This is a genomic window from Streptomyces kronopolitis (genome assembly GCF_050953795.1).
In the GTDB taxonomy this organism is placed as follows: domain Bacteria; phylum Actinomycetota; class Actinomycetes; order Streptomycetales; family Streptomycetaceae; genus Streptomyces; species Streptomyces kronopolitis_A.
Genome location: NZ_CP191850.1, coordinates 2,741,126 through 3,663,871 on the forward strand (window position 1 = coordinate 2,741,126; position 922,746 = coordinate 3,663,871).

Annotated in this window: 781 protein-coding genes, 15 tRNA genes, 3 rRNA genes, 1 other RNA gene, 6 pseudogenes and 2 riboswitches (1 of these 808 running past the window's edge); of the genes and pseudogenes, 309 read left to right on the top strand and 497 right to left on the bottom strand. The window is 72.6% G+C overall.

Annotated features, from left to right (window positions below; all coding sequences use genetic code 11):
• Positions 1-102: 102 nt before the first annotated feature.
• The gene (locus ACQP17_RS11985; RefSeq protein ID WP_433856261.1) at positions 103-531 is read left to right on the top strand and encodes an OsmC family protein; all 429 of its coding nucleotides are present in this window, start codon (positions 103-105) and stop codon (positions 529-531) included.
• 113 nt (positions 532-644) lie between these two features.
• Here ACQP17_RS11985 and ACQP17_RS11990 read toward each other — a convergent pair whose 3' ends face one another.
• From ACQP17_RS11990 to hrcA, 5 genes are all read right to left on the bottom strand, one after another.
• A complete protein-coding gene (locus ACQP17_RS11990; protein ID WP_433856262.1) occupies positions 645-956 on the bottom strand; it encodes a hypothetical protein in 312 nt (103 codons plus the stop codon).
• Between the two features lie 188 nt (positions 957-1,144).
• Complete coding sequence (locus ACQP17_RS11995) at positions 1,145-1,888, bottom strand: 16S rRNA (uracil(1498)-N(3))-methyltransferase (protein WP_433856263.1); 744 nt, start codon at positions 1,886-1,888, stop codon at positions 1,145-1,147.
• The gene (locus ACQP17_RS12000; RefSeq protein ID WP_433856264.1) at positions 1,885-2,967 is read right to left on the bottom strand and encodes a nitronate monooxygenase; all 1,083 of its coding nucleotides are present in this window, start codon (positions 2,965-2,967) and stop codon (positions 1,885-1,887) included. The genes ACQP17_RS11995 and ACQP17_RS12000 overlap by 4 nt, the downstream gene beginning before the upstream one ends.
• 94 nt (positions 2,968-3,061) lie before the next feature.
• On the bottom strand, positions 3,062-4,198 hold the full coding sequence (gene dnaJ / locus ACQP17_RS12005) for a molecular chaperone DnaJ (RefSeq protein WP_433856265.1): 1,137 nt from the start codon (positions 4,196-4,198) through the stop codon (positions 3,062-3,064).
• The gene (gene hrcA / locus ACQP17_RS12010) at positions 4,199-5,215 is read right to left on the bottom strand and encodes a heat-inducible transcriptional repressor HrcA (RefSeq protein ID WP_364879956.1); all 1,017 of its coding nucleotides are present in this window, start codon (positions 5,213-5,215) and stop codon (positions 4,199-4,201) included.
• A 195-nt stretch (positions 5,216-5,410) separates the two neighbouring features.
• Between hrcA and ACQP17_RS12015 the strand changes: the two genes are divergently transcribed.
• Complete coding sequence (locus ACQP17_RS12015) at positions 5,411-6,148, top strand: MBL fold metallo-hydrolase (RefSeq protein WP_433856266.1); 738 nt, start codon at positions 5,411-5,413, stop codon at positions 6,146-6,148.
• A 57-nt stretch (positions 6,149-6,205) separates the two neighbouring features.
• Positions 6,206-7,039, top strand: coding sequence for a DUF3097 domain-containing protein (locus ACQP17_RS12020; RefSeq protein ID WP_433856267.1), 834 nt, complete (start codon positions 6,206-6,208; stop codon positions 7,037-7,039).
• On the opposite strand, the gene ACQP17_RS12025 is transcribed toward ACQP17_RS12020, so the two are convergent.
• The 5 genes from ACQP17_RS12025 to lepA form a co-directional block, all read right to left on the bottom strand.
• Entirely contained in the window at positions 7,017-7,634 is a 618-nt protein-coding gene (locus tag ACQP17_RS12025; RefSeq protein ID WP_433856268.1) for a Uma2 family endonuclease, read from the bottom strand. The two genes, ACQP17_RS12020 and ACQP17_RS12025, sit on opposite strands and share 23 nt — an antisense overlap.
• 100 nt (positions 7,635-7,734) lie before the next feature.
• Entirely contained in the window at positions 7,735-8,967 is a 1,233-nt protein-coding gene (gene hemW, locus ACQP17_RS12030; RefSeq protein WP_433856269.1) for a radical SAM family heme chaperone HemW, read from the bottom strand.
• Between the two features lie 44 nt (positions 8,968-9,011).
• Positions 9,012-11,120 carry a SpoIIE family protein phosphatase gene (locus ACQP17_RS12035; protein ID WP_433856270.1) on the bottom strand — a complete coding sequence of 703 codons (2,109 nt, stop codon included), beginning with the start codon at positions 11,118-11,120 and terminating at the stop codon, positions 9,012-9,014.
• Between the two features lie 274 nt (positions 11,121-11,394).
• Positions 11,395-13,284: an AMP-dependent synthetase/ligase gene (locus ACQP17_RS12040; protein ID WP_433856271.1), complete on the bottom strand. Its 1,890-nt coding sequence runs from the start codon at positions 13,282-13,284 to the stop codon at positions 11,395-11,397.
• A gap of 371 nt (positions 13,285-13,655) precedes the next feature.
• Complete coding sequence (gene lepA / locus ACQP17_RS12045; RefSeq protein ID WP_433856272.1) at positions 13,656-15,530, bottom strand: translation elongation factor 4; 1,875 nt, start codon at positions 15,528-15,530, stop codon at positions 13,656-13,658.
• A gap of 384 nt (positions 15,531-15,914) precedes the next feature.
• Here lepA and rpsT point away from each other — a divergent pair, with 384 nt between their 5' ends.
• Positions 15,915-16,181 carry a 30S ribosomal protein S20 gene (gene rpsT, locus ACQP17_RS12050; RefSeq protein WP_433856273.1) on the top strand — a complete coding sequence of 89 codons (267 nt, stop codon included), beginning with the start codon at positions 15,915-15,917 and terminating at the stop codon, positions 16,179-16,181.
• A gap of 760 nt (positions 16,182-16,941) precedes the next feature.
• Positions 16,942-17,643, top strand: coding sequence for a hypothetical protein (locus tag ACQP17_RS12055; protein ID WP_433856274.1), 702 nt, complete (start codon positions 16,942-16,944; stop codon positions 17,641-17,643).
• A 114-nt stretch (positions 17,644-17,757) separates the two neighbouring features.
• On the opposite strand, the gene holA is transcribed toward ACQP17_RS12055, so the two are convergent.
• Positions 17,758-18,741 carry a DNA polymerase III subunit delta gene (gene holA / locus ACQP17_RS12060; protein WP_433856275.1) on the bottom strand — a complete coding sequence of 328 codons (984 nt, stop codon included), beginning with the start codon at positions 18,739-18,741 and terminating at the stop codon, positions 17,758-17,760.
• Between the two features lie 193 nt (positions 18,742-18,934).
• Between holA and ACQP17_RS12065 the strand changes: the two genes are divergently transcribed.
• Positions 18,935-19,162, top strand: coding sequence for a hypothetical protein (locus ACQP17_RS12065; RefSeq protein WP_433859891.1), 228 nt, complete (start codon positions 18,935-18,937; stop codon positions 19,160-19,162).
• A gap of 102 nt (positions 19,163-19,264) precedes the next feature.
• Here ACQP17_RS12065 and ACQP17_RS12070 read toward each other — a convergent pair whose 3' ends face one another.
• The 8 genes from ACQP17_RS12070 to ACQP17_RS12105 all read right to left on the bottom strand — a co-directional run bounded on the left by ACQP17_RS12070 (position 19,265) and on the right by ACQP17_RS12105 (position 31,973).
• Entirely contained in the window at positions 19,265-20,047 is a 783-nt protein-coding gene (locus tag ACQP17_RS12070) for an arylamine N-acetyltransferase family protein (RefSeq protein WP_433856276.1), read from the bottom strand.
• 109 nt (positions 20,048-20,156) lie between these two features.
• Positions 20,157-22,793, bottom strand: a complete 2,637-nt coding sequence (locus ACQP17_RS12075; RefSeq protein ID WP_433859892.1) for a ComEC/Rec2 family competence protein — start codon at positions 22,791-22,793, stop codon at positions 20,157-20,159.
• 524 nt (positions 22,794-23,317) lie between these two features.
• Entirely contained in the window at positions 23,318-24,184 is an 867-nt protein-coding gene (locus ACQP17_RS12080; RefSeq protein WP_433856277.1) for a helix-hairpin-helix domain-containing protein, read from the bottom strand.
• Positions 24,185-24,401: 217 nt separating this feature from the next.
• The gene (locus ACQP17_RS12085) at positions 24,402-25,247 is read right to left on the bottom strand and encodes a DegV family protein (protein ID WP_433856278.1); all 846 of its coding nucleotides are present in this window, start codon (positions 25,245-25,247) and stop codon (positions 24,402-24,404) included.
• A gap of 129 nt (positions 25,248-25,376) precedes the next feature.
• Entirely contained in the window at positions 25,377-26,165 is a 789-nt protein-coding gene (locus ACQP17_RS12090; protein WP_433856279.1) for a hypothetical protein, read from the bottom strand.
• 172 nt (positions 26,166-26,337) lie between these two features.
• A complete protein-coding gene (locus ACQP17_RS12095) occupies positions 26,338-29,235 on the bottom strand; it encodes a leucine--tRNA ligase (RefSeq protein ID WP_433856280.1) in 2,898 nt (965 codons plus the stop codon).
• Between the two features lie 313 nt (positions 29,236-29,548).
• Positions 29,549-31,507: a S53 family peptidase gene (locus ACQP17_RS12100; RefSeq protein ID WP_433856281.1), complete on the bottom strand. Its 1,959-nt coding sequence runs from the start codon at positions 31,505-31,507 to the stop codon at positions 29,549-29,551.
• A 393-nt stretch (positions 31,508-31,900) separates the two neighbouring features.
• Positions 31,901-31,973 (bottom strand) — tRNA-Ala (locus ACQP17_RS12105).
• 152 nt (positions 31,974-32,125) lie between these two features.
• Here ACQP17_RS12105 and ACQP17_RS12110 point away from each other — a divergent pair.
• Entirely contained in the window at positions 32,126-33,496 is a 1,371-nt protein-coding gene (locus ACQP17_RS12110; RefSeq protein WP_433856282.1) for a glycosyltransferase 87 family protein, read from the top strand.
• A 43-nt stretch (positions 33,497-33,539) separates the two neighbouring features.
• Here ACQP17_RS12110 and ACQP17_RS12115 read toward each other — a convergent pair whose 3' ends face one another.
• From ACQP17_RS12115 to ACQP17_RS12155, 9 genes are all read right to left on the bottom strand, one after another.
• Positions 33,540-33,773: a hypothetical protein gene (locus ACQP17_RS12115; RefSeq protein WP_004571982.1), complete on the bottom strand. Its 234-nt coding sequence runs from the start codon at positions 33,771-33,773 to the stop codon at positions 33,540-33,542.
• Positions 33,774-33,776: 3 nt separating this feature from the next.
• Positions 33,777-34,025 (bottom strand): hypothetical protein, encoded by a 249-nt coding sequence (locus ACQP17_RS12120; protein ID WP_364879920.1) that lies wholly within the window; start codon positions 34,023-34,025, stop codon positions 33,777-33,779.
• 183 nt (positions 34,026-34,208) lie between these two features.
• Positions 34,209-34,281: transfer RNA gene (locus tag ACQP17_RS12125), tRNA-Ala, on the bottom strand.
• Between the two features lie 113 nt (positions 34,282-34,394).
• Positions 34,395-35,048, bottom strand: coding sequence for a histidine phosphatase family protein (locus ACQP17_RS12130; RefSeq protein ID WP_433859893.1), 654 nt, complete (start codon positions 35,046-35,048; stop codon positions 34,395-34,397).
• Complete coding sequence (gene rsfS / locus ACQP17_RS12135) at positions 35,045-35,479, bottom strand: ribosome silencing factor (RefSeq protein WP_433856283.1); 435 nt, start codon at positions 35,477-35,479, stop codon at positions 35,045-35,047. Before rsfS ends, ACQP17_RS12130 begins: the two co-directional genes overlap by 4 nt.
• A 259-nt stretch (positions 35,480-35,738) precedes the next feature.
• Positions 35,739-37,538: a LytR C-terminal domain-containing protein gene (locus ACQP17_RS12140; protein ID WP_433856284.1), complete on the bottom strand. Its 1,800-nt coding sequence runs from the start codon at positions 37,536-37,538 to the stop codon at positions 35,739-35,741.
• A gap of 25 nt (positions 37,539-37,563) precedes the next feature.
• Positions 37,564-38,175: a nicotinate-nucleotide adenylyltransferase gene (gene nadD / locus ACQP17_RS12145; RefSeq protein ID WP_364879914.1), complete on the bottom strand. Its 612-nt coding sequence runs from the start codon at positions 38,173-38,175 to the stop codon at positions 37,564-37,566.
• A gap of 52 nt (positions 38,176-38,227) precedes the next feature.
• The gene (locus ACQP17_RS12150) at positions 38,228-38,389 is read right to left on the bottom strand and encodes a hypothetical protein (protein WP_189104205.1); all 162 of its coding nucleotides are present in this window, start codon (positions 38,387-38,389) and stop codon (positions 38,228-38,230) included.
• A gap of 120 nt (positions 38,390-38,509) precedes the next feature.
• On the bottom strand, positions 38,510-38,659 hold the full coding sequence (locus ACQP17_RS12155; protein ID WP_433856285.1) for a hypothetical protein: 150 nt from the start codon (positions 38,657-38,659) through the stop codon (positions 38,510-38,512).
• Between the two features lie 156 nt (positions 38,660-38,815).
• On the opposite strand from ACQP17_RS12155, the gene ACQP17_RS12160 reads away from it, so the two are divergent.
• Positions 38,816-39,910: a M48 family metallopeptidase gene (locus ACQP17_RS12160; RefSeq protein WP_433856286.1), complete on the top strand. Its 1,095-nt coding sequence runs from the start codon at positions 38,816-38,818 to the stop codon at positions 39,908-39,910.
• Positions 39,911-39,933: 23 nt separating this feature from the next.
• Here the strand turns inward: ACQP17_RS12160 and ACQP17_RS12165 are convergent, their stop codons facing one another.
• From ACQP17_RS12165 to proB, 5 genes are all read right to left on the bottom strand, one after another.
• Positions 39,934-41,058 (bottom strand): hypothetical protein, encoded by a 1,125-nt coding sequence (locus tag ACQP17_RS12165; RefSeq protein WP_433856287.1) that lies wholly within the window; start codon positions 41,056-41,058, stop codon positions 39,934-39,936.
• A gap of 109 nt (positions 41,059-41,167) precedes the next feature.
• On the bottom strand, positions 41,168-41,824 hold the full coding sequence (locus ACQP17_RS12170) for a hypothetical protein (RefSeq protein ID WP_433856288.1): 657 nt from the start codon (positions 41,822-41,824) through the stop codon (positions 41,168-41,170).
• A 62-nt stretch (positions 41,825-41,886) separates the two neighbouring features.
• A complete protein-coding gene (locus tag ACQP17_RS12175; RefSeq protein ID WP_433856289.1) occupies positions 41,887-43,155 on the bottom strand; it encodes a glutamate-5-semialdehyde dehydrogenase in 1,269 nt (422 codons plus the stop codon).
• 73 nt (positions 43,156-43,228) lie between these two features.
• Positions 43,229-43,723 carry a hypothetical protein gene (locus ACQP17_RS12180; protein ID WP_433856290.1) on the bottom strand — a complete coding sequence of 165 codons (495 nt, stop codon included), beginning with the start codon at positions 43,721-43,723 and terminating at the stop codon, positions 43,229-43,231.
• A 236-nt stretch (positions 43,724-43,959) separates the two neighbouring features.
• Positions 43,960-45,078 carry a glutamate 5-kinase gene (gene proB, locus ACQP17_RS12185; RefSeq protein WP_433856291.1) on the bottom strand — a complete coding sequence of 373 codons (1,119 nt, stop codon included), beginning with the start codon at positions 45,076-45,078 and terminating at the stop codon, positions 43,960-43,962.
• Between the two features lie 475 nt (positions 45,079-45,553).
• On the opposite strand from proB, the gene ACQP17_RS12190 reads away from it, so the two are divergent.
• Positions 45,554-47,650 carry a hypothetical protein gene (locus tag ACQP17_RS12190; RefSeq protein ID WP_433856292.1) on the top strand — a complete coding sequence of 699 codons (2,097 nt, stop codon included), beginning with the start codon at positions 45,554-45,556 and terminating at the stop codon, positions 47,648-47,650.
• Positions 47,651-47,748: 98 nt separating this feature from the next.
• On the opposite strand, the gene obgE is transcribed toward ACQP17_RS12190, so the two are convergent.
• The 9 genes from obgE to ACQP17_RS12235 form a co-directional block, all read right to left on the bottom strand.
• Complete coding sequence (gene obgE / locus ACQP17_RS12195; RefSeq protein ID WP_433856293.1) at positions 47,749-49,185, bottom strand: GTPase ObgE; 1,437 nt, start codon at positions 49,183-49,185, stop codon at positions 47,749-47,751.
• Between the two features lie 186 nt (positions 49,186-49,371).
• A complete protein-coding gene (gene rpmA / locus ACQP17_RS12200) occupies positions 49,372-49,629 on the bottom strand; it encodes a 50S ribosomal protein L27 (protein WP_006605649.1) in 258 nt (85 codons plus the stop codon).
• Positions 49,630-49,643: 14 nt separating this feature from the next.
• A complete protein-coding gene (gene rplU / locus ACQP17_RS12205; protein WP_189104185.1) occupies positions 49,644-49,964 on the bottom strand; it encodes a 50S ribosomal protein L21 in 321 nt (106 codons plus the stop codon).
• A 223-nt stretch (positions 49,965-50,187) separates the two neighbouring features.
• Positions 50,188-53,952 (bottom strand): Rne/Rng family ribonuclease, encoded by a 3,765-nt coding sequence (locus ACQP17_RS12210; RefSeq protein WP_433856294.1) that lies wholly within the window; start codon positions 53,950-53,952, stop codon positions 50,188-50,190.
• Between the two features lie 220 nt (positions 53,953-54,172).
• The gene (locus ACQP17_RS12215) at positions 54,173-54,973 is read right to left on the bottom strand and encodes a TIGR03936 family radical SAM-associated protein (protein ID WP_433856295.1); all 801 of its coding nucleotides are present in this window, start codon (positions 54,971-54,973) and stop codon (positions 54,173-54,175) included.
• Positions 54,974-55,151: 178 nt separating this feature from the next.
• On the bottom strand, positions 55,152-56,132 hold the full coding sequence (locus ACQP17_RS12220; RefSeq protein WP_433856296.1) for a hypothetical protein: 981 nt from the start codon (positions 56,130-56,132) through the stop codon (positions 55,152-55,154).
• Positions 56,133-56,258: 126 nt separating this feature from the next.
• Positions 56,259-56,834 (bottom strand): GNAT family N-acetyltransferase, encoded by a 576-nt coding sequence (locus ACQP17_RS12225; protein WP_433856297.1) that lies wholly within the window; start codon positions 56,832-56,834, stop codon positions 56,259-56,261.
• Positions 56,835-56,913: 79 nt separating this feature from the next.
• Entirely contained in the window at positions 56,914-58,839 is a 1,926-nt protein-coding gene (locus ACQP17_RS12230; protein ID WP_433856298.1) for a TIGR03960 family B12-binding radical SAM protein, read from the bottom strand.
• Positions 58,840-58,925: 86 nt separating this feature from the next.
• Entirely contained in the window at positions 58,926-60,476 is a 1,551-nt protein-coding gene (locus ACQP17_RS12235) for a CHAD domain-containing protein (RefSeq protein ID WP_433856299.1), read from the bottom strand.
• 181 nt (positions 60,477-60,657) lie between these two features.
• On the opposite strand from ACQP17_RS12235, the gene ACQP17_RS12240 reads away from it, so the two are divergent.
• Complete coding sequence (locus ACQP17_RS12240) at positions 60,658-61,101, top strand: ATP-binding protein (protein ID WP_189099124.1); 444 nt, start codon at positions 60,658-60,660, stop codon at positions 61,099-61,101.
• A gap of 6 nt (positions 61,102-61,107) precedes the next feature.
• On the opposite strand, the gene rodA is transcribed toward ACQP17_RS12240, so the two are convergent.
• The 9 genes from rodA to ACQP17_RS12285 form a co-directional block, all read right to left on the bottom strand.
• Positions 61,108-62,322: a rod shape-determining protein RodA gene (gene rodA / locus ACQP17_RS12245; protein ID WP_364879888.1), complete on the bottom strand. Its 1,215-nt coding sequence runs from the start codon at positions 62,320-62,322 to the stop codon at positions 61,108-61,110.
• Positions 62,319-64,469 (bottom strand): penicillin-binding protein 2, encoded by a 2,151-nt coding sequence (gene mrdA / locus ACQP17_RS12250; RefSeq protein WP_433856300.1) that lies wholly within the window; start codon positions 64,467-64,469, stop codon positions 62,319-62,321. Before mrdA ends, rodA begins: the two co-directional genes overlap by 4 nt.
• A 51-nt stretch (positions 64,470-64,520) precedes the next feature.
• Positions 64,521-65,234: a rod shape-determining protein MreD gene (gene mreD, locus ACQP17_RS12255; protein WP_433856301.1), complete on the bottom strand. Its 714-nt coding sequence runs from the start codon at positions 65,232-65,234 to the stop codon at positions 64,521-64,523.
• 3 nt (positions 65,235-65,237) lie between these two features.
• On the bottom strand, positions 65,238-66,170 hold the full coding sequence (gene mreC, locus ACQP17_RS12260) for a rod shape-determining protein MreC (protein ID WP_433856302.1): 933 nt from the start codon (positions 66,168-66,170) through the stop codon (positions 65,238-65,240).
• Positions 66,171-66,411: 241 nt separating this feature from the next.
• On the bottom strand, positions 66,412-67,431 hold the full coding sequence (locus ACQP17_RS12265; RefSeq protein ID WP_003985182.1) for a rod shape-determining protein: 1,020 nt from the start codon (positions 67,429-67,431) through the stop codon (positions 66,412-66,414).
• 294 nt (positions 67,432-67,725) lie between these two features.
• On the bottom strand, positions 67,726-68,139 hold the full coding sequence (gene ndk, locus ACQP17_RS12270) for a nucleoside-diphosphate kinase (RefSeq protein WP_433856303.1): 414 nt from the start codon (positions 68,137-68,139) through the stop codon (positions 67,726-67,728).
• Between the two features lie 143 nt (positions 68,140-68,282).
• Positions 68,283-68,627: a DUF4233 domain-containing protein gene (locus tag ACQP17_RS12275; protein WP_364879883.1), complete on the bottom strand. Its 345-nt coding sequence runs from the start codon at positions 68,625-68,627 to the stop codon at positions 68,283-68,285.
• Positions 68,628-68,629: 2 nt separating this feature from the next.
• Positions 68,630-70,144 carry a bifunctional tetrahydrofolate synthase/dihydrofolate synthase gene (gene folC, locus ACQP17_RS12280; RefSeq protein ID WP_433856304.1) on the bottom strand — a complete coding sequence of 505 codons (1,515 nt, stop codon included), beginning with the start codon at positions 70,142-70,144 and terminating at the stop codon, positions 68,630-68,632.
• A gap of 133 nt (positions 70,145-70,277) precedes the next feature.
• Positions 70,278-71,726, bottom strand: coding sequence for a peptidoglycan D,D-transpeptidase FtsI family protein (locus ACQP17_RS12285; RefSeq protein ID WP_433856305.1), 1,449 nt, complete (start codon positions 71,724-71,726; stop codon positions 70,278-70,280).
• Between the two features lie 244 nt (positions 71,727-71,970).
• Between ACQP17_RS12285 and ACQP17_RS12290 the strand changes: the two genes are divergently transcribed.
• Positions 71,971-73,206, top strand: coding sequence for a hypothetical protein (locus tag ACQP17_RS12290; RefSeq protein WP_433859894.1), 1,236 nt, complete (start codon positions 71,971-71,973; stop codon positions 73,204-73,206).
• Here the strand turns inward: ACQP17_RS12290 and ACQP17_RS12295 are convergent.
• Positions 73,172-75,820: a valine--tRNA ligase gene (locus ACQP17_RS12295; protein ID WP_433856306.1), complete on the bottom strand. Its 2,649-nt coding sequence runs from the start codon at positions 75,818-75,820 to the stop codon at positions 73,172-73,174. The two genes, ACQP17_RS12290 and ACQP17_RS12295, sit on opposite strands and share 35 nt — an antisense overlap.
• Positions 75,821-75,996: 176 nt before the next feature.
• Here ACQP17_RS12295 and ACQP17_RS12300 point away from each other — a divergent pair, with 176 nt between their 5' ends.
• Positions 75,997-76,968, top strand: a complete 972-nt coding sequence (locus tag ACQP17_RS12300) for a hypothetical protein (protein WP_364879879.1) — start codon at positions 75,997-75,999, stop codon at positions 76,966-76,968.
• A gap of 73 nt (positions 76,969-77,041) precedes the next feature.
• Here ACQP17_RS12300 and clpX read toward each other — a convergent pair whose 3' ends face one another.
• The 5 genes from clpX to ACQP17_RS12325 form a co-directional block, all read right to left on the bottom strand.
• Positions 77,042-78,325, bottom strand: a complete 1,284-nt coding sequence (gene clpX / locus ACQP17_RS12305; RefSeq protein ID WP_329151337.1) for an ATP-dependent Clp protease ATP-binding subunit ClpX — start codon at positions 78,323-78,325, stop codon at positions 77,042-77,044.
• 170 nt (positions 78,326-78,495) lie between these two features.
• On the bottom strand, positions 78,496-79,173 hold the full coding sequence (locus tag ACQP17_RS12310) for an ATP-dependent Clp protease proteolytic subunit (RefSeq protein ID WP_364879966.1): 678 nt from the start codon (positions 79,171-79,173) through the stop codon (positions 78,496-78,498).
• A gap of 65 nt (positions 79,174-79,238) precedes the next feature.
• Entirely contained in the window at positions 79,239-79,841 is a 603-nt protein-coding gene (locus ACQP17_RS12315; RefSeq protein WP_030283915.1) for an ATP-dependent Clp protease proteolytic subunit, read from the bottom strand.
• 287 nt (positions 79,842-80,128) lie between these two features.
• On the bottom strand, positions 80,129-81,511 hold the full coding sequence (gene tig / locus ACQP17_RS12320) for a trigger factor (protein ID WP_433856307.1): 1,383 nt from the start codon (positions 81,509-81,511) through the stop codon (positions 80,129-80,131).
• Between the two features lie 233 nt (positions 81,512-81,744).
• Positions 81,745-81,821, bottom strand: a tRNA-Pro gene (locus ACQP17_RS12325).
• Positions 81,822-82,004: 183 nt separating this feature from the next.
• Here ACQP17_RS12325 and ACQP17_RS12330 point away from each other — a divergent pair.
• Positions 82,005-82,075 (top strand) — tRNA-Gly (locus ACQP17_RS12330).
• 111 nt (positions 82,076-82,186) lie between these two features.
• Complete coding sequence (locus tag ACQP17_RS12335; RefSeq protein WP_433856308.1) at positions 82,187-82,573, top strand: arsenate reductase family protein; 387 nt, start codon at positions 82,187-82,189, stop codon at positions 82,571-82,573.
• Between the two features lie 37 nt (positions 82,574-82,610).
• Here the strand turns inward: ACQP17_RS12335 and ACQP17_RS12340 are convergent, their stop codons facing one another.
• A complete protein-coding gene (locus ACQP17_RS12340; protein WP_030415520.1) occupies positions 82,611-82,805 on the bottom strand; it encodes a hypothetical protein in 195 nt (64 codons plus the stop codon).
• Positions 82,806-83,409: 604 nt separating this feature from the next.
• Here ACQP17_RS12340 and ACQP17_RS12345 point away from each other — a divergent pair.
• The gene (locus ACQP17_RS12345) at positions 83,410-84,573 is read left to right on the top strand and encodes an acyltransferase family protein (RefSeq protein ID WP_433856309.1); all 1,164 of its coding nucleotides are present in this window, start codon (positions 83,410-83,412) and stop codon (positions 84,571-84,573) included.
• Positions 84,574-84,637: 64 nt separating this feature from the next.
• Here ACQP17_RS12345 and ACQP17_RS12350 read toward each other — a convergent pair whose 3' ends face one another.
• A complete protein-coding gene (locus tag ACQP17_RS12350; protein ID WP_364879875.1) occupies positions 84,638-85,783 on the bottom strand; it encodes a PP2C family protein-serine/threonine phosphatase in 1,146 nt (381 codons plus the stop codon).
• A 127-nt stretch (positions 85,784-85,910) separates the two neighbouring features.
• On the opposite strand from ACQP17_RS12350, the gene ACQP17_RS12355 reads away from it, so the two are divergent.
• Positions 85,911-87,140: a GNAT family N-acetyltransferase gene (locus ACQP17_RS12355; protein WP_433856310.1), complete on the top strand. Its 1,230-nt coding sequence runs from the start codon at positions 85,911-85,913 to the stop codon at positions 87,138-87,140.
• A gap of 24 nt (positions 87,141-87,164) precedes the next feature.
• On the opposite strand, the gene ACQP17_RS12360 is transcribed toward ACQP17_RS12355, so the two are convergent.
• Both ACQP17_RS12360 and ACQP17_RS12365 read right to left on the bottom strand, forming a co-directional pair.
• The gene (locus tag ACQP17_RS12360; RefSeq protein ID WP_433856311.1) at positions 87,165-87,986 is read right to left on the bottom strand and encodes an Fpg/Nei family DNA glycosylase; all 822 of its coding nucleotides are present in this window, start codon (positions 87,984-87,986) and stop codon (positions 87,165-87,167) included.
• 71 nt (positions 87,987-88,057) lie between these two features.
• Positions 88,058-88,543 carry a ribose-5-phosphate isomerase gene (locus ACQP17_RS12365; RefSeq protein WP_433856312.1) on the bottom strand — a complete coding sequence of 162 codons (486 nt, stop codon included), beginning with the start codon at positions 88,541-88,543 and terminating at the stop codon, positions 88,058-88,060.
• A 211-nt stretch (positions 88,544-88,754) separates the two neighbouring features.
• On the opposite strand from ACQP17_RS12365, the gene ACQP17_RS12370 reads away from it, so the two are divergent.
• Positions 88,755-90,245 carry an amino acid permease gene (locus ACQP17_RS12370; RefSeq protein WP_433856313.1) on the top strand — a complete coding sequence of 497 codons (1,491 nt, stop codon included), beginning with the start codon at positions 88,755-88,757 and terminating at the stop codon, positions 90,243-90,245.
• An 87-nt stretch (positions 90,246-90,332) separates the two neighbouring features.
• Here the strand turns inward: ACQP17_RS12370 and ACQP17_RS12375 are convergent, their stop codons facing one another.
• The gene (locus ACQP17_RS12375; RefSeq protein ID WP_433856314.1) at positions 90,333-90,929 is read right to left on the bottom strand and encodes a biotin transporter BioY; all 597 of its coding nucleotides are present in this window, start codon (positions 90,927-90,929) and stop codon (positions 90,333-90,335) included.
• Positions 90,930-91,250: 321 nt separating this feature from the next.
• Between ACQP17_RS12375 and ACQP17_RS12380 the strand changes: the two genes are divergently transcribed.
• The 3 genes from ACQP17_RS12380 to ACQP17_RS12390 all read left to right on the top strand — a co-directional run bounded on the left by ACQP17_RS12380 (position 91,251) and on the right by ACQP17_RS12390 (position 95,229).
• A complete protein-coding gene (locus tag ACQP17_RS12380) occupies positions 91,251-92,687 on the top strand; it encodes an amino acid permease (RefSeq protein WP_433856315.1) in 1,437 nt (478 codons plus the stop codon).
• Positions 92,688-92,977: 290 nt separating this feature from the next.
• A complete protein-coding gene (locus ACQP17_RS12385) occupies positions 92,978-94,414 on the top strand; it encodes an amino acid permease (RefSeq protein ID WP_433856316.1) in 1,437 nt (478 codons plus the stop codon).
• A 173-nt stretch (positions 94,415-94,587) separates the two neighbouring features.
• Positions 94,588-95,229, top strand: coding sequence for a superoxide dismutase (locus ACQP17_RS12390; RefSeq protein ID WP_433856317.1), 642 nt, complete (start codon positions 94,588-94,590; stop codon positions 95,227-95,229).
• Positions 95,230-95,363: 134 nt separating this feature from the next.
• Here the strand turns inward: ACQP17_RS12390 and ACQP17_RS12395 are convergent, their stop codons facing one another.
• A complete protein-coding gene (locus ACQP17_RS12395; RefSeq protein ID WP_433856318.1) occupies positions 95,364-95,999 on the bottom strand; it encodes a mycothiol-dependent nitroreductase Rv2466c family protein in 636 nt (211 codons plus the stop codon).
• Between the two features lie 116 nt (positions 96,000-96,115).
• Between ACQP17_RS12395 and pepN (ACQP17_RS12400) the strand changes: the two genes are divergently transcribed.
• Both pepN (ACQP17_RS12400) and ACQP17_RS12405 read left to right on the top strand, forming a co-directional pair.
• Positions 96,116-98,704, top strand: coding sequence for an aminopeptidase N (gene pepN, locus ACQP17_RS12400; RefSeq protein WP_433856319.1), 2,589 nt, complete (start codon positions 96,116-96,118; stop codon positions 98,702-98,704).
• 124 nt (positions 98,705-98,828) lie between these two features.
• Entirely contained in the window at positions 98,829-99,851 is a 1,023-nt protein-coding gene (locus ACQP17_RS12405; RefSeq protein WP_433856320.1) for a hypothetical protein, read from the top strand.
• 7 nt (positions 99,852-99,858) lie between these two features.
• Here ACQP17_RS12405 and ACQP17_RS12410 read toward each other — a convergent pair whose 3' ends face one another.
• A complete protein-coding gene (locus ACQP17_RS12410; RefSeq protein WP_433856321.1) occupies positions 99,859-101,598 on the bottom strand; it encodes a TIGR03767 family metallophosphoesterase in 1,740 nt (579 codons plus the stop codon).
• Positions 101,599-102,002: 404 nt separating this feature from the next.
• Here ACQP17_RS12410 and ACQP17_RS12415 point away from each other — a divergent pair, with 404 nt between their 5' ends.
• On the top strand, positions 102,003-103,034 hold the full coding sequence (locus ACQP17_RS12415) for an aspartate-semialdehyde dehydrogenase (RefSeq protein WP_364879863.1): 1,032 nt from the start codon (positions 102,003-102,005) through the stop codon (positions 103,032-103,034).
• A 96-nt stretch (positions 103,035-103,130) separates the two neighbouring features.
• On the opposite strand, the gene ACQP17_RS12420 is transcribed toward ACQP17_RS12415, so the two are convergent.
• Positions 103,131-103,457, bottom strand: a complete 327-nt coding sequence (locus ACQP17_RS12420) for a type II toxin-antitoxin system PemK/MazF family toxin (RefSeq protein WP_433856322.1) — start codon at positions 103,455-103,457, stop codon at positions 103,131-103,133.
• A 7-nt stretch (positions 103,458-103,464) separates the two neighbouring features.
• A complete protein-coding gene (locus ACQP17_RS12425) occupies positions 103,465-103,695 on the bottom strand; it encodes a ribbon-helix-helix domain-containing protein (RefSeq protein ID WP_433856323.1) in 231 nt (76 codons plus the stop codon).
• A 124-nt stretch (positions 103,696-103,819) separates the two neighbouring features.
• Here ACQP17_RS12425 and pepN (ACQP17_RS12430) point away from each other — a divergent pair, with 124 nt between their 5' ends.
• Positions 103,820-106,408, top strand: a complete 2,589-nt coding sequence (pepN, locus tag ACQP17_RS12430; RefSeq protein WP_433856324.1) for an aminopeptidase N — start codon at positions 103,820-103,822, stop codon at positions 106,406-106,408.
• A 72-nt stretch (positions 106,409-106,480) separates the two neighbouring features.
• Here the strand turns inward: pepN (ACQP17_RS12430) and alc are convergent, their stop codons facing one another.
• The 6 genes from alc to ACQP17_RS12460 all read right to left on the bottom strand — a co-directional run bounded on the left by alc (position 106,481) and on the right by ACQP17_RS12460 (position 112,809).
• Entirely contained in the window at positions 106,481-107,632 is a 1,152-nt protein-coding gene (gene alc, locus ACQP17_RS12435; protein ID WP_433856325.1) for an allantoicase, read from the bottom strand.
• Positions 107,633-107,723: 91 nt separating this feature from the next.
• Positions 107,724-108,698, bottom strand: a complete 975-nt coding sequence (locus ACQP17_RS12440) for a LysR family transcriptional regulator (RefSeq protein ID WP_433856326.1) — start codon at positions 108,696-108,698, stop codon at positions 107,724-107,726.
• Positions 108,699-108,783: 85 nt separating this feature from the next.
• Complete coding sequence (locus tag ACQP17_RS12445) at positions 108,784-109,761, bottom strand: acyl-ACP desaturase (protein WP_433856327.1); 978 nt, start codon at positions 109,759-109,761, stop codon at positions 108,784-108,786.
• 242 nt (positions 109,762-110,003) lie between these two features.
• On the bottom strand, positions 110,004-110,252 hold the full coding sequence (locus ACQP17_RS12450; RefSeq protein WP_364879856.1) for a hypothetical protein: 249 nt from the start codon (positions 110,250-110,252) through the stop codon (positions 110,004-110,006).
• Positions 110,253-110,256: 4 nt separating this feature from the next.
• Positions 110,257-112,533 carry a 4-alpha-glucanotransferase gene (gene malQ, locus ACQP17_RS12455; protein WP_433856328.1) on the bottom strand — a complete coding sequence of 759 codons (2,277 nt, stop codon included), beginning with the start codon at positions 112,531-112,533 and terminating at the stop codon, positions 110,257-110,259.
• A gap of 6 nt (positions 112,534-112,539) precedes the next feature.
• On the bottom strand, positions 112,540-112,809 hold the full coding sequence (locus tag ACQP17_RS12460) for a hypothetical protein (RefSeq protein WP_381471456.1): 270 nt from the start codon (positions 112,807-112,809) through the stop codon (positions 112,540-112,542).
• Positions 112,810-113,274: 465 nt separating this feature from the next.
• On the opposite strand from ACQP17_RS12460, the gene ACQP17_RS12465 reads away from it, so the two are divergent.
• Positions 113,275-116,259, top strand: coding sequence for a beta-N-acetylglucosaminidase domain-containing protein (locus ACQP17_RS12465; protein ID WP_433856329.1), 2,985 nt, complete (start codon positions 113,275-113,277; stop codon positions 116,257-116,259).
• Between the two features lie 145 nt (positions 116,260-116,404).
• On the opposite strand, the gene ACQP17_RS12470 is transcribed toward ACQP17_RS12465, so the two are convergent.
• Positions 116,405-116,941 carry an HNH endonuclease gene (locus ACQP17_RS12470; RefSeq protein WP_006605595.1) on the bottom strand — a complete coding sequence of 179 codons (537 nt, stop codon included), beginning with the start codon at positions 116,939-116,941 and terminating at the stop codon, positions 116,405-116,407.
• A gap of 287 nt (positions 116,942-117,228) precedes the next feature.
• Here ACQP17_RS12470 and ACQP17_RS12475 point away from each other — a divergent pair, with 287 nt between their 5' ends.
• The 4 genes from ACQP17_RS12475 to ACQP17_RS12490 all read left to right on the top strand — a co-directional run bounded on the left by ACQP17_RS12475 (position 117,229) and on the right by ACQP17_RS12490 (position 122,392).
• Positions 117,229-118,317: a mechanosensitive ion channel family protein gene (locus ACQP17_RS12475; RefSeq protein WP_433856330.1), complete on the top strand. Its 1,089-nt coding sequence runs from the start codon at positions 117,229-117,231 to the stop codon at positions 118,315-118,317.
• Positions 118,318-118,691: 374 nt separating this feature from the next.
• Positions 118,692-119,885, top strand: a complete 1,194-nt coding sequence (locus tag ACQP17_RS12480; protein ID WP_433856331.1) for an ROK family protein — start codon at positions 118,692-118,694, stop codon at positions 119,883-119,885.
• A 162-nt stretch (positions 119,886-120,047) separates the two neighbouring features.
• Positions 120,048-121,367, top strand: coding sequence for a 6-phospho-beta-glucosidase (locus ACQP17_RS12485; protein WP_433856332.1), 1,320 nt, complete (start codon positions 120,048-120,050; stop codon positions 121,365-121,367).
• Positions 121,358-122,392 carry an N-acetylglucosamine kinase gene (locus ACQP17_RS12490; RefSeq protein ID WP_433856333.1) on the top strand — a complete coding sequence of 345 codons (1,035 nt, stop codon included), beginning with the start codon at positions 121,358-121,360 and terminating at the stop codon, positions 122,390-122,392. Before ACQP17_RS12485 ends, ACQP17_RS12490 begins: the two co-directional genes overlap by 10 nt.
• A 28-nt stretch (positions 122,393-122,420) precedes the next feature.
• Here ACQP17_RS12490 and ACQP17_RS12495 read toward each other — a convergent pair whose 3' ends face one another.
• Positions 122,421-122,774, bottom strand: a complete 354-nt coding sequence (locus ACQP17_RS12495; protein WP_433856334.1) for a hypothetical protein — start codon at positions 122,772-122,774, stop codon at positions 122,421-122,423.
• Positions 122,775-123,185: 411 nt separating this feature from the next.
• Here ACQP17_RS12495 and ACQP17_RS12500 point away from each other — a divergent pair, with 411 nt between their 5' ends.
• The 9 genes and pseudogenes from ACQP17_RS12500 to ACQP17_RS12540 all read left to right on the top strand — a co-directional run.
• Entirely contained in the window at positions 123,186-124,559 is a 1,374-nt protein-coding gene (locus ACQP17_RS12500; protein ID WP_433856335.1) for a hypothetical protein, read from the top strand.
• Positions 124,560-124,585: 26 nt separating this feature from the next.
• On the top strand, positions 124,586-125,599 hold the full coding sequence (locus ACQP17_RS12505) for a glutamate ABC transporter substrate-binding protein (protein ID WP_433856336.1): 1,014 nt from the start codon (positions 124,586-124,588) through the stop codon (positions 125,597-125,599).
• A 147-nt stretch (positions 125,600-125,746) separates the two neighbouring features.
• Entirely contained in the window at positions 125,747-127,072 is a 1,326-nt protein-coding gene (locus ACQP17_RS12510) for a hypothetical protein (RefSeq protein ID WP_433856337.1), read from the top strand.
• Positions 127,069-129,651 (top strand): tetratricopeptide repeat protein, encoded by a 2,583-nt coding sequence (locus tag ACQP17_RS12515; RefSeq protein WP_433856338.1) that lies wholly within the window; start codon positions 127,069-127,071, stop codon positions 129,649-129,651. The genes ACQP17_RS12510 and ACQP17_RS12515 overlap by 4 nt, the downstream gene beginning before the upstream one ends.
• 175 nt (positions 129,652-129,826) lie before the next feature.
• Positions 129,827-131,101, top strand: a complete 1,275-nt coding sequence (locus ACQP17_RS12520) for a PP2C family protein-serine/threonine phosphatase (protein WP_433859895.1) — start codon at positions 129,827-129,829, stop codon at positions 131,099-131,101.
• 138 nt (positions 131,102-131,239) lie between these two features.
• Positions 131,240-132,586, top strand: coding sequence for a vWA domain-containing protein (locus tag ACQP17_RS12525; protein ID WP_433856339.1), 1,347 nt, complete (start codon positions 131,240-131,242; stop codon positions 132,584-132,586).
• 60 nt (positions 132,587-132,646) lie between these two features.
• Complete coding sequence (locus ACQP17_RS12530) at positions 132,647-134,173, top strand: FHA domain-containing protein (RefSeq protein ID WP_433856340.1); 1,527 nt, start codon at positions 132,647-132,649, stop codon at positions 134,171-134,173.
• A 128-nt stretch (positions 134,174-134,301) separates the two neighbouring features.
• On the top strand, positions 134,302-134,706 hold the full coding sequence (locus tag ACQP17_RS12535) for a globin (RefSeq protein ID WP_433856341.1): 405 nt from the start codon (positions 134,302-134,304) through the stop codon (positions 134,704-134,706).
• 415 nt (positions 134,707-135,121) lie between these two features.
• A pseudogene (locus ACQP17_RS12540) lies at positions 135,122-135,277 on the top strand (ABC transporter ATP-binding protein); the annotation flags it as partial.
• 131 nt (positions 135,278-135,408) lie between these two features.
• Here ACQP17_RS12540 and ACQP17_RS12545 read toward each other — a convergent pair.
• The 7 genes from ACQP17_RS12545 to ACQP17_RS12575 all read right to left on the bottom strand — a co-directional run bounded on the left by ACQP17_RS12545 (position 135,409) and on the right by ACQP17_RS12575 (position 145,600).
• A complete protein-coding gene (locus tag ACQP17_RS12545; RefSeq protein WP_433856342.1) occupies positions 135,409-136,131 on the bottom strand; it encodes a hypothetical protein in 723 nt (240 codons plus the stop codon).
• Positions 136,128-136,562: an acyl-CoA thioesterase gene (locus ACQP17_RS12550; RefSeq protein WP_433856343.1), complete on the bottom strand. Its 435-nt coding sequence runs from the start codon at positions 136,560-136,562 to the stop codon at positions 136,128-136,130. The genes ACQP17_RS12545 and ACQP17_RS12550 overlap by 4 nt, the downstream gene beginning before the upstream one ends.
• 5 nt (positions 136,563-136,567) lie before the next feature.
• Positions 136,568-138,232: an energy-dependent translational throttle protein EttA gene (ettA, locus tag ACQP17_RS12555; RefSeq protein WP_433856344.1), complete on the bottom strand. Its 1,665-nt coding sequence runs from the start codon at positions 138,230-138,232 to the stop codon at positions 136,568-136,570.
• A 508-nt stretch (positions 138,233-138,740) separates the two neighbouring features.
• Entirely contained in the window at positions 138,741-140,138 is a 1,398-nt protein-coding gene (locus tag ACQP17_RS12560; RefSeq protein WP_433856345.1) for an LAETG motif-containing sortase-dependent surface protein, read from the bottom strand.
• A 225-nt stretch (positions 140,139-140,363) separates the two neighbouring features.
• Entirely contained in the window at positions 140,364-141,083 is a 720-nt protein-coding gene (locus ACQP17_RS12565; RefSeq protein ID WP_433856346.1) for a single-stranded DNA-binding protein, read from the bottom strand.
• Between the two features lie 177 nt (positions 141,084-141,260).
• The gene (locus ACQP17_RS12570) at positions 141,261-143,405 is read right to left on the bottom strand and encodes a YfjP family GTPase (RefSeq protein WP_433859896.1); all 2,145 of its coding nucleotides are present in this window, start codon (positions 143,403-143,405) and stop codon (positions 141,261-141,263) included.
• A 179-nt stretch (positions 143,406-143,584) separates the two neighbouring features.
• Positions 143,585-145,600, bottom strand: coding sequence for an ATP-binding protein (locus ACQP17_RS12575; RefSeq protein ID WP_433856347.1), 2,016 nt, complete (start codon positions 145,598-145,600; stop codon positions 143,585-143,587).
• Positions 145,601-145,902: 302 nt separating this feature from the next.
• Here ACQP17_RS12575 and ACQP17_RS12580 point away from each other — a divergent pair.
• A tRNA-Arg gene (locus ACQP17_RS12580) sits at positions 145,903-145,975 on the top strand.
• A gap of 210 nt (positions 145,976-146,185) precedes the next feature.
• Entirely contained in the window at positions 146,186-146,614 is a 429-nt protein-coding gene (locus ACQP17_RS12585; protein ID WP_433856348.1) for a hypothetical protein, read from the top strand.
• Between the two features lie 314 nt (positions 146,615-146,928).
• Here ACQP17_RS12585 and ACQP17_RS12590 read toward each other — a convergent pair whose 3' ends face one another.
• Entirely contained in the window at positions 146,929-147,489 is a 561-nt protein-coding gene (locus tag ACQP17_RS12590; protein WP_433856349.1) for a MarR family winged helix-turn-helix transcriptional regulator, read from the bottom strand.
• A 251-nt stretch (positions 147,490-147,740) separates the two neighbouring features.
• Here ACQP17_RS12590 and ACQP17_RS12595 point away from each other — a divergent pair, with 251 nt between their 5' ends.
• The 5 genes from ACQP17_RS12595 (at position 147,741) to ACQP17_RS12615 (ending at position 154,752) form a co-directional block, all read left to right on the top strand.
• Positions 147,741-148,811, top strand: coding sequence for an alkene reductase (locus ACQP17_RS12595; RefSeq protein WP_433856350.1), 1,071 nt, complete (start codon positions 147,741-147,743; stop codon positions 148,809-148,811).
• Between the two features lie 82 nt (positions 148,812-148,893).
• Positions 148,894-149,799, top strand: coding sequence for an NADP-dependent oxidoreductase (locus ACQP17_RS12600; protein WP_433856351.1), 906 nt, complete (start codon positions 148,894-148,896; stop codon positions 149,797-149,799).
• A gap of 94 nt (positions 149,800-149,893) precedes the next feature.
• Positions 149,894-151,042, top strand: coding sequence for an alpha/beta fold hydrolase (locus tag ACQP17_RS12605; protein ID WP_433856352.1), 1,149 nt, complete (start codon positions 149,894-149,896; stop codon positions 151,040-151,042).
• 112 nt (positions 151,043-151,154) lie between these two features.
• Positions 151,155-152,996, top strand: a complete 1,842-nt coding sequence (locus ACQP17_RS12610; RefSeq protein WP_433856353.1) for a TerD family protein — start codon at positions 151,155-151,157, stop codon at positions 152,994-152,996.
• Between the two features lie 361 nt (positions 152,997-153,357).
• Positions 153,358-154,752: a transcriptional regulator gene (locus ACQP17_RS12615; protein ID WP_433856354.1), complete on the top strand. Its 1,395-nt coding sequence runs from the start codon at positions 153,358-153,360 to the stop codon at positions 154,750-154,752.
• A 203-nt stretch (positions 154,753-154,955) separates the two neighbouring features.
• Here the strand turns inward: ACQP17_RS12615 and ACQP17_RS12620 are convergent, their stop codons facing one another.
• The 6 genes from ACQP17_RS12620 to ACQP17_RS12645 form a co-directional block, all read right to left on the bottom strand.
• Entirely contained in the window at positions 154,956-155,396 is a 441-nt protein-coding gene (locus tag ACQP17_RS12620) for an ATP-binding protein (RefSeq protein WP_433856355.1), read from the bottom strand.
• A gap of 600 nt (positions 155,397-155,996) precedes the next feature.
• A complete protein-coding gene (locus ACQP17_RS12625) occupies positions 155,997-162,344 on the bottom strand; it encodes an SDR family NAD(P)-dependent oxidoreductase (protein ID WP_433856356.1) in 6,348 nt (2,115 codons plus the stop codon).
• Positions 162,345-162,380: 36 nt separating this feature from the next.
• The gene (locus tag ACQP17_RS12630; protein WP_433856357.1) at positions 162,381-163,715 is read right to left on the bottom strand and encodes a beta-ketoacyl synthase N-terminal-like domain-containing protein; all 1,335 of its coding nucleotides are present in this window, start codon (positions 163,713-163,715) and stop codon (positions 162,381-162,383) included.
• Positions 163,716-163,794: 79 nt separating this feature from the next.
• Positions 163,795-164,001, bottom strand: a complete 207-nt coding sequence (locus tag ACQP17_RS12635; protein WP_364879021.1) for a DUF5988 family protein — start codon at positions 163,999-164,001, stop codon at positions 163,795-163,797.
• A gap of 393 nt (positions 164,002-164,394) precedes the next feature.
• Entirely contained in the window at positions 164,395-164,619 is a 225-nt protein-coding gene (locus tag ACQP17_RS12640) for a hypothetical protein (protein ID WP_433856358.1), read from the bottom strand.
• Positions 164,620-164,934: 315 nt separating this feature from the next.
• Positions 164,935-165,243 (bottom strand): hypothetical protein, encoded by a 309-nt coding sequence (locus ACQP17_RS12645; RefSeq protein ID WP_433856359.1) that lies wholly within the window; start codon positions 165,241-165,243, stop codon positions 164,935-164,937.
• Between the two features lie 843 nt (positions 165,244-166,086).
• On the opposite strand from ACQP17_RS12645, the gene ACQP17_RS12650 reads away from it, so the two are divergent.
• Positions 166,087-167,136, top strand: coding sequence for a site-specific integrase (locus ACQP17_RS12650; protein ID WP_433856360.1), 1,050 nt, complete (start codon positions 166,087-166,089; stop codon positions 167,134-167,136).
• Positions 167,137-167,225: 89 nt separating this feature from the next.
• Here ACQP17_RS12650 and ACQP17_RS12655 read toward each other — a convergent pair whose 3' ends face one another.
• Complete coding sequence (locus ACQP17_RS12655; RefSeq protein WP_433856361.1) at positions 167,226-168,296, bottom strand: alpha/beta fold hydrolase; 1,071 nt, start codon at positions 168,294-168,296, stop codon at positions 167,226-167,228.
• A 331-nt stretch (positions 168,297-168,627) separates the two neighbouring features.
• On the opposite strand from ACQP17_RS12655, the gene ACQP17_RS12660 reads away from it, so the two are divergent.
• The 3 genes from ACQP17_RS12660 (at position 168,628) to ACQP17_RS12670 (ending at position 170,426) form a co-directional block, all read left to right on the top strand.
• A complete protein-coding gene (locus ACQP17_RS12660; RefSeq protein ID WP_433859897.1) occupies positions 168,628-169,005 on the top strand; it encodes a PadR family transcriptional regulator in 378 nt (125 codons plus the stop codon).
• Entirely contained in the window at positions 169,002-170,018 is a 1,017-nt protein-coding gene (locus ACQP17_RS12665; RefSeq protein ID WP_433856362.1) for a hypothetical protein, read from the top strand. Before ACQP17_RS12660 ends, ACQP17_RS12665 begins: the two co-directional genes overlap by 4 nt.
• A 114-nt stretch (positions 170,019-170,132) precedes the next feature.
• Positions 170,133-170,426: a hypothetical protein gene (locus ACQP17_RS12670; RefSeq protein ID WP_433856363.1), complete on the top strand. Its 294-nt coding sequence runs from the start codon at positions 170,133-170,135 to the stop codon at positions 170,424-170,426.
• Between the two features lie 100 nt (positions 170,427-170,526).
• Here ACQP17_RS12670 and ACQP17_RS12675 read toward each other — a convergent pair whose 3' ends face one another.
• The gene (locus ACQP17_RS12675; protein ID WP_433856364.1) at positions 170,527-171,606 is read right to left on the bottom strand and encodes a rod shape-determining protein; all 1,080 of its coding nucleotides are present in this window, start codon (positions 171,604-171,606) and stop codon (positions 170,527-170,529) included.
• Between the two features lie 169 nt (positions 171,607-171,775).
• Positions 171,776-173,914 carry an FUSC family protein gene (locus ACQP17_RS12680; protein WP_433856365.1) on the bottom strand — a complete coding sequence of 713 codons (2,139 nt, stop codon included), beginning with the start codon at positions 173,912-173,914 and terminating at the stop codon, positions 171,776-171,778.
• Between the two features lie 270 nt (positions 173,915-174,184).
• Here ACQP17_RS12680 and ACQP17_RS12685 point away from each other — a divergent pair, with 270 nt between their 5' ends.
• Positions 174,185-175,204 (top strand): alpha/beta hydrolase, encoded by a 1,020-nt coding sequence (locus tag ACQP17_RS12685; protein WP_433856366.1) that lies wholly within the window; start codon positions 174,185-174,187, stop codon positions 175,202-175,204.
• A 67-nt stretch (positions 175,205-175,271) separates the two neighbouring features.
• On the opposite strand, the gene ACQP17_RS12690 is transcribed toward ACQP17_RS12685, so the two are convergent.
• The 8 genes from ACQP17_RS12690 to iolC all read right to left on the bottom strand — a co-directional run bounded on the left by ACQP17_RS12690 (position 175,272) and on the right by iolC (position 186,018).
• Positions 175,272-176,135, bottom strand: coding sequence for an ABC transporter permease (locus ACQP17_RS12690; protein ID WP_433856367.1), 864 nt, complete (start codon positions 176,133-176,135; stop codon positions 175,272-175,274).
• Positions 176,132-178,837: an alpha/beta fold hydrolase gene (locus ACQP17_RS12695; protein ID WP_433856368.1), complete on the bottom strand. Its 2,706-nt coding sequence runs from the start codon at positions 178,835-178,837 to the stop codon at positions 176,132-176,134. The genes ACQP17_RS12690 and ACQP17_RS12695 overlap by 4 nt, the downstream gene beginning before the upstream one ends.
• Positions 178,838-178,973: 136 nt before the next feature.
• Entirely contained in the window at positions 178,974-179,519 is a 546-nt protein-coding gene (locus ACQP17_RS12700; protein ID WP_433856369.1) for a GNAT family N-acetyltransferase, read from the bottom strand.
• A gap of 206 nt (positions 179,520-179,725) precedes the next feature.
• The gene (locus ACQP17_RS12705; RefSeq protein WP_433856370.1) at positions 179,726-181,219 is read right to left on the bottom strand and encodes a CoA-acylating methylmalonate-semialdehyde dehydrogenase; all 1,494 of its coding nucleotides are present in this window, start codon (positions 181,217-181,219) and stop codon (positions 179,726-179,728) included.
• Between the two features lie 37 nt (positions 181,220-181,256).
• Positions 181,257-183,140, bottom strand: a complete 1,884-nt coding sequence (gene iolD, locus ACQP17_RS12710) for a 3D-(3,5/4)-trihydroxycyclohexane-1,2-dione acylhydrolase (decyclizing) (protein ID WP_433856371.1) — start codon at positions 183,138-183,140, stop codon at positions 181,257-181,259.
• The gene (iolB, locus tag ACQP17_RS12715) at positions 183,137-184,030 is read right to left on the bottom strand and encodes a 5-deoxy-glucuronate isomerase (RefSeq protein WP_433856372.1); all 894 of its coding nucleotides are present in this window, start codon (positions 184,028-184,030) and stop codon (positions 183,137-183,139) included. The genes iolD and iolB overlap by 4 nt, the downstream gene beginning before the upstream one ends.
• A 30-nt stretch (positions 184,031-184,060) precedes the next feature.
• Positions 184,061-184,948, bottom strand: a complete 888-nt coding sequence (locus ACQP17_RS12720; RefSeq protein ID WP_364879047.1) for a Cgl0159 family (beta/alpha)8-fold protein — start codon at positions 184,946-184,948, stop codon at positions 184,061-184,063.
• Between the two features lie 68 nt (positions 184,949-185,016).
• Positions 185,017-186,018 (bottom strand): 5-dehydro-2-deoxygluconokinase, encoded by a 1,002-nt coding sequence (gene iolC / locus ACQP17_RS12725; protein ID WP_433856373.1) that lies wholly within the window; start codon positions 186,016-186,018, stop codon positions 185,017-185,019.
• A gap of 375 nt (positions 186,019-186,393) precedes the next feature.
• Between iolC and ACQP17_RS12730 the strand changes: the two genes are divergently transcribed.
• The 5 genes from ACQP17_RS12730 to ACQP17_RS12750 all read left to right on the top strand — a co-directional run bounded on the left by ACQP17_RS12730 (position 186,394) and on the right by ACQP17_RS12750 (position 191,421).
• Entirely contained in the window at positions 186,394-187,314 is a 921-nt protein-coding gene (locus ACQP17_RS12730) for a sugar phosphate isomerase/epimerase family protein (RefSeq protein ID WP_433856374.1), read from the top strand.
• Positions 187,315-187,724: 410 nt separating this feature from the next.
• Positions 187,725-188,744, top strand: a complete 1,020-nt coding sequence (locus ACQP17_RS12735; RefSeq protein ID WP_433856375.1) for a Gfo/Idh/MocA family protein — start codon at positions 187,725-187,727, stop codon at positions 188,742-188,744.
• A 219-nt stretch (positions 188,745-188,963) separates the two neighbouring features.
• Positions 188,964-190,397, top strand: a complete 1,434-nt coding sequence (locus ACQP17_RS12740; protein WP_433856376.1) for a sugar porter family MFS transporter — start codon at positions 188,964-188,966, stop codon at positions 190,395-190,397.
• Between the two features lie 82 nt (positions 190,398-190,479).
• Entirely contained in the window at positions 190,480-190,848 is a 369-nt protein-coding gene (locus ACQP17_RS12745; protein ID WP_433856377.1) for a peptidoglycan-binding domain-containing protein, read from the top strand.
• 378 nt (positions 190,849-191,226) lie between these two features.
• Positions 191,227-191,421, top strand: a complete 195-nt coding sequence (locus tag ACQP17_RS12750; RefSeq protein ID WP_189099287.1) for a helix-turn-helix transcriptional regulator — start codon at positions 191,227-191,229, stop codon at positions 191,419-191,421.
• A gap of 73 nt (positions 191,422-191,494) precedes the next feature.
• Here the strand turns inward: ACQP17_RS12750 and ACQP17_RS12755 are convergent, their stop codons facing one another.
• A complete protein-coding gene (locus tag ACQP17_RS12755; protein ID WP_433856378.1) occupies positions 191,495-192,589 on the bottom strand; it encodes a LacI family DNA-binding transcriptional regulator in 1,095 nt (364 codons plus the stop codon).
• A 218-nt stretch (positions 192,590-192,807) separates the two neighbouring features.
• On the opposite strand from ACQP17_RS12755, the gene ACQP17_RS12760 reads away from it, so the two are divergent.
• The gene (locus tag ACQP17_RS12760; protein WP_433856379.1) at positions 192,808-193,839 is read left to right on the top strand and encodes a Gfo/Idh/MocA family protein; all 1,032 of its coding nucleotides are present in this window, start codon (positions 192,808-192,810) and stop codon (positions 193,837-193,839) included.
• Between the two features lie 10 nt (positions 193,840-193,849).
• On the opposite strand, the gene ACQP17_RS12765 is transcribed toward ACQP17_RS12760, so the two are convergent.
• Positions 193,850-194,503, bottom strand: coding sequence for a DedA family protein (locus tag ACQP17_RS12765; RefSeq protein WP_433856380.1), 654 nt, complete (start codon positions 194,501-194,503; stop codon positions 193,850-193,852).
• A 250-nt stretch (positions 194,504-194,753) separates the two neighbouring features.
• Here ACQP17_RS12765 and ACQP17_RS12770 point away from each other — a divergent pair, with 250 nt between their 5' ends.
• Positions 194,754-195,041 carry a heavy-metal-associated domain-containing protein gene (locus ACQP17_RS12770; protein ID WP_433856381.1) on the top strand — a complete coding sequence of 96 codons (288 nt, stop codon included), beginning with the start codon at positions 194,754-194,756 and terminating at the stop codon, positions 195,039-195,041.
• A 664-nt stretch (positions 195,042-195,705) separates the two neighbouring features.
• Here ACQP17_RS12770 and ACQP17_RS12775 read toward each other — a convergent pair.
• From ACQP17_RS12775 to ACQP17_RS12795, 5 genes are all read right to left on the bottom strand, one after another.
• Positions 195,706-196,995: a citrate synthase gene (locus tag ACQP17_RS12775; protein ID WP_229700012.1), complete on the bottom strand. Its 1,290-nt coding sequence runs from the start codon at positions 196,993-196,995 to the stop codon at positions 195,706-195,708.
• A 178-nt stretch (positions 196,996-197,173) separates the two neighbouring features.
• A complete protein-coding gene (gene recD2 / locus ACQP17_RS12780) occupies positions 197,174-199,459 on the bottom strand; it encodes an SF1B family DNA helicase RecD2 (protein ID WP_433856382.1) in 2,286 nt (761 codons plus the stop codon).
• Between the two features lie 247 nt (positions 199,460-199,706).
• A complete protein-coding gene (locus ACQP17_RS12785; RefSeq protein ID WP_433856383.1) occupies positions 199,707-200,564 on the bottom strand; it encodes a sugar phosphate isomerase/epimerase family protein in 858 nt (285 codons plus the stop codon).
• Entirely contained in the window at positions 200,561-201,706 is a 1,146-nt protein-coding gene (locus ACQP17_RS12790) for a dihydrodipicolinate synthase family protein (RefSeq protein ID WP_433856384.1), read from the bottom strand. Before ACQP17_RS12790 ends, ACQP17_RS12785 begins: the two co-directional genes overlap by 4 nt.
• Positions 201,703-202,869, bottom strand: a complete 1,167-nt coding sequence (locus ACQP17_RS12795) for a Gfo/Idh/MocA family protein (RefSeq protein ID WP_433856385.1) — start codon at positions 202,867-202,869, stop codon at positions 201,703-201,705. The genes ACQP17_RS12790 and ACQP17_RS12795 overlap by 4 nt, the downstream gene beginning before the upstream one ends.
• 185 nt (positions 202,870-203,054) lie before the next feature.
• Here ACQP17_RS12795 and ACQP17_RS12800 point away from each other — a divergent pair, with 185 nt between their 5' ends.
• From ACQP17_RS12800 to ACQP17_RS12810, 3 genes are all read left to right on the top strand, one after another.
• On the top strand, positions 203,055-204,041 hold the full coding sequence (locus ACQP17_RS12800; RefSeq protein ID WP_433856386.1) for a bifunctional helix-turn-helix transcriptional regulator/GNAT family N-acetyltransferase: 987 nt from the start codon (positions 203,055-203,057) through the stop codon (positions 204,039-204,041).
• 259 nt (positions 204,042-204,300) lie between these two features.
• Complete coding sequence (locus ACQP17_RS12805; RefSeq protein WP_433859898.1) at positions 204,301-205,167, top strand: sugar phosphate isomerase/epimerase family protein; 867 nt, start codon at positions 204,301-204,303, stop codon at positions 205,165-205,167.
• 199 nt (positions 205,168-205,366) lie between these two features.
• A complete protein-coding gene (locus tag ACQP17_RS12810) occupies positions 205,367-207,199 on the top strand; it encodes a glycoside hydrolase family 3 protein (protein ID WP_433856387.1) in 1,833 nt (610 codons plus the stop codon).
• A gap of 105 nt (positions 207,200-207,304) precedes the next feature.
• Here the strand turns inward: ACQP17_RS12810 and ACQP17_RS12815 are convergent, their stop codons facing one another.
• The 3 genes from ACQP17_RS12815 to ACQP17_RS12825 form a co-directional block, all read right to left on the bottom strand.
• The gene (locus ACQP17_RS12815) at positions 207,305-208,726 is read right to left on the bottom strand and encodes a S28 family serine protease (RefSeq protein WP_433856388.1); all 1,422 of its coding nucleotides are present in this window, start codon (positions 208,724-208,726) and stop codon (positions 207,305-207,307) included.
• Between the two features lie 218 nt (positions 208,727-208,944).
• Positions 208,945-212,880, bottom strand: coding sequence for an ABC transporter ATP-binding protein (locus ACQP17_RS12820; protein ID WP_433856389.1), 3,936 nt, complete (start codon positions 212,878-212,880; stop codon positions 208,945-208,947).
• A gap of 203 nt (positions 212,881-213,083) precedes the next feature.
• Positions 213,084-215,897 carry a discoidin domain-containing protein gene (locus tag ACQP17_RS12825; protein ID WP_433856390.1) on the bottom strand — a complete coding sequence of 938 codons (2,814 nt, stop codon included), beginning with the start codon at positions 215,895-215,897 and terminating at the stop codon, positions 213,084-213,086.
• Positions 215,898-216,142: 245 nt separating this feature from the next.
• On the opposite strand from ACQP17_RS12825, the gene ACQP17_RS12830 reads away from it, so the two are divergent.
• The 3 genes from ACQP17_RS12830 to ACQP17_RS12840 are packed head-to-tail and all read left to right on the top strand — an operon-like array spanning position 216,143 to position 219,781.
• Complete coding sequence (locus ACQP17_RS12830; protein ID WP_433856391.1) at positions 216,143-217,027, top strand: ATP-binding cassette domain-containing protein; 885 nt, start codon at positions 216,143-216,145, stop codon at positions 217,025-217,027.
• A complete protein-coding gene (locus ACQP17_RS12835; RefSeq protein WP_433856392.1) occupies positions 216,999-219,119 on the top strand; it encodes a YhgE/Pip family protein in 2,121 nt (706 codons plus the stop codon). The genes ACQP17_RS12830 and ACQP17_RS12835 overlap by 29 nt, the downstream gene beginning before the upstream one ends.
• The gene (locus ACQP17_RS12840; RefSeq protein WP_433856393.1) at positions 219,116-219,781 is read left to right on the top strand and encodes a TetR/AcrR family transcriptional regulator; all 666 of its coding nucleotides are present in this window, start codon (positions 219,116-219,118) and stop codon (positions 219,779-219,781) included. The genes ACQP17_RS12835 and ACQP17_RS12840 overlap by 4 nt, the downstream gene beginning before the upstream one ends.
• A gap of 104 nt (positions 219,782-219,885) precedes the next feature.
• On the opposite strand, the gene ACQP17_RS12845 is transcribed toward ACQP17_RS12840, so the two are convergent.
• The 3 genes from ACQP17_RS12845 to ACQP17_RS12855 form a co-directional block, all read right to left on the bottom strand.
• Positions 219,886-221,421 (bottom strand): IPT/TIG domain-containing protein, encoded by a 1,536-nt coding sequence (locus ACQP17_RS12845; protein ID WP_433856394.1) that lies wholly within the window; start codon positions 221,419-221,421, stop codon positions 219,886-219,888.
• Positions 221,422-221,719: 298 nt separating this feature from the next.
• A complete protein-coding gene (locus ACQP17_RS12850; RefSeq protein ID WP_433856395.1) occupies positions 221,720-223,387 on the bottom strand; it encodes a thiamine pyrophosphate-binding protein in 1,668 nt (555 codons plus the stop codon).
• 70 nt (positions 223,388-223,457) lie between these two features.
• Positions 223,458-224,969 carry a sodium:solute symporter gene (locus ACQP17_RS12855; RefSeq protein WP_433856396.1) on the bottom strand — a complete coding sequence of 504 codons (1,512 nt, stop codon included), beginning with the start codon at positions 224,967-224,969 and terminating at the stop codon, positions 223,458-223,460.
• A gap of 200 nt (positions 224,970-225,169) precedes the next feature.
• Here ACQP17_RS12855 and ACQP17_RS12860 point away from each other — a divergent pair, with 200 nt between their 5' ends.
• A complete protein-coding gene (locus ACQP17_RS12860; RefSeq protein WP_433856397.1) occupies positions 225,170-226,756 on the top strand; it encodes a helix-turn-helix domain-containing protein in 1,587 nt (528 codons plus the stop codon).
• 146 nt (positions 226,757-226,902) lie between these two features.
• Positions 226,903-227,292: a WXG100 family type VII secretion target gene (locus ACQP17_RS12865; RefSeq protein WP_433856398.1), complete on the top strand. Its 390-nt coding sequence runs from the start codon at positions 226,903-226,905 to the stop codon at positions 227,290-227,292.
• Positions 227,293-227,396: 104 nt separating this feature from the next.
• Here ACQP17_RS12865 and speB read toward each other — a convergent pair whose 3' ends face one another.
• Positions 227,397-228,371 (bottom strand): agmatinase, encoded by a 975-nt coding sequence (speB, locus tag ACQP17_RS12870; protein ID WP_433856399.1) that lies wholly within the window; start codon positions 228,369-228,371, stop codon positions 227,397-227,399.
• 236 nt (positions 228,372-228,607) lie between these two features.
• On the opposite strand from speB, the gene ACQP17_RS12875 reads away from it, so the two are divergent.
• Positions 228,608-229,408, top strand: coding sequence for a phosphatase (locus ACQP17_RS12875; protein WP_433856400.1), 801 nt, complete (start codon positions 228,608-228,610; stop codon positions 229,406-229,408).
• 236 nt (positions 229,409-229,644) lie between these two features.
• Here ACQP17_RS12875 and ACQP17_RS12880 read toward each other — a convergent pair whose 3' ends face one another.
• A complete protein-coding gene (locus tag ACQP17_RS12880) occupies positions 229,645-230,178 on the bottom strand; it encodes a GNAT family N-acetyltransferase (RefSeq protein WP_433856401.1) in 534 nt (177 codons plus the stop codon).
• Complete coding sequence (locus ACQP17_RS12885) at positions 230,175-231,464, bottom strand: XRE family transcriptional regulator (RefSeq protein WP_433856402.1); 1,290 nt, start codon at positions 231,462-231,464, stop codon at positions 230,175-230,177. Before ACQP17_RS12885 ends, ACQP17_RS12880 begins: the two co-directional genes overlap by 4 nt.
• Before the next feature lie 459 nt (positions 231,465-231,923).
• On the opposite strand from ACQP17_RS12885, the gene ACQP17_RS12890 reads away from it, so the two are divergent.
• The 6 genes from ACQP17_RS12890 to ACQP17_RS12915 all read left to right on the top strand — a co-directional run bounded on the left by ACQP17_RS12890 (position 231,924) and on the right by ACQP17_RS12915 (position 234,732).
• Positions 231,924-232,118 carry a hypothetical protein gene (locus ACQP17_RS12890; RefSeq protein ID WP_433856403.1) on the top strand — a complete coding sequence of 65 codons (195 nt, stop codon included), beginning with the start codon at positions 231,924-231,926 and terminating at the stop codon, positions 232,116-232,118.
• Positions 232,115-232,312 (top strand): hypothetical protein, encoded by a 198-nt coding sequence (locus ACQP17_RS12895; RefSeq protein ID WP_433856404.1) that lies wholly within the window; start codon positions 232,115-232,117, stop codon positions 232,310-232,312. The genes ACQP17_RS12890 and ACQP17_RS12895 overlap by 4 nt, the downstream gene beginning before the upstream one ends.
• Positions 232,313-232,377: 65 nt before the next feature.
• Positions 232,378-232,791 carry a hypothetical protein gene (locus ACQP17_RS12900; protein WP_433856405.1) on the top strand — a complete coding sequence of 138 codons (414 nt, stop codon included), beginning with the start codon at positions 232,378-232,380 and terminating at the stop codon, positions 232,789-232,791.
• Positions 232,792-232,874: 83 nt separating this feature from the next.
• Positions 232,875-233,480 (top strand): hypothetical protein, encoded by a 606-nt coding sequence (locus ACQP17_RS12905; RefSeq protein ID WP_433856406.1) that lies wholly within the window; start codon positions 232,875-232,877, stop codon positions 233,478-233,480.
• Positions 233,405-234,259 carry a hypothetical protein gene (locus ACQP17_RS12910; RefSeq protein ID WP_433856407.1) on the top strand — a complete coding sequence of 285 codons (855 nt, stop codon included), beginning with the start codon at positions 233,405-233,407 and terminating at the stop codon, positions 234,257-234,259. The genes ACQP17_RS12905 and ACQP17_RS12910 overlap by 76 nt, the downstream gene beginning before the upstream one ends.
• Positions 234,256-234,732, top strand: a complete 477-nt coding sequence (locus tag ACQP17_RS12915) for a GNAT family N-acetyltransferase (protein ID WP_433856408.1) — start codon at positions 234,256-234,258, stop codon at positions 234,730-234,732. Before ACQP17_RS12910 ends, ACQP17_RS12915 begins: the two co-directional genes overlap by 4 nt.
• Before the next feature lie 49 nt (positions 234,733-234,781).
• Here ACQP17_RS12915 and ACQP17_RS12920 read toward each other — a convergent pair whose 3' ends face one another.
• Positions 234,782-235,696, bottom strand: a complete 915-nt coding sequence (locus ACQP17_RS12920) for an acyl-CoA thioesterase (RefSeq protein ID WP_433856409.1) — start codon at positions 235,694-235,696, stop codon at positions 234,782-234,784.
• A 20-nt stretch (positions 235,697-235,716) separates the two neighbouring features.
• Positions 235,717-236,874, bottom strand: a complete 1,158-nt coding sequence (locus ACQP17_RS12925) for an acyl-CoA dehydrogenase family protein (protein WP_433856410.1) — start codon at positions 236,872-236,874, stop codon at positions 235,717-235,719.
• Positions 236,875-237,250: 376 nt separating this feature from the next.
• Here ACQP17_RS12925 and ACQP17_RS12930 point away from each other — a divergent pair, with 376 nt between their 5' ends.
• Positions 237,251-237,439 (top strand): hypothetical protein, encoded by a 189-nt coding sequence (locus tag ACQP17_RS12930; protein ID WP_433856411.1) that lies wholly within the window; start codon positions 237,251-237,253, stop codon positions 237,437-237,439.
• A 127-nt stretch (positions 237,440-237,566) separates the two neighbouring features.
• Here ACQP17_RS12930 and ACQP17_RS12935 read toward each other — a convergent pair whose 3' ends face one another.
• Positions 237,567-238,208, bottom strand: coding sequence for an SACE_7040 family transcriptional regulator (locus ACQP17_RS12935; protein ID WP_433856412.1), 642 nt, complete (start codon positions 238,206-238,208; stop codon positions 237,567-237,569).
• A gap of 140 nt (positions 238,209-238,348) precedes the next feature.
• Between ACQP17_RS12935 and ACQP17_RS12940 the strand changes: the two genes are divergently transcribed.
• The 4 genes from ACQP17_RS12940 to ACQP17_RS12955 are packed head-to-tail and all read left to right on the top strand — an operon-like array spanning position 238,349 to position 244,093.
• Entirely contained in the window at positions 238,349-239,980 is a 1,632-nt protein-coding gene (locus ACQP17_RS12940; protein ID WP_433856413.1) for a carboxyl transferase domain-containing protein, read from the top strand.
• Positions 239,981-239,997: 17 nt separating this feature from the next.
• Positions 239,998-241,995 carry a biotin carboxylase N-terminal domain-containing protein gene (locus tag ACQP17_RS12945; protein WP_433856414.1) on the top strand — a complete coding sequence of 666 codons (1,998 nt, stop codon included), beginning with the start codon at positions 239,998-240,000 and terminating at the stop codon, positions 241,993-241,995.
• Positions 241,992-242,933 carry a hydroxymethylglutaryl-CoA lyase gene (locus ACQP17_RS12950; protein ID WP_433856415.1) on the top strand — a complete coding sequence of 314 codons (942 nt, stop codon included), beginning with the start codon at positions 241,992-241,994 and terminating at the stop codon, positions 242,931-242,933. The genes ACQP17_RS12945 and ACQP17_RS12950 overlap by 4 nt, the downstream gene beginning before the upstream one ends.
• Before the next feature lie 5 nt (positions 242,934-242,938).
• Complete coding sequence (locus ACQP17_RS12955; RefSeq protein WP_433856416.1) at positions 242,939-244,093, top strand: acyl-CoA dehydrogenase family protein; 1,155 nt, start codon at positions 242,939-242,941, stop codon at positions 244,091-244,093.
• 42 nt (positions 244,094-244,135) lie between these two features.
• Here ACQP17_RS12955 and ACQP17_RS12960 read toward each other — a convergent pair whose 3' ends face one another.
• Entirely contained in the window at positions 244,136-245,737 is a 1,602-nt protein-coding gene (locus tag ACQP17_RS12960) for a beta-N-acetylhexosaminidase (protein ID WP_433856417.1), read from the bottom strand.
• A gap of 190 nt (positions 245,738-245,927) precedes the next feature.
• Here ACQP17_RS12960 and ACQP17_RS12965 point away from each other — a divergent pair, with 190 nt between their 5' ends.
• Together ACQP17_RS12965 and glmS are read left to right on the top strand one after the other, a co-directional pair.
• On the top strand, positions 245,928-246,218 hold the full coding sequence (locus ACQP17_RS12965) for a hypothetical protein (protein WP_364879138.1): 291 nt from the start codon (positions 245,928-245,930) through the stop codon (positions 246,216-246,218).
• A 61-nt stretch (positions 246,219-246,279) separates the two neighbouring features.
• Positions 246,280-248,109 (top strand): glutamine--fructose-6-phosphate transaminase (isomerizing), encoded by a 1,830-nt coding sequence (gene glmS, locus ACQP17_RS12970; RefSeq protein ID WP_433856418.1) that lies wholly within the window; start codon positions 246,280-246,282, stop codon positions 248,107-248,109.
• Between the two features lie 425 nt (positions 248,110-248,534).
• Here glmS and ACQP17_RS12975 read toward each other — a convergent pair whose 3' ends face one another.
• Entirely contained in the window at positions 248,535-249,056 is a 522-nt protein-coding gene (locus tag ACQP17_RS12975) for a universal stress protein (RefSeq protein WP_364879142.1), read from the bottom strand.
• A 1,021-nt stretch (positions 249,057-250,077) separates the two neighbouring features.
• On the opposite strand from ACQP17_RS12975, the gene ACQP17_RS12980 reads away from it, so the two are divergent.
• The 3 genes from ACQP17_RS12980 (at position 250,078) to ACQP17_RS12990 (ending at position 252,225) form a co-directional block, all read left to right on the top strand.
• Positions 250,078-251,364: a helix-turn-helix domain-containing protein gene (locus tag ACQP17_RS12980; protein WP_433856419.1), complete on the top strand. Its 1,287-nt coding sequence runs from the start codon at positions 250,078-250,080 to the stop codon at positions 251,362-251,364.
• Positions 251,365-251,369: 5 nt separating this feature from the next.
• The gene (gene orn, locus ACQP17_RS12985; RefSeq protein ID WP_249635392.1) at positions 251,370-251,990 is read left to right on the top strand and encodes an oligoribonuclease; all 621 of its coding nucleotides are present in this window, start codon (positions 251,370-251,372) and stop codon (positions 251,988-251,990) included.
• A gap of 159 nt (positions 251,991-252,149) precedes the next feature.
• A tRNA-His gene (locus tag ACQP17_RS12990) sits at positions 252,150-252,225 on the top strand.
• A 372-nt stretch (positions 252,226-252,597) separates the two neighbouring features.
• On the opposite strand, the pseudogene ACQP17_RS12995 reads toward ACQP17_RS12990, so the two are convergent.
• The 3 genes and pseudogenes from ACQP17_RS12995 to ACQP17_RS13005 all read right to left on the bottom strand — a co-directional run.
• Positions 252,598-253,494 (bottom strand): annotated as a pseudogene (locus ACQP17_RS12995) (chitinase); the annotation flags it as partial.
• A gap of 334 nt (positions 253,495-253,828) precedes the next feature.
• Positions 253,829-255,229 carry a sensor histidine kinase gene (locus ACQP17_RS13000; protein WP_433856420.1) on the bottom strand — a complete coding sequence of 467 codons (1,401 nt, stop codon included), beginning with the start codon at positions 255,227-255,229 and terminating at the stop codon, positions 253,829-253,831.
• Complete coding sequence (locus tag ACQP17_RS13005) at positions 255,226-255,918, bottom strand: response regulator transcription factor (RefSeq protein WP_364879150.1); 693 nt, start codon at positions 255,916-255,918, stop codon at positions 255,226-255,228. Before ACQP17_RS13005 ends, ACQP17_RS13000 begins: the two co-directional genes overlap by 4 nt.
• 120 nt (positions 255,919-256,038) lie before the next feature.
• Between ACQP17_RS13005 and ACQP17_RS13010 the strand changes: the two genes are divergently transcribed.
• The gene (locus ACQP17_RS13010) at positions 256,039-256,587 is read left to right on the top strand and encodes a hypothetical protein (protein WP_433856421.1); all 549 of its coding nucleotides are present in this window, start codon (positions 256,039-256,041) and stop codon (positions 256,585-256,587) included.
• A 91-nt stretch (positions 256,588-256,678) separates the two neighbouring features.
• Here the strand turns inward: ACQP17_RS13010 and ACQP17_RS13015 are convergent, their stop codons facing one another.
• Together ACQP17_RS13015 and ACQP17_RS13020 are read right to left on the bottom strand one after the other, a co-directional pair.
• Entirely contained in the window at positions 256,679-257,539 is an 861-nt protein-coding gene (locus ACQP17_RS13015) for a spermidine synthase (RefSeq protein ID WP_433856422.1), read from the bottom strand.
• A gap of 193 nt (positions 257,540-257,732) precedes the next feature.
• On the bottom strand, positions 257,733-258,083 hold the full coding sequence (locus ACQP17_RS13020; protein WP_364988517.1) for a chaplin: 351 nt from the start codon (positions 258,081-258,083) through the stop codon (positions 257,733-257,735).
• A 243-nt stretch (positions 258,084-258,326) separates the two neighbouring features.
• Between ACQP17_RS13020 and ACQP17_RS13025 the strand changes: the two genes are divergently transcribed.
• From ACQP17_RS13025 to ACQP17_RS13045, 5 genes are all read left to right on the top strand, one after another.
• Complete coding sequence (locus ACQP17_RS13025) at positions 258,327-259,235, top strand: hypothetical protein (RefSeq protein WP_433856423.1); 909 nt, start codon at positions 258,327-258,329, stop codon at positions 259,233-259,235.
• A 174-nt stretch (positions 259,236-259,409) separates the two neighbouring features.
• Positions 259,410-260,921, top strand: a complete 1,512-nt coding sequence (locus ACQP17_RS13030) for a sugar transferase (protein ID WP_433856424.1) — start codon at positions 259,410-259,412, stop codon at positions 260,919-260,921.
• 148 nt (positions 260,922-261,069) lie between these two features.
• Positions 261,070-262,344 carry a glycosyltransferase gene (locus ACQP17_RS13035; RefSeq protein ID WP_433856425.1) on the top strand — a complete coding sequence of 425 codons (1,275 nt, stop codon included), beginning with the start codon at positions 261,070-261,072 and terminating at the stop codon, positions 262,342-262,344.
• A 96-nt stretch (positions 262,345-262,440) separates the two neighbouring features.
• Positions 262,441-263,610, top strand: coding sequence for an ATP-grasp domain-containing protein (locus tag ACQP17_RS13040; protein WP_433856426.1), 1,170 nt, complete (start codon positions 262,441-262,443; stop codon positions 263,608-263,610).
• 84 nt (positions 263,611-263,694) lie between these two features.
• Positions 263,695-264,948, top strand: coding sequence for an NAD(P)-binding domain-containing protein (locus tag ACQP17_RS13045; RefSeq protein ID WP_433856427.1), 1,254 nt, complete (start codon positions 263,695-263,697; stop codon positions 264,946-264,948).
• 142 nt (positions 264,949-265,090) lie between these two features.
• Here ACQP17_RS13045 and ACQP17_RS13050 read toward each other — a convergent pair whose 3' ends face one another.
• Positions 265,091-265,579, bottom strand: a complete 489-nt coding sequence (locus ACQP17_RS13050) for a hypothetical protein (protein ID WP_433856428.1) — start codon at positions 265,577-265,579, stop codon at positions 265,091-265,093.
• A 224-nt stretch (positions 265,580-265,803) separates the two neighbouring features.
• Here ACQP17_RS13050 and ACQP17_RS13055 point away from each other — a divergent pair, with 224 nt between their 5' ends.
• Positions 265,804-267,264 (top strand): tetratricopeptide repeat protein, encoded by a 1,461-nt coding sequence (locus ACQP17_RS13055; RefSeq protein WP_433856429.1) that lies wholly within the window; start codon positions 265,804-265,806, stop codon positions 267,262-267,264.
• 75 nt (positions 267,265-267,339) lie between these two features.
• Here ACQP17_RS13055 and ACQP17_RS13060 read toward each other — a convergent pair whose 3' ends face one another.
• Positions 267,340-267,933 carry a histidine phosphatase family protein gene (locus tag ACQP17_RS13060; protein WP_433856430.1) on the bottom strand — a complete coding sequence of 198 codons (594 nt, stop codon included), beginning with the start codon at positions 267,931-267,933 and terminating at the stop codon, positions 267,340-267,342.
• A 206-nt stretch (positions 267,934-268,139) separates the two neighbouring features.
• Between ACQP17_RS13060 and ACQP17_RS13065 the strand changes: the two genes are divergently transcribed.
• The 6 genes from ACQP17_RS13065 to ACQP17_RS13090 all read left to right on the top strand — a co-directional run bounded on the left by ACQP17_RS13065 (position 268,140) and on the right by ACQP17_RS13090 (position 273,847).
• Positions 268,140-269,429 (top strand): hypothetical protein, encoded by a 1,290-nt coding sequence (locus ACQP17_RS13065; RefSeq protein WP_433856431.1) that lies wholly within the window; start codon positions 268,140-268,142, stop codon positions 269,427-269,429.
• Positions 269,420-270,967: a hypothetical protein gene (locus ACQP17_RS13070; protein WP_433856432.1), complete on the top strand. Its 1,548-nt coding sequence runs from the start codon at positions 269,420-269,422 to the stop codon at positions 270,965-270,967. The genes ACQP17_RS13065 and ACQP17_RS13070 overlap by 10 nt, the downstream gene beginning before the upstream one ends.
• Before the next feature lie 55 nt (positions 270,968-271,022).
• Positions 271,023-272,405 carry an AAA family ATPase gene (locus ACQP17_RS13075; RefSeq protein ID WP_433856433.1) on the top strand — a complete coding sequence of 461 codons (1,383 nt, stop codon included), beginning with the start codon at positions 271,023-271,025 and terminating at the stop codon, positions 272,403-272,405.
• Between the two features lie 123 nt (positions 272,406-272,528).
• The gene (locus tag ACQP17_RS13080; protein ID WP_433856434.1) at positions 272,529-272,912 is read left to right on the top strand and encodes a hypothetical protein; all 384 of its coding nucleotides are present in this window, start codon (positions 272,529-272,531) and stop codon (positions 272,910-272,912) included.
• Between the two features lie 194 nt (positions 272,913-273,106).
• A complete protein-coding gene (locus tag ACQP17_RS13085) occupies positions 273,107-273,718 on the top strand; it encodes a bifunctional DNA primase/polymerase (RefSeq protein WP_433856435.1) in 612 nt (203 codons plus the stop codon).
• Between the two features lie 55 nt (positions 273,719-273,773).
• Positions 273,774-273,847, top strand: a tRNA-Lys gene (locus ACQP17_RS13090).
• A 61-nt stretch (positions 273,848-273,908) separates the two neighbouring features.
• Here ACQP17_RS13090 and ACQP17_RS13095 read toward each other — a convergent pair.
• Positions 273,909-275,150 carry a M6 family metalloprotease domain-containing protein gene (locus tag ACQP17_RS13095; protein ID WP_433856436.1) on the bottom strand — a complete coding sequence of 414 codons (1,242 nt, stop codon included), beginning with the start codon at positions 275,148-275,150 and terminating at the stop codon, positions 273,909-273,911.
• Positions 275,151-275,511: 361 nt separating this feature from the next.
• Here ACQP17_RS13095 and ACQP17_RS13100 point away from each other — a divergent pair, with 361 nt between their 5' ends.
• Positions 275,512-277,326, top strand: a complete 1,815-nt coding sequence (locus ACQP17_RS13100; RefSeq protein WP_433856437.1) for a putative bifunctional diguanylate cyclase/phosphodiesterase — start codon at positions 275,512-275,514, stop codon at positions 277,324-277,326.
• 56 nt (positions 277,327-277,382) lie between these two features.
• Here the strand turns inward: ACQP17_RS13100 and ACQP17_RS13105 are convergent, their stop codons facing one another.
• From ACQP17_RS13105 to ACQP17_RS13115, 3 genes are all read right to left on the bottom strand, one after another.
• Positions 277,383-278,504: an LLM class flavin-dependent oxidoreductase gene (locus tag ACQP17_RS13105; protein WP_433859899.1), complete on the bottom strand. Its 1,122-nt coding sequence runs from the start codon at positions 278,502-278,504 to the stop codon at positions 277,383-277,385.
• A 141-nt stretch (positions 278,505-278,645) separates the two neighbouring features.
• Positions 278,646-279,371, bottom strand: coding sequence for a maleate cis-trans isomerase family protein (locus tag ACQP17_RS13110; RefSeq protein ID WP_433856438.1), 726 nt, complete (start codon positions 279,369-279,371; stop codon positions 278,646-278,648).
• A gap of 153 nt (positions 279,372-279,524) precedes the next feature.
• Positions 279,525-280,430: a maleate cis-trans isomerase family protein gene (locus tag ACQP17_RS13115; protein WP_433856439.1), complete on the bottom strand. Its 906-nt coding sequence runs from the start codon at positions 280,428-280,430 to the stop codon at positions 279,525-279,527.
• 208 nt (positions 280,431-280,638) lie between these two features.
• Between ACQP17_RS13115 and ACQP17_RS13120 the strand changes: the two genes are divergently transcribed.
• Entirely contained in the window at positions 280,639-281,604 is a 966-nt protein-coding gene (locus ACQP17_RS13120; protein ID WP_433856440.1) for a D-2-hydroxyacid dehydrogenase, read from the top strand.
• A gap of 84 nt (positions 281,605-281,688) precedes the next feature.
• Entirely contained in the window at positions 281,689-283,113 is a 1,425-nt protein-coding gene (locus tag ACQP17_RS13125) for an amidase (protein ID WP_433856441.1), read from the top strand.
• On the opposite strand, the gene ACQP17_RS13130 is transcribed toward ACQP17_RS13125, so the two are convergent.
• A complete protein-coding gene (locus ACQP17_RS13130) occupies positions 283,094-283,594 on the bottom strand; it encodes a DUF3830 family protein (RefSeq protein WP_433856442.1) in 501 nt (166 codons plus the stop codon). The genes ACQP17_RS13125 and ACQP17_RS13130 overlap by 20 nt on opposite strands.
• Positions 283,595-283,704: 110 nt before the next feature.
• Here ACQP17_RS13130 and ehuB point away from each other — a divergent pair, with 110 nt between their 5' ends.
• The 6 genes from ehuB (at position 283,705) to ACQP17_RS13160 (ending at position 288,256) form a co-directional block, all read left to right on the top strand.
• Complete coding sequence (gene ehuB, locus ACQP17_RS13135) at positions 283,705-284,640, top strand: ectoine/hydroxyectoine ABC transporter substrate-binding protein EhuB (RefSeq protein ID WP_433856443.1); 936 nt, start codon at positions 283,705-283,707, stop codon at positions 284,638-284,640.
• Positions 284,637-285,368 carry an ectoine/hydroxyectoine ABC transporter permease subunit EhuC gene (gene ehuC, locus ACQP17_RS13140; protein ID WP_433856444.1) on the top strand — a complete coding sequence of 244 codons (732 nt, stop codon included), beginning with the start codon at positions 284,637-284,639 and terminating at the stop codon, positions 285,366-285,368. The genes ehuB and ehuC overlap by 4 nt, the downstream gene beginning before the upstream one ends.
• Positions 285,369-285,400: 32 nt before the next feature.
• Entirely contained in the window at positions 285,401-286,018 is a 618-nt protein-coding gene (gene ehuD, locus ACQP17_RS13145) for an ectoine/hydroxyectoine ABC transporter permease subunit EhuD (RefSeq protein ID WP_433859900.1), read from the top strand.
• On the top strand, positions 286,008-286,862 hold the full coding sequence (ehuA, locus tag ACQP17_RS13150; RefSeq protein WP_433856445.1) for an ectoine/hydroxyectoine ABC transporter ATP-binding protein EhuA: 855 nt from the start codon (positions 286,008-286,010) through the stop codon (positions 286,860-286,862). Before ehuD ends, ehuA begins: the two co-directional genes overlap by 11 nt.
• Positions 286,863-287,315: 453 nt before the next feature.
• Positions 287,316-288,074 (top strand): IclR family transcriptional regulator, encoded by a 759-nt coding sequence (locus ACQP17_RS13155; RefSeq protein WP_364879200.1) that lies wholly within the window; start codon positions 287,316-287,318, stop codon positions 288,072-288,074.
• Positions 288,075-288,182: 108 nt separating this feature from the next.
• A tRNA-Lys gene (locus ACQP17_RS13160) sits at positions 288,183-288,256 on the top strand.
• Positions 288,257-288,403: 147 nt separating this feature from the next.
• On the opposite strand, the gene ACQP17_RS13165 is transcribed toward ACQP17_RS13160, so the two are convergent.
• Both ACQP17_RS13165 and ACQP17_RS13170 read right to left on the bottom strand, forming a co-directional pair.
• Positions 288,404-289,606 carry a hypothetical protein gene (locus ACQP17_RS13165; RefSeq protein ID WP_433856446.1) on the bottom strand — a complete coding sequence of 401 codons (1,203 nt, stop codon included), beginning with the start codon at positions 289,604-289,606 and terminating at the stop codon, positions 288,404-288,406.
• 59 nt (positions 289,607-289,665) lie between these two features.
• Positions 289,666-290,085: an SsgA family sporulation/cell division regulator gene (locus tag ACQP17_RS13170; RefSeq protein ID WP_364879204.1), complete on the bottom strand. Its 420-nt coding sequence runs from the start codon at positions 290,083-290,085 to the stop codon at positions 289,666-289,668.
• Positions 290,086-290,637: 552 nt separating this feature from the next.
• On the opposite strand from ACQP17_RS13170, the gene ACQP17_RS13175 reads away from it, so the two are divergent.
• The 3 genes from ACQP17_RS13175 to ACQP17_RS13185 all read left to right on the top strand — a co-directional run bounded on the left by ACQP17_RS13175 (position 290,638) and on the right by ACQP17_RS13185 (position 296,146).
• Positions 290,638-290,711, top strand: a tRNA-Lys gene (locus ACQP17_RS13175).
• A gap of 1,260 nt (positions 290,712-291,971) precedes the next feature.
• Positions 291,972-294,197, top strand: coding sequence for a glycosyltransferase family 2 protein (locus tag ACQP17_RS13180; RefSeq protein WP_433856447.1), 2,226 nt, complete (start codon positions 291,972-291,974; stop codon positions 294,195-294,197).
• A complete protein-coding gene (locus ACQP17_RS13185) occupies positions 294,194-296,146 on the top strand; it encodes a galactose oxidase-like domain-containing protein (RefSeq protein ID WP_433856448.1) in 1,953 nt (650 codons plus the stop codon). Before ACQP17_RS13180 ends, ACQP17_RS13185 begins: the two co-directional genes overlap by 4 nt.
• Before the next feature lie 114 nt (positions 296,147-296,260).
• Here ACQP17_RS13185 and ACQP17_RS13190 read toward each other — a convergent pair whose 3' ends face one another.
• From ACQP17_RS13190 to ACQP17_RS13245, 12 genes are all read right to left on the bottom strand, one after another.
• Complete coding sequence (locus ACQP17_RS13190; RefSeq protein WP_433856449.1) at positions 296,261-297,331, bottom strand: glycoside hydrolase family 6 protein; 1,071 nt, start codon at positions 297,329-297,331, stop codon at positions 296,261-296,263.
• Positions 297,332-297,469: 138 nt separating this feature from the next.
• Positions 297,470-298,201, bottom strand: a complete 732-nt coding sequence (locus ACQP17_RS13195) for a sortase domain-bontaining protein (RefSeq protein ID WP_433856450.1) — start codon at positions 298,199-298,201, stop codon at positions 297,470-297,472.
• Positions 298,202-298,559: 358 nt separating this feature from the next.
• Complete coding sequence (locus ACQP17_RS13200; protein WP_433856451.1) at positions 298,560-299,042, bottom strand: hypothetical protein; 483 nt, start codon at positions 299,040-299,042, stop codon at positions 298,560-298,562.
• A gap of 141 nt (positions 299,043-299,183) precedes the next feature.
• Positions 299,184-299,963: an HAD-IIA family hydrolase gene (locus tag ACQP17_RS13205; protein WP_189103709.1), complete on the bottom strand. Its 780-nt coding sequence runs from the start codon at positions 299,961-299,963 to the stop codon at positions 299,184-299,186.
• Between the two features lie 180 nt (positions 299,964-300,143).
• Entirely contained in the window at positions 300,144-301,223 is a 1,080-nt protein-coding gene (locus ACQP17_RS13210; RefSeq protein ID WP_433856452.1) for a 2-aminoethylphosphonate ABC transporter substrate-binding protein, read from the bottom strand.
• A 42-nt stretch (positions 301,224-301,265) separates the two neighbouring features.
• Positions 301,266-302,063 (bottom strand): ABC transporter permease, encoded by a 798-nt coding sequence (locus ACQP17_RS13215; protein WP_433856453.1) that lies wholly within the window; start codon positions 302,061-302,063, stop codon positions 301,266-301,268.
• A complete protein-coding gene (locus ACQP17_RS13220) occupies positions 302,050-303,027 on the bottom strand; it encodes a 2-aminoethylphosphonate ABC transporter permease subunit (RefSeq protein ID WP_433856454.1) in 978 nt (325 codons plus the stop codon). The genes ACQP17_RS13215 and ACQP17_RS13220 overlap by 14 nt, the downstream gene beginning before the upstream one ends.
• The gene (locus ACQP17_RS13225; protein ID WP_433856455.1) at positions 303,020-304,192 is read right to left on the bottom strand and encodes an ABC transporter ATP-binding protein; all 1,173 of its coding nucleotides are present in this window, start codon (positions 304,190-304,192) and stop codon (positions 303,020-303,022) included. The genes ACQP17_RS13220 and ACQP17_RS13225 overlap by 8 nt, the downstream gene beginning before the upstream one ends.
• Before the next feature lies 1 nt (position 304,193).
• The gene (locus tag ACQP17_RS13230; RefSeq protein WP_433856456.1) at positions 304,194-304,916 is read right to left on the bottom strand and encodes a phosphonatase-like hydrolase; all 723 of its coding nucleotides are present in this window, start codon (positions 304,914-304,916) and stop codon (positions 304,194-304,196) included.
• Complete coding sequence (locus tag ACQP17_RS13235) at positions 304,910-306,031, bottom strand: TIGR03364 family FAD-dependent oxidoreductase (protein ID WP_433856457.1); 1,122 nt, start codon at positions 306,029-306,031, stop codon at positions 304,910-304,912. The genes ACQP17_RS13230 and ACQP17_RS13235 overlap by 7 nt, the downstream gene beginning before the upstream one ends.
• Before the next feature lie 149 nt (positions 306,032-306,180).
• Positions 306,181-306,951: a GntR family transcriptional regulator gene (locus ACQP17_RS13240; protein WP_433856458.1), complete on the bottom strand. Its 771-nt coding sequence runs from the start codon at positions 306,949-306,951 to the stop codon at positions 306,181-306,183.
• Positions 306,952-307,052: 101 nt separating this feature from the next.
• Positions 307,053-308,204: an ROK family transcriptional regulator gene (locus ACQP17_RS13245; RefSeq protein ID WP_433856459.1), complete on the bottom strand. Its 1,152-nt coding sequence runs from the start codon at positions 308,202-308,204 to the stop codon at positions 307,053-307,055.
• Between the two features lie 56 nt (positions 308,205-308,260).
• On the opposite strand from ACQP17_RS13245, the gene ACQP17_RS13250 reads away from it, so the two are divergent.
• On the top strand, positions 308,261-309,391 hold the full coding sequence (locus tag ACQP17_RS13250) for a Gfo/Idh/MocA family oxidoreductase (RefSeq protein WP_433856460.1): 1,131 nt from the start codon (positions 308,261-308,263) through the stop codon (positions 309,389-309,391).
• On the top strand, positions 309,388-309,909 hold the full coding sequence (locus ACQP17_RS13255) for a heme-degrading domain-containing protein (protein WP_433856461.1): 522 nt from the start codon (positions 309,388-309,390) through the stop codon (positions 309,907-309,909). Before ACQP17_RS13250 ends, ACQP17_RS13255 begins: the two co-directional genes overlap by 4 nt.
• A gap of 39 nt (positions 309,910-309,948) precedes the next feature.
• Here ACQP17_RS13255 and ACQP17_RS13260 read toward each other — a convergent pair whose 3' ends face one another.
• Positions 309,949-310,695 (bottom strand): AraC family transcriptional regulator, encoded by a 747-nt coding sequence (locus ACQP17_RS13260; RefSeq protein ID WP_433856462.1) that lies wholly within the window; start codon positions 310,693-310,695, stop codon positions 309,949-309,951.
• Between the two features lie 54 nt (positions 310,696-310,749).
• Here ACQP17_RS13260 and ACQP17_RS13265 point away from each other — a divergent pair, with 54 nt between their 5' ends.
• A complete protein-coding gene (locus ACQP17_RS13265) occupies positions 310,750-312,015 on the top strand; it encodes an MFS transporter (RefSeq protein ID WP_433856463.1) in 1,266 nt (421 codons plus the stop codon).
• 449 nt (positions 312,016-312,464) lie between these two features.
• On the opposite strand, the gene ACQP17_RS13270 is transcribed toward ACQP17_RS13265, so the two are convergent.
• The 3 genes from ACQP17_RS13270 to ACQP17_RS13280 all read right to left on the bottom strand — a co-directional run bounded on the left by ACQP17_RS13270 (position 312,465) and on the right by ACQP17_RS13280 (position 314,829).
• The gene (locus tag ACQP17_RS13270; RefSeq protein WP_433856464.1) at positions 312,465-313,322 is read right to left on the bottom strand and encodes a fumarylacetoacetate hydrolase family protein; all 858 of its coding nucleotides are present in this window, start codon (positions 313,320-313,322) and stop codon (positions 312,465-312,467) included.
• Between the two features lie 173 nt (positions 313,323-313,495).
• Entirely contained in the window at positions 313,496-314,425 is a 930-nt protein-coding gene (locus tag ACQP17_RS13275) for a YidC/Oxa1 family membrane protein insertase (RefSeq protein WP_433856465.1), read from the bottom strand.
• A 98-nt stretch (positions 314,426-314,523) separates the two neighbouring features.
• On the bottom strand, positions 314,524-314,829 hold the full coding sequence (locus tag ACQP17_RS13280; RefSeq protein ID WP_433856466.1) for a DUF6412 domain-containing protein: 306 nt from the start codon (positions 314,827-314,829) through the stop codon (positions 314,524-314,526).
• A gap of 162 nt (positions 314,830-314,991) precedes the next feature.
• On the opposite strand from ACQP17_RS13280, the gene ACQP17_RS13285 reads away from it, so the two are divergent.
• The 3 genes from ACQP17_RS13285 (at position 314,992) to ACQP17_RS13295 (ending at position 319,352) form a co-directional block, all read left to right on the top strand.
• The gene (locus ACQP17_RS13285; protein WP_433856467.1) at positions 314,992-316,887 is read left to right on the top strand and encodes an AMP-dependent synthetase/ligase; all 1,896 of its coding nucleotides are present in this window, start codon (positions 314,992-314,994) and stop codon (positions 316,885-316,887) included.
• A 212-nt stretch (positions 316,888-317,099) separates the two neighbouring features.
• Complete coding sequence (locus ACQP17_RS13290; protein WP_433856468.1) at positions 317,100-317,747, top strand: DUF4142 domain-containing protein; 648 nt, start codon at positions 317,100-317,102, stop codon at positions 317,745-317,747.
• Positions 317,748-317,891: 144 nt separating this feature from the next.
• Positions 317,892-319,352 (top strand): DUF1996 domain-containing protein, encoded by a 1,461-nt coding sequence (locus tag ACQP17_RS13295; protein ID WP_433859901.1) that lies wholly within the window; start codon positions 317,892-317,894, stop codon positions 319,350-319,352.
• 510 nt (positions 319,353-319,862) lie between these two features.
• On the opposite strand, the gene ACQP17_RS13300 is transcribed toward ACQP17_RS13295, so the two are convergent.
• Positions 319,863-320,663 carry a PucR family transcriptional regulator gene (locus ACQP17_RS13300; protein ID WP_433856469.1) on the bottom strand — a complete coding sequence of 267 codons (801 nt, stop codon included), beginning with the start codon at positions 320,661-320,663 and terminating at the stop codon, positions 319,863-319,865.
• A 771-nt stretch (positions 320,664-321,434) separates the two neighbouring features.
• Between ACQP17_RS13300 and ACQP17_RS13305 the strand changes: the two genes are divergently transcribed.
• From ACQP17_RS13305 to ACQP17_RS13315, 3 genes are all read left to right on the top strand, one after another.
• Entirely contained in the window at positions 321,435-321,995 is a 561-nt protein-coding gene (locus tag ACQP17_RS13305; protein ID WP_433859902.1) for a hypothetical protein, read from the top strand.
• Positions 321,992-323,539 carry an NADH-ubiquinone oxidoreductase-F iron-sulfur binding region domain-containing protein gene (locus ACQP17_RS13310; RefSeq protein ID WP_433856470.1) on the top strand — a complete coding sequence of 516 codons (1,548 nt, stop codon included), beginning with the start codon at positions 321,992-321,994 and terminating at the stop codon, positions 323,537-323,539. The genes ACQP17_RS13305 and ACQP17_RS13310 overlap by 4 nt, the downstream gene beginning before the upstream one ends.
• Before the next feature lie 189 nt (positions 323,540-323,728).
• Positions 323,729-324,697: an SCO0930 family lipoprotein gene (locus ACQP17_RS13315; RefSeq protein WP_433856471.1), complete on the top strand. Its 969-nt coding sequence runs from the start codon at positions 323,729-323,731 to the stop codon at positions 324,695-324,697.
• Here the strand turns inward: ACQP17_RS13315 and ACQP17_RS13320 are convergent.
• The 4 genes from ACQP17_RS13320 to ACQP17_RS13335 all read right to left on the bottom strand — a co-directional run bounded on the left by ACQP17_RS13320 (position 324,675) and on the right by ACQP17_RS13335 (position 328,716).
• Positions 324,675-326,258 carry a sodium:solute symporter family protein gene (locus tag ACQP17_RS13320; protein WP_433856472.1) on the bottom strand — a complete coding sequence of 528 codons (1,584 nt, stop codon included), beginning with the start codon at positions 326,256-326,258 and terminating at the stop codon, positions 324,675-324,677. The genes ACQP17_RS13315 and ACQP17_RS13320 overlap by 23 nt on opposite strands.
• Positions 326,255-326,488 carry a DUF3311 domain-containing protein gene (locus ACQP17_RS13325; protein WP_364880712.1) on the bottom strand — a complete coding sequence of 78 codons (234 nt, stop codon included), beginning with the start codon at positions 326,486-326,488 and terminating at the stop codon, positions 326,255-326,257. The genes ACQP17_RS13320 and ACQP17_RS13325 overlap by 4 nt, the downstream gene beginning before the upstream one ends.
• 32 nt (positions 326,489-326,520) lie before the next feature.
• Positions 326,521-327,312, bottom strand: a complete 792-nt coding sequence (locus ACQP17_RS13330; RefSeq protein WP_433856473.1) for a class E sortase — start codon at positions 327,310-327,312, stop codon at positions 326,521-326,523.
• Between the two features lie 69 nt (positions 327,313-327,381).
• Complete coding sequence (locus tag ACQP17_RS13335; RefSeq protein ID WP_433856474.1) at positions 327,382-328,716, bottom strand: DUF445 domain-containing protein; 1,335 nt, start codon at positions 328,714-328,716, stop codon at positions 327,382-327,384.
• A 283-nt stretch (positions 328,717-328,999) separates the two neighbouring features.
• On the opposite strand from ACQP17_RS13335, the gene ACQP17_RS13340 reads away from it, so the two are divergent.
• The gene (locus ACQP17_RS13340; RefSeq protein WP_433856475.1) at positions 329,000-330,310 is read left to right on the top strand and encodes an SGNH/GDSL hydrolase family protein; all 1,311 of its coding nucleotides are present in this window, start codon (positions 329,000-329,002) and stop codon (positions 330,308-330,310) included.
• A gap of 24 nt (positions 330,311-330,334) precedes the next feature.
• Here ACQP17_RS13340 and ACQP17_RS13345 read toward each other — a convergent pair whose 3' ends face one another.
• Both ACQP17_RS13345 and ACQP17_RS13350 read right to left on the bottom strand, forming a co-directional pair.
• Complete coding sequence (locus ACQP17_RS13345) at positions 330,335-331,015, bottom strand: DUF1707 SHOCT-like domain-containing protein (RefSeq protein ID WP_433856476.1); 681 nt, start codon at positions 331,013-331,015, stop codon at positions 330,335-330,337.
• A 252-nt stretch (positions 331,016-331,267) separates the two neighbouring features.
• Positions 331,268-331,442: pseudogene (locus tag ACQP17_RS13350) on the bottom strand (ABC transporter permease); the annotation flags it as partial.
• 349 nt (positions 331,443-331,791) lie between these two features.
• On the opposite strand from ACQP17_RS13350, the gene ACQP17_RS13355 reads away from it, so the two are divergent.
• Positions 331,792-333,987, top strand: coding sequence for a transglycosylase domain-containing protein (locus ACQP17_RS13355; protein ID WP_433856477.1), 2,196 nt, complete (start codon positions 331,792-331,794; stop codon positions 333,985-333,987).
• A 46-nt stretch (positions 333,988-334,033) separates the two neighbouring features.
• Here ACQP17_RS13355 and ACQP17_RS13360 read toward each other — a convergent pair whose 3' ends face one another.
• The 3 genes from ACQP17_RS13360 to ACQP17_RS13370 form a co-directional block, all read right to left on the bottom strand.
• Positions 334,034-334,354 (bottom strand): DMT family transporter, encoded by a 321-nt coding sequence (locus tag ACQP17_RS13360; RefSeq protein ID WP_433856478.1) that lies wholly within the window; start codon positions 334,352-334,354, stop codon positions 334,034-334,036.
• A gap of 32 nt (positions 334,355-334,386) precedes the next feature.
• Positions 334,387-334,456, bottom strand: a riboswitch (guanidine-III (ykkC-III) riboswitch).
• Between the two features lie 57 nt (positions 334,457-334,513).
• Entirely contained in the window at positions 334,514-334,816 is a 303-nt protein-coding gene (locus ACQP17_RS13365; RefSeq protein WP_048828920.1) for a GroES family chaperonin, read from the bottom strand.
• A gap of 145 nt (positions 334,817-334,961) precedes the next feature.
• Positions 334,962-335,279, bottom strand: a complete 318-nt coding sequence (locus tag ACQP17_RS13370; protein WP_329150836.1) for a DUF3618 domain-containing protein — start codon at positions 335,277-335,279, stop codon at positions 334,962-334,964.
• Between the two features lie 228 nt (positions 335,280-335,507).
• Between ACQP17_RS13370 and bcp the strand changes: the two genes are divergently transcribed.
• Positions 335,508-335,975 carry a thioredoxin-dependent thiol peroxidase gene (bcp, locus tag ACQP17_RS13375; protein WP_433856479.1) on the top strand — a complete coding sequence of 156 codons (468 nt, stop codon included), beginning with the start codon at positions 335,508-335,510 and terminating at the stop codon, positions 335,973-335,975.
• A gap of 29 nt (positions 335,976-336,004) precedes the next feature.
• Here the strand turns inward: bcp and ACQP17_RS13380 are convergent, their stop codons facing one another.
• Both ACQP17_RS13380 and ACQP17_RS13385 read right to left on the bottom strand, forming a co-directional pair.
• Positions 336,005-337,279, bottom strand: coding sequence for a sensor histidine kinase (locus ACQP17_RS13380; protein WP_433856480.1), 1,275 nt, complete (start codon positions 337,277-337,279; stop codon positions 336,005-336,007).
• The gene (locus tag ACQP17_RS13385; protein ID WP_433856481.1) at positions 337,279-337,785 is read right to left on the bottom strand and encodes a hypothetical protein; all 507 of its coding nucleotides are present in this window, start codon (positions 337,783-337,785) and stop codon (positions 337,279-337,281) included. Before ACQP17_RS13385 ends, ACQP17_RS13380 begins: the two co-directional genes overlap by 1 nt.
• A gap of 338 nt (positions 337,786-338,123) precedes the next feature.
• Between ACQP17_RS13385 and ACQP17_RS13390 the strand changes: the two genes are divergently transcribed.
• From ACQP17_RS13390 to ACQP17_RS13400, 3 genes are all read left to right on the top strand, one after another.
• On the top strand, positions 338,124-339,662 hold the full coding sequence (locus ACQP17_RS13390) for an MFS transporter (RefSeq protein ID WP_433856482.1): 1,539 nt from the start codon (positions 338,124-338,126) through the stop codon (positions 339,660-339,662).
• 271 nt (positions 339,663-339,933) lie between these two features.
• Entirely contained in the window at positions 339,934-340,986 is a 1,053-nt protein-coding gene (locus ACQP17_RS13395) for an HNH endonuclease (RefSeq protein WP_433856483.1), read from the top strand.
• Positions 340,977-341,060: transfer RNA gene (locus tag ACQP17_RS13400), tRNA-Leu, on the top strand. Before ACQP17_RS13395 ends, ACQP17_RS13400 begins: the two co-directional genes overlap by 10 nt.
• Before the next feature lie 72 nt (positions 341,061-341,132).
• Here the strand turns inward: ACQP17_RS13400 and rdgB are convergent.
• The 4 genes from rdgB to ACQP17_RS13420 all read right to left on the bottom strand — a co-directional run bounded on the left by rdgB (position 341,133) and on the right by ACQP17_RS13420 (position 343,302).
• Positions 341,133-341,765 carry an RdgB/HAM1 family non-canonical purine NTP pyrophosphatase gene (gene rdgB, locus ACQP17_RS13405; protein ID WP_433856484.1) on the bottom strand — a complete coding sequence of 211 codons (633 nt, stop codon included), beginning with the start codon at positions 341,763-341,765 and terminating at the stop codon, positions 341,133-341,135.
• Between the two features lie 204 nt (positions 341,766-341,969).
• Positions 341,970-342,107: an SCO1431 family membrane protein gene (locus ACQP17_RS13410; RefSeq protein ID WP_189102171.1), complete on the bottom strand. Its 138-nt coding sequence runs from the start codon at positions 342,105-342,107 to the stop codon at positions 341,970-341,972.
• A gap of 131 nt (positions 342,108-342,238) precedes the next feature.
• Positions 342,239-342,970, bottom strand: a complete 732-nt coding sequence (gene rph, locus ACQP17_RS13415; RefSeq protein WP_433856485.1) for a ribonuclease PH — start codon at positions 342,968-342,970, stop codon at positions 342,239-342,241.
• A gap of 98 nt (positions 342,971-343,068) precedes the next feature.
• Positions 343,069-343,302, bottom strand: a complete 234-nt coding sequence (locus ACQP17_RS13420) for a glucose PTS transporter subunit EIIB (protein WP_018091307.1) — start codon at positions 343,300-343,302, stop codon at positions 343,069-343,071.
• 236 nt (positions 343,303-343,538) lie between these two features.
• Here ACQP17_RS13420 and ACQP17_RS13425 point away from each other — a divergent pair, with 236 nt between their 5' ends.
• Both ACQP17_RS13425 and ACQP17_RS13430 read left to right on the top strand, forming a co-directional pair.
• A complete protein-coding gene (locus ACQP17_RS13425; protein WP_433856486.1) occupies positions 343,539-344,849 on the top strand; it encodes a PTS transporter subunit EIIC in 1,311 nt (436 codons plus the stop codon).
• 262 nt (positions 344,850-345,111) lie between these two features.
• Complete coding sequence (locus ACQP17_RS13430) at positions 345,112-346,383, top strand: PTS transporter subunit EIIC (RefSeq protein ID WP_433856487.1); 1,272 nt, start codon at positions 345,112-345,114, stop codon at positions 346,381-346,383.
• Between the two features lie 97 nt (positions 346,384-346,480).
• Here ACQP17_RS13430 and ACQP17_RS13435 read toward each other — a convergent pair whose 3' ends face one another.
• The 8 genes from ACQP17_RS13435 to clpS form a co-directional block, all read right to left on the bottom strand.
• Entirely contained in the window at positions 346,481-347,233 is a 753-nt protein-coding gene (locus tag ACQP17_RS13435) for an MBL fold metallo-hydrolase (protein ID WP_433856488.1), read from the bottom strand.
• Positions 347,234-347,699: 466 nt separating this feature from the next.
• On the bottom strand, positions 347,700-348,650 hold the full coding sequence (locus ACQP17_RS13440; RefSeq protein WP_433856489.1) for a PLP-dependent cysteine synthase family protein: 951 nt from the start codon (positions 348,648-348,650) through the stop codon (positions 347,700-347,702).
• Complete coding sequence (locus ACQP17_RS13445; protein WP_433856490.1) at positions 348,650-348,982, bottom strand: MoaD/ThiS family protein; 333 nt, start codon at positions 348,980-348,982, stop codon at positions 348,650-348,652. Before ACQP17_RS13445 ends, ACQP17_RS13440 begins: the two co-directional genes overlap by 1 nt.
• A 138-nt stretch (positions 348,983-349,120) precedes the next feature.
• Positions 349,121-349,294, bottom strand: a complete 174-nt coding sequence (locus ACQP17_RS13450) for a putative leader peptide (protein WP_433856491.1) — start codon at positions 349,292-349,294, stop codon at positions 349,121-349,123.
• A gap of 84 nt (positions 349,295-349,378) precedes the next feature.
• The gene (locus ACQP17_RS13455; RefSeq protein ID WP_364880748.1) at positions 349,379-349,804 is read right to left on the bottom strand and encodes a M67 family metallopeptidase; all 426 of its coding nucleotides are present in this window, start codon (positions 349,802-349,804) and stop codon (positions 349,379-349,381) included.
• A 154-nt stretch (positions 349,805-349,958) separates the two neighbouring features.
• Positions 349,959-351,428 carry an amino acid permease gene (locus ACQP17_RS13460; RefSeq protein ID WP_433856492.1) on the bottom strand — a complete coding sequence of 490 codons (1,470 nt, stop codon included), beginning with the start codon at positions 351,426-351,428 and terminating at the stop codon, positions 349,959-349,961.
• A 319-nt stretch (positions 351,429-351,747) separates the two neighbouring features.
• Positions 351,748-352,344 carry a DUF2017 domain-containing protein gene (locus tag ACQP17_RS13465; protein ID WP_433856493.1) on the bottom strand — a complete coding sequence of 199 codons (597 nt, stop codon included), beginning with the start codon at positions 352,342-352,344 and terminating at the stop codon, positions 351,748-351,750.
• The gene (gene clpS / locus ACQP17_RS13470) at positions 352,341-352,694 is read right to left on the bottom strand and encodes an ATP-dependent Clp protease adapter ClpS (protein ID WP_433856494.1); all 354 of its coding nucleotides are present in this window, start codon (positions 352,692-352,694) and stop codon (positions 352,341-352,343) included. Before clpS ends, ACQP17_RS13465 begins: the two co-directional genes overlap by 4 nt.
• Before the next feature lie 151 nt (positions 352,695-352,845).
• Between clpS and ACQP17_RS13475 the strand changes: the two genes are divergently transcribed.
• Both ACQP17_RS13475 and ACQP17_RS13480 read left to right on the top strand, forming a co-directional pair.
• Positions 352,846-354,174, top strand: coding sequence for a nicotinate phosphoribosyltransferase (locus ACQP17_RS13475; protein ID WP_433856495.1), 1,329 nt, complete (start codon positions 352,846-352,848; stop codon positions 354,172-354,174).
• 160 nt (positions 354,175-354,334) lie between these two features.
• The gene (locus ACQP17_RS13480) at positions 354,335-354,931 is read left to right on the top strand and encodes an isochorismatase family protein (RefSeq protein ID WP_433856496.1); all 597 of its coding nucleotides are present in this window, start codon (positions 354,335-354,337) and stop codon (positions 354,929-354,931) included.
• 60 nt (positions 354,932-354,991) lie between these two features.
• Here the strand turns inward: ACQP17_RS13480 and ACQP17_RS13485 are convergent, their stop codons facing one another.
• Positions 354,992-355,366, bottom strand: coding sequence for a hypothetical protein (locus tag ACQP17_RS13485; RefSeq protein ID WP_433856497.1), 375 nt, complete (start codon positions 355,364-355,366; stop codon positions 354,992-354,994).
• 116 nt (positions 355,367-355,482) lie between these two features.
• Positions 355,483-357,873 carry an immune inhibitor A domain-containing protein gene (locus tag ACQP17_RS13490; protein WP_433856498.1) on the bottom strand — a complete coding sequence of 797 codons (2,391 nt, stop codon included), beginning with the start codon at positions 357,871-357,873 and terminating at the stop codon, positions 355,483-355,485.
• Positions 357,874-358,272: 399 nt separating this feature from the next.
• Between ACQP17_RS13490 and ACQP17_RS13495 the strand changes: the two genes are divergently transcribed.
• Positions 358,273-358,629: a hypothetical protein gene (locus ACQP17_RS13495; RefSeq protein ID WP_433856499.1), complete on the top strand. Its 357-nt coding sequence runs from the start codon at positions 358,273-358,275 to the stop codon at positions 358,627-358,629.
• Here ACQP17_RS13495 and ACQP17_RS13500 read toward each other — a convergent pair.
• Positions 358,621-359,454, bottom strand: coding sequence for an RDD family protein (locus tag ACQP17_RS13500; protein ID WP_433856500.1), 834 nt, complete (start codon positions 359,452-359,454; stop codon positions 358,621-358,623). The two genes, ACQP17_RS13495 and ACQP17_RS13500, sit on opposite strands and share 9 nt — an antisense overlap.
• Positions 359,455-359,558: 104 nt before the next feature.
• Positions 359,559-361,103, bottom strand: coding sequence for an RDD family protein (locus ACQP17_RS13505; protein ID WP_433856501.1), 1,545 nt, complete (start codon positions 361,101-361,103; stop codon positions 359,559-359,561).
• A gap of 237 nt (positions 361,104-361,340) precedes the next feature.
• On the opposite strand from ACQP17_RS13505, the gene ACQP17_RS13510 reads away from it, so the two are divergent.
• Positions 361,341-361,814: an SsgA family sporulation/cell division regulator gene (locus tag ACQP17_RS13510; RefSeq protein WP_364880766.1), complete on the top strand. Its 474-nt coding sequence runs from the start codon at positions 361,341-361,343 to the stop codon at positions 361,812-361,814.
• 56 nt (positions 361,815-361,870) lie between these two features.
• Here the strand turns inward: ACQP17_RS13510 and ACQP17_RS13515 are convergent, their stop codons facing one another.
• The 5 genes from ACQP17_RS13515 to hppD all read right to left on the bottom strand — a co-directional run bounded on the left by ACQP17_RS13515 (position 361,871) and on the right by hppD (position 366,728).
• Positions 361,871-363,349 carry a dihydrolipoyl dehydrogenase family protein gene (locus ACQP17_RS13515; RefSeq protein ID WP_433856502.1) on the bottom strand — a complete coding sequence of 493 codons (1,479 nt, stop codon included), beginning with the start codon at positions 363,347-363,349 and terminating at the stop codon, positions 361,871-361,873.
• Between the two features lie 81 nt (positions 363,350-363,430).
• The gene (locus ACQP17_RS13520) at positions 363,431-363,724 is read right to left on the bottom strand and encodes a hypothetical protein (RefSeq protein WP_433856503.1); all 294 of its coding nucleotides are present in this window, start codon (positions 363,722-363,724) and stop codon (positions 363,431-363,433) included.
• Positions 363,725-363,733: 9 nt separating this feature from the next.
• Positions 363,734-364,057: a hypothetical protein gene (locus ACQP17_RS13525; protein WP_433856504.1), complete on the bottom strand. Its 324-nt coding sequence runs from the start codon at positions 364,055-364,057 to the stop codon at positions 363,734-363,736.
• Between the two features lie 74 nt (positions 364,058-364,131).
• Complete coding sequence (locus ACQP17_RS13530) at positions 364,132-365,496, bottom strand: FAD-binding oxidoreductase (protein WP_433856505.1); 1,365 nt, start codon at positions 365,494-365,496, stop codon at positions 364,132-364,134.
• A gap of 65 nt (positions 365,497-365,561) precedes the next feature.
• Positions 365,562-366,728 carry a 4-hydroxyphenylpyruvate dioxygenase gene (gene hppD, locus ACQP17_RS13535; protein ID WP_433856506.1) on the bottom strand — a complete coding sequence of 389 codons (1,167 nt, stop codon included), beginning with the start codon at positions 366,726-366,728 and terminating at the stop codon, positions 365,562-365,564.
• Positions 366,729-366,857: 129 nt separating this feature from the next.
• On the opposite strand from hppD, the gene ACQP17_RS13540 reads away from it, so the two are divergent.
• From ACQP17_RS13540 to ACQP17_RS13560, 5 genes are read left to right on the top strand one after another with little or no spacing between them, the layout of a single operon-like run.
• Positions 366,858-367,325: an Lrp/AsnC family transcriptional regulator gene (locus ACQP17_RS13540; protein WP_364880775.1), complete on the top strand. Its 468-nt coding sequence runs from the start codon at positions 366,858-366,860 to the stop codon at positions 367,323-367,325.
• A 14-nt stretch (positions 367,326-367,339) separates the two neighbouring features.
• Positions 367,340-367,987 carry an ABC transporter permease gene (locus ACQP17_RS13545; protein WP_364880776.1) on the top strand — a complete coding sequence of 216 codons (648 nt, stop codon included), beginning with the start codon at positions 367,340-367,342 and terminating at the stop codon, positions 367,985-367,987.
• Complete coding sequence (locus ACQP17_RS13550; RefSeq protein WP_433856507.1) at positions 367,980-369,254, top strand: betaine/proline/choline family ABC transporter ATP-binding protein; 1,275 nt, start codon at positions 367,980-367,982, stop codon at positions 369,252-369,254. The genes ACQP17_RS13545 and ACQP17_RS13550 overlap by 8 nt, the downstream gene beginning before the upstream one ends.
• Positions 369,251-370,138 (top strand): ABC transporter permease, encoded by an 888-nt coding sequence (locus ACQP17_RS13555; protein ID WP_433856508.1) that lies wholly within the window; start codon positions 369,251-369,253, stop codon positions 370,136-370,138. Before ACQP17_RS13550 ends, ACQP17_RS13555 begins: the two co-directional genes overlap by 4 nt.
• Positions 370,135-371,181: a glycine betaine ABC transporter substrate-binding protein gene (locus ACQP17_RS13560; RefSeq protein ID WP_433856509.1), complete on the top strand. Its 1,047-nt coding sequence runs from the start codon at positions 370,135-370,137 to the stop codon at positions 371,179-371,181. The genes ACQP17_RS13555 and ACQP17_RS13560 overlap by 4 nt, the downstream gene beginning before the upstream one ends.
• Before the next feature lie 68 nt (positions 371,182-371,249).
• On the opposite strand, the gene ACQP17_RS13565 is transcribed toward ACQP17_RS13560, so the two are convergent.
• From ACQP17_RS13565 to ACQP17_RS13580, 4 genes are all read right to left on the bottom strand, one after another.
• Positions 371,250-372,035 carry a S16 family serine protease gene (locus ACQP17_RS13565; protein WP_433856510.1) on the bottom strand — a complete coding sequence of 262 codons (786 nt, stop codon included), beginning with the start codon at positions 372,033-372,035 and terminating at the stop codon, positions 371,250-371,252.
• 143 nt (positions 372,036-372,178) lie between these two features.
• Positions 372,179-372,820, bottom strand: coding sequence for an IclR family transcriptional regulator (locus ACQP17_RS13570; RefSeq protein WP_364880783.1), 642 nt, complete (start codon positions 372,818-372,820; stop codon positions 372,179-372,181).
• Positions 372,821-373,155: 335 nt separating this feature from the next.
• Positions 373,156-374,952 (bottom strand): DEAD/DEAH box helicase, encoded by a 1,797-nt coding sequence (locus ACQP17_RS13575; RefSeq protein WP_433856511.1) that lies wholly within the window; start codon positions 374,950-374,952, stop codon positions 373,156-373,158.
• Positions 374,953-375,138: 186 nt separating this feature from the next.
• Positions 375,139-376,653: an MFS transporter gene (locus ACQP17_RS13580; RefSeq protein WP_433856512.1), complete on the bottom strand. Its 1,515-nt coding sequence runs from the start codon at positions 376,651-376,653 to the stop codon at positions 375,139-375,141.
• Positions 376,654-376,792: 139 nt separating this feature from the next.
• On the opposite strand from ACQP17_RS13580, the gene ACQP17_RS13585 reads away from it, so the two are divergent.
• Together ACQP17_RS13585 and ACQP17_RS13590 are read left to right on the top strand one after the other, a co-directional pair.
• Positions 376,793-377,656, top strand: a complete 864-nt coding sequence (locus tag ACQP17_RS13585; RefSeq protein ID WP_433856513.1) for an alpha/beta fold hydrolase — start codon at positions 376,793-376,795, stop codon at positions 377,654-377,656.
• A 145-nt stretch (positions 377,657-377,801) separates the two neighbouring features.
• Positions 377,802-377,876 (top strand) — tRNA-Cys (locus tag ACQP17_RS13590).
• Between the two features lie 99 nt (positions 377,877-377,975).
• Here ACQP17_RS13590 and ACQP17_RS13595 read toward each other — a convergent pair.
• The 6 genes from ACQP17_RS13595 to ACQP17_RS13620 form a co-directional block, all read right to left on the bottom strand.
• Positions 377,976-380,303 carry a xanthine dehydrogenase family protein molybdopterin-binding subunit gene (locus ACQP17_RS13595; RefSeq protein WP_433856514.1) on the bottom strand — a complete coding sequence of 776 codons (2,328 nt, stop codon included), beginning with the start codon at positions 380,301-380,303 and terminating at the stop codon, positions 377,976-377,978.
• On the bottom strand, positions 380,300-382,384 hold the full coding sequence (locus ACQP17_RS13600) for a 2Fe-2S iron-sulfur cluster-binding protein (RefSeq protein ID WP_433856515.1): 2,085 nt from the start codon (positions 382,382-382,384) through the stop codon (positions 380,300-380,302). Before ACQP17_RS13600 ends, ACQP17_RS13595 begins: the two co-directional genes overlap by 4 nt.
• A gap of 100 nt (positions 382,385-382,484) precedes the next feature.
• Positions 382,485-383,381 carry an FAD binding domain-containing protein gene (locus ACQP17_RS13605; protein WP_433856516.1) on the bottom strand — a complete coding sequence of 299 codons (897 nt, stop codon included), beginning with the start codon at positions 383,379-383,381 and terminating at the stop codon, positions 382,485-382,487.
• Between the two features lie 976 nt (positions 383,382-384,357).
• Positions 384,358-384,651, bottom strand: coding sequence for a DUF3039 domain-containing protein (locus ACQP17_RS13610; protein ID WP_078568732.1), 294 nt, complete (start codon positions 384,649-384,651; stop codon positions 384,358-384,360).
• Between the two features lie 92 nt (positions 384,652-384,743).
• A complete protein-coding gene (locus ACQP17_RS13615) occupies positions 384,744-385,424 on the bottom strand; it encodes a hypothetical protein (protein WP_433856517.1) in 681 nt (226 codons plus the stop codon).
• 186 nt (positions 385,425-385,610) lie between these two features.
• Positions 385,611-386,291, bottom strand: a complete 681-nt coding sequence (locus tag ACQP17_RS13620) for a YqgE/AlgH family protein (protein ID WP_433856518.1) — start codon at positions 386,289-386,291, stop codon at positions 385,611-385,613.
• A gap of 298 nt (positions 386,292-386,589) precedes the next feature.
• Here ACQP17_RS13620 and murA point away from each other — a divergent pair, with 298 nt between their 5' ends.
• Positions 386,590-387,936, top strand: coding sequence for a UDP-N-acetylglucosamine 1-carboxyvinyltransferase (gene murA, locus ACQP17_RS13625; RefSeq protein WP_249638028.1), 1,347 nt, complete (start codon positions 386,590-386,592; stop codon positions 387,934-387,936).
• A 535-nt stretch (positions 387,937-388,471) separates the two neighbouring features.
• Here murA and ACQP17_RS13630 read toward each other — a convergent pair.
• The 10 genes from ACQP17_RS13630 to ACQP17_RS13675 all read right to left on the bottom strand — a co-directional run bounded on the left by ACQP17_RS13630 (position 388,472) and on the right by ACQP17_RS13675 (position 400,456).
• The gene (locus ACQP17_RS13630) at positions 388,472-388,753 is read right to left on the bottom strand and encodes an HU family DNA-binding protein (RefSeq protein ID WP_006605312.1); all 282 of its coding nucleotides are present in this window, start codon (positions 388,751-388,753) and stop codon (positions 388,472-388,474) included.
• A 306-nt stretch (positions 388,754-389,059) separates the two neighbouring features.
• Positions 389,060-390,493: an NAD-dependent malic enzyme gene (locus ACQP17_RS13635; RefSeq protein ID WP_433856519.1), complete on the bottom strand. Its 1,434-nt coding sequence runs from the start codon at positions 390,491-390,493 to the stop codon at positions 389,060-389,062.
• 510 nt (positions 390,494-391,003) lie between these two features.
• Positions 391,004-393,505, bottom strand: a complete 2,502-nt coding sequence (locus ACQP17_RS13640) for a HelD family protein (protein ID WP_433856520.1) — start codon at positions 393,503-393,505, stop codon at positions 391,004-391,006.
• A gap of 204 nt (positions 393,506-393,709) precedes the next feature.
• A complete protein-coding gene (locus tag ACQP17_RS13645) occupies positions 393,710-394,456 on the bottom strand; it encodes an anti-sigma factor family protein (protein WP_433856521.1) in 747 nt (248 codons plus the stop codon).
• Positions 394,453-394,992 (bottom strand): sigma-70 family RNA polymerase sigma factor, encoded by a 540-nt coding sequence (locus ACQP17_RS13650; RefSeq protein WP_129278968.1) that lies wholly within the window; start codon positions 394,990-394,992, stop codon positions 394,453-394,455. The genes ACQP17_RS13645 and ACQP17_RS13650 overlap by 4 nt, the downstream gene beginning before the upstream one ends.
• A gap of 100 nt (positions 394,993-395,092) precedes the next feature.
• Positions 395,093-395,734 carry an ABATE domain-containing protein gene (locus ACQP17_RS13655; protein ID WP_433856522.1) on the bottom strand — a complete coding sequence of 214 codons (642 nt, stop codon included), beginning with the start codon at positions 395,732-395,734 and terminating at the stop codon, positions 395,093-395,095.
• A 113-nt stretch (positions 395,735-395,847) separates the two neighbouring features.
• On the bottom strand, positions 395,848-397,038 hold the full coding sequence (locus tag ACQP17_RS13660) for a uroporphyrinogen-III synthase (protein WP_433856523.1): 1,191 nt from the start codon (positions 397,036-397,038) through the stop codon (positions 395,848-395,850).
• A 196-nt stretch (positions 397,039-397,234) separates the two neighbouring features.
• On the bottom strand, positions 397,235-398,656 hold the full coding sequence (locus ACQP17_RS13665; RefSeq protein WP_433856524.1) for a nitrate/nitrite transporter: 1,422 nt from the start codon (positions 398,654-398,656) through the stop codon (positions 397,235-397,237).
• Between the two features lie 166 nt (positions 398,657-398,822).
• A complete protein-coding gene (locus ACQP17_RS13670; RefSeq protein ID WP_433856525.1) occupies positions 398,823-399,326 on the bottom strand; it encodes a DUF4232 domain-containing protein in 504 nt (167 codons plus the stop codon).
• A gap of 155 nt (positions 399,327-399,481) precedes the next feature.
• Positions 399,482-400,456: a LysR family transcriptional regulator gene (locus ACQP17_RS13675; RefSeq protein ID WP_433856526.1), complete on the bottom strand. Its 975-nt coding sequence runs from the start codon at positions 400,454-400,456 to the stop codon at positions 399,482-399,484.
• A 121-nt stretch (positions 400,457-400,577) separates the two neighbouring features.
• Between ACQP17_RS13675 and ACQP17_RS13680 the strand changes: the two genes are divergently transcribed.
• Positions 400,578-401,876, top strand: coding sequence for an MFS transporter (locus tag ACQP17_RS13680; protein ID WP_433856527.1), 1,299 nt, complete (start codon positions 400,578-400,580; stop codon positions 401,874-401,876).
• 61 nt (positions 401,877-401,937) lie between these two features.
• On the opposite strand, the gene ssrA is transcribed toward ACQP17_RS13680, so the two are convergent.
• From ssrA to ftsE, 5 genes are all read right to left on the bottom strand, one after another.
• Positions 401,938-402,307, bottom strand: a transfer-messenger RNA (tmRNA) gene (gene ssrA, locus ACQP17_RS13685).
• A 138-nt stretch (positions 402,308-402,445) separates the two neighbouring features.
• Positions 402,446-402,943, bottom strand: coding sequence for an SsrA-binding protein SmpB (smpB, locus tag ACQP17_RS13690; protein WP_189102250.1), 498 nt, complete (start codon positions 402,941-402,943; stop codon positions 402,446-402,448).
• An 18-nt stretch (positions 402,944-402,961) separates the two neighbouring features.
• Positions 402,962-404,182, bottom strand: a complete 1,221-nt coding sequence (locus ACQP17_RS13695) for a S41 family peptidase (RefSeq protein WP_433856528.1) — start codon at positions 404,180-404,182, stop codon at positions 402,962-402,964.
• A gap of 68 nt (positions 404,183-404,250) precedes the next feature.
• Positions 404,251-405,162 carry a permease-like cell division protein FtsX gene (gene ftsX, locus ACQP17_RS13700; RefSeq protein WP_364880813.1) on the bottom strand — a complete coding sequence of 304 codons (912 nt, stop codon included), beginning with the start codon at positions 405,160-405,162 and terminating at the stop codon, positions 404,251-404,253.
• 9 nt (positions 405,163-405,171) lie between these two features.
• Positions 405,172-405,861: a cell division ATP-binding protein FtsE gene (ftsE, locus tag ACQP17_RS13705; protein WP_168479372.1), complete on the bottom strand. Its 690-nt coding sequence runs from the start codon at positions 405,859-405,861 to the stop codon at positions 405,172-405,174.
• A 251-nt stretch (positions 405,862-406,112) separates the two neighbouring features.
• On the opposite strand from ftsE, the gene ACQP17_RS13710 reads away from it, so the two are divergent.
• On the top strand, positions 406,113-406,304 hold the full coding sequence (locus ACQP17_RS13710; RefSeq protein WP_433856529.1) for a hypothetical protein: 192 nt from the start codon (positions 406,113-406,115) through the stop codon (positions 406,302-406,304).
• 126 nt (positions 406,305-406,430) lie between these two features.
• Here the strand turns inward: ACQP17_RS13710 and ACQP17_RS13715 are convergent, their stop codons facing one another.
• The 4 genes from ACQP17_RS13715 to ACQP17_RS13730 form a co-directional block, all read right to left on the bottom strand.
• A complete protein-coding gene (locus ACQP17_RS13715) occupies positions 406,431-407,267 on the bottom strand; it encodes a hypothetical protein (protein ID WP_433856530.1) in 837 nt (278 codons plus the stop codon).
• A 320-nt stretch (positions 407,268-407,587) separates the two neighbouring features.
• Positions 407,588-408,694: a peptide chain release factor 2 gene (gene prfB, locus ACQP17_RS13720; protein WP_433856531.1), complete on the bottom strand. Its 1,107-nt coding sequence runs from the start codon at positions 408,692-408,694 to the stop codon at positions 407,588-407,590.
• A 121-nt stretch (positions 408,695-408,815) separates the two neighbouring features.
• Complete coding sequence (locus ACQP17_RS13725; RefSeq protein ID WP_433856532.1) at positions 408,816-410,150, bottom strand: protein kinase domain-containing protein; 1,335 nt, start codon at positions 410,148-410,150, stop codon at positions 408,816-408,818.
• 194 nt (positions 410,151-410,344) lie between these two features.
• Positions 410,345-412,000 carry a serine/threonine-protein kinase gene (locus ACQP17_RS13730; RefSeq protein ID WP_433856533.1) on the bottom strand — a complete coding sequence of 552 codons (1,656 nt, stop codon included), beginning with the start codon at positions 411,998-412,000 and terminating at the stop codon, positions 410,345-410,347.
• Between the two features lie 489 nt (positions 412,001-412,489).
• Here ACQP17_RS13730 and ACQP17_RS13735 point away from each other — a divergent pair, with 489 nt between their 5' ends.
• The 5 genes from ACQP17_RS13735 to ACQP17_RS13755 all read left to right on the top strand — a co-directional run bounded on the left by ACQP17_RS13735 (position 412,490) and on the right by ACQP17_RS13755 (position 421,039).
• A complete protein-coding gene (locus ACQP17_RS13735; RefSeq protein ID WP_433859903.1) occupies positions 412,490-415,801 on the top strand; it encodes an FHA domain-containing protein in 3,312 nt (1,103 codons plus the stop codon).
• 236 nt (positions 415,802-416,037) lie between these two features.
• A complete protein-coding gene (locus tag ACQP17_RS13740; RefSeq protein WP_433856534.1) occupies positions 416,038-417,408 on the top strand; it encodes an ABC transporter substrate-binding protein in 1,371 nt (456 codons plus the stop codon).
• Between the two features lie 45 nt (positions 417,409-417,453).
• Entirely contained in the window at positions 417,454-418,812 is a 1,359-nt protein-coding gene (locus ACQP17_RS13745) for a carbohydrate ABC transporter permease (RefSeq protein ID WP_433856535.1), read from the top strand.
• Complete coding sequence (locus tag ACQP17_RS13750) at positions 418,809-419,723, top strand: carbohydrate ABC transporter permease (protein WP_433856536.1); 915 nt, start codon at positions 418,809-418,811, stop codon at positions 419,721-419,723. Before ACQP17_RS13745 ends, ACQP17_RS13750 begins: the two co-directional genes overlap by 4 nt.
• A gap of 365 nt (positions 419,724-420,088) precedes the next feature.
• The gene (locus ACQP17_RS13755; RefSeq protein WP_433856537.1) at positions 420,089-421,039 is read left to right on the top strand and encodes a class I SAM-dependent methyltransferase; all 951 of its coding nucleotides are present in this window, start codon (positions 420,089-420,091) and stop codon (positions 421,037-421,039) included.
• A gap of 46 nt (positions 421,040-421,085) precedes the next feature.
• Here ACQP17_RS13755 and ACQP17_RS13760 read toward each other — a convergent pair whose 3' ends face one another.
• Positions 421,086-421,772 carry a class I SAM-dependent methyltransferase gene (locus ACQP17_RS13760; RefSeq protein ID WP_433856538.1) on the bottom strand — a complete coding sequence of 229 codons (687 nt, stop codon included), beginning with the start codon at positions 421,770-421,772 and terminating at the stop codon, positions 421,086-421,088.
• Between the two features lie 253 nt (positions 421,773-422,025).
• On the opposite strand from ACQP17_RS13760, the gene ACQP17_RS13765 reads away from it, so the two are divergent.
• The 3 genes from ACQP17_RS13765 to galE (ACQP17_RS13775) all read left to right on the top strand — a co-directional run bounded on the left by ACQP17_RS13765 (position 422,026) and on the right by galE (ACQP17_RS13775) (position 428,576).
• Positions 422,026-425,634, top strand: a complete 3,609-nt coding sequence (locus ACQP17_RS13765; RefSeq protein WP_433856539.1) for a bifunctional glycosyltransferase/CDP-glycerol:glycerophosphate glycerophosphotransferase — start codon at positions 422,026-422,028, stop codon at positions 425,632-425,634.
• 264 nt (positions 425,635-425,898) lie between these two features.
• Positions 425,899-427,545, top strand: coding sequence for a glycosyltransferase family 2 protein (locus ACQP17_RS13770; protein WP_433859904.1), 1,647 nt, complete (start codon positions 425,899-425,901; stop codon positions 427,543-427,545).
• 53 nt (positions 427,546-427,598) lie between these two features.
• On the top strand, positions 427,599-428,576 hold the full coding sequence (galE, locus tag ACQP17_RS13775) for a UDP-glucose 4-epimerase GalE (RefSeq protein WP_433856540.1): 978 nt from the start codon (positions 427,599-427,601) through the stop codon (positions 428,574-428,576).
• A gap of 61 nt (positions 428,577-428,637) precedes the next feature.
• On the opposite strand, the gene ACQP17_RS13780 is transcribed toward galE (ACQP17_RS13775), so the two are convergent.
• Both ACQP17_RS13780 and ACQP17_RS13785 read right to left on the bottom strand, forming a co-directional pair.
• On the bottom strand, positions 428,638-428,910 hold the full coding sequence (locus tag ACQP17_RS13780) for a DUF1876 domain-containing protein (protein WP_364880837.1): 273 nt from the start codon (positions 428,908-428,910) through the stop codon (positions 428,638-428,640).
• A gap of 101 nt (positions 428,911-429,011) precedes the next feature.
• Positions 429,012-430,979 carry a glycosyltransferase family 2 protein gene (locus ACQP17_RS13785; protein WP_433856541.1) on the bottom strand — a complete coding sequence of 656 codons (1,968 nt, stop codon included), beginning with the start codon at positions 430,977-430,979 and terminating at the stop codon, positions 429,012-429,014.
• Positions 430,980-431,095: 116 nt separating this feature from the next.
• Between ACQP17_RS13785 and ACQP17_RS13790 the strand changes: the two genes are divergently transcribed.
• Genes ACQP17_RS13790 through ACQP17_RS13800 form a run of 3 tightly spaced genes read left to right on the top strand, consistent with a single transcriptional unit; the run spans position 431,096 to position 435,210 of the window.
• Positions 431,096-433,741, top strand: coding sequence for a YfhO family protein (locus tag ACQP17_RS13790; RefSeq protein ID WP_433856542.1), 2,646 nt, complete (start codon positions 431,096-431,098; stop codon positions 433,739-433,741).
• Positions 433,742-433,801: 60 nt separating this feature from the next.
• Entirely contained in the window at positions 433,802-434,782 is a 981-nt protein-coding gene (locus ACQP17_RS13795; RefSeq protein ID WP_433856543.1) for a glycosyltransferase family 2 protein, read from the top strand.
• A complete protein-coding gene (locus tag ACQP17_RS13800) occupies positions 434,782-435,210 on the top strand; it encodes a GtrA family protein (protein WP_433856544.1) in 429 nt (142 codons plus the stop codon). Before ACQP17_RS13795 ends, ACQP17_RS13800 begins: the two co-directional genes overlap by 1 nt.
• Here ACQP17_RS13800 and ACQP17_RS13805 read toward each other — a convergent pair.
• The gene (locus ACQP17_RS13805) at positions 435,177-437,372 is read right to left on the bottom strand and encodes a PIG-L family deacetylase (protein WP_433856545.1); all 2,196 of its coding nucleotides are present in this window, start codon (positions 437,370-437,372) and stop codon (positions 435,177-435,179) included. The genes ACQP17_RS13800 and ACQP17_RS13805 overlap by 34 nt on opposite strands.
• Before the next feature lie 204 nt (positions 437,373-437,576).
• Between ACQP17_RS13805 and ACQP17_RS13810 the strand changes: the two genes are divergently transcribed.
• Positions 437,577-439,937, top strand: coding sequence for a bifunctional glycosyltransferase/CDP-glycerol:glycerophosphate glycerophosphotransferase (locus ACQP17_RS13810; RefSeq protein WP_433856546.1), 2,361 nt, complete (start codon positions 437,577-437,579; stop codon positions 439,935-439,937).
• Positions 439,938-440,009: 72 nt separating this feature from the next.
• Here the strand turns inward: ACQP17_RS13810 and ACQP17_RS13815 are convergent, their stop codons facing one another.
• Positions 440,010-440,633, bottom strand: coding sequence for a TetR/AcrR family transcriptional regulator (locus ACQP17_RS13815; RefSeq protein WP_433856547.1), 624 nt, complete (start codon positions 440,631-440,633; stop codon positions 440,010-440,012).
• A 147-nt stretch (positions 440,634-440,780) separates the two neighbouring features.
• On the opposite strand from ACQP17_RS13815, the gene ACQP17_RS13820 reads away from it, so the two are divergent.
• The gene (locus ACQP17_RS13820; RefSeq protein WP_433856548.1) at positions 440,781-441,716 is read left to right on the top strand and encodes an ABC transporter permease; all 936 of its coding nucleotides are present in this window, start codon (positions 440,781-440,783) and stop codon (positions 441,714-441,716) included.
• On the top strand, positions 441,709-442,512 hold the full coding sequence (locus tag ACQP17_RS13825) for an ABC transporter ATP-binding protein (RefSeq protein WP_433856549.1): 804 nt from the start codon (positions 441,709-441,711) through the stop codon (positions 442,510-442,512). Before ACQP17_RS13820 ends, ACQP17_RS13825 begins: the two co-directional genes overlap by 8 nt.
• Before the next feature lie 102 nt (positions 442,513-442,614).
• On the opposite strand, the gene ACQP17_RS13830 is transcribed toward ACQP17_RS13825, so the two are convergent.
• From ACQP17_RS13830 to ACQP17_RS13840, 3 genes are all read right to left on the bottom strand, one after another.
• Positions 442,615-447,576, bottom strand: coding sequence for an NAD-glutamate dehydrogenase (locus ACQP17_RS13830; protein ID WP_433856550.1), 4,962 nt, complete (start codon positions 447,574-447,576; stop codon positions 442,615-442,617).
• Between the two features lie 510 nt (positions 447,577-448,086).
• Positions 448,087-448,749, bottom strand: a complete 663-nt coding sequence (locus ACQP17_RS13835) for an HAD family hydrolase (RefSeq protein ID WP_433859905.1) — start codon at positions 448,747-448,749, stop codon at positions 448,087-448,089.
• A 93-nt stretch (positions 448,750-448,842) separates the two neighbouring features.
• Positions 448,843-449,349, bottom strand: a complete 507-nt coding sequence (locus ACQP17_RS13840; RefSeq protein WP_433856551.1) for a DUF6912 family protein — start codon at positions 449,347-449,349, stop codon at positions 448,843-448,845.
• 296 nt (positions 449,350-449,645) lie between these two features.
• Between ACQP17_RS13840 and ACQP17_RS13845 the strand changes: the two genes are divergently transcribed.
• Positions 449,646-450,467, top strand: a complete 822-nt coding sequence (locus tag ACQP17_RS13845; protein WP_433856552.1) for an Rv3235 family protein — start codon at positions 449,646-449,648, stop codon at positions 450,465-450,467.
• Between the two features lie 110 nt (positions 450,468-450,577).
• Here the strand turns inward: ACQP17_RS13845 and secA are convergent, their stop codons facing one another.
• Entirely contained in the window at positions 450,578-453,403 is a 2,826-nt protein-coding gene (gene secA, locus ACQP17_RS13850; protein WP_433856553.1) for a preprotein translocase subunit SecA, read from the bottom strand.
• 252 nt (positions 453,404-453,655) lie between these two features.
• On the opposite strand from secA, the gene ACQP17_RS13855 reads away from it, so the two are divergent.
• The gene (locus ACQP17_RS13855; protein ID WP_433856554.1) at positions 453,656-454,288 is read left to right on the top strand and encodes a GNAT family N-acetyltransferase; all 633 of its coding nucleotides are present in this window, start codon (positions 453,656-453,658) and stop codon (positions 454,286-454,288) included.
• 229 nt (positions 454,289-454,517) lie between these two features.
• The gene (locus ACQP17_RS13860; RefSeq protein ID WP_433856555.1) at positions 454,518-455,723 is read left to right on the top strand and encodes a winged helix-turn-helix domain-containing protein; all 1,206 of its coding nucleotides are present in this window, start codon (positions 454,518-454,520) and stop codon (positions 455,721-455,723) included.
• A 121-nt stretch (positions 455,724-455,844) separates the two neighbouring features.
• Here the strand turns inward: ACQP17_RS13860 and ACQP17_RS13865 are convergent, their stop codons facing one another.
• The 7 genes from ACQP17_RS13865 to mtnA all read right to left on the bottom strand — a co-directional run bounded on the left by ACQP17_RS13865 (position 455,845) and on the right by mtnA (position 464,603).
• Positions 455,845-456,603, bottom strand: a complete 759-nt coding sequence (locus ACQP17_RS13865; protein WP_364885077.1) for a response regulator transcription factor — start codon at positions 456,601-456,603, stop codon at positions 455,845-455,847.
• 232 nt (positions 456,604-456,835) lie between these two features.
• On the bottom strand, positions 456,836-457,522 hold the full coding sequence (hpf, locus tag ACQP17_RS13870) for a ribosome hibernation-promoting factor, HPF/YfiA family (RefSeq protein ID WP_364885080.1): 687 nt from the start codon (positions 457,520-457,522) through the stop codon (positions 456,836-456,838).
• A 293-nt stretch (positions 457,523-457,815) separates the two neighbouring features.
• Positions 457,816-458,544, bottom strand: a complete 729-nt coding sequence (locus ACQP17_RS13875) for a ComF family protein (protein WP_433856556.1) — start codon at positions 458,542-458,544, stop codon at positions 457,816-457,818.
• Positions 458,545-458,776: 232 nt separating this feature from the next.
• On the bottom strand, positions 458,777-460,612 hold the full coding sequence (locus ACQP17_RS13880; protein ID WP_433856557.1) for an LpqB family beta-propeller domain-containing protein: 1,836 nt from the start codon (positions 460,610-460,612) through the stop codon (positions 458,777-458,779).
• 28 nt (positions 460,613-460,640) lie between these two features.
• Positions 460,641-462,758 (bottom strand): MtrAB system histidine kinase MtrB, encoded by a 2,118-nt coding sequence (gene mtrB, locus ACQP17_RS13885; protein WP_433856558.1) that lies wholly within the window; start codon positions 462,756-462,758, stop codon positions 460,641-460,643.
• A gap of 1 nt (position 462,759) precedes the next feature.
• Complete coding sequence (gene mtrA, locus ACQP17_RS13890; RefSeq protein WP_030069674.1) at positions 462,760-463,437, bottom strand: two-component system response regulator MtrA; 678 nt, start codon at positions 463,435-463,437, stop codon at positions 462,760-462,762.
• A complete protein-coding gene (gene mtnA, locus ACQP17_RS13895; RefSeq protein WP_433856559.1) occupies positions 463,434-464,603 on the bottom strand; it encodes an S-methyl-5-thioribose-1-phosphate isomerase in 1,170 nt (389 codons plus the stop codon). The genes mtrA and mtnA overlap by 4 nt, the downstream gene beginning before the upstream one ends.
• A gap of 152 nt (positions 464,604-464,755) precedes the next feature.
• Between mtnA and ACQP17_RS13900 the strand changes: the two genes are divergently transcribed.
• From ACQP17_RS13900 to ACQP17_RS13920, 5 genes are read left to right on the top strand one after another with little or no spacing between them, the layout of a single operon-like run.
• Positions 464,756-466,276, top strand: coding sequence for a DUF7544 domain-containing protein (locus tag ACQP17_RS13900; RefSeq protein WP_433856560.1), 1,521 nt, complete (start codon positions 464,756-464,758; stop codon positions 466,274-466,276).
• 4 nt (positions 466,277-466,280) lie between these two features.
• Entirely contained in the window at positions 466,281-466,982 is a 702-nt protein-coding gene (locus ACQP17_RS13905; protein ID WP_433856561.1) for a DUF4129 domain-containing protein, read from the top strand.
• Complete coding sequence (locus tag ACQP17_RS13910) at positions 466,979-468,205, top strand: DUF4350 domain-containing protein (protein WP_433856562.1); 1,227 nt, start codon at positions 466,979-466,981, stop codon at positions 468,203-468,205. The genes ACQP17_RS13905 and ACQP17_RS13910 overlap by 4 nt, the downstream gene beginning before the upstream one ends.
• Positions 468,186-469,151: an AAA family ATPase gene (locus ACQP17_RS13915; protein WP_249638831.1), complete on the top strand. Its 966-nt coding sequence runs from the start codon at positions 468,186-468,188 to the stop codon at positions 469,149-469,151. The genes ACQP17_RS13910 and ACQP17_RS13915 overlap by 20 nt, the downstream gene beginning before the upstream one ends.
• Positions 469,152-469,161: 10 nt before the next feature.
• Entirely contained in the window at positions 469,162-470,472 is a 1,311-nt protein-coding gene (locus ACQP17_RS13920; RefSeq protein WP_433856563.1) for a DUF58 domain-containing protein, read from the top strand.
• A 406-nt stretch (positions 470,473-470,878) separates the two neighbouring features.
• Here ACQP17_RS13920 and rrf read toward each other — a convergent pair.
• The 4 genes from rrf to ACQP17_RS13940 form a co-directional block, all read right to left on the bottom strand.
• A 5S ribosomal RNA gene (gene rrf, locus ACQP17_RS13925) occupies positions 470,879-470,995 on the bottom strand.
• Between the two features lie 74 nt (positions 470,996-471,069).
• Positions 471,070-474,192: ribosomal RNA gene (locus tag ACQP17_RS13930) — 23S ribosomal RNA — on the bottom strand.
• Positions 474,193-474,501: 309 nt separating this feature from the next.
• A 16S ribosomal RNA gene (locus tag ACQP17_RS13935) occupies positions 474,502-476,030 on the bottom strand.
• Together the 16S, 23S and 5S rRNA genes form the textbook arrangement of a ribosomal RNA operon.
• A gap of 768 nt (positions 476,031-476,798) precedes the next feature.
• Positions 476,799-477,806, bottom strand: a complete 1,008-nt coding sequence (locus ACQP17_RS13940; RefSeq protein WP_433856564.1) for a stage II sporulation protein M — start codon at positions 477,804-477,806, stop codon at positions 476,799-476,801.
• Positions 477,807-477,918: 112 nt separating this feature from the next.
• Here ACQP17_RS13940 and ACQP17_RS13945 point away from each other — a divergent pair, with 112 nt between their 5' ends.
• Positions 477,919-478,995: an RDD family protein gene (locus tag ACQP17_RS13945; protein ID WP_433856565.1), complete on the top strand. Its 1,077-nt coding sequence runs from the start codon at positions 477,919-477,921 to the stop codon at positions 478,993-478,995.
• 84 nt (positions 478,996-479,079) lie between these two features.
• On the opposite strand, the gene ACQP17_RS13950 is transcribed toward ACQP17_RS13945, so the two are convergent.
• On the bottom strand, positions 479,080-479,694 hold the full coding sequence (locus tag ACQP17_RS13950; RefSeq protein WP_364878100.1) for a hypothetical protein: 615 nt from the start codon (positions 479,692-479,694) through the stop codon (positions 479,080-479,082).
• 169 nt (positions 479,695-479,863) lie between these two features.
• On the bottom strand, positions 479,864-481,321 hold the full coding sequence (ahcY, locus tag ACQP17_RS13955) for an adenosylhomocysteinase (RefSeq protein ID WP_433856566.1): 1,458 nt from the start codon (positions 481,319-481,321) through the stop codon (positions 479,864-479,866).
• A 497-nt stretch (positions 481,322-481,818) separates the two neighbouring features.
• Between ahcY and ACQP17_RS13960 the strand changes: the two genes are divergently transcribed.
• Positions 481,819-484,029: a fructose-specific PTS transporter subunit EIIC gene (locus tag ACQP17_RS13960; protein WP_433859906.1), complete on the top strand. Its 2,211-nt coding sequence runs from the start codon at positions 481,819-481,821 to the stop codon at positions 484,027-484,029.
• A 310-nt stretch (positions 484,030-484,339) separates the two neighbouring features.
• Here ACQP17_RS13960 and ACQP17_RS13965 read toward each other — a convergent pair whose 3' ends face one another.
• The 6 genes from ACQP17_RS13965 to ACQP17_RS13990 form a co-directional block, all read right to left on the bottom strand.
• Positions 484,340-485,299 (bottom strand): cation diffusion facilitator family transporter, encoded by a 960-nt coding sequence (locus ACQP17_RS13965; protein WP_433856567.1) that lies wholly within the window; start codon positions 485,297-485,299, stop codon positions 484,340-484,342.
• Positions 485,300-485,453: 154 nt separating this feature from the next.
• Positions 485,454-486,659 carry a mannose-6-phosphate isomerase, class I gene (manA, locus tag ACQP17_RS13970; RefSeq protein WP_433856568.1) on the bottom strand — a complete coding sequence of 402 codons (1,206 nt, stop codon included), beginning with the start codon at positions 486,657-486,659 and terminating at the stop codon, positions 485,454-485,456.
• A 79-nt stretch (positions 486,660-486,738) separates the two neighbouring features.
• On the bottom strand, positions 486,739-487,875 hold the full coding sequence (locus ACQP17_RS13975; RefSeq protein ID WP_433856569.1) for an SIS domain-containing protein: 1,137 nt from the start codon (positions 487,873-487,875) through the stop codon (positions 486,739-486,741).
• 72 nt (positions 487,876-487,947) lie between these two features.
• Entirely contained in the window at positions 487,948-488,178 is a 231-nt protein-coding gene (locus tag ACQP17_RS13980) for a Trm112 family protein (RefSeq protein ID WP_433856570.1), read from the bottom strand.
• Between the two features lie 219 nt (positions 488,179-488,397).
• Complete coding sequence (locus tag ACQP17_RS13985) at positions 488,398-489,756, bottom strand: phosphomannomutase/phosphoglucomutase (RefSeq protein ID WP_433856571.1); 1,359 nt, start codon at positions 489,754-489,756, stop codon at positions 488,398-488,400.
• Between the two features lie 82 nt (positions 489,757-489,838).
• Entirely contained in the window at positions 489,839-490,288 is a 450-nt protein-coding gene (locus ACQP17_RS13990; RefSeq protein WP_189104001.1) for a DUF3499 domain-containing protein, read from the bottom strand.
• Between the two features lie 259 nt (positions 490,289-490,547).
• On the opposite strand from ACQP17_RS13990, the gene ACQP17_RS13995 reads away from it, so the two are divergent.
• Positions 490,548-491,006, top strand: coding sequence for a metallopeptidase family protein (locus tag ACQP17_RS13995; RefSeq protein ID WP_433856572.1), 459 nt, complete (start codon positions 490,548-490,550; stop codon positions 491,004-491,006).
• Positions 491,007-491,039: 33 nt separating this feature from the next.
• Here the strand turns inward: ACQP17_RS13995 and ACQP17_RS14000 are convergent, their stop codons facing one another.
• The 3 genes from ACQP17_RS14000 to ACQP17_RS14010 form a co-directional block, all read right to left on the bottom strand.
• Positions 491,040-492,635 (bottom strand): DUF5719 family protein, encoded by a 1,596-nt coding sequence (locus tag ACQP17_RS14000; RefSeq protein ID WP_433856573.1) that lies wholly within the window; start codon positions 492,633-492,635, stop codon positions 491,040-491,042.
• On the bottom strand, positions 492,632-496,393 hold the full coding sequence (locus ACQP17_RS14005) for a glycosyltransferase (protein ID WP_433856574.1): 3,762 nt from the start codon (positions 496,391-496,393) through the stop codon (positions 492,632-492,634). Before ACQP17_RS14005 ends, ACQP17_RS14000 begins: the two co-directional genes overlap by 4 nt.
• A gap of 313 nt (positions 496,394-496,706) precedes the next feature.
• Positions 496,707-496,970 carry a WhiB family transcriptional regulator gene (locus ACQP17_RS14010; protein WP_003983763.1) on the bottom strand — a complete coding sequence of 88 codons (264 nt, stop codon included), beginning with the start codon at positions 496,968-496,970 and terminating at the stop codon, positions 496,707-496,709.
• A 715-nt stretch (positions 496,971-497,685) separates the two neighbouring features.
• Here ACQP17_RS14010 and ACQP17_RS14015 point away from each other — a divergent pair.
• From ACQP17_RS14015 to ACQP17_RS14025, 3 genes are all read left to right on the top strand, one after another.
• The gene (locus ACQP17_RS14015; protein ID WP_433856575.1) at positions 497,686-498,207 is read left to right on the top strand and encodes a cysteine dioxygenase; all 522 of its coding nucleotides are present in this window, start codon (positions 497,686-497,688) and stop codon (positions 498,205-498,207) included.
• A gap of 81 nt (positions 498,208-498,288) precedes the next feature.
• Positions 498,289-499,263, top strand: coding sequence for a 2-phospho-L-lactate transferase (cofD, locus tag ACQP17_RS14020; RefSeq protein WP_364878123.1), 975 nt, complete (start codon positions 498,289-498,291; stop codon positions 499,261-499,263).
• The gene (locus ACQP17_RS14025; protein WP_433856576.1) at positions 499,260-500,588 is read left to right on the top strand and encodes a coenzyme F420-0:L-glutamate ligase; all 1,329 of its coding nucleotides are present in this window, start codon (positions 499,260-499,262) and stop codon (positions 500,586-500,588) included. Before cofD ends, ACQP17_RS14025 begins: the two co-directional genes overlap by 4 nt.
• Positions 500,589-500,599: 11 nt before the next feature.
• Here ACQP17_RS14025 and ACQP17_RS14030 read toward each other — a convergent pair whose 3' ends face one another.
• The 3 genes from ACQP17_RS14030 to ACQP17_RS14040 all read right to left on the bottom strand — a co-directional run bounded on the left by ACQP17_RS14030 (position 500,600) and on the right by ACQP17_RS14040 (position 504,375).
• On the bottom strand, positions 500,600-501,505 hold the full coding sequence (locus ACQP17_RS14030; protein WP_433856577.1) for a DNA-3-methyladenine glycosylase family protein: 906 nt from the start codon (positions 501,503-501,505) through the stop codon (positions 500,600-500,602).
• 74 nt (positions 501,506-501,579) lie between these two features.
• A complete protein-coding gene (locus ACQP17_RS14035) occupies positions 501,580-502,662 on the bottom strand; it encodes a sugar phosphate nucleotidyltransferase (protein WP_433856578.1) in 1,083 nt (360 codons plus the stop codon).
• 369 nt (positions 502,663-503,031) lie between these two features.
• Entirely contained in the window at positions 503,032-504,375 is a 1,344-nt protein-coding gene (locus ACQP17_RS14040; protein ID WP_433856579.1) for a peptidoglycan recognition protein family protein, read from the bottom strand.
• Between the two features lie 128 nt (positions 504,376-504,503).
• Here ACQP17_RS14040 and ACQP17_RS14045 point away from each other — a divergent pair, with 128 nt between their 5' ends.
• The 4 genes from ACQP17_RS14045 to ACQP17_RS14060 all read left to right on the top strand — a co-directional run bounded on the left by ACQP17_RS14045 (position 504,504) and on the right by ACQP17_RS14060 (position 510,441).
• A complete protein-coding gene (locus ACQP17_RS14045) occupies positions 504,504-505,265 on the top strand; it encodes a TIGR03089 family protein (protein WP_433856580.1) in 762 nt (253 codons plus the stop codon).
• 203 nt (positions 505,266-505,468) lie between these two features.
• Complete coding sequence (locus ACQP17_RS14050) at positions 505,469-506,695, top strand: LCP family protein (RefSeq protein ID WP_433856581.1); 1,227 nt, start codon at positions 505,469-505,471, stop codon at positions 506,693-506,695.
• Between the two features lie 222 nt (positions 506,696-506,917).
• Complete coding sequence (locus ACQP17_RS14055) at positions 506,918-508,684, top strand: LCP family protein (RefSeq protein WP_433856582.1); 1,767 nt, start codon at positions 506,918-506,920, stop codon at positions 508,682-508,684.
• Between the two features lie 71 nt (positions 508,685-508,755).
• The gene (locus ACQP17_RS14060) at positions 508,756-510,441 is read left to right on the top strand and encodes an LCP family protein (RefSeq protein WP_433856583.1); all 1,686 of its coding nucleotides are present in this window, start codon (positions 508,756-508,758) and stop codon (positions 510,439-510,441) included.
• Between the two features lie 87 nt (positions 510,442-510,528).
• Here the strand turns inward: ACQP17_RS14060 and ACQP17_RS14065 are convergent, their stop codons facing one another.
• Positions 510,529-511,560 (bottom strand): glycosyltransferase family 2 protein, encoded by a 1,032-nt coding sequence (locus ACQP17_RS14065; RefSeq protein ID WP_433856584.1) that lies wholly within the window; start codon positions 511,558-511,560, stop codon positions 510,529-510,531.
• A 255-nt stretch (positions 511,561-511,815) separates the two neighbouring features.
• On the opposite strand from ACQP17_RS14065, the gene ACQP17_RS14070 reads away from it, so the two are divergent.
• Genes ACQP17_RS14070 through ACQP17_RS14080 form a run of 3 tightly spaced genes read left to right on the top strand, consistent with a single transcriptional unit; the run spans position 511,816 to position 514,410 of the window.
• Positions 511,816-513,279 carry an LCP family protein gene (locus tag ACQP17_RS14070; RefSeq protein WP_433856585.1) on the top strand — a complete coding sequence of 488 codons (1,464 nt, stop codon included), beginning with the start codon at positions 511,816-511,818 and terminating at the stop codon, positions 513,277-513,279.
• Positions 513,280-513,334: 55 nt separating this feature from the next.
• On the top strand, positions 513,335-513,790 hold the full coding sequence (locus ACQP17_RS14075) for a hypothetical protein (RefSeq protein ID WP_433856586.1): 456 nt from the start codon (positions 513,335-513,337) through the stop codon (positions 513,788-513,790).
• Positions 513,791-513,828: 38 nt separating this feature from the next.
• Positions 513,829-514,410: a VanZ family protein gene (locus ACQP17_RS14080; RefSeq protein ID WP_433856587.1), complete on the top strand. Its 582-nt coding sequence runs from the start codon at positions 513,829-513,831 to the stop codon at positions 514,408-514,410.
• Here ACQP17_RS14080 and ACQP17_RS14085 read toward each other — a convergent pair.
• Positions 514,361-514,915 carry an acyl-CoA thioesterase gene (locus tag ACQP17_RS14085; protein WP_433856588.1) on the bottom strand — a complete coding sequence of 185 codons (555 nt, stop codon included), beginning with the start codon at positions 514,913-514,915 and terminating at the stop codon, positions 514,361-514,363. The genes ACQP17_RS14080 and ACQP17_RS14085 overlap by 50 nt on opposite strands.
• A 272-nt stretch (positions 514,916-515,187) precedes the next feature.
• Here ACQP17_RS14085 and ACQP17_RS14090 point away from each other — a divergent pair, with 272 nt between their 5' ends.
• Entirely contained in the window at positions 515,188-516,486 is a 1,299-nt protein-coding gene (locus ACQP17_RS14090) for an LCP family protein (protein WP_433856589.1), read from the top strand.
• A gap of 68 nt (positions 516,487-516,554) precedes the next feature.
• Here ACQP17_RS14090 and ACQP17_RS14095 read toward each other — a convergent pair whose 3' ends face one another.
• Positions 516,555-517,730 (bottom strand): acyl-CoA dehydrogenase family protein, encoded by a 1,176-nt coding sequence (locus tag ACQP17_RS14095; RefSeq protein WP_433856590.1) that lies wholly within the window; start codon positions 517,728-517,730, stop codon positions 516,555-516,557.
• 258 nt (positions 517,731-517,988) lie between these two features.
• Between ACQP17_RS14095 and ACQP17_RS14100 the strand changes: the two genes are divergently transcribed.
• Positions 517,989-519,329: a UDP-glucose dehydrogenase family protein gene (locus ACQP17_RS14100; RefSeq protein WP_433856591.1), complete on the top strand. Its 1,341-nt coding sequence runs from the start codon at positions 517,989-517,991 to the stop codon at positions 519,327-519,329.
• Positions 519,330-519,791: 462 nt separating this feature from the next.
• Here ACQP17_RS14100 and ACQP17_RS14105 read toward each other — a convergent pair whose 3' ends face one another.
• The 3 genes from ACQP17_RS14105 to ACQP17_RS14115 are packed head-to-tail and all read right to left on the bottom strand — an operon-like array spanning position 519,792 to position 522,690.
• Complete coding sequence (locus tag ACQP17_RS14105; protein WP_433856592.1) at positions 519,792-520,964, bottom strand: dipeptidase; 1,173 nt, start codon at positions 520,962-520,964, stop codon at positions 519,792-519,794.
• A complete protein-coding gene (purE, locus tag ACQP17_RS14110; protein ID WP_433856593.1) occupies positions 520,961-521,557 on the bottom strand; it encodes a 5-(carboxyamino)imidazole ribonucleotide mutase in 597 nt (198 codons plus the stop codon). Before purE ends, ACQP17_RS14105 begins: the two co-directional genes overlap by 4 nt.
• Positions 521,554-522,690 carry a 5-(carboxyamino)imidazole ribonucleotide synthase gene (locus tag ACQP17_RS14115; RefSeq protein ID WP_364878456.1) on the bottom strand — a complete coding sequence of 379 codons (1,137 nt, stop codon included), beginning with the start codon at positions 522,688-522,690 and terminating at the stop codon, positions 521,554-521,556. The genes purE and ACQP17_RS14115 overlap by 4 nt, the downstream gene beginning before the upstream one ends.
• A gap of 184 nt (positions 522,691-522,874) precedes the next feature.
• Here ACQP17_RS14115 and ACQP17_RS14120 point away from each other — a divergent pair, with 184 nt between their 5' ends.
• Positions 522,875-523,312 carry a protease inhibitor I42 family protein gene (locus ACQP17_RS14120; protein ID WP_433856594.1) on the top strand — a complete coding sequence of 146 codons (438 nt, stop codon included), beginning with the start codon at positions 522,875-522,877 and terminating at the stop codon, positions 523,310-523,312.
• Positions 523,313-523,445: 133 nt separating this feature from the next.
• Positions 523,446-523,955, top strand: a complete 510-nt coding sequence (locus ACQP17_RS14125; RefSeq protein WP_433856595.1) for a GtrA family protein — start codon at positions 523,446-523,448, stop codon at positions 523,953-523,955.
• Positions 523,956-523,975: 20 nt separating this feature from the next.
• Here ACQP17_RS14125 and ACQP17_RS14130 read toward each other — a convergent pair whose 3' ends face one another.
• Positions 523,976-525,226 (bottom strand): ATP-binding protein, encoded by a 1,251-nt coding sequence (locus tag ACQP17_RS14130; RefSeq protein WP_433856596.1) that lies wholly within the window; start codon positions 525,224-525,226, stop codon positions 523,976-523,978.
• Between the two features lie 6 nt (positions 525,227-525,232).
• Entirely contained in the window at positions 525,233-525,913 is a 681-nt protein-coding gene (locus ACQP17_RS14135; protein WP_006605209.1) for a response regulator transcription factor, read from the bottom strand.
• A gap of 511 nt (positions 525,914-526,424) precedes the next feature.
• On the opposite strand from ACQP17_RS14135, the gene ACQP17_RS14140 reads away from it, so the two are divergent.
• On the top strand, positions 526,425-527,930 hold the full coding sequence (locus ACQP17_RS14140; protein ID WP_433856597.1) for a peptide MFS transporter: 1,506 nt from the start codon (positions 526,425-526,427) through the stop codon (positions 527,928-527,930).
• Between the two features lie 82 nt (positions 527,931-528,012).
• Here the strand turns inward: ACQP17_RS14140 and ACQP17_RS14145 are convergent, their stop codons facing one another.
• The 6 genes from ACQP17_RS14145 to ACQP17_RS14170 all read right to left on the bottom strand — a co-directional run bounded on the left by ACQP17_RS14145 (position 528,013) and on the right by ACQP17_RS14170 (position 533,754).
• Positions 528,013-529,479, bottom strand: a complete 1,467-nt coding sequence (locus ACQP17_RS14145) for a hypothetical protein (protein WP_433856598.1) — start codon at positions 529,477-529,479, stop codon at positions 528,013-528,015.
• Positions 529,479-530,612, bottom strand: coding sequence for a hypothetical protein (locus ACQP17_RS14150; RefSeq protein ID WP_433856599.1), 1,134 nt, complete (start codon positions 530,610-530,612; stop codon positions 529,479-529,481). Before ACQP17_RS14150 ends, ACQP17_RS14145 begins: the two co-directional genes overlap by 1 nt.
• The gene (locus ACQP17_RS14155) at positions 530,609-531,607 is read right to left on the bottom strand and encodes a COG1470 family protein (RefSeq protein WP_433856600.1); all 999 of its coding nucleotides are present in this window, start codon (positions 531,605-531,607) and stop codon (positions 530,609-530,611) included. Before ACQP17_RS14155 ends, ACQP17_RS14150 begins: the two co-directional genes overlap by 4 nt.
• A gap of 104 nt (positions 531,608-531,711) precedes the next feature.
• On the bottom strand, positions 531,712-532,452 hold the full coding sequence (locus ACQP17_RS14160) for an LPXTG cell wall anchor domain-containing protein (RefSeq protein WP_433859907.1): 741 nt from the start codon (positions 532,450-532,452) through the stop codon (positions 531,712-531,714).
• A 262-nt stretch (positions 532,453-532,714) separates the two neighbouring features.
• Positions 532,715-533,215, bottom strand: a complete 501-nt coding sequence (locus ACQP17_RS14165) for an ATP-binding protein (RefSeq protein WP_189102558.1) — start codon at positions 533,213-533,215, stop codon at positions 532,715-532,717.
• Between the two features lie 170 nt (positions 533,216-533,385).
• Positions 533,386-533,754: an STAS domain-containing protein gene (locus ACQP17_RS14170; protein WP_006605202.1), complete on the bottom strand. Its 369-nt coding sequence runs from the start codon at positions 533,752-533,754 to the stop codon at positions 533,386-533,388.
• Between the two features lie 261 nt (positions 533,755-534,015).
• On the opposite strand from ACQP17_RS14170, the gene ACQP17_RS14175 reads away from it, so the two are divergent.
• Positions 534,016-534,954: an RNA polymerase sigma factor SigF gene (locus tag ACQP17_RS14175; protein WP_433856601.1), complete on the top strand. Its 939-nt coding sequence runs from the start codon at positions 534,016-534,018 to the stop codon at positions 534,952-534,954.
• 137 nt (positions 534,955-535,091) lie between these two features.
• Here ACQP17_RS14175 and hutI read toward each other — a convergent pair whose 3' ends face one another.
• The 4 genes from hutI to hutU are packed head-to-tail and all read right to left on the bottom strand — an operon-like array spanning position 535,092 to position 540,545.
• Positions 535,092-536,273 carry an imidazolonepropionase gene (hutI, locus tag ACQP17_RS14180; RefSeq protein ID WP_433856602.1) on the bottom strand — a complete coding sequence of 394 codons (1,182 nt, stop codon included), beginning with the start codon at positions 536,271-536,273 and terminating at the stop codon, positions 535,092-535,094.
• Between the two features lie 17 nt (positions 536,274-536,290).
• Positions 536,291-537,649: a formimidoylglutamate deiminase gene (locus ACQP17_RS14185; protein WP_433856603.1), complete on the bottom strand. Its 1,359-nt coding sequence runs from the start codon at positions 537,647-537,649 to the stop codon at positions 536,291-536,293.
• The gene (locus ACQP17_RS14190) at positions 537,640-538,878 is read right to left on the bottom strand and encodes an allantoate amidohydrolase (protein ID WP_433856604.1); all 1,239 of its coding nucleotides are present in this window, start codon (positions 538,876-538,878) and stop codon (positions 537,640-537,642) included. The genes ACQP17_RS14185 and ACQP17_RS14190 overlap by 10 nt, the downstream gene beginning before the upstream one ends.
• Positions 538,875-540,545, bottom strand: a complete 1,671-nt coding sequence (hutU, locus tag ACQP17_RS14195) for a urocanate hydratase (RefSeq protein WP_285506257.1) — start codon at positions 540,543-540,545, stop codon at positions 538,875-538,877. The genes ACQP17_RS14190 and hutU overlap by 4 nt, the downstream gene beginning before the upstream one ends.
• Positions 540,546-540,765: 220 nt before the next feature.
• Here hutU and ACQP17_RS14200 point away from each other — a divergent pair, with 220 nt between their 5' ends.
• The 5 genes from ACQP17_RS14200 (at position 540,766) to ACQP17_RS14220 (ending at position 545,699) form a co-directional block, all read left to right on the top strand.
• Positions 540,766-541,272, top strand: a complete 507-nt coding sequence (locus tag ACQP17_RS14200; RefSeq protein WP_433856605.1) for a hypothetical protein — start codon at positions 540,766-540,768, stop codon at positions 541,270-541,272.
• Positions 541,269-541,655, top strand: coding sequence for a transcriptional regulator (locus ACQP17_RS14205; protein ID WP_433856606.1), 387 nt, complete (start codon positions 541,269-541,271; stop codon positions 541,653-541,655). The genes ACQP17_RS14200 and ACQP17_RS14205 overlap by 4 nt, the downstream gene beginning before the upstream one ends.
• Positions 541,652-542,626: an ABC transporter ATP-binding protein gene (locus tag ACQP17_RS14210; RefSeq protein WP_433856607.1), complete on the top strand. Its 975-nt coding sequence runs from the start codon at positions 541,652-541,654 to the stop codon at positions 542,624-542,626. The genes ACQP17_RS14205 and ACQP17_RS14210 overlap by 4 nt, the downstream gene beginning before the upstream one ends.
• On the top strand, positions 542,623-543,612 hold the full coding sequence (locus ACQP17_RS14215; RefSeq protein WP_433856608.1) for an ABC transporter permease: 990 nt from the start codon (positions 542,623-542,625) through the stop codon (positions 543,610-543,612). Before ACQP17_RS14210 ends, ACQP17_RS14215 begins: the two co-directional genes overlap by 4 nt.
• Before the next feature lie 755 nt (positions 543,613-544,367).
• The gene (locus tag ACQP17_RS14220; protein ID WP_433856609.1) at positions 544,368-545,699 is read left to right on the top strand and encodes a diaminopimelate decarboxylase; all 1,332 of its coding nucleotides are present in this window, start codon (positions 544,368-544,370) and stop codon (positions 545,697-545,699) included.
• A gap of 91 nt (positions 545,700-545,790) precedes the next feature.
• On the opposite strand, the gene ACQP17_RS14225 is transcribed toward ACQP17_RS14220, so the two are convergent.
• From ACQP17_RS14225 to ACQP17_RS14235, 3 genes are all read right to left on the bottom strand, one after another.
• Positions 545,791-546,423, bottom strand: coding sequence for a hypothetical protein (locus tag ACQP17_RS14225; protein WP_433856610.1), 633 nt, complete (start codon positions 546,421-546,423; stop codon positions 545,791-545,793).
• Positions 546,424-546,553: 130 nt separating this feature from the next.
• Positions 546,554-547,519: a MurR/RpiR family transcriptional regulator gene (locus ACQP17_RS14230; protein WP_433856611.1), complete on the bottom strand. Its 966-nt coding sequence runs from the start codon at positions 547,517-547,519 to the stop codon at positions 546,554-546,556.
• Between the two features lie 166 nt (positions 547,520-547,685).
• Entirely contained in the window at positions 547,686-549,179 is a 1,494-nt protein-coding gene (locus tag ACQP17_RS14235) for an aromatic amino acid ammonia-lyase (protein WP_433856612.1), read from the bottom strand.
• Between the two features lie 185 nt (positions 549,180-549,364).
• Between ACQP17_RS14235 and ACQP17_RS14240 the strand changes: the two genes are divergently transcribed.
• Genes ACQP17_RS14240 through ACQP17_RS14255 form a run of 4 tightly spaced genes read left to right on the top strand, consistent with a single transcriptional unit; the run spans position 549,365 to position 552,860 of the window.
• The gene (locus ACQP17_RS14240; RefSeq protein ID WP_433856613.1) at positions 549,365-550,540 is read left to right on the top strand and encodes an ABC transporter ATP-binding protein; all 1,176 of its coding nucleotides are present in this window, start codon (positions 549,365-549,367) and stop codon (positions 550,538-550,540) included.
• On the top strand, positions 550,537-551,211 hold the full coding sequence (locus tag ACQP17_RS14245; protein ID WP_433856614.1) for an ABC transporter permease: 675 nt from the start codon (positions 550,537-550,539) through the stop codon (positions 551,209-551,211). The genes ACQP17_RS14240 and ACQP17_RS14245 overlap by 4 nt, the downstream gene beginning before the upstream one ends.
• Positions 551,212-551,218: 7 nt before the next feature.
• Positions 551,219-551,890, top strand: a complete 672-nt coding sequence (locus tag ACQP17_RS14250) for an ABC transporter permease (protein ID WP_433856615.1) — start codon at positions 551,219-551,221, stop codon at positions 551,888-551,890.
• A gap of 43 nt (positions 551,891-551,933) precedes the next feature.
• A complete protein-coding gene (locus ACQP17_RS14255) occupies positions 551,934-552,860 on the top strand; it encodes an ABC transporter substrate-binding protein (protein WP_433856616.1) in 927 nt (308 codons plus the stop codon).
• Positions 552,861-552,899: 39 nt separating this feature from the next.
• Here the strand turns inward: ACQP17_RS14255 and ACQP17_RS14260 are convergent, their stop codons facing one another.
• Entirely contained in the window at positions 552,900-553,922 is a 1,023-nt protein-coding gene (locus tag ACQP17_RS14260; RefSeq protein WP_433856617.1) for a sigma-70 family RNA polymerase sigma factor, read from the bottom strand.
• A 142-nt stretch (positions 553,923-554,064) separates the two neighbouring features.
• Positions 554,065-555,108 carry a LacI family DNA-binding transcriptional regulator gene (locus ACQP17_RS14265; protein ID WP_364878202.1) on the bottom strand — a complete coding sequence of 348 codons (1,044 nt, stop codon included), beginning with the start codon at positions 555,106-555,108 and terminating at the stop codon, positions 554,065-554,067.
• A gap of 216 nt (positions 555,109-555,324) precedes the next feature.
• On the opposite strand from ACQP17_RS14265, the gene ACQP17_RS14270 reads away from it, so the two are divergent.
• From ACQP17_RS14270 to ACQP17_RS14285, 4 genes are all read left to right on the top strand, one after another.
• Positions 555,325-556,239 (top strand): amidohydrolase, encoded by a 915-nt coding sequence (locus ACQP17_RS14270; RefSeq protein ID WP_433856618.1) that lies wholly within the window; start codon positions 555,325-555,327, stop codon positions 556,237-556,239.
• Positions 556,236-556,793 (top strand): cysteine dioxygenase, encoded by a 558-nt coding sequence (locus ACQP17_RS14275; RefSeq protein WP_433856619.1) that lies wholly within the window; start codon positions 556,236-556,238, stop codon positions 556,791-556,793. The genes ACQP17_RS14270 and ACQP17_RS14275 overlap by 4 nt, the downstream gene beginning before the upstream one ends.
• 146 nt (positions 556,794-556,939) lie before the next feature.
• Complete coding sequence (locus tag ACQP17_RS14280; protein ID WP_433856620.1) at positions 556,940-558,355, top strand: purine-cytosine permease family protein; 1,416 nt, start codon at positions 556,940-556,942, stop codon at positions 558,353-558,355.
• A 40-nt stretch (positions 558,356-558,395) separates the two neighbouring features.
• A complete protein-coding gene (locus tag ACQP17_RS14285; protein WP_433856621.1) occupies positions 558,396-558,806 on the top strand; it encodes a hypothetical protein in 411 nt (136 codons plus the stop codon).
• Positions 558,807-559,145: 339 nt separating this feature from the next.
• Here ACQP17_RS14285 and ACQP17_RS14290 read toward each other — a convergent pair whose 3' ends face one another.
• Positions 559,146-560,534, bottom strand: a complete 1,389-nt coding sequence (locus tag ACQP17_RS14290) for a cystathionine beta-synthase (protein WP_433856622.1) — start codon at positions 560,532-560,534, stop codon at positions 559,146-559,148.
• A 196-nt stretch (positions 560,535-560,730) separates the two neighbouring features.
• Here ACQP17_RS14290 and ACQP17_RS14295 point away from each other — a divergent pair, with 196 nt between their 5' ends.
• The 3 genes from ACQP17_RS14295 to ACQP17_RS14305 all read left to right on the top strand — a co-directional run bounded on the left by ACQP17_RS14295 (position 560,731) and on the right by ACQP17_RS14305 (position 565,083).
• Positions 560,731-561,744 carry an SGNH/GDSL hydrolase family protein gene (locus ACQP17_RS14295; protein WP_433856623.1) on the top strand — a complete coding sequence of 338 codons (1,014 nt, stop codon included), beginning with the start codon at positions 560,731-560,733 and terminating at the stop codon, positions 561,742-561,744.
• Positions 561,745-561,981: 237 nt separating this feature from the next.
• Positions 561,982-563,202 (top strand): acetyl-CoA C-acetyltransferase, encoded by a 1,221-nt coding sequence (locus ACQP17_RS14300; RefSeq protein WP_433856624.1) that lies wholly within the window; start codon positions 561,982-561,984, stop codon positions 563,200-563,202.
• Positions 563,203-564,135: 933 nt separating this feature from the next.
• Complete coding sequence (locus tag ACQP17_RS14305; RefSeq protein ID WP_433856625.1) at positions 564,136-565,083, top strand: hypothetical protein; 948 nt, start codon at positions 564,136-564,138, stop codon at positions 565,081-565,083.
• Between the two features lie 19 nt (positions 565,084-565,102).
• On the opposite strand, the gene ACQP17_RS14310 is transcribed toward ACQP17_RS14305, so the two are convergent.
• Positions 565,103-565,462: a hypothetical protein gene (locus tag ACQP17_RS14310; RefSeq protein ID WP_433856626.1), complete on the bottom strand. Its 360-nt coding sequence runs from the start codon at positions 565,460-565,462 to the stop codon at positions 565,103-565,105.
• A gap of 98 nt (positions 565,463-565,560) precedes the next feature.
• On the opposite strand from ACQP17_RS14310, the gene ACQP17_RS14315 reads away from it, so the two are divergent.
• Complete coding sequence (locus ACQP17_RS14315) at positions 565,561-565,788, top strand: DUF4287 domain-containing protein (RefSeq protein ID WP_006605171.1); 228 nt, start codon at positions 565,561-565,563, stop codon at positions 565,786-565,788.
• Positions 565,789-565,895: 107 nt separating this feature from the next.
• Here ACQP17_RS14315 and ACQP17_RS14320 read toward each other — a convergent pair whose 3' ends face one another.
• Positions 565,896-566,726, bottom strand: coding sequence for a Bax inhibitor-1/YccA family protein (locus ACQP17_RS14320; RefSeq protein WP_433856627.1), 831 nt, complete (start codon positions 566,724-566,726; stop codon positions 565,896-565,898).
• Between the two features lie 606 nt (positions 566,727-567,332).
• On the opposite strand from ACQP17_RS14320, the gene ACQP17_RS14325 reads away from it, so the two are divergent.
• The 3 genes from ACQP17_RS14325 to ACQP17_RS14335 all read left to right on the top strand — a co-directional run bounded on the left by ACQP17_RS14325 (position 567,333) and on the right by ACQP17_RS14335 (position 572,275).
• A complete protein-coding gene (locus ACQP17_RS14325) occupies positions 567,333-570,179 on the top strand; it encodes a bifunctional glycosyltransferase/CDP-glycerol:glycerophosphate glycerophosphotransferase (RefSeq protein WP_433859908.1) in 2,847 nt (948 codons plus the stop codon).
• Positions 570,179-571,348, top strand: a complete 1,170-nt coding sequence (locus tag ACQP17_RS14330; RefSeq protein WP_433856628.1) for a glycosyltransferase — start codon at positions 570,179-570,181, stop codon at positions 571,346-571,348. Before ACQP17_RS14325 ends, ACQP17_RS14330 begins: the two co-directional genes overlap by 1 nt.
• Positions 571,349-571,555: 207 nt before the next feature.
• Complete coding sequence (locus ACQP17_RS14335; RefSeq protein WP_433856629.1) at positions 571,556-572,275, top strand: class I SAM-dependent methyltransferase; 720 nt, start codon at positions 571,556-571,558, stop codon at positions 572,273-572,275.
• A 1,206-nt stretch (positions 572,276-573,481) separates the two neighbouring features.
• Here ACQP17_RS14335 and ACQP17_RS14340 read toward each other — a convergent pair.
• The 8 genes from ACQP17_RS14340 to ACQP17_RS14375 form a co-directional block, all read right to left on the bottom strand.
• The gene (locus tag ACQP17_RS14340) at positions 573,482-573,793 is read right to left on the bottom strand and encodes a MazG-like family protein (protein ID WP_433856630.1); all 312 of its coding nucleotides are present in this window, start codon (positions 573,791-573,793) and stop codon (positions 573,482-573,484) included.
• Positions 573,794-573,810: 17 nt separating this feature from the next.
• Entirely contained in the window at positions 573,811-574,632 is an 822-nt protein-coding gene (locus ACQP17_RS14345) for an endonuclease/exonuclease/phosphatase (protein WP_433856631.1), read from the bottom strand.
• A gap of 10 nt (positions 574,633-574,642) precedes the next feature.
• The gene (tmk, locus tag ACQP17_RS14350; protein WP_433856632.1) at positions 574,643-575,242 is read right to left on the bottom strand and encodes a dTMP kinase; all 600 of its coding nucleotides are present in this window, start codon (positions 575,240-575,242) and stop codon (positions 574,643-574,645) included.
• Positions 575,239-576,348, bottom strand: coding sequence for a radical SAM protein (locus tag ACQP17_RS14355; RefSeq protein ID WP_433856633.1), 1,110 nt, complete (start codon positions 576,346-576,348; stop codon positions 575,239-575,241). Before ACQP17_RS14355 ends, tmk begins: the two co-directional genes overlap by 4 nt.
• A gap of 76 nt (positions 576,349-576,424) precedes the next feature.
• Positions 576,425-576,619, bottom strand: coding sequence for a hypothetical protein (locus tag ACQP17_RS14360; RefSeq protein ID WP_433856634.1), 195 nt, complete (start codon positions 576,617-576,619; stop codon positions 576,425-576,427).
• 200 nt (positions 576,620-576,819) lie between these two features.
• Positions 576,820-577,224, bottom strand: a complete 405-nt coding sequence (locus ACQP17_RS14365) for an ATP-binding protein (RefSeq protein ID WP_433859909.1) — start codon at positions 577,222-577,224, stop codon at positions 576,820-576,822.
• A gap of 159 nt (positions 577,225-577,383) precedes the next feature.
• On the bottom strand, positions 577,384-578,100 hold the full coding sequence (locus ACQP17_RS14370) for a hypothetical protein (RefSeq protein WP_433856635.1): 717 nt from the start codon (positions 578,098-578,100) through the stop codon (positions 577,384-577,386).
• 125 nt (positions 578,101-578,225) lie between these two features.
• Positions 578,226-579,485 carry a helix-turn-helix domain-containing protein gene (locus tag ACQP17_RS14375; RefSeq protein ID WP_433856636.1) on the bottom strand — a complete coding sequence of 420 codons (1,260 nt, stop codon included), beginning with the start codon at positions 579,483-579,485 and terminating at the stop codon, positions 578,226-578,228.
• A gap of 222 nt (positions 579,486-579,707) precedes the next feature.
• Here ACQP17_RS14375 and ACQP17_RS14380 point away from each other — a divergent pair, with 222 nt between their 5' ends.
• On the top strand, positions 579,708-579,974 hold the full coding sequence (locus ACQP17_RS14380) for a hypothetical protein (protein ID WP_433856637.1): 267 nt from the start codon (positions 579,708-579,710) through the stop codon (positions 579,972-579,974).
• A gap of 245 nt (positions 579,975-580,219) precedes the next feature.
• Here ACQP17_RS14380 and ACQP17_RS14385 read toward each other — a convergent pair whose 3' ends face one another.
• From ACQP17_RS14385 to ACQP17_RS14530, 30 genes are all read right to left on the bottom strand, one after another.
• Positions 580,220-580,483, bottom strand: coding sequence for a hypothetical protein (locus ACQP17_RS14385; protein WP_433856638.1), 264 nt, complete (start codon positions 580,481-580,483; stop codon positions 580,220-580,222).
• Positions 580,474-580,878: a hypothetical protein gene (locus ACQP17_RS14390; protein ID WP_433856639.1), complete on the bottom strand. Its 405-nt coding sequence runs from the start codon at positions 580,876-580,878 to the stop codon at positions 580,474-580,476. Before ACQP17_RS14390 ends, ACQP17_RS14385 begins: the two co-directional genes overlap by 10 nt.
• A complete protein-coding gene (locus tag ACQP17_RS14395; protein WP_433856640.1) occupies positions 580,878-581,129 on the bottom strand; it encodes a holin in 252 nt (83 codons plus the stop codon). The genes ACQP17_RS14390 and ACQP17_RS14395 overlap by 1 nt, the downstream gene beginning before the upstream one ends.
• A gap of 41 nt (positions 581,130-581,170) precedes the next feature.
• Entirely contained in the window at positions 581,171-582,115 is a 945-nt protein-coding gene (locus ACQP17_RS14400) for a peptidoglycan-binding protein (protein ID WP_433856641.1), read from the bottom strand.
• Positions 582,112-582,405, bottom strand: a complete 294-nt coding sequence (locus tag ACQP17_RS14405; protein ID WP_433856642.1) for a hypothetical protein — start codon at positions 582,403-582,405, stop codon at positions 582,112-582,114. The genes ACQP17_RS14400 and ACQP17_RS14405 overlap by 4 nt, the downstream gene beginning before the upstream one ends.
• A gap of 10 nt (positions 582,406-582,415) precedes the next feature.
• Positions 582,416-582,916 (bottom strand): hypothetical protein, encoded by a 501-nt coding sequence (locus ACQP17_RS14410; RefSeq protein WP_433856643.1) that lies wholly within the window; start codon positions 582,914-582,916, stop codon positions 582,416-582,418.
• Positions 582,917-582,944: 28 nt separating this feature from the next.
• Positions 582,945-585,059, bottom strand: coding sequence for a right-handed parallel beta-helix repeat-containing protein (locus tag ACQP17_RS14415; RefSeq protein ID WP_433856644.1), 2,115 nt, complete (start codon positions 585,057-585,059; stop codon positions 582,945-582,947).
• A 199-nt stretch (positions 585,060-585,258) separates the two neighbouring features.
• Positions 585,259-585,978 carry a hypothetical protein gene (locus ACQP17_RS14420; RefSeq protein WP_433856645.1) on the bottom strand — a complete coding sequence of 240 codons (720 nt, stop codon included), beginning with the start codon at positions 585,976-585,978 and terminating at the stop codon, positions 585,259-585,261.
• Positions 585,979-586,048: 70 nt separating this feature from the next.
• Positions 586,049-586,456: a hypothetical protein gene (locus ACQP17_RS14425; RefSeq protein WP_433856646.1), complete on the bottom strand. Its 408-nt coding sequence runs from the start codon at positions 586,454-586,456 to the stop codon at positions 586,049-586,051.
• Positions 586,457-586,502: 46 nt separating this feature from the next.
• Positions 586,503-587,576 carry a hypothetical protein gene (locus ACQP17_RS14430; RefSeq protein ID WP_433856647.1) on the bottom strand — a complete coding sequence of 358 codons (1,074 nt, stop codon included), beginning with the start codon at positions 587,574-587,576 and terminating at the stop codon, positions 586,503-586,505.
• A gap of 70 nt (positions 587,577-587,646) precedes the next feature.
• The gene (locus ACQP17_RS14435) at positions 587,647-589,077 is read right to left on the bottom strand and encodes a hypothetical protein (protein WP_433856648.1); all 1,431 of its coding nucleotides are present in this window, start codon (positions 589,075-589,077) and stop codon (positions 587,647-587,649) included.
• Between the two features lie 2 nt (positions 589,078-589,079).
• Positions 589,080-592,331: a hypothetical protein gene (locus ACQP17_RS14440; RefSeq protein ID WP_433856649.1), complete on the bottom strand. Its 3,252-nt coding sequence runs from the start codon at positions 592,329-592,331 to the stop codon at positions 589,080-589,082.
• 103 nt (positions 592,332-592,434) lie between these two features.
• Positions 592,435-592,647, bottom strand: coding sequence for a hypothetical protein (locus ACQP17_RS14445; protein ID WP_433856650.1), 213 nt, complete (start codon positions 592,645-592,647; stop codon positions 592,435-592,437).
• A gap of 5 nt (positions 592,648-592,652) precedes the next feature.
• Positions 592,653-593,201, bottom strand: coding sequence for a hypothetical protein (locus ACQP17_RS14450; RefSeq protein WP_433856651.1), 549 nt, complete (start codon positions 593,199-593,201; stop codon positions 592,653-592,655).
• Between the two features lie 82 nt (positions 593,202-593,283).
• A complete protein-coding gene (locus tag ACQP17_RS14455) occupies positions 593,284-593,661 on the bottom strand; it encodes a hypothetical protein (RefSeq protein WP_433856652.1) in 378 nt (125 codons plus the stop codon).
• Positions 593,658-594,248, bottom strand: coding sequence for a hypothetical protein (locus ACQP17_RS14460; RefSeq protein ID WP_433856653.1), 591 nt, complete (start codon positions 594,246-594,248; stop codon positions 593,658-593,660). The genes ACQP17_RS14455 and ACQP17_RS14460 overlap by 4 nt, the downstream gene beginning before the upstream one ends.
• A 12-nt stretch (positions 594,249-594,260) precedes the next feature.
• Entirely contained in the window at positions 594,261-595,088 is an 828-nt protein-coding gene (locus tag ACQP17_RS14465) for a hypothetical protein (RefSeq protein WP_433856654.1), read from the bottom strand.
• Positions 595,085-595,795 carry a hypothetical protein gene (locus tag ACQP17_RS14470; protein WP_433856655.1) on the bottom strand — a complete coding sequence of 237 codons (711 nt, stop codon included), beginning with the start codon at positions 595,793-595,795 and terminating at the stop codon, positions 595,085-595,087. The genes ACQP17_RS14465 and ACQP17_RS14470 overlap by 4 nt, the downstream gene beginning before the upstream one ends.
• Positions 595,796-595,807: 12 nt before the next feature.
• On the bottom strand, positions 595,808-596,500 hold the full coding sequence (locus tag ACQP17_RS14475) for a hypothetical protein (protein WP_433856656.1): 693 nt from the start codon (positions 596,498-596,500) through the stop codon (positions 595,808-595,810).
• Positions 596,501-596,607: 107 nt separating this feature from the next.
• The gene (locus ACQP17_RS14480) at positions 596,608-598,575 is read right to left on the bottom strand and encodes a glycosyltransferase family 4 protein (RefSeq protein WP_433856657.1); all 1,968 of its coding nucleotides are present in this window, start codon (positions 598,573-598,575) and stop codon (positions 596,608-596,610) included.
• 30 nt (positions 598,576-598,605) lie between these two features.
• Entirely contained in the window at positions 598,606-599,109 is a 504-nt protein-coding gene (locus ACQP17_RS14485) for a C2H2-type zinc finger protein (RefSeq protein WP_433856658.1), read from the bottom strand.
• Positions 599,110-599,122: 13 nt separating this feature from the next.
• Positions 599,123-599,962, bottom strand: coding sequence for a cupin (locus tag ACQP17_RS14490; RefSeq protein ID WP_433856659.1), 840 nt, complete (start codon positions 599,960-599,962; stop codon positions 599,123-599,125).
• Between the two features lie 80 nt (positions 599,963-600,042).
• Positions 600,043-601,689 carry a major capsid protein gene (locus ACQP17_RS14495; protein WP_433856660.1) on the bottom strand — a complete coding sequence of 549 codons (1,647 nt, stop codon included), beginning with the start codon at positions 601,687-601,689 and terminating at the stop codon, positions 600,043-600,045.
• Between the two features lie 146 nt (positions 601,690-601,835).
• Complete coding sequence (locus tag ACQP17_RS14500; RefSeq protein ID WP_433856661.1) at positions 601,836-602,009, bottom strand: hypothetical protein; 174 nt, start codon at positions 602,007-602,009, stop codon at positions 601,836-601,838.
• On the bottom strand, positions 602,009-605,794 hold the full coding sequence (locus ACQP17_RS14505; RefSeq protein WP_433856662.1) for a phage minor head protein: 3,786 nt from the start codon (positions 605,792-605,794) through the stop codon (positions 602,009-602,011). The genes ACQP17_RS14500 and ACQP17_RS14505 overlap by 1 nt, the downstream gene beginning before the upstream one ends.
• Entirely contained in the window at positions 605,781-606,026 is a 246-nt protein-coding gene (locus ACQP17_RS14510) for a hypothetical protein (RefSeq protein ID WP_433856663.1), read from the bottom strand. Before ACQP17_RS14510 ends, ACQP17_RS14505 begins: the two co-directional genes overlap by 14 nt.
• Positions 606,023-607,771: a hypothetical protein gene (locus ACQP17_RS14515; RefSeq protein WP_433856664.1), complete on the bottom strand. Its 1,749-nt coding sequence runs from the start codon at positions 607,769-607,771 to the stop codon at positions 606,023-606,025. The genes ACQP17_RS14510 and ACQP17_RS14515 overlap by 4 nt, the downstream gene beginning before the upstream one ends.
• Positions 607,771-608,109, bottom strand: coding sequence for a DUF1360 domain-containing protein (locus ACQP17_RS14520; protein ID WP_433856665.1), 339 nt, complete (start codon positions 608,107-608,109; stop codon positions 607,771-607,773). Before ACQP17_RS14520 ends, ACQP17_RS14515 begins: the two co-directional genes overlap by 1 nt.
• Positions 608,110-608,240: 131 nt before the next feature.
• The gene (locus tag ACQP17_RS14525; RefSeq protein ID WP_433856666.1) at positions 608,241-608,507 is read right to left on the bottom strand and encodes a hypothetical protein; all 267 of its coding nucleotides are present in this window, start codon (positions 608,505-608,507) and stop codon (positions 608,241-608,243) included.
• A 75-nt stretch (positions 608,508-608,582) separates the two neighbouring features.
• Positions 608,583-609,959, bottom strand: a complete 1,377-nt coding sequence (locus ACQP17_RS14530) for a transcriptional regulator (RefSeq protein WP_433856667.1) — start codon at positions 609,957-609,959, stop codon at positions 608,583-608,585.
• Between the two features lie 207 nt (positions 609,960-610,166).
• Between ACQP17_RS14530 and ACQP17_RS14535 the strand changes: the two genes are divergently transcribed.
• From ACQP17_RS14535 to ACQP17_RS14550, 4 genes are read left to right on the top strand one after another with little or no spacing between them, the layout of a single operon-like run.
• On the top strand, positions 610,167-610,325 hold the full coding sequence (locus tag ACQP17_RS14535; RefSeq protein WP_433856668.1) for a hypothetical protein: 159 nt from the start codon (positions 610,167-610,169) through the stop codon (positions 610,323-610,325).
• Between the two features lie 23 nt (positions 610,326-610,348).
• Positions 610,349-611,893: an MBL fold metallo-hydrolase gene (locus tag ACQP17_RS14540; RefSeq protein WP_433856669.1), complete on the top strand. Its 1,545-nt coding sequence runs from the start codon at positions 610,349-610,351 to the stop codon at positions 611,891-611,893.
• A 4-nt stretch (positions 611,894-611,897) separates the two neighbouring features.
• Positions 611,898-612,779, top strand: coding sequence for a hypothetical protein (locus ACQP17_RS14545; RefSeq protein WP_433856670.1), 882 nt, complete (start codon positions 611,898-611,900; stop codon positions 612,777-612,779).
• 44 nt (positions 612,780-612,823) lie between these two features.
• Positions 612,824-613,651: a protein kinase domain-containing protein gene (locus ACQP17_RS14550; protein ID WP_433856671.1), complete on the top strand. Its 828-nt coding sequence runs from the start codon at positions 612,824-612,826 to the stop codon at positions 613,649-613,651.
• Between the two features lie 13 nt (positions 613,652-613,664).
• Here the strand turns inward: ACQP17_RS14550 and ACQP17_RS14555 are convergent, their stop codons facing one another.
• The 22 genes from ACQP17_RS14555 to ACQP17_RS14660 all read right to left on the bottom strand — a co-directional run bounded on the left by ACQP17_RS14555 (position 613,665) and on the right by ACQP17_RS14660 (position 633,111).
• Positions 613,665-615,242, bottom strand: a complete 1,578-nt coding sequence (locus tag ACQP17_RS14555) for a terminase large subunit domain-containing protein (RefSeq protein ID WP_433856672.1) — start codon at positions 615,240-615,242, stop codon at positions 613,665-613,667.
• Positions 615,239-615,865, bottom strand: a complete 627-nt coding sequence (locus ACQP17_RS14560; RefSeq protein WP_433856673.1) for a hypothetical protein — start codon at positions 615,863-615,865, stop codon at positions 615,239-615,241. The genes ACQP17_RS14555 and ACQP17_RS14560 overlap by 4 nt, the downstream gene beginning before the upstream one ends.
• Positions 615,862-616,815 carry a ParB N-terminal domain-containing protein gene (locus ACQP17_RS14565; RefSeq protein WP_433856674.1) on the bottom strand — a complete coding sequence of 318 codons (954 nt, stop codon included), beginning with the start codon at positions 616,813-616,815 and terminating at the stop codon, positions 615,862-615,864. The genes ACQP17_RS14560 and ACQP17_RS14565 overlap by 4 nt, the downstream gene beginning before the upstream one ends.
• Positions 616,812-618,176, bottom strand: coding sequence for a hypothetical protein (locus tag ACQP17_RS14570; RefSeq protein WP_433856675.1), 1,365 nt, complete (start codon positions 618,174-618,176; stop codon positions 616,812-616,814). The genes ACQP17_RS14565 and ACQP17_RS14570 overlap by 4 nt, the downstream gene beginning before the upstream one ends.
• Positions 618,177-618,391: 215 nt before the next feature.
• The gene (locus ACQP17_RS14575; RefSeq protein WP_433856676.1) at positions 618,392-618,985 is read right to left on the bottom strand and encodes a hypothetical protein; all 594 of its coding nucleotides are present in this window, start codon (positions 618,983-618,985) and stop codon (positions 618,392-618,394) included.
• Positions 618,986-619,023: 38 nt separating this feature from the next.
• A complete protein-coding gene (locus tag ACQP17_RS14580) occupies positions 619,024-619,968 on the bottom strand; it encodes a phosphoadenosine phosphosulfate reductase family protein (protein ID WP_433856677.1) in 945 nt (314 codons plus the stop codon).
• A gap of 169 nt (positions 619,969-620,137) precedes the next feature.
• The gene (locus ACQP17_RS14585; protein ID WP_433856678.1) at positions 620,138-620,812 is read right to left on the bottom strand and encodes a hypothetical protein; all 675 of its coding nucleotides are present in this window, start codon (positions 620,810-620,812) and stop codon (positions 620,138-620,140) included.
• Positions 620,813-620,909: 97 nt separating this feature from the next.
• The gene (locus tag ACQP17_RS14590; protein ID WP_433856679.1) at positions 620,910-621,842 is read right to left on the bottom strand and encodes a magnesium chelatase domain-containing protein; all 933 of its coding nucleotides are present in this window, start codon (positions 621,840-621,842) and stop codon (positions 620,910-620,912) included.
• Between the two features lie 20 nt (positions 621,843-621,862).
• Positions 621,863-622,369, bottom strand: a complete 507-nt coding sequence (locus tag ACQP17_RS14595; protein ID WP_433856680.1) for a hypothetical protein — start codon at positions 622,367-622,369, stop codon at positions 621,863-621,865.
• Between the two features lie 137 nt (positions 622,370-622,506).
• On the bottom strand, positions 622,507-622,821 hold the full coding sequence (locus tag ACQP17_RS14600; protein ID WP_433856681.1) for a hypothetical protein: 315 nt from the start codon (positions 622,819-622,821) through the stop codon (positions 622,507-622,509).
• A 103-nt stretch (positions 622,822-622,924) separates the two neighbouring features.
• Positions 622,925-624,763 carry a DNA cytosine methyltransferase gene (locus ACQP17_RS14605; RefSeq protein ID WP_433856682.1) on the bottom strand — a complete coding sequence of 613 codons (1,839 nt, stop codon included), beginning with the start codon at positions 624,761-624,763 and terminating at the stop codon, positions 622,925-622,927.
• 188 nt (positions 624,764-624,951) lie between these two features.
• Positions 624,952-625,413 carry a hypothetical protein gene (locus tag ACQP17_RS14610; protein ID WP_433856683.1) on the bottom strand — a complete coding sequence of 154 codons (462 nt, stop codon included), beginning with the start codon at positions 625,411-625,413 and terminating at the stop codon, positions 624,952-624,954.
• Positions 625,414-625,498: 85 nt separating this feature from the next.
• Positions 625,499-626,575 (bottom strand): hypothetical protein, encoded by a 1,077-nt coding sequence (locus ACQP17_RS14615; RefSeq protein ID WP_433856684.1) that lies wholly within the window; start codon positions 626,573-626,575, stop codon positions 625,499-625,501.
• A gap of 90 nt (positions 626,576-626,665) precedes the next feature.
• The gene (locus tag ACQP17_RS14620) at positions 626,666-627,106 is read right to left on the bottom strand and encodes a hypothetical protein (protein ID WP_433856685.1); all 441 of its coding nucleotides are present in this window, start codon (positions 627,104-627,106) and stop codon (positions 626,666-626,668) included.
• Between the two features lie 72 nt (positions 627,107-627,178).
• Positions 627,179-627,616 (bottom strand): hypothetical protein, encoded by a 438-nt coding sequence (locus ACQP17_RS14625; protein WP_433856686.1) that lies wholly within the window; start codon positions 627,614-627,616, stop codon positions 627,179-627,181.
• Positions 627,617-627,674: 58 nt separating this feature from the next.
• Positions 627,675-627,899: a hypothetical protein gene (locus ACQP17_RS14630; RefSeq protein ID WP_433856687.1), complete on the bottom strand. Its 225-nt coding sequence runs from the start codon at positions 627,897-627,899 to the stop codon at positions 627,675-627,677.
• Between the two features lie 94 nt (positions 627,900-627,993).
• Complete coding sequence (locus ACQP17_RS14635) at positions 627,994-628,821, bottom strand: rRNA adenine N-6-methyltransferase family protein (RefSeq protein WP_433856688.1); 828 nt, start codon at positions 628,819-628,821, stop codon at positions 627,994-627,996.
• A gap of 70 nt (positions 628,822-628,891) precedes the next feature.
• On the bottom strand, positions 628,892-630,094 hold the full coding sequence (locus tag ACQP17_RS14640; protein ID WP_433856689.1) for a ParB/RepB/Spo0J family partition protein: 1,203 nt from the start codon (positions 630,092-630,094) through the stop codon (positions 628,892-628,894).
• Between the two features lie 113 nt (positions 630,095-630,207).
• Entirely contained in the window at positions 630,208-630,513 is a 306-nt protein-coding gene (locus ACQP17_RS14645; RefSeq protein ID WP_433856690.1) for a hypothetical protein, read from the bottom strand.
• Positions 630,510-631,883 (bottom strand): DUF3560 domain-containing protein, encoded by a 1,374-nt coding sequence (locus ACQP17_RS14650; RefSeq protein ID WP_433856691.1) that lies wholly within the window; start codon positions 631,881-631,883, stop codon positions 630,510-630,512. Before ACQP17_RS14650 ends, ACQP17_RS14645 begins: the two co-directional genes overlap by 4 nt.
• Before the next feature lie 62 nt (positions 631,884-631,945).
• Positions 631,946-632,407 carry a hypothetical protein gene (locus ACQP17_RS14655; RefSeq protein ID WP_433856692.1) on the bottom strand — a complete coding sequence of 154 codons (462 nt, stop codon included), beginning with the start codon at positions 632,405-632,407 and terminating at the stop codon, positions 631,946-631,948.
• Between the two features lie 65 nt (positions 632,408-632,472).
• The gene (locus ACQP17_RS14660; RefSeq protein WP_433856693.1) at positions 632,473-633,111 is read right to left on the bottom strand and encodes a hypothetical protein; all 639 of its coding nucleotides are present in this window, start codon (positions 633,109-633,111) and stop codon (positions 632,473-632,475) included.
• Between the two features lie 173 nt (positions 633,112-633,284).
• Between ACQP17_RS14660 and ACQP17_RS14665 the strand changes: the two genes are divergently transcribed.
• Positions 633,285-633,572 carry a sigma-70 family RNA polymerase sigma factor gene (locus ACQP17_RS14665; RefSeq protein WP_433856694.1) on the top strand — a complete coding sequence of 96 codons (288 nt, stop codon included), beginning with the start codon at positions 633,285-633,287 and terminating at the stop codon, positions 633,570-633,572.
• Between the two features lie 73 nt (positions 633,573-633,645).
• Here ACQP17_RS14665 and ACQP17_RS14670 read toward each other — a convergent pair whose 3' ends face one another.
• From ACQP17_RS14670 to ACQP17_RS14700, 7 genes are all read right to left on the bottom strand, one after another.
• Positions 633,646-634,095, bottom strand: a complete 450-nt coding sequence (locus tag ACQP17_RS14670; protein WP_433856695.1) for a hypothetical protein — start codon at positions 634,093-634,095, stop codon at positions 633,646-633,648.
• Between the two features lie 58 nt (positions 634,096-634,153).
• Positions 634,154-635,152, bottom strand: a complete 999-nt coding sequence (locus ACQP17_RS14675; protein WP_433856696.1) for a DUF6884 domain-containing protein — start codon at positions 635,150-635,152, stop codon at positions 634,154-634,156.
• Between the two features lie 129 nt (positions 635,153-635,281).
• Positions 635,282-635,932, bottom strand: a complete 651-nt coding sequence (locus tag ACQP17_RS14680; RefSeq protein ID WP_433856697.1) for a hypothetical protein — start codon at positions 635,930-635,932, stop codon at positions 635,282-635,284.
• A gap of 28 nt (positions 635,933-635,960) precedes the next feature.
• Positions 635,961-636,434, bottom strand: a complete 474-nt coding sequence (locus ACQP17_RS14685) for a hypothetical protein (RefSeq protein ID WP_433856698.1) — start codon at positions 636,432-636,434, stop codon at positions 635,961-635,963.
• 25 nt (positions 636,435-636,459) lie between these two features.
• Positions 636,460-636,804, bottom strand: a complete 345-nt coding sequence (locus ACQP17_RS14690; RefSeq protein WP_433856699.1) for a hypothetical protein — start codon at positions 636,802-636,804, stop codon at positions 636,460-636,462.
• A gap of 207 nt (positions 636,805-637,011) precedes the next feature.
• Complete coding sequence (locus ACQP17_RS14695) at positions 637,012-637,515, bottom strand: hypothetical protein (protein ID WP_433856700.1); 504 nt, start codon at positions 637,513-637,515, stop codon at positions 637,012-637,014.
• A 32-nt stretch (positions 637,516-637,547) separates the two neighbouring features.
• Positions 637,548-638,792 (bottom strand): hypothetical protein, encoded by a 1,245-nt coding sequence (locus tag ACQP17_RS14700; protein ID WP_433856701.1) that lies wholly within the window; start codon positions 638,790-638,792, stop codon positions 637,548-637,550.
• Positions 638,793-638,940: 148 nt separating this feature from the next.
• On the opposite strand from ACQP17_RS14700, the gene ACQP17_RS14705 reads away from it, so the two are divergent.
• Entirely contained in the window at positions 638,941-639,213 is a 273-nt protein-coding gene (locus ACQP17_RS14705) for a hypothetical protein (RefSeq protein ID WP_433856702.1), read from the top strand.
• 73 nt (positions 639,214-639,286) lie between these two features.
• Here ACQP17_RS14705 and ACQP17_RS14710 read toward each other — a convergent pair whose 3' ends face one another.
• The 10 genes from ACQP17_RS14710 to ACQP17_RS14755 all read right to left on the bottom strand — a co-directional run bounded on the left by ACQP17_RS14710 (position 639,287) and on the right by ACQP17_RS14755 (position 645,131).
• Positions 639,287-639,541, bottom strand: a complete 255-nt coding sequence (locus ACQP17_RS14710; RefSeq protein ID WP_433856703.1) for a hypothetical protein — start codon at positions 639,539-639,541, stop codon at positions 639,287-639,289.
• 177 nt (positions 639,542-639,718) lie between these two features.
• A complete protein-coding gene (locus ACQP17_RS14715) occupies positions 639,719-639,958 on the bottom strand; it encodes a hypothetical protein (RefSeq protein WP_433856704.1) in 240 nt (79 codons plus the stop codon).
• A gap of 20 nt (positions 639,959-639,978) precedes the next feature.
• A complete protein-coding gene (locus ACQP17_RS14720) occupies positions 639,979-641,292 on the bottom strand; it encodes a hypothetical protein (RefSeq protein ID WP_433856705.1) in 1,314 nt (437 codons plus the stop codon).
• A complete protein-coding gene (locus ACQP17_RS14725; protein WP_433856706.1) occupies positions 641,292-641,699 on the bottom strand; it encodes a hypothetical protein in 408 nt (135 codons plus the stop codon). The genes ACQP17_RS14720 and ACQP17_RS14725 overlap by 1 nt, the downstream gene beginning before the upstream one ends.
• A gap of 32 nt (positions 641,700-641,731) precedes the next feature.
• Complete coding sequence (locus ACQP17_RS14730) at positions 641,732-642,538, bottom strand: hypothetical protein (RefSeq protein ID WP_433856707.1); 807 nt, start codon at positions 642,536-642,538, stop codon at positions 641,732-641,734.
• A gap of 3 nt (positions 642,539-642,541) precedes the next feature.
• Positions 642,542-643,201, bottom strand: coding sequence for a nuclease-related domain-containing protein (locus tag ACQP17_RS14735; RefSeq protein WP_433856708.1), 660 nt, complete (start codon positions 643,199-643,201; stop codon positions 642,542-642,544).
• A complete protein-coding gene (locus ACQP17_RS14740; RefSeq protein WP_433856709.1) occupies positions 643,198-644,361 on the bottom strand; it encodes a hypothetical protein in 1,164 nt (387 codons plus the stop codon). Before ACQP17_RS14740 ends, ACQP17_RS14735 begins: the two co-directional genes overlap by 4 nt.
• A gap of 124 nt (positions 644,362-644,485) precedes the next feature.
• On the bottom strand, positions 644,486-644,626 hold the full coding sequence (locus ACQP17_RS14745) for a hypothetical protein (protein WP_433856710.1): 141 nt from the start codon (positions 644,624-644,626) through the stop codon (positions 644,486-644,488).
• Entirely contained in the window at positions 644,623-644,787 is a 165-nt protein-coding gene (locus ACQP17_RS14750; RefSeq protein WP_433856711.1) for a hypothetical protein, read from the bottom strand. The genes ACQP17_RS14745 and ACQP17_RS14750 overlap by 4 nt, the downstream gene beginning before the upstream one ends.
• Positions 644,787-645,131 (bottom strand): hypothetical protein, encoded by a 345-nt coding sequence (locus ACQP17_RS14755; RefSeq protein ID WP_433856712.1) that lies wholly within the window; start codon positions 645,129-645,131, stop codon positions 644,787-644,789. Before ACQP17_RS14755 ends, ACQP17_RS14750 begins: the two co-directional genes overlap by 1 nt.
• A gap of 218 nt (positions 645,132-645,349) precedes the next feature.
• Here ACQP17_RS14755 and ACQP17_RS14760 point away from each other — a divergent pair, with 218 nt between their 5' ends.
• Complete coding sequence (locus tag ACQP17_RS14760) at positions 645,350-645,628, top strand: hypothetical protein (protein WP_433856713.1); 279 nt, start codon at positions 645,350-645,352, stop codon at positions 645,626-645,628.
• Positions 645,629-645,784: 156 nt separating this feature from the next.
• Here ACQP17_RS14760 and ACQP17_RS14765 read toward each other — a convergent pair whose 3' ends face one another.
• Entirely contained in the window at positions 645,785-645,919 is a 135-nt protein-coding gene (locus tag ACQP17_RS14765; RefSeq protein WP_433856714.1) for a hypothetical protein, read from the bottom strand.
• Between the two features lie 250 nt (positions 645,920-646,169).
• Here ACQP17_RS14765 and ACQP17_RS14770 point away from each other — a divergent pair, with 250 nt between their 5' ends.
• Positions 646,170-646,904, top strand: coding sequence for a GntR family transcriptional regulator (locus tag ACQP17_RS14770; RefSeq protein WP_433856715.1), 735 nt, complete (start codon positions 646,170-646,172; stop codon positions 646,902-646,904).
• A 138-nt stretch (positions 646,905-647,042) separates the two neighbouring features.
• Here ACQP17_RS14770 and ACQP17_RS14775 read toward each other — a convergent pair whose 3' ends face one another.
• From ACQP17_RS14775 to ACQP17_RS14835, 13 genes are all read right to left on the bottom strand, one after another.
• The gene (locus tag ACQP17_RS14775; RefSeq protein WP_433856716.1) at positions 647,043-647,531 is read right to left on the bottom strand and encodes a hypothetical protein; all 489 of its coding nucleotides are present in this window, start codon (positions 647,529-647,531) and stop codon (positions 647,043-647,045) included.
• 88 nt (positions 647,532-647,619) lie between these two features.
• Positions 647,620-647,973 carry a hypothetical protein gene (locus ACQP17_RS14780; protein WP_433856717.1) on the bottom strand — a complete coding sequence of 118 codons (354 nt, stop codon included), beginning with the start codon at positions 647,971-647,973 and terminating at the stop codon, positions 647,620-647,622.
• Positions 647,970-648,500 (bottom strand): hypothetical protein, encoded by a 531-nt coding sequence (locus ACQP17_RS14785; RefSeq protein WP_433856718.1) that lies wholly within the window; start codon positions 648,498-648,500, stop codon positions 647,970-647,972. Before ACQP17_RS14785 ends, ACQP17_RS14780 begins: the two co-directional genes overlap by 4 nt.
• Complete coding sequence (locus ACQP17_RS14790) at positions 648,497-649,081, bottom strand: hypothetical protein (protein ID WP_433856719.1); 585 nt, start codon at positions 649,079-649,081, stop codon at positions 648,497-648,499. Before ACQP17_RS14790 ends, ACQP17_RS14785 begins: the two co-directional genes overlap by 4 nt.
• An 83-nt stretch (positions 649,082-649,164) precedes the next feature.
• Positions 649,165-649,368: a hypothetical protein gene (locus ACQP17_RS14795; protein ID WP_433856720.1), complete on the bottom strand. Its 204-nt coding sequence runs from the start codon at positions 649,366-649,368 to the stop codon at positions 649,165-649,167.
• Positions 649,365-650,042, bottom strand: coding sequence for a hypothetical protein (locus tag ACQP17_RS14800; protein WP_433856721.1), 678 nt, complete (start codon positions 650,040-650,042; stop codon positions 649,365-649,367). Before ACQP17_RS14800 ends, ACQP17_RS14795 begins: the two co-directional genes overlap by 4 nt.
• Positions 650,039-650,503: a hypothetical protein gene (locus ACQP17_RS14805; protein ID WP_433856722.1), complete on the bottom strand. Its 465-nt coding sequence runs from the start codon at positions 650,501-650,503 to the stop codon at positions 650,039-650,041. The genes ACQP17_RS14800 and ACQP17_RS14805 overlap by 4 nt, the downstream gene beginning before the upstream one ends.
• 106 nt (positions 650,504-650,609) lie before the next feature.
• Positions 650,610-650,819, bottom strand: coding sequence for a hypothetical protein (locus tag ACQP17_RS14810; RefSeq protein ID WP_433856723.1), 210 nt, complete (start codon positions 650,817-650,819; stop codon positions 650,610-650,612).
• Positions 650,816-651,049, bottom strand: coding sequence for a hypothetical protein (locus ACQP17_RS14815; RefSeq protein WP_433856724.1), 234 nt, complete (start codon positions 651,047-651,049; stop codon positions 650,816-650,818). The genes ACQP17_RS14810 and ACQP17_RS14815 overlap by 4 nt, the downstream gene beginning before the upstream one ends.
• Positions 651,049-651,234, bottom strand: coding sequence for a hypothetical protein (locus tag ACQP17_RS14820; protein WP_433856725.1), 186 nt, complete (start codon positions 651,232-651,234; stop codon positions 651,049-651,051). The genes ACQP17_RS14815 and ACQP17_RS14820 overlap by 1 nt, the downstream gene beginning before the upstream one ends.
• Positions 651,231-651,662, bottom strand: a complete 432-nt coding sequence (locus tag ACQP17_RS14825; protein ID WP_433856726.1) for a hypothetical protein — start codon at positions 651,660-651,662, stop codon at positions 651,231-651,233. Before ACQP17_RS14825 ends, ACQP17_RS14820 begins: the two co-directional genes overlap by 4 nt.
• On the bottom strand, positions 651,662-652,108 hold the full coding sequence (locus ACQP17_RS14830; protein ID WP_433856727.1) for a hypothetical protein: 447 nt from the start codon (positions 652,106-652,108) through the stop codon (positions 651,662-651,664). Before ACQP17_RS14830 ends, ACQP17_RS14825 begins: the two co-directional genes overlap by 1 nt.
• Positions 652,105-653,160, bottom strand: coding sequence for a hypothetical protein (locus tag ACQP17_RS14835; protein ID WP_433856728.1), 1,056 nt, complete (start codon positions 653,158-653,160; stop codon positions 652,105-652,107). Before ACQP17_RS14835 ends, ACQP17_RS14830 begins: the two co-directional genes overlap by 4 nt.
• A 150-nt stretch (positions 653,161-653,310) precedes the next feature.
• On the opposite strand from ACQP17_RS14835, the gene ACQP17_RS14840 reads away from it, so the two are divergent.
• Entirely contained in the window at positions 653,311-653,538 is a 228-nt protein-coding gene (locus tag ACQP17_RS14840; RefSeq protein WP_433856729.1) for a type II toxin-antitoxin system prevent-host-death family antitoxin, read from the top strand.
• Between the two features lie 8 nt (positions 653,539-653,546).
• Here ACQP17_RS14840 and ACQP17_RS14845 read toward each other — a convergent pair whose 3' ends face one another.
• The 19 genes from ACQP17_RS14845 to ACQP17_RS14935 all read right to left on the bottom strand — a co-directional run bounded on the left by ACQP17_RS14845 (position 653,547) and on the right by ACQP17_RS14935 (position 662,503).
• Complete coding sequence (locus ACQP17_RS14845) at positions 653,547-653,852, bottom strand: hypothetical protein (RefSeq protein WP_433856730.1); 306 nt, start codon at positions 653,850-653,852, stop codon at positions 653,547-653,549.
• An 82-nt stretch (positions 653,853-653,934) separates the two neighbouring features.
• Positions 653,935-654,285, bottom strand: coding sequence for a hypothetical protein (locus ACQP17_RS14850; protein WP_433856731.1), 351 nt, complete (start codon positions 654,283-654,285; stop codon positions 653,935-653,937).
• Positions 654,282-654,521: a helix-turn-helix domain-containing protein gene (locus ACQP17_RS14855; RefSeq protein ID WP_433856732.1), complete on the bottom strand. Its 240-nt coding sequence runs from the start codon at positions 654,519-654,521 to the stop codon at positions 654,282-654,284. Before ACQP17_RS14855 ends, ACQP17_RS14850 begins: the two co-directional genes overlap by 4 nt.
• Positions 654,518-654,964: a hypothetical protein gene (locus tag ACQP17_RS14860; protein WP_433856733.1), complete on the bottom strand. Its 447-nt coding sequence runs from the start codon at positions 654,962-654,964 to the stop codon at positions 654,518-654,520. The genes ACQP17_RS14855 and ACQP17_RS14860 overlap by 4 nt, the downstream gene beginning before the upstream one ends.
• A gap of 2 nt (positions 654,965-654,966) precedes the next feature.
• Entirely contained in the window at positions 654,967-655,206 is a 240-nt protein-coding gene (locus ACQP17_RS14865; protein ID WP_433856734.1) for a hypothetical protein, read from the bottom strand.
• Positions 655,187-655,528 (bottom strand): WhiB family transcriptional regulator, encoded by a 342-nt coding sequence (locus tag ACQP17_RS14870; RefSeq protein WP_433856735.1) that lies wholly within the window; start codon positions 655,526-655,528, stop codon positions 655,187-655,189. Before ACQP17_RS14870 ends, ACQP17_RS14865 begins: the two co-directional genes overlap by 20 nt.
• A 269-nt stretch (positions 655,529-655,797) precedes the next feature.
• Positions 655,798-656,019, bottom strand: a complete 222-nt coding sequence (locus ACQP17_RS14875; protein WP_433859910.1) for a helix-turn-helix domain-containing protein — start codon at positions 656,017-656,019, stop codon at positions 655,798-655,800.
• Positions 656,019-656,378: a hypothetical protein gene (locus ACQP17_RS14880; protein ID WP_433856736.1), complete on the bottom strand. Its 360-nt coding sequence runs from the start codon at positions 656,376-656,378 to the stop codon at positions 656,019-656,021. Before ACQP17_RS14880 ends, ACQP17_RS14875 begins: the two co-directional genes overlap by 1 nt.
• Positions 656,375-656,914: a RusA family crossover junction endodeoxyribonuclease gene (locus tag ACQP17_RS14885; protein WP_433856737.1), complete on the bottom strand. Its 540-nt coding sequence runs from the start codon at positions 656,912-656,914 to the stop codon at positions 656,375-656,377. Before ACQP17_RS14885 ends, ACQP17_RS14880 begins: the two co-directional genes overlap by 4 nt.
• Positions 656,911-657,591, bottom strand: coding sequence for a hypothetical protein (locus ACQP17_RS14890; RefSeq protein ID WP_433856738.1), 681 nt, complete (start codon positions 657,589-657,591; stop codon positions 656,911-656,913). Before ACQP17_RS14890 ends, ACQP17_RS14885 begins: the two co-directional genes overlap by 4 nt.
• Complete coding sequence (locus tag ACQP17_RS14895; RefSeq protein WP_433856739.1) at positions 657,584-657,838, bottom strand: hypothetical protein; 255 nt, start codon at positions 657,836-657,838, stop codon at positions 657,584-657,586. Before ACQP17_RS14895 ends, ACQP17_RS14890 begins: the two co-directional genes overlap by 8 nt.
• A complete protein-coding gene (locus tag ACQP17_RS14900; RefSeq protein ID WP_433856740.1) occupies positions 657,831-658,562 on the bottom strand; it encodes an exonuclease domain-containing protein in 732 nt (243 codons plus the stop codon). Before ACQP17_RS14900 ends, ACQP17_RS14895 begins: the two co-directional genes overlap by 8 nt.
• Positions 658,559-659,566 (bottom strand): recombinase RecT, encoded by a 1,008-nt coding sequence (locus ACQP17_RS14905; RefSeq protein ID WP_433856741.1) that lies wholly within the window; start codon positions 659,564-659,566, stop codon positions 658,559-658,561. Before ACQP17_RS14905 ends, ACQP17_RS14900 begins: the two co-directional genes overlap by 4 nt.
• A gap of 2 nt (positions 659,567-659,568) precedes the next feature.
• Positions 659,569-660,618 carry a YqaJ viral recombinase family protein gene (locus ACQP17_RS14910; RefSeq protein WP_433856742.1) on the bottom strand — a complete coding sequence of 350 codons (1,050 nt, stop codon included), beginning with the start codon at positions 660,616-660,618 and terminating at the stop codon, positions 659,569-659,571.
• Positions 660,615-660,854, bottom strand: a complete 240-nt coding sequence (locus ACQP17_RS14915; protein ID WP_433856743.1) for a hypothetical protein — start codon at positions 660,852-660,854, stop codon at positions 660,615-660,617. The genes ACQP17_RS14910 and ACQP17_RS14915 overlap by 4 nt, the downstream gene beginning before the upstream one ends.
• Complete coding sequence (locus ACQP17_RS14920; RefSeq protein WP_433856744.1) at positions 660,847-661,710, bottom strand: hypothetical protein; 864 nt, start codon at positions 661,708-661,710, stop codon at positions 660,847-660,849. Before ACQP17_RS14920 ends, ACQP17_RS14915 begins: the two co-directional genes overlap by 8 nt.
• Positions 661,710-661,853, bottom strand: a complete 144-nt coding sequence (locus tag ACQP17_RS14925) for a hypothetical protein (RefSeq protein ID WP_433856745.1) — start codon at positions 661,851-661,853, stop codon at positions 661,710-661,712. Before ACQP17_RS14925 ends, ACQP17_RS14920 begins: the two co-directional genes overlap by 1 nt.
• Positions 661,854-661,940: 87 nt before the next feature.
• Positions 661,941-662,231 (bottom strand): hypothetical protein, encoded by a 291-nt coding sequence (locus ACQP17_RS14930; RefSeq protein WP_433856746.1) that lies wholly within the window; start codon positions 662,229-662,231, stop codon positions 661,941-661,943.
• Entirely contained in the window at positions 662,228-662,503 is a 276-nt protein-coding gene (locus tag ACQP17_RS14935) for a helix-turn-helix domain-containing protein (RefSeq protein ID WP_433856747.1), read from the bottom strand. Before ACQP17_RS14935 ends, ACQP17_RS14930 begins: the two co-directional genes overlap by 4 nt.
• A gap of 306 nt (positions 662,504-662,809) precedes the next feature.
• Between ACQP17_RS14935 and ACQP17_RS14940 the strand changes: the two genes are divergently transcribed.
• Positions 662,810-663,232: a helix-turn-helix domain-containing protein gene (locus ACQP17_RS14940; protein ID WP_433856748.1), complete on the top strand. Its 423-nt coding sequence runs from the start codon at positions 662,810-662,812 to the stop codon at positions 663,230-663,232.
• A 217-nt stretch (positions 663,233-663,449) separates the two neighbouring features.
• Positions 663,450-663,812, top strand: a complete 363-nt coding sequence (locus ACQP17_RS14945; protein ID WP_433856749.1) for a hypothetical protein — start codon at positions 663,450-663,452, stop codon at positions 663,810-663,812.
• Positions 663,813-663,816: 4 nt separating this feature from the next.
• On the opposite strand, the gene ACQP17_RS14950 is transcribed toward ACQP17_RS14945, so the two are convergent.
• Positions 663,817-665,622: a tyrosine-type recombinase/integrase gene (locus ACQP17_RS14950; RefSeq protein ID WP_433856750.1), complete on the bottom strand. Its 1,806-nt coding sequence runs from the start codon at positions 665,620-665,622 to the stop codon at positions 663,817-663,819.
• 99 nt (positions 665,623-665,721) lie between these two features.
• Positions 665,722-665,806: transfer RNA gene (locus ACQP17_RS14955), tRNA-Leu, on the bottom strand.
• Between the two features lie 470 nt (positions 665,807-666,276).
• Between ACQP17_RS14955 and ACQP17_RS14960 the strand changes: the two genes are divergently transcribed.
• Together ACQP17_RS14960 and ACQP17_RS14965 are read left to right on the top strand one after the other, a co-directional pair.
• Positions 666,277-667,059, top strand: a complete 783-nt coding sequence (locus ACQP17_RS14960) for an ABC transporter ATP-binding protein (protein WP_433856751.1) — start codon at positions 666,277-666,279, stop codon at positions 667,057-667,059.
• Positions 667,060-667,108: 49 nt separating this feature from the next.
• The gene (locus ACQP17_RS14965) at positions 667,109-669,673 is read left to right on the top strand and encodes an ABC transporter permease (RefSeq protein ID WP_433856752.1); all 2,565 of its coding nucleotides are present in this window, start codon (positions 667,109-667,111) and stop codon (positions 669,671-669,673) included.
• A 63-nt stretch (positions 669,674-669,736) separates the two neighbouring features.
• Here the strand turns inward: ACQP17_RS14965 and ACQP17_RS14970 are convergent, their stop codons facing one another.
• The 10 genes from ACQP17_RS14970 to ACQP17_RS15015 all read right to left on the bottom strand — a co-directional run bounded on the left by ACQP17_RS14970 (position 669,737) and on the right by ACQP17_RS15015 (position 681,730).
• On the bottom strand, positions 669,737-671,071 hold the full coding sequence (locus tag ACQP17_RS14970) for a class I SAM-dependent methyltransferase (RefSeq protein WP_433856753.1): 1,335 nt from the start codon (positions 671,069-671,071) through the stop codon (positions 669,737-669,739).
• Between the two features lie 199 nt (positions 671,072-671,270).
• A complete protein-coding gene (locus ACQP17_RS14975) occupies positions 671,271-672,659 on the bottom strand; it encodes an NAD(P)/FAD-dependent oxidoreductase (RefSeq protein ID WP_249634100.1) in 1,389 nt (462 codons plus the stop codon).
• Between the two features lie 452 nt (positions 672,660-673,111).
• Positions 673,112-674,137, bottom strand: coding sequence for an exopolyphosphatase (locus ACQP17_RS14980; protein ID WP_433856754.1), 1,026 nt, complete (start codon positions 674,135-674,137; stop codon positions 673,112-673,114).
• Positions 674,134-674,691, bottom strand: a complete 558-nt coding sequence (locus tag ACQP17_RS14985; protein ID WP_433856755.1) for a DUF501 domain-containing protein — start codon at positions 674,689-674,691, stop codon at positions 674,134-674,136. Before ACQP17_RS14985 ends, ACQP17_RS14980 begins: the two co-directional genes overlap by 4 nt.
• A 98-nt stretch (positions 674,692-674,789) precedes the next feature.
• Positions 674,790-675,242, bottom strand: a complete 453-nt coding sequence (locus ACQP17_RS14990; protein ID WP_433856756.1) for an FtsB family cell division protein — start codon at positions 675,240-675,242, stop codon at positions 674,790-674,792.
• A gap of 158 nt (positions 675,243-675,400) precedes the next feature.
• Positions 675,401-676,687 (bottom strand): phosphopyruvate hydratase, encoded by a 1,287-nt coding sequence (gene eno / locus ACQP17_RS14995; RefSeq protein WP_433856757.1) that lies wholly within the window; start codon positions 676,685-676,687, stop codon positions 675,401-675,403.
• A gap of 336 nt (positions 676,688-677,023) precedes the next feature.
• Positions 677,024-677,698, bottom strand: coding sequence for a transglycosylase family protein (locus tag ACQP17_RS15000; RefSeq protein ID WP_433856758.1), 675 nt, complete (start codon positions 677,696-677,698; stop codon positions 677,024-677,026).
• Positions 677,699-677,705: 7 nt separating this feature from the next.
• Positions 677,706-677,872, bottom strand: a riboswitch (cyclic di-AMP (ydaO/yuaA leader).
• A 251-nt stretch (positions 677,873-678,123) separates the two neighbouring features.
• A complete protein-coding gene (locus tag ACQP17_RS15005) occupies positions 678,124-679,107 on the bottom strand; it encodes a transglycosylase family protein (RefSeq protein ID WP_433856759.1) in 984 nt (327 codons plus the stop codon).
• 301 nt (positions 679,108-679,408) lie between these two features.
• Positions 679,409-680,767: a cytochrome P450 family protein gene (locus tag ACQP17_RS15010; RefSeq protein WP_433856760.1), complete on the bottom strand. Its 1,359-nt coding sequence runs from the start codon at positions 680,765-680,767 to the stop codon at positions 679,409-679,411.
• A gap of 87 nt (positions 680,768-680,854) precedes the next feature.
• Complete coding sequence (locus ACQP17_RS15015; RefSeq protein WP_433856761.1) at positions 680,855-681,730, bottom strand: LysR family transcriptional regulator; 876 nt, start codon at positions 681,728-681,730, stop codon at positions 680,855-680,857.
• A 235-nt stretch (positions 681,731-681,965) separates the two neighbouring features.
• Between ACQP17_RS15015 and ACQP17_RS15020 the strand changes: the two genes are divergently transcribed.
• A complete protein-coding gene (locus tag ACQP17_RS15020) occupies positions 681,966-683,129 on the top strand; it encodes an MFS transporter (protein WP_433859911.1) in 1,164 nt (387 codons plus the stop codon).
• Positions 683,130-683,135: 6 nt separating this feature from the next.
• Here the strand turns inward: ACQP17_RS15020 and ACQP17_RS15025 are convergent, their stop codons facing one another.
• Positions 683,136-684,161 (bottom strand): nucleoside triphosphate pyrophosphohydrolase, encoded by a 1,026-nt coding sequence (locus ACQP17_RS15025; RefSeq protein WP_433856762.1) that lies wholly within the window; start codon positions 684,159-684,161, stop codon positions 683,136-683,138.
• 92 nt (positions 684,162-684,253) lie between these two features.
• Entirely contained in the window at positions 684,254-684,892 is a 639-nt protein-coding gene (locus tag ACQP17_RS15030) for a SurA N-terminal domain-containing protein (protein ID WP_364878452.1), read from the bottom strand.
• Between the two features lie 288 nt (positions 684,893-685,180).
• Between ACQP17_RS15030 and ACQP17_RS15035 the strand changes: the two genes are divergently transcribed.
• Together ACQP17_RS15035 and ACQP17_RS15040 are read left to right on the top strand one after the other, a co-directional pair.
• Positions 685,181-686,734 (top strand): DUF2079 domain-containing protein, encoded by a 1,554-nt coding sequence (locus ACQP17_RS15035; RefSeq protein WP_433856763.1) that lies wholly within the window; start codon positions 685,181-685,183, stop codon positions 686,732-686,734.
• 17 nt (positions 686,735-686,751) lie between these two features.
• Positions 686,752-687,288: a chloramphenicol phosphotransferase CPT family protein gene (locus ACQP17_RS15040; RefSeq protein WP_433856764.1), complete on the top strand. Its 537-nt coding sequence runs from the start codon at positions 686,752-686,754 to the stop codon at positions 687,286-687,288.
• A 500-nt stretch (positions 687,289-687,788) separates the two neighbouring features.
• Here the strand turns inward: ACQP17_RS15040 and mfd are convergent, their stop codons facing one another.
• Positions 687,789-691,340 carry a transcription-repair coupling factor gene (gene mfd, locus ACQP17_RS15045; RefSeq protein WP_433856765.1) on the bottom strand — a complete coding sequence of 1,184 codons (3,552 nt, stop codon included), beginning with the start codon at positions 691,338-691,340 and terminating at the stop codon, positions 687,789-687,791.
• Between the two features lie 193 nt (positions 691,341-691,533).
• Between mfd and ACQP17_RS15050 the strand changes: the two genes are divergently transcribed.
• Positions 691,534-693,141: an MFS transporter gene (locus tag ACQP17_RS15050; RefSeq protein WP_433856766.1), complete on the top strand. Its 1,608-nt coding sequence runs from the start codon at positions 691,534-691,536 to the stop codon at positions 693,139-693,141.
• Between the two features lie 16 nt (positions 693,142-693,157).
• Here the strand turns inward: ACQP17_RS15050 and ACQP17_RS15055 are convergent, their stop codons facing one another.
• The 4 genes from ACQP17_RS15055 to ACQP17_RS15070 form a co-directional block, all read right to left on the bottom strand.
• The gene (locus ACQP17_RS15055) at positions 693,158-694,099 is read right to left on the bottom strand and encodes a cellulose-binding protein (protein ID WP_433856767.1); all 942 of its coding nucleotides are present in this window, start codon (positions 694,097-694,099) and stop codon (positions 693,158-693,160) included.
• A gap of 171 nt (positions 694,100-694,270) precedes the next feature.
• On the bottom strand, positions 694,271-695,206 hold the full coding sequence (locus ACQP17_RS15060) for an LCP family protein (RefSeq protein ID WP_364884184.1): 936 nt from the start codon (positions 695,204-695,206) through the stop codon (positions 694,271-694,273).
• A gap of 299 nt (positions 695,207-695,505) precedes the next feature.
• Positions 695,506-698,337: an SUKH-4 family immunity protein gene (locus ACQP17_RS15065; RefSeq protein ID WP_433856768.1), complete on the bottom strand. Its 2,832-nt coding sequence runs from the start codon at positions 698,335-698,337 to the stop codon at positions 695,506-695,508.
• Between the two features lie 5 nt (positions 698,338-698,342).
• Positions 698,343-699,350, bottom strand: coding sequence for an SMI1/KNR4 family protein (locus tag ACQP17_RS15070; RefSeq protein ID WP_433856769.1), 1,008 nt, complete (start codon positions 699,348-699,350; stop codon positions 698,343-698,345).
• A 320-nt stretch (positions 699,351-699,670) separates the two neighbouring features.
• Between ACQP17_RS15070 and ACQP17_RS15075 the strand changes: the two genes are divergently transcribed.
• Complete coding sequence (locus ACQP17_RS15075; protein WP_433856770.1) at positions 699,671-700,183, top strand: YwqJ-related putative deaminase; 513 nt, start codon at positions 699,671-699,673, stop codon at positions 700,181-700,183.
• An 8-nt stretch (positions 700,184-700,191) separates the two neighbouring features.
• The gene (locus ACQP17_RS15080) at positions 700,192-700,746 is read left to right on the top strand and encodes an SUKH-3 domain-containing protein (RefSeq protein ID WP_433856771.1); all 555 of its coding nucleotides are present in this window, start codon (positions 700,192-700,194) and stop codon (positions 700,744-700,746) included.
• 10 nt (positions 700,747-700,756) lie between these two features.
• Here the strand turns inward: ACQP17_RS15080 and ACQP17_RS15085 are convergent, their stop codons facing one another.
• Entirely contained in the window at positions 700,757-702,247 is a 1,491-nt protein-coding gene (locus ACQP17_RS15085; RefSeq protein ID WP_433856772.1) for a sensor histidine kinase, read from the bottom strand.
• Between the two features lie 366 nt (positions 702,248-702,613).
• On the opposite strand from ACQP17_RS15085, the gene ACQP17_RS15090 reads away from it, so the two are divergent.
• The 6 genes from ACQP17_RS15090 to ACQP17_RS15115 all read left to right on the top strand — a co-directional run bounded on the left by ACQP17_RS15090 (position 702,614) and on the right by ACQP17_RS15115 (position 707,437).
• Positions 702,614-702,685 (top strand) — tRNA-Gln (locus ACQP17_RS15090).
• A 132-nt stretch (positions 702,686-702,817) separates the two neighbouring features.
• Entirely contained in the window at positions 702,818-704,272 is a 1,455-nt protein-coding gene (glmU, locus tag ACQP17_RS15095; protein WP_433856773.1) for a bifunctional UDP-N-acetylglucosamine diphosphorylase/glucosamine-1-phosphate N-acetyltransferase GlmU, read from the top strand.
• Positions 704,273-704,345: 73 nt separating this feature from the next.
• Positions 704,346-705,320: a ribose-phosphate diphosphokinase gene (locus tag ACQP17_RS15100; protein ID WP_364884088.1), complete on the top strand. Its 975-nt coding sequence runs from the start codon at positions 704,346-704,348 to the stop codon at positions 705,318-705,320.
• A 191-nt stretch (positions 705,321-705,511) separates the two neighbouring features.
• A complete protein-coding gene (locus ACQP17_RS15105; RefSeq protein WP_433856774.1) occupies positions 705,512-706,105 on the top strand; it encodes a 50S ribosomal protein L25/general stress protein Ctc in 594 nt (197 codons plus the stop codon).
• Positions 706,106-706,245: 140 nt separating this feature from the next.
• Positions 706,246-706,833 carry an aminoacyl-tRNA hydrolase gene (pth, locus tag ACQP17_RS15110; protein ID WP_433856775.1) on the top strand — a complete coding sequence of 196 codons (588 nt, stop codon included), beginning with the start codon at positions 706,246-706,248 and terminating at the stop codon, positions 706,831-706,833.
• Between the two features lie 79 nt (positions 706,834-706,912).
• The gene (locus ACQP17_RS15115) at positions 706,913-707,437 is read left to right on the top strand and encodes a hypothetical protein (protein ID WP_433856776.1); all 525 of its coding nucleotides are present in this window, start codon (positions 706,913-706,915) and stop codon (positions 707,435-707,437) included.
• Between the two features lie 69 nt (positions 707,438-707,506).
• On the opposite strand, the gene ppc is transcribed toward ACQP17_RS15115, so the two are convergent.
• Entirely contained in the window at positions 707,507-710,269 is a 2,763-nt protein-coding gene (gene ppc / locus ACQP17_RS15120; RefSeq protein WP_433856777.1) for a phosphoenolpyruvate carboxylase, read from the bottom strand.
• A gap of 299 nt (positions 710,270-710,568) precedes the next feature.
• Here ppc and ACQP17_RS15125 point away from each other — a divergent pair, with 299 nt between their 5' ends.
• Complete coding sequence (locus ACQP17_RS15125; RefSeq protein ID WP_433856778.1) at positions 710,569-711,573, top strand: acyl-CoA desaturase; 1,005 nt, start codon at positions 710,569-710,571, stop codon at positions 711,571-711,573.
• 22 nt (positions 711,574-711,595) lie between these two features.
• On the top strand, positions 711,596-712,282 hold the full coding sequence (locus ACQP17_RS15130; RefSeq protein WP_433856779.1) for a TetR family transcriptional regulator: 687 nt from the start codon (positions 711,596-711,598) through the stop codon (positions 712,280-712,282).
• 3 nt (positions 712,283-712,285) lie between these two features.
• On the opposite strand, the pseudogene ACQP17_RS15135 reads toward ACQP17_RS15130, so the two are convergent.
• Both ACQP17_RS15135 and ACQP17_RS15140 read right to left on the bottom strand, forming a co-directional pair.
• A pseudogene (locus tag ACQP17_RS15135) lies at positions 712,286-712,686 on the bottom strand (VOC family protein).
• A gap of 36 nt (positions 712,687-712,722) precedes the next feature.
• Positions 712,723-713,547 (bottom strand): trans-aconitate 2-methyltransferase, encoded by an 825-nt coding sequence (locus ACQP17_RS15140; RefSeq protein ID WP_433856780.1) that lies wholly within the window; start codon positions 713,545-713,547, stop codon positions 712,723-712,725.
• A 164-nt stretch (positions 713,548-713,711) separates the two neighbouring features.
• On the opposite strand from ACQP17_RS15140, the gene ACQP17_RS15145 reads away from it, so the two are divergent.
• The 3 genes from ACQP17_RS15145 (at position 713,712) to ACQP17_RS15155 (ending at position 717,400) form a co-directional block, all read left to right on the top strand.
• On the top strand, positions 713,712-714,209 hold the full coding sequence (locus ACQP17_RS15145) for a MarR family winged helix-turn-helix transcriptional regulator (RefSeq protein ID WP_329150420.1): 498 nt from the start codon (positions 713,712-713,714) through the stop codon (positions 714,207-714,209).
• A 338-nt stretch (positions 714,210-714,547) separates the two neighbouring features.
• Positions 714,548-715,342 carry an SDR family NAD(P)-dependent oxidoreductase gene (locus ACQP17_RS15150; protein ID WP_433856781.1) on the top strand — a complete coding sequence of 265 codons (795 nt, stop codon included), beginning with the start codon at positions 714,548-714,550 and terminating at the stop codon, positions 715,340-715,342.
• Between the two features lie 51 nt (positions 715,343-715,393).
• Entirely contained in the window at positions 715,394-717,400 is a 2,007-nt protein-coding gene (locus ACQP17_RS15155) for a beta-galactosidase (RefSeq protein WP_433856782.1), read from the top strand.
• A 64-nt stretch (positions 717,401-717,464) separates the two neighbouring features.
• Here the strand turns inward: ACQP17_RS15155 and ACQP17_RS15160 are convergent, their stop codons facing one another.
• From ACQP17_RS15160 to galT, 4 genes are all read right to left on the bottom strand, one after another.
• Complete coding sequence (locus ACQP17_RS15160) at positions 717,465-718,232, bottom strand: response regulator transcription factor (protein WP_249634079.1); 768 nt, start codon at positions 718,230-718,232, stop codon at positions 717,465-717,467.
• A 269-nt stretch (positions 718,233-718,501) separates the two neighbouring features.
• Complete coding sequence (gene galK, locus ACQP17_RS15165) at positions 718,502-719,746, bottom strand: galactokinase (protein WP_433856783.1); 1,245 nt, start codon at positions 719,744-719,746, stop codon at positions 718,502-718,504.
• Positions 719,746-720,720 (bottom strand): UDP-glucose 4-epimerase GalE, encoded by a 975-nt coding sequence (gene galE, locus ACQP17_RS15170; protein ID WP_433856784.1) that lies wholly within the window; start codon positions 720,718-720,720, stop codon positions 719,746-719,748. Before galE (ACQP17_RS15170) ends, galK begins: the two co-directional genes overlap by 1 nt.
• Complete coding sequence (gene galT, locus ACQP17_RS15175) at positions 720,717-721,781, bottom strand: galactose-1-phosphate uridylyltransferase (protein ID WP_433856785.1); 1,065 nt, start codon at positions 721,779-721,781, stop codon at positions 720,717-720,719. The genes galE (ACQP17_RS15170) and galT overlap by 4 nt, the downstream gene beginning before the upstream one ends.
• Positions 721,782-722,030: 249 nt before the next feature.
• On the opposite strand from galT, the gene ACQP17_RS15180 reads away from it, so the two are divergent.
• Both ACQP17_RS15180 and ACQP17_RS15185 read left to right on the top strand, forming a co-directional pair.
• Positions 722,031-723,701 carry a sodium:solute symporter family protein gene (locus tag ACQP17_RS15180; protein ID WP_433856786.1) on the top strand — a complete coding sequence of 557 codons (1,671 nt, stop codon included), beginning with the start codon at positions 722,031-722,033 and terminating at the stop codon, positions 723,699-723,701.
• A gap of 30 nt (positions 723,702-723,731) precedes the next feature.
• Entirely contained in the window at positions 723,732-724,040 is a 309-nt protein-coding gene (locus ACQP17_RS15185; RefSeq protein WP_433856787.1) for a hypothetical protein, read from the top strand.
• 70 nt (positions 724,041-724,110) lie between these two features.
• On the opposite strand, the gene ACQP17_RS15190 is transcribed toward ACQP17_RS15185, so the two are convergent.
• Positions 724,111-724,839, bottom strand: coding sequence for a response regulator transcription factor (locus tag ACQP17_RS15190; RefSeq protein ID WP_433856788.1), 729 nt, complete (start codon positions 724,837-724,839; stop codon positions 724,111-724,113).
• 469 nt (positions 724,840-725,308) lie between these two features.
• Here ACQP17_RS15190 and ACQP17_RS15195 point away from each other — a divergent pair, with 469 nt between their 5' ends.
• The 4 genes from ACQP17_RS15195 (at position 725,309) to ACQP17_RS15210 (ending at position 732,626) form a co-directional block, all read left to right on the top strand.
• Complete coding sequence (locus ACQP17_RS15195; protein ID WP_433856789.1) at positions 725,309-725,740, top strand: SseB family protein; 432 nt, start codon at positions 725,309-725,311, stop codon at positions 725,738-725,740.
• Positions 725,737-726,342 carry a hypothetical protein gene (locus ACQP17_RS15200; protein ID WP_433856790.1) on the top strand — a complete coding sequence of 202 codons (606 nt, stop codon included), beginning with the start codon at positions 725,737-725,739 and terminating at the stop codon, positions 726,340-726,342. The genes ACQP17_RS15195 and ACQP17_RS15200 overlap by 4 nt, the downstream gene beginning before the upstream one ends.
• A 61-nt stretch (positions 726,343-726,403) precedes the next feature.
• Positions 726,404-731,170 carry a putative T7SS-secreted protein gene (locus ACQP17_RS15205; RefSeq protein WP_433856791.1) on the top strand — a complete coding sequence of 1,589 codons (4,767 nt, stop codon included), beginning with the start codon at positions 726,404-726,406 and terminating at the stop codon, positions 731,168-731,170.
• Between the two features lie 964 nt (positions 731,171-732,134).
• Complete coding sequence (locus ACQP17_RS15210; RefSeq protein WP_433856792.1) at positions 732,135-732,626, top strand: hypothetical protein; 492 nt, start codon at positions 732,135-732,137, stop codon at positions 732,624-732,626.
• A gap of 31 nt (positions 732,627-732,657) precedes the next feature.
• On the opposite strand, the gene ACQP17_RS15215 is transcribed toward ACQP17_RS15210, so the two are convergent.
• Complete coding sequence (locus tag ACQP17_RS15215) at positions 732,658-734,460, bottom strand: ABC-F family ATP-binding cassette domain-containing protein (RefSeq protein WP_433859912.1); 1,803 nt, start codon at positions 734,458-734,460, stop codon at positions 732,658-732,660.
• A gap of 169 nt (positions 734,461-734,629) precedes the next feature.
• Between ACQP17_RS15215 and ACQP17_RS15220 the strand changes: the two genes are divergently transcribed.
• Positions 734,630-735,379, top strand: coding sequence for an alpha/beta hydrolase (locus ACQP17_RS15220; protein ID WP_433856793.1), 750 nt, complete (start codon positions 734,630-734,632; stop codon positions 735,377-735,379).
• 112 nt (positions 735,380-735,491) lie between these two features.
• Here ACQP17_RS15220 and ACQP17_RS15225 read toward each other — a convergent pair whose 3' ends face one another.
• Positions 735,492-735,857, bottom strand: a complete 366-nt coding sequence (locus ACQP17_RS15225) for a hypothetical protein (protein ID WP_433856794.1) — start codon at positions 735,855-735,857, stop codon at positions 735,492-735,494.
• Positions 735,858-735,871: 14 nt separating this feature from the next.
• Positions 735,872-737,125: a helix-turn-helix transcriptional regulator gene (locus ACQP17_RS15230; protein WP_433856795.1), complete on the bottom strand. Its 1,254-nt coding sequence runs from the start codon at positions 737,123-737,125 to the stop codon at positions 735,872-735,874.
• 407 nt (positions 737,126-737,532) lie between these two features.
• Between ACQP17_RS15230 and ACQP17_RS15235 the strand changes: the two genes are divergently transcribed.
• The 4 genes from ACQP17_RS15235 to ACQP17_RS15250 all read left to right on the top strand — a co-directional run bounded on the left by ACQP17_RS15235 (position 737,533) and on the right by ACQP17_RS15250 (position 740,014).
• Positions 737,533-737,865 carry a hypothetical protein gene (locus ACQP17_RS15235; protein WP_433856796.1) on the top strand — a complete coding sequence of 111 codons (333 nt, stop codon included), beginning with the start codon at positions 737,533-737,535 and terminating at the stop codon, positions 737,863-737,865.
• On the top strand, positions 737,853-738,971 hold the full coding sequence (locus ACQP17_RS15240; protein ID WP_433856797.1) for a radical SAM protein: 1,119 nt from the start codon (positions 737,853-737,855) through the stop codon (positions 738,969-738,971). Before ACQP17_RS15235 ends, ACQP17_RS15240 begins: the two co-directional genes overlap by 13 nt.
• Positions 738,968-739,105 (top strand): hypothetical protein, encoded by a 138-nt coding sequence (locus ACQP17_RS15245; protein WP_433856798.1) that lies wholly within the window; start codon positions 738,968-738,970, stop codon positions 739,103-739,105. Before ACQP17_RS15240 ends, ACQP17_RS15245 begins: the two co-directional genes overlap by 4 nt.
• Before the next feature lie 87 nt (positions 739,106-739,192).
• Positions 739,193-740,014, top strand: coding sequence for an aminoglycoside phosphotransferase (locus ACQP17_RS15250; RefSeq protein ID WP_433856799.1), 822 nt, complete (start codon positions 739,193-739,195; stop codon positions 740,012-740,014).
• A gap of 95 nt (positions 740,015-740,109) precedes the next feature.
• Here ACQP17_RS15250 and ACQP17_RS15255 read toward each other — a convergent pair whose 3' ends face one another.
• The 6 genes from ACQP17_RS15255 to rsmI all read right to left on the bottom strand — a co-directional run bounded on the left by ACQP17_RS15255 (position 740,110) and on the right by rsmI (position 745,815).
• Positions 740,110-741,015: a 4-(cytidine 5'-diphospho)-2-C-methyl-D-erythritol kinase gene (locus ACQP17_RS15255; RefSeq protein WP_433856800.1), complete on the bottom strand. Its 906-nt coding sequence runs from the start codon at positions 741,013-741,015 to the stop codon at positions 740,110-740,112.
• A complete protein-coding gene (rsmA, locus tag ACQP17_RS15260) occupies positions 741,012-741,962 on the bottom strand; it encodes a 16S rRNA (adenine(1518)-N(6)/adenine(1519)-N(6))-dimethyltransferase RsmA (RefSeq protein WP_433856801.1) in 951 nt (316 codons plus the stop codon). The genes ACQP17_RS15255 and rsmA overlap by 4 nt, the downstream gene beginning before the upstream one ends.
• 22 nt (positions 741,963-741,984) lie before the next feature.
• Positions 741,985-743,139, bottom strand: a complete 1,155-nt coding sequence (locus ACQP17_RS15265; protein WP_433856802.1) for a ubiquitin-like domain-containing protein — start codon at positions 743,137-743,139, stop codon at positions 741,985-741,987.
• 154 nt (positions 743,140-743,293) lie between these two features.
• Entirely contained in the window at positions 743,294-744,169 is an 876-nt protein-coding gene (locus ACQP17_RS15270) for a TatD family hydrolase (protein ID WP_433856803.1), read from the bottom strand.
• A 33-nt stretch (positions 744,170-744,202) separates the two neighbouring features.
• Positions 744,203-744,676, bottom strand: coding sequence for a hypothetical protein (locus ACQP17_RS15275; RefSeq protein WP_433856804.1), 474 nt, complete (start codon positions 744,674-744,676; stop codon positions 744,203-744,205).
• Positions 744,677-744,921: 245 nt separating this feature from the next.
• On the bottom strand, positions 744,922-745,815 hold the full coding sequence (gene rsmI, locus ACQP17_RS15280) for a 16S rRNA (cytidine(1402)-2'-O)-methyltransferase (protein ID WP_433856805.1): 894 nt from the start codon (positions 745,813-745,815) through the stop codon (positions 744,922-744,924).
• Positions 745,816-745,933: 118 nt separating this feature from the next.
• On the opposite strand from rsmI, the gene ACQP17_RS15285 reads away from it, so the two are divergent.
• From ACQP17_RS15285 to ACQP17_RS15300, 4 genes are all read left to right on the top strand, one after another.
• Complete coding sequence (locus tag ACQP17_RS15285) at positions 745,934-747,679, top strand: dolichyl-phosphate-mannose--protein mannosyltransferase (protein ID WP_433856806.1); 1,746 nt, start codon at positions 745,934-745,936, stop codon at positions 747,677-747,679.
• 155 nt (positions 747,680-747,834) lie between these two features.
• Positions 747,835-749,490, top strand: coding sequence for a penicillin-binding transpeptidase domain-containing protein (locus tag ACQP17_RS15290; protein WP_433856807.1), 1,656 nt, complete (start codon positions 747,835-747,837; stop codon positions 749,488-749,490).
• 88 nt (positions 749,491-749,578) lie between these two features.
• The gene (locus ACQP17_RS15295; RefSeq protein WP_433856808.1) at positions 749,579-750,133 is read left to right on the top strand and encodes a YbaK/EbsC family protein; all 555 of its coding nucleotides are present in this window, start codon (positions 749,579-749,581) and stop codon (positions 750,131-750,133) included.
• Complete coding sequence (locus ACQP17_RS15300; RefSeq protein ID WP_364884179.1) at positions 750,130-750,975, top strand: EamA family transporter; 846 nt, start codon at positions 750,130-750,132, stop codon at positions 750,973-750,975. The genes ACQP17_RS15295 and ACQP17_RS15300 overlap by 4 nt, the downstream gene beginning before the upstream one ends.
• A 489-nt stretch (positions 750,976-751,464) precedes the next feature.
• On the opposite strand, the gene ACQP17_RS15305 is transcribed toward ACQP17_RS15300, so the two are convergent.
• The 6 genes from ACQP17_RS15305 to ACQP17_RS15330 all read right to left on the bottom strand — a co-directional run bounded on the left by ACQP17_RS15305 (position 751,465) and on the right by ACQP17_RS15330 (position 758,731).
• A complete protein-coding gene (locus tag ACQP17_RS15305; protein ID WP_433856809.1) occupies positions 751,465-752,688 on the bottom strand; it encodes a serine hydrolase domain-containing protein in 1,224 nt (407 codons plus the stop codon).
• Between the two features lie 79 nt (positions 752,689-752,767).
• Positions 752,768-753,547, bottom strand: coding sequence for an energy-coupling factor ABC transporter ATP-binding protein (locus ACQP17_RS15310; RefSeq protein ID WP_433856810.1), 780 nt, complete (start codon positions 753,545-753,547; stop codon positions 752,768-752,770).
• Positions 753,535-754,296 carry a cobalt ECF transporter T component CbiQ gene (gene cbiQ / locus ACQP17_RS15315; RefSeq protein ID WP_433856811.1) on the bottom strand — a complete coding sequence of 254 codons (762 nt, stop codon included), beginning with the start codon at positions 754,294-754,296 and terminating at the stop codon, positions 753,535-753,537. The genes ACQP17_RS15310 and cbiQ overlap by 13 nt, the downstream gene beginning before the upstream one ends.
• A gap of 1 nt (position 754,297) precedes the next feature.
• Positions 754,298-755,431, bottom strand: coding sequence for an energy-coupling factor ABC transporter permease (locus ACQP17_RS15320; protein WP_433856812.1), 1,134 nt, complete (start codon positions 755,429-755,431; stop codon positions 754,298-754,300).
• 383 nt (positions 755,432-755,814) lie between these two features.
• Positions 755,815-758,046: an MMPL family transporter gene (locus tag ACQP17_RS15325; protein WP_433856813.1), complete on the bottom strand. Its 2,232-nt coding sequence runs from the start codon at positions 758,044-758,046 to the stop codon at positions 755,815-755,817.
• A gap of 109 nt (positions 758,047-758,155) precedes the next feature.
• Positions 758,156-758,731 carry a TetR/AcrR family transcriptional regulator gene (locus ACQP17_RS15330; RefSeq protein ID WP_364882886.1) on the bottom strand — a complete coding sequence of 192 codons (576 nt, stop codon included), beginning with the start codon at positions 758,729-758,731 and terminating at the stop codon, positions 758,156-758,158.
• A gap of 247 nt (positions 758,732-758,978) precedes the next feature.
• Between ACQP17_RS15330 and ACQP17_RS15335 the strand changes: the two genes are divergently transcribed.
• Positions 758,979-762,338, top strand: a complete 3,360-nt coding sequence (locus tag ACQP17_RS15335; protein WP_433856814.1) for a S41 family peptidase — start codon at positions 758,979-758,981, stop codon at positions 762,336-762,338.
• Between the two features lie 140 nt (positions 762,339-762,478).
• Here the strand turns inward: ACQP17_RS15335 and ACQP17_RS15340 are convergent, their stop codons facing one another.
• The 4 genes from ACQP17_RS15340 to ACQP17_RS15355 all read right to left on the bottom strand — a co-directional run bounded on the left by ACQP17_RS15340 (position 762,479) and on the right by ACQP17_RS15355 (position 766,289).
• Positions 762,479-762,718 (bottom strand): hypothetical protein, encoded by a 240-nt coding sequence (locus ACQP17_RS15340; RefSeq protein WP_433856815.1) that lies wholly within the window; start codon positions 762,716-762,718, stop codon positions 762,479-762,481.
• A gap of 135 nt (positions 762,719-762,853) precedes the next feature.
• Complete coding sequence (locus tag ACQP17_RS15345) at positions 762,854-763,735, bottom strand: SDR family oxidoreductase (protein ID WP_433856816.1); 882 nt, start codon at positions 763,733-763,735, stop codon at positions 762,854-762,856.
• A complete protein-coding gene (locus tag ACQP17_RS15350) occupies positions 763,732-764,766 on the bottom strand; it encodes an alpha/beta fold hydrolase (protein WP_433856817.1) in 1,035 nt (344 codons plus the stop codon). Before ACQP17_RS15350 ends, ACQP17_RS15345 begins: the two co-directional genes overlap by 4 nt.
• Positions 764,763-766,289: a flavin-containing monooxygenase gene (locus ACQP17_RS15355; RefSeq protein ID WP_433856818.1), complete on the bottom strand. Its 1,527-nt coding sequence runs from the start codon at positions 766,287-766,289 to the stop codon at positions 764,763-764,765. Before ACQP17_RS15355 ends, ACQP17_RS15350 begins: the two co-directional genes overlap by 4 nt.
• Before the next feature lie 221 nt (positions 766,290-766,510).
• Here ACQP17_RS15355 and ACQP17_RS15360 point away from each other — a divergent pair, with 221 nt between their 5' ends.
• Entirely contained in the window at positions 766,511-767,311 is an 801-nt protein-coding gene (locus ACQP17_RS15360; protein WP_433856819.1) for a MerR family transcriptional regulator, read from the top strand.
• A 46-nt stretch (positions 767,312-767,357) separates the two neighbouring features.
• Here the strand turns inward: ACQP17_RS15360 and ACQP17_RS15365 are convergent, their stop codons facing one another.
• A complete protein-coding gene (locus tag ACQP17_RS15365) occupies positions 767,358-768,161 on the bottom strand; it encodes an exodeoxyribonuclease III (RefSeq protein WP_433856820.1) in 804 nt (267 codons plus the stop codon).
• Positions 768,162-768,228: 67 nt separating this feature from the next.
• Here ACQP17_RS15365 and ACQP17_RS15370 point away from each other — a divergent pair, with 67 nt between their 5' ends.
• The 8 genes from ACQP17_RS15370 to ACQP17_RS15405 all read left to right on the top strand — a co-directional run bounded on the left by ACQP17_RS15370 (position 768,229) and on the right by ACQP17_RS15405 (position 775,580).
• Positions 768,229-768,717, top strand: coding sequence for a GNAT family N-acetyltransferase (locus tag ACQP17_RS15370; protein ID WP_433856821.1), 489 nt, complete (start codon positions 768,229-768,231; stop codon positions 768,715-768,717).
• Between the two features lie 134 nt (positions 768,718-768,851).
• Positions 768,852-769,781 carry an ABC transporter ATP-binding protein gene (locus tag ACQP17_RS15375; RefSeq protein WP_433856822.1) on the top strand — a complete coding sequence of 310 codons (930 nt, stop codon included), beginning with the start codon at positions 768,852-768,854 and terminating at the stop codon, positions 769,779-769,781.
• Positions 769,778-770,785 carry an ABC transporter permease subunit gene (locus tag ACQP17_RS15380; RefSeq protein ID WP_433856823.1) on the top strand — a complete coding sequence of 336 codons (1,008 nt, stop codon included), beginning with the start codon at positions 769,778-769,780 and terminating at the stop codon, positions 770,783-770,785. Before ACQP17_RS15375 ends, ACQP17_RS15380 begins: the two co-directional genes overlap by 4 nt.
• A 148-nt stretch (positions 770,786-770,933) precedes the next feature.
• Positions 770,934-771,329 carry a GntR family transcriptional regulator gene (locus ACQP17_RS15385; RefSeq protein WP_381478482.1) on the top strand — a complete coding sequence of 132 codons (396 nt, stop codon included), beginning with the start codon at positions 770,934-770,936 and terminating at the stop codon, positions 771,327-771,329.
• Between the two features lie 151 nt (positions 771,330-771,480).
• A complete protein-coding gene (locus ACQP17_RS15390) occupies positions 771,481-772,260 on the top strand; it encodes a MerR family transcriptional regulator (protein ID WP_433856824.1) in 780 nt (259 codons plus the stop codon).
• 91 nt (positions 772,261-772,351) lie between these two features.
• Complete coding sequence (locus ACQP17_RS15395; RefSeq protein WP_433856825.1) at positions 772,352-773,596, top strand: glycosyltransferase; 1,245 nt, start codon at positions 772,352-772,354, stop codon at positions 773,594-773,596.
• 138 nt (positions 773,597-773,734) lie between these two features.
• Positions 773,735-774,322, top strand: coding sequence for a M23 family metallopeptidase (locus tag ACQP17_RS15400; RefSeq protein WP_433856826.1), 588 nt, complete (start codon positions 773,735-773,737; stop codon positions 774,320-774,322).
• A gap of 511 nt (positions 774,323-774,833) precedes the next feature.
• Positions 774,834-775,580 carry an AfsR/SARP family transcriptional regulator gene (locus ACQP17_RS15405; protein WP_433856827.1) on the top strand — a complete coding sequence of 249 codons (747 nt, stop codon included), beginning with the start codon at positions 774,834-774,836 and terminating at the stop codon, positions 775,578-775,580.
• Positions 775,581-775,664: 84 nt separating this feature from the next.
• On the opposite strand, the gene ACQP17_RS15410 is transcribed toward ACQP17_RS15405, so the two are convergent.
• The 7 genes from ACQP17_RS15410 to sbnB all read right to left on the bottom strand — a co-directional run bounded on the left by ACQP17_RS15410 (position 775,665) and on the right by sbnB (position 795,012).
• Positions 775,665-776,483, bottom strand: coding sequence for an ABC transporter permease (locus ACQP17_RS15410; protein ID WP_433856828.1), 819 nt, complete (start codon positions 776,481-776,483; stop codon positions 775,665-775,667).
• Positions 776,476-777,441: an ATP-binding cassette domain-containing protein gene (locus ACQP17_RS15415; RefSeq protein ID WP_433856829.1), complete on the bottom strand. Its 966-nt coding sequence runs from the start codon at positions 777,439-777,441 to the stop codon at positions 776,476-776,478. The genes ACQP17_RS15410 and ACQP17_RS15415 overlap by 8 nt, the downstream gene beginning before the upstream one ends.
• A gap of 5 nt (positions 777,442-777,446) precedes the next feature.
• Positions 777,447-777,656 (bottom strand): MbtH family protein, encoded by a 210-nt coding sequence (locus ACQP17_RS15420; RefSeq protein ID WP_433856830.1) that lies wholly within the window; start codon positions 777,654-777,656, stop codon positions 777,447-777,449.
• 52 nt (positions 777,657-777,708) lie between these two features.
• Positions 777,709-784,866: an amino acid adenylation domain-containing protein gene (locus ACQP17_RS15425; protein WP_433856831.1), complete on the bottom strand. Its 7,158-nt coding sequence runs from the start codon at positions 784,864-784,866 to the stop codon at positions 777,709-777,711.
• 56 nt (positions 784,867-784,922) lie between these two features.
• Positions 784,923-792,833 (bottom strand): amino acid adenylation domain-containing protein, encoded by a 7,911-nt coding sequence (locus ACQP17_RS15430; RefSeq protein WP_433856832.1) that lies wholly within the window; start codon positions 792,831-792,833, stop codon positions 784,923-784,925.
• An 87-nt stretch (positions 792,834-792,920) separates the two neighbouring features.
• Positions 792,921-793,922: a 2,3-diaminopropionate biosynthesis protein SbnA gene (sbnA, locus tag ACQP17_RS15435; protein WP_433856833.1), complete on the bottom strand. Its 1,002-nt coding sequence runs from the start codon at positions 793,920-793,922 to the stop codon at positions 792,921-792,923.
• Between the two features lie 46 nt (positions 793,923-793,968).
• Positions 793,969-795,012 (bottom strand): 2,3-diaminopropionate biosynthesis protein SbnB, encoded by a 1,044-nt coding sequence (sbnB, locus tag ACQP17_RS15440; RefSeq protein WP_433856834.1) that lies wholly within the window; start codon positions 795,010-795,012, stop codon positions 793,969-793,971.
• 256 nt (positions 795,013-795,268) lie between these two features.
• On the opposite strand from sbnB, the gene ACQP17_RS15445 reads away from it, so the two are divergent.
• The gene (locus tag ACQP17_RS15445) at positions 795,269-796,021 is read left to right on the top strand and encodes a response regulator transcription factor (protein ID WP_433856835.1); all 753 of its coding nucleotides are present in this window, start codon (positions 795,269-795,271) and stop codon (positions 796,019-796,021) included.
• Here ACQP17_RS15445 and ACQP17_RS15450 read toward each other — a convergent pair.
• The 6 genes from ACQP17_RS15450 to ACQP17_RS15475 are packed head-to-tail and all read right to left on the bottom strand — an operon-like array spanning position 795,975 to position 801,506.
• Positions 795,975-796,718 (bottom strand): 4'-phosphopantetheinyl transferase family protein, encoded by a 744-nt coding sequence (locus ACQP17_RS15450; protein WP_433856836.1) that lies wholly within the window; start codon positions 796,716-796,718, stop codon positions 795,975-795,977. The genes ACQP17_RS15445 and ACQP17_RS15450 overlap by 47 nt on opposite strands.
• The gene (locus ACQP17_RS15455) at positions 796,715-797,569 is read right to left on the bottom strand and encodes a hypothetical protein (RefSeq protein WP_433856837.1); all 855 of its coding nucleotides are present in this window, start codon (positions 797,567-797,569) and stop codon (positions 796,715-796,717) included. The genes ACQP17_RS15450 and ACQP17_RS15455 overlap by 4 nt, the downstream gene beginning before the upstream one ends.
• Complete coding sequence (locus ACQP17_RS15460; protein ID WP_433856838.1) at positions 797,566-797,832, bottom strand: acyl carrier protein; 267 nt, start codon at positions 797,830-797,832, stop codon at positions 797,566-797,568. The genes ACQP17_RS15455 and ACQP17_RS15460 overlap by 4 nt, the downstream gene beginning before the upstream one ends.
• Before the next feature lie 29 nt (positions 797,833-797,861).
• Positions 797,862-799,154: a type III PLP-dependent enzyme gene (locus ACQP17_RS15465; protein WP_433856839.1), complete on the bottom strand. Its 1,293-nt coding sequence runs from the start codon at positions 799,152-799,154 to the stop codon at positions 797,862-797,864.
• Positions 799,144-800,544, bottom strand: a complete 1,401-nt coding sequence (locus tag ACQP17_RS15470; protein WP_433856840.1) for an ATP-grasp domain-containing protein — start codon at positions 800,542-800,544, stop codon at positions 799,144-799,146. Before ACQP17_RS15470 ends, ACQP17_RS15465 begins: the two co-directional genes overlap by 11 nt.
• Before the next feature lie 26 nt (positions 800,545-800,570).
• Positions 800,571-801,506 (bottom strand): 3-oxoacyl-[acyl-carrier-protein] synthase III C-terminal domain-containing protein, encoded by a 936-nt coding sequence (locus ACQP17_RS15475; protein WP_433856841.1) that lies wholly within the window; start codon positions 801,504-801,506, stop codon positions 800,571-800,573.
• A 321-nt stretch (positions 801,507-801,827) separates the two neighbouring features.
• On the opposite strand from ACQP17_RS15475, the gene ACQP17_RS15480 reads away from it, so the two are divergent.
• Positions 801,828-803,261 carry an MMPL family transporter gene (locus ACQP17_RS15480; protein ID WP_433856842.1) on the top strand — a complete coding sequence of 478 codons (1,434 nt, stop codon included), beginning with the start codon at positions 801,828-801,830 and terminating at the stop codon, positions 803,259-803,261.
• Between the two features lie 130 nt (positions 803,262-803,391).
• Positions 803,392-804,696, top strand: coding sequence for a sensor histidine kinase (locus tag ACQP17_RS15485; protein WP_364882922.1), 1,305 nt, complete (start codon positions 803,392-803,394; stop codon positions 804,694-804,696).
• 299 nt (positions 804,697-804,995) lie between these two features.
• On the opposite strand, the gene ACQP17_RS15490 is transcribed toward ACQP17_RS15485, so the two are convergent.
• From ACQP17_RS15490 to galU, 8 genes are all read right to left on the bottom strand, one after another.
• Positions 804,996-805,205 carry a hypothetical protein gene (locus ACQP17_RS15490; protein ID WP_433856843.1) on the bottom strand — a complete coding sequence of 70 codons (210 nt, stop codon included), beginning with the start codon at positions 805,203-805,205 and terminating at the stop codon, positions 804,996-804,998.
• Positions 805,206-805,870: 665 nt separating this feature from the next.
• Positions 805,871-805,943 (bottom strand) — tRNA-Ala (locus ACQP17_RS15495).
• Between the two features lie 75 nt (positions 805,944-806,018).
• Entirely contained in the window at positions 806,019-807,059 is a 1,041-nt protein-coding gene (gene sepX, locus ACQP17_RS15500) for a divisome protein SepX/GlpR (RefSeq protein WP_433856844.1), read from the bottom strand.
• Positions 807,060-807,210: 151 nt separating this feature from the next.
• Positions 807,211-807,825 carry a GNAT family N-acetyltransferase gene (locus ACQP17_RS15505; protein WP_433856845.1) on the bottom strand — a complete coding sequence of 205 codons (615 nt, stop codon included), beginning with the start codon at positions 807,823-807,825 and terminating at the stop codon, positions 807,211-807,213.
• Positions 807,826-807,839: 14 nt separating this feature from the next.
• Complete coding sequence (locus tag ACQP17_RS15510; protein ID WP_433856846.1) at positions 807,840-808,343, bottom strand: MogA/MoaB family molybdenum cofactor biosynthesis protein; 504 nt, start codon at positions 808,341-808,343, stop codon at positions 807,840-807,842.
• Positions 808,340-808,822, bottom strand: a complete 483-nt coding sequence (gene moaC, locus ACQP17_RS15515; RefSeq protein ID WP_433856847.1) for a cyclic pyranopterin monophosphate synthase MoaC — start codon at positions 808,820-808,822, stop codon at positions 808,340-808,342. The genes ACQP17_RS15510 and moaC overlap by 4 nt, the downstream gene beginning before the upstream one ends.
• Before the next feature lie 59 nt (positions 808,823-808,881).
• Positions 808,882-810,222, bottom strand: coding sequence for a molybdotransferase-like divisome protein Glp (glp, locus tag ACQP17_RS15520; RefSeq protein WP_433856848.1), 1,341 nt, complete (start codon positions 810,220-810,222; stop codon positions 808,882-808,884).
• A gap of 4 nt (positions 810,223-810,226) precedes the next feature.
• Complete coding sequence (gene galU, locus ACQP17_RS15525; protein ID WP_189101747.1) at positions 810,227-811,129, bottom strand: UTP--glucose-1-phosphate uridylyltransferase GalU; 903 nt, start codon at positions 811,127-811,129, stop codon at positions 810,227-810,229.
• A 110-nt stretch (positions 811,130-811,239) separates the two neighbouring features.
• Between galU and ACQP17_RS15530 the strand changes: the two genes are divergently transcribed.
• Positions 811,240-811,842, top strand: a complete 603-nt coding sequence (locus tag ACQP17_RS15530) for a 5-formyltetrahydrofolate cyclo-ligase (RefSeq protein WP_433856849.1) — start codon at positions 811,240-811,242, stop codon at positions 811,840-811,842.
• Positions 811,843-811,934: 92 nt separating this feature from the next.
• Here the strand turns inward: ACQP17_RS15530 and ACQP17_RS15535 are convergent, their stop codons facing one another.
• Positions 811,935-814,658, bottom strand: a complete 2,724-nt coding sequence (locus tag ACQP17_RS15535) for a penicillin acylase family protein (RefSeq protein WP_433856850.1) — start codon at positions 814,656-814,658, stop codon at positions 811,935-811,937.
• 183 nt (positions 814,659-814,841) lie between these two features.
• On the opposite strand from ACQP17_RS15535, the gene ACQP17_RS15540 reads away from it, so the two are divergent.
• The 5 genes from ACQP17_RS15540 (at position 814,842) to mscL (ending at position 820,726) form a co-directional block, all read left to right on the top strand.
• The gene (locus tag ACQP17_RS15540) at positions 814,842-816,359 is read left to right on the top strand and encodes a potassium/proton antiporter (protein ID WP_433859913.1); all 1,518 of its coding nucleotides are present in this window, start codon (positions 814,842-814,844) and stop codon (positions 816,357-816,359) included.
• A gap of 308 nt (positions 816,360-816,667) precedes the next feature.
• Positions 816,668-817,969 (top strand): MFS transporter, encoded by a 1,302-nt coding sequence (locus tag ACQP17_RS15545; protein ID WP_433856851.1) that lies wholly within the window; start codon positions 816,668-816,670, stop codon positions 817,967-817,969.
• Positions 817,970-818,083: 114 nt separating this feature from the next.
• On the top strand, positions 818,084-818,434 hold the full coding sequence (locus ACQP17_RS15550) for an FmdB family zinc ribbon protein (RefSeq protein WP_433856852.1): 351 nt from the start codon (positions 818,084-818,086) through the stop codon (positions 818,432-818,434).
• Positions 818,435-818,592: 158 nt separating this feature from the next.
• The gene (locus ACQP17_RS15555; RefSeq protein WP_433856853.1) at positions 818,593-819,426 is read left to right on the top strand and encodes an S-methyl-5'-thioadenosine phosphorylase; all 834 of its coding nucleotides are present in this window, start codon (positions 818,593-818,595) and stop codon (positions 819,424-819,426) included.
• Positions 819,427-820,228: 802 nt separating this feature from the next.
• Positions 820,229-820,726, top strand: a complete 498-nt coding sequence (gene mscL, locus ACQP17_RS15560; protein WP_433856854.1) for a large conductance mechanosensitive channel protein MscL — start codon at positions 820,229-820,231, stop codon at positions 820,724-820,726.
• A gap of 41 nt (positions 820,727-820,767) precedes the next feature.
• Here mscL and ACQP17_RS15565 read toward each other — a convergent pair whose 3' ends face one another.
• From ACQP17_RS15565 to ACQP17_RS15580, 4 genes are all read right to left on the bottom strand, one after another.
• Complete coding sequence (locus ACQP17_RS15565; RefSeq protein ID WP_433856855.1) at positions 820,768-821,016, bottom strand: hypothetical protein; 249 nt, start codon at positions 821,014-821,016, stop codon at positions 820,768-820,770.
• A gap of 72 nt (positions 821,017-821,088) precedes the next feature.
• Positions 821,089-821,658 (bottom strand): MepB family protein, encoded by a 570-nt coding sequence (locus ACQP17_RS15570; protein WP_433856856.1) that lies wholly within the window; start codon positions 821,656-821,658, stop codon positions 821,089-821,091.
• 427 nt (positions 821,659-822,085) lie between these two features.
• Positions 822,086-822,811 (bottom strand): MFS transporter, encoded by a 726-nt coding sequence (locus ACQP17_RS15575; RefSeq protein ID WP_433856857.1) that lies wholly within the window; start codon positions 822,809-822,811, stop codon positions 822,086-822,088.
• Positions 822,812-823,459: 648 nt separating this feature from the next.
• The gene (locus ACQP17_RS15580; protein ID WP_433856858.1) at positions 823,460-823,993 is read right to left on the bottom strand and encodes an AMP-binding protein; all 534 of its coding nucleotides are present in this window, start codon (positions 823,991-823,993) and stop codon (positions 823,460-823,462) included.
• A gap of 369 nt (positions 823,994-824,362) precedes the next feature.
• On the opposite strand from ACQP17_RS15580, the gene ACQP17_RS15585 reads away from it, so the two are divergent.
• The gene (locus ACQP17_RS15585) at positions 824,363-825,913 is read left to right on the top strand and encodes an MFS transporter (protein ID WP_433856859.1); all 1,551 of its coding nucleotides are present in this window, start codon (positions 824,363-824,365) and stop codon (positions 825,911-825,913) included.
• Between the two features lie 41 nt (positions 825,914-825,954).
• Here the strand turns inward: ACQP17_RS15585 and ACQP17_RS15590 are convergent, their stop codons facing one another.
• Positions 825,955-827,496 (bottom strand): MBL fold metallo-hydrolase, encoded by a 1,542-nt coding sequence (locus tag ACQP17_RS15590; RefSeq protein WP_433856860.1) that lies wholly within the window; start codon positions 827,494-827,496, stop codon positions 825,955-825,957.
• A gap of 221 nt (positions 827,497-827,717) precedes the next feature.
• On the opposite strand from ACQP17_RS15590, the gene ACQP17_RS15595 reads away from it, so the two are divergent.
• Genes ACQP17_RS15595 through ACQP17_RS15605 form a run of 3 tightly spaced genes read left to right on the top strand, consistent with a single transcriptional unit; the run spans position 827,718 to position 830,631 of the window.
• Entirely contained in the window at positions 827,718-828,518 is an 801-nt protein-coding gene (locus ACQP17_RS15595) for a GntR family transcriptional regulator (RefSeq protein ID WP_433856861.1), read from the top strand.
• A complete protein-coding gene (locus tag ACQP17_RS15600; protein WP_433856862.1) occupies positions 828,503-829,360 on the top strand; it encodes a sulfite exporter TauE/SafE family protein in 858 nt (285 codons plus the stop codon). The genes ACQP17_RS15595 and ACQP17_RS15600 overlap by 16 nt, the downstream gene beginning before the upstream one ends.
• A 56-nt stretch (positions 829,361-829,416) precedes the next feature.
• A complete protein-coding gene (locus tag ACQP17_RS15605; protein ID WP_433856863.1) occupies positions 829,417-830,631 on the top strand; it encodes an FAD-dependent oxidoreductase in 1,215 nt (404 codons plus the stop codon).
• A 132-nt stretch (positions 830,632-830,763) separates the two neighbouring features.
• Here the strand turns inward: ACQP17_RS15605 and ACQP17_RS15610 are convergent, their stop codons facing one another.
• Together ACQP17_RS15610 and ACQP17_RS15615 are read right to left on the bottom strand one after the other, a co-directional pair.
• The gene (locus tag ACQP17_RS15610; RefSeq protein ID WP_433856864.1) at positions 830,764-831,837 is read right to left on the bottom strand and encodes a MerR family transcriptional regulator; all 1,074 of its coding nucleotides are present in this window, start codon (positions 831,835-831,837) and stop codon (positions 830,764-830,766) included.
• Positions 831,838-831,921: 84 nt separating this feature from the next.
• Positions 831,922-833,283 (bottom strand): amidohydrolase, encoded by a 1,362-nt coding sequence (locus tag ACQP17_RS15615; RefSeq protein WP_433856865.1) that lies wholly within the window; start codon positions 833,281-833,283, stop codon positions 831,922-831,924.
• 243 nt (positions 833,284-833,526) lie between these two features.
• Between ACQP17_RS15615 and ACQP17_RS15620 the strand changes: the two genes are divergently transcribed.
• The 4 genes from ACQP17_RS15620 to ACQP17_RS15635 all read left to right on the top strand — a co-directional run bounded on the left by ACQP17_RS15620 (position 833,527) and on the right by ACQP17_RS15635 (position 838,224).
• Positions 833,527-834,561, top strand: a complete 1,035-nt coding sequence (locus ACQP17_RS15620) for a methyltransferase (RefSeq protein ID WP_433856866.1) — start codon at positions 833,527-833,529, stop codon at positions 834,559-834,561.
• A gap of 117 nt (positions 834,562-834,678) precedes the next feature.
• Positions 834,679-835,824, top strand: a complete 1,146-nt coding sequence (locus tag ACQP17_RS15625) for a low temperature requirement protein A (protein WP_433856867.1) — start codon at positions 834,679-834,681, stop codon at positions 835,822-835,824.
• 452 nt (positions 835,825-836,276) lie between these two features.
• The gene (locus ACQP17_RS15630) at positions 836,277-837,110 is read left to right on the top strand and encodes a L,D-transpeptidase family protein (RefSeq protein WP_433856868.1); all 834 of its coding nucleotides are present in this window, start codon (positions 836,277-836,279) and stop codon (positions 837,108-837,110) included.
• A complete protein-coding gene (locus ACQP17_RS15635; RefSeq protein WP_433859914.1) occupies positions 837,103-838,224 on the top strand; it encodes a P1 family peptidase in 1,122 nt (373 codons plus the stop codon). The genes ACQP17_RS15630 and ACQP17_RS15635 overlap by 8 nt, the downstream gene beginning before the upstream one ends.
• 88 nt (positions 838,225-838,312) lie before the next feature.
• On the opposite strand, the gene ACQP17_RS15640 is transcribed toward ACQP17_RS15635, so the two are convergent.
• Positions 838,313-839,029, bottom strand: a complete 717-nt coding sequence (locus tag ACQP17_RS15640; protein WP_433856869.1) for a VIT1/CCC1 transporter family protein — start codon at positions 839,027-839,029, stop codon at positions 838,313-838,315.
• Positions 839,030-839,114: 85 nt separating this feature from the next.
• Here ACQP17_RS15640 and ACQP17_RS15645 point away from each other — a divergent pair, with 85 nt between their 5' ends.
• Complete coding sequence (locus tag ACQP17_RS15645) at positions 839,115-839,732, top strand: YIP1 family protein (protein ID WP_433856870.1); 618 nt, start codon at positions 839,115-839,117, stop codon at positions 839,730-839,732.
• A gap of 22 nt (positions 839,733-839,754) precedes the next feature.
• On the opposite strand, the gene ACQP17_RS15650 is transcribed toward ACQP17_RS15645, so the two are convergent.
• Positions 839,755-840,084, bottom strand: a complete 330-nt coding sequence (locus ACQP17_RS15650; RefSeq protein WP_364883036.1) for a hypothetical protein — start codon at positions 840,082-840,084, stop codon at positions 839,755-839,757.
• Positions 840,085-840,354: 270 nt separating this feature from the next.
• Here ACQP17_RS15650 and ACQP17_RS15655 point away from each other — a divergent pair, with 270 nt between their 5' ends.
• Positions 840,355-841,632 (top strand): CaiB/BaiF CoA transferase family protein, encoded by a 1,278-nt coding sequence (locus ACQP17_RS15655; RefSeq protein WP_433856871.1) that lies wholly within the window; start codon positions 840,355-840,357, stop codon positions 841,630-841,632.
• An 81-nt stretch (positions 841,633-841,713) separates the two neighbouring features.
• On the top strand, positions 841,714-843,057 hold the full coding sequence (locus ACQP17_RS15660) for a L,D-transpeptidase (RefSeq protein WP_433856872.1): 1,344 nt from the start codon (positions 841,714-841,716) through the stop codon (positions 843,055-843,057).
• A 189-nt stretch (positions 843,058-843,246) separates the two neighbouring features.
• Here the strand turns inward: ACQP17_RS15660 and ACQP17_RS15665 are convergent, their stop codons facing one another.
• Entirely contained in the window at positions 843,247-844,248 is a 1,002-nt protein-coding gene (locus tag ACQP17_RS15665) for a sigma-70 family RNA polymerase sigma factor (protein ID WP_433856873.1), read from the bottom strand.
• 187 nt (positions 844,249-844,435) lie between these two features.
• On the opposite strand from ACQP17_RS15665, the pseudogene ACQP17_RS15670 reads away from it, so the two are divergent.
• Together ACQP17_RS15670 and ACQP17_RS15675 are read left to right on the top strand one after the other, a co-directional pair.
• Positions 844,436-845,029 (top strand): annotated as a pseudogene (locus ACQP17_RS15670) (N-acetyltransferase family protein); the annotation flags it as partial.
• A 1,328-nt stretch (positions 845,030-846,357) separates the two neighbouring features.
• Positions 846,358-846,855 (top strand): MarR family winged helix-turn-helix transcriptional regulator, encoded by a 498-nt coding sequence (locus ACQP17_RS15675; protein WP_364882699.1) that lies wholly within the window; start codon positions 846,358-846,360, stop codon positions 846,853-846,855.
• A 226-nt stretch (positions 846,856-847,081) separates the two neighbouring features.
• Here the strand turns inward: ACQP17_RS15675 and ACQP17_RS15680 are convergent, their stop codons facing one another.
• Positions 847,082-848,608, bottom strand: a complete 1,527-nt coding sequence (locus ACQP17_RS15680) for an MFS transporter (RefSeq protein WP_433856874.1) — start codon at positions 848,606-848,608, stop codon at positions 847,082-847,084.
• 182 nt (positions 848,609-848,790) lie between these two features.
• On the bottom strand, positions 848,791-849,453 hold the full coding sequence (locus ACQP17_RS15685) for a TetR/AcrR family transcriptional regulator (protein ID WP_433856875.1): 663 nt from the start codon (positions 849,451-849,453) through the stop codon (positions 848,791-848,793).
• Positions 849,454-849,830: 377 nt separating this feature from the next.
• On the opposite strand from ACQP17_RS15685, the gene ACQP17_RS15690 reads away from it, so the two are divergent.
• On the top strand, positions 849,831-851,078 hold the full coding sequence (locus ACQP17_RS15690; RefSeq protein ID WP_433856876.1) for a M6 family metalloprotease domain-containing protein: 1,248 nt from the start codon (positions 849,831-849,833) through the stop codon (positions 851,076-851,078).
• A gap of 49 nt (positions 851,079-851,127) precedes the next feature.
• Here ACQP17_RS15690 and ACQP17_RS15695 read toward each other — a convergent pair whose 3' ends face one another.
• Positions 851,128-851,775 (bottom strand): TetR family transcriptional regulator, encoded by a 648-nt coding sequence (locus ACQP17_RS15695; RefSeq protein WP_433856877.1) that lies wholly within the window; start codon positions 851,773-851,775, stop codon positions 851,128-851,130.
• Between the two features lie 103 nt (positions 851,776-851,878).
• Here ACQP17_RS15695 and ACQP17_RS15700 point away from each other — a divergent pair, with 103 nt between their 5' ends.
• The 4 genes from ACQP17_RS15700 (at position 851,879) to recQ (ending at position 855,210) form a co-directional block, all read left to right on the top strand.
• Positions 851,879-852,043: a hypothetical protein gene (locus ACQP17_RS15700; RefSeq protein ID WP_189101665.1), complete on the top strand. Its 165-nt coding sequence runs from the start codon at positions 851,879-851,881 to the stop codon at positions 852,041-852,043.
• Positions 852,040-852,363 (top strand): hypothetical protein, encoded by a 324-nt coding sequence (locus tag ACQP17_RS15705; protein WP_433856878.1) that lies wholly within the window; start codon positions 852,040-852,042, stop codon positions 852,361-852,363. Before ACQP17_RS15700 ends, ACQP17_RS15705 begins: the two co-directional genes overlap by 4 nt.
• Before the next feature lie 265 nt (positions 852,364-852,628).
• Positions 852,629-852,701, top strand: a tRNA-Arg gene (locus ACQP17_RS15710).
• 457 nt (positions 852,702-853,158) lie between these two features.
• On the top strand, positions 853,159-855,210 hold the full coding sequence (gene recQ / locus ACQP17_RS15715; RefSeq protein WP_433856879.1) for a DNA helicase RecQ: 2,052 nt from the start codon (positions 853,159-853,161) through the stop codon (positions 855,208-855,210).
• A 41-nt stretch (positions 855,211-855,251) separates the two neighbouring features.
• Here the strand turns inward: recQ and ACQP17_RS15720 are convergent, their stop codons facing one another.
• Together ACQP17_RS15720 and ACQP17_RS15725 are read right to left on the bottom strand one after the other, a co-directional pair.
• Entirely contained in the window at positions 855,252-856,520 is a 1,269-nt protein-coding gene (locus tag ACQP17_RS15720) for a sensor histidine kinase (RefSeq protein WP_433856880.1), read from the bottom strand.
• Positions 856,517-857,185: a hypothetical protein gene (locus ACQP17_RS15725; protein WP_433856881.1), complete on the bottom strand. Its 669-nt coding sequence runs from the start codon at positions 857,183-857,185 to the stop codon at positions 856,517-856,519. Before ACQP17_RS15725 ends, ACQP17_RS15720 begins: the two co-directional genes overlap by 4 nt.
• A gap of 352 nt (positions 857,186-857,537) precedes the next feature.
• Between ACQP17_RS15725 and ACQP17_RS15730 the strand changes: the two genes are divergently transcribed.
• The gene (locus ACQP17_RS15730) at positions 857,538-857,822 is read left to right on the top strand and encodes a hypothetical protein (protein ID WP_433856882.1); all 285 of its coding nucleotides are present in this window, start codon (positions 857,538-857,540) and stop codon (positions 857,820-857,822) included.
• 42 nt (positions 857,823-857,864) lie between these two features.
• Here ACQP17_RS15730 and ACQP17_RS15735 read toward each other — a convergent pair whose 3' ends face one another.
• The 3 genes from ACQP17_RS15735 to ACQP17_RS15745 all read right to left on the bottom strand — a co-directional run bounded on the left by ACQP17_RS15735 (position 857,865) and on the right by ACQP17_RS15745 (position 863,455).
• On the bottom strand, positions 857,865-858,689 hold the full coding sequence (locus ACQP17_RS15735) for an isocitrate lyase/PEP mutase family protein (protein WP_433856883.1): 825 nt from the start codon (positions 858,687-858,689) through the stop codon (positions 857,865-857,867).
• Positions 858,690-858,890: 201 nt separating this feature from the next.
• Positions 858,891-860,309 (bottom strand): glycosyltransferase family 39 protein, encoded by a 1,419-nt coding sequence (locus ACQP17_RS15740; protein WP_433859915.1) that lies wholly within the window; start codon positions 860,307-860,309, stop codon positions 858,891-858,893.
• 275 nt (positions 860,310-860,584) lie between these two features.
• Complete coding sequence (locus ACQP17_RS15745; protein WP_433856884.1) at positions 860,585-863,455, bottom strand: D-alanyl-D-alanine carboxypeptidase; 2,871 nt, start codon at positions 863,453-863,455, stop codon at positions 860,585-860,587.
• Between the two features lie 241 nt (positions 863,456-863,696).
• Here ACQP17_RS15745 and ACQP17_RS15750 point away from each other — a divergent pair, with 241 nt between their 5' ends.
• The 3 genes from ACQP17_RS15750 to ACQP17_RS15760 all read left to right on the top strand — a co-directional run bounded on the left by ACQP17_RS15750 (position 863,697) and on the right by ACQP17_RS15760 (position 866,015).
• Positions 863,697-864,458: a GOLPH3/VPS74 family protein gene (locus ACQP17_RS15750; RefSeq protein WP_433856885.1), complete on the top strand. Its 762-nt coding sequence runs from the start codon at positions 863,697-863,699 to the stop codon at positions 864,456-864,458.
• A gap of 315 nt (positions 864,459-864,773) precedes the next feature.
• Positions 864,774-865,637: a helix-turn-helix domain-containing protein gene (locus tag ACQP17_RS15755; protein WP_364882659.1), complete on the top strand. Its 864-nt coding sequence runs from the start codon at positions 864,774-864,776 to the stop codon at positions 865,635-865,637.
• 168 nt (positions 865,638-865,805) lie between these two features.
• A complete protein-coding gene (locus ACQP17_RS15760) occupies positions 865,806-866,015 on the top strand; it encodes a DUF397 domain-containing protein (protein WP_364882656.1) in 210 nt (69 codons plus the stop codon).
• 125 nt (positions 866,016-866,140) lie between these two features.
• Here the strand turns inward: ACQP17_RS15760 and ACQP17_RS15765 are convergent, their stop codons facing one another.
• Positions 866,141-866,980, bottom strand: coding sequence for a hypothetical protein (locus ACQP17_RS15765; protein WP_433856886.1), 840 nt, complete (start codon positions 866,978-866,980; stop codon positions 866,141-866,143).
• Between the two features lie 244 nt (positions 866,981-867,224).
• Here ACQP17_RS15765 and ACQP17_RS15770 point away from each other — a divergent pair, with 244 nt between their 5' ends.
• Together ACQP17_RS15770 and ACQP17_RS15775 are read left to right on the top strand one after the other, a co-directional pair.
• Positions 867,225-868,448, top strand: a complete 1,224-nt coding sequence (locus ACQP17_RS15770; protein ID WP_433856887.1) for a PLP-dependent aminotransferase family protein — start codon at positions 867,225-867,227, stop codon at positions 868,446-868,448.
• 168 nt (positions 868,449-868,616) lie between these two features.
• Positions 868,617-869,402 carry an SDR family oxidoreductase gene (locus tag ACQP17_RS15775; RefSeq protein ID WP_433856888.1) on the top strand — a complete coding sequence of 262 codons (786 nt, stop codon included), beginning with the start codon at positions 868,617-868,619 and terminating at the stop codon, positions 869,400-869,402.
• 21 nt (positions 869,403-869,423) lie between these two features.
• Here ACQP17_RS15775 and ACQP17_RS15780 read toward each other — a convergent pair whose 3' ends face one another.
• Positions 869,424-870,542: an ADP-ribosylglycohydrolase family protein gene (locus tag ACQP17_RS15780; protein WP_433856889.1), complete on the bottom strand. Its 1,119-nt coding sequence runs from the start codon at positions 870,540-870,542 to the stop codon at positions 869,424-869,426.
• 194 nt (positions 870,543-870,736) lie between these two features.
• On the opposite strand from ACQP17_RS15780, the gene ACQP17_RS15785 reads away from it, so the two are divergent.
• The gene (locus ACQP17_RS15785) at positions 870,737-871,696 is read left to right on the top strand and encodes a D-2-hydroxyacid dehydrogenase family protein (protein WP_433856890.1); all 960 of its coding nucleotides are present in this window, start codon (positions 870,737-870,739) and stop codon (positions 871,694-871,696) included.
• Between the two features lie 106 nt (positions 871,697-871,802).
• Entirely contained in the window at positions 871,803-872,060 is a 258-nt protein-coding gene (locus ACQP17_RS15790; RefSeq protein ID WP_040900550.1) for a hypothetical protein, read from the top strand.
• Between the two features lie 37 nt (positions 872,061-872,097).
• Here the strand turns inward: ACQP17_RS15790 and ACQP17_RS15795 are convergent, their stop codons facing one another.
• The 3 genes from ACQP17_RS15795 to ACQP17_RS15805 form a co-directional block, all read right to left on the bottom strand.
• Complete coding sequence (locus tag ACQP17_RS15795; protein WP_433856891.1) at positions 872,098-874,746, bottom strand: bifunctional FO biosynthesis protein CofGH; 2,649 nt, start codon at positions 874,744-874,746, stop codon at positions 872,098-872,100.
• A gap of 133 nt (positions 874,747-874,879) precedes the next feature.
• Entirely contained in the window at positions 874,880-875,281 is a 402-nt protein-coding gene (locus tag ACQP17_RS15800) for a VOC family protein (RefSeq protein WP_433856892.1), read from the bottom strand.
• Positions 875,282-875,620: 339 nt separating this feature from the next.
• Positions 875,621-876,445, bottom strand: a complete 825-nt coding sequence (locus tag ACQP17_RS15805) for a TIGR03619 family F420-dependent LLM class oxidoreductase (protein WP_364882635.1) — start codon at positions 876,443-876,445, stop codon at positions 875,621-875,623.
• A 167-nt stretch (positions 876,446-876,612) separates the two neighbouring features.
• Between ACQP17_RS15805 and ACQP17_RS15810 the strand changes: the two genes are divergently transcribed.
• Positions 876,613-878,133, top strand: a complete 1,521-nt coding sequence (locus ACQP17_RS15810) for a CehA/McbA family metallohydrolase (RefSeq protein WP_433856893.1) — start codon at positions 876,613-876,615, stop codon at positions 878,131-878,133.
• 308 nt (positions 878,134-878,441) lie between these two features.
• Here the strand turns inward: ACQP17_RS15810 and ACQP17_RS15815 are convergent, their stop codons facing one another.
• The 8 genes from ACQP17_RS15815 to ACQP17_RS15850 form a co-directional block, all read right to left on the bottom strand.
• Positions 878,442-879,902, bottom strand: a complete 1,461-nt coding sequence (locus ACQP17_RS15815) for an aldehyde dehydrogenase family protein (RefSeq protein WP_433856894.1) — start codon at positions 879,900-879,902, stop codon at positions 878,442-878,444.
• On the bottom strand, positions 879,899-881,638 hold the full coding sequence (locus ACQP17_RS15820) for an N-acyl-D-amino-acid deacylase family protein (RefSeq protein WP_433856895.1): 1,740 nt from the start codon (positions 881,636-881,638) through the stop codon (positions 879,899-879,901). Before ACQP17_RS15820 ends, ACQP17_RS15815 begins: the two co-directional genes overlap by 4 nt.
• A 104-nt stretch (positions 881,639-881,742) precedes the next feature.
• Complete coding sequence (locus ACQP17_RS15825) at positions 881,743-882,867, bottom strand: LLM class flavin-dependent oxidoreductase (protein ID WP_285505968.1); 1,125 nt, start codon at positions 882,865-882,867, stop codon at positions 881,743-881,745.
• Positions 882,868-882,979: 112 nt separating this feature from the next.
• Positions 882,980-883,765 (bottom strand): SDR family NAD(P)-dependent oxidoreductase, encoded by a 786-nt coding sequence (locus ACQP17_RS15830; protein ID WP_433856896.1) that lies wholly within the window; start codon positions 883,763-883,765, stop codon positions 882,980-882,982.
• A gap of 116 nt (positions 883,766-883,881) precedes the next feature.
• Positions 883,882-884,850 (bottom strand): LLM class F420-dependent oxidoreductase, encoded by a 969-nt coding sequence (locus ACQP17_RS15835; RefSeq protein ID WP_433856897.1) that lies wholly within the window; start codon positions 884,848-884,850, stop codon positions 883,882-883,884.
• A 135-nt stretch (positions 884,851-884,985) separates the two neighbouring features.
• Entirely contained in the window at positions 884,986-885,267 is a 282-nt protein-coding gene (locus tag ACQP17_RS15840; RefSeq protein ID WP_433856898.1) for a hypothetical protein, read from the bottom strand.
• A gap of 227 nt (positions 885,268-885,494) precedes the next feature.
• Positions 885,495-886,751 (bottom strand): helix-turn-helix domain-containing protein, encoded by a 1,257-nt coding sequence (locus tag ACQP17_RS15845; protein WP_433856899.1) that lies wholly within the window; start codon positions 886,749-886,751, stop codon positions 885,495-885,497.
• Positions 886,752-886,925: 174 nt separating this feature from the next.
• Positions 886,926-888,152, bottom strand: coding sequence for an amidohydrolase family protein (locus ACQP17_RS15850; protein ID WP_433856900.1), 1,227 nt, complete (start codon positions 888,150-888,152; stop codon positions 886,926-886,928).
• A 256-nt stretch (positions 888,153-888,408) separates the two neighbouring features.
• Here ACQP17_RS15850 and ACQP17_RS15855 point away from each other — a divergent pair, with 256 nt between their 5' ends.
• The 5 genes from ACQP17_RS15855 to ACQP17_RS15875 all read left to right on the top strand — a co-directional run bounded on the left by ACQP17_RS15855 (position 888,409) and on the right by ACQP17_RS15875 (position 894,438).
• Positions 888,409-891,345, top strand: a complete 2,937-nt coding sequence (locus ACQP17_RS15855; protein ID WP_433856901.1) for a BTAD domain-containing putative transcriptional regulator — start codon at positions 888,409-888,411, stop codon at positions 891,343-891,345.
• Positions 891,346-891,557: 212 nt separating this feature from the next.
• Entirely contained in the window at positions 891,558-891,728 is a 171-nt protein-coding gene (locus ACQP17_RS15860; protein WP_433856902.1) for a hypothetical protein, read from the top strand.
• A gap of 136 nt (positions 891,729-891,864) precedes the next feature.
• Positions 891,865-892,017: a hypothetical protein gene (locus tag ACQP17_RS15865; RefSeq protein ID WP_433856903.1), complete on the top strand. Its 153-nt coding sequence runs from the start codon at positions 891,865-891,867 to the stop codon at positions 892,015-892,017.
• 138 nt (positions 892,018-892,155) lie between these two features.
• Complete coding sequence (locus ACQP17_RS15870; protein ID WP_433856904.1) at positions 892,156-893,730, top strand: class I adenylate-forming enzyme family protein; 1,575 nt, start codon at positions 892,156-892,158, stop codon at positions 893,728-893,730.
• 114 nt (positions 893,731-893,844) lie between these two features.
• Entirely contained in the window at positions 893,845-894,438 is a 594-nt protein-coding gene (locus tag ACQP17_RS15875) for a TIGR03086 family metal-binding protein (RefSeq protein WP_433856905.1), read from the top strand.
• A 45-nt stretch (positions 894,439-894,483) separates the two neighbouring features.
• Here the strand turns inward: ACQP17_RS15875 and ACQP17_RS15880 are convergent, their stop codons facing one another.
• Positions 894,484-896,121 (bottom strand): FadD3 family acyl-CoA ligase, encoded by a 1,638-nt coding sequence (locus ACQP17_RS15880; RefSeq protein ID WP_433856906.1) that lies wholly within the window; start codon positions 896,119-896,121, stop codon positions 894,484-894,486.
• Between the two features lie 113 nt (positions 896,122-896,234).
• On the opposite strand from ACQP17_RS15880, the gene ACQP17_RS15885 reads away from it, so the two are divergent.
• Genes ACQP17_RS15885 through ACQP17_RS15895 form a run of 3 tightly spaced genes read left to right on the top strand, consistent with a single transcriptional unit; the run spans position 896,235 to position 898,726 of the window.
• The gene (locus tag ACQP17_RS15885) at positions 896,235-897,383 is read left to right on the top strand and encodes a lipid-transfer protein (RefSeq protein WP_364882594.1); all 1,149 of its coding nucleotides are present in this window, start codon (positions 896,235-896,237) and stop codon (positions 897,381-897,383) included.
• A 6-nt stretch (positions 897,384-897,389) separates the two neighbouring features.
• Positions 897,390-897,935, top strand: a complete 546-nt coding sequence (locus tag ACQP17_RS15890) for a Zn-ribbon domain-containing OB-fold protein (RefSeq protein WP_433856907.1) — start codon at positions 897,390-897,392, stop codon at positions 897,933-897,935.
• Complete coding sequence (locus tag ACQP17_RS15895; protein ID WP_433856908.1) at positions 897,932-898,726, top strand: enoyl-CoA hydratase/isomerase family protein; 795 nt, start codon at positions 897,932-897,934, stop codon at positions 898,724-898,726. Before ACQP17_RS15890 ends, ACQP17_RS15895 begins: the two co-directional genes overlap by 4 nt.
• A 39-nt stretch (positions 898,727-898,765) precedes the next feature.
• Here the strand turns inward: ACQP17_RS15895 and ACQP17_RS15900 are convergent, their stop codons facing one another.
• Positions 898,766-899,314 carry a hypothetical protein gene (locus ACQP17_RS15900; protein ID WP_433856909.1) on the bottom strand — a complete coding sequence of 183 codons (549 nt, stop codon included), beginning with the start codon at positions 899,312-899,314 and terminating at the stop codon, positions 898,766-898,768.
• A 204-nt stretch (positions 899,315-899,518) separates the two neighbouring features.
• Between ACQP17_RS15900 and ACQP17_RS15905 the strand changes: the two genes are divergently transcribed.
• Positions 899,519-900,511, top strand: a complete 993-nt coding sequence (locus tag ACQP17_RS15905) for a hypothetical protein (protein WP_433856910.1) — start codon at positions 899,519-899,521, stop codon at positions 900,509-900,511.
• An 82-nt stretch (positions 900,512-900,593) separates the two neighbouring features.
• Here the strand turns inward: ACQP17_RS15905 and ACQP17_RS15910 are convergent, their stop codons facing one another.
• Positions 900,594-903,218 carry a PQQ-binding-like beta-propeller repeat protein gene (locus ACQP17_RS15910; protein WP_433856911.1) on the bottom strand — a complete coding sequence of 875 codons (2,625 nt, stop codon included), beginning with the start codon at positions 903,216-903,218 and terminating at the stop codon, positions 900,594-900,596.
• A 943-nt stretch (positions 903,219-904,161) separates the two neighbouring features.
• Here ACQP17_RS15910 and ACQP17_RS15915 point away from each other — a divergent pair.
• Complete coding sequence (locus ACQP17_RS15915) at positions 904,162-904,809, top strand: TetR family transcriptional regulator (protein WP_006604963.1); 648 nt, start codon at positions 904,162-904,164, stop codon at positions 904,807-904,809.
• A gap of 253 nt (positions 904,810-905,062) precedes the next feature.
• Here ACQP17_RS15915 and ACQP17_RS15920 read toward each other — a convergent pair whose 3' ends face one another.
• From ACQP17_RS15920 to ACQP17_RS15930, 3 genes are all read right to left on the bottom strand, one after another.
• Entirely contained in the window at positions 905,063-905,533 is a 471-nt protein-coding gene (locus ACQP17_RS15920; RefSeq protein ID WP_433856912.1) for a nitroreductase/quinone reductase family protein, read from the bottom strand.
• Positions 905,533-906,816, bottom strand: coding sequence for an acyl-CoA dehydrogenase family protein (locus tag ACQP17_RS15925; RefSeq protein WP_433856913.1), 1,284 nt, complete (start codon positions 906,814-906,816; stop codon positions 905,533-905,535). The genes ACQP17_RS15920 and ACQP17_RS15925 overlap by 1 nt, the downstream gene beginning before the upstream one ends.
• Positions 906,817-907,058: 242 nt before the next feature.
• The gene (locus tag ACQP17_RS15930; protein ID WP_433856914.1) at positions 907,059-907,568 is read right to left on the bottom strand and encodes an allene oxide cyclase barrel-like domain-containing protein; all 510 of its coding nucleotides are present in this window, start codon (positions 907,566-907,568) and stop codon (positions 907,059-907,061) included.
• A gap of 615 nt (positions 907,569-908,183) precedes the next feature.
• Between ACQP17_RS15930 and ACQP17_RS15935 the strand changes: the two genes are divergently transcribed.
• Complete coding sequence (locus ACQP17_RS15935; protein ID WP_433856915.1) at positions 908,184-909,368, top strand: thiolase C-terminal domain-containing protein; 1,185 nt, start codon at positions 908,184-908,186, stop codon at positions 909,366-909,368.
• 28 nt (positions 909,369-909,396) lie between these two features.
• On the opposite strand, the gene ACQP17_RS15940 is transcribed toward ACQP17_RS15935, so the two are convergent.
• Entirely contained in the window at positions 909,397-910,170 is a 774-nt protein-coding gene (locus ACQP17_RS15940; protein ID WP_433856916.1) for a VOC family protein, read from the bottom strand.
• A 189-nt stretch (positions 910,171-910,359) separates the two neighbouring features.
• On the opposite strand from ACQP17_RS15940, the gene ACQP17_RS15945 reads away from it, so the two are divergent.
• The 3 genes from ACQP17_RS15945 (at position 910,360) to ACQP17_RS15955 (ending at position 912,568) form a co-directional block, all read left to right on the top strand.
• Complete coding sequence (locus tag ACQP17_RS15945; RefSeq protein WP_433856917.1) at positions 910,360-910,977, top strand: LysE family translocator; 618 nt, start codon at positions 910,360-910,362, stop codon at positions 910,975-910,977.
• A gap of 44 nt (positions 910,978-911,021) precedes the next feature.
• Complete coding sequence (locus ACQP17_RS15950) at positions 911,022-911,750, top strand: MOSC domain-containing protein (protein ID WP_433856918.1); 729 nt, start codon at positions 911,022-911,024, stop codon at positions 911,748-911,750.
• An 80-nt stretch (positions 911,751-911,830) separates the two neighbouring features.
• Positions 911,831-912,568: a pyridoxine/pyridoxamine 5'-phosphate oxidase gene (locus ACQP17_RS15955; RefSeq protein WP_433856919.1), complete on the top strand. Its 738-nt coding sequence runs from the start codon at positions 911,831-911,833 to the stop codon at positions 912,566-912,568.
• Between the two features lie 18 nt (positions 912,569-912,586).
• Here the strand turns inward: ACQP17_RS15955 and ACQP17_RS15960 are convergent.
• Together ACQP17_RS15960 and ACQP17_RS15965 are read right to left on the bottom strand one after the other, a co-directional pair.
• Positions 912,587-913,044 (bottom strand): annotated as a pseudogene (locus ACQP17_RS15960) (N-acetyltransferase family protein).
• 103 nt (positions 913,045-913,147) lie between these two features.
• Positions 913,148-913,621 carry a Zn-ribbon domain-containing OB-fold protein gene (locus tag ACQP17_RS15965; RefSeq protein WP_433856920.1) on the bottom strand — a complete coding sequence of 158 codons (474 nt, stop codon included), beginning with the start codon at positions 913,619-913,621 and terminating at the stop codon, positions 913,148-913,150.
• Positions 913,622-913,981: 360 nt separating this feature from the next.
• Between ACQP17_RS15965 and ACQP17_RS15970 the strand changes: the two genes are divergently transcribed.
• Entirely contained in the window at positions 913,982-916,237 is a 2,256-nt protein-coding gene (locus ACQP17_RS15970) for an acetate--CoA ligase family protein (protein ID WP_433856921.1), read from the top strand.
• A 49-nt stretch (positions 916,238-916,286) separates the two neighbouring features.
• On the top strand, positions 916,287-917,168 hold the full coding sequence (locus ACQP17_RS15975) for an enoyl-CoA hydratase/isomerase family protein (protein ID WP_433856922.1): 882 nt from the start codon (positions 916,287-916,289) through the stop codon (positions 917,166-917,168).
• 48 nt (positions 917,169-917,216) lie between these two features.
• Here the strand turns inward: ACQP17_RS15975 and ACQP17_RS15980 are convergent, their stop codons facing one another.
• On the bottom strand, positions 917,217-917,861 hold the full coding sequence (locus ACQP17_RS15980; protein ID WP_433856923.1) for a hypothetical protein: 645 nt from the start codon (positions 917,859-917,861) through the stop codon (positions 917,217-917,219).
• Between the two features lie 8 nt (positions 917,862-917,869).
• Positions 917,870-918,445 carry an RNA polymerase sigma factor gene (locus tag ACQP17_RS15985; protein ID WP_433856924.1) on the bottom strand — a complete coding sequence of 192 codons (576 nt, stop codon included), beginning with the start codon at positions 918,443-918,445 and terminating at the stop codon, positions 917,870-917,872.
• Positions 918,446-918,640: 195 nt separating this feature from the next.
• Here ACQP17_RS15985 and ACQP17_RS15990 point away from each other — a divergent pair, with 195 nt between their 5' ends.
• The gene (locus tag ACQP17_RS15990) at positions 918,641-919,270 is read left to right on the top strand and encodes a flavin reductase family protein (RefSeq protein WP_433856925.1); all 630 of its coding nucleotides are present in this window, start codon (positions 918,641-918,643) and stop codon (positions 919,268-919,270) included.
• A 121-nt stretch (positions 919,271-919,391) separates the two neighbouring features.
• Here the strand turns inward: ACQP17_RS15990 and ACQP17_RS15995 are convergent, their stop codons facing one another.
• The 3 genes from ACQP17_RS15995 to ACQP17_RS16005 all read right to left on the bottom strand — a co-directional run bounded on the left by ACQP17_RS15995 (position 919,392) and on the right by ACQP17_RS16005 (position 922,630).
• Positions 919,392-920,462, bottom strand: a complete 1,071-nt coding sequence (locus tag ACQP17_RS15995) for a Zn-dependent alcohol dehydrogenase (protein ID WP_433856926.1) — start codon at positions 920,460-920,462, stop codon at positions 919,392-919,394.
• On the bottom strand, positions 920,462-921,652 hold the full coding sequence (locus tag ACQP17_RS16000; protein ID WP_433856927.1) for an acyl-CoA dehydrogenase family protein: 1,191 nt from the start codon (positions 921,650-921,652) through the stop codon (positions 920,462-920,464). The genes ACQP17_RS15995 and ACQP17_RS16000 overlap by 1 nt, the downstream gene beginning before the upstream one ends.
• 69 nt (positions 921,653-921,721) lie before the next feature.
• Positions 921,722-922,630, bottom strand: coding sequence for an SDR family oxidoreductase (locus tag ACQP17_RS16005; protein WP_433856928.1), 909 nt, complete (start codon positions 922,628-922,630; stop codon positions 921,722-921,724).
• Between the two features lie 107 nt (positions 922,631-922,737).
• Between ACQP17_RS16005 and ACQP17_RS16010 the strand changes: the two genes are divergently transcribed.
• Positions 922,738-922,746 carry the 5' portion of a cyclase family protein gene (locus ACQP17_RS16010; RefSeq protein WP_433856929.1) on the top strand. It continues 918 nt past the right edge of the window, so 9 of the gene's 927 nt are visible here — the first part of the coding sequence; its start codon is at positions 922,738-922,740; its stop codon lies beyond the right edge, outside the window.

Sequence of the window (922,746 nt, forward strand, 5' to 3'; positions counted from 1 at the left end):
CCCATCGGAGGGCGGTATTCCGGGCCCTCCGCGGCGTCCGGCCCGCGGCTCACTAAGCTGGGCCGGGACATCGCTTTCGCCCACAACCGGGAGTTTTGCACCATGGCAACCACGCGCACCGCCAAGACCCACTGGGAAGGCAACCTCCTGGAGGGCAAGGGCACCGTCGCCCTGGAGTCCTCCAAGGTCGGTACGTACGACGTGAACTGGCCCGCCCGCGCGGAGCAGCCGGGCGGCGTCACCAGCCCCGAGGAGCTGATCGCGGCGGCCCACTCCTCCTGCTACTCCATGGCCTTCTCGCACGGCCTGGCGGGCAAGGGTTACACCGTCGCGGCCCTCGACACCCAGGCCGACGTCACCTTCCAGCCCGGTGAGGGCATCACCGCCATCGCCCTGACCGTCAGGGCCAGCGTCCCCGGCCTCTCGGAGGAGGAGTTCCAGGCGGCGGCGCAGGACGCCAAGGCCAACTGCCCGGTGAGCCAGGCACTGGCGGGCGTCAAGAACATCACGCTCTCGGCCGAGCTGGTCTGACCGGGCGCCGGCCGGTCCGGCGCCCTTCGGGTGAACGGCGGTGCGCCGGCGGACTCGTGAGGTCCGCGGCGCACCGCTGTGCGTTCACGCTTGCCGGCCCGCGAGGGGCGGGGTCACTCGCCGTCCGGTGCCCGCCCGGCGGCGAGACTGCGGGCCTCCCGCCGGGCCGCATGGCGCTCCCTGCGGTTGCCGATCCGGGCCCACTGCTGCCGCTCCCTGACGTGCGAGCGCTTCTTGCCGCCCGCGCAGCAGCCGCGGCCGATGAGCATCAGGATCGTTTCCTGCCAGCGGCAGCGGGTGTCCGTGTCCTCCCGCGTCGGGTGCGGCGGCAGGTCGCAGGGGCCGTAACGGTGATCATGGATCGGCCGGGGGCGGTGCTCCGCGTAGCGCACCCACGGCGGCTTCGTCCTGTCCGTACGGGACATCTCGTTCCTTCCGGAACCGCCGCCCGGACTCCCGGACTTTCCGGGCGGACGGCCAGGTTCGGAATCGCATCGCGAGACGCTCCTTCCTTCGGCCGGGGCACCGCGTCGGACCGACGGCGAGCCACCCGGCCAGCATTCACCGTGCGCCCGAACACCGCAACGGGCGCGGCTGATCCAAACGACAGACCCTAGCTCCAGCGCCCCGTGCGCCCCAGCAGCAGCGCCGTGGCCGCCGTGCCCGCCGTGGACGTCCGCAGCACGGTCGTGCCCAGGCGGTAGGGCCGGGCGCCGGCCTCGGCGAAGGTAGCCAGCTCCTCCGGGGAGACCCCGCCCTCCGGCCCGACGACGAGCACGATCGAGCCCCGGGCGGGGAGTTCGGCGGTGGCCAGCGGGGTGCTGCCCTCCTCGTGGAGCACGGCCGCGAAGTCCGCGTCGGCGAGCAGCGCGGCCACCTGCTTGGTGGGCAGCGGGTCGGCGACCCGGGGGAAGGTCAGCCGGCGGGACTGCTTGCCCGCCTCGCGGGCCGTGGCGCGCCACTTGCCCAGCGCCTTGGCGGCCCGCTCGCCCTTCCACTGGGTGACACAACGCGCCGCCGGCCAGGGCACGATGGCGTCCACGCCGGTCTCGGTCATCGTCTCGACGGCCAGCTCGCCGCGGTCGCCCTTCGGGAGCGCCTGGACGACGGTGATCGTGGGCTGCGGCGGCTCCTCGGCGCGCAGCGCGGTGACCGCGACGGTGAGCCGGTCCTTGCCCTCGACGGCGGCGACCGTGCCGTGCGCGCCGGCGCCCTGACCATCCGTCAGGACGACCTCCTCGCCGGTCCGCAGCCGGCGCACCGACACCGCGTGCCGGCCCTCGGGGCCGTCCAGGAGCAGGGTGCCGCCGGCCCGGACGTCCGCGAGCGAATCGACAAGGAAGACGGGCGCGGTCACGCGGCACCGCCGCGCAGGCTCAACGCGGCGCGTGCCGCGTCCAGTTCGGCGACCAGGACCTCCACGAGTCGCCCGGCGGGCAGCTCCCGGGCCAGCCGGTGGCCCTGCCCCGCCCACAGGTTCATCCCCTGGGCGTCGCCCGCCTTGGCGGCGGCCTTGCGGACGGTGGAGGTCAGGTAGTGGACCGCCGGATAGGCGGCCGGTGCGTACGGGCCGTGCTCGCGCATGAAGCGGTTCAGCAGCCCGCGGGCCGGGCGCCCGGAAAACGCCCGGGTCAACTCGGTATGGGTGAACAGGGGGTTGGTCAGCGCCTGCTTGTGCAGCGGGTTGGCGCCCGACTCGGGGGTGGCGAGGAAGGCGGTGCCCAGCTGCGCCATGCTCGCCCCGGCGGCCAGCACCGCGGCGAGCTGGGCGCCGCGCATCAGCCCGCCCGCGGCGATCACCGGGATCTGTACGGCCTCACGGACCTGGCCGAGCAGCGCCAGCAGGCCCAGCCCCGCGCCGGTCCCGTCCGCGTGCGGGTCGTCCCGGTGCGTGCCCTGGTGCCCGCCGGCCTCCACGCCCTGCACACACACCGCGTCGGCGCCGGACCACTGGGCGGCCTGCGCCTCGGCGGCGGTGGTGACCGTGACGACGGTGTACGTGCCGACCTGCGCGAAGGAGTCGAGGACGGTGCGCGAGGGACAGCCGAAGGTGAAGGACACCACCGGCACCGGGTCCTCCCGCAGGATCGCCAGCTTGGCCTCGTAGCCGTCGTCGCTGGGGCCCTCGGTGTCGCCGAGTTCGGTCTCGTACCAGGCGGCCTCGCCCGCGAGTTGCTCGCGGTAGACCTCGACGACGGAGCCGTCGGCCAGGGACGGCTGCGGCATGAAGAGGTTGACGCCGAAGGGCCGGTCGGTCAGCGACCGCAGCTGTTTGATCTCCTGGTACATCCCGTCGGCGGTCTTGTAACCGGCGGCGAGGAAGCCGAGACCGCCGGCGCCGCAGACCGCGGCGGCCAGTTCGGGCCCGGATCCGCCGCCCGCCATGGGGGCCTGCACGATCGGGTGGCGGCAGAGATCGGTGAGCGCGGTGGGCATGACCTCATCGTGTCACGCCCACCGCCTCACCCCGCATCGGGGCCACGCTGTGCGGCTGCCGGTCAACGGCCCGTCGGACCCCGGCTCACCTGGGCTATCGCCCGTTGAAGGCGTCCTTCAGACGCGAGAACAGCCCCTGCTGCCCGGGCTGAAACTGCCCCGTGGGGCGCTCCTCACCGCGCAGCTCGGCGAGCCGCCGCAGCAGCTCCTCCTGCTCGGGATCCAGCTTGGACGGCGTCTGCACCTCGACGTGGACGATCAGGTCGCCCCGGCCGCCTCCGCGCAGGTGGGTCACGCCGCGCTGGTGCAGCGGGATGGACTGGCCGGACTGGGTGCCGGGCCGGACGTCGATCTCCTCGACCCCGTCCAGCGTCTCCAGCGGGCATTTGGTGCCCAGCGACGCCGCCGTCATCGGGATGGTGACCGTGCAGTGGAGATCGTCGCCGCGCCGCTGGAAGACCGCGTGCGGCAGCTCGTGGATCTCCACGTAGAGGTCGCCGGCGGGGCCGCCGCCGGGGCCGACCTCGCCCTCCCCCGCGAGCTGGATGCGGGTGCCGTTGTCGACACCGGCGGGGATCTTGACGGTCAGGGTGCGGCGGGAGCGGATCCGTCCGTCGCCCGCGCACTCGGGGCACGGCGTCGGCACGACGGTCCCGAAGCCCTGGCACTGCGGGCACGGCCGGGAGGTCATGACCTGGCCCAGGAAGGACCGGGTGACCTGCGAGACCTCACCGCGGCCGCGGCACATGTCACAGGTCTGCGCCGAGGTGCCCGGCGCCGCGCCCTCGCCGGTGCACGTCGTGCAGACGATGGCGGTGTCGACCTGGATGTCCTTGGTCGTGCCGAAGGCCGCTTCGTTCAGCTCGACATCGAGGCGGATCATGGCGTCCTGGCCCCGGCGGGTGCGCGAGCGCGGGCCGCGCTGCGACGCGGTGCCGAAGAACGCGTCCATGATGTCGGAGAAGTTGCCGAAGCCCGCGCCGAAGCCGCCCGCGCCCTGGCCGCCGCCGGCCTGCGAGAGGGGGTCGCCTCCGAGGTCGTAGACCTGCTTCTTCTGCGGATCCGACAGGACCTCGTAAGCGGCGTTGATCTCCTTGAACCGCTCCTGGGTCTTCGGGTCCGGGTTCACATCCGGGTGCAGCTCGCGCGCCAGCCGACGGAAGGCCTTCTTGATCTGGTCCTGCGAGGCGTCGCGGCCGACGCCGAGGACCGAGTAGTAATCCGTGGCCACTTACGACTCCGCGAGGATTTGTCCGACGTAACGTGCCACTGCGCGTACCGCTCCCATCGTTCCGGGGTAGTCCATGCGGGTCGGTCCGACCACGCCGAGTTTGGCGACTGCCTCGTCGCCCGAACCGTAGCCGACCGCGACGACCGATGTGGACGTCAGGCCTTCGTGGGCATTCTCATGCCCGATACGTACGGTCATGCCCGAGTCCTTGGCCTCCCCGAGCAGCTTGAGCAGCACCACGTGCTCCTCAAGGGCCTCCAGCACCGGCCGGATCGTCAGTGGAAAATCATGCCCGAAGCGCGTGAGATTGGCGGTGCCGCCGATCACCAGTCGCTCCTCGGTCTCCTCCACCAAAGTCTCCAGCAACACCGACAGCACTGTCGAGACCGTGCCGCGGTCGTCCTGCTCGAAGGACTCCGGGAGATCCTGCACCAACTGCGGCACATCCGCGAACCTGCGGCCCACGACCCGGCTGTTGAGCCGGGCCCGCAGGTCCGCCAGGGACGTCTCACCGAACGGCGCCTGGCAGTCGATGAGCCGCTGCTCGACCCGCCCGGTGTCCGTGATCAGTACGAGCATCAGGCGGGCCGGGGCCAGCGCCAGCAGCTCGACGTGCCGGACCGTGGAGCGGGTCAGGGAGGGGTACTGCACGACGGCGACCTGCCGGGTCAGCTGCGCCAGCAGCCGGACCGTGCGGCCGACGACGTCGTCGAGGTCGACGGCACCGTCCAGGAAATTCTGGATCGCCCGCCGCTCCGGGCTGGACAGCGGCTTGACGCCGGCCAGCCTGTCGACGAACAGGCGATACCCCTTGTCGGTCGGGATCCGCCCGGCACTCGTGTGCGGCTGGGCGATGAACCCCTCGTCCTCCAGGGCTGCCATGTCGTTGCGGATCGTCGCCGGGGAGACCCCGAGCTGATGGCGCTCCGTGAGTGCCTTGGAGCCGACCGGCTCCTCCGTCCCGACATAGTCCTGGACGATGGCGCGCAGCACTTCGAGCCTGCGTTCACTGAGCATTCCGCGCACCTCCAGTCCGGTCGTCCCGGCGTCTCGATCCTCCTGGCACTCACACGGGCAGAGTGCCAGGCCCGGAGCCAGTGTACGGCCGGGTAGCACGGCCACGGCAAGGGCGGCCGCGCGGAGCATCCGCCCGATGACCGTGTTCGGCCGATCTGCCGGGCAACGCTATCGCGGGGGCGCTAGCGTCTCGGTATGCACACTGCGTGGGAAGAGGCGGGCTGGGAACAACTCGGTGACGGCGTCGCCAGGCGCCGGATGCCGGGGTGGGACGAGACGATCGGGGTGATCACGGGGACCACCGGCGTCATGATCGTCGACACCGGCGCGACCCTGCGCGACGGCGCCCAGCTGCGCCGGACGATCCGCGGGGTGCTGGGCCGGGACGTGACGCATGTCGCGCTGACCCACCCGCATTTCGATCATGTGCTGGGCACCGCCGCCTTCGCGGGCGTCGAGGTGTTCGGCGCGGCCGGCCTCGGTGATCTGCTGCGCCGCGGCAAGGACGAGCTGCGGCGCGACGCGGTACGGCAGGGCGTCGACCCGGACGCCGCCGCGGAGGCAGCCGATCTGCTGGTCGCCCCGCACCACCACGTCCACGGCCAGCTGACCGTCGAGCTCGGCGACCGCCAGGTGCTGCTCGCCAACGTCGGCCCCGGGCACAGCGCCCACGATCTCGCGGTACTGGTCCCCGGCCGGCAGGGCTCCCCCGAGATCGTCTTCTGCGGCGACCTGGTCGAGGAGTCCGGCGAGCCGCAGGCGGGCCCGGACGCGCTGCCGCAGCAGTGGCCCGGCGCGCTGGACCGGCTGCTGGCCCTGGGCGGCGAGGAGGCGGTCTACGTCCCCGGCCACGGCGCCGTGGTGGACGCCGCCTTCGTCCGCGCCCAGCGGGACGCCCTGGCGGCCCGCTTCGGCGTCGCCCCCGCCTCCTGACCCCCGCCCCGACCACCCGTCCCCCTTCGCGTCCCTCTCCCCGAACAGAACAGGCCCATGCAGAGCAAGCGCTACAGCCCCGATCTGACCCCGTCCTGGAAGAAGCAGCGCCCCGCCCCCGAGGTACCGGCCGACCCCGACCTGGTCGTCGAGGAGGTCACCACGGGCTTCTGCGGCGCGGTGATCCGCTGTGAGAAGACGGCCGAGGGCCCGACGGTCACCCTGGAGGACCGCTTCGGCAAGCACCGTGTCTTTCCGATGACCCCGCGCGGCTTCCTCCTGGAGGGCAAGGTCGTCACCCTCGTGCGCCCCCAGGGCCGCCCGGCGCAGGGCGCTCCGGCCCGTACGGCCTCCGGCTCACTCGCCGTCCCCGGCGCCCGCGCCCGGGTCGCCCGCGCCGGGCGCATCTATGTGGAGGGCCGGCACGACGCCGAGCTCGTCGAGCGGGTCTGGGGCGACGACCTGCGCATCGAGGGCGTCGTCGTGGAGTACCTGGAGGGCATCGACGACCTGCCGGCGATCGTCCGGGCGTTCTCCCCCGGGCCGGACGCCCGCCTCGGCGTCCTCGTGGACCACCTCGTGCCCGGCTCGAAGGAGTCCCGGATCGCGGCCGGGGTGACGGGCGCGGACGCCCTGGTCGTGGGCCATCCGTACATCGACGTGTGGGAGGCGGTGAAGCCGTCGTCCGTCGGGATCGGGGCCTGGCCTACCGTGCCGCGGGGGCAGGACTGGAAGACGGGCGTGTGCCGCGCACTGGGCTGGCCGGAGAACACCGGCGCCGCCTGGCAGCGCATCCTGTCGTGCGTGCGCTCCTACAAGGACCTGGAGCCGGCACTGCTGGGCAGGGTCGAGGAACTGATCGACTTCGTCACGGGTGGCGGTGGGGCCTGACGTTCGGGAGGATGCCGAACTCGGTGGTGTCCAGGTCGACATCGAGCAGCGCCAGGGGCACGGATTCGCCGAATTTACCGATCCGCTGAGTCCGGTAGTCGGCTTCCTCACCACTGCCGACGGGCTCGGTGAGCAGGACGCATTGCGCCATGACGGGGTCGACGATGAGGTAGGCGGGAATCCCTCCCGCCGCGTAGACGGAGCGCTTCACGCCGTAGTCACGGTCGACGCTGTTCTTGGAGACGACCTCGACCACCATCGTGATCAACTGAGCCGGCAGCAGCCGACCCGATTCCGGCCCCGCATCGCGCTCCAGCACGACGAGGTCAGGCTGGGGCTCACTGGTTTCGCTCAGCAGATCGATGTCCTGGGTCTGGAGACAGTCCCACTTCTGATCCGGGATCTGCCGCAGCATCCTCAGCACGATCCTGTTGTGGACCAGGTCCGGCCCCGCCATCATCACGATTTCCCCCCGCAGGAGCTCCACCTTGACGTCCTCGGGAACCTCCAGGTTCTCGAAGAACTTCACGATGTTGCTCGTGGTCGTCTCGATATCCACGTTGCCCGTGGTCGATCGGTCATCCACAGCGGTCATCTCCGTGGCCCTCCACATCACGCCGCGTGCATTTGGCAGCAGCCTGGGGAAAGCGTAGGCAGGTAGGCAGCGCGCCCACATCGGTTCACTCGTCCGGGGATCAGTCCACCAGATCCCGCACCACCGCGTCAGCCAGCAGCCGACCCCGGAGTGTCAGGACGGCCCGTCCGCGGCCGTACGGACCCGCCTCCAGCAGGCCGTCCTCCAGGGCGCGGGCCGCCGCCCGCGCCCCCGCCGGGGCGAGCAGGTCCAGCGGGCAGCCGTCCGCGAGCCGCAGCTCCAGGAGGATCCGCTCCACCCGGCGGTCCTCGGCGGCCAGCACCTCGCGGCCGGCGCCCGGGGAGCGGCCTTCGGTCAGGGCCTGGGCGTAGCCGCCCGGGTGCTTGACGTTCCACCAGCGGACGCCGCCGACGTGGCTGTGGGCGCCGGGGCCCGCGCCCCACCAGTCGGCGCCGGTCCAGTACAGCTCGTTGTGGCGGCAGCGGGCGGCGTCGGTGGTGGCCCAGTTGGAGACCTCGTACCAGTGGAACCCGGCGGCGGTCAGGGCCTCCTCCGCGAGGAGATAGCGGTCGGCGTGGACATCGTCGTCGGTCATCGGGACCTCGCCGCGGCGGATCCGGCGGGCCAGCTGGGTGCCCTCCTCGACGATCAGGGCGTAGGCGGAGACGTGGTCGGGGCCGGCGCCGAGCGCGGCGTCGAGGGAGGCGCGCCAGTCGTCGTCGGTCTCACCCGGGGTGCCGTAGATCAGGTCGAGGTTGACGTGGTCGAAGCCGGCGGCGCGGGCCTCGGCGACGCAGGCCTCCGGGCGCCCGGGGGTGTGCGTACGGTCGAGGACCTTGAGGACGTGCTGCCGGGCGCTCTGCATGCCGAAGGAGACGCGGTTGAAGCCGCCCGCGCGCAGCTCGGAGAGGTAGCGGGGGTCGACGGACTCCGGGTTGGCCTCGGTGGTGATCTCGGCGCCGGGCGCCAGGCCGAACTCCTCGCGGATCGCCGCCAGCATCCGGGAGAGATCGGCGGCGGGCAGCAGGGTCGGGGTGCCGCCGCCGACGAAGACCGTCTCGACCGGGCGGGGGTCGTCGCCGAGCACCTTGCGGGCCAGCCGGATCTCCGCCACGACGGTGTCGGCGTAGTTGTCGCGGGAGGCCAGGGCGCCGCCGGAGCCCCGCAGCTCGCTCGCGGTGTAGGTGTTGAAGTCGCAGTAGCCGCAGCGGGTGGCGCAGTACGGCACGTGCAGGTAGAAGCCGAGGGGCCGGCCGGCCGCCCCCGCCAGCGCATGACCGGGCAGCGCCCCGTCCTCGGGCATGGGCTCACCATCAGGCAGTGCGGAAGGCATGGCATCCATTGTCCGTCATGCCGCGGGCGGTCCCGTTCCCCCCGTTACGACGGCGCCCCGCTCCCCGCCGCCTGGAGGACCAGCAGGGCCAGGTCGTCGTCCGGCGGGGTGGGACCGAAGGCGTGGACGGTGGTGCGGATGTGCTCCGCGAGGGCGGTGGCGTCCAGGCCGGCGCCGGCCTGGAGGGTGGTGGCCAGGCCGTCCTCGTCGTCGAACAGCCGGCGGCCCGAGCGCCGCTCGGTCACCCCGTCGGTGACGCACAGCAGGGTCTCCCCGGGGCGCAGGTCGAAGGATTCGCTGACGTAGGAGGCGTCCTCGACCACCCCCAGCAGCATCTGCGGCGCCGCGACGCAGCGGACCGCGCCGTCGGTGCCCAGCACCAGCGGCAGCGGATGGCCGGCGCTGGCGAGGGTGCAGCGGGCGCCCCGGGAGCCGCGGGAGTCGCCGGGGTAGGGGACGATCTCCCCGTAGAGCAGGGACAGGAAGCGGGCCTGTTCGCCCTCCTCGCGGATCTCGACGGGGGCCTCGGCCCCGGCGCCGGCCGCCGCCACCGCGGCCGCGACCGCCGCGACCGAGTCCGCGGCCTCGCGCGCCATGGTCTTGTTGAGCCGGTCGAGCACCGCCGCGACCCCGAACCCGTCGCGGGCCAGCAGCCGCAGCACCGGCCGGGCCAGCCCGGTCACCGCGGCCGCCTCGGGGCCGCTGCCGCAGACGTCGCCGAGGGCGAAGCACCAGCGGCCGTCCCCGGCGTCGAAGAGGTCCCAGAAGTCGCCGCCCGCCCAGGCGCCCTCCCGCGGCTCGTAGACCACGGCCGACTCCACACCGGGCACCTGGGCCCGGCCGCGGGGCAGCAGCCGGCGCTGCAGGACCTGGCTGATGCGCTCCTGGCGGCTGTAGGCGCGGGCGGTGGCGACGGCGCGGGCGACCCGGCGGGCGAGGTCCTCGATCAGGGCGACCACGGCACCGGGGAAGCCCAGCAGACCGCCGCGGCCGAGCAGCAGGGTGCCCAGCCGGCGGCCGCCGGCGACCAGCGGGCAGGCCAGCGCGGCGCCACCGGGCCCGTCGGGCCCGTCCGGCTCGCCGGTGCCGCCCGGTCCCGGCGGCCAGGGCCAGGCGGCCGGGACGGGTGCGCTGTCGGACGGGCCGCTGCCCGGGAGGTCCGGCGGCTGCTTCTCCAGCGCGGTGCGCAGCGGGTCGATACGGCTCTCGCAGGTGTGCCAGACACCGGCGAGGCGCTGCTCCTCGCCGGCCGCCGCGAGGCCCCGGCCGGGCGCCCCGCCGTCGCCGTCGTAGAGCCACACGGCACACCACTCGGCGAGCCGCGGCACGATCAACTGGGCGGCGAGGGCGGCGACCTGGTCCGCATCGAGCTGGCCGGAGAGCAGGTCGGAGGCCTCGGCGAGGAAGGACAGGGCGCCGTTGTCGGCCCCGCCCGCCTCGCGATCCGGCCGGACGGCCCGGCGCGGCGCCGGGGCCAGGAGCTCGGCGGCCCGCAGCTCGTGCTGGAGCAGCCGGTCGTCGAAGGTGCCCTCGGGCTCCAGCCGCCCGGCGTCGTCCGGGGCGCCCATGCGCAGCCGGAACCAGACGGTCTTCATGGCCCGGCGGTAGGTGACGCCCCAGGATTCGGCGACGGCGCTGATCAACTGCAGGCCGTGGCCGCTGGTTTCCGAGGCGTTGGTGTCGTCGCGGGCGCGGATCGGCTGCGTGGGGTGGTGATCGGAGACCTCGATGAGGACGCCGGGCCCCCAGGCACCGTCGGGGCCGGCGCCCGGGGCGCCCTCCGCGTAGGGCGCCGCGTACGGGTCGCCGTGGCGGCCCCCGTACGGCTCCGTGCCCGGTCGCGGCATGCCCTGCGGCTCCAGCCGGCAGCGCAGCTCGACGGCGGTGCCGGCATGCACCACCGCGTTGGTCACCAGCTCGCTGACCAGCAGCTCCGCCTCGTCCGCGAGCCGGCCGGTCAGCCGGTGGGCGCCGGGGACCTCCTGGCCCGCCCATTCGGCGAACGCGGAGCGCACCAGCCGCCGGGCGGCGCCGGCGGCCCGCGGATCACCGGGCAGGCTGGCCCGCAGGGAACGGGCCGCGGGGCCGCCGGACATCATCGTGCGCGCCGCCGTGACGTCGTCGTCCCGTGGAGACGAAGTGGTCGTCCTCATTGAGCAACTCCCGAGCAGCTCCGCTACAGCGCCGGATGCGCTAACAACAGAGTGACAGAACGAGCGCAGTCATAAGCACTGAGTCACACAACTGGGTGGTCCGAGAGGTCAATTCGGCTGACGCGCCGAGGGAGTTGGCCGACGCGCGGAGCGGGGCCCGAAAGGGCCGTGCGGAGGGGCCGCCGCACCCTGCGGTTCCGGCCCCGTACCCGTCTCCGCCCGGGGTGCGGGCGGAGACGTCCGGATCGGCCTCCGGGGGCGCCGCGCCGTGCGGCTACGCCTCGCGCGAGCCGGCGTACATCTCGTCGAGCAGGTCCTTGAACGCCCGCTCCACCACCGGCCGCTTGATCTTGAGGCTGGGGGTCACCTCGCCGTGCTCGATGTCCAGGTCGCGGGGCAGCAGGCGGAACTTGCGGATCTGCTGCCAGCGCTGGAGCCCCTCGTTGACCCGCTCGACATAGCCGTCGACCAGCTCGCGGACCTGGTCGGTGGCGACGACCTCGGCGTAGCTCTTGCCGGCCAGACCGTGCTCGGCGGCCCAGGTCATGATCGTCGGCTCGTCGAGGGCGATCAGCGCCGTGCAGAAGTTCCGGTTGGCGCCGTGCACCAGCACATTGGAGACGAACGGGCAGACCGCCTTGAACTGGCCCTCCACCTCGGCCGGCGCGATGTACTTGCCGCCCGAGGTCTTGATCAGGTCCTTCTTGCGGTCGGTGATCCGCAGATAGCCGTCCGGGGAGAGCTCGCCGATGTCGCCGGTGTGGAACCAGCCGTCCTCCTCCAGGACCTCGGCGGTCTTGTCCGGCAGGCCGTGGTAGCCCTGCATGATGCCGGGGCCGCGCAGCAGGATCTCGCCGTCCTCGGCGATCCGCACCTCGGTGCCGGGCAACGGCTTGCCGACCGTGCCGGTGCGGTAGGCCTCGCCGGGGTTGATGAAGCTGGCGGCGCTGGACTCCGTCAGGCCGTAGCCCTCCAGGATGTGGACGCCGGCGCCGGCGAAGAAGTAGCCGATCTCCGGGGAGAGCGCGGCCGAGCCGGAGACCGCGGCGCGCAGCCGGCCGCCGAAGGCCTCGCGCAGCTTGGCGTAGACGAGCGCGTCGGCGACCTTGTGCTTGGCGCCGAGGGCGAAGGGCACCGAGGCGCTGCCGGTGCGGCGGAAGTTGTCCTGGGAGACCTTGGCGTACTCGCGGGCCACCTCGGCCGCCCACTGGAAGATCTTGTACTTGGCGCCGCCGCCCTGCCGGGCCTTGGCCGCGACTCCGTTGTAGACCTTCTCGAAGATCCGCGGGACGGCCGCCATGTACGTCGGCCGGACCACCGGAAGGTTGTCGATGATCTTGTCGACCCGGCCGTCGACGGCGATCACCTGGCCGGTCGCGATCTGCCCGGCGGTGAGCACCTTGCCGAAGACGTGCGCCAGCGGCAGCCAGAGGTACTGGACGTCGTCCTCGGCGACCAACCCCGTGGACTGGATCGCGCGGGCCATGTACGACCAGCAGTCGTGCGGCAGTCGCACACCCTTCGGACGGCCGGTGGTACCGGAGGTGTAGATGAGCGTGGCCAGCTGGTCGGCGCGCAGGGCGGCGATCCGCTCCTTGACGCACTCCGGGTGGCTCTCCAGCTGGGCGGTGCCGCGCTTCTCCAGCTCGGCGAGGGTGAGCACCCAGCCCTCGGGGTCCTCCGCCGCGGGCTGGACGCCCGTGTCGTCGATGACGACCACATGCGCCAGCTCGGGCAGCTCCGCGCGCCGCTCACGGGCCTTGGCGAGCTGTCCGGCGTCCTCCGCGATCAGCACCCGGCTGCCGGAGTCGGCCAGGATGTAGGCGGTCTCCTCGGCGTTGGTGCTGGGGTAGACCGTGGTGGTGGCGGCGCCGGAGCACAGCACACCGAGGTCGGCCAGGATCCATTCGACGCGGGTGTTGGCGGCCAGCGCCACCCGCTCCTCGGGACGCACGCCCAGGGCGATGAGCCCGGCGGCGACGGCGAAGACGCGGTCGGCGGCCTGGGCCCAGCTGAGCGCCTTCCAGTCGTCCGGCCCCTGGCCCGAGGCGGACGGGACCGGATAGCGATAGGCCTCGATGTCGGGCGTGGCCGCGACCCGCTCCAGGAAGAGCTGCGCCACTGAGGGCGGCCGGTTTTCGATCAGCGTGTGGGTGTCCGTCACGGCGTCCTCCGGGGCCCGCTTCGTTGCTGGTGACTCGCGAGTAACCTTGAGCAGTGATCAGAGTAGAGCGCGCGGCGCCGACGCGTAAGGGGCTGTGGACGACGGGTTCACGATGTGACCGGCGCAATAGGTGTACGTAGCACCCGCAATGCCCGATAGTGCGGCGCGACGGCCCCGCACCGCGCCCACCTGGCAGAACGGATCACTCCGCCCCCGCGGCGACGCTCCACAACCCTTCCACATTCCCTCCGGAATTCCTCCCGGGTTTCCCTCCGCCGTGCAGCCGTACAAGCGGCGGGGCGCCGGCCCCCGAGGAGACCGGCGCCCTCTCGCACCACCGCGCCCGGCCGCTGTCGACCGGGCGCCGGGCGTTACTTCTTCGACTTCGCGTCGCCGTCGGAGTCCGAGGACAGCACCGCGATGAAGGCCTCCTGCGGGACCTCCACGCTGCCGACCATCTTCATCCGCTTCTTGCCTTCCTTCTGCTTCTCCAGCAGCTTCCGCTTACGGGAGATGTCACCGCCGTAGCACTTGGCGAGGACGTCCTTGCGGATGGCGCGGACCGTCTCACGGGCGATGACCCTGCTGCCGATGGCGGCCTGGATCGGCACCTCGAAGCTCTGTCGCGGAATCAGCTCCCGCAGCTTGGCGACCAGCCGCACCCCGTAGGCGTAGGCCTTGTCCTTGTGGCAGATCGCGGAGAACGCGTCGACCTTGTCGCCGTGCAGCAGGATGTCGACCTTGACCAGGTCGGCGGACTGCTCGCCGGTGGGCTCGTAGTCCAGCGAGGCGTAGCCGCGCGTCTTGGACTTGAGCTGGTCGAAGAAGTCGAAGACGACCTCGGCGAGCGGGAGGGTGTAGCGGATCTCGACCCGGTCCTCGGAGAGGTAGTCCATGCCGAGGAGGTTGCCGCGGCGGGTCTGGCACAGCTCCATGATCGCGCCGATGAACTCGCTCGGCGCCAGGATCGTGGCCCGGACGACCGGCTCGTGCACCTTGTCGATCTTGCCCGTCGGGAACTCGCTCGGGTTGGTGACCTCGTGCTCGACCCCGTCCTCCATGTCCACGCGGTAGACCACGTTGGGGGCGGTGGCGATCAGTTCGAGGCCGAACTCACGCTCCAGGCGCTCGCGGATGACCTCCAGGTGCAGCAGGCCCAGGAAGCCGACGCGGAAGCCGAAGCCGAGGGCCGCGGAGGTCTCCGGTTCGTAGACCAGCGCGGCATCGTTGAGCTGGAGCTTGTCCAGCGCGTCGCGCAGCTCGGGGTAGTCCGAGCCGTCCAGCGGATACAGGCCCGAGAACACCATCGGCTTGGGGTCCTTGTAGCCGCCCAGCGGCTCGGTGGCCCCCTTGGTGAGCTGGGTGATCGTGTCACCCACCTTGGACTGCCGGACGTCCTTCACCCCGGTGATCAGATAGCCCACCTCACCGACGGACAGGCCGTCGGCGGGCTTCATCTCCGGGGAGTTGGTGCCGATCTCCAGCAGCTCGTGCGCGGCGCCGGTGGACATCATCCGGATGCGCTCGCGCTTGCCGAGCGTGCCGTCGACGACCTTCACGTACGTCACGACGCCGCGGTAGGCGTCGTAGACCGAGTCGAAGATCATCGCGCGGGCGGGGGCGTCCTTGACGCCGACCGGGGCCGGCACCTCACGGACGACCTTGTTCAGCAGCTCGGGCACGCCGACACCGGTCTTCGCGGAGACCTTCAGCACGTCCTCGGGGTCGCAGCCGACCAGGTTGGCCAGCTCGGCGGCGAACTTCTCGGGCTGCGCTGCCGGCAGGTCGATCTTGTTGAGGACGGGGATGATCGTGAGGTCGTGCTCCATCGCCAGGTAGAGATTGGCGAGCGTCTGGGCCTCGATGCCCTGAGCGGCGTCGACCAGGAGGATGCAGCCCTCACACGCGGCGAGCGAGCGGGACACCTCGTAGGTGAAGTCGACGTGGCCCGGGGTGTCGATCATGTTGAGGATGTGGGTGGTGCCACTGCCCTCTTCCCCCTCGGAGGGGTCCCAGGGCAGCCGGACCGCTTGGGACTTGATCGTGATGCCGCGCTCGCGCTCGATGTCCATGCGGTCGAGGTACTGCGCGCGCATCTGCCGCTGGTCGACGACACCGGTGAGCTGGAGCATCCGGTCGGCGAGCGTCGACTTGCCGTGGTCGATGTGCGCGATGATGCAGAAGTTACGGAGGAGGGCCGGATCGGTACGGCTCGGCTCCGGCACGTTCGTAGGGGTCGCGGGCACGCAGGGTCCATTCAGTGAACGCGGGTAGGCGGGACTCGGGTGTGTGACGTCTCCCCCATGGTCCCATGCGCGACGGCCTCGGTCCGGTTTGGGCGGGCCGGGGGGTGATCCGGCGGTTCCGGGAGGGGCGGCGGAGCCTCTCCGGCGGGCGGGCCGGGGCGCTTGAGCGGGACGGGTCGGGCGGGGCGGGCCGCGAGGGCCGGGCCGGACTCCGATCGGCTCGGGGACGGGGCCGGGCGAGGCGGGACGGGGCGGCCGGAACGGCGGGGTCCGGTCCGGTTTGGGAGGCCGTAGACCCTGCTGGTAGCCTGGTCCACTGCGCTTCGTGCCCTCTCTCGTACGAGGCGCCACTCGAAACTCCAACGAACCTGAAAAGGCTCTTTCGTGGCGAACATCAAGTCCCAGATGAAGCGGATCAAGACCAACGAGAAGGCTCGTCAGCGCAACAAGGCTGTCAAGTCCACTCTGAAGACCGCGATCCGTCGCACCCGCGAGGCCGTGGAGGCCGGCGACCTGCAGAAGGCCGCCACCGCCCAGGCCGAGGCTGCCAAGAAGCTCGACAAGGCAGTCAGCAAGGGTGTCATCCACAAGAACGCCGCCGCCAACAAGAAGTCGGCGCTGGCCAAGAAGGTCTCGACCCTCAAGGGCTGACCTTCCCCTCCGGACGAAGGGCTCCGGGCCGACCAGGCCTGATCTTCGTCCACCGGCAACATCTGCAACACCTGCCGCCAGGGACCCAGCGGCCCCTCTCTCCGCTCCCTGACCGGTGCACCACCGTGCCGCACACGGCCTGCGTTCGCCACGCGGGTGCGGCACACCCGGCTCACCCGGCGTTCAACGCCGACGAAGCCGATACAGCTTGATACGAAAGCCCCGCCTTTCCCTTCCCCAGGGATGAGGCGGGGCTTTTGTCATGGGCGAGGGATACGGGTGGGGCAGGGTGGAGTGGGGTTGCGGGGGATTCGTGGTGGGGGATTTCCGTGAGGGCATGCGTGTGCGTGGGGGGATTCCACGTGCGGCCTGCGGGGGAATCGCATGCGGGGTTTGGTGAATGACGCTTGGCGTGGGCTTCCTGATATTGCGGCGCCCCCAGACTCCGCTGTTGTTCCTGGTGCGCCCTTTTGCCTTTGGTGCGCCTGATCCATCCCTTGCCTGCGGATATCCAGATCGGACCTGCCGGGCCGGGTTCGTTGTCAGCGGTGTCGGCTAATCTTCGGCCATGTCCATATCGGGGGAACAAAACAATCCATACGCCCGGCCGCAGGCCAACCCCTACGGTCAGGTGCCCGCGCCGCAGAATGCGGCAGCACCGCAGCAGAATCCCTACGCATCACAGCAGCCACCGCAGGTGCCCCACGTACCGGGCGGCGGATACGGATATCCGGCGGGTGGCATGCCGTCTCCTCCGCCGGTGCCGCCCGGCGCTCGTGACGGGGCGGGCCGTGGCAAGGCCGGCTGGCTCTGGGCGATCGGCGGTGCCGTCGCCGCCTCCGCGATCTGGGCATCCGTACTGTTCGCCACCGGCAGCTTCTCCGACGAGGCCGATCCCGACCTCGCGGGCTACGGCTACACCGGCGATCTGTGCGCGAAAACCTCGCTGACCCCGTTCCAGAACGCCCACTTCAAGCTCAAGGCGAGCACCTCCGCCAAGGACGCCAATCCGCAGCACACCGGTGCCCAGCAGAACACCATGGAGACCATGTCGTGCAACGTGTCACTGCAGCCGGAGAACGCCGGCAGCTCCGACTACTCCTCGACCTGGATGTACAACACCGTCACGCTGCACAAGAAGACCGACCCGGCACCGGAGTTCGCCGACAGCTACCGCTCGTACGAGAAACAGGAGGCGTCGACCCGCTATACGGTCGAGGCCGTGCCGGGCATCGCCGACGAGGCCTATCTCGTGACGCGGCAGGACGAGGGCGGCACCAACGACAGCTCGTATGTGATCCTCGCCGTCCGGGACGGCTGGATGACATTTCAGTCGACGTGGTCGAGCTATGCGTCGAGCAGCAGCACGGCCAAGCGCCCGACCTCCGCCGAGGTGGCGACGATGCTGAAGACCAGCGCGACGGAGACGCTGAAGCGGCTGCAAAGCACGCGGTCGCGATAGGGGCCCCTGTGGGAGCCGGGCCCTGCGACGGCGGCACGGCGATTCCTCGGGTGCCGCCCGCGGGGCCCGTGCCGTGCCGCCCACCGGCCGGAGCGGCATGGCGCCCCGGCTGCCTCAGCGTGAGCGGGCCGCCCGGGCGATCACCACGACCGCCTTCTCCAGGGCGTACCCCGGATCGTCTCCGCCGCCCTTGACCCCCGCGTCGGCGTCCGCCACCGCGCGCAGGGCGGTGGCCACGCCGTCCGCCGACCAGCCGCGCATCTGCTGACGCACCCGGTCGATCTTCCAGGGCGGCATGCCCAGTTCGCGGGCGAGGTCGCCGGGGCGCGCACCGCGCGGGGCGGAAGCCAGCTTGCCGATGGCCCGGACACCCTGGGCGAGCGCGCTGGTGATCAGGACGGGGGCGACGCCGGTGGAGATCGCCCAGCGCAACGCCTCCAGCGCCTCGGCGGCCCGGCCCTCGACGGCACGGTCCGCGACGGTGAAGCTCGACGCCTCGGCCCGGCCCGTGTAGTAGCGCGCGACGACGGCCTCGTCGATCGTGCCCTCGATGTCCGCGGCCAGCTGCGAACAGGCCGAGGCCAGCTCCCGCAGATCGCTGCCGATCGCATCGACCAGGGACTGGCAGGCCTCGGGCGTCGCCGAGCGGCCGACGGCGCGGAACTCGCCCCGGACGAAGGCCAGCCGGTCGGCGGGCTTGGTCATCTTGGGGCAGGCGACCTCCCGGGCACCGACCTTGCGCGCGGCGTCCAGCAGACCCTTGCCCTTGGCGCCGCCGGCATGCAGCAGCACCAGGGTGATCTCCTCGGCGGGCGAGCCGAGATACGCCTTGACGTCCTTGATGGTGTCGGCGGACAGGTCCTGGGCGGCACGCACCACCACGACCTTGCGCTCGGCGAACAGGGACGGGCTGGTCAGCTCGGCAAGGGTGCCGGGCTGAAGCTGATCGGGGGTGAGGTCGCGCACATCGGTGTCCGCGTCGGCCGTCCGGGCGGCCGCCACCACCTGCTGCACGGCGCGGTCGAGCAGCAGGTCTTCCTGGCCCACCGCGATCGTGACGGGGGCGAGCGGGTCGTCGTGAGCTGTCTTCCTGGCCATCGCGGTCCAGCATCCCACGCCCCACTGACAACCGGCCCCGGACCGCCCGCCGCCCCTGCCGGAGAGCCCCCGCCCTCCCCCTGACGGTTCACCCCCACACCTGTCGGACAATGGCCAGGTGAACGACGCAGCCCCACACCCACCACCCGAACGGCACGACCAGCATGATCAGCACGTACGCCACGAACGGCACGTGCTGGTACTGCCCGACCGCGACGCCGCGGAGGAAGTGGCCGAAGCCCTGACGGAGCGCTTCGGCCTCGCCGAGGAACCTCAGCTCGTACGGGACGCCCTGGCCGGTGAGGACGATGCCGAGGACGCCCAGTGGCTGGTCGTGGTCGAAGACCCGGACGCCGCCCACGATCCGGAGCAGCTGCACGAACTCGCGGCCGAACACGAGGGCTGGCGCGAGGCGGAGTGACGTCCAGGGGCGAGTGACGTCCAAGGGCGAGTGAGTCTCCCGGGGGCGGTGAGGCGTCCGGGAACACCACTCGGGGCGCCCGCAGCCTCATCCGCCCGTACCTCACCCGTCCACGGACTCGCCGACCACGGGCTCCCGCTCCAGCACGATCCCGAAGTGCTCCCGGTACGCGGCGAGGACCTCGCCGTCGCCCACCTGACGCTCCTCGCGCTCGCCGTCCGCACCGGTGCGCACGAGCGACCGGCCGGAGAGCGTGATCCGCCCGGTCCCGGTCAGCCGGGAGCACACCAGGGACTGTGTGAAGTGCGAGCGGGGCGAGGTGCGGTGCCACCAGCAGCCCACCTCGAAGTCCTTGAGCACGCGGGGGCGTTGCTCGACGCGGTACTGCGGGGAGCCGTCCCGCAGGACATCGAGATCTCCCTCGGCCGTCTCCTCGATCCGGAACACCCCGCCCGGTTCCGGCTGCTCGGCGCGGCTGTCCCAGCGGAGCGGGAAGTGACAGTGCCGGCCGAAGCCGACATCGGCGAGCCACGGGCCGTCCGGTGTCACCACCCGCAGCACGAGGTGGTCGTACGGGATTCCCAGTCCGTCGGGGCCGAAGACGCGGGCGGACAACAGCTCGACCTCGTAGCCGAGTGCGCCCAGCAGCATGGCGAAGGCGCCGTTGAGCTCGTAACAGAAGCCGCCGCGCCGGGTTCCGACGATCTTGTCCAGCAGTGGCCGTTCCGCGAGCACGCTCTCCTCGCCGAGGTGGAGGGAGAGGTTCTCGAAGGGGACGGTGCGCAGATGCCGCAGGTGCTGCGCCCGCAGCGCCTCGGCATCCGGGGATGCCGGACGGGCGGCGCCTATCCGGTCGAGGTAGGCATCGACTGCAGCGGTGTCCATCAGGCGTCCTCTCCAGGGCGAACCGGCGGCTGCCCCGGCACCGTCACACCGCCGGGACAGGTCTGGCGGCCATCAAGGTCGGCGCTCATCCGCGCAGGCCGGGAGGCCCTCACGACTCGAACGAAGCACCAGCGGCTGGGGGTGAGCGCGAGCCTGTCCCCCATGCTCCAGAGTCTATAGATCCCCTTTCGGCGGGCCTGCTTGATCGTCCGGGCCTGCGTGCTCCGGCCGGCTGTCCGCCGGTGGGCCCGGCACGGGACCTCCTACAGCCGGGACCCGCACGGGACCCACTGGTACGGCGGCCGGGCCCCGCACCCGCCCCACGGGCACCCACCGGTCCCGCACGCCTCTCCCACTCCGCCGCGGCCGGCACCGCGGCTTCCAGGCGGGCGGCTGCCGGCCCCGCACGGCTTCTCGGGCCGCCGGCCCGCGGGGTCAGGATGTGGTGGCCGCTCACCGTCGCGGACAGTTCGGCGGTGGTGCCCAGGACCGCGATCGCTCCGTCGGTGTCCGTACGCAGGACCCGGACGCCCTGGGCCCGCAGGGCCGTGAGGGTGCCGGGGGCCGGATGGCCGTACGGGTTGCCGGTGCCACAGGAGATCAGCGCCAGGCGGGGCGCCAACCGGTGTATCAGTGGCGGGTCCTGATAGGCCGAGCCGTGGTGCGCCACCTTCAGGACATCGACCGCGCCCAGCTCCGGATGCGCCTCCCACAGCGCTCGCTGTGCGGGTGGTTCGAGGTCGCCGAGCAGCAGGATGGTCAGCCCATGGGTATGGACGAGCAGGGTGACGCTGGCGTCGTTCGGGCCGTCGAGGGCTCCGGAATCGTCGCGGCCAGTGGGGCCGGGCGCCTGCCCCGGAGGAGCGTCGGGGCTGCCGGGGACACCTGGGCCGCGGGGGCCGGGGAGGTCAGGAGGGGCCGGTGGCCACAGGACTTCCCAGGTGAGTGGACCCAGGCGGCGTCGCTCACCCGTTGCGGCGCGCACGAGCGGGACCCCGGCCGCGGCAGCCGTACGGCGTACGAACTGCGACTGGCCGGGCGGGTCGTCCAGGGTCGTGGTCTCGATCGCGCCGACCGAGCGGCCGCGGAGCGCGCCGGGAAGGCCGTCCACATGGTCGGCGTGAAAGTGGGTCAGGACGAGCAGCGGGATGCGGCGGACGCCCAGGTCGGTGAGGCAGCGGTCGATGGCGCGGGGCTCCGGGCCGGTGTCCACCACCAGCGCCGTACCGTCCCCCGCCGCCAACACCAGGCCGTCGCCCTGCCCCACGTCGCAGACCACCGCCCGCCACCCGGGCGGCGGCCAGCCGGTGATGACGCGGGTGAACGGGGCGGGGCGGCAGACCACCAGGAGCAGCGCCAGCGCGCAGAGCGCACACAGCCAGGGCCGACGCAGCAAGCGGCGCCCCACCGCCACCAGGATCACCAGCACGACCGCCAGCATCAGCCCGCCGGTCCAGCCCCCCGGCCACGCGAACTCGGCCCCCGGTAACCCTGCCCCCGTACGGGCCACTCCGGCGATCCACTCGACGGGCCAGCCCGCGCACCACGCCAGCGCCCGGGCGACCGGCAGCGCGACCGGGGCGGCGGCGAGCGCGGCGAACCCCAGCACCGTCGCGGGGCCCACGGCGAGTTCGGCCAGCAGATTGCAGGGCACGGCCACCAGGCCCACCCGGGCCGCCAGCACGGCGACGACGGGTGCGCAGACCGCCTGGGCGGCGGCCGCGGCGGCGATCACCTCGGCGAAACGGGGCGGGACCCGGCGCCTTTGCAGGGCGGCACTCCAGCGCGGTGCGAGCAGCAGCAGCGCGCCGGTCGCCAGAACGGACAGCAGAAAGCCGTAGCTGCGGGCGAGCCAGGGGTCGTAGAGGACCAGCAGCAGCACCGCGGCGGCGAGCGCGGGCAGGAGAGAGCGTCGGCGGCCGGTGCCGATCGCCAGCAGTGTGATCAGTCCGCAGACGGCGGCCCGCAGCACGCTCGGGTCCGGGCGGCACACCACGACGAAGGCCAGGGCGATCGCGCCTCCCAGCACCGCCGTGCCGCGCAACGACAGCCCCAGGCGTGGCGCCAGCCCGCGGCGCTCGGCTCGCGTCGCGAGGTGCGGCGGTCCGATCAGCAGGGCGAGCACGATCGTCAGATTGCTGCCCGATACGGCGAGCAGATGCGTCAGATCGGTGGCGCGGAAGGCATCGTCGAGATCCGGTGGCACGCGCGAGGTGTCCCCCACGACGAGCCCGGGCAGCAGCGCCCGGGCGTCGGGGCTCAACGTGTCGGTGGCCTCGCGCAGTCCCGCCCGCAGGCTTCCCGCCAACCGCTCCAGGGCGGTGGGCGCACCGACCTCGGCCGGAGGTGCGTCGGCGGTGACCCGCAGCACGGCCCCGACCTGATCGCCCGGGGACAACGGCGGCGCGGCACCCGCCCTCACCCGGATACGGGTCGAGGGCAGCAGCCCGCGCCAGGCCGACCGGAGACTGTCGCGCGCTGTGTCACGGTGCGCCGGGTCGGACTCGTTCGAGGCGCCCCCTCCTCCCTTGCCGCCCCCTCCGCGCTGCTGCACGACGACCAGGACCGGCGTGCGGACCGCGGTGACCGCTCCGTCGGTTGCCGTGACGCGCACGGCCTCGGCCGTGAACACCAGCACCGGGGGTGTCCGTTGTGAGCCCCGCACCTTGGGCCGGGTCAGCCGGGGGTCTCCGGTCACCTCCAGCTCGGCGGTGACCTGCCCGAACTGCTCCGCCACGGCCGGCAGCGGCCCCCGCCGCACATCCGCCGCGTGCAACGCCGCTGACGCGGCCCCCGCCCCGGCGCACAACAACACCGCCGCCAGAGCCATCGACGTCCCCGCGGACCGCACACGGAGGGAACGGAGAGGAGCCGTCCGGGTTCCCCGCCCGTGGGCGTCGCCCGTGCCCCGGCCGCGGGCATCGGCCATACCTCGCCCACCGGCACCAGCCGCGCCCCGCCCACCGGCATCGGCCCCCTCCGGCCCCTCGGGGTCGGCCCACGGCGGGGCACCGTCCTCCGCACCCTCCTCTGGGCCCCGCCCGGCCCCGAACCGCGCCACGGCCACCCACCACACGCCCACCGCGAGCAGCGCGCCCACAGCCACCGCAGCCGCCACTCCTCCGCCAGGCACGCCCAGGCCGATCGCCGCAGCCGCCCAGGCCGCCAGGGCGGGCGCGACAAGCCGCAGATCGACCGGGCCCTCCTGGTGCGGGTCCGAGGAGCCGTGCCGCGAGGCCGCCCGGGCGTGCACGGTGGCGCGGGTACCGGTCACGGCTCCACCAAGGGGCGCAGATCGGCGAACCGACGGTCTCCGATGCCGGTCACCTGCCGGAGCTGTTCCACCGAGGTGAATCCGCCGTGCTGGGTGCGGAATTCGATGATGTGGCGGGCCAGGACGGGCCCCACTCCGGGCAGGGAGTCGAGCTGCTGCTCGGTCGCCGCACTCAGACTGACCGGCCCCCCGGGGCCGCCTCCGGCACCGGGTCCTCCGGCACCAGATCCCCCGCTGCCACTTCCCGCACCCCCGGCCCCGGCGTCAGCGGGACCCGGCCCGCCGCCGGCGCCGGCGCCGCCGTTGGGCGCACCGACCACGATCTGCTCGCCGTCGGTCAGTCGGCGGGCCCGGTTGAGCCCACGGAGGTTCGCTCCCCGCAGCACTCCGCCGGCGGCCTGCAGCGCGTCGATCACCCGCGATCCCGGCGGCATCCGGTGAATTCCGGGGTGCCGGACCTTGCCCGTCACATCGACGACCAGTTGCCGCCCCGCCGCGCCCGGCGAGCCGTTCGCCACCGCAGAGGCGGACGAGGACGAGGCCGGCTGCGACGAGGAGCGCGGGGCGGGGCCGGAGGCGCCCACGGACCGTTCGGCCGCCGGGGCCCGTACCGGCTCGGGGCGTCCGGTCCAGAAGTGCTGCACGGCGAATCCCACGGCCACCACCAGCACCAACACCAATGCGGCCAGCGCCTTCGGGTCCGTGCCGCACCGTAACTGCACCCAGAGCGGAAGCCGTTCGCGGACGGCGAGCCACACCCGCTCACGACGGCGCGCGTCCGGCGGACCGTGCTGCGGGGGCGGCGGCCCGGCCCCGGAGCCAACCCCCGTATCGCCGAAGATCGCCGCGGTCCGGTCCCGCATCCGCTCCCGTTCAGAGACAGACGCAGAGGCAGAGGCAGTCGCAGAAACCGAATGCCGAGCAGACGCAGGAGAAGGAGAGCTGGAAAAGGGAGGAGAAGCGTTCATACCGACCGACGCTAAGCAGCTCGCGCGGATCTCGCCGGGCGGCCTCAGATCCGGTGGACGGCGCACCAGTTGTGGATAACTTCGTCACCCACGTGACGCTCCGCCGCCTCGCTCAGCGCGGTGACACCACGGCTCCCAGCAGGCCCGGCCCCGTGTGCGCACCGATCACCGCGCCGACCTCGCTCACGTGCAGTTCATGGAGCCCGGGCACCCGCTCCCGCAGCCGCTGGGCCAGCGCGTCCGCGCGCTCCGCCGCGGCGAGATGGTGGACCGCGATGTCGACCTGGCCCTCGCCCGCCCGCTCCGCGGCGATCTCCTCCAGCCGTGCGATGGCCTTGGACGCCGTGCGGACCTTCTCCAACAGTTCGATCCGGCCGTCGGCCAGTTGCAGGAGCGGCTTGACGGCGAGCGCGGAGCCGAGCAGCGCCTGCGCGGCGCCGATGCGTCCGCCGCGGCGCAGGTAGTCGAGGGTGTCGACGTAGAAGTAGGCGGAGGTGCCCGCGGCGCGCTTCTGCGCGGCGGCGACCGCGTCGTCCGCGTCCCCGCCGGCCTCCGCCGTCTCCGCGGCGGCGAGGGCGCAGAAGCCCAGGGCCATCGCGACCATCCCGGTGTCCACGACGTGCACCGGTACCGGGGCCTCCTTGGCCGCGAGGACCGCCGCGTCATACGTGCCGGAGAACTCGGACGAGAGGTGGAGCGAGACGATGGCGTCGGCGCCGGCGGCCGCGACCGTGCGGTAGGTCTCCCCGAACACCGTGGGGCTGGGCCGGGAGGTCGTCACGGGCCGGCGCTTCTGGAGCGCCTCCGCGACGGATCTCGCGGAGATCTCGGTGCCCTCTTCCAGGGCCTGGTCCCCCAGGACGACGGTCAGCGGAACGGCCGTGATGCGGTGGCGTTCGAGAGCCGTCCGCGGCAAGTAGGCCGTGGAATCGGTGACGATCGCGACATGGCGGGACATGAATGCGAGGTTATCCGGGGATCCCGACGGCGCACAGTGCGGGCCCCTCCCCAAGATCTTCCAGGCTTCCCCAAGACTCTGCCAAGAGGCCGGCCGCCGCCGTCCCCGCTCGTCAGCGCCCCGCGGTCCTCATGGCGCCGTGCCCTCGGTCCGCGGCGCCTTCTGCCACGGGTAGGACGGCTGGGTGCGCGGGTCGCGGGTGGTGAGCGCCGGTGGCTCCTCGGATGCCGGGCCCCGGTCGCCGCTGCCGGCCGCGCCCGTCCGTGCGGGCCCGTTCGCCGCCGGTCCGCCCCCGGCCCCCTGCGGCTGCCCCGCCGTCGCCCCGCGTCCCCGTACGGGCTCGCGCAGCGGGTCCGTGGTGGCGGTGTCCTCGGCCCGGGTCCAGTGCCGCAGCGCCCCGGATTCGACATCGATCTGGTCGCTGAGCGAGGCCAGGTCGTCCTCGGCGAATTTGCGGGCGCGGTCCCGGGCGGCCCAGCGCAGCGATTCGGCGGAGTGCGTGATCCGCTCCGTGCGCGCGCGGAGATCGGGGAGGCGGACGGTGATGGTGGCCCGGTCGGGCTCCCGTTCGAGCCGCTTGAGGTCGGCGTCCAGCTCATGGCCATGGGCGCTCAGCCGCTCGAAGAGGCCGGCGGCCTCGCCGAGGGAGGCGTCGTCCGGCGAGCCGGAGCGGAGCACGTCCTGGGTGGCGCGCATGGAGGTGCGCAGCGAGAGCCGCAGCTGGGCGAGTTCCCCGACGACGCCGGGCTGGGCGAGCTGCCGGGCGCGCAGGCCGGTGTCCTCGACGCTTCTGCGGGCCTGGGCGACGGTGCGGTCCACGCCGCGCTTGGCCGCCTGCACGGCCTTGACCGCGGCGAACACCCCGGCCACGACGAACAGCACGAAGAGCAGCCCGAGGATGGCGACGACGGCTTCCATGGGCTCTCCCCAGACGTATCGGCGGCGCCGGCGGTACCCGCGCCCTTGTCCCTCCACGGTAAACGGCTCGGGCAGGTCACGGGTTCCGGAAGAACCCCCAACCTGCCCGTAGGGGAATCCCCCCATACCGCTGCTTCGGGTGCCCGGGGCGGCCCCGGGCACCCGCCGGCGACTACGCCGGGACGATGTTCACCAGCTTCGGCGCCCGGACGATGACCTTCCGGATGCCCGCTCCGTTCAGCGCCGCGACGACGGCCGGCTCCGCCAGGGCCGTGGCCTCCAGGTCCGCGTCGGAGATCGACGGGGCGACCTCCAGGCGGGCCTTGACCTTGCCCTTGATCTGGACGACGCAGGTCACGGTCTCGTCCACGACGTACGCCGGGTCGGCCACCGGGAAGTCCGCGTGCACCACGGTGTCGCCGTGGCCCAGCTTGCGCCACAGCTCCTCGGCGATGTGCGGCGCCAGCGGGGCGACCAGCAGCACCAGCTGCTCGGCGACCGTGCGCGGAACGGCGCCGCCCGTCTTGGTCAGGTGGTTGTTCAGCTCGGTCACCTTGGCGATGGCGGTGTTGAAGCGCAGGTTCGCCATGTCCTGGGCGACGCCGTCGATGGCCTTGTGCAGGGCGCGCAGCGTGGCCTCGTCCGGCTCGGCGTCGGCGACGGTGACCTCGCCGGTCGCCTCGTCGACGACATTGCGCCACAGGCGCTGCAGCAGGCGGTACTGGCCCACGACGGCCCGGGTGTCCCACGGCCGCGACACGTCCAGCGGGCCCATCGCCATCTCGTACAGGCGCAGGGTGTCCGCGCCGTACTCGGCGCAGATCTCGTCCGGAGTGACGGCGTTCTTCAGGGACTTGCCCATCTTGCCCAGGACGCGGCTGACCTTTTCGCCCTGGTAGTAGTAGCCGCCGTCGCGCTCCTCGACCTCGGCGGCCGGGACGGCGATGCCGCGGCTGTCCCGGTAGACGAAGGCCTGGATCATGCCCTGGTTGTACAGCTTGTGGAAGGGCTCGGACGACGAGACATGGCCCAGGTCGTGCAGCACCTTCGACCAGAAGCGGGCGTACAGCAGGTGCAGCACGGCGTGCTCCGCACCGCCCACGTACAGGTCCACGCCGCCGGCCGGCTGACCGTCGCGCGGGCCCATCCAGTACTGCTCGATGTCCGGGGCGACCAGCGCGTCGGCGTTGCGCGGGTCCAGGTAGCGCATCTCGTACCAGCACGAACCCGCCCAGTTCGGCATGGTGTTGGTCTCGCGGCGGTAGCGCTTGATGCCGTTGCCGTCGCCCAGGTCCAGGTCGACGTGGACCCAGTCCTCGTTGCGGGACAGCGGGGTCTCCGGCTGGGTGTCGGCGTCGTCCGGGTCGAAGGTGCGCGGGGAGTAGTCCTCGACCTCGGGCAGCTCCAGCGGCAGCATCGACTCGGGCAGCGCGTGCGCCACGCCGTCCTCGTCGTAGACGATCGGGAAGGGCTCGCCCCAGTAGCGCTGGCGGCTGAACAGCCAGTCGCGCAGCCGGAAGTTGACGGTGCCCTCGCCGATGCCCTCGGCGGCCAGCCAGTCGGTGATCTTCGCCTTGCCCTCGGTCACCCCCAGGCCGTCCAGCGAGATCCTGGCGCTGGACGAGTTGACGATCTTCGCGTCGTACGAGGCGAAGGCGTCGTCCCAGGTCGCGGGGTCGGTGCCGCGGTCGTCCGACGGCTCGACGACACAGCGCATCGGCAGCTCGAAGGCGCGGGCGAAGGCGAAGTCACGGCTGTCGTGCGCGGGCACGGCCATGATCGCGCCGGTGCCGTAGCCCATCAGGACGTAGTCGGCGATGAAGACCGGGACCTGCTCGCCGCTGACCGGGTTGGTCGCGAAGACGCCGGTGAAGACGCCGGTCTTGTCCTTGGCCTCGGCCTGCCGCTCGACGTCCGACTTGGCGGCGGCCTGCTTGCGGTACGCCGCGACCGCGTCGGCCGGGGTGGCGTGGCCGCCGGTCCACACGTCGTGGGTGCCCTCGGGCCAGGCGTCGGGGACGAGCGCGCCGGTACCGGTGCCGTTCTCGGCGCCGGCGATCAGCGGGTGCTCGGGCGCCAGCACCATGTACGTCGCGCCGAACAGGGTGTCCTGGCGGGTGGTGAAGACGGTGATCTTCTCGTCGCCCGCCGGGAAGTCGACCCGGGCGCCCTCGGAACGGCCGATCCAGTTGCGCTGCTGCAGCTTGATGGCCTCCGGCCAGTCCAGCGCGTCCAGGTCGTTCAGCAGCCGGTCCGCGTAGGCGGTGATGCGCATGTTCCACTGGCGCAGCTTGGCCTTGAAGACCGGGTAGTTGCCGCGCTCGGAGCGGCCGTCGGCGGTGACCTCCTCGTTGGCCAGCACCGTGCCCAGTCCGGGGCACCAGTTGACCGGCGCGTCCGAGGCGTACGCCAGGCGGTACTCACCCAGGACGTTGGCGCGCTCGATCGGGCTCAGCTCGGCCCAGGGCCGGCCGTCGGGGGTCTGCCGGGTGCCGGCCTCGAACTGGGCGACCAGGGTGTCGACCGGACGGGCGGCGTCCGCCTCCGGGTCGTACCAGGAGTGGAAGATCTGCAGGAAGATCCACTGGGTCCACTTGTAGTACGCCGGGTCGATCGTCTCGACCGAACGGCGCGGGTCGTGGCCCAGGCCCAGGCGGCGCAGCTGGCGCCGCATGTTGACGATGTTGGCCTCGGTGGAGACCCGCGGGTGGGTACCGGTCTGCACCGCGTACTGCTCGGCGGGCAGGCCGAAGGCGTCGAAGCCCAGGGTGTGCAGGACGTTGTGGCCCGTCATCCGCTGGTGGCGGGCGTAGACGTCGGTGGCGATGAACCCCAGGGGGTGGCCGACGTGCAGGCCCGCGCCCGAGGGGTAGGGGAACATGTCCATGATGAACTTCTTGGGGCGTGCCGCCACCTCGGCGTCGCCGGCCAGCTCGCCGCCGGGGTTCGGGGCCTCGTAGGTCCCGTTCTCCTCCCAGTGGGCCTGCCAGCGTGCCTCGATGTCGGCGGCCAGCGCGGCCGTATAGCGGTGCGGCGCTGCCACCTCGGCAGCGGTGGTCGTCTCGCTCATCGTCCTCAAAGCTCCATCGATCGTCTCTGCCTGCGCAAACGCGCCAGATCCCGGGCGCGCCGGAAACAAAAAGACCCCTCGCACAGGAGGGGACGCCGCGCCGATGCCGACAGGATCTGTGATCCTTCGGTACTGATCAGCGCGGCCCGCTAAGCAGAAGGCGTACGGCACGCATGGCGTCAGGGTACCGCAGGGCGTACGGGGCCCGCGCTGAGGATGATCCCAGCGCGGGCCCCGCCCCCGATACCCCGTACTCCTACCGCCGCGTCATGGGCGAACCGGCGGTGCGGGGAGGCGGCGCCGCGTCCCTGCGTCAGGGGCGGTAGGAGCTCACGTAGCCGGTGCCCGGCGAGCCCACGCCGGTGACGTCGTCATAGCCGACGCCCGCGTGCAGGGAGCTGTCCTTGCCCAGGCTGCGCAGCGAGGTCGTGGTGCCCTTGCCGTCGTCCACGCCGTTGACGTAGTCGACGCGGACGACGGCCAGGTCACGGCCGGCGCCCAGCGGGTGGTCGGTGACGTCGTGGTACGCGGCGGTGCCGTAGCGCTGGTAGATGCCGGGGTTGGCGAAGCCGATGGCGACGCCGTGCCGGGCCTGCTGGGCCAGCGCCTGGACTCCGGCGATCACCGGGGCGGCCAGCGAGGTGCCGCCGATGCGGTACTCGTCGTAGCCGAGCTTTCCGCTCGGCAGCGTCTGGGTCTGGCCGACCAGGAAGCCGGTGTTGGGGTCGGCGACCGCGGCGATGTCCGGGACGGTGCGCATCGCGCCGCCGCCGTTCACCTTCGAGAGCCCGTCCGGGACGACTCCGCGCTGGTAGAAGGGCTGCGCCACGCTCGTGCTGGTGCCACCGCCGGCGCCGCCGGTGAAGGCGCCCGGGAACCCGGTCCAGTCGTTGCCGTCCTTGGACAGCAGCGCCTTCTGGGTGCCCCAGCCGGTCTCCCACTGGTAGGCGTCGTGCTTGCCGACGGCCAGGGAGGTGCCGCCGACCGCGGTCACCCAGGGGGAGTTCGCCGGGCTGTCGACCTGCTTGGTGCCCGTCTTGGCGACCTCGTCACCGTCGTCACCGGAGGAGAAGTAGAAGCCGATGCCCTGCACCGCGCCCTGCTGGAAGAGCTGGTCGTAGGCGGCCGCCGAATCCGGGGTCTCGTTCGCCTCCAGGTCGCCCCAGGAGTTGGAGACCATGTCGGCGAGGTGCCCGTCGACGACCTTGCCGAGCGAGTCGATCAGGTCGTCGTCCATGCAGGAGGCGCCGCCGACGTAGACGATGTCGGCGTCGGGGGCGACCGCGTGGACGGCCTCGACGTCGAGGGTCTCCTCGCCGTACCAGCCGGCCGCGCCGCACTCGTCGATGTGCGTGTAGTCGGCGGGCAGCACCTGGGACAGCTGGCCGTGGCGGTAGCGGGGGTCCCCGTTACGGCCGGCGTAGGTGTCCGCGTCCTTGGCGATGCTCGGCGAGGCGTAGGCGTCGGTGATCGCGACGGTGACGCCCTTGCCGGTCCACTTCTTCGCGCCGTAGGCGGCACGCAGCTGCTTGCCGGTGTAGCCCTTGATCGCGTACGGCGCCTTGTTCCCGTAGGCGGACGGCAGCTTCTTGTCCGTCTTGGAGCCGTAGTACGAGGAGAACGGGCCCGCGTTGCGGAACACGCCCTCCGGCGGCGGCAGTTCGCTGGAGTGGTGCTTGGCCAGGCGCGGGGCGTTGTCCAGACCCGTGACCGTCAGCACCGCGTCGGACAGCCCGGCGGGCGCGGAGGCCGTGGTCGACGGCGCGTGGTACGTGTGCCCGCTCTTGCGGTAGTTGTGCAGGTCGGTGGCGAAGGCGCGCTCGGCGGCGGCGGCCTCACCCTTGACCGTCAGATAGCGCCGGGTGCTGCCGGTGACCGTCAGGCCGGACTTCTTCAGCCAGTCGGTCACCTTGGCTATCTGGTCGTGCGTGGCACCGAAGCGGGCGCGCACCTGGGCGGGGCTCAGGTACTTCCCGTACGCGGCGGAGTGCGGGTCGGACACGGCCTTCGCGTAGTCGGCGAGGCCCTTGGCGTCGCGGCCGGCCAGGTAGACGCGGGCGGTGACGCCCGTGGACGCGGACGTGGCGCCCTGGTCGGCCCGCGAGGTGGCCCACAGCGGCTTGGTGCCCTGCAGTGCGTGCCGGCCCCCGTCGTGGCCCGCGGCGTCGGCGGCCGGCGCCCCCAGCGCGAGCGCGCCGGCGACCAGCGGCAGCGTCGCTGCCCAGGCCAGTCCGGCACGAGCGCGCAGCGATCTGGTGCGGCTTGATCTCATGTAACCCCCTGCTGTGGCAATGCGGTGCGCTGCGGGGTGCCGCGCTGCGCCGGGGCGCCAGGTGCGCGGCACCGCACGAGCGATGAATGCGTCGGATGTGACGCTCACGCGATTCGCCACTCTTTCGGTGAACCGTTCATGTCAGGGGCATGCGATCACCAAGAAGAGACCAAGGAACGGCAAGGGCTGGTCAGGAATGAGCACAGAGCGGACGATCAACTCGTCATAACGGGCGTTAGGTTGACCGGATGTGCACGCAACCCCGGGAGCACGGCGGCCGGATGCGACCCCGGGGCCACCCGGGACCGACCCGCACGACGGACCGGATCCACGACGGCGCGGCTCACACGACGAAGCAGGCCATCCGCATCGGATGACCTGCTTCGCTCTCTGTGGAGCTAAGGAGAATTGAACTCCTGACCTCCTGCATGCCATGCAGGCGCTCTACCAACTGAGCTATAGCCCCGTATTCTGTTCCCGCCCGGTTCCCCGCTGCGGCATCGCCTACATTACACGGACCTCCCCGCCTTCTGCCAAATCGTTCCGGCCGGGGCCCCGGGGACGGCACGCGGTACTCTCGGCAGCCAGTGTCCGATTCGTCCTGGGGGGCCGTACGCCGTGACCGCGCTGGAGCTGCACCGGCCCACCGACCCCGGCGGCGCGTCCCGGGGCACGGGACTCCTGCGCCGGCGCCCGACCCTCCTGGCGGCCCTCGCCTGCCTGGCCTCCTTCACCGCCTTCTGGACCGCGCAGCGCCTGGCGCACGTGACGATGATCGACCTCATGGTCTACCGCGCCGAGGGCCTCACCGTCCGTGGCGGCGGGTCCCTGTACGACATGGTGGCGACCTCGGCGCAGCTGCCCAACACCTACCCGCCCTTCGCGGCGCTGCTGTTCACCCCGCTCACGCTCCTGGACGTCCCGGCGATGCGGACCCTGGCCACCGCCGGCAACCTCCTGCTGCTCGTCGCCGTCGTCCACCTCTCGCTGCGGCTCGCCGGCCGCCCGCGGCAGCTGCCCCGGCCCGCCGCCGCGCTCGCGCTCTCCGCCGTGCTGGTGTGGTGCGAGCCGGTGTGGACGACGCTGCGCTACGGCCAGATCAACCTCCTGCTCACCGCGCTGGTGCTGTGGGACCTGACCCGCAGGGAGAGCCACCGGCTCGCGGGCGTCGGCATCGGCCTCGCGGCCGGGCTCAAGCTCACCCCGGCACTGTTCGCCGTGTTCCTCGCGCTGGCCGGCGCCGTCCGGGCCGGGCGGCTGCTCCGCTCCGGTGCGGGGGTACGCGCCGCTTGGAACCCCTGGCTGCGGCAGGCCGCCGTCGCCACCGCGACGTTCCTGGCCACGGTGCTGCTCTCCGCGCTCGTGCTGCCGCGCGACGCGCACCGCTTCTGGACCGGGATCGTCTTCGCCGCCGACCGGGTCGGCGAGGTGGAGATCACCGCCAACCAGTCGCTGCGCGGCACCCTCGCCCGGCTGCTGCACACCCACGATCCGGGCGGCGCCTGGGCCGTGGCCGCCGGTCTGACCGCGGTGGCGGGCCTGGCGCTGGCGGTCGCGGCGCTGCTGCGCGGGGAGCGCGCCTGGGCGACCGTGGCCTGCGCCGCGACCGCCCTCCTGATCAGCCCGATCTCCTGGTCGCATCACTGGGTCTGGTGCGTGCCGATGCTGGTGCTGCTCGGCTCCGAGGCGCTGGGACGGACCGGCACCGCGGCCCGCCGCCGGTGGGCGGTGACGGCCGTACTGGGCCTGATGTTCTGCTCGTTCGCCCTGTGGTGGGTGCCGCACCACTGGCACCACCACCAGGAACTGCACCAGAACGGCGGGCAGATGCTGCTCTCCGCCGTCTATCCGCTCGCCGGGCTTGCCGTGCTGGCGCTGACCGCGCTCCGGCTGCGGCGGACCGCGGGGCACGGGCCCGCACCGCGCGCGGCGGCAGAGGCGGGGCCGGCCGTCCCGACCGCCAAGGGCGGGCGACCGCCGGCTCCCTGATGTGACGTCAACAGGGCCGCGGGCCGGGCCCGGCCGGCTTCACTCAGGCGGTGGCGAAGGAGTAGAAACGCTTCAGCGTGCAGTGCTCGTCGAGCAGCCGCCCGTAGATCGGCTCCCCGTCGAGCTCCCGGTAGGTCTCGATCGGGTCGCCTTTTATGACCAGCGCGCGGGCGCATTCCTCGCACCAGTACTGGTAGTCGGCGTTGACGGGTTCCATGTCACGGACGATCGGCGTACCGCTGCCGCACCAGTCACATTTCCTGCTGTGGGCGCCCATCCATCAGCTCCAACTGTGGCCGCAGGCCGTACAAACGAAGGAAACGCCGCCGTTGTCGCCCAGCACCTGCGCGACATGGGAGGAACCGCACGAGGGGCACTGCAGAGCGGTACCGTCGCGGTCCCGGCAGGGGGAGACGGGCCCGTCAACGGGGCAGGTGAAGCGGAGTGCGTATTCCGGCAGCCAGTCGTACCCCTGCGCCTCGGCGACTTCGAGCAGGTCGTTGACCTCCTCGAGGATGCTCGTGGGCATCGCGATCTCTCCTCCCCTGCCGGCGCCGTCCGATTCTGCCACGGACCGCCGACCGGGTCAGGCCCATCTTTTGCGCCACGACGCCCCTTCGCCGGCCGCGCCGTGAGGGAGCGCGGGTCCACCGGTCGGGCCGGATAACGCAGAGATCCCGCCTCCGGTTCGGAGGCGGGATCATCCGGGCTGTGGAGCTAAGGAGAATTGAACTCCTGACCTCCTGCATGCCATGCAGGCGCTCTACCAACTGAGCTATAGCCCCGGGTCTTGTTCCGCTCCCCCGGGTTTCCCCCGGCGGCGCCGCGAACAAGAAGAACTTTAGCCTGCGACCTGCCCGGATGTGAAATCCGGGTCGGCCGGGGCCGCTCGGCGGGCTCAGTCGTCGTCGCCGAGCACCGGCTCCGGCAGGGTGCCGGCGTTGTGCTCCAGCAGACGCCAGCCGCGCGCGCCCTCGCCCAGCACGGACCAGCAGCAGTTCGACAGTCCGCCCAGGCCCTCCCAGTGGTGGGCGTCCAGGCCGAGCAGGCGCCCGATGGTGGTGCGGATGGTGCCGCCGTGGCTGACGACGACCAGGGTGCCGTTGTCGGGCAGCTTGTCGGCGTGGTTGAGCACGACGGGCGCGGCCCGGTCGGCGACCTCGGTCTCCAGTTCGCCGCCGCCCCGCCGCACCGGCTCACCGCGCTTCCAGGCGGTGTACTGCTCGCCGTGGCGCGCGAGGATCTCCTCGTGCGTCAGACCCTGCCAGGAACCCGCGTAGGTCTCGCGCAGGGCCGCGTCATGGGTCACCTCCAGCCGGGTCAGCGCGGACAGCTCACCGGCCGTCGCGGAGGCCCGCCGGAGGTCGGAGGCGACGATGGTGTCCGGCTTCAGGGCGGCGAGCAGCCGGGCGGCGCGGCGCGCCTGGGCCAGGCCCTCGTCCGTCAGCGCGATGTCCGTCGAACCCTGGAAGCGGCGCTCCAGATTCCAGGCCGTCTGGCCGTGGCGCCACAGGACGATGCGGCGGCCCCGGCCGCCCTTCGTGCCGTTCAGAGCAGCTCTCCGTCCTGGTCACCCGCCGTGGCATCGGCGTGCGCCGCGGCCTTGCCCCGGGTGGCCGTGGCCTCCTCGGGGAGGTCGATCTCGGGGCAGTCCTTCCACAGGCGCTCGAGAGCGTAGAACACGCGCTCCTCGCTGTGCTGGACGTGCACCACGATGTCGACGTAGTCGAGCAGGACCCAGCGGGCCTCGCGGTCGCCCTCGCGGCGGACCGGCTTGGCGCCGAGGTCCTTGTTGAGCCGCTCCTCGATCTCGTCGACGATCGACTTGACCTGGCGGTCGCTGGGCGCCGAGGCCAGCAGGAAGGCATCGGTGATCGAGAGGACGTCGCTGACGTCGTACGCGATGATGTCGTGCGCAAGCTTGTCGGCCGCGGCCTGGGCTGCGGCGTTGATGAGCTCGATGGAGCGGTCCGTGGCGGTCACAAGCGGCTTTCGGTTTGAGGGCGGCCTTCTCCGGCCGGGCCGGGCGGCGGAGCCGCTGCGGAGCGCGGCACGCGCCCGGGCCGATGGGCGGCCGGGTCTGCGGTCAGGTACCCCACAAGGGTCTCACGGACCACCGACACTCCCGGCCGGGATTCCGGGCCCCCACCCACACACGGCGTCCGTGCTGGTCAGCGCGGGGACGGGGCGGCCCGGGGCCGCTGCCTGGCCGACAGCGGCGGGTCCGGGCGCGCTCCGTCGCTCAGCCCTTGTAGTCGCGCCCCAGGACCACGGTGAGGTCGGCGTTCGAGGCGGCCTTGCCCTGCCGGACCGCGCCCGCCGGCAGGCCCAGCGTCTTGGCGACCTCCGCGGCCCTCGCCTTCTGGGCGGCGTCCGCGTAGGTGACCTGGGAGGTGGCCACGGCCGTGCGGGAGGTACCGCCGTCGACGAAGCTGTAGCCGCCGTTGACCAGCGCGACCTGGGCCTTGCCGGTGGCGGCCCGGGTGCCGGTGGCGTTGCGGACCGCGACCCGGGCGGTGGTGTCCGGCGCGGTCTTCTTGACCGTGCCGCCGAGCACGTCCTTGACCACGGTCGACGCCGTGGTCCGGCTGAGCGTGCCGTCGGCGGCCACGGGCAGCAGGGTCGTGCGGTAGGCGCCGGTCTTCGCCAGCTCCGCCCGCTGCGCCAGCGAGCTGCCCAGCTGGCCCTCGGTGAGCGGCGGGTCGAGCACCTGGAGCAGCGACTTCACCGTGGCGGTGGCCCCGTCGGCGTCGCTGGAGACCTTCTTCAGGGTCGCCTGCATGACCTGGCCGAACCGCTGGAGCTGCCGGGTCTGGGGCTCGCCCGGCGCCTGGTAGGTGGCGTAGGCGACCGCCGCCTGGCCGTTGAGGTCCTGGGCGCTGCCCTGTTTGACGACCGGTGAGGCGCCCTTCTTGGCGCCGGGCACGGTGGCGTCGGTGTCGAGCGTGATCCCGCCGACCGTCTCGACGAGGTTCTCCAGATACGGGGTGTCCAGCCGCCAGCTGGCCTTGAGGTCGGCGCCCAGCAGGCTGTTGAGGGAGTCCCGGGTCGGGTCGGTGCCCTCGTCCTTGACGGACTTGCCGAGCGTGGTGGTGGTGCCGTCGTCCTTGGAGACGACGAGGCTGTTGGGCAGGAGGACGGTGGTGCCCTTGTGGGTGGTCTCGTTGTCCACCAGCAGCGCCGTCGAGCTGTTCCCGCTCTTGGTGTCCCGCAGATGCACGACGAGGACGTCACGCTTCTGGCCGGCGGCCGCGGCCGCCGTACCGGCGCCCGGACCGGCCAGTCCCGGCAGCTTGCCCGCCCACCACAGATAGCCGACGCCGCCGGCCACCAGCAGGGCCAGCACCACGGACAGCGCGACGATCCGGCTGCGGCCGCGCCGCTTGGCCTCCTCGCGCCGCTCGGTGCGGCTCTCGGTGAACTTCAGCCAGTCGATGACGTCTTCGGATTCCTCGTCCGGCTCCTCGATGAAGGCGAACTGCTCGTCCTGGTACTCCGGCCCGTCCCCCGAGCCCGGCGCGGCGGCCGGCTCCAGGCTCTCGTCCGACGGGGCACGGCGCTGCGCAGGCGGCCGGTGCGGCCCGTCCTGGCGCGGTGCGGCGGGTTGGCCCTGCGGGGGCTGCTCCGCGTACGACGCCTGCTCGTAGGGGGACTGCCGGTCCTGCTGGGGGGCCCACTCCTGCGGGTGCGGGGGCTGCTGGGGCGCGGCGTAGGGGTCGTAGTGCTGCGGAGCGCCGGGCTGGGCCTGCACCTGACCGTAGGCGTCGTAGCCGTACGCGGTCTGCCCCTGGTAGGCCTGCGCGCCCTGGTGGCCGGATTGCGCCTGTGGGGTGCCGTAGGGGTCGTAGCCCTCATAGGCGGACGGGGCGGCCGGCTGTCCGTACGCGTCGTAGTGCTGGGTGTACGGTGCCGCCGCGGAATCGGGGTACACCGGCTGCCCGTAGGCGTCGTAGGTGTAGCCCTGCTGCCCTTGCTGCCCTTGGGCATACGGGTCGTGGGCGTACGGGTCCTGCGGGCCGTAAGGATCCTGTCGGTCGCTCACCGGTGCCCCTTTCCGTCAAGCCCCGTCAGCGGTCGTTGCGGTACAGCTGTTTTTTGTCGATGTAGCGCACCACACCGTCCGGCACCAGGTACCAGACCGGATCCCCCTGGGCCACGCGCGCCCGGCAGTCGGTCGAGGAGATGGCCAGTGCCGGCACCTCGACCAGGGACACCGCCCCCTCGGGCAGCCCGGGGTCCGCGAGGACATGGCCGGGCCTGGTCACCCCGATGAAGTGGGCAAGTGACACCAGCTCCGCCGCATCGTGCCAGGTCAGAATCTGGCTGAGGGCGTCGGCGCCGGTGATGAAGAACAGATCCGCGTCGCGGTGCCGCTCCCGCAGGTCACGCAGCGTGTCTATCGTGTACGTCTTGCCGCCGCGGTCGATGTCGATGCGGCTGACGGAGAACTGCGGATTCGACGCGGTCGCGATGACCGTCATCAAATACCGGTCCTCGGCCGGGGACACCAGCTTGTGGCTCTTCTGCCACGGCTGTCCCGTCGGTACGAAGATGACCTCGTCGAGGTGGAACTGACTGGCCACCTCGCTGGCGGCGACCAGGTGTCCGTGATGGATCGGGTCGAACGTGCCGCCCATCACTCCGAGTCGCCGCTTCACGGGCCCTGTGTGCTCTCCCATGCGTGCAGACCCTACTGGGCGGCGCGCGATGCCGGGGGCCGGGTGCCGCGGCTCAGCGGTCGCGGTTGAAGCGGGTGGTGATCCAGAGCAGGAGGAGCAGGACAAACAGGGCGCCGCCGCCGGTCACGAAGGGGCTGAGGCTGGCGTGACCGCCCTCGTGTCCGGGGTCGGCGGCCAGGGAGACCAGGGACTGTGCGGTGGAGTGCAGGCTCATCGTCGGCAGGACCAATCCGGGCTGGGGTCGGGCAGAGACTTCCACCACATCGTATGCGGCGTCTCACCGCGGGCACACGGCGACTCCACCCGGACCGCGTCCCGGGAGGCCGGCCGGGCGTCAGTCCCGGCCGTAGCCGCGCAGCAGGAACCAGGCGAGCAGCGCCGCACCCACGACGCCGACGATGATCACGGTGCGCAGGATCCATCCGGGTCCGCCGTCCCTGGCGGTCTCCTGGGCTGCGGCGAGCAGCACGCTCGGGTACGGCATGACGGTGCGCTCCCTCGGAATACCGGCCCCTGCGCTCTTCCGGCCGGGCCTGTGCGGCGAACTGGTGCGATCGCCAGCGTACGCCCGAGCATCCAATCCGCTGTCGGCGGCGTCCTCTAGGCTGAACCACACGCAGTCGAACAGGGGGAGGCCCCAATGACGGAGAGCCCAGACGGCAGCGCCACCGTACCGAGCCGGGACCGGCGGCGATTCCCCGGCATCTCGTCGCGGTCGTACGAACACCCGGCGGACCGCTCGGCGCTGGTGGCGCTGCGCAAGCTCAGCGGGTTCGACACCGTCTTCAAGACGCTCAGCGGCCTGCTCCCGGAGCGCAGCCTGCGACTGCTGTTCCTCTCGGACTCGGTCCGCGTCAGCGACCGGCAGTTCACCCACCTCAACGACATGCTGCGGGACGCCTGCTACATCCTGGACCTGGAGAAGGTCCCGCCGATGTACGTCAACCAGGACCCGCAGCCCAACGCCATGTGCATCGGCCTGGACGAGCCGATCATCGTGGTGACCACGGGCCTGGTCGAGCTGCTCGACGAGGAGGAGATGCGGGCGGTCGTCGGCCACGAGGTCGGACACGCGCTGTCCGGGCACGCCGTCTACCGCACGATCCTGCTCTTCCTGACCAACCTCGCCACGAAGGTCGCCTGGATCCCGCTGGGCAACGTCGCGATCATGGCGATCGTGACCGCGCTGCGCGAGTGGTTCCGCAAGTCGGAGCTGTCGGCGGACCGCGCCGGGCTGCTCGTCGGACAGGACCTGCAGGCCTCGATGCGCGGGCTGATGAAGCTGGCCGGCGGCAACCACCTGCACGAGATGAACGTCGACGCCTTCCTCGAGCAGGCGGACGAGTACGAGTCCGGCGGCGATCTGCGCGACTCCGTGCTGAAGATCCTCAACCTGCTGCCGCGCAGCCACCCGTTCACCACCGTGCGGGCGGCCGAGCTGAAGAAGTGGGCGGCCAGCCGCGACCACCAGCGGATCATGGACGGCCACTACCCGCGCCGGGACGAGGACGGGGACACCTCCGTCTCCGACTCCTTCCGGGACTCCGCGGCCCACTACGCCGATTCGGTGCGCAACAGCAAGGACCCGCTGATGGGCCTGGTGCGCGACATCGCGGGCGGCGCGGGCGACTTGGGCGGCAAGCTGCGCGACACGGTCTTCCGGGGCGGCCCGCGTCCCGGCGGCACCAACGGCAACAGCGGCACCGGCGGCACGGAGAGCCGCGACGACGCCTAGGGCGCGTCCGGTGACTCACCCGCTCAACGGATCGGATGGCTCGGCTTCGGCTGAGCGGCGGGCGCCAGCTCACCGCAGAGCGAGGGGTTGACCCGGTTCCTGGCGAAGGGGTCGGTGCCCGTGGGCCGGTCGTTGCCGGCGTGCTGGCCCGCGAACAGCGGGTGCAGCGCGTCGGCCGGCTGCGAGGAGCAGGCCAGCGGCCCGGCCTGCAGACTGCTCTGCAGCACCTCCAGGCGGTGGTCGTTGAGGTTCTCGCGGCTCAGCCGGAAATGCACCTCGCGCCGCACGGTCACCAGCGAGGCCGCGCCCGCGGTGGCCTTGCCCACGCCCTGGCCCGGGGCTGAGTGCTGCACGCCGGGGGCGGGCCGGACGGCGTAGACGAAGGTGTAGTCGGCGGTGACGTCGAGGGCGTCCGGGCTGAGTTCGGAGGCGCTCAGGGTGCCGTCGACCCGGACGTCCGGGTCGGCGAGCCGGGTCTGCTTCGGGTCGAAGCGGACCAGCCAACCGGTCGCCGCGTTGCGGCCGTTGTCGTCGGGGTGCGCCAGGCTGCGGTCGAACTGGTCGAGTTGGCCGGTGTCGAGCAGCAGCCGCACGGGCCGCACGGAGCCGCCGGTGAGGGTGGCCGGGTCCAGCGAGGAGCGGACGAGGTAGTCCTTGGCGACGGTCAGGGCGGAGACGACCTGGCCGCCGGAGAAGTGCTCGGTGCGGGTGACCGGGGGCAGATTCACCCCGGCCGCGCCGATCCGGTAATTCGCCGCGGGGCTGTGCGCGAAGAGATCCTGCGGCTTCGCGCCCGGCACGGTCCCCCGGGGCACCAGCGGCACGACCGTGGAGCGCAGCGGCTGCGCCCGGAGTGTCTCGGGATTCTTGTAAGGGTGCCGGATGCCCATGTAAACGGCGGTGCCGAAGGCCAGCACGATCAGCATGACCAGCAGGACCGCCTGTCGGGAGCCGCCGAGCCGCCGCCAGACGTGCCGGGTTTTGACGGCCGGCGAATGGTGTTCACCGAGCCGCTCGTCCGCGGAGAATTCCTGCAGTCGCGCAGCACGAACGAACGATTCGTCGAAGACGACGGATCGGTATTCGTCCTCACCACCACCCGGGGCGCCGTTGGGCGTCCCTTCGGGAGGGTCACCAGGCCCGGTCATACAACAAGGGTAGGTCTGACGGGGCGAACGTAAACGCGGGGGCGCCGCGCAACTTCACCGGAGGATTCCCGTTTCAGGTGTCCGTTTTGCGGGCAGCGCGCACGGCGTTTCAGTGCGTCCCGGGCGTCGCCGGGAACGAGGGGCGCAGGGAGTCGGCCGAGGGCAGCGACGGCAGGCCCGGACGGGCCGAGGGGACGCTGTCCCGGCCCGCCGTGGGGGCGTCCGTGCCGCTGCTGGAGGCCGGCGCCGGTGCGGGGCTCTGGGTCCGCCCGGAGGAGCCCCGGTAGACGGCGCTGAAGGCCAGCGCGACCAGCCCGATGCCCATGACCACGGCCAGCACCCAGGCCACCGGGCGGTGCCAGCGGGTGCTGCGGTAGGGGCGCAGCGCGCCGCCGTAGGGGCCGTACGGGCCGTAGGGCGGGTAGTCGCCGTAGTCCCCGTCGTCCTCGTACTCTCCGTAGTCGACGAATCCCTCGTGGTCGCCGGCGCCGCGGGCCCGGCGGCCGCGGAAGGCCGGCTCGTCCCCGTCGTCGCCCTCGGGGCCGTAGCCGGGTCCGGAGCGGGCCGCCTCGGCCTCGGCGCGGGCCTCGGCGGCGGCCAGCATCCGCTCGACCGCCGAGGGCTCATGAATCCGTGCGGACCGGACGAATTCCTCGTCGAAGACCACGGAGGCGAATTCTTCGTCCGCATTTCCGTGGCTCCCGTGGTGGTGCTCGTCGGGCTCTTCACCGTCCGGGAACGGCTTGCCCCCCACGTCGTCCGGCACCCGTCCAGGTTAGCCCCGGCGGCCCATTTTGGGCAGGGAGAACGGGGAATCCGGGGGACCCGTCAGCGGGTGTGGCCGTCGCCCGTGACGATGTACTTCGTCGAGGTCAGTTCCGGCAGCCCCATGGGGCCGCGGGCGTGCAGCTTCTGGGTGGAAATGCCGATCTCCGCACCGAAGCCGAATTGACCGCCGTCGGTGAAACGGGTCGAGGCATTCACCGCGACGGTGGTGGAATCGACCAACTGGGTGAACCTGCGGGCCGCGGCCTGCGAGGTGGTGACGATGGCCTCGGTGTGGCCGGAGGTCCAGCGCCGGATGTGCGCCACCGCCGCCTCCAGGTCGGGCACCACGGCGGCCGCGATGTCGTACGAGAGGTACTCCGTCGCCCAGTCCTCGTCGGTGGCGGGGGCGACCAGCCCGGGGCCCGCCTGCTGCCAGGCGGTGTCGCCGTGCACGATCACGCCGGCCTGGGTCAGCGCCTCCAGGGCGCGCGGCAGGAACTTCTCGGCGATCCCGGCGTGCACCAGCACCGTCTCGGCGGCGTTGCAGACGCTGGGGCGCTGAGCCTTGGAATTGACCAGGATGTCGACGGCCATGTCGAGGTCGGCGGCCTCGTCGACGTAGACGTGGCAGTTGCCGGTGCCGGTCTCGATCACCGGGACCGTGGACTCCTCGACGACCGTCCGGATCAGCGAGGCGCCGCCGCGCGGGATCAGCACGTCCACCAGACCGCGGGCCCGCATCAGCTCGTGCACCGACTCACGGCTCCGGCCGGGCACCAGCTGCACCGCGTCGGCGGGCAGCCCGGCGCTCTGCACGGCGTCGCGCAGCACGTCCACCAGGGCGCTGTTGGAGGCGTACGCCGAGGCCGAGCCGCGCAGCAGCACGGCGTTGCCGGACTTCAGGCACAGCGCCGCGGCGTCCACCGTCACATTGGGCCGGGCCTCGTAGATGATCCCGATCACACCGAGCGGGACCCGCACCTGCCGCAGGTCGAGCCCGTTGGGCAGGGTCGAGCCGCGCACCACCTCGCCGACCGGGTCGGGCAGCGCCACGACCTGGCGGACGTCCGCGGCCATGGCGGCGATCCGCTCGGGGGTGAGGGTGAGGCGGTCGACGACGGACTCGGCGGTGCCGGCCTCCCGTGCCGCGGCGACGTCCTCGGCGTTGGCGGCGACGATCGTGGCGGTCCGCTCCACCAGGGCGTCGGCGAGGGCGAGCAGCGCGGCGTCGCGGGCCGTCCGTGGCAGCGGCGCCAGGACGGCGGCCGCCTCCCGCGCCCGGCGGGCGGTGTCGAGCACGGGTGTGGACTGCGATGCGCTGCTGGTCATGGGCGCAGCCTAGCCGGGCGGCGGGCCGGGGTTCACGCCGCATCTCACAGCGCGGGACGGGGCCGCCCACCGGTCAGAACGGATGGACACCGACCGGGGAGGCCGGCGGCGGTCCGTAGCCCTCGGCGATGCGCTGGTGGTAGGTCTCGCGGTCGATGACCTCCAGCCCGACGATCTCCCACGGCGGCAGCTTGGCCGTGGCGCGGTGCTCGCCCCACAGCCGCAGCGCGACCGCCGCGGCGTCGTGCAGGTCGCGCGCCTCCTCCCAGTAGCGGATCTCGGCGTGGTCGTGGGCGTAGCGGCTGGTCAGCAGGAAGGGATGGTCGTGGGCGAGCTGTTCCAGCGCCCGGCGGACCTCCTTCAGCGGGGACTCGGCGCCCGAGACGCTGAGGGTGATGTGCCACAGCCGGGACGCCTCGCGGCGCTCGCCCCCGGCCGGGTACGGGGCCGTCCCGCCATGTCCGGCGTACCGCTCGTCCGGCCGGCCGGCGTCCTCGCCGGTGCCGACGCTGGTCAGTGTCCGCTCCGCCGTTCCTCGGGGCAGCGCCCCTGGGCGCCCTCGTCTCACCGGCGGCCTCCTGTGATGCGAATCGCTCCGCCCCTGGGGTGCGGATCCGTCGTACGTCGGTGTGTGCGTGTGTGCGCTGCGGACGCCGCTCCCCCGGGCGCCCGCGCAACAAAGTTGACCAGCCCGTGGCCCGTCGCGGGGGCGTTTTTGCGAAGGTCTCCGTGGAAAGGCTGGTCTGCGCACCGCGCCGGTGACGGTGTTCGAGGGCCGCGGCGGCCGTCGGCCGGGGCGCCGTCTCAGGGGCGCAGCAGCACCAGATCGTCGCGGTGGACGACCTCCCGCTCGTAGGCCGGGCCCAGCTCGCGGGCCAGATCGCGGGTCGAACGCCCCATCAATCGGGGGATTTCCCGGGCATCGAAATTGACGAGGCCGCGGGCGACCGCGTGTCCCTCGCCGTCCCGCAGCTCGACCGGGTCGCCGGCGGTGAACTCCCCCTCGACGGAGGCGATTCCGGCCGGGAGGAGCGAGGAGCCCCGTTCGACGACGGCCCGCACGGCCCCGTCGTCGAGCACCAGGGCGCCGCGCGGCGTGGAGGCGTGCGCCAGCCACAGCAGCCGGTCGGCGGAGCGGCGGCCGGTGCGCAGGAAGTGGGTGCCGGTCAGCCCGCCGGCCAGGGCGTCCGCGGCGTGCACGGCGGAGGTCAGGACCACCGGGATGCCGGCCGCGGCCGCGATCCGGGCCGCCTCGACCTTGGTGACCATGCCGCCGGTGCCGACGCCGGCCCGGCCCGCGCTGCCGATGGAGACGCCCTCCAGATCCCCGGGGCCGCGTACCTCGGCTATCCGGGAGGTGCCGGGGGTGGCCGGATCGCCGTCGTAGAGGCCGTCGACGTCGGAGAGCAGGATCAGCAGGTCGGCGCGGACGAGATGGGCGACCAGGGCCGCCAGCCGGTCGTTGTCGCCGAAGCGGATCTCGTCGGTGGCGACGGTGTCGTTCTCGTTCACGATCGGGACGACGCCCATGGCCAGCAGCTGGTCGAGGGTCCGGTAGGCGTTGCGGTAGTGCGCCCGGCGGCTGGTGTCGTCGGACGTCAGCAGGACCTGGCCGACCCGGCGGCCGTAGCGGGCGAAGGAAGCGGTGTAGCGGGCGACCAGCAGGCCCTGGCCGACGCTGGCGGCGGCCTGCTGCCGGGCCAGGTCACGGGGCCGTCTGTCGAGCCCCAGCGGCGCCAGACCGGCCGCGATGGCACCGGAGGAGACCAGCACGATCTCCTTGTCCTGGTGCTTGGCGAGCACATCGACCAGCGCGTCCACGCGGTCGGCGTCCAGCCCCCCGGTTGCCGTGGTCAGCGAGGAGGAGCCGACCTTCACCACGATCCGGCGGGCGTCCTTCACGTCCTGCCTTGCGCCTGCCACCTGCGTACCCCTGTGCTCGCCGATCCCACCGCCGTACGGAGAGGAATGCTGCCCGCTCCGTGCCACGGCCCTACCCGCGCAATCTACGGCAGGGCGGGCGGGCGGCGCTTGGCGATACCGGCCCGCGGACACCGTGCGGGGGCGGCGGCGCCGGGTCGGTGGGCGGCGCGGCGGGGCCGGGCGGGCACAATGGAGGCCGGAGTTCCGGTCCTCGTCCCGGGCCGGATGCCTTGTGTTCGGCGTCCTTCTTCCTCACGCGGTTCTCCTTTAGACGGAAGCCGCATCCGAGGGGTTGCGTTCGATTGGTCCGCTTTCGCGGTGATGAGAGCCACAGCAGATTGTCACCAGGGCCAACGAGGTCATACGGTCGGGTGTCCATCGGTCCCGTTTCGCCGCTCCGGCGGCGTCGCAGCGCGGGACCCGGCCGCCCCGCTCGGCCTCCCCCTGACCTTCGTGCTGCCAGGAGCCCTCCCCCGTGCCTTCCGCCGGAATCGTCCCCCGCCGAGCCGTACAGCTCGCGGCACTCTTCGCGATGATGGTCGCGTTCACCGCACAGCTCGTCGGTGCGCTGTTGCCCGTCATCCCGCTGTTCATCGCCGCATCCGTGGTCAACCTGGTACTCGACCTGGTCCTCCAGCACAAGCAGCCCGGCCTGCTCGCGGTGCTCGGCCGGATCAGGTTCGACGTCACGGTGCGCCAGCTGCTGCGCGACATGCTGATACTGGTCGGCCTGCTGCACATCGACGGCATCAACCCGCTGGAGGAGCAGGCGCCGCTGACCATCACCCTGCTCCTCTTCTACGGCACCCACTTCGTGTGCCAGGCGGTGGCGGTGCTGGTCCGCCGGACCCGCAGCATGCCGTTCGTGACCCGCAACATCGACGCGAGCGCGCTGCGGCTCAGCGACGCCCCGCCGCGCATCCTCTCCCGCCAGACGGGCCGGCGCCTGCTGCGCTTCTCGGTGCCCACCACGGCGGGCATGATGCTCACCTCGATCACCACGGACGCGTACTGGGGCGGCGTCGGCCTCGCCGTCTCCCTGGCGCTGTCCGCCGGCGGCACGCTCTACCTGGGCACCTGGCTGCTGCCCAAGAAGCGGGTGGCCACCGAGAAGCAGGCGCTGGAGTGGCTGGACACGTGGCTGGCGGACTACCGGCCGACGGTCGGCATGTACTTCTCCGGCGGTGCCTCCTCGGCCTACCAGGCCAACATGTGGCTGAGCACCCTGGCCGCCCTGGACGGCAACCCGATCATCGTGCTCCGCGAGCGCTTCATGGTGCAGAAGATCGAGGCCACGGACGTGCCGATCGTCTGCATCCCCAAGGTCGCCAACCTGATGCGGCTGGAGCACTCCACGCTCAAGATGCTGCTGCACCCGGCGAACTCCGGCAAGACCTCGCAGATCCTGCGCATCCCGTCCATCAAGCACGCCTTCACCAACCACGGCGAGAGCGACAAGCTGTCCTCCTGCAACCCCTACGCGAAGGCGTACGACGAGGTGTGGGTCGCGGGCCCGGCGGCGCGTGACCGCTACCAGCTCGCCGACATCGGCGTCGAGGACAAGGACGTCATCGAGGTCGGCCGCCCCCAACTGGCCCCGATCCAGCCGTACACGGGCGCCCCGGCCGGCCGGATGACCACCGTGCTGTACGCCCCGACCTGGGAGGGCTGGGACGGCAACCCGGGCAACACCTCGGTGATCCTGGCGGGCGAGAACATCGTCCGCGAGCTGCTCGCCGACGAGAAGGTGCGGCTGCTGTACAAGCCGCACCCGATGACCGGTTCGGTGGACCCGCGCGCGGGCGCCGCCAACACCCGCATCCAGGCGATGATCACCGAGGCGAACGCCGGCCGCGGCGGGGCCCGGCCCGGCACCGAGGCCGCCGCCGAACTCGCCCGCCGCACCGAGGAGCTGGACGCGCTGACCACCTCCGCGTTCCGCAAGAGCGCGGACGAGCTGGAGCGGATGCGGCTGCAGGGCACCCCGGACGAGGGCCGCGCGGCCGCCGTGGACGCGGCCGTCACCGCCTGGGAGGCGGCGTACTGGAGCTCCTTCCCCGAGTGGGAGCACCGCATCATCACCACCGCCCGCCCCGGCATCTTCAGCTGCTTCAACGAGGCGGACGTGCTGATCAGCGATGTCTCCAGCGTGGTGTCCGACTACCTGACGAGCGAGAAGCCGTACGCGGTCGCCAACACCTCGGGGATGAGCGAGGACGACTTCCGGGCGAACTTCCCGACCGTGCGGGCCGCGACCATCCTCACGCCCGAGGCGAGCGGCGTGGGCGGTCTCCTCGACGCGGTGCGCCACCCGGAGAAGGACACCCTGGCCGCCGAGCGCGCCGAGCTCAAGGAACACCTGCTGGGCCCGTCGGACCCGCCGTCCTCGGTCCGCTTCAACCAGGCCGCGCTGGACCTGTGCACCAAGGCCGACGAGCGGCGCGTCCGGATGGAGAGCCGGCTGTCCGGCATCCCCGGCCAGCGCTCCCAGGAGGGCGCGAAGGACGCCGGGACGGCCGGGCACGAGACCAGCGGCGCCCCGGACACCACGGACACCACGGCAGCCGTCTGAGCCCACCGCGGGCCGCCGCGGCGGCACCGGGCACGGGGAAGGCCCCCGGGAGGATTCCTCCCGGGGGCCTTCCCCGTTGCTGTCCGCTCGTGCGCCCGTCAGAAGGGACGGAAGCGCTCGTACTCCTCGGAGGCCTCGTCCCGCTCCGCGTCGCGGTCGCGGCGGCGCTGCGCGGCCGGCCGGGGCGCCTCCAGGCGGTGGTCCTCGCCACGCCGGCCCAGCATCTCCGCACCGGCCGCCATGGTCGGCTCCCAGTCGAAGACGACGGCGTTGTCCTCGGGGCCGATCGCGACCCCGTCCATGGCACGCGCGCCCGCCTTGAGCAGGGCGTCCTCGACGCCGAGGCGGCTGAGCCGGTCGGCGAGGTAGCCGACGGCCTCGTCGTTGTTGAAGTCGGTCTGGTGCACCCAGCGTTCGGGCTTCTCGCCGCGGACGCGGTAGAAGTGCTCGCCCTCCTCCGTGACCGTGAAGCCCGCGTCGTCGACGGCCTGGGGCCGGATGACGATCCGGGTGGCCTCCTGGACGGGCTTGGCGGCACGCGCCGTCGCGACGATCTCGGCGAGGGCGAAGGACAGCTCCTTCAGCCCCAGGTGGGCGACGGCCGAGACCTCGAAGACGCGGTAGCCGCGCTCCTCCAGGTCGGGGCGGATCATGTCGGCGAGGTCCTTGCCGTCGGGGATGTCGACCTTGTTCAGGACGACCACCCGGGGCCGGTTCTCCAGACCGCCGTACTGGGCCAGCTCCTCCTCGATGATGTCGAGGTCGGAGACCGGGTCACGGTCCGACTCCAGGGTCGCGGTGTCCAGGACGTGCACCAGCACCTCGCAGCGCTCCACATGGCGCAGGAACTCCAGGCCCAGGCCCCTTCCCTGGCTGGCGCCGGGGATCAGGCCGGGGACGTCCGCGACGGTGTAGACCGTCGAACCGGCCGTCACCACGCCGAGGTTGGGCACCAGGGTGGTGAACGGGTAGTCCGCGATCTTCGGCTTGGCCGCCGAGAGCACCGAGATCAGCGAGGACTTGCCGGCGCTGGGGTAGCCGACCAGCGCCACATCGGCGACGGTCTTCAGCTCCAGCACGATGTCGCGGCCCTCGCCGGGCTCGCCGAGCAGCGCGAAGCCGGGGGCCTTGCGGCGGGCGGAGGCGAGCGCGGCGTTGCCGAGGCCGCCGCGGCCGCCCTGGCCGGCGACGAAGGTGGTGCCCTGGCCGACCATGTCGGCCAGCACCTCGCCGTTGCCGTCGAGCACGACCGTGCCGTCCGGCACCGGCAGGACCAGGTCCTGGCCGTTCTTGCCCTCGCGGTTGTCGCCGGCGCCGGGCTGGCCGTTGGTGGCCTTGCGGTGGGGGTGGTGGTGGTAGTCGAGGAGGGTGGTGACGTCCTGGTCGACGACCAGGATCACATCGCCGCCACGGCCGCCGTTGCCGCCGTCCGGCCCGCCGAGCGGCTTGAACTTCTCACGGTGAACGGAGGCACAGCCGTGGCCTCCGCTACCCGCGGCGACGTGCAGCTCGACGCGGTCCACGAAGGTGGTCATGGTGGGGGTGCCTCCAGAAAACGACGGGTGCGCGGGGACCGCGCCAAGAACTCTGTACTGCGGGGTGCAGCGGTACTGCGGGGTGTATCCGTATCAACGCGCCAAGGGCGGACCGGCCTTCCCGCTCTCGCGGGAAAAGGCGGTCCGCCCTCGGAATGCTGTGCGTGGAACGTGTCCGGGCCGGAATTACTCGGCGACCGGGACGATGTTCACGACCTTGCGGCCACGGTGGGTGCCGAACTGCACCGCGCCGTCCGCAAGGGCGAACAGGGTGTCGTCGCCGCCGCGGCCGACGCCCGTGCCCGGGTGGAAGTGGGTGCCACGCTGGCGGACCAGGATCTCACCGGCGAGGACGGCCTGACCGCCGAAGCGCTTCACGCCGAGCCGCTGAGCATTGGAATCGCGACCGTTCCGAGTGGACGATGCGCCCTTCTTGTGTGCCATGTCTCCTCAGTCCCTTACTTCGCCGGAGCGTCGATGCCGGTGATCTTCAGCGCCGTGTGGAGCTGGCGGTGGCCGATCCGCTTCTTGTAACCGGTCTTGTTCTTGTACTTCTGGATCCGGATCTTGTCGCCCTTGTGGTGGTCGACGACCTCGCCCTGGACCTTCACGCCGGCCAGGACCCACGGGTCACTGGTGACCGAGTCGCCGTCGACAACCAGCAGCGTCGAGAGCTCGACGGTGTCGCCGACCTTGCTGGTGGAAATGCGGTCAACCTCGATGACGTCGCCGACAGAAACCTTCTGCTGGCGTCCGCCGGTGCGCACGATCGCGTACACGCGGAACTCTCTCTCGCTAGGAATCGGATCCTCTGATGCCAGCCGCTCACACGGGCTCGGGATGGGGCCCGTGAAATCCGAGTGGACGAGCGGCCTCCCTCGGCGGACCGAGAGGTGTGTGCTCAGGGGTTTGGTGTCACAGACACCGACGGTCAAGGTTACGGGGCCTTGACCTGGGGGTCAAACCGGCCCCGGACCGCGGACGGTCCGGGGCACGGATCGCTCAGTCCTCCGTGGAAGCGGACACCACTGCAGCCGGGGCCTGCTCGGCGGCCGCGGTCTTCTTGGCCGCCGCCTTCTTGGTGGTCGCCTTCTTGGTGGTGGTCTTCTTCGCCGTGGCCTTCTTGGCGGTGGTGGTGGTCTTCTTCGCCGCCGCCTTCTTGGCCGTGGTCTTCTTCGCCGCGGTCTTCTTGGCGGTGGTGGTCTTCTTCGCCGCCGCCTTCTTCACGGTCTTCTTGGCGGCGGGCGCCGCCTCCGCCTCGTCCGCGGCAGCCGCCTCGGCCGGGGCCGGCTCCGCCGCGGGGGCGGTGATGACCACGGTCGCCGCGGAGTCGTCGGTGACCTCCGGCGAGCCCGCCGGAGCGGTCGCCTTACGGGTCGCCCGGCGGCGCGGACGGGCCGGTGCGGGCTCGGGAGCCGGCGCCTCGGCGACCGGCTCCGGGGCCTTCTCCGGCTCGGGTGCGGCCACCGGCTCGGCCGGCAGCACGATCGCGGCGGTCTCGTCGGCGGCGGCCTTGGGGGCACCCGCCGGAGCGGACGCCTTCCGGCTCGCCCGGCGGCGGCCACGGCGACCGGCGGCCGCCTCGGCCTCGGCCGGGCTGCCGAACCACTCGTCGGTCCCGTCCACCGCGGGCTGCAGCTCGGCCTCCGTCACGGCGACCGGCTCCAGCTCCGGCTCGCTCTCCTCCGGGGTCGGCTCGGCCGCCTCGTGGACGTGCGGCTCGGGCTGGGCGCCCTTGCCCTTCTTCTTGCGCTTGCCACCGCCGCCGGCCACCGTCGGCTGGTCCATGTGGACGATGACGCCGCGGCCGTTGCAGTGCACACACGACTCGGAGAAGGACTCCAGCAGGCCCTGGCCGACCCGCTTGCGGGTCATCTGGACCAGCCCGAGCGAGGTCACCTCGGCGACCTGGTGCTTGGTGCGGTCCCGGCCCAGGCACTCCAGCAGGCGCCGCAGTACCAGGTCCCGGTTGGACTCCAGCACCATGTCGATGAAGTCGATCACGATGATGCCGCCGAGGTCGCGCAGCCGCAGCTGACGCACGATCTCCTCGGCCGCCTCCAGGTTGTTCCTGGTGACCGTCTCCTCGAGATTGCCGCCCTGCCCGGTGAACTTCCCGGTGTTGACGTCGACCACGATCATGGCCTCGGTCCGGTCGATCACCAGCGAACCGCCGCTGGGCAGCCAGACCTTGCGGTCCAGCGCCTTCATCAGCTGCTCGTCGATGCGGTACGTCGCGAAGACGTCCACGTCCGACGTCCACTTCTGCAGCCGGTCGGTGAGGTCCGGGGCGACGTGCGCGACATAGCCGTGGATCGTCTGCCAGGCCTCGTCGCCGCTGACGATGACCTTGGAGAAGTCCTCGTTGAAGATGTCGCGGACGACCCGGACGGTCATGTCCGGCTCGCCGTAGAGCAGCGTCGGCGCGCTGGCGCTGTTGCTCTTGGCCTTCTTCTGGATCTCTTCCCACTGCGCCTGCAGCCGCTGGACGTCGCGCGCCAGCTCGTCCTCGCTCGCGCCCTCAGCGGCGGTGCGCACGATGACGCCCGCGTCCTCGGGGACGATCTTCTTGAGGATCTGCTTGAGCCGCGAGCGCTCGGTGTCCGGGAGCTTGCGGCTGATACCGGTCATCGAGCCCTCGGGCACGTAGACCAGGTAGCGGCCGGGCAGCGAGACCTGGCTGGTGAGCCGGGCGCCCTTGTGTCCGATCGGGTCCTTGGTGACCTGCACCAGCACCGACTGACCGGACTTCAGCGCGGACTCGATGCGGCGCGGGCCGTTGGCCATGCCCAGCGCCTCGAAGTTGACCTCACCGGCGTAGAGCACCGCGTTGCGGCCCTTGCCGATGTCGACGAAGGCGGCCTCCATCGACGGGAGCACGTTCTGCACCTTGCCGAGGTAGACGTTGCCGACGTACGAGGTCGCCTGCTCCTTGTTGACGAAGTGCTCCACGAGCACGTTGTCCTCGAGGACGCCGATCTGGGTGCGCTCGCCGCTCTGGCGGACGACCATCACCCGCTCGACGGCCTCGCGGCGGGCGAGGAACTCCGCCTCGGTGATGATCGGCACCCGGCGCCGGCCCTGCTCGCGCCCCTCACGGCGGCGCTGCTTCTTGGCCTCCAGACGCGTCGACCCCTTGATCGACTGCACCTCGTCGGCGCTGGTGCTCTCGTCCTTCTTGCGGGGCTCGCGGACCTTGACGACCGTGCGCTCCGGGTCGTCGGCGCCGGTGGCCTCGGCCTCGGCGACGTCACCGGTGCGACGGCGCCGGCGGCGGCGACGGCGGCTGCTGCTGGAGCCGCCGCCCTGCTCCTCGGCCTCGTACTGCTCCTCGGACTGCTCGGCGGCCTGGTCCTCGTCCTCCTCGGACTCCGACTCCGCGCCCTCCCGCTCGTCGGCGGACTGCTCCTCGCCGCCCTCGGCGCTCTCCCCGCGACGGCGACGGCGGCCACCACGGCGGCGACGGCGCGAGGGACGGTCCGCGGACTCGTCCTCGCCGTGACCACCGTCGGCCTGCTCGTCCTCCGGCTCGGCGGCTGCGGCTTCCTCGGGCTGCTGCCGGGCCCGGTCCTGCGGCTCCTCGGCCGGGGCGGCGGTCACCTGCTCGGGCTGCTCGGCCTCGGCCGGGGCACCCCGGCGGCGACGGCGGCGCGGCGCGGCGGGCTGCTCCTCGGCGGCCGGGGCCACGGCGGCCTCTTCCTGACGGGCCGCGGCGTGGGCGGCGGCCGCGCTCTCCGGCGTCTGGAACATCGGCTCGGTGAAGACCGGCGCCTGGAAGACGGCGGTCGGCGGGCGCTGGGCCCGGCGGCGGCCGCGCTGCGGGGCCTCCGCCGCGGGCTCCGCGGCCTCCTCGGCGGCCTGCGGGGCGGCGGCCGGCTCCGCGGCGCGCTCGCCACGGCGGCGGGCCCGGCCCCGGCGGGGGGCCTCGGGGGTCTCGGCCGCGGCGGCCGGTGCCTGCGCGGTCTGCGGCGCCTCGGCCTCCTGGGCCTGCTCCGGGGCGCCGGCGGGGGCGGTGGCCTTGCGGGTCGCCCGGCGGCGGGTACGGGCCGGTGCGGCGTCCTCGGCGGGCGCGGGGGCCTCCTCCGCGGCGGCCGGGGCGGCGCTCTCGGCGGGGGCGGCGGCGGTGTCGGCGGTGTCCTGCTGGGGGGCGCCGGCCGGTGCGGTCGCCTTACGGGTGGCGCGGCGGCGGGCGCGGCGCGGAGCCTCCTCCTCGGCGGTGGGGGCCTCTGCGACGGCCGGGGCGGCGCTCTCGGCGGGCTCAGGCTCGGCGGCGGGCGCGGGCTCGGTCTCCGCCGCGGCCTCGCTCTGCGGGGTGCCGGCGGGGGCGGTCACCTTGCGGGTGGCCCGGCGGCGGCCGCGGCGCGGCGCGGCGTCATCGGTCTGCGGCGCCTCGGCGGGGGTCTGTGCGGCGGGCTCTTCGGCGGCGGCCGGTTCGGCCGGGGCCGGGGCCGCGTCGCCGGAGGCCTGCTTCGGGGCGCCGGACGGGGCGGTGGCCTTGCGGGTCGCCCGTCGTCGGGTGCGGGCGGGCTTGGCCTCGTCGCCGGTGGTGACCGCGGAGGCGGTGTGCTCCTCGGCGAGGGCCGCACCGGGCCCGTCGGAGGTGGTGCTCACCACCGCTGCCTCGGCGGCGCCGGCGCCCTTGGGCGGGCCGGCCGGCCGGGAGGCGGCACGGCGCCGGGGCGGCAGGGTGTCGCTGGGTGAATGGTTGTCGTCGGCGCCACCGTTGCGCGAACGCGTGGAATCGGTGGGCTCAATGGGCTCGAGCATGCGGGCGGTTCTCCCGTCACGCTCCCGGGCGCCGCGCCTGATTCCGGTCGCGGTCCGCGTGATGAGCGCGGTCCCGCTGTCCGGGGCGTGGGCGCCGCACGGGAGCTGTCGTCTCGCTCGCCGGCTCCCTTTGGGCGGGGACCGGCGAAAGTCTCCTGGTCAGTGCGTCTGCCGGACCGGGGTGGCTCCCTGGCTGATCGGCGACGCGACGACGGCGGTCCTACGCAGTACCTTCCCCGGCTGCCGGGGAGACCCCGCTCGTGGCCTTCGCGGCACTCAGCCCGGCGGCCGTGGGTGGGGCGGCCGTGGCAGCGTCGCGGTCGGGCGTGAGCGGGTCGGTCACCGCGCCGGTCTCCTCATCGAGCAGCCCCTGCGCCAGCCTGGTCACCGCAGCGGGGACCGGCGGCGCCAGGTCGGCCGCAGCTCGGAGGCCGGACAGGACGTCGTCGGGTCGAACGGCAGGTGTCAGATGCCGAACAACCAGCCGCAGTATCGCACAGGCTTTGCCGTCGGGCCTATCGCCCGGGCAATCGGCGGCCTCCAGACGCGTCACCGCGCCGCGTGCGTCAAAGGTCCGGATGCCGTTCTTCGTACGGCGCTCGACCTGCACCTCTTCGGCGGCGAGGAACGCCTCGACGGCGCGCCCGGCCTCCTCGGCCCCGACCCCGTCGAGCCGCATCTCCCATACGGAGGCCTGCAGCCGGTCGGCCAGGCCGGAGGTGTGCGCCTCGACGGCGTCGATCACATCGAGGCCGTCCGGCAGCGAGGTGTCGAGCAGCGCGCGGAGCGTGTCCGGATCGCGGCGCTCGGCGAGCTGGATTTCCAGATACTCGGCCTCGCTGCCCGTGCCGGTGGGGGCGGCGTTGGCGTACGACACCTTGGGGTGCGGGGTGAAGCCCGCCGAATAGGCCATGGGGACCTCGGCGCGGCGCAGCGCCCGCTCGAAAGCGCGCTGGAAGTCGCGGTGACTGGTGAACCGGAGGCGGCCGCGCTTGGTGTAGCGCAGTCGGATGCGCTGCACCGCCGGTGCGGGCGGCGGGCCTTCGGGCTGTCGCTTGCCCAGTGTTACTTCTCCTTGTGAGAGGGCGCTGCCGGATGCCACCCCCGTGGGGCACGGGGACGGGCCCGGAGGACGCCGTCCGGCGTCGCCCGGTCCGGATCAGCCCCGCGCGGGCGGGGACACGTCGCGCCCGGACTTCTTACCTAGAGTACGTGTCCCGGAACCCGCCGGTTCCCGCCGGGGCACCACGGCCCTCGCCGGCCGCGGCGCGCGGGGTGCCCCGAACAGGGCCCGCCGGACCTCCCGCCGGGTCCGCCGCACCGTCGCGCGCGCCGTGCGCAGCGCCTGCCGGACCGGGCGCCACAGGCCGTCCCGGATCGCGTGGCCCACCGGCGTGAGCCCCCCGGTAGACGCGGCGCAGCGGTGCGGCGAGGGTCCACCGCAGCGCCGCGCCCAAGAGGCGGCCGAGGGCCCGGGAGAGGATCCCGGCGGCCCGCCGGCAGTGCCCCAGCGCCGCCCCGGTCTCCCGGACGAGCACCGTCAGCACGGCGGTCGGCAGCCGCGCGGCCGGAGCGGGCACGTACCGCCACAGGGCGCCCGCCGGCACGAGCACGGTCCACCGGACGAGCGTGCCGAGCACCGCCCCGAGCCCCCGCGCCAGCCGGGTCGCCCCGCGCCCGAGTGGACCCCGCACATACCTGTGCAGCCACCGGGCGGGCACCACGACCGGATACCGCACCAGCCACGCCACAGCGGCGCCGATCCCCCGGCCCACCGGCGTCAGCGCATGCCGCCACAACGCCACCCAGGGCCACACGCACAGCGCCTTGCCCAGCCACACCAGCGCCACACCCAGCCCACGCAGCAGCCGGGCGGTCCCCCGCCCCAGCGGGACCAGCACATACGTCCACAGCCACCGGGCGGGCACCACGAGCAGACATCGCAGCAGCCACACCACGGCGGCGCCGATCCCCCGGCCGGCCGGCGCCGGCACCTGCCGCCACAGCCAGGTGAGCGGGGTGACGACGAGGGTGCGCCAGGTCCACGCCGGCGGGCGCACGATCAGGGCGCGCCAGAGCCGGGCCAGGCCGCGGCCGAGGGCGCGCAGGGCGGTGCGGTGGACGGCCCGGCCCGCGGCGGTCAGGACGTCCCGGACCAGCCGCACGGGCACCACGAGCACCAGCACCACGATCCGTACCGGTACCCCCGGACCAGCACGGTCACACGGCCTTCGCCCGGTGCGTACCGGGCCGGCCGCCGGTCGCGGCCGTCGGACGCCATCCGTCCCCCCTCGTGCTCCGGTACGTCAGCCGCGCCGTGGCGGCGGCGGCCCGGTGGCGGGGCGGGGCGCGTGGATCCAGTAGCGGAGCTTCTCGTCGCGCCGGTCCTCGAAGACCCCGCCGCAGGCCTCGATGACCTTGCGCGACCCGGCGTTGGTGTCGTCGCAGGTGACCAGCACCGGGTCGATGCCCAGCTCGTGATGGGCGACCGGCAGCGCGGCCCGCAGCATCGCGGTGGCGTGGCCGCGGCGACGGGCACCGGGGCGGACGGCGTAGCCGATGTGGCCGCCGTGGTCGAGGAGCGAGGGGGTCAGGCCGTGCCGGAAGGTGACCCGGCCCAGGTACCTGCCGTCCGCCACCCACCACCGGGTGGTCATGGCGACGACGCCGTCCGGGCGCTCGTCCCGCGCGACACCCCCGGTCATCTCGACATACGCCGCGAACCCCTCGGCGGTGCGCCAGCGGTCGGCCCACGTGCGCAGTTCGGCGGCCAGCCGGGAGTGCGGCACGGCCTCCGTGCCGTCGGCACGGAACTCCGCCATCGCGGCGAGGAAGGAGGCGTGGACCTCCACGGTGGGGGCGATGAGCTGCGGCGTCGGCATCGGCCCATTGTGCGCGAGCGCACCGCGGCCCGGCCGCGCGGGGTACGCGGGGCCGGGCCGAAGAGCCGTGGGGCGGGCGCTACTTGACGACGCTCAGCGGCAGCAGCTTCTTGCCCGTGGGGCCGATCTGGATCTCGGTGTCCATCTGCGGGCAGACGCCGCAGTCGAAGCACGGGGTCCAGCGGCAGTCCTCGACCTCGGTCTCGTCGAGGGCGTCCTGCCAGTCCTCCCAGAGCCAGTCCTTGTCGAGACCGGAGTCCAGGTGGTCCCAGGGCAGGACCTCCTCGTACTCCCGCTCACGGGTGGTGTACCAGGCGACGTCCACGCCGAACTCGGGCAGTGTCTCCTCCGCGGCCTTCATCCAGCGGTCGTAGGAGAAGTGCTCGCGCCAGCCGTCGAAGCGGCCGCCGCCCTCGTAGACGGCGCGGATGACCGAGCCCACGCGGCGGTCGCCGCGCGAGAGCAGGCCCTCGACGATGCCGGGCTTGCCGTCGTGGTAGCGGAAGCCGATGGAGCGGCCGTACTTCTTGTCACCGCGGATCTTGTCGCGGAGCTTTTCGAGACGGGCGTCCGTCTCCTCCGCCGACAGCTGCGGCGCCCACTGGAACGGCGTGTGCGGCTTGGGGACGAAGCCGCCGATGGAGACCGTGCAGCGGATGTCGTTCTGCCCGGAGGCCTTGCGGCCCTCGGCGATGACCTTGACGGCCATGTCGCCGATCTGGAGCACGTCCTCGTCGGTCTCGGTCGGCAGACCGCACATGAAGTACAGCTTCACCTGCCGCCAGCCGTTGCCGTAGGCCGTGGAGACGGTGCGGATGAGGTCCTCTTCGGAGACCATCTTGTTGATGACCTTGCGGATCCGCTCGCTGCCGCCCTCCGGCGCGAAGGTCAGACCCGAGCGACGGCCGTTGCGCGTCAGCTCGTTGGCAAGATCGATGTTGAAGGCGTCGACCCGGGTCGACGGCAGCGACAGACCGATCTTGTCTTCCTCGTACCGGTCGGCGAGGCCCTTCGCGAGGTCACCGATCTCGGTGTGGTCCGCGGAGGACAGCGACAACAGGCCGACCTCCTCGAATCCCGTGGCCTTCAGGCCCTTGTCCACCATGTCGCCGATGCCGGTGATGCTTCGCTCCCGTACGGGGCGCGTGATCATGCCGGCCTGGCAGAAACGGCAGCCGCGGGTGCAGCCACGGAAGATCTCGACCGACATCCGCTCATGGACGGTCTCGGCCAGGGGGACGAGCGGCTGCTTGGGGTAGGGCCACTCGTCCAGGTCCATGACGGTGTGCTTGGACACCCGCCACGGGACGCCGGAGCGGTTCGGCACGACGCGGGAGATCCGCCCGTCGGCCAGGTACTCGACGTCGTAGAACTTGGGGACGTAGACGCTGCCGGTCTTCGCCAGACGCAGCAGCAGCTCGTCGCGCCCGCCGGGGCGGTCCTCCTGCTTCCAGGCGCGGATGATCTCGGTGATCTCCAGCACCGCCTGCTCGCCGTCGCCCACCACCGCGCAGTCCAGGAAGTCCGCGATCGGCTCCGGGTTGAAGGCCGCGTGGCCGCCGGCGAGGACGATCGGGTGGTCCTCGGTGCGGTCCTTGGCCTCCATCGGGATACCGGCCAGATCCAGCGCCGTGAGGAGGTTGGTGTAGCCCAGCTCGGTCGAGAAGGAGACGCCGAGGACGTCGAAGGCGCCGACGGGGCGGTGTCCGTCGACCGTGAACTGCGGGACGTCGTGCTCACGCATCAGGGCTTCGAGGTCCGGCCAGACGCTGTACGTCCGCTCGGCCAGCACGCCCTCACGCTCGTTGAGGACCTCGTAGAGGATCATGACCCCCTGGTTGGGCAGACCGACCTCGTAGGCGTCCGGATACATGAGCGACCAGCGGACGTCGCACTCGTCCCACGGCTTGACTGTGGAGTTGAGCTCGCCACCGACGTACTGAATGGGCTTCTGCACGTGAGGGAGGAGGGCCTCCAGGCGCGGGAAGACCGACTCGACAGGCATCGTGGTGATCTTTCATCAGCGGGCAGGGGGACCCTCAAGCCTAACGTGCTCGGCGGCGAGGGCCGGACCAGCGGCTGCGGACCAGGTCACGGCCGCAGCGCGGCACGGTACCTGCGGCGCGACGCCTTCTTCCACACGCGCGGCAGCCGGCGCTCCCGGTCGGCGGCCAGCGCCTCCTCGCGCCCGTGGAGCAGACCGAAGGTGAAGCCGGCCTCGCCGACCCGCTGGGCCGAGGCCGCCAGCTCGCGCAGCGTGCCACGGGCCACGACGCTGTCCTGGTGGTCGCCGAGCAGCTGCTGCACCCGCTTGATGCGGCGGGCGAACTTCTTCGCCGGGCGGCCGAGCGCCGGGCGGGCCGCCTCCGCGGCGTACCGGGTCCGCTTGGCCGCCTTGCGGGCGCCGTGCAGCGCCTCGTCCCGCGCCCGTCCGGCCGGGGCCGCGAGGGCGGTCTCCATCCGGCCGGCCAGCCGCCGGTAGTCCTTCAGCACGGCCCGGGCGGCCACGTCGGGCGCCGGGCGTGCGGCCGCGGGGCGCAGCGGCGGCGCCTCCAGGAGCGCGTGCAGCCGCTTCAGCAGGGCGAGGTAGCGGGGCCCGTCCAGGACGGCGAGCAGTTGCCCGCGCGCGCCGGCCCGGCGCCGCTCGGAGAAGATCCGCAGCCGGGCGTCCACGGGGCCGAGCCGCAGCTCCCGGGGCACCCCGTCGAGCGCGGCCCGCAGCCGCGCGGTGAGCACCTCGCGGTCGCGCTCCACCCCCAACTCCGCGGCCAGCCACTTGAGTTCGACGCCGATGGGGCGGGTGTCCGCGCGGTCGAGCACCTTGGCGTACGAGCGGAAGGCGCTGCGCAGCCGGCGGGTGGCGACCCGCATCCGGTGCACCGCGTCGGGCAGGTCGCGCCGCACCGCCGGATCCAGCTCGACGATCGTGCGCACCTGCTCGCGGACATAGCGCAGGACGACCTCGCCGGCGGTGCCGCCACCCCTCGACGCGCCGGGCCCCGCCGCGCCCTCGTACCGCTGGCCCGTCTCGGCCAGCGCCCGCGCCAGTTTCGAGGCGGAGCCGGCGGGGCGCACCCCCGCCGCGGCCAGCTCCCGGCCGACCGCGTCCAGCAGCCCGGGCCCGCCGCCGGCGAGTTCGACCTCGATCTCGTGCCACCGGGCCTTGTCCGGCGCCGCCTCGGCCTTCTTGCTTCCGGCGGGCGGGCCGATCCGCCGCGCGCGCACCGCGTCCACCGCGACCTCCGCCAACGGCGCACCCCCGGCGTCCCGCAGCACCCGCACCGTGCGGTGGGTGCGCAGCCGTACGACGGGGACCAGCGCGCGGTCCAGCAGCCGGGACCGCAGGAGGGTGGTGAGCGCGGCGGGCGGGGTGTCGGACAGCGGGGCCCGTACTTCGTCGCGGACGCCCGGCGCGACCGGGAGCTTCAGATGCCAGCCCGCGTCCTTGCCGCCGGTGCGGCGGCGCAGGGTGACGCCCTCGGCGGCCAGGCACAGGCCGGCGGTGTCGTAGTAGACGGCGTCCAGATCCTCGGTACCCGCCTCCACCACGGTGGCGACCCCGCCGACGCCGGTCAGGTCGGGCAGCTGCGTGGTCCGGTCGGCCTCGTACTTCCGCTCGATCTCGCGCACGGTGTCCGCCATGCCTCGAATGTAGTCACGCCGCGCCACCCGGGGCCACCCATCGGACCGGCCGGACGCCGACTGTCCGGGATCCGCCGGGTGGGTGGCACGCACCGCATGCGGTGACTTACGGTGTGTGACGAGTCGGCCACGCAGAGTGGTACCGGCCGCGCACTCGACCCCTTCGGGGAGGGAGACACCCGTGCACCCCCAAGCCGTACCCGCCACCCGGGCGCCCATCCACGTCTCGACCGGCGCCCGCCCGTCCCTCCTGACCGCGGCGAGCGAGCCCACCGCCCCGAAGGCCGCCCGCGACTTCGTCCGGGCGGTGCTGCGCCGCACCGGCCTCGACCCGCTGCGCGACACCGCGGTCCTGCTCGCCTCGGAGGCGGTCACCCGCTGCCATCTGCACACCCCGCGCTCCGCGGACATCCTGCTGCGGATGCTGACCGCCCGGCACGGCCTGCGGATCAGCGTTCACGACACCGCGCCGGTGCGGATCCCGCGCCCGGCCCCGCCGGACGGCGAGCAGGGAGCCGACCACGGGCTGCTGCTGACCGGCCACCTCGCCGACGCCTGGGGAACGACGCCGTGCGAGGGGCCGCGCGCCACCTCACTGTGGTTCGAGCTGTACCTCGGGCGGTGAGGGAGGTCAGCGGGAGGCCGACAGCGGCCGCTGGACGCGGATCGACTGCAGCAGCCCTATCGCGATCCAGACCGCGAACATGGAGGTACCGCCGTAGGAGACGAACGGCAGCGGGAGGCCGGTGACCGGCATGATGCCGAGCGTCATGCCGATGTTCTCGAAGGACTGGAAGGCGAACCAGGCGATGATGCCGGCGGCGACGATCGTGCCGTAGAGCTCGGTGGACTCGCGGGCGATCCGGCAGGCGCGCCACAGCACGATGCCGAGCAGCACGATGATCAGGCCCGCGCCCAGGAAGCCGAGTTCCTCGCCGGCGACGGTGAAGATGAAGTCCGTCTGCTGCTCGGGGACGAACTGGCCGGTGGTCTGGCTGCCGTGGAACAGGCCGGATCCGGTCAGTCCGCCGCCGCCGATCGCGATCCGGGCCTGGTTGGTGTTGTAGCCGACACCGGCCGGGTCGAGGCTGGGGTTGGCGAACGCGGCGAAGCGGGCGATCTGGTACTCGTCGAGCAGACCGAGCTGCCAGATGGCCACACAGCCGACGACGCCCGTGCCGCCCAGCCCCAGGATCCAGCGGTTGGAGGCACCGGAGGCCAGCAGCACACCGAGGATGACGGCGCCGAGCACCATGACCGAACCGAGGTCGGGCATCAGCAGGATGACCGCGACCGGGACGGCGGCGAGCCCCAGGGCCTGGACGACGGTGCGGTGATCGGGGTGCGGACGGTCGCCCGCGTCGACCCGCGAGGCCAGGATCATCGCCATGCCGAGGGTGATCGTGATCTTCGCGAACTCGGCGGGCTGGAGCGAGAATCCGCCGGGGATCGCCAGCCAGGAGCGCGAGCCGTTGATGGTGGCGCCCAGCGGGGTCAGCACCAGCAGCGCGAGCACCACCGACAGCGCGTAGAGGATCGGGACCGCGCCGCGCAGGGTGCGGTGCCCGAGCCAGATCGTGCCGGCGGCCAGCGCCAGGCCGATGCCGGTGTTGAGGAGATGGTGCAGGAAGAAGAAGTACTCGTCGTCGTGGTTGAGCGCGGTGCGGTTGCGGGTGGCGGAGAACACCAGCACCGAGCCCATGAGCGACAGCGCCAGACAGGACAGCAGCAGTATCCAGTCCAGCTTGCGCACCACCGAGTCACGCGCCGTCAGCTTTCCCCAGGTGCCGAGTTCGGGGGTGTAGCGCCGGATCGAGAACGCCCGGGAGGTGTGGCTGGTCGTCATCGTGGGCTCTCCGATGCGGACGGCGAGGGCGACGGCGGGGCGTAGGGCTTGATGGGCTGGGCCTCGATGGAGCCATCGGTGTCGATCTTGGGCAGCCTGGCCTCCGGCTTCGGCAGCAGGGCCGCCTTCGGGTCGATGCCGCCCTTCTCGTCGATCCCGTAGAGCGCGTTGTAGATGTTGCGCACCGCGGGACCGGAGGCGCCGGAGCCCGTACCACCCTGGGCGATGGTCATCACGATCGTGTAGTCCTTGGTGTACGTCGCGAACCACGAGGTGGTCTGCTTGCCGTAGACCTCGGCGGTACCGGTCTTGGCGTGCATCGGGATCTTGTCCTGGGGCCAGCCGCCGAACCGCCAGGCCGCGGTACCCCGGGTGGCGACGCCGGCGAGGGCGCCGTCCATCTGCGCCAGGGTCTTTTGGGTGACCGGCAGCTTGCCGTGCGGGTGCGGCGCGATCCGCTGGATGTGCTTGCCGTCGGGGCTGACGATCGCCTTGCCGACGGTCGGGTTGTAGAGCGTGCCGCCGTTGCTGATCGCGCCGTAGATGGTGGCCATCTGGATCGGCGTGACGAGGGTGTCGCCCTGGCCGATGGCGTAGTTGATCGAGTCGTAGGCGTGCAGCTTCATGCCCTCCAGGCAGCCCTCACGGGCGAGCTTGGTGCCGAAGTCCTTCTTCTTCGGCCAGGCCTTGGCCTGCTGGCACCAGCCGGCCTTGTTGGCCTTCCAGAACGCGTTCTTCCACCTGCGGTCGGGGACCCGGCCGGTGACCTCGTTGGGGAGGTCGATGCCGGTCTCCTTGCCGAGGCCGAACTGGTGGGCGGTCTTGTAGAACCAGTCGTTGGGGTCCTTCTTCGGCTTGTCCCCGCCGTCCTTCTTCCACTCCTCGTGCGAGAGCCGGTAGAAGACGGTGTCGCAGGAGACCTCCAGCGCCCGGCCCAGGCTGATGTCGCCGTGGCCCTCGCCCTCGAAGTTCTTGAAGGTCTGGCCGCCGATGCTGTACGAGCTGGTGCAGGGGTAGTGGCCGTTGAAGTCGTAGCCGGCGTTGACCGCGGCCGAGGTCGAGATGACCTTGAAGATCGAGCCCGGGGCGGCCTGCCCCTGGATGGCGCGGTTCAGCAGCGGGTAGTCGGAGTCCTTGCCCGTGAGGTGGGCGTAGTCCTTGCCGGAGATCCCGCCGACCCAGGCGTTGGGGTCGTAGCTGGGGTTGGAGGCCATCGCCACCACCCGGCCGGTCTTGGCCTCCATGACGACCACGGCGCCCGAGTCGGCCTTGTAGTTGGTGCCGGTGTTCTTGTCGAACTCCTTGCGGGCGTCCTTCATGGCCTGGTCCAGCTGCTTTTCCGCTATGGCCTGCACACGGGCGTCGATGCTGGTCACGACGCTCGCTCCGGCCCGGCCCTTCTCGCTCTTGGCCTGGCCGATGACCCGGCCGAGGTTGTCGACCTCGTAGCGGGTGACGGCGGCCTTGCCGCGCAGCGCCCCGTCGTACGTCCGCTCCAGCCCGGACCGGCCGATCTGGTCGGAACGCAGCAGCGGCGAGCGGGTGTCCTTGGCCTTGGTGATCTCGGCGTCGGTGACCGGCGAGAGGTAGCCCAGCACCTGGGCGGTGTTGGCGGTGCCGGGGGCCGCGTAGCGGCGGACGGCGGTCGGCTCGGCGCTGATGCCGGGGAAGTCCTCGGAGCGCTCACGGATCTGGAGCGCCTGCTGGGTGGTGGCCGCGTCGGTGATCGGGATCGGCTGGTAGGGCGAGCCGTTCCAGCAGGGCTGCGGCGTCTTGGAGTCGCACAGCCGGACCTTGTCGCGGATCTCCTTCGCCGACATGCCGAGCACCCTGGCGAGCCGCCCGAGCACCGCCTTGCCGTCGTCCTTCATCTTCAGCAGGTCGGTACGGCTCGCGGAGACGACCAGCCGGGTCTGGTTGTCGGCCAGCGGCACGCCGCGGGCGTCGAGGATGGAGCCGCGGGTGGCGGGCTCGACGACCTGCTGGACGTGGTTGCTCTTGGCCTCGTTGGCGTACTCCTGGCCATTGCGGATCTGCAGATACCAGAGCCGGCCGCCGAGGGTGACCAGCAGGGAGAAGACCAGGATCTGGATCGCGATGAGCCGGACGGTGACCCGGGAGGTCCGGGTTTCCGGGAGATTACTCATGGCGCGCAGCGCCTCCATGAGGGGTGGTGGTCGGATGGAGACGGGAGGGCGTCACAGTCGCTTGACCCCCTTGATGCGGCCCACCTTGTCGCGGGCGGACTTGCCGAGCAGACCGCCGCGCTGGCTGCCGATGCCGGCGCCGGGGCGCAGGGACTTCATGGCGCCGCGGCTGGCCTTGAGGCCGGTGCCGGTGGTCAGCCAGCCGTACCCGGCGTCGCCGGCGGAGCCGCTCGTACTGCCGGAGCCGTCGCCGGCCAGCAGATCGCTGTCCGTTTTCCGCGCCAGCGCCATCACCAGCGGGACGGTGAAGGGGGCCAGCAGCAGGTCGTAGAGGGTGGCGCTGAGCAGCAGGCCGACGATGCCGACGTGCCGGGCGGCGGTGTCGCCGACCAGCGCGCCGACACCGGCGTACATCAGCGTCGAGCCGATGGCGGCGCCGATGACGACGAGCAACGGCAGCGTCGCCGAGCGGTGCCGGCCGGAGTCCGGGCGGGTCAGGCCCGCGGCGTAGCCGATGACGCAGAGCACCAGCGCGTAGCGGCCGATGGCGTGGTCGGACGGCGGGGCGAGGTCGGCCAGCAGACCGGCGAAGAAGCCGATGAGCGCGCCGCCGACGTGGCCGTAGACCAGCGCCAGGGCGACCACGACGAGCAGCAGCAGGTCCGGTACCGCGCCGGGCAGTTGCAGCCGCGCCAGGATCGTGACCTGGATGACGAGGGCGACGACCACCAGCGGGGCCGAGAGCAGGATCCGGTTGATGCGCATCGGTCAGCTCCTGGGAGAGGCGCTCGCGGAGGGGGAGGCCGTGACGGTGACCGTCGGTGTCGGCTTGGGCTTGGCGGGCCGCGGCGGCAGCACGGTGTCACGCGGGTCCTCGCGGGGCGGCTGGACCACGACGCCGACGATGTCGAGCTGGGAGAAGGCGACGTAGGGCCGGATCTGGAGGGTGCGGGTCAGATCGCCGTTGAACGGCTCGACCCGCACGACCCTGCCGACCGGCACCCCCGGCACGAACGGCTTGTCCTTGCTGGAGCCGAAGGTGACCAGGCGGTCGCCCTTCTTGATGTTGGCCCGGCCGTTGAGCAGCTGCACGCGCAGCGAGCGCACGCCCTGCCCGTTGGCGAAGCCGATCTCGTTGGTCTTCTCCATGCGGGTGCCGACGGTGAAGTCGGGGTCGGCGGCCAGCAGGACCGTGGAGGTGCTGGGGCCGACGGTGGTGACCCGGCCGACCAGGCCGTCGCCGTTGAGTACGGTCATGTCGCGGGCGATGCCGTCGCGGCTGCCGGCGTCGATGGTGATCGTCCAGGAGAAGCCCTGGGCCGAGCCGATGGCGATGACCTGGGCACCCTTGATGGCGTACTGGCCGGTGCCGGCGGTCTTGAGGATCTTGTCGAGCTCGGCGGCGCGGGCGCGGTTGCGGTCGGAGGAGCCGAGCTTGGCCTTCAGCGCCTCGTTCTGGTGCTCCAGCGTGCTGATCCGGTCGTGCCGCCGGCCGGAGTCGCGCACGGCTCCCACGGCGTTGCCGACCGGGTCGACGACGCGGGCGACTCCGCTTTCGACCGGCCCGAAGGCGGAGGCGGCGGCGTGCCGGGCACCATCGAGCGGGGACTGTTCGCCGCCGCGGATATCGACCGTGATCAGCGCGAACGCGATCGCGACCAGCAGCACCAGCAGCAGCCGGCTCTCTCGTGTGTCCCTCACGTGCGGCGGCCGTGTCCTTCCTCGTAGGACCGGCCGGCTGCGGGCCCCGCCGGTCTCGTTCGGGAGTTGAGCGTTGTGCCTGATGTGACGGTGCCGGATGGTGAAGCGTCAGGCGCCGTGTCTGTTGGGATGTGTGCCTGTATATCAGCGATCCGGCGGACGGATCGGCCGCTGCCGCCGTGGCGTCCGGCCGCCGTGGCCGCCGGGTGACGGCCGCGGCGCCGGACGGGCCCGGCGGGTGTTACCTGCGCGGCTGGGAATCGAGGACCTGCTGGAGCGCCTCGAACTCCTCCACGCACTTGCCGGAGCCCAGCGCGACGGAGTCGAGCGGGTCCTCGGCGATGTGGATGGGCATGCCGGTCTCGCGGCGCAGGCGCTCGTCGAGGCCGCGGAGCAGGGCGCCGCCTCCGGTGAGCACGATGCCGCGGTCCATGACGTCACCGGACAGCTCCGGCGGGCACTTGTCGAGGGTCGTCTTGACCGCGTCGACGATGGAGTTGACCGGCTCCTCGATGGCCTTGCGGACCTCGGCCGCCGAGATCACGACGGTCTTCGGCAGGCCGGAGACCAGGTCACGGCCGCGGATCTCGGTGTGCTCGTCCTGTTCGAGGTCGTACGCCGAGCCGATGGTGATCTTGATGCTCTCGGCGGTGCGCTCGCCCAGCAGAAGGCTGTACTCCTTCTTGATGTGCTGGATGATCGCGTTGTCCAGCTCGTCGCCGGCCACCCTGATGGACTGGGCGGTGACGATGCCGCCGAGCGAGATCACCGCGACCTCGGTGGTGCCGCCGCCGATGTCCACGACCATGTTGCCGGTGGCCTCGTGGACCGGCAGACCGGACCCGATCGCGGCGGCCATCGGCTCCTCGATGATGTGCACCTGGCGCGCGCCGGCCTGCGTCGAGGCCTCGATGACGGCACGGCGCTCGACTCCGGTGATGCCGGAGGGCACACACACCACGACCCGCGGGCGGGCGAGGTAGCGCCGCTTGTGGATCTTGAGGATGAAGTAGCGGAGCATCCGCTCGGTGATCTCGAAATCGGCGATCACGCCGTCTTTCAGGGGCCGCACGGCGACGATGTTGCCGGGCGTGCGCCCGATCATCTTCTTCGCCTCAGCACCTACCGCGAGGATGCCGCCGGTGTTGGTGTTGATGGCCACGACCGACGGTTCGTTGAGAACGATTCCGCGGCCCCTGACGTACACCAGCGTGTTGGCGGTCCCGAGGTCGACAGCCATGTCACGGCCGATGAACGACATGTTGTTCCCCATGAGGATACGTCTGGCCTTCCCAACTGGAGCGAATGCTTACTGGAGGTCGGCAGGAGGTGATGCGCTGCGAGGCGCGGAAGCCTCCATGGTAGTTCGTGGTGGGCCCACTCGAACACGTCGGGAGGCTGTTCCGCCATTGTCAGCCGTACACGTTCCCGGCCCCTTCAATGGTGACGTCGTGTCGCGGTGATGCGTTCCCCCGATCGTGTCGTATACACCAAAGGGCGACCGATGTTTTTCTCGGTCGCCCCTGGTCACGAGGGGTGTACAGCTGATGATGCGTCAGGAAACTCCGGGGAAGAAAATCTTGATCTCGCGCTCGGCGGACTCTTCGGAATCCGAGGCATGGATCAGATTCTCCCGGGTGATCGTTCCGAAGTCCCCACGAATGGACCCACTCGGTGCGGCAATCGGGTCAGTCGGACCGGCCAGCGCCCGCACGCCTTCGATCACCCGCTCGCCCTCGACGATCATCGAGACCACCGGACCGGCCGACATGAACGCGACCAGCGGCTCGTAGAACGGCCGGCCGACGTGCTCGGCGTAGTGCTGCTCCAGGAGGGACCGGTCCAGGGTCCGCATCTCCAGCGCGCTGATCGTCCAGCCTGCCTTCCGCTCGATACGGCCGAGGATCTCGCCGATCAGACCCCGCTGGACGGCGTCGGGCTTGAGGAGGACGAGGGTGCGCTGGCTCACGGAGGGACTCCCTGGATATGAACAATGGTCAGCGGGTGCACTGAGGCTACAGGGGCGCCCCCACCAGCCGTCACCCGCCCACCCGGCGGGCCCGCGCCGCGGAGTGCGCCCCCGTGGGGGGCTCCGCGGCCGGGCGTCGCAGGTCAGCCCGCGGTCGGCGCCTCGGCCGCCCAACGGGCCTTCGCCGCATCGATCTTGCGGCCGTAGTGGACCGACGCCCACCACAGGGCCGCGAAGACCACGCCGAGGAAGAACATCGTCGGGACCACCAGGCCGGCGGCGATCAGGGCGAGCTGCAGCAGCCAGCCGAGCTGGACACCACCCGGACGGGTCAGCATCCCGCACAGCAGCAGGCTCAGCAGCATCCCGATCCCGCTGACCGTCCAGATCGTGGCCGTCGGGAGGTCGGACATCTGCATCGCCACCAGGCCGGCGAAGCCGATGACGAAGAATTCACCTATCAGGGTGCTCGCACACAGCGTGCGCACGATCAGCCCCTTCCCATCAGCAGCCGGGCCTCGCCGACCGTGATCACCGAACCGGTCACCAGCACGCCCGCGCCGGAGAACTCGCCCTCCTCCTCGGCGAGGGTGATCGCCACCTCCAGGGCGTCGTCGAGCCGCGGCTCGACCTGCACCCGCTCGGCGCCGAAGACCTCGACCGCCACCGCGGCCAGCTCGTCGGGGTCCATCGCACGATGGCTGGAATTACGCGTCACCACGACCTCGGCGAAGATCGGCTCGAAGGCCTCCAGGAAGCCCCGGACGTCCTTGTCCGCGCTGGCGCCGACGACGCCGACCAGCCGGCTGAACCCGAAGGCCTCGGTGACCGCCTCGGCGGCCGCCCCGGCGCCGGCCGGGTTGTGCGCCGCGTCCAGCACGACCGTGGGGCTGCGCCGCACGACCTCCATCCGGCCGGGCGAGGTGACGGCGGCGAAGGCGGAGCGGATGGTGTCGATGTCGAGGGTGCGCGCGTGCTCCGAGCCGACGCCGAAGAAGGCCTCCACCGCGGCGAGCGCCACCGCGGCGTTGTGCGCCTGGTGGGCGCCGTACAGCGGGAGGAAGATCTCCGGGTACTCGCCGCCCAGTCCGCGCAGGGTCAGCATCTGGCCGCCGACGGCGACCTCACGGGAGATGACCCCGAACTCCATGCCCTCGCGGGCGACCGTGGCGTCCACCTCGACCGCGCGCTTGAGCATCACCGATGCCGCGTCCACCGGCTGCTGGGCCAGGACGACCGTGGCGTCCTTCTTGATGATCCCGGACTTCTCACCGGCGATCTGCTCGGGCGTCTCCCCCAGCCGGTCGGTGTGGTCCAGCGAGATGGGGGTGACGACGGCGACATCGCCGTCGATGACGTTGGTCGCGTCCCAGGTGCCGCCCATGCCGACCTCGACGACCGCGACGTCCACGGGGGTGTCCGCGAAGGCGGCGTACGCCATCGCCGTCAGCACCTCGAAGAACGACAGGCGGTACTCCTGCTGGGTGTCGACCATCTCCACGTACGGGGCGATGTCGCGGTAGGTCTCGATGAACCGCTCGGCGGACATCGGCGCGGCGTCCAGGCTGATCCGCTCGGTGATCGACTGGACGTGCGGGCTGGTGTAGCGGCCGGTGCGCAGCTCGAAGGCGGACAGCAGGGCCTCGATCATCCGGGCCGTGCTGGTCTTGCCGTTGGTGCCGGTGATGTGGATGGACGGATACGCCCGTTGGGGCGAGCCGAGGATGTCCAGCAGCGCCGCGATGCGCTGCACCGAGGGGTCGAGCTTGGTCTCGCCCCAGCGGCCGGCCAGCTCCTCCTCGACCTCGCGCAGCGCACGGTCGACCTCGGGGTCGGCCGGCCGGGCCGGGATCCCGTCCCCCTGCGGCGGCCCGGCCTGGGCACGCAAGGTCCGGCTGCCGGCCTCGATCACCGCGAGATCGGGGTCTCTGTCGGTCTCCGCCTCGACCATGTCGTCGAAGGCGTCGTTCGGGTCGGGGTCGTCGTTTTCGGGGCGCTCGCTCACGCCGACCAGTCTACGAGGCCCCTCCGACAGCGGTGCGCTGAGCCGCCCGCGCCGAGACCGCGCCGTCACCCGGCGGCCGGCCGGCCCGGCAGCGGCCCGGATCCCGGGCGCCCCCGCCGGCGCCGCCGCGCTCCTACTGCAGCGCCGCCTTCATCATGGCCCGCGCGATCGGGCCCGCCAGACCGTTGCCGGAGACCTCGTTGCGGGCGGCGTGCCCGTCCTCGACCATCACGGCCACCGCCACCTGGTGCCCCTTGCCGTCCTCGGCGTACGAGACGAACCAGGCGTAGGGCGTACCGCTGTTGTCGACGCCGTGCTGGGCGGTGCCGGTCTTGCCGCCGACGGTCAGTCCGTCGATCTTCGCGCCGGACCCGGTGCCCTTGTCCACCACCGTCTGCATGGCCGACCGCAGCTGCTCCGCCGTGCGCCCCGACATCGCCTTGCGGTACGTCTTCGGGCCGTTCTCCTGGACGGTGTTGCCGCCGCCGTCGGTCAGCTTGTCGACCAGCTGCGGGGTCTTCAGCTCGCCGCCGTTCTGGATGGCCGCCGTGACCATCGCCATCTGGAGCGGGGTCGCCTGGTCGTTGAACTGGCCGATGCCGGACAGGGCGGTCTGCGCCTCGTCCATGTCACCGGGGTAGACGCTCTTGGCGGCCCGCACCGGGGTGTCGATCTTGCCGTCGTTGAAGCCGAGCTTCTCGGCCTGCGCCTTCACCTTGTCCTTGCCCAGGTCCACGGCCATCTTCCCGAAGACGGTGTTGCAGGAGTACTGGAGCGCGGTGCGGATGTTCGCGTTCTTGCAGGGCGCGGAAGCGTTCTCATTGGTGAGCGGTTTACGGGTGTGCGGGAGGGTGTACGGGTCGGGGCTGTCGGTGGGCTCGTCCACCGAGGAGTACAGGCCGTTCTCCAGCGCGGCCGCGGCGACCACCAGCTTGAAGGTGGAGCCGGGCGGCAGCGGCTGCCGCAGCGCCCGGTTGACCTCGGGGCTGTCCGGATCGTCGGACAGCTTCTTCCACGCCTTCTGGTCGGCGCCCGAGGACCCGGCGAACTTCCCGGGGTCGTACGAGGGCGCGCTGACCATGCCCAGGATCCGCCCGGTGGCCGGGTCCATGGCGACGGCTGCGCCCTTCTTGCCGCCCAGCGCCCGGTAGCCGGCCTCCTGCACCTTCGGGTCGATGGTGGTGGCCACGTCGCCGCCCTTGGCGCGCTCGCGGGTCAGCGCGTCGGCCGGGCTCTGCAGCCTGCTGTCGGAGCCGTCGAGCAGGTCGCCGTAGAGGCTCTCCAGCTGGTTGCTCCCGTAGATCTGCGAGGTGAAGCCGGTCACCGGCGCGTACATCGGGCCGTCCTTGTACGTCCGCTTGTACTTGAGCGTCGAGTCGGTCGCGGCGGAGCCGGTGACCGGCTCGCCGCCGACGAGGATGTTGCCCAGGGGCGCGGAGTACTTGCCGATCGCGACCCGCGGGTTGTGCGGGTCCTCCTTGTAGTCACTGGCCTTGGCCCCCTGGATCCAGGTGGCCCAGCCCATGAGTGCGAGGATCAGTGCGAGACAGAAGATCGCGGCCCGTCGCAGGGGTTTGTTCACGGTGCGCGGCTCCTCCGTACGGGACGTGCGGTACGGCCGGAACGTCGGTATTCCGGCATTTCCGGTCCACCGTGCCTCGCCTTCATGAGAGGGCCATGAGAACGGCCGCCGTGCCGCCCCGGGACAACTTTTCGCCGCGTTCGCCCCTCTTCCACGGCGGGCTGCGGGCCGCCCCGGATGATCACCGCGGGTGCGCGGACGGAGAGGCAGGAGCTGAGGACGGGTGCCGGCAATCAGTCAGCGGATGCATCTGGTCCTGCTCAGCGCCTGGACCGTGCTGTGGTTCGTCCTCGTGGAGCCGCACGGCGGGTTCTCCTGGCACTACCTGCACACCGGCGGACAGCTGATCTACCAGGGCACCTCGGACCACGGCACCGGCGGGCTCAATCTCTACGCGCACCACCCCGAGCTGCAGATGGGCCCGCTCAGCTTTCTGACCGCCGGGCTGTTCAACCCGTTCCCCGAGGTCACCGGCCAGTTTCTGGCCGCCGCACTGATGTCGCTGCTCGGCCTGGTCATCGTGGTGCTGGCGGGCCGCAGCGCCGCCCACCACTTCCTGGGCACCGGCACCAACCACCAGCGGCTGCGGCAGCGCGTGCTGATCGCCGGGCTGGCCTTCATCCCCATGTGGATCGAGGTCGCGGTCCGCTTCGGGCATCTCGACGACGTCCTCGCACTGTTCTTCACCACCCTCGCGGTGCGCGCCGTCACCCGCGGCGACGCCGCCCGCACCGGCCTCTTCCTGGCCCTCGCGATGGATTCCAAGCCCACCGCCCTCGCCTTCCTCCCGCTGCTGCTCGCGCTGCCGCGGGAGAAGTGGCTGCGGGCCGGGCTGTGGTGCGCGGGCCTGGTCGCCGTCGCCTGGCTGCCCTTCTTCCTGGGCGATGCGCACTCCTTCGCCGCGGCGAAGTTCGCCATCCCGAACCAGCCGGCGTCCGCCCTGCGCTGGCTGGGCGTCGGCGACCCGAAGACGCCCGGCTGGGACCGGCCCGCGCAGGCCGCGCTGGGGCTCGCGCTGGGCACCCTCGCCGTCCGGCGCGGGCGCTGGGCGGCGGTGGTGCTGCTGGGCGCCAACGCCCGGATCGTGCTCGACCCGAGCGTCTACACCTACTACACGGCGTCCGTGCTGCTGGGCACCCTGCTCTGGGACGTCATCGGCCAGCGCCGGCTGGTGCCCTGGTGGAGTTGGCTGGGCCTGCTCGTCCTCTACGGCAGCGTCTTCGCCGTCCCCGACGACGCCGCCCGGGGCCTGATCCGGCTGGCCTTCGTGGGCGTCTCGACGGCGTATGTGCTGCTCTGGCCGGTACGCGAACGCGGAAGCCGGGGACAAGGACGGGGCCGGGGCCGGGGACGGCGCAGGCCCCCCGCCCGTACGGACGAGGGGCCTGCGTACGGCGCTCCCGGGGAGGGCCGGCCGGATCCCGGACCGTGGCCGGGCCCGGCGGCTACGCCTGGGGCAGGGCCGCCAGCTGCGCGGTGATCCGGACGATGTCCGCCTCCGCGGCCGCCAGCCGGACCCGGATCTTGTCCACGACCTGCTCCGGCGCCTTGGCGAGGAACGCCTCGTTGCCGAGCTTGCCGGTGGCCTGCGCCTTCTCCTTCTCCGCCGCGGCCAGGTCCTTCGCCAGCCGCTTGCGCTCCGCCTCGACGTCGATCGCGCCGGAGAGGTCCAGGGCCACCGTCGCGCCCGCGACCGGCAGCGAGGCGGTCGCGCTGAAGCCCTCGCCCGCCGGCTGCAGGCGCAGCAGCGAGCGCATCGCGGCCTCGTGCGCGGCCAGCGCCGTACCGGACAGCTCCAGCTGCGCCGGGACCTTCTGGCCGGGCTGCAGCCCCTGGTCGGAGCGGAAGCGCCGGACCTCGGTGACGACCTGCTGGACGGTCTCGATCTCCCGCTCGGCCGCCGCGTCCCGGAACCCGCCCGGGGCATCGGCCCCGGCGACCAGCACGGCCTTCGGCCACTCGGCGATCACGACCGACTCACCGCCGGTCAGCGTCGTCCACAGGGTCTCGGTGACGAACGGCACGACCGGGTGCAGCAGCCGCAGCGTGACGTCCAGCACCTCGCCCAGCACCCGGCGCGAGGCCTCCGCGGCCGGGCCGCCCGCCATGAACGTCGTCTTGGACAGCTCGACGTACCAGTCGAAGACCTCGTCCCAGGCGAAGTGGAAGAGGGTGTCCGACAGCTTCGCGAACTGGTAGTCGTCGTAGTACGCGTCGACCTCGGCGACGACCGAGTTCAGCCGGGAGAGGATCCACCGGTCGGTCGCCGACAGCTGCTCGGCGGGCGGGAGTTCGCCCTCCACCGTCGCGCCGTTCATCAGCGCGAAGCGGGTGGCGTTCCAGATCTTGTTGGCGAAGTTGCGCGAGCCCTGGACCCAGTCCTCGCCGATCGGGACGTCGACGCCCGGGTTCGCCCCGCGCGCCAGCGTGAACCGGACGGCGTCCGAGCCGTAGGCGTCCATCCAGTCCAGCGGATTGACCGCGTTCCCGAAGGACTTGGACATCTTCTTGCCGAACTGGTCACGGACCATGCCGTGCAGCGCGATGGTGTGGAACGGCGGGGTGCCGTCCATCGCGTACAGCCCGAACATCATCATCCGGGCGACCCAGAAGAAGAGGATGTCGTAGCCGGTGACCAGGACGGAGTTCGGGTAGAACTTCTCGACGCCCGGGGTCTGCTCGGGCCAGCCGAGCGTGGAGAACGGCCACAGCCCGGAGGAGAACCAGGTGTCCAGGACGTCGGTGTCCTGCGTCCAGCCCTCGCCGGTGGGCGCCTCGTCGTCCGGTCCGACGCAGACGACCTCGCCGTTCGGGCCGTACCAGACGGGGATGCGGTGGCCCCACCACAGCTGCCGCGAGATGCACCAGTCGTGGAGGTTGTCGACCCAGCCGAAGTAGCGGGACTCCATCTCCTTGGGGTGGATCGCGACCTTGCCGTCACGGACCGCGTCCCCCGCGGCCTGTGCCAGCGGGCCGACCTTGACCCACCACTGCATCGACAGCCGCGGCTCGATGGTGGTCTTGCAGCGCGAGCAGTGCCCGACGGAGTGCGTGTACGGGCGCTTCTCGGCGACGATCCGACCCTCGGCGCGCAGCGCGCCGACGATCGCGGAACGGGCCTCGAAGCGGTCCAGGCCCTGGAAGGGGCCGTGAGCCGTGATGACGCCGCGCTCGTCGAGGACGGCGAGGTTGGGCAGGTCGTGCCGGCGGCCGATCTCGAAGTCGTTGGGGTCGTGGGCCGGGGTGACCTTGACCGCGCCGGTGCCGAACTCCGGGTCGACGTGCTCGTCGGCGACGACCGGGATGCGGCGGCCGGTCAGCGGCAACTCGATCTCGGTGCCGACGAGATGGGCGTAGCGCCCGTCCTCCGGGTGGACCGCGACGGCGGTGTCGCCGAGCATGGTCTCGGCGCGGGTGGTCGCCACGACGATGGAGTTCTCGCCCTCGCCGTAGCGGATGGAGACCAGCTCGCCGTCGTCGTCCTGGTACTCGACCTCGATGTCCGAGATCGCGGTCAGACAGCGCGGGCACCAGTTGATGATGCGCTCGGCGCGATAGATCAGCTCGTCGTCGTAGAGCCGCTTGAAGATCGTCTGGACCGCCTTGGACAGGCCCTCGTCCATGGTGAAGCGCTCGCGCGACCAGGCGACGCCGTCGCCGAGCCGGCGCATCTGGCCGGAGATCTGGCCGCCGGACTCGCTCTTCCACTGCCAGACGCGCTCGACGAACTCCTCACGGCCCAGGTCGTGCCGGGAGACGCCCTCCTTGGCGAGCTCGCGCTCGACGACGTTCTGGGTGGCGATGCCGGCGTGGTCCATGCCCGGCTGCCAGAGCGTCTCGTAGCCCTGCATGCGCTTGCGACGGGTGAGGGCGTCGATCAGCGTGTGCTCGAAGGCGTGCCCCAGGTGCAGGGAGCCGGTGACGTTCGGCGGCGGAATGACGATCGTGTACGGCGGCTTGTCGCTCTTCTCGTCCGCCTCGAAGTAGCCCCGCTCTACCCAGCGCTCGTACAGCGGCCCCTCTACCTCGGCCGGCGTGTACTGAGTCGGCAGTTCGGGGGCGCTGTGGTTGCTCTGCTGAGTGTTCTCGGTCACGACGCACAGTGTACGGGCGCGGATGTCGCGGCTTCGAATCGGTTTCGCCCCCGGGGCCACGGCTGTCGGCGGCGTCGTACAGGATGTCCCGAGCGCGCGAACATCACCGCACGTCACACCCAGAACTTCACACGCAGAACTCAACTGTCTTCAGTTGTCACGAGGGGAACCGCTCCATGAGCAACCACCAGCCGCCTCCCGGCCCGTACGGCCAGCAGCCCCCGCAGCCGGGTCCGTACGGCCAGCCGCAGCAGCCGCCGGCCCCGCAGCCGGGCTACGGCTACCCGCAGCAGGGCGGCCCGGTCCCGGGGCAGCAGGGTTACGGCTACCCGCAGCAGGTTCCCCAGCAGGCCCCGCAGCAGGGCTACGGCTACCCCCAGCAGCCCGCCCAGCCCGGATACGGCCAGCCCGGATACGGCCAGCAGGCACCGTACGGCGGCCAGCAGACCCCCTACGGCATGATCCCCCAGGGCGCCCCGGAGTCCGGCGGCAACGGCAAGAAGATCGGCCTGATCGCCGGCGCGGTCGTGGTGGTGGCGGCCATCGGCATCGGCGCCTACTTCGTCTTCGGCTCGGGCGGCGACGTGGCCCCCTACACGATCTCCCTCCCGGACAAGCTGCTGAGCGGGGAGTACAGCAAGGCCCTCGGCTCCCCCGCCGGCGCCGTCAAGGACGTCTCGAACGACAAGGACGCCAAGGCGATGGGGATCACGGACAGCAAGGCGGTCTCCGGCAAGTACGCCAACGTCGCCAAGCTCCAGCTGAACGTGGGCGGTGTCTACGGCAAGGTCGCCGACCCCGAGTCGGCCGTGAACCAGGCGTTCGCCCGGCTGGAGGAGGACCAGAACAAGAACTCGGCCGGCCAGGGCTTCAAGATCGAGACGGTCTCCGGTCCCACCGCGTACTCGCCGAGCGGCTTCGACGGCGCGATCATGAAGTGCAAGGAGCAGAAGCTCTCCGCCGCCCAGGGGGGCGTGAACGTGGCGGTGAACTTCTCGATGTGCATCTGGGGCGACAGCAGCGCCATCGGCACGGTCTCGGTGGTCCCGACCCCCTCTCCCGGCGGGGAGAGCGGGAAGGCGCCCAGCGCCGAGCAGCTGTCGGAGATGACCGCGAAGGTGCGCACCGAGGTCCGCAAGGAGAAGTGACCGCGGCCGGCACGACGGGAGCCGCCCGGCAGCAGCTGCTGCCGGGCGGCTCCCGTGCGGTGGGGCGGACCCCCTAGGCGCTCTTCTCCTGCGGCTCCCCGGACTCGCCGCGGTTGCGCGGGACCAGGGTGGGGTTCACGTTCGAGTGGACGACGTCCTCGGTGATGACGACGCGGGCCACGTCCTTGCGGGACGGGATCTCGTACATCACCGCCTGGAGGACCTCCTCCATGATGGCGCGCAGACCACGGGCGCCGGTGCCGCGCAGGATGGCCTGGTCGGCGATGGCCTCCAGGGCCGGGCGGTCGAAGTCCAGCTCGACACCGTCGAGTTCGAAGAGGCGCTTGTACTGCTTGACGAGTGCGTTGCGCGGCTCGACCAGGATCTGCAGCAGGGCCTCGCGGTCGAGGTTGTGGACCGAGGTGAGGACGGGCAGACGGCCGATGAACTCCGGGATCATCCCGAACTTCACCAGGTCCTCCGGCATGACGTCCTGGAGCTGGTCCTTGGACTCGATCTCGCGCTTGGAGCGGATCGTGGCGCCGAAGCCGATGCCCTTGGCACCGGACCGGGACTCGATGATCTTCTCCAGGCCGGCGAAGGCACCGCCCACGATGAACAGCACGTTGGTGGTGTCGATCTGGATGAATTCCTGGTGGGGATGCTTGCGGCCGCCCTGCGGCGGGACCGAGGCGGTGGTGCCCTCCAGGATCTTCAGCAGGGCCTGCTGGACGCCCTCACCGGAGACATCGCGGGTGATCGACGGGTTCTCGCTCTTCCGGGCGACCTTGTCGATCTCGTCGATGTAGATGATGCCGGTCTCGGCCTTCTTGATGTCGAAGTCCGCGGCCTGGATCAGCTTGAGCAGGATGTTCTCGACGTCCTCACCGACATAGCCGGCCTCGGTGAGCGCCGTGGCGTCGGCGAACGCGAAGGGGACGTTGAGCATCCGGGCGAGGGTCTGGGCGAGCAGCGTCTTGCCGGAGCCGGTGGGGCCCAGCAGCAGGATGTTGGACTTGGCGAGCTCGATGCCCTCCTCGCCGCGCCCGGGGCCGTTCTCGCCCGCCTGCACCCGCTTGTAGTGGTTGTAGACGGCGACCGACAGCGCCTTCTTGGCGGGGTCCTGGCCGACGACATAGCCGTTCAGGAACTCGTAGATCTCCCGCGGCTTGGGGAGTTCCTCCCACCGCACCTCGGAGGTCTCGGCGAGCTCCTCCTCGATGATTTCGTTGCAGAGGTCGATGCACTCGTCGCAGATGTACACACCAGGTCCCGCGATGAGCTTCTTCACCTGCTTCTGACTCTTTCCGCAGAATGAGCACTTGAGCAGGTCGCCGCCGTCACCGATGCGTGCCACGAGGTGCTTCCCCTTCGCCTGGGATCCGCATTGCTTCCACGGACCCGGGTGCTTGCCTATCGACGGTACCTTGCCGGGCCCCCCGTACGGGCCCCCCTTGGACCGACTCGGTTCACTCGATCCCGACCCGGTCCAAGGGGGCAACGCTCCGGCTCACATTGCGAAGATCGTCAGCCGATCGACACGGAGGACTTCCGGGTCGAGACGATCTGGTCGACCAGACCGTACGCCAGGGACTCCTCCGCCGTCAGAATCTTGTCACGCTCGATATCGTCACGGATCTTCTCGACCGGCGTGGAGGAGTGCTTGGCCAGCAGGTCCTCCAGCTGCGAGCGCATCCGCAGGATCTCGTTGGCGGCGATCTCCAGGTCGGAGACCTGGCCGCGGCCGGTCTCGCTGTAGGGCTGGTGGATCAGCACCCGGGCGTTCGGCAGCGCCATCCGCTTGCCGGGCGTGCCGGCGGCGAGCAGCACGGCCGCGGCGGAGGCCGCCTGGCCCATGCAGACCGTCTGGATGTCCGGCTTCACGAACTGCATCGTGTCGTAGATGGCCGTGAGGGCCGTGAACGAACCGCCGGGGCTGTTGATGTAGATGGAGATGTCCCGGTCGGGGTCCATCGACTCCAGGCACAGCAGCTGGGCCATGACGTCGTTGGCCGAGGCGTCGTCGATCTGCACGCCGAGGAAGATCACACGCTCCTCGAACAGCTTCGCGTACGGGTCGTACTCGCGCACGCCCTGCGAGGTGCGCTCGACGAAGCGCGGGACGATGTAGCGGGACTCGGCACGCGGGCCGGAAAACTCGGACTCCGCGCCCTGGTACAGGCCGCTGCCGGGGAAGTTGTTCATCGTGGTGTTCACCGTCCTGGTGGCGATCAAGTGGGCTGGGGGCTGTGGGGCGAGTGGTACGGGGCTCAGGCCCCGGTGCCGCCCCCGCCCGGAACGCCGGCGGCGGAGGTCATCACATCGTCGATCAGGCCGTATTCCTTGGCCTCGTCGGCGGAGAACCAGCGGTCGCGGTCCGAGTCCTGCGTGATCCGCTCGACGGTCTGACCGGTGTGGAAGGCCGTGAGCTCCGCCATCCGCTTCTTGGTGTGCAGCAGCCGCTCGGCGTGGATCTTGATGTCCGACGCGGAACCCGCCAGGCCCGCGGAGGGCTGGTGGATGAGGATCTCGGCGTTCGGCAGCGCGAAGCGCTTGCCCGGGGTGCCGGCGCTCAGCAGGAACTGGCCCATGGAGGCGGCGAGGCCCATCGCGATGGTCACCACGTCGTTCTTGATGTACTGCATGGTGTCGTAGATCGCCAAGCCGGCCGAGATCGAGCCGCCCGGGGAGTTGATGTAGAGGAAGATGTCCTTGTCCGGGTCCGCGGCCAGGAGAAGCAGCTGCGCGGTGATCTTGTTGGCGATGTCGTCGTCGACCGGCTGGCCGAGGAAGATGATCCGCTCGCCGAGCAGCCGGTTGTAGACCTGGTCGCCGAGGCCACCGAAGGTCGGCTCAGCGGCGGCGGAAGGCATCGGGATCGTCACGTGTCCACCTGCTCGTTGTCGGACGGCTCAGGCCGTCTCAGCGTCGTCTTCTGGGGCGTGGGGAGTGGCGCCGCGTAGGGGTCCGGCGCGGATTCAGCAACTCCCCTGCCCTCGTATCTACGGACCCTAACGCGCAGGTCGGACAACGCCATCCCGCATCGATAACTGTTCGCTGTGAGCGCAGGCTCACCGGCCGCTCACGACGTACGGGCCCGAACACGCGGGCGTGCGTGTTCGGGCCCGTCACAGCCGGTCGGCGCCGCGGCGCCGGAGGCTCAGGCCTCGGGCTTCTCGTCGGCCTCGGTCTCGCCGGCGTCGGCGGCCTCGACCGTCTCGGCGGTCTCGTCCTCGTCGTCGAGGTCGATGACCTCGCCGTTGCTGTCCTTGACCGTGGCGGCCTCGACGACGACCGCGAGGGCCTTGCCGCGGGCGACCTCACCGACGAGCATCGGCACCTGGCCGCCCTCGACGACGGCCTGGGCGAACTGGTCGGGGGACATGCCGGAGGACTGCGCGCGGCGCATGAGGTGCTCGGTGAGCTCCTCCTGGCTGACGTTCAGCTTCTCCTTGTTGACCAGCTCGTCGAGCAGGAACTGGGTCTTGATGCCCTTCTCGGCCTGCTCCTTGGTCTCGGCGTCGAACTCCTCCTCGCTCTTGCCCTGGATCTCCAGGTACTTGGCGAGGTCGAGGCCCATCTGGCCGAGCTGGTGGTTGACCAGGTTGTGCTTGCGGGTCTGGATCTCGTCCTCGAGCAGCTTCTCGGGCATCGGCACCTCGACGAGCTTGAGCAGCTCGTCCAGGACCTTCTCCTGAGCCTGGGTGGCCTGGTCGTACTTCTTCATCTGCTCGAGGCGCTTGCGGCTGTCCGCGCGCAGCTCCTCGAGGGTGTCGAACTCACTGGCCAGCTGCGCGAAGTCGTCGTCCAGCGCGGGCAGTTCACGGGACTTGATCTCGGTGATCTCGACCGTGACCTCGGCCTCCTTGCCCTCGGCGGAGCCGCCCTTGAGCTCGGAGGTGAAGGTGGCGCTGGCGCCGGCCTCGACGCCGGTGACGGCCTCGTCGATGCCGTCGAGCAGCTCGCCGGAGCCGACGGTGTAGCTGACGCCCTGGGCGACGCCGTCCTCCAGGACCTCGCCGTCCACCTTGGCCTCGAGGTTCAGCGTCAGGACGTCGCCGTCCTGGGCCGCGCGCTCGACCGGGCTGGTCGTCGCGAAGCGCTCACGCAGCTGCTCGACGGACTTGTCGATGTCCTCTTCCGACACCTCGACGGCGTCGACCTCGACCTCGATGCCGGAGTAGTCCGGGATCTCGACGGCGGGACGGATGTCGACCTCGGCGGTGAAGGCCAGCAGCTCGCCGTCCTTCAGCTCGGTGATGTCGACCTCGGGCTGACCGAGGACGTTGAGCTCACCCTCGTTGACCGCTTCGGTGTAGAACTTCGGGAGCGCGTCGTTGACGGCCTCTTCGAGCACGGCGCCGCGACCGAACCGCTGGTCGATGACGCGGGCCGGGATCTTGCCCTGGCGGAAGCCCTTCACCGTGACCTGCTGGTTGATCTTCTTGTACGCCGCGTCGAGGCTGGGCTTGAGCTCCTCGAAGGGCACCTCGACAGTGAGCCGAACCCGAGTCGGGTTCAGGGTCTCCACGGCGCTCTTCACGGTTCGGTCTCCTTGGGGCTGACTTCTGGGGTTCTGCGTGAGATCTGCCTGTGCCCGGCTTATCCGGGTCCGGCCGACCGCGCCCGGTACACAGACACACGGACACGCAGTTTGCATAGTAACCGCAAGGAGGATGACGCCCACAATGTGATCTTGAACGGCCGCCGATCCCGCGGCTTCTCCAAGGTGGGTGGCAGCTGTGCCCGACGCGAACCGTCGGGCCGACCTGCTGCTGGTCGGGGTGGCCGGATTCGAACCGACGACCTTCCGCTCCCAAAGCGGACGCGCTACCAAGCTGCGCCACACCCCGTCGGTGCGACACGTAGGGTACATGGCCGCAGGCCGTGCGGCCGCACGTTATCGGGGCGTGCGGAGGGTGGCGTGCGGGTACCGGCGGCGCCGGGCGCACCGTCCGCGGGAAGGGATGTGCGGCGCACCCCCGCGACCCGCTAGGATGCACTGCGTGCCGCGGTCCTGCGACCGGTCGGCGCTCGCGGGCGTAGCTCAATGGTAGAGCCCTAGTCTTCCAAACTAGCTACGCGGGTTCGATTCCCGTCGCCCGCTCCGATGAGAAACCCCAGGCCTTCCGGCCTGGGGTTTTCTGCTGTCCGGGGCGGTGCCGCGAGCGCCGGACGCCCTCTTCGCACCGGGGGCGGGGGTCCTTAAGCTGGCGCCATGGAGATCTGGCTCAATCCCGCGTGCTCCAAGTGCCGTTCCGCCGTGGAGATCCTCGACGAGGAGGGCGCCCGGTACACCGTGCGCACGTACCTGGAGGACCCGCCGGCCGCCGAGGAACTGCGCGCCGTGCTGCGGAGGCTGGACCTGGAGCCCTGGGACATCACCCGCACCCAGGAGGCCGAGGCCGCGGAGCTGGGGCTCGCGGAGTGGGAGCGCACCGACGCGGCGCGGGAGCGCTGGATCGCGGCACTGGCGGCGCACCCCCGGCTGATCCAGCGCCCGATCATCACGGCGGACGACGGTACGGCGCTGGTGGGTCGCAGTGCGGAAGCCGTACGCGATGCTGCGGCGCGGACCGGTGGCGAGGAGCTCTCGCACGGCTGATCCCGCATGCGGGGCCCGGCAGGGGCCGGCGGTTCACCTAGAAGGTGATGTGGTTGATGGTGTCCGCCAGGGAGTTGAGGAACCGGTTGATGGACGGCGCCATGCCCGTGGAGGCGAGGAAGAAGCCGAACAGTATGGCGACGAGCGCCGGCCCCGCCTTGATGGATTTCCCTCTGATCAGCACGATCAGGATGATCCCCAACAGCAGCACCACAGACAGCGAAAGAGCCACAACTGATCACACCCTCGGTCGGAACGCCTCACCGGCCCGGGAGCATGCCGCGCACACCCCCCTGCACCCATCGTGCCACCAACTCCATGCCCACCGCAGACCGGTGACGAATCATCGGCCAACGCTTTGCCCGATTCCCGACGCCGGTGGCTCTGCCGGACGCGGCGGGAGGTACGGCCGGGCGGCGCGCGGGTGGCGACGAGCCGGTGGCGGGCCCGCGAGAGGCCGGCCGGGCCGGGAATTCTTCCGCGCCTGACGCCCCCTCGGCAAATCGCCGTGATCTTTCCCCGGCGCCCCTGATCCCCTTCCCGGCAGATGCGCGGAAATATGAATTCGTGGCGTCCGTCACTGCTTTACCCGACGCCGTAAGGGCCTATTAGCATTCGGACATAAGAGTAAGGAGTGGGACATTACCGTGGAGTCGTTTGCGGGGGATACGTGGTGATTTGAGGGGATGATAGGGGACGAGTCGGGCAGGCGCTGACAGGCGTCTACCCGGCGCTCGCGGGTTTATCCGTGCCTCATCGGCGGCCGTACCAGGGGAAATAAAAAATGCGTCGGCCGCGGTTTTACGCATTCACCGGCCACCGCTATCGTGCCTCCAATGTTTTCCGCTGCCCCGACACCCCGACGCGTACTCCCCCCTGCCCGGGTAGCGGCGGACTCCGACCGGACGGAGGCGACGGCGGGGCCGTCCGACGGGCCGGAGGGGGCCGAGCCGCCCGCCCCGAAGACCGGTGGCCGCAATCCGTTCTTCGACAACGCGAAGTACCTGGCCATCGTGCTGGTGGCGATGGGCCACTCCTGGGAACCACTGACCGACGGCAGCCGCGCCGCCGAGGCGCTCTACATGACCGTCTACACGTTCCACATGCCGGCCTTCATCATCATTTCGGGTTACTTCTCCCGCAGCTTCGACATGCGCAAGGACCGGTTGCAGCGGCTGGTGACCGGCGTCGCCGTCCCGTATGTCCTCTTCGAGACCGCCTACGCCCTCTTCAAGCGCTGGGCGGACAACGACCCGGGGCAGCCCATCAGCCTGCTCGACCCGTGGTTCCTGACGTGGTTCCTGGTGGCCCTGTTCATCTGGCGGCTGACCACCCCGCTGTGGCAGATCGTGCGCTGGCCGATCCCGCTCGCGGTGGCCGTCGCCGTGCTCGCGTCCGTCTCCCCCGACATCGGTGACGACCTGGACCTCCAGCGGGTGCTGCAGTTCCTGCCGTTCTTCGTCCTGGGGCTGTCGCTGCGGGCGGAGCACTTCCGGTGGGTGCAGCGGCGGGCGGTGCGGATCGCCTCGGTGCCGATCTTCGCGTGTGCGCTGGTGATGGCCTACTGGGCGGCGCCCCGGATGACGTCGGCGTGGTTCTACCACCGCGACAGCGCCCAGGAGTTGGGCACCACCTGGTGGATCGGTGCCGTGATGACGCTGGCGCTCTTCGGCTGCTCGGTCGTGCTGGTCGCCTGCTTCTTCTCCTGGGTGCCGACGCGGCACACCTGGTTCACGGTGCTGGGCGCGGGGACGCTGTACGGCTATCTGCTGCACGGCTTCCTGGCCAAGGGCTCGCGGTTCTGGGGCTGGTTCGACGACTACGCCTGGCTGCACACCCCGCTCGGCGAGATCGCGGTCACGCTGATCGCGGCGGGCATCGTGACGGCCCTGTGCACCCCGCCGGTCCGCAAGCTGTTCCGCTTCGCGATGGAGCCGACGATGGCCTGGGCGTTCCGCAAGGACCCGGCGGATTCGGCGCGGGCCCGCGTCAGCGCCTGAGTGTGCGTCCCGGCCCGGCGAAGCCCTGGGCACGGGCCGGGATGCCGGAGGGGTGCCGTCCGGGTCAGGCGTCCCGGCAGATCAGCAGCAGCGCCCGGTCGTCGTTGACGTCCTTGGCGACGGCCTCGATCAGATGCCAGGCCGCGCCGGCGAAGCCGCCGGCGACATAGCGGTCGGCCTCGCCGGTCAGCCGGTCGATGCCCTCGGCGATATCGCGGTCGGCGGCCTCGACCAGGCCGTCGGTGAACAGCATCAGCACATCGCCCGTCCGCAGCGTCCCCTTGACCGGGTCGAACTGGGCGCCGTCGTAGACACCGAGCAGCGGGCCCTCCCCCGACTTCTCCTCCCAGCGGCCGCTGCCGGCACTGAGCTGGAGCGCGGGCAGATGTCCGGCGGAGAACAGCTCGTAGTCGCCGGACTCCAGGTCGAGGACGAGATGGATGGAGGTCGCGAACCCCTCGTCCCAGTCCTGGCGCAGGAGGTAGCCGTTGGCGGCGGGCAGGAAGCCGTGCGGCGGCAGGGAGCCCAGCAGGCCGCCGAAGGCGCCGGAGAGCAGCAGTGCGCGGGAGGCCGCGTCCATGCCCTTGCCGGAGACGTCGGTCAGCACCACTTCGAGGATGGTGCCGCCGTGGGTGCGCGAGGCCACCACGAAGTCGCCGGAGAAGGACTGCCCGCCGGCCGGGCGCAGCGCCATCTCGTGGTGCCAGCCCTGTGGCAGCGTGGGCAGCTGGCTCTGCACGCGGATCCGCTCGCGCAGGTCGAAGAGCATGGTGCCGCCGCGCCGCCAGGGCACCCCGACCCGGCTGCGGAACTGGGCGATCAGCAGCCCGAAGAACCCGACCGCGGCGACCACCAGCACGGTGCCCGGAGTGATCCGGTCCGGTCCTTCGTCGTACGGGCCGAACAGCGCGGACTCCACGACCAGCGCGGTCGCCGAGGCGCCGTACAGCACGAGGAGGTTGGCCGGGCGCAGCAGCAGTCCGCCGGCGATGACCGGCAGGACCAGGGCCGTCGGGGCGAGCCACTCGGGGAAGTGGAGCGTGCCCGCGGCGATGGCGGGTATGGCCAGGAGCAGGACGGCCAGTGCGAACCGGTCGGAGCCCTCACCACGGAAGTAGTCGACCCCGGCCTTGCGCACGCCGATGCGGGCCCGGTGCAGACCTTTGTGCATCCGGGCCGTCAGGGTGTCCGTGCCCTGGCCATGTGTCATTGCTCTCGGACCCTATCCACCCGTTCGGCGGCGCGTCGATTCGCCGCACGACGGCACGGCCAATTGCCGGGAAACGCCGTTCGAAATCCGGTCGCGCGGCCGTCGGCCGGGCTGCTAGAGAGGGGCCATGGCGACGGAATTGCGGGTGCTGAAGGACGTCGAGTGGGACGACTGGTCCGACAAGCTCGATCGGGCGTTCGGCGGACCGCCGACGACCGGCGAGACGCGGGCGATCCGGCGGGAGTGCACCGAGATCGAACGGTCCCTCGGCGTCTGGGACGGCGGTGAGTGCGTCGCCACGGCGGGGGCGCTGTCGTTCCGGCTCACCGTGCCCGGCGGGTCCGGGGTGCCGGCGGCCGGGGTCACGATGGTCAGCGTGCAGCCCACGCACCGCCGGCGCGGGCTGCTGCGGTCGATGATGCGCCACCAGCTCGCGGACGTCCGCGAGCGCGGGGAGGCGCTGGCGGTGCTGGTCGCCTCGGAGCCGGCGATCTACGGCCGGTTCGGCTACGGGGCGGCGGCCCTGGACATGCGGCTGACCGTGGACACCGCGCGGCTGGCCGCCCCCGAACTTCCCGGCATGGACGAGGTACGGCTGCGGCTGGTGGACCCGGTGGCCGCGCTCGCCAACTGCGAGCGGGTCTACGCCCGGCTGGTGCCGACCCGCCCCGGGATGCTCGCCCGGCTGCCCGGCTGGGAGCGGATGGCCGTGCTGGACGCGCCCGACCGCCGGGAAGGCGCCGGGGCCTTGCAGTGCGTGGTGGCCGAGGTGGACGGCGAGGTGCGGGGCTATGCGCGCTACGCGGTCGAGCCGGACTGGGACCGGGGCGGGCCGTCGGGGGTGGTGCAGGTGCGGCATCTCGACGCGCCGGACCCGGTGGTGTACGCGGCGCTGTGGCGCTTTCTGTTCGGGATCGACCTGACGACGTCGGTCTCGGTGCGCAGCCGCCCGGTGGACGACGCGCTGCCGCTGCTCGTCGCGGACATGCGGCGGTGCGCGATGGAGCTGCGGGAGTCGCTGTTCGTCCGCCCGGTGGAGGTGGGCGCGGCGCTGGCGGCGCGGACGTACCGCACGCCGGTGGACGTGGTGTTGCAGGTCGCCGACCCGTTCTGCCCCTGGAACGAGGGGCGCTGGCGGCTGACCGGCGACGCGACCGGCGCGACCTGCGCACGGACCCGGGACCCGGCCGAACTCGCGCTGTCCGTACGGGAGCTGGGCTCGGCGTATCTGGGCGGGTTCACGCCCGCGGCGCTGGCGGCGGCGGGCCGGGTGCGGGAGCTGCGGCCCGGAGCGCTGGCGGCGGCGTCGACGGCGTTCGGCTCCGACCTGGCGCCCTGGCTGCCGCACTCGTTCTGAGCGGGAGCCGGTCCCCGGGAGGCGTCAGCCGCCGGTGGACGGCTGGCAGCCCGGGCACCAGAAGAGGTTGCGGGCGGCGAGGCCGGCGGTACGGATCTCGCTGCCGCAGACGTGGCAGCCCTGCCGGGCGCGGCGGTAGACGTAGACCTCGCCGCCGTGGTCGTCGACCCGCGGTGGGCGGCCCATGGCCTCCGGCAGGTGCTCCGGGCGGACGGTGTCGATCCGGTTGTGCCGGACGCCCTCGGCCATCAGGAACACCAAGTCGTCCCAGAGGGCGTCCCATTCGCCGCGGGTGAGGTCACGGCCGGGGCGGTAGGGGTCGATGCCGTGGCGGAAGAGGACCTCGGCACGGTAGACGTTGCCGACGCCAGCGACGATCTTCTGGTCGAGCAGCAGCGCCGCGATGGTCGTACGGCTGCGGGAGATCCGTCGCCAGGCACGGGAGCCGTCGTCGCCGGGGCGCAGCGGGTCGGGGCCCAGCCGGTCGTGTATCGCCTGCTTCTCGTCCTCGGTGATCAGTGCGCAGGTGGTGGGTCCGCGCAGGTCCGCGTGGTGCCGGGCGGTGGCCAGGCGCAGCCGGACGGTGTCCGTGGGCGGCGGGGCGGGCGCGGTGCCGAAGCCGAGCTTGCCGAAGAGGCCGAGGTGGATGTGGATCCAGTGGGCGGACGGGCCGAAGCCGAGGAAGAGGTGCTTGCCGTGCGCCTCGGCGCAGGTCATGACCCGGCCGTCGACGAGGGCGGCACCGGCGGCGAACTTCCCCTGCGGGCTGCTCGCCCGGACGGCTTCGCCCTCGAAGCGGGAGCGGTGGTCCAGGGCGAGGCGGTGGATCGTATGCCCCTCGGGCACGGGCGTTCCTCCAGTGGGCGCGCCCGCCCGCCCCGGCGGCCGGGGCGGACGGGCGGCGGGACGAGCGGGGGTCAGCCCTGCGGGTGGTGGGCGGGGATCGCGGGCAGTTCGCCGGTGGTCTCGTAGGCGGAGAGCATCTCGATGCGGCGGGTGTGCCGTTCCTCACCCGAGTAGGGCGTGGCCAGGAAGACCTCGATGAACCGGGTCGCCTCCTCCTCGGAGTGCATCCGGCCGCCGACGGAGATCACGTTGGCGTTGTTGTGCTCGCGGCCGAGCTTGGCGGTCTCCTCGCTCCAGGCCAGCGCGGCCCGTACGCCCTTGACCTTGTTGGCGGCGATCTGCTCGCCGTTGCCGGAGCCGCCGATCACGATGCCGAGGGCGTCCGGGTCGGCGGCGGTCCGCTCCGCGGCACGCAGGCAGAACGGCGGGTAGTCGTCCTGGGCGTCGTAGACGTGGGGGCCGCAGTCGACGGGCTCGTGGCCCTGGGCCTTGAGCCACTCGACGAGGTGGTTCTTGAGGTCGAAACCTGCATGGTCGGAGCCGAGGTACACGCGCATGCGATGAGTGTGACACGAGAGGCGCCGGGTAGGCGCCGCCGGGTCTTCCCGGGTCCGGGCGTACGAAGTACCTCCCCCGCCTTCCGTACGCAAGCGCATCGCGCAGGGGCCCAGGGTTTCACACAACAATCAGACTTCAGGCCTTCCAATCCACGGTGAACGAAGATCTAATGCGGGGGTTCCATTCCGCGAACCACGAAGGACGGTGCTCATGGGCGCGCACCCTCCCCCACGCTCCGCAGGAGCAGGGGGCACTCCCACCACCACAGCGGTCCCCCCGGCCGGCGATCCCGGCAGCGGAACCGGTGGGCAGTCGCCGGACGGGCTGCAGGCAGGACTCAAGAACCGCCATCTGTCGATGATCGCCATCGGCGGGGTGATCGGCGCCGGGCTGTTCGTCGGTTCGGGTGCCGGTATCGCGGCCGCCGGCCCGGGCATCCTCCTCTCCTACGCGCTGACCGGCCTGCTGGTCGTGCTGGTGATGCGGATGCTGGGCGAGATGGCCGCCGCCTCCCCCACGTCCGGCTCCTTCTCCTCCTACGCCGACCGGGCGCTGGGGCGCTGGGCCGGCTTCACCATCGGCTGGCTTTACTGGTTCTTCTGGTCGGTCGTGCTGGCCGTCGAGGCGACCGCGGCCGCCTCGATCCTCACCGGCTGGGTGCCCGCCGTCCCGCAGTGGGCCTGGGCGCTGCTGGTGATGATCGTGCTGACCGGTACGAACCTCGTTTCGGTGGGTTCGTTCGGTGAGTTCGAGTTCTGGTTCGCCGGCATCAAGGTCGTCGCGATCGTGGTCTTCATCGTGGTCGGCGCGCTGGCGATATTCGGGCTGCCGCCGGGCGGCGACCCGGTCGGCCTGGCGAACCTGACCGGACACGGCGGCTTCCTGCCGCACGGTCCCGGGGCGATCCTCTCCGGCATGCTGCTGGTGGTCTTCTCCTTCATGGGCAGCGAGATCGTCACGCTGGCGGCGAGCGAGGCGCCGAACCCGGTGCAGGCCGTCCGCAAGGCCGTCAACAGCGTCATCTGGCGGATCGGGCTGTTCTACCTCGGCTCGATCGGCGTGATCGTGACCCTGCTGCCGTGGGACTCCAAGGCCGTGGCGCACAGCCCGTACGTGGCCGTGCTGACGTCGCTGGACATTCCCTACGCGGGCACCGTGATGGACGTCGTGGTGCTGACCGCGGTGCTGTCCTGTCTGAACTCCGGGCTCTACACCGCCTCCCGGATGGCGTTCTCGCTCGGCGAGCGCGGTGACGCGCCGAAGTCCTTCGCCACCGTCAACAAGGGCGGGGTGCCGGCGGTCGCCATCTACGCGTCGGTCGCCTTCGGCTTCATCGCGACGATCTTCAGCTACACCGCGAAGGACACCGTCTTCCAGTTCCTGCTGAACTCGTCCGGCGCGGTGGCGCTGTTCGTGTGGCTGGTCATCTGCTTCTCGCAGCTGCGGATGCGCCGGATCATCGAGCGCGAGAGCCCGGAGCGGCTGACGGTGCGGATGTGGCTGTACCCGTGGCTGACCTACGCGACGATCGGGATGATCGTGTTCGTCGTGGGCTACATGTTCTACGACCCGGACGGGCGGGTGCAGATGGTGCTGTCGGTGGCCGCCGCCGTGGTCGTGCTGACGGTCGGGCTGCTGCTGCACCGGCGGCGGGCGCGGCAGGCCACGCAGGTCACCGGCGCCGCCGGACCCCAGGGGTAACGGGAACGGCGCGCGAACGGGCCGGGCCCCGCAGTCACCGGGTGGTGAGTGCGGGGCCCGGCCCGTTCGCGCTTGCCGTCGGCGGACTCAGCCGCGGCGGCCGGCCAGCTTCCAGGCCGCGGGCAGCGCGCCCATCGCCAGCGCGGCCTTGAGCGCGTCACCGATCAGGAACGGGACCAGCCCCACCGCGACGGCCTGTCCGAACGGCATACCGGTGCTCAGCGCGAGGAAGGGCACGCCGACGGCGTAGATCACGGCCGTGCCGGCGGCCATGGTGGCGGCGGTGCGCAGCACCCCGCGGTCGCCGCCGCGGCGGGCCAGCGCGCCCACCAGACCGGCCGCGAGCAGCATGCCCAGGACGTAGCCGAAGGTGGCCCCGCCGGCGCCCGAGGCACCCCCGGCGAACCACGGCACGCCCGCCATCCCCGCCAGGGCGTACAGCGCCAGCGACAGCAGCCCGCGCCGGGTGCCGAGCGAGGCGCCGACCAGGAGGGCGGCGAAGGTCTGGCCGGTGACCGGCACCGGGGAGCCCGGGACGGGGACCGCGATCTGGGCCGCGATGCCGGTGAGCGCGGCGCCGCCGAGCACCAGCGCCGCGTCCCGGACGCGGGCACGGGAGGCGGAGGCGGCCGGCAGCAGGTCGGCGAGGACTGCTCCGGGAGAGGTGAGGGCGGCTGTGCTCATCGGGACCTCGCGGGGTGAGAAGGAAGGGACGGACGCGATGACGTTAATCCAGCGGACCCCCGCCGATCATCGTGTGGCGACGACAAAGCCCTACCGGCCGACTTGGAGAGTTCCGATCAACCGCCGCCCTGCCCGGCCCTGTTGAGTCGTATGGCGTCTTCGCAGGTCACGTGATGCTCATCACGGCCGCCGTCGCGCTACGGGGCCGGTTTTGTGGTAGCGCGCGACCTGCGGCGACACTGGGGCCGCTCCACGGCGAGCTGTGGAGATCCCCCAAACCCGCCGGCGGCCCCGCCGCCGGCCCTTGCGAGAGCGCGAGCCATGCACGACGTACCGACCCGCACCGGCGGGACCTCCCCCGGTGTCGCCTCTTCCGGCTCTTCCGGTGCCGTCGCCGGCGCGCAGGAGCCGCTGTCCGCGGGCCTCAAACAGCGCCATCTGACGATGCTGGGCCTGGGCGGCGTGATCGGCGCCGGTCTGTTCGTGGGCTCCGGCGCCGGGATCGCGGTGGCCGGGCCGGGGATCGTGCTGTCGTATCTGATCGCCGGTGCGCTGGCGATGCTGGTCATGCGGATGCTCGGCGAGATGTCGGCGGCGATGCCGGCCTCCGGCGCGTTCTCCGTGCACGCGGAGCGGGCGCTGGGGCGCTGGGCCGGCTTCAGCGTCGGCTGGCTGTACTGGTTCCTGCTGGTGGTGGTGCTCGCGGTGGAGGCCACCGGTGCGGCGCAGATCGCCCACGGCTGGGTGCCGGCGGTGCCGCAGTGGGGCTGGGTGCTGCTCTTCATGGTCGTCTTCACCGTCGCCAATCTGTCCGCGGTGAAGAACTTCGGGGAGTTCGAGTTCTGGTTCGCCACCCTGAAGGTCACCGCGATCGTGCTGTTCCTCGGGCTGAGCGTGCTGGCGGTCTTCGGGGTGCTGCCGGACACCGAACCGACCGGGCTGAGCAACCTCACCGGGCACGGCGGTCTGCTGCCGCACGGCTGGGGCGGGGTGGTCTCCGGGGTCCTGGCGGTGGTGTTCGCCTTCGGCGGCCTGGAGGTCGTCACCATCGCCGCGGCCGAGTCGGACGACCCGGCACGGGCGGTGGGCCGGGCGGTGCGCAGCGCGGTGTGGCGCATCCTCTTCTTCTACGTCGGCTCGATGGTGGTCATCGTGACCCTGCTGCCGTGGTCGTCGATGCAGCCGGGCAAGAGCCCGTACGTGGCGGTGCTGGACAGCATCGGGGTGCCGGGGGCCGGCCAGATCATGAACATCGTGGTGTTCGTGGCGCTGCTCTCCGCGCTGAACGCCAACCTCTACGGCTCCTCGCGGATGGTGTTCTCGCTGGCCGAACGGGGCGAGGCGCCGCGCGCGCTGCTGAAGGTGTCGCAAGGAGGGGTGCCGCGCCGGGCGGTGCTCGCCTCGGTGGCCTTCGGCTTCGTCTCGGTGCTGCTGAATCTGGAATGGCCGGATTCGGTCTTCCTCTACATGCTCAACGCGGTCGGCGCGGTGCTGCTGTTCGTCTGGGGCCTGATCGCGGTCTCCCAGCTGCGGCTGCGTCCGCGCCTCGCACGCGAGGCGCCCGGGAAGCTTGTCCTGCGGATGTGGGCCTTCCCCTATCTGACCTGGGCGGCGCTGGCGGCCATGGGCGCCGTGCTGGTCCTGATGCTGACCGATGACACGGCCAGGCCGCAGTTGCTGTGGTCGGCCGGGGCGACCGGCGCGGTGCTGCTCGTCGCGGGCCTGCGGGAGCTGCGGGAGCGCCGCGCGCGTCGCTGACCGTCTGCGACGGGGGTCACACCGTGTGGCAATGGATACCTATTCGGGCACACAAGGTCACGATCACGTCTGAATAGCGAACATTCGCTGCACAACTGTTGCCCTCAGCGGACACCGGCACCGAAACTGAGCCCGCTTTCGCCGAGGATCCCGGAGTCGTGCCGTCGGCAGGCCCATGCGACCTGCCGCCCACCGGGGTCCAGGGGGCCCGGCAGCACCGTCGCACCACTCGCGGCCCCGGGAGAACGCACATCACCGTGCTCCGCTCTCACTACTGGGACAGGTACCACATGAATCGGACACCCTCGTCCGCCGCGCGCGAGCAGGCCGACGCGGTTCAGGGCGCCGGGCCCGACAGCGGTTCCACGCTGTCCAACGGCCTCAAGCAGCGCCACCTCTCGATGATCGCCCTGGGCGGGGTGATCGGCGCGGGCCTGTTCGTCGGCTCGCGGGAGGGCATCGCGGCGGCCGGCCCCTCGATCGTGCTGGCCTATGCCGTCTCCGGCGCCCTGGTCATGCTGATCATGCGGATGCTCGGGGAGATGTCGGCGGCCAATCCGGCCTCCGGCTCCTTCTCCGTGCACGCCGAGCGCTCCATAGGCTCCTGGGCCGGCTTCACGGTGGGCTGGATGTTCACCGCGCTGCTGTGCGTGGCGGTGGCCGCCGAGGCGCTGGGCGCCGCGGACGTCATGATCCAGTGGTTCCCCGGCACCGAGCCGTGGATGTGGGTCCTGCTGTTCATGGTGATCTTCACCGGTACGAATCTGGCCGCGGTCAGCAACTTCGGTGAGTTCGAGTTCTGGTTCGCCGCCCTGAAGGTCGCGGCGATCGGCATCTTCCTGGTGCTGGGCCTGCTGGCCATCTTCGGCGTGCTGCCCGGCACCCAGGCGCCGGGCACCGCGCATCTCACCGGCGACGGCGGCTTCCTGCCCAAGGGCGTGGACGGCCTGATGGTCGGCCTGCTGGCCTCGGTGTTCGCCTACGGCGGCCTGGAGACGGTGACCATCGCGGCCGCCGAGTCCAAGGACCCGGTGCGCGGGGTGGCCAGTGCGGTGCGCACCGCGATGTGGCGGATCGCCCTGTTCTACGTGGGCTCGATGGCCGTCATCGTCACCGTCATCCCCTGGAACGACTCCTCGATCGCCAAGGCCGGCCCCTACGTCGCGGTGCTGGACTACCTGAAGATCCCGGCGGCCGGCCAGATCATGAACGTGGTCATCCTGGTGGCCCTGCTGTCCGCGATGAACGCCAACCTCTACGGCTCGTCGCGGATGGCGTTCTCGCTGACCGCCCGCGGCCAGGGCCCGGCGTTCCTGGCGAAGGTCAGCGGCGGGGTACCGCGCCGGGCGGTGCTGATGTGCTCCGCGTTCGGCTTCGTCGCGGTGCTGCTGAGCATCCTGTGGCCCGACACGGTCTTCCAGTGGCTGCTGAACATGGTCGGCGCGGCCGTCCTGGTGGTGTGGGGCTTCATCGCCGCCGCCCAGCTGCGGATGCGGCGGCTGCTGGAGCGTGAGGCGCCGGAGAAGCTCGTGGTGAAGATGTGGGCCTTCCCGGTGCTGACCTGGGTGGCGCTGGCGGGTATCGCGGCGGTGCTGCTGCTGATGCTGCGCGACGAGAGCCAGCGGATCCAGCTGCTGTTCACCGGTGGCTTCGGGCTCGTGCTGACGATCGTGGGCCTGGCCCGGCAGCGGGCGCTGGGCCGGGGCACGGACCTGACGAAGCCGTAGCGCTTCGCGTGTTCCCCGAGGCGGGGCGGGACCTCCTTCCGAGGTCCCGCCCCGCCTCCGTCTTTGGGACCAGGGACGGTCCCGTCACCGGCCGGTGATCACTCCTGCTGATAGCGTGCTGTTGCACATTGTTTGCAACTACTGCATGTACGCAGCTTGGAGGCGGGACCGGAATGGCCACCTACACACTTCCTGAACTTCCGTACGACTACGCGGCGCTGGCGCCGGTCATCAGCCCCGAGATCATCGAGCTGCACCACGACAAGCACCACGCGGCCTACGTGAAGGGCGCCAACGACACCCTGGAGCAGCTCGCCGAGGCCCGTGACAAGGAAGCGTGGGGCGGCATCAACGGTCTGGAGAAGAACCTCGCGTTCCACCTCTCCGGCCACATCCTCCACAGCATCTACTGGCACAACATGTCCGGTGACGGCGGCGGCGAGCCGCACGAGAAGGACGGCGTGGGCGAGCTGGCCGACGCGATCGCCGAGAGCTTCGGCTCGTACGCCGGCTTCAAGGCCCAGCTGACCAAGGCCGCGGCCACCACCCAGGGCTCCGGCTGGGGCGTCCTGGCCTACGAGCCGGTCTCCGGCCGCCTGGTCGTCGAGCAGATCTACGACCACCAGGGCAACGTCGGGCAGGGCTCCGTCCCGATCCTGGTCTTCGACGCCTGGGAGCACGCCTTCTACCTCCAGTACAAGAACCAGAAGGTCGACTTCATCGAGGCCATGTGGCAGGTCGTGAACTGGCAGGACGTCGCCAAGCGGTACGCGTCCGCCAAGCAGCGCGCGCACAGCCTGCTGCTCGCCCCGTGACGCCGTGACACCCGGCACCGGTCGTCCTGCCTCGTGATCGTCTTCTCACCCTTCACCTGGCAGGCGGAATGACGGAGCGCCCCCGTACGTCCGATACGTACGGGGGCGCTCCCATGGGTGCCGCGGCGCGGGCGTCAGTCGAAAATCGGCCCCTGGGTCCGCGTCCGCTTGATCTCGTAGAAGCCGGGGATCGAGGCGACCATCAGCGTGCCGTCCCACAGCCGGGCGGCCTCCTCGCCCTTGGGGGCGGGGGTGACGACCGGGCCGAAGAAGGCGATCCGCTCCCCGTCGTGGCCCGGCACGGCGATGACCGGGGTGCCGACCTCCTGGCCGACCAGGTCGATGCCCTCCTTGTGGGAGACGCGCAGCTGTGCGTCGTAGGCGTCGGAGTCCGCGGCGTCGGCGAGTTCGGCGGGCAGGCCGGCCTCCCGCAGGGCCTCGACGAGCGTCTCGCGGGTGCGCTCCTGGCCCCGGTTGTGGAAGCGGGTGCCGAGGGCGGTGTAGAGCGGGCCGAGCACCTCGCTGCCGTGCTGCTGCTCGGCGGCGATGCACACCCGCACCGGGCCCCAGGCGGTCGCCAACAGCTCGCGGTAGTTCTCCGGGAGCTCGTCCAGCTTGTCCTCGTTGAGCACCGCCAGGCTCATCACGTGCCACCGCACCTCGACCGGGCGGACCTTCTCCACCTCCAGCATCCACCGGGAGGTCATCCACGCCCACGGGCACAGCGGATCGAACCAGAAGTCTGCGGGTGTCTTCGCGGTCTCGGACACGGGGGTCTCCTCCAAAGGGCGGTGCCGGTCAGCGGCGCTGTTCCGTGGAAGGTTCAACCGACAGCGGGCGTGCCATGATTCCCCGTGTTCGATATTCGAGACGAAGGAGTCACGGCGTGCCAGGTGAGAATCTGTCCCGGGACGAGGCGGGCGCGCGCGGCCGGCTGCTGAGCGTCGAGGCCTACGACGTGGCACTGGACCTCCGCTCGGCGGTCGCGCAGGGTGCGGAGGCGGACACCTTCCGCTCCCGCACGACCATCCGCTTCCGCTGCGCCGAGCCCGGCGCCGCCACCTTCGCGGACCTGCTGGCACCGTCGGTCACCACCGTGACCCTCAACGGCCGGGACCTGGACCCCGCGGTGGTCTTCGACGGCACCCGGATCGCGCTGGACGATCTGGCCGCCGAGAACACCCTCGTCGTGGACGCGCGGTGCGCCTACAGCCGCACCGGTGAGGGGCTGCACCGCTTCGTGGACCCCGAGGACGGCGAGGTCTACCTCTACACGCAGTACGAACCCGCCGATTCCCGCCGGGTCTTCGCCAACTTCGAACAGCCCGATCTGAAGGCCCCGTTCACCTTCGAGGTGACCGCCCCCGAGGGCTGGGTGGTGCTCAGCAACGGCGCGCGGGAGGGCGCGGCCGAGGGCGGCCGGCACCGCTTCGCGACCACCCGGCCGATCTCCACGTACATCACGGCCGTGGTCGCCGGCCCGTACCACTACGTCTCCGACAGCCACCGCCGCACCTTCGAGGACGGCAGCACGCTGGAGATCCCGCTGGGCGCTCTGTGCCGCAAGGGGCTGGCGAAGCACTTCGACGCGGACGACGTCTTCGCCGTCACCAAGCAGGGCCTGGACTTCTTCCACGACCACTTCGACTTCCCCTACCCCTTCGGGAAGTACGACCAGGCGTTCGTCCCGGAGTACAACCTCGGCGCGATGGAGAACCCGGGCTGTGTCACCTTCCGCGAGGAGTTCATTTTCCGCGGGAAGGTGACCGAGGCGGCCTACGAGCGGCGGGCCAACGTCATCCTGCACGAGATGGCGCACATGTGGTTCGGCGACCTGGTCACCATGCAGTGGTGGGACGACCTGTGGCTGAAGGAGTCCTACGCGGACTTCATGGGCTCCTTCGCTCTGGTGGAGGCCACCCGCTTCACCGACGGCTGGATCACCTTCGCCAACCGGCGCAAGTCCTGGGCCTACCGCGCCGACCAGCTGCCCTCCACCCACCCGGTCACCGCCGACATCCGTGACCTGGAGGACGCCAAGCTCAACTTCGACGGCATCACCTACGCCAAGGGCGCCGCCGTGCTCAAGCAACTGGTGGCGTACGTGGGGCAGGAGGCGTTCCTGGAGGGTGCCCGGCGCTACTTCAAGCGGCACGCCTACGGCAACACCCGGCTCGCGGACCTGCTGGCGGTGCTGGAGGAGACCTCCGGGCGGGACCTGGCGCAGTGGTCGCGGTCCTGGCTGGAGACCGCGGGCGTCAACTCCCTGACCCCGCAGGCCGTGTACGACGCCCAGGACCGGATCACCGAGCTGAGCGTCCTGCAGGAGGCCGCCGACTCGCACCCCGAACTGCGGCCGCACCGGGTCGCGGTGGGCCTCTACCGGCGTCAGGGCGCGGGCTCGGCGCTGGTGCGCTACGCCCGCGCGGAGGTCGACGTCTCCGGGCCGCGCACGGCGGTGCCGGAGCTGGCGGGCCTGGAGCGGCCGGAGCTGATCCTGGTCAACGACGAGGACCTGACGTACTGCAAGGTCCGTTTCGACGAGGGATCGCTGGCCACCCTGCGGGCCCGGCTCGGCGAGCTGGTTGACCCGATGGCGCGGGCGCTGTGCTGGGCGGCGCTGTGGGGGCTGACCCGCGACGGGCTGATGCCGGCCCGCGACTACCTCGATCTGGTGCGGCGGTTCGCCGGCCGGGAGACCGACATCGGGGTGCTGCAGTCGCTGCACGACCAGGCGCAGGCGGCGCTGGAGCACTACACCGCGCCCGAGCACCGCGAGCGCGCCGCCCGGGAGCTGGCCGAGGGCGCGCTGCACGAGCTGCGGCTGGCCGAGCCCGGCAGCGGCCACCAGCTCACCTGGGCCCGGCACTTCGCCGCCGTCGCCGGCACCCCGGCCGACCTCCAGCTGCTCCGGGGCCTGCTGGACGGCACCGCGAAGATCGACGGCCTGGACGTGGACCAGGAGCTGCGCTGGACGCTGCTGGGCCCGCTGGCCGCGCACGGCCTGGCGGACGAGGCCGCGATCGACGCGGAGCTGGCCCGCGACGACACCGCCTCCGGCCGCCGCCACCAGGTGCGCTGCCTGGCGGCCCGCCCCTCGGCCGAGGTCAAGGAGCAGGCGTGGCAGCGGGTCGTGGAGTCCGACACGCTGTCGAACGCGCTGGTGGAGGCGACCATCGCGGGCTTCGCGCAGCCGGGGCAGCGGGAGTTGCTGGCCCCCTGCGCGCCGCGCTACTTCGAGGCGATCGAGCGGGTGTGGCGGGAGCGGTCCATCGAGATCGGGATGTCCGTGGTGCGCGGGCTGTTCCCGGACTGGCTGGTCGAGTCCTCCACCCTGGACGCCGCGGACCGCTGGCTGGCCGGGCACGCGCAGGCGGCGCCCGCGCTGCGCCGGCTGGTCCTGGAAAAGCGCGACGATCTGGCCCGTGCGTTGCGGGCACAGGCTTGTGACGCGGCGGCCGGGGACAGGCCGTAACCCCCGTGGCGACCAGCTTCTTTCGGCAGTCGAACGCCCGTACTTTAGTACAGGGTTGTCCGGTTTGTGGTACGAGCGTGTAACAGCGGTTAGGGGGCGGAGCGGGCGCGGGAATCTGGCCCGCATGAACCACGACACCCCGCTCTCCCCCCTCCCCCTCCGCCACCTCTCCGACGTCCACTGCCGGGTGATGACCACCCGTCAGCTGCGCGAGCACGGCGTCGCCGCGTCGGAGACCGCCGAACGCTGCCGCGCCGGCGGCTCCTGGAAGCAACTGCTGCCCGGCGTCTATCTGCTGCACGCGGGGCCGCCCACCAGCGAGGAACGGCTCCAGGCGGTGCTGCTGTACGCCAGTCACCGGGGGCCGACCGTGCCCCGGCAGGGCGCCGCGTCCGAGGACGCCCCCGAGGCGATGATCACGGGCCTGGCGGCGCTGGCCCTGCACGGCTTCACCGAGGCGCCCGCGCTGCTCGCCCTGGACCGCATCGAGGTGCTGGTCTCGCGCAGCCGGCGGCTGCGCTCGTCCGGCTTCGCGCGGATCCTGCGGGCCGTGGAGCTGCCCGTGGCGCAGGAGATCACCGGGATGCCGGCCGCGCCGGTGCCGCGCGCGCTGGCCGACGCGGTCGGCGGGCTCAACGACGCCCCCACCGTGCGCCGGCTGCTGACCGAGGCGGTCCGCGGCGGCCACTGCGAGGCGACCGCGGTGGTGCGGGAGCTGAGCCGGGCCCGGCTGCTGACCCGGCCGCACGTGGTCGACGCGGTGGACACCCTGCTGGCCGAGGGCCGGGCGCTGGCCGAGCAGCGGCTGTACGCCATGGTGCGGGCGCAGGGGCTGCCCGATCCGCTGTGGAACGTCGATCTGCGGCTGCCCGGTGGGCCGCACCTGGGCGGCGTGGACGCCTTCTGGCCCGAGTACGGGGTGGCCCTGGAGATCGACACCCGGGCGCCCCGCCCCGAGGAGGACCCGCTGGCCTCCCCGTTCTTCCACAAGCGCGAGCACCTGGAGCGGCTGGGCATCACCGTCGTGCGCTGTCTGCCCCGCACCCTGCGCGAGGCGCCGGACCAGCAGGCCGCGGTGGTCCGCACGGCCCTGATGGCGGCCGGCGACCGGGAGCAGGGGGCGTATGTGGTGGTCCTGCCGCGCTAGGGCGCCGTCAGCGTCGCTTGAGCAGCAGTTCGACGTTGCGGTCCCGGGAGGTGCCGGCGAGGTCGGAGCGGGCCTCGGGGGCGTTGAAGGACAGCTCGCGGTAGAGCGCGGCCAGCCCGGTCTGCGAGAGGTCGGTGAAGTCCGTGCGGTGCGGGGCGGCCGACTCGATCAGGGTGGCGAACAGCGACAGGGTGCCGTCGTGGTTGTCGACCAGTTCGATGACCCGGGCCAGCTGCGGGAAGTCGATGTGCGAGGCGGTGGAGATCTCCCAGAAGCCGCCGTGCGCGAGGATCTCGTTCTTGTGGCTGTGGCCGTTGATCCAGCCGGCGACGTGCGGGTGCGCGGCCAGCACCTCGACCAGCTCCGGACCGCCGTGCCGCTTCTCGTGCGGGTGGGCCGGGTCGGGCCGGGTGTTGTTCATGGTCTTGCTGGTGTGGTGGCTGAAGACCAGGACGTGCAGCTTGTCCCCCTTCTCGTTCTTCTTCAGCACCCCTTCCAGCCAGCGCAGCTGGCCGTCGCCGATCGAGCCGGTGTAGTGGCCGCCGGGGTCGGTGGTGTCCAGGCTGATCCCGAGGACGTCATCGGAGATCTTGAAGGTGTAGTAGAGGCGGTTGCCGTCCAGATGCGCCTGGGTGTAGCCGTGGCCGTGCGGGCCGGGGCCGGTGCGCGCCGGGTCGAGGTGGGCGCGCAGGTATTCCGCCCGGGTGAAGGGGGCGCGCCGCTCGTCGGGGGTGACCCTCCTGGCCTGCTTGCTGTGCGAGGTCAGCAGGCGCTTGAAGTCCGCCCCCTTGGGGTCGAGGCCGTCCTTGACCGCCTTCCAGACCTTCGCGGCCTCGGCGGCGGGCAGCGTCTCCAGCTTGCGGCCGCCGGTGGCGATCTCGGTCCAGAAGGGGTCGCCGGGGGCGTAGCAGCCGCCGGGCAGCGAGTCGTGGTTGCCGACCGTGGAGTACCAGGGCAGCCGCAGGCCGGGGCTGTGCACGGTGCGGATCGCCGCCTGGAGGAAGCCGTGCAGGTGCGGGAAGCCCAGCTTCTTGTCGGCGTCGCGCAGCGCACTGTCCGGCTGCCAGTACAGCTTCAGCCCGCTGTCCTGGACGCCCTCGTAGCGGCGCGGGTCGCCGGAGTTCGGGGTGATCCGGCCGCCGCTCATCGCGGTCAGGAACCACTCCAGCTCCAGCTTGGAGTTGTTGTCGGTGTTGTCGCCGGTGGTCATCACGCACGACAGCGGGGCGCCGGTGGCGGGCCCGCCGGGCAGTGCGTTGACCCGCTCGATCAGCGAGACCACCCCGGCCACGGACAGCGCCTCCTGCGGCCGCCAGGCGCTGGCGGTCTCCGCGCGCAGGTACTCGTAGCGCAGCGGGCTCTGCACATCGACCAGGTGCAGGTCGGTGAACTGCACGAACGACGCCAGGGCGGTCCGCCGGCGCTCGCGCCCGCCGTGTGCGGTGCCCAGGTCGGCGCGGACCACCCGGTTCCAGGCGGGGCCGTCTCCGAGCCGGCGGTAGCCGCTGCCGCCGCGCGGGGCGGCCACACCGCCGAGGGTGGTGCCCTTGGTGTACGGCACATGAGGGACGGCGGGGGCGTCGACCGGCACCGGCGCGGCCGGGGCCGGACCGCTGGTGACGGTGGCGGCCTGGGCCGGCCGGTCCGGGCCGACGCCGAAGGCGAGCCCCAGTCCGGTCGCGGCGCCGACGGCCCCGGTGGCGGTGAGGAACGAACGGCGGTCGAAGGTGGACCGTATACGGGACATACGCGGGCTCCCCGAGTGCGAACGCGACGGCGGCCGGGCAGCACAACTGCCCTGTCACCTGGGATGGTTGGCACCGGGAATGACCTGTGCGTGAACGCCACCGCAACGCGGGGAACCCATCACCGCACAGGGATCTGCCGGCCACCGGCCGGTCATGGAGCCCTGCCCGGAGGTGTCGTCGGCGGTCACCGGATGTTCACCCCGCGGGGTACCCGCGGCGTACCGGCCCGCACGGACGTAACCTTCAGTGAGAGGTGCGTCACGCACCGCCCCCGAACACCCTCCCGACCCGCCACGGAACGGAACGGATTGGACAAGGCGACGGGTGTCACACACATGATGGAGGCACTACTGAGCAGGTGTTCCGAGCAGACACCCGAGCCAGGCCAGAAAGAAGGAGTCCCATGAGGATCGGAATCGTCGGAGCCACCGGACAGGTCGGCGGCGTGGTGCGAGGCATCCTCGCCGAGCGGAACTTCCCGGTGGAGCAGCTGCGGCTGTTCGCTTCGGCCCGGTCCGCCGGACGCACGCTGCCCTGGCAGGACACCGAGATCACGGTCGAGGACGCCTCGACCGCCGACTACTCGGCGCTGGACATCGTGATCTTCTCGGCCGGCGGCGCCACCTCCAAGGCGCTGGCGGAGAAGGTCGCCAACGCCGGCCCGGTCGTGATCGACAACTCCTCGGCCTGGCGCCGTGACCCCGAGGTCCCGCTGGTCGTCTCCGAGGTCAACCCCTCGGCGATCACCGAGCGCCCCAAGGGGATCATCGCCAACCCGAACTGCACCACCATGGCCGCGATGCCCGTGCTGCGCCCGCTGCACGACGAGGCCGGTCTGGTCTCGCTGGTCGTCTCCACCTACCAGGCGGTCTCCGGCAGCGGTCTGGCCGGCGTGGAGGAGCTGGACGGCCAGGTCCGCAAGGCCGTCGAGCAGGACGCCACCAAGCTGACGCACGACGGCTCGGCCGTGGAGTTCCCCGAGCCGGACAAGTACGTCCGCCCGATCGCCTTCAACGTGCTGCCGATGGCCGGCGCGATCGTCGACGACGGGCTGAACGAGACCGACGAGGAGCAAAAGCTCCGCAACGAGAGCCGCAAGATCCTGGAGATCCCGGACCTGAAGGTGTCCGGCACCTGCGTCCGCGTCCCGGTCTTCACCGGCCACTCGCTGCAGGTCAACGCCCGTTTCGCGCGTCCGATCAGCCCCGCCCGGGCCCAGGAGCTGCTGGCCGGCGCCCCCGGCGTCACCCTCTCCGACGTGCCCACCCCGCTCCAGGCCGCCGGCCAGGACGCGTCCTTCGTGGGCCGGATCCGCTCCGACGAGACCGTGGAGAACGGCCTGTCGCTGTTCGTCTCCAACGACAACCTCCGCAAGGGCGCGGCGCTGAACGCCGTCCAGATCGCGGAGCTGGTCGCGGCCGAGCTGCGCGGCTGAGGGCCGCACGGCTCGCACCACATTGCCGGGTGCCCGTACGGAGTCGGCCTCCGCACGGGCACCCGCGCTTTTCGGGCGGCGTGCCCGGCGGTCCGTTCAGAGCGCCAGATGCCGCCGGAGAGCGACGTCGATCTCCACCATCCGCTGCCTGGGCACCGAACCGACCCTTTGGCGCACGCGCTCCAGCGTGACGGCGCGGACCTGTTCGCACTGGGCCTTGGAGTCCTTGGGCAGACGGCACTCCTCGGCGCCGAGGAACACCTGGAACGTAAGGACACGCGAGGTGTTCGACGTCAGGGGAACGACCATGACCACCCCCCGACGGTTGCTCTCGACCGACTGATTGGCGCCGTTGTTGGACACGATCACGGCCGGGCGGACCTTGTTGGCCTCACTGCCTCGCGCCGGCTCCAGATCGATCATGTGGACGTCACCACGCCTCATGGGTGAGCCCATCCCCGCTCGTCCGGTCCCAGAGCGCCGCATCCTCGCTCGCGGCCCACTCCTCGAACGCCTCGGTGTACTCCGATTCAAGTTCCGCGGCACGCAGCAGCTCGATGGCGGCGTGTATCACGGCGGACCGGGACTCCGCCTCCGTTCTCGTCGCGTACTCGTCAACGAAGGCGAGGTCCTCCTGAGGCAGGCTCACACTAATCTTCATACCTCGATGCTACCCATGTAGCTACCACTGTGCCACCGCGGATTCCCCCCTCGGCACCCCCCGCCCACATGGAAGGATGGCCCGAAACTTCCGATGCAATGACCAATGCGAAGGAGACGAACGGGTGCCTGGCACGAATCTGACCCGCGACGAGGCGCAGCAGCGGGCGCGCCTGCTGACCGTGGACGCGTATGAGATCGATCTCGACCTCTCCGGCGCGCAGGAGGGGGGAGACGCGGACGCCGGCGGCCACGGCACGTTCCGGTCCGTGACCACGGTGCGGTTCGACTCGGCCGAGGCGGGCGCGGACACCTTCATCGACCTGGTCGCGCCGGCCGTGCACGAGGTGCGGCTCAACGGAGAGGCGCTCGACGCGGGCGCGGTGTTCAAGGACTCGCGGATCGCGCTGGCGGGGCTGCGGGCCGGCCGCAACGAATTGCGGGTCGTGGCGGACTGCGCCTACACCAACACCGGTGAGGGGCTGCACCGTTTCGTCGACCCGGTGGACCAGCAGGCCTATCTGTACACCCAGTTCGAGGTGCCGGACGCGCGGCGGGTCTACGCGTCCTTCGAGCAGCCCGATCTGAAGGCGACCTTCCAGTTCACCGTGAAGGCTCCGGAGGGCTGGACGGTGATCTCCAACTCGCCGACGCCCGAGCCGAGCGGCACCGTCTGGCGCTTCGCGCCGACGCCGCAGATCTCCACCTACATCACGGCCCTGATCGCCGGTCCTTACCACAGCGTGCACAGCAGCTACGAGAAGGACGGGCGGACGGTGCCGCTGGGCATCTACTGCCGGCCGTCGCTGGCCGAGCACCTGGACGCGGAGGAGATCTTCGCGGTCACCCGGCAGGGCTTCGAGTGGTTCCAGGAGAAGTTCGACTACGACTACCCCTTCGCCAAGTACGACCAGCTCTTCGTGCCGGAGTTCAACGCCGGCGCGATGGAGAACGCGGGCGCGGTGACCATCCGCGACCAGTACGTCTTCCGGTCGAAGGTGACGGACGCGGCGTACGAGGTGCGCGCGGAGACCATCCTGCACGAGCTGGCGCACATGTGGTTCGGCGACCTGGTCACCATGGAGTGGTGGAACGACCTGTGGCTGAACGAGTCGTTCGCCACGTACACCTCGATCGCCTGCCAGGCCTACGCCCCGGGCTCGAAGTGGCCGCACTCCTGGACGACGTTCGCCAACTCCATGAAGACCTGGGCCTACCGGCAGGACCAGCTGCCGTCGACCCACCCGATCATGGCCGAGATCAACGACCTCGACGACGTGCTGGTCAACTTCGACGGCATCACCTACGCCAAGGGCGCCAGCGTCCTCAAGCAGCTGGTCGCCTACGTCGGCATGGACGAGTTCTTCCAGGGCGTGCAGGCGTACTTCAAGGCGCACGCGTTCAAGAACACCCGGCTGTCGGATCTGCTCGGCGCGCTGGAGGAGACCAGCGGGCGGGATCTGAAGACCTGGTCGAAGAAGTGGCTGGAGACCGCGGGCATCAACATCCTGCGGCCGGAGATCGAGGTGGACGCCGACGGCGTGGTCACCTCCTTCGCGGTGAAGCAGGAGGCTCCGGCGCTGCCGCCGGGCGCCAAGGGCGAGCCGGTGCTGCGCCCGCACCGCATCGCGATCGGCTCGTACGCGCTGCGCGACGGCAAGCTGGTGCGCACCGGGCGGATCGAGCTGGACGTGGACGGGGCGCTGACCCCCGTACCGCAGCTGGCGGGCACCCGGCGGCCCGACGTCTTCCTCCTCAACGACGACGATCTGTCGTACGCCAAGGTCCGGCTGGACGAGGAGTCGCTGAAGACGGTCACCGAGCACCTCGGGGACTTCACCGAGTCGCTGCCGCGCGCGCTGTCGTGGGCCTCGGCCTGGGACATGACGCGGGACGCCGAACTCCCCGCCCGTGACTACCTCGCGCTCGTGCTGTCCGGCATCGGCAAGGAGTCGGACATCGGCGTGGTCCAGTCGCTGCACCGCCAGGTGAAGCTGGCCCTGGACCTGTACGCGGCCCCGGAGTGGCGCGAGCAGGGTCTGACGGCCTGGACGGCGGAGACCCTGGAGCAGCTGCGGGCGGCCGCGCCGGGCAGCGACCACCAGCTGGCGTGGGCCCGCGCGTTCGCCGCCTCGGCCCGTACGGAAGAGCAGCTGGACCTGCTGCAGGGCCTGTTGGACGGTACCGAGGAGATCTCCGGGCTGGCCGTGGACACCGAGCTGCGCTGGTCGCTGGTGCAGCGGCTGGCCGCCACCGGCCGGGCGGACGAGAAGGCCATCGCGGCCGAGCTGGAGCGGGACAAGACCTCGGCCGGCGAGCGGCACGCCGCGACCGCGCGCGCGGCACGGCCGACCGCCGAGGCCAAGACCTTGGCCTGGGCCTCGGTCGTGGAGTCGGACAAGCTGCCCAACGCCCTGCAGGAGGCCGTCATCGGCGGCTTCGTGCAGACCGACCAGCGTGAGCTGCTGGCGTCGTACACCGCGAAGTACTTCGACGCGGTGAAGGACATCTGGAACTCCCGCAGCCACGAGATGGCGCAGCAGATCGCGGTGGGTCTCTACCCGGCGCTCCAGGTGTCGCAGGAGACGCTGGACGCGACGGACGCCTGGCTGGCCTCGGCCGAGCCGAGCGCCGCGCTGCGCCGGCTGATCACCGAGTCGCGGGCCGGGATCGAGCGCGCGCTGAAGGCGCGGGCGGCGGACGCGGCGGCGTAAGCGGCCCCTGTCCCTGACGGGCCCCCACCGCCGGTGCGGTGGGGGCCCGTCGTCCGTGCGAGGGGCCGCGGCTCAGCCGCTCAGCTCGTCGAAGCGGCGGACGAGGGCGGCGCGGCCGCTGTCGGTGAGGTCCCCGTGCAGCCGCAGCCGCGCCAGGCCGCCGTCGGGGAAGACGTCCAGCCGGACATGGGTGGCGGTGGCGGCCCGCGGCAGCCGGAAGCGGTGCGGGGTGTCGGGCTGGAGGGCGGTGCGCGGCAGGATCTCGTACCAGGCCGACGCGTCCGACGGGTCGGCGCTCTCCGCGTCGCAGCCGTACAGTGCCGCCCAGCCCGCGGAGTTGCCCTTGAGGTAGGCGGTGTCGATCTCCACGGCGCGGATCTCGCCACGGGCCGCGAGGCGGAAGCGCACCCAGTCGTTCGTGCCCCTGACCCGGCGGCGGCGGTTCTCCCAGCCGTCGTCCATCTTGCGGGACAGGTCGGGCCGGATGAGCTGGGTGGGCGAGGAGTAGAAGCGGTCGGAGGCGTCCTCGACGGTGCCGCCGTGCAGCACGGAGGCCAGGTCGAGGGTACCGAGCACATCGAGCCACTCCGGGTCGGGCACGACCTCGCCGTGGACCCGGAGGCGGGCGATGCCGCCGTCGGGGTGCTGCTTGAGGCGGAGGTGGGTGAAGCGGCGCTCGGCGTCGACCGCGAAGCCGTTGGCGGCGTGGCCGCGGACCGGCGTGCGCGGGACCAGCTCCTCCCACTTCACGTCGTCGGCGAGCAGCTCCCGGGGGCCGGGGCTGCCGGGCAGCGCGGTGGCCTCGACGGATATCTGCTGCGGGTAGTTGCCGCGGAAGTGGGCGGTGTCGACGACGAGGCCGCGGATCACGCCGGGGGCGGCAAGGCGGATCAGCGCCCAGTCGTGCTCGTGGTCGGCCGGGAAGGGGTGCTCGGCGTCCGCGCCGCGGCGGCGCCGGGTCTCCCAGCCATCCATGATCTTGCCCTTGTGGCCGAAGCGCTCGGGGTCGAAGACCGCGGGAGTGGGCGTCAGCAGATTCTCCCGCTCGGCGAAGAACTCGTCGTTCGCGGCGATCACCCCGGCGCCGAGACGGCGGTCGGCGAGATCGACGAGCGAGGTGAAGGGGAAGTCCCCGCCGCGGTAGTCGGCGTAGGGGTCTCCGCCGCCGTAGGGGGCGGCGTCGTTCGCGTGCGGATCGTGGCTGCCGGCAGGGAGGCGGGTCATCGTGGCCTTTCGACGGGGCCGAAGGAACGGACCGGACCACCGTCGCAGCGGGCCACCTCTCAGGTCCATCGAAAGTTTTTGAGGAATACGTTCAGTCCAGCTGAACGGTTGACTCCTCCGGCGTCTGGGCGGCGGCCGCCCGGCGCAGTGCCGCCAGCACCCGGGCGAGCCTCGGCGCCCCTTCCGCACCCCGCCGGACGGCGGCGATCACATGCCGCCGCGGCCGGTCGGCGCGCAGCACCCGCAGCGCCACTCCCCCGCCCACGGGCTCCTCCCGTGCGCCGCCCTCGCGCGGGCCGCCGACGCCGCCCGCCCGCGCCATCCGGGGCACCAGCGCGACCCCCATGCCCGCCGCGACCATCGCCCAGATCGCGCTCCAGTCCGCGGCGGCGTGCGCCTGCTCGGGCACGAACCCGGCGCTCTCGCACACGGTGGTGGTGATCTGCGACCAGGGGCCGCTGCTGCCGAAGATCCAGGGTTCGTCCGCCAGATCGGCCAGCCGCAGCCCCGGCGCGGCCGCCAGCCGGTGGCCGGCCGGCAGCGCCACGTCCAGCGGGTCGGCCAGCAGCGAGACCCGGCTGAACCGGGGATCGCGCGGGGTGGGGGCGTGCGCCGCCAGGGACAGTGCCAGGTCCACGCTGCCGTGTGCCAGCAGCTCGTACGCCGCCTCCGCCTCCGCCTCCCGCACGGCGACCGCCAGCCCCGGGTGGCTGCGGCGCAGCTCCTGGACGGCGGGCACCACCAGCGCGGGGATGGCGGTGGCGAACGCGCCGACCCGCACCCGGCCCGCCTCGCCACGGAGGTGACCGAGCAGATCGGCGTCCGCGCGCTCCAGCTCGGCGAAGACCGCGTCGGCGTGCCGCAGCACCAGCTGCGCGGCGTCGGTCAGCCGCACCCGCCGGCCGTGAGCCTCCAGCAGCGTCACCCCGAGCGCCCGGGCCAGCCCGGTCAGCTGCTGGGAGACCGCGGAGGGGGTCATGTGCAGCGCCTCGGCGGTCGCGGTGACCGTGCCCCGCTCCTGGAGGGTGCGCAGGATGTGCAGCTTCTTGAGGTCCCAGTCGGCCATGCGGGCAGCGTACGCATCCGCCGGCGCGGTCACCGGGTGCCGCGGGGACGCGGGCGGGGACGCACCCCGCCCGCGGCCGGCCGGTTCAGCCGCGCCGGGCCTGGCGGCGGGCGAGGATGGCCGCCTGCCGCTCGTCGAACTTCCGCGCCTGGCCGTCCAGGCCCGCCATGTACAGCCCCAGCTCCTCCTGGGCCGCGAGCCCGGCCGGGCCCAGGCCGCCGATCTCCAGCACCTTCAGGTAGCGCAGCACGGGCTGGAGCACATCGTCGTGGTGGATGCGCAGGTTGTAGATCCCGCCGAGCGCCATCCGGGCCGCCGACCGCTCGAAGCCGGGCATGCCGTGGCCGGGCATCCGGAAGCCGGTGACGACGTCGCGCACCGCGCACATGGTCTGGTCGGGCGCCATCTCGAAGGCCGCACCGAGGAGGTTGCGGTAGAAGATCATGTGGAGGTTCTCGTCGGTGGCGATCCGGGCGAGCATCCGGTCGCAGACCGGGTCGCCGGAGTGGTGCCCGGTGTTGCGGTGCGAGATCCGGGTGGCCAGCTCCTGGAAGGCGACGTACGCCACCGAGTGCAGCATGCTGTGCGCGTTGTCGGACTCGAAGCCCTCCGACATGTGGGCCATGCGGAACCGCTCCAGCTCGTCCGGGTCGACGGCCCGGCTGGTGAGCAGGTAGTCACGCATCACGATGCCGTGCCGGCCCTCCTCCGCGGTCCAGCGGTGCACCCAGGTGCCCCAGGCGCCGTCCCGGCCGAAGAGAGTGGCGATCTCGTGGTGATAGCTGGGCAGGTTGTCCTCGGTGAGGAGGTTGACCACCAGCGCGATCCGGCCGATGTCGCTGACCTTGGACTGCTCCGGGGCCCAGGCCTCGCCCTCCATGACGCCGGGGAAGTTCCGCCCGTCGCTCCACGGCACGTACTCGTGCGGCATCCACTCCTTGGCGACCTTCAGATGCCGGTTGAGTTCCTTTTCGACGACCTCTTCGAGCGCGTAGAGAAGCTGGGTGTCGCTCCAGGCGGCCTGGCCGCGCTCTCCGTCATGGCGGGCGGGGGCGATGGTCACGGGGGAACTCCTGGGGGACGACGACCTACGGGACCGTAGGTTTGACCTACGGCCCCGTAGGTTACGTCATCGTAGGTTAGGGCCGGTTAAACATCGGCCCCCCGCAAACCGGGCGAAAATCGCGCGATAGCCGCCTCGCAACCCCTTTTTCACCTGCGCAAATATCCGGGAACGACAAAGGGCGCCACTCGGTCTTGTAACCGAGAGGCGCCCTGGAAGGCGTCGCTGTGGTGTGCCCGGCGTCAGCCCTTGGACTTGGCCTGCTTGCGGGACTTGTCGCTCACGATGACCAGTCCGGCGATGATCAGGAAGAGCACGATGGGCATCGCGACATAGAGGCCGAGCGTCTGGATCACGCTCAGGCCCGGACCCGGGTCGTCACCGTCGTCGCGGGTGAGCGCAAACGCGGGGGACGACATCAGCAGCATCAGCGCGGTGCCGGCGGTGATGGTTCCGGCGCGCAGGGCATTCTTCTTCACCTTGTTGCTCACGAAGTCAACGTATCGGACGCCGCCTCGCCCCGCGCGCCCGGGGTCCGCAAGCGGTCCCCGACGGGCCGGAGGCGGCCTGCGCCGCGCCGTCCGACAGCTCCCGCATCAACGCGTGCAGCCGTGGCGAGGCGGCCAGTTCCTCCAGGGTGTACGGGCGTCCGTCGGGGCCGGCGAGCGGCAGGCGCCAGTTCGGGTACTCGTCGCAGGTCCCGGGCAGATTCTGCGGGCGCCGGTCACCCACCGCGTCGGGCAGCCAGACGCCGATCATCCGCGCCGGGGTGCGCAGCAGAAAGCGGTGGACGGCCCGGACCGCCGCCTCCTCGTCGCCGGCGCCCTCCGGCAGCAGTCCGCGCCGCGTCAACTCACCCAGCCACTCGGCGAGTTCGCATCGGGCACGGGCACGCTCCCGCTCCGGCGGCCCGGCGAGCAGCCCGAGCCGCTCGCGCAGCGCGACGTCCGCACCGCTCAGCCGGGCCGCGGTGGGCGGCAGATCGTGGGTGGTGACGGTGGCGAGACAGGCGCCGCGCCACTCGTCGGGCGCCAGGATGCGGGCGGGCGCCGCGGGTTGCGGGGCGGGCGCCGCAGCGGCCTGCCGGGCCGGCTCCGGGGTGGCCGCCGCACCGGGGCCGTCCGCCCCGTCCGCGAGCGCCTCGGCCCCGGCCTCCCCGGCCCCGGGACCGTCCGCCCCGTCCGCCGCGCCGTTCCCGTAGTCCCGCTCGAACCACAGCACGGAGGTGCCCAGGACGCCCCGTTCGGCGAGCGCGTCGCGGACACCCGGCTCGACTGTGCCCAGGTCCTCGCCGATCACCGCGGCGCCCGCGCGGTGCGCCTCCAGCGCCAGCACCGACAGCATCGCCTCGCCGTCGTAGCGGACGTAGGTGCCCTCGGTCGGCGGCCGGCCCTCCGGGACCCACCACAGCCGGAACAGGCCCATGACATGGTCGATCCGCAGCGCACCGGCATGCCGCAGCAGCCCGCGCAGCAGCTCGCGGTAGGGGGCGTAGCCGGTGGAGGCCAGGGCGTCCGGGCGCCAGGGCGGCAGCCCCCAGTCCTGACCGCGGGCGTTGAAGGCGTCCGGCGGCGCCCCGATGGACATCCCGGCGGCGAAGGCGTCCTGCTGGGCCCAGGTGTCCGCGCCGGAGGGGTGGACACCTACGGCGAGGTCGTGCACCAGCCCGATGCCCATCCCGGCCTCCCGCGCGGCCCGTTGCGCGTGGGACAGCTGCTGGTCGGTGAACCAGGCGAGCCGGCAGTGGAAGTCGATCCGGTCGAGCAGCTGCGGCCGCAGCCGGGCGACCCCCTCGGCCCGCGGGGACCGTAATCCGGCGGGCCAGGCGCGCCAGTCGGGGCCGTGCCGCTCGGCGAGCGCGCACCAGGTGGCGTGGTCCTCCAGGGCCTGGCCCTGCTCGGCGAGGAAGTCGCAGTACGCGGCCCGCCGGCCCGGGCCGAGCGGCACCTTCCACAGCAGTTCGAGGGCCTCGCGCTTGAGCGCCCAGACCGCGTCCCGGTCGATCAGCGCGCCCCCTTCGAGCACCCCGGCCCGCAGCACGGCGGCCCGCGCGCCGAGCGCGTCGACCGCCGCCCGGGCGGCGCCGGTGAGCCGGGCGTACTCCGGGATGTGCGGGATCCGCAGATGCACCGGGTCGGGGAAGCGGCGCGAGGAGGGCCGGTAGGGGGACGGATCGGTGGGCGGACCGGGGACGGCCGCGTGCAGCGGGTTCAGCTGGAGGAAGCCGGTGCCCAGGGCGCGCCCGGACCAGGCGGCGAGGTCGGCGAGGTCCCCGAGGTCGCCCATGCCCCAGGACTGCCCGGACAGCAGGGAGTAGAGCTGGACCAGGAAGCCGTGGCTGCGGCCGGGGGGTGCGGGCACCCGGTCGGGCGCGACGATCAGCGGGGCGCGGGCTCCGCGGCCGTCGGGGCCGCGCGCGATCAGTTCGTGAACGCCCAGCGGCAGCCGGGTGAGGGCCGCCGGGTCGGGTGCCCCCAGGTCCAGGGTGGCGCCGGCCTCGGTCTCCACCCGCAGGACACTGCCGGCGGGGAGTTCCGCGAGGTCGGGTGGCCGGCCCGGCCGGGCGACGACGGTGCGCGGCAGCAGGGCCGCGCCCCTGCCGTCCTCACAGGCGGCCAGGGCGGTACGGACGGCGTGCGGAGTCGAGGCGTCGACTCCGAGTGCGGCGAGCACGGCGACGACGGTGTCGCCGGAGATCTGGACGCTTGTGCCCGCTGCGGGTTCGTAGGAGGTCGCGATGCCGTGCAGCCGGGCGAGCCGCGCGCGGCCCATGGGTCCTCAGACCTCCATGGACTCCGTGCCCATACCGGCGGCTGTCGGCTCGCTGGTCAGCGGGAGTTCGGCGGCGATCGGGACCTCGCTGGTCAGCGGCGCCGCGTCGGCGAGCGGGGGCTCGCTGGTCAGGGGCGGCTCGACGAAGCTGAAGGATCCGGATCCGTCGAGCCCGGAATCGGGGTCGGACAGCCCGTCGTACAGATCGGTCTCCATCGCCGCACCTCCCGGTTTCGCGGACAGGGCGTCGAGGAGCAGTTGAGCGGATGCGGCCACTGAGGGCCTCCCGTTCATCGGTAGTGGGACACGTGGGCCCTACCCCCTCGACACGATCGCAGACGTATCTGCTCACGAAACGTGACCCACATCACATTATGCCCTACGCAGGCGATTTGTTGGCGGGGGACGCCGGCGGGCGCAGAGAACACGGAGGGAAGGCGCCTCGCGCCGGAAGTTCTGCGGGCCTCGGGACCTCCGGACGGCCGCCCGCCGGACCGGCCGAAAACCGCCCCTGCCCGGTCCTCGCGCACCCCGCCATGGGCCTGGTTGACACTCTCACCGCCACAATGGTGGGCTCACCGCGAGAGCTGCCCGAAGAGGCACCGGCGGGGGACGACGGGGCACCGGCGGCACGCCGGCGGGTGAGGGACGGGACGAGGAGCAGCCGTGCGAGGCCGGGGCGGATGGAGCGTCGGAAGAATCGGTAGGGGCGGGGAGAGCGGCGCGGGCACCCGCGCACGGGTGGCGGGGACCACCGCGCTGGCCGCGGCGGTCATCGGGGGCCTGCTCGGCGGGGTGCCCAGCGCCCAGGCGGCGCCCGCGGACCCCGCCATCGGCGCCCCCGACCGGCCGGAGCAGCCGACCGGCGCGGGCACGGTGCCGGCCGTCTGGCCGCGCCCGCAGTCCCTGGAGAAGCTCGGCGAGGCCGTACCCCTGGGCGACCGGGCGGTGCTGGTGGCCGGGCCGGACACCGATCCCTACGCACTGGACGTGCTGCGCGGGCTGCTGCGCGACGCCGGGGTGGGCACGGTCGAGGCGCGCGCGCCCGGCGAGCGGCTGCCCGCTTCCGGGCCGGTGTTCCGGGTCGGCGGCGCGCAGGCCGCGGACGCGCTGCGGGCGCTGCGGGCGCCGGCCCGCGGGGATCTGCCCTCCGGCGGCTACCGGCTCGCCGTGGGCCGGGTCGCGGGCCGGGACACCGTCGCCATGGAGGGCGTCGGCCCGGACGGGCTCTTCCACGCCGCGCAGACGCTGCGCCAGCTGGTCACCGACGGCACACCGAAGGACGCACCGCGCGCCGGCTCCGGCCGGCAGCTGGCCTCCGTCCTCGTCCGCGACTGGCCCGGCACGGCGGTCCGCGGCACCACCGAGGGGTTCTTCGGGCAGCCCTGGAGCCGGCCGCAGCGGCTGGCCCAGCTGGACTTCATGGGGCGCACCAAGCAGAACCGCTATCTGTACGCACCCGGTGACGACCCGTACCGCCAGGACCGGTGGCGCGAGCCCTATCCGGCCGCGCAGCGCGCCGACTTCCGGGCGCTGGCCGAGCGGGCCCGCGCCAACCACGTCACGCTGGGCTGGGCGCTGGCCCCCGGCCAGGCGATGTGCTTCTCCTCCGAGGACGACCTGCGGGCGCTGCGGCGCAAGGCGGACGCGATGTGGGCGCTGGGCGTGCGCGCCTTCCAGCTGCAGTTCCAGGACGTCAGCTACAGCGAGTGGCACTGCGACGCGGACCGGGACGCCTTCGGCACCGGCCCGCAGGCCGCGGCGAAGGCGCAGGCCCGGGTGGCCAACGCACTAGCCGATCACCTGGCGCGCCGCCGCCCCGGATCCGCGCCGCTGTCGCTGATGCCGACCGAGTTCTACCAGGACGGCTCGACGCACTACCGCGGCGCGCTGTCCGACGCGCTCGACGACCGGGTGGAGGTGGCCTGGACCGGCGTGGGAGTCGTGCCGCGGACCATCACCGGCGGGGAACTGTCCGCCGCCCGCCAGGCGTTCGGCCACCCGCTGGTCACCATGGACAACTATCCGGTCAACGACTACGCCCAGGACCGGATCTTCCTCGGCCCCTACCGCGGCCGGGAGCCGGCGGTCGCCACCGGCTCCACGGCGCTGCTCGCCAACGCCATGCAGCAGCCGCTCGCCTCGCGCATCCCGCTGTTCACCGCCGCCGACTACGCCTGGAACCCCCGGGACTACCGCCCGGCGGAGTCCTGGGCCGCGGCCGTCGACGATCTGGCCGACGGCGACCGGCGTGCCCGGTCGGCGCTGCACGCACTGGCCGGAAACGACGCCTCCTCGCTGCTGAACGAGGCCGAGTCGGGGTACCTCCGGCAGCTGATCGACCGCTTCTGGAAGGCCCGCGCGGCGGCGACCGACCACGGCCGGCCCGGCCAGGACGCGGAGTTCGCCGACGCCGCCAAGGCGCTGCGGGCCGCGTTCCACACCATGAGCACCGTGCCCCGCACCCTGCACTCCGATCTGGCCGCCGAGATCCGGCCGTGGGCCGAGCAGCTGGCCCGCTACGGCAGCGCGGGCGAGCTGGCCGTGGACACGCTCATGGCCCAGGCCGGGGACGACGGCGACGCCGCCTGGTCGGCGCAGCGCACGGTCCAGCGGCTGCGCACGGCGATCGGACGCAGCCCGGCGACGGTCGGCAAGGGGGTGCTGGCGCCGTTCCTCCAGCGGGCGATGACCGAGGCCGACGCCTGGACCGGAGCCCGCCCCGGTGCCCCGCGCCCGGACGAGGGCGCCGACGCCACGTCCCTGACGGTGCCCTTCGAACGGGCCCGGCGGCTGGGCGCGGTCACCGCGCTGACCGAACCGGGTCCCGGCGCCGGCGCCGTCTCCCTGGAGGCGCACATCCCGGGCGAGGGCTGGCGGCGCCTCGGCGCGCTGTCGCCGACCGGCTGGACCGAGTCCCGCACCTCCCGGCTGCGGGCCGACGCGGTCCGGCTGACCTGGGAGAAGGGCACCGACGCGCCCTCCGTGCACGCGCTCACCCCGTGGTTCGACGACACCCCGCCGGCCGGGCTCGAGCTCTCCCGCAAGGAGACGGACGCGCGGCCCGGCGGCACCGCGACGGTGGACGCGAGGATCTTCTCCCGCCGCCCCGCCGACGTCCGCGAGAAGCTGACGGTGCAGGCCCCCAAGGGCTTCACCGTGCACGCGCCGAAGGAGGTCACCGCCCCGCGTGGCGGCACGGCCACGGTCCGTATCGCGGTCGGCGTCCCCGAGGACACCCGCACCGGGACGTACGAGATCCCGGTGCGCTTCCGGGGCGAGGAACAGACGCTGACCGTGCGGGTGTGCCCGCGCACCGGCGGCCGGGACCTGGCGCGCGGCACCGTCGCCACCTCCTCCGGGGACGAGACGCCCGGCTTCCCGGCCTCGGCGGCCACCGACGGCAACCCGAAGACGCGCTGGTCCTCCCCCGCCGAGGACGGCGCCTGGCTCCAGTTCGCGCTGGCCCACCCGACCCGGCTGGGCCGGCTCGTGCTGACCTGGCAGGACGCCTATGCCTCCGCCTACCGCGTACAGGTCTCGCCGGACGGCCGCAGCTGGCGCACGGCGGCCACGGTCCGTGACGGCAAGGGCGGCCGGGAGTCCGTACGGATGGACGCCAAGGACGCGCGGTTCGTCCGCATCCAGGGCGACAAGCGGGCGACCCGTTTCGGCTACTCGCTGTGGTCGGTGGAGGCGTACGCGGTCGAGGAACCGAAGGGCTGAGCGGTCCGCCGCGCGAGCCCCGGACGGCCGTGCCACCGGGCCCCGGACGCCGTGGTGTCGTGCCACGACGGCCGGGGCCCGGCGGCTCGCGCCCCGGCCCGGGCGGGGCATGCGGCACCGCCGCCCCGGACGGAAAGACCCGGACCTACGCCGATACGGCGTCGATCCGGGCCAGGGCGTCATCCGCGCCGTACGGCTGCAAGTAGGGCAGCCAGCGCGGGTCCCGATGGCCCGTGCCGATGATCCGCCACGCCAGTCCTGACGGCGGGGCGGGCTGATGCCGCAGCCGCCAGCCGATCTCGGCGACATGGCGGTCGGCCTTGACGTGATTGCAGCGCCGGCAGGCGGCGACGACGTTCTCCCAGGTGTGCTGACCTCCGCGGCTGCGCGGGATGACGTGGTCGACGCTGGTTGCGACGCCACCGCAGTACATACAGCGCCCGCCGTCACGGGCGAACAGCGCCCGGCGGGTCAGGGGGACGGGGCCGCGAAAGGGCACCCGCACGAACCGCTTCAAGCGGACCACACTCGGAGCGGGGATGACATGGGTCGCGCTGTGCATCAGGGCGCCGGATTCCTCGAGGCTGACAGCCTTCTCGTTGAGCACGAGGATGAGCGCGCGGCGGAGCGGTACGACGCCGAGCGGCTCGTACGACGCATTGAGGACCAGGACATGCGGCACGGGTGCCTCCTTGTACGCCGGCGGCGCGTGGCTCGCGCCGGGACGATCTCCCCACAGTGTCCCCCGGTGCCTGGTCGGAGCGCCACCATGACCGAGTAACGGGCCGGAGGTGTTTTCCACCACACGCCCGGACGGCCCCGCTCGCCCGGGCGCCTGAGCGGCCCCGGCGTTTTGTGGCGTGCCGAACAAGGGCGCGGACCGCCCCCGTTGCCCCGTTAGTGTGGTTGGTCTGCCCGGTCCCCGGAGACCCCGGAGCCCGGGTCCTGCCCCACACGGAAGGTTCGACTGTGTTCTGGTCCGCTTCGCCGGTCACCGACGCGTCACTGCGCGCCGCCACGCCGGGCTCAAACGGCCCGACCTCGCTCGACGAGGCCACGCAGAAGGCCACCAGCGCCGCCGGCTGGGTCGAGGAGAACTGGGGGACGTGGCTCACGTCCGGCCTGAAGATCGTGCTGATCATCGTGATCGCGGTGGTGTTGCGGCATGTGATCCGGCGCACGCTCACCAAGCTCATCGAGCGGATGAACCGCACCGCGGCCGCCGCCCAGGGCACCGCGCTGGGCGGACTGCTGGTCAACGCCGAGCGCCGCCGGCAGCGCTCCGAGGCCATCGGCTCGGTGCTGCGCAGCGTCGCCTCCTTCATGATCATGGGCACGGCGGCGCTCACGGTGCTGTCCGTCCTGGAGATCAATCTGGCGCCGCTGCTGGCGAGCGCCGGTGTGGCCGGTGTCGCCATCGGTTTCGGTGCCCGCAACCTCGTCACGGACTTCCTCTCCGGGGTCTTCATGATCCTGGAGGACCAGTACGGCGTCGGCGACGAGATCGACGCGGGCGTGGCCACCGGCACGGTGATAGAGGTCGGTCTGCGGGTCACCAAGCTGCGCGGCCCCAACGGCGCGATCTGGTACATACGCAATGGTGAGGTCAAGCGGATCGGCAACCTCAGCCAGGGCTGGTCCACGGCCGCCGTCGATGTGGTGATCGCCGCCGACCAGGACCTGGAGCGAGCCCGCGACACCATCACCGGCGCCGGCGAGGAGATGTCCAAGGCCGAGCCCTGGAACGAGCAGCTGTGGGAGCCGGTGGAGGTGCTCGGCCTGAGCGAGGTGCACCTGGACACGGTCACCATCAGCGTCGCGGCCAGGACCATGCCGGGCAAGGCCGCGGGCGTGGAGCGCGAGCTGCGCTGGCGCATCAAGCGGGCCCTGGACGAGGCGGGGGTCCATCTCGCCCCGCGCCCGCTGCCCGAGGAGGAAGTGGAGGAGACCGCGGACCCCACCGCCGCCGTCGCCGCCCCCTCGGTGCTCAACAACCCCGCCTCTCCGCAGTCGCTGGCGGCGGAACCGCTCGCGGCGGCGCCCAAGACGGGGAAGTAACCCGCCCGGGTCCGCCACCGCGGACCGCACAGGGGCGTACCGGCCACCGTCGGTGCGCCCCTTTCCGCTGTCCCGCGCGGGGCCGCCTCCGGGAGTGGCCGCCCGCCGCCCCCGCACCGTTGACGCCGTTCCGGCGCCCCTCTACCTTCCTGTGCGGGAACGGGAAGGTTTCTTAACAGTCCTCGGCTTCTCCACAGCCTCCGGCTCTTCAACGGTCCTCCGCTTCTCCACCGCCTCCGGCTTCTCCACGGTCGTCGGCTTCTCCACGCTCCTCGCACCGGCCCGTTCCCCGCCGGCCCCTTCCACGGAGGGCGCGGCAGTCTTCGCCACAGATGTCCCAGGAGTCCCGGACACCGGGGAACGGGGTGACGGTCATGACGGAGGGGCAGCGGGCCCGGGGCACGCCGGGGACACCGCGGGTGCTGCGCGCCATGAACGACCGGGCCGCGCTCGATCTGCTGGTGTCCCACGGGCCGTTGACCCGCACCCGGATCGGCGAACTGACCGGGCTGTCCAAGCCCACCGCCTCGCACCTGCTGGCACGGCTGGCGGCCGCGGGACTGGTGCGGGCGACCGGGAACGTGACCGGACGGCCGGGACCCGGCGCACAGTTGTACGGGCTCAACCCGGTGGCGGCGCGGGTCGCGGCCCTGGCCGTCGGCCGGCGGGGGATCACCGCCGCGGTGGCCGACCTGACCGGGCGGCTGCTCGCCGAGGAACGGGCCACCGCCGGGGCCGCGGACGGGGAAGCCCCGCGGCTCACGGCGCAGCCGGCCGCACGGGCCCTCGACGGGGCGCTGGCCGCGGCGGGCCTGACCCGCGATCAGCTGCACGGCGCGGTGCTCGGCACACCCGGCGCCCCGGATCCGCGGACCGGACGGCTGCGCCATGCACCGCACCTGCCCGGCCGGCAGTCGCACGTGCTCCAGGAGGAGCTGACCGGGCTGCTGGGGGTGCCGACCACCGTCGAGAACGACGTCAACCTGGCGGCGGTCGCCGAGCGGTACGACGGCGTCGCGCGGGGCGTCGACGACTTCGTGCTGGTGTGGATCGACGAGGGGGTCGGCGCCGCGCTCGTCCCGGGCGGCCGGCCGCTGCGCGGGGCCACCGGCGGCGCGGGCGAGATCGGACATCTGCCGCTGCCCGGCGCCCCGTTGTCCCGCGACGGCGACCGCGGTACCGCCCGGCCCGATGCCGGGGGCGGCTTCCAGAGCCTGGTCGGCTCGGCGAGCGTACGGGCGCTGGGCCGGGAGTACGGCGGCCCCGGGGTGCGGACGGTTGCCGGTGCGCTGGCGCACGAGGCGGTGCGCGCCGAGGTCGCGCGGCGGCTGACGACCGGGCTCGCGGCGGTGGTCGCGGTCGTCGATCCGGGACTGGTGGTGCTCTCCGGTGAGGTGCCGCAGGCCGGCGGGGAGGCCCTGCGGGCCCTGGTCGAGGCGGATTTCACCGGCCTCGCGCTGCCCCGCCCCGCGCTGCGCCTCAGCCGGCTCGGCGGCGATCCCGTTCTGCTGGGCGCGCTGCGGACGGCGCTGCACCGGGCACGGGAGGCGGTGTTCCGCACCGGCTGACCACACCACGCAACGGCGCCCCGGCCCGCACCGCCCTCCGCCGAGGGCGCCACCGCCGGCACCCCCGCTCCCCGCGCCCCCTTCTCTTCCCCCTCCCGCTGCTTCTCCCGGAAGGCCTTCGTCGAAGGCGTCACGCACCACGGAGTGAAGGGCTGACCCCGTATGCCGTCTCCCGAGGGACGACCCCCGCGCCCCCGCGTCAAGCTCGCCGTGATCGGCGGCGGCTCGACCTACACCCCCGAACTCATCGACGGTTTCGCGCGGTTGCGTGACGTCCTGCCGCTGGAGGAACTCGTCCTCGTCGACCCGGACGCCGCCCGCCTGACGGTGGTGGGCGGCCTGGCCCGGCGGATCTTCGCCCGGCAGGGGCACCCGGGCCGGATCTCCTGGACCGCTGACCTGGATGCCGGGATCGACGGTGCCGCCGCCGTGCTGCTGCAACTGCGGGTCGGCGGGCAGGCCGCCCGCCTCCAGGACGAGACCTGGCCGCTGGAGTGCGGATGCGTCGGGCAGGAGACCACCGGCGCCGGCGGCCTCGCCAAGGCGCTGCGCACCGTGCCCGTCGTCCTGGACATCGCCGAGCGGGTGCGCCGCCGCAACCCCGGCGCCTGGCTCGTCGACTTCACCAACCCCGTCGGCATCGTCACCCGGGCGCTGCTCACCCACGGCCACCGGGCCGTCGGGCTGTGCAATGTCGCCATCGGCCTGCAGCGCACCTTCGCCGCGCTGCTGGGCGTGCCCCCCGACCGGATCGAGCTGGACCATCTCGGCCTCAACCACCTCACCTGGGCGCGCGCGGTGCGCGTCGCGGGTGAGGACCTCCTCCCCCGGCTGCTGGCGGAGCACGGCGACTCCCTCGCCGGGACGCTGCGGCTGCCCCGTCCCCTTCTCGACCATCTCGGCGTCATCCCCTCCTACTATCTGCGCTACTACTACCGGCATGACGCCGTCGTACGGGAGTTGCGTACCGAGCCGCCCCGCGCGGCACAGGTCGCCGCCCTCGAACAGCAGCTGCTCGGCATGTACGGCGACCCGTCTCTCGACGAGAAGCCCGCACTCCTCTCCCGGCGCGGCGGCGCCTACTACTCCGAGGCCGCGGTCGCGCTGACCTCCGCACTGCTGGGCGGCGCCGGCGGCACCCAGGTCGTCAACACCCGCAACGACGGCACCCTGCCCTTCCTCCCCGATGACGCGGTGATCGAGGCCCCCGCGAGCGTGGGCCCGGCGGGCGCCGCGCCGCTGCCCGCACGCCCCCTGGAACCGCTGTTCGCCGGACTGGTCTCCCATGTCACCGCCTACGAACATCTCGCCCTGCAAGCAGCCCTGTTGGGCAGGCCCGGCCGGAAGACCGGCCGGTCCGGCGGACGCCGGGCCGTGTTCTCCGCCCTTCTCGCGCACCCCCTCATCGGCCAGAGCGACCACGCCGACCGGCTCGCCGACGAACTGATCGCGCACAACCGGGACCATCTCCCATGGGCCTGACCGGCACGGCCCTCGCCGTGGACGCGGGCAACACCAAGACCGACGTGGCGCTGGTGGCCACGGACGGCACCCTGCTCGCCACGGCGCGCGGCGGCGGCTTCCGGCCCCCGGCGGTGGGCGCCGCACGGGCGGTGGACGTACTGGCACGCCTGGTGGACTCGGTAAGGGAACAGACCGGGCTTTCGGGCCCCGTCGGGCATCTCTCCGCCTTTCTCGCCAACGCCGATCTCCCCGCCGAGGAGGCGGGCCTGACCGCCGAGATCTCCGGCCGCGGCTGGGCGCACACGGTCGCCGTACGCAACGACACCTTCGCCCTGTTGCGGGCCGGGCTGCCGGACGACCGGGAGCCGCTGGGCGTCGCGGTGGTCTGCGGGGCCGGCATCAACTGCGCCGGCCTCGGGCGCGGGGGAACCACCGCCCGCTTCCCCGCCGTCGGCCGCCTCTCCGGTGACTGGGGAGGCGGCTCCCACCTCGCGGACGAGGCGCTGTGGTCCGCCGCCCGGGCCGAGGACGGCCGCGGCGCGCCGACCGAACTGGCCCGTGCCCTGCCCGCGCACTTCGGACTGGTGGCCATGCCGGACCTGATCGAGGCGCTGCACCTCCGCGCCCTCCCCGACCACCGCCGCCACGAGCTGGTCCCGGTGCTCTTCGCCGTCGCGGCCTGCGGGGACGCCGTGGCCCGTGCCCTCGTGGCCCGCCAGGCCGAGGAGGTGGCCCTGATGGCCACCGTCGCCCTCCGGCGCCTCGGTCTGCTCCACGAGCCCACGCCCGTGATCCTCGGCGGCAGCGTCCTCGCCGCCCGGCACCCCCTTCTCGACGAACGGGTCGGCCAACTCCTTTCCGCACTCGCCCCGAAGGCCGTCCCGCGGCTGGTCACCGCCCCGCCGGTCCTGGGCGCCGCCCTCGACACCCTGGACCGGGTGGGCGCGACGGCGGAGGCCTACGCGCGGTTGCGAGGGGCCTGGGCGCAGGCATCCGAGGCCGGCCGGGGAGACGCGGGGGCGCCTTCGAACAGCGCCCGCTGAAGGGGCGGTCGTCTCCGACCGGCGTCCCTCACCCGACGCGCACGCTGTCCCCTTCTCTCGTCTCCGTGCGCTCGCCCGGGGCCAGGACGAGGCCCGCGGTGCGGGCGGGAGCTGGGGGCTGGGCGGCCAGGTCGCCCGGCGGAGCGGGGGAATGGTGACTATTGCGTTCCGTGACGATGATGATGTCGTGGTCGGTGTCGTTGATGACGAGGGTGGCGGAGCCGTCCGCGCGGTGGTCGAGGGGGTAACTGCCCTCGGGGTCGATGTAGGTCGTCTCGCCAATGGTCAGGAAACCGCTGGCCGTTGCGGGGGTGCGAGAATCGGCCGGGTCGTCGGACGAGGTGGTCGCGGACCGGGTGAGAGGCCTTTTCCAGCGAGACATGAGCATTCCTCCGAGCGTCGGGCGCGGCAGGGAGCCGTGCCGGTGGCGAGGGGCGAGGGGCGAGAACCACCCTTCGTCACTCAGCGTAATCGACAGCGAGCGCCCGGACAGCGGCGCGTGGGAGCGAAGAAGGGGGCGTGGAGAGTGGAATGCGCCGTCGCGGCCGTGCGGAGCACTCGGGGAACGACGCGGAGCGGCGGCGGCAGCGGTGCGCGGCCACGAAAAGTCCGACGGCCGTGACCGGCCCCGCACCCCCTCGCCGCCGGTCGCGATCCGAACAAGATCAGGGCATTTGCGGTGTGGGTGTCAGCGGCTGCGGCCATACTGCTGCCCATGCACCAGTCCTTCGCGTGAGCGCGCCCGGCGCGGGCGCGGAGGCCGTCCGGCAGTCAGCGACCAGGGGGAGGATCCGTGGCGACCAGCACCGTCTCGCCGCCCGTGCCGCGGCGCAGGACGGCCTGGGCCGAGGGCCTGGACGAGGTACGCGCCGCGGCGACCACCGAGCCCGGGCGGCTGCGGGTGATCGGGGCCGTACTGGCCCTGCTGGTCGTGGTGTTCGGCGCGGTCACGGCCTGGCAGGTCTCGAACCGGGCGGCGGCAGCCGATGATGTGGTGACCCACAGTCAGCCCCTGACCTCGGACGCAGCGAGCATCTACCGTTCGCTGGCGGACGCCGATACGACGGCCGCGGTGGGTTTCCTGGCCGGCGGCGAGGAGAGCGGCACGACGCGTGAGCGGTATGCCCGCGATGTCGCGACGGCGTCCGCGCTGCTGGTCAAGGCCTCGGCGAACGGCCGGGGCACGGACGGCGCCGCCACCCAGATGGCCAGGCTCAACAGCCTGCTGCCGCGCTACACCGGCCTGGTCGAGACGGCGCGGGCGAACAACCGGCAGGGGCTTCCGCTGGGCGGCGCCTATCTGCGGTACGCCAACAACCAGATGCGCACGGAACTCCTGCCGGCCGCCCGGGCGTTGTACGACGCGGAGTCGGACCGGCTGACCGCGGACTACGACAAGGCCAAGGCCTGGCCGTGGTACGCCCTCGCGACCGGTGCGCTGGCGATCGGTGCGCTGGGGTGGGCCCAGCGGCGGCATTACCTGCGAACCAACCGGGTCTTCAACCGCGGGCTGCTGGCCGCCACGGCGGCCTCCGTCGCGGTGCTGCTGTGGCTGGTGGCGGGCCATATGACGGCGCGGGCGGAGCTGACCGCGTCCTACGAGCACGGCGCCCGGTCGCTGCGGGTGCTCAACGAGGCGCGGATCGACGCGCTCCAGGCGCGCGGGGACGAGAATCTGACGCTGGTGGCGCGCGGCGCGGTGCTGACCGCCGCCCGGCAGGACTTCTACGAGACCGGTTTCCGTTCGGGGATGGCGGACCTCGCGGGCCCGGGTGAACACGGCGCGGCCTCGGCGCACAGCCGGCTGGGGGCGGCGCTGGCGCTGGCGGACGACGAGGCCGGGCGGCGCCCGGTGCGGGCCGCGCTGACGCAGGTACGGCAGTGGCAGGTACGGCACACACAGGCGCGGGCGGCCGACGACAAGGGGGACTACGAGGGGGCGCTGGCCAAGGTGATCGGCCCGTACGGGTCCACGGGCGCGTCGTTCGACCGGGTGGCGGCCGGGCTCCAGCAGGCACTGGAGCACGAGCAGGCGCAGTTCCGGTCGTCGGCGGACGCGGGCCGCGGCGCCCTGGCCGGACTGCCGGTGGGCGCCGGGGTCCTGGCGGCGCTGGGCGCGGCGGGCGCCGTACTGGGGATCGGGCGCAGACTGGCGGAGTACCGGTGAGGGGGCCTGGTGAGGGGGAGAAGCCGATGCGCGCGCGAGGGCTGAGGAATCTGCGTGCCGTCATGGCACCGGTCGCCTCGGGCATGTGCGTGATGGCAGCGGCCGCCGCCGTCCTGGTGCCGGCGCTGGGGCACGCGTCCGGGCGCGCGGAGCCCGTCCGGCACGGCGCGTCCGCGCCCGCGGCGCCGCACGGCGCGCCCCGCCCGGGAGCGGTACCGGCCGCCGCACGGTGCACCGTGGGCAACGCCGCCGAGAGCCTGCGGCCGTCGTCGGCGGACGGGCTGGCGGTCTCGCGGATCAAGGAGAAGGGCCAACTGGTCGTCGGGGTCGACCAGAACACCTACCGCTGGGGCTACCGCGACCCGGCCACCGGCAAGCTGGCGGGCTTCGACATCGACCTGGTGTGGGCGATCGCCCGGGACATCCTGGGGCCGGACCCCGATGTCGTCTTCAAGGCGGTGCCGACCGCCGAGCGGGTACCGGCGCTCCAGCGGCACAGCGTCGACCTGGTGGTGCGCACGATGACGATCAACTGTGCGCGCAAGGCGCAGGTCGCGTTCTCCACCGCGTACTTCCAGGCGGGGCAGCAGGTGCTGGCCCCCAAGGCGTCGCACATCACGGCGTTCGACGACTCGCTGCGGGGCAAGCGGGTGTGCACGGCCGCGGGTTCGACGGGCGAGAGCGCGCTGCGCCGGCAGCGGCACGGCGCCACGGTGCTGACGATGCCCAATCAACTCGACTGCCTGGTGCGGCTCCAGCTGGGCGAGGCCGACGCGGTGGTCACGGACAACGCGCTGGCCGCGGCGCAGACCGCCCAGGATCCGACGGTGGAGCTCAAGGGCAGTCCGTTCACCGACGAGCCGTACGGCGTGGCGATGAACAAGGGCGACACGGACCTGGTGCGGCGGGTCAACAAGGTGCTGGACGACTACCGGGACGACGGCAGCGACGACAGCCCCTGGATGCGGGCGTACCGCAAGTGGCTGAAGGCCGACCTGCCGGGCATATCGGGGCCGCCGTCGCCGGAGTACAGCGACTGATCGCCCCAAGGAGCGGTGTACGGCGGATGATCGCCCCATGAAGTGGTCCGATGGCGTCACTATGGAGGCAGACCGGGAGGAGCTGACCGCGGCGGCCGGACGCCGCAGCAAACGCCGTGCACCGTACGCGTATTGGAGAGGTGATCGATGGGGGTCCCTGGACCCTTCCCCGGCACGCCGGGGAGGACCGATGCCCCGGCGCCGGACCGGGAAGAGGTGGATCGTGCCCTGGACCGGTTCGGTGCCGAGTACGAGGCGATCGAGACCTCGCTGCTCGCGTTGCAGGACCACGCGGGACGCCGGCTCCTGGAGGGCGCCGACCTGACCGGCACCACCAAGGAACGCTGGGCCGCCGCGGAGCGGTCCATCACGGTCCTGTGGTCCCTGTTCGACGCGTACACCGCGGCGTTGGAGCAGGCGCGCGCACTGCGGACCCGGCGCCGCTGGCCCTCGGCGCAGGAGCTGGCGGAGCTGAGGGAGCTGCTGCACGGCGAGGTGGTGACGGTGCCGGGCGCGGCCGCGGCGGACGGCGGCCCCGGGGACGGGCCGGCCGGGCCCGGTGAGCGGTTCAGCCTGGTCGGGCTCGTCGAGCGGATGAACGGGCTGTACGCGCGGTCGCTGGACGTCATCGTCACCGCCGACGCCGTCTGGTCGACGCTGCCGGCCCGGATAGATCTGCTGTCGGCCGAGCTGCAGCGGACCCGGTCGCTGGCGCATTCCGTGGGCGTGCGCCCCGGGGAACACCCGGCGGGCGACGATCTGGAGCGGATCACCGGCGAACTCCTGCGGCTGCGCGCCCGGGTGATCGAGGACCCGCTGGCCTTCTGGGTGTCGTCGTCGACGGGGAGTTCGGCGCCCGGCGGCGGCCGCCCGGACACCGGGCGCTACGACCGTGCGGCCCGGGCGCTGGAGGACATCCGGCGGGAGGTCGCCGCGGTGCTGGACGTCCGGCAGGACGCCGAGCGGCGGCTGATGCAGCTGCGTGACGTGCTGTCGCGGGCGGACCGCACCCTGACCGAGGCGCGGCAGGCCCGCGGCGAGGTGCTGGCGAAGATCGCCGCGTCGGAGGTACCCGCGGTCAGCGGCCCGTCGGCGGCACTGCACGAACAGCTGGCGGCGGCCGCCGACTACCGCAGACGGGCGCAGTGGCACCGGCTGTCGCCCCTGCTGGAGAGCCTGGAGGACGAAGCGGAGGAGGAACTCCACCGTGCCCGCGAGTCGTTGACGGCGGTGACCGCGCCGCTGGCGGTGCGCGCCGAGCTGCGCGGCCGGCTGGATGCCTACCGCGCCAAGCTCGCACGTCACGGCATGGCCGCCGATCCGCTGCTGATCGAGCGCTACGACCTGGCACGCCGGATGCTGTGGAGCGCGCCGTGCGATCTGCGGGCGGCCGGGCAGGCGGTGCGGCGCTATCAGCAGGCCGCGGTGGAGGCGCTGGCCGCGCCGCAGCTGGAGGGGAGGGGGGAGTCATGACCATGCCGGCCGAGGAGCACTGCCAGCGGCGGGACTGCGCGGGCAGGTACGAGGACGTCGGCGGCGGCGAGCTGTACTGCGATCTGTGCGGGCTGGCGCCGGTGGTCTCACCGGGCGGCCTGCTGTCCTCGCCGCCCACGGGTCTGACGGGCCGGGTGCCGATGGCCCCGACGGACACCGCCGCCGCCCGCGAGGCGGCCGGTGCCCTGCTGACGGTCCCCTCCCCCGCCCCGGGTTCGGGCGGAACGGCGCCTTCCGGCCGCACGGCACGGTCCGGCTCGGGGCCCTCGCGCCGTTCGGTGCCGGGGCGGCTGACGCCCCCGTCCGGCGGTGCCCCGGGGCGCGGGGTGCCGGCGGTGTCGGTGCACCCCGGGGGCAGCGGCCCGTCCTCCGGTTCCGTGCGCGGGCGGCTCGGCGCGGGCCTGGTCGCGGTCCCGGAGGTGCCGCGGCCCGATCCGGCGACGGCCGTGCTGGCGCACCCGGAGGTCCCCGAGCGCAAGCGGTTCTGCAGCCGTACGGAGTGCGGCGCGCCGGTCGGCCGGGGGCGCGGCGAGCAGCCGGGCCGCACGGAGGGCTTCTGCGCCAAGTGCGGGCAGCCCTACAGCTTCGTGCCCAAGCTCCGCCCCGGGGAACTCGTGCACGACCAGTACGAGGTCGTGGGCTGCCTGGCGCACGGCGGGCTCGGCTGGATCTATCTGGCGACCGACCACGCCGTCTCCGACCGGTGGGTGGTGCTCAAGGGCCTGCTGGACACCGGCGACGAGGAGGCGCTGGCGGTGGCGGTGTCCGAGCGGCGCTTCCTCGCCGAGATCGAGCACGCCAACATCGTCCGGATCTACAACTTCGTGGAGCACCTCGACCGGACCACGGGCAGCCTCGACGGCTACATCGTCATGGAGTACGTCGGCGGCAAGTCGCTCAAGGACCTCGCCAACGACCGGCGCACGGCGCAGGGCAGGCGCGATCCGCTGCCGGTCGCGCAGGCCTGCGCCTACGGCATCGAGGCGCTGGAGGCGCTCGGCCATCTCCACAGCCGCGGCTATCTCTACTGCGATTTCAAGGTCGACAACGCCATCCAGCAGCACGACCAGCTCAAGCTGATCGACATGGGCGCGGTGCGCAGGATGGACGACCACGAGAGCCCGATCTACGGCACGATCGGCTACCAGGCGCCCGAAATCGCCGTGCTGGGCCCGTCGGTCGCCTCCGACCTCTACACCGTCGCGCGCACCCTGGCCGTCCTCACCTTCGACTTCCAGGGCCACACGAACGTCTTCGCGGACTCGCTGCCCGATCCGGACCACATCGAGGTGTTTCGCACCTACGAGTCCTTCTACCGGCTGCTGGTGCGCGCCACGGACCCCGACCGGGCCCGCAGGTTCGCCTCCGCCGAGGAGATGGTCGAGCAGCTGACGGGCGTGCTGCGCGAGGTGGTGGCGCTCCAGGCGGCGGAGCCGCGGCCCGCGCTGTCGAAGCTGTTCGGGCCCGAACTCCGCGTCGTCGACGCCGAGGTGATGGCGGCGGCGGAGGGCGACAGCTCCCTGCTGGGCGGGCGCGGGGCGGCGCACGCCGGGGAAGGGACGGCGCGCCGCGGACCGGCCCTGCGCCCCCTGGACACCACCGCCACCGCCCTCGCGCTCCCCGTGCCGCGGGTGGATCCGGGCGACCCCCACGCCGGGCTGCTGGCCGGACTGCCGGCCGCGCCGCCCGCCGAATTGCTGGGCGCCCTGCGCTCCGCGCCGGAGCCCTCCCCGGAGTTGCGGCTGCGGGAGTTGCGCGCCCTTCTGGAGACCGGGGACGGCGCGGCCGCGCGGTCGGCGCTGGAGGCCCTCACGGCCGGCTCCGCCGCGCCGGGTGGCCCGCGGTCCGGCGACGGCGGCGCGGACTGGCGGGTGGTGTGGCACCGCGGTCTGCTGGCGCTGACGGAGGGCGACCGCGAGGGCGCCGCGCTGGCCTTCGACGCGGTCTACGACGCGTTCCCCGGTGAGCCGGCCCCGAAGCTGGCGCTGGGCGTCTGCGCCGAGCTGCTGGGGCAACTGGACAACGCCGTGGAGTATTACCGGCTGGTGTGGACGACCGACCGCAGTTACGTCAGCGCCGCGTTCGGGCTCGCCCGGGTGCGGCTGGCGGCGGGCGACCGTACGGGCGCGGTCGAGGCGCTGGAGTCCGTGCCGGAGTCGTCCATCCATTACGTCGCGGCGCGGATCGCCGCGATCCGCGCCCGGCTGCGGGAACGCCCCGCCCGTGACCCGCTGCTGGCGGATCTGCGGGCGGCAGCCGCCCAGACCGAGGCCCTCGCGGCCTTCGGTCTGGACGCCGAGCGCCGGGAGCGACTGGCCACCGAGGTACTGGGCACCGCCCTGGACTGGGTACTCTCCGGTAGCCACGGTGCCGGGCCACCCGGCGCGGTGGCCGCGCAGGAACCGCCGTCGCTGCTCGGCAGCCCGCTGGACGAACGCGGGCTGCGGTTCGGCCTGGAGCGGTCGTACCGGCTGCTCGCACGGCTGGCGCAGCGCGGTGAGAAAAGGATCGAACTGGTGGAACGGGCCAACCGCTTCCGCCCCAGGACGTGGGTGTGACATGGGTGTGACTGGGCCGTCCCGGTGTCCGGGCTGTGACGAACCGCTCGCTGCGGGGGACAACTTCTGCGGGCGGTGCGGAGCCGCGCTCCTGGCGCCCGCCGCGCCGTCGGCGTACGGCGCCCCGCCCGTCCCCGGCGCCCCGGCGGTACCGCCCCCGCCGCCCCCGCCCCCGATGCCTCCGGTGCCGCCCGCCCCGCCCGTCGGTGCGGGCCACGCCGGGTCCGCCGGGCCGGCGGACGACCCGCAGGCCCGCCTGCCCTACGGGGACACCGGCACACCGCCGGTGCCGCGGCGCGTCCCGCCGGTGCCCGATCACGCGCCGGCGGTGCCCGGCCCCGCGCCGGTGACCGACGCGCCGCCGCCCGCCGCCGACCCGCGCGCGGCGGGATACGGAGCGGCAGGGGGCGGCGCCGGTGCGGACGCGGAGCCCCCCGCGCCGGTCACGGAATCCGGTGCACCCGCCGCGGCGCCCGGTGCGCCCGTGGACGGTGCCGCCCCGGCGACGGGACCGACCGGTACCCCCGCCCACGGCACCCCGCTGTGCTCCGCCTGCCGGTCCGCCGCCGTGGACGCCGACGGCTACTGCCTGCGCTGCGGCCAGGCCCTGCCCCCGGCCCGCGACCACATGGAGTACGAGGTGGGCGGCATCGCGGCGGTCAGCGACCGCGGCCACCGCCACCACCGCAACGAGGACTTCTTCGCCCTGCGGGCCACCACCCTGCCCGACGGCGGCCCCGCCGTGGTCGCGGTGGTCTGCGACGGCGTCTCGTCGGCGACCCGCCCGGACGAGGCCTCCACCGCCGCGTCCGAGGCGGCGGGCGAGGCGTTGGAGGCGTCCCTGCCGCGCGGTACGCACCCCCAGCAGGCCATGCACGAGGCCATCCTGGCGGCCGCCTCGGCGGTGGACGCCCTCGTCGCCGACGACTCCCCCGCGCAGGACGAGCACCGTCAGCAGAACGCCCCGGCCTGCACCTTCGTCGGCGCGGTCGTCGGCGGCGGCCTGCTGACCGTCGGCTGGGTCGGCGACAGCCGCGCCTACTGGATCCCCGACGACCGTACGGCGCCGCCCGCCCGGCTCACCGAGGACGACTCCTGGGCCGCCCAGATGGTCGCCAACAACCTGATGTCCGAGGCGGAGGCCAACGCCGACGAGCGGGCCCACGCCATCACGGGCTGGCTCGGCGCGGACGCCTACGAGGTCGAGCCGCACACCGCCACCTTCAAGCCGGACGGCCCCGGCACCGTGGTGGTGTGCACCGACGGGCTGTGGAACTACGCCGAGACCGCGGAGCAGATGGCCGCGGTGCTGCCGCACGACGCCCCCGGCCGGCCGCTGGACGCCGCCCGGATGCTGGTGACCCACGCGCTCGACGGCGGCGGGCACGACAACGTAACAGTGGCGCTGGTGCCGTTCCCCGCACCGGCCGGGCGGGCAGGATCGGCCTGACCCGCTCACCACGGAACGAGCCGGACGCCGGTGGGGGGCGCGGGCACCCGCGCCCCGCGCCCCGTACGACGCACCACGGTCCCGGCAGGCATCACGGGCACCGGCGGGCCGGCCACGGCGTCCCAAGGAGCCCCACGGATGGCCCACTTCGCCAAGTCCCCGGTGCCACGTTTCTCCGCCGAGGTGTACCAGAACCCCTACCTCCCCGAGGGCGGGCGTGAGGTGCACGCCGTCGTCACGGTCACCTCGACCGGGGGCGGCACGACCGGCGGTCGGCCCGTGCCCGCGGGCGGCGCCGGCCGGCCCGACGCCGGGGTGGTGATCATCGTGGACTGCTCCGGATCGATGGACCATCCGCCGGCGAAGATGCGCGGCGCCCGCGAGGCGACGGCCGCCGCCCTCGACGCGGTGCGCGACGGGGTCGGCTTCGCCGTGGTGGCCGGTACCCACCGGGCCGTGGAGGTCTACCCCGGCGGCGGCCGGCTGGCCGTGGCCGGTGCGGACACCCGGGCCCGGGCCGGTGAAGCACTGCGCGCGCTCCGCACCGGCGGCGGCACGGCCATCGGCAGCTGGCTGCGGCTGACCGGGCAACTGCTGTCCTGCGCCGGGAGCATCCGGCACGCCATCCTGCTCACCGACGGCCGCAACGAGCACGAGTCGCCGCAGGAGCTGCGCGCCGCACTGGACGCCTGCCACGGCTCCTTCACCTGCGACGCCCGGGGCGTCGGCACGGACTGGGAGGTCAAGGAGGTCACCCAGATCGCCGCGGCCCTCCTGGGCACGGCCGACATCGTCGCCGATCCGGCCGGACTGACCGCCGACTTCACACGGATGACGGAGGCGGCGATGGCCAAGGGGATCGCCGATGTCGGGCTGCGGCTGTGGACCCCGCTGGGCGCCGAGACCGTGTTCCTCAGACAAGTGGCGCCGGCGGTGGCGGACTTGACCGGCCGGCGCCGGGAGTCCGGGCCGCGGTCGGGGGTCTATCCGACCGGCTCGTGGGGCGACGAGTCCCGCGACTACCACCTCTGCGTCCGCGTCCCGGCGGCCGGAATCGGCCAGGAAATGCTGGCCGCCCGTGTGTCATTGATCATCTCCGGCCCGGACGGGGCCCCGGCCGGGCCGCCGCCGCATCCGCTGTCGCAGGCGCTCGTACGGGCCGTGTGGACGGACGACGTGACCGCCTTCACCCCGGTCAATCCGCAGGTGGCGCACTACACGGGGCAGGCGGAACTGGCACAAGCGATTCAGCAGGGGCTCGATGCGCGCAAGTCGGGTGATACCGGTGGTGCCTTGGCGAAACTGGGCCGCGCGGTGCAGCTGGCGGGGAGCTCGGGCAACGAGGAGACTGCGAAACTGCTTGCGAAGGTGGTGGACGTCGTCGACGCGGCGACCGGTACTGTGCGACTGAAGACGACGGTCGCCGAGGCGGACGAGATGACTCTCGAAACCCGCTCGACGAAAACCGTTCGCGTGAAGAAATAGCCACGATCAGTACCGAGCAGTACCACCGAGAGAATTCGGTACGGAGGGGGAATAACCGACATGCCGACCTGCCCGAGCGGCCACCAGTCAGTGGCCGAAGACTGGTGCGAGGTGTGCGGCCAGCGGATGGCGGGCGCTGTGCCCCCGCCGCCTTCCCTGCCTGCGGGATTCCTCAACGCACCGCCCGGACCGCCGCCCGGACCGCCCGCACCGCCGCAGGGCCAGGCCGGCCCGCCGCCCGGCGGCCCCGGCTTCGGCGGCCCCGGTGCGCCCGACCACCAGGGCGGCCAGGGCGGTTACGGCTTCCCGCCGCCCGCACCGGGCCCCGACAATTCCGGTGGCCAGGGTGGTCAGGGTGGCTACGGCTTCCCGCCGCCCGCCCCCGCGCCGGGTCCCGGCGGCCCCGGTACCCAGGGCGGTCAGGGCGGTTACGGCTTCCCGCCCCCGGCTCCCGGCCCCGGCCCGGACCGCGCCGGGCAGTCCGAGACCTGCCCGCAGTGCGGTACGCCCCGTGAGGCCATGGCGCCGTTCTGCGAGGGGTGCCGCTACAACTTCCTCACCAACTCCCCGACGTCCTACGCGCCGCCGCCCGGACAGCAGCCGGGCCCGCCGCCCGCCGCCCCGGGCCCCCAGGGCGGTTACGGCTTCCCGCCGCCGGCCCCGGGTCCGCAGGACGGCTACGGCTTCCCGCCGCCGCAGCCCCAGCAGCCCCAGCCCCCGCAGCAGCAGGGCATGCCCGGCCCGGGCGGCTACCCCGACCAGCCCGGCCAGGGTGGCTTCCCCGACCGGTCCGGTCAGGGCGGGTTCCCCGGCATGCCCGGCCCTGGTGGCTACCCCGGTCAGCCCGGTCCGCCGCCCGGCATGCCCGGCCCCGGCCCCGCCGGTCAGCCCGGCCCGCCGCCGCAGCAGGGTGCCGACGACTGGCCGCTGAGCCCGCCGAACGCCCAGGCCGCGCCGCCGCCGATGGCGCCCGCGCCGCCCGGTCCGGGCCCGCAGGCCCCGTTCGAGCAGCAGCCGCCCGCGCCGTTCCCGCCGCAGGACCAGAGCCCCTACGAGCAGCAGCCGGCTCCTTTCGAGCAGCAGATGCCGCCGCAGCAGGGACCGGACCAGCAGTGGCAGGGCGGTCCCGGCACCGGCCCGGGGCCCGCTGCACCGCCGCAGGGTCCGCAGCCCGTCGTGGGCAACGGCTGGGTGGTGGCCATAGCGCCGGACCGTGAGTACTTCATGGCGATGATGGGCCGCAGCGGCCCGGAGGCGGCGGGGCTCAACCTGCCCGCGTACTCCCCCGAGCAGGTGCTGCCGCTCGCCAACGGCCAGATCGCGATCGGCCGGCGCCGCAACAGCACCGGTGAGGCCCCGGACATCGACCTGGGCAGCACGCCCGAGGACCCGGGCGTCTCGCACCAGCACGCGCTGCTGGTGCAGCAGCAGGACGGCAGCTGGGCCGTGGTGGACCAGAACTCCACCAACGGCACGACGATCAACCTCGCCGAGGACCCGATCCAGCCCTATGTGCCGGTGCCGCTGCACGAGGGCGACCGCGTGCACGTCGGCGCCTGGACGACCCTGACCGTCCGCCGCGGCTGAGCCCGCGCCGGCATCCGGCGACCCCGGGGCGTGATCAACCGATCACGCCCCGGTGGCATTTGTGGTCCGAGGCACCGCTTCGGCCTACGACCGGAGTCCTCGGCCGCGGTGTCTGCCACCATGGACGGGTGAACAAGATTCCGCACGGCACGCTCGAGGAGCAGACCTTCTACGAACAGGTCGGTGGCGAGGAGACCTTCCGGCGCCTGGTGCACCACTTCTACCAGGGAGTCGCCGAGGACCCGCTGCTGCGGCCGATGTACCCCGAGGAGGATCTCGGCCCGGCCGAGGAACGGCTCGCCCTGTTCCTCATGCAGTACTGGGGCGGCCCCCGCACGTACAGCGACGGCCGCGGACACCCCCGGCTGCGGATGCGGCACGCCCCGTTCACCGTCGACCGGGCCGCTCACGACGCCTGGCTGCGGCACATGCGCGAGGCCGTGGACTCCCTCGACCTGTCCGAGGCGCACGCGACGCAGCTGTGGAACTACCTGACGTACGCGGCCGCCACGATGATCAACACCGCGGACTGAGAAACACCTCACAGCGAGCGGTGCCCGGCCGGCCTCGCCATGTTCCGGCCAGGATTTATCCACAGCCCACTCCCCCCGCGCCCCGCCTCTGACACCATTCGTTCATCCGTGTGGTATTGAGTGCGGCAAGGGGGGCCCGTGTCCGGCTTTGTCTTTTTACGGGTGCGGGCGCACCGTCTCCTGCTGACCGCCGCGTTGCTGTCGGTGCTGCTCACCACCACCGTGCTCACGACGCTGACGGCCTTCTCCGGCGCGGTCGGGGACGCGGGCCCGCGGCAGGCCCTGCGGACCCGCGCCGCCCCGGCCGCTGCGCTCCGGGTGACGGCCCAACTTCCCGCCACGCAAAGGAAGTCGGCGGGCCGGGCGGTGGTCCGGGGCGCCCGGCGGACGTTCGACGGGCTGCCGTTCACGAGGCGCCACGACCAGCCGGGAATCCCTGGTGGCCCGGGAGTGCGCGATGCTCGACCGCGCTGGCCGACTGCAGCTTCCGGCCGAGTACACCCACAGCCCGGGGACGGCACACCGCATCCTGCGGGAGCTGGAGAGCGGCCACATCGGGTTCTGGCCCGACCACACCTCGGACGCGGCGGCCCGGGCCCGCGGGACGGGCCGGGGCGAAGACGCCGACGGGAGCGGGACCGGGAAGGAAAACGGCTGGCACCTCAGACGCCCTGCCGGGCACCCGGGCGGCGGCCGCCTCCCTCAGACCGGCGTGACCGTGAGCCCCGACAGCCCGGTCGACCCCGCCGGTCCCCCGGTCCGTACGGCGACCGACCCGTAAGGGGTGCTCAGCCGCAGCCAGCCGCCCGCGGACAGCAGACTCAGCGGCCGGGGACGGGAGTCAGGCGCGCCGCCGGAGGCGCCGCCGACCAGCGCACCGGCCCGAGCCGGCCGCAGAAAGCCCAGCGACTGCGCGGCGTGGGCGGCGCGCAGCGGAAGGTGGGTGTCGCCGAGGGTGCGCGACCAGATCTCCTTGCCGATCCGGTCCCGTTCGGCGCGGGTGCGGTGCTGCGGCTCCAGCGCCTCGTCCCGGGACCGGAATTCGGCGACCGCGGCGGCCACCGCGCGCACCAGCGCCTCGGGCGCGGGCAGCCCCGGCACCCGCTGCCAGCCGCCGCGCGGCGGCAGCAGCCCGGTCCACGGCGGGCCGGTCACCGCGGCGGGCACGGTCACCGCGTCCGACGACTCCTCGATGCCTTCGAGGAGTTCACCGGCCGAGACGGTGCTGTCGAGGGTGGTGTCCCCGGCGAGCCGGGCGGTGCGGATCGCCAGCACCTCGAACGACGGCGGGCGGCCGAAGACGGCGAGCACCCCGCCGCCGGCCTGGAGCCGTACCGCGGCGGCCTTGTCGTAGTGGATCAGCCGGGCCAGGAAGGCGGCGAGATCCGCCGCCTCCCCGGCGTCGGCGAGGTGGAGCACCGTCATACCGCGACGGCCCCCGACTGGTGCGAGGCGTCGTCCAGGTACTCCTTGAGGATCGTCTTCTCCTCCGCGGTGAGGCGGCGGGGACGCTCCTCGGTGAAGTTGTACGGGACGACGACGGTCGAGGCGCGCAGGTAGAGGGTGTCCTCGTCCTTGACCTCGTAGCCGACCGTCATCGACGCGGCGCTGATCTTCGTCACCCACAACTCCACGGTCACCGGCGTGTGCCGGTGGACCAGCGGCCGCACATAGTCGATCTCGTGCCGGGCGACGACCGAGCCGCCCGTGAACGACGGGCTGCCGTCCCCCGGCGCCAGCCGGCGCATGAAGTCGATCCGCGCCTCTTCGAGGTAGCGGACGAACACCGCGTTGTTGACATGGCCGAAGGCGTCCATGTCCGACCAGCGCAGGGGGCAGGAGTAGAGGTGTCGCACGCCGGTCAGCCCCGGGTGAGCTTCTTGTACGTGGCGCGGTGCGGACGGGCCGCGTCCGCACCGAGGCGCTCGACCTTGTTCTTCTCGTAGGACTCGAAGTTGCCCTCGAACCAGAACCACTTGGACTCGCCCTCGTACGCCAGGATGTGCGTGGCGACGCGGTCGAGGAACCAGCGGTCGTGGGAGACGACCACGGCGCAGCCGGGGAACTCCAGGAGCGCGTTCTCCAGCGAGGACAGGGTCTCGACGTCGAGGTCGTTGGTCGGCTCGTCGAGGAGCAGGAGGTTGCCGCCCTGCTTGAGGGTGAGCGCCAGATTGAGGCGGTTGCGCTCACCACCGGAGAGCACCCCGGCCGGCTTCTGCTGGTCCGGGCCCTTGAAGCCGAACGCGCTCACGTAGGCGCGCGAGGGCATCTCGACCTGGCCGACGTTGATGTAGTCCAGCTCGTCGGAGACCACGGCCCACAGGGTCTTCTTGGGGTCGATGTTCTCGCGGCTCTGGTCGACGTAGGAGATCTTGACGGTCTCGCCGACCTTGATGTCGCCGGAGTCCGGGGTCTCCAGGCCCTGGAGCATCTTGAACAGCGTGGTCTTGCCGGCGCCGTTCGGGCCGATGACACCGACGATGCCGTTGCGGGGCAGCGTGAAGCTCAGGTCGTCGATCAGGACCTTCTCGCCGAAGGCCTTGTTGAGCTTGTCGACCTCGACGACGACATTGCCCAGGCGCGGGCCCGGCGGGATCTGGATCTCCTCGAAGTCCAGCTTCCGCATCTTGTCGGCCTCGGCGGCCATCTCCTCGTAACGCGCCAGTCGCGACTTGGACTTGGCCTGCCGCCCCTTGGCGTTGGAGCGCACCCACTCCAGTTCTTCCTTGAGGCGCTTGGCGCGCTTGGCGTCCTTCTGGCCCTCGACCTTGAGACGGGTCTCCTTGGTCTCCAGGTACTTGGAGTAGTTGCCCTCGTAGCCGTGCAGGCGGCCGCGGTCGACCTCGCAGATCCACTGGGCGACGTGGTCGAGGAAGTACCGGTCGTGGGTGACGGCGACGACGGTGCCGGGGTACTTCGCGAGGTGCTGCTCCAGCCACTGCACGGACTCGGCGTCCAGGTGGTTGGTGGGCTCGTCGAGGAGCAGCAGGTCGGGGGCCTCCAGCAGCAGCTTGCAGAGCGCGACGCGGCGCTTCTCGCCACCGGAGAGGTTGGTGACCGCCCAGTCGCCGGGCGGGCAGCCCAGCGCGTCCATGGCCTGCTCCAGCTGGGTGTCCAGGTCCCACGCGTTGGCGTGGTCGAGGTCCTCCTGGAGCTTGCCCATCTCCTCCATCAGCGCGTCGGAGTAGTCGGTCGCCATCAGCTCGGCGACCTCGTTGAAGCGGTGGAGCTTGCCCATGATCTCGGCGGCGCCGTCCTGGACGTTCTGCAGCACCGTCTTGGACTCGTCCAGCGGCGGCTCCTGCAGGAGCATGCCGACGGTGTAGCCCGGGGAGATGAACGCGTCACCGTTGGACGGCTGCTCCAGGCCGGCCATGATCTTCAGCACCGTGGACTTACCGGCGCCGTTGGGCCCCACGACACCGATCTTTGCGCCGGGCAGGAAGCTCAGCGTCACGTCATCGAGGATGACCTTGTCGCCGTGCGCCTTGCGCGCCTTGCGCATCGTGTAGATGTACTCAGCCAAGAGAAACCGTCCGGCAGATTGGATCGATCAGGGTCTGTGCGGCACCGCCCCGGTCCGTCGTACGCGGTGACCGGGTGAGGGCAGATACTCCCCATCTTGCCGTACGCCTGCGCTCTGGCGGAAACGAGTAGGTCAGAGCGCCCCTGCTCAGCCCTTACCTGGCACACTCCGGTGGCCTCCCGGTCGCGCTCCGTCAGCCCCGCGTTCCACCGGGCGAGCCTGCACCGGGGGCCGGCGCCGGGGCGGCGAAACGGGCCGTGCCCGCCCTCCGGAAACGGTACGGGGCGAGCCGGCCGTGCCGGATTCACCCTCGGGACCGGCCCGGCCCCGGTGCACGCGCACGCCGAAGGCCCCGGAGCGCTGCTGCGCTCCGGGGCCTTGAGGTACTCGTCCTGCTACCGCCCGCTCACCGAGGGGTCACCGGGCGGTCGCCGGCCACGACCGGGTGCCGGGTGCCACGGAGACCGGGAACGGCCTCCGTGCCGCCCGGCATCGCCGGGTGCCGGTGTCACGCGGCGGGGGTGCCGGCCTTCTTCTTGCGGAGGAAGAACACCGCGCCGCCGCCGACCACGACCAGGACGACCGCGATGCCCGCGATCATCGGGGTGGCGCTGCTGGAGCCGGTCTCGGCGAGGTCGCCGCCCTTGTCACCGCCGGTGCTGCCACCGACCGAGGCCGGGCTGGGCTGCGAGGAGGGCTTGCCGCCGCCGCTGCCGGCGGTCTTGCAGTCCAGGACGCCGGAGAAGGACTTCTTGAAGCCGCCCGCGCCCGTGATCGTGATGTTGTAGGGCTGGTCCTCGCCCACCGGAACGGTCACGGTCTGCGACTTGCCCGGGGCGACCTCGTAGGTCTTGCCGGAGAGCTGGAAGCGGAACGCCTCATCGCCCTTGTTGCTGGCCGTGACGTCCACGCCGCCCTTGGCGCAGTTCTTCTCGGCGGTGATCGCCGGGATGGCGCCCTGCTTCTTCCAGGAGGCCGAGGCGGCCGCGGAGACCGTGGACTCGCTGGAGCCGGCCAGGATCTGGGTCTGGCTCTTGGCGTGCTCGCCGATGCCGGTGAAGGCGCGGCCGACCGGGACCTTGGTGGCGGCCTGCGCGGTCAGCGAAGTGCTGCCGTCCGCGGCGCCCTTGGGCACGTCGAAGAACAGCTGGGTGCCGTCGGTGGCGCCGGTGACCGGCTTGCCGTCCTTGCCGACGATCTTGACACCGGCAGGCGCACCGGCCGCCGGGGCGATCGTGACGCTGTCGGCGTTGGTGTGCACGGTGACCGGGCCGAGCTTGCCGCCGGACTTGCCGGAGACGGCCGGGGGGTCCAGCGTCAGCGACGCCTTGGGCTCGCCGACGTTCTGCGCGCTCTTCTCGAGGTAGTCGGCGAGCTTCTCGGCCGCCGGGTCGACCGCGTCCACCTTGACGTGGTCGGAGAAGCGCCAGATCGCGACCTGGGTGCCGGCCGCCGCGGTCTTCTCGGTGAGGTTGCCTGCGCCGGCCTTGGAGGCGAGCGCGGCCAGGTCGTTCACCTGGGGGTACGAGTTCTGCAGGATCCAGCGGATCTTGCCCGCGTCCCCGTTGTTGTGCAGCGACGAGGCGCTCCAGGGCACTTCCTGGTACTTCGCCTGCTGCTGCGTCGGGTTGTGGATGTCGATGCAGTACGTCTGGAGCGTGCCGCCGTTGTCGACCGCCATCTCGAAGAGGCCGGCGCCGACGCGCTGGTCCCCTCCCGGGTTGTGCACGACCGCCTGGTCAAAGGTCTTCAGACCGCCGAGCGTGGCGGTGGCACCACCGTGCGCGGGGGTCGTCTCGTCCGCCGCGGCAGTCCCCGCGGTGGCTATCGCACCCGCCGCGACCAGGCCGGAGGCCACGACCGCGGCAGCAAGGCGGGCTGCGCCCCGCCTCTTTATGGAAAGCATGAAATTCCCCTCTGGGCGAGGCGGTCGAGTGGGAGAGGATGCCTCGCCGGAAAGATCCAAAGGACTCAGCAGCCGAACACGTCAGCCCCCGTGAGTTCTTGTCGGATCTTATGGAGCAGGCGCACCAGGGTCCCCAGTAATGGCATCCCATAAGCGATCCGAATCGCAATCGTTACCGATAACAGGCACCCTGACCTGGCATTATCGACAAATCGTCAGGACTTTTCAGGAAACTGCTACCTTCTCGGGCGAATCGACACCGGCTGAGGCCGGCGGAACGGAAGCCTCCGGCGGCCCAAGGCCCGCCGCACCATGGAAGCTTGTCGAGGATTCAGGTGACGCGGAGTGCGCGGAGTGTTCAGCGGCCGCAGCCGTCCCGGCCGGCGAGGGCCCTGCGACGGGCCTCTCGGGGGCCGCCGGAGTCGCGCGCGCCTTCCGCCGGCCACCCGCATCCGGCGCTTTGGCGGACGTCTGCCCCTTGGCGGGCAACGCCTCGTCCCGATCCTCCTGTTGCGGCTGCGCCGGCGGTGCGGGCTCGGGTGCGGCCGGGGAGAGCGCGGCAGCGTCCGTTCCGGTCCGGGCCGGCCGCGTGCCTCTGCGGAACGCGGCGGTGCCACGCGTGAGATCGTGGCCGATCGCCACGGCGTCGACCTCCGCCGCGAACCACCGCTGCCCGCCCCGCTCGGGGGACTGCTCCCCCTCCCGCAGCCGCAAGCGCCCCTGGACGATGAGGGGTTCCCCCACCGCCACCGACGCCGCGACATTGTCGGCGAGCCCGCGCCACGAGCGGACCGTGTAGAAACTCGTCTCGCCGTCGGTCCAGCGCTCCAGCGCCTTGTCCCACCGCCGGGACGTGGCCGCCAGCCGGAACCTCGCCACCGTCGCGCCCGCCGTCGTCTGCCGGTGCTCCACCGCCGTCGCGGCATTCCCCACCAGCGTCACCATCGTGTCGTTCACCGAACACGCCTCCCCCGTGTCGTGCGCGGGCCCTCGTCCGGTGCCGCGCGCTGCGTGGATCTCATGCTGCACGGGTTCGGCGGCCGCCGCGGCGACGTGTGGACGGCCGCCCGCCTGTGGACAACTCGGCCACCCGAAAGGGTCGTCGCGGGGAAGAGGGAGCCGTCACACGCCCGACGCCACCGCGTACCGCTCCCGTACCTCGCGATAGCGCAGCAGTTCCGCGGCCACCGGCTCCAGCACCCGGGCCCGGCCGCACCCCGCCGCCGCCGTCCGCAGCCGCCGCTCCGCTTCCTGCCCGTAACGCCTCGCCGGACCGCGTGCCACCACCCGGCACAGCCAGGTCAGCGCGAGCCCGCCGAGCGCGCCCAGCACCGACGGGAGCAGCCCGGAGACCCAGTCCGTCCCGTCGCCGAGGCCCGTGACCACGCCCAGCAGCCACAGAACACCGACCACTTGCAGCGCGGCCAGCAGCCCCTGCAACGAGGCGGCGACCGTCCACCACCGCGGGTTCACGGCAGGCCCGCCCCGCAGCGACTCCTCGGCCTCCGCCGCGGCCTTGTCCAGCGCTTCCGGCAGTCCGTGCGCGCCCCGGTCCGCCGCCTCCCGCACGGCCTGGGCCCAGGGCGCCGGCAACCCGTGCGCCGCCTCACCGGCCACCGCGCGTACGGCGTGCTCCACCACGGGCCGCGCCGCCGCCCGGCCGTCCACCGCCGGCTCCCCCGTGCCACCGGCCGTGCCCTGCTGCCCCATGAGGCCCTGCCTCCCGACGCCCCGCCCGGAAGCGGTCCGCCCGGTACCCGTCCGTGCGGCCCCCGTCCCCGTCCGCCCCGGCTCGCCGCATCCCCCACAGGGCTGTTCCCCGACGGCCCGTCCGCGGCCCGGCTTTGCGCGCCGCCGGGACGCCCCCACTCCGGCCGTCGTTCCCCGGGGAGCCCCCACATCCGTCGTCGCCACCCCGGAGGCGGGCTTCACCCACCGGCTCCCCCGCCGTCTCCGCCCGCGCCGCAGCCGAAGGCGCGCCCACGGTGTGCCGCACGCGCGCTCCGCCTGCCGCAGCCAATCGCGTTCCGCCGCGCGCCCGGTGGCCACCGCGCCCACCGCCTCGGCCAGCCGGTCGTCGAACTCCGCCCGCGCCTGCTCGGTCAGCCCGACCGGGCTCTGCGCCACATACACCGACCGCAGCCGCTCCGCCGCCGCGTCCACATCCGCCGCCAGCCGCCGGTCCGCCGCCCCCTGCTCCGCGACGAACTGCCCCAGCGTCTCCCGCAGTTCCCCCACGCCCTGGCCGGTCGCGGCGGAGAGCGCGAGCACCGCCGCCCCGGGCTCGCCGTGTTCGCCCAGCGCCAGCCCGTCCTCGTCCAGCAGCCGGCGCAGATCGTCCACCACCTGGTCGGCGGCGTCCCCCGGCAGCCGGTCCACCTGGTTGAGGACGACGAACATGACCTCGGCGTAGCCCGCCAACGGCCGCAGATACCGCTCGTGCAGCACCGCGTCGGCGTACTTCTCCGGGTCCACCACCCAGATCACCGCATCCACCAGCTCCAGCATCCGGTCCACCTGGGCGCGGTGCTCGGTGGCCGAGGAGTCGTGGTCGGGCAGATCGATCAGGATCAGCCCGCTCAGCTCGCAGGTGCCGTCCGCCGGGGCGTGCCGGCGATGCGTGGGCACCCCCAGGCGGTCCAGCAGCCCTTCCGACCCCGGCCGGGTGCCCGGCCAGACACAGGCCACCGGCTCCGCGGTCGTCGGCCGCCGCGGCCCGACCTGCGAACGGTTCGCCCCGGCCAGCGCGTTGAACAGCGACGACTTGCCGCTTCCGGTCGCCCCCGCGAGGGCGACGACGGTGTGCTCACCGGACAGCCGGTAGCGCGCGTCCGCCGTCTCCAGGACGCGTCCCGCGCCCTCCAGCGTCCGCCCGTCCAGCCGGCTGCGGGACAGCGCGATCAGCTCCCGCAGCGCGTCCAGCCGCCCGCGCAGCCCGCCCCCCGCGGCCCGCCGCCCCCCGTCGGCCACCCACCGGTACCCGCTCCCGTCCGCACGCGACGGCACCGGCACCTGCCCGCCACCCGTCGCTCTACCACGGGCCGCGCCTCCGGCCCGTCCACCCGCCCGTCCCTGTGCCCCGGCCGACGCGGCCACACCAGCGGCCACCGCCGCCTCCACCCGCGCCCCGCTCACCCCGTCCCGTCCACCGGGCCGCGGCACCCCGCCACCCCGGGCCCGCCGCGCGATCAGCCCGTCATCCCACACCCCACCGGCCCCGGCCTCTCCCCCGACTTCCACCGACCTCACGGGCTCCACGGGCTCCATGTGCTCCACGGGCGTCAGAGGCTCCACGGGCGCCACAGTGTCCACACCCTCCCCGGCCACCACCATCCCTCCCGCGAGCCCCTCACCCACCACGTCCGCCGTTTTCTGTCCGCGTTCCGCCTCCCCCGCCTCCCGCTCGTGCCCCGCAGCCTCCCCGGATCCCGTCACCTCCGACACGGTCACCCCGACACCCCCTCCTTCCCCATCGCCATCTGCCTGGCCATCGCCGTCTCCTCTTCTCCGCGCCGCACTTCTCTGCGCTGCTCCCGCTGTTTCTCGCGCTGCACCACGGACAGCGCGGCGATCAGCTCCGCCTGCTGGTCCAGGGGCACCGTCAGCTGATCCAGCGGAGCCAGCCGCCGCTCCCGTTCACCGTGCAGGGCGCGCTCCAGGTACGTGGCCAGCAGCCGGCTGCCCCGCTCGCAGAGCCGCAGCGCGCTCTGGGCCCCCAGGAGGTCGGCGAGGTTCTCGCCCGCCGTACGGGCGCGGCGGCCACCGAGCAGGGCGGTGGCCAGCAGCGCCGCCGACTCCTCCGGCTCCACGGATCCCGCGCGCTCGCCGGCCTGCCCGGCCCGCGCCTCCCGCGTCTCCTCCTCGGCCAGCTCCTCCAGGCAGCGCCGCCAGCGCCGGACGATCACACCGAGCCGTTCGCCCGCACCCGCCGCGCCCGCGGCCGTCGTCAACGCGACCTCGGACGCCGCGGCATCGCGCCGCCAGGCCTCCGCCGACCGCTCGTCGGCCTCCTCCACGGCGCAGGTCAGCAGCGAGGTGAGGCCATGGGTCAGGGCGTCGAGCAGCTCGTCCGACCGGCCGTCGAGACCGTGGTCGCGCCAGTGGGCGCGGGCGTCCCCGGACAGCACCTCCCCGGCCGCGACCTCCTTGCGCACCCGCTCCGCGGCCCCCTCGTACGCCTCCTCGACCCGGCCGGCCAGCCGCAGCGCCGCGGCGTGCTGCGCGGCGGCGGCCCCGGCCAGCGCGGGCAGCCGGCTGCGCATCGAGGCGATCACCCCGGTGGCCGTACGCTCCGCGGCGGCCATCCGGGCGACGGGGTCCTGGGCGTGCCGCTCCAGCCAGTCCCGCAGCGCCGCGACGGCCGTGGCGGGCAGCAGCCCGCGCCCGCCGCCGGCCGACTCGGGCAGCTCGGGAATGGTGAACCGCGGGACATGCCCCAGGCCGGCCCGCTGGAGAAGTTCCGCATAGCGCCCGGAGATGTCGGTGGCGATCTGGTGCGGCACCCGGTCCAGCACGGTCACCAGCGTGACGTCGTACTCCTTGGCCGTCCGCAGGAGGTGCCAGGGAACCGCATCCGCGTACCGGGCGGCCGTGGTGACCAGCACCCACACGTCCGCCGCACAGATCAGCTCGGCGGCCAGCTCCCGGTTCCGCGCGACCAACGAGTCGATGTCCGGGGCATCGAGCAGCGCCAGACCGCTGGGCAACGCCGGCTCGGTCTCGATCCGCACCGTGAGCATCCCCGAATCGACGGCCCCGCCCACCCCGCCGTACACCTCGTACCCCTCAGCCGCACCGCCCCCGAACACCTCACCCGCTTCTCTTCCCTCACCCCGTGCGCCTCTCCCCCGCTCACCATTCGCCCTGTGCGCCCTACCGGTCCCTGGCTCCTCTCCCTCCCCTCCATGCAGTTCCTGAGCCATGGCCACCCGGCCCGCCTGAGCACCGCGCGCCCCGTGCGCGCTCTGCACCCCTGCCGCCCCACGCCCACCAGCAGCCGTTGTTCCCCCCACACCCCGGACCCCGAACTCCCCCCGGCCCGGGCCCGCGCCCGCCTCGTACTCCTCCGCGCCGTCGTCCTGCTCGGGCACCCACATCCGCGCGAGCTGCGGCAGGACCCGCGGCCCGGCGAACCACCGCAGGTCGTCGGGGTGGCAGACCAGCACCGGCGTACGCGTCGTCGGCCGCAGCACCCCCGCCTCCGACACCCGCCGCCCCACCAGCGAATTCACCAGCGTGGACTTGCCCGCCCCGGTCGACCCGCCGATCACCGCGAGCAGCGGCGCCTGCGGGGAGCGCAAGCGCGGAATCACGTAGTCGTCGAGCTGAGCGAGCAGCTCGACCCGGTTGCGCCGGGCACGGGCGGCCCCCCGCAGTGGCAGTGGAAAGCGTGCGGCGTCGACGCGGTCTCGCAGAACGGACAGTGCGTCGATCAGCCGGGGTCGTACGTCCAAGGTCGCCACATGTGCAGAATGCCCAATTTCGTTGGGTTTTTGAAGCGTATAACCCCTCGTGTGCGTCGCAAGAATGTGCACAGAACGGGATGAGTGGCACATGAGGCGCCCGCGACGCGCGCGACGCAGGCATAACGAGTGCACAACACCCGCAGCGCGGGGCGTCAAAAGCGATGCAGGATTCGTACCTGCCTGCGATTATCGGGACCGCTTCACCGAACCTCCACAACGTGCCACGGAGGTGAAGCAACCGGGACGAGGCACCCGGACCTCTATCCTTGACCGCGGTCCGTGATCCACGTCCACACCCGGCCCCCGTAGCTCAGTGGATAGAGCAGGTGCCTTCTAAGCACTTGGCCGCAGGTTCGAGTCCTGCCGGGGGCGCTTCGCAAGACCCTCCCTTGGGAGGGTCTTTTTGCCGGTCAGGGCACCTGTGGATGCTCCCGCGGAGGCGGCGGCTCCTGCCTCGGCGGCCGACGGGAGAGCCGACGCCGTCCGGCTGCCACCGAGTTTCCGCGGGCGGCCGCGGTGAATACACGGTGACGTTCCCCGAGCCTCGCCCGGCGTCTCTGAGAAGCGCACGAACATGCCCGGGTGGCGCACAACCATCCGGGGGCCCAGGCGGTCGTGGTCAGCAACCCAGAAGCTCTCAGGGAATGGCGCGCCGATCACCCCGCCGAGACTCAGCTGAAGCAAGCGGCGTTCACGCATCCCTGGGCCACCTCCGAGTGCGGCATCACGGCGTTCGGACCTGTCGCCGGTGGGCGAGCCGAGTTCTTCCATGCGGACGCGCACAAGGGGTGGACTGCGACACGACCGGTGGCAGGGGTCGCGACGTTGGGCGTCTCAGCGGCTGCCACCGGCCGGAAGAACAAGGGGGCAGCCGCGATCAACGTGACCTTCGGGAACGGCAATGTGCAGAGTGGGAGCGTGAAGCCCGATCGCACCGAGTTGGCCGCCGCGAACCGGTATGTCACTGCGTTCAATGCGCTGGCCGCGCAGCTTGCCGCTGAGCAGAAGTAGTTCTCCGCGCCGCTCTCCAGTGAGAGAGGCCCCGTCCCCTACCAGGAGGTGACGGGGCCTCGGCGTCCGCCCAAGGAGATGTGCAGCTGCTCACGGCCGGGGCACGGCACCGGCGTCAAGCTTCCGAGGAATCTCGGGCCAAGTGCTTTTGACTACTTCGGCTTCGACACCGCCTGCGAATGCGCCGGTGAACGCATCGCAGGGCCGCGCCGGTCCCGCCGCGGCGATCTCAGGGGAAGGCCCGGCGCCGAGGGCGCCGTCGACCGGTTGCCGGAGGGTGGCTGCGACGGCAATACGCGGCCCCCGGTGGGGCGTTACCCCTCCTCCTTCACGTCCGTTACCTCGGCGGCCTCCGCCACATCTGCCGCATCCGCCGCAGCCCGGACCAGGTTTTGTTCCAGGCGTTCCAGGGTGCGCAGGGCCGCGGTGCGTTCGTCGGGGGAGAGGCCTGCCGTGGAGAGGTCTTCGAGGTGGGACCAGACCTGTTCGACCTCGCGGCGCAGGGCGTGGCTGGCTGCCGTGGGCTCGATGAGGGAGGCGCGCTTGTCGGTGGGTGAGGGGCGGCGGCGGACGAAGCCGGCCTGTTCCAGGCGGCGGACGGTGCGGGTCATGGTGGCGGCGTCGGAGTCCATCAGGCGTACCAGGTCGGTCTGGCGCTGGGGGCCGAGTTCCCACAGGTGCATCATGACCAGCTCCTGGCCCGGGTGCAGGCCGATCCGGCGCAGGAGCTGTCCGGCGAACATGCGGTGCAGACGGGCCAGGCGGAAGATCGCGTGACTGACCGGCCCGGTGCCGGCCGCGGCCGGCACCGGGACCGTGGCGTCCTGCCCCTTCTCCACGGGGCTCTTGCCGGCTTCCGGGGTGGACTGCGTCATCAGCCTCTCCCTTTCCTGTTTGGGCAGCGTAATCCTACCTCCCTGGTCCTAGGTCTTCAGGACCACGTCGACCTATGGGCGCATACGCGCAGGTAGCAACGTGTTGCGTGCTTCACATTTGAAAGCGGGAATGGATTCTGGAGCGTTACTTGTTCGGACAGGTGATTTACTTGTTCGGACAGGCAATCGTCGGCCCGGGGCTCCCGAGCACCCGGTGCCGCGAGACCTCCCGTATCCCGAGGAGAGAGACCATGACCACTGCTTTTGACCCGATCGTCCTGGGCGCCGGCAACCTGGCGAACCGCCTCGTGATGGCGCCGATGACCCGCAGCCGTGCCTACGGGCCGGGCGCCGAGCCGACCGAGCTGATGGCGACGTACTACGCGCAGCGCGCCGGTGCCGGGCTGATCGTCACCGAGGGCATCCAGCCGTCCGTGGTCGGCCAGGGCTACCCCGACACCCCCGGCCTGCACTCGGCCGGGCAGGTGCGGGCATGGCGGACGGTGACCGACGCCGTGCACCACGAGGGCGGCACGATCTACGCGCAGCTGATGCACACCGGCCGCATCGGCCACCCCAGCCTGCTGCCCGACGGCCTGGAGCCGGTGGGGCCGTCCGCGGTGACCGCCAAGGGCCAGGTCTTCACCCACGAGGGACCCAAGGAGTTCGTCACGCCGACGGAGCTGACCGAGACGGAGATCCGGCAGACGATCGCGGACTTCGCCGCCGCGGCCCGCAACGCGATCGAGGCCGGTTTCGACGGCGTGGAGCTGCACGGCGCCAACGGCTACCTGATCCACCAGTTCCTCGCGCCCAACACCAACCTCCGCACCGACGCCTGGGGCGGTGACACCGAGGGCCGCATCCGCTTCGCCGTCGAGGTCACCGAGGCCGTGACCGAGGCGATCGGCGCCGACCGGGTCGGCCTGCGGATCTCCCCCGGCAACCAGTTCAACGACATCGCCGAGGACCACCCGGACGAGGTCTACCTCGCCCTGCTGGAGCGGCTCGCCGGCCTGGACCTGGCCTATCTGCACCTGATGGAGGGCCCGAACCGCGACCTGACCCCGCGGCTGCGCAAGGCGTGGCCCGGCACCTTCGTCCTGAACCCGTTCACCTACCCCGACGTCACCGGTCCCGACGCGCTCGCGCTGATCGAGGACGGCAGCGCGGACATGATCGCCTTCGGCTCGCTGTTCCTGGCCAACCCCGACCTGCCGCGGCGGCTGGCCGCCGGCGGTCCGTTCAACGCCGCCGACAAGGCCACCTTCTACGGCGGCGACCACCGCGGCTACACGGACTACCCCGCCCTCCCCGCCTGAGCAGCGGCCCCGCCGCCGCGGCCGCACAGTGAATGACAGTGCGTGCGGTTTCCCTTCACCCGTCCCTACCTGGGAGTCTGCGATGTCCAAAGCAATCACCTTCTCCGAGTACGGCGCACCCGAGGTGCTGCGACTGTCGGAGGTCTCCACGCCGGAGCCGGGCCCGGGCCAGGTCCGCATCCGTGTGCGGGCCGCCTCCGTGAACCCTCTCGACCTCAAGGTCCGGTCGGGCCTGATGGCCAAGGTCGCCCCGGCCCGCTTCCCGGTGACCCCCGGCCTGGACGCGGCCGGTGTCGTCGACGCCGTCGGCGAGGGGGCCGACGCGGCCGTGGGTGACGAGGTTCTCGGTGCCGCGGCCGGCGGCAGCTACGGCGAGTACGCCCTGCTGGAGCGGCCGGCGGCCAAACCGCAGGGTCTGTCGTGGGAGGTCGCCGCGTCACTGGTCACGGTCGGCCGGACCGCGTTCCGGGTGCTGCGGGAGCTGGAGGTGCGGGCGGGGCAGACCCTGCTCGTGCACGGCGCCGCCGGCAGCGTGGGCACCGTCGCGGTGCAGCTGGCCGCGGCCCGCGGCATCACCGTCGTCGGAACGGTCGGCGAGCACGACATCGAGCGCGTCACGGCGCTCGGCGCCACCGCGGTCCGCTACGGCGACGGCTGGGTGGAGCGGGTGAAGGCCGCGGCTCCCCAGGGGGTCGACGCCGTCTTCGACGCCTCCGGGGCGGGCGTGCTCGCCGAGTCCGTCGCCCTGGCCGGTGACAGCGCACGCGTCATCACCATCGCCGACATGACCGCCGCGCAGCACGACGTCCGCTTCAGCGCCGGCGGCGCCGACCCGGCCGACGACTCGCTCGCGCAGCTGGTGCGAATGGCCGCCGCCGGTGAACTCGATCTCCCCGTATGGCGCGCCTACCCGCTCGACCAGGCCGCCGCCGCGCACGGTGACCTCGAGGCCCGCCGCAACCGGGGCAAGGTCGTTCTCCTTCCCTGACTCCTGGCGGCCGGGCCGCGGTCGGCTTCCGGGCCGACCGCGGCCCCTCCACCCACCACTCCCCACTCCCCAAGGACGCAGGACCGCGAGACCCATGGCAGCCCGGCCCACCCGCCCCGTGCCGCTGACGGCCGACGCGGACCTCGTCGCCGCGTTCGAGGTCCTCGGCCAGAAGTGGACCGGCATCATCCTCCACACCCTGGCCACCCGCCCCGCCCGCTACGGCGAACTCAGCACCGCCATCGCGCGCATCAGCACCAAGATGCTCGCCGACCGGCTGCGCGAACTCGTCGAGAGCGGGCTCGTCACCCACGCCCAGCTCCCGCCCGGGCCCGCGACCTACACCCTCACCGCCGACGGCCGGGCGCTGCTGCCCGCCCTGGAGCAGATCCGCTGCTGGTCGCGACACCGCACCCGCCCCCGCCACTCCCCCGGAAAGGCCGCCCCCGTGTCCGCACCCGCCCTGCCCGAAGCCACCTACGCCCGCACCGTCCTGGGCTCCGGCCCCGGCCTCGCCCTCGCCCACGGCGCCGGCAGCAGCATCGCCGGCACCTACGGCTCGATCCTCGAAGACCTCGCCGCGCACCACGCCGTGGTCGGCGTCGACTACCCCGGCAGCGGCGACACCCCCCGCTCCACCACCCCGCTCTCGCTGGACGACCTGGCCGACCAGCTCGTCGCCGGAGCCGTCGCCGAGGGCCTGGAGACCTTCGCGGTGTCCGGCTACTCCCTCGGCGGCCCGGTCGCGATCCGCGCGGCCGCCCGCCACCCCGAGCGCGTCACCGCCCTCGTCCTGACCGCGACCTTCCCCTACCGGGACAACCGGCTCGCGCTCGCCCTGCCGGTCTGGCGCAAGCTGGCCGAGTCGGGCGACCGCACCCTGCTCGCCGAGTACCTGACGATGATGGCCCTGGGCGCCGACGCACTGGAGGCGATGCCGGACGAACAGCTCCAGCAGGCCGTCGGGTTCACCGCGGCCGGCGTCGCCGACGGCACCCCCGAACAGGCCGAACTCGCCCCCCGCGCCGATGTCCGCGACGACCTGCCGGGCATCCAGGCGCCCACCCTGGTCATCTCCACCACCCAGGACCGGTTCACCTCCACCCGCCAGCACCGCCGGCTCGCCGACAGCCTCCCGCACGCCCAGCTCGTGGAACTCCCCACCGGACACCTGCCGATGGTGGAACGCCCCGACGAATGGCGCCGCCTCATCACCGACTTCCTCGCGCGGCACGCCGTCTGAGGACGCACGCGAGGGGGCCGCCGGGCCGTTGCCCTCACCACCCCTCAAGAAAAAACAGGACAAATAAGCATTCCGGTTGAAGGAAGTTGAAAGTCGGATCACCCTTTCCGTCATGAGTCTTGCTTCCGTCGCTGCCGAGGAATCCGGCTTTCGTGCGTACGCGTTCGACTGGGCGCTGGTGGATGTGGAGACCTCGGGGCTGGTGGCGCGCAGGGACCGGGTGCTGTCGGTGGCGGTGGTCACCATGGGGCCGGACGGCGAACGGACCGGGGAGTTCTCGACGCTGCTGAATCCGGGGTGCGACCCGGGGCCGGTGGAGGTGCACGGGCTGACCGCCGAGCGGCTGCGCGGTGCGCCGGAGTTCGGGCAGGTCGCCGGCCGGATCGCCGCCATGCTCCAGGGCCGGGTGCTGGTCGCGCACCATGCGCAGTTCGACTACGACTTCCTGGCGCACGAGTTCGCCCGCGCGGACGTCCGGCTGCCGGTCGCCCGGCGGCTGTGCACACTGGCGCTGAACCGGCGGGTGGATCCGCCCACCGAGAACCTGCGGCTGGGGACGCTCGCCGCCCACTACGGCGTCCCGCAGCACAAGGCCCACGACGCGCTGGACGACACCCGGGTGCTGGCCGGGGTGCTGCGCGCCTCGCTGCGGGAGGCGGCGCGGCTGGGGCTGCCGCTGCCGCTGGTCGACTGCCCGCCGCGGCAGGACCCGCGGTTCACGCCGCGGCGGTCTAAGACGCCGTGCTCCTTCCGCAACCCGGGGCGGCTGTCCCCGGGAGGGCCGCTGACACAGGGCATGAAGGTGGCGGTCACCGGTGAGACCGCCACCTCCCGTACCGAACTCCTCGCCCGGGCCGCCGCGGCGGGGCTGAACGTGATGAGTGCGGTCAGCCGGCACACCGGCGTGCTGGTCACCAACGACTCCTCCTCGGGCTCGGCGAAGGCACGGCGCGCGATCGCCGAGGGCGTGCCGGTCATCGACGAGCGCACGTTCCTGCGCCTGTTGAGCGAGGTGCGGGCCGGAACTCCCCATGAGCAGCGGCCGGATGAGCGGCCGGCCGCGGTGGTCCCGGGGGCCCGGGTGGCACAGGACGGGGCGTGTACCCCCGGGACGGCTGCGCCGAAGGCCGCGGGCCGGGCGGCTCCGGTCCCCGCCGACCGGCCGCTCTCGGGGCGGCGGGTGCTCGTGCTGGGCGGCACCCATCCGAAGGCGGCGGCCGGCCGTACCCGCGTCGTCGAACTGGGGGGCGCCGCGGCGATCAATCTGTCGGCGGGTGTCACCGATGTCGTCCTGCTCGCCGACGGGGCGGCGGACCGGCGGATGCCCCGTATCGCCGCGCTGGAGATCCCCACCTACCCGGCCGACTGGCTCGACGCCCCCACGGTCGCGCCCCTGCCGCGCTGGGTCATCGGGCGCCGCGGCCCGCACGTACTTCCGCGCGGGGGCGTCATCGACCTGCCGGACCGGCAGCTTTCGGCCGTCTGGCACCTCTCCGCCTCCTGGGCGCAGCGGACCGGGTGCGAGGTGGACCTGGTGGCGTTCCTCGTCGACGAGGACGAGCAGGTCTCCTGCGATGAGGACTTCCTCTTCTACGGGGCCCCGGAGAACCCGGACGGATCCGTGCGCCTCCTGGCCGACGGGCCGGCCGAGCAGACCCTCGCCGTCCGGCTCGGCGCGCTGCCGGCCGCCGTCCGCAAGGTCGTCGTCGCGGCCGCCGTCGACGGCACCCCCACCTTCGGCGACGTCGGCGCGCTCCAGATCACCGCGGCCTGCGGCAGCAGCGCCCCGCCCCTCGCACAGTCCGCTCTCGACGCCGCCACCACCGAGCGCACCCTGCTCCTCGCGGAGCTCTACCGCCGGGGTCCGCGCTGGCGCTTCCGGGCCGTGGGGCAGGGCTACGACCACGGGCTGGACGTGCTCGCACGGGGCTACGGGGTGGACATCGAGGAGTGAGCGCGGGCCCGCTCCCCGGCGCCCGGCGGGGAGCGTGCCGCGGGCGGGGGTGGTGCGGGCGCCTGGCCGGATCCCGTACGCGTGACGGGGAGTGCGAAGGCGGCGCCCGGGGGTGGGTGGTTGTGCGCGGTGTGGGGTGGCGTGCGGTGAGGGTTCGGCCGGAGCGCGCGGGACGGGCCGGCGTGCGGGGCACATGACTGAAGCCCCTTCATGCACCTGTGCTACTGCGCGCAACGCCCAGGCGGCGACTTGACTTTGGTCATCGCGATTCAGTCCTGGTTGTTGGGTAAAGACTGACCCATCCCGTTCTCTCTGGATATGCCAACGTGAACCGTTGGCGGCATGTGCTTGGAGGAGAACCATGGCCGCCCGACCACTCGTCGCGCGTCAGACCAACCAACGACTGCGGTCGCTCATCCAGGAAGCCTCCCTGTCCAACTCCGCGCTGGCGCGTCAGGTGAACGTCCTGGGAGAGGCACAGGGCCTGGACCTGCGGTACGACAAGACCTCCGTGAGCCGGTGGCTCAGCGGTCAGCGGCCCCGCGGCCGGGTGCCGGCCGTCATCGCCGAGGCGCTGAGCGGCAAACTCGGCCGCACGGTCTCGACGGAAGAGATCGGCATGGCCAACGGCAACAGCGTGACCTGCGGGGTCGGTCTCCACTTCGCCGCCACGGTGGACGACGCACTGGAACAGGTCCGTGAACTATGGCACATGGACGCCGAATCACGGGGGCTTTTGTCGCGTTCGGCCATGACCGCGTCGGCGCTGGTCGAACCCAGCAGGGACTGGCTGATCAGCTCCCCCGACCCCCAGGTGGCGCGCCACCGGCCGCTGGGACCGCGGGTGGGCATGACCGATGTGGAGCTGGTCCGGGCGACCACCCAGGCGCTGGCCGAACTCGACCACCGGGTGGGCAGCGGCTATGTGCGGCCCGTGGTGGTGTCCTGCCTGAGCAGTGTGCTGTCCGGGCTGATGGCCGGGAGCTACGGGGAGACCACGGGGCGGCAGTTGTTCGCCGCGGCCGCCCGGCTGACGGAGCTGGCCGGGTACACGGCCCTGGACATCGGGCAGCCGGGCCTGGCGCAGCGGTACTACATCCAGGCGCTGCGGCTCGCGCAGGCCGCCGACGACCGGTGCTACGGCGGCTATGTGCTGGCCGCCGGGCTCAGCCACCTCGCGGTGGGCGCGGGCTGCTCCCGGGAGGCGGTGCAGCTCGCCCGGGCGGCGCAGGAGGGCACCCGGGGCCGGGCGCCGCTGGCCGCGCAGGCGATGTTCTACGCCACCGAGGCCCGCGGCTACGCCATGCTCGGGGACGCCAGGATGTGCAAAATACTGGCGGACAAGGCGATGGAGGCGATGACGCAGGTCGTCCCCGGGGACGGTCCCGAGTGGATCGCACATTTCGACCGGGCCTATCTGGCCGACGAACTGGCGCACTGCTACCGGGATCTCCAGCAGCCGCGGCCGGCCGCCCGGCGCGCCGAGGAGGCACTCGCCCGGCATCCGCGGACCCGGGTGCGCCGCCGGGCCATCGATCTGCTGCTGCTCGCCACGGTGCTGGCGCAGGCCGGCGACGTGGAGGAGGCCTGCCGGGCGGCGATGGAGGGGGTGGCCCTGCTCGGCCGGCTGAAGTCGGCGCTCGGGGAGCGGTATCTGCAGGGCTTCCAGGACGAGCTGCGGCCGTTCGGGGACACCGAGCCGGTGCGCGCGTTCGACACCCTCGTCCTGGAGAGCGGGATGCGGGTGTCGCGGTGACGGCGGTGCGCTCGCCGTGGGGAGCGCGTCCGGTCGTCCCGGCGCCGACGGCCGGACGGCTCGTCCCGGCCCGCGGGGAGGCGGTGGGGTAGCCGGTGCCGGCCGGCCGTCGGCTGTAGGGAGCCACCCCGAGGGGTGCAGCGGCACGGTGCGGGGACCGCGGCCGGCGGTCCGCGTGCCGCTTGTGGTGTTCCGTAGGGGTGTTACGGCGTCATGCGCCGCTGTACGCCGGCCGCCAGCGGCAGCGCGGCCCAGACGGTGCAGCCGCTGTCGGCCTCGATGCTCCGGCCCCAGCACGCGGAGGACAGGGCGACCAGCTCCAGACCGCGGCCGTGTTCCTGTTCCCCGCCGGGGTGGCGCACCCGGGGTACCGATGCCGAGCCCCCGCGGTCGTGCACCTCGATGTGCAGCAGGTCCTTCGACCTCCATATCCGGCAGGTGAAGCGGGTGCCGGCGGAATACTGGATCGCATTGGTGCACAGTTCCGACAGGACGAGCAGCATGAGGTATCGGGTGTCGTCGTCATGGATGTGCTGTCCGTCGAGCCAGGCGCGGGCCAGGCTGCGGCACACCGGCACCGCCCGCCGCAGCGCCGGCAGCCGGAACACCACACGCGGTGCGGAACTCCAGCAGTCGGCGGGCACGAGCTCGTTTCTTTCCCGGGGCCAGTGCGCGATATGCCGGACGGCAACAGTGACTTCGGCCGAATGCATGGTGGTGGGTAACATGACTACCCCTTTCCTGTGTACCTCATGGACTTCGATGTCGCTTTCGCCTCATGAAGCACTGCCAGCGGCATCGCTCGGGCTGTCCTGGCGGCATTGGGAATCCGCCGCGCCGCCGGTACGTACCGGCCCGCTTTTCAGCTTTGCTTTCCCTTTCGATTCAAGCAGTGCGCATGCCCGTACGGAAGGCGCACAGCGCAGCGAAGGGAGCAGCGGAGGAGAGGGAGGCGTGAAATACTATGACCACAAAAAAACGGTTGCGCATTTCCGGCGGCACCGGCTTCGGAAATGCGCAAGGAGATACCGGTGAGGTGGCGGCGAGAATGTATCAGGAATTCTGCCGGGTGTGAACGGGGCGGGACGGAGTGCGTCGGCGAGGGGGTGGGAGTCGGCGGGCCGTACGCCCAACACCGTTGCCGGGCAGCGGAGTTCAGGCCGGGTGCGCACCGGTCGCCGGGGGCAGGGCGAACGCCCGGCGGGCAGCTGCGCCCGCCGGGCGTCGCCGGGGAAATGCCGGGGCTAGGCCGACGGCAGATCCAGGCCGAGCTGTTCCGCGATTCCGGCCGCGAGTGCGGCCAGCGTCGGGTGTTCCCAGACGAAGTTCCTCGGCAGGGCGAGGGAGAAGGAACGGTCGAGCCGCACCCGCAATTCCATCGCCAACAGGGAGTCGAATCCGAGGGACTTCAGCGGGGTCTGCGGATCGAGCGAGCTTTTCCCGAGCCGGAGAACATCGCGGACATGGCCCGCGATATGGTCTTCCAGAGCGGACCGTCGCGCCAGTCCGGTGGGCAGCGCGGCGAGTTGGGAGCGCATGTCGTCGGTGTTCTCCGCGGGCGCTTCCGCTTCCTCCGGCGGCGCCTCACCGGACACCGCGCTGAAGAACGGGAGATGCCGGCCGGCGGGCGGCACCCAGGTTTCCGGCGGGCCGGGAATGACCCCGGTCTGCACCCGCCGGTGGGACAGCAGCGCATGCAGTGACGCCAGTCCCTGGTCGGTGGGGATGGTGCGGTATCCGCGGCGGCTGAAGTCGGTGGCGACACCGATCTCGCCCCACGGGCCCCAGTTGACCGCCACCGTCGGCATGCCCTGTGCCGAGCGCCAGGCGGCGAACCCGTCGAGCCAGGAGTTCGCCGCGGCGTAGACGCCCTGCCCGGGGTTGCCGAGCAGCGAGGCCATGGAGGAGAACGCCGCGAACCAGTCCAGGGGATGGTCCTCGGTGGCGTGGTGGAGGTGCCAGGCGCCGGCCACCTTCGGCAGCCACACCCGCTCCAGCTGCTCGTCGGCGACGTTGGTGAGCACCGCGTCGTCCAGCACCATGGCGCAGTGCACCACGCCGTGCAGCCGGAAGCCGTCGCGCACCGCGGTGGACACCAGCCGCTCCGCGGTGCCCGGATCGGCGATGTCGCCGAGGACCACCGACACCTTGGCGGTCCGGCCCACCGTGGTGGCCAGCGTCTGTGCGACGTCGGGCGCCGGGGCGGAGCGGCCGTTGAGCACGACGTGGCCGGCGCCGTGCCCCGCGAGCCACTTCGCGGTGGCCAGGCCGAGGCCGCCCAGTCCGCCGGTGACGATGTACGCCCCGCCCTCCTGCACCGGCATCTCCAGATCCGGCAGCACCGCGGCGGCCTCGCCGGTGTCCGGCACGGTCAGCACCAGCTTGCCGACGTGGTCGGCGGCCGCCATGGTGCGGAAGACCGTGGCGGCCTCGGACAGCGGATGCTCCGTGCAGTGCAGGGGCTTGAGCCGGCCCTCCTCGAACGCGCCGAGCACCTCGCGCCACACCGACGCGAAGGTGTCCGGCCGGTTGCGCTGGAGCTCGATGAGGTCGACGGTGCTCAGGGTGACGTTGTGCCGCAGCGGCAGCATCCCCAGCGGGGCGTCCGCCATGATGTCGCGCACCCCCAGCTCCACGAAGCGGCCGAACGGGCGCAGGGTCTCCAGGCCCGTCCGGATGGCCGCCCCGGACAGCGAGTTGAGGACCACGTCGACGCCCTCGCCGTTGGTCGCCTCCCGGGTGCGTTCGCCGAACTCCAGGCTCCGGGAGTCCATGACGTGGCGGATGCCCATGCCGCGCAGGTAGCGGCGCTTGTCCTCGCTGCCGGCCGTGGCCAGCACCTCGGCGCCCAGCAGCCGGGCCACCGCGATCGCCGCCAGCCCCGTACCGCCGGTGGCGGAGTGGATCAGGACCCGCTCCCCCGCGGTGAGCCGGGCGACCGTCCGCAGGGAGTACCAGGCGGTCAGGAAGGCGATCGGCAGTCCGGCCGCGACCACCGGCGTGATGCCGAACGGGATGGGCGCGACCGTCTCGGCGGGCAGGGTCAGGAACGAGCCGAAGGCCCCGCCGCGCAGATCGACCGCGATCACCTCGTCGCCGACCCGCACCCGCTCCACCCCCTCGCCGACCGCGCTGACCACGCCGGAGCACTCGAAGCCGATCCGGTAGCGGACGTCCAGATCGCCGGGGAGCAGGCCCATGGCGGTGAGCACATCGCGGAAGTTGAGCCCGGCGGCGGTGACCTTGACCTCGACCTCGCCGGGCCGGGGGGCGCGCCGCGGGACGGCCGCGTACTCCAGGCTCGACAGATCGCCGAGCCGGGAGGCGCGCAGCCGGAACCCGTCCACCCCGTGCCGTACGGTGCAGGCGGTCGCGGCACGGTCGGGGGCGCCGTCGGTCGGGGCGTGTGCCAGCCTGGCCACGTACCGGCCGCCGTCGCGCAGTGCGACCTCGTCGTCGGCCGCGTCGGCGAGCAGTTCCAGGGCCACCTCCTCGGGTGCGGCGTCCCGGGCGCCGGTGTCCAGCGACACCGGCCGGACCTCGGGGTGTTCCAGCGCGCCGACCCGCAGCAGCCCGCGCAGCGCGCTTTGGCCGAGGTCGACCTCGTCCCCCGGCACGACACCGCGGGCCCCGCGGGTGACGACGTACAGGCGGGGGGCGCCGGTGGTGGTGGCGGCGAGCGACTGCAGCGCGCCCAGCAGCCGCCGGGTGCGCCGCAGGGACCCTTCGGTCGGGTCCTCGCCGTCCGCGGGCCCGCACAGCAGCACCACGCCGCGCGGCGCCTCCAGGGTCGCGGCCAGGCGGCTGGTGAGGGCGTCGCGGAACGCGGCGAGGGAGCCGTCGTCCAGCGCCCGGTCCCAGACCACGGTGCGGGCGCAGTGCTTGCGCAGCGCGGCGGCCAGCGTCTCGGCCGAGCCGTCCGCCTCGCCGATGACGACCCAACTGCCCGGCGCCCGGGCGCCGTCCGGTGTCACCCGGGGGGCCTGCTGCCAGCCGATCTCCAGGAGCCAGTCGTCGAACGCCGCCGTGGTCCGCGCCGCCCGCCGGGCACACCGCAGCCCGTTGACGACGAGTACCACGGCGCCACTGTCGTCCAGGAGGCGCACGTTCGCCACTATGACTTGCGGGGTGATCTCGCTGACGTGCGCGTGGCAGTACACCGCACTCGCGGGGTCACCCAGGATGCGCAGCGCCTGCATCCGCACCGGCAGCACCAGCGCCGAGTCCTCCTCGTTGATCAACGGCGCCACGGCGAGCTGGGCGCACAGGTCCAGCAGGACGGGGTGCAGCGGCAGCCCGGACGGCGGGGTGTCCGCCTGCGGCGGCACGGCGATCTGTGCCCAGAAGCTGTCGTTGTGGCGTCCGGTGTGCAGTGCGCGCACGCCATTGAAGGCCGGGCCGTGTTCCAGCCCGCGCCGGCGCAGGCTGTCGTAGAGCGCGGAGGGCTCCACCGCCAGCGGATGGCGCACGCTCATCGCCTCGACGGACCGCGGCCGCAGCTCGGGGCGCACGCTGAGCCGGTGCAGCACCGCCTGCGCCTGCCGCTCCCAGCCGCCGCTCTCGTTGCGGGCGAGGATCTCGCAGGTCCCGCGGTCCGGCGCGGTCAGGGTGACGACCGTGGAGACCTCCGTCCGCGGGGCCAGCCGCAGCAGTTGCTCGAAGTGGACGTCGGTGACCTCCACCTCATCCGGTGCCGCGCCGAAGACCTCGCAGGCAGCCGCGAGGGCCAGTCCGCAGTGCGCGGCTCCGGGGAAGACCGGGTGGTCGTGCACCTTGTGGTCGGCGAGCCAGGGCAGCGCGTCGGTGCCGGCGTCGGCGCGCCAGGCGTGCCGCACGGGTTCGCCGGGGAACTCGCTGTGCCGGCCGGGCAGCGCGGCCCCCGGCGCCTCGGTGGCCGGTGCGGACACCGGCGCGGCGTCGGCCCAGTGGTGGCGGCGGTCGAAGGTGACGGTGGGGGCGTCCACGAGGTTGCCGTCGTCGTACAGGTACCGCCAGTTCACCGGCACGCCGGCGCAGTGGGCGGCGGCGAGCTGGGTGCGCAGCGTGGTCTGCTCGTCCTCGTCGCGGCGCAGCGTGGGCAGGACCACGGGATCGGTGGCGAGCCCGGCCAGGCTGCGTTCGACGGAGTGGGTGACGACGGGGTGCGGGGAGATCTCGGTGTAGACCACGTGCCGGTCGGCGGCCGCGGCGGCCACCGCTTCGGCGAACCGCACCGGGCGGCGCAGGTTGTCGCACCAGTAGTCGGCGTCGAAGGCCGGCGTGACACCGGCGTCGACGACCGTCGAGTACAGGGGGACGTCGGGCGAGCGGGGTGCGAGTCCGGACAGGGCCGTGCGCAGCGCCGGCAGGACCGGGTCCACCAGCGGGCAGTGCGAGGCGACGTCCACCGCGATCGGGAACACCGGGATCTTGCGGGCCTCCCAGGCGGCGGCCAGCCGGCTCACCTCCGTGGTCCGCCCGGCCACGACGGTGGAGTCGGGCGAGGACAGCACCGCCACCGACACGGTCTCGGCCGCGCTGTCGGCGAGTTCGGCGCGCACCGTGGCGGCGTCGAGCCCGACGCTGAGCATGCTGCCGCTGCCGGCGATGTCGCTCAGCAGCCCCGAGCGCCGGCAGATCACCCGCACGCCGTCGGCCAGCGACAGCGCACCGGCGACCACCGCCGCCGCGACCTCGCCCATGGAGTGGCCGATGACCGCGGCGGGTTCGACGCCGTGGGCGCGCCAGGTGGCGGCGAGGGCGATCTGGAGGGCGAAGAGGACCGGCTGCACCGTGCCGCAGCCCTGGACGGGACGGCCGTTGCGGATCACGTCGAGGACGGAGACCTCGCTCTCGGCCGTGATGAGTTCGTGGACCTCACTCAACGCGTCCAGGAAGGCCGGCTCGGCCTTCAGCAGTCCGCGCCCCATGCCGGGCCACTGCGAGCCCTGGCCGGAGAACACCCACACCGGCTGCCGCTCGACCGCGGCGCCCACGGCGCCGGTGACCACCGCCGGATGACGCTGTCCGGACGCGAACGACCGCAGGGAGCCGATGAGTTCACGGCGACCGGAGGTCACCACGCCCATCCGGCCGCGGCCCGCGCAGCGCCGCAGGGCCAGGGTGTGCGCCAGGTCGTGCAGCGGGAGGTTCGCGCCGTCGCCCTCCATCCAGTCCGCGAGCCGGGTGGCCGCGGCCGGCAGCACGTCCGGGGAGCCGGCCGAGACGAGGAAGACCTCGGACGACGGCTGCGCGGGCCGCCCGGAGCTGCGGCGTGCGACGGCCGGGGACTGCGGGGCCTGCTCCAGCAGGACGTGCGCGTTGGTGCCCGAGAAGCCGAAGGAGGACACCGCGGCCAGCCGGGTGGGGGTGCGCAGCGGCCAGGAACTCAGCTCGGTGGGGACGAACAGCCGGGTGCCGGCCGCCGAGATGGCCGGGTTCCAGCGCCGGAAGTGCAGGTTGGCCGGGATGGTGCCGCGTTGCAGACACAGCACGCTCTTGATCAGTCCGGTGACGCCGGCGGCCGGTTCCAGATGCCCCACATTGGTCTTCACCGAGGTCAGGGCGCAGCGGCCGGGCCCGTTGCCGTAGACGTCGGAGAGGCTGGCGAACTCGATGGGATCGCCCACCGGGGTGCCGGTGCCGTGGGTCTCCACCATGCCCACGTCCCGCGGGTCGACCCCGGCCCGGTCCAGGGCCTCCCGGTACAGGGCCCGCTGTGCGGTCACCGAGGGTGCCGCCAGCCCTTCGGAGGAGCCGTCCTGGTTCGTCGCCGAGCCGCGCAGCACCGCGAGTACCCGGTCCCCGTCCCGTAGCGCGTCCTTGAGGCGCTTGAGCACCACCACACCACAGCCCTCACCCCTCACGAACCCGTCGGCGTCGGCGTCGAACGTCCGGCAGCGCCCGGTGGCGGACAGCATGCCCATCCGGGCGAACGACCGGGTGATGCGCGGCTGGAAGGTCAGGGTGACGCCGCCGGCGAGCGCGAGGTCGCACTCCCCGGCGCTCAGCGCCTGGCGTGCCGTGTGCACGGCCACCAGCGAGGACGAACACGCGGTGTCCAGCGCCACGCAGGGACCCTGCAGCCCCAGCAGATAGGAGATCCGCCCGGCGGCCACGCAGTGGCCGTTGGTCAGGATCGACCCCTCCAGCTCCTGGGGGTGACCGGCGAGGTGATCCATGTAGTCGGTGTAACTGATGCCGGCGAAGACGCCCGTGGGGGTGCCGTTCATCCGGTCCGGCGGGAGGCCGGCGTGTTCCAGGGCCTCCCAGGTGACCTCCAGCAGCAGGCGGTGCTGGGGGTCGAGGATATCGGCCTCGCGGCCCGAGACGCCGAAGAACGCGGCGTCGAAGCCCGTCACATCGCGCAGGAAGCCACCCTGCCGGGGAGTCGCCTCCCCCTCCACCGGCCCCGGGAGCCCCCCGGGGACCAGGCGCCTTCTCTCCGGGGGCAGTTCGCCCACCGCGTCGCGTTCGTCGACCAGCAGCCGCCACAGGGCCGCGGGCGAATCGGTGTCACCGGGAAGCCGGCATCCCATGCCGATCACGGCGATGTTCTCCGTTGTGGTTCCGGGTTGTGTCCCGGCTGTCGGGCCGTGCGTGTTGTTGCTCATCGGGGTCTCCGTACGTGGGAGGTGATCTGCCCTTCGTCACACGGCTTCCGGGCTGCCGAGGAGGATGGCGTTCTTCACGCCACCGACCTGGTAGTTGAAGGACAGTGCGTAGTCGAAGTCGAGCGCGCGGGTCCGGGTGCCGGGGACGGGGTCGAAGGGCAGTCCCTCGGCGGGTTGCTCGCAGTTGGCCGTCGGGCACACCTCGCCCCGTTCGAGCATCATCAGCGTCATGGCGACGCCCAGGCAGCCGGCCGGTGCGCCGTTGTGGCCGAAGCAGCCCTCCTGGGACGTCATCAGCACCGTGCTGTCCGGCCCGTACAACTCCTTGACGGCTTTCGCCTCGAAGGCGGTGACGACGACGTTGCCGTCGCTGGCGCCGTGGACGTAGGGCACGTCGTCGATGTGCCAGCGGTCACCGAGGCATCGGCGCACGGCGGTGACGAGTTCCGCGCCGGTCTCGTCGGCTGCCAGGGGGTTGGCCAGCCCGTCGCGGGTCAGGGCAGTGGAGAGCACCTGCCCGTAAACGTGCGCGCCCCGCCGGGTGGCGTGCTCCCGACTCTCCATGATCACGGTGGCGGAGCCCTGACCGTGGTTGATGCAGTCCGCCCGCCGGTCGTAAGGCCGCATCAGAGAGCGGAAGGACGGCAGCAGTTCCGGCATGCCGGTGGTCCGGAGCGAGTCGTAGGTGTGCTGGGCCCCACTCAGCAGCCGCTGGATGTTCTGGATGAGGTGGACGTTGAACACGTCGACCCCGGTCACGACCGCGACCTCCACCTCGCCCTGGGCGATCATCCGCCGGGCGTTGCCGATCTGCACGGCTGACGAGACACAACCGCACGAGACGGTGTAACAAGGTCCGTTGGAGCGGGTCAGCGCGGCCTGCACCAGTGCCACGTCCGAGGGAGTCATGGCTTGTTCTGCGGCGACGAAGAGCTCCATTGCCTCCGCTGCGGTGATCTTTCCAGGATCGGCGCTCAGCATCGAGAGGTAGCTTTCGACGTTCGCATCCACACCGCCGCGTCCTACCAGTATCGCTGCTTCACTCAGCGCTCCGCCGCGAAATGTCAGCCCGGCATCCGCGGTAGCTTCCGCCATCGACACCAGACCGAAACGGTGGGCAGGTGTGTAATGCCGGGAGAAGAACGGAGGAACCTCCGGGAGGCGCTCGTCGAACATCTCCTGGGTGAGGTCCACCGAACCGTAGTAGACCTCGTCACGCTTGAGACATGTTTGGCCGTTGGAGATGACGGTCCACATGTCGTCGGCCGTGAAGACCGGCGTCGTCCGGCCGGGCAGACAGAATCCGACACCGGTCACGACCACATTGCGGCCGTCGCTTCCACTTTCCGGGTTCCCTGACGCTCGCTTCATGACCGGACTCCTTCACTCCTGAGATTGCACATGTTCTTTCTCCTGTTCGGCTTGCTTTCTTCCGTGCACCGCACGGCGCCTACTCGGCGATGCGTGTGCGGTAACACCAGCGGTAGACGGGGACTTGCTCTCCGTCGACGTCCGCGTATTCGCCGTAGAATTCGAAACGCTCGTAGCCGTTGCCCCGCAGGACCCTTATCGGATCGTTCACGGCGTCCCGTGCGTGCTCCGGCAGGGAATTTCCCTCCGGCCCGTCGACGAGGATCACCATTGTTCGTTTCGCCATGTTGTTCTCCGCTTTTCTGTCGCAGTGGGTATCTGGGGCGGGCGGAAGGTGCCGTGGGGGGACCCGGGTGCAGTCACTGCGGGCTGCGGCCGAGGGGACGACGGCGCCACCGGACCGGCCGTGTCCGGTGGAGCGACGGGGCGAGGGCGGTTCGCCGGAGGCGGTGGGGGGTGGTGGTGCGGTGAAGCGTTACTGCGGTGCTGCGGGCCGGCCGGTCCCGGCGGCGGCCATGGGGGGGGCGGGACGCCGCTTCGGGGGGGGCGGATCCGTCGTGCGGCGGACGGCCCCGAGACGGTGGGGGTAGGGGTGGGGGTGCGATGCCTCGGGTCCGGTGCCGGGGAGCCGCGAACGGACCCGGGCCGGGCGTGCGCCGGTCTCAGCCGGCCGGCGGTGTCACGTGGTGCGGGTGTCCCGTTCGGCGGGGAGCACGGCGCCCACCGGGCGGGCCGTGTCGTACGGCGGCGCGGTGGGCGCGAAGGCGTCGGAGGGGGACGCGGGGGCGGCCGTCCGCGGGGGACCGCATCGCGCCGCGGTGGCGTCCGCGGGGCCGCTGCCGGTGGGGGGAGGGGGGACCGGGGCTCCACCGCCGGTGGACCCCTGGTGCGGGGAAAGAGGCATCGCTGTTCCTTGGCGTCGAGGTGTGGGACCTACCTGGGGTGCCGCGGGGGCCGGCGGGGACCGGTCGTGGCGGCGGGCGGCGGGCGGCAAGAGCCGGTCCGGCGGAGGGCTCCGGCGGGGACGCCGGGCGGCGGGAGTGCCGTCAGTGGGTGCGGACGGGGACGGGACCCCGCGGGGTGCGGGGGTGCGGGGGTGCGGGGGTGCGGGGCGGCGTCCCGGACCGCGGGAGCCGGCCGGGCGGCCGGGGCGTGGGGGAGGTGGGGGGTGTGGCGGGGGCCGGCGCCGGTGACCAGGAACTCGCCGTCCGCGCCGGCTTCACCGCCGGACGGGTAAGTCGCCGTCGGCAAAAGGGACATGGGGGCGGACCGCGGCGACGGGAGCGGCGCCGTCAACGCCGCGGGGGACGTTGAGGGGGGAGGTGCCGCAGGGCGCCGGGGCCGGAGCGCCGCCGGCGGGCGGGTGGGCCGGGGCGAGCGGGGTGGTGGACGCCGTGCGCCGGGAAGGCGCCGGGTTCATGACATCCGTGTCGCCGACGGAGGCGCCGGGAGCCGGTACCGCCGCGGTGGGGCTCAGGATCACGGTGCGGACACCGGCGATCCGGCGAAGGAAGGGAAGAGTTCGCATGAAGCCCCCTGACCGAATGTGGGGGCCGATCAGCCGGTGCCGAGAATCGGCACCGGCTGACGGATCCAAAACCCTCTACCGGGGACGCCCATACGGCATCTCGGTCTGACCGCAACCAGGCGCTGAGGCCGGGCCAACGGGTAGGCCAGGTGCCGCTCCCCGGAGAGGATGGGCGGCCCACCGGTTGGATGGAACTAGTTATCCATGCGGCTCGTCGCGCTACAACAGTCAATCGATAAGGCCACCCGTTCGGAGCAGCGCGAAAAGTGGAAACTCGTACCAACTTGCGCAATGGCCTTAGTAGATGCCTTTATTCCAGACATGACTGATGAAGCGTTTGATTGCAGACCGCGCCCTCCCGGTCACCACCAGGAACCGCCTGCTCACACAAGGCGGCCGCTTGTCATTCTTGTGCGCGGAACGCATCGGGGCCGGCTCGCCGCCTTTGGGCGGGCGGCGTCGCCGGCCTCGTACGACCATGACAACGAAAGTCATTACAGCACCGAAGACCCCTCCTCCGCAGCCACATCTCCCTTTGTGAGGGGACGAGTTGGCGGTGCGTCCACAATTCTTCCGTCCCTGTGACCGATCCGCGGGAGGCCGCCGGCACGGACCGTCCGCGCGGTAGAGCTCGGGCTTTTGCCGGACTTGGCGCCGACCCGGTCCCTCCCCCTCGGCGGACGGCACCGCAAAGCGCTCTCCGCCGGAGCTCACAGTTCACCGCACCACCCCCGGGTGCGATGCGACCGGATTCCTCGATTCCGATTTCGCGCGGGCGAGTGATTCGCGCCATCGGCAGCGGCCGGCTGAATAACTCCCCGATCGGACAAGGGTGATTCGATAATGAACAACGATGCCGGGTATCCGTTTCCCCCCGAGAACGAGTCCCCCGCGATGTCACTCACCGCCTACGGGGAGCGGCGGTGGCCGGCCGCGATGCACGGTCTGGAGACGCTGACCATGTCCCCGTACCAGGCCGGGTGGCGGCTGCGGGTCGTTCCCAGCATCGGCCACGTCCCCGTCCGCGAGGTGACCCGCCGGGTGGTCAACCGCGCGCTGCACTGCTGGATCGCGGACGAGTGCGGTCTGTCGACGGTGAAGAACAGCCTGGCCGTGCTGGTCCGCGTGCTGGAACAGGCCGTCCGCGACGGGGCGCTGGACGCCAATCCGGCCCGGGTGGCCGGCTGGCAGCAGGAGTACCAGCGGGCGCAGCGCGAACGCACCACGCCCCGGGCGCTGGCCCTGCCGGACGTGCGGACGCTGGATCGGCTGGCGGCCGCGCTCGTCCAGCGGTCCGCCGGGGACTACCAGGGCTGGGGGGACGCGGTCCGGTTCGCCGCCTGGACCGGCACCCGCTTCAGCGAGGTGTCCGGCCTGCGGGCCCAGGACATCGATGTGAGCACCTGGACCTGGCACGTACAGCGCTGCACGGTGTCCGAACCGGACGGCCTGGCCGACCGGGCCTGCCGGGGCAGAAACCAGCGGGTGGTGCCCCTGCGCCCCGCCGTGCGGGAGCTGGCGGCCGCGCGGCTGGAGGCGGCGCGCCACACCCCGCAGGCCCGGCTGTTCACCGGCCCGGACGGGAGCCGCTTCACCGCCGCCGTCCTGCGCGACAGCACCCGCTGGGACGACGTGGTGACCGAGTTGGGCCACGAGTACCTGCGCCGCCAGGACCTGCGCCACACCGGGCTGACCTGGATGGCGGACGCGGGGCTGCCGCTGCCCCTGCTGTGCGGCGCCGCCGGCCGGCCGCTGGAGGACGCCCGCCGGTATCTGCCCCCCGACCGGCATCCCCTCCCCGCGCAGAGCCACCGCGCGCCACCGGCGCACCAGGCCCCCGCCCCCACTCCGGGCGGGGGCCGAACCCTTTTCCCCCCACGGCCCCAGGGGTGACGGCATGCCGCCGCCGGGCCACTGCCGGCGGGGCGGTGGGGCGACCGCCGCACGCGCCCCCGGACGGCGGCGGCCCCGGTGAGCCGGGCTCAGTCCGGGATGCGGGCGGGGGCCGCGGGGAGGGTGTGCAGCCAGTCGGTCAGCAGGCGGTTGACCTCCGCGGGGCGTTCCTGCTGCACCCAGTGGCCGCAGCCGTCGAGAATATGGGAGGCGGACAGGCCCGGGAGGGTGTGGGGGAAGGCCTTGATCGCGTCGGCCATCCACCGGGTGGTGGCGTCGAGTTCCCCGCCGATGAAGAGCGCCGGCCGGTCGAGCGTGGCCCCCTGCCAGGCGGCGAGGTCCTCCCAGTCCCGGTCGACGTTGCGGTAGCGGTTGAGTCCGCCGGTCAGGCCGGTCCGCTCGAACTCCGCGGCGTAGAAGTCCAGGTCGGCCTCGGAGAGCCAGGACAGGGGAAGCCGGACGTCCCGGGGGAAGCGGTCGGAGAGCTTCCCGCCCGGGGGGACGGAGAAGAGGGCGGTGTCCCCCGGGTCGGACGCGCGCTCGGCCTCGCCCGCGAGCCCGGCGTAGAAGCCGGCGAGCCAGCCGCGGACATCGGGCTCGATCTCCGCCTCCGCGCGCCCGGGTTCCTGGAAGTAGCTGATGTAGAACTCCCCGTCGCCGCCGAGCCGCCCGAAGGCCTCGGTGGGCCGGGGGCCGCCCCGGGGTGCGTAGGGCACGCTCAGCAGCGCCACGGCGGTGAAGACATCGGGCCTGAGCAGCGCGCTGTGGGCGGCGATCGGTGAGCCCCAGTCGTGGCCCGCGATCACCGCGGTCTCCTCGCCGAGGGCGTGCACCACCGCGACGTTGTCGGCCACGTGCGCCAGCATCCGGTAGGCGGCGACCTCACGGGGCTTGAGGGAACGCCCGTAGCCGCGCACGTCGAGGGCGACCGCCCGATAGCCCGCCGCGGCGAGCGCGGGCAGCTGATGGCGCCAGGAGTACCAGGACTCGGGGAACCCGTGCACCAGCAGGACGAGCGGCCCGCTGCCCTGCTCGACGAGGTGAATGCGGCCGCCGGGGACCTCCACCGTGCGGTGCGTGGCGTCCGGCAGCGGGGCTGTCGGCGTGGGGGGCATGGACGGCGCGGATGACGTGGACGGCGTCTTCGCGGACTGCGGCATGCGTTCCTCCTGGGGGTTCGGCGGTTCCGTGGTGGACTCATGGAGTGGCGGAGTGGCGGAGTGGTGGGGTGCGGCGGCTTCCGGTCGGGAGCGGATGACGGACGGCGGAGGGGGACGAGGGATCGCGGCCGCCGAAGGTGGGCAACTGCGCGTCAGGCTCCCGGACTTCGCGGCCCCTCCGCCACGATCATGACACTGCCGCGGGCGGGGTGGGCGGCGGGGCGGCGCAGTCCGGACAGGGCCGGGACGGTGTGGCCCGTGACGGGGCGGGCCCCTCCCTCTCCCTATATATCGGAAGGCAGGATATAGTGCCGACATGGCTTCCAGGGGTATGACGCAAGCCGCGTTCTTCGTCCTCACCGCGCTGGTCGACGAGCCGCGGCACGGTTACGGGATCGTGCAGGTGGTCGACGAGCTGTCCGAAGGCCATGTGCAGCTACGGATCGGCACGTTGTACGGCGTGCTGGACCGGCTGGCCGCCGACGGCCTCATCGAGCTGGACCGCGAGGAGGTACAACAGGGCCGGCTGCGCAGGTACTACCGGCTCACCGACGCCGGTGGCGCGGCCCTGTCCGCCGAGGCACAGCGGATGGCGGCCGGGGCGCGGGCGGCGACGGAGCGGATGGCCGCCCACCGTCCCCCGGCCGCCGGGCCGGCCCCCGCCGGCCGCTCGGTGCGCCGCCCGGGCCTCGCGGGAGGCACCGCGTGACCACCGTGCTCGAACAGCGCTACCGCACCGTGCTGCGCCTGCTGCCCTCCTACTACCGCGCCGAGCGGGAGGAGGAGATGGTGGAGGCCTACCTGCACGGGATCGACGAGCAGGACCGGGACGAGTTGCGCCCGGCCTGGGGCGAGGTGGCCAGCATCGCCGCCCTCGCCCTCCGCACCCGGATGGGCGCCGCCGGCGCCCCGGCCCGCTACGCCCACCTCGGCGCGGTGGTGCGCCTGTTCGCGCTGCTGAGCGTGTTGTGGCAAGCGGCTTCCGCGCTGACCGGGCAGGCCCTCTTCCTGGCCTGGCTGCACGGCGCCCCCGAGCAGGAACGGGAGGTGGCCCTGGGCGGCTTCACCGGCCACGGCGCGTCGGCCGGACCGTACGAGGTCGTGAGCCGGCTGCTTCCGCTGGCGTGGACGGTGGTCTACCTGGCGCTGCTGCGCGACCGCCGGCGCACCGCCTTCGCCTTCGCCGTCCTCGCGGCCCTCCCCCACCTGGCTTCGGTGACCCGGCATCTGGACGGTGGGCAGGACACCGTGGCGGTCTCCTTCTCGCTCACGGCGGCGGCGTTCTCCTGGCTGACCGTCCTCGCCCTGTGCTGTGGCTTCCACCGCGACGCCCCGCCGGCCCGGCTCCCGCCGGCGTCTCCCGGACCGGTCCTCATGGCCACCTGCGTCCTCATGGGCGCGGCGACCGTGGTGTGGCCCGGGGACGCGGACCCGGGATGGGCCGGCAGCGCGGCATTCATCGCCGCGGCCGCCGGGTGGCTGGTCGCCCGGTACCGCTCACCGAAGCACACCGAAGACCCCGCGCTGCCCGTCGCCCTGGCCGCGCTCGGCCTCGCCGTGCTCGTGGAGCGGACTCTCGGCCTCGCGTTCCTGGCCCGTACCGATGCCCCCGGCCTCCTCGTCACCGCCGCCACGGTGCAGGCGGGCGTCCTCGCCGTCCTGGCGGCAGCCCTGACCGCGACCGGCACCCGCGGCCTGACCGCACGGCGCGGGACCGGCTGAACCGGCACGCCCCGTCGGCGTCGAACGGGAGCGGGGGCAGGCCCCGTGCCGCGCTCGGAGCCAAGCGCGTTCCGGACGCGGTCCGGTGCAGGCCCTTGCGTGGAGAATCGCGCCATGCCGACAACTGATCCCACCCCGTTCGCAGGGGCACCGCTCCACGTCGAAGTCGTCCGCGACGGCGTCCCGACCCCGTTCGAGGCCGAGGAGATCCGGGTCACGCTCCCCAACGGCATCGTCTTTCACCTGTCCCGTGGGCAGGACCCCGCCGGCTCCGTCGTGGCGGACATTCCGTGCGGTGGACCGGACGCCGACGAGTTCGCCGCCTTCCTGCTGAGGCCGGGTGCCTCCAACCTGTTCCTCATCAATGCGGAACGGCACGTGCGCCGCACCGGGGAGGCGGGTGACTGACCGGGGGCGTACGCACCGGGAGGGGGCGCGGCGCCGCGCCCCGGCGGACGGGCCGCCCCGGCGGACGGCGCACCGTACCGACGCCCCGCGCCGCCCGCCCCTACAGCCGGACCGACTTCCTCGGCTGCTGCTTGGCGCCGGTCAGCAGGCCGTGCAGGCTGGCGAATTCGTCGACGCACTTGGCGGTGCCGTTGACCACGCAGTCCAGGGGCTCGTCGGCGACCGTCACGGGGACGCCCATCTCCTGGCGCAGCCGCTGGTCCAGGCCGCGCAGCAGGGCGCCGCCGCCGGTGAGGGCGATGCCGTGCTCGACGATGTCGCCGGAGAGCTCCGGGGGGCATTCGTCGAGGGTGCGGTGGACGGCCTGGACGATCGCGTCGACCGGTTCGGCGAGGGCGTCGCGGATCTCCTCCTCGGTGATCTCCTGGATCCGGGGAAGGCCGGTGACGTGGTCGCGGCCGCGGACCGTGTAGGAGGTGGGGCGGTCCTCGGCGCCGTCCTCGTCGGTGCCGACCGGGGTCCAGGCGGCCGAGCCGATCGCGATCTTGATGTCCTCGGCGGTGCGCTCGCCGATCGCCAGGTTGTGCTTCTTCTTGACGTAGGAGGTGACGGCGGCGTCCAGGGCGTCCCCGGCGACCCGGACGGACTGGGCGGTGACCAGGCCGCCCAGGGAGACGACGGCGACCTCGGTGGTGCCGCCGCCGATGTCCACCACCATGCAGCCCACCGGCTCGTCCACCGGGAGGCCGGCGCCGATCGCGGCGGCCATCGGCTCCTCGATGAGGTGCACCTCACGGGCGCCGGCACCCTTGGCGGAGTCGACGACCGCGCGCCGCTCGACGCCCGTGATGCCGGACGGGACGCAGATGACCACCCGCGGCCGGGAGAAACGGCGGCTGGGCAGGGCCTTCTTCATCAGGGCCCGCAGCATCCGCTCGGCGGCGTCGAAGTCGGCGATCACGCCCTCCCTGAGCGGGCGCATCGCGGTGATCCCGGACGGCGTACGGCCGATGGTCCGCTTGGCCTCCTCGCCCACCGCGATCACCTCGCCGGCGGCGTTGACCGCGACGACGGACGGCTCGTTCAGCACCACGCCCTTGCCGCGGGCGTACACCAGGGTGTTGGCGGTGCCGAGGTCGATGCCTATGTCATACGTACCGGACGAAGTGCTGGACGCCATGGGGGGTCGTGTGCTCTCTGAAGAGGGGAGGGAAACCTGGGGCATTGCACCGCAGACAACCCCATGGGCTACCAATGGCGTTCATTGCGGGCAACTCATAAGACTACCGGGGGCTCGGAATGGTTCCCGCCCCGCGGTCCGCCGACTCGTCAGCCGCCTCATCCCCCTCTCATCCGCCACCGTTCCGCTCCGTGCCGCGCGCCGTGTCCGGTTCGTCGTCCCCCGGGGCGCCGTCCGCTCCGGCCGGCTCCCGGGACAGCGCCTCGGCCAGGTCGTCGAGGGCGTCGACGAGCAGGTCCGCGGCGCGCAGTGCGACACCGCGGCTCTCGTCCTCCGCGTCCCACCTCTCCCATACGGCCCGCAGCTCGGTCCAGTTCACCTCGCCCCGCTCCCGGACCGCTTCGGTGGCCTCCTCCAGGGAGGCGCGCAGCTCGAAGGCGAAGGCGGTGGCGCCGGGCGAGGCGTCCGCGTCGCGTTCGGGAAGATGGACCTCAAGGATCATGGTGACCCGGCCCATGGTGGCCAGCGCGGCGCCGGCCGCCTTCGCCGAGGCGCGGGACAGCCCGCGGTGGCGCACGGGTTCCTTCTCGGCGCGGGTCTCGCTCTCCTCCCAGGCCGCGCGGGCCGCCCGGGAGTCCAGCAGGGCGTCGCGGATCTGCCGGGGGCGGCGCTCGGCGGGCGTGGCGTAGAGGTCGAACACGGCCAGGGCATAGTGCCCGTTGGCCGCGAGCCAGTCGGCGAGGCCGTCGCGCAGGCGGGGCGTCTCCCAGGCCGGGAACAGCGCGTACGACAGCATCGCGAGCAGTCCGCCGACGAGGGTGAGCACGACGCGTTCCTGGACGGTCTGCTGCCAGCCCGCACCGGCGATGCCGAGCAGGAAGACCACGTAGGCCGCCACACACGCCGAGGTCACCGAGAAGCCGGTCCGCATCAGCAGATACATCAGCGCCACGCAGACCACGGCCAGCGCGGCGGTGACGTACAGGCCGGGGTGGGCCAGGGCGATCAGCCCGCCCGCGACGCCGACGCCGACGAGCGTGCCGCTGAAGCGGGCCACGCCGCGCGAGTAGGTCTGGGCGAAGTCCGGTCGCATCACCATCACGGAGGCCAGCGGCGCCCAGTAGCCGTGGCCGAACGGGAGCACGGTGCCCAGCAGATAGCCGGCGACGGCGACGGCGGCGACCCGCAGCGCGTGCCGCAGGACATGGGAGCTCCAGCGGGCCTCGCGGTGCAGGGAGCGCAGCGCGACCGGCACCAGCCGGGGGACGCTGGGGCGCAGCAGATGGCCGCGTTCGGCCTCGGTGGTGGGGCGGGTGGCCTCGACCGGCTCGTCGGTGAGTTCGACGGCGTCGGCGAGCAGGGAGATCAGGCGGTAGGCGGAACGGCGGGCGGCGCCGTGCAGCATCGGGCCGGTGGCGGGGACTTCGAGGACGGCCATCGCCTCGGGCGGCAGCCGCACCGGCCTGGCGTGCCGTACCGCGTGGGCGACGGCGTCCAGGACGGTGGCCGCGGCGCCCAGCAGATCGCGGGCGCGGTCCCGCTCGGGCCCTTCCAGCGGGGCGCCGACGACCGGGTCGGCGAGGGAGGCGAGGACCGGGCGGACGCGTTCGGCGAGGCCGCGCGGGCCGTGCAGCTGGACGGGGCGCCGCCTGGCCTGACGCGGGGTCACGGCGGAGGCGATCCGGGCGTCCATCAGGGGCGCCGGGTCGAACGGGGCGACCGGGTCCTGCCGCAGCCGCCGCGCGTAGTCCGCCTCGGCGGCCAGCGCGTCGGCGAGCGCGTCGCGCTGCACGCCCCAGGGGCGGACCGGGAAGACCACGATGAGGGTGGCCTGCACGAGGCCGCCGAAGAAGATCAGGGCGGCGTGCTGGAGCGCGCCGAGGACGGACGTCGGCAGCGTGACGGTGACCAGCATGATCGCCACGGTCTGGGTGCCGGCCAGCCCGGCGACCGGGCCGATCGCCCACGCCATCCCGGCCAGGAACGTCCAGCCGGCGAGGAGCAGCATGAACGCGAGGAGGTGGGCGGCGGCCAGATAGCCGAGGAAGGTGGAGACCGCCAGCGCCCCGGCGACGGCGAGCGCGAGCACCGGGCGCGGCCGCATGCTCCGCTGGAAGGTCACGATGCCCGAGGAGAACGCGCCGAAGGCGGAGGAGACCGCGAGCGTCGGATCGCCGCGCCACAGGCACAGGCCGATGACCAGGGCGACCCCGACCGAGCCGCGGATCGCGATCAGGGGCGTGAGCTTCGTCCGCTCGATGGTCAGTCCCGAGCGGGCGGCGTCCTTGAGCGCACGCGACCAGGTCATGGCGACGAGGATACGGGCCGCGGACGGGGGTTCCCGGAGGGCGTCGGCGGACGGTGTCGGGGCCGGTCCCGCGGCACCGACCGGGAAAATCCCGGTAAACCACCCTTCCGTTGAGCGTAAAACATCCCAGGTCAGGAAGGGGATGCTCGACTTCCGGACGGGCCGTGCGACAAAGCCGACACCCCGGAAGGGAAACCAGGCGCCGCCCCGGCCCCCTCTTGCTGGTCAGCCCGGACACCACCCCCGGGTGTTCGGCAAGGAGAAAGCCCCGTGCACAAAGCCCTGTTCCGTCCGGTGATCGCGCTGATCGCCCTGACCCTGCTCGCCGCCACGGCAGGCTGCGGCACCGGCGCCTCCCAGGCCTCCGCCCCCGTCAGCTTCGGCCCCGGGACGAGCGCCGCGCTGCACCGCACCCCCGCGGGGAAGCACTCGCTGGTGCAGTGGCCCACCCGGCCGATCAGCTTCACGGAGGAGAGCCGGGTCGGCGGGGCCGGGCGGAACACCCCGATCGGGGTGACCACCCTGCACGGCCCCAAGTCGGGCTTCACCGGCAAGGTGTGGGTGTGGGCGCCGCCGGAGTACTACGAGAAGCGGAACGCCAACAAGGGCTTCCCGGTGATGGAGGCGCTGCCCGGCTCCTACGGCTACCCCGTCAACTACTGGATCGGCTCCGACCTCAAGCTGGAGGAGAGCCTCGCCCAGTGGTCCAAGGACGGCACCAGCCTGCCGTTCATCCTCGTCATGCCGGTGCTCAACCCCAACGACAAGCAGTACTACGACGGCAGCGACATACCCGGCCAGCCGAAGATCGGCACCTGGCTCAGCAAGGACGTGCCCGACCTCGTACGGCAGAACTTCCGCACCCTGAAGACCCGCGACGCCTGGGCGATCATGGGCTCCTCGTCGGGCGGGTTCGCGGCGCTGAAGAACGTGCTGCAGAACCCGGAGACGTTCAAGATGGCGATACCCAACGGTCCGGACATCGTGCCCGACTCGCCCCTGTGGAACGGGCACGCCAAGGAGGAGCGGGAGAACAACCCGGAGGTGCTGGCCCGCCGGCTGATCGCGCGCGGCGGACCGCAGGTCTACGTCGCCTTCCAGGACGGCTCCCGGGAGAACACGGTGCTGCCGAAGGTGCGGAAGTTCATCTCCCAGTACGGGCACGGGCCGGTGCACACCCGGCTCCAGGTGGTGCCGGACGGCACCCACAGCGCGGCGACCTACGTCCAGGGCCTGGGCGAGGGCACGATGAAGTGGGTCAGCGCGCGGATGACGGGGCCGACCGCCTGACCGGGCGGGCGCCGGCGGCCCGACCGGACGGCCGTCGGCCGTCGGCCGCCTGCCGTCCGGCGCCCCGTCAGGACACCACGTCCTTGCGGGCGAAACCGCGGAACGCCAGCGCGCACAGCACCAGCGCGCAGGACACCGAGACCGCCGAGCCCTGGATCATCCCGGACCACTCCGGCCGGGGCTGGAGGGCGTCCACCCAGGCGTACTGCCAGTGGGCGGGCAGCGCCTCGCGCCAGCTGCCGAGCGCGGTGACCTGGTCGAGGACGTTGCCGGCGATGGTCAGCCCGACGGCGCCGCCGACCGCGCCCAGCGGCGCGTCCGTCACCGTCGACAGCCAGAACGCCAGCCCCGCGGTGACCAGCTGGCTGACGAAGACGTAACCGGCGACCACCGCCAGCCGCGCCACCGCCTGCCCCGCGGGCAGCGCGCCGCCGGTGGGCAGCTGCAGCGGGCCCCACCCGTACGCGGCGGTGCCGACGCCCAGCGCGACCAGCGGCAGCAGCAGCATCGCGGCGGCGCTGAACCCCAGCCCCACCATGAGCTTGCTCAGCAGCAGCCGGGCCCGCGGGACCGGCGCGGCGAGCAGATAGCGCAGCGAGGCCCAGCTCGCCTCCGAGGCGACCGTGTCCCCGCAGAACAGCGCCACCGGCACCACCAGCAGGAAGCCCGCCGAGACGAACAGGGCGGTGGCGGTGAAGTTGGCCCCCGAGGCGGTGGCGGCGTCCATCAGGGTGATCCGGCCGTTGCCGCGGCCGCCCGGATCGCCGCCGACCGCGAACGCCACCAACAGCACGCACGGCAGCAGCGTCAGGACCGCGGCGACCACCAGGGTGCGCCGGCGGCGCAGCTGGCGGCGGGCCTCGACGCGCAGCGGGAGGGTGCGGCGGGGGCGGTAGCCGGGTGCCCGTGCCTCCGGGGTCGCGGTGGTCATCGGTCCCCTCCGATCAGGGTGAGGAAGGCGTCCTCCAGGCGGCGGTGCGGGCCGAGACGGTCCACGGCGATCTCCAACCGGAGGAGTTCGGTGAGCAGTTGGGTGGCACTGGCGCCGTCCAGCCGGACCAGCAGCCCGTCCTCGGCACGCACCGCCGAGGCGACGCCGGGCAGCGCGCCGACCTTCTCCACCACGGCGTCGGAGACCTCGTCCGCGACACCCACCAGCAGGGTGTCGCCGGAGCCGGTGATCTCGGCGACCGGCCCGGCCGCGACCAGCCGCCCGCCGTCCATGACGACCAGGTGCGTACAGCTCTGCTCGACCTCGGACAGCAGATGGCTGGAGACGATGACGGTGCGCCCGGCGGCCGCGTAGCGGATCATGACGTCCCGCATGGCCCGGATCTGCGGCGGGTCGAGCCCGTTGGTGGGCTCGTCGAGGATCAGCAGCTCCGGCAGCCCCAGCATGGCCTGGGCCAGCGCGAGCCGCTGCCGCATGCCCTGCGAGTAGGTGCGCACGGCGCGCTGCAGGGCGTCGCCGAGCCCGGCGATCTCCAGCGCCTCGTCGAAGTGGGCGTCGGCGGCGGGCCGGCCGGTGGCCTGCCAGTACAGATCGAGGTTGGCGCGGCCGGACAGGTGCGGCAGGAATCCCGCCCCCTCGACGAACGCGCCGACCCGCGACAGCACCGCGGCGCCCGGCCGCACGGCCTGCCCGAAGATCCTGATCTCGCCCTCGTCGGGCGTGATCAGACCCATCAGCATCCGCAGGGTGGTGGTCTTGCCGGCCCCGTTGGGCCCCAGCAGACCGAGCACCTGCCCCCGCTCCACCCCGAACGTCAGGTCCCGCACGGCGTAGCCCGCGGCGGACTTCGCATAGCGCTTGCTCAACCCGCTGATCCGCAGCGGGACCTCGGCCAGCGCCGGGTCGGGGGCCGGGGCGGCCGCGCCCCGGCGGCGGCCGGTGAGCAGCAGCAGCCCGGCGAGCACCACGGCCCCGGCGGGCAGCGCCCAGGTCCAGCCGGGCAGCGGGGCCGGCGCGGTACGCACCCGGGGCGCGGTGGGCACCTCGATGCCACCGCCCCGCAACGAGACGGTGTAGGAGGCGGGTTCGGCCGGCGAGGCGTAGCCGAGGTCGGTGGACGACAGCACCAGCCGCAGCCGGTGGCCGGCCGCGAACTCGTGGTCGACGGCGGGCAGCCGCAGCTTCACGGTGCGGCCGCCGCCGTCGCCGGTGCCCTTGAGCCGGTACGGCGTGACGAGCTGGGACGGCAGCTCCTGGCGGCGGCCGTCCGGCGCGACGTCGTAGACCTTGGCGAACAGCACCGCGTCCGGGGTGTCGGACCGTACGTGCACGGTGGCGGTGGGGCTGCCGGTGAGCCGCAGGGGGGTGCGCAGCGGCGCCGAGACGAAGCGGGCGTACTGGCCGGCGAAGTCCAGGGACAGGCCGCCCGCCCCGAGTTCGGAGAGGTTGCCGAGCGCGCCGACGCCGGGCACCGCGGAAATGGCGGGCGGTCCGGCGCCGGGCGGGTTGTCGAACGTCTGGGGGCGGTCGGCCAGGCGGATGTGCCGGGGGTCGTTGTCCAGGCCCGGATAGCGGTCCGCGCCGGCGCCGCGCAGCCGCGCCGTGCCGTTGGTGGAGTCCACTCCCCCGGTGCGGCTGATCCGGAACGCGGGCCCGGTGTCCGCGTGCCGGTCGCCCTTCAGGTAGCGGTCGAACCAGAGCTTGGTACGGATGTCCAGCCGGCCCATCTCCCGGTCCCCGCCGTCGTGCCCGCCGGCGATCCAGTCGACGTCGACGGGCGCGCCGTTGTGGCGCACCGCCCGCCGGATCGCGTCGGCCTGGTCGAGGGGGAACAGCGAGTCGGTCTGGCCCTGCATCAGCAGCGTCGGCACCTTGATGCGGTCGCCGACGGCCATCGGACTGCGGCTCTCCAGCAGCTTGCGGGCCGCGGCGTCGGGCCGGCCGTTGACGGCCACCCGCTGGTACATCCGGCACAGCTCGGGCTCGAACCTCCCGCAGCCGGGTTCGGCGGGCGGGCCGGTCGGGGTGCGGGTGGCGGTGCCCGCCGAGCCGGTGGTGAAGAAGATCCCGGCCCACAGCTTCTTGAACACGCCGTGCGGGAACAGCGCGTCGGCCAGGTTCCAGTAGGTGATCTGCGGGGCGATGGCGTCCACCCGGCGGTCGTAGCCGGCCGCCAGCAGCGAGATCGCGCCCCCGTAGGAGCCGCCGGCGACGCCCACCCGGGGGTCGCCGGCCTTGTCGAGCTGCACCTCGGGGCGCCGGGCCAGCCAGTCGATCATCCGGCGCACATCGGCGACCTCGCCCCGCGGGTCGTTCAGCCCGATCTTCCCGGTGGACTTGCCGAAGCCGCGCGCCGACCAGGTCAGTACGGCGTATCCGTCCCGGGCGAGCCGCTCGGCCTGCGGGCGGAGATTGGCCTTGCTGGCGCCGAACCCGTGCGCGAGCAGCACCGCGGGGCGGCGCTCGGTGGTGCGCCCGGCGGTGAAGAAGGAGGTGTCGATCCGTACGTGCCGCGCGCTGCCGGGCCGGTCCGGCATCGTCAGGAACCGGTCCTCCCGGTGCACGGCGGGCGCGGCGTCCGAGGAGGCGGACGCCCAGGTGCCGCCCCCTATGAGGACGGCCAGCGCGCCCACGATGGCGTACAGGCGCCGTCCACGCGGTCTGAGGGCTCGGAGTTCCATCCCCCGATCCTAGGGACGGGCCCCGGCGGGCCACCGGCCCCCCGGGCCGACGCCGCCGGTCCCCCCGGGGAGTAGGGTTCGCCGGCCGGTGCCACGGAGGGGCGGGAGCCCGCGGGGTCTCGGGCCCGCGCGGGCCTCACGCCCCGGTGGGCGCCGTCAGGCGGAAGTACACGTGGGTCGCGTCACTCCGCCACCGCTCCAGTCCGGCCTTCTCCAGGACGCGGCCGGACGCCGGGTTCCCCCGCTCGATGTCCGCGCACACCGTGTGCACGCCCGGTGCGGTCAGGGCGAACGCCACCAGTGCCCGCGCGGCCTCGGAGGCGTAGCCGCGGCCCCGCCGGGACGGCACGATGCCGTAGCCGAACGTGACCGAGCCCTCGGCCGGCGGCCAGAACAGCCCGATGGCGCCGACCACCAGACCGCCGTCCCGCTCCAGGATCTGCCGCTGGCCGTGCACCCCGCGCGCGGCGGGCGTCTTCGCGGTGAACCCGGCGATGACGCGGTCGCCCTCGGCGGGGAAGTCCGGCGCCCAGTGCGGCCGCCGCGTCCCGTCGAGGACGGCCGCGAGGTCACCGTCGGACCAGGGCCGCAGCACCAGCCGCTCGGTGCGGAGGTCGGCGTCCGCCGCGGGCGAGGCGGAGGGGTCCTGCGGGGCCCGGGACGGCGGCGGGACGGCGCTCATGGGTCACTCCTGCTCGTGGGGCCCGGGGCCCGGGCGGCGCCGCACCGTACCAACCGGCCCGCGCCCGGGGACAGTTGTTTTTCCCCGGACGGGCCGAGCGGCCCCGGACGGCACGGACCCCCGGACGGCGAAGAGCCGAACCGGGGGTCCGTGAGACAACCGGGAACCCGTCAGGGCAGACGTCGGGGAACCCGTCCGGGCTGTCCTCAGTGGTTGCTGGGGAAGCCCAGGTTGATGCCGCCGTCCGACGGGTCGGGCCAGCGGGTGGTGACGACCTTGCCGCGGGTGTAGAAGTGCACGCCGTCGTTGCCGTAGATGTGGTGGTCGCCGAAGAGCGAGTCCTTCCAGCCACCGAAGGAGTGGTAGCCGACCGGCACCGGGATCGGCACGTTCACGCCGACCATCCCGGCCTCGACCTCCAGCTGGAAGCGGCGGGCCGCGCCGCCGTCCCGGGTGAAGATCGCGGTGCCGTTGCCCCACGGCGAGCTGTTCATCAGCGCGATGGCCTCGTCGTAGGTCGCCACCCGCACCACGGCCAGCACCGGGCCGAAGATCTCGTCGCGGTAGGCGTCCATCTCGGGCGTGACGTGGTCGAGGAGGGAGATCCCCAGCCAGTGGCCGTCCTCGTAGCCCTCGACGGTGAAGCCCGTGCCGTCGAGGACGACGTCGGCGCCCTGGGCCGCGGCGCCGGTGACGTACGAGGCGACCTTGTCGCGGTGCACCTTGGTGATCAGCGGGCCCATCTCGGAGGCCGGGTCGTCGCCGGGGCCGATCCGCAGCTGGTCGGCGCGCTCCTTGATCTTGCCGATCAGCGGGTCCGCGGTCTCCCCGACGGCCACGACGACGGAGATCGCCATGCAGCGCTCGCCCGCCGAGCCGTAGGCGGCGTTGATCGCGGAGTCCGCGGCCAGGTCGAGGTCCGCGTCCGGCAGGACCAGCATGTGGTTCTTGGCGCCGCCCAGCGCCTGGACCCGCTTGCCGTTGGCGGTGCCCGTGGTGTGGATGTAGCGGGCGATGGGCGTCGAGCCGACGAAGGACACCGCGGCGACGTCCGGATGCGTAAGGATCGCGTCGACCGCGACCTTGTCACCGTTGACGATGTTCAGCACCCCGTCCGGCAGCCCCGCCTCGGCGGCCAGCTCGGCCAGCTTGAACGCGGCGCTGGGCACCTTCTCGCTCGGCTTGAGGACGAAGGTGTTACCGCAGGCGATGGCCAACGGGAACATCCACATCGGCACCATCGCCGGGAAGTTGAACGGCGTGATGCCGGCGACCACACCGAGCGACTGGCGGATCGACGCCACATCGACGCGGGTGGAGACCTGCGTCGACAGCTCACCCTTGAGCTTCTCGGGGATCCCGCAGGCCAGCTCGACGATCTCCAGACCGCGAGCCACCTCGCCCAGCGCGTCGGAGTGCACCTTGCCGTGCTCGGCGGTGATCAGCCGCGCGATCTCCTCACGGTGGGCGTCGATCAGCTCGCGGTAGCGGAACAGCACCGAGGTCCGCTTGGCCAGGGAGCTGGTGCCCCACGTGCCGAAGGCCTCCCTGGCGGCACCCACCGCCGCGTCGACCTCGTCGACCGACGCGAAGGCGACCTGCTTCTCCTGGGCGCCGGTGGCCGGGTTGTAGACCGGACCGAAGTTGCCCGAGACGCCCTCGACGGGCTTGCCGCCGATCCAGTGGTTGATGGTCTTCATGCGGGGACCTTTCCGGGGTGACGACGTCGGGCGGTGATCAGAGGTGACGGCGGCGACCGGCTGCCTGCCGGTCGTACGCCTGGCGGGCGGCGACCGCCGCCGGCCGGGTCGCGGTCTCGGCAACAGGTACATCCCACCAGGCCTGCGCCTCGGGCGCGCCCGGCACTGTGTCAGCCGTTTCGGTCTCCACATAGACACATGTGGGCCGCTTCGCGCCACGCGCCTCGGCGAGCGCGGCCCGCAGCCCGGCGACGCTCTGCGCGCGCAGGACCTGCATGCCCAGCGAGGCGGCGTTGGCGGCCAGATCGACCGGCAGCGGCGCGCCCGTGTACGTGCCGTCCCCGGCCCGGAAGCGGTACGCGGTCCCGAACCGCTCCCCGCCGGTCTGCTCGGAGAGGCCGCCGATGGACGCGTAGCCGTGGTTCTGGAGGAGGACGAGGGTGAAGGGGAGGTTCTCCTGGACCGCGGTGACGATCTCGGTGGGGTTCATCAGGTACGTACCGTCGCCGACCAGCGCCCACACCGGGCGGTCCGGGGCGGCCAGCCGGACCCCGATCGCCGCGGGGATCTCGTAGCCCATGCAGGAGTAGCCGTACTCCAGGTGGTACTGCCTGCGGGACCGGGCGCGCCACAGTTTGTGCAGGTCACCGGGGAGCGAGCCGGCGGCGTTGATGACCACGTCGGTCTCGTCGACCAGCGCGTCCAGCACGCCGAGGACCTGCGTCTGGGACGGCCGTACGGAGTCGTCCGGGGCGGCGTAGGCGGCGTCCACCCGGCGCTCCCACTCCTGCTTCGCCGCCGTGTAGCCCGCCTCGTACGCCGTCGCGACGCGGTGGCCGGACAGCTCCTTGCCGAGCGCCTCCAGTCCGGCGCGGGCGTCGGCGACGAGGGAGACGGCGCCGAGCTTGTGGGAGTCGAAGGCGGCGATGTTGAGGTTGACGAAGCGCACGCCGGGCGCGGCGAACAGCGTCGAGGAGGCGGTGGTGAAGTCGGTGTAGCGGGTGCCGACGCCGATGACCAGGTCGGCCTCGCGGGCCAGCGCGTCGGCGGTGGCGGTCCCGGTGTGGCCGATTCCGCCGACGTCGGCGGGGTGGTCGTGGCGCAGCGAGCCCTTGCCCGCCTGGGTGGAGGCGACCGGGATGCCGGTGGCGTCGGCGAACTCGCGCAGCGCGTCCTCGGCCTCCGCGTGGTGCACCCCGCCGCCGGCGATCAGCAGCGGCCGGCGGGCGGCGCGGAGGAGACGGACCGCCTCGGCGAGGGCGTCCGCGTCGGGTGCGGGACGCGGGACGCGCCAGAGGCGGTCGGCGAAGAACGCCTCGGGCCAGTCGTAGGCCTCGGCCTGCACGTCCTGCGGCAGCGCGAGGGTGACGGCCCCGGTGTCCACCGGGTCGGCGAGCACCCGCATCGCCTGCAGCGCCGCCGGGATCAGGGCCTCGGGGCGGGTGACCCGGTCGAAGTAGCGGGAGACCGGCCGCAGCGCGTCGTTGACCGACACATCGCCCGCGTGCGGCACCTCCAGCTGCTGGAGCACCGGGTCGGCCGGCCGGGTCGCGAAGACGTCGCCGGGCAGCAGCAGCACCGGCAGCCGGTTGACGGTGGCCAGCGCGGCGCCGGTGACCAGGTTGGTGGCGCCGGGGCCGATGGAGGTGGTGACGGCGTGCGCGGACAGCCGGTCGCACTGCCGGGCGTAGCCGACGGCGGCGTGCACCATGGCCTGCTCGTTGCGGCCCTGGAGGTAGGGCAGCGCGTCGCCGGACTCCAGCAGGGCCTGGCCGAGACCGGCGACATTGCCGTGGCCGAAAATTCCCCAGCAGGCGCCGATCAGGCGGTGCCGCCGCCCGTCCCGCTCGGTGTACTGGTGGGCGAGGAACTCGACCAGGGCCTGCGCGACGGTGAGACGGCGGGTCGTCGGAGCGTTCATCGGGCGTCTCCTGCGGGCGCTTCGTAGAGGGGGAGGCGGAGGTCGACCGGCTGATCGGGCCAGGTGCCGCGGATCCAGCCGTGGTCGGGGTGATCGCAGATCAGCCACTCACGGGTCTCCCCCGGGCCGGCCATCACATTGAGGTAGTACAGGGTGTGGCCGGGGGCCGCGATGGACGGGCCGTGCCAGCCGTCGGGGATCAGGACGGCGTCGCCGCTGCGGACCTCGGCGAGCACATCCGTGCCGCGGCCGCGCCCGGACGGGCTGACCCGCTGATAGCCGACGCCGTCCGTGCCGTGCGCCGGCGCGACCTCGAAGTAGTAGATCTCCTCCAGCTCGGACTCCTCCCCCGGGCGGCACTCGTCGTGCTTGTGCGGCGGGTAGGAGGACCAGTTGCCGCCGGGGGTGAGCACCTCCACCGCGATCAGCCGGTCGCACTCGAAGGTGCCGGCCGCGCCGAAGTTGTTGACCTGGCGGGAGCAGCTGCCGGCGCCGCGCAGTTCCACGGGGACGCCGGAGGCCGGGCCGTACCGGGCGGGCAGCCGCCGCGCGCAGCGGGCACCGGTCAGCGCGAACCGGCCGCCGGCGCCGGTGACGATCCGGACGTGCGCGTCGCGCGGTACGTACGCGAAGTCGGTGACGCCGCCGAACACGCTCTCCCGCCCGGTGAGTTCGAAGACCTCGCCGTCATCGGTCAGCACCGTGCAGCCGCCGGACAGCGGCAGCACGATCCACTCGCTGTCGCCGGTGGCGAAGGAGTGGTGGCCGCCGGGCGGCAGCGCGAGGACGCGCAGCGAGGAGTGGCCCCAGCCGGCCCGCTCGGGGTCGATGTCCAGCTCGTACGGGCCCGCCTCGGCGGCGCCGGCCTTCAGGTGGAATTCAGTACCCATGTGTCGAGTCTCCTGCGGAAGTCGGGGCGGTCACAGCAGGCCCACGGCGGTGTCCACGGCGGCGGCGACGTCCCCGTCCGCGGGGTAGAGCAGGGAACGGCCGACGACCAGCCCCTGCACCGTCGGCAGCCGCAGCGCCTTGCGCCACTTCTCGTAGGCGGCCTCCTGGTCCCGGACGGTGCTGCCGATGTCGCCGCCGAGCAGCACGGTCGGCAGCGTGGTGCTCTCGCAGACCCGGGCCATCGCCTCGGGATCGTCGGTGACCGGCAGCTTGAGCCAGGTGTAGGCGGAGGTGCCGCCGAGGCCGGAGGCGATGGCCACGGAGTGGGTGACGGCCTCGGCCCCGAGGTCGTTGCGGACCCGGCCCTCGCGGCGGGAGGAGAGGAACGGCTCCACGAAGACGGGCAGCTGCCGCTCGGCCATCGCGTCGATGGCGCGGGCGGTGGTCTCCAGCGTGGTCAGCGAGCCGCGGTCGGCGTAGTCGATGCGCAGCAGCAGCTTGCCGGCGTCGAAGCGGAGCCGGGCGAGGTCCTGCGGACGGTGGCCGGTGAACCGGTCGTCCATCTCGAAGGAGGCGCCCGCGATCCCGCCGCGGTTCATCGACCCCATCACGACCTTGCCCTCCAGGGCACCGATCAGCAGCAGGTCCTCCAGGATGTCGGCGGTGGCCAGCACCCCGTCCACGCCGGGCCGCGACAGCGCGAGCACCAGCCGCTCCAGCAGGTCGAAACGGTTGGCCATGGCGAGCTGCCGGTCCCCGACGGCGAGCGCGCCGCGGGCCGGGTGGTCGGCGGCGACGATCATCAGCCGGCCGCCGGCGCCGAGGAGCGGGCGACGGGTGCGGCGCGCGGCGGCCTCCGCGACGGCTTCGGGGTGCCGGGCCCGCAGCGTCGCGAGGTCACTGATCCGAGGAGTCAAGGCTCAACTCACCTTCTTGAGTGCACAGGTGGGGCGGGCGGGCCGCGGGACGCGCACGGCCACGGGGGTCACCGGCTCGCGAGGAACGCGTCGACCTCGCCGGCCGAGGGCATCGCCGAGGAGCAGGCCAGCCGGCCGGCGACGAGGGCTCCGGCGGCGTTGGCGTAGCGCATCATCGGCTCCAGGTCCCAGCCGGCCAGCAGGCCGTGGCAGAGCGCGCCGCCGAACGCGTCACCGGCGCCCAGGCCGTTGACGACCTCGACGGGGGTGGGCGGCACCTCGGCGGTGCGCCCGTCGCGGTGCACGGCGAGGACGCCCTTGGGGCCCTGCTTGATGACGGCCAGTTCCACCCCCCTGTCCAGCAGGGCCCGGGCACAGGCCGTGGGCTCGCGCAGCCCGGTGGCGACCTCGGCCTCGTCGAGATTGCCCACCGCCACGGTGGCGTGCCGCAGCGCGGCCTCGTAATGCGGACGGGCGGCCGCCATCGCCGCGGCGCCGCTCGCCCCGCCGTCCTTCGAGGCGCCGCCCTCGCCGCCCCAGAACATCGGCCGCCAGTCGAGGTCGAAGACGGTGGCGCCGCCGGCCGGGGATCCGGCGCGGGCCTCCAGCGCGGCGAGCGTGGCGCCGCGGCTGGGCTCCTCGCACAGCCCGGTGCCGGTGATCCAGAAGATCCGGGCCGCCGCGATGGCCTCCCGGTCCAGCTCCTCGGGGTGGATGACCAGGTCGGGGGCCTTGGGGCGGCGGTAGAAGTACAGCGGGAAGTCGTCCGGCGGGAAGATCTCGCAGAAGGTGACCGGGGTCGGGTGGTCGTCGACGGCGCTCACCCAGCGGTCGTCGACCCCGAAGTCGCGCAGCGCCCGGTGGAGGTAGTCGCCGAACGGGTCGCGCCCGGTCCGGCTGATGACCGCGCTGCGGCGGCCGAGCCGGGCCGCGGCGACCGCGACATTGGTGGCGGAGCCGCCGAGGAACTTCCCGAAGGTCTCGACCTGGGCCAGTGGCACACCGGTCTGCAGCGGATAGAGGTCCACTCCGATGCGGCCCATGGTGATCAGGTCGTACGGCTCGGTCATGTGCGCCCCTTCGGGTCAGCCGGCGCGGCGGGTTCAGCGGGTTCGGCTCTGAGGAAAGGTCTAACGGGGAGAGCCAGACCCTGTCAATACTTTGTCCTTACATACTGACGTCAAGAAGAGCGATACCCGGCCGACGAGAGGAGGCGCACCGGACTCCTCACAAAACCCCTGACAGCCGCCCCGCGCACCCCCGCCGACCTCCCCTCCCTCCCCCGCCCGGCGCACACTCCGGCGCACCCCGGCACCCACAAAGTCCTTAAGTCCTTATGTCAGGACGAAGTCTTGACACTCCCGGGGGCGGCAGAGAGGCTGTGCCCCACCACCCCACCCCAGCGCCTCCCGGTCACCGCCGACCGGCGAGAGGAGAGCCGCAGCATGTCCGCTTCCCATGCCGCCCCGCCCGTCCTGGACCGCCTCCGCATCGGCTCCGCACCCGACTCGTGGGGAGTCTGGTTCCCCGAGGACGACCAGCAGGTCCCCTGGCAGCGCTTCCTGGACGAGGTCACCGGGGCCGGCTACGAGTGGATCGAGCTGGGCCCCTACGGGTACCTGCCCACCGACCCCGCCGTGTTGCGCGACGAGACCTCCCGCCGCGGCCTGAAGGTCTCCGCCGGCACGATCTTCACCTCCCTGCACCACGGCCCGGCCGTATGGGACAAGACCTGGGCGCACGTCTCCGAGGTCGCCACCCTCACCCGGGAGATGGGCGCGGGGCACCTCGTCGTCATCCCCTCCTTCTGGCGGGACGACAAGACGGCCGAGGAGATCGAGCCGCGCGAGCTGACCGCCGAGCAGTGGCGGCACCTGACGACCGGCACGGAGCAGCTGGCCGCGCGCGTGCGGGAGGAGTTCGGGCTGGACATCGTCGTGCACCCACATGCCGACACCCACATCGACACCGAGGAACACGTCGAGCGCTTCCTGCACGCCACCGACTCCGACCTGGTCAACCTCTGCCTGGACACCGGCCACTACGCCTACTGCGGCGGCGACAGCGTCAAGCTGATCCGCACCTACGGCGAGCGGATCGGCTACCTCCACCTCAAGCAGGTCGACCCGGACATCCTCGCCGACGTCGTCGCCAAGGGCACCCCCTTCGGGCCCGCCGTCCGGCAGGGCGTGATGTGCGAGCCGCCGCTGGGCCTGCCGGCGCTGCCGCCCGTCCTGGAGGCCGCCCAGGAGCTGGACGTCGACCTCTTCGCCATCGTCGAGCAGGACATGTACCCCTGCCCGCCCGACCAGCCGCTCCCGATCGCCGAGCGCACCCGGCGCTTCCTCCGGTCCTGCGGCGCCTGAGCCCGTCTCCTGCGACGCCTGGGCCCGTCGGGCCCGCAGCCCCCTCGACCGCATCGGCCCCCAGGCGCGCAGAACACTCGGGCCGTCACCCCCCGGACCTCCAGGCCTCAGACCTCCAGACCTCGCGGGCCATCAGCCTCTCGAAGCCCCAGGCCCCTGGAACCCGCAGACTCCTGGAACCCACTGGCTCCTCGAACCTGCAGGCCCCCGGACCTCCAGGCCCCTCGCACCTTCAGGCCCCGACCCCTCCGACCCACAGCCCCTCCGGCTCCCCCTGGGCCATCCTGGATCAGGTGCGCCTGCCTCGTGACGCCTCCTCATACCCCGGCAACGATTACGGAGAGTAATTAGTTTCCGAGGTATAGCACACTCTCCGTAGCACGTAAGGACACTAAGGACGTGAGGACGACATGACTTCGCTGGGAACCCTCGGTGTGGCGGTCATCGGCACCGGCCGCATGGGTGCCGACCACGTACGCCGGATCGACGAGGTGATCAGCGGCGCCCGGGTGGCGGCCGTGGTCGACATCGACGCGGCCCGCGCCAAGCACCTCGCCGACGGCATCGAGGGGTGTACCGCCTACACCGACCCGGCCGCCGCCATGGACGACCCCGCCGTGGACGCCCTGCTGATCGCCTCGCCGGGGCCCGCCCACGAGGCGACGCTGCTGGACGCCTTCGCGCGCGATCTGCCGGTACTGTGCGAGAAGCCGCTGACGCCGGACGCGGCCTCCGCGCTGCGCGTGCTGGAGGCCGAGCGGGCGCTGGGGCACCGCCGGGTCCAGGTCGGTTTCATGCGCCGCTACGACGCCGGCTACCGCAGCCTCAAGTCCCTGCTGGACCAGGGCACCTACGGCCGTCCGCTGATGCTCCACAACAAGCACCGCAACGCCGACACCCCGCCCGGCTTCACCAACGCGATGATGATCAACGACTCGGTCGTGCACGAGATCGATGTGACCCGCTGGCTGCTGGACGACGAGATCACCGCCGTACGGGTGCTGCGCCCCACGCCCACCGGGAACGCGCCCGAGGGCCTCGGCGACCCGCAGCTGATCCTCTTCGAGACCGCGGGGGGCCGGGTCGTGGACACCGAGCTGTTCGTCAACTGCGGCTTCGGCTACCAGGTCAGCTGTGAGGCGGTCTGCGAAGGCGGCACCGCACGGATCGGCGACGACCACGGGGTGTTCAGCAACACCGCCGGCCGCTGGGGCGGCGCGATCCCGCCCGGCTTCGTGGAGCGCTTCGAGGAGGCCTACGACCGGCAGGTACAGCGCTGGGTGCACGCCACCCTGCGCGGCGAGGTCGAGGGCCCCAGCTGCTGGGACGGCTACGCCGCGGCCGCGGCGTGCGAGGCGGGCGTGCGCGCCCAGTCCACCGGCGAGCGGGTGGCCGTCGACCTGGTCGAACGGCCCGCCCTGTACCGCTGAGGCCCACCACCTCCGAGCGCCCGCCTCAGCCGACCGGGGCACACCCGCCCCCCCGAGCCACCGCTGCCGCGCCGCCGATCGACCGAAAGGCCCCCGCACCGTGCACCTCGCTCCCGGCGCCGTCCGGCGCCGTCCCACCGCACCGTCCATACGTCCCGCGCCGTCCATACGTCCCGCCGCGGCCGCCGGTCCGGCCGGCCCCGCGCACCGGAGCTGACGATGGCCGCCCCGACCGGTCGGCTCACGCCCGCCGACCCGACCGCCGCCGACCCGACCGCCGCCGCGCGGAGCGCCCGTGGCGCCCGGCGCTTCCTCGTCGCCATCGCCGCCGTCGCCGCCCTGGGCGGTGCCCTGTTCGGCTACGACACCGGAGTGATATCCGGTGCCCTCCCCTTCATGGAGGACCACTTCGGCCTGACCTCCCTGGGGGAAGGCGTCATCACCAGCGCGCTGCTGATCGGCGCGGCCTTCGGTTCGCTGCTGGGCGGGCGGATGTCCGACGCGCTGGGGCGGCGCAACTCCCTGTTGTGGGCAGGTGCGGTGTTCCTCGGCGGCGCCCTGGCCGTCGCGCTCTCGCCGGGTGTCGCGGCCATGACCGTGGCACGGTTCGTGCTCGGTCTCGCGGTCGGCAGCGCCTCGGTGATCACCCCGCTCTATCTCTCCGAGATCGCGCCGCCGCACATCCGCGGCCGGCTGGTGTCCTTCAACTCGCTGATGATCGTCAGTGGTCAGCTGCTGGCGTATCTGATCAATGCGGTGCTGGCGCAGTGGGGGGCCTGGCGCTGGATGCTGGGGCTGGCCGCGCTGCCGGCGGTGGCGCTGTTCGCCGGTCTGTTCTTCCTGCCGGACACCCCGCGCTGGTACATCAGCAAGGGCCGTCGCGACGAGGCGGCGGGGGTACTGGGCCGTACGCTGCCGGCCGGGGACGTGCCCGGCGAGCTGGCCCGTATCGATCGGGCCCGCTCGCTGGAGGACGACGCCCGGCGCGGCGCCTGGCAGCAGTTGCGGACCCCGTGGGTGCGGCGGCTGCTGCTGGTCGGTATCGGGCTGGCGGCGGTGCAGCAGATCACCGGTGTCAACGCGGTGGTGTATTTCGCGCCCAAGATCCTGGCGTCGACGGGGCTGGGGACGGGTGACTCGATCACGGCCACCATCGCGGTGGGGGTCATCTCGGTGGCCGCCACAGCGGTCGGGATGTCGCTGATCGACCGGGTCGGACGGCGGCCGATGCTGCTCGCCGGCCTGGCCGGGATGACCGTCTCGCTCGCCCTGCTCGGTGCCGCCTTCCGGTTGCCGCACTCGACGGCGGTCAGTGCCCTGGTGCTCGGGTTGATGGTGCTCTACATGGCGTTCATGCAGGCCACGTTGAACACCGGGGTCTGGCTGCTGCTCGCGGAGATGTTCCCGCTCCAGGTCCGCGGACTGGCCATGGGCGCGGCGGTGTTCGTGATGTGGCTGGTGAACTTCGGGGTGGCGCTGGCCTTCCCGCTGCTGCTCGACGCGGTGGGCGCCGGTACGACGTTCTGGTGTTTCGGTGTGATGTGTGTGCTGTCCCTGGTGTTCTGCCACCGGCACGCGCCGGAGACGAAGGGCCTGGCACTGGAGGACCTGGAGCACGAACTGCGCAAGGCAGGGCACGCGTCCGGTAATTGACGGTGCGTCATCGCAACCGTACGACGGGTGCCCGGCGTCCTTGCGGGTGGAATCACATCCAACGGGGGAAACGGTGGAAATCGTGAATGTCCCTGCATGCAGTCGCGCCCTCACCCGCCTTGCCGTCCTGACCGCGAGCGCGGGCCTGCTCACCGCCGGCCTGCTGACCGGTCCGGCGTCCGCCGCGGAGCGGACCGCCGAACGGCCCGACACGCTGGCGGCCTGTGCCTACTACAACGGAAGCGCCCTGACCGTCTACGGTCAGCGCGGCGACCGCGTCTCGCAGGTGCAGTGCCTGCTGGCGAACCGCCGCTATCTGCGCTGGGGAGAGGTGACCGGGTACTTCGGTCCCAAGACCCTGGCCGCGGTGAAGAAGTTCCAGTCCCGGCAGCACCTGCCCGCGGGCGGCAAGGTCGACAAGAAGACCTGGCACTCCCTCTACTACGCCTGATCGGCGGCCGGCTGCGCCCGATCGGTGCCCGGCGGGTCCGCAGCTCACAGGTGGCGGGCCGGTTCCCCTGTCCGGGAACCGGCCCGCCACTCGGCCGTTGGGGCCCGCCGCGCCCCGGCCCGTGACACACCGGCCGACGGACCGCCGACCACCCCGCCCCCTCTCCCTCCCCTCACGTCCCGTCCGCGTCACAGCCATCCGGCGCGCGTCACGGCTGTCACCGTTGCGCGCGGCTTCCGTCACAGCCGTTCAACAGCCCCTCCCCGGCGGTTACTCCGTGTCGTTGTCCAGGCACAGGGTGAGTGATCACCAGGCCGTCGCGGCCCCTGCCGGCTCCCCCGGGCCGAGCCTGCGTACGGCGCTCAGGAGGTGGCAGAGATGACCGACCGCAAGCTCTGGTCGTACAAGGAGATCGCCGCGCACATCCAGGTGCAGCCGGACACCGTGCGCTCGTACCGCAAGCACGGGCTGCTGCCCGAACCGGATCTGGTGGAGGGCGGAAAACCGTTCTGGTTCGCCGATACCGTCAGAGCGTGGGTGGCGCGGCGGCCGGGCCAGCGCGGCCGGCGCTGAGCGCCACCGGACCGGTACGGCTGACGTCGGGCGCCGCCCGGCCGGCGCCCCGGGAACGGGTCGCGCGGGGGCTTCAGGTGGCGACGGGCGGTGCCGTCGAGCCTCTGATCTCCAGTGCCGGAGCGACGAGTTGGTGCTGTGCCGGGGCGCGCGGGCGGGCCATGCGGTCCAGGAGGCAGCGTGCCGCGCGCCGGCCGACCTCGTGGCTGGCGTTGTTCACGGAGTTCAGCCAGAGGTGGCGGATGCGGGCGAGGTAGGTGTTGTCGTAGCCGACGAGGGAGAGGTCGGCGGGCACGTCCAGGCCGAGTTCCTGGGCGGCGGACAGCGCGCCGACGCAGGAGATGTCGTTGAACGCGAAGACGGCGGTGGGGCGTTCGGCGCGGGTGCGGCCGGTGGTGCGCGGGGGGCCGAGCAGGCGGACGGCGGCACGGTAGCCGCCCTCCTCGGTGCCGTCGCCGCTCTCCACGACGGCGTCCGCCGTCAGGCCGTGGGAGCGCACGGCGGCCTCGAAGCCGCGCCGGCGCCGCTCGCCGACCGGTCCCTGTCCGGCGAGGTGGGCGATCCGGCGGTGGCCGAGGCCGATGAGGTGTTCGGTGGCGAGCCGGGCGCCGTGCTCGTCGTCGTTGGCGACGAGGTCGGTGTGCGGCAGGCGGGGTTCGTGGTTGCCGGCGATGACGGTCGGCACCCGCTCGGCGGCCTCGGCGAGGCCCGTGGTGTCGGGGAGGGTGCCGACGACGACGAGGCCGTCGACCCGTAGTTCCTGGAAGGTGCGGGCGACGTCGTGGCCGGCGCGGCGGTCCAGCCGTCCGTCGGCCATCAGCATCCGCAGGTCGTGGGCCTGGAGCAGGGAGTTGAGGCCGTCGAGCACCTCGACGAACCAGGGGTTGCGCATGTCGTTGAGCAGGACGCCGACGGTCCGGGTGCGGCGTGCGACGAGGCTGCGGGCCGCGGCGTTGGGGCGGTAGCCGAGTTCGTCGATGGCGGCCTGCACGGCCTGCCGTTTGGCGTCGCTGACGCGCGGTGAACCCTGGAGCACGAGCGAGACGAGTGATTTGGAGACGCCCGCGCGTGCGGCGACGCCGCGGATCGTCGGGGGCCGGTCCGCGGCGGGCCGGGTGCCGGACCGTTCGCCGGACGGCGCCTCGGCGCGCGCATTGGACCGTTCCATGGACGGAAATCCTTCCACCGGTCCGGAAGGGCGTCAATGCGGCGTCGGAAAGTCCCTGCGGAATGGTTGACATGCGGACATCAGGACATGCAGGGTGCCGGGAAAGGGGAGCGTTGGACCGTTCCAATTCGTGGGACCGGTGCGAGGCACCCCTCCCCACCTGCCCCCGCACCTCCCTCCCTCCCTCCCTCCCTCCCTCCCCGGAAAGGATCCGCGGCATGAAGATCGGCCTGATCGGTACCGGGCGCATCGGCGCCTTCCACGCCCAGACCCTCCGCGGCGTGCCGGGCGTGACCGGCCTCGTGGTCGCGGATGTGGACACCGCGCGCGCCGCGTCGCTGGCGGACACCCTCGGCGTCCGTGCCGCGCCCGGCATCGAGGAGATGTACGCCGACGGCCTGGACGGTGTGGTGATCACCGCCGCGACCGGCGCCCACGCCCCGCTGATCCATCAGGCCCTGGACGCCGGGGTGCCGGTGTTCTGCGAGAAGCCGGTGGCGCCGGACGTGCCGGGCACGGTCGGCGTGGTGGAGCGGGCGCGTGCCTGCGGGGTGCCGGTGCAGATCGGCTTCCAGCGCCGCTTCGACGCGGGCTACCGGGCCGCCCGCGCGGCGCTGCGCTCCGGCGAACTGGGCTGGCTGCACACCCTGCGCGCCTGCACCAGTGACCGCACCCCGCCGCCGGCCGCGTACATCCCCACCTCCGGGGGGCTGTTCCGGGACTGCAGCATCCATGACTTCGACATCCTGCGCTGGCTCACCGGCCGGGAGGTGGTCTCGGTCTGCGCCCAGGGCGCGAACCGCGGTGCGTCCTTCTTCGCCGACGGCGACGATGTCGACACCTGCGCGGCGCTGCTGCGCTTCGACGACGACACGCTGGCCACGGTCACCGCGACCCGCTACAACGGCGCGGGCCACGACGTCCGGCTGGAGGTCTGCGGGTCCGAGGGCACCCGCGTCGTGGGCCTGGACGACCGGGCACCGCTGCCGTCCGCCGAGGCGTCGCTGTCGTGGCACCGGGCGGCCGAGCCGTACGCCACGTTCATGGAGCGCTTCCATGACGCCTACGTCGCCGAGCTGGGCGCCTTCACCGAGGTCGCCGCGGGCCGGGCGCCGAGCCCCTGTGCGCCGGCGGAGGCGCTGGAGGCGCTGTATGTGGCGGAGGCGTGCGAGCGCTCGCGGCGTACGGGGACGCCGGTGGCCGTGGCGGAGGTCCGGGCGGGTGCGGGCGGGGCGTCGTCGGGCGGCTGAGGGGGAGGCGTCAGTGCGCGGGCGCGGTGGACGCCCGGCCGCCGCCGCGCTCCTCCCCGTCGCTCTTGCGGGTCCCGCCGCCCTCGCTCTCGCCGCTCTCCTGCGGCGGGGTGCGCAGGGTGCGGCGGCGGGCGGCCCACTGGATCGCGGCGCCCACGGCGGCGACGGCGCAGGAGACGCCGAAGCCGATGCCGGCGGCGTAGAGGGGGCGGCCGGCGGCGGCGCTGCCGAGGTAGCCGAGGCCGACGGAGTAGGTCGCCCAGCTCGCTTCGGCGATGCCGGCGCCGAGGGCGTATTTGCGCAGCGGGTAGCGCAGCACCCCGGAGGCCAGGGCGCCGGCGATCCGGCCGCTGGGCAGGAACCGTACGACGATCACGAAGGGCAGGCCGTAGCGCTGGATCCGGCCGGAGGTCCAGTCCAGCAGGGCGCGGCGGCGGGGGTTGCGGCGCATCCAGGAGCGGACGGGGCCGCCGAAGCGCCGGGCGCCCAGGTACATCAGCAGGTCGCCGAGGAGTGCGCTGCCCGCGACGACGACGAGGACGAGGGGCAGGAACGCCTGGCCGCGGGAGGCGAGCACGCCGGCGGTGACGAGCAGGGCGGAGTTGGGGACCAGTGGCGGCAGGGTGGTGAGCACCAGCAGGCCGTACAGGGCGAGTACGTCCATCCGGCCGCCTCCTCGGATCCGCCCCGAGTCCGTACCTCCCAGGCTGACGCGTGGTGGGGCGCGCGGCAACGCGGTGCGGAACGGCGTGCGGGGCGGCGTGCGGGACGAAGGCTGGAATTGATACCCCCTAGGGGTATAAGGTGCTGAGGGTTGGAGGGTACCGGCAGTCACATGGGCCGCTCGCGCACCATGCAGCGCTCCGGTAGCTGGCACCACCCGCACTTCATCGGCACCACAAGGAGAGTCCCCCATGACCGACAACAGCTCCTGCCAGACCCCGGACGGCGCCGGCCACGCCGGCGGCACCGACGGCCGGTCCGGCGAGGTGACCACCACGTACAAGGTCACCGGCATGACCTGCGGGCACTGTGAGGGCGCCGTCTCGTCCGAGCTGGGCGAGCTGGCCGGGGTCAGCGCGGTGCAGGCGGTCGCCGCCAGCGGCCTGGTGACCGTCACCTCCAAGGCACCCCTGGACGAGGAGGTCGTGCGCGCGGCCGTCGACGAGGCGGGGTACGAGCTGGTGGGGCAGGCGGGCTGACTCCGGGCGCCGCTCCCTCGCGCGGGGCGCGGACCGGCTCGCCACGGGCGGGCGGATCCGCGCCCCGCGCACCACGACTGTCAAGGCGGAGCACAAAAGCGTGCGGCCGGGAAAACGCCCGGGCGCCCGACACCTCGGACGGAACGTCTCGCGCGGCGTTCGCGGGCGCGGAAGCGGTCCCGGACGGGTCTTCGTGGTGGTCGGCGGCCTGCGGCCGGGAAATTTCACCTGGCCCTTACAACTGACACAACACCCATACCCCACGGCCCCGATCTCCAGATCGGGGCTCTTGACCGCATTCGCCCGCATATGGCAAGAGACCCAGATCACACTCATGGGAACGTAACCATTGAGGGGGGTCGTGAGTCTAACCGGGCAGTGCAGGCACCCCGGCGGGGCTTGCACTGCACCAGCCGTGCAGATCTTGGGGGATCGCGCCCGGCTACGCGTGGCCGGGGCGACGCGCCCGGGGAGCTTTGAGCGGCCCTCCCGAATGTGCGCGTCCCGGCAGATCGCGGTGCTACCCGAACGCCCGGACGGATCCCGTGGGGGGAATCCAACCGGGACAAGGGAAGCGCCCCGCGCTCTGGACCCGTGGGGGGATCCGGAGGCGGGGCGCTTCTTCTTTCTCAGACCGCGGCGGCCCGGCGGCGCCGGGCGGCCGTCAGCGCTCCTCGACCGGCACGAAGTCGCGCTCGACGACACCGGTGTAGATCTGCCGCGGGCGGCCGATGCGGGAGCCGGGCTCCTTGATCATCTCGTGCCACTGGGCGATCCAGCCGGGCAGCCGGCCGAGCGCGAAGAGCACGGTGAACATCTCGGTCGGGAAGCCCATGGCCCGGTAGATCAGGCCGGTGTAGAAGTCGACGTTCGGGTAGAGCTTGCGCTCGACGAAGTAGTCGTCGGACAGCGCGTGCTCCTCCAGCTTGAGGGCGATGTCCAGCAGCTCGTCGGACTTGCCGAGCGCGGACAGGACGTCGTGCGCCGCCGCCTTGATGATCTTCGCGCGGGGGTCGAAGTTCTTGTAGACGCGGTGCCCGAAGCCCATGAGCTTCACGCCGTCTTCCTTGTTCTTCACCTTGCGGATGAAGGAGTCGACGTCGCCGCCGTCGCGCTGGATGCCTTCCAGCATCTCCAGCACCGACTGGTTGGCACCGCCGTGCAGGGGGCCCCACAGGGCGTTGATGCCGGCCGAGATCGAGGCGAAGAGGTTCGCCTGCGAGGAGCCGACCAGCCGCACGGTGGAGGTGGAGCAGTTCTGCTCGTGGTCGGCGTGCAGGATCAGCAGCTTGTCGAGGGCGCTGACCACGACGGGGTCGAGGTCGTAGTCCGCGGCGGGCACCGAGAAGGTCATGCGCAGGAAGTTCTCGACGTACCCGAGGTCGTTGCTCGGGTAGACGACCGGGTGGCCGACCGACTTCTTGAACGCGTAGGCCGCGATCGTCGGGAGCTTGGCCAGCAGCCGGATCGTGGAGATGTGGCGCTGCTGCTCGTCGAACGGGTTGTGGCTGTCCTGGTAGAACGTCGACAGCGCGCTGACGACGGAGGACAGCATCGCCATCGGGTGGGCGTCCCGGGGGAAGCCGTCGTAGAAGCGCTTGACGTCCTCGTGCAGCAGGGTGTGGTAGGTGATGTCCTGCTTGAAGTTCGCCAGCTCATCGACGGTGGGCAGCTCGCCGTTGATGAGGAGGTACGCGGTCTCGACGAACGTGCTGCGCTCTGCGAGCTGCTCGATCGGGTAGCCGCGGTATCGGAGAATCCCGTTCTCACCGTCGAGATAGGTGATCGCGGATTTATACGCCGCGGTGTTGCCGTAACCGGAATCCAGGGTCACCAGACCGGTCTGGGCGCGCAGCTTCGAGACATCGAAGCCCTTGTCGCCAACGGTGCTGTCGACGACCGGGTAGCTGTATTCGCCGTCCCCGTAACGCAGTACTACAGAGTTGTCGCTCACGTCATCCCTCACCGACGTTGTGCCTCTTCTTCGAGGTGCCCTGACTGCCTATACCTTCCCCCATTTGAGACGTGGATGTGCACTCGGGGTCGGCCATAGGGCCTGGAAGCGGCACTCAGTGCCGCCTGAGTGCCCATCCTGCCCCCCTTCGCCCCGTATGGGAAAGAGGGAGGAGCCCTCACATCGCACCGGCGAGCCGGTGATCGAGCGCCGTGCACCGCCGACCGGCGGATACGGTGCGGACGGCCTGTCCGAGGGCCTTTCGGGAGCCGACCAGCACCACGAGGCGCTTTGCCCGGGTCACGGCGGTATACAGCAGATTGCGCTGCAGCATCATCCAGGCACTGGTGGTGACCGGAATCACCACCGCTGGATATTCACTACCCTGCGAACGATGGATCGTCACGGCATAGGCGTGGGCGAGTTCGTCGAGTTCGTCGAAGTCGTAGGGCACCTCCTCGTCCTCGTCGGTGCGGACGGTCAGCCGCTGCTCGTCCGCGTCCAGGGCGGTGACCACGCCGACCGTGCCGTTGAAGACGCCGTTGCGGCCCTTTTCGTAGTTGTTCCTGACCTGGGTGACCTTGTCGCCGACGCGGAACACCCGGCCGCCGAAGCGGCGCTCGGGAAGATCCGGGCGGCCGGGGGTGACGGCCTGCTGGAGCAGGCCGTTCAGGGCGCCGGCACCGGCGGGGCCACGGTGCATCGGGGTGAGCACCTGGACGTCGCGGCGCGGGTCGAGGCCGAACTTCGCCGGGATCCGGCGGGCCACGACGTCCACGGTCAGCCGGCCGGCCTCCTCGGCGTCCTCCTCGGCGAACAGGAAGAAGTCGGCCAGGCCGTGCGTCAGGGGCGGCACGCCGGAGTTGATGCGGTGGGCGTTGGTGACCACCCCGGACTGCTGGGCCTGGCGGAAGATCCTGGTCAGCCGCACGGCCGGCACCGGTCCGCCCGTCACCCGGCCCCCGCCCCCGTCCGGCGCTCCCCCGGAGTCCGCCGGGCCGGACGCCCCGCGCGCGGCCCCCGCCCCGGCGAGCAGATCGCGCAGCACCTCGCCGGCGCCCACCGACGGCAGCTGGTCGACATCGCCCACCAGCAGCAGATGGGCGCCCGGCGGCACCGCCTTGACGAGCTTGTTGGCGAGCAGCAGGTCCAGCATGGAAGCCTCGTCGACGACCACCAGATCGGCGTCCAGCGGGCGGTCCGCGTCATAGGCGGCGTCCCCGCCGGGCTTCAGCTCCAGGAGGCGGTGGACCGTGGAGGCCTCCGCCCCGGTCAGCTCCGCGAGCCGCTTGGCGGCGCGGCCGGTGGGCGCCGCCAGCACCACCTTGGCCTTCTTGGCGCGGGCCAGTTCGACGACGGAGCGGACCGTGAAGGACTTGCCGCAGCCGGGGCCGCCGGTGAGCACCGCGACCTTCTCGGTCAGCGCGAGGCGCACCGCCTGCTGCTGCTCGGGCGCCAGCTCGGCGCCCGTGCGCCGCGCCAGCCAGGCCAGCGCCTTGTCCCAGACCACGTCACGGAACGCCGGCATCCGGTCCTCGTCGGTGCGCAGCAGCCGGGTCAGCCGGCCGGCCAGGGAGGTCTCGGCGCGGTGGAAGGGCACCAGGTAGACGGCGGTGACCGGCGCGCCGTCCGCGCTTCCGGGTACCTTCTCGCGGACCACGCCCTCGGGGTCCGCAGCCAGTTCGCCCAGGCAGTCGATGACCAGGCCGGTGTCCACGCCGAGCAACTTCACCGCGTCGGCGATCAGTTGTTCCTCGGGCAGGAAGCAGTGGCCCTGGTCGGTGGACTGCGACAGCGCGTACTGCAGGCCCGCCTTGACGCGGTCGGGGCTGTCGTGCGGGATGCCCACGGACTGCGCGATGCGGTCGGCGGTCAGGAAGCCGATGCCCCAGACGTCGGCGGCCAGGCGGTAGGGCTCGCCCCGGACGACGGAGATCGAGGCGTCACCGTACTTCTTGTAGATGCGCACGGCGATGGAGGTGGACACCCCGACGCCCTGGAGGAAGATCATGACCTCCTTGATGGCCTTCTGTTCCTCCCACGCCGCGCCGATCAGCTTCGTCCGCTTGGGGCCGAGGCCGGGCACCTCGACCAGGCGCGCGGGCTCGGTCTCGATGACGTCGAGGGTGTCGGTGCCGAAGTGCTCGACGATGCGGTCCGCGAGGCGCGGGCCGATGCCCTTGATCAGGCCGGAGCCCAGATAGCGGCGGATGCCCTGGATCGTGGCGGGCAGGACGGTGGTGTAGTTCTCGACCGTGAACTGCTTGCCGTACTGGGGGTGGGAGCCCCAGCGGCCCTCCATCCGCAGCGACTCGCCCGGCTGCGCGCCCAGCAGCGCGCCGACGACGGTCAGCAGGTCGCCCGCGCCGCGGCCGGTGTCGACCCGCGCGACGGTGTAGCCGCTCTCCTCGTTGGCGTAGGTGATCCGCTCCAGGACCCCTTCGACGACGGCTGCGTTGACCATGGACCGACGGTACCGCCGGGGTCCGACAGTGCGCCGCCGGCCGGGCTGCCGGGCTCTCCATCGAGCTGCCGGGCTTTCCATCGAGGGGCCCGTCCGATGGTCGGGCCCCTCGATTCCCCCTCCACGCCGGTCCCGGATCCCCCCGGATCCCTCCCCTTTCGGAACCGGCGTCAGCTTTGACTTCTGTGAACGGTCAACGGTTGTGCGGCGTGGCGGGGTTATTTCCCTCCCGCCCGGGGTGGGCGGCTCATCCGACGTGGCGGCGGAAGCGGTCGACGATCTCCGCCAGCACCTCCGCGCCGTCCCGGGCCCACAGCGCCGGCTGGAAGATCTCCACCTCGACCGGGCCGCGGTAGCCGGCCGCCTCCACCCGGCGCCGGAACCACCGCAGGTCCACCACGCCGTCCCCGAGCTGCCCCCGCCCCAGCAGGACACCGGCCGGCAGCGGGGTGACCCAGTCGGCGAGCTGGAAGGCGGCGATCCGCGACGCCGCGCCGCCGGTGGTGCCCGCGCGGTCGATCTGCGCGCCGACCGTGTCGTCCCACCACAGGTGGTAGGTGTCGATGACCACCCCCACCCGGTCGGCGGGGAAGCGTTCGGCGAGGTCGAGTGCCTGGGTGAGGGTCGAGACCACGCACCGGTCCGCCGCGTACATCGGGTGCAGCGGTTCGAGCGCCAGGCGTACGCCGCGCTGCGCCGCGTACGGCCCCAACTCGCCCAGGGCGTCCGCGATCCGCTCCCGGGCGCCGGCCAGGTCCCGGCTGCCGGCCGGCAGCCCGCCGGAGACCAGTACGAGGGTGTCCGTCCCGAGGACGGCGGCCTCGTCGACGGCCGCACGGTTGTCGTCCAGGGCGGCGGCCCGCGCGGCCGGGTCCGGCGCCGTGAGGAATCCGCCCCGGCACAGGCTGGTGACGCGCAGCCCGGCGTCCCGTACGAGCCGGGCGGCGGCCGCCGGCCCGTACTCCCGGACGGGCTCCCGCCACAGGCCCACGCCCCGTACGCCGGCCCGGGCGCAGCCGTCGGCCAGTTCGGGCAGCGACCACTGCCGGACGGTCTGCTGGTTGAGGCTGAGCCGGTCCAGGAGCGCGGCGGGGGTGTCGCTCATGCGTCCTGCCCCCCGTGGACGGCGAGCAAGGCCCGCATCCGGGCGGCGGCGCGTTCCGGGTCCGGGAACAGGCCCAGCGCGTCGGCGAGTTGGTGGGCGCGCCGCAGGTGCGGCAGCGAGCGGGCCGACTGGAGCCCGCCGACCATGGTGAAGTGCGACTGGTGGCCCGCCAGCCAGGCGAGCAGGACGATGCCGGTCTTGTAGTGGCGGGTGGGTTCCCCGAAGAGGTGCCGGGCGAGCGCGACGGTCGGGTCCAGGGCGGCCCGGAACGCGGCCGCTCCCGCGGGGCCCGGGGCGTCGAGGTGGCGCAGGGCGTCGGCGGCGCGCCGGGCGAGCGGGTCGAAGATGCCCAGCAGGGCGTCGCTGTGGCCGTGTGCGTCGCCCGCGATCAGCTCGGGGTAGTGGAAGTCGTCGCCGGTGTAGCAGCGCACGCCCGGGGGCAGCATGCGGCGCAGCCGTACTTCCCGGCCGGCGTCCAGGAGGGAGACCTTCACGCCGTCGACGCGGTCCGGGTGGTCGGCGACGATCCGCAGGAGCGTCGCGGCGGCCGCGTCGAGGTCGGTGTGGCCCCAGTAGCCGGTCAGCGCCGGGTCGAAGACGGGGCCGAGCCAGTGCAGGATCGCGGGCCGGGCCGACTGGCGCAGGAGGTGGCCGTAGAGCTCCTGGTAGTCGTCGGGGCCGGTGGCGGCCGCGGCGAGCTGCCGGGACGCCATCAGGACGGGACGGGCGCCGGCGTCCTCGACGACGGCGAGCTGTTCCTCGTAGGCGGCCCGCACCCGGTCCAGGGACGCTCCGTGGGCGGGCAGTTGGTCGGTTCCGGCGCCGCACGCCAGGAGTGCGCCGGCCGCCCGGGCCTCGGCGCCGGTGCGGCGGATCAGTTCGGCGGCGGCGGTCCAGTCCAGGCCCGTGCCGCGCTGGGCGGTGTCCATCGCCTCGGCCACGCCCAGGCCCTGGGACCACAGGTGGTGGCGGAAGGCGAGGGTGGCGTCCCAGTCGAGGGCGGCCGGGCCGTCCGGGGTGGTGTCGGCGTCCGGGTCGGCCACCACGTGGGCGGCGGCGAAGACCGTACGGGAGCGTGGCGGGTGTGCGGCACCGGGTACGGCGCCCGGCCCGGAGGAGGCGGGATTCCGCGGGGTGTTCACGGGGTGGCCTCCGGCGCGGTCAGGTCCGGTACCGGCAGGCGGCGTCCCTGTGCCGAGGAGCGCAGCGCGAGCGTGGCGAGCTGGACGCCGCGGGCGCCGGCCGCCAGGTCCCAGCGCCAGGGTTCGTCGCGGACGACGTGCCGCAGGAACAGCTCCCACTGCGTCTTGAAGGCGTTGTCGAAGCTGTCGTTGTCGGGGACCTCCTGCCACTGGTCGCGGAACGTCCCGGAGGCCGGCAGGTCGGGGTTCCAGACCGGCCGCGGGGTGCCGGCGCGGTGCTGCACCCGGCAGTGGCGCAGCCCGGCGACGGCCGACCCCTCGGTGCCGTCCACCTGGAACTCCACCAGTTCGTCGCGGTGCACCCGCACCGCCCAGGAGGAGTTGATCTGCGCGACGATGCCGCCGGCCAGTTCGAAGATGCCGTAGGCGGCGTCGTCGGCGGTGGCCTCGTACGGGGTGCCCGACTCGTCCCAGCGGCGCGGGATGTGGGTGGTGACGTGCGCCTGGACGCTGCGGACCGGTCCGAACAGCTCGTGCAGGACGTACTCCCAGTGCGGGAACATGTCGGCCGCGATGCCGCCGCCGTCCTCGGCGCGGTAGTTCCAGGAGGGGCGCTGGGCCGGCTGCCAGTCGCCTTCGAAGACCCAGTAGCCGAACTCGCCGCGCACGGACAGGATGCGGCCGAAGAATCCGCCCTCGACGAGGCGGCGGAGCTTGCGCAGGCCGGGCAGGAAGAGCTTGTCCTGGACGACGCCGTTCTTGACGCCGGCCTCCCGGGCCAGCCGGGCCAGTGCGAGGGCGCCGGTGAGGCTGCTCGCGGTGGGCTTCTCGACGTACAGGTGCTTGCCGGCGGCGATCGCCTTCCTGACCGCTTCCTCGCGGGCGGCGGTGGTCTGGGCGTCGAAGTAGACGTCGATGCCGTCGTCGCCCAGTACGGCGTCGAGGTCGCAGCTCCAGTGGGGCAGGTCGTGGCGGGTGGCCAGCGCCCGGAGCTTGGGCGCGGAGCGGCCGACCAGGACCGGCTCCGGGAGGATCACCGTCCCGTCCGGCAGTGCGAGGCCGCCCTGGTCGCGCAGGGCCAGGAGGGAGCGCACCAGGTGCTGGCGGTATCCCATGCGCCCGGTCACGCCGTTCATGGCGATGCGTACGGTCGTGGGTGTCACGGTCGGGCCCCTCTCGCTCGCCGCAGGCAGGCGTCCCCGGACCAGTAAGCGCCTCCCCGCGCCGGGGCGCCAGCATGCGGGGCGGGATCGCGGGGGCGGGCGGGGGCATGCCGGAGCGCTGCGGGGGTGTGCAGATCGACGTCGGGGACTTACCCTTGACTCAGTCAACGTTGAGGGGGTCGACGATGACCGCATCCGCCGGGCACCCCGGACCGCCGGGCGACACCGCGCCCGACCCCGCGGCCGACGTCCGCGAGCTGCGCCGGTTCAACCGCTTCTACGTCAACCTGATCGGCGCCTTCGACTACGGGCGCCAGCTGTACACCCCGTTCACCCTCACCGAGGCGCGGATCATCTACGAGGTCGCCCACCACCAGCAGGTGGACGCCGCGGACCTGCGGGTGTCGCTGTCGCTGGACGCGGGCTATCTCAGCAGGCTGCTCGGCAAGTTCGAGGACCGGAAGCTGATCTCCCGCGGCCGCTCCGAGCGGGATCCCCGCAGGCAGTGCATCATGCTGACGCCCGCCGGCTGGGAGGCCGCCGGGCTGCTGGAGGAGCGCTCCCAGGAGGCCGCGGGCGCGCTGCTGACGGATCTGGACACGGCGGACCGGGCCCGTCTGGTGGACTCGATGCGAACCATCCACGCCCTGCTCGGCACGGACCCGCAGGAGCCGCCGGGAGCCCGTCCACCCGAGGCCGTGCTGCGCCGCCCCTACCCCGGGGACCTGGGCTGGATGGTGGAGCGCAACGCCGCCGTCTACGCGGCCGAGTACGGCTTCGATCTGGGCTACGAGGCGCTGGTGGCCCGGATCGTGGCGGAGTACGCCGAGGCCTTCGACCCGCGGTGGGACCGCACCTGGATAGCGGAGCTGGGCGGGGAGCGGGCGGGCGCCGTGATGTGCGTACGGGACGGCAGGCCGGGCGTCGCCAGGCTGCGGCTGCTGCTGGTGGAGCCCGGCGCCCGCGGGCACGGCGTGGGCCGTCAACTCGTCGGCGCCTGCGTGGAGTTCGCCCGGGAGGCCGGCTACGGCGAGCTGGCGCTGTGGACCAACTCCCTGCTCGACGCGGCCCGCGGCCTGTATCTGCGCGCCGGCTTCGAGCTGGTCGCCGAGTCGGCGCACCACAGCTTCGGCCGGGACCTGGTCGGACAGGACTGGCGACTGACGCTCTGACCACAGGGCGAGGGGCGTGTCCGCGCACCCACGGGCGGGGCGGGGCCGCGGACACCAGGCCCCGGGCGTCCCGCCGTCCGGGGCCGGATGCCGCCGCGGACGACTCACCCGGCCCAAAGCGGGCACGGACCGGGGAACACGGGGAAGGACGGGGAGAACACCCGCAACCAGGAGGAGCGCAGGCATGGTCCACACGGGCGCCACGAACGGTACGACCACTACGGGCGGCACGGGCGGCACGAACGGCTCCACCCCGGCGATGCGCTTCGCGTTCTCGACCCTCGGGGTGCCGGGGATGCCGGTGCCGGAGGTGATCGGGCTGGCGGCCGCCGCCGGGTATCAGGGGGTGGAGCTGCGGGCCCATCCGGAGGAGCCGGTACATCCGCTGCTCGGGACGCGGGAGCGCGCCGAGGTGCGCGGCCGGTTCGCCGATGCCGGCGTCGAGATCCTGGCGGTGGCCGGATACGCCGGGGTCGCCGCCGCCCGGGACGCGGCGGGCGAGAAGGAACTGGCGCAGGAGCTGAACGAGCTGGTGTTGCTGGCGGCCGATCTGGGGGCGCCCTACGTCCGGGTCTTCCCCGGCGGCGGGGACCGCCCGGCGGACGCGGCGGACGCGGACGCCGCCCGCCGGCTCGCCGCGGTGGCCCCGCTCGCCGCCGAGCGGGGCGTCCGGGTCCTGCTGGAGACCCATGACTCCCACCGCACGGGCGCGGACGCCGCGCGGGTGCTGGGCCCCGTGGGACACCGCCAGATCGGCGCGGTCTGGGACGTGCTGCACAGCTGGCTCGGCGGTGAGGAGCCCGTCGACACCCATGCCGCGCTCGCCCCGCATCTGGGCTATGTGCAGGTCAAGGACGTCGCCTCGGCCGAGGACCGCACCCCGCTCCCGCTCGGCGCCGGCGCCCTGCCGCTGGCGGCCGTGCTGAACACCCTCACCCGGGATCCCGAGGACGCCCACGGCCCGGTGCCGGCCGCCGAGGGCGGCTTCGAGCAGGGGCCGGGCGGCTGGCTCTGCTGGGAGTACGAGAAGCGCTGGTTCCCGCGGGCGGCGGACCTCCCCGGCCTGCTGGCCCCGGGCCGCGCCCACCTCCAGCGGCTGCTGTCCGGGGCCGCCGCGGGCTCCTGACCCGCCCGGCCGCAGGGGGGCACCCCGGGCCCCTCCGCTCCCCCGCGCCTCTGAGGCCCCATCACACATCCCCGGCCGCCCCGCAATCCCTGGACGCCACCGCGGAAGGAGTCATTGACCGACAATAGTTTTCCGGCTATCCGTGTCTCCTTGGAAGTTTCCTTCACAGAGCCGAGGAAGCCCTCCGGAAGGAGCGCAGATGCACTCCAGACGTACCGTCCTGACCACCGCGGCGGCGGCCGCCGCCGCGTGGCCGACGGGGGCCGCCGCCCCCGCGCACACCGCGGCGGCCGCCCCCCTCGGGCACCGTCCCCCCTCCCCCGCCACCCGGGCCCGGCTGCGCCGCCTGATCTCCCGCATGACTCCGGAGGAAAAGGTCGGCCAGCTCTTCGTCATGCGGGTCTACGGGCACTCCGCCACCGACCCGGACCCGGCCGATGTCGCCGCGAACCAGAAGGAGATCGGCGTCGCCAACGCCGCGGAGCTGATCGCCAAGTACCACGTCGGCGGCATCATCTACTTCGGCTGGGCGCACAACACCCGCGAGCCGCATCAGATCGCCGACCTCTCCAACGGCATCCAGAAGGCCGCCGCCGCCCAGCGCGTGCCCGTGCCGGTGCTGATCTCCACCGACCAGGAACACGGCATAGTGGCCCGCGTCGGCGCGCCCGCCACCCTGTTCCCCGGGGCGATGGCGCTGGGCGCGGGCGGCTCCCGCGAGGACGCCGGCACGGCGGCCGCCCTCGCCGGCCAGGAGCTGCTCGCCATGGGCATCCGGCAGGACTACGCGCCGGACGCCGATGTCAACGTCAACCCCGCCAACCCCGTCATCGGGGTGCGGTCCTTCGGGGCGGACCCGCAAGCGGTGGCCCGGATGGTCGCCGCCGAGGTGAAGGGCTACCAGGGCGCCGGGATCGCGTCCTGCGCCAAGCACTTCCCCGGGCACGGCGACACCGACACCGACAGCCATGTCGGACTGCCGTACATCCACCACACGGCCGAGGAGTGGGAGCGCCTGGACGCGCCGCCGTTCAAGGCCGCGATCGCCGCCGGCATCGACTCGATCATGACGGCGCACATCGTCGTGCCCGCCTTCGACCGGAGCGAGGACCCGGCCACCCTCTCCCGGCCGATCCTCACCGGCATCCTGCGCGAACGCCTCGGCTACGACGGCGTGGTGGTGACCGACTCCCTGGGCATGGAGGGCGTACGGGTGAAGTACGGCGACGCCCGGGTGCCGGTGCTCGCCCTCAAGGCGGGCGTCGACCAGCTGCTGAACCCGCCGGACCTGTCGCTCGCCCGTGCCGCCGTGCTCCGGGCGCTCGCGGACGGCGAGCTGGCCGAGCGGGACATCGACGCGAAGCTGATGCGCATCCTGCTGCTCAAGGACCGGCGAGGGCTCTTCGCGCACCCCTACACCACCCACCGGGCGGTGGACCGGGTCGTCGGCATCCGCAGCCATCTCGCCGCCGCGGACCGGATCGCGGACCGCACCACCACCCTGCTGCGCAACGACGCCGGGATCCTGCCGCTGTCCCGGCGGCGGGAGCGCCGGGTGCTGGTGGCGGGCTTCGACGCGGCCTCGCCGACCGGCACCGGCGGCCCGCCCACCGCGGTCCTGGCCAGGGCGTTCACCGAGTTGGGGTTCACCGCCACCGCGCTGTCCACGGGCCTGTCGCCGGACCGCCGCACGATCGACGAGGCGGTGGCGGCGCTCGCCGCCCGGGACGCGGTGGTGGTGGCCACCTACAACGTGACCGCGGACTCCTCGCAGCGGCAGCTGGTCGCCGCGCTGCTGGCCACGGGCAAGCCGGTGGTGCAGCTGGCGGTCCGCAATCCGTATGACATCGCCCAGCTGCCCGGGGTGAAGGCGGCGCTGGCGAGCTACTCCTGGACGGATGTGGAGCTGCGGGCGGCGGCCCGGGTGATCGCCGGGCGGCGGCACCCGGCGGGCAGGCTGCCCGTCGCGATAATGCGCGCCGACGCCCCGACCACGGCGCTCTACCGGATCGGGCACGGCCTGTCGTACTGAGGCACGCCGGCGGGCACGGACGCGGCGTGCCCTCCCGTCCCCGGGGAGGGCACGCCGTGTCCGCCGGCGGTGGCCGGCGCCTCGCGGCCCGGCTGCCCCGCGGTCCTACGGGCGCAGCAGCGGCATCCGCCGGATCTCCTGCTTGTCCAGCTGCTTGTTGTACGGCGCCAGCGGCGTGGCCGTGCCGCCCGGGGCCTGGACACCGGCCCAGTCGAGAAGCTCGGCGGTGGCCTTGGTGCGGTCGGCGTCCGCCAGCTTGGCGATGTTCGAGCCGTGGTTGCCGCCGGGCACGGTGAAGACGTACGAGTCGCGGGCACCCCTGCCCAGCTCGAAGTGCTCCGAACTCCACGGGTCGAACTGCCCGTTGACGAACATCATCCGGTGCGCGTGGTGGCGCACCCAGTGGTCGACGTCGGGCATCGCACGCTTGTCGAAGCGCATCGGGATGTCCTTGGGCACGAACGACCGCGAGTTGTTGATGCCGGGGTACTTCAGCAGGCCGGCGAGGTTCGGGTAGGCGTAGCCGGGCTCACCCAGCTGGGTGCCTGCCTGGTAGTAGTACGGCGTGTACGGCTCCATGCCCTGGTCGGTGTAGCTGTCGAAGCCGCCGACCTTGTCCATCCACGCCCACAGCCCGTCGGTGGAGACGGACGGCTTGGGGACCTCGGCGCAGGCGGTCTCGGCCGGCTGGTACTGCCAGAAGCCGAAGACCAGGTCCGTGACCATGACCTCGTAGGCCCGGTCGGCACCGCCGACGGTCTCGAAGGTCTGCTTCTCCTTGTCGGCCCAGGTCTGGAAGCGGCCGACCATCTCCTTGCGGCGCACCAGGGCCTCACGCTCGATGGCGGCGAGGTCGGCGCGGCACTGCGCGGTCCCGACGGTCTTGAAGAACCGGTCGTAGGCGGAGTCCTCGTCGTTGCGTACGTCGTTGGGCGCGACGTAGGCGACGGTGCCGTTCATGTCGTGCGGGAAGAAGCGGCGGTAGTAGGTGGCGGTCATGCCGCCCTTGCTGCCGCCGGTGTCGATCCAGTTCTTGCGGTAGATGCGGTGCAGGGCCTGGAAGATGCGGTGCTGGTCATCGGCGGCCTGCCGGATGTTCAGCTTCTTCCAGTCCGTGGGAGCGGGCCGCGACGGGGTGAAGTAGCGGTACTCCAGGGAGACTTGATTGCCGTCGATGATCTTGGTGGGTTCGCTGCGGGACGGCGTGGTGCTGACGTTGTAGCCGGAGGTGAAGAACACCGTCGGGCGGTCGACCGACTTGTGCAGCAGGGTCAGTCGCTGCTGGAACGTCCCCTTCGACGGATGCCGGTGGTCAATCGGCTGGGTGTAGTTCAGGACGAAGTAGCGGTAGCCGTCGACCGGCTTCTCTTCGATGAGGCTCATGCCCGGGATCGCCAGGATCCGGGCCTTGATGTCCTCGGTCTTCGTCGGCTCGGCGGCGGTGGCCGCTCCTGCCGACACGCTGCCGGCGCCCGCCGTGCCTATGAGCACGGCGAGTGACAGCAGCCATCTGGTGGCCTTGCGCATGCACCCTCCCCTTGGGATAGCAAAGGTCGGGCTGAACCTATCGGCGCGGTGCGGGTGCCACCAGCCCTCGGCGCCAACCGGTGGATCTTCCGAATGGCCGCAGGGTCGGGCGGCGCGGGGGCCGGGAGCGAGGGGGCGGGCCCGAAGTAGTCCGGGGCCCCCGGACCGGCGGCCCCCGGACGCTCAGCCTCCGGATCCCGGGCCCCGGGGAGGGGGCGTCACGCCGCGAGTTCCTCCTCCTCGCCGCTGAAGGTGCGCCACAGCTCCGCGTAGCGGCCGTCGTGGGCCAGCAGCTGGGCGTGGGTGCCGTCCTCCGCTATCCGGCCGCGGTCGAGCACCACCACGCGGTCCGCGCGGGCCGCGGTGGTCAGGCGGTGGGCGACGATCAGCGTGGTGCGCCGGCGGGGCGCCGGGCCCGCATCCGCGCGGGCGGGGTCGAGCGTGCGCAGCCGGTCGGTGGCCTGGTTGACGACCGCTTCGGTGGCGAGGTCCAGCGCGGCGGTGGCCTCGTCGAGCAACAGCACGTCCGGGTCGACGAGTTCGGCGCGGGCCAGTGCCAGCAGCTGGCGCTGGCCGGCGGAGAGGTTGCGGCCGCGCTCGGCGACCTCGTGGAGGTAGCCGCCGTCGAGGGTGGCGATCATGTCGTGGGCGCCGACGGCCCGGGCGGCGGCCTCCACCTCGGCGTCGGTGGCGTCGGGGCGGCCGTAGGCGATGGCGTCACGGACGGTGCCGGCGAAGAGGTAGGACTCCTGGGGGACCACGCCCAGCCGGCGGCGGTAGCCCGTCAGATCCAGCTCCCGCAGGTCCGTGCCGTCGATCCGGACGGCTCCCCCTGACGGGTCGTAGAACCGCGCGACCAGCTTGACCAGCGTGGACTTGCCGGCACCGGTCTCGCCGACGAAGGCGACGGTCTGGCCGGCCGGGATGGTGAGGTCGACGCCGGCCAGCGCGGGTGCGTCCCCGCCGCCGTAGTGGAAGTGAACGTCGTCGAAGGTGATGTCGCCGCGCAGTGCGGGCACCTCGCGGGGCCGCTCGGCGACGGGGGTGGTGGTCGGCTCGCGCAGCAGCTCCTGGATGCGGCCGAGCGAGACCGAGGCCTGCTGGTAGCCGTCGAAGACCTGGGAGAGCTGCTGGACGGGGGCGAAGAACAGGTCGATGTAGAGGAGGTAGGCGACCAGCGCACCGGCCGTCAGGGTGTGCGAGCCGACCCGGTCGGCGCCGACGATCAGCACCAGGGCGGCCGCCACGGACGACAGCAGCTGGACGAACGGGAAGTAGAGCGAGATCAGGAACTGGCCGCGGACCCGGGCCCGGCGGTAGGCGTCGCTGCGGGCCGCGAACCGCTCCCGGCCGCTGTGCTCGCGCCGGAAGGCCTGGACGATCCGCAGTCCGGCGACGCTCTCCTGGAGGTCGCCGTTGACGACGCTGATCCGCTCGCGGGCCAGCTCGTAGGCCTTCACGCTCTGCTTGCGGAAGAAGTACGTGCCGATGATCAGCGGCGGGAGGGTGGCGAAGACGACCAGGGCCAGCTGGACGTCGATGGCGAACAGTGCGACGAGGATGCCGAAGAAGGTGAGCACCGAGACCAGGGCGGTGACCAGGCCGGTCTGCAGGAAGGTCGACAGGGCGTCGACGTCGGTGGTCATCCTGGTCATGATCTTGCCGGTCAGCTCGCGCTCGTAGTAGTCGAGCCCGAGGCGCTGGAGCTGCGCGAAGATCTTGAGGCGGAGGGAGTAGAGGACCCGTTCGCCGGTGCGTCCGGTCATGCGGTTGCCGCCGATCTGCGCCGCCCACTGGGCGAGGACCACGAGCAGGGCGACGGCGGCGGCCGTCCAGACGCCGATCAGCGCACCGCGCCGCACGCCCTCGTCGATGCCCTGCCGGATCAGCACGGGCAGCAGCAGCCCGGCGACCGCGTCCACGGCGACCAGCGCCAGCGCGAACCCCAGCGGCCGGCCGAAGCCGTGCAGCAGCCGGCGCAGGCCGTAGGAGCGCTCGGGGCGCAGGGCCCGGTCCTCGTCGATCTCGGGGGTGTCGGTGGCCGGCGGCAGGGCCGCGACCTGGGCGAGCAGCTCGGGCGTCGCGGTCTGCCCGGCCATGGCCCCGGCGGCGCCGGGCCCGGCGCCGGCCGCCGCGCGAGCCGCCGGCCCGGCCGCGCCCGCCTCGGCCTCCTGCTCGCGGCGGACCCACAGTTCGGGGGTGATCGTGCCGGCGGCGGTCTGCTTCTCGCCAAGCCCGGCGTCCGGCCCGGGCCGCTCCCCCGGCCCGTCCGCGGCGCACTCGGCCGACTCGGCCAGTTCGGCGAACTCGGCGTCGAGGGCGGCCGCCGCTTCGCCCGCCGGGTCCGGCGCGGCCTCGCCCAGCTCGTCCGGGTCGGTCAGCAGCCTGCGGTAGAGGGCGCAGCGGCTCTCCAGCTCCTCCTGGGTGCCGATGTCGACCAGCCGTCCGCCGTCGAGGACGGCCACCCGGTCGGCGAGCGCCAGGGTGGAGGCGCGGTGGGCGATCAGCAGGGTCGTACGGCCCGCCATGACGCCGCGCAGCGCCTCGTGGATCTCGTGCTCGACCCGGGCGTCCACCGCCGAGGTGGCGTCGTCCAGGACCAGCAGCCGGGGGTCGGTGAGGATGGCGCGGGCCAGGGCGACGCGCTGGCGCTGGCCGCCGGACAGGGTCAGGCCCTGCTCGCCGACCTCGGTGTCGTAGCCGTCGGGAAGGGCGGAGATGAAGCCGTCGGCCCGGGCGGCGCGGGCCGCCTCGCGCACCTGGGCGTCGGTGGCTCCGGGGTGGCCGTAGGCGATGTTGTCGCGCACGGAGTCGGAGAACAGGAAGCTGGTCTCGGGGACCAGCCCGATGGCGGCGCGCAGCGACTCCAGGGTCAGCTCGCGCACATCGTGGCCGCCGATCAGGACGCGGCCCGCGGTGACGTCGTAGAAGCGGGGCAGCAGCAGCGAGACGGTGGACTTGCCGCTGCCGGACGTGCCGACCACGGCAACGGTCTCGCCGGCCTCGATGCGCAGCGAGAACCCGTCGAGGACAGGGCGGAGCGGGCCGGCGGCGGGGGCGGCGGCCGTGGTGTCCCCGTCGGGTTCGTGGTGCGGCGGCGCGTAGGCGAAGGTGACGTCCTCGAAGGCGACGGTCGCGGCGGCGTCGGCGGGCAGCGGGTGGGCGTCCGCCCGCTCCCGGAGGGCCGGCTCGGTGTCGATCAGCTCGTAGACCCGCTCCACGCCGGCCCGCGCCTGCTGGCCGACGGTCAGCATCATCGCCAGCATCCGGACGGGTCCGACCAGCTGCGCGAGGTAGGTGGAGAACGCGACGAAGGTGCCGAGGGTGACCTGGCCCTGGGTGGCCATCCAGCCGCCGAGGGCCAGCATCGCGACCTGGCCGAGGGCGGGGACGGCCTGCAGCGCGGGGGTGTAGACGGCGTTGAACCGCACCGTGCGCAGCCGTCCGGCGAACAGCCGGCGGCTGACCTCGCGCAGCTTCCCGGTCTCCTGCTCCTCCTGCCCGAAGCCCTTGACGACCCGGACGCCGGAGACCGCGCCGTCCACGACTCCGGCCACGGCGGCCGCCTGCCCCTGGGCGTACCAGGTGGCGGGGAACAGCCGGGCGCGGCTGCGCCGGGCGATGAACCACAGGGCGGGGGCGACGGCCAGCGCGACGACGGTGAGCAGCGGCGACAGCGCGGTCATGACGACCAGCGAGATCACGAACAGCAGGACGTTCCCGATCATCATCGGGATCATGAACAGCAGGCTCTGGATGAGCTGGAGGTCGCTGGTGGCGCGGCCGACGACCTGGCCGGTGCTCAGCTCGTCCTGCCGCCGGCCGTCCAGCCGGGCGATCGCGGCGAACATCCGGGTGCGCAGGTCGTGCTGGGCGTCCAGGGCGAGGCGGCCGCCGTAGAAGCGGCGTATGTAGGTGAGGACGTAGACCACGACGGCGGCGGCGACCAGCACGCCGGCCCAGGGGCCGAGGGGGCGGGCGTGCCGGATGATGACGTCGTCGATGATCAGCTTCGGGACGAGCGGGACCAGGGCCAGCACCGCCATGCCGGCCAGCGAGGAGCCCAGCGCGAGCAGCACGTCCTTCTTGTACTGCCAGCAGTCGCGGACCAGCCGCCGCGCCCAGCCCACTCGTTGCCTGTCCGTCCCCGCCACCCGGTGCCTCCCGCTCCTCGACACGTACCGCAAGGCACCAACACCGCCGGGGGCGGATTTCATCCCGACGTGCCCGGGCGGCGGCAATCCGGCGGGGGCGCGGGGAAGCGCGGGCCGGCGCGGGGAGCGCGACGGCCCCGTCCCGGCGGTGCGGGGCGGAGCCGTCGTCCGGCGGGACGCTGCGGGGTCAGCGGGCCAGCGGGTTACTTCACGCGCTGCACGTCCAGCTCGGTGATGCCCGGATGCGGCTTGGGCTTGCCGCCCGCCGCCGGGGTCCGGTCGCCCTCGACGGTGACCCGGACGTAGCGCGCCGGGCTCCGGCCCGCGTACCCGGTGCCCGTCCAGTGCTTGCCGTCCCGGGAGACCTCGATCCGGTAGGACTTCGGGCGGGTCGCGGTCCAGTGCGGGGTGATCCGTCCGACGAGCGTGGGCCGGCCGAGGTCGACGGTGAGGGTGCCGGTGGCGGCGTCGGGCACCCACGCGGTGGTGGTGTTGCCGTCCACGGCGGCGCCCGCGTACATGCCGGGCTCCTCCGAGGTCGCCGTGGCCGGGGTGCAGCGGGCCGCGTCCGAGGTCGCCGCGCGGTCCGGGCGGCGGGTCTTCAGGACGGCCGGCACACCGCGGCTGACGATCTTGTCGCCCTCGGGCGTCTCGATCCGCATCGGCGCCCCGGCGGTCAGCCGCACGGTGGTCTGCTCGGCGCCGATGGCGATGTCATAGGTGCGGCCCTGCCAGTGCAGACCGCGCAGGGTCACGCCCCGGGAGAGCTGCGGCGGCAGCATCGGGTCGAGGTGCACCGCGTTCTCCCGCAGCCGCAGCCCGGTCAGCCCGTTGGTGAAGGTCTGCAGGAAGCCGCCCTTGCCGGTGAGGAAGTCCTGTGCGGGCTTGCCGGCGTGCGGGTCGTCGGCGCCGGCCTTGTCGCCGCGCGCCTCGGAGAACTCCTTGAACGGCCCGCGCACGAACGGCTTGATGGACCGCTGCAGGTAGGTGTACGTCGCACAGCCCGGCTCGCCGAGGGCGGCGGCGTCGATGGCGTGCACGGAGTCCGTCATGGCCGGGCCGTCCGGGTCGGTGTGCCCGGCGTAGAAGTCCAGCGTGCGGGCCGCCCGCGCCTTCGACATGGGCCATTCCAGCGGGTACATCAGCAGCACGGTGTCGGCCTGCTTGATGGTGGTGCCCTTGTACCCGGCGTACTGCTCGAAGATCTTCTTCTTGCTGTCGTAGGGGATCCGCAGCTTGTCGGCGACGGTCTTCCAGGAGGCCGGTGCCTTCTCGCCGAGGATCGCGGCCACGCGGGTGGCGTTGCGCAGGGCGGTGGCGGCGCCGGCGTTGGTGAACACCCCGTCGTTGACGCCGTTGCTGTACTCGTCGGGACCTGCGACGTTCTTGACGGAGTAGCTGCCGTCGGTATTGCGGGTGGCCCGGGAGGCCCAGAACTCGGCGATGCCCTTGAGGACCGGCCAGCCGCGGGACCGCAGCCAGGCGGTGTCCTTGGTGGCGAGGTAGTACTGCCAGGTGGCCAGGGAGATGTCACCCATGAGGTGGTTTTGCGTCTTGCAGTGCGGCGGGTCCCAGCTGTGGCACTCGTTCCACAGATCGCCCTTGCTGCCGCTGGTCCAGGGGTAGAACAGCCCGTCGTAGCCCAGCTTCTTCGCGTTGGCGCGGGCCCCGGCGCGGGTCTTGTAGCGGTAGTCGACGATGGACCGGGCGAGCGTGGGGTGGGTGGCCAGCAGGCCCGGGTACATCCAGGTCTCGGCGTCCCAGAAGACCTCACCGGCGTAGTTGTCGCTGGTCAGGCCGGTGGGGCCGATGCTGTTGTCGCTGCCGGCGCGGGTCGCGGAGAGCAGTCCGTACTGCGCCGAGCGCACCCAGGACTGCATCTCGCGCTGTCCCTTGACCTCGATGTCGCTGCGCCACAGCCGCTGCCAGGCGGCGGTGTGCCGGGCGAAGAGGGCGTCCCAGCCCCGGGCCGCTGCCCTGCGGGAGGCGGCGTCGGCGTCGGCCCGTGGGGAGCGGGAGGTCAGCGCGGTGTCCACGCCGACGTACTTGGTCAGCTCGTAGGAGCGGCCGCTGCGGACCGGGAAGGACACCCGCTGGCGGTTGCTCAGCTTGTCCTGCTGCGCCTCCCTGCGGGGCTGCCCGGCCCGCACCCCGGGCCCGGTGCGCAGGGTGGAGGCCACCGCGCCGTCGGTCTTCGTGCCGTCCGTGCGGAATCCGACGTCCATGGTGCGGCCGCTGTGCGCGCCGGCGCCGGAGGGGGTCATCCGGCGGGCGCCGCGGCCGTCGAGGCCGTCGGTGACGGTGGCCGCGCCGCTCCAGTGGGGCGTCATCCGCAGGCGGACCGCGCCGGTGTGGGCGTCGTTGCGGTCGGCGAGCACGTCGTAGACCAGATCGGTGCGGCGCCCGTCGGCGGCCGTCCAGGTCAGTGAGGTACGGACGAAGCCGCAGCGCAGGGAGAGGGTCTGGCGGTAGTGCGAGATCCGGCCGGGTGCGGTGCCCGAGGAGAAGGTGTCGGAGCGGGCCCCGCCGGTGGCGACGTCGAGCGTGGACCAGGTGGGGATCGCGGCGATGGCCTGCCGGCCCTGCACGTCCTTGGGGCCCTTGGCGTAGAGCCCGGAGACGAACGCGCCGTCGTAGGCGGGGGTCTTCAGCGGCCAGCCGGTGGTGCCGCCGGGCGCGGTGTAGCCGGCGCCGTTGGGCGCGACCCGGGCGCCGAGGTACCCGTTGCCGACGTACGCGTGGTAGCTGTCCTTGGGGTCGATCCTGGTGGAGGTGGCCGTCCAGCCGTCGCTGTCGTCGCCCGGTACGCAGGGCCCTTGGGCGTCGCCGGCGGTCGGGCCTCCTTCGGGGGCCCGGACGGGTGCCGAGGCCGAGGCCGATACGGGTGCGAGGACCGCTATCAGCGCTCCCGCGAGCAGCGGGGCGACCAGCTTGCGCGAGCGGCGGGCAGCGCGCGGCCGCCGCTCCGCCTCGTCCCGCGGCGGCCGGTCAGCGGGGGGTGATGCCGAATGTTCCATGGTTCTCCGATATACGGGCGCGCCCGTGCCGCGTCGTCCACACGGCACGGACATCACCGTGAACATCATCAGGCCCCCGCCTGCACGGCACCCTAGGACGTATCCCCCGTCCGGGTCACGGGATCCGCCGCACCGAGTTACCACCGGCGCGTTCCGGGTGCCGGATTCGTCACCCGATTGGTCAAAGAGCCCCTGATACGGCACACTTTTAGACTGACCAGTCAGATCAAAGGGGAGGGGTGTTCGTGAACACCACCCGCCAGGGGGCGGCGGTCGACGCCAGAGGCATAGGAGTGGAGGGCCCACGGGGCTGGGCGTTCCGGGGCATCGACATCTCCGCCGAGCCGGGCGCGCTGATCGCCGTCCAGGGCTCCTCCGGTTCCGGCCGCACCTGCCTGCTGCTGGCCCTCACCGGCCGGATGCGGATCACCGCGGGCGAGGCGACGGTCGCCGGACTGCCGCTCCCGAAGCGCATCGGGACGGTGCGCAGCCGCACCGCCATCGCCCATGTGCCGGGCGTCGTCGAACTCGAACCGGCCCTCACGGTCGGCGAACACCTCAAGGAGCAGGCCCTGTTGGGCCACCGCTTCCAGGGCCTCGGTGCCTCGCTCCCGTGGGGCAGGCGCCAGAAGGAAGCCACCCGGGCCCGGATCGACGCCGCGCTCGCGGTCGTCGGCCTCGACCCCGCGTCCCTCGTCAAGGGCCTGCGGACGGCCGTGCGGGACCTGGAGCGGATCGAGGCGCTGCGGCTGTCCGTCGCCCTCGGGATCATGCACGAGCCGCAGCTGCTGGCCGTCGACGACGTCGACCTCAAGCTGTCGGCGGCGGAACGCGCCGAGGCCTGGCAGCTGCTGCGGGACGTGACGCGGACGGGCACCACCGTCGTGGCCGCCGGCAGCGAGGCCCCCGCGGACGCCGTGCTCGTGCGCACCACCCCCGCGCCGGCCACCGCGGATACGACCGCCGCGGACACGAGCGCCGCACCGGCCACGGAGACGCCGGCCACCGAGACACCGGCCACCAAGGCGCCGGCCGACGCCGGATCCGGCGCCGACTCCGGCGACGACACCCCCACCGACACCGACGAGAAGGAAGCAGCGGATGCGTTCGCCGAGACTGGCCGCGCTTGAGCTCAAGCGTTTCGGCAGGGGGAAGCTTCCCCGTCTGGGCCTGGTCGCCCTGATGCTGATCCCGCTGCTCTACGGGGCCCTGTACCTGTGCTCCTTCTGGGACCCCTACAGCCGCCTGGACAAGATCCCGGTGGCCCTCGTCAACGAGGACCAGGGCGCCAAGACCGGCGGCAAGAAGTTCACCGCGGGCGACGACCTGTCCGAGAACCTCAAGGACAGCAAGAAGTTCCACTGGGAGGACGTCAGCGCCGCGGACGCCGCCAAGGGCGTCGAGAACGGCACGTACTACCTCTCGCTGACCGTCCCGAAGGACTTCAGCAAGCGGATCGCCTCCAGCTCCGGGGACACCCCGCAGACCGGCGCGCTCAAGGTCCGCACGAACGACGCCAACAACTACGTCGTCGGCTCGATCTCCAAGACGGTCTTCTCCGAGGTGCGGGCCAAGACCTCGGCCACCTCGGCGCGGACCATGCTCGACAAGATCTTCATCTCGTTCTCCGACCTGCACGACAAGACCGCCGAGGCGGCGGACGGGGCCGGGAAGGTCGACAAGGGCGTGGGTTCGGCCAAGAAGGGCTCCGGCGACCTCGCGGACGGCCTCGGCAAGCTCAACGAGGGCGCCGGCAAGGTCAGTCAGGGCGCCGGTGACCTGAGCCGGGGCGCCTCGTCGGCCGTCGCCAAGGCCCGGGAGCTGCGCGACGGCGCGGGCCAGGTCGCCGACGGCACCCAGCAGCTCGCCGAGAAGGTCCACGGCCTGGCCAAGAAGGACCTGCCCTACCTCCGCGAGCACGGCAAGGAGATCGGCCGGGGCGCGCAGTTCGTCGCCGACGCCACCGAGACCGTCGACGACGTCCTCGACACCCTGCCGGGCGACTCCGCCAAGGCCGCCGAGCAGGCCCGCAAGAACGCCGACAACGCCGCGGAGATCTACCGGGACCGCTGCGGCGGGCTGCTGGACACCGACCCCGACTGCACCAAGCTGAAGGCCCTCGCCGACGGCAGCAAGGTGGCAGCCGACGCGGCGGAGAAGGTCCGCGACGCCGTCGCCGGGGCGGACTTCGGGCCGCTGCGCAGCAAGCTGCACGAGGTGCACCAGGGCGCGGTGATGGTCGCCGAGCAGGCCCCGGGCATCGGGCAGCGCGCGGACACCGCGATCCGTCAGATCAACCAGCTGAACGCCGGCGCCCACAAGGTCTCCCAGGGCGCGGGGCTGTTCGCGAACGGCATCGGCACCCTCGCCGACGGCGCGGGCAAGGTCGCCGACGGCGCCGGCAAGGTGCACAGCGGGGTCGGTGACGCCAAGGCGGGCGCCGTCAAGCTCACCGGCGGCCTCTTCAAGCTCAAGGACGGCACCAACCAGCTGGCCGACGGTCTGCACAGCGGCGTCGCCAAGATCCCGGACTACGACAAGAAGGACCGGGACGCCCGCACCGAGGTGATGTCCGACCCGGTCGAGCTGGCCGCCAAGTCGATGCACAAGGCGCCCAACTACGGCACCGGCCTGGCGCCGTACTTCATCCCGCTCTCCCTGTGGGTGGGCGCGATGGTCGCGTTCATGCTGCTCCCGGCGCTGGGCAAGCGGGCGCTGGCCGCGGGCGCCCCGGGCTGGCGGATCACCCTCGGTTCCTGGCTGCCCGCCTACGCCGTCGGCGTCGTCCAGGTGCTGGCCCTGATGGCCGTGCTGCACTGGGGCCTGGGCCTGGAGATGGTCCGCTCGGCGGGCACCGTCGGCTTCCTGCTGCTGGCCACGGCCTGCTTCACCGCCATCATCCAGCTGCTGGGCGCGTTCTTCGGACCGGCCGGCCGGGTGCTGACCCTGGTCGTCCTGATGCTCCAGCTGACCTCGGCGGGCGGCACCTACCCGGTGCAGACCAGCCCCGGGTTCTTCGGCGCCATCCACCCCTTCCTGCCGATGAGTTACGTGGTCGACGGCCTGCGCCGGCTGATCACCGGCGGTGACCTGGGCATCGTCTGGCAGGGCTGCGGCGTCCTGGTGGCCTTCACCCTCGGCGCGCTGGCCCTGACCGCCCTCACGGCGCGCGGCCGGCAGGTCGTGCGGATGAAGGACCTGCACCCGGAACTGAGCCTGTGAGTGTGCTCCCGGTCTCCCGGGGCGGTGCCGGCGACGGCACCGCCCCGGGGGCCGCCCCGGCCCCCCGGCGCGCGTCCACGCGACGCCGGCTCTTCGACGCCGCCGTGGTCCTCATCGCCGAACAGGGCTTCTCGGCCACCACCGTCGACGAGATCGCTGACCGCGCCGGTGTCGCCAAGGGCACCGTCTACTACAACTTCGCCAGCAAGAACGTCCTCTACGAGGAGCTGCTGCGCGACGGCATGGACCTGCTCGCCGGCTCGCTGCGCCGGGCCGCCGAGGCCACGGTGGCCGCGGGCGGCACCCACGTCGACGCCCTGGACGCCATGATCCGCGCCGGCCTGGACTTCATCGCCGGCTCCCCCGCCCTGATGCAGCTCTACGTCGCCGAACTCTGGCGCACCAACCGCACCTGGCGGGCGACCCTCACCTCCGTCCGCGGCCGGGCCCTGACCGTCGTCGAGTCGGTCCTGCACGACGCCGTGGCCGCCGGTGAACTCTCCGGTGAACTCGACATCTCCCTCACCGCCTCCGCCCTCCTCGGCATGGTCCTGGTGGCCGCCCTGGACTGGCAGTCCTTCCAGCCGGACCGCTCGGTCGAGGACGTCCACGCGGCGCTGTCCCGGCTGCTCCAGGGGCGGGTGGGAGCGGGCGGGCCGTAAAAGCCCCGCCCTGCCGCACCCGGGCCGGCCCGGTCGTGGACAACCGCCCACGACCGGGCCGGCCTTCCGCATGCGTCAGCGGCCGGCCGGTGACCGGACGGGGGTCAGGGTTCGATGACTCCCGCGTGCGCGCCGGACGGGGACAGGACGGCCGTCGCGGTGGTCGCTCCGGCGAAGGAGGCGTCGTAGCCGCCGTGCAGGAGGATCAGGCTCAACAGGAGCGTCTCGTTGAGCCGGGCGGTGCCCTGGGCGTCGGTGACGGCGGTGCCCATGAGGTTGCTGCCGATGGTGAACACGATGGTCTGGCCGGGCACGGGCAGACCGGTGACCTGGTCGGTCAGCGTGGCGGTCAGGAACGGGAAGTACACGTGCGGCGGGAACAGCTTCGTCAGCGCCGGGGTCGCGGTCAGCGTGGTGGCGTGGACGGGGAGCACGTAGGTGAACCCGTTCGTCAGCGTGACGCTGCCGCCGGGGGTGGTGACGGTGACGTCCACCGGGCCGGGCGCTCCGGGCGGAGTGGTGGCGGTGAGCTGCGTACCGGCGGCGTTGACGCTCACCCCGGTGGCCGGGTTGCCGCCGAACGTGACGCTCGCCCCGGTCAGGTTGGTGCCGGTGATGGTCACGACCGTGCCGCCCTCGGTGGTCCCCTGGGTGGGGTTGACGGTGCTCAGCGTCGGGGGGAACTGGATGACGCTGACGTTGGCCCCGGCGATGTTGCTGACGTAGACCTTGTTGTTGGGCGCGATCACCAGCGCGATCGGCTGGCTGCCGACCGGGATCGGGGCGCCGACGACCATGTTGGTGGTGGTGTCGATCACCGACACGTCGTTCGAGCCCCGGTTGGCCGTGTAGGCGGTGCCGTCGGCGCCGACCGTGATGCCCCACGGGTTGGCGCCGACGGGGATCGTGGCGATGACGGTGTCCGCGGTGGTGTCGATCACCGACACGTTGTTCGATCCGATGTTGACGACGTAGGCGTTGCCGTTGGGGGCGATCGCCACGAAGTTCGGCTGGGAGCCGACGGGGATCGTGGTGACGACAGAGGCGGTGGCGGTGTCGATCACCGTCACGTCGTTGGCGTTCCGGTTGGCGACGTAGGCCTTGCCGTTGGCGGCGACCGCGATGCCGACCGGCCCGCTGCCGGTGGGGATCGCGGCACCGACGACCGTGTTGGTGGTGGTGTCGATCTCCTGCACGCTTGCCGCCCCGAAGCGGCCGACGTAGACGTTGCCGCTGGGGATGACCGCCGCCGCGGCGGGGCCGCCGCCGAGGGGGATCGTGGTGAGGACGGTGCCGGTGGCGGTGTCGATCACCGTCACGTCGTTGGAGATGTTGTTGGGGACGTAGGCGTTGCCGTTGGGGGCGACCGTCAGCCAGGCCGGTGTGGTGCCGGTGGGGATCGCGGCACCGATGACGGTGTCCGTGGCGGTGTCGATGGTCTGCACGTTGTTCGACCCGGAGTTGGCGACGTAGAGGTCGCCGTTGGGGAGGAACGCCAGCCCGACCGGATTGGTGCCGACGGGGATGAACGTGACCGCCAGGAGGGTGTGTAGCGCCGCCGGGACGGCCGCCGGCACCTGTGCGGGGAGGAGAGTGGTCCGCAGCAGATCCTGCTGCGGTGACTGGACGCTGGTACTCATGTGGACCCCTTCGGTCGGGGCCGCCGCCCCGGACCCGTCCGGGCCCCCGCGCGGGGAGCGGCACAGGTCCGGCGCTCCCTGTCCGGGGCAGCACACGCCACAGCGCAGCCACGGCCATGGCCACGGACCGCGTCACCACAACACGACGGGCTGCTACACCCCGAGGAGGGATGGGCAGCCCGTTTGGTTCGGTAAGAGCGTCCTCTCCACCTGGTGAGGCGGTGAAACATGCCCAGGAGTGTGGTCAGGGGCAGGGACGTGGTCAGGGGCAGGGACGTGGTCAGGGGCAGGGGTGTGGTCAGGAGTCCTGATGCGTCGGCGCGAACATCCGCAGGCGGGCCGGGAGGACGACGACGGAGGGGCCGGGGGCCGCCAGCGCCGCCGCCAGATCCGTGCGGAGCCGCTCCGGGCCCGTACGGACCGCGGGCACGCCGAACGACTCGGCGAGCGCCACGAAGTCCGGCCGGGTGAGTTCGGTGGCGGTGGCCGCGCCGAAGGCGTCGGTCATGTACTCCCGCAGGATGCCGTAGCCGCCGTCGTCGACGATCAGCCAGGTCACCGGGGCGTCGTGCTGCCGGGCGGTGGCGAGTTCGGCGAGCGAGTACATGGCGCCGCCGTCGCCGGAGACCGCCAGCACCGGCCGCGACGGGTCCGCGGCGGCCACCCCCAGGGCCGCCGGGAAGCCGTAGCCCAGCCCTCCGGCGCCCTGGGCCGAATGCAGGGCGTTGGCGGCCCCCGGGTCGAAGGCGGACCAGGCCCAGTAGGCGAGGATCGTCATGTCCCAGCAGCTGACCGCGCCGTCCGGCAGGGCTTCCCGCACCGAGGCCAGGAGCTGCTGTTCCAGGTCGAGTTGCTGCCCGTCGATCCGGTCGCGGACGCGCGCCAGGAGGTCCACCACGGCGGCCTCGGGCTCCCCGGCGTCCCCGGCGCCCGCGGGCTCCCGCTCGCCCACCTCCCCGACCAGCGCGGCCAGCGCCGCCCGGGCGTCCGCGTGGATGCCCAGCGCGGCGTGGTTCGCCTCCAGCTTGCCGAGGTCCGCCTCGATCTGCACGAGGCGGCCCCGCGGCCGGAAGGTGTGGTAGTTCGAGGAGAGTTCGCCCAGCCCGGAGCCGACCACCAGCAGGGTGTCGGCCTCCTCCAGGAAGGCCGTGGTGTGCCGGTCCTCCAGCCAGGACTGCAAGGAGAGCGGATGCTCCCACGGGAAGGCGCCCTTGCCGCCGAAGGTGGTGGCCACCGGTGCCCGCAGCCGCTCGGCGAGCGCCAGCAGCTCGGCCTCCGCCCCGGCCCGTACGACTCCCCCGCCGGCCAGGATCACCGGCCGCCGGGCTGCGGCCAGCAGGTCCGCCGCGGCCGCGATCAGCTCCGGGCGCGGCGGCAACTCCCGCGGCGCGGCGCGCAGTCCGGTCACCGGCGGGATCTCGACCTCGGCCAGCAGCACGTCCTGCGGGATCTCCAGCCACACCGGCCCGTGCGGCACGCTCAGCGCCGACTCCCAGGCGGCGGCCACCGCGGAGGGGATCTGGGAGGCGGTGCGCGCCGAGTGGACGGACTTGACCACGCCCCGGAACGAGGCGCTCTGGTCGCCGAGTTCGTGCAGATAGCCGTGGCGGCCGCCGCCGATCCCGGCCAGCGGCACCTGACTGCCGATGGCCAGCACGGCCGCCGAGCCGGCCGCCGCCTCCTGGAGCGCGGGCAGCGTCATCAGCGCGCCGGGGCCGGTGGACACCACCAGCGGCGCGACCGAGTGCGTGGCCCGGGCGTACGCGTCGGCGGCGAAGCCCGCGTTGTTCTCCACCCGCAGGCCCACATAGCGCAGCGCGGAGCGGCGCAGCGCGTCGAAGATGCCGAGCGCGTGCTGGCCCGGCAGCCCGAAGACGGTGTCCGCGCCGAGGGCCGTCAGGGATTCGACGACCAGATCGCCGCCGGTGCGCCCGGTCTGCTCCGGCACGGGTTCGGTGGTGCTCATCTGTGGTCGGCTCTCCGTCTCGTGGTGGTGGGGTGGGTGGGGTGGTGCAGGGGCGGGCGGCCGGGCGCCGTCAGACGCGGGACAGCGGGGACGGGGTGTCCGCCCGGCCCGCCAGCCGCTCCCGCCAGACGGTCAGCACCGCCTGGTCCGTGGGCCGGGTGGCGAGGCTGACCGCCACGTACGCCACGAGCGAGGCGAGCAGCCCGTAGTAGATCGGCTCGTTGGCGAGGACCCCGAGGGAGGCCATCAGGCCGAGGACGGTCAGTCCGCCGACGGCGACCGAGGCGAGCGCGCCGGCGGCGGTCCCCCGCCGCCACAGCAGTCCGCCGAGGATCGGGACCAGCAGGCCGCCGACCAGGAGGTTGTAGGCGAGGGTGAGCGCCTCGACGACGTTGTTGAGCGCGCTCGCGATGCCGATGACGGCCAGCCCCATCAGCAGGGTGAAGAGGCGGTTGCCGCGCACCTCGTCGGGGGCTTCGGCCGGTTCGCCGCCCCGCGGGCCGCCGGCCGCCCCGGACGCGGCCCCGGCGGCCGGCTCCCGCCGTGCCCGGACGGCGCCCCTGACCCGCGACCAGATGTCGTTGTGGGCGACCGTGGCGCAGGCGATCAGCGCGCCCGACGAGGTGGACATCACCGCGGACAGCGCAGCCGCCAGCACCAGTCCGCGCACGCCCACCGGCAGGGTGTCCCTGACGATGGTGGCGAAGGCGTCGTCCGGGCTGCCCAGATGCGGGTAGAGCACCTTGGCCGCGGTGCCGATGACCGCCCCGGCCAGCGCGTAGACCAGGCAGTACGTACCGGCCGCGGTGCCGCCCAGGCGGGCCACCCGGTCGCTGCGGGCGGTGAAGACCCGCTGCCAGATGTCCTGCCCGATGAGCATGCCGAAGGAGTAGATCAGCACGTACGTGAAGACCGTCTGGCCGCCGATGCCCAGCGGGGCGAAGTAGTCGTGCGGCAGCCGGTGGGCCATCTCCCCGAAGCCGCCCGCCTTGATGACGGCGACGGGCAGCAGGAGCAGCAGCACCCCGATCGTCTTGACGACGAACTGGACCATGTCGGTGAGGGTGATCGACCACATGCCGCCGAGCGTGGAGTACGCGACGACGATGGCTCCGCCGATGACGATCGACAGTGTCCGGTCCAGGCCGAAGAGCACATCGAAGATCGTCGCGTAGGCGATCGTCGAGGTGACCGCCAGCATCAGCGTGTACGCCCACATGACGAGGCCGGAGATGAGCCCGGCGGAGCCGCCGTAGCGCAGGTCCAGCATCTCGGAGACGGTGTAGACCCTCAGCCGGGCGATCCGGGCGGAGAAGAAGACGCTCAGCGCGAGCAGCCCGAGGCCGATGGCGAAGACCATCCAGGCGCCGGAGAGGCCGTATTGGTAGCCGAGGCCCACACCGCCGATGGTGGAGGCACCGCCGAGCACGATCGCCGCCATGGTGCCCGAGTACATCGCCGGGCCGAGGCGGCGGCCGGCGACGAGGAAGTCGCTCTTGGAGGTGGCGCGGCGCATCCCCCACCAGCCCACCGCGAGCATTCCGGCCAGGTAGAGCACGATCACCGCATAGTCGACAGCCATGGGCCATCCCTTCCAGCTGCGCCGAGGGGGGAGAAAAGCGAGAGCAGAGGGGCAACGGGTGTGGGGGAGGTGGGCGGGGCGCCCGGTGAGCGGGGGTCCCGCCGGGCACCGCGCCTGGGGGTTGACCCTAGGAGGCGGCACGGCGACGCTGAAGTGTACGTTTCCTCCATTCGCCGCCTCCTGAAGTGGAGGGTTCGCACATGCCGCGCCCGCTGCCCCCGCCGTCCACCCCGCCGGTGCCGCTCGCGGAGCTGCTCGCCCGGACGGATCTGGGCCTGCGCCAGCTGGCCGGGCCCCGCGAGGGCGTCGCCCTCCACTGGGTGCACACCTCCGAGATGGCCGACCCGGTGCCGTACCTCCTGGGCGGCGAGATGCTGCTGACGGCGGGGGTGCATCTGGCGGAGGTCACCGGCGGCGCCGCCGCCGTGGACGCCTATCTCGACGGCTATGCCGCCCGCACCGTCGCGGCCGGCGCCGCCGCCCTCGGCTTCGGGATCGCGCCGGTGCACCAGACCGTTCCGCCCGCCCTGGTGGCGGCCTGCGACCGGCACGGCCTCCCGCTGGTCGAGGTCCCGGCGGGCACCCCGTTCACCGCGGTCGAGAGCGCCGTGTGGCAGGCCGTCACGCAGGCCAGGCACCGCGAGCTGACCCGGCTCAGCGAGGCACAGCGCGCGCTGGCCGCGGCCGCCGCCCGCCCCGAGCCGGCCACGGCCGTGCTGCGCGCCCTGGCCCGCCATGTGCACGGCTGGACGGCGCTGCTCACCGGTGACGGCGCGGTGCGCGGCGCGGCCGGGCCCCCGCCCTGCGCCGCCGTCCGGGCCGCGGCCGGGCGCCTGGCGCAGGTCGTCGGCGACGGCGGCCCGTCCTCGGCGACCGACACCCTCCCCGACGCCTCGCTGTCCGCCTACGCGCTGACGGGGCGCGGCCACGGCCCGCAGGCGCTCGCCCTGGCCGTGGCGGCAAAGGCGCACGACCGGCCCGCGCACACCATCGCCGGCGTCGCCGCCGTGCTCCTCTCCCTGATCACCGGCCCGGCCGCGGAGCCCGGTCCGGCCGCCGCCGGGCACTGCGCGGCCCTGGTCCGGCTGCTGCTCGGCGGCCACCCGGACGAGGTCGCCCCGCTGCTCGGACCGCAGCGGTGGTCGGTCGTCCGTGCCGAGCGCCGCCGGGACACCACCGAGCCGGCGGCCGCCCTGGCCACCGCGCTCGGCACCCCGCTGCTCGACCCGGGCCCGGATCCGGCGGCCGCCCAGGACGCGGCCCCCGCCGTCCGCGCCCTGGTGCCCGCCGAGCGGGAGATCACCGCGCAGCCCGGCTGGACACTCGGCGTCAGCGCCCCCGTCCCGCTCGCCGAACTGCCCGCCGCCGACCGGCACGCCGCCACCGCCCTGCGCCGCGCCCTCGCCACCCGCGCCGCCCTGGTGCGCCACCGCTCCCCCGGCCCGCACGGCCTCACCGCACTCGTCGCCCCCGACGACGCCCGCCGGCACGCCCAGGCCCTGCTCTCCCCCCTGGACGGCGCCCCGCAGCTTCGCCTCACCCTCCACCACTGGCTTTCCCTGCACGGCAGTTGGGACCGCACGGCGACCGCGCTCGGCATCCACCGCAACACCGTCCGCCAGCGCGTCGCCCGCATCGCCGGCCTGCTCGACACCGACCTCGACGACCCCGACGTCCGCATGGAACTCTGGTTCGCCCTGCGCGCCCTGGACCGGGACACCCCGCCGGACCGAGGGGATCGTCCCGGACGGTCAACTCCCTTCAGCACCCCGCCCGTCCACGACTAGACTCGGCTCCGCCGCGGACCGTGCGCCGCGCACCGTGCAACGCCGGACGAGAGCCGTGCGGGACGCCGCAGGGCGACCCGGCGCACCGGCGGCGGCACACAGGGCACAGGACTCAGGACACCGCGGACGAGGATCGGGGAACCGCCATGGCAGGGGACGGGCTGAAGGCCGACATTCCGTCACTGAAGACCGGTGGCAAGGACTTCACCGGCGTCGGGGAGCGCTACCAGTCCGCGGTGGACAAGCTGAAGAACGGGCTCACCGGCCTGGAGGGGCAGGACACCCCGCCCTGGGGCGACGACGAGATCGGCGAGAAGTTCGGCGTGGTCTACGAGGGCCTGCGCGACGGCATGTACGAGTCGATGGGGCATCTGGCCGCCAAGCTCCAGGAGATCGGCGGCGCCCTGAACACCATGGCCGACAACCACCAGGCCGATGAGGACTTCAACGAGTCCCTGATGAAGCAGCACGTCGCCAACGCCGAGGCGGAGGGGCAGCGGATCGCCACCATGCGGTCGCCCCACATCCAGCTCTGAGCCCGGGTGCGCGGGCAGCGGCCCCGCACACGGACACCGGCCCGCCACGTCCTCACGTGGCGCGCCGGCGCTTCGGCTACCGGTTACGGAACCGTTCCGGGGACCTACTCCCCGTCCCGCCCCGCGGCGATCTGCCGCGACATGATCGTCGTCAGCTCGTACGCCGTGTGCGAGGCGGCCACGCAGGTGATCTCCGCGTGGTCGTAGGCCGGGGCGACCTCCACCACGTCGGCCGAGACCAGGTGGCAGGAGGACAGCCCGCGCAGGATCTCCAGGAGTTCGCGGGAGGTCAGACCGCCGGCCTCGGGGGTGCCGGTGCCGGGCGCGTGCGCCGGGTCCAGCACATCGATGTCGATGGAGATGTACAGCGGACGGTCGCCGATGCGCTGGCGCAGCTGATCGGCGACCTCATCGACGCCGCGGCGCATGACGTCCGCCGACGTGACGATGCCGAAGCCCATCTTCTCGTCGTCGTCGAGGTCCTTCTTGCCGTACAGCGGGCCGCGGGTGCCGACGTGGGAGAGCGCGGAGGTGTCGAGGATGCCTTCCTCGACGGCCCGGCGGAAGGGGGTGCCGTGGGTGTACTCGGCCCCGAAGTAGGTGTCCCAGGTGTCCAGATGGGCGTCGAAGTGCAGCAGCGCGACCGGGCCGTGCTTCTTGGCGACCGACCGCAGGAGCGGCAGGGCGATGGTGTGGTCGCCGCCGAGGGTCATCATCCGGGCGCCGGAGGCGAGCAGGTCGTCGGCCGCGGCCTCGACCGTCTCCACGGCCTCGTTGATGTTGAACGGGTTCGCGGCGATGTCCCCGGCGTCGGCGACCTGCGCGAGCGCGAAGGGCGAGGCGTCCTGGGCCGGGTTGTAGGGCCGCAGCAGACGGGACGCCTCCCGGATGGCGTTGCCGCCGAAGCGGGCGCCGGGGCGGTAGGAGACGCCGGTGTCGAAGGGGACGCCGACGACGGCCACGTCGGCCCGGCCGCCGACCTCGTCGAGGCGGGGCAGCCGCGCGAACGTCGCGGGCCCGGCGTAGCGCGGGACACGGGAGGAGTCGACGGGGCCGACGGGCCCGGTGGAGGAGGTCATGAGGCTGAGAGTAGGGAGCGCCGGACGATCACCCCATGGACATTTGCGGCGCCCGGGCCGACCCCGTTGGACATTTTGGCCAGCCGCCCCGACCGTGCCCCCACGCGCGCCGACGAGCCGATGACCTGCGACTCCTGGACCGCACTCCGTGACGGCGCCGCACCGCTCCCCGCGCCCCCGTGTCCGGGCTGCGGAACCGTCCGGCCCCGGATCACCCCTACGGGCACAATGGCGCTATGCCGATAGCCTCCGCAGCCACCGCCCCCACGCGCGCCGCACTCGTCGATCACCTCGTACGGACCCGGATCGCCGGTGACGTCGCCACCCCCCGCGAGAACAACCTCACCCACTACCGCCGGCTCGCCAACGGTGACCGCTACTACTGGTTCGGCCTGGAATTCGGCGACCGGTGGACGGACGAGCAGGACATCCTGGCCGTGATGGCGGAGCGCTGCGGCGTGATCGACGACCCGCACCACCGGCAGGGCCAGGACACCATCGACCCGGAGCTGACGGTCGACGCCCTGGACCGGGCCGCCGCGCTGCTGCGCAAGGCGGCGGCCGGCAAGCAGCGGGTGCTGTTCGCGACCGGCCACCCGGGCGGACTGCTGGACGTGCACCGCGCGACGGCCGAGGCCCTGCGCGCGGCGGGCTGCGAGATCGTCGTCATCCCCGAGGGGCTGCGGGCGGACGACGGCATGGTCTTCCAGTTCGGCGACGTCGCGATGCTGGAGCGCGGCGCCACCCTGTGGCACACCCACTCCCCCGAGCCGATGGCCGCGATCCTGGACGGCCTGGAGCGCGACGGCCGCCCCCTTCCGGACCTGGTGATGGCCGACCACGGCTGGGCCGGCTGCGCCGCCCAACGCGGCCTGGACGCGATCGGCTTCGCCGACTCCAACGACCCGGCCCTCTTCCTAGGCGAGTCCGAGGGCACCGTCCGCGTCACCATCCCCCTCGACGACCACGTCCTGAGCCCACGGCACTACGACCCGCTGACTGCCTATCTGCTGGAGGGGGCGGGGGTGTCGGGCTGAAAGCCTCGCGGGCGGCGCGGAGTGCGGCGGGTGGCATCTTTATTGCTCGACGCGCCCATTCCACCGCCCTCCGGGCCTCTCACGGCTGCGGATGGCCACAGAGTTGCCGAGCCCCGGACCCGCTCATAGGAGACGGCCTTCCCGCAAGGTGATTCGGCGACGTTGCGATACTGGGGCACGGCTGTGCGGAAGAGCTGTCCCGGCGAGTGGCGATGCTGATCGCGATAGCGCAGGCCTCAACTAACAGGCCTAATCATCGCCGTCAGGACCGGCGATGCGGGCGAGGGCTGGCTCCGGCCGAGGTCTTCGTATCCCCAGGATTCGTAGAGGCGGTGCACCTTTCCGTCTCCGGCGAGCGGGTTGACCATGAGCGAGACGTACGGCTCGTTCCGCCCGGCCAGGAGGGCGTCGTGGATCCGCCGGGCGATGCCGGTGCCGCGCCAGGGAATGCGCACGCCGATTTCCTTGAGGGCCAGGGCATGCCGGCCGGTGTATTCGGCTGATGGAGCGGGCGTGACCCGCTTCCACCAACGGTCCTCGGAATCAACGGTGTTGGCGTACGCATAGCCGATGGGCTCTTCCTGCTCATAAGCAAGGACGGCCACCCAGCCCGGTTCCTCGGAATGGCGGTCGAGGCGCTCGGCGAAGGCAGCGACCGCGTAGTTCGGAAGATGCAAGAGATCTGCGCGGACATCGGCGTACACGCCCAGGAGGTCGTGCCGGGCCGGTTCGAGCGAGTGGAACGTTCGCAACTCGGCAGTGGGCGTCATACCGAATCCTTCCAGGTGGCGTGTGCGTACTGATTCCACATGCGAGTGGTCGGACTGTTCGGTGCCATGGCGCGAATCCTTGTGTGGAAGCTGCGGAGCATCCGGGCGACCCGCGGGTGATGCGCACCGGCATTGCGGGAGACCGACATGGCGGTGGCGACCGCAGGCCCGACATCCTCCTGGCCGAGTTGCGCGCACGCCAGCCGAGTGGTCGCGATGGCCCTCGACCGCTGCATGTGGGGCCGAAGGGCCGCCAGGCATCGGTGCGCGTGCGCTTCCGCTGTCTCGTAGTCTCCAAGGGCGAGATATCCGGTGAGCGCAAGCGAATCCAACTCCGCCTGGTCGTAGAACGAGACCATCCACACAGGGCGGTTGGCGCGCGGATCGGCGCGGTCCATCGCCTCCTGGGCCTGGGCGAAGCTGCGCCGGGCGGCTGTGGCGTTTCCGGCCACGCCGTGAATGGCTGCCTGCCTGGCAAGACCGAGGGATGCGAACAGCGGGTCACGGCGCGTGATGGAGAGGCTTCGAGCAACGTCATTCGCGGCCATTGCTTCCATGGGGCGACCCATATGCCGGTACAGCGTTCCGGCATGTGACCAAATACGGAATTTGATGGCCGGGTCGGCTGATAATTCGGCGAGCGCTTGGGCTTCTCGCATGTGAACCATCGCCTCTTCGAAGCGCCGCCCGTCAATCGCGGCCCACATCGCCGATGACCGGAATGCCGCCGCGCATGCGTACACGTAGGCCCGCACTCGCTGGCTGGCGCTCCCGGAATTCTGCAGGGCCAGGGCCTCGCCGGCGAGCGCCAGAGATTTCTGCTCGATGCCGAGTCGACCGCCATGCCGGTGATCGCTAGCAATGATCTCGGTGAAGCGGGCCTGGAGTCGGTCGACGTCGCTCGTCCCGATCCGGCGGCTGGAGAAGCCCGACGAAGGCGTGACTGTGGCTGCGGCCAAGGCCGTCCCGGCGGCGAGAAAGCGACGGCGTTCCACGGGGTCCTCCGGCGGTGGTGCGGGGGCGGCGGGAGACGGGGCACGGCCCCGCGGTAAGAACCCTAAGTCGGTCGCGGAGCAGCCGGTGACTTTCTCCAACGCCACCCGGGTCGCCGACTTCGGCCACCGTACCCGGCCCGCTTTCCAGTCCCGGACCGATGAGCCGTCCAGCCCACCCACTTTCCCGGTGAGGTCCCCGACTGCCGAATTCACCGCGTCGGCCAACGAATTGGAGCTGTAGCCGTTTTCCGCCATCCATGCTTCAAGCGTCGCGTTGCGCGAAGTGCTCATGCACGCACGGTAGCTCCACGGTCGCCGCGTCGTCAGCTAAAGGGGTGCCCAAATCGCCCTAGGGGTGGTGGAGAAGAGGTGACCCGATCTCCCTAATCACCTTGCCCCGGCACCGCGTTAGCTGGTCATGAGCCGACGGTGAGGCTCCGGCGCCTGAGTGGCCACGACGCACCTCTCGGGATGCCGGGACGGGCAGCGGCTCTGCGGGCTCTCGCTCTCGCGCTCGCGTCATAACCGCTCGTGTCCACAGCGAACTGGAGGACTGACCAAGTTGCCCACCGCATCAACCGCTCGCCGCCCCCTGACCGATGCCGCTCCGCACCCCCGACCTGCACCCTCCGTACCGACCGGCGCAAAATGCCTGCCACCCGAAGCCCGCGCGTTCCGCCGACAGCACGGCGACCCGCTTGGCTGGGACTCCGGTGAATGGGCCGCCTACCTCCGTCTCGGAGGCGCCTCATGACCACCGGGTGGGACGCACTTCCCGCGCTGAAGGCATGGACGGTTCACGAGATCACGGGTCAGGCGTGCCCCTGCTGCCACGGTGTCTACAGCCTGGCACGGGAGAAGGTCGCCGGTCCGGACGGCCGCCACACCTGCCGCCCCTGCACCGTCCCGCTCGGCATCTCCGCGGGAGCGGAGGCCGCGCGATGACGCCCCGGAGGCCGCCGGAGGTCGGCGACGAGGTCGAATACGCCCCCGGGCGGCTGGCCGTCCTCACCGACATCCGCAAAGGCGTCCCCTACCTGCGAAGTCCGGGAATCACGGAATGGCCGGTGCAGGACCCGACCACCTTGACGGTGAGGCGGACGCGGGCCGAGCGGCTCGCGGCCGGCGACTTCCATTGAGGCCGGGAGGCCCCGGGATAGGCCGGTATCTCCATACCCACACCAATCGAGAAAAGGAGCACAGCATGACTTCCACCCAGACCCCGGAGCGCGTAGAGCTGGGAAGGTTCTTTGAGGTCAGCGCCCGGGAATTCGAGGCGGGCAACACCGCGCCGGAAATGTTCTCCACCGGTGTCGATGCCGCATGGCATCGGCTGATGGGCACTCCCGAGTACGCCCCGTTCTGCCATCAGCGCGCCGGGCAGGTCTTCGGGCACGTCACTCACTACGGGTCGGGAACGGTTTCCTGGATCCGCACCTACGAGGAAATGTTCGGCCCGCTGCCCGTCATCTGGTTCACGGACGCGGACGGCACCGTCGACGAGAAGGCAGTGGACCGCTATCGGGCGACCGGCGAGGTGTGGGCCGAGTGGAACTGCTCGCCGGCGCCGGAAGACCCGGAAGCCGCCCCGAAGCGCCGGAAGACCACCACTCGGTGAGCACCGGCGGCATCGGCGGAGTGCCCCGGCCCGGCGCCGGGGTACTCCGCCTCGTCGAGAGCCGGACCTGCGAACCACAGACGGTGGACATCAGCGGCTACGTCCGCGCCGTGGCCTCGCACTGCCCGTTCCTGTTGCCGTCGGTGGCACGGGGACTGACGGGCTGGACGGTGTACGAGATCTCCGAGGGCGCCCGGCCCGTGGAAGTGGAGGCCGAGGTGTTCCACGCGGGAGTCCAGGCCGCCGAGTGGATACGGCCGTTGACGACTCGGCCGCACGGCACGCTCGTATGCGAGAACATCGTGCTTCTGGGAGGCCGCGCCGCAACCCCTCGCGAAGTGCTGGCGTGGCCGCACTGGGGGCTGAAGCACCTCTACGGACCGGTGGGGCTGATGTTCGGCAAGTTCTGGACGAGCGAGGAGAGCACCGACCGCGGTGGCGCGCACATTCCCGCGCCGCCCTTTTCGTTCCTCGCCGTGCGTTGTGCCGTCCGGCCTGTCGACCCCCGGTTCCTCGCAGACACCCCGGACCTCGCGCGGTCGCTCTCCACAGCCGTGGACGACGGACGCGAGGTGTTCCAGGGGCTCCCGTACGAGTGGAAGGCAGTGAAGAGATGGGCCAGTTCCCTGGTTTCCCCGCAGCCGCCGTCGCGTCCACCGAAGCGGCCTGCGGTCCCGGGGCCGAACTGAAAGAAGTCTCCTACCGGCGTGGCGCGGCGGTGTGGAAGGCGACCGGCCCGGACGGGGTGGTCGCGGTCAAGGCAGGCTACGGCGACGGAGCGGCCGCCACTCAGCGGGAGGCAGACGTCCTCAAGGCGCTCGGCTGGCCCGACTACCTACTGGCGTCCGGCGGGGACGCAGATGTGGCCTGGCTGGTGACCCACTGGTTCACAGGACCGTCGACCTGGCAGGTCTTCGCTCCCGTGCGGGCTGACGCGGACGGGAAGGACGGCGCCCTGACAGCCTCCGTCGACCTGTGCCGGGCCGTGGCAGAACTCCATGCCTCCGGCTGGATCCACTCCGACCTCCAGCCCTCGCACGGCATCCACACCGACCACGGTGTACGGCTGCTCGACTGTTCCTGGTCCTGGCGCGACGGCACGGAACCGGCCACCGAATTCCGCGGCGGCCTCACCCACCTGGTGGCGCCGGAGCTGGCCGAGTCCGTCAATGCCGGTAGGCAGCCACCGACCCCGAGTACCGCCACCGACGTGTACGCCCTGGCCGGAACGTTGTGGACCTGCGTCACCGGCCGCTGGCCACTGGACTACGCCGGGGCGGGGATCGATCCCGGCCGGCTCACCCCGGCAGAACTCCGCACCCATATCGCCGGTCGTCGCCTCCCGCTCGACTCCGCGGCCCCCTGGCCGGCGTTCCAGGACCTCCTGCGGCCGGCCCTCCTCGGCCCAGCGGGAGACCGGCCAACAGCCGCCGAACTCGCGGCAACCCTGGCGAGGGCGGCCAAGTGATCGAGCTACGGGAATTCACCATGAATGACGCCCCCGCGCTCCAACGGATCTACAGCGGTGCGTCCTTGAGGTACATCGAGCGCCGGTCACTCACCCTCGACGAGGCTGTCGCCCTGGTGGCGAACGCCCTCGCCGACGCCTGCTCCGAGCCGCGTGACCGATGGGCGTACGGCATCACGGCCGACGGCGACCTGCTCGGGATGGTCCGGCTGCGCTGTCGCACCGAGCGCCATGCCAGCCTCAGCTACGTCCTGCGCGAGGACTCCTGGGGCCGCGGATACGCCACCCGAGCCGTCGCCGGCATGCTGCGCCACGCGTTCACCGCCACCGGACTGACGAGCATCGGCGCCCGGCACCACCCCGACAACACCGCCTCCGGCCGGGTCCTGGAGAAGAACGGGTTCCGCTACCGGGGCACTCGTGACGGGTGGTCCTCGTACAGCATCCGCAGGCCCGGCGGCAGGGAGCCGTGAACCACCTCGCCCCGGGGACGGAGCGCCATGGCATGCCCTCGGCCCGCCACTACTTCCGCGGCACCCGGATGACCCCCTCCTGGATCACCGACACCGCCAGCGCGCCATCCGCCGTGAAGATGCGGCCCTTGCCCAGGCCGCGGCCGGACTGGGCGGTGGGGGATTCCTGGTCGTAGAGGAGCCAGTCGTCGGCGCGCAGGGGGCGGTGGAACCACATGGCGTGGTCGAGGCTGGCGCCGACCACGTCGCCGACGGCCCAGCCGCCGCGGCCGTGGGCGAGCAGGATCGAGTCCAGCAGGGTCATGTCGGAGACGTAGGTGACCAGGCAGATGTCGAGCAGGGGGCGGGTGACGGTGTCGCCGCAGTCGGCGCCGTCGGCCAGGGCCTTGTCCAGGTCGCCGTTGGTGCGGAACCACACCTGTGAGCGGGGCTCGCGGGGCTCGCCGACGGTGGCGTAGGGCGGCGCGTCGACGTAGCGCAGGTCGATCGCGGCCCGGGCCTCCAGGAGGCGGTCGGCGACGGCCGGGGTGAGGTACCGGCCGGCGTGCCGCGGCAGGATCTCGGCGGGGCTGGGCAGGGTCAGCGGGTCCGGCGCGGGCGGCATCGGCTCCTGGTGCTCCAGGCCCTCCTCGTGGGTCTGGAAGGAGGCCGAGAGGTGGAAGATCGGCTGGCCGTGCTGGACGGCGACGACCCGGCGGGTGGTGAAGGACCGGCCGTCGCGGATCCGGTCGACGGTGTAGACGATCGGCGCGCCGGGGTCGCCGGGGCGCAGGAAGTAGGCGTGCAGGGAGTGCGGGGGGCGGTCGGCGGGGACCGTCCGCCCGGCGGCGACCAGCGCCTGCGCGGCGACCTGGCCGCCGAAGACGCGGGGCACGACCGAGGCGCGGCTCTCGCCGCGGAAGATGTCCTGCTCGATCCGCTCCAGGGCGAGCAGATCGAGCAGGGACCGCAGTGCGTCGTTCACGTGCGCGGGGACCTTACGGCCTAGAGGCCCATGGACTTGGCGATGATCATCTTCATGACCTCGCTGGTGCCGCCGTAGATGCGGTTGACGCGGTTGTCGGCGTATAGGCGGGCGATCGGGTACTCGTTCATGAAGCCGTAACCGCCGTGCAGCTGGAGGCACTTGTCGATCACGCGGTGCGCGACCTCGGTGCAGAACAGCTTGGCGGAGGCGGCCTCGGCCGGGCTCAGCTCGCCGGCGTCCAGGGCCTCCAGCGCGCGGTCGGCGACGGCCTCGGCCGCGTCCACCTCGGCCTGGCAGGCGGCGAGTTCGAACTTGGTGTTCTGGAAGGCGGCGACGGGCTTGCCGAAGACCGTGCGCTCCTGCACGTACTCCTTGGCGAACCGGACGGCGGCCTTGGCCTGGGCGTAGGCACCGAAGGCGATGCCCCAGCGCTCGGAGGCGAGGTTCAGGCCGAGGTAGCCGAAGCCCTTGTTCTCCTCGCCCAGCAGGTCCTCGACCGGGACCTTGACGTCGACGAAGGCCAGCTCGGCGGTGTCGGAGACCTTCAGGCCGAGCTTGTCGAGCTTGCGGCCGACGGAGTAGCCCTCGGCCTTGGTGTCCACGGCGAAGAGCGAGATGCCGAAGCGGCGGTCGTCCTCGCGGGGCGCGGCGGTGCGGGCGCAGACGATGACGCGGTCGGCGTGCACACCGCCGGTGATGAAGGTCTTGGCGCCGTTGAGGACGTAGTGCGTGCCGTCCTCGGAGAGCTTGGCGGTGGTCTTCATGCCGGCGAGGTCGGAGCCGGTGCCCGGCTCCGTCATCGCCAGCGCCCACATCTCCTCGCCGCTGACGAACTTCGGCAGGAAGCGCTTCTTCTGCTCGTCGGTGGCGAGCATCTCGATGTAGGGCAGGCCGAGCAGCACGTGCACGCCGGAGCCGCCGAAGGAGACGCCCGCGCGGGAGGTCTCCTCGTACATCACGGCCTCGAACTTGTGCGAGTCGATGCCCGCGCCGCCGTACTCCTCGGGGACCCGGATCCCGAAGACCCCCAGCTCACCGAGCTTGTAGTAGAAGTCGCGGGGCGCCTGGCCGGCGGCGAGCCACTCGTCGTGCACGGGCACGACCTCGGCCTCGATGAAGGCGCGTATGGTCTCGCGGAACGCCTCGTGGTCCTCGTTGAACACCGTCCGCTTCACTGGCGGCCTCCCTGCACTGAGTAACTCTGAATCGCACTGCCTAAGCGCTTGCTCAGCCGCAGGTTACCCGCCAGTCACCATGAACGTCCAGAGCCCCCCGCGGCGCTTTTGCGGCCGCCGTCGCGAGCGGTGGGCACCACCCCCGCACCCCTCGCGCCGCGCGCGCAAACAATTCGCCATCCGGCACCCATTTCCTGCTGACGCCGTGGCCATTACCGGCGAAACGGGTCAGCATCAACACATGAGGGATCGAGCGGCAGTTGTGGAAGTCCAGGTCACACCGCCACTCGTCGCGGCGTGGTTCCATCGCCTGATGACACGTCCCGTCATTGAGGTCGACGGAAAGGAACACGCCACACAATGGGGCAGGTCACGAGTGGCTGTGACTCCTGGCACCCACCGCATCGGCGTCTTCTTCCGCTACCGAGGGCGAAGGAACGCACGGCTCGCCGAGGCGAGCAGGGAGTTCTCGACGGCCGAGGCGCCCTCGACCGTGCGCCTCACGGCCCGCCTCGGTCCGCGCAACGGCAGCGGATTCCGGTTCGAGGCGTCGAAGGGTCCGTAACGCGTGGAGGGGCCTGGCCCGCGCTCCACGGGACGGGCGGCGGTGGACAGCCCGCCGGAAGCACGCCCGGGACGAATCGGGCGGCCGGGGAGACGTCGGTGGAACGGGCCGTGGACCGGGCCCCGCGCTACCTGCCCGGCGTCGACGCCGCCATCGAGCCGCCCTCCGCGGCCTCCCGCGCCACCGCGCCGAACGCCCCCAGCGCCAGCCCGTGCAGCAGCTCCGCCATCTCCGTGCGCCCCGGGAGGGCGCCGGGCCGGCCGAGGTGCGGGGTGGAGTTGAGCAGGCCGAAGACGGCGTGCACCGCGGCGCGGGCCCGGGACTCGGAGGGGCCCGGGTGGACCTCGCGGACCACGTCCACCCACAGCTCCACGTACTGCCGCTGGAGCTGGCGGACCCGCTTGCGGTCGGTCTCGCGCAGCCGGTCCAGCTCACGGTCGTGCAGGGTGATCAGCGGGCGGTCGTCCAGCGCGAAGTCGATATGGCCGTCGATCAGCGCGCGCAGCACCGCCTCGGGGCTCTCGCCGCCCTCCTCGATGCGCATCCGGCCCCCGGCGAGCAGCCGCTCACTGATGCCGACCAGCAGCTCGGCCAGCATGGCGTCCTTGCCGGCGAAGTGCCGGTAGAGGCCGGGGCCCGAGATGCCCACGGCGGCCCCTATCTCGTCCACGCCCACGCCGTGGAAGCCGCGCTCCGCGAAGAGCCGGGCCGCCTCCCGGAGGATCTGCTCACGGCGGCTGGTCGGGGCGGGGGCCTGCGCATTACTCATGCCGTCGATTGTAGACAGCCGGGTTAGTGCTCGTTAACCTGAAGGGGATGTGGTTAACGCCTATTAACCCGGATGGCCCGGCGGCCGCGGACCGCGGCACCGGAACCGGAACCGGCGATCGAGCAAGGGGGCTCGTACTGATGGAGCAGGCACCGGTGCTGGGGAGTACCGCCGATCCGGCGTCCGACTCCTGGCGTGCCAACGAGGCCGCGCACCGCGAGCTGGCCGAGCAGCTGCGCGGGAAGCTCGCGGCGGCCCGGCTGGGCGGCGGCGAGAAGGCCCGGGCGCGGCACACCGCGCGCGGCAAGCTGCTGCCGCGCGACCGGGTGGACGCCCTGCTGGACCCCGGCTCGCCGTTCCTGGAGCTGGCGCCGCTGGCCGCGGACGGGATGTACGGCGGGGCCGCGCCGGCCGCGGGGGTGATCGCCGGCATCGGCCGGGTCTCCGGCCGCGAGACGGTGATCGTCGCCAACGACGCCACGGTCAAGGGCGGCACGTATTACCCGATGACGGTCAAGAAGCACCTGCGGGCGCAGGAGATCGCCCTGGAGAACCGCCTGCCCTGTCTGTATCTCGTGGACTCCGGCGGCGCCTTCCTCCCGATGCAGGACGAGGTCTTCCCCGACCGGGAGCACTTCGGGCGGATCTTCTACAACCAGGCGCGGATGTCGGGGGCGGGGATCCCGCAGATCGCCGCGGTGCTGGGCTCGTGCACGGCCGGCGGCGCGTACGTGCCCGCGATGAGCGACGAGGCCGTGATCGTCCGCAACCAGGGGACGATCTTCCTGGGCGGGCCGCCGCTGGTGAAGGCCGCCACCGGCGAGGTCGTCACCGCCGAGGAGCTGGGCGGCGGCGAGGTGCACTCCCGCACCTCCGGCGTCACCGACCACCTCGCCGAGGACGACGCCCATGCGCTGCGCCTGGTGCGCACCATCGTCGGCACCCTCGGCGAGCGCGCGCCGCTGCCCTGGACGGTGCGGACCGTCGAGGAGCCCAAGGCCGACCCGTCGGGGCTGTACGGCATGGTGCCCGCCGACTCCCGTACGCCCTATGACGTCCGGGAGGTGATCGCCCGCCTCGTGGACGGCTCGCGCTTCGCCGAGTTCAAGGCGGAGTACGGCACGACGCTGGTCACCGGCTTCGCCCACCTCCACGGCCACCCGGTCGGCATCGTCGCCAACAACGGCATCCTGTTCTCCGAATCCGCCCAGAAGGGCGCCCACTTCATCGAGCTGTGCGACCAGCGCGGCATCCCGCTGCTGTTCCTGCAGAACATCTCCGGCTTCATGGTGGGGCGTTCGTACGAGGCCGGCGGCATCGCCAAGCACGGCGCGAAGATGGTGACGGCGGTGGCCTGCACCCGCGTGCCCAAGCTGACGGTCGTCATCGGCGGCTCCTACGGGGCGGGCAACTACTCCATGTGCGGCCGGGCCTACTCGCCCCGCTTCCTGTGGATGTGGCCGAACGCCAAGATCTCGGTGATGGGCGGCGAACAGGCCGCCTCCGTCCTCGCCACCGTCAAGCGCGACCAGCTGGAGGCGCGCGGCGAGGAGTGGAGCGCCGAGGACGAGGACGCCTTCAAGGCGCCGGTCCGCGCGCAGTACGAGACCCAGGGCAGCGCCTACTACGCGACGGCGCGGCTGTGGGACGACGGCGTGATCGACCCGCTGGAGACCCGGCAGGTGCTGGGCCTGGCGCTGACCGCCTGTGCCAACGCGCCGCTCCCCGAAAAGGACAGCACCGCGCCCGGCTACGGCGTCTTCCGGATGTGAGAGGGATGTCCCCAGGTATGGCCACCAATTTCGACACCGTGCTCATCGCCAACCGCGGCGAGATCGCGGTCCGTGTCATCCGCACCCTGCGCGCCCTCGGCATCCGCTCGGTCGCGGTCTTCAGCGACGCGGACGCCGACGCCCGGCACGTCCGGGAGGCCGACACGGCCGTGCGGCTCGGCCCGGCCCCGGCCGCCGAGAGTTATCTGTCCGTGGAGCGGCTGCTGGACGCGGCCGCCCGCAGCGGCGCGCAGGCCGTCCACCCCGGCTACGGCTTCCTCGCCGAGAACGCCGCGTTCGCCCGGGCCTGCGCCGGCGCCGGGCTGGTCTTCATCGGCCCGTCCGCCGAGGCCATCGAGCTGATGGGCGACAAGATCCGGGCCAAGGAGACGGTGCGCCAGGCCGGCGTCCCGGTCGTCCCCGGCTCCTCGGGCAGCGGCCTGGACGACGCCCAACTGGCCGCCGCGGCGCGGGAGATCGGCATGCCGGTGCTGCTCAAGCCATCCGCGGGCGGCGGTGGCAAGGGCATGCGGCTGGTCCGCGAGGAGGCGCTGCTGGCCGACGAGATCGCGTCCGCGCGCCGCGAGGCCCGCTCCTCCTTCGGCGACGACACCCTGCTCGTCGAGCGCTGGATCGACCGGCCCCGGCACATCGAGATCCAGGTCCTGGCCGACGGCCACGGCCACGTCATCCACCTCGGCGAGCGCGAGTGCTCCCTGCAGCGCCGCCACCAGAAGGTCATCGAGGAGGCGCCCTCGGTGCTGCTCGACGAGGCCACCCGCGCCGCGATGGGCGAGGCGGCCGTCCAGGCGGCCCGCTCCTGCGGCTACCGCGGCGCCGGCACCGTCGAGTTCATCGTCCCGGGCAAGGACCCCGCCTCCTACTACTTCATGGAGATGAACACCCGTCTCCAGGTGGAGCACCCGGTCACCGAGCTGGTCACGGGGCTGGACCTGGTGGAGTGGCAGCTGCGGGTCGCGGCCGGCGAGCGTCTCCCGTACGCCCAGGAGGACATCAGCCTGACCGGGCACGCCATCGAGGCCCGGATCTGCGCCGAGGACCCGGCCCGCGACTTCCTGCCGACCGGCGGCACGGTCCTGGCGCTCCACGAGGTGCAGGGCGAGGGGACGCGTACCGACTCCGGGCTGCTGGCCGGCGTGGAGGTCGGCAGCCGCTACGACCCCATGCTGTCCAAGGTCATCGCCCACGGCCCGGACCGGGCGAGCGCGCTGCGCCGGCTGCGGGCGGCGCTGGGCGACACCGTGACCCTCGGGGTGACGACGAACGCCGGGTTCCTGCGCCGGCTGCTGGCCCACCCGGACGTGGTCTCCGGCGAGCTGGACACCGGGCTGGTGGAGCGGGAGGCGGCCGGACTGGTCGGCGGCCCGGTGCCGGACGAGGTGTACGCGGCGGCCGCCGCGGTGCGCCAGGCCGCGCTGGAGCCGGCGGACGGCGGCTGGCGCGACCCGTTCGCCGCGCCCAGCGGCTTCCGGCTCGGCGGGGAGCCCGCCCCCGTCCGCCACTGGCTGCGGGTGCCGGGCCAGGACCCCGTCGCCCGTGACGTCCGGCCGGACGCACCGGCCGCGCAGGTCACCGCGGACCGGGTCCGCGTCACCGTCGACGGGGTGGTGCACAGCTTCCACCGCGCCGGCGACTGGCTCGGCAGGGACGGCGACTCCTGGCAGGTGACCGATCACGACCCGGTGGCGGCGGCGCTGCGCGGGGCTGCCGGGGCGCACGGCGCGGACACCCTGGCGGCCCCCATGCCGGGCACCGTCACCGTCGTCAAGGTCGCCGTCGGTGACGAGGTGGCCGCCGGCCAGGGCCTGTTGGTCGTGGAGGCGATGAAGATGGAACACGTCATCTCCGCACCGCACGCCGGGACCGTCACCGAACTGGACGTCCTCGCGGGCTCGACCGTCGCCATGGACCAGATCCTGGCCGTGATCGCCCCGCACGAGGAGCCCGACGGGGCCGCGAGCGCCCCCGAGGGCGGACGGGAGAGCAGCTCATGACCGCGGCCGGACTGCCGATGGAGGTCCCCGCTGAGGGGCTGCCCACCCGCGTACGGATCCACGAGGTCGGCGCGCGCGACGGCCTGCAGAACGAGCGGACCGTGGTGCCCACGGAGATCAAGGCGGAGTTCATCCACCGCCTCGCCGACGCGGGCCTGCCGCTCGTCGAGGCCACCAGCTTCGTGCACCCCAAGTGGGTGCCCCAGCTCGCCGACGCCGCGCAGCTGTTCCCGCTGCTGGACGACCTCGATCCGCACCGCCTCCCGGTGCTGGTGCCCAACGAACGCGGCCTGGACCGCGCGCTGGACCTGGGCGCCCGGCGGATCGCGGTGTTCGGCAGCGCCACCGAGTCGTTCGCCAAGGCCAACCTCAACCGCACGGTCGACGAGGCGCTGGCGATGTTCGCGCCGGTCGTCGCCCGGGCCAGGGACGCCGGGGTGCACGTCCGCGGCTATCTCTCGATGTGCTTCGGCGACCCCTGGGAGGGCCCGGTGCCCGTCGCGCAGACCGTCCGGGTCTGCCGCGAGCTGCTCGACCTGGGCTGTGACGAACTGAGCCTGGGCGACACCATCGGCGTGGCCACCCCCGGCCATGTGCAGCACCTGCTCGCCGCCCTCAACGAGGCCGGCGTGGCCACCTCCCGGCTGGGCGTCCACTTCCACGACACCTACGGCCAGGCCCTCGCCAACACCTTCGCCGCGCTCCAGCACGGCATCACCACCATCGACGCCTCGGCGGGCGGCCTCGGCGGCTGCCCGTACGCCAAGAGCGCCACCGGCAACCTCGCCACCGAAGACCTGGTGTGGATGCTGCACGGCCTCGGCATCGAGACCGGCGTCGACCTCGGCCGGCTGACCGCCACCAGCGTGTGGATGGCCGAGGCCCTCGGCCGGCCGAGCCCCTCACGTACCCTCCGCGCCCTCTCCCACAAGGAGTGACCCCCATGTCCCTGGACCACCGTCTCCCCGCCGAGCTGGAAGAACTCCGGCGTACGGTCGAGGCGTTCGCGCACGACGTCGTCGCCCCGAAGATCGGCGAGTACTACGAGCAGCACGCCTTCCCGTACGAGATCGTGCAGGAGATGGGCCGGATGGGCCTGTTCGGCCTGCCGTTCCCCGAGGAGTACGGCGGCATGGGCGGCGACTACCTCGCGCTCGGCATCGCCCTGGAGGAGCTGGCCCGGGTCGACTCCTCGGTGGCCATCACCCTGGAGGCGGGCGTCTCGCTGGGCGCCATGCCGGTCTACCACTTCGGCACGGAGGAGCAGAAGCGCGCGTGGCTGCCCAAGCTGTGCAGCGGTGAGGTGCTGGGCGCCTTCGGCCTCACCGAGCCGGACGGCGGCTCGGACGCCGGCGCCACGCGGACCACCGCGGTGCGCGACGGCGGGGACTGGGTGATCAACGGCAGCAAGTGCTTCATCACCAACTCCGGTACGGAGATCACCGGTCTGGTCACGGTCACCGCCGTCACCGGCCGCAAGGACGACGGCTCCCCGCTGATCTCCTCGATCATCGTCCCGTCCGGCACCCCGGGCTTCACCGTCGGCGCCCCGTACTCCAAGGTCGGCTGGAACGCCTCGGACACCCGCGAGCTGTCCTTCTCCGACGTCCGGGTGCCGGCCGCCAACCTGCTGGGCGAGGAGGGCCGGGGCTACGCCCAGTTCCTGCGGATCCTCGACGAGGGCCGGATCGCCATCGCGGCGCTCGCCACCGGCCTCGCCCAGGGCTGTGTGGACGAGTCGGTGCGCTACGCCAAGGAGCGCAAGGCCTTCGGCAGGCCGATCGGCAGCAACCAGGCGATCCAGTTCAAGCTCGCCGACATGGAGATGCGCGCCCACACCTCCCGGCTGTCCTGGCGCCACGCCGCCTCCCGGCTGGTGCACGGCGAGCCCTTCAAGAAGGAGGCCGCGCTCGCCAAGCTCTACTCGTCCGAGATCGCGGTGGACAACGCCCGCGAGGCGACCCAGATCCACGGCGGGTACGGCTTCATGAACGAGTACCCGGTCGCCCGGATGTGGCGGGACGCGAAGATCCTGGAGATCGGCGAGGGCACCAGCGAGGTCCAGCGGATGCTGATCGCCCGGACGCTGGGCGTCTGACGAGGGGGCCGGACGCCCGCGGACGCCCGGCCCCTCCCCCGCTCAGCGCGCGGGCCAGGGCACCTCCGGCGAACGGTAGTAGCCGATGCCCAGGGCGTCCCAGCGCGGCCCCTGGGCGGCCAGGCGCACCTTGTAGTCGTCCCAGTCATGGGTGGCCGCCGGGGACCAGCCCAGCTCCGCGATGCCGGGCAGCCGCGGGAAGGCCATGTACTCGATGTGCGCGGAGGTGGAGAGGGTCTCGGACCACAGGGGCGCCTCGACGCCCAGGACGGAGTCCGCGGGCGCCCCGTCGAGATAGCGGCCCGGGTCCCAGTCGTAGGACCGCTCGACGCCGACGTAGCCGGCCCAGTTCAGGCCCAGCGGGGTGTCCTTGTCGTACTTCATGTCGAGGTAGGCGCGGTCGGCCGGCGAGAGGATCAGCCGGGTGCCGTTCCTGGCGGCGTCGGCGACCTGCGTGCGCTCCGCCGCGCCGGTCTTGTCGTACCCCCAGTACTGGGCGACGGCTCCCTTGACCGGGTGCGCCCCGGTCAGCTGGTGCCAGCCGATCACGGTCTTGCCGTACTTGGCGACCACCGGCTGCACCTTGTCCATGAAGGCCACGTAGTCCGCGTGGCTGGTGGAGTGCGCCTCGTCGCCGCCGATGTGGAGGTAGCGGCCGGGCGTCAGGGCCGCGAGTTCACGGATGACGTCGTCGACGAAGTCGTAGGTCACCTTCTTCGGCACGCACAGCGAGCTGAAGCCGACGTTGGTGCCGGTGTAGAGCGGCGGGGCCTGGCCGTTGCAGTTCAGCTCGGCGTAGGAGGCGAGCGCGGCGTTGGTGTGGCCGGGCATGTCGATCTCGGGGACCACCGTCAGATAGCGGTCGGCGGCGTAGCGGACGATCTCGCGGTAGTCGTCCTTGGTGTAGTAGCCGCCCTTGCCGCCGCCGACCTGGGTGGAGCCGCCGTAGGTCGCCAGCCGCGGCCAGGACGCCAGGGCGATCCGCCAGCCCTGGTCGTCGGACAGGTGCAGATGCAGCTTGTTGATCTTGTACATGGCGAGCTGGTCGATGTAGCGCTTGACCTGCGCGACGGTGAAGAAGTGCCGGGAGACGTCGAGCATCGCCCCGCGGTAGGCGTAGCGCGGGGAGTCGGTGATGGTGCCGCCGGCGACCCGCCAGGGCCCGCTGCGGGCGCCCCGCCGGCCGTCCGGGGGCAGCAGCTGGCGCAGCGTCTGGACGGCGTGGAAGAGCCCGGCCGGGCGGGCGGCGCTGAGGGTGACCGTGCGGCCGCCGGAGGTCAGGCGGTAGCCCTCGGCGCCCAGCCCCCCGGTGCCGCTGCCGCCGAGCCGCAGCACGATGCCGTCCCGGCCATTCTTGGTGGTCACCGGGAAGGCGAAGCCGGTGGCGGGCCGCAGCAGCGCCGCGAGGTGGCCGGCGATCCGCCGGGCCTCGCCGGAGCCGCCCGGGACGCGGATGGGGGTGCGCGCGCCGAGGGTGACGGCCGCGCCGCCGCCGTGCACGGACGCGGGGGCGGGGATCACACGGTCCAGTGGGGTGGCCTCCCCGGCTGCGGCTCCGGTGGCGCCCTGGGGCGGTACGGCGGCGGTTCCCAGCCCCGCCGCGGCGACCAGCAGCAGCGAGAACAGCAGTCTGCGTCGTCTCATCGACGATCCCTTCGGCGAACGTCGTGCATGGCGTTGGTGCATGGCATGGAGCGACCGAACGGTGACCATGCGTATCGCGACCCCGTGATCCGGTCAAGGTCCAGACCACTTTCCGGCCGCCAAACCGGCGACGTGCCCGATAGCGGGCAGATTTCTTGCGATTCCTCGCGCCGCCCCGCAGTATCAACGAATGCCCGAACGCCGAAACCGCAGCGCCGAAGCGCCGCACGACGACCTGGTGGACCACCTGGTGCGCAGCACACCGCTGCAGCGCGGTGAGGCCACCCGGGTGGTGCTGGAGGTACTGGCGTACTTCGACGAGTCGACGGAGGAGTTCGTCCGCCGCCGCCACCGGGAGCTGCAGTCCCAGGGACTGCGCAACGAGGAGATCTTCGAGCGGGTCCGCCACGAGCTGCCGCACCGCGCCGTGGCCCCGCCCGCTCTCTCGGCCCGCCAGCTGCGCCGGCTCGTCTACGGCTGACGCCCCCGCCACGGGCGCCGGGCACCACTGTTGTCACAACGTTTTCTCGGAGGGTCACTGTATGTGCGGGATCGTCGGCTACATCGGCAAACGTGATGTCGCTCCGCTGCTTCTGGAGGGCCTGCAGCGCCTGGAGTACCGCGGCTACGACTCGGCGGGCATCGCCATCCACGCCAAGGGCACCGGCAAGGCCGCGGGCGGCCTGAAGACCGCCAAGGCCAAGGGCCGGGTGCGGGAGCTGGAGTCGCGGCTGCCGAAGCGCTTCGCGGGCTCCACCGGCATCGCGCACACCCGCTGGGCCACCCACGGCGCCCCCACCGACGAGAACGCCCACCCGCACCTCGACACCGAGGGCAAGGTGGCCGTCGTCCACAACGGCATCATCGACAACGCCGCGGACCTGCGCGCCCGGCTGACCGCCGAGGGCGTCGTCTTCGCCTCCGAGACGGACACCGAGGTGCTGGCCCACCTGATCGGCCGCTCCACGGCCGAGAAGCTGGAGGAGCGGGTCCGCGAGGCGCTGCGGCACATCGAGGGCACCTACGGCATCGCCGTGCTGCACGCCGACTTCCCCGACCGCATCGTGGTCGCCCGCAACGGCTCCCCGGTCGTCCTCGGCATCGGCGAGCACGAGATGTTCGTCTCCTCGGACGTCGCGGCGCTGGTCTCGCACACCCGCCAGGTCGTCACCCTCGACGACGGCGAGATGGCCACGCTCAAGGCCGACGACTACCGCACGTACACCACCGAGGGCTCGCGGACCACGTCCGCCCCGGAGACCGTCGAGTACGCGGCCGAGTCCTACGACCTGGGCGGCCACGACACGTACATGCACAAGGAGATCTCCGAGCAGGCGGACGCGGTGGACCGCGCGCTGCGCGGCCGGATCGACGACCGCTTCTCCACCGTGCACCTCGGCGGCCTGAACCTCGACGCCCGTGAGGCGCGCGGGGTGCGTCGGGTGAAGATCCTGGGCTGCGGCACCTCGTACCACGCGGGCCAGATCGGCGCCCAGATGATCGAGGAGCTGGCCCGCATCCCCTCGGACGCCGAGCCGGCCTCCGAGTTCCGCTACCGCGACCCGGTCGTGGACCCCGACACGCTGTACGTGGCGGTCTCCCAGTCCGGTGAGACCTACGACGTGCTGGCGGCCGTCCAGGAGCTCAAGCGCAAGGGCGCGCGGGTGCTGGGCCTGGTGAACGTGGTGGGCTCGGCGATCGCCCGGGAGACCGACGGCGGCATCTACGTGCACGCCGGACCCGAGGTCTGCGTGGTCTCCACCAAGTGCTTCACCAACATGGTGGTCTCCTTCGCGCTGCTCGCCCTGCACCTGGGCCGGATCCGTGACCTGTCGGTCGCGGACGGCAAGCGGATCATCGACGGCCTGCGCAAGCTGCCCGGCCAGATCGACGAGATCCTCAAGGGCGAGGAAGAGATCAAGAAGCTGTCGGCGGCCTACGCGGACGCCAAGTCGATGATGTTCATCGGCCGGGTGCGCGGCTACCCCGTGGCCCGTGAGGCCTCCCTGAAGCTCAAGGAGGTCTCCTACATCCACGCGGAGGCCTACCCGGCCTCGGAACTCAAGCACGGCCCGCTGGCCCTCATCGAGCCGGCGATGCCGACCGTCGCGATCGTGCCCGACGACGATCTGCTGGAGAAGAACCGCGCCGCGCTGGAGGAGATCAAGGCCCGCAGCGGCCGCATCCTGGCCGTCGCGCACCAGGAGCAGGAGAAGGCCGACCACACCATCGTCGTCCCGAAGAACGAGCCCGAGCTGGACCCGATCCTCATGGGCATCCCGCTCCAACTGCTCGCCTACCACACCGCCCTGGCCCTCGGCCGCGACATCGACAAGCCCCGCAACCTCGCCAAGTCCGTCACGGTCGAATAGCCCGGCCCCGGGGATCTCGCGCCGGGTCAGGCGCAAAAGGCGGCGGCTCCGTGCGTGCCACCAGACGCACGGAGCCGCCGCCTCCCCTGCGCCGGCGTCGCCCATACGCCGGCAGGATGCCGCCCGTCCGGAATCCGTCACCTCCCGGACGGCGGCGCGCAGTTGCCGTGTGCGCGGCCGCCGGGCCCGTTCGCGGCGCGCTCACGTGACCGTTTTCTACCCGTCACAAGCGCACAATCCACCTCGCTGAGCCAGGTAAATATGCCTGCACCGTCTCTCGTGACGCACCCTCAACTATGAGCACACCAAGGGGAGTCGGGGAGAATGAGACCGGCCGGCGAGCGCGGCCGCACCCGCTTCCGGGGGCGCGTCAGGCACGCGTCAGGGGCCCTCCGGGACAGCGCCGGGAGTGCGCCGGGGACGCGTCAGGGGATCACGATGACCGGGCGCCGGGCCCGGCGGGCCAGCCGTCCGGCGACCGAGCCGAAGATCCGGCCGACCAGACCGTGCGTGGAGCCGACCACGATCGCGTCGGCCTCGTACTCCTGGCCGACCTCCTCCAGCTCGTGGCAGATGTCGCCGCCGCGCTCCACGAGGATCCAGGGCACCTCGGAGAGATGATCGGCGCAGGCCAGCTCCAGGCCGAGGACCTCGGTGCGGTGATCCGGCACATCCACGAAGACCGGGGGCTCACAGCCCGCCCAGACGGTCGTCGGCAGCCGGTTGGCCACATGGACGATGATCAACCCGGCGCCGAGACGCCGGGCCATACCGATTGCATACGCCAACGCCCGCTCGCTCGACATGGAGCCGTCGAAGCCCACGACGACGCCGTGGCGGAACGCGGGGTCGCAGGAGTGGCGTGTCTGTTCCGCCGCTTCGAGGTCCGCCATCGGATCGGCGACCTGCTTGCGGTCCGCGGGTTCGGGGATTTCGTGACCGGCCATTGATGTCTCGGCGAGTGCATCCTCTTGCGGAGGGGCGAACGGGGACGGCGATTGACTTGATCCGGCAGTTGACTGAGCTGGCTCGATCGAGGACCGGGAGCCATAGTTCAAAGAGGAACAACACGACTGGGAATCATCTTCCCAACCCGATACCCCAAGAGTACGGCGCCACTCCCCCGCTGCCCAGAGCGCACCGGGGACGCGGAGCGCCCGCGCGAGCCGGGTGGGGCCTCGAACGTTCCCCGGAGCATGCCGGAGCGTGGCGCGGATGGCAATGCCCCGGCCTGCCCCCGTACGTACCCTCTGACGGTGACCCATGATCGCCGGCCGCGTTGTATCCAGCAGCCCGTCCGAGGGGAGCACACGGTGCCGTTGCCGTCCGACAGATCACCCGACCCGGTGAGCGATGTGGTGCGCTGGGGCGCCTTCAGCTGCGCCCTGGTGCCCTTCGTACTGATCCTCAGCGGCGCCTCCTGGACCGGCGCGGCCGGCGCCGCCGCCGGTCTGGGCGCGGTGACCTGCGTGTGTCGCGCACTCTTGCGGCAATCCGAACGGACCGCGGCGCGGGTCCGGGTGCGCGACTTCGGACGACACCGGGACAGAACGGGGCGTCCAGCCCCCTCGGCGCACGCCGGAGGGCGGCATTCCGGAGGGCGTACGCCGGTCAATTGAGGCCGCCGCAAGCACGCGCGCGACCGTTTTCAGCCAACTTCCGGCCGAGGTCCGTACCTTCCCCCGAGCCCCCCTCAACCCTGGTGTGAGCAGGGAGGAAAGGACCGCTGGGCATGGTTGTGCCCTACTGCGAACGGGCAGAGCCGAGACGCGTACTTCCCATGTAGGCCCGACGAGTGGAACGCTTCGTGATCGAATGCTTCGCGCCAAGTTGCCATATCGACATACCAGCGGGTGGTGAACTTGGCACTCCATCCTCACGGAACACAGTAGATTCGATCTTGGTAGTGACGGCGGGGGAACTGTGCAGGACCGAGAGGGCGAGACGACCGAGGGGGGCTTAAGTGCCATGAGCCAGGACTCCGCTGCCGTACCAGATGCCGCACGCAAGCTCGCCGCCCGACGACGCCGCGAAATAGTCGCGGTGCTCCTCTTCAGCGGCGGCCCCATTTTCGAGAGCTCCATTCCGCTCTCGGTCTTCGGCATCGACCGCCAGGACGCAGGCGTCCCGCGGTACCGGCTACTTGTGTGCGCGGGCGAAGATGCGCCTTTGCGCACGACCGGGGGGCTCGAACTGTCGGCCCCCTACGGGCTGGAGGCGATCTCCCGTGCCGGGACGGTCGTCGTACCGGCCTGGCGTTCCATCACCCAGGCCCCGCCGCCCGCCGCGCTCGACGCGCTGCGCCGCGCGCACGAAGAAGGGGCCAGGATCGTCGGGTTGTGCACGGGGGCGTTCGTCCTCGCCGCGGCCGGACTCCTCGACGGCCGGCCGGCCACCACCCACTGGATGTACGCGCCGACGCTCGCCAAGCGTTATCCGTCCGTCCATGTGGACCCGCGCGAGCTCTTCGTCGACGACGGCGACGTGCTCACCTCCGCGGGAACGGCCGCCGGCATCGACCTGTGCCTGCACATCGTGCGCACCGACCACGGCGCGGACGCCGCGAACGCGCTGGCCCGCCGGCTCGTCGTGCCGCCCCGCCGGACCGCGTCCGACATGGGGCACCAGCGCTACCTCGACAGGTCATTACCTGAAGAGATCGGCGCCGACCCGCTCGCCGAGGTCGTCGCCTGGGCGCTGGAGCACCTCCACGAGCAGTTCGACGTGGAGACGCTCGCCGCGCGCGCCTATATGAGCCGGCGCACCTTCGACCGGCGCTTCCGCTCCCTGACGGGAAGCGCTCCGCTCCAGTGGCTGATCACCCAGCGGGTCCTGCAGGCCCAGCGGCTGCTGGAGACCTCCGACTACTCGGTGGACGAGGTCGCGGGCCGCTGCGGCTTCCGCTCGCCGGTGGCGCTGCGCGGCCACTTCCGGCGGCAGCTGGGGGCCTCGCCCGCGGCCTACCGCGCGGCGTACCGCGCACGCCGGCCGCACGGGGCACCCGAAACCTCGCTCAGGCCGGAGCGGGCCGACCGTGCCGAGCGGCCGGAGCGCGAGCGGGCGGCGCTGGGTGCGGGCGGACCGGACCGGTTCGCCGCCGCCGCGCTGGCGGGCCACGGCCTGGCCACCGCGGAAGCGGGCGAATCGGGCACGGCGCAGCCGGACGGCTATGCCTCCCGGCTGGCGGAGGCCGCGGTCGGGCGGGGAGCGCCACGCCCCGTGCTGCCCGGACAGCGCGAGCGCCCCGTAGGGTGAGATGTATGAACGATCGCATGGTGTGGATCGACTGCGAGATGACCGGACTCTCGCTGGCGAATGACGCGCTCATCGAGGTGGCCGCGCTGGTCACCGACTCGGAGCTGAATGTGCTGGGCGACGGGGTGGATGTGGTGATCCGCCCCCCTGCCGAGTCGCTCGGCACCATGCCGGAGGTGGTGCGCCGGATGCACACCGCCTCCGGGCTGCTGGAGGAGCTGGACGGCGGGATCACGCTGGAGGCGGCCGAGGCGCAGGTGCTTGCGTACATCAAGCAGCATGTGCCGGAGCCGGGGAAGGCGCCGCTGTGCGGCAACTCCGTCGGTACCGACCGCGGCTTCCTGCTGCGCGACATGCCGACGCTGGAGAGCTACCTGCACTACCGGATCGTCGACGTCTCGTCCGTGAAGGAACTGGCCCGGCGCTGGTTCCCGCGGGCGTACTTCAACAGTCCGGACAAGAACGGAAACCACCGGGCGCTGGCGGACATCCGCGAATCCATCGCGGAACTGCGTTACTACCGCGAGGCGGTCTTCGTCCCGCAGCCCGGGCCCGACTCGGACACCGCGAAGGCGATCGCCGCCAAGCACGTCCTTCCCGCTGAGCCCGAGTCCGCACCGCAGTGAGCCGCGGGGCGCGTGTCGTGTGGATCTTTGCGGGTCCGCCGTGACCCGCACGACACGCCCTCGGTCCCGGCACGGGAAACCTGGGCGCGAGCACCCCTCAAGACCCTGTACACTTTTCCTCAGCCGGTGGGGAAAAAGAACCACACAGCACCGGCCATGGTGGGTATAGCTCAGACGGTAGAGCACCTGGTTGTGGTCCAGGATGTCGCGGGTTCAAGTCCCGTTACTCACCCCACTTCAAGGCCCCCGACCTCTCAGGTCGGGGGCCTTGGCGTTTGTCGGGAGGGGGCACGGCGAGCCCCCGGGGAATGATCGGCCGGCCGGGGGCCGGGGCGGGGAGGAGTCGGGGCGGCGATCCTGTCCGTGATCATGAGGCGGTGCGGGACGGCGAGGGAGGTCGTCGCGGGGCACGGACGGGCACGGTGATCAAGTCCGGCCCGGCGGGGCCCCGCGGGCCCGGTGGTCCCGGAGGGGGCGTGCGCAGGGCCCGGCGGCGAGGCGGCCGGGCCGGGGAAGACGCGAGGGCGGGGCGCGGCGGTAGGGGGAGTCCGCCGCGCCCCGCCCGGGGGCGAGCGGTCCGGGCCGGCGCCCGGACCGCCGGTGGGGGTCAGCCGGTGAAGGCGCCGAACGCCTTGGTGAAGTCGAGCGGCTTCTGCTCGATGGAGCTGCAGGTCGGCTGCGCCGAGGTGGCCGCGCCGCCCGGGCAGGCCTGGTCGCGGGTCGAGGACCACATCGACAGCCCGCCCAGGTGCTTGTCCTTGGCGAACGCCACCAGCTGCTTGGCGTCGTCGAGCCGGAAGACCTCCTGCTGGACGTCGTTGACTCCGATCATCGGGGTCACGGCCACGGTCTTCCAGGCGGCCGCGTCGCTCAGCCCGAGCGCCTTCTTGATCTGCCCCTGGGTGGCGGTGGCGGCCTGGGTGGCGTAGGTGCCCATGTCGCCGCTGTAGGAGGCGCCGTAGTCCATCGCCATGACGTTCACGGCGGAGACCTGCACGCCGTTCTTCTTGGCGTCGGCGACCAGGTTCACGCCGTCCTGGGTCAGGCCCTCGGGCATGACCGGCAGGGTGAAGGAGACGTCCAGGCCGGGGTGCTTCTTCTGGAGCCGGTCGATGGCCTGGGCGCGGCGGGTGTTGGCGGCCGTGTCGGGCAGCGCGCCGCCCTCGATGTCGAAGTCGACCTTGGTGAGCTTGAACTGGTCGATGACCTTGCCGTACGCGGCGGCCAGCTGGTCCGCGGAGGTGCACACCAGGCCGAGTTCGGAGCCGGTGGCGCCGCCGAAGGAGACCCGGACGTCGCCGCCGGCCTTGCGCAGCGCGGGTATCTGCTCGGCCACCGCGTCGTCGCCGAGCGCCCCGGAGCCGCCCCACTTGGGGTCGCAGCCGCCGCCGGAGGTGACGAAGGCGAGGGTGTAGTCCTTCACGCCGGTCTTCTTCGCGGTGCCCGGCAGGTCGTAGGCGGGGGTCAGCGAGGTGTCGACGTACGGGGCGAAGCCGGCGGCGGCCTTGGCGGTGGGGGCGGCCGTTCGCGGGGCCTTGGCTGCCATCGCCCCGCCGGCGACGGCGACGGCGCCGCCCGCCGCGATCACGGCGGCCGTGCCGGTCACGATCAGCTTGGTGGTGCGGCTCTTGCGCCGGCGGTGTGCCGAGGAAGTCATTGCGTGCCTGCCTGTCGTCACGTGAGGGGGGAGGGGTGCACCGTGGTGCGTCCCGCACGCTAGCGCCAGGGAAACGGACAAATGTCGGTAATGGTGCGGAGGTTGGTGGACTTATGACCGCCTTAAGGAAGCGGAAGGGGGTGGTTAAGAGCCAGGGGCACATGCCCCGCGGGAGGGCCGGTCAGGAGCCGGTGCGCGTGGACCGCCGCCGGCCGCCGAGGGTGCGGCGCAGCCGGTGGCCGCGGCGTCCGCCCTGGCGGGCCCGCCGGCCGTCCAGCGCCAGCCAGACCCGCACCTCGGTGCCGCCGAGGACGGAGCGGCCCAGGCGGACATCGCCGCCGGTGGACTCGGCCAGCCGGCGCACGATGTCCAGCCCGAGACCGGTGGAGCCCTCCCCGCCGCCGCTGTGCCCGCGGCGCAGTGCCTGGTCCGGGTCGTCGATCCCGGGACCGGCGTCCGAGACCAGCACGATCACCGCCTCGTCCGCGTGGTGGACATCGACCGCGAAGGCGGTGCCCTCGGGGGTGTGCCGGAAGACGTTGCCGAGCATCGCGTCCAGGGCGGCGGCGAGTTCGGGGCGGGCGACCGGCACCCGTACGGGGCGGTCGGCGCCGGCGATGCGCACCGTGCGGCCCTCGTCCTCGGCGAGCGCGGACCAAAAGCCCATCCGTGCGCGGATCACCTCGGCGGCGTCGCAGCCGGCCCCCGCGGCCGTCTGTTGGGTCTGGGCCTTCTGTTCGCGGACGGTGCGGATGATCTGGTCGACCTCCCGCTCCAGCTGGGCGACGGCGGACCGGGTCTGCTCGGCGGCCGGGGTGTCGCCGAGCGAGGCGGTGTTGAGCCGGAGCACGGTCAGCGGGGTGCGCAGCCGGTGCGAGAGGTCGGCGGCCAGTTCACGTTCGTTGGCCAGGAGTTGGACGACCTGGTCGGCCATGGAGTTGAAGGCGCTGGCCGCCAGCCGCAGTTCCCTGGGCCCGTCCTCGCGGACCCGCACGCCGAGCTTGCCCCGGCCGAGGTCGCGGGCGGCGCCGGCGAGCCGTTCCGCGGGGCGCACCATGCGGGTACCGAGCCGGTCGGCGACCGCGACCGAGCCGATGACCAGCGCCAGGCCGACGCCGGCCAGCACCGCCCAGGAGGTGGTGACGCCGTTGGTGAGCGATGCGTCGGGCACGAAGACCTCGACGACGGCGATACCGGAGGCGACGGCGGTCGGCTGGAGGAGCACGGAGCCGCCGCGGACCGGCGAGATGGAGGCCCGGCCGAGCTTCACCGCGGCCGTCACGTCCGTCTGCGGCGCGCGCCGGGCGCCGATCTCGGCGGGCCGGCCCTTTTTGCCGCTCGCCGGCACGTGCACGCCGATCCGGCCGCCGGGCCCGGTCTCCGCGCTGGCGACGGCGCGGGCGAGCTGGGCGCGGTCGGTGGTGATGGCGAGGACCGGGCCGATGGTGGCGGCCTGCCGTTCGGCGTTGGAATAGGCGCGGTCGCGGGCCAGTTCCTTGACGACGAGGCCGAGGGGGATGGCGAACGCGACCACGACCATGGTGGTGACCGCCAGCGCCACCTTGACCAGGGCCCATCTCACTGCGGCGGCTCCAGCTTCACGCCGACGCCCCGCAGGGTGTGCAGATAGCGGGGGCGCGCCGCGGTCTCCCCCAGCTTGCGGCGCAGCCAGGACAGATGGACGTCGATGGTCTGGTCGTCGCCGTAGGACTGCTGCCAGACCTCGGCGAGGAGTTCCCGGCGGGCGACGACGACACCGGGGCGCCCGGCGAGGAAGGCCAGCAGGTCGAACTCGCGGCGGGTCAGATCGAGCGCGCATCCGTCGAGTTGGGCCTGGCGGCGCAGCGGGTCGACGCACAGGCCGCCGACCCGGATCGCCGGGGAGGGCGGCTCGGCGCCGGGGCCGGTGGTCCGGGAGCGGCGCAGGACGGCGGCCATCCGCGCCGAGAGGTGCTCGACGGAGAACGGCTTGGTGAGGTAGTCGTCGGCGCCGTCGTTGAGCAGCCGGACGATCTCGGCCTCGTCGTCCCGGGCTGTGGCGATGATCACGGGCACATCGGTGATTCCGCGCAGCATCTTCAGCGCCTCGCCGCCGTCCAGGTCGGGCAGACCGAGGTCGAGGATGACCACGTCGAAGCCGACCTGGGCCACCTCGCGCAACGCCTCCAGAGCGGTGCCCACGCTGCGCACCGTATGGGCGGCCTCGGTCAGATGCCGGATCAGCGCCGAGCGTACGAACTGGTCGTCCTCGACCACGAGCACACGTGCCATGAGCGGCACCGTACGCCATTCGGGGCCTCTTCCCCGCCGGGTGTTGACAGCGTGACAGAACGCCCGGCGGTTGGTCGGGCGGGCTGCGTTCCCCGGGTCGGGTGGTGCAGTATGAGCCGGATGCGACGAGGACTGGTGCACGCGGTGGCCTGGACGCTGGCGACCGGCGCCGCGGTGACGCTGTCGTGGTTCGGCGTGCACACCGTGCTGTCCGGCACCGCGTACGACCCGCCGCGCGCGCTGCCCCTGTCCGGGGCGCAGCCGGAGGCCGGCGCCTCCCCGCGGGTCTCCTCCACGCACCGCCCCAAGCCGTCCCACCCGCCGGCGGACAGCCCGTCGCCCACCGGCGTCACGCCCTCCGGTCCGGCGTCCCCCTCCGCCACCGGCGGCTCCGGGCCGCACCCGGACGCCTCCCCGCAGGACAGCTATCCGTCGTCCTCCGACAGCCGGATCAAGAGCTACTCGACGGCGGGCGGCCGGGTGGTCTTCGACCTGAGCGGGCGGTCGGCCGAGCTGGTGTCGGCGACGCCCGCCCCGGGCTGGCAGATGCAGGTGTGGAAGCAGGACGGGTGGATCCGGGTCGACTTCTCCGGCAGCTCGCACACCTCGGTGTTCTGCACCTGGAACGGGCATCCGCCGACGGTGCAGATCAGCAACACCGGGGCGTGACGCCGGACGGCTCCGGCGCCCGCGGCACCCGGCGCCTGGCCGCAGCCCTCGCCACCCGGCATCGGCCCCGGGATCCCCGGCCCCGCCCGGCTCAGTCGAAGGCGCCCGACGGCGGGGCCGGCGAGGCGAGCGCGGTGGCGTCGGTGACCGGGGCCGCGCCGCCGGTGAAGTCCAGCAGCGCCCGGCCGTGTTCGACCCGTCCGGCCTGCGGATCGGTGGCCGCCCGCCGGGTCAGTTCGGCGACCGGCAGCTCCCCGTCGGCGGCCAGCAGGACGGCGTTGCCGAAGCGCCGGCCGCGCAGGACGGCGGGGTCGGCGGTCAGGCACAGCTCGGGGAAGACCGTGCGGACGGTGGCGATCTGGCCGCGCAGGAACCGCAGCGGCGGCCCGTCGGTGAGGTTCGCCGCGTAGAACCCGCCGGGACGCAGCGCCCTGCGGACCTCGGCCACGAACTCCGTGCTGGTCAGGTGGGCGGGCGTGCGCGCACCGTCGAAGACGTCGGCGATGACCAGGTCCGCCCAGCCGTCGGGGATCTTCGCCAGGCCGGCGCGGGCGTCGCCGCCGCGCACCCGGATCCGCCAGCCGCCGTCCCACGGCAGCTGCCGGCGTATGAGCTGGACCAGCGGTGCGTCGATCTCCACGACCTGCTGGGTGGATCGCGGGCGGGTCGCCGCGATGTAGCGGGCCAGCGTCAGGGCGCCGCCACCGAGGTGGACGACGCGCAGCGGCTTGCCGGCCGGGCCGGCGAGGTCCGCCAGATGCCCGAGGCGCCGCTGATAGGAGAAGTCGAGAAACGCCGGGTCGTCGAGGTCCACATGGGACTGCGGGGCCCCGTCGATCAGCAGCGTCCAGGCGCGCGGCCGGTCCCGGTCGGGCCGTAGCTCGGCGAGTCCGCCGTCCACCGTCTCCGTGACGGTCTCCGGGCCGCGGCGCCCGCGCCTGCTCTGTGCCATGCGGTCCAGTATCGCGCGTGGTCCGAAAGCCCTGTCCGCCGGCCGGCACGGGGCCCGTCTCGAGTGACGCGGCCATCTCCGGCGGCTGCGGGAGCAGAGTGGCGAACCACCCCACGACCTGAGTCGGAGGTGGTCCGCCAACTTTCACTTCACGCCCCGCGCCGGCCCATGGATCTGCGGGCCGGCAGGCGGATCACCTGTTCAGGCAGGCGTTCCCGAAGGCCGGGTTCAGCAACCCGGGTGCGTTGACGCTGTTGCCGCACACGTTGATCGGGACGCTGACCGGCACCTGGACGAGGTTGCCGCTGAGGATGCCCGGGGAGCCCGCGGCAAACCCGGCGGCGTTGGCGCCACCACGACCGAAGCCGCGGCCACCGCGACCGAAACGACCGTTGTCGAAACCGAAACGACCGTGGTCGCCACGGCCATAGCGGCCATGTGAGCCATGGTGACCGTCCATGCTGGCAGATGCGATGCCGGCGCCGCTGAGCACAATGGCGCAGCTGGCGGAGGCCAGCGCGGCGGTCGTAACAAACCGCTTCATCCCATTCTCCTTTCAGTTCGTGAATGGGGCAACCGGTCACAACGAGCGAAATGAGTCAGAGATGCGGGCGTTCCCTCTTCCGGGAAATCATTAGCCCTTATGGCATAAACGAGGCATCCGCCGAAGTCCGGTATTCCACTGTTCGGGAACGCTGATCCGGATCCGGCGTGCCTGCCATGGATTCCGGGATGATTTCTGTCAGAGTGCTCTCCTGTTTGACTGATTGAAGTCGGAGAGGAAGACATGCGGAAGTCGATGGACCGCACCGGGCGCGGCGTCGTATGCGCACCGGCTTCCTTGGCTTTGCCGGCCGCAATGTCCTCGGCGGCCGCCGCACCGACCCCCGGGAAATCCACGCGCATTCCCTTCGCCGGGCGCTTTCCCGTTCTCCGGCACGGCGGTATCGGCCGCGGGGCGGGCCGGTGCGCCGTGGCCCGCCAGGACGTGGTCCCCGGCGCCCGCCCCGACGGCGCCGGCCGCGCGACCCGGCGCCTTCCCGTCTGCGGCCGGTACCGGGTGGCCTGCGCCGATACCTCTGCGGCCCGGCATCGCGGCAGGGCGGTGGCCGACGGATTCCAGGCGTCCGCGCAGGCCGGCGGGCCGGTGCGCACCAGCGGTCCGGGCGCCCGCACGGTGACGCGGTTCCCACACGCCAAAAGCCTTTCCACGGCCGGTACATGGGGCGGCCGGAAGCCGGCGACCGCATACGGGAACAAGCGGGATCCGCTGCGCGGAATCACGGTGCGAAACGGACTCCATTCGTGGGAAGCGGACCGCCGGATGTTTATTGTCCGGATCGGCGGGCCGCACCGCACGGTGAATTCACCCGGCCGCGCCGGCGTGGTCGCACATGACGGCTTCCGGGGCCGTGGAAATGACGCACGCACCGTCCGGCCCGGCCGCCGCCGTCCGCTGAAGGCGCAGCATTTGACCCATCCGGCGCACGCGGTGATGGCTCCGGCCGGCACCGCTTCCGGCCGGACGGCGGCGCGGCGGACCGCTTACCCGGCCACCCCCGGCGGTGATTCCGAGGTATTCGGCATCACCGCCGCACCGCGGCCCTGCGCCGGTTGGCTCACATTCCGTTTCCCCACTCGCCACCCGGGATATCCGCGCGGGGCGCTCTTCGTCCGGGCCGATACCCGGCACTGAGCGCCCGGCAATTCCCGCAGAGAGTTCTGTCGGCTCGCTCATCAGGGAGCAGTGCGTGCTGCCGCAAGACCCCCAGTACCGAGCGCGGCCCGTGGCTGCGGAGGCCGCCCGGCCCGTCGGCGGCGGGGCGGTGCCCGGTGTGCCGGACACCGGGAGCAGGGAGCCGGTCGGGCGATGACGACGGACAGCGCGGACGCGCCCCCCTCCGCCCGGGTCCGGCCCCCGTCGGCGGCCCCCGCACCGGCCGGCGCCGCGGTCCGTCCGCCGCGCGGCCCGGCGCGGGAGACCCTGCCGCCGCCCCGGCCCGGCCGTGGCGTACGGCGCCGGGCCACCGCCCCGCTGGTGGCCGCCGACGCGCTGGCCACCGCCGGGGCCGCGCTGCCCGTCCTCGGCACCGGCACCGTGCCGCTCGCCCTCGGCCCCCTGGTCCTGGGGGTGTTGCTGCTGAACTCCCGGGCCGGCCTCCACCGTCCCGGCCCCGCGCCCAGCCTGCTCGGCGCGCTGCCGGCGCTCCTCGGCCGGACCGCCGTCTGCTGGTGCGCGGTGGCCGCGGTGCTGGCCGCCGTCCGTCCCGCGCAAGCGCTTCCCCCGGCGGTGCTGGCCGGGGCGGTGGCGGGGCACACCGCGCTGGTCTGCGGCGCCCGGGCGCTGGTCCACCGGGCCCGGTGGGCCGCCGCCCGGCGCCGCCCGCGCGCCACGCTGATCGTCGGCCCCGACCCGGCCGCCCGGCAGCTCGCCGCCGTGCTGCGGGCCCGGCCCGAGTACGGGATGCGTCCGGTCGGCCTGGTGCCGGCGGGGGCTCCCGGCTCCGCCGGGGCCGCTGACGCGCCGGGCGACGCCGGACCGCCGCGGCTCACCTCCCCGCAGGACATCACCCGGGCCGTCATCCGTCACACCGTGCGCGACGCGGTGTTCACGGTGCCGCCCCACCGCGATCCGCACACCGCCGCGCTGCTGCGCCGCTTCATCGCCCAGGGCTCGGCGATCTGGCTGGCCGGCGCGGCGGCCACCCTGGAGGGCCACCCGCCGCCGTCGGACGGCCATCTGTGGGGCTTCGCCTGCCGCCGGCTGGACACCGACCCGCCGCGGCACGGCGGCCCGGGCAAGCGGGCGCTGGATCTCGCCTTGGCGGCGGTGGCACTGGTGGCGTCGGCCCCGGTGCTGCTGTGCTGTGCGCTGGCGGCGCGGCTCGCCGACGGGCCGGGGGTGCTCCGCCGGGAGGAGCACCTCGGCCGGGGCGGCCGCGGCTTCCTGCTGCTGACGTTCCGCACCGTGCGCCCGTGCGCGCCGTACGACGGGAACGACGGGGCCGAGGGGCCCGAGGGCGGCGACGGGGCGGACTGCGGCCACCCGAGCCGCGTCGGCCGGCTGCTGCGGCGCACCGGGGCGGCGGGGCTGCCCCGGTGGTGGAACGTGCTGCGCGGCGAACTGAGCCTGGTCGGGCCGTCCCCGGAGCGCCCCGCGGCCGTCGAGCGGTGCATCCGGAGCTGCCCGGAGTACGGCGCCCGGCACCGGATGGCGCCGGGCCTGACCGGGCTGGCGCAGGTGCACGGGCTGCGCGGCGGCTCCCCCGTGGCGGACCGGGCCCGCTTCGACAACCTCTACATCGACACCTGGTCGTGGGGGCAGGACCTCCGGATCGGGCTGCGGGCCCTGGCCCGGCTGCCGCGGCGGGAGGGCCGATGAGCGCCGCGGCCGCGGACACCCCCTGGCGGGCGCACCCTCCGCGCGCCCCGCATTCGCCGTGCCGACGGGCACTGCCCGCGGCCGGGCCGGCCGGCCCGGCGGCCCCCGGCCGGACCACCACCCCGGCCGCTATCCCTGGAGGCATCCGGTGAAGGTTCTGCATGTGATCACAGGCCTCGACGTGGGCGGCGCGGAACAGCAGTTGCGGCTGCTGCTGCGCCGGCTGCCCGCGCACTGCGAGGTCGTCACCCTGACCGGCCCGGGGCCGGTCGCCGAGGGCATCGAGGCCGACGGCACCCGCGTCACCCACCTCGGGATGACCGGCGAGCGGGATCTGACCGCGCTCCCCCGCCTCGCCCGGCTGATCCGCGACGGCGGCTACGACCTGGTGCACACCCATCTCTACCGGGCCTGCGTCTACGGCCGGATCGCCGCCCGGATGGCCGGCGTCCGGGCCGTGGTCGCCACCGAACACTCCCTGGGCGACGCGGTCATCGAGGGCCGCCGGCTGACCCGCGGCGTGCGGACGCTCTACCGGGCCACCGAGCGGCTGGGGGCGGCGACGGTCGCGGTCTCGGACACCGTCGCCGCCCGGCTGCGCCGCTGGGGCGTACCGGAGCAGCGCATCCATGTGGTGCCCAACGGGATCGAGGCGCACCGCTTCGCCTTCGATCCGGCCGCCCGGGCCCTGGTCCGTACCCGGCTGGGGCTGCCGCTGGACGCCTTCGTGGTGGGCGGGGCCGGCCGGCTGGTGCCCGGCAAGCGGTTCGACATCCTGGTGCGGGCGGTGACCCAGCTGCCGGGTGTGCATCTGCTGCTCGCGGGCGAGGGGCCGGAGCGGGAGACGCTGCGGCGGATGGCCGAGCAGTTCGGCTCCGGCGACCGGATCCATCTGCTGGGCACCCGGGGCGGCGCGGTCGACACCGAGGCCGACGGCCCGCGGTACACCGGGCCCGACATCCCGGGGCTGCTCTCGGCCGTCGACGTCTTCGTCTCGCCCTCCCCGTCGGAGGCGTTCGGGCTGGCCGTCGTGGAGGCCCTCGCGTCCGGCCTGCACGTGCTCCACGGCAGCTGCCCGGCCGTCGACGAGCTGCCCGCCGACCAGGCGCCCGGCGCCCGGCACTTCAGCCCGGTGGTCCTCGAACTGTCCACCGCACTGCGGGAGTTGCGGCGCGAGGGGCCGGGCCGGCTGCCGGTCCCGCCGGTGGTGCGGCGCTATGACATCACCCGCAGCGCCGAAGCGCTGACGGCGGTCTACGAGCAGGTCCTGGCGTCCGTACCGGCCCGGCGGCGGGCCCCGGTGCCCACGGCGCCGGTGCCGGTGCCCCCGCCGCAGGGCCGGGCGGCGGCGCTCCCGGCCGCGAGTGTCTCGCTGCCCGACCCGGCCCGCTCTCCCGCCCCGTCCCCGCTCTCGAACAGATAGGCACCGCCATGGCCGAGTCCGTGCAGCAAGGGCACCGGGAGGAAGGGGCGGCGGGGGCCGGGGCCCCCGGGGGAGCCGGCCCCACGGGCCGCCGTCGTGGGTGAGGGCCCCCGCGCCGTGCCGCCGCTCGACACCGGGGTGCCCGTCCTGCTGCTCCGGCTCGGCCCCGGCCCCCTCCCGCGCGAGGCCCTCGGCGTGGTCCGCTCCCTGGGCCGGGCGGGGATCGAGGTGCACGCGGTGGCCGCCTGCGCGGGAGGCCCGGTGGGCCGGTCGCGCCACCTGCACCGGATGCACCTCCGCCCGGCCGGGCCGCCGGCGCCCTCCGTGCTGCTGGACCTGCTGCGTGACCTCTCCGAGGGCCTCGGCCGACCCGCCGTGCTGCTGCCCGTGGACGCCCCGGCCGCCCTCGCCGCGGCCCCTCTCGCCGGCCGGCTGCTGGGCCGCTATCTGCTGCCCGGCCCGCCCGGGCGCCTCACCGACCCGGCCGAACTCGCCCTGCTGTGCCGGGAGCTGGGCCTGCCGCACCCGGCGACCGCCGTCCCCACCGGTCCACGGCAGGCCGCCGAGGCGGCGGCCGGACTCGGGCTGCCACTGGTCGCCCTGTGGCGCCACCCGTGGCTGCGGCCCCCGCCGGCCGGACTGCCCGGCAGCACCGTGGTGCACACCCCCGACGACGCCCGCCGGCTGTACGAGCGGGCCGAACGCGCCGGCGGCGGCCTGCTGTTGCGGCGTCCGCTGCCCGCCGGAAGGGACACCGACCGGTTCTTCCACGGCTGCTTCGCCCGCGGCGGCCGCTGTCTGATCGGCGGCTCGGGTCGGACGGGACGCGGCCGCCCCTGGACCGGACCGGCCACCGCCGGCAGCCGGCTGGCCCATCCGGAGGTCGAATCGGCCGCGCTGCGGCTGGCCGGGCACCTGGGCCACCGCGGCCTGCTCGACCTGGACTTCCGCCGGGACGCGGACGGCCGCCACCACCTGCTCGGCGCCGGTGTGGGGCCCGGCGCCCGGTTCCGGCTCTTCACCGACCCGTCCTCGGGGCTCGACGCCGTCCGGGCGCTGCACCTGGACCTGACCGGCCGCATCGTGCCGCCCGTCCCCGGTACCCCCGGGCCGCGCCCCCGCCCGGACACCTCCCGCGGCTGCCCCGCACCCCTCGACGCCGCCGCGCGCACGCCCCCGCCGCCCGCGCGCCCCTTCGCGGCGCCGCACGGAACGCCGCGCGGGGTGCCTCCCGCACCGGCGCCGGGACCGCCTCCCCGGCCGTGAGCAGCGCGGCACCCGACGACCTGTGCCGGGCCCGCCGGCCCGGAGTCCTCCACACCGCACCAAGAGAAAGAGCAGGGACCTTCCATGTACGACCTCGTGGTGGTGGGCGCCGGCCCCTACGGACTCTCGATCGCCGCACACGCGGCGGCGGCCGGACTGCGGCTGCGGGTCCTGGGCCGGCCGATGGCCACCTGGCGCGACCACATGCCCGACGGCATGTTCCTCACGTCCGAACCCTGGGCGTCCGATCTCTCCGCCCCGGCGGGCGCCCACACCCTCGCCGACTACTGCGCCGCCCACGACCTGACCGCCGAACACGGCGTCCCGCTGCCCCTCGACACCTTCACCGCGTACGGCGACTGGTTCGGCCGGCAGGCCGTGCCGCAGGTCGACGAGGTCACCGTCACCGCCGTGCGCCCGGACGGCGAGGGCTTCCACGTCGAGACGGACACCGGCGAGCGGATCGCGACGCGCACCGTGGCCCTCGCCGTCGGCCTGCTGCCGTTCGTCAACCGCCCCTGGCCGCTGCTCGATCTGCCCGCTGAGCTGGCCTCCCACAGCAGCGACCACCGCGATCTGCGCCGCTTCGCCGACCGGGACGTCACCGTCGTCGGCTCCGGCCAGAGCGCGCTGGAGACCGCGACCCTGCTGGCCGAACAGGGCGCCCGGCCCCGCATCGTGGCCCGCGCCGACCGGCTGCGCTGGCACGCCCCGCCGCAGCCGCTCGACCGCGGCCGGCTGCGGGCGCTGCGCGATCCGCACTCCGCGCTGGGCACCGGCTGGCCGAACCGGGTGTGGTCCCAACTGCCGTGGGCGGTGCGGCGGCTGCCCGCGGCGACCCGGCTGCGGATCGCGGAGCGCGCCCTGGGCCCGGCCGGCGCCTGGTGGCTGCGCGAGCGCTTCGAGCCGCTGGTGCCGGTGCTGCCCGGCCACCGGATCCGGGCCGCGACCGCCCGCGAGGACGGGGTGCGACTCCACCTGACCCACACGGAGGGCGGCACCGAGACGCTGGAGACCCACCACGTGGTCGCGGCCACCGGATTCACCCCGGACCTGGGGCGGCTGCGGATGCTCCCGCCCCAGGTGCGCACCGCGCTGTGGACGGTGGGCGGCAGCCGCGCGCCCGAGCTGAGCGCCGGCTTCGAATCGTCCTGGCCCGGGCTGTTCTTCGCGGGGCTGCTCACGACGCCCTCGTTCGGCCCGTCGATGCGCTTCGTGTCCGGCGCGGGCTTCACCGCGACGCGGCTGGTGCGCGGCGTGCAGCGCCGGCTCGGCGAGCGGCGCCGCGGCACCACCATCCCGCGCCCGGCCCGGGACAGCGAACCCGCCGCCAACTGAGCGCCGTTCCCACCCCGGCACCCGGAACGCACGAGGGCCGCCCGGCACCCGCCGGGCGGCCCCTTCCGTTTGCTTCCCCACCGGGGCGTCCACCGGGCCGGCCGCCGCCCGCGCACCGGCGGGGCGTCCGGCCCGGGCGCCGCTACTGGCAGCGGTCGACGGCCTCGATCGTGCGGGCGGCCTCGCCGAGCGCCTCGCGCAGCACGGCCGGGTCGGTGGCGTCGGCGCCGGCGCCCTCCGGGGGCACCAGCCAGCCGGCGCCGGTCGCCGGCGGCTCCGCCGGGGTCCCCTCGCCGCACAGCGCGGCCAGGTTGATGCCCCGTCCGGAGGTCTGCGTACAGGCGCTGCCGGGGACGTCCCAGGCCGCGGCGGTGCCCGCCGGGACCAGGAAGCCGAGGGTGTCGCAGGCGCCGTCGTGCAGCACCGGGCCGACGCCGTCCCGCAGCCGGAGGATGTCCACGGCCTCCAGTCCCTGCCGGACCGGCACCGTGACGAGGTCACACTGCCGCTCCGCTGCGGGCGGCGCGCCGCCCGTGACGACCTGCCCCCGCCGGCCGCCGGCCTGGCCCGCGGACCCGTTGCCGCCCCTGCTCACGCCGGTCTCCCACACGGAGAACCCCTCCTCCTGCACGCGGTGCGCCCTTTACACCGGGTTCAACGTCCGGACGTGTCAACAGCTACGGCGGCGTAACGCTGCAAAGGATGGCAGTTCATGGCAGATCGCGCGTGAGATATCCGATTTGCGGCCAAACTGTGCGTATCGAAGCCATCACAGCCGGTACGGTCGTCCCGCCGCACCGCCAGGAGGCGGCAACGCCGCAGGATGGCACGGAGAGGGCACGGAGAGGGTCCGCCATGGCGTCGCCAGAAGCACGATCAGCGTCGTCCCGCACCGTACCCGCCCGCCCGAATCTCGCCTTCCGACAGCTGCGCGGCCGGCTGTCACCGGGCGAGTTCGCGGCGGCGGTCCGACGGTCCGCCCGTGAGATCGGCGAGCAGGTCTCGTGCGACGCCCGCTATGTGGGGCGCGTCGAGTCCGGGGAAATCCGGTGTCCGAACTACGCCTACGAGCGGGTCTTCCGGCACATGTTCCCCGGGCTGACGCTGCCCGACATGGGGTTCGCGGCGCGCGAGGCGGTACGCGGACGGGGGGCGCGTGCCACAGCGGCCGGCGCCGCGCCCCTGGCACCCGACCCCGACCACCGCGATACCCGTATCCAGATCTGCGAGGAGAGCGACGTGCTGCGTCGCGCGTTCATCACCGGCGGCCCGGCGGCAGCCCTGGGCTTCGCCGCCCTGCATCCCGTCGAGGCCGCTGCCGCCGCCGTGTCCGCCCCGGTGCCGGGGCCCCGGAGACCGTCCGTCGCCCGGGCCGGCGCCGCCGAGGCCGCCGCCGTCGAGGAGGCGGTCCGGCACATCCGGCTGCTGGACGACCGGCACGGCGCCGAGGGCATCTACCGCCGCGCCGCCCAGCCGCTGCGCGCCGCCTACGAGCTGCTGGACGCGGATGTGCAGCGCCGCTCGGTGTCCGACCGGCTGCACGCCGGGGCGGGCGAACTCGCCATCACCGTCGGCTGGCTGGCGCACGACTCGGGCCGCTTCGACGACGCCCGCTCGCACTACGCGGAGGCCCTGGCCACCGCGCGGGTCTGCGGCGACGCCGCCCTGGAGGCACACGCCTTTTGCAACACGGCCTTTCTCGCCCGCGACGCCGGGCGCCCGCGCGAGGCGGTGCGCGCCGCGCAGGCCGCGCAGCAGGCCGCCAAGCACCTGGCCTCACCGCGGCTGCTGTCGCTGTTGGCGCTGCGGGAGGCGGGCGGCTGGGCCGGGCTCGCCGACCGCTCCGGCTGCGAACAGGCGCTGGCCCGGGCCGAGCTGCTGTTCGCGAGCGGGCCGCGGGACGGCGACCCGGAGTGGATGACCTTCTACGGCGAGGCCGAGCTGGCGGGCCTGGAGGCGCAGTGCTGGTCGGCGCTGGGGGATGCGGAGCGCGCGGCGGACCACGCCCGCCGTGCGGTGGCGCTGCAGGACCCGCACTTCACCCGCAACATCGCCCTGTTCACCGCGGAGCTGGCGGGCAACCTCGCGGCCGGCGGGGCGCACGAGGAGTCCGCCGCGGCCGGGGTGCGGGTGCTGACGCTGCTGAAGCAGGTCCGCTCGGCCCGTATCCGCGCGATGCTCGACGGCACCGCCCGGCGGCTGCGGGCGCACCGTGACCGGGGGGCGGTCGACGACTTCCTGGCGCGGCACGCGGCCTCCGCGGCGGCCGATTCCGCGGCGGGCGGCGGCGTGCCGGGTGCGGGGGCCGGCGGCTGAACGGCCGCGCGGGCGGCGGGCGGGGCGTCGCTGACGTCCTGTCCGCCCCCGGGCGGGCCCGGCGCCGCCGGCTGGTCAGCCGAGGTGGCCGGTGTCGTTCCAGCGCTCGATCGCCGGCTCGCCGTAGGCCCAGCCGAGCACCGACAGGGACGTCGGCTCCAGGCGGATCCGGGCGCCGAAGGAGATATCCAGGCCCAGCCAACGGGCGCCCAGGGCACGCAGGATGTGGCCGTGCGCGAAGACCAGCACATCGCGTTCCGCGGACCGCGCCCAGTCGATGACCTCGTCCGCTCGGGCGGCGACCGCGGCGAGCGTCTCCCCCTGCGGCACCCCGTCGCGCCAGATCAGCCAGTCCGGCCGCCCGGCCTTGATCTCGTCGGGGGTCAGGCCCTCGTACGCGCCGTAGTCGATCTCCATCAGGGCGTCCCACGGCTGCGCCCGGTCGCCGAAGCCGGCCAGCTCACAGGTCTCCTTGGCGCGCACCAGGGGGCTGGTGCGGACCTCGACGCCCGGCAGGCCGTTCCAGGGGGCGCGCTGCAGCCGCTCGCCCAGCAGCCCGGCGCCGCGCCGGCCCTCGTCCAGCAGCGGGACGTCGGTGCGGCCGGTGTGCCTGCCGGACAGGGACCACTCGGTCTGTCCGTGCCGGGCCAGGTGGATGCGCGCTGCCATCGTCGTCCCTCTCGCCGACTTCTCGGCTGGTCGTTCTCGGTGCGGGCGGCGTCGACCGCGGGACTTCCATCATCGCGCACCAGGTCGTTTTGTCCCCGGGCGGGGAGGGCGGCAGCCGCTCGGGCAGGGTGCGGCGGGGGCCGGGTCCGCGGCGGGCGGGCGGCCGGGAGCGCCGATTGTCGGTGCCGGATGCGAGACTTCCGCGGGTGAACGTTTCGCGCGACAGCCGACCCGCGTCGGCGGCCCCTCCGGCGGGGCCGGCGGCGACACCGAGCCCGCGCCCGGGGGCACCGCCGGGCGCCGGGCGGGCGCGGCTCACCGAGCTGCGCGGCCCGGGCGTCCGCCCGCGCTCCCTCGACGCCCGCGCGCTGGCCGCGCTGGCCGCCAACCCCGGCTGCCGGCGCCGCGCGCTGCTGGACGGCGCGGGCATCGACAAGGGCGCGCTGGCCCGGGCGCTGGGCTCGCCGGCGGCCTACGGCCAGTCCCGGTTCGCCCTCGTCCGCGGCCACGCCTTCGAGGCCCGGGTGACCTCCGACGGCGGCACGGAACTACTGCGGCTGCTGCACGAGCGGCTGGCGCCCGGCACCCCGCCGCCCGAGCCCGGGCAGGCCGCCACCCCGGACCTGTCCGCGGCCGGGCCCGAGGGCCGTACGGCGCGTACCGCGCTGGCGCTGCGGGCGGCGACCGAGGCCGGCGGCTGGGCGCTGCTCACGCACCCGATGCTGGCCGTCGAGGTGGCCGGCGCGCCCGCCTATGTGGAGCCCGACGCGGTGGTGGTGCATCCGGACGGCAGCTGGACGGTCGTGGAGATCAAGTCCTTCCCGATGATCGACGGTTCGGCGGACGCCGCCAAGGTGGGCGCCGCCGCCCGGCAGGCCGCGGTGTACGTCCTGGCCCTGGAGGCGGTGGCCGGGCCCGCCGCCGCGTACACGGGCCGCGAGGTGAGGGTGCGCGACCGGGTGCTGCTGGTGTGCCCGAAGGACTTCTCCAACCTCCCCACCGCCGCGGTCGTCGACGTCCGCAAGCAACTGGCCACCACCCGGCGGCAGCTGGCCCGCCTCACCCGCGTCGAGGACATCGCCGCGGCCCTCCCGGAGGGGACCACCTTCGACCTGCGCCTCGCGGACGACGGGAAGACCGCCACCCGCCCGCCCGAGGAGCTGACCGAGGCCGTCGAGGCGGTCGAGGCGGCCTACGCCCCCGAGTGCCTGTCCGCCTGTGAGCTGGCCTTCCACTGCCGCGGACGCGCCCGCGACCGGGGCGCGGTGGAGGCCCTGGGGCGCGGCCTGCGGGGCGAGTTGGGCGGGCTGCGCACGGTCGGGGAGGTGCTGGCGGCGGCCGGGCCCGCCGACCCCACCGACCCCGGGGCCGCGGCCGGCGCCGGCCCGGACGATCCGGCCGTCGTCGCGCTGCGCCGGGCCGCCGCGCTGCGCGCCGAGGCACTGGGCGGGAACGCGCTGCCCGGACCGGGAACAGAGGATGCGGAATGTCGCTGATCGATACGCTCGCCCGGATGGAGGCGGTGGCCGCGGGCCGGGCCCGGCCGCGGTGCACGGTCCGCCACCGCCATCTCTCGCCACGTCCCCTCGTCCTGGTCCCGTTGACGACCGCGGGCGAGGCCGGCGCCCCGCTGGGCGCCCTGGTCGGCACCGACCGCGAGAAGCCGGCGCTGCTGACCGTCCCCCAGCCCCGCGACCGTGACCTGCGGTTCGCCTTCCTCGCCGAGCTGGCCGGGGAGGTGCTCCCGTATATGGACGGCTTCGCGGACGCCGTCGGGTGGGAGGAGCGCAAGGAGACCGACCCGGAGACCGGCAAGAAGGTCCCGGTGCAGGTCGAACTGTGCGCGGACGCGCCGCAGCTGATCGTCCCCAGCGCCGGCGGGGTCGCGTACGTACGGCTGCTGGGCCGCTCGATGCGGTTTCGGCGCACGGCCGAACAGGAACCGGCCGCGCCCCATCCCGCGCCGCCGCACGTCCCGCTGCTGGGCCGCTGGCTGACGCACGTCGGCGAACGGGCCCGGGTCCCGGGCTCCGCCCTGCTGCTGTCCATGACGGACCTGCTGACCCGCCACTGGGCCAGCGGCCAGAGCGCGCTGGAGGACCAGCACCTGGGCGCGCTGCTGGCGTGGATCGACCCACCGCCGGGCAGGACGGGCCAGGAGGCCGCCTCCTTCGCGGAGTCGGCGCGGGACGCGGACGGGCAGCTGCGGTGTCCGCCGGCCGGCCCGGCCACCGACCCGGCGTTCGACAACCGCCTGCTCGCCCCCGCGACGGCCCGCTACGACGCCGGGCTGCCGGGCGCCGAGGAGGCGCTCCGCACCCTCCTGGAGGGCCAGTTGCGGCCGGTGTGGGACGCGGTGTGGCACGGCCTCGACCTGCTGCGGGAGCTGCCGGAGGGCGCCCGGGTCGCCGACCGCTGGAAGCGCGACCGCTGGTCGTACACCGCGCACCGCGACCGGGTGCGGGCCGGTGAGCCCCCGCAGCCCCGGCGGGACGACGCGGTCACCGCCGCGCAGAAGCTGGCCGCCCGGGAGACCGCGCAGGCCCAGCTCGACGCCCAGGAAGCCTTGGACGACCCGCTGGTGATGGCGGGACGCCGGCTGGCCGGCGAGGCGTTCTCGGGCACGGTCACCGCCGTGGAGACGGCCTTCTCCGAGGGCCGGCGCCCGATGCCGCGCCCGCTGGTCACGGTGCGCACGGACGACCGCCCGCAGCTGTCCGCGGGCGTCCGGCTGTACCGTCCGCTGCCCGACGGCCGGACCCAGACCGCCGAATTCGTCGCCTTCGAGGACGGGGACGCCGGCGCGCCGGTGGTGCGGCTGACGGGCGGGATGGGGCGCGGGAAGACCCCGGAGCCCGGTTCGGTGCCGGAGCCGCGGGACCCGGTGTACTGGACGCTGTTCGAGCACTCCCCGCGCGGCGGCCCCGAGCTGCCCGACCCCGAGGACACGCCCTGGACCCACGGCGGCCCGCCGCCCGCCGCCGGGACACCGCACGACGCCCCCGACCCCGTGACCACGGAGGACTTCCTGTGACCCGCCCGCGGCCGACCCGCCCACGGCCCGCGACCGCCCCGGAGAGGACCGCCGCATGACGGCCGTTCAGGCTCACCGCCCCGGCCCCGGCCGGCCCTTCGACCCCGCCGCCGCGGCCGCCGAGGCGACCGACCGGATCCTGCACGACACCCTGCACGGCACCGCGCGCGGAGTGGTCGTGGACTCCCCGCCCGGCGCCGGCAAGTCCACCCTCGTGGTCCGCGCGGCCCGCGAACTCGCCGCCGCCGGGCGCCCGCTGATGGTGGTCGCGCAGACCAACGCACAGGTCGACGACCTGGTGCTGCGGCTCGCCGGGAAGGACCCGCAGCTGCCGGTGGGCCGGCTGCACAGCAGCGAGCCGGGCTCCTTCGACCCGGCGCTGTCCACGCTTCCCGCGGTCCGTACGTCCGCCAGGGTCGCCGATCTGGCCGGGAGGGACATCGTGGTCTCCACGGCCGCGAAATGGGCCCACACCAAGGTCGACGAGCCCTGGCGGCACGCCATCGTGGACGAGGCCTACCAGATGCGCTCCGACGCGCTGCTGAGCGTCGCCGGGCTCTTCGAACGGGCGCTATTCGTCGGCGATCCGGGCCAGCTGGACCCCTTCAGCGTGGTCGGCGCCGAGCAGTGGGCGGGGCTGGCCTACGACCCGTCGTCGAGCGCGGTGGCCACGCTCCTGGCACACAACCCCGGGCTGCCGCAGCACCGGCTGCCGGTCTCCTGGCGGCTGCCCGCCTCGGCCGCGCCGCTGGTCTCCCACGCGTTCTATCCGTACACCCCCTTCCGCAGCGGCACCGGCCACGGCGACCGCCGGCTGGCGTTCGGGGTGCCGGGCGACGGCTCGGGCGTGGACCGCGTGCTGGACGAGGCCGCCGAGTCCGGCTGGGGCCTGCTGGAGCTCCCCGCCCGCCACACCCCGCGCACCGACCCCGAGGCGGTGCGCGCGGTGGCCCGGGTCGTGCGCCGGCTCCTCGACCGCGGCGGCGCCACGACCGGCGAGGCCGGGCCGGACGCGACCCAGGCCCCGGCCCCGGCGCGCCTGACGGCCGGTGGGATCGCGGTCGGCACGGCCCACCGCGACCAGGCGGCGGCCGTCCGGGCCGCGCTCGCCGAGCTGGGGGTCACCGGCGTCGCGGTGGACACCGCCAACCGCCTCCAGGGCCGGGAGTTCGAGGTCACGGTCGTGCTGCACCCGCTCTCCGGCCGCCCCGACGCCACCGCCTTCCATCTGGAGACCGGCCGGCTGTGCGTCCTGGCCTCCCGCCACCGCCATGCCTGCATCGTGGTCTGCCGCGCGGGCGTCGCCGACCTGCTCGACGAACACCCCTCGACCGAACCGGTCCGCCTCGGCGTCGCGGTCACGTTCCCGGACGGCTGGGAGGCCCACCACACCGTCCTCGCCCACCTGGCGGAACACCGCGTGGTGTGGCGTCCGTAGGTGTCCGGCCCGCTCTCCCGCCGCCGCGGGCGGGTCCGCGCGGGCGGAGTGGACGGTCCCGGGCGGGGCGTACTTGCGCGGGGCGGGACAATGGAATGCGGCACACGATCTGGAGGTAGGTACATGTCCGAGCCGCAACCGGCTCCCGACCCGCGTGGTGCGGCACCCGGACCACGGCGGATGAAGCCCGCGCAGCTGCTCTTCGAGCCGCCCGAGGCCACCGCCGACCCCGAGCACTTCTTCGACCTGGAGTCGATGGAGGACCCGCACGAGCTGCTCAGCCGCGCCACGGAGCTGACCCTCGCCTTCCGCGCCGCGGCCGACCGCGCCACGGAGTTCCAGGCGCTGGCCGCGGCCCAGTTGGCCGACCCCAGCCGGTTCGACCGGATGCCGCTCGCCACCCTCGCCGAGCGGGCGGAGTGGACCGAGGACTACGCGCAGAAGATGATCGAGTTCGGCCGCAGCCTGATGCGCAGCAGCAGCGCGCTGCCCGGCGAGTCGGACTGACCGCCACGACCGCGCCCCGCCCCCGGCCGCTCCCGGGGGCACCGCCCGCCCCGGGCGTCTCCCCTGGCCCATGGTCCGTGATCATGAGCCGCTGGCATATGCGAGGAGCGCAAGATACCGGCTCCCGCCCCACCCCGCCCCGATTTCCCCGAATCCGCGAAGACCTCGTGCGCCGACTGGGTAGACCTGTCCCCATGAGCGACTGGCTGCCCGACACCCCCCGCACCCTGGCCTTTCCCACCTCGGCCTATGTCACGCTCGCCGGCGCCGACTGGCTCGCCTCGGCCGGACCCGATCCGGACGCGGCCCACGCGGCGTGGGCCGCCCGGCCGTCCGCCCCGAGCGTGCTGCCGTGCGGCACCGCCTTCGACGTCATCAACGCCCCCGCGCTCTTCGGGCGGCGGATGGTCGACCACTTATGGTCCGCCGGCCCCGGCTCGGGGCCGGTGGCAGCGCACCGCGGCCGGATCCTGCTGTTCGCCGCCCCGGGCGCGGCCCAGCGGCTGCCCGCGCTGCTGGTCTGGGAGGAGTGGGCCGCCGCCGTCCCCCCGCTGCTGTGCCACGGCAGCGGCGACGCGGTGACCGTCCCGCCGCTGCACCCCGGCCTCGGCACCGCCGCGGCCGCCGCCGAGGACCCGTCCGGCCCGGCCGCCTCCCGCTGGCTGGTGGCACCGGATGTCCGCCACCCCTGGCTGCCGGGGCCGGACGTCCTGCTGTGGGCGTGCGTCCGGGCCGCCCGCTCGATGGCCGGACAGGAGCGTGACGTCGCAGCTCAGCCCCGCGTTTCGGCGCTCACCGGGGGCTGAGACAAACCGATTTTTGCCCTCCCCGGGCAGGATGCTAATGTTTTCCCGTCAGCAGGCGCCGCTAGCTCAGTTGGTTAGAGCAGCTGACTCTTAATCAGCGGGTCCGGGGTTCGAGTCCCTGGCGGCGCACAGACAAACGAAGGCCCTCACCTCGGTGGGGGCCTTCGTCGTGCACGCGCCGGGCGGGCCGTCAGCGGCGGCTGACCTTGACCGACCAGTCCCCGTCGGTGTTCCGGCCCTCGACCTGGATGCGCAGGCCGTCCCGCGCGTCGTCCATGCTCTCCCCCACCCCCAGCGGCGCGTCCGCGAGCGGCGGATAGACCGAGGTGCCCCAGCAGGCCGAGGTGCCCGGGTGGCCGTCGAGGACCTGCACGGGCCCCGAGCCGGAGGCGGTGTCGCTGTGCACGCGGTAGGCCAGCACGCCCTCGGTGCACAGCGCCCGGTCGTTGCCCTGGGCACCGCGTGCCTCGATGGCGAGGGCGCTGTCGAGCCCCGTGCGCACCACCAGCAACCGGGGCCGGCGCCGGCCTCCGGCCTCCCCGGGGGCGGACAGCGTGCGCAGCGAGTGCATGGCCGGGCCGGTCAGATCGACGCAGTCGACCTGCCGGTCGGTGATCCAGCCGAGCCGCCACTTGTGCCAGGCGAAGGGGTCGGGCGCCAGGCCGAACTGGCTGCCCATGAGGTCCCAGTCGCCGACATAGGTGTCCCAGTCACCCTTGCCGCCCTCCGGCCGGTGGTAGAGGTCCGGCAGGTCGAAGACGTGGCCGGTCTCGTGGGCGAGGACGTTGCGGTCCGGCGGGCTCTGCTCGAAGACGGTGACGAACCGGCGCAGATCGCGGTCGTCGGCGTGCATCGGCCGGTCGAGGTTGACGACCTTGGTGGCGTCCGAGTCGACGCCGGGGGCGTCCGGGTCGGCGACGAAATACACCACGTCGTAGCGGCTGAAGTCCACGGACGGGTCGGCGGCGGCGACCGCGTCGCGCAGATAGGCCGAGCGGCGGCCGGCGTCCCAGTCACGCCGTATCCCGTACGAGGCGGACGGGCGCGGCATCCGCACCCAGGAGCGGTGGATGTGCGGCCGCAGCCGGAACCTGCCGTACGAGGCGCGGGCGAAGAAGCCGGAGGTGGCCGGGAAGTAGTCGTGGGACAGCTCCTGCGGGGTGCTGCCGGGCCGGGCGTCCGGGAAGGACAGGAAGATCATGACGGCGTCGAGCCGGCGGTTCGGGCGCGGGTAGTCCCCGTCCCAGCTGTCGACGCCCTCGGAGTGGTGCGCGTCGGTGCGTCCCAGGGCGCACGGGAGCGCGGCCTCGGAGGCGGTGGCGGGGCCGGCGACGATGGAGGTCGCGATCAGAGCGCTCAGGGACGTGACGACGGCCGCGACGCGCCGCAGACGGCGGCCCGCTCCCCCGTCGGGTGTCCGGGCGCGCGGCACATATACCTCCAGGGATGGATTCGGAGACCTCATCTACCCTGTGGCGATTTAATGCTATTCGTCCCGTTTTGAAGACCTGGACGGGTGACGGGCGCGTCTTGGCTGACGCGTAACGGAAAGTCACAAACGACCAACCGGGCATTCGACGCGAACACAGACGGACAGAAATGGCTGAAGTTCCGTCACGCGGGTGGAGGATCCCGGTTGCGTCGCTGGATCGGCCGTCGCGCCAGCCTCTATGATCGCCACACTTTCCAGCGCGAGATCACCCCTCCATCACGAGACAAGCGCCATGCGGGAGCGAGCAGTGAGCGGACACCCCGACAGCCCGGGCCGCACGCCCGGGGCGACGCTCCCCTCAGTGACGGAGCGTAATGGTACGACCAAAGAATCCGCCGAAACCCGGCACGCCCCCGCCGGCCGCCGCGACGACGCCGGGGCCTCCCTCGGCGACTACCGCGCGGCCTTCTACGCGGGCCGGCTGGCGATGGCCGTCCTCAACCGCGACGGCCTGGTCCTCGCCGCCAACCCCGCCTTCGGCGAGCTGGTCGGCGCCGATCCCGGGGAGCTGGTCGCCACCACCGCGGCCGACCACACCGACCTGGGCGCCGACCCCCGGGTGTGGACCGCCTACCGCGAGGTGCTGTGCGGGCGCAGCGACCGGCTGCGCTGCACCCGCCGGCTCAAACACCCCGACGGGCACTCCGTCTGGGTGGAGGTGACCGTCGAGCCGCTCACCCCGGAGCCGCTCAGCGGCGAGGAGCGGATGCTGCTGACGGTGGCGGACATCAGCGACCGGCACGACCTGCTGGCCCGGCTGCGGCATCTCCAGATGCACGACCCGGTGACCCGGCTGCCCAACCGGGCGCTGTTCTTCGAGCGGCTCTCCACCGCGCTGGAGTCCGCCTCGTTCGCACCGGCCGGGACCGGCCGGATCGGGCTGTGCTACCTCGACCTGGACGGCTTCAAGGCCGTCAACGACACCCTCGGGCACCGCGTCGGCGACCGGCTGCTGAGCGCGGTGGCGCAGCGGCTGACGCGCTGTGCGGAGAGCGCCGAGGACCGCGGGCCCGAGCACGCGGGGCATCTGGTGGCCCGGCTCGGCGGTGACGAGTTCGCTCTTTTGGTGGAAGACTCCACCGGCACCGAACAGCTGGCCGAACTCGCCCAGAACGTCCTGGACGCGCTGCAGCGCCCGTTCGATCTGGCCGGGCAGCGGCTGTCGGTCTCGGCGAGCATCGGCGTCGTGGAGCGGGCCGCCGGCGGCACCACCGCGACCGGTCTGATGCAGGCCGCGGACACCACGCTGTATTGGGCGAAGGAGGACGGCAAGGCCCGCTGGACGCTCTTCGACCCGGAGCGCAACGCCCACCGGATGACCCGGCAGGCGCTCTCCAGCACCCTGCGGCCGGCCGTCGACCGCGGCGAATTCACCCTGGAGTACCAGCCGCTGGTCGGGCTGGGCGACGGGCGGGCGCAGGGCGTCGAGGCGCTGGTGCGCTGGCGGCACCCGCAGTTCGGGACGCTGTCGCCGAATCGGTTCATCGCGCTGGCGGAGGAGAACGGCGCGATCGTGGAGCTGGGCCGCTGGGTCCTGGAGCGCGCCTGCCACCAGGCGCGTGCCTGGCAGCTGGCGCACCCGGGCCGGCCGCTGTTCGTCAGCGTCAATGTGGCCGTCCGTCAGGTCTGGGACTCCGACCTGGTCGCCGATGTCGCCGGGATCCTCGCCGAGACGGGGCTGCCGCCGCGGCTGCTCCAGCTGGAGCTGACCGAGTCGGCGGTGATGGGCTCGGCCGGCCGGCCGCTGCAGGCCCTCCAGGCGCTGAGCGACATGGGCGTGCGGATCGCCATCGACGACTTCGGCACCGGCTACTCCAACCTCGCCTACCTCAGCCGCCTGCCGGTGTCCGTGCTGAAGCTGGACGGGTCCTTCGTCCGCGGCTTCCGCTCGCAGGAGCACCCCAACCCCGCGGACGAGATGATCGTCGAGGCGCTGGTGGCGCTGGCGCACCGGCTCGGCCTCACGGTCACCGCCGAGTGCGTGGAGAGCGCCGAGCAGGCCGAGCGGCTCCGCCGGATCGGCTGCGACACCGGCCAGGGCTGGCTCTACTCCCGGCCGGTGGCGCCGGACCGGGTGGCGGCGCTGCTGGCCGCCGGAGGGCTCCCGGGGATCTGAGCGCCCCCGTCCGCGGGCGCGGACGAGGGCGGCGTCGGGTCCGCGGGAGCGGTTCCTCAGCCCTCGCCCGGCAGCCCGTACGCGTCCGCGATCAGCTCGTAGGAGCGCAGCCGGGCCGCGCCGCCGTGCGCGTTGGCGGTGATCATCAGCTCGTCGGCACCGGTGCGCCCGGCCAGCTCGTCCAGGCCCTGGCGGACCTCGTCCGGGGTGCCGTGGACGACGTTGCCGAGCCAGCTGTCGACGAAGTGGCGCTCGGTCTCGTCGAAGGGGTGGGCGGCGGCCTCCTCCGGGGTGGGGATCAGACCGGGACGGCCGGTGCGGAGCCGGAGCATCGACAGCGCGCCGGTCCGCACCTGGCGGCGGGCCTCGCCCTCCTCCTCGGCGGCCAGCGCCGCGACCCCGATCAGCGCGTACGGCTCGGCGAGCGTCTCGGAGGGGCGGAACGAGGCGCGGTAGAGGTCCAGCGCGGGGAGGGTGTTGGCGGCGGAGAAGTGGTGCGCGAAGGCGAACGGCAGGCCGAGCGAGCCGGCGAGCTGAGCACTGAAACCGGACGAGCCCAGCAGCCACAGGGGCGGCCGGTGCGCGGACTGCACCCCGCCGGGCGAGGTGGCCTGGACCGGGCCGGGGACCGCGTGGATCGCGGCGTAGCGGTGGCCGTCCGGGAAGGAGTCGTCGAGGAAGCGGGTCAACTCGGCGAGCTGCTGCGGGAAGTCCTCCGCTCCCTCGCGCAGGCGCTCGGTGCGGCGCAGCGCGGCGGCGGTGGCGCCGTCGGTGCCCGGCGCGCGGCCCAGCCCCAGGTCGATCCGGCCGGGGGCCATCGCCTCCAGGGTGCCGAACTGTTCGGCGATGACCAGCGGGGCGTGGTTGGGCAGCATCACGCCGCCCGAGCCGAGCCGGATGCGTCCGGTGTGGGCGGCGAGATGGGCGAGCAGCACCGCGGGCGAGGAGGACGCCACGCCGGGCATGGAGTGGTGCTCGGCGACCCAGTAGCGGTGGAAGCCGCGGCGCTCGGCCGTGCGGGCCAGCTCCACGGCGGTGCGCACCGCGCCGGACGCGGTCTGGCCGGCGCCGACCGTCACCAGGTCGAGCACCGACAGCGGGACGGGGGCACGGCCCAGGGCGGTGCCCCGGATCCCGTCGCCGCCGTCGGGGAGCGTCTCGCCACTGCCCCGGGTCATGTTCTCTTCGCCGCTCACGGTGCGGTTCCTCCTCGCGTCGCCGGTCTGCCGCAGCGACAACCGGAGAGGATCTCCGCTTATTCCCGGGTCAGATGCCGGCGGCCGGCCGGCGCGCGGGCGGCGCCGGCCGGCCGCCCGGGGTCAGATCTGCGCCGTCCGCGAGAAGAGGGTGCCGAGCACCGGGCAGGCAAGGGTGCGGTCGAGCAGCCGCAGCCCCTCCCAGGCCGTGACCTGGTTCGCGGTCAGCACCGGCTTGCGCAGCTCCGCCTCCAGGGCCGGCAGGTGCTCGGCGGTGTGCAGCGCGGTGTCCGGCAGCAGCACCACCTCGGCGTCGGGATGGTCGCCGGCCCGGGCCAGCGCCAGCACCTCCTCGCGGCCCCAGGTGCCCACCTCGGCGGCGGTGATGATGCCGCTGGCGCGGGTCGAGACCACCTCCGTCCCGGCCGACTTCAAGAACGCGTGGAAGCGCTCGGCGACGTCGTCGGGGTAGGTGGCCGCGATCGCGACCCGCCGGGCCCCGAGCGCCCGGACGGCGTGGGCGAAGGCGAAGGACGTACTGGAGGCGGGCAGGCCGGCGGTGACGGACAACTCCCGGACCTGTTCGTGGGCGCCGTCCCAGCCGAAGACGAAGCTGGCGCTGGTACAGGCCCAGACGACGGCCTCGGCGCCGCGCTCCTTGAGCTCGTCGACGCCGGCGGCCAGCCGCGCGGCGGAGCCCATCTCCAGCAGCGCGTCGACCCGGTGGGCGTCCTCGCCGATGTCGGTGTGGACCAGCGGCAGGCGGACCGTGCCGCCCAGGAGCGCTTCGAGCCGGGGGAAGTCGTCCTCCGCGGAGTGTCCGGGGTAGAGGAAGCCGACCGATGCCATGCAGGTCTCCCTTGCGTGTACGGCTGCGGGTGCAGGGGCGTTCGTGGGTGCGTTCACGGGTGGAGCGGTGGAGCGGTGCGGGACGGGGCGCTGCCGGCGGGCGGAACCGCGCCGGCAGCTTCCGGGGCCGGTCCGGACGGATCCGGACCGGTCTCAGGCCGGGGGCGGACCGCCGGCATCCTCGGACGGGGAGGGCGGCGGATCGAGGCCGTCGGCCACCTCCCCCTCCGGCGGCGCGGGGGACCCGGCGAAGGCGGCCTCGGGGGTCGCCCGCGGTCCGTGGTCCACCGGTCCCGATCCGGTCATCGCGGCCGGACCGCGCCGCGCCACCGGATCGAGCAGCGCCTGGTAGGGGCCCACCGCCTCGGCGCCGATGGCGCGCAGCGCGGCCCACATCGTGACCTGGTTCGCCGACAGCACCGGCATCCGCAGCTCGGCCTCCAGCTGCGGGATGACGTCGTAGGTCGGCAGGTTGGTGCAGCTGATGAACAGGGCGTCGGTGTCACCGACCACGGCCGCGCGGGCCATGTCGACGACGTCCCGGTAGGGCACCTTCCAGATGTGCCGGGTCAGCCCGAGATAGGCGCGGCCGGTGACCGTGATGCCGGCCTCGCCGAGATAGTCCTCCAGTGAGTCGGTGACCGATTTCGTGTACGGCGTGACGACGGCGACGCGCCGGGCGCCGATCTCGCGCACCGCTTCGATCAGCGCGCCCGAGGTCGTGAGGGCGGGAACCTCCCCCGCCTGGACCATGGCGGCGCACATGGCCCGCTCGCCCGCCATCCCGCCGACGAAGCTGCCGGAGGTACAGGCATAGGAGATGACCTGCGGTGACACCGCGCACAGTGCCTGGACGGCGGCGTCCAGGGTTTCGTGTTCGCTGACCAGCCGGGCCAGGTCGAGGCTGACCTCGACCGGCACGAAGGGTGTGCGGGTGAGGTGGAGAGACACGTCGTCGGGTACCCATCGCCACAGCTCCCGGTCGAGAGCGAAGTCGAAGGGAGCGACGACACCCACACCGAGCTGCGGCTGTGGGCCACCCAGAAAAGAGACGTCCATGAAGGGCCCCTAGAACAAAGCGAAGGGCTGGGATGGCCAGGCCAGTGGCCGAGGAGGAGGTGCAGCCGGATCAAGCCGGGACGTCGGGACAGAGCCGTTGTTGACACGGTAGATACGACTTCCTAGCGTGGTCAATCCTCGCATCTCAGGCATCTGTCGGCGCCCCCTTTCTTGAAGCGGGGCTCACGTTTCAGAACGGTTTCTGGCTATGTCCGAAAGCACCGTCCTCGTCCTCGGATCCGACCCGCCGCCGAAGCTCGACCGGCTCACCGGCCGGGCGCGGGTGATCTTCACCGACGAGGAGTCGCTCGCCGGCCGACTCCCCTCCGCCGACATCTTGTTGGCCTGGGATTTCACCTCCGACGCCATCCGCAGAGCCTGGCCGGAACACGGCCCCACACCGCGGTGGGTGCACACCGCCAGCGCGGGAGTGGATCAACTGCTGTGCCCGGCGCTGGTCGCGGACGACACCCTGGTGACCAATGCCCGGGGCGTCTTCGAGCAGCCGATCGCCGAGTACGTCGCCGGGCTGGTGATCGCCATGGCGAAGGACTTCCACGGCACGTGGGAGCTGCAGCGGCAGCGGCGCTGGCGGCACCGCGAGACGCTGCGGGTGGCCGGGAGCCGGGCCGTCGTCGTGGGCTCCGGGCCGATCGGCCGGGCCATCGGCAGCACCCTGCTGGCACTGGGTGTCAAGGTCGATCTGGTCGGGCGCCGGGAGCGCAGGGACGATCCGCGCTTCGGCCTGGTGCACCCGAGCGAGGCGCTGAACGGGCTGCTGGCCGACGCGGATTGGGTGATCTGCGCGGCGCCGCTGACCGACGCCACCCGCGGGCTGTTCGACAAGACGGCCTTCGACCGGATGCCCCCTCGGGCCCGCTTCCTCAACGTCGGGCGCGGGCCGACGGTCGTCGAGCCGGACCTGGTCGCGGCGCTGCGCGACCGGCGGATCGCGGCGGCCGCCCTGGACGTCTTCGCGCAGGAGCCGCTCACCGCGGACAGCCCGCTGTGGGACGTGCCGCACCTGATCGTCTCGCCCCACATGAGCGGCGACACCCTGGGCTGGCGGGACGCGCTCGCCGAGCAGTTCCAGGACAACTTCGACCGGTGGTCGGCGGGCGAGCCGCTGGACAACCTCGTCGACAAACGGCTCGGGTACGTACCGGTCACGTGACGGGGCCGGCTGCCGGGTCGCGGCGCGGCAGCCCCGCTCCCCCACCGCCGCCCCGCCCGGGGGCGGCCGACGCTCGGAGGACGCATGACCACCGAACCGACCCACCTCGCCGACCTCACCGCCGCCCGGCTCACCGCCGGGTACGCGGCCGGCGAGTTCTCCCCCGTCGAGGTGACCCGGGCGGTGCTGGAGCGCGCCGAGGCCGCCGGGGCGGTGACGAACTGCTTCACCCGGATCGACGCGGACGAGGCGCTGTCCGGCGCCAAGGAATCGGAGGAGCGCTGGCGGGCCGGCGCCCCGGCCGGCCCGGTGGACGGGGTCCCGGTCACCGTCAAGGACCTGCTGCTGACCCGGGGCGCCCCGACGCTGCGCGGCTCGCGCACGGTGCGGTCCGAGGGCCCGTGGGAGGAGGACGCCCCGTCGGTCGCCCGGCTGCGGGAGTCCGGCGCGGTGTTCGTCGGCAAGACCACCACCCCGGAGTTCGGCTGGAAGGGCGTCACCGACAGCCCTCGGCACGGGGTGACGGGCAACCCCTACGATCCGGGGCGCACCGCGGGCGGCTCCAGCGGCGGCGGCGCGGCGGCGGTGGCGCTGGGCGCGGGCCCGCTGAGCCTGGGCACGGACGGCGGCGGCTCGGTGCGCATCCCCGCGTCGTTCTGCGGGATCTTCGCGCTCAAGGCGACCTACGGGCGGGTGCCGCTGTATCCGGCGAGCCCGTTCGGGACGCTGGCGCACGTCGGGCCGATGACGCGGGACGCGGCGGACGCGGCGCTGATGATGGACGTGATCTGCCGGCCGGACTGGCGTGACTGGTCCCAGCTCGCTCCGCCGGCCGGCTCGTTCCGCTCGGAGCTGGCCGGCCCGGTCTCCGGACTGCGGGTGGCCTACAGCCCGTCGCTCGGCTGGGACGTCCCGGTCGCCCCCGAGGTCGCCGCGGCGGTGCGCGGGGCGGTCGAGACCCTGGCCGGGCTCGGTGCGTCGGTCGAGGAGATCGACCCGGGCATCGCGGACCCCGTGGAGGCCTTCCACACGCTGTGGTTCAGCGGCGCGGCCCGGGTGGTGCAACACCTCGGCGAGGCGGACCGGGCGCTGCTCGACCCGGGGCTGCAGGAGATCTGCGCGCAGGGTGCCCGCTACAGCGCGCTGGACTATCTGGCGGCGGTCGACACGCGGATGGCGCTCGGTCAGGCGATGGGCCGCTTCCACAGCGCCTACGACCTGCTGGTGACGCCGACGGAGCCGATCACCGCCTTCGAGGCGGGCGCCGAGGTGCCGGCCGGGTCGGGCCACACCCGCTGGACCGGCTGGACGCCGTTCACCTATCCCTTCAACCTCACCCAGCAGCCGGCCGCGACGCTGCCGTGCGGGGTGGACGGCGACGGGATGCCGATCGGCGTCCAGCTGGTCGGTGCGCGGCACGCGGACGCGCTGGTGCTGCGCGCCGCGCATGCCCTCCACGAGGCGGGGACCGCGCGGATCCCCGCGCCGCCTACGCCCGCCGGAAGCTGAGGGACTCCCCCAGCGCCCCGGCCCGCCACAGGTCCTGACACGCGTCGGCCATCCGGTCCAGGCCGTCGACGACGCTGCCCCACACGATGCCCGGCACCCAGCCCGCGTCACCGTTGATCAGCAGGTTGTTGCGCTCGTAGAACAGCGCGAGGTCGACGACGGTGGCGCGGCCCTGGTGCGCCGCCCGGCTCTCGTAACCGTAGGACTTCGTCCCCAGTTGTGTGTCGGAGAACGTGAAGTAGCACAGATCGCCGGGGATCGGGGTGATCGTCGGATTCTCCAGCGGCGGCTCCTCCGGAGCGAACGGCGCGAGCAGGGTGTAGATCTCGTTGCGGGCGTATTTGGCGTGATAGACGTCGCCGCCGAGCGGGAGTGCGTCCCACACGGCATTGCAGGTGATCGGCGCGCGGTCGTCGAGCAACTTGGCCGTGCAGCTCACGCCGCGCTTGTCCAGGGAGACTTCGATGAAGCGATCGGTCATGCCCCGATCGTAGGTGGGCAATACCGGCGTACGGAACAACTCCGAGTCGCTTGTATCAAGGGCCGGAAACGATCGGCATACATGCCGGGCGTCCGGGTAGTCGCGCGCCCATGGCTCCACCACAGGAGAACAGAATGATCAATAGAAAATTGGCCGGTGGCATCCGGCGGCGGACGCTGCTCGCGGGGGTGGCGGCGCTCGGCGCGGCGGGTGTGACGGCAGCGGGCACGGGCTGCTCGCGGGTCGATGTCTCCGGGGCGACCGGCGGCGGACACCAACTTGAGGATCTGCGAAAAAAGGGCACCGTCCGCATGGGAATCGCCAGCGAACCGCCTTATGCGTCCATCAATAGCAAGGGCGAATTGACCGGAGAGGCCCCCGCGGTCGCCAAGACGATCTTCCGGCGGCTGGGCGTCAAGAACTTCGAGCCGGTACCGGTCGAATTCGGCGCATTGGTGCCGGGACTGCATTCCTTCCAGTACGACGTGATCGTCGCGGGCATGTTCATCAACAAGGCCCGCTGTGCGGCCGTCCTCTTCTCCGACCCGGATTACGAGAGCAAGGACGCCTTCCTCGTGCTCAAGGGCAACCCGAAAAATATCCGCTCCTATGCGGACATCGCCAAGGGGAATTACCGGATGGGTTCCGGTATCGGCTACGCCGAGATCGACTACGCGGTCGGCAACGGCGTCAAGAAGAGTTCGATCCAGACCTACGGCGACCAGATCGCCGGCATGGAGGCCCTGGAGGCCGGCCGTATCGACGTCTTCGCCGGCACCGCGCTGACCATGATCGAGGCGCTGAAGACCGGCGCCCATCCCAAGGTCTCGATGACCGCGCCGTTCACGCCGGAGGTCGACGGCAAGCCCCAGCGCGACGGCGGCGGCTACGGCTTCCGCATCGGCGAGACCAAGCTGCGCGACGCCTTCAACCGCGAACTGCACAAGATGAAGAAGAGCGGTGAACTCCTGCGCATCGCCCGGCCCTACGGCTTCACCAAGGAGTTCCAGACCGACCTCACGGCGAAGGAGCTCTGTAAGAAGTGACCGGCGCGCTGTGGGAACTCTTCTTCGCGGGGCTGTGGATCACCATCCAGCTGATGGTCTACAGCGCCGCCCTGGCCGCGGCCGTGGCCTTCGGCATCGGCCTGGCCCGCACCTCACGCTTCTGGATCGTCCGCTTCCTGTCCGGTGTCTACGTGGAGTTCTTCCGCGGTACCTCGGCACTGGTGCTGATGTTCTGGCTGTTCTTCGCGCTGCCGCTGCTGGGCTGGCAGCTGGTCGGCATCTGGGCGGGCACCCTGGCCCTGGGCCTGTCGTACGGCGCCTACGGCTCCGAGATCGTCCGCGGCGCCGTCCAGGCGGTGGCCCCCGCCCAGCGTGAGGCGGCCGTCGCGCTGAGCTTCACGCCCTGGCAGCGGCTGACCAAGGTGATCCTGCCGCAGGCCGTCCCCGAGATGATGCCGCCGTTCAACAACCTGCTGATCGAGCTGCTCAAGGGCACCGCGCTGGCCTCGCTGCTGTCCATCGGCGAACTCACCTTCCAGGCCAAGCTGGCCCGGCTGTCGACCGGCCAGAGCGCCCAGATCTACGGCATCATCCTCGTCCTCTACTTCGTGGTCGCGTTCGTCCTGACCCGGATCATGCGGGTCCTGGAGCGCCGCGCCAAGGCCTCGATCGGCCGGGCGGTCCCCAGGGGCGAGGGCTGGTTCTCCCGCAAGCTGCCCGTCGAACAGCAGGGCCCCGAGGCGCTGGCCACCGGAGGAAAGCCGTGAACAACTGGTCGTGGAGCTATGTCGGCGAGATCATGCCCGACATCCTCAGAGGGCTGTGGATCACCGTCCAGGCGACGGTCTACGGCTCGCTGGTCTCGTTCGCGCTGGGCCTGGTCTGGGCGCTGGCGCTGCGCGCGCCGAGCCGGTGGGTGACCTGGCCGGTGAGCGTCTTCGTCGAATTCGTCCGCAACACCCCGCTGCTGGTGCAGCTGTTCTTCCTGTTCTTCGTCCTGCCCGGCTGGGGACTGACCTTCGCGCCGCTGACCACCGGCGTCATCGGCCTGGGCCTGCACTACTCGACGTACACCTCCGAGGTCTACCGCGCCGGCATCGACGGCGTCCCGCCCGGCCAGTGGGAGGCCGCGACGGCGCTGAGCCTGCCGCGCCGGCGCACCTGGATCGCGGTGATCCTGCCGCAGGCGTTCCGCCGGGTGGTGCCCGCGCTGGGCAACTACGTCATCGCGATGTTCAAGGACACGCCGCTGCTGGCCGGCATCACCGTCGCCGACATGCTCTTCCAGGCGAACAGCATCAGCGCGACCACCTTCGACTACCTGGAGCCGATCACCGTCGTCGGCGTCCTGTTCGTGGTCATCTCCTACCCCACCTCCCTCCTCCTGCGAGCCCTGGAGCGTCGCCTTGTCCGCTGACAGCAATCCCCCGAAGGATCACACCGAAGACCCGAAGGATCACACCGACGAGCCGGCCGCCCCGGCGCGGTCCGCGGCGGGCAGCGAGCTGATCCGCTTCGACAAGGTCACCAAGCGGTTCGGCACCCACACCGTCCTGGACTCCCTGGACTTCACGGTCTCCTCGGGCAAGCACGTCACCCTCATCGGCCCGTCCGGCTCCGGCAAGACCACGATCCTGCGGCTGCTGATGACGCTGCTGACGCCGGACGAGGGCACGATCAGCGTCGGCGGCGAGTATCTGACGCACGAGGAGAAGGGCGGCAAGCTCGTCCCGGCCGGGGAGAAGCACACCCGCGAGATCCGCAAGAAGATCGGCATGGTCTTCCAGCAGTTCAACCTCTTCCCCAACATGAAGGTGCTGCGGAACATCACCGAGGCGCCGGTGCACGTCCTGGGCATGAGCAAGGACGCCGCCGAGGAGCGGGCCCGCGACCTCCTCGAACTGGTGGGCCTGACCGAGCACCTCGACAAGTACCCCACCCAGCTCTCCGGCGGCCAGCAGCAGCGGGTCGCCATCGCCCGGGCCCTGGCGATGCGCCCGCAGGTGCTGCTGCTGGACGAGGTGACCTCGGCGCTCGATCCGGAGCTGGTGGCCGGGGTGCTGGACGTGCTGCGGGACATCGCCCACACCACGGACATCACGATGCTGTGCGTGACCCATGAGATGAACTTCGCCCGGGACATCTCCGACGACGTCCTGATGTTCGACGCCGGGCGGGTCATCGAGTCCGGCTCCCCGGAGAAGATCTTCAGCGAGCCGGAGCAGGAGCGCACCCGGGAGTTCCTGAGCGCCGTGCTGTGAACGGCGTTCCGTAGGCGGCGGGTTCGGGTGGTGTGTCCCTTTCCGGGGCACACCACCCGGTGTCGTTCCCACCCGGGAGACGGCCGGAAAGGCCGTCCGGGTGCACTGGCCGGGACGGCACCCTTGCGCGCCAACTCCCCGTGTGGACCGGGGCGATGGCCTGTTCCGTACGCTCCACCGCCCATGGCCGCCCCCGGCGCGACGTGGCCGGATACCTTCGGGCCCAGCGTCTCCCGGAGCGTCGGCCTCGTGACCTTGGCATATGCCAAGGGCTCTCGCCCCGGTCCGGAAATCCCGGGCGCGCTTCTTTTCGGTCAAGACCCCCTCCGCCGGAGGCCGTTGGCCGCTATCGTGAGGGCAGCCCCCGTTGTGCGGGAGCGGCCGGGCGTTTCTCGGCCGCGACCACCGGCGGAGGTCACGACGCAAGCGGTACCGACCTGCTAGGGGGAGACCGTGGCGCTGAAGCCCGAGCCGACCGCGCCGTTCCATTCGGTGCAGTACGCCCTGCGCGTACTCGAAACGATCTCCCGGCACGCCGGCGGCGTGACCGATGCGCAGATCGCCCGCGAGACCGGCCTGTCCCCCGGCCAGCTCGCCCACATGCTGTCGATGCTGCGCCGCGAGGGCTATGTCGAGCAGACCACCGACGGCGCGTATGTCGTCGGCGAGTCGCTGCTGCTCCTGGGCTCGGGCAGCGAACGCAACCAGGCGCTGCGCGACAAGCTGCAGCTCACCCTCGACCAGCTGCGCGACTCGGTCGGCGCGGCGGTCTACATCAGCCGGTACATCGACGGCGAGGTGAAGATCCTCCACTACGCCGACGGGCCGCTGGCGCCCAAGGTCAACGAGTGGGCCGAATTCCACCGCACGGCGCACGCCAGCGCGGTCGGCAAATGCCTGCTCGCCCAGCTCGACCACGACGGCCGCAAGGACCACCTCTCCCGCCACAAGACCGCCCGGCTCACCTCCCGGACGATCACCAACGAGAAGGTGCTGTTCCACAAGCTCGACAGCCAGCCGCCCACGGTCCCCGTGCTCGACCTCCAGGAGTACGCCGTCGGCACGGTCTGCGCCGCCGTGCCGATCACCGCCGGTTCGACGGTCGGCTGCCTGGCCCTGTCGATGCCGCTGGAGCACGCCCACCGGCTGCGCCAGGCCGCCGACGCGCTCAACCGCAGGGCCGCTCCGGTGCTGCTGTCGCTGGCGATCTAGGGGTGTTGTCCGGCCCGGACGGTCACCGGCGGACCCGGCCGCTCTCCGCTCCCGCGGGCATGGTCAGGAGCACCCCTGTCGGCCAGGTAGTATTTCTTTCGTCAGCGCGCGCCGCTAGCTCAGTTGGTTAGAGCAGCTGACTCTTAATCAGCGGGTCCGGGGTTCGAGTCCCTGGCGGCGCACGTATCGAGTGGGCGTTTCCGGTTCTCCGGGAACGCCCATTTCGCTGTGTGGTGGGGCGGCCGGTGAGCCCGGTGGGACGCCGGAGGCCGCCATGCCCCGGCCGCCGGCCGGCACCACTCGCCTGGCGGCCGCCCCGGCGGCAGGAGTCAGGCGGCCACCGTGAGCGGCGTCGTGTCGGGGCGGGCGGCCGCCTGGACCAGTGCCGTGTAGGTGCGGCGGAGGGCGATCAGGGATTCCTGGGCCTCGCGGTAGACGGCGGCGTCCGGGCCGCCGCGGTGGGCGAGGGTCCGTACGGGTGCGCAGTGCCGGTCCATCGCACTGAGCCAGGCCCGGTGCTGCGCGGGAAGGTGCCGCCGCAGGAGCTGGCGCCGGCCGTCGCCCATCCGGCGGCCGCCGATGCCCAGCACCGCGTCGGCCGCCTGGAGGACCGGCGGCTCCAGGGCGCCCTGCTCGGCGAGCGCGCCGAGCACGGCGCGCTGCTGCGGGGTGGCCGGGGCCGCCGCCAGTTCCGCCGCCTCGGCGAGGAGCTGGGCGCGCAGGGCGTGCTGGACGCGTACCAGCCGGCGCAGCGCCGTCGGGGTGGAGGAGTCGTCGGGCGAACGGCCCGCGAGCGTCTCGGCGAGCCGGAAGAGCCAGATGCCGTGGGCCTCCAGCCGGGTGGCGGCCAGCATCAGCCGGTCCAGCCGGCTGAGCGGCTGGCCCTCGGGGGCCCAGCGCACGATCGGCACCAGGGCCTCGGTGCGGGCCAGTTGGTCGATGGGGATGTGGCGGCGCGGCTTGCGTTCGGGGGCCCAGTTGTGGAGCGCGAGGGTGGGCAGCGCGACGAACTGGTCGTGGTCGATGCGGTGCGCGATGGCCGCCCACAGGTCGAGGAAGGCCTCGTCGGCGACCTCTCGCGCGGCGGGCGCCTGCGGGTCGAGTCCGCACCAGCCGCAGGACACCGCGATCACCGCGATCCGCATGGCGGCGGCCTCGGCGTTGCGCAGCGAGAGCCGGGAGACGCGCTGCCGCAGGGCGGCCAACTCACCGGCCCGGCGGGCCCGTTCCACCAGGGCGACGGCCGCTTCCCGGTCGGGTGCGGTCGCGGCCGCCCGCGCCATGGCGTCCAGCCGGGTCCAGGTGCCGATCATGGAACGGACGGGGGGCCGCTCGGGCAGGAAGCCGTGGGCGCGGGGGTCGTGCGCGGTGGCCGCGGCGGGGTCGCCGGCGGTCGCCTCGGTGCCGCCGCCGGCCGTCGCGCCGGTGCCGCAGCCCTGCGTCCGGCCCGGTGGCGCGGCCTGCCGCGCGGCGGGTATGGCGCAGTCGGCGGACTCGGCCGCCCCCGCCTGCGGAGTCGCGGTCCCGTTCACAGTCACCCCCATGGACCCGGCCCCGGTCGGGGTCCCGGTCGTGATCGTCGTGTCCCCCATCAGCACTTCCCCGCGAACAGCCGGGCCAGGTGGGTGTCCAGGTCGAGGTAGCGGCCCTCGTGGCCGGGCGGGACGATCGCCCTGGTCTGCTCCAGCCAGGCGGTCAGCTCGCTCGCCCGCACCGACAGCTCACAGATGCTGTCGTCGGTGGACAGCTCGATGTGCACCCGGCGCGGTTCGCCCGGCCGGCGGAACGACCACACCCGTACGTCCCCCTCACCCGCCTCGTCGTACAGCCCCGCCAGCAGCAGTTCACGGGCGAACAGCCAGGTGGCGACCGTCCGGCCGCGGCTGATGAAGGCGACCTCGACCTCGTAGGGGCGGTCACTGCGATAGCTGAACCGGCCGGCCACCGGAACTGTTTCGTCCGGCCCGAGGAGGAGCTGCATCTCAAGGGTGCGCTTGGCTGTCGACACCACGACGATCAACCTTTCCGACGGAGGGGCGAGTCCCGGGGACCCGGTCCGGGGCGCGCGTCCTGGCAGACGTAGCTGTGGAGGGTGGGGTTGCAACAGGTGGCGGAGGAGTGACGGACGCCATGGCCGGCGCCCCCTCCGTGCGTGTGCGGTTTTTCGTCCTGTCGGTCGCCACAGCCTCTCAACCATCGGGCGATATCGCATGTTGACGGAGCAACTGATGATCTACCGCCCATCTGCCCCCGCTCTCGATCCTCACAGAGCGATACGGACGGACGAGCGGTCGAAGGTCCCGAGATCACGGGACTTTTGACCGCGGCGCGATGGACCACCGGCGAGGTACGGGCGGAGCGGCACGAGCGGTGGGCGCGAGGGCGGGGCGGGGCCTGCGGGGCGGCGGATCGGGCGCCTGCCGGGGCGGGGGAAGCGGCTGCCCGCGGGGCGAGGGCGGAGGGCGTGGCGAGTGGCGGGGATCACAGGGGGTGGGCGCGTGAGCGGGGCGGTCGGGGGTACGGAGCACCCTCCGGGTTCGTGTAAAGTTCTCCAGGTCAGCGCGCGCCGCTAGCTCAGTTGGTTAGAGCAGCTGACTCTTAATCAGCGGGTCCGGGGTTCGAGTCCCTGGCGGCGCACGTAAGACTGAGGCCCCTCGCCATGCGGGGGGCCTCAGTCATGCGCTCGGCCGGACGGACGACCTGCCGGCCGCCCCCGCGCCCCGGGGCGCGGGAGTCGAGCGGCGTCGGTGATCTTCACGGCGCCCGGCCGGGCATCGGCGACATCGCTCCGTGCCGCCCCTCCCCCGCTCGTCATGATCCAGGCCCGGACGGCGCCCCCTGTGCGCCCTCCGGAAGGGCGGCGGGGAGAAATTTGCTCAGTTACAAAACGTAATGCGCTGATCGCATACGGATGCGGCGGCCGGGGCGCTCTTCCTTTCGGCGGGCGCCGCTTCGGTCGCGCCGCGGCTTTTTCGATCTTCCCCGGAGCGGCTCCGACCGAGCGCGGATCCGCCGGCTCGGGCAGCGCCGGCACCCTCGTGACAGCCGTCGAAATCGTCGCGCGGGTGTCCACGGATTGGACACTCCGGATTGTTCTCCCGTCGCCCCCTGGCCAACCGGCCGAGAGTGGAGGGATTCCCCTGCAACCAGCCCATACCTTCGGCCAAATAGCTGTACGCGAGGGTAACTTCACCCAAGGCGCCAAACGGGCCGAACTCGTCATGGATCCGCCCGTCACCCGCTTTGCCGGTGAATTCCGCCGACGGCCACCATCTGCCGGACCCAGGGTGCTCCAACCCCCCTGAGCTGGCCGTCCTTTCGCGGGCGTGAGTGTCCGCGCCGCATGCCGCGACGCACCGGAAAACGTCCGACGGGGCGCTATTCTCGACGGCTGACGGTCGATCGGCGAGGCGGGCATTACGGGTACGGGGTACCCCTCCGTGGCCGCCGGAGGTGTTCCCGGCTCATGAGCGGGACGGGGCCCGGCCATTGCCCCGATATCCCTCGACAGCAGGAGAATTGACGGCAACCCCGGAGCAATTGCTGTGCCCTGCGTCACATCGCGCCCAGTATTGCGCATTCTGTGCGCATATTCTTGAGTGACTCTTGCCATCATGACTTCAGTTAGGGAACCTGAGCAGGTCACCCGGCAGAAATGTGGCCGGGTTCTGTGACGTTGGAACAGTGGGGTACGCCGGGTGGCGTGATGTGAACACGGGGAACTCTCCGCTTGGCAGGATCGCGGGGGTGTTGCACACGCAACCGGAAGTTGGTCGTCACCGTCTGACGGTGCAGGTCGCCGACATTCAGAGCGTCCGGATCGACCGCGGGGTTCCGCGGAACCGGGCCATCAGCAGACGGGCGCGCAGCCGACGTTGCGCGCGGGGGGATGGATTCATGACATCGCCGCCTGAGGGCGCCGGGACACAGCAGCCGTACGACTCCTCCGCCACGACACGTCTGCGCATGCCACGCCACCGCCGTCAGCGGCAGATGGCGCGCAAGCCGCTGCCGCGCTACGACTACGAGCACTACAGCAGGCTGGCCGGACCGCTCACCCAGCCCGACCCGGACAAGCCCTACACCGTCCGCTACCGCTCGCTGCTCTCCGGCGAACCGCACCGCATCCGGGCGGCGCTGCTGCTCGGCGCCGCGCCGCTGGTCTCGTTCGGGCTGCTCATCTGGCTGATGCAGCCGGAGCACTGGACCGAACGCGACTACCCCGCCTACGACTTCCTGCCCGTGCTGGACGTCGTCATGCTGGTGTCGATCGGGCTGATCGAGCTCTTCCGGTGCATGAACGTGCTGTCCAACGCGCACGCCACGCTCGTCGCCCGCGACCCCATCCCGGTCATCCCCGAGAGCGGCACCCGCGTCGCCTTCCTCACGTCCTTCGTGCCCGGCAAGGAACCGCTGGACATGGTGACGAAGACGCTGGAGGCGGCGGTCAAGATCCGCCACCGCGGGCTGCTGCACGTCTGGCTGCTGGACGAGGGCGACGACCCCGAGGTCAAGGAGGTCTGCCGGCGGCTGGGCGTCCACCACTTCACCCGTAAGGGCGTCCCGGAGTGGAACCTCCCCAAGGGCCCGCACCGCGCCAAGACCAAGCACGGCAATTACAACGCCTGGCTGCAGGCGCACGGCGACGCCTACGACTACTTCGCCTCCGTCGACACCGACCATGTCCCGCTGGCCAACTACCTGGAGCGGATGCTGGGCTTCTTCCGCGACCCGGACGTGGGGTTCGTCATCGGCCCCCAGGTGTACGGCAACTACGACACCTTCGTCACCAAGGCCGCCGAGTCGCAGCAGTTCCTCTTCCACGCGCTGGTCCAGCGGGCCGGCAACCGCTACGGCGCACCGATGTTCGTCGGCACGTCCAACGCCGTCCGTATCAGCGCGCTCAAGCAGATCGGCGGGCTGTACGACTCGATCACCGAGGACATGGCGACCGGATTCGAGATGCACCGGCACCGCAATCCGCAGACCGGGAAGAAGTGGCGCTCGGTCTACACCCCGGACGTGCTCGCGGTCGGCGAGGGGCCCACGGCCTGGACGGACTTCTTCACCCAGCAGCTGCGCTGGTCGCGCGGCACCTACGAGACGATCCTCAAGCAGTTCTGGAAGGCGCCGTTCACCCTGCCCGCGGGCCGGCTCTTCAACTACTCGATGATGGTCATCTTCTACCCGATGTCCGCCCTGAACTGGATTCTGGCGGCCCTCAGCTGTGCGCTGTTCCTGGGGCTCGGGGCCTCGGGGGTGGAGATCGACCCGGCCGTGTGGATGATGCTGTACGGCAACGCCTCGGCGCTGCAGATCGGGCTGTACATCTGGAACCGGCGGCACAACGTCTCACCGCACGAGCCGGAGGGCTCCGGCGGTGTCGCGGGCATGGTGATGTCGGCGCTGTCGGCGCCGATCTACGCCCGGTCGCTGTTCGACGCCGTGCTGCGCCGCAAGAGCAAGTTCGTGGTGACGCCGAAGGGTGACTCGTCCAGCCCGGACACCCTGTTCGGCACCTTCCGGGTGCACCTGTTCTTCCTGGCCGTCTTCGGCGGCTCGCTGGTGGCCTCGTTCCTCCTGGGCCACAGCCATCCGGCGATGGTCACCTGGGCCGTGCTCGCCATGCTGATCACCGCGGCGCCGATCGCCGCCTGGCGGCATTCCCTGCGTACGGAGGCGCGGAAGCAGGCGGCCGCGCCGGCCGGGGGCCCCGACGGTGGTGCCGGTGACGCGGAGGGCGCGAGCACCGGCGGCATCACGGGCCTCAACGGTGCGGGCCTCGCCGACACCGTTGTCGGGGCGGCGGTCGGTGTTCCTGCCGGGGGCGGGCGGCGGGTGGCCGCGCATGCCAGGCGGCCCGCCGGCCAGGGGGAGGACCGCGGCCGGGAACGGGACGCGGAGGCGGAGACCGGGGAGCGGCCGGCGGACCGGAGTCGGGCGACGGACCGGTCCGGGGACCGGGGCGCCGATGAGGCCGGCGGTGCGACCGCCGACCGGTCCGGCGAACGGGCCGACGAGCAGGGCGACGGGCCGGCCACCGACCGGGCGGACGACCGCGCCGCCGGCCCGTCCGTCAGCGAACAGACCATGCAGATCGCCCTTGGGGGACGTCACACATGAAGTACCGTCCGAGCCGTCGCGCCCGCCGAGTGACGATAGCGACGGCAGTGGTGGTGGCGCTGGCCGGGATGAACGGGCCGGCCCTCTACGGCTTCGCCGCGGCGCAGTATCACCAGTACAAGATCAACAAGCCGGAGTACAAGGCGGCAAACGGCAAGTGGGACGTCGTCAACGTCCCGCAGAAGTACCGCATCAACACGATCCACGCGGCCCTGCTGCACACGGGGAAGGTGCTGCTGGTCGCGGGCTCCGGCAACAACGCGGCGAACTTCAGGGCGAAGTCGTTCCGCACGGTCCTGTGGGACCCGGAGAAGAACACCTTCAAGAACATCCCCACACCCAAGGACCTCTTCTGCTCCGGGCACACCCAGCTCCCGGACGGCAGGCTTCTGGTGGCCGGCGGCACCCAGCGCTACGAGAAGCTCAACGGCGACGTGAAGAAGGCCGGCGGCCTCATGATCGTCTACAACGAGAACCCGGACGGCCCCAAGACGTTCCCGGCCGGCACGCTCTTCACCGGCAAGCAGAACGGCAAGACCTTCGCCTCCAAGGACCCGGTCGTGGTGCCGCGGGCGAAGAAGAAGACCGACCCGAAGACCGGCAAGGTCACGGTGGTGCACAGCGAGGCCCGGGTCTATGTCGAAGCGCTCAAGGACGGCCGCAGCCACTCCACCGGCTCCCAGGACAACTACCGCATCCACGGCCTGAACGGCGCGGACGCCCGAAACTTCTACGGCATCGCGCAGAAGCTGTCCTTCGACAAGAAGGACTTCCAGGGGATCAAGGACTCCTTCGAGTTCGACCCGGTGGCCGAGCGCTACCTCCCCGTCAGCCCGATGAACGAGGCCCGCTGGTACCCCACGCTGACGTCCCTCCAGGACGGCAAGGTGCTCTCGGTCTCCGGCCTCGACGAGATCGGGCAGGTCGTCCCGGGCAAGCAGGAGGTCTACGACCCGAAGACGAAGAAGTGGCGCTATCTGCCCAAGCGGCGCTTCTTCCCGACCTACCCGGCGCTCTTCCTCACCGACAAGGGCCGGATCTTCTACACCGGCTCCAACGCCGGCTACGGCCCGGACAACATCGGCCGCAAGCCCGGCATCTGGGACCTCAAGTCCAACAAGTTCCAGCTGGTGCCCGGGATGAGCGACCCGAACATCCTGGAGACGTCGATGTCGGTGCTGCTGCCGCCGGCCCAGCAGCAGCGGTACATGGTGCTGGGCGGGGGCGGCGTCGGCGAGGACCCGAAGTCCACCGACAAGACCCGGATCGTGGATCTGCACTCCCCCTCGCCGCGCTTCAAGGACGGGCCGCCGCTGTATGCGAAGGCCCGCTACCCGAGCAGCGTGATCATGCCGGACGACACGGTGCTGACCACCAACGGCTCCGGCGACTACCGCGGGCGCAGCGACTCCAACGTCCTCAAGGCGGAGCTGTACGACCCGGCGCGCAACTCGGCCCGGCAGGTGGCCGACCCGCTGGTGGGCCGCAACTACCACTCCGGCGCGCTGCTGCTGCCCGACGGCCGGGTGATGACCTTCGGCTCCGACTCCCTCTACGCGGACAAGGACAACACCAAGCCGGGCGTCTTCCAGCAGCAGATCGACCTCTACACCCCGCCCTACCTCTACCGCAGCTCCCGCCCCGAGCTGACGGACCGCGGCCCCACGACGGTCCCGCTCGGCGGCAGCGCGACCTTCGGCGCCCCGCACGCCTCCGCCGTCAAGAAGATGCGGCTGATGCGCCCCGGGTCCTTCACCCACGTCACCAACGTCGAACAGCGCTCGATCGCGGTGGACTTCAAGGCGACCGCGGACGGCAACGGGGTACGGGTCACCCTGCCCAAGGACCCGTCGCTGGTGCCGCCCGGGTGGTACATGCTGAACGCGGTCGACGGCAAGGGAACCCCGTCGAAGGCGGTGTGGGTGAAGGTGCCGGTGGCGCAGGGGTAGCCGGGCGACGGAGGGCCGGGGGCCGGGGCCGGCAGGCGGCGCATGCGGTCTCCCGCGAGGCGGCGGGGCGGGGCAGTCCCGCCCCGTCCCGCCCCGCCTCCTGCCGCTCGCGGGCTACTTCGCGCCGCGCGCCAGCCCCAGTGCGTACGAGGGCCACCAACTGCCCGCCTTCGGGCCGCCCTTGCAGGTGCCGTCCGACTCTCCCGGGCGCTTGATCCACAGGTAGTCGGCGATCAGGGGGTCGGCGGTCTTGGTCGTCGGTGGAGTGCCCAGGGCGCGACCCGGGGGGTTGCACCAGTTCTCCGGGTCGTCGCCGCCGGGCGCCGGACCGTTGCCGTTGCGGCTGGTGTCGATGACGAAGCGCTTGCCGCCGACCATCGCGGACAGCTGCTTGCCGTACTTCGTGTTCTCCGCGGTGGTCTGGTAGTTGGAGATGTTCAGCGCGAAGCCGTCGGCCCGGTCGATGCCGGCCCGCTTGAGGGGCTCGACCATCCGGCCCGGGTCCTTGATCCAGTGTGGATTGCCGGCGTCCAGATAGACCTTGGTGTGCGAAAGCCCCTTGAGCTTGCCGACCGCCTCCGTCAGCAGGGCGTACCGCTCCTCCTGGAACTTCTGCGGGGTGCACTTGTCGGCGAGGTGCGGCAGCGCGTCGGGCTCCAGGATGACGGTGGTGGGGCGGTCGCCGATGCCCGCCAGGACCCCGTCCAGCCACGCCCGGTAGGCGTTGCCGTCGGCGGCGCCGCCCCGGGAGTAGCTGCCGCAGTCGCGGTGCGGGATGTTGTAGAGGACCAGCAGCGCCTCACGGCCGGCCTTGGCGGCCGCCTCGGTGAAGCCGCGGGCCTCACCTCGCGGGTCGTCGACGCCTATCCACTCGGCGACCGGCTGCGCCGCGATCTTGTTGACCAGGCGGGCGTCGGAGGCGTTGTCGTCCTTGCGGTACGCGGACATCTGGCGGGCCGCCTTGCTGTCCGGATTGACCCAGAACGGCGTGACGGACTCGGGGCGTTGGCCCGGCTCGGCCGGCAGGCCGTCGTCCTTGGCGCCGTCGGAGGAACAGCCCGCGAGCAGCAGCACCGCCATCGCTCCCGCCGCTGCCGCACCCGGTTGCGCGAGACGCCGCCGGCCCGCACCGGAGCGACCCGTCGGCGGCCCGGCTCCGGCCGTCCGCCGCAGATTGCCGTCCATCCACTCCCCCTCGGGCACGGAACACGACCGGCTGAAGCACACCGGCCGCCCCCATCGTGGCACACGGCCCCCCGGCCGGGTCGGCCTGTGGACGAGCCCTGCACCGTCCTCGCTAAGGGACTTGACGCAGCGCGTCCGTCATGATGCGGGGGCCTGCCCCGCGTTCGCTGCCTGGAAGGACGTCAGATACGCCGCGACCACGACCACCTTCGCCCGGCCGCCGCCGGGCCCCGACGCGGTGCCACCGCCGTCCTCGACGATCAGCCGCAGTTCGGCGCGGCCCCCCTCGTGCGGGGCGTGGACCCGGTGCGGGTCGAAGCGGTCGCGGTCGTAGAGCTGGACGTCCTCGACGGTGAAGCGCGCGGTGCTGCCGTCGGCACGCCGGACGTCCACCCGCTGCCCCGGCGCGAGCCCGGTCAGCCGCCGCGCGGTGAGGGGCCCGGCACCGGAGCCGCGGTCGCCGCCGGCCCGGCCCACCAGCAGCGCAGCGCCCGCCTCGCCCGGCTGCGGCCCTGCGGCGTACCAGCTGACGGGGTCCGGCGAGGCGGGCGGGGGCGGGGCCGGCAGCCCGCTCTCGTCGAGATCCTGCGCGGCGATTCCGGCCGCCCGTACACCGAGCGCTTCGATGGTGATCCCCATGGGATCCGTGGTCGCCGAGCCCGGCACCGGGGCGTGCGCGTGCGCGGGCCCCTGACGCCCCAACGGACGGCCGACCGCGGCCACATCACCCGTGGTGGCGAGCTGCGCGGCCACCCCGTCCGCCAGATCACGCCCCCACAACCACAGCCCCAGCAACAACACCGCCCACGCCACCCCCGCGAGCAGCTGGCCCGTGCGGTGCGGGTGGAGGTGGGCGTTTCCCTTGTTCATGTGTGGCGTGATGCCAGTATGTGGCGGCGGCGTGCCCGTGCTCGTCGCCGGAGCCGTGGCTGTGGCTGTGGCCGTAGTCGTGGTCGTGGCGGCTGCCGAAGTCACGGTCGTGGCCGTGGTCGTGGCCGTGGCCGTGGCCGTACGTCCCGCCCCGGACTTCCCGCTCCCCGTACCCGTACCCGTACCCGTGCCGATTCCGGGTCCGGTGACGGGCAGCTTCAGGGGTTTGAGCGTTCCCCGGGGGCCATACGGGACCCAGGTCCGGGTGGCGGCCCGAGGCGCGGGTCTGTCCACCACCTCCGCACCGCGCGCGCCGGACGGGGCGGCCACTCCGGCGGCGCCCGTCCGTCCGTCCTCGTCAGCGCTCATCGGCCCCGCCCCGTCGCGTACGGCGCAACCGCAGCCGGAGCCGGAGCAGCTGCCCGGCGATGACGAGGACGGCGCCGCCGGCCAGCACCAGGCCGACGGCCGAGGTGCTGCTCAGCTCGTGGCGCGGCCCGGCGTCGGCGGTGGGCCGGGGGCCGGCGGGGGAAGCCTCGCCGGCGGCGGCCGGCAGCGCGGCCTTCCGCACGGGCGGTACCGCGGCGGCGGGGGCCGGCGGGCAGGCGGTGCCCCGGACGGCCTGGCAGCCGGCGGCCTGCCGGGGAGCCGCGCGGCCCGGGGCGTAGGGGGCGGTGAGAGTGACGTACGGGCCCGGTGCGACAAGGCCCCCGCCGGCGCCGATACGGATGCCGGCGCCGTTCCCGTTACCGGTGCCGTGCACGCCCACGCCATGGGCGGGCGCCGTCATCACCGCGCACGCCGCGACCGCGGCACAGAGAGCGAGTAGCCGTGAGCGCATGGTGAACCTCCGATACCTCCGAAGGTCCGCCCGGGCGAGCCCGCCCGCATCCGGTGCGGTCCGTTGCTGCGCCGTTCGGGTGGGTCAGCGACACCGGCGGGCCGCCGGCCCTCGGCGTGCGGGGCAGCGGCCGGACGGCGATCAGACCAGGTCGATGAGGTCCGCGATCGAGTCCACCACGCGGGAGGGACGGAAGGGGTGCCGCTCGACCTCCTCGGGGCGGGTCAGCCCGGTCAGCACCAGAAAGGTCTCCATGCCCGCCTCCAGCCCGGCGAGCACATCGGTGTCCATCCGGTCGCCGATCATCGCGGAGGTCTCGGAGTGGGCACCGATGACATTGAGGCCGTGCCGCATCATCAGCGGGTTGGGCTTGCCGACGAAGTACGGGTCCACGCCCGTCGCCTTGGTGATCAGCGCGGCCACCGACCCCGTCGCGGGCAGCGCGCCCTGCGGCGAGGGGCCGGTCTCGTCGGGGTTGGTCGCGATGAACCGGGCCCCGTCGTTGATCAGCCGGATCGCCTTCGTCAGCGCCTCGAAGCTGTAGGTACGGGTCTCGCCGAGGACGACGTAGTCCGGGGAGTGATCGGTCAGGACGTAGCCGATGTCGTGCAGGGCGGTGGTCAGGCCCGCCTCCCCGATGACGTACGCGGTGCCGCCGGGCCGCTGGTCGTCGAGGAACTGGGCGGTGGCCAGCGCGGAGGTCCAGATCGACTCCCAGGGCACGTCCAGCCCGATCCGGCTCAGCCGGGCGTGCAGATCACGCGGGGTGTAAATGGAGTTGTTGGTCAGCACCAGAAAGGGTTTGCCCGATTCGCGCAGCCGCTTGATGAAGGCGTCCGCCCCGGGGACCGGCACACCCTCGTGCATCAGGACGCCGTCCATGTCGGTGAGCCATGACTCGATCGGCTTGCGCTCTGCCACTGCCGGACTCCTGCCGTACGTGAGGACCAGGGGCGCCGGCCGCCCCGCACACACCCCGAGCACGCGCCCCGTGCGTACGTACGACCGACACACCCAGCCTAAGTCAGCCCCGCACACTCCCGACCCGGCGCTGACCGGGGATCTTCGCCGACGTGCGGCACCGGCGCGCCCGCCCTCCGGTCAGCTCCCCGTCGCCGTGCGCCACGACTCCAGGTAGCTTTCGAGGTTCTTGGCGAGGTCGTTCCAGTCGGGGCGGAAGATGTCGACGTTCTTCATGAGGGCGGCGAGCTGGGTGGCGTTGCGGTCGGTGGGCTTGATGTCCGTGCGGGAGGGGAAGCCGCCGCCGACGGCGGATGCCTGCTGCTGGACCCCGGGGGAGAGCAGGTAGTCGAGGAACTTGCGGGCGTTGGCGCGGTGCGGGGCGTTCTTGACCAGGCCGGCGGCGTACGGGAGGGCGAAGGTGGCGGGCCTGGCGCCGGGCTTGGCGGCGGGGAAGAAGATGCCCTGGTTCGGCATCGACTTCTGGTTGGCGTGGTTCATCTGGACATCGCCGTTGGCGACGAGGAGTTCGCCCTTGTCGGTCTTGGGGGCGAGCTGGCCGGTGGAGGAGGACGGGCCGACGTTGTTGGCCTGGAGCTTCTTGAGGAAGTCCATCGCCGGGCGCTTGCCGCCGAAGTCGTGCAGGGCCTTGATGAGCACGGCGGTGCCGTCGCCGGCGACGCCGGGCGTGGAGTACTGGAGCTTGTCCTTGAACTTCGGGTCCAGCAGGTCCTGCCAGGTGGCCGGGGCCTTCGTCAGCTGCTTCTTGTTGTAGATGAAGCAGAAGTAGTTGTTGACGATCGAGGTCCACTTGCCGGCCGGGTCCTTGTCGCCGGCCGCGACCCGGTCGGCGCCCTGGGGGCGGTAGGTGTCCAGCAGGCCCTTGCCCTCGGCCTGCTGGATGAACGGCGGGAGGGTAACGACGACGTCGGCCTTGGTGTTGGCGCGTTCGCGGGTCAGGCGCTGGACGGCCGCGCCGGAGCCGGACTCGACGTAGTTGACCTTGATGCCGGTCTTCTTCTCGAAGTCCCGGAAGACCTTGTCGTAGAAGCCGTCGCCCTGCTCGCTCTTGAGGCCGTCGGCGCTGTAGACGGTGATCTCCTTGGCGTCGGGGTCGGCGGTGGAGGCGCCGCCGCACGCGGTGAGCGAGGCGGCGAGGGTGAGGGCGCCGCAGCAGGCGGCGAGCGGCTTGCGGAAGGGGCGGATGCCGGACAGTGACATGGCGGGGTAACTCCTGGTAAGCGCAAGGGGATTCGGGGAGGGTCAGCGGTAGGAGGCCTTGGTGCGGATGCGGGAGACACCGAGGAGGACGAGGAGGGTGGTGAGCATCAGGGGGACCGCGAGGGCGGCGCCGGTGAAGAGGGAGCCGCGGTCGGTGGCGGAGAAGATCTGCACCGGCAGCGGCAGCCAGTCCGGCGGATAGATCATCATCGTGGCGCTCAGCTCGCCCATGGACAGGGCGAAGCACAGGCCGCCGGCCGCGGTGAGGGACGGCAGGAGCAGGGGCAGCTTGACCCGCCACAGCACGTACGCGGGGCGGGCGCCGAGGCCGGCCGCGCTCTGCTCGTACGCCGGGTCGAGGCGGGTCAGCGCGGCGGTCACGGACTGGTAGGCGAAGGCGGTGACCAGCACGGTGTGGGCGAGGATCACGATCTGCGGGGTGCCGTTGAGCAGGAGCGGGGGCCGGGAGAAGGCCACCAGGAGGGAGAGGCCGACGACCACGGAGGGCACGGCGACCGGCAGCAGGAACAGGGCGTCGATGATCCGCCGGGCGCGGCGGCCGCGCTTCTCGGCGGCCAGGGCCGCCCAGGTGCCGGCGGTGAGCGCGCCGAGGCTCGCCGCCACCGCGGTCGCCAGGCTGATGAGCAGGGCGTCGAGCGGCTCGCCGTGCGCGAGGGCCCGGTAGTGCGTCAGGGTCGCGCCGGAGGGCAGGACTCCGCTCCAGTCCGTCGCGAAGGACGCGGCGACGATCACCAGCAGCGGCAGCGCGAAGACGGGGACGAAGAGGACGAGGAAGAGGAGGTGGACGGCCCGGCGGGCGGACTTGCTAGGCACCAGCACGGCGAGCACCTCCGGTGCGAAGGGCCGGACCGCCGCCCGTACGGGACATCACCGTCCGGTAGAGGGCGTAGAGCGTGACCGACAGCGCGATGTTGACGACGGCGACGACGCAGGCGCCGGTGTAGTCGCCGTCGAGAAGTGCCTTGGTGTAGACGAGCATCGGGAGGGTCACGACGTCCTTGGCGCCGGTGAAGAGCACGATGCCGAACTCGTTGAGGCACAGGACCAGGACGAGTGCGCCACCCGCCGCGAGCGAGGGCAGCGCCTCCGGCAGGATCACCGTCCGCACGATCCGCCACGGGCGGGCGCCCAGCGAGGCGGCGGCCTCCAGCTGGCCGCTCTCCACCTGCGAGAAGGCGGCGAGCAGCGGGCGCATCACGAACGGGGTGAAGTAGGTGACCTCGGCCAGCAGCACGCCCCAGGGGGTGTGGAGGAAGTTGAGCGGCCCGTGGGCGGCGCCGGTCACGTCCGTCCACAGGCCGTTGGCCATGCCGGCGGAGCCGTAGAGGAACAGCAGCGCCAGCGTGATCAGGAACGAGGGGAAGGCCAGGAAGAGGTCGATGAAGCGGCTGAGTGCCCGGCCGCCGGGGAACGGCACGAAGGCGATGACGAGGGAGAGCGCGAGGCCCAGGAGGAGCGCGCCGACGGTGGCACCGGCCGCGAGGAGCACCGTGTTCGTCAGGGCCTCGCGGAAGGATGCCTCGGCGAAGACCGTGGCGTACGGGGCGGTGGAGTGGCCGCCGCCGTCCTCGGGGGTGACGGACTGCCACACCACCAGGGCCAGGGGGTAGAGGAAGACCAGGGCGAGGGCGGCGATCGGGGGCAGGGTCCACAGGGCGGCGGCCATGCGGCGGGGGCGGGGCGCGGGACGGCGGGGGCCCGCCGCGGCCGGGACCGGCGCGGCAGCGGTCCCCGCGCCGGGGGCCACCGTCTCCGTCCCTTCCGCCGTTTCCGTCCTAGGCATGGTCCGCACGGTCCCCCGTGAGACCCGCCGGGATGAGGACCGCGTCCTCGGGGGCGAAGTGCAGTGCGATCTCCTCGCCCAGCGCCGGTGGCGTGCGCAGTTCGCGCGGATCGGCCAGGACGCGGTGGCCGTCGACCGCCACGTACAGACGGTGCGTCGAGCCGCGCCACTGCACCTCGGTGACCGTGCCGCGCAGGGTGTTGACGGGGCCGCCGCCGGGCGGGCGCTCGCCGAGTCCGACGAGGTGCGGGCGCACGCAGAGGGTGGCGGCGGCGCCCCCGGCCACGGTGTCGCCGACCGGCACCGACAGCCGCCGCCCGGCGAGGTCGACGCCGTCGCGGTCCGCGCGCACCGTCACCGGCAGCAGATTGGCGGTGCCGACGAAGGAGGCGGTGAACTCGGTGCGCGGGCGCCGGTAGAGGTCCTGCGGGGTGCCGCAGTCCCGCAGCCGGGCCCGGTCCAGTACGGCGATCCGGTCGGCCAGGGTCAGGGCCTCGATCTGGTCGTGGGTGACGTAGAGGATCGAGACGTCGGGCAGTTCGCGGTGCAGCCGGGCGAGTTCGGCGAGCATGCCGGAGCGCAGCTGGGCGTCGAGCGCGGACAGCGGCTCGTCCAGCAGCAGGACGCCGGGGCGGATGGCGAGCGCCCGCGCGAGGGCGACCCGCTGCTGCTGGCCGCCGGACAGCTCCCGGGGGTGGCGCCCGGCGTACGCGGCCATGCCCGTCATCTCCAGCGCCTCGGCGACCCGGCCGGGGATCTCGGCGCGCGGGGTCTTGTGCGCCCGGAGGCCGAAGGCGACGTTGTCGGCGACCTTCATGTGCGGGAACAGCGCGTACTGCTGGACGACCATGCCGATGCCGCGCTTGTGGGGCGGCAGCCCGGTCACGTCGCGGTCGCCGATCAGCACCCGCCCGGCGGACGGCTGGACGAATCCGGCGACCGTCCGCAGCGCGGTGGTCTTCCCGGAGCCGGACGGGCCGAGCAGGGCCAGTACCTCGCCCGGGGCGACGGTCAGATCGAGGGCGTCCAGGACGGTGTGCTCGCCGTGCCGGCCGTAGGTGACGCTGACGCCGTCGAAGCGGATGCCCGACGCGGGGTCCGGTACGGGGTCCGTGGCCGAGCCGGCCGGGTGCCGGGCGGGTGCCGTGGCGGCGGGGGCGGGCATCTCACACCACTCCCAGCAGCGCGGGCAGTTCGGCGACGGACCCGAGGACGTGGGTGGCGCCGGCGGACTCCAGCTGCGTCCGGTCGTGCGCCCCGGTGAGCACCCCGGCGACGGTCCCGGCCCCGGCCCGCCGCCCGGAGAGCATGTCGTAGGAGGTGTCACCGGCCACCGCGATCCGCCGCACGGAGTCGGTGGCGCGGGTGCGCAGCAGCGCGGTGAGGACCATGTCGGGGTAGGGGCGGCCGCGGCCGCCGGCGTCGGCCGGGCAGAGCGTGAGGTCGGCCAGGTCCTGCCAGCCGAGGGCGCCGAGCAGGGCGTCCTGGGTGACGCGGGCGAAGCCGGTGGACAGCACCACGGTGCGGCCGGCCGCCCGCAGTGTCTCGATCGCCTCGCGGGCTCCGGCGACCGGCGCGATCCGGCCACCGTCGACCAGTTCGCCGTAGGCCGTCTCGAAGGCGGCGTTGGCGCGCCGGGCGGCCGCCTCGTCGCCGAAGAGATGTCGGAAGACGGAGATCTTCGACTCGCCCATGGTGGCCCGGACGTAGGCGAGGTGCCGGGCGTGCTCGGCGCTGCCCGGCTCCACCCCCAGGCTGCGGGCGGCGGCGTCGAAGGCCTGCTCGACCAGGCCGCCGTCGGCCACGGTGGTGCCGGCCATGTCGAGGACGACCAGCTGGACGTCGTCGGGGGCCGGGGTGCGGTCGGGGTGCTTCAACGGGCTCACCATCCCAGTTCGTTCGCGGTGGTCTCGGCGATTGCCGGGGAACAGGTCATGCCGCGGCCACCGGGCCCGGTGACCAGCCAGACGCCGTCACGGGCCTGCTGGCGGTGCACCACGCGGCCGGTGTCGGTGCACTGTGCGTAGACCCCGGCCCAGCGGCGGCGGATACGGGGCAGCGGACGGCCGAGAATCGACTCGACGACGCCGGTCAGGTGCTCGTAGGGCTCCTCGACGGTGTCGAAGGCGAACGGCGCCTCGTACTCGTGGGTGTCGCCGATGGTCAGCCCGCCGTCGGCGCGCTGGACCATCAGCAGCTGCATCTTGTGCGCGGCGGCGGTCGGCGTCTGGGCCTGGCCGGCGTTGAGCGCGTCCAGGGCGTCGCCGCGGTAGGCCGGGTAGTAGCGGAAGCTGTCGGCGTCGGCGACGGAGGTGGTCAGCGGCTCGCCGAGCGGGTCGGTCTGCATCATCTGCAGCCGCACCCGGCGCACCGGCAGCTCGGGGATCAGCTCCCGGACCAGCCCGCCGAGCCAGGCGCCGGTGCACAGGATCACCGCGTCGCCGTGGTGCGTCTCGCCGTGATCGTCACGCACCGACCGCTCCCCCACGACCGCACGGACCTCCCGGCCGCCGAGGTAGGTGTACCGCCCGGACCGCAACAGCTCTTCCTTCAGGGCGCGTTGAGCGACCCGCGGCTCCACGGCCGCGTCCCGCTCGCACCACAGCGCCCCCTCGAAGGTGCCGCGCAGGGCGGGGTTGATCTCCCGGGCCTGACCGGCGTCCAGCAGCCGGTAGCCACGGGCGGCGGCGTCCGGGCGGCGGGTGGCGGCCTCGGCGACCGCCCGCTCGGCCTCGTTCTTGACGACGGTCAGCGAACCGATGGCCCGGAACCCCAGCCCGGGCACCCGGGCCCCGATCCCCTCCCACAGCTCACGGGCCCGCAGCGCGGTCGCCAGCTCCTCACCACCGGCCCGCCCGCTGACCCAGATCTGCCCGAAGTTCCGGACCGAGGCCCCACGGGCCTCGGCCTCCCGCTCGAGGTGCAGGACCTCATGACCCCGCTCGACCGCCTGCCAGGCATGCATGGTCCCCAGCACCCCGGCTCCGACAACTATGACTCGCATGCCCCAGACGCTCGCCGCGACGGGTGGACCCCCGAAGACCCTTCGGCGACGCGACGGTGAACAGGACGGCAAGCTTGGCCTAGACCCGTTACCTTCTCGTGATGTTGCTGGGCGGGCCGGACGGCTGTGTCGCGTCGCGGCCCCGGACCTCAGCCCCCCGCCCCGCCCCCCAGGTGGGTGGTGAAGGAGAAGCGGTCGCCGCGGTAGAGGGAGCGGACGCGTTCGAGGGGGCGGCCGGCGGTGTCGCGGGAGAGGCGGTGGATCAGCAGCATGGGCAAGGCGCCGGGGGTGCCGATCAGGAGGGCCTCGCGGGGGGTGGCGAGGACGGTTTCCAGGCGTTCGTCGGCGTCGCCGAAGTCGATGCCGAGGCGGCGGCGGAGGTAGGCGTAGAAGGAGGAGTCCGGGGGGAAGTCGGTGGCCAGGTCCGGGACCCGTTCGACCGCGACGTAGGTGCTCTCCAGGCCGACCCGTTCGTCGTCGGCGAGCAGCACGCGTTCCATGTGCCATACGGCGTCGCCCGCCGCCAGGCCCAGGTCGGCGGCGAGGGCCGGCGGGCAGCGGAAGCGGTCGAGGGAGACGAGGTGGCGGCCGGGCTCGCGGCCCTGGTCGCGGACGCCCTCGGTGTAGCTCGCCAGGGACAGCGGCTGTGCCATCTTGGGTCCCGCGACGACCGTGCCGCGTCCCGCCCGGCGCAGCCGCCCCTCCAGGATCAGCTCCCGCAGCGCCTGGCGCAGGGTCTCGCGGGAGACCTCGAAGCGCTGCGCCAACTCGCGTTCGGTGGGCAGCACACCGCCCTCGCCCAACTCCTCCAGCAGCGCGGCGATGTCGACCTTGGCCGCGTAGTACTTGGGAATGCGTCCGTGCTCGGGGATGCCGGACCGGACGGGTGCGCCAGGATCCTGGCCGTACGGGAAATCCACCCGGTGATCCTCGCACTGCGGGCCGGGGGCGGCGCGAGGGGGCCGTGCGGGAGGTGTCCGCGCGGGGTACCGCCCGCCCACCGGAATGCACCGATGCCTCGTCAGGCGGTCCTGCCCGCGCCTGCGCCCCCGCGCGTCCCGAAGAGGGGCGCGAGTACCAGTTCGGCCGCGCCGTCGGCGACCGCGCGGGGGCCGCCGCGGGCGAGGGCCACCGCGACCGGCGCCCCGGTGCCGGTGCCGCGGGTACGGGCGCGGTCGGCCAGGGCCTCGGTCACGCCGTCGAGGAACGGCGCGGGATCGGCCAGTACGCTGCGGCCGCCGAGCAGTACCCGGTCGATGTCGAGGAGTTCGACGAGGTTGGCGGCGCCCACTCCCAGGGCGCGGGCCGCGCCCGGCAGGTCGTCGCGGGCCACCGCCGCCAGGCACAGCGCCTCGAGGCAGCCGCGCCGGCCGCAGCCGCAGCGCGGGCCGTTCCACTCGACCGTCTGGTGGCCGAATTCGCCGGCGCCGGTGCGCGGGCCACGGTAGAGGCTGCCGCCCAGGACGAGCCCGGCGCCCAGGCCGGTGCCCAGGTGGAGGTAGCCGAACGAGCCGGCGCCCCGCGGCAGGTCCCGGGCCAGGCCCAGCGCCGCCGCGTTGGTGTCCTTGTCGAGGACGACGGGCAGGCCGAGGCGCTCGGCGAGCGCGTCGCGCAGGGGGAAGCCGTCCCAGCGGGGGGCGCCGGTGACCCGGTGCAGCACCCCGGTGGTGTGGTCCAGCGGCCCGGGGCAGGCCGCCCCGACGCCCAGGACCGGGGTCCCGTCGGCGCCGGCGCGCAGCGCGGTGACCTCGCGTGCGGCGGCGGCGAGCAGGTGCTCGGCGCCCGCCTCGAAGGCCAGCGGGGCACGGCGCACGGCGACCGCCTCGCCCGCCAGATCGGTGCGGACGGCGGTGAGTTCGTCGCGGTCCAGGTGCAGGCCGATGGCGTGCCGGGCGCCGGGGACCAGCCGCAGCGCGGTGGCGGGCTTGCCGCCCGTGGAGGCGCGGCGGCCCGCCTCGGCGGCCAGGCCCTCGGCCCGGAGCCGGGCGGTGATCTTGCTGACGGCCTGCGGGGTCAGACCGGTGTGCGCGGCGAGCTCCGGCCGGCTGACGCCCTCCGCGCCGGCCGCGCGCAGCAGCCCGAGCACCAGGGCGGCGTTGTGGCCGCGCAGTGCGGGGAGGTTGGCGCCCGGGCTGCCGGCGAAGGCCGCGAAGGAGAGATCGTTGCTGCTCACCCGTCCATTGTCCGCATCGCTTGCACTTTGGCAACAGCGTTGCTTAAGTGGGTTCCATGAGTGCCCTGAGTGAGAAGCGTGAGAAGAGCGGCGGCCCGGCCCAGGACCGGCCGCTCCGCGTCGGCCTCCTCGGCTACGGACTGGCGGGGTCGGTCTTCCACGCCCCGCTGATCGCCGCGACCGGGGGCCTGCGGCTGGATGTCGTCTCGACCGCGAGCCCGGAGCGGCAGGCGCAGGCCCGCGCCGAGCATCCGCAGGTCCGTACGGCCGAGACGGCGGAAGCGGTGCTCGCCGCCGCCGACGACCTCGACCTTCTGGTGGTCGCCACGCCCAACAAGACACATGTGCCGCTCGCCACCGCCGCGCTGGAGGCCGGCCTGCCGGTGGTCGTCGACAAGCCGCTGGCCGCCACCGCCGCCGAGGCCGAGAAGCTCGCCGCGCTCGCCGAGGACCGCGGGCTGCTGCTGTCCGTCTTCCAGAACCGCCGCTGGGACAACGACTTCCGCACCGTCCGCGGGCTGATCGAGGAGGGCGCGCTCGGCGACGTCCAGCGCTTCGAGTCGCGCTTCGAGCGCTGGCGCCCGCAGCCCAAGGGCGGCTGGCGGGAGTCCGGCGACCCGGCGGAGATCGGCGGCCTGCTCTACGACCTCGGCAGCCACCTCACCGACCAGGCGCTGACGCTCTTCGGCCCGGTCGTCTCGGTCTACGCCGAATCCGATGTCCGCCGCCCCGGCGCCGAGGCCGACGACGACACCTTCCTCGCCCTCACCCACGCGAGCGGCGTCCGCTCCCACCTGTGGATGAGCGCCACCGCCGCCCTGCTCGGCCCGCGCTTCCGGGTCCTGGGCAGCCGGGCGGGCTTCGTGAAACACGGCCTGGACCCCCAGGAGGCCGCCCTGCGCGAGGGACGCCGCCCCGGCGCCGAGGGCTCGGCATGGGGCGTGGAGCCGGAGTCCCACTGGGGCCACCTCGGTGCCGGGACCTCCCCGCAGACCGGCGGCGGCGAACGGGTGCCGACGCTGCCGGGCGACTACCCCGCGTACTACGCCGCGGTCGAAGCGGCCCTGCGCACCGGCGGCCGGCCCCCGGTGTCGGCCCGGGAGGCGGCGGCCGCGCTGCGGGTGCTGGAGGCCGCGAAGCTGTCCGCCGCCGAGGGCCGGACGGTCCGGATCGGGACGGACGCATGAGCCCGGCGGAGCCCCGGGCGGCCGGCGAGGTGGCCGAGCTGGAGGAGCAGGAGGAGCGGCTGGTCCTCGACTCCTTCGGCAATGACGACGCCTGGGAACTGGGCACGCTAGTGGCGGAGTTGGCCCGCGGGCGCGGGGCCGTGGTGACGATCGGGATCCGGCGCGGCGCCCAACGGCTGTTCCACCGCGCGCTGCCGGGCACCAGCGCCGACAACGACGCCTGGATCGACCGGAAATCCGCCGTCGTCGAGCGCTACGGCGAGTCCTCCTTCCTGGTCGGCGCCCGGTTCCGCGCCAAGGGCCGGACGTTCGAGGAGTCCTCGCGGCTGCCCGCGGACCGCTTCGCCGCGCACGGCGGGGCGTTCCCGGTACGGCTGCGCGGCACGGGCGTGGTCGGGGTGGTCGCGGTCTCCGGGCTGCCCCAGGCCGACGATCACGCACTGGTGGTGGAGGGGCTGGAGCGGTATCTCGCGGCGGGCCGGGAAGGCCCCCGCAGGAGCCCCGTGGAAGCCCCGTAGAAGCCGCGTGAGCAGAGCCGCCACGAGCCCTCCGCCCGGTCAGGGACGGCGGAGGTGAGTCCCGGGCGTGTAGCCGAAGGCCCGGCGGAAGACGTCGATGAAGGCGCTGGTGGAGGCCCAGCCGCAGCGGTGGGCGACCGTGGTGACCGGCTCGCCCTCCGCCAGCATCCGCAGCGCGTGGTAGAGGCGGAGCTGCGTGCGCCACTGCGGGAAGGTCATGCCCAGCTCCCGGCGGAAGAGGCGGCTGAGCGTGCGTTCGCCGGCGCCCGCCTCGCCGCCCAGCGCGGCCAGCGTGCGGGGGTCGGCCGGGTCGCGGTGGAGCACGTCGCAGACCGCGCGCAGCCGGGAGTCGGTGGGCGCGGGCAGTTGCACCGGCTGCTGCGGGGAGGCCCGCAACTGGTCGAGGAGGACGGCGCGCAGACGCCGCCGCTCGGGACCGTCGGCGCCGGGATCGCCGGTGTGGGCGAGGATCAGTTCGCGCAGCAGCGGGCTGACGGTCAGCACGGTGGGGGTGTCGAGACCGAGCGGGTTCACCGTGGCGGGCAGGCCCAGCAGGTGTAGGTCGAGGCGGCCGTGGGCGCGGTGGGCGTGCACACACCCGGCCGGCACCCACAGGGCGCGGGTCCCGGGGGCGAACCAGGTGCCCGCCTCGGTGGTGACCGCCACGACGCCCGCTCCCGCGTAGACGATCTGGTGGTCGTCGTGCCAGTGGGCGTCGATGCCCTCCCCCGCGGCCAGTGTCCGGGCGAGAGTGGCCGCCTGCGCGGTGTGGCGGATATCCGACATATATCGGCAGTTTACCGGAAGCGCGACGCGGTCCCCCGGGACGACGATCGGGACATGTCACCCCACCAGAACCGGCGTACCGGACCTCTCACCCTGCTGTCCCTGGGACATGCCTGCGTGGACATCTACCAGGGCTCGGTCGCCGCCCTGGTCCCCTTCTTCGTCGCCGAACGGGCCTACACCTACGCCGCGGCCTCCGGGATCGTGCTGGCCGCCGCGCTCCTGTCCTCCGTGGTGCAGCCGCTTTTCGGGGCCCTCACCGACCGCCGGCCCCTGCCGTGGCTGCTGCCCGTCAGCACGGTGGTCGGCGGGGCCGGCGTCGCACTGGCCGGGCTCATGCCGTCCTACCCGCTCACCCTGCTGGTGGTGGCCGTGTCCGGGATCGGCGTCGCGGCCTACCACCCGGAGGCGGCTCGCGTGGCCCGCCGCGCGAGCCGGGGCAGCCACACCGCGATGAGCTGGTTCTCCCTGGGCGGCAACCTCGGTTTCGCCACCGCGCCCCTGCTGGTCTCCGCCGTCGTCGCCACCGGCGGCCTGCACGCCTCTCCCCTGCTGGTCGTCCCCGCCCTGGCCGGCGCCGCCCTGTGCCTCGCCGCCGTCCGCCCGGCCGGCGCCTCCCGGACACCGGCGCACCCGGCGGGGGCCACCGCCCCGGCCGGCACGGACGACTGGCCGTCCTTCCTCCGGCTGTCCGGGGCCATCGTCTGCCGGTCCGTCGTGTTCGTCGGCCTGAGCACGTTCCTCTCGCTGTACGTGCGCCAGCGGACCGGGGGCGGCGAGGTGTCCGGCACGATCGCCCTGTTCGTCCTCTACCTCGGCGGCGCGGTCGGCACCCTGGCCGGCGGCAGGCTCGCCGGCCGCTTCGGCCGGCTCCCCGTGGCGCGCTGCTCCTACGCCCTGACCGTGCCGGCGGTCGCCGGGCTCGTCTACGGACCCGGCCCGCTGCTCTACCCGTTCATCGCGCTCGCCGCGGCCGGCCTGTACGTGCCCTTCTCCCTGCACGTCACCCTCGGCCAGGACTACCTGCCACAACGGGTGGGCACCGCCAGCGGCGTCACCCTCGGCCTCGCCGTCAGCATCGGCGGACTCGCCAGCCCGCTCATCGGCACCCTCGCCGACGCCACGGGTTTGCGGGCCGCGCTCGCCCCCCTGATTCTTCTGCCGGCGCTGGGATGGCTGCTGCTACGGCGCCTTCCCGACCCAACGGGTCCGCTGCGCTTGGCCGGCTTCCCACGTTTTTGTCCTTCCCGCCGTGGGGGTTTGTCGCCGTTGCGCCTGCGGCGGGCGGGGTCCGCTGCGCGGGGCTGTCGGGTGCGGTGACGGACCTCCGGGGCCTGGTGTGTGGACTGCTTCGCTTTACGTCCACACACCAGGCCCCTCCGGCCCGCCCCCTCCCGTGGGGGGAGGGAAAGAAGCCTGGTGGAGGGCGAACGTGCGTGGGCGAGCGCGCCTCGTGGTCGTACCGAAACGGCCGACAACGGCACGACGGCCCGCCCCCACCCACCGAAACTTCTCCCCCAACGGGAGGGGACGGGCCGGAGGGGGTGGGTGTTCGGACGTAAAGCGAAGCAGTCCGAACACCCACCCCCGCAGGACCGTCACCGCACCCAACACCCACCCGCCCGCCGCAGGCGCAACGGCGAGACGACACCACGTCGCCGCAGAAAACAACGTGGGAAGAACGGTCAAGCGCAGCGGACCGGCCCGCCGCAGGCGCAACGGCGAGAAACCACCACGACGCCGCAGAAAACAACGTGGGAAGCAAAGGACTACGCGGGGAGAAAGACCTGCCGCTGGCGCCCCAGGCCGTCGACCTCCAGTTCCACCACGTCGCCGCCCCGCAGGTACGGCTTGGGGTCGGGGTGGCCCATGGCGACGCCGGCGGGGGTGCCGGTGTTGAGGATGTCGCCCGGGTGGAGGGTCATGAAGTGGCTGACGTAGCGGACCACTTCGGCGACGGGGAAGATCTGGTCGGCGGTCGTGCCGTGCTGTTGCAGCTCGCCGTTGACCCACAGCCGCAGACCCAGGGCCTGCGGGTCGGGTACCTCGTCGGCGGTGACCAGCCAGGGGCCCAGCGGGTTGAACGTCTCGCAGTTCTTGCCCTTGTCCCACTGGCCGCCGCGCTCGATCTGGAACGCGCGCTCGGAGACGTCGTGGGCGACCGCGTAGCCGGCGACCGCCGCCAGCGCCTGCTCGTCGGTCTCCAGGTAGCGGGCCGTGCGGCCGATGACGACCGCCAGCTCCACCTCCCAGTCGGTCTTCTCGCTGCCGCGCGGCAGCAGCACGGTGTCGTCGGGGCCGACGACCGTGTCGGGGGCCTTCAGGAAGAGGATCGGCTCCGCGGGGGGCGCGGCCCCCGTTTCCCGGGCGTGGTCGTGGTAGTTCAGGCCGATACAGACGATCTTGCCGATCCGGGCCAGCGGCGGGCCGGTGCGCAGCCCGTCCGGGTCGAGCCGCGGCAGCTCGCCGGACGCGGCGGCGGCGCGGACGGCCGCCAGCTTCCGTTCGTCCGCGAGCAGTGTTCCGTCGATGTCCGGGACCAGGCCCGACAGGTCCCGCAGGACCCCGGACCCGTCGAGCAGCGCCGGGCGCTCCGCCCCCACCGTGCCGACACGCAGCAGCTTCATCGAGTGCACTCCCCTGGTCATGGGTCGGCCGGGAAGGGCTCTTCCCGGCCGGCCGATGGGGACGGCCATCGAGCGATTCGGACGATCGTCCAAGAACGGGGTGCGGTCCGCAAGACCCCGTTCACGGACTGGACCACCGGGGGCCGGGCGCGACCGCCCGGCCCCGCCTCGGGTCAGCCGGCGGTGGGGACCGTCGCCCCGTCCGCGGGTGTGGTCCCGGCCGCGGGGCGGGCGGCGGCCTGGGAGTTGGCCCGGGAGCGGGCCGCACGCCGGCGGGCCTCGCGGGTCTTCGGGGCGCGCCGCGGGGCCGGGCGGCGGGCCGGGACGGGCGCCTGCGGGGTGGGCGCGGCGGCGGTGTCCGCCTCGGCCGGGGCCGGCTCCGCGGCCTTGCGGTCGCGGTGCAGCAGCGCCCGCTCGCAGGCCGTCCAGGTCGTCGTGGTGACCATGTAGAGGCCGGCGGCCAGCGGCACCACGGCGATGGTGATCAGCGTGCCGAAGGACAGCAGCGGCATCAGCTTGGACATCGACGCCATGCCGGGCAGCGCGGCGTTCGCCCCGCCCGCGGCCGGGGCGGGGGCCTTGGCCAGGGTCGCCCTGGCCCGCCGGAAGTTCCAGGTGGCGACCGCCGTGATCAGCCCGAACAGGGCGAGGTAGACCAGGCCCTGCGGCCCGAGGACGCCGCCGTCGGCGAGCGCCTGGGTCCAGTGGCCGCCGAGCGGCGCCCCCAGCAGGGTGTGGTCCAGCAGACCGCCGCCCCCGCGGGAGAACAGGTGGTACATCACGAAGAAGACGGGCAGCTGGAGCAGCATCGGCAGGCAGCCGGCCAGCGGCGAGGAGCCGGTGTCGGCGTACAGCTCGCTCATCGCCTTCTGCAGCCGCTCGGGGTTGCCCTTGTGGGTGCGCTGGAGTTCCGCCATGCGCGGGGCGAGCGCCGAGCGGGCCTTCTCGCCACGGGCGGCCGCCCGGGCGAGGGGGTGCAGCGCGGCGCGGACGGCCAGCGTGCACAGGACGATGGCGGCGGCCATGGCCGCCGTGCCGAAGAGCGGGGTGAGTGCGTCGGCGGCGTGCGTCAGTGCCTCGCCGAGGAAGCCGAACATGGACATGGGTGAGCCCTCCACGGGTCTCGTCGTGCCGGGATGCGGAATCGGCGTGACGAGCCGCGCGGACGCGGACAGCGGTGCGGTGGGACCGGTCCGGGCGCCTACGCGGCCGTCGGGAGGGGACGGCCCGGTGCCCGGGGACGCGGCCGGCCGGCCGCGTCGGGGTCGCGCTGGGGCAGGAAGGCGGTACGCCGCTCGCGGTCGCGCAGAGCGGTGCGGATCCGGCCCGGTGGCAGCGGCCGGGCGACGGCCGCGATCAGGAAGGCGCTGCACAGCAGCAGCATCGCCGCGGTGGTCGCGGCGGCGGTCAGGGCCGCGGTGAGGCCGGTCTGCGAGAGCAGGAGACCGGCCAGGAGGAAGAACAGCGCCGAGACGCAGAGGCGCCAGGTGGCGACGGTGCGCTGCATCGGGCGTCCTCCTCGGGTTGTCCGGTCCTCAAGACTTGTCGTCTTCCGCTCAAGAGTAGCCATAGATCTGGGCAGCCGTGAGACCTGCCGGTAACTTGCCCTGCCTGCCGTCGGGACGTCGGCGGACCAGGGGGAATCAAGGGGGAACACCAAGGAGGTGCTGTGCGCGACATCAGCGTTCCGGCCCTGGCGGCTCCACTGCGGACCGGCGGCCTCGCCGACTCCGTCTTCGACACCGCCGCCCATCAGCCGGATTTCGCTCAGCTCGCCCGTCGCGATCCCCGGGCCGGAGGCGGCTGGCAGGAGGTGTCCGCCGCGGAGTTCCGGGACGAGGTCATGGCCCTGGCCAGGGGGCTGCTGGCGGACGGGGTCCGGCCCGGTACCCGGGTCGCCCTGATGGCCCGGACCCGCTACGAGTGGACGCTCTTCAGCTATGCGCTGTGGGCGATCGGCGGGGAGCTGGTGCCGGTCTATCCGACCGCGTCGGCCGAGCAGCTGCGCGCGATCCTCGCCGGGGCGCGGGTCACCGCGATCGTGGTGGAGAACGAGGCCCACGCGATGACCGTGGCCGAGGCCTGTGACGAGCGGGCGCTGCGCCGGCTGTGGCAGCTGGACCTGGACTGTGTGCGCCGGCTGATGGAGGAGGGCACCCGGCTGACCGAGGCGGACGTCCACCGGCTGCGGCACGCGGTCGACCCGGACGGCGTCGCGGCCATCGTCTACACGTCGGGGACCACCGGCCGGCCGCGCGGCTGCGTGATCACCCACGCCAATCTCGCCGCCGAGTGCGACACCCTCTACGCGGGCTGGGGCGGGCTGCTGGCCGCGCCCGGCGAACGCCCCTCGCTGCTGGCGTTCCTGCCGTTCGCGCACGTCTACGGGCTGATGGTGCAGGTCGCCTGCCTGCGCGGCGGGGTCAAGCTCGCCCATCAGCCGGAGGTGTCGTCCCGCGAACTGCTGCCGGCGCTGGCCTCGTTCCGGCCGACGTTCCTGTTCGCGGTGCCGTACGTCTTCGAGAAGATCTGCACCCGCGCCCGGCTGGCCGCGGAACAGGCGGGCCGGCAGCGGATGTTCGACGCGGCGATGACGGTGGCGGTGCGCTACGCGGAGGCGGTCGCGGAACAGGAGGCGGGCACCGGGCGCGGCCCCGACCCGTTCCTGCGCGCCCGCCACGCGCTCTACGACCGGCTGGTGTACGCGCACATCCGCGAGATGCTGGGCGGCCGGGTGCGCACCGCCGTCTCCGGCGGCTCGCCGCTGCTGCGCGAGCTGGGGCTGCTCTTCGCCGGTATCGGGATCACCGTCTACGACGGCTACGGACTGACCGAGACCAGCGGCGCGATCACCGTGCAGCCGCCCGGCCGGGTGCGGTTCGGGACGGTGGGCCTGCCGCTGCCGGGCAGCGCCGTGCACCTGGCGCTGGACGGCGAGGTGTGGGTGCGGGGCGCCGTGGTGTTCGCCGGCTACCTCGACGAGGGCGGCACCGCGGCCGACGGGCTGTACGACGGCTGGCTGGCGACCGGGGACCTCGGGCACCTCGACGAGCAGGGCTATCTCGTCATCACCGGCCGCAAGAAGGACGTCATCATCACCAGCAACGGCAAGAGCGTGGCGCCGCAGGGGCTGGAGCAGCGGCTGTGCGCGCATCCGCTGATCTCGCAGTGCGTGGTCGTCGGCGACAACCGGCCCTATGTGACCGCCCTGATCACCCTGGACCCGGATTCGCTGACGCACTGGCGCACCCTGCGCGACGAGCCGGGCCCGGCTAGCACGGCCCCCTCGCCCGAGGAGCAGTTGCAGGCGGAGGTGCGGCGGGCGGTGGCGCGGGCGAACGCCTCGGTGTCGCGGGCCGAGTCGATCCGCGCCTTCCGGGTGCTGCCGGGCGAGTTCAGCCAGGAGTCGGGGCTGGTGACGCCGTCGCTGAAGCTGCGGCGCGCGGCGATCGTCCGGGCGTACGCGGCGGAGATCGAGGCGCTGTACGCCGAGGGGCGCAGCGAGGAGCCCGAGTCCCGGCGCGAGCGCCGTCGTTGGGCGGCGGCGAGCCTGTACGCACGCTGAACGCGCGGACCGGGTCGCCTGGTGCGGGCCCGGCCGGGCAACGGTATCCGGCGCACGTCACCCGTTTCACCCGGCCGGGCCCGCACGCGGCACCGTAGCAGTGCCGCGGCGGGCCCGGCCGTTATTTGTCCAGGGGTGAGGACCCACGACCGCGGACCCCGCGCGACCTTTAGCGTCCGGTGGCATTCCAGTAAGACGAACCGGGAGGCCGTGTGCGGTCGATCCTCAGCAACTCCGCAACATCCGGGCGGACCATCGCCACCGGACTGGTGGTGGCTGCGCTCGTGGCGACGCTCGCGGCCCTGCTGCTGCCCGTCCAGCTCTTCGGCGAGTCCGCGGCCGCGGCGACCACCACGCTCTCGTACGACGACGACGGCGGGGGCACGGTCAACACCCGCTACGGTCCGCTCACCGCGATGGACCGGGACTTCGTACGCAAGGTCAAGCTGGCCGGGCTGTGGGAGCTGCCCTCGGGCCGGATGGCGCAGCAGCGCGGGACGACCGCCGACGTCCGCACGGCCGGCGACCATCTCGTGGCGGGACACACCGAGCTGGACCGGCGGTCGAACGAGGCCGGGCGGGCGCTGGGCGTCGACCTGCCCACCGAGCCCAACGTCGCCCAGCAGGGCTGGCTCGGGCAGCTCAAGGGCGCCCAGGGCAAGGAGTTCGACGCGCTGTTCGCGGAGCTGCTGCGCCGGGCCCACGGCAAGGTCTTCGGGCTGGTGGCCCTGGTCCGTGACCAGACCAAGAACACGATGGTGCGCGCGCTGGCCGACCGCGCCAACGACGTCGTGCTGGACCACATCACGTTCCTGGAGAAGACCGGCCGGGTCGACTTCAACACCCTGCACTCCAGCTGACCTCGCGCAGGCAGCCCACCGGGAGGCGCCCTTCACGCCCCTCTGTGCACCGAAACAGGACAACACCCCTCACATCGGACGAAGCGAAGTGATCTCATGAGGCAACGGCAACAAGCCCATAAACGCTCGCGTTTGACGAACAGAATGCTCGTGGGAGCCGCGGCGCTCCTGCTGGGCGGCGGCGGTCTCGCGGCGGTCGCCACGACCGCGCTGGCCGGCAACTCCCACCCGGAAACGGGCTCCTCCTCGGGCCATCAGCACACCGTGAGCGCCTTCACGATCTCCTGCCCCGATGTGGGCGAGCGGCTGCGCCAGGTGCCGCACAGCGCCCAGCTCCCGGTCTCCAAGGGGCTGTCCTCGCTCGACCGGCAGGTGCACGACGCGTACCACAAGATGATGGGCGGCAGCGGCTCCACCGTCCTCGGCGGGCTCAAGACCCAGCGCGAGAAGACGATCAAGATGATGGTCACGGCCATCTCCAAGAACGCCAAGCGGCCGGGCTATCTGCTCAAGATGAGCGGCTGCACCGTCAAGCCGGTCAACGAGGGCGCGGGCGCGGGCGGCAGCGACTCCACGAAGACCGTGAAGGACGGCTGGTACCAGGGGCAGAACCCGAGCCAGAACGGCGGCCGGACCCAGGGGCAGGATCCCAACCAGAACGGTGGCCAGCAGCAGACCCAGGATCCGAACCAGAACGGCGGCCAGCAGCAGGGCCAGGCCGGCGGGCCCTCGCCCGACGACTTCGTCGACATCAACGACGTCCAGCCGAACGCGGACCAGCCGCCGTTCGCGGCCCCCCAGGGCGGCAACGCCACGACCGGCAGCTTCACCACGGAGTGCGGCCGCAACGAGGAGGGCCACTTCAACTCCGACAACGTCATCGTGACGCCGGGCGTCAGCAACGGCGCCCACCACACGCACGACTACGTCGGCAACACCACCACCGACGGCAACTCCACCGACCAGTCCCTGGCCGCCTCCGACACGACCTGCAACAACGGCGACCAGTCGACCTACTACTGGCCGGTGCTGCGCAAGCTGGACGGGAACGCGGAGCAGAAGCCGGGCGCCGCGCAGGACGCCAACGTCGGCTCGGTGCTGACCCCGGCCACGGTGACCCTCACCTACCGCGGCAGCCAGGCCGGCCAGGTCGAGGCGATGCCGCGCTTCCTGCGGATCATCACCGGTGACGCGAAGGCCTTCACCAACGGCACCAAGAACGCCAACGCCTCCTGGAGCTGCACCGGCTTCGAGAACCGGCAGCTGAAGGACAAGTACCCGCTCTGCCCCAAGGGCTCCCAGGTCGTGCGCAACTTCGCCTTCCAGAACTGCTGGGACGGCCGGCAGACGGACAGCGCCAACCACCGCGACCACATGGCGTTCTCGGACCAGAACGGCACCTGCCCCAACGGGTTCAAGGCCGTGCCGCAGCTGGTGGAGCGGATCACCTACGACGTCCCGCAGGGCGACAGCTTCGCGGTGGACAGCTTCCCCGAGCAGCTGCACAAACCCGTCACGGACCACGGTGACTTCATCAACGTGATGCCGGACAACCTGATGAGCAAGGCCGTGAACTGCATCAACAACGGCCAGAAGTGCACCTGACGGACATCGGCACCGCACGGACGTCCGCCCGCACCTGACGGACGTGGTGCCCCTCGGGGAGACGCTCCCCGAGGGGCACCCGGCATGCCGGGGACGGCGGGCACGGGGTCGGCGGGCAGCGGGCAGCAGAGCAGCGGGGCCGGCGGCGGGCACAGCAACCGTGCCGGCCGCCGGCCCCGGGCCCTCGGCCCCGGCCCGCGGCTCCGGCTCCCGGCTCCGGCTCCGGGCTCCGGCCCCGCCACACAGGCACCCCCGAGGACACGACACGGCACCGGCCCCAGGGCCCTGACGAAGCGGCGGCCCCAGGACATGACCCAGCAGCAGCGACGGCACGGCACCACCCCGCGGCGGCACCGCGGCGGGACACCGCGGCCACCGCGCCGGGCGGCCGGGCGGCGCCCCCGCGGGCACGGCACGGCAGCGGCCCCGACCCGGGGGTTCCGGAAGTCGGGGCCGCTGCGCCACGCCGGCCGTCAGCTCACGGGGCGCGGTGGTTCATCCGCCGGTACGTCAAAGACCGTTGACGCGGGCCTCGCGGGCCACACCCAGCGGGCGGATGGAGGAGGCGACGGCCCTGGCTCGGCGGCCGGCCCGGGCGCGGTAGCTGCGGACGTGCGCCATCAGACGGCGGCTGCGCAGCGCCATCTCCAGCTCGAAGCGGGTGCGCGGATCGCGCAGCACCGGACCGAAGAGCTTCTCTATCTGGCGCAGGCGGTAGCGGACCGTCTGGGGGTGCACATGCAGCAGCTTGGCGGCCTCCGGGGCTCCGCCGCCCTCCAGCCACGCCAGCAGGGTCACTTCGAGCCGTTCGCTCTGCCGTGGCGTCAGCTCCTCCAGCGGTCCCAGCCAGCGGGACGTCAGCGCGTCCGCCAGCGACTCGTCCTGGAGCAGCAGCAGCGCCGAGAGGTGGTCGTCGACGAAGGCGGGCCGCGACTCCGGGCCGACCCTGCCGGGGGCCAGCGTCAGCAGATAGCGGGCCCAACGCAGCGACGACGCGGTGTCGGTGGCCGGCACCACGTGCCCGACCGCCGCCGGCCGGCCCTTGAGCGCCGCCTCCAGGCGGGCCCGGGTCTGGGTGGCCGGGTCGGGGACGAACAGACAGGTGTAGCCCTCGACATTGCCGATGAGGGCGTGGCCCAGTGCCGCGGCGAGCTGCGGTGCCTCGGCGGGGGTGGCAAGCACGACGGCCTGCAGGGTGTCGGGGATCGGCCAGCCGGCCGCGCGGGACAGCTCGCTCAATCCCTCCTCCGGTACCTCGCGTTGTCCGGCGAGCACGTCGAACAGATCCTGGCGAGCCCGTGCGACGGGCATCGGGGTCACCACTGAAGGTCCTGCCGGAGGTTTACTCTCCGACTCTTTTTGGTACCCAAGAACTGTCAGCAAGGCCTGTTCAAGCGCCCAATGTGCCTCTTCTACGGGAGTATCCCCGAGAAGTGCGGACAATGCGGGAAATCCGCGTTGCAACTCCGCGACCAACTTCTCGGCGAGATCCGGTAGTTCATTTCTGACTACGCGGGTCCACTCGCCTCGGGGACGCGACCAGATGCGGTTCAGGAGATCACACATCGCTACCTCGATCCTGGCGGGGATGCGGCTGTTACGGGGGGTGGCGCACCCCGTGCGCCTGAGTCGGCATCATCCGGAGTCGTGCCGCGCGCCCGCGATGCCACTGCAGGAATTTGTCACAGCGCGATAAACCTTACGAAATCCTGAACACGTTCGTAGATGCTTTTGACATCCGGATTACGGCCCTGCGTATCCACCCGGTTACAGAATGTTTAGTGTTACCGGGGGTCACCCGAACAAAAGCCCCGGGGCAAATACCGCCGCCGGGAGATTTCATGGAAATTCGCATCCCGTACCCGTGCCCGAACACCGGGAGGATCGATGTCGACACCGCGTCTGCAGACCCGTCAGGGCCGCCGCGCACACCGTGCCCGGTCCTCGCCTTTCGTGCCTCGCCCCCGGCGCCCTCCGAACGAACCCGGGCCGCCGGCCCGCCGAAAAGCCGGCGGCTTCGCCGGAACCGCCGTACTCCGCCCGGCGCTTCCGGCCGCACTGCTGCTCTTCCTCGCCGTGCTGATGCGCTCCGGCGCGATGGACGGCCTGCTGAACTTCCTTGACTTCGGCGCCGGGGTGCTCGCGCTGGTCTCCCTGTCGGTCACCGTGCTGTGGGGCCTGGCCGCCACCGACCGGATGGTGCTGCGCTCCGGCCACCGGCTGCTCGCCCAGGCCGTGCACCGCGGCACCGGCGTCGCCGGCCTCGGCTTCCTGGGCCTGCACATCTGGGTCAAAGTCACCGAGGGCCACACCGACGCGGCGGCCGCCGCCGTGCCGTTCACCGACGGCGCCCGCCCCGGACTCATCGGCCTCGGCACCCTCGCCGCCTACGTGTTCATCGCCGTGGCGGTGACCGGCGCGGTGCGCGGCGCCTTCACCGGCATCACCGCTTCCCGGTGGTGGCGGGCGCTGCACATGAGCGCGTACGTCGCCTGGGGTCTGGCCCTGGTGCACGGCCTCCGGGCGGGCCGCCCCGCGGCCGGCTACGCCCTCGTCGGCTACGCCATCTGCCTCGTCGCGGTGGCCGTACGGCTCGCGCTGCGGATGCGCGACTCACGCAGGAACTCAGGAGAACTCCCATGACCGCCCCCGCCCCCACCCGCATGCTGCCGGCCCTCACCGACCCGGAGCCCGTCCCGACGCTGGCGTCCTTCGGCCCGCCGCGGCTGCTGGCCGGCCTGGACGAGATGCCCCGCATGGACCGGGTGGCGCACCTGTCCCGGCACGGCAGCCTGCCCCAGCTGAGCTCTCAGGAACTGGTGGCGCTGGCCGAGAACATCGACCTGCGCGGCCGCGGCGGCGCGGGCTTCCCGTTCGCCCGCAAGGTGAGCGCGGTCCTGGACGGCATGGCGCGGGCCGACGGCAAGGGCGCGATCGTGGTCAACGGCAGCGAGGGCGAGCCCAGCTGCCTCAAGGACACCGCGCTGCTGCTGCACGCCCCGCATCTGGTGATCGACGGCGCCCTGCTGGCCGCGGACTCCCTCGGCGCCCAAGAGGTCGCCATCGGCGTGACCCGCACGGACGTCCTGAACTCCGTGCAGCGGGCCATCGACGAACGCGGCCCGGTGCGGCCGACGTTACGGGTCACCCTTCTGACCGAACGGTTCGTCACCGGTGAGGGCTCCGCGATGACGAGCGGCCTGGGCGGCGGCCAGGGCCTGCCCTCGGGCCGCAAGATCCGCTCCAGCGAGCGCGGGCTGAACGGTGTGCCGACCCTGCTGTCGAACACCGAGACCTACGCCCAGCTCGCCGTGGCCGCCCGGCTCGGGGCGCTCGGCTACCGGACCACCGGCCTGCCCGCGGAGCCCGGCACCCTGCTGCTGACCGTGGCCGGCAGCCGGGTGGTCGAGGTCCCCTACGGCGTACCGCTCAGCCGGGTGCTGGCGCTGTGCGGCATGGACGCGGGGCAGGGCGTGCTGATCGGTGGGTACCACGGCACGTTCATCTCGCCCGTCGACGCCCAGACCGCGACGCTCTCCCGTGAGGCGCTGAAGACCTACCACGCGGTGCTGGGCGCCGGGGCGGTCCTGCCGCTGCCGTACGACACCTGTCCCGCGGGGGAGACCGTACGCGTCGCGAAGTGGATGGGCGCCGAGTCGGCCGGCCAGTGCGGCCCCTGCGTGCTGGGGCTGCCCGCGCTCGCCGACCAGCTCGACCTCGCGGTCCGCGGCGGCGGGGACGCCGCCCTGGACGCCGTGCAGGCCCGGATGCGGGCCGTGGAGAAGCGCGGCGCCTGCAGCCACCCGGACGGCACCGCCCGCTTCGTGGCCTCGGCCCTCGCCGCCTTCCCCGAGGAGTTCGAGCGCCATGCGCGGGGGTTCGGGTGCGGCCGCCCGGTGACCGGGGCCCTGCCGGTCACCGGGCATCTGCCGCTGCTGCCGGCCGCCACGCCCGTCGCCGCCCCGGCGGCGCCCGCCGCGCCGCCGCAGGAACGGCTGCTGGTCGACTGGACGCTGTGCCGCGGCCACGGCCTGTGCGCGGACGTGGTGCCCGGCATCGTCAAGCTCGGCCCGGACGGCTACCCGGAGAAGGCCAGCATGGCGCTGCCCGCCCGGATGCGCCGCCGCGCGCAGCTCGCGGTACGCCGCTGCCCGGCGCTGGCGCTGCGGGTGCAGGGCGGCAACTGACGTGTGGGGCGGGGTTTTTGCGCGCGGGGAAAATTCTTCGCCGCCGTTGAACGCCCCGCCCCCCGTAGCGCGTATTCCCCCGGCGACGGCACCCCGCCGGGGCCGGCCCGCCACCACACGGGCCACCGGACAGGCATCTCGGTCCCACCCCAGCAAGCGACACAGCCACCAACCGGCAGAGGAGACATCATGATCACTCGACGTCGAGCGGGACTCGCGGCCATGGCGGTCGCCACCTTGGCGCTGACCGCCGCCTGCGGCAGCAGCGACAACCAGAGCGCCGGCACCACCCCCACCCAGGACCAGGTGCAGCCGGCCGGCTCGGGCACGAACTACAAGTACGGCTCCTCCGGCTCCAGCCAGGGCGACGACGGCTACGGCGGCCAGGCCGGCGGCGACAGCGGCGCGGCGCCCCAGTCCGCGCCCAGCGCCGGGACGCTGGCGCTGCACCAGGACTCCAAGCTCGGCCCGGTCGTCACCGACTCCAAGGGCATGACCCTCTACCGCTTCGACAAGGACACCGCCAAGCCGCCGAAGTCCAACTGCTCCGGCTCCTGCGCCACCACCTGGCCGGTGGTCCCCGCCGACGGCGCCGAGGCCCCCGCGGGCATCGCCAAGAGCGACCTGGGCTCGGTCACCCGCGCCGACGGCACCAAGCAGCTCACCATCGGCGGCTGGCCCGCCTACCGCTACGTCAAGGACACCGAGCCCGGCGACACCAAGGGCCAGGGCGTGGGCGGCACCTGGAACGCGCTGGCGGCCGACGGCAAGAAGGCCGGCGCCCAGGAGCCCGGCGACGTCTCGGTGCTCAACCAGCCCGAGCTGGGCGACATCCTCGTCGACGGCAAGGGCATGACGCTCTACCGCTTCAACAAGGACAGCGCCTGGCCGATGAAGTTCGGCTGCAACGACGCCTGCCTGGACACCTGGAAGCCGGCCAAGCCCGCCGACCGCTCCAAGCTGAAGGGCATCCCCGCCAAGCTCATCTCCACCGTCACCCGCCCCGACGGCCTCCGCCAGCTGGCCGTCGACTGCTGGCCGGTCTACACCTTCACCGGTGACAAGCAGCCCGGCGACATCAACGGCCAGGGCAAGATGGGCCTGTGGTTCGCGGTCTCCAAGGAGGGCAAGAAGATCACCTCGACGCCGGCGGGCTGACCCCGCCGCCGCGCGGCGCCGTCCCCTCCTGACGGGGGAACTCGTCCTCCAGCGCCAGCACTTCGGCGTCCGGCCGCCCGTCCTTCGCACGCGGCCCCAGCCAGGTGACCACGAGCGCCACCGCCAGATTCACGACGAGCCCGACGAGCCCCGCGTTCACCCCCCGCACCGGGTCGTGTCCCCCGAAGACCAGGACACAGACGAGCGTGAAGCCCACGACCAGGCCGCTCACCGCGGCGTGCACCGTCAGCCGCCGCCACACCAGCCCCAGCAGCAGCATCGGTACCAGCTGTGCCATGCCCTCGTACGAGATCAGCGACAGCCGGACGAGGGTGTCGGGGGCGGTGTAGGTCAACAGCAGTGCCAGGGCTCCGGCCACCACCACGACCAGCTGCGAGAACAGCTTCTGCCGGCCGCCCGGCACCGTCCCCCGCTCTCCCCCCTCGGCCGCTCCCGTCGCCCCGGCGGACCCGCGGGTCCGCGCACCCAGCACGCTCCTCCCCCACATCGTGCCGATGACCAGCATGAACACGGCCATCGGCACGATGGAGGAGAGGGCGGCGGCCGCCCCGATCACCCCCACGGCCCAGGCCGGAAGGGAGTCCACCACCAGCTTGAACAACGCGAGGTTGGACCCCGCACCGCTCAGGTGCGGCACCACGAACAGCGCAGCCATCCCCAGCAGCACCGGCACGAACAACAGCACGTTGTAGAAGGGCAGATACATGGCATTGCGGCGCAGCGCGTCCGCGTTGCGGGCACCGAGGTAGCCGGCCACCGTCGTCGGAAAGATCACCACCGTCAGGGAGTTGACGAGGGTGGTGGTGGCGAACCAGACCTGGCCCAGACCGCCCGAGGCGTGCCCGGGGAAGGTCAGCCACTGCGGCTTCTCGGCGGCCATCCGGTGCAGGAAGGGCCCGTAGCCGCCGAAGTAGTGCCACGGCACATAGACCGCGAGGAACCCGAGGGTGGCGATGACCAGGACGTCCTTGAGCACCGAGACCCAGGCGCTGCCGCGCAGCCCGCTGACCGTGACGAACGCGGTGGTCACCGCGAAGCTGAGGAAGTAGCCCCAGTTCAGGCTGATCGCCCCGTAGGAGATCGTCGAGACGACCACGCCCATGCCGGTGATCTGGAGCTGGATGTACGGCAGCAGGCAGACGGTGGCGAGCAGGGCGACGGCGGCGCCGAGCCAGGGCCGGCCGTAGCGGTGCGCCACGATGTCGGTGATGCCGACCAGTCCGTGCCGCCGGGCGTAGGCCCACAGCATCGGGCCGACGACGTACCCCAGCGCGTAGCCGCAGGACATGTAGGCCAGCAGATAGAGCACCGGGGCGCCGAAGTTGTAGCCCCAGCCGGCCGCGCCGAGGTAGCTGAAGCTCGTATAGCTCTCGCCGGCCATCAGCACCCAGATGAAGACCGTGCCCAGGCTCCGGCCGCCCACCGACCACTCGGTGAGCCCGCCCCCGGCCGTTCGGCGCCCCCGCACCGCGAGGAGTCCCAGGACGACGGTGAGCACCATGAACGCCCCGAACACGGCGGTGGCGACGGTGGCGTTCATGCCCGGCCCCGCGCCCGGTCGCCGCGCCGCGCCAGCCACACCGACAGCGGGGTGGCCAGCGTCGCCAGCAGCACCCAGAAGAACAGGAACGGCAGCCCCAGCACCGTCGGGGTCACCCGGTTCACCAGGGGCAGCACCCCCAGGAACAGCACGTACGGCAGCAACAGCCACAGCAGCGCGGGACGTTTGCGGGAGCCCGGGGACCGCTCTTCGCGGGTCTGGTTACGCACGGGGCGTCAGCCTAGGCGACGCCCGGCCGCTCTCAGCGGGACTGTGTCGACCGCAACACTCCCCACACCACCAGGCGGTAGGTGGAGGTGTAGGCCGGCGTGCAGGTCGTCAGGGTGAGGTAGGCGCCGGGCGCGGTGAAGCCGTAGGAGGGGTGCACCCCGCTGCGGGGCACCGCGGCCAGGACGGTGCCGTCGCCGGGTGTGGTGCGCGGCAGGATGCGCCGGACGGTGTAGGTGGCGCGGGTCCGGGCGGTCTCCAGGGTGACGGTGTCGCCGGTGCGCAGCCGGTCGAGGTGGCGGAACGGCTCGCCGTGGGTGTTGCGGTGCCCGGCCAGCGCGACGTTGCCCCACTCACCGGGCTGCGCGCTGTGCGGATAGTGACCGACGTACCCCCTGTTGAGGACCGCGGCCTTGCCCGTGCCCTCGGCGACGGGCACGGTCAGGCCCAGTCGCGGGATGCGCAGCACCGCGTACGCCAGGTCCGCGCGGGGCCGCGGGGGCGCGGCGCCGGTGCGGTGGCCGGGGCCGGCGGGCGAGGCGGGGTGCCCGGCGCCGCGCGCCCCATCGGCCGCCTTGCCGCCGGGCGGGGAGGCGCCGGGTGACGGCGGGCGGGCGTCCCACTGCCGCTCCAGCCGGTCCACCTGGTCGCGGGCCGCCGCCTGCGCCTGACGGTTCGTCCACCACAGCTGGTGGACGACGAACAGCAGCAGGACGAGGCCGGCCGTCACGGCCAGCTCCGCGCCCGTCCACAGCACCCGCACCGCAGGAGGGCGCGGTGGGGCGGGGCGCCGCCCCTGTACGACCACCGGTATCCGCTCGCGCACGCGGGCACCGTAAGCCCTGCGGGCACAACCCGCCAGAGGCGGTGCGCGGCCCGCCCCGCGAACGGGGCGTCAGCCGCCGAAGGCCTGAGAGACGGCGTAGATCGCCAGGCCCGCCAGGGCGCCGACGACGGTGCCGTTGATGCGGATGAACTGCAGGTCACGGCCGATGTGCGCCTCGATCTTCCGCGAGGTGTGCGCGGCGTCCCAGCCGGCGACGGTGTCGGTGATCAGGGAGGTGATCTCGCTCTGATAGGTCGTCACCACATAGACCGCCGCGTTCTCCAGCCAGCCGTCCACCTTGCCCTGGAGCCGCTCCTCGGCGGCCAGTCGCCGGCCCAGGGACAGCAGCGCCGCCCGGACCCGCAGCCGCAGTTCGCTGCGCTCGTCCTCGGCGGCGGCGACGATCATCGCGCGGACCGAGCCCCAGGCCGAGGCGATCAGGTCCTGCACCTCGCCGCGCCCCAGCACCTCGGCCTTCAGCCGCTCCACCCGGGCGCGGGTGTCGGGGTCGGACTGCAGATCGTCCGCGAAGTCCCGCAGGAAGCGGTCGATCGCCCCGCGGGCCGGGTGTTCGGGCATGTCCCGCATCTCGGTGACGAAGCGCAGCAGCTCCTTGTAGACCCGGTCGCCCACCTTGCGGTCGACGAAGCGCGGGGTCCAGCCGGGCGCTCCGCCGGAGACCGCGGTCATCACGGAGTCGCCGTGCTCGACCAGCCAGTCGTGGGCGCGGGCGACGACCAGGTCCACCACCCGGGTGTGGCCGCCCTCGGCGACGACCCGCTCCAGCAGCGTGCCGAGGCCGGGCGCGATCTCCTGGGCGGCGGCGCGGCGGGTGATCGCCTCGCCGACCACGGCCTGTACATCGGAGTCGCGCAGCACGGTCAGCGCGCCGCGCAGCGCGGTGGACACCTCGGCGGTGACCCGGTCGGCGTTCGCCGGGTCGGCGAGCCAGCCGCCGAGCCGCCGCCCGACGGCCACCGAGCGCAGCCGGCGGCGCACGACCTCGCCGGACAGGAAGTTCTCCCCGACGAAGTCACCGAGGCTCTGACCCAGTTGATCCTTTTTGGTGGGGATGATCGCGGTGTGCGGGATCGGCAGCCCCATCGGCCGCTTGAACAGCGCGGTGACCGCGAACCAGTCGGCCAGCGCGCCGACCATCCCGGCCTCCGCGGCCGCCGCGACAAAGCCGGTCCAGCCGCCCGCCCCGGCGGATCCGGCCCATTTCGCCAGGACGTAGACGACCGCGACGGCCAGCAGCAGGCCGGTGGCCAGGGTCTTCATCCGGCGCACCGCGCGGCGGCGCTCCTCGTCGGCGGCGCCGTAGGTGAAGCCGGCCGCTCCGGGCGCGGCGGGCGCCACCGGGGCGCCGGCCGCACCGGCCGTGTCCGAATCTCTGCGTTCCATCCGCTCCACCGCTCCCACCGCGTTCCCCCGTCATCCCGACGGCCTATGCTGCTCCGCACCGGCCGCCGGTCCGGCCCTGTGTCCCCACTGTGACCTACTCCTGGAACGCCTCACGAGTTCCCCACGTCCAAGCCGTGGCGGATGGTCCCGGGGCGCCGGGCGGTTCCCCCGAGGTCCGTGGGATCATGAAGGACCGATCGGACCGCAACGGTGCCGCTGATCATCCGCTGCCCTTGCCCGCCCGGAGCGTGTTGCTCCACTTTCTCCAGGAGAGCCCTCCCGCATGAACAAAAGTGTGGGTTACGCCCTGTTCGCCGGACTGGCGGCAGTGGTCGTGCTGATCTCGACCGCGATATTCGTCGGCTTCGGCGGCGAGGACGGCGGCCTGGGCGACTCCTCCCACAAGCCCCGCGACCCGGCGGCCCCCGCGGTCTCCGGGCAGTGGGTCGGCACCTGGTCGGCGGCGGCCGCGGCGGCCGAGCCGGGCACCCTGAACGGCTACGCCGGCATGTCGATACGCAATGTCGTGCACACCAGCGTCGGCGGCTCCGGCGTGCGCATCCAGCTCTCCAACCTCTACGGCACCCGCCCGCTGGTGGTCAGCCATGCCTCGCTGGCGCTGGCCGCGGCCCCCAGCAACCCCACCGCGGCGACCGGCACCATGCGGCGGCTGTCCTTCGGCGGCAAACCGGCGGTGACCATCCCGGCGGGCGGCGCGGTCACCAGCGACCCCACCCGGCTGAAGGTGCCCGGCGACGCGGACCTGCTGGTCACCACGTACTCCCCGTCCTCCTCGGGCCCCGCCACGTATCACCCGTACGCCCGGCAGACCTCCTACCTGGCGCGCGGAGACCGGGCGGAGGACGCCACCGGCGCCGCCTACACCGAGCAGAGCCCCTACTGGCGCTATCTGACCGGGGTGGACGTGTGGAGCACCCAGGCCCGCGGCGCGGTCGTCGCCATCGGCGACTCCATCACCGACGGCATCACCTCCACCGCCGGCGCCAACCACCGCTGGACGGACTTCCTCGCCGCGCGGCTGCGCAACGAGCCCGGCGCGCCCCGCTACGGCGTCCTCAACCAGGGCATCAGCGGCAACCGCCTGCTGGTCAACGGCAGCAGGTTCTCGCCGAACAACGGGCCCAGCGTGCTGTCCCGCCTGGACCGCGACGCGCTCTCGCGCACCGGGGTGAAGGCCGTGATCGTCGAGATCGGGTTGAACGACCTGTTCAAGTCACCGCGGCAGCTCGACCCGCAGAAGATCGTGGCGGGGATGCGGCAGATCGTCCGTGAGGCGCACGCCCGCGGGCTGCGCGTCACCGGCAGCACCCTTACCCCGTTCGGGGGACACCGCGGCTACTCCGAACTGCTGAATTCGGTCCGCGAGCAGGTCAACCGGATCATCCGCTCCGGCTCCGTCTACGACGAGGTCGTGGACTTCGACAAGGCGCTGCGCGACCCGTCGATGCCGGTCCGGCTGCGGCCCTCCTACGACTCGGGCGACCACCTCCACCCCAGTGACGAGGGCTTCCGGGCGATGGCCCACGCGGTGAACCTGCAGCACCTCAAGCAGGCCGCGCCCGCCGCGCTGTGACACCGGCGGGGCAGGCGCCACCGCTCAGTTCAGCTCCTTGCGCCCCTCGTCCTTCAGGCGCCGCCTCTCGTCCTTGAGGCGGCGCTTCTCCTCCTTGAGCAGCTTGCGCTCGACGCCCACGCCACCCATCAGGGCCAGCCCCCTGACGACCACCCGGGGCGCGCCGGGCTCGCCCGGCGTCCCGTCCTCCCGCGCGTCGAAGCCGCCCATGATGCCCAGGCCCCGCACATCGACCTCGACGCCGGGCGGCACCACGACGTTGACCCCGCCCATCAACGCCCAGCAGGTGATGACGACTTCGGGCCCGGCGAAGTTCGCCTCGCGCAGGTCCAGCTCGCCGCCGCCCATCAGGCACACCGCCGTGAAGTGGCGCCCGATGGTCCACCGGCCCTTGCGCTGGAAGCCGCCCAAGATGCCGACGCCGGCCCTGGAACCGTCCGTGTGCCCCACGATCCGCTCCGACCAGCGCGTCACGGCCGCGGTGTCCTTGCGCAGCGACAGCGGCGCGGGGTCCGCCGCGAGGTCCGGCAGATCGGCGGTGAGCGGCGCCAGCTCCCCGTAGGTGCGCGCCCGGTACGCCGCTTCCAGCCGCTCGTCGAACTCCTCCATCGCCAGCCGCCCCTCGGCGACGGCGTCCCGCAGGATCTCGGCGACCCGCTCGCGGTCGGCGTCGGAGGCGCGCAGTTCGGGAAGGTCATCGGTCATACGGACAGATTAGAGGGCGCGGCCGTCTTTTCCCCCGGCTCCGGCCGCATCCGCACGCATCCCGCCACCCGCGTACCACTCGGCGATCAAGGACTCGGTGTCCGGCGCGACCGCGGCGACCGGGGCCGCCGCGCTCTGCGACGCGGGGAAGGCCGGCCACTGCCGGGGCCCGGCCACCCGGACCGTGCGGGCGCCGGGGACGCCCTCGATCGGCGGGAGTTCGCGCTCCGGGTCCACCACCGGGGTGCGCTCCCCGCCGCCCATCGGCGCCACGACCGCCAGCAGGGCCTGCCCCGTCCACACGAAGGTCAGCGCCTGCGCCTGGTCGTAGCCGCCCGGATGCGGCCGCTCGTGCCACAGCGCGAGGTGGGTGAAGGCGGCGAGGAAGCCGAAGACGGTGGGTGAACACGCCCGCCACGGTGGCCATTTGCTACGTGGCGTACCGCCGGAAGCTGCCGGCCGCCACGGCCGCTACCACGCCGCCTCCCCTCCCCCGCCCTCCGCGTCCGTGCGCGGCGGCGACGCGGAACACCGGAGCCTGGAGTGCGGGCCGGGCGGGCACCATCGAATTGTCACCGCTTCGGGTGAGCCCTGGGCGCCATTCAGCCGGTCAGCTGGCGGTCCGGGGTGCGCGCCACCCCTCCTGACCGGCACGAATGATGCGAGAGTTGCCCCGTGTGCGGCATTTGCTCACCCCGCGGACCGCACACATCCCCGATAAGACACCGACTCGCCGCAGTACAACCTCCGGCGGCGGCCGAGGAGTCCAACCGAACATGAGCGGACCACGTACGGGCTGGCGCCGTGCCCTTCCCCCCTGGCGCGCGGTGCTGGGCGCCGGGCTGCTGTTCCTGCTGCTCGTCGTCGGCGGGATGATCACCGGCTACCTGCTGGTCGGCATCCCGCCGGCCAACAGCGCCGCCAAGGCGCAGAGCAACGTCTACCTCTACTCCGACGGCTCGGAGCTGGCCCGCGACGGCGAGGTCAACCGGCAGAACGTGACGCTCAGCCAGGTCCCCAAGTCCGTCCAGCAGGCCGTCCTCGCCGCCGAGGACCGCGACTTCTACTCCGAGTCCGCGGTCGACCCCGCCGCGATGCTCCGGGCCGCCTGGAACACCGTCACCGGCAAGGGCAAACAGTCCGGCTCGACCATCACCCAGCAGTACGTGAAGAACTACTACCTCGGCCAGGAGCAGACCGTCACCCGCAAGGCCAAGGAGTTCTTCATCGCCATCAAGCTGGACCGCGAGGTGAGCAAGGACAACATCCTGGAGGGCTACCTCAACTCCAGCTACTACGGCCGCAACGCCTACGGCATCCAGGCCGCCGCCCAGTCCTACTACGGCCGCAACGCCGAGGATCTGACCACCGCCCAGGGCGCCTACCTCGCCACCCTCCTCAACGCCCCCAGCGCCTACGACATCACCGCCCACCCCGGCAACCGCCCGCGGGTGCTGGCGCGCTGGAACTACGTCGTGGACGGCATGGTGACCAAGAAGTGGCTCAGTCCCGCCGAGCGGGAGGGCCTGCAATTCCCCGAGCCCAAGCCCGCCAAGGCCTCCCCCGGGCTCACCGGCCAGCGCGGCTACCTCGTCGAGGCCGTCAAGGACTACCTCACCGACCACCAGATCCTTGAGGAGGACACCCTGCGGGGCGGCGGCTACCGCATCACCACCACCATCAGCCGCAAGCGCCAGAACGCCTTCGTCAAGGCGGTCAACACCCGGGTGATGGACCGGCTCGACGACTCCCGGAAGGTCGACCGCTACGTCCGGGCCGGCGGCGCCTCCATCGACCCGGCCACCGGCCGGGTCGTCGCCCTCTACGGCGGCATCGACTACGCCCGGCAGTACGTCAACGGCGCCACCCGCGCCGACTACCAGGTCGGCTCCACCTTCAAGCCGATCGTCTTCGCCTCCGCCGTGGAGAACGGCTCCACCACCCAGGACGGCGCCACGATCACCCCCAACACCGTCTACGACGGCACCAACAAACGGATGACGGTCCATCACGGCCGTCCCACCGGCTTCGCCCCCGCCAACGAGGACGACCGCTCCTACGGCCCGATCACCGTCACCGAGGCCACCGACAAGTCCGTCAACGCCGTCTACGCCCAGATGGGCATCGACGTCGGCCCCGGCAAGGTCAAGGCCACCGCCGTCAGCCTGGGCATCCCCGCCGACACCCCGAGCCTCGCCTCGTCCCAGGGCGCCGTCTCCCTGGGCACCGCCACCCCCAGCGTGCTGTCCATGACCCAGGTCTACGCCACGCTCGCCCACCACGGCACCCACCGGCCGTACACCCTGGTCGACAAGGTCACCAGGAACGAGGAGGCCGTCGACCTGCCGGAGCGCGAGGAGAGCACCGCCCTGCCGCGGACGGCCGCCGACACCACCACCTCGATCCTGCGCGGCGTCGTCGACGGCGGCACCGGCACCGCCGCCCAGGGCGCCGGGCGCCCCGCGGCCGGCAAGACCGGCACCGCGGAGGACGACAAGGCCGCCTGGTTCGCGGGCTACACCCCCGACCTCGCCACCGTCGTCGCCGTCCTGGGCCAGAACCCCGAGAGCGCGGCGCAGGAGCCGCTGTACGGCGCGGGGGGCCTGTCCCGGGTCAACGGCGGTGACTACCCCGCCCAGATCTGGGCCGACTACACCGCGGCCGCGCTGAACGGGAAGCCGGTCCGCGACTTCGACCTCCAGCTGGAAAAGGGCGCCGAGTCGGCCTCCCCGGAGCCGTCCGGCAGCGACTCCGGCTCACCCGGCGCGTCGGGCTCGCCGTCCGCCGGACCGAGCGGCTCCAGCACCCTCCCCGGGCCCCCCACCGGGGCCCCGACCGCACCCACCGCCGGACCGCCCACCCCCACCGGGCCGCCCGAGCCCCCCGCCCCCACGGAACCCACCAACGACTTCCCGACGGTGGCCCCGCAGGCCTACGACCTCGATCGCCTGCCGACGGAGTGGGGCGGCTAGCCGGGCGGGGCCGGGCCATCACGGGGGGGGGTACGGCGGTGCGCCGTCAGTGCCCCGACGTGGCCTTCAGCCCGACGACCGCCACCAGCAGCAGAGCGATGAAGAAGATCCGGGCCGCGGTGGCCGGCTCGCCGAGCAGCACCATCCCGGCCACCGCCGCACCGGCGGCGCCGATGCCGACCCACACGCCGTAGGCGGTGCCGATCGGCAGGGTCCGGGCCGCGTACGAGAGCAGCAGCATGCTGGCGACGATGCCCGCGCCGGTGAACACGCTGGGCCACAGCCGGGTGAAACCGTCGGTGTACTTCATGCCGACCGACCAGCCGACCTCCAGCAGACCGGCGGCCAGAAGCAGGATCCATGCCATGACGGCACCTCCGTGAACAGAGCGTCAACAGGGGTGCGTCGTCTTGTCCTGCCCGGTACGGCGCGTCTCGTCGGGTACGTCCGAGGCTAGCAAGGACGGGGCGCGGCGGGCACCGGCCCCGGTCAGGGGCCGCACGCCGCGGAAGTCACCGCCCGGCGGTCACAGATACAGCCCGGTCGCGTCCTCCGCACCCTCCAGGCGCTCCGCCGCCACCGCGTGCAGATCGCGCTCGCGCATCAGCACGTACGCCACGCCGCGCACCTCGACCTCGGCCCGGTCCTCCGGGTCGTAGAGCACCCGGTCGCCCACCTCGACGGTCCGCACGTTCTGCCCGACCGCGACCACCTCGGCCCAGGCCAGGCGGCGGCCGACCGCCGCGGTCGCGGGAATGACGATGCCCCCCGAGGAGCGGCGCTCGCCCTCGGGGATGTCCGTCCGGACCAGCACGCGGTCGTGCAGCATCCGGATCGGCAGCTTGTCGTGGGTGTCCTTGGTGTTATTCGGGCTCACGGCACGACCGTACCTGCCCGGCGCGGCCCGTCCCGCACCACGGGCGCCGGGCGCTCCGGCCGGCCACGCCGGACGGGGCCGGGCCGGGCACCCCCTACTAGCGGCGGCGGCGGGTGCGCAGGGTCAGCAGGCCGACCAGGGCCACACCGATCACCGCCACCGGAACGATCCGCTCCAGCCGCGGCGTCCCGTCCTCCGACACCAGCTGCGCCCGCACGTCCGACACCGCGCGGTTGGCGGCCACATACGCCCGCCCCGCCGTACGGTCCACGGCGGCCGCCGCACTCGCCTTCGCGTCACCGATGATCGTCTTCGGGTGCAGCCGCACACCGATCTCGTCGAGCGTGACGGCGAGCTCCTGCCGCCTGCGGACGATGTCCGCCTCGATCTGCGCCGGGGTCCTGGCTTCCGCCACCGCGCTGCCTCCGTCGTCTCGCGCCGATGCGTACGGGGGCCGGGCACGGAGCCCCGTACGGAACCGGCCACCTGGCTGACTGCCCGATTCGTGAGGGACAGTCTGTCAGCTCACACCCCCGCGCGCCCCACAGCACCCCCCGTTTCGCGCCGCCCGGACTCCCGGGCCCGCACCGTCCGGCGGGGCTGGCTAATGTCGGGGCGTACGTATCCATGCCAGAGGAGAGACATGAGCGAGCGACTCCAGCCCGGCGACACCGCCCCCGCCTTCACCCTCCCCGACGCGGACGACCGGCAGGTATCGCTCGCCGACCACCGGGGCCGCAAGGTCATCGTGTACTTCTACCCGGCCGCGCTGACCCCCGGCTGCACCAAGCAGGCCTGCGACTTCACCGACAACCTCGACTTCCTCGCCGGCCACGGCTACGACGTCATCGGCATCTCCCCCGACAAGCCGGAGAAGCTCGCCACGTTCCGCGAGAAGGAGGACCTGAAGGTCACCCTGCTCGGCGACCCGGACAAGTCCGTCCTGACCGCCTACGGCGCCTTCGGCGAGAAGAAGCTCTACGGCAAGACCGTCACGGGCGTCATCCGCTCCACCGTCATCCTCGACGAGGACGGCAAGGTCGAGCGCGCCCTGTACAACGTCAAGGCCACCGGCCACGTCGCCAAGATCATCAAGGACCTGGGGCTGTAACGCCCCCCCCGCACGACCGGCCGGGCCGCTCACCCGCCGCCCGGATCGGTCGCGCACACCCGGCCCGCCCGCTCGGGCAGCTCCAGCACGGCCTCGGCGCCGCCCGCCGCGGCGGCGCCGAAGTCCAGCCGCGCACCCAGCACTTGCGCCTGCCCGGCCGCGATCGTCAGCCCCAGACCGTGCCCGGTCCCCCGCTCCGGCGCCGCCGTACGGAACCGCCGCGGCCCCTCCGCGCACAGCTCCGCCGGATAGCCCGGACCGTGATCGCGCACCACGATCCGCGCACCGGCCACCACCACCTCGATCGGCGGCCTGCCGTGCTTGGCCGCGTTCGCCAGCAGATTCACCAGCACCCGCTCCACCCGGCGCCGGTCGGTCTCCACGATCCGCGGCTCGCCCTCCACGGTCACCGACACCTCGTCGACCCCGCGCTGCCGCGCCGCCCGCCGCACGATCCCGCGCACCAGCGACGGCAGCTCACAGGCGTCCAGATCCGCCCGCTCCACCCCCGCGTCCAGCCGGGAGACCTCCAGCAGGTCCTCCACCAGCCGCCGCATCGCCTGCGCTCGGTCCCGCACCAGCTCCACCGCCCGCGGCTGCGGCAACAGCTCCGCCGCCGCCACCAGCCCGGCCACCGGCGTGCGCAGCTCGTGCGCCACATCCGCGGTGAACTCCCGCTCCGCCTGCGCCTGGGCCGCCAGCGACAGCGCCATGTGGTGCACACTGCGGCCCAACTCGGCGACCTCGTCCCGCCCGTGACTGGCCAGCGCGTCCGCGTCCGGCGCCTCCCCCGCCGCGATCCGCCGCGCCGCCGCCGCGCTCAGCCGCAGCCGCCGCGACAGCCGCTGCGAGACGAACCACGACACCACCGCCATCAGCACGACCGTGCCGCAGCCCGCGATCAGCAGCGCCCGGTCCAGCGCCAGCTGCGCCGGATCGTCGTCCGGATAGGGCGCCGAGACCGACAGCGACCGCGTCGGGGCGCCCCCGCTGCCGTCCGTGACCCCCGTCGCCGCCCACACCCGCGGGTCCTCACCGCCGCTGACATACGTCCCCGACCGCCGCTTGAACACCGCGTCACGCAACGGCGACGGCAGCGCCCCGTCGTCCAGTTGCGCGCCCAGCGCCAGCGTGCCGTCCCGCTCGAAGATCTGCAGCGCCGAGCTGAGCCGGTCGTCCTGATACGCCCGTGCCGACCGCTCGCGCTCCGAATCCGCTATGTGGTGCACGGCGAACCCGAGCACCACCACGGCCAGTGCCGTCATACAGGAAATGGCCAGGGCGATCCGGCCTCGAATGCCCATCACGCGAGGTTGTACATCTCCGTCGTGTCCCCGAGCGGCGTCGACCCCTCGTACGTCACCTCCAGGCCGGTGAACGCCAGCCCGCCGTGCACCGGCTTGGGCCCGTAGAGACGGAAGGTCGCCGGGAAGCCGGCATCCGTCCCCCCGCCCGCCGCGGTCTTCTCCACCTGCACCACACCGACCCCCACCGCGTCCTTGGCGCCGTACTTCTTCCACCGGATACCGGTCGCCACCATTCCGACGTCCGAGCAGGTCAGCGTAATCACCCGCGGCTTGGTCTCGGGCGCGCCGATGCCGCAGTCACGCACCACCGGCAGCCCCTGGGACGGCCGGCCGTCCTCCTTCACGTCCTGCACCGCCGACGTCTTGGGCGCGGCGTCCACCGCCGACGCCCGGTCCGGCGTCTGGGCGAGCCACACCCCGCCGGCCGCCAGCGCCGTCACCACGGCAAAGGCCACCAGCGCCACACGTCCCCGACCCCACCGGGACCCTCCGCGGTCCGTCATCACGTTCTCCTCCCGAGGACCAGGCCCCGTACCCCCACAGCAAACACGAATGCCGCGCCCGGCGCTGCCACTCTTCCGTGCCACGGACACAGGCCGGTTGCCCGAACGCGGCGGTGACCGCGCGGCTGTGTACCAGTCCTGTAACAAGCCCTGTGCCGCCCCTGGCGTGTTCCGTCACGGCACTGCCCGCCGCGCGCCCCGGTGCTCCGTACGGCGCAGCCGCGCGTGACGTTTATCGCTTCGTGACGACACAGTGGTTTGATCCGCGCGCGAATGCGCAGGCGCACCTGTCGTATCCCGCGCGCAGCCGCGCGCCGTCAGACCGAGAGGACCGCCTCGTGCCGACCGGCAGCACCGAAGCCGAACCCGCTCCCGACCAGGACCGGGAAGCGCTCAAGCGCCACCGGGTGCTCTTCCGTGCCGTCGCCCGGCGCAAGAACCCCAGACTCCGGCGCACCGACATCACCGTCACCGACGAACCCACCGTCAAGCGCGCCGTGAAGGCCGCCGCGCTCGGCAACGCCATGGAATGGTTCGACTTCGGCATCTACAGCTATCTCGCGGTCACCATCGGCAAGGTCTTCTTCCCCGGCGGCAGCGACACCACCAGCCTGCTGTCGTCCTTCGCGACCTTCGCCGTGGCCTTCCTCGTACGCCCCCTCGGCGGCGCCTACTTCGGCCCCCTCGGCGACCGCATCGGCCGCAAGAAGGTCCTCGCCCTCACCATGATCATGATGGCGCTGGGCACCCTGTGCATCGGGCTGATCCCGTCCTACGCCACCATCGGCTTCTGGTCCCCCGCCCTGCTCATCCTCTTCCGTCTCGTCCAGGGCTTCTCCACCGGCGGTGAGTACGGCGGCGCCTCCACCTTCATCGCCGAGTACGCCCCCGACAAGAAGCGCGGCTACTTCGGCAGCTTCCTGGAGATGGGCACCCTCATCGGGTACACCGGCGCCGCCGGCATCGTGTTGCTGCTCAACACCACCCTGGGCGATGACGCCATGCTCCAGTGGGGCTGGCGGCTGCCCTTCCTGATCGCCGGCCCGCTCGGCCTGGTGGGCCTCTACCTCCGGGTCAAGCTCGACGAGACCCCCGCCTTCCAGAAGTTCGAGGCCGCGCACACCCACAGCGCCTCCGGCTCCGCCGTCGAGGCCGAGGCGGAGTTCTCCCACCTCTCCGAGAACGCCCCGAAGAAGAAGATCAGCGAGATCTTCGCCCAGCAGTGGCCCACCCTGATCCTCTGCATCGCCCTGGTCGGCGCCTACAACATCACCGACTACATGCTGCTGTCGTACATGCCGACCTACCTGACGGACACCCTCCACTACGAGGAGTCCCACGGCCTGCTGATCCTCCTGGGCACCATGGTCGCCCTGATGTGCGTCATCAGCACCGTCGGCAAGCTCAACGACCGCTACGGCCGCAAGCCCCTGCTGATGGCCGGCATGCTCGGCTTCTTCGTCCTGGCGATCCCGGCCTTCCTCCTGGTCAAGCAGGGCAGCATCCCCGCCGTCATCGGCGGCATGGCACTCCTGGGACTCTCCCTGGTCTGCCTCCTGGGCACCATGTCCGCCGCCCTGCCGGCCCTCTTCCCCACCAACGTCCGCTACGGCTCGCTGTCCATCGGCTACAACCTGGCCGTCTCCCTCTTCGGCGGCACCACCCCCCTGGTGATCACCGCCCTCATGGACGTCTTCGACGAGAACGCCATGGTCCCCGCCTACTACACGATGGGCGCCGCCCTCGTGGGCGTCATCGCCGTCGCCTGCATGAAGGAGACCGCCCGCCAGCCCCTCGAAGGCTCCCCGCCCTCCGTGGCCACCAAGGAGGAAGCCGTCGAACTCATCGAGGCCCAGACGGCGGAACCACGGTTCTGAACGACAGCCGCCTGCCGACGCGGGCCCCGGGGACCCTCCCCCGGGGCCCGCTCGCTTTTCCGCTTCCGCCTTTCCGCGCCCGCCCGGCGGGGCGTAACCGGCTTCGCGTTCGATCGTTGTTCTGTTCGAGGGGGCGCGGGGGTGGGCTCGGCGCAGGGGGCGGGGGGACGGGGTAGGGAGCGCATGACGGTCGTCTGCACAGGAAGGGGACCCGTCCGGGCCGCGCGAGCGTCGGCGCCGGATGCGCGCCGGGCTCGGGAGGGGGCGCCGCGTGGCCGGTGAGTTCACCCGCGAGCGCCTCGCCGGCACGGTCGCCGAGGCATCGAGCTGGGCGGATCTGATGCGCAGGCTCAACTTCAAGGTGAGCGGGGGCAGGCGCCGGACGCTCCGGGCGGCGGTGGCCGACTTCGGCCTCGACGTCGGGCACTTCACCCCACGGAGCGCAGGGCGCAGGTACTCCGACGAAGCGCTGGCCCAGGCCGTCGCGACGTCCAGCACGCTGCGCGAAGTCGCCGCGAACCTGGGCGCCACACCCGCGCCGGGCACGCTCTCCCACCTCCGTCGCCGCATCGCCGCGGCCGGGATCGACACACGCCACTTCCCGGGGCTCACCCGCTCCCGGCCCGAACTGCCGTACTCGCCGGGGGAACTCCGGTCGGCCGCGGCGTCAGCCTCCAGCCTCCGCGCCGTGGCCCGCGCCCTCGGCGCCCGTGACGACGGCCGCACGCGCGCCGCACTACGCCGCGCACTCGCCGAGCACGGGGTGAGCACGAGCCACTTCACCCACGCCCGCAGACCGCTGCCCGAGGAGGAACTGCGCACGGCCGTGGCCGGTGGCACCGGTTACGCCGACGTGATGCGGGCACTCGGCCTGCCCGTGAACGACGCGAACCACCGCCGCATCCGGCGCACGGTCGTCCAACTCGGTCTGGACGTCTCCCACTTCACACGGAGGTCGCGACGAGTCGTCCGGCCCGCTCGCCCCGAGCCGCTGGCCGGCCGGGTGCTGTGCGTGCGTCCCGAGGGCTCGCCTCGTGTCAACCGCGAGCGCTTGCACCGGGCGCTCGGCGAGATCGGCGTCCCGTACGCCTGTGCCACCTGCGGCAACCCCGGCATATGGCGCGAACAGCCGATCACCCTGCAGATCGACCACGTGAACGGCGACTGGCTCGACAACCGCGCGGAGAACGTGCGCTACCTCTGTCCCAATTGCCATGCGCTCACCGACACCTGGTGCCGCCGCGGCCGGAATACGGCCTCATCACCGCCCGCGCCCCGTCCCCGCGGCGGGCCCGATATCATGGCTGGCGACCGGCGGCCGTGATGGAATTGGCAGTCATGCTGGCTTTAGGTGCCAGTGGGGTAACACCCGTGAGGGTTCGAATCCCTCCGGCCGCACCGAGGAACGGCCTGCGAACCGAAGCTTCCGGTTCGCAGGCCGTTTTCGTCCCCAAGGGCTCGGCCGTCGCCTCAGCCCAGCAATTCCCGTACCACCGGTGTCAGGGCCCGGAAGGCCTTGCCGCGGTGGCTGATGGCGTTCTTCTCGGCGGGGGTCAGTTCGGCGCAGGTGCGGGTGTCGCCGAGGGGCTGGAGGATCGGGTCGTAGCCGAAGCCGCCGGTGCCGGAGGGGGTGTGGCGCAGGGTGCCCTCAAGGGTGCCCTCGACGACGCGTTCGGTGCCGTCGGGCAGGGCCAGGGCCGCGGCGCAGGCGAAGTGGGCGGCGCGGTGGCCGTCGGCGATGTCGCCGAGCTGGGCGAGGAGCAGGTCGAGGTTGGCACGGTCGTCGCCGTGCCGGCCGGCCCAGCGGGCGGAGAAGATGCCAGGGGCGCCGCCGAGCACGTCGACGCACAGTCCGGAGTCGTCGGCGACGGCGGGGTGGCCGGTGGCCTGGGCGAGGGCGTGGGCCTTGAGCAGGGCGTTCTCGGCGAAGGTGACGCCGGTTTCCTTGACGTCGGGGACCTCGGGGTAGGCGTCGGAGCCGACGAGTTCGACGTGCAGATCGGCCGCTTCGAGGAGGGCGTGAAGCTCGTTGATCTTGCCGGCGTTGCGGGTGGCGAGGATGAGGCGCCGGGGTGCGGCGTCCGGGCCGGTGTGAGTCTGCATGGGCGGTGATTATCCCGGAGTACTTAGCGCGGTCAGGTCACCGGCCCCGTCGGCGCTCGGCCCGGGTGCGGTCCGCGGCCCTCCGGACCGTTCCGCAGCCGAAGGAGGACACGCGGGGTGCGGCCGGTGCCGTTGCCGGGGCGCCGGGGCGGGGGCGCGACCCGGTCAGGCCGTCGGAGGGCCGGCACAGCGGGCCGGCAGCGGTCAGACGAGGCCGGTCTGGGTGAGCAGCATGGCGAGGACGAGGACGAGGGTCCAGCCGAGGAGGTGCTCCAGGAGCGGGTTGTCGTCCCGGGGCCCGCCGGTGCGGGCGCGGGGTGCGGTCGCGGCAGTGGTGGGCATGGGTCCACAGTGCCGTGGCCGGGGCGGCTTGCCCAGAGAGGGATCTCCCATGAGAAAAGGGTCACAGGGGGAGGTGGTGGTCCTTCCCCTGCGACCCCGTGGTGGTCGCGTCGTGCGCGGCCGCCGGTGTGTCAGAGCGTGCGGGCCAGCGCCGCCCGCTGGGCCTCGTCGAGCGTGGCGCAGCCGGAGACGGCGAGGTCGAGGAGGGCGTTGAGCTCCTCGCGGGCGAAGGGCTCGGCCTCGGCGGTGCCCTGGACCTCGACGAAGCGGCCGTCGCCGGTGCAGACGACGTTCATGTCGGTGTCGGCGCGGACGTCCTCCTCGTAGCAGAGGTCGAGGAGGGGGGTGCCGTCGACGATGCCGACGCTGACGGCGGAGACGGTGCCGGTCAGGGGCTTGCGGCCGTGGCGGATGAGCTTCTTGCCCTGGGCCCAGGTGACGGCGTCGGCGAGGGCGACGTAGGCGCCGGTGATGGCGGCGGTGCGGGTGCCGCCGTCGGCCTGGAGGACGTCGCAGTCCAGGACGATGGTGTTCTCGCCGAGGGCCTTGTAGTCGATGACGGCGCGCAGTGAGCGGCCGATGAGGCGGCTGATCTCGTGGGTGCGGCCGCCGATCTTGCCGCGGACGGATTCGCGGTCGCCGCGGGTGTTGGTGGAGCGGGGCAGCATCGAGTATTCGGCGGTGACCCAGCCTTCGCCGGTGCCCTTGCGCCAGCGCGGGACGCCTTCGGTGACGGATGCGGTGCAGAAGACTTTGGTGTCGCCGAAGGAGATGAGGACGGAGCCTTCGGCGTGCTTGCTCCAGCCGCGTTCGATGGTGACCGGGCGGAGTTGTTCGGCGGTGCGGCCGTCGATGCGAGACATGGCGTAGACCCTATCGGCAACGCGGCGGCCCCACTCCGGGCGGTGGATCGTCCGGTGCGGGGCCGTCGGTGAGGGCGCGCGGGGCGCGGCTCAGGTGCTCACATCATGTCTTCGATCTCGGCGGCGATGGGGTCGGCGTCGGTGCCGATGACGACCTGGATCGCGGTGCCCATCTTGACGACGCCGTGGGCGCCGGCGGCCTTGAGGGCGGCCTCGTCGACGAGGGAGGAGTCGACGACCTCGGTGCGGAGGCGGGTGATGCAGCCCTCGACCTCTTCGATGTTGTCGAGTCCGCCGAGCCCGGCGACGATCTTCTCTGCCTTGCTGGCCATGTCCACTCCTGCTTGTCTCGGCCGCCGGCGGTCCGCCGGGCGGTTTCACACCGTAACGCACGTTTGGCCCACCTATGTGGGCGTTTGTCCGCTGTCTGGCGAAGGATGGCGATCACCGAAGTGCGCGCCGGACGGCCCGGACGGGACGGCCGGAACGCACCACAAGTGGTCTACACCACCAGTATGCGGCAAGCACCAGGGCGGTTGTCGACGGGCCGACCGCCGGGAGGACACCGATGAGTTCGAACGCGGCGGCGGCACCGGGGCGGAACTGGGGAGCGAACCTCTTCCAGGGGCTGCAGAAGATGGGGCGCAGCCTGCAGCTGCCGATCGCCGTCCTGCCCGCCGCGGGCATTCTCAACCGGCTCGGCCAGCCGGATGTGTTCGGCGCCGACGGGCTGGGCTGGGACGCGGTCGGCAAGGTCTTCGCGGCCGCGGGCGGCGCCCTGCTGGATTCGGGGCTCGGCCTGCCGCTGCTGTTCTGCATCGGTGTGGCGATCGGCATGGCCAAGAAGGCGGACGGGTCGACGGCGCTGGCCGCGGTGGCCGGCTTCCTCGTCTACTTCTCGGTGATGCACGCGTTCCCGGCGGGCTGCGCCGCGGGGCAGACGTACACCCAGGCGGGCCTGTGGAGCGGGGTGTGCGTCGACAAGACGCTGACCGTGACCCAGGCCTCCTTCCAGAACCCGGGGGTCTTCGGCGGCATCGTCATGGGCTTCCTGTCCGCCTGGCTGTGGCAGCGCTTCCACCGGGTGAAGCTGGTGGACTGGCTGGGGTTCTTCAACGGCCGCCGGCTGGTGCCGATCATCATGGCCTTCGTCGGACTGGTGTTCGCGGTGCTGTGCCTGTTCGTCTGGCAGCCCATCGGTGACGCGCTGACGAGCTTCAGTGAGTGGCTGACGGGGCTGGCGTCCTGGGGCGCCGGACTCTTCGGCGTCGCCAACCGCGCGCTGCTGGTGATCGGCCTGCACCAGTTCCTGAACACCTTCGTCTGGTTCCAGTTCGGCAGCTTCACCAAGCCGGACGGCACGGTCGTGCACGGCGACATCAACCGGTTCCTGGCGGGCGACCCGACGGCGGGCCAGTTCACCACCGGGTTCTTCCCGATCATGATGTTCGCGCTGCCGGCCGCGGCGCTGGCGATCGCGCACTGCGCCAAGCCGCACCGCCGCAAGGAGATCGCCGGCATGATGCTGTCGGTCGGCCTGACCTCGTTCGTGACGGGGGTGACCGAGCCGATCGAGTATTCGTTCCTGTTCGTCGCGCCGGCGCTGTACGCGATCCACGCCGTGCTGACGGGTGTGTCGATGGCGGTGAGCTGGGCGCTGGGCGTGCACGACAGCTTCAGCTTCTCGGCCGGCCTGATCGACTACGTCATCAACTGGGGGCTGGCGACCAAGCCCTGGCTGATCATTCCCATCGGCCTGTGTTTCGCGGTGGTCTACTACGCCCTCTTCCGCTTCGTGATCACGAAGTTCAATCTGGCGACGCCCGGCCGGGAGCCGGACGAGGTGGGCGACGCGATGGAGCAGGAGAACGTGAAGTAGGGGCCGGCCGGGGCGCTCCCGCCGCGGCGAAGACGATCTTGCGGTGGCGAACTCCCGTGCGCGCGGCGGGGGTTGCGGACCCGCTCCCCCACCCCTGACGCACCCGCTCCGGCCGGCCGCCACAGGCCGGTGACCGCGGGCGTTCCGGGGCCTTCACGGGGATTCCTTTGCGGCGAACGACCGTGTAAGAATGGTCTAAACCACTGAGCGGTGTAGACCAGTGGTTCCCCCACCGAGTCCCCGCCTCACCAGGAGGAATCCGATGAGTTCGGCCACCGCGACAGCGGCCCCGGAGAAGAAGGGCCGCGGCTCTCGCGCCATGGCAGTGGCCCAGCGCATCGGCCGCAGCCTGATGCTACCGATCGCCACCCTGCCCGCGGCGGCGCTGATGGTACGGCTCGGGCAGCCGGACATGCTCGGCCGGGAGTCGTTCCCCGCGTTCCTGAACAAGATCGCCGAGTTCATGGCGGCCGGTGGCGGCGCGCTGCTCGACAACATGCCGCTGCTCTTCGCGGTGGGCATCGCGATCGGCTTCGCCAAGAAGTCCGACGGCTCCACCGCGCTGGCCGCGGTCGTCGGCTACCTGGTGTTCAAGCAGGTGCTGGGCACCTTCCGGGACACCAACCTGCCCAAGATCCAGGACGTCGTCGACGGCAAGCTGGCCGACGTCGCGCCGCCGGTGGACGCCGGAGTGCTGGGCGGCGTCGTGATGGGCATCGTGGTCGCGCTGCTCTACCAGCGCTACAGCCGCAAGAAGCTGCCCGACTGGCTCGGCTTCTTCGGCGGCCGCCGCCTCGTGCCGATCCTCTCCGCCTTCGCCGGCCTCGTCATCGGCATCGTCTTCGGCTACATCTGGCCCGTGCTCGGGACCGGGCTGCACAGCTTCGGCGCCTGGCTCGTCGGCTCGGGCGCGGTGGGCGCCGGCATATTCGGGGTCGTCAACCGCGCGCTGATCCCGGTCGGCATGCACCACCTGCTGAACTCCTTCCCGTGGTTCCAGGCCGGTGACTACCACGGCAAGCACGGCGACATCGCCCGCTTCCTGGCGCACGACCCCTCGGCCGGACAGTTCATGACCGGCTTCTTCCCGATCATGATGTTCGCGCTGCCCGCCGCCTGCCTGGCGATCGTGCACTGCGCCCGGCCCGAGCGCCGCAAGGTCGTCGGCGGCATGATGCTCTCCATCGCGCTGACCGCCTTCATCACCGGCGTCACCGAGCCGATCGAGTTCACCTTCATGTTCATCGCCCCGGTGCTGTACGCCATCCACGCGGTGCTGACCGGTGTCTCGATGGCGCTGACCTGGGCCCTGGGGATGAAGGACGGCTTCGGCTTCTCGGCCGGCGCGATCGACTTCGGGCTGAACCTCGGCATCGCCACCAAGCCGTGGCTGCTCGCCCTCACCGGGCTGGGCTTCGCGGCGCTGTATTACGTCGTGTTCCGGTTCGCGATCGTCAAGTTCAACCTGCCGACCCCCGGGCGCGAGTCCGAGGAGGAGATCGCCGCGGAGGACAAGGCCCAGTACAAGGCCTGACCCCTGCCGGGCCGCCGCAGACGACGAGGGCCCCCGGAGACGATTCGGTCTCCGGGGGCCCTCGTCGTGTGCCGCGGGACGCTTCCCGCGGCCCGGCTCAGATCTCGTAGACGGCGCCCGCCTTGGCGACCTCGACCGGCCCGTCGTAGACCTTCTGGGCGTCACGGACGCTGATGTCCGGGTCGGTCCACGGCGGGATGTGGGTCAGCACCAGCCGCCCCGCGCCGGCCCGCCGGGCGGCCTCGCCGGCCTCCCGCCCGTTGAGGTGCAGGTCCGGAATGTCTTCCTTGCCGTAGGTGAAGGAGGCTTCGCACAGGAAGAAGTCGCTGCCCGCCGCGAGGGTCTCCAGCGCGTCGCAGGGCCCGGTGTCCCCGGAGTACGTCAGCGACCGGCCGCCGTGCTCGACCCGGACGGCGAAGGCCTCCACGGGGTGCTTGACCCGCTCGGTACGGATCGTGAACGGCCCGAGGGTGAAGGTGCCCGGCGTCAGGGTGCGGAAGTCGAAGACCTCGCTCATCGCGCCGTCGTACGGCAGGTCGGCGTGCGCCACGGTCAGCCGGCGCTCGGTCCCGGCCGGCCCGTAGACCGGCATCGGCGCGCACCGTCCACCGTCCGGGCGGTAGTAGCGCACGACGAAATAGCCGCACAGGTCGATGCAGTGATCGGCGTGCAGGTGCGACAGGAGTACGGCATCCAGGTCATAGAGGCCGGTGTGGCGCTGCAGCTCACCCAGGGCGCCGTTGCCCATGTCGAGGAGCAGCCTGAAGCCGTCGGCCTCCAGGAGGTAGCTCGAACAGGCCGATTCCATCGAAGGGAACGACCCCGAGCATCCGACGACAGTGAGCTTCATACGGGCGTGAACCTCCGTGGGCGTGGGCGGCGGTCAGGCGCCTCCCCCGGCTCGTACGCGGTGGAGAGCTCGGGGAGGGTCCATGGGGGGTTTCCCGGCGGGCCCTGCCGGGGTGTTGCCGGATCCTTGGCGGTCGGTGCGGTGCCCACGAGCGTAAGGCGCAAAAGGTGCTGTGGCTCCTCCAGCGGGGCGAGCTGTGGGCGGAATCACCAGTCCGGGCTGACGCCCCGTACGCCCGTACGCAGTGGCCCCTCCCGCCACCCGTTCCGCAGGAGCCCCGCCGCCGTTCCGCCGCCGTTCCGCCGCTCCGTTTTCGTCGCTGCGTTTTTCGCCGCTGCGCTTTTCGCCGGCCTCCGCGCGCCGCGCCCCGGGTGCCCCGCAGATACCGGGGCGCCCGGGGCGCTCGCCTTCGGACGGCACCCCCGGGGAGGGCCGCCGCCCGTCACCCGGCATGCCGCCGTCACCCCTACGCCCAGAGCTGCCCGTGCAGGGTGGCGATCGCGGCCTCGGTGGACTCGGCGGTGTACACGCCGGTGGACAGGTACTTCCAGCCGCCGTCGGCGACGACGAAGACGACGTCGGCGCTCTCCCCCGCCTTGGCGGCCTTGCGGGCGACACCGATCGCGGCGTGCAGCGCCGCGCCGGTGGAGATGCCCGCGAAGATGCCTTCCTCCGCGAGGAGTTCGCGGGTGCGGCGGACCGCGTCCTCGGAGCCGACCGAGAAGCGGGTGGTGAGCTGGGACTCGTCGTAGAGCTCGGGGATGAAGCCCTCGTCGAGGTTGCGCAGCCCGTAGACCACGTCGTCGTAGCGCGGCTCGGCGGCGACGATCCGGACACCGGGGACGTGCTCGCGCAGATAGCGGCCGACGCCCATCAGGGTGCCGGTGGTGCCCAGACCGGCCACGAAATGGGTGATCGAGGGGAGGTCGGCGAGGATCTCCGGGCCGGTGGTGGCGTAGTGCGCACCGGCGTTGTCCGGGTTCCCGTACTGGTAGAGCATCACCCAGTCGGGGTGCTCGGCGGCCAGCTCCTTGGCCACCCGTACGGCCGTGTTGGAGCCGCCCGCCGCGGGCGAGGAGATGATCTCCGCGCCCCACATGGCGAGCAGCTCCCGCCGCTCGGACGAGGTGTTCTCCGGCATCACGCACACGATGCGGTAGCCCTTGAGCTTGGCCGCCATGGCGAGCGAGATGCCGGTGTTGCCGCTGGTCGGCTCCAGGATGGTGCAGCCGGGGGTGAGCCGGCCGTCCTTCTCGGCCTGCTCGACCATGTGCAGCGCGGGCCTGTCCTTGATCGAACCCGTGGGGTTGCGGTCCTCCAGCTTCGCCCAGATACGGACGTCGTCGGAGGGCGACAGGCGCGGCAGGCGGACGAGAGGGGTGTTCCCGACCGCCGCCAGCGGGGAGTCGTAGCGCATCAGCGCATGCCTCCCGCCCGCCACCCGACCGCCGCGCCTGCCGGACGGGGCTGCGCCCCGGCCCCTCCCGCCACCGCCGGGAGGATCGTCACGCTGTCGCCGTCGGCGAGCTTGGTGGAGATGCCCTCCAGGAAGCGGACGTCCTCGTCGTTGAGGTAGACGTTCACGAAGCGGCGCAGCTGCTCGCCCTCGACCAGGCGCTCGCGGATGCCGTTGTGCCGGCTCTCCAGGTCGGTGAAGAGGTCGGCGAGGGTCTCCCCGCTGCCCTCGACAGCTTTCTCGCCGTCGGTGTAGGTGCGCAGGATGGTGGGGATTCGGACCTCGATGGCCATGGAATGCTCCTGTGGGAGTGCGGTTCGGGGGCTGTGCGTCCCGGGGTGCACGGCATGCGGCGTGCCGGGAGGGCGTCGGGTGACGCGGGAAGTGCGGGGGTGCCGAAGAGGCGCGCCGCGCGCCCGGGGCAGGCCGGGTCAGGCGGCGGCGCAGCGCGGACAGATGGCGCTGGAAAGCCGGCACAGATCGACGTGCAGCCGTGCGGCTCCGCAGCCGAACGCGCCCAGCAGCGCGGTTGCGGAGCGACGCGTGGCGAGCGGAGCGAGCAGCAGCATGCCCGGCCTCTTTTCGCTCACGTCAGGGTCAACCATGCGGTCATCGTATCGATTCCCGGTCCGGGTTTTGGAACCACGTCCCATGATGCGGACGGTAGCTGTACGACAGGTGGGACGCGCTCAGGAGTACGCGGCCACGACCTCGACCTCTTCCTCGGTCACCGTGCCGTCGACGATACGGAACGAGCGGAACTGGAACGGCCCGGCGCCCTCGGTGTCGGCGGTGGATACCAGGACATAGTGGGCGGCCGGCTCGTTGGCGTACGAGATGTCGGTGCGCGAGGGGTAGGCCTCGGTGGCGGTGTGCGAGTGGTAGATGATCACCGGCTCCTCGTCCCGGTCGTCCATCTCCCGGTAGAGCTTGAGCAGGTCGGCCGAGTCGAACTCGTAGAACGTGGGCGAGCGGGCGGCGTTCAGCATCGGGATGAACCGCTCGGGGCGGCCGCTGCCGGCCGGGCCCGCGACCACGCCGCAGGCCTCGTCGGGGTGGTCCTGGCGGGAGTGCTCGACGATCTGGTCGTGGAGGGCCTTGGTGAGGGTCAGCATGGCGCCAAGGATAAGAGGAGCGGGCGCGGCGCGGGCCAGAGGGTGGCGCTGAGCGACCGGGCGCACACGCAGCGGGCCCGTCCGTACCGGAGAACGATACGTACGGGCCCGCATGCCGGACGTCAGGTGAGGCGCCCGGGGTGGTGCGAGGGTGTCAGGCGTCCGTGCCGTCCTTGACGGGGGCCTGCCGGCCAGCCGCGCCGGACGTCAGGCCCTGCGCAGCGTCCCGGCGCTTGATGCACAGGTAGCCCACGCCCAGGATGAGCGCCCACAGGGGCGCCGCGTAGAGCGAGATCCGGGCGTCCGGGTCGACGCCCATCATCACGATCACCATGGCGATGAAGGCCAGCGCGAAGATCGAGGTGTAGGGGCTGCCGGGGGCCTTGAACTCGGACTGCGGCAGCTCGCCGCGGTTGGCCTTGGCGCGGTAGCGCAGCTGCGAGGCCAGGATGACGATCCACGCCCACATACCGGAGATGGTGGCGAAGGAGACGACGTAGTTGAACGCGTCGCCGGGCCACTGGTAGTTGATGTAGACGCCGAACAGCATCATCGCGACCGAGACGCCGGTGCCCCAGGTGGGCAGGCCGTTCTTGCTGAGCTTGGTGAAGAACTTCGGGCCCTGGCCGTTGAGCGCGAGGTCGCGCAGCATCCGGCCGGTGGAGTACATGCCGGAGTTGGCCGAGGAGAGCGCGGCCGTCAGCACGACGAAGTTGACGATGCCCGCGCCGGCCGGCAGGCCGATCTGCTGGAAGGCGGCCACGAAGGGGCTGACGCCCGGCTTGAAGACCGTCCAGCTGACGACGGACAGAATGATGATCAGCGCACCGATGTAGAAGAGGCCGATCCGCCACGGCACGGTGTTGATCGCCTTGGGCAGGACCTTCTTCGGGTTGGTCGCCTCGCCCGCGGTGACGCCGACGAGTTCGACGGCGAGGAAGGCGAACATCACGATCTGCAGCGTCATCAGCGTGCCGCCGATGCCCTTGGGGAAGAAGCCGCCGTGGGACCACAGGTTGGTGAAGGACGCGGTGTCACCGGCGTCGGAGAAGCCGAGGGTGATCACGCCGAGGCCGATCAGGATCATGCCGATGATCGCGGTGACCTTGACCATCGAGAACCAGAATTCCAGCTCACCGAAGATCTTCACGGAGATCAGGTTGATACCGAAGAGCGCGACGGTGAAGACCAGCGCCGCCGCCCATTGCGGTATGCCCTTGTTCCAGTACTGCACATACGTGGCCGCGGCGGTCACTTCGGTAATGCCGGTGACGACCCAGAACAGCCAGTAGGTCCAGCCGGTCACGAAGCCGACGAACGGACCGAGGAATTCTCGCGCGTACTCCGAGAAGGAGCCGGAGACGGGCCGGTACATGAGCAGTTCGCCCAGGGCCCGCATGATGAAGAAGATGACCAGACCGACGATGGCGTAGGCGAGGATGATGCTCGGCCCGGCCATCGAGATCGCCTTGCCGGCTCCCAGAAAGAGACCGGTACCGATGGCGCCACCAATGGCGATCATCTGGATCTGACGGTTTCCCAGACCGCGCTGATAGCCCTCTTCGGGGGCCTGCTCAGCTGCCTCGTTGCCGTCGTGTTGCTTGTCGACCTGCACAGAGGTCATGTGTGGTGCGCCTTTCTCCATACCGACCCGGTCTGTCCGGATCGGGTCCCGATCCCCCCGGATGGAGTCCTGCTGCCGACGGTCGGCCGGCCAAGCGCTCCCGCAGCGACAGGGGTGGCGTCACTCACGGCAGGTCGTGAACATCTATCACGACCCCCAGGAGATCGCCTAGAGATGGCGTGAACCGCACCACGCGAAAAAGGGGCCAAACCGAATAAGTGGGCACAACTTGCTTGGCGGCGGTAATGGGATCGTTATGCGGATTTGAGCATCCGCTGAGCGAACACCCCGCGAACAACCGGGGCGATATGCCCGGTTTTCACCCCATGAGTGACTCGACCAGAGTCTCCTGAAGCCCGCCGAGCCAGAGATATGCCATCACCATCGGCTTGCGGGGATCGCTGTCCGGCAGCCGCAGCAGCTCGCCGCCGTCCTCTTCATCGGTCACTTCAAGCCGCGTCCCGATGGCCAGCCGGAGGTCGTTGAGGGCCCCCAGCCACCGCCGGCACTCGTCGGGCTCGAGCCGCAGCTCGGCGCTGCCGCCGGACGACGGCGCGAGCGTGTCCAGCGCGCGGATCAGCGCGAGGGTGTCCTCGCGCTTGCGGGCGCGCAGATCGTTCTCGGTGTAGCGGCGGAACTCGGCGGAGGCGGCGCGGACGTCGTCGTCGGGGACGAGGTCGGGCCCGCCGTAGGCGTCGGGGAAGAGACGGGCCAGGACCGGGTCGGCGGGCGGCTCGCTGGGGCCGTCGTTGAAGATCGACGCCAGCAGGTCGTCGCCCTCGCGCTCCGCGGGCTCCTCGCCCGGGCCGATCAGCTCCATCAGCTGGACGGCGAGGCTGCGCAGGATGGAGATCTCGACCTCGTCGAGGGGGACCGAGGCGCCGCCGCCGGGCAGCGGGGTGAAGTGCCCGGTCATCGGCGGTCCTGCTGGAGGGTCGCCCACAGGCCGAAGCCGTGCATGGCCTGCACGTCGCGCTCCATCTCCTCGCGGCTGCCGCTGGAGACCACCGCGCGTCCCTTGTGATGGACGTCGAGCATCAACTGGTGCGCCTTGTCCTTGGAGTAGCCGAAGTACGTCTGGAAGACATAGGAGACGTAGCTCATGAGGTTCACGGGGTCGTTGTGAACGATCGTGACCCACGGGAGGTCGGGCTCGGGAACCTCGAAGGGAGCCTCGCTCGACTCGGGACGCTCGGTCTCGACCGGGACACCGAGGGTGCAGTGGTGCGGCCGGAGCGTGATGGCGGGTGACGGGTGGGCGCTCACAGGCCCCATGCTGCCACCCGGGGGCCCGCGACGCACAAATGCCCCTCGCGCGGGCCGCGTCGGCCCGCCGCGGGCGCCCACCGGCGGGACCGCCAGGAGACCCCACCCCACTATCGTCAGAGTGACGAGTATTGGGGGTAGCATCGTCTCCATGAACACAGCAGACCTGGGGCTGCCGGTGGCCGTGCCGTCGACTGCGCTCTTCACCGACCAGTACGAACTCACCATGCTGCAGGCCGCGTTGCGGTCCGGCACCGCGGACCGGCACTCGGTCTTCGAGGTCTTCACCCGCCGGCTGCCCGAGGGCCGCCGCTACGGCGTGGTGGGCGGCACCGGCCGGGTGCTGGACGCCGTGGAGAACTTCCGCTTCGACGAGACGATCCTCGGCTTCCTGCGCGAGCGCGGCATCCTCGACGAGCCGACCAGCGACTGGCTGGCCGACTTCCGCTTCCGCGGCGACATCTGGGGCTACCCGGAGGGCGAGGTCTACTTCCCCGGCTCCCCCGTCATGCGGGTCGAGGGCACCTTCGCCGAGGCGGTGCTGCTGGAGACGGTGATCCTCTCGATCCTCAACCACGACTCCGCGGTGGCCGCGGCCGCCTCCCGGATGTCGGTGGCGGCCGGCGACCGCCCGCTGATGGAGATGGGCGCCCGCCGCACCCACGAGCTGGCGGCGGTGGCCGCGGCCCGCGCCGCCTACGTCGGCGGCTTCCACACCACCTCCGATCTCGCGGCCGGCTTCCGCTACCACATCCCCACCGTCGGCACCAGCGCCCACGCCTTCACCCTGCTGCACGACACCGAGCGGGACGCCTTCACCGCCCAGGTCGACACCCTCGGCAGCGGCACGACCCTGCTCGTGGACACCTTCGACGTCGCCGAGGCGGTGCGCACCGCCGTGGAGGTGGCCGGGCCCGGCCTCGGCGCCGTGCGGATCGACTCCGGTGATCTGCTGCTGATCGCCCACCGGGTGCGCCAGCAACTCGACGAGCTGGGCGCCACCGGCACCCGGATCGTGGTCACCAGCGATCTCGACGAGTACGCCATCGCCTCGCTGGCCGCCGCGCCGGTGGACGCCTACGGGGTCGGCACCCAGCTGGTGACCGGCAGCGGGCACCCGACCTGCTCGATGGTCTACAAGCTGGTCGCCCGCGCCGACGGCGACGCGCCCGGCACCCCGCTGCGGCCGGTCGCCAAGCGCTCGATGGGCGCCAAGACCTCGCTCGGCGGCCGCAAGTGGGCGGCGCGCCGGCTGGACGCGGACGGGATCGCCGAGGCCGAGGTCATCGGCACCGGACCGGTCCCGGCGGAGCTGGCCGACCGGCAGCTGCTGGTGCCGCTGGTGAGCGGCGGCACCGTGGTGGCGCGGGAGCCGCTGGACGCCGCCCGCGAACGGCACATCGCCGCCCGCGACCAGCTGCCGCTGTCGGCCACCCAGCTCTCCCGGGGCGAGGCCGTCCTGCCCACCGAATACGTCTGACGCGGCCCCGGCGGGCGCGGTGTGGCGGGCGGCGCGCCCGCCGCCCTGTCCGCCGGGCTCCGCACCACTCCCGCAATCCCCCGCCAGTGGCTACCCTCGGTCACACCACCGCACCACACTCCGGGCCGGTCCCCCGATTCCCAGCCGGAAGGCACGCACCATGCACCGGGCATTGATCGTCGTTGATGTGCAGAACGACTTCTGCGAGGGCGGCAGCCTCGCGGTGGCGGGGGGCGCGGACGTCGCGGCGGCCATCACCGATCTGATCGGCCAGGCGGCCGGCGGCTGCTACCGCTACGTCGTCGCCACCCGTGATCACCACATCGACCCCGGTGACCACTTCTCCGAGCGCCCCGACTACGAGCGCACCTGGCCGGTGCACTGCGTGGCCGGCACCGAGGGCAGCGGCTTCCACCCCAATTTCACCCCGGCGATCGCCTCCGGGGCCATCGACGCGGTCTTCGACAAGGGCACCCACTCCGGCGCGTACAGCGGCTTCGAGGGCGCGGACGAGAACGGCACCCCGCTCGCGGACTGGCTGCGCGGCCACGGCGTCACCGAGGTCGACGTGGTCGGCCTGGCCACCGACCACTGCGTGCGCGCCACCGCCCTGGACGCCGTCCGGGCCGGGCTGCGCACCCACGTCCTGCTGGACCTGACGGCCGGGGTGGCCGCGCACACCACCGAGCGGGCGCTGGCGGAGCTGCGCGCGGCGGGCGCCGAGCTGACCGGGAAACCGGTGGTCCTCGGCGGCTGACGCCCCTCGCGGCAACGGCGCGACCGCGGCCTTCCGCGGGCGCCTCCGCGGCCCCGCGCGCTACCCCGCGGCCCGGTACCCGGCGGCGGACGCCGGGGGGATCTGGGGTCGCATCAGCGCCCGTATCGGGTGCCAGGACTCGGTGTCGTCCTCCGGGGTCTCGCGCCAGACCACCCCGTCCGGGTGGTGCAGGACGGCCGTGATCTCGTCGGGTGTGGGCGGCTCGGTGTTGCCGCGCAGGTAGACCCTGCGCAGCCCGAGGTTGCGCAGCCTGGTCAGGGCGCGCTGACGGTTCACCGCGTGGACCAGCACCCGCACCCGGCACCCGCAGTCGTACGGGCCGGGCCGCGGGCCGTGAGCCGGCCTGGGCAGTGAGAGGGCGACCACCACGCTCCCTCCTGGGAGCCTGATGTAACCGCCACCGGACTTGGTCATTTCTCCCCCGTGAGACTTCGCGTCAACAAGGATCTGTAGAACGCATCTAAACGCGAATCGGCCGCCGCCCGCTAGGGGGCGGCGGCCGAATAGCCTCTGACCTGCCGCTTTACCTTTTACTTACCGGCGGGGCCCACCTGGACCGTCACCGTGGAGCCGTCCCGGGCCTCCTTGAGGATCTTGATCCGGGTGTTGGTGTCAGGAACGATCACGCCACCGGTCGGGTTCGTCTTGTCGTAGTAGACGCCGTGCCGGTCGTCGAAGAGCGTGACGCCCTTCTTCGAGGTGATCTTGACCTTCTTGCCGTCCCGGTGGAGGGTCAGCGCGTCGGTCGGGAACCGGGTGAAGGTCGAGTCGTAGCTCTGGAAGCGGTTGCGCATCAGCTTGCCGTCGGCCCAGTGCTCGGCCTTGGGGTGCGCGTCGACCGGCAGGATCTGCCCGGCGCCGGGGTGCTGGCCGACGTTGTTGTCCGCCTGCGAGGTGTCCCACAGCCAGATCAGGACACCGTTCTGGTAGGGGAAGTGCTCCACCCAGGACGGCTTGGCCGTGGTCCAGCCGAAGTTGTACGGGCCGACCTTGAGGGTCTTGTCGTACGACACGTACTGCCGGTTCTCGGCGATGTAGTACTGCGGGTAGGACTTGGTGAACGAGGCGCCGATCCGCGAGAAGCCCTTGCTGGTCCAGCCGTTGTCGCCGTTCTCGGCGTTGTCGCTGAACAGCGGCTGGCCGTCGGCGGTGACGTTGATGGCGTCGGCCGCGAAGCCCTTCTGGGCCGCGCCGCCGTCGGTCTGGTAGCGGAAGCGCAGGTCGATCTTCTTGCCCGCGTATGCGTCCAGCGGGTAGGAGAGGTCCTGGTAGGCGGCCACGGTGCCGGTCAGGGCGGGCTTGTCGCTGCCGTCACGCGGGATGGCCTTGCCGTTCGCGGTGCCGTCCAGCGCCGTCCAGTTGTTGCCGCCGTCGGTCGAGGCCTCGGCGTACAGGTAGTCGTAGTCCTTCTCGATGTCCCACCAGCCCTTGAGGCCCAGGGACGCCTTGGACTTGCCGGTGAGGTCCACCTGCCGGGTCAGGGTGTTCTTGAGGTCGTTGCCCATGTCGCTCCACCACTGGTGGGAGCCCTCGGCGGGCTGGACGACCTCGGTCTTGACCTGCTTGGCGGGCAGGGTGACGACCACCGCCTGCTTGTTCTTGGTGTTGTACTCGGCGACACCCAGCTTGTGGGAGGACTTGGCCGCGGCCTTCGCCTTGCCGTAGTTGAGCCAGCCCAGCTGGAGCTTGTCCCAGGCGCTCATGTCGCCGGGCAGGTTGCCGATGTTGTCCTTGCCGGTGCCCAGCCAGGAGCCGCCCGACATCAGCGACCAGAAGTCCACCGAGGACTCACCGGTGCCGGAGGTGTCGTACTCGTCCGGCAGGCCCAGGTCGTGGCCGTACTCGTGGGCGAAGACACCGAGTCCGCCGTTCTCCGGCTGCATGGTGTAGTCGCCGACCCAGATGCCGGTGTTGCCGATCTGGGTGCCGCCCGCCTTGTTGGCGCCCGGACCGGTCTTGCCGGCGTCGGTGCCGTAGGCGTACCAGCGGTGTGCCCAGATGGCGTTGGTCTTCTGGACGCCGCCGCCGGCGGACTCGTCCTCGCCGGCATGCACGATCTGGAAGTGGTCGATGTAGCCGTCGGGCTCGTTGAAGTTGCCGTCGCCGTCGTGGTCGTAGCGGTCCCACTGGTCGTACTTGGAGAGGTCGGCCTTGATCTGGGCGTCGGTGCGGCCCTTGGCCTTCTGGTCCTTGGCCCACTGGTTGACGCCGTCACGGATCAGGTCCCAGGCGCTGGCGCAGTTGGTCTGGCCGCAGTAGTTGGACCCGTAGCGGGCCTCGTTCCAGTCGACCTTGACCCAGTCGGAGACCTCGCCGTTGACCGAGTAGCGGCCCGAGGACTGCTTCTCGTAGTACTTCGCCAGCGACTGCTTCTTCTTGTCGTGGGAGAAGTACAGATCCTGGAAGTGCTTCTGGTTGTAGTCCTTCTGCCAGGCCGTGCTGTTGTCCTTGGCACGGTCCGGCTTGGCTATCTTGTTGTGCGCCGGGCCGGGGTCGCCGCCGTACTTCTTCACCGGCGGCTTGGGGCCGTCGCCGTCCGGGTCGTACATGGTGGTGTCGTCGACCTTGTCGCCGAAGTCCACCAGGATCGTGAAGATCTTGTCGGTCTTCTGCCGGGCCAGCTCGACGTACTTGCTCTTGCCGAGCTTGACGACCTTGGAGCCGCCCCGCACGGTCGCCTTGGCGTCGCCGGCGATGACCTTCTGGAGCGCTTCCTTGCGCTCGGACGCCTGGCGGTCGCTGAACGGGCCCTTGAGGTCGTGGTCCACGGTCCGCTCAGGGGCCGGGTCCTGGCGCTTGGCGACGGGCGACGGACCCTGCGGGTCGGCCGAAGCCACCCCCGAAGACAAAGCGGCCGCCCCGATCGCAGCAATTGCCGTGGCCAGGGCGGCCGATCTGAACACCGTTCTCTGCTGTCTCACTTGGCGCTGTCCTCCCCTTAGACCGGTCACTGTTCGAGGGCATTCGACCGGAAGTACGGGGAAAAAGACAGATCTTGACTTGAGCACGACAGCGAAGTACGTTACTCGGTCCGCCAGTTGCGGCTATCGGACATCCCACGGCGGTACCCGGAGAGGCCACCGCACCCGGGCAGGGGCCGGGCGCATATGCCCGCCCGGATCTGCGCCCCCGCTCCCAACTGGCATGACGCCAGGGCCTCGACGCCCGAACGGCGGTTTCGTGCGCCCCCAGTGCTTCACCACCGTGGGTTAGGTCACGCTTACCCGGCGTTCCGCACGGGCAAGGAGGACCGTAGGCTCCTTCGATGGCGCGTGCTTGACCCATACCCCCCTGCCGACCCTCCGAGGACGGATTCCGCCATGCCTCGTCCGACCGCCGCACAGCTCGCCTACGGTTCGGCCACCGTCTTTCTCTCCACCCTCGCGATGCTGCTGCTGTCGCAGACGCAGACCGGGATCGGAGTCGCGGTCATCGCCATCGCCGGACTCGGGCTCGGGCTGCTGGTCGCGATGACGGTGCCGATGCCGGCGGTGCCGCGGGTGGTCCGCCGACGCGCCGGACGGGCCGAGTCGCCCGCCGCGCCCGCCTCTTCACCGGCCGCCCCGGCGCCCTCCGGACGGGTCCGGCCGGCGCACTCCCCCTCCCGTGGCCGCCGTTGGCCGGTCACCGAGCCGGCCGCGGCCTCCCGCGCCCGGATCGGCGAGCACTCAGGCTGACGCGGGCCGGGCCGGCTCCGTGGAGACCACCACGGTCTTCGCCGCCTTGTCGTGCAGACACTGGTGATACGGCTTGTCCCAGGTACACCACAAGACGTTGATCAGCCAGAAAATGAAACCGCAGCACGGCACGATCTCCGGCAGCGAATAGACCGCGGCCCGGGTCCAGCCCGCCTGCGGAGTGGGGATCGAGCCGTTCGCGAGCATCGCCACCCGGATCTTCATCGCCATCTTGCCGAGGGTCTGGCCGCGGCTGCTGAGCATCAGCCCCTCGTAGATCAGGTACGCCAGCATGGTGACGCCGGAGACCGTCCACTGCCGGCCGGCCTGGCCGCTGTCGGTGCTGAAGTAGTTCACCCCGCCGACGATCAGCGACATGATGATGCCGACCGGCACCCCGATGATGATCGCGTCGATGATGCGCGCGACGAGCCGGCGGCCGCGGTTGGCCAGCGGCGGCATCCCGGCCAGCGGATCGGCCGGCTGCCCGTACTGCCCGCCGTAGGGATCACCGGCATACGGGCCGCCGCCGTACGGACCACCGCCGTAGGGGCCGCCACCGGGCGGCGGAGTACCACCGGGGGGCGGCATGCCGCCCGGAGGAGGCGGGGGCTGCTGACCGCCCGGAGGGGGTGTGCCGCCCGGTGGTGGTGCGGCGCCCTCGCCGCCGCCCGACCCGTTGGCGTGATTGTTGCGCGGGGAGCCGTTCTCGCGGGAGGGGCCGTTGCCGGGAGCGCCGCCCGCCGGGGGCTCCTGCGGCTTCTTCAGGAACGGCTCGTTCTCCGGCGGCTCACCGGAGCCGGGCCCGGGCTGGTCGGTACTCATGGCCCGAGTCGACCGCTTGTCGCGGCCCGCCGCATCCGGCGAAGTCCGTTCGGGGGACGGCCGTCGGCCGCCCGGGCGGCGGGTGGCCCACCGCGCCGGACCGCTCAGCCGGCGGCGACGAAGGTCCGCGCCACCTTGTCGTGCCAGCACTGCCGCCACGGCCGGTCGAACAGGCACCAGGCGGCGTTCAGCACACCGACGGCCAGGACGCCGAGCACCCCGTAGACGAACCAGCGCTTGAGGGCCGCGCCGAGGGTCGGGGTGTCGTGGCTCTCGATGTCCAGGACCCGGACGCCGCACAGCTTCTTGCCCAGGGTGCGGCCCCACTTGAGGGTCGGCAGCGCCTCCAGGAGCGCGCCGCCGAGCAGCAGGACGGCCAGGATCGTGGCGAAGACCGGGATGGTCGTGCCGTCGATGAGATAGACCGTCACCTGGCGGCCGGACTGCCTGGCCGCCTCGACCTTGGCGGCGAGGTGGTCGGTGACGGTGCCCCACAGGGGAACGGCCACCGCGGCGGTGACCGCGCCCAGCACCAGGGTGTCGATCAGCCGGGCCACGAAGCGCCGGCCCAGGCCCGCCGGGTGGCCCTGCGCCGCCTGGAGGGCCTCGTAGAACGGGTCGGCGGCGGCCGGCGGCTTCCAGGGGATGACGCCGTCGGCCTCACCGGACTGCGCGGCGGGCCCGGACTGCGCGGCGCCGCCCTGCGCGGGGAAACCGGCCGAGGGTGCGGCCGCCTGCGGGGCCGGCGTCTGCTGCGCCGGGGTCTGCGGGGCGGGTGCCTGCGGTGCGGGTGTGCGGGAGGCCTGTTGCTGCGGGGGCTGTTGCCGCGCGGCCGGGCGCGGGGACTGCTGCGCCGCGCCGACGGACGGGAGTGCCTGCGGGGAGCCGTCGCCGGGTGCGGCGGCGGCCGTGCGGTCGCCGGGTGCGGTGCGGAACGTCATCGTCTCGTGGGCCCCGGCGGGCTCACCGGCGTCCGGCCGGACCGCTCGGATCGCGGTGGTGCCCTGGTCGCCGGAGCCCTTGCCGTGGCGGGCGGGGTGCACGGCGCGGATGGCGACCGTCCCGTCCGACGGGGCGTCGGGGGCGGTGGGCCCGGAGGCCTGCGCGGCCTGCGCCCCGGCCGCGTCGTCGCGCTGCGGCGGCACCCCACCCCACCCGGGTGCGCCCGACGGGGTGCCGGGCGGCGCCTGGTCCGGCGAGCCCCAGGAGACCCGCGGCTCGCTCTCGCCGGCGAACCCGCCCTGCCGGGAGGCGTCGGCCTGCCAGGAGGCACCCGCCTCGGGACCGGCACCGTGCAGCCGGGTGGTCTCGTCCCAGTTCACCCCGGGCCGGGCCGCGACCTCGCCGGCGCGGCGCACGACCGGCAGCGCGGAGCCCCGGTCCGCGTCCTCCTCGTCGAAGAAGACCGGGCCGGTCTCCTCGACGGAGGGTCCCCCCTGCGCGGGCGGCGCCGAGAGTCCGGAGGAGGACGGCGGGGCCGCGCCGGGCGGCGGGGCGGGCATGGCCTCGCCCTGGGCCGGGGCCGGCCGGCTGGTGCCCGGCACCCATGCGGCACCGTTCCAGTACCGGATGTAGCCGGGGATGGACGGGTCCGGGTAGAAGCCTGGCGTGGGGCTACCGCCGGCGGATCCTGAGGTAGGGGCGCTCATGTCCGAAGTCCCGTATCTGTACTCGGCCTGTGGGATGTAGGGGTGCAGTCTGCCGCAACGCGGCGTCCACATCTATCAGACCCCGGGTTGCCAAGGTGCCGATGCCCGCCGACGACCACCTGGAAGAGGCGCGGAAAAAAAGTTGTACGAAGTCGCGTAATGGTCCGGCTCCCCGCCGCTCTCCTAGGGCGCGGGCCTCGTTTCGGGCGTCCGCAGGAGCGAGGAAAGGCGGACGTCATGTACACCGTGGTGGAGCGAGAGCTGGAGTTGGGCCTGGTCCGGTCGTCGGAGCGGAGCGTTCCGGTGCCGGCCCGGCTGACGTACCGGACGGACGACCCCTATGCCGTCCATGTCACCTTCCACGTCGGCTCGGACGCGCCGGTCCGGTGGACCTTCGCCCGCGAACTGCTCGTCGAGGGCGTGTTCCGGCCGTGCGGGGACGGCGATGTGCGGGCCTGGCCGACCCGGGTGGACGGGCGCAGCCTGGTCTGTCTGGCGCTGGCCTCGCCGGACGGCGAGGCGCTGCTGGAGGCGCCGGCCGCGGCGGTCTCGGCCTGGCTGGAGCGCACCCTGCGGGTGGTGCCGCCGGGGTCCGAGCAGCAGCATCTGGGCCTGGACAAAGGGCTGAGCGAGCTGCTGGCGCTGGCGCCGGGGGACGAACTGCGGCCCGGCGGCGCCGCGTCGGAGGAGTCCCCGGACCCCGGGGCGTGACGGGCGGCGTACGGGGACGCCCGCGGCGGGGCACCGCGCCTCCCGGTGCCCCGCGGTCAGCCGCGGTAGGCCTCCAGCAGCCGCAGCCACACCTCGCTGATCGTCGGGAAGGAGGGCACCGCGTGCCACAGCCGCTCGACGGGGACCTCGGCGGCCACCGCGATCGTCGCGGAGTGCAGCAGCTCCGCGACGCCGGGGCCGACGAAGGTGGCGCCGAGCAGCACTTCACGGTCCAGGTCGACGACCATCCGGGCCCGGCCGCGGTAGCCCTCGCCGTAGAGGTAGGCGCCGGAGACGGCCGCCAGGTCCTGGTTGACCACCCGGGTGCGGTAGCCGGCGCGCTCCGCCTCGGCGGCGCTCAGCCCCACCGAGGCGGCTTCCGGGTCGCTGAAGACGACCTGGGGGACGGCGCGGAGATCCGCGGTGGCGGAGTGCGCGCCCCAGGGGTCGGACTCCAGGATCGGCACGCCCCGCGCCCGGGCGGAGATCGCGGCGCCGGCGATCCTGGCCTGGTACTTGCCCTGATGGGTCAGCAGGGCGCGGTGGTTGACGTCGCCGACGCCGTAGAGCCAGCCGCCGGTCACCCCCGTCACCCGCAGGGTCTCGTCGACGTCCAGCCAGGAGCCGGGCGACAGGCCGACCGTCTCCAGGCCGATGTCCTCGGTGCGCGGGGCCCGGCCGGTGGCGATCAGGAGCTCATCGGCGACGATCTCGTCGCCGGGGGCACCTCCCGGGCCGCCAGGCCCGGCGGGAGAGTTCAGCAGGACGGTGACCGGTCCGCCCGGGGCCTCCCGGCGCACCTCGCGCACCTCGACGCCGGTGCGCAGGAACACGCCCGCCTCGGCGAGCGACTCGGCGACGAGATGGCCGGCGAACGGCTCCATCCGGGGCAGCAGCCCGTCCCCGCGCACCAGCAGGGTCACCGAGGAGCCCAGGGCCCGCCAGGCGGTGGCCATTTCGACGCCCACCACGCCGCCGCCGACCACCACCAGCCGGCCCGGCACGCTCTTCGCACTCGTCGCCTCGCGGCTGGTCCAGGGCCGGGCCTCGGCGAGGCCGGGCACGGGGGGCAGCACCGCGCGACTGCCGGTGCACACCGCGACCGCGTGCCGGGCGGTGAGCACCCGGCCGCCGTCGACGACGACCCGGCGGGGCCCGGCCAGCCGGCCCGGGCCGCGGACCAGGTCGATGCCGGCCGAGTCCAGCCAGCGGACCTGCCCGTCGTCCTTCCAGTACGAGGCGACGGCGTCACGGTGGGCGAGCACGGCGGAGGCGTCCAGGGGGCGGTCGGCGGCCTCCTGGAAGCCGGGGACGCGGCGGGCCTCGGAACGGGCGGTGACCGGGCGCAGCAGGGCCTTGCTGGGCACGCAGGCCCAGTAGGAGCACTCGCCGCCGACCAGCTCGCTCTCCACGATCACCGCGCTCAGTCCGGCGGCGTGTGCCCGGTCGGCGACGTTCTCGCCGGTCGGCCCGGCCCCCAGCACGATGACGTCATACGCCTCATCAGCGGCGTTGGTCGCTTCGGTGGCTGCCATCGGCTCTCGCTTCCTGCGTGGGCATGCGGTGGCCCGGTGGGCCCGAGGAGTCCTTGAGCCCATCCTCTGCCCAACTGGCCGTCAGCGCATCCGGCGTTCGACCGGTTCCTTGGCCTCGACGAGGTCGGAGCCGGTCGCCTCGCGGTGCAGCTTGATGGCCTGGATCTTCTTTCCCTGCGCCAGCAGGGCGTCCAGCTCGGCCATCCTGGGGTCCTCCGGTTCGGCGAGCCCGGCGTGCGCGAGCAGCAGGTCCGTCTTGCGCTCCAGCCCCTGGAGGCGCCGGCTCAGCCGCTTGGCCTGGCGGTCGGCGGCCTGGGCATTGAGGTAGACGGCGATCAGCAGGGCGGCGGTGGCAAGGGTGAGCGCGTATTCCATGGCGGCACTTTACGAGGCGGCCGCACGTGCCATGAACACGGCAGTCGCCGCGGGTCCGTGCACGGTGCCGCGGACGGCCGGTGCGCCGTCGGTGAGGATCTCGCACTCGGCGTAGGCGCCGGGCCCGTCGAGGGTGAGGGTGAGCATCGGCATGGCGCCCACCCCGCGCGCCTGGACCACCTCGAACCAGGGCAACTCCGGCCGGGTCACCTGGTGTTCGCCGCCGGATTCCTCGGGCGGCTGGACGGCGTAGGTCAGGTCGTCGATTCCCCGGCCGCTCACCCGGAAGGTGACCATGCCCTCGCCCGGCAGGTGCGGATCGCTCATCGTCATGGGGGCAGTCAACCGCCCTTCCCGTGGCCTGTACATCCGGGCCCCGGCTCCGGCGGCATCCGCGGGTGCGCAGGTCAGAAGAGTTTGCCGGGGTTGAGGATGCCGAGCGGGTCGAAGACGTCCTTGATGCCGCGCTGCAACTCCATTCCCACCGGCCCCAGTTCGCGGGCCAGCCACTCCTTCTTCAGGACGCCGACGCCGTGCTCCCCGGTGATGGTGCCGCCCAGCCGCAGGCCGAGCGCCATGATGTCGTCGAAGGAGGCCCGGGCCCGGCGCGACTCGTCCGGGTCGGCGGCGTCGAAGCAGACCGTGGGGTGGGTGTTGCCGTCGCCGGCGTGCGCGCAGACGCCGATGGTCAGGCCGTACTCCTCGGCGATGGCGGCGGTGCCGTCGATCATCTCGGCGAGGCGGGAGCGCGGCACGCAGACGTCGTCGATCATGGTGGCGGACTTGACCCGCTCCAGCGCGGTCAGGGTCAGCCGGCGGGCCTGCAGCAGCAGATCGGACTCGGCGGCGGTCTCGGCGGGCACGACCTCGGTGGCGCCCGCGGCGGTGCACAGCGCGCCGACGGCGGCGAGGTCGGCGGCCGGATCCGGGGTGTCGAAGGCGGCCAGCAGCAGCGCCTCGGTGCTCTCCGGCAGGCCCATCTGCGCCATGTCGTTGACCGCGCGGATGCTCGTACGGTCCATCAGTTCCAGCAGCGAGGGGGCGTGGCCGCGGGCCATGATCTCGCAGACCGCCGCGCAGGCGGCCGCGGTGGAGGGGAACTCGGCGGCCAGCACGAGCTGCTCGGGCGGCGCGGGCTTGAGGGCGAGCACCGCGCGGACGACGACGCCCAGGCTCCCCTCGGAACCGACGAACAGCCGGGTGAGGTCGTAGCCCGCCACTCCCTTGGCGGTGCGGCGGCCGGTGGTCAGCAGCCGACCGTCGGCGAGGACGACGTCCAGGCCGAGGACGTACTCGGCGGTGACGCCGTACTTGACGCAGCACAGGCCGCCGGAGGCGGTGGCGATGTTGCCGCCGAGGGAGCACTCTTCCCAGCTGGAGGGGTCGGGCGGGTAGCACAGGCCGTGCGCGCCGACCGCGCGGGACAGCGCGGCGTTGACGACGCCGGGTTCGACGACCGCGATCCGGTCGACGGGGTTGATCTCCAGGATCCGGTCCATCTTGACCAGGGAGAGCACGATGCAGCCGTCGGAGGCGTTGGCGGCGCCGGACAGCCCCGTGCGCGCGCCCTGCGGGACGACCGGGACCCGCAGCGCGGTGGCCGTCCGCAGGACGTGCTGGACCTCCTCGACGGTGCGCGGCAGGACGACCACGGCGGGCTTGCCGGCCGCGCAGAAGCTCGCCATGTCCGTGGCGTAGGCGCCGGTGACATCGGGGTCGGTGAGGATCGCTTCACCCGGGAGTCCGGCGCGCAGCCGTGCGATGAGGTCCATGCCCTCAGCCTCGCATCCGTGGGCCGTACACGGAAGATCGTGCACGGCCCGCCGGCGGCCGGGCGTCAGAGGTTGCCGCGGCGCTCCTGCTCGCGCTCGATGGCCTCGAAGAGTGCCTTGAAATTGCCCTTGCCGAAGCCCATGGAGCCGTGCCGCTCGATCATCTCGAAGAACACGGTCGGCCGGTCCTGGACCGGCTTGGTGAAGATCTGCAGCAGATAGCCGTCCTCGTCGCGGTCGACCAGGATCTTCAGCTCGCGCAGCGTCTCCACCGGCACCCGGGTCTCGCCGGCCCACTCGCCGAGGGTGTCGTAGTAGGAGTCGGGGGTGTCGAGGAACTCCACGCCGGCGGCGCGCATCGCCCGGACGCTGGCGACGATGTCGTTGGTGGCCAGCGCGATGTGCTGGACGCCGGGGCCGCCGTAGAACTCCAGGTACTCGTCGATCTGCGACTTCTTCTTCGCGATCGCCGGCTCGTTGATCGGGAACTTCACCTTCAGGGTGCCGTCGGCGACGACCTTCGACATCAGCGCGCTGTATTCGGTGGCGATGTCGTCGCCCACGAACTCCTTCATGTTGGTGAAGCCCATGACGTCGTTGTAGAACGCCACCCACTCGTTCATCTTGCCGAGTTCGACGTTGCCCACGCAGTGGTCGATGGCCTGGAAGCGCCGCGGGCCGGTCTCCACCAGGGGCTCGGCGGCCACGAAGCCGGGCAGGTAGGGGCCCTGGTAGCCGGCGCGCTCGACGAGGGTGTGGCGGGTCTTGCCGTAGGTGGCGATGGCCGCCAGGACGACGGTGCCGTGCTCGTCCCGGACCTCGTGCGGCTTCTCCAGGCCGGTGGCGCCGTGCGCGACGGCGTGCTCGTAGGCGGCGCGGGCGTCCGGCACCTCGATGGCGAGGTCGATGACGCCGTCGCCGTGCGCCGCGACGTGGTCGGCGAGGAAGTGACCCCACTCGGTCGCGGGCCTGACGACGGAGGTGAACACGAACCGGGCGCCGCCGGATTCGAGCACGTAACTCGCGGTCTCGCGGCTGCCGTTCTCCGGGCCGCGGTAGGCGACGCGCTTCATGCCGAAGGCGGTGGAGTAGTAGTGCGCGGCCTGCTTGGCGTTCCCGACGGCGAAGACGACCGCGTCCATCCCCTTGACCGGGAAGGGGTCCGCCTGCCGGGCCGCACCGGCGGCGGTGGACGGGGTCTGGGCCTGGGCCTGCATCGTGGTGTCTGCCATGGCCGCAGAGTCTCGCCGATCCACAAGGTGCGCAATAGTTAGCGGAATCCCTGGGCATTCTGCATAGCGCAGCGCGCGATTTGGCGGACTATCTGTACATGATGACCATTGGAATCGAAGGAGCGGGCGATGGCGATCGATCATTTGGACGGGGAGCTGCTGGAACTGCTCGCCCGGGAGCCGCGGATCGGCGTACTGGAGGCGTCCCGGCGGCTGGGGGTGGCGCGCGGGACGGTCCAGGCCCGGCTCGACCGGCTTCAGTCGAATGGAGTGATCCGGGGCTTCGGACCGGAGGTGGACCCGGCGGCGATCGGCTATCCCGTGACCGCTTTCGCCACACTTGAGATCAAACAGGGCCAAGGTAATGACGTACGCGCCCACTTGACGACCGTTCCCGAGGTGCTGGAGCTGCATACAACGACGGGACACGGGGACATGCTCTGCAGGCTCGTCGCTCGGTCGAACGCCGATCTACAGCGGGTGATCGACCGTGTTGTGGGCTTTGATGGCATCGTGCGGGCTTCAACGGCAATCGTCATGGAAAATCCGGTTCCGTTGCGGATCATCCCGCTGGTGAAACAGGCATCGGGAGACTGAACCGAGGAGACCGAGTGAGCTTCTGGGAGTACGTCGGCACCCGGCACGCCCAGCTGCTGACGGATACGTATCAGCACGCCAGCGCGGTCTTCCAGTGCATGGTGCTCGCCACCTTGCTGGGGGTCTTCATCGGCGTGGTGACCTATCGCAGTGAATGGGCGGGCAACCTCGCCACCACGTCCACCGCCACCATCCTGACCATCCCGTCCCTGGCCCTGATCGGTCTGCTGATCCCGATCGTCGGCCTGGGCGTCCCGCCCACGGTGATCGCCCTGACCCTGTACGGGCTGCTGCCGGTGGTCCGCAACTGCATCGTCGGGCTGCGCGGGGTGGACCCGGCGCTCGTCGACGCGGCCCGGGGCATCGGGATGTCACGCACCGCCCGGCTCTTCCGCGTCGAACTGCCCCTGGCCTGGCCGCCCATCCTCACCGGCATCCGGGTCGCCACCCAGATGCTGATGGGCATCGCGGCCATCGCCGCCTTCGCCTCCGGCCCCGGCCTGGGCAACGAGATCTTCCGCGGGATCGCCTCGCTGGGCAGCGCCAACTCCCTCAACCAGGTGCTCTCCGGCACGCTCGGCATCGCCGTCCTCGCCCTGCTCTTCGACGCCGCGTACGTCCTGATCGGACGCCTGACCATCTCCAGGGGGATCCGTGCCTGAGACGCCCGAGACCACCAGCACGTCCGGAGCGAGCATCCGGCTGGAGAACCTGACGAAGCTCTATCCGGGGAACCCCACCCCCGCGGTGGACAACGTCAACATGGAGATCAAGGCCGGCGAGACCGTGATCCTCGTGGGCCCCTCCGGCTGCGGCAAGTCCACCACCCTGAAGATGATCAACCGGCTGATCGAGCCCAGCTCGGGACGGATCCGGATCGGGGGCGAGGACGTCACTGACATGGATCCGGTCAAGCTGCGCCGCACCATCGGCTACGCCATCCAGGCGTCCGGCCTCTTCCCGCACATGACGGTCGCCCAGAACATCGCGCTGGTGCCCAAGATGCTGGGCTGGCGCGCCGCCCGGGTCAAGGACCGGGTGGAGGAGATGCTCGACCTCGTCGGCCTGGATCCGGCCGAGTTCCACGGCCGCTACCCGCGCCAGCTCTCCGGCGGCCAGCAGCAGCGCGTCGGGGTGGCCCGCGCGCTCGCCGCCGACCCGCCCGTCCTGCTGATGGACGAGCCGTTCGGCGCGGTCGACCCGATCACCCGCGACCACCTCCAGGACGAGCTGATCCGGCTCCAGCACGAGCTGCACAAGACCATCTGCTTCGTCACCCACGACTTCGACGAGGCGATCAAGATCGGCGACCGGATCGCGGTGCTCCGCGAGCGCTCGCACATCGCCCAGTTCGACACCCCCGAGGCCATCCTCACCAACCCCTCCGACGACTTCGTCTCCGGCTTCGTGGGCGCCGGGGCGGCACTCAAGCGGCTGAATCTGACCCGCGTGCGGGACGTGGCCGTGGTCGACTTCCCCACCGCGAGCATCGACGACCCGCTGGAGTCCATCTTCGAGCGGCTGCGCTCGGGCCCCCACAACGAACTGCTGCTGCTGGATCACAACCGGCGCCCGTACAAGTGGCTGCGCCGCGGCGACCTCGCCCGTGCCAAGGGGTCGCTGGCCCGGGCCGGCACCCTGGTGGCCGACACGGTGACCCGGGACGCGACGCTGCGCGACGCCCTGGAGGCGGTGCTCACCGACAACGCGGGCCGGGTCGCGGTCACCGGGCGGCGCGGCGAGTACCTCGGCATGGTCGACATGGAAACGCTGATGAACAACGTCCAGGAGCTGCTGGAGGCGGACCGCCTCGAAGCCATCGAGCAGCAGCACCGGCTCCACGAGCAGCGGGCCCGGCAGACCCAGCTGGCCCAGGAGGGCCTGGACGACGCGAGCGGCACCGACGGCGGACGGGGGAGCAGGGCATGAGCCCCCGCGACGGGAGCGACCCCCGCGAGCCCGCGCGGCGGCATCCCAGCGATCACGAGGCGCTGGCCTTCCGCGACGGAGTGGAGATGGAGGAGCGGGAGCTGGCGGCCGGGGAGGCGCCCGCCCCGTCGCCGCCGTCCGGGGGCCGCCGGATCAGCTGGCAGAAGTGGACCTTCATGCCGGCCTTCCTGGTCCTCGCGCTGCTCGCCACCTGGCTGTGGTTCCGCGGCGCCCGGCTGGACTCCATCGCCCACCAGGCGGTGGACAACGGCAAGGTGTGGCTGGCGCTGCGCCAGCACATCCAGCTCACCGCGATCTCCACCTTCTTCGTACTGATCATCGCGATCCCGCTGGGCATCGCGCTGACCCGGTCCAAGCTGCGCCGGGCCACCCCGTTCGCGATGGCCCTCGCCAACCTCGGGCAGGCGGTACCGGCCCTGGGTCTGCTGATCCTGCTGGTCATCTGGCTGGGCATCGGCGCCCGTTCGGCGATCGTCGGCATGGTGATCTACGCCGTGCTGCCGGTCCTGGCCAACACCATCGCCGGGCTGCGCGGGATCGAACCGACGCTGACGGAGGCGGCCCGCGGCATCGGGATGTCCCCCACCGGGGTGCTGACCAAGGTCGAACTCCCGCTGGCAGTCCCGCTGATCCTGGCCGGCGTCCGCACCGCACTGGTGCTGAACGTCGGCACCGCGACCCTGGCCACCTTCGGCGGGGGCGGCGGGCTGGGCGACCTGATCTCGGCGGGCATCGTCACCCAGCGGATGCCCGTGCTGATCCTCGGCTCCGTCCTGACCGTGGCGCTCGCCCTGCTGGTCGAATGGCTGGCCTCGCTCGCCGAACTGCTCTTGCGCCCGCGCGGCCTGGAGGTGGGGGAATGAGAACGCCGCACAGCCACCCGGCGGTGCGCCGTGGCCACCCGGCCCCGCCGCGGCCGGGACGGCGCCGGGCCACCGCCCCGGCCGCCGCGCTGCTCGCCCTCGTCACCCTCGCCGTGCTCGGCGGATGCGGGCTGGTCAGCGGCAGCGCGATGTCCGACCAGGTGCTGCCGGGCCCGAAGGCCGGCTACCCGGGCCGTCCCCTCACCGGGGCGCATCTGACCGTGACCTCGAAGGAGTTCACCGAACAGATCGTCCTGGGCCAGATGATGGGGCTGGTCTTCGAGGCCGCCGGCGCCCTGGTCATCGACAAGACCAGCATCCAGGGGTCGATCGGCGCACGGGAGGCCGTCAAGTCCGGCACCGCGGACGCCGCGTACGAGTACACCGGCACCGGCTGGATCACCTACCTCGGCCACACCAAGCCGATCGTCAACCCCCAGCAGCAGTGGAAGGCCGTCCGCGACGAGGACCGCAAGAACGGCATCGTCTGGCTGCCGGCGTCGACCCTGAACAACACCTACGCGCTGGCGCTGAACACCGCCAACCAGAAGAAGCTCGGCGTGCACAACCTCTCGGAGGTCGCCGCGCTGTCCCACAAGAACCCCGGGGCCGTGACGATGTGCGTGGAGAACGAGTTCGCCACCCGCAACGACGGGCTGCCGGGCATGGCCCGCGCGTACGGCATGCAGGTGCCCTCCGCCAACATCCGCAAGATGACCGGCGGCGTCGTCTACACCGAGACCGAGAAGGGCACCTGCGCGTTCGGCGAGGTGTTCACCACCGACGGCCGGATCAAGGCCATGCACCTGCACGTCCTCGCCGACGACAAGCACTTCTTCCCCAACTACAACGTGGCCCCCGAGATCAACGCCAAGGCCCTGAAGAAGTACCCGGCCATGGCCGAGGTCCTGGCCCCGGTCACCAAGGCCCTCAACAACAGCGTCGCCCAGGAGCTGAACCGCAAGGTCGACGTGAACGGCGAGGACCCGCACGAGGTCGCGAAGAACTGGCTGATCCAGGAGGGGTTCATCAAGGAGGGCTGAGCGGCGGCCGGGCCCCGGGGCGGGGCGCGCACGGCTCGGCGATCCGGTGTCCCCGTCGCGGGAGCGGCTCAGCGGCCGCAGCTGGGGACCGTGCCGCCGGTCTGCAGGGCCTTCAGGGCCTTGACCGCCCCGTCGAGCGTGGTGACCGGGATCAGCCGCATCCCCTTCGGCAGCTCCGCCCGGGCGTCCGCGCACTCCTTGCGCGGGACGAGGAAGACCGAGGCGCCGTCGCGGTGGGCGGCCTGGGTCTTCAGCGGGACCCCGCCCACCGCGCCCACCGCGCCGCCGGCGGTGATCGTGCCGGTGCCGGCGATGGTGCGCCCGCCGGTGAGGTCCTTGCCCGCGCCGTCGCCGTTCAGCTTGTCGACGATGCCGAGCGCGAACATCAGCCCGGCGCTCGGCCCGCCGACGTCCGCGAGGCTCAGCTTGACCTTGATGTCCTTCGCCGACCTGCCCAGCTCCCCGAGCGCCGCGCTGGTGGCGCTGTTCTGGGACTCCTGCATCTGCTGGGCGTTGTGCTCGGCGATCTCCTCGGTGTTGTTGCCCACCGGGTAGACGGCCTCGCGCGGCATCACGGCCTCGTCCGTACGGAACCAGCCCTTGATCATGTCCGGCAGATGGACGGAGGCGTCCGGGCCGGTGGCCACGATGGAGGTCATCCGCAGCTGCCCGCCCGTCTTGCGGGTGGCGGCGCCGGTGATGGTGATCACCGGTTTGCCCTTGTCGTCACCGAGCACATTGGCCGTCATGCCCGGGTAGGCGATGGAGTACGGCAACGGCGCGAGGGCCGCGGTGACGAGGAGGGCGAGAACGACGGCGGCGCAGACCGCCAGAGCCCGGACACGTGAAGACACCCCGCCACCCTAATTGACACCCGCCTCACCTGGACGTTAAGGCGCTGCGGCCTCACCACACGGCCACGCCGCCTTCACACCCCGCAGTCACCGCGGCCGGGAGACGGCCCCGGGCCGCCCGCCGGTACGCCGGCCCCGCCGCCTCAGCGCAGCGCCTCGGAGACCTCCCGGGCCGCGTCGACCACCCGCGGGCCGATCCGCTCGGAGACCGTGTCGGCGAGCATCACCACGCCCACGCTCCCCTCGATGCCGCTCACCCCCAGCAGCGGGGCCGCGGCGCCGCTCGCACCGGCCTCCAACTCCCCGTGTGTCAGGGCGAGTCCGGCGTCGTGGGTGCGTCCCTGCCGGGCCTTGAGGATCGCCCGGCCGGCGGCCCCCCGGTCGAGCGGATGACGGAAACCGGCCCGGTAGGCCACGTGGTAGTCGGTCCAGGTCGGCTCCACCACGGCGACGGCCAGCGCCTCCGTACCGTCGACCAGGGTCAGATGCGCGGTGGCCCCCACGTCCTCGGCAAGCGCGCGCAGCGCGGGAAGGGCGGCCTCCCTGACCAGTGGATGCACCTGGCGGCCCAGGCGCAGCACGCCCAGCCCGACCCGGGCCCGGCCGCCGATGTCACGGCGCACCAGGGCGTGCTGCTCCAGCGTGGCCAGCAGGCGGTAGACCACGGTGCGGTTCACGCCGAGCTTGTGGGACAGCTCGGTGACGGTCAGCCCGTGGTCGGTGTCGGCGAGAAGTTTGAGGACGCGCAGCCCTCGGTCGAGTGTCTGGGAGGTCTCTGCGGTCACGACGCCCCCTCCTGGGTGAGTGGCGGCGCTCCGGCGCGACGCGCTGCGAGTTCCGAGCAGCGCGCACCGGAGGCCGCCGGCCGCATGGCACCGGCTGCGCTCCGCGGCGGCGCTGCCACGGGGCGTGTAGGTGAGCGGGACAGTAGCGAGCCGGTCCGATGAGCGGAAGAGTCCGTCCAGAATCCGGTCCCACCTGCCTGGAAAATCCCGATACGTCCTGCCAGAGTGCCCGTTCGTGTTTCAGTGAGCGCCACGACGTGCTACAGGCGGCGCGAAAACGGCGTGGGCCGGCGCGCCGCCATCGCGGCGCACCGGCCCACGGGCCGCGGGCGCACTCAGCGCATCCGCGTGGCCCACTCCCGTACCTTCTTGATCCGCTCGTTCAGCTGCCCGGCGGTGGCCTCCGCGCTCGGCGGCCCGCCGCACACCCGGCGCAGCTCGGTGTGGATCACGCCGTGCGGCTTCCCGCTCTGGTGCACATAGGCGCCGACCAGCGTGTTCAGCTGCTTCCGCAGCTCCAGCAGCTCCTTGTGCGTGACCACCGGCCGCCGCTCGGCCGGCAGCTCCAGCAGGTCGGCCTCCTCGTCGGGCCGCTTCTTGCTGTGCGCGATCTGCCGGGCCTGCCGCTTTTGCAGCAGCATCTGCACCTGGTCGGGCTCCAGCAGCCCGGGGATGCCGAGGTAGTCCTGCTCCTCCTCGCTGCCGGCGTGGGCCTGCATCCCGAACTCGGCGCCGTCGTAGAGCACCCGGTCGAAGACCGCCTCCGACTCCAGCGCCTCGAACGAGAACTGTTCCTGCTCACCGGTGTCCTCGTCCTGCTCCTTGTTCGCCTCGTCCATCTCCTTCTCGGACTCGGCGTAGGGGTCCTCCTCCCCGTCCTTCTTCGGCTTGTCGAGGACGTGGTCGCGCTCGACCTCCATCTCGTTGGCGAAGCCGAGCAGCATCGGGACGGTGGGCAGGAAGACCGAGGCGGTCTCGCCGCGTTTGCGGGAGCGCACGAAGCGGCCGACGGCCTGGGCGAAGAACAGCGGGGTCGAGATGGTGGTGGCGTACACCCCGACCGCCAGCCGCGGCACGTCGACGCCCTCGGACACCATCCGGACCGCGACCATCCAGCGGTCGTGCGAGTGCGCGAAGTCGTCGATGCGCTGGGAGGCGCCGGAATCGTCGGACAGCACCAGGGTGGCGCCCTCGCCGGTGATCTCCCGGATCAGCTTGGCGTAGGCCCGCGCCTGCTCCTGGTCGGAGGCGATCACCAGCGCCCCGGCGTCCGGGATGGACTTGCGGACCTCGCTCAGCCGGTGGTCCGCGGCGCGCAGCACATTGGGCATCCACTCGCCGCGCGGGTCCAGCGCGGTGCGCCAGGCCTGCGAGACCGCGTCCTTGGTCATCGGCTCGCCGAGCCGGGCCGCGATCTCGTCGCCCGCCTTCGTCCGCCAGCGCATGTTGCCGCTGTAGGAGAGGAAGATGACCGGCCGGACGACGCCGTCGCCGAGCGCGTTGCCGTAGCCGTAGGTGTAGTCGGCGGAGGAGCGCCGGATGCCGTCGTTGCCCTCCTCGTACGTCACGAACGGAATCGGGTTGGTGTCGGACCGGAAGGGCGTACCGGTCAGCGTCAGCCGCCGGGTGGCGGGCTCGAACGCCTCCAGGCACGCCTCGCCCCAGGACTTCGAGTCGCCGGCGTGGTGGATCTCGTCGAGGATCACCAGCGTCTTGCGCTGCTCGATGCGGTTGCGGTGCAGCATCGGCCGCACGCCCACACCGGCGTAGGTGATCGCGACGCCGTGGTAGTCGCGGCCCAGCGGCCCCGCGCTGTACTCGGGGTCGAGCTTGATCCCTATCCGGGCCGCCGCCTCCGCCCACTGCTTCTTCAGGTGCTCGGTCGGCGCGACGACCGTCACCTGCTGCACGACGTGGTGGTGCAGCAGCCACGACGCGAGCGTGAGCGCGAACGTCGTCTTGCCGGCTCCCGGCGTCGCGACGGCGAGGAAGTCTCTCGGCTGCGACTGGAGGTAGCGGTCCATGGCCGCCTGCTGCCAGGCGCGCAGCTTGTTCGCGGTACCCCAAGGGGCCCGTCCCGGAAAGGCCGGGGACAGGTGATGGTTATTGGTGGCGCTGGTGGTGGTAGTCACGGTCTCCGTCGGCTGAGGTCGGCGATCGGCAACCGCGTCAGCCTACCGGTGCCCCGGTTCACGCTCCGGGGGTACCGCACCGGGTCACCCCGGGGTGGGACCGAGGTCACATCTGTGTGCGGACGGGCGGGCCGGCGGGCGGGGGTCGCGGGCCCGCGGACGGCTCGGTCGCGGCCCGGTGCGCCCTCATCCCTCCGCGGGCCGCAGCCGACCCGCCACCCCCGCACCGGCCAGCGCCACCACCGCCATCGCCGCGAACACGGCCGCGAAGGCCGCCGGATGGCCCGCCCCGCCCGCCGCGGCGTGGACCGCGGACCCGTCCGCCGCGATCGAGCCGCCGCCGAAGGCCACGAACAGCATGCCGCTGATCCCGACGAAGGTGACGTTGCCCAGCGCGTCCGACATCTGCAGGGACGCGGAGTTGCTGCCCGCGTCCCGGGGCCGGGACAGCTTCAGCAACAGCACGCCGCCGCTGGAGATGTTCAGACCCATGCCGAAGCCGCCGACCGTCCACGCCAGAGCGACGATCCACGGCGGCACCCCGTCGAGCAGCGCCAGCGGCACCGTCGCGATGGCCGCCGCCAGCAGCACCATGCCCAGCCCCATCAACCGCTCCCGGTGGGGCTCCATCCGCGGCCGGCTCTGCGCGTACGAGCCGAGCGCCCAGGTCACCCCGCCCCCGGTGAGCGAGAGTCCGGCCAGGGTGGCGGACAGCCCGCGCTGGGTGACCAGCATCAGCGGGACGAAACTCTCGGCCGCGACCAGCGTCCCGGCGGCCAGCCCGCGCATCAGCACCACGGTCGGCAGCCCGCGCGCCGCCCGGAACGTGCCGCGGGGCAGCAGCCGCACTATGGCCGGTACCAGCAGCGCCAGTCCGGCGGCGGCGACCGGCAGCGCGAGCCAGGCCGGCTGCCGGTCCGCGCACTGGAGCAGGAAGGCGCCCACCGCGACGGCCAGCGCGAGCCGGCAGCGGCGGCTGCCCAGGATCTGCCGCATCCCGTCGTCCGGGCCCGGCCGGGTGGGCGGCAGCGCGCGCAGCGCGGGCAGCATCACCGCGAGCGGCAGCAGGATCAGCACGGGGATGGAGAGGAACACCCAGCGCCAGCCGACCTGTTCGGTGACGGTCCCGGCGACCAGCGGACCGAGGATCACCGGCAGCACCCAGGCCGCGGAGAACGCCGCCATGATCGAGGGGCGCAGCCGCTCGGGATAGGCGTGCCCGACGACCACGTACAGCGAGACCACCACCAGCCCGCTGCCGATGCCCTGCACCCCGCGGCCCGTGATGAACATCCCCATGCTCCGCGCGCCGCCCGCGACCAGCAGCCCCGCCCCGAACGCGGCGATCCCGGCGAACAGCGGCACGAGCGGCCCGCGCCGGTCGCTCCACTCCCCCGCCAGCGCCATCGCGAACAGGCTCGCCGTGAAACAGGACGAGAAGGCGAAGGCGTACAGGCCGATGCCGTCCAGCGCACGGGCGGCCACCGGCATCGCGGTGTTCACGGCGATCGCCTCGAAGGCGACCAGCGAGACGACGGAGATGATGCCGAGCGTCAACGCCCGGTGGGCCCGCCCCAGCACCCCGCCGGCGGGCGCCTCCCCGTCCCGCGCGGCCGCTTCCCGGCGGCCGCTGCCGGTCGCGGCGCCGGCGGGGGCGTCGGCGGCGGCAGCGCAGTCGTGGGGGCGGCGGTCAGCGGTCATCGGGCCAGCGTAAGAGGCATCGGACGGGTGCACCCCTGTCGGGGGACGGGAATCGGCTCGGCCTTCGGTCCTACGCCGCGCGGCCCGCCGGCGCTTCCGCTCCCCCATACGACCACGTCATGTGGGGCAAGCTGAGGGCATGCCGCACTTCCGTACGTATGACGACGCCGAGCTCCACTACCGTCTGCTCGGCCCGGCCGACTCGCCGGTGCCGCCCCTGGTCTGCCTGGCCGGCGGGCCCGGCCGGGACGCCGAGTACCTGGGCGACCTCGGCGGACTGTCCGCCCACCGGCAGCTGATCATCCCGGACAGCCGTGGCACCGGCGCCTCCCCCGCCGCCGACGACCCCTCCCGCTACGCCTTCCCCCAGCTCGCCCAGGACCTCGAAGCCCTCCGCGCCCATCTGGGCCTGGAGCGCTTCGCGCTGCTCGCCCACGACGCCGGCGCCGCGGTCGCGCAGGCGTACGCGGCGGGCCATCCCCGGCGGCTGACCCGGCTGGTCCTGGTCTGCCCCGGCTCCCGGCTCCAGGGCGAACTCCCCGAGGACGCCCGGGAGATCTTCGAGGCACGCGCCCACGAGGACTGGTGGCCGCAGGCCTCGGTGGCCGTGCAACAACTCACCGCGGCCTCCGACATGGGCGAGGTACGGGAGCTGCTGTTCGCCGCCGCTCCCCTCGCCTACGGCCGCTGGGACGAGCCCCAGCAAGCCCACGCCGCCACGGAGGGCCCCCAGTTGGGCCCGGTCCCGCGCGCCGGCTTCTGGCAGGGCGTCGACGAACAGCTCCGCCTGGCCCTGCTGACCGGCCTGCGCGAGGTGACCTGCCCGGTACTGGTGCTCACCGGCGACCGCGACGCGGTGGCCGGCATGCGCGCCGGCGAACTCGTCGCCGACTCCTTCCCCGACGCCCGCGTACGCCCCCTGCACGAGGTCGGCCACTACCCCTGGGTCGACGAACCCGCCCTGTTCGCCCCGCTGGTGGAGGACTTCCTGCACACGACATGAGGCGCGGACGGCGGAAGGCCGCACGGGCACCCTCATGAACCCCGTGTTGCCGCACATTGCCCCGCATGACAGCTCCATGGCACCCCGCCCCCCACCCTTGCCCGCCACCCCGCCCGGCCACCTACAGTCGGGATCAGCACACCCCGGCCGTGTGCCCGAGTGGTTCAGGGGCTCGCCTGCAAAGCGAGTGACGTGGGTTCGAATCCCGCCACGGCCTCCAGGCGCCGCGTGGCGCGTACGGTGAGCGTGCGCGAGGCCCGGGCGCGGCCCCAACAGACGTGGGGACCGCCCCGGGTCGTGTCGTTTCCGGGCCCGGCCCCTACTGCTGGACGGTTTGTGCCACCGCTGCCTGGGGGCGGATGGGGAGGCGGCCGATGGGGCGGCCGGTGGCGGCGCGGACCGCGGAGGCCACGGCGGCCGGTGCGGTGACGACCGGGACCGCGCTGGCGGGCTTGGCGCCGAAGGGAGCCACCACGTCCCGCTCCTCGACGAGCTTGACGATGCGGATGTCCGGGGCGTCCAGGGCCGTCGGCAGGGCGTAGCCGGTCAGGTCGGGATGACGGACCTGGCCGCGGGCGGTCCGCAGGTTCTCCATCAGCGCCGCGCCCAGGCCCTGGGTGACACCGGCCTCGATACGGGCCCGCAGCTGGCGGGGGTTGAGCACCCGGCCCACGTCCTGGGCGACGGTCATCTCCACGACCCGGATGGTGCCCAGCTCGATGTCGACATCGGCGACACAGCGGATCGCGCAGAAGGCGATGCCCACGAACGCGTCGCCCTGGCCGCTCTCGTCCAGGGGTTCGCTGGGATGCGGGCGGCACTGGGCGGTGGCCCACAGTTCCTTGCCGTCCAGCGCCTCGGCGACGGTGGTGCTGAGCACCCCGTCGTACGAGGTGATCTTGCCGTCGTTGATCTGCAGCAGTTCCGTGGACATGCCGAACTTGTGGGCCAGCGGCTGGAGGAGCTGCGTACGGACCATCTTCGCGGCGCGCTCGACGGCACCGCCGGAGACCCAGGTGTGCCGGCCGTGGCAGGCCGGGCCGGCCGGCGGCTGATCGGTGTCGACGGGTGCGATGTGCACCTCCTGGACGCCGAGCGTCTCCTGCACGATCTGCCGGGCCAGGGTGGAGAACCCCGAACCGGTCTCGACGGCGGCGCAGATGACGGTGGCGACCGAGCCGCTGACCTTGACGGTGGCGGTGGAGACCTCGTCGGTGCCCTCCGCGCCGAGCATGTGCACCATGCCCAGCCCGTAGCCGACGCCGCGGCGCACCGCGCCCGGCTCCCCCGCGCCCTCCGGTCCGCCCGGCAGCAGCCACTCCGCCTCGGGCGCGTCCTTGGGCAGCTCGGGAAGCGGCGCTTCCTTGACGGCGCGCAGGAGTTCGGCCACCGGGGCCGGGCAGGTCACCGTCTGCCCCGTGGGCAGCAGATCGCCGGTGGCCATGACGTTGCGCAGCCGGATCTCGTCGGGCTCCAGGCCCAGCCGGGCGGCCAGCTTGTCCATCTGGCCCTCGTAGGCGGCGCAGACCTGCATCGCGCCCTCACCGCGGACATGGCCGGACGGCGGGTTGTTGGTGCGCACCGCCCAGCCGTCGACGACGGCGTGCGGGACGACGTACGGGCCGCAGGAGAACGAGACGGCGGCGGCCAGGGCGTCGGCGGAGGTGTCCGCGTAGGCCCCGGCGTCCATCAGGATCTGCGCCTCCACCTTGACCAGCGTGCCGTCGGCGTCCGCGTGGTGGCGGTAGCGCAGCAGCGTGGGGTGGCGGTGGGCGTGGGTGAGGAAGGATTCCTCGCGGGTGGCGGCGAGCTTGACCGGGCAGCCGGTGCGCAGTGCCAGCAGGCCGAGCGCGAGCGAGACGCCGGGGTCCTCGCGGTCGGCGGTGGCGCCGGGGACGCCGGTGACCACGACCTTGACCTGTTCCGGTGCGAGCCCGAAGGAGGCGGCGGCCAGGTCGCGGTCGGTGTGCGGGTCGGTGGAGGCGGTGTAGATCTCCACGCCGCCGTCGGGGCGCGGCACCGCGAGCCCGGCCTCGGCCCCGATGGGTGCCGGGTCCTGCCGGCCGATCCGGTAGAGCCCCTCGACCATCACCTCGCCCACGGCGTCGGCGTCACCGAAGCGGAGCGGGATGTGCCGGATGAGGTTGCCGTCCGGGTGCAGCGGCTCGGCCTCGAAGGCCAGTTGGGGGTCGGTGACCGCGTCCTGGACCTCGTACTCGACGGCGATGGCGGCGGCGGCCAGCCGTGCGGTGTCGGGGTGGTCGGCGGCCACCGCGGCGATCGGCTCGCCGTGGTGGCGGACCTCGTCCTTGGCGAACACCGGGCGGTCGGCGGTGCCCCGGCCGTGCGCGGCGTCGCCGGGGACGTCCTCGTGCGTGACGATGACGCGGACGCCCGGCATCTCCACGGCGTGCTTGGTGTCGACGGACAGGATGCGGGCGCGCGGGTGCGGGGAGCGCAGCACCGCGGCCCACAGCAGGCCCTCGGCCCACAGGTCGGCGGCGTACGGGAAGGTGCCCTCGGTCTTCGCCGCCGCGTCCGCGGACGGCAGGGAGACGCCCAGGCCGTGCAGCGGTTCCTCGGGGATCCGGACGCCCGCCGCGGGGGTCGCGGTGACGGCACCCGCGCCATCGGACGTGCCACTCATGCCGAGCCTCCCGGGTGCGGATCCTGGTGGTGCGGGGCGTGGACCGTGGGGTCGGTGGGGCCCGCCTGGTGGGGAATTCGGGCGGTGTCCGCCGGTGCGTCCCCGTCCGTCTCGTCGTCCGCGGCCTCGGCGCGGGCCTTGACGACCCCCTCGACCGCGTCCAGCACCCCCCGGTAGCCGGAGCAGCGGCAGAGGTTGCCGCACAGCGCCTTGCGGGTCTCCAGCTCGCTGGGGGCGTGGTTGCCCTCCAGGAGGTCGTGGACGGTCATGGCCATCCCCGGTACGCAGAAGCCGCACTGGACCGCGCCGGAGGCGGCGAGCGCGCGCTGGACGTCGGAGGGCACGCCGTTCTCCGCGAGGCCCTCGACGGTACGGACCTCACTGCCGGCCGTGGTGGCGGCGGGCACCAGACAGGAGGCCACCAGCCGGCCGTCCACCTGGACCGAGCACGCCCCGCACTCGCCCTGCGAGCAGCCGTCCTTGGCGCCGGCCAGGCCGAGGCGCTCGCGCAGGACGTAGAGCAGCGATTCGCCGATCCAGGCGTCGGTGACCGGCCGGTCGATGCCGTTCACCCGCAGGACGAAGGAGGCGGCGGGGTGTTCGTCGTGGGGTTCGTGGGACTCCGAGGAGTCGTGGGCGTCGTGGGACTCGGGGCCGGGGTCCGGGACCGGGGCGGCGGGGGCCACGGCGATGGCGTCGGCGGGGTGCCCTTCGCCGGTGGAGCCGCCGGTGGTCGGGTCGGTGGTGCCGTCGTCCGCTGCGGGGGCGTCGCCGGTGCCGGTGCCGTCCTCCGCGTCCGGGCGGTCGTCGGGCTCCGGGTGGGCGCCGGGCCGCGCGAGGGCCTCGTCGGGCTCCGGCGGGGCGTCCTGCACCGCGCCGTCGTCCCCGGGCGCGGCGGACCCGGGCGGGTCGCCGACGGGGGCGAACTCGGCCGGATCCCGCGGTGGTTCGGCGTCGGCGTCCGGCGCGGGCCATCCGCCGATGCCCGTCATGTCGGGCATGTCGGCTGCTGCGTCGGGCCGTTCGGCGGCCTCCTGCCGCTGCGGCGCCGCGTCCGGCGACTCCGGCGCCTCGGCGGCCGGCGGCCACTGGGCCAGCGCGTCGGCCGGCAGCGACCAGTGTCCGGTCGCCTCGCCGCCCGCGGGAGGCAGACCGCCACCCGTCGCGTACGGGTCGTCGCCACCGGGGAGTTCGGGCTCGGCGCCGTGGCCGGCGAGGCCGCGCTCGCGGGCGTACGGGTCGCCCGCGGGGACGCCGTAGGGGTCGTGCGGCTCGGCGCCGTGCGAGGGCTCCTGCGGCGGCGCGGGGTGCGCCGCCGTGCCGTGCGCGGCGTCCGCGCCGGTGGTGAAGTTCCAGTGGCCGGTCCGGCCGGCCTCCTCGGCGTCCGCCGGATTGCCGGTCCCGTCGTACCCGCCCGGGTATCCGCCGCCCTGGTAAGCGGTGGCACCCCCGGCCCCCGCGGGGCCCGGATGCCCCGGATGCCCCTGATGGCCCTGGTGGCCGTGGACGCCCGGGTAGCCGCCGGAATGTCCCGTGTGCCCCGTGAACTCGTCGTCACCGAGCAGGTATTCGCCGGATTCCTCCAGCCCGTCGTCCGCCGCCGCGGGGACCGACCAGGTTCCCGTGCCGCCCGCCTCGGGGCTGCCCGCTACGGGCCAGTCCACCTGCTCGCCCCACGGCGGGGCCGCCTCGGGGGCGCCGCTGTGGTACGCCCCGGAGTGGCCCTGGTGGCCCGCCTGTTCGTGGGCCGGGTAGCCGGCGGACGGGTCGGCGTAGCCGGCCGAGGGGTCCGCGAACGGCATCGTCCACTGGCCGGTGGCGGCCGGGTCGTCGCCCGCGTCCGGCCCGGCGTGCGGGGTGAAGGAGGACGGCGGGGTGTAGCCGTGACCGGGGGCGGCCAGCGGTTCGGTGCCCGGGCTGCCGTATTGGGGCGCCCTGCCCTGATAGATCCCGCTGGTGAAGCCCTCCGGAAGCTGGACGAAGGCCGTCGCCTCCGACTCGTACTCGCCGCCCTGGGGCAGCGGCTGCCAGCCCTGGTCGGGATGCGGCTGGTACGGATGGCGGTTGTCGGCGTCACTCATGCCGAGCCCTCGCTTCGCTCGGCCCCGCGTGCGCGGGGCGCGCACCTCTCCATGATTCTCCCCGGGCCCTCGGCCGGGCGGATCCCCGTACCGCGCTCACTCATGAGAGCGCCCTCCCCAGTGCACGGCGGGCCAGGGCCGCCACCGTACGGCGCAGGTGCAGTGCGGCCGGCGGCAGGCTCGTCGGTTCCGAACCGTCCTCGGGCGGCGCCGGGTCGGGGATGCAGGCGGCGGCGACGTAGTCACCGAACGCCGTCAGCGCCTCGGGCACCAGGCCCCGTTCGCCGTCCCAGTCGATGAGCGAGGCCACCCACTGCTCGGCCTCCAGGGGGCGCAGCGGCATGGCGGCGACCGCGCCCACCGCGCAGCGCACCCCGCGCCGGGCCGGGTCCAGGACGAGCGCCACCGAGGCGGTGGCGCGGCCGGGGCCGGTGCGGCCGGTGGCCTTGAGGAAGGTCTGCGGGGCATGCAGCAGCGGCACCCGTACGAAGCCGACGAGTTCGCCCGGGGCGAGCATCTCGCGGCCGGCCAGCAGGTGGCTGACCGGGATCTCCCGGCGGCCGCCTCCGGGCCCGGCGATGATCACCGTGGCTTCGAGGGCGGCGAGCACCGGGAGGGTGTCGCCCGTGGGCGCGGAGGTCACGATGTTGCCGCCGAGCGTGCCGGCGTTGCGGATCTGCGGCGGGCCGGCGGCGCGGGCGGCCGCGGCCAGGCCGGGGATCAGGGCGGCGAAGTCGGGGCGTCCCATACGGGCGAGGGTCAGTCCGGCGCCTAGCAGGGCGTGCCCGTCCAGGTATTGCCAACCGCGGATCTCGCTGATCCGGTTGAGGCCCACGAGAGCGGCGGGTCTGAGGTGACCGGCGTTGACCGCCGCCATGAGATCGGTGCCGCCCGCGACGGGCACGGCGGTGGGCATGGCGGTGAGCGCCGCCACCGCCTCGTCGAGCGAGGCCGGCAACGTCACCGTGTGCGACGCGTGCGGTGCGTGCGTGGTCAAGCCAGCTGCCCCTTCCCCGGTGTCCCGGCAGTTCCGCTCCGCCGTACGGTACGTGCTCACGGCCCGGACGTGGCAACTCTGGCACATCTTCCCGGACCCTCGGCGCGAGGGTCCGCGAAGCGGCGGCCGGCCCCCGGGCTGAGTTCTCGTCGTTCTCGTCGTTCTCGTCGTTCCTGTCGTTCGCGCCGTACGCGTCCTTCTCGTCGTGCTCGCTGTTCTCGTCGCCCTCGTCGCCCTCGTCCGGTTTTCGTCCGCCACCGACGGTACGGGCACTGCGGTGTGGCGCGTCGGGGGCGGCGTCCGGCCGGTGCGGCGGGACGGGCCCGCCGGCTACAGCGGTGCTCGGCACGGCGGTGCCGGGGAGGGACCGACGTGCCGCACCACCGTCCCAGGGTCCGGCCGCGCGGGCGCCCTGCTTGCACCGGGGCTCACACGTTTGGGGGCGCCCCGTCGATCGGGCGTCCGAGGACTCCGGGGCGTTTCCGCCGGGGAGGGGGCGCCGGGCGGGCGGTGGTCGGCGCCGAGGGGATCGAGCCGGGTGGGGTGGGGAGCCGTAACTGCCGTGGTGACGGAGGAGATTCGCCGTGGAGAGCCGGGCGGGGCCGGGCGGGGCCGGGCGGGGACTTCGCTGCGGGCCGGGGGAGGGGGCGCCGGCGAGGCAGGAGGCCGGGGGCCGGGAGCACCGCCGGAAGCCCACGGCCTCCCGCCTCCCGGGAGCCCCCTGCTGCACCCCGCCGCCTGCCGGACCCACACCCGACCGGAACGCCATCGCCTCGAAGGCATCGGCCAGGAACGCCGAACGGGCCCGGTCCACGAGGGACCCGGGCCCGATTCCGAGGCGGGGTGGCACCGTCGCACGCGGGGCGGCGGCGCCGCACTACGCCCGGCCGGACGGCTGCGTCGTCGGCGCGTCGGTCCGTCCGCGCTCACGCGCGCGGGGCGGCCGCCGCCGGCCGGGAGTTGCGGTGCGCGGTGGCTACTTCTTGCCGCCGTCCTTGCCGCCCTTGTCCTTGTCGCCGCCGGCGCCCATGGACTCGAAGATCTCCTTGCACATGGGGCAGACCGGGTACTTCTTCGGGTCGCGGCCCGGGACCCAGACCTTCCCGCACAGCGCCACGACGGGCGTGCCGTCGAGCGCGCTCGCCATGATCTTGTCCTTCTGGACATAGTGGGCGAAGCGCTCGTGGTCGCCGTCGCCGTGCGACACCTGTGGTGTCGGCTCTACGAGGGTGCCCGTACCTGCCCCGCGCTCGGGCTCAACAGTGCTCATAACAGCCAAGGGTACTCACGCGCGCGGCAACCCGGGAGCCTCGGCCCGGCGAGGGTGACGGGCCGGGCGCGCGGCCCGGCCGGACGCTCCCGTCACGAGGCGACCGGCACGCCGCCCCGGTCCCCCGCCGTCAGGCCGAGCTTCACCGCGAAGGCCAGCGCGGCATCGGGCCGGACCTCGTACCAGGCGTCCTCGTCGCAGACCGCGTCCAGCAGCGCCGCGAGGTCCGCCTCACCGACCGTGCGGGCCGCGGCGGCGGCGAGGAAGGCGCGGACCGCCGCACCGGGGTCGACGTCCGTCTCCGTCCGGGCCACCAGGTCCTCGACGAGCTTGTCGACGGCGGCCTCGCCGGGCGCCGCCCAGTTCATCGCCATCGCCAGGCCGTCGTCCGGCATCTTGGCCGGATACGGCGCACGGGCCCAGGCGCCGTCCTGCCACCAGTAGACGAACCCGAAGAGATTGCCCTCGGCGTCCTCCCGCAGCCGCTCCCAGGGCAGCCACTCGGGGCCGCCGGCCAGGAAGTCGATCTGCCGGCCACCGTCGTGCGTGTAACTGCCGTCGGAGTCCTGGCCGCACAGCAGCGCCCGGCCGCCCTCGAACAGCTGGAGCCGCCACCAGTAGCTGCCGCCGTCGTTCCAGCACTGGAGGCCGTTGCGGCCCCAGCCGTACTCGTCCCCGTCGTCCACGCCGGCGGCCACCACGGCCAGCGTCGCGGCGCGCGCCCACAGGCGCTCCGGATGGTCGAGGTCCTCGGGCACACTCGGCCTGTGCATGGCGCTCTCCCCCGTTTGTCCGGCGCGGCCCCGCCGACGCGGCCGCACACCCTCGCCTGTCACATCCGAACCCTAGCGACGGGGTCCGACAATTCCCCATGACGAAGCCGTCACAATAATCCAGTTCTCAACAAAATCCCGCTCCACGCGCCGAAGGCGGAGCGCCGACCCGCACCCGCACGGGGCTCAGTTCAGCGACGGGTCGTCCGGATACGTGGCCACCATCGCCAGTTCGTTGCGCTGCCGGCGCAGCACCGCGCGCCACAGCTGCTCCGGATCGGGCGAGGACACGTCGCCGGGCTCGGACTCCACGACGTACCAGGCACCCTCGACGAGTTCGTCCTCCAGCTGGCCCGGACCCCAGCCCGCGTACCCGGCGAAGATCCGCAGGCTGCCGAGCACCGCCGCGAGGAGTTCCGGCGGGGCCTCCAGATCGACCAGGCCGATGGCCCCGTGCACCCGGCGCCAGCCCAGCGGCTCGTCACCCGACACGACGTCCGCGCGGTCCGCGGCCGGGGCGGCCGGCGCACCGGCCGGCTCCGCGCCGTCCCCGCCCGCCGGCGCGGCCCCGTCGACGGAGGGGATGCCGCCCTCCCCGGAGAGCCCGCCGGGCACCACGGCCACGCCGAGCGCGGAGTCCAGCGACACCGGGCCACCCTGGAAAACGACCCCCGGTTCACCCGCCAGCGCGGCCCAGGGTGCGAGGATGTCCGCGACACCCACCGGCGTGGGACGGTTGAGGACCACGCCGAGGGAGCCCTCCTCGTCGTGGTCGAGGAGCAGCACCACCGCGCGGTCGAAGTTCGGATCGGCGAGCGCGGGCGTCGCGACAAGTAGCCGCCCTGTGAGCGAGGACACCTCGGTCATGGCCACATGATCCCGCACATCTGCCCGGAGCGGGGAGTCAACGCCCGGGCCCGTGCGAGAGCAGGGCAGGGCGTACGGCTGCAGCACCGGCGCACATCCTGCGACACCCGATAGCCCATTCAAGACATTCACCGGCAAAATCGGCCAAAGGTCGATTACAGATCAAAGGCAGACCGTAGCGGAGCGTGCTGTGACAAAGCCATTACATGCATGAAGCATGCACGGGCCTTCGGACTCACCCCCGGCCGCCCTTACCATTTCAGCTTGGCCCCTGCCCGTCTCCAGGAACGCGAGATCCATGACCGTCTCTACTGACGACGTACTGCTTGTCCACGGCGGCACCCCGCTCGAGGGCGAGATCCGGGTTCGCGGTGCGAAGAACCTTGTGCCCAAGGCCATGGTCGCCGCCCTGCTCGGCAGCGGCCCCAGCCGGCTGCGCAATGTGCCCGACATCCGCGACGTACGCGTGGTGCGCGGGCTGCTCCAGCTGCACGGCGTCACGGTGCGCCCCGGCGACGAGTCGGGCGAGCTGATCCTCGACCCGTCGCACGTGGAGAGCGCCAACGTCGCGGACATCGACGCGCACGCGGGCTCCTCGCGGATCCCGATCCTGTTCTGCGGCCCGCTGCTGCACCGTCTCGGCCACGCCTTCATCCCCGGCCTGGGCGGCTGCGACATCGGCGGCCGCCCGGTGGACTTCCACTTCGACGTGCTGCGCCAGTTCGGCGCGACGATCGAGAAGCGCGCCGACGGCCAGTACCTGGAGGCCCCGCACCGCCTGCGCGGCACCAAGATCCGGCTGCCGTACCCGTCGGTCGGCTCGACCGAACAGGTGCTGCTGACCGCCGTCCTGGCCGAGGGCGTCACCGAGCTGTCGAACGCCGCCGTGGAACCGGAGATCGAGGACCTCATCTGCGTGCTGCAGAAGATGGGCGCGATCATCTCCATGGACACCGACCGGACGATCCGGATCACCGGTGTCGACAAGCTCGACGGCTACACCCACCGCGCCCTCCCGGACCGCCTGGAGGCGGCTTCCTGGGCGTCGGCGGCGCTGGCCACCGAGGGCAACATCTTCGTCCGCGGCGCGCAGCAGCGGTCGATGATGACCTTCCTCAACACCTTCCGCCGGGTCGGCGGCGCCTTCGAGATCGGCGACGAGGGCATCCGCTTCTGGCACCCGGGCGGTTCGCTCAACGCCATCGCCCTGGAGACCGACGTCCACCCCGGCTTCCAGACCGACTGGCAGCAGCCGCTGGTCGTCGCGCTGACCCAGGCGTCGGGCCTGTCGATCGTCCACGAGACGGTGTACGAGTCCCGACTCGGCTTCACCTCCGCGCTCAACCAGATGGGCGCGCACATCCAGCTCTACCGCGAGTGCCTGGGCGGCTCCGCCTGCCGTTTCGGCCAGCGCAACTTCCTGCACTCCGCGGTCGTCTCCGGACCGACCCGGCTGCAGGGCTCCGACCTGGTCATCCCCGACCTGCGCGGCGGCTTCTCGTATCTGATCGCGGCGCTGGCGGCGCAGGGCACCTCCCGGGTGCACGGCATCGACCTGATCAACCGCGGCTACGAGAACTTCATGGAGAAGCTCGTGGAGCTGGGCGCCAAGGTCGAGCTGCCGAACGGCGCGCTGCGCAACTGACCGCGGCGGCGCGGCCTCCCGACGGCTGACGCAGCGGGCCCCGGCGTACCCCGCCGGGGCCCGCTGCCGTGTCCGCTCCCGCCCGCCGTCCACGGCGCCCGGGCGGGCGGCTCACGCGGCACACCGGGCCGCGCACAACTCGGCGGACCCGGCGCACGGTTCGGGCCGGCCGCCCCGCCCCACCTCGCCCGACGACCCGCCGAACGGCCCCGGCATCACCCGTACGGGCGGCGTCCGTCCTGTCCGCCGCCCGTACGGCGGCCGCCCGGGCGGCGGACAGGACGGACGCGGCGGGACGCACCGCAGGCGCCGTGTCCGGCCCCGTCACGGGCCCGCCGGCCGCACGGGCCGTCCCGCGTACGCCCTTTCGGCCCTGCACGGCCCTGGCGGCCCCTCTGGCGGGTGCGGGCCAGGCGGGCCTTCCCTTCACCCCGGCCAGCCGGCCGGGGCCGTCCACCGGCCGTCCCCGGCGCGGCATGCGTCAGGGCGGCCACCCCTGGAAGGGATGGCCGCCCTGGCGTGCCGTACGGAGGGGTTACTTACCCTTGGCGGCTTCCTTGAGCTTGGAGCCCGCGGAGACCTTCACGCTGTAGCCGGCCGGGATCTGGATCGGGTCGCCGGTCTGCGGGTTGCGCGCGGTGCGAGCGGCACGGTGGGTGCGCTCGAAGGTCAGGAAGCCGGGGATGGTGACCTTCTCGTCGCCCTTGGCGACGACCTCGCCGGTCACCTCGGCGAGGGCGGCCAGAACGGCGTCGGCGTCCTTGCGGGTCACCTCGGCGCGATCGGCCAGAGCGGCCACCAGCTCACTGCGGTTCATGTTTGTACTCCCGTGTTCTTCTTGCCAATGAGGCGTGAGATCGAAGCCGATGCTGCCAGGGTCCTCGGACAGTCCCCGGACCCGGGTCTGATGCCAGACCCTCTCGCCCGATTACGCATCCTGCCCCTACCTGCGGCGGTAAAGCCAATCCGGCACCCAGGAGGGTCACACGAAAAGCGCCACTGCCTCGTTAGTGGTCACGCTCCGTATCATTCCCGCTCCGGGCCGGCCCCACAGGGCGGCGGTCGCTTGCTGCCCGCCACCCTATGGGCGCCCCAACGACGGCGTGTCCAGCGACGCGCCGTATCAGACCGTCGTGGCGGCCGTCACAGCCTGTTCGCCGCTCTTCGCGGCGCTCCGCACCGCGTCGGCCACCGCGCCCGCGACCTTCTCGTTGAAGACGCTGGGGATGATGTAGTTCGGGTTGACCTCGTCCGCCAGGACGACGTCCGCGAGGGCGCCGGCCGCGGCCAGCATCATCTCGGTGTTCACCGTACGGGAGTGGGCGTCGAGGAGGCCGCGGAAGACACCGGGGAACACCAGGACGTTGTTGATCTGGTTGGGGAAGTCGGAGCGGCCGGTGGCCACCACGGCGGCGGTCTGCCGGGCGACGGTCGGGTCGACCTCGGGGTCGGGGTTGGCGAGCGCGAACACGATCGCCCCCTCGGCCATCTTCGCGACGTCCGCGCCGTCCAGGACGTTGGGCGCGGAGACGCCGATGAAGACGTCCGCGCCGACCACGGCCTCCTTGAGGGTGCCGGTGACGCCCTCCGGGTTGGTGTTGTCGGCGATCCAGCGCAGCGGCGAATCCGGGTCGGCGTCGACCAGGTCCGGGCGGCCGGCGTGCACCACACCGTGGATGTCGGCCACGACGGCGTGCCGGACGCCGGCCGCGAGCAGCAGCTTGAGGATGGCGGTACCGGCCGCGCCGGCGCCGGACATCACGACCCGGACGTCCTCGGTCTTCTTGCCGACGACGCGCAGCGCGTTGGTGAGCGCGGCGAGCACCACGATGGCGGTGCCGTGCTGGTCGTCGTGGAAGACCGGGATGTCCAGGGCCTCGCGCAGCCGCGCCTCGATCTCGAAGCAGCGGGGGGCGGAGATGTCCTCCAGGTTGATGCCCGCGAAGCCGGGGGCGATGGCCTTGACGATCTCCACGATCGCGTCGGTGTCCTGGGTGTCCAGGCACAGCGGCCAGGCGTCGATGCCGGCGAAGCGCTTGAAGAGGGCCGCCTTGCCCTCCATGACGGGCAGCGCGGCCTTGGGGCCGATGTTGCCCAGGCCCAGCACCGCGGAGCCGTCCGTGACGACCGCGACGCTGTTGCGCTTGATCGTCAGCCGGCGGGCGTCCTCGGGGTTGTCGGCGATGGCCTGGCAGACGCGGGCGACGCCGGGCGTGTAGACCATCGAGAGGTCGTCACGGTTGCGGATGGGGTGCTTCGACGACATCTCGATCTTGCCGCCGAGGTGCATCAGGAAGGTACGGTCGGAGACCTTGCCGAGCGAGACGCCCTCGATGCCGCGCAGCTTGGAGACGATCTCGTCCGCGTGCGCGGTGGACGAGGCGGCGATGGTGACGTCGATCCGGAGTTTCTCGTGGCCGGACGCCGTCACGTCGAGGCCGGTGACCGAGCCGCCGGAGGACTCCACGACCGTGGTGAGCTGGCTGACGGCGGTGCCGCTCGCGGGTACTTCCAGTCGCACCGTCATCGAGTACGAGACGCTTGGCGCCGTTGCCATGGCCGACTTCCTCTGCTTTCCCTGGTTCTCTGCGCGGCTCCACGGCCCGGGGGTACCGGGTCCGGAGCAATGTTGACCGATCGTCGCACCTACCAGCCGGTACGCGGTAACCAGCCACGGCATTCGGAATCGAGATTCCACCATACGAGAGGCGCTCGGGGAGGCGGAACCCCCCTCCCCGAAAGCGGGTGGGAGGGTGTCCGGCAACGGCCGTCCGCCCGCCGTTCACCCGGCATCCAACGACCGCGGGCGCCCCTCCCGCAGGAGAGACGCCCGTTGTCGAGGTCCAGCGGCACCGACCCGCCATGCTCGCCTCGCGGCAAGTGGTCGCTCGTAGCGACGATGGTTGGGCCCGGGGGCTTGGATCGAGCCGGTGCCGTCACCCAGGCTAACAAACCATCCCCGGAAGCGAATCCCGTCCCGGGGGGCCGATTCGAAGACCCCTCGGACGGCGGCGCCCGGCTCCCGGCCGGGGCCGCCGTACGGGTTGCGGGCCGGGCCCGCGGCGGCTCAGTCCCGCAGCAGGTCGGGCACGTGGTCCGGGTCCGGGTCGTCGCGTTCGGCCGACAGTACGGTCAGCTGCTGGGTGGCCCGGGTCAGCGCCACGTACAGGACCCGCAGCCCGGCCGGGGACTCGTCCGCGATCTCGGCGGGCGAGACCACCAGGGTGGCGTCGTACTCCAGCCCCTTGGCCTCCAGGGAACCCAGCGCCACCACCCGCTCGCCCAGCGGGGCCAGCCAACTGCGGGCCTGCTCGCGGCGGTTCATGGCCACCACCACGCCGACGGTGCCGTCCACCTCGCCCAGCAGCCGCTCGGCCTCGGCGACCGTGGCCCGCGCCAGCGCGGTGTCACCGGCCGTCCCGCCGCCGTCGGAGGCGAGCGCGAAGCGGGGCTCCAGGCCCGTGGACCGGACGGCCTTCGGCGACCGCATGCCGGGCATCGCCAGCGCCAGCACCTTGGCCGCCAGGTCGGCGATCTCCGCGGGGTTGCGGTAGTTCACGGTGAGGGTGAAGCGACGGCGCGGGCGGGTGCCGAGCGCCTCGTCGCGGGCGGCGGCGGCCTCGTCCGGATCGGACCACGAGGACTGCGCCGGGTCGCCGACCACGGTCCAGGTCGCGTGCCGGCCGCGGCGGCCGACCATCCGCCACTGCATGGGCGTCAGGTCCTGGGCCTCGTCGACGATGACATGGGCGTAGTCGGTGCGCTCCTCCTCCAGCCGCTCGCGCCGGCGGCGGCCGCCACCGCTGCGGTCGGCGAAGGTCGTGAGCTCCTCCAGGCCGGTCAGGTGGTCCAGCGGATCGGCCTCGCGGGGGCGGGGCGGGCGGATCGGGGCGCCGAGGATCAGCTGGAGCTCGTCCAGCAGGGCGATGTCGTGCACCGACAGCGGGCCCTGGCCACGGTCGTCCAGCCGTTGGAGCGAGCGGGCCAGCTGGCGTACCTCGCGCTGGTTGAGGACCCGGCGCGCCCAGCGGCCCAGCAGCCGCTCGTCGGCCATCGCGGCGAGCACCCCGCGCGGGGTCAGCTCCGGCCACCAGGCGTCCAGGAAGTCCTGGAAGTCCTGCTCGGTGGTGATGTCCTCGTCGAAGCCGGCACGGGCCTCGGCGGCGAGTTCGGGGTCGGTGTAGCGGCGGGCGGCGCCGGAGCGGGCCCACAGCGCGTCCAGGATCAGCCGGCGGGCGCGCGGGCGCAGCAGGTTGACCGGTGCGGTGCCGCCGAGCGCGGACTGCCGGATGGCGTGGAGTTCGTCGGCCTCCAGCTCGATCCGGCCGCCGAAGGCGACGACCCGCAGCCGCGCGGGGGCGGCCGCGGCGGGCCGGGCGGGTCTGGAGCGGGTGCGGCGGCCGCGGCGGGTGCCCGGGGCGGGGGCGGGGTCCGGGGGCGGGGCGAAGAGGTCCTCCAGGGACAGCTGGGCATCCCCGTCCGCGGCGGTGTCCTGATCGGTGCCGTCCGGCGGCGCCGCCGGACCCGCCAGCTCCAGCGCCCCGCGGGCCGCCTTGCGCAGCAGCTTCTGCATCCGCGCGGAGCCCTTGATCCGGGCCACGGCCGGCGGGTCGTACCCGCCGGTCTCGGCGCCGTCGACCAGCGAGCCCAGCGCCCGGATGGCGACCTGGCCCTCCTCGCCGAGGGAGGGCAGCACGCCCTCGGTGTACGCGACCAGCAGCGGGGTCGGGGAGACGATCAGGATGCCGCCCGCATAGCGGCGGCGGTCCTGGTAGAGGAGGTAGGCGGCGCGGTGCAGGGCGACCGCGGTCTTGCCGGTGCCGGGGCCGCCCTCGACCTCGGTGACGGAGGCGGCGGGGGCCCGGATCACCATGTCCTGCTCGGCCTGGATGGAGGCCACGATGTCCCGCATGGTGTGGCTGCGGGCCCGGCCCAGCGCGGCCATCAGCGCGCCGTCGCCGATCGCCGGCAGCTCCCGGCCGTCCAGCGTCGCGGTGACCTCCGGGCGCATCAGATCGTCCTCGACGCCGAGGACCTTGCGGCCCTTGGAGCGGACCACCCGCCGGCGGACGACCCGGCCGGGGGCGACCGGGGTGGCCCGATAGAAGGGCGCGGCGGCCGGCGCCCGCCAGTCGATGACCAGCGGGGAGTAGTCCGCGTCGAGGACGCCGAGGCGGCCGATGTGCAGCGTCTCGGCGATCTCGGCGCGGTGGTTCACGATCGCGCCGTCGGCGGGTTCGACGGAGGTGAAGGCGCCGTCCGGGCCCTTCTTGCCGTCCTTGCCGAGGAGCAGGTCGATCCGGCCGAAGAGGAAGTCCTCGTACTCGGAGTTCAGCCGGTGGAGATGGACGCCGGCCTGGAAGACCTGGGCGTCACGTTCGGCGAGGGCGCCGGGCGTGCCGACCTGGCCGCGCCTGGCGGCGTCGTCCATCAGGAACTCGGCCTCGTGGATCTTCTCCTCAAGGCGCCGGTAGACGCGGTCCAGGTGCGTCTGCTCGGCCTCGATCTCACGGTCGCGTACGGAATCCGAAGCGTGATCCGGTGCGTGCGTGGCGTTGTGCGCGGCCACCCAGGCCCCCTTCTGCTGTGCGTAGGGCAGCCGTCAACCGTACGCGAACCGGGCATCATGCGCACCTGGCGAGAAGGACAAATTCGGGCGAGTCCGGTCAGAAGTTGATCTCGGAGGGGCGGGGGCCGGGCCGGGGCGGCCCCGTGGCCGTGCGCGGCGGGCGCCCCGGGCCGGGTCCCGGGCCGGGGCGCCCGGGGGCGGGCCTCAGACGTTCACCTTCGCCAGCCGCTTGCCGTCCAGCGTGTTGATCTCGAAGTGGTCGATGTCGCCGCGGTTGAGGGCCGCGCCGCCCGCCGCGTACAGGGGCTCGCGGTTCCACTTCGCGGCGCTGCCCGGGATGCCGTAGCCGCCCTTGGGGACGGCCCAGGTCGTGACGGTCTGCCGCTTGCCGTCCTTGCCGACGGCGACCAGATCGCAGGCGAGCGGGCCCTTGACGTTGGCCAGCTCCAGGACGACCTGGGTGCCCCAGGGCCGGGTGGCCATGGAGACGCCCGCCGACACCTTGGTGTCCGGGTCGACGGAGCTGACCTTCTCGCCCGCCGCGTACTGGGCCCGCACGGCGTTCGCCAGCGGCGGCGCCGGCGGGTCGGGCGGGGCCGCCGCCCCCTTCAGCGCGAAGGTGGCCAGCGGACCGCCGACGATCAGCACGACGGCCGCCGCGACCAGGAACAGCCGGCGCCGGGCCCGGCCGCGGCGGGTGGCGGTCACCTCGTCGAGCAGCCCGTCGAGCATCGCCGGGCCGGGCACCGCGGTGATCGTCTGCGGGGTGGGCGCGGACTGCTTGAACTCGGCCAGCACCGGCGTGAGACGCATCAGTTGTTCGAGTTCGGCCGCGCACCGGTCGCAGCCGACGAGATGCGCCTCGAACCGGTCCGCGTCGGCGGCGTCCAGGACGCCCAGGGCGTATGCGCCGACGTCGGTGTGCCGGTCCGGTGGCATGGGCGGGGTCACTCCGTTACTCCTCGTTCCTCGAGCGAGAGCTTCAGGGAGCGCAGCGCGTAGAACACCCGGGACCGTACGGTCCCGGCCGGCACCCGCAGCACTTGTGCCGCCTCGCTGACCGTACGCTCCTTGAAGTACGTCTCGACGAGGGCCTCTCGGTGGGCCTTGCTCAGATCGCTCAGCGCCTCGGAGATCGTCATCAGCCGCAGCGCCCGGTCGATCACATCGGCGGCGGGCATCGTCTCCAGCGGCGTCGCGTCGACCTCCTGCGGCCGCGCCTGGCGGCTGCGGTGCCCGTCGATCACGATCCGCCGGGCGACGGTCACCAGCCAGGGCCGGATGGATCCGGTCGCCCGCTGCAACTGATCGGCGTTGCGCCAGGCACGGACCAGCGTCTCCTGCACCACGTCCTCCGCGCGATGCCGGTCGCCCGCCACCAAGCGCAGGACGAAGGCGAGAAGCGGGCCCGCATGATCGTCATAGAGGGCTCGCATGAGCTCCTCATCAGGTGTCGTCCTGTCTGCCACGACGGCATCCTTACGCACTCCAACTCCCGGGTCGATAGCCCGGATCGCCCAAGATCGCCGGGGACCGTGCCATGAATCGGACTTGCGGTGAGGAGTACGGACGGGCCGGGCGGGGTGTTCAGCGCCCGGCGGAATAATTTCCGGCGGCGGGTGCGGGCTTCTGACCGGCGGCGGCGTCCGGGGCGCGGCGCACCGTCGTGCGCCGGCGGTGGCGGGCCACCCGCTCGCGGTTGCCGCACACCTCGCTGGAGCGCCAACGGCGGCGCCGGCCACGGGAGGTGTCCAGGTAGACCAGGGTGCAGCGGGCGCCCTCGCACTGCCGCAGCTGCCGGCGGGCCGCCGCGTCGGTCAGCAGCCCGATCGCGTCCCGGGCCACCGCGGCCAGCAGCCCGGCGCAGTCGGGCGGGCCGGTCAGCCGGCGGGCCAGGGCGCCGTCGGCGGTCCGCACCGCGTAGGCGGCGGGCGGCCGCCCGGCCCCGGCCGCGGAGTTGAGCAGGGCCAGATCGGCGTCGGCCGCCCTCCCCCGCAGTTCGTCGTGCACCACCCGGCTCAGCAGCTCCCCGAGCGCGCGGAAGCGGCCCAGCCAGCCGCCGTCGACGCCGTCCAGCGGGGTGCCGTGCGGCACCAGGCCGGCGCCGACCAGCCAGGCCCGCAACTCCTGGGGGACGGCGAGCCGTTCGGCGGGGGTGCCGGTGGCCGTGGCCGCCAGGTCCAGGCAGATCCGCCCGCAGTCGAACCGCAGGCCGTCATGCGCCGCCATGTGCCTGTCACTCCCTCGGGGACCCCACACGTGTGCCCCCAGAGTGCCCCGCGCACGCGCCCGCCGGAACCCTCCGGAGCCGTCCGCCCGCGCCGGCGCCGCCCGCGCGGGCGCTACCGCCCGCCGTACTTGTCGGTGTCCGCGTGCGGGTCGAGCGAGAGCCGGTAGCCGCGCTTGACCACCGTCTGGATCAGCTGGGGCGCGCCCAGCGCCACCCGCAGCCGGGCCATCGCGGTCTCCACGGCGTGCTCGTCGCGGCCCGCGCCCGGCAGCGCGCGCAGCAGTTCGGCGCGGGAGACCACCCAGCCGGGCCGGCGGGCCAGCGTGCGCAGCAGCGCCATCCCGGCCGGCGGCACCGGGCGCAGCTCCCCGTCCACCACCACGGCGTGCCCGCGGATCTCCAGCCGCCGCCCGGCCACCGGCAACGACCGCACCCGGGACGGCAGTTCCCGGCACAGCAGCTGCACCAGCGGGCCCAGCCGGAAGCGCTCCGGTTGCAGGGTCGGCAGGTCCTCGGCCTGGAGCGGCAGCGCGGTCACCGGCCCCACGCACACCACCAGCACCTCGCGCCGCAGCGCGGCCAGCACCTCCTCGCGCATCCCGCGCTCCCCCGCCCGGCGCAGCAGCGAGGCGGCGGCCGGCGCGCTGGTGAAGGTCACCGCGTCCAGGGAGCGCGCGACCACCGCGTCCAGCAGCCGGTCGACCGGGCCGATGTCCTCCGGCGGCATCCAGCGGTAGACGGGGACGCCGACGACCTCCGCCCCGCCGGCCCGCAGCGCCTCGACGAAGCCCGGCAGCGGCTCCCCGTGGAGCTGAAGGGCCACCCGGCGGCCCGCGACGCCCTCCGCCAGCAGCCGGTCCAGCACCTCGGCCATCGACTCGGAGGCCGGGGACCACTTCTCGGTCAGCCCGGCGGCCCGGATCGCGCCGCGCACCTTGGGCCCGCGGGCCAGCAGCTCCACCCCGGCCAGCCGGTCCAGCAGCGCCTCGCCCAGCCCCCAGCCCTCCGCGGCCTCCACCCAGCCGCGGAAGCCGATGGCGGTGGTGGCCACGACGACGTCCGGGGGATGGCCGATCAGCTCCCGGGTCGCGTCGAGCAGCTCGGTGTCGTCCGGCAGCGGAACGATGCGCAGCGCGGGCGCGTGGAGCACCTGCGCGCCGCGCCGTTCGAGGAGTGTGCCCAGCTCCTCCGCCCGGCGGGCCGCGGTCACGCCGACGGTGAACCCGTCCAGCGGCCGCACCGCCGGTGCCGGCTCCGTCGGCTGCTGTGCGCCGTGCTCCTGCTGCTGCTGCTGCTCGTGCATGGTGGTCCCGCTCCGCCCAGAGTGGTGTGCTGCCGTCTGCTGCTCCGCTGCCGCCGCGGCTCGGGCGGCACGCGGTGCCGGGGGCCCAGCGTGCCAACGGCACGTGACGGCTCCGGTCCTCCAGTATTTCCCCGCGGTTACGAGGGCGCTCCGCGGGGGCGGCCGCGGCGCCCCCGTGCGGGTACCCCCCCCCGCGCTACACCTCCGCGTACGCCGGGCGCCGCTCCCCCTCCGCGGCCGGCAGCCGCGCGCCGCGCCGGGCCCGGGCCGCGGGCCGCAGGTATACGGCCCAGGTCACCGCACCGCACACCGCGTAGCAGGCCAGGAACGAGGCGAACGCGGGCGTGCCCGAGCCGGTCGTCAGGAACGACTGCCGGAAGGCGAGGTTGACGGCGAGTCCGCCGAGCGCGCCCACCGCCCCGATGAGCCCCATCGCCGCGCCCGACAGCCGCCGCCCCTCCGCCGCGGCCGCCTCCCCCGTATGCCCGCGGCGCAGCGCCAGGGCCTGGAAGATCCCCGGGATCATCTTGTACGTGGAGCCGTTGCCGAGCCCCGACAGCACGAACAGCGCGATGAACCCGGCGAGGAACACCGGCAGCGAGGTCATCGCCGACGCCCCGATCACCACCGCCGTGGCCAGGCTCATCGCCGCGAAGGTCCCGAGCGTGATCCGGGCGCCGCCGAAGCGGTCCGCCAGCCGCCCGCCGACCGGGCGGACCAGCGAGCCCAGCAGCGGCCCGAGGAAGGTCAGCGACGCCGCCTGGAGCGGGGTGCGCGCGAACTGGCTCTGCAGCACCAGGCCGAAGGCGAAGCCGTAGCCGATGAACGACCCGAAGGTGCCGAGGTAGAGCAGGGACATCACCCAGGTGTGCGCCTCCCGGGCGGCGTCGCGGGCCGCGCCGGTGTCGTTCGTCACCGGGGCCAGGTTGTCCATGAACAGCGCCGCGAGCAGCGCGGCGAGCACGATCAGCGGCAGGTAGACGGCCGGCACGAGCCGCGGCTGTGCCGCCCCCGCCGTCCCGATCACCAGCAGCCCCAGCAGCTGGATCACCGGCACCCCGATGTTGCCGCCGCCGGCGTTGAGCCCCAGCGCGTAGCCCTTCTTCCGCAGCGGGAAGAAGGAGTTGATGTTGGTCATCGAGGAGGCGAAGTTCCCGCCCCCGACCCCCGCCAGGGCCGCGATCAGCAGGAACGTGCCGTAGGAGGTGCCCGGTTCGAGCACGGCCGCCGCCGCCCCGGTCGGCACGAGCAGCAACAGCGCGCTGATCACCGTCCAGTTGCGCCCGCCGCACCACGCCACCGCGAAGGTGTACGGCACCCGCAGCACCGCGCCCACCAGCGTCCCCACCGCCACCAGGAAGAACTTCCCGGCCGGGTCGATCCCGTACTCCGGCCCCATGAACAGCACCATCACCGACCACAGGCTCCAGACGGAGAACCCGATGTGCTCGCAGAGCACGGACAGCGCCAGATTCCGCCGGGCGATCCGCTCCCCCGTCGCCGCCCAGAAGGTCTCGTCCTCGGGGTCCCAGTGCTCGATCCACCGCCCGCCGCGCCGCCGCGTCCGGCCACCGCCGGGGCTGTCGTCACTACGGGTCCGTGCTGCCGCGGCCGTCATCGCGCCTCCCAGGTGTCGGGTCCTGCGCGCCGACGCTAGAGACGGCGGGTTTCCGTGCCGTGCCGCCCGGTGACACGGACGAAACCGTGCACTCACGGGGCGGGGCACGGGGTGGTGAGGCGGAACCCCTGCCGACGGCGGGGGCGCCCGCGCTGCCGCCGCCGGGCTATTCGGCGGTCTCCTGGGGCGGGCCCATCCATATCGAGTCCGCGCAGACGTCCATCGACCGGCGCCGGCCCGCCTCGTCGCGGACCTCGACCGCGCGCCTGCCCGGGTAGTCGCGCGGCGCGGACACCACGGCGACGTCGTTGCTGATCCGGAAGTCGTCCGCGGCCGCGCGCGGCCGGCAGTCCCGGTAGCGCAGGCTGGTCACCACCGTGCCGCCGCGCCGCAGGTCTATCGGCATGATCCGGCCGTGCCCCCGGGCGGCGGACTCCGGGCCCTTGCCGAGGTGGACCTCGAAGGCCGGGAAGCCGCGGAACACACAGGGCTGGTCCCCCGTGTTGACGACGGACAGCCGGGCGTCGCGGTGCGGGGAGTGCGGCTTCTTCTTCAGGACGGTCAGCTTCCACCGCAGGCCCTTGGTGGTGCAGTTGGCATGCAGGGCCGCCATCCGCGGCGATCCGGCGCAGCCCGTCAGGGCCAGGCCGACCGCGGCACTCAAGGTCACTGCGGCCGCCACCGCCACACGAAGTGCACGCCGTCGCACGGATCCCCCCTGTTCGTCGCCCACACGCTTCCCTGCCGTTAAGGAAAGCTTTTCGGGCACCCGGGGTTGCCTGCGCGTCCGTAATTTTTGTGCCGGCGACCGATCCTGATCACCCGTCAGCCGGAAACGCCCATCACCCGCGCGTCCGCCTCCGGGAGCCACCACGTGTCCCCGGGCGGCGTGAGCCAGCCGTGCCGGGCGCCGTGCTCACGGGCGGCCGCGCGCAGGGCGTCCAGCCCCGGATGCCGCAGCCCCCGCCGCCACACCATCGAGACGGGTGACAGCGGGACCGGCTCCACCAGCGGCCGCAGCACCATCCCCGGCACCTCGATGAACTCCTCACTCGCCAGCACCGACCACCCCCGCTTGCGCACCAGCCGCACGAACTCCTGCGAGCCCTCGATCTCCGGGAACGGCGCGGCCATCGCGATGCCGCGGCCCTCGAAGAGCCGTGCGGCCAGCTCCGTCCACTCGGCGGTGCGCGGATTGCCGGCTCCGGCGTAGAGCGTCTCGCCGGCCAGGTGGGCGAGCGGGACCGCGGACCGTGCGGCCAGCGGATGGTCCGCGGACAGCAGCACCGCCATCCGCTCCAGCCGGACCGGCTGATGGCTCAGCCCGGCCCGGACGCCGGCCGGCAGCGCCGCGAGCCGGCCGAAGGAGACGTCGAGCCGCCCGTCCGCCACCTCGGGCGCCGCCCCCGCCAGTCCGCTGTGGAAGCGGGCGACCAGCTCCACGCTGTCCGCCACCCGCTCCCTGGCCGCCGCCAGCACCCGGTCCGCGGTGCCGACAGGGGCCCGCACATCCACCAGCAGCGGCCGCTCCGGAGCGGGCCGGAACGCCGCCGCCAGCTCGTCCTGGGCACTCAGCACCCGCCTCGCGTACGGCAACAGCCGCTGCCCGTCCGGCGTCAGGGTGACCTGCCGGGTGGTCCGCACGAACAGCGTGGCGCCCAACTCCCGCTCCAGCCGCCGGATATCGCGGCTGAGCGCCTGCTGGGCGACGTGCAGCCCGGCGGCGGCGCGGGTGAAGTGGAGCGCGTCGGCGACGGCGGTGAACGCGCGGAGCAGACGCGGGTCGGTGTCGTACGGCATCGGGCCATCCTGGCAGCGCCGCCGGGCCGCCGCCGCCCGTCACTCATTGACAACGCAGGCGCGTCAATGGCCGCTGATCAGGTGTTGGACGCGCCACGGGCCCGGCCGCGACCGTAGAGACATGATCCTCTTCCTCGCCGCCCGGCCGGTCGTCCCCCGCCCGCCCGGCTCCAGCCCGGCCCGTGCACAGGCGGCCCCGCCGCCCGCCCGCCCGGCCCCGCGGCGCGGCGGACCGCGCCGGTCGGCGCCCTACCGCCGGCTCTTCGCCCTCCCCGGGACCCGCGCCTTCACCGCCGCGGGCCTGCTGGCCCGGCTGCCCATGGGGATGCTCGGCGTCAGCGCGGTGCTGATGATCGCGGGCACCCGCGGCTCGTACGCGCTGGCCGGGGCGGTCACCGCGACCGGGCTGGCGGCGACGGCGCTGGCCGGCCCGTGGACCGCGCGGCTGATCGACCGCCACGGCCAGGCGCGGGCCGCGGTCCCGGCCACCGCGCTCGCCGTCCTCGGCTCGCTCTCACTGCTGCTCTGCGTCCACCTCCGCGCCCCCGACTGGACCCTCTTCGCCTCGTACGCGGCGACCGCCACCACCCCCCACACCGGCGGGATGTCGCGGGCCCGCTGGGCACACCTCCTGCGGGACGACCCGGCCGCCCGGCACACCGCCAACTCCCTCGAACAGGCCGTGGACGAGCTGTGCTTCCTGCTCGGGCCGGTGCTCGCCACGCTGCTGTGCACCGGCCTCGCCCCGGAGGCGGGCACGGCGGTGGCCGCGGTCCTGCTGCTGACCGGGGTGCTGCTCTTCGCGGCCCAGCGCGGCACCGAACCCCCGGTGGCCCCGCCGTCCGCGGCCCGCGCCCGCTCGCCGCTGCGGCTGCCCGGCATCCCGCCGCTGCTGCTCACCTTCGTCTGCACCGGCGCGGTCTTCGGCTCGATGGAGGTGGTCACCCTGGCCTACGCCGACGCCCACGGCATCCGCGCCGCCGGCGGCGCCCTGCTGGCCCTCCAGGCCGCCGGGTCCGCCGCCGCCGGGCTGGCCTACGGCCTGCTGCGCCCCGCCGCGGGCCCGGGCACCCGCCGCTTTTGCCGCTGCGTCGCCGCGATGGCCGCCCTGATGTGGCTGCCCCTGCTCGCCGCCACGGCGGGCGGACCGGCGGCGCTGGCCGTCGCCCTGACGGCGGCGGGAATGGCCACCGCCCCGACGATGATCACCGGCATGGGCACGGTCCAGTCCCGCACCCCGGCCGGGCGGCTGAACGAGGGGATGACCCTCGCGGTGACGGCCCTGCTGGCCGGTATCGCGGCCGGTTCGGCGACCGGCGGCTGGGCCGTGGAGCACCTGACCGGGCCCGGCCACGGCTACGCGGTCCCGGCCGCGGCCGCCGCCCTGGCACTGTGCACCTCGCTGCGGCGCCCGGCGTGAAGCGGCCGCACACAAAGCAGCGGCCCGTGAGAATCTCACGGGCCGCTGCTTTACATGGGATGAGTGGAGATGGCGGGAATCGAACCCGCGTCCAACGGTGCGGAATCAGGGCTTCTCCGAGTGCAGTTCGCTGCGATTTTCTCGGCCCCGGAGATCACGCGAACAAGTCTCCGACGGGCCCAGTCACTGTTTGATTTCCTTCTACACCCCGTGACCGGGTCCAGAAGTTTAGTTCCCTAGCTGATGCCAGGATCCGGGTCGGGAACATCCCCGGGCTGACACTTCGCAAGTCGCTACTTAGGCAGCGAGGGCGAAGGAATCGCGCTTGGTGTTGGCGATTATTGGTTGCGACATATGGTTAACGAGATCATTGCCGCTTCCTCGACTCGCTTCCCCTGCTTCGACATCCGCTGTCGAAACCGATCATCCCCATGTTGATTTATCAAGGTGGTGCCACACCCCTTGTGGGGTGCGGAGCCATCGTACGTGAACAACGCGTGCCGTTGCCAGCGTATTCCCCGGCAGCGCCCCCGGCCCGTGCCGTACGGGGTCCGTGCCGTACGGGCTCGTCAGGCCCGCTGCCGCCGCCGGGCCGCCGAGACCGCCCGGTCGGTCTCCCGCCGGTCCTGCTGCTCGCGCAGCGTCTGCCGCTTGTCGTACTCCTTCTTGCCCTTGGCCAGCGCGATCTCGACCTTCGCCCGGCCGTCCTTGAAGTAGAGGGCCAGCGGCACGATCGTGTGCCCCGACTCCTGGCTCTTGGACTCCAGCTTGTCGATCTCGGCGCGGTGCATCAGCAGCTTCCGCTTGCGCCGGGCCGCGTGGTTCGTCCAGGTCCCCTGCGCGTATTCCGGGATGTGCACGTTGTGCAGCCAGGCCTCGTTGCCGTCGATCTGGACGAATCCGTCCACCAGCGACGCCCGGCCCTGCCGCAGCGACTTCACCTCGGTGCCGCTCAGCACCAGGCCACACTCGTAGGTGTCCAGAATGTGGTAGTCGTGCCGCGCCTTCTTGTGCTGCGCCACGAGCTTGCGCCCGGGAGTCTTGTCCTTGCCCTTGTCCTTAGCCATAGTGCGGCCATTTTCGCACTACGCACCGCCCCCGAGGCCACCCAATACTGTGCGGGCCCGCTTCTCCGCCCCGCGCCCGACGACCAGGTCGGGGGTGATCCCCGCCCCGTCGACGCTCCGGCCGGCCGGAGTGCGGTAGTGGCCGACGGTCAGTTCGGCCACCGAGCCGTCCGGCAGCGTGCTGGGCATCTGCACCGAGCCCTTGCCGAAGGTCGGGGAGCCGATCACGACCGCGCGGCCGCGGTCCTGGAGCGCGCCGGCCAGCAGCTCGGCGGCGCTCATCGTGCCGCCGTCGACGAGGACGACCAGCGGCACCCGGGTGTCGCCGCCGCGCTCGGCGTACAGCGCCCGCTGGCTGCCGCGCACGTCGTAGGTCGCGACCAGCCCGCCGTTCAAAAAGGCGGAGGCGGTGGTGACTGCCTCCGTGACCAGGCCGCCGGTGTTGCCGCGCAGATCGAGCAGCAGACCGCGGTCCGGGGAGGCCCGGCGGACCGCCCGGCGGACCGCCGCACCGGTGCCCTTGGCGAAGGCGGCGACCTTGACGCGGGTCGGGCCACGGGCGCCGTCGGGGTGGTCGACGACGACGTTGCGGCAGCGCAGGCGCGTGCGGTGCACGGTCGCGGTCCAGTGGCGGGCGCCGCGCTGCAGCGCCAGTGCGACGGGGGTGCCGGCCGCGGCGGCCGAGGCACGGGAGCCGTCGGGGGCCGCCCCGCGCAGCCGGCTGACGACCTCGGTGACCGGGGTGCGTTCGGTGGCGTGGCCGTCGACGGCGCGCAGCCGGTCGCCGGGGGCGATCCCGGCCCGGGCGGCGGGAGACCCGGGCTGGACCCGGGAGACCTCGATCCGCCCGCCGTCCGTCTGCCGCACCCACAGTCCGACGCCGACATAGGCGCCGCCCAACTGCTCCTGGAAGTCCTCGAACTGGCCCGGGGTGTAGATCGCCGCCCAGCGGTCGCCGCTGCGGCTGACGACGTCGGCGGCAGCCTCGGCACCGGACTTGCCGTCCTCGGCGGCCTCGGCGGCGGCGCGTTCGACGGCCTCGCGGTCCGCGAAGGCGGAGGCCGGGGCGTGCGCCTTCGCGGCCTTGCCGTGGGGAGCGGGCCGGCCCGCGGCACCGGCCGCCTCATCGCTCCAGGTGCCGGTCACGGCGCCGGTGGCGAGCACGCCGACGAGGAACAACGTCAGGGCCGCCCCGCGGCGGATGCGGCGGGGCCGGTCGTACGCACACGGGCCCGACATGGCGGTGAGTCTAAGGGACAAAAAGGCGCCGTACGGTGAGTTGACCGTACGGCGCCCCTTGGTGAAGCTCACACCTTGAGGTACTTGCGCAACGCGAAGAACGCGGCGAGCGCGGGCATCAGCAGCCCGATCAGCAGGACCAGCGGGAGGACCGCGGCCACCGAGTCCCAGCCGATGAAGTTGATCACCTGGATCTTCTTCGCCAGCCAGTTGTTGATCAGTACGTACTTGCCGCCGACGATCAGCACGCAGGCGAAGGCCGCGCCCAGCAGCCCCGCGATGGCGGCCTCCAGGATGAACGGCATCTGGATGTAGAAGCTGGACGCTCCCACCAGGCGCATGATCCCGGTCTCCCGCCGGCGGCTGAACGCCGACACCCGCACGGTGTTGACGATCAGCATCAGCGCAACGACCAGCATCAGCGCCATCACGACCAGCGCGGCGATGTTCATGCCGTTCAGGAGGTTGAAGAGCGGCTCGACGGTGTCCCGTTGGTCCTGGACCTCCTGGACGCCGGGCCGCTCGGAGAACGCCGACTTGATGACCGCGAACTTCGTCGGGTCCTTGAGCTTGACCCGGAAGGACTCGGGCAGCTGGTCGGGCGTCACCAGCCCGGCGACGGGGGTGTCACCGAACTGCTCCTTGTAGTGCTTGTAGGCCTGGTCGCTGGACTCGTACTCCACCTTCTGCACGATCGGCAGCCGGGCGAGCTCGGCCTTGATGTCGTCCTTCTGCTGCTGGGTGGCCGCGCCCTTGGCGCAGTTGGCACCGGAGTCGGCGTCGTTCTTGTTGCAGAAGAAGATGGAGACGTTGACCTTGTCGTACCAGTAGCCCTTCATCGTGCTGACCTGGTCGCGCATCAGCAGCGAGGCGCCGAACAGGCCGAGCGAGAGGGCTACGGAGACGATGACGGCGAAGGTCATCGTGAGGTTTCGGCGGAGACCGACGCCGATCTCCGACAAGACGAACTGGGCGCGCATGGCGTCCTTTCAGTGCTGGTAGCCGTACACGCCGCGCGACTGGTCGCGTACGAGCCGGCCCTTCTCGAGTTCCATGACCCGCTTGCGCATCTGGTCGACGATCTGCTGGTCGTGGGTGGCCATGACCACCGTCGTACCGGTCCGGTTGATCCGGTCCAGCAGCTTCATGATGCCGACCGAGGTCTGCGGGTCGAGGTTGCCGGTGGGCTCGTCCGCGATGAGGAGCATCGGACGGTTGACGAAGGCCCGTGCGATGGCGACGCGCTGCTGCTCACCACCGGAGAGCTCGCCCGGCATCCGGTCCTCTTTGCCGCCGAGGCCGACCAGTTCGAGGACCTCGGGCACCGTCTTGCGGATCTGGCCGCGCGGCTTGCCGATGACCTCGAGGGCGAAGGCGACGTTCTCCCCGACCGTCTTGTTGGGGAGCAGCCGGAAGTCCTGGAAGACCGTCCCCACCTGGCGCCGCATCTGCGGAACCTTCCAGTTGGAGAGCTTGCCGAGGTCCTTGCCGAGCACGTGGACGTGACCATGGCTGGTCCGCTCCTCGCGCAGCAGCAGCCGCAGAAAGGTGGACTTTCCGGACCCCGAGGAGCCCACCAGGAAGACGAATTCGCCGCGCTCGATCTCGAGCGAGACGTCCCTGAGTGCAGGGCGGTTCTGCTTCGGGTAGGTCTTGGAGACGTTGTCGAATCGGATCACTGATGCACCACGGTCGACCTGGATAGCGGCACGGGTTGCCGAGTTGCGGCTCCCGTCGGTGTGCGTGACCATACGCGAACCTCGCGCGGCGGCGCAGTCGCCGTAGGCGGTTGGTGCATTTCCTCACGGCACCTACGGGACAAAAGGCGCACAAAACCGCGGGGCGCGCCGTTCCGTCGACGAGCTGGCACAGTGGAAGAGGGAACCAATGCGCCCCCCGGCGCGTTGGGTGCGGTGGAGAAGGAGGTCGCATGACGTACGACCGACTGGTGTGCGCCAACTGCGCGGCCCCTGTCAGCGAGGGCCGCTGCCCCGTGTGCCGGGCGAACAGGGAACGGTTGCAGCAGACGGGCGGTATCTTCGCCCAGCTCAGCCCGGCGGTGCTGGTGACATTGATGATCTTGATGGTGGCGCTGGGCGTGCTGCTGCACCAGGTCGCCTGAGACCCGCGCGCGGCCGCCGGACCGGCGGCCGGCCCGAGGGCCGCCCGGGAGGCGGCCCGCTCACGAACGCCGAGGGGCCCGGGACGCTGCTGCGTCCCGGGCCCCTCCAGCTGTCCCGCGCCGGCATCAGGCCGCCGCGGCACCGCCGCCGTTCTTGTTGATCAGACGGGGCAGCAGGCGGAAGCCCACACCGCCCGCGATCATCGTCGCCGCACCGATGAGCAGGACGGTCGTACCGGAGGAACCGGTCTCGGCCAGCTCGCCCTTGGCCTGCTGCTTGGCCTGGCCGGGCGTGTCGGCGATCTGCTCCTTGCCCTGGCCGGGCTGCTCGATCGGCTTGGAGCCCTCGTTGTCGGTGCCGGTGCCGGTGGAGTCGCCGCCACCGCCGTTGCCGCCGCCGCTGTGACCACCGGTGCTGTCGCCGCCGGTGCTCTGGCCGCCGGTGGACTGACCGCCCGTGCTGTGACCGCCCGTGGTGGAACCGCCGGTGGTGTCACCGCCCGTGGTGGTGTCGCCGCCGGTCGTGGTGTCGCCGCCGGTGGTCGTGTCGCCGCCGGTCGTGTCACCGCCGGTGGTGGTGTCGCCGCCCGTGGTGTCGCCGCCGGTCGTGTCACCACCGGTCGTGGCGTCACCGCCCGTGGTCGTGTCACCACCGGTGGTGTCGCCGCCGGTGGTGGTGTCGCCGCCGATCTCGCCGCCGGTGGTCGTGTCACCGCCGATCTCGCCGCCGGTGGTGTCGCCACCCGTGGTGGCGTCACCCGTGGTGGAGCCCGTGCTGTCGCCGCCGGAGCTGCCCCCGCCGATGACGCCACCGATGATGCCGCCGATAAAGCCGCCGTCCTGGCCCGGGGTCTCACCCGGGCTGGCCGCGGAAGCCGCGCCGGCCGCGGTGAGCGACGCACCGGCCGCGATCACCGCACCGGCCGCAATGCGCGCAACGCGCAGCCGCGTCTTCTTCGTCATGTACTGCTACCCCCAGTAGCTGAACTCGTCATTGGAGCACCGCTGCACGGGGCGACGAGCCGAGGGGGTACGCGAGTCACGGCCGGCGCAACCGCCGGCCCCTCATCTCCCCGTTGCACCACGCGCCCCATGACATACGCATGCCGCGCTCACCCTTCCCAGTTCGGCCGGCATCGTCAAGGCCGAATAAAGGCCCCGCGTCCGAATTGGCAGGAGTTGGGCGGTACATGGACATACGACTGTGACCAATCCGCCACAGGAAAAACAACTGCCTCCCCGAGGGAGGCAGTTGTCACAGGCTCAGATCCGGGCCCGGCCCGTTACTTCTCCTGCTGCTTGCGCCAGCGGATCCCGGCCTCCAGGAAGCCGTCGATGTCGCCGTCCAGCACCGCGGTGGGGTTGCCGACCTCGAACTCGGTCCGCAGGTCCTTGACCATCTGGTACGGGTGCAGGACGTAGGAACGCATCTGGTTGCCCCAGGAGTTGCCGCCGTCGCCCTTGAGCGCGTCCATCTTCGCCTGCTCCTCCTGGCGGCGGCGCTCAAGGAGCTTGGCCTGGAGGACGTTCATCGCGGTCGCCTTGTTCTGGATCTGCGAGCGCTCGTTCTGGCAGGAGACCACGATGCCGGTGGGGATGTGCGTCAGCCGGACCGCGGAGTCGGTGGTGTTGACGCCCTGGCCGCCGGGGCCGGAGGAGCGGTAGACGTCCACCCGCAGCTCGGACTCGTCGATCTCGATGTGGTCGGTCTGCTCCACCACGGGCAGCACCTCGACACCGGCGAACGACGTCTGGCGACGGCCCTGGTTGTCGAACGGCGAGATCCGCACCAGGCGGTGGGTGCCCTGCTCGACGGAGAGCGTGCCGTAGGCGTACGGGACCTTGATGGCGAAGGTGGTCGACTTGATGCCGGCCTCCTCCGCGTACGAGGTCTCGTACAGCTCGGTCTTGTAGCCGTGGCGCTCGGCCCAGCGCAGGTACATGCGCTGAAGCTTCTCGGCGAAGTCGGCGGCGTCCACACCACCGGCCTCGGCACGGATGTTGACGACCGCCTCACGGGAGTCGTACTCGCCGGACAGGAGGGTGCGGACCTCCAGCTCCTCGACGGCCTTGCGGACGTCGGCCAGCTCGGTCTCGGCCTCGGCGCGGGCGTCCTCGTCCCCTTCGGCCTCGGCGAGCTCGAAGAGCACCTCGAGGTCGTCGACGCGGCCGCGCAGCTCCTCGGCCCGGCGCAGCTGGCCCTGGAGGTAGGACAGCCGGCTGGTGACCTTCTGGGCACTGTCGGGGTCGTCCCACAGGGAGGGTGCCGCGGCCTGCTCCTCGAGCACGGCGACATCGGCCCTCATCTTGTCGAGGTCCAGGACGGCCTCGATCGACCCCATGGTCGAGGAGAGGGACTTCAGCTCTTCGGATACATCGACGACTGCCACGCACCCAGCCTAACGGCTGCCACCGTCTGCGTGACCCGGCCCCGGCAGGACGTACCCGCCGGGAGCCTCCCGTGCCGTCCCGCAGAGGGGCGCCGCGCCGCTCACCGCCGGGCCCGGCCCGTCACGGCGCGGCCCCGGAACCGTCAGGGGTGTCGGGTCCGGACCGGTGGACGCCCGGTGTGGCGTCGCCCGCCCCGTCGTCGCCCGAGGCGAGCCAGCCGCCCAGGCCGGCGGCCACGACCACCGCGGCGGCGGCCGCGCCCCACCGGATCCGGCGCCGGCGCACGGCCTCGGGCGAGGCGCGGTGCCGGGCCGAGCCGGCCCGGCGCTCGCCGGTCGCGCGCGGGGTCCGTGCGGTGCCGTGGGCGCCGCCCGCCAGCTCGTCGGGGCCCGGGACCCGCATGCTCGTGTGGGTGTCCCGGTTGGAGTCGGGGGCCGCGCCCTGGACCAGCGGGACCGCGCCCCGCGGCGGGGTGCGGTCCCGCTGTCCTGGTGCCGCCGGCGGGCGGTAGGCCTCGTCACGGGCGCCGGCGGCGCTCTCCGGCTCGTCGTCGGGCTGCTCGTCGTCCGGCTCGTCGATGTCCAGCGGCGGCATGCCGGCCAGGGAGGGCAGCAGCTCGCGCAGCCGGGCGGCGAGTTCCGGGGCGCGCAGCCGGGACGCCGGCGCCTTGGCAAGGCACTGGAGCAGCAGCTGCCACAGCTCGTCGGGGATGCCGGGCAGCGGCGCCACGCTCTCGGTCACGTGCCGGCGCAGCACCGCCCCGGGGTGGCCGCCGCCGAACGGTGTGAATCCGGCGAGCAGCTCGTACAGGACGGTCGCCAGGGCGTAGACGTCCACGGAGGCGCGGGGCGGGAGGCCCTCGATGATCTCCGGGGCGAGGTAGTCGGGGGTGCCGATGACCTTGGTCGAGCGCAGCGGGACGGTGCTGCCCCCGGCCGGGGTCTGCGGGAGGCGGCGCGGGGAGTCGACGAGCCGGGCGATGCCGAAGTCGGTGAGCAGCGCGGGGTGCGCGCCACCGGGGCCGAGCGGGCCCTGCATGTCCAGCAGGACGTTCTCGGGCTTGACGTCGCGGTGCACGATCCGGGCGGCGTGCGCGGCGGCGAGCCCGTCGGCGACGTCGGCGGCGATCGCGACGGCCGCCGCGGGGGCCAGCCGCCGTTCGCGCTCCAGACGGGTGCGCAGGTCGGTGCCGCGGACGAGGTCCATGACCAGGGCCAGGTCGTTGCCGTCGACGACGAGGTCGCGGACGCCGACGACATGGGGGTCCGCCAGGCCCAACAGGGCCGCCCGCTCCTGGACGAAGCGGCCGACGAGCTCCTGGTCGGCCGCGAGATCCTCACGCAACAGCTTGATGGCCACGGCCCCTTCGGGACCCTCGCCCAGCCATACCGTGCCGGCACTGCCGCGCCCCAGGATCTGGTGGGCGGTGTACCGGCTGCCGATCTTCCGTGCCAAGACTGCTCCGACGTGTCGGGCCCCCGAGCGTCCTGCGGGGGCTGAGGTTGGCGTCAAAGCTACGCGGATGCCGGGGGAGTTCGTGCCCCGTACGGCGGCAACCTTCACTTCTGTGGGCGAAATTGGCCTTCAGAAGTCGACAAATCCACAACGTGGGTTCAATGCCGCCCGCGGGATCCCGCGGGCGGCCGGCGTCAGCCGCCGAGTTTCTGCACGAAGCGCTGGACGCTGTGGAAGACGTGGCCGACCTGGGCGAAGAAGCCCCTGGTCGTGCCGATCCACTCCTGGAGCGGGGTCAGCTCCCACACCAGCCAGGCCGCCACGAACAGCAGGATGATCGTGAACAGGCAGCCCTTGAGGCAGCCCAGGCCCGGGATCTTCATCGGGTTGGCGCTGCGCTGGCGGGGCTCGCGCCGGGGCCGGGGCTCCGGGGCGGGCGGCCGCTGCGGCTCGTAGCGCTGCGGCGGCGGCTCCTGGCGGCGCTGCGGGGCCTGCGGCTGCTGCTGGGCGTACGGCGGCGGCTGCTGGCGGTACTGGGGCTGCTGCGGACGCTGCGGCGGCTGCTGGGGGGCGGCCTGGCGCTGCGGGCGGCGGCGCAGCGGATCCTCGGTGGGATCCAGATACCGCACCTGGGTCTGCTCGTTGCGATCCCGCGCGGCCCGCATCTGGGACTCCCAGGGATGAGGGCCCTCGGGGGTCTGCGGTCCGCCGGCCGGCGCTCCCACGGGCATGGGCGGCATCGCACGGGTCGGGTCGCCCTGCCCGCCGGGGCCGCCGGGGCCACCGGGGCCACCGGGGCCACCGGTGGACGGCAGCACGCTGGTGGCCGCGGCCGGGTCGTAGGAACCGGCGCCGGAGGGCAGCACTTGGGTGGGGTCGGCGTCGCCGCCGCCCGGCCCGCCGTCGCCGCCCGTCCCGGGGACGGTGGCGGGCGCGGGGTCGGGGGCGAGCAGCGCGGCGACGCCCAGCGCGGCCTCGGCCTGCGCCGGGGAGGCGTGCACCCCGATGCCGGACGCGACGGCGCGCAGGGCCCGCGCGAGGTTCTCGGCGCTCGGCCGCTCCTCGGGGCGCTTGCGCAGGCAGCGCTCGATGACCGTCCACAGCGGCTCGGGCAGCGCGCCGGGGCGGCGCGGCTCCTCGCTGAGGTGGCGGTGCAGCACCTCCAGGGCGGTCGCCCCGGCGAACGGGGGCCGGCCGGTGACGAGTTCGTACAGCAGGATGCCGGCGCCGTAGATGTCCACGGCGGAGGTCTGCGGGCGGCCCTCGGCGGACTCCGGGGCCACATAGGCGGGGGTGCCGACGAACTCGTGGGTGCGGGTCAGGCCCGGGGAGTCGGCGAGGCGGGCGATGCCGAAGTCGGTCAGCATCGGGTGCATCTCGCCGCTGCCGTCCGACCCGGCGAGCAGGACGTTGGCGGGCTTGAGGTCGCGGTGCACCACGCCGTCGGCGTGGCTGGCGGCCAGCGCGTCGGCGATCTGGGCGGTCAGCAGGGCGGCGGCGACGGGGCTGAAGGGGCCGTTGTCGCGGAGGTAGCGGTGCAGGTCGGGACCGTCGACCAGGTCCATGACCAGGGCCAGCAGATCGCCCTCGACGACGAGGTCGCGGGTGCGGACGATGTTGGGGTGGGTCAGGCGCAGCAGGACGGAGCGCTCCCGCAGGAAGCGCATCACCACATCCGCGTCGTGCGCCAGCTCCTCCTTGAGGACCTTGATCGCGACCGTCTCACCGGGCTCTCCTGCCACGGCGGCCTCGGCGCCCGCCGTCTCCCGCTGGCGGGCACGCCAGACGGTGCCCGTGGCGCCGCGTCCCAGCGGTTCCTCGAGCAGGTACTTGCTGCCTACCGGCCGCACGTCATGCGCTCCCTGGTCGTGTGGTTCTCGTTGCCTGGCCCGCCGGGTCGGCTGGTTCGCCCACCGCACGGCCGTCCGACCCACTGTAGTGCCGTCGGACAATCTTTTCGGTCCGCCGGCCCGGTACAGGCTTGTGGGAAAGACGCACCCGCGCGGCGGATGGTTGCCCGTTCCGGCCGGGCGCCGCGCACACCGCCCGCACGGCCGGGCCCGCACGCGTCCGAGCTGACCACGGCGGTCGAATTCCGGCCGGGCACGGCACGCAAGCAGGCACTTTTTCGCCCTTAGAAGACCAATCAAGATCACTGAACGGCGGTCGGCGGGCGTGTTGTCAGTGCCAGGTGCGAGGATGCTCCCAGCACGATGCGGTGGGGGCGGCGGTCCGTGTCGCGACGTGCACTTGGGACTTGTCCGTGCCGACGTGCCCGGGTGCGGCGGGGGGAGGAGCGGTCCCCCTGCGGATCCCGGCAGAAGGGACCGTTGACGGCGATGCAGATCCGGCTGACCGTCCTCGGGCCGCGCAGCGGCCACACCACCCGGGCCTGCGACGTGCTCGTGACGGCCCCCGCCGGGACCGCGCTGGCGGCGGTGGCCGGCTCGCTCGCGGCCTCCGTGGCGGGCTCGGGCGCCGATGTCGGCGGCGCCAGCGGCGCCCCGGTCGTCCTCTACGCCGGGTCCGAGCGGCTCGATCCGCAGCGCGCTGCGCTCGGCGAGCCCCCGCTGATCGACGGCGCGGTGCTCTCCCTCCAGAACCCGGGCCCCTCCCCCGCACACGGCCTGCCGCACGATTCGGCGCGGCTGCGCGTCGTCTCCGGCCCCGATGCCGGCGGGGTGCACCTGCTGCACGGCGGCCAGATCCGCATCGGCCGCTCCGCCGACGCCGACGTCCCGCTCGACGACCCCGATGTCTCCCGGCTGCACTGCGCCGTGACGGTCGGCCCCGACGGCGCGGTGACCGTGGCCGACCTGCACTCCACCAACGGCACGGCCGTGGACGGCACCGCCCTCGGCGAGCGGCCCGCCCCGCTGCGGCCCGGCGCGCTGCTGCGGATCGGCGAGTCCGCGCTGCGCCTGCAGTCCGCGCCCGGCGCCCCGGACCCGGCCCTGGCGACCGCGCCGGACGGCGAGGGGCAGCTGCGGATCAGCCCGGGGGCGGCCGGCGCGCGCGCTTGCGCGGGGCGGCCGGCGGCCGGCGGGAGCGGGGCCGGCCACGGCGCGGCGGCCGGTCCGCACGGCGCCACCGCCGCGGCCGGGGGTGCCTATGCGGGAGCCGGGTACGGCCGCCCGGCGGCGGGCGCCACGGGGCGGCGGGACACCCCGCTGCGCGGCACCCCGACCGGCGCCGCCCCGCCGTGGCAGGGCGCGCCGGACCCGGCGCCCCGGCGCGCTCCGGCGGAGGAAGGCTTCCCGGACCTCTCCGGCGGCCATGTCTACGACCGCGCCCCCGAGGGGGCCGCCGGCGCCTCCGGGCCCGCCGGCTTCGGCGCCCGGGAGCGCGGCGACACCTTCCCCGGCGGCGGGCAGGACCCCACGCACGGCGGGCAGCAGGCGCTCGCGCCGCCCGGCGAGGCCGCCCGCAAGGGCGCGCGGCGGGGCGGGCTCGGCGCCTGGGCGCGGCGGCTGGCCGGCGGCCGGCCCGCCGTCGAGCGGCCGGAGACCCTCCCGGTGGTGTATCCGCCGGCCGGCGGCCCGCAGGCGGTCCCCGCGGACGACGCCGACGAGGCCGGGGCGGCGGAGGCGCTCTCCGGGCCGGCCGCGGACGAGCGCTGGCCGGATGCCGCCGCGGTGCTGCTCACCGCCCTGGGCCCGGGCCCCCGGCTCTGGGAGCGCGGCCCGGACCACCCCGACGCGCTCACCGTGCGGCTGGGCACGGCCGCCCGCGGCGGCGGCCGGGCCGCGGTGCCGGTGACCGTCGGGCTGCGCCGGGCCGGCTCGCTGGGCCTGGCCGGCCCGCGGGCCCGGCTGACCGGGCTGGCCCGCTGCGCCCTCGCCCAGCTCGCCGCGCTGCACTCCCCCGGCACCCTCGACCTCGTGCTGATCAGCGCGGACCGGGCGCGCCCCGTCGAGGAGCGGGTGGCCGAATGGTCCTGGCTCGGCTGGCTGCCGCAGATCCGCCCCGCGCACGGCCAGGACTGCCGGCTGCTGCTCGCCTACGACAAGGAGCAGGCCGCGGCCCGTACCTCCGAGCTGGTGCGCCGGCTCGACGACGGCCCGCCGGGCCCCGGCTGGGCGGACGCCGAGCCCGCGGAGATCGCGGCCACCGCGGCCCGCCACCGGGGGCCGTACACCCTGGTGATCGTGGACGGGGACCCCGGCTCCGCCGCGCTGCGCGAGACCACGGCGCGGCTCGCGGCGGGCGGTCCGGCGGCCGGTATCCATCTGCTGTGCCTGGCCGAGACGCCGGCCTCCTCCCCTTCCTTCCCGCTGTCCGCGACGTACGAGGCGGCCCGGGCCGCGTCACCCGCCTTCGGGGAGTGCGGGGCGGTCGCGGTGCTCAGCGGCGATGTCGCCACGGCGCTGCGCGTCGTCCAGCCGGGCTCCGGCCCGCAGGGCACGGTCGCGACGGTGGACGCGGTCTCCGTCGCCTGGGCCGAGCGGTTCGCGCGGGCGCTGGCGCCGCTGCGCGAGGCCGACGCGCCGGCCGGCGGCACGGTCCCCCGCCCGGCCGTCCCGCTGCCGGACGCGGCGCGGCTGCTGGACGAGCTGGGGCTGGCCCGCGCCACCCCGGCGTCCCTGATGGCCCGTTGGGCCGCCGCTCTGGACGGCGACCGGGCGGGCGCCGCCGCGGTGCTCGGCGCCGGTCCGCACGGTCCGCTGTGCGCCGACCTCGCCGCCGACGGTGCGCATCTGTTCCTGGAGGGCGCGGCGGCCACCGGCAAGACCGAGCTGCTGCGCGCGCTGGCCGCCTCGCTGGCCGCCGCCGACCGTCCCGATCTGCTGTCGCTGGTGCTGGTGGACGGCGGGGGCGGCGAGCGCGGCGAGGGGCTGCGGGTGTGCACGGACCTGCCGCACGTCACGACGTATCTGGCGGCCTCGGAGCCGCTGCGGATGCGGGAGTTCGCCCAGGCGCTGTCCTCGGAGCTGAAGCGGCGCGCGGAAAAACTCGACGGCACCCCGTTCGCCGAGTGGCGCGGCAGGCATCTGCCGGCGCCGCGGATCGTCGCCCCGCGGCGGACGTCCGAGGGCGCCGGCGGCCCGGCGGGCGGCGACCAGGATCCGTCGACGACCGGGACGCTGCGGCTGCGCGCCCGCGGCGGGGCCGCCGAGGGCGCGGAGCCGGTGGTGCCGATGCCGCGGCTTTTCGTGCTGGTCGACGACTTCGACGCGCTGGTGGCGCCGGCGCTGGGCAGCATGGGCCGGCCGGCCGCCGGTTCCGTGGTGCGGGCCCTGGAGGCGGTGGCCCGGGAGGGCGCGGCGCTCGGGGTCCATCTGATAGCCGCGAGTGGCCATCCGGACCGTACGGCCGAGACCGCCGCGAGTGAACGGGCCGGTCTGCGGGTGCGGTTGGGCGCCGCCGCCGGCGCGTCCGAGCCGGAGCCCCCGGGCCGCGGCCGGCTGTACCGCACGGCGGACGGCTCCTCGACCCCGTTCCAGGCGGGCCGGGTGACCGGGCGGATACCCCGGACGTCCACCCTCCGGCCGACGGTCGTCCCCCTGGAGTGGGCGCGGATGGGCGACCCTCCGGCCCGGCGGCCGCTGCGCGAGCTGGGCAACGGCCCCACCGACCTGGCGCTGCTGGCCAGTGCGCTCCAGCGGGCCGCTCAGTCCTCGGGCGCCACAGCCGCCCCACCCCTGCTCTGAAGCCGGCTGCCGCCCGTCACAGCACCGTCACGAAAGGTCAGTTGAGGCGGCAGGCGGTATTGCGGACCCGGTGGCCGGGGCGTAGGACTGTCGCACACCGACCCGCACGACGAGGCGCAGCGCAACCGCACCGCACCGCACGACGCGAACGGCACGGCAGGGGCGCCGCGGCACGACGTGGCACGGCTCTCCCTTCGCACCCGGCACGGCAGGCGCAGCGACAAGGGGCTACGGGGATGCGCAGACGACTCGACCGGACGGCGCTTCGCACCACGACCGTGGTGGCGGCCACCGCGGCGCTCGCCCTGGCGCTGGGCGCCTGTGGCGGCAGCGGCGGCACGGACCACGCGGACGGCGGCGGCAAGGGCGGCGGCACCGCCCCCACCGTGCGCCTGCCGCATCTCGCGGGCCAGAAGCTGCAGGTGACCGCGGTCTGGACGGGGCCGGAGCGGGAGAACTTCGTCAAGGTGCTGGACGAGTTCGAAAAGCGCACCGGCGCCACGGTCGACTTCGTGCCCAGCGGCGACGACATGGCCGGGTTCGTCGGCTCCAAGATCGCCGGTGGCGGGCCGCCGGACATCGCGATGCTCCAACAGGTCGGCGTGCTGCACGAGTTCGCGCGCAAGGGCTGGCTCAAGCCGCTCGGCGCGGACGCCAGGGCGCAGCTCGCCAAGAACTACTCCAAGGGCTGGCGGGACCTCGGCTCCCACCAGGGCACGCCGTACGGCGTGTACTTCAAGGCCAGCAACAAGTCACTGGTCTGGTACAACGCCCGGGCGTTCGACAATGCCGGCGCCAAGGTGCCGAAGACCTGGCCGGAGTTCCTCACGACGGCGCGGACGCTCTCCGAGTCGGGCGTCGCGCCGGTCTCGGTGGGCGGCGCGGACGGCTGGACGCTGACCGACTGGTTCGAGAACATCTACCTCTCCCAGGCGGGGCCCGGGAAGTACGACCGGCTCGCGCGGCACGACCTCAAGTGGACCGACCCGTCCGTCAAGCGGGCGCTGACCACGCTCGGCGGGCTCTTCGGCCACCGGGACCTGCTCGCCGGCGGTACCTCCGGCGCCCTGCAGACGGATTTCCCGACCTCGGTGACCCAGACCTTCGGCGGCGGCGACACCCCCAAGGCCGCGATGGTCTCCTCGGCCGACTTCGCCGCCGCCAACATCAGCCAGACCAAGGCGAAGATCGGCACGGACGCCAAGGTCTTCCCGTTCCCCGCGGTGGGCCCGAGGTCCCCGGTGGTGACCGGCGGCGACGTGGCGGTGGCCCTCAAGAACACCAGGGCCTCGCAGGCGCTGCTGACGTTCCTGGCCTCGACGGACGCCGCCAAGATCTGGGCCCGGGCCGGCGGTTTCCTCTCGCCCAACAAGGCGCTCGACCGGGCGGCGTACGCCAACGGCGTGCTGCGCACGATCGCCGGGGCGCTGATCGCGGCGGGCGACGACTTCCGCTTCGACATGTCCGACCAGGCGCCCGCCTCCTTCGGCGGCAAACCCGGCCAGGGCGAGTGGAAGGACCTCCAGGACTTCCTGAAGGACCCCGGGGACGTCGCGGGCATCCAGGCACGGCTGGAGAAGGACGCCGCCGCGTCGTTCGGGCACTGAGCACCCGCCACCGTCCGTCTCGACCGGGACCGGGGGACCGTCACGATGAGCGCCGTACAGGTCAGCGAGACCGGGGAGAGCCGCGGCCGCGGGCCGCGGGGCGGGGGCGGCCGGCGCCGGGCCCCGGGCAGCCGCCGCCGGCTCGCCGCGGCGTTCCTGCTGCCGGCGCTGCTGCTGCTCGGGGCGCTGGTCGGCTACCCCATCGTCTTCTCCGTTTACCGCAGTCTGTTCGACGCCGCCGGCACGGGCTTCGTGGGGCTGGACAACTACGGCGGGATGTTCTCCGACGACGGCATCCGTACCGCGCTGAGGAACACCGTCGTGTGGGTCGTGGTGGCGCCGGCGGTCTCGACCGCGCTGGGGCTGGTCTTCGCGGTGCTGACCGAGCGGATCCGCTGGGGCACCGCCTTCAAGCTGGTCGTGTTCATGCCGATGGCGATCTCGATGCTGGCGGCCGGCATCATCTTCCGGCTGGTCTACGACCAGGATCCGCAGCGCGGGGTCGCCAACGCGGTGTGGGTGGCCGTCCATGACACGTTCGCCGACCCGGCGCCGTTCCCCGGGGCCCGGCCGCGGCCCCGGGCCGCCCTCGCGCCGTCCGGCGGCGGGGCGTTCACCACCCGCGCGGCCGTCCGGGCGGGATCGCCGGTGCGGCTTGCGCTGATCGCCGTCCGGCCGGACGATCTGCGCGGCGCGCGGCCCGCGGCCCAGGCCGCCGCCCGGCCGGGCACGGTCACCGGCACCGTGTGGCTGGACTTCACCCGCGGGGGCGGCGGCCGCCCGGACGTCCTCGACCGCGGCGAGAAGGCGCTGGCCGGGCTGCGGATCGAGGCGGTCAGGGACGGCCGGGTGGTCGCCTCGGCGACGACGGCGGCCGACGGCACCTTCGCGCTGCCCGGCGACCGGGCCGCGGGCGCCCGGCTCCGGCTGCCCGCGGCCGACTTCGCCGAGGCCTACCGCGGCGTCGACTGGCTCGGCCCGGCGCTGGTCACCCCCGCCATCATCGGCTCCTACGTCTGGATGTGGGCCGGCTTCGCGATGGTGCTGATCGCGGCGGGGCTGGCGGGCGTACCCCGCGAGCTGCTGGAGGCGGCGCGGGTGGACGGCGCCGGGGAGTGGCAGGTCTTCCGCCGGATCACGGTGCCGCTGCTGGCCCCGGTCCTGGTGGTCGTGCTGGTCACCCTCATGATCAACGTGCTGAAGATCTTCGATCTGGTCTACATCATCGCGCCGGGCTCCAGCCTCCGGTCCGCCAATGTGCTGGCGCTCCAGCTCTTCCAGTCCTCGTTCGGCACGGATGTCGACGAGGGGCTGGGCAGCGCGATCGCCGTCTTCCTGCTGCTGCTCGTGCTGCCGGTGATGTACGTCAATCTCCGGCGCATCCAAAACGAGCGTCGCCGATGACGACCGTGGAGCACACCGTGCCGGCCGAGCGGCCCCGGGCGGCCGGCACGCGACGCGCCCGGCGGCCGCTGACGGCCCGGATCGCGGCGCGGGCCGGCGGCGGTGCGCTGCGGATCTTCCTGGTGCTGGTCGCGCTGTTCTGGCTGATGCCCTCGGTGGGGCTGCTGCTGTCCTCGCTGCGCAGCCCGCAGCACATCGCCTCGTCCGGCTGGTGGCAGGTCCTGACCGAGCCGGCCCAGATCACCTGGGACAACTACGGCCGGCTGCTGTCCGACGGCAAGGTCACGGGGTCGCTGCTGACCACGGCGGCGATCACGGTGCCGGCCACGCTGCTGGTCGTCGTCATCGGGTCGCTGGCGGGCTACGCCTTCGCCTGGCTCGACTTCCCCGGCCGCGACGGCTGGTTCATGGTGGTCGTCGGGCTGCTGGTGGTGCCGGTGCAGGTGGCGCTGATCCCGGTGGCGAAGCTGTTCGGCGCGGTGGGGCTCTTCGAGACGACGGCCGGCGTGATCCTCTTCCACACGGCCTTCGGGCTGCCGTTCGCGGTGTTCCTGCTGCGGAACTTCTTCGCCGAGATCCCGCGCGAGCTGCTGGAGGCGGCCCGGCTGGACGGGGCGGGCGAGCTGCGGCTGTTCACCCGTGTGGTGCTGCCGCTGGGCGGTCCGGCGATCGCCTCGCTGGGGATCTTCCAGTTCCTGTGGGTGTGGAACGACATGCTGGTCGCGCTGATCTTCGCGGACAGCGGCCATCCGCCGATCACCGTGGCGCTGCAGCAGGAGGTGCGGCAGTTCGGCAACAACATCGATGTGCTGGCGCCCGGGGCGTTCCTGTCGATGGTGGTACCGCTGATCGTCTTCTTCGCCTTCCAGCGCCAGTTCGTCTCCGGGGTGATGGCCGGCGCGGTGAAATGAGACCGCGCGGCGACGGGGTGCGGGGCCGCACGCCACCTGCTGTTCATTTTCCTCCCCCTACGATGCGGGTCCCGTGAAGCGCATGGTGCGACCCGGCTCCGTCATGGAGACTGCCTGAGCGGCGCTCGAAACGACTCTCGAACCGAGCAGTGGCGCCCTTTCCCGGCCCGGCAGGGCCGCGCCCGTGCGCAGCGGGCCGCGACACCGGGTGCGCCCCGGACCGCAGAGCCACCGACCACGACAGGCAGCACCGAGCAGCCCCGGCACATCCACGGCCGACCGCGCCGGAACATACCGCGCGAACCCCCCGCACCCACGCGTCGTCTTTCGTCCCACGTTCCCGACCGTCTGGAGACGGACCGCATATGACTGCCCCCCTCGCAGAGAGCGCCGCACTCCCCCGCCCCACCCGGTTGTCCGAGGTCAAGGGCTGGTTTTTCACCGCCGACCAGCTGATGTTCGACTGGTTCCTGGCACACCAGCAGGAGCGGTCCGAGCCGGGGGACCTGCTCGAACTGGGCGCGTACATGGGCAAGAGCGCGATCTTCCTGGGAGCGCGGCTGCGGGCCGGCGAGCGCTTCACGGTCTGCGACCTCTTCGACTCCCCCGCCGAGGACGCCTCCAACTCCCGGGAGACGAAGAAGTCCTACGCCACGCTGACCCGGCGCGCCTTCGAGGCCAACTACCGTGCCTTTCACGAGGAGTTGCCCAGCATCGTGCAGGGCCTCAGCTCGGTCGTCACCGACCATGTCGAGGAGGGCTCGGTGCGCTTCGCCCACATCGACGCCTCGCATCTCCACGCGCACGTGCACGGCGACATCCTCGCGGTGCGCACGCTGCTCACCGCGCACGGCGTCGTGGTGCTGGACGACTACCGCGCCGAGCACTGCCCCGGGGTGGCCGCAGCCACCTGGCAGGCCGTCGCGAACGAGGGGCTGCGCCCGATCTGCCTCACCGGCACCAAGTTCTACGGGACCTGGGGCGACCCCGAGCCGCTCCAGCAGGCGCTGCTGGAGTGGATCGCGGCCCGCGGCGACATCTGGCACGAGGTGCAGTACGTCAACGACGCCCCGCTGATCCGGCTGAGCGCCAAGGGCGCCGGGGAACCGGCCCAGCCCGTCTCCCGGCACCGGCCGGCCGGCGCGGGCGGCGTGCGGCGGACGGCGGCCCCGTCCCCGGCGGCGGCCGCGGACCGCCCGGCCCCGCGCCGGCCGGCCGCGCTGCGCCCCGCCGTGCGCCGGGTGGCCCGGGACGTGCTGCCGCCGGTCGTCACCCGTGCCCTGGCGCGGGCCCGCCGGCGGGCCCGCGGGCACTGAGGCGCCGGGCGCGGGCCGGGGCCGCACGCTCCCGCCCCGGTCCGCGCTACCGCGGCACCTGCCCGACCAGGACGAACACGTTGGAGCGCAGCAGCATCCCGGCCGGACGCGGCAGCGGATGGGAGTACGTCCGCCGCACCGCCAGGCCCGCGGAGGCGGCGAACGCCCGCAGCAGCGCGAAGTCGGTGAAGCGCACCGGGGTGGGGCCGGCCCGGTGCCCGGCCTCCTGCGCGGTGATCAGCAGCACCCCGCCGCCCGGCCGTACATAGCCGACATAGGCCCGCAGCAGGCTCTCCACCTGCTCGTCGTCCAGATGCTCCAGGACGTGCGCGGTCAGCAGCGCGTCGAAGGCGCCGGGCCGGGCGTGCGGGCTCGCCAGGAACGCGTCGGCCGTATAGGCGGTCAGCCCGCGGGCCCGGCAGCGCTCCACGGACCGCGGGTCGTGGTCCACGCCGACGCTGCCGGGTGCACAGCGGGCGAGGGTGGCGCCGTCCCCGCAGCCGATCTCCAGCACCCGCCCGCCGCCGATCCGCCGCAGCTGGGTGCGGAACGGGGACCGGGCGGAGCGCGGCCGGGCCGGTCCGCCGGGCTCCGGGTCGGCCGGCAGCCGCGCGGTGGAGGCGGACGGCGCGGTGCCGGCGGGGCGGACGGGGCGCGCGGACCGGGGGGCGCTGCCGGGCGGCCCGGTGTCGAGGCTGTCGGTGGCGGCGGAGCTGTCGGTTCGGCCGGGCATCGGGTCGCGGTCACCTTCCCTGCAGGAGGAATCGGGCGCACGGAGCGCCGGCGGGCTGTGCAACGGGTCTACGGCATCGGACCCGGCCCGGCACTACGGCGCGCCGACCGCCGGGCACCGAACGCCGCCGGGGAGCGGGCTCCGGCGGCGGCGGCTCTCACCCTTTCAGCGCAGATCCGGTGACCGTGCCGCCCCGGGCGAGTTGAACGGACCGGTCTTGTGCATCGCCAGTCCGGAAAGGCGTGGTCCACGTATGAAGCCCCGGCTCACCGTCGTCGTCCCGGTTCATCGCACCGAGGGGTCCGAGCGCAATCTGGAGGAGTGCCTGGAGTCGGTCGCGGCGCAGACGCTGACCGCGCTGGATGTGGTGATGGTGGACGGCCCGCCCGCGCCGGGCGGCGGGGACGGCGCGGCACCGGGCACGCCCGCGGCCCTCGCCCGCCGCTTCGCCGAGCGGGACCCGCGCTTCCGGATCGTCCACCACCCCGGGAGCGACCCGGCCCCCGGCTGTGGCGCGGCCCGCAACACCGGCGCCCGGCACGCCTATCCGCACACCGCCTACCTGGCTTTTCTCGACGCCGACGACGTGCTGCTGCCGCGCGCCTACGAGGACCTCACCGGCCTGCTGGACAAGTCCGGCGCGGACCTGGCGACCGGCAACGTCTACCGGCTCGGCGCGGCGGGCCGCAGCCAGTGCGCGCACCACGCGGCCGGCCGGGAGACCGCCCTGCGCACCCACATCAGCGAGGACCTCACGCTGCTGTCGGACCACTTCGCCCGCAACAAGGTCTTCCGCCGCACCTTCTGGGACGCCCATGAACTCGCTTTCCCCGAGGGCGAGTTCTGCCATGACGCGGCGGTGACGCTGCGCGCGCACTTCCTCGCCGAGGCGGTCGACGTGCTGCACGAGCACGTCTGCTACTGGCGGCTGCCGGAAGGCCCCGAGCGCCACCGGCGACCCGATGCCAAGGGCGTGCGGGAGCGGTTCGCGGTGGTGGCCGGCATCCGGCGGTTCCTCGACGACCCGGCGCACCCCCGGCTCGGCGCCCACCGGCGCGACTTCGACCGCGCGCAGCTCACCGGCGGGCTGCTCGACCTGGTCGACGCGCTGCCGGGAGCCACGCCCGAGTTCCGCACGGCGTTCCTGGACTGCGCCCGCGGCTTCCTCGCCGGCGTCGACCCGCGGCTGTTCCGCACGCTCCCCGTGGAGCTGCGGATGCGCTGGTACCTGATCCGCACCGGACGGCTGAGCGGGCTGCTCGCCCTGCTCGGCCACGAGGCCCGCAACCCGGCCGGGTTCACCGTCGCCGGGCCGCCGCTGCGCAAGCGGGCGGTACTGCCGCTGACGCCGCCGCTGGAGCTGCCGCCCGGCGTGACCCGGCTGGACCGCGCCGACTTCCCCGTCCGCGCCCGGGTCGTCGCGGCGTCGTGGCAGGACGGCACGCTGGTGCTGCGCGGCTACGCCTACCTCCGCAACCTGGGCGCCCCGGCCCGGCACAGCTACCTCAAGACGGCGGTGCTCTCGTGCGGGCGGCGGCGGGTGCTGCTGCCGCTGCGGCCGGTCCTGATGCCGGCCGCGACCGCCGAGTCCGGTCAGGAGCAGCACTGTTACGACTGGTCGGGCTTCGAGGTGCGGCTCGATGTGGCCCGGCTGCGCAGGGGCGGGCGCTGGGAGGAGGGCGAATGGACGGTCGGGGTGCTGCTGACCTCGGCGGGCGTGCTGCGGACCGCGCCGCTGGCGGCGCCCGAGACCGGCTCGGGCGCCGCCCCCTGCGCCCATGAGGTGGCCGGGGACACCGCGGGCGACGGCGTGCGGATCACGCCCCGGTACGCGGACGGGCGGCTGCGGCTGTCGGTGACCCGCCGCACCCGGCGGCTGGCCGGCCGGCACGCGGCGGCGGCCGGGACCCTGGACCTGACCGTCACCGCGCCCGGCCCGCCGCCGGTCGCGCTGCGGGTGACCCACCGGGCGACCGGCACGGTGGTGTCGTTCCCGGTGGAGACCGAGCCGCCGGGCGAGCCGGACCCCGCGGGGGCGAGGCCGACGCCGCCCGCCGGCCGGCTGACCTTCCGCATCCGTCTCGACGCCCTGGCCGCCGCGCGCCCCAGCCGGGACGGGGCGCCGCGGGCCATCGCGCCGGCGCACACCGAGAGCTGGGTGCCCGAGCTGGTGCTGCCCGGCGGCGGCACCGACCCGATCGCCTGCGACCCCTGGCTCGCCCCGCTCTCCTGTCCGCTGCCGCACGGCCGCGAGCTGATCGTCGCGGCCACCCCGGCCGGCGACCTCGTACTGCACGACCGCCTCCCGCAGCCGTACCTGGACCGGGCCCTGTGGCGTCCGGACGGCACCCTGCTGGTGGCGGGCCGGCTGCCGGACGCCGCGCCGCACGCCACCGAACTGGTCCTCAAGCACGCCGCCCACGCCACCGAGCTGGCCTTCCCCGCCACCCACGACGACGGCCGCTTCCACTGCGCGCTGCCGCTGGGCGCGCTGCCCTCGCTCGCCGGGACGGTGCCGCTGCGCGAGGGCCGCTGGACGCTGCACCTGCGCGAACAGGGCGCGCCCGGCTCCCCGCTGGACGCCCCGGTGCGCTGCGCGCCCACCGTCCTGGACGGGCTGCCCGCCGGCCGCACGGTCCGCGGCAAGCCGCTCACCCTCGACCGGCACCGGCACGACGAGACCCTGATCACCGCGGGCCCCGCGCTGCCCGCCACCGACCGCGGCCCCTACCGCCGCCGGATGCTGCGCGAACAGCACTACGCGCTGCACCGCTCCCGCCCGCTGCGCGACACCGTCCTCTACAGCAGCTTCGGCGGCCGCGCGTACGGGGATTCGCCGCGCGCGGTGCACGAGGAGCTGGTCCGCCGGGACCTGGACGCGGAGCATCTGTGGGCGGTGCGCGACGCCCAGAGCGCGGTGCCGGAGACGGCCCGGGCGGTGCTCGTGGGCAGCGCCGAGTGGCACGGCGCGCTGGCGCACAGCCGCTGGGTGGTCACCAACACCCATCTGCCGCGCTGGTTCACCCGGCGCGGCGGCCAGCGCATCATCCAGACCTGGCACGGCACCCCGCTCAAGCGGATCGGCGCCGATCTGACCGGCACCCTGTGCGCGGGGCTGGCCCATCTGGCGCCGCGGCCGCGGGTGAGCCGGCAGTGGAGCGTGCTGCTGTCGCCCAACGCCCACAGCACCCCGGTGCTGCGCTCCGCGCTCGGCTACTCCGGCCGGCTGGTGGAGACCGGGCTGCCGCGCACCGACGCCTTCTTCGCGCCCGACCGCGACCGGATCGCGGCCGCGGTGCGCGCGCGGCTGGGCATCGAGCCCGGCCGGAAGGTCGTGCTGTACGCGCCGACCCCGCGCGACGACCTGGCCTACGACGCCGGACACCACCGGCTGCACCTGCCGCTCGACCTGGACCTGGCGCGGCGGGAGCTGGCGGACGACCACGTGCTGCTGGTCCGCGGCCATCCGCTGGTCGCCGACCGGCTGCCCGCCCACCACGCGCCCTTCGCCCTGGACGTCTCCGCCCACCCCGACGCCACCGAGCTGCTGCTGGCCGCGGACGTGCTGGTGACCGACTACTCCTCGCTGGCCGCCGACTTCGCCAACACCGGCCGCCCGATGCTCTTCCTCACCCCGGATCTGCCGCACTACCGCGACACCCTGCGCGGCTTCACCCTCGACTTCGAGGCGCGGGCGCCGGGTCCGCTGCTCACCGATACCGGTGAACTGATCGACGCGCTGCGCGACTTGACGGCGATCGCCGCGGCGGGCGCGGAGGCCTACGCGGATTTCCGGGAGGCCTTCTGCCACCGGGACGACGGCGGGGCCGCGGGCCGGGTCGCGGATCTGATGGAGCGGTGAGCGCGGGCCGATCCGCCGCAAGGTGGTGGCGTGCGGATCGGCATCGTGCGGCGCTCGCGTCGTTACAGCATGTGCAGGTCCTCTTACGGGCCCTGCACACCCCAAGCCCCGACTTCCGCCGGGTAAGAAGACGGCAAGACGGTGGAAAAGCGGAGCGGCGGGTGCAACCGCTCGACGGGATTCGCCCTCTGAACCATCGGAAATGGGTTCGGATCCCGCTCGCGCCACGAGATGCTGTCGACACGAAATGTAGATTCAGTGACTGTGAAAGAAGCCCTGGAGCCGCTGCCGGCGGGGCCCACCATCACGCCATCCGCGCAGGTCAGCATCGTCGTCATCGCCTTCAACGACGTCGCCCACGTCTGCGACGCGGTGCGCTCGGCACTCGCGCAGGGCGACACGGTCACCGAAGTGATCGCGGTGAACGACGCCTCCACCGACGGGACCGGCGCCGCCCTGGACGCCCTCGCCCACGGCGCACCGCGGCTGCGCGTCCTGCACCGCGAGCGCAACAGCGGCGGCTGCGGCACCCCGCGCAACGACGGGCTGCGCGCCGCCACCGGGCGCTATGTGATGTTCCTGGACAGCGATGACGTGCTGCCGCCGGGCGCGGTCCCGGCGCTGCTGGCCGCCGCGCTGGAGCACGACGCCCCGGTCGCGGCCGGCGCCTGCGTCCGCCGGGAGCTGCCCGCGCGCCGCGACGTCCCCTGGCAGCCCGCCCTCTACCGCGAGCCGGCCGTGCACGACTCCGCCGAGGCCAGCCCCCAGCTGGTCCGCGACACGCTCTGCGTCAACAAGCTCTACGCGCGGGCGTTCCTGGACGGGCACGGCATCACCTTCCCCGAGGGCCGCTTCACCTACGAGGACTTCGTCTTCACCGCGCGGGTGCTGGCGGCCGACCCGCGGATCGCGACCATTGCCGACCGCGTCTACATCTGGCACGTGCGCCGCTCGGCCGCCAAGCAGTCGATCTCGCTGGACCGCACGGACGTCGCCAACTGGCAGGCCCGGATCGCGGCCCACCGCGCCAGCGTGCAGATCTTCAAGGACGCCGGCCTCAAGGCGCTGGCGCACGCCGCGGGCACCAAGTTCCTCGACCACGACCTGCGGATGTACGTCCGTGAGCTGCACACCCGCGGCGCCGACTACCGCGCCGAGTGGTGGAGCCTGACCCGCGACTACCTGGCCGGCTTCGAGGAGGCCGATCTGCGCGCCGCCCGTGCCCCGGCCCGCTGGCTGGCCCGCGTCGTGGTGGCCGCCCCGGCCCCGCGGGACCTGGACCGGCTGACCCAGCTGGCGGCCCGCCCCGGCCGGCTGCTGCCGCCGTACACGGAGGTCGACGGCCGCGCGGTGTGGTCCCCGGACCTGCCCGACGTCGAGCTGGACGCGATCGGCAGCAAGCCGACGCACCGGCTGCCGGTGACCATCGACGCCGAGCCCTGTGTCACCGGCCGCGGGGTGCTGCGGCTGCGCATACACGATCTGTACGGGCGGCTGGCGGCGGCCGGGCCGCAGAGCATCGACATCGAGCTGCACCGCCGCCGCGACGAGCGGCGCGGCCCGGTCCACACCGCCGCGCTCACCCGCGCGGCCCCGACCGCCGCCGGCTCGCACGCCTGCTGGACCGCCGAGGTCGCGCTGGACCTCGGCGCCCTGGTCGAGCCGGGCGAGAACGGCGCCGACCCCGAGCCCTGGGACCTGATGGCGCAGGTCAGCTGCGTGAACGGGGCCGGTTTCCGGGCCTCGCTGCGGGCCAAGGGCCCGGGGCTGCGGCGCCGGGTGCTGCTCAGCCGGCGGCATCTCTTCCTGCTGGTGCAGCCGTACGCGACGACCGGCGGGGCGCTGTCGCTGCGGGTCGCCTCCGGCGTGCGCAGCGTGTGGCGGATCGCCGCCCGGCGGCTGCGCCGCTGACCGCCGCGGCCCGCTCCTCTTCCCTGTCGGACCCCGAGCCTAGGATTGGCGCTATGTCTTACTTGATCACGGGTGGTGCCGGATACATCGGCTCCCATGTCGTACGGGCCCTGCGCCAGGCGGGCGAGACGGTCGTCGTGCTCGACGACCTGACGTCGGGCGTGTCCGCCCGGATCCCGGAGGGCGTCCCGCTGGTCGTGGGCTCCACCCTCGACCGCACGCTGCTCGACGAGACCATCGCCGCCCACGGCGTCACCGATGTCGTGCATCTGGCCGCCAAGAAGCAGGTCGGCGAGTCCGTCGAGATGCCGCTGCTCTACTACCGCGAGAACGTCCACGGTCTGCAGACGCTGCTGGAGGCGATGGCCGCGGGCGGCGTGGGCCGCCTGGTCTTCTCCTCCTCGGCCGCGGTCTACGGCATGCCCGACGTCGACCTGGTCACCGAGGACACCCCCTGCGTGCCGATCAACCCGTACGGCGAGACCAAGCTCGTCGGCGAGTGGATGGCCCGTGCGGTGGGCAGGGCGCACGGCATCAGCACCGCCTGCCTGCGGTACTTCAACGTCGCCGGCGCGGCCGCCCCGGAGCTGGCCGACACGGGCGTCTTCAACATCGTGCCGATGGTCTTCGAGCGGCTCACCGAGGGCGCGCCGCCGCGCATCTTCGGTGACGACTACGACACCCCCGACGGCACCTGCATCCGCGACTACATCCATGTCGCCGACCTCGCCGAGGCCCATGTGGCGGCCGCCCGCAAGCTCGCCGAGCCCGGCCCGGTGCGCGATCTGACCCTCAACATCGGCCGCGGCGAGGGCGTCTCGGTACGCGAGATGATCGACCTGATCACCGAGATCACCGGCCACGCCGGCGTCACCGCCGAGGTCACGCCCCGCCGGGCGGGCGACCCGGCCCGGGTGGTCGCGGCCGCCGACCGGATCACCGGCGAGCTGGGCTGGAAGGCGCGGCACGACGTCCGCGACATGATCACCTCGGCCTGGACGGGCTGGCAGCACCACCACGCACGGGCCTGACCGGCGCCCGCCGTCCGCCGCGGCCGGGTGGGGCGTCACGCTCCCGCCCGGCCACGCCGCTTCAGTGCAGCGGGTGCGAGGTCCGGCCGGACGCCTCGTCGATCTCGTCGTGGGCCTTGGTCAGCAGCTTCATCGCCAGCTCGTTGAGGGCTCTGGCCCCCGCGACCTCCTCGCCGACCCGCGGCTGATGGGAGTCGGCGGGGTGCCGGCTGCTGTGGCCGTGGGCCCGGACCTCGCTCCCGTCGGGGAGCCGCACCAGGGCCGCGGCGCGGGTGCGGTGGGTGTCCTCGTCGAATTCCAGCTCGACGTGCCATCCGACAACGGTCTGCAGCATCACGATCACCTCCGGAGCCCCTGTTTCCAGCGTGCGCCCGCCGCCGCGCGCGTGCACGGCGTGCCGGTGCGACGGCCGGGCCGTCGCCCGCCCCTCCCCGCTCAGCCGCGCAGGCGCCGGAGGCGGCCGAGCGCGCGCCGGAGCCTCGCCCGGGTGCCGGCCGGCGGCACGGTGAGGGCCAGCTGTTCCTGGGCGCCGGGCGGGGCGCCGGCCGGACGGACCGGCAGCTCGCGGCGGAGCGCACCCGCGGTCACCCGCAGGACCACCCGCCAGGTGCCCGGGGGCCCGCCGCGCAGCAGGGAGCGCACGGTGTAGTGGTCGCCGGCCTCCCTCACGGCCGTGGTGCGCAGGGCCACCGTGCGTGTCCCGTCGACGAGGAGCAGCCGCAGCTCGGCATCCACGGGGCAGCCGGGCAGGGTGAGGTGCGCGGTGAGGGTGGCGCGGCCGGAGCGGGTGGCGTCCGCGGTGCCGCGCAGATCCGCGCCGAGCGGCCGGCCCGCCCCGTCGCGGCCCAGGTCGAGGTGGAGATGGCCGTGCGGCCGGGAGAGGAACAGCGCCGCGACGGCGGGGCCCGCCGGCCCGCGGCCGGCGATCCGCGGGGCGAAGTCCGGGCCGCCGTCCCCGTCCTCGGGGACCAGCCAGGCCTCACGGCGCAGCGCCGGCCCGCCCGCGCCACCGGTGCCGTACGCGGTGAGCGCCAGCTTGAAGCCCCAGGTGCCGTCGGGCAGCGGCCCGGCGTCCGCGGCGGTCGCCGGGTCGACGGCGGCCTGCCAGGCGCCGTCCTCGTAGCGGGCCGGGACGCGGTGGGTGGTGCCGCCGCGGCGCAGGAGCAGCTCGGCGCCGTCGCCGCCGAGCGGGGGGAGTGTGGCGGTGCCCCGCAGGTGCAGGACGCCGCCCACCCAGTGCGGGTGGTCCAGCCGCTGGCGCAGCGCCACGCGGTCGGTGAGGTCGTAGCAGGCGTCGGGGATCGCGCGCCGCGGATCGCGGAAGTAGGGGTAGCCGGCGTACAGCCGCCCGTCGTCGTCGAGGTGCGGCGGGCCGGGCCGGGACTCGGTGTCGGCCCGGACGACGGCGGTCAGCTCGTCGTCGAGCCCGGCGCGCAGGCAGTGGGCGCGCAGCCGCAGGCCGGGTGGCAGGGCGGCGCGCACCCGGTCGGTGAGGTAGCGCGCCACGAGCGGGCGGGCGGCGGCGGCCATCGCCCGGCGGCCGGCCGCGTCGCGGCCGAGGTAGGAGGCCCCGAAGGGCATGAGTATCTCGCCGTGGAAGTGCCGGACCATCAGCTTGTCGCGGTCGGCGCCGGGCGGGACCTCGTCGGCGACCCGGTCGAGGACGGTGCCGATGTAGTCGAGGTACTCGCACCAGTCGATGTCCTGGCGGGTGGCGTTGCTGTTGTCCTCGCGTCCGTGCAGGTAGTAGCAGGTGCGGTCGGCGAAGACGGAGACCACCTCGGCGCGCAGCAGCGCGGTGATGCCGAACGGCAGGTCCTCGGCCAGCAGCCGGCCCTCGACGAAGCGCAGCCGGTGCCGTTCGACGAAGGAGCGGCGGAAGAGCTTGTAGGCGGCCAGCGACCAGTAGACCGGGGAGTCGAAGACGGAGACCTCTTCGCTGGTGGTGCGCAGGTCGACGGGGGCCGCGCGGCCGTCGGCGCCGGCTATCCGGCCGTAGACGACGTCCGAGCCGTTTTTCTGGGCCGTCCGGGTGAGCCAGTACAGCGCCTCGGTGTCGAGGCGGTCGTCGGAGTCGAGGAAGAAGACGTAGTCGCCGGTGGCCCGGTCCAGTCCGGCGTTGCGCGGCCGGCCGGCGCCGCCGGAGGCCTCCTGGCGCAGCACGGTGAGGTTGGGCCGGCGGCGGGCCTGCTCGGCCAGCCATTCCGCGCTGCCGTCGGTGGAGCCGTCATCGACCGCGATCACCTCGATCCGCCGCTGGTCCAGCGTCTGCGCGAAGACGGAGCCGAGGCTGCGGTCGAGGTAGCGCCGGGTGTTGTGCACCGGCACGATCACGGAGACGGTCGGCGCCGCGTCGTGGGGCCCGGTGGGGGCCGTGGTCGCGAGGTCGTCAGAAACGGGCACCGTGCCCTCCGTTCATTTCCGCAATCCCTCGAAAGACCCGGCGTCCCAGCCAGGCAAAAGGGACTATTAAGACATATAACGTGGGGTGAACGTTCGCCGATCGTGGAGGAGTGCCGGTGGCTCCGACGCCCGCCACCCCACAAGAGGCGGTCCGGCCCCTGGAGGTTGCCCCTCCCCTTCCCGCGGGGGAACACCGCACCGCCGCCCGCCGGACCCTCACCCGGCTGACGGCCCCCGGGCTCGCTGCGGCACTGTCCATGGGCGCCTACTGCCTCGGGCTCGCCCTCTGCGGCAGCTATCCCTTCGGTCCGCGCTCCCGTGCCGTCAACGACCTGGGCAACCAGTTCGTGCCCTTCCACGTCCGGCTGTGGGACCTGCTGCACGGCGCCACCGGCGGCGACCTGTTCTTCAACTGGGGCAGCGGCTACGGCGTCCCCTTCCTCGCCGACTTCTTCACCTATCTCATGAACCCGTTCTCCTGGCTCGTCGGACTCTTCCCGCGCGCCCTGACCGACCTCCCGGTCTTCCTGGTCACCCTGCTCAGCATCGGCCTGGGCACCGCACTGATGACCGTCCTCCTGGGCCGGCTGCGGCCGGGCTCCGGTGTGCTGCGGGCGCTGCTGGCGACCGGCTACGGGCTGTGCGCCTGGGTGCTGAACGACGGGTTCGCCGACCCGATGTGGATGTGGGGCCTGGTCGCGCTGCCGCTGACCGGGATCGCCGCGGACTGGTGCCTGCGGCGCACCCGCTGGGTGGCCGGCAGCCTGCTGGTCGCCCTCGCCTGGGCGGGCAACTTCTACACGGCGGCGATGGCGACCCTGGCCACCGCGCCGGTACTGGGCCTGCGGCTGCTGACGGCCACCCGGATGCCGCGCGGCGACCGGCTGCGGGCGGCGGGCCGCGCCGTCTCGATGGCGCTGACCGGCATCCTGCTCGCCGCGCCCGTCCTGACCGTCACCTTCCGGGCCAGCCGTGCCGCCCAGCCGGCTCCCCCGGTGTCCTACCCCGGCCGGCCCTCCGTCCTCCTCCAGCTGTCGCAGCTGCTGCCCGGCGGCCACGACGGGGCGGTGGCCCCGAACGTCTTCATCGGGGTGCCCGGACTGCTGCTGGTGGCCGCCTTCCCGTTCGTGCGCGCGATTCCGCCGCGGGTGCGCCTGGGCTGGTACGCGCTGGCGGCCGCGGTCGCCTGGTCGTTCGTCCAGGAGCCGACGATCCTGCTGTGGCACGGCTTCGCGCTGCCCAACGGCAGCCCCTACCGCGCCGCCTTCGTGCTCAGCGGGATCCTCGTGATGATCTCCTGGCTCGCGCTGGCGCACCGCCCGCGGCCCGGCGAACTGGCCGCCGGCGCGGGGCTGGTCGCCGCGCTGGCCTGGCTCTGCCGCGACCAGGGGGCGATCGGCAGCGCCACCTGGATCCTGGTGGCCGGCGGCGGCACCGCGGCCCTTCTGGCGCTGGCCGCGCTCGGCGCGCTGCCGGGCGGCCGGGCCCGCGGGGCCGTCACCGCCGCGCTGGCCGGCACCGTCCTGCTCGGCTCGGCGTACACGGTCTTCTCGGTGACGGTGGCACGGGACCGGATCCCTTGGTTCCGGCCCAAGATCACGCTGACCGGGGCGTCGCTGGCGGCCCGGGACGCGCTGGCCGCCCGCAGCGACTGGCCCCGCTCGCGCACCGATCCGGGCCCGCACGAGTTCGCCAACAACGACCCTCTGCTGCTCGGCGGCGAGGGCGGCGCGTACTACAGCAGCTACGTACCCGCGGCCACCGCCCGCACGCTGCGGGGACTGGGCGCCGGGTGGTACATGAGGGGCCGTCACACCCTCAGCTTCGAGGACCCGGCGGGTCAGGCGGCCATGGGCGTCGGCGGCTTCCTGTCCCCGGTGCCGCAGCGCCGCACCCGCTTCGTCCCCCACCGCGCGCACCCGGCCCCGCTGCTGACCGTCCGCGACACCCTGGCGCCCGCGGCCCCCGGGGAGACCGTGTTCGCCCGCCAGGAGCGGGTGCTGGGCGCGGCGGTCTACCAGGTGCCGGCGCTGACCCCCGCGGCGGGCGCGGCCCCGGTGCCCGTCCGCGGCGGCTGGCTGCTGCGCCCGGCCGGGCCGCCCGGCGCACGCCCCGCGGCGGGCCCGAGCGGCCCGGGCACCACCTTCACCGCGCACTGCACCCCCGGCAGCACCGCCGTGTGGGCGGCGCCGTGGTTCTCCGGGCGGGTCAGCGGGCTGGGCGGGCGCAGCACGGGGATCGGCAGCGCCGATGTCACCGCCAATCCGGTCCGGACGCTGGGCCGGGTGCCCGCGGACGGCCGGGTGGCGGTGCGCTTCACCGGGCGGGGGCCGCAGCGCGTCCCCGGGCACGCCGTCGGCTGCCTGTCCCGCAAACGGCTGGCCGCGGCGGTGGACGCGCTGCGCGCCCGGGGCCCGGTGGCGCTGTCCGCGGGCGGCCACCGGCTGACGGCCCGGCTGCGGCCGGGAAGCCGGGGCAGCGCGGTGCTGGCGCTTCCGGCGGTCGCGGGGTGGGGCTGTTCGGTGGACGGCGGCCCGCGCCGCGCGCCGCGCCCGTTCGCCGGTCTGGCGGCCGTCCCGCTGGGCTCGGGGGCCTCCCGGCTGTCGTGTTCCTACCGGCCGCCGGGCCTCACGGCCGGGCTGGCGGCGAGCGCGGCGGCGGCGCTGGTGCTCGCCGTGGCGGCCGCGGCCGGGGCGGTCCGGGGCCGACGGCGCGTCACACCACCACGCCGCCCAGATCGTGACATTCCCACACATTTGTAGAATCAGCCTTCAGGGGACGGCGTCCGCGCCGTCCGCTGTCCCCGGCGAAAAGGCCTGCCCATGAAGCTCTCCATCGTCGTCCCCTGCTACAACGAAGAGGCCGTCCTGAGCCGCTTCGACGACACGATCCGCACGGTCCTCGCCGGGCTCGCCGTCGAGTACGAACTCTGCTACGTCGACGACGGCAGCGCCGACGGCACCCTGGCCCGGCTGCGCAGCCTCGCCCAGCAGCACCGCGGCACCACCCGCTACCTCTCCTTCAGCCGCAACTTCGGCAAGGAGCCCGCCATACTGGCCGGCCTGCGGGCCGCCGACGGCGACGCGGTGATCCTCATGGACGCCGACCTCCAGCATCCGCCCGCGCTCATCGAGAAGATGCTCGACCTCTACCAGCTCGGCCACGACCAGGTCGTCGCCAAGCGCACCCGGCACGGCGACCGGCGGCTGCGGTCCGCGCTGAGCAGGCTCTACTACCGCGCCGTCAACCGCTGGGTGGACGTCGAACTCACCGACGGCGTGGGCGACTTCCGGCTGCTGTCCCGCACGGCCGTGGACGCCCTGCTCTCCCTGCCGGAGTACAACCGCTTCTCCAAGGGCCTGTTCTCCTGGATCGGCTTCGACACGGTCACCTTCGACTACCGCAACGCCGCCCGGGGGGCGGGCGAGACCAAGTGGCACCTCGGCTCGCTGGTCAACTACGGCATCGACGGCATGCTCTCCTTCAACTGCCGCCCGCTGCGGCTGGCCATCTACGCCGGGCTCGGACTGGCCTCGCTCGCCGCCCTCTACACCCTGTGGATCATCGGCGCGGCGCTCGTCGGCGGGGTCACCGCGCCGGGCTACGTGACGCTGGTGGCCATCATCGTCGGCCTGGGCGGACTGCAGATGGTGATGCTCGGGCTGATCGGCGAGTACATCGGACGGATCTACTACGAGGCCAAGCGGCGGCCGCACTTCCTGGTGAAGGAGAGCAACACCGCCGCCCCCGTGCCCGCGACCGCCCCGGCCGACGCCGCCCCCGCCGGCTCCCGGGCCGGCTGATGCGCGCACTGCCGGCGCTCGCCCCCTGGGGCCAGCTCCTGCGCTTCGCCACCGTCGGCGGGGTCAACACCCTGACGTTCTACGCCTGTTACCTGCCGCTGCGCCGGACCCTGCCGTACTTCGCGGCCTACACCGGCGCCTTCGCGCTGAGCATGCTCGGCTCGTTCCTCCTGAACACCTACTTCACCTACCGCACCCGGCCGACCTGGAAGAAGTTCCTGCTCTTCCCGCTGACCCAGGTCACCAACTACGCGGCGCAGAGCGCGGGGCTGGTGGCGCTGGTGAGCTGGTGCGGGCTGAACACCGCGGTGGCGCCGCTGGCGGCGGCGCTGCTCGCCCTCCCGTTCACGTTCCTGGTCTCCCGCCGCATCCTGCGCCCGCCCGCCCGGACCGCTCAGCCACCGCTGCGCTCCGGCGGGCGGGTCTGAGCCCGCCAGCCCCCGAACGGCGCACGCGGCCCGGGCCCGGTCTGCCGGGCGGTGTAGAGCCGGCCGTCGGTGCCCAGCGCGACCACCACCGCCCGCCCTGCGGCGTCCTGGGCGACCCCGGCCGCCGCCGAATGCGCCACCCGGCCCCGCTGCCAGGGCCCGGGGCCGTCCTGCGCCATCGCCACCCGCACCTCCCCGGCGTCGTCGCGGGCCGCGAGCACCATCCGGTCCGCGCCCCCGGCCGGCGCCGCCGCCACCCGCCCGTACCCGCCGACCGCCGCGCAGCGCGCCGACACCCGCCAGCCGCCGATCCTGCGCGGCCGCTCGGCGATCAGCACCTGGGCGCTGCCCGAGCGCCGGAAGACGGCCCGCACCACCCCGTCGGCCAGCGGGACGAGGCTGACCGGGCCGGCCGGCTGCGGCAGCCCGGTGGCCGCGGCCGGCCGCGGCAGCCCCCCGGGCTCCTTGGACACCCAGTGCGCCACGGTCCCGGTGCTCGGCGCGGCCAGATGGACCAGCCCGTCGGAGTCCACGCAGGCGTCCAGCCCGTCGACGATCCGCGGCGACGCCTGGAGCGTGCTGACCGTGCCCTCCAGCCGCTGCCACGGCGAGAAGCCGAGGCCCGGACGGCCGCCGCGGTGGGCGATGTTGCCGTCCCAGGTCCGTACGAAGACGTGCACCGTGCCGTCCGGGGCGGCCACCGCCGCCGGGAAGCCGGTCTCCAGCGAGCGGACCGGGTCCGCGTCCGGGGCGCCCAGCGATTCCCAGCCCGCGAAGACGGGCACCCCGTCGTGGCCGGTGCCGGTCTGCGGCGCGGTCAACAACTCCCGGTGGTGGCCGGTGTGACGGCCCGGCAGCACGGTGCGCGAGGCGAAGAGCTGGAGCGTGCCGTCCGGGCGGCGCACCGCATGGATCTGCCCCTGCAACCGCCCCCCGCCGACCGGCACCGGTGCCCCGAAGCTGCCGCTGCCCGGCCGGGTCTCGGCCCAGCAGTACGCCCGGCCGCCCAGGACCGCGAAGGCGGCGAGCCGGCCGTCCTGCGCCGGGCGGAGCCAGGCGTTCGAGCCGGGTGCCCGCAGCCGGGTGCCGCGGGTCCAGTGGCGCGCGACGCCGCTGAGCGCCGCGCCGCCCACCTTGCGGTCACCACAGCCGGCCGGGTCGCCGCAGGCGCGGTGGTCGGCCCAGCCGTAGATCGACAGCAGCGCGGCCTTGCGGCGGGTGGTGCGCGGGTCGATGCCGTCCGGCAGCACCCCGGTCTCGTAGCCGAGGTAGTTCTCCACGATCGGCGGCCGGCCGCGGTCGGCGTAGGCGGCCAGCGCGGCCTCGGCGAAGTAGGCCGAGGCGGTGTGGTCCTGGTGGTCGTAGTAGCGCGGCCCGGCCAGCCGGGGGTCGAGGTCCGCGGTGGCCGGCGGCCGTCTGCGCGCATGCACCGCGTTGGGGTCCAGGGTCCGTACGACCGTGGGCCGGGCCCGGTCGAGCACCGCCACCAGCGTCCGGATGACCTGCTCGCGGGTGTAGTGGTACTGCCGCCGCACCGGGGTGCCGGCGGGGCGCAGCGTGGGCAGGGTGGCGGCGGCCCCGAGCCACAGACCGCGCAGGCTGACCGTGCGGGCCTGCCAGACGGCCCGGGACTCCACCAGCTCCAGGAAGATCAGCTGGTGCTGCGGGGCGTCGTGCAGCGTCTGGATCTCCACTTCCAGGCCGGGGAGCAGGGAGCGGGCCGCGACGTCCCAGCGGGCGGCCGGGCTGCCGGTGACCATGACGGCGTGCGCGGCCCGCAGCCCGTTGGCCCGCGCCCGGGCGAAGGCGGCCCGGTCCACCGGGACCCGGCCGGGGTCGGGGGCGCGGCGGCTGACGTTGTGGCCGTCGGCCTCGCCGCCCGTGAGGCAGACGGTGACCGAGCGCGCCCCGCTGCGCAGGGACTGCTCCAGGTCGGGGTTCATGAAGAACAGGCCGTCGTCGGCGTGCGCGACGATGTGCACGAAGGACTGGTCGGCCGGGTCCACCAGGGAGTGCCCGGGGCCCGCCGGTCCGGCCGTGCGGGAGGCGTCGTCCGAGCGCCACGCCCAGACGCCGGCGCCCGCCGTCGCGGCGAGCAGCCCGCCACCGGTGACCTGGAGGAGCCGGCGGCGGGAGACGAGGGGCGGGTGCGCGGGTGACACACCCTCAGTATTCGGTCACCCGGGAGTTCCCGCCCGCCCGGAAATACCGTGCTTCGTCAGGTATGTGACGGGGCCCATGGAACTTTGAGATGACGAAGAACAACCTTTTCGAGTGAACAGCTGTCGTACGACTGACGACGCGAGAGACCCCTTTGGGGAGATTTCTACTTTCTGCACTCAGTTCATCACGAGGAGTAGCACCGCATGTCCGAGACAGGCCTTGACGCGGCACCCCGGTTCAGCATCATCGTCCCCGTGTTCCGGGTGCAGGGCTTTCTGCGCGCGTGCCTGGACTCGGTGCTGGCCCAGGAGTTCACGGACTTCGAGCTGCTCGCCGTCGACGACTGCTCCCCCGACCACAGCGGCGCCATCCTCGACGAGTACGCCGCCCGCGACCCCCGCGTCCACGTCCGCCACCTCCCGGAGAACGCCGGTCTGGGCCCGGCCCGCAACGCCGGCCTGGAGCGGGCCCGCGGCGACTACGTCCTCTTCCTCGACAGCGACGACACCCTCACCCCCGGCGCGCTCGGCGCCCTGGCGGACCGGCTGGCCGCCACCGCCGACCCCGAGGTCCTGATCTTCGACTACGCCCGCACCCACTGGGACGGCGCCACCCGCCGCAACTCCCTGTCCGGGCTGCTCGACGAGTCCGGCGCGCCGGTCTTCTCGCTGGCCGAGCGCCCCGGGCTGCTCGATCTGCTGCAGATCGTCTGGAACAAGGCCTACCGCCGCGACTTCGTCGAGGAGCACGGCTTCACCTTCCCCGCGGGTTACTACGAGGACGCCCCCTGGACGTTCTGCACCCTGATCACCGCACAGCGGATCGCCGTCCTGGACCGGGTCTGCCTGCACTACCGCCAGCGCCGGCAGGGCGGCAACATCCTGCGCACCACCAGCCGCAAGCACTTCGACGTCTTCGACCAGTACGCGCGGGTCTTCGCCCACCTGGACGCGCACCCCGGGCTGGAGCGCTGGCGCCCGCACATGTTCCGCAAGATGGTCGACCACTATCTGACCGTCCTGGACAAGCCCGGCCGGCTGCCGCGGGAGGCCACCGCTGAGTTCTTCCACCGCGCCGCCCGCGACTACCGGCTGCGGATACCGGCCGGCTTCGTCCGCCCCGGCGGCCTGGCCGGCGGCAAGTACGCGCTGCTCGCCACGGACGCCTACCCGGCGCTGGCCGGCCTCAAGGCGGCCGGCCGGGTGCGGCGCACGGTGCGCAAGCACGCCGGCAAGCGGGTCCGGCAGGCCAAGCGCAAGGCCGTGGACCTGCGCTACCGGGCGCTGCTGCGCCGGCCGCTGGACGAGAACCTCGCGGTCTACTCCGCCTACTGGAACCGCCTGCCGGCCTGCAACCCGCTGGCGGTCTACGAGAAGGCCAAGGAGCTGGCGCCCGGGGTGCACGGCGTCTGGGTCGTCAAGAAGCAGCTCGCCGAGGCCGGCGCGGTCCCGGCCGGCATCGACCACGTCGTGCTGAACTCGCCGCGCTACTGGGAGGTGATGGCCCGCGCCAAGTACCTCGTCAACAACGTCAACTTCGCGGACGACGTGGTCAAGCGCGAGGGCCAGATCCACCTCCAGACCCACCACGGCACCCCGCTGAAGTCCATGGGCACCGACCAGAAGCGCTACCCGGCCGCCGCCAAGGGCATGAGCTTTCGCAAGCTGCTGGCCCGCGCCGACCGCTGGGACTTCTCGCTCTCCGCCAACCCGCACACCACCGAGCAGTGGGAGCGGGTCTACCCCTGCGGCTTCGAGTCGGTGAACGCGGGCTACCCCCGCAACGACGTCTACTACCGGGCCACCGGCCAGGACGTCCTGGACATCCGCGCACGGCTGGGCATCGCGCCCGGCAGGACCGCGGTCCTCTACGCCCCGACCATGCGCGACTACCAGGTCGGCTACGTCCCCCGGCTCGACCTGGAGAAGCTCTCCCGCGGGCTGGGCGAGGACGTCGTCCTGCTGGTGCGCACCCACTACTTCTACGAGCGCGACCCCCGCCTCCAGGCGCTCCAGGAGCGCGGCGCGCTGATCGACGTCTCGGGCCACCCGGTCGTCGAGGAGCTGTGCCTGGCCGCCGACGCCCTGGTCACCGACTATTCGTCGATCATGTTCGACTACGCCCACCTCGACCGGCCGATCGTCACCTACGCCGACGACTGGGACACCTATGTGCGCTCCCGCGGCGTCACCTTCGACCTGCTCTCCGGCAATCCGGGCGACACCCCGGGGGCGATCGCCACCGATGAGGACGAGCTGATCGAGGTGTTCCGCAGCGGCCGCTGGGACGACGAGGCGGCCGCCGGGCTGCGCGCCGCGTTCCGCGCCCGGTTTTGCGTGTGGGACGACGGGCACGCCGCCGAGCGGGTCGTCCGCCGGGTCTTCCTCGGCCAGGAGGCGGCGCCGGCCCCGCTGCCGCCGGCCGCGCGCACCGTCGCCCCGTCCCCGCGCGCCGCGGCCGGCACGTCCGTCCACGGCACGCTGCCGCTCGCGGGCGGCCGGCTGCCCGCCCAGCGGGAGAGCAGCCCGGCCGACGCGGCCACGGACCTCGGGCTCGCGGGCTGAACCACCGCGGGGCGCCGCGGCGGACTCCCCGCCGCGGCGCCCCGCGGGTGTGTGCGGCCCGGGCCGGCGCGCTCAGCGTCCGCCGAGCGCGCTGACCACGGTCGCCGTCAGCTCGTCGAGATAACCGGCCGGCACCTCGTCGCGGACCACCAGCAGCCGCCAGTACAGCGGCCCGGTCAGCAGGTCCAGGGCCAGCCGGCCGTCCGCGCCGGCCGGGATCTCGCCGCGCTCGACGGCGCGGGCCACCATCGCCGTGGCGACACCCTCCTGGCTGTCGTGCAGCGCCGCCTTCAGCGCGGCCGCCAGCTCCGGGCTGCGGGCCGCCTCCGCCAGCAGGTCGGGGACGATCTGCGAGGCCATGGGGTGCCGCAGCGCCCGGGCCGCGACCTCCAGCACCACCCGGACATCGCCGGACAGCGACCCGGTGTCCGGCGTCGGCATGCCCGCCGCGGCCACCGCGGAGACCACATCGAGCACCAGGTGCAGCTTGGAGCGCCACCGCCGGTAGACGGCGGTCTTGCCCACCCCGGCCCGCCGCGCGATGCCCTCGATCGACATCCGGGCGAAGCCCGCGACGGCCAGCTCCTCGAAGACCGCGGCACGGATCGCCTCGGTCTTGTCCTCACGCAGTACGGCGGCGCCCGCCGGGCTCCGGCGCGCCGCAGTGGAGCCGTTCCCGCTGCCCTCTTTTGCCATGGCTTGAGCATAGCGTCACGACGCTACGGTTGCGTTTCGACGTGAGCACCCTTTAGTGTCAGCGTCGCGACGATACGGACCCGTTCCGTCGTAGGTCACTCCGTTCTCGTTCCACCGCCCCGTACGCAAGCGAAAGCGGCCTCCCCGATGCCCCAGACCCTCGCGCCCCCGGCACCGACGCCCTCCCGGGCGCCGGCTCCCGGCACCGCCCCCGACCCCGAGCTGCGCGCGCTGGCCGAAGCCCACGGGCTCACGGTGAGCGGCGTCCGCCCCTCGCTGCCGGAGTACACCCGCCAGCTGTGGCAGCGGCGGCACTTCATCACCTCGTTCGCCAGCGCCAAGCTCACCGCGATGTACACCACCGCCAAGCTCGGGCAGTTCTGGCAGGTACTGACCCCGCTGCTCAACGCGGTCGTCTACTACTTGATCTTCGGCGTGCTGATCAACACCAAGAAGGGCGTGCCGGACTACATCCCGTACCTGGTGACCGGCGTCTTCGTCTTCACCTTCCTGCAGAACTCGGTGATGACCGGAACGCGGGCGATCTCGGGCAACCTCGGCCTGGTGCGGGCGCTGCACTTCCCGCGGGCCTGCCTGCCGATCTCGTTCTGCCTGGCGCAGCTCCAGCAACTGCTGTACTCCATGGCCGTGCTGAGCGTCATCCTGCTGTTCGCCGGGCAGACGCCGACCTGGTCGTGGCTGCTGGTGTTCCCGGCGCTGACGCTGCAGTTCGTCTTCAACACGGGCCTGGCGATGGTGATGGCGCGGCTGGGGGCGAAGACGCCGGACCTGGCGCAGCTGATGCCCTTCATCATGCGGACCTGGATGTACGCCTCCGGCGTCATGTTCAGCATCAGCGTGATCCTCAAGAGCAAGCACCTCCCGCAGATCGTGGTGATCCTGCTCAACGGGAACCCGGCCGCGGTCTACATCGACCTGATGCGCTTCGCCCTGATCGACAGCTTCACGCACAAGCAACTGCCGCCGCACGTGTGGGCGTTCGCCGCCGGCTGGGCGCTGCTCTCCGGTGTGGCCGGCTTCGTGTACTTCTGGAAGGCCGAGGAGCGGTACGGACGTGGCTGAGCACAAGACCGGCATCCAGCCGACCGAGGCCGCCCAGGCCCGCATCCCCACCGTGATCACGGACGATCTGCACATCGTCTACCGGGTCTACGGCACGGGCGCGGGCAAGGGCAGCGCCACCGCGGCGCTCAACCGCATCATCCGCCGCAAGCCCTCCAACGGCGTGCGGGAGGTGCACGCCGTCAAGGGCGTGTCCTTCACCGCCTACCGCGGCGAGTCGATCGGCCTGATCGGCTCCAACGGCTCGGGCAAGTCCACCCTGCTCAAGGCCGTCGCCGGCCTGCTGCCCGCCGAGCGCGGCAAGGTCTACACCCACGGCCAGCCCTCCCTGCTGGGCGTCAACGCCGCCCTGATGAACGACCTGACCGGCGAGAAGAACGTCCTGCTCGGCGGCCTGGCCATGGGCATGTCCCGCGAACAGGTCCGCGAACGCTACGACGGCATCGTCGACTTCTCCGGCATCAACGAGAAGGGCGACTTCATCTCCCTGCCGATGCGCACCTACTCCTCCGGCATGGCCGCCCGCCTGCGGTTCTCCATCGCCGCCGCCAAGGACCACGACGTGCTGATGATCGACGAGGCCCTGGCCACCGGCGACCGCAGCTTCCAAAAGCGCTCCGAGGCCCGCATCCGCGAACTGCGCAAGGAAGCCGGCACCGTCTTCCTCGTCAGCCACAACAACAAGTCCATCCGCGACACCTGCGACCGCGTCCTGTGGCTGGAGCGCGGCGAACTGCTCATGGACGGCCCCACCGACGAGGTCATCAAGGCGTACGAGAAGGAAACGGGCAAGTAGCCCCGCCCCACGCCTGAAGGGGCGCACCCGCAACGGGTGCGCCCCTTCAGGCGTGTTCGGGCGCGCTCCACGCAGGCCCCGGCCGCGCGCGGCGGCCGCCGGTCAGCTGTGCGCGCGCAGCAGCGTACGCATGGTCCGCATGGCCACGGACAGGTTCGCCAGATCGAACCCCTCCGACCCGTGGATCTCCTCCAGCGTCGCCCGGGCCCGGCTCAGGATCGCCGCGTTGGCCTGCTCCCAGGCCTTGAACCGCTGCTCCGGCGTCGAGGAGCCGTTGCCCTCCGACAGCACATCGGCGGTCACCGCCGCATGGGCCGCGAAGAGGTCCTCACGGATCGAGGCACGGGCCATGGACTGCCAGCGGTCGTTGCGCGGCAGCTCCAGGATGCGGTCGAGGAGCTGGTTGATCCGCAGCCGCTCGCCCAGGTCGTAGTAGACCTCGGCGACATCCAGCGGCTGCTTGCCGGTGCGGTCGGCGATGGCGACGATGTCCAGGGCCGGGAAGACCGAGGAGAACCCGGACACCTGGACGGCCAGCGGCTCGGGCACGCCCGCGGCGGTCAGCTCGTCCAGGATCGTCTGGTACCAGCCCTGGTCGGTGCCCTGGAGCAGCTTGGGCAGCTCCTCCCAGACTTCGGCGACCCGCTCCGAGAAGAAGTCGATGGTCTCCGACAGCTCCAGCGGCTGCGGGCGGTTGTTGAGCAGCCAGCGGGTGCCGCGCTCGACCAGCCGGCGCGAGTGCAGCCGGATGCGGGTCTGGACATCGGCCGGGACGACATTGTCGAGCGCCTCGACGTCGTCCCAGACCTGCGCCAGCTGGAAGATCGCCCGGGCCGCGGTCTGCGCCCGCACGACCTCTTCGAGGGAGGCCCCGGTCTCCTCCCGCATCCGGTGCAGGAAGCTCGTACCGCCGGTGTTGACGGTGTCGTTGACCAGGACCGTGGTGACGATCTCACGGCGCAGCGCGTGCCCGTCGACCTGCTCGGCGAAGCGCTCGTGCAGCGCCGAGGGGAAGTAGGCGTGCAGCAGCCGCTGCAGATACGGGTCGTCCGGCAGGCCGGTCCGGATCAGCGACTCGGCGACGGTGATCTTGGTGTACGCCAGGAGCACCGCCGTCTCCGGCTGGGTCAGCCCGCGCCCGGCGTTCAGCCGCTCACGGATCTGCCGGTCGGTGGGCAGGAACTCCAGCGCCCGGTCGAGATCGCCGTCGCGCACCAGGCGGCGCATGAAGCGCTGCTGGGCGTTGAGCATGCTGGAGGACTGGGCGAGGGCCAGCGCCAGCGCGGTGTTCTGCGCGTAGTTGTTGCGCAGCACCAGCGCGCCGACCTCGTCGGTCATCTCGGCCAGCAGCTTGTTGCGCTGCTTGACCGTCATATCGCCGTCCGCCACCACGGCGTTGAGCAGGATCTTGATGTTCACCTCGTGGTCGGAGGTGTCCACACCGGCGCTGTTGTCGATCGCATCGGTGTTGATCTTGCCGCCGGTCGAGGCGAACTCGATCCGTCCCAGCTGGGTCAGGCCCAGGTTGCCGCCCTCGCCGACGACCTTGACCCGCAGGTCCTCGCCGTTGACGCGGATGGCGTCGTTGGACTTGTCGCCCACATCGGCGTCGGTCTCCGCCGAGGACTTCACGTACGTGCCGATGCCGCCGTTCCACAGCAGGTCGACCGGCGCCTTGAGGATCGCCTGCATCAGATCGGCGGGCGTCATCTTCTTGATGCCGGCCTCGATGCCGAGCGCGGCCCGCACCTGCGCGTTGATCGGGATGGACTTGGCGGAGCGGGGGTGGATGCCGCCGCCCTGCGACAGCAGCTCGGTGCGGTAGTCCGCCCAGGACGAACGGGGCAGCTCGAAGAGCCGGCGGCGCTCGGCGTAGGAGGACGCCGCGTCCGGGTCGGGGTCGATGAAGATGTGCCGGTGGTCGAAGGCGGCGACCAGCCGGATGTGCTCGCTGAGCAGCATGCCGTTGCCGAAGACGTCACCGGACATGTCGCCGACGCCGACCGTGCTGAAGTCCTCGGTCTGGCTGTCGTGGCCCAGCTCGCGGAAGTGCCGCTTGACCGACTCCCAGGCGCCGCGGGCGGTGATGCCCATGCCCTTGTGGTCGTAGCCGGCGCTGCCGCCGGAGGCGAAGGCGTCACCGAGCCAGAAGCCGTAGGACTCGGCGACCTCGTTGGCGATGTCGGAGAACGTCGCGGTGCCCTTGTCGGCGGCGACGACCAGGTAGGTGTCGTCCTCGTCGTGCCGGACGACGTTCTGCGGGTGGACGACCTCGCCGCCGACGAGGTTGTCGGTGATGTCCAGCAGACCGGAGATGAAGGTCTTGTAGCAGGCGATGCCCTCGGCCAGCCACGCGTCACGGTCCTGCGCCGGGTCGGGCAGCTGCTTGCCGACGAAGCCGCCCTTCGCGCCCACCGGCACGATGACGGTGTTCTTGACCATCTGCGCCTTGACCAGGCCGAGGATCTCCGTACGGAAGTCCTCCCGGCGGTCCGACCAGCGCAGACCACCGCGCGCGACCTTGCCGAACCGCAGGTGGACGCCCTCGATCTTCGGGGAGTACACCCAGATCTCGTACGCCGGGCGGGGCGCCGGCAGGTCGGGGATCGCCTGCGGGTCCAGCTTCATGGACAGATAGGCGTGCGGCCGGCCCTGGCCGTCCTTCTGGTAGTGGTTGGTGCGCAGCGTCGCCTTGATCACCGTGAGGAAGGACCGCAGGATCCGGTCCTCGTCCAGGGAGGCGACCTGGTCGAGCGCGGCGTCCAGCTCCTCCAGCAGGGCATCGGTCAGCTCCGTGCCGGCCCGCTGCCGGTCGGGGGACATCCGCGCCTCGAAGAGGGAGACCAGCAGCCGGGTGGTGTGGACGTTGTGGGAGAGGGTGTCCTCCATGTACGTCTGGCTGAAGGTCGAACCGGCCTGCCGCAGGTACTTGGCGTAGGCCCGCAGCACCATCGCCTGGCGCCAGTTGAGCCCGGCCTCCAGCACCAGGGTGTTGAAGTTGTCGCTCTCGGCCGCGCCCGTCCACACCGCCGTGAAGGCGTCCTGGAAGCGCTCGCGGGCGTCGTCGCCCTTGACGTGCTCGGGCATCCGCAGGCCGAAGTCGTAGACCCAGGCGATGGTGGAGTCGGCGCAGCGCAGCTCGTGCGGACGCTCGTCGACGACCTCGACGCCCAGGCGGTTCAGGCCGGGCAGCACCCGGGACAGCGAGACCGGCTCGCCCCGGCGGTAGATCTTGAAGCGGCGCTCGCCCGGGCCGGCGTCGACCGGCTCGTAGAGGCTGACCGCGAAGTCCTTGCCCGGCTCACCGGTGAGCTTCTCCAGATGCTGGAGGTCGGCGACGGCGCTGCGCGGGCTGTTGTCGGCCTTGTAGCCCTCGGGGAAGGCGTGGCCGTAGCGGCGCAGGAGTTCGGCGGCGCGCTCCTCGCCGACCTCGGCGGTCAGCGCCTCGCCGAAGCCGTCGGCCCAGGAGCGGGCGGCTTCCACCAGCCGGCTCTCCAGGCGGTCCGCGTCGGCGTCGGTCAGCTCGGGCAGGCTGGCCCCGGGCTCGACACGGATCACGAAGTGCAGCCGGGAGAGGATCGACTCGGTGTTCCAGGCGGTGAAGTCGACGCTGGTGCCGCCGAGCTCCTCCTTGAGGATGTCGATCAGGCGCAGCCGCACGCCGGTGGTGTAGCGGTCGCGCGGGAGGTAGACCAGCGCGGAGTAGTAGCGGCCGTACTCGTCCTGGCGGAGGTAGAGCCGCAGCCGGCGCCGCTCTTGGAGGTAGAGCACGCTGGTGGCGATGGAGCGCAGCTCGTCGACCGGGGTCTGGAACAGCTCGTCGCGCGGGTAGGTCTCCAGGATCTGGAGCAGGTCGCGGCCGTCGTGGCTGTTCGGGGTGAAGCCCGCGCCCTCCAGCACCTCGGCGACCTTGCGGCGGATGACCGGCACCCGGCGCACCGACTCGGTGTACGCGGCCGAGGAGAACAGGCCCAGGAAGCGCCGCTCACCGATGACGTTGCCCTTGGCGTCGAACTTCTTGACGCCGACGTAGTCGAGGTAGGAGGGGCGGTGCACGGTGGCGCGGCTGTTGGCCTTGGTCAGGACCAGCAGCTTGTGCTCACGGGCCTTGGCGCGGGCGTCGGCGGGCAGCCGGTTGAAGGACGGCGAGACGGGGTGGCCGTCGGCGGTCTCGCGGTGCGGCGGGTCGGCCCGCAGGATGCCGAGACCCGTACCGGGCACCGCGGTCAGCACGTCCTCCTCGGTGTCGCCCTCACCGGGGACCGAGGACAGCTCGTACTCGCGGTATCCCAGGAAGGTGAAGTGATCGGCGGCCAGCCAGCGCAGCAGCTCCTGGGCCTCCTCGATCTCCTCGTCGCGCAGATCGTCGGCGGTCGGCTCGGTGCCCAGCTCGTCGGCGAGCCGGCCGGCGGCGCCGCGCATCTTCTCCCAGTCCTCGACGGCCTCGCGGACGTCGGACAGCACCCGCAGCAGATCCGCGGTGATCTGCTTGAGGTCCTCGCGGTCGGTCTCGCGGTCCATCTCGACATGGATCCAGGACTCGGTCACCGCGTCGTGCGGCAGCTCGGTCGCCTTGCCCTTGCCGGTGCGGCCGTGGGCGTCGCAGTTGGAGTCGAAGACCTCGATGAGCTTGCCGGTGACATCGCGGCGGACGATCACCTGCGGGTGGATCACGACATGGATGCCGCGCCCCTGCCGGGAGAGCTCGTTGGTGACCGAGTCGACCAGGAACGGCATGTCGTCGGTGACCACCTCGACGACGGAGTGGCTGCAGGTCCAGCCGTTCTCCTCGACGGTCGGGGTGTGCACCCGGACGTTCGCGGTGCCCTGAGGACGCACCTCCGCGAGGCGGTAGTGCGAGAGCGCGGCGCCGAAGACGTCGACCGGGTCGCGGTCGGCGAGGTCCTCGGGGGCGGTGTGCAGGTAGTAGCGCTGGAGGTATCCCGCCAGAGCGTCCGGGTCGAGACCCCGTACCGGGTGCTTGCTCCCGGCCGGGCTGCTTTCAACGACCCGGGCGGCCCTGGTGAGCAGCTCGGTCTTGGCTTCGTCCAGCTTGGTCTGCATGTCCTCTGGCTCCTGTCGCGCGCCGTTGCGTGACGTTGTGGAAGAACGTGATGGAAGCCGCACAACGCCGCCGTGACGCGAGGTGTTCCGTCGCTGTCGACGCTATGCCGCGATGAGTGAGGGCCGGGTCGCCATCGACTGCTTTTGACGGAGTCGACAGGGAATGTTGGCCGCAACGACCAGCGATCGCCCGGTCACGGTCGTGTCCCGGGCGCAGGGCAGGGGCTTCGATGCCCCCGCGGAATATCGCGCTGATCACGGTGCAAGGCTATCGCTCCCCCCACGGGTGCCGTCATGGGCCTGGTAGGTACAAAACCTTGGCGTGAACTTAGACCTTCCGGACAACGCACGGCCGAGGCGGTGTGTGCGTGCCGCCCTACGGCCCGGACTCCCGGCGGCCGCACTCCGCGGCGGCGCCTGGACACGGCCGCCCGGAGGACCGGACGGGCATACCGGCCCCGGAGCGGATCCTGGGACATCCCCCGGAGCATGTCCGCAACGTCACACCGTCTAGAGGGCGAGCGCCCCGGCCAGCTCGACGGCCTCGGCGAGTGTGTCCACCACCGGCACCCCGGCGGTCTCCAGGCTCCCGCGGCTGTGCGAACCCCCCGTGTAGAGCACCGCGTGCGCACCCGCGTCCCGGGCGGCCACCGCGTCGTCCACGGCGTCACCGATCACGACCGTGCGCGCCGGCTCGACATGCTCCATGGCCGCCAGATGCCGCACCATGTGGGCGCTCTTCGAGCCGCCGGACGGCCCGGTCCGGCCGTCCACCCGCACGAACCGCGACTCGATGCCGAAACCGCGGACGATCGGTATCAGATCGTCGTGGCCGTACATGCTCAGGATCGACTGACTGCGCCCGGCCGACTGCCAGCCCTCCAGGAGCAGGTCCACCCCCTCGGCGAGCTCGCAGCCCAGGCGGTGGGTGCTGTAGTGGCGGTGGAAGGCCTCGTCCATGACCAGCCATTCCGCGTCCGTGGGCAGCCGTCCCATCAGCCGCTCGTAGAACCGCGGCACGGGCACGCAGTACAGCTCGCGGTACGTCTCCAGGGTGATCGGCGCCATCCCGATCTCGGCGAACGCGGAGTTCGTCGCCCCGATGACGGCGTCGATGTCGTGGAACAGGGTGCCGTTCCAGTCCCAGACGATGTGCGTCGCGTGCTTCCCCATGCCGTTCCCCAGGTCCTTCCCCGTGCGCTTCCCCATGAGGAAAAAGTACCCGCACCCGCCGACAGATCGCCCGGGCCTGTGGAAAACGGCCCGCTAGCCGAGCAGGTGGGGAATCTCCTGCACCCCGAACCACATCAGGTCGTGGTCCTCGGCGCCGTCGACCGTGAACTGCGCGTCGTCATCGCCCTGGTCCGCCGCGCCGAGCGCCGCCGCGGCCGCCGCGACGTCCGTCTCCGCCTCCGCGGCGTCCACATGCACCGCCGCGGCCTTCGAGAGCGGCACCGGCCCGGCGAGGCGCACCTCGCCCAGCGACGACTGCTCCAGGCCCAGGTCCGGATCCGCCACGGCCGCGCCGTCCGGCACGTCCAGGGCCACCACCACCCGCCGCCGGGCCTCCGCGGGGTGCCCGGCCAGCATCCGCAGCGACGCCTGGGCGGCCCGGTTGAGCGCCGCGTACTCCAGCTCCTCGATGTCGTCCGAGACGTACCACTCGCGCAGCGCGGGCGTGACGGCGTACGCGCCCAGGGAGCCGGGGTCCAGCTCACCGTTCCTGTGCGCCGCTGCGAGACCGGAAAGGGTCAGGGGGACGTAGACGCGCATGGCAGCCGCTTCCGCTCGATTCACTCGACTCTCGGGATGATCTCGCCAGCATACGGGCGTGAGTCCCCCATCGTGCCGCCCCCGCCTCCCCCGCGCCGCCCGTCCGGAGCCCGTCCACCACCCCGTTCCCGGGGCCTGGTTGTGGGCCCGCGCCACGGACGGGTGAACTCCGTGCGCCGTCCGCTCCGCCCTCGTCGCGGCTTGCTGCCGCGGAGGTCCCGTCGATAGAAGATCCCCATCACAAAAGCTACCGCCCGGTAATTCACGGGCCCGGCACCACGGGGGCGATCACCAGCATGACCGGCACGAACAGCAGCGCGGCACACACCCCACCCACCGCTCCCACGCCCGGGGCCACCGGAAGCGCGGCTCCGCCCGCGGGTGCCACCGGGACCGGCATCGCGCGCCCCGCCGTCCCCGCTCCGCCCGCCGGCGCCGACGCCGACCGGGTCCCGCGTCCACGCTCCGGCGGCACCTCCGGGACGGCCCGGGGCGTCCCCCGGCCGCGCCGCTCCCCCGCCGACCGCCGGCCCCTGGGCCCCGCCGGCAGCGGTCCGGGCGCCACCGGCCGCGGCTCCGGCCCGGGCGGACGCGGTCCCGGCGCCGCCGGCCGCGGCCCCACCCGCACCACGTCCGGCCCCGGGGGCCCCGGACGCCCCGCCGCCCTGGCCGCCGCGGTGAGCCGCCGGTCCGCCGCCGGCACCCCGGTCACCGCGGCCGGCGTCCCCCTGCCGACCGCTGCGGCGCGGCGCCGGGCCCAGGAGAGCCGGCCGCACCACTGGTTCGCCCAGCAGCTGCTGCTCGCCCTCAGCGGTCAGCGCCCCGTGCACGCCCTGCTGGGGCACGCGCTGCCCGCCGCCTACGACCGGCTGGCCGAGCTCGCCCCGCAGGCACCGCTGCGGCCGGCCCCGGTGCCGGGCGGGCCCGGCCCCGTCCCCACGGTGCGCGACTGCGGGCTGTGCCGGCCGTGCCGCGGCGTCATCGAGGCCTTCGCCCGGATCGCGGCGGGCGAACGGCTGCGGGCCCTGGCCTTCCGGCTGGAGCTGGGCGCCGACGCGCGGTGGCGCTGCGCCGCCCTCGACATCGGCCCGGCGCAGGGCGTGCCGGGCGCGCGGTGACGTCCACCCCCCGGGCACACGAAGGCGCCCCGGCCGATCTCCGGCCGGGGCGCCCCGGTGCTGCTCCACGGTGCGGCGGCCCGTCTCCGGTCCGCCGCACCGCTCCTGACTCACTTCTTGCGGCGGCGCCCCGCGCTCTTCTGGGCCTTGCGGCGCTCGGCGCGGGTCAGGCCGTCGGCCTCGGAGCGGGCCGGGCCGGCGTCCTCGTCGCTGATGAAGTCGCCCTCGATGACGCTGCCGTCACCGTCGACCTTGGGAGCGGAGAAGTGCAGCCGGTCCGGCCGCTGCGGCGCCTCCAGGCCCTTGGCGTGGATCTCCGGGCGGCCCGCGCCGGCGGGCACGGCGTCCTGGTCCTTGTCCAGCGAGGTGAGCGCCGCTTCCTCCACCGGGACCTCCTCGACCTGCTGCTCGACCTGGACCTCCAGGTTGAACAGGTAGCCGACGGACTCCTCCTTGATGCCCTCCATCATCGCGGTGAACATGTCGAAGCCCTCGCGCTGGTACTCGACCAGCGGGTCCTTCTGGGCCATCGCCCGCAGGCCGATGCCCTCCTGGAGGTAGTCCATCTCGTAGAGGTGCTCACGCCACTTGCGGTCCAGGACGGACAGCACGACCCGGCGCTCCAGCTCCCGCATGATGTCCGAGCCGAGCTGCTCCTCACGGGAGGCGTACTGCTCGTGGACATCGTCCTTGATCGCGTCGGCGATGAACTCGGCGGTGATGCCCGCGCGGTCGCCGGCCTCGTCCTCCAGCTCCTCGACGGTGACCTTGACCGGGTAGAGCTGCTTGAACGCGCCCCACAGCCGGTCGAGGTCCCACTCCTCGGCGAAGCCCTCGACCGTCTCCGCCTGGATGTAGGCGTCGATGGTGTCGTCCATGAAGTGCTTGATCTGGTCCTGGAGGTCCTCGCCCTCCAGGACGCGGCGGCGCTCGCCGTAGATGACCTCGCGCTGCCGGTTGAGCACCTCGTCGTACTTCAGGACGTTCTTCCGCGTCTCGAAGTTCTGCTGCTCGACCTGCGACTGCGCGGAGGCGATCGCCCGGGTCACCATCTTGTTCTCGATCGGGACGTCGTCGGGCACGTTGGCCATGGCCATCACCCGCTCGACCATCTGCGCCTTGAACAGTCGCATCAGGTCATCGCCCAGGGAGAGGTAGAACCGCGACTCGCCGGGGTCGCCCTGACGGCCGGAGCGGCCGCGCAGCTGGTTGTCGATCCGCCGCGACTCGTGCCGCTCGGTGCCGAGCACATAGAGCCCGCCGAGCTCCTTGACCTCTTCGAACTCCGCCTTGACCGCGGCCTCGGCACGCTCCAGGGCGGCGGGCAGCGCGGCCGCCCACTCCTCGACGTGCTCGACCGGGTCCAGGCCCAGCTGGCGCAGCTCCGCCTCGGCGAGGTCGTCGGGGTTGCCGCCGAGCTTGATGTCGGTACCACGGCCGGCCATGTTCGTGGCGACCGTCACGGCGCCCTTGCGGCCGGCCTGGGCAATGATCGGCGCCTCACGGTCGTGCTGCTTGGCGTTGAGCACCTCGTGGGCGACACCGCGCTTGTTGAGCTGCTGGGAGAGGTACTCGGACTTCTCGACCGAGGTGGTGCCGACCAGGATCGGCTGGCCCTTGCCGTGCTTGTCGACGATGTCCTCGACCACGGCGTCGAACTTCGCGGTCTCGGTGCGGTAGATCAGGTCCGCCTGGTCCATACGGACCATCGGGCGGTTCGTCGGGATCGGGACGACACCGAGCTTGTAGATCTGGTGGAACTCGGCGGCCTCGGTCATGGCCGTACCGGTCATGCCGGAGAGCTTGTCGTAGAGGCGGAAGAAGTTCTGGAGGGTGATCGTGGCGAGCGTCTGGTTCTCGTCCTTGATCTCCACCCCCTCCTTCGCCTCGATGGCCTGGTGCATGCCCTCGTTGTAGCGGCGGCCGGCGAGGATACGGCCGGTGTGCTCATCGACGATCATGACTTCGCCGTCGATGACGACGTAGTCCTTGTCGTTCTTGAAGAGCTCCTTGGCCTTGATGGCGTTGTTGAGGTACCCGACGAGCGGGGTGTTCACCGACTCGTACAGATTGTCGATGCCCAGCCAGTCCTCGACCTTGCTGACACCGGACTCGTGGATGCCGACGGTGCGCTTCTTCTCGTCGACGTCGTAGTCGCCGGTCTCCTCGATGCCGCGCTGCGGGTTGGCGGCCTCGCCGCGCTTCAGACGGCGCACCAACTTGGCGAAGTCGCCGTACCACTTGGTGGCGGAGTCGGCCGGGCCGGAGATGATCAGCGGCGTACGGGCCTCGTCGACGAGGATCGAGTCGACCTCGTCGACGACCGCGAAGTTGTGGCCGCGCTGGACGAGTTCGTCCTGCGACCAGGCCATGTTGTCGCGCAGGTAGTCGAAGCCGAACTCGTTGTTCGTGCCGTAGGTGATGTCGCAGTTGTACTGCTCACGGCGCTGGGCCGGCGTCATGTCGGCGAGGATGCAACCGACGGTCAGGCCCAGGAATTTGTGGATCCGGCCCATCATCTCCGAGTCGCGCTCGGCCAGGTAGTCGTTCACCGTGATCAGGTGGACGCCCTTGCCGGACAGCGCGTTGAGATACGTCGGGAGGGTACCGACCAGGGTCTTGCCCTCACCGGTCTTCATCTCGGCGACGTACCCCATGTGAAGGGCCGCGCCGCCCATCAGCTGGACGTCGTAGGGACGCTGGCCGAGTACCCGCCGGGCGGCCTCTCGGACCGTGGCGAACGCCTCGGGCAGCAGATCGTCGAGGCTCTCGCCGTCGGCGTAGCGCTCCTTGTACTCATCCGTGAGGGCGCGCAGCTCCGCGTCGGAGAGCGCCGCGAAGTCCTCCTCGATGGAGTTGACCTGGCCCGCGATGCGGTGCAGCTTGCGCAGGATCTTTCCTTCGCCTGCACGCATGATCTTCGTCAAGACGGACACTTGGGCTGGTCTCCTTGCCGGTCGGGCCTGCACGGTCGAGTGCGCGGGCGCGGCATTTTTCCAAGGGGGCAGGCCCCGCCGCAACGGCCATCGTAAAGGAGGACGCAGCCGGGCCGGGAGGTCCGCCGCAGCGAACCCCCGCTATCCCCTCCTCCCGTGAACGCACAAGGCCACGAGAAGGTGCCGGGCGGTTGCCGGTAATCACACCGAAAACCCTTGGTCAGGCTTTCCGCGGCCATACAGACTCACGCCATGAAGCCCGTCACCCTCACCACCGAGCGCCTGGTGCTGCGCCCCTTCGAGCCCGCCGACGCTCCCGCGGTGCACGCCGCGTGCCAGGAACCCGACATCCAGCGCTGGACGAGCGTCCCCTCACCGTACGGCGTCGAGGATGCCGAGCAGTTCGCCGGCACGGTCGTCCCCGAGGGCTGGCGCGACGACACCACGTACCAGTTCGCCGTCGTCTCCCGGGCGGACGGCTCGCTCGTGGGTGCGATGGGCCTGGTACGCCTCGCCCGGCTGCGCACCCCCGAACGCCAGGCCGAGCTGGGTTACTGGACCACCAGGGAGCACCGCGGCCGGGGGTACACGGTCGAGGCGGCCCGCGCGATGCTGCGCTGGGCCTTCCGCGACCTGGGGGTGGAGCGCCTGGAATGGCACGCGGAGGCCGGCAACGAGGGCTCCCGGGCCGTCGCCCGCAGCCTCGGCTTCCAGATGGAGGGCACGCTGCGCGCCCAGCTGGTGCGCGAGGGCATCCGCCGGGACGTCTGGATCGGCTCGCTGCTCCCGTCCGATCTGCCCGGGGAGCCGGGGGAACCGGGAGCGGCCGCGGTGGCCGGGCCCGGGCGTCCGGACGCGACGCCGTATCTGCCGTACCCCGGGTGAGCTGCCGTACTGGTGAGCTGCCGTACTGCGGCTGAGCGCCGGCCGGGCGGTCCGGGGGGGACCGGCGGCACGGAGCCGGAGCGCGGCCCGGGGCGCCCGCGACGGCCCGTTCCGGGGCCGGGGACCTGGGGCTCGGGGACCTGGGGCTCGGGTGCCCAGAAGGCACCCTGACCAGCGGTTCTTCCCTCACCCGCGGCCGTTGTCAGTGCCCGCCCCTAGTCTGAGCCGCATGACCGCCGAGACCCAGCCGCTGCCTCCGCCCGTGACCACGCTCTCCCGCGACGACGCCCGGCGCCTGGCGCTGCGGGCGCAGGGTCTGCTCGGTGCCCCGGACCGCCGGGCGGGCGTGCGCGGGGTGCTGCGGCAGCTGGGCGCGGTGCAGCTGGACACGATCTCGGTGCTGGCCCGCTCCCATGAGCTGGTGCCCTACGCCCGGCTCGGCCCGGTCAGCCGCCCCGCCGTCGAGGCCGCCTACTGGAGCGACACCCACAGCTTCGAATACTGGTCGCACGCCGCCTGCATCCTGCCCATCGAGGAGTGGCCGCACTTCGCCTTCCGCCGCCGCGCCCGGCGCGCCAAGGGCCACCGCTGGCACGTCATGGAGGACTCCGCGCGCTCCTGCGCCGCCGTACTGGACCGGCTCCGCGCGGACGGCCCGCTGACCACCTCCGAGCTGGGCGGCGGGCGCAACGGCGGCGAGTGGTGGGACTGGTCCGAGACCAAGATCGCGGTGGAGTGGCTGCTCGACACCGGCGAGGTGGTCTGCACCCAGCGCCGTGCCTGGAAGCGGGTCTACGACCTCGCCGAGCGCGCCGTCCCGGACACCCTGCTGCACGACGATCTGGACGACGCCGAGTGCCTGCGCCGCCTGGTCGCCCAGGCAGGGGCCGCCATGGGCGTGGCCACCCGCGCCGACCTGGCGGACTACCACCGCCTCAAGGGCGAGCAGGTCGATGCCGTGGTCGCGGACTCCGGTCTGGTCCCGGTCGAGGTCGAGGGCTGGGGAAGGCCCGCCTGGGCCGACCCCGCCGCGCTCGCCGCCCCGCCCCGCGGCCGGCACCGCACGACCCTGCTCTCGCCGTTCGACTCCCTGATCTGGGACCGCCCGCGCACCGAGCGGATCTTCGGCTTCACCCACCGCCTGGAGGCCTACGTCCCCCGCCCCCAGCGGATACACGGCTATTTCGCGATGCCCCTGCTGGCCGGCGGCCGCCTGGTCGGGCGGGTGGATCCGGCCCGGGAGGGCAGCACCCTCGTCGCGCGCCAGGTGTCGATGCAGGACGCCAAGGCCGCCGCCCCCATGGCCCGGGCCCTGTGGGAGGCCGCACGCTGGGTCGGCTGTGACGCCGTGCGCGTGGACCGCTGCGACGACCCCGAGCAGGCCGCCGCGCTGCTCGCGGAACTCACCCACACGAGCGACCACACCACCGACTAGCCGGACGCCGGACGGCATATATGGGGGGACCGGCCCCCGGCCCGGCCGACCGTTCACGCACCGGCCGGACGACTCACCGGATCTCACCGCTCTCGCGGGATCTCACCGCTCTCGCCGGATCTCACCGGATCTCGAGGATCTTCTCCCGCATCGCGTACACCACCGCTTCCATCCGGGAGTGCAGCTGCAGCTTCTCCAGGATGTTGCGGACGTGGTTCTTCACCGTGTTCTCGGAGATGAAGAGTTCCTTGGCGATGTCGCGGTTGTTCATGCCCGTGGCGACGAGCTTGAGGACCTCCAGCTCACGGTCGGTGAGCCGGGGCGCGGGCACCAGCCTGCGCTCGTCCGTGCGCTGGATCATCGACTTGAACTCCGTCAGGAGCTTGGACGCCATCGACGGGCTGATCTGCGACTGGCCGTCCGCGACGGCACGGATCGCGGTCGCCACCTCATCGGTGGAGATCTCCTTGAGGAGGTAGCCGGTGGCACCGGCCTTGATCGCGTCGTAGAGGTCGGCCTCTTCATCGCTGATCGTCAGCATGATGATCTTTGCGCTGGGGGCGACCTCCTTGATGGAGGTGCAGGCCTCGATCCCGCCGCGCTTGGGCATCCGGACGTCCATCAGCACGATGTCGGGCAGCAGATCCGCGGCCTTGTCGACCGCCTCCGCACCGTCCCCCGCCTCGCCGACGACCTGGATGTCCTCTTCCTGGGCCAGCACGATCTCCAGGCCCCGCCGGAAGAGTGCGTGATCATCCACGACCAGGACCCGGATCGGCTCCTTGCGCGCCACGCTCATGCGGTCGGCCTCGTACCCGCCTCCGGCACCGCAGTGGTCGTCCTCCGCGTCGCCGCGCACGGGCCCGAAACTGTCCCCCATCGATCCTCCCCGTCAACTACTCGGCCCTCAGGCCGGAGCTTGGAAATAAGGCTGGTTGACAACAGCCCCCTGCGGCCAGCCCGATCAAAGTCATTCGATCGTCTCCCCGGCATGTCGCCATGTCGTGTCCCCGTACTCCCTGGCCGGCACGAACACTATACGGCTTCAACTCCTGCTCTCTCCGGTCACGATGGTGCCCCCGGCCTGCGCCGGGGGCACCGAGCGAGGGGGGTCAGCCGCCCAGGGCGCCGCCTGCGCCGCCGGGTTCCTCCTCCCCGAACAGATCGGGGTTCAGGTGGATGACGCCGTAGTCGTACGCGTGCCGCCGGTAGACGACACTCGGCAGCTTGGTGTCGGCGTCGACGAAGAGGTAGAAGTCGTGCCCGACCAACTCCATCTCGTTGAGCGCTTGGTCGAGCGCCATCGGCGCGGCCGAGTGGGTCTTCTCACGGACGATCAAGGGGCCTTCACCCTGGACGTCGATCGAGCCCATCCTCGTGGTCGGCACCTTCTGCTCCGCGTCGGCGGCGAGTTCACCGTTGGGGTTCAGGCTCGCGGCGTCGGGCACGCTGACGGCGACCTCGCTGGCCGGAATGCGGCCGTTGCCACGGCGCGAGAAGCGCTTGTCGTGCTGCTTGCGCAGCCGCGCCTCGAGTTTGGCGGTTGCCAGATCCAGCGCCGCGTAGGGATCGGCAGCGGCGGCCTCGGCCCGGACCACCGGGCCACGGGAGCGGAGCGTGATCTCCACTCGGTCGGAACGGTCGGCCTGCCGAGGGTTGGGCTCCTTGGACACCTCGACGTCCAGGCTGATCACCTTGGCGTCGAGCTTCTGGACTTTGTCCAGCTTCAGCTTCTCGGCCACGTGCTTGCGGAACCGCTCGGGCACCTCGGTCTTGCGGCCCTTGACGACGATGTCCACGCAGAACTCCGTTCCCGGATCGCACCGCTCATCCAGCGGGGCGATTCCTTCTTGCACCAGGCTCCGGTGGTTGCCGAAGCCTCGGACTTGGCGACTTTCACCTCCTCCTCCCCCGAGGACCCGCACTCCACTCCCCCGTTTTCAGGGTCGCCGAAAATATCCCTGAACGCATTCATCGCGACATCCAAGGCAAAACGTCCGCCAAGTCCTCACAACCGAACATAGCTCTCTCGGACTCATGTCGGCACCCCCTCGGAGGCTCCGGCTCCAATTGAGTGTCTTTTCTTCCTCAATTACCTGCCCTGTGGTAGGGCGCGGAGCGGTGCCTCATCGGCTACGAAGGCACCCACCGGCGCGGCCACCACCGCCGCTCCGACCACCCGGCCACCGGCCGCGGCGAGCGCGCGTGCGGCCTCCGCGAGCGTGGCTCCCGTGGTCACCAGGTCGTCCACCAGCACCACTGGCGGGCCCGCCAGCAGCCTCCGGGCCGCGCCCGGCACCTCCAGGGCACCGGCGACATTCGCCCGCCGCTGCCGGGCGCTGAGTCCTGCCTGGTCAGCCACCGCGCGACGCTGCCGCAGCACCGCGAGCACCCGGGCCGCCGTCCCCGCCCGCCGCAGCTCACCGGCCGCCGCCCGGGCGATCCTGCGCACCGGATCGTGCCCCCGGCCCGCCACGGATCTTCGCGCCGACGGCACGGGCACCAGCAGCAGGGGTCCACCACCGGCCCACAGCCCCCGCACGGCCCCGGCCAGCACCGTCCCCAGCGGCCCGGTCAGCGGCAGGGCGCCCCGCTCCTTGTGCGCCAGCAGCACCGCCCGCACCTCGTCGGCGTACGGCGCCCCCGCCCACACCCGGGGCAGACCGGCCGGTGCGGGCCACGGCCGCACCCGCCGCGCCCCGCGCCCGTCCCGCGCCAGCGCCCGGCGGCACCGTGCGCACAGCTCCGTACGGGGCCGGCCGCACCCCGCACAGTCGACCGGCAGCACCAGACCGGCCAGTTCGCGCCATACCTCTCGCATGACTCCACTGTCCCGCCGAACACGCTCGGTCACCACCCCTGTGGATAACCTCGCCGGCGGCGCGACGGATGGGCCGTTCGGGCGAGAGCGCGGCCGGCCGGAAGGGCGACCGTCCGGCTACCGGCACCACGGGCCGACCGGACCCGCGACCTGCCCGGCGCACCGACGGGCCGGCGCCCGCGCCGTCCCGGCCGCCGGCCACCCGGCCGCCCGGTCACCTGCGGCCATCCGGTCATCCGGGATAGACCGGCGCCGTCCCGTCCTTCGCCACGGTCTTCCAGTTCGCGTCCGGAGGCAGCCGCACTATCCCCTCCGTCGCGTCCGCGATCAGCGGTCTGGTCTCGTCCTCGGAGGCGGCCACCGCCTTGACGCCATTGACGCCGGGCAGGGTCTGCGCGTTGGACGCCGAGCCGTCGGTCTCCATGAACTGCATCTGCTGGACCCCGCCGGACTCCCGCCCGACGACCACCAGCCGGCTGCCGCCCGCCCAGGACGCGGCGACCACGTCCTCCAACTGCGGCGCGATCGGCCGCAGTTCCTGCACCGTGAGCTTCGGGTGCAGGGCGGTACCGCCCCGTTCGACCCGACCGAGCTGGAGCGTCGTACGCCCCTTGTCCTCCACCAGGACCGCGATCCGGATGCCGTCCGCGGCCACCTTGATCGCCTTGATCCGCCGCCCGTCCAGGCCGGGCACCGCCACCCTTTCGGGGTCGCTCTTGCCCTCGCGGATCCGCAGCAGCCGTGAGCCGTGCGCATTGCGGTCGGCGATCCACAGATCGCCCAGCCCGTCCCAGCTCGGCGCGGTGAGCCCCGCGTCGGGGTCCTTGGCCGAGCCGGTACTGGTCAGGAGTGGACCGCTGCGGGCGAGCCCGTCCTCCATGCCGGCCACGTACAGGGACCGGCCGTCGTCGGACACACCGGCCGCGGTGGTCTCCGCGCGCGAGATGGCGACCGAGCGCAGCGGGGTGTGACCGGTGCCGAACGGACCGCGGACCGGCGTCGGTTCGGTCGCGGAGTCCGACATGGCGACGACCTTGTGGTCGGCGTCGATGAAGTACTCCTTGCCGGAGCGCCCGGCGTCCGGGGACGGGGCGAAATCGCGGTCGGCCTGCTCCTGGGACAGCGCACAGAGCGCGTTGCCGTCGCTGTCCTGGAGCTCCACCTCACTGATCTTCGAAGCCCGCGTCATGTCCTGGACGGTGAAGAAGAGTTGCGCCGCCATCCGCTTGCACTGCGCGGAACCGGCGCTGGCCGCCTGCTTGCTGAGCTTGACCCGCAAGGCATTGGAGTCGTCCAGCGCCAGATCGTGGGCGGAGAGTCGGGTCCCGGGCGGGAACGCCGAGGACGTCACCTGGTTCAGCCAGTCGGTGGGCCCCGACAGCAGCGCCGCCACGCTGGCCGTGATCGGCTTTATCCGCTGCCGCAGGTAGACCGGATCCGCGACCAGCACATTGCGGCTCGCCTTCGGCTCCTGTGCCTCCGACTTGTAGGACGCGAAGTAGTACTTGTTGACGGAGCGGTAGATGCGCTGGAAGTCGGACAGGCCGAGCACCAGCCCGTCGGGCAACCGGTCGATGCGCCACTGCCCGTTCTCCTTGACGAGGTGAATCGTCCGGCGGTACGGCTTCTCCTCCGGGGTGTAGGCGTGGTTGTCGTCCACGGCCGCCACCTGGCTGCCGGAGAGGGTGACCGTGTAGCCGTTGGCGTCCTCGCGGTTCGACTGCGGCTTCGGCTCGGGCTTCGGACGCTCCTGGAGCACATCGGTCACCCGGAACGGCCGCCAGGTCCGCTTCGCCGACTTCGCCAGATACTGCGTGGCCGTACGGAAATCCGCCTCGTCGCTGGTCGTCGCGTCGAGGAAGCTGCGCACGATGTTGGTCGGCTGGGCACCGTCCTGCGGTGGCACGCCGTAGACCCGTACCTGCGACTCCCCTTCGGAGCGCGGTGACTGGTCGACAGCGGTGACGTCCCCGCTGTCCGGCATCGACGCACACCCGGCCAGCAGCGCCGCCGCACAGCCGAGCAGCACGGCCTTCCGCGCCCGCCGGGCTCCCCGGCGGGCAGACATACGGGACTCTCCGGTGCCCTCCCCGTGCTCAGTTCCCACGCAGCCCGCCTTCCCGCTCCACGCCCCGTCCGGCTTCCTGCCCGGCCCCGTCCTCGTGGGGCGGCTCATCGATGTGCGCTTCCTCGTCGCGCGCTGCGGCCTCGCTCCGCGCGCCCCCGCTCTGCGGCACCACACGGGCGCCGCTGCCGGGCAGCGCCGCCGGACCGGCCGCCGGGGCCCCGGCCACCTGCGGCTCCCGGACACCGCCGAGCGCGCCCTCGGCCTCCACGGCACGCGGCTGCGCCGGGATCGTGGACGGCTTGCGGTCCACCCCCGCGCGCGGCCGGCCGTTCTCGTCCAGTCCGCGGTGCCGGCGTGAGTCCTCCGGCTCCAGGGGTATCGGGGACCCGCGCAGGGTCTCGCCGGCCGTGCGCGGCAGCGTCAGCCGGAATTGCGAGCCGCCGCCGGGCTCGCCCCAGGCCTGCAGCCAGCCGCCGTGCAACCGGGCGTCCTCGACGGCGATGGACAGGCCGAGCCCCGTACCGCCGGTGGTACGGGCCCGGGCCGGGTCCGCGCGCCAGAAGCGGTTGAAGACTCGAGTGGCCTCGCCGGGCTTGAGGCCGACCCCGTAGTCACGCACCGCGATGGCGACCGCGCCGCCGCTGCCGTCGCCCGCGGACGCCAGCCGCACCACCACGTCACGGCCCTCTCCGTGCTCGACGGCGTTGACCACGAGGTTGCGCAGCACCCGCTCCACCCGGCGGGGGTCGGCCTCGGCGATGACGGGCTGCTCGGCGCCGCGCACCACGATGCGGGTGCCCTTGGCGTCGGCGAGCGGCTCGGCGCCCTCGATGACGCGGTGCACCACGTCGCGCAGGTCGATCGGCTCGGCCTCCAGCGCGGCCGCACCGGCGTCGAAACGGCTGATCTCCAGCAGCTCCGCGAGCAGCGATTCGAAGCGGTCCAGCTGGCCGCGCAGCAGCTCGGCGGAGCGCGCGGTGGCCGGGTCGAACTCGTCGCGCGCGTCATGGATCACGTCGGCCGCCATCCGCACGGTCGTCAGCGGCGTCCGCAGCTCGTGCGAGACGTCGGAGACGAAGCGGCGCTGCATCCGGGACAGCTCCTCCAGCTGCTGGATCTTGACCTGGAGGTTCTGCGCCATCTTGTTGAAGGATTCCCCGAGGCGGGCGATGTCGTCCTCGCCGGTGACCTTCATGCGCTCCTGGAGGAGGCCGGCGGCCAGCCGCTCGGAGATCCCGGCGGCCATCCGGACGGGCGTGACGACCTGCCGCACCACCAGCCAGGCGATCGCCCCGAGCAGGATCACGACGAAGACCCCGGCCGTCGCGAGGGTGCCCGTCACGAGCTTGAGCGACTCCTCCTCCTGGCTGAACGGGAAGAGGTAGTAGAGCTGGTACTGGTTGCTGTTGACGTCGTTCAGCCGCTTGCCGATGATCAGCGCCGGCACCCCGTCGTCCGACCCGATCCGCTTGATCTGGGTGTACTGGCGGAACGTCCCGGACTTGGTGTCCAGCTTCCGCCGCAGCTCGGCGGGCACGCTCCGCTCCGGGTCGACGTCGCCGGAGGCGCGCGGGCCGCGGGTACCGGGGCTGGAGTCGCCGAACGGTTCGTCGGAGTCGGAGCTGAGCGCCACGACGGAGAAGACGCCCTGCCCGCCACTGGCGAGCTGCTCGACCAGGCCGGTCAGCCAGGTCGCGGAGTCCTGGGTACTGCGGTTGCCGGTACGGGCGACGTCGTCGGGCCGGGTGTCGTCGGCGCCGTCGGCCATCTTCTGGGCGACGCTGAAACCGCCCACGGCCTGGCTCTGCGCGGCCTGGGCCTTGGCCGTGAGCAGGCCGTTACGGACCTGGCCGACGACCACCACACCGAGCAGCAGCACCACGGCGAGCGACATCAGAAGCGTGGTCGCCACCACGCGCAGCTGGATATTGCGCCGCCACAGCCGCAGGGCGGGCAGCAGGGGCCGCCGCACCCAGCGGCTGAAGAGCCGCAGCAGGGGATGGACGGGGCCGCTCACCGCGCCGTCGGGCAGCAACTGCCCACCGCGCAGCAAACGGGCCACCAATTTGCCCGAAAAGGACATATCGCCCGCCGGGTCGACGGTGCGCCCCCGCTTGCCTTCCGGGGTCGAACCGTCCCGGGTCATGTCAGCTGGGCCCGGCCTTGTAGCCGACGCCGCGCACGGTCACCACGATCTCCGGCCGCTCCGGGTCCCGCTCGACCTTGGAGCGCAGCCGCTGCACATGGACGTTGACCAGCCGGGTGTCGGCGGCATGGCGGTAGCCCCAGACCTGCTCGAGCAGCACCTCACGCGTGAACACCTGCCACGGCTTGCGCGCCAGCGCCACCAGCAGATCGAACTCCAGCGGGGTCAGCGCGATCGACTGGCCGCCCCGCTTCACCGAGTGGCCCGCCACGTCGATGACCAGGTCACCGATGGCGAGCTGCTCGGGCGCCGGCTCCTCCGAACGCCGCAGCCGCGCCCGGATCCGGGCCACTAGCTCCTTGGGCTTGAACGGCTTGACGATGTAGTCGTCCGCACCCGATTCGAGCCCGACGACCACGTCGACCGTGTCGCTCTTGGCGGTCAGCATGACGATCGGGACACCGGACTCGGCGCGGATCAGCCGGCACACCTCGATGCCGTCCCGCCCCGGCAGCATCAGGTCGAGCAGCACAAGATCGGGCTTGGTCTCGCGGAAGGCCGCAAGAGCCTTGTCACCGTCCGACACGAACGACGGCTCAAAACCTTCGCCACGCAGCACGATGCCGAGCATCTCTGCCAGTGCGGTGTCGTCGTCGACGACCAGGACGCGTCCCTTCATTCGGCCATCATCCCATTACCTGATCGTGACTTACTCCATCGTGACGTGGAACACACCTCTGCCAGCCTCTCCGGGGTCACCGGAGACACCACTCCGGCCTCCGTGACGATCGCCGTCACCAGCTCCGGCGGAGTGACGTCGAAGGCCGGGTTGTAGGCCTGTGCGCCCAAAGGAGCCACCGGTATACCCGCTCCCGACCCCGCCCCGGCGCCCTGTACGGAGGGCAACGAGAACTCCGTCACTTCCTGCGCCGGACGCTGCTCCACTTCGATGTCCGCCCCCTCCGCGGTGTCCGGATCCACGGTGCTGATCGGCGCCACGACCACGAACGGAACGTGGTGGTAGCGCGCCAGCACGGCCAGTGGGTAGCTGCCCACCTTGTTGGCGACCGAGCCGTCCGCTGCGATCCGGTCCGCGCCTATCAGCACGGCGTCCACCTCGCCCGCGGCGAACAGCGAGCCCGCCGCGCCGTCCGAGAGCACCGTGTACGCCATCCCCGCCCGCGCCGCCTCGTAGGCGGTCAGCCGCGCCCCCTGAAGCAGCGGACGGGTCTCGTCCACCCAGAGCCTGCGCAGCTCGCCGGCCCGGTGTGCCGCCAGCACCACCGCCAGGGCGGTGCCCTCCCCCCCGGACACCAGCGCCCCGGTATTGCAGTGCGTGAGGATCCGGTGACCGCCCCCTGGCAGCAGCTCGCCCAGCAGCCCCAGCCCGTGCTCCGCCATCCGTGCGCTGGCCTCGATGTCCTCCGTGTGCACGGCCCGGGCCTCGGCCAGCGCCGCCGCGGCCGCCTGGGCACCGGACCCGCCGGCCGCCGCGGCACGGTACGCGGCCGCCGCCCGCCGTACCCCGTAGGCCAGATTGACCGCGGTGGGCCGGGCCTGGGCCAGCACCTCGACCGCCTCTTCCACGTCGAAGCCCCGCGCCGCGGCCAGTGCCACGCCGTACGCGCCCGCGATGCCCAGCAGCGGCGCCCCCCGCACGGCCAGCGTGCGGATGGCCTGCACCAGCGCCGGCACGTCCGTGCAGACCAGCTCGACCTCCTCAGCGGGCAGCCGGGTCTGGTCGAGGAGGACCAATACGGGCCCCTCGGGCGGCTCCTCCCAGCGCAATGACGGAATGGTGAGCGCCCCGGCGCCCTTCTCGGATACCTCGTACTGATCGCCCATCCCCTCAGTCTGCCGCCGACCGCCCCTCGAACAGAAGGTTCTCTCGCACTCCGGGCGCCGGTACACCACGCCCGGTGCCATGACACGATGACTGCCACCGCGGACCCCGGACCCCGGCCGCTGCGGCGGACGGGCGGCATGAAGGAGCGACGATGAACAACTCTCCGGGCTGGGCCTCGCCCGGATCCAGTCCCTCCTCCGACGAGCCGGGCCGCGGCACACAGGAGCAGCCCACCCAGGACCAGGACGTCCGCACCGGCGCCGTCGAGCAGCCGTCCCCGCCGAACTGGTCCAAGGAACAGCCGCCTGCCGGACAGTGGTCGGCCCCCGCCGGAATTCCCGGCCAGGGCGGCCCGCACGGCAGGAGCGGCCCGGGCACGTCCGGTGACCGCACCCGCGCGGCATCGTCCGGCGGCGTACCCGGCTGGGGCGGTCCGCCCCAGCCCGGCCAACCCCCTTGGGGCGGCGCCTGGGCCACCGGGCCGCAGGCCGCCAAGCCCGGTGTCATTCCCCTGCGCCCGCTCGCCATCGGCGAAATCCTCGACGGCGCGGTCGCCACCATGCGCGCGCACTGGCGCACCGTCCTTGGCATATCGCTGATCGTCGCGGTCGTCTCGCAGACCGCCATCACCCTCGTCACCGGCTTCCTCCGCAACGTCGGCCGCACCGCGGGCCCGGCGGGCGACAACGCCCCGCCCCTGCGCGAGACCATGCGCCAACTCGGCAATACCCTGGCCAGCACCGGGATCACCGCGGCGATCGGACTGCTCGCCACGATCATCGCCACCGGCATGCTCACCATGGTCGTGAGCCGTGCCGTCCTGGGCCGTTCGGTCACCGCCGGGGAAGCCTGGCGCGACGCGCGTCCCCAACTTCCGCGGCTGCTCGGCCTGCTCGTGCTGCTTCCGCTGCTCATCACCGCCGTCCTCACGATCGGCGTGACCCCCGGCATCATCCTGACCGCCACCGGTCCGCTCGACGCGGGCCTGCTCCTCATGCTCTTCGGCGGACTGGCCGCCTGTGCCGTGAGCCTCTGGCTGTGGGTCCGCTACAGCCTCGCCTCCCCCGCGCTGATGCTGGAGAAGCAGGGCGTCATCGCCGCGATGCGCCGCTCGGCGAAGCTCGTACGGGGCGCCTGGTGGCGTGTGCTGGGCGCACAGCTTCTCGCCTATGTCCTCGTCGGCGTGGTCGAGTTCATCATCCAGATCCCGGCCACCCTCCTCGCCTTCGTCGTCGGCGGCGAGAGCCTCATGAACTGGGCGAACGGCACCAGCAACACCAGCTGGTCGTTCCTGATCGTGCTGGGCGTCGGCGCCGTCATCAGCTCCACCATCACCTTCCCGGTCACGGCCGGCGTCACCGCGCTCCTCTACATGGACCAGCGCATCCGCCGCGAGGCGCTCGATCTCGAACTCGCCCGCGCCGCCGGCCTCCCCGGCTACGGCGCCTACCCCCCGGCCGCCACCCCGGCTCCCGCCCCCGACGAGGCGCCGACAGCTCCCGCCGCAGCCGTCGCTGACGCACCCGCAGACACCGACGCGCAGGCCGCCGAAGCGGGCGCCGCCCACACGGACACCGCCCACTCGGATCCCACCCCCACGTCCACGGGCAGCACTCCCCCGCCCGCCGACAGTCCTGGCCGGCGCCCCGACGACACCACTCCGGGAAGTTGATGCGGTGATCTCCGGGGGGATCCTGGCTGCGCACGAACGACTCATCGCGCGCCCCGACGACGACATACCGGTGCGGACTCCACGCGTCCCCGCCCGCGAGGCGGCCGAACGTGAACTGTCCGACCCCCGGTACCACCAGCACGACCCCAACCCGGTCCAGCGCGCACTGGATTGGCTGTGGGACCACATCGACGCGCTCTTCCGCACGGCCGCCGGCACCACTCCCGGCGGCTGGATCGGGCTCCTCACCATCGCCGCGTTCGTCCTGCTGCTGATCGTCGCCCTCCGACTGCGGCTCGGTGCGGTGCGCCGCACTCCGACCACCGGCGGCGCACTCTTCGCCGACATCCCCCGCACCGCCGCCGAACACCGCGCGGCCGCTGCCCGCCATGCCGCGGAGGGCCGTTGGAGCGAGGCGATCCAGGACCGGATGCGCGCCCTCGTCCTCGCCCTCGAAGAACGCGCTCTGCTCACCCCCGGACCCGGCCGTACCGCTGACGAAGCCGCCACCGAGGCCGGCCGGACGCTGCCCGCACACGCCGACCGGCTGCGCACGGCGGCCCGCGCCTTCGACGACGTCACATACGGCGGCCGCCCCGGCACCGAACGGGCATACACCCTCCTGGCCGACCTCGACACCGATCTCCAGCACGCCAGACCCGACCTGACCACCGCTCCGACCACCCCGACCGGGAGCCGCGGATGACCACGGCCGCCCCGGAAACCCCCGCGCTCTCCCCGGCCCGTCGTGGCCTGTGGCTCCGGTCGCGCGGACCGCTGCTCGCACTTCTCCTGCTCGTCGTCAGCGGCGTGGTCCTCGCAGCCCTCCAGTCCGGCGAGCAGTACGGCCGGCTCGACCCCCGGTCCACGGACCGGACCGGCAGCGCGGCCCTCGCCCGACTCCTGACCTCCCGCGGCGTCTCCACCCACGTCGTGACCACGGCCGAGGGAGCCGCCGCGGCAGCGGGCCCGCACACCACACTGCTGGTCACCGACCCCGACGTGCTGACGGATGCCCAGCTGACCGGCCTGCACACCGCGACCGCGCACACCCCCGGCCGCACCGTCCTGCTTGGCCCCGGTTCCTCCGCCCTGGATACCTTTGCTCCCGGCGTCCGTGCGGAGTCCTCGTCCGCCAACTCGACACGCCAACCGGCCTGTTCGCTGCCGGAGGCTCGCCGCGCGGGCAACGCCCTCCTGGGTGGCGTCCGCTTCGCGGCATCCGGCGACGCCGACCGCTGCTACCCGAGCGGCGGCCAACCGACCCTGCTGCGCCTGCCGGCCCCCCGCACCGGCCGCGACACCGTACTGCTCGGCTCCCCCGACCTCCTCTACAACCAGCGCCTCGCCGAAGACGGCAACGCCTCCCTGGCCCTTCAACTCCTCGGTACACACAAGCATCTGGTCTGGTACCTCCCGTCCCTGAGCGACCCGTCGTCCGCCCGGGACGACCAACGCAGCTTCTTCGAACTCATCCCCTCCGGCTGGCGCTGGGGCCTGCTCCAACTCACCTTCGCCGCCCTGTGCGCAACGGTGTGGCGCGCCCGCCGTCTCGGCCCCCTGGTACCGGAGAAGCTCCCCGTCACCGTCCCGGCCACCGAGACCACCGAGGGCCACGCGCGTCTCTACGAACAGGCCGCTGCCCGCGACCGGGCGTCCGACGTACTGCGCTCCGCGGCCCGCACACGCATCGCCCCTCTCCTCGGCGTGCCCCCCGTGCACGCCCACACCCCCGATGTCTTCCTCCCCGCCCTCCACGCCCGGGTCGCGGACTCTCCCGGTGCAGGAACAGACCTCCATGCCCTGCTCTTCGGCCCGGCTCCCACGGACGACAAGGCCCTGGTGCACCTGGCCGACCAACTCGACGCACTCGAATCCTCGATCGTTTCCCAAGAGAGGCACGCTTCCCGTGAGCACCCCGACCGCTGACAGCGCCCGAGCCTCCCTCGAGGACCTGCGCACCGAGATAGCCAAGGCCGTCGTAGGCCAGGACCCCGCCGTCACCGGCCTGGTCGTCGCACTCCTCTGCCGCGGTCATGTCCTTCTGGAAGGCGCCCCCGGCGTCGCCAAGACCCTGCTCGTACGCGCGCTGTCGACCGCCCTCGAACTCGACACCAAGCGCGTCCAGTTCACGCCTGACCTGATGCCGAGCGACGTCACAGGTTCACTGGTCTACGACTCGCGCAACGCGGAATTCTCGTTCCAACCGGGCCCCGTCTTCACCAACCTGCTGCTCGCGGACGAGATCAACCGCACGCCCCCCAAGACCCAGGCGTCCCTGCTCGAAGCGATGGAAGAGCGCCAGGTAACCGTCGACGGCACACCCCGCCCGCTCCCCGAGCCGTTCCTGGTGGCCGCCACACAGAACCCCGTGGAATACGAGGGCACTTACCCTCTCCCCGAGGCCCAGCTCGACCGGTTCCTCCTGAAGCTGACGGTGCCCCTCCCCGCCCGTCATGACGAGATAGACATCCTCACGCGCCACGCGGCCGGATTCAGCCCCCGCGACCTCGGCGCCGCAGGCCTGCGTCCCGTCGCCTCCGCCGCCGACCTCGATGCTGCCCGGGACGCGGTCGCCAAGACCGCTGTCTCCCCCGAAGTCACCGGCTATATCGTCGATATCTGCCGTGCCACCCGCGAATCCCCCTCGCTCTCCCTCGGTGTCTCCCCCCGAGGTGCCACCGCCCTGCTGTCCACGTCACGAGCCTGGGCCTGGCTCACCGGCCGCGACTATGTCACCCCCGACGATGTGAAGGCCCTCGCCCTTCCCACGCTCCGACATCGCGTGCATCTCCGCCCCGAGGCGGAGATGGAAGGAGTCACCGCAGACTCCGTGATCAACGCCGTACTCGCACATCTCCCCGTCCCCCGCTGAGACGGACACCGTGGCCCTCACCGGACGCACCGCCCTCGTCTCCGCATGCGGAGCCCTCTTCGTCGGCTTCGTGCTGCCCAGCTGGCTCGGCATCCTCGTCGTCCAACTCGCCTTGCTGATAGCAATCTTGTGCGATCTCGCGCTTGCCGCGCCAGTGCGAAAGCTCCATTTCACCCGAACCGGTGACACAACCGTTCGACTCATGGGCGAGGCCCACACACACCTCACCGTCGCCAACCCGAGCCGCCGCACCCTGCACGCACAGATCCGCGACGCCTGGCCCCCAAGCTCCTTCCAGCCCGGCACGGACATCCCCGCGTCCCGGCACACCGTGCGCGTTCCCGCCGCAGAACGCCGGCGCCTCACCACCTCGCTGCACCCCACCCGCCGCGGCGACCATCGCGCCGCCCGCGTCACGGTCCGCTCCTACGGCCCGCTCGGCCTGGCCGCCCGCCAGGGGACCCACCACGTCCCCTGGACGCTGCGTGTCCTGCCGCCCTTCACCAGCCGCAAGCACCTCCCCGCCAAGCTCGCCCGGCTCCGCGAACTCGACGGCCGCACCAGCATCCTGACCCGCGGTGAGGGCACCGAGTTCGACAGCCTCCGCGACTACACCCACGGCGACGACACCCGCTCCATCGACTGGCGCGCCACGGCCCGCCGCCAGCACCTCGCGGTCCGCACCTGGCGCCCCGAACGCGACCGCCGCATCCTGCTCGTCCTGGAGACCGGCCGCACCTCGGCCGGTCGAGTCGGTGACATCCCCCGCCTCGACGCTTCCATGGACGCCGCCCTGCTGCTCGGCGCCCTCGCCGCCCGCGCCGGCGACCGCGTGGACCTGCTCGCCTACGACCGCCGGGTGCGCGCCGCCGTACAGGGCCGCACAGCACGGGACCTCCTCCCGGCACTGACGGATGCGCTGGCTCCCCTGGAGCCCGAACTGGTCGAGGCCGACGCTCGCGGGCTGGCCGCCACCATCCACCGCCACACCTCGCGCCGGTCCCTCATCGTGCTCTTCACCGGCCTGGACGCAGCACCCGTGGAGGAGGCTCTCCTGCCCGTCCTCCCTGGCCTCACCCAACGCAACGAACTCATCGTCGCGGCCGTGGCCGACCCCCGCATCGAGGACATGTCCAACGGCCGGCACACACCCCAGGCCGTCTACGCAGCGGCAGCCGCCGAACAGGCCCGCGCCGCTCGCCACCACACCGCAGACCGCCTCCGCCGCCACGGCATCACGGTCATCGACTCCACCCCGGCCCATCTGGCCCCCGACCTGGCCGACGCCTACCTCACCCTGAAGGCCACCGGCCGCCTCTGAACACGACTCGCGCTCGCCCCGCCTCTCCTGCTCATTAAGACAAGCTCCTCTCGCGCGGGGAGGCGCTGTCCCAACTCCCAGGCGATGACAGATCCACTCTCAGGCAAGAGCTGTCACCCAGCAGCAGCCTCCAACACCTGGGCCAGGCTTCTCGAAGTCAGAGTTCTGCCTGCCACACACCAGCTGTCGATCGAGCTGAATACCAAATGCTCTGAGCCGTTAGCCGTGATGTCGTGCCACGAGAGAAGCCCGTTGAGCACATACCTGGTTCTGGTGGCTTCGACTGTCGACTGCCAGCAGCGGCCGCCGCGAGGAAACCAACACCCGGCTATGCAGTCCGCCCCGCAAGCACCCGGAACGCAGAAAAGCCCCGCACCATACGGTGCGGGGCTTTCCCACAATGATTGTTCGGCGGCGTCCTACTCTCCCACAGGGTCCCCCCTGCAGTACCATCGGCGCTGAAAGGCTTAGCTTCCGGGTTCGAAATGTAACCGGGCGTTTCCCTAACGCTATGACCACCGAAACACTATGAAGTTAACCAACCCGGCAATAACACAGGTCGTTACTTCAGAACCTACACAGTGGACGCGAGCAACTGAGGACAAGCCCTCGGCCTATTAGTACCAGTCAACTCCACCCGTTGCCGGGCTTCCATATCTGGCCTATCAACCCAGTCGTCTACTGGGAGCCTTAACCCCTCAAAGGGGGTGGGAGTCCTCATCTCGAAGCAGGCTTCCCGCTTAGATGCTTTCAGCGGTTATCCTTTCCGAACGTAGCCAACCAGCCATGCCCTTGGCAGGACAACTGGCACACCAGAGGTTCGTCCGTCCCGGTCCTCTCGTACTAGGGACAGCCCTTCTCAAGACTCCTACGCGCACAGCGGATAGGGACCGAACTGTCTCACGACGTTCTAAACCCAGCTCGCGTACCGCTTTAATGGGCGAACAGCCCAACCCTTGGGACCGACTCCAGCCCCAGGATGCGACGAGCCGACATCGAGGTGCCAAACCATCCCGTCGATATGGACTCTTGGGGAAGATCAGCCTGTTATCCCCGGGGTACCTTTTATCCGTTGAGCGACGGCGCTTCCACAAGCCACCGCCGGATCACTAGTCCCTACTTTCGTACCTGCTCGACCCGTCAGTCTCACAGTCAAGCTCCCTTGTGCACTTACACTCAACACCTGATTACCAACCAGGCTGAGGGAACCTTTGGGCGCCTCCGTTACTCTTTAGGAGGCAACCGCCCCAGTTAAACTACCCACCAGACACTGTCCCTGATCCGGATCACGGACCCAGGTTAGACATCCAGCACGACCAGAGTGGTATTTCAACAATGACTCCACAACCACTGGCGTGGCCGCTTCAAAGTCTCCCACCTATCCTACACAAGCCGAACCGAACACCAATATCAAGCTATAGTAAAGGTCCCGGGGTCTTTCCGTCCTGCTGCGCGAAACGAGCATCTTTACTCGTAATGCAATTTCACCGGGCCTATGGTTGAGACAGTCGAGAAGTCGTTACGCCATTCGTGCAGGTCGGAACTTACCCGACAAGGAATTTCGCTACCTTAGGATGGTTATAGTTACCACCGCCGTTTACTGGCGCTTAAGTTCTCAGCTTCGCCAACCCGAAGGTTGACTAACCGGTCCCCTTAACGTTCCAGCACCGGGCAGGCGTCAGTCCGTATACATCGCCTTACGGCTTCGCACGGACCTGTGTTTTTAGTAAACAGTCGCTTCTCGCTGGTCTCTGCGGCCACCACCAGCTCACACTGCAAGAGTGATCACCAGCAATGGCCCCCCTTCTCCCGAAGTTACGGGGGCATTTTGCCGAGTTCCTTAACCATAGTTCACCCGAACGCCTCGGTATTCTCTACCTGACCACCTGAGTCGGTTTAGGGTACGGGCCGCCATGAAACTCGCTAGAGGCTTTTCTCGACAGCATAGGATCATCCACTTCACCACAATCGGCTCGGCATCAGGTCTCAGCCTTAACGTGTGACGGATTTACCTACCACACGGCCTACACCCTTACCCCGGGACAACCACCGCCCGGGCTGGACTACCTTCCTGCGTCACCCCATCGCTTACCTACTACCACCTTGGATCGGCGGCTCCACCACGTCCCTTTGTCCGAAGACTCCAGGCCGGCTTCACGGCCTTAGCATTAATGGATTCGATACTGGGCGTTTCAAAGCGGGTACCGGAATATCAACCGGTTGTCCATCGACTACGCCTGTCGGCCTCGCCTTAGGTCCCGACTTACCCTGGGCAGATCAGCTTGACCCAGGAACCCTTAGTCAATCGGCGCACACGTTTCCCACGTGTGTATCGCTACTCATGCCTGCATTCTCACTCGTGAACCGTCCACAACTCGTTTCCACGGCTGCTTCACCCGGCACACGACGCTCCCCTACCCATCACGATCCCCGTTGGGGGTAATATCGCAATGACACGACTTCGGCGGTGTGCTTGAGCCCCGCTACATTGTCGGCGCGGAATCACTTGACCAGTGAGCTATTACGCACTCTTTCAAGGGTGGCTGCTTCTAAGCCAACCTCCTGGTTGTCTCTGCGACTCCACATCCTTTCCCACTTAGCACACGCTTAGGGGCCTTAGTCGATGCTCTGGGCTGTTTCCCTCTCGACCATGGAGCTTATCCCCCACAGTCTCACTGCCGCGCTCTCACTTACCGGCATTCGGAGTTTGGCTAAGGTCAGTAACCCGGTAGGGCCCATCGCCTATCCAGTGCTCTACCTCCGGCAAGAAACACACGACGCTGCACCTAAATGCATTTCGGGGAGAACCAGCTATCACGGAGTTTGATTGGCCTTTCACCCCTAACCACAGGTCATCCCCCAGGTTTTCAACCCTGGTGGGTTCGGTCCTCCACGAAGTCTTACCTCCGCTTCAACCTGCCCATGGCTAGATCACTCCGCTTCGGGTCTTGGGCACGCTACTCAACGCCCTATTCGGACTCGCTTTCGCTACGGCTTCCCCACACGGGTTAACCTCGCAACATACCGCAAACTCGCAGGCTCATTCTTCAAAAGGCACGCAGTCACGACGCACCGAGCAAGCTCGATGCGCGACGCTCCCACGGCTTGTAGGCACACGGTTTCAGGTACTATTTCACTCCGCTCCCGCGGTACTTTTCACCATTCCCTCACGGTACTATCCGCTATCGGTCACCAGGGAATATTTAGGCTTAACGGGTGGTCCCGCCAGATTCACACGGGATTTCTCGGGCCCCGTGCTACTTGGGTGGTTCTCAAACGAGCCGCTAATGTTTCAGCTACGGGGGTCTTACCCTCTACGCCGGACCTTTCGCATGTCCTTCGCCTACATCAACGGTTTCTGACTCGTCTCACAGCCGGCAGACTGCAAAAGAGAACTCCCACAACCCCAACCACGCAACCCCTGCCGGGTATCACACGTGACTGGTTTGGCCTCATCCGGTTTCGCTCGCCACTACTCCCGGAATCACGGTTGTTTTCTCTTCCTGCGGGTACTGAGATGTTTCACTTCCCCGCGTTCCCTCCACACTGCCTATGTGTTCAGCAGCGGGTGACAGCCCATGACGACTGCCGGGTTTCCCCATTCGGACACCCCCGGATCAAAGCTCGGTTGACAGCTCCCCGGGGCCTATCGTGGCCTCCCACGTCCTTCATCGGTTCCTGGTGCCAAGGCATCCACCGTGCGCCCTTAAAAACTTGGCCACAGATGCTCGCGTCCACTGTGCAGTTCTCAAGCAACGACCAGCCACCCACCACCCCAACCCGAAGGCTGAGTTCACTGGGGCCGGCATCGCGAAGGTCCAGACCGTAGTCCGTACCCTCAGATACCCAACAGCGCGCCCGGCCCACCCGATCAATCCCCAGACGCTTTCCACGCCGAAGCAGTACTAACTGCCAGACGAACCAAGTGTGCCGAATAGTCAACGTTCCACCCATGAGCAACCAGCATCAGACATTCGCCGATGTACTGGCCTCTGACCCGGACAAGTCCGAGTGAGAAGTGCTCCTTAGAAAGGAGGTGATCCAGCCGCACCTTCCGGTACGGCTACCTTGTTACGACTTCGTCCCAATCGCCAGTCCCACCTTCGACGATTCCCTCCCACAAGGGGTTGGGCCACCGGCTTCGGGTGTTACCGACTTTCGTGACGTGACGGGCGGTGTGTACAAGGCCCGGGAACGTATTCACCGCAGCAATGCTGATCTGCGATTACTAGCAACTCCGACTTCATGGGGTCGAGTTGCAGACCCCAATCCGAACTGAGACCGGCTTTTTGAGATTCGCTCCACCTCGCGGTATCGCAGCTCATTGTACCGGCCATTGTAGCACGTGTGCAGCCCAAGACATAAGGGGCATGATGACTTGACGTCGTCCCCACCTTCCTCCGAGTTGACCCCGGCAGTCTCCTGTGAGTCCCCATCACCCCGAAGGGCATGCTGGCAACACAGAACAAGGGTTGCGCTCGTTGCGGGACTTAACCCAACATCTCACGACACGAGCTGACGACAGCCATGCACCACCTGTACACCGACCACAAGGGGGCGCCTGTCTCCAGACGTTTCCGGTGTATGTCAAGCCTTGGTAAGGTTCTTCGCGTTGCGTCGAATTAAGCCACATGCTCCGCTGCTTGTGCGGGCCCCCGTCAATTCCTTTGAGTTTTAGCCTTGCGGCCGTACTCCCCAGGCGGGGAACTTAATGCGTTAGCTGCGGCACGGACGACGTGGAATGTCGCCCACACCTAGTTCCCAACGTTTACGGCGTGGACTACCAGGGTATCTAATCCTGTTCGCTCCCCACGCTTTCGCTCCTCAGCGTCAGTATCGGCCCAGAGATCCGCCTTCGCCACCGGTGTTCCTCCTGATATCTGCGCATTTCACCGCTACACCAGGAATTCCGATCTCCCCTACCGAACTCTAGCCTGCCCGTATCGAATGCAGACCCGGGGTTAAGCCCCGGGCTTTCACATCCGACGTGACAAGCCGCCTACGAGCTCTTTACGCCCAATAATTCCGGACAACGCTTGCGCCCTACGTATTACCGCGGCTGCTGGCACGTAGTTAGCCGGCGCTTCTTCTGCAGGTACCGTCACTCTCGCTTCTTCCCTGCTGAAAGAGGTTTACAACCCGAAGGCCGTCATCCCTCACGCGGCGTCGCTGCATCAGGCTTTCGCCCATTGTGCAATATTCCCCACTGCTGCCTCCCGTAGGAGTCTGGGCCGTGTCTCAGTCCCAGTGTGGCCGGTCGCCCTCTCAGGCCGGCTACCCGTCGTCGCCTTGGTAGGCCATCACCCCACCAACAAGCTGATAGGCCGCGGGCTCATCCTTCACCGCCGGAGCTTTCCACACGGAGGTCATGCGACCCCGTGTCGTATCCGGTATTAGACCCCGTTTCCAGGGCTTGTCCCAGAGTGAAGGGCAGATTGCCCACGTGTTACTCACCCGTTCGCCACTAATCCCCTCCCGAAGGAGGTTCATCGTTCGACTTGCATGTGTTAAGCACGCCGCCAGCGTTCGTCCTGAGCCAGGATCAAACTCTCCGTGAATGTTTTCCCGACTGCGTTTAATTAAAAACTGCGGGTGAAACACACACGAGAGCGGAACGACCAGACGGAATAGGTCCGGTCGTTCACAGCGTCCTCGCTGTGTGTGCCATCCGCACCGCATGGGTGCCGATGGACTTTCAAAGGAACCTCATCCACCGAGGTGGACGGGGTATCAACATATCTGGCGTTGACTTTTGGCACGCTGTTGAGTTCTCAAGGAACGGACGCTTCCTTTGTGCCTTATCGGTTCTGATTGACTCAGTACCGGGCTCTCCGGGCGCTTCCCTTCGGTCTTGCGTTTCCGACTCTATCAGATCCTTGCGGGCCCGATTTTCGCCGGTGCGTTTCCGTCTTTCGGCTTCTTCGCGTTTCCAACCTTACCAGATCCGTTTTCGTGTCCGGCGCCCTGTTGGAGCGGGCTCGGCCGTCCGGCTTTCGCTTTTCGACCTTTCCGACTCTACCAGACCCGATTTCGTTCCGTTTCCGGTCCGAATTCATTTCCGATTCCCCGTCGGAGAGGGGGTGCCTTTTGGCTTTTCCGACTTTATCAGAAAGGATTCGGTCGAATTAATCGACCGGAGCTTCCGGCAAGTGGTCGGTTGCGCCTCGCCGAATTGAAGTTCCGGCCGAAGCGGAGAAGATACTAACCGTTGCGGATGAACTTGTCCAGTTCGTTGCAACCGTTCGAATCTACCTCCCCCTGTCACCCGTGTCAACGGGTTTCTGAGGCGAAGAGGAGATTAGCAGGTCAGCGGGGCCGGATGCACATCACGCGGCCGTGGGGAGGACGGCCGCGCGGTCGATGAGCTCGACGTCGCCGGTGGCCCCGGCGCGTACGGCCCGGCCGCCCAGTACATAGACGTACAGGAGGAAGGCCGATTCGGCGGTGATGCCGATGCCGATGCGGGCCCAGGTGGGCAGGCCGGACGGGGTGACGAAGCCTTCGAGGACGCCCGAGACGAAGAGGACCGCGGCGAGGCCGAGGGCCACGCCCAGGGCGGAACGGCCTTCTTCCGCCAGGGCCGTACGGCGGGTGCGCGGGCCGGGATCGATGAGGGTCCAGCCCAGGCGGAGGCCGATGCCTGCGGCGATGAAGACGGCGGTCAGTTCCAGGAGGCCGTGCGGAAGGATCAGGCCCAGGAAGGTGTCGAGGCGGCCCGCCGAGGACATCAGGCCGATGCCGACGCCCAGGTTGAGCATGTTCTGGAAGAGGATCCACAGCACCGGGAGGCCGGCGAAGGCGCCGAGGACCAGGCACATGGCGACTGCCTGGGCGTTGTTCGTCCATACCTGGGCGGCGAAGGACGCGGCCGGGTGGCTGGAGTAGTACGTCTCGTACTCGCCACCGGGGCGGGTCATGTCGCGGAGGTCGTCCGGGGCGCCGATCGCCGCCTGGACCTCCGGGTGGGCGGCTATCCACCAGCCCAGGAGGGCGGCGACCGCGGTGGAGAGGATCGCGGTGGGGATCCACCAGTGGCGCAGGCGGTAGACCGCGGCCGGGAACGCCGTGGTGAAGAAGCGGGCGGGGTCGCGCCAGGAGGCCTTGCGGGCGCCGGTGACCGTACTGCGGGCGCGCGCCACGAGCGTCGTGAGGCGGCTGGTGAGTGCGGGGTCGGGGGCGCTGGAGAGGAGGAGGGAGAGATGGGTGGTGGTGCGCTGGTACAGGGCGACCAGTTCGTCGGCCTCGGCTCCCGTGAGGCGGTGCTTGCGGTGCAGCAGGGTGTCCAGTCGGTCCCAGTCGGCGCCGTGTGCGGTGACGAAGACATCGAGGTCCATCTGGTGTCGCTCCTCGCAGCGCCGTGGGTGGGTGCCGGGTCAGCTTGGCAGACTGGCCGTGCCCGGCGTGGGGTGGGCGGGACTTCGGGGATCGAGAGGGAGTGGGCGCGGCGTGGGTGAACTCGTCACGGGAGAAGCGGTGGTGCTCGGGCTGCGGCCGGCCCGGCTGGCGAGCCGGGGGCTGGCGGTGGCCGTCGATGTGGCGGTGGCGTGGGTGAGCTACCTCGGCATATCGCTGATCCTGGTGAGCACGACGTCGTCGATGGACAGTGCGGCGGTGGCGGCCGTGTCCGTGGCGGCCTTCCTGCTGGTGCAGGTCGGGGTACCGATCGTGGTGGAGACGCTGAGCCGTGGCCGGTCCCTGGGGAAGGTGATCTGCGGGCTGCGGGTGGTGCGGGAGGACGGCGGGCCGATCCGGTTCCGGCATGCGCTGGTGCGCGGGGCCATGGGAGCCGTCGAGATCGTGCTGACGATGGGTGTGGTGGCGGCCGCCGCGTCGCTGGTGTCGGCGCGCGGGCGCCGGCTGGGGGATGTGTTCGCGGGGACGCTGGTCATCCGGGAGCGGATGCCGGAGGCGCGGGCCGGTGCGGCGCTGCCGCCGCCGCCCGCATGGCTGGCGGCGGAAGTCGGGGCGCTCGATCTTTCGCGGGTGCCCGAGGGGTGGTGGCTGACGGTCCGCCAGTATCTGGCGCGGAGTGAGCAACTGGATCCGCAGGCGGGCGCGGCGATGGCCGGGCGGCTGACGGAGGACCTGCGGGCGTTCACCGGGGTGCCGGGGCCCGCGGGGGTGCTTCCGGCGGCGTATCTGGCGGCGGTGGTCGGGGAACGGCAGGAACGGGAGGCGCAGCGGGCGTTCGGGGCGTCGGGGGCGGGTGCCACGGTGCGTGCCGGGCAGAGCGGGGCTTCGGGGGTGGGTGCCACGGTGCGTGCCGGGCAGAGCCGGGCTTCGGGGGCGGGGCCGTCGGTGCCGGAGAGCCCGGTGGGAGCGGCCGCCGTGCCGGGTGGGGGCTGGGCGCCGCCGGGTGGCGGCGCGGTGGCGCGTGGGGTGGGTGACGCGGACGGGCGCGGGCCGTTGGTTCCCGGCGGGGGCGGGGCCCCCGGGGCGCCGGAGCCGGTGCACGGCGGCGAGGGCCGTGACGGCGGCGGGCCGGGGTGGCAGGCGCGTACGGGGTTCGCGCCGCCGGTGTGAGGCGGGCGGGGTGTGAGGCGGGCGGGGTGTGCGGCGCCGTACGGGATTCGGTGAGGCCGCCGTTCCGGCTGGTGGCGGGGCGGGTCAGGGGAAGGTCGACGGCGGGGACTCGAGGGATTCGAGTTCGATGCCGGGGGCGGAGAGGACCACGTCTCCGGCGAGGTGGACGGTGTGCTGCTCGCCGGTCTCCAGGTCGTTGACCTGGTACTCGTCCGCGATGAGGGGAGCGTTGTCAGTGGCGTGTGGTGTGCTCTTCAGCAGGGCCCAGGACTGGTCGAGAGTGCGCGGGGCGAGCACGGGGGGTGTGAAGGCGACGAGGCGGGTGCGGACGGCGCCGGCGCCGAGGGCGGGGCGCAGCAGCCGGGCGGTGGCGACGAGGAAGGCGGGGGACGCGCCGGTGAAGCTGTGGGCGGGGACGTTGCCTTCGGTGGCGTGCGCGCCGGTCGGGTCGGTGCGTACCCAGGTGACGCCCTCCAGAGCCGCGCCGCGGACCTGCCAGGCGGAGGCGTGGAGTTCGAGCCGGAGGGGGCGGCCGAGTTCGTCGAGGGTGAGGTCGACGGAGCCGGTGTGGTCGCCGGAGGGGTTCACGATCTGGGAGACGTAACGCCAGCCGGAGGGGCCGGTGGCGCAATGGAAGTGCTCTTCACCCAGGGGGGTGTGATCGTGCGGGTCGTGGAGGGAGTAGTGGCCGCGGGGCATGAGGGGTGCAGTCCTTCGGGCGGCGACGGGCCGGTGCGTCGGGGCGGATGTGCGGGGTCCTTACGGGCCAGGCCCCCGCCGTGAGGGGCGAGGGCCTGGTGTCACCGGCTGCTGTGGGTGGGCACCAGCCGGTCGGGCGGTGCCGACCGGCCGGTGATCGCCGCGTGGATCAGTAGCGGTAGTGGTCGGGCTTGTAGGGGCCCTCGACCTGGACGCCGATGTAGGCGGCCTGCTCCGGACGCAGCTCGGTGAGCTTGACGCCCAGCGCGCCGAGGTGGAGGCGGGCCACCTTCTCGTCGAGGTGCTTGGGCAGCACGTAGACGTCGGTGGGGTACTCCTCCGGCTTGGTGAACAGCTCGATCTGGGCCAGCGTCTGGTCCGCGAAGGAGTTGGACATCACGAAGGAGGGGTGACCGGTGGCGTTGCCGAGGTTGAGCAGACGGCCCTCGGACAGCACGATCAGGACCTTGCCGTCCGGGTGGGTCCAGGTGTGCACCTGCGGCTTGACCTCGTCCTTGACGATGCCCTCGAGCTTCGCCAGGCCGGCCATGTCGATCTCGTTGTCGAAGTGGCCGATGTTGCCGACGATCGCCTGGTGCTTCATCCGGGCCATGTCGGACGCCATGATGATGTCCTTGTTGCCCGTGGTGGTGATGAAGATGTCGGCGGTGTCGACGACGTCCTCCAGGGTGGCGACCTGGTAGCCGTCCATCGCCGCCTGCAGCGCGCAGATCGGGTCGATCTCGGTGATGATCACCCGGGCGCCCTGGCCACGCAGGGACTCCGCGCAGCCCTTGCCGACATCGCCGTAGCCACAGACCACGGCGGTCTTGCCGCCGATCAGGACGTCGGTGGCGCGGTTGATGCCGTCGATCAGGGAGTGCCGGCAGCCGTACTTGTTGTCGAACTTCGACTTCGTCACGGCGTCGTTCACGTTGATCGCCGGGAAGAGCAGGTCACCGTCGCGGTGCATCTCGTAGAGACGGTGCACACCGGTGGTGGTCTCCTCGGTGACACCGCGGATCTCGGAGGCCAGGTTCGTCCACTTCTGCGGCGCCTCGCCCAGCGTGCGGGTGAGCAGCTCCAGGATCGCGCGGTGCTCGTCGCTCTCCGCGGTCTCGACGGACGGGACCTTGCCGGCCTTCTCGTACTCGACGCCCTTGTGCACCAGCAGCGTCGCGTCGCCGCCGTCGTCGAGGATCATGTTCGGGCCGCCGGTGGGCGAGTTCGGCCAGGTCAGCGCCTGCTCCGTGCACCACCAGTACTCCTCCAGGCTCTCGCCCTTCCAGGCGAAGACCGGGATACCGGCCGGGGCGTCCGGCGTGCCGTTCGGACCGACCGCGATGGCCGCGGCGGCGTGGTCCTGGGTGGAGAAGATGTTGCAGGACGCCCAGCGGACCTCGGCGCCGAGGGCGGCCAGGGTCTCGATCAGCACGGCGGTCTGCACGGTCATGTGCAGCGAGCCGGTGATCCGGGCGCCCGCCAGCGGCTGGGCGGCGGCGTATTCCTTGCGGATCGCCATCAGACCGGGCATCTCGTGCTCGGCGAGGGTGATCTCCTTGCGGCCGAAGGCGGCGAGGGACAGGTCGGCGACCTTGAAGTCCTGGCCGGTGGCTGCTGTCGTCATGCGTACTGCTCCTCGAGGGTCGAGGTGGATGGGCTGGCAGTCTGCGGCGCGGGCAGGTACGAGCGTACGCGGTAGCGCACACACCTCTCCCCCGGCCGCAGCGCAGTCCGTCGGAGGCCCTCTCTCCCTCGGCCGGTCCGCGGTGCGGACCGCCCGACCGCCATCAGCAGCGACGTCTGGCACTGGTCACGAATCTACACCGATCGGCCCAGTGAACCCCAGCCCGGAGGAGCCGATTCGGTGCGGTCCCGGCCACCGGACGGCGGGCGGACGGCTCGCGGCGCCCCGGGGAGGGGGTTCCGGAGGCCGCGCTTCCGGCCGGTGCGGGCCGGACCCCGGGGGCTTTGCGCGCGCCGGGCCGTCGTGCAGGATGCGAGGCAGCGCGGGAACAACTGCACGGCCGCGCGTCCGTTCGTAAGGAGAGCCACGTGACCACGAGTCCAGCCGATCCCCCCGGGGACGCGGGGAGGGGCGGGCAGGGGCTGAAGCTGCTCGCAGTGACCGCCTGCCCGACCGGCATCGCCCACACGTACATGGCCGCGGAGAAGCTGACCCAGGCCGCCCACGCCCTCGGCCACGAGATCAAGGTGGAGACCCAGGGTTCCATCGGGGCCGAGAACGCACTGTCTGACAACGATGTCAGGGATGCGGACGCCGTCATCATCGCCGCGGACAAGGACGTCGACCGCAGCCGCTTCACCGGCAAGCGGGTCCTGTCGGTCGGTGTCGCCGAGGGCATCCGCCATCCCGAGCAGCTCATCGAGCGGGTGCGCAGCGCGCCGGTGTACGGGGGCGCGGAGGCCGGCGGGACCGGCGGCGCCGTCGGTGCGGCTCCGGCGTCCGGGGGCGGCAAGGAGCGCAGCGTCGGGTACAAGGCGCTGATGAACGGGGTCAGTTACATGATTCCGTTCGTGGTGGTCGGCGGGCTGCTGATCGCGATCTCACTGGCGATCGGCGGGCATCCGCAGGCCGACGGGGGTCTGGTCATTCCCGACGGGTCGTTCTGGAAGCACGTGAACGACATCGGCGTGATCGGCTTCACGCTGATGGTGCCGGTCCTCTCCGGCTATATCGCGTATGCGATCGGCGACCGGCCGGCGCTGGTGCCGGGCATGATCGGCGGCTGGATCGCCAACACCGGCGCGCTGTACGACTCCAAGGCGGGCGCGGGCTTCATCGGGGCGATCGTCACCGGGTTCCTGGCCGGCTACCTGGTGCAGTGGATCAAGAAGGTCCAGGTCCCCAAGTTCGTCCGGCCGATCATGCCGATCATCGTGATCCCGATCGTGGCGACGACGGCGCTGGGGCTCTTCTTCATCTACGTGATCGGCCGGCCCATCGCCTGGGTGTTCACCCATCTCACCGGCTGGCTCGGCGGCATGACCGGGTCGAGCGCGATCCTGCTCGGCGCGATCCTCGGACTGATGATCGCCTTCGACATGGGCGGCCCGGTCAACAAGACGGCGTTCCTGTTCGGCGCGGGGCTGATCGCCACCGGCAACCAGACGGTGATGGGGATGTGTGCCGCGGCGATCCCGGTGATGCCGCTCGGGCAGGGGCTGGCCACGCTGATCCGCCGGCGCCTGTACTCCGAGCAGGAGCGGGAGACCGGGATGGCGGCGCTGTTCATGGGCCTCTTCGGGATCTCCGAGGGCGCGATCCCGTTCGCCGCGGCGCGGCCCGCGCAGGTCATTCCGGCGAACATGCTCGGCGGCGCGGTGGCCGGTGCGGTCGCGGGGACGGCCGGGGTGACGGACGCGGTGCCGCACGGCGGGCCGATCGTGGCGGTGCTGGGCGCGGTCGGCGGGGTGCCGGTGTTCTTCCTCGCCGTGCTGATCGGCGCGGGGGTCACGGCGCTGACGACGGTGGCGCTGGTGGAGGCGGCGGAGCGGCGCAAGAGCGCGGCGGGTTCGCTGAGCGGCGTGCCGGTGCCGGCGGGAGCCGGAGCCGGTGGGGCGGGTGCGATCGCCGGGGCCGGTGCTGGGAGTGGGCCCGGGGTGGATGCCGGTGCGGGTGCTGCCGGCGGTACGGCGACGGCCACCTTGGCCAAGGCTCCGGTGACGGCGGTTCGTACGGAGGAAGCTCGTACGGAGGAAGCTCGTACGGAGGAAGCTCGTACAGAAGAGGCGCTTGCCGAGGAGGCGCTTACGGAGGAGGGGACGCCCGTCGGGGCCGGTGATCCCGCCGCGGCCGGTGATCCCGCCGGGGACGAGGCGCTCGCCGAGGACGAGGCAGCGGCCGGGCACGGCGACCGGGTGCTGTCCGGCTACCTGACCGAGCGGACCGTCAAGACGCAGCTCGCCGCCGGCGAGAAGGATGCGGCGATCCGTGAGCTGGCCGAACTGGCGGCAGCCACCGGCAAGGTGGCCGACGTGGCGGAGCTGGTGCGGGTGGCGCTGGCGCGGGAGGCGCAGGGCACCACGGGGCTCGGCGAGGAGATAGCCGTCCCGCACGCCAAGACGGACGCGGTGACGGCTCCGGTCGTCTGCTTCGCGCGGTCCGCGGACGGCATCGACTGGGACGCGCCGGACGGCACGCTCGCCAGGCTGGTGTTCCTGATCGCGGTACCGGAGGCTGCGGCCGGGGACGAGCATCTGCGCATCCTGGCACTGCTGTCGCGGAAGCTGGTGGACGCCGACTTCCGGGCCCGGCTGCAGGACGCGGAGGACGGGGCGGCGATTCTGCGTACGCTCGGCGAGATCCACTAGGGCGTGGGCGAACAGATCCCGTAGGGGCTGCGAGCGCCCCCTCGGGGCCTCAACGCGGCGGCCGGGGGGCGGTATTCCGGGGTCTGGGGGCCCCGGAAGGGCGGGTATTCCGGGGCCGGGGGGGGCGCCGACCCGTGGGCCGCCACACAACGGCGCTCCCCCCGCCCGCCACCACCTGACCGATGGACCGGGACCGCCACCACCTGGTCACGGACCGAGTCCGCCGGCCCGTGCCCGGCACCCCTCCCCCGGTATGCCAACGGCCCCCGCACTCATTGCGAGTGTGGGGGCCGGGTGGTGGCAGGGCCGGTCAGGGTGTGCCGGGGGTCTTCGAGGGGTCGGCGCCGGCGGCGGCCGTGGCCTCGTGGTAGATGTCCGGTTCCAGGTAGATGACCCGGGCGATCGGGACGGCCTCGCGGATGCGGGCCTCGGCGGCGTCGATGGCGTGGGCGACCTGGGCGGCGGTGTCGTCGTGCTGGACCGCGATCTTGGCGGCGACCAGCAGTTCCTCGGGGCCGAGGTGGAGCGTGCGCATGTGGATGACGCCGGTGACGACGTCGCCGTCGACGACCGCCGCGCGGATCTTGGCGATCTGCTCGGGCCCGGCCGCCTCGCCCAGCAGCAGGGACTTGGTCTCGGCGGCCAGGACCAGGGCGATCACCACCAGCAGCGCACCGATGCACATGGTGCCGATGCCGTCCCAGATGCCGTCGCCGGTGGCCACGGTGAGGCCGACGCCGCCCAGCGCGAGGACCAGGCCGACGAGGGCGCCGAAGTCCTCCAGCAGGACGACCGGCAGCTCGGGGGCCTTGGCGCGGCGGACGAACTGGGTCCAGGTCTGCTTGCCGCGCAGCTCGTTGGACTCCTTGATCGCCGTACGGAAGGAGAAGCCCTCGGCGATCACGGCGAAGACCAGGACCCCGACCGGCCAGAACCAGTTGTCCAGCGCGTGCGGCTCGTGGATCTTCTCGTAGCCCTCGTAGAGCGCGAAGACGCCGCCGATGGTGAACAGGACGATGGAGACGAGGAAGCCGTAGATGTAGCGCTCGCGGCCGTAGCCGAAGGGGTGCTCGGCGGTCGCCGCGCGCTTCGCCTTCTTGCCGCCGAGCAGCAGCAGGCCCTGGTTGCCGGAGTCCGCGAGGGAGTGCACGCCTTCGGCCAGCATCGAGGACGAGCCGCTGAAGGCGAAGGCCACGAACTTCGCCGCGGCGATCGCCAGGTTGGCGCCCAGCGCCGCAATGATCGCCTTTGTCCCGCCTGATGCGCTCATAGGTGCCGCATGTCCCTTCCGTCGTCCGGCTCTACCGCCGCTTCGGTGCCGTGCGGCGGTCATTCTCGCAGCCCGGTCCGGGCCGCCCGCCGGGAGGCCACCCGGCGGGCAGGATCGGCCGGGCGGCGCGGGCGCCCGTGCCGTGGCGGTCGCGTCAGGCGACCACCGTCGCGCGGAAGAGGGTGCCCTCCCCGGCGAGCGTGAGCGGTTCCCCGGCCGGGACGAAGGCGGACTCCCCGGGGCCGAGGGCCAGCTCGGCCGCCGCGCCGGTCTCGCCGTCCCGCAGCCGGACGGTGCCCGCCGTGCACAGCAGGATCTGCGGCGTACGGGAGACGAGGGGCCGCGGGGCGGCGCCGGGGGCCAGCACGAAGCGGGAGAGGCGGAACTCGTCGATGGGGGTCTCGTAGACCTCCTCGCCGCCGACGGCCTCGGGCCGCAGCACGCCCGCGTCGCCGGCCTCGAAGCGGACCACCCGCAGCAGCTCGGGCACGTCGACGTGCTTGGGGGTCAGTCCGCAGCGCAGCACGTTGTCGGAGTTGGCCATCAGCTCGACGCCCAGGCCGCTGAGGTAGGCGTGCGGGATGCCGGCGCCGAGGAACAGGGCCTCGCCGGGCTGGAGTCGGACGTGGTTGAGCAGCATGGCGGCGAGGACGCCGGGGTCGCCCGGGTAGTGGTGGGCGATGGCGGCGTAGGCGGCGTAGTCGCCGGCGTGCGGTCCGTCCTCCCGGGCCAGGCGGTCGGCGGCGACGGCGGCCTGTTCGACGGTGCCGGCGAGGGCGTGGTGCTCGGCGCCGAGGACGGCGGTGAGCACCTCGCGCAGGGCGTCCTCCTCGGGGCTGGCCCGCAGGATGTCGACGTAGGGCTTGAGGTCGTCGACGCCCAGGCCGGCCAGCAGGTCCGCGGACCGCGCCGGGTGCCGGAAGCCGCACAGGCCGTCGAAGGGGGTGAGCGCGACGATGAGTTCGGGCTTGTGGTTGGCGTCCTTGTAGTTGCGGTGCCCGGCGTCGATCGGGACCCCGCGCCGCTCCTCGTCGGCGAAGCCCTCGCGGGCCTGGTCCAGGTCGGGGTGGACCTGGAGGGAGAGCGGTGAGCCGGCGGCGAGCAGCTTGAGCAGGAAGGGCAGCCGGGGGCCGAAGGCGCGGACGGCGTCGGCGCCCAGCTCGGCCTCGGGGGCGGCGTCGATCACCTCGGCCAGGGAGCGGGGGCCGGCGCCGCGGTCGATGCGGGAGGGGGCGCCGGGGTGGGCACCCATCCACATCTCGGCCTGGGGTTCGCCGGTCGGCGCGGTGCCGAGGAGCTCCGGGAGGGCGGTGGTGGAGCCCCAGGCGTAGGGGCGCACGGTATTGGCGAGGCGGTCCATGGGTCGGTGGCTTCCTGACGGTCGTACGGGGCGGCGGCGTGGTGCTCCGGGCCCACGGGTGCGGGCCGGCCGTCCATGGTCACTCGGTGCCGGCGAGCGCCAGGTAAACGGCGGCGAAATCCACGATGGCGAGAAGCTCCGCGGCCTTCTCCAGATCGCTGCCGGCGGCCGGTTCCAGCTCGCTGACGGCGGTGTCGCGCTCCTCGGCGAGGGCGTGGGCGGCGTGGGTGGCGGACAGCGGGCCGGGCTCCTCCTCGCGCAGCAGCACGACCCTGGCGTGCATCGCGGGGGGCTGCTCGACGCGGTCGCGGAAGAAGTCGTCGGGGTCGGCGCCGGCGGCGAGTGCGCCGGCCAGCAGGGTGCGGTGGGTGGCGAGGGCCTCGGGCAGCTCGGCGACGAGGGCGGGGCGGCCGGCCAGCCCGGCCAGCTCGGTGGCGAAGTGCCGGCCGACAGCGCCGGCGACGCTGCCCTCGGTCCAGATCAGCGGGAGCGCGTCGGCGAGTTCGGCGGCCAGGGTCTTGCCGGGGTTGGTGTACGTGGGGATGGCCGGGCCGCAGCGTTCGGCGAGCTGGTCGAGGCGGTCGGCGAGCTTGCCCAGGGCCTCGGGCGGGGCGCTGAGCAGGCCGATCCGGTCGGCGAGCGAGAGCAGCGGGATGAGCACGGACCAGAGGGTGCCGGGGGCGGCGGGCGGGGCGCCCTCGACGTCGAATTCGGCGTCGTAGGGGGTGGTCGCCAGCGGGACGGCGAGGCCGCGGGCCTGGCCGACGGCGTCGGCGAGCGGGCCGCCCTCCGGGGTGACGGCGACGACGGCGCAGCCGCGGCGGTAGGCCTGCTCGACCAGCTCGGCGAGGCCGGGGTCGGCCGCGTCGGGGCCGGGGAGCAGCAGCAGGTCCAGGGGGCCGGCCCAGCCGGGCAGCGTCCAGCGCAGGGCGCCGGGCAGCGGGGCGACGCCGGTGGGCGGGATGAGGGTGACCGGGCAGTTGCCGCCGCCGAGCGCCCTGAGCAGGTCGGCCACGCCGGCCGCGGCCGGTCCGGGGCCGGCGACGAGTACGGCGCGCGGCCGCCCGTCGGGGGTCAGGTCGGGGATGCCGGATTCGGCGGCGCCGCGGGCGGCGGTGCGGACCCGGGCGCCGGATTCGGCGACGCCGCGCAGCAGGCCGAAGCGGTCTGCGCCCGCCAGTGCGTCAGGGGTGTCGAGGAGTGACTCGTCGAGCATGGTGGGCGCGGCCTCCGATCGCCGGTACGGGCGGGGGAACGGGCGGTGCCGGGCGGGCCCGGCAGCGGCCGGTCAGGCGGGGCTGGGGGCACCACCCACGCCGTCAGGGCTGTGGGGGAGGGCTTCGTCGACGAGGAGCACGGGGATGCCGTCCCGGACGGGGTAGGCGAGGCCGCAGTCGCCGGAGGTGCAGAGCAGCGCGGGGTCGGAAGAGGAGTCCGCGGGGACGTCGGTTCGGTCCTCCAGCGGGGCGTGGCACGCCGGGCAGGCGAGGATCTGGATCAGGCTGGCTTCGACCGGCATGGAGCTGCTCCTTCGGGGCGGTTGCGGCGTGGCCAGCGTACCGCCGGACGGGGGCCGGGGGCCTGCCCGGCGGAGATTCGGGGTGGTGGGCTGCGGGGCGGGCGGCGCTGTCGCGGTGGCCGCGCGCCCCGGCGCGGAGAGATCCTCCGGTTGCCGGACGGGCCGGGCCGCCCGGGCGGGCCGCCACGGTTGCGGACGGCCCGGCCGGCGGCGCCGGGCTCAGGCGCGGATGATCGCCAGGACCTCGTCGCGGACCCGGTCGGCGGTGGCGGCGTCCCTGGCCTCGACGTTCAGCCGCAGCAGCGGCTCGGTGTTCGAGGCGCGCACGTTGAACCACCAGTCGTCGGCGGTGACGGTCAGTCCGTCCAGCTCGTCGAGGGTGACGCCCTCGCGGTCCCGGTGGGCCGCCTTGAGCGCGGCGAGCCGGCCGGCCTGGTCGTCGACGGTGCTGTTGATCTCGCCGGAGGCCGCGTACCGGTCGTACTGCGCGACCAGCGCGGACAGCGGGCCCTGCTGGCCGCCGAGGGCCGCCAGGACGTGCATCGCGGCGAGCATGCCGGTGTCGGCGTTCCAGAAGTCGCGGAAGTAGTAGTGCGCGGAGTGCTCGCCGCCGAAGATCGCGCCGCTTTTGGCCATCTCCTCCTTGATGAAGGAGTGGCCGACGCGGGTGCGGACCGGCTGGCCGCCGTTCTCCCTGACGACCTCCGGCACCGACCAGGAGGTGATCAGGTTGTGGATGACCGTGCCGCCGGGGTGCTTGGCCAGTTCGCGGGCGGCGACCAGGGCGGTGATCGCGGACGGGGGGACCGGGTCGCCGTGTTCGTCGACGACGAAGCAGCGGTCGGCGTCGCCGTCGAAGGCGAGGCCGAGGTCGGCGCCGGTCTCGCGCACCCGGGCCTGGAGGTCGACGATGTTCTTCGGATCCAGCGGGTTGGCTTCGTGGTGGGGGAAGGAGCCGTCCAACTCGAAGTAGAGGGCGTCGAGTTCGAGCGGGAGGCCCTCGAAGACGGTGGGGACGGTGTGCCCGCCCATGCCGTTGCCCGCGTCCACCACGACCTTCAGCGGACGGATGCCGCTGAGGTCCACCAGGCCGCGCAGGTGGGCCGCGTACTCGCCCAGGACGTCGCGCCGGGTGACGGTGCCGGTGGTGGCGGCGGGCTGCGGGGCGCCCTGGTCCGCCCAGCGTTCGACCAGCGCGCGGATCTCGGCGAGACCGGTGTCCTGGCCGACCGGCGCGGCGCCCGCCCGGCACATCTTGATGCCGTTGTAGCGGGCCGGGTTGTGGGAGGCGGTGAACATGGCGCCGGGCAGGCCCAGGGCACCGCTGGCGAAGTACAGCTCGTCGGTGGAGCAGAGGCCGATCAGGGTGACGCCGGTGCCGCGGGCGGCCGCGCCCCGGGCGAAGGCACCCGACAGGCCGGGCGAGGAGGGCCGCATGTCGTGCCCGATCACGATCGCGTCCGCGCCGGTGATCTCGGCGAAGGCCGCGCCGAACAACTCCGCGAGCGATTCGTCCCACTGGTCGGGGACGACGCCGCGTACGTCGTACGCCTTCACGATCTGCGACAGATCAGCCACAAGCCTGCCCTCCTGGAGTCCTTGGGGCTCCCAACCTACCCGGCGGGTCTGTCCGGAGGACTTCCGCCGGGGGCCGGGCGGCTCAGGAATCCGGCGAGCGCAGCACCCGCAGATGGCCGCGGCGGGCGACCTCCATGGGATGGGTGTCGCGGTCGCCGGGGGCGGGTGCGCCGCCGCCGGCGCCCGCGGCGCGCTCCTGGGGGCGGGCGGCCTCGCGCACGGCGTTCGCCAGGGCTTCGAGGTCGTCGCCGCTGGGGCGGGGCGGGCCGGAGTCGAGGGCGAGGCGGACGACTTCCCAGCCGCGGGGCGCGGTCAGCCGCTCGGAGTGCTCGGCGCACAGGTCGTAGCAGTGCGGTTCGGCGTAGGTGGCGAGCGGTCCGAGCACGGCGGTCGAATCCGCATAGACGTACGTCAGCGTTGCGACGGCGGGGCGGCCGCACGCAGTGCGCGAACAGCGACGTACAGGGCTCACGACGTTGGACGGTACCGCACTCTTGAGCGGGCCGCGACGACTCCGCCCAGGCTCACCCAACCGTGTCGTCCCGCTTCGTCCGATGCGTCTGACCTGCACCCGCTCGACCTGCCCTGGGCCGGGCGGGTGGGGGCGGACGGCCCGCGGTGAGGAATCCCGTCACGACTCATGACATTTGCCGCCATTCCGATGGCGATCTGCGCTCTCCTTGTGAGATGCAATCGAAATCGAGACGGACAGGTCCGGTCAGTCGACGACATGGCACGTCTTGTCGCGCTCCCCGGTGCCCGGGGGTCCCCGACGGCTACGCTCGATGCTGATGGACAGTCCCGTACCTCCCCGACCGGCACAGCCACGGCTCCGCCGCCGCGACCGCCACGGCCGCGGTATGCGCGGCCCGATCGCGCCGCCGCAGGTGCCGCTCTCGGTGTCCCGTGCCGACGCCTTCGTGGATCTCGTGTACGACTCCCGGGACCGGCTGGAGCGGCGCTGGCCGCAGCTCTCCCAGGTCGACTTCCTGATCCTCGACGTGCCCGGTGCCGGCCCGGACGGCGGCCCGGACGCCGACGTCGACACCCAGACGGTGCCGCTGGGCCGGGTGGCGCCGGCCGCGGGCGGACATCGCGACCGGATCGTGATCTACCGCAGGCCGGTGGAGATCCGGACGAAGAGCCGCGACGAGCGGGCCCTCCTGGTCCACGAAGTGGTGGTCGAGCAGGTCGCCGAACTCCTGGGGCTGGCCCCGGAATCGGTGGACCCGCGCTACGGCCAGGACTGAGGCCGTCGCGCGGGTCCGGTGGCGCGGGCGCGGTTACTTCGTCAGGACCGACAGATCCTGGCCCGCGGTCGGTACGAGGACCGTGCCGCGGTCGTCGGGCAGCGTCTGGACGGTGAAGGCGGGCACCCCGCCCTGGGGGCGGGCGAGCGTGCGGGCCGCGTAGACGGGGCCGCTGCCGGCGGCCGGCTCCACGGTCAGCGCGTAGGTCCCCTTCAGCCCCTGCGGGACCGGTGGGGTCAGGTCACGGCTGGTGCCGCCCTTGACCGTGTACGTCTTGGTGACCGGGGTGCCGCCGCCGCTGCCGGCCGACGCGGTGACCTTCACCTCGGCGTCCTTGCCCTTCTCCGGCGCGACCAGCGAGAGGGTGCTGCCCTTGGCGCGGTTGTCGGCGGCGGTGGCGCGCTGCTCGACCGGCCGGGTCGCCGGGATGAAGGCCATCTCCTGCTTGGCGCCCTTGCCGCGGGTCACCCGCAGCGCGGCCGCGACGGGGGCCTTGGAGCCGCCGTCGGCGGGGGTGAGCACCAGGGAACCGGCCTCGCCCTTGGTGAGGTCCTTGAGGTCCACGGCGGTGGTCATCCCGCTCTTGAGGTGCAGGCTCTCCAGACCGGCGGGGGTGATCAGCCCGGTCGGGGTGGCGAGCTGCACCTTGAGGTCGGCGTCGGACTCGCCGGGGGCGAGGGCGACCAGCCGGACGGAGGTGGCGTCCTTCGGGATGCCGGGCAGCACCACGCTCGGCGACGGGTCGGCGGCGGCCGGCAGCCAGTCGCTGCCGAGCTTGGCGTCGGTGGCCTGGACGGCCGCGCCGATCCGGCCCTCGCGCGCGACGACCTGCAAGGAGGCGTTGGTGGCGGGTTCGGTGGTCAGGGTGGAGAGCAGGACGGGCACGGTGGCGTGCGGCGGAACGGTGATGTCCTCACCCGTCGAACCCCCCAACGACCCGTCCTTGCCGCGCAGTTGGAGGTCGACGACGGCCGGGGTCGGGTCGGGGTTGGTCAGGTGGACGTAGTCCTGGCGGTCCGCCGCGGTGCTCACCCCCGGGAACCAGAACGTGGTGTCGGGGGTGGTGCAGTTCAGCCCCATCAGGCCGCGGCCCGCGCCGGCGGCCACCGAGGTGGTCTGCTGCACGGTCCAGCCCGGGGCGAGGGTGCCGTCCGCCGCGCCGACGAGCGCCGGGGCGTCCGCACTGTCCGTGGACGCGGTGACGGGCGTGCCGGCCTCCTTCAGGGGCGCGACGGGCTTGGTGTCCCGGGGGGCGACGAGCTGCCCGGAGGCGGAGTCCGCCGCGTCGGCGGCGCCCTTGCCACCCTTACCGTCCTTACCGGTCTTCTTGCCCTTGCCGGTGCCGTCGCCGGCGTCCTTGACGGTGCCGGCGGGCACCAGCGCGGCGGTGCCCTTCGTGGCGTCGCCGCCGGCCGCGGCGCCCTTGGGGGCGAAGGCGGTGTAGTCGGTCCGGCCGACCTCGGAGGAGGTCGGGGCCGGGCAGAGCAGCGCGGAGCGCTGGACGGGCAGCCGGGCACTGCCGCGGGGCGCCGTGTGGTCGCCGCCGTCCGGGGCGTTCACGGCGGCGACGCCGGTGACGGCGCCCAGCGCGACGGCCACGCCGATCAGGGACATCATGGTGCGCTTCACTGCTGGTCGCTCCCGTCACGGCGCGGCTCGGGGTAGGAGCCGGGGTACCCGGGATACGGGGCGCCGTCGTCGTAGGGGTGCCGATGCTGCGGGTCGCCCTCGCCGTACTGCTGTTGCTGTTGCTGTTGCTGTTGTCCGTACCCGTACGGGTCGTAGACGCCCGCCTGGTAGGGATCCGCGGCGTACGGGTCGGTGGCCTGGTAGGGATCCGCCGGCGGGTAGGGCTGCTGCCCGTACTGCCCGGCCTGGTAGGGGTCGGCGGGCGGGTAGGGCTGCTGCCCGTCGGCCACCGGCGCTCCGGCGGCCGCCCACTCGTCGTACGACGGCTGCTGCGGCACCGCCCCGTAGGGGTCCCCGGCGGGGTCCGGGTCGGCGGCCGGGTCGAGCGGCCCGTCCGGCTCCCCGGAGAGGCCGGTGCCCGCCGCGTCGGGGACGCCGGCGGCCTCGGCCTCGGCCTGGGCCCGCAGGCGCCGGGCCCGCCGGCCGTCGCCGGAGACCGCGGCGGCCTGCGCGGCGGCCGTCTCCTCGGGCAGGTCGTCGTCGATCTCCCGGCGGCGGCCCGGCAGCGCCAGCACCACCAGGGTGACGGCGAGCAGGCCCTGCGCCCACAGCCAGAGGGTGTGGCCGAGCGGGTTCTCGTGGGTGAGGTCGAGGGTGCCGCCGCCGGCCGGGAGCGCGAAGCCCTGGGCCCAGCCGTCGACGGTCACGGGCTTGAGCGCGGTGCCGTTGAGGGTGGCCTGCCAGCCCTCGTCGGCGGCGTCGGCCAGCCGCAGCACCCGGCCGTCGGCGCCGTCCGGCACCTTGGTGTGGGCCTCGACGGGGCCGGCCGGTACCGGGATGGGTGCGGCGGCGTCGCCGGCGCTGGTGCCGTCCTTGGCCTCGCCCGCGACGAGGGAGAGCCGCGAGACCCGCCGGTCGACGCGCCACAGGGCGCTGCCGTCGTCCTGGCTGAGCCGGGTCAGGCCCGGCGTCGCGTCCAGCACCCGGCCCATTTCGCGCGGTGCCCCGTCCCGGACCAGGACGTAGCGGACCGCGTAGCCGCCGAGCTGGTTGGTCTGGTCAGCGCCGGAGCCGGCCACGAGATGGGCGACGATGCCGCCGAGGCGCTTGTCCTCGCCCGCCTCGGCGGCCAGATCGGCGTCGCCGAGCCGGGCGCCGGAGCCGCGGACCAGGGAGTAGTCGACATGGCCCGGCGTGCCGTCGAGGACCAGGGTGCGGGCCCGGTCGGCGGTGCCGGTCTCCTCGGCGACGAACGCGGGGACCTGCTCGGGGTTGCGGCGCTCCAGCGGACCGGCCGCGCCGGTGATCATCCAGCTGACCGCGGCGTAGAGCGGGGCGAGCAGCGAGGCCAGCGCGATCAGCACGGCGACCGGCTGCTTCCAGCCGAAGCCGACGCTGGCCATCCGGGTGCGGATGCCCTCGGCGCCGATCGCCGCGGCGCACAGCAGCGCCAGCCCGTAGACGAGCATGGCGGGCCCGGTCCAGCCGGAGCCGTTGCCCAGCGCGGCGAGCAGCAGCCCGGCCAGGGCCACGGCCCAGGCGGTACGGATCGCGAGCTGCCGCTCGTCGCGCAGGGTCGCGGCGAGCGCGGCCAGCACGATGCCGAACAGCAGCACCCCGCCGACGGCCTTGGGGCCGCCCGGGCTGAGGCCGATCAGGTCGAGCACGGAGGCGGAGCCGGCGCCGTAGCCCAGGCCGGCCTCCTGGAAGAAGCGCCCGGGGTGGGTCAGCAGCGACAGCGACCAGGGTGCGAGCACGACCATCGGGGCGAGGAGCACGGCCAGGAAGCGCAGTCCGAGGGGCAGCAGCTGGTCGCGGCTGCCCTGGAGGACGCGCAGGACCAGCAGCCCCGCGCCGAGCAGCACCGCGATCGGCCACACGACCGGGGTGAAGGCCGTGGTGAAGGTGATCAGCAGAACATACGCCCAGGTCGCCCGCCAGCTGGGCCGGGTGCCCGGCGCCAGCCGCAGCCCGCTCGCGGCGACGCCGGCGCGGGCCATCAGCGGCAGCAGGATGGCGAGCACGGCGGTGCCCAGCCGGCCGCCGGCCAGCGCTCCGGCGGCCGCCGGCAGGAAGGCGTAGGCGATGCTCGCCCAGGCGCGCAGCAGCCGGGAGGCGACCAGCGGGCGGGAGGCGAAGTAGGCGGTGAGGCCGGCCAGCGGGACGGAGCAGACCAGCAGCAGGGTGACGGCGAAGCCGGTGGAGCCGAGGAAGATGCTCGACACCAGGGCGATGACGCCGAGGTAGGGCGGCGCGGAGCCGCCGGCGCCGACGCCGACCGCGTGCCAGCTGTCGAGGTAGGCCGACCACAGGTCGGACACGCTGCCGGGCGCGGGCAGCATCGCGCCGCCGGTCAGCGCGCCGGAGCCGAGCAGCCCGCGGCAGGCGACCAGGGAGACCAGCAGCAGGACGAGGAAGAGCACCGGGGCGGGCCGGCGGGCGATCCGCTTGAGCCGGGCGAACTGCTCGATCTCCAGGAAGTCGGCGTCGTCCCCGCCGGGTCCGGACTCGACGGCGCCGTGCCGGCCGGCCGAGGCGACGTCGGGGGCGGCCCGCCCGGCGAGGTTGCCGGCGACCTGTTCGGCGGTGGCGCGCACCGTCGCGCCGGGGGGCGGGAAGAGCGGCCGCAGCTCGCTCGCGTCGACCGCGGGCCGGCCTCTCTTCTTGCGCGCGGCGAGGATCTTGCCGGGCCGCAGCAGGGTGCCGAAGAGCCCGGCGAGTTCGTCGAGCGCCTGGCCGGGGACCTTGCCGACGAGGTAGGCGACGACCCGCAGGAAGGTGCCGATCAGCAGCCGCAGCAGGACGTACGGCAGGAGCCGGCCGCGGGTGTTGGTGAGCAGGGTGTAGACGGCGCCGGCCTTGTCGACGCGGTGCGGGTTGGCCACCGAGCGGCCGACGCAGTCGATGGGGCGGCGCTCGCGGGCGGCGGCCTCGGCATGGCGCAGGACGGCGTCCGGGGCGACCAGGACCTGGTGGCCGGCGGCCTGGGCGCGCCAGCACAGGTCGACGTCGTCGCGCATCAGCGGCAGCCGCCGGTCGAAGCCGCCCAACTCCTCGTAGACGTCGCGGCGGATGAGCATGCCCGCGGTGGACACGGACAGCACCGGGCGGACCTGGTCGTGCTGGCCCTGGTCCTGTTCGCGGCGGTCCAGGCCGGTCCAACGGCGGCCGCTGCGGGCGATGCTGACACCGGCTTCGAGCAGTTGGCGGCGGTCGTACCAGCTGCGCAGCTTGGGTCCGACGATCACGGTGGAGGGGCTGGCGTCGGCGACCCGCAGCAGCTCGGCGAGCGCGTCCGGCTCGGGTGCGCAGTCGTCGTGCAGCAGCCACAGCCACTGGACCGGTTCGCCGTGCGGCAACTCCGGCATCTCGTACGCCTCGTCGTGCCAGGTGCGGCTGACCGGGTCCCAGCCGCTGGGCCGGCGCAGATACGGCAGCTCGTCGGGGGTCAGGACGGGGGCGGTGCGGACGGCCTCGTCGACGGCGGTGCCGAATCCGGAGCGGCGGGCGAGGTGCAGCACCCGCTGGTCCCCGATGGCCTCGGCGAGCAGCTGGGCGGAGTCGTCCGCGCTGCCGGTGTCGGCACCGACGACGTTCTGCACGGGGCGTTCCTGGCCGAGCAGGCCGGTGAGCGCATCGGGCAGCCAGCGGGCACCGTCATGGGAGACGATCACGGCGGTGACCACGTGCCGCGGGAACTCTGGCGTGGCGGCTGCATATGAGGCGGCCTGGGCCGCCGACTGGCTGTGCACGGACATCGAGGTACGGGCCCTCCGGACCCGGGAGTTCGGGACCCGTTGCGCAGTCGCGCTGGGCACCCGCCCCCGGAAGACACTGCGACGGACTACGAGGCGACGCGAGCGCCCGGCAGGGCGGCGGCGCATCTCGGACGGGGCCCCACACTAATGCTTCGTGCCGGTGCCCCGACCGGCCCGTACAGCAGTCCGCCCCCGGCGAGAAGGTCGCTGGAGGCGGAGTGTTCGTTATAGGGGGATATGGGGAGTTGAGGCGGTACGGCGGCGTGGTCGGTGCGGCCGCGCGCCCCCGGTGCGGGTGGCTGAGCGGTCATCGTCAGACGGCGGCCTTCTTGAGCCGGCGCCGCTCGCGCTCGGACAGGCCGCCCCAAATACCGAAGCGCTCGTCGTTGGCGAGCGCGTACTCCAGGCATTCGGACCGGACTTCGCAGGCGAGACAGACCTTCTTGGCCTCGCGGGTGGAGCCACCCTTCTCCGGGAAGAAGGACTCGGGGTCGGTCTGGGCGCACAGTGCGCGCTCCTGCCAGCCGAGCTCCTCGTCCGCCTCCTCGACCAGCAATTCCTGGAACAGCTCGGTCATGTGCGCCCCTCGTCTGTCTTTACTTCCCCGTGATCAAGCCGTGATCGATTTCGGCTGAACGACACGAGTGAAATTACAAGTGTGGTGATCCGGGCCAGTCAAGCCGAGATCTGCTATTGGGCCTCTTATTCACTCGGCGGAACCAAGCGTATGCGGAAAGTGTGCAAATCAGTAAAAACCAGGACACTTCCCCGGGCGTTGCCCCCCGGCGCATCCCCTGCACTTCACGAGACGCGTTCAGGCGGCATTCGCGTTGCACCCCTGGGCGCCGAAGCGGGGGAGATCACAGACGGATCACAGGACCGCAACGGCGTTTGAAGGTGCGGTTGCCGGTCGATGTCTCCGGGTCGCGGACTGCACAAACCTTTCGCCGGGCGGAGTAACCGGATGAGGTGAAAGATTTACGGCAAACCAGACGTCCGGTTGACATCGCGTCGCCAACCCGGTCTCCTTGACCGCATGCCAGCGACCGCCGCGCCCCGACTGACCCGTGCCTACGGGTCGCTCTGCGCTGCGCAGGCCCGCTGTCGCTGTTCCAGCTGTCGAAGCCACTGAGCTCCAGCTTTTTCGCTCGCACCACCCCGCAGCGCCCCTGCTCCGCGTCGCCGTGCCACGCACCCCACCGGGACCGCCCGCACGTGCCGCCGCCCCTCCCCGCTCACGGCGGGCGATGCCCCGGCATCGCCCCCAGCACCTCCGCCGAGGAACCCGGAACATGAACAGCGACGTCCAGATCGCCGGCGACCCGCTCGCCCTCCCCCACCTGCTGCCGCCCGTCCCCGCCCACCCGGCCACCGTCGCCGGCTTCGCGGGGCTGGCCCGCTCGATCGCCGCCGACCGCGCCGCCTGGGCACCGCTCGTCCGCTACGACACCACCAGCCGCTGGTACCACCGGCTGCGCACGGTTCCCCCGGCTGCCGGCTCCGTCCCCGCGGGCTACGAGGTGTGGCTGCTGAGCTGGGTGCCGGGGCAGGGCAGCGGCCGGCACGACCACGGGCCGTCCTCCGGTGTGCTGACCGTCCTGGAAGGCGAGTTGACCGAGCACGCACCGTCCGGGCGCCGCACGCTCGCGGCCGGCGCCCAGCGGGTGTTCGCCCCCGGCTACGTCCACGAGGTCGTCAACGACGCCCTGACCCCGGCCGTCAGCCTGCACGTCTACTTCCCCGGCCTGACCGAGATGCCGATGCACGGCGCGCCGCACTGCACCCCCGCCGCCCTGGAGACCGCCGCGTCCTGAGCGCCCGCGGCCCCTCGCGCCCGCCCGGCTCCCCCGCGGACCGCGCCCCACCGCCCCGCCGGCGGCTGACACACTGGGCCCATGCGAATCGTGGTTCTGGCCGGCGGTATCGGCGGCGCCCGCTTTCTGCGGGGACTGAAGTCAGCGGCTCCGGACGCGGACATCACCGTCATCGGCAACACCGGCGACGACATCCATCTGTTCGGGCTCAAGGTCTGTCCCGACCTCGACACCGTGATGTACACCCTCGGCGGCGGCATCAACGAGGAACAGGGCTGGGGCCGGACCGACGAAACCTTCCGGGTGAAGGAGGAGCTGGCCGCCTACGGGGTGGGGCCCGAGTGGTTCGGGCTGGGCGACCGGGACTTCGCCACCCATATCGTGCGGACCCAGATGCTGAGCGCGGGCTATCCGCTCAGCGCCGTCACCGAGGCGCTGTGCGCGCGCTGGAAGCCCGGGGTGCGGCTGCTGCCGATGTCCGACGACCGGATCGAGACCCATGTCGCCGTCACCGAACCCGGCGAGGCCGGGGAAGAGGGCGAGCGCAAGGCGATCCACTTCCAGGAGTACTGGGTGCGGCTGCGCGCCTCGGTGCCCGCGCACGCCGTGGTGCCGGTCGGCGCCGACCAGGCCAAGCCCGCGCCCGGCGTGCTGGAGGCCATCGCCGCGGCGGACGTGGTGCTGTTCCCGCCGTCCAACCCGGTGGTCAGCATCGGCACGATCCTGGCGGTGCCGGGCATCCGTGAGGCCATCGCGGACGCGGGGGTGCCGGTGGTCGGCCTCTCGCCGATCGTCGGCGACGCCCCGGTGCGCGGGATGGCCGACAAGGTGCTGGCCGCGGTGGGCGTGGAGTCGACCGCGGCGGCCGTCGCCCGCCACTACGGGTCCGGGCTGCTGGACGGCTGGCTGGTCGACTCCACCGACGAGGGCGCGGTGGCCGAGGTCGAGGCGGCCGGTATCCGCTGCCGGGCCGTGCCGCTGATGATGACCGACACGGACGCCACGGCCGCGATGGTGCGCGAGGCGCTGGCGCTGGCCGAGGAGGTCCGGGCGTGAGCGAGACCGCCGTGCCCGGCTACCGGGTGTGGGCGCTGCCGGGGATGCCCGAGGTGCGGCCCGGCGACGATCTCGTGAAGCTGATCGCCGCGGCGGCGACCGCCGAGGCCATGCCGCAACTCGCCGACGGCGACGTGCTGTTGGTGACCTCGAAAATCGTCAGCAAGGCCGAGGGCCGGGTGGTAGAGGCCGACGACCGTGAGGCGGCGATCGACCGGGAGACGGTGCGGGTGGTGGCGCGCCGCGGCACCCTGCGGATCGTGCAGAACCGGCAGGGCCTGGTGATGGCCGCGGCCGGGGTGGACGCCTCCAACACCCCCTCGGGCACGGTGCTGTTGCTGCCCGAGGACCCGGACGCCTCGGCGCGCGCGCTGCGGGCGGGGTTGCGCACCACGCTCGGCGTCGACGTCGGGGTGGTCATCAGCGACACCTTCGGGCGGCCCTGGCGCAGCGGCCTGACCGATGTCGCGATCGGTGCCGCCGGTGTGCGGGTGCTGGACGATCTGCGCGGCGGCACGGACGCGCACGGCAATCCGCTCAGCGCGACGGTGGTGGCCACCGCCGACGAACTGGCCGCCGCCGGTGACCTGGTGAAGGGCAAGGCCACCGGGCTGCCGGTGGCGGTGGTGCGCGGGCTGGGCCATCTCGCCGGGGAGCCGGACGACGGCCCCGGGGCGCGCGCCATGGTGCGGTCCGCCGAGGACGACATGTTCCGGCTGGGCACCTCGGAGGCCGTACGGGAAGCGGTGACGGGGCGGCGCACGGTCCGTTCCTTCACCGGCGATCCGGTCGATCCGGGGGCGGTGCGGCGCGCGGTGGCCGCGGCCCTCACCGCTCCGGCGCCGCACCACACCACACCGTGGCGGTTCGTCCTCCTGGAGTCGGCGACCGCGCGCGGGCGGCTGCTGGACGCGATGCGGGACGCGTGGCGAGCGGATCTGCGCGCGGACGGCAGGTCGGCGGAGTCCATCGCCGCGCGGGTGCGGCGCGGTGACGTGCTGCGGGACGCGCCGTATCTGGCCGTGCCGTGCCTGGTCACGGACGGTGCGCACGCCTATCCCGACGCGCGGCGCAGCACCGCCGAACGCGAGATGTTCCTGGTCGCCCACGGCGCGGGCATCCAGAACTTCCTGGTCGCGCTGGCCGGTGAACGGCTCGGCTCCGCCTGGGTGTCGTCGACGATGTTCTGCAAGGACGTGGTCCGCGAGGTGCTGGGGCTTCCCGCGGAGTGGGAGCCGATGGGGGCGGTGGCCATCGGGCATCCGGCCGGGGCGCCCCGGCCGCGGCCGCCGCGCGACGCCGGGGACTTCCTCGTCGTGCGCTGAGCGGCGCCTGATCAGAGCCGGGCGATGTCCCCCACCGGGAAGCGCGGGGCGCGGCGCGGCGGGACCCGGCCGGACAGCAGGATCAGCCGGGCTGCGCGGTGCCGCTGCCCTTCGTAGGGGGCGAGGAGTTCGAGCATCTCCTCGTCGGTGGTGCCGCGGCGGCCGGTGAGGGCATAGCCGATGATCTTCGGCAGATGGAGATCGCCGACGGTGATCGCGTCCGGGGCGCCGAGGGCGCGCTGGAGGGTCTCGGCGGCGGTCCACGGGCCGATGCCCGGTATCGCCGTGAGCCGGCGGGTGGCCTCGGCGAGCTCCATCCGCGCGGCCTCCTCCATCCGGCGGGCGGCCCGCACCGCGCGCAGGATCGCGTCGGAGCGCTTGGCGTCGACGCCCGCGCGGTGCCATTCCCAGGAGGGGATCAGTGCCCAGCCGCGCGGGTCGGGCATCACCCGCATCCGCTCCCAGGGGCCGGGGGCCGGCTCGCCGTGCCGCTGCAGGAGCAGGCGCCAGGCGCGGTAGGCCTCGTCGCTGGTGACCTTCTGCTCCAGCACCGTGGGGATCAGCGACTCCAGGACCAGGCCGGTGCGCGCGAGCCGGACTCCGGGGTGGCGGCGGCGCGCCTCGTGGACGATGCGGTGCCGGGCGGTCAGCGCCTCGGGATCGTCGCCCTCCCCCAGCAGCTCGGGCAGCTGCTCCAGCAGCCACTCGGCGCCCGGGCCCCAGGCTTCGGCCGCCACCCGGCCGTCGGCGGCGCGGGCCGCCACCCGCAGGGTGCCGGTGCCCTGCGGCGTACGGGAGGCGCGCCACAGCTCGCCGCCGCGCACCGCGAACGCGGGGTCGCCCGGGCCGCGCTGCAGCACACCGAGCGTGCGGTGCAGATCGAACGGGCCGGGCGGGACCCAGGTGCGGGTGGGCATGCGGCCAGGTTAGGCGATGGCCGCGGGACGGCGCCGGGGCCTGTGGACAACCCGCCCGGGCCCCGGCGGGCGGCCTACTGGTCGGAGGAGAAGCGCACCGAGGCGGCCGGGATCTCGGCGTCGCACCAGACGCGGATGCCGTCGCGCAGCTCGTTGTCGGCGCCGATGCGCGCGCCGTCGCCGATGACCGCGCCGTCGAGGACCGTACGGGCCCCGATGTGTGCCCCGGCACCGATCAGCGAGTCCCGGATCTGGGCGCCCTCCCCGATGACGGCGCCCGCCAGGACCGCGCTGCCGTCGATGCGGGCGCCGGGGCCGATGACGGTGCGCGGGCCGGCGACCGTGCCGCCGGTGAGCTTGGCGTCGCCGGCGACCTCGGCGGTCTCCATGACCAGGCGGTCACCGCGCCGGCCGGGGACGGCCGGGGACGGGGCGCGGCCCAGCACCAGGTCGGCGGAGCCGCGGACGAAGGCCTGCGGGGTGCCGAGGTCGAGCCAGTAGGTGGAGTCGACCATGCCCTGGAGGTGGGCGCCGGCGGCGAGCAGCCCGGGGAAGGTCTCGCGCTCGACGGAGACCGGGCGGCCGGCCGGGATGGTGTCGATGACCGACCGGTTGAAGACGTAGGCGCCGGCGTTGACCTGGTCGGTGACGATCTCCTCGGGGGTCTGCGGCTTCTCCAGGAAGGCGGTGACCCGGCCGGTGTCGTCGGTGGGGACCAGGCCGAAGGCGCGCGGGTCCTCGACCCGGGTGAGATGCAGCGAGACCTCGGCACCGGAGCTGCGGTGGGTGTCGACGAGGGCCGGGATGTCGAGCCCGGTGAGGATGTCGCCGTTGAAGATGAGCACCGGGTCGTCCGGGCCGGAGTGCAGCCGCGAGGCGACGTTGCGGATGGCGCCGCCGGTACCCAGCGGCTCCTGCTCGGTGACGTACTCCAGATGCAGGCCGAGTGCCGATCCGTCGCCGAAGTGGGGCTCGAAGACCTCGGCGAGGTAGGAGGTGGCGAGGACGATGTGCTCGACGCCGGCGGCCCGGGCGCGGGCCAGCTGATGGGTCAGGAACGGCACTCCGGCCGCCGGAACCATGGGCTTGGGCGTGCGCACCGTCAGCGGGCGCAGCCGTGTGCCCTTGCCGCCGACCAGGAGGATCGCTTCAGTCACTGTGTCCTCTGTTCGCTTCTCCGCCCGCCGGGCCCCTGCTGCCCGATGGCGGGCAAGGAGGGAGACGGTGCGGCTCTCGTCGTCGACCACAGCCCGGCGGCTGCACGTACGACGTTCACGGTGTGTTCTCTGCTTCCTGCTGGGGTCGGCCGATCGGCCGACCAGTGTAGGCAGACGGGCACGCAAAAGCCCTCGGCGGTGGGGTCCCCCCGTTGTCGTGCGGGTGACGGGGAGCGCGGGGCCGGCGGTGCGGACGTCGTGGCCGCTAAGACGTGTCGGGGACGGGAACGGTTGACCGGTCCCTGCAACATGCGCCACGGGGGACCCCGGCAAACCCGCGCCGCCCCCGTCCCGCCCCGGAGAGTGCGGTCAGCGGCCCTGCAGGGTCGCCGCGGCGCGGCGGGTGGCGGGGAGCTTGGCGTAGAGGTGGGCGCCGGGGCAGTCGGTGGTGAAGCCGTCCCGGTGGCCGGAGATGACGTGCAGGGAGACCTTCTTGCCCTTGGCGAAGCGGTTCCCGCCGGCGGACGTCAGCTTCACCATGGCCCGCGGATCGACGTGGTAGAGGCCGAGCTTCCAGGCCGCCAGGCGCGCGACCGCGTCGACGGCCGCCTTGGCCGGTTCGGTGTCGGTGAAGGTGCCGAGGACGGCGATGCCGGTGCTGTCGGAGTTGAAGCCGAGGGTGTGGGCGCCCATGACGGGCTTGGCGACGCCGCCCGCACGGCCCTCGTAGACCGTTCCGCACTTGTCGACCAGGAAGTTGTAGCCGATGTCGCGCCAGTGGTTGCTCTTGACGTGGAAGCGGTACATGGCGCGGATCAGTGAAGGGGCCTCCGCGCAGCTGTAGTTGTTGCCCGAGCCGCTGTGGTGGAGGAAGGCGGCGCGCACGGTGGTGGTGTAGGTGAAGGCCTTCTCGCGCAGCTTCTCGTCGGCGCCCCAGCCGGCCCGGGTCACGATCCGGGGGCGCGGCCCGATGTAGGTCTGTTCCGGGCGCGTGCCGTCCGCCCCGGCGATGTCGCCCTGGGAGGCGTCCCGGTCGAGGGCGGGGATCTCGGTGGCGCCCAGGGGCGCGAACCCGGCGTTGGCGGCGGAGGCGGCGGCGGCCTCCGCGGACAGCGGGGCCGGCGGGTCGAGGCGGGCGCCGCGCAGGCTTCGCGGCGGTGCGCCGGGATCGACGAGTTCCAGCCGCAGTCCGCCGGGCAGCGCGGCCGCGGCACGGTCGCTGCGCTCGGGGGTGATGCGCAGCTGGACGGCGTCGGAGTCACCGACCCACAGCGGCGCGGTGCTGCCCCGTACCTCGCTGTCGTGGCGTTCGGCGGAGCCGAGGTCGGGGGCGTCGTCGTTGTGGACCTGGACGTCCTGCCAGCCGGACCACTCGCCGCTGCCGCCGGCGCGGGTGCGGACCTTCACCCGGCCGTGCAGCTCGGCCGTGGCGTCGTCCCAGACGATCCCCAGCAGCGAGAACGGCCGCACCGTGCGGGCCGGCAGCCCCAGCTCGCGGGGCGCGGGCTCCGTGGTGGTCTCCCGGTCGGGGGTGTGCGGGGCGGCGGCGCCGAGCGTGCCGACCGGCAGGGACTGGGTGCTGCCCGGCAGTCCGTCGGTGCGCGCCGGGCGCGGGGCGGCGGGGGTGGCGCCCGCACCGCCCGCCGCGGCGAGGGGCAGGGCGAGGGCCGCGCTGCACACGGCGCCGAGGCAGGTCGCGAGGAAGGGGCGCATGGACACGATCCTGGACCCGGCAGGACCGGACGGCCATCGGTGATCTGACGGGGCATCGGCCGATCCGGTGGCCCCGGTCCGCTGTGCCCGGCCCGCCGCCGCCCGGGGCCGCGCGTACCCTGGCCGCGATGAACGCCACCGATCGCACCCCCGCCGACCTGCTGAGTTCCGCGCTCGCCGCGGACCCGGCCCGCCCGCTGGTGACCTTCTACGACGACGCCACCGGCGAACGCGTGGAACTGTCCGTCGCGACCTTCGCCAATTGGGTGGCCAAGACCGCCAACTATCTCCAGGGCGATCTGGCCGCCGCGCCGGGCGACCGGCTCGCGCTGCTGCTGCCCGCCCACTGGCAGACCGCCGTCTGGCTGCTGGCCTGCTCGTCGGTGGGTGTGGTCGCGGAGGTGGACGGTGATCCGGCCGCCGCCGACCTCGTGGTCGCCGGGCCCGACCGGCTCGACGCGGCGCGCGCCTGCTCCGGGGAGCGGGTGGCGCTGGCGCTGCGGCCGCTGGGCGGGCGCTTCCCACAGCCGCCGCCGGGCTTCGCGGACTACGCCGTCGAGGTCCCGGGCCAGGGTGACCGGTTCGCGCCGTTCGTTCCGGTGGACGCGGCGGAGCCGGCGCTGGTCGTGGGCGGGCAGGAGCTGACCGGCGCCGCCATCGGGGCGCGTGCCCTGGCGGACGCGGAGGCGGCCGGGATGCCCGGGACGCCGCGGGTGCTGTCGGGCCTGTCGTACGACACCTGGCAGGGCCTGTCGTACGGGCTGTACGCCCCGCTGGCCACCGGCGGCTCCGTGGTGCTGTGCCGCCACCCGGACCGGCTCGGCGCACCGGCCGCGGCCACCCGCGAGACCAGCGAGAAGATCACCTTCACGGCGCCGCTGCCGGGCTAGGGCGAGCCGGCACCCTCCGCGCGACTCCCCTGGGGGCGTACTCCCCCGTCCGGCGGACCGCAGGCGCCCGCGGCAGGCCGGTACGTCCGTTTCGGTCCAGGATTTTGAGTACGTACAACCATGCGCGGGTTTCGTCCGTCTCCGTTCCGTCCGGGCCCCCGCGTACGGGCGCGACGCCGACTCCGTGAGGGATGGACGCACACGTGACCGATACCCCCGAGCCTCCCAGGTTCGCCGGCTGGGCCGAGCGCCCGGCCGGGGAGCCGGGGCCGGACCGGCCGGGGCCGCCACGCGTCCCGCCGCGCCGCCGGCACCGGTGGCGCTGGGCCGCGCTCGGGACCGTCGGTGTCCTCCTGGCCGGGGCCGCGGCCGGCTGGGCGGTGTACACCAAGCTCAACGGCAACATCCGCACCGACGGCGCCACCGAGCGCGAACTGCGCAAATGGGAGTCCGAGCGGCCCCCCGCGGGCCCGCCGAACGCCGAGAACGTGCTGCTGATCGGCTCCGACAGCCGCACCGGCGACAACGGCAGATACGGCCGCGGCGGCGGCCAGCGCTCGGACACCACGATGCTGCTGCACCTGGCGGCGGACCGGAAGAGCGCCACCGCGGTGAGCATCCCGCGCGACCTGATGGTGGAGGTGCCGCACTGCAAGCGCGCCGACGGCACCGAGACCGGGCCGTCGACGGCCCAGTTCAACTCGGCGTTCGCCCTCGGCGGGGCGGCCTGCACGATCCGGACCGTCGAGAAACTGACCCGCATCCGCATCGCCCACTACATGATCCTCGACTTCGTGGGCTTCACGAGGATGGTGGACGCGGTGGGCGGTGTGGAGGTCTGCCCCGACCGGCCGATTCAGGACACCGAGGCACACCTCGCACTGCCCGCGGGCCGGCAGACGCTGCACGGGGAGGCCGCCCTCGGGTACGTACGGGCACGCAAGAGCCTGGGCAACGGCAGTGACACCCAGCGCATGCAGCGCCAACAGCAGTTTCTGGGGGCTCTGGTGAAGAAAGTGCAGAGTAATGGTGTCCTGCTCAATCCGACCCGGCTGTATCCGGTGCTCGATGCCGCGACGAGTTCCCTGACCACCGACACCGCGCTGGCTTCCCTGAAGGGGCTGTACGAATTGGTCCGCAGCACCCGCGGCATTCCCACCGACCGTGTCCAGTTCCTGACCGTGCCGCGCCGCGAGTACCGCTTCGACCGCAACCGCGACGAGCTGGTGCAGCCGGACGCCGAGCGGCTCTTCGGGCAGCTGCGCAGGGACCTGCGGGTGACGGTGACGCCCGCGTCGGGCACCGCCCGGGGGCCGGTGCGCGGCGGCGGTGGCGCACCGTCCGGACGGCCGGACGGATCACCGTCGCAGACCCCCGGTCCGGGCCCGGTCTTTCCCGGAACGACCGCGGAACGCGGGAGCTGCGAATAAAGATGCCGCAAAGTACACCCGGCGACGCGAATGTATTGGGCGGAATGCCCAGTTGTAGGTAAGTGGAATTTGTCACGGGCGTCGCGGGGCGCTGAACTGGGCGGATAGTGTGAGCGATCCGGTCGGGCACCACCCGTCCGATGACCATGCAATGCACGATCGACCGACCGAGCGCCTTGAGGGGATGGCGCCGCGTGGCACCGACGGAGGACTCAAGGCACCGTGGACGCGCAAGGCCGTGGGCGGGCGGGCGACAGCAACGTCGATCCCGCCGATCAGTGGGTGTTCGATCCGAACACCGGCAATTACGAGCTGCGGCTTGACCATGCAGGTCAGGCCCCCGCTCAGCCCTCCGACCGCAAGGCTCCCGGCACCAGACGCGCCGCGCGCAGGCCGGGCGGCGAGGGCGGGGACACCGACACCCGTCCGCTGCCGACCCAGCGCGGGCGGCGGGACGAGGACGCGGCGGAGGACGACGAGCGCCCGGCCGGCGGCCGGGCGGCACGCCGCGCCGCCGGGAACCGGACCGCAGCGGCGGCGACGTCGGGGCAGGCCGGCCGCCGCAAGCCCAAGCCGAAGGCGTCCGGGAAGAAGAAGGCGCTGTACTGGACGGCCGGTGTGCTGAGCTTCGTGCTCGTCGCCGGCTGCGGTGCCGCGTACTTCGTCTACCAGCAGCTGGACGGCAACATCTCCAAGGTCGACGTCGGCGTGGAGAACGACGCGGTCTCCAAGGGCCCGGTCAACGTCCTCATCATCGGGACGGACGCCCGCTCCGGTAAGGGCAACGCCGGCTACGGCGACGCCGGCAGCGTCGGGCACGCGGACACCACGATCCTGATGCACATCTCCAAGGACCGGACGAACGCCACCGCGCTGAGCATCCCGCGCGACATGATCACCAACATCCCGAACTGCCCGACGAAGCAGAAGGACGGCTCGCGGAAGACCATCCCGGGCCAGAACCAGGTGCGCTTCAACACCAGCCTGGGCCAGGAGGGCCGGGACCCCGGCTGCACCTGGCGCACCGTCGAGCAGATGACCGGGCTGAAGATCGACCACTTCATGATGGCCGACTTCAACGCCGTCAAGGAGCTGTCCACCGCGGTGGACGGCGTCGAGGTCTGCGCGGCCAAGGACCTCAACGACCCCAAGTCGCACCTGAAGTTGAAGGCCGGCCGGCACGTCGTCGAGGGCGAGCAGGCGCTGGCCTTCGTCCGTACCCGCCACGCCATCGGATTCGGCAGCGACCTGGACCGGATCAAGATGCAGCAGCAGTTCCTCAGCTCGCTGATCCGCAAGCTGAAGTCCAGCGCGTTCAGCAGCCCGGGCAAGCTCTACGACGTCAGCCAGGCCGCGACCAAGGCGCTCACCGTCGACACCGGTATCGGCACGGCGGGCAAGCTGCTCGACTTCGGCAACGACCTCAAGAAGGTCGACATCGACAAGATCACCTTCGCCACGGTGCCGGTGCTGGACAACCCCGAGGACCCGGCCACCGTCATCCTCAACAAGACGGCGGCGGACCCGCTGTTCGCGATGGTGCGGGCGGACCACACGCTGGCCAAGGGCAAGAAGGGCAAGGGCAAGAAGTCCGCGCCGGTGAAGAAGGCCCCGCCCGAGCAGGTGCGGGTCGATGTCACCAACGGCGGCGGGCCGATCGGCTCGGCGCAGGAGACCGTGGACTGGCTGCAGAACTCCAAGGCCGCCAAGCTCTCCACCAACGCCGGCAACGCCCCCACGAAGCTGGCCGCCACCCGCCTGGAGTACGCGCCCAACCAGGCCGACCAGGCCGCCACCCTGGCGGACTGGATGGGCCTGCCCAAGAGCGCGCTGAAGAAGTCGTCGCAGAACGCCGGTGCCCGTCAGCCGATGAAGCTCGTCCTCGGCAAGGACTTCAAGGCACCGGGATCACCGATCGAGGCGCCGACCGAAACCCCGGACGGGGTGCAGAACGTCAATGCAGATGACAAAAACATCTGCGCGAAGTGAACTGAGCGGGATCCGGCCGCCCCGCCGAGGCGCCGAGCGCACCATCGGACGGACAACGGGGAGAGGGCCAGATGCGGCAGAGCAGTGTGCGTGGTGACCGATCACGCCGGCGACGGGAGCCGGACGCACAGGAGTTGGGCTGGGACGACGGTCTCTACGCGGACGGCGGGCTGTCGCCGGACGCCCCCGGCCGGCCCGACACCGACGGCGGCGTGCCCCCGGGGGACGGGGGCACGTCCGCCGACGACGGCCACCGCAAAGGCGGGCGGCCGCGCCGGGGCAGGGGCCGCAAGGTGCTGCGCTGGACCGCCCTGTCCCTCGCCGTCCTGATAGTCGGCGGCGCGGGCGCCGGGTACTGGTACTACGAGCACCTCAACGCCAACCTCCGCAAGGCCCCGCGGTCGCTGAGCGGGGGCGGGCTGAAGAAGCCGGACCCCAACGCCTTCGGGCAGAGCCCGCTGAACATCCTGCTGCTGGGCTCCGACGGCCGTAACAGCGCGGAGAACATCAAGCTCGGCGGCGCCCGGCAGGACGCGGACCGCAAGCCGCTCGCGGATGTGCAGATGCTGCTGCACGTCTCCGCGGACCGCAGCAACATGTCGGTGCTCTCCATCCCGCGCGACACCCGGGTGACGATCCCGCGGTGCACCGACCCCAAGACGCACCAGGTCTATCCGCAGACCTCCGCGGCCATCAACCAGTCGCTCCAGCACGGCGGTCCGGGGTGCACCCTCGCCACCTGGCAGGAGCTGACCGGCATCTACATCGACCACTTCATGATGGTCGACTTCTCCGGTGTGGTCTCCATGGCGGACGCCATCGGCGGGGTCCCGGTCTGCGTCGACCGCAATGTCTACTCGCACGACAGCAAGGGCCACGGCAGCGGGCTGAAGCTCACCAAGGGCACCCACTCCGTCCAGGGCGTCCAGGCCCTGCAGTGGCTGCGCACCCGCTACGGCTTCGAGGACAACACCGACATCGGCCGGGCCAAGGCCCAGCACATGTACATGAACTCGATGGTCCGTCAGCTCAAGCAGGGCACCAAGCTCACCGACCCGGGCCAGCTGCGCGACCTGGCGGAGGCGGCGACCAAGTCGCTGACCGTCGACGACGGCCTGGACACCGTCAAGAAGCTCTACGACCTGGGCGGCGACCTCAACCGGGTCCCGACCAAGCGCCTCACGATGGTCACCATGCCCTGGCAGTACAGCTCCGACGAGTCCTACGTCATGCCCAAGCCGGGCGACGCGGAGTCCACCTTCGCGCTGCTGCGCAACGACACCGCGCTGGACGGCAAGGACAAGAAGAAGGCGGCGCCCGCGCCCAAGCCCTCGATGCCCAAGGGCGCGCTGAAGGTCGTGGTGCAAAACGGCACCAACAGCACCGTCAGCGGTCCGGTCTCCGGCCGCGCGGCCGTCATCCAGCAGCGGCTCGCCGGCCTCGGCTACGGCGCGGCCGCCACCGACACGGCGCTCACCACCCAGGCCGACACCACCGTCACCTACGGGAACAAGGCGCTGCGGGGCGACGCCCTGGCGCTGGCGACGTCGCTCGGCCTGCCCAAGGGCGCGGTACGGGAGTCCAGTTCGGCCACCGGGATGCGGCTGGTGATCGGCAACGACTGGCGCAGCGGATCGGCGTACCCGAAGGCGTCGGGCGCGGAGAAGGACGCGGACAAGGCACCGGACAGCGCGGACGCGCTCAACGGCGAGGATTCCAAGGCCTGCATGAAGGTGAACCCGCAGTACAGCTTCTGAGGCCGGGGAGCCGGGAGGTCCCGTCCGGCCCTGTCCGCGTGTGCGGCAGCAGGGCCGGGCCGGCCGCGTCCCCCTTCGGGGGTGTCCCTACTCGGCGGCGGCGGTCGCGGTCGTCACGGCCGGGCGGCGGCTGGCGATGACCTTGCGGGCGAGCGAGCGGGGGCTGGTCAGGAAGCCCACGCCCCAGGCCATGTGCATGGTGGCCAGGGCCAGCGGGACCTGGACGCGGGCCTTCGGCGAGAGGCCCTTGCCGGCGGGCAGCGAGCCCGCGACGATCGCGGCGAGGTAGCCGCCGGGGACGATCAGCGCCCAGGGCGTGAGTGCCGCGCCGGCCACCAGGCCCGCGGCGATGGCGCACACCGCGGCCGGCGGCGCGAGGTAGCGCAGATTGATCGATCCGGCGTGGTAGCGGGCCACGACATGGCGCCACTTGCCGTAGTCCTTGTACTGCTTGGCGAGCGCCTTCACGCTCGGCCGCGGGCGGTACCGGACCTTCAGCTCGGGCGAGAACCAGACCCCGCCGCCGGCCTCGCGGATGCGGAAGTTCAGCTCCCAGTCCTGGGCCCGGATGAACTCCTCGTTGTAGCCGCCCTGCTGCTCCAGCGCCTCGCGCCGGAAGACGCCGAGGTAGACGGTCTCGGCGGGGCCCGCCTGGCCACCGGTGTGGAAGGCGGCGTTGCCCACGCCGATCCTGGAGGTCATCGCGGCGGCGACCGCGTCCTCCCAGGCGTTCTCCCCCTCGGCGTGCATGATGCCGCCGACGTTGGCCGCGCCGGTCTCCTCCAGGAGGCGCACGGCGGTGGCGATGTAGTTCGGCGACAGCATGCCGTGTCCGTCGACGCGCACCACGATGGGGTGCCGGGACGCCTTGATCGCGGCGTTCAGCGCGGCGGGGGTGCGGCCGGTGGGGTTCGCCACCGTGTGCACCCGGGGGTCCTCGGCGACGAGCTCGGCGGCGATCTCGTCCGTACGGTCCGCGGACGGGCCGAGGGCGATCACCACCTCCATCTCGCCGGCGTACTCCTGCTCCAGGATGTGCCGGACCGAGTTGCGCAGGTGACGTTCCTCATTGAGCACCGGCATGATCACGGAGACGGCCGGGGACTGCTGCTGCGGCATGGTTCCTCTGGGGGTACGGCCCGCGGCGGCCGCCAGCGACGGCAGCGCCCGCCGGGAGACTGCAGTATCGCGCCTCACGTTACCGCGAATGGGGGACAGCCTCGGGCGCAGCCGGGTGGCCGGGCGCCGGATGCCCGGCGTGTGGCGCTTTGCAGCCGATCGTATGGGCCTACGGTGTCCTCGCCGGTTCCGTCCCGACCTGCCCCGCTCCCCCGCCGGGCACCGCTCACGCCGTCCAGCCGCGGAGGTGTCCTCGTGACCGCGCCGTTCCGCTCCGCCCGTCCGGCCAGGCGCCGGGCCGCCCGGCCCGCGCCGCGCCGGCGCCCCCCGGGGAAGCGCTGGGGGCTGCGGATCGGCTCCGCCGCGTCCGTCCTGGTGCTGGCCGCGAGCGGGATCGGGCACGCCATGGTCACGGGCATGGAGAGCGGCATCGGCCGGGTGGACGCGTTCCAGGGCATGAGCAACCGCCCCGGCGGCGGTGACGGCCTGAACTTCCTGGTCGTCGGCACGGACGGGCGGGACAAGCTCACCGCCGGGGAGAAGCAGCGCTACCACCTGGGCGGCGTGCCCTGTCACTGCACGGACACGCTGATGCTGGTGCACCTCTCCGCCGACCGGGACCGCGCCAGCGTGGTCAGCCTGCCCCGTGACTCCTACGCCGAGGTGCCCGCCCACACGGACGCCGCCACCGGCGCGCGGCGCCCCGTCCACGCCATCAAGCTGAACGCGGCCTACGCGGAGGGCGGCCCCAACCTCACGGTGCGGACCGTCGAGCACATGACGGGGGTGCACATCGACCACTATCTGGAGGTCGACTTCACCAGCTTCATGCACAGCGTCGACGCGGTCGGCGGGGTGGAGATCTGCACCGTGCGGCCGCTGCGGGACAGCTATACGGGCCTGGCGCTGCCGGTCGGCAAGTCGCAGCTCAACGGGGGTCAGGCGCTGCAGTACGTGCGCTCGCGGCACATCGACGGGTCCGCCGATCTGGGCCGGATGCAGCGCCAGCAGCGCTTCCTGGCCGCCCTCATCCACAAGATCACCTCCTCCGGAGTGCTGATGAACCCCATCCGCTTCAGGGACGTCGCCGACACGATGCTGCGGTCCGTGCGGGCCGACTCGGGCTTCGGGGCGGGCGACCTGGTCGACCTGGGGCAGGCGATGCGCGGCTTCACCCCGTCGTCCTCGGAGTTCACCTCGGTGCCGCTGACCGGCACGGCCCGGACGCTGCCGGGCGTCGGCTCGACCGTGCAGTGGGATCCGGTGCAGGCGCCGAAGCTCTTCCAGGCGATCCGCGAGGACAAGCCGCTCGCCGCGCACCGGGACGGGACGGGGCCCCGCGGCAGGGTCGTGGACGTCCCGCCGGCCCAGGTCCAGGTGCGGGTCGACAACGGCAGCGGCCGGGGCGGGGCCGGCACCTCGGTCGCCGGGGAGCTGCGGGCCACCGGCTTCGCCACCGCCGGCGCCCCCGGCACCTCGCCCCTGGGCACGGTGCCGCGCACCGTCATCGCCTACGACCCGCGCTGGGACCGCTCGGCCCGCTCGCTGGCCGCCGCGCTGCCGGGCGCCGAGCTGCACCCGGCGAACGGGCAGGGGCCGGTGATGCGGGTGACGGTCGGCCGCGACCACCGGGCCGTGCAGCGGGTGCGGGCCGAGGAGCCGCCGCAGCGGCCCGGCGGGATCGCCACCATCACCGGCGACCAGGCGGTGTGCCCGTGAGCGGGCGCTGCGGGCTCCCCGGCGGACGCCGCGTGCCGCGCCGAAGCGGTGCGGCATGAGCGTCCCCGCGCCCCGCCGGACCGTGCCGGGGCCGCCGGCCCGGCGGCCGGGAGGACACCACCGGGCGCGCCGGGTCACGGTGACCCTCGCGGCCCTGGGGCTGGTCGCGGCCACCGCCGCCGCGGCCCCGCCGGCGCCCGACGCACCGACCGGCTGCGGGGAGCTGGTGCGCGGCCAGCTGTGCCTGCGCGGTCCGGTGGGGTCCGACGGGACGTACGCCGCGAGCTACCGGCGGCACGGTCCGGCCGGGCCCGGCGAGATCATCGTGCGGCTCGGCTACCAGCGCAAGAACGACCGGATCACCGCGTTCCCCGGCTGGTTCGGCACCCGGCGGACCCAGGGCGGCGCCGTCGCGCTGAGCGGCCGGGTGGAGATGCTCGCGGACGAGTGCATCCGGGGCGTCATGCAGCGGGCGCAGACGATCTACGTCACCCAATGGACCTGTAGCTGATGTCCCGAATGTTCCGGACATCCTGAAAGGGGCGCATCGTGTGGCAGGTAGTGCTGGGCATCACCCCGGCCTCGGTGGTGCTCTTCTTGACCCTGGCGCTGGCGGCGGCACTGGCCCTGGCCCTGTGGACGGCCCGCGCCCCCGGAGTCCGCGCCCCGCGCACCACGGCACGGGTGCTGCTGGCCGGCTGGCTGCTGCTGCTCCTGGCGGCGACGCTCACGCCCAGCCAGCCGATCGGCTCGGGGGACGCCACGGTGTGGTGGCGGCCCGGTGAGGGCCTGTTCGAGCTGGGCGCCCAGCTGGAGCCCGGGGAGCTGGGGATGCTGGTGCGGCGGCAGATCGCCAATGCCGCGCTGTTCGTCCCCGCACCGCTGCTGCTGCGGTTCGCCGCGCCCCGCGTCCCGGCCGCCGCGGCGTTCCTGCTGGGGGTGGGCCTGTGCCTGGCCATCGAGACGGCGCAGCTGCTGATGCGGGCCGGGCGGATCGCCGATGTCGACGATGTGATCTGCGCGGCGGCCGGCACCGTCACCGGTACGGGCCTGGCGCTGCTCGCGCAGCTGACGGTCGCCGCTATGCGCCGTCGAGCCCTTCCGCGGCCCGCCGTTCGCGCAGCTCCTTGATGGCGCGCCGCCGGGCGAGGCGGTGCGTGCGGCGGATCTGCGCCTCCTGGTAGCGGCGCTTGTCCTGTTCGGTCTCGGGGACCACGGGCGGCACCCGGCGGGGCGTGCCCAGCTCGTCGACGGCGGCGAAGACGAGGTAGGCGGAGCCGACCTGCTGGGCCGGGCTGGATTCGTTCCAGCGCTCGGCCAGGACCCGCACGCCGACCTCCATCGAGGAGCGGCCGGTCCAGTTGACCTGGGCGCGCACATGGACGAGGTCGCCGATCCGCACCGGCTCCAGGAAGACCATCTCGTCCATGGAGGCGGTCACGGCCGGGCCGCCGGAGTGGCGCCCGGCGACCGCGCCCGCCGCGTCGTCCACGAGCTTCATGATCACGCCGCCGTGCACCGTTCCCAGCAGGTTGGTGTCGACCGACGTCATGATGTGGCTGAGCGTGATGCGGGACACGGAGGTGGGCTTGCCCGCCTGATCGTCCTCGGGCTTTTCGGTGACGAGTTCGGTCATACGGCCAGCCTAAGTGGCCCGTGGACGGCCACGACCCGCGTGGTCCGTGAGACACCTCTCGCCCCCGCCGCGACTCCGTGACGTTCCTCTCGCGGCGCCCGCCGGACACAAACCGGAATGCGATCTTCCGTTACCCCAGGTCGGAATGGTGACGTCCTCTTCCGGTATGCGGCCAAAGGCCTCCGTGGCTTTGCATCAGCTCTGCAACAGCCCTGGCCCGATCCGGCACCCGGTCTATGGAGCACCCCGCCGCGGCGTGCACACTTCCCCGTATGAATGAGTGGCCCAATGGGTGGTCCGGCGACCAGAACGGAAACCGGTACGGATACGGCAGCGGCAGCGGCAGCGCCGAGCCGGAGGGCGCGCGCGCCATGCCCCAGGTACAGCGCGACGCGGGCCCCGGCTACCGGCGGAACGAACCGCCGCTGCCGCCGTCGATGTCCCCGCGCAGGGGCGCGACCGTGCCGCCGCAGCAGTCCCAGGGCTACGACGACGCGTACGACGGCTACAACACCGGCCAGGTCTACGGCGGCGGGGGCGGCGGGGGCCGCCGCGGCGACGGACAAGGCGACGGACGGCCCGGGCGGCCGCGCCCGCACTGGGGCCGGCGGATCAAGTGGACCGTGATCACTCTGGTCGCGGTGCTCGCGGTGGCCTCGGTCGCCACCTACTTCTGGGCCGACGGCAAGCTCCGACGCCAGGTGGACCTGAGCAAGGTCATCGACCGGCCGGCGACCGGCGACGGCACCAACTACCTGATCGTCGGCTCGGACAGCCGCGAGGGCATGTCCGCCGCCGAGAAGAAGAAGCTGCACACCGGCTCCGCCGAGGGCAAGCGCACCGACTCGATGATGATCCTGCACGACGGCAGCAACGGCCCGACGCTGATATCCCTGCCGCGTGACTCGGATGTGGAGATACCCACCTACATCGGCTCGTCCTCCGGCAAGAAGTACCCGGGCACCGGGCGGCACACCAAGCTCAACGCGGCCTACGCCGAGGACGGCCCGGAGCTGCTGGTGCGCACCGTCGAGTACAACACCAAGCTGCACATCGACCACTACGTCGAGATCGGCTTCGCGGGCTTCGCGGGCATCGTGGACGCCATCGGCGGCGTCGACATGGACATCCCCAAGGCGTTCAAGGACAAGAACTCCGGCGCCGACTTCCCGGCAGGCGAGCAGACGCTCAACGGCCAGCAGGCGCTCGCCTTCGTCCGCACCCGGCACGCCTTCGCCGGCCAGGACCTGGACCGGACGAAGAACCAGCAGAAGTTCCTGGCGACGCTGGCCGGCCAGACGGCCACCCCGGGGACCGTGCTCAACCCCTTCAAGCTCTACCCGACGATGAGCGCCGGGCTGGACACCCTGATCGTCGACAAGGACATGAACCTCTTCGACCTCGGCAGCATGTTCTTCGCGATGAAGGGCGTCACCGGCGGCGAGGGCAAGTCGATGAACATGCCCATCTCCGGCTCCACCGGCGGCAACCTGGTATGGGACAAGGCCAAGGTCCAGCAGCTGGTGCAGCAGCTGAACAACGACGAGAAGGTCACCGTCAGCGGCAACTGACCGCCCGCACCACGCGAGGGGCCCCGGACCGCCACTGCGGTCCGGGGCCCCTCGTCGTGTGCCGCGGCCTACTGGGGGAGGTTGCGCGCCATCACGATGCGCTGGACCTGGTTGGTGCCCTCGTAGATCTGCGTGATCTTCGCGTCGCGCATCATCCGCTCGACCGGGTAGTCACGGGTGTAGCCGTAGCCGCCGAGCAGTTGGACGGCGTCCGTGGTGATCTCCATGGCGGCGTCGGAGGCGTAGCACTTGGCCGCGGCGCCGAAGAACGTCAGGTCCTCGCCCTTGCCGCCGGCGGATATCCGCTCCGAGCGGGCGGCCGCGGCGTAGGTGAGCTGACGGGCCGCCTCCACCTTCATGGCCATGTCCGCGAGCATGAACTGCACGCCCTGGAAGTCGCCGATCGGCTTGCCGAACTGCTTGCGCTCCTGGACGTAGCCCTTGGCGTAGTCCAGGGCGCCCTGGGCGATGCCGAGCGCCTGGGCCGCGATCGTGATGCGGGTGTGGTCCAGGGTCTTCATGGCGGTCGCGAAGCCGGTGCCCTCGGCGCCGATCATGCGGTCGGCGGGGATCCGGACGTTGTCGAGGTAGACCTCGCGGGTCGGGGAGCCCTTGATGCCGAGCTTCTTCTCCGGGGCGCCGAAGGAGACGCCCTCGTCGCCCTTCTCGACGACGAACGCCGAGATGCCCTTGGAGCGCTTCTCGGGGTCGGTGACGGCCATCACCGTGTAGAACTCGCTGACGCCGGCGTTGGTGATCCAGCGCTTGACACCGTTGAGGACGTAGTGGTCGCCGTCACGGACGGCCTTGGTCTTCATCCCCGCCGCGTCGGAGCCGGCGTCCGGCTCGCTCAGGCAGTACGAGAACATCCCGTCGCCCTTGGCCAGCGGGCCCAGGTACTTCGCCTTCAGCTCCTCGGAGCCGGAGAGCACCACCGGCAGCGAGCCGAGCTTGTTGACCGCCGGGATGAGGGAGGACGACGCGCAGACGCGGGCCACCTCCTCGATGACGATGACGGTCGCCAGGGCGTCGGCGCCGGCGCCGCCGTAGGCCTCCGGGACGTGGACGGCGTGCAGGTCGTTGGCGACCAGCGCGTCGTGCGCCTCCTGCGGGAAGCGGGCCTCCTCGTCCACCGCGGCGGCGAACGGCGCGATCTTCGCCTCGGCGAGCGAGCGCACCGACTCGCGGAGCATGTCGTGCTCCTCCGACGGCCGGTACAGATCGAAATCAGCGGTTCCCGCCAAGGTTTTCCACTCCCCTGAGAGCTGACTATCAGTGCTAACTACCGTTAAGTAACCCGTTGTCTCTCCGGATTCTAGGCGCCGGATCCGGCCGCGCATACGTGAGGTTGCCGACAGTGACCCGCGGGGCGGGGCGAGCGGCTGGAGTGCCCCCTTCCGCGCCCGACTATGCTCGGTCAGCGCCAATTCCCTGCCCGCCCGTCGCACCGACCACCACCCTGCATGCCGGCGCCCGCGCCGCCCCGCTTGTTTGGAGCATCCATGGCCCTCAAGATCACCGTGATCGGCACCGGCTACCTCGGCGCCACCCACGCCGCGGCCATGGCCGAGCTGGGCTTCGAGGTGCTGGGGCTCGACGTGGTCCCCGAGAAGATCGAGATGCTGCAGCGGGGCGAGGTCCCGATGTACGAGCCCGGCCTGGAGGAGCTGCTGCGCCGCCATGTCGCCGGGATCGAGGGGGCGAGCGGGCGGCTGCGCTTCACCACCTCCTACGAGGAGGCCGGCGCCTTCGGCGATGTCCACTTCGTCTGCGTGAACACCCCGCAGAAGCACGGTGAGTACGCCTGTGACATGACGTACGTGGAGAGCGCCTTCGACGCGCTGGCCCCGCATCTGTCCCGGCCGGCCCTGGTGGTCGGCAAGTCGACGGTGCCGGTGGGCAGCGCGGCCCGGCTCGCCGAGCGGCTGGCCGCGGCCGCCCCGGCCGGCGCGGAGGTGGAGCTGGCCTGGAACCCGGAGTTCCTGCGCGAGGGCTTCGCCGTCCGGGACACCCTGCACCCGGACCGGATCGTGGTGGGCGTGGCCGGCGAGCGGGGCGAGGAGCTGCTGCGCGAGGTGTACGCCACACCGATCGCCGAGGGCTCCCCCTTCATCGTCATGGACTACCCGACCTCCGAGCTGGTGAAGACCTCCGCCAACTCCTTCCTGGCCACGAAGATCTCCTTCATCAACGCGATGGCGGAGGTCTGCGAGGCGGCCGACGGGGACGTGGTGAAGCTGGCCGAGGCCATCGGGCACGACGAGCGGATCGGCAAGAAGTTCCTGCGGGCCGGCATCGGCTTCGGCGGCGGCTGCCTGCCCAAGGACCTGCGGGCCTTCATGGCGCGCGCCGGTGAACTCGGCGCCGACCAGGCGCTGACGTTCCTGCGCGAGATCGACTCGATCAACATGCGCCGCCGCGGCCACATGGTCGAGCTGACCCGCAACGCGGTCGGCGGCGGCTTCCTGGGCAAGCGGGTCGCCGTCCTGGGCGCGACCTTCAAGCCGGACTCGGACGACGTCCGCGACTCCCCCGCCCTCAACGTCGCCGGCCAGATCCACCTCCAGGGCGGCCAGGTGACGGTCTACGACCCGAAGGGCATGGAGAACGCGCGGCGCGTCTTCCCGACGCTGGCGTACGCCGACACCGCCCTGGACGCGGTACGCGGCGCCGATGTCGTGCTCCACCTCACGGAGTGGCGCGAGTTCCGCGAACTGGACCCGGCCACGTTGGGCGACGTGGTCGCCGAACGCCGCATCCTGGACGGCCGCAACGCCCTCGACCCCGAACTCTGGCGCAAGGCGGGCTGGACGTACCGGGCCCTGGGCAGGCCGAAGGCCTGACCACTGCGCCTGCGCGCGGCACGCCCCACGAATTCGGCTGACCCACCGTTGGGGCTTCTCGTCGTTGCGCCTGCGGCGGGCGTTGTGTGTCGGGTGCGGTGCCGCTCCTCCGGACTCCGTCCTGCGGCGCGGCCCCTCCCGTGAGTGGGTGGGAAGAGGCCGGTGGGGGCAGGCACCGGCCCTCGACTGCGAGCAGTCGGGCGATGCCCGTGCGGATGCCGTGGCGGTCGACGACCCCGGCCCTCGACCGCGGGCAGTCGGGGAACGAGGCCCGCCCCCACCGGTCTTCCTCCACCCCCAACGGGAGGGGGCGGACCGCAGGACGGAGTCCGGAGGGCCGATCCCGCAGCCGAACAGCCAGCGCAGCGACAACAGCCCGCCGCAGGCGCAACGGCGAGACAACCAACACGGCGGGAAAGCCGAAATCGTGCGGCCCGCCACGCGCAAGCGCAACGTGCGGCGTCAGAGACAGGCGTGCGACGGCCCGCGCAGCAACTGTTCGGCTCGGGCCACGTCCTCCGCCGCGCGGAGCACCCGCACCGCGTTCTGCCAGGTGAGCTTGGCCAGATCCGCCTCGGACCACTTGCGGTCCAGGAGTTCGGCGATCAGGTGCGGGTAGCCCGCGACGTCGGCCAGGTCGTCGGGGGTGAAGGCGGTGCCGTCGAAGTCGCCGCCGATGCCGATGTGGTCGACGCCCGCGACCTCCCGCATGTGGTCGAGGTGGTCGGCGACGGTGGCCGCGGTGGCCTTCGGGCGGGGGTGGGCGGCCTCGAAGTCGCGGTGGACGCGCATGCCCTCCTCGGTGGTGTCGAGGTGGTGCAGCCCGTGGGCCCGCATGTTCTCGTCGGCCCGCCGGGTCCACTCGACGGCCGCGGGCAGCACGAACTTCGGCACGAAGGTGGCCATCGCGACACCGCCGTTGGCGGGCAGCTGCGCCAGCACGTCGTCGGGGATGTTGCGCGGATGGTCGCAGACGGCGCGGGCGGAGGAGTGCGAGAAGATCACCGGCGCGGTGCTGACGCGCAGCGCGTCACGCATGGTGTCGGCCGAGACGTGCGAGAGGTCGACCAGCATCCCGCAGCGGTTCATCTCCCGGACGACCTCCTCACCGAAGGCCGACAGCCCGTTGTGGCGCGGCTCGTCGGTCGCGGAGTCCGCCCAGTCGATGGTGTCGTTGTGGGTGAGCGTCATGTAGCGCACACCCAGCCGGTACAGCGCGCGCAGGGTGGCCAGCGAGTTGTTGATGGAGTGGCCGCCCTCGGCGCCCATGAGGGAGGCGATCCGGCCCTCGGCGCGGGCCGCCTCCATCTCGTCGGCGGTGTGCGCGGCGCGCAGCTCGCGGGGGTGGCGGGCGAGCAGCTCGCGCACCACATCGATCTGTTCGAGGGTCGCGCTGACGGCCCGGTCGCCCGCGTAGTCGGCGCGGACGTACACCGACCAGAACTGCGCGCCGACGCCGCCGGCCCGCAGCCGCGGCAGGTCGGTGTGCAGATGCGCGGACTGGTCGGTGGCGATGTCGCGCCGGTCGAGGTCGTAGCGGACCTGCTCGCGCAGCGCCCAGGGCAGGTCGTTGTGGCCGTCGACGACGGGCCAGCGGGCGAGCAGATCCCGGGCGGCGTCCAGGGAGGGGCTCACCGGCCGCCCCCGAAGCCGAAGCCGTCCGGGGAGGCGACCTTGTTGCGCAGCCGCTTGCCCTTCTCGGTGGCCTGGTCGTTCAGCTCCTGCTGGAACTCGCGCATCCGGCCGAGGAGTTCGGTGTCCGCGGTGGCGAGGATCCGGGCGGCGAGCAGCCCGGCGTTGCGGGCGCCGCCGACCGAGACGGTGGCGACCGGGACGCCGGCCGGCATCTGCACGATGGACAGCAGGGAGTCCATGCCGTCCAGGTACTTGAGCGGGACGGGGACGCCGATGACCGGGAGCGGGGTGACCGAGGCGAGCATCCCGGGGAGGTGGGCCGCGCCGCCGGCGCCCGCGATGATCGCCTTCAGCCCGCGGCCGGCCGCCTCCTCGCCGTACGCGATCATCTCGCGCGGCATGCGGTGCGCCGAGACGACGTCGACCTCGTAGGGGATCTCGAACTCGTCGAGGGCCTTGGCCGCGGCCTCCATGACGGGCCAGTCGGAGTCGGAGCCCATGACGATGCCGATGAGCGGGCCGCCGGGCGCCGCGGACGAGGCGGCGCCGGTGGCCGGTGCGGGACGGGTGTCGGGCGACGGGCTGGACGTCATTCGGTGATCGTTCCTCGCAGGTAGCCGGCGGCGTGCGCGGCGCGCTCGCGCACGTCGGCCAGGTCGTCGCCGTAGGTGTTGACGTGTCCGACCTTACGGCCGGGCTTCACGTCCTTGCCGTACATATGGATCTTCAACTGCGGGTCCCGCGCCATGCAGTGGAGGTACGCGTGGTACATGTCGGGGTAGTCGCCGCCGAGCACATTGGCCATGACCGTCCAGGGGGCGCGCGGACGCGGATCGCCCAGCGGGAGGTCGAGCACGGCACGGACGTGGTTGGCGAACTGCGAGGTGATCGCGCCGTCCTGGGTCCAGTGGCCGGAATTGTGCGGGCGCATGGCCAGCTCGTTGACCAGGATCCGGCCGTCCGCGGTCTCGAAGAGCTCGACGGCCAGATGGCCGACGACGCCCAGTTCCCGGGCGATCCGCAGCGCCAGCTGCTGGGCCTGGCCGGCGAGTTCCTCGTCGAGGCCGGGTGCCGGGGCGATCACCGTGTCGCAGACGCCGTCGACCTGGACGGACTCCACGACCGGGTAGGCCACGGCCTGGCCGTGCGGCGAGCGGACGATGTTGGCCGCCAGTTCGCGGACGAAATCGACCTTCTCCTCCGCGAGGACGGGCACCCCGGCACGGAACGGCTCGGCGGCCTCTTTGGAGGATCGCACCACCCAGACGCCCTTGCCGTCATAGCCGCCGCGGACGGTCTTGAGGACCACCGGGAAGCCGTCCGGCGCCTGCCCGCCACCGAGCTCCGCCGCGAAGCGCTCGACGTCCTCGGGGTCGGAGACGAGGCGGTGGCGCGGACAGGGCGCGCCGATCGCTTGCAGCTTCTCGCGCATCACGCCCTTGTCCTGGGCGTGCACCAGCGCATCGGGGCCGGGCCGGACGGGGATCCCGTCGGCCTCCAGGGCCCGTAGATGCTCGGTGGGGACATGCTCGTGATCGAAAGTGATCACATCGCAGCCACGCGCGAACTCCCGCAGGGTGTCCAGATCGCGGTAGTCGCCGATGACGACATCACCGACCACCTGAGCCGCCGAGTCCTGCGGGGTGTCGCTGAGGAGCTTGAATCTGATGCCGAGGGGGATACCCGCCTCGTGGGTCATACGGGCGAGCTGGCCGCCGCCGACCATGCCGACTACCGGGAACGTCACGCCCCCAGGGTATCCGTACGGCGCCGCGGCCCCGACCCCGGCTTGGATGATCCTCTGAGTTCGCACGTTCGAAGATCGCCGACAGAGCACCGCCGCCGGCCCCGACTCCCGGGCCGGCGGGCACGGCCGGCGCCCGCAGCGGGCCCGGCGAGGGGGAGGCCGGATGGAGAACAGCGGCATAGCCAGGGGCCCGCGGACGCTGGTGATCGCCCTCGCGATCGCCACGCTGCTGATCGCCCTGCACTCGGTTTTCAGCCAGCTGTCCGCGCCACGGATCTACGACGCGGACGACAGCGAGATCGTGGTCTCCCCCGGCGACCGCTTCAGCGTCCAGGTCGACGACGAGGACGGCGAGGCCGCCGGCGGCTACCGCTGGATCATCGCCGACCCCCGCCCCGACCCGGCCGTCCTGCGGGCCGCCGGCTCCCGGACGGTCCCCGGCGGCGCACGGGCCGGCTCGGGCCGCGTCCGCCGCCTCGGCTTCCGCGCCGTCCGCCCGGGCCGTACGGACTTACGGCTGCTGCGCTGCCGGCGCTGCGGCACCGGCGCGGCCGACGAGCCGGGCGCCCGGAGCCTCAACTTCCGGGTGACGGTGGGCTGACCGCTTCGCGCGCGGCGGTGCGTGCGGAGTCGCCGGGTGGCGGGCGGCGCCGTCGGGCCGTGGTTAGCATGAGGGAGCGAGCCAGCGTTGACGGCCGCGGACACCGCCCACGACGGGGAGCTGAACGATCACCATGAGTGAACGGAGCGCACTGCGGTCGAGGCTGGAGGCGCTCACCCGGGAACTGGTGAAGTTCGGCGCGGTCGGCGGCGCGGGCGTCGTGGTCAACTTCGCGGTGTTCAACCTCGTCCGGCACCTGACCGAGGTGCCCGTCGTGCGGGCCAGCATCGTGGCGACCGTCGTGGCGACCGGGACCAACTACCTGGGGTATCGCTACTTCACCTACCGCGACCGCGACAAGCAGGGCCGTACCAAGGAGCTGACGCTCTTCCTGCTGTTCAGCGTCGTCGGCCTGGTCATCGAGAACGGTGTGCTCTACATCGCGACCTACGGCTTCGACTGGGACTCCCCGCTGCAGAGCAACGTCTTCAAGTTCCTCGGCATCGCCGTCGCCACGCTCTTCCGCTTCTGGTCCTACCGCACCTGGGTCTTCCGGACGCTGCCCGCGCGCGAGGCCGTGGAGACCGCCGAGTCCTTCCTCACCGACGGCTCGCAGCGCCCGCGCAGCGCCTCCAGGAGGTAGCCCACGGGCGGCCGCGCGGCCTAGTCCTCGGCGGCGGGCTCCTGCTCCCGGGCCAGGAACAGCGCGAAGACCGGCGGATGCTGCTGGAGCAGCTCCAGGCGCCCGCCGTCCGCCTCCGCCAGATCGCGGGCCACGGCCAGTCCCAGCCCGGTGGAGTTGCGGCCGGAGACGGTCCGCTCGAAGACCCGTGAGCCCAGGTCGGGCGGGACGCCGGGACCGGCGTCGGTGACCTCGACGACGGCCTGGTTGCCGGTGACGCGGGTACGCAGCGCGACCGTTCCGTCACCGTGCATCAGTGAGTTCTCGATGAGGGTGGCCATCACCTGGGCGACCGCGCCCGGCGTGCCGACGGCCCGCAGGCTCTTCCTGCCGGAGCGCACGATGGCCCGCCCGGCGCTGCGGTAGGCCGGCCGCCACTCCTCGATCTGCTGCTTGACCACCTCGTCCAGGTCGAAGGCGACCGCCGAGCCGCTGCGCGGGTCGCGGGAGTTGGTCAGCAGTCGCTGGACGACGTCCGTCAGCCGCTCCACCTGCGCCAGCGCGATGGTGGCCTCTTCCTTCACGGTGTCCGGATCGTCGGTGAGGGTGATCTCCTCCAGCCGCATCGACAGCGCGGTCAGCGGGGTCCGCAGCTGGTGGGAGGCGTCCGCGGCCAGCCGCCGCTCGGCGGTCAGCATCCGGGCGATCCGCTCGGCACTGGCGTCCAGCACATCGGCGACCCGGTCCAGTTCCTGCACGCCGTAGCGGCGGTGGCGCGGGCGGGGGTCGCCGGAGCCGAGCCGTTCGGCGGTCTCCGCGAGGTCGGTGAGCGGCGCGGTCAGCCGGCGGCCCTGGCGGATGGCCAGGATGACGGCGGCGATGATCGCCAGCAGCGCCACCGCCAGGATGATGAGCAGGGTCCGGCCGATCTCCGCGCTGACCGTGGAGCGGGACTCCTGGACCGTGACGGACTCCCCGCGGTCACCGCGCACGGAGGAGGCGATCACATCGCCCGAGGGGCGGTGGCCGATCTCGATGGGCGCCTTGCCGGGCACCTTGATCTCGGCGTGCCGCTTGGCGGTGATCTGCTCGGAGAGGATGCCCGGGGTGATCTTCTCGCCGCTGCCCAGCCGGCTCTCCACTATCCCGACCAGCCGGACCGCCTCCGAGGCCACGCTCTCCTGCGCACCGGACTGGATGGTGCGGGTCTCGACGATCACCAAGGAGACGCCGAAGACGGCGATCACGACGAGCACCACGGCGAGCGTGGAGTTGATCAGGCGGCGGCGCACGGGCCCCTAGCTCTTCTCGAAGCGGAAGCCGACTCCGCGGACGGTGGCGATGTAGCGGGGGTTGGCGGCGTCGTCCCCGAGCTTCTTGCGCAGCCAGGAGATGTGCATGTCGAGCGTCTTGGTGGACGACCACCAGGTGGTGTCCCAGACCTCGCGCATCAGCTGGTCGCGGGTGACCACCCGGCCGGCGTCCCGCACCAGGACCCGCAGCAGATCGAACTCCTTCGCCGTGAGCTGGAGTTCCTCCTCACCCATCCAGGCGCGGTGCGACTCGACGTCGATCCGGACGCCGTGGGTGGCCGGCGGCTGCTGGGGCTCGGCGGTGGAGCCGCGGCGCAGCAGGGCCCGTACGCGGGCGAGGAGTTCGGCGAGCCGGAAGGGCTTGGTGACATAGTCGTCGGCGCCGGCGTCCAGGCCGACGACGGTGTCCACCTCGTCGGCGCGGGCGGTCAGCACCAGGACGGGGAAGGAATGGCCTTCGTTGCGCAGCCGGCGGGCGACCTCCAGGCCGTCCATGCCGGGCAGCCCCAGGTCCAGGACGACGAGGTCGATGTTTCCCTGGAGACCGGCGTCGAGCGCCGTCGGGCCGTCCTCGCGGACCTCGACTTCGTAACCCTCGCGGCGCAGTGCGCGGGCGAGCGGCTCCGAGATGGACGCGTCATCCTCGGCGAGCAGTACACGGGTCATGGGCCGATGGTAGTCCGATGTATCCGCGCCGAGGGGCGGACCAGCGCGGATGGCCCACGGCGGACCCATGACTGCGCCGTTGGCGCCGTGAGCTGCGCCGGCGCGGGCGCGCGCGAGGGCGCGCGGGCGCTCCGGGCGACGCCCATGGTTCCCGGGGGGGATGTGACCGTTGTCTCACGCCGCCCAACCGCGCCGGAAGCAGACGTATGGTGTGGCGACGTCCACGGCACCACCGCCGGGCCGATGACTCCCAACTGACGTCACCGGCCCCCCGTTGCGTGCCGGGCCGGTATCACCGGCCCTGACACACAACGATCGACCTGCCGACCGGGTCCGCCGCGCACTTGCACTTCGGGGGGCGTGGACGCCGGGGTACGACCGTCCTGCCGGCCCCTCGCGGGGAGCCGAACCTCCCGGGCGTGGGGGCGGACGTCGCGCCACCGGTGCCGGTCAACCCCCACCCGGGCGCGTATCGCCTGCGAACGCGTCCCGTAGCAGCAAGGAAGCATCCATGGCGTCCAGCCTGACGAAGGACGCGGCCCAGCAGGGGAACCCTGCGGACGGCGGCAAGACCTTCTTCGGCCATCCGCGCGGACTGGCCACTCTCTTCATGACCGAGATGTGGGAGCGCTTCAGCTTCTACGGCATGAAAGCCCTGCTCCCGCTGTACCTGATCGCCCCCGGCGGCATGCACATGCAGGCCACCACGGCCACGGCGATCTACTCCGTGTACATGGCGATGGTCTACCTGCTCGCCCTGCCGGGCGGCTGGATGGCCGACCGCTTCTGGGGACCGCGCAAGACCGTCGCCATCGGCGCCGGTGTCGTCATCGCGGGGCACATCACGCTCGCCCTCCCCACCGCGGCGACGTTCTTCGCCGGTCTCGTCCTGGTCGCGCTCGGCTCCGGCCTGCTGAAGGCCAACATCTCCACGATGGTCGGCCACCTCTACGACGGCCCGCAGGACCCCCGCCGGGACGGCGGCTTCACGCTCTTCTACATCGGCATCAACCTCGGCGCCTTCCTCGCCCCGCTGTCCATCGGCACCGTCGGCGAGAGCGTCAACTGGCACTTCGGCTTCACGCTCGCCGCCATCGGCATGGCGCTGGGCCTCGGCCAGTTCCTGCTCGGCACCCGCCACCTGAGCGCGGAGAGCAGCGTCGTCGCCCAGCCCGCCACGCCCGAGGAGAAGGCGTCCGTGCTGCGCAAGGGCCTGATCTGGCTGGTCGTCGCGGCCGTCTTCTACACCCTGCTCGGCGTGACCGGGAACTTCGCCGACTGGGCGCTGATGCCGATCACCATCGCCGGTCTGGTCATCCCGATCGCCGTCCTCGTCCGCATGAAGCGCGACAAGGAGGTCACGGAGCTGGAGCAGTCCAAGCTCTCGGGCTACATCTGGTTCTTCGTGGTCGCCGCCGTCTTCTGGATGATCTACGACCAGAACGGCTCGACGCTGTCGATCTTCGGCGAGAACTCCACCACCAACGACCTGCTGGGATTCCACTTCCCGACGTCCTGGTACCAGTCGCTGAACCCGATCTTCATCATGGCGCTCGCCCCGGTGGTCGCCTCGGCGTGGCTGTGGCTGAACAAGCGCGGCAAGGAGCCCAGCACCGCCGTCAAGTTCGCCTCCAGCCTCACCCTGATCGGCATCTCCTTCGCCGTCTTCCTCCTGCCGCTGCTCGACACGGCGTCGGACGGCGGCCGGGTCAGCCCGATGTGGCTGGTGGCGATCTACTTCATCCAGACCGTCGGTGAGCTGTGCCTGTCCCCGGTCGGCCTGTCGGTCACCACGAAGATGGCGCCCGCCAAGTACAGCTCCCAGATGATGGGTGTCTGGTTCCTCGCGGTCACCGCGGGCGACTCGGTCTCCGGTCTGCTGACGTCGCCGCAGCTGAACGTCGACCTGAACAACTCCGTCTCGGTCACCGTCGAGGCCCTCATCGCGGTCATCGCCGGTGTCGGCATCTGGATGTACCGCAAGCGGGTCAAGGAGCTGATGGGCAGCGTCAACTGACGCCTGCCGGCCCCGCACAGCGGAAGGGGGCGTCGCACCGACGGTGCGACGCCCCCTTCGTGCGTCCCGTGGACGTGCCGCGTCAGCGCAGGCGCGCCCGGCGCCGCGGCAGGAACGTGAAGACCGCCCCGCCCAGCAGGATGGCCGTCCCGGCGATCAGGCCCAGCGCCGTCAGCCCGCCGTGGTCACTCGCGCCGGTCTCGGCGAGGCCGCCGGCGGCGCCGCCGGAGCCCGAGGTGCCGGCCGCTCCCGCCGTGCCGCCCCCGGAGGCCGCCGCGCCGCCCGAGGTGCCGCCGGAGGTGCCGCCCTGCTGCGCGGCGGTGTCCAGGGTGAGCGAGGCCCCCGGGTCCTTCTCCGGGGTGCAGGTGGTGGTCGTCCCGAGAGCGTTGACGGTGAGCACGCCCGGCGTCAGCGTGGTCTTGCCGCTGGCGCCCGGCTTGTAGTTGCCCGTCAGATCGGGGATCGCGATCGGCTGACCCGACTTGATCGGGCCGGCGTTGGCCGGTCCCGCGACCTTGACCGAGCCCTTGTCCGCGCCCGCGACCTTGACGTCCATGGACGGCTTGACCGAGCCCGCGGGGATGTCCGCCGGGCTGTCCATCACGGACTTGGCGAACTTCACCGTCAGGTCGTAACCGCCGCCCTTCTTCACGGCGTTGATCTGGACCGGCGAGGTCGCCTTCTTGTCCCCGATGGGCGTCTTGCAGGCGTAGGGGACCTGCACCTGCTTGCCCTTGTACGCGGTGCCGTCGGGGTCGCCGCCGGAGCCGCCGGACGTGCTGCCGCCGGCGCTCGTGCCGCCGGCCGCCGCGCCACCTGAGGTGCCGGCGCTGGTGCCGCCGCCCGAGGTGCCCGACGTCGTCCCGGCCGTGCTCCCGCCGGAGGTGCCGGCCGTCGTCCCGCCGGAGGTACCGGCCGTGGAACCGCCCGAGGTGCCCGCGGTGGAGCCGCCCGTCGTGCCGGACGTGGCGCCGCCGGTCGTGCCGCCAGAGGTGCCCCCGCCGTCGGTCACCTTGACGGTGACCGCGGGCTTGACGGTCTCCTTGGGCGAGCACTTGGTGTCCGTCGAGATCGGCTTGTTGACGTTGATGTTGTAGAAGCCGGGCGCGAGGGTGACCTCACCGGCCTTGGTCAGCTTCAGCTTGCCCTTCATGTCGGACAGCTTCATCGCACCGCCCTTGGGGATGGGCGGATTCTGCCGCGGCCCCTCCATCGCCAGGTCACCGGTCTGCGCCCCGGCCACCTTGACCGTGCCGGTGGGCTGGACCGTGTTCTCGCCCAGATCGAGGATGTCGGGGTTCTTCGAGGCCCCCTCCAGCGTCTTCCAGACCACCTCGATCTCGTCGCCGACCTTGGCCGTCGCGGGCGCGCTGACGGCGACCTTGGTGGTCCCCTCGATCGGCGGCAGCCCCGATATCGGCGGCGGCAGACACTCCGTCTTGTACGAGACCTCCGCCGCCTGGGCGGTCCCGGCCGCGGTCATGATGCCCGCCCCCGCGAGCACCAGCGCGGCCGCCGAGGCCACCGCCGCTCTCCTCCGTTGCCTCATCACGCAGAACCTTTCGACGTCGGGCGTTCGGTTGATGTGGTGGTGGACGGTGCGGTGTCCGGGCTGAACCACGGCAGCCCCCCGGAGTCACCCGGCATGCCGGGGCCGTCCGGGGAGTCGTCGTGCGCGGTGCGGTTCGTGCGGTCCTTGGTGCGGAGCCGGGCGCGGGTGCCGGACGGCCGGCCGGCGGCGTGCGTGCCGCCCGGGGCCGGCCGGTGCGGACGGACCCGGTCCACGAGCGCCATCCCGGTGCGGAACACCGCCGTCGGGATCACCACGCACAGCAGCACCCAGAAGAGCGTCACGCCCCACGGGCGGCCGACCCCCCAGGGCTGCTCGACCAGGGTCCGGCCGCCGTGGGCGAGGGAGACCAGGTAGTCCCCGTGCGCGCCGGCCGGCAGCTCGACCGGCAGCGTGATGCGCGCCTTCTTCCCGGCGGGGACGGTGCCCCGCCACTGCTGCTCCTCCCACTTGGGCGCGAAGACGCCGTGCGAGGTACCGACCCGGAAGACCGGGTCCCGGGCCGGCGTCGTGCCGAGATTGCCGACGGTGAGGGTCAGTTCGCGCTGTGCCGGGGCGCCGAACCAGGTCAGCAGGTTGCTGCTGCCCGCCAGCCGGGGCGGGCTGAGCACCGCCAGCCGGCCGGCGGTGGCCTCCCGGGGCAGCGGTGCCACCGGGTGGCCCGCCACCGCGAAGGGCACATCCGCCGCTGCCGCCGCGCCGGTCACGGTCGCCACATGCACCACGCACGGGCAGGGCTTGGGCGGCTCGGCCACCGGGAGCTTTCCGTGGAAGGCGCCGTGGGCGTCGGTGGTGACGGCCCGGCCGTCGGCGTTGGCGCAGGAGTTGCTGCCGCCGATCATGTTCTGCCCGCAGATCAGCAGCGTGAGCAGCGCCCGGGGCCGCCAGCCGTGGCCGGTGACGGTGAGGCTGCCGCCCTTGCCGGCCTCCTTGGCGGAGAGCCGGACGACCGGCGTGCCGTCGGCGGCGCCGGCGGTGGGCGGAAGGCCCCAGGCCAGCGCCGCGCACAGGGCGAGCGCGGCCACCGCGCGCCCCCGCGTGCGGACTCGCCGCGTACCGGCGCGGGCCGGGCCGGCGGCCGCGCTCCGGCGCGCACCCGTCCGGCCGTTCACGCGCGCGCTCCCGGTCCGGTGCCCGCCAGGACGGGGGCCGCGTCCGCCGGTTCGTCCCCACCGGGCAGCGTTCCGCCGTCCGGCCCCGGGGCGGCTCCCTCGCCCCGGCTCCCGCCCGTGCCCGTGCCGCGGCCTCGCCGGCGCAGGACCACCAGACCGCCCGCGCCCGCCGCGAGCAGCGGCAGCGGCGCGGCCAGAACGCCCCGGGGGACCGCGCTGTACGAGGCGGTGGCGGCGTCGTGCGCCCCGCCCGCGGCGGTCGCGGTGAGCCGGACCTCCACCGCGTCCAGGGCGGGCGGACCGGACCAGGTCTCGGTCAGATCGACGGCCCGGCCGGGCGCCAGCGCCGCGGGCTGCGCACGCGCGGCCCGCCGCAGCAGCGGGCCGAAGAGCCCGTCGGCCCGCACCGCGATCCGCGGCCTGAGCACCGTGGTGCCGCGGTTGACCAGCGTGTACCGGATGAGCGCCGCACCGCCCGCGCGCCGCACCGACACCTTCTCGACGGTCAGCGCGGACAACTCCGGCCCGGTCACCCGCAGATGGAGCGGTACGGATATCCGCCGCCCGGCCCCTTTGCCCACGCCGGTGGCGAGCAGCGTGCCGGCGCGCTCGCCGGGGGCCGCGTCGCGCGGGACGGTCACCGTGAACGGGACGCCCGCCCGGGTGTGCGGCGGGATCCGCACCTCGTTCGAGGCCGGCGTGAGCCACGCGCCGGCACCGGAGCCGGCGCCGCGCAGCCGTACGGAGAGGGCGTGGCCGGTGGGGTTGCTCAGGGACAGCCGGTCGACCCGGACGGTGCCCGGCGCGCCCTCCAGGTAGAAGAACGGGCGGTCCGGGGCGCCCGGGGCGGCGCCGGCCCCCGGGTCGGGGGCGGCGGACCAGCCCGGTGGTGCCGGTGCGGCGGCCGGCCGGGCCACTGCCGCGGCGGGACACAGCAGCACGGCGGCGGTGGCGAGGGTCGCGCCGCCGACCGCTGTACGGAGACGGAACGGCATCGGCGGCTCCTGCGGGTACGAGGGGGTGCCCCCGCGTGCCGGCCGGGCACGCGGGCGTACGGAACGGGGGTGCGCCGCGCGGGTCCTGGCGCCCGCGCGCGGTGTCAGGCCCGCTGGTGGCGCCGGGTCAGCCAGAGCACGCCGGCCGCACCGGCCAGCAGCACCGTGCCGCCGAGGGTGCCCAGCGCCACGGCGGAGTCCGCGGGTCCGGTCTGCGGCAGCCGGGCGCCGGAGGAGCCCCCGCCCGTGGCCGCACCGCCGCCCTGCGCGGCACCGCCGGAACCACCGGCACCCTGTGCGGAACCGCCGCTTCCCTTCACGTCCAGGGTCAGCGAGGGCTCGGGGTGGTTGCTCGGGGTGCAGGTGGTCGTGGTGCCCAGCGCCTTGATGGTGAGCGTGCCCGCCGTGAAGGTGACCTTGCCGCTGCCCTTGGGCGTGTACGTGCCGCTCAAGTCACTGATCTTGATGGGGGTGTTGGCCGGAATGGCCGTGTCGTTGGGCGGCCCGGCGACCGGCACCGTCCCGCTCTCCGCGCCGCCGAGAGTGATCAGCGCACTCGGCTTCATGGCGCCCTTGCCCAGCTCGACGGGGCTGGAGGAGACGCCCTTCCGGAAGGACATCACCAGCTTGTACCCCCCGCCGGAAGGGGTGCCCTTGATGTCGATGGGCGAGACCGCGCCCTTGTTCCCGATCGGCGTTTTGCACTGGTAGTTGACGTCGATGACCGCGGCGTGGGCGGCCGGGGCGGTGAGCATCACCGCGGTCCCCGCCGCGAGCGCCGCCGCCGCGGCGAGGCCGGCGGCCCGGCCCGGGCGCCTGCCGTGCTGTTCGTGGAAGCGGGCCACCTCGAGTTCCCCTTCTCCCGGTGAACGCACCGCCGGATGTTACTGACGGCACATCAGATTCGGCGCTCAAGGTACGCCGGGGACCCTGCCGAGGGAAGGCACAGGGCAGCCCCGATCGGCTACGGGCCCGTGGCGACGGGGAATTCCGGCCCCGCCGGGCGGCCACGGAGGGCCGAGGGAAGCACCGAACGGAGGGATCCCGCACACGACGAAGCGCGGGCCCGCAGGCCCGCGCTCAGCGCTTTTGTGGCGACACCGGCGTCTAGGACGGCGCGGCGAGCTCCGCCCAGACGGTCTTGCCCGTGCCATCGGCGTTGCGCACCACGCCCCAGTCCAGGCACAGCCGCTGCACGATGAACATGCCGTGCCCGCCGGGGCGGCCCGGACGGTGCGGGCTGCGCGGCGCCGGCGAGCCCGCACCGAGGTCGCTGACCTCCAGATGCAGCACTTTGGCGGTGCAGCGCAGCCGCAGCTCCTCGGGGCCTTCGGCATGCAGGCAGGCGTTGGTGACCAGTTCGGAGACGACGAGCAGCACGTCCTCGGCCGCGGCACGCTGATCGGCGCCGACGGCCGGCAGCCAGCCCCAGTCGTGCAGGGCCTGCCGGGCGAAGTCACGGCCGCGCGCCACGGCGCCCCGGGTGCCCGCCAGACGCAGCCGGCGGACCTGGCCCGCCGGAGTGGCGGGAGCCGGGGCGGCGGAAGCGCCGGCGCTGCCCGGCTCCGGGCCGAGATCGCCCGGCGGGTACGGCCGGGTGGTGCTCATCAGCGCTTCACCTCACCGATTCGCCTGTTCACGGAAAACAGATGCTGACTGATTCAACGGATTCAGATGTCTCCTGCCCGACCGGACCGTGAGAACACCCACTTCTTGGGTACGGAAGTTGTGACACGGACTACGTGCCCGGAATGCATGGTTCCGGACACCGCGTCACGTCAGTCGGTCAGAGCCGCGTCGAGGGAGTCATGCACCGTGAAGACCGCTTCCGCCCCGGTGATCTCGAAGACCCGGGCCACCACCGGCTGCATGCCGGCCAGATGGACCGCGCCCCCTTCGGCCTCCGCCTTCAGGCGCGCGCCGAGCAGCACGTTGAGTCCGGTGGAGTCCATGAACTCAAGGGGTGAGCAGTCCACCACCAAGCGTGCATACCCGTCGTCCACACACCCCTCCAGTGATTCACGCAACAGATCCGCGGTGTGGTGATCGAGCTCACCCGCGACCGTCACCACTGCGCTGGCGCCGTGATGGCGGATCTCGACATGAAGCCGGCCCCGGCTTGCACTGCCGACCGTCCCGCGGTCCATGCGTGCGCACCCCTCATTGCTGTCTAGACGACTGTTTGCTTACGACTGCGCTTGTCGAACCTTACGCCTTCCGGACGCGCGCCGGTAGCCGGAACAATCCGCATATTGCCCAATATACGGACACCACGCACTTGCCATCTTCACGTAAAGCCAGGTAGGCGTAGAAGCACACATCCAACACGGCCGGCTTTGGAGGCGCCGCACACCGCAGCTTCGTGTAGAGGCATCGGCAGCCATATGCCGAGAACGATGGAGGAGACCATGTCACCCCGGCTCGACGAATTGCGTACCGACGACCACCGGCAGCCCGCTTCGTCGACAACCCCGTCCGACCCGACCGGGCTTATCCCTTCCCAGCTGCTCCCTGCTGAATCAGAACTCGCAGAAGAGCCTGAGATCGACGGTCTGCCCGAGATCCCGCCGTTCGACGAGGTGGGCCCGGTGGACGCGAGGGCTCTGTCCAAGACCCTCTTCGAGCGGTTCGAAACGCTCGAGGAAGGCACCCACGAATTCGCCTACGTCCGGAACACGCTGGTCGAGCTCAATCTCGCCCTGGTGAAGTTCGCGGCCTCCCGGTTCCGTTCCCGCAGCGAGCCCATGGAGGACATCGTCCAGGTCGGCACGATCGGCCTGATCAAGGCGATCGACCGCTTCGAGCTGAGCCGCGGCGTCGAGTTCCCGACGTTCGCCATGCCGACCATCATCGGCGAGATCAAGCGTTTCTTCCGTGACACGAGCTGGTCGGTGCGCGTACCGCGCCGTCTGCAGGAGCTGCGGCTCGACCTCGCCAAGGCGGGCGACGAGCTGGCGCAGAAGCTGGATCGCGCGCCCACCGTGCAGGAGCTCGCCGAGCGCCTCGACATCAGCCGTGACGAGGTCGTCGAGGGCATGGCCGCGAGCAACGCGTACACCGCGAGCTCGCTGGACGCCCAGCCCGAGGAGGACGACAGCGAAGGCGCGCTGGCCGACCGCATCGGCTACGAGGACCACGGTCTCGAGGGCATCGAGTACGTGGAGTCCCTCAAGCCGCTGATCGCCGAACTCCCGCCGCGCGACCGGAAGATCCTCTCGCTGCGCTTCGTCGCCAACATGACGCAGTCCGAGATCGGCGAGGAGCTGGGCATCTCCCAGATGCACGTCTCCCGTCTGCTCTCGCGCACGCTGGGGAAGCTGCGCAAGGGCCTGATGATCGACGAGTGAGCCACCGCGGTCACCGCCGGTCGCCCACGACCGACGGCCGCCCGCGCGAAGGAGGGCCCGCCCCGGGGATGTTCGGGACGGGCCCTCCTTCGCGTCGCCGTGCGCCGGGCGGCCGGTGGCCGGGCGGCCGGTGGCCGTCAGACCAGGACGCCCTTGTGCCACACGGCCGACACCAGCGGGACGCCCGGCCGGTAGGCGAGGTGGACGTGCGAGGGCGCGTCCAGCAGCGCCAGGTCGGCGCGGGCGCCGGGGGCGATCCGGCCGATGTCCGTACGCCGCAGGGCACGCGCGCCGCCCGCGGTCGCCGCCCACACCGCCTCGTCGGGGGTCATCCCCATGTCGCGGACCGCGAGCGCGATGCAGAACGGCATCGAACTCGTGAAGGACGAGCCGGGATTGCAGTCCGTGGACAGCGCGACCGTGGCGCCCGCGTCGAGCAGCGGGCGGGCGTCGGGCCACGTGGCGCGGGTGGAGAACTCGGCGCCGGGGAGCAGGGTGGCGACCGTGTCGGACTGGGCGAGGGCGTCGATGTCGGCGGCGCTGAGGTGGGTGCAGTGGTCCGCGGAGGCCGCGCCGACCTCGACGGCGAGCTGGACGCCGGGGCCGTGACCGAGCTGGTTGGCGTGCACCCGCGGCACCAGTCCCTTGGCCTTGCCCGCGGTGAGGACGGCCCGGGCCTGGTCGCCGTCGAAGGCGCCCTTCTCGCAGAAGACGTCGACCCACCGGGCGTGCGGGGCGCAGGCGTCCAGCATCGGGCCGGTGACGAGGTCGACGTAGCCGGCCGGGTCGTCGGCGTAGTCGGGCGACACGATGTGGGCGCCGAGGAAGGTGACCTCGTCGGTGTGCGCGGCGGCGATGCGCAGGGCGCGGGCCTCGTCCTCGACGGTCAGGCCGTAGCCGGACTTGGTCTCCTGGGTGGTGGTGCCCTGGCGGAGCGCCTCGGCGAGGTAGCGGGCGACGTTGGCGTGCAGGGCCTCGTCGGAGGCGGCGCGGGTGGCGGCGACGGTGGTGCGGATGCCGCCGGCGGAGTAAGGACGGCCGGACATCCGGGCGTTGAACTCCGCGGTGCGGTCGCCGGCGAAGACCAGGTGGGAGTGGGAGTCGACGAAGCCGGGGACGGCGGCCCGGCCGGCGGCGTCGACGGCGTTGTCAGTGGCGGGTGCTTTGCTGGTGGAACCGACCCAGGCGATGCGGTCGCCGTCGATGACGACCGCCGCGTCCTGGATCAGACCGAGGGGGCCTTCACCGAGGGAGGGGTCGTTGGTGACCAGCTGGGAGATGTGGGTGAGGGCGGTGGTCGGCGTGGAGTTCGTCGTCATCGCGGGGGTGTTCTCCTTCAGCCGCGTACGGCGGCGATGGACTCTGCCAGGGCGGTGGGCACGTCGGCGAGAAGAGTGTGCACGCCGTCGCGGACGATCTGCCGCCCGCCGACGATGGTGTGTCGCACGTCCGCGGCGGAGGCGGCGAATACCGCCGTCTCGGCGCCCAGCCGGGGCAGTGGTCCGGCGGTGCGTACGGAGTCCAGTGCGATCGTCGTGAGGTCGGCGAGCGCGCCGGCGCGCAGTGCGCCGGCGTCCTGCCAGCCGAGGGCCGCGTGGCCGTCGGCGGTCGCGGCGCGCAGCAGGGCGGCGGCCGTCCAGTGCCCGCGCCTTCGGGTGCGCAGCCGTTCGTCCAGCTCCATGGCGCGGGCCTCTTCGAGCAGGTCGATGACGGCGTGGCTGTCGCTGCCGAGGGACAGCGTGCTGCCGCGGCCCTGGAGGCGGGCGGCCGGGCCGATGCCGTCGGCCAGGTCGCGTTCGGTGGTGGGGCACATGCACACGCCGGTGCCGGAGTCGCCGAGCAGCTCGACGTCCTCGCCGGTGAGGTGGGTGGCGTGCACGGCCGTGGTCCGCGGGCCCAGCACCCCGTGCTCGGACAGCAGTTGGGTGGGGGTGCGGCCGTGGGCCTCGTGGCAGGCGTCGTTCTCGGCGGTCTGCTCGGAGAGGTGGACGTGCAGGGGCGCCTGCCGCCCGGCGGCCCATTCGGCGACGGTGGCGAGCTGGGCGGCGGGCACGGCGCGTACGGAGTGGACGGCGGCGCCGATGCGGGCGTGGTCGTGGCCCTCCTTGAGGGCGTCGGCGCGCTGGGCCCAGCTCTCGGCGGTGCCGTCGGAGAAGCGCAGCTGGTGGTGGTTGGGCGGGGCCCCGAAGCCGGCCGAGAGGTAGGCGGTGTCGAGGAGGGTGATGCGGATACCGGCGTCGGCGGCGGCCGCGAGCAGCGCCTCGCCCATGGCGTTGGGGTCGCTGTAGCGGGTGCCGCCGGGCGCGTGGTGGAGGTAGTGGAATTCGCCGACGCAGGTGATGCCGGCCAGCGCCATCTCGGCGTAGACGGCGCGGGCGAGGGCGTAATAGGTGTCGGGGGTGAGCTTGTCGGCGACGCCGTACATCACCTCGCGCCAGGTCCAGAAGGTGCCGGTGCCGACCTGCACGGTGCCGCGCAGGGCGCGGTGGAAGGCGTGCGAGTGGGCGTTGGCCAGACCGGGCAGGGTCAGCCCGCGCAGCGTGGTGGCGCCGGGCGGCGGGGTGTCGACGCCGGTGCGGACGGCCGTGATCCGCCCGTCCGCGACGTCCACGGCCACGCCCGGCTCGACGTGCGTGTCGAGCCAGGCGTGTTCGAGCCAGTAGGTCGTCGGTGTGGCCTGCGTCGTCAGCGGCACGCCAGCCCCTCCAGTACGTCGGCGAGTGCGGTGACCCCGGCGGCGCAGTCGTCCTCCGCCGCCGCTTCGGCGGGTGAGTGCGACACCCCGGTGGGGTTGCGTACGAACAGCATGGCGGTGGGGACGGTCCCGGACAAAATACCGGCGTCGTGCCCGGCGCCGGTGCCCAGCACGGGCACGGCCCGCTCCCGCCCCTTGCCGAGGATCGCGCTCAGCTCGTCCCGCAGGGCGTGCTGGAACTCCACGACGGGCGTGAAGGATTCCCGGACGACGCTCAGGTCCACGCCGTCGCGGGCGGCGCGCTCGGCGGCCGCCTGCTCGATCCCGGTGATCACGGTGTCCAGGGTGTCCTGGTCGGCCGCCCGGGAGTCCAGCCAGCCGCGCACCAGCGAGGGGATGGCGTTGACCCCGTTCGGCTCCACGCTGATCTTCCCGAAGGTGGCCAGGGCGCCGGCCAGCCGGGCCTGTTCCCGCGCGGCGAGCACGGTCGCGGCGTAGCTGAGCATCGGGTCGCGGCGGTCCTCCAGTCGGGTGGTGCCGGCATGGTTGGCCTCGCCCCGGAAGTCGAACCGCCAGCGGCCGTGCGGCCAGATGGCGGAGGCGATGCCGACCGGGTCGCCGGACAGGTCCAGGGCGCGCCCCTGCTCGACGTGGAGTTCGACGAACGCGCCGATCCGGGCGAGTCGTTCGGGGTCCGGCCCGATGGCGTCGGGGTCGTATCCGGCGCGCTCCATGGCCTGCGGGAGGCCGATGCCGTCGCCGTCGCGCAGCCGGTGCGCGGCCTCGGTGGTCAGCGCGCCGGCGGCGAGCCGGGAGCCGACGCAGGCCAGGCCGAAACGGGCGCCTTCCTCGTCACCGAAGTTGACGATCGCCAGCGGCTTGTCGAACTCCGCTCCCCTCCGGCGGAGTTCGTCCAGCGCGGCGAAGGAGGAGACGACGCCCAGCGGGCCGTCGAAGGCGCCGCCGTCCGGCACGGAGTCCAGGTGGGAGCCGGTGACGACGGCGTCGCCGGGGGCCACCTCCTGGTAGCCGGTGGCGCCGAGCCAGGCCCACTGGTTGCCGTTGCGGTCCCGCTCGTAGGCGAGCCCGCGGGCCTCGGCCTGGGCCCGGAACCACGCGCGGCAGTCGGCGTCGGCCCCGGTCCAGGCGTAGCGGCGGTAGCCCCCCGAGGAGGAGTCGCGGCCCAGCGGCCGCAGCTCCTCCCACATCTCGTGGAACGAGGCGGTCACGCGCCCTCGCCTTCGCCCTCGCGCATCGGGATGCGGACCCCGCGCTCGGCGGCCACCTCGTCGGCGCGCTCGTAGCCCGCGTCGACGTGCCGGATGACGCCCATGCCGGGGTCGTTGGTGAGCACCCGGCGGATCTTCTCGCCGGCCAGCGGCGTGCCGTCGGCGACGGTGACCTGGCCGGCGTGGATCGAGCGGCCCATGCCGACGCCGCCGCCGTGGTGCAGCGAAACCCAGGAGGCGCCCGAGGCGACGTTGACCATGGCGTTGAGCAGCGGCCAGTCGGCGATCGCGTCCGAGCCGTCCTTCATGGCCTCGGTCTCGCGGTAGGGCGAGGCGACGGAGCCGCAGTCGAGGTGGTCACGGCCGATGGCCAGCGGGGCCTTGAGCGTGCCGTCGGCGACCATCTCGTTGAAGCGCTCACCGGCCTTGTCGCGCTCGCCGTAGCCGAGCCAGCAGATACGGGCGGGCAGGCCCTGGAAGTGGACGCGTTCACCGGCCAGCTTGATCCAGCGGGCCAGCGACTCGTTCTCCGGGAAGAGGTCCAGGATCGCCTTGTCGGTGGCGGCGATGTCCCGGGCGTCGCCGGACAGCGCGGCCCAGCGGAACGGCCCCTTGCCCTCGGCGAACAGCGGGCGGATGTAGGCGGGGACGAAGCCGGGGAAGGCGAAGGCCCGCTCGTATCCGGCGAGTTGCGCCTCGCCGCGGATCGAGTTGCCGTAGTCGAAGACCTCCGCGCCGGCGTCCATGAAGCCGACCATGGCCTCGACGTGCCGGGCCATCGACTCGCGGGCCCGCTGGGTGAAGTCGGCGGGCTTCGCGGCGGCGTAGGCGGCCATGTCGTCGAAGTCGATGCCGACCGGGAGGTAGGCCAGCGGGTCGTGGGCGCTGGTCTGGTCGGTGACGATGTCGATCGGCGCGCCCTCGGCGAGCATCTGCGGCAGCAGCTCGGCGGCGTTGCCGAGCAGGCCGATGGACAGCGGCTTGCGCCGGTCGCGGGCCTCGACGGCGAGTTCCAGGGCGTGCTTGAGGCTGTCCGCCCGCACATCCAGGTAGCGGTGCTCGATGCGGCGCTCGATGGCGCGCGGGTCGACGTCGATGCAGATCGCGACGCCGTCGTTCATCGTGACGGCGAGCGGCTGGGCGCCGCCCATGCCGCCGAGGCCGGCGGTGAGCGTGATCGTCCCGGCCAGCGTGCCGCCGAACTTCTTCGCCGCGACGGCCGCGAAGGTCTCGTACGTGCCCTGGAGGATGCCCTGGGTGCCGATGTAGATCCACGAACCGGCGGTCATCTGCCCGTACATGGTCAGGCCGAGGGCCTCCAGGCGGCGGAACTCCTCCCAGTTGGCCCAGTCGCCGACGAGGTTGGAGTTGGCGATGAGCACCCGCGGCGCCCACTCGTGGGTCTGCATCACGCCGACCGGCCGGCCGGACTGGACGAGCATCGTCTCGTCCTGCTTGAGCGTGGTGAGCGTGCGCACCATCGCGTCGAAGGAGCGCCAGTCACGCGCCGCCTTGCCCGTACCGCCGTAGACGACGAGCTGGTCCGGGTGTTCGGCCACCTCCGGATCGAGGTTGTTCTGCAGCATGCGCAGCGCGGCTTCCTGCTGCCATCCCCGAGCACTCAGCTCCGTACCGCGCGGTGCCCGCACGGGTCGCGGTCCCGACATGGGCCGTGCCTCCCTGACGTCGAATGGATTGAGCTATTCACATACTGATGTCGGTGAATAGCGTTAGTCAACAGGATCCGGGGGCGAGCCACGCCGCGGGGCACGGGAACCGGCCGACGTGCGGAGGTTTTTTTGACTTTCCCACTGGGAAAGTCTGTGCTAACTTTCCCAGTGGGAAAGTCAACGGGGTTCGCACGAACGCCTTGGGGAGGCGAGGGCCATGAGCACACCGGTGGATGCCGAACGCGCCTGGCAGGATCTGCAGCGCATCCGGGTACCGCAGGAGCGGGTCTACGACGAGGTCGAGAGAAGCGCCCGGAGCGACGCCGGGCCGACGTACATCACGGCCGCCGTGATGTGGGTGTTCCTCGCCGTCACGGGCCTGGATCTGCCCATGTGGGCGTTCTGGCTGGTACTGACCGCCTACGTCGCCGTGCTGAGCACCGTCGCGGTGCTCCACAACCGCAGAAGCCGGATCCGGCTGCACCGCTCGCGCCACAGCTGGCGGTCGCTCGCCACCTTCTTCGCGGGCATGGTGGTCACCCTCGTGACCATCCTGGCCTCCGGCTTCGTGGCCGACCGGCTGGCGCTGCCGTTCGCCAGCCTGATCCAGGCCACCGTCTCGACCGCCGCCTTCCTGCTCTTCGTCGGCCCGGCGAACCGCTGGGCGGTCAGCGCGCTGCGCAGCCGCGGGGCGCGCGTCGTCCCGGAAGGGATGGGCCGATGAGCACGCCGAGCGGCTTCGACGAACTGATCCACCCCTCCACCCGCCTGTCGGTGGTGGCCCTTCTCGCCGCCACGGAGTGGGCCGACTTCTCCTTCATCCGCGACAGCCTCTCGCTCAGCGACTCGGCGCTCTCCAAGCAGCTGCACACCCTGGGCGAGGCCGGATATCTGGAGATCCACAAGGAGGGTGCCGGCCGCAAGCGGCGCACCAAGGTCCGGCTGACCGGCCGCGGCCGCACCGCCTTCGAGGGACATGTGGCCGCGCTCCGGGCCATCGTCGAGGGCGCGGGACCGGCGGCGGACACCACTGCGGCGACGGAGTCCGCCGCTGCGGAGACCTCGACGACACAGGACCGGCAACAGCGCGCGGAGGCGGGCCGATGACCACGACCGAACACCCGATCACGGCCACGGCGGCGAGCACACCGGCGGCCCCGGGACCCGGCGCAGCCCGCGAGGGCGTCGTCCAGGTGCGGGACCTGCGGATGTCGTACGGCGACGCCACCGTCCTGCACGGCATCGACCTGGAGATCCACCGCGGCGAGATCTTCGCCCTGCTCGGCCCCAACGGCGCCGGGAAGACCACCACGGTCGAGATCCTGGAGGGCTTCCGGCAGCGTTCCGCCGGGGAGGTCCGCGTCCTGGGGACGGACCCGGCGCGCGGTGACGACGCCTGGCGCGGCCGGGTCGGCCTGGTGCTCCAGTACTGGCGCGATCACCGCCGCTGGCAGGTCGCCGAGCTGCTGACGCACTTCGCCACGTACTACCCGCACCCCCGCGACCCGTCCGAGCTGCTGGCCCTGGTCGGCCTCAGCAAGCAGGCCGGGCGGCAGGTCGGCCAGCTGTCCGGCGGGCAGCGCCGGCGCCTGGACGTGGCCCTGGCGATCGTCGGCCGCCCCGAGATCCTCTTCCTGGACGAGCCGACCACCGGCTTCGACCCCGAGGCCCGGCGCGACTTCCACGACCTGGTCGAGCGTCTCGCCCGCGACGAGGGCGTGACGATCCTGCTCACCACACACGATCTCGCCGAGGCCGAACGGCTGGCCGACCGGATAGCGATGCTGGTCAACGGCCGGATCCGGATCTGCGGCACCCCGGCGGAACTCGCCCGGCAGGCCGCTGCCCAGGCCGAGGTCCGCTGGACCGGTGCCGACGGCACGGCCCGTCAGGAGCGCACCGCCGACCCGTCCCGGCTGGTCTGGGAGCTGCACCAGGAGACGGGCGGACCGATCGCCGATCTGGAGGTCCGCCGCCCGACGCTGGAGGACACCTATCTGCACATGGTCCACCGGGACGACGGGACCGGGGCCGGAATCGGGGCCGACGCCCCGGAGGGGGAGGAACGAGCCGCATGAGGGGGACCGAGATGACACCCGCACCGGACGCGACGGCGACGACGGGCACTGCCACGGCCACCGCCACGGCCACGGCCACCGCGGAGGGGGGCGGCGCGAAAGGCAGGGCGCCGGGGAAGACCGCACCGCGCTCCCGCCGCCGTTCCTGGCGTTCGGGCCTCCTGCGCGGGCGGATCGAACTCCGCCATCTCCTGCGCAACCCCAAGGAGATGAGCGGCCATGTGATCAACGTCGTCGTGGCGCTGCTGCTCGCGAGCTATCTCCACGGCAAGGTGCCCGGCACCCACATCCCCATGGCCCATCTGACACTCGCGGGCTTCTCCGCCTATCTGCTGTTCCAGATCGGGCTGGTCAACCTCCCGCAGATCCTGGTGACCGAGCGCGAGGAGGGCACCCTGCTGCGGCTGCGGGCCACCCCCGGCGGCATACCGGCCTACCTCATCGCCAAGTCGCTGCTGGTGGTCGTGATGGCCTTCGGCACCCTGGCGCTGCTGCTGGGGGCCGCCGCCCTGCTGGTGGACGGGCCGCTGCCGCACGGGCCCGACGGCTGGCTGACGCTGCTGTGGGTCAGCGCGCTGGGACTGCTCGCCGTCGTACCACTGGGCGCGGCCATCGGCGCCGTGCTGCCGAACCCGCGTGAGGCGCTCGCGCTGATCATGCTGCCCACGATGGCGCTGCTGTTCACCTCGGGCGCGATGTTCCCGCTCGGCTCGCTTCCCTCCCTGGTCCAGAAGATCGCCTCGGTCTTCCCGCTCAAGTGGATGGCCCAGGGCCTGCGCTCGGCCCTCCTGCCGGACGCCGCCCGCGCCGCGGAAGCGGCCGGCTCCTGGGAGCTGCCGAAGGTGGCCCTGATACTCGGCGCCTGGGCCGTCGCCGGCTTCCTCCTCGCGATCCCGCTCCTTCGCCGCGCCGCCCGCCGAGAGTCGGGCTCCCGCCTCTCCGAACGCCACCGCAAGGCGGGCCTCAGCGGCGCCCAGGGGGCGTGAGGGGCGGCTGCGTGGGCCCGGGGTCTGCCGGCTCACGCCGCAGGGTGTGGTGTCGGGGCCGGGTGGCTCGGGGCGTGTGGGTCAGGGGCCGCGTGTTTCAGGGCCGGATGCACGGGGGCCAGGCGCTCCAGGAGCCTTGTGGTCCCGGGGCTGCGTGATCTTGCTGCCGTGATCTCGCTGCCGCGTGATCTTGAGGTCGTGACCTTGAGGCCGTGATCTTGATGTCGCTCGCGCGGTCCGGACGAGCGTCGGACAGCGCGGGCGGCACACGCGGCGCGCTGCGGGCAGCGCCGGCGGCGGGCGAGTGCGTCAGCGGGTCTGCGGGCGGACGGGCCATCGGGGGCGATGAACGTGCAGGTCAGCGAGCTGCTGAGCTGCTGAGCCAGCCAACTGTTACCGGCGGCGCCTGCCCCCGCCGACGGCCTTCCCCTCTGCCCGCGCCACCGACGACACCGGACAGGTCCTGGGACGACACCGGACACGCTCCGGACGGTCACCGGACAACCACGGGCCGGCCTCGGAACAGCCCACCGCACCGGCGCCGCACCCCGCACCCCGCACCCCGCACCCCGCACCCCGCACCCCGCACCAACCAGACAGCACCACCCGCACCGCACCGCACCGGCAGCCGCCCTGCACAGGCAGCACCGCGCCTGCGCTGACACCCCGCCGGCACCGCAGCGGCACCGCACAGGCGTCCGTCGGCTCCCCGTACCGGTTGGCGTGACACCCCCACCCAATGATGAAGTTGTCCCATGAACTTCACGGACCGAGACCGGGCCGTACGGGCCGCCGTCGCAGAGGGACTGGTGGGGGCCGGGGAGCCCGTTGCCGGGCTGCTCGATATTGCCGGGATCCGACGGTCGGCGGCCGAGTTGCGGGCCGCGTTCGAAGAGTTCACCGCCCCCGGCACCCCGGTGCTGCACGCCTTCGCGGTGAAGGCCGCCTCGCTCGTGCCGGTGCTGCGGGTGCTGGCGCAGGAGGGTCTCGGGTGTGAGGTGGCCAGCCCCGGGGAGCTGGCGCTGGCCCGTGCCGCCGGTGTGCCCGTGGCGCGGACGGTGCTGGACTCGCCGGCCAAGACCCGGGCCGAACTGCGGGAGGCGCTGGCCCTCGGGATCGCCGTCAACGCGGACAACCCCGAGGAACTGGCCCGTATCGACGCCCTGATGGCCTCCGCGCCGAGCGGTGCCCCCCTCGGCCTGCGGGTCAACCCCCAGATCGGCGGCGGCAGCATCGGGGCGATGAGCACCGCCACCGACACCTCCAAGTTCGGTGTCGGGCTGCGGGACGAGGGCGCCCGCGAGTGGGTCGTGCGCGCCTTCCTCGACCGGCCGTGGCTGACCCGGTTGCACGCCCATGTCGGTTCCCAGGGCATGCCGATGGAGCTGATGACCGCGGGCGTGCGGGCCCTGTACGTCCTCGCCGAGGAGATCAACGAGCGGGCCGGCCGGCGTCAGGTCGACACCCTCGACATCGGCGGCGGCCTGCCGGTGAACTTCTCCTCGGACGACGTCACCCCGAGCTACCGCGAGTACGTCGCGCAGCTCCACGCCACCGTGCCCGGGCTGTTGTCCGGACGCTACGGGCTGGTCACCGAGTTCGGCCGCTCGCTGCTGGCCAAGCACGGTACGGTCCTCGCCCGCGTCGAGTACGCGAAGTCGGCGGGCGGCCGGCCGATCGCGGTCACCCACGCCGGTGCCCAGGTCGCCACCCGTACGGTCTTCGTCCCCGAGTCCTGGCCAATCCGGGTCGCGGCCTATGACGCCGAGGGCCGGCCCAAGACGGGTGCTCCGGTGGCGCAGGATGTCGCGGGACCGTGCTGCTTCGCGGGTGATCTGGTCGCCGAGAACCGTCCGCTGCCGCTCCTGGAGTCCGGCGATCATGCCGCCCTGCTGGACACCGGCGCGTACTACTTCTCCACCCACTTCGCCTACAACTCCCTCCCCCGCCCCGGGGTTTACGGCTACGCGGTGGACTCGGACGGTACCGTCCGCTTCGCCACCGTCCGCACCCCGCAGACGCTGGAGGACCTCACCGCGGAGAGCGGCGGCGCCCACGCGGAGTCACTGCACGACCTGGGCCGGTAGCACCCCCCAACCCGGAAGGCCACGAGGCGAAGAGGCCCCACGGCCCTCGCCCCCGAGCCCCGAGCCCCGAGCCCCCGACAACAGCCACCCCTCACCGACCGCCCCGCGCCCCGGCCGAGGCCCTCGCCCCGGCCGAGGCCCGTGCCCCACCCGTCCGCGCCCCACCCGTCCGCGCCCCGCCCGGTCCGGCGTCGCCGGCCGCCGTGCCCGTCAGCAGGTACGCGCGGACCTCCTTGCCCGCGGCGCCGCCGCGGCGGACGGATTCGGTCCGGACCCACAGCAGCGCCTCGTGCCGCCGCTCCCAGCGGCCCAGCCACCGCGCCTTGCCCCACAGGCCGAGCGCGGCCCCGGCCATCAGCAGCCCGCCGGCCGCCGGCACCGCGCACGACGAACCGACCGCCGCCAGGAAGGCGAGCAGCAGCCACCAGCGGTGGGCCCGACGCCGGCCGCGGAGGGTGACCGCGCGGTCCTGGAGGACGACGGCCTTCCCGGCGCGCGAGGCGGCGCGGGCCAGCGCCGCGTACCGTCCGCGCCGGGCCGTGCACGTCACCAGCGCCGCGCCCACGCCCAGTACGGCCCCCACAGCGAGCCCGGGCGTCCGGCCGGTCAGCCCCGGTACCAGCGCGCCGATGCCCGCGGCCAGCAGTCCCGGCCACCACAGCCAGCCGGCCGGCGCCCGTACCAGCACCGCCACCCGGACCAGCCCGTATGCCCCGCGTCCCACGACAGACCTCCTCGCCCCGAGACCGCTGTGCCCCGTTCTGTCCGCACAGCCGTACGGCGGCGGATCGTAGTCGGCCGGGATGAGGATTCCCTGAGACAGCGCGTCCCCGGCTCCCGGGGCCCGCCGCCGCTCACTCGACGAACAGCCCGCGTTCCGCCGCCCTCGCGTCGAATTCCTCCAGCCGGGCCTGGGCGTCCGGGAGGGCGTCGCACATCGCCTCCAGCAGCACCCGGCCCAGCAGCATCGGGGCGCAGGCCGTGTCGAAGGACAGTCCGGTGCCGACGGGGGCGGGCAGCAGCAGGTCGGTGTGGTGGGCGACGGGGGCGAAGGCGCTGTCGGCGACGGTGACGACCTGCAGCCCGGCGGCGCGGGCGTACTCCAGCGCCGCGACGACCTCGCGCGGGTGGCGGGGCAGGGCGAAGCAGAGCAGCGCGCTCGCACCGGCGCGCACGGCGGCGTCGATGCGGTCGGCGAGCAGGGTGCCGCCCTCGTCCAGGAGCCGGACGTCGGGGTGGACCTTGCGGGCGAAGTAGGTGAAGCCCGCGGCCTGGGCGGTGGCGGCGCGCAGCCCGAGGACGAGCAGCGGGCGGGAGGCGGCGAACAGCCGGCCCGCCTCGGCCACCGGCCCGGGGTCGGTGAGGGCGGCGGCGAGCTGCCGGAGGTTGTCGATCTCCGCCTGGACGGCCTGCTGGTACTCGTTGGCGCTGCCGGCCTCGGTGGCTCCCCCGGCGGGGGCCACCTCGCGCAGATGACGGCGCAGCGCCGGGTAGCCGTCGAAGCCCAGGGCGACCGCGAAGCGGGTGACGGACGGCTGGCTGACGCCGGCGAGTTCGGCCAGTTCGACGCTGGAGAGGAAGGGGGCGTCGGCGGCCCGGCGCACCATGCAGTGGGCGATCCGGCGCTGGGTGGGCGTCAGCCGGTGCCCCTCGAAGAGCTTCTGGAGGCGGGCGGCGGTCCCGGTGCCCGCACCGGCCGCGCCCGCCGCGCCTCCCGCCGTGGCCCGCGCCCCGCCGGCGCCCTCCGCCGCCGCGGCCCCGTCCGTCGCCCCGTCGCCGGCCGCGCCGCCGACGCCGCCGTTGTCCCCGTCCCCGCTCATCGCCTCTGCTTCCCGGCCCGGTCGGGGCCTTGTCCTGTGTCGACCGACTGTACGGAATTCCCGGCCCGCTCCGGTCCGGGACAGGCGTCGGGATCCGGCCGTACCCGCGGCCCCGGCCCCGAGGGCACCCGGCGGGCCACCGGCGGCCCGCCGCCCGCCGGGTCGCTCACAGCTCCGCCAGTTCGTCCAGCAGCCCCGCCGCCACGGCCACATCATCGGTCAGCGGACGGTCCTCCATCCGCGGGTCGAGGGCCGCGGACGCGCGCCGGAAGGCGGTGGCGAGGGGGAGGTCCGGTTCGGGCTCCAGGGAGCGCATCCGCAGGGCCCGTACGGCGGCGACGAGTTCGCAGGCGAGGATCTGGCGGTAGTAGGTGCGGGCGCGCAGGGTCTGGCGGGCGCCCAGGGAGGCGAAGCTGGCCTGTTCCTCGACGCCTCGGGAGAGGACGGCGTGGCCGAGCGAGGCCGGGTGGGAGACCGCGCGCATCTCGCCGAGCGCCGCGCCGGCCGCGTATTCGAGGATCATCACGCCGGAGCTGGCCGGCGCCGTGTCGCCCAGGAACGGCCGCAGCCGGGTGAAGTCGGGCTCGGAGAGCGCGGCGAGCCGGGCGGTGGAGAGCCGGGCGGTCTGCAGCACCGCCAGCCGGAAGGTGTCCAGGGCGAGGCCGGTGTGGGCGGCGTAGAAGTTGCCGTGGTGGTAGGCGGCCTGGTCCTCGATGCTGATCAGCGGGTTTTCGGCGGCGGCGTTGACCTCGACGGTCAGCACGGCGTCGAGGGTGTCGGCGGCGTCGAGTGCGGGCCCGTGGATCTGCGGGAGGCAGCGGAAGCCGTAGGGGTCCTGGATGCGGCCGAGCGGCGGCGCGGGGCGGGGCGGGATGCCGGAGAGGGCCCGCAGCCGGGTGGCGGCGGCCGCGGAGCCGGGGTGCGGGCGGGCGCGCAGCACCGGCTCGGCGAAGGGTTCGTAGGAGCCGCCGACCGCGAGCAGGGAGAGCGCGGCAACGGGGAGGGAGGCGGCGAGCAGCCGCCGCAGTTCGTCGAGGGCGAGCGCGGACTGGCCGAGGGTGAGGGCGTTGCTGCTGATCAGGGCGAGGGCGTCGTTGTTGTCGAGGGCGACGGGGGCGGGGGCGCGGGCGCCGGGGGTGCAGTGCCAGGGGTGTTCGCCGGCCAGCGCGAGGCCGGTCTGGGCGAGCGCGGCCAGATCGCCGGTGCCGACCGCGCCGTGTTCGTGGACGACCGGGTGGGCCCCGGTGTCCAGGGCGGTGAGCAGCGCGGTGATGACGGCGGGGTGCAGGCCGGCGCCGCCCGCCAGCAGCTGGTTGGCGCGCACGGCGAGCATGGCGCGGACCTCCCGGGCGGGCAGCGGGTCGCCGATGGCGCCGGCGTGGCTGCGCAGCAGCCGCAATCCGTGGTCGGCACCGGCGGCGCCGGCGGCCCCGACGTCCTCCGTGCGGTTGGCGCCGACGCCGGTGCTGCGCCCGTAGACGCGGCCGGTGGCGGCGAGGCGGCGGGCGGTTTCCCAGGACTCCGCGGCGCGGGCGTACGCCTTGGGGTCGGGCTCGGCGGGGTGGGCGGTGCGCTCCGCGAGGGCGGCGATGTCGGCCGTGCGCAGGGCGGTGCCGTCGAGCGTGATGCGCCGGGCGGCCCGTCGGTCGGTGTCCAGCATGTGAGAAACCAAGGGGCTCAACTCCCTCTTATAGCGCCATTTGTAGACGTAAGTCCGACACCACGTTCCGTACGGTGAGGCGACGTAACGGGCGACGTCACAGGCGATTCGCTTCCGTCTATTGACTTCTATTCACGTGCCTAAGACTCTGCATGACCATATGCAGGCCGGGCAAGGGGCAGCGGATGATCAGGTTCGACGCAGTCAGCAAGCGGTACCCGAACGGCACGACCGCCGTGGACGAGCTGTCCCTGGACCTTCCCGAGGGCGGCGTCACCGTCCTCGTCGGATCCTCCGGGTGCGGCAAGACGACCACGCTGCGGATGGTCAACCGCATGGTGGAGCCGACCTCCGGCACCATCAGCGTCGGCGGCCGCGACATCCTTCAGACGGACGCCGCCGAGCTGCGCCGCGGCATCGGCTACGTCATCCAGCAGTCCGGCCTCTTCCCGCACCGCACGATCCTGGACAACATCGCGACCGTCCCGCTGCTGCTGGGCTGGGGCCGGCGCAAGGCCCGCGCCCGCGCCGGCGAACTGCTGGAGCTGGTCGGCCTGCCCGCCGACGCCGGCAAGCGCTATCCGCACCAGCTCTCCGGCGGCCAGCAGCAGCGCGTCGGCGTGGCCCGCGCGCTCGCCGCCGACCCGCCCGTCCTTCTGATGGACGAGCCGTTCGGCGCGGTCGACCCCGTGGTGCGCACCCAGCTGCAGAACGAGCTGCTGCGGCTCCAGGAGGAGCTGCGCAAGACCGTCGTCTTCGTCACCCACGACATCGACGAGGCGGTCCGCCTGGGCGACCGGATCGCGGTATTCCGCTCCGGCGGCCGGCTCGTCCAGTGCGCCGAGCCCGCCGAGCTGCTCGCCCGCCCCGCCGATGACTTCGTCGCCGACTTCCTGGGCGCCGAGCGCGGCCTCAAGCTGCTCTCGCTCACCGACCTCGCGGACGTCCCCCACGCGCCCGGCGGGGAGATACGCGCGGACGCACCGGTCGGCGGCATACCCCGCGACGGGGACCGCTGGCGCCTGGTGATTTCCCCGCGCCGCGAACCGCTGGGCTGGCTGGACACCGACGCCCTGCCCTCCGGCGGCACGGCCGGCGAGGCCCCCCTGGAGGCCGTCCGGCCGCTGCGCGACACCGACTCCCTGCTCTCGGCGCTCAACGAGGCGGTCTCCTCCCCCGCCGGCGCCGTCGCCCGGGTCACCGCCGACGGCGTGCTCGCCGGCGTCACCTCCCGCGACGCCATCCACGAACGGGCCGGCCGCAGCCACGCGGAGGCCGGCCGGGCGCCCGCCACCGCCGAACGGGCCCCCGGGGACGCCGCGCCCGGCCCGGCCGAGGCCGCCACGGAGCGCCCCGCATGACCATCGAGTGGGGCTGGTTCCCCGACCACACCGGCGAGCTGGCCCGCCTCACCGCGGACCACCTCGCCACCGCCGTGCCCGCCGTCCTCCTCGGCCTGCTGATCGCGCTGCCGCTGGCGGTCCTCGCGCACCGCGTACGGCCGCTGCGCGGCTTCGTGCTCGGCGCGTCCAACATCCTCTACACCATCCCCTCCCTCGCCTTCTTCGTCCTCCTGCTGCCGGTCACCGGGCTGACCCGGACCACCGCGATCACCGGTCTGACCGCGTACACCCTGGTGGTGCTGGTGCGGAACACCGTCGAGGGGCTGGACGCGGTCCCGGCCCGGGCCCGCGAGGCCTCCCGGGCGATGGGGACCTCCCCGCTGCGCACCCTGCTCACCGTCGAGCTGCCGCTCGCCCTCCCGGTGATCATGGCGGGCGTGCGGGTCGCCACCGTCATGTCCATCTCCCTGGTCAGCGTGGCGAGTTACATCGGATACGGCGGCCTCGGCCAGCTCTTCACCGACGGCTTCCAGCGCAACTTCCCCACCCCGGTCATCGCCGGGGTGGTCTTGACCCTGCTGCTCGCCCTGGTCGCCGACGCGGTGCTGGTGACCGTCCAGTGGCTGTGCACCCCCTGGCTGCGCGGCACCTCCGGGCCGCGCCGACTCAAGCTGCGGAAGCGAGCGTGACGCCCCGATGCTCGAACTCCTGAAGAACCTCGCCGCCTGGCTGACCAGTTCCGCCCAGTGGTCCGGCCCCGAGGGCATCGCCACCCGCGTCCTGGAGCACCTGGAGTACTCGGTGCTCGCCACCCTCGCCGCGGCCGTGATCGCGCTGCCGGTCGGGCTGCTCATCGGGCACACCGGCCGCGGCGCCTTCCTCGCCGTCAACCTCGCCTCGTTCGGCCGGGCGCTGCCCACCGTCGGCCTGGTCACCCTGGTCTTCCTGGCCGGCGGCCTCAGCGTGTGGCCGGTCTACGTGTCCCTGGTCGCGCTCGCCGTGCCGGTGATCATCACCAATACGTACGCGGGGATGGCGGCCGTCGACCCCGAGGTCAAGGACGCCGCCCGGGGCGTGGGGCTGCGCGGCCGCCAGATCCTCTGGCAGGTCGAGATCCCGCTCGCGCTGCCGCTGATCATGACCGGGGTGCGGCTGGCGACCGTGCAGGTCGTCGCCACCGCCACGATCGCCGCATACGTCAGCTTCGGCGGGCTGGGCCGCTATGTCTTCGACGGCCTGGCGCAGCGCGACCTGGTGCAGGTCCTCGGCGGGGCGGTGCTGGTCGCCGTGCTCGCCGTCGTCGCCGATCTGGCCCTGGGCGGCCTGACGCGGCTGCTGTTCCGCGGCCGCCCGGCCGCCGCCCGCTGAGCATCCGCCGCCCCGCCCCCCGTACGCACCGAGGAGCCCGCCCATGAACCGTCGTACCGTCCTGACCACCCTCCTGGCCGGCGCCTCGGCCCCGCTGCTGGCCGCCTGCTCCTCCGGCATCACCTCCCTCAAGGGGGACGGCGCCGGCGGCGACGGCGGCAGCAGCGGCGGCGGACTGGTCATCGGCACCGCCAACTTCACCGAGAACCAGGTCCTCGGCTACCTCTACGCGGGGGTGCTGAACGCCGCCGGGGTCAAGACCACGGTCCGGCCCAACCTCGGCTCCCGCGAGATCGTGGTCCCGGCGCTGCGCTCGGGCGATATCGACCTGCTCCCCGAGTACCAGGGCAGCCTGCTGCTCTACCTCGACAAGAAGGCCACCGCGACCGAGGCCGGTGCGATGCAGAACGCGCTGGCCACCGTGCTGCCCGACGGCCTGGAGGTCCTCCCGTACGCCTCCGCCGAGGACCGCGACAGCTTCGCCGTGACCCGGCGGACCGCCGACCACTACGGCCTGAAGACGCTCGACGACCTCCGCAAGGTCAACGGCAAGCTGATCCTCGGCGCGGCCGCGGAGATGAAGAAGCGGGTCGTCGGGCTCGTCGGCCTCAAGGACCGGTACGGCGTGGAGTTCAAGGAGTTCAAGGCGCTGGACTCCTCCGGTCCGCTGGTCAAGGGCGCCCTGAAGAAGGGCGACATCGACATCGCCAACGTCTTCACCACCGATGTCGACACCGCGGAGAACGGGTGGGTGCTGCTGGCGGACCCCAAGCACCTGATCCCCGCCCAGCACATCGTCCCGCTGATCGCCGCCCGCAAGGCCGACTCCCGGGTCCGCAAGGCCCTCGCCCGCCTCGGCAACGCCCTCACCACGCCCGACCTCACCGAACTCAACCGCCTGGTCGACAAGGAGAAGCAGGACCCGGACCGGGTGGCGGCCGCCTGGCTGAAGAAGCACAAGCTGGTCTGAGGCCGGCGGCCGCACCCCTCCCGCCGGCGGCCGCACGCCTCACGCGGGCGGCGGGCCGCCGTACCGCAGCGGGAGTCCGAACAGCGGGAAGAGCCGCTCGGTGTCCAGGAACGAGTGCAGCCCGGTGACCCGGCCGTCCGCGAGGTCCAGGGCCTGGATCGCCCAGGGCCGGCCGTCCGCGCGGTACTGCCCGAACGCCGGGCGGCCGTTCGCCTCGACGGGCACCAGGTGCGAGCCCGCGCAGCCGCCGCCCGGCCCGCGCAGCCACGCCAGGAAGTCCTCGCGGCCGCGCAGCCACAGCGCGTACGGCGGCATGGACAGCGTGGAGTCCTCGTGCAGCAGGGCCGTCAGGGCGTCCAGGTCGAAGCGTTCGAAGGCGTCGACATAGCGCCGCAGCAGTTCCTGCTGGCTGTCGTCCAGCGGCCCCGGGGGCTCCTCGGGGGACGCGGCGAGCGTGGCCCGGGCCCGCTGCAGCGCGCTGTTGACCGAGGCGACCGAGCTGTCCAGCAGCTCCGCGACCTCGCGCGCCGACCAGCTCAGCACCTCCCGCAGGATGAGCACCGCCCGCTGCCGGGGCGCCAGCCGCTGGAGCGCGGCGATGAACGCGAGCCGGACGGATTCCTTGGAGATGGCGTGCTCCGCGGGGTCCCCGGCGGCCGCCAGCACCCGCGCGTCGGGGACCGGCCCGATCCACGTCGCCTCGGGCAGCCCCGTGCCGATGGGCGTGTCCACGCTCGCGGGCGAGGCGAGATCCATCGGCCGCGCCCGGCGCCGGCTGCCCTTGAGCAGGTCCAGACAGACGTGGGTGGCGATGCGGTAGAGCCAGGAGCGCAGCGAGGCCCGTCCCTCGAACCGGTCGTGGCCGCGCCAGGCCCGCACCATCGTCTCCTGCACGGCGTCCTCGGCCTCGAACGCCGACCCCAGCATCCGGTAGCAGTAGCCGGTCAGCTCGGTGCGGTGCGCCTCCAGGCGGTCGGCCAGCTCGCCGGGCGCGGTGTCCGGTGCGCCGCCGTCCCCGGCCGCGCCCTCCACCGTGATCTCATTCGTCGCGGAACGCTTCATCGCGGACCCGTCCCTCCGCCTGTCGGTCGGCCACCGCCCCACACGCCCCGACCGTACCGGAGCATCCGGCACCAGTCTGCTCCCCGGCGCGGGGCCCCGCAGCCGCAGGCAGGACGGGCCCCGGCCGGCGAGCCGCCCGTTCCTATCCCCGCGCCCGCGCCGCCGACCCGCGCTCCGAGAGGCGCGGGGCGCACAGGATGCGCTTGCGGCGGACCCGGCGGCCCTCGATCGCGGCGACGGCGAGCCGGGCGGCCTCCTTGGCGATCTCGCCCAGGCCCCAGTCGACGGTGGTCAGCGGCGGGGTCAGCACCCGGGAGACGGGGTGGTCGTCGAAGCCGACGACGGACAGGTCCCGGCCGACGGTCAGGGCGGCCTCGGCGGCGGCCGCGTAGACGCCGTAGGCGATGGAGTCGGAGAAGCAGAAGACGGCGGTCGGCGCGGTGAGCGCGGAGGTCCCGGCCGGGCGGCCGTCCGGGCTGTTGGTCAGGACCCGGCGGGCCATCGCGGTCGCCTCGCCCAACTCCTGGGCACAGGGGAGGACTTCGACCTCGATGCCGAGCCGGTCGGCGGCCTCGCGCACATAGCGGTCGGCCGGGCGGTCGGGGGTGGAGGGGCCGGTGGGGGTCAGCACGGTGATCCGGCGGTGGCCCAGGCCCCGGAGGTAGTCCAGGACGGCGTCGATGCCGGCCCGGTTGTCGAAGAGCACCTCGCCCGCCGTGCGGGCCCGGCTCAGGGCGTCGCCGATGGAGACCACCGGCACGGCGTCCGCGATCTTCGACCAGCCCTCGGCGGACGGGTCGACCGGGGAGACCAGCAGGCCGTCCACCCGCTGGTCGCGCAGCTGCTTGGCGAGGGCCAGCTCGCGCTCGGGGTCGCCGCCGGCGTCCAGGATCAGCGCATAGCGGTCGCCGGCCAGCAGCTCGCGCCCTATGGCCGCCATCAGCTGCTGCTGCCACAGGTCCTGGAGATCGCCGGCGAGCACGCCGACCGTGCTCGTCCGGCCGCTGACCAGCGCACGGGCGATCGGGTCCGCCTCGTAGCCGAGTTCCGCGGCGGCCTTGCGCACCCGCTCCTCGGTCTCCTTGGAGACGTGCTTGCCGCGCAGGGCGTAGGAGACGGCTGCGGTGGAGAGTCCGGTGGCCTCGGCCACCTCGCGGAGGGTGGTGCGCTTGTTGGGCCTGGCCATGCCCGGAAGCCTACCCAAGGAGGGGGCGGCGGCCGTCCCGCCGCGGGGGTGCGCCGGGCGCGACCGCCGCCCGGCGGGTGCGCCCCGGCCTTGACAGCGCCCTCTGTTAACCGTTTCACTTAAACGCATCAGTTAAGCGGTTAAGTACAGCGCGTCCACGGCGGCGGAGGGCGCACCCCGGCCGCCCGGACCACCACCCGCAGCCGAGGGAGGCCCGTGCCCACCGACGTCCACCAGCACCTCTGGCCGCCCGGGTTCCTCGCGCTGCTGCGGGCCCGCGAGGCGCCCCCGCGGCTCGACGGCTGGACGCTCCATCTGCCCGGCGAGGCGCCGTACACCGTCGACCCCGCCGACCACGACATCGCCGCCCGCGCCCGGCTCGCCCGCGCCGACGGCCTCGATCGGGCCCTGGTCTCGCTCTCCAGCCCGCTGGGCATCGAGGACCTGCCGCCCGCGGAGGCCGCCCCGCTGCTCGCCGCGTTCCACGACGGCGCGCTGGACCTGCCGGCCCCGTTCGGCGTCTGGGCCTCGGTCTGCCTCTCGGCGCCCGCACCGGACCCCGAAGCGCTGCGGCGCGAGCTGGCGCGCGGCTGCGTGGGACTGCAACTCCCGGCCACCGCGCTGCTCGACGCCGCGGGCTGGGCCCGCTGCGCCCCGCTGCTGGACGCCGCCGCCGCACTGGACAAGCCGCTGTTCGTGCACCCCGGGCCGGCCCCGTGCACCCCGGACACCCCCGCCTGGTGGCCCGCCCTGGTCCCGTACGTCCAGCAGCTGCACGCCGCCTGGTTCGCCTTCCGCGCCGTCGGGCGGCCGCGCCACCCGGACCTGCGGGTCTGCTTCGCGGCGCTGGCCGGTCTGGCGCCGCTGCACGGGGAGCGGCTGGTCGCCCGCGGCGGCGGACGCGAGCGCGGGCGGGTCGACTGCGATGTCTTCTACGAGACGTCCTCCTACGGGACCCGCGCGGTCGACGCCCTCGTCCGGGCCGCCGGGATCGATGTCGTCGTCAGCGGCAGCGACCGGCCCTACGCCGCCCCTGTCCTCCCCGACCTCGGTGCGCGGGCCGCGATCCACGCGCTGCGCACCGTCAACCCGGCCCGCCTGCTGGGCCCGACGAAAGGAGCCGCCCGATGACGCACCGCACCTCCCAGGCCGATCCCGCCCGCGAGGTCCCCGACGGCGCACAGCCGTTCACCGCACTGCCCGAGCGCAACCTCGACAAACGTGAGCTGCGGGAGCTGGTCGACACCCTCGCCGCCCGCCCGGACCTGTGGCGCGAGCAGGTCGCCTTCTCCGACACCGACCGCCACTACGCCTCCCTGCACCGCGACGAGTTCGTCGATGTCTGGCTGCTGTGCTGGACCCGCCAGAACGACACCGGCTGGCACGACCACGACCTGTCCTCGGGGGCGGTGGGCGTCGTCCAGGGCGTGCTGACCGAGTCCAACCCCCGGATCGGCGGCGAGCACCTGGCCACCGCCGTCGGCGCCGGCTCCTCGTTCTGCTTCGGCCCCGACCACATCCACCGCCTCACCGGCGCGAGCGACGACGCGGTGTCCGTGCACGCCTATTCGCCGCCGCTGTGGCGCCTGGGCCAGTACGACATCACCGACGACGGGCTGATGCGGCGGGTCTCGGTCTCGTACGCGGACGAGCTGCGGCCGATGGACGGGGCACATGCGGCTTAGCGCGGCCTGACGGCCCGTCCGGCCCCGCCGGCCCCGGTCCGCCGGGGCCGGCCGCCCCACTTTCGACCACCCCCGCCTATTGACCTTCCATTCACCGCCGTTGATCCTGCATGAATCCATACAGGCGCGCGACGCGAGGCGGATCCATGGCAGGTGTGGTCGAACGGCGCTCCATCGACGTCGTCCCGGACGACGAACGGCACGGCCGCGCGGTCAGCCAGTTCACGCTCTGGCTGACCGCCAACCTCCAGATCACCGCCGTGGTCACCGGCGCGCTGGCCGTCGTCTTCGGGGCGAACGCCTTCTGGTCCCTGATCGGGCTGCTGCTCGGCAACCTCCTGGGCGGCGCGGTGATGGCGCTGCACTCCGCCCAGGGACCGCGGCTGGGACTGCCGCAGATGATCACCTCGCGGGCGCAGTTCGGGGTGCGCGGCGCGGCCGTCCCCCTGGCGCTGGTCATCGTGATGTACATCGGCTTCTTCGCGAGCGGCAGTGTGCTGGCCGGGCAGGCGGTCGGCGCGCTGACACACCTCGGCGAGACGCCCGGGATCGTGTTGTTCGCCGCGGTCACCGCCGTCGCCGCGGCCGTCGGCTACCGCCTCGTGCACGCCCTGGGCCGGATCGCCGGCCTGGTCTGCGCGCTGGCGTTCGTCTACCTGGGCATCCGGCTGCTGCACCGCGCCGACCTCGGCACACTGCTGGCCGACCACCGCTTCGGGCTGCCGGTGTTCCTGCTCGCCGTCTCGCTCTCGGCCTCCTGGCAGCTGGCGTTCGGACCGTACGTCGCCGACTACTCGCGCTATCTGCCGCGGCACACCTCGGCGCGCGCCACCTTCTGGTGGACGCTGTCCGGCTCGGTGCTCGGCGCGCAGTGGTCGATGACCTTCGGCGCGCTGGCGGCGGCCGCGGCGCCGGCCGCGTTCGTGGGGCACGAGGTCGGCTATGTCGTCGGCCTGGGCGGCGCCGGACTGACCGCCTCCCTCCTGTACTTCGTCATCGCCCTCGGCAAACTCACCATCAACGTGCTGAACACCTATGGCGGTTTCATGTCGCTGGTCACCGGCGTCAGCGGCTTCCGGGGGCAGCGCACCCTCTCCCCGCGCGGGCGGGCCGCCTACATCGCGGGCATCATGGTCGCCGGCAGCGCCGTCGCCCTGCTGGGCAAGGACTCGTTCCTGACGGCCTTCAAGGACTTCCTGCTCTTCCTGCTGACCTTCTTCACGCCCTGGTCGGCCATCAACCTGGTCGACTATTACCTGATCTCCAAGGAGCGCTACGACATCCCGGCGCTGAGCGACCCCGGCGGCCGCTACGGCGCCTGGAACCTCCGGGCGCTGGCCGTCTACGCCTTCGGCGTGCTGGCCCAACTCCCCTTCCTGACCACGCACTTCTTCACCGGCCCGCTGGTGGCGCCGCTGGGCGGCGCCGATGTCTCCTGGCTCGTCGGGCTCGGCGTGCCCGCCGCCGCCTACTGGGCGGTCGCCCGGGGCGACACCGCGCGCCTCCCGGAACCGGCGACGGCGCCGCCCGCCGAGCACTCCCCCGCCCGATCCGGGGGCTAGCCCTACCGCGCGGCCCGTCCCGCGTGCGTACGCTCGGCCCATGGCGACATACGACCCCGAGCTGCGCAGAGAGCTCGACGCGACTCTCCAGACCCGCCGGGAGCTGGGGCCGGACTACGAGCCGGAGCTGCTGGAGTCCTTCCTGGAGAAGGTCGAGGAGAACGTCGACCGGCGGGTGCGCCGGCACCTCGCCGAACAGCAGGTCCAGGTCGCGCGCGGGGCCCGGCCGGCCCGCCCGGAGAGCGAGGCGCAGGCCTTCTGGCAGCGCTTCGGGTTCGCCGCCCTCTCGCTGGTGCTGGCCGTTCCGCTGACCGCGATCGCGGTGGGCGAGGCCGGGCCGGTGGGCCTGATCGTGTGCTGGGCGGGCATCGTCGGCGTCAACGCCGCCCACCGCTCGGGTGCGCGCACCCCGCGCCCGGGGGCGGACCACCGCGGCGTCGCGGCGGACTGAGGCCGCGGCGGAGACCGGACGGGAAGGCTGTCGCGGGGACCGCCGCACCCCGGGACGAACCGGGGGCGGGACGACGGCGGTCCCCGCGAGGGACGCGTGCCGGGTCAGGGCCGGTCGTCGCGTCCGGTGGCGACGCGAGGTCCGGGAGCCGCTCCGGAGGTCCGTGTCGCCGTGCACACCACTGTGCACAAGGCGTGTTAAGCCCGTGCTGCGGTCACGTGACGCCCGCGTGCACGATGCGGTGACGGCCCGTTTCCGCACCGCGAGTTGACGCCGGGGCAGCCGCCGCGGCGGACCGCTTCCGGCGGCCGCCGCGCACGACCGCCGCCGGAAGAACCGCTACTTGCCGGCCTCGCGCGCCAGGTAGGCCAGCAGGTCCTGCCGGCTCACCACGCCCTTCGGCTTGCCCTCGACGAGGACGATCGCCGCGTCCGCGTTCTCCAGCACCGCCATCAGGTCGGCGACCGGTTCGCCGGAGCCGACCTGCGGCAGCGGCGGGCACATGTGCTTCTCCAACGGGTCGCTCAGCGAGGCCCGCTGGGTGAACAGCGCGTCCAGCAGCTCCCGCTCGACGACCGAGCCGACGACCTCGGCGGCCATCACATCGGGGTGCCCGGCACCGGGCTTGACGATCGGCATCTGCGAGACGCCGTACTCGCGCAGCACCTCGATCGCCTCGCCGACGGTCTCCTCCGGGTGCATGTGCACCAGCGAGGGCAGCGCGCCCTCCTTGTGCTGGAGCACCTCGCCGACCCGCGCGGCGGGGCCGCCCTCCTCCAGGAAGCCGTAGTCGGCCATCCACTCGTCGTTGAAGATCTTGGAGAGATAGCCGCGGCCGCTGTCGGGCAGCAGCACGACCACCACGTCGTCCGGGCCGAGCTTCGAGGCGACCTCCAGCGCGCCCACCACGGCCATCCCGCAGGAGCCGCCGACGAGCAGGCCCTCCTCCTTGGCGAGCCGCCGGGTCATCTGGAAGGCGTCCTTGTCGGAGACCGCGACGATCTCGTCCGCGACGGTGCGGTCGTAGGCGGTCGGCCAGAAGTCCTCACCGACGCCCTCGATCAGATACGGGCGCCCGGAGCCGCCGCTGTAGACCGAGCCCTCCGGGTCGGCCCCGATGACCTTGACCCGGCCGTCGCTGGCGTCCTTCAGATAGCGGCCGGTGCCGCTGATCGTGCCGCCGGTGCCGACACCCGTCACGAAGTGGGTGATCCGCCCCTCCGTCTGCTCCCACAGCTCGGGGCCGGTGCTCTCGTAGTGGGAGCGCGGGTTGTTCGGGTTGCTGTACTGGTCCGGCTTCCAGGCACCGGGCGTCTCGCGCACCAGCCGGTCCGAGACGTTGTAGTACGAGTCCGGGTGCTCGGGGTCCACGGCGGTGGGGCACACCACCACCTCGGCGCCGTAGGCCCGCAGCACATTGATCTTGTCCGTGGACACCTTGTCCGGGCAGACGAAGATGCACTTGTAACCCTTTTGCTGGGCGACGATCGCCAGGCCCACACCGGTGTTGCCGGATGTCGGCTCGACGATGGTGCCGCCGGGCTGCAACTCACCCGACTGCTCGGCGGCCTCGATCATCCGCACGGCGATCCGGTCCTTCACCGACCCGCCGGGGTTGAAGTACTCGACCTTCGCCAGGACGGTGGCCTGGATCCCTCGAGTGACGCTGTTGAGCCGCACGAGCGGGGTGTTGCCGACCAGCTCAATCATCGAATCGTAAAACTGCACGGTGGTCTCCGCGGTCAGGGGCACGCTCTCCTGCGCCCGTGCGGCCAGCCTATTGCCCGGGTCCGTTAGAGGAAGGGTGCGTTGCGTTCCGTGCGGGAACGGGCAACACCCTGTTGTAGGAGTTCTTGCCGATTCAGAGCGCGTCCGGCCCCCGGGACCGCGGCGCGCCCGCACTGCGCGGGGAGGTGCCCGGCCCATGCCGATGACGATGTCCAGGGCGAGAGTGGCCCGGCGGATCGCCACCGCGGCCGCGTTCGGCGGCGGCGGGGTCGGGCTGCTCGGCGTCGCCACCGTCGGTGTGCTGCTGACCGAGGTCCGGCTGGCCCGCCGCACGGTGGGCGGCTCCAGCGACATCCCGCCGTGCGCCGACGGCCGCTACGGCGCCGCCTTCGGCCACCGCAACGACCGCCCGCCGCTGCGGCTGGGCTTCCTCGGCGACTCCACCGCCGCCGGCCAGGGCGTGCACCGCACGTCCCAGACCCCCGGCGCGCTGCTCGCCTCCGGGCTGGCCGCGCTGGCCGAGCTGCCCGTCGACTTCCGCAATGTGGCGCTGCCCGGGGCGCAGTCGGACGACCTGGCACGCCAGGTGGAGCTGCTGCTGGCGGACACCGCCGCCACCCCGGACGTCTGCGTCATCATGATCGGCGCCAATGACGTCACCCACCGGATGCCGCCCGCCCGGTCCGTGCGCCACCTCTCCGAGGCGGTGCGCGCCCTGCGCGCGGCCGGCTGCGAGGTGATCGTCGGCACCTGCCCCGACCTGGGCACCATCGAGCCGGTCTACCAGCCGCTGCGCTGGGTGGCCCGGCGGCTGTCGCGGCAGCTGGCCGCCGCCCAGACGATCGGCGCGGTCGAGAGCGGCGGGCGGACGGTCTCGCTGGGCGATCTGCTCGGGCCGGAGTTCGAGGCACGTCCGCGGGAGCTGTTCGGGCCGGACAACTACCACCCGTCGGCCGAGGGCTACGCCACCGCCGCGATGGCCTTGCTGCCGACGCTGTGCGCCGCACTGGGCCTGTGGCCGGAGGAGGAGCGTCCGGAGCCCTCCCGTGGCGAGGGACTGCTGCCGGTCGAGCAGGCGGCCGCCGAGGCGGCTTCCGAGGGCGGTACCGAGGTCACCGCCTCCCGCGCCCCCTGGGCGCTGCTCAAGCACCGCAGGCGGCGCCAGCTGCCGGCGGCCGAGCCGACGGATCCGTCCTCGGTCACGGGCTGACGCCGCGGCAGGCGGGCGGGGGCGGCACCGGGGCGGGCCCTACGGGAATATCCGGCGGCCCCGCCCCGTTCCCATAAGCGGTCGCTTAGAAAAGAGGCCCGCATCACAGGGCGCACCCCGTGACCTCAGCAGTACGTGCAGGTAACTTCCCACACAGTCCTGCCCATTACGTCACCCGACCACTTCGCACGAGGCGCGCGCCCCGCGCCGTTCCTTCTCTCGCCCTCTGGAGCCGTGATGCCCGAAGCCGTGATCGTCTCAGCCGCCCGCTCCCCGATCGGCCGCGCCTTCAAGGGCTCGCTCAAGGAGGTGCGCCCGGACGATCTGACCGCGCAGATCATCCAGACCGCCCTGGCCAAGGTCCCCGAGCTGGACCCGAAGGACATCGACGACCTGATGCTCGGCTGTGGTCTGCCGGGCGGCGAGCAGGGCCACAACCTCGGCCGGATCGTGGCCGTCCAGATGGGGATGGACCACCTTCCGGGCTGCACCATCACCCGTTACTGCTCCTCCTCGCTCCAGACGACCCGGATGGCGCTGCACGCCATCAAGGCGGGCGAGGGTGACGTCTTCATCTCGGCCGGTGTCGAGACCGTCTCGCGCAGCGTCAAGGGCAGCTCCGACGGCCTGCCGGACACCCACAACCCGCTCTTCGCCGACGCCGAGGCCCGCACCGCGGCCCGCGCCGAGGAGGCGGGCGCCGGCTGGCGCGACCCGCGCGAGGACGGCCTGATCCCGGACGCCTACATCTCGATGGGCCAGACCGCGGAGAACCTCGCCCGCCTCAAGGGCATCACCCGCCAGGACATGGACGAGTTCGGCGTCCGGTCCCAGAACCTCGCCGAGAAGGCGATCAACGACGGGTTCTGGGAGCGCGAGATCACCCCGGTCACGCTGCCGGACGGCACGGTCGTCAGCAAGGACGACGGCCCGCGCGCCGGCGTCACCGTCGAGGGCGTCGCCGGCCTCAAGCCGGTCTTCCGCCCCGACGGCCTGGTGACCGCCGGCAACTGCTGCCCGCTGAACGACGGTGCCGCGGCGCTGGTCATCATGTCCGACACCAAGGCGCGCGAGCTGGGCCTGACCCCACTGGCCCGGATCGTCTCCACCGGCGTCTCCGGCCTGTCCCCCGAGATCATGGGCTACGGCCCGGTCGAGGCCAGCAAGCAGGCCCTGCGGCGCGCGGGCCTCTCGGTCTCCGACATCGACCTGGTCGAGATCAACGAGGCGTTCGCCGCCCAGGTCATCCCGTCCTACCGCGACTTGGGCATCGACCTGGACCGCCTGAACGTCAACGGCGGCGCCATCGCCGTCGGCCACCCCTTCGGCATGACCGGCGCCCGCATCACCGGCACGCTCATCAACTCCCTCCAGTGGCACGACAAGCAGTTCGGCCTGGAGACGATGTGCGTGGGCGGCGGCCAGGGCATGGCGATGGTCATCGAGCGGCTGAGCTGAGCTGTAGCGGAGGGTAGGGGTCGGGCATGAGGAACGAATGCCCGGCACCTGCCCGCAGCGGAGGCGAAGCTCAGCGCGACCAAAAGCGCGTGCGGCTGAGCTGAGCTGTAGCGGAGGGTGGAGGTCGGGTGCGAGGAACGAGTACCCGGCACCTGCCCGCAGCGGAAGCGAAGCTCAGCGCGACCGAGAACGCGTGCGGCTGAGCTGAGCCCGGCCGACGACGGGCCCAACCCCAGGAACGAACCCCCGGCCCCGCCCGCAGCTGACGACGGGGCCGGGCCCGAGGAACGAACCCCGGCCCGCCCAAGGGCGCATACGGCTTCCCGGCTTCCGCGTCACGGAACGCCGCCCCGCATCCGCGTCACCGAACGAGGACCGGCCCCAAAAACACCCCCGGCGGCCCGCGGAACAAAAAGGCACCCACACCCGCACCCACCCCGTCCGCGTCCCCGTCCCGCCCCACACGGCCCCGGAACCGGAACAAGGCCCCCCGCCCCGCCCCCATGCGCAAAACGGACCAACTCCCGCCCGGCGCACACCCTTCGCTGTCATGTGCATACAGGCGGCGACACGGCGTGACCTGCGCCACTTGTTAACGAGATCGCGACCCAATCCCCCCCAGGATTGTGACCAACGCCCCCACGGGACGGCGTTCTTGCAGGTCAGCACGGGGGCGCTCGCACATATGAGGCACCGACCCCCCTCCATTTCGGGACATAGTTCTCCGGGAGCGGTCGCCGACCACCGGCAGGCTGATGTAGGAAGTCGGAGAACATTCTGCTAACGGGAGTACGCCGGTGAGCGTGCCGCTACCAGGAGTGATCCCGTGAGCAAGCGCATCAAGGGGGTCACCGCGGCCGACGGCCGGGGCAAGTCCATGTACCGATGCGCGGCCCGAGGGAACAGGGCCGCCGAGCGAAGTGGGGAGGACGCATGAGCGTCACCACCCTCGTCCTGCTACTGGCCGCGGCCACCGCCGTGGCGCTGGGCACCGTCGCCCTGCGCACCGCCCGTGCCCTGCGCCGTCAGATCGCCGAGCTGCACGCCGAACTCGTGGCCGCCCGTCAGGACGCCGTCGCCCGCACCGAGGTGGCACACCCGGCCGCCGCGGCCATCCCGGCCGCCCGCGCCACCCCGGCCGCGGAGACGCCGCTCGCGGACATACGTGCCGCCGTCGCGGACGCGCTGGCCGAGGAGCGGGAGCGCGAACTGGCCGAGGCCCGCGCGTTCTGGGCCGCCCAGGAGGCCAGGGACGCCGCCGACGCCCCGTCGCTGCTCGGCGGTCTCGTCGGCCTCGGCGACGACAGCCCGCTGGACGCCCGCGCCGACCAGCGCGAGCTGCCCGACCGCCCGGAGTCCGACCGCTTCGACACCCACCCGTTCCTGCCGCGCCAGGCGGACTGGGCCGGCCTGGAGCCGCTGCTCGGCCCGGACGCCCTGGAGTCCGTGGAGGCGCTGGAGGCGCTGGACGCCCCGGAGCTGGAGCCCGTCGAGGAGACCGAGTCCGCCGAACTGGCCGCCGCCCGCCGGCGCCACCCCTCGCACCCGGACTTCTCCCCGTCCCCCGTGATCAGTGATCACGAGCGCACGGTCGCGCGCCTGGAGGAGCTGGCGCAGGAGGCCGTCCCGCTCGCGGATGTGCGCCCCGGCCCGCTCGGCACCCTGGACGTCTACGTCTTCGCCGACGGCACCACGCTCTGCCTGACCCCCGGACAGCGCGAGAGCGCGGAGCGCGTGGCCGGCGCACTCCGGGCGGGGCACTCCCCCGTGCTGCTCGGTGGCTCCGGCATCTCCGGCGCGTACGCGCTGACCTTCTCCTGGGGCGAGACGCGCGAGGAGAGCGTCTACATCCTCGCCGACCGCGTCATCGCCTCGCTCTGATCCGGCGCGGCGGCTCCCGCTAGCAGCGGTCCGCCGCCGCCCGTACCCACTGCACGGCCTCCGCCAGCACCTCGGCGGGGGCCTCTTTTGCGTCAGAATCCGCCGGTTCGTCGGACACCCGGGCCGCCGCGGCCCGCAGCGCCTCGACGAGATCGTGCCCGGCCACCGCCAGCTGGTCGCCGACCGCGAACATCCCGGCGTCCGGCATCTCGTACGGGGGCCGTCCCGGCTGCTCGATCCGCTGCGCACGGGTCGCCAACCGCCGCGCGAGGGCGAGCGCTTCGGCCGCCGCGCCCTGGCGGAGCGCGCTCTGCGGCAGCGCGCGGAGGCGGTCGGCGAGGGCGTCCACGGCGGACTGCAAGGGGGTCACGTCAAGCACGCCGTGAGCCTATGCGCCACTCCCGGGTGGTTGCCAACGGCCGAACGCTCAGGCACGGTGTGCTGAAGTACCAGCATCGACCGCGTCCGGAGGCGCCGATGTCTCAGCTCTTCTCCGAAGAGACCCACCGGAACATGCTCTCCCGTATCCCGCACTGCACCGGCCGGGAAATCTCCGACTGGCTCCGCACCGTTGACGAAGGCCCCGCTCTCTTCCGCTTCGACGAAAAGGTCAGCTGGCTCCGCGGTGAGCACAACCTCGCCTACGGACACGCCAAGGCAATCGTCCATGAACACGATCTCAGGCGCGCTGCGCGGAAGTTCTGACCGCCGATGACGGGGCCGTGGCCCCGCAGGCGCAGAACACGCGACATGCCTTCACGCCAAGGGCCCGCAGGCAACAGCCTGCGGGCCCTTCGTCGTGTGCCGGAGGGTCAGTCGCCCCGGAGGATGGAGATCAGCCGGAGCATCTCCATGTAGATCCACACCAGCGTCAGCGTCAGACCGAAGGCGGCCAGCCAGGACTCCTCGCGGGGGGCGCCGTAGGTGACGCCGTCCTCGACCTGCTTGAAGTCCAGCGCCAGGAACAGCGCGCCGAGGACCACGCCCACGATGCCGAAGACGATGCCCAGGCCGCCGCTGCGGAAGCCGAGGCCGTCACCGCCGCCGAACACCATGAACAGCACGTTGACCAGCGAGAGCAGGACGAAGCCCATCGCGGCGATCATCACGAAGCGGGTGAAGCGCGCGGTGACCCGCACGATCCGCGTCTTGTAGGCGACCAGCATGGCGACGAACACCGCCATGGTGCCCAGCACCGCCTGCATGGGGGCGCCGTTCATCTTCGGCAGGTCGTTGATGAAGCCGCTGAGCGCGCCGAGGAAGAGTCCCTCCAGCGCCGCGTACGCCAGGATCAGCGCGGGCGAGGGCTTGCGCTTGAAGGACTGGACGAGGGCCAGCACCATCGCGACGAGGCCGGCGCCGATCGCGAAGCCGAGGCTCTGCGTCAGGAAGAGCCAGCCGACGGTGGCGCCTGCGATGACCGTGCCGAGCGTCATCGCGGTCCGCGCGACGACGTCGTCCATCGTCATCGGGCGGTGCTGCGGCGGTGCCTGGGTGACGTACTGCTGGCCCTGGGCGTACGGGTTCGTGCCGGCGTACGGCGGTGCGGCGGGGCCCCCGGCCTGCGGCGGCGCGTTGAAGCCCGCGTAGCCGGTGTCGCGGCTGAACCCCCGTCGCGAGAAGACCGGGTTGCTGCTCCTCATCTCACTCCTCCATGGCCGCCCTGCGCGGCCTTGACGGCAAGCGTAATGGCTTGGCAAAGGCGCGTCGCTCGTTCTTGAGCAGGATCTTTCCCTGATACCCGGACGGCATCCGCCATGAGGAGGACGTATGGCGCGGCCCGAACGTGCCCGGATCCGGGCACGGGCCCCGGCCGCGCGGCCGGTCCGGGCCCCCCGCGCCCTTTCCGGCATTCCGGTTATTCACTCCGCCGTCGCCGGGCCTTGTCCCGCGCGTGGCCGCCGCGTGATGTCCTCGTGCTCGAACGGCTATTTCCCTCTCCTTCCTTCGGGGTTACCCGGGCTGCGCTTCGCCACGGAATCCGATAAATCTCTGATCGCAACGGACGTCACATGACGCGGCAGGCAACCCTTTCGCGGGAGGGCCCGTCTTCCCTGCCGGCCGGAGCACGCCCTGGTGGGTGGATCCGCAGGGCTGACACATGGTCAAGATCCGAACGCCGGAGCGCCCCTTCCCGAGGGCCCCATGGCTCACGATCCGTAGCACCGAGGTCGCTATGGGTCGCCTTACAAGGGTACAGATGGGGCTATTCTGGCGGGAAACTGTAGCGAAAGAGGGTTGAGGTGCCTGTGCCTGACGTCTCAGTAGTCGTCATCGTCTACAACGACGCCGACCGGTTGCCGACCGCGGTCCAGTCCGTGCTGGACCAGACGCTCCGGGACGTCGAGGTGGTGATCGTCGACGACTGCAGCACCGACCGTTCTTTCGAAGTGGCGCAGCATCTCGCGGCCGGCCATCCCGGCCGGGTCAGAGCCTTCCAGCTGCCGGAGAACAGCGGCGCCGGGGGCGAGCCGCGCAACGCCGGAATCCAGCACACCCGGGGCCGGTACGTCATGTTCCTGGACAGCGACGACGTCCTGGAGGTCAACGCGTGCCGGAACATGCTGGAGGCCGCCGAGAAAACCGACTCGGACATCGTCTCCGGCCTGTGCGTGCGACTGCACAAGGACACCCGCAACCAGAAGCGCGACGAGTGGTATTCCTGGCTTTATTCCACGACCCGCACACTGGAATCCGTCACGGAATTGCCGGACCTTTTCGTATGGGACACCCTGTCCACCAACAAGTGTTATCGCCGGGAATTTCTGATCGAAAACGATCTGCGATTCCCCAAGGGGATGTTCTACGAGGACCTGATGTTTATCGCCGACGCCTATCTTGCGGCGCGGCGCATCACCTTGATTCCCAATCAGGTCTACTTCTGGCACGTCCATGAGCAGGCCGCCGTGAAGTCGGTGACGAACCGGCGGCACGAAATGACCAACTACACGCACCGGCTGGAGATCCACCGGCGTATCGACGCGCTGCTGGCGGAGCGCGGACTGCGCGAGATGAAGCTCGCCAAGGACGTGAAATTCCTCAAGCACGACCTGGTACTGCATCTGCGGGATCTGCCGTTCCGTGACGACGCCTACCGCCAGGAGTTCGCCGAGCTCTCCCGCGGATATCTCCAGGGCATCGCCCCCGAGGCGTACGAGCGGGTGCAGCCGATACAGGCCATCTGCGCGTATCTGCTCCAGCAGGGTGACTGGGAGCACCTGATCCCCGCGGTCGACACGCTCATCAACCGCGACAAGGTCTCCTCCCCGCTCGCCGAGCACGACGGCCGGATCTACTGGTGCGACGGCCATTTCGACGATCCGTTCGGCCGCGGCGTGCTGGACGTGACCGACCTCGGCTACCACGAGAAGTCCGTCGGCCGGCTGTTCCTGCGCAACCAGCTCACCCGCTTCCGCTCCTCGGGCCGCTCCGTCACCCTGACCGGGCAGATCACCAACCCGCTCGGCGTCATCCCGCCGGACGCGACCCTGACGGGCCAGCTGGAGTTCAGCGCCCGCCGGCGCAGTCTGCAGTCCTTCCACTTCCCCGTGCGGGTGCTGCGCCACGAGGGCGACACCGTCCACTGGGAGGCCGCCGCCGACCTCACCGCGAAGCTGCGCCCGCTGGGCATCGTCGACACCATCTGGGACGTGCGGCTGCGCCTGGACGTGAACGGGGAGCGCACCACCACCCGGCTGACCGTCGCCGACACCGAGCTGTCCGCCGGGCTGCCGGTCCGGCCGCGGCTGACGCGGATGGTCGCCGACCACCTCCAGCCGCATGTCTCGGCCAAGGGGCATCTGGCGTTCCGCCTGGTCAGCGAGAGCCGTAACGCCGAGCGGGTGCAGGAGCTGATCACCCGCGGGGTGCGGGGCAGGCCCGGGACGCTGGCCAAGACCGGCTACCGCAAGGCGAAGGCGCTGCGGCAGAAGGTCACCTCCGGCGACAACAAGCTGCGCGCCTACCACGAGGTCTTCAGCCGGCTGCCGGTCAAGAAGCGCACGGTGGTCTTCGAGAGCCACCTGGGCAAGCAGTACAGCGACAGCCCGCGTGCCCTGTACGAGGAGATGCGCCGGCAGGGCCTGGACTTCGAGGCGATCTGGTCGTACGCCGGGTCCCCCAAGGACTTCCCCAAGGACGCCACCCTCGTCAAGCGCTGGTCGCTGCCCTATCTCAAGGCGCTGGCGCAGGCGGAGTTCTGGGTCGACAACCAGAGCTACCCGCTCAAGCTCACCAAGCGCCCGGAGACCACCTACCTCCAGACCTGGCACGGCTCGGCGCTGAAGAACATGGGCTTCGACCAGCCGTCGCTGAAGGCGCAGACCCGGCAGCAGCAGGCCGAGCAGCAGCAGTCGCTGGACCGCTTCGACCGCTTCCTGATCCGCTCCGAGCACGATGTGCACACCCTGGCCAAGGCCTTCCGGCTCAAGGAGAAGACCCTGCTGCGGGTGGGCTACCCGCGCAATGACGCCCTGGTCCGCGCCCGGGAGCGGGAAGTGCGGCTGGGGCGGCGTGAGCGCGGACCGCTGGCAGCGGAGTTGAAAATTCCCGAGGACCGGACCGTGCTGCTGTACGCACCGACCTTCCGCAAGGCGGGCGGCCGGCACGGACGCTTCGAATTGCCCTTTGACATCGAGCGTTTCGCCGACCGGTTCGGCGACCGCTATGTCCTCCTGGTGCGCTCGCACTACCTCAATCACGTGGTGCTGCCGCCGACCGTCGAGGGCCGGGTCATCGACGTCTCCGCGCACCACGACGTGACGCCCCTGCTGGAGCTGGCCGACGGTCTGATCACGGACTATTCCTCGGTGATGTTCGACTACGCGCTGCTCGACCGGCCGCTGGTGTTCTTCACCTACGACTACGACGAGTACGTGCACGAGGGCCGCGGCACCTACTTCGATCTGCTGGAGCACGCACCGGGCCCGGTGGTCCGCACCGAGGACGATTTCCACAAGGCAATCAAGTCGTTCGAGTCGCAGGCTCTCGAATACGCGAAGAGCCGCCAGGAATTCGTCGCCAAGTTCGGCGAATACGACCGGGGCGACGCCGCCAAGAGCATCGTCGATCAGTTTTTCGCGCAGTGGAGCCGTTGATGACCAAGTCGAACGCAGCCGCACCGCGGGACATCTTCTTCGTCTCCAACAGCGTCAACGAGATGGGCGGCATCACCAGCTGGTCGCACCAGATGGCCCGCCTGTTCAGCGAGCGCGGCCACCGGGTGCACCTGATCGGTGTGGTGCCGGCCCCCGAGGGCCGGGCCCATGAACTCGCCCCCGACGTCCCGTTCCGCACGACCACGCTCTACACCGAGCACCCGCCCCAGGTCCGTCCCGTGCGCGGCCTGAAGGACAAGCTCAACCTCGTCGAGCAGCGCCGCCGGACCGCCCGTGAGGCCGGTATGCACGAGCAGGCCGCCAAGATGAGCGCGCTGTTCCGGGCGGCGGAGCCGGACGGGGTGGTGATCGTCACCCAGGTGTGGGCGATGGAGTGGGTCGCGCTGGCCGACACCGCGGGACTGACGGTGATCGGGATGAGCCACGAGTCGTTCGACACCTGCCGCAAGTCGTCCCGCTTCGGCCGGGTCAAGCGGTTTTACGGGGATGTCGACCGGATGCTGACGCTCACCCGCGAGGACGCCGACCGCTGGATCCGGCAGCGCATGGACAACGTCGGCTTCATGCCCAACCCGCTGCCGTTCTTCCCCGAGGTCCCCTCGGACCGCTCCCGCAAGTGCGTGGTCAGCATCGGCCGGCTCCACGAGGAGAAGGGCGTGGACCTGCTGCTGGAGGCCTGGGCGAGGGTCGCACCGCAGCATCCGGACTGGACGCTGCGGATCTACGGCTCCGGCGAGGAGGCGGACGCCCTGCGCAAGCAGGCCGCGGAGCTGGGCGTCGTGGACTCGGTCGAGTGGATGGGCCGGACCGCCGATGTGCCCGGAGCGCTGCGGGAGAGCGCGGTGTTCGCGCTCAGCTCGCGCGGCGAGGGCTTCCCGCTGGCCCCCATGGAGGCGATGGCGACCGCCGTCCCGTGCGTGGCCTTCGATGTGGCGCCGGGCGTCCACGAGATCATCTCGGACGGCGTCGACGGGCTGCTCGCCCCTCCGGGCAACATCACCGAATTCGCCCGGCACCTGGACACCCTGATGTCCGACAAGGACCTGCGGGACACGATGGGCGTGGCGGCCCGGGAGAACATCCAGCGGTTCTCCACCGAGGAGATCGTCGGCCGCTGGGAGAGCCTGTTCGCGCTCGTGGAGCGCTGAACCGGACCGCTTTCGGTGTGAGAGAGGTCACGCGCCCCGACGGGTGACCCCTCTCGCTCCGGGCCCTCCGCGCCGCTCCGGAGCCGCTGATTCCGCGGTATCGGGGGCCACGGCCGCGCCGGAGGGACCCTCCGGCCCCGGTCAGCGGCCCTCCCGCGCCGTGGTCCGACCATTGGCCGGAATTGATCCGGCCCCTAGCGTGTGCGCATGGATCTGACGCAGACCACGCACCGGACAGGTGCGCCCTGGCGCCCGTCCGCAGGATTGGCGTTCCTCCAGGAGGCGACCCGCACCCAGCGCCTCACCGGAGCGATCGCGCCCAGCAGCCGTCGGCTGGCCTCCCGGCTCGCGGTCCCCCTCCGGGAGCGCAAGCTCAGCCGCCCGGCCGCGATATTGGAGGTCGGCGCCGGCACCGGCACGGTCACCCGCGCCCTGGCCCGGCTCGTCGGACCCGCGGACCAGCTGGACGTGGTCGAGATCAACCCCAGCTTCGTGCGGCTGCTCACCGAGTCCATGGACCGGGACCCGGATCTGGCCGGGGCCGCTCCGCAGATCCGGCTGGTGCCCGAGTCGATCACGGACATGCGGCTGGCCCCGCACAGCTACGACATCATCGTCTCCTGCCTGCCGTTCGCGAACTTCGAGCCGGACGTGGTGCAGTCGATCTTCGAGCGCTACCTCTCCGCGCTCGCCCCGGGCGGGCATCTGACGTACTTCCGCTACCTCGGCACCGAGGCCGCCCGCACCCTCTTCAGCCGCCGCGCGGAGGTCGCCCGCCATCGTGCGGTCACCGCCGTCATGGAGGACTTCGAGCACCGCTACGGCGTCCACCGCTCCACGGTGTGGGGCAACCTCCCGCCCGCGCAGGTCCACACGCTGCAGGCCCCCGCGCCGGGGACCGCCCCCGCCCCGGCGGCCACCGCCTGACCCTCCCGCCGGGCCGCACGCCGCCTGCTCCCGGCCCCCGCTCCCGACTCCGGGTCCCCCGAGAGGACCTCGGGGTGCCCCGGCATGCCCGCACCCGGCGCGCATTCCCCGTGCACGGAATTCGGAAGCGGCCAGGAATGCCGGCCGCCGTCCGTCGAAGTGAGTGCGCGCGGGGCCCGGCAAGACGAAGGCGCGAGTATCAAACACACGTGCCGCAGAAGGAAGATCGGCATCCCGGGACGGCATCACAAGGCATTTGCCTTTGCCGCCCCGCACATGCCACGGCCGGTGCCGCTGAAAGGGCACGAATCCGCGACGCCCGGAAATAGCGGAAACCCCTGTACGGGCCACCGGACGGACCCGGGCCGCGCCTGCCGCGGACCGGTCCCCGCGGCCTCCCGGATTCCCTCACCGGCGGCATCGCCCGCCGCCCGTCCGGCCTGCCCTCGTACGGACGGAGGGGGCAGCCGGACACCCCGACAACCGCGTACGGCGGCCGGCGGCAAGGGGGCGGGGCGGAACCCGCGCGGACGGGCCTCAACTGCCCCGATGCCCCGTCAACTCCCGCGCCGAAGCGAACGGAAGAACTTCTGAGGCCCTCTCACACAGTGCCCGCGCCCCCGTGCGGGCCGGGCAGCGGTGAGCGGCGTCCGGCGCAACGTGCGGGAGTCCCGGGCGCATTGCGGCGGCCCGGAGCAACTGCCCTACGGCGTGCCCGGTGTCCGCCCCCGCGAACGCGAACCCGCGTGCCGTGGCCCGCGATACCCGGGCCGCTTCCCGTGATCCGAGGGGAAGGCGTACAGCAATTTGCGATTCGTTGACGCTTCACCCAAAATCGCCTTTTGGGTGGTGCCCGGAGCCGGACTTGAAACGGACCCGCCGCACCCTCTGACCTGCGACGATGCTCTGACCTCGGCGAATCGGCCCGCCCTGCCCCGCCCTAGCCCGGATCTTCCCGCACCAGCCGTACATGGTGCACCAGTTGGTGCACCGCGTGCGCACCGCCCCAGGACACGCGAGAAGCCCGACACCTGATGGCGCCGGGCTCCCCAACGCGGCCTGGGTGCCTGCGGAGCATGGCCAGAACCGCGACCCGTCGTGCTTCCCCGAAGGGACGACGGAGTCTAGATGATCAACTGTACGGTGAAACTACTCCCTCTGGCGTACCCGGCGCCAGGCATATGCCGTAGGGGTCACCCGTCCGAGCTACCCCAACGAGCGGTCAGCGATGTGCCGTAGCCGCTCGTCGAAGACGCCGGCAGCGTCCGGCGTGAACGAGGCCAGCGCGACCATGCTCGTCAGGATCACGTCGCACAGCTCTTTGCGGACGTCCTCCTCGGTATGGCTCTTGCCCTTCCTCGGGTTCGAGCCGAGCATCCCGTGCATCGCCTCGGCGACCTCCCCGGCCTCCTCAGTGATCTTCAACACACGCATGATCCGCGTCGCGTCCGGCGCGAGCGGGCTCTCCGCATCCAGCCACTCGCGCAGGCGCTCGACGGTCTTCCAGGTCTCTTCCATCACAGTCCTCCGGAGGGTCAGAACAGCGCCGGTACCAGTTCGGCGGCCTCAGTGGGGTCGGTCACCGGCAGCGTCCTCGCAGGGTGCAGAGCGAGCGAAATGGTGAGCGCGGAGTGGTCGGTGAGCCGGTCCGTACCCGTACGCGGTTCGTGGACGTAGGAGCAGGAGCGCAGCTCGGCCGCCAGGCTGGCCGAGGCGTGCACGTGATCGTAGCGATAGCCGTCGCCGGTCCGGCCCACCCACGAGTATTCAGCGGCGTCCGGGTGCAGCGCGCGGAACGCGTCGCGATACCCGGCCTCTCCCAGCCATTCGTAGAACCCGTACTCGAACTGCTGGAAGAACCGGTAGGCGGGCCGGTGCTCAGGCTCCAGTACGTTGAAGTCGCCGAGCACCAGCCCCAACCCGGCGTCACCGCGCGGCAGACCCGTGCGGCAGCGTTCGAGGAACGTCCGCTTCCGCGTGATCTTCGCTTCCGACGCGTCCCGAGAGGGCACGTACAGGCCGGTGATGTCGAGCGGGCCTTCATCGGTCGCGACGGTCACCGACACCGCGCGGTGCGGCAGGTACCCGACGGAGGCCGGCCCCTGCTGGGTCGGCAGGCGGCTCACGATCATCGCGCCGCGCTCGCCGCGCTCCGGCCGGGGAAAGGTGACCGCGTACCCGGCGTCACCGAACTGGGAGGCCAGGAAGGCGCAGCCAGCGCTGTCGACCGTCTCGGTCAGTACGAGCACCTGCTCGGGCCGCGCCGCGAGGTACGCGAGCTGGCGCTCGGCGCGTTCCCTGGACGGATTGTTCAGGTTGAACGTCAGCACATCGAGCGTGCTGGCCTGGCTGGTCATGAGCTGCACCTCATTCACGGTTCCTGATCTCCGCGACGATGTCGCGAGCGATCCTTTCCGGCCCTTCGGTGGTCGCGTCGAACTGGACGACGTGCACGCCGGCAGCCATGAGGAACCTAGCCGCTTCGCGGAACGCCGCGCATTCCCGCAGGCTGCTGTCGGGCTCCCGCTCGTAGCGGCTGTGCGCGCCCCGCTCGGTCAAACGCTTCTCGATCACGTCGGCGTGAGCGTTGACGATGACGGCCAGGTCGGGCATGTCGGCGTGCCTGTTGAGTTCCCAGACCAGGTCACGGCCGACGCCGTCCATCACCTGTAACACCAGCGAGGAGGCGACGTAGCGGTCACACACGACGATGTCGCCGCGCGCCACCGCAGGCCGGATCTCATCTTCTACGTGCTGGTACCGGTCGGCCGCGATCAGACAGGCCATCGTCATGCCGCGGTAGTCGTCGGTGCCCTGCCGGGCGAGCTGCCCCAGTGCGGTGTCGCTGGGCTCCCGCGTGGCGTGCACCGCCACGCCGGCGGCGCGCAACTCGGCGACGATGGCGGCCGTCACGGTGGACTTGCCGACGCCGCCCGGTCCGTCGATCGTCACGAACAACCCGGTCACGAGACACCCACCACGGGAAGCGCGCGGGACTGGTGCGGCACGACGGGACACTGTTCGCTGTCGACGGCCCCGATGCGGTGACCGGCGGCGACGACGGCCGCGGGGCAGCCCTTCCCGCAGCGGCTCGACATGGAGCAGCCGCCGCACGTGTCGTTCCCGCCGAGATCCCACCGGTCGCTGAACCGGCCGTAGGCGTCGAGTCGCGCGGCCACGTCGTCGTCTTCCCACACGTTCCCGACGAGGAAGTCCGTGTCCGGGTGCTGGCTGACCTTCGTGCGGGCGGCGAACGCCAGGTAGGGGCAGACTGCGACCTCGCCCTTGGTGAAGACGTAGATGATCGTCCCCGCCTCACACCCGGAAAGCGGCTTGCCGTCGTTCGGGAACCGAATGTGGACCATGTCCACGCCATCGTCGACGAACGGCATCGTCAGGTCGCGAATGTGCCGCATGTGATCGTCCGGGCGGCGCAGCTTCCGCGACGAGTTCGCGCCTCGGCCCATTTCGCCGAGCGGGTTCATCAGTACGTACTTCGCGCCCTGGTCCCGGGCGAACGCGCACAGCTCGGCGTACTCCTCGTCCTCTGCGAGGTTGTTCGGCGTGCACAGCAGCCCCTGGAGAATGCCCGCCTTCGCGAACCGCTTCACCGTCTCCACGGTCTCGTCGAAGCCTTCGGGCCGGCCCCGGAACTTCCCGTGCGAGTCGGCAGAGAACCCGTCCAGGCTGACGTTCATGTGGGCGTCGAGCGCGGCGAGTTCACGGATCTGCTCGTCGCTGACCATCGTTGCGTTGGTGCACAACCCGACGCCCATGCCGGCCGCACGGAAGTCGGCCGTGATCTGGAGCAGGTCGGGATGCATGAACGGCTCCCCGCCGGTGAGCGTCACACGGTTCACCCGGGCCTCGGCGAGCTGCGGGATCAGCCGTTCCCGGACGCCGTCGAGGGGCATGTACTCGCCGCGTTTCGTCGCGGATACGAAGCAGTGCGCGCACTTTTCGTTGCACGGCTCGCACACCTGGATCAGAGCCTTGCGGTGGGGATGGTCGACGGTCGTGCGGAAGTAACAGGACGCGGCCTGTTCGCCAGTGATGATCGGTCGTGCAGTCATGCCTGCCTCCGTAGAACTCGGGTGGAAACCGGCTACCGGTCGGCCGCCGTCTCGCAGCACGACCGGGGGCCGGGGCTCAGCGGGCGGGAGCCTGGTCCCGCGCATCGATGTACCGGCGCGCTTTGCCGCGCAGCCGGTTCAGGCAGTCCTCGCACGCGAAGATCGGCGCGTGCTGTCCGTCTTCCTGGAGCGGGCCGACATACAGCACCAGGACGCCGGAGCGCTCGCAGTACAGCCAGCACTCGCCGGTCGTCCACTCTCGCCGGGCCATTCCCTCTCTCTCCTGTACGGGGGTGACCCCGGGCCTGCCTCCGACGGGGGGCGGTTGCAGGCCCGGGGCCGTCTTCACCCTGCGCCGACACCTGACTGGATCGGCGAAGGGGAGCCTTCACTTCGTCGCGATGCCGTAGCCGACGGCGGCCATCACGACGAGCACCGACAGGATGTACGCGACCTGGGCGCGGCGCGGCGTCACGAACTGACGTCCAGCTCGGCCCACACGCGCTTCCCCCAACGCAGCGGATCGACGCCCCACTTCTCGGACATCGCGGCGACTATCGCCAGCCCCCGGCCGTTGACGTCGTTCGTCCCCGGGTGGCGCATGGCCGGCAGGTCGTGGGAACGGTCGGTGACCGCAATCCGCACGCGCTGGGGGCCGACCCGCGACACGACCACCCGGATCACGTCCAGCCGCGCATGCTTGACGGTGTTCGAGACGAGCTCGCTCACCACCACCCAAGCCGCGTCCTCAAGGTCTTCCAGGTCCCACACCCGCAGCGCCGAAGACACCAGCCTCCGCGCCGACTTCGCCGATTCCCGCTCCCGGACCATCGACTCGCTGTACGCCGGGACGCCCGTTGCTGATGGCTCGGTCATCGTGGTCACGCCGTTCCTCCGAGGTCGAGGAACGCCCGACGCGGCCCGGCGTTCCACTTCTGCGGGTCGCCGTCTCGCGCGAGGAAGTCACGTGCTTCCGGCCATGCCCGCCCGGACTCCAGTGACCTAGTTGTACCCAACGAAAGCCGGTTGCTCGCCTCATTCATGGGCGGCGTCCCCCTTACGAGAGAGCTGGAGGCGGCCCAAGGCCACTAGCGCCGCCAGCAGCGCCGGGGAGCCGAGCAGGCCCGGCCCGGCCATCGGCACGACCCACCGGGCGGCATCGCTGTCGGGCTCACCGGCCGGGAAAGGCACCGGCACCTGGTGACCCTGGCCGGCCGCGACCGTGTCCGGCACCCTCCACGCCCTGACCGCATGCGGCGTCAGGAGCGCCGTGTACGTGTCGACGCCGCCCGGCGTGAAGAACACCGGAGTCCCTTCGAGGACGTGCTCCAGGCAGTCGGCGACGCACTCGGGTTCGTCGCTGCCGACGGCAGCGTGCACCAGCTCGGCATTCAGCGTCACCGTCGAGAACAGCGTCCCCGTCCTCAGCCAGGCGACGCCCTGCGCCTTCCACTCCCCGACGACCTGCGCCGCGCTCGACGCCGCCGCGGCCAGCCATTCCGCCGCCGCCTGGTCCATGTCCGCGCGAGTGTGGATGGTGACGCGCGAGCCTGGATCATCAACCGCCATCGCGAGCTCGCCGCCCAAGTAGAGGCGCGTCTGGGGCGATACCGCGTTCGGTGAGGCGTCGTACAACTCGTGAGCACCCCGCGCCGCCGACAGTGCGGCAGACCCGGTCACCGGAGTGTTCGCGGTGGCGGACGCGTCGGCCAGAATGCGACGCCGGGCGAGATCTTCGGTAGTTCTACGCATGGTTTCAGTCCCCGGCGTAGGTCTCGGATGATTCCAGGACCGTACGAAGACACCGGGTGTCAATCCATGCGCGGAGCGTGGCAGTTCAGAACCCACGGCATCGGAACTGCCACGCTCCGTGGTAGCTACGCCTGAACGGCCAGGTGAGCGGCCATGTCCCGCATGTCCTTCGTCAAGGTCCGCTTCCGCGTCTTCAACAGATCGGTCATCACGTATCGAGCCATCGGCTGATGCGTGATCCAGTGCGGCGACCTCCGCCGAATACCCAGGAGTTCATCAAGGGCGTCTTGCGTCGAGCCGACGCGGACGTATGCCTGCGCGACGTCGAGGCGGTGGCGGTTCCAGTTGGTTGCGGTCGGCTTGCCGGTCCTCCGCATCGACTTGGAGCTCAACACGCCGTCGTCTGCCCGGCGGAGAACGCCACGGGAGTCGTCGGCGAGGGCGAGGTCTTCAACTGACTTGAGTTCGATGGTCGCTGGCCCGAAGCGCGCCCAGTGGGTCACGTTGTCCTGATACTCCTGGCCGAGCGCACCCGCAGCCGTCGCCGCCATGCGCCGGCCTTCCTGCGCCTCATCCGGCCGGTTGTTCCGGATCGCCGCCGACGCGATGCGCAGCGCCAACTCGCCCCAGGCTGCCAGCTCACCCGGCGTCGCCGAGGACATGCGCGGCTCGACCTCATCCGCTGTGACCGACGCCAGTCGCTCGGCTTCATCGAACCGATCCTGCCGCAGGAGGAGCCAGCACATACCGATGACGCCAGCGGTCGCGCCGCCGCGGTTACCGACCTCCCGTGCGAGGCGGATGCCTTCCGACAGGGAGTGGTACGCCATGTCGTACTGGCGCACCTGAGTGAGGAACTTCCCGGACAGCAGCAGCGCCCGGGACCGCACCGTGACCGCCTCGGTGCGGGCCTCGTCGCTCTCGGCCGCCGCAACGGCCGCTTCCGCGTCGGTGAGGAGCGGCGGGAGGATCCGAGCGACGGAGTCGTACCGGTCGGCCGCATGGAGCGCCAGGCCGTCCTCGACGCGGCGCATGATGGCGCTGGGATCGAAAATCTCGTTGCCTGCGTCTCCCGGGTCTGTGATGTAGTCGCTGATCCCTACGGGGGGCATGAGGGCCTTCCTCAACGGTGCGAGCATTTGCCGGTTCGACTCGTCCCCGACGACTGGGGTCGGAGTGTCCGCCGCGAAGAGGGCGGAAGTGGGGATCTCAAGCGCTGCCGCGATCTGGTGCAGCGTCTCAACTCGTGCAGCGCCGCCCTGTTCGAGCTTGCGAATGACTGAGGTGGACAGCCTCGCCCTGTCGGCAAGCTGTTCCTGATTAAGCCCGGCGGCGCGCCGATGCGCCCTGAGATTGTCCGCCAAGCCGGAAGATGCTTGAGGCATACTGGTCTCCGTTCTGAACTCGACACTCGGAACGGTACTCCGATCTGCGCCCCGCTTGCGGGGCGTAGTTCGCGTTTACGGCCTTCTGTGGCGCATCTTCACGGCTCATCTCTGCCGCCCAGTTCACCGAGCAGGCCGGCGCCTGCCAACTCGCCCCCGCCTGAGCGGACCTGTACTCGATGGGGCCGCCGCGGTGTCAGTGGGCGGCCCTACGCTTTGACCGTGACCTCCCCGAACGCGCTGATTGCTGCCGAACAGCGCGACGACATCAACCGGCGCATCCGGCTGCTGATGTCCATCCCCGGTGCCGAGCGGAGCGACGGCGAGTATGCACGCCTGCTCGTCCTGTGGAACGACGCCGACCGTGCGAGCAGAGCGAAGGCGCCTCACCCGGGTTCCGTGGGCGAGACGCCTTGCGCCAGCAGACCAGCAGCGATCTGTATGGACCTGAGCCACGATAAGCGCTCTACCTGCGTACCAGCGGCCTGAAACTGGGCGAGCCCGGCCGTGCGGGGGGGTGCACGGCCGGGCTCTCACGCCGCAGGGGGATGCGGCTTCGCCGGCCTCGCGGGGGGGGCGTCGACCAGCGTTGCGCCCAGTCTCCCTCAACAACTGGCGTGCATGCATGCACATCGCCGAATTTTCCGCAGCGGCACCGATCCCCCATAGTCGGCACCTGAGGGTGCCCCGCTCCCGGAGCCGTGGAGCGGGGCACCCGGATCAGGGTGGCGGGGTCATGCCCACGGACTGAGGTCAAGATCGGCGGGCGGGTCGGGGACCGGGTCATCCGAAGGTGCGATCCGGCGGCCCCAACGCAGCAGATCCATCACGTAGCTGGTGAGCATCCGCCGCTGTAGCCGCTCGGTGGTCAGCTCCCGGTCGAGCCGTTCAGCGATCACCGTGAAGTCGTCCCGCCGGTTGCTGGCCCGGTTCTGCGAGAAGCCCAGCAACCCGACGAACAGGCCCACTATGGCGGCAGCAAGCGCCCCTACATCCATCGCTTCACTCCTTCACTGTGCGGGCACTCCTGCATGCCCGACACCCACACGATGCTCAGCGCGAAGCCGCACCAGGCGGCGGCCGAACCCCACGCCGAGGGGTAGCCGCCGCTGGCCCACGTCACGGTGAACGCTGCGCCCCACAGCCCTGCGGGCACCCCGATCGCGGCGAACCCGAACGGCTGCCACCGCACGCCGGCCAGTGCGGCGACCACAGCCAGGGCGCCGCAGGCGACCCAGCCCCAGCCGAGGGCTTCCAGCGGCACGTACTTCGTGACGTCCGACAAGCCCCGCGCGGTGCCGTACCGGGGATCGGAAGCGATGCTGTATCCGTAGCCGGCCCAGGACGCTCCGAGGGTGACGAGGAACGCGCCACGGCGCCCCAACCTGCGCACTACACCGCCCCGTCGGCGGGTGGGACGGCCTCCGGCACCTGCGGGGTATGCCGCGCCTTCCAGCCCGCGTAGAACGTGGCCAGGGGCAGCGTCACAAGGGTGATGACGGCTTGCAGCCACCCGGGCAGCGAGCCGAGCAGCGCCGAGTCGGCCACCACGGCATTGAGGACGGTCACGATCACGGCGAGGACGGTGGCAGCGGCGGTCGCCGCCTTCACCTTCACCTCGACCGGTGCGGTGCTAGTGGGCATTACAACTCTCCTGCCTCGGTAGCTTCATGAGCCCGCGTCGGTCATCTGCGGAGCGTGTGGGCCAGCTCCCACGTGACCGGCCCCGGGTATCCGTCGGGGTCGTTGGACAGCTCCGGCCGGGAGCGCTGGAAGTCGGCGATGTTCCGCCGGGTGTAGGCGGTGAACAGCGGTCCGGGCTGGTAGCCGTTGCCGTCGTGGTGCCGGGTGAAGCCGAGACGTACGAGCTGCCGGTCCAGATCGGTCACCGCCTGGTGGCGGCGGCCGAGGACGAACGCGGACCGGCCCGGATACGGCGGCGCCTGCGTGCCGCCGCCGGACTCGGGCAGATCGAGCTCCTGCCCGACGTAGACCGTGTACGGCTCGCTGAGCCCGTTGACCTTCGCCAGTTCCCGCCAGTCCAGATCGAGGCGGCGGGCGATCCCGGACAGGGTGTCCCCGGCCCGCACCGTGTACTGGTCCTCACCGTCGCTGCCGCCGCCGGTTCCGCCGGGGCGTGGCGCACCGGCCTTCACCCAGGCGTAGAGCGGAGCTCCCGGGCACGCCGTGGCGTAGCCGTCCTTGTGCCCGCCGACCCAGTCGCCTGCGGCGCCGTTGGCGCGGAACCATTCGATGGCGTCCCGCAGGCCGGCCAGCATCGCGTCGGGCGGCTCGGTGAACCCGCTCGATCCGAGGAGCGCGCACACCGCGTAGTCCCGACCGTTCAGCTCGGCGTTGCCGTTCGCGCCGGTCCGCTTGTGCAGGCCACGGCCCTCGTACACGTAGCCGTGCTCGCACACGACAGCGTTGTACGCGATGTCGACGTAGTTCTCTTTGGCGTTGGCCAGATGCTCGGCGCGGATCTTCCGCACGTAGTCGTCGCACAGCGAATGCGCCCGCGAGGAGTAGGCGCTGCCGAGGTAGTGCACCTTCACCCCGCGCGCCGAGGGCAGGTATGCCGCGGGGGACGTGGCCGGCGCGCCCCATGCCGCGCGCTCGACGAGCCTCATGCCGCCATCACCCACACCGGCCAGTGCCAGGTGCCCGGTGCGGTGCCCGACTCGTCCTGCATCACGTGCTGGTCGAAGAAGATCCCGCTCGGGTTGAACACGGCGAGACCGACCTCCCATCGGAGTTGGCCGGCCGGATCTTCGGGGCCCGGCTCGGCGGTGCCGTGCACCGCGGTGATGATGGCGGCCCGCGTCTTCGACGGGTGGGCCTGGCTTCCGTCCTCACGTGGTGGGGTGCCGTGCGAGACGTAGCTCACCACGCGTCCCACGGTGGGTGGTTGAGGGTCCATCGCGGCTCTCCTAGGCGTCATAGATGACGAGCTTGAGTTCGGCCAGGGCGATGTTCCGGGGCACCTTGTCGTTGTGCGTCACACGCAGCGCGAGGGGTACGGCCGGGTCGACGAAAACGCCGTGGCTCTTGGTGAAGCACTGCACGCCGGGAGACGGGGGCCGGTGGTCGGTCGCCGTGGTGTTCTCCGGATCGGAGCCGAAGCCGAGCGGGTCACGCACGAACTGGTCCCGGAGCTCGGTGTATTCGCCGCTCTCCCACTGGACCATCGCGTACAGGTGGCCCCAGCCCGACCGGGCAGGCCAGATCAGGCCGGACCGGTCATCGGAGTCCCACGTGGTGATCGTGTAGCCGCTTGTCGCCATCTGGTGCATCTCGTAGGAGTCCGACGACTCCAGCGAGCCGAACGGAAACCTGACGATCTGGTAAGTCGTGCCCGGCTGGATGAGCTGCGAGGTGTCACGCTTCAGCGAACACACCTGCGCCTTGGTGGCGGGCGTCGAGGTTGTCACGTGGGCTTCCTTTCTGCGGTGACGGTTGTCAGGTCCGGAGCAGGCTGGCGGCAAGGCCCTGCGCCGTGTTGGAGGCGGAGGCGGCGGACCACTGGGCGGTGATGACGAGCGCCTGGTCGACTGTGCTGTCCCGCGTGATCGCCCCGTCGGTCACGTCCTGCGCCGTCGCGCCGGTGGTGCTGGCCAGGCGGTGCCAGAGCTGCGCCCCGCCGGACCAGGTGCCGGACGAGCCGGGCGCGATGGCGTGGAGTACGCCGTTCACCTCCCAGCCGCGGTTGGCGATCGCCGTGCCGGTGGTGACGGCTGCGAACGCGGCTACGACGGTGCCGCCGACTCCACCGAGGCGGACGCGGATCGTCAGCGTCGGCGTGGCGGTCGTCGACGCCTGGCCGTGCGCGGCGAACCGGTACGCGGTGCCGGGCAGGGCGTCGCCGGCCGGGATGAGCCAGCTCGCGACGACCGTCTCGGTCGTGCTGTTGGCCGCGGTGCCGGTCGTCGTGGAGGAGGCAGGCGCGTCGCTGGAGTTGCCGTAGCGGGCCGCGTTCGTGACCGTGCTGGTGAAGTTGATCGGCGTCAGCGTCGTGGCCCGGCTGCGGGTATCCCGCACGGTGATCCGGTCCGTGTTGGTGGAGACCTGCACGCCATAGCCGGTGAGGGCGTACACCTCGCAGGCGTCAATGAGGATGTCCACGCCCGCCCACACATGGATGCCGTTGGCTGCCGCGCCGGTCACCGAGCAGCGGCCCACGGTGACGTCGGTCGCCGAGGCCGCCGCGGTGCTGCGGGAGTCGACGGTGATGCCCGCGCCCGCGGTGTCGTTGACGTGGCAGTCGTCGATCTGGCCGCGCCGTGTGCCGAGCGTGCTGATGGCGGTCGCGCCGGTCGTGTGCGCGATGACGCTGTGCAGCCGGTAGTCCTCGACGGAGACCATGCGGACCGCGCTTCCGGCAGTCCCCCGGGTCACGACGCGGCCCACGGCGACGTCCTGGACGAAGCCGGTGTCCTCACCTACGAGCTCCAGCGCGCTCCCGTACCCGCCGCCGCCGTACATCGTGACGTCGTCGACGACGATGCCCGCGAGCGGCTGGGAGCCGGTGATGGTCGGGGAAGTCCCGCCGGCAGGCGTCCGGTGGCTGGTCGTCGAAGAGTCGAGGGTCCGGACCCAGATGCCGCCACCGCACGACCGCATCTGAATGTCCGAGATGACGACGGACTCCCACGTGTAGGCGCCGATGGCCCACTGCGAGCAGCTATCGAAGCGGCAGGAGTTGATGCGGATGTCCCGGTGCGGCCGGCTCGGCGACGCGGAGTGCGACCCGACGCCGCGCGGCCAGGCCGTCGTGCCCGGTGTGCCGCTCGGCCCGGTGGAGCAGCCCGTGACCAGCAGGTCGAGGACCGGGGTGTCGTCGTACGGCCCGAAACCGCCGAAATAGGCGACGCCCTTCGCCAGGTCCGCTTGGATGAACTCGCTGAAATCCCGGTCGCCCGGGTCCTTGTAGCCGAGACCGTGGACGTTGCTGATCACGCACGTCTTGATGGCGTTGATCTCGATGCCGTGGTAGCCCGCGACATCCTTGATCGTCGTGTCACGGATGAGCAGGTTGGTGGCGTGCCCGAAGGACATGCACATCGCCGAGGTCGGGTACGAGCTCGCGTTGCTGTCCCACTGCCCGCCCTCAATGATGATGTCGCCGTGGCCGGTGTAACCCGGCATCACCTGGCCGCTGTCGCCGTTGAGGAGCATCGTGCCGTCGGCGGCTCGGCGCAGGATCGCGCCGGGGGCGAGGGTCAGGCGGGTCCGCGCGTAGATGCGCAGCGGCAGGCTCGCCAGCCGGTAGACGCCGGGCGGGACGTAGACCGTGCCACCGCCGGCGTCCCGCGCGGCCGACAGCGCGGCCTGGAGGACCGGGGCGTCATCGGTGGTGCCGGTCGGCCCGAAGTCCTGCGGCGTCCACACGCCGCGGTTGGAGACGAACAGCCCGCCTTCCAGGCACTCGACGAGGTTGTCTGTGCTGGATTCGATGATCGGGAAGGCCGACAGCGGGCTGGTTACGGTCCCGTTGCCGGAATGGGCGATGCACTCCGAGTCTTCGGTGACGACGATGGTCGTCGCTGTGTCGCCGGTGCATCCGCAGCGGGCCATGTCCACCTCTCGCGGGGTGTTCTCGGCCCGGCCCACAACCAGCAGCGCTTGATGAGTCTACGCCGGGGCGGAGGCCACCAGGCGGCATCGGGCGACTGTCCGGGACAGCGCGCGGACATGTCCGGATACCGGGTCATGCGCATGGGCCGCACCGCATCCGGCCTGCGCGGACACTGTCCGGCGACGTGTCCCGGACAGGTCAGCCGTACAGCTCGACGATGACGAGGCCGGAGCCGCCGTCAATGCCGTTGTAGTCGTTGCCGTACGACAGTGCGCCGCCCGCACCGCCGCCGTATCCGCGCGGTGCGGTGCCCACCCCTTCGGATGCGCGGGCGAAACCGCCGAGTCCGAGACGACTGTCGCCGCCGCCGCCGGAGAGCCCGTTCGTGCCAGACAGGCGGATGCCGCCGCCTCCCGCCCCGCCGCCGCTGGCGTACTGACCAGTCCCGGCGAACGGGCCCGAGGTTCCGCTCACCGCGTCGGAGGCCGTCCCCGACGACTGCGCGGCCGTCGACCCGTCGCCGCCTGCTGCCACAGCGAAGCCGCCGAAGCTGCTGGTGCCGCCCGTGCCTCCCCCTCCGTTGCTTCCTCCAGCGGTGCCTCCCGCGCCGACGACGATCGTCTCGACCGCGCCGAGCGCCGCGACCTCGATGAGCGACTGGGACCAGCCGCCACCTGCCGCGCCAGCCCGGACGAGGGCCTGGCTCGCTGCCGCGTCCGCTCCGGCGGATCCGCCGCCGCCGGCTTGGACCTGCACCTGCACCCGCGCCAGCCAGGGATAGTCAGCCTTCTCGAACTGGAAGGTGCCGGGGTCCTTGAAGAACAGGGTCTGCCGGAGGCCCATCGTGCCCGGCTTGAGGCACAGTTCCCCGTCGTCGTTGACCTGGAAGTAGTCGCTGCATACGCACACGCTGGCCACGGCGATCTCCTACGCGGTGAGATTGGCGCGGCCCGGCCCACAACCAGCGGCACACCCGCAGGGTAGCCCGTCAGGCAGTTGTCGGCGTCGCCGTGAGGTGCAGGCGGATGCCGGGGCCGGCGGGTTCGATGCCGCCGACGACAGGCAGCGGGCGGGTGCGCCACACCCGGAGCTCCGCGTACGTCCCGCTGACGGTCTCCAGCGTCGCCACGAACGTGCTGGTGTCGTCTGCGGGGTGGGGGTCGACGGGCAGCGCGGTCAGGGCAGGCGGACGGCTGAACGAGGCCGGGAACGTCCATCGCGCCCGCCCGTCCTTGCCGGTCTCGACGACGGCCGCCACGGCGGGCGGTGCTGGTGCGGGGGGCGGCGTCACCGGCTCGGCGTCGACGCTTTTCGCGGGCTGCGGCGGGCTGGCCGGCCGTGCCCGCCTGGTCGTTGTGCGGGTGCGGCGGTCGATGTCGCGCAGGAGGCTGACCATCGGTGTTCCGAGTGAGCGCCGCGTCGCTGATCCGCGCAGTGCCATCTCACACCACCCCGAGCGCGCCGGTCGCGGACTCCGCGCCGGTCACGGCGACTTGCACCTGAACGCTCTCGCTGCCCGGCGTCGAGTCCGTGCCGCCGGTCTCGGTCACCTTCACGCCTGTGATCTTGAGGCGTTGGGAGAGGGGGCGGCAGGTGACCTGAGTGGTGACGTCCAGGCACCAGCCGGGCACCAGGGTAGGGATCTGCACGGCCGCCTCGGGTGAGATGGACACCTCTTGGGTGTCGACGACCACCGGCACCGGCAGCGAAGCCCGCAGCCGGGACGCTGCGGCCGACCGTGCCGCGAGGGTGGTCGAGATGGTCGTCTGCTCGACGTACCGCTCCACCAGCCCGTAGTACGGATCCGGTCCCCCGGCGTCGCCGATGATGTCGCTGTCCCCGTCGGTGCCTTCCTTCCCGGCAACGATCCATCGTGTCGCCAGCGCGGTGCCGTCCTCGGCGACGATGAGCCCTTCTGGCAGGTCGGCGTCTGTGAGCCGGCCGACGGTCACCGGGTACGTCTCGGGGAGCAGCAAGATGCGGGAGCCCACCGCGGTGTAGTCCAGGCCGTTTTCCGCCAGGTCGCGCAGGTGGTCGCCGGTCTGCCCGATGTTGCGCCGGTACTCCCGGCCGCCGCGTACTCCGGTCTTGCCGACCACTTCGATGCTGTGGCCCGGGTCGTCGGGCGCGAATCCGTCGGTGATCAGCCAATCGGCGACGTTCACCAGATCGGTGTCGCCGAAGGTGATGTCGGCGTGCGGCACACGACGGTCCAGGACTGCGAGGACGTCGGCGGCCCACACCTCCATCTGCCCGCGTGACCATTCGGCTTGGAGGATCGGGCCGGACCAGACCGGGTCACGGCCGCGCCAGATGTTGAGCCAGTGCCGCCAGGCCCGCACCTGGCCGAGCCGGTCGCAGCAGTCGCCGTCCGGGTTGACGACGATCCGCGCGGTGCTGGTGTCGTCGAGGACGCGGGTCCACTCGACCTCGGTGAGGGTCTGCACCGGGGAGACGGACGCGCCGTCCCGGTCGGTGATGAGCGCGGTGTGGGTGCCGCAGCCCGCAACGGCCATGAGGCTCCTCGTGCAGCAAGAGGCGCCCGGCCCACAACCAGCAGCGGACAGCCAGCGTAGCCGGAGGCCGTCAGTAGCCCCGGCCGGAGACAGCCAGCGTCAGCAGGGCGTTCGGCGCTGGCGGGTTCATCACGTCCGTCTCGATGCACACGCAGTAGTCCGCGCAGTTGAACGGCTCGTACGTCGGGGGCGCCCCGTCGAGCCCGTACACGTCGCGGGAGGTCTCGCAGTCGGCGCCGCACTGGACGACGGAGCGGCCGGTCTGCCCGTCCAGCGTCACCGCACCTCCGGCCGGGACGTAGGCGACGTGGTACTGCGAGTGCGGGTAGCAGCGGGCGAACTCGGCGACCTGGTCGCAGTCGAGGGCAGCCCCGCCGATGGGCCGCTCGTAGAAAGTGATCGTCACGCCCCGCAGGTCTTCACGCCCAGCCCGGAGCGTGATCATCGGCACGTCGAGAGACCAGCCGGGCCGGTCGGTGAGATCCATGTCGTAACAGACGCGCTCGACCGCCAGGGGCAGGCAGTAACAGGTCTCCAGGGCGGCGGGAGTCGGCGGGACGGGCGGGGCGCACAGCGGGTCCGTGCAACTGCTCATCGGGTCGACGCAGGGGGCGAACCGGCATGTGCCGTCGCAGGTCTCCGTCACCGACTCGGCGACGGGCCACCGCAGGTCGCACGCGGTGGTGTCGTCGACGACCGGCGCGGAGACGGCGCCGGCCGTGCAGGTCTCGACGACGTCCACGCAGCGAAGCAGCGGCGGCTGACCGTGCACGCACCACGTCACGCACGTGTCGCTGTCGTCGTCCGGGAGCGGCACTTCGAGGATCGGGGTCGGGTCCGTCCACAGCCACGGTGTGCCCGCGGTGAGCACGATCTCGACGGTGACGACGTCCGCGCCGGACGAACAGGCCCCGGACGAGCAGCCATTGCCGTGCCGGGCGGTGACTGTGGGGCCTTGGGTGAGGGCTACGCGGCGTACCGTGCGCTGGCGCCGCGCCCGGAAGACCTCCGGCGCTTCCTCGTCTCCTGGGCAGCAGTTGAACAGGGTCAAGCAGTCGCCGTCACAGACCATGCCGGTGCAGCCGGTCATCGCCTCCGACAGCCAGTGCAGCCCGTATTCGACCGAGCAGCACGTCGCGCCGAGCAAGATGCCGGTGATCGTGATGGTGCGCGGCATGACGCGGCCCGGGCCGAGCGCCGCCCCGCCCGTCACGGCGTTTGTCGTGGTGCGCCGCACCGGGTAGTCGTCGAGCCCTTCGATCGACAGGACGCGGAACCCGGCGAAGTCGGCGGACTCTGGCACGTCCGGGTCGTACCAGGGGGCGCCGTCCTCCTCCGGGGTGCTGTACGGCTCATCGCCCAGCGTCTCAGCGGTGAACGTCGGGCAGCCGCACGCGCCGACGTCGACCAGCGGTGAGCCGACCGTGCGCAGGTACGTCTCCAGCCGCGCCTCGTTGGTGATCTCGACACCGCCGAGAGCCAGGTACCCGTCCATGGCCATGGTCAGATCACTCCTGCCGCGGTGGCGAGCCGGGAGGCGACGCGGTGTGCGGTCATCCGCGCGTCACCCGCCTCGTAGATGTGGAACACCGGCGCCGGTAGGGCCGACATGGCGGCCCTATCCCCGCCGCCGCTGCTCTTCCCGCCCCCTGCGGCGGCGAGCATGTCGATGAGGCCGGACTCCTCCGCGAGCTGGCGGGCGCGGGCCGGCCGCGTGAGCGGGATGATGACCTCGGGTCCGGCCTCGCCGACGAGTCCCATCACCGGGGAGCGGACGATCCCGCCGTCCGCGAAAGGCAGCACATTCCGCACGGCGGACGGCAACCCGCCCTTGATCTTGCTGACGATGCGGGAGCCGATGTTCCCCAGCGAGGAGACGAGCCTCCCCGGGAGGCTGGAGAACAGCGAGACGATCGACGAGATGAGCGAGGAGATCGCACTCTTCGCCGACCCGTACGCCGACTTGAACACGCCTGCGATCTTCGAGCCGATCGAGGAGAGCCCGGAGACGATCCGGCCGGGCAGGCTGGAGAAGAACGAGGCGACGGACGAACCGAACGAGCGGGCCGCACTCATGGCGGACGAGCCGGCTGACCGGAACAGCGAGGCGATCTGCCCGGGCAGCGCGGCCAGAGCAGAGCCGATCCGCCCGGGCAGCGACGCGAAGAACGAGGACGCCGAGGAGATGAACGAGGAGATCACGCCTCGCGCCCACGAGGCGGCGCTCGAGAACGCGCCCCCGATGGTCGAGGCGAGCGAGGACAGCGCCGACAAGATCTTGCCGGGCAGCACCGTGAACAGGGCGATGATCCCGGCCAAGGCGGTGAGCAGCACGATGCCCAGGGCCGCGACGGCGTTGACGAACAGGTCGACGAGGAGACCGGGGATCGCGGCCAGCGCGGACATGATCCGGCCCGGCAACGCCACGAAGAAGTTGATCACGCTCGTGAAGGCGGTGCTGATCCACGTGCCGATGGTCGTCACGAGGTTCGTGAAAAACGTCGCGATCATCGTTCCGAGCGTCGACAGCCCCGTCATGATCATGCTCGGGAGCTGCGTGATGAACGTGAGCGCCGACGCCAGGCCGGAGACCAGCCCCGTCAGCACCGAGACGACCGCTTGGATGACAGGCACGACCGCGTTGAGCGTCAGCCAGGAGGCGAACGCAGCGGCGATCTGGAGGACCGGCCCGAGGAGCTGAACGGCCATCACCAGCAGCGGCGCGATCGCTTCGACGAGCTGCGCGATCGGAGGCAGCAGCGGGAGGAGCGCCTGGAGGATCGCGTTGAACGCGGCGATGATCGGAGGCAGGGCCGGCAGCAGCGCGTTGATGAACGCGGTGTAGACGGGGACCAGGGCGGCGGCGACGCGCACCAGGACACCGGCGAGGGTGGACAGGACTGGCGCGAGTGCGCCGATGAGCTGCGCGACGGCCTGGCCGACGCCGGTGGCGAGCGGCGTCATGGCCTTGACCAGCATCGTGAACGCCTGCGAGATCAGGGGCAGGACGGGCATCAGGGCGCCGACCAGCGCCTGGATGATCGGGGCGAAGAGCGTCGCGAGGTTCTGGAGGACCGGCGCCAGCATCGTGGCGACGGTCGCGACGAGTTGCCCGATGAGCGGGAGGATCGGAGCCAGCGCGGAGACGACCGACCCGATGGCGGCGCCGAGCGGGCCGAGGGCGGGGCCGATCGCGGCGAAAGCCTGCGCGAGGGCCTGGGCGACCGTGGCGAGGCTCGGGGCGATCGCGGCCAGGGCCGGGCCGAGCGCGTTGATCAGTCCCGTGAGGGCGGGGCCGAGCGCCGTGAAGATCGGCGCCAGTGCTGGGGCGATCGCACCGACCTGGGTGACGACAGCCGCGAGGATCGGCCCGAGTTGGGCGGCGATCGTGGCGACGGTGTGGAAGATGTTCCCGATGGCCTCCTGGCCCTGCGCGCTGTTGGCGAACTCCCGGAACGCGCCGGTGATCTGCTGGAGGTTGGCGAGCAGTCCGCCCCCGGCGCCGCCGGCCGCGCGGAAGACGGCGGAGATGATGCCGCCCACGTTGGAGGCGATCGCGCCGAGCTGCTGGAAGACGCCCAGTGCGGTGCGCACCCACTCGACGGCCTGCCCGCTCTCGGCGATGCGGGAGAGGAACGCGCCGAGCTGGGCGGCGGCGTTACCGATGGACTGGCCGACCTGCGTGCCGAATGCCTGCGACACGGCGGCGGCGACGCTGAGGAAGCCCGCCGCGAGCGGGCGTACGCCCTGCGCGAGTCCGGCGACGGCGTCCGAGGTCCCGCTGATGATGGCGCGGGCGGAGGCCAGCGCCTCGCGGGTCTGGAGGAACTTGAGCCCTTCGGCGGCGGCCTTGCCGAATCCGGTCGCGACGCGTTCCAGCCCGGATTGCAGCGGCAGGAGGTTTTTGATCGCGCCGCTGATCTCGGTGGCGAACTGGGCGAAGAACGCCTGCTGTACGGCCTGCTGGACGGCTTTCAGCTCGGGGGCGAGTGCCCGTACAGCCGTGACGGCCTTCTGTGCGGCCGGGGCCAGTCCCTCCAGGGCCTTCTGGTACTTCGCGGCGTCGTCACCGAACGCGGCGCTCAGGGCGTCGCCGACGCCCATCACGGCCAGGCGCAGCGTGCCGAGCGCGACCTGCGTTGCAGCGATCGCGGCGGGGAAGGCGGCGACGATCCCAGCCGCGGGTGCCAGCGCTGCGACGAGCGCGCCGACTGACGTGGCGGCAGATGCGGCAGCGATCCCGACTGCGCCGAACATCAGCAGGCTTCTCAGCGCCCCGCCGACGCGGCCCGCGATGCCGCCGAGATTGCCCAGGGACCGGCCCAGCCGGTCGGTGTCGACGTCGGTGTCGACGCGGATCGGCGGCGGCCGGTGAGCGCGGATACGCGCGTCCAGGCCGTCGAGGTCCGGGACGATCCGCAGCGGGATCTCGACGCCGGCGAGCGCCGCCCGCACCCGCTCGACGAAGCCCGTCAGGTCCGGTGCGACCGGGATGTTGATGCTGGTGAGGTGGCGCAGCCCAGTCAGCAGGGCTGAGTCGAACCGGCGCAGGTCCGGCTCTACCCGGACGGTGACGGCTGCGGCGTTCAGGCCCCTCTGAACGTTCCGCCGGATCTGCGCGCCGACGTTGCGCGTGCCGCGATCCAGGGTGTTCTGGATGCGGTTGGCGACCTGACGCGAGTCGGATGACGCGTCGCGGTCATCGAGGACGATCGTGATCCGCGCCGAGCCGTAATCGACGTCATTGCCGGCCACCGGGCAACCCCCACAAGGGTGTGGTGTTGCCCGGCCCAAAACCAGCGGCTACGCCCCCGGCGCCTCGTGCTGGCGCGAGGGGGCGTACGCCACAGGTTAGCCGCTAGGGACCAGCGCCGAGCCGCGCGTCCTCGGCCGCGACCTGCGCCGCCATCGCTTGCGCCGCAGCCCGGTCCATGCGCATGCCGGGAGGCCGGCCGCGCTGGTTGCGACGCTGCTGTCCCTTCGGCGGGGCGTACAGCTTCGCCTTGTTGCGGCGGCGTTCCGCGTCGTCCTCCGCTGCTGCGTCCATGGACGCCTCAGCGGCGTTGAGCATCGTCCTCAGCGTCCACGTGCGCGGGTCGACGCCTTGGAGGGCGAGACCGCCCTCCCACGAGTCCCAGGAGGCGGCGACGCTTGCACAGAGCCGCTGGACAACCCAGTAGGGCGCTGGCCGCCTCCGTACAGCTCGACGGCCCACTCCAGCAGCTCGACGAGGACGCGGTCCGGGAGGCGCATGCCGACGTCCTTCACCGTGGCGTCGCCCTTCACCTTCGCTGCGGCCTCCGCCGCCTCGCCGGGGGTGGCGTGGGAGCTGACGGCCTTACCGCTCTTGACGACTTCCCACCGGGCGAAGGTCTGCGCGGACTCGGGCAGCATCAGCCGCGCAAGGAACAGGCGCAGCGACCGCACCACGGCCCGCAGGTTCTCGGGGTCGGCGGCGGCGAGGTTGTTCACGTCGACGCCGAGGTTCTTCTGCGACTCCTGCAACGCCTCGTAGGCGTCCAGGAACTCGTCGCCCATCACTTCGGGCTGGAAGAGGAGTTGCGTCTCGCCGACCGTGGCAACGTGCGGCTCGGTGTTCAGCGTGAAGGTGCGGCTCTGGCTCACGACGGGGCTCCTGACGTGCTCAAGCGGGCGCCCGGCCCACAACCAGCGGCGCACCGGCAGGGTACGCGGTCTCCAGGAACGGTCAGCGGCCCTCGCGGAGCGCCTTGCCCAGGAAGTCGTTCGGCTTCGTGCCCGGGTGGTGCACGACCTTCGCGAACACCTCCCGGCCGCCGACGTCGAAGCGCAGAACCTTCTTCCGCCGGGGCCGGATGATGTGCGGCCGGGTGCCGTCGAGGACATACCGCACCGCGGGGTGGTCGCAGACGATGACGCCTTCCAGCCCCCTCGGACCGGACACCACCTTCCAGTCGATGTAGGCGCCCATCCGGCCGGGAGCCTCGCGGCGGGCGATGTCCGCGACGCGGGCGGTGCGCCGGGCAAGGGCGCGCTCGGCGAGACCGCCACGGGCGCGCAGCAGCCGCGCCAAGCGGCCCTGTTCCAATCGCACTTCCACGCTCACAGTGACGTCTCCTCTGCCGGGCATGGTGCGCAGCCGGGCAGCGCGACGGTCACGCGCTGCTCGACGCCGACGCAGCCGCCTTCCGGGCCGATCAGGCGCTGCTGGCCGACGACGAACTGACGCCCCCGCCGGCGGGTTGAGGTGCCCGGCAGGCAGCAGTACAGCGTGTTGTAGACCGTCACCGCGTCGACGTGCGCGATGCGGGCCGCGGTGTCCAGCTCTTCGCACGACGGGGGACAACCCTGCTCGTCGGGGGTGGGGGCGCAGCGCAGCACGGTCACGGCGAGCTCGGCGGCCGTCACCGGCGGCGGCATGCAGTTCCGGGCGCCCATCACCGTGCGGTCCTCGTTGGGGAACGGGTTCGCCGGCCACATGCGCAGGACGTTGACGGAGAGCTGACCGCCGGTGCCTTTGCCGCCGCACGGGTCGTCGCACCAGTCCCATGCGACGGCGCCGGGCACGACGCACGTACGGCAGGGGCATCCCGGCTGTCCGTCGACCTGGTCGGCGGCGTCCTGGAGCGCGGCGCATACGCAGCCCAGCACCGATTCGGTGAGCTCGTGCAGGTCCAGCGGCCTCAGCGGCATGTCCGGGTCTCCTTACGGCCAGGTCGTCACGCGGGGGCGCTGGTAGTCGGGGCTGTAGACGCGGGACGGCGAGGCGAGGCGGTGCGGGTTGACCGTGGCGAGCCAGGCGTCCGCCAGCGGTAGCCCGGTGCGGCCTTCGCTGTAGATGACCGTGGGGTCGGCCATCTCCACGTCGAAGCCCTGCCGGGAGACTCGGCTGACGTTCCGGTTGCTCTTACAGCCGCAGGAGCTGCCGCCGCATCCCTTGATGAAGTGGCACGCCAGCTCGGAGACGGCCGCGATCGCCGCCGCGTCCAGCGGGAGGCCGGTGCGGTAGGTGACGGTGAACGTGCCCGGCGTGCCGGGTGGGGCGGCCATGTCCTGACAGTCCGGCCAGCACTCGCCGTCGGTGCGCACCAGCCGGCCGGGGGCGTCGACCCGGTACGAGCCGATCACGTTGGCTTCCGGGTCCGGGGCGGGCAGAGTCTCGCCGTCGACGTCGACCGACTGGATGTCGTACACCGGGCCGGGCAGGGGCACTTCGCACAGCTCGGAGCACGAGCAATCCGTACGGCAGCCGCACACGGACGCGTTGCGCCACGCGCCGTCGAGTCCGATGTAGGGCACCCACGGGCCGGACGTGCCCCAGCGGACGGTGTAGGGGTACGGGTCCAGGCAGGAGCGGCGGCACGGCCGCACCGTCACGGGGCAGGACGGGCCCCAGCGGCGTCCGGACAGGCCCCACAGGATGATCGACGCGACGCGTACCCACCGGTCGATGACGTCGCTCGCGGTGTCGTCGGGCAGGTCGCAGCAGGACAGGTCGACGTCCCACGGGTCGCACGGGGCGGGCTTGGTCATCGGTGGCCTCCTCCCTCGTAGCGGCTCGGGGCGGGGAACGCGCGGCGGATGTGCGTGCCGACGGCCCCGTTCGTGAAGCTGTCCGGCATCGTCGACAGGAACCGGGCGTCGTGGTCGAACCGCGGGGACCTGTTGAGGATCTTCACGTCCCGGATCTCGTCCCCGCCGATGCCGGACAGGTTCCCGTAGAGGGTCCGTTTGTGGACGGCGTCCAGGTGCCGGCCGACGTCGAGCGCCTTGAGCATGCCGCTCTTGTCGACGGGCATCGGCACGTGCAGCTCGTACGACAGTGGGTCGTCGTGACCGAGGGAGACGAGGAGATCCCGCGTCTCGCGCATGCCGTCCAGGTAGCGGCCGGATGTGCGGCGCACGTAGACGTCTTCGAGGTCGGCGACCCGTCCACGGTGCAGCACCGGCATGCCGTCAGGCTGCGGGGCCATCACGAACATGTCGTCGTTGCAGAGCAGGAACGTCTGGGAGACGTCCGGGTGCGAGCAGCCCGCACGCACCGCCGCGGTGGTGTTCTGGTACTTCGTGCCGAGCTGGCTGGTCGGGATGTGCTCGACGGCCGACAGCCAGGCAGGCCGGTAGCCCACGATCCACACGCGGCCGTGTGGAAGGTGGGCCTCCCAGCTCCGCAGCGCGTATCGGAGCTGGGGATTGGCCTTGCCCGTCCGTACGGGCACGACCAGATCGGGCGCGTCCATGCTGGTGACCCGTCACGAGGCCAGGGCCAGGACCGGGGTGTACGCGCACACCGGCTCGGGCGGCGCGACGGTGGTGACCATCGTGCGGCGGTGGCAGGTCGGACCGAGCGGTGTAAGAAGCGAACCGGGCGTGCCGGCCACGTCGGTCGCCATCACGTCGTACGGGCCGGTGCCCCAGCCGCCGCCCGCGCGGGTGGCGCCGTTGAGGACGAGGGAGACGGCTTCCGCGCCGATCTCCATGTCTCCCAGCATGCCGTTTGTGACCCACGGCATCAGGAAGTAGATCCATGCGCCGTCGCCGCCTTCCGAGTCGCACAGGTCCTCGCCCAGCACCTCGGCCCACATCTCGATGGCGAAGCCGCTGTTGCACTTGAGTGAGCAGTCGTCATGGCCGATCGGGTTGCCCGCGTAGTCGTAGACGACCGGGTTGCCGGTGGTGATCTCAATGAACTCCGGGCTGACGGAGAAGAAATTCAGCTCGATGTCGTAGCCGTTGAACTGCGGGCAGCCGCGCTTGAAGCCGCACTGGCGGCCGTTCGCGGCGGTGTAGACGACGTCCTCGCCGTCCTCCACGTTCGGGTTCATGGCGAGCGTGGCGAAGCAGTCGAAAACGAAGCCGTTGTCTTCACCGGCGACGGGCCGGCCGCACGCATCGACGCGGGTGACGCGGATGGTGTCGGCGTTTGCGATCAGGGGGCAGGGCATCCCGGGGGCCTCCAACACACGAGGTGGTGTCGGCCCGGCCCAAAACCAGCGGCTACCAGGAGTCTAGCCGCGCCCCAGGGCCTGCCTCCGGCGGCGCGGAACACCGCTCAGGCCCGCACCAGGATTCGGACGGCCTCCGCCCACACCTTCCTCTCCGTGGTGGCCTGGTCGGCGAGGACCGCACTGCGCGCCAGGGCGACCGCTGATACGTCCTCCCGCTGGCCACCGTCGGGGTACAGGTCACGGATCGCCGCCACCCACGCGGGGACGTCATCCCGGTCGATGAACGTCCCGGCGTCGCCGAGGGCTTCTTTCAGGCCCGGCGTGGGGTGGGCCAGGACGGGGAGGCCGGACGCCAGTGCCTCCACGGCCACCATGCCGTACGACTCGTACACGCTGGGCACCATCAGCAGCCGCGTCCGCGCCCATACATCGGCCTGCATGTCGGAGGTCTGCGGCACGACCTGAGCGTTCGCGGGGGCCGAGTTGAGGATCTGCGGGCCGTGGGCGCCGGTCACTCCGAGGAACGGCAGGCTGGGCAGGCGGGATGCCGCGGCGTGCCAGGTCTCGACGCCCTTGTCTCTGTTGAGGTTCACCAGCGTGACGTGCCTGCCTGATCCCGGAGTCCGGTGGTCATCGGGATCCACCGGCGGGTGGACGACGAGGGACCGGATACGGCGGGCCACAAGGTAGCGGGACGTCAGCGAGTCGCGGACCCAGTGGCTGTTGTAGACGGCCATGTCCGGCTGCCGGGCGAGGGTACGGCCGGCCACGTCGAGGTCGGAGTGCACCAGGAGCACCGACTTGGACCGGATCGTCTTGGCCAGGTCGATTGCTCTGGCGGCAAAGTCGTGGTGGGTGACGATGGCCTTCGGCCGCATCGAGCGGATCAGGTTCCGTGCGGCGCGGGGGTCCAGCGCCCCGTACGGGACACCGTCCACGTCCCAGGACTCCGGCGCCTCGGGCATGCCGGAGCAGAGCACCATCACGTCCAGGCCCGTGTCCGCGAGCTCCTGCATCAGCGTGTGCAGCATCGTCTCCGACCCTGCACGGCGGTAGGGCACCCCGTAGTGCACCCACGCCACGACCTGAGCGGTCCTGCGGCGCTGCGCGCTCACGGCCTGGCGGCGGGCCGTGGCACTGGGCGCGTTGTGCACCAGGTCCACGCACGCGGCCTCGAACGCCTGATGGTTCCCCTGGACGTCGAGGCTGTCCGCGTGGGCGCGGGCGGCAGCCGACGCCGCCCGGTAAGTCGCCGGATCGGACAGGCGTTCTATTTCTTTTGTCCAGCGGGCTGTGTCCTCTCGGGGGACGTAGGTGGCCGCGTCCCCGAACGCCTCCCGCATCCCGGGCAGCGGCGCGGCGATCACCGGGATGCCCGACAGCATGGCCTCGATACCGACCCGCCCGTAGGACTCCGACCGCGACGGCATCAGCAGGAGTCGGGTGCGCGCGTAGATCCGCCGAGGGTCGCGCCGGTCGACGACCTCGACGTTCGGCGGCTGCGGCACCTGGCCGCGGTCGAGGACTTTCACCATCTGGAATCGGGTGCTGGGCATCCGCGCGGCGATCTCGGCGAGCACGTCCGCACCCTTGGCCGCTGTGGCGCCGCTGAGCGTGACCAGGTCCCCCGGAGTGGTGCGGTAGCGGCCGGGGTCGATGGGCGGCGGGAGGAACAGCGTCCGGCCGCGGTACGTCGCGTAGTAGCGGCGGCAAGCCTGGGACGGGAACCATGCCAGGTCCGGGGCGCCCAGGGCCCGATTCGGTGACATGCCGTGCACCATCAGCAGATGCGGGGACCTCGCCACGTACGGCAAGATCCCCGGCGCGGTCCGGTCGCCGTGGTGAGAGATGACCAGCTCGGGCCACGCCGCCTTCACCGCACGCCGCCAGTCCCGCAGCGGCCACACCTGCACGCCGTCCTCGACGTAGGGCTCCCCGGCCCGGCGGACGGTGGTCACCACGTTGACGGTATGGCCGGCCGCAGCAAGACCCCGAAGATACTCGCGGGTGGTGATGTACGCCCCGGCCGTGGCCACCTGCTCGTACAGGGGCACGAGGGCCAGGACGCGCATTCCGGCCCTACTCAACCCGCCCAGCCGGTCTCATAGTTCTTGCTCCGGGTGGGATCGCCGCACGTGGGTGGTGCGGCCCCGCTCAGTGGAGAAGGACCGGGGGCAGAACTCGCACGGGTAGTCGGCGCCGTCCTCCGTCTCCGGGCCGGACTCTGAGGCCGGGGCCTCCTGCTGGGTGTCGCTCTCCGCAGCGGCGAGCGGCGTGGACTCCGCGCTACTCGACTCCTCCGGAACAGCGGGCGCCTCATCGGGGGTGGAGACGGTGAACCCCTCGGGGCGGGCGACCCCGGTCAGCTCGGTCTCGGCCGTCCCCTCCTCGGCCGGGACCGATGCCTCCTCGTCGGGCGACACGTAGCGGTGGCCGTCCACCTGGGCGCCGATCAACGCTGCCTCCGGCACGCTCGAGAACAGGTGCGCAGGGATCCCGAAGGTGTTGGGGCCGACGGTTGAGACCTTCGGCGTCTGGGCGACCGCCCACCGCGCCAGCGCGATCCGCGTCTCCGGGGTGGGCTCTACATGGATCAGGTCAGTCACGGGCTCAGGCTCCTCAGCTCAGCGCCACGTTGACGGCGCACACGGTGCACGTGGTGCCGACGACGTACGTGCGCTCGACCAGCACGCGCCGGTCGTTGTTTCGGGTGTTGACGGACGGGCCGGCCCGGTCGGGGATCGTGCTGGCCGGGCCGCGGCGGATGCTGAGCGGGCCGGTGATGTAGAGCCAGGCCGTGCCGGGGTCGGCGGGGGTTCCGCCGGGGCCGGTGTTCTCCGCGCTGTATCCGGCGCCGATGATGACGCAGTTCCCGGCGAGGGTCCGCAAGGCGCCGCTGGCCGGATCCTCGGCCGCGATGGAGCAGCAGCCCAGCAGGGCCGCGACACCGGTCGGGACGTGCAGGGTGCCGACGCCGCCGTACGTCTCCGCGAGACAGCCCTCAAGTGCGGCGACGCCTTCCCCAAGGCTCACCGGCCCCGCCTCGGGTGTGACGTCGACGGCGCCGGCGGTCAGCGTGGTCCGCCAGAACGCGGACTCAAGCCCGCGCTGCTCACCGAGCGCGAGAGTGGCCTCAGCGTGGCGCCGGGCCTCGTCGTAGGTCCAGCCGATCGTGGCGCACTCAGTCCCGGCGTACAGGGTGATCGGTGAGGCGTGCTCGATCTCGGGGCGGCAGAACTCCTTCTCGGCGGGGCCGCCGGACACGTCGCCGGGCGACTCGTCGTCGCACTGGTTCCGCCAGGACTCGACGGGGCAGCAGCCGAGCGCCAGCCATTCCACGCCCAGCAGCTCGTGTTCGTCGGAGACGTCCCGCACGTCTGTGCAGGGCGTGCCGAGGATGCCGTGCGGCAGAGGAGTGCCGCCGATCGCCTCCACGTATGCCCGCATGTCTGCGGCCATCGCACCTCACCTCTCTGTCGATGGGGCGGTGGGCTCGCGCCACCCGAAGCGCGAGCCCACCGCGGTCTGGTGAGGGCCGGTCAGGACGCGCCGCAGGCCACGAGGGTCTGCGCACCGGTCTCACCGCTCGGGCAGACAGGCACGGTGACCGCGCGGGTGTCGACGCTGCGGTCCACCAGGGCGATGCATTCCTCGGCGAACAGGGCCGTGTAGTCGTTCGTCGAGAACTTCGTGCTGTCGTGGATGACGCCCAGGTTGACCTCTTCGCCGCGCCCGATCTGGAGCGTGCCGGACGGGTAGATCAGGAAGCGGACGGCCGCCGGCCAGTCGGTCGCCGCGGTGGCGCCGCCGATGTCGGTCGGCACGGCCGGGGTGAGGCCCCGCGCCCACTGGATGCTGACGCCGAGCGGCGTGAACATGTCCTGGATCATGCCCGGGTTGACCTGGTCGATGGTCACGCCGTTGCGGCGGGCGAGGTCGGTGAGGAACAGGTTCCGCGACCACCACGGGAACACGACCTCCAGCGCCGTGGACTCGCACAGGCTGTGCCGCTCGATCATGTCGGCGGCCTGGAGCGCGACCGCTTCGTAGACGGCGGACAGCGCACCCATCGACTCCGGCATGGTGACGACCTTCGTCGACGCGCCGCCAAGGGCCTGCTGGAAGAGCGCCGAGCGGATGCGGATCTCGTGCGCGACCATCGCGTTCCGCAGGTACCAGGCGACGAGCTCCGGGAAGTGGCGCTGCGTCAGGATGCCCGCCTCCAGGCAGACGCCGACGGCGTCACAGCGGACCTCGATCGGCGACGGGCACGGGATCGAGAAGCACGGCTTCGTCGCACCGGAGATGTCGTCTGCCTCGGTGTGGACCCACGTCATCGCCGCGACGTCCAGCGACGGCGTCTTGTAGTAGCGCAGGCCACCACGGGCGAGCTGGATCTCCGGGGCGTCCCAGAGCATGTCAGGGCACGCCACGTCCAGGATGTCGTAGACCGTCTCGCTGGGCGCGCACCAACCGCCGGACGCGATGAGGTCCTTCTCGGGCAGCCGCGACTGGGCGGACGCCGCGAGGGACACGGTGGTGCCCTCCGGTGCGCTGCTGGAGTCGGTGACGATCAGGTCGTGGCTGTAGGGGTGCCGGTAGGAGATGACCTGACCGACGCCACCGCCCGCCGTCTTCAAGGCGTTGGCGCGGGAGATGAGGCCGGCCGTCACCTGGTCGAAGTCGAGCGGGGAGCCGGGGGTGTAGCCGGGGACGTCGACCGCCGCGGTGATGCTCGTGCCCGGCGCCGGGGGCTCCGGCAGGACACGCGGCTGACGGCGCCGCACACCCGACAGGTTGAGGGCGGGTCGCTGTACGACGGCCGCGCTCACGGCCGGGACGGGCTCCGGCGCGGGCTCCGGGGCCGGCTCCGGCTCGGCCGCGGCGGCGGGCTCACCCTCGTCTGCGTCGCCGGCGGGCTCGGGCTCTTCCTGTCCGCCGCGTACCTGAGCGGCCAGGGCGTCGATCTCAGCAGCGGCCTGCTCGGCGGCAGTGTGTCGGGCGGCCTGCTCGGTGCGGATGGACTCGACGGCCGTCGCCAGCGCTCGAAGCGACTCAATGTCCCTGGTGGTGACACTGGTTGACTGCGACCGGGAGTCGAACTCGGTGACGGCGTCCTCAAGCGCTTCCGCCAGCTCGTCGTCATTGAGGGCTGTGACGTCCTCAGGGATCTCGAAATCGGCCATGAGCGGCACTCTCCGTGTAGCTGTCGTTGAGTGCCCGGCCCAGAACCAGCGGCGCGCGGGGCGGTCCGGCCGTAGACCGGCGACCGCCCCGCGACAGTCTAGCCCGATCAACGCGGGCTGCTCGGGCTGGTGTCAAGCCCGGGCCGTCACGCGCTCGAGGAGGTCACGTTCCCGTTCTTGTCCTTCTTCTGCACCTCGCTGCCCGGGTAGCGGCGGGACACGGCATTCGCGGTCGGCTGCGACCCGGAAGTGAACAGCACCTTCCCGGCAGCGCCGATGACCTCCCACTGCTCGCGCTTGTTCTTGCAGGAACAGCCCATCAGGCATCCCCTTCCGTAGTGGCGGTGGCGTCGACGGCCGCGCTGGCGGTGAGCGAAGCGCGGGCCGGGTCGATGACGGACGAGGCCAGTTGGGCGGCCTCGGCGCGGGCGGCGTCCTCCCGCTGCTCCTGGCGGCGGTCCAGCGCCGTCAGCAGCACGTCGATGAACGGGACGCTGGTCAGCAGCGACGCCGCGACCGCGTCGACGTCGCCGCTTTCCGGCGCGGCGTGTCCGGACGTGTCCGGACGCTGTCCGGGCAGGTCAGCAGCCGTACGGTGGCCGGTGTCCGGGGCCTGTCCGGACACGTCCGGCTGGTCGAGGGCGGCGCCGGCTGCCGACGCGGCAAGGGCCAGGTTCGCGCGCTCTGCAACCGCGGTGGCCAGCAGCGGCGAGGAGTGCCCCGGCACCGGGACGGTCAGGACCGCGCGGAGCTGCCACCGTCCGGCGCTGCCCTGCTTCATGTGGTAGCTCGGCTGGCACGCGGCGAACACGTGCCGGTCCCACTCGCTGAGCCAGGGCGCGGCGGCGCCGGAGAACCACAGACCGCGCTTGTTCATGCCGACGGTGACGATCCCGGCGACGGTGCGGGAGTCGTCGAACTGGCAAGCAGCGGACTCGCATTCGGCGCCGTCTCGGTGGTGCGGGACGTTCATCGTGAACGCCCCGGCCTTGACCAGCGTCCCGTCGTCGAGCTTGAAGCGGGCACGCAGGAAGTGCGACAGGTCGAGTTCGCCCAGGGACTCGACCGTCAGGTTCCGGCCGGGGAAACCGGCGTGCGGCTCCCCGGCTTGGGCGACCCAGCCGTAGACCCTGCCGTCGGCGTAGTGCACTCCACCCGATCCCGGCGGCAGCTCCTCGGCTGTCGGCTCCCGGAACCATGCGGCGGGCATCGGGTCGGTCTCGCGCATCGCGCTCCACGCGGACGCTTCCAGCTCGCGCATCCCGGCTGCGGTCTCCTCTCCGTCCTCGCCGTCCATCCACGGGGGCACGATCGACGGATCGTCGTAGGCGTCGGCGAGCCGCTTATACAGCGTCTCCACGCGGCCCCGGATGGTGTCCTCCTCGTCCGTCGGCAGGTCGACGCCGCCACGGCCGCCCTGCATCACGGCGGCGATCGTGTAGACGGCTGCGGCGACGATCTCCAACTGATCGTTGATGACGTCGGCGAAACCGAGCTCGTACGCGCCGACGGTGGCCGGGTCGGCGTCGTCGTCGCGGAAGAGGAACGCCGATGCGAGCTTGTCGGCGTCAACCTCGTCGTTGTCGCCGGTGGCCCACGAAAGGACGCGGGAGCGGGCGGCGTCGCCGTCCCATGCGAGATCCGGGTCCTCGTGCACCGGCAGTTCGAGGTCACCGGAGGAGGCGGCGGCGAGCTCTTCGTTCTGGGTGGCGGGGCCGATGTAGAGGCCGCGGGAGAGGCGGACGGCACGGCCGGCCTTCGCGGCGCGGCCGAGGTGCCCGCGTGCGGTCTCCATCTTCATGCCGAGCGCGCGGGCGACGTCGCGGGCTCCGACCGGGACAGGCGCGGCCTGCACGTAGTCCACGACGCGGCGGTGCGCCTCGCTCATGGCTGCGGACAGCTCGGCCGGCTCCTGGCCGTCGTCGCCGGTCTCCTCGGGCGGGTCGTCGAGGACGATCCGCGCCCGGTCGTAGGCGGGCATCGCTACGAGCGTGGCGCCGCGCAGCCGTGCGCGGGTGACCCGCATCAGCAGGTCTCCGGCGTTCTCGCTGTGCACAACGGTGCCCTCGTCGCTGTCGCTGTCGCCGGCCGCCGCGGTGAGACAGCCGGTCGGGCCGAGCGCGGCCCGTACGGCAGTGCGCGGGACACGGCCGTCCTTGCCGGTGAGCAGATGCATGCCGGCCGTGGTGCGGGAGAGAGCCGCGCCGGACGCTGTCCACTCGGCGGTGGTCGTGGCCGTCAGCGACCAGGAGCCGTCAGAGAGGCGGAGCAGCGACGCTGACGGCAGCGACGCGAAGAGCACGATCTCGCCCTCGTCGCCTTCTTCGTCGGTGATGGTGCGGTCGACGAACTCCATGGACACATCGTCCAGATCGACGGACACCCCGAGTGGCGCGTCCTCTTCGAGCAGCATGAGGGCGTCGGCGCCGGCCGGGCGGCCCGGGTAGAGGACGCCGGTGCCGGTGATGCGGTCGCCGTCCCTGGCGATGCTCTGGATGGCTCCGGCGAGCTCGGCGCCCTCGTGGCCCATCAGCATCTCGTCGGCGTGCTGGAGCGGCCACGGCCCAGGGCCGTCCCAGTACAGGGAGTCCGGCCGGAACACTCGGCCGTCGCCGGTCTCGGTGTTCTCGAAGGCGAGACCGGTGTCCCCCGGCGTGGACCACGGGCGGGCGGACAGGCGGCCGTTGAGCTGTGTCTCTTCTTCCATCGGTGGTGCCTCCTCTTCCGGGCCGAGGGGGATGTCGGTGTGCTCCCCCGCGAACGCGACCCGGAGTCGGTCGAAACGGATGGGGCCGAGGCGGGCGTTCATGTCGGTGAGCAGGTCGGGGCTGTCGCTGTACGCAGCGCACACGTGGGGCTGCCACGGGGAGTGCTGTGCGGGGAGCTCCGGCTGCTGGTGGGTGTTCTCCAGCGCGTCGACGGCGATGTTCCGCGCCTGGTTGAGCAGCGTCCCGTTGGCGTCGGGGTCGTCGCCGACGGCCCACACCCAGCACGGGTTGTCGCCGTCGGCGTTCCACTGGTTCGTGCCGAAGGCGCGGCCGAGGGCGTGGCCTTCGTCGAGGTATCCGGCGTGCTGCTGGAGCTGGTCGACCAGGTCGGCGCGCTGGTCGTCGGACCAGTCGGCGCCTTCGCCGAGGAAGAACAGCGTCAGGTGCAGGTCGTGAGCGGGCTCGGCGCCGTCGACGTCGAGGGCCAGGCGCTCGGCGTCCTCAGCGCACGGCATGAGGGCGATCATCGCGCCCGTGTGCGGGCCGGCTGCGGCTGTCACAGGCTTCTCCCTTCGGTTCGGAATTCCCGCCGACGGGCGCACCTGGGATTGCAAGGCGGCGGCGCGCTGCTCGGGCGCTACCGCGAGGCGGCAGCGGCAGTTGACGACCAGCGCGGGCGGTGCCGCCGCATCGCCGGGGGCCTGCATGGACACTCCGGCGACGCTGAACGGGTCGGCGAGCAGGCGGATTTGCCCGTCGACCTCGTCGTGCGCGTGTCGTACGCGGTCGTCGTGGCGGGTGAGCCATTGCTTCACCACGGGCCGGTCGGGGCCGGTCGCGGCGCGGGCGGCGGCGAGCGTGGCGGTGTTCCACGCACGGGTGGCCTCGGTGCGGGCTACGCGCTCCTCGCGCATGGGGCCGAGGTGGGAGCCCTCGCGGTCGAACGCGGCGCGGAGGCGGGCGCGTAGCTGCTCGATGGCCTCCCCGGCGTCGACGCCGGCCGCGAGCTCGCGGCGGGCGGCTTCGGCGAGCCGGTCGCCGACGGCGCGCAGCAGATGCTCCGTCGTCTCCACGTACTGGCCGATGCCGGGCGGCAGGGCGCGCCGGTCGTCGTACCGGCCGGGCAGGTCGTCCCAGCCGTCGGGCAAGCTGCCGTCGGTGTCCTCGGCCGCCGCGGTGGCAGCGGTCTCCGCGACGCCCAGGAGCCGCCGCACCAGGCCGGCCGTCCTGGCGCCCCACATGCGGGCGATGCGGCCGACGGAGAAGCGGGCTGCGACCAGCTCGGTGGCGTCGCGTACGGCGTCGGTGAACTCGTCGGCCGTGGCAGTGAGTGCTTCCGCGACGGCGTCGGCGATGTCGCGTTCGGCCTGGTCGAGTTGCCCGTTACGGTCCGGCACGGTCGGTCCTCCTTGCCGGTAGAGGGTCGTCGGGGTCGTCGCAGACTTCGCACCAGGACCAGACGCCGATCGTGGAGACGCCCTCGGGGGCGAGGAGCAGCAGATCCGCGGTGAGGTGCGTCCACGCCTTGCACACGTCGCACCAGGCGGTGCGCAGGCGGCCGGCGTGGAGCGACAGGTCGGTGGGCAGCGGTAGGACGGCGGCGGACCGCCGCGGTGGCTGCGGGGTCACGATTCCCCCCCGACGCAGGCGGTGAGGAGGCTCGGCACGAGGCGGTATTCGTGCTCGACGCCTGCGGCGATCAGCTCCCGCGCGTAGTCGTCGAGAGACGCGGTCAGACAGTCGGAGTCCAGGCCGTAGCGGGCGGCGATCTCCGGCGCACGGGACCAGGCGCCATCGAGGAGCCGCCACTGCTCGACCTGCTCGGTCTGTACGGACAGGAGCGTGTGCAGGCGCGCGGACTCCACATCTCGGGCGCGGGCGCGTTCCGAGCGGGGGCAGGCTGGGGTCTTGCGCAGCTTCTCCCCTGCGGTGGTCAGCGCGTTCCAGATCAGGCCGTCAGCGGCGGCGAGGAGGCCGGCGGCCTGGTCCTGGCCGACCGCTGCCGCCGCGGGGAGCGTGTCGGGCTCTGCCTCGGACTCGTCGACGGGCAGGTCCGGCGCGGGCGGCGGGGTCTCCTCCCCGCTCCCGTCCTGGCCCTCGTTCCCCTGGTTGCCGTTGCGCTCCTGCTGCTCCTCTTCGTCCGGGGCGTCGGAGTCGTCGAATCCCGTCTCCCGGCGCAGTGCTTCGGCGGAGATGACGCCACGGTCGAACGCCTGCAACGCCGTCTCCGACCGGTTGGTGCGCACCCGCAGCGGGCTGGTGTCGTACCAGACCAGCCAGCGATGCCAGTCCGGATCACCCTCGGATTCGAGGATCGGGCGGAGCCACTGCTGCGTGAGGGCGTACGCGACCGTGCCGAGCTTCGGTTCGATGCCGAGGCGGATCGCCTCGCTGGTCAACGCCCATGCGCCCCAGTGGTTCACGTCGCCGAGGCCGAGCAGGATCTCGGCTGGGATCTCCAGGCCGGTCGCGAAGCGCCTTACCGCCTCGTCGCGGAGTTTCAGCGCCAGCTCGTCGAATTCGGACTCGAAGGTGACGTGCTTGAAGTCGCTGATCGTGTCGGCGGGCAGCTCCAGCAGGATCGGCACGGTCGCGGCGGCCGACTCGGGGTCACGGATCGCCGTCTCGGCGATCGTCATGAACACCTCGATCAGGTCGTCCTCTTCGCCCTGCTGCTGGTTGGACGGGAAGCGCGTGCCCTTGGGCACGAGGAGCAGGCCGCGGCCGGTGATGCGGGAACGGGCGATCGCCTTCACAGCCGCGTTGAGCAGCAGCAGCTCTTCGAGGAGTTCGAGGCTGGACCGCACCGGGCTGTCGGCCTCGATGGCGCGCTCCGGGTCGGGATCCCACACGCGGATCGCCACGGGGCCGTCGGGGTCCATCGTGTCGGGGTCGCCCTCGGGGATCGGGACCTCTTCGCCTTCGATTTCGGCGATGAGCTTGCCCTGCTGCTGACGCACTTCACGTACGGACAGCACACGCCAGTCGTGGCCGTCCTCCGGGCTGTAGGGGCTGAGCACCTGGTCGTTGGGGCGGACGACGATCCAGCCTTCGCCCGGAACGGTCAAGTGCTTCCCGAAGGCACCGAGCATCTTCGCTTGCCCGTCGGGGCCGCCGGCGATCTGGGCGACGATCTCTGAGGCTCGGTGCTCGTCGGGGGCCTGCTCGATCGTGCCGTCATCGGCGCGGCGTCCCGCGTAGAGGCGGGCGCCCGACATGGCGTTGCCGATCCACGAAGCGGCGAACCGCACTTCCGGCACCTGGTGGTACATGTCGTAGGTGCGCTGCTGCCACGTCTGGTCACCCGCCCCCCTGCCGCGAATCTTGCGGGAGGTGTAGCGGGAGGCGGCTGCGGCGAGTTCTCGGCGGGCCATCAGGCGGCGTCCTTGCGGGTGTCGTCCCAGCGGTTGAGGAGGGCGGCGGCGCCGGCGACGGCCAGCCACTCGACGCCGTGAACGAGCAGCGGCGCCTCGTCCCAGGTGCCGGTGACGAGGAGCCAGGTGAGCAGCAGCGCACCGGCGACCCACCAGCCGGTGCAGTAGACGCAGGAGATCAGCGTCACCACCGCGGTCCGGGCCGTCGATTCGGGGCGCTTCTGGTGCCAGATGTCGACGCGGTCCCGGGCCGGGTCCAGGATCGAGTCGTGCACGAGGAGCTGCGTGCCTCGGTACCCGGCCAGAGCCAGGAGCGCCAATTCTGGGATGTGGAGCACTGCCGCCCCCTATGCGGAGATCATCCGGCCAACGTCAGCGCTGCATGATAGGCCACGCGGAGGACCCCACTCCGGCGGCAACTTCCCAGCTCAAGCCCACTATTCAGATCAAAAACTATGCTTGGGTCCGGTCAGAACAGCGCCATCGGCTGTTCCTCGCCCTGCGCTGCCGCCTCGCCGGGAACCGTCTCAAGGGTGTCGAATTCGAGCTGCCGCCCGGGCAGCGGCATTTCGACGATCTCCAGGGAGCCGGGGCACGACACCAACGGCTCTCCCGGCACCCGCAGGACTCCGGGTTCGTCGTGCCGCCAGATGCGGCCCTTGCTGATGCGCCCAGAGACCGGCCCGGCGGCAATCGGGCGGGAGCAGCGCGGGCACGTGGCTTTTGGCAGCTTCACCCCGTAATTGTGGCGTGGCCGGCCCCGCGTCTGCCACCAATTCACTGCACGGCCGGACGGTGCGGCTCCTCGACGTCAGGCGGTCTCGCTGAGGAAGTCCTTCACGACCGGGGTGGAGCAGTAGCGAGCAAGATCAGTACGCAGTTCAGCAAGAGCGCTACTGCCCCTCGCGGAGTTCACACCGCCCATCAGGTCGACGGCAGGTCTGGCGGTCTCGACGGTGCCGTCCAGGTCGCCCAGAACGAGGTAGGCCGACGCCTGACGGAGCAGGTAGATGGCCGTTCCGCGAGGTTCCTTCTCGGCGTCGTACGGGTCGGTGTGCGTGGCGGCGGCGGTGAAGTGATTCAAGGCTCGGGCCGGGTCCTGGAGGCTGAGGGCGGCGGACGCGGCGGCCTGGTGGATCTCGCCTGCGTTGACCCAGTACATCGACGGCAGATCGTCACCAGCGGGGATGCCGTTGTCGTACACCGTCAGAGCGTCGTCGATGGACCGATACGCGGCGGCCGACTCGCCTGCGAGTGAGTGAGCGCGAGCCCGGCGGATGTGCAGCATGGTGAGGACGCGGGGCGAGGTGATCCGGGCTCGGTGGACGAGGGCGCCGTCGATCAGGTCGAGGGCGCTGCGGGGGTCGGATGTGGCGCTGCCGTAGCGGACGTTGGCCCAGAAGGCGGCGACCGTCGCGCCAACGGTGTGATCCCCGGAGCTGGCGGAGGCCCGCAACGCGGCGTGGAGATGCTTCTCGGCTGCCGCCACGTCGCCGCCGTCATAGGCACACCACCCGGCGAGGCGGCTCGCCTCGGCGGCACTGGCGTACAGGCGTCGCCCGGTGGCCTCGTTGTAGGAGTTGTTCCGCAGCAGACGGTTGATGAACCTCACCTCGGCGCGGGCCGCGTCGTATACGTGATCCGCGCCCAGGTCGTCGTCCAAGTGCCGGAGGTCGTTGAGCCGGCTGTCGAACCTGTCCGCCACATCTGCGCCTATGAGCCGTCCGGTTTCGGCGTTGGCGGGAGTGGGGGCTGCGATGGCCCACTGGGCGATGGCCGCGGCGACGGTGCCAGCACCGGCGGTGAGAAAGCCACGTCGGTCCACGATGGAGCCTCCGGAGTCGTCGAGTGCGTGAATGGTTCCCTCCGGAGTCCACGGCGCCCCCCACACGGCGCTGTGATCCCGCATGCCGAGCAGCAGCCAGTGCGGCCAGCCCCGGGCACGTACTTCGTACGCCGCGATGTCCAGGACCGCAGCCATGGCGAGTTGAGTGGGTTCGTTCGGCACCTGCGGGCGCACCGGCCGGGTCCAGCGGCTCATCTTCTCTTTGCGGCAGCCGAGACCGCCGTACCCCAGGGCCCTGTGCTTGGCGGACACACGCCGTAAGTAGTCCTCGTTCGTCCAGCCGCGCAGGGCCAGCAGTTGGTTGAGCGGGTGCCGGTCCTCCAGAGCCGTGCTCACATCCACGCCTTCCCCCTCCTGGAACCGCTCGCCAGATCCCAGTGTGGCGGGGCGCGGGCCCCACCGGAACAAGGACGGGCCGGAAGGCAACCAGAGCAACCCAAGGCAACGGAAGGCAACCGCGTCCGCCTTCCGAACCGCCGCGCGGGGCGCTGTCATAGGGGCGACTAAGCGCCGCCACCTGGGCGGTGCGAGTCCGAAGGAGGTCCTGCGATGCAGCCCCAGACCCCGGCGAAGACTGCGCGGACGAAGGCGGCGGCCCCGGCCACCGCGAAGGTGAACACCTCGGCGGTCACCGCCCTCCAGGGCCGGGTGGCCCGGGTGGTCGGCTCCGGCACGCTCGACAGCGCGCCGTTCAGCTACCACCACTGACCTGCCCCGGTCCCATGAGAGGCGTGGCCGCCGTCGCACAACGCGGCGGCGGCCACGCCTCCCGCCGTATCCGCACCACCTGGAGGAGCACGATGGACAGCTCGTTGCAGTTGACGTTCCTGGGTCACCAGACATGGCTGGTAGAGGGCGACGGCCACCGGATCCTGGTCGACCCGGTACTCGGCAGGGGCTTCGGGCTCTCGCCTGAGCTGGAGTTCCGCGTCTGGCCGCCCCGCGAGATCGAGACCGGCCAGATGCCGGCCCTGGACGCGTTGGTGCTCACCCACGAGCATCTGGATCACTTCCACCTGCCGACCCTGGCCGCTCTGCCGAAGTCGCTGCCCGTCTTCACCGGGCCGCTGCTGCCCTCCCCCGTGGCCGAGGCGATCGAATCGCTCGGCTTCGACGTCCACCGGATCGACCACACCGGCGCCATCCGCCTCGGTGAGCTGACCATGCGGCTCTACCCCGCCGGCGCCCGAACCCTGTTCTGGGAGGACCGGGTTGTCCAGCCGGTTGCCCAGGTCACGGGCGGCCCCGCGGTGGCCATCGGTGTCGACGCCGACCTCTCCGACATCTACCGCGACGCCGTCGCGGAGGGGCGCGAGCCCATGCCGCGCATGGCGATCGTCTCCAACAACAGCCAGATCGCGCCGGAAGGAACGCCCGGCTCCGACACCAACCTGCTGCCCGGCGCCGGCAATGTTCGCGGGCGGAAGTCCGGTCTCAAGGTGCTGAACGAGTTGCTGCTCGACTATCTCGAACCGCTGCCCGGCATCACCGACGTCGCGCTGTGCGGCAACGGCTTCCTACCGGCCAACACCCCGCACGGCCCGTACCTGTACGCCGACCATCCCGCGATGGCCCAGGCCGCCAACCAGCTCCAGCACCTGTTCACCGTGCACGGCCCCCGTCCCGGCGACCGGCTCACCGTCCCCGCCGAAGGCCCCGTGATCAGTGAGCGGGTGGACTGGGTGCGCATCGACGAAGACTTCGAGGCCGAGCAGCGCGCCGCGCACGAAGCGTTCCTCGCTGAACCGAAGGCCCCGCCGCTCGCTCCGATCGCCCCTCCGATCAGCGACGGTGGCACCGCTCTGGCCGAGCTGGATGAGGAACTGCCCCGGCTGGGCCGGGAGCTGGTGCCCACCAGTGCCGGGCAGCTCGCCGCGAGCATCCACGAGTACCTGGACGGCGCCCCGCTGGGGCCTCGCCGCATCCTGCTGGTGCTGCGCGACGCCCCCGGCGGTCAGGAACGGCACTACGCATGGGACCTGACCACCGCGGCGTTCACCGCCGTGGACCCGGTCGACCTGGATGAGGCCATGGCCGTCTACCCGTTCGGGATGGTCCTGTTCTTCCAGGACTTCATCGGCATCCTGCGCGGACAGGTCCAGATCTGGGACGTCGCCGGGTCCTCCATGCAGTGCTGGAACATCGGCAGACCGCTGGATTCCCTGGTGTACGCGCTGTTCGCCATCTACGGCGAACACCAGCGGCCCGAGCTGGCCGCCCGCTCCTACGCCTACGCGCTGGGCCACATCGCTGGCACGGCCCGGCGAGCAGGCTGACGCGGTGCGTCCCGCCACGGCGGCCGAGGCCCTGCACGGACTGATCCGCGTCCGCCCGCACGGCTGGCTCGCCTCCCCGCTGCCGACCACCCCGGCCGCCGCGGCGGAACGCCTGCGCGCCGTCCTCGACCAGGACCACGCCGACGCCCCGGCGGCCGGCGGGCCGCTGCGGGTTCTGGCGGCCCGCGCTACTGCGGCCGTCGCCACCGTGGGCGAACCGCCCGCCGCGGTGCTCAAGCTCCACGCCGACACCGGCGCCTACGACGCCGAACTCCTCGCGTACGCCCTGGTGGGCCACTCCCCGGTTCTGCCGAGCCTGCTGGGCGCTGCCGACGCCTCCCGCTCCCTACTCCTTGAGTACCTGCCCGGCGCCTTCGACTGGGGCGCAGTCGACGCGCCCGCCGCCGTGATCGAAGCCGTCGGGGCAGTCCACGCGGCGCCGGCTGCGCTCGATGCGGCATCCGCCGGGGCGCTCGCGCCCTTCCGCCTTGACCAGCTCGCCGCTGCCCCGGCCTGGATCAGTGACCCGGGCGCCTGGCGCACGGTCATCGCCCTGTGCATGCGGGCGTACGGGCCCGCGCACATCCCCGTCGGGCACCTCGACCTCAAGCCTGAGCACGTGCGACAGCGTCGAGGCGATGGCGCCGTGTGCCTGATCGACATCGAGACTGTGCGCCCGGATATCACCGGCCTGGTCGACCTGATCACCCTGCCCGCCGTGCTGCGCCAAGCCGGGACGCCCTTGCCGGGGGCTGAGGTCCGGGAGCTGTACCGCGCGGCCACCGTCCGGCACGGCGCCACCTGGACCACCGACGACCTGTGCGCTGCGCTGTTCGCGTACCAGCGGGCCACCGGCCTCGCTACCCTCGACGGGCTGGCCGCCTGACGGTCGCCCCCGCCGCGACACACCCGTGAGGACACCTTTCGACCATGGAACCCACCGATCCCGCAGTAGCCCTTGCCGCCGCTGCCGCCGACACCCTCGGCGTCGAGGTCCCGCCCAAGCACCTCACCGGCCGCAAAGGCGCCGACACGTGGCAGGCCGGCCCCTGGACCATCAAGACCGCCACCCCTGGCGCTCGCGGTCACCTCGCGCACGAGCACGCCGCCTACGACCTGCTCCACCGCCAAGGCAGCCACCCCGGCCCGCGCGGCGCCGCCGGGGACGAGGGCCGGTGGATGGCCGTCTCCTGGCTCGACGGCCGCTCCGTCTGGGACGTCTTCCGACCGGCGCGCGAAGGCACCGCCACCCCCGAGCAGCAGACGCAGATGCGCGAAGCCGCCCGTAGCGCGCTCACCGCGCTCAACCACCTGCACGCGGCCGGCTGGATTCACGGCGACATGCAGACGGAGAACGCCGTCCTCCTCGAAGACGGCACGGTCGAGTTCATCGACTATGACAACGCCCATCACCCCGATCTGCCGCTCCCCTTCCCGTACCGCGGCGGTCTGGTGCACGTCATCGCGCCGGAGACCGCCGCCCAGCTCTTGGAAACCGGCGAGGAGCAGCACGTCCAGCTCACCCCGGAGGCCGAGCTGTTCGCTCTGGGCGCCTCCCTGTACTGGGCCTGGACCGGCGTCCGGCCAACCGACTACCGCGGCGACCCGGCGGGCGCGCACGCTGACTTGTATGCGGACATCGCCGACGGCCGGCGTCGTGACCTCGCGGACGACCGCCCATGGAACGACGCTGAACTGGAACGGCTCATCCTGAGCGCCACCCGTCCTGATCCGTCCGCCCGGAGCTACGACGGCTGACCTGGGAGTCCGGTCATCGGCTGATCCTTCGGCCGTAGGCGTCAGCCGACTGGGACGGCTGACGCCCCGGCGTCTGCGGGGCCTGCGGCAGCGGCGCGTGGACGATGGCGCCCTTGTTCGCCTCGGGGATCAGCCCGTACACGAGGATCGTGGAGGCGTCGATCCGGCCGGGGCTGTCGGGGTCGGTGGGCATCCACGTCGCCCACTCGCGCTCGAGGTCGGTGAACACCCCGCGCAGCCGCACCTTGTCCTGCACCATCTGCTGCGCGACCGGCTCCGCCCTCAAGAGCTTGCCCTGCTTGGCGCGCACGGGCGCGATCTGCGGCATGAGGACGTCGGCGGGGATCTCGCCCTCGCGTTGCAGCGTCTCCCACGACGTGCGGATGGCCAGCTCGCACATGTCGCGGCCGTAGTTCCATTCCACGAAGATGACCGCCGCGTTCGAGCGGTGCGCGAGGCGGCACGCGGCCATCGACCAGTCCGACGACGACATGGCGCCGGACACGTCGTCTGTGATCCACACGCGGCCGTCCTCTCCGAGGAAGCCACCGATGACGCCGGCGACGTCCCGGCCGCCGCCGGACGGGTCAATCGCCACGGCGATCTTCTGCGGCTCGACCTTCGTGCTCGTGTCCCGGATCAACCGAAGCAGCTCCTCCGACACCAGCGCGCCCTCAGCGGGCTGCGGGTCGCCCTGGGCCAGCGCGTGCCAGTCCCGCACAATCGACGTCTTCTTCATGTCGGCCCACCACGCCAGCAGCGCCCGCCGGTCCCTCGTGGGGATCTTCGGGTGCGGCAGCGGATCGCCGGGGGCGCGGCCGAGCGGGTCGGGGCCGAACTTCGGGTCGGCGATGGCCGGAAGGTGGATGACGCGCCACCGGCCGCCGTCCTCCAACCGGCCTTCCTCCGCCAGCCGGCGCCCGGCGAAGTCGTCGGCGTGCCATCTGGTCTGGATCGCCACCACCGCATTGCGGTCCGGCTGGAGACGCTTGAGCGCGGTCGAGCTGTACCAGTCGTGCAGCGCCCGCCGGGATGCCTCCGACTCGGCGTCGGCCCTGTCCTTGTGCGGGTCGTCGACGATCAGCAGGTTCACGCTGTGGCCGGTCAGCCCCTTGCCGACCGACACCGAGCGCACCCCGCCGCCCTTGGTGACCTCCCAGTCCTGCATCGCGCCCGATCCGGCTTTCATCCGCAGGTCGTACTCGGTGCCGTACTCCTCCACGTAGGAGCGGATCGCCTTACCGCGCTTGAGCGCCAGGTCGTCGGAGTACGAGGTCACTGCGACGCGGTCGCCTGTGTGCACGGCCAGCCACCAGAACGGGAACCACTCGGCCACGGACGTGCTTTTGCCGACCTGCGGCGGGGTGAGGATCAGAAGCCGGTCGTACTCGCCGCGCTCTACCTCGGCGAGAGCCTGCCCGATGATCCGCAGGTGCGGGCGTATCCGGAACGTCGGGTCCAGGCCCCGCGCGAGCGTCACCGGGTCGCGCAGCAGCTCCCGGCTGACGGACTGCTGGGCAGCGGCGAGCTGCTGGTACACCGCGACGTCATCGAGGTAGACCAGTTCGTCGGCGACGTCGACGCTGCTCACCCGTCGCCGTCCTCCTGGCCGGCCGGGTACTCCTCTTCGTCCTCGTCGTCGCCGCCTTCCACGGCTGAGACACGGCGGGTGACCGCTGCGGCGAGCTCGGCGAGACGCGTGTGCCGCTGGTCGGCTGGCAGGCCCGCGAAGTCGGCGAGCTGCGCGGCGAGCGGCGAGACCGCCTGGTCGGTGACGACGACCGTGTCCGTCGGGTCGCCGAACAGCACCCGCCTGTGGCGCATCGCCACGTCCATGAGCCGGATGACGTCCCCGGCGGACATCTCGGCCGCGTTCAGCGACGGCAGGCGTTGAGCGACCTTGCCGATGGCTGCGCCCAGGATCCTCGCGTCAGCTTCGGCCGCTTTCCGGCGCTCTTCCAGCCACGTCGCCTCGTACAGCTTGTCCAGGTGGCGGTCGTACGCCTCGGCCCGCTCCAGCCACCGGAACTCGGCCGACGTCTTCCGGACGGTGACGGGGTGCCGCCGTAGCAGTTCCGCAGTCCTCGGTAGCGTCCGGGCGCGGCCTAGGTCCCGGTACGTGGCGAATTGCCCGTAGCGCTTGGGGGTCTCGCCGGGCTGCTGTTCCCATGCCGGGAGCGTGGGGTCGAGCGTGATCGGTGCGGGGGCGTTCATGACGCGTCGCCGGGTTCGCGCGGGGTGTGGTTGGGGCCGGACAGGTACTCACCCGCCAGGCGTTCGAGGAGGCGCCAGCCCTGCCCCTGCTCGATGTCGCCGCGTCCTTCTGCCGCCGCGATGGCCTTGTTGATCGTGACGGCTGCGGGCGCCGGCAGCGTGCGGGCGCCTACGACGGTCTCCAGGCCGACGTGCCCGGTGTGCAGCGGGGCGCCGTCTGGGGACTGGTAGCCGGCCTGTAGGTCGGTGAGGTGGTTCTCGACGATGGTGAGGATGGCGTGCAAGGCGGTCGCGACGTTGCCGACCTTGTGCGCGGCGTGGGTGGACGCGAGCGTGTCGAGAGTCTGGTCATAGTCGGCGCGTGCGGCGAGCCAGCTTTCGTTCTGGCCCATGCGGGCGTCGGCGAAGGCCGTGCGGGCGGCTTCCAGCTCGTTCGGCAGGAAGATGAGCGAGACCGTGGCGAAGTCCAGGTTCGCCTCGGACAGGCCCTCGGGTGAGACTTCGGCGAGCAGGTTGAGCTGGTCGTCGTCGAGGCCCGAGTACGCGCGCCAGTCGACGTCTTCGATCTGGTCGTAGAGCTCGCGGAGCGTGGCAGGGTCGTCCTGGCCGTTGATGGCGTTGTGCGAGAGCTGGCGGGCCAGCAGCTCGTCTTTCTGCTGTGGGTCGTCGATCAGCATGCAGTCGATCTCGTCGAGGTCGGCCTCGACCGCTGCCGCGGTGCGGTGGTTGCCGGACAGGATCAACTCGCGGCCCTCGTCGTACTCTCCGGCACCGTAGATCAGCGGCACGGAGGTGAGGCAGCCATCGGCCTTCACGTTGTCGACGAGCCGGTCCCACTCCTCCTTGCGCATGAACCGGGCGTTCATCGGCAAGGGCGTGAGGTCGCGCGGGTTGCGGCGTACGAGGCGGGGCCGGATCTTCGGGGCCGGCCGGGTGGCGTCGGTACTCATCGGGTGTCGTCCCTCTTCATGTCGCTGCCGTGCTTGCGCTTCCACAGGGCCAGGGCCTCGGCCAGCGTGTACCCGCCGAGGGGGCCGCCGTACTGGAGCTGGTAGCGGTGAATGCCGTCGCCCTTGTCGCCCGGCTCGGATCGCTTGTGGAGCTTCACGCCGGGGATGCCGCGCCCGTACTTCGAGCTGTTGGGCCGGTCGGTGAAAGCAGTCGTCGCCCAGCCGGTCAGCCGCTTCGACAGGGAGCGCTGGAGCAGCAGTTGCGCCTCGCTGGTGCTCGCGGCCATGACGATGAGCTTCGCCAGGCGCCGGTACTTCGTCCACGACACCGGGAAGTCGGACATCAGGTAGGCGGTCGCCGGGTCGAACTTGGGCGGCAGGTAGGCGAAGGCGCCGATGAGCTTGCCGTCGACCGCGACCCCGCACGCCAGCAGCGGACTGCCCGGCTTGATCGTCTTGGACATGAACTGTGAGCGGATGCCCGCGAACTGGCCGCCCGTGAGGACGTGGAGGGTCATGCGGTCGCCGAGCTCGTCGGCAACGCCGATCTTCGGCATGGGGATCGGTTCGATGGGCTGCCGGGGCCGGACGATGCGCTTCGGGCCTCCGGCGGCGTACACGTAGATCGGCAGGCCGCGGTTCGCGGTCTGCACGACTCCGGCGAGCCGGTGGCGCAGCTCGGGGCGCTCGATGTGCAGACCCAGGACCCAGTTCGGCCGGTCATGCACGAGGTTGATGATCTCTTCCTTGCCGTCCTCGGTGAGGTCGTTGAACGACGGCTCGGGCCAGGAGAACGCGGCGTCGATGCTCGCGAACTGCGCCTGGTAGTCCTTCGCGTAGAACGGCGGGAACATCACGACGGGGGCCTCTGCGGGTACCTCGTCGCGGAGGTAGTCGAGGACGTCGCCGGCGTAGAAGCTGCCGAGGTGGGTCTCCAGGGCGCGGAGCTTCGCGGCGGTCTTCTCGTGCATGCGCGGCCACTGGGTGCGGGTCGCGTCGAGCATCCGCCGGTAGTACGCGCCTTCCTTCCCGACGTACTGCAAGAAGCGTGTGCCGAGCATCAGCGTCGCGAGGCGGTCGGTGCGGTCCTCGCAGAAGGGGCGGACCCAGCCGAGCTCTTCCTCGAACTCGTCGCGCAGCTCGTAGGGCAGCTCCTCCCCGGCGAGGAACCAGCCGAGCGCGCACGAGTACGCGGTGATGTCGTTGCCGTGGACCGGCCGCGAGTTCCCGAACCGGTCGTGCAGCACCCGCTCGATCGTGAAGTTCCCGCTACAGCCGACGTAGATGTCGGTCACGGGCCACGCCCCCGCGTGCTCGTAGATGATCGAGCGGAGGGGAGCCGGGATTGATCCGTGGAACATGGCGCCCCCTGGACATGCGGGTTGGGGAGAGCGCCGGCCAGGGTTTGCACCTGGACCTCTCGCCCGGAAGGCGAGTGTGCTGCTTACGACCACCGGCGCCTGCGGTCGGCCGTGCCGCTGCTCAGTACGGCCGACTGCGGACAGGGATGATACACACACTTGAACCAGGCGCTTCGACGTCCGGGCGAGGCTGTGACCTGGGGCGATGCTGGAGGCTACTCCTCTTCGACCGATTGAAGGGCGCGGAACCGCTTCCCTCCGGCCCGGAAGCCGTACAGGGGATACCCCTCCTTGTGGGCAATCCAGGAGGCGGCCGACCGGTTGAGCGCGCCACCTCGCGAGTTCCGCAGCAGGGGGCCTTCGTCGCGGCCGTCGATCGCGCGGCGGACCAGTTCCGCCGACACGCCGGGGAGCGGGACCGTACGGGGGCCGGTCTTGCGCCCGCCGTCCGTGGTGGCGGCCTCCTCGCCTTCCGCGACGTCACGGACGTCGAGATCGAGAGCTTCCGTGACCCGCAGGTCGCTCTCCCACAGCATGGCGAATAGTGCCCGGTGTACGAGGGGGATCGTCTCGTCGGCGATGAGGGCCCGATACTCATCGACAGTGATCTCAGCCCGGTCGGCGAGGTCTGTTCGGTGACCCTGGCCGGGCCCGGCTGCCCGTGCCGCATCCGCAGATTCCCGCTGGTACCTCTTGGCCCCTGTGTCGGGGTGGCGGTCGACCGATGCGAGGGGGGCGAGGATTCGGCGGGCAGCGGCATCGGACAGGCCCCACCGCTGGGCGCACTCTCGGACTGTGGTCAGCTCCATACTCGCAACTTAGACACTGGGTGTGCAGAGGTCAACAGTTAGCCCTGCCAGTTGGTGATGACGGCGACCGCGGGTGACGTCTCGGCCTCCGTGATGATCTCCGCCATCGACACATCGTTCTTGAAGCGGTGTCCGATCTTCTCCTCGATGGCGGCGTACTCGGCGGCCAGCTCGGGCCGGAGCTGGGCGGCACGGATGAGGGCCGGCCGCGACGCCAGGACGCAGAACGAGCACGACAGGCGGGGCATGCCGTCGGCGTAGGCGGGGTGCGGGCGCAGCCCGGACCGGGCAACGGCCGCCCACACGTCGGCGGTCGACCACGAGTGCACCGGGTGCCAGGTGTCGACGTGCCGCAGCGTGTTCGACGCGCCGTGGCCGGGCTTCTTGTGCTTGGGGCAGGGCACGCCGCGCCGCTCGGCGCTCTCCAGGGCGGCGCGGCGCAGCAGGCAGTCCCGGCAGGGGCAGGTCAGTGCCCCGTCGTGGGAGAAGCCGCGGAGCCGCCTGCGGGCCGGGGACTCATCCGCGCGCAGCCCCATCACGTTGAGGATGCGGACGCGGCCGAGGTGCCCGGCCTCCTCCGCTTCCCGGACGAGGGCAGTCATCAGGCGCCGGACCGGGCCGCGCTTGAAATCGCTCGTACACCAGCGGTTCGAGGCGTCGGGAAACATGCCGCGCTCTTCGATCCGGTCGACCAGGTCGAGGCCGATGCGGGCGACGACCTCGAACCGCAGGCCGTACGCGGCGGCGTGCTCGGCGGCCAGCTCGCGGGTGCCCTCCCATTCGGCGCGGCCGAGGTCGGCGTGCACGCACACGATGCGGTCGCGCGGGACGCCGGCGGCGTCGGCCTGGCGCACCAGCTCGTCGAGCATGGCCATGCTGTCCTTGCCGCCGCTGATGTTCGCCAAGATCCAGCGGTACGAGGCGAGGTCGGGGCCGTCGTCGATGCCGGGCAGTTCGAGACTCATCTGTCCGCTGCTGGTCATCCGGGGGCCTTTCAAGTCGGTTCGGGGCGCGGGCGGGGAGGGCTGTGACGGGACCTGTGACGGCCGGGATGGCGCCGCGTGGAGGAGGGTAAGCATCGGCCGGTGGGCGGCTTAGACCGCGCTGTGGGGCCGTGGCCGGTGGCCACGGCCCCACGTGGGCGGGTGCCGGTCAGGCCGCGGGGCCGGTGCACGGCCACCACGCGTCGTACTCCTCGGTCAGGTACGCGGCAGCGTCCTCGCGGTTTTCGTGGAAGCCGACCAGGCCCGGCGCGGGGCACGCACAGCGGTCGTGCAGCAGGCCGGCCGCCACCGCCCGGAGGGTGACCGGCCCGTCAGCCGTGACGGTGCTCTCGCGGCCGGTGGCCAGGTCGATGTACCGGTATGTCGCCGCCTGGCCGATGCCGTTGGGCTCGATGCGGGCGAGGCGGCCGACGCCGGCCGGGCTCAGGACCAGTTCCACGCTGCCGCTGGTCTCGACGCGGTAGGGCGGCTCGGGCTCCAGGCCGAGGACGGTCACCCGCCGTTCGCGGATCTCGTCGGCGCCCTCGCGGCGCTTCCGGGCAAGCTCCAGGAACGCCAGGCCGACCGCGTCGCGGCGCCTGCGGGCCTCGCCCCACACGCGGCGGTGCCCGTTGACGTCACGGACCTCCCACATCTGGGCACCGGACGCGCGGGTGAGGTAGACGGCCATCTCCCAGTCGATGACGTGACAGAAGTCGGGCACGTCGGCGGGGAAGCCGCCGGGGACGGTGAACAGGTAGCCGGTGCGGCCGAACGGCAGGTGCTCGGCGAACCGGTCCGGGCCGTACGCGGTGAACTCGGGGCTTTCGGGGCTGTCGCCCATCGTGGGGCTCCGTTCTGGACGGTTCGGGTGGGGACGAGAGCGCCGGGGCCATACGGGGCTGTGTGCGCCCTGTACGGCCCCGGCGGGGTGCGGCCGGTCAGGCGCCGGCGGGCTCGATGCCGTCGGCCGCGCAGCTCGGGCAGGGCATCCGGTAGGTGCACGGCCGATGCCCGCCGCGGTCGTAGTTGCAGTGCACGCAGCCGCCCGGGTGGTGGGCGTGGCTGGTCAGCAGACTCAGTGCCTCGCCGAGGGTCGAGGCGCCCAGGACGCGGATGCCGTCGACCTCGCGGGCCTCGGGTACGTCCGCGTCCGGGACCAGGACGGCCGGAGCTCCGGCGTCGACGGCGGCCCGCACCTGGTCGCGTACGCCGCGGGTCGGCCGGAGCCTGCCGTCCAGGCCGAGCTCCCCGATCAGCACGACCCCGGCCAGAGCCGAGACGGGGAACTGCCCGGTCGCGGCGAGCACCGTGCACGCGATGGCCAGGTCCAGGCTGCTGCTGCCGCTCGGCTCGTCGCCGGGTTCGGTGACCTGCACGGACACGTTCGACTGGCTCCAGGTCATGCCGCTGTTCACGAGCCCGGCGCGTACGCGGTCGCGGGTCTCGATGTGGTGCCGACCCGGCAGGCCGAACACGTTGAAGTTCGGGCGGCCCGGAGTGCTGTGGCCGCGCAGCCGGTACACGCTGGTCCCGGCGGCGGCGAGCGCTTCGGCTTCGCCGTACGGCTCGCTGACCGGGGCGACGTCGCCGGCCGGGCCGTACGCCTCCATGTTGCTGTTCGCGCTCAGCCCGTAGTCGTCGAGGCCGCTGCGCTCGCGCAGGTCCGCAACGTGCTGGTCGACGGCCGCGCGGGCGCTCGCGGCCCACACGGTGGTGACCTCACCGAAGGCGTCCATGGCCTCGACGCCGATCTCTTCGAGCGCGATGGCGCGCTTCGTGGCGTCGGCCGGAGCGGGGGCCACGTCCCACAGGGTGTAGCTCGCGCCCTGGCGCTGGCCGACGATGATGTACTCGCGGGTCTCGCTGTCCATGCTGCTGTCCTTCCGGCTGGTCACAGGGCGTCGAGGCTGGTGAAGTGGCGGCGCAGCGCGTCCAAGTTGTCGCGCTGCGAGGAGCTGAGGACGTCCTGCGGGTCTCCGGTCTCGGCCCACAGCTCGGTGCCGGCTCGCAGGGCGCCGCGCAGGTCGAGGTCCGACATCAGGTCGAGCACGTCGTCGAGCGCGTCGAGAGCGCCGGGCTCGGGCTTGACCTCGCGCTGCACCTGGACCAGGTCGCGGCAGCGGAAGAAGTGCAGGCGGCTATCGACCTCGTTCGGGGTCGATGTCTCCTCGTGGACGTAGCGCACGGCCGTCCAGCTCGGGGAGCACCAGGCGACCTTGTCGAGGATCGCCAAGGTCATCGGGTGGTCGTCGCCGAACTGGGCGGCGGGGTCGTCGTCGTCGTTCCAGACGTCGAGAACTTCCCTCCACGCGCCGTCGATCAGGACGCTGTCGTTGTCTTCGAGATCGACCGCGCGGACCGTGTCTGTGGTCCAGGTGGATCGGGTCGGGGTGCTCACGCGTTCCTCCACTGATCTGAATGGGGCGGTACGGTGGGCCTCACGTGCCATCGGGTTGTGAAGCCCTGCGGTTGGCGCGGCGGCCGACGGGATTCCCACGCTTTTGCGCCCCCGTCGGCCGCTTTGCTGTGCCGTGGTCAGGCGACCTTGGTGAACGTGCAGCTCTGGGTCCGGTAGCTGTTCCGCTTGCTCTTGCGCGTCCAGCGGACGGTGACCGCTTCGGGCGCGGTCTGCTCGACCTCGTGCATGGCCAGGAGGAGGAGAGTGCGGATCGTCGTGCGGGCCTCGGCGCCAACCACGGTCTTTTCACTGCGACTGGTGGGCTGTCCGGGCTGCCAGATGGTCAACTCGCTGCGATAGGTCGCGGATTCGTCGATGTCGAGGAGGGGCATCGCGGCGTCGACGTCGGCATGAAGGGCGTCCAGGTTGGTGCGGCGGATGGTGGCACGCATGGTGGCTCCCGGTGTGTGGTGTTTGGTGTGTTCAAGGTCAATTCTACCCAAGTAGACTTTGGAAAATCCATTTGGGTGTCAGGAATTCACAGAAAGCCGCAGGTCAGGCGGCCAGGTTGAGCCGAGCCGGGTCGGCGTACCGGTCGATGTCCTCGCCGGTGATGCACTCGACGAGCGCACACAGCAGCACCTCGGCCGCCGGGGGCGTCACGGCATTCCCGTACTGCTTGACCTGCTGACGCTTGGACCCGAGTACGCGGTAGTCGTCCGCGAACGCCATCGCCCTGCCGATCTCGTGCGGCTGCAACATCCGGAACAAGATCTTCGAGACGTCGTACTCGCCGCTCTCCAGGAGCGCGTACCGGTCCCGCGTCGGCAGGGCACCGATCGGGTCGCTGACCGACCTAACCTGCCCGTTGCCGTAGTACGGCATGAGCAGGTGCTCCCAGGTGACGAGCGACTGGTGCCCCGTGGTCGTCATCGTGCGCAGGTGCTCGGTGACCGGCGTGCAGTGTTCGACGCCGCTCCCCTTGCTGCCGTTGTTCCGCATCACCATCGCCGGCCAGGTCACCAGGCCGTGATGGTTGCCGCCTGCCGACACGGTGTGCAGGGGCTCGCGGATGTGGCGGGCCTTCTCCTTGTCGCCGCCGCCGCGCATCGGGATCGAGAACGGGGCGTACGCGATCGCGGTCTCCGCTCGCGCCGTCTGGGTGCGCAGCGGGTCATCCAGGCGCATCGCCTTCTTCCCGTCCCGGCCCTCGCACGGGATCAGGAGCGGCGGAATCAGCAGTCCGTCACCCTCGGTCGTCGTCCGCGTCGGCATCGGGACGCCCACGCTGCTCGCGCCGGAACGCCAGGTACCGCCGGTCGGCACGAGCAACGGCGAAGCCCCGTCGACAGGACCCGCGTCGACGTCATCGCCGAAGAGCGATCCCTGCCCGTCGAAGTCGTCGACACCTCCGGGCTGCGGCCAGTAGCGGGAAATCCCAGCCCGGATGCGGGCCATGGTCGCCGGGGCCAGGCCCTCGGGCGCGTCCTTGCTCTTGGGGCGCGAGCCGATCGGCGTGCCCTTGATCGACCAGTCGATAGCCGCGGCGGCCGGGAGCACGGCCGGGTCGACGAGCGCGCGGCACGTCTTGCGCGGGCACCGGTAGTCGTAGCCCTGGCGGTAGCGGCCCATGTCACGGCCGGGCACGCGGAACACCTGGCGCGCGGCCACGACCTCGTCGCAGTCCGAGCACCACGCCCTCGGGCGCAGCCACTTGTCCCAGTTGGGGTGCCGGCCGAGGCTCTTGTGCCAGTAGGCGACGTACAGCCTGTCGCGGCTCTGCGGCGCCCTGTGCACCGACCTGGGGTCGGCGTGCATGCTGTTCAGCGCGATCACGCGCGTGTGGTAGCCGAGCTTGTGGAACTCCGCGATCCAGCGGTCCCACTCGGCCCACTGGCGGACGTCGATCACGTTTTCGACCACGCCCGCCTTGACCAGGCCGCCGCGCTCCTGGACGCCGCGCAGGTACAGGGGCACCTCTTCCATCAGCGCCCGGCTTTCCTTCTCCTCATTCGTGGGGCCGTCCGGGTCGCCGTCGCCGGCCGTGCGGAACTTGTCCGCCTCCTCGTCCGCGTACAGGTCGAGCAAGTCGCCCTGCACGGCCTTCGCGAACGAGCGCTTCTGTCCCTTGGCGATGCTCCAGTTCGTACACTCCGGCGACCCCCAGTGGAGGTCAGCGACCGGCCAGGCCCAGACCGGGGCGCGGCGGATGTCGCCGGTGTAGTGCGCGACGCCGGGGAAGTTGAACATGTGGCTCTTGATGGCTTGCTTCCAGTGGTTCGCCGCGAAGGACACCCGCAGGCCGGGCACCTTCTTGGCGGCCTGGCTGGAGCCTCCTGCGCCGCAGAACCAATCCTGAATGTCGAGCACAGAGCTGTCGTGTCGGTACGCCATCGGGCGATCTCCTGGGGTGTGAAGCTGGGCGGTTGGCGGCCAGGCGAGCGGGGATTCCCGCCCCCGCTCGCGCGGCCGGTGTGGTGCTTGGTGGTGCTACTTACATTCTTTCCCAAGTCGACTTTGGAAATCCGTATTTCCGAACCTGTGTTGGCAAAAGAACGGGAAATAACCGCAGGTCAGGGCGGTCAGTCGAGGGGCAGCGCTGCCGCCTTGGCAAGGTCGATGCGGAACACGCGGCACCCGTCGCGGTCGGCCAGTCGCTCGCTGATCGGCTCCCACACCTCGCGGTTGGTGTCGTCGAGGTACGGCGTCCACTCGTTCATCTCGAAGACGCCGGTCCCGCCGTCGGCCTCGCCGAGGTCGTCGATGAACGTGCGGCGCTCGCCGGCCGTCGTCCAGTACGCGCCGGACGCGAACAGCGTCCCGTCCGGGGTCTCGGCGACCTCGACCCACGCGGCATCGAACGGGGCGTCGTGGTCGCAGCCGGTCAGGATGTCGCGGACCGCCGCGGCGGTCACGACGGCCATGACGTGGCCGACTTTCTGCTGTACGGCGTGCAGCTCGCCGAGCGTCTTGTGCGCTGCGGTCGAGATCGCGCTGCCGTCGGGCAGCGGGTAGGCGCGGGTCTTGGGGCCGTGGGTGGTCATGAGACGTCCTCGTTTCGTCCGGGTGAGGTGAAGGGGTGCGGGGCCGGGGCGGGCGCGGGGCCCGCCCCGGCGGGATCCGCGTCGGCTACTCGGCCGGGAAGACCAGCACGTATGCGCCGTCCAGGTGCGGCTGGGGGCTCTCGGTCCAGCCGCAGGCGGTCAGGTCGTCGCCGGTCGGCTTGAAGGCCAGCAGCCCGGCCAGCCGGTCGCGGACCTGCTCCGCGACGTCGGCGGCCACCGAAGTGCTCGCCTCGCCCTTGGTGTCCTCGACGAGGAACATCACGAACGGCTCTTCGGCGTGCGGGTCGATGACGATGCCGCCCGCGTCGGGGCATGCCGCGCGGGCGTCCGCGACGAGGTACGGCACGGTTTCGGTGAGCAGCTTCCGACGGGCCTCGACGAACCGCTCGCGGGCCTTCTCCAGCGGGCCGCCGCCGGTCTCCTCGGCGCCCACGGGCGGGAACGGGATGCGGTGCAGCTCCGGCTCTTTGATGTCGCGGGCGGGCCGCCATCCGCCGATCTCCAGGTCGGTGCGGTCGTCACCGTGGTCGAGGGCCTTGCGCAGCACCTCGTCCGCCTCGCCCAGCGTCTCGGTGTCGAACGGGCCGTACCCGTCGTCGCCGTCGTGGTCGTCGCCGGCGGGCCATCCGGGGCCGTCTGCGGCCTCGACCCGGACGATGTGGCCGAGGCCGTGGAGGCTCAGGAGCGCCGACGTCGCTTCGGGCATCTGAGTTCGGACGATCTCCCCGACCCGGCGGGCGGACTCGTCGAGCATCTGCTTCCACGCCTCGAACGTCGCGTTCTTCGTGTGGAACAGCGGGCCGTCCTCGACCTCGTACCAGGTCCATTCCCAGCCGCCGATCCAGTACCGGCCGTCCTCGTCGGGCTTGACGACGTTCGCGGCCGATCCGGGCTCGTCGCTGAGGTACTGCCACCGGATGTGCAGCACGACCGGCTCCGGTCCGCCGTCGATGACCTTGATCTGGTCGACGCAGTCGTGCCCGTACTGCTCGGCGGCTTCCTCGGTGTGCGCGGCGAGCTGGCGCACGGCGTCCAGCTTGAAGCCGGGGGACACCCAACCGTTCCACCGGTCCGTGCGGTCGATCAGCGCCGGGTAAATGTTCTCGTCGTCCACGCAGACGAACGTCTTGATCCAGCCCATGGCGGGCTCCCTTCGGGGGTGAAGTCGGTTCGCGGTTGGCTGCCGGACGGGCGGGGATTCCCGCCCCACGCCCGCCCGGCTGTGGCCCGGCTACTGCTCGGGCTGGAAGGGGATCTGCGGGTGGATGCCGTCGGGGCCGATCGCGTACCAGCACCACGCGAACCCGCCGACCGGGTACAGCGGCTCGCCCTGCTCCTCGGGGTCGTCGCCGTCCTCGTCGTCCTCGCGGTGGCGGATGGGCTCGACGATCGTGGTCGCCCCGTCGACGCCCTTGGCCTCGATGTCCATCCAGCAGATGACGACGACCAGGGCGCGGGGCCGGCCGTCCTCCTTGCCTCCGTCGACGACGTGCACGGTGTCGATCGAGCCGTGCCCGAACTCGGCCGCCGCTGCCTGCGTGTTCGCGGCGAGCTCGCGGACGGCCTCCAGGTCGAAGTACGGGCGGACCCACCCCTCGTCGTGACGCTCGTCGGCGTCGACGTAGGCCGGGTACTTGTCCTTGTCGTTGTTGCAGACCAGCACGCGATGCACGGTGGTCTCTCCTTCCGGTCATGGGTCGGGCCGGGCGCGCACAGTGCACGCCCGGCCCGCGGTGGTCGTGGGTCAGAACTCGAACAGCGTCGGCGGCGCCGGCGGGGCCGGGATCGGCGCGGAGCCCAGCTCGGGCACCTCCTCGCCGGTCTGGTCCGTCCACCACGTCGCGAAGTGCGTGCGGTGGCACCAGTTGCCGGGCTTGCTGAGCTTGTCGAAGCACAGCAACACGACCGGCACCTCCAGGTCGTTGGCGCCCGCGATGGCCGTCAGCTCTTCGCGGATCGCGTCGACACCCCGCTCGTTCAGCAGCCGCCGGTAGCTGAACTGGTACGCGTCCTCGGCCTCGATCTTGAGCAGGGGCCGTGTGGGCATCACAGAGCGCGCGATTCCGCCGAGCTGGTAGGCGAGGGGGAAGCGCGGGTGGCCGACCGTGGTACGCACCGGAGTGCCCATGTGGGGCGCGAATTCCTGGTACGTGCAGGTCGCCAGGCAGATCTGTTCAGTCACGATGATCTCTTTCTGTTGTGCCTTCCCGGCCGGGCCGGACTGGCCCGGCCGGGGGACGTTAGCCGTGGCAGATGCAGGTCTCGGCGGACTCAGAGGGCGTGCCGTAGAGCCGGCTGGAGAGCCGCAGGATGCGGCTCGTGAGCTGGCAGAGGTCCGCGTTCTCGTCCTTCTTCTCCTGTCCAGTGAGGGTTTCGCGGAGCCAGGGAAGGAGGAGCTTCATTTCCTCGCCGGTGAGGACGAAGAGGTCGCCTGCCTGAACTGCCCTGGTGGTCTCGCTGTCCATGGGACTCCCCTTTGGTGAGGTGGTGGGAACAAGATCAATTCTATTGGGTACCCAATACCCCGACCAGTGGAACGGCCCAGGAAAACCGGGAAGTCTAGGCCGCCGCGAACAGGTCGAGCTGGCGCGGCTGCCGCATGTGCCAGTCGTGCGTGCGCAGCGGGCCGCCCGCGTACCCGGGCAGGAACAGCAGGCACGTTCGGATGCCCGTCCCGCACATCGCGAACGAGTCCTCGGGCAACTCCTCGATCTCGCCGCCGACCTCGTCGACCATCTCGCGGAACTCCACGGTGGCCTTGTCGCTCCACCACATCAGCCCTTGGCTCATGACCGAGACGAGGATCGCGTCCTCGCTCATGAATCCGATCGCGTGCTTGATGTGCTCGAGTCCGTTGGCGAACGGCGGGTTCATCACCACCCGGTCGAACGGCTCGGAGTAGTCCAGCGGGTCGGCGTCCAGGAAGTCGCCGTGCACGACGCGCCGGGCGTCTCCCTGCTCGCGCAGGACTTCCACGCGACGGGCGTCGATCTCGAAGGCGTCGACGACGCCACCGCGCCGGGCGATCTCGCCGGTCATCGCACCGGAGCCGGCCGACGGCTCAAGGACGGTCATCCCGGCGTCGATCCCGGCCAGGTCGCAGATCTGCATCACCAGGTTCGGCGGGGTCGGGAACCATCCCTGCTCGTACCTCGACGGGTAGTCGTTCGCCGCGAGGCACTGCCGCATGAACTCCTCGATGCGGTACGGGAAGACGTGCGCGCGGACGGCCTTCCGGCCGTTCCACTGGCCGCCCATGTCCTTGAGCACCTTGTTCATCGCCTCGTACGTCGGCCGGTCGATCTCGAAGGGCACGCCGACCTGGTCGTCACGGATGATCGTGCGCGGGTCCGTCAGGACGTGCAGCACTTCGGTCGGGAACTGCATGGCAACCTCCACTCAGGGGTCAGCGGCCGGGGGCACGTACTCGGAGCCCCCGGCCCGGGGATGAGATGGGTCAGGCGGCGTCGGCCGCGGCCTGCGGGTTGATCTCGATGGCGCCCGCGCGGACGGCGGCGACCGCCTGGGCGTCGCGCAGGTTCTTGATCGCCTTGGTCGTCAGGTCCCGCAGGTGCTCGATGCGCTGGCGGTATCCGCCGACTCCGCCGCCGACTCCGGCCAGCAGAACGGCCAGTTCCTCGGGGTCGGCCGCGATGAGCTCGGACAGGATTTCGCCGGCCGTGCTGAGCTTGTCGACGCGCTTGGTCAGCCGCGTCCGGTCGATGGTCAGCCGCTCGCGCTCCTCGTCGGTGACGTCGTGCGCGCCGGGCAGCAGCTCTTGCGCGCCGCCCGGCGTCGCGGCGGCCGTCGTCTCGTCGGCCAGGACGAAGAACGAGCCCTGCGAGGCCCGCCGGTCCTCTTCGGCGCGGCAGGCGTTCACGAACGCCTCGGCGTCTCGGGTCGTGGAGAACGCGCCGCGCAGGTACTTCGCCAGGAACCGCGACTGGTTGTCGGTGCTCAGCTTCGAGACGTACCAGGCGAGTGCGGGCGGCAGGTGGCCCTTGCTCATCGCCTCCTGCGCGGTCGGGCACAGCTTGAGCAGGTCCAGGCGCCAGCCGACGTATGCGGCGGACTTGCCGGTACCCTCGGCGACTTCGTCGATGGTGTACCCGTCGTCGACGAGCTGCTGGAAGGCGTTGGCCTCCTCCATCGCGGTCATGTCCGCGCGGCCGACGTTCTCCGCGACGGCCTTCATGCGGATCGTGCGGTCACCCTGCTTGATGCCGTGCTGCACGACGGCGTCCAGCTCGGTCAGGCCCGCGATCTTCGCGGCCCGCCACCGCCGCTCGCCCATGATGAGCGTGTAGCGCTTGGTGCCCGCGTCGTATCGGACGCTCACCGGCTGCTGTTGGCCGATTCGCTTCATGGAGCCGGCCAGCTCGTTCAGCTTCGCCGGGTCGAAGTGCTTGCGCGGCTGGTCCGGGTCGGCGTCGATCCGGTCGATCGGGATCGTCTTGAGCACCGTGCGCACGTGGGCCGCGGTTGCCTCGGCCTGCTCGGCGATCACCTCGCGGCGCTTGGAGACCTTGGTGGGCGCAACGGCCTTCTTCGCCGGGGCCTTGCGCGCGGGCGCCTTGGTCGCGGGCTTCGGCACCGCCTTCTTGGATGCGGCCTTCTTCGGCTCGGTCGCGGTGCTGGTCTCGGTGGTGGTGGCGGTCATCGCCTGTCCTCTCGGGTATGAGGGGGGGTGAACAAGATCAATTCTATTGGGTACCCAATACCCCGTACAGTTGGTGATCCGCGAAAATCCGCGAATTTCCGCAGGTCAGCGCCCTACAGGGTGCGGGGCAGGCCCCGGGCGGCGGCCTCGTCGTCGACCGCCCACCAGGCCCGGAAGAACCCCGGCGTCTCGTCGTCCCGGGCCTCGCGCTCCCGTGCGGCGCGCAGCACCTTCTCGAACTGCTCGCCGGACAGGCCGGCGACCTGCTCGCGCACGGCCTTCCTCGCCTCGCCGCCGCGGTCGTCGCAGTCGAGCGTGCAGGACTCGCCGGTCTCCGCGCCGCAGGTCAGGCAGTCGTCGCCCTCGTGGTACGCCGGAGTGTCCCGCCCGATCCCCACCAGCTCGTCGAAGTCGATCACGACAGTTCCTCCTGCTTCGGCTCGCTGTCCTTGGCCGGGGCGGGCTCGATCGCGGCGACCGTGGCCCAGCCCCGGCGGGGCTTCCACTCTCCGGTGAGGGCGTATCCGCGCTCGGCCAGCAGCTCGCCCACCTGCTTCATCAGATTTCGCGACCAGGTCGCCCGGTGGTACTTCTCCCCCTCCGGGGCGGTGATCGTCTCCGGCGTGTGGGCGGGGTGCGGCTGGCTGTTGCCGGTCAGCCACGTCAGCGTGGCCTCGCTGGCGCTCAGCTCGCACTCGACCTGCACGCGCTTGGGGATCTTCGGGTCGCTGCGCTTCTTCGGCGGCTTCGGCCTGACCTTCTTCGCCTCCGCCTGTTCCCGGCGGATGTCCTCGGCCGGGGCCTCCGCCGACGCCTCACCGGCCGCCCTGGTGCCGGGAACCTTGCCTTCGGCGCGGAATGCGGCCATCGCCTTCTCCGGGCAGCGAGCGCGCACTTTCGTGTAGTCGACGGTGAACGTGCCGACCCGGCCGCCGTCGAACGTCGCGTCCTCCAGACTCATCACCTGCTTCGGCGCGAGCCTCAGGTTCCACGCGATCGACAGCGTCTTGGGGTTGACCCGGGCCACCTGATGCCACGAGCCGAGGACAACCGCGAAGTCGCCGGGCGCGAAGTCGTCGGGCCCCCACAGCTTCACGCCGTCGTCCTTCGCCTTCTCGACGACGGCCTCCCAGTGCTCGATCTCCTCCCGCAGGCGCCGCATCTGTCGCTCGTTCCCCTGCCGCTCGTGGTAGCGCAGGTCGGCCCGCAGCTTCTCCAGCCGCCGCAGAGTGCGCTGCGGGTTGTTCCGGAACTCCTCGTACTTCGCCGCGGTCTCCGCGCGGTCCTGCCAGTGCCCGGCGCGCTCGCCGTCGGCGATGCCCTTGCGCATGTTGTTGTCGATGTACGCCGCGTCCCGGCGGGCGCGGCCCTCCGAGTGGTGGCCGACGAGGATCGGCTGCCCGAACTCAAAGCGTTCCGAGCGTTGGTGGGCGGCGTCCAGCCGGGCGGTGGAGGACCGCGACGCGTTGTCGGCGTAGCCCTCGAACCGCTCGGCGCGGTCGCCGGCCCGCTCGACGCGGTCGGCCTCGGCCTCCGAGAACGACCGCTCGTCGTCATTGTCGATCTCGACGGTGACGGTGTGCCCGGCCTCCTCCAGCGCCGTCTTCGCGCGGTTGATCCGCCAGGTGTCCGCGTCCTTGTTGCGCGACCGGGGGATGCCGAGCATCCCGAGGGACCGGAACGAGCGGAACCCGTGGTGCCGGACGACGTCGAATACGCCGTCGCCCTTCCGGGAGCCGTCGAGCAGCGTCCCGTCCTTCGGGGTGTGGGTGATGGTCACGGTCGCCATGCCGTGAACCTCCTTCGGTTGTTGGTCGGGGCGTGGCCGGTCGGCCCCGCCCGGGTCAGCGGTCAGGTGGCCGCGCGGCCTCGGATGACCGGCGGCCCCCACACCGCCGGCGACTTCTCGGAGTGCCAGGCGTCGGCGTGAAGCCGTCGGGCCTCGCTGTTGTCGTGGACGGCCGTGCCGCACGTGCACACGACGACCGGTTCGGTCGAGGCGTCGTCGGGCCGTACGGCCTGTTCGTCGAGCCGGGCGCGGGCGGTCAGCCGCGCGTCCGCCCATGCTCGGATCAGGGCGGTGCCCGCTTCGCCGGCCGCTTCGCCTGCGCTGAGGCCGCGGTCGATCCCGGCGAGGTAGCTGAGCGCGATCACCTCCAGGGAGCTGTCGCGGGTGAACGAGGCGACCAGGCCCTCAAGTTCGAGGTGCGGGTACGTGTGGTGCAGGGCTTTCGCGGCGAACGCGGCGATCTTGCCGGTGGCCTCACCCAGGTCAACGACCTGGGCGAGGGTGAGGGGCTGGCGTGCGGGCATGGCTGTGTTCCTTTCGGGTGTCAGGGGAGGGCGGGGCCGGTCGGCCCCGCCCGGTGGCGGGCCGGTCAGCCCGCGAGGATGGCTTCGCCGGCCTCGGTGAGGGTCACGGCCTGGCCGTCGCGCAGCTCGGCGGAGGCGTCCAGCACGGCCCAGCCCTTCCGGATCACCCACTGGACGCGGTCCAGGGCGGGGGCGATGGTGCCCTCGCGGTTCTCGGTCCGGACACCGCCGTCGAGGACGTGGGCCTCCTTGAGCGCCACGCCGGTGTCCTTGATGGCCCGCAGGGTGCGCTTCTCGATGTCGGTCGCCTCCGGCGCGGGCGCCGGGGCCTCCTCGTCGATCTCGTCGGCGAAGTTGTCGGTGCTGGTGATGAACCGCCGCAGGCCCTCCAGCTCGGCGTGCGTCTTGGCGTTGCTGATCAGGCTGGTGCTCATCCCGTGCCCGTACTGGAGAAGCTGCTCGATCGCTTCCTCGCGCTGCTTGGCGAGGGCGGCGCTCACGCCGATCTTCTCGACGCGGCGAATGAACAGGTCCCAGGGCTTCGCGATGCCGGCTTCGGTCAGCACGGCACCCATGGCGCTGTCCAGGTGGGGCGCCTGCGGGTTGGCCAGTGCCTCGGTGAGGCGCTGGCGGGCCTTGGCCTCCCCCTCGAACGCGGTCTCGGCACGGAAGGTGAGGCGCTTGAGGGCGGTCGCTGCGTCCACTTCGGGCTCCTTTGGGGTGATTAGTTGATCTACATACATCATTCCACAAGGACACTTTGGAAAACCCGTTTGGGGGGCTGGGGATTCACGGAATATCGGTGAGTTGACCTGCGGAAACACCACGCGCGGGGCCTTGATCATCCGAACTATTGGGTACCCACTATGCTTCGGTTATGGATCAAAGCCAGCTACCGGAGCCATACGCCTACCTCGCCCGCCTCGCCGCCGGGGAAGCCACCCTCGACCAGGCCGCGGCCCTCACACGCGCGCTGGAGAACGTCCCCGAGCTGCAACGCTGGCTCAAGGCCCAGCGCGGCCGGGTCGTCTCCGACCTCCGCGAGAACCACAGCCGCGAGGAGATCGGATCCCGCATCAACTGCAAGCCGCAGCGCGTCAGCGACATCGCCGCCGGCCACTCGCGCCAGCCCGGCCCGCGCCGTACCGTCAAGCCCGAGTCCTGACCAGTCAGGCCGCACACGAAGGCGCCCCGCACACCATCTCTGTGCGGGGCGCCTTCTCGTGTTCGCCGGCCGCTCAGTCTTCGGCCAGCCGCCGCAGGTCGACAAGGAGCGGCGCGACGTCCGCGTAGGCCAGCTCCACGGTGCTCAGCGCCGTGGACCCGTCCGTGGGGCCGTACCGGTACGAGTTCGGGGCGCGCACCAGCAGCCGCCCGTCGTCGAGCTGGACGCCCGCGCCGCCCTCGTGGCTCGCGGCTTCCTGCCGCCACTTCTCGTAGTTCGGGTGCTCGACGATCTGCTCCAGGGCCGCCACGAGCGCCTGCGGGGGGCTCGGCGCGATCGTGGTGAAGTCGTCCGCGATGTGCCACGCGGCGGCCTTGTGCTCGTCGGTCAGCTTGCCCTCGTCGAGGAGCATGCGGATGCTGCCGCGGTTGTAGACGCTCGCGGTCACGTACGCCGACTCGCGGCGCACCTCCACGTCGTACCAGGGCTTCATCGCTTTGGTCGGTTCGAGTACGGCGCCCATGCCGGGCCTCTCTTTCGGGTGTCGGGTGAGCCGGGGCCTGTCGGCCCCAGGCAGGTTTTCAGTCGCGGCCGTCGTTCGCGGCCAGTTCCAGCACCAGCGGCCATGCGGCGTATGACGCATCGCCGAGCTCGGTGTCGTACGCGGTGCGCTGGTCGGCGATCACGTCGCCGTCGCGGACCAGGCTCGCGGTCGCGTTGCGGAACGCGTCGACCGCCTCGGTGGCCTGGTCGGCGAGGTCGTCGAGCGCTTCCTGCCGGGCGAACTCGCTGCGCAGGTCGGTCCAGAAGTAGCCGCACCCGGCCTCGGGCTCGCCCTCAAAGGACTCGCCGGCGACCACGTGCGCGTCGACGGTCTCCTGTTCGACCATGAACCATGCCAGCACCTTCGCCCATGCCTTCTCGGTGCTGTGCTCGCTCACCACGTAGGTGTACGGCTTCTCGCCGTCGTGGCGTTGGGGTCCGGCGACCGTGACCGCGAACGTCCGCACACGCTGGCTGTAGTCGTCGGGGACGTCGTACAGCGGGCCGCGATCCGCGACGGACTCGACGGGCTGCGCGGTAACCGGCTCCGGCTCCTTCTCGGCCGCCGGACTGCACTTGGCCGTCAGCTCGTCCATCTCGGCCGCACCGCGCATGTCGTTCAAGCGCTGGAGCTGCTTGCCGATGCCGAGTCCGGACAGTGGCGCCTGCGCGTATGGCCAGACCGTGCGGGCGGCCTGCACGTAGGCGGCGCCGGCGAGCACGGTGACGTCGCGGGCGTGCTGGATGCCGAGCTTGCGGGCCTGCGCGGCGAGCAGCAGGTCCGACACTGCGTCGCGGTCACCGAACCGGGTGTCGTAGGGCTCCAGCACCTGATCGAGGGTCACGAGGCCGTGGCGGGCACTGAGGACGAGGACCAGGCCGTCGTCGCCGGCGAGGACGGCCGCGGCCCGCCAGCAGGTCAGGAAGTACGAGCCGGTGTAGAGCTCGCGGGCGGGGGCGGCGCGGTCGAGCTTCTTCCCGGAGCAGGGGATCACGTAGACGTGTCCGGGGCGGGCGGTGGGCGGGGCTGTGGCCATCTGGGTCTTCCCTTCGGGTGGCGGTGTGTCCGGACGCTGTCCGGGCAGGTGGCGCGGGGTGTCCGGCCGACTGTCCGCACGGCGCCCGGACGCGTCCGGGAGTTGTCCGGGACGTGTCCGGGCGGGGGGTCAGGCCGTGGCGGGCTCGGCGACGAGGAGGCGGGCGAAGTCGCCGCCCACCTCGTGCCGGTGGCCGGTGACGTGGCGTCGGGCCTCGTCGCGGTCTCCGGCGTGGCGGGCGAACCCGCACTCGCAGAGGGCGACGCTCGCGGCCGAGTACCGCCGCGCGCCGCCGCCCGCCGGGTAGTGGTACCCGTCCGGCTCGGTGGTGCGGGTGCGGTGGTCCATGGCGAACAGACCGATCCGTGCGGCGAGGCTCTGCTGGACGCGGTTGCGGTCGTCGACGACGACCAGGCCGCGCGCCCGGAGTCTCGCGGTCGCGGCCTGCGGGATGCGCCAGACGCCGCCGGTCATCACGCGCCGCTCGGGGTCGTACTTGGCGTCGCGCACGGAGTCGATGAGCAGCAGGTCGTAGCACGTCGCCTCGGTCAGGGCCTTCGCGACGGGCAGGTGCGGCCGGAGCTGGATCGAGCGGGGGTAGCTGGTGACCTGCTCGCCGACCTGCCGGTGTGCGGTCCAGGAGATGAGCATCCCGCCGTCGGCGGTCAGGTCGATGTCGAACGTGCGGCGCACAGCCCGGCGGAGGAGCCACAGGGCGTGCGCCTCGGTGGCGTTGCCCTCGGTGGTGCCGCCGAGGTGGGTGACGGTCTCGTAGAACATGCTGGTCCTCTCGCTGGCCAGGGGGCGGTCAGGCGGCGTCGGAGTAGAGGGCGCGGACCAGGTCGGTCCAGCCGCGGTGGACGTCGATCAGCGCGTCGAGGGCGGCCATCGCCATCTCGTCGTTGCGGTCGTTGATGCGGTCCAGGGCGCCCAGGCGCCAGGCGCGCAGCTCGTTGGCGTGTGCGCGGGTGGTGGAGTGCGGCAGGTCCAGCGCGGGCAGTGTGGGCAGGTCGCCGGTTACGGGCGCGGTCACGTAGGCGAGGAGGATCACCGGGACGTCGGTAGCTGCCAGGCAGCGGCGGGCGGCCGTCAGCGCGGCCTCGGTGTCGTCGCCGAGGTGCCCGGTGGGGTCGTCGACGGAGTCGAGGAGCGCGGCCGAGGCGTCGTGGAGGTGGCGCGCGGCGGCCTCGAAAGCGCGGCGCTGGGGGTGGAGCATGGCGCGTCCGCCTACCAGGTTGCCGAGCAGCCGGGCGCGGGTCGCGGCCTTCACGTGTGCGTTCACGATGCTGTCCTTCCGGTTCGAGCGATCAGGCGGCGGCCATCGAGGCGGCGGCCGAGTGGTAGCAAGCGACGGAGCGCAGGCCGGCCGGGCAGTTGCACTGTCCGGTGATGGCCGTGCGGTAGACCTCGCTGCCGTCGTCGGAGACGACGAGGAAGATCCGGTTCGCGCGGAGGGGGATCACGGCGCCCAGCTCCAGCAGCTCGACGGCCTTGGCGACCTGCCAGCCGTGGTGTCCGCCCTGGTTGGTGCGGGCGGCGCGGCGGACCTTGCGCCTGCACTTGGGGCCGAGGCCGTCGGGGCTGGCGTTGCGCAGGATGCGGCGGCACTTGAGGCACCGGGCCGGTTCGGTGGTGGTGGCCTGAGCGCTCATGCCGTGCCCCTTTCGCCTTACTTGGTGGTGTGGTGTGACATTCAAATCCTACCCAAGTGAACTTTGGAAAATCCATTTGGGAAACCCGAGTTGGCAAAGAGGCGGCAAAGATCGGCGCGGCCGGACAGCCCCCGGACAACCGGTCCGGACAGCACGACGCCCCGCCCTCCCACCAGGGAGAACGGGGCGTCCGGACGTGTCCGGCGGCTACTCCGCGGGCTCGGCCGCCGGCCGCTTGCACTGGTCGTGCCGGTCGCAGTTGCACCGCTTGCAGTCCGCGCACATCTGGTCGGCCTCCAGGCCGCACGCACCGCACCCGCCGCTCTCGTCCAGGTCGGCGTCGTCGAGCGCGATACCCAGGTCCACCAACGCCTTGTTGTCGAAGCGGCGGCGGGGCTTGCACGTCCCGTCGCAGAACTCCGGCCCGCCGAGCAGGACAGAGTCGTCGTCCGGGTGGCCCTCGCAGGTGTACGCGCACGGGTCGGCGGGCTCGACCGTGATCGTGACCGCGTGCGCGATCAGCACGCCCTTGCCGTCGATGTCCGCCTGGGTCCGGACCGTGCCGACCGCTGCGATGGCCTGCCGGTCGTCGGTGACCGGCTCGTTCTGCGCGCGGTGCACGCCGTAGACGAGCGTGCGCAGCTCGCCGCCGTCCTTGCAGTCGAACTGCCGATCCTCGATGGCGGGGTGCTCGATGGTGACCTGATACATGCCGTGCTCCTTCGTCGTGTCGGGTGGTGCGGTCAGCAGGGGAGGGCGGGCGCGATGCGCTCGACGGTGACGACGTCCCACGCCGCGTACTCGACGCCCATGCCGGTCGTCCACGGCGCCCGGTAGGTCCCGCGCCGGTCGGCCTCGTCGACGCCGTGCACCTTGACCCACCACTGCGGTTCGTCGGCGCTGGAGATGCCGGTGTCCATGACGGTCAGCCGGGCGCCGTGCGCGTGGAGGATGTCGCCGGGTACCACGCACAGGCGCGGCACCTCCAGCGCGATCCGCCGGTTGGCTTCCGCGTGCAGATCGTCCAGCGCCGCCGGGTCGGCCTGCGCGAGGTAGCGCAGGGCCTCGCCGAGGGCGCGCACGGCCGCGGTGTGCTCCTCGCTGGTCGGCGCCTCCGGGCCGCGCAGGACGGCGGCCGAGCGGCGCGCGGCCGTTTTCGCCTCGTCAACGCGGGAGGTGTCGACGCGCTCGCAGCGCTCAGCGCGCCATGCGGAGCCTTCTGCGGTCTCGGCCCAGGTGTGCGAGCCGCTGCGCATCTCGCCGGCGACGGTGCGGGTGCCGCCGTCCTCGCACACGATCCGTTCGCCTTTCTTGAAGGGCTGCGGCTGGTGCAGGGGCTCCAGGTCGACGCCGGTCGCGGCGGCGTGCTCCATGGCGAGCTGGACGCTGGCCGCGTACCGGCCGCCCTCGATCTCGTACGCGGGCTCGGTGAGCTTGTGCAGCTCGCCGTTCCGGGCGGTCAGGGCGGCGGGCCAGGCGCGGTTCAGGATGGCGACGATGCCCTCGCTGACGATCACGAGCACGTCACCGTCGCGGATGTCGTCGCGGGACTGCGTGGCGTCGTACGCCTCGGCGGAGTAGTCGAAGCGGTGCACGGCCGGGTTGGTGATGGCCGGCCGGACCGGCTCGGGCGGGTTGGCGCCCTCCTCCTCGGCTGCCGCGAGAGCGGCCTCGCGGGAGGTGGCGCGGTCACGTGCGTGCGCGACGCAGGCGGGGCAGAAGTCGGCGATCCGGGCGGCCCGGTCCTCGTCCAGCTCGCGGGCCTTGCGCCGGTCGCACAGGGTCGTCGCGGCGAACGGGTCGGCGAGGTGCGGGGCGTCGAAGTCGTCTTCTCCGTCGGTGCGGACGGCGATGACGTCGGCGCTGGCGCGGAGGTCGGTCATCTGGGCGCGGTCCTGGTCGGCGTCCGCGACGGCGCCGCCGAAAGTGAAGGCGGCGGACGCGAGGGGGGAGGTGGAGGCCAGGCGCTTGGCGTAGGACTCGGTCACGATTCGGGCCTTTCAGGTGATGTTGAGTGGTTCAACATCAATTCTACCCCAAGTGAACTTTGGAAAACCCAGTTGGGGAAAGGTGTTTTTGCAGGTCCCCCGCTACACCAGCGCGTTTGCCAAAGTCGGCTTGTGGAATGCTGGGGGCATGACCGATCACCCGAAGACCTCCAAGCCCGCCTACGAGCCGAGCCAGACGCTCACCGACGCCCAGACCGAGATGGATGAGGCGTGGAAGGCGTACGAGGAGAAGCGCCACGCCTACCGCAAGGCCATCGCCGATGAACTCCGCGCCTCCGGCCTGTCCCACGCGAAGCTGGCCGAGCACGTGCCGTACACGGAGGAGACCGTCCGGCACATCGCCCGCGAGTACAAGGTCCCGCCGAAGCGCAAGCCGACCGTGCGCCCGCTCAAGGACTGACGCCGCAGGGCCACAGCACGCGGAAGGGCCGCGCACGGGTTCGTGCGCGGCCCTTCGCTGTACCCGGGGACGGTCACATGTCCGGCTCGCCCGCGGTGACCGTGAAGCCCAGGGCGATGTCGACGGTGACCATCTCCCCGCCGAAGCCGGTCGTCACGCGGAGCTTGCGCGTGCCGTCCTGGCCGGGCTCCAGCTCCCACATCTCGTGAACCAGCTCGGAGGCCGGCCCGGGGATCAGCTCCCCGGACCGGGCAAGCATGTCGGAGATCAGGCTCGCGATCTGGTGGACAGCCGGGTGCTCGGTGGGGGTCTTCACCTCGCGGCTCATGGCGTACTCGCATTCCGTTCGGGTGGAATTAACTTCCATTCCATTCTTTCCGAATTCACTTTCTAATATCCGTGAATTCCCGAATTGATTGGTCGAATTCGCCGGTAAATAGACGAGGCCCGCCACCGGTATTCGGTGGCGGGCCTCGGTGTCGCACGGTCGGGGTGCGGCCTGCGGCTACAGCGTGCGGAACAGGAAGGCGACGACGAGCGCGGCGATCATCAGCGTTCCGGCGATCTTCTGTTCGCGCGGCAGGTCGAAGAAGCTGAACCGCTCGGGCTTGACGATCTGTTCCCCGTCAGGGATGTGACCGCCGTGCTTGAGGACGCGGTGGCTCTGGCGCTCCTGCGCGAGCGCGCTACGGGTGAGCGCAGGCGGCGACGTGGTGCGGCACTGGGTGCACCGGTAGCGGTACATCGCGACCCCCTCCATTCAGATCACCCCCTATGATGCTCGATTTTCCACGCGGACGGGCCTCTCCCGGCGTCCTGCACGTACCGGTAGCCCTTCGCGATCTCCTCCGGCGTCCAGTCGTTGCCTGGTGCACCCATCCCCTCTTCGGGGGTGTTGGCAGCGTTGTTGGCGTTGGCGTTGGCGCCCTCACCTGCAACAACACCGGACCCCTGGGGAGGGTCCTGGCGAGGGGGCAGCGGCGGGAAGTCATCGCGGTGCACGCCCGGCCCATTCCCGGCCTCTGCTCGCACCCCCGTCCGGATGGTGATGCGGCCCTCCCCGAGCACCCTCCGGACGGCCCGTGTGTCGGGCAGGGAGAGGTGCTGACGGAGGGTGGTGAGGAGCACTCCCCGGCCCTCTCCAACGAGCCGGTGGAGAGCGCGGATCACGTCCTCCTGGGAGGGTCCGGCGGGGGGCTTTTCGGCGGTCTCGGGGGACTCCTCGGGGGCGTCGCCGGCGGGCTCGTCGGGGGAGCTGGCCGGGGCCTTCGCGAGGTCGACCGCGGGGATCTCCTCGCGACCCTTCCCGAGCCGCTGGAGGCGGCCGAGGAGCCCGCCACGGGGGGCGTCCTTCGGCTTCTCCTTCTCGACCTTCTCCCCATTTGCGGGGGCCTCTTCGGGGGCGTCGCCTTCCTTGGGCTTCTCCCCTGCCTTCTCATTCTTCGGGTCCTTATCCCCCGCCTTCTCCCCCGCCTTCTTGCCCTTCTTCTTCTTGGCGCCTGGCTCGGGAATTCGGCCGGTTCCGGCGGCGACGAGGAGCAGCAGGAAAGCGGCGGCCATGCCGTACGGAGCAGCCGGGTGCTGGGCGGGTGCGGTGGCCAGGACGTAGCCGAGGCCGGCCGCGATACCGAGGCGCGCGGGGATGCCGCCGCCCTTGCCGATGCTGCCGGTCAGCCACGCGTAGACGAGGACCAGGAGCAGCCGCCCGCCGCGCAGCAGGCACAGCACGCCGACGATTGCGCCGTGCCCGGCCCTGGCGAGGCCGCGCAGCAGCGGGGGGCCGCCGACGCGGCCAGCGGCCACGGCGAGCGGTCCCAGCTCCTTGAGCGGCCGTACGTCGTAGTACGGCCGCAGTTCGGGGAGGGTGAAGGACCGCAGCCGTGGCGTGGGCTCCTCGTCCTCCTGGCCCTCGTCGACGTCGCCCTGGTCCTCGTCGTCGACGTCGACGAGGTCCGGCTCGGGCTCGGTGGGCAGCGGCGCCACCGGCACGGCTACGGGCACGGGCATGCCCCACTCCCCCGCCGCCTCGTCGTCGGGCTCGGGGTCGGGGACCGGGTACAGGTGCGCGGCGCTGCTCATCAGGCCGCAATCTGCTGAGCGGCCAGGGCGATCTTGTCGGCGAGGATGCCGAGACCGCCGTCGGCGCTGGACGCGATGTAGAAGAACGGGATGCCCATCATGACGACGCCGCGCAGGCTGAGCTTCTTCCACATGATGATCGCGATCATGGACAGGCCGATCGCGGGGAGCGTCAGGCCGGGGAACACGCCCTCGGCAAGCCCCAGCACGTCTTTGACGACGCCCTTCACCAGGGAGAAGGGCCAGCCGGACGCGGCGTAGGACGCTCCGGCGAGAACGGACAGGATCAGCGCCCATCCCCAGCTCAGGGACTTGATCTTGCCGCCGCCGGCCGTGCCGACGATCAGAACGACGGTGAGGACGAAGGCGAGACCGAAGGGGCCGAGCGTGCCGAGCAGGCTGTTCATGCGGGTTCCTTGGGGTGTGGTGGCGGGGTGGGCTACAGCACGAGGCCGGTGGAGCCGTACAGGAGGGAGCCGACGACCATGGAGATCAGCGGGATACGTCCGGCGAGCGCGAACAGCGGGAACCAGCTCCGGGTGCGGTGGTCGAGCGACCAGATGGCGACGGCGACGCCGTACCAGAGGAAGACGTGCCAGTCGGTCCACGAGCCGTAGGTGTGCACCAGGTACGCGGTCTCGGACGTGAAGAACTGCGGGATGCCGAAGTAGAAGCCGATGCCGAGCGCGGCCCCGTTGTAGAGGAGCCAGCGCGTCGGGGTGTCCATGCCGACGTACCACTGGATGAGGGACTGCTTCGGGGCCGGCCGGTTGTCGAGGTAGGCGGGGCGTCGGTAGATCCGGGAGCCGGAGCCCTTGCCGCGCCACTGCTTGCGGATCCTCGACGGCACCGTGTCGCCGTCTTCCGCCTCCTCGTCGTCGCCGTCTTGCGGCTCAGGGACTTCGAGCTGCGTCTCGCATTCGGCGCACCAGTAGGCGACGAGTTCGCCGGTGGGGCGGGCGTGGACCGCGTGCGGGTTGGGGTGCTCGCACGGCTGCCCAGGGGTGGCCTCTCCCCCACCGTCCTTGGTGGCGCCGTCCTCGCCGAGGTGCGGCTTGTTGAGCATCCACCAGTCCGGTAGCCGCGAGGCGCCCGGACCGGTGCCCGTGCTGGTCGGGTCGGTGTCCGCCGTGTCCGGGACGGTGCCCGAGGTGCCGGCGTCGTCGTCCTCGGGGGCGTGGTCGGGGTCGATGCGGTCGGCGAGGGTGCTGAGGTGGCCGAGGATCGAGCGGGGCCGGAGGTCCATCGGTCAGTTCCTTCCGTACGGCTTGAGGGCGCGGGCGGCTCGGCGGCCGAGGTCGCGGCCGTGGCCGCGGTAGCGCCGGGCGATGCCGCGCAGCACGGGCACGGCGCTCTGCGCGGGCACGACGCGGATGCCGTCGAAGATGAGCGCGCCGCCGTCGACGGGGGCGCCGTGCATGACGACGAGAGAGATCACCGGCACGCCCAGCACGCGGCTGACGGTCTCGGCCTCGTGGCGCAGGCCGCGCAGCCGGTCGGTGACGTCGAGGTCACCGTGGAGGAGCCGGCCGCCGACGGCGCGTACGCGGTACCGGGCGTCCCACCGCTTGGAGTCGACGACGACGGGCACACCCCGGGGCGACACCACAAGGTGATCGACGTTCGCGCGGCCGGTGGGCAGCGCGAGGTCATGCAGGACGGTCCAGCCGAGGAGGCGCAGGACGACCAGCAGGCGGCCGGTGCGTCGCTCGCCTACGGCACCGGCGGCGAACTGGGCGGCCTGACGGCCGCGCACGGTCTGGACGCCGGCCAGCTCGGCGAGCCGCACGAGCGGCGTGCGGAGCTGGCGGGCGCGGGCCGCCGCCGACCGCCCGGCGCGGCTGGGGCGGCGACCCCAGACGAGCCAGGCGAGTACGGCGGCGGCCAGCAGGATCGTGCCGATGCTCACGACACCCTCTTCTTCTTCGGCTTGGGGTTCTCGATCCGGCTGCGGGTGCGGCGCACGGTCTCGCTGAGCTTGAACAGCTCCAGCTCGGTGCCGGGGCGGCCGTGGACCGCGATGACTTCCTCGGTGAGGTCCGGGTCGCTGATCTTCGGGTCGGCCTGGAGGGCGGTGCGGATGGTCGACGCGATCGACTCGTTGATGGGCCGCACGACGCCGTTGCCACCGTTGTCCTGGTCGCCGCCGGACGTGCCGGTGTCCGTGCCCTGTCCGGGCACGGGAGGCACGGGCGGTACGGGCGGGGTGCTGGCCTGCGCGGGCACAGTCCCGGACGGCTGTCCGGACGCGGCCGGGGCCGGGGTGGTCGGGACGGGTAGAGCAGGCTCCGGAGCGGGCTCAGCCGGGGCCTGTCCGGACACCGTCCCGGACGCGTCCGGACGCTGTCCGGGCTGCGCCGGGGCGGTCAGGGCGGCGGTCGGGGCAGTCATGAGGGACTGCGCGGTCTGGTACTCCCGGCCGCCGACCGCACGCCGGTACGCCTCGCCGCGGTAGAGCCTGCGCAGCCGCTCGCCGACCAGGGCACGGCCGGCTGCCTCCTGCTCCTGCTCGACGACCCAGTTCGCGACGCCCTTGTTCAGGTGCACCTGGGTTCGGCGCAGCAGCAGCGCCCAGAAGCCCTTGCTCAGCAGGTCGATGCAGGCGCCGACGGCGCCAACCCACGGCAGGTCGTTGCTGTAGCCGTAGACGAAGACCGACCCCATGCCGATGGCGAGGGCGACCCATCCGGCGGTGCGGGCGGGGCGGGCGCGGTCGGGGTCGATCCGGCCGTCCAGCCACTCAAGGCCGAGGCAGCCGAGCCAGCTCGCGGTGAAGACGAGGCCGATCAGGTAGGCGACGAAGGGGTGCAGCAGCTCCGAGAGGAGACCGCCGACGCTGGCGGAGGTGCCGATGAACGCGGCGACCGTGAGGAAGGTGGCGAGGCCGATGATCCCGCGCAGGACGGCGGTCTCCCAGTCCTTCGGCGGCACGGGCTCTTCGACGTAGTACGCCTCCTCGTGGGTGGACTCGCGCCCGTCGATGACGGTGACGACCTGCCGGAACTTCTTCACCCGGCGGTACTTCACGCCGGGCTCCTGGTACGCCGGCGCGTCGGGGGTCTCGGGCATCGGGCTGCCTTTCGGGGGTGGCGATACGGGGGAAGGCCGGACCCGCCTCGGGGGTGGCGGGTCCGGCCGGTCGTGCGGGCCGCCGCGTGGGGCAGCCGGTCCCCTGCGCCGTGCTCTCCGGCCGCTACTTCGGCGGGTCGGAGGGCTCCGGGGCGGGAGTCTCGGGCGGGTACCAGCCGCCTCGGTTCGGGTCGTAGTCGGTGACCTGCCGCTCGTCGGCGCGGTCGGGGTCGCGGATCGGGAATCCGCTGGGGAGGCGGCTCACGGGTTCTGGCCTCCCTCGGCGCCGGCCGACTCGGAGCCGCCCGCGCGGGCGTTGCGGTCGGCGTCGGCTGCGGCGGACTCGCGCACGGCCGGGGGCACGTAGACCTGCCCGGCCTGGGCGATCAGGGCGGCGGCGGTCTCGCCACTGGGGTTGCCGCTCATCAGCGGACACCGCCTGTCAGGGCGGGCTCGGCGAACTCGACGCCGATCGCGCGGCGCAGGTGCAGCGCGTACTCGCCTCGGGTGATGCCGTCGGGCCGCTCGGGGGCGGCGGACAGTGCGGTGCGGGAGACGTGAGCGGAATCGCTGCCCAGACTCCGGCCGCACACGTTGTACGACTCGGCGCCGATGCTGACCAGGAGCGCGTCGGGCTCCAGGAGCTCGGTGGGGCGGATGGCCGTGAAGTGGGCGGCGACCTGGTTCAGGACGCGGGCGGCCTTCTCGGCGAAGGTGGGGCTGTCGGCGGTACTGCCATCAGCCGGTTTCAGATCAGTAGAGTGATGCACTGCGTCGACTCCTGTAGTGGCAGGTGTGCGGCGTTCCCGGCACCGTGTGCGACCACGGCGCCAGGGTTGAAGGCGGCCCGGTATGCGACTACCGGGCCGCCGCTTTCAGCAGCCCCGGCCTTGCGTGCGACCGCGCGGCCGGGGCTTTGTGTTGATGTTTCGGAAGGCTACCACCTACTTTCGCAGTTAGCGCAAGTAGGTTGTGAGAGGATGACGGTATGTCCGACTCCCCCGAAGGGGTGCCGCATGCGCAGGAGCAGCCGGTGCTCGTGTCGATTCCCGAGATGCCCGACCGCCTGGAGGCGGCCGGGCTGCGGAAGTTGACGACGGCCCGCATCCGGCAGCTCGCGGGGACTGACGCGTTCCCGGATCCGGTCTACACGCGGGGGCGGCTGCGGTTGTGGCTGTGGCCGGCCGTCGAGGCGTACTTCCGGGACAGGAAGTTGACCCCGGGCGCCAGGACGGACCTGGAGAAGAAGGCCGATGACGGCGGTTGACCTGCTCGTTCACCGGCCGTTTATCGAGACGCGGCCGGGCGCCGTGGACAGCCGCCCGGCCGCTGACCAGCGAGCGTAGCCGCTGCGTGCGGACACAGCGCGGCCCCCGCCCCGGAAGATCCGGGACGAGGGCCGTCGGTATCCGCGCCGGGGCGATTACTTCCCGCTCCCGCCACCGCTGCTCTGCCGGTTGGCGTCGCCGACCCTGTCGGACAACTCCTCGCGGTCCTCGTCCTTCGACATGTCACCGGCGCCCAGGATGGCCAGAGCCTTGATATTGGTAGCGTCCACGGTTCCCATCTCCTGCGACTAGGACGGTTGGGATTCCTGAACCCCCGGCGAAGGCGTGCGACCGCCTGCCGGGGGTTTGGTGCTGCCGGGGGTGGCGACGCCGGGCGGTAGTGGCCTTCCGGCGCCGCCGTTTCCCCTCGGGCGTGAATCCGATCTGTCATGCGGACCGGACAGCCCCTAAGGTGTCTTAAGACACCGTCGGGTGTCAACCCAGTAACACCGGGTTACGCAGAACACTTTGGAGGCTTGGATGCCATCCGAGCGAGGACTGCCGCCTTACCGGCAGATCGCCGAAGAGATCATCGACAAGATCAGGAGCGGGGAACTGGAGCCGGGCGACGCCATCCCGTCCGCGCGGGACATCGTCCGGGACAAGGGCGTCAGCTCGGCCACGGCTGCGCGGGTGCCGGGCGTGCTGCGCGCCCAGGGCTACGCGGAGACGAAGCCGGGCATCGGCACGTTCGTGCGGAAGCCGAAGCCGATCACCGTGGGTACCAACCGGCTCGGTCGGATGCTCGGGGCGCGGCCGACGGTCGGCGACGGCGAGCGCGTCGAGATCCTGGACCTGAACCGCGAACCGGCCTCGCAGGAGGTCGCCGACGGGCTCGGTGTCGAGCTCGGGACCGAGGTGGGGAGGCGCCGCCGTCGCTACCTCGACGCCGGGGGCGTGGTCACTGTGTCGGCAACGTGGGTGACCGGTGCGGTCGTGGACGCCGCACCGGCCTTCCTCGAACCCGCCCCGCTGCCACGGCTGACGTTCGGGCTGGTCGAGGAGGCGACCGGCCGCCGCGTCGCACGCCGACGCGACACCTACGAGCAGCGGCCGGTGCCGGCCGACGTCGCCGAGCACCTGGGCGTGCCCGCAGGTTCCGAGGCGCTGGCCATCATCAATCACTACTGGGACGCGGACGGCGATCCGACGGAGTTCGCCATCGACTTCATCGGTCCCGGCCGCTCGTGCTCCGCCGAGTACGACGTGGAGTGACACCGAGCTGCGCAGAGCGTCGCGGCTGATGCACCGTTCGGCCCCCTCCCCGGTATCTGCTGGGAAGGGGGCCGAGTTGCGTCCGGACACTGTCCACGTGTCCTGTCCGGACGATGTCCGCGCTGGTAGCGGGGGATATCAGCGTCCGGCGGCGACGACGGCGGCGACGCCGATCACGGCGCGGTGCAACGCCTGGTCGAGGAGGGGGCCGGCCGCGGGGTCGCGGGAGAGCCAGGTGCCCTTACCCGCCTTGTGCGCGGCGCGGACGATGAGCGGGGCGCCCTCCTCGGCGGTCTCAGGCCAGTGTCCGGCGCAGCGGTCGATGGCGTAGTGCGTCCCGGCAGAGAGGGCAAGAGCGGCGACCGCGCGGCGCCAGTCCAGGCCGAGGCGCAGGTAACGGTCTGCGGCCAGCAGCGCGAGCGCTTGCCCGGCAGTGTACGAAGCGACGTGCCGTGCGCAGGCGAAGGCGCCTTCACGCCCGTCGTGGCCCTTGGCGACGGCGTCGCCGTCGCGCTGGAGGACGTAGTCGCCGATCTCGTGCGCAGCCATCAGGGCGGCATACGCGGCTCCGGTGCGGGCGCCCGGCAACGCCGGGCCGGTGGTGCGTCGGGCGAGTGCGAGGTTCACAGTTGGGCTCCTTCGGTGTCGGGGTCCAGACTTCCGGGCCGGGGACGACCGTTGTGCCCAATGCTGGGCACTCGCGGGGTGGGACACCTCACGGAAACCGGCGGCGGGCGGGCGGGCCGTACGGCGACTGCCAGGCGGGCCGGTCACGGCGCCCGGCCGACGCGGGCGAGCTGCGGAGTTGTTCGGCCGCCTGGAGCATGGCGGCGCCGGCTGCCTTCACGGCGGGAGCCATGCGCCGGAACGCCTCGCGGATCGGGGCGAGGGCGGCGGCGAGCTCGGCGAGGAGGGCGTGCGCCTCCGTGCGGACCAGGTCGGTGTGCTCGCCGCTTTCGCCGCGCTCGGCCTGGGCGACGGCAGCGAGGGCCTGCTGGGCGGTGAGGCCGTGCCGGGCCACGAGGCGCTGAGCGACGAGGAGAGCGGCACGGGCGGTATCCGGGGTCATGTGCTGGGGTCCTCCGGGGTGCCGGTGTCCGTGCTGGTCGTGATGGGTGTCGGGGCGCCGGGTCCGGACGTGTCCGGCGGGTGTCCGGGGCGGTGCGGGCGGGCGTCGTCGTCGCTGTCGCTCCAGCGGTGTCGGACGCCGTCGAGCGTTATCCCCGTGTGGAGCACGAACCCGTGCTCGGCGGTCTCTGCCGCGTTGTGGCTGGCCGCGCGCCAGCAGCAGGCTGGGCCGGCCGCCGACCCGGCCCAACTCGCGGTGCACGGCTCGACGCCGGTCGCAGCCGGGCCGTACGGGTCGCCGCGTGCCTGGTCGATCGCGGCGAGCGCTTCCACGAAGGCGGCGCCGATCAGGCCGCGGGGCACGGTGGCGCGGTACTCGACCCGGACGCCGTCCGACGGGTTGTCCGGGACAGGTTCGGGCCGTGTCCGGACGATGTCCGCGCCGGTCACGGCGGGGGCGTCGTCGTAGACCGGATTGTCGTCAACGACGTTGTCCGGGTTGTCCGGACGGTGCCCGGGGCGGGTCACTGCTCGCTGCCGACCGGGTGTGTGCCCAGCCCGACCGGGGCCGTCTCCGGTTGCGTCGGCTCGGGGTCGGGCACGGGCGCCATCGGAACGACACCCATGTGATTCGGGTCGGTGTGCGCGGCGACCTGTTCGTGGACCGGCGGGGCGGGTGGCTGGTTCCACAGCGGGTGTTCGGGGCGCAGCAGGATGTGCGCCGCGCCCAGAAGGCGGACCGCGGTGTACTCGGCAGCTTCGCGGCCGAGCGGGTACGGGGCGCACTGCGTGAGCACGTACGCCAGCTCGGCGACGTCGAGGGGGCGGACGCCGTCGGCGGGCCGCAGGGCCTCGTCCCACTGGAAGTCGCAGCGCTGGCAGGTCCGTTCGAGATGCTCGGGGAGCGGACCGCGCATCATGGTGCGGCCGTTGTACTCCCACATGCCGCGCTCCGACGCCGGCCGGAAAGTGGTGAACGCTTCCGTGTTGGAGCACTTGATGCAGATGGTCAGTTCGCCGGTGTACGGCGGCAGTTCGCTGCCGGGCTGCTCTTCGGTGGCTTCGTCCGGGAGCGGATTCCGGATCGCGTCGCTGGTGTCGTGGTTCATGGGGTCGTGCCCTTCGGGTCGGGTCTGGTGGATCCGCGCGAGCACCGCCGCGCCCGCGCGGGTGACGGGGGATGGTAGGGCCTTCACAGACCCCCGGTCCGGCGTCGTGCCCACGTCGGGCGGTAGGTAGGAACGGGTGTGCTGAGGGTCTGTTCGGCGCGGTCCAGGCGGAGGCCGTGACGGCGGGCGCGGAAGCTGCCCGCCCACGCGGCGGCACGGCCGATCAGGTGCGCACTGCCTGCCGCGTACCCGACGGCCGCGACGGCGGCGGCCAGGAGGACGGTCACAGCGGGTCCTCGCCGTTGTCGCTCGGGTCGAGGAGGAGGCCCACCATGACCGCGATCGGGTGCCGGGCAGTGCGGTCGTGCTGCTTGCGCTGCACCTGGTCGTCGAGCTGGTCGGCCCACGCCTGGATACGGACGAGGGCGGCGGCCATCGCGTCGGGGTGGTCGAGGATGCCCGCCTGGTCCGCGTCCTCCTCGGCGGCGATCTCGCGGAGCCGCTTCTGCGCCTCGCCCCACGCGTCGGCGTGGTCGGGGCCGCCCCAGCCGAACACTTCGGGGCCGATGGCGAGCGCCGCGTCGCGGAACGCCTGCGCGCGGCCTCGGCTGCCGGTACGGGGCCGACCGTCACCGGGCTGGACGTCGAGGGGTACGGCGGCGAGGGCCTGCCCGGTCGAGGGGACGACGAGGGGCAGCAGGCCGATCGCCACGGCGGCGCGGAGCCAGTCGCGGCCCGCGGTGCGCCATGCGTGCTGCTCGTGCCAGTCCAGCGCTTCCCACGGGCGCCCGGTGTCGTCGCTCGCGCCGTAGGCGGCCTTGGAGAGGGCGGAGACGCGCGGGTCGGTGTAGTGCAGGCGGGTCGCCGCGTCGGGGCCGGTCGGCGGCTGGGGGGCCTCGGTGGGCGGGGCGGTGTCGGTCATGACGATGTCCTCCTGGTCGTGCTGTGGGTCGGCGCTCATGCCGGATCGCCGGCGTCGGGGCGGGCGCGCTGCTGGGCGGCAATCTCGGTGGCGGCGGCGACGGCGAGGCCGTACATGGCGCTGACGGCGTCGCCGATGTCGCGGCAGCCGGGCCGGTCTCCGTGCTCGGCGAGGACCTTGAACAGGGCGTGCGTGGTCTCCTGGTCGCGGTTGGCCCACGCGGTGATGAACCTGACGGCGAACCGCGCGACGGGCGGCAGGTCGTCGGTGGAAGCCTCGCTGCCGTCGGGAGCCTCGACCAGGATTCCGAACGCGCAGTCGGGACCGTGGTCGCGGCGGACGCTGAACACGGCGGTCTCGGCGAGAGAGCCGAGGACTGCGTACGTCGAGGCAGGGCCTTCGTCGACGATCGGCTGGAGCAGCGTCAGGCCGGTGGTGTGGTTACCGGCGACGCCGTGCGCGACAGCGTTGCAAATGATGTTGGGGTCCGGGGCGGGCATCGGTAGGTGCCTCCTGCGTGTGGGGCGGGGTGATCCGGCGGCGGGGTGGCTGCTCCCGGTTCGAGCGGGAGCGGCCACCCTGTGCCGGGCGGGCCGGGCCAGCAGGTCAGAAGCAGCGGGCACAGGTGCAGTGGACGCGGAACAGCCGCTCGGTGCCGATGTCGTCGCGGCGGAAGCTGGACTGGCACAGGGACGAGGGCCAGTGGTCGACGGGGCCGGACGTCGGGCAGCTCGGGCAGTTCGCCGGCCGCGGGTCGCTGTCGCGGGCCGGGGTGACCTCGCCGCGGGTCAGGGCGGGCACGCCGTATGTGGTCATGCGGTGATCTCCAGGTCTCCGAGCGGCTGCTCGGCGTCGATGTGGTCGTGGAGTTGGCGCAGGCGGGCGATGGCCCGTGCGCGGTCGCCGCGTTCGCTGAGCGCGCGGCGTGCGGCGGCAGGGATCTGGAACCAGCAGCCCGCGCACAGATACAGGCGGGACGGCTTCGGCCTGCGGCACGACCGGCAGGGGCTCCCGGTGTACGCGCCTCGCGGCGTCCGGGAGGCCATCAGGCGCCGGCCGGGACGAACGGCTTCTCGCCGACGCCGTCGCAGCGGGCGCCGGTCGAGAACCCAGCCGCCGTCATGCCGTAGTGCCAGCGGATCAGGCCCTTGCGGGTGAGCGGAAACGTGCGGGGCGAGCACTTCGGGCACTCGCCGCGCGGCTTCGGCGTGCTGCTGGCCGTGGTGGTCATCGGGTGGGCTCTCCTTCGGGGATCAGCAGTCGGGCCATCCGGCCGCCGGTGTCGGGGCAGTTGATCGTTCGGCATCCGGCGTGGACGTAGCTGCCGTGGCGGCAGCGCAGCCGGTTGTGCTCCGGCAGCTCGTCGCGCCGCGGTGCCTGGCGGACGACGGCGGTGGGCCGCTTGTGCCAGCCGTCCGGCTCGTCCTGCGTGGCCATGTCCCACGCCTCGATCGCGTCCTCAACCTGCTTCGGGTCGCGGGGGTGGCACCACGCGTAGTCGTAGCCCCACGCGCCTTCTTCGCCGTGCGGTACGCAGATCACGCGGATGTTGGAGCCGTGCCAGATCCACAGCACGCGGTGTGTCTCGTCGCGCTTGATCTCGTGGCCTTCCCAGCGGTCGTCGTACGGGTAGCTCGACACCAGACTCGGCGGCAGCATCACGACAGGGGTTCTCCTTCCGGTTCGTACGGCAAGGCCGGTGGGCCAGGCCGCGGGTTCGAGGGGTGGCGGCTGGCTATGGCCAGCGCGCGGGTCACAGCCCGGCCGCCGTATCGGTCGGTCGCCTCGTCGTGGCCGTGCTCCTCGAGGAACCGCAGTACCTCGCCGGGCTCGACGCCCTCCGGCATCGGCTGGGCGGGCCGGCGGGCCGCGGTGCCGCACAGCAGGCACCCGTTCTCGGCCGCCTCGTCGACGGGGCCGCCGGGGTGCCGCGTGCACCGGTTCGCCGGGACGCGCTTGCCCTGTGCCTGCTTCACGAGCTGGTGCGCGCGGTGAAGCTCGTCCTCCAGCTCCGCGAGCGTCGCGTCGTGCACGTCGTTCCGGGAGGCGAACGCGGCGATGTTCCGCAACGCCTGTCCGATCGCGGGCAGGTAGTCGGGGTTCACCCGTTGCTCACCGCTTCCAGGGCACGCCGCTCTTCCTCGGCTGCCACGAGGCAGTCGGGACACCGGCCGGAGTCCCGCAGCCGGTGCTCACGTCCGCAGCCGCAAACCCGCAGCGGGGCCGTGGGGTCCTCAACGGGTCGCTGGACGCGCTCCACGGGCTTCCTGGGGGTTCCCTGGCCACCGCCAGTCAGCGAGAGCAGGAACGCGCCCTGCACGGGCTTCTGGGTGTCGTCACGGACGCAGCCGCCGCAGACCTCGCGGTCGGGCCGCACGATCGTGCCGGTCTCGCAGCGCGGGCAGCGGCGGGCCTCCGGCGCCTGCGGCGCAGCCGCAGCGGTCTCGGGCTGGCTGGGGGAATCGTCGTCTTCGCTCCGCGCGCCCGCGCGCTGCTGTGGTTGCGGTGAGTCCTCAGCCAGTTCTTTGTCTCTGCGTGGGTCTCTACCGGAGGTAGAGGAGTCTTTGTAGACCCCCGCCATGGACGCTGTCCGGACCGCGTCCATGGACGCTTTCCGGGGGCGTCCATGGACGCTGTCCGGGTCTTCGTCGGGAGCTTCGGAACCCCCGCCATGGACGCTGTCCGGACCGCGTCCATGGACGCTGTCCGCCTCGTTCTCGTCCTCGTTGCGGACAGCGTCCATGGACGCTGTCCGGGCATCCTCGGCCTTCTTCTTCGCGTGGGCCTTCCGCTGCCGGGTGTCGGTGTAGTGGTGCATGTGCTCCTCCCACGGCAGTCCGCCGGGCAGGAGCGCGATCGGTGCGAGCTGGTACATCGACGAGGCATTCGGCCGTCGCTTCCGCGCCAGTGCGCCCACGCCCATCAGCACCTTCACGGAGCGCGTGACGCTCTCCTGCGAGCAGCCCGCGAGGGTGGCGAGGGTGTCCCGGCCGGGGAAGGCGTTGGAGCCGTCGGCGTCGGCGTACGTGGCGATCCAGACGCCCACGTGAACGACGCGAGCCACCTCGGGAATCCGCTTCCCCACGCGCAGCACCTCGGCCCGCATGGCGTTGATCCATGCGGTGCGTGGTGCCTGCTTGTGCTCGGCTGTGCTCATCGCGCCTCTCAAGATCGGGTGGTAGGCGGTGGGGGGACGGAGAGAACTGACCTCGCGTCACGCGTGGCCGTGTGATCACTATGGGTGCAACTTTAATCTTTGGCAAGAGTGACCATATTCGCCAGATTGGCCAGCGGTTACACTTTGGCCATGACCGCTGCTCAGACACCGAAGCGCGCTGCTCAAAAGCCCGTACTCGCCCCCGACGGGGTCCAGGACTTGCCGCTCACGGACGCTCGCGCCCAGCTCACGACGTTGATCGAGGACGCTCGCGAGCGGGACCTGGTGACCGCGCTCACCGTGCGCGGACGCCGGCGTATCTGCCTCGTCACACCCGAGTTCTACGAGCGCGCCAAGCAGGCTCTCGGCGAGGGCTGACCGGCTACTCACGGACGGCCCCGGGCCTTGCGCCGGTACGCGGACATGTCCACGACGCCGGGCGGCAGGACGACAGGGGCAGGCCGGCCGTGCCTCGGTATCGGGCCTGGGCACGTCGCCACGTGCGGCTTGTGCAGCTTCTCCCAGGCCATGACGGGCAGTTCGTCCGTCGGGCGGCGAGAGACCCATGTGCCCGTCCCGTTCCGGTAGACCGCGGTGTTCCCGTCGACGTCCGGTTCGGTGTCGACGGCCAGGCGCTTCCCTGCCTCGGTGGTGGTCCACAGCACCGGTCTGCGGCATCGCGGGCACTGCATGGGCTTCTCCTCTTGTATCGGCGGGAGTTGGGGCCACGCCGTCCCGCAACAGCGGGGACGGCGCGGCCAGGGAGCGCCGCGGTCAGTCGCACAGGTCGACGTCGACGCCGTGCCGGGGCTTGTGCTTCTTCGTGGGCGCCGTGGTGGGCGTGGGGCCGGTCGCCTGCGGTGTCGGGGTCTTCGCCACGCCGGGGCGCGACGGTGCCGCCGTCTTCGCCGGCTGTGCAGGCACGACCGGCTTGACCGGCTTGACCGGCTTGGACGTCGCCGGGGCCTGGGCGGCGGCCAGCGCGAACCAGCCGCACGGCCCGCCGCCGCTGTCGCCCTCTCCGCTGTCGTCGACCGCGTCGACCACCAGGGCCGCGACGAGCAGTAGCACGAGCACGATCCCGACCGTCACCGCCGTGCGCACAGCACGGTCCGCGCCGTTCACGGGCGGGTCTTCCGGCCGCCCCGGCGGGACCGCAGCGTGACGCCCGCTTCGAGGAGCAGCACCCGCGTCAGCCCGTACGACAGGCCGTACTCGGCCAGCAGCTCCCGGATCGAGGCGCCCGCGTCGTACTTCTTCTTGAGGGTCTTCCGCATCGCCTCGCGGTCGTCGCCCCGCAGCCGGGGCCTGTACTCGGTGTCCTGGCGCGTCTTGCGCTGCACCGTCGGGTCGGTGGTCATCCTTCATCCCTCTCGTGTTGATCCTTCTGTGCGGCGCGGGCATTGAGGCCGGCCGCGTAGGTCACCAGCTCCCGCAGGGAGCCCGACCGTTCACACCGAGCCGCCCGGCAGGCAGCCACGACCAGGGCGGTGACCGCGTCCTGGTCGCCGTTGGCGTGAGCGGTCACCAGCCGGGCGGCGAACAACCGCTCCGGCTGCCCCTCGGCATCGCCGAGGTCGTCCAGCACCCACGCCTCGCCCTGGGCCGCGTTGGGCGGCCCGTACAGGGCGAGCAGGGCACGTACCGCGGTGCACGCGAACTCCTGGCACGCGGAGAGCACGTCGAGCAGGTCGCCGCGTGCGGTGAGTTCACCGACCGTCGCAGCGACGTCGTCGACGTCCCCGGCGCGGGCGGCGTCACCGGCCTCCCGCACCAGGTGAGTCAGCAGACCCGGGCTCAGCACGGCTACAGCTCTCCCTGCGTCCGGTACGTGGCTGCCGCGTCCTGCTGCTGCTCGACCAACGCGGACTCGGCGCACACCTTGTGCGCCGGGGACCGCTGCGAGTCCCGCAGGTTCGTCGGCTGCCCGCAGTAGCGGCACGGCTTCGCCTGCTGGTGCCAGTGCTCGGACGAGGACCACACCAGCAACCCGTCCGCAGGCAGCGTCGGTTGCGGCGCCGATGGCTTACGCTGCCGCGCCGGCACGGGCCTGCTCCTCGCGTTCCCTGCGGCGCCGCCGCTCGGCTTCCAGGCGGGCCTGGCGGATCATCTCGGCGCGCTCGTTCTCGTCGAGACCGCCCCACACGCCGTGGTCCTCGCGGAACGTCAGGGCGTGCGCGAGGCATTGGCCGCGCACCGGGCACCGGTCGCAGAACGTCTTGGCGTACTGCACGTCAATCTCGATCGGTGTTCCGGTCGTGCCCGCCGGGAAGAACACGGCGGTCTTCTCGCCCGCACAGGCGGCGTCCTGGGTCCAGTGACGCGGGCGGGGAAGGTTGTCAGGGGCGTAGCGGCTCGGTCGCGCCATCGTCAGCAGCTCCTTACTCATCGTGCGGTGTCCGGACACGTCCGTGCGCGTGTCCGGCCAGGTCACCCCCCTTGTGCGTGATGCCAGCCCCCGTATGTCCGGCTCGTTGTCCGCCTCGTGTCCCGGACGTGTCCGGCGCCTGCGGCGCGAGGACCGGCGAAGGCCCCGGCCGAGGGAGCCGGCGCCGAGGAGCACCGGCCCCCACACGTCGGCGGTGCGCACCATCGCGTCGACGGCCGCCCCGTACGTCAGGAGAAGTTCGAGCCACATCACGCGCCTCCGCCCTCCGCTTCACGCCAGCGGGTCACGGTCCGGTCGGCGATCCCGAGGCGTTCGGCGATCACGGCCGCCGACATGCCCGCCTCGGTCATCTCCCGGCACGCGTACCGCTGTTCGTCCTCGGTGAGCTCAGGGCACAGTCCCCAGCTCCGCACGGCCCGCTCGACCGCAATCAGGTCGATGCCGCGGTGCCACGTCGAGCCGGGAAACATCACGCGAGCCCTCCCTCGCGCATGACGCGGTCGGCGAGGTGCCCACCAGCGACGCAGCACGGGTAACTGCACGTCGGCCGCACGTTGCCCTCCGGGGCACGGCCGTGATGCCAGCGGAACGACAGCCGGTACGCGGTGTCGACCTGGCTCTGGTGCGCGACGACCGGCGTCCCCCGGGCGCCGGTCGCGCCGGTCCAGTGCAGGTGACCGCCCTCGACCTCGATCGTCTGGGCGGCGAACATCTCCTCCAGCGACCCGTAGCGCTTCCGGGGCGTCGGCGTGTGCACTGGAGTCGCCGGCGTGCCCGGCCTCACCGAGTCCGAAGCCGCGTCGAGCGCTGCCGTGTCCTCACCGGTCATGGCGTCACCTCGCCGTCCAGCTCGGCCCGGTACAGGCGGATGACCGCGCCCTGCACGTCCAGGACGTCGGAGATCGCCCCGTGATCGGTGACGTACCGCTTCTCCAGCCGCCGGTAGCCGACCAGCAGCGCATCGTCCTTGTATCCGCCGGCCGTCGTGATGGCGTCCTCCGTCGACCTCGCGAGCTTCGACAGGTCGGGCATCACGGCGGGGCGGGCCGGGGCGGACGGCTTGAGGATCCCGGCGTTCCGGCCGGTCCCGTAGTGGCTCTTGGGCCGGTTGAAGGAGAACACCATGCTGGCTTCCAGCGCCTCGTCCAGCGGGCGCCAACCGCGGTGCCGGGCGATCTTCTGACGCATCGCCCACACCACGGCCTCGCGCCACGGCTTGACGTGGATGGACGACTCCACCATCCGGCCGTTGCCCTTGTGGCTCTTCGAGCCCTGCGGCGCCGGGAGCCCGTACACCGTCACCGTCAGCACCGGCCGGGATCCGGGCGGCGCGTCCTCCTCGAGCACGCTCAGCTCGGCCGTCACGACTCGTCGCCCATCCAGCCGTCGGGCAGCTCGTCGGTCTCGCTGAACCCGGTCAGCACCAGCCGGTCGGCGTCTTCCGCGTGACAGTTCGCCTCAGCGGCCAGCCACCGGTCGGGCAGCGTCTCCGCGTCCAAGCCGGTGTCGCTGGTCACCTGGTCCAGGAGGACTGTCACCGGCTCGTCCTCCCGCCACGCGCCGACCTCGACGCGCGCCGTACGCGAGCGCGGGTCGACGTCGACGACGTGCACGGCCGCCGGGGCGCGCACGTCGTCACGGGCCGCCAGGTACGTGCGGCCCAGCTCGGTGACCGCCGGACGCAGGTCGATGAGCTGCGCCAGGCCCCGAACCTTCAAACCGGGGAACAGCGCGCCGTCGTCGTCGACGTCGCGGCCGTCGGCCAGGGCGCGCAGCAGCTCCTCGGCGGCAGTGTCCACGGGCTTCTCGCAGGCGAGGCGCGTCGCCCGCACCTGCGCGGCCCGCCACGCCGCGGTGCGCTTCGTCGTCTCCGCCGAGCACGGGCAGCCGAACACCGTCTCGCGGTGCTCGTGCGGGGTGAACCCGCAGCACCGCATCACGCTGTTCCGGCCCCGCTCGCACAGATCGGCCGTGCAGCATGCGCAGCGCGGGCAGTCCTCTTGCCGTGGGCGGACGTACTCCGGTCCGAACGGTTCATCCATCGTCGTTGTCCTTCGTCGTCGTGGTCTTGCACACCCGGCAGTGGCGGACGCCTCCGGCGTCGAAGCTGTGCGGGGTGTCCCGTCCTTCGGCCGGGCAGTGCGCCCAGCGCGGTTGGGTCTCGAAGCCGACCGGGCGCGGACCGAGGCGGTGCCGGCCAGTCGGCGGTGGCCACGCACGGGCAGCCGCCGCGAGCGTTCCGCCACCGGCAGCGATGGCGGCCAGGCCGTACAGGACGTGCTCACTCACCGGCCCACACCCCCGACCGCATCGGCGGGATCAGCGGCCAGTCCGTACGGACGGTCGCCGCCCGGTGCTCCTTGCCGGGCGTGGAAGCGAAGTGCTCGCGCAAGCTCTCCTGCTGATCGGCCGCCCAACTCGCCTGCTGCTCGTGCAGCTCGTCCAGCGGGACGCGCGTCAGCCACCGGTGACGATTGGCGATCTTCCACGTCACGCCGCACGCGGCGAGCGCGTCGGCGCTGGAGTCGTGCGCGGCGTCGAGCGGCACGACGTAGTGGCGGCACAGGTCTTCCAGCCGGCGCCCGCCCGGGCGGTACCGGTCGACGCGCTTGTCGAGCACCTTCGGGTCGAGGACGAGCGGCACGGACCGGGCGAACAGGCCCCGCACGTGGTGCCGTTCGGCTTCGGCCTCCAGCATCGTCAGGTCGAACGGGGCGTTCATCACGACCAGCGGCAACCCCTCGTCGACGAGCGCGGCAACGGCGTCGACGACTTCGGCGACCACGCCCCCGGCCGGGCGGCCCGCAGTGCGGGCCGCCTCGGTCGTGAAGCCGTGCACTGCCGTCGCCCCGGCCTGGATGGGCACGCCGGGATCGGCGATCCACGAACGCGTCTCGGTGGGCCGGCCGCCGCCGTAGCGAACGACGGCGGCCGTCACGATCCGGTCGTCCTCGGGGGCTGTCCCCGTGGTCTCCAGATCGAGCCCAGCGAGCGGCTTCCGGTGCCATGTCACCGGCGGCGCCCCTTCCCGCCGCGGCGGGCCCTGCGACTGCCGGGCCGCTTCGGCTGCACTCGCTTACGGGGCAGCGTCGCGACCCGCTGCGGCTCCTGCGAGCCCTCAGCCGCCGCGTGGGCCGCCTTGGCGTCGGCGAGCGCCTGAGCGTCCTCGTCCGGCGCGTGGAGCACCTGCGCCTGCCCGGCGTCGCCGGCGTCGTCGGCCCTGGAGAGCTGCACCAGCTCGGCGGACATGGGCACGACCTTGTGCAGGCGCCGCAGAGTCGACTTCGACCACATCGCGTCGAAGTCCGTGTGCCAGAACGAATCGTTCTTCCCGGACTGCTGCGCCCGCTGGTACGCCTGGCTGTACTCGTCGCGGATGTCCTCGGCGTCCTCGCGGGTCAGGATGACCACCTGCGAGCGGGCACCGCCGGTCATCCAGCAGAACGCGTACGCCAGGATCGGCTTGCCGCGCTCCTCGCGGGACAGCTCCAGTGCCGGTCGGTGCGTGAAGTCCAGCGGCGCCGGGGCGGTCGGCTCGTAGTTCCACTCGTCCCCGGCGTGGATCATCCCGACGTGCACCGAGCCGACGCGGCCGGAGCGGTACATCAGGTCGACGTAGCCCTGGTACATCGGCACGAACACCGCGAGCTTGCCCTCGCGCCGGATGATGGCGTGCCGCCCGTTCGGGATCAGCCCGAACCTGGCGCACGTCAGCAGGGCTTGCAGCAGGCTGGCGGGGGTGCAGGAGGCCAGGCCGGGCAGGATCGCCCGCACGGCCGCGAAGAACGCCCCGTTGTCGACGTGGGACGGCAGGGCCTTCGTGAAGTGCTTGCCGTACCGCTCCAGCCACGTCAGGACGGCGTCGCTGGTCTCCCCGCCGTCCTGCTGCCCTGCGGCGTGCAGCTCCTCGGCGGTGCCGCCGTCGACGGTCTCGGCCGCTCTCACCGGCTGCGGCTTCTTCGGCTCCCCGGTCTGGACGGCGCAGCGGACGCGGTCCTTCAACGTGCTCGGTGTCATGGTCAGACTCCCTTCGCGGGCACGCGCAGGACGCGGGCGCGGTACTCGTCGTAGGTCTCGGGGTGGTCGGCCTTGAGTCGGTCGGTGTCGATGGCCTCGACCGTGTGCGTGTACTCGGCGGCCAGTTCGGGGTGCGCCTCGCGGAACTTCTTCGACGCGAAGGTGCCGTTCGCCTTCCACGACCAGGCCGGCTTGCCGCCTGCCTGGGCGAGCTCGTTCTCGCCGGTCATGAGACGCATCTCGTTCTCGACGGTGCGCAGGTCGCTGGCGAGCGCCTTCTCCTGCTCCTTGAGGTCGGCCCGTCGGGCGCGCAGCGCCTTCGCCTTGGCGATGTCGACCTCGGCGATCGTCTCGGCCTTGACGGACCACAGCTTGGCCAGCAGGTTGGTCGTCGCCTCGTAGCCGTCGGCGGGGGGCTCGAAGCCCTCGACGACGTGCCGCTGGTACCAACTGCCGCAGTAGTCGACGAGGTAGCCGACCATCTCCTCGTCGCGCTCCAGGCGGGACCAGCGGACCGTGTTGCCGCCGACGAGCGCGGCCACGTACCCGTGCGACCAGCCGCCGACCGCCATGTACCAGTGGCATTGGATCGCCGGGGCGTCCGGGATCTTCCCGTCCTCCCAGTCGTCGATCTGGTACGCGCTGCGGTTCTTGCACTCCAGCGGCCCGGCCACCTGGCCGGCCTCGTCGAGGGCGTACCGGTCGACGTTGGCGAGCATCCACGACTGGTCGAGGTTCACGAGCGTGCCGGGCGGCATCGTGACCGGGATGCCGGACCGCTTCGTGAACATGCGGGCAATGAACCCCTCGATCTCCGTGCCGATCTCGGCGGCTTCCGAGTTCACCTCGTCGGGGCGGCCGTGCTTGGCCTCGAAGACGTGGCGCGGGCTCGTGTACTTGCCTCCGCCGAGTCCGAGGATGGCGGCGACATCGCTGCCGCCGATCCCCGCCCGGCGGGTGGCCTCCCACTCCTCGCGGGATGCGTCGGCGGGCAGCAGCAGCCGGGCCGTGGGCGCGTCGGTGCGGGCGGCGGGTTCGATGGTCGTGGTCACGCGCGGTCCTTCCGGGAGGTGTTGAGGCGGCGGGCGCCGGCCAGGGCTTCGATCTCGGCGGCGAGCCGGACCGGGTCGTCGGGGGTCCACGCCGCGGTGGCCAGGTCCGCGCCCTCTTCCAAGGCCGCGGCGGTCTCGCCGAGCACGGTCAGGAAGCGTTCGGGGGCGGTGCTTTCAGCGACCCGCATCCACGCCACGTCGGCGGGGCTGCGCAGGTCGCGAGGCAGGTCACGCAACGGAGGTCACCTCTCGTCGGCAGGCCGGGCAGCGAAGGCCGACAAACTCCCCGTCGCGGGCTCGGTAGTTGATGCGCCCGTTGTCGCAACCGGTGCACGCGGCACGGGCGGCGGCCAGCTCGGGCAGGTACCGGGCGGCGTCGCGGAGCGTCATGCGCGTCTCGCGGGCGGCCCGCTCCTCCTCGACGCGGCGCCCGGCCTCGTCGTAGCCGCCCAGCTCCAGGAACCGGGAGGCGTCGCGGGCACTCGCGGAGCGCAGGACAAGCGCGAGGGCGTTCAGCAGGGCAACCGGCTCGTCGTACTCGCGGTCGCCGACCGTGTCGAGGTCGACGTGATCGCGCACGGCGTCCATGGCGAGCTGCCGGTCACGCCGGAACTCGGCCAGGACCGCCGCATACGTGTCGACGTGACCGCACTGGTTGGTCCACTTGTGGGCCGTGTACCAGTCGCCGTCTTCGTGGAAGCGGTACGGAACGGCAGAGCCGCGGGGGCCGCCGCAGCACGGGCACTCGGCCGACACGATGACCGGCGTGATCCGCACGCCCTCGTAGCCGCTGCCGGTGCCCCGGTCGCACACCCGGTACGTCATGGCCGTCGGCCGCGGTTCGGGCTTGGGCAGGCCGGCCGTGTAGCGGACCCACACCGCCGTGCCGTTGTCGTGGCGGGCGTCGTACGCCTCGAACGTGCCGGGCGGCCCGTACGCGGGCATCCGCTCGGCGCGGGGGATGCGCCGAGCGGCGCCCCGGCCCGCGTCGGTCGACGCGTAGACGCCGGCGAGGACCCAGCCGCCACGTGCGGCGTGCGCCGCGCGGACGACGTCTGCGTGCCTGGGCAGCGTGCGCCTGGTGCTGGTCATCAGCGGCCACCGCCGCTCTGGACGGTCCGCGGCCGGGGGATCGCCGACAGGGCGAGCCGCACGAGACGGTTCGCGGGGTGCCGCAGCCGGGCGCAGTGCGGACAGGTCCGCGAGCTGTGCGGGCGGCTAGGGTTGCTGGTCAAGGTTCCTCGATTCGTCGTGGTTGAGGCGCCTGGTGATCCGGGGGCGGTGTGCGGCCCTGCATGGCCCGCCGCCCCGGGGTCGCCGTCCTAGGAGGCGACGCGCTGACGTCGCACCCCGGAGGGGCGCAGCGCCGTCAGTTCGGGCGTGGGGGTGATCTGCTCCGGCTCGTCGAACAGGCCGGGCGGGATGACGGTGAACATCCGCTGGATCAAAGCGAGTTCGCACTCGCAGAACGACGGCTCTTGGCCGATCTTCTGGTGCGGCAGCTTCTTAATGTTGTCCTCAAGGAACCGGCGCTTGCACTTCAACTTCTCGGCGGCCTCGTCGTAGTCGAAGTTCCGCACGCTGGTGCAGCGGCAGTAGCCCCGGCCGGTCATGCGGGAACCTTCTCGCCGCAGTCACGCGGGGCGGACAACGTGGCGACCGGGCGCGGGACGCGGCCGGTCACCAGGTCGTCGAGGTCGATGCCGTACGCGTCGGCGATCGCGAACAGCGTCGCCACGGTCGGCACGGTGCGGCCCGCGACGAGCCGCGAGATCGTCGACTCGCGTACGCCCGCACGCTGGGCGATGGCGTAGTGCGTGGTGTCGCCGACCGCTTCCGCCTTCGTGGTCAGCACGTCCGCACGGAAGCGGAGTGTCGTGGCCATTGGAGCCCTCCCAATCGGTCATGCATGCCTGCACGTCGTGCATGCATGCACAGCCTAGATCACACGCGTGCACGCATGCAAGCGATCCACTAGGGGGCATCCGGGTGCGATTTTTAGGACCACCTAAGCGGACATACACCCGCCCCTGCCTGCGCGTACTTCTGATCTGCGGCCCGACCAGGGAACATGCACGCATGCACGCAGTTTTCACCGGCATGCTTGCGCGCTAGCCTCCAGGGCATGCGGAGCATGGAGACCAACCCAGCCGGATCAGGGGAAGCCCCTGTCCGACGATTCGGAGAGGTCGTGTCCGAGTTCGCCAAGCAAGCCGGATACGACCTAAAAAGCGGGGCAGGAGGCCGAAGCGCCCTCGCCCGCGACATCGGCAGCATGAGCGCGTCCGCCGTCAGCCGCATGCTCGACGGCAAGACCCTGCCCATGCCGCACCAGTACGAGGGCATCGCCCGTGCGGTGAAGACTGACGTGCGTACGCTTCTGGTCACGGCTGGAGTTATTTCAGCCAATAGTTGGCCAAAAGATGTCACCACGGATGTACGCTCAGCTACTCCACAGTCACCGAACACTTCCCCAGAGGAAGCAGCAGATGCCTGGGGCATCACCGATCCAGGTATTCGCAGCATGCTCATCGGCAGCATCGAGCAGGCCATCCGCCTACAAGACGAGGCCGACAGCAGACGCCCACGGGGGAGGGCGACAGCAAGGGAGTAGCACCGGAATGGCATACAGGACCGCCATAGCCGCAGTGGGTGGGCTCGTCGCGGGAATCGTCATCACGTTGGCTGCGACCAGCGAAATGCCCGACGGTCCGCCCGGCGACCTTCTTGGCCCCATCGCGGTCCGTGCAGCACCCGCTACCTGCGCCTTGTTCATTGCGGGCGCAGCGGTGCGCAAATGGCTCAACCGCCACACCGAGAAGATTTGCAGCGTGATCGGGGAGGCCGTCCAGCAGCAAGAGACGGTCCCCCGCCAGGCCGGCCCGCACGGCGAACTGCCGAACCGTTCCTCCCCGCCCGACGCCGAGGAGATCAGCACCCTCGCCGTCGGCCTGGCCGTCCAGCTCCATTGCGCGGAGCAGAAGAACGACCGCCTCCAGGAAGACTTCGACGAACTCGCCGAGGACTACAACAGCCTTGTCATCGACACCCTCCAGCAGGGCGCCGACCGCTTCGAGAGCAAGACCCAAACAGAACCGGCCCGGCGCTGTGCTTCCGCGGAAGCAGCAACCGGGCCGGTCGCCTTCATCGGCCCCCAGCGCACAGCCGGGGGCATCAAGCCCCGTCGGACCTGACGGTCTACTCGACCGTCGTGTCCTTGGAGACCCCGCCGAGGAGAGCCGGATGCGCGGCACACGTCGCCAGCGCTTCCTCCCGGGCCGTCGCGAACGCGTCCCGGACCCTCGCCTGGTCCACCCCCCACGCCTCAGCCCTAGTCAGGGAAGCGGCACCGTCCTCGAACTGCACGCGTGTCACCGCGTCCTCGCCGGTGTAGCGCTCCTCCCACTCCCACAGCCACCGTGCGGCCACGCTTTCCACGTCGACGCCAGTGCGCAGCTCGGATCCGTCGGCGTTGTAGAGCGCCGATCCCCACCAGATCCGGGCGCGGTCGGGAAGGCCCTCCCGAACTCCCTTGAGCCCGTTGGTCTGTTGGCGACGCCACCAGTCCGCCGCCGTCGTCTCGACGCGGACCGTGTCGTCCGGGTGGTCGATCTGCCACTGGTCGGCGACCGCCTTCGCGTCGCTCCCCTTCCAGAACGCCTCGACGTGCCCGGAGAACTCGCCGTCGAAGTGGACGACGTGGACGCGGCTGCGGTCGCCCGTCACCACGTCCACCGCCAGGTCGTCGTCGAGCCGGCCACGGCCCAGCGACCTGTCGATGATGTCCATGGCCGCGTCGTCCGCCTCGGGCAGCAGGTGCCCGTACGTGTCCGACGTCGTCTTGATGGACTCGTGTCCCAACCGGCGCTGCACGTAGGTCAATCCGCGCCCCTCCGACAGCAGCACCGCCGCATGGCTGTGCCGCAGGTCGTGCGGCGTCGGCCGCTTCTGCCGCGTCAGGAGGCCCTGCTGCTTCGCCCGGCGCACCGCCCGCTGCCACCGGTCGTGGAACGTCGAGTAGTGCAGCCGCTGCGCCTGGTCGCCCGTGAAGTACAGCCGCTCGGGGTTCTCACGGTCGTCGCCGCCCAGCTCGTTCACGGCCTCCACGACGCCCCAGGACACCCGGACCGTGCGCCGGCTGCGCCGCGACTTCGGCGTGCCCACGTAGTAGCCGCCGTGCCCGTCCTTCTTCCACGCCCGCTTGACCCGGATCTTCGGCTCAGGGGTGTCCCAGCCGACCAGGCACTCAGGCGCCAAGCACGTCACCTCGGACCAGCGCATGCCGGTCCCGTACTTCACCCACGCGAGGAGCTGGTCACTGCGCCGCTCGAGACAGGAGATGACGCCCTCGACCTCGGCCGGCGTCAGGAACTCGATGTCCTCGCCGTCCTCGCCCCCGTCATCGTCCGCACGCGGCAGCCTGGTGCCCTCACACGGGTTGCGGGCACGCAGCGGCGGCTCCGCCCTTACGGCTTCCTCCAGGATGCTGCTCAGCAGCCCGTGCAGGTTGCGGATCGTCTTCGGCGACATCGGCCGCAGCTTGCCGGTGCCCGTCTTCGGCACCTGCCCGCGGTGGACCTTCGTCTGCTCCAACTGCCGTACCCACGCCCGCACCGTGTCCCGGTTGAAGTGCTCCAGGCTCCGGACGTCGCACTCGCCGAACGTCGGGTACACGTACCGCTCCAGGTCGCGTTCGCACGCGCGCCGGTAGTGCTCCTCGATGCCGGTCTTGTTCTCGATGATCCGGGCCGAGAACGCCCGAAAGCGGTACCGCTTTTCGTCGGGATCGGCAGCGGCCGGGTCGACGAATCCCTTGCCTTTGATCCACCCGGCCGGCCATTGCTGCCCGGCGTCATCAACCGCGTCGCTGAATACCTGCGCCGAAGGCTCGTCGTCGAATCGCTCGGATTGGGAGCCGCCGTCTCGCCGCCCGCCTGTGCGCCAGCGGACGCGGTAGCTGGTCACCTGCCCGGCCTTGTTCGTGAGCGCTTGCACGTATGCCATGCGCGCATGCTAGGGGTCGTGCACCAGCGGTGCACCAGAAATGGAAAACCTGACCCGCGAGAAGCTACCGTTCTCGCAGGTCAGGCCCCTTAAAGTCGGTGGTGCCCGGAACCGGACTTGAACCGGCACGGCCCGTAGGCCAGCGAGGTTTAAGCTCGCCGTGTCTGCATTCCACCATCCGGGCCTGGGATCCCCCATGCCACCTCAAAGAGGGCAGCACGAGCGTAGCCCGCAGCGCACGACACAGTTCGGCCGCTCTTCCCGAGGTTGTCTTATTTTATTGGCAACTGAGTGAGCATCAGCGCCCGGTACAGGCCTTCGGCACATGCCTGAAGCCCACTTGCACGGGGAAGCCCCCGGAAGCAAATTCATGCCCGAATTGACGGAAACTCGACGCCCCCTCGGCGCCCCCGTCGGGGCGCCGCTCCCGCGCCCCCGGCTGCTGCGGGTGCAGCAGCGGCATCGGGGACCGTCTCCTCCCCAGGGATGACCGCCGTGCGCACGGCTACGCCCCAGGGGTCGCCCAGGACGGTCACCAGGGTTGACGTCCCCGGGCGGCTTCCTGACCCACGATGGAAATGTCCGCTTCCGCTTCGCGGCAGGCGCCCTCGCGGGCACCGTGCCAGGCACCTCCACCGACAGGAGCTCGTTCCCGTGACCACCACCCACTCCGGCGTATCCCGCGCCCAGCACGCCACCGCGGTGGCTGCCCGCGCCACGGATCTCAGCAAGGTCTACGGACAGGGCGATACCCAGGTGGTCGCGCTGGACGCGGTCTCCGTCGACTTCCACCAGGCCCAGTTCACCGCGATCATGGGCCCGTCCGGGTCCGGCAAGTCGACGCTGATGCACTGCATGGCCGGGCTGGACGCGATATCCGGCGGCTCCGCCCGCATCGGCGACACCGAGCTGACCGGGCTGAAGGACAAGAAGCTCACCCAGCTCCGGCGCGACAAGATCGGCTTCGTCTTCCAGGCGTTCAACCTGCTGCCGACCCTGACCGCGCTGGAGAACATCACGCTGCCCATGGACATCGCGGGCCGTAAGCCGGACCACGCGTGGCTGAACCAGGTCGTGGAGACCGTCGGCCTCTCCGGCCGCCTCAAGCACCGCCCCAACCAGCTCTCCGGCGGCCAACAGCAGCGGGTCGCGGTCGCCCGGGCGCTGGCCTCCCGGCCCGAGATCATCTTCGCCGACGAGCCCACCGGAAACCTCGACTCGCGCTCCGGCGCCGAGGTGCTCGGCTTCCTGCGCAACTCGGTGCGCGAGCTGGGCCAGACCGTGGTCATGGTCACCCACGACCCGGTCGCCGCCTCCTACGCGAACCGCGTGGTCTTCCTCGCCGACGGAAAGATCGTCGACGAGATGCCCGATCCGACGGCCGACCTGGTGCTGGAGCGGATGAAGGGCTTCGACAGCAAGCGCCGCACGAGCTGACCCGCGGCCGCCGCCCGCACTCCGGACCTCTCCTCCAGGACTGAGCCCCATGTTCCGTACCGCCTTGCGCAATGTGCTCGCGCACAAGGCCCGGCTGCTGATGACCGTCCTCGCCGTGATGCTCGGCGTGGCCTTCGTGTCCGGCACCCTGGTCTACACCGACACCCTCTCCACCGCCTTCCGCAACAGCTCCCAGAAGAGCTATGACGACATCGACGTCGCCCTCACCCCCCAGGCGTCCGACACGGTCCCGGGCGTCCGGCCCGAGAACTCCCGGCTCGACGCCAAGCTGCTCGACACGGTGCGCCACGCCCCCGGCGCCGCCTCCGCCACCGGCATCGTCAACGGCCCCACCGGGATCGCCGACAAGAGCGGCAAGCTGATCGGCCAGAGCGGCGGCACCGGCGGCAACTACTCCCCCGGCAAGGACGGGAAGGACGCCCGCTATCCGATGAAGGAGGGCGCCGCCCCCACCCGCGGCGACCAGTTCGCGCTGGACCAGGACACCGCCGAGAAGGCCGGCTACCACATCGGTGACACCGTGCGGATGTCCGTCGACGGACCGGTCCGCGAGCAGAAGCTGACCGGCATCTTCACCACCGACGGCGGCCGGGGCATGTCCGGTGGCTCCCTCGCCCTGTTCGACACCAAGACAGCCCAGAAGCTGTTCGGGATGCCCGGCGCCTTCAGCGAGATCGACGTCAAGGCCGCGCCGGGCACGTCCCAGGCCGCGCTGAAGCAGTCGCTCGACAAGGCACTGCCCCGGGACAGCGTCACCCTCACCACCGGCAAGGAACTCGCCGACAACCAGGCCGAGGGCAACAAGAGCTCGACGAACCTCATGCGGACCGCCCTGCTGGCCTTCGCGGGTGTCTCCCTCTTCGTCGGCATCTTCATCATCGCCAACACCTTCACCATGCTGATCTCCCAGCGCACCAAGGAGCTGGCGCTGCTGCGGGCGGTCGGCGCGAGCCGCCGCCAGGTCACCCGCTCGGTGCTGCTCGAAGCGCTCGTGGTCGGCACGATCGCCGGTGCCTCGGGCATGGTCGCCGGCATCGGTATCGGCGCGGTGCTGCGCACGCTGGGAGGCAACGACGGCGCGGCCCTGCCCGACGGGCCGCTTCAGGTCACCGCCACCACGGTCCTGGTCTCGCTGGGTGTCGGTATCGCCGTGACGGTGCTGTCCGCCTGGCTGCCGGGCCGGCGGGCCGCGAAGATCCCGCCGGTCGCCGCGATGAACAGCGTGCACGCCGCGGCCACCACCAAGTCGCTGGTGGTCCGCAACACCATCGGCGCGCTCTTCGCCGGCGGCGGTACGGCCGCGGTCCTGGTCGCCATCTCCCTGGACGACGGCAAGAACACCAGCCGGTACATGATGGGCCTCGGCGGGATGCTGCTGCTGGTCGGCGTGTTCGTGCTGACGCCGCTGCTGTCCCGTCCGCTGATCGCGCTGGGCGGGCCGGTGCTGCGCGGCTTCGGTATCTCCGGCCGCCTCGCCCGGCAGAACGCCCTGCGCAATCCGCGCCGTACGGCCGCCACGGCCTCGGCGCTGATGATCGGCCTGACGCTCATCACCGGGATGACGGTGATCGCGAAGGGCGTCGAGACGGGCATCAACAACGTGGCCGCCTCCTCGCTGAAGGCCGACTACTCCATCGCCATGAGCGGCGAGGGACAGCCGCTGCCGTCCACCGCGGAGAAGGCGGTCAAGGGCGCGGCGGGGGTGTCCGCGATCAGTCCGATGCGCAAGGACATGGTCCGGGTCGGCGCGGATGCGGCGGGCGGCAAGGGCGCGGCCGAGGCCATCGGCGTCGACGGGAAGACGTTCGGCTCGCTCGGCAACCTCGACTTCACCAAGGGATCGCTGGGCAGCCTGCACGGCGACCGGGTCGTCGTGGACAGCAGGACCGCCCAGGACCACGGTCTGCGGACCGGCTCGCGCTTCCCCGTGACGTTCCCCGACGGCAAGAAGACCGACCTGACCGTCTCGGGCGTCTACAACGGCAACAACCTCTTCAACGGCGTCATCCTCGACAAGGACACCCTGGCGCCGCACCAAAAGCGCATCACCACCCAGCAGCTGCTGGTCAGCATGGACGGCGGCGCCACCGACGCGCACAAGAACGAGCTGGTCAAGGCGCTCGGCAAGAATCCGGCCCTGACCGTCTCGGACAAGCAGGACATCGCCGACTCCGTCTCCAAGCTGTTCACCATCCTGCTGAACATGCTCTACGGCCTGCTGGGCATGGCGGTGGTCGTCGCGGTGCTCGGGGTCGTCAACACCCTGGCGATGTCGGTCTTCGAACGCGCGCAGGAGATCGGCATGCTGCGGGCGATCGGCCTGGACCGGCGCGGCATCAAGCGGATGGTGCGGCTGGAGTCGCTGATCATCTCGCTCTTCGGCGGGGTGCTCGGTATCGGGCTGGGGGTGTTCCTCGGATGGGCCGTCGGCAAGCTGATCGAGGGTGGCCTACCCACCTACGAACTGGTGCTGCCGTGGGGCGAGCTGGGCATCTTCCTGGGCCTGGCCGGCGTGGTCGGCGCGCTGGCGGCCCTGTGGCCGGCGCTCCGCGCGGCGCGGATGAACATGCTGGAGGCCATCAAGGCCGAATAGCCGGCCCGGCCTCCCGGTCCGCCCGCCCGCTCCCTTCCCGGGGAGCGGGCGGGCGGCCGCCGTTCAGGCGCCGGGCGCGGCCGGGTGCCAGGTGCGCGCCCGCAGCGGCTGTCCCGCGTCCCCGGCGTCCGGTGTGCGCACCGCCAGCACCTGGTTGACGCCCAGGCGGTTGCGCTCGAAGGACAGCGCGCAGGCGGCCATGTACAGCCGCCACACCCGCGCCCGCCCCGGGGAGGTCAGGCGCACCGCCCGGTCCCAGTGCTCCTCCAGGTTGGCGACCCAGCGCCGCAGCGTCAGCGCGTAGTGCTCCCGGATCGCCTCCACGTCGCGCACCTCGAAGCCGGCGTCCTCCAGCTGGCCGACGGTCCGGCCGAGCGGGGCCAGTTCGCCGTCCGGGAAGACGTAGCGGTCGATGAACTCGTCGACCCGGTAGGCCTCCTCGTCGACGACCGGGCGCCGGGCGATCTGGTGGTTGAGCAGCAGCCCGCCGGGCTTGAGCAGGGAGTACAGGGCGTCGGCGTACTCGGCGTACTGCGTGCGGCCGACGTGCTCGGCCATCCCGATCGAGGAGATCGCGTCGAACGGCTCGTCGTGGATCTCGCGGTAGTCCTGCACCCGGATCTCGATCCGGTCGGCCAGCCCGGCCTCGGCGATGCGCTTGCGGGCGAAGGTGGCCTGCTCCTCGGAGAGCGTGATGCCGACCGCCCGCACGCCGTACTCGCGGGCCGCGTGCAGCACCATCGAGCCCCAGCCGCAGCCCACGTCCAGCAGCCGCCGGCCCTCGCGGAGACCGAGCTTGCGGCAGATCAGGTCGAGCTTGTCGCGCTGTGCGTCCTCCAGGGTGAAGGCCCCGGCGTCCTCACCGGTCCCCCAGTACGCGCAGGAGTAGACCATGGACGGTCCCAGCACCAGGGCGTAGAAGTCGTTGCCGACGTCGTAGTGGTGGCTGATGGCCGCCTTGTCGCGGCGCAGCGTGTGCAGCGGTCCGCGGCGCCGTCTGACCTCTTCCACCGGCGGGGCGGGCGGCACCGGGGCACCGGCCAGGGCCAGCAGCTCCCGGGCGGCGGCACGGATCTCCGGGCGGGCCAGGGCGCGCAGCACGGCGGCGCGCTGCGATCCGCCGCCGTCGGGGCGCTCCCAGATCAGTCCGGCGAGCAGATCGAGCGCGGCGTAGAGGTCGCCCTCGATGTCGAGGTCACCGGCCACCCAGGCGCGGGCCAGGCCCAGCTCGCCCGGCTTGAACAGCATCCGGCGCAGCGCGCGGCGGTGGCGGATGACGAGTGTGGGCGCCCCCGGCGGGCCGGACTCGCTACGGTCCCAGGCGCGGATGCGCACCGGCAGCGGTGCTCCCAGCACCTCCTCGGCGAGCTTGGTGAGCCGTCCAGCGGCGTCGGCCATGTCGCACACCTCCGTGTTGACGAGTCGGGCAAAAAAGTTTCACCCACCACGTAAACGCCAATGGGGCGCCCGGTTAGTCCCGTTCGCACGTAAGGGAACCGCAAACTGGCCGCTTTCCGCCAGAGTGGACACGCCAAAGGGCGCCCGCCCCACGGATGGCGGACGCCCTTCGGGCTGGTCGGAGTACCCGACCGGGGATTCAGGAAGCCTTGGCCTTCGCCTTGTCGGCGTCGGCCGCGGCGGCCGGAGCGGGGGCCGGCTTGGCCGCCTCGTAGAACTCCTCGCGGGGGTTCTCCATGGCGCCGAGCGAGACGACCTCGCGCTTGAGGAACATCGCCAGCGTCCAGTCGGCGAAGACCCGGATCTTGCGGTTGAACGTCGGCATCGCCATGCCGTGGTACGCGCGGTGCATGTACCAGGCGAGACGGCCCTTGAGCTTGATCTTCATCTTGCCCATGACGATCATCGCGACGCCCTTGTGCAGGCCGAGACCGGCGACCGCACCCTTGTTGGCGTGGCTGTATTCCTTCTGCGGGAAGCCGCGCATCCCGGACACCACGTTGTCGCCGAGGATCTTGGCCTGCCGCAGCGCGTGCTGCGCGTTCGGCGGGCACCAGGCGTTCGGGTTGCCGGCCTTGCGGCCGACCAGGTCGGGTACCTGCGCGTTGTCGCCGGCGGCCCAGATGTAGTCGGTGCCCTGCACCTGGAGGGTGGCGGCGGCGTCGACGTGGCCACGGGGGCCGAGCGGCAGCCCGAAGCGGGACAGCGCCGGGTTCGGCTTGACGCCCGCGGTCCACACGATGGTGTTGGAGTCGACCTCGAGGCCGTTGTTGAGCTTCACGTGGCCGTCGACGCAGGAGTCCATGCCGGTCTTGAGGTAGACCTCGACGCCACGGCTTTCGAGGTGCTCCTTGCCGTACGCGCCGAGCTTGGGACCGACCTCGGGGAGGATCTTGTCGGCGACGTCGACCAGCAGGAAGCGCATGTCCTCGCGCTTCACGTTGTTGTAGTACTTCGCGGCGTCGCGGGCCATGTCCTCGACCTCGCCGACGGTCTCCGCACCGGCGAAGCCACCGCCGACGAAGACGAAGGTCAGCGCCTTGCGGCGGACCTCCTCGTCGGTCGTGGAGTCGGCCTTGTCGAGCTGCTCCAGCACGTGGTTGCGCAGGCCGATGGCCTCTTCCACGCCCTTCATCCCGATGCCGTTCTCGGCCAGGCCGGGGATCGGGAAGGTACGGGAGACCGCGCCCATCGCGATGACCAGGTAGTCGAAGGGCAGCTCGTACGCCTCGCCGACCAGCGGGGCGATCGTGGCGACCTTGCGGTCCTGATCGATGGTGGTGACCCGGCCGGTGAGGACCTCCGCCTTGGGCAGCACACGTCGTAGCGGCACCACGACATGGCGGGGGGAGATGCTGCCGGCTGCAGCTTCAGGGAGGAAGGGCTGGTACGTCATGTACGAGCGCGGGTCGACGACCGTGACGGTCGCCTCGCCGTACCGCATCTGCTTGAGAATGCGGCGTGCCGCGTACAGGCCTACGTACCCACCGCCTACGACGAGGATCCTGGGACGCTCCGTGGTGCTCATGCAATCGAGTATCCACCCCCACATGGGGGGTCGCTCGTGAGCCCCTTCACAAGCACCCGGAGGGCATCTGCTACACTCCGCCGGCTTCGTGACCGACGCCATAGTTCAAGAGGGAACCACCGTGCCACACAAGGCGTTGGAGACCCCTGTTGATCAGGGATTGTCGGTCCCGGGGCGACTGGACCACGACCTGCGCAGGCCCCTCACCAACTCCCCGGACGCCGCGCATTCTCCGGGTCGAGAAGCCCTGGAGCCTTCGAATGAGGGTCGGACGATCGGATTGTTCGTCCAAGGAGCGGTTTTTTCATGTGAAGGATTTCACGAACTTTCTCCGCGGACCCGTCCGCGAGAGCCTCCGGGGACCCCGGAATCGCGCTCGGACGGGCACCCCACCCGCTCAAAGGGCAGGCCGGCAGAGGCCGTTGCCGGCCCCTGCCGCACCGCGCGCCGACTCAGCCGGCGAGGCTCCAGGCGATGCCGTCCAGGATGTCGTGCTCGCTGACGACGACCTCCCGGGCGCCCACCCGCTCCATGATCGACAGCAGCACCAGCGCGCCCGCGGCGATCACGTCGACCCGGCCCGGGTGCATGACGGGGATGGCGGCGCGCTCGGCGTGCGTGGAGGACAGCAGCCGGTCGGTGGTCTCGCGGACCTGTGCCAGCGGGATCCGGGAATGGTGGATGGCCGCGGAGTCGTAGCGCTCCAGACCCAGCGCGATCGCGGCGACCGTGGTCACCGAGCCGGCCAGGCCCACGAGCGTGGCGGCCTCGCCCAGCGGCACGGTCTGCTCGGCGTGGTCCAGCGCGGCGGCGACATCGGCCTTGATGGCGTCGATCTGCTGCGCGGAGGGCGGGTCGGTGAGCGGGGCGGGCGAGGCGCCCTCCGGGGCTCCCCGGCCGGCGTCCGGGTCGTGCAGGTGCCGCTCGGTCATCCGCACGCAGCCGATGTCGACAGACCGGGCCGCGCGGACGGAGCCGTCACCGAGGACGAACTCGGTGGAGCCGCCGCCGATGTCCACCACCAGGAAGGGCCGCTCCAGGCCCGACCGTCCACCGCCCTTCGCGGGAAGACGCTCCGCGTCCGCGCTCCCGGTCGCGCTCAGCTCCTTGGTGGCGCCCTGGAAGGAGAACTCCGCCTCCTGGTCGCCGGTGATGACCTCGGGCTCGACCCCCAGGATGTCCACCACGCCGCGGACGAAGTCGGCGCGGTTCTCCGCGTCGCGGGAGGCGGAGGTGGCCACGAAGCGGACCTGCTCGGCGCCCAGGTCCTTGATCACCGCGGCGTACTCGCGGCAGGCGGCGAAGGTGCGCTCCAGCGCCTCGGGCGCCAGCCGTCCGGTGCGGTCCACGCCCTGGCCGAGCCGGACGATCTGCATCCGGCGGTCGAGGTCCTTCAGCTCGCCGGTCGCCGGGTCGCAGTCCGCGACCAGCAGCCGGATGGAGTTCGTACCGCAGTCGATGGCGGCGACCCGCTTCACGTGGCGTCTCCTTCGGGGGCGTCCTGGGCTCCGGTGTCCTGGCAGGGGGTCACGCACGGCCCCTTCTTCCACCACTCCGGGAGCATCGCCAGGGCCTCGTCACCGAGCGGGTTGACGCCCGGCCCGGCGGCCAGCGAGTGGCCGACCAGGACGTGCAGGCACTTGACCCGGTCGGGCATGCCGCCGGCGCTCGGGAAGCCCTGCAGCACCTCGATGGCGTCCCGCCGCCGGATGTAGTCCTCGTGCGCCGCGCGGTAGGCGGCGGCAAGCTCCGGGTCGGCCGCCAGGCGCTCGGACATCTCCTTCATCACGCCGTTGGCCTCCAGCGTGCCGATCGCGGAGGCCGCGCGCGGGCAGGTGAGGTAGTACAGCGTGGGGAAGGGCGTGCCGTCCTCCAGGCGCGGCGCCGTCTCGACGACATCCGGCCGGCCGCAGGGACAGCGGTGCGCGATGGCGCGCAGCCCGCGCGGCGGGCGGCCCAGCTGCTCCTTGAAGGCGGCGATGTCCGCGGCGGTGGGCTCGGTGGGCTCGGTCTGGGGCGGGGGGGTGTCCATGTGCGCTTTCGGTGAGGTGAGTGGTGGGCGGGGCGGGCGTGCTGCCGTCCCGGGTCCGACAGTACGGGGCGGCGCCCGCCGGCGGTACGGGCCCGGCCCTACCGCTTGTCGGCCGAGTCGACGGCGTCCCAGAGATTCTCGTACCAGGGGCGCTGCGCGGCCCGCGGCCCCTTCGGTGCGGAGCCGGTGCCGGAGCCGTCCTGGACGAGGTAGCCGGTCTCGCCCGGCATGACGTAGTGCAGGTGGCGGCGGGCCTGCTGGCGGACGTACTCCGGGTCCTGCCAGCGGGCCTGCTGCTCGCGCAGCCGCTCCAGGGCGGCGCCGGCCTGCTGCGCGCGGTGGCGCTGGTCGGCGATGTCGGAGCGCTGGGAGACGTACTGCCTCATCGGGTAGGCGAGCGCGACGACCAGCGAGCACATCACCAGGGCGAGCAGAGCGGCGCGGCCGGTGAGGCGGTTGCGGCGGGGCGGGCGCGCGCGGTAGACGCGGGCGGCGGCCTGTTCGCCGAGCGCCTTGAGTCGGGTCGCGGTCGAGAACCGGTCCGCGGGCACGTCGTCTCCCCTTCACTGACGGACGCCTGACTGCTGAAGCAGACGCGTCCCCGGCAACGGTACGGGACCGTTGCCGGGGACGTACGGGGTGCCGGGCGGTTGCCTCGCCCGTTCAGCCCCTGCCGCCGCGATCGCCCGCGGCGGCGGGGCGCCGTGGGTCAGCCGCCGTGACGGAACCGCGGGAAGGCGGAGCGGCCGGCGTAGACCGCGGCGTCGTCGAGGATCTCCTCGATGCGCAGCAGCTGGTTGTACTTGGCGACGCGCTCGGAGCGGGCCGGGGCGCCGGTCTTGATCTGGCCGCAGTTGGTGGCGACGGCGAGGTCGGCGATGGTGACGTCCTCGGTCTCACCGGAGCGGTGCGACATCATGCACTTGAAGCCGTTGCGCTGGGCCAGCTCGACGGCGTCCAGGGTCTCGGTCAGCGAGCCGATCTGGTTGACCTTCACCAGCAGCGCGTTGGCGGAGCCCTCCTCGATGCCGCGGGCCAGGCGCTCGGGGTTGGTGACGAACAGGTCGTCGCCGACCAGCTGCACCTTGGCGCCGAGCTTGTCGGTGATGACCTTCCAGCCGGCCCAGTCGTCCTCGAACAGCGGGTCCTCGATGGAGACCAGCGGGTAGGCCGCGACCAGCTCCTCGTAGTACTCGGTCATCTCGGCGGCCGAGCGGGTCTTGCCCTCGAACTGGTACGAGCCGTCCTTGTAGAACTCGGAGGCGGCGACGTCCAGCGCGAGCGCGATGTCCTGGCCGGGGGCGTAACCGGCCTGCTTGACGGCCTCCAGGATGAGGTCGAGGGCCTCGCGGTTGGAGCCGAGGTTCGGGGCGAAGCCGCCCTCGTCACCGAGGCCGGTGGACAGCCCGCGCTCCTTCAGGACCTTCTTGAGGGTGTGGTAGACCTCGGCGCCCCAGCGCAGCCCCTCGGAGAAGGACTCCGCGCCGATCGGGGCGATCATGAACTCCTGGATGTCCACGTTGGAGTCGGCGTGCGAGCCGCCGTTCAGGATGTTCATCATCGGCACGGGCAGGACGTGCGCGTTCGGGCCGCCGAGGTAGCGGAACAGCGGGAGGTCGCTGGCCTCGGAGGCGGCGTGCGCGACGGCGAGGGAGACGCCGAGGATGGCGTTGGCGCCGAGCGAGCCCTTGTTGTCGGTGGCGTCCAGGTCGAACATGGCCTGGTCGATCAGCCGCTGCTCGGTCGCGTCGTAGCCGACCAGCTCCGGGCCGATCTGCTCGATGACGGCCAGGACGGCCTTCTCCACGCCCTTGCCGAGGTAGCGGTTCGGGTCGCCGTCGCGAAGCTCGATGGCCTCGAAGGCGCCGGTGGAGGCACCGGAGGGCACGGCGGCACGGCCGGTGCTGCCGTCGTCGAGGCCGACCTCGACCTCGACCGTGGGATTACCTCGCGAGTCGAGAATTTCGCGGGCTACGACGACGTCGATGGACGGCACGTTGTCTCCTTCGTGGGTGTCTGGAGTTCTCCGGCACGAGCCTAACGGCCCCGGGCACGTGAGCTTGCCCTTGGCCCGCTCCGTGGGACGGAAATACGGCAGGAAGAGCCCAAAGGCCCTGTTCACGGGACCTTTGACCGCATTGCTCGCGCACCGGCCGACGCCGTGGAACAGTGCCGGTCAGCGGCCTGTGCCGGCGGTGGATCCCCCGGGGCGGCCGGGGTGTGAGAAACCCCGCCGCGGCGCGCCGGGGGGTAGGGCGCGCCGGACGGGGTTGTCTCACGGAGGAAGCGGGCCCGCCGCTCGGGCCGGCAGGAGTTCCGGTGAGGAAACGGCTCAGACGTTGAGCTTCTGGCCCGGCATGATCAGGTTCGGGTTGCCGCCGATGACCGACTTGTTGGCCTCGTAGACCGACTTCCAGTTGGTGCCGTGGGCCTTGGCGATCTTGGCGAGGGTGTCGCCCGCCTTCACGGTGTAGTTGCCGTGGCCCAGCGACTTGCGCTCGGTGGAGCGCGAGGCGCGCTTCTCGGGCGCGGCCGGGGCCTTCTTCGCCTCGGGCTTGGCCTCGGTCTTGCCGGAGTCCTGCTGCGGGGCGGACTTCGTCTGGGAGCCGGAGGTGTCGACGTTCGCGGCGGGACCACCGGCGGTCAGGTTGCCGGCACCGGCGCAGGACCAGGCACCCGGGCCCTGGATGGCGAGGAGCTTCTCGGCGGCGGCGATCTGCTGGCTCTTGGAGGCCTGGTCGGCGCGCGCCGCGTACTGGGTACCGCCGGCGGCGGCCCAGCTGGAGTTCGAGAACTGCAGGCCACCGTAGTAGCCGTTACCGGTGTTGATCGACCAGTTGCCGCCGGACTCGCACTGGGCGACCTTGTCCCAGGTGGAGACCGAGGCGGCGGAGGCGGAGGTGGCGCCCATCAGCGGGACGGCCACGGCCGCACCGGCTATGCCGGCGAGGGTGGCGACGCGGACGGCCTTGGAGGGACGACTGTGCTTGCCTTTGTTGATCAGCATGGTTCGTTCGTTTCCTCACCGACGCCTGCGAGGTGAGCTGTCGGGTTCGGGCTGTGAGTGGCCCGGCCGTGTGCGCATCGCACGTGGCTTCACCCCAAGCCGGTCGCCCGCTTCCGCGGACGGGGCCGGCACTTACCTTGGTTCCCCCGCTCCTGCCTACGGCGCTTGCGCGTCAACTGCCCCCGGTCACCGGCAGGATTCGGCGTGCGACCGGAGGGCCCGCTTTGGCGAGCGGTCCTGACGTTAAGCAGCAACCCCCGTGGTGTTCAAACCCCACCATCTGCGCCAAGTTGACCGATTTCGATCACGACCGGGACACATCTCCGCAGGTGGGGCCCGGTGCGCCGGGGGTGGACGGTCCCGGGCCCCCTGAGGTCAACGAGACCCTTGTCTCACTTTCACCAAAGGGGGCAAAGGGGGACGAACTAGCCTGCGTTCTGCCCGAGATCGAGCACCTGGCCCGGCTGTATCAGGTCCGCGTCGGAGCCGATGACGCCCTCGTTGCGGTCGTAGAGGGCGGACCAGCCGCCGGCCAGCCGGTGGGCCGTGGCGATGGCTGACAGGCTGTCACCCGGGCGCACGGTGTAGTCGCCGCCGGCCGCCGGGCCCGACCGGTGCGCCTCGCCGCCCCGCGAGGCCCGTCCGGCGTCGTCACCCTGGCCGTCCTGGCCGTCCTTGCTGTTCCGGTCGCCCTGACCGTCCTGGCCGCTGTTGCCGCCCTTGTGGTCCGTGCCGCCGCGGTGCTTGCCCCGGGCGGGCGTCTCCCGCGGCGTGCCGGTGGTGTCCGGGCGGCTGCCGGCGTCGGACGGGTCGGCGGACGGCGAGGGGTCCTTGTGCCCGTCGCCGGACGTCGCCGGGCCGGACGGATCGGGCGTGCCGGACGGGTCGTCGCCGTGGCCGGAGTCCGGGGAGGCGGGCGAGGGCGTCGGCTCGTCGGACGGCCCGGTGCCCGTGTCGTCGCCCGGCTCGTCCTGCCCGTCCGTGGCCGGCGAGCCGTCGTGCATGCCGGACGAGCCCCAGGGGTCCGTGGTGTCCGCGCCGTCGGACGGGTCGGGCTCCGGGGTGCTGGTGCTGCCGGGGTTGACCTCCGGCGCGCGGCCGTCGCGGGCCAGCCCGGCGTCCGTCGCACAGCTGGTCCACACGCCCGGGCCGCGGTGGTCGAGGATCGACTGGGCCACCACGATCTGCTGGGCGCGGCTGGCGAGGTCGGGGCGCGAGGCGTAGGCGGAGCCGCCGTACTTGTCCCACATCTCCTGGGTCAGCTGGAGGCCGCCGTAGTAGCCGTTGCCCGCGGCCGCGCTCCACTCCCCGCCGCTCTCGCACTGGGCGACCTTGTCCCAGGTCGTGGTGTCGGCGGCGTGGGCGCCGCTCGCGCCGAGCAGCGGCAGGGCGATGCCGGCGCCGGTCACTCCCGCGGTGACAAAGATGGCCGGTGCCTGACGGGGGCGACGGTGTCGGCCGTTCCCGGAACGCATGCGGATGCCTTTCGCGCGGTGGAGTTGTCGGACGAATCCGACGGACTTCCGGCCGGGGCGGGCAGGGCAGCACCAATACACCGGTTCACCGCTCCCCCGCTTCGGCCGATCGAATGAAGCCCGTCGATCGTCGGTCGAAAGGTAGCCGGGGTCACGGGTAGTCACAAGTCGGTGTAGCGCAGATCACGCGATGGTCACGCGGCTGACGCGCTGTCAAATATGGGCTTACCGCTGGTCAGGGACGCTCGGGCGAGAACTCCACCGGCAGCGACCGCAGTCCGCGCATGATCAGCCCGCCGCGCCAGCGCAGCGCGTCGGGTTCCGCGGCGAGACGGAGGTCCGGGAGCCTGGTCAGCAGCGTCGCCAGCGCGGTCTGTCCCTCCAGGCGGGCGAGCGGCGCCCCCAGGCAGTAGTGGATGCCGTGCCCGTATCCCAGGTGCTGGTTGTCCCGCCGGGTCAGGTCGAGGACGTCGGGCTCATCGAAGCGCGCCGGGTCGCGGTCGGCGGCGGCCAGCACCACCAGGACCGGGTCCCCCGCGGCGATCCGCTGCCCGCCCAGCGTCAGTTCCTCGGTCGCGAACCGCCAGGTCGCCAGCTCCACGGGGCCGTCGTAGCGGAGCAGTTCCTCGATACCGGTGGCGAGCAGGTCCGGGTCGCCGGCCTCGATCGACTTCTGCAGCAGCTCGCGCTGGGCGGGGTGGCGCAGCAGCGCGTAGGTGCCGTTGCCGATGAGGTTGACGGTGGTCTCGAAGCCGGCGAAGAGCAGGATGAACGCCATCGCGGCGACCTCGTTCTCGGTGAGGTGCTCGCCGTGGTCGGAGGCCCGGATCAGCGCGGAGATCAGGTCCTCGCCGGGCTCGGCGCTGGCCCCGAGAGTTGCGCGCTTGCGGTGGATCAGCTCGGCGAGATAGCCGCGCATCTTTTTCACGGAGCGGGCGACGCCGCCGCGCGGTCCCCCGCCGTGCCGGATCATCATGCCCGCCCAGTCGCGGAAGTCGTCCTGGTCCTCGGGCGGGACGCCCAGCAGATCGCAGATCGCGTAGATGGGCAACGGGAAGGCGAACTCATGGATCAGATCGGCCTCGCCGCGCTGCGCGAAGCCGTCGATGAGCCGGTCGGTCAGCTCCTGGACCCGCGGGGCGAAGGCGGCGACCCGGCGCGGGGTGAACGCCTTGGAGACCAGCCGGCGCAGCCGGGTGTGGTCCGGGGGGTCGATGTTGAGCAGATGCGTCATCAGGTTGGCGCTGCGCTCCCCCGGGATGCCGACCTTGCCCTTGCCGTGCGCGGACTCGCTGTGGTGGACCGGGTTCTTGGACAGCCGGCCGTCCGCCAGCGCCTGGCGCGCCTCGGTGTAGCGGGTCACCAGCCAGGCCTCGACGCCGCTGGGCAGCCGGGTCCGGTGCACCGGCGCATGCTCCCGCAGCCAGGCGTACGCCGGATACGGATCGGCGGCGAACTCCCAGGTGAATAGCTCGGGGGCGGGCCCGGGAGCGGTCTTGGCCGCGGATCCGGAGGCCGCTTCGGCTGCCGCTGCGACGGGGCAGCCGGCGGGGGCGTCGGCGGCGGTATGGGGCTGGTGGGGCTCATGGGGCACCTTCCGACCGTAACCGGTGGGCGCACCACGGCGCGCCCGCACACCGGCCGGGGCCCGCACACCGGCCGGAGCGCGGTGGGCCCTCCCCTACTCCGGGTCCACCCCCAGCGCCGACAGGAACGCCAGTGCCGCCGGCGAGGGCCCCCGGGCGCTCCACACCACCCGCTCGGTCCGCTGGGGCGCCGGCCGGACCCGCACCGCGTGCAGCCCGGGCAGGCCGGCGGCCATCGGCTCCGGCACCATGCCGATGCCCAGCCCGGCCCGCACCAGCTTCGCCAGGAACTCGACCGTGGTGACCTCGTACGCCACCTCCGACTCCAGGCCCGCCGCGCGGAACGCGTCCTCGCGCTGCCGGCGGGCGGCGGATCCCGCCGTGAAGTCGACGAAGGTCTCCCGCGCCACCCGCGCCAGGGTCGTCCACTCCCGCTCGGCCAGCGGATGCCCCGGCGCCACCACCGCGACCAGCTCGCTGCGCGCCAGCTCCTTCTCCGCCACACCGGGGTTGCGCGCACCGGGCACCATCCCGATGAAGGCGACGTCCAGTACGGCGTCGCGCACCTTGTCCACGAGGGTCTCGGTCATCTCCATCTGCAGCCGGATCTGCACCCGGGGGTAGCGGCTGCGGAAATCGCCCAGCACCCGGGCGAGGTCGACGGCCGAGACGGTGGAGATCGCCCCCACCACCAGCCGGCCGCGCACCTCGCCGGTGGCCGCCGCCACCTCGGCGCGGGCCCGATCGACGGTCTGCAGCGCCTGCCGGGCGACCGGGAGAAAGGCCTCACCGGCGGCGGTCAGCCGGACGCTGCGGCTGGTCCGCTCGAAGAGCCGGGCGCCGAGGTCCTTCTCCAGCCGGGCGATCTGATGGCTGAGCGCGGACTGCACCACCCGGCAGCGCTCGGCGGCGCGGGTGAATCCGCCGGTCTCGGCCACCGCCACCACATAGCGCATCTGCTGCAGTTCCACACTTACCGACCTTAGACGACATCCATCTCATTTCACGATGGGTCTCATGAAAACGATGTGTTGGACTCATTATCTTGTGTCGCCCAGGGTGGAAGGTGCCCGTGGCCGTCGTGGCGGCAGGTGAAACAGGAGAGACAGGGGAGGGCACGTCGTGGAGACCACGCAGCGCACGGAGCCGGCCACCGGGAACACCTCGGCGACCGGACCGGGACTGGGGCGCGGCACGCTGCTGCTGATGTCGGTCGCCACCGGACTGTCCGTGGCCGGCAACTACTTCGCCCAGCCGCTGCTGAACGTCATCGGCCACGATCTGGGGCTGTCCACCTCCACCGCCGCGCTGGTGGTCACCGTCGCCCAGGTCGGCTACGCGCTCGGGCTGCTGCTGCTCGTGCCGCTCGGCGATCTGCTGGAACGGCGCCGGCTCGCCGTCACCCTGACCGCGGCCACCGCCGTCTTCCTGACCGTCACGGCGAGCGCCCCCAACGCCGCCCTTCTGCTGACCGGCACCGCGCTGACCGGCCTGACCTCCGTCGCCGCCATGGTCGTGGTGCCCTATGCGGCGACCCTCGCGGCCCCCGCCGAACGCGGCCGGACCGTCGGCACCGTCATGACCGGGCTGCTGCTGGGCATCCTGCTGGCCCGCACCGCCGCCGGGCTGCTGGCCGAGGTCGGCAGCTGGCGCACCGTGTACTGGGTCAACGCGGTGCTGATGCTGATCATGGCGCTGCTGCTGCGGCTCAAGCTGCCCACCCTGCGCACCCCGGCCGGGCTGCGGTATCCGGCGCTGCTGCGCTCCATGCTGGGGCTGTTCGCCCAGGAGCCGGTGCTGCGCCGGCGGGCGGCGCTCGGTGCGCTGATCTTCGCGGGGTTCAGCGTGCTGTGGACGGCGCTGGCGTTCTTGATGTCCGGCCCGTCCTACGGCTGGCAGGAGTCCGCCATCGGGCTGCTGGGGCTGGTGGGCGCGGCCGGCTCACTGTCCGCGTCGGCCGCCGGGCGGCTCGCGGACCGCGGTCTGGTGCACCACGTCACCGGTGCCGGGGCGTTCCTGCTGCTGGGGTCCTGGGGTCTGCTGGCGGCCGGCGGGGCGGGCGGCGGCTGGTCGCTGGCGGCGCTGCTGGCCGGGGTGATCGTGCTGGACCTGTCGGTCCAGGCGGTGCACATCAGCAACCAGAACATGGTCTTCGGGGTCCGCCCCGAGGCCCGCAACCGCCTCAACTCCGTCTACATGACCAGCTACTTCGCCGGCGGCGCCGCGGGCTCGGCGCTGACCTCGGTGGTCTGGGGCACGGCGGGCTGGGGCGGGGTGTGCGTCCTGGGGGCGGCGCTCGCGGCGGTGACGGTGCTGGTCTGGGCCGCGGATCTGCTGCGGCGCCGGGCCCCCCGGCTCAGCGGCGGCTGACGGTCCTCACGCGGTGCCGCGCTCCGCGGCCAGCACCGCGTCCCGGTAGGCGCGGGCGGCCGCCCGCAGTGCCGCCTCGGGGTCGACCCCGTCGGCCTCGGCCCGTATCGCCATCGCCAGCAGCTCGTAGCCGATCCCGTGGCCGGACGGCACGGCGACCTCCAACCCGGCCGACCGCGCCCGCGAGGCGAGCTTCGCCGTGAGGGCGAGACCGGGCTGGGCCAGCGGAACGCCCTCGGTCACCGACTCCCGCTGCTTCTCCTCGGCCTTCGTCCGCATCCAGTGCGCCCGCACGTCCTCCGGGGTCGCGGCGTCCTCCTCCCCGAAGACATGGGGGTGGCGGTGGATCAGCTTGTCCACGATCGTGCCCGCGACCTCGTCGACGGAGAACGGCTCGTCGGGATCATCCTGGGCGATCCGGGCGTGGAAGACGACCTGGAGGAGCACGTCCCCCAGCTCCTCGCGCAGCTCCGCGCGGTCGCCCGACTCGATGGCCTCGACCATCTCGTAGGCCTCCTCCAGGCCGTACTTGGCGAGGTCCTCGTGCGTCCGGATGCTGCTCCACGGGCATTCGGCGCGGATCCGGTCCATGACCTGGACGAGATCGAGGAGGCGGGCGCCCGGCAGGTCGTAGGAACCGGGCAGCAGCTCCAGGTCGGGCATGGTCTCGCGGCCGGATCCGGCCAGCCGGGCCAGGCCGTCGGTCAGCGCGCTCTCGCCGTCCGCGGAGGTCAGGACGACGGCGGTGCGCGCCCCGGACACGCAGTGGTCGACCAGCTCACGGGCGGTGGGGGACGCGGTCTCCACCTCGATGCCGGCCTCCCGCAGATACGGCAGCTGCGGATGGCCGGCATCGGCGCACAGCACCCGCCCGGCCGCGCGCAGGACCTGCCACGCGGGCCAGGACAGCAGACCGGGCGCGACCCGGTGGCTGGTGGTGAGCAGGACCAGGCGGCCGGTGCCGGTGCCCTCGGGGCGGGCGGCGGCGCCGGTGTCGGCGGCGGAGGCGGAGGCGGAGGCGTCAGCGTTCACGCCTCGAACGTAACGCACCGCACCGACAACGCCCGGCGCCGCCCGCCGAAGGCCCCGGCCGACGCCCCCGCCCCCGCCGTACGCCCCGCGAATCAGGCCTGTTCGCCGGCGGACGCCTGGGTGATCCAGGGGTCCTTGGTCCGGCCGAGGATGACCTGCTGGTCGTCCCATGTGCCGAAGCGCGGATTGACGTCGATCCCCAGGGAGCGGGAGGTCTTGGCCAGCGCCCGGGCGAGCTGCTGCTGGCCCTGCGGCGTGCCCCGGTCCACGCCGAGGTGCCGGGCGACGCCGTCGAGCAGCAGCTGATTGCGGACCATGCCGTCGATCTCGTCGGGCGCGATGCCCTGCTGGAGCCACATCTCCCGCAGCCGCCCCGCGCCGCCGGCCTGCCGCTCGGCCGCGGCCCGCCAGCGCTGGACGTCCGCGCGGTCGGCCGTCACCCCGGCGTCCCGCGCGCTGCGCGCCAGCACCCGGTCGAAGATCATGCCGTTGAGGGTGGCCAGGCTCAGCCGGCCGGTGTTCCGCACGAGCTGACCGCCCTGCGGGGTCTCGGCCTGGGCGGCGCGCACGTCCTTCACCTTCGCCTGCAACTGCGAGACGGTGATCCGCTTCCCGTCCACGATGGCCGCGGCGCCCGGATGCGCGGCGTCCCCGCAGGCGGCGAGCAGAGGAGCCGCGACCAGCAGCGCGGCGGTGGCGGATACGGAGAGCGCTGTCCTACGGCGGAACACATGGCCTCCCGGCAGATCGTGCGACGAAGTCTCGACCTTGGTGGATCGATGCTATGGAGTCGGCGTGGCCTGAGCCACTGCTTCGGGCAACGATCTGGGGCGGGCCGGGTTTCTCGGCCGCGCACCGCACCGCCCCCTGCGGGGAGGGGCCGCCCCCGGGAACGGACCCGTCCGCCCCCGCGTCTGAGTCACTGGCACCCGGGGCGGCGGGTGCGAGGGCCGGCGGCAGGGCGGGGGCAGGGCGTCGGTTCGAGTATCTTTTCGAGCTGGGGGAGAGTGAGGGTCCGCATGAACACGGCCGCAGCAACGGCTGGGGATGCCCCGGGTCGGATACCGGGGGGCGATGCCCTGACCGGTGTCGTCGTACCGCCGCAGCGGACGGAGTCGCCGGACGGGCCGCTGCACACGCGCGCCGGTGACGGCGGGCCGCGGGGTCCGCGGGACCGGCTGCGGAGCGCCGCGCACCGGCTGCGCACCCGGACCGCCCCGCTCCGGCGCCCCCGCCTCGACCCGTACTGGACCGCCGGATTCTTCTTCCTCGCCTACGCGGTACTGGCGCTCTGGCGCTTCCGCACCCTGTCCACGTCCTCCTGGGACCTGGGCATCTTCGAGCAGGCGATACGGGGCTACGCCCACTTCGGGGCGCCGATCGTGGACCTCAAGGGGCCGGGCACCAACATCCTCGGGGACCACTTCAGCCCCGTCCTGGTCGTACTCGCCCCCCTCTACCGGCTGTTCCCGTCCTCACTGACCCTGCTGCTCGCGCAGGCCGCGCTGTTCGCGCTGTCGGTGCTCCCGGTCACCCGCGCCGCCGCCCGTTCCCTGGGCCGCCTTCCGGGCCTGGCCATCGGCGTCGCGTACGGACTGTCGTGGGGCGTGCAGAAGGCCGTCGACTTCGACTTCCACGAGATCGCCTTCGCGCTGCCGCTGATCGCCTTCGCGCTCGAAGCGGTGCTGCGCGGGCGGTGGACCGCGGTGGTGTGCTGGGCCGCGCCGCTGGTGCTGGTCAAGGAGGACCTCGGGGTGACCGCGGCCACCATCGGCGCGCTCGCCCTGATACGGACCCGCCGGGCCGGCCCGCTGGCCATCGCACTGGTCGCCTTCGGCCTCAGCGCCACCGCCGTGACCCTCGGCGTGCTGATACCCGGCTTCAACGGCTCCGGCTCCTACGACTACTGGAGCAAGTTCGGCGCCGAGGGCGGCGGCGCGGCGATACCCCTGGCCACCGCCCTGCGCACCACCCTGTGGGCCCTGTTGCCCACCACCGGCCTGCTCGCGCTGCGCTCCCCCCTGCTGCTGGTCGCCCTGCCCACCCTGGGCTGGCGCTTCCTGTCACACGAGCCGCACTACTGGGGCACCGACTGGCACTACAGCGCCGTGCTGATGCCGGTGGTCTTCCTGGCGCTGGTCGACGCGCTGCCACGGATACGGGTCTCCACCCGCCCCCGGCTGCGCTCCTACGCCCACCATCTGCCGGCCGCCGTACTGACCGCGTCCCTGGCGCTGACGACCACGCTGCCGCTGGCCCGCCTCACCGAGTCCGCCACCTACCGCACCCCGCCGGACGCCGTCGCCGCCGAGAAGCTGCTGGCCCGGATACCCGACGGCGCCACCGTGGAGTCCGACATCCGGCCGCTGAGCCGGCTCACCGGCCGCACCCGGGTCTTCTGGACCGGCGACACCGGGCGCCTGGCACCGGACTACGTCGCCGTGCAGCTGCCCACCGACCGCACCCCGCACCAGGCCCTGGCGGACGCCATGGCCCGCCATCCCCGCTCCACGTACGTCCTGTTCGGCTCGGCCGGGGGCCTGCTCGTATTTCACCGGACATCCGCCCGCTGAGCGCGTACGGTGCCGCGATGACCACCGACGTGATCGTCCTGAACGGCGGCTCCAGCGCGGGTACTTCCACCCTGGCCCGGGCCCTGCAGGACACCCTCCCCCACCCCTGGCTGACCTTCGGCGTCGACACCTTCGCGGCCGCCCTGCCGCCCGCCCTGATGGACTCCCCCGACGGACTGGTGCTCGCCCCCGACGGCACGGTCTCGGCCGGCCCCGCGTTCCGCGCGCTGGAGACCGGCTGGCTGCACGGCATCGCCGCGATGGCCCGCGCCGGCACCGGCATCATCCTCGACGAGGTCCTCCTGAGCGGCGGCGCGGGACAGGACCGCTGGCGCCGGGCCCTGGACGGCCTGACGGTCCTGTGGGTCGGCGTGCACTGCGACCCCGCCACCGCCGCCGCCCGCGAACTCGCCCGCGGCGACAGAGTGGTGGGCATGGCCACCACCCAGGCCGCCCTTGTCCACCAGGGCGTCGACTACGACCTTGAGGTCGATACGACCTCGACGTCTCCTGCCGCGTGTGCGCAGCTCATTGCTTCCCATGTTGCCGGGTGATCCGCCGTGCTTGTTTCTGTTCGTTTTTCCCGCCTTCGGCGGGGGCGGGGGTGGTTGTGGGGTGGGGTCCCGGTAGGTGTGTGGGGGTGGCGGTGGCAGGGGCTCCGGGGTGGGTGTGTGGACTGCTTCGCTTTACGTCCACACACCCACCCCTCCGCCCCTGCCCCCTCCCGTAGTTGTGGGGGCCCCACCCCGGTGGGGGGAGTGTCAAAAACAAAAACCAGAAGCTCGGCCGGACTACGCCACGGCCGAGCTTCTGGCTTTTGACCACTCCCCCCACCGGACGGGGGCGCCGATCCGGACGGGAGGGGGCGGGCCGGAGGGGCCTGTGTTGTGGACGTAAAGCGAAGCAGTCCACAACACAGGCCCCGCAGGACCGCCACCGCCACCACCACACACCACAGGCGCCCCCGCCCAACCAACACCCCACCCCGCCGAAGGCGGAACGGCCCCCCCGCCGGAGGCGAACGGCGCCGCAGCCGACAACGTGGGAAGCGGGCCTACGAGCCCAACACCGTGGTGAGGAACTCACCCACCCACGCGAGCAGCTCGCGCCCCACCACCGGCTTGCCGCCGATCTTGCCCGTGGTCGGCCGCGGCACCAGGATCTGGCGGGTGGCCGGCTTGAGGACCGTACGGGGGTACAGCCGCTTCAGGCGCAGCTCCTGGGACTCGCGCAACTCCACCGGTCCGAAACGGACGTTGGCGCCCTGGAGCGTGATGTCGGCGACCCCGCACGCGCGTGCCAGCATCCGCAGGCCGGCGACCAGCAGCAGGTTCTCGACCGGCTCGGGGAGCTTGCCGTAGCGGTCGACCAGCTCCTCGCGGACGGCCGCGATGTCCTCCTCCGAGGAGGCGGAGGCGATGGCGCGGTAGGCCTGGAGGCGCAGCCGCTCGCCGGGCGCGTAGTCGTGCGGGACGTGGGCGTCCACCGGGAGTTCGATCTTGACTTCGAGCGGGGGCTCCTCCTCCACGCCGCCTTCCAGGGAGGCGCGGTAGTCGGCGACCGCCTCGCCCACCATCCGGACGTAGAGGTCGAAGCCGACGCCGGCGATGTGGCCGGACTGCTCGCCGCCCAGGAGGTTGCCCGCGCCGCGGATCTCCAGGTCCTTCATGGCGACGTACATGCCCGCACCCATCTCGGTGTGCTGGGCGATGGTCGCCAGCCGCTCGTGGGCGGTCTCGGTGAGCGGCTTCTCCGGCGGGTAGAGGAAGTAGGCGTAGCCGCGCTCGCGGCCGCGGCCCACCCGGCCGCGCAGCTGGTGGAGCTGGGAGAGACCGAAGTTGTCGCCGCGCTCGACGATCAGGGTGTTGGCGTTGGAGATGTCGATGCCCGATTCGACGATCGTGGTCGAGACCAGGACGTCGAACTTCTTCTCCCAGAAGTCGACGACGACCTGCTCCAGCTGCGACTCGCCCATCTGGCCGTGGGCGGTCCGGATGCGGGCCTCGGGGACGATCTCGCGGAGCCGGGCGGCGGCGCGGTCGATCGACTCGACGCGGTTGTGGATGTAGAAGACCTGGCCCTCGCGCAGGAGTTCACGGCGGATGGCCGCGCCGATCTGCTTCTGCTCGTAGGGGCCGACGAAGGTCAGGACCGGGTGGCGCTCCTCGGGCGGGGTGGTGATCGTCGACATCTCGCGGATGCCGGTGACCGCCATTTCCAGGGTGCGCGGGATGGGGGTGGCGGACATCGTCAGGACGTCGACGTTGGCGCGCAGCTTCTTCAGCTGCTCCTTGTGCTCGACGCCGAAGCGCTGCTCCTCGTCGACGATGACCAGGCCGAGGTCCTTGAACTTGGTCTCGGAGGAGAACAGCCGGTGGGTGCCGATGACGAGGTCGACGGAGCCCTCGCGCAGCCCGTCGAGGACGGCCCTGGCCTCGCCGTCGGTCTGGAAGCGGGACAGCGCCTTGACGTTGACCGGGAACTGGCCGTAACGCTCGGTGAAGGTGCCGAGGTGCTGCTGGACGAGCAGCGTGGTCGGGACGAGAACGGCGACCTGCTTGCCGTCCTGGACGGCCTTGAAGGCGGCACGGACCGCGATCTCGGTCTTGCCGTAGCCGACGTCGCCGCAGATCAGGCGGTCCATCGGGACCGACTTCTCCATGTCCTCCTTGACCTCGGCGATGGTGGTGAGCTGGTCGGGCGTCTCCGCGTAGGGGAAGGCGTCCTCCAGCTCGCGCTGCCAGGGGGTGTCCGGGCCGAAGATGTGGCCGGGCGCCGCCATCCGCGCGCTGTACAGCTTGATCAGGTCGGCGGCGATCTCCTTGACGGCCTTCTTGGCGCGCGCCTTGGTCTTGGTCCAGTCGGCGCCGCCGAGCCGGTGCAGGGTGGGCGCCTCGCCACCGACGTACTTGGTGACCTGCTCCAGCTGGTCGGTGGGGATGTAGAGGCGGTCGCCGGGCTGGCCGCGCTTGGCGGGGGCGTACTCGACGAGGAGGTATTCGCGGGTGGCGCCCTGGACCGTGCGCTGCACCATCTCGATGTAGCGGCCCACGCCGTGCTGTTCGTGCACGATGAAGTCGCCGGCCTGGAGGGTCAGCGGGTCGATGGTCTTGCGGCGGCGGGCCGGCATCCGGGCCGCGTCCTTGCCGGCCGCCTTCTGCCCGGAGAGGTCGGTCTCGGTCAGGACGGCGAGCTTGAGCCCCGGGTCGATGAGGCCGTTGTCGAGCGAGCCGCAGGCGACGTGGACGACGGAGGCGGAGATCTGCGGGAGGTCGGCGTCCAGCCGGGCGGCGATGCCCTCCCCGCCCAGGACCTCGACCGTACGGGCCGCGGGGCCGTGCGCCTCGGTGAGGTAGACGGTGCGCCAGCCGTCGGCGAGCCACTGCTTGGTGTCGGCCAGCGCGCGCTGGGTGTCGCCGCGGTAGGTGTCGGGGGCGTGCATGCCCAGCTTGAGGGTGTCGCCGTCCGCCGCCAGGTCCTCGTCGGCCGCGAAGGGGGAGACCGACCACCACATCATGCCCAGCTCACGGGCCCGGTCGCGGACGTCCGCGATGCCCCACAGGGAGGCCGCGCCGACATCGATCGGTGCCGCCCCGCCGCCGGCGCCGGCGGCGGCCGCCCACGACGCCTGGAGGAACTCCAGGCTCGTCGCCACCAGGTCGGCGGCCCGGGTCCGTACCCGCTCCGGGTCGCAGACCACCGCCATGCTGCCCTTCGGCAGCACGTCCAGCACCAGTTCCATCTCGTCGACGAGCACCGGGGCGAGCGACTCCATGCCCTCCACGGCGATGCCTTCGGCGATCTTGCCGAGGAGTTCGCCCAGCTCGGGGTGGTCCTCGGCGAGGGCGGCCGCCCGGGCGCGGACGTCCTCGGTCAGCAGCAGCTCACGGCACGGCGGCGCCCACAGGCCGTGCTCGGCCACCTCCAGGGACCGCTGGTCGGCGACCTTGAAGTAGCGGATCTCCTCGACGTCGTCGCCCCAGAACTCCACCCGCAGCGGGTGCTCCTCGGTCGGCGGGAAGACGTCCAGGATCCCGCCGCGGACCGCGAACTCACCGCGCTTCTCGACCAGCTCCACCCGGGCGTAGGCAGCCGCCGCCAGTCCGTCGACGATCTCGGCGAGATCGGCGCTCTGCCCCGACCGCAGACTGACCGGCTCCAGCTCGCCCAGCCCCTTGACCTGCGGCTGGAGCACCGAGCGGACGGGGGCGACGACGACCGAGACCGGGCCGGCCATCGGGTCGTCGGCGCGCGGATGGGCCAGCCGGCGCAGCACCGCCAGGCGCCGGCCGACGGTGTCCGAGCGCGGCGAGAGCCGCTCGTGCGGCAGCGTCTCCCAGGACGGGAACTCGACGACGGAGTTGTCCTCGCCGGCCGGCATCAGGCTGCGCAGGGCGGCGGCGAGGTCCTCCGCCTCGCGGCCGGTGGCGGTCACCGCGAGCACCGGGCGGCCGGCCCGCCGGGCGAACGCGGCGATGGCCAGCGGGCGGGCGGCCGGCGGGCCCACCAGGTCCACGTGCGGCCGGTTTCCGTCGGCCGCGGCCTGCACCGCTTCGGCGAGCGCCGGGTCCTGTGCGACGGCGTCGAGCAGACCAGTCAGGCTCATGAAAAGGGTTCCGTCCCAGCGAGGCGAACAACGCAGCAGCCCGACACGTCGCACGGGCCGGGGTTGCCAAGAGTACGCCCGCCCGCCACCCGGCCGGACCCGAACCCGGGGCCGCCCCCGCGCCCGGGCGCGGTTCCCTCCCCCGGCATCCACATGGAAGGGTGCACGGTACAACGACCTTGGAGGGGGAACGGTGAGCGGAAGCATCCGGCGGACCGGCCACGGCGGACCCGAAGCCCTGCGCACGACGGGCCGGGCGCCCACGGGGCCGCCGCCCCGGCCGGTCGTCGCCGCCCTCATGCTCGGGATGGCGCTCGCCGCGCTCGACTCGACGATCATCGCCACCGCCGTCCCGCAGATCGTCGGCGACCTCGGCGGCTTCGCGGTCTTCTCCTGGCTGTTCTCCGGCTATCTGCTGGCCGTCACCGTCACCCTGCCCGTCTACGGCAAGCTCTCCGACACCTTCGGCCGCAAGCCCGTCCTGCTCACCGGGATCGCGCTCTTCCTCGCCGGCTCGCTGGCCTGCGCGGCCGCCTGGAACATGGCCGCGCTGATCGCCTTCCGGGTCGTACAGGGGCTGGGCGGCGGCGCCCTCCAGGGCACCGTGCAGACCATCGCCGCCGACCTCTACCCGATGCGGGACCGGCCCAGGATCCAGGCCCGGCTCTCCAGCGTGTGGGCGGCCTCCTCGGTCGCCGGGCCCGCGCTGGGCGGGCTGCTGGCCGCCGGTGCCGGGTGGCGGTGGATCTTTCTGATCAATGTGCCGGTGGGGGCGGTGGCTCTCTGGCTGATCGTCCGGCACTTCGCCGAGCCGCAGCGCGGCCCGGACGGCGCCGCCGTGGCCGGCCGCTCCCGGGTCGACTGGCCCGGCGCGCTGGCGATCTTCGCGGCCGGCGGGCTGCTGCTGACCGCCCTGGTCCAGGGCGGGGTGGCGTGGGCCTGGCTCTCCACGCCGTCGCTGCTGCTGTTCGCCGGCAGCGCGGGCTGCGCCGCGCTCACCGTCCTCGTCGAACGGCGGGCCGCGGAGCCGATCATCCCCGGCTGGGTGTGGCGCCGCCGCCCCCTGTGCGCCGTCAACCTCGCGCTGGGCGCCCTGGGGCTGCTGATGGTCGCGCCGACGGTGTTCCTGCCGACCTACGCGCAGGCGGTGCTGGGCCTGGGTCCGACCGCGGCCGGCTTCGTGCTCTGCGTGATGACCCTGAGCTGGCCGGTCTCGGCCGCCCTGAGCAGCCGCGTCTACACCCGGCTCGGCATCCGCAACTGCGCGGTGCTCGGCATCGCCGCGGCGAGTCTGATCCTGTTCGCCTTCCCGCTGCTGCCCTACCCCGGCGCGGCCTGGCAGCCCGCCCTGATCATGCTGGCGCTCGGCGCGGCCCTCGGCCTCTTCCAGCTCCCGCTGATCATCGGCATCCAGTCCTCGGTCGGCTACCGGGAGCGCGGCACCGCCACCGCCTCCGTCCTCTTCTGCCGCCAGGTCGGGCAGTCGCTGGGCGCCGCGCTGTTCGGCGCGCTCGCCAACGCCACCCTCAACGACCGCCTGGCACAGGCCCCTTCGGGCCTGCGCGGCAATCTGCCCGCCGACCTCGACGCGGTCTCCCGGGCGCTGGCCCACCCCGGCGCGCTCACCGCGCAGGCCACCGACTACCTCCGCCGCGCCGTCGACACCACCGTCGACCACGTCTACCTGGGCGCCGGCGCGGCCGCCGCGCTCGCGCTGACCGCGCTGCTGGTGCTGGCGCCGCGGCGCTTCCCGGTGCACGCCGACGTCCGGTCCGCCGGCGAGGGCGAGGGCGGCGCCTGACGGGCGGCCGCCGGGCTCAGGAGTCCGCGCTGCCGCGGCTGCGGGGCACCTGGGTCTCGACGGTGTCCTCCGCGTCGGTGCCGGTGGACCGGCCGGAGCGGACGCCGGGCCCGCTCTCCCCCGCGTCGGCCCCGTGCTCCTCGGCCACCTGCGGCTTCCCGGTGAGCGCCGCCAGGCTGGTGCGGACGTGGGCCATGTGGACCCGGACCTCGGCCCGCTCGGCGTCGTGGCCGGCCACGATCCGCTCCGTGGCCCGCTCGATGCGTTCCACCTCGGCGCGGGCCCGGTCCAGCATGCCGGCGGCGCGGCCGTCGGCGTCCTCCTTCTGGTACCGGGCCTCCTCCTCGGCCTCCGCGTACCGCCGCTGGGCGTCGGCCCGGGCCTCCTTCCCCCGGGCGTCGAGGTCGGTCAGCAGCCGGTCGGTCTCCACCTCCCGCTCCGCGATCTCCTGCCCGGCCGCGTCCCACTCCTGGGACTGCCGCTTCTCCTGGTCGCACAGCAACTGCGCGGTCCGCGCGCGCACCTGCGCCAGCGCCTCGGCCGCGTCGTCCCGCAGCTCCGCGGCCTCCTGGGCCGCCGTGACCGCCAGCTCCGCGGCCTCGCCGCGCGCCGCCTCCTCGGTGCGCCGGCCCCAGGCCTCCGCCTCGGTGCGCAGGGTGTACGCCGCCCGCTCGGCCGCGTCCCGGACCTCGTCGGAGTAGGCCGCGGCCTCCTTGCCGGCCTGCCGCGCGTCGCGCTCCGCCCCGGCCCGCAGCCGCGCCCCCTCGGACTGCGCGGTGGTGAAGATCAGCCGGGCCTCGCTGCCGAGGGACTCGAAGGTCTGCGGCGGCAGCCGCGCCACGTAGTCCCGCAGCTCGGTGAGTTCGGCCTCCATCTCGTTGGCCAGGACGGTGAGCCGTGCCGCGCGCTCCCAGCAGGAGTCGCGGTCGACCGAAAGCCCCTCCACGCGGCGGTCCACGTCCTCCGACCGGTACCCGCGTCCCCGTACGGTCTCGAACCCGTGAGGCGAAACCGATGCACTCATCCTTCAAGCCCCTCTCCGCGCAATGACCCGCACTTCTCGTGGGATCGGTGCGATGCGCTACTCCTCACGACACTCCGCCTTACCCGACCCACCCCACAGGATGCGTCATTTATCGGCAGAAGTCGGAATCCGCTCGTCGTTCCGCAGGGCCTGGAACAAACGGCTCGCCCCGTTCTCCTTCCACGGCAGCACCGAGCCGACACCGCTGACCATCACTCCGGGCCGCCGCACCGGCACCGTCGTCGCCGTCCCCGCGCCCGACGAGATCTGCCGCATCGACCTGCCCATACCCAGCAACTGCGCCACATCGGCGTCGTCGTCCACGCGCAGCGCCGCCAGTGAGGCGTCCAGGACCCGCTTGGACCGGGACGGGTCGAGGTACACGTCCGAGGACGCCATCCCGTCCGCCACCGCGCCGATCAGCTGCCGCTGGCGCTTCACCCGTCCGAGGTCTCCGTCGGGGTCGGTATACCGGGCGCGGACGTACGCCAGCGCCTCGGTGCCGTTCATCCGCCGGCAGCCCGCCGGGAAGTCCGCCCCCGACTTCTCGTCCTTCAGCGGCTTGTCCAGGCACAGCCGCACCCCGTCCAGCGCGTCCACGATCTGCACGAAGCCCAGGAAGTTCACCTCGGCGTAGCGGTCGATGCGCAGGCCGGTCGCCTGTTCCACCGTTCGGGTGAGCAGCTGCGGTCCGCCGTCGGCGTAGGCCTCGTTGATCTTCCGGCTGCCGTGCCCCGGTATCGGTACGTAGCTGTCCCGCGGCAGGCTGACCAGCGTGGGGCCGTGCGCGCCGGAGTGCAGCACCATGATCGTGTCGGTGTTCTGCACCCGGCCGTTGCCGACGTGCAGGTCCCTGCGCTGCTGCGGGGTCAGCTCACTGCGGCTGTCCGAGCCGACCAGCAGCCAGTTCGTGCCCTTGCCCGCGGCCGGGCGCCCGGCGTACCCGCTCAGCGCGGAGACGTGCCGCAGATTGCCCGCCGCCCAGAGGTAGAGCCAGGCCCCGGCCGCCACCACCAGGAGCACCAGCACCAGCAGGGTCACCAGCGTCGTGGGGAGCCACGACCACCGGCGGCGGCGCGGCCCCGGCAGGCCCGGGGGCTTGCCGGGTCTGCCGGGCCGTCGGCGGTGCCACCACCGTGCGCGCTCCGCCCGGTACTCAGTCGGCGACGACGAGGCGGAGAGCGGGGGTATCGGACGGCCCATATACGCATGGTCGGGGCACCCGGCCCGGACCGCAGTGCGAACCCGGTGGCCCGGACCGACCGGCGCCGCTCACCCGGGCGCCGGCCCGGGGCGCTGATCCGCGGTCCCCCGGGGCCCGGCCGCCCGGACGACGTCCCCTACAGCAGCCCGTCCCACATCTGTTCCAGCAGCACCGACCACCAGGTCTCCGGCGAGCCCAGCGCGGGCGGGTCCAGCGCGACCAGCTGCGCCTGAAAGTCGACGGTCCAGCGTCCGGCCTGCTCCGGTGTCAGCCCGTACCGCAGCCGCCACATCCGCCCCAGCATCGCCAGCGCGCGCACGAACTCCGGCAGCCCGGAGTTGACGAACTGCGGGGTCGCGGGCGCCCCGCCCGGCCCGGCCTCCATCGGCACCGCCACGATGTGCGCGCTGCCGTACTGCACACACAGCTGACGGCCGAAGTCGTTGCCCATCACCAGATACGAGCCGGCGTCCGGGGCCGGCTGCACCCCGCGCTCCGCCGCCAGCTCCGCCAGCGTCGGCACCGGGCGGCCCGGCGCGGCCTGCGCCCAGAAGAACGGCCCGAAGTCGACCGGCAGCCCGGCCCACACCAGCATCTGGGCCACCACGTCGGGCACCCCGTGCCGGGAGACCGCCCGCTGCTCGAAACGGAAGATCCCCTGGGGCCCGAAGGCCTGCTCCAGCTCCTGCCCGATCAGCTGCGGCGGCGCCGGCGGTATCGGCTGCACCTGCGAGGGGTGCGGCAGCGGCACCCGCACCGGGGCCGGCCGCGCCGGGCCGTCCGCGACCTGGTGCAACTCGCCCTGGTGCTCGACGAGGTGCCGCACGCCCTGCTGGCGCGAGGCGTGGTCGCGGCCGTACGCGGCGGTGTGGCTGATCCGTACCTGCGGCCAGTTGTCCCGGATCATCCGGGCGCAGTAGCCGCCCGGCAGATCGCAGCACTCCAGCTCGGTGTGCAGCTCCAGCACCTGCTGCGGCGGCACGTTCATCCCGCGCAGCTCGTGCAGCAGCTGCCACTCGGGGTGCGGCGTCCCGGGCGCCGAGCGGCGCACGATCTTCTGCTCGGAGCCGTCCGGCGCGCGGTAGCTCAGGACGGCCATGTAGCCCGGGCCGACGGTCGGCTGACCGCCGGGCGCCGGCGGGTAGCCGTACGCACCCGGGCCGCCGGCACCCTGGCCGGGGACCGGCGCGCCCGCGCCCTGCGCCCCGTGCGGGGCCGACGGGGGGCCGGGCGGCGCCGTGGGCACCCCGGGCGGGGGCACACCGGGACCGGCCGCGTGCGGCACTCCGGGCCCGCTCGGCGCACCGGCGGCCAGCGCCGCGCCGTCGGCGAGCATCGTGGCGGCGGCGTGCACCCCGCCGCCCGTACCGCCCGCGGCGGGCGGGGCCGGCGGCGGAGGAGGCGGACCGGCCCGGCCGCCGGGGGGCTGAGCGCCCGCGCCGGGCTTCCCGGACGTGCCCGGCTTTCCGGGCGGCCCGGGCGGCTTGGGCGCGCCCGGCACCCCCGGAGGGCCGGGCGGCGGCGGCACACCGGGGCCGCCGGCCGCGCCCGGACCACCCGTGGCGGGCGGCGGCGGCACCTGGAGGGCCCCGCTGTCGGCCAACATCGTCGCGGCGGCGTGCACCCCGCCGGAGCGGGGACCGCCGGCGGCGGGGGAATCCGTGTCAGCGGCGGAGCCCTCGACGCGGCCGGCCGTCCCCGTCCCGTCCGGCCCGTCCACCGCGCTGAGATCCACGTCCGCGGCGTCCAGCTGCGACACCAGCTGGGTGGGGATGTAGCCACCGGCCGGTGCGGTCCGGGGGGCGTCGGCCTCCGGCGCCTCCCGCGGGGCGCCGTCCCGGCCGGTACCGGGGGGCCCGGGGGGCGGCGGCGGGCCCGCCGCGGCGTTGCCGGGCAGCGCCGAGCCGTCGGCCAGCATCGTCGCGGCGGCGTGCACCCCGCCGCCCACGGGCGCCGCGGGCGGCGCCGGCGGAGCCGGAACACCCGGTTCCGCGTCGGCGGATCCGGGGACGCCCGGCGGGGGCGGGACATCGGTGACCGGCGGCCCGGACGGCGGCGGCAGCGCGGACAGGCCGTCGGCGGACGGCGGTGCGGACGGCACCGGCGGCGGCAGCATCCCGTCATCGGGCCCGCCGGCCGGGCGCGGCCGTCCCGCCGGGCCGCCCTCGGCCTCCGGCAGGTCGAGCGCGGGCGCGACCTGGGTGCGCGGCAACTGGCTGCCGCCCTGGAGCAGTTCGGTCTTGGCCTCGGGGCGCGCCCGCGGCGCCGGCGGGGTGTCCTCCACCTCGTCGAAACCGGCCAGCGGCGGGGCGAAGACCGTCCGGGGCAGCTCGACCGAGCGGTCGCCGCCCGCGCCGTGCGTCGTGTCGGCGCCGTCCCACGAGGCCGGCGCGGCGGACCCGGTCGCCGGGCCCGCGCCGTCCCCGGCGGTCCCGCCGTCGGCGGCGTTCACGTTCACCCCGGCCCAGGCGTCGGCGGCCGGGGGCGCGGCGGCGGGCCCGGGCAGCGGCGTCGGGGCCGGGAGCGGTGCGCCGGCGCCCGTGCCCTCCGCCGCCCGCCGCTCCGCGGCTCCTCGCGCGTCGGCCGCTTCCTGGAGCCATTCCGGCGGCGTCAACAGGAAGGACGTGGCCTCCAGATCGATCCGCTGCGGCGGCTCGGGCGCGTGGTACCCGCCGTCCGCGGGAGCGCCGTAGGCCTCCTCGTAGCGCCGGATCACCTCGCCCACCGGCAGTCCCGGCCACAGCGTGGTCTCCCCGCTGTCCCGGGCGATCACCAGCCGGGCCCGGCCGCCGGCCGACGGACCTCCCCCGGAGCCCTCGGCACCGGAGGGATCCGCACCCCGGTCCTCGGCCCAGGCCACGAAGCCCAGGTCGAACTCCCGCACCTGTACCTCACGGTGGAACTGCGGCGCCACCTCGCCGTTCACCCACAGCTCCGCGCGCTCCTGCGCCTGCGCGAACGTCACCACCGTGCTCAGCCCCCCACCGCAACCTGGTACGCGAAACCGCCGTCGACCATCAGGTCCGCCACGGTCTCCAGCTCCGGCGGATTGCCCGCCAGCCGGAGCAGAAAGTCGTCGAAGTCCTGGCCGCACGGCAACAGCAGCCGCTCCACGCGCTCCTGCACCGTCCAGCCGTCCCGGTCCCGGGCGTCGTCGTACGGGCAGAACCACACCGAACCGAGCGCCTCGCCGCGGACCTTCACCGCGACCACCCCGCCCTGCACGAACGCCACGCCCAGGTAGTCCTTGGTGAAGTGGTCCCGCAGGCACTTGTTCACATAGACCAGGTCGTTGACCGCCACGTCGTCGCGCACCGTGAAGAACGGCTGGTCGACCAGCAGCCCCAACTCCGCGTCGAGCGCCGCGCCCACCGGTGCGCACCCGCCCGCCGCCTTCAAAAACGCGCGGTAGGCCTCCGGCAGCCGGTAGCCCAGCGACTCCTCGGCCTGCGCCAGCGCTTCCTCACTCACCGACAGCTCGCGGTGCGGCAGCCCGAAGTGCGCCGGCCGGGTCTCCTGCAGCGGCCGGGTGCCGCGCCGGTCGTGCGCCACCGCGGTCGTCGCCAGCCCGCCGTGGTGCCGCAGCAGCGCCTTCACCTCGACCGGCACCAGCTCCATCCGCCGGGTGCCGGCCACGTGGTGCCAGGTCCAGCCGTGCGGGGTGGCCACCGCGGGCACGTCTATCCACAGGTCGTGGCCCCGCGCGTGCAGAGCGGCGTTCGCCGAGACGTAGTCCGTCAGCCGCAGCTCGTCGACGCCGAAGCCCTCCGGCGGCTCGGCGATCTCCGCCGCGGCGCGCGCGTAGGGCGTGAACTCCGGGAAGCCGCGGGCGTCCATCCGCACCCCGGCCGGGTACCGGGCGGCACGCACCGGATCCGGAAAATGTACGACCTGCCCGGCATACGCCGCGTTCGGTGGCGCGGCATGTCCCGCCGCGCGGGAGCCGGGGAATGCCCCCAGCCCTTGCGGACCTGTCGTCATCGCGGTTGCCCCCTGGCTGAAGCCGGCTTTGGGGCACAGCCTAAGCCGTACGGCCGAACCGGCCGCCGCCCCGTCCCCCCGCACGTCAGCCCGGCGACACACCGACGTCACCCGCCGCCCCACCACCCACGAGCCCCCCGCGCACCACCCCGCCGACCAGCCGCGTTTCCCCGCGACCGACGCCCCGTCAGCTCCCCGTGAGATCGCCGACAGGCCGCCCGACTACCGCAACACCCAGCACATTTGGCAGGCTGACCCTCCCCCACCTTCGGTGGGGGGACCCCCAGCACCACGGGGATTCGGGGAGGGAAAGCACCACGATGAGCACCACCGCACGCCACCACAACTCAGCCGGCGACCCCCGCATCGGCTGGGGCGGCAGCGCCGACACCTCTCGCGCGCCCGCCCTGCGCCACCGCCGCGACGGCATCCTCCCCACCGTCGGCGCCGCCCTGTCAGTACGCGGACAAACTCTTACCTGCACGGCAAGCAAGGCGGAACAGCCGCCGGCGCTCCACCCGCTGGTCCAGGACTTCCTCGACGCGCTCGCCACCGCACAGCGCGAACGTTTCACCGGACGCTGCCCCGAAGCCGTCCTGCTCTCGCGCCACCTCACCGCCGTCGAGGCCGGCCGCGGCAAGCGCGCCTCCCGCAAGCCGCTGACCAATGGCGAAGCCCGCCGTTCCCTGAAACACTCCAAGATCACCGCACGCCATATCCGCGAGGACGGCGACCCCCGGCACGGCAGTTACGCCCCGCCGTGCCGCTCCTGCGACGCACTCCTCGCCCACTTCGGTGTCATGCCCGTCGGCGCGACGCCCACAGGAAGCTGACCGTCACCATGCCGACCACCCCCGGCCCGCGCACCGCCGCCCACGACCGCGGCGACTCCACCCGCTTTCCCGCCGCCGTCGACGTCGCGCTCCAGGACGCCGGCTGGCACCCCGGCCGCTGGGACATAAAGCAGGCGGAACACTGGGCCGACACCCTGCGCGCCCACACCTCGCCCGCGGGCCACCGCCACACCGTCTTCGCCGCGGCAGTCGAGGCCTGGGCCGAATTCGGCGCTCTGCACATCACCGGCCCGGGGCCCGGCCGCCACATCGCCCCCGCCCCCTTCGTGCTCGACCCGCTGCACGGCCTGCACCTCGCCCGCACCCTCGGCGACCTCGGCCGCGCCCTGGAGACGGACGTGGCCCCGCTCGGCCGCGAGGAACTCACCGCGCCCGACGGGGCCACGTACGGCCAGGCCGCCCTCGCCATCGACGCCGAGGGCCGGGTCTACAGCCTCGACCACACCGGCGACTGGTACCTGGGGCCCGACATCGACACCGCGCTGGGAACGCTGGTGCTGGGCACCCGGCCCACCCGGCTCGCGCCGCACCCGGCCGGCTGAGCCGGCGGGCTCAGGCGGCCTGCACCGCGGAGACCGGCAACACCGCCGACACCCGGAAGCCGCCGGTCTCGGTCGGGCCGGAGACGAAGACGCCGCCCAGCGCGGTCACCCGCTCCCGCATCCCCACCAGGCCGTTGCCGCCGCTCGGCAGCCCGGCACCGGCCGCGCCGCTCTCGCCGGGGCCGTTCTCCACCTGGACCGCGAGTTCGCCGTCCCGGTGCGCCAGCCGCACCCGCGCCTGCGCGCCCGGCGCGTGCTTGTGCACATTGGTGAGCGCTTCCTGGACCACGCGGTAGACGGTCCGCTCCACCCGCGCCGCGTAGCGGCACCCGGCCTCGGCCGCCGCCTGCCCGGCGTCCTCGTCGATCGTCAGCTCGACCGTCATCCCGGCCGCCCGGGACTGCCCCACCAGGTCCGCCAGTTCCGCGAGCTGCGGCCCCTCGGCCGCCGCCTCGCCGGCCCGCTGCTCCGGTACGGGTGCCCCGGCGGCCGCCACACCCACGGGCCCCGGCTCGTCGGCGCCCCCGGCCGGCCGCCCGGACGGCCCGGCCGGCCGCTCCCGCTCCGTCGCCTGTGCCCCCGCCCGGGAGGCCACCGCCGCCAGCCGCTCGGGCACGGCCGGCGCCGGGGCGCTCCGCACCGCCGGCCCCTCGGCCGTCCGCAGCACCCCGAGCATCTCCCGCAGCTCGGTCAGCGCCTGGCGGCCCATGTCGCCGACCAGCCCCGCGTTCCGCGACGCCTTCTCCGGATCCTTCAGCGCCACCGCCTGCAGCGCGGCCGCGTGCACCACCATCAGGCTCACCCGGTGGGCGACCACGTCGTGCATCTCGCGCGCGATGCGGGTGCGCTCCTCGTTACGGGCCCACTCGGCGCGCTCCTCGGCCCGGTCGGCCAGCAGCGACAGCTCCCGCTCCAGGCCGTCCGCCCGCTCCCGCAGGCTCTCCACCAGCCGCCGCCGGGCCCCGATGTACAGGCCCCACAGCACCGGCGGCGCGGTCAGCAACAGCCCCACCGCGACCGAGGTCACCGGCGCGAACCACAGCGGCGGGCGGAATTCCCGCTGCCCGGCCATGCCCTGCTGCACGTTGAGGTACGACGTCACCCACGACCCCGCCACCGACATCCCGGCCAGCAGCGTGATGATCCGGCGCGGCAGGTCCGACGCGGCGAGCGTGTACAGCCCCACCAGGCCCAGGATGACGCCCATCTCCGCGGGCATCACCGCGATCGACACCAGCACCACCGCGACCGGCCACCGCCGGCGCACCAGCAGCACCGAGCCCGCCAGCAGGCCGAGCAACAGCCCGAGCAGCTCGGGCAGCTGTGCCTCGTCGGCGAACTTCGCCCCCTCGATCAGGCACTCCAGGGCGGACGCCGCCGCCAGAAACACATCCAGTACGGCGCTTCGCCGCCGGGCCCACCACCACGGCCCGTCCACCGGACCGTTCACCGGCGCACCCCGCGCGCCCACGCCTTCGTCACTTGCCCCCGTCGCGGTCATACCGCCCAGCCTACGGGCGCCCGCACCGGATCCCCCTAGGAGTTGCGCAGCCCATTACCAGGCCTTATCCCCGGATTTCCCTCGAACTATAAATTCACTCGCATTACCGGCATCCCGCCGCACCCGCCCCGTACACTCGCGCGCTTCCCTCCGCCCCCGCACGCCTGCACGCCCGTCCGGACGCGTGCCGCACGCGGCGGCGCCGGCGCGCGATCACCGCCGCCGCGCGATCCGGTCCGCGGTGCGGCGGCGGCAACGGCCGCATCACACGGAGCCGTACCGTCGCATCAACGGCTGGTGGTACGGCATAGTGTGGGTGGCCGAGCGGCCGTACCGGCGCACTGTCCGGGGCGGTTCGCCCTACCATCCCCTGTGGTGTAATTGGCAGCACTGAGGCTTTTGGTGCCTTATGTCCGGGTTCGAGTCCTGGCAGGGGAGCAGACGCACCACAGGCATATTTCCGGGTCCTGACCACCACGTCAGGACCCGCACGCGTTTCGGCTGCAATACGCACCGGTATCCTTCGGGTGACCACCACCCGAAGTAGCCAAGAAGCCGAAGGGCATCCCCGTGAGCGCCAACCGCCCGGCAGCCGTCGTCGTTCTCGCAGCGGGTGAGGGCACCCGCATGAAGTCGGCGACCCCCAAGGTCCTGCACGCCCTCTGCGGCCGCTCCCTCGTGGGACATGTCGTCGCCGCCTCCCGTGAGCTGGACCCCGAGCACCTCGTCGTGGTCGTCGGCCACGCCCGTGAGCAGGTGCGGGCCCATCTCGCCGAGACCGACCCCGCCGTGCGCACCGCGGTGCAGCACGAACAGAAGGGCACCGGCCACGCGGTCCGCACGGCCCTGGAGGAGCTGAGCCAGAGCGGTGTCGCCCTCGACGGCACCGTGATCGTGGTCTGCGGCGACACCCCGCTGCTGACCGGCGCGACCCTGGAGCGGCTCGGCGCCACCCACGCCGCGGACGGCAACGCCGTCACGGTCCTGTCCGCCGAGGTCCCCGACGCCACCGGCTACGGCCGCATCGTGCGCGAGGCGGGCGGCGCGGTCACGGCGATCGTCGAGCACAAGGACGCCACCGACACCCAGCGCGCCATCCGGGAGATCAACTCCGGGGTCTTCGCCTTCGACGCCCGGCTGCTCGTGGACGCCCTGGGCAAGGTGCGCACGGACAACAGCCAGGGCGAGGAGTACCTCACCGACGTGCTGGGGATCGTGCGCGAGGCCGGGCACCGCGTGGGGGCCGCGGTGGCGGCCGACCACCGCGAGATCCTCGGGATCAACAACCGCGTCCAGCTCGCCCAGGCGCGTGCGCTGCTGAACGAGCGGCTGCTGGAGCGGGCGATGCTGGCCGGCGTGACCGTGGTGGACCCGGCGTCGACCCTGATCGACGTGTCGGTGACCTTCGAGCCGGACGCGACGGTGCACCCGGGGACCCAGCTGCTGGGCACCACGCACCTCGCCACCGGCGCCGAGGTGGGTCCGCAGTCGCGGCTGACGGACACCGCGGTGGGCGCGGGCGCGGTGGCCTCGTTCACGGTCGCGGAGGGCGCGCGGATCGGCGCGGGCGCGCATGTCGGCCCCTACGCATATCTGCGGCCGGGTACGGATCTCGGTCCGAAGGCGAAGGCCGGCACCTACGTGGAGATGAAGAACGCCACCATCGGCGAAGGCACGAAGGTGCCGCATCTCTCCTATGTGGGAGACGCCACGATCGGTGAGTTCACCAATATCGGAGCGGCGAGCGTCTTTGTGAACTACGACGGTGAGGCGAAGCACCACACCACGGTCGGGTCACATTGCAAGACGGGCTCGGACAACATGTTTGTGGCTCCGGTCACGATCGGGGACGGCGCTTATACGGCGGCCGGCTCGGTCATCACCAAGGATGTGCCCCCGGGTTCGCTGGCGGTCGCGCGAGGCCAGCAGCGGAATATCGAGGGCTGGGTCGCGCGCAAGCGGCCCGGAAGCGCCGCCGCGCAGGCGGCTTCGGCCGCTCGCCAGGAATCCGAGGGCGAGCGGTGACCGTGCAAGAGGTGCGCCGTGCGGGGCTTACCTTTGTTGAGCGCACGCAAACTGTGATTCGAGGAGATTTGCTGTGACCGGGATCAAGACGACCGGCGAGAAGAAGCTGATGCTCTTCTCCGGCCGCGCCCACCCCGAGCTTGCCGAGGAGGTCGCGCACCAGCTGGGTGTGGGCCTGGTCCCGACCAAGGCATTCGACTTCGCCAATGGCGAGATCTATGTCCGCTATCAGGAGTCGGCGCGTGGCGCGGACTGCTTCTTGATTCAGAGCCACACGGCTCCGATCAATAAGTGGATCATGGAACAGCTGATCATGATTGATGCGCTGAAGCGGGCCTCGGCCCGGAGCATCACCGTGGTCGTGCCGTTCTACGGCTATGCGCGCCAGGACAAGAAGCACCGTGGCCGTGAGCCGATCTCGGCGCGGCTCATCGCGGATCTGATGAAGACCGCGGGCGCCGACCGCGTGGTGACCGTGGATCTGCACACGGACCAGATCATGGGCTTCTTCGACGGCCCGGTGGACCACCTCTTCGCGCTGCCGGTCCTCGCGGACTACGTGGGCGCCAAGGTGGACCGCGACAAGCTCACGGTGGTCTCCCCCGACGCCGGCCGGGTGCGGGTCGCCGACCGCTGGTGCGACCGCCTCGGCGCCCCGCTGGCGATCGTGCACAAGCGGCGCGACAAGGACGTGGCGAACCAGGTCACCGTGCACGAGGTCGTCGGCGACGTGAAGGACCGGGTCTGCGTCCTGGTCGACGACATGATCGACACCGGTGGCACGATCTGCGCCGCCGCCGACGCGCTGTTCGCGAACGGCGCCTCGGACGTGATCGTGACCGCGACGCACGGCGTGCTGTCCGGCCCGGCCGCGGACCGGCTGAAGAACTCGAAGGTCAGCGAGTTCATCTTCACCAACACCCTGCCGACCCCGTCGGAGCTGGAGCTGGACAAGATCACGGTGCTGTCGATGGCTCCGACGATCGCCCGGGCGCTGCGCGAGGTGTTCGAGGACGGCTCGGTGACGAGCCTCTTCGAGGAGCAGTGAGCGGACCGGTGCGCTAGCGCACACTGATCGACTTTGGGGCGGCCTCCCGGCCGGGTAGACTCATCGAGTTGCTCGGCGAGGGAGGCCGCCCTGTGTGGTGGCTGTCCGTTATCGACGCGCTCTTCGTAGCAGGTCTGTCGTTGGGCCGGGTGACGCCCACCAGATGTTTCTGAGTTACGAGGAGTGCCGTTATGGCTGAGGTCAAGCTCACCGCCCAGGTCCGTACCGACTTCGGTAAGGGTGCCGCCCGTCGCGCCCGCCGCGCCGACCTGGTGCCGGCCGTCGTCTACGGCCACGGCGCGGAGCCGCAGCACGTGGCGATCCACAACCACGCACTGATGATGGCCCTGAAGACGCCGAACGCCCTGCTCCGCCTGGAGTTCGACGGCAAGTCCGAGCTGGTCATCCCCAAGGCCGTGCAGCGTGAGGCCATCCGCCAGTTCCTCGTCCACGTGGACTTCCTCGCCGTGAAGAAGGGCGAGAAGGTCTCCGTCGAGATCCCGATCCACGTCGAGGGCGACCTCGCCCCGGGCCAGCTCGTGCTGGAGCACGTCCTGAACACCCTGCCCGTCGAGGCCGAGGCCACCCACATCCCGGAGTCGGTGACCATCTCCGTCGAGGGCCTGGACGCGGGCGCCTCGGTGCTGGCCAAGGACATCACCCTGCCGTCCGGCTCCTCGCTGGCCGTCGAGGACGACGCCGTCGTGGTGCAGGTCATCGCCGCCCAGGCCGAGGCGCCGGCCGAGGAGGCCGCCGAGGGTGAGGGCGAGGCCGCCGAGGCCTGAGTCTCTTCCGCTGGGTAGATTTCTCAGCGAGTCGTCCAACCGCCGCCGCGCGCCTTTGGGTGCGGGGTGGCGGTTGGGCTGTTTCATGGGCAATTGCGGTCGTTGGCCGGCGGCGGTCGGCGGGATGTGGGAGTGACGGAATGTCGGACGCGGATCCGTGGCTGGTCGTGGGGCTGGGTAATCCGGGCCCGGAGTACGCCGGAAATCGCCACAACGTGGGCTTCATGGTGGCGGATTTGCTGGCCCAGCGGATGGGGGGCCGTTTCAAGGCGCACAAGGCGCGGGCCCAGGTGGTGGAGGGCCGCTGCGGTGCGCCGGGGCCGGCAAGCCGGCGGGTGGTGGTGGCCAAGCCGTCCTCGTACATGAATGTATCGGGCGGGCCGACCACCGCTCTCCGGGATTTCTACAAGGTGCCCCTCGCCCACATCATTGCCATTCACGATGAGTTGGATATCGATTACGGCGCGCTGCGGCTGAAGCTGGGCGGCGGCGACAACGGCCACAACGGTCTGAAGTCGATCACGAAATCCCTGGGTGCCGACTACCACCGGATCCGGTTCGGGATCGGGCGTCCGCCGGGCCGTATGCAGGTGGCGGATTTCGTGCTGAAGGACTTCTCCTCGGCCGAACGGCGCGAACTGGATTACTTCGTGGACCGCGCCGCGGACGCGGTCGAGGCGCTGATCCTGGACGGTCTGGAACGGGCACAGAGCACCTACAGCTCCTGAACGGGACAGCGCGGGTCGAGGGCCCACGAACCGTCGCCGGAGGTTGACGGGCGCTGAAGCATGGCCAAGGATCGCCGCCATGCCCCGAAGCAGTACGCGCCCCCGTCCGGTCAGACGCAGTCGTACCCGCCGGGCCGGTGAGAGTGCTTACGGCGCGCTGCTCGTCGCCAGGATCGCCGTGATGGGGCTGCTGGCCGCGCTGTTGCTGGTGGCGGGGGTGTGGACGTCCTGGCACACCGCGCAGTACGCGATGCTCGTCAAGGCGCGGGAGCGCGGGCTGATGACGGTGTCGGCGTGCACGGGTGAGCGGTGCACGGGACCGTACGTGCCGACGGGCGGCGACGGCCGGCGGCGGCCGAAGGTGACGATCGCGCAGGCGGCCGCGCCCGACGAGGGCGAGCGGGTCGAGGTGGTGGTCGAGCCGGGGACGACGCACGCGGTGCGGGCCGGGACGGCCGGGATCCTGCACGCGTGGGTGCCGTTCGCGGGGGCACTGCTGCTGGCGGCGCTGGTGGTGGCCGGCGGGATGCGGATGCGGCGTACCGCGTGGGTGATGGGGCTGCTGGGGGCGGTGTTGCTGGGCGCGGCCTTCGCGGCGATGTAGGGCACAACGGCGCGGCGGCCCGTCCCCTCCGGTGAGGGGGCGGGCCGCCGCGCTGTTGCCGGGCGCCGGTCAGCCGGTGTTGCGCAGGCCGGCCGCGACACCGTTGACGGTGAGCAGCAGGGCCCGGGCGAGGACCGGGTCCGGCTCCTCGCCGCGCTCGGCGGCGGTCCGCTGGCGGTGCAGCAGCGAGACCTGGAGGTAGGAGATCGGGTCGAGGTAGGCGTCGCGGATGTGGAAGGTCTGCTGGAGCACCTCGTTGGAGTCGAGCAGCTTCTTCTCACCGGTGACGCGCAGGACCTCGGCGACGGTCAGCTCGTGCTCGGCCTTGATGTGGTCGAAGACGTGCTTGAGGTTCTCCGGGACGAGGGTGTCCACGTAGTGCTGGGCGATCCGCAGGTCCGTCTTGGCCAGCGTCATGGTGACGTTGGCCAGGAAGTTGCGGAAGAAGTGCCAGTGCTCGTGCATCTCGTCCAGCACGCTGTCGAGTCCGGCCTCGCGGGCGGCCTTGAGGCCGGTACCCACGCCGTACCAGCCCGGGACGATCTGGCGGGACTGGGTCCAGCCGAAGACCCACGGGATGGCCCGCAGTCCGTCGAGGCCGGCGCCGGAGTCGGGGCGGCGGGACGGGCGCGAGCCGAGGTGCAGCTCGGCGAGCTGGTCGACGGGGGTGGCCGCGAAGAAGTACGCGGGCAGGTCGGGGTCCTCCACCAGGCGGCGGTAGGAGCCGTGGGCGGCCTCGGAGACCGTCTCCATGGCCGCGTCCCAGCGCGCCAGCGCCTCGTCGGACTGCCGGGGGGCGGTGTGCAGGGCGGAGGCCTGGAGGGTGGCCGCGACGGTCAGCTCCAGGTTCTCCCGGGCCAGCGACGGCACCAGGTACTTGTCGGAGATGACCTCGCCCTGCTCGGTGACCTTGATCTCGCCCTCGAGGGTGCCGTAGGGCTGGGCGAGGATCGCGTCGTGGGAGGGGCCGCCGCCGCGGCCGACCGTGCCGCCGCGGCCGTGGAAGAGGCGCAGCCGCACGCCGTGGCGGTGGGCGACGTCGCGGAGCAGGCGCTGGGCGCGGTGGATCTCCCACTGGGAGGTGGTGATGCCGCCGAACTTGGAGGAGTCGGAGTAGCCGAGCATGACCTCCTGGACGTCGCCGCGCAGGGCGACCAGGCGCCGGTAGGAGGGGTCGGCGAGCATCTCTTCGAGCAGCTGGTCGGCGATCTTCAGCTCGTCGGTGGTCTCCAGCAGCGGCACGATGCCGATCTTGGCCCAGCCGGCGTGCAGATCGATCAGACCGGCCTCACGGGCGAGGACGGCGGCCGCGAACACGTCGTCGGAGCCGGCGCACATGGAGATGATGTAGGACTCGACGACCTCGGGGCCGAAGGTGTCCTTGGCCTTGCCGATGGTGCGGAAGACACCGAGGGTCTTGGCGGCGGCCTCGTCGAGCGGGGCGGGGGTGGGGGCCAGCGGGCGGCGCGAGCGCAGCTCCTTGGCGAGGAGCTTGCGGCGGTAGTCGCGCGGCATGTCCACATAGCGCCAGGACTCCTCGCCGAGGCGGTCGAAGAGCTGGCCCAGGGCGTGGTGGTGGGCGTCGGCGTGCTCGCGGACGTCCATCGTGGCGAGCTGCAGACCGAACGCGGCGAGGGTGCGCAGGGTGCGCTCCAGGCCGCCGTCGGCGACCAGACCGCCGCGGTGCTCGCGCAGCGAGGTCTGGATCAGGGCGAGGTCGTCGAGGAGCTCCGCGGTGCCGAGGTAGTCGCGGCCGGGCACGTGCGGGGTGTCGCCGGCCAGCCGCTCGCGGGTGTTGACGAGCTTCTGCCGGATGCAGGTGGCCTTGAGGCGGTAGGGCTCTTCGCTGTTCAGCCGCTTGTAGCGGGGGCTGATCTCGGGCAGCACGTCGAGGTCGCGCTGGAGGGACGCCAGCAGCTCCTCGGTGGCCCCGCAGTTGCGGATGGAGTTGGACAGCGCGCCGCGCAGCTCGTCGACGTGCTCCAGGGCGTCGGTGATGCCGTGCTCGTGCTGCAGGAGCAGGACGTCCCAGGTCACCTGCGGGGTGACGTTGGGGTTGCCGTCGCGGTCGCCGCCGATCCAGGTGCCGAAGGTGAGCGGGCGGGTGCCGGCGGGCAGCTCGGTGCCGGCCCGCTCCAGCTCGGCGGCGAGGTCCTCCAGGACGTCGCCGACGGCGCCGCGGCCCAGCTCGTCGAGGTAGTAGATCGCGTTGCGGGCCTCGTCGGTGGGCTCCGGGCGGGCGACGCGCAGCTCGTCGGTCTGCCAGATGAGGTCGATGTTCTCGGCCAGGCGCAGGTCGGCGCGGCGGCGCTCGGAATCGGGGCTGTCCAGCAGCTCGGCGACCTTGCGGAGCTTGGTCAGGACGGAGCGACGGGCGGCCTCGGTGGGGTGCGCCGTGAAGACGGGGCGCACGTTGAGGTTGCGGGCGGTGTCCCGCAGGTGCTCGGGGTCGGCGTCCTTCAGCATGTCGGCGGTGCGGGCCAGGATGCTGCCCTCGGCGGAGCGCCGGGCGGCCAGCTCGCGGCCGCGGTGCACCTGCTCGGTGACGTTCGCGAGGTGGAAGTAGGTGGAAAAGGCCCGCACCAGCTTGGCGGCGGTGGCCAGATCCGTGTCGCCCAGGAGCCGGGCAGCGGCTTCGCCGTCCTCGCGCGTCAGGGCGCGTACCCGCTCGACGAGGTCGAGCAGCTCGGACCCCTCCTGGCGGACGAGGGTTTCCCCGAGGAGGTCGCCGAGGCGGCGGATGTCGGCACGCAGAGCGACGTTGTCGCTCGGGCCGGCGTCCAGGCTCTCGGCGATCGCGGTCTCGGCCGGGGTGTGGTCGGCACTGCTCACAGGTGCGCTCCTTGCAGCGATCAGGGACGTCGCGCCGCGGCTCTGGCATGAGGGTGGCGGGCGACGGATGGGCTGGTCTGATGCGGGCGGGTGCGGACCGCGCTGTCCGACGTCCCCAGGATAGGTCTGCCCAGTGTCCGGGAATCACACCGTCCGCTTGGTGGGCATCTGCTGCGGCGCCGGGAGGTGTGGCGCCTGTCACGGCCTTGCCCGTGTCGGCGTCACTGCCATACTTACGAAACCGTAGGTTACGGTCCCGTAGCCGTAGCCGTGCCCCCGAGCCCCCGACGAGGGACACCATGACCGCTGGTCCTGAAGCCGTAGAAGACCCCCCGATTCCTGCCGATTCCCCCGCCGCCGGCAGCGCTCAGCCGTCCGCGACGCTGGGCGGTGAGCAACGCAGATCGATCGAGCAGATCGCCCTGCTGTTCTTCATCGTCGTCCCGTTCGTGGCGCTGGTGGCCGCCGTGCCGCTGGCCTGGGGCTGGGGCGTGAGCTGGCTGGACCTGGCGCTGATGACGGCGATGTATTACATCGGCTGCCACGGCATCACGATCGGCTACCACCGCTACTTCACCCACGGCGCCTTCAAGGCGAAGCGCCCGCTGCGGATCGCGCTGGCGATCATGGGGTCGGTGGCAGTGGAGGGGCCGGTGGTGCGCTGGGTGGCCGACCACCGCAAGCACCACAAGTTCTCCGACGCCGAGGGCGACCCGCACTCCCCGTGGCGCTTCGGTGAGACGGTGCCCGCCCTGATGAAGGGGCTGTGGTGGGCGCACATCGCCTGGATGTTCGACGAGGAGCAGACCTCGCAGCAGAAGTACGCACCGGACCTGGTCAAGGACGAGGCGATCCGCTCGATCTCCCGCCAGTTCATCCTGTGGACCACGGTCTCCCTGCTGATCCCGCCGCTGGTGGGCGGCCTGGCCACCTGGTCCTGGCAGGGTGCGCTGAGCGCGTTCTTCTGGGGTTCCCTCGTCCGGGTCGCGCTGCTGCATCACGTCACGTGGTCGATCAACTCCATCTGCCACGCCGTCGGCAAGCGCCCCTTCAAGTCCCGTGACCGCTCCGGCAACGTCTGGTGGCTGGCCGTCCTGTCCTGCGGCGAGTCCTGGCACAACCTGCACCACGCCGACCCGACCTGCGCCCGGCACGGCGTCCTGAAGGGGCAGCTGGATTCCAGCGCCCGGATCATCCGCTGGTTCGAGAAGGCGGGCTGGGCCTACGACGTCCGCTGGCCGGACGCGTCCCGGCTGGAGGCCCGCCGCACGCCGGTGGCTGCCGGGGGTACCACCCGGCGGTAACCGGGGAAGGCATGATTGACGGGTGGCGATCGACGACAGCAGCGCGAGCAACAGCAAGGCCAAGCCGTCCCCGGCTCCGGGGACCCGGCGGGCCCGCAGGGTCAGGATGACCGGTGCGGAGCGCCGGGAGCAGCTGCTGGACATCGGTCGCACGCTCTTTGCCGAGCGGGGCTACGAGGGCACGTCGGTGGAGGAGATCGCGGCCAAGGCCGGGGTCTCCAAGCCGGTGGTCTACGAGCACTTCGGCGGCAAGGAGGGCCTGTACGCGGTGGTCGTGGACCGCGAGATGCGCCAGCTGCTGGACATGGTGACCGGCGCGCTGACCGCCGGCCACCCCCGCGAGCTCCTCGAACAGGCGGCATTCGCGCTGCTCGACTACATCGAGACCTTCACCGACGGTTTCCGCATCCTGGTCCGCGATTCCCCCGTGGCCCAGTCGACCGGCACCTTCGCCTCCCTGATCAGCGATATCGCCACCCAGGTGGAGGACATCCTGGGCCTGGAGTTCAAGGCCCGCGGCTTCGACCCGAAGCTGGCCCCCCTCTACGCCCAGGCCCTGGTCGGCATGGTCGCCCTGACCGGCCAGTGGTGGGTCGACACCCGCAAACCGAAGAAGGCCGAGGTCGCCGCCCACCTCGTCAACCTCGCCTGGCACGGCCTGGGCAACCTGGAGGCCCGCCCCCGCCTGATAGGGCACCGCAAGAACTGAGGCTCAGTCCTGCGGCTCCAGGAATTCCAGCCGGTTGCCGACCGGGTCCAGGGAGTGGAAGCGGCGGTGGCCGGGGAGGCCGGAGTCCCAGGTGACGGGGGCGCCGGCGGTGGTCAGGCGGGCGGCGAGGGCGTCGATGTCGTGGACGCGGAGGCCGGGGTGGGCCTTGGGCGCGGGCCGGAAGTCCGGCTCGATGCCGAGATGGAGCCGGGCCCTACCGGCCTCGAACCATCCCCCAAGCTCTCGGCTTCGCTCGAGCAGGGGGGACCCCCATCCCCCCGAGCTGCCAGCCCCGCCGGCTTGGGGACCTCGGTCATGCCGAGGAGGTCCGCGTAGTAGGCGCGCAGGGCGTCTTCGGTGCCGGGGGGCGCGGCGAGCTGGAGGTGGTCGAGGCCGGTGATCACGGGCGGCTCCTCACGGGTGGGGAAGCGCGTCGGGCGTCAGCCGTCCGCCGGCTTGCGAGCCACGGCGAAGATGCGGCGGAAGGGGAAGACGGTGCCGTGGGCGCCGGTGGGGTAGGCCTTGCGCAGCGCGTCGCGGTACTCGGCGAGGAAGGCCTCGCGGGTCTGCGGATCGTTCTCCAGCGCGGTCAGCACGGGGCGCAGGGCGGTGCCCTTGACCCAGTCGAGGACCGGGTCCTCGCCCTCCAGGAGCTGGACGTAGGTGGTCTCCCACACGTCGGTGGCGCAGCCGAGGTCGGCGAGGCGCTCCAGGTAGTCGGCCGGTTCGAGGATGTGGACGTAGCGGCGGCCGTGGGTGGTGAGCCGCTCGCGCCACTGCGGGGCGTCGCACAGCTCGCCCAGGAGGGCGTGGCTGGGCGAGGTGAAGTTGCCGGGGACCTGGAAGGCGAAGACGCCGCCGGGGGTGAGGGCGTCGATCCAGCGGGCGAAGGAGTCGGGGTGGTTGGGGACCCACTGCAGTGCCGCGTTGGACACGATCAGGTCGTAGGTCTCCTCGGGCGCCCAGTCGGCGGCGTCGGCGGGGGCGAAGTCGAGGTGGCCGCCGCCCGGGGTGGGGCCGGCGTGCGTCTCGGCCTCCTTGAGCATCTCCGGGGAGTTGTCGTAGCCGGTGATGTGCGCGTCGGGCCAGCGGGAGGCGAGCAGCGAGGTGACGTTTCCGGGACCGCAGCCGAGGTCGGCGATGCGGGCGGGCCGGCCGGGCCGGGGCAGGTCCGATATCCGGGCGAGGAGGTCGAGGAAGGGACGGGTACGGTGCCCGGAGTGGCGGAGGTATTGCTGCGGATCCCAGGTTGGTGCGTCGTGCATGGTCGAAACCCCTTCGCTGGTGCAGGGCAGGCACAAGGCTGGCACGGGCTGGTTCGGGCCGACTCGGCTGGAAACCGGGCCCCCGCCGACGATGCCCATCGTCCAACGAAATATATCTCGACGTCAAGAGACTTCATGTCGACAGACCCTCTACACTGATCGTCATGGAGGACGAGGTCGACCGACTGGTCGCAGCATGGCGCCGCGAGCGCCCGGACCTCGACGTGGAGCCGCTTGAGGTCCTCAGCCGCGTCTCCAGGCTGGCCAGACACCTCGACCGGGCTCGCCGGATCGCCTTTTCCGAGGTCGGCCTGGAGCCCTGGGAATTCGACGTGCTCACCGCGCTGCGGCGCGCCGGGGCGCCCTATCAGCTCTCCCCCGGCGCACTGTTGACGCAGACCCTGGTCACCTCGGGGACGATGACCAACCGCATCGACCGGCTCGCCAAGAAGGACCTGGTCGAGCGGCTGCCCGACCCCAGCGACCGGCGCGGAGTGCTGGTCAGGCTGACCGCGGCGGGCCGCGACAAGGCCGACCGGTCCCTGGCCGGACTGCTGATCCAGGAGCGCGCCATCCTCGCCGAGCTCTCCCGTGACCAGCGTGGCGAACTGGCCGGGCTGCTACGGCGGCTGACCGGCCCGTTCGACAACATCCCGGGGTAGCGGGGCGGTTCACCCGGCGGCGCTCCCGGACGCTTCCGACCCGTTCCGGACCCGTGGCCGGCTTCCCCCCTCCCCTCACGTGGCCGGATTCTTTCGCGGACGGGTGGGAGGCGACCACTCCCGGCCAGGCAACCGGCCGGGCCGGCAGACGCAGCCGACCGCACCGGGGAGCCGCCCGGCGGACATCCGCGGAGGCCGACGGATACCGGCGTGCGACCCGATGTCACACACATACCTGACGAAGCGTCAAGAGCTGTTGTGCGCCCCTTGATTCCGTATGCGCCCCCTCGCGCCGCGTCCCCTTGCCCGCCGCTCGACTCGTGGGCTTTGATCGCGCCATGAGCCAGCAGCGCGCACCGCACTCGTCGAACGGGCCGTACGGCAGGCGGTTCGAGGGCCGTACGGTCCTGGTGACCGGCGCCGCCACCGGGATCGGGGCGGCCACCGCCGACCGGCTGGCGGCCGAGGGCGCGGGCGTCCTGCTGCTGGACATCGACGACGCCCGCGGCGAGCGCACCGCGCGCCGCATCCGGGCGGCCGGCGGCCAGGCCTCGTACGAGCACTGCGACGTAGCGGACGAGGACGACTGGCGGCGGGCCGTCGAGGCGGCCCGGCGGCGCTACGGGCCGGTGAACGGGCTGGTCAGCAACGCCTTTCTGCCGTATGTGGCGACCGTCGGCGACACCCCGCTCCCCGAATGGGACCGGCAGCTCGCGGTCAACCTCACCGGCTCGTTCCTCGGGGTGCGCGCCGCCCTGGAGGACTTGCGGGCGCACGACGGCTCGGTGGTGCTGACCTCGTCCGTCCATGCGCTGATCGGACTCCCGGGGCGGCCCGCGTACGCGGCGGCCAAGGCGGGGCTGACCGGGCTCGGGCGGCAGCTGGCCGTCGAGTACGGGCCCGGGATGCGGGTCAACTGCGTGCTGCCGGGTCCCGTGCTGACGGCGGCCTGGGACGGCATCGACGAGGAGGACCGCCAGGCCAGCGCCGCGCAGACGGCGGCCCGGCGGCTGGGCCGGCCGGAGGAGGTCGCCGCCGCCATCACCTTCCTGCTCTCCCCCGAGGCCTCCTTCGTCACCGGTGCGAGCCTCGTCGTCGACGGCGGCTGGAGCGTCTACAAGAACTCTTCGTGAACCGGGCGGCGGGGCCGCGCGCCCCGCCCGAGCTTCGACGCAGGAGGTCCGATGGGCATCCGTTTCGGCGGCGACTACAACCCCGAGCAGTGGCCCGAGGAGGTGTGGGCCGAGGACGTGACGCTGATGCGGGCGGCCCACGTCACCATGGTCACCGCCGGGATCTTCTCCTGGGCCAGGGTCGAACCCCGGCCCGGCGCCTGGGACTTCGGCTGGTTCGACCGCGTCATGGACGGCCTTGCGGGCGCCGGGATCGCCGTCTGCCTGGCGACCATGACCGCCTCACCACCGCCCTGGCTCTCCCGCGCGCACCCCGAGATCCTGCCCGAGGACGCCGACGGCCGGCGCCGCTGGCCCGGCGCCCGGCAGCACTACTGCCCCTCCAGCCCCGTCTACCGCGCCCACGCCGTCCGCCTCGTCGAGCAGCTCGCCACCCGTTACGCCGGCCATCCGGCGCTCGCCCTGTGGCATGTCGGCAACGAATACGGCTGCCACACCCGGCAGTGCTACTGCGAGGTGTCGGCCGACGACTTCCGGCGCTGGCTGCGCGCACGCTACGGCGATATCGGCGCGCTCAACGCCGCCTGGTCCACGGCCTTCTGGTCGCAGGCCTACGGCGACTTCGACGAGGTGCTGCCGCCCCGCACCGCCCCCACCTTCCCCAACCCCGCCCAGCAGCTGGACTACTGGCGCTTCGGCGACGAGGCGCTGCGCGCCTGCTACCTGGCCGAGAAGGAGGTCCTGCGGCGCGTGACGCCCGGGGTGCCGGTCACCACCAACTTGATGCCGCAGCACAAGCCCGTCGACGCCTTCGCCTGGGCGGCGCACCTGGACACCGTGGCGCTGGACTTCTACCAGGACCCATATGTGCCCGACGACCACATCCGGGCGGGCTATGTCTTCGACCTGATGCGCGCGGCGCGCGGCGGGCAGCCCTGGATGCTGCTGGAACAGGCGCCCGGCGCGGTCAACTGGCGCCCCCGCAACGGACCCAAGCCGCCCGGCGCGATGCGGCTGTGGAGCTGGCAGGCGGTCGCGCAGGGGGCGGACGCGGTGCTGTTCTTCCAGTGGCGGCAGTCGCTGGGCGGAGCGGAGAAGTTCCACTCGGCGATGCTGCCGCACGGCGGCACCGACACCCGGATCTTCCGCGAAGTGGCGGCGCTGGGCGCGGAGTTCGCCTCCTTGCCGGACCTCGCGGGCACCCGGTCCCGGGCCGAGGTGGCGCTGCTGGCGGACTGGCCCAGCTGGTGGGCGCTGGAGCTGGACTCCAAGCCGTCGACCGCGCTGGACCACTCCCGTATCGCGCTGGATCACTACCGGCCGCTCTTCGAGGCGGGGGTGGCCTGCGACGTGGTGCCGCCGCAGCGCGAGCTGTCCGGCTACCGGCTGGTCGTGGCCCCCAACCTGTATCTGCTCACCGCGTCCGACGCCCGGCGGCTGGCCGCGTACGTACGGGCCGGCGGGCGGCTGCTGGTGTCGTTCTTCTCCGGGATCGTCGACGAGCACGACCGGGTGCATCCGGGCGGGTATCCGGGGCCGCTGCGGGAGGTGCTGGGGCTGCGGGTGGAGGAGTTCTGGCCGCTGGACGCGGGCCGGTCGGTGACCGTCGGGGACGGTGCCTTCACGGGGCGGGCGGACCTGTGGTCGGAGGCCCTCGTCCTCGAAGGGGCCGCGGCGGTGGCCCGTTTCACGGACGGCGACCTCGCCGGCCGGCCCGCGGTGACCCGGCACGCCTACGGGCGGGGCACGGCCTGGTACGTCGGCACCCGGCTCGACGCGGCCCTGATGCGGGCCCTGCTCGACGACGTCCGTGCGGCGGCCGGCGTGGCACCCGTGCTGCCGGGCCTGCCGGAGGGCGTCCAGGCCACCGTTCGCGAGGGCCCCGGGGGCCGCCATGTCTTCCTGCTCAACCACGGGTCGCGGCCCGTCGAGGTCGAGCTGCCGGCGCCGATGCGCGACGTGCTCGCGGCGGCGGGCGGGACCGGGTCCGGGGCGGGGGCCGTCGGCCGGATCACGCTGGACGCACGGGGAGTGGCCGTCCTGGCCGACGCCCCCTAGAACGGGTCCGTGGTCCCGCCGGTGGCGTGCGCCGGCCCGGTGCGCTCCCGCGGGCCCCGGCCGCTCACGGCACCGGCACCGAGGCCGCGGCCTCCAACTCGACCGGGCCGACGCCGGCCCGGCGGGCCAGTGCCACCGCGGCGAGGGTGGAGTGCACCCCGAGCTTGCCGAGCACGTTCTGCATATGGGTGCGGACCGTGTGCGGGGAGAGGAACAGCCGCTCGGCGACCGCCTTGCGGCCCAGGCCCGCCACCATGCAGCGCAGCACCTCGCGCTCGCGCGGGGTCAGCGACTCCACCAGCCGCTCGCTCTCCGAGCGGTGCTTGCGGGCGGCCGTCAGCTCCCGCAGCACCCCCGTCAGCAGCGCGGGCGGCAGATGCGTCTCGTCCCGCAGGACGCCGCGGATCACCGCCAGCAGCCGCGAGAGCGAACAGTCCTTGGCGACCCAGCCGGAGGCGCCGGCCTGGAGGGCGGCGGCCGCGCGGCGCGGGTCGTCGCGGTCGGCCAGGACGACGGTGCGCAGATACGGATGGCTGGTGCGCAGGCCGGAGACCAGCGCGATGCCGTCCCGCGGGCAGGCGCGCGGCACGCTCTCGCGCAGCGGCGCCGGCGACTGCGGCGGCACCGCGAGCAGCGGCGCGGTGAGGTCGGCGTCGGCGAGCAGCACGTCGAAGCGGCGGCCTTCGGTGGCCGCCCGGTCCAGATTGCGCAGCGCCGCGGGGGCGCTGCCCGCGGCCGCGACGTCCACGTCCTGCTCCGCGGCGAGCGCGGCCGCCAGGGATTCGGCGAAGATGCGGTGGTCGTCGACCACCAGAACCCGGATGCGTTGCACAGAGACCCCCTGTCCCGGTGAACGGACCATAGCGGGCACGACACCCGGGTTGAAGATCGCCTCAGCCGCACGGCCGCCGCCGCGCCGACTTGCCACCCCACCCCGGGCGTCGCACCCGAACGGTCTCGCCCCCTGATCGGCACCGGCCCCCACCGGTGCAGGATCTCAGCGTACGGACGGGGTGCGGCGAGGGAAGGTGATTGACGAAACTGCTTGCCCCGCCGGGCCGTTCGCCGGACACCGGACGACCGCGCGCCGCCGGGCGCGCCCTACCCGATGCGGTGCGCCCCCGCGCTGGGGACGGCCTCGAAGATCCGCGGCACGGCATGGCCGCCCGCCGCGAACGCCTCGGTGACGGCCGCGCCGACGCCCGCCGCGTCCGCCTCCTCCACCAGGACGATCGCCGAGCCGCCGAAGCCGCCGCCGGTCATCCGGGCACCGAGGGCGCCCGCCTCCAGCGCGCTGTCGACGGCGAGGTCGAGTTCGCGGCAGGAGATCGCGAAGTCGTCGCAGAGCGAGGCGTGACCGGCCGTCAGCAGGGGGCCGATGGCCCGGGTGCGGCCGGCGTCGAGGTGGGCGACGACCTCTTCGACGCGGTGGTTCTCGGTGACGATGTGCCGGACGAGGGCCTGGACGGCGGGGTCGCCGGACAGCTCGGCGAGGGCCTCGGACAGATGCGCGTACTCCACCTCGCGCAGGGCCCGCACCCCGAGCGCCCGCGCGCCACGCTCACAGCCGGCGCGCCGCTCGGCGTACGCGCCGTCCCCCAGCTCGTGCTGGACCCGGGTGTCCACCACCAGCAGCCGCAGCCCCTCGTGCGCCAGGTCGAACGGGATCTGCCGCCGGGTGAGATCACGGGTGTCCAGGAACAGGGCGTGGCCCTCGGTGCAGCAGGCCGCCGCGGTCTGGTCCATGATTCCGCAGGGCACGCCGACGAAGGCGTTCTCGGCCCGCTGGGCGAGCCGCGCCAGCTCCTGCGGCCGCTGCCCCAGCGCGTGGAGGTCGTTGAGGGCGAGCGCGGTGGCGACCTCCAGGGCGGCGGAGGAGGAGAGTCCGGCTCCGGTCGGCACCGTGCTCTCGAAGTGCAGATCCGCACCGCCCACGGGCAGCCCGGCCTCCCGCATCGCCCAGACGACGCCCGCCGGATACGCGGCCCAGCCCCCGCTGCGCTGCACCCCGTCCCGGCTGCGCTCCAGCGCCTCGGACGCCGGGCCGGGCGCCGGGCGCAGCTCGTCGGCGCGCAGCTCGACGATGCCGCCGCCGGCGCCGCCGGAGTGCAGCCGCAGCACCCCGTCGGTGCGGGCCGAGGCGGCGGCGATGGTGGTGTGCGGCAGGGCCAGCGGCATCACGAAGCCGTCGTTGTAATCGGTGTGTTCACCGATCAGGTTGACCCGGCCGGGCGCGGCCCACAGGCCGGTGGGCGCGGTGCCGTACACGGCGGCGAACCGCTCCGCCGTGTGCCGGGCGCGGTCGGCGTGCCCGGTGGCCGGGGTGACGGCTCCGTGCGCGGTCATCAGGACTCCTTCGTCCGTTCGAGGTGCTGCGCGAACTGCCAGGCGTCGGCGACGATCCCGGCGAGGTCGGTGCGGCTGGGCCGCCAGCCGAGGCGGTCGACGGCCCGCTGCGCGGAGGCGACCAGCACGGCGGGGTCGCCGGCGCGGCGCGGGGCGGCGATCTCCGGGATGCGGTGGCCGGTGACCTTGCGGACGGTCTCGATGACCTCGCGGACGGAGAAACCGTTGCCGTTGCCGAGGTTGCAGATCAGGTGCTCGCCGGCCCGGGCCGCGTCCAGGGCGAGGAGGTGGGCCTCGGCGAGGTCGGCGACGTGGATGTAGTCGCGTACGCAGGTGCCGTCGGGGGTGGGGTAGTCCGCGCCGTAGACGGAGATCGCCTCGCGCTTGCCCTGGGCGACCTGGAGGACGAGCGGGATGAGGTGCGACTCGGGGTCGTGGCGCTCGCCGCAGCTGCCGTAGGCGCCGGCGACGTTGAAGTAGCGCAGCGAGACGGCGGCCAGGCCGTGGGCGGCGGCCTCCCCGCTGATCATGTGGTCGACGGCGAGCTTGCTGGCGCCGTAGGGGCTGGTGGGGGCGGTCTCGGCGGACTCGGTGAGCGGGGTGGACCTCGGCTCGCCGTAGGTGGCCGCCGTGGAGGAGAACACGAGGGTGCGCACCCCGGCGTCGCGCATGGCAGCGAGCAGGTCCATGGTGCCGCCGACGTTGTTGCGCCAGTACTTCTCGGGGTCGGCCACGGACTCGCCGACCTGGGAGAAGGCGGCGAAGTGCAGCACCGCGTCATAGGACGGGTCGAGCCACTTCGCGGCGTCCTGGATGCGGCCCTGGAGGAAATGGGCGCCGGCGGGGATGCCCTCGCGGTGGCCGGTGGACAGGTCGTCCAGCACGGTGACCTCGTGGCCGGCCTGCAGCAGATGTGCCGCGACGACGCTGCCGACGTAACCGGCACCGCCCGTGACCAGGTACTTCTTGCTCACTTGCTCGCTACCTCTCGCAGTCGCTCGGCCGCGGCCTCCGGCGGCACGTCATTGATGAACACGTTCATGCCGGATTCGGAACCCGCGAGAAACTTCAGCTTGCCGGAAGTGCGGCGAATGGTGAAAAGCTCGAGGTGGAGTGCGAAATCGCCACGGTGCTCGGCGCGCGGCGGGGCCTGGTGCCAGGCGGCGATGTACGGCGTGCGGGCGGTGCGCTCCCCCTGGCCGTCCCCCTCGTCGAAGATCCGGTCGAAGCGCCGCAAGACTTCCAGGTAAACCTGTGGGAATTCGGTGCGCGCCGGCTCGTCAAGGGCGAGCAGGTCGGGGACCCGCCGCTTGGGGTAGAGGTGCACCTCGTAGGGCCAGTGGGCGGCGTAGGGCACGAACGCCACCCAGTGCGCGCCGTCCAGGATGACGCGGCGGCCGTCGGCCAGCTCGTCGGCGACCACCTCGTCGAAGAGGTTGCCCCCGCCGGTGGCCGCGCGGTGTGCCGCGAGGGAGTCGAGCATGCGGGCGGTGCGCGGGGTGACGAAGGGATACGCGTAGATCTGGCCGTGCGGATGGCCGAGGGTGACGCCGATCTCCGCGCCGCGGTTCTCGAAGCAGAAGACCTGTTCCACGCCCGGGAGTTGGGACAGTTCGGCGGTGCGGTCGGTCCAGGCCTCCAGGACCAGGGCGGCCTGCGCTTCGGTGAGGTCGGCGAAGGAGGCGTCGTGGTCGGAGGTGAAGCAGACCACCTCGCAGCGGCCGCGGTCTCCGGCGAGCGAGGGGAAGCGGTTCTCGAACACGGCGACGTCGTAGTCCGGGGCGGGGATCTCGGAGTGCCGGCCCTCCCGGGAGGGACACAGCGGGCACTCGTCGGCCGGCGGGTGGTAGGTGCGGGCCTGCCGGTGCGAGGCGATGGCGACCCGGTCGCCGAGCAGCCGGTCGTGGCGGATCTCGGCGGCGGTGGCGACGGGGTCGAGGGGGCGGGGGTCCGGCTCGTCGCGTACGGCGTCGTCGCGCAGGTCGTAGTAGATGAGCTCCCGGCCGTCCGCGAGCCGGGTCGTCGTCTTCTTCACGGGAGCTCCTCAGCCACGCCGACCAAACACAAACAAACACAATGAAGCACAACTAAACAGAGGCGTCAACGCCGGACCCGAGGGCGGACATTCCAGACAAACTGTCTGGCCCGATCACGAATCAACAACTGAAACAAACATAAGTGTTCAGTTTCTCAAGGAGCGAGCGTAGCTTTTTGTGCGTTCAGCTCGCGCACACCGCTCTGTCTCCTGGGGGACGCCCCCCGGACCCCCGAAAAGAGTGCCCTCATGATCACGCTGGCCGAAGGGCTACGGCTCCCCACCAACGGGCTCGACTACACCATCCTGGCCATCTACTTCGCGGTCGTCCTCGGCATCGGTTTCGCCGCCAGGCGCAGTGTGAGGACGAGCCTGGACTTCTTCCTCTCCGGGCGGTCACTGCCCGCCTGGGTCACCGGCCTCGCCTTCGTCGCCGCCAACCTCGGCGCCACCGAGATCCTGGGAATGGCCGCCAACGGCGCGCAGTACGGCGCCTACACCGTCCACTGGTACTGGATCGGCGCCATCCCGGCGATGGTCTTCCTCGGCCTGGTGATGATGCCGTTCTACTACGGCTCCAAGGTCCGCTCGGTGCCGGAGTTCCTGCTGCACCGCTTCGGCCCGTCCTCGCACCTGCTGTCGTCGGTGATCTTCGCCGTCTCCTCGGTCCTGATCGCGGGCGTCAACCTCTACGCCATGGCGATCGTGCTGCAGGCGCTGCTCGGCTGGCCGCAGTGGCTCGCGATCGTGATCGCCGGACTGTTCGTCCTGGCGTACATCACCATCGGCGGCCTGTCCTCGGCGATCTACAACGAGGTGCTCCAGTTCTTCGTCATCCTGGCCGCGCTGATCCCGCTGACCGTCGTCGGCCTCAAGCGCGTCGGCGGCTGGGACGGGCTGACCCACTCGCTCACCTCCTCGCACGGTGACGCCTTCCTGACCGCCTGGAAGGGCACCGGCATCGGCGAGTCCAACCCGCTCGGCGCCAACTGGCTCACCATCGTGCTGGGCCTGGGCTTCGTGATGAGCTTCGGCTACTGGACCACCAACTTCGCCGAGGTCCAGCGCGCGCTGTCCGCGAAGAACCTCTCCGCCGCCAAGCGCACCCCGCTGATCGCCGCCTTCCCCAAGATCTTCATCCCGCTGGTGGTGGTCGTCCCCGGCCTGATCGCGCTGGTCATGGAGCCGACGCTGGGCAAGACCGACGGCGGGCTGCAGTACAACGACGCGATCCCGGTGCTGATGCGGGACCTGCTGCCCAACGGCGTGCTGGGCATCGCGGTGACCGGGCTGCTCGCCGCCTTCATGGCCGGTATGGCCGCCAACGTCTCGTCGTTCAACACGGTCTTCACCAACGACATCTGGGCCGCGTACCTCAAGAAGGGCCGCGAGGACCGCTACTACCTGGCGACCGGCCGGGTGGTCACCGCCGTCGGCGTGCTGATCGGCATGGGCACCGCCTTCATCGCCTCGTCCTTCAGCAACATCATGAACTACCTCCAGACGCTCTTCTCCTTCTTCAACGTGCCGCTGTTCGTGGTCTTCATCATCGGCATGTTCTGGAAGCGGACCAGCGCCGCGGCCGGCTTCTGGGGTCTGCTCTCCGGCACCGTGGCCGCGATGGTCAACTACTTCTGGTTCTACAAGCAGGGCATCATCTCGATCCCCTCCGACCAGGGCGCCAACTTCGTCTCCTCGATCGTCGCCTTCGTCGTCGGCGCGGTCGTGATGTTCGTGGTCACGCTGGTCACCCGGCCCAAGCCCGCCGCCTCCCTGGCCGGCCTGGTCTACGGCACCCGCTCCCCCGGCATGGAAGAGCTGCCGGCCGAGGGCGACGACGCCTGGTACCGCAAGCCGGCGCTGCTGGGCTGGGGCGCGATCGTCCTGGCCGCCGTCTGCTACATCCCGTTCTCCTTCTGAGCCCGTCCGAACCAGCGGAGTTGACGCACCATGAGTGACTACCAGCACGAGGTCGAGGAGCTGGAGCGCGAATCGGCGACCGCCGCGCGGCTCTTCGACGTCCGGCGCATCATCGGCGGCCTGTTCGTCGTCTACGGCGTGATCGTCACCATCGCCGGCCTGACCGCCTCGGACGCGGATCTCAGAAAGGCCCAGGACATCAACATCAACCTGTGGACGGGCGTGGGCATGCTCGCACTCGGGCTGTTCTTCCTGGTCTGGCTGAAGCTGCGCCCGGCCGTCCCGCCGACTGCCGACGAACTGCGGGCGGCGGCCGAGGAGGGGCCCGCGGAGGGCTGAACACGGCGCCGGTCACCGCGGGGCGCGGTGACCGGCGGTTGCTGCGGCGGGTGGCCGGGGGAGCTGACCGTCACTGCGGCGGCGGTACCGGATCCCCCGGTTCCGTCGCCGTGGCGCGCACGGCGGGCGCCCGGCCGCCCGCCGCCCGGTCCAGCAGCCCGGTACGGGCCGCCAGCGCGGCGGCCTCCAGCCGGGAGCCCACCTCCAGCTTCATCAACACCCGCTGCACATGCGTGCGCGCGGTGCTCGGCGCGATCTCCATCCCCGCCGCGATCAGCCGGGTGTCCTCGCCCTCCGCCACCCGCATCAGCACCTCGACCTCGCGCGGGGTGAGCAGCTCCAGCAGCCGCGCGCCCTCGTCGTCGGGCTGCGCGGCCGGGTGCAGCAACTCCTCGAAGGCCTGCTGCAACAGCTGCGGCGAGACCGCCGACTCCCCCGCCCGCGCCTTCATCATGGCGCGTTCCACGCCCTCGATCCGCTCGTCGTTGCGGACGTACCCCGAGGCCCCGGCCGCGAAGGCGGCGGCGATCCCGCGCGGACTGGGCACCGGCCCCAGCACCACCACCGCGACCTGCGGCCGCTCCTTCTTGATCCGTACGACCGGGTCGAAGGCCCCCGGCCGGGCCGGCGCGGCGGTCCCCAGCAGACACACCTCGGGCGCCCGGCTCACCACCAGCTCCGCGGCCCCCGCACTCGGCGCGGCCGCCGCCAGAACGCGGTGCCCGCGCAGCTTCAACGCCGAGGCGAGCGCCTCCGCGAGCAGACGATGATCGTCGACCACCATGAGCCGCACGCCCATCGGGCAACCCCCTCCCACCACCGGCGGGCCCCTGTGCGACCCCCCGGCCGGGCCGCTCGTCCCCGGGAAGCTACACGCTCGGCTGCGATAGTGCGCCCCCTACCGTGGAGAAGCCCCCGGAATGCTGGAATCCCGGCCAATCTGGGCCGGTTGACGCCGTTTCGGAACGCCTTCGGGGCCCAACTGGGCCCGGCCTTCGGGGATTCGGCGGCGGGGCATCGGGCGGGCTTGCTGCACATCGGGGTCGCCGTCGGGGTGCGGTGCACGAGGTGTGCGGTGCCCGATGGCTGACCGCACGACACCGCCTCCGCCTATCCGACTGCGCCCACCATTCACCTGATTGAAAACAAAAGAAACCACCGGCCGGTTTTCGCGTCATGGCACCCCGGCGCCTTTGTGGGCCCTGTCAGTGCCGTATGCGAAAGTGGGTTCGGCAGCTGAGGAGAAGACGGGGGAGGGCCGATCCACCATGTCATTGGCCGACGAGGTAGCAGCCGCTCAGGCGGGACATCCGAATCCAGCCGCCCTGGTGGGTGAATTGCGCAGGACGTCGGTATGCGTACCGCTTGTCAACGACTCCCTCATGTCGGCCGAGTTGACCGGTATCCGGTGGCTGTACGCCTTCTCCGACGAACAGGAACTGGCCCGCTTCGCGGTGGCCCGGGGCGCCGACGCTGATGCCGAACTCTCTTACGTCCGCACCGTCGGCGCCCGCCTCCTGGATGTCGTCATCCCCGCCGTCGAGGGACCGGCGGGCGTCGTGCTGGACGCGGGCAGTGCGCAGGCGATGGTGTTTCCGCCGGTCAGCGGCATCGTCCCGGACTCCGCGGCGGTCGACCTCGGCGAGCCGGCCGAAGCCGCGAGTGGGCCCGGCATACCCACGGCCGGAGGTGCGGCATGACATCGGCCGAAGGCTACGAACTCGACCCGGCGGCCCTGAAGCAGGTCACCAAGGGCATCCACGACGCGATAGCGGAGCTCAAGGAGCTGGGCTTCGACACCAGCGCCCAACTCGGCCAGGGATTCGACAAGCTGGCGCTCTCCGGGTTGGAGAGCGGCCATGCCGATGTGAGTTCCGTATTGGATTCGTTCTGTGAACGCTGGGGTTGGGGAGTTCGCCTGCTCATCCATGAGGCGAACGAATTCGCGCGCCGTCTCGATCTGTCGGCCGGGCTTTATCACGAGCAGGAGCAGTATGTTTCGACGACGTTGAAGGTCGGGGCGAATGCCTTGCTGATGGGCGACCCGACGAAGACCGAGGAACAGCTGAAGCACCGGACGTGGAAGCAGGTCGGCGAGGACAACGCGGTCACCCAGTTCGATGACGCGGACTGGGACCCCACCTCGGCAAGGTCCCGCAAGGCGTTCCAGGAAGTCGGACAAGCGGCGGAACAGACGGGCCAGGACTTCTCGACGTCCAAGTGGGCGGGCGACACGGACCACAACTGGGCCCTGCGGCCCCTGAAAGCGTCCCCACAGGGCTCAGGTCACGCTGAATCCTGAGCCTTCGCCGCACCGCCACCGCACACCACTGCCGCACCGCACCACTGGGGGATGAAAACTGATGGGCCTCGGCGACATTCTCGGGGACGTCAAGGACGGCATCAATTCCGTGGCCGACAAGGCCGGGAACGCCCTCGACGACGTGAAGGAATCGGCCGGCGAGGCGGTCGACTACGCCACCGACAAGACCGCCGACGCCCTCGCCTACGTGGGTGCGGACGGCGCGGCCAAGGCCGTCCGCTCCACCGGTGACGACATCGCCGACGCCCTCGGCGCACAGGTCGACGAGCGGCAGCTGGGCGAGACCGACGATCCCAAGGAGCTGATCCACGGCGACGTCGCGAAGATCAACGAATCCGCCGGGCACCTGAAGGACTTCTACGCGGCCTTCGAACGCGTCGGCCAGGGCATCCGCAAACTGGACGCCGGTTCCTGGAAGGGCAAGGCCGCCGACGCCTTCCACGAGAAGTTCGATGTGCATCCCAAACAGTGGATGCGCACCGCGGACGCCTGTGAAGCGGCGTGGAAGGCCCTCGATTCCTACGCGGAGACGGTCTCCTGGGCACAGAAGAAGGCCCGGTCGGCCATCCACGCGTGGCATGAGGCCGAGGGCAAGAGCGAGAAGGCGTACGAGGCCTACCGCCACACGGTCGACACGTACAACGCGAAGGCCGACGCCTACAACGCCGCGCGGGACCAGGGCTCCGACCCCGGGCCCAGGCCCGACAAGCCCGGCGACTTCCACGACCCCGGCAACCAGGGCCGCGAGGCGGCGCGGGAGATGCTCAAGAACGCCCGAAGCCAGCGCGACGAGGCGGCCGCGAAGGCACAGCACGCCCTCAAGGGCGCCCTGGAACACGCGCCGCAGGCACCGAAGTTCACCACCGAGGCGTCCTTCGACGTCGTGGACGGCGTCGCGGCCGGCGGCATGACCCTGATGCACGTCGTCGGCGGTGTGGGCAAGGGTGCGGTGGAGACGGTCAATATGGCCCGCACGCTGAACCCGATGGAGCCGTACAACATCGCCCACCCCCACATGTACCTGGCCAACGTCGCCAAGACCTCACTCGGCCTGGCCGGCACCGCCGCCCACCCCGGGCGTCTGGCCAAGGGGATGCTCGGCGAGGGCTGGGGCAGCGACCCGGGGGACGCGTTCGGGCACCTCCTCGCCAACATCGTCGGCGGCAAGGGCGCCGCCGGCATCGGCAAGGGCCTGCTGAAGGCAGGGGCGAAGGACGCGGCCAAGGGGGTCGCACGGACAGCGGTCAAGGACGGCGGCAAGCGCACGGTCATGGACCGTGCCCGCACCGCCTGGTGCAAGACCTTCGGCAGCGACCCCATCGACATGGCCACCGGCCGGATGATCCTGCCGCAGACCGACATCACCCTCCCCGGCAGCCTCCCCCTCACCTTCAGCCGCACCTTCGAGTCGTCCTACCGCACCGGCCGCTGGTTCGGCCCGACCTGGATGTCCACGGTCGACCAGCGCCTGGAGATCGACGCCGAGGGCGTCATCCTCATCGGCGAAGAGGGCGACTTCCTCCTCTACCCCCACCCCGCCGTCGGCGTCCCCACCCTCCCCCAGGAAGGCGACGGCGCCCCCCTCGAACTCACCCCGGACGGCGACTACCTCCTCACCGACCCCGTCACCGGCATCCGCCGCTACTTCACCACCTACACCGAGGACCTCGCCGTCCTCGACGAGATATCCGACCGCCGCGGCAACCACCACACCTTCGACTACACCGAAGACGGCACCCCCGTCGCCCTCACCCACAGCGCCGGCTACCGCCTCCTGTTCACCACCGAGAGCGGGCGCATCACCGCCCTCCACCTCGCCGGCGGCGCCCCCGACGGCTCCGATCAGCTGCTGATGACGTACGGCTACGACGAGGCCGGCAACCTCATCAGCACCACCAACTCCTCCGGCCTCCCACTCCGCTTCGCCTACGACGACCACGGCCGCATCACGTCCTGGACCGACACCAACGACAGCAGCTACACCTACGTCTACGACGACCAGGACCGCTGCACCTCACAGGGCGGCATAGCCGGCCACCTCAGCGCCCACTTCACCTGGGGCGAGCCCGACCCGGTCACCGGACTGCGCACCAACCTCCACCACAACTCCCTCGGCCAGGTCCTCACCTACCAGGTCAACGACCGCCACCAGATCGTCGCGACCACCGATCCCACCGGCGCCACCACCCGCACCGTCCGTGACGCCAAGCACCGAGTCCTGTCGAGCACGGACCCACTGGGGCGCACCACCCAGCTCGACTACGACGACGCCGGTCACCCCACCACCGTCACCCTCCCCGACGGCAGCGTCTCCACCACCACATACACCCCCGACGGCCACCCGGCGAGCACCACCGGCCCCGACGGCACCAGCTGGACCCACACCTACGACGCCGACGGCAACCGCACCTCCACCACGAACCCCGCAGGCGCCACCACCACCTACACCCACGACGAGCGCGGCCATATCGCCGGCGTCACCGACGCCTTGGGCAACACCACCCACCTCTTCTGCAACAAGGCCGGCCTGCCGATATCGGTCACCGACCCGCTCGGTGCCACCACCCACTACCGCCGCGACCCCTTCGGCCGCACCACCTCCGTCACGGACCCCCTGGGCGAGACCACCCACATGGTGTGGACGGTGGAGGGACGGCTGGCTGCGCGCATCGACGCGACCGGCGCCACGGAGCAGTGGACCTACGACGGCGAGGGAAACCGCCTCACCCACACCGACGCCGTCGGCCGGACCACCCACTACTCCTACGGCCACTTCGACCTCCTGGTGGCCCGCACCGACCCCGACGGCGTCCGCCACGAGTTCGCCCACGACACCGAACTCCGCCTCACCCAGGTCACCAACCCTCAGGGCCTGACCTGGAACTACGGATACGACGGCGCCGGCCGCCTCAGCTCCGAGACCGACTTCGACGACCGCGTCCTGGCCTACACCCACGACGCCGCGGGGCAACTCGCCACCCGCACCAACGCCCTCGGCGAAGTCACCACCTACACCCGCGACACCCTGGGCCGCATCACGCACAAGGACGCCGCGGGCCTGGTCACCACCTACGCCCACGACGCCGGCGGCAACCTCCACCAAGCGGCCAACCCCGACGCCACCGTCACCTACACCCGCGACACCCTCGGCCGCGTCACCGCCGAATCGGTCAACGGCCGCACCATGACGTTCACCTACGACGCGCTGGGCCGCCGCACCTCCCGCACCACCCCCACCGGCCACACCACCACCTACACCTACGACGCCGCCGGCAACCGCACCGCCCTCAACACCGGCGGCCACACCCTCACCTTCGACCACGACGCCGCCGGCCAGGAACTCACCCGCACCATCGGCGACCACCTCGCCCTCACGCACACCTGGGACCCCGCCGGCCGCCTCACCGCCCAGTCCCTCACCACGGCAGCCACGGGCACGCTCCAGTCCGCCACCGGCCCGGAGAACCCAGCGGCCGCCGAGGCCCAACAAGTCCTCCACCGCGGCTACACCTACCGCCCCGACGGCCACCTCACCGCGATCGACGACTCCCACACCGGCCGCCGCACCTTCGACCTCGACCGCGCCGGCCGCGTCACCGCCGTCCACGCCACCGACTGGTCCGAGACCTACGCCTACGACGCCGCCGGCAACCAAACCCACGCCACCTGGCCCGACCGCCACCCCAACCCCTCAGCCCGCGGCGACCGCACCTACACCGGCACCACCATCACCCGAGCCGGCCGCATCCGCTACGAACACGATGCCCTGGGCCGCGTAACCCTCCGCCAGAAGACCCGCGTCTCGCGTAAACCGGATACCTGGCGCTACACCTGGAATGCGGAGGACCGGCTCACTTCCGTTGTCACGCCGGACGGAGCCACCTGGCGTTACCTTTACGACCCATTCGGCCGCCGCACAGCAAAACAACGCCTCACAGCCGACGAGATGGTCTTCGCCGAGCAAACTAATTTCGCCTGGGACGGCCACACTCTTACAGAACAAGCTACATACACCAAAAGCACCCAGGAGGCGATAGCACTCACATGGGATCATGAGCACTGGACACCACTTACCCAAGCCGAGCGCAAGATCAGAGTTGCTGAGTCCTCTAGCATCCCCGAGCAGGTAATAGATCAGCGCTTCTTCGCCATCATTTCCGACCTAGTTGGCACTCCTACAGAGTTGGTGACCGAAACAGGCCAAACCGCATTTCAGTCGCGAGCCACCTTGTGGGGGACCACCACATGGAATGCAACGGCGACCGCTTACACCCCCTTGCGGTTTCCGGGGCAAATCTTCGATACTGAAACGCAACTCCACTACAATTACTTTCGGACTTACGACCCCACCACGGCTCGCTATTTCACGCCAGACCCAATCGGCTTGACGCCCGCTCCAAATCCGGTGACCTACCCATACAACCCAACAGGAGTGATCGACCCGCTTGGGCTATCACCCTGCAAGCCAGACGGGTTCGCTGACCTCGGCGGGAACAAATTCAAGTCGCCAGGCGGTTTGATTTATGGCCCCGGATCTGCACACGGCCACCACTTGTCGCATGTAATGGAACATGCTGCACCCGACCCATCCAAGCCCGCGCACAGCGTTTTTAAGCATCCTGAACAAAAGGATATCCTGAGCCTGATCGACGAGGGGTGGGCCAAGCGTGGAACACCAGACCCCAATGACCCCGCAAAATACGTAGTTCCCATGGGGCGGGAGGTCGGAACCGCAGGAGAGAAAAACCTACGAATCGTAGTCATACCAGGCACCGGAAGAGTAATAACCGCATTCCCCCAAACGTGAAATAGGTCAACGAAATGCTTCAATGCCCTCGATGCGAACAAGGATGGGTCGTCACCTGCCGCGTGATCGGTAGTTCCGATACGTTTAAGGTGTGCGAAGAGTGCGACACGGTCTGGGAAAGAGGTTCCGAGCCATCGAATATTCCTCCATTTCAGTTCTTGGAGGAATACATGGAAAGATTCAACCTGCCTCCGCTTTGGAGTAGTCTAGAGCGCCTTGAAGGAGAGTGACAGGAAGTGGGTTGCCCCATAGTATTTCGTATCCTGGAATGACTCCTCGAGCTGCACCACCCGGCACTACCGACATCCTCGTCTCCCTGCTCGCCAGCTGAATGTAGTGCTGGAAGCGCCCTTCTCTCGGAAGCAGTAAGACCCGCCCAGAAGGTCTGACCGAGACTCACCGTTTCTCTGCTCAGTCTTAGCCTATCCTCGCAGGTCGCACCACCCACCCCGCTACCGTTGAGAGCCCCTAGCTCCAGCAGGTAGCACCCCCCAGCGGCACCGCGAAAAATCACCTCGCTGAACTCCTTCCCGGTATTTCGGCCACACCTCAAAAAAGAAAGAGATACATGACCACACCGCAACAACCCCCAGGCGGATACGGACAGATGCCGGGGTACGGTGCGCCGCAAGGGATGCCGCAGCCCGGTCCACCTGCCGGGTACCCGGCAGGTGCCGCCCCCGGTGGGCCGATGCCGTACCCCGGGCAGCAGTCGTACCCCGGTGGGCCGGGTCCGTACGGGCAGCAGCCTGGACCCTACGGGATGCCGCAGCAGCCCCACTTCGGGTACGGCGGTGGGCCGGGTATGCCGCCTCCGATACCGCCGAGGCGGAAGGCCGGGAAGGTGTGGGGCGTCATCGGTGCCGTTGTCGGTGTGCTGGTGGTCGGGACCCTGGTGTCGAGCGGGGCGTTCAGGGGTGGCGGGAGTTCGTCGGGCGGGTCGTCCGGTGGGCCGAAGTATCGGATGACCGTGCCGAAGACGCTGGCGGGCGGGGAGTACAAGCTCGTCAAGGACATATCCCAGCAGGCCGCCGGTCAGGTGCCGCAGGACGGGCCCAATGAGCACGACATCAAGACCGTGGGCGGCCAGTACACGAGCGGTACCAAGTCGCTGGCGATGCTGGGGCTCTACGGCGTCATCGATGATCCCGAGACGGCCGTCGACCACACCATTCGCGGCATGACGCGCGACGGAAAGACCGAAGTCGCCGTGGCGGAGAAGGAATTCACGCCCAGTGGGGGCGGGGATGCGCTCACCTGCGGTGTCGACGTGCGCACAGAGGTGGGCCAGAAGGTCACCCTGTCGTTCTGCGTCTGGGCCGATTCCAGCACGAGCGGGGAACTCGCGGAAACCGACGCCGGCAATCCGGCGAAGGATCCGCAGTCCGTCGACCTCCAGGCGTTCGCGGACAAGGCCGACAAGATTCGCGGTGAGGTCACGAAGCCGGTGGGGTGATGCCCCACCGGCCGGTGTCGGGCACCGCCCCCTACGCCTCCTCCGCCAGCTCCAGCCAGCGCATTTCCAGCTCGTCCTTCTCCGTGGTCAGTTCGCGGAGTTGGGCGTCGAGGCCGGCGACCTTTTCGAAGTCGGTGGCGTTCTCCGCGATCTGGGCGTGGAGCTTGGTTTCCTTGTCGACGAGCTTGTCCAGCTGGCGCTCGATCTTCTGGAGTTCCTTCTGGGCGGCGCGGTTGACGGCGGCGGCCTTCTTGGGGGCCGCGGCGGTCTGCTGGCTGGGCGCCGGCATCGCGGCGTCGATGACCTGCTGGCGGCGCTCCAGGTACTCGTCCAGGCCACGCGGCAGCATCCGCAGCGTGGCGTCGCCGAGGAGGGCGTGCACGCGGTCGGTGGTGCGCTCGACGAAGTAGCGGTCGTGGCTGATGACGATGAGCGAGCCGGGCCAGCCGTCGAGGAGGTCCTCCAGCTGGGTCAGGGTCTCGATGTCCAGGTCGTTCGTCGGCTCGTCGAGGAAGAGGACGTTGGGCTCGTCCATGAGGAGGCGCAGGATCTGCAGGCGGCGGCGCTCACCGCCGGAGAGGTCGCCGACCGGCGTCCACTGCTTCTCCTTCGTGAAGCCGAACTTCTCGCACAGCTGGCCGGCGGTCATCTCCCGGCCCTTGCCCAGGTCGACCCGCTCGCGCACCCGCTGTACGGCCTCCAGCACCCGCAGCGCCGGGTCGAGTTCGCCGACCTCCTGGGAGAGGTAGGCCAGCTTCACGGTCTTGCCGACGGTGACCCGGCCGGCCACCGGCTGGGTCTCACCCTGCGTACGGGCGGCGTCCGCGAGCGCCCTCAGCAGCGAGGTCTTGCCGGCGCCGTTGACGCCCACCAGGCCGATCCGGTCGCCCGGGCCCAGCTGCCAGGTCAGGTGCTTGAGGAGGACCTTCGGCCCGGCCTGGACGCTGACGTCCTTCAGCTCGAAGACGGTCTTGCCGAGGCGGGAGCTGGCGAACTTCATCAGCTCGGCGTTGTCACGCGGCGGCGGGACGTCCGCGATCAGCTCGTTGGCGGCCTCGATACGGAAGCGGGGCTTGCTCGTGCGGGCCGGGGCGCCGCGCCGCAGCCAGGCCAGCTCCTTGCGCATCAGGTTCTGCCGCTTGACCTCTTCGGTGGCGGCGATCCGCTCACGCTCGGCCCGGGCGAAGACGTAGTCGCTGTAGCCGCCCTCGTACTCGTGGACGTCGCCGCGCTGCACGTCCCACATCCGCGTACAGACCTGGTCGAGGAACCACCGGTCGTGGGTGACGACCACGAGGGCGGAGCGGCGGGCGCGCAGGTGCCCGGCCAGCCAGGAGATGCCCTCGACGTCGAGGTGGTTGGTGGGCTCGTCGAGAACGATCAGGTCCTGCTCGGCGATCAGCAGCTTGGCCAGCGCGATACGGCGGCGCTCACCGCCCGACAGCGGGCCGATGACGGTGTCCAGGCCGTGGGTGAAGCCCGGCAGGTGCAGATCGCCGAAGAGGCCGGTCAGCACGTCGCGGATCTTGGCGTTGCCGGCCCACTCGTGGTCGGCGAGATCGCCGATAACCTCGTGCCGGATGGTGGCGGCCGGGTCGAGCGAATCGTGCTGGGTGAGAACCCCGAGGCGCAGCCCGCCGTTGTGGGTGACCCGGCCGGTGTCCGTGTCCTCCAGCTTCGCGAGGATCCGGATCAGGGTGGTCTTGCCGTCGCCGTTGCGTCCGACGACGCCGATCCGGTCCCCCTCGTTGACGCCGAGCGAGACACCGTCGAGCAGGGCACGGGTTCCGTACACCTTGCCGACGGCTTCCAGATTGACGAGGTTGACGGCCATCTCACTCCTGCGGTTCACATCGGGCGACCTTCCCAGCCTAGTCGGCGTGCGGAAGCGCCCCGCCGCCGCGCCGGTGCTCCGCCCCAGGGGCGCCAATGCACGGCGGGTGGTGACGCCGGCCCCGTGGGCGCCGCGGGTGCCGCGGTGGCCCGTTGGATAACGTGCCGCCATGGCACCGGACATGGGCATGGCGGACGCGGCAGTGGAGACGGAGCGCGGGCTGGTCTACGGTCCGGGCGGCAAGCGCCTGGACGTGTACCGGCCGGTGGACGCTCTTGGGCCGCTGCCCGTCGTGCTGCTCTGGCACGGCATCGGCCCCGACGAGCGGGACATCCTGGCGCCGCTGGCGCGGGCAGCGGCGGGGCGTGGCCTGCTGGCCCTGGTACCGGACTGGCGCTCGGACGCCGCCGACGGGGGCCGGGCACACCTGCTGGAGTCCCTGGCCTTCGCCCGCGAGGATGCGGGCGGACTGGGCGGCGACGGGCGGCCGTGCGTGCTGGCCGGGTGGTCGGCGGGGGCCGGGGCCGCGCTGGGGGTCGCCCTGCGACCCGAGAGCACAGGTGGCCGGCGCCCGCGGGCCGTGGTGGGCCTTGCGGGCCACTACGGCCTGCCGGCACGGACCACCGGCGCCGCGCCGCTGACCGACCTCGCCGCGGGCCGGCACCCGGGCGTCCCGGTCCACCTCGTCCACGGCAGCGGCGACACCGTCCTGGCGGCCCGGCACTCCCACGACCTGGCGGACGCGCTGCGGGCCGCGGGCGCCACGGTGACCCTCCAGGAGCCGGAGACCGATCACGCGGGCGTGATCATGGACGAGTACGACCCGGCAGCGGATCGCTGCCTGCCGACGGCGGCCGACCACGCGCTGCGGGCCGGACGGGCGGTGACCGCGCTGCTGGCCGGGGTCTCCGGGGCATAGCTGAGCGTGATCCCCTCCTTACAGGGGGGCGGTCGGCCCGCGTCCGTCGGTGCCGTCAGCGGAGAGCCTGCTTCGAAGGTTCCCGTCAGCTGACCGCCACGGAGGCTCCCCGTCAGCTCGCCGCATTCTCGATGGCTTCGAAGATGTCGGCGTCGGTCTCCTGCTGCCAGGCCGGGAGATCGGGCCAGTCCGCCACGTAACCCGGCTTCGGGTCGTCGAAGTGCTTGAACATCTGGGCCGTCCAGCAGGTCGCAACGAAGCGGCTCTTCTGTCCCCGGGAGAGCCTGGACGTGCGCCCGTCACTGACCTCGATGAACTGGCGCACCTGCGCGTAGACCGAGCCGGCCGCCTCGCGTTCCCACAGCGGGGTGTCGTCCCATGGGGTGACGTAGCCGGCCTTCGGCTCCCCGGGGAAGTGCTGATGCACTCCCGCAATCCAGGCCTCCCGGAACAGTCGTGCACCCTCGTTCTGCGACATGCCATCCCCTTTCATCACGGCGTGCTCAGTGTGGCGATCTCCGCCCCCAGCTCAGCCACGCGGTGGTCGCGGCTCAGGGGGCCGAACTCGTCGCACAGGTCTCGGAGTCTACGGGCGACGTACCCGGAGGATGAGGCGCGAGCCAGTTCGACGGCTTCCCTCCCGTAGGAGACCGCCTGTTCAGGATCGCGCCGCCGCACGCCGATGGCCGCCAGGTCCGTCAGCACCGCGCCCCTTCGCCGCAGCGACTGTCCGGATGCCAAGGCCGTCTGCTGCAATGCCTCCCGCAGCGTTCCCTCCGCCAGGTCCAGGCACCCGAGTCGCACGTAGCGCGCACCGCGCTCCTCTGCGAGCCGGGATCCGTCGAACCTGAGCCACCCGCCGTTGGCGCTGTCCGGAGTGAGTTCCCGGACCTCCTCTGCGCGCTCCAGCGCGCGCTCACACGCGTCCAGATCGCCCAGCCCGGCGTGCGCCTCCGCTTGAACCGAGGCGACCCAATGGCGAGTCGAGAGCATCTTGTCGCCACGCCCGGCCAGCCTCTCGGCCACGTCCAGTATCTGCGCCGCCTGGCGGTAGCGGTGCTCCGACATGTCGACGTAGGCATGCCGTACGAGGGCACAGGCCCACAGGTCGTACGCTCCGGCGTCCTTGCTGAGCGACGCCGCGAGCGCGTATGAGGCAGCGGCGTCGGCATATCGGTTCGCGTCGAACGCCACCTCGCCGGCCAGCTGAAAGAGGTCTGCCGCTGCACTCAGAAGTGGACGGGCATTGCCGCGCCTACCTCCCAGAGCCTCATTGAGCGTCGTCAGCTGGTCGCGGACCACCGGGTAGACGGATCCCTTGGAACGCGACAGTTGGTAGACCTGCCAGAGATGGCTGTTCATGCGGGCGAAGTCAGCGGGAGTTCCCCGGCGGACGCCTGCCGTGAGGGCTTCCGCCTCCTCGGCCGGGAGAGCGGATAGCGCTCCGCTGACGGTGAGTATGTGGAGGAATTCTCGGCGGATCATTTCGTCGGGGTCTCCCGCTCTCGTGGGGACACCGGGCTGCTGCCCTGGCCTCCCCTCGCTTGCTGCTCGTGGGGGCGTCAGGAGGTCATCCAGCTCCGGAAGGCTGAGTTCGAGAGCGGTGGCCAGGGCTCGTCGCTGAGGTGGTTGAGGGACGATCCTGCCGCTCTCCCAGCGCCCGACCGTGGTGCGGTCCACGCCGACCAACTCGGCCAACTTCTCCTGACTGTAACCCAGGGCCCTGCGTCGTCTCGCCAGTCCCATGGCCGTCCCTCCACGCAATCCAACCTGTCCCCGTCCGTGCACGGATCTGCGTCAAGACTGCCGCATCAGTGCCGTGGAGAACGCCAACTCCAGCGGCTTTGCTGAGTGTTGCCCCGAACGAGCAACAGAGACCCACGGAGGAGTTCGGTCATGACGAGGAGAGGCGAGACTCTGGCGCCCGAGCCGAAGGACGCTGCATGGATTCAGGGAGGGGGTGTCGAACAGCGAGTCCTCATGACGCTCAGGGTCTCCCGCGACTCCGGCCGGACGTGGGGCCCGGTGACGAAGGTACGGGAGGACGAGAATCCGGTGATTCCCGACAACCGCGGTGGATTCCCTCCGTGTACGTGCCCGCGCTGCACCGACCGCGAGCCGCGCTTCGGAGCCTCTCCGCGGGTGGTGTCGTGATGAGGTGCGCGCACCGGCGCCGAGTGCCGCTGGACCTGGCCCGGGAGGCAGGTCGGAGGTCGGCTTCGGGCCTCGTCGACAGCACCGTTCGGTGCCAGCTGTCCGCGCACGGGGACGGCGAGCACTACGGCCTCCTCGATGACGACTTGGAGTGCGGCACCGCGCTGTGGTTGCGGTGGGGCGGGACCGGCGTGGCGCTGGTCGTACTGCCGGACTGTCCGGTGTCCGGCCCCGGCCCCGACGGGGAGGGCTGTTGCCTGTTCGCCGACCACGTCGAACGGCACACCTGGGAAGAGGTCCACCCCGTGGAGGAGGTCCTGTGCATCGGCTGATCGCGAGCCCGTACAACGGCACGTTTCTCGTCGCCCGCCCCGGCGGGCGAGCAGGGATACAGCTTCCGCGATCGATGTATGAGCGGCTCGCCGCGATCGCGGCGAGCAGCAGCGCCCTGCCGGACTGGCTCCTGGACGGCGCACGTACCGCCTGGGGCCTGGACCTGGCGGGCCTGTCCATGAGGGAGGCCGTTCTGGTGCGCCCGGAGACGAGGCTCGGATACGGCCGTGCCACGTACGAGATCAACAAGGGGTGCAACTTCAACTGCGAGCACTGCTACCTGGCCGAGCGGAAGTTCGAGGGTCTTCCCTGGGAGGGCAAGGCGCGGCTCCTGGGCATGCTGCGGGACGCCGGGGCGCTGTGGCTGCAGTTCACCGGCGGCGAACCGCTGATCGACCGTGACTTCATGGACGCGTATGTGCTCGCCCACCGGTCCGGGATGCTGATCGAGATCCTCACCAACGGCTCACGGCTTCACCGGCCCGAGGTCATCGAGCTGCTGCGGGAACTGCCGCCGCACAAGGTGACCGTCTCCCTCTACGGCGCGACGCCGGACAGCTTCGACTCCCTCACTCGCAAGCCGGTGGCGTTCACGCTGGTCGAGAAGGGGCTCATCGCCGCCCGAGAGGCCGGGATCGCACTCGAGCTGGCGCTGATCATCACCCGGCACAACGCACACGAGGTGGATGCCATGCGGGCCCTCGGCGAGCGGTACGGAGCGGGCAGCACCGAGTACGGGGTGATCTCCCCGACGTACGCGGGCACTCCCGAGCCCCTGGCCGCGCAGGCCCCCGGCTTCCTGGACAAGACCAGCGTCTTCCGCGGCTGCCCCGCCGGCCACACCTTCTTCCACGTCGACCCGCACGGCCTGGCGACCATGTGCAAGGTCGGCCGCCAGAACCCCATCGACCTCATGACCGAGGGCATGGACGGACTCCTCCGCCTACCCGGCATCGCCGATGCCCAGATGCTTCGCACCGGTGGCTGCGGCGGCTGTCAGCTCTCCGGCACCTGCCGGGTCTGCCGACCGCTCGCCAGGGCCTACCAGGAGGCGAAGGCACCACTGAACACCTACTGCCAACACGGAAGAGAGGAAACGCAATGACCACGGTCATGGTGGAGATCAGCCCCCGCCCGCCGGTCCAGGAAGAGCCCGAGGGAATCGTCCTCCTGGAAAACCTGGAGACCCTGACCGAGGGCGCCGTCCCCGGCTGCAACGAAGACAACCCCTACCGGTAGGCAGCCGGCCGCAGTCAACCGCGGGGGCTTCAGGGCGCACTCGATCCGAAGCCCCCGCACCACCGCCCCGTGGAAGAGTGAGATCCCATGGCGACCAACCGCATCACTCTCGACCGGCTACCCGCCGCCGCGCGAGCCGCGGTCGAGCGGCACACCGGCTCCCTGGTGACGGTCGTGGAGGCCACCGAGGGCTTCAACAGCGAGATCGCCGCCCGCGTCACTTCCGCCACCGGAAACTGGCACGTCAAGGGCCTGCGCACCGACCACCCCCGCGCCTGGACCCAGCGCCGCGAGGCCGCCATCGCCCCGTTCCTCACCGGCGTCGCTCCCGCGCTCCACTGGCGCGTCGAGGCCGCCGGATGGGACCTCCTCGGCTTCGAGGCCCTGGAGGGCCATCACGCCGACTACGCCCCAGGCTCACCCGACCTCGCCGAAGTGGCCGCCCTCCTGCGCCGTCTCGCCGCAACCCGCCGCCCGGACATCGAGCTGCGACACGCCGAGCAACGTCTTGAGGGCTACGTCACCCACCCCGAGGATCTCCGCTTCTTCGCGGGAGATCACCTGCTCCACACCGACCTCAACAACACCAACGTGCTGGTCAACGACCGGGCCGCACAGGGAGATCGGGCCCACCTCGTGGACTGGGCCTGGGCCACCCAGGGAGCCGCCTGGCTCGACGCCGGGTACTGGGTCATCTGGCTCATCGCCGCCGGCCACACCCCCGACTCGGCGGAACACTGGGCCGCAGAGGTGCCCACGTGGCGCACCGCACCGGCCGACGGTATCGCCGCCTTCGCCGCCGCCAGCCGCAAGGTCTGGGACGAGATCAGCGCCGCCGACCCCGACCCGTGGACCCTGCGCCTGGCAGCCGCCGCGGCGGCCTGGCACCAGCACCGCAACACCGCCTGAGCCGGTCTGGGGTACCTGGCACGCGGGAACCGAGCAGCGTCCGGAGCGGCTCTGGCCGACAGAGACAGAGACAGTTCAGGGCGAGAATGCTCCCCCTAGAGAACCGTCGCCCCCACCGCCGCCCCCTCCGCCACACGTGTCTGGCGGCAGGTCCCCGACGCCAGCAGGGCCGTGGCCACCTTCTGGGCCGCCTCCGCGTCCTTGACCAGGAAGGCGGTGGTCGGGCCTGAGCCGGAGACCAGGGCGGCCAGGGCGCCGGCGGTGGTGCCGGCGGACAGGGTGGCGCTCAGGGGCGGGCACAGGGAGAGCGCCGCCGGCTGGAGGTCGTTGGTGAGGGAGGCGGCCAGCGCGGTAGCGTCGCCGGACTGCAGGGCGGCCAGCAGGGCCGGGGACGGCTCGGGTTCCGGCACCGGCGTGCCCGCCGTCAGGCGGTCGAACTCGCCGTAGACGGCGGGGGTGGACAGGCCGCCGTCGGCGACCGCGAAGACCCAGTGGAAGGTGCCGCCGACGGGGAGCGGGGTCAGCAGTTCGCCGCGGCCGCGGCCCAGGGCGGCGCCGCCGACCAGGCTGAACGGGACGTCGCTGCCCAACTCGGCACACAGGGACAGGAGTTCCTCGCGCGAGGAATCCGTCGACCAGAGGGTGTCGCAGGCCAGGAGGGCGGCGGCGGCGTCGGCGCTGCCGCCGGCCATGCCGCCTGCGACGGGGATGTCCTTGGTGATGTGGAGGTGGACGTTCGGCTCGATGCCGTGGTGGGCCGCGAGGAGTTCGGCGGCGCGGGCGGCCAGATTCGTGCGGTCCAGGGGGATGCGGTCGACGTCATGGCCCTCGGCGGTGATCCGGAGGGCGTCGGCGGGGGTCGCGGTGACCTCGTCGTAGAGGCCGACGGCGAGGAAGACGTTCGCCAGGTCGTGGAAGCCGTCCGCGCGGGCGGCGCCCACCGCCAGCTGGACGTTGACCTTCGCCGGTACCCGGACGGTGATCGAGGTGGTGGTCGTCATGCCTGCTCTCCCCCGGATGTCTGCGCTCCCCTTGCTGCCTGCCCGCCCCGCGCCTGGCGGATGCCGGGCGCGCCGCCCGGTCCCCGGTGTTCGGCGATCCGCGCGAACTCCTCGACGGTCAGCGCTTCCCCGCGGGCCTGCGGGGAGACGCCCGCGGCGACCAGCGCGGCCTCCGCAGCGGCGGCCGATCCGGCCCAGCCCGACAGCGCGGCCCGCAGCGTCTTGCGGCGCTGGGCGAAGGCCGCGTCGACGACGGCGAAGACGTCGTCACGGCTCGCCGAGGTCTCGACCGGCTTCTCGCGGCGGACGAGGGAGACCAGTCCGGAGTCGACGTTGGGCGCGGGCCAGAAGACATTGCGGCCGATCGCGCCGGCCCGCTTGACCTCGGCGTACCAGTTGGCCTTGACCGACGGCACGCCGTAGACCTTGTTGCCGGGGCGGGCGGCCAGCCGGTCGGCGACCTCGGACTGCACCATGACCAGGGTGCGGTCGATGGTGGGGAAGGCCGCGAGCATGTGCAGCAACACCGGCACCGCGACGTTGTAGGGAAGGTTGGCGACCAGGGCCGTGGGCGCGGGGCCGGGCAGCTCGGTGACGTGCATGGCGTCGCTGTGCACCAGCGCGAAACGGTCGGCGTGCTCGGGCATCCGGGTCGCGACGGTGCCCGGCAGCGCGGCCGCCAGCACCTCGTCGATCTCGACGGCGGTGACCCGGTCGGCGGCCTCCAGCAGCCCCAGGGTCAGCGAGCCGAGGCCGGGGCCGATCTCGACGACGACATCGTCGGACCGGACCTCGGCGGTCCGCACGATCCGGCGGACGGTGTTGGCGTCGATGACGAAGTTCTGGCCGCGCTGCTTGGTGGGGCGGACGCCCAGCGCGGCGGCCAGCTCGCGGATGTCGGCGGCGCCCAGGAGGGGCCCGGAATCGTCGGTGGTGCTCTTGGTCATGCCAAAGCCTCGCTGCGCTCGTTCACCCGTGAAGCTTACGGCCGCAGACCGGCCACGGGCTCGCCCCCCTTCGGATGTACAGCTTCTTGGCCCGGTAGGTCTGCTCCCGGGGGGTGGCGTCCTGCGGCCGGCCGTGGCCGCCGAGGGCCCGCCAGGTGCCGGCGTCGAACTGGTAGAGCCCGCCGTAGGTGCCCGAAGCGTCGACGGCGTTCGGCCGCCCGCCCGCCTCGCACTGCGCCAGCGCGTGCCAGGCGAGGTGGTCGGCGCCGCGCACGGAGGTGGGCAGCACCATCGTGCCGAGGTGCACGATCTGCGGCCGGGGGGCGTGCACGATCTCGCTGTGCAGGCGTCTGGGCTTCTGCCGGACGCCGTTGACGGTGCGCACCCGGTAGGTGACCCGCCGCACGCCGGGCCGCCCCTGCTGGACGACGGACTGGACGCCGCGGGCCAGGTGCGGATCGGCCCGCAGGATCGTGCGGAACGGGAGGCGGACCTCGCGGACCTCCTTGGAGCCGGTGATGCGGAGCACGGAGATGGTCTGGCCGTCGCGGGGGAAGCTGTCCGGCGACACCGAGGTGGTGTCCTGGTCGCGCAGCGCGAGGCCGGCCTCGGCCAGGGCCTCGCGGACGGTCGCGGCATTGGTGCGCACCCGGTGTTCGCGGCCGTCGGCGACGATGACCACCGAGCGTTCGGTGCGCACCGCCAGCTCCATGCCGTGCGACGCGATGCGCCGGGAGCGGTCGGCGGACAGCACGGCGCCCTCGGCGCGCACGCCGAGCTGGTGGAGCGCGCCGGCGACGGTGTCCGCCGTGGTCCACACCGTGCGGCGCTGCCCGTCGATGGTCAGGACGACCGGGCGCCCGTGGCGGACGACGACCTCGTCGCCGCTGCCGAGGGCGGTGCCGGGAGCGGGGGCGACGATGTCGTGGGCGCCGATGTCGAGATGCTCGTCGGCCAGCAGGTCGTCGACGTCGTCGGCGAAGGTGTGCAGGGTGCGCGGGGCGCCGTCGACGGTGAGCCGGACGGCCTTGTCGTGTGCGATGAAGGCGGTGGTGCCGCCGGCCAGGAAGGCGACGACCAGCGCTCTGGGCAGCAGCCGGCGCAGCGCATCGGGGGGTTCGGCGCGGCGTCTGCGGCGCCCGCGCGCGACGCGGTGGCTGCTCTGCGAATGACTCACGGCGCGCTCCCCATGCCCCGGCGGCGGTTGACGGCCGGAATGTAGCGGAGTGTCCGGTAACTCTCCAAAGTCAGATCAGTACGGATAGTGGCCGCCCGGGGGACGCGGGTTGCCGCGGCGGGCCCCTCGGCGGGCGGCCGCGGCCCCCGGCCGTTCAGTAGTCGAAGGCGCGTGCCGTGTTCGCCGCGACGGCGGTGGCCAGGGCGTCTTCCGTCATCCCCGTGACCTCGGCCATCGCCCGCAGGGTGACCGGAATGAGGTACGGGGCGTTGGCCCGTCCGCGGTACGGCGCCGGGGTGAGGAAGGGGGCGTCGGTCTCGACGAGGACCAGTTCGGGCGGGGCGACGGCCAGGGCGTCCCGCAGCGGCTGGGCGTTCTTGAAGGTGACGTTGCCGGCGAAGGACATGAAGTAGCCGGCCGCGGCGCAGACCTCGGCCATCGCGGCGTCACCGGAGTAACAGTGAAAGACGACCCGTTCGGGGGCGCCCTCCTCGCGCAGGATCCGCAGCACGTCGTCGTGCGCCTCCCGGTCGTGGATGACCAGGGCCTTGCCGTGCCGCTTGGCGATCTCGATGTGGGCGCGGAAGGAGCGCTCCTGGGCGGCCATGCCCTCGGGTCCGGTGCGGAAGTGGTCCAGGCCGGTCTCGCCGATGCCCCGGACCTGCGGCAGCGCGGCCAGCTCGTCGATCCCGGCGAGCGCGGCATCCAGCGCGGCGTCCCCGCCCGCCTCCCGGGCGCCCTGCCGCGACCAGCCGTCCGGGTCCCCCAGCACGATCCGGGGTGCCTCGTTGGGGTGCAGCGCCACCGTGGCGTGCACGGCCTCGTGGGCGGCGGCGGTCTCGGCGGCCCACCGGGAGCCGGCCAGATCGCAGCCCACCTGGACGACGGTGGTCACCCCGACCGAGGCGGCCTTGGCGAGGGCCTCCTCGACGGAGCCCTCCTGCATGTCCAGGTGGGTGTGCGAATCCGCCACCGCCACCCGAAGCGGTTCGGGCAGCGGCGGCGGGGTGTTCTTGTCCTGCGGAGCCATGGCCGCGATCCTACGAGGGCCGCGGCCGGGACCTCACTTGCGGTGGTGCTGGAAGGGGTGCAGCAGGTCGGAGAGGTGCCAGTGGTGGCGGCCGTCGTCCTCGGCGGTGCTGCCGCTGCGGCCGTCCTCCGCGGCGGGACGGCGGGCGGCCGCCGCGGGCGCCGGATCCTTGTGCTTCGCACTGTCGGGCTGACGCTGATGCATGCTCGCGATCGCGTCGGAGACCATCGAGACCTGACCGGACCGCATGATGCGGACCACATCGGAGCCGCAGTTCAGGCAGGAGGGGTGGGTCAGCGGGGACGGGACCCGCTCGCCGTCCGCGTAGTAGACGACGTGCAGCTCGCCCTTGCCGTCGACCTGGTGGACTATCTCGTACGCCTGCTCCCAGCCGTGCCCGCACCTCATGCAGGCGAACGAATACGCCTCGTGCGCGGCGGCCTCGGGCCGGGGGGCAAGGTGGTCTCCGCTGGCCGTGACGCCAGTGGTGTTCGCAAACTCGCTCATGTGCGCTCCTCTTGTCCGCTGGACAAGGTCTTCGGGAAACCGTTCGTCCCCTGTCCCAGGGAACGCCTTTCCCGGCCATAGCGCAGTAGTGCTTCTATCGTATTGGCCCAGATTTGGCCGGTGGCAGGAAAAACACCCGATCGCGCAGCCCCGCCCTTTACCTTCGAGGCCAGTCATTTACCTTCTGATGAGTCGGCTTTCTCGCGCATTTCCGCGGCGGCCGTCTCCGCGGTCGCCCCTGCGCGCTACTCCGCGGACTTCTCCGTGCGCGTGCCCCCGGTCTTTTCCGCCGCCTTTGCCGCCGTCTTCGCCGCGACCACCGCGTCGAACACCTCGCGCTTGGGCAGTCCCACGTCCGCGGCGACCGCGGCGATCGCCTCCTTGCGGCGCTCCCCGGCCTCCTCACGGACCCGCACCCGGCGGACCAGCTCCTCGGCGCCCAGGTCCTGCGGCCCGGTGTCCGGCTTGCCCTCGACCACGATCGTGATCTCGCCGCGCACCCCCTCCGCCGCCCAGGCCGCGAGGTCGCCCAGCGGTCCGCGCTTGACCTCCTCATAGGTCTTGGTCAGCTCGCGGCACACCGCCGCCCGCCGGTCCGTGCCGAAGATCTCGGCCATCGCGGCCAGGGTGTCGTCCAGGCGGTGCGGCGCCTCGAAGTAGACCAGCGTGCGCCGCTCACCCTCGACCTCGCGCAGCCGGGAGCGCCGCTCGCCGCCCTTGCGCGGCAGGAAGCCCTCGAAGCAGAAGCGGTCCACCGGCAGCCCGGAGACGGCCAGGGCGGTCAGCACCGCGCTGGGGCCCGGGACGGCCGTGACCGTGATGCCGCGCTCGACGGCCGCGGCGACCAGCCGGTAGCCCGGGTCGGAGACGGAGGGCATGCCCGCGTCGGTGACCAGCAGCACCCGCGCCCCGCCGGCCAGCGCCTCGGCCAGCTCGGGCGTCCGGGCCGCCTCGTTGCCCTCGAAGTACGACACCACCCGCCCGGACGGCTGCACGTCCAGCGCCTGGGTGAGCCGGCGCAGCCGCCGGGTGTCCTCGGCGGCGATCACATCGGCGGCGGCCAGCTCGGTGGCGAGCCGCGGCGGCGCGTCCGCGATCTCCCCGATGGGCGTCCCTGCAAGTACCAGCGTTCCAGTCACCCGCCCATCCTCCCAGGGCGTCGCCGCCGCCCTCACCGGGCGCCGTCACCCGCCGGATCCGCCGACCGCGCGGTGGCGCTCCCCGCTGGTCCACAGGCGGCTTCCCTACGATGGGCCGGTGACGAGTGACACCACCGCGACCGACGCCGCCGCGCAGCCCGCCCCGAAACCGGCCGGGCGGCCCCCCGCGTGGCAGCGGCGGCTGCGCCGCTTCGGGTACGCCGCCCGCCCGCAGGCCGATGTCCGGGCCCGGCTGGTGCCCGCCTTCCCCGAGCCGAGCGGCCGCCTGTGGGCGGTGTTCGGCGCCGGTCCCGGCGCGGCGGCCCGGCTGACGCGCTGGTCGAGCTGGGCCGGTCCGCTGCTGGTGACGCTCTTCGCGGGGGTGCTGCGGTTCTGGGACCTGGGCAGCCCGCGGAAGGTGATATTCGACGAGACGTACTACCCCAAGGACGCCTGGTCGCTGCTGCAGTACGGCTACGAGGGCACCTGGGCCAAGAACGCCAATGACGCGCTGGTCGGGCATCCGCCGCAGCTGCTGCTCTCGCCCGAGCACTCGTATGTCGTGCACCCGCCGATGGGCAAGTGGCTGATCGCGCTGGGCGAGTGGGCCTTCGGGATGAACCCGTTCGGCTGGCGGTTCATGGTGGCGCTGCTCGGCACGCTGTCGGTGCTGCTGGTCTGCCGGATCGGCCGCCGGCTGCTGCGGTCGACGGCGCTGGGCTGTCTGGCCGGGACGCTGCTGGCGGTCGACGGACTGCACTTCGTCATGAGCCGCACCGCCCTGCTCGACCTGATCGTCATGTTCTGGGTGGTGGCCGCGTTCGGCTGTCTGCTGGTGGACCGCGACCGCACCCGGGCCCGGCTGGCGGCGGCGCTGCCGCTCGCCGAGGACTCCGGGGACGGGACCGGCCCGGCCCGCCCGGACGAGGCGGTCGGCGACCGGCTGCGGCTGGGCCGGCGGCCCTGGCGGATCGCGGCGGGGCTGTGTCTGGGCCTGTCCGCGGCGACGAAGTGGAACGGCCTGTACTACCTCGCCGCGTTCGCCCTGATGTCGGTGCTGTGGGATGTCGCGGCCCGCCGTACGGCCGGTGCCCGGCGCCCCTTCCGGTCGGTGCTGCGCCACGACGTGCTGCCCGCGTTCGCCTCCACGGTCGTGCTGGCCCTCGCCACCTACCTCGCGTCCTGGTCCGGCTGGATCGCCGCCAAGGGCGGCTACTACCGCGACTGGGCGACCACCCCGGAGGGCCGTACCGGCGCCTGGACGTGGCTGCCGGACTGGCTGCGCAGCCTGTGGCACTACCAGACCGAGGTCTACGCGTTCCACACCGGACTGACCACTCCGCACACCTACCAGTCCAACCCGTGGAGCTGGCTGGTCCTGGGCCGCCCGGTGTCGTACTTCTACGAGGACCCCAAGGCCGGCCAGGACGGCTGCACGGCGGCCGAGGGCTGCGCCCGCGAGGTGCTGGCGCTGGGCACCCCCCTGCTGTGGTGGGCGGCCTGCTTCGCGCTGCTCTACGTGCTCTACCGCTGGCTGTTCAAGCGGGACTGGCGGGCCGGGGCCGTCGCCTGCGGGGTCGCGGCGGGCTATCTGCCGTGGTTCCTCTACCAGGAGCGGACCATCTTCCTGTTCTACGCCGTGGTGTTCGTCCCGTTCCTGTGTCTGGCGCTGGCGATGATGATCGGCGCGATCATCGGGCCCCCGGGCTCGACGGAGCGGCGCCGCACGGTCGGTGCGGTGGGGGCGGGTGTCCTCGTCCTCCTGATCGTGTGGAATTTCCTCTACTTCTATCCGCTCTACACGGGTATGCCGATCCCCAAGAGCGCCTGGCACCACCGGATGTGGTTCGACACCTGGGTGTGAGCCGGCCCCGTTCGACAGTTCTGTCACAGGCTTACAACAGCGCGTCACCGGACCGTGCCCTGATCGAGACTCACGGCCCTCCCGTGTCCCATAGAGTGCGAGTCACGTTCTTGTGTGCGTATTCAAGGGCGAGGCTTCGGGAGGGATTCGGTGGCATGCGCCGAGAGGTGATGTACGGGCTGATCGGCGGATCGGTGGCCCTGGTGGCGGGCGTCGTGGGCGGCCTGACGCTGTTCGGCGGCTCGGACGACTCGTCGCACCAGGAGGTCAGGGCCGCGGACGGCAAGGCGGGCGACAAGGGTCCCGAGGTGCCCACCGGCCCCCTGTCGGCCAAGGAAGTGCAGACGACGTCCCGGCAGTTCCTGTCCGCCTGGCAGTCCGGCGACGACACCACGGCGGCCGGCCTGACGGACGACCCCGCGACCTGCAAGAGCGCGATGAAGGCCTTCCGCACGCAGACGAAGTTCTCCAAGGTGACGGTCACCCCCGGTACCCCGGAGGGCGACAAGGTCCCGTACAGCGTCTCCGCGCAGATCGACTACAAGGGCACCAAGGCCGCCTACTCGTACCGCACTTCCGCGACCCTGCAGCGGGACAGGTCCACCGGAAAGCCGCGGGTCGCCTGGCGGCCGACGGTGCTGCACCCGGGCCTGGCCAAGGGCGACACGCTGCGCACCGGCGCGGCCGAGGCGCCGCCGATCAAGGCATTGGACCGCCATGGCGCCGTGCTGACCCCCGAGGCCCACCCGGCGCTGGCCGGGGTGCTGGACAGCCTGCGCGACAAGTACGGCGACAAGACGAACGGCAAGCCCGGCGTGGAGCTGTTCATCCAGCGCGCCAAGAGCGCCAAGCCCGCCGACCAGCTGCCCGACAAGACGCTGAAGGTGCTCTCCAAGGGGACGCCGGGCACGCTCAAGACCACCCTGGACGCCACGATGCAGTCGGCGGCCGAGCGGGCGGTCAAGGGCAAGAAGTCCGCCTCCGCGGCCGCGGTCAAGCCCAGCACCGGCGAGATCCTGGCGATCGCCAACGCCCCGGAGAAGGGCTTCAACATGGCCACCCAGGGGTCGCTGGCCCCCGGCTCGACGATGAAGATCGTCACCTCGGCGCTGCTCATGGACAAGGGCCTGACCTCGCCCGGCAAGAAGAACCCCTGCCCCAAGTACGTGACCGTCGGCGGCTGGAAGTTCCAGAACCTCGACAAGTCCGAGATCAAGGACGGCACCTTCGCGCAGAGCTTCGCCGCGTCCTGCAACAACGCCTTCATCTCGCACGCCAAGGACCTCAGCGACGACGACCTGACCAACGAGGCGCGGGACGTCTTCGGCATCGGCCTGAACTGGCAGACCGGCATCCCGACCTTCGACGGCTCGGTGCCGGTGCAGCACGACGCCCAGATGGCGGCCTCGCTGATCGGCCAGGGCGGGGTGCGGATGAACCCGCTCAACGTGGCCACGCTCGCCGCGACGGTCCGGGCCGGCTCCTTCCACCAGCCGTACATCGTCGCGCCGTCCCTGGACAACCGGACGCTCGCCAAGGCCTCCCGCACGATGAAGCCGGCAACCCTCAGCGGGCTGCGGTCGCTGATGAAGCTGACCGCGACCTCCGGTACGGCCGCCGAGGCCATGGCCGGGGTCAGCGGTGACATCGGCGCGAAGACCGGCTCGGCCGAGGTCGACAACCAGAAGAAGCCCAACGCCTGGTTCACCGCCTACCGCGACGACCTCGCCGCGGCGGCCGTCGTCCCGGCGAGCGGCCACGGCGGCTCCAACGCGGGCCCGCTGGTCCGCGCCCTCCTCACCGCCAGCTGAGACGGCCGGGCGCCGCACCACGTGCGCCTCATCTCATCGGCCGGAAGACGGTCGCATGGCCCGTACACCTTTGGTTAGCGTGCGGGCCATGAACGATTCCCCGTCCGACACCACCCCGGAGACCACCGGCTCGGCCGCCCACCCCCGCTTCGCCGAGGCCCTCGCCGAGCGGGGCCTGACCGTCGAGGTCCGCCGCTTCCCCGAGGCCACCCGCACCGCCGCCGAGGCCGCCGCGGCCGTCGGCTGCGAGCTGTCCCAGATCGTCAAGTCGCTGATCTTCACGGCCTGGGGGTCTCCCCTGTCCGAGGGAGGCGGCGAGCACGGGGAGGGCGAGCCGGTGCTGGTCCTCGTGGACGGCTCCGCGCGGGTCGACACCGAACGGCTGCGCGCGGAACTCGGCGCCGACCGGGTCGGCCGGGCCGACGCCGACCTCGTGCGTGCGACCACCGGCTACGCCATCGGCGGCGTACCGCCCTTCGGCCACCTCCGCCGCACCCGCGTGCTGGCCGACCGCGGACTGCTCGCCCACGAGACGGTCTGGGCCGCGGCCGGCACCCCGCACACCGTCTTCCCGCTCGACCCCGCCGCCCTGATCGAGTACGCCGGGGCCCGTGTCGTGGACGTGCGCGAGCGCGCCTCGTGACCCCGCTCGTCGTCGCGGCCGTCCTGCTGGCCGCCGTCACCCACGCCAGCTGGAACGCCATCGCCCACGGCATCCGCGATCAGCTCCTGGCCTTCACCCTGGTCGGCGGCGGCGGGGCGCTCTGCGGCCTGGCCATGGCCACCGTCACGCCGCTCCCCGCCCCGGACGCCTGGCCCTTCCTGCTGGCCTCGGCCGTGCTGCACATCGTCTACCAGGTACTGCTGATGCAGTCGTTCCGGCTGGGCGACTTCGGCCAGATGTACCCCATCGCCCGCGGCACCGCGCCCCTGGTCGTCACGGTCCTGGCCGCCGTCTTCGTCCACGAGGTCCCCGACGGCTGGGCACTGGCCGGCGTGGCCCTGGCCTCCGCGGGCCTGGTCGGCGTCGCACTGTGGGGCATCCGCGGCACGGGGAAGCGCCCGCACTGGCCGGCCATCGTCGCCGCGCTCGCCACCGGCCTGGCCATCGCCTCGTACACCACCGTCGACGGCCTGGGCGTCCGCGCCTCCGGCACCCCCCTCGGCTACATCGCCTGGCTGATGTTCCTCGAAGGCGTCGCGATCCCCGTCTACGCGCTGGCCACCCGCCGCCGCCAACTCCTCACCGAGCTGCGCCCCTTCGCCCTGCGCGGACTGGCCGGCGGCGTGCTCTCCGTCTTCGCCTACGGCCTGGTCCTGTGGGCCCAGACCCGCGCCCCGCTCGCCCCCATCGCCGCCCTGCGCGAGTCCTCGATCATCGTCGGCGCCGCGATCGGCGCGGTCTTCTTCAAGGAACGGTTCGGTGCGCCCCGCATCGCGGCGGCGGGACTGATGGTGATCGGGATCGGCCTCATGCTTACGTAGCCTGGCGGCCCGGCGGACGTGCTCGGTGCGGCACCGTGTCTTTCGCCTTCGGCGGGGGGGGTGGGGTTGGTTGGGCGGGGGCGCCTGGGGTTCGTGGTAGGTGCCGGTGGCGGTCCTCCGGGGCCTGTGTTGTGGACTGCTTCGCTTTACGTCCACAACACAAGCCCCTCCGGCCCACCCCCTCCCGTCCGGATCGGCGCCCCCGCCCGGTGGGGGGAGTGGTCAAAAGCCAGAAGCTTGGCCTCCTCGTGGATGGGCCGAGCTTCTGGTTTTTGTCTTTGACACTCCCCCCACCGGGGTGGGGCCCCCACAACTACGGGAGGGGGCAGGGGCGGAGGGGTGTGTTGTCGGACGTAAAGCGAAGCAGTCCGACAACACACCCCGGAGCCCCTGCCACCGCCACCCCCACACAGCAACCGGGACCCCACCCCACAACCACCCCCGCCCCCGCCGAAGGCGGGAAAAACCCACAGAAACAAAAACGGCGGATCACCCGGCAACGCGGGAAGCCGCCAGCGCAAGCGCTTGCGCACGGGGGTCCGCCGTCACATTTCGTTGCATGCCGTTGGTGACGTAGCCGATGGCCAGGCCGGTGTCGGGAGAGGCGGCCGCGAGGGCGCCTCCGCGGCCGGGGTGGCCGAAGGAGCCCGGCCCCAGGAGCGGAGAGGCGGAGCCGTGCAGCATGAAGCCGAGGCCGAAGCGGGTGTCGACGAGGAGGGTGCGGTCGGGGCCGGCGGATTCCTCGGTGCGGGCGAGGGTGAGGGTGGCGGGGGCGAAGAGCCGGGGGTGGCCGTCGACGGGGCCGATGAGGGCGGCGTAACAGCGGGCCAGGGAGCGGGCGGTGGCGATGCCCGCGGAGGCGGCGAGTTCGGCGGCCCGGTAGGCGGGGGCGTTCTCGTCGGGGGCCGGGGAGATCGCGGCGAAGGCGCGGCTGGTGAGCGAGTGGGGGTCGGCGTAGGCGTCGGCGACGGACTGCTTGGGGCGGACCCGGAGTCCGGAGGCGGCGGGCCGCGGCGGTGCCTCGACGGCGGCGAGCCGGCCGACGCGGGACCGTGCGGCCTCGGGGAGTCCGAGCCACAGGTCGAGGCCGAGCGGCCCGGATATCTCCTCGGCGATCCAGGTGCCGAGGGTGCGGCCGGTGGCCCGCCGTACCAGCTCGCCGAGCAGCCAGCTGTAGGTCTGGGCGTGGTAGCCGTGGTCGGTGCCGGGCTCCCAGGCGGGTGCCTGGGCGGCGAGGGCGGCGGGGCCGCTGACGCCGTCGACGGCCTCGGCGGGGGTGAGCGGGGTGTCCAGCACCGGCAGTCCGGCGCGGTGCGAGAGCAGGTGGCGAACGAGGACCCGTTCCTTGCCGGCGGCCTTGAACTCGGGCCAGTACGTGCCGACCGGGGCGTCGAGGTCGAGCTGTCCGCGCTGGTGCAGCAGCAGCGGGACGACGGCGGCGATCCCCTTGGTGGCGGAGCGGATCACCTGGGCCGTGCCGGCTTCCCAGGGCACGGCCTCCCCCTGGGCGTCGCCGTCCTTCGTCCCGCCCCACAGGTCGACGACCTTGCGGCCGTGGTGGTAGACGGCGACCGCCGCGCCCCGCTCGCCGCGCCGGTCGAAGTTGGCCACGAAGGCGTCCCGGACCGGCTCGAAGCCGTCCTCGACCGTGCCCTGGACGTCCACCACTGGTTCCTGCTTCCCACTCAACCGTCGCCTTTGTGACCCATCCATGGTGCAACGTGCGGATCGGTGCTGATGACCAGGACGGTAGTGGGTGGCGTTCGTCACACGGCCCGGGCGCCGCGGTGGGTCACAGGGGGACGTCGACCGAGCGCGGGTCGAACCCGAAGGGGAGTTCCAGGCGGTGGGTGCGCATCAGTTCCTCGTCGCACAGCAGCTCCTGGGTGGTGCCGTCGGCGACGATCACCCCGCCGGAGAGCACCACGGAGCGCGGACACAGCTCCAGCGCGTAGGGCAGGTCGTGGGTGACCATCAGGACGGTGACGTCCAGCGACCGCAGGATGTCGGCGAGTTCGCGGCGGGAGGCCGGGTCGAGGTTGGAGGAGGGCTCGTCGAGGACGAGGATCTCGGGGCGCATCGCCAGGACGGTGGCGACGGCGACCCGGCGGCGCTGGCCGAAGGAGAGGTGGTGCGGCGGGCGGTCGGCGAAGTCCGCCATGCCGACCCGGGTGAGGGCCTCGGTGACACGGGCGTCCAGCTCCGCGCCGCGCAGTCCCGCGGCGGCCGGCCCGAAGGCGACGTCCTCGCGGACGGTGGGCATGAACAGCTGGTCGTCGGGGTCCTGGAAGACGATGCCGACGCGGCGGCGGATCTCCGCGAGGTGCTGCTTGGCCACCGGCAGTCCGGCGACCGCGACCGTGCCGGCGCCCGCGGTGAGGATGCCGTTGAGGTGGAGGACGAGGGTGGTCTTGCCGGCGCCGTTGGGCCCGAGCAGCGCGACCCGCTCGCCGCGGCCGACGGTCAGGTCGACGCCGAAGAGCGCCTGGTGGCCGTCGGGGTAGGCGTAGGCGAGCCGGGAGACGGCGAGGGAGGGGGCGGGTGCGGGCGTGGTGGTGCTCAAAGGGTCCATCCCAGGAGGCAGACGGCGAGCGCGGAGAGCGGGAGAGCGGCCGCGCGGGTCCATTGTGCGCGGGTGGCGCCGGACACGTCGACGACGGGCATGGTGCCGGTGTAGCCGCGGCTGACCATGGCGAGGTGGACGCGCTCACCGCGCTCGTAGGAGCGGATGAACAGCGCGCCGGCGGACTTGGCGAGCACGCCCCAGTGCCGCACGCCGCGCGCCTCGAACCCGCGGGACAGTCGCGCGATCCGCATCCGGCGCATCTCGTCGGTGATCACGTCGCCGTAGCGGATCATGAAGGAGGCGATCTGGACGAGCAGCGGCGGCATCCTGAGCCGTTGGAGTCCCTGGAGCAGTTCGCGCAGCTCGGTGGTGGCGGCGAGCAGCACGGACGCGGCGACGCCCAGCGTCCCCTTGGCGAGGATGTTCCAGGCACCCCACAGGCCGGAGGTGCTCAGGCTCAGGCCGCCGACGTCCACCCGCGGGCCCTCGGCGACGAACGGCATCAGCAGCGCGAAGGCGACGAACGGCACCTCGATCAGCAGCCTGGTGAGCAGGAATCGGGCGGGGACGCGGGCGGCCGTGGCGGCGAGCGCGAGCAGCGCCGCGTAGAGCGCGAACGCCCAGAGCGCCTCGCGCGGGGTGGAGACGACGACGAGGACGAAGCAGAACACCGCCGCGAACTTGCAGTGTGCGGGCAGGGCGTGGACCGGTGAGTGCCCGTGCCGGTAGAGCTTGTGGGCGTGGCCGGCGCCCATCTCAGACGCTCTCCGGGGCGGGATGCCCGTCGCCCGGGCCGGCCGGCTCGGCGGCGGTGGCGCCCTTGCGGCGGCGCAGGACGACGAACACGCCGGTGCCCACGGCCAGCGTCGCGCCGACCCCGATGACCCCGGCCAGGCCGCCGGACAGCCGTGCGTCGGTGATGTCCTTGACGCTGTAGTCGGCGAGCGGGGAGTCCTTGGCGGCGTGGTCCTCGGCCTTGGCGTCGATGCCCTGGTCGTGGGCGACCTTCTCCAGGCCGTCGGGGCTGGTGGAGGCGTAGTAGCTGATGCCGCCCGCGCACACCAGGGCGGCGGCGAGCCCGGCCAGCCAGACCGTGCGGGCGGAGCGGCGGGGGGCGGTGGTGGCCGCGGCGGCCGGGACCGGCTCGGCCTCCGGGGCGGCGGGCGCGTCGGCCGGGGCGGCGAGCGGCGAGGTGCGCAGCTCCAGCGGGGCGGTCAGGCCGCGCGCGCCGTGGACGAGGTCGGGGCGGACGGCCATGACGGCGCCGACCGTCAACGCGGTGATCGCCGCCTCACCGATGCCGATCAGCACATGCACGCCGACCATGGCGGTGAAGACCTTGCCGATCGGCACGTCCGCGGTCCCGCCGAGCGCGTAGAGGGCGGTGAAGGCCACCGCGGCGGCCGGCACCGACACCAGCGCGGCGACGAACGAGGCCACGGTGATCGAGCGGCGCCGGCGCGGCAGCACCTTCACCAGCCCGCGGAACAGGGCATAGGCGACCACGGTCGTCACGATCGCCATGTCGGTGATGTTCACGCCGAGGGCGGTCAGCCCGCCGTCGGCGAACAGCACGCCCTGCATGAGCAGCACGACGGAGACGCACAGCACGCCGGTGTACGGCCCGACGAGGATCGCCGCCAGCGCACCGCCCAGGAGATGTCCGCTGGTGCCCGCCGCGACCGGGAAGTTCAGCATCTGCACGGCGAAGATGAACGCCGCGACCAGTCCGGCCAGCGGCGCCGTGCGCTCGGCGCCCGCGACGGCGCCCGCTCCCGCGCCCGCCAACTCCCGCCGGGCGCCGCGCAGGCTGACCGCGACCGCGGTCGCGGCGACCGCGCCGGTCGCCAGCGACACCGGCGCATCGATGAATCCATCGGGTACGTGCATCAGGGTTCTCCGCTTCAGGTTCCGCAGCCCACCCATGGTGGTGCCTCCTGCAAACGTGTTGCAAGAGCGCCCATGATGCGAAACGGCCACGGCGGCCCCGCACGCGGGGTCCCGACTGGCGGCCGCCCGATGAGTGGTACGTGAGTGCGAACGGGGCGGACGAAGAAAGCCGCGCGCCCCCTTTCCGCCCATACGGAACAAACGGCCCGGCAACGGCCCCCGTCCCCACGGGGAGGCCGTTGCCGGGCCCTCCTGGTGCGCCGCTCCCGTCCCCACGGGCGGGGCGCCCGCTCCGGGGTGCCGCTCCGCTCATACAGCGGTCCCGGAGGTCTCGGTGCGCCGGCCGGCGACGGGTGGCCGCCGGCCGGCGCGGTGCCGGATCGTCAGACGCGCTCCGGTGTGCGGGCCTCCCGCGCGTCCGCCTCGCCGGCCGGGTTCTCGCGCAGCCCCTCGCCCTCGACGTCCACGTTCGGCAGGACGCGCCCGAGCCACCGGGGCAGCCACCAGGCCGCGCGGCCCAGCAGGGCCAGGACGGCGGGGACCAGGGCCATCCGGACGAGGAAGGCGTCGAAGAAGACGGCGACCGCGAGGCCGAAGCCGATCATCTTGATCATCGAGTCGGAGGAGCCGATGAAGCCGGCGAAGACGCTGATCATGATGACCGCGGCGGCGGTGACCACCCGGGCGCCGTGCCGGAACCCGGTGACGACTGCCTCGCCGGGGCGTTCGCCGTGGACGAAGGCCTCGCGCATCCGCGTCACGAGGAAGACCTCGTAGTCCATCGCCAGACCGAAGACCACGCCCACCAGGAAGATCGGCATCATGCTCATGATCGGCCCGGTCTGCTCGACCCCGAACAGGTCGGCCAGCCAGCCCCATTGGAAGACGGCGACGACCGCGCCGAGGGCCGCCACCACCGACAGCAGGAAGCCCAGGGCCGCCTTGAGCGGGACCAGCACCGAGCGGAAGACGACCATCAGCAGCAGGAAGGCCAGGCCGACGACCAGCGCGAGGTAGGGCACCAGGGCGTCGTTGAGCCTCTGCGAGACGTCGACGTTCATCGCGGTGGTGCCGGTGACCAGGGTCCGCGCGCCGGTGTCCGCCGCGATGTCGGCCGTCTTCGACCGGATGTCGTGGACCAGGTCCTCGGTCGCGACGCTGCTCGGCTTGGACTTCGGGACGACGGTGAGCCGCGCGGTGTCGCCGGCCTTGTTGAAGGCGGGCGGGGTGAGGACGGCGACGTCGTCGAGCCCCTTGACCTTCGCGGCGACCTGCGCGGCGGCGGACTTGGCGCTCTGCCCCTGGTGCACGTCCCGCGCGTCGACGACCAGCATCAGCGGGCCGTTGAAGCCCGCGCCGAAGCCGTCCGACACCAGGTCGTAGGCCTTGCGCTGGGTGGTGTGGGTGGGCTGCGAGCCGTCGTCCGGCAGGCCCAGCTCCAGGGAGGCGGCGGGGACCGCGACGGCGCCGAGGCCGAGCACCACGGCGACGAGGACGAGGACCGGGCGGCGCAGCACGAACCGCGCCCAGCGGGTGCCCATGTTGGGACGGCCCGCCGCACCCGTGGCGCCCTGCCCGCCGTTCTCCCCGGCGTCCCGCTTCTTGCGGGGCAGCACCCGCTTGCCCGCGAACCCCAGCAGCGCCGGGATGAGGGTCAGTGCGATGAGGACGGCGATGACGACGGTGCCGGCCGCGGCCAGGCCCATCTTCGTCAGCATCGGGATGTTGACGACGGCGAGGCCGACCAGCGCGATCACCACGGTCAGTCCGGCGAAGACGACCGCGGAGCCCGCGGTGCCCACCGCGCGTCCGGCGGCCTCCTCCCGCTCGCGGCCCTCGGTGAGTTCGGCGCGGTAGCGGGAGACGATGAACAAGGCGTAGTCGATGCCGACGGCCAGGCCGATCATCATCGCCAGCGTCGAGGTCGTCTTGGACAGATCGAGCGCGCTGCTGAGCGCGGTGATGGTGGAGACGCCGATGCCGACGCCGATCAGCGCGGTCAGCAGCGGCAGCCCGGCCGCGATCAGCGCGCCGAAGGTGACGACGAGGACCACCGCGGAGATCGCGATGCCGATGACCTCGGTGGACCCCGTCTCGGGGATGGCCTGCAGCGCGTTGCCGCCGACCTCGACGGTCAGCCCGGACGTCCGGCCGTCCTTGGCCGCGTCCTTGAGGGCGTCCTTGGAGTGGTCGCTCAGCTCGAAGCCGGTGACCTTGTAGGTGACCTGGGCGTAGGCGGTGCGGCCGTCCTTGCTGACGGTCTTGGCGAGGTACGGGTCGGCGACCTGGTCGACCTGGTCGGAGCCCGACTTCAGGGCGCGCACGGTGCGTTCGACGGCCGCCTTGTTCGCCGGGTCCTTCATGGTCTCGCCCTGCGGTGCCCGGAAGACCACCCGGGCCGTGGCACCGTCGGCGTTGGCGCCGGGGAACCGCTGGTCGAGCAGGTCGAAGGCGCGCTGGGCCTCGGTGCCGGGGACCGAGAAGGAGTCGGCGGCCGGGGCGGCGGCGGTGGCGGCTCCGACTCCGGCGACGGCCAGCAGGGCCACCCATATCAGGGCGACGAAGCGGCGCCGCCGGAAGGCGAGGCGTCCGAGTTTGTACAGGAAGGTGGCCACGAGACCGGGTGCTCCCGTCGTGAGAGGGGTATGGAGGCGTGCGCCATCGCCCCGGCGACGAGAGCGGCGTGCCGGGTACGGAGGCCTGGGTGAGGGTCGGGCGGGTGGGTCAGACGCCGAGGGCGGGGAGGACCACGGCGTCGAGATAGGCGGACAGGAACGTGGCGTCGGCGGGACGGTCCTCGATGAGCTGACGGGCGATGAGCGCGCCCACGAGCATGTGCGGGGCGAAGTCGAGCGCCGGACAGTCGGCCGCGATCTCCCCCCGGTCGATGCCGCGTTGCAGCATGGCGTTCAGCCCGGTCACCTCGGGGTCGAGGAGCACTTCGCGCAGGGCCTGGTGGAGATCGGGATTGCCGTGGATGGCCATGCCCAGACCGCGCATCAGCGCGGCGTCCTTCTCCACCTTCCCGTGTTCATCGGCCCGGCGGACCAGTTCGGCGAAGTCGCCGCGCAGGGTGCCGGTGTCGACATCGCCGGTGCTGACCGGTTTGCAGTGCCGCAGCGCCCGGGCCACCAGCTCCGGCTTGCCCTGCCACTGGCGGTAGAGCGTGGCCTTGCTGGAGCGGGTCCGGGCGGCGACGGCGTCCATGGTCAGCGCGTCGTATCCGACCTCGCGCAACAGGTCGAGCACGGCGTCGTAGAGCTCGGCCTCCCGCTCGGGAGTCAGCCGGCTGCGTCCCATGGCACACACCTCCGTCCGGACCGTATCAGCGCCGCCACACACCGTAGGCGAACGAAACTGTTTCGTACACTTAGACCGTAGCGAGCGCCGTAGCGAAACGGAACCGTTTCGAAAGTGGTCTGCGTCACCCGATCGACTTGCCGCCGCTCCCCCGTCCCGAAACGATGGGGGCGTGAGCGATGCACCCGAGGCCGTCGGGCCGCGCCCGGAGCCTAACCCCGTGGGGCCTCGTGGCCGCCTGCGCCGCATGCCCGCCTCCCCGGCCCCGCCCACCGGCTCGTATCTGCGCTTCCCGCATCTGCACGGCGAACTGCTCTGCTTCGCCGCCGAGGACGATCTGTGGGTCGCCCCGCTCACCCCGGAGGGCCGCGAGCCCGGCCGTGCCTGGCGGCTGACCGTGGACCGCACCCGCGTCGGCCACCCCCGCTTCTCGCCCGACGGGCAGCACCTCGCCTTCACGACCTGGCGCAGCCTCGACCCGGAGGTGCACCTCGCCCCGGTCGAGGGCGGCCCGGCCCGCCGGCTGACGTACTGGGGCAGCACCGATGCCCGGGTCTGCGGCTGGACGCCGCCCGATCATGAGGGCAACGCCCACATCCTCGCGGTCTCCTCGCACGGCCAGCCGTTCTCCTACTACTCGTGGGCCTACACCCTGCCGACCGACGGCGGCACGGCCGGCAAGCTGCCCTGGGGGCCGGTCTCCGACCTCGCGGTCACCGACGTCGACGGCGAGCGCCGCACCCTGCTGCTCACCGGCAAACCGCCGCACGAGCCCGCCTCCTGGAAGCGCTACCGGGGCGGGGCGACCGGGCGGATGTGGCTGCACGGCACCCGGCTGATGCCGGAGCTGCGCGGGCACCTCGACTCGGTGATGTTCGTCGGCGGCCGGATCGCGTTCCTCTCCGACCACGAGGGCATCGCCAACGTCTACTCCTGCCTGCCCGACAGCACCGACCTGCGCCGGCACACCGACCACGCCGACTTCTACGCCCGGCACGCCTCGACCGACGGCTCGCGCATCGTCTACCAGTGCGCCGGCGACCTCTGGCTGATCGACGACCTGGGCCCGGACGCCGTACCGCGCCGGCTGGACGTGCGCCTGGGCGGGCCGCGGGCCGGCCGGCGGACCTACCAGGTCCCGGCCGCCTCGCACGTCACCTCGCTCGCGGTGGACACCACCGGGCGGGCCAGCGCGGTCGGCGTCCGCGGCAGTCTGTACTGGCTCACCCACCGCGACGGCCCGGCCCGCACCATCCACGACACCCCGGGCGTGCGCGTCCGGCTGCCCGAGATGCTGGGCTCCACCGGCCGGATCGCCTACCTCACCGACGCCGAGGGCGAGGACGCGATCGAGATCACCGACCTGCCGCGGGCCAGCGAACCCGGCGGGCCGCGGCGGCTGGCCGCCGGTGAGCTGGGCCGGGTCCACGAGATGACCGCCTCCCCCGACGGCGACCGCCTCGCGGTGGCCTCGCACGACGGCCGGCTGCTGTTGGTGGGGGTGGCCCGCCCCGAGGCGGAGGGCGGCACCGGCCCGGAGCCGGCCGACGGCACGGTCACCGAACTGGTCCGCTCCACCAACGGCCCGGTCCGCGACCTGGCGTTCTCCCCCGACTCCCGCTGGCTGACCTGGTCGCACCCCGGCATCGGCCGCACCCTGCGGCAGATCAGGATGGCCCGGCTGTCCGACGGGCACATCGTGGACGTCACCAACGGCCGCTTCGAGGACGAGCAGCCGGTGTTCACCCGCGACGGCCGCTATCTGGCGTTCCTGTCCTGGCGCGGCTTCGACCCGGTCTACGACGTGCACACCGGCGATCTCTCCTTCCCGCTGGGCTGCCGCCCCTACCTCGTCCCGCTGTCGTCGGCGACCCCCTCCCCCTTCGCGCTGTCGCCGGAGGGGCGGCCCGCGGCGGGCGGCCTGGACCCGGACGAGAATCCGCCGCCGCCGGGCGAGGGGCCGGTGCTGGTGGAGGTGGAGGGGCTGGCGAACCGGGTCACCCCGTTCCCGGTGGCGGCCTCCAAATACTCCTCCCTGGAGCCGGTCAGCGGCGGCGGGCTGGTCTGGCTGCGCTGGCCGATCTCCGGCGCGCTGGGCGAGACCTTCGCCAACCCCGCCGACACCTCGGGCCGCCCCACCCTCGAACACTTCGACCTGACCAAGGCCCGGCGCACCGAACTCACCAGCTCCCTGGACGAGTTCGCGCTCAGCGGCGACGGCTCCCGGCTGGTCGTCAACGACGAGGGCGAACTGCGCGCGGTGCCCGCGACCGAGCCGCCGGACAGCGATTCCACGGTCTTCCTGGATCTGCGGCGCATCCTGCACGACGTCCAGCCGGCGGCCGAGTGGTACCAGGCGTTCGAGGAGGCGGGCCGGATCACCCGGTCCTACTTCTGGGACCCGGGGATGTGCGGCATCGACTGGGAGGGGGTGCTCGCGCAGTACCGGCCGCTGCTCGACCGGGTCGCCAGCCCGGACGAGTTCGCCGACCTGATGCGCGAGGTGCTCGGCGAACTGGGCACCTCACACGCGTACGTCACCGGCGCCCGGCGCAACGAGGGCCCGCCGCACTACCAGCGCGCCATGGGCCTGCTCGGCGCCAACTTCGTGCACCGGGACGGCCATTGGGTGGTGCAGCGGATCCTGCCCGGCGAGTCCTCGGACTCCAAGGCCCGCTCGCCGCTGGCCGGTACGGGCATCCGCGAGGGCGCGGCGCTGACCCATGTCGACGGCCGCCGGGTGGACCCGTCGGCCGGACCCGCCCCGCTGCTGGCCGCGGCCGGCGGCACCACGGTGGAACTCACCTTCTCCCCGCCCGACGGCGAGGGCCCGGCCCGCCGGGTCGCGGTGGTCCCGCTAGTCGACGAACGCCCGCTGCGCTACCAGGACTGGGTGGCCAAACGGCGGGCGGTGGTGCGGGAGCTGAGCGGCGGGCGGTGCGGCTATCTGCACATCCCCGACATGGGCGGCTCCGGCTGGGCGCAGTTCAACCGCGATCTGCGGATGGAGGTCTCCCGGCCCGCGCTGATCGTCGACGTCCGGGGCAACGCGGGCGGCAACATCTCCGAGCTGGTCATCGAGAAGCTCACCCGCACCATCATGGGCTGGGACCTGACCCGCGACGCCGAGCCCGTCTCGTACACCTCCAACGCCCCGCGCGGCCCGGTCGTGGCGGTCGCCGACGAGATGACCTCCTCCGACGGCGACATGATCACCGCGGCCTTCAAACTCCAGGGCATCGGCCCGGTGGTGGGCATGCGCACCTGGGGCGGGGTGGTCGGCATGACCGGCCGGCACCGGCTCGGCGACGGCACCACCATCACCGTCCCGATGAACGCCGCGTGGTTCCGGCTCTACGGCTGGGGCGTGGAGAACCACGGCGTCGAGGTCGACATCGAGGCGCTGCGCTCCCCGCTGCACTGGGCCGAGGGCCGGCATCCGACCCTGGGCGTCGCGGTGCGCACGGCGCTGGAGTTGCTGGAGCGGCATCCGGCGGCGACCCCGCCGGACCTGTCGGACGTCCCGGACCTGCGGCGTCCCCCGCTGCCGTCGCGCGGCGCGGGCACCTCCGGGGAAGCCGGGGAAACCGGGGAGGCCGGAGCCTGAAGCGGCCGCGCTCCCCGGGGTTCACGGCCGGGGAGGGCACGGCCGGCGGCGGGCACGCGGTGAGGCGCACCCGGTCGACCGGGTGCGCCCCTCACGCATGGCGCGTACGCCGCCCCGCGTGATGTTCAGGACGTGCCAACTCAGCTCTGGTGACGACCCTCGGCCGCGTCCATCGAGTCCTGGGCGGGCTGACGGCCCTGCTGGCCGCGCTCCCGCGGCTGGCCCGGACGCTGGCTGCCCTGGTCCTGACGCTGGCCGCCGCGCTCCTGGTCCTTGCGCTGGCCGCGCTCGTGACCCTGCTCGCGAGAGTCACCCATGGCGTGGGGCTCCTGGCCCTTGCGCTCGTTGGCCTTGTCCTGGAACTGGTCCTTGATGCCCATGCTGTTCACTCCTAGTGGGGTGTAGGGGGGTTGTGACCCCGATTCAGCGTGACACGCCCGGACATTGCTCGCACTTCGATCACGAACCGATACTCTCCGTGACGCCTGGCCGCTCACAGGCCGGCGTACGCCCGCTCACCGGCCGGCCCGCGCCTTCTCGTCCGCCTCGCCGCCGGCGCCCACCAGGCCGATCCGCATCCCGTCCAGCCGCGCACCGAACCGCCGCATCTCCCGCTGGCCCACGGTCCCGATGAGCGCGGGCAGACAGCCGCGCACCGACTGCATCCCGCGCAGCCACCACTGCCCGTAGACGTGCGCGGAGCGGCGCTCGATGCCCGCCACGATCCGGTCGACGGCGGGGCCCAGCGGGTAGGTCTTGTTCGACGGCCACGGCAGCCGGGCGCGCAACTCACGCATCACGGCGTCCTGGTCGGCGCCGCGCACCATGTCGGTGTCGGTCCAGCTCAGATAGCCGACCCCGACCCGTACGCCGCGGTGTCCGACCTCGGCGCGCAGGCTGTGCGCGAACGCCTCGGCGCCCGACTTGGACGCGCAGTACGCGGTCATCATCGGCGCCGGGGTGATCGCGGCCAGCGAGGCGATCTGCAGGAAGTAGCCGCGGGACGCCGTCAGGTGGGGCAGGAAGGCGCGGCCGGTGACCGCGCCGCCGATGAGGTTGACCTCGATGACCCGCTTCCAGGCGACGGGATCGGAGTCGGCGAACGGACCGCCGGTCGCCACCCCGGCGTTGGCCACGACCACGTCGACCTTCCCGAAGCGGTCCTTGACCTCGTCCGCGACCCGCGCCATCGCCTCGTGGTCGGTGACATCGGCGTGCCAGTGGTGTGCCGGACCGTGCAGCGCGGCCGCGACCCGGCGCAGCTCGTCGGGCTCCAGCCCGACCAGTGCCAGCGTCGCCCCGCGCGCCGACAGCTTGCGGGCCAGCAGCGCGCCGACCCCGCGCGCCGCCCCCGTGACGACGACGACCTGACCCGCCAGGTTCCTGTGTGCGCTCATGCCGTGCTCTCCTTCGTCTGCCGGCCGCCCCCGGGAGCGGTGTCGTCGGTGGGCTCGGTGTCGTCGGTGGGCTCGGTGTCGTCGGTGGGCTCGGTGTCGTCGGTGGGCTCGGCGCCGGTCGGGTGCAGATGCTCGCGGACGAGTGCGCGCAGCCGTCCCGCGACCGCGGCCGGGTCCTCGACCGGCGTCATGTGCCCCAGCCCGGGGAGTTCGGTCAGCCCCCGGAAGTCGGGGAGGACGGACGCCAGCCGCCGGGCCTGCACCGGCGGGGTGAGCCGGTCGGCGGTGCCCACGAGGACCTCGGTGGGCAGCTCCAGGCCGCCGGCGCCGCCGGTCAGTTCGACCCCGGCCAGCACCGCGCCCCACCGGGCCCGCACACCGGCCGGGCAGCCGTGCACGATCCGGGCGCAGGCCGCGACCTCCTCCGTGGTGGCGCCGGGTCCCATGGTGGCGTACTTCAGCACGCGCCGGGTCAGCGGCGACTGCGGGCCGAGCGGGGCACGCGAGCGCAGCAGCAGCCGGTGCGCGCGGTGGCGCCCCTGCGGGCTGCGCAGCGGGAACACCCGGGATTCGGCGGCGAGATCGGCGCTGCCGGTGCTGCACAGCAGCGCGGCCGCGGCCCGCGCGCGCAACTGCGGCCGCCCGGACGCGGCCATGATCGTCATCCCGCCCATCGAATGCCCGCCCAGCACGGCGCGTTCACCCGGCTCCAGGGCCGCCTCCAGGACGGCGACCAGATCGTCGGCGAGCGCGCCGGTGCTGTGGCCGGCCGGCGGGGCGGCGGGGCTGCGGCCGTGGCCGCGCTGGTCGTAGACGACGACCTTGTGGTCGGCGGCCAGCGCCCGGACGACCGAGGCCCAGAAGGCGGTCGAGCAGGTCCAGCCGTGCGCCAGGACGACGGCCGGGGCGTCCTTCGGGCCGTGGACCTCGGCGTACAGCCGGGCGCCGTCGGCCGAGGTGACGGTCAGCGTGCGGCGCGGCACCGGCGGGGCGTAGGGACCGCTGGTGACATGGGCGGGCCGGCGGTTCATGCGACCACCTCCGCGGCCGTGCCGGACGGCCGTGCCGCGGGGGTGCGGGCGGGCCGCAGCACCTCGTACTCCGCGAGGTCGACCTGGCGGGTGGCCTTCTTGAACTCCCCGGTCGTGCCCGGCCAGACGGTGGTGTTGCGTCCGTTGGCGTCCAGATACCAGCTGTCGCAGCCGCCGGTGTTCCACACCGTGCGCGTCATCCGTTGCTGGATCGTGCGGTTCCACTCCTGTACGGCGGACGGGCGGGGGGCCAGTGCGATCCTGCCACCGAGGACGTCGAGTTGGCGCAGGTAGTCGGCCAGGTAGTTCAGCTGGGCCTCGATCATCAGGATCATCGAGCTGTTCCCCAGGCCGGTATTGGGCCCGATGAGGGTGAGGAAGTTGGGGAAGCCGGCCGCGGTGGCGCCGCGCAGCGCCTCCATGCCGTCCTTCCACTCCTCGGCCAGCGTCGTGCCGTGGGCGCCGGTGACGCGCTGCGCGATCGGCATGTCCGTCACATGGAACCCGGTGCCGAAGACGATCGTGTCGGCCTCCACCTCGCTCCCGTCGGACCCCACGAGGGTGCTGCCGCGCACCTCCTTCAGCCCGGCGGCGACCACGTCCACATTCGGCTGCGCCAGGGCCGGGTAGTACGTGTTGGAGAGCAGGATCCGCTTGCAGCCGATGCGGTAGCGGGGGGTCAGCGCGGCCCGCAGCGCCGGGTCCTTGACGGCCTTCGTCAGGTGGCCGCGGGCCAGCCGCTCCAGCAGGCCCAGCCGGCCCGGGTGCCTGGTGAACGCGCCGACCTGCAACTCCCTTATGCCCCACAGCAGTTGGCGGCGCGCGGCCCGGGTCGCCGGAACCCTGGTGTGCAGCCACTTCTCGGCCGCGCTGATCTCGCGGTCGGCGCGCGGCAGCACCCAGGGCGGGGTGCGCTGGAAGAGCGTGAGGCGCTCCACCTCCGGCTGGACGGCCGGCACGATCTGGATGGCCGAGGCGCCGGTGCCGATCACCGCGACGCGCTTGCCGCGCAGCGAGTGGTCGTGATCCCAGCGCGCGGAGTGCATCACCGTGCCGGGGAAGGTCTCCAGCCCCGGTATGTCGGGGGTCTTGGGGTCCGACAGCGGCCCGGTCGCCGACACCACCACATCGGCGGTCAGCGGCCCGCTCGCCGTCTCGATCTCCCAGCGCAGCTGCGCGCCGTCCCACCGCAGGCTCTCCACCTCCGCATGGAAGCGCAGGTGCGGACGCAGCCCGAAGGTGTCGGCGACCCGCTCCAGATAGGCGCGGATGTGCGGCTGGCCGGAGAAGTTCCGCGGCCACTCGGGGTGCGGCGCGAAGGAGAAGGAGTACAGATGCGAGGGCACGTCGCACGCGCACCCCGGATAGCTGTTGTCCCGCCAGGTGCCGCCCACCGACCCGGCCCGTTCCAGGACCACGAAGTCGGTGATGCCCTGGCGCCGCAGCCGGACGGCCGCCCCCAGACCACCGAAGCCCGATCCGATCACCGCAACCCGCACATGCCTGCGCTCGCGCTCGGCCATCCCGCCGCCTCCCGAGTCCGACGTCCGTCCTGCCCTCTTCGATGCCGTGACATCCGGCGTCACAGCCGCCCCCGAAACCGCGCCAGCAATCACTGGCGCAATAGGAGCGTAGGGCAGCCGCGTACCGAGCGGTAGGGGGCGGACGGCGGGAAGTTGCCGGTCCTCGCGCCCGCGCCCCGGCACCCCGGCCCGGCTCCGCGCCCCCGGCATAGGCTGAACCCGTGGCAGGCAACGAGCACGAGGACGGACACACCCGGCCCGCGGACCCCCCGGCGCGCGAATTCCGCATGGCCGACCTGGCCGGGGAGGCCGGTATCACGGTCCGCACGCTGCGCTTCTACCGCGAGCGCAAGCTGCTGCCGGCGCCGCGCCGCGAGGGCCGGATCGCCTGGTACAACGAGCACCATCTCGCCCGGCTGCGCACCATCGGCGCCCTGCTGGAGCGCGGCCACACCCTGGGCGGCATCGCCGACCTCTTCGCGGCCTTCGAGTCCGGCCGCGACGTCGGCGAGGTCCTGGGCCTGGACGACCCGCTCGTCGCGCCCTGGTCCGAGGAGACGCCGGTCCGCCTGACCCCCGAGGAGCTCGCCGATCACTTCCGCGAGGACATCACCGCCGAGAACCTCAGCGTGTCCCTGGACATCGGCTATCTCGCCGTCGACGGCGACGAGTTCGTGCACATCAGCCGCCGCCTGCTGGACGCCTCCACCGCACTCGTCGGCCAGGGCATCCCGCTGGCCGCCGTCCTGGAGGCGGGCCGCCAGGTCCGCGCGCACGCCGACGCGCTCGCGGGCATCTTCACCACCCTGATCCGCACCCACGTCCTGTCCGACGTGCTGGCCCGGGCCGCCGCCGGCGAGCACCCCGGTCCCGACGAGGTCGATCTCATCGCCGGGACCATCGACAGGCTCCGCCCGCTGTCCAAGGGCGTGGTCGAGGCCGAGCTCGCCATGGCCGTGGACCGCCGGGTCCGGGCCGAGGTGACGCGGTGGCTGCGCGAGCACGGGTGCGAGGAGACCTGAGCAGGCGGCGCGGCGGGCACCGCCCGGGCCCGGGCCGCCGCCCGGCTCAGCGCGCGAAGACGACCGTCACCGGCGCGTGGTCGGACCACCGCTCGTCATGGCTCGCCGCGCGCTCCACGTACGCCTTGACCGCCCGCGCGGCGAGGCCGGGCGTGGCCATCGCGTAGTCGATGCGCCAGCCCGCGTCGTTGTCGAAGGCCCGGCCCCGGTAGGACCACCACGAGTAGGGGCCCACGGCGTCCGGGTGCAGGGCGCGGACGACGTCCACGTAGCCGCCGTTGTCCTCGTCGAGGACCTCGCTCAGCCAGGCGCGCTCCTCGGGGAGGAAACCGGACTTCTTCTGGTTGGCCTTCCAGTTCTTCAGGTCCGCCTCCCGGTGCGCGATGTTCCAGTCGCCGCAGACCACGACCTCGCGGCCGTCCGCGGCGGCGCGCTTGCGCAGGTCGACGAGGTAGGGCAGGAACTCCGCCAGGAAGCGTTCCTTCTCGTCCTGCCGCTCGGTGCCGACCTCCCCGGAGGGCAGGTAGAGGCTGGCGACCGTCACGCCGGGCAGGTCCGCCTCGACGTAGCGCCCGCTGCCGTCGAACTCCGCGGAGCCGAAGCCCACCCGGACCCGGTCCGGCTCCCTGCGGGTGAAGAGCGAGACGCCGGCCCGTCCCTTGGCCGCCGCCGGGGCGTGCACGGTGTGCCAGCCGGCGGGCGCGCGCACCTCGTCCGGCAGCTGGGCGGTCTCGGCGCGCACCTCCTGGAGGCACAGCACATCGGCCTGGGTCTCCGCCAGCCACGGGACGAAGCCCTTCCTGGCCGCGGCGCGCAGCCCGTTCACATTCACTGAGGTCACGGTGAGCATCCGGGCACGATACCGATCCCCGGAACCTGATCGTGCCGCCCGTACGCGCGCCCGTACGCTTTCCGGAATGGAGATACGCCCCGTCCGCTACGACCACCCCGACGCGGTCGCCCTCGACGCACTGGTGCAGCAGGAGTACGCCCGGCGCTACGGCGACGACGGCGACATCACCCCGCTCGCCTGGGAGATGTTCGCCCCGCCGCGCGGCACGTACCTGATCGCGTACGACGGCACCCGCCCGCTGGCCACCGGCGGCTGGCGGCTCCAGGAGGACGCGGCCGAGGGGTACGAGATCGGCGACGCGGAGATCAAGCGGATGTTCGTGCTCCAGGAGGCGCGCGGACGGGGGCTGGCCCGGCGGATCCTGGCCGCCCTGGAGGCGGACGCGCGGGCCGCGGGGCGCACCCGGATGGTGCTGGAGACCGGCACCAAGCAGCCCGAGGCTCTGGAGCTGTACGCCTCCAGCGGCTATGTGATGGCCGAGAAGAAGTTCGGGCTGTACCGGACCTACGAGGACAGCCGCTGCATGACGAAGTCGCTGGTGGAGCGCGCCTGAGGGACCGCGGGCCGGCGCGCGCCGGCCCCCTGGTCCGCCCGGCCGCACGAGCGGGGTCCCGGCTCTTGTTGACAGGCGTCCGGGCCGCTCCCCATACTCATTCCACTAATGAACTAGCTAAAGGGGGGATCCGGGTGAGCGACCCGAGCCCGTGGGCCATCGAGGCCGAGGGACTGGGGAAGAAGTACCGCGGCGGCTGGGCCCTGCGGGACTGCTCCTTCCGGCTCCCCGCCGGCCACATCTGCGCCCTGGTCGGCCCGAACGGCGCCGGCAAGAGCACCTTCCTGGGCACCGCGACCCGGCTGGTGGAGCCGACCACCGGCACCCTGAAGCTGTTCGGCGTCCCGGTCTCCGACCCGGCCGTGCTGTCCCGCGTCGCCTTCCTCGCCCAGGACAAGCCGCTCTACCCCCGCTTCACGGTCGCCGAGACCCTGCGGCTGGGCCGTGAGCTGAACCCGCGCTGGGACCAGGCGCTGGCCGAGCGGATCGTGCGGTCCGGGAACGTGCCGTTCACCGCCCGGATCGGCACCCTCTCGGGCGGCCAGCGCACCCGCGTGGCCTTCGCCCTCGCCTTCGGCAAGCGGCCCGAGCTGCTGCTGCTCGACGAGCCGATGTCCGACCTGGACCCGCTCGCCCGGCACGAGCTGTCGGGCCTGCTGATGGCCGAGGCCGCCGAGCACGGCACGACCGTGCTGATGTCGTCCCACATGCTCTCCGAGCTGGAGGTCATGTGTGACTACCTCCTCGTGCTCGCCGAGGGCCGGCTGCGGATGGCCGGCCGGACCGAGGAGCTGGTCCCGGCGCATCTGCTGGTGACGGGCGTGGCCGAGGGCGGCGATGGGCTGCCCGAGGAGCTGCGGCGCCGGCACACCGTGGTCGAGTCCCGGATCACCGGGCGGCAGTTCAGCGCCCTGATCCGGCCCGGCGGACCGGTCGGCGACGGCTGGGAGACGCTCTCACCGAGCATGGAGGAGGTCCTGCTGGCCTACCTGCGCTCGCCCGAGGCGCCCGGCCTGATCGCGGCGGAGGCCCGCATCGGCGGCCCCGGGGAGGCCGCGGCGTGACGAGCACCCGCACCGCCGGCGCCCGGCCGGCGGACACCGCCCCCGCGCCCGGCGGCGCCGCGCCCCGCCGCACCCTGCTGCACGGACTGCCCTGGCTGGTCTGGCGCCGGCACCGCACCCTCCTGCTCCTGGTCCTGGTGACCACCGCCGTGGGCTGCGTGACCTTCGTCTGGCAGCGCCCCGGACTGACCGACTTCCTCCACACCCACGGCACCGCCCCCGGCGTCCACGGGACCCTGGGCGACACCTTCGAGCACGCCTACGGGCGGCTGTTCTCCACCGGCCGCCAGCTGCTGGCCGCCCTGCCCGTCGTGGCCGGCGTCTTCCTCGGCGCCCCGCTGATCGCCGCGGAGCAGGAGCAGCGCACCCTCGTCCTCGTCAGCACCCAGTCGGTGAGCCGCGGCCGCTGGGCCGCCGCCACCCTCGGCCTGCCGCTGGCCGTGATCGTGCTGTGCACCGCCCTGCTGTCGGCCGCCTTCACCTGGCTGTGGGCACCGGCGCACCTCCTCGTCGACGGCGGTGACTGGCTGACCGGTGGGCTCTTCGAGAGCACCGGGCCCGTCCCGGTCGCCCTGGCCCTCTTCCTGACCGTCTGCGGGGTCGCCCTGGGCATGCTGCTCAGGCGGACGGTGGCGGCGATGGCCGGCACCTTCGTCCTCGCCCTGGTCACCGGCTTCGTCTGGGACCGGTTCCGCAGCGGGCTGGGCACCCTCCGCAGCATCAGCTACCCCTACGGCTCCGAGAGCCCGAGCCTGCCGTCCGGCGCCGTACGCGTGGACGACTGGGTGTCCACCGCCGACGGCCGGCTCTACGGCTTCGGCACCTGCACCACCGGCGACACCGAGGCCTGCCGGGCCAGGCTGGGCATCGTCCACCACGTCGCCCAGTACTTCGACTACGGGCAGCTGGCCGGGATGCAGTGGCGGGGCGCGGGGATCCTGCTGGCGCTGACCGTCCCCGTGCTCGCCCTCGTGGTGTGGCGCATCCGACGGCGGCCGCTCTGAACGGGCGGACGCGCGGCGGCCGGGGCGGGCGGCCGCCCGCCGGGACGCCGCGCCGGAGCCCCGCCCCGAGCGGCGCTTTGACACCCGGCACGGGCAGCCCGATCATCAAGCGGTCGGGCAGCGCGGCACCGGCGGAAGCAGCGGAGAGGTGGTGAGCGTCGTCGAGTTCCGAATCGACCGCCGCAGTGGCGTCGCCACCTACCTCCAGATCGTCCAACAGGTCCAGCAGGCGCTGCGGTTGGGCATCCTGGTGGAGGGCGACCGCCTGCCGACCGCCGCGCAGGTCGCCGCGACGACCAAGGTCAACCCCAACACGACCCTGAAGGCCTACCGCGAACTGGAACGCGAAGGGCTGGTCGAACCGCGCCCTGGCCTCGGCACCTTCGTCAGCCGTACGCTCGCCCGCCCCACCTCCGCGGCGGACGCCCTGCTGCGCGAGGAACTCCGCGCCTGGATGGGCCGGGCCCACACCGAGGGCCTGGACCGCGAGGACGTGCGGGCCCTGGTGAACTCCGTGCTCCAGGAGCGCTACCCCGACGCCTGACCGGGCGGCCGCCGCACGGCGAACGCGGCCGGCGCCCCGCCCGGTTGACCCTCACCCGGCGTCAGGCCCCACCCTGGAGCCCGGCCCGGCGCGCGGCACCACCACCGCACCGCCGGGGCCGGCCGCACCGGACGGGACGAAGGGCGCTGCGATGGGCTACACGGTCGGGCAGGTCTCCGGCTTCACCGGGATCACGGTGCGCACCCTGCACCACTACGACACCCTCGGCCTGCTCGCCCCCGGCGGCCGCAGCCCGGCCGGCTACCGCCTCTACGGCGACGCCGACCTCGCCCGGCTCCAGCAGATCCTCTTCTACCGCGAACTCGGCTTTCCCCTCGACGAGATCGCCACCATCCTGGAGGACCCCCAGGCCAACGCCCTCGACCACCTCCGCGCCCGGCACCGCCTGCTCACCGGGCAGATCGCCGCGCTGCGACGGCTGGTCGAGGTCGCCGAGCGCGCCATGGAGGTCCAGCAGAACGGGGTGGAACTGACGCCCGAGGAACGGTTCGAGGTCTTCGGCGAGGTGACCTTCGACCTCACCTACGCCACCGAGGCCCATCTGAAATGGCAGCACCGTGAGGGCCACCAGCGCGCGATGGCGCGGGCCGCCGCGCACTCCAAAGAGGACTGGGCGACGCTGATGGCCGAGGCCGCCGACTGGCGCCTGCGGCTGCGGGCCGCCTTCGACGCCGGGGAGCCGGCGGACGGCGAGCGCGCCATGGACCTCGCGGAGGAACACCGCCACCATCTGTGCCGCTGGTTCACCCCCTGCCCCACCGACATGCACGGCCGGATCGCCGACGACTTCGCCGCCGACCCCCGCGCCTTCGCCCTGGTCGTCCCGCCCTCCGCCCAGCGCCCCGGCCTGGCCGCGTACCTGCGCACCGCCGTACACGCCAACGCCGTACGCCGACCGCCCCCGGCCTGACCCCCGCGCACCACCCCACCACCGCGGCCACGACACGCCGCCCCCCTCTCCCCCCTCCTCCCTCTCCCCTGGCCCGAAGGGTGGCCCGCCCATGCCCGGAATCCTCCTCACCGCCGCCGGTTCGTACGGCGATGTCGCCCCGTACACCGGCGTGGGCGCCCGGCTGCGCGACGCCGGCCACCAGGTCGCCCTCGCCACCCACGACAGCTACGCGCCCCTCGTCCGGGCCGCCGGACTGGAGTTCCGCCGGCTCCCGGCCGACCCCCGCCGCACCGGCGCCACCGGGCCGGCGCCGCACACCGGCCCCCGCGCCCTCCTGCGCACGGCCGCCGCCTTCCTGCGGGAGCTGGGCGACGGGCTCGCCGACGCCGCCGGGCAGGGTGCCGACCTCCTGCTGTTCTCCACCACCACGGCACCGCTCGGCCACCACCTCGCCGAGGCACTGCGCCTGCCGTTTCTGGACCTTCCCCTCGTACCCGGCGCCCCCACCGGCGACTTCGCCCCGGTCGTCGGCGGCGTCCGCTCCCTGGGCCACCGGGGCAACCGCGTCGCCGGCCGGCTCTCCCTGCGCGTCCTCGACCGCCTCCACGCCGACGCGGCCCGCGACCTGCGCGCCCGCCTCGGCCTGCCGCCGGCCACCGCCCGTACGGTCCGCCGCCGCACCGAGGCCGCCGCCCGCCCGGTCCTGCACGGCTTCAGCGAAGCCCTGCTCCCCCGCCCGGCGGACTGGCCCGCCCACCTGGAGGTCGTCGGGAACTGGTGGCCCTGGCACGCCCCCGGCGAGCGGCTGCCGCCCCTCGTCGAGGACTTCCTCGCCACGGGCCCGCCCCCGGTCTTCATCGGCTTCGGCAGCATGGCGGCCGGCGACGGCGAGCGGCTGGGCGCCCTCGCGGCCGACGCCCTGCGCCGCGCCGGGCTCCGCGGCGTCCTGCAGTCCGGCTGGGCGGGCCTGTCCGCCCCGGAGCACCCCGACCTCCTGACCGTCGGCGCACTCCCGCACGCGCTGCTCTTCCCCCGGATGTCCGCGGTGGTCCACCACTGCGGGGCCGGGACCGCCGCCGCGGGGCTGCGCGCGGGCGTCCCCACCGTCCCCGTCCCGGTCACCGCCGACCAGCCCTTCTGGGCCGCCCGCCTGGCCACCCTGGGCGTGGCCACCGCTCCCCTCCCCTTCCGCGACCTGTCCCCTGACGACGGTGCCGCCCGCCTCGCCGACGCCCTCACCCGGGCCACCGCCACCCCCGCCCTGCGCGAGCGCGCCGGCGCCGCCGCCCGCCGGCTCGCCGCCGAGGACGGCGCCGGCGCGGTGGCCGAGGCGGTCGGCCGCCTGATGGGGTGAGGCGCCGCGGACCCGCCGCCGCGCCGGCCGGCGGCCCGTCCCGCGAACGCCCGTCCGGCGGAGCCCCGGCCACCCGTTCGGCCGCCGCGCGCCCGCCCCGGGATGCGACCACCCGCCACTGGGCGTGGGCTCGCAGGTATGACGACGTTCCGCACCCGCACCCCGCTGCGCAGAATGCTGCTGCACGCCATAGCCCCGGCGGCGCTGTGTTCCGTCCTCACCCTGGCGGCGCCCCCGGCGGCCCTCGCCGCCCCCGCCGGCAAGCACTGGACACACCCCACGACCGCCCGTTACCGCATCAGCGCGCCCTACGGCGTCCGCGGCGCCTGGCTCGCCGGCCACCACACCGGCGTCGACCTCGCCGTGCGTGCCGGCACCCGGATCCGGTCCGTGGGCTCGGGCACCGTCGTCCTGGCCCGCCGGTCCGGCGCCTACGGCAACGCCGTGACGATCCGTATGCACGACGGCCGCTACGTCCTCTTCGGCCACCTCTCCCGCATCACGGTCCGCCCCGGCCAGAAGGTCCGCGCCCGCACCCGCCTCGGCTACAGCGGCGCCACCGGCCGCGCCACCGGCCCCCACCTCCACCTCGAGGTCCGCACCAGCCGCCGCTACGGCTCGGACATCAACCCCCTCGCCTACCTGGCCCACCACGGCGTCCGCCTCACCTCCACCCCCTTCCGCCACCTCCGCCACTTCCGCCCTCTCCGCCACCTCCACCACTAGCGGGGGCCTGCGGGCGCCGCCGGCCCGGAGACCGTACGGATCGCGCGCCTCACCTGCGCGACCGGCGTCACCGAGGGCGGTTTCTCATCCCGATGCCGCCGCCAAGTCGTCAAGAATTCACCAAAGTTCACGACAAGCAGTCGATGCTCCACCAAAGGGCCGGCCGGCGGCTCGGAATGCGGCTCGGAGAAGTGCGCGACCCCGGTGTTGTCAACTGAATTTAGTCGTCCCGAGTTTGTCGCTTTTTTTGCGCTCCCGTTCCTTTATGTCTTGACAGCCATGATCGAGGAAGGGAAGATGTAATTGGTCTGTGTATGACCACTGAGTAAACGTCAAAAACATACTGCGTACGTAGTGTTGGCATCCGCGATGGCAGCCATGAGCCCAGGAGACGGCGCGCTACCGATGCGCTCCCCTCCCCGTGGGGCGGAAAGACGGCCGCCGCCAGATGCGGCTCTACGAGCACCAACGGGGATGGGACAAACCGGTGCTTATCAATGTTCTTGGTCCTATGGGCGTCGAACACGGGGGAAAGGCTTACCGGATCCGGGCGAAGAAAGTCCGCACACTGTTAGCCGTTCTGGCACTCAATTCCGGACGCACGGTTTCCTGGGACGCACTGGTCGGTGAGTTATGGCCCGACAAGGACCTCGCGAACAGCAGAAACGCGTTGCATGCCAATGCGGCACGTCTGAGAAAGCTACTGGAGAGCTGGGGCCTGGACGGGCATCCCAACGAGCTGGTGGTCACGGCCAATAACAGCTATCTGCTGAATCTTCCGCGGGATGCCACGGACGCCACCCGGTTCCTGCACTTGGCAGGCCGTGGTGCGGAACTGCTGCGCGTCGATCCGCGGCGCGCCGGGGAGGCACTGAACGAGGCGCTGCGGCTGTGGCGCGGACCCGCGCTGCTGGACGCCGGCGAGGGGCTGCTCTGCCGCTCCACGGCCGCGCAGTTGGAGGAGCGGCTGATGACGCTCCGCGAAGACCTGGTGATGGTCAAGCTGCACACCGGCGGTGAGCGCGAGGCCATCGCGGACCTGCAGGAACTGGTGGTGGCCCACCCCGGACGCGAGCGGTTCAGCGAGCAGCTGATGATCGCCCTGTACCGCTGCGGCCGGCAGAGCGAGGCCCTGGACACCTATCAGCGCACCCGCGCCTGGCTGCGCAGCGAACTCGGCCTCGACGTCGGGCGGTCGCTGCGCGAGCTGTACCAGTCTGTCCTCGCCCAGGACCCGCTGCTGGACGCCCGGGCGTAGCCCGTCACCCCACCCAGCCTCCGGTCGGAAGGATGCGGTGCTCGGCGAGGTCGGCAGACCTGCCGCTGAGCACCGCATCACCTCTTACGCAGTGCGGTAGGCGCGCAGGCTCACCGGGACGCACACGGCCAGGAGCACGGTGAGGGTGCCGGCCGTGACCAGCACGGGGTGGTCGGCGGGGAAGCCGGTGCCGGCGACGACCGGGTTGCCCCACAACTGCCGACAGGCCGTGACCACCGAACTGACCGGGTTCCACTCGGCCAGCGGGCGGATCCACGAGGGCAGGCCCCGGACCGAGAAGAAGGCGTTGGACAGGAACGAGAACGCCACCAGCACGATCGCGCCCACCGAATCGATGGTCTCCGGTGAGCGCAGCAGCAGGCCGATCAGCACGCCCACCCACAGCATGGTGTAGATGAAGGCCAGGATCAGGGCGAAGCCGCCCGCCACCGACAGCGGGTCCGCATGGGGACGCCAGCCGACGGCCAGGCCGACCAGCATCACCAGGGCCAGGCCGAGGGCGGAGACGATCAGGTCGGAGAGGGTCTGCCCGGCCAGGACCGCCGTACGGGAGATGGGCAGCGAACGGAAGCGGTCCACGAGTCCGCCGCGCATGTCCATGGCCACGCCGATGGCGGTGGGCCCGATGCCGGCCAGGCCCACCTGCACGGCCACCCCCGCCATCAGGTACTCCTGGTAGTTGCCGCTGCCCGGCACCGAGATGGAGTTGCGGAAGAGATAGCCCACCGCGATCAGCAGGACCAGCGGGTTCATCACGATGCCGAGGAACTTCCCCGGCGCCCGCCGCAGATGGAGCAGGCGCCGCCCGGCCAATGCAGCCGTGTCGGCCAGGCCCGCGAACATGCCGCCGGGCGGCGCGGTCGCCATGCCGAGTTCACTCATGGACAGCAGCCTTCGGTTCGTTGCGCTCGGTCAGTTGGAAGAACACGTCGTCGAGGGAGGGGCGGCGCAGCTCGAAGTCGGTGACCTCGATGCCGGCGGAGCGCAGCGCGCCGGCGATGGCGGCGACGCTCTCCAGGCCCGAGTCGAGCGCGACGGTGAGGCGCTGGGCGTCGGTCTCCACCACCGGCTTCGCGGCGGTCAGCCCGGCGAGGGCGGTCACCGCGGCCGGGAGGTGGTCGGGGCGCGCGACGGCCACCTCGAGGTGGTCGGTGCCGACCGTCCGCTTGAGCTCGGCCGGAGTGCCGGCGGCGATCACCTCGCCGCTGTCGATCACCACGATCTGGTCGGCGAGCTGGTCGGCTTCCTCCAGGTACTGCGTCGTCAGCAGCACGGTGATGCCCTCGCCGACGAGTTCGCGCACCACCTTCCACAGCACCGTGCGGCTGGTGGGGTCGAGCCCGGTGGTCGGCTCGTCCAGGAAGAGCACCGGCGGCCGGGCGATGATGCAGGTGGCGAGGTCGAGCCGGCGGCGCATACCTCCGGAGTACGTGCCCACCGGGCGGTCGGCCGCGGACTCCAGCGCGAAGCGCGCCAGCAACTCGTCCGCGCGCCGCCGTGCTCCGCGCCGGCCCTGCCGCAGCAGCCTGCCCAGCAGGAACAGGTTCTCGCGGCCGGTGAGCAGTTCGTCCACGGCCGCGTACTGCCCGGCCAGGCCGATCCGCCGGCGCACCTCCCTGCTCTGGCGCACCACGTCGTACCCGGCCACGGTCGCGTGCCCGGCATCCGGCGCCAGCAGCGTGGACAGGACCCGTACGGTCGTCGTCTTGCCCGCACCGTTGGGGCCCAGCACGCCCAGCACCGAGCCGGCGGCCACCGACAGGTCGACCCCGCGGAGGGCGTGGTGGCCCTTGTAGCGCTTGTGCAGCCCTTCCGCGTAGACCGCGGTGTCCGACCCCATGGCCGTCAGCTGCCGGAGCGAGCGGCCAGGCTCTTCGGCCGCATATCGGTCCAGTCACGCTCGACGGCGGCCAGCGCCTCAGCACGCGGGCGTGCTTCGAGGATCATCTCCCAGCCCGCCGGCACCTCGGCGAAGGCGGGCCAGATGCTGTGCTGGCCCTCGGAGTTGACCAGGACGTGGAAGGTGCCCTCTTCGTTGTCGAACGGGTTGGCCATGAGAGTTCTCCTTGTGATCGGCGGGGAAGTGTCGGGCATGGTGGCCGGCGGATCAGCCGTACAGCCGCTCCAGTTCGGCGGCGACGGCGCGGCCGATGGCGGCCTGCGGCCCGGAATGCATCATGAATTCGTGGCCGCAGGGCACGGCGTGGACGACGGGCTCGTTCTCGGTGTGCCCCGCCCACCGGCCGGGGCGCGCGGCGCGCTCCGCCGGTGTCAGGCCGAGCTCCGCGACGAACAGCTGCATGCGGGCCCTGACGTGGCCGGGCCGGTGCTCCCGGACGAGGCGGACGTGATTGCGCATCACCTCCACGAGCCGGGAGATGTCCACGTCGCCCAGTGGGCTGTCGGCCCGGCGCAGGGCGTCGCGGACCGTCTCGGCCGTCGGCTCGGCCGCGTCCTCATGTCGCTCCAGACCGCAGTATTCGAGTACGGCGGTCAGCAGCGCCCCGTCCGTGGGCACCGGGTCGGCGAGGTCGGCGGGGTAGCTGTCCAGGTTGGCGAGCAGGGCCACTTCCTCCCCCGCGCACTCCAGCCTGACGGCCATCTCGTGCGCGACCACGCCGCCGTAGGACCACCCCAGCAGGTGGTAGGGACCGCTCGGCTGGATCTCCCTGAGGCGCTCGACATACGCGGCCGCGACCTGCCCGATGCTCTCCGGCAGGGGTCCGGGGCCGGTGACGGCCGGCGCCTGGAGCCCATGGACCGGGTGGCGGTCGCCCAGGTGTGCGGCGAGGCCGAGGTAGGGCAGGGCGAAGCCCATACCGCCGTGGACGCAGAACAGCGGCGGGCGGTCACCGGTGGTGCGCAGGGCGAGCACCGGGCCGAACGGATCGAGCGCCGCGGCGCCCTCGGCGCGGTCGTCGAGTCCGTGCCGCACGCGGTCCAGGAACGTCGTCCCCGCCGCCCGGTCGGCGTGTTCCAGGGCCACGGCCAGCGCCTCAACGGTCTTGTGCCGGAAGACGTCGGCCAGCGCGAGGCCGAGGCCGGCCTTCCGGGCCCTGCCGACGACCTGGACGGAGCGGATGCTGTCACCGCCCAGCTCGAAGAAGTCCGCCTCGGCACCGACCCTGGGCAGGCCCAGGACTTCAGCGAACACCTGGCACAGCAGCGTCTCGTGGGCCGTGCGGGGGTCCCGGCCGTGGGCGACCGGTCCGGCCGGCTCCAGGGCGGGCAGGGCCTTGCGGTCGACCTTGCCGTTGGGGGTCAGGGGCAGCGCGTCCAGCTCCACGAAGGCGCCGGGCACCATGTAGTCGGGTAGCAGCCCGGACAGGTGCTCGCGCAGGGCCGCCGCGGGCACCGGCGCGTCGTCGGGTATGACGTACGCGGCCAGCCGGCGGTCACCGGGCCGGTCCTCCCGCACCGTGGCGACCGCCCGGGCGACGCCCGGGTGGGCGGCCAGCGCGCTCTCGATCTCGCCGAGTTCGATCCGGAAGCCGCGGAGCTTGACCTGGTCGTCGACGCGGCCGACGTAGTCGAGCCGGCCGTCCGGGGTCCAGCGCGCCAGGTCGCCGGTGCGGTACATCCGCGCGCCCGCCGGGCCGAACGGATCGGCCGTGAACCGCTCGGCCGTGAGGCCGGGACGTCCGAGGTAGCCACGGGCCAACTGGGCGCCTGCCAGGTACAGTTCGCCGGTCACGCCGGGGGCCACCGGCTGCAATCTCGCGTCCAGGACGTAGGCACGGGTGTTGTGCAGCGGGCGGCCGATGGGCGGCCTGCCCTCACCGGTCAGCGGGTCGCTCGCGGTGGCGCAGACGGTGGACTCGGTCGGCCCGTAGCAGTTGTGCAGCGCGCGGCCGGCCGACCAGCGGGCCGCGACCTCGGGGGGCAGCGCCTCGCCCGCGGTGATGAGGGTCAGGCCGCCCGGCAGGGTGCTCTCCTCCGGGAAGGCGGCCAGGACGACCGGCGGCAGGATGGCGAGGTTCACGCCGTGCCGCACGACGAGGTCGGCCAGCGGATCGCCTGGGCCGCGGCTCTCCGGCGTGGCCAGGACGAGGGTGCCGCCGGACAGCAGCGCCATCGCCAGCTCGGCGGAGGCCGCGTCGAAGCTGGGCGAGGCGAACTGCAGAACGCGGGAGTACGGGCCGAGCGAGAAGCGGCGCACGTGGTCGGCAGCGAGGGCGGCGACCCCGGCCTGCTCGATCACCACGCCCTTGGGGCGCCCGGTGGAGCCCGAGGTGTAGATGACGTAGGCGGCATCGCGGGGGGAGAGCGGCCGGGTCCGGTCGGCGTCGGTCAGATCGGTCTCCGCGTGACCGGCGGCGTCGGCGCCGGGCTCCGCACCGTCGCCGAGTTCGATCACCCGGGCGTCGGAGCCCGCCAGCGGTCCGGCCGTGCCCGGCGCGGCCAGGACACAGACCGGCGCCGCGTCTCCGACCATGTACGCCAGGCGGTCGGCAGGGTAGTCCGGGTCGAGCGGGAGGTAGGCGGCGCCGGACTTCAGCACGGCCAGGATGGCGACGATCATGTCCACCGACCGCGGCAGCAGCAGGCCGATGATCCGGCCGGGACCGGCGCCGTGCCCGGTCAGCAGCCGGGCCAGCCGGTTGGCGCGGGCGTTGAGCTGCCCGTACGACAGCGACTCGTCGCGGAAGACGACGGCCTCGTGGTCCGGCTGCCGGGCGGCGTGTTCCTCGAAAATCTGACTCACGGTCAGCGGCGGGACGTCGACGGCGGCGTCGTTCCACTCGGTGACCACGCGCCGGCGCTCCTCGTCGCCGAGCACCTCGATGCCGCTCAGTGGCGTCTTCGGGGCGGCGGCGACCGACTGCAGGACGCGCGAGAAGCGGCCGGTGAGCTGCCGGACCGTCTCCGGCCTGAAGAGCTGGGTGCTGTACTCGACCACCAGGTCGATGCCGCCGTACTCTCCCCCCTCGCCGCCGGCGCGCTCGGTGAGCTGGAACGCCAGGTCGAACTTGGCGGTGGTGCTGCCGACGGGCTCCGTCTCCGCCGACAGACCGGGCAGCGCGAGCCGGGCGTCAGCGGTGTTCTGGAACGCCAGCATGACCTGGAACAGCGGCTGCCGGGACAGCGAGCGAACCGGGTTGCAGACCTCGACCAGCCGCTCGAAGGGCAGGTCCTGGTTCTCGTACGCGGCCAGGTCCGTCTCCCTTACACGGCGCAGCAGTTCGGTGAAGGCGGGGTCGCCGGAGGTGTCGGTGCGCAGGACCAGCGTGTTGGTGAAGAAGCCCACGAGGTCGTCCAGCGCCTCGTCGGTGCGGCCCGCGACCGGGCTGCCGAGCGGGATGTCCTCCCCCGCGCCCATCCGTGTCAGCAGAGCGGCCAGCGCGGCCTGGACGACCATGAACAGGCTCACGCCGTGGGCGCGGGCCAGCTCCGCCAGGCGGCGGTGCAGGCCGGGCTCGATGACGGCGGTGTGTGCCGCGCCCTCGTGGCCGGCGACCGCGGGCCGGGCGAAGTCGGCGGGCAGCTCGATCTCCTCCGGCAGGCCCGCGAGTGCGTCCTTCCAGTAGGCGAGTTGGCGGGCGGCGGGGCTGTCCGGGTCGTCCTCCTCGCCGAGCAGCGCACGCTGCCACAGCGCGTAGTCCGCGTACTGCACGGGGAGCGCTGACCGCTGCGGCGTCCCGCCGTCCCGGCGCGCGGCGTAGGCCCGTGCGAGGTCGTCGGCGAGCGGCGTCAGCGACCAGCCGTCTCCCGCGATGTGGTGCAGGACGAGAAGCAGCACGTGCTCCTGCGCGCCGAGGGTGAACAGCTGGGCGCGCAGCGGGATCTCGCGGGACAGGTCGAAGCCGCGCGCCGCGCCCGCGGCCAGCTCGGCACCCAACCGGTCCTCGTCGGTGACGCTCTCCCGCAGGGCGAACGCCGTCTCCTGCGGCAGCAGCACGTGCTGGCGGGGGGTGCCGTCGCGGTCGGGGAAGACGGTGCGCAGGCTCTCGTGGCGGCCGAGGAGGTCACGCAGCGCGCCGCCGAGCGCCGCCGTGTCGAGGTCGCCGGTAAGGCGCAGGCCGAGGGAGATGTTGTAGGTGCCGTGGGCCCCGTCCAGCCGGTTGAGGAACCACAGCCGCTGCTGCGCGAAGGACAGGGGGACGTCCTGGGGGCGGATGCCGGCGCGCAGCGCGGGCCGGGCCGCCCCCGCACGCGGCAGCCGCGCGGCGAGGCCGGCGGGCGTACGGGCGTCGAACAGGGCCCGCACCGGGACCTCGGTGCCCAGGACGGTGCGGACGCGGCTCACCACACGGGCGGCGAGCAGCGAATGGCCACCGTGCGCGAAGAAGTCGTCCTCGGGGCCGAATACCGGCAGGTCCAGCACCTCGGCGAAGACCTGGCACAGGAGTTCCTCGTGCGGCGTGCGCACGGCCCGGGCGGCCTGCTGCGGGCGCAGCTCGGGGGCCGGCAGCGCCTTGCGGTCCACCTTTCCGTTCGGGGTGAGCGGCAGGGCGTCGAGGGTGACGAAGACGGCGGGGATCATGTACGCGGGCAGCAGCCCGGACAGGTACCCGCCGAGGGCATCGGGATCCGGTGCGGTGGCGTTCTCGGCGGGGGTCAGGTAGCCGACCAGCAGTTGCTCGTCCGGCCGCTGCGCGCGGACGCTCACCACGGCCTGGGCGATGTCCGGGTGGCCGGCCAACGCGTTCTCGATCTCCCCGAGTTCGATGCGGAATCCGCGGATCTTGACCTGGTGGTCGGCGCGTCCGACGTACTCCACCTGACCGTCGGTGCCCCAGCGGACCAGGTCACCGGTGCGGTACATCCGCTCGCCGGACGGGGAGAACGGGTCGGCGACGAATCGCTCGGCGGTCAGCCCCGGCCGGTTGAGGTATCCGCGGGCGAGCCCGGCGCCCGCGATGTACAACTCGCCGACGACGCCCGGCGCGACCGGTCGCAGCCAGCCGTCGAGGATGTGCAGGCGGGTGTGGGCCACCGGGCGGCCGATGGCGGGGGCACCCGGCCGGGTGCCATCCAGCACCGGGGAGGCGGTGGACCAGATGGTGGTCTCGGTCGGCCCGTACAGGTTGATGACGCCCGCGGTCGCCTTGCGCAGCTCCTCGCCCAGCGACTCGCTCAGCGACTCGCCGCCGACGAAGGCCCGTACCCCGCCGAGCCCGCCGGGGGCGGCGGCGACCAGGGCCTGCCACAGGCTGGGCGTGGCCTGTAGGACGGTGGCACCGGAAGTGGTGATCAGGCGGGCCAGGGCGGCCGGGTCGCGTACGGTCTCCCGGTCGGCGACGACCAGCCGCGCGCCGGCGGTCAGCGGGCAGAACAGCTCGGTGTTGGCGATGTCGAAGCCGAAGGTGGTGACGGCCAGCAGGCTCTCCTCGCGCTCCAGGCCGTACCGCCGCGCCATGTCCGTCACGATGTTGGCGAAGCCGCCCCGGGTGACCACGACACCCTTGGGGCGGCCGGTGGAGCCGGAGGTGAACAGGGTGTACGCGGTGTCGACGGCGGTGACCGGGCGCGCCCGGTCGGCGTCGGTGAGGTCGGTGCCCGGGAAGCCGGCGAGCAGTTCTTCGGTTCCCTCGGTGTCCATGATCCAGCGCGCCGCCGCGCCGTCCGGCAGCGCGCCGTCGGTGGCCCGCGTGGTGAGGGCCAGGACGGGCCGGGTGTCCTCCAGGACGACCGTGGTGCGCTCGGCCGGGTGGTCCGGGTCGAGGGGCAGATAGGCCGCGCCGGACTTGAGCACCGCCAGGGCCGCCACGACCAGGTCGGCGGAGCGGGGCAGCGCGAGCGCGACGGTGTGACCGGGAGCCGCGCCACGTGCGACGAGCGCACGCGCCAGGCGGTTGGCCCGGGTGTTCAGCTCCCGGTACGTCAGCGAGGTCTCGCCGCACACCACGGCGGTGTCGTCCGGCAGTTCACGGGCGCGTTCCTCGACGGCCTCGGCCACGGGGCGGGGCGGGACCGCCATGGCGTCCTCGTCGGCCGGCTGCCGGCTCGGCTCCGCCGCCACGACGGCGATCCGGGCGAGCGGCCGGTCCGGGTCGGCGGCGACTGCTTCCAGGACGCGCAGCAGACGGCGCCCGAACAGTTCGGCGTCGGCTGCCCCGTACAGGTCCGGCGCGTAGTCGAAGCGCAGGTCGAGGCGGCTGCCGGGGCCGGGCAGCACGGCGAGGGCCAGCGGGTAGTGGGTGACGGAGCGGATGGCGGCGTCGGCGACGCGCAGTCCCGGCAGCGAGTCGGCCAGCTCGTCCTCGTTCACCGGGTAGCTCTGGAACAGCATCACGGTGTCGAAGAGTTCACCGATGCCCGCCTGCCGCTGGATGTCGGCGAGCCCGACGTGCTCGTACGGCATCAGACGGGACTGGCGCTCCTGGACCTCGGCGAGCAGCGCGGCAACCGACTGCTGCGGGCGGGTCGTCACCCGTACCGGGACGGTGTTGGCGAACAGGCCCGCCATCTGCTCGACGTGAGGCAGTTCGGCCGGCCGGCCGGCGGTGACCGTGCCGAAGACCACGTCCGAACGGCCGGTGAGGGCTCCCAGGACCAGGGCCCAGGCGCTCTGGAAGACGGTGTTGAGAGTGACGCCGAGGCCGCGGGCGCGGGACGCCAGGTCCGCCGCCAGCCGCTCGGGCACCGCCATGGTCAGCGAGTGCGGCAGCGCCGGGACGCGGTCGGCCACAGGCGCCAGGCGGGTGGGCTCGGTCAGCCCGGCGAGGGCGTCCCGCCACGCGGCATGCGCGGCGTCGGTGTCCTGGGCCGCGAGCCAGGCCAGGTAGGAGCGGTACGGGACGACCGCGGGCAGCCCGGCGTCGGCCTCCCGTCCGCCGTGCGCGTACAGGGTGAACAGGTCCTGGATGAGCATCGGCAGCGACCAGCCGTCGGCCAGGCTGTGGTGCACGGTCCACACGAAGGTGTGCCGCTCCACGGCCTGGCGCACGAGCACGAAGCGCATCAGCGGCGGCCGGGCGAGGTCGAAGCGGTGCCGCCGCTCCTCGTCGGCCACCTCGCGCAGCTGCCCGGCGTCGGCGCTCGGCAGCTCCCGCTCCTCCCACGGCAGCGCAACCTCGTGCGGCACCAGCTGTACGGGGTCACCGGTCGCCCGGCGGCGGAAGCAGGACCGCAGGTTGGGGTGCCGGTTCAGCAGCCCGGAGCAGGCGGCGCGCAGGGCGCCGGGATCCAGCGGTCCCTCGAGTTCGACGGAGAGCTGGAGCGAGTAGGCGTCCGCGCTCCGCGGGTCGTACTCGGACAGGAAGAGCAGACCCTTCTGCAAAGGCGTCAAGGGCAGCACGTCGCTGATACCCGAACGCTTCATGGCGCCCTTCTCCTTTTCCTTCGCCGAGTGGACCGGTTTCGTGGGGTGCACGGCGTTCACTGGAGGTCACCGAATTCCATGTCGAACTCGTCGAGTTCCTCGTCCGACAGCGCGACCAGCGGTGCGTCGGGAGCCACCGGCCGGTACGTGGACGGTGTGGGGTCTGTGGTCTGCGTCGTCGCGGCCAGGGCGGCGGGGGTCTTGTCACGGAAGATGTCCCGTGGGGTGAGGGTCAGCCCTGCCTTACGGGCGTGGCCCACGACCTGGATGGAGCTGATGCTGTCGCCGCCGAGGCTGAAGAAGTCGGCGTCTGCATCGACGTGGGAGAGGCCGAGTACCTCGGCGAACGCGGCGCAGAGGATCTCCTCGTGGGGCGTGCGCGGCGGGCGGCCGGTCGCGGCGGTGGTCGGCCGCGGGGCGCTGAGGGCCTTGCGGTCGAGTTTGCCGTTGAGCGTAAGCGGCAGCACGTCGAGGGTGACGAATTCGGTGGGGACCAGGTACGGCGGCAGCGCACGCAGCAGCGCGTCGCGTACCTGAGCGGGAGGGGTGTCACCGACGAGGTGGCCGATCAGGCGCTTACGGCCGACGGCGTCGGTGTGCACCTGCGCGGCGGCATCCGTGATGCCCTCGACACCGCGCAGAGCTGCCTCGATCTCACCGAGCTCGATCCGCCGTCCGCGGATCTTGACCTGGTGGTCGCGCCGTTCGAGGAATTCGAGCTGGCCGTCGGCACGGTGGACCACGCGGTCGCCGGTCCGGTACATCCGTTCGCCCGCCGGGCCAAAGGGGTCCGCGGTGAACGTGGCAGCCGTGCGGACCGGATCGCCCAGATATCCGCGCCCCACTCCCGTGCCGGCCACGTACAGCTCACCGGGCACGCCGACCGGAACGGGACGCAGTGCGTCGTCGAGCACATACAGCCGGGTGTTGCGCACCACCCGCCCGATCGGCACCCGGGCACCCAGCTCACTGTCCGCCGTCAGGACGGCGTGCGTGACATCGTCGGAGCATTCGGTGGGACCGTAGGCGTTGACCAGGGGAATGTCCGGGAAGCGGGCGAACCACCGGCGGCAGACATCGGCGGGCAGCGCCTCGCCGGTCACCACGAGATGCCGCAGCTTGGGCAGTGACGGGAAGTCCCCGGTCGTCTCCCACGCGTCCAGTGCGGCACGCAGCAGTGAGGGCACGACCTCGAGAACGGTGATGTCCTCGGTGCGGGCGAGCGAGAACAAGGCATCGGGATCCGCGGCGCTCGCGCGGTCCACGGTGCGCGTCGTCCCGCCGGCGACCAGCGCGGCGAGCATCTGCCACACCGAGATGTCGAAGGTCACCGGGGCGTTGTGCACCAGCACATCGCCCTCACCCAACCCCAGGTCCTCCACCTTCGCCAGCAGATGGTTGACCATCCCCCGCCGGTGCACCATCGCACCCTTCGGACGACCCGTGGAACCGGACGTATAGATCACATACGCCAGATCGTCCCCACCACCACACACCGGCCCCAGACCCCCGGCCCGCACACCCACGGCCGGCAACGGCGCATCGAGAACGAGGACCCTGACCGAGGAACCGGCCCCCGCCACGATCTCCTCAGCCCGCGCCCGCTCACCAGGCCCCGCCAGCAGGAAACGCACACCGCTGTCCGCCAACAGCCCCACCTGCCGGGCCAACGGCGCCTCCACATCCAACGGAAGCCACGCGGCGCCCACACCCAACACGCCGAGCACACCCGCCACATATCGCACGCCGGGCTCGCCCAGCACCGCCACCAGCGAGCCCGTACCCACGCCGGCCTCCGCCAGCCGCCCGGCGACATGATCGGCGTACACCGCCAACGCCGCATACGAGACCTGCACATCGCCGTCCCGCACCGCCACCCGGTCCGGCCGCGCCGCGGCATGCTCGCGCACCCGCTCCACCACACCGGTGAAGCCACCCGCACGCTCCGTCGCGTTCCACTCCACCAGCAACCGCCGCGACTCCTCCTCGTCCACCAGCCCGAGCGCGGCCAGCGGACGGTCCGCGGAGGTGAGGACCGAGGCGAGCAGGTGCAGCAGACGGCTGCCGAGACGCTCGACGGCGTCCCGGGTGAACAGGTCGGGCGCGTAGTCGAAGCGCAGGTCGAGGCGGTGACCGGCGCCGGGCAGGACCGCCAGGCTCAGCGGGTAGTGCCGCCCGTCGCGGGCCTCGGCGTCCAACAGCCGCAGACCGGTGGCGGAGGCGCGCACGCTCTCCTCGTCGAGCGGGAAGTTCTCGAAGAGCAGGACCGTGTCGAAGAGGTCGCCGAGACCGGCCCGGTTCTGGATCTCCGCCAGGCCGACGTACTCGTGCGGCATCAGGGCCGACTGCCGTTCCTGGATGCCGGCCAACAGATCCGCGAGCGTCTCCTCGGGCCGGGTGCGCACCCGCACCGGAACCGTGTTGAGGAACAGGCCGATCATGCCCTCGACGCCCGGCACCTGCGCCGGACGGCCAGAGGTCACCGCGCCGAAGAGGACGTCGTCGCGACCGGTGAGCGAGCCCAGCAGCAGCGCCCAGCAGCCCTGGAAGACGGTGTTCAGGGTCAGCCCGCGCGCACGCGCCCAGGCAGCCAGGTCGGCCGCCAGACGCTCGGGGACGGCCCTGCCGACCGTGTCCGCGAGGACCGCGGCACGCTCGACGCCCTCCGGGGCGGCCAGCGTCGGCTCCTCCACACCGTCCAGCGCCGCCTCCCACTCCGCGAGCGCCGCCCGTGTGTCCTGCTCCGTCAGCCAGGCGAGGTAGTCGCGGTAGGGCACGGGCTCAGCCGGTGCGCCTGCGTCGCCCCCGTAGAGCGTGAACAGCTCACGCACCAGGAGCGGCATGGACCAGCCGTCCACCAGGCTGTGGTGGATCGTCCACAGGAAGCGGTGCCGGTCCGGGCCGGTGCGTGCCAGGACGAAGCGCATCATGGGCGCCGCCGCCGGGTCGGACAGGTCGAAGCGCAGGGCGCGTTCCTCGTCGGCGAGGCGGGTGGCCGCCTCGGCCGTCTCGGCCGCGGACGTCCGCCCGGCGGTCAGGTCCGTCTCCCGCCACGGCACCTTCACCGCGTGCGGGATCAGCTGGACGGGAGGGCCCGACTCGCGGTGGCGGAAGGACGCCCGCAGGTTGGGGTGCCGGTGCAGGAGCTCGGCGCAGGCGGCGCGGAGCGCGGTGGCGTCCACCTCTCCCCCGAGTTCCAGGCCGAGCTGGAGGACGTAGGGGTCCACGCCGTCCCGCTCGAACTCGGACAGGAACAGCAGGCCCTTCTGCAGCGGCGCCAGCGGCAGCACGTCGGCCAGCCCAGTGGCCGACAACTGTGTCTCGTAGGAGTCGAGTTCCTTCTGCGACAACGAGACCAGCGGCAGGTCGGACGGCACCCGGCCGCCCGCCCCGGGCCGCGCCGCGTGCGCCACCAGCAGCTCCAGGGCGCGGAACCACGTCCGGGCGATGTCGCGTGCGTCCCGGTCGGGGAGGATCTCTGCGGCCCAGAGCCAGTCGGCGACCAGGTGGGGACCGTCGGGACGGTCCTCGGTGACCGGGGTGACCTCCAGGACATGTGGGAGCGGCATGTCGGGGGCGGCGGCGGTGCCGATCGCGGCGCCGCCGCCCGCCAGCGACCAGTCGGCCGTACCGGAGGCACCGAACCGGCCCATGTAGTTGAAGCCGATCTGCGGGCGGGGGTGGCGGGCCAGGAGGGCGCTGGTCTGCGGGTTGAGATACCGCAGGAGCCCGTAGCCGATGCCGTGGTCGGGGATGGCCCGCAGCTGTTCCTTGATCCGTTTGAAGGTGGCGCCGACCGCGTCACCGCCCGCCCAGATCTCGTCCCAGTCGAGGTCGCCGGGCGCGAGCCGCACAGGGAAGGCGCTGGTGAACCAGCCCACGGTGCGGGAGAGATCGGTGTGGTCCACGACCTGTTCACGGCCGTGCCCCTCGAGTTCGATCAGGGTGTCGGCGGGGCTGTCCGCGGCGGTGGTACGGCGGTGCCAGTCGGCCATCGCCAGCGCCAGCGCGGTCAGCAGCACGTCGTTGATCTCGGCGTGGAACGCCGTAGCGACCTCGGTGAGCAGGGCGGTCGTCTGCTCGGCCGGCAGCACCAGCCGCAGCCGGTGCGCGGTCGCGTAGGTGTCCCGCGCGGCGTCCAGGCCGCGCGCGCCGAACAGCGGCTCAGGGCCTCGCGCCTGCGCGGTCCACACCGGCAGCTCCGCGGTGCGGGCGGCAGTGCGCGCGTCCTCGGCCAGCAGCCGTGACCAGCTGCGGTACGAGGTGCCCACCGCGGGCAGGGCCGGGGTGCGGCCCGCCTCGACGGCCGACCAGGCCGCGGCGAGATCGGGCAGCAACACCCGCCAGGAGACGCCGTCCACGGCGAGGTGGTGCACCATCAGCAGCAGCCTGCGGGGCCGCCCGGGGCCGGCGTGCAACAGGACGGCCTGGAGCAGGTCACCGGTGGTGGGGGCGAGGCGGCGCTGCGCGAGGGCGGCCTGTGCGAGGACCACCTCGTCCTCGTCCGCGTCGGCCGGCACCTCGGTCTCGTGCACCGCACCCGTCAGGTCGACCGTGCCCTGCGGCCGTACCTTCAGCGTCCACAGGCCCTCCACCGGCACGTCCAGCTGCATGCGCAGCGCGTCGTGCCGGTCGACGACACCGTGCAACGCGCGGGTCAGCCGCGCGGTGTCCACGTGGTCGGGGACCCGGACCACGACGTACTGGGCGAAGGAGCCGACCGGTCCGGCGACCGCGCCGCCGTCCTCCCGCAGCTGGTGGGCGATCGGCATGATTTCCAGCTCACCGATTCCGTCGTCCGCCCCGACGACCTCGGCCGCGCCGGTCGTCGTCCCCGCCGCGGCGGCGAGGGCGGCCGGGGTCTTGTGGCGGAAGATGTCCCGTGGGGTGAGGGCGAGGCCGGCCTTACGGGCGTGGCTGACGACCTGGATGGCGCTGATGCTGTCGCCGCCGAGGGAGAAGAAGTCGGCGTCGGCCGCGGCCGACGACAGACTCAGCACCTCGGCGAAAGCGGTGCACAGGAGCTCCTCCTGTGGCGTGCGCGGCGCACGGCGCACGGTGGTCGCGGCCGCGTCGGGAGCAGTGAGCGCCTTGCGGTCGACCTTGCCGTTCGAGGTGAGCGGAAGGGCGTCCAGGGCGACGAATTCACCGGGGACCATGTACGCGGGCAGGACGAGCAGCAGGTCGGCGCGCACCTGCTCGGGCGCGGCGCCGCCCACCAGGTAACCCACGAGACGCATACGGCCGGTGGCGACATCGGTGTGCACCTGCGCCGCACCGTCCGTCACGCCCTCGACGGCCCGCAGCGCCGCCTCGATCTCCCCCAGCTCGATCCGGCGGCCCCGGATCTTGACCTGATGGTCCCGGCGCTCCAGGAACTCCAGCTGACCGTCCGGGCGATGGATCACCCGGTCGCCGGTCCGGTACATCCGCTCGCCCACGGCTCCGAACGGGTCCGCGACGAACGTCGAGGCCGTACGCCCCGGATCACCGAGATAGCCGCGCCCGACGCCCGTGCCCGCCACGTACAGCTCACCCGCGACGCCCCTCGGCACCTGCCGCAGGGCGTCGTCCAGCACGTACAGGCGCGTGTTGCGCACCACCCGGCCGATGGGGGTGCGTGTCCCCAGCTCGCTGTAGGCGTCGATCACGGCGTGGGTGACGTCGTCCGAGCACTCCGTCGGGCCATAGGCGTTGACCAGTGGAATGCCCGGCCAGCGCGCGAACCAGCGGTGGCACACGTCCACCGGCAGCGCCTCACCCGTCACGACCAGGTACCGCAGCTTCGGCAGTGACGGGAAGCCGCCCGCCGTCTCCCACGCGTCCAGCGCCGCGCGCAGCAACGACGGCACGACCTCCAGCACCGTCACGTCCTCGCCGGCCGTCACCGCGAACAGCGCGTCCGGGTCGGCCGCCACCGTACGGTTCACCACGCGCGTCGTCCCGCCGGCGACCAGCGCGGCGAGCATCTGCCACACCGAGATGTCGAAGGTCACCGGGGCGTTGTGCACCAGCACATCGCCCTCACCCAACCCCAGGTCCTCCACCTTCGCCAGCAGATGGTTGACCATCCCCCGCCGGTGCACCATCGCACCCTTCGGACGACCCGTGGAACCGGACGTATAGATCACATACGCCAGATCGTCCCCACCACCACACACCGGCCCCAGACCCCCGGCCCGCACACCCACGGCCGGCAACGGCGCATCGAGAACGAGGACCCTGACCGAGGAACCGGCCCCCGCCACGATCTCCTCAGCCCGCGCCCGCTCACCAGGCCCCGCCAGCAGGAAACGCACACCGCTGTCCGCCAACAGCCCCACCTGCCGGGCCAACGGCGCCTCCACATCCAACGGAAGCCACGCGGCGCCCACACCCAACACGCCGAGCACACCCGCCACATATCGCACGCCGGGCTCGCCCAGCACCGCCACCAGCGAGCCCGTACCCACGCCGGCCTCCGCCAGCCGCCCGGCGACATGATCGGCGTACACCGCCAACGCCGCATACGAGACGCGGTCCTCGCCATCGGCCACAGCCACCGCGTCCGGACGGGCGGCGGCGTGCTCCCGCACCCGCTCCACCACGCCTGTGAAGCCGCCTCCGCGTTCCGCGGCGTGCCACTCCTGCGACAGCCGCCGCGACTCCGCCGCGGTGAGCACCCCGACGCCCGCCAGCGGACGGTCGGCCGCCGCGTGCGAGAGCGCGTCGAGGAAGGCGGTGAAGCGATCGCGGTGTGCTTCGAGCTCGGCGGCGGAGTAGAGCGCGGGGTTGGCGTTGAGGTGGATCTCCACGTCGTCGTCGCCCGCCGAGTCGGAGACGGCGAACATGAAGTCGTTGACGATGCCGGTGGAGAGGTTGGTGAGGGTGACCGCGCACGGGCCGAAGGCGAGTTCCGGCTCGGGCGGCAGGACGTTGACGAACGGTCCGAACGGACGCCGGTCATCGACCCGCAGGCCCATGTCGCGGCGCACCCGGTCACCCCGGTAGCGCTGGTGGTTCAGCGTCCGCAGCAGCGCGTCGGCGACCGTGCGCAGCAACTGGTCCGGCGTGGTGCCGGGCGCGATGGCCACGCGCAGCGGCAGGTAGTTGGCGACCATCCCCGGGACCGAGCGGCCGGCGGCGGTGGTGCGTCCGTTGACCGGCAGGGTCAGCAGGATCTCGTCGGCGCCGGTCAGCCGCTGGGTGTACGCCGCGGCGGCCGCGATGACGAGCGTCGGCCAGGTCACCCGGGTCCGGCGCGCGGCGGCACGCAGACGCCGCACGACCGGCTCCGGCAGCGTCGTGCTGCGGCGCAGGAAGCCCCGGGCCGGGGCCGGCTCGCGGCGGGAGAAGCTGACGAGGTCGGGGGCGTCGGCGTAAGTACGGGCCCAGTACGCCCGGTCCCGCTCGGCACGGCGCGAGGAGGCGTACGCGATCTCGTCGTCCACCAGGACCTTCAGCGGGGGCAGTTGCCCGTCCCCGGTCGGCCGGCCCTCGTGCAGGGCGGTGTAGAGCGCGGCCAGCCGCCGGTAGAACAGCGGGCGCACGAAGCTGTCACTGACGATGTGGTGCGCGCACAGGTAGAGGAAGGCACGGTCCGGGCCGAGGGTGAGCAGCGCGGCCCGCATGAGGGGGAAGGACGTCACGTCGATCGGCCGGTCCAGGTCCCGGCTCATCCACGCGTGGGCGGCTGCCTCGGGATCGTCCGCCGCGCTCAGGTCGACCGTGGTGTACGGCAAGGACTCCAGGGGCTCGACCGTCTGTCGGGGCTCGCCGTCCTCCTCGGTGAAGCGGACGCGGAAGCACTCGGCCTCGGTGAGGGCCAGGCCCAGCGCGGCTTCGAGGCGGGCGGCGTCCAGCGGGCCGCGGATGTCGAAGCGGTCCGCCATGTTGTAGGCGAGGTCACCGTCGGCGAACTGCTCGTCGAACCAGATCTCGGTCTGCGCCGCGGTGAGCGGCAGACCCGGCTCGATACGTGCACTCATGACGACAACCTCCTGGAGGTCCTGCGGGAAGGGTGGGTGTGCGGCGGGCCGGTGGTCCGGGGCCGCGCGAGGGGCGGGGAAGCGGGGCTACGCGGTGGCCCTGCTCGCCGCGGACAGCTCATCCGCTTCGGACAGCTCGTCCCTGTCCAGGCCGTAGATGTCCTGGAGCCACTTCTGCTGGTAGACGGTGTCCAGGTAGTGATCCCCCAGATCCGGGGAGATCGCGACACCGAGGATGTCCCGCTCCGGGCGGTTCACGGCGATCCACTGCTGGGCGCCGCTGAGCACGGTGCCGGTGGAGCCGCCGAGGACGAAGCCGTGCCGGACCAGGCGGTGGCACATCCGGATGGTGTCGGTCTCGGGCACGTGCACCACGTCGTCCACGTACGAGTCGTCGAGGATCTGCGGGCGGACGCTGGTGCCCAGTCCGGGGATCATGCGCGGGCCGGGCGGGGTGCCGAAGGTGACCGAGCCGACGCTGTCGACGGCGACGACGGTGACCGAGGGCTGGTTCTCCCGGAAGTAGCGGGCACAGCCCATCAGGGTCCCGGTGGTGCCGGCGCCGATGAACAGCACGTCGAGGTCCGGGAACTGGGCGCCGATCTCGGGCCCGGTGGTGCGGTAGTGGCTCATCCAGTTGCCGAGGTTGGCGTACTGATTGAGCCAGATGAAGCCCTCGCCGCCGGCGCACAGCTCCTCGACGTGGCGGATGCGGGCGCCGAGCAGGCCGCCCTCCTCGTCGGGTTCGGTGATGATCCGTACCTGGGCGCCGAGGTTCTCCATCCGCTGGCGGTTGGCCAGCGTGCACCGACTGTCGGTGACGCAGATGAAGCGGTACCCCTTGCTCGCCGCGACCAGGCTCAGTGCGACGCCGAGATTCCCCGACGACGATTCGACCAGGGTCATCCCGGGCCGTAAGGCGCCGGACAGCTCGCCCCGCGCGATCATTTCCACGGCGGCTTTCAGCTTGATGGAACCGGCGAAGTTGAAACCCTCGCACTTGAGATAGAGCTGCGCACCGAGCACGGACTTCAGGTCGATGAAGAGATCCGGCACATTGAATTCATGCGGGGCGGATATAACAGGCACGTTCGGTCCTCCCTACCGCAGGGCTGGTCCTGTAGAAGGGTTACGGTTACTTTTTCCCGTGCCGGGACAGCTCGTGGAAGAACCCGTCGATCTCGCGCAGTTCACTCGCCCTGACGAGTTCGTCGTACACATGCTTGGCGACGGTCAGGTCGAGTACTCCCAGACCGAACGGCGAGAAGACCACGGGTCGGTTGCGGGGCACCTTGACCATTCCCGTCATCACATTGTGCAACGTCCCGTTGATGAAGTACCGGTTGCCCACTTGCTGTTCGACAAGGTGCACCGAGGTATCGGCCTTCAGGACATGCTCGACGTCGTCCACGAAGTTGGACGAGGCCTTGATGATCTCGGGGCCGAGGTCGCGCAGCGAGACGTTGAGCACCACCGGGTTGTGCGCGAACCACACCGGGTTGGTGACGTACGGAGTGCCGGCGACGGTCGCGAAGACGACCAGGTCGCTGTTGCGGATCAGGCTCTCGGCGGAGTCGTGGACCGTCGTACGGGCGGTACAGCCGGAGGCCCGCAGGTGGCTCTCGAAACCGGCGGCGTAATCGGAACTGAGATCGTGTATCCCGATCTCGTCGAAATTCCACCCGTTGCCGGCGAGGTAGGTGTGGATGTACCGGGCGATGAGACCGGTTCCGATGAATCCCACGCGCGCCGGACGGCCGCCCTCACGGGTGAGCCAGTCGGCGGCCAGCGCCGCGGAGGCCGCCGTGCGGACCGCGCTGATGATGGAGCTTTCCATGCAGGCGAACGGGTATCCGGTCTCCTGGTCGTTCAGGATCAGCACGGCGGACGCGCGCGGCAGTCCCGAGGCGATGTTCTCGGGGAAGCTCGAAATCCACTTGATCCCGTCGACCCCGATTTCACCGCCCACGGAGGCGGGCAGCGCGATGATGCGCGACGACGGCCGGTCCTCGAACTTCAGGAAGTAGGAGGGCGGGTTGACGGTGTCGCCGATGCCGTGCACGCGATAGGCGTAGTCGACCAGATCGACGATCTGCTTCTCTTGCCCGTCCAAAACTCGGGAAACCTGCTCACCCGAGATGACGGAGAACGACGGTACCTCAGTGCCAGAGGAGGGCATGCAAACTCCACCATTGATCCGGGACGCCTACGTCGGCGCCGCGGTCCGCGGGCGCGTCAGGGGCATCGTTGCCGGAAAGCCACACTTCCCCACGCCACTGACGTTTCGATGACCATTCGATTACCGCTGCGGCCGACCGCAGGGTGGCCGGATTCGTCATCGATTTGTCACTGGCCCGTCAGTGAGAGTGGGTACAGTCCGGTGCGTAGAGGCGCTGTGTGCGGCGTCGGACAACCGACTGTCGCCGGGGGGCCTGATGCGCGTCGTTCTCGGAGAGGACCTGTTCCTGCTGAGGGAAGGCATGGAACGCCTGTTGGCGGCCCATGGCTGCGAGGTCGTCGCATCCGTCGACAACGCCCCCGAACTGCTGCGGGCGCTGCTGAACGAGCGGCCGGACGTGGCCATCGTGGACGTGCGGCTGCCACCGAGTTTCACCGATGAGGGGATTCAGGTCGCCCTGGAGGCGCGCCGCCGCATCCCCGGGCTTCCCGTGCTGGTGCTGTCACAGTACGTCGAGCAGTTGTACGCCCGGGAACTGCTCGCCGGCGGTGAGGGTTCGGTCGGCTACCTGCTCAAGGACCGGGTGCTCAACAGCGGCCAGTTCATCGAGGCCGTGCGCCGCGTGGCCGACGGCGGCACCGCCATGGACCCCAAGGTCATCGAGCGCCTGCTGCACAACGGCTCGCGCCGCGAGCCCCTGGACAGCCTGACCCAGCGTGAGCTGGAGGTGCTGGGCCTGATGGCGGAAGGCAAGTCGAACGCCGGCATCGCCGAGTCGCTGTTCGTTACCGACAAGGCCATCGGCAAGCACATCAACAACATCTTCAGCAAGCTCCAGCTCCTGCCGTCCAAGGACGACAACCGGCGGGTGCAGGCGGTCCTGACCTACCTGAACAACGACACGTCCCGGAGCGTCCCTCTGCAGGCCCCGCCGCCGGCCCGTACGCCGGCGGGCGCGCCGCTCAGCAACCCGCCGCGGCTGCCACCCGGGGCATTCGCCACCGCCTGACCTCGACGCGCACCGGTTCCGCCGAGGGCTCTGCCGCCACGGCCAGCGACGCCGCGTACCCCTCGCCCGCCGGGACCCCGTGCAGCGACCAGTGCCCCGGCACGCGCCCCGCGGGGTCCGTGACCGCAGTGCCGCCGTCGGCGTCCGGCCCCGTTCCCACCGGCAGCCCCAGGCCGTGCACCATGCGGCCGCCGGCCGCCTTGACCCACGCCTCCTTGCGGGTCCACAGCCGGGCGTAGCGCGCCGCCGACTGCAACGGACCGGCCGCCGTGCGGACGAACTCCGCCTCCGCGGTGGGGAACCAGCGCCCGGCGCTGCGGGACCGGTCGGCCGGGCGCACCCGCTCCACATCGATGCCGACCGGTCGCCGCGCGGCGACCGCCAGCAGCGCCAGCTCGCCGGAGTGGGAGAGGTTGAAGCACAGCCGTGGCTGGCCGGCCAGGGCGGGCTTGCCCCAGCGGCCATGGGTGAAGCACAGCCGCTCCGGCGGCAGCCCCAGGCAACCGCCGAGGAGCGAGCGGGTGGCGCCGTGCGCGATGACGAAGCGCCGCCGGTCGTCGGGGAGCGCCTGCCGACCGCGCCGCCGCTCCTCGGGGCCGAGCAGCGCGGCCAGGCCGGCGACCACGTGCGGGGGCGCAAACAGCGGTATCCGCCAGACGTACACGGTGCCGTCCGGCGGATATCCGGTGAAGGTCATACCGTCGCGGCCCCGAAGTCGACGACACAGAGGGAGAGTTCCCCACGGCCGGAGCCGTCCGGCCCCTGCGATACGTAGTCGGCGACGACGACCGTGCCGCCTTCCCGGGTGAAGTCGGGCAGCCGTTCCGCCAGCAGCCCCCACACGCCGCTGCACGGGAACTCCGTCGACGGGCGCACCACCTCCGTCCGCGCTCCGGACAGCGGGGTGATCCGCTCCGGGGCGAGGCCGGCGCCGGCGATGAGCGTGGTCACCACCCCGTCTTCCAGGACCGCGCGCAGCTGGCTGTCCGCCTCGTCGGGGGTCAGCCCCGCGTACTGCCGCACCTCGGTCGGCGCGCCGGGACCCGCGGCGGACAGCACCAGGGCGGCAGCGCCGTCCCGGGCGCCCACGCCCTGGCGGGGCGGCCGGGGGTCGGCGGGCGTGGTCGTCTGGTCCATGGCCGTGACCAGTACCCGGCCCGCCTGGCCCGCCGCGGCGTATGCGCCGGCCAGCCGCAGTGCGGTGTACGGGGCCGCATCGCCCTGGTCACTGAGGGCGAACCCCAGCGGCCGGCCCGGGACCCGCTCGCTCAGGTAGGCGACCGCCGACTGCCTGGGGTCGAAGTCCGGCTCGGCGGAGGCGAGGACCACCAGGTCGAGCGGGTCGTCGAGGGCCGGCAGGGTGTCGAGCAGCCCCTCGGCCATGCGGGAGAACGTGTTGCGGTGGGCCCGCTCCAGCCGCTCCTGGTCGAAGGTGGTGCCGTACAGCTCGGCCATGTCCGTGTAGATGCGGACCAGGAAGGGGTCGGCCGGTGCCGGGGGCCGACCGTCGAAGGCGCGGTGCGCGGCTCCCGCGAGGCGGAGCGTCACCGTGCGGCGGCCACGTAGTCGGCCAGCGTGCGGACGGTGGCGAAATGGCTCATCTCCAGCTCCTCGGTGTCGAACTCGACGTCGAGGACCTCCTCCAGGCGCATGAGCAGGTCGAGGACGCCGGTGGAGTCCAGGCCGTAGTCGTCGAAGAGCTTGGCGTCCGGGCCGAGGTCCGGCAGCTCGCGGTCGAGTACCTCGGCGAGCGCCTGGCGCACGGCAGCGACGGTCTGCTCCTGGGCGGCGGGCTCAGCTGTCTGGGGCACGGCGGTTCTCCTGATGAAGGTGTGGGTGGTCAGTTGTCGGTCTCGGCGACGGGCGCCGCTGCCGGGTACAGGCGCTGGCGGCGCAGCAGGTCCTCGGGGAACTCCCGTTCGCCCACGAGGTGGTCCCGGCCGTCGGTCACCAGCACCTCGGCGGGGTAGCCGTGGCTGAGGAAGTGCACGGGGGAAGCGGTCGGCCCGTACGCGCCGGAGCGCTCCACGCCGATCAGGTCGCCTGTGCGCAGCGGCGGCAACTGCACCTTCTTGCCAAGGGTGTCGTTGGGGGTGCACAGCGGCCCGGTGATGTTCCAGCTCCCGGTCTCCGCCTCATCGGTGCGGTTGAGCAGCCGGATGGGGAAGTTGCGCTTGACGAAGGAACCGATGCCGACGGCCGCCATGTGGTGGTTGGTGCCACCGTCGACCACCGCGAAGTTCTCGTCCATCGACGTCTTCACATAGCGCACCCGGGAGACGTAGACCCCGTACGGCGCGGTGAGGTAGCGGCCCAGCTCGTTGATCAGCCGGGTGCCGGGGTGACGGGCGGCGAACTCCTCGATGACCGGATTGAGCAGCCCGGTCAGCCGCTCCTGGTCGAGATCGCTCTCCCCGTCGAAGTACGCGACCCCGAAGCCGCCGCCGAAGTCGACCAGGTCCAGCACGAAGCCGAGCTTCTCCGACAACCGCTCGGCGAGGTCGAAGATGCGACCGGTGTTCTCGGCCACCACTTCCTCGCTGAGGATGCGGGTGCCCATGTAGACCTGGACACCCATCAGCCGGACGTGAGCGTGCCGTGCGGCCAGGTCCGGCAGGTCGAACAGCTGGCTCTCGTCGATGCCGAACTGCCGGGGCTTGCCGCCCATGGTCAGGCCCGAGCCCTTGACCGCGAAGCTGGGATTGACGCGCAGCGCCACGGACGCGGTGACACCGCGCTCACGGGCCAGCTCGTCGATGACGGCCAGTTCGCCCAGCGACTCGCAGACGATCGCGTAGATCCCCTCGTCCAGACACGCCGCGATCTCCGCGCGACTCTTGCCCGGCCCGAGGAAGATGATGTCGCGCGGCGCGATACCGGCCCGCCGGGCGGTGACAAGCTCGGTCATCGAGGAGATCTCGGCGCAGGCGCCCTGCCGGCCCAGCAGCGCGCAGAGCGAGATGTTCGGGTTCGCCTTCAGCGAGAAGAAGATCTCCGCGCGCGGGTGCAGACGGGCCCGGAGGGACCGGAAGTTCGCGGCGAGCGCGTCGCCGTCGTACACATACATCGGGGTGCCGTGCCGTTCGGCCAGCTCGGTGATGCCGATGCCCTGGATCTTGAACTCAGCCGACATGGAAGGCTCCTTCCGTCGCCGCGGCCAGCCGGGCGGTGATCTCGGTGTCGATCGCGGAGACCTGCTCCGCGGTGTCGCCCACGACCAGGCCGTAGAGCCGTCCGTCGGCGGACGCGCCGGGCTCGGCGAGGGTGTGCACGGCGGCATTGACGGTGGCGTAGTTGTTCACCAGCAGCCCGGCGCCGTCGGGGCGCTCCAGCAGCAGGCCGTCGAGAGTGCGGCGCAGTTCCTCGAAGGCGAGCGGTGCGGTGAGTCTGAGGGGGTAGTGACGGGCGAGCGCGATACGTCCCTCGCCGACGAATGCCTCCTGCAGCAGGACCTGGTAAGTGGACATGTTGTTGCGGGCGTTGATTTCGATGACCGGGAAGAGCGTGCCGTCGGGCAGCAGCAGGGCATCCATGCCCGCCACTCCGAAGTAGCCGTCGGCGGCTAGGCGCGCGCCGATGCGCAGTCCGGCGTCGTTGAGTTCGGCGAGCTGGAGCGGGGAGAGCCGGGCGGGCATCCGATGACCCTTGTGAGTGCCGTTCTCGGTGAGCGCTTCCTTGACGAAGTCACCGCGCACCGAGCCGTCGCGGCCCACCGTGACCTGGTAGTTGAGATCGGCCTGCTTGGTCACCCACTCCTCCAGCACCAGCCCGGCCCGGTCGCTGCCGGCCGCCTCGGCGCGGGAGAGGACCATGCGGTGCACCCGGTCGAGCCGGCGCTCGCTCTCGATCACCATGATCCCCTTTCCGGACACTCCGTAGGCGTCCTTGAGGACCAGCCTGCGGCCCTGCGCGAGGAGCGCACGGGCTTCGGCGACGGCGGCCGTCAGCTCGGTGACCGTGTCGCAGGCCCACCCACGTGCCTGCCGGATGCCGAGCGCGTCGGCGACCCGGCGGCTGTAGATCTTGCTGTTGACCGCCTTGCACACGGCGGCCGTCGGGTGTGCCAGCGGCAGCCCCGTCCGCGCGGCGAGTTCCTCCTCGACGGCGGAGACGCCGTGGACGTAGAGCATCAGCCCGTCCCGTGCGGCGGCGTCCGCGAGCGTGGCATGCAGGGCCGGGTCGGCCAGCGCGTCCTGCGAGACCGTGCGTGCCGGATCGGACTCGGCGACGACGTGCACGGTGGGCAGCGCCAGGCCGAGGTGGCGCAGGTACGCCAGGTAGCCCTCGTCCGGCCGGCTCTTGAGCACGACGTGGTCGCGCTCGTCGGCCAGCAGCATGGCGAACTCGTCCATGGAGTTCACCACGGCTCCGCCGGCGGTGAAGCCCATGCGCGGCAGCCCTGGTTCGCCGAGCGCCCACTGCTCCTCGACCTCGAAGTTGCCGAGGAAGACGAACGCCGCCTTCTCGTCCCCGGCCACAGCCGCCTTCAAGCGGGCGTTGAAGCCCGGCAGCAACGTTTCCATGTTGTCCCCTCGCCCGTGATGACGGCTCAGTGCTGCACGACCATCGCCGAGAACGTCGCGCCGAGCCCGACGGCGGTCAGCAGATACCGCCCGCCGGGGCGCAACCGGCCGAGCTGGCCGGCCGTCCCGTAGTTGACGAAGGGATCCGCGCTGAAGCAGTGACCGGTCACCGGGATGTTGTCCAGAAAGATGCGTTCCCAAGGAAGATCGAGCTGATCGGCGACCGCATGCCAGGAGATGGTGTTCACGTTGTGCGGAATGATCAGGTCGATATCGTCGAAGGCGATGCCGGAATTCTCACAGGCCGCCATCATCACCTCGCCGAGCGCTTCCGTATAAAGCTTGTTGAATTCCGTGGAGGACGGCTCACCGGTGACGACTTCGTCATGAAACCGCCCGTAGGTCCGCGTGGCCCGGCCGAGCACCTCGTCGGTGTCCCCGGCACGTCCCTCCCGCACCAGGACGGCCGCCGCGGCCTCGCCCCCGACATTGCTGCGCGGCACACATCGTGCGATCGGGGTGAAGTTCTTCTCGCCGGCGAGGACGAGCGCCAACGCGTCCGGGTCGCCGTCCGCGGCCAGCAGCCGGCCGCAGAGGTGCACCGCCTCGAGACCACTGGCGCAGGCCTGGCCGGTCACCGCGAAGGCGACAGCCTCGGACAGGCCCAGTTCCGCGCCGATCCGCCGCAGCGCGCCGGCGGGGTCCGGCCTGCTGCTGGGGAAGGTACGGGCCTGGACCAGGTAGCGCACCCGCTGCTCCTGGCCGCGCAGCCCGTCCAGTTTGGACGCCGCGGCGAGCAGCAGCCCCTCCTCGTCCAGTTCCGGAGCCCGGACCACCGCCGACAGCCCGTAGAAGCGCTGGAAACGACGGACCTGCCTCGCGTCCAGCGGGGAATCCTCCCGGAGTTCGGAAATCGGAACACTCGGGGGGAGGAACGTCGAAACAGCTGCGAAGGATGTCATCCGGTCGCTCCGGAAAGTCTCGGCACGCGCGCCCCCGTATGGTGGATTGTCGGCGATGCAATTTCCGGGCCAGTCTGGCCAATTCGGCTGACAGGCCAGTGACCGGTTGATGACGGAACACTCCGCTCGCGGCCGCGTATCGCGTCCGGACCGGAAGTCCGGTAGTGCTAGCACTACTTCGCGAGACGTCTTAACACCTGTGCGCTTCCGCAGCCGCGTCCCGGAACATGGAACGTGCCGCTCCGCCCACCCCTCCTTCGGTGTGCCAGGTGGAGCCGGGAATCCGGCGCGGCCGGACAGGGAGGTGGACCGGTGGGTGTGATGGACCTGAGAACGGCCGTGGCCAGGACGGCGGGCTGGAGTGCGAGGCACCCCTGGTCGACGCTGTCCCTGTGGCTGGGGGGTGTCGCGGCCTCCTTGGCCGCGGGGCTCCTGTCACTCAGGGCCCCGGTGGACGAGGTGCTCGCCGACGCGTCCGCCCGGCGGATGACCTGGTACGTCCTCGCCGCCGGCGGCACCGTCCTGCTGTTGCTGATCGCGCTGCTGGCTGCGGTCGTGCCTGCCCTGGTGTCCCTGTTGGTCACCCTGAGCGTCGTGGCCGGGGCCGACGGCTGGTGGGCGGTGCTGGCCCGGCTGTTACCCGGCGGGCGGCCCACCGCCTCCGTTCTGGCACTGGTGACCGTCCTGGGCACGGCACTGAGCCTCACCTACTGCTTGCTCCACCTCCGGTCCGAGCGCGCGGCCCGGAGCTTCGGGGCGAGCCGCGCGCAGAGCACCGAGGCGGCCGGCGGCTCCAGCCACGCCGTCCTGCTCTCCAGCTGTGTGACGATCGCGGTGGTCTGCGGGCTCTACGTCGCGGGCGATCCGCTGCTGTCCACGGTAGCCACCGGGCTGGTGCTCACGGTGACCGCCGTGATGCTGGCCTCCCTCACCGTCCTTCCCGCGGTCACCGCCCGCTTCGGCCGACATCTGGCCTGGCCCAAGCTGCCGGTGCTGTGGCGGCTCACCTACCGGCTCGGTCCGCCGCGGCTGTGGCCACTGCTGCTGCGGCCCGGTGTCCGGCGCCCCGGCGGGACCCTTGCGGGTTCGGTGGCCCTGCACGCCGTGCTGGCGCTGCCGCTGGTGTGGTGGCCCCGGGAGTTCCCCGGCACCCCGGCCACGCTGCTGCACGACACCACGGCCTCCGCCGGCTGCGGGATCTCCGCCCTGAACGCCGTCGCGGTGGCGACTGCCACCGTCCTGCTGGGCTTCGCTGCGCTGACCGCGGTGTTCCGGTCCGCCCCGGTGGCCCTCGTGGTCACGATTCCCGGAGCGCTCACCGCGGTCTCCGCCTGCGGGCTGTCCGCGCCCCTCCTGCGTCTGTGGGAACCCGCACCGGCCCCCGGCGCCTGGGGGTACGGTGCTCCGGCCCCCTGGGCGCCGCCGCTCGGCTTCGTTCTCGCGCTCGCCGTGTCCGGCCTGCTGCTGCGCGACGTCGTGCTGCGCGTACGAGCGCACCGGGCCGCCGGTATGGCTCCGCGGGAGGCCGCCGCGCGGGCGGTGACGCACACCGCGGACGGCATGACCGTCGGCGCCGTCCTCATGTGCGCCGTCTTCGCGCTCGGCGCGGTCCTGGGCTCGCCGGAAGTCGCCCGGATGTGTCTGGTGTTGACGGTGTCAGTCGTGCTCACCGTCACCCTGGTACGGGCGTTGACCCTGCCCTCTCTGGCCGTAGTAGTGGCCACCACCTGGGCGGTACCCGGCGCCGCCCGCTGAAGGGCGGCCATTCCCCCCCCTCAGAAGTAGGCCTAATACCCCTGATTCACGGGGCCGGGCCCCGCAGGATGGACCCAGCACGATGCCGGGGCAGGCCCCGCACCTAGCAGGAACTCGGGAGACGACAGACATGACCGAAGACACGTACCGCTCCGTGGAGAGCGCCCGCCAGGGGCGGAACTGGTTCACCGCCGGCTGGTTAGCCATGGGCCGCGGGTTGAACATGTTCTTCCTCGGGCTGCTGGCCGTCTTCCTCGCCTGGTTCGTGCTCACCGGACTGACCCTGGCGCTGGTGGGCTTCGGACTCTTCCTGGTGCCCGGGCTCGTCGCGGGCCTGCGCTGGTCCGCCCGCACCCAGCGGCGCCTGACCGGTGCCACGGGCGTCCCGGTCGCCGAGCCGTACTCGCCCCTCCCGCAGCGAGTCGGCGGCTGGAAGGGCGCCTGGCGCACCTGCGAGGCGCTCCTGACCGACAGCGCGACCTGGCGGGACATGCTGTGGGCGCAGTGCGCGGCCACGGTCACCGGCCTGCTCGCCGTCATCCCCTTCGGAATGCTCGCCCACGGCCTGTTCGGCATGCTGCTCCCGTTCATCTGGGAGCCGGTGGTGCACGCGTGGGACGGCACCTGGTACCTGTTCGTCCCGGTGCGCAGCCAGGACGCCGCCTGGATCGCCGGCGGCCTCGGCCTGATCGAGATCCCGGTCGGCCTGCTGATCGCCCCGTACGTCCTGCGACTGCACGCCCGGATCACCCACTCCCTGCTGGCCCCGACGGCCAAGGCCGGGATGAGCCTGCGGGTCGAGCACCTCGCCCGGACCCGTACGGACGTCGTGGACTCCTCCGCCGCCGAAATCCGGCGCATCGAACGCGACTTGCACGACGGCGCCCAGGCCCGGCTGCTGGCCATGGGCATGAAGCTGGGAGCGGCCGAGTCGCTGCTGGACGAGAACCCGGAAGCCGTGCGCACCCTGCTCGCCGAGACCCGCGATGCCTCCGTGCGGGCGCTGGAGGAACTCCGTGACCTCGTCCGGGGCATCCACCCGCCGGTGCTCGCCGACCGTGGCCTGGTCGACGCCGTCCGCTCGCTGGCGATGGAGAGCCGCCTCCAGGTCCAGGTGACCGCGAACCTCCCGTCCCGCCCGGAGCCTGCGGTGGAGTCGGCCGCCTACTTCGCCGTCTGCGAGCTGCTGGCCAACGCGACCAAGCACTCCGGAGCCCGCCGCGTCCTGATCGACGTCCAGTACCGTGCCAACGCCCTGGCCGTGAGCGTCACCGACGACGGTAACGGCGGCGCGGGCATGGAGTCCGGCAGCGGCCTCCTCGGCGTCCAACGCCGTCTGGCCGCCTTCGACGGCACCCTCGGCATCAGCAGCCCCGTCGGCGGCCCCACCACCGCCAGCCTCCAGGTCCCTTGCACCCTCACGGTCGCACCCTGACCTGACGGCGCCCGCGGCCGCCGGGACTCCGGCCCCGCCCCCACAGCCCAAACGAAGGCGGCTCCCCCGTTCCACCAGGGAGAGCCGCCTTCCCCTCGCCACCCTCGAACTCTCCCTGAGCCAACTCCAGGAAAGCTCCGCCTCGTTGTGTACTACCGGCACAAGGGTTGCTGAGGCCATCCCTCCTGATCAACCGTCCTGTACGAGCCCGCGACGGTCACGTTGAAGTCGTCACGACTGCCGTACGTCGCTGCCGTACGTCGCTGCCGTACGTCGCTGCCGTACAGCGACCAGCCGGATCAGGAGGCACTTGCACGGTCACCGCTGCCGCCACCTCTCGACATCCGTTCATAGATCACGAGGAGTGGTGTGACGTAGCCGGAGGCTTCCGGGACGCTGGCCCGACCGCTCATGATGAGTCCGACTCCGGCGAGGAGAGCGATCACATAGACGGTGCCGCTGAGCCAATGCAGGGACACCAACTGGCCCTGATGCTTGCCCTCTTCCATAATGAGGAAGTTCCTCTCTGCAGGGGAGGTGCCGAGGGCCATCCGCTTCGTTACCAGGCGCCGCGGATGGCTTTCCTCGTCAGAGCGATTCTCGACCAACCCACCCCGCAACCGCAACTTCCAAGGTCAGAGTGGTGCAATAGTTAACATCGCATCCACCATCTGCCAATTGACCTTGGAAAATAAGGCATGATGAGTGATCGTGGGAGGGAGCTCCCGGCAAGCCACAGCTGGACGCCTCGCCGGCTTGAGCGAGAGCGGGAACACTGCGCCGAGACCGCACGACAATGCCCCTGCATGAACAGCGACGTTCAGACACGGATCGCCATCGGACACTCGTGAACCTCGTGCACGACGTCAGTCGGCGCGACGCAGGTCGTGATCATCGGACACGGCAGCCGTGAGGCGACCAAAACCACATCCGCTGCGTGCAGTTCTCGCCTCGGAGCATCGACGGGACTGGCGCACCACGATCTGCAGAACAACCGTGGAGGTCTCCACGCACCTGCCGCCGGCAGTCGACGCGAAAAGAAGGCGCTCCGGAAATCGAGCAGACATCCCGGCGGCAGCCAAGCGGATCCCACCTAGTTGCTGCGCTTCACTGCCGTGCGACACGAAAAAGCCCCCACCGGATCATCCCGGTGGGGGCTTTGACGCGTTGGTTGTGGACCTGAGGGGATTCGAACCCCTGACCCCCTCGTTGCGAACGAGGTGCGCTACCAGCTGCGCCACAGGCCCTTGCGACGAGTGAAACTCTAGCATCTCGGTCGCGGTGCTCGGAAATCGCTTCCGGTGCTGGTCAGCGGAGGGCCGTCACTCGTTCGCCGCGCGCGGGCGGTCCTCGTCCTCGTACTGGTCGAAGAGCGGGGTGCGGCCGCGGGTGCGGCGGCCGGGGTGGGTGGGGCGGTCCTGGGGGGTGTCGGGCTGGGGGTGGTCGGGGGCGGCGCTGGAGCGGGCGGAGCTCCAGGCGTCCTCGGCGTCCAGGTCGACGTGGCTGGTGGCGCGCGGGGCGACGGGGGCGGTCACGTAGGTGGGGAGGGGGACCGGGACGGGCTCCCAGCTGCCGGCGGCGGGGCGCGGGCGCTCGCGTTCGCGCTGCTGGTCGACCCACTCGGCGTGGTCGGTCTCCTCCACCAGGGCGCGGCGACCGGCGGTGTGGACGGGGGGGGCGGGCCGGGGCGGTTCCGGGGCGGCGTCCGGGAGGTCAGTGCGGGCGTCGGCCGGGTGGTCGTCGGCGGGCGGCTGGTCGGCCGCCCGGTGAGGGTGTCGGCGGCCCTCCCGCAGTCGCTGTGCTGCCGCCTCCGCCTTGCGCTGGTCCATGGTGAAGGTGAAGCGGCGGCGCTCCTGGGTGCGCAGATAGACGATGTAGGCGGTCAGGAGCAGGGCGGGGAGGACGGGGGCCCAGAGGAAGGGCATGCCGCCGACCGCGACGACGACGGCGCCGACGGTGAAGGCCATGAAGAGCAGGGTGGTGGTGCGCCGGCGGCGGGCGAGGACCTTGGCGCGCTTGGTCCGCTCGGCGGCGGAGGGGCGCGGAGCGGCGGCCTGCACCCGGGCGCGGGGAGCGTCCAGCGCGTCCTCCCGAGCGGGGTCACCGAAGGGCCGGGCGTCGGCCTCGTCGGCCGGAGCGTCCGGGTCCGCTTCGTCGCCCGTATCGTCGGACGGGTACCCACCACGCTCTTTGTCGTAGCGGCGCTGCATCGCCGCGCGTCCGGACAGCAGCCGGATGGCGGTGCTGAAGCGCTCGGTCGGACGGGCCTCGTTCAGCTCGTCCTGCCTACGGAGCCACATCGGCACCAAGTAGGCAGCCCAGGCCCCGACGATGACTGCGTAGATGAGGCCGCTGCTTCTCACGCCTCACACGGTAGAGGGGTTTGCAGGGGGCCATCCGCCAATTGAGCCGGTGTGTCGCACGATCTGGCTGATATCTCGAACTTTTTTGTGATGGTAGAGATCGGCGCGGTCGCCTATCGGGTCGATCGGCGACACTATTCGAACATTTATTTTATTTACGCGAGGAGCCGGGAGTACCGGGTCTCTCCCGCCGCCAGCGGTTGAGCAGGCCCCCGGGCACCTCTTCGGTGGTGAGGGCGTATACCGCGTGGTCGCGCCAGGCGCCGTCGATGTGCAGATAGCGGGGGCGGATGCCCTCCTCGCGGAATCCGAGTTTCTCCACCACCCGGCGGCTGGGGGTGTTCTCGGGCCGAATACAGACCTCGATGCGGTGCAGTCCCACGGCGCGGAAGCAGTGGTCGACGGCGAGCGCCACGGCGGTCGGCATGACACCGCGGCCGGCGACTCCCTGGTCGACCCAGTAGCCGATGTGGCCGGCGCACATGGAGCCCCAGGTGATCCCGGCTACCGTGAGCTGCCCGGCGAGCCGGCCGCGGTATTCGATGACGAACGGCAGCATCCGGCCGGCGTGCGCCTCGGCGCGCAGATGGCGGACCATCTGGCGGTAGGTGGGGCGGTGCGGCGGGACGAGGCCGGGCGGGGGCGGCGGGACGGTCGCCTCCCAGGGGCGCAGCCAGTCGCGGTTGCGGCGGTTGACCTCGCGCCAGGCCCGCTGGTCGCGCATCTTTATCGGGCGGAGGATGACCTCCCCGTCCGTGAGGACCACGGGCCAGGACGCGTTCAGCTCGGGCTCCCGGGCGCTGCGGGGTGGTCGCCGCCGTGGATCTGGTCGACGGCGTGCGGCAGCAGGTCGGCGAGGACGGCGAGGCCGTCGCGGACCCCGCCGGTGGAGCCGGGGAGGTTGACGATCAGGGTCGTGCCGGCGACGCCCGCGAGGCCGCGGGAGAGGGCGGCGGTGGGGACCTTGCTCCGGCCGGCGGCGCGGATCGCCTCGGGGATGCCGGGGATCTCGTAGTCCAGGACGCGGCGGGTGGCCTCGGGGGTGCGGTCGGTGGGCGACAGGCCCGTGCCGCCGGTGGTCAGGACGACGGCGTAGCGGCCGGAGGCGACGGCCTCGCGCAGGGCGGCCTCCACCGGGTCGCCGTCGGGCACCACCCGCGGGCCGTCGGCCTCGAAGCCCATGGCCCTCAGGCCCTCGGTGAGCAGCGGTCCGCCGCGGTCGGGGTAGACGCCGGCCGCGGCCCGGTGGGAAGCGGTGACGACCAGGGCGCGGGCGGGTGTCATGACCGGCTCCAGTCGCCGGACTTGCCGCCGGTCTTCTCCTCGACGCGGACATCGGAGATGACGGCCGCCTTGTCGACGGCCTTGACCATGTCGACGACGGTGAGGGCGGCGACGGACACCGCGGTCAGCGCCTCCATTTCGACGCCGGTGCGGTCGGTGGTCTTGACCGTGGCGGTGATCTCGACGGCGTCGTCGGTGACCGCGAGGTCGACCTTGACGCCGGAGACGGCCAGCGGGTGGCAGAGCGGGATCAGGTCGGGGGTGCGCTTGGCGCCCATGATGCCGGCGATCCGGGCGGTGGCCAGGGCGTCGCCCTTGGGCATGCCCTCGCCCCGCAACAACTCGATGACCTGCGGCGATACCAGGACCCGGCCACGGGCGCGGGCGGTGCGGGCGGTGACGTCCTTGGCGGAGACGTCCACCATCCGCGCCGCGCCCGCCGCGTCGAGATGGGTGAGGTGGTGCTGGCCGCTGCTCATCGTTCTCCCGGTCAAAACTGCCGCCTGTGGGACGACACCGTACCCCCGGCGGCGACGGGTCAGCCGAGCAGGACGACGTCCACCTCGCTGTCCGCGGCGACCTCGGTGGTCTCCTCGGGGACGACGATCAGGGCGTCGGCGTGGGCCATGGCCTTGATCAGGTGTGAGCCGGCGCCGCCGACCGGGGCGACCGTGCCGGCCCCGGCGTCGTAGCGGCCGCGCAGGAACTGGCGGCGTCCTTGGGGCGAGGAGGCGATGCCGTCGGTGATCCGGGCGCGGAGGGTGGGGCGGTGGACGTCGGGCAGCCCCATGAGGACGCGCAGGGCGGGGCGGACGAACAGTTCGAAGGAGACGTACGAGCTGACGGGGTTGCCGGGCAGGGCCAGGAGCGGGATGCGGTCGGGGCCGATGAGGCCGAAGCCCTGGGGCTTGCCGGGCTGCATGGCCAGGGTGCGGAACTCGACCGTCCCGCCGGCGAGCGGCGAGCCGTCGTCCTCCGTCGCGGACAGGGCGGTCAGGGTCTCCTTGACCACGTCGTAGGCGCCGACGCTGACGCCGCCGCTGGTGACGAGGAGGTCGGCCCGGATGAGCTGGTCCTCCAGGGTGGAGCGGAGGGTGTCGGCGTCGTCGGCGACGGCGCCGACGCGGTAGGCGAGGGCTCCGGCGGCGCGGGCGGCCGCGGTCAGCTGGAAGCTGTTGGAGTCGTGGATCTCGCCGGGGCCCAACGCCTCGCCGGGCTGGACGAGTTCGCTGCCGGTGGACAGCACCACGACGCGGGGGCGGGGCCGCACCCGGACCGTGCCGCGGCCGATGGCGGCGAGCAGACCGATCTGCGAGGGGCCGAGGACCGTGCCCGCGCGCAGGGCCTGCTCGCCTTCGGTGACATCGCTGCCGCGGGTGCGGATGTGGGCGCCGGCCGCGGCCGGGCGGTGGACGCGGACCTCGCCGCCGGCGTCCTCGGGGGCGGCGCTGTGGGCGCGCATCGCGGCGGCCGGGCCCTCGCCCGCTCCGCCGTCGGTCCACTCGACGGGGACGACGGCGTCGGCGCCGGGCGGCACCGGGGCGCCGGTCATGATGCGGGCGGCCTGGCCGGGGCCGACGGCCGGCAGCTCGCCGTGGCCGGCCGCGATGTCCCCGATGACGGTGAGGGAGACCGGGGCGCCCCGGTCGGCGGCGGCGGTGTCGGCGGCGCGGACGGCATAGCCGTCCATGGAGCTGTTGTCGAACGGCGGCAGGGCGACCGGGACCGTGACGTCCTCGACCAGGACGCAGCCCTGGGCGTCGAGGAGTTGCAGCTCGATCGGGTCGAGGGGGGCGATCTTCGACAGGACGTCGTCGAGATGCTCGGCCACCGACCAGACGCGGTCCTGGTGGCGGGTCTGGCCGGTGGTGCCGTTCAACGTTTTACATCTCCTCGGTCACGTAACTGCGAAGCCAGGACCGGAAGTCCGGGCCGAGGTCCTCACGTTCGCATGCGAGTCGGACAATGGCACGCAGATAGTCGCCGCGGTCGCCGGTGTCATAGCGGCGGCCCTTGAAGACCACGCCGTGCACCGGGCCGCCGAGGGCGGGGTCGGCGGCCAGCGCCTGGAGGGCGTCGGTGAGCTGGATCTCGCCGCCGCGGCCCGGGGCGGTCTTGCGCAGCACCTCGAAGACGGCCGGGTCGAGGACGTAGCGGCCGATGATGGCGAGGTTGCTGGGGGCCTCGGCCGGGTCGGGCTTCTCGACCAGGTCGGAGACGCCGACCACGTCGTCGTCGCCGGTGGGGGTGGCGGCCGCGCAGCCGTAGAGGTGGATCTGGGCCGGGTCGACCTCCATGAGGGCGATGACCGAGCCGCCGTACTGCTCCTGTATCTCGACCATGCGCGCCAGCAGCGGGTCGCGGGGGTCGATCAGGTCGTCGCCGAGCAGGACGGCGAAGGGCTGGTCGCCGACGTGTGGTGCGGCACACAGCACGGCGTGGCCCAGGCCCCTGGGGTCGCCCTGGCGGACGTAGTGCATGGTCGCCAGGTCGCTGGACTCCTGGACCTTGGCGAGGCGGGACTCGTCGCCCTTGCGGTGCAGGGCCTCTTCGAGTTCGTAGTTGCGGTCGAAGTGGTCCTCAAGGGGGCGCTTGTTCCGGCCGGTCACCATCAGGACGTCGGAGAGTCCGGCGGCGGCCGCCTCCTCCACCACGTACTGGATGGCGGGCTTGTCGACGACCGGGAGCATCTCCTTGGGCGTGGCCTTGGTGGCGGGGAGAAACCGGGTGCCGAGGCCGGCTGCGGGGATGACAGCCTTGCTGATCCGCGTGTGCGATGGGGTCATGCGCGCCACCATAACCGGCCCTATCGGAATGATGATGAGGGTACGGCGAAAAGCCACAAGAGCGGGAGCAAGGGCACACAGTGAGCGTCGATCACGATAGAAAGCGCAGGTTGCGGCGGGCCCTCCTGGAGGTGAGGAGTGCGTTGCCGGCGGATGTCCTCGCGTCGACGGGCGAGGCGCTGGCCCGGCGCGCGCTGGAGCTGGACGAGCTGGCCGGCGCCGGCTCGCCGGGCACCGCGCCCACTGTCGCGGCGTACGTCTCGATCGGCGGTGAGCCCTCCACCCGCGCGCTGCTCGACAGGCTGCGGGCGGCCGGGGTGCGGGTGCTGCTGCCGGTGCTGCTGGCGGACAACGATCTGGACTGGGCGTGCTACGAGGGCGCCGAGGGGCTCGTCCGGGCGGGCCGCGGGCTGCTGGAGCCGGCCGGGCCGCGGCTGGGCCCCGAGGCCGTCACCGGGGCGGACGTGGTGCTGTTGCCGGGGCTCGCGGTGGACCGCGGCGGGCTGCGGCTGGGGCGCGGCGGCGGCTCCTACGACCGGGTGCTGGCGCGGCTGGAGCGGGCCGGGGCGCGGGCGTCGCTGGTGGTGCTGCTCTACGACGCGGAGGTGCTGGCGGAGGTGCCCGCCGAGCCGCACGACCGGCGGGTGCATGCCGCGGTGACCCCGTCGGCGGTGCATCGGTTCGCCGCGCCGCCGGCCCGCGCGGAGGGCTGAGCGGCGCGGCCGGGAAGCCGCAAGGGGCGGACCGGAGAGTTCCGGTCCGCCCCTGCGGTGCGGCGGCGATCCGGGGCCCCTACGGACGGCCCCTACGGCGACAGCGTCAGCGTGTCCTTGCCGGCCTTCTTGACGGCGTCCTCGCTGTAGGCCCAGGGCAGCAGTTCGCCCTTGGCCCACTTGTCGGTCTGGTCGTAGTAGTGGGCGTCGTAGGCGTGCCCGGAGGCACCGGTCAGGTTGATCCAGCGGGACTTGTCGAGGTCGGCGAGGTTGACCACCATCCGCATCGACGGGACCCAGGTGACCTTGTAGCCGCCGGCGGCGTTCCAGCCGGTGGCGTCGACCGCGGCCTCACCGCCGCCGACGTTCCAGGGGCCGCGGTTGAACAGGCCCTGCAGGGCGCCGGGTCCGTCGGTGCCCAGGGTCTGGTTCTTCAGGTACATCTGGTGGAGCCGTCCCCAGCTCCAGTTGTCGATGTTCTTGCCCAGCTTGGAGGTCAGCTCGTAGCGCGCGTCGGCCATGGCGTGGGCCAGGAGCTGGTCGCGGTTCTTGTCGCCGGGGCGGCCGGGCCGGTCCTCGGTCTTCCACCAGGCGTTGTTGGGGTCGTCCAGGATGCCGCGGACGACCTCGTACCAGCGGTCGCCGCCGTCGGGCTGGGCGGTGTCGCCGGCCCGCTCGCCGCATTCGCGGACGTACTTGTCGTTCTCGTCGGCGGGTCCGGTCTCGTCGGCCGGGCGGACGGTCAGGCACTGTCCCTCGGGGCGCAGCTCCTTGGGCATCTTGTTGCCGAAGGCGAGCTTGAGGGTGTTGCGCCAGACGGCGTTGAAGTAGGCGGCCGCGGCGGAGTCGGGCTCCTGGGTGAAGTCCCAGCCGTCCAGCAGCTGCTGGGCGTCGCGGACGTACTTGTCCTTGATGTCGATCTTCGTCAGATAGGGCGTCAGCAGCCGGGCGATCTCGCTGCTGTTGTCCTTCTGGAAGGCCTGCATGTCGTCGGTGGAGACCTTGCCGCCGTCCTTGATCTTCGACTGGATCAGGTCGTTGATCCGCTGGCTGCGGGAGCCGTATCCCCAGTCCTTGGTGAGGAGGTAGGGGTACTTCTCGTCGGTGACGGCCTGGTTGGCGGTGACGATGTAGCCGCGCTTGGGGTTGTACTCGTACGGCAGCGACTTCTGCGGGATGTAGCCGGTCCAGCGGTACCGCGGGTCCCAGCCGGGCGCCGGGTAGGTGCCGTCGAAGCTGCCGTCGCCCTTGCCGCGGACGGGGATCTGGCCCGGGGCCTGGTAGCCGATGTTGCCCTTGGTGTCGGCGTAGATCAGGTTCTGGGACGGCACCTCGAAGTGCTCGGCGGCCTTGCGGAAGCCGGTCCAGTCCTTGGCGCGGTTCATCTCGAAGACGGCGTCCATGGACTTGCCGGGGTTCAGCGCGGTCCAGCGCAGGGAGACGGCGTAGCCGTCGCCGCGGTCCGGTGCGGCGTTGCCGACCGGGGCGTCCTTGCCGACGCCCGCGAGTTCACCGTCGCGGTCGGAGACGATCGGTCCGTTGTTGGTGGAGCGCACGGTGATCTCGCGGCTCTCCCCGCCGGCGACCTTGATGGTCTCCTTGCGGGTCACGAAGGGCCGCTGCCGGTTGTCGTAGAGGTAGCCGCCGGAGCTGACCTTCTCCAGGTACAGGTCGGTGACGTCCGCGCCGAGGTTGGTCATGCCCCAGGAGATGTCCTGGTTGTGGCCGATGACGACGCCCGGCATGCCGGAGAAGGTGAACCCGGAGACGTCGTAGTTGCACTTGGGACTCGTGGTGCGGCAGTGCAGGCCCATCTGATACCAGAGCGAGGGCATCTGCGGTGCCAGGTGCGGGTCGTTGGCGAGCAGCGGTTTGCCGGTGGTGGTGTGGTCGCCGGAGACCACCCAGGAGTTGGAGCCGATGCCGTTGCCGTTGGGGCCGAGCAGCGCGGGGACCTTGTCGAGCGTCTTGGACAGCGAGGACAGCTGCGACTGGAAGCCGGCCGCGGCCCCGGCGGCGCCCGCGGGGGCGGAGTTCGCCGCGGCGCCGGGCTTGAACTGCTTGGTGGCGGGGTCGACCGCGCCGCCCTCGACGATCGGCTTGTTCCGCTTGTACGGGTAGGCCGGGTAGAGCCGGTCGATCTGCGCCGGGGTGAAGCGGCTGGTCATCAGGGACCGGTCGATCTCTTCCTGCATGTTGCCGCGCAGGTCCCAGGCCATCGCCTTGAGCCAGGCCACCGAGTCGACCGGGGTCCACTTCTCGGGCTTGTAGTCGTTCTGGAAGTCCAGCGCCGCGTACTCCAGGGACAGGGCGGAGCCCTCGTGGTCCTTGAGGTAGGAGTTGACGCCAGCCGAATAGGCCTGGAGGTACTTCTTGGTGCTCGGCGACAGCTTGGTGTCGTACTCCTTCTGCGCCACGCGGTGCCAGCCCAGCGTGCGCAGGAAGGAGTCGGTCTTGACCTGGCTCTTGCCGAACATCTCCGAGAGGCGGCCGGACGTCATGTGGCGCCGGACGTCCATCTCCCAGAAGCGGTCCTGCGCCTGGACATATCCCTGGGCGCGGAAGAGGTCTTCGTCGGTGTCCGCGTAGATCTGCGGGATCCCGTTGGCGTCCCGGGTGACATCCACCGGGTTGGTCAGGCCCGGGACTTTGAGCGAACCGGTGGTCTGCGGGAACGAGGCACGGACGGTACTGACGCCCCAGAACGCGCCGAAGCCGATGCCCGCCACGAGCAGCAGCACGACCGTGATCGCGACGAGGCGGCCGCGCCGCCCCTTCTTTTTCCTGGGGACTGGGCCGGACTTGTTGGCGGGCATCTCTGTCCTTCGAGGGGCAGGGTGGGAGTGCTGGAGCAACCATAGGCGCACGGGTTCGGCGACCCCTACGCGGAGTCACCGCCAGCACATCCAACCTTCAAGTAATGGTAAATTGTTAGCCTCAGTAACTAGATACGGTAAGGAAAACCGTTCCCGGTAACCCGTGCGAGGAAGGATCAGCTCCTGTCTGTCGATCACCTCAACGAACTCCTGCTGATCTGCTCACTCGTACTGCTCATCGCGGTCGCCGCGGTACGGGTCTCCTCGCGCAGCGGGCTGCCCAGCCTGCTCATCTACCTGGGGATCGGCGTGGCCATAGGCCAGGACGGCCCCGGCGGCGTCGTCTTCGACAACGCCCAGCTGACCCAACTCCTCGGCTATGCCGCCCTCGTCGTGATCCTCGCCGAGGGCGGCCTGGGCACCAAGTGGAAGGAGATCCGGCCGGCACTGCCCCGGGCGGCGTCCCTGTCGACGGTCGGCGTCGCGCTGAGCGTGGGGATCACCGCGGCCGGCGCGCACTACCTCGCCGGACTCGACTGGCGCCAGGCGCTGCTGATCGGCGCCGTGGTCTCCTCCACCGACGCCGCCGCCGTCTTCTCCGTGCTGCGCAGCGTGCCGCTGCCGGCCCGGCTGACCGGCATCCTGGAGGCCGAATCCGGCTTCAACGACGCCCCCGTGGTGATCCTCGTCGTCGCCTTCTCCACCGCGGGGCCGGTCGAGCACTGGTACCTCCTGCTCGGCACGATCGCCCTGGAGCTGGCGATCGGCGCCGCCATCGGCCTGGCCATCGGCTGGCTCGGCGCCTACGCGATGCGGCACGTGGCGCTGCCCGCGTCCGGTCTGTACCCCATCGCCGTCATGGCCATCGCGGTCTCCGCCTACGCGGTCGGCGCGCTGGCGCACGGCTCCGGTTTCCTCGCCGTCTATCTGGCCGCGGTGATACTCGGCAACGCCAAGCTGCCGCACTCCCCCGCCACCCGCGGCTTCGCCGAAGGCCTCGGCTGGATCGGCCAGATCGGCATGTTCGTCCTGCTCGGTCTGCTGGTGACCCCGCACAACCTGCTCGACGACATCGTGCCCGCGCTGCTGATCGGCATGATCCTGACGCTCGTGGCCCGGCCGGTGTCGGTGTTCGCGGCGCTGCTGCCGTGGCGGATGCCGTGGCGGGAGAAGACCCTGCTGTCCTGGGCCGGGCTGCGCGGCGCGGTCCCCATCGTGCTGGCCACCATCCCGATGGTGACCGATGTGCCGGGCAGCGAACGGGTCTTCAACATCGTCTTCGTGCTGGTCGTCATCTACACCTTCGTCCAGGGGCCGACGCTGCCCTGGCTCGCCCGGCGGCTGCGGCTGGGCGACGGCGAGGAGGCCGCCGACCTGGGGATCGAGTCGGCGCCGCTGGAGCGGCTGCGCGGCCATCTGCTGTCGACCACCATCGGCCCGGCCTCCCGGATGCACGGCGTCGAGGTCGGCGAGCTGCGGATGCCCGCGGGCGCCGCCGTCACCCTCGTCGTCCGGGACGGCACCAGCTTCGTCCCCGCGCCGACGACGGTGCTGCGCCGCGGCGACGAGCTGCTGGTGGTGGCCACCGACCCGGTGCGCGACGCGGCCGAGCGGCGGCTGCAGGCGGTCTCCCAGGGCGGCAAGCTGGCCGGCTGGCTGGGCATCCACGGCGCCCCGGGACGGCGGCCCGGCTCGCACTGACGACCGGGACGGGCCCGGAGTGTGCCGCACATCTCCATGGATTCGGAGGAAATACCCGGGAAGCCCTGTCCTGTCCCAGGGCTTCCCGCGCTGCGGCCTGTAGTATGAAGACGCAATTCGACGAACCAACTCTGCCTGATGCAGAGCTGGCGCGACCGCTCGGCGGCCGCGGTCCTCTGCCCCACGCAGCCACCTCTCCGGTGCGGACCACGCGGTATCACTCGGTCCTGCGCGAGAGGACAGCTCTCGGCGCGTATCCGTGACGACCTCGCGGGCGGCGCGCTACCAGGCGGCAGAAAGGCCCGGCCGTGGCATCCGCGGTCAAGGACTCCCGCTCCGGTTACGGAACACTCCTGCGCACCCCTGGTGCATGGACGTTCCTGCTGCCCGGCTTTCTGGCCCGGCAGCCCTTCGCCATGCTGACGATCGGCATCGTGCTGCTCGTCCAGTCCACCACCGGCTCCTACGGCACCGCGGGCGCGGTGTCCGCGACCACCGGCGTCGCGATGGCGCTGTTCGCCCCGCAGGGCGGCAAGCTCGCCGACCGCTTCGGCCAGCGCGCGGTGCTGCTCCCCGGCGTACTGGTGCATGTCGCCGGCGTCGCCGCGCTGATCACCCTCGCCCTGGCGCACGCCCCGCTGTGGGCGCTGCTCGCGGTGGCCGTCCCCACGGGCGCCTCGACGCCACAGGTCGGCCCGATGGTGCGGGCCCGCTGGGCGGCCCGGCTCGGCGCCGGTCCGCTGATGCCGACGGCCGCCGCCTTCGAGTCGGTGACCGACGAGTTCACCTTCGTGGTCGGCCCGGTGCTGGCGACCGCGCTGTGCACCGGCATCCACCCGGCGGCCGGCCTGGTCGCCGAGGCCGCGCTGACGCTGGCCGGCGGGCTGCTGTTCGCCGCGCAGAAGCGCAGCCAGCCGGCGGTGCACCGGCCCGGCGCGGGCGAGCTGCCGCGCGTCTCGGCACTGTCGGTGCCCGGCGTGCGCGTCCTGATCGTGGCGTTCCTCGGCATCGGCGCCGTCTTCGGCGGGATGCAGGTCTCGCTGACCGCGTTCACCCAGCACATCGGGCAGCCCGGCATCAACGGCGTGCTCTACGGGATCTTCGCGGGCGGCAACATGCTCGCCGGCATCGCCTGCGGCGCGATCACCTGGAAGGTCGGCCCGCGACGCCGGCTGCTGGTCGCCTACGGGCTGCTGGCCCTGGCCACCACCCCGCTGTGGGCGGTGACCGCGGTGCCGCTGCTGGGCGCCGTCGGCCTGGTCGTCGGCCTGTGCATCGCCCCGGCCCTGATCACCGGCTACACCCTCGTGGAGACGCTGGTGCCGGCCGCCGCCCGGACCGAGGCCTTCACCTGGCTGACCGGCGCGGTCGCGCTGGGCCAGGCGGCCGCGGCCACCTCGGCCGGCCAGCTCGCGGACGGCTTCGGACCGAGCACCGGATTCCTGGTGCCGCTGGCCGGTACGGCGCTGGCCTGCACCGTGCTGCTGGCGCTCCGCGCCCACCTGCTGCCCCGCGCCTCCGCGACGGGCGCCGAAGCGGCCGTCGGGCACCTCCCGACCCGGGCTCCCGCCGGCGTCGAGAACCGCGAGCGGGAGCTGGCGCGCGCCTGAGCGGACGTGGAGTCGGTCACCGTTGGGCCGGTCACGGTGGACTGCTGGCCGGGAATACTGCAAAATGGAGCGTCGTTAGCACTCATCGAGTGAGAGTGCCAGGAGGAAGACACAGTGCCGACCTACCAGTACCAGTGCACCGAGTGCGGCGAGGGCCTCGAGGCGGTGCAGAAGTTCAGCGACGACGCGCTCACGGAGTGCCCCAGCTGCAACGGACGCCTCAAGAAGGTGTTCTCCGCCGTCGGCATCGTCTTCAAGGGCTCCGGCTTCTACCGCAACGACAGCCGCGGCTCGTCGTCCAGCAGCAGCCCCGCCAAGAGCTCCACCGGGTCCGGCAGCTCGTCCTCTTCGGACTCCTCGGGCTCGTCGAGTTCCTCGTCCGGCGGCTCCGACACGAAGGCCGCCGCTCCGGCCGCCGCCTCGTCGTCCTCCGGCAGCGGCTCGGGCAGCAGCTCCGCCGCCTGACCCACAGCGTTCCGGGCCCCGCCGTCACCGACGGCGGGGCCCGTTGCTTTAGGGCTTAGGGCTTGCTCTAGGGCTTGTTTTAGGGCTTGTCTTACGACTTGCTTTCGTCCGCGGCACCCTCCTGCCGCACGCCGCCGTGCCCGGATAGTGTGACCGGCATGGCTGACGCGGAGATTGGTGTAATCGGCGGCTCGGGGTTCTACTCGTTCCTCGACGACGTGTCCGAGGTCGCGGTGGACACCCCCTACGGGGCGCCCAGCGACTCGGTCTTCCTGGGGAAGATCGCCGGCCGCCAGGTCGCGTTCCTGCCCCGGCACGGCCGCGGCCACCACCTCCCGCCGCACCGCATCAACTACCGCGCCAACATGTGGGCGCTGCGCTCGCTCGGCGTGCGCCAGGTCCTCGGCCCGTGCGCGGTCGGCGGGCTGCGCCCCGAGCACGGCCCGGGCACGCTGCTGGTGCCCGACCAGCTCGTGGACCGCACCAAGGCCCGCACCCAGACCTACTTCGACGGGGAGCCCCTGCCCGACGGCAGCATCCCCAATGTCGTCCATCTGACCTTCGCCGACCCGTACTGCCCCGCCGGGCGCAAGGCCGCCCTCGCGGCGGCCCGCGGCCGGGACTGGGAGCCGGTGGACGGCGGCACCCTCGTCGTCATCGAGGGCCCCCGCTTCTCGACCCGCGCCGAGTCGCGCTGGCACGCGGCGCAGGGCTGGTCGGTGGTGGGCATGACCGGGCACCCCGAGGCCGTGCTGGCCCGCGAACTGAGCTTGTGCTACACGTCGTTGACGCTGGTCACCGACCTGGACGCGGGTACCGAGACCGGCCATGGCGTCTCCCACGAGGAGGTGTTCCGGGTTTTCGCGCAGAACGTCGACCGGCTGCGCGCGGTCCTCTTCGACGCGGTCGCCGCCCTCCCCGACACCGCCGCCCGCACCTGCCTGTGCACCGACGCCCACGCGGGCTGGGACCTGGGTATCGAGCTGCCGTGATCCCGCGCGGCCTCACCCTTCGGGGTGGCCGAGTTGTCCACAGGGGCGGGGTCGTACACAGCCCGGAGCGGGCCGGCGCGGACTCCGGCACGGTGGTGAGCGCTGGTTCTCCGAACCCCTCACCACAGGCGGTGCCCAGATGCCCCGTACCCCGTCCGCTTCCCCTCCCCTGACCGACTCCCGATGCCACACGCCTCCACCGGCCGATCCGGGGCGCTCTTCGCCTTTCCCGTCCGGCCCCGGGCTCCTCTCGCGTCAGGCGGCCGACCCGGGACGCCCCTCTCCTCTCCCCGCCGACCCTGGCCCGCTCTCTCCTCCCCTTCCCGCTCCCCCGCCGTGTGAGGTGCCGCACTTCCCGCCGGTGCGGGCCGGCGGCGGGCGGGCCCGGCTGGGCCGGACGGCGCGGCGGCGCGTGCTGGCCGCCGGCCTGGCGACGGCCGCGGCAGCACTGGCCTGCGGCGCTTCGTACGGCGCCGTACGATCCGCTCCCGCTGACGACTGTCCCGCGGCGACGGCCACGGACGGGCGATGATCATGCTCCAAGATCGAGTGGCCTCGCCCTCCGGCTCACGTGACACTTCTGCGAGTGGTCGGGCAGCCGCCGCGCGCCCCCGGCGCCCCGGTGAGGCGGTCTCCGCCCTCCAGGACGACCGGAGCGGTGCCCTCCGCCGGACCCGCGCCGACGCGGCCGCCGGTCGCCGGACCGCGGGGCAGGACTGGACACCTCCGCCCCGCCCTGACGTAAGTTGCGGTGCTGAGTGTTGGTGCACCGTATGTAGTGAGCAAGGAATGAGGCTGTCTGGTGAGCGAGAGCAAGGGCGTCCTGCAGGGATTCAAGGAATTCCTGATGCGCGGCAACGTCATCGAACTCGCGGTCGCGGTCGTCGTCGGTGCGGCCTTCACGAACATCGTCAACGCGGTCGTGAAGGGGATCATCAACCCCCTCGTGGGAGCGCTCGGCTCGCAGAACCTCGATCATTACCAGTCCTGCCTGACCGCGACCTGCGCCAAGGATCCCAAGACCGGCGCCTTCAGCGACGGCATCTACATCCTGTGGGGCTCCGTACTCAGCGCCGCCCTGACGTTCCTGATCACCGCCGCGGTCGTCTACTTCCTCATGATCCTTCCGATCAACAAGTGGAAGGAACGCCAGCTGCTCAGGAAGCCGGTGGAGGGCGCCCCGTTGGGCCCCACCGAGATCGAGCTGCTGACGGAGATCCGCGACGCGCTGGTCGCGCAGCGCACCGGCGGGACGTCGATGCCCTCGGGCACCATCGGTATCCAGAAGACGCACGAGTAGCAGGCGCAGAACGGCCGGCCGATGCCGCCCCGTCGCCTCGCTCAGAGGTGGTGGGGCGGCTTTTCGTCGAGGAAGCGGGCGAGGTCGGCAGCGCCGTCCCCGCCTCCGGGGCGCTCGCCCCAGCCCCGGTCGGTGTCGTCCGAGGACTGCTGGTTCAGCGGATCGTCGAAGATCAGCCGCGTCGCGGGCTTACGGGCCGGGCGCGCGGCCGGTGCGGACGCGGCGGCTTCTTCGCCGCCGGAGGCGTCCTGCGGCTGGTCGGCCGGCTGAGGGTCAGGGGTGCTGCTCACCCCTCCAGGGTACGGCCGGTCCGGGAGCGGCCCCCGACCGGCGCGAGCCGCCCGCGCTACCGGGGCCGGCGCTCACGGGTGATACAGCTCCCGCGCCCGGGCCTCATCGACGCCACCGTCCTCGGGAATCGGCAGAAAGAACGCCACCTGCCACGCCTGCGTGCTCCGGGCCTGACGGCTGGTCGTCTCCACCCACGGCGGATAAAGGCGAAAGGCACGCTTTCCGCCGGAGCCGTCCCGGGAAACGATGCCCCGTGCGCAGAGCACCTCCCGCGGAAAGACGAAGTGTCCGTACCACTCGCCGTCACGGGTGCTGATCACGAACAGATCGACCGGGTCCGTGGAATCGAAGGGCTGAATCGGCCCGCCGGGCCGCCGCTTCCACACCGTGACGAACTGTCCGACCTTCGTCGGCGTGGTCTTGCCCACCCGGAACCTGACGGACCGGCCGTCGAGAGTGAATTCATGCGCCGCATACTCGGCGCTCTCGGCCTCGGGCACCGGCCGCGAGCACACGAATCCGCACGGGTCATATACCGAGGCCTTCGCCGCCAGCAGTTCACCGTGCAGCGATTCCCCGTCCGGCCACGGCGCGGAAGGTGCGGGGTCGTGATCCGACGGTTCACCGGAATATGTCGCCATTCCGGCATCCTGTCATCGCCGCCCGCCGCCCCGGTCGTCGGGATACCGGTGGCGGGACAGGAAGGGGGGCGGAATCGGTCCGGTTGGGTGGTCGGGGCCGGTGCCGGGCGGGGTGGGGTGTGCCGGGCCGGCGGTGCGGGGGTGCCGGGCGGGGTGGGGCGGGCAGGGCCGACGGTGCCGGGGTGCCGCTCGGGTCAGTGGCCCTTGTCGTGGGTGGAGGTGGGATGCGGACGGTCGCCGTCATGGGGCCGGGTCGGCGGGCCCTGTGTGGCGTGCCGGCGTTTGTGGGGCCGGGTCCGGTCGGAGCCGGGAAGCGAATGGCGGGACGGTGCGTCGTCGTGACGAGCCATGGGGCAGCGGCCTTTCCGGTCGGGGAATGCGTGGGATACGGGCGGAGCCGAGGAGTTCGCCAGGGCGCCGGGGAGAGCTATTCGTCCTGCCGGGCAGCGGGGGCGAACGGCTTCCCGCCGATCACTCGGCCCCGCCGTACACGAGGGAAGAATTTTCCGAACGGGAGATAGAGGAGCGTGAACACCACGGACGCCATGTGCAGCAGTGAGAGCAGCCGATAGCCGCCGCCGTGCAGAAAGAGCGCCGAGAACGTCAGCAGAAGTCCGGTGGCGGAGACCACGAGGAGAGCGAGCAACGCAACGAAGTCATAGGTGACTCGCCCTACCGGCACGGCCGAACGCTCCCGCCGGCGCCGCCACAGGAAGTAGCCGGCCCCCGCGATCACGAACAGGGCGGCGAGGTCGAGCCCGCGAAAGACAATCCAGCCGAGGACGTCGGAGGAGTCGAAAGCGATGACCCTGAAACCCCAGATACGCATGTCATATCCGGGCCCCGGCGCGGTAGTCGCGGCGAAGGTCAACCAACCCCAGACGAGCGGGACGGTGATGAGCACGGCCAGAAGGCAACCCCAGAGGAGGAGTTGGCGAGCGACCCGGTGGGCGGGTGAGTGGGCGCCGAGGGGGCGTGGGAGACAGTGGGCGGCCGGCGGGCCGCTGCGACGGGTGGTGCAGCGGTAGGCGATGCCGAAGGCGAGGAAGACGGTGGCCACGGCGTAAGGGAGCAGTGCGGAGTCGAAGTCCCGCAGCATGCGACTGCCGAGAACGATGGCGGCGCTCAGCAGGAGTGCGGCGATCGAGCCCATCAGCGACGCGCGGAGCGCCGGTGGCCTGGACCGGGGCGGCTCCGGTATGTGCCCGGGATCCGCTCCCGGGGCTGCTGGGGCGTCTGATGGCTGCGGCACGAAGACCACGCTAGGGGGCTATGGGGCAATGGTCCTGTTTTGTGGCCTCAGCGGGTGAGCGCCTCCGGCAGGCGGGCGACATTCCGGGCGTCTCCTCGGGGTGCCGGATCTAAGGGCCAGAGCCAGATACCGGGCCCGGGACCAGATGCGGGCCAGGGCCAGAGCCAGGTGCCCGACTGGGACCAGATCCAGGCCAGGGCCAGTGGTGTGGCGGTGCCAGGGCCGAAGGCCGGTGGCAGTGCTTGGACCTGGGCCGAAGGACAGTGGCAGTGGCAGGGCCGAGGGCGGAGTGAGGTGGGGCGGGGTGGGCGGGGGGGGAGGGGGCCCCGGGGGGGGGAAGGCCACGAGCCTGGGTCATAGGTGAGGGAGGCTCGGGGTCCCCTCCCCCGAGCCTCCCTCACCGCCCCCAGCTACGGTCGCCAGGCCCGTCCCCACGGCCCCAGCCCCCGCAGCCCTTCCCCCGGGCGCCTCCGGCCGAGTCCCCACCCGGCCCCCAGTCCCCCGAGCCCCCCGGCCCGAAGCTCCCCCACCCGCCCCTGCACCAACCCCCTAGCGCACTGCGGCCGGCATGCCGAGGGCTTCGTGCCACCACAGGTCGCGGGCCGGCTTCCAGGAGACCGGGCGGGAGCAGCGGTTCACCACCAGCACCTTCCGGTCCCGTGAACCGCCGGAGGCCGTGCCCCGTGCGAGCGCGTGGTCCAGCAGCGCCTTCACCGGGCGTACGGACCCGTCCCAGAACGCTGCGTCGGCCGTGATCAGCACCCGGGCGGAGGACTCCTGGGTCCTCGCGGCCAGTTCGGGCACCGTCAGCGAGACCGGCAGCGTGGTGCGTATCGCGTCCAGCCGCCCACAGGCGAGCGTGGCGATCACGGATTCGGGGACCAGCGGCAGATGCACCGCGACCCGGTCTCCGGCCCGTACCCCGAGGCGGGCGAGCGCGGCCGCGGCCCGGTCGGCCTGTTCCAGGAGCATGCCGTGCGTCAGCTCCTCACGGCGTCCGGGCTCTCCGTTCCAGGTGAGGGCGATCCGGGACGCCTGCGGCTCTTGCCTTTCCCTGGCGTCATCTGCATGCTCTGAAGTCACACGGCGCAACATGCGGACCAGCCTCTAGACCGTCGATCAACGATCGCTGAACGTCCGTTGTACGGGGCCCGCGCCGGCCCCTTCCCGCACCCGCTCGGCAGCACAGTGCGCCGGGCTTCGCGGCTTCTCTCCGCCGGCTCCACGGCGGCGCCTCGCCACGGACCTTCCTCCGGCACTTGGCCGCGGGCTCGGCCGGCGTCTCGCCGCAGACTCCGACGGTGCGTCGTTCCGGAACGCTCCGGTCGTGTGTGCGGTGCGTCCCGGCATCCCTGCCCCTCTCCGGTGCACTCCATCCCCTCTCACCTCATTTCTTTTTCTTCCTTCCGGTTCCCTCCCGCAGAGGCGGGAGGGCAGATGAGAGGCGGCAAGATGCCCGTCACACCCGCGCCCGAAAAGGGCCCCCACCTGGACCGGCCCGCCCGTTGGGCGCTGGCCGCCCTCGCCGTCGGTGCCTGCTGTGTCCAGCTGGATGCCTTCGCGTTGAATCCGGCGCTGCCCGCCGTCCGCGACGAGCTGCACGGGTCCGCTTCCGCCACCTCCTGGATCGTCAGCGGCTATCTGCTCGCCGCCGGTTCCCTGATGCCGGTGGCCGGGCGCCTCGGGGATCTCTACGGGCGGCGCCGGATGCTGACGTTCGGGGCGGCGCTCTTCGGCGTCGCCGCCGTGCTGTGTGCGCTCGCGCCGTCGCTGCCGCTGCTGGTGGCGGCGCGGGTGGTGCAGGGTGCGGGTGGTGCGCTGCTGATGCCGGCCGGGCTCGCGCTGCTGACCCACGCCTGTCCCCCGGAGCACGGGCGCCGTGCGACGGGCCGGGCACTGGGGTTGGCCGGACTGGCCACCGTGTGCGGTCCGTTCGTCGGCGGTGTGCTGGCCCGGTCCGCCTCCTGGCGGGCCGTCTTCTGGCTGACCGTGCCGCTCGCCCTGGCCGCCGCGCTGTGTGCGAGCCGGGCGGCGGAGTCCCGTGAGCCGGGGGCCCGGCGGCCCTTCGACACCATGGGTGCGGCTGCCGCCACGGGTGCGCTGGTCTGCCTCGTGCGCTGGCTGGAGCATCCCGCGGCCTGGGGCTGGGCGTGGGGTGTGGCGGCGCTGAGCGCACTGTTCGTGCGGGCCGAGCGGATCTCCGCCGCGCCGCTGGTGGACCTCGCGCTGTTCCGTAACCGCCCGTATGTGGTGCTGACCGCCGGTGGGGCGCTCGCCAACTCCGCGACCGTGGCGCTGTTGTACGTGGTGCCGTGGGTGCTCCAGCGGGGCGAGGGGTGGTCGGTGCGGGACGCGGGGGCGGCGGTTCTCGCGCCCGCCGCCGCGCTGGCGGTCGGCGGCCCGGCGGCGGGCCGGGTGCGCGCCACGGCCGCCGTGCCGGTGATGGCCGGGTGTCTGATCGCAGCGGCGGCCGCGCTGGGTTGGGCCGCGTACGGTACGGGCGCGACCACCCTGCTGGTGGCGTCGACGGGGGCCGCGGTGGCGCTGGGGGTGGCCGGCGGGCTGGCGCTCACCGGCACCCAGGCGGTCGTCCGCCGCGAGCGGGCGGGCGAGGCGTCCGGGGTGACGAAGGCGGCGCTGACCGCCACGGCGGGGGTCTGGCTCGCGGTCACCGACGCCGGGGCGGGTGGCACCACCGGGGGCGGCGCGGGGAGCGTCGCCGCTACCGGGCCGGACGCGGCCGCGGGTTCACGCCTCACCCTGGCGCTCCCCGCAGCTGCCTGCCTGGGCTTGGCCGCCGTTCTCGTCCTGATGCTGCTGCTCCGCCGACTGCCCCTCCCCGTACGCGGGCGGTTCGGTCGGAGCGGCGGGAACATCTACCGGGCGGGCCCCACGTACCGGCCGGAACAGGGCGCCAACGGACGGAGCCCCCACCCGTCGCGCCACACCCGCCCATCGGCCCCCACCGACACCGCCCGCAGCACAAGCCGCACCAACCGCTGAGTCCCCACCCGGCCCACGTCCCCCGAGCGCCGCCCCCAGGCTCACCCCGCCCCCGTCGTCGCCCCCGCCCCCGTCGCCACCGCGTCATAGCCCCCCACCACGTCGCACACGTCCCCGAAGCCGTGTGCCTCCAGGAGGGCCGCCGCGATCACCGAGCGGTTGCCGCTGCGGCAGTACAGGACCACCGGGCGGTCCGGGTCCAGTTCGGTGATGTGGTGGCGGAGGCCGGCCAGCGGGATGTTGCGGGCTCCGGGGAGGGCGCCCGCCTCGTACTCGGCCGGATTGCGAACGTCGATCAGCTGGACCCCGTCCGTACGCACGTCAGGCATGGCGGGTCGGTCAGCGGGCTCCCCGCCGCCCGGAGCCACACCCCCCGGAGTCACACCCTCCGGAGCCTCACCCGAAGTCCCGCCGTCCGTCGTGCCGTCCACCGGGAGCCCCGCGCTGCAGGAGCCCCGCTCCCCCGCCAAGTCCTCGTGGCGGATGCGGTGGCTGCGGCGGGTGAGTGCGGGGTGGCGCTCCAATACGGCGGCGGGGTCGGGCAGATGGCCGAGGACGTGGTCGTAGCCGATGCGGGCGAGGCGGAGGCGGGCCTCCTGCTCCGCGCCGGGGTCGGCGAGCAGCACGATCGGGGTGCCCGGGGCGACCACGCTGCCGCTGTACTCCGCGAACCGCGTGTCCAGGCCGGTGTGGAACGAACCGGCCAGGTGCGCGCGGGTGTAGGCGGCCAGCGGGCGGCAGTCGAGGAGGGCGGCGCCCTGCCGGTCGCGGGCCGTGAGGGCCTCGTCCAGGGTGAGGGCGGGCGGCGGGCCGGGCTCCAGGAGGGGGTGGCCGTCGCGGTTGAGGGCCGCGTCGTGCGCGAAGTAGCCGGGGGTGGCGGGCTGCCCGGCGGTGACCAGCCGGATGAAGTCGGCCTCCGGCATGGGCTGCAGGGCGTAGTTGAGGCGCCGCTGGTCGCCGATGGTGGAGCTGGTCTCGCTGGACAGGCTGCGGCCGCACGCGGAGCCCGCGCCGTGTGCGGGAAAGACCCGGGTCGCGTCCGGGAGGGTCAGCAGTTTGGTGTGCAGGGAGTGGTGCAGCCGGGCGGCCATGTCCTGCGGGGTGTGTCCGGCGGCGGACAGCAGGTCGGGGCGGCCGACATCGCCGACGAAGAGGGTGTCGCCGGTCAGCACGCCGAACGGCACCTCGTCGTCGGGGTGTTCGTGGAGGACCAGGCAGATGGATTCCAGGGTGTGGCCGGGGGTGGCGAGGACGGTGAGGGTGACGCCCTCGCCGTCGTCCCCGCCGAGCGGGAGGCGCTCGCCGTCGTGCAGCCGCCGTATGGGGAAGCCGGTTTCGGCGGCCGCGCCGAAGCAGACGGTGGCGCCGGTGGCGCGGGCGAGTTCGAGGTGTCCGGAGAGGAAGTCGGCGTGGATGTGGGTCTCGATGACGAGTTCGATGCGCAGGCCGGCGGCTTCCGCGTCCCGCACGTATTCGTCGGTGTCGCGGCGTGGGTCGACGAGCACGGCGCGTCCGGTGTTCTCGTCGCCGATCAGATACGACGCCTGGGACAGACAGTCGAGGTAGTACTGCGCGAAGTGCACGGTCGGCCTCCAGAGGTGTGCGGGTCCGTCCGGTGGCCGGGACCCGTCCGGGCAGGTGCGTTGTGCGGATGCACGGATGTACGTACATTAGGTATCCCGAGGGCGGGCGACAAGCCGGGGGCGCCTTCCCGGTGCGGGATATGACCGTGTATCAGCCGCTCGGGCCCCGTCCGCCCCTGCCACACCCCACGCCACCTCGTCAGTCCGCGGAGGAACCGACCATGACGACCGAGCCGCCGGACGGCGCGCACGAACCGCGCCCCCTGGACCGGCACTCGCCGCTGCCGCTGTGGGCGCAGCTCTTCGCCGATCTGCGCCGCCGGATGGAAGCCGGCGCGTTCCACGAGGAGTTCCCGGCCGAGCACCGGCTCACCGGCGAGTACGGGGTCAGCCGGCACACCGTCCGCGAGGCGCTGCGCAAACTGCGCGCCGACGGGCTGGTGATCGCCGAACGCGGCCGCGCCAGCCGGCTCGACACCCGCCGCATACAGCAGCCGCTGGGCTCGCTCTACAGCCTCTTCCGTGAGCTGGAGGGGCAGGGCGTGGAGCAGCGCAGCGAGGTGCTGCGGCTGGAGCGGACCGCGGACGGGACGATCGCGGGGCATCTGGGGCTGATCCCGGACGCGCCGCTGATCGTCCTGGAGCGGCTGCGGCTCGCGGACGGCGAACCGCTCGCCCACGACACCGCGTATCTGCCCGCCGAGGCCGCCGAGCCGCTGCTGGAGGCCGACTTCGGGCACACCTCGCTCTACGGGGAGCTGGCCCGGCGCTGCGGGGTGAAGGTCACCGGCGGGCGGGAGCGGATCCATCCGTTCCTGCCGGACATCCGGCAGGCGTGGCTGCTGGGGCTGGCCGACCGGGAGCCGGCGTTCGCCATCGAGCGGCTGGGGCGGGCCGGGGAGCGGCCCGTGGAGTGGCGCGAGACGGTGGTGCGCGGCGACCGGTTCACCTTCGTCGCGGAGTGGACCGACAACAGCCGGGCCGTCGCCCTGGCGCCGCGGGCCTCGTGTCCGTCCTCATAGCCGTCACGGCGCTGCCGTGCGGGCTGGTGATCGGGCTGCTGCTGGGCGCGCTGGGCGGCGGCGGTTCGGTGCTGGCGGTGCCCGCGCTGGTGTATCTGCTGGGGCAGTCGCCGCACGAGGCGACCGCGGGCGCGCTGGTCGTGGTCACGGTCGGCGCGGTGACCGGGCTGGTGTGCCATGCGCGCGCCGGGCGGGTCCGCTGGGCGGCCGGTGCGGCCTTCGGGGCGCTGGGTACGGCCGGCAGTTACCTCGGTTCCCGGTGGAGCGCGGCGCTGGATCCCACGGTGCTGATGGCGGCGTTCGCAGGGCTGATGCTCGTGGTGGCGGTGATGTTGCTGGTACGGGGGTTGCGTGCCGCGCGGGAGGCGGACGGTACGGGCCTGCCGGGGACGCCGCGGCCCGTGTCGGCCGAGCCCTTGCGGGATTCCCGGAGTGCGCCCGCCTCGTCCGGCTCCCCCGCCCCCATCCGTCCGGCCCGGGTCGCCGCGACCGCCTCCGCCGTCGGGCTGCTCACCGGCTTCTTCGGGGTCGGCGGCGGGTTCGTCGTCGTCCCCGCCCTCACCCTGGTGCTGGGCCTGGAGATGCCGGTGGCCATAGGGACCTCGCTCCTGGTCATCCTCGTCAACTCCCTGACCGCGCTGGGCACCCGGGCCGGCACCGGCACCCTGGACTGGCCGCTGCTGGCCGGGTTCGCGGCCTGCGCCGCGGTCGGCAGCAACCTCGGCAACCGCCTCACCTCCCGCCTGCGCCCGCAGGCTTTGACCACGGCGTTCGCCGGTCTGGTCACCGTCCTCGCGGTCGCGATGGCCGCCGTCGCCCTTCCGCACCTCTGGGCCCCGTGACCCGGCGCGCCGCGCACCGACCCGTCCTTTTCCACCCACTCTCCAAGGAGGTACCCATGGCTCCGGCATCCGCCGCCCCGTCCCACCACCAGGTCCTGATCGTCGGCGGCGGCACCGCGGGCATCACCGTCGCCGCCCGGCTGCGGCGGGCCGGCATCCGCGGCATCACCCTGCTGGAGCCCTCCGAGACGCACTGGTACCAGCCGTTGTGGACGCTGGTCGGCGGCGGCCAGGCCCCGTTGCGAGCCTCGCTGCGCACCGAGGCGGACGTCATACCGCCGGGGGTGCGCTGGCTGCGCGAGCGCGCCACCGCCGTCGATCCCACCGCCCGTACGGTCACCACCGGCTCCGGTCGGGTCCTGTCCTACGGGCGGCTGGTTCTCGCCCCCGGCCTGCAGCTCGACTGGGACGGGGTGCCCGGGCTGTCCGCGGCCCTCGGCCACGGCGGGGTGAGCAGCAATTACCGGCCCGATCTCGCCCCGCTCACCTGGGAGTTGATCCGCCGGATGCGGAGCGGCACGGCGGTGTTCACCATGCCGTCCGGGCCGGTGAAGTGTGGTGGCGCCCCGCAGAAGATCGCGTATCTGGCGGCCGACCACTGGCGCAAGCGCGGTGTCCTGGGGGCGATCCGCACCATTTTGGTGCTGCCGGAGCCGGCGATGTTCAAGGTGCCGGTCTTCGACCGCGCGCTGACGGAGACGGCCCGGCGGTACGGCATCGAGGTGCGGCTCAGCTCGGAGATGACCCGGCTGGACGGCGCCGCCCGCGAGGCGGAGATCACCGATCACGCCACCGGCAAGACCGAGACCGTGCACTACGACCTGCTGCACGCCGTACCGCCGCAGCGCGCCCCCGAGTGGCTGGCGAACGGCCCGCTCGCCGACCCCGCTTCGCCGCACGGCTATGTCAGAACCGACCGGGAGACCCTCCAGCACCCGGACTTCCCGAACGTGTTCGTCCTCGGTGACGTCGCGCATCTGCCGACGTCCAAGACGGGTGCGGCGATCCGCAAGCAGGCTCCGGTGGTCGTCGACAACCTTCTCGCGGGTCTGCGCGGCGGGCCCGCGACCGCCCGCTACGACGGTTACACCTCCTGCCCCCTGGTGACCGCCCGCCACAAGATGCTGCTCGCCGAGTTCGACTACGACCTGCGGCCCACCCCCTCGATCCCCTTCCTCGACACCACCCGCGAACGCACCGACATGTGGTTCCTCAAGCGCTACGGCCTGCCGCAGCTCTACTTCAAGGGGATGCTGAAGGGGCTGGCTTAGGGGGCGGGCTGCCCGTGGACGGCGGGGAGGCCGGGCGGACCGGGTCGTAACCGTGCCTCCCGCCCGCCCGAGGGCTCGGCGCGGTGGCCGCCGGAGAACCGGCCGGCCGCCGCGCCCCTCACCGTCCCCGGGCTATGCCGCCGCTATGTCCGCCACCACACAGGCCACGTTGTCCGGCGCCCCCGCCTCGTGGGTCCGTCGGACGAGTTCGCGTACGGCCCGGTCGGGGGTGGGGGCGGTGGTGAGGACGGCCTGGATCGTGTCCGGGGACAGGACCTGGGTCAGGCCGTCGGTGCACAGGAGGTAGCGCTCCCCGGGGTGGGCTTCGAGCAGTTCCACGTCGGGGGTGAACTCGGTGTCCGCGTCGAGTGCGCGCAGCAGCAGACCGTGCTGCGGGTGGGACGGGGCCTCCTCGGGAGTGAGCCGGCCCTCGTCGATGAGTGACTGGACCGGGCTGTGGTCGTGGGTGATGCGGAACAGGCCGGAGTCGCGCAGGACATGGGCCCGCGAGTCCCCGATGTGCAGCAGCGCCAGCCGGCTGCCGGAGCGGAGCAGCGCGGTCAGGGTGCTGCCGGTCGCCCCGTCCGCCGAGGGAGCGGCGCGGTGGGCGCGGCGGGCGGCCTCCTCCAGGGCGCCCGGGAGGTCCGCCGTGGCCAGGTCCTGCTGCTCCAGGCCCTTGAGGGCGTCGATGGCGGCGGTGGCGGCCGGGCCGCCGCGGGGGCCGTAGCCGTCGGCCACGGCCAGCAGCCGGGGGCCCGCGTAGGCCGCGTCCTGCTGGCGGGGGCGTACCGGGCCCCGGTCGGTCAGGGCGGCGCAGCGCATCGTCAGGGGCGCACGGGACGGAGTCATACCGGTGTCCTTTCGCTTCAGCTGATCGACAAGGAAGGCGGCCAGGTCCCGGCGGGCCGCGGTGTCGGCCTCGATCTGTGCCCAGTACGCGGCGACGGCCGCGGCCGCGGCGGCCGGGGCCAGCCGGCCCACCTCGCGGATGCGGGCCAGCGGCATCCCGAGCCGGCGCAGCCAGGCCACCAGCCGGGCCTGCTCCAGCTGGGCCGGGGCGTAGTGGCGGTAGCCGCTGTGCGGGTCGACGCGGGCCGGGGTCAGCAGGCCGAGTTCGTCGTAGAGGCGCAGTGCCTTGGGCGAGAGCCGGCAGGCCCGGGCGAACGCCCCGATGGTCAGCAGCTGACCGTTCTCGTACGGCGTCATGCCCGTGCCTCCGTCCGTCCGTCTTCCTCGTGCCGGGCGCCTCGCCCGGCACCGCCGATGCTGGGGCTTGCCCCAGGGACAAGGTCAAACGCCCGGCGCCGCCTTGCCCCGGGCGGCCTGCCCGGCCGGTTCGCCGGCGGTGTCCCTCGCGGACGGCGCCAGCTGGTTGAGCGCCGCGGCGGTCAGCGCCTCGACGCCCATGGTGAGGGTCGGGCGGACGACCGGGACGAAGTGCGGGGAGTGGTTGGAGGGGATGTCCTGTGCCAGCCGCCCGGCGGCCAGCGCCGCGTGGAATTCCTCGGGGTCCCAGCCGCCCAGCCACCAGTAGTAGAGCGGCGCCCCGGCGGCGGTCGCCAGCAGCCCGGCGTCCTCGCTGCCGGTGGCCGGCTCGTAGGCGAACACCCGCTGGTCGCCGAAGAGCGCGGTGAACGCCTCGTTGACCTGCCGCAGGGCGGTGGCGTCGTTGACGGTGACCGGGAAGGCGTCCAGGACCTCGATCTCGGGGGCGCGCTCGGCGCCGGAGGCGGCGGCCTCGGCCCGCGCGATGCGGTCGACGGCGGCCAGCACGGCGCTGCGCACCGACTCGTCGAAGGTACGGATGCTGAGCCGTACGACGGCCCGGTCGGGGATGACATTGGCGGAGTCCCCGGCGCGGAAGGAGCCGACGGTGACCACCGCCCGGTCCTTCGGCGCGACCTCGCGGGCCACCACGGACTGCACCCGCTGCACGAAGGAGGCGGCCATCAGGATCGGGTCGACGGTGGTCTCGGGCCGTGAGCCGTGGCCGCCGGAGCCGTGGAAGGTGATCTCCAGGCTGTCGGCGGCGGCCATGCAGGGGCCGGGGCAGTAGGCGATCAGCCCGGCGGCGAGCGGGGCGACATGCTGGGCCAGGACCACGTCGGGGGTGGGGACCAGGCCCTGGGAGTAGAGGCCGGCGTCGATCATGGCGCGGGCGCCGCCGCCGATCTCCTCGGCGGGCTGGAAGAGCGCGATCAGCGTGCCGGACCAGTGGTCTCGGCCCGCGGCGAGCAGATCGGCGGCGCCCAGCAGGCACGTCACATGGACGTCGTGCCCGCAGGCGTGCATCCGGCCGGGGGCCGTGGAGGCGTAATCCAGGCCGGAGTTCTCGGTGACCGGCAGGGCGTCCATGTCGGCGCGCAGCAGGACCACGGGTCCGGGTCCGTTGCGCAGGACGCCGACGACGCCGGTCTCCGCGATGCCGGTGGTGACGTCGTAGCCAGCCGCGGTCAGCCGGCGGGCGGCCTCGGCGGCGGTACGGGTCTCCTGGAAGCCGAGCTCGGGATGCCGGTGCAGGTCCTCGTAGAGGGCCACGAGGGCCGGGAGGCGCTCGCCGAGCGGCGCCAGGACGGCGGCCGGGGCGGAGTCGGTGCGGTGCTCGGCGTCATCGTCCGGGCCCGTCGTGCCTGTCGTGTCGCTGTCGCTCATACGCGCATTCGACCATGTCCGGCCGCCCCGCATCGAGGGACTGCCCCCGGCATCTCCCCGAGCCGTCCCCTAGGGCCCACGCCCCGGCCGTCGCCACCGGCCCGTCACGTCATCCCGCCTTCCCCTGGCCGGACTTCGCGGTTGACCCGGCGGACGCCCGTGACACCGGCCCGCCCGGCTGCAACCGTGGATCATCCCGGCGACCGGGACCAGCAAGCCCAAGACGCTGACTGGAGGCTGACGTTGGCCACTTCCCCCGACCGCTCGACCGGCGAGCCCCGCGACCTCACGGCTCACCTGATGGACCAGGCCATGGGCCACCTCTTCTCCGCCGCGCTGCGCACCGCGGCGCAGCACCGCATCGCCGACCATCTCGCCGAGGGCCCGCGCACCGCCGGGCAGCTGGCCGCCGCCACCGGCACCCACGCCCCGCACCTGCGCCGCGTGCTGCGCTACCTCGCCACCCGCGGCATCTTCCGGGAGGACACCGCGGGGGCCTTCCGGCTGACGCCGGCCGCCGCCCCGCTGCGCACCGGCGTCCCCGACTCGCTGCACGACGCGGTCATGATGATGACCGACGACCTCTTCCGGCAGGTCTCGGCCGACCTGCCGGAGTCGGTGCGCGAGGGCGGCACCTCCTTCGAGCGGCTCCACGGGGCGCCCCTCTTCACGCACCTGGAGTCGGATCCGGACACCCGGCGGCTCTTCGACGACGGGATGTCGTCGCTGTCCGCACCCCTGGACGAGGCGGTGGCGGCGGTCTACCCGTTCCCGGCGACCAGCGGCACGGTCGTGGACGTCGGGGGCGGCCGCGGCGGGCTGCTGCGCGCCGTGCTGCGCCGCCATCCGCGGCTGGCCGGGGTGCTCTTCGACCTGGCGCCGCCGCTGGCCCACCACCTCCTGGAGGGTGACGAGTTGAAGGGCCGCTGGCGCACGGTGGAGGGCGACTTCTTCGCGTCCGTACCGGAGGGCGGGGACGTCTACGTCCTCAAGCAGGTCCTGCACGACTGGCCGGACGAGGCCTGCCGGCGGATCCTGCGCAGCTGCCACACGGCGATGGCGCCCGGCGGCCGGCTGCTGGTCATCGACTCCGTGCTGCCGCCGGGCAACGCCCCGCACTTCGGCAAGACCCTGGACGTGGCGATGCTGGCCGTGGTGGAGGGGCGGGAGCGCACAGCGGAGGAGTTCGCGACGCTGCTGTCGGCCGAGGGGTTCCGGCTGACCCGGGTACTGCCGACCTCGGCCTTCCCCTCGATCGTGGAGGCGGTCGCCGAGTAGCCGCCGGCCCGCACGACACGCCGCCCCCGCTCCCCTCGTCGTCGGCGGCGGCCGCCCGCGCTGTACTGAGGGCGGCCGCTCCGGCCGACGACGAGGGGAGCCGAGGTGCCGGTTCGCATGCGGGCGCGCCGACGCGACGAGGAGCACCGCACCGCGACCCCGCTGGAGCTCTTCTTCGACCTGTGCTTCGTCGTGGCGATCGCCCAGGCGGGCCGGCAGCTGGCGCACGCGCTCGCCGAGGGGGATCCGGGCCACGGCCTGTTCGGCTATCTGATGCTCTTCTTCGCCATCTGGTGGGCGTGGATGAACTTCAGCTGGTTCGCCTCGGCCTACGACACCGACGACCCGCTGTACCGCGTGGTGACGCTGGTCCAGATGGCGGGGGTGCTGATCCTGGCGGCCGGTGTGCCGCGGGCCTTCACCGGGAGCGACTTCACCCTGGTGTGGTGCGGGTTCGTGGTGATGCGGCTGGCGATGGTCGCCCAGTGGCTGCGGGCCGCGCACGGCAGCCGGGGTGCCGAGCGGCGCACCGCGCTGTCCTACGCCCTGGGGGTGACGGTGTGCCAGGTCGGCTGGCTGGGGCTGCTGCTCCTGCCGAAGGGGGACGTGCCCTGGGTGTTCCTGAGCGTGGGCGCGCTGGAGCTGGCCGTCCCCGGGCTGGCCGAGCGGGCCTGGCGGACGAGCTGGCATGCCCATCACATCGCGGAGCGCTACGGCCTGTTCACCCTCATCGTGCTGGGCGAGACGGTCGCGGCGGCCACCCTCGCCGCGCAGTCGGCGCTGGACGAGCACGACGAGCCGGTCGGTCTGCTGCCGCTCGCGGGCGGCGGGCTGCTGCTGGTCTTCGCCGCGTACTGGATCTACTTCGCCGTGCCCGTCCACCGCCACCTGCACTCGAACCGGCAGGCGTTCCTGTGGGGCTACGGCCACTACCTGGTCTTCGGGTCGGCGGCCGCGGTCGGCGCGGGCATCGAGGTCGTGGTGGTGGAGTCGTCCGGCCGGGCGCGGCTGTCGGCACTGGGGGCGGCCGCGTGCGTCACGGTGCCCTATGCGGTGTTCCTGTGCACGGTGTGGCTGATCCACTCCCGGCACCACAAGCGCGGCGCGGCCCAGCAGCTGGTGCTGCCGGTGTCGGCGCTGCTGGTCCTGGTGTGCACCCTCGCCGGGCGTGCGGCGGTGCCGGCGGCGGGCCTGGTGGCGGCCGCGGCCGTCGCGGCCGGCGTGCATCTCACGTCCCGTCAGGGCGCGGCGCCGGTGGAGTAGCCGGCGCCGCGCGCCGTCACCCGTCTCGGGGAGCGGGCCGGCACCGATCTCCGGGAGCGGCCCGGACGCACCCCGGTGGCCGTCCTCCCCCGGGCGCGTCGCGCCGCTCCGCCATAAGCGTGCCGAACGGCCGTACAGCCCCGCCCCGGCCCTGATTCTGCATCAGATCGAGCCATCTTCGTCCCCCGGCCGGGCGAGGGCCCGCCACCAGCGCGGCCCCGGTGCCGGCCCCGGCGCACAACCCGCCCACAGGCCGTCAATTACCCACCAATGGACCCCACTTCCGCCTGGCGCCCGCCGGTGTTCGCGGTGGTGCGCGGGGGCCAGCGGAGGCGCACCGACGTCGACGCGGTAGGGTGCAGATTGCCCTTTTTATGACAGGGAGTGCCCCTGTGGGAGAACCACCGAAAGCCCCGGGCAGACCGCCGTCCGTACTGGAGGAGACGCCAGCCATGGCCCGCCATGCTCAGTCCCGCGCGCGGACGCGACTGTCCCGGCGCAGCAAGGCCGTGAGCGGTCTCGCCGTCTCCACCCTGGTCGGGACCGCCCTGTGGGCGTGGCCGGCCTCGGGGGACGATCACAACGGCGGGACCGACGCCAAGAGCACCACGTCCGCGACGGCTTCCGGCCCGGACACGCCACGTACTCCCGCGGCCGCGCCGAAAACCGCCCCGAACGCCGCACCGAACGGCCCCGCCGCCCGGCAGATCCCCGGCCTGAGCGACGCCGCCAGGAAGCGGATACCGGCCAACTCCCGACAGGTGCTGGTCGTCACCGGCAAGGGGATGGACTCCTTCGAGTCCCGGGTCGTCCTCTACACCCGTGCGCAGGGGTCCGAGGACTGGACGCCGGGCCCCACCTGGGGCGCGCACAACGCCGCCCACGGCTGGACCGACGACCACCGCTACGGCGACCTGCGCTCCCCCATCGGGGTCTTCGCGCTCACGGACGCCGGCGGCCGGCTGGCCGCCCCCGGGGGCACCCGGCTGCCCTACGACCGCAACAACAGCTTCGTCGCCGACGGCACCGGCGTGGACGGCGAGCCGCTGGCCGGCGCCTTCGACTACGTCATCGCCATCAACTACAACCGGGAGGCCGGCACCTCCCCCCTGGACAAGCAGCGTCCGTGGGGCGACGCCAAGGGCGGCGGGGTGTGGCTGCACGTCGACCACGACGGCCCCACCCAGGGCTGTGTGAGCCTCAAGCCCAAGGTGATGAAGGAACTGCTGCGCGACCTCGACCCGAGCCTGCACCCGGTCATCGTGATGGGACCGGCCGATTACTGAGCAGCCACCGGGCGCGCCGCACCCCGCGGGGCCGCGGGACGCCCTGACCGACGTCCTCGGCCTGCGGGTCGGCCACGCCCAGCGGACCGGCGACGGGCATCTGAGCGGCACGACCGTGGTGCTGGCCCCCGACGGCGGCGCCGTCGCGGCCGTGGAGGTGCGCGGCGGCGGGCCCGGCACCCGGGAGACCGACGCGCTGGACCCGCGCAACCTCGTCCCGCGCATCGAGGCGGTCGTCCTGACCGGCGGCAGCGCCTTCGGTCTTGACGCCGCGTCCGGTGTCGTCGCCTGGCTGGAGGAACAGGGCCGCGGCTTCCGGGTGGGTCCCGACCCCGCCCAGGTCGTCCCGGTCGTGCCGGCCGCTGCGCTGTTCGACCTCGGGCGCGGCGGCGACTGGCGGGCCCGTCCGGACGCCGCGCTGGGCCGGGCGGCGGTCACGGCCGCGGCGGTCACCGCCCCGGGCGGCCCGGTCGCCGAGGGCAACACCGGCGCCGGAACGGGCGCGGTGGCCGGCGGCCTCAAGGGCGGCGTCGGCACCGCGAGCGCGGTCCTCCCCTCGGGCACCACCGTCGCCGCGCTGGCCGCCGTCAACGCCGCGGGCTCGGTCGCCGACCCCCGTACCGGCGCCCTCTACGGGCGGCTGTACGAGGGCGGCACCGACCTGCCGGCGCCCGGGGTGCACGCGGCCGCGCTGCGCCGGCTGGCCGAGGCCGCGGAGCTGTCCCGGGCCCGCTCGGCCGCGTCGGTCCGTCCGCCGCTGAACACCACCCTGGTGGTGGTCGCCACCGACGCCGCCCTCACCCGCGCCCAGGCCCACAAGCTCGCCGGCACCGCGCACGACGGGCTGGCCCGCGCCATCCGCCCGGTCCATCTGCTGTCCGACGGCGACACCGTCTTCACCCTGTCCACCGCCGCCCGCCCGCTGGTTCCGGAAGAGGCGCTCACCGACGCCGCCTTCGGCATCCACGCGGAGGCCGGGGCGCTGAACGAGATCCTGTCCGCCGGCGCGGACGTGGTCGCCCGGGCCGTGGTCCGCGGCGCCCTGGCGGCGGAGACGGTGGACGGCGCCGGGGGCCTCTTCCCCTCGTACCGCGACCTCTACGGGGCGGGCTGAGCCGGCCTTCGCCGCTCACTCGTACCGGTGACGCGAACCGCCTCCGGGCCGTCGCCGACGGGCGCGCCACCACGGCACACCGGTCCGCTCACACCCCGACGGCCCCCAGCACCGACCCCGCCGCATACGTCACGCCCATCGCCAGCGCCCCGCCCGCGACATTGCGCAGGATCGCGCGTCGCACCGGTGCGGCGCCCAGCCGGGCGCTGCTCCAGCCGCACAGCGCGAGCGCCACCAGCACCGCCAGCACCGTGATCCACAGCCGTTGTCCGGTGGGCGGCAGCACGATCGCCAGCAGCGGCAGCAGCGCCCCCACCGTGAACGCGAGGAAGCTCGCGCCCGCCGCGTGCCAGGGGTTGGTCAGCTCGTCGGGGTCGATGCCCAGCTCCACCTCGGCATGGGCCCGCAGCGCGTCGTGCTCGGTGAGCTGCTCGGCGACCTCACGGGCCAGCCGGCCGTCCAGCCCCTTGCCCTCCAACAGCTCCGTCAGCTCGATCAGTTCCGCCTGCGGCTCGGTCGCCAGCTCCCGCTTCTCCGTCGCCAGCGCGGCCTTCTCGGAGTCCCGCTGGGTGGAGACCGAGACGTACTCGCCGGCCGCCATCGACATGGACCCGGCCAGCAGCCCCGCCAGCCCCGCCGTCAGCAGGGCGGCCCGTTCGTCGGTGGCGCCGGCGACCCCGACGACCAGCCCGGCGGTGGACACGATGCCGTCGTTGGCGCCGAGGACCGCGGCCCGCAGCCAGTTGAGCCGGCTGCCGAGTCCGCCGCCGTGCGCCTCGTCGTGCTCCGGTGTCTGCGCAGTCACCGGCCGAGCCTCTCATCCGCACCGGCCGTGGTCGCGCCCGACGCCCCCGCACCACGGCGAATTGGCCGGTGGTAGAAACGGCTTCATGCCCGCACCACCCCCCTCCCCCTGGCACCCGCCGCCCACGCTCGTCCAGCCGGCTCCGCGCGCCCCCGCGCCGCGCCGCCGACTGTGGTGGCACCGGCTGATATTCGGGCTGTGGTACCGGCCGGTGGAGGTGCTCGACGAGGCGCGGGACCGCAGCGCTTGGAGCGCGGCGGTGCTGCTGTCGCTGATCAGCGGCGGCATCGGGGTGGTGTCGATGGACGCCTTCCACACCCAGTGGGCCGCCGACCGGACCGCGGCGCTGCAACTCGTCGGGCTGGCCGAGGCGGGGGTGCTCACCGCCAGCCTCGTGCTGGGCGCGGTCGCGCACGCCATCGCCCGCACGCTCGGCGGCATAGGCCGCTTCGCGCCGACCGCGAGCCTGTTCATCGTGCTGTTCTGGGTGACGGATCTGCCGCGGCTGGCGATCGCCGCCTGGCTGCCGACCGACGCCACCTTCGTGCAGGCCGCGACCTGGACGACCTGGGGCTTCGGCTACCTCTTGGCGGTGCTGCTCATACGGGGCCAGCACCATCTGCCGACGTGGAAGTCGACGGCCGCCGTGTCGGTGCAGATGCTGACCGCGCTGGCCCTGCTGCGGCTGGGCCCGGGCAGCTGAGGCCGCCCGGCCGGCCGCCGTCTCACCGGGGGCCGGTCAACTGCCGGACGAGGCCCTCGAACGCCGTGCGTTCGGCCTCGCTCAGCTCCACGCACTCCGAGGGCGGGCCGGCCGGACCGGTCTGCCGCGGCACCGAACCGAGCAGCTCCGGGCGGCCGGGCAGGGCGTCCGGCCCCGGCCACGCGAACCGCCCCCGCGGCGCGTAGCGGGTCCGCATCTCCTGCCGGTCGCGCCACATGGCCGCCTCGTACCGGCCGCGGCGCAGCATTCTGGTCAGCCCGGCGGTCCAGACGACGGCCAGCGCGAAGACCACGCCGAGGGCGATCTGCTGCACAATCGAGACGGGGAGCATGCGGTCCTCCCGGACGGGTGAGGCGCTGGGCTCACGCCAGTAGACACCACACCCCGGGACGTTCGACAGGGGATCTTGGGACTTAAGTCCCGAAGTGACGCATCTCCTATGGCATTTCGCTACATTTCCGGCTCGACACCTTCCTGCGGCGACCCGGGTCGCCACCCTGGCAGGGACCGCCCCACCCCGTTGGACACGCCGGAGTCTTCCCCCGGCGAAGATCGTCCCGGACGATGGCGGCACCCCGTCCGCGACGTGAGGAGAACGCCCGTGCCGCAGCCGCCCCGGCCGCCCGCCGACGCCGCCTCACCATCCCCTGCCGCCGGCCCGCCCGGTGGCTCGCCGGCCCGTGCCCTGGACGGCATCCTCGTCGCGGACTTCAGCCGGGTGCTGGCCGGGCCGCTGGCCGCCGCGACGCTGGCCGACCTGGGCGCCGAGGTGATCAAGGTGGAGCGGCCGGGCACCGGCGACGACATCCGCGCCTGGGGCCCGCCGTTCGGCCCCGGGGAGCCGGAGCCGGACTGCGGCGGCCCGGGGCGGCACGGCACCGCGGCGTACTTCGACGCCGCGAACCGTTCCAAGCGCGGGCTGGCCCTGGACCTGAACGATCCGGACGACGCGGCCGCGGCCCGCGAGTTGGCCCGGCGGGCCGACGTGCTCATCGAGAACTTCCGCCCCGGCTCGCTCGCCCGCCACGGCCTGGACCACACCGCCACCCGGGCCGCCAACCCCGGCCTGGTGCACTGCACCATCACCGGCTTCGGCGCCGGCCCGGGCGCCCGGCTGCCCGGCTACGACTTCGTCGTCCAGGCCGTCGGCGGGCTGATGAGCCTCACCGGCGAGCCCGGCGGGACGCCCCTGAAGACCGGCGTCGCGCTGGTGGACGTGCTGACCGCGAAGGACGCAGCCACCGGCATCCTGGCGGCGCTGCGGCACCGCGACCGCACCGGCGAGGGCCAGCTGCTGGAAGTGAATCTGCTCTCCTCGCTGCTGGGTTCGCTGGTCAATCAGGCGTCCGGCCACCTGGCCACCGGCCGCGACCCCGCCCCCATGGGCAACCGCCATCCGAGCATCGCCCCGTACGAGACGCTGGCCTGCCGGGACGGGGAACCGCTCGCGGTGGCGGCCGGCAACGACCGGCAGTTCCGGGCACTGGTGGAGGCGCTGGGCGCACCGGAACTGGCCGATGACATCCGATTCGTCCGTAATCACGATCGGGTGCAAAACCGCACAGACCTCATCAAAGCACTCGAAAACCTACTGGCCGCCGACACGCCGCAGGCCTGGTCCGAGCGGCTGTCCGCGACCTCGGTCCCCTGTGGTCCCGTCAACACCCTCTCCCAGGCCCTGTCGTTGGCGACGCGGCTCGGACTCGATCCGGTGACCCCGGTCGGAGCGGGTCGAATCCCCCAAGTCACCAGCCCTCTCCGCCTCTCGGGCACTCCGGTGGCCCAACCCTTCGCGCCACCCCGCCTGGACGAACACGGCCCGGCGCTGCGAACCTGGCTGTCAGGGTCGGCCGACCACCCCCTACCGCCACGCACGTGACCTTCCTCACAAGCAGGCCGCACCCGCAACCAAATCCGCCCGCTCGTGCTGTTTATCAGCACGGAACCACAACCCCCCTGTATGGAGCAGCTCGTGACAACGCCGGACAACCCCGCGCCCGCTCGGTCCCGCACCCCGCACCAGCTGCTCCTGTCGGACGAGCAGCCGGCGCCCGGTACGCCGCGCCGGCACCGCCGGATGCGCCGCACGCTCGCCGTGACGGCCCTGTTCGCGGCAGGGGCACTGTCCCTGTCCGCCTGCGGTGGGGACGCCTCGGCCGGGGGCAATGACGACGGCAAGAACGGCCAGGCCGCGGCCGACGCCGCGGCCGCCAAGAACGCCTCCGACGCCAAGATCAAGATCTCGTCGGACGACGGCGCCACCAACGCCAGCATCAACGAGACCGGGGTGAAGGTCACCGGCGGCAAGTTGACCGAGGTGAAGCTCACCGACGCGAACGGCAAGGACGTCGCCGGCGCCATATCGCCCGACGGCTCCTCCTGGAAGCCGGGGGTGCAGCTGGAGCGTGGCACCAAGTACCGGATCGCGGCGAAGGCCAAGGACTCCAAGGGGCGCACGGCCACCGAGAACTCGTCGTTCACGACGGTCTCCAACGCCAACAGCTTCATCGGCTCCTACACGCCCGACGACGGCAAGACCGTCGGCGTGGGCATGCCGGTGTCGTTCAACTTCGACAAGGCGATCACCAACAAGAAGGACGTCCAGTCCCACATCACGGTGACCTCCAGCAGCGGCCAGAAGGTCGTCGGCCACTGGTTCGGCTCCCAGCGCCTGGACTTCCGGCCCGAGGACTACTGGAAGGCCGGCTCCAAGGTCACCATGAAGATCGACCTGGACGGGGTCAAGGGCGGCCAGGGCATCTCCGGCGTCCAGTCCAAGACGGTCTCCTTCACCATCGGCCGCTCCCAGGTCTCCACCGTCGACATGAACACCCAGCAGATGACCGTCAAGCGCGACGGCAAGACCTACAAGACCATCCCGATCTCCGGCGGCAGCCCCGAGCACCCGACCTACAACGGCCAGATGGTCATCTCGGAGAAGTTCGAGCAGACCCGGATGGACGGCTCGACCGTCGGCTTCAAGAACTCGGACGGCAAGGGCGAGTACGACATCAAGGATGTTCCGCACGCCATGCGGCTGTCGGCCTCCGGCACCTTCATCCACGGCAACTACTGGGGCTCCCCGTCGGTGTTCGGCAACTCCGGCACCAGCCACGGCTGCGTCGGCCTGCGCGACCAGAAGGGCGGCGGCGGTGACACCCCCGGCAAGTGGTTCTTCAACGAGTCCCTGATCGGCGACGTCGTCATCGTCAAGAACTCCAAGGACCAGACCGTCAAGCCGGACAACGGCCTCAACGGCTGGAACATGTCCTGGTCCGAGTGGCAGGCGGGCAGCGCGGCCTGACGGCGGCGCACACACGAAAGGCGGTGGCCGGCTCCCCGGGGGGGGCCGGCCACCGCCTTTTCGTCGCTCTTCCGCTCCGGGTCGGGGCACATCCCGTCGACGCACGTGTACGAGCCCCGACGCCGAGACGGCACCGGGGCTCATCCTTCAGTGGGCCGACCTGCCCGGGCGGGCTTGCTCGGCCTTCGGTTACGCGGCCGCGTCGAAGCCGGTGTCGCGCGCCATCCGCTTCAGCTCCAGCAGCGCGTGCTTCTCTATCTGGCGGATCCGCTCGCGGGTCAGGCCGTGCTGCTTGCCGACTTCGGTCAGGGTGCGCTCGCGGCCGTCCTCGATGCCGTAGCGGGCCTTGATGATCGAGGCGGTGCGGTGGTCGAGCCGGTCTATCAGGTCCTCCAGCTCCTCGCTGCGCAGCAGCGTCAGGACGGACTGCTCGGGCGAGGCCGCGGAGGTGTCCTCCAGCAGATCGCCGAACTGGGTGTCGCCGTCGTCGTCCACCGACATGTTGAGGCTGACCGGGTCGCGCGCCCAGTCGAGGACATCGGTGACACGGGCGGGAGTGGAGCCCAGCTCGCCGGCGACCTCCGCCGGCTCCGGGTCACGGCCGTTCTCACGGTTGAACTCGCGCTGCACCCGGCGTATCCGGCCCAGCTCCTCCACGAGGTGCACGGGCAGCCGGATCGTGCGCGACTGATCGGCGATGGACCGGGTGATGGCCTGGCGGATCCACCACGTCGCATACGTCGAGAACTTGAAGCCCTTGGCGTAGTCGAACTTCTCCACGGCACGCACCAGGCCGGCGTTGCCCTCCTGGATCAGATCGAGCAGGGGCAGTCCGGCACGCGGGTAGCGGCGGGCCACCGCGACCACCAGCCGGAGGTTGGAGCGGATGAAGACGTCCTTGGCCTTGGCGCTCTCCCCGACCAGCGCCTCCAGCTCCTCGGGGCCGGCACCTGCGGCATTGCCGTCGGTGACCTCGCCGTCGAGGATCTGCTGGGCGTAGACACCCGCCTCGATGGTCTGGGACAGCTCGACCTCCTTGGCGGCGTCGAGGAGTGGCGTACGCGCGATCTCGTCGAGGTACATGCCGACCAGGTCGCGGTCGGCGATCTCCCCGCCTATTGCGCGAACACTGTGGGCCCCGTCAGAAGCGCTGGTGCTGTCCTGACGCCGGGCGACGGCACGGGTTGCCATGCGTGTGCTCCCTTTGCGATGAGTCGGTCGCGGGACGGTGGGGCGGACCGGATCGTCCATCGAAGGCCGATGCTTGCCGAGCGGCCCGTCCGAAGGAAACAACGGCTGGAATCCGGACAGAATTCCCACCGAGCCCCGCTATTTTTCTGATCATGCAGTACCCTGCGGGGCCATCCAGGGAGGCCACATGCCGTGGGGACAAGGGGAAGCGCAGGTCAGAGCGGGCACCGAGGCGGACCTTCCGGCCCTTACCGATCTTTACCATCACTACATCCGCGAGACCTGCATCACGTTCGACACGGAACCCTTCACCCCCGAACAGCGCCGTCCGTGGTTGCTCTCCCACCCCCAAGACGGCCCGCACCGGCTTCTGGTTGCCCAGGAGCCGACAGAACGGACGAAAAACCCACACAACGGGCCCCCGGACGGCTCCCGCGGCGACCTCGCGGCCACCGGCGGCGGACCCCCGGGAGACGCCCTGCTCGGTTACGCCACCAGCAGCGCGTTCCGTCCGAAGGCCGCCTACGCCCCCTCCGTCGAGGTCACCGTCCACTGCGCGCCGCACGCCGTCGGCCGCGGCATCGGCACGCTGCTGTACGAGGCCCTGTTCGAGGCGCTGGCCGGTGAGGACGTCCACCGCGCCTATGCCGGGATCACCCGGCCGAACGCGGCCTCCACCGCCCTCCACACCCGTTTCGGCTTCCGGCACCTCGGCACGTACACGGAGGTGGGCCGCAAGTTCGGCCGCTACTGGGACGTGGCCTGGCACCAGAAGGACCTGGACCGAACCGGGCGGAGCGCCGGTCACCGGCGCACGAGGCCCGTGGGGCCACCCGCCGCTCCGGTTGACGGGGACGCCCCCCGGGTGTCGCCTGGACAGGAAGGCTGCGGGGGCGACCGAGAGGAGCCCGTCATGGACCGGATCGCTCGGCGGCACGGCGCACGGGCCGCCCGCTCGCACGGCACCGTGGAGACCGAACACGGCGCGACGCCCCAGGCCACCGGCCGGACCGGCTCCCCACTACGGGCCCCGGGACGGGCCGGGATGGCGGGGATGGCCGGGCGCATCCCGGCGAAGGTGGCGCTGCCGATCATCACGGCACTCGCCTTCGGCCTCTTCACGATCTTCCGCACCCACACCGACGGCACCAAGGGCGGCCCGGCCATGCTGTACGGGCTGGCCGCGTTCGTGGTCTCCGGTGCGCTCGGGCTGGTGGTGGCCCACTTCCAGTCGTCCCTGCTCACCGAGACCCGGGCGATCGCCTACGGAGTGCTCTTCGGCGGCTCGCTGGGCTGGTGCTACAGCCTCGGCGGGGAAGCCATCCTCAAGTCGTGCGCCTTCGGGTTCACCATGGGCGCGGTGATGTTCGTCGTCTCGCTCTACGTCTTCCGCACCCACCGCGTCCGCGAGCCGCACGGCGAACACCGCCCCCACAAGACCCGCGGGTCCCACCGCCGTCACAGCCTCCCGGTCGCCACCCACTGAGCCACCGAGGCCACCCCCGCCGCCTCCCCCAGGCACTCCCCGCGCAGGAGCGCCGCGTCGTCCGCCGCCCTGCGGAGCGTGACCGGCGGCCACCCCGGCGCCCGGCCGACCGGCACCGGATAGGGATCGTCGACGTCGCAGGCCTGCGTGGCACCACCTCCGCCTCGAACCGCACCGGACGCCGACGACGACGGCCAACCGGGCTCAACCAACCGCCGAAAAGGGCAAGTTGAGGACTCCCGAACTCCCCCTCGGCGGGCGCTCGTTCAGCCGCACCCCTCGCCCGGCACGACCGGATCGCACCGCCCCGCCGAGCTGCCGCACCGCCACGAGACGCACTCGCCCGGACACGTTCCGCATCCGAACGGCCGCGTACGGTGCCCGGAATCGCGAAGCCAGGGCAGCAGGGTGAGAAAGCGCGCCGGGCACTACGGCCATCGCCGCTTTCCGGCGTCACACTGGGCAGTAGACCGATACGCGTGAACATTCAGGCATCGGCAATGATCAGTCGTCGGGAGTGATCAAACGCCGGGGCGCAGCCGGGCCGTTCGATCGCCGCGGAAATCCCCATACGATGTTGTTAAATCTTAAATAGCTCTCCGAGTGGTGAGAGAGTGGATGCTATGAGCAGCGAAGCCGCAGCCGAGCCGCACTGGCTCAGCGACGAGGAGCAATACGCCTGGCAGTGCTACCTCCACGCCACCACGCTCCTGGAGGACCACCTCGACCGCCAGCTGCAGCGCGACGCCGGAATGCCGCACGTCTACTACGGGCTGCTCGTCCAGCTCTCCCGCGCACCCCGCCGCCGGATGCGGATGACCGAGCTGGCCCAGAACGCCAAGATCACCCGCTCCCGCCTCTCCCACGCGATCGCCCGCCTGGAACGCAACGGCTGGGTGCGGCGGGAGAACTGCTCGTCCGACAAACGGGGCCAGAACGCCCACCTCACGGACGAGGGGATGCGGGTCCTGGAGAAGGCCGCCCCGGGTCATGTCGCAGCCGTACGCGCCGCGATCTTCGATCGGCTCTCCCCCGAGCAGGTCGCGCAACTGGCCGAGATCTGCCAGGTCATGACCGAGGGGCTGCAACCGAAAGGCGCCGACCTCCCCTGGCTCCGCTGACGAGTCGGCGGAGCCGGAAGAGGCCGGCACGTGTGGGGCGGCGCGGAGGCACTCCGGCCCGGGACGGCTCCGTACGCGAACGGGACGACCCCACTGACGTAGGAGCAAGGTAGGAATGCGGTAAGAGTGCACGGCCGGGGACATCGGGGCTGCGAACGCCCCCGACCGGACCACCCCATTCCTATGGGCCCACCGCACCCGGTACGCCGTCCCGCCCCCTACGGGATCAGTGCGCCATCACCGGAATCGGCACCTCGTCCTTGCCCGGCGCCACGCCCTCGCCGTCCTGCGACGAGGCCATCGGCGAACCGCCGCCGGGACGCCCGGCGTTGATGAAGGTGAAGGCGATCACACCCGCCAGGGCCAGGATGCCGACCGCCCACCAGATCGCGGTGGTGTAGCCGTGCACCATCGCCTGGAGCTTGAGCAGGTCGAGCGAGCGGGCACCGGCCGCGTGCGAGGTGGCGTACGCGGTGGTGGCACTGGCCGCGATGGTGTTCAGCAGGGCCGTACCGATCGCGCCGCCCACCTGCTGCGAGGTGTTGACCATCGCGGAGGCGACACCGGCGTCGCGCGGCTGGACACCGTGCGTGGCCAGCGACATGGCCGGCATGAACGCCGTACCCATGCCGAGGCCCATCAGCAGGAAGCCGGGCAGGATCAGCGCGGGGTAGGACGTGTCCAGGTCGATCTGGGTCAGCACCAGCATGCCGAGCGCGGCGACCGTGAAGCCGGGCGCCATCAGCAGCCGCGGCCGGACGCGGGTCATCAGCCGGGCGCCGATCTGCGTCGAGCCGGTGATCATGCCGACGATCATCGGGAGGAACGCCAGACCGGTCGTCACCGGGGTGTAGCCCTTCACGATCTGGAGGTAGTAGGTCAGGAAGAGGAACAGACCGAACATGCCGATCACGGCCAGGCCCAGCGAGGCGTAGATGCCGGCGCGGTTGCGGTCCGCGACCACCCGCAGGGGCAGCAGCGGCGCCTTCACCTTGGCCTCGACCAGCACGAACGTCAGGAGCAGCACGACGGCCGCGGCGAACAGGCCGAGCGTCGGGGCGGCCAGCCAGCCGTCGGACTCGGCGCGGGTGAAGCCGTAGACCAGCGAGACCAGGCCGAGGGTGGCCAGGATGACGCCGGGAACGTCCAGCCGGGAGGTGTTGCGGCTCTCCGCGGGCTCCCGGATGACCAGCAGGGCACCGGTCGCGGCGATCACCGCGAACGGGATGTTCACGAAGAACGTCCAGCGCCAGTTCATGTACTCGGTCAGCACCCCGCCGAGGATCAGGCCCACGGCGCCGCCGCCGCCCGCGATCGCGCCGAAGATGCCGAACGCCTTGGCGCGCTCCTTGGCCTCGGTGAAGGTCACGGCCAGCAGGGACAGCGCGGCCGGCGCCAGCAGCGCGCCGAAGACGCCCTGCAGTGCCCGCGCGCCCATCAGCATGGCCTGATCGGCGGCGGCCCCGCCGAGCCCGGAGGCGACGGCGAAGCCGATGAGTCCGGTGACGAAGGTCCGCTTGCGTCCCCACAGGTCGGCGATGCGCCCGCCGAACAGCAGCAGCCCGCCGAACGCCAGCGCGTAGGCGGTGATCACCCACTGCCGGTTGGCGTCGGTGATGCCGAGGTCGTGCTGGGCGGAGGGCAGCGCGATGTTCACGATGGTCGCGTCGAGCACGACCATCAGCTGGGCCAGCGCGATGAATATCAGCGCTTTCCAGCGCCGGGGGTCGACGTATGCGGGCGTTTCAGGCATGACGGGATCCACCTAGTGGTGCGGTGAGCGAACAAGAGCAAGCGCGTGGGCGGCGCACCGGGCGGCCGTCAGGACGCAGGGACGCACGAACGCGGAACGGGACGTAGGAGTGGACGGACGAGCGGGCCGGTGGGGCGGTGGGACGGGCGGGACGTGGGAGGTGTGACGGCGTGTGGGCCGGGCTACGAGCGGCGCCGGAGGTCTTCCAAGGTCGCCGCGGACCCGGGAAGCACGGAACGGGCGGGCGCCTGCAGACCGTCCAGGAACAGCTGCAGATGCCGGTGCACGAACTTGTCGAAGTCCATGCAGCCACTGCTCGGCAACGGCCTGGTCAGCTGGGTCAGCGCGACCATCAGATCGCCGACGGCGAGGTCCTCGCGCAGCTGACCGCTGTCGCGTGCGGCGCCCATGACGGCCTCGATGGCCGCCTCCAGACGATCACCCGCGGCGAGCAGGTCGGGGTGGTCGCGGTCCACGCCGTCGGAGAGCAGGGGGCACAGCGCCCCGATCCGCTCCTCCACTGCGGCGTGCACGAAGCGCCTCAGCGCTTGGAAAGCATCGGACTCCTCGGCAAGGGCGCTCTCCGCCTGGTCCGCGGTGCGGGACATGACGGACAGCGTGACGTGGTGGATCAACTCCAGGCGATCCGCGAAGTGACGATAGAGCGTCGCATTACCGACACCCGCGCGTCGAGCGATTTCATCGAGCGGGACCTCGGCCCCGAACTCGACCATCGTCTCGCGGGCGGCCGCGATGATCCGCTCCCGGTTGCGCAGGGCATCGGCCCGCAAACGGGGCTGCTGCCCCTCTGTCGCGGACTTCGCCCCAGCAGTGGTGGCGGCCACGGCGGCTCACTCCTCTCGTCTCATCTCTCAGCACGTCTCTCGACACGTCTCTTGACCACGCAGGTCTCGGACGTTCGGGCGGCCGGCTTGACCGGCTGACCGGACCGAAACCGGGGGTTTGCCCCCCGCTTCATCCGGACGCCTGGTTAAACGGGGAACCCCTCCCCGGATATTTCACACCCCGACGTGACCTGGACCACACCCCCGCCACGTCCCCACCCCAGCTCACCGGGACCGGCCCGGACCGCCTCCCCGCCCCACCCGCACCACCCCTCCCGGCCCGCCCTCCACACCGACCGACCCGTCCGGCCCCGCCATGACTCCGGTTGACGTAATCCCGCGCGCGAGCGATCACCCGGCGACACAAGGTGATCGGTATGAAGCACAAGGTTTCCGCGGTTCTGGCCGCAGGAGCGGTCACCGCAGCCGCGGCGATAGCCCTGGGCTCACCGCCCAGCGCCGTGGCCATACCCACCGGTCCCGGCGTCTCGCCGAGTGGCCCGTGTGCCCTGCGCGGCATCAGCGACGACGTCGCGGAATCCGCGGAGACCCCGACAGGTTTCGCCCGATCGTCCGGTCCCGTACGGGCGCTCACCCTCTTCATCGACTTCCCGGACGCGCACGCGACCCTCTCCCCCCAGGCTCGCTTCGCCGAGTTCTTCCCTGCCGCGACGGAGTATTTCCGCATCAGTTCCTACGGCAGGCTGACCTACCGCCCCATGCCGCTGTACCGGTGGATCCGGATGTCACGGCCGCTCGCGGCGTACGGCATCGGACGGGGCGCCAGCTTCGACCCGGCCTCGGACGGCGGCTACCACGCCCTGTCCCGGGAGCTGGTCCGCGCCGTCGACCCGCTCGTCGACTTCCGCAACTACGACGTCATCAACGTCATCGCCACCCCCAACGCGGGGCCGCCCGCGACCCGTACGGTCCTGTCGGTCACCTTCAGCGGTGGCGACATGGGGCTGCGGACCTCCGACGGGGTGCCGTTCCGGAACGCGTCCTTCATCTGGAGCCGGCAGACCGGGGCGAGCGCCTTCCGCGTCCTCAACCACGAGAACGCCCACAGCTTCGGCCTGCCCGACCTCTACTACACCGACGACCGCGACGACTCGCCCCCCGTGGGCCACTGGGATCCGATGGACGAGGACTGGGGGCCGAGCAACGACTTCGTCGGCTGGCACAAATGGAAGCTCGGCTGGCTCTCCGCCGGGCAGGTGCACTGCGCGCCCCGCCACGGGACGCCGGGCGAACACACCCTCACGCCCCTCTCCACCCCCGGCGGCACCAAGATCGTCGTCATCCCGACCTCCCCCCGCACCGCCCTGGTCGTCGAGGCCCGCATCCGCGGCCTGCTCGACCCGGCCGTCTGCCGGCCGGGCGTCCTCATCTACCGCGTCGCCACCCACGTCCCCTCGGGCCGCGGCCCGCTGCGCATCGTGGACGCCACCCCGCACAGCGGCGGCTGCTACCGGGACAACAAATACGTCGACCCGGAACTGACCGACGCGACCTTCGGCCCCGGCGAGACCTTCACCGACCGCGCCAGCGGCGCGGCCGTCACCGTCCTCACGCAGAACCCGGACGGGACCTACCGCGTACGCGTCACCCCGGCCCGCGACTGACGCCCCACCGCACACCACACTCCGCCGGGCCGCCCCCGTACCGGCCTTCTCACCGATCCCCCGACCGCTCCTCCCGCCAGTGCCGCCGACCGATGCTGATCAGCCGCAACTGCCGGCGGGCCCCCCGCACCACCCGCCCGGCCGCACCCTCCACGCCGTCCGCCTCGGCGTCGAGCAGCGCCGCGGCCGTCATCACCAGCCGGTCCACATACAGCTCCGCCAGCATCCGCACGTCGTCATCGCACCAGCCCTCCGACACCGGCTGCGTCTTCAGCGCCGCCGCGACCTCCTCCGCGAACCGGTCCAGCTCCCCCGCGATGGCCTGCCGAACGGCCCGTACGCCACCGTGCCGCTCCCGCGCCACGAACCGGATGTGCAGCGGATACCGGCGCACGTGCTGCTCGACGACCGCGACCGTCCGGTCGATCCGCTCCTCGGCCCCGTCCTGCTCGGCGAGGATCGCGCGCACCATCACGTGCAGGCTCCCCAGCGCCTCCTCGACCAGCGCGACACCCAGCTCCCCCATGTCGCGGAAGTGCCGGTAGAACGCGGTCGGGGCGATCCCCACCACCCGCGTCACCTCACGCAGCCCCAGGCTGCTCAGGCTCTGCTCCTCCAGCAGCCCCAGCGCCGCGTCGAGCAGCGCCTGACGGGTCTTCTGTTTCTGGGCCTGCCGCACTCCAAGACTGTGACTCATGTCATCCAGTAAACAACCGTTCTCCGAACTACTCCACTCCTGGACGGTCGTAGACTGAGGGAACTGAGTGAACAACTGTCCTCTGGAACCGGAAAGGAAGATCATGCTCTTCCTCGTCGCAGCCCTCCTCCTGATGGGGATCCTGCTGGGCACCGCGGCACACCTCCCCCTCCCCGTCACCCTCGTCGCGGCCGCCGTCATCGCCGGCTGGCTGCTCGTCTTCTTCCTCCGCGAACGCCGCCACCAGCACGAGGTGACCTCCCGATGACCACGCTCAGCGAAGCCGCCCGGACGCTTCCGTCCACCCCGGCCGCCGTGCCCCAGGCCCCGCACCGGCCCGCCTCCCGCCCCCGCTCCCACGCGGACGGCATGGCCGTGACCTCCTTCATCCTCGGCCTGCTCGGCACCCTGGTCCTCAACCTCCTCCTCGGCCCCTGCGCCCTGGTCCTCGGCGCCCTGGCCCTGGCCCGCGGCACCACCCGCCGCGGCCGCGCCCTCCTGGGCCTCACCCTCGGCGCCGCCGACCTCCTCCTCCTGGCCCTCCTCACCACCACGGACGGCACCCTCAGCTGGCACATCGGCGGCTGACCCGGAACGCACACCCCGCGCCCCACGGGCGCAACCGCAGGCACACACCGAGGGCGGCGGCCGCCCAACCGGCCACCGCCATCGGCACACCAGAACTCAACCAACCTGCCCCCGGCGCCACTTACCCCAGCCCGGCACCACGCCCACCCCGGCACCCCCTCCCCCACTCACCCCCAGCCCCTCCCAAGGCGCGCCCACCGACCTCCCCCAACAGAAGCAACCTCCAGCGCACCCATCGGCTACCCTGTCAGGGGTCTAGGCCCTTGCCTCCGTAGCTCAGGGGATAGAGCACCGCTCTCCTAAAGCGGGTGTCGCAGGTTCGAATCCTGCCGGGGGCACCGGTGGAAAAGGCCCCCAACCGTGCATGGTTGGGGGCCTTTGACATCCAGACATGACATCAACGGCGAGGGCCAACCGCGGTCTGGGCTCCTCTTGAGCAGCCGGTCCATGTGGCTGATGGCCTCGCGTTGAGCGTCCTGGGGCTCAGCTTTCGCGTTGCTGCACGTGGAAGTTCGACCAGGCCGGCCACGTTCCTGGTACGGCAGTCATCCAGGCGAGCTTCGCTTGCGCTTATTTGCCTCATCCGTTTGCCTCATCGGTCGGTTAGGCAGGTGAGAGCGACACAACCGAGCGGCGCATTGCCCACCGAGCGGCGTATTGCCCGCTTTGTTCGGTGGGCCTGGCCATTCCCATACCGACTCCGTGGCAGCGCCGCAGGCCGGGCCGGTGCCGGCTGCCGGGGCCGGTTGTCCACAGGGGCTACGGCGACCCCCTCGAAGCTCGTAGGCTTTCGGAATGGCTCTGGCGGACGTGGAAGTGGTCGTGGACATGGATGTGGAAGGCGCTTCGGAGGCAAGCGAGGCGGTGCAGGTGCTGCGCCGGGTGTTCGGCTATGAGGCGTTCCGCGGCAGTCAGCAGGAGATCATCGAGCACGTCACAGGGGGCGGGGACGCGGTCGTCCTGATGCCGACAGGCGGCGGAAAATCGCTGTGCTACCAGATCCCCTCCCTGGTCAGGGGCGGCGTGGGCGTGGTGATCTCGCCGCTGATCGCCTTGATGCAGGACCAGGTCGACGCCCTGCGGGCGCTCGGCGTGCGGGCCGGATTCCTCAATTCGACCCAGGATCTGGACGAGCGGCGGCTGGTCGAGGCGGAGTTCCTGTCCGGGGAGCTGGATCTGCTGTATCTGGCGCCCGAGCGGCTGCGGGTCGAGCAGACGCTCGGCCTGCTGGACCGCGGAAAGATCTCACTCTTCGCCATCGACGAGGCACACTGCGTCGCCCAGTGGGGCCATGACTTCCGGCCGGACTACCTGGCGCTGTCGATGCTGCACGAGCGCTGGCCCGAGGTACCGCGGATCGCCCTGACCGCCACCGCGACCGAGGCCACCCACACGGAGATCAGCTCCCGGCTGCGGATGGACAAGGCCCGCCATTTCGTGGCGAGCTTCGACCGGCCGAACATCCAGTACCGGATCGCGGCGAAGAGCGAGCCCAAGAAGCAGCTCCTGGAGCTGCTGCGCAGCGAGCACGCCGGCGACGCGGGCATCGTCTACTGCCTGTCGCGGGCCTCGGTGGAGAAGACCGCGCAGTTCCTGGTGGACAACGGCATCGCCGCGGTGCCGTATCACGCGGGCCTCGACCCCCGTACCCGTGCCGCGCACCAGTCCCGGTTCCTGCGCGAGGACGGGCTGGTCGTGGTCGCCACGATCGCCTTCGGCATGGGCATCGACAAACCGGACGTGCGGTTCGTGGCGCATCTGGACCTGCCCAAGTCGGTGGAGGGCTACTACCAGGAGACCGGGCGCGCCGGGCGCGACGGCCAGCCGTCCACGGCCTGGCTGGCCTACGGGCTGCAGGACGTGGTCCAGCAGCGGAAGATGATCGACGGCTCCGAGGGGGACGAGGCGCACCGGCGGCGGCTGTCGGCCCACCTCGACGCGATGCTGGCGCTGTGCGAGACGGTGGAGTGCCGCCGGGTGCGTCTGCTGGCCTACTTCGGGCAGGAGAGCACCGCCTGCGGCAACTGCGACACCTGCCTGGCCCCGCCGCAGACCTGGGACGGCACGGTGGCCGCGCAGAAGCTGCTGTCCACGATCGTCCGGCTGAAGCGGGAGCGCGGGCAGAAGTTCGGCGCCGGCCAGATCATCGACATCCTCCAGGGCAAGAAGACCGCCAAGGTCATCCAGTTCGACCACGACGGCCTGAGCGTGTTCGGAGTGGGCGACGACCTCAAGGAAGCCGAATGGCGCGGCGTCGTACGGCAGTTGCTGGCCCAGGGGCTGCTGGCCGTCGAGGGTGACTACGGCACGCTGGTGCTCACGGAGGCCAGCGCCGAGGTGCTGGGCGGCCGGCGTGAGGTGCCGATGCGCCGGGAGCCGGAGAAGCCGGCGCGGGCGGCCCGGGCGAAGGCGAAGGGCAAGCGGGCGGCGCCGGTGGATCTGCCGGCGGAGGCGGCGGCGGCCTTCGAGGCGCTGCGCGGCTGGCGGGGCGCCACGGCCAAGGAGCAGGGCGTCCCGGCGTATGTGATCTTCCACGACGCGACGCTGCGGGAGATCGCCACCCTCCGGCCCGCGACGACGGCCGAGCTGGGCTCGGTCAACGGCGTCGGCGAGAACAAGCTCGCGAAGTACGGCGCGCAGATCCTGGAGGTCCTGGCGGGCCGGGACCCGCACGAGGGCGCCGAGGACGGCGGGGGCGCCCCCGCCGGCGCCACGCCGCCCACCGAGGCCCCCGAGGCCCCCCGGGCCACCACGGCCCCCGCCGGCACCGGCACCGCCAGCGCCCACCTGCCCCCCGAGCCCGAGGACGAGGACCTCCCGGAGCCGCCGGACGACATCGACTGGTGAGGATCGACCAGTGACGCGCCACCGTCCCCGGTGGCGTGACCTCATTCGACGACGGCGCTCCGCGGCAGCCGCAGCAGGGTGCGGGCGCCGCCGTCGGGGGCGTTGGTGAAGCGGACGTCGATGCCCAGCACGGCGGAGTGGCCGACGGCGATGGTCAGGCCCAGCCCGTGCCCCCGGCCGCGGCCCGGGGCGTCGGTGCGGAAGCGCTGCGGGCCGTGGTGCAGCAGGTCGGCCGGGTAGCCGGGCCCGTGATCGCGTACCTCGATGGTGGGCCGAGGCCCGGCCGCGGCGTCCACGGTGACGACGACCGGGGCCCGGCCGTGCCGGTGGGCGTTGATGACGAGGTTGGCCAGGATGCGGTCCAGGCGGCGCCGGTCGGTCTCCACGACCGCGTCGGCGGCGATCCGTACCTCGGTGTCGAGGGCGGTGGCGGCGACACAGCGGCGGACCAGGTCCCCCAGGTCGTAGGCGGAGAGGTCCGCGTGCTCGGCGCCCGAGTCGAGCCGGGAGATCTCCAGCAGGTCCTCGGTGAGCCGGCGCAGCGCCCGCAGCCGGTCGTTGATCATTTCCTTGGGGCGGCCCTCCGGCAGCAGCTCGGCCGAGGCGAGGATGCCGGTCAGCGGCGTGCGCAGCTCGTGCGCGACATCGGCGGTGAAGCGCTGCTCGGCCTGCAGACGGCTCTGCAGCGAGCCGGCCACCGAGTCCAGCGCGGCCGCCACCGCCGCCACCTCGTCCTGGCCCGCCCGGCCGCCCGGCCCCCGGTCGGCTCCGTCGCCGACCCGGGCGTCCAGGTCCCCCGCGGTGATCCGGCGGGCGACCGCCGCGGTGGTGCCCAGCCGCCGGCTGATGCGCTGCGCCAGGAACAGCCCGGCCAGGGCGACGGTCGTGGCGGCGAGCACGGCCGAGCCGAGGATGGCGGTGTCGAAGTTGTCCAGCGAGCGGTGGACCGTGCCGTAGGGCGTCCACACGGCCATGACCTGGCCGTCGGCCGGCGCCGCCGCCCACATGACGGAGCGGCCGTGGTAGCTCCCGACCATGGTGCCGTGCCGGCCGGAGCGCGCCAGCCGGCGCAGCGGCGCGGGCAGTTCGGGCGGGTCGAGCAGCGAGTTGAGTCCCTCACGGGAGGTGCCGTACTCGAACAGGTTCAGGGCGGTGTCCAGGTTCGCGCGGGCCTCCTTGCGTACCTGGCCGACCGTCTGACGGGCCACCGCGTTGTGCACGAGCACCCCGAGGACGGCGGCGACCGCGCAGCTCACCGCCATCACGGTCAGCGCGATCTTCCAGCGGAGGGAGACCGCCGGCGGCCTCACGGGCTGCCGCCGACGGCCTGCGGGGTCTGCGGGGTGCGGGCGTCGTCGAGGGTGAGGTTCCACAGGTCCATCTCGTGGCCGTCCCAGACGTAGTCGGTGACGCTGACGTAGCGCGGGTCCTTGGTGGGCTCGCGGACCGCGAGATGACCCGCCGCCAGCTCGACCCCGGCCAGGACCCCGCGCAGCACGAGGATCCGGGTCACCACCGTCTTGCGGACGGCGTAGACCCGCAGTTCGCTGCTGCGCGGGCCGAGGTTGACGGCCATCAGCAGATCGGGCTTGCCGTCGTCCGTGAGGTCGTGCAGCACCGGAGGGCGGACCGCGCTCGGGGCGGGCGGGGTCCGGCCCTGCGCGGCGATGTCCGCGTCCAGGACGGCGAGCGGGTTCGCGGCGGCCATGCTGCCGCCCGGGATCCGCGGGACGCCGGGGACGGGCACCAGTACCGCCGGATTCTCGTTGCGGCTGGGCGGGGCGGGCGAGTAGCCGGGCCACAGCACCAGCGGCGCGTCCACGTCCCTGGCGCGCCCCTCGCTCTGCAGTCCCTCCAGGTTCGTGCAGCCGGTGACGAGGGCGAGGGCGGCGACGGCGGCCGCGGCGACGGTGCGCGGGGTCGGGGCGGCCCCGGGGCGGGAGGCCGGCGCCGTGCGTGCTCGCAGCCGTCGCATCTCGTCGCCACCGCCTTCGCCGTCTCGCCGCCTCACCACACCGCCGCCCTGCCGCACCGGACCGGGCGCCCGGACGATCACCGCAGCGGCAATTCATCGGATATGCGGACGTAGCCCTGCATCACGCTATCCAAGGTGGCGTCGAGCGGAATCTCCGGATCGGCCATTGCGTGGCTCCCCGGGGCTTTTGCGGCCGTCGACTGGGCCGAACGGGCGAGGTCTTCACAGGACCGATCCCAGAGATCTTGCCGACTGTTACACAACCTACGGATTGCCGTTAAGGACGCTCCGTACCGTGCTCCCTGTACCTGCCCCCAGGGCGGCCGCGAGCTGCCCACGACGAGGAGTACCCATGCGGGCCCAGTACCGCTCCATGATCCGTACCGCCGCCGTCGCGACCGGCGCGCTGGCCGTCCTGCTGCTTCCCGCGGGCGCCGCCTCCGCCGCCGACTCCACCGCACCCACGGAGAGCCGGACCTCGATCATGCTGCCCGACAACGGGCTGGCCGGGCTGGCCGAGAAGGCCGGCCATCTGCCCAAGGCGGGTCTGCTCGGCGGCGTGGGCGCGCTCGGCGTGGCCGGCGCCGCCACCGCCCTGCACCGCCGTCGCGGCGGAACCCGGGGCCGGCAGGCCTGAGCCGCCGCCCCAGCACACCCGGAGCCCCCGCCTCCCCGCGGGCTACTCCTCCCCCACCAGGCGCTGCACCTCCTGGTACCCCATCGCCTCGCCCACCGCGTCCTCCGGGCGCCGGGCCGTCCGCAGGGCGTCCGCCGCCGTGAGGGTGGCCTGCAGGGCCGTGCGGAAGAGCAGTGAGCCGGTGCTGATGCGGCGCACCCCCAGCTCCCCCAGACGGCTGACGGTGTGCCGCCCCGGCGCGAAGAGGATGTTCAGCGGGGCGGGGATCTCGGCGGCCAGCACCGACACGTCCTCGTCGGCGGTGACCCCCGGCACGAAGATGCCGTCCGCGCCCGCCGCGAGATAGCTCTCGGCCCGGGCGAGCGTCGCCGACAGCGGCGGCGGGGCGTCCACCAGCCAGTGGGTGTCGACCCGGGCGTTGAGGAACAGGCCCGGCGCACGCTCCTTCAGCGCGCTGATCAACTCCGCCTGGCGGACCGGGTCCTGCAGACCCCCGCCGCCCGGAAGCCCGTCCTCCAGATTCAGCCCCGCGGCCCCGGCCTCCGCCAACTCACCCGCCAGATCGGCCACTTGCCCGACGTCGCCGCCGAATCCCCCCTCGATGTCGACGGTGTACGGGCAGGCCAGTCGGCCCGAGAGCCGCCGCGCCAGGGCCAGCGTCGCCTCCCGGACCTCGGGGCGGGCCTCCCCGTCCGGACAGCCCAGCGCCGCGGCGACGCCCAGGCTCGTCGTGCCGACCGCCGCGTACCCGGCCCCGGCGAGCGCGAGGGCCGAGGTGACGTCCCAGGCGTTGGGCAGCAGCAGCGGCTGATCGGCGTGGTGCAGCGCGTGGAAGTGGAAGGTGGCGTACTCCGGGGAGGTACTCATACGGGCACCGTAGGCCGCAGGCCCTTCGATCGGCGCCGAAGACTCGCGGCGGACACCGGAGTGATGACCACTCCGGCGTACATCGCCGCGCCCGCCCGGGGGGCCGCACCGCCCGCGGCCCCTCCCGGGAGAGCGGCCCGCCGGGGCCCCGGACGGCGATCCGCCCGGCCCGCACGACGGGCCCCGGGCCTCCTGCCGCCGCTACCCGCCTCCCTGGCACGTCCCCGGCCGCCCGTACAGCGTGATCCGGGCGCCCCGGACCTCCGTGCTGCGGCAGACCGTGAACGCGTCGTGCAGCGTGGCCCGTTTGGCCAGCTCCTGGTCGTTGTCGTCGTCCGTCGCCCCGTCCGGGTCGCTGGCGACGACGATCCGGCGGGCGGCCAGCATCCGTGCGCGGACCGCGTCGCCGGACCGCTCGGTGCCGTAGAGGGTGTGCGAGGCCCGCGGGCTCTGCGCCAGCGCGAGATCGCGCAGCCCCCGGAAGTCGTGCGGCTGGGTCGCGCGCCAGATCCGCCGCCGGGCGGGCATGAACAGCAGCCCGTCGCCGGGCTCGGACATCGCCCGCACCTCCCGGGCGACGGCGGTGACATCGTCGACCCGGCTGTCCGGGCTGCGCAGATGGACGTCCACGGGCAGCAGCGCCGTCACCACCAGCGCCACCGCCAGCGTCCGGCGCAGCCGCCGGCCCCGGGTCTGGCCCCGTTCACCGGCCGGCCGCAGCAGCCGGGCCAGCGCCGCGCCCGCCAGCAGCGCGAACCCGACGACGTAGTAGAGGACGTAGCGGTCCACATAGGCCGGTTCGACGTGGGAGAGGAGCAGCAGCAGGAGGGTGGGGAGCAGCAGCAGCGGGATGCCCACGGCGCGCAGGCCGATCGGACCGCGGGAGCGGATCGGGACGCGGGCGCAGGCCAGGCCGCCGACCGCCAGCACGGCGAAGGTCAGCAGCTGGACGGGGTCGGGCCACATGAGCCAGCTGATCTGCGCCGACTGCCGGGTGCTGAAGACGGCGAGCGGCGCCAGGCAGCCGAGGACGGTCGCCGCGCACAGCAGCCAGGTGCGCAGGACGCGACGGGGCAGCCGGGCCAGGACCACCGCGGCGCCGTGCGCGGGCAGCGCCAGCGAGGCGAACTCGTGCAGCAGACAGGCGAACAGCATCAGCGCCGTGTAGCCGAACCAGAGCCGGCGGCGCGGGCGCGCGCCGGCCAGGACGAGCAGATAGCCGGCCCAGACGACCAGCGCGCAGACCGTGGCGTACGAGCGGCCCTCCTGCGCGTACTGCTGCACGACGGGGATCAGCGCGAAGGTCAGGCCCGCCAGCAGCCCCGCCCGCCGGCCGACCAGGCGCTGCCCCAGCAGGGCGACCCCCGCGGCGGCCGCCGTCATCGCGGCCACCGACGGCAGCCGCAGGCCGATGACGGCGCCGAGCGCATCGCCGAGGGTGGCGTCGTAGACCAGGAACCAGCAGTGCATCAGCGCGTAGTAGAGGCCGTGGACGACATCGACCTGCTGGAGCGTGGGCCACAGCTCGGCGAGGCCACGGTGCGCCATGTCGTAGGTGACGGCCTCGTCCCGCCAGACGGCGTCCTGGCGGCGGATACCCCAGGCGCCCAGAAACAGCATCAGCCCGGAGGGCACCAGCACCACCGCGCCGTGTGCCAGCCACGCGCCGCGGACGGCCACGGCGGGCGCGTAGGTCTTCTGTGCTTGCGCTACGTCGATGACGGACTCCGGTCACGCACGGGACGGACGGACAGACAGTCAGAAAGACAGGCTCACGAGCAGCGGACGGGCCCGTGTCGGCCCGGGGATGAGGTGGTGGGCCGGGTGGGCTCGCGGGCAGCGCGGCCGGGTACTCCGGGGGCTCCGGGCCGGCCGCCCGGAGCCCCCGGCGGCACTCACCCGATGCGGACCAGCTTCGCGCCGAAGCCCGGCTCGACGAGGTCCTTCTGCAGGGCGACCGGCACCTTCTGCATGCTCTGGCCGTTGCCGACGGTCAGCATCCCGACCTCGGTACCGGCCTTCGCGGTGTGCGGGACGGTCTTGCCGCCGTCGCCGACGCTCAACTCCAGCTTCTGGCCCGGGACTCCGACCGCCTTCAGGTCCTTGGTGGCGACGACCGGCGTGCGCCCGTTCAGACCGTCGTCGACGTACCCGACGACCTGGCCCTTCTTCACCGCCGTGGCCGAGGTCAGCGCGTCGCGCACGGCCTCGATGACCTTCTGGCTGTTGTTCTTGACCAGGGTGAGGCTGTTGGAGCCGTTGGGGTCCAGCCCCTTGAAGTGCTGGTCCATCATCGTGCCCAGTATCAACCGGTCCTTGCCGTCGACGGTCTTGTAGGCCGCCCAGGACAGCGCGCCGCCGGCCGCCGTACTGGAGCCGGTCTTGATGCCCTTGATGCTCAGGCCTGCCAGCAGCAGGTTGTCGATGTTGCTGTTGATCCGCTCCGGCAGGCCCGGGATGTCGGCGTTGGTCATGGCGACGATCGGCCGGAAGGCGTCGAACTTCATCACGGCCTCGGCCAGCTTGAGCTGGTCGACCGCGGTGCTGACGGTCTTGGGATCCAGGCCACTGGGGTCGGTGTAGGTGGTGTTCTTCATGCCCAGGTCCTTGGCGGCCGTGTTCATCTTCTTGACGAACGCCGTCTCGTTGTCGGACTGGGTGTCCCAACGGCCCAGCAGCCGGGCGATGTTGTTGCCGGACGGGATCATCAGCATCTTGAGCATGTCCTGCTCGCTGAACTTCTGCCCGGCCTTCAGCCCCTCGATCCGGGACTCGTCCGTGGAGCCGCCCTCGGCCACCGCCTTGGCGTCGACCGTGATCTTCGGGCCCTTCTCGTCCTTCTTGAGCGGGTGGTCCCGGAGGATGACGTAGGCCGTCATGATCTTGGCCACGCTCGCGGTCGGCACCGGCTTCTGCGGGCCGAACGTCCCCAGGTCCCCGGAGCCCACCACCTTGATCGCGGCCTGCCCCTGCGCGGGCCACGGGATGGTGAGCTTGCCCCCCTCGAAGGTGAACGAGGACTTGGCGTCGCCGACGGTGAGCGTCGGGTTGGGCAGCGGGCGCACCGCCTGGGCCACCACGAACACGATCGCCAGCAGCACCGCCAGCGGGGTCCAGATCTTGAAGCGGCGGACGACCGTGCGCAGCGGCGTCTCGGTCGGCGGCGGGGTGTTGGTGAGCTGCGCCAGGAGGTCGAGCGGCGGCAGCGGCTCCTGCTTGGTCCGCTCCGAGTCGGTCAGCGCGGCGGGAGCGGGCGCGCCGGTGGCCTCCGTGGCGGACGGCGTCGCGCCGGTCCGGCCGGCCTGCCCGGGCGACGCGGCCGGCTTGGCTGCGGGCGGCGCACCGGGCGCCTTGGCCGCCGGCTTCTCCGGCGACTTCTGCCCGGGCTTCGCGGCCGCCTTGGCGTCCGCCTTGCTGTCCGTGGTGCCGGTGGACTTCGCGGCCGCCTCGTCCGAGGACGTGTCCGCGCCCTTGTCGGCAGACTTCTCCGGGTCCTGGTCCGCGGACTTCTCCGCAGCCTTGCCCTCGGCCTTGTCCCCCGCCTTGTCCCCCGTCTTGTCGGCGACCTTGTCGGGCGTACGGGCCGGTGTCTTGGGCGCCGTCTTGCCCAGCGACCTGCCCGCCGTACCGTCGTCCGTCGACTTCAGCGCCACGAACTGGCTGGTCCGCTCCGAGTCCCGCTCGGGCGCGCCCTTCGCCTTGCCGCCGGCGCCCTTCTCGGCGTCGCCGTCCTTCTTGGCGCCACCCTTGGCGTCGCCGCCCTTGGCGTCGCCGTCCTTCGCGGCACCGGACTCGCCGTCGCCGTCGGAGGTGTCCTTGGCGTCGGCCCGTGGCGTCGCCTTGGGGCCTGCCTCGGGGTCGGCCTTGGCGTCGGTCTTGCCGGTGCTCCCGGGCCTGGCCTTGGCCGCGTCCTCGTCCTCGTCCTTGGCCTTGGCCTGCGGGTTGATCTTGAACGCGGTGGTCGCCTGGTCGACGGACTCGGTCGCCGCGCCCTTCCCCTTCAGCTTCGCAATGGCAAACACCCGGGTCGCCTCGTCGGCCGGCGCCTCCTCGGCGTCACCGCCGTCGCCGTCGCCCGCGTCCTCGCCCTTCTCCGCCTTGCCGTCCGCACCGGCGGGCTCACCCTTCCGCGACCCGGTGGTCTTGAACACCGCGGTCGGCTGATCGACGGGCCCGGCCTGGCGCGGCAACGACGCGGCATCGGCCGCGGACTCACCCTCGGCCCCGGACTTCGTGTCCGGCTCCGGCTTTGCGTCTGCGCCGTCGGCAGCCTCGGCCCCGGCGTCGCCCTCGGCCTCTTCGTCGTCCGTCCCCGCCACCCAGGCGGCCACAGCGGCGCGGAGGCGGTCGTCGCCACCCCCACCGCCCCCATCGCCCTCAGCGGCCCCCTGAGACGCCTCAGCGGCCTCGGAGGCACCACTTCCTCCGGACACCTCGGACGAGTCCGCAGCCTCCCCCTCGGACGGCTCCACGGCCTTCGCGTCGCCCGCGGCCGCCGGCTTCCCGGCCTCCGGCTTCACGGACGCCGACTTCGCGGACTTCGGCTTCGATGCGTCCTTGGCCGCGGACTTCCCGCCGGCCGCGGACTGCGAGCCGTTCTTCGGACCGTCCTTCGGGCGCGCGTCTTCCCCCGCCCCCGATTCCTGCTGCTTCGCCGGCTCGTCCGGCTCTCGGCGGAAGGCGGACAGGCGCGGATCACGTTCGCTCCGCGCCGTCTCCCCCGACGACTGCTTCTTGTCCGACTTGTCGGGGGACTCGCCCGCCACCGATGTCTCCTTCATTTGTCGCACTGCCTGCCTTGGCCCAGTGTTTCCAAGTGTCCTGTGTATGCGCAGCACCATCTCGCCGCCACGCGTACCAGGACGCGTCACACCCCGCAGAAAGATGTCGCCGACGTGCAAGACGAGAACGACATACCTACCGGTTCCCTACCGAACCCCCCACGCACCCTCGACAGATGAATGTGAGAGGGGTCACCCTGTCACTCATCCACGCGGGGAGGCATGGATGGGCAGGAGCCGCAGAACAATTCCGGAGGAGCTTCTGCTGCTGGCTTTGGACCCGGCCACGGGCACCACAGCACAGCCGCAGTCGCTCGACCTCGGCCTGGCCGGGGCCCAGCTAGTAGAGCTGGCTCTGGCAGGACGGATAGCCCCAGACGGGGATCGTATCGCCGTGGTGATGGCACGGCCGACAGGAGATCCAACACTGGACTCCGCGCTCGAATTGCTGCGCCGACGCGGCAGTCCGGTGCGCGCGGTCCACTGGATCGGCGGGCCCCGACTCGGGCTGCGCCAGACCTACCTCACGCATCTCGAACGGTGCGGCATGGTGCATGCCGTGGCGGGCCAGATGTGCGGGGTGTTGCCGACGACGCGCTACCAGGCGACGGAGACGGCCATCAGCCGGGAGATCAGGACCCGGCTGGACAACGCGATCCGCACCGGCGTACCCCCGGACCCGCGGACCGCGGCGCTGGCCGCGCTGGCCCATGCGGTCGGGCTCGGCAAGCATCTGTACCCCGGGAACGAAGGGCGGTCATCGCGCTCCCGTCTCCGGGATCTGATCCGCCACGACCCGATGGGCGGGCTGGTCGCGCACGCCGTCATGGATGTGCAGAACGGCGTCGGGGCCCAGCCCCGCAGGCCGCAGGCCGCCGCCGTGGCGCCGGTGCGGCAACCGGCGGCCCGGGCCACCGCGGAACCGGCCGGCGCGCCGGGCCAGTCGCGGCACGGTCACGGCAGGATGGCCCGGGTGGGCGCCCGCTGACCCCGGCGGACACCGTTCCGCACCACCGACAGCACCCATACAGGTAGTGCACGCGCACAGGTACCGCGCGCACCACCACCCCCACGATCCCGTTCGGGAGCCGCAGCACACGGCGCGGGGTGGCGGGCCGACCGATGTCACAAGCGGTCGGCCCGCCACCCCGCGCCTCTGTGTCCGCCCCGCCGCGCTTTACCGGTTCCGGCCCCAAATTTCCAGCCTGACCACCTTGTCCAGCCATTTGCCAGCGCGATGCGGACCGTTGGTGGCAGTCTGCTGAACAGAAAACAGCAGTACGGAGCCGGAGGTGCACTTAGCGTGGCGTCCAATGTCAACCCCACCGTCAGGCGACGCCGATTGGGCCAGGAGCTGCGCAGGCTGCGCGAGGCCAAAGGCATGACGGCAGAAGAAGTGGCGGACCGGCTGCTGGTCTCCCAGTCGAAGATCAGCCGCCTGGAGAACGGCCGCCGCAGCATCAGCCAGCGGGACGTACGCGATCTCTGCGGGGTCTACGAGGTGGCCGACCAGCACATGGTCGAATCTCTGATGCAAATGGCGAAGGAGTCCCGCCAGCAGGGCTGGTGGCACGCCTTCGGAAGCCTCTCGCCGAGCTACAGCGTCTACATCGGGCTGGAAGCCGACGCGCTCTCCGTGCGGAACTACGAGTCACTCCTGGTGCCCGGCCTGCTCCAGACGCCGGAGTACGCGGAGGCGGTGATCCGCGGGATGTGGCCGGAGGCCACCCCGGAAGACGTCGAGAGCCGGGTCGGCGTGCGCCTCAAGCGGCAGCAGCGGCTGCACGCCCCCGAGGCCCCGCTCCGCTTCTGGGCCGTGATCGACGAGTCGGCCACCCGCCGCGTCGTCGGGGACCGCCGCACGATGCGCGAACAGCTGGAGCGGCTCGTCGAGTTGAGCCTGCTGCCCCACGTCACGCTCCAGGTGGTGCCGTACTCGGTGGGTTCCCACCCCGGAATGACCGGGACGTTCTCCATCCTGGAGTTCGACGACCCCTCGGACTCGACCACGGTCTATCTGGAGGGCGTCACCAGCGACCTCTACCTGGAGAAGCACGGGGACGTGCACAAGTACGGGATCATGTACGAACATCTCCGGGCCCAAGCACTGAATGCGGACGAGACACGCAAATTCATCTCAGATGTGGCCAAGGAGTACGCGGCCTGATCCGGCGGGCCGGAAAGTACACCACCACCGTACTGCGAAGGAAGAGCCCTCCGGCATATGTCATCCGGTCGAGTGAGCGGCTCCTCCCGTTAGCGATGTTGGAGCGTAGCGTCATCAGCACCCCGAGAAGTCACCACTTCTCGCCCACCTGAACGCACGGGAGTGCAAATGACGAGGAATCTCAACACCGATCTGATGTGGCGGAAGTCGTCATACTCGGGTAAGGACGGAAATTGCGTCGAGGTGGCCCGTGTGGCCGACTCCGTTGTCGGCGTGCGTGACAGCAAGGCCGCCCACGGACCGGTTCTCTCCTTCTCCGCGCAGGCATGGACGGCCCTGCTGTCGGATATCGACCACGGACGCCTTGGCAGCGCCTGACACGCTTCTCGCCCGCGTCACGATACGAGCCCTCTCGACTGGTCCGCCGTCCTGGCCGAGGGGGCTCAGCCTCGCCCGTCGCGCCGCCCCGCCCCCGCCTTCCTCCGGGACGGAGCGGCCTCACGTCAGCGGAGTTCGTCCACATAGCGATCGGTTCCCGGCACGGTGGGAATGAACGGCGCGACGAATTCGACGGTGCCCGCACCGTGTTCCGCCACCAGGGAATCGAGCCCGGTGAAGTGCTCGTTCCAGCACGCGCGTGGATCCTGTTCCAGGAACCACAGAAGCGTCAGCCGGGTATCCACGCCGGCGACCTGATCGACGTAGGACATTCGGTCGTCCGGCAAGGGGTGCGGACGAAAGATCAGCACCATGGCCGCGGGCGATCCGGACAACCGTTCCGGAAGGTGCCGCGCGCACAGCCACTCCAGAAGATTCTCACGCTCATCCGGGCCGGCCGCATCGATAACCTCCACGACCAAACCGTCGTAGGGGTAATTCAGCGCGTGAATGTCCCGGGGCCCGTCGTTTTTGTCGCGATACACCGTGGCCAGGTGGCCGTGGAACGCCGTAAAGACATGGGTGCGGTCGTGATGGACGCGGCCGTCGCGGTGGAGACGCTGATTGATTCCCACACTCCACTTCAGGTGCTCCGAATAGCGCCCCTCAGTGACCCAGTATGTGGAGATATAGCACCCGTTTGTCACGGGCTCGGCGATCGCGGACGCCGCCGGATACCGCAGGAGCTGGAGGTCGCGCGTCGCCACCCACCGGCGGCCCGCGTACATCCATGGCATGGCCATGGCCCCGGCGATGAAGTGGTCGTCCTCGTACCAGCGGTTGTAGGCGCGCTCGTGTCCGGCGTGCGGCTCCACCATCGTGAGGAGGGCATGCCCCGGGCGCACACCGTAGGGGCCCGTGCCCGCCAGCCGGGCATAGGTCTCCAGATCGCCGGCCTCGCTCATGACGGTCCTCCCGGGGCTGCGGTGTGTACGGGGAAACAATTTTGACGCTCCGTCAGATATGACGCCAGGGGTGCGGCACCCCCAGCACATCCCGCGCGGCGCACCTCCGGCACCGTGCCGTCCGGCGCCTCCTGCCGGGGCCGGGTTCGCCCTGTGGAAAACCTGTGCACCCCCGACCGCCCCGCCTAAGCTCGTGTCGTCCGCCGCTCAGCCGTCGCGCGGACCGGTCACGAGGGGAGTCGCCATGCCGGACGTACCAGGTGACCGGGCGGGTGTGCCGGTGCCCGGGCTCGCCACCCGGGCGGCGCGGACCGGTGGTTCGCCCGTGCGCGAGATCCTGGCGCTCACCGCCCGGCCCGAGGTCATCTCGTTCGCCGGCGGGCTGCCCGCACCCGAGCTGTTCGACGCGGAGGGCATCGCGGCCGCCTTCGCGCAGGTGCTCGCCGAGGATCCGTCGCGTGCCCTGCAGTACTCCACGACGGAGGGGGATCCGGAGCTGCGCGCGGCCGTTGCGGCGCGCACCACCGCGCGCGGCCTGGTCACCGGCGCCGACGATCTGCTCGTGACCACCGGCTCCCAGCAGGGGCTGACGCTGCTGGCCACGACCCTGCTGGAGCCCGGCGACGTGGTGCTGGTCGAGGACCCCTGCTACCTCGCCGCGTTGCAGATCTTCTCCTTCGCCGGCGCCCGGGTGGTGCCGGTGCCGACCGACGACGAGGGGCTGGATCCGGTCGCGCTGGACGAGATCACCGCGCGCGAGCGGCCCAAACTGCTCTACCTCGTGCCGACGTTCCAGAATCCGACCGGCCGCACGCTGTCCGCCGGGCGCCGGGCCGCGGTGGCCGAGGTCGCCGCCCGGCGCGGCCTGTGGATAGCCGAGGACGATCCGTACGGCGAGCTGCGCTTCGAGGGCGAAGCGGTGCCGTGGGTCGCCTCCTTCCCCGGGGCCGAGGACCGTACGGCGCTGCTCGGCTCGTTCTCCAAGATCATGGCCCCCGGGCTGCGGCTGGGGACGCTGCGCGCGCCGGCCGCCCTGCGGCGCGCGTGTGTGATCGCCAAGCAGGCCGCCGATCTGCACACCTCGACCGTCGACCAGGCCGCCGCGGCGCGGTATCTGGCGGTCGCCGATCTGGACGCGCATCTGACACGGGTGCGCACGGCCTACCGCGCACGGCGCGACGCGCTGGTCGACGGGCTGCCCGAGGCGCTGCCCGAGGGCTCGCGGTGGAACCGTCCGGCGGGCGGGATGTTCGTGTGGGCGACGCTGCCGCGGGGGTACGACGCCACGGCGCTGCTGCCGGAGGTGGTGCGGCACGATGTCGCCTACGTCCCCGGGGCGCCGTTCTTCGCCGGGACGCCGGACGCCACCGCCGCCCGGCTGTCGTTCGTGACGCACTCCCCGGAGGAGATCCGCGAAGGGCTCGGCCGGCTGCGCAAGGCGCTGGAGCACGCCGGCGGTCACGGATGAGTGCGGCGGGCGGTGGCTGCCTGGACGGGTGAACGCCACGGGCCGCGGCCGGCCGCCTCCGCGGGCCCCCGTGCGCGGCCGGGCTCTGGCCTTCCGCGGACCCCGCGCCTATCCTGACGCGCCATCAGGAACGCGGAACGTACGGGACGGCCCGGCCGGGAGGCGCGCATGCTGCTGCGGAACAAGACCGTCATCGTCTCGGGCGTGGGGGCCGGGCTCGGCCGGCAGGTCGTGGCGGCCTGCCTGCGGGACGGCGCCTCGGTGGTGCTGGGCGCCCGCACGGCGGAGCATCTCGCCACGTCGGCGGAGCAACTGGACCCTTCGGGCGCGCGGACGGCCTGGCGGGCGACCGATATCGCCGACGAGGCGCAGTGCGCGGCGCTGGCCGCCCTGGCCGTGGAGCGGTTCGGCGGGATCGACGCGGTGATCCATGTGGCCGCGCTGGACTCGCTCTTCGGAGGTCTGCGGGACGCCGACTTCGAGTCCTGGCACCGTGTCGTGGACATCAACCTCTTCGGCACGCTGCGGATGACCCGCGCCTGTCTGCCCTCGCTCACGGCGCGCGGCGGCGGCTCGGTGGTGATGATCGGCACCCAGTCGTCCCTCGCCGCGCCCTCGCAGGTGCAGCAGGCGGCGTATGCGGCGTCCAAGGGTGGGCTGGTCTCGGCCATGTACTCGCTGGCGCGGGAGCTGGGACCGGACCGGATCCGGGTCAACACCGTGCAGCCGGGCTGGATGTGGGGCCCGCCGGTGGAGGCCTATGTACGCTTCCAGGCGCACACCGAGGGCGTCCCGGAGTCCGAGGTCCTCGACCGCCTCACCGCGCGGATGGCGCTGCCCGAGCTCGCGACGGACGCGGACGTGGCCGAGACCGCGGTCTTCCTGGCCTCCGACCGGGCGCGCGCCATCACGGGCCAGTCGCTGCTGGTCAACGCGGGGGAGCTGATGCGGTAGGCGGGCGGCCGACGGTTCCCCCTAGGCCCGGGGGTAGCGGGCCAGCCACCCCGGCGAGGAGCCGGCCGGGCCGTGCAGCGCGGCCCCCTGGGTCATCTCCATCGAGAAGTCGTCGGCCAGCTGCAGGATCGTGCCCCGGCCCTCCAGCTCGGCCAGCCACTCCGGCGGCAGCGCCGTCTCGCCGTGCAGGGTGCCCAGCAGATTGCCGCAGACGGCACCGGTGGAGTCGCTGTCGCCGCCGTGGTTGACGGCGAGCAGCAGCCCGTGCCGGATGTCCTCGGCGACCAGTGCGCAGTACACCCCGATCGCGAGCGCCTCCTCGGCCGTCCAGCCCTCGCCCAGCGACTCCACCCGGGCGGGTGTCGGCATCCCCTGCCGTACGGCGCCGAGCGCGCGCTTGAGGGCGTCGGAGGTCTCCTCGTGGCCCGGGCGGGTGGCCAGATGGGCCAGAGCCTTCTGCACGGCGCCGTCGAGCACCTCGCCGCGGGCCAGGGAGTGGCTGATGACCGCGAAGGCGCCGGCGGCCAGATAGCCGGTGGGGTGGCCGTGGGTCTGGGCGGCGCACTCGGCGGCGAGCTGGAAGACCAGCTGGGGCTCCCAGCCGACCAGGAGCCCGAACGGCGCGGAGCGCATGACCGCGCCGCAGCCCTTGGAGTCCGGGTTCTTGGGCGCCTCCAGGGTGCCCATCGCCTCGTCGCCGAGTCCGCTCAGGCAGGCCCGGCCGGGCGCGCGGCGGGAGTACAGCCACTCCTCGCGGGCGAGCCAGCCGTCGTCCTTCCTGCGCTCGTCGGGTCCCCAGTCGCGCTGGGTGGCGGCCCAGCGCAGATAGGCGCGGTGGACGTCGGTCGGCGGGTGCCAGGCCCCGGTGTCACGGCGGACCTGCGCCCGGATCAGTCCGTCCACGGTGAACAGGGTCATCTGGGTGTCGTCGGTGACCGCGCCGCGCCGCCCGAAGGCGGGCACCAGGTCCGTGACGCCGTCCTGGCCGTGCGCCGTGCGGATCGCGTCCAGCGAGTCGAATTCGATACCGGCGCCCAGTGCGTCACCGAGGGCGCCGCCGAGCAGACAGCCGCGCACCCGGCTGCGGAAGTCCTGCTGTTCCGCGCGCCCCCAGATGGCGCCGCCTCCCGCTGCGCTCACTGCGCCTCCCGAAGCTCACGACGTTCGGGGGCCTAGCAGAGGCCCCCCGGGGCAGCACTGTAATCGGTCAGGATTGATCAATTTTTGGCCAGGAGGGTAATGCGAATAGTCACTCGCAAGGAGGCCTTTGGCCGGTACGGTCCCGTTCAGCACCATCCGGACCCTGCCGTCCCCTCGCCCTCGGGAGAACCCGCATGACGTTGCGCTGCGCCGTCCTCGACGACTACCAGGACGTCGCCCTGTCGATGGCCGACTGGTCCCCCCTGGCGGGCACCGTGGACGTCCGTGCGCTGCGGCGGCACCTCGGCTCCGAGGACGAGGTGGTGGCCGCGATCGGCGACTGCGAGATCGTCGTCGCGATGCGCGAGCGCACCCCGTTCCCCGCCTCGCTCCTGGCCCGGCTGCCCCGGCTGCGGCTCCTGGTCACCTCCGGGATGCGCAACGCCGCCATCGATCTGGCGGCCGCCACCCGGCACGGCGTCACGGTCTGCGGCACCGCGAGCCACACCGAGCCGCCGGTCGAGCTGACCTGGGCGCTGATCCTGGGCCTCGCCCGCCACGTCGCCACCGAGAGTGCCGCGCTGCGCGCCGACGGGCCCTGGCAGAGCACGCTCGGCGCGGATCTGCACGGCCGCACGCTCGGCCTGCTCGGGCTCGGCAGGATCGGCACCCGGGTCGCCCGGATCGGCCAGGCCTTCGGGATGAACGTGACCGCCTGGAGCCGGAATCTGACCGATGAGCGCGCCGCGGAGGCGGGCGTGCGGCGCGCCGCCTCCAAGGAAGAGCTGCTGGAGTCCGGCGACTTCGTCTCCGTCCACCTCGTGCTCGGCGACCGCACCCGCGGCCTGCTCGGCGCCGACGCACTGCGCCGGATGCGGCCCACGGCGTACCTCGTCAACACCTCCCGCGCGGCCCTCGTCGAGGAGTCCGCGCTGCTGCGGGCGCTGCGGGAGGGCTGGATCGCGGGCGCCGGCCTGGACGTCTTCGACCGGGAGCCGCTGCCCGCCGGCCACCCGCTGCGCACCCTGCCGAACGTGCTCGCCCTCCCCCACCTCGGCTATGTCACCCGCCGCAACTACGAGGGCTACTTCCCGCAGGCCGTCGAGGACATCACCGCCTTTCTGGCGGGCAGTCCGGTGCGCGCACTGGGCTGACGCGGGGCGGGCGGCGCCGGGCCGGGGGACGGCGGGGCCACCCGGTCCCCGCCCGGGGGTCAACCGTTCGATCATGGCGGCCCCGTGCGCTGGGCATGCTGTCCCCATGTCCGAGTACGAGTGGGATCGCACCACCATGGCCGTTGTCGCCTCCGCGCTCTCCGGGGACAGCGACGGCGCGGTGGAACTCCTCCGTCCGCTCCCCCAGAGCGATGTCTGCCATATCGCCGTACGGCTCGCCGCGATGGCCGCCGACGCGCTGATCGTCGCCGCCCAGGACAGCGGAGGCGACCGCGAGGAGGCACTGTCGCAGTGGCAGCAGTGCATCCTGCAGCACGAGGCCGAGTACGAGGGCGGGGAGTAACGAAGCCGGCGCCGGCCCCGTTACCTCGTTACCCCCGCTACTCCACGACCGGCAGCAGCTCCGGCAGACGGCCGTCCGAGGCGAGGGCGGCGGCGCGGCGTTCCTCGGGGACCGGGCCGTAGGTCGTGGTGCGCGGGCGTGCGGGGCGGCCGGCCAGGTCGGCGATGGCGGTCAGGTCGGCGAGGGAACGGTAGGAGCCGTAACTGGAGCCCGCCATCCGGGAGATGGTCTCCTCCATCAGGGTGCCGCCCAGGTCGTTGGCGCCGGAGCGGAGCATCTCGGCGGCGCCCTCCGTGCCGAGCTTGACCCAGCTGGTCTGGATGTTGGTGAGGTGGGGGTGGAGCAGCACCCGGGCCATGGCCGTGACCGCGCGGTTGTCGCGGGTGGTGGGGCCGGGGCGGGCGATGCCGGCGAGGTAGACGGGGGCGTTGGTGTGGATGAAGGGGAGGGTGACGAACTCCGTGAAGCCTCCGGTCTCCTGCTGGATCCGCGAGAGCAGCCGCAGATGGCCCAGCCAGTGGCGCGGCTGGTCGACATGGCCGTACATCATCGTCGAGGACGAGCGGATGCCCAGCTCATGGGCGGTCTTGATGACCTCGACCCAGGTGGCGGTGGGCAGTTTGCCCTTGGTCAGGACCCAGCGGACCTCGTCGTCGAGGATCTCGGCGGCGGTGCCGGGGATCGAGCCCAGGCCGGCGGCCCTGGCCTCGGTCAGCCACTCGCGGATCGACAGCCCGGTGCGCGTGGCGCCGTTGACGACCTCCATGGGCGAGAAGGCGTGCACATGCATCCCCGGGACGCGTTCCTTGACGGCCCGCGCGATGTCGAAGTACGCGGTGCCGGGCAGATCGGGGTGGATGCCGCCCTGCATGCACACCTCCACCGCGCCCACGTCCCAGGCCTGCTGGGCGCGGTCGGCGACCTGGGAGAGGGAGAGGGTGTAGGCGTCGGCGTCGGTGCGGCGCTGGGCGAACGCGCAGAAGCGGCAGCCGGTGTAGCAGACGTTGGTGAAGTTGATGTTCCTGGTGACGATGTAGGTGACGTCGTCGCCCACGGTGTCGCGGCGCAGGGTGTCGGCGATGGTGCAGAGGGCGTCCAGGGCCGGTCCGTCGGCGTGCAGCAGTGCGAGCGCCTCGGCGTCGCTGAGCCGGGTGGGGTCGTCGGCGGCCTGTGACAGCGCCTGCCGCACGTCGGCGTCGAGGCGCTCGGGCACCATCCCGGGGGCGGCGGCCTCGCGCAGCGCCTCCCAGTCGCCGTAGACCTCGTCGAAGTCGTCGCGGCGGTCGGTCGTGCGGCCGTCGGTGTCGATGGTGCGGTGCAGGTCCGTACGGCCCGAGGAGCTCATCGTGAAGCCCTCGTCGGGCTCCTGCCAGGGGCGGCCCACCACGGGTGCGTCCTCCACCGCCAGGCCCGTCTCCGGGTCGGCGAGCGCACGGACATGGGGCAGCAGGCGGGGGTCGAGCCAGGGCTCGCCGCGCTGGAGGAACTCCGGGTAGATGGGGAGCCGTTCGCGCAGCTCGAAGCCGGCGGCGGCGCAGCGCGCGGTGAGTTCCTCGATCTGCGGCCAGGGGCGCTCGGGGTTGACGTGGTCCGGCGTCAGCGGGGAGACGCCGCCCCAGTCGTCGATCCCGGCGTCGATGAGCAGGGCGTACGCGCCGTCGACGAGGTTGGGCGGTGCCTGGATGCGGGTCGAGGGGCCCATGAGGTGGCGGGCCACCGCGATCGTCGCGGCGAGTTCCTCCAGCTCGGTGTCCGGCACTCCGCGCATCGCCGTGTCCGGCTTGGCGCGGAAATTCTGCATGATCAGTTCCTGGATGCCGTGGTAGGCACGCTGGATGCGGCGCAGCGCGAAGAGGGACTCCGCGCGCTCCTCGTACGTCTCGCCGATGCCGATGAGCAGGCCCGTGGTGAAGGGGACGTTGGAGCGGCCGGCGTCCTCCAGGACGCGCAGCCGGACGGCCGGTTCCTTGTCGGGCGAGCCGTGGTGCGGGCCGCCGGGCTCGCTCCACAGGCGCTCGGCGGTCGTCTCCAGCATCATCCCCAGGGAGGGCGCCACGGGCTTGAGGCGCTGGAAGTCCGTCCAGGACAGCACACCGGGGTTGAGGTGCGGCAGCAGACCGGTCTCCTCCAGGACGCGGATGGCCATGGCACGTACATAGGACAGCGTGTCGTCGTAACCGTGCGCCTCCAGCCACTCGCGGGCCTCGGGCCAGCGGTCCTCCGGCCTGTCGCCGAGCGTGAACAGGGCCTCCTTGCAGCCCATTTCGGCGCCGCGGCGGGCGATGTCCAGCACCTCGTCGGGCGACATGAACATCCCGTGGCCGTCCCGGCGCAGCTTGCCGGGGACGGTGACGAAGGTGCAGTAGTGGCACTTGTCCCGGCACAGCCGCGTCAGGGGGAGGAAGACGCCGCGCGAGTAGGTGAGGACTCCGGGGCGGCCGGCGGCCTCCAGGCCGGCGTCCCGCACCCGGGCCGCGGAGGCGCACAGGTCCCGCAGGTCCTCGCCGCGGGCCTGGAGCAGCACCGTGGCCTCGCCGGCGTCCAGCGCCACGCCGTCCCGGGCCCGCTTGAGCGCACGGCGCATGGCGTTGGCCGTGGGCCGGCTCCCGCGGGTGGGTCCAAGGGTGAGGTCGCGGTCGGTCCCTTGGTCGGATGCCTGGTCAGGTCCCTGCGCGCTGGAAGTCATCCTCCGAGGATACGAGCGCCCACCGACAGCGCCGCCGCCGGAGAACGCAGCGGCTGCTGTGCCGCTGATCACTACGGGCGGAGGTTCCGGCCACGCCCGTGCGGGCACTTCCCGGCGGCGGCTCACCGCATGCCTACATCCCGGCCAGCAGCTCCTCGGAGTAGGTCCGGGTCAGGAACTCCATGTTGTGGCCGTCGGGGTCGTTGAGGTAGAGACCCCGGCCGCCGTCCAGGGTGTTGATCTCCTGTGGCCGGTGGTGCAGGGGGTCGGCCCAGTAGGACAGCTCGCGCTCCTGTATGCGCGCGAAGATCGCGTCGAACTCCTCCTCGGTCACCAGGAACGCGTAGTGCGTGGGGACGAACTCGCGGCCGCCGGCGACGTGCTCGGCGTAGTCGAGGGCCACCCCGTTGTCCAGCTTGAGGGCGGCGAAGGGGCCGTACGCCTTCGGTTCGGGCGCGCCGAGCAGCTCGGCCAGGAACCTGGCGGAGGCGAACCGGTCGGTGCTGTGCACGATCGTGTGGTCGAGGCGGGGCATGGGGTCTCCTTGCTCTCTCCGGGCCCGTGGCCGGCGCCGCCCCCGCACCACGGGGGGGCGGGCCGGCCGTCGCTCTTCCGGGGCCGCTGACCGGACTCCTGCGGACCCCTGAGCCTCCGGGATGACCGGCTGCGGGAGTCCTCACCTACGACGCTACGACTGCGCGGGCGCTCCCGGAACGGCCTTCGGTCGCCCTCTGGGCGGGGGACGGTACACCGATGGTCCTAGGGCTCGCCGGCGGGGCGTGGCGGGAGGCGGCCACGCCCCGCCGGCGCCCCGGGGAAGGCGGCCGTCACTCCCCCCGGCCGTCACCGTCCCCTTACGCCCCGCTCCCCTGCGTCACAGATACTGCGCGAAGTCGTCGAGCGTCCGCAGGACTTCCGCCTCCCCGGCCGCCGGCAGCTGCAGGACCACTTCCGCCAGGCCCAGCTCGCGGTAGTGCGCCAGCTTCCCGGGCGAGGGACGGACCGCGTACGGCACCACGACGGGCTCGCCGGTGCGGCCGGCGTCCGTCCACGCCTGTCGCAGCGCCGGCACGGTCTCGCTCAGTCCCCGCCCGCCGATCGGCAGCCACCCGTCCGCGTAGGCCGCGATCTGCCCGAAGAGCTTGGGCCCGGCCGCGCCGCCCAGCAGGATGCGTGGCGCGCCGTGCACCGGCTTGGGGAACGCGAGGGAGGCCCGTACGGAGCCGAATGCGCCCTGGTACGCGGTCGGTTCCCCGGCCCACAGGGCGCGCATCAGCGCCACCCGGTCCCGGGCCAGCTCCCGCCTCGTCGACCACTCCACCCCGTGGTCGGCGGCTTCCTCGACGTTCCATCCGTAGCCGACGCCGAGGGTGAAGCGGCCCCCGGAGAGGAAGTCGAGGGTGGCGACCTGCTTGGCGAGGTCGACCGGATCGTGCTGGCCGACGAGGGTGATGCCGGTGCCCAGGGCGAGCCGCTCGGTGACCGCGGCGGCCTGGCCGAGCGCGATGAACGGGTCGAGGGTGCGGCCGTATTCGCGGGGCAGGGGTTCGCCCATGGGCGCGGGGGTGTCGCGGCTGACGGGGATGTGGGTGTGTTCGGGGAGGTAGAGCCCGGCGAATCCGCGCTGCTCCAGTTCGTGGCCCAGCCGGTCCGGCCGGATCGTCTCGTCCGTCAGGAAGATCGTGGTCGCGATCCGCATGGGGAAACCTCCGTCAGACGTGTGGGTGACCGCATGGTGCCTCACCGGTCAACGGTTATCCACAGCCCTTTCGCCGCGTGTCCCGCTCCGCGTACAACAGTTCACGCGGCGCAACGAGCCGACCGCACGGCGACACGGCACGGACACCACTCGGCAAGGGGGCGGGGATGGAACGACGCGAGGTCCTGAGACTTTCGGCGGTTGCGGGCGCGGCGGGCGCGCTTACGCTCGGACGTGTGAGCTTCGCCGACGCGGCACCCGCGGACGGGCTGCCCGCGGGCGGGCCCGGCGAGCGGACCCGCCGCGTCACCGGCCATCTGCCCACGGGCGCGCCGGACTTCGTCCATCTGCCCGTCGAAGTCCCGCACGGCGTCCGCGAGATCGCCGTCTCCTACACCTATGACCGGCCCGCCGTCCCCGAGGGCACGGTGGGCAACGCCTGCGACATCGGCATCTTCGACGAGCGGGGCACCGCCCTCGGCGGCGCCGGTTTCCGCGGCTGGTCGGGCGGGGCGCGCACGGAGTTCTTCCTGCGCGCCGATGACGCCACCCCCGGCTATCTCCCGGGCCCCGTCAACGCCGGCACCTGGCACATCGCCCTCGGCCCGTACACGGTCGCGCCGCAGGGACTGTCCTACGACGTCACCGTCACCCTGCGGTACGGCCCCCGGGGCCGCACCCCGGCTCCCGTCCATCCGCCCGAGCGCGCCCGGGGCCGCGGCCGCGCCTGGTACCGCGGGGACAGCCATCTGCACTCCGTGCACTCCGACGGCAAGCGCACTCCTGCCGAGATCGCCGCGCTGGCCCGCGCCGCCGGGCTGGACTTCCTGACCACCACCGAGCACAACACCACCTCCTCACACCGCGCCTGGGAGGGCCTGTGGGGCGATGACCTGCTGATCCTCACCGGAGAGGAGATCACCACCCGCAACGGCCACGTGGTGGCGATGGGCACCGACCCCGGGGTCTTCCTCGACTGGCGCTACCGTGCCCGCGACAACGCCTTCGGCAGGTACGCCCGCGCCGTGCGGCGGGCCGGCGGACTGGTCATCCCCGCGCATCCGCACGCCACCTGCATCGGCTGCAACTGGAAGTTCGGGCTGAACGACGCCGACGCGGTGGAGGTGTGGAACGGCCCGTACACCCCCGATGACGAGGTCACCCTCGCCGAGTGGGACAACACCCTGGTGGCGCACGTCCAGGGCCGCGCCGACTGGCTGCCGGCCGTCGGCCACAGCGACGCCCACCGCGATCCGGATGTCGTCGGCCTGCCGCAGACCGTGGTGCTCGCCGACGACCTCTCCCGCCGGGCGCTGTTGGACGGCATCCGGGCGGGCCGCGTCTGGATCGCCGAGTCCGCGAAGGTCGACCTGGCCTTCTCCGTCACCGGCGCGCACGGCGAACACGCCGGGATCGGCGAGCGCCTGGACGCCCCCGGCGCCTCCGAGATCACCGCCCGGCTGACGGTCAGCGGCGCACCGGGCTGCACGGCCTCCTTCGTCACCGACCAGGGACGGCTGTACACGGCCCCGTTCCCGCCCTCGGGCCACGGCACTCTCACCTGGCGGACGACCCCCGACAACGCCGCCTACCTCCGCGCGGAGGTCCGCCATCCCGCCACCACCCCGGGCCTCCCGGGCCCGATGGCCGCGATGACCAACCCGGTCTTCGTGGGGCGCCGGGAATGAGCCCCGAGCCGGGCTCGGCCACCGAGCCGCCACACCTCCATGCCGTCCCGCGGCCGTGCGGCCATGCGGTCACGCCACCATCCCGCCATGCGGCCACGCGACCATCCCGCCCTGCGGTCACGCCACCATCCCGCCACGCCGTCACCCCGCCATGCCGCCACGCCGCCGCCGTCCACGCTCGTCCGCTCGCCGGCCCGGCCCGCGGCGCCCTGCCGGGCCCCACTCGTCGTCATCGCCCACCAGACGGGACCGGCCCACCCGGAGGGCCCATGACGGCGATCCGCGGGTGGCGCCCCCGGCCGCCCGCCTCAGCCCGGCCAGACGATCGCCTGCAGTTCGCTGTACGCGTGCAGGGCGTAGGAGCCCACGTCCCGTCCCACCCCGCTCTGCTTGAAGCCGCCGAACGGCGCCTCCATGTTCCGTCCAACGGTGTTCACCCCGACCCCGCCGGCCCGCAGTTGCCGGGCCACCCGGAAGGCGCGGGAGACATCGCCGGACCACACGTAGTCGATGAGTCCGTAGTCGCTGTCGTTGGCGAGGGCCACCGCCTCGTCCTCGTCGTCGAAGGGCAGGGCGACGACGACCGGGCCGAAGATCTCCTCGCGCACCACCCGCATCCCGGGGGTGCAGTCGGCCAGCAGCGTCGGCGTGACGTAGAAGCCGCGCGCCGGGGCGGACGGCCGCTCCCCGCCCGTGACGACCCGCGCGCCCTCCTTGCGCCCCAGCTCCACGTACGACTCGACGCGGTCGCGGTGCGCGGCGGAGATCACCGGCCCGACCACCGCCCCGCGCGCCCGGGGATCGCCGACCGGCAGCCGCGCGGCGTACCGCGCCAGCCGCTCCACCAGCGCCTCGTACACCCGGCGCTGGACGAGCACCCGGGTGGGCGCCGTGCAGATCTGGCCGCTGTAGAAGGAGTATGTGGTGCCGATGCCGGCCACCGCCGCGTCCAGGTCGGCGTCGTCGAAGACCACCGCGGCGCCCTTGCCGCCCAGCTCCATGAGCTGGCGCTTCATCCCGCGTCCGCAGACCTCGGCGATGCGCTGCCCGACGGCCGTGGAGCCGGTGAAGCTCACCATGTCCACGTCGGGCGCCTCGACGGCCGCCTCGCCGACCTCCGCCGAGGCCCCGCCGACGACGTTCACGACCCCCGGCGGCACCCCCGCCTCGGCCAGCGCCGCCGCCATCCGGTACACCGACAGCGGGTCCTGCGGGGCCGGCTTGACCACGACGGTGTTGCCCATCGCCAGGGCCGGCGCGATCTTCCCGGCGGGGTTCGCCCAGGGGTTGTTGTACGAGGTGATGCAGGTGACGACGCCGACCGGCTGCCGCACGGCCAGCGCGCCCAGCACGCCCGCCTTCCCCATCGGCCCGGCCTCGTTGATCTGCGGCGGCAGCCCCTGCTCGACCGGCTCCAGCGCCCCCCGCGCATAGCGCCGGAAGCGTGCCACCCCCACCGCGACCTGCATCCCGCGCGCGGTGGCGGTCGTCGCGCCGCTCTCGGCCTGCGCGAGTTCGGCATGCGCGGCGAAGTCCCGCTGCATCAGCTCCGCGGCCCGGTCCAGGAGCGCGGCGCGGCGCTGTGGCGGCGTACGGGACCAGGCCGGGAACGCCGCGCGCGCCGCGGACGCCGCCTCGTGGACCTGCGCCCGGCTCGCCTGCGGTGCGAGCCCGACGACGGCCTCCGTCGCCGGGTCGAGGACCTCGTGGTGTCCGCCGTCCGGCTCGGTCCACTCCCCGCCGATGAACAGCCGCTCCGCGGCCCTCACTTGGTGCTCACCGTTCTCGTGTCCCGCCCCGAGCGCAGCACCGTTCCCGGCACCGCGCCGGTCACCACGTCCTCCCGGAGCACCTCGACGCCGTTGACCCACACCGCGGTGACGCCGATCGCCCGGGAGTCCAGGCGCGGGCTGTCGCCGGGCAGATCGTGCACCAGCGTGGCCTTGCCCGCGTCGATCCGCTCGGGGTCGAAGAGGACCAGGTCCGCGTGCCAGCCCTCCTCGATGCGGCCCCGCTCCCGCAGGCCGAAGAGCTGCGCGGGGTCGTCGGTGAGCATCTTGACGGCCTGCTCCAGCCCTCTCAGCTTCCTGCCGCGCAGGCAGTCGCCGAGGAAGCGCGTGGTGTACGGCGCCCCGCACATCCGGTCCAGGTGGGCGCCCGCGTCCGACCCGCCCAGCAGCACGTCCTCGTGCTGCCAGGTCTCGGCACGCAGCGCCCAGGAGGCCGGGTCGTTGTCGCTGGGCATCGGCCACAGCACCGTCCGCAGCCCGTCGTTGGCGCAGATCTCGACCAGGCAGGCGAAGGGCTCCAGGCCGCGTTCGGCCGCGATGTCCTCGACGACGCGGCCGGTCAGGCCCTCGTTGGCGGCGGAGTAGGTGTCGCCGATGACGTACCGGCCGAAGTGGGCCAGCCGCCGGAAGACGCCCGCCTCCTCGCTGTTCGCCCGCCGCAGCATCTCGTCCCGGACGTCCGCGTCGCGCAGCCGCTCGATCCGCTCGGGCACCGGCAGGCCCAGCACCTCGCCCCAGCCGGGTATCAGGTTCAGGGCGCAGAAGGTGCCCAGCGACATGTTCATGGGCGTGAGGATCGGCATCGTCAGGGCCACGATCCGGCCGCCGGCCCGCCGGGCCCGTTCGCCGGCGAGCAGCTGCCGCGGCACGCGGTCGGGCACGGCCGCGTCGATGGTCAGCACGTTCCAGTTCAGCGGGCGTCCGGCGGTCGCGCTCAGCTCGACCAGCAGCTCGATCTCGGCGTCGCTGAAGCGGTCCAGGCAGCCGGCCACGATCGCCTCGATCTGGGTGCCCTCGTGCGCGGCGACGGCCCGTGCCAGCGCGAGCAGTTCCGCCGGTTCGGCGTGCCGGGAGGCGACCGGCCGCCCGTCGCCGTCGGAGTGGGTGGCGGACCGGGTGGTGGAGAAGCCCCACGCCCCGGCGTCCATCGCCTCGTGGAAGAGGGTCAGCATCTGCTCCAGTTGCGCGGGCGTGGGCTGCCCGCCGACGGCGTCCTCCCCCATGACGTAGCGGCGGAGCGCGCAGTGCCCCACCATGAAGCCCGCGTTGACGGCGATCCGCCCCTCCAGCGCGTCCAGGTACTCGCCGAAGGAGCTCCACGACCAGGGCGCGCCCTCCTCCAGCGCGACCAGGGACATGCCCTCGACCTTGGACATCATCCGGCGGGTGTAGTCGGCGTCGGCGGGCCGATCGGGGTGGAGCGGGGCCAGGGTGAACCCGCAGTTGCCGCCGGCCACGGTCGTCACCCCGTGGTTGAGCGAGGGGGTGGCGTACGGGTCCCAGAAGAGCTGGGCGTCGTAGTGGGTGTGCGGGTCGACGAAGCCGGGGGCGAGGACCAGCCCGGTGGCGTCCTCACTGGTCGTCGCGGCCCGGGTGACGGTGCCGGCCGGTGCGATGACGGCGATCCGGCCGGCCCGGATGCCGACGTCGGCGGTGCGGGCGGGCGCGCCCGTGCCGTCCACGACGGTCGCGCCCTTGATCAGGTGGTCGAGCACGGGCGATGCCCCCTTCTCGTTGGCTGCTCCTGGGCTGCTGCGCGGCGGACCCCGGCCCGTCCCCGGCGGACCGGGCCCTACCGGGCGCGGCCGGCCGGCGGGCCTCAGCTGCCCGCGGTCGTGCGGAACCGGGTGGTCCGGTGCACCGGATCGGTGTCGATCTTCGGGATCACGTGCTCGCCGATCAGCCTGATCGAGTTCATGGTGTCCTCGTACGGGATCCCGATCGGCAGCCCGAAGCTCAGCTGGTCGGCGCCCGCCCGCTCCCAGCGCCGGCACTGCCCGAGCACCTCGTCCGGGTCGCCGCAGATCATCAGCTCCTCGGCGATCAGCAGCTCGATGACCTCCGCGGTGTAGTCGGGCAGCAGCTCGGGCCACTCGGGGATGCCGTCGGGCCGCGGGAAGGTGTCGTGGTAGCGGAAGACCAGCGACTGGAGGTAGTTGAGCCCGCCGTTGACCGCGATCTCCACCGCCTTGTCGTGCGTCTCGGCGCAGATCGCGGTCGAGGTCACCATCACGTTGTCGTTGACGAAGTCGCCGATCGGCTCGGCGTCACGGATCGCCGTCTTGTACTGCTCCAGCACCCACTCCATGTCGGAGACCTTCTGCACGCTGAAGCCGAGGACGCCCAGGCCCTTCTTCGCCGCCATGGCGTACGAGGACGGTGAGCCGGCCGCGTACCACATCGCCGGGTGCGAGGCCCCGTACGGCTTGGGGAAGATCTTGCGCGGCGGCAGCTGCCAGTGGGTGCCCCGGAACCCGGGATACTCCTCCTGGAGCCACATCTTCGGGAACTCGGCGATGGTCTCTTCCCAGATCTCCTTGGTGTGGTTCATGTCGGTGATGCCCGGCAGGAACCCCAGGATCTCGTGGCTGCCGGCGCCCCGCCCGCTGCCGAATTCGAAGCGTCCTTCGCTGAGATGGTCGAGCATGGCGACCTTCTCGGCGACCTTCACCGGGTGGTTGACCTGGGCGAGCGGGTTGAAGATCCCGGAGCCCAGGTGGATCCGCTCGGTCGCATGAGCCAGATAGCCGAGGAAGACGTCGTTGGCGGAGAGGTGCGAGTACTCCTCCAGGAAGTGGTGCTCGGACGCCCAGGCGTATTTGAAGCCGGACTTGTCCGCCTGGATGACGTACTCGGTCTCCTCCATCAGCGCCTTGTGCTCCGCGAGCGGATCGGTCTCGGCCCGCTTGCCCACGTATCCCTGTACAAAGAGCCCGAATTCCACGGAGGTTCACCGTCCCTGTACTGTTTCTGACGTACCGTCAGATTCGATGTGCCGACTGTTCCAGCGCACGCACGGAGCGTCAAGGCCCGCCACCGGACAAGCTGACACCACCTCAGATGAGGCTGACCCCCGCCAGCCAGCCCCCGTCGATGACGAACGGCTGCCCGGTGATGTACGACGAGTCCTCGCACGACAGGAAGAGCGCCAGCCGGGCGACCTCCGCCGGCTGCCCGATCCGCCCCAGCGGCACCACCTTCCGGTAGAGCTCGTCGACGGCCCGCTTCGACTCATCGGGGTCGGCGGCCGGGTCGAGCGCGGCCGGGTTGGTCATCGGGGTGTCCACCGCCCCCGGGCACACCGCGTTGACCCGGATCCTCCGGGCCGCCAGCTCCATCGCGGCGACCCGGGTCAGCCCGAGGACCGCGTGCTTGGTCGCGGCGTACGCCCCCACGAACGCCATGCCGGTCAGTGCCGTGTACGAGGCCGTGTTGACGATGGTCCCGCCGCCCGCCGCCTCGATCTCCGGCGCCACCGTACGGATCCCCAGGAAGCAGCCGACCTGGTTGACCTGCACCACCTGCTGGAACTCCGCCAGCGGGGTCGAGACCAGCTCGTTGAAGCGCAGGATCCCGGCGTTGTTGACCAGCCCGTCGATCTTCCCGAAGGTGTCCTTGGCGACGGCGGTGGCGGCCTGCCAGTCGTCCTCCCGCGTCACGTCCAGATGGACGTAGCGCGCGACGCCCTCCCCCAGCTCCGCGGCGAGCACCTCCCCCTGCTCGTCGAGCACATCCCCGAGCAGCACCCGCGCCCCCTCCGCGGCGAACAGCCGCGCCTCCTGCTCCCCCTGCCCCCGCGCCGCCCCCGTCACGACGACGACCCGCCCGTCGAGCTTGCCCATGACTGCACTCCCCTTGTCGAAGGTTTGCCTCTGCCGCCGGGCAGGTGTCCGCGCGGCGGCACGCACGGGGCCTTCCGCCCCTGCCGGCGCGGCACGTGCCTGTCGGGCGGCGGCCGTCAGCCACCCAGCAACGGCGCCACATCCGTCCCGAACGCGGCCATCTGGTCGGTCAGTTCGCCCCGGCTGCGGCTGCGGAACCGCACCTGGACCTGGTCCACGCCCATCGCCCGGTACTCCCGCAGCGAGTCCGCGATCCGCTCCGGCGTGCCCGCCAGCGTCCGCCGGCCGACCGCCCACCCCGGCTCGCCCACGTACAGCGACTCGGTGAGGGCGCCGATCACGGGGGGCGTCTCGATCCCCGCAGCCTCCCGCAGCCGACGCAGCCGCGCGATCTGCCCGGGCAGCGCGTCCCGCCGGTCGCCCTGCGGCAGCCAGCCGTCGCCGCGTTCGGCGGCCCGGCGCACGGCGGCGGGCGAGGAGCCGCCCACCCAGACCGGCGGCCGCGGCGTCTGCACGGGGCGCGGCGCCTGCCCCAGCCCCTCGAACGCGAACCGCTCGCCCGCGAACTCGGGGAACTCCTCCGGCCCCAGCGCCGCCTTCAGCGCGTCGACCGTCTCGTCCAATACGGCGCCGCGCCGCGCGAAGTCCACCCCGAGCGCCTCGAACTCCTCCCGGACGTGCCCGGCCCCGACGCCGAGGATCAGCCGCCCCCCGGAGAGCCGGTCCAGCGTCGCGTACTGCTTGGCCGTGACCAGCGGATGCCTGAGCCCGACCACCGCGACATGGCTCAGCAGCCGCACCCGCTCGGTGACGGCGGCCAGATGCGCGAGGGTGGCGACCGGGTCGTACCAGACGGTGCTCATCGCCTCGGCCAGCCGCCGCGGGATCGCGATGTGCTCACAGCAGGCGAGATACGCGAACCCGTACCGGTCGGCGGCCCGCGCGACCGCCACCAGGTCGGCGGGCCCGGCCGCCGGCTCCCACCCCTCCGCGAACAGCGTGCTCTGCGCCTGCACCGGCAGCTGCATCCCATAAGCCACCCGCCCCGCCTCGGGCCGCCACACCGCCCCGTCCCCGCCGTCCATACGCCCTCCCGCCATATCTGACGCATCGTCATATAGCTTGCGCGGGACATCGTGGTGGCTCCGGGAACATCCGGCAAGGGGGACGGCGGGCGCGGGCGGGGCCCACTCCGGGGAGCACACCCCCGGACAACTCCGTCACCCCTGGGGCCGCACCCTCCTGCTCTCGGCCACCCGGCACACCTCACGCAGGCTGCTGCTCAACTGTCGTGCGAGGTGATGCAGTTCCGGAAACGTCTCCTTACGGTCGGCCGGCATCTCTGCCGCATGACCGAGCAGGTCCTCGGCCATGTCGAGCTGGACGGCCTCCACGCCGTCCGCGATCCGGGAGACCGCGCCCGCACCGTCACCCACGACGATGCAGGTCTTCCCGTCCGGCGTCGTCCACGGCACCAGCCGCGCCTCCTGCGGATCGCTCATCGGGCGGCCTCCCCCTCGCCACAGGGCGGGGGGCATGCGAAGGCGGTCAGTAACCGCGCGCCGGGCGAGTGACGCGCAAGACGATTCGGCATCATGGCCTGCTTTCTCGGGTGGGTCACACGCCCGCCGCGCCGTTCACCGCCCGGCGGGAGCTTCGGTGATCATGCGATGACCGACCGTAGGGGCCCCGGGAAAGCGGCAGGGGCACACTTTGTGCCCTCACCCGCTCACGCCGCCAGCACGCCGACTCTCACCGCCAGTTCGCTCGCCCGCCGCCGCTGCGCCGGACTCTTCGACTCTGCCTCCTCCAGGACGATGCGCCGGGCGTAACCGTTGTAGCGAACGGTCTCCGGTGCGGCCTCGTACGCCTTGCCGAGCGCGGCCAGAGCCGCCTCCGGCTGCCCGTCGAGCTGGTATCCGCGCGCCTCCTCGATGCGGTGGCGGGCCCGCCGGGGGCGCGAGGGGATGGTCGCGGCGTCCGCGGCGGCAGCCTGCCGGACGCTCTCCGGCCCGGCGTGCAGCTCCACCGCGACGGTCATCGCGTGCGCGCCCATGACGGCTCGCGAGAAGGAGGTCACGGGGTGGTGGTAGTCGGCGGGCAGCCGGTCGGCCATGGCGCGCGCCACGTCCCACGAGCGCCAGGCGGTCCCGGTGTCACCGCGGCGGGCCGCCGTGTACCCGGCCTCGAACTGCAGGGCTCCGGTGATGGCGAGCACGTCGTTTCCGGCATCCGGCAACAGCGGTTCCAGATAGCGCAGGGTTTCCCGGTTCACCGCGTCGGCGGCGTCGAAATGCGCGTGCCCGCTGTCCCGGTGGGCCTGCGTCGCCAGCCACGCCGATACGCCGATGGCATGCGGAACCTCGGATTCCTGCGCCGCGACCATGCCCCGCTCCACCACCCGCCACAGCAGCGAGGCATCCGGCTGGTAGGCGAGGAAGAACTGGCTGAGGCTGTACACCTCGGACAGCAGCGCCTGCGCTCCGCGTCGCTCCCGAGCCGAGTCGGCCTGCAGCACCGCGAGTTGCGCGTCCCGGATGAGGTCCGGCAGGAGAGCCCCGATGACGTCACGGTGATGCGGAGCCGAATGCCGGGCGGCCCACGCGCGGACCAGGCGTTCCTGAAGGTGCGCCGGCGACGGCGCCCCGCGCCGCGTGGTCACCGGGAAGGTGTTGACGGCCGACCGGACCTGCGGCAGCCGGGCGTGACCCGGCCCCGTGAACATGGCGACGGCCATCGACTGCTCCCCGGTGAGGTCGGAGAGGTCCCGCACCCGCAGCGCCTCCGCGATCCGCAGGATCACCGGCGGCTTGGGCATCTTCCGGCGCCCGCCCTCCACCTGCTTGACCCAGCTCGGCGCCTTGCCCAGCAGCCCGGCCAGGACGTGACGGCTCATCCCTCCGCGGGTCCGCAGGATCTGCATCCGCCGGCCGAAGGCGACCGGCTCGACAAACGGATCCGGCGGAGCATCTGAAGACGGAGACACGGCCTCGCCCCTCTCCGTACAGCTCGTCACTGTCAGAGTACGGGCCGGGACGATACGCGGCGGCGCCCTGTGGAAAGCCCGTCCCGCAGGGCGAACTTCCGCACCAGGCCGTGCCGGCCCCGGCCCGTCAGTGGCCGCAACGGAGACAGGGGCGCGCTCCCGGACCTCCCCCGGTCACCCCCCGGCCCCCGCCCACAACCCCTCCCCCGTCAGCCCCAGCAGGTCGATCGCATTGCCGCGCACGATGCGTTCGACCACGTCCGGGGGCAGGTGGCCCATCTGGGACTCGCCGACCTCCTTCGACTTCGGCCAGGTGGAGTCCGAGTGCGGGTAGTCGGTCTCGTAGAGGACGTTGCCGACGCCGATCGCGTCGAGGTTGCGCAGGCCGAAGGCGTCGTCGAAGAAGCAGCCGTGGATGTGTTCGGCGAAGAGTTCGGCCGGTGGGCGCAGGACCTTGTCGGCGACGCCGCCCCAGGCGCGGTTCTCCTCCCACACCACGTGGGCGCGCTCCAGGACATACGGAATCCAGCCGATCTGCCCCTCGGCGTACATGATCTTCAGCCGGGGAAAACGGTCGAGCTTTCCGCTCATCAGCCAGTCGACCATCGAGAAGCAGCAGTTGGCGAAGGTGATCGTCGACCCCACGGCGGCCGGAGCGTCGGGGGACGTCGAGGGCATCTTCGACGAGGAGCCGATGTGCATGGCGATGACCGTGCCGGTCTCGTCGCAGACGCGCAGGAACGGGTCCCAGTGGTCGGTGTGGATGCTGGGCAGCCCCAGATGTGGCGGGATCTCGCTGAAGCAGACCGCCCGGACGCCGCGGTCCGCGTTGCGCCGCACCTCCGCGGCGGCCAGTTCCGCGTCCCACAGCGGAACGAGGGTGAGCGGGATCAGCCGGCCCCGCGCCTGGGGGCCGCACCACTCCTCCACCATCCAGTCGTTGTACGCCCGCACCCCCAGCAGCCCCAGCTCACGGTCCTTGGCCTCGGTGAAGGTCTGGCCGCAGAAGCGCGGGAAGGTGGGGAAGCACAGGGCGGACTGGACGTGGTTGACGTCCATGTCGGCCAGCCGTTCGGGCACGCTGAAGGAGCCGGGGCGCATCTGCTCGTAGGTGATCCCTTCCAGCCTGATCTCGTCGCGGGAGTAGCCGACGGCGGTGTCCAGGCGGGTCAGCGGGCGGTGCAGGTCCTCGTAGACCCACCAGTCGGCTATCGGGCCGTCGTCGCCCACGGCGCCCATCTTTGGAGCGAACTTTCCGCCGACGAAGGTCATTTCCTTCACGGGCGCCCGGACGACGCGCGGGCCGCTGTCCCGGTACTTCGACGGGAGCCGGTCCCGCCAGACGTGGGGTGGCTCCACCGTGTGGTCGTCCACCGAAATGATCCTGGGGAAGGTCGCCATGCCGGATACGGTAGCGCCGATCTGACGATCCGTCAGCAATGGGGGAACCAGGACGGGAATACCGGGCGCGCACGGAACGTTCGACTCCGTGACCCCGGGGCGCAGCGGCCCCGGCCCCGGCCCCGATCAGGCGGGGAGGCTTTGTGCACGGTCGGGACCCCTACTGACGGAAGCGGGCGCGACAAGGCAGACTGACCGTTGCGCACAGCGAGGTTGTGCGTACAGCGCGACAGATGGCACACAGCAGGGGGGCACCATGGACGACGGTCCGGGGCGGGAGCGGCTCCGCTTCACCGTGCTCGGTCCCGTACGGGCCTGGCGCGGCGCAACGCCGCTGGCAGCGGGCTCCCCGCAGCAGCGCGCGCTGCTCGCCGCACTACTGCTGCGCGGCGGGCGCACCGCCACCGCGCCCGAACTCGTCGACGCCCTCTGGGGCGACGAACCGCCGCACGCCGCGCTCGCCGCGCTGCGCACCTACGCCTCCCGGCTCCGCAAGGCCCTCGGCGGCGACTCCGAGGCCCTGGTCAGCGAGTCCGGCGGCTACGCCCTGCGGCCGGTGGACGACCACCCGCTGGACCTCGACCACGACCACGCCGAGCAGTACGCCGCCGAGGCGGAGAAGGCCAAGGCCTCCGGCGACCGCACCCGTGCCCGGGAACTCCTCGACGCGGCCCTGGCGCTGTGGGACGGCGAGCCGCTGGCCGGGCTGGCCGGACCGTACGCGGAGACCCAGCGCACCCGGCTGGAGGAATGGCGGCTCTCGCTCACCGAGACCCGCCTCGAACTCGACCTGGAAGCCGGCTGCCACGCGGAGGTGGTCTCCGAACTGACCGCGCTCACCGCCACCCACCCGCTGCGCGAGCGGCTGCGCGAACTCCTCATGCTGGCCCTCTACCGCAGTGGACGGCAGGCCGAGGCGCTCGCCGTCTACGCCGACACCCGCCGGCTGCTCGCCGACGAACTCGGCGTCGACCCCTGCGCCTCGCTCTCCGACCTCCAGCACCGGATCCTGCGCGCCGACACCGACCTGGACGCGCCGCCCGCCGTCGACGACTGCCCCGACACCAGCGACCAGGTCTTCGTGCGCCCCCAGCAGCTCCCGGCCACCGTCGCCGACTTCACCGGCCGCAGCGCCTTCGTCGACGACCTCGGCCGGCAGCTGGCCACCGCCGAGGGCAGCGTGATGGCCGTCTCCGCGCTCACCGGCATCGGCGGCGTCGGCAAGACCACCCTCGCCGTCCATGTCGCGCACGCCGCCCGCGAGCACTTCCCCGACGGGCAGCTCTACGTCGACCTGCAGGGCGCGGGCCAGGCCCCCTCCGAGCCGGAGGCGGTGCTCGGCGCCTTCCTGCGGGCCCTCGGAACCGCTGATTCCGCCATCCCGGACGGCCTGGAGGAGCGCGCCGCGCTCTACCGCTCCACCGTCGCCGGCCGCCGCGTCCTGACGCTGCTGGACAACGCGCGCGACGCCGCCCAGATCCGCCCGCTGCTGCCCGGCGCGGAGGGCTGCGCCGCGCTGATCACCAGCCGCGCCCGCATGATCGACCTGGCCGGGGCGCATCTCATCGACCTCGACGTGATGAGCCCGGAGGAGGCGCTGACCCTCTTCACCCGCATCGTCGGGGAGGAGCGCGTCACCTCCGAGCGGCAGGCCGCCATGGCCGTCGTCGGCGCCTGCGGCTTCCTGCCGCTGGCCATCCGGATCGCCGCCTCCCGGCTCGCCGCGCGCCGTACGTGGACGGTCTCCGTCCTGGCCAGCAAGCTCGCCGACGAACGCCGCCGGCTGGACGAGCTGCGCGCCGGCGACCTCGCCGTCAAGGCCACCTTCGAGCTGGGCTACGGACAGCTGGAGCCCCACCAGGCACGGGCCTTCCGGCTGTTGGGGCTGGCCGACGGCCCGGACATCTCGCTGGCCGCCGCGGCGGCCGTCCTCGACCTTGACATCGATGCCGCGGAGGACCTCGTCGAGTCCCTGGTCGACGCCAGCCTCCTGGAGTCCGCCGCCCCGGGCCGCTACCGCTTCCACGATCTGGTGCGGCTCTACGCCCGCGCCTGTGCCGAGCGGGACGAACAGCCGCCCTCGGAGCGGGAGGCCGCCCTGTCGCGGCTGCTGGACTTCTATCTGGCGACGGCCGCCCGGATGTACGCCCTGGAGCGGCCCGGCGACCGGCTCATCGACCACATGGAGTCCACGAGCTACCCGGGGCTGGAGTTGACGGACCGGCAGGACGCGCTGGCCTGGCTGTTCAGCGAAGCCAGCTGCGTGCTCGCCTGCGCCCGGCACGCCACCGGCCCCGCCTTCCTGCGGCGCTCGGTCGATCTGCTGCTGCTGACCCTGGACCTCGCCGAGTCCGGCGCCGACGCCCGGCAGTACGAGCAGGCCAATGTGCGGCTGCTGGAGGCCGCCCGGGCCGCCGAGGACCAGCACGCCCAGGCCCGGCTGCACACCTCGCTCACCAACGTCCACACCCTCGCCGGCCGGCTCGACGAGGCGGACGAGCACGCCAAGTCGGCCATGCTGCTCGGGCTGGCCGTGGGGGACCCCTTCTCGTCGTCCAACGCGCCCAACGACCGGGGCATCATCGCCGGTGAACAGAAGCGGCACGCGGACGCGGAGGCGTATCTCAACCAGGCGCTCAGCGCCTTTCGCGCGGACAACAACGAGCAGTCCGAGGCCAGCGCGCTGTGCAACCTCTCCCGGGTCCATCTGGACACCGGGCGCACGGAGAGCGCCATCGAACTCGCCGAACAGGGCATCGCCATCTACCGCCGGCTCGGCGCCGAACGCCGCCTGGCCAACGGCATGTACGCCCTCGCGCTGGCCTTCACCCTGGCCGAACGCCTGGATGACGCCACCGTTCAGCTGATGAAGGCGCTGACGATATTCCAGCAGAGCCGCCAGCGGTTCTGGGAGGGCATGACGTACTTCCGGCTCGCCGAGGTCGAACTGGCCGGGAACCGGCCCGCGGACGCCGCCAACCACGCCGAGCAGGCACTGACCACGCTGCGCGGCATCGGCGGCGAATGGTGGCGGGCCAACGCCCTGACGACGCTCGGCCGGGCCCTGCACGCCATCGGCCACCCCAGCCGGGCGCGGGTGTGCTGGCAGGAGGCGCTGGCCATCCATGACCGGCTCGGCTCGCCCGAGGCCATGACGGTGCGCTCGCTACTGGCCCCGATGGCCGCCGCGTAACCGCAGGTCAGCGACGTAATCGCGGGCGTTTATCGATCGTTCATCGCCGACGGCCATTCTCTTACCAACCGATCCGCCGCCTCGGGGGGCAAGCGGCTCGGTGACCCGGCCCCACCGTAAGGTGTTCGGCCCTGGTACACCTCTCCGGCGGCCCTCGGGGGAGTCGCCGGCGAGGCGTACTGTACAGCGCCCATACACAGGAGTTGGTCACCGTGAGTACAGAAGAGAGCAACGTCCAGCCGACCCAGAAGCCCATCATGAAGCCGATGGACAAGCACCGGCCGATCATCGGCGAGGGCACCGCTGCGGAGGCGTCTTCGGCGCCCGCACCCGGCGTCCTGTCCGCCAAGGACAAGCACAGGCCGATCGTGGATCCGCAGTAGTACGGAGCGGGGCACGACGTTTCGGGGGATCGCAGGGGCTGGTTTCGATGGCACGGAGGGGAGCCATCGGGACCGGTCCCTGCGGCGTTTTCCGCTTTCCCCTCCGCCCACGGCACCTTTCACACCCGGAGTACGCATGAACCGACTCATGACGGCCCTGATGACCCTGGCGGTGGCCGCCGCCATATCCGGCGGCGCCGCGGCGCCGGCACTGGCGGACGGCAGCCATCCGGTTCCCGGAGCGGGCCTGACCACGCTGGACCGGCACCGGCCCGTGGCCCCGCAGTAGGCCCGACACAGCAGGCCCAGCAGCAGCCCGCACGACTCTGACACTCCGTCAGTTTCGCTGCTACAGTCGCGCATCCGGCCCCGGCGAGAGCGCCGGGGCCGGATCCCGTTCGGTCCTGCCCACCCCTGGAGGCGCGCCGTGTTCGAACCCGCCCGTGTGCAGTCGCTGTGGGAACTGCTCACCTACCGCGCACAGGCCTCGCGCGGCGCACCGATGTTCTTCGACGAGGGTGGGCGGACGGTCACCTTCGACGCGGTGCGAGACGAGGCGCTGCGGGTGGCGGCCGGGTTGCACGACCTGGGCATCGGTCCCCGGACGCGGGTGGCCTGGCAGTTGCCGAGCCGGATCGGGACGGTGGTCCTCTCGTTGGCGCTGGCCCGGCTCGGGGCCGTGCAGATACCCGTCATACCCCTGCACCGCGCGCGTGAAGTGGGCTTCATCCTGGCGGAGTCGGCGGCGGAGTGGGTGCTCGTGCCGGGTGTGTGGCGGGGGTTCGACCACACCGCGATGGTGCGTGCGGTGGCCGGGGACGGGGTGCGGGTGCTGCCGGTGGACGAGCGGCTGCCCGTGGGGGATCCGGCGGGGCTGCCCGAGGCGGTGCCGGGCGGCGACGGGGACACCACCTGGATCTACTACACCTCCGGCACCACCGCGGCGCCCAAGGGCGTCGAGCACACCGATGCCACCCTCATCGCCGGCGGCGTCGGGCTGGCCACCGCGTTGGGGATGTCCCCGGACGACATCGGCTCGATCGCCTTTCCCTACGCGCACATCGCCGGCCCGGACTACGTCATCGCCATGCTGGTCAGCGGGTTTCCCGCGGTCGTCCTGGAGAGCTTCGAGCCGGGGCGGGCGGCCGGGGTCTACCGGCGGCACGGGGTGACGATGGCCGGCGGCAGCACCGCCTTCTATCAGGCGTTCCTGGACGAGTCGCGGCGCCGGCGGCGGGGGGAGCCGCAGGCCGGCCCGCTGATCCCCTCGCTGCGGCTGCTGTCGGGCGGCGGGGCGCCGCTGCCGCCGGAGCTCCACCGGGCGGCCGGGCGGGAGCTGAGCTGCGCGATCGTGCACGGATACGGGATGACCGAGTGCCCGATGATCGCGATGGGCACCCCGTACGACAGCGACGAGCAGCTCGCCCGGACGGTCGGCAGGCCGGTCGTGGGCGCGCGGGTGCGCATCGCCCGGCCGGACGGGTCCGAGGCCGCGGCCGGGGAGAGCGGTGAGGTGACGCTGAAGGGCCCGATGGTGTTCCGGCGCTACACCGACCCGGCGCTGACCGCGGAGGCCTTCGACGCCGAGGGCTACTTCCGCACCGGTGACCTGGGCACCGTGCGGGACGACGGGCACCTGGTGCTCACCGGGCGGCTCAAGGACATCATCATCCGCAAGGGCGAGAACATCTCCGCGCAGGAGATCGAGGATCTGGTGCACACCCATCCGGCGGTGGCGCAGGCGGCGGTGATCGGGCTGCCGGACCGGGAGCGCGGTGAGCGGGTGTGCGCGGTGGTGGTCCCCACCGATCCGGCCGCGCCACCGCTCACCCTGGACACGCTGACCGCGCATCTGCGGGCGGCCGGGCTGATGGTGCAGAAGCTGCCGGAGCAACTGGAGATCACCGGGGAGCTGCCGCGCGGCGGGCCGCTGGACAAGGTGCTGAAGGCGGCGCTGCGGGAGCGCTACGCACCGCGGTCCGCGCAGCGGTATACGGAGTAGCCGCGGCCTCCGGCCGGTGTGGCGATGAGTTCCGGGGGCGGGCGGAGTCTTCACTGGGAGTGCGGCGACAGCTCTGCGCCGGCACGGCCCCTCGGAACGGAAGGATCCCGGACGATGACCGAGATGATCGACTTCGCGGCGCAGGCCCGGCTGGTGGCGCGGCTCGGCGACCACACCGACGAAGCGCTGCTGGATGCGCCCACCCCCTGCGAGGACTACGCCGTGCGCCATCTCCTGGGGCATCTGGTCGGGCTGGCCGGCGCCTTCCAGGACGTGGCGCGCAAGAACCTCGGCCCGGTGACCGGCACCGCTCCGGGGTCGGGGCCCCCGGCCGAGGTGGCGCCCGGCTGGCGGGCCGAGCTGGACCGCAATCTCGGCGGGATGACCGAGGCCTGGCGCGACCCGCAGGCGTGGGAGGGGGAGACCCAGGCGGGCGGGGTGACGCTGCCGGGCGCGGTCGCGGGCCGGGTCGCGCTCAACGAGCTGGTCCTGCACGGCTGGGACCTGGCGCGCGCCACGGGCCAGGAGTACGCGCCCGCCCGGGCCGACCTCGACGTCTGCCACGCGCTGCTGTCCGCCTGGGCCGAGGACGGGGCGGGCGAGGGGCCCTTCGGGGCCGCGGTCGCCGTGCCCGGGGACGCGCCCCTGCTCGACCGGGTGGTGGCGCTCAGCGGCCGCCGGCCCGACTGGACGCCCCCGGGGGCGTAGGGGGCGGGCCGGGGTCCGGGAGGCTCCGGCCGGGGCGACGGCGGGTCACGCGGGCGCGGGCCCCGGGACGGCAGTGCGCAGCCGGGTCTTGAGGACCTTGCCACTGGCGTTGCGCGGGAGCGTGGCGACGAAGGTGACCTCCCGGGGGACCTTGTAGTTGGCCATTTCGCGGCGCGACCAGGCGATCAGGTCGTCGGCGGTGAGCCGGGAGCCGGCCCGGCGGACCGCGTAGGCCCGGCCGACCTCGCCGAGCCGGGGGTCGGGGATGCCGATGACGGCGACCTCGGCGATGTCCGGGTGCCGGCCGAGGAGTTGCTCTATCTCGGCGGGATAGGCGTTGAACCCACCGACGATGAACATGTCCTTGAGGCGGTCGGTGATCCGCAGGTTGCCCGCCGCGTCGAGGACGCCGATGTCGCCGGTGCGCAACCAGCCGTCGCGGGTCAGGGCGCGGGCGGTGCCGGCCGGGTCCTCGAAGTAGCCGGACATCACGTGGTAGCCGCGGACCAGGACCTCGCCCGGCTCGCCGGGGGCCGCCGGAGCGCCCGTGGCGTCGACGACCCGGACCTCGGTGCCGGGCAGGGCGCGGCCCGAGGTCGTGGCGATGACCTCGGGCGGATCGCTGCGGCGGCACATCGTGACGATGCCCGAGCTCTCCGAGAGGCCGTACGCGGTCAGCACGGTGGAGATCTTCAGCTCGCTGCGCAGCCGCTCGACCAGCTCCAGCGGGACCACGGCGGCGCCGGTCACCACCAGGCGCAGCGCGGACAGGTCGTAGCGGTCGCGGGCGGGGTGGTCGAGCAGCTGCTGGTGGAGGGTGGGCGGGCCGGGGAGCACGGAGACGTGCTCGGCGGCGATGTGGGCGAGCGCGGTCTCCACGCTGAAGACCGGCTGCGGGATCATCGTCGCGCCGCGCAGCAGGCAGGCGATGGTCCCGGCCTTGTAGCCGAAGGTGTGGAAGAACGGGTTGACGATCAGATAGCGGTCGCCTTCCCGCAGGCCGGCGAGTTCGCTCCAGACGTCGTAGGCGCGCAGGGTCTGCGCATGCGTGATCACGGCGCCCTTGGGGTGGCCGGTGGTGCCGGAGGTGAAGATGATGTCCGAGGCGTCGTCGGGGCGCAGGGCGTCGGCCCGCTCGCGGACCGTCCCTGCGGGTATCCCCGCACCGCCGGCGAGGAAGTCCGGCCAGCTGACGAAGTCCGCGGGGGCGTCGTCGGCGAGCACCACGACCCGCTCCAGCTGCGGGAGTCCGGGCAGCGGGCCGTGGCCGGTGCCCTCCCGGGCGGCGCGGCGCAGCGAGGCGGCGTAGGACGTGCCGAGGAAGGTGCCGGTGACGAAGAGCAGCCGGGCGCGGGTGCGGCGCAGGACGTAGGCGGCTTCGGCGCCCTTGAAGCGGGTGTTGACCGGGACGAGGACGGCGCCGGCGGTGACCGCCCCGAGGGCGGAGACGATCCAGTCGAGGGTGTTGGGCGCCCAGACGGCGACGCGGTCGCCGGGGAGTACCCCGGAGGCGATGCAGGCGGCCGCCGCCCGCTCCACCCGCTCCCCCAGCTGTGCGTACGAGACCCGGGTGCGGCCCTCGACGACGGCCTCCCGGGGGCCGTACCGCGCGGCGGCCGCGCGCACCAGCCGGGGAATGGCGCCGTACTCCAGGTCGGCCCGCACATCCAGGTCGTCACGCATCGCACTTGCCTCCCGGTGAAGAGAGCGTCGTCCACCACTAGCTGACTGTGCGTCAGATTAGCGGTAGCCTCCTCCGCTGTCAGCACTGACGACCGACCACGGAGGTGGCGACGGTGGCGACCCTCAAGGACGCGACGGCGATAGCCGGCATCGGGCAGACGCCGTTCGCGAAGCGACTCCCGGCATCCGAGAAGACCCTGGCGTGTCAGGCGATCGTCGCGGCGCTGGACGACGCCGGGATCGCCCCCTCGGAGGTGGACGCCTTCGCCTCCTACACCATGGAGGAGACCGACGAGGTCGAGATCGCCAAGGCCATCGGCGCCGGGGACGTCACCCACTTCTCCAAGGTCGGCTACGGCGGCGGCGGTTCCTGTGCGACGGTGGCGCATCTGGCCGCCGCCATCGCCACCGGCCAGGCGAACGTCGGCGTCGCCTGGCGGTCCCGCAAACGCGGCTCGGGACCGCGGCCCTGGAAGAACACCCAGGTCCAGCTGCCCACCCCGGGGCAGTGGACACGCCCCTTCGGGCTGCTGCGCCCCGCCGACGAGATCGGCCTGCTGGCCCGCCGCTACATGCACGAATACGGCGCCACCCGCGACCACTTCTTCAACGTCGCCCTCGCCTGCCGCAACCGCGCCAACCAGAACCCGGCCGCGATCATGTACGAACGCCCGCTGACCCGCGAGATGTACATGACCGCCCGCTGGATCAGCGAGCCGCTGTGCCTGTTCGACAACTGCCTGGAGACCGACGGCGCCCTGGCCTGTGTCGTGGTCGCGGCCGGGCGCGCCCGCGACTGCCGCCACCGGCCCGTCTACGTCCACGCCGCCGCCCAGGGCCTGCCCGCCCAGCACCACGGCATGGTCAACTACTGGAACGACGACCCGCTCACCGGCCCCGCCTGGACCGCCGCCCGCCACCTGTGGAAGGGCGCCGACCTGGGCCCGCAGGACGTCGACGTGGCACAGATCTATGACGCCTTCACCCCCCTGATCCCCCTCTCGCTGGAGGGCTACGGATTCTGCGGACGCGGCGAGGGCGCGGCCTTCACCGAGGGCGGCGCCCTGGAGACCGGCGGCCGGCTGCCGCTCAACACCGGCGGCGGCGGCCTCTCGGAGGCGTACGTGCACGGCTTCAACCTCATCACCGAAGGCGTCCGGCAGCTGCGCGGCACCAGCACCGCGCAGGTCCCCGGCGCCGCCACCTGTCTGGTCACCGCGGGCGAGGGCGTCCCCACCTCGGCCCTGCTGCTGAGGAGTTGAGACACCATGACCATCGGTGAATCCACCGGCGGGCCCGTGCGGGAGTCCGTGCGTGCTGCCATGACATCCAGCGTGGCACCCGCCACTGACAACGGGCCCGGCGGCAGCGACAGCGTCGAACGCCTGCTGCTTCCCGTCCCCGACGAGGACGGCGCCCCGTTCTGGGAGTACGCCGCCAGGGGCGAGCTGCGCGTCCAGGCCTGCGACGACTGCGGCGCGCTGCGCTTCCCGCCCCGGCCCTGCTGCCCGCACTGCCAGTCCTTCGCCGCCCGCTGGCAGCGGATGAGCGGCCGCGGCCGCATCTGGTCCTACGTCCTGCCGCACCCGCCGCTGCTGCCCGCGTACGCCGCCCTGCCCGGTTACAACGCGATCGTCGTGGAGCTGGCGGAGGCCCCGCGCATCCGCCTCGTCGGCAACCTCGTCACCACCGCCGACGCCCCGCTCAACTCCGTGGACCCCGCCCGGCTGCGGATCGGCGCCCCGGTGAAGGCCGCCTTCCACACCCTCCCGGAGGGCATGACCGTGCCCCGCTGGCTCCTGGAGCGGCCGTGACCCTGCACACCGCCGTCAAGGACGGGGTCGCGCTGGTCACCCTCGACCGGCCCGACCGGCACAACGCGATCGACCTGGACACCGCCGCCGCACTCGCCGCCACCTGGCGGGCGCTGCGCCACGACGACGCGGTGCGCGCCGCGGTGCTCACCGGCGCCGGCGGCCGGGCCTTCTGCACCGGCCTCGACCGCTTCGCGCACGTCCCGCAGCCGTCCTCGCCCTACTCCCTGGACGACCCGCTGCTCCGCATCGGCCCGAAGGCCAACGACCTGTGGAAACCGGTGATCGCCGCGGTCGACGGAATGGCCTGCGGGGGCGCCTTCTACCTGCTGGGCGAGTGCGAGTTCCTCATCGCGTCGGAGAACTCCACCTTCTTCGACCCGCACACCACCTACGGGATGGTCAGCGCGTACGAGTCCGTCCACATGGCGCAGCGGATGCCCTACGGGGAGATCGCCCGGCTGGCCCTGATGGGGACGGCGGAGCGGCTGGGCGCCCCCCGCGCCTACGCGATCGGCCTGGTCTCCGAGCTGACCGCGCCCGGCGCCGCGGCCGAGGTGGCGCTGCGCCGCGCGGCCGTGCTCGCCGCCCAGCCCACCGGGGCGGTCCAGGGCACCGTGCGCGCGCTGTGGGCGGCCCGGGAGGCGGCCGCGGCACCGGCCCTGGCCCACGCCCCCCAGCTGATCGCGCTGGGCAATCTGCCCCCGGACCGCCAGGCGGAGCTGTTCGCCGCCCGCAAACGGCCCGGCCACCGGGACGGCGGCCCCGACGGCGGCCCCCTGGTGCGGTGACCCCGGGGCCACCCCGGGGACCGGCCCTGGGGCGGCGCCTCACATACGGGTCTTGTGCGCCCGCGTGATCTGGCAGGTGAACCAGAACCGCCCGATGGAGGACTGGTTGACCGTGTACTTGGCGGTGTACGTCTCGGTGTCCCCGGGGCCGACGACGATCGAGCGCTGGTGCAGCCCGTACGCCTTGCCGTCGGCCGGCTTGGCCTTCATCCAGTTGACGGCCATGTCGTAGGAGAAGGAGTCCGTCGTGGACGGGTTGGTGAGGGAGACCGTGTACGTGAACTGGCGCAGCGAATTGGAGAAGTCGCAGTCGCTGCCGTGGACGTCCGACCGGCCGTCCGGGTCGTAGGTCTCCTCGGCCGGCGACGGCGAGTAGGTGGGCTCGTCCGACGGGCTCGCGTCCGGGCCGTAGGCGTCGCTCGCCGTGGGCGTCGGGGAGGGCGGCAGCACCACCGGGTGCGCCCGGGGGAGGAGACAGCCGCTGAGCGTGGTGGCCGCGACCAGCGTCAGGGCGGCCGCGGCCGCCGTTCTGTTCCCCCTGCGGGCACCCCCGCGGCCGGCCGTGCGCGTGCGCGTGCGCTGCTTCATGCTCCGCTCGATCCCCCGTGAAAAACGTCCGACCTCGCCGCCACCCCGGCGGCTTGACGCGTGCACGGCACCCTAGCAAGCGGCACCGACACCCCGGAGAGGCACCGGCCACGCGGCCGGGCGTACTTCTCTCGCGGGCGCGCACACCCAGGCGTAGCGTCGGTCACGGAGGACGACCGGACGACCCGAAGCGAGGCGACGCCCGTGGTGCGCAACGTTCTCGGGTCGCTGATCGCCCTCATCGGAGCGACGGCCGCCGTCTGGAGCCCCTTCCGTCCCTGGTACGACGGCCGTCACGGAGTGGACGTCCGCATCGAGGACCTCTTCCACGGCCTCACCGGCAACGGTGCCGCGCTCTTCGGCTCGCTCCTCCTCCCCATGGCCTTCGCCGCGCTGCTGACCCTGATCGGTGTCGCCCTGCGCTCCCGGCTGCTGGTCACCCTCGCGGGCCTGGTGGTGCTGGGCTTCACGGTCCTGTGGATGGTCCGCCAGGGGCAGGCCGCCACCGAGCTGACGGCCGGCGCCCGCGGACTGGGCGTGGGCGTGGCCAACGCCCTGGGCGGCGGCTTCCTGCTGCTGCTCGGCGCCCTGATCATGCGGGGCCGCGGCCGCCGGGTCCTCGACCGCGACGACGAGGGCGGCCGGGGATACGACGACCGGCGCCATGACGACCGCGGGTACGACGACGGGTACTACGCCCCGCCGCCGTACGACGAGCGCTACGAGGCCCCCACCCGCTACGACCAGGACACCCCCTATCCCCCCGGGACGCCCGAACCCTGGGACGCGGGCCGCCCGGGCGCCGAGGAGTGGAACCCGGAGCCGTACCCGACCGGACCCACCCCCGCCGGACCGCCGGCGGGCCCCGCCCACGGAGGCCACGGCGGCGGCGCCCACGGGCCGGGCGACGACACCCCCACCGCTCCCCAGCCGGTGCCCCCGCCACCGCCGCCCACCCGGCAGCAGACACCACCACAGCCCCAACAGCCGCAGCAGCCGCAGCAGCCGCAGCAGCAACCTCCGACCATGCCGGCCCATCGCCAGCCCCCCACGCCTCCCGTGGAATGGGGCAGGGACCAGCGCCGGCCGCGGCCGCACGAGCCCGGCCGGCCCGCGCCGCAGGACGGGGAGCCGCGCCGCCAGGAGCCCGGACAGCCTCCGCAGGATCCCGAACCGCCCCCGGAGGACCGTCGGTAGACGGCCGGACGGCGGTGACGGCGCGCACGGCGGCGCCGCACGGCACGGACCGCCGGGGCCGCTGCCCCGCACGGCCGGCGCGTCACGAACGCCGCGCCAGCCCCGTCCCCTTGGCCGCGTCCAGCGCGTACACACAGCGGTCCTTGCTGCACGCGTAGACCACTCCGCCGACCGCCACCGGGGAGCCGGTGATCTCGCCGCCGGTCTCCAGCTTCCAGCGCAGCTGGCCGCCCATCGCGTCGAGCGTGTAGAGACAGTGGTCGGCCGAGCCGAAGTGCACCCGGCCCTCCGCGACGACCGGGGCGCCCACGACCTCGGCGCCGGCCTGGAACCGCCAGCGCGGGGTGCCGGTGACCGCGTCGAGGGTGTAGAGCGCCTTGCCGCTGCCCAGATGGACCGCGCCGTGCGCCACCAGCACCGGTTCGGTGGACTGCCGCGCCTCGGTGGCGATCCGCCAGCGGTCGCGGCCGTCCGCCGCGTCCAGCGCGTAGACCGTGCCGAGGTAGTCCGCCAGATAGACCCCACCGCCGGTGACGGCCGGGCCGGGGGCGAAGGCGGGCGGGCTCAGGAACACCGCGGGTGCCTCGAAGTGCCAGCGCACGTCGCCGCGGGCGATGTCGATCGCCAGCACCCGGGTGCCGGCCACCACGTAGACCGCGCCGTCCGACGCGGGCAGCAGCCGCATCGGCACCCCGCCGCAGGCCGCCGCGTCGCCGATCGGATAGGACCAGCGCTCGGCGCCGGTACGGGCCTCCAGCGCCTTCAGCCGCGCGTCGGCCCAGACGAACACCGTGCCGTCGTGCACCACGGGCCCGGCCTCGGCGCTCTCGAAGTCGGTCTGGACGCCGCCGGTCTCCCACAGCAGCTCGCCGGTGCCGGCCTCCCACGCCTGCACGCCGCCGCCGCGGGTGCTGGTGACGACCGTCCCGTGGTCGACCTTGAGGGCGTAGACCCAGCCCTCGGTGTTCAGCCGCCAGCGGTCGCTGCCGTCCTCGGCGTCCAGCGCGTACAGGCTGGGGCCGTCCGAGGCATGGATCCGGCCGTCCGCGACCGCCATCGCCCAGGCGACGTCCCGGGTCTTGAACTTGCGGCGCCCGCTGGCCACATCGAGCGCGTGCACCTCGAAGGACGTGACGTACAGCAGGTCGTCGGCGACGGCGGGGGTGCCCCAGACGTCGTTCGACATCCGGAACCGCCAGGGGCGCCAGCGGCCCGGCTCGGCGGTCGGGGCCTCGGGCGGAGCGGACGGCGCGGCCTCACCGCGGCCCGGCCCCTCCGCCGGACCGCCGGCCGCCGGACCCTGCGCGGGCACACCGGCGGGAGCAGCGCCGGGCGGGCGCACCCAGTTCGTGGCGGCACCGGCCTGCGCGCGCGGCTGCGGCCCCGGGGCGTCGGCGCGCGGACCGGGCCCTATCGGGGCGGGCGAGCCGCCGAGGCGTACCGGGCCGGCCGCGCCGTCCGCGGGGGCGGGCGGGGCGGCCAGGGCGCCGGCGGGCGGCGCCGCGGAGACCGGGGTCACCCGGGCCGTGGAGGCCTCCGGGCCGAGCACCGCGGCCTGCGGCATCGGGCCGGGGTGGGCACCGCGCGGATCGCCGCCGCGGTGCACGCCGGGGCCCGCGCCGAGCCGGCCGCCCCAGCCGGACTCCGCGCCGACGGGGGCGCTCTCGGGCCGCGGCGGCGCCTGGACGGGCTGTGCCGCGGGCATCGGCGGCGAGGCGGGCGGGGCCGGCGGCGCGGCCGGGGCCGGACGGCCCGCGGCACGGCCGGAGCCGGCCCGCTGACCGCCCGCGGGTACGGCGGTGCGCCCGCCGCGCCGGCCCTCGATGAGCGCCACCGCGCCGGCCGGCAGCCAGGCCGAGGCGGTGCCGCTGTCGTCGCTGCCGGAGCCGAAGAGATGCGGCGCGAGCTGGGACTGCAGATCGGCGGGGGACGGCCGCTGGCCGGCCTCCATCTGCATGCAGGACTCCATCAGCGGACGCAGTTCGTCCGGCAGGCCGGCCAGGTCGGGGCCCTCGCGCAGCAGCATGAAGACCGTCTCGACGGGGTTGGCGCCGTGGAACGGGGCGTGCCCGGTGGCGGCGAAGACCAGCGTGGAGCCGAGGGAGAAGACGTCGCTGGCGCCCGTCACGCTGCGTGAGTCCCGCGCCTGCTCGGGCGACATGTAGGCGGGCGTGCCGACGGCCACGTTGGTCATCGTGAGCCGCGTGTTGGACACCCCGGAGGCGATACCGAAGTCGATCACCCGCGGGCCGTCCTCGACGACCAGCACGTTCGACGGCTTCAGGTCGCGGTGCACCAGGCCCGCGCCGTGGATGGACTGCAGCGCCTCGGCGATGCCGGCCGCCAGCCAGCGCACCGCCTGGGCCGGGAGCGGCCCGCACTCATTGACTATTTCCTCCAGGGAGGGCGCGGGGACGTACGCCGTCGCGAGCCACGGCACCGCTGCGCGCGGGTCGGCGTCCACCACGGCCGCGGTGTAGAAGCCGCTGACCGCGCGGGCCGCCTCGACCTCGCGTGTGAAGCGGACCCGGAACAGCTGGTCCTCGGCGAGCTCGGTACGCACCGTCTTGATCGCCACGCGCCGGCCGGACGCCGAGCGCGCCAGATAGACCAGTCCCATGCCGCCGGCCCCGAGACGGCCGAGCACCTCGAACGGGCCGATCCGCCGGGGATCGTGCTGCGTCAGCTGCTTCAGCTGCTCCACCACTTGCCTGCCACCTCCCCGTGGGGCGAAAAACGACTCTCCATAGCCACGAGCCGCCGAGAGCCACTGCCCCGTGCGGCGTCTCCCCACCCACGGCGAGGACTGCCGAAACGGCCGTACGCGTGCTGATTCTTCCTGGCCGGGCCGACGGTTGCGAACCCGGGGCCTGTCCGCCGTGTCACTGCATACCCCCCGTAGTCCGCACCGGGCCCGTTACCCGATGTCACCCAACCCCGCCTGACGTGCTCCGATACGTCCGCCGACGGGCGGTTGCCGCGGGGGTTACCGGCCGGTTGCGGACGTCCTTCGCGCGGTGCCGCCCGATATATGGACGTTCACCATTCCGTTTGACGGGCTTACCGCGGAAGCGGTTCACACTCTCCGGCAGGTACGGGTCGCGGTGGCCGAAAGCATGCCCTCCCCGCGACCGTGCGCACCGCTCCCCCACCGGCTCGTGCTCCCGCCCTCGGCCCGGGTCCGCGTCCCCCGGCCCAATTCTGCGCGTTCGAAGGTCACTTCGGCGCCGCCCCCTCCCGATATCGCACCGCGAGGCGGGCCGGGCAACACAGAGTGACGACCGCCACCCCGGCCGCACGCCCACGCTAGCCGCGCTCCGGCCACCCCGCCCGGGGAACATTCGAATGCCTGAACGATCCACAGGGGTCGCGGCGGGGCCGGCGACGGCGGGCAGGACAGGGGGCGAATGTTCAACTGACGGCCATCGGGGAGCACTTGCCGCACAGGGGGTGACCACTTATCCACCAAAGTTGTCCACAGCCTGTTGATAAGACGGTTCACCGGTTCGGACCAAGCGGGGCCGCGCCCGTGGCGACCACGGCCGGACCCGCCACCCGCCCCTACGGACGGGTTGCGCAACCCGAACTCCCCCATCCCCATTTGCAGGCAGCCAAATCGCGCTCCGATCACCCCTCGGTAAGCTGACGGCATGACAGGACAAGTGCGAACCGTCGACGGCAGAGTTGCCGGCCGCCGCGGACAGGCGACGCGGCAAAAGCTTCTCGACTGCCTCAGCGAAATGCTCAGTTCGTCCCCCTATCGGGACGTCAAGGTCATCGATGTAGCCCGAAAAGCGGGGACTTCACCCGCTACGTTCTATCAGTACTTCCCGGACGTCGAGGGCGCTGTCCTCGAAATCGCCGAGGAGATGGCCAAAGAAGGCGCCACTCTGACCGATCTTGTCGCCGAACGCTCCTGGGTGGGCAAGTCCGGCTGGCAGACCGCGGAAGAGCTGGTCGAGGGCTTCCTCTCCTTCTGGCGTCGGCACGATGCGATTCTGCGCGTCGTCGACCTGGGCGCGGCCGAGGGGGACAAGCGGTTCTACAAGATCCGCATGAAGATCCTGAATGCCGTCACCAACTCTCTTACGGACTCCATCAAGGATCTCCAGAGCAAGAACAAGGTCGACAAGGACGTGAGCGCGCCCGCCATGGCCGGCTCGCTCGTCGCGATGCTGGCGGCCGTCGCCGGACACCAGAAGGGTTTCCAGAGCTGGGGTGTCAAGCAAGCGGAACTCAAGCCGAACCTGGCACTGCTGGTGCACTTCGGCGTCACCGGAAAGAAGCCGACCAAATAGCGTCGCCTCTTGTGAGTTCCGTCGCCTGAGAATGCCTCCGCGACAGCAGCCGGGGAAGCGGCCCGAGAAGCCGCCGCGCCCCGAAGTCCCGGTGTGCCCGGGACGGTTCGCCGTCGGTCCTGTATCCGTCCTGCCATAGCTGTATTACCCACGCAGCGGGCGCCGCGCGATCCCCCGGGATCCACCGCGGCGCCCGCTGCCGTATGCGCCCGGAGATCGCCCGGGGAGGGACACCGCTCCCCGGGCGGCTCGTTCAGCGCCGCTCCAGCCGGAACAGCCGTATCTCCCGCGCCACCCGTGCCTGGTACGCGGCGTACGGAGGCCAGAAGGCCAGCGCCGCCCGCCAGGCCAGCGCCCGCTCCCCGCCGGTCAGCAGCCGGGCCCGCACCGGCACGTCCCGGCCCCGCCAACTCACCTCGGCATCCGGGTGCTTGAGGAGGTTTCCGGTCCAGGCCGGGTGCCCCGGGCGCCCGAAGTTGCTGCCGACCACTATCCAGCTGCCGTCCTCCTGCGGCAGGCACGCCAGCGGGGTACGCCGCGGCTGCCCGCTCCTCGCGCCGGTCGCGGTGAGCACCACGCCGGGCAGCATCCGGGTGCTGAGCAGCACCTTTCCCCGCGTCAGCCGGTGCAGGGCGCGGTCCAGCCCGGGGAGGACGTGCGGCGCGATCCGGGCGAACGTCCGGGTCGCGGAGATCTTCTGGACCAGCCCCGCACCGGCCGGCATCAGGCGTCCACCGCCTCGGACGCGGGGGCCTGTGGCCGACCCCGCTCCGGCCCGCCGGCCCCCGTGAACAGCCCCGCCTCCTCGGCGGCCCGCGCCCGGAGCCGGTGCACCGGGCCCAGCAGCAGTTCGTCGCAGGCCGCGCGCTTGAAGTAGAGATGCGCCTCGTGCTCCCAGGTGAAGCCGATCCCGCCGTGCAGCTGCACCGTCTCGGCCGCCACCGCGCGCAGCGTCTCCAGCGCCTGGGCGAGCGCCAGCGCCGCCGCCCCGGGCTCGCCCGCGCCGCCCGCCGACCAGGCCGCGTAGTACGCCGCCGAACGCGCCGCCTGGAGCCGGACGTACAGATCGGCGAGGCGGTGCTGCACCGCCTGGAAGGAGCCGATCGGCCGGCCGAACTGCTCACGCTCCTTGACGTGGGCGACGGTGCGGGCGAGCGCCGCGTCGGCCGCCCCGACGGCCTCGGCGGCCAGCGCCGCGGCCGCCACCACCCCGGTCGCGGCGAGCGCCGCGGTCACCGCGGAATCCGTACCGGCGCCCTCCCCCAGCAACTCGGCCGGCACCTCCCGCAGTTCGAGGCGGGCCTGCGCCCGGGTCTCGTCCAGCACGGTCTGCCGGGTCCGCAGCAGACCGGGCACCCCGGCCCCGCCGTCCCGCGCCCCGCCCGCCACTCCGCTCTCCCCCACCCGGACGACGAAGAGCAGGGTGCGGCTGCGCGTGAACCCACCGGCGTGGGCGGCCACCACCAGTACCTCCGCGGTGTGCCCGGCCGGCACCTGCCCGGCCTCGCCGTACAGCCGCCAGCCGCCGTCCACCGGCCGTGCCTGGATCCCGCCGGCCCGGCCGCCGCCCGCCCAGTCACCGTCGTTGGGCCCGGTCAGCGCCAGCGCGGTGGCCAGCGCTCCGCCCGGTACGACCAGCGTGCCGGTCAGCTCGCCGCAGGCCAGGGCCGGCAACAGTGCGGCGCGCTGCCGCGCACTGCCGAGCGCGAGGATCAGCGGGGCGGCCAGCGCGGCGGTGGCGATCAGTGGCGAGGGAAGGACGGCGCGGCCGGTTTCCTCGCAGGCCAGGGCGAGTTCGGTGGGTCCGCAGCCGACGCCGCCGTACGCGGCCGGCAGCGCCAGCCCGGGCAGTCCGAGCCGCCCCGCCAGCTCCCCCCACAGCTCCCGGTCGTACCCCTCCGGGGTGCGCACCGCCGTCTTGACGCTGTCCGGGCCGCAGCGCTTGAGCAGCAGTTCGCGCAGCGTACGGCGGATTTCGTGCTGCTCCTCGGTGAACGCGGCATCCATCGGCGGGCTCCTCCCGACCGTGCGACAACACCCGTCCGGTCCGACGGGCCGCCGGCTTCCGATCTGACGGGCCGTCATACTAAGGACGGGCGGGGCACTTTCCTAGGGCGAGCCGGCAAAGTCCGGGCCGGGCGGGGCTTCGCGGACCCGCCCCGGGCGAGCCCGCGTGGAGGCCGGCCGCCCCTCCGCCGGGTGACCCCGGGGTTTCCCCCGGGGTCACCCTCGGGCGCCTGCCGCCCGGCTCAGCGGATCAGGCGCACCGTGAGCCGCGTTTCGGTGCTGCTGGTGGTGACGCCGTGGACGGTGCCGTGCGCGGTGCGGTAGCGCCCGGTGCCGCCGGTGATCGCGAGGTCGATGTCGCCGGGGCCGGCGCTGGTGACGGTGAAGCGGCCCTGGACGGTGAGCTGCCCCTGGGCAAGGCTCAGGTCGGCCGTGCACTGGAGGTCGAACTCATCGGCGGGAGCGGTGCGGGTCAGCGTGCAGATCTCGCTGTAGGTGCCGACCGCGGTCGTGCCGCGCAGCAGATTCCCGCTGACGACGAATTCATCGCCCAGACTGGGGCCGGACGATCCGTCGACGTCGACAAATGCGCCCTGGGTCTGCTGCGCGGTCAGCTGGAATACTTCCTCGCCGGGAGGATAGTGGCCGCCGCCGGAACCGGCGGCGGCCGATGCCGGCTGCGCGCAGAAAATCAGGGCCGCGCATCCGGTGACCGCACTCAGCACGAAACCCTTGACGTTGAAGTGACGCACGATTCCTCCTGTGGGACTGGAAGGGAAATGCACTTGGCTAGGCGAGGAAAGGTGTTCTCGTGGAAGGGAAAGGGAGCGTGGCGGCGGAATCGCCGATAACCGCTCCGTGACCTGGGCATGAGTCGGCGGCTCACCACGTGCTCAGCCGCCGTAGGCCGCGCGGGAACTCACCCCGGCCGCGATGGAGAGAATTCCCCGGCACAGATCACAGACGGAAGAGCGATAGCTGCCGCGCCTGCGGGGATACGAGGGAGCCAGGCTCCCGGGCGCGCTCGAAAGAACGTGAAACAAAGGCGAACATGACACTCCCCAGGGCCGGCGGGAAAAGGAATCCCGCACACGGAAATGCCTGCTCCGCCGTATGGGCAAACAGCGAGCAGTGAACCGGCCGCACACCTCGCCGGCAATTTCACACGCAAACGGAGAATACCCTCCCAGGGAAAGCATTTAAAGGTTGCGCGAAATCTCCGATAATCGCTTTAAGATGTCTGCGGCGCCCGTCCGGCCGTCGTGCGGCCCGGTCCGTCGCGGCGTCCCCCGACCCTGGTCCGGACCCCGCCTGCCCGCCGCCCGCACCCTGCCCCGGCACCCCATATCTGATGTACCGTCAGATTCATGACTTCAGGGGCCCCTTACGGGCATCGCAAGGTCGCTGTCGCCGGAGTCGCCCTGTCCGACTGCGGACGCGTGGACGACGCCACCCCGTACGCCCTGCACGCCCAGGCCGCCCGCCGGGCGCTCGCCGACAGCGGCCTGGACCGCTCGGCGATCGACGGCTTCGCCTCGGCCGGACTGGGCACCCTCGCACCCATCGAGGTCGCCGAATACCTGGGACTGCGCCCCACCTGGGTCGACTCGACCTCGGTCGGCGGCGCCACCTGGGAGGTGCTGGCCGCGCACGCCGCCGAGGCGATCGCCGCCGGCCATGCCGACGCGGTGCTCCTCGTCTACGGCTCCACCGCCCGCGCCGACATCAAGGCGGGGCGCCGCACCTCGAACCTCTCCTTCGGCGCCCGCGGCCCCCTGCAGTTCGAGGTCCCCTACGGGCACACCCTGATCGCCAAGTACGCCATGGCGGCGCGCCGCCACATGCACCAATACGGCACCACGCTGGAGCAGTTGGCCCAGGTCGCGGTGCAGACCCGGGCCAACGCGGCGGCCAACCCGGAGGCCCTGTACCGCGATCCGATCACCGTCGACGACGTCCTCGGCGGCCCGGTGATCGCCGACCCGTTCACCATGCTGCACTGCTGCATCCGCTCCGACGGCGGCTGCGCGGTGCTGCTCGTCGCCGAGGACCGCGTCCAGGACCTCGCCAAGCCCCCCATATGGGTGCTCGGTTCGGGCACCGCGGTCTCCCACACCACCATGTCGCAGTGGGACGACTTCACCGTCTCGCCCGCGGCCGACTCCGGCCGGCAGGCCTTCGACCGCGCCGGGGTCCGCCCCGACGAGATCGATCTCGCCGAGCTGTACGACGCCTTCACCTACATGACCCTGGTGACGCTGGAGGACCTGGGGTTCTGCGCCAAGGGCGAGGGCGGCGCGTTCGTCGGGACGGGGCGGCTGCTGCGGGACGGGGAGTTGCCGGTCAACACCGACGGCGGCGGGCTGTCCGCCTGCCACCCCGGGATGCGGGGGCTGTTCCTGCTGGTCGAGGCGGTACGCCAGCTGCGGGGCGAGGCCGGCCCGAACCGCCAGGTCCGTAAGGCCGACGGCGCCCCGCCCCGGCTGGCGGTCGCCTCGGGCACCGGGGGCTGGTTCTGTTCCTCGGGGACGGTGGTGCTGGGGCGGGACTGAGGGACGGGAGCGCCGGCGGTGAGCGGGCCTACCGGACCGGCGGGCGGGTGATGACGCTGAAGGCCGTGCCGAACGGGTCGGTGACCGCGGCCATCCGCCCGTAAGGGGCGTCCTCGGGGTCGTCCGCCGTGCCGCCCGCGGCGCGGGCGAGGGCGACCAGCTCATCGGTGTCCGCCACCTCGAACACGGTCTGCCAGCGGGACACCTCGGCCGCCGGCGCGCCGAAGACGCCGCCGATCTCATGGCCGTCCGGGCGGCGCAGGAAGGTGAAGTCGAGGTCGGGGACGGCGTCGTTGCCGTCGAGCGTGAAGCCGAAGACGCCGGCGTAGAAGCGGCGGGCCGGCTCGGGGGCCGGGGACGACAGATCGTTGCGGACCAGCGTGCAGGGCTCGTTGACCAGCTCACAGCCCGGCAGCGCCTGCCCCTGCCAGAGGCCGAAGGGGGCGCCGACGCAGTCCGTCACGACGGCAGTGCGGGCCAGGTCCGCCAGGTCGGCCGGCGGTGCGAGCAGGCTCCCGCCGCTCCCGGTGATCCGCCGGACGGCTCCGTCGCAGTCGTCGGTGGCGAGATACGGCAGCCACCAGGACTCGCCGGCGGCATCCGCGGCGGAGCGGGGACGCAGTGACGCCACCCGCCGTCCGCGCAGCAGACACAGGGCGAGCGGGCCGTTCGCCGTCGGCAGCGGCGCGTACTCCCAGCCGAACAGCGCGCGGTAGAACTCCTGCGCCCGGTCCAGGTCGGGCACCCCGAGATCGACCCAGGTCGGCGTCCCGAACGGCTGGTTGCTGCTGATCTCGCTCATCGGATCTCCCTCACGAGTGACGCTGCCGGGGCCACGCTAACGAGCATCGAGGACAGGAAGTGTCCTCGATGGCACCGCACTTCCGGACGGGCCCGGGGCCGATGGTGCCGACGGTGCCGGGGCGCCGGCCGGCCCGTCCGTGGCCGTTCTCACACCGCGGAGCGGCCGACGCACCGCAGACTTGCTCCCATGTGGATGCAGACCCTCGCGGCGGCCGGCGTGCTCGCCCTGCTGACCGTGGTGCCGGGGCCGGACATGGCCGTGGTCACCAAGCGCGCCCTCACCGGCGGCCGGGCGGAGGCCCTGCGCGCCGCCGCCGGCATCACCACCGGGCTCCTGGTGTGGGGCGGGTGCACCGTCGTCGGGCTCGCCGCCGTCCTCGCGGCCTCGGCACAGGCGTACTTCGTGGTCAAGATCCTGGGCGCCGGGTACCTGGTCGTCCTCGGCCTGCAGGCGCTGTGGCAGAGCCGCCGCTCGGCGCGGCCGGCCGGCGGGCCGCGGACCACGCGCGTGGGGCGCGCCTACCTCACGGGCCTGGCCACCAATGTCCTCAACCCGAAGATCGCCGTCTTCTACACCGGTCTGCTGCCCACGCTCGCCCCGCACGGACTGTCCACGACGGCCGGCATGGGACTGCTGGTCCTGCTGCACGCGGCACTGACCCTGACCTGGCTGGGGACCTACGCCTACCTGGTCTCCCGGGCGCGCGCGGTCTTCGAACGGCCCCGGGTGCGCCACCTGCTGGACCGCGTGACGGGCGTGGTGCTCCTCGGCTTCGGGGCACGGATCGCCGTGGAAGCCACCTGAGAAGCCGCGCACGACACGACGCCACGCACGAGGGGGAACGGGACATGGGCGGGACGCCGGGCAGGACGCTGGGCACCATCGAACGGATCTGGCGGTACCCCCTCAAGTCCACCGGCGGTGAGCTGCTGGACGAGGCCGCCGTCGACGCCCGGGGCCTCCTCGGCGACCGGCTCTACGCGGTGCGGGACGCCGAGGGCAAGTTCGGCTCGGGCAAGAACACCCGCCGCTTCCGCCGCATGCCGGGACTGCTGCGGCTGCGGTCCCGCTACCCCGGCGGGGCGGTCGGACGGCCGCCCGAGCTGCTGGACCCGAACGGCGAGCCGGTACCGGACGCCACCGCCTACGTGCGGCGCCATCTGGGCCGCGACGATGTCGAAGTGGCCCGTGAGGAGGCGGTCTCGCACTTCGACCAGCTCCCCGTCAGCCTCCTGACCACCGCCACCCTCGACTGGGTCCGCGCGGCCGTGCCCGGCGTGCCCGTCGACGAGCGCCGGTTCCGGCCGAACCTGCTGGTGCGGACGCCGCCGGGCACGCCCGCGTTCGTCGAGGACGAGTGGTTCGGCGGCACCGCCCGCATCGGCGAGACCCTGCGCCTCCGGTTCGAGCGCGCCAGTGAGCGGTGCCTGATGACCAACGAGGCCCAGCAGGACCTGCCGCACTCCCCGCGCATCCTGCGTGCCCTCGCGCAGGCACACGACATGCGGCTGGACGCGCTGGCCACGGTGGCGCAGCCGGGACGGGTGCGGCTCGGGGACACCCTCGAACTGCTCTGAGCCGCCCCCCGGTGTCCTCCGGGGCCTCGTGCGCCACCCGCTCCCCCGCCGCGTGCGCCCACCGCCGTACGCTGCCCGGCATGAGCGATCACCCCGCGCACCGGGAGACCCGGGACACCCCTTCCGCCGGCGGCCCGGCGGCGCAGCCTGCCGACGACGCCGGGGCCCGCGCGTTCCATGAACTGCTGCGCGGGCTGCGGGTCTGGGACACCGAGCTGCCGTCGTTCGACCCGGCGGCGGCGCCCGCCGCGCCGCTGCCGCTGTTCCGGCAGTGGCTGCGGGAGGCCGCCGAGGCCGGCGTCACCGAGCCGCACACCATGACCCTGGCCACGGCAGACGCGGCCGGCACCCCGTCCGTCCGCACCCTCATGCTGCACGACGCCGACGAGCAGGGCTGGCACTTCGCCTCGCACCGCGGCAGCCGCAAGGCCCGCGAGCTTCAGGAACGGCCATGGGCGGCCCTCGGCTTCTACTGGCCGGCGGTCGGCCGCCAGGTACGGGTCTGCGGACCGGTGACGGCGGCGGGTCCCGAGGAGAGCGCGGCCGATCTGCACCGCCGCTCCACGGGCGCGCTGGCGGCGGCGCTGGTCGGCCGGCAGAGCGAGGTGCTCGGCTCGGCCGAGGAGCTGGCGCGTGCCTCGGAGGCGGCGTGGGAGCGGGCCCGGCGCGAACCGGAGGCGCCGGTGCCGACCTGGACGCTGTATGTGCTGCACCCCGAGGAGGTCGAGTTCTTCCAGGGCGACGCGCAGCGCCGGCATGTGCGCCTCAACTACCGCCGCGAGGGTGGGCACTGGGTGCGGGAACTGCTCTGGCCGTAGGGCGAACGGCGGCCGGCCTCACAGCCGCCGGTACATGATGTGCAGCCCCACACAGCCCGCGGTGGGGTGCCGGAAGCCCTCGGGCAGGGTCGTCATGATCTCAAAGCCCGGGGACTCCCGGAGCGCGACGGCGCCGGCGTCGGTCTCCACCACGGCGTTGAACTGCATCGCCCGGTAGCCCTCGGCGCGGGCCCGGTCCAGTACGTGGTGCCCCGGTGCACGCCCGACGCCCCGGCCCCCGTGCCGCGGGTCGACCATGAAGCCGGCGCCGGCGAGGTGCGAGGCGCCGCCCATGTGGTGGGGGTTCGTCTTGGCGGTACCGAACACCGCCCCGGCATCGTCGACGGCGACGACCGTGCGGCCGGGCGGCCGGGCGGTGCGAGCAGCCACATGTCGCGGGCCGTCGCCTCGCCGAGGTCCCGCTGAGAGGTGGAGGTCTCCCCGGCCGCCACGATGGCGTGGCGAAAGGGCCGGATGGCGGGCCGGCCGGCCGCGGTCGCGCCGTACGGATCGGCACGGCCTCGGCATGCCGCGCGCCCGGACGGCCCGCCACCGGAAACCGCCGGGGCCGAACGCGTATCAGGCGGGCCGGAAGACGGGGACGGCGAACCCGGCGCCGGCGTCCGCGCCGTCCGTCGCCCCCGCGTCGCGGAAGTGCACCCGCAGCGGCATCCCGATCCGCAGCGCGGACTCGGGGCAGTCGGTGATCTCGGTCATCATCCGCGGCCCCTCGGCGAGATCGACGACGGCCGCGGTGTACGGGACCCGGTCGCCGAAGGGCGGGAGGTCGTTGCGGTGCACGACGGACCAGGTGTAGAGCGTGGCCCGGCCGGTGGCCGCTTCCCAGCCGACGTGCTCGCTCCAGCAGTACGGGCAGAACTCGCGCGGGTAGTGGTGGGCAGCGCCGCACCCCTTCGCCCGGCACCGGCGCAGCAGCAGCCGCCCTTCGGCGGCCGCCTCCCAGTACGGACGGGTGAAGGCATCGCTCTCCGGCAGGTCGAAACGTGCCGCGGCCCGCGCCGGCCCGTCCCCTCCACGCCCGGTCTTCCCCATCCCGGCACCCCTCCCGCACCCACCGGCCCGCGCTCACCGGCTCCACCGGATCGCAATTCTGACGGTACGTCAGTCCAGCCGATCCGGGGCGGGCGCGCAAGAGGGCCGACTCTCGGCCCCCGAGTCCTGGACTTCGGACCCCAGGCTTCGGGCTTCGGGCTTCGGCCCCCCCGACTTCGGCTCCGGACCCCGGACAGCCGGACCCCGCCCCCGGGCTTCGGCTCCCGGCGCCGGGCAGCCGGACAGCCGGGCCCCGCCCCAATGTTTAGCGTGCACCCATATTCCTGACGCAGCGTCAGTTCAAGTAATCTGACTGAGTGTCAGGTAATCAGAGCCGTCTCACAGGAGCGGGCGTCTGCGATGCTTGGATCGACTCACGGCACCCTCACCACGCACTCCCGTCCGGCCCGCGTCGTGGCCTGTGGGGAGCAACGACCACACACCGTCCACGGCATCAGTGAACCGCAACCCGGCGACGGTGGACAGGGCACCGGCGCCACCGACCGCGACGTCAGCGGGCGACCGCTGCACGCCCCGGTGCCCGACCTGGACCGTTTCTTCCGGCCCGAGTCGGTGGCGGTGGTCGGCGCCTCGGACAGCGAGGGCCGCCCCAACACCGGCATCACCCGCCAGCTGATCGCCTGGGCCGAACGCGTCGGGGCCCGGCTCCATCCGGTCAACCCCGGACGCGCCGAGGTCTTCGGGCGGCCCTGCCACGCCACCGTCGCCGACCTGCCGGAGACCGTCGACCTCGCCGTCCTGCTGGTCGGCGACCCGCTGCCGGTCATCGAGCAACTCGGCGAGGCCAAGGTGAAGTTCGCGGTGGCCTTCGCCTCCGGCTTCGCCGAGACCGGCGAGCGGGGCGCGGCCGCCCAGGCCCGGCTGGCCGAGGCCGTCGCCCGCGCCGGCCTGCGGCTGCTCGGCCCGAACACCAACCTCAACGCCTTCGAGAAGTTCCGCACGGACCTCGACGGCCCGGCCATCGCCCTCATCACGCAGTCCGGCCACCAGGGCCGGCCGGTCTTCAGCCTCCAGGAACTGGGCATCCGCCTCTCGCACTGGGCCCCCACCGGCAACGAGGCCGACCTGGAGACCGCCGACTTCCTCTCCTACTTCGCCACCCGGCCCGAGGTCGGCGCCATCGCCGCGTATGTGGAAGGGCTCAAGGACGGCCGCAGCTTTCTGCTCGCCGCCGACCGCGCCGCCCGCAACAAGGTGCCCGTCGTCGCCGTCAAGGTCGGCCGTACCGAGGCCGGCGCCCGGACCGCCGCCTCGCACACCGGCAAACTGACCGGCGCCGACGGGGTCGTGGACGCCGCGATGCGGCAGTTCGGCGTGATCCGGGTGGACGGGCTGGACGAGCTGCAGGACACCGCCGCGCTGCTGGCCCGCGCCCGGAAGCCCACCGCCGAGGGCGTCGCGGTCTATTCGATCTCCGGCGGCACCGGCGCCCACTTCGCCGACCTGGCGACAGCGGCGGGGCTGCGGCTGCCCACCCTCGGCGACGCCAAGCAGGCCGAACTGCACCAGTGGATACCGGACTATCTCAGCGTCGCCAATCCGGTCGACAACGGCGGGCACCCGGTCGGCGACTGGCGCGGACCGAAGATCATCGAAGCGCTGCTGGCCGACCCGTCCATCGGCGTCCTGATCTGCCCGATCACCGGGCCCTTCCCGCCGATGAGCGACAAGCTCGCGCGGGATCTGGTGGACGCGGCGGAGCGCACGGACAAGCTGGTGTGTGTGGTGTGGGGCTCGCCGGTCGGCACGGAGGAGGCCTACCGCAGCACGCTCCTCGGGTCCTCGCGGGTGGCGACCTTCCGCACCTTCGCGAACTGCGTCACCGCCGTCCGCGCCTATCTCGACCACCACCGCTTCGCGGCCGGCTACCGCTCCCCCTTCGAGGACGCCCCGCGGGTCCTGTCCCCCTCCGCCCGCAAGGCACGGGCCCTGATGCGCCCGGGCCAGCAGCTCAGCGAGCACGCCGCCAAGCAGCTGCTGCGCGCCTACGGCATCCGCGTCCCGCGCGAACAGCTGGTGACCAGCGCGGCCGCTGCCGTACGGGCGGCGAGCCTGGTCGGCTACCCCGTGGTGATGAAGGCCTCCGGGCCGCAGCTGGCGCACAAGACCGAACTCGGCCTGGTCAAGGTCGGTCTGACCTCGGCCAGCCAGATCCGGGACGCCTATCGCGAGCTCACCGACATCGCCCGCTACGAGGACGTGCCGCTGGACGGGGTGCTGGTCTGCCAGATGATCGAGCGCGGCGTAGAGATGGTCGTCGGCGTCACCCGGGACAGCCTCTTCGGACCGACCGTGACCGTGGGCCTGGGCGGGGTGCTGGTGGAGGTCCTGCGGGATGTCGCGGTGGGCGTGCCGCCCTTCGGCGAGGACCAGGCGCGCGCGATGCTCGGCGAACTCCGCGGCCACGCCCTCCTGGACGGCGTGCGCGGCGCGCCGCCCGCGGATGTCGATGCCCTGGTCGAGGTCGTGCTCAGGGTGCAGCGGATGGCCCTGGAACTCGACGGTGAACTCGCCGAGCTGGACATCAATCCGCTGGTGGTCCTGCCACGCGGCGAGGGCGCCGTGGCCCTGGACGCCCTCGCCGTCTGCCCCTGACCGCACCGCACCGCGCACCCCCCGCCGTCCCGTTTGGAGCCGCTCCCCCATGACCCGCTCACCGTCCCCCGCGTCCGTTCCCCCCGAAGCGCCCGGCGGACCCGCCGGGGCCGACGGGCCCGCCGCCGACCGCGCGGATCCCGTCGACTCCTTGATACTCGAGACCACTGACAACGGCGTCCGCCGGCTCACCCTCAACCGGCCGGACGTGCTGAACGCGGTCACCTGGGAGCAGCGCGAACGCCTCATCGACCGGCTCGCCGACGCCTCCGCCGACCCGGACGTACGCGCCGTCGTCCTGACCGCCACCGGCAAGGGCTTCTGCGCCGGCGCCGATCTGCGCGGCGCGCCCGCCACCGGGGAGCGGGTCGCCGGCGATGTCGCCCGGATGATCCGCCACGGCGCCCAGCGGCTCGTCACGGCCGTGCTGGACTGCGAGAAGCCGGTCCTCGCCGCCGTCAACGGCACCGCGGCCGGGCTGGGTGCCCATCTCGCGCTCGCCTGCGATCTGGTGCTGGCCGCCGAATCGGCCCGCTTCATCGAGGTGTTCGTGCGCCGCGGCCTGGTCCCGGACGGCGCCGGCGCCTACCTCCTGCCGCGGCTGATCGGTCCGCAGCGCGCCAAGGAGCTGCTGTTCTTCGGCGACGCGGTGCCGGCCGCGCAGGCGCAGCGGCTGGGGCTGGTCAACCGGGTCGTCCCGGACGGCGAACTCGCGGCGGTGGCACAGGAGTGGGCCGAGCGGCTGGCGGCCGGCCCGACCCGCGCGCTGGCGCTGACCAAGCAGCTGGTCAACGCCTCGCTCGACGGCGACCGGGCCACGGCGCTGGCCGCGGAGGCCACCGCCCAGGAGATCAACATGACGACGGCGGACGCCCGGGAGGGGGTCGCCTCCTTCGTGGCGCGCCGCGACCCGGTGTACCGGGGCCGCTGACCGGCGCCCCACCGCACCGGGCCGGGCCTCGCTCCACCCCGCGCCCGCCTACGGCATGTCGTCCGCGCACTCCGCCACTTCGCGGGTGTTGCGCGTCCGCACCCCCGGGAGCCATCCCCGCACGCCCTGCCCGCTGGTGACCAGATACCAGCGGGTGGAGGTGACACCGGCCTCGTCGCGGATCAGCAGGCCGTCCGTCACCACACAGCGCGCGGTCACCTCGTCGCCGTGCCAGACCCGCCCCGCGGCGTTGCCGCGGGCGGCGTACGCGGTGCGCGGGTCCCTGGCCAGCCGCAGCGCGCACTCCAGGGAACGGCCGGTGCGGCAGGCCCGTTCGCTGTTGTAGACATCGATCTTCACCGTCCGGGGCGGCCCGGCCGGCCGCAGGGCCACCGGCCCGGGGCGCACCAGCCACCACACCCCCAGCAGCACCGCGGCGACCGCGGCGGCCACCGCGAGCACGACCGCGTACGGCCGCCTCCGGGGCGGCGTCACCGCCCACGGCACCGGCCCGGCGCCCGGCCCCTTGACGCGGTCCCAGAGGCCGGGCGGGGTCTCGATCTGTTCGTCCGCGCGCCGCAGCCGTGAGCGCAACAGCGCCCCGGCATCGTCCCCGGCGCCGTCCCCCCGGCCGCCCCCGGCGTCCCGTCCGCCGCCGCCCGCACCACCGTCGTGGCGTGACCCCACACCCACCGCGCCGCTCACCTCCCGGCCTGCCCGTGCTCGGATTCAACGAGGAGGGCACGCAGCCTGTCCAGCGCGCGGGCGCGATGGCGGGCGGCGGTGCCCCGATGCACCTTCATGATCTTCGCGGCCTGGTCGAGGGTGTAGCCGTCGAGGTCGACGAGGATGACGATGCCGGCCTGCCGGTGCGACAGCTTCCGCAGCAGGCGCACCGCCTCGATCTCGGCCTGCCGGCGCTCCACCCCGCCGTCCCAGCCGCCGGGCCCGGCGCCCGCGGCCGCCCCGCCCGCACCGGTCTCCTCGACCTCCGCCATGCCGTCGACCAGCACCTGACGCCGGTCCTTGCGGTGCGCGTCGCGGGCGACGTTGAGCACGGCGGTGAAGGCGTAGGCGTACGGCTCCGGGTGGGCGAGGAAGCGCTGGGGGCGGCGGGCGAGCTTGAGGTAGGCCTCGTGCACCACGTCCTCCGCGGTCTGTCTCGATCCCGCGAGCATCACCGCTCTCCGGTAGAGGCGGGGCAGCAGCCCGCAGAAGACCTCGTCGAAGGTGGGTGACGCGGCGGGCGAAGTCGGCGTCGGTCTCGCATCGGCCATGTACCGCAACTCTCCCCCGTGTGCGGCCGCGGTCGCGGCCGAGCAGGAGACTGCCCGTGCGAGCGGGGCGCAATCGGGAATCCGCCGGCCATCTCGCGCGAATCCACCGAGACCAGGTCCGATCCACCGGTAAACCACACGTGCGGGTGGCCCGCCGCCGCACCGCCCTTCACATCTGACGCTGCATCAGATTCAATGAAAGGCATGATGGGACATGCGGGAATGGCGGCCACGGCCGTGCGGTATCTGCGCTCCGTCGGCGCGCCCACCACGGCCGCCGCACCGCCCTCCGCGCCACCGCGGCCCGCGCTGCGCGCCGTGCGCGACGACGAGCGCGCCCCGCTGGATCCGGCCGAATTCCGCGCCGTCCTGGGGCACTTCGCCAGCGGCGTCACGATCATCACGGCTCCCGGGGAGCCGGACCCGGCCGGCTTCGCCTGCCAGTCCTTCGCCTCGCTGTCCCTCGATCCGCCGCTGGTGGCGTTCATGGTGGGCCGTACGTCGACCACCTGGCCCCGGATCGCCCGCGCCGGCGTGTTCTGCGTCAACATCCTCGGCGCCGGCCAGGGCGCGCTGTGCCGCGGGTTCGCGGTCAGTGGTGGCGACAAGTTCGCCGGCGTCTCCCACGGGCCCGCGCCGGCGACCGGCTCGCCCCGGCTGGCGGACGTCCCGGCCTGGATCGACTGCACGGTGCATGCCGTGCACACCGGCGGCGACCATCTGATCGTGGTCGGCCGGGTCGAGGCCCTCGGCACGGATCCGGCCGCCGCCCGCACCGGCCCGCTCCTCTTCCACCGGGGCGACTTCGGCCGGTTCCGTCCGTGAGCGCGGACGGCTGACGCGTCACGACACCCCGACCCCCGCCGCCCGCGCGCCCCCGGCCCGTAAGATCCCCGCCGCGGCACGCCGGGCGGCCACCGGGCCGGCAGCCGCGGCGCCCCGCCTCCTAGCCGAAGGTCAGCACCCCCCGCGCCACCCGCCCGTGGTGCGCGTCGTCCGCCGCCTTCGCGAAGTCCTCCACCGGGTACGTCCGGGTCACCAGCTCGTCCAGCAGCAGCCGCCCCTCGCGGTACAGCCGGGCGTACAGCGCGATGTCCCGCTGCGGCCGCGCCGACCCGTAACGGCAGCCCAGGATCGACTTGTCGAGATACATCGAGGACACCAGGAACGAGGCCTCGGCGGTGGCCGGCGGCACCCCGAGCAGCACCGCCTGGCCGTGCCGGTCCAGCAGGTCGACGGCCTGCCGGATCAGCCGGGTGCTGCCCACGCACTCGAAGGCGTGGTCGGCGCCGGTCGGCAGGATCGTCTTCACCGCCTTGACGCCGTCCGCCACCGCCGACGCGTCGAGGAAGTGCGTCGCCCCGAACTGCCGGGCCACCGCCTCCTTGGCGGGGTTGGCGTCCACCGCCACGATCGTCGACGCCCCGGCGATCCGCGCCCCCTGGAGCACATTGAGGCCGATGCCGCCGGCGCCGATCACCACGACCGAGTCCCCGCGGTCCACCTTCGCCCGGTTCAGCACCGCCCCCACCCCGGTCAGCACCCCGCACCCGATCAGCGCGGCCGACGCCATCGGAATGTCCCGGGCGATCTTGACGGCCTGCACCGCCTTGACGACCGTGCGCTCCGCGAACGCCGAGTTCGACGCGAAGTTGAACAGCTCGCTCTCCCCGCGCCGGAACGGCTTGCCGGGCATCCCGATCGCCTTGCGGCACATCGTCGGCCGCCCCCGGTCGCACTCCGCGCACGCCCCGCAGTTGGCCAGCGTCGACAGCGCGACATGGTCGCCGGGCACTACATGATCGACGCCCGCGCCGACGGCCTCCACCACCCCCGCCCCCTCGTGCCCCAGCACCACCGGCACCGGGAACGGGATGGTCCCGTCGATCACCGACAGATCGCTGTGGCACAGGCCCGCGGCCCGGATCCCGACCAGCACCTCGCCCGGCCCCGGCGCCCGTACCTCCAGGTCGTCCACGACCCGCGGCCGCTCGCCGTCGAATATGACGCCTCTCATCACCGCTCCACTCTGGGCAGGCCGAGCACGCGCTCGGCGATGATGTTGCGCTGGATCTCGTCCGAGCCGCCGTAGAGGGTGTCGGCCCGGGTGAAGAGGAACAGCCGTTGCCACGCGTCGAGTGCGTACGGCTCCCGCGCGCTCCAGTCGACGGGGCCCAGCGCGGCCGCGGCGCCCCGCACCCGCATCGCCAGCTCCCCGAGCCGCTGGTGCCAGCCGCCCCACAGCAGCTTGGCGACGCTCGGCGCACCGGCGTCCCCGGCCGCGCCCAGGGTCCGTAGCGCGTTCCAGCGCATGACCCGCAACTCGGCCCACTGACGCACGAGTTGCTCACACAGCACCGGATCGCGGAGCGTGCCGCTCCGGAGCGCGGCGGCGAGCACCGCGGACAGCTCCGCGGCGAACCCGATCTGCTGCACCAGCGTGGACACCCCCCGCTCCTGCGCCAGCAGCTCCATCGCGACCCGCCAGCCGGCCCCTTCCCCGCCGACCACGTGCCCGGCCACCGCGCCGTCGAAGAACACCTCGTTGAACTCCGCCGTCCCGGACATCTGCCGGATCGGCCGCACCTCGATCCGCCCCGGCTGGTCCATCGCCACCAGCAGGAAGGAAAGCCCCCGGTGCCGCCGCTCGCCCGGATCGGTCCGCGCCAGCACGAAGCACCAGTCGGCCTCCCGGGCCAGCGAGGTCCAGATCTTCTGCCCGGTGACGCGGTACCCGGTGCCGTCGCGGACCGCCACCGTCCGCAGCGCCGCCAGGTCCGAGCCCGCGTCCGGCTCGCTGTAGCCCTGGCACCACAGCTCCTCGCCCCGGGCGACGGGCGGCAGGAACCGCCGCCGCTGCGCCTCGTCGCCGTGCGCGAGCAGCGTCGGCGCCAGCAGGTTCTCCCCGATGTGCCCCACCCGCCCCGGCGCCCCGGCCCGCGCGTACTCCTCGGCCCAGACCACCTGCCGGATCAGGCTCACCGGCCGGCTCCCGTACGCGCCCTCCGGGCAGTTCCACCCGAGCCCGATCCAGCCGCCGGCCCCCAGTTCCCGCTCCCAGGCCCGGCGCACCGCGGCCCCCTCGTGCTCGCTGCCGGGACCGCCGCGCCCCGCCCACTCGGCGTACGGCCCCACCAGATGACTCCCGAGCCAGTCCCGGGCCTCCGCCCGGAACCGGTCGTCCGCATGCCCGAAACCGAAGTCCACGCCGCCCTCCCACGCACCCACCGCCGACCGCCCCCGCACGGGCCCCGCCTGCCGCTTGCGCCCCCGCGGTTACCGGTTGGGCCGCGCCTTGGCCGCGGCCGCGGCGGCCATCTGCGACAGCTGCGCCAGCATCGGCATCGGATCGGTGCCCACCGACCCCGGCAGCACGTCCGCCACCCGCTCCGGCGTCCACCCGCCCTCGTCGGCATACACGGACCGCAGCTCCCGCGGCTGCGCCCATACGGCGATCTTGGGCCCGGCCACGGTGTAGACCTGCCCGGTGATCTCCCGGGCCCGCTCGCTCAGCAGATAGACCACCAGCGCCGCCACGTCCTCCGGCTCGCCGATCTCCGTCAGCTCGGTCGGCACGTTCGCCGACATCCGCGTCCGCGCGACGGGCGCCACCGCGTTGGCCGTCACCCCGTACTTGTGCAGGCCCAGCGCGGCGCTGCGCACCAGCGAGATGATCCCGCCCTTCGCGGAGGCGTAGTTGGCCTGGGAGACCGACCCCTGGTGGTTGCCGCTGGTGAAGCCCAGCAGGGTGCCCGACCCCTGCCGGCGCATCACCGCCGAGGCCGCCCGGAAGAGCGTGAACGTCCCCTTCAGATGCGTGGCGACGACCGGGTCCCACTCCTCCTCGGACATGTTGAACAGCATCCGCTCCCGCAGGATCCCGGCCACGCACACCACACCGTCGATCGCCCCGTACTGTGCCAGCGCGGTGTCCACGATCCGCTGGCCGCCGGCCATGGTGGACACGTCGTCGGCGACCGCGGTCGCCACGCCGCCCGCCGCCTGGATCTCCTTGACCACGGCCTCGGCGACCTCGCTGCTCGGCTCACCGCCCGCTATGGAGACCCCGTAGTCGTTGACGACCACCCGTGCGCCCTGTGCCGCGCAGGCCAGCGCCACCGCCCGGCCGATGCCCCGGCCCGCCCCCGTGACGGCGATCACCTTGCCGGCCAAGAAGTTCCCCATGTCCAGCCCCTCCCACAGTTTCTGACGGACCGTTAGATTTTTGAGCAGACCCGGTACGAACACAAGACCCCGGGCCGAACCGACCCCGCCGCCCCGAGGAGGGCCCGATGCCCCTG

Coding starts and splice junctions, on each gene's coding strand:
- ACQP17_RS11985 (WP_433856261.1), top strand. CDS start 103: ATGGCAACCACGCGCACCGCCAAGACCCACTGGGAAGGCAACCTCCTG.
- ACQP17_RS11990 (WP_433856262.1), bottom strand. CDS start 956: ATGTCCCGTACGGACAGGACGAAGCCGCCGTGGGTGCGCTACGCGGAG.
- ACQP17_RS12000 (WP_433856264.1), bottom strand. CDS start 2,967: ATGCCCACCGCGCTCACCGATCTCTGCCGCCACCCGATCGTGCAGGCC.
- hrcA (WP_364879956.1), bottom strand. CDS start 5,215: ATGCTCAGTGAACGCAGGCTCGAAGTGCTGCGCGCCATCGTCCAGGAC.
- ACQP17_RS12015 (WP_433856266.1), top strand. CDS start 5,411: ATGCACACTGCGTGGGAAGAGGCGGGCTGGGAACAACTCGGTGACGGC.
- ACQP17_RS12020 (WP_433856267.1), top strand. CDS start 6,206: ATGCAGAGCAAGCGCTACAGCCCCGATCTGACCCCGTCCTGGAAGAAG.
- ACQP17_RS12025 (WP_433856268.1), bottom strand. CDS start 7,634: ATGACCGCTGTGGATGACCGATCGACCACGGGCAACGTGGATATCGAG.
- hemW (WP_433856269.1), bottom strand. CDS start 8,967: ATGCCTTCCGCACTGCCTGATGGTGAGCCCATGCCCGAGGACGGGGCG.
- ACQP17_RS12035 (WP_433856270.1), bottom strand. CDS start 11,120: ATGAGGACGACCACTTCGTCTCCACGGGACGACGACGTCACGGCGGCG.
- holA (WP_433856275.1), bottom strand. CDS start 18,741: ATGGCCAGGAAGACAGCTCACGACGACCCGCTCGCCCCCGTCACGATC.
- ACQP17_RS12070 (WP_433856276.1), bottom strand. CDS start 20,047: ATGGACACCGCTGCAGTCGATGCCTACCTCGACCGGATAGGCGCCGCC.
- ACQP17_RS12080 (WP_433856277.1), bottom strand. CDS start 24,184: ATGCGGGACCGGACCGCGGCGATCTTCGGCGATACGGGGGTTGGCTCC.
- ACQP17_RS12085 (WP_433856278.1), bottom strand. CDS start 25,247: ATGTCCCGCCATGTCGCGATCGTCACCGATTCCACGGCCTACTTGCCG.
- ACQP17_RS12090 (WP_433856279.1), bottom strand. CDS start 26,165: ATGGAAGCCGTCGTCGCCATCCTCGGGCTGCTCTTCGTGCTGTTCGTC.
- ACQP17_RS12095 (WP_433856280.1), bottom strand. CDS start 29,235: ATGAGCGAGACGACCACCGCTGCCGAGGTGGCAGCGCCGCACCGCTAT.
- ACQP17_RS12100 (WP_433856281.1), bottom strand. CDS start 31,507: ATGAGATCAAGCCGCACCAGATCGCTGCGCGCTCGTGCCGGACTGGCC.
- ACQP17_RS12115 (WP_004571982.1), bottom strand. CDS start 33,773: ATGGGCGCCCACAGCAGGAAATGTGACTGGTGCGGCAGCGGTACGCCG.
- ACQP17_RS12120 (WP_364879920.1), bottom strand. CDS start 34,025: ATGCCCACGAGCATCCTCGAGGAGGTCAACGACCTGCTCGAAGTCGCC.
- nadD (WP_364879914.1), bottom strand. CDS start 38,175: ATGGGAGAGCACACAGGGCCCGTGAAGCGGCGACTCGGAGTGATGGGC.
- ACQP17_RS12150 (WP_189104205.1), bottom strand. CDS start 38,389: ATGAGCCTGCACTCCACCGCACAGTCCCTGGTCTCCCTGGCCGCCGAC.
- ACQP17_RS12155 (WP_433856285.1), bottom strand. CDS start 38,659: ATGCCGTACCCGAGCGTGCTGCTCGCCGCAGCCCAGGAGACCGCCAGG.
- ACQP17_RS12160 (WP_433856286.1), top strand. CDS start 38,816: ATGACGGAGAGCCCAGACGGCAGCGCCACCGTACCGAGCCGGGACCGG.
- ACQP17_RS12165 (WP_433856287.1), bottom strand. CDS start 41,058: ATGACCGGGCCTGGTGACCCTCCCGAAGGGACGCCCAACGGCGCCCCG.
- ACQP17_RS12175 (WP_433856289.1), bottom strand. CDS start 43,155: ATGACCAGCAGCGCATCGCAGTCCACACCCGTGCTCGACACCGCCCGC.
- obgE (WP_433856293.1), bottom strand. CDS start 49,185: ATGACCACCTTCGTGGACCGCGTCGAGCTGCACGTCGCCGCGGGTAGC.
- rpmA (WP_006605649.1), bottom strand. CDS start 49,629: ATGGCACACAAGAAGGGCGCATCGTCCACTCGGAACGGTCGCGATTCC.
- ACQP17_RS12210 (WP_433856294.1), bottom strand. CDS start 53,952: ATGCTCGAGCCCATTGAGCCCACCGATTCCACGCGTTCGCGCAACGGT.
- ACQP17_RS12225 (WP_433856297.1), bottom strand. CDS start 56,834: ATGCCGACGCCGCAGCTCATCGCCCCCACCGTGGAGGTCCACGCCTCC.
- ACQP17_RS12230 (WP_433856298.1), bottom strand. CDS start 58,839: ATGCCTGTCGAGTCGGTCTTCCCGCGCCTGGAGGCCCTCCTCCCTCAC.
- ACQP17_RS12235 (WP_433856299.1), bottom strand. CDS start 60,476: ATGGCGGACACCGTGCGCGAGATCGAGCGGAAGTACGAGGCCGACCGG.
- rodA (WP_364879888.1), bottom strand. CDS start 62,322: ATGACGACCAGCCACACCTCCCGGGCGTTCTCGATCCGGCGCTACACC.
- mrdA (WP_433856300.1), bottom strand. CDS start 64,469: ATGAGTAATCTCCCGGAAACCCGGACCTCCCGGGTCACCGTCCGGCTC.
- mreD (WP_433856301.1), bottom strand. CDS start 65,234: ATGCGCATCAACCGGATCCTGCTCTCGGCCCCGCTGGTGGTCGTCGCC.
- ACQP17_RS12265 (WP_003985182.1), bottom strand. CDS start 67,431: ATGTCGTTCATCGGCCGTGACATGGCTGTCGACCTCGGGACCGCCAAC.
- ACQP17_RS12290 (WP_433859894.1), top strand. CDS start 71,971: ATGCATCTGGTCCTGCTCAGCGCCTGGACCGTGCTGTGGTTCGTCCTC.
- ACQP17_RS12300 (WP_364879879.1), top strand. CDS start 75,997: ATGAGCAACCACCAGCCGCCTCCCGGCCCGTACGGCCAGCAGCCCCCG.
- ACQP17_RS12310 (WP_364879966.1), bottom strand. CDS start 79,173: ATGAACAACTTCCCCGGCAGCGGCCTGTACCAGGGCGCGGAGTCCGAG.
- ACQP17_RS12315 (WP_030283915.1), bottom strand. CDS start 79,841: ATGCCTTCCGCCGCCGCTGAGCCGACCTTCGGTGGCCTCGGCGACCAG.
- ACQP17_RS12335 (WP_433856308.1), top strand. CDS start 82,187: ATGGAGATCTGGCTCAATCCCGCGTGCTCCAAGTGCCGTTCCGCCGTG.
- ACQP17_RS12345 (WP_433856309.1), top strand. CDS start 83,410: ATGTTTTCCGCTGCCCCGACACCCCGACGCGTACTCCCCCCTGCCCGG.
- ACQP17_RS12350 (WP_364879875.1), bottom strand. CDS start 85,783: ATGACACATGGCCAGGGCACGGACACCCTGACGGCCCGGATGCACAAA.
- ACQP17_RS12355 (WP_433856310.1), top strand. CDS start 85,911: ATGGCGACGGAATTGCGGGTGCTGAAGGACGTCGAGTGGGACGACTGG.
- ACQP17_RS12365 (WP_433856312.1), bottom strand. CDS start 88,543: ATGCGCGTGTACCTCGGCTCCGACCATGCAGGTTTCGACCTCAAGAAC.
- ACQP17_RS12370 (WP_433856313.1), top strand. CDS start 88,755: ATGGGCGCGCACCCTCCCCCACGCTCCGCAGGAGCAGGGGGCACTCCC.
- ACQP17_RS12375 (WP_433856314.1), bottom strand. CDS start 90,929: ATGAGCACAGCCGCCCTCACCTCTCCCGGAGCAGTCCTCGCCGACCTG.
- ACQP17_RS12380 (WP_433856315.1), top strand. CDS start 91,251: ATGCACGACGTACCGACCCGCACCGGCGGGACCTCCCCCGGTGTCGCC.
- ACQP17_RS12385 (WP_433856316.1), top strand. CDS start 92,978: ATGAATCGGACACCCTCGTCCGCCGCGCGCGAGCAGGCCGACGCGGTT.
- ACQP17_RS12390 (WP_433856317.1), top strand. CDS start 94,588: ATGGCCACCTACACACTTCCTGAACTTCCGTACGACTACGCGGCGCTG.
- ACQP17_RS12405 (WP_433856320.1), top strand. CDS start 98,829: ATGAACCACGACACCCCGCTCTCCCCCCTCCCCCTCCGCCACCTCTCC.
- ACQP17_RS12410 (WP_433856321.1), bottom strand. CDS start 101,598: ATGTCCCGTATACGGTCCACCTTCGACCGCCGTTCGTTCCTCACCGCC.
- ACQP17_RS12415 (WP_364879863.1), top strand. CDS start 102,003: ATGAGGATCGGAATCGTCGGAGCCACCGGACAGGTCGGCGGCGTGGTG.
- ACQP17_RS12420 (WP_433856322.1), bottom strand. CDS start 103,457: ATGATCGATCTGGAGCCGGCGCGAGGCAGTGAGGCCAACAAGGTCCGC.
- ACQP17_RS12425 (WP_433856323.1), bottom strand. CDS start 103,695: ATGAAGATTAGTGTGAGCCTGCCTCAGGAGGACCTCGCCTTCGTTGAC.
- alc (WP_433856325.1), bottom strand. CDS start 107,632: ATGACCCGCCTCCCTGCCGGCAGCCACGATCCGCACGCGAACGACGCC.
- ACQP17_RS12440 (WP_433856326.1), bottom strand. CDS start 108,698: ATGGCCGACTGGGACCTCAAGAAGCTGCACATCCTGCGCACCCTCCAG.
- malQ (WP_433856328.1), bottom strand. CDS start 112,533: ATGGGCCGCGCGCGGCTCGCCCGGCTGCACGGCATCGCGACCTCCTAC.
- ACQP17_RS12480 (WP_433856331.1), top strand. CDS start 118,692: ATGACGGAGGGGCAGCGGGCCCGGGGCACGCCGGGGACACCGCGGGTG.
- ACQP17_RS12485 (WP_433856332.1), top strand. CDS start 120,048: ATGCCGTCTCCCGAGGGACGACCCCCGCGCCCCCGCGTCAAGCTCGCC.
- ACQP17_RS12490 (WP_433856333.1), top strand. CDS start 121,358: ATGGGCCTGACCGGCACGGCCCTCGCCGTGGACGCGGGCAACACCAAG.
- ACQP17_RS12495 (WP_433856334.1), bottom strand. CDS start 122,774: ATGTCTCGCTGGAAAAGGCCTCTCACCCGGTCCGCGACCACCTCGTCC.
- ACQP17_RS12505 (WP_433856336.1), top strand. CDS start 124,586: ATGCGCGCGCGAGGGCTGAGGAATCTGCGTGCCGTCATGGCACCGGTC.
- ACQP17_RS12510 (WP_433856337.1), top strand. CDS start 125,747: ATGGGGGTCCCTGGACCCTTCCCCGGCACGCCGGGGAGGACCGATGCC.
- ACQP17_RS12515 (WP_433856338.1), top strand. CDS start 127,069: ATGACCATGCCGGCCGAGGAGCACTGCCAGCGGCGGGACTGCGCGGGC.
- ACQP17_RS12520 (WP_433859895.1), top strand. CDS start 129,827: ATGCCTCCGGTGCCGCCCGCCCCGCCCGTCGGTGCGGGCCACGCCGGG.
- ACQP17_RS12525 (WP_433856339.1), top strand. CDS start 131,240: ATGGCCCACTTCGCCAAGTCCCCGGTGCCACGTTTCTCCGCCGAGGTG.
- ACQP17_RS12530 (WP_433856340.1), top strand. CDS start 132,647: ATGCCGACCTGCCCGAGCGGCCACCAGTCAGTGGCCGAAGACTGGTGC.
- ACQP17_RS12545 (WP_433856342.1), bottom strand. CDS start 136,131: ATGACGGTGCTCCACCTCGCCGACGCCGGGGAGGCGGCGGATCTCGCC.
- ACQP17_RS12560 (WP_433856345.1), bottom strand. CDS start 140,138: ATGCTTTCCATAAAGAGGCGGGGCGCAGCCCGCCTTGCTGCCGCGGTC.
- ACQP17_RS12565 (WP_433856346.1), bottom strand. CDS start 141,083: ATGGTGACGCTGGTGGGGAATGCCGCGACGGCGGTGGAGCACCGGCAG.
- ACQP17_RS12570 (WP_433859896.1), bottom strand. CDS start 143,405: ATGGAGCCCGTGGAGCCCGTGAGGTCGGTGGAAGTCGGGGGAGAGGCC.
- ACQP17_RS12590 (WP_433856349.1), bottom strand. CDS start 147,489: ATGACGCAGTCCACCCCGGAAGCCGGCAAGAGCCCCGTGGAGAAGGGG.
- ACQP17_RS12595 (WP_433856350.1), top strand. CDS start 147,741: ATGACCACTGCTTTTGACCCGATCGTCCTGGGCGCCGGCAACCTGGCG.
- ACQP17_RS12600 (WP_433856351.1), top strand. CDS start 148,894: ATGTCCAAAGCAATCACCTTCTCCGAGTACGGCGCACCCGAGGTGCTG.
- ACQP17_RS12605 (WP_433856352.1), top strand. CDS start 149,894: ATGGCAGCCCGGCCCACCCGCCCCGTGCCGCTGACGGCCGACGCGGAC.
- ACQP17_RS12610 (WP_433856353.1), top strand. CDS start 151,155: ATGAGTCTTGCTTCCGTCGCTGCCGAGGAATCCGGCTTTCGTGCGTAC.
- ACQP17_RS12615 (WP_433856354.1), top strand. CDS start 153,358: ATGGCCGCCCGACCACTCGTCGCGCGTCAGACCAACCAACGACTGCGG.
- ACQP17_RS12625 (WP_433856356.1), bottom strand. CDS start 162,344: ATGAGCAACAACACGCACGGCCCGACAGCCGGGACACAACCCGGAACC.
- ACQP17_RS12630 (WP_433856357.1), bottom strand. CDS start 163,715: ATGAAGCGAGCGTCAGGGAACCCGGAAAGTGGAAGCGACGGCCGCAAT.
- ACQP17_RS12635 (WP_364879021.1), bottom strand. CDS start 164,001: ATGGCGAAACGAACAATGGTGATCCTCGTCGACGGGCCGGAGGGAAAT.
- ACQP17_RS12640 (WP_433856358.1), bottom strand. CDS start 164,619: ATGCCTCTTTCCCCGCACCAGGGGTCCACCGGCGGTGGAGCCCCGGTC.
- ACQP17_RS12645 (WP_433856359.1), bottom strand. CDS start 165,243: ATGCGAACTCTTCCCTTCCTTCGCCGGATCGCCGGTGTCCGCACCGTG.
- ACQP17_RS12650 (WP_433856360.1), top strand. CDS start 166,087: ATGAACAACGATGCCGGGTATCCGTTTCCCCCCGAGAACGAGTCCCCC.
- ACQP17_RS12655 (WP_433856361.1), bottom strand. CDS start 168,296: ATGCCGCAGTCCGCGAAGACGCCGTCCACGTCATCCGCGCCGTCCATG.
- ACQP17_RS12660 (WP_433859897.1), top strand. CDS start 168,628: ATGACGCAAGCCGCGTTCTTCGTCCTCACCGCGCTGGTCGACGAGCCG.
- ACQP17_RS12670 (WP_433856363.1), top strand. CDS start 170,133: ATGCCGACAACTGATCCCACCCCGTTCGCAGGGGCACCGCTCCACGTC.
- ACQP17_RS12675 (WP_433856364.1), bottom strand. CDS start 171,606: ATGGCGTCCAGCACTTCGTCCGGTACGTATGACATAGGCATCGACCTC.
- ACQP17_RS12680 (WP_433856365.1), bottom strand. CDS start 173,914: ATGACCTGGTCGCGTGCGCTCAAGGACGCCGCCCGCTCGGGACTGACC.
- ACQP17_RS12690 (WP_433856367.1), bottom strand. CDS start 176,135: ATGACCACCGCGACCCCGGAGGCACGGGCACCCGGCTACCGCCCCCGC.
- ACQP17_RS12695 (WP_433856368.1), bottom strand. CDS start 178,837: ATGGAACTCCGAGCCCTCAGACCGCGTGGACGGCGCCTGTACGCCATC.
- ACQP17_RS12700 (WP_433856369.1), bottom strand. CDS start 179,519: ATGAGCGCCGTCCCGCCGCCGTCCCGGGCCCCGCAGGACCCCTCCGCC.
- ACQP17_RS12705 (WP_433856370.1), bottom strand. CDS start 181,219: ATGAAGACCATCAACCACTGGATCGGCGGCAAGCCCGTCGAGGGCGTC.
- iolD (WP_433856371.1), bottom strand. CDS start 183,140: ATGAACGCTCCGACGACCCGCCGTCTCACCGTCGCGCAGGCCCTGGTC.
- iolB (WP_433856372.1), bottom strand. CDS start 184,030: ATGGGTACTGAATTCCACCTGAAGGCCGGCGCCGCCGAGGCGGGCCCG.
- iolC (WP_433856373.1), bottom strand. CDS start 186,018: ATGACCGAGCCGTACGACCTGATCACCATGGGCCGCATCGGAGTGGAC.
- ACQP17_RS12730 (WP_433856374.1), top strand. CDS start 186,394: ATGTCCGCTTCCCATGCCGCCCCGCCCGTCCTGGACCGCCTCCGCATC.
- ACQP17_RS12735 (WP_433856375.1), top strand. CDS start 187,725: ATGACTTCGCTGGGAACCCTCGGTGTGGCGGTCATCGGCACCGGCCGC.
- ACQP17_RS12740 (WP_433856376.1), top strand. CDS start 188,964: ATGGCCGCCCCGACCGGTCGGCTCACGCCCGCCGACCCGACCGCCGCC.
- ACQP17_RS12750 (WP_189099287.1), top strand. CDS start 191,227: ATGACCGACCGCAAGCTCTGGTCGTACAAGGAGATCGCCGCGCACATC.
- ACQP17_RS12755 (WP_433856378.1), bottom strand. CDS start 192,589: ATGGAACGGTCCAATGCGCGCGCCGAGGCGCCGTCCGGCGAACGGTCC.
- ACQP17_RS12760 (WP_433856379.1), top strand. CDS start 192,808: ATGAAGATCGGCCTGATCGGTACCGGGCGCATCGGCGCCTTCCACGCC.
- ACQP17_RS12765 (WP_433856380.1), bottom strand. CDS start 194,503: ATGGACGTACTCGCCCTGTACGGCCTGCTGGTGCTCACCACCCTGCCG.
- ACQP17_RS12770 (WP_433856381.1), top strand. CDS start 194,754: ATGACCGACAACAGCTCCTGCCAGACCCCGGACGGCGCCGGCCACGCC.
- recD2 (WP_433856382.1), bottom strand. CDS start 199,459: ATGGTCAACGCAGCCGTCGTCGAAGGGGTCCTGGAGCGGATCACCTAC.
- ACQP17_RS12785 (WP_433856383.1), bottom strand. CDS start 200,564: ATGAGCGACACCCCCGCCGCGCTCCTGGACCGGCTCAGCCTCAACCAG.
- ACQP17_RS12800 (WP_433856386.1), top strand. CDS start 203,055: ATGACCGCATCCGCCGGGCACCCCGGACCGCCGGGCGACACCGCGCCC.
- ACQP17_RS12805 (WP_433859898.1), top strand. CDS start 204,301: ATGCGCTTCGCGTTCTCGACCCTCGGGGTGCCGGGGATGCCGGTGCCG.
- ACQP17_RS12810 (WP_433856387.1), top strand. CDS start 205,367: ATGCACTCCAGACGTACCGTCCTGACCACCGCGGCGGCGGCCGCCGCC.
- ACQP17_RS12815 (WP_433856388.1), bottom strand. CDS start 208,726: ATGCGCAAGGCCACCAGATGGCTGCTGTCACTCGCCGTGCTCATAGGC.
- ACQP17_RS12825 (WP_433856390.1), bottom strand. CDS start 215,897: ATGGAACATTCGGCATCACCCCCCGCTGACCGGCCGCCGCGGGACGAG.
- ACQP17_RS12835 (WP_433856392.1), top strand. CDS start 216,999: ATGCGTTCGCCGAGACTGGCCGCGCTTGAGCTCAAGCGTTTCGGCAGG.
- ACQP17_RS12845 (WP_433856394.1), bottom strand. CDS start 221,421: ATGAGTACCAGCGTCCAGTCACCGCAGCAGGATCTGCTGCGGACCACT.
- ACQP17_RS12850 (WP_433856395.1), bottom strand. CDS start 223,387: ATGAGCACCACCGAACCCGTGCCGGAGCAGACCGGGCGCACCGGCGGC.
- ACQP17_RS12855 (WP_433856396.1), bottom strand. CDS start 224,969: ATGGCTGTCGACTATGCGGTGATCGTGCTCTACCTGGCCGGAATGCTC.
- ACQP17_RS12860 (WP_433856397.1), top strand. CDS start 225,170: ATGCCGCGCCCGCTGCCCCCGCCGTCCACCCCGCCGGTGCCGCTCGCG.
- ACQP17_RS12865 (WP_433856398.1), top strand. CDS start 226,903: ATGGCAGGGGACGGGCTGAAGGCCGACATTCCGTCACTGAAGACCGGT.
- speB (WP_433856399.1), bottom strand. CDS start 228,371: ATGACCTCCTCCACCGGGCCCGTCGGCCCCGTCGACTCCTCCCGTGTC.
- ACQP17_RS12875 (WP_433856400.1), top strand. CDS start 228,608: ATGCCGATAGCCTCCGCAGCCACCGCCCCCACGCGCGCCGCACTCGTC.
- ACQP17_RS12880 (WP_433856401.1), bottom strand. CDS start 230,178: ATGACGCCCACTGCCGAGTTGCGAACGTTCCACTCGCTCGAACCGGCC.
- ACQP17_RS12885 (WP_433856402.1), bottom strand. CDS start 231,464: ATGAGCACTTCGCGCAACGCGACGCTTGAAGCATGGATGGCGGAAAAC.
- ACQP17_RS12890 (WP_433856403.1), top strand. CDS start 231,924: ATGACCACCGGGTGGGACGCACTTCCCGCGCTGAAGGCATGGACGGTT.
- ACQP17_RS12895 (WP_433856404.1), top strand. CDS start 232,115: ATGACGCCCCGGAGGCCGCCGGAGGTCGGCGACGAGGTCGAATACGCC.
- ACQP17_RS12900 (WP_433856405.1), top strand. CDS start 232,378: ATGACTTCCACCCAGACCCCGGAGCGCGTAGAGCTGGGAAGGTTCTTT.
- ACQP17_RS12910 (WP_433856407.1), top strand. CDS start 233,405: ATGGGCCAGTTCCCTGGTTTCCCCGCAGCCGCCGTCGCGTCCACCGAA.
- ACQP17_RS12935 (WP_433856412.1), bottom strand. CDS start 238,208: ATGAGTAATGCGCAGGCCCCCGCCCCGACCAGCCGCCGTGAGCAGATC.
- ACQP17_RS12940 (WP_433856413.1), top strand. CDS start 238,349: ATGGAGCAGGCACCGGTGCTGGGGAGTACCGCCGATCCGGCGTCCGAC.
- ACQP17_RS12945 (WP_433856414.1), top strand. CDS start 239,998: ATGGCCACCAATTTCGACACCGTGCTCATCGCCAACCGCGGCGAGATC.
- ACQP17_RS12950 (WP_433856415.1), top strand. CDS start 241,992: ATGACCGCGGCCGGACTGCCGATGGAGGTCCCCGCTGAGGGGCTGCCC.
- ACQP17_RS12955 (WP_433856416.1), top strand. CDS start 242,939: ATGTCCCTGGACCACCGTCTCCCCGCCGAGCTGGAAGAACTCCGGCGT.
- ACQP17_RS12960 (WP_433856417.1), bottom strand. CDS start 245,737: ATGAGACGACGCAGACTGCTGTTCTCGCTGCTGCTGGTCGCCGCGGCG.
- ACQP17_RS12965 (WP_364879138.1), top strand. CDS start 245,928: ATGCCCGAACGCCGAAACCGCAGCGCCGAAGCGCCGCACGACGACCTG.
- glmS (WP_433856418.1), top strand. CDS start 246,280: ATGTGCGGGATCGTCGGCTACATCGGCAAACGTGATGTCGCTCCGCTG.
- ACQP17_RS12975 (WP_364879142.1), bottom strand. CDS start 249,056: ATGGCCGGTCACGAAATCCCCGAACCCGCGGACCGCAAGCAGGTCGCC.
- ACQP17_RS12980 (WP_433856419.1), top strand. CDS start 250,078: ATGAGCCAGGACTCCGCTGCCGTACCAGATGCCGCACGCAAGCTCGCC.
- orn (WP_249635392.1), top strand. CDS start 251,370: ATGAACGATCGCATGGTGTGGATCGACTGCGAGATGACCGGACTCTCG.
- ACQP17_RS13005 (WP_364879150.1), bottom strand. CDS start 255,918: ATGGCACGTGTGCTCGTGGTCGAGGACGACCAGTTCGTACGCTCGGCG.
- ACQP17_RS13010 (WP_433856421.1), top strand. CDS start 256,039: ATGCGACGAGGACTGGTGCACGCGGTGGCCTGGACGCTGGCGACCGGC.
- ACQP17_RS13015 (WP_433856422.1), bottom strand. CDS start 257,539: ATGGCACAGAGCAGGCGCGGGCGCCGCGGCCCGGAGACCGTCACGGAG.
- ACQP17_RS13020 (WP_364988517.1), bottom strand. CDS start 258,083: ATGAAGCGGTTTGTTACGACCGCCGCGCTGGCCTCCGCCAGCTGCGCC.
- ACQP17_RS13025 (WP_433856423.1), top strand. CDS start 258,327: ATGCGGAAGTCGATGGACCGCACCGGGCGCGGCGTCGTATGCGCACCG.
- ACQP17_RS13030 (WP_433856424.1), top strand. CDS start 259,410: ATGACGACGGACAGCGCGGACGCGCCCCCCTCCGCCCGGGTCCGGCCC.
- ACQP17_RS13045 (WP_433856427.1), top strand. CDS start 263,695: ATGTACGACCTCGTGGTGGTGGGCGCCGGCCCCTACGGACTCTCGATC.
- ACQP17_RS13055 (WP_433856429.1), top strand. CDS start 265,804: ATGGCGTCGCCAGAAGCACGATCAGCGTCGTCCCGCACCGTACCCGCC.
- ACQP17_RS13060 (WP_433856430.1), bottom strand. CDS start 267,933: ATGGCAGCGCGCATCCACCTGGCCCGGCACGGACAGACCGAGTGGTCC.
- ACQP17_RS13070 (WP_433856432.1), top strand. CDS start 269,420: ATGTCGCTGATCGATACGCTCGCCCGGATGGAGGCGGTGGCCGCGGGC.
- ACQP17_RS13075 (WP_433856433.1), top strand. CDS start 271,023: ATGACGGCCGTTCAGGCTCACCGCCCCGGCCCCGGCCGGCCCTTCGAC.
- ACQP17_RS13080 (WP_433856434.1), top strand. CDS start 272,529: ATGTCCGAGCCGCAACCGGCTCCCGACCCGCGTGGTGCGGCACCCGGA.
- ACQP17_RS13085 (WP_433856435.1), top strand. CDS start 273,107: ATGAGCGACTGGCTGCCCGACACCCCCCGCACCCTGGCCTTTCCCACC.
- ACQP17_RS13105 (WP_433859899.1), bottom strand. CDS start 278,504: ATGACCCGGGGCAGTGGCGAGACGCTCCCCGACGGCGGCGACGGGATC.
- ACQP17_RS13110 (WP_433856438.1), bottom strand. CDS start 279,371: ATGGCATCGGTCGGCTTCCTCTACCCCGGACACTCCGCGGAGGACGAC.
- ACQP17_RS13115 (WP_433856439.1), bottom strand. CDS start 280,430: ATGGACGTCTCTTTTCTGGGTGGCCCACAGCCGCAGCTCGGTGTGGGT.
- ACQP17_RS13120 (WP_433856440.1), top strand. CDS start 280,639: ATGTCCGAAAGCACCGTCCTCGTCCTCGGATCCGACCCGCCGCCGAAG.
- ACQP17_RS13125 (WP_433856441.1), top strand. CDS start 281,689: ATGACCACCGAACCGACCCACCTCGCCGACCTCACCGCCGCCCGGCTC.
- ACQP17_RS13130 (WP_433856442.1), bottom strand. CDS start 283,594: ATGACCGATCGCTTCATCGAAGTCTCCCTGGACAAGCGCGGCGTGAGC.
- ehuB (WP_433856443.1), top strand. CDS start 283,705: ATGGCTCCACCACAGGAGAACAGAATGATCAATAGAAAATTGGCCGGT.
- ehuD (WP_433859900.1), top strand. CDS start 285,401: ATGCCCGACATCCTCAGAGGGCTGTGGATCACCGTCCAGGCGACGGTC.
- ACQP17_RS13180 (WP_433856447.1), top strand. CDS start 291,972: ATGACATCGCCGCCTGAGGGCGCCGGGACACAGCAGCCGTACGACTCC.
- ACQP17_RS13185 (WP_433856448.1), top strand. CDS start 294,194: ATGAAGTACCGTCCGAGCCGTCGCGCCCGCCGAGTGACGATAGCGACG.
- ACQP17_RS13190 (WP_433856449.1), bottom strand. CDS start 297,331: ATGGACGGCAATCTGCGGCGGACGGCCGGAGCCGGGCCGCCGACGGGT.
- ACQP17_RS13195 (WP_433856450.1), bottom strand. CDS start 298,201: ATGAACAAGGGAAACGCCCACCTCCACCCGCACCGCACGGGCCAGCTG.
- ACQP17_RS13200 (WP_433856451.1), bottom strand. CDS start 299,042: ATGCGCTCACGGCTACTCGCTCTCTGTGCCGCGGTCGCGGCGTGCGCG.
- ACQP17_RS13210 (WP_433856452.1), bottom strand. CDS start 301,223: ATGTCACTGTCCGGCATCCGCCCCTTCCGCAAGCCGCTCGCCGCCTGC.
- ACQP17_RS13220 (WP_433856454.1), bottom strand. CDS start 303,027: ATGCCTAGGACGGAAACGGCGGAAGGGACGGAGACGGTGGCCCCCGGC.
- ACQP17_RS13225 (WP_433856455.1), bottom strand. CDS start 304,192: ATGCCCGCCCCCGCCGCCACGGCACCCGCCCGGCACCCGGCCGGCTCG.
- ACQP17_RS13230 (WP_433856456.1), bottom strand. CDS start 304,916: ATGGTGAGCCCGTTGAAGCACCCCGACCGCACCCCGGCCCCCGACGAC.
- ACQP17_RS13235 (WP_433856457.1), bottom strand. CDS start 306,031: ATGCGAGTCATAGTTGTCGGAGCCGGGGTGCTGGGGACCATGCATGCC.
- ACQP17_RS13250 (WP_433856460.1), top strand. CDS start 308,261: ATGAGTGCCCTGAGTGAGAAGCGTGAGAAGAGCGGCGGCCCGGCCCAG.
- ACQP17_RS13255 (WP_433856461.1), top strand. CDS start 309,388: ATGAGCCCGGCGGAGCCCCGGGCGGCCGGCGAGGTGGCCGAGCTGGAG.
- ACQP17_RS13260 (WP_433856462.1), bottom strand. CDS start 310,695: ATGTCGGATATCCGCCACACCGCGCAGGCGGCCACTCTCGCCCGGACA.
- ACQP17_RS13265 (WP_433856463.1), top strand. CDS start 310,750: ATGTCACCCCACCAGAACCGGCGTACCGGACCTCTCACCCTGCTGTCC.
- ACQP17_RS13270 (WP_433856464.1), bottom strand. CDS start 313,322: ATGAAGCTGCTGCGTGTCGGCACGGTGGGGGCGGAGCGCCCGGCGCTG.
- ACQP17_RS13275 (WP_433856465.1), bottom strand. CDS start 314,425: ATGTCCATGTTCGGCTTCCTCGGCGAGGCACTGACGCACGCCGCCGAC.
- ACQP17_RS13280 (WP_433856466.1), bottom strand. CDS start 314,829: ATGCAGCGCACCGTCGCCACCTGGCGCCTCTGCGTCTCGGCGCTGTTC.
- ACQP17_RS13295 (WP_433859901.1), top strand. CDS start 317,892: ATGCTCGTGGGAGCCGCGGCGCTCCTGCTGGGCGGCGGCGGTCTCGCG.
- ACQP17_RS13300 (WP_433856469.1), bottom strand. CDS start 320,663: ATGCCCGTCGCACGGGCTCGCCAGGATCTGTTCGACGTGCTCGCCGGA.
- ACQP17_RS13305 (WP_433859902.1), top strand. CDS start 321,435: ATGCGCTCCGGCGCGATGGACGGCCTGCTGAACTTCCTTGACTTCGGC.
- ACQP17_RS13310 (WP_433856470.1), top strand. CDS start 321,992: ATGACCGCCCCCGCCCCCACCCGCATGCTGCCGGCCCTCACCGACCCG.
- ACQP17_RS13315 (WP_433856471.1), top strand. CDS start 323,729: ATGATCACTCGACGTCGAGCGGGACTCGCGGCCATGGCGGTCGCCACC.
- ACQP17_RS13320 (WP_433856472.1), bottom strand. CDS start 326,258: ATGAACGCCACCGTCGCCACCGCCGTGTTCGGGGCGTTCATGGTGCTC.
- ACQP17_RS13335 (WP_433856474.1), bottom strand. CDS start 328,716: ATGGAACGCAGAGATTCGGACACGGCCGGTGCGGCCGGCGCCCCGGTG.
- ACQP17_RS13340 (WP_433856475.1), top strand. CDS start 329,000: ATGAACAAAAGTGTGGGTTACGCCCTGTTCGCCGGACTGGCGGCAGTG.
- ACQP17_RS13345 (WP_433856476.1), bottom strand. CDS start 331,015: ATGACCGATGACCTTCCCGAACTGCGCGCCTCCGACGCCGACCGCGAG.
- ACQP17_RS13355 (WP_433856477.1), top strand. CDS start 331,792: ATGAGCGGACCACGTACGGGCTGGCGCCGTGCCCTTCCCCCCTGGCGC.
- ACQP17_RS13360 (WP_433856478.1), bottom strand. CDS start 334,354: ATGGCATGGATCCTGCTTCTGGCCGCCGGTCTGCTGGAGGTCGGCTGG.
- ACQP17_RS13365 (WP_048828920.1), bottom strand. CDS start 334,816: ATGCTGCACGACCGCGTGCTGGTCCGGACGGACATCCCCGAGGGCGAG.
- bcp (WP_433856479.1), top strand. CDS start 335,508: ATGAGCGAGCGACTCCAGCCCGGCGACACCGCCCCCGCCTTCACCCTC.
- ACQP17_RS13380 (WP_433856480.1), bottom strand. CDS start 337,279: ATGGGCATTCGAGGCCGGATCGCCCTGGCCATTTCCTGTATGACGGCA.
- ACQP17_RS13385 (WP_433856481.1), bottom strand. CDS start 337,785: ATGACGGACCGCGGAGGGTCCCGGTGGGGTCGGGGACGTGTGGCGCTG.
- rdgB (WP_433856484.1), bottom strand. CDS start 341,765: ATGCAGACTCACACCGGCCCGGACGCCGCACCCCGGCGCCTCATCCTC.
- ACQP17_RS13410 (WP_189102171.1), bottom strand. CDS start 342,107: ATGCCCACCACTGCCGCGACCGCACCCCGCGCCCGCACCGGCGGGCCC.
- rph (WP_433856485.1), bottom strand. CDS start 342,970: ATGTCTCGCATCGACGGCCGCACCGCCGAACAACTCCGCCCGGTCACC.
- ACQP17_RS13420 (WP_018091307.1), bottom strand. CDS start 343,302: ATGGCCAGCAAGGCAGAGAAGATCGTCGCCGGGCTCGGCGGACTCGAC.
- ACQP17_RS13425 (WP_433856486.1), top strand. CDS start 343,539: ATGAGTTCGAACGCGGCGGCGGCACCGGGGCGGAACTGGGGAGCGAAC.
- ACQP17_RS13430 (WP_433856487.1), top strand. CDS start 345,112: ATGAGTTCGGCCACCGCGACAGCGGCCCCGGAGAAGAAGGGCCGCGGC.
- ACQP17_RS13435 (WP_433856488.1), bottom strand. CDS start 347,233: ATGAAGCTCACTGTCGTCGGATGCTCGGGGTCGTTCCCTTCGATGGAA.
- ACQP17_RS13440 (WP_433856489.1), bottom strand. CDS start 348,650: ATGCGCTACGACTCCCCGCTGGCGGCGGTCGGGAACACCCCTCTCGTC.
- ACQP17_RS13445 (WP_433856490.1), bottom strand. CDS start 348,982: ATGGCCATCGAGGTCCGAATCCCCACCATCCTGCGCACCTACACCGAC.
- ACQP17_RS13450 (WP_433856491.1), bottom strand. CDS start 349,294: ATGGTTGACCCTGACGTGAGCGAAAAGAGGCCGGGCATGCTGCTGCTC.
- ACQP17_RS13455 (WP_364880748.1), bottom strand. CDS start 349,804: ATGCTGACCCTCACCAAGGCCCTCCACGACCAGATCGTCGAGCACTCC.
- ACQP17_RS13460 (WP_433856492.1), bottom strand. CDS start 351,428: ATGACCTCTGTGCAGGTCGACAAGCAACACGACGGCAACGAGGCAGCT.
- ACQP17_RS13465 (WP_433856493.1), bottom strand. CDS start 352,344: ATGACCGGGCACTTCACCCCGCTGCCCGGCGGCGGCGCCTCGGTCCCC.
- ACQP17_RS13475 (WP_433856495.1), top strand. CDS start 352,846: ATGAACACAGCAGACCTGGGGCTGCCGGTGGCCGTGCCGTCGACTGCG.
- ACQP17_RS13480 (WP_433856496.1), top strand. CDS start 354,335: ATGCACCGGGCATTGATCGTCGTTGATGTGCAGAACGACTTCTGCGAG.
- ACQP17_RS13485 (WP_433856497.1), bottom strand. CDS start 355,366: ATGACCAAGTCCGGTGGCGGTTACATCAGGCTCCCAGGAGGGAGCGTG.
- ACQP17_RS13495 (WP_433856499.1), top strand. CDS start 358,273: ATGCCTCGTCCGACCGCCGCACAGCTCGCCTACGGTTCGGCCACCGTC.
- ACQP17_RS13500 (WP_433856500.1), bottom strand. CDS start 359,454: ATGAGTACCGACCAGCCCGGGCCCGGCTCCGGTGAGCCGCCGGAGAAC.
- ACQP17_RS13505 (WP_433856501.1), bottom strand. CDS start 361,103: ATGAGCGCCCCTACCTCAGGATCCGCCGGCGGTAGCCCCACGCCAGGC.
- ACQP17_RS13510 (WP_364880766.1), top strand. CDS start 361,341: ATGTACACCGTGGTGGAGCGAGAGCTGGAGTTGGGCCTGGTCCGGTCG.
- ACQP17_RS13515 (WP_433856502.1), bottom strand. CDS start 363,349: ATGGCAGCCACCGAAGCGACCAACGCCGCTGATGAGGCGTATGACGTC.
- ACQP17_RS13520 (WP_433856503.1), bottom strand. CDS start 363,724: ATGGAATACGCGCTCACCCTTGCCACCGCCGCCCTGCTGATCGCCGTC.
- ACQP17_RS13525 (WP_433856504.1), bottom strand. CDS start 364,057: ATGACGATGAGCGATCCGCACCTGCCGGGCGAGGGCATGGTCACCTTC.
- ACQP17_RS13530 (WP_433856505.1), bottom strand. CDS start 365,496: ATGGACCTCATCGCACGGCTGCGCGCCGGACTCCCGGGTGAAGCGATC.
- hppD (WP_433856506.1), bottom strand. CDS start 366,728: ATGGCAGACACCACGATGCAGGCCCAGGCCCAGACCCCGTCCACCGCC.
- ACQP17_RS13540 (WP_364880775.1), top strand. CDS start 366,858: ATGGCGATCGATCATTTGGACGGGGAGCTGCTGGAACTGCTCGCCCGG.
- ACQP17_RS13555 (WP_433856508.1), top strand. CDS start 369,251: ATGAGCCCCCGCGACGGGAGCGACCCCCGCGAGCCCGCGCGGCGGCAT.
- ACQP17_RS13560 (WP_433856509.1), top strand. CDS start 370,135: ATGAGAACGCCGCACAGCCACCCGGCGGTGCGCCGTGGCCACCCGGCC.
- ACQP17_RS13580 (WP_433856512.1), bottom strand. CDS start 376,653: ATGACCGCTGACCGCCGCCCCCACGACTGCGCTGCCGCCGCCGACGCC.
- ACQP17_RS13585 (WP_433856513.1), top strand. CDS start 376,793: ATGCCGCACTTCCGTACGTATGACGACGCCGAGCTCCACTACCGTCTG.
- ACQP17_RS13595 (WP_433856514.1), bottom strand. CDS start 380,303: ATGAGTGGCACGTCCGATGGCGCGGGTGCCGTCACCGCGACCCCCGCG.
- ACQP17_RS13600 (WP_433856515.1), bottom strand. CDS start 382,384: ATGAGTGACGCCGACAACCGCCATCCGTACCAGCCGCATCCCGACCAG.
- ACQP17_RS13610 (WP_078568732.1), bottom strand. CDS start 384,651: ATGAGCACTGTTGAGCCCGAGCGCGGGGCAGGTACGGGCACCCTCGTA.
- ACQP17_RS13615 (WP_433856517.1), bottom strand. CDS start 385,424: ATGCACAGGCCGAGTGTGCCCGAGGACCTCGACCATCCGGAGCGCCTG.
- ACQP17_RS13620 (WP_433856518.1), bottom strand. CDS start 386,291: ATGACCGAGGTGTCCTCGCTCACAGGGCGGCTACTTGTCGCGACGCCC.
- murA (WP_249638028.1), top strand. CDS start 386,590: ATGACCGTCTCTACTGACGACGTACTGCTTGTCCACGGCGGCACCCCG.
- ACQP17_RS13630 (WP_006605312.1), bottom strand. CDS start 388,753: ATGAACCGCAGTGAGCTGGTGGCCGCTCTGGCCGATCGCGCCGAGGTG.
- ACQP17_RS13635 (WP_433856519.1), bottom strand. CDS start 390,493: ATGGCAACGGCGCCAAGCGTCTCGTACTCGATGACGGTGCGACTGGAA.
- ACQP17_RS13655 (WP_433856522.1), bottom strand. CDS start 395,734: ATGGCGGCGCATGACGGCCTGCGGTTCGACTGCGGGCGGATCTGCCTG.
- ACQP17_RS13660 (WP_433856523.1), bottom strand. CDS start 397,038: ATGCACGAGCAGCAGCAGCAGCAGGAGCACGGCGCACAGCAGCCGACG.
- ACQP17_RS13665 (WP_433856524.1), bottom strand. CDS start 398,656: ATGACGGCCGCGGCAGCACGGACCCGTAGTGACGACAGCCCCGGCGGT.
- ACQP17_RS13675 (WP_433856526.1), bottom strand. CDS start 400,456: ATGCCGTACGACACCGACCCGCGTCTGCTCCGCGCGTTCACCGCCGTC.
- ACQP17_RS13680 (WP_433856527.1), top strand. CDS start 400,578: ATGATCCTCTTCCTCGCCGCCCGGCCGGTCGTCCCCCGCCCGCCCGGC.
- smpB (WP_189102250.1), bottom strand. CDS start 402,943: ATGGCTAAGGACAAGGGCAAGGACAAGACTCCCGGGCGCAAGCTCGTG.
- ACQP17_RS13695 (WP_433856528.1), bottom strand. CDS start 404,182: ATGTCGGGCCCGTGTGCGTACGACCGGCCCCGCCGCATCCGCCGCGGG.
- ftsX (WP_364880813.1), bottom strand. CDS start 405,162: ATGCGCGCCCAGTTCGTCTTGTCGGAGATCGGCGTCGGTCTCCGCCGA.
- ACQP17_RS13710 (WP_433856529.1), top strand. CDS start 406,113: ATGACGTACGACCGACTGGTGTGCGCCAACTGCGCGGCCCCTGTCAGC.
- ACQP17_RS13715 (WP_433856530.1), bottom strand. CDS start 407,267: ATGACGAAGAAGACGCGGCTGCGCGTTGCGCGCATTGCGGCCGGTGCG.
- ACQP17_RS13735 (WP_433859903.1), top strand. CDS start 412,490: ATGCAGATCCGGCTGACCGTCCTCGGGCCGCGCAGCGGCCACACCACC.
- ACQP17_RS13740 (WP_433856534.1), top strand. CDS start 416,038: ATGCGCAGACGACTCGACCGGACGGCGCTTCGCACCACGACCGTGGTG.
- ACQP17_RS13745 (WP_433856535.1), top strand. CDS start 417,454: ATGAGCGCCGTACAGGTCAGCGAGACCGGGGAGAGCCGCGGCCGCGGG.
- ACQP17_RS13750 (WP_433856536.1), top strand. CDS start 418,809: ATGACGACCGTGGAGCACACCGTGCCGGCCGAGCGGCCCCGGGCGGCC.
- ACQP17_RS13755 (WP_433856537.1), top strand. CDS start 420,089: ATGACTGCCCCCCTCGCAGAGAGCGCCGCACTCCCCCGCCCCACCCGG.
- ACQP17_RS13760 (WP_433856538.1), bottom strand. CDS start 421,772: ATGCCCGGCCGAACCGACAGCTCCGCCGCCACCGACAGCCTCGACACC.
- ACQP17_RS13765 (WP_433856539.1), top strand. CDS start 422,026: ATGAAGCCCCGGCTCACCGTCGTCGTCCCGGTTCATCGCACCGAGGGG.
- galE (WP_433856540.1), top strand. CDS start 427,599: ATGTCTTACTTGATCACGGGTGGTGCCGGATACATCGGCTCCCATGTC.
- ACQP17_RS13780 (WP_364880837.1), bottom strand. CDS start 428,910: ATGCTGCAGACCGTTGTCGGATGGCACGTCGAGCTGGAATTCGACGAG.
- ACQP17_RS13795 (WP_433856543.1), top strand. CDS start 433,802: ATGAAGCTCTCCATCGTCGTCCCCTGCTACAACGAAGAGGCCGTCCTG.
- ACQP17_RS13800 (WP_433856544.1), top strand. CDS start 434,782: ATGCGCGCACTGCCGGCGCTCGCCCCCTGGGGCCAGCTCCTGCGCTTC.
- ACQP17_RS13810 (WP_433856546.1), top strand. CDS start 437,577: ATGTCCGAGACAGGCCTTGACGCGGCACCCCGGTTCAGCATCATCGTC.
- ACQP17_RS13815 (WP_433856547.1), bottom strand. CDS start 440,633: ATGGCAAAAGAGGGCAGCGGGAACGGCTCCACTGCGGCGCGCCGGAGC.
- ACQP17_RS13820 (WP_433856548.1), top strand. CDS start 440,781: ATGCCCCAGACCCTCGCGCCCCCGGCACCGACGCCCTCCCGGGCGCCG.
- ACQP17_RS13830 (WP_433856550.1), bottom strand. CDS start 447,576: ATGCAGACCAAGCTGGACGAAGCCAAGACCGAGCTGCTCACCAGGGCC.
- ACQP17_RS13835 (WP_433859905.1), bottom strand. CDS start 448,749: ATGGGGAAGCACGCGACGCACATCGTCTGGGACTGGAACGGCACCCTG.
- ACQP17_RS13840 (WP_433856551.1), bottom strand. CDS start 449,349: ATGCGCGTCTACGTCCCCCTGACCCTTTCCGGTCTCGCAGCGGCGCAC.
- ACQP17_RS13845 (WP_433856552.1), top strand. CDS start 449,646: ATGACCGGCACGAACAGCAGCGCGGCACACACCCCACCCACCGCTCCC.
- ACQP17_RS13855 (WP_433856554.1), top strand. CDS start 453,656: ATGAAGCCCGTCACCCTCACCACCGAGCGCCTGGTGCTGCGCCCCTTC.
- ACQP17_RS13860 (WP_433856555.1), top strand. CDS start 454,518: ATGACCGCCGAGACCCAGCCGCTGCCTCCGCCCGTGACCACGCTCTCC.
- ACQP17_RS13865 (WP_364885077.1), bottom strand. CDS start 456,603: ATGGGGGACAGTTTCGGGCCCGTGCGCGGCGACGCGGAGGACGACCAC.
- ACQP17_RS13875 (WP_433856556.1), bottom strand. CDS start 458,544: ATGCGAGAGGTATGGCGCGAACTGGCCGGTCTGGTGCTGCCGGTCGAC.
- ACQP17_RS13880 (WP_433856557.1), bottom strand. CDS start 460,612: ATGTCTGCCCGCCGGGGAGCCCGGCGGGCGCGGAAGGCCGTGCTGCTC.
- mtrB (WP_433856558.1), bottom strand. CDS start 462,758: ATGACCCGGGACGGTTCGACCCCGGAAGGCAAGCGGGGGCGCACCGTC.
- mtrA (WP_030069674.1), bottom strand. CDS start 463,437: ATGAAGGGACGCGTCCTGGTCGTCGACGACGACACCGCACTGGCAGAG.
- mtnA (WP_433856559.1), bottom strand. CDS start 464,603: ATGGGCGATCAGTACGAGGTATCCGAGAAGGGCGCCGGGGCGCTCACC.
- ACQP17_RS13900 (WP_433856560.1), top strand. CDS start 464,756: ATGAACAACTCTCCGGGCTGGGCCTCGCCCGGATCCAGTCCCTCCTCC.
- ACQP17_RS13910 (WP_433856562.1), top strand. CDS start 466,979: ATGACCACGGCCGCCCCGGAAACCCCCGCGCTCTCCCCGGCCCGTCGT.
- ACQP17_RS13940 (WP_433856564.1), bottom strand. CDS start 477,806: ATGGACCTCGATGTCTTCGTCACCGCACACGGCGCCGACTGGGACCGA.
- ACQP17_RS13950 (WP_364878100.1), bottom strand. CDS start 479,694: ATGCCCCGCGGCCACTACTCCCTCCACGACCCGCACGATCACACCCCC.
- ahcY (WP_433856566.1), bottom strand. CDS start 481,321: ATGACGACAGCAGCCACCGGCCAGGACTTCAAGGTCGCCGACCTGTCC.
- ACQP17_RS13965 (WP_433856567.1), bottom strand. CDS start 485,299: ATGAGCGCATCAGGCGGGACAAAGGCGATCATTGCGGCGCTGGGCGCC.
- manA (WP_433856568.1), bottom strand. CDS start 486,659: ATGGACCGCCTCGCCAATACCGTGCGCCCCTACGCCTGGGGCTCCACC.
- ACQP17_RS13975 (WP_433856569.1), bottom strand. CDS start 487,875: ATGCTCGACGAGTCACTCCTCGACACCCCTGACGCACTGGCGGGCGCA.
- ACQP17_RS13980 (WP_433856570.1), bottom strand. CDS start 488,178: ATGCCGGTCGAAGCCAGCCTGATCCAGATCCTCGCCTGCCCGGCGTGC.
- ACQP17_RS13995 (WP_433856572.1), top strand. CDS start 490,548: ATGGACAGTCCCGTACCTCCCCGACCGGCACAGCCACGGCTCCGCCGC.
- ACQP17_RS14005 (WP_433856574.1), bottom strand. CDS start 496,393: ATGTCCGTGCACAGCCAGTCGGCGGCCCAGGCCGCCTCATATGCAGCC.
- ACQP17_RS14010 (WP_003983763.1), bottom strand. CDS start 496,970: ATGACCGAGCTGTTCCAGGAATTGCTGGTCGAGGAGGCGGACGAGGAG.
- ACQP17_RS14015 (WP_433856575.1), top strand. CDS start 497,686: ATGAACAGCGACGTCCAGATCGCCGGCGACCCGCTCGCCCTCCCCCAC.
- cofD (WP_364878123.1), top strand. CDS start 498,289: ATGCGAATCGTGGTTCTGGCCGGCGGTATCGGCGGCGCCCGCTTTCTG.
- ACQP17_RS14030 (WP_433856577.1), bottom strand. CDS start 501,505: ATGCCCACCCGCACCTGGGTCCCGCCCGGCCCGTTCGATCTGCACCGC.
- ACQP17_RS14040 (WP_433856579.1), bottom strand. CDS start 504,375: ATGCGCCCCTTCCTCGCGACCTGCCTCGGCGCCGTGTGCAGCGCGGCC.
- ACQP17_RS14045 (WP_433856580.1), top strand. CDS start 504,504: ATGAACGCCACCGATCGCACCCCCGCCGACCTGCTGAGTTCCGCGCTC.
- ACQP17_RS14060 (WP_433856583.1), top strand. CDS start 508,756: ATGCGGCAGAGCAGTGTGCGTGGTGACCGATCACGCCGGCGACGGGAG.
- ACQP17_RS14065 (WP_433856584.1), bottom strand. CDS start 511,560: ATGCCGCAGCAGCAGTCCCCGGCCGTCTCCGTGATCATGCCGGTGCTC.
- ACQP17_RS14075 (WP_433856586.1), top strand. CDS start 513,335: ATGAGCGTCCCCGCGCCCCGCCGGACCGTGCCGGGGCCGCCGGCCCGG.
- ACQP17_RS14085 (WP_433856588.1), bottom strand. CDS start 514,915: ATGACCGAACTCGTCACCGAAAAGCCCGAGGACGATCAGGCGGGCAAG.
- ACQP17_RS14090 (WP_433856589.1), top strand. CDS start 515,188: ATGAATGAGTGGCCCAATGGGTGGTCCGGCGACCAGAACGGAAACCGG.
- ACQP17_RS14100 (WP_433856591.1), top strand. CDS start 517,989: ATGGCCCTCAAGATCACCGTGATCGGCACCGGCTACCTCGGCGCCACC.
- purE (WP_433856593.1), bottom strand. CDS start 521,557: ATGACGTCCAGCCCGTCGCCCGACACCCGTCCCGCACCGGCCACCGGC.
- ACQP17_RS14115 (WP_364878456.1), bottom strand. CDS start 522,690: ATGGTCGGCGGCGGCCAGCTCGCCCGTATGACCCACGAGGCGGGTATC.
- ACQP17_RS14120 (WP_433856594.1), top strand. CDS start 522,875: ATGGAGAACAGCGGCATAGCCAGGGGCCCGCGGACGCTGGTGATCGCC.
- ACQP17_RS14125 (WP_433856595.1), top strand. CDS start 523,446: ATGAGTGAACGGAGCGCACTGCGGTCGAGGCTGGAGGCGCTCACCCGG.
- ACQP17_RS14135 (WP_006605209.1), bottom strand. CDS start 525,913: ATGACCCGTGTACTGCTCGCCGAGGATGACGCGTCCATCTCGGAGCCG.
- ACQP17_RS14140 (WP_433856597.1), top strand. CDS start 526,425: ATGGCGTCCAGCCTGACGAAGGACGCGGCCCAGCAGGGGAACCCTGCG.
- ACQP17_RS14145 (WP_433856598.1), bottom strand. CDS start 529,479: ATGAGGCAACGGAGGAGAGCGGCGGTGGCCTCGGCGGCCGCGCTGGTG.
- ACQP17_RS14155 (WP_433856600.1), bottom strand. CDS start 531,607: ATGCCGTTCCGTCTCCGTACAGCGGTCGGCGGCGCGACCCTCGCCACC.
- ACQP17_RS14165 (WP_189102558.1), bottom strand. CDS start 533,215: ATGAGCACCACCCGGCCGTACCCGCCGGGCGATCTCGGCCCGGAGCCG.
- ACQP17_RS14170 (WP_006605202.1), bottom strand. CDS start 533,754: ATGGACCGCGGGACGGTCGGCAGTGCAAGCCGGGGCCGGCTTCATGTC.
- ACQP17_RS14175 (WP_433856601.1), top strand. CDS start 534,016: ATGTCACCCCGGCTCGACGAATTGCGTACCGACGACCACCGGCAGCCC.
- hutI (WP_433856602.1), bottom strand. CDS start 536,273: ATGACGACGAACTCCACGCCGACCACCGCCCTCACCCACATCTCCCAG.
- hutU (WP_285506257.1), bottom strand. CDS start 540,545: ATGTCGGGACCGCGACCCGTGCGGGCACCGCGCGGTACGGAGCTGAGT.
- ACQP17_RS14200 (WP_433856605.1), top strand. CDS start 540,766: ATGAGCACACCGGTGGATGCCGAACGCGCCTGGCAGGATCTGCAGCGC.
- ACQP17_RS14205 (WP_433856606.1), top strand. CDS start 541,269: ATGAGCACGCCGAGCGGCTTCGACGAACTGATCCACCCCTCCACCCGC.
- ACQP17_RS14210 (WP_433856607.1), top strand. CDS start 541,652: ATGACCACGACCGAACACCCGATCACGGCCACGGCGGCGAGCACACCG.
- ACQP17_RS14215 (WP_433856608.1), top strand. CDS start 542,623: ATGAGGGGGACCGAGATGACACCCGCACCGGACGCGACGGCGACGACG.
- ACQP17_RS14220 (WP_433856609.1), top strand. CDS start 544,368: ATGAACTTCACGGACCGAGACCGGGCCGTACGGGCCGCCGTCGCAGAG.
- ACQP17_RS14230 (WP_433856611.1), bottom strand. CDS start 547,519: ATGAGCGGGGACGGGGACAACGGCGGCGTCGGCGGCGCGGCCGGCGAC.
- ACQP17_RS14235 (WP_433856612.1), bottom strand. CDS start 549,179: ATGCTGGACACCGACCGACGGGCCGCCCGGCGCATCACGCTCGACGGC.
- ACQP17_RS14240 (WP_433856613.1), top strand. CDS start 549,365: ATGATCAGGTTCGACGCAGTCAGCAAGCGGTACCCGAACGGCACGACC.
- ACQP17_RS14245 (WP_433856614.1), top strand. CDS start 550,537: ATGACCATCGAGTGGGGCTGGTTCCCCGACCACACCGGCGAGCTGGCC.
- ACQP17_RS14250 (WP_433856615.1), top strand. CDS start 551,219: ATGCTCGAACTCCTGAAGAACCTCGCCGCCTGGCTGACCAGTTCCGCC.
- ACQP17_RS14255 (WP_433856616.1), top strand. CDS start 551,934: ATGAACCGTCGTACCGTCCTGACCACCCTCCTGGCCGGCGCCTCGGCC.
- ACQP17_RS14260 (WP_433856617.1), bottom strand. CDS start 553,922: ATGAAGCGTTCCGCGACGAATGAGATCACGGTGGAGGGCGCGGCCGGG.
- ACQP17_RS14265 (WP_364878202.1), bottom strand. CDS start 555,108: ATGGCCAGGCCCAACAAGCGCACCACCCTCCGCGAGGTGGCCGAGGCC.
- ACQP17_RS14275 (WP_433856619.1), top strand. CDS start 556,236: ATGACGCACCGCACCTCCCAGGCCGATCCCGCCCGCGAGGTCCCCGAC.
- ACQP17_RS14280 (WP_433856620.1), top strand. CDS start 556,940: ATGGCAGGTGTGGTCGAACGGCGCTCCATCGACGTCGTCCCGGACGAC.
- ACQP17_RS14285 (WP_433856621.1), top strand. CDS start 558,396: ATGGCGACATACGACCCCGAGCTGCGCAGAGAGCTCGACGCGACTCTC.
- ACQP17_RS14295 (WP_433856623.1), top strand. CDS start 560,731: ATGCCGATGACGATGTCCAGGGCGAGAGTGGCCCGGCGGATCGCCACC.
- ACQP17_RS14300 (WP_433856624.1), top strand. CDS start 561,982: ATGCCCGAAGCCGTGATCGTCTCAGCCGCCCGCTCCCCGATCGGCCGC.
- ACQP17_RS14305 (WP_433856625.1), top strand. CDS start 564,136: ATGAGCGTCACCACCCTCGTCCTGCTACTGGCCGCGGCCACCGCCGTG.
- ACQP17_RS14315 (WP_006605171.1), top strand. CDS start 565,561: ATGTCTCAGCTCTTCTCCGAAGAGACCCACCGGAACATGCTCTCCCGT.
- ACQP17_RS14320 (WP_433856627.1), bottom strand. CDS start 566,726: ATGAGGAGCAGCAACCCGGTCTTCTCGCGACGGGGGTTCAGCCGCGAC.
- ACQP17_RS14330 (WP_433856628.1), top strand. CDS start 570,179: ATGACCAAGTCGAACGCAGCCGCACCGCGGGACATCTTCTTCGTCTCC.
- ACQP17_RS14335 (WP_433856629.1), top strand. CDS start 571,556: ATGGATCTGACGCAGACCACGCACCGGACAGGTGCGCCCTGGCGCCCG.
- ACQP17_RS14340 (WP_433856630.1), bottom strand. CDS start 573,793: ATGGAAGAGACCTGGAAGACCGTCGAGCGCCTGCGCGAGTGGCTGGAT.
- ACQP17_RS14345 (WP_433856631.1), bottom strand. CDS start 574,632: ATGACCAGCCAGGCCAGCACGCTCGATGTGCTGACGTTCAACCTGAAC.
- ACQP17_RS14355 (WP_433856633.1), bottom strand. CDS start 576,348: ATGACTGCACGACCGATCATCACTGGCGAACAGGCCGCGTCCTGTTAC.
- ACQP17_RS14360 (WP_433856634.1), bottom strand. CDS start 576,619: ATGGCCCGGCGAGAGTGGACGACCGGCGAGTGCTGGCTGTACTGCGAG.
- ACQP17_RS14365 (WP_433859909.1), bottom strand. CDS start 577,224: ATGACCGAGCCATCAGCAACGGGCGTCCCGGCGTACAGCGAGTCGATG.
- ACQP17_RS14370 (WP_433856635.1), bottom strand. CDS start 578,100: ATGCGTAGAACTACCGAAGATCTCGCCCGGCGTCGCATTCTGGCCGAC.
- ACQP17_RS14375 (WP_433856636.1), bottom strand. CDS start 579,485: ATGCCTCAAGCATCTTCCGGCTTGGCGGACAATCTCAGGGCGCATCGG.
- ACQP17_RS14385 (WP_433856638.1), bottom strand. CDS start 580,483: ATGGATGTAGGGGCGCTTGCTGCCGCCATAGTGGGCCTGTTCGTCGGG.
- ACQP17_RS14395 (WP_433856640.1), bottom strand. CDS start 581,129: ATGCCCACTAGCACCGCACCGGTCGAGGTGAAGGTGAAGGCGGCGACC.
- ACQP17_RS14400 (WP_433856641.1), bottom strand. CDS start 582,115: ATGAGGCTCGTCGAGCGCGCGGCATGGGGCGCGCCGGCCACGTCCCCC.
- ACQP17_RS14405 (WP_433856642.1), bottom strand. CDS start 582,405: ATGGACCCTCAACCACCCACCGTGGGACGCGTGGTGAGCTACGTCTCG.
- ACQP17_RS14415 (WP_433856644.1), bottom strand. CDS start 585,059: ATGGCCCGCTGCGGATGCACCGGCGACACAGCGACGACCATCGTCGTC.
- ACQP17_RS14425 (WP_433856646.1), bottom strand. CDS start 586,456: ATGGTCAGCCTCCTGCGCGACATCGACCGCCGCACCCGCACAACGACC.
- ACQP17_RS14430 (WP_433856647.1), bottom strand. CDS start 587,576: ATGGCCGTTGCGGGCTGCGGCACCCACACCGCGCTCATCACCGACCGG.
- ACQP17_RS14435 (WP_433856648.1), bottom strand. CDS start 589,077: ATGGCCATGGACGGGTACCTGGCTCTCGGCGGTGTCGAGATCACCAAC.
- ACQP17_RS14445 (WP_433856650.1), bottom strand. CDS start 592,647: ATGCTCAACGCCGCTGAGGCGTCCATGGACGCAGCAGCGGAGGACGAC.
- ACQP17_RS14460 (WP_433856653.1), bottom strand. CDS start 594,248: ATGCCGCTGAGGCCGCTGGACCTGCACGAGCTCACCGAATCGGTGCTG.
- ACQP17_RS14465 (WP_433856654.1), bottom strand. CDS start 595,088: ATGACCAAGCCCGCCCCGTGCGACCCGTGGGACGTCGACCTGTCCTGC.
- ACQP17_RS14470 (WP_433856655.1), bottom strand. CDS start 595,795: ATGGACGCGCCCGATCTGGTCGTGCCCGTACGGACGGGCAAGGCCAAT.
- ACQP17_RS14475 (WP_433856656.1), bottom strand. CDS start 596,500: ATGCCCTGCCCCCTGATCGCAAACGCCGACACCATCCGCGTCACCCGC.
- ACQP17_RS14480 (WP_433856657.1), bottom strand. CDS start 598,575: ATGCGCGTCCTGGCCCTCGTGCCCCTGTACGAGCAGGTGGCCACGGCC.
- ACQP17_RS14490 (WP_433856659.1), bottom strand. CDS start 599,962: ATGGCCGCAGACATGCGGGCATACGTGGAGGCGATCGGCGGCACTCCT.
- ACQP17_RS14495 (WP_433856660.1), bottom strand. CDS start 601,689: ATGGCCGATTTCGAGATCCCTGAGGACGTCACAGCCCTCAATGACGAC.
- ACQP17_RS14500 (WP_433856661.1), bottom strand. CDS start 602,009: ATGGGCTGTTCCTGCAAGAACAAGCGCGAGCAGTGGGAGGTCATCGGC.
- ACQP17_RS14515 (WP_433856664.1), bottom strand. CDS start 607,771: ATGGCCCGCCGAGAACTCGCCGCAGCCGCCTCCCGCTACACCTCCCGC.
- ACQP17_RS14535 (WP_433856668.1), top strand. CDS start 610,167: ATGCAGCCCCAGACCCCGGCGAAGACTGCGCGGACGAAGGCGGCGGCC.
- ACQP17_RS14550 (WP_433856671.1), top strand. CDS start 612,824: ATGGAACCCACCGATCCCGCAGTAGCCCTTGCCGCCGCTGCCGCCGAC.
- ACQP17_RS14560 (WP_433856673.1), bottom strand. CDS start 615,865: ATGAACGCCCCCGCACCGATCACGCTCGACCCCACGCTCCCGGCATGG.
- ACQP17_RS14565 (WP_433856674.1), bottom strand. CDS start 616,815: ATGAGTACCGACGCCACCCGGCCGGCCCCGAAGATCCGGCCCCGCCTC.
- ACQP17_RS14570 (WP_433856675.1), bottom strand. CDS start 618,176: ATGTTCCACGGATCAATCCCGGCTCCCCTCCGCTCGATCATCTACGAG.
- ACQP17_RS14575 (WP_433856676.1), bottom strand. CDS start 618,985: ATGGAGCTGACCACAGTCCGAGAGTGCGCCCAGCGGTGGGGCCTGTCC.
- ACQP17_RS14580 (WP_433856677.1), bottom strand. CDS start 619,968: ATGACCAGCAGCGGACAGATGAGTCTCGAACTGCCCGGCATCGACGAC.
- ACQP17_RS14585 (WP_433856678.1), bottom strand. CDS start 620,812: ATGGGCGACAGCCCCGAAAGCCCCGAGTTCACCGCGTACGGCCCGGAC.
- ACQP17_RS14590 (WP_433856679.1), bottom strand. CDS start 621,842: ATGGACAGCGAGACCCGCGAGTACATCATCGTCGGCCAGCGCCAGGGC.
- ACQP17_RS14600 (WP_433856681.1), bottom strand. CDS start 622,821: ATGCGTGCCACCATCCGCCGCACCAACCTGGACGCCCTTCATGCCGAC.
- ACQP17_RS14605 (WP_433856682.1), bottom strand. CDS start 624,763: ATGGCGTACCGACACGACAGCTCTGTGCTCGACATTCAGGATTGGTTC.
- ACQP17_RS14610 (WP_433856683.1), bottom strand. CDS start 625,413: ATGACCACCCACGGCCCCAAGACCCGCGCCTACCCGCTGCCCGACGGC.
- ACQP17_RS14615 (WP_433856684.1), bottom strand. CDS start 626,575: ATGGGCTGGATCAAGACGTTCGTCTGCGTGGACGACGAGAACATTTAC.
- ACQP17_RS14630 (WP_433856687.1), bottom strand. CDS start 627,899: ATGGACAGCGAGACCACCAGGGCAGTTCAGGCAGGCGACCTCTTCGTC.
- ACQP17_RS14635 (WP_433856688.1), bottom strand. CDS start 628,821: ATGCAGTTCCCGACCGAAGTGCTGCACGTCCTGACGGACCCGCGCACG.
- ACQP17_RS14640 (WP_433856689.1), bottom strand. CDS start 630,094: ATGACCGCCACCACCACCGAGACCAGCACCGCGACCGAGCCGAAGAAG.
- ACQP17_RS14650 (WP_433856691.1), bottom strand. CDS start 631,883: ATGGCGACCGTGACCATCACCCACACCCCGAAGGACGGGACGCTGCTC.
- ACQP17_RS14655 (WP_433856692.1), bottom strand. CDS start 632,407: ATGCCCGCACGCCAGCCCCTCACCCTCGCCCAGGTCGTTGACCTGGGT.
- ACQP17_RS14665 (WP_433856694.1), top strand. CDS start 633,285: ATGGATCAAAGCCAGCTACCGGAGCCATACGCCTACCTCGCCCGCCTC.
- ACQP17_RS14670 (WP_433856695.1), bottom strand. CDS start 634,095: ATGGGCGCCGTACTCGAACCGACCAAAGCGATGAAGCCCTGGTACGAC.
- ACQP17_RS14675 (WP_433856696.1), bottom strand. CDS start 635,152: ATGGCCACAGCCCCGCCCACCGCCCGCCCCGGACACGTCTACGTGATC.
- ACQP17_RS14680 (WP_433856697.1), bottom strand. CDS start 635,932: ATGTTCTACGAGACCGTCACCCACCTCGGCGGCACCACCGAGGGCAAC.
- ACQP17_RS14690 (WP_433856699.1), bottom strand. CDS start 636,804: ATGAGCGCTCAGGCCACCACCACCGAACCGGCCCGGTGCCTCAAGTGC.
- ACQP17_RS14695 (WP_433856700.1), bottom strand. CDS start 637,515: ATGTATCAGGTCACCATCGAGCACCCCGCCATCGAGGATCGGCAGTTC.
- ACQP17_RS14705 (WP_433856702.1), top strand. CDS start 638,941: ATGACCGATCACCCGAAGACCTCCAAGCCCGCCTACGAGCCGAGCCAG.
- ACQP17_RS14710 (WP_433856703.1), bottom strand. CDS start 639,541: ATGAGCCGCGAGGTGAAGACCCCCACCGAGCACCCGGCTGTCCACCAG.
- ACQP17_RS14715 (WP_433856704.1), bottom strand. CDS start 639,958: ATGTACCGCTACCGGTGCACCCAGTGCCGCACCACGTCGCCGCCTGCG.
- ACQP17_RS14720 (WP_433856705.1), bottom strand. CDS start 641,292: ATGAGCAGCGCCGCGCACCTGTACCCGGTCCCCGACCCCGAGCCCGAC.
- ACQP17_RS14725 (WP_433856706.1), bottom strand. CDS start 641,699: ATGAACAGCCTGCTCGGCACGCTCGGCCCCTTCGGTCTCGCCTTCGTC.
- ACQP17_RS14730 (WP_433856707.1), bottom strand. CDS start 642,538: ATGGACCTCCGGCCCCGCTCGATCCTCGGCCACCTCAGCACCCTCGCC.
- ACQP17_RS14740 (WP_433856709.1), bottom strand. CDS start 644,361: ATGCCCGAGACCCCCGACGCGCCGGCGTACCAGGAGCCCGGCGTGAAG.
- ACQP17_RS14750 (WP_433856711.1), bottom strand. CDS start 644,787: ATGAGCGGCAACCCCAGTGGCGAGACCGCCGCCGCCCTGATCGCCCAG.
- ACQP17_RS14760 (WP_433856713.1), top strand. CDS start 645,350: ATGTCCGACTCCCCCGAAGGGGTGCCGCATGCGCAGGAGCAGCCGGTG.
- ACQP17_RS14770 (WP_433856715.1), top strand. CDS start 646,170: ATGCCATCCGAGCGAGGACTGCCGCCTTACCGGCAGATCGCCGAAGAG.
- ACQP17_RS14780 (WP_433856717.1), bottom strand. CDS start 647,973: ATGACCCCGGATACCGCCCGTGCCGCTCTCCTCGTCGCTCAGCGCCTC.
- ACQP17_RS14790 (WP_433856719.1), bottom strand. CDS start 649,081: ATGAACCACGACACCAGCGACGCGATCCGGAATCCGCTCCCGGACGAA.
- ACQP17_RS14800 (WP_433856721.1), bottom strand. CDS start 650,042: ATGAGCGCCGACCCACAGCACGACCAGGAGGACATCGTCATGACCGAC.
- ACQP17_RS14805 (WP_433856722.1), bottom strand. CDS start 650,503: ATGCCCGCCCCGGACCCCAACATCATTTGCAACGCTGTCGCGCACGGC.
- ACQP17_RS14810 (WP_433856723.1), bottom strand. CDS start 650,819: ATGACCACATACGGCGTGCCCGCCCTGACCCGCGGCGAGGTCACCCCG.
- ACQP17_RS14815 (WP_433856724.1), bottom strand. CDS start 651,049: ATGGCCTCCCGGACGCCGCGAGGCGCGTACACCGGGAGCCCCTGCCGG.
- ACQP17_RS14820 (WP_433856725.1), bottom strand. CDS start 651,234: ATGACCACCACGGCCAGCAGCACGCCGAAGCCGCGCGGCGAGTGCCCG.
- ACQP17_RS14825 (WP_433856726.1), bottom strand. CDS start 651,662: ATGCTGCCGCCGAGTCTGGTGTCGAGCTACCCGTACGACGACCGCTGG.
- ACQP17_RS14835 (WP_433856728.1), bottom strand. CDS start 653,160: ATGAGCACAGCCGAGCACAAGCAGGCACCACGCACCGCATGGATCAAC.
- ACQP17_RS14840 (WP_433856729.1), top strand. CDS start 653,311: ATGACCGCTGCTCAGACACCGAAGCGCGCTGCTCAAAAGCCCGTACTC.
- ACQP17_RS14845 (WP_433856730.1), bottom strand. CDS start 653,852: ATGCAGTGCCCGCGATGCCGCAGACCGGTGCTGTGGACCACCACCGAG.
- ACQP17_RS14855 (WP_433856732.1), bottom strand. CDS start 654,521: ATGACCACCGACCCGACGGTGCAGCGCAAGACGCGCCAGGACACCGAG.
- ACQP17_RS14870 (WP_433856735.1), bottom strand. CDS start 655,528: ATGGCGCGACCGAGCCGCTACGCCCCTGACAACCTTCCCCGCCCGCGT.
- ACQP17_RS14875 (WP_433859910.1), bottom strand. CDS start 656,019: ATGTTTCCCGGCTCGACGTGGCACCGCGGCATCGACCTGATTGCGGTC.
- ACQP17_RS14880 (WP_433856736.1), bottom strand. CDS start 656,378: ATGACCGGTGAGGACACGGCAGCGCTCGACGCGGCTTCGGACTCGGTG.
- ACQP17_RS14890 (WP_433856738.1), bottom strand. CDS start 657,591: ATGGATGAACCGTTCGGACCGGAGTACGTCCGCCCACGGCAAGAGGAC.
- ACQP17_RS14905 (WP_433856741.1), bottom strand. CDS start 659,566: ATGACACCGAGCACGTTGAAGGACCGCGTCCGCTGCGCCGTCCAGACC.
- ACQP17_RS14920 (WP_433856744.1), bottom strand. CDS start 661,710: ATGACCAGCACCAGGCGCACGCTGCCCAGGCACGCAGACGTCGTCCGC.
- ACQP17_RS14930 (WP_433856746.1), bottom strand. CDS start 662,231: ATGACCGGCCGGGGCTACTGCCGCTGCACCAGCGTGCGGAACTTCGAC.
- ACQP17_RS14935 (WP_433856747.1), bottom strand. CDS start 662,503: ATGGCCACGACACTCCGCTTCCGTGCGGACGTGCTGACCACGAAGGCG.
- ACQP17_RS14950 (WP_433856750.1), bottom strand. CDS start 665,622: ATGGCATACGTGCAAGCGCTCACGAACAAGGCCGGGCAGGTGACCAGC.
- ACQP17_RS14965 (WP_433856752.1), top strand. CDS start 667,109: ATGTTCCGTACCGCCTTGCGCAATGTGCTCGCGCACAAGGCCCGGCTG.
- ACQP17_RS14970 (WP_433856753.1), bottom strand. CDS start 671,071: ATGGCCGACGCCGCTGGACGGCTCACCAAGCTCGCCGAGGAGGTGCTG.
- ACQP17_RS14975 (WP_249634100.1), bottom strand. CDS start 672,659: ATGAGCACCACGGAGCGTCCCAGGATCCTCGTCGTAGGCGGTGGGTAC.
- ACQP17_RS14985 (WP_433856755.1), bottom strand. CDS start 674,691: ATGGACACCCCCCCGCCCCAGACCGAGCCCACCGAGCCCACCGCCGCG.
- ACQP17_RS15000 (WP_433856758.1), bottom strand. CDS start 677,698: ATGCTGATCAACAAAGGCAAGCACAGTCGTCCCTCCAAGGCCGTCCGC.
- ACQP17_RS15020 (WP_433859911.1), top strand. CDS start 681,966: ATGTCGGTCGCCACCGGACTGTCCGTGGCCGGCAACTACTTCGCCCAG.
- ACQP17_RS15035 (WP_433856763.1), top strand. CDS start 685,181: ATGAACACGGCCGCAGCAACGGCTGGGGATGCCCCGGGTCGGATACCG.
- ACQP17_RS15040 (WP_433856764.1), top strand. CDS start 686,752: ATGACCACCGACGTGATCGTCCTGAACGGCGGCTCCAGCGCGGGTACT.
- mfd (WP_433856765.1), bottom strand. CDS start 691,340: ATGAGCCTGACTGGTCTGCTCGACGCCGTCGCACAGGACCCGGCGCTC.
- ACQP17_RS15070 (WP_433856769.1), bottom strand. CDS start 699,350: ATGACGACAGGTCCGCAAGGGCTGGGGGCATTCCCCGGCTCCCGCGCG.
- ACQP17_RS15075 (WP_433856770.1), top strand. CDS start 699,671: ATGAGCACCACCGCACGCCACCACAACTCAGCCGGCGACCCCCGCATC.
- ACQP17_RS15080 (WP_433856771.1), top strand. CDS start 700,192: ATGCCGACCACCCCCGGCCCGCGCACCGCCGCCCACGACCGCGGCGAC.
- ACQP17_RS15085 (WP_433856772.1), bottom strand. CDS start 702,247: ATGACCGCGACGGGGGCAAGTGACGAAGGCGTGGGCGCGCGGGGTGCG.
- ACQP17_RS15105 (WP_433856774.1), top strand. CDS start 705,512: ATGGCTGAGGTCAAGCTCACCGCCCAGGTCCGTACCGACTTCGGTAAG.
- pth (WP_433856775.1), top strand. CDS start 706,246: ATGTCGGACGCGGATCCGTGGCTGGTCGTGGGGCTGGGTAATCCGGGC.
- ACQP17_RS15115 (WP_433856776.1), top strand. CDS start 706,913: ATGCCCCGAAGCAGTACGCGCCCCCGTCCGGTCAGACGCAGTCGTACC.
- ACQP17_RS15125 (WP_433856778.1), top strand. CDS start 710,569: ATGACCGCTGGTCCTGAAGCCGTAGAAGACCCCCCGATTCCTGCCGAT.
- ACQP17_RS15140 (WP_433856780.1), bottom strand. CDS start 713,547: ATGCACGACGCACCAACCTGGGATCCGCAGCAATACCTCCGCCACTCC.
- ACQP17_RS15145 (WP_329150420.1), top strand. CDS start 713,712: ATGGAGGACGAGGTCGACCGACTGGTCGCAGCATGGCGCCGCGAGCGC.
- ACQP17_RS15150 (WP_433856781.1), top strand. CDS start 714,548: ATGAGCCAGCAGCGCGCACCGCACTCGTCGAACGGGCCGTACGGCAGG.
- ACQP17_RS15155 (WP_433856782.1), top strand. CDS start 715,394: ATGGGCATCCGTTTCGGCGGCGACTACAACCCCGAGCAGTGGCCCGAG.
- galK (WP_433856783.1), bottom strand. CDS start 719,746: ATGACCGCGCACGGAGCCGTCACCCCGGCCACCGGGCACGCCGACCGC.
- ACQP17_RS15180 (WP_433856786.1), top strand. CDS start 722,031: ATGATCACGCTGGCCGAAGGGCTACGGCTCCCCACCAACGGGCTCGAC.
- ACQP17_RS15185 (WP_433856787.1), top strand. CDS start 723,732: ATGAGTGACTACCAGCACGAGGTCGAGGAGCTGGAGCGCGAATCGGCG.
- ACQP17_RS15190 (WP_433856788.1), bottom strand. CDS start 724,839: ATGGGCGTGCGGCTCATGGTGGTCGACGATCATCGTCTGCTCGCGGAG.
- ACQP17_RS15195 (WP_433856789.1), top strand. CDS start 725,309: ATGTCATTGGCCGACGAGGTAGCAGCCGCTCAGGCGGGACATCCGAAT.
- ACQP17_RS15200 (WP_433856790.1), top strand. CDS start 725,737: ATGACATCGGCCGAAGGCTACGAACTCGACCCGGCGGCCCTGAAGCAG.
- ACQP17_RS15205 (WP_433856791.1), top strand. CDS start 726,404: ATGGGCCTCGGCGACATTCTCGGGGACGTCAAGGACGGCATCAATTCC.
- ACQP17_RS15210 (WP_433856792.1), top strand. CDS start 732,135: ATGACCGTGCCGAAGACGCTGGCGGGCGGGGAGTACAAGCTCGTCAAG.
- ACQP17_RS15215 (WP_433859912.1), bottom strand. CDS start 734,460: ATGGCCGTCAACCTCGTCAATCTGGAAGCCGTCGGCAAGGTGTACGGA.
- ACQP17_RS15220 (WP_433856793.1), top strand. CDS start 734,630: ATGGCACCGGACATGGGCATGGCGGACGCGGCAGTGGAGACGGAGCGC.
- ACQP17_RS15225 (WP_433856794.1), bottom strand. CDS start 735,857: ATGTCGCAGAACGAGGGTGCACGACTGTTCCGGGAGGCCTGGATTGCG.
- ACQP17_RS15230 (WP_433856795.1), bottom strand. CDS start 737,125: ATGGGACTGGCGAGACGACGCAGGGCCCTGGGTTACAGTCAGGAGAAG.
- ACQP17_RS15235 (WP_433856796.1), top strand. CDS start 737,533: ATGAGGTGCGCGCACCGGCGCCGAGTGCCGCTGGACCTGGCCCGGGAG.
- ACQP17_RS15245 (WP_433856798.1), top strand. CDS start 738,968: ATGACCACGGTCATGGTGGAGATCAGCCCCCGCCCGCCGGTCCAGGAA.
- ACQP17_RS15250 (WP_433856799.1), top strand. CDS start 739,193: ATGGCGACCAACCGCATCACTCTCGACCGGCTACCCGCCGCCGCGCGA.
- ACQP17_RS15255 (WP_433856800.1), bottom strand. CDS start 741,015: ATGACGACCACCACCTCGATCACCGTCCGGGTACCGGCGAAGGTCAAC.
- rsmA (WP_433856801.1), bottom strand. CDS start 741,962: ATGACCAAGAGCACCACCGACGATTCCGGGCCCCTCCTGGGCGCCGCC.
- ACQP17_RS15270 (WP_433856803.1), bottom strand. CDS start 744,169: ATGGCTCCGCAGGACAAGAACACCCCGCCGCCGCTGCCCGAACCGCTT.
- ACQP17_RS15275 (WP_433856804.1), bottom strand. CDS start 744,676: ATGAGCGAGTTTGCGAACACCACTGGCGTCACGGCCAGCGGAGACCAC.
- ACQP17_RS15290 (WP_433856807.1), top strand. CDS start 747,835: ATGCGCCGAGAGGTGATGTACGGGCTGATCGGCGGATCGGTGGCCCTG.
- ACQP17_RS15295 (WP_433856808.1), top strand. CDS start 749,579: ATGAACGATTCCCCGTCCGACACCACCCCGGAGACCACCGGCTCGGCC.
- ACQP17_RS15305 (WP_433856809.1), bottom strand. CDS start 752,688: ATGGATGGGTCACAAAGGCGACGGTTGAGTGGGAAGCAGGAACCAGTG.
- ACQP17_RS15310 (WP_433856810.1), bottom strand. CDS start 753,547: ATGGACCCTTTGAGCACCACCACGCCCGCACCCGCCCCCTCCCTCGCC.
- cbiQ (WP_433856811.1), bottom strand. CDS start 754,296: ATGGGCGCCGGCCACGCCCACAAGCTCTACCGGCACGGGCACTCACCG.
- ACQP17_RS15320 (WP_433856812.1), bottom strand. CDS start 755,431: ATGCACGTACCCGATGGATTCATCGATGCGCCGGTGTCGCTGGCGACC.
- ACQP17_RS15330 (WP_364882886.1), bottom strand. CDS start 758,731: ATGGGACGCAGCCGGCTGACTCCCGAGCGGGAGGCCGAGCTCTACGAC.
- ACQP17_RS15335 (WP_433856814.1), top strand. CDS start 758,979: ATGCCCGCCTCCCCGGCCCCGCCCACCGGCTCGTATCTGCGCTTCCCG.
- ACQP17_RS15340 (WP_433856815.1), bottom strand. CDS start 762,718: ATGGGCATCAAGGACCAGTTCCAGGACAAGGCCAACGAGCGCAAGGGC.
- ACQP17_RS15345 (WP_433856816.1), bottom strand. CDS start 763,735: ATGAGCGCACACAGGAACCTGGCGGGTCAGGTCGTCGTCGTCACGGGG.
- ACQP17_RS15350 (WP_433856817.1), bottom strand. CDS start 764,766: ATGAACCGCCGGCCCGCCCATGTCACCAGCGGTCCCTACGCCCCGCCG.
- ACQP17_RS15355 (WP_433856818.1), bottom strand. CDS start 766,289: ATGGCCGAGCGCGAGCGCAGGCATGTGCGGGTTGCGGTGATCGGATCG.
- ACQP17_RS15365 (WP_433856820.1), bottom strand. CDS start 768,161: ATGCTCACCGTGACCTCAGTGAATGTGAACGGGCTGCGCGCCGCGGCC.
- ACQP17_RS15370 (WP_433856821.1), top strand. CDS start 768,229: ATGGAGATACGCCCCGTCCGCTACGACCACCCCGACGCGGTCGCCCTC.
- ACQP17_RS15390 (WP_433856824.1), top strand. CDS start 771,481: ATGGGCTACACGGTCGGGCAGGTCTCCGGCTTCACCGGGATCACGGTG.
- ACQP17_RS15395 (WP_433856825.1), top strand. CDS start 772,352: ATGCCCGGAATCCTCCTCACCGCCGCCGGTTCGTACGGCGATGTCGCC.
- ACQP17_RS15400 (WP_433856826.1), top strand. CDS start 773,735: ATGACGACGTTCCGCACCCGCACCCCGCTGCGCAGAATGCTGCTGCAC.
- ACQP17_RS15405 (WP_433856827.1), top strand. CDS start 774,834: ATGGGCGTCGAACACGGGGGAAAGGCTTACCGGATCCGGGCGAAGAAA.
- ACQP17_RS15410 (WP_433856828.1), bottom strand. CDS start 776,483: ATGAGTGAACTCGGCATGGCGACCGCGCCGCCCGGCGGCATGTTCGCG.
- ACQP17_RS15415 (WP_433856829.1), bottom strand. CDS start 777,441: ATGGGGTCGGACACCGCGGTCTACGCGGAAGGGCTGCACAAGCGCTAC.
- ACQP17_RS15420 (WP_433856830.1), bottom strand. CDS start 777,656: ATGGCCAACCCGTTCGACAACGAAGAGGGCACCTTCCACGTCCTGGTC.
- ACQP17_RS15425 (WP_433856831.1), bottom strand. CDS start 784,866: ATGAAGCGTTCGGGTATCAGCGACGTGCTGCCCTTGACGCCTTTGCAG.
- ACQP17_RS15430 (WP_433856832.1), bottom strand. CDS start 792,833: ATGAGTGCACGTATCGAGCCGGGTCTGCCGCTCACCGCGGCGCAGACC.
- sbnB (WP_433856834.1), bottom strand. CDS start 795,012: ATGCCCTCCTCTGGCACTGAGGTACCGTCGTTCTCCGTCATCTCGGGT.
- ACQP17_RS15445 (WP_433856835.1), top strand. CDS start 795,269: ATGCGCGTCGTTCTCGGAGAGGACCTGTTCCTGCTGAGGGAAGGCATG.
- ACQP17_RS15450 (WP_433856836.1), bottom strand. CDS start 796,718: ATGACCTTCACCGGATATCCGCCGGACGGCACCGTGTACGTCTGGCGG.
- ACQP17_RS15465 (WP_433856839.1), bottom strand. CDS start 799,154: ATGTCGGCTGAGTTCAAGATCCAGGGCATCGGCATCACCGAGCTGGCC.
- ACQP17_RS15470 (WP_433856840.1), bottom strand. CDS start 800,544: ATGGAAACGTTGCTGCCGGGCTTCAACGCCCGCTTGAAGGCGGCTGTG.
- ACQP17_RS15475 (WP_433856841.1), bottom strand. CDS start 801,506: ATGACATCCTTCGCAGCTGTTTCGACGTTCCTCCCCCCGAGTGTTCCG.
- ACQP17_RS15480 (WP_433856842.1), top strand. CDS start 801,828: ATGGACCTGAGAACGGCCGTGGCCAGGACGGCGGGCTGGAGTGCGAGG.
- ACQP17_RS15485 (WP_364882922.1), top strand. CDS start 803,392: ATGACCGAAGACACGTACCGCTCCGTGGAGAGCGCCCGCCAGGGGCGG.
- ACQP17_RS15490 (WP_433856843.1), bottom strand. CDS start 805,205: ATGGAAGAGGGCAAGCATCAGGGCCAGTTGGTGTCCCTGCATTGGCTC.
- ACQP17_RS15510 (WP_433856846.1), bottom strand. CDS start 808,343: ATGACACCCGCCCGCGCCCTGGTCGTCACCGCTTCCCACCGGGCCGCG.
- moaC (WP_433856847.1), bottom strand. CDS start 808,822: ATGAGCAGCGGCCAGCACCACCTCACCCATCTCGACGCGGCGGGCGCG.
- galU (WP_189101747.1), bottom strand. CDS start 811,129: ATGACCCCATCGCACACGCGGATCAGCAAGGCTGTCATCCCCGCAGCC.
- ACQP17_RS15535 (WP_433856850.1), bottom strand. CDS start 814,658: ATGCCCGCCAACAAGTCCGGCCCAGTCCCCAGGAAAAAGAAGGGGCGG.
- ACQP17_RS15555 (WP_433856853.1), top strand. CDS start 818,593: ATGGCTGACGCGGAGATTGGTGTAATCGGCGGCTCGGGGTTCTACTCG.
- ACQP17_RS15570 (WP_433856856.1), bottom strand. CDS start 821,658: ATGGCGACATATTCCGGTGAACCGTCGGATCACGACCCCGCACCTTCC.
- ACQP17_RS15575 (WP_433856857.1), bottom strand. CDS start 822,811: ATGGGCTCGATCGCCGCACTCCTGCTGAGCGCCGCCATCGTTCTCGGC.
- ACQP17_RS15585 (WP_433856859.1), top strand. CDS start 824,363: ATGCCCGTCACACCCGCGCCCGAAAAGGGCCCCCACCTGGACCGGCCC.
- ACQP17_RS15595 (WP_433856861.1), top strand. CDS start 827,718: ATGACGACCGAGCCGCCGGACGGCGCGCACGAACCGCGCCCCCTGGAC.
- ACQP17_RS15605 (WP_433856863.1), top strand. CDS start 829,417: ATGGCTCCGGCATCCGCCGCCCCGTCCCACCACCAGGTCCTGATCGTC.
- ACQP17_RS15610 (WP_433856864.1), bottom strand. CDS start 831,837: ATGACGCCGTACGAGAACGGTCAGCTGCTGACCATCGGGGCGTTCGCC.
- ACQP17_RS15615 (WP_433856865.1), bottom strand. CDS start 833,283: ATGAGCGACAGCGACACGACAGGCACGACGGGCCCGGACGATGACGCC.
- ACQP17_RS15625 (WP_433856867.1), top strand. CDS start 834,679: ATGCGGGCGCGCCGACGCGACGAGGAGCACCGCACCGCGACCCCGCTG.
- ACQP17_RS15630 (WP_433856868.1), top strand. CDS start 836,277: ATGGCCCGCCATGCTCAGTCCCGCGCGCGGACGCGACTGTCCCGGCGC.
- ACQP17_RS15645 (WP_433856870.1), top strand. CDS start 839,115: ATGCCCGCACCACCCCCCTCCCCCTGGCACCCGCCGCCCACGCTCGTC.
- ACQP17_RS15650 (WP_364883036.1), bottom strand. CDS start 840,084: ATGCTCCCCGTCTCGATTGTGCAGCAGATCGCCCTCGGCGTGGTCTTC.
- ACQP17_RS15660 (WP_433856872.1), top strand. CDS start 841,714: ATGGAGCAGCTCGTGACAACGCCGGACAACCCCGCGCCCGCTCGGTCC.
- ACQP17_RS15665 (WP_433856873.1), bottom strand. CDS start 844,248: ATGGCAACCCGTGCCGTCGCCCGGCGTCAGGACAGCACCAGCGCTTCT.
- ACQP17_RS15675 (WP_364882699.1), top strand. CDS start 846,358: ATGAGCAGCGAAGCCGCAGCCGAGCCGCACTGGCTCAGCGACGAGGAG.
- ACQP17_RS15680 (WP_433856874.1), bottom strand. CDS start 848,608: ATGCCTGAAACGCCCGCATACGTCGACCCCCGGCGCTGGAAAGCGCTG.
- ACQP17_RS15690 (WP_433856876.1), top strand. CDS start 849,831: ATGAAGCACAAGGTTTCCGCGGTTCTGGCCGCAGGAGCGGTCACCGCA.
- ACQP17_RS15695 (WP_433856877.1), bottom strand. CDS start 851,775: ATGAGTCACAGTCTTGGAGTGCGGCAGGCCCAGAAACAGAAGACCCGT.
- ACQP17_RS15700 (WP_189101665.1), top strand. CDS start 851,879: ATGCTCTTCCTCGTCGCAGCCCTCCTCCTGATGGGGATCCTGCTGGGC.
- ACQP17_RS15705 (WP_433856878.1), top strand. CDS start 852,040: ATGACCACGCTCAGCGAAGCCGCCCGGACGCTTCCGTCCACCCCGGCC.
- recQ (WP_433856879.1), top strand. CDS start 853,159: ATGGCTCTGGCGGACGTGGAAGTGGTCGTGGACATGGATGTGGAAGGC.
- ACQP17_RS15725 (WP_433856881.1), bottom strand. CDS start 857,185: ATGCGACGGCTGCGAGCACGCACGGCGCCGGCCTCCCGCCCCGGGGCC.
- ACQP17_RS15730 (WP_433856882.1), top strand. CDS start 857,538: ATGCGGGCCCAGTACCGCTCCATGATCCGTACCGCCGCCGTCGCGACC.
- ACQP17_RS15735 (WP_433856883.1), bottom strand. CDS start 858,689: ATGAGTACCTCCCCGGAGTACGCCACCTTCCACTTCCACGCGCTGCAC.
- ACQP17_RS15740 (WP_433859915.1), bottom strand. CDS start 860,309: ATGCTGTTTCTGGGCGCCTGGGGTATCCGCCGCCAGGACGCCGTCTGG.
- ACQP17_RS15750 (WP_433856885.1), top strand. CDS start 863,697: ATGGGCAGGAGCCGCAGAACAATTCCGGAGGAGCTTCTGCTGCTGGCT.
- ACQP17_RS15760 (WP_364882656.1), top strand. CDS start 865,806: ATGACGAGGAATCTCAACACCGATCTGATGTGGCGGAAGTCGTCATAC.
- ACQP17_RS15765 (WP_433856886.1), bottom strand. CDS start 866,980: ATGAGCGAGGCCGGCGATCTGGAGACCTATGCCCGGCTGGCGGGCACG.
- ACQP17_RS15770 (WP_433856887.1), top strand. CDS start 867,225: ATGCCGGACGTACCAGGTGACCGGGCGGGTGTGCCGGTGCCCGGGCTC.
- ACQP17_RS15775 (WP_433856888.1), top strand. CDS start 868,617: ATGCTGCTGCGGAACAAGACCGTCATCGTCTCGGGCGTGGGGGCCGGG.
- ACQP17_RS15785 (WP_433856890.1), top strand. CDS start 870,737: ATGACGTTGCGCTGCGCCGTCCTCGACGACTACCAGGACGTCGCCCTG.
- ACQP17_RS15790 (WP_040900550.1), top strand. CDS start 871,803: ATGTCCGAGTACGAGTGGGATCGCACCACCATGGCCGTTGTCGCCTCC.
- ACQP17_RS15795 (WP_433856891.1), bottom strand. CDS start 874,746: ATGACTTCCAGCGCGCAGGGACCTGACCAGGCATCCGACCAAGGGACC.
- ACQP17_RS15800 (WP_433856892.1), bottom strand. CDS start 875,281: ATGCCCCGCCTCGACCACACGATCGTGCACAGCACCGACCGGTTCGCC.
- ACQP17_RS15805 (WP_364882635.1), bottom strand. CDS start 876,445: ATGCGGATCGCGACCACGATCTTCCTGACGGACGAGACGATCCGGCCG.
- ACQP17_RS15810 (WP_433856893.1), top strand. CDS start 876,613: ATGGAACGACGCGAGGTCCTGAGACTTTCGGCGGTTGCGGGCGCGGCG.
- ACQP17_RS15830 (WP_433856896.1), bottom strand. CDS start 883,765: ATGGGCAAGCTCGACGGGCGGGTCGTCGTCGTGACGGGGGCGGCGCGG.
- ACQP17_RS15835 (WP_433856897.1), bottom strand. CDS start 884,850: ATGGACGGCGGGGACGGGGCGGTGTGGCGGCCCGAGGCGGGGCGGGTG.
- ACQP17_RS15840 (WP_433856898.1), bottom strand. CDS start 885,267: ATGAGCGATCCGCAGGAGGCGCGGCTGGTGCCGTGGACGACGCCGGAC.
- ACQP17_RS15850 (WP_433856900.1), bottom strand. CDS start 888,152: ATGGCGACCTTCCCCAGGATCATTTCGGTGGACGACCACACGGTGGAG.
- ACQP17_RS15855 (WP_433856901.1), top strand. CDS start 888,409: ATGGACGACGGTCCGGGGCGGGAGCGGCTCCGCTTCACCGTGCTCGGT.
- ACQP17_RS15865 (WP_433856903.1), top strand. CDS start 891,865: ATGAACCGACTCATGACGGCCCTGATGACCCTGGCGGTGGCCGCCGCC.
- ACQP17_RS15875 (WP_433856905.1), top strand. CDS start 893,845: ATGACCGAGATGATCGACTTCGCGGCGCAGGCCCGGCTGGTGGCGCGG.
- ACQP17_RS15880 (WP_433856906.1), bottom strand. CDS start 896,121: ATGCGTGACGACCTGGATGTGCGGGCCGACCTGGAGTACGGCGCCATT.
- ACQP17_RS15890 (WP_433856907.1), top strand. CDS start 897,390: ATGACCATCGGTGAATCCACCGGCGGGCCCGTGCGGGAGTCCGTGCGT.
- ACQP17_RS15900 (WP_433856909.1), bottom strand. CDS start 899,314: ATGAAGCAGCGCACGCGCACGCGCACGGCCGGCCGCGGGGGTGCCCGC.
- ACQP17_RS15915 (WP_006604963.1), top strand. CDS start 904,162: ATGACAGGACAAGTGCGAACCGTCGACGGCAGAGTTGCCGGCCGCCGC.
- ACQP17_RS15920 (WP_433856912.1), bottom strand. CDS start 905,533: ATGCCGGCCGGTGCGGGGCTGGTCCAGAAGATCTCCGCGACCCGGACG.
- ACQP17_RS15925 (WP_433856913.1), bottom strand. CDS start 906,816: ATGGATGCCGCGTTCACCGAGGAGCAGCACGAAATCCGCCGTACGCTG.
- ACQP17_RS15935 (WP_433856915.1), top strand. CDS start 908,184: ATGACTTCAGGGGCCCCTTACGGGCATCGCAAGGTCGCTGTCGCCGGA.
- ACQP17_RS15940 (WP_433856916.1), bottom strand. CDS start 910,170: ATGAGCGAGATCAGCAGCAACCAGCCGTTCGGGACGCCGACCTGGGTC.
- ACQP17_RS15945 (WP_433856917.1), top strand. CDS start 910,360: ATGTGGATGCAGACCCTCGCGGCGGCCGGCGTGCTCGCCCTGCTGACC.
- ACQP17_RS15950 (WP_433856918.1), top strand. CDS start 911,022: ATGGGCGGGACGCCGGGCAGGACGCTGGGCACCATCGAACGGATCTGG.
- ACQP17_RS15955 (WP_433856919.1), top strand. CDS start 911,831: ATGAGCGATCACCCCGCGCACCGGGAGACCCGGGACACCCCTTCCGCC.
- ACQP17_RS15965 (WP_433856920.1), bottom strand. CDS start 913,621: ATGGGGAAGACCGGGCGTGGAGGGGACGGGCCGGCGCGGGCCGCGGCA.
- ACQP17_RS15970 (WP_433856921.1), top strand. CDS start 913,982: ATGCTTGGATCGACTCACGGCACCCTCACCACGCACTCCCGTCCGGCC.
- ACQP17_RS15975 (WP_433856922.1), top strand. CDS start 916,287: ATGACCCGCTCACCGTCCCCCGCGTCCGTTCCCCCCGAAGCGCCCGGC.
- ACQP17_RS15985 (WP_433856924.1), bottom strand. CDS start 918,445: ATGGCCGATGCGAGACCGACGCCGACTTCGCCCGCCGCGTCACCCACC.
- ACQP17_RS15990 (WP_433856925.1), top strand. CDS start 918,641: ATGAAAGGCATGATGGGACATGCGGGAATGGCGGCCACGGCCGTGCGG.
- ACQP17_RS15995 (WP_433856926.1), bottom strand. CDS start 920,462: ATGAGAGGCGTCATATTCGACGGCGAGCGGCCGCGGGTCGTGGACGAC.
- ACQP17_RS16005 (WP_433856928.1), bottom strand. CDS start 922,630: ATGGGGAACTTCTTGGCCGGCAAGGTGATCGCCGTCACGGGGGCGGGC.